Consider the following 922746-nt stretch of genomic DNA (forward strand, 5'->3'; position numbering starts at 1 on the left):
TGCCCGGTAGCTGTTCGGAAAGCGCTTTTTTAATCAATGGCGAACGGGCGCTGCCGCCGGTCAGATAGATGACATCCGGTTTTTCCTGCGCGCTGTCCAGCGCCAGTTGCACCTGTTCCAGAATACGCGCCAGCGGTTGATCCAGCGCCGCTTCCAGTCCTTGCTGGCTGATAGCGACCGCCAGGTCGTCGCTGATAAATGGCAGCCTCGCCGTAATATCCGCCTGGCCGGAAAGGGCGATTTTGCTCTCTTCCGCGCAGCGTACCAGGCGGTAACTAAGCCGCTGGCGCCAGACCTTGAGCAGCAACGCGACCTTGTCTGCTTCACGCGCGTTGCGAACCAAATCGTTCAACAGACGACCATTCGCGCTACTGTAAAAATCGCTTTGCGCCGGGACGTCGTTAATCGCCACGGCGTTCCACCACGGCAGCACCGGCAGGGCGATGCCTTTTTCGGTTTCGCCGCCCATGCCCAGCAAAGGCATCAGATTTTTAAAGGCCAGCGCGATATCCAGATCGTTTCCGCCCACGCGGCAACCGCTGTGCCCCAACAGGCTGTTTTCACGATCGGCGCGCTGACGCCACTGCGGCCCCATCAGCAGCATGGAGCAGTCGGTGGTGCCGCCGCCAATATCCACGACCAGCACACGCTTCTCTTCCCGCAGCGTAGCTTCGTAGTCCAGGCCCGCCGCAACCGGTTCATACTGGAATACCACCTCCTGAAAACCGGCGCGTTTTGCCGCCCGCTCCAGAATACCCTGCGCCTGGCGGTTCGCGTCATCGCCGCCGAGTCCCTGAAAGTTGATCGGGCGACCGATTACCGCCTGGGTAATGGCCTCCGGCAATTGGCTGTGCGCCGTATGACGAATATGTACCATCATGGCGCAGACCAAATCTTCAAACAGCGCGACCTGCTGCGGTTTCAGGCCGCTGGCGCCTAAAAAGGATTTCGGCGATTTGACAAACCAGACCTCCTGGGGATCGTCAATATAGTGCGCCAGCGACGCCAGACCAAACTGTACGCTTTGCGCGCCAACCTCAATATCTTCCTCGCGGTTGTAGCGTATCGCGCGGCGCAGCAGCGCCTGGGTTTCTTCATCCGTTGCCGGCACATCATGATGGCGATACAGCCACTCGCTCACCGCCTCGCGCGTCGGCGCGCACAGCATAGACGGCAGTAATGCGCTGTTATTCTCCATTGTCAGCAACTGTGGATGCCCGTCGCGCATAATGGCGACCGAGCAGTTTGCCGTACCGTAATCAAATCCTATAAACACCTTAAAATCCCCATGCCAGTGAAGAAGGGGCGTGACTTTAGCGAAATGTCGTCGCGGCGACAACTGGAATATGAAAGCAAGGCGTTACGTGCGATTAGCGTTTATGCTGAAAGGTCAAATAAAGGAGAAAAGTATGTTTACCCTGAGCTGGCAGCCGCCTTACGACTGGTCGTGGATGTTGGGCTTTCTTGCCGCGCGTGCGGTGGACGGCGTGGAAACAGTAGGCGAGGGCTTTTATGCGCGCAGCCTGGTGGTGGGCGAGCATTGCGGACTGGTCAGCGTGAGGCCCCATCTGCCCACCCACACTGTGCAGGTTAGCGTGAGCGCCGGATTACTTCCCGTCGCGCCGGCGTGTCTGGCGAAGGTTTCGCGTCTGTTTGATCTTGACTGCCAGCCCGCGCAGGTTGCCGCCGTGCTGGGGCCACTGGGCGAGGACAGACCGGGGCTGCGTTTACCGGGATCGGTTGATACGTTTGAACAAGGCGTGCGGGCGATACTGGGGCAACTGGTGAGTGTCGCGATGGCGGCAAGGTTGACGGCGAAAGTGGCGCGCCGCTATGGCGAGGCGTTGCCGGATGCGCCCGATTATGTCTGTTTTCCCGGTCCGGAAACGCTGGCGTTGGCCGATCCGCTGGCGCTTAAAGCTCTGGGGATGCCGCTGCGGCGCGCCGAAGCGCTGATTCATCTGGCGCAGGCGACGCTGGCGGGAAAACTGGCGCTCGCCGCGCCGTCGGATATTGAGCAGAGCGTTAAAAATTTACAAACGTTTCCGGGAATTGGCCGCTGGACGGCGAACTATTTCGCCCTGCGCGGTTGGCAGGCAAAAGATATCTTTTTACCCAATGATTACTTAATTAAGCAGCGCTTCGCCGGGATGACGGCCGCGCAGATCCGTCGCTACGCGGAGCGCTGGAAACCGTGGCGTTCCTACGCGCTACTGCATATCTGGTATACCCACGGCTGGCAACCGTCAATGGATAGCGAAATAGCTGGTATTCAGTAACAAATCCAACGGTTGCGCTTCGGCGATAGTGTCGCCATAAATCAGATCCACGCCAATACGGGAGAGCGTATCCAGCACCTGTGGGTTTTGTACCGGCCCGGCGAGCGTTTTGATGTCCAGATGCTGGGCGTGTCCCTGGATGATCGAGGTCAGCATTTCATCCATTAAATTCTCATGAACGTTGGCGATAAGGTCGCTATCCAGCAGTAAATAATCAGCGATATGCGGGGTCAGTAAATTAAACAGCTGTAAATCGCGCCCGACATGGCTGAGAATCACCTGGCAGCCGCGTTGCCGCAGTTTTCGCAGAGTCGCAGCGGCGGTCTGCGCCTGCTTAACGATAACGTCAGCCGGGATAATCAGGTGTAATAACCGTGGCGGCAGTGGGCTATGCTCCAGTTGTTCCAGCAGCTCATCAATGAGGGTCGCGCTGTATAATCCTGCGGCGGACAGCGGCAGCGCAACGCTTAATCCCTTGCTGGCGACGGCGGTCGCCGCATGGTGGAAAAACTCATGGAATACCCGTCGGTCAAGCGCGTGATGCAGCGCGGAGTCGGCTAATCCTGCCCGGAACGCGCGCTCTTCCATCACTTCCCCTTCGCTGGTCCACAGCCTGAGTGAGACCAGCCAAAAGCTGGTGGCCTCCGGCGTACGCGGCGGCGCGACGTTTCTGGCAAGCATCAGCAGGTGGTTATTTTTAATCATATGCCACTGTTCTTCCAGCGGCATCATTCCCTTTGAGGAGGTTAATGCGTGCTGCGGTTCGTACACGGTCAGACGGCCGCGACCGCTATTTTTCGCGGCGTAGCAGGCAATATCGGCCTGAGACATGACCTCTGTGAGCTGGCAGTTATGTCCATTTATCATTGTGATCCCGGCGCTGGCACCGATCCGATGCAGGCGGCCTTCCCACATAAAGTGATATTCATTAACGGCGTTGATAAGCCGCGTCACGATAAAGCGCGCGCTGTCACTATTACAATCCGGTAGCAACAGGCCAAACTCATCGCCCCCCAGACGGGCCAGGAGATCGCCGGAGCGAAGCATACTGAGCATCAGTGACGCGAGCTCGCGCAATAAGGCATCGCCAGCGGCATGTCCCGCGCTGTCGTTAACCGCTTTAAAACGGTCCAGATCGATAAACACCAGCGCATGATGTTGAGGTGATTCCTGTATTGTTTGCAGGCGCTGTTGAAGCTGTTTTTCAAAACTGGCGCGGTTGGCAAGATGGGTGAGGGCGTCATGCGTTGCGCTGTAGCTGAGCTGGCGTAACATTTTTCGTGATTCGGTAACGTCCTGGATAACCAGAACCGAACCAATCTTATCGCCGTCAAGCGTACTGAGCGGCGTGATACTGTAATGAATATCGTAGCTACCGCCGTTATGACAATGGAGCACTATCTCCTGTTCCATGTCCGATCGCGACCTGTCGGCGCGATAAATATCCTCCAGCAGCGGCCCCTTATTACCTGACGTAATGCGCAGAACCGTTAATAATGGCGCGCCTAAAGCATCCTCTTGCCGCCAGCCGCTCATCTTCTCGGCGATCGGGTTCATAAAGGTGATATTCATCGCGACATCAATACACACCACCGCTTCTCCGATAGAGTCAAGCGTGATGTGCAACCGTTCTTTTTCCTGAAACAGCGCGTCGTTCGCTTGTGTAATACGTTCCATCAACCGCTGGTTTTCCTGCTCGCTTTGCTTGAGATCGTTAATATCTTCAATCTGAGCAATAAAATAGAGAGGTTTATTGTCTTTATGACGAACCAGCGAGACGGCCAGTAGCGCCCAGACGACATCGCCGTTGCGGGTGTAGTAGCGTTTTTCCATGGAATAGCTGTTGATGTCGCCGCGCACCAGCATGTTTAGCTGTTCAAGGTCGTTATTCAGGTCTTCCGGCCAGGTCAATTGCTGAAATGTCATCGTGCGTAATTCATCCTGGCTATAGCCAAGAAAATGGCTCAGAGATTTATTGACCTGTAGCCACTGACCCTCCGTACCGACCAGCGCCATACCAATGGCGGAATACTCCATCGCGTTGCGAAAGCGGGATTCGCTCTCGGTGATATGTTTGCGTTCCGTGCGAAACGCGTACATCACCATCGTCATCATATTGGCAGGCAGCAGGATCATTAAAAAAGGTAGCCACGGCATATTAACCATCACGTCGGTTTTCGGCGTGGCGAGCAGCGTGGGGTCATTGGCCAGCATGAGCGAGACCACGATAACGGTAGCTAAAAAAATTAAAAACGCCTCCATTCGCGGCAGGCGCACCGCACTCCACATCAACAGGACGATAACGCACGTAAACGGCCACGGAATATAGCGCATAGCGAGCCAGCTTAGCGCCAGCGTAATGACCAGCGTCAATAGCGTTTCCAGCAACAGATGCGGGTCGCGATGACGCAACAGATAGTGTGGTTTAAACAGTAAACCTAACGGCACCAGCGTCAGCGCGCCGATGGCTTCCGATAATACCCAAATCAGAAACGCTTTCGAGGCGACCGCTTCCGGCGCTATCAGCCAAAATAACAGGCCGCCGAGTAGCGGCGGAATCACGGCGCTGCCGATAGCCAGACGAAACCAGTCATTCAAATTTTGTAAGGGGTTGTAGCTGGGGAGCAGTTTTCGCAGCAGTATCGCGCCAGTGGCCGCCTCGATAATATTTATTGCCGTCCAGCTAAAGTTAAGCGAGGCGGCAGGAAATAAAGTCAGTGAGGCGCCGATGCTGCCGAGCGAGCAGGCGACCGCGATCCCAGGCCACAGACGGCCCGCATGGCGGTAAAACGCGACCATCATAATGGAGGTGGGGAACCACAGCGGCGCGAGTTGGGTGCCGACACGCGATAATACGAGCGAAAAGAGCGTAAAGACAAACGCGACCAGGCCTAAACTGACCAGACGCAATAGCGGGTGGGGGACGGTAACGAAAACATGTTGGGATGGTTTACTCATTACCACTCTATCCGAATCGCCGGTAACGTCGCGGAATACCGGACGCGTCAGTTTACTCTGTGATTATGCTAGTATAAACGCGTAATGATTTATACGCTGGCTGAATATAAATTGTGGCTCCCGGCGTATTCCTCCTCCAGACGGGTCGATAAATCCGCTGTCCGCGTTAAAACTGAACGCTTTTACGTCGCGACGTCGAATGCGCCGCCAACAAATTCACCGTGGCATAGCGCCGGACTGGTATCGCGCTGCTGAAATCCCTATAATTGCCGCGTTTGGCGTTTCGGCGCCCCCCTTCCTTACATCCAGGTTAATCAGGTCGCTAAATTTATGACTGATCAGTCTCATCAGTGCGTCATTATCGGTATCGCTGGCGCATCGGCTTCCGGCAAGAGTCTTATTGCCAGTACCCTTTACCGCGAATTGCGTGAACAAGTGGGTGACGAACATATTGGCGTTATTCCCGAAGACAGTTATTACAAAGATCAAAGCCATCTGTCGATGGAAGAGCGCGTAAAAACCAACTATGACCATCCGAATGCGATGGATCACAGCCTGCTATTTCAGCATCTTCAGGCGCTCAAGCGCGGTTCGGCGATTGAATTACCGGTATACAGTTATGTTGAGCATACCCGTATGCAGGAAACGGTTCGCGTAGAACCGAAGAAAGTGATTATTCTTGAAGGTATTCTGTTACTGACCGACGCGCGTTTGCGTGAAGAGATGAACTTCTCTATTTTTGTCGATACGCCGCTGGATATCTGTTTGATGCGCCGTATCAAACGCGATGTGAACGAGCGTGGTCGCTCAATGGATTCGGTGATGGCGCAATATCAGAAAACGGTGCGTCCGATGTTCCTGCAATTTATTGAGCCTTCCAAACAATATGCGGATATTATCGTGCCGCGCGGCGGTAAAAACCGCATCGCTATTGATATTCTGAAAGCGAAAATCAGCCAGTTCTTTGAATAAATCTGGCGAATTGTGTACCGTTCAGTGATAACCTGGTTAGCCCTTGATGTGCTTGATTTAAGGGCTTGATGCGCGAAAGGAGAAAGTGCCATGCGTTTATGCGACCGAGATATTGAAGCCTGGCTGGATGAAGGCCGTTTGTCTATCACCCCGCGACCTCCCGTAGAGCGCATTAACGGCGCGACGGTCGATGTACGTCTTGGCAATAAATTTCGAACCTTCCGTGGCCATACGGCGGCGTTTATCGATCTGAGCGGGCCGAAAGATGAGGTCAGCGCGGCGCTGGATCGCGTGATGAGCGATGAAATCGTTTTGCCGGACGGCGAGGCATTTTATCTGCATCCGGGCGAGTTGGCGCTGGCCGTCACCTTTGAATCCGTTACCCTGCCGCCGGATTTAGTGGGCTGGCTGGATGGCCGTTCCTCGCTGGCGCGTCTGGGACTGATGGTGCATGTGACGGCGCACCGTATCGATCCCGGCTGGTCGGGCTGCATTGTGCTTGAGTTTTACAACTCCGGGAAGCTGCCGCTGGCGTTGCGTCCGGGTATGCTCATCGGCGCGCTGAGCTTTGAGCCGCTGTCCGGCCCGGCGGCGCGGCCTTATAACCGCCGTCAGGATGCCAAATATCGCGATCAGCAGGGCGCTGTTGCCAGCCGGATTGATAAAGACTGAGCCATTCGGCGCAATACTGCCGGTCCATTGAGGGTAGCATGAGACGATTTCTGACGACGCTGATGATTCTCCTGGTCGTGCTGGTGGCCGGATTCTCTGCGTTGGTATTGTTGGTCAATCCGAATGATTTCCGCGCCTATATGGTGCAGCAGGTTGCCGCGCGTAGTGAATATCAGTTGCAACTGGACGGGCCGCTGCGCTGGCACGTATGGCCGCAACTCAGCATCCTTTCCGGGCGAATGACGCTAACGGCGCGAGGCGCCAGCGAACCGCTGGTGCGGGCTGACAATATGCGCCTGGATGTCGCTTTATGGCCGCTGTTGAGTCATCAGCTTCATGTTAAGCAGGTGATGCTGAAGGGCGGGGTGATTCAGCTGACGCCGCAAACGGAAGCGGTACGCAGCGATGATGCGCCGGTCGCGCCGAAAGATAATACCTTGCCGGACGTAGCGGAAGATCGCGGCTGGTCGTTTGATATTCGTAGCCTGCGCGTTGCCGACAGCGTGCTGGTTTTCCAGCATGAAAATGATGACCAGGTCACGGTGCGCGATATTCGTCTGAATATGGAACAAGATGCCGAGCATCGCGGCACGTTTGATTTTTCGGGACGCGTGAACCGCGATCAGCGGGATCTTGCTTTATCATTCAGCGGAACGGTGGATGCTTCCGATTATCCGCATAATTTAACCGCGGGTATTGAGCAACTGCGCTGGCAATTGCAGGGCGCGGATCTACCGGCGCAGGGGATTGAGGGGCAGGGACAATTGCAGGCGCAGTGGCAGGAGGCGCAAAAACGTCTTTCATTTAACCACTTAAATTTAACGGCGAATGACAGTTCTCTGACCGGGCATGTTCAGGTAACGCTGGCGGAGCAGCCGGAATGGCAAATTGACCTCCAGTCCAGCAAGCTTAATCTGGACAACCTGTTGCCGCATCATAGCACCGTGGCACAGACGGGCGGCGCGGTGTCGCAGGGGCAAAATACGCTCCCCCTGACCAGGCCAGTTATCGCGTCGCGTGTTGGTACGCCGCCTTATCAGGGGCTGCAAAGCTTTACGGCGGAGATTGCTTTACAGGCGGATTCAGTTCGCTGGCGGGGAATGGACTTTACCCAGGTTTCGACGAAGATGTCTAATCAGGCCGGATTGCTGGATATCACCGAGTTGCAGGGGAAACTGGCCGACGGAGAGATGTCGCTGCCCGGCACGCTTGACGCCCGCACCGCCAGTCCGCGCATCGAATTCCACCCTCGCCTCAACCATGTTGAGATTGGGACTATCCTGAAAGCCTTCAATTATCCGATTAGCCTGACCGGTAAGATGTCGCTGGTTGGCGATTTCTCCGGGGCGGATATTGACGCGGAGGCGTTTCGCCATAGCTGGAAAGGAAAAGCGCATGTTGACATGAGCAATACGCGCCTCGAAGGAATGAATTTCCAACAACTGGTGCAGCAGGCCGTAGAGCGAAGCGGCGGCGACGCGCAGCAGTCGCAGGAAAATATGGACAACGCGACCCGACTGGATCGCTTCACGACCGATCTGACGCTAAATAAGGGCACGCTGACGCTCGACGACATGGTCGGGCAATCTTCTATGCTGGCGTTAACCGGCAGCGGAACGCTGGATCTGGTTAAGCAGAGCTGTGATACGCAATTTAATCTGCGTGTGCTGGGCGGATGGAACGGCAATAGCAACCTGATCACCTTCCTGAAAGAGACGCCGGTGCCGCTGCGCGTCTATGGCAAGTGGCAGGAGCTGAACTATACCCTGCAAGTGGATCAGTTATTGCGCAAGCATTTACAGGATGAGGCGAAGCGTCGGCTCAACGACTGGGCGGATCGCAATAAAGATACCCGTAACGGTAAAGATGTGAAGAAACTGCTGGATAAGCTGTAGTTTTTGGCCAAAGAGGAGTGCCGGATGGCGAGGCTAACGCTCCTCCGGCCTGCCTGGTAAGCAGGCCGGGGCAGGCGAACAGACGTTACATCTCCGGGTCTGGCTCGCCGTTATGGAGCGGAATTAACTGCACTTTCTGCACTCGATGGCTTTCTACCTGCAATGTTTTCAGCAAATAATCGCCTACCTGAACCTCTTCACCGGTTTGCGGTATGCGCTGCAAATATTCCATCAATAATCCGGCAATCGTATGGTATTCCCGTTTTTCATCCAGCGGCAGCGGCACGTACTGCACCAAATCCTCCAGCGGCATATGGCCGTTTGCTGTCCAGGAACCGTCCGGGTTCTTCTGAATATCGTGGCGGGCGTCAATTTCCTCGACTTCATTCGGCAGATTACCGGCGATAGTCTCCATGACATCGCTTAATGTCACAATGCCTTCAACCGAGCCAAACTCATCTACGACAAAGGCAAAATGGGTTCTGGCGTTACGGAACTGCTCCAGCGCAGGCAGCAGCGGCAATGTTTCCGGGAAAACCAGCGGTTGGCGAATCAGCGCCCGCAGGTTGAGCGGTTCGCCGCGCAGCGATTGTTGCAACAGATCGATGACGTGGACGACGCCGAGTAAATCTTCCTGTTCATTTTCACCCGTCACGACCAGACGCGTATGCTGGTTCTTTTCCAGCAGAGCGCGGATTTCCGCTTCCGGCGCGTTGAGATCGATATGCTCGATATCATGACGCGACGTCATGATGCTACTTACGGTGCGCTGGTTGAGATTTAGCACCCGCTCAATCATCCTGCGCTCCTGCGGATTAAAAATCTGGCTGTCGTCATGGTCTGCCAGCATCGCGGCGGTTTCCGCATCCAGTTCGGCATCCTCTTTTTTACCGCTAATCAGCCGCATCACGGCCTCCGTTGTGCGCTGGCGCAGCGTATGGTTAGCGGAAAGAAAACGGCGGCGGTTAAAAATAGCCAGTTGGTTGAGCGCCTCGATCATCACCGAGAAGCCGATAGCCGCGTACAGATACCCTTTCGGAATGTGGAAACCAAACCCTTCCGCCACCAGGCTAAAGCCGATCATTAGCAGGAAGCTAAGACACAAAATGACAATGGTGGGATGGTTGTTCACAAATCGGGTCAGTGACTTGCTGGCGAGCAGCATCAGGCTAATGGCGATTATCACTGCCGCCATCATGACCGCCAGGTGATCGACCATCCCCACGGCGGTAATCACGGAGTCGAGAGAAAAGATAGCGTCCAGCACCACGATTTGCGCGACCACCGCCCAGAATTTCGCCCCCTTACGCTGGGTAGGGTTGGCGCTATCTTTCCCTTCCAGCCGTTCGTTGAGCTCCATGGTGGCTTTAAAGAGCAGGAAGAAGCCGCCGAACAGCATAATCAGATCGCGGGCGCTGAAGCTTAACGTCTGTACGCTAAAGAGCGGCTTAGTCAAGGTGACCAGCCACGAGATTGACGCCAGCAGCAGCAGGCGCATGATCATCGCCAGTATCAGGCCGGTAATGCGCGCGCGGTCGCGCTGCCCCGGCGGTAGTTTTTCAGCGAGGATGGCAATAAAGACCAGGTTATCAATGCCGAGAACAAGTTCGATAACGATTAACGTTACCAGTCCGGCCCAGATTGACGGATCGGCAATCCATTCCATAGTAAGAGCAATACCTTCTGTAATATGACAATTGTCACAATTCGATCATGGATAATACGGCGGAAAAATGCAATGCCGCAGAGCAATTTATCTTTGTTACGCGGCTATAAAATAACTTTAAAATAGCCGTAATGTTTCTGTCGGAAACTAAATAATGTCAAGAATATATTTAGGAAATATCGCAGGTGGAGTGGAGTAAATAAATATTGTCAACATCAATAAAATCCTAAAATCATCTGTTAATTCATTTAATATTAATCTTAAAAATATAGAATGGCGGGTTTGTTACCTTGCCTGTCATTGGGTTAGCTGCAACAATTCTTGCAGGATTAAGATAGCGCGCTTAAATATCCTGTCACGACATCGAGAAAACTATTAATACGTAACCTTTATTTCGCTGAAGATTTTTATCTGAACGAGGATGAAATCGGAGGGGAATGCGAAAATTTAGAATAATCAGTGTATTGGTAGCTAAGAAGCCAGGGGCGGTAGCGTGCCTGAAAGCCTGAATATAAGCCTTTATTATTCTGTCAATAGCCTGCGGATGAATTGATTTTTTTTCAGAATGATGCCAGTTAATTTTCTCTGCCATTAACTGCAAGGTAAATGTGCACGGACGAAGCCGCTATTTAAATTGCACAGGATAATGACTCTGCCAAAGTGATAAATAATCAATGATGAAATCCAAAATGAAATTGATGCCATTATTGGCGTCGCTCAGCTTGATAAGTGGTTGCACAGTACTTCCGGGCAGCAATATGTCTACGATGGGGAAAGATGTGATCAAACAGCAAGACGCTGACTTTGATCTCGACCGGATGGTCAATGTGTATCCGCTGACGCCACGGTTGGTTGAGCAATTACGCCCGCGGCCCAATGTCGCGCAACCGAATATGTCGCTGGACCAGGAGATTGCCAGTTATCAGTATCGCGTCGGGCCTGGCGATGTGCTGAATGTCACCGTCTGGGATCACCCGGAATTGACCACGCCAGCAGGCCAGTACCGCAGCTCAAGCGATACCGGCAACTGGGTTCAGCCGGACGGCACCATGTTTTATCCCTACATTGGCAAGGTTAGCGTCGTCGGTAAAACTTTGTCAGAGATTCGCAGCGATATTACCGGGCGTTTAGCGAAGTACATCGCGGACCCGCAGGTGGATGTCAATATCGCCGCTTTCCGCTCGCAAAAAGCGTACATCTCCGGCCAGGTGAATAAATCCGGTCAGCAGGCCATTACTAACGTACCGCTAACCGTCCTGGATGCGATTAACGCTGCGGGCGGCCTGACCGATATGGCGGACTGGCGCAACGTCGTGCTGACGCACAACGGCAAAGAACAGCGCATTTCGCTACAGGCGCTGATGCAAAATGGCGATCTTAGCCAGAACCGCTTGCTCTACCCTGGCGACATTCTGTATGTGCCGCGCAATGACGATCTGAAAGTCTTTGTCATGGGCGAAGTGAAAAAACAGAGCACCCTCAAAATGGATTTCAGCGGTATGACGCTCACCGAAGCATTGGGCAATGCGGAAGGCATCGATCTGACCACCTCCAACGCCAGCGGCATTTTTGTGATTCGTCCGTTGAAAGGCGAGGGGGGACGCGGCGGCAAGATCGCCAATATCTACCAGCTTGATATGTCTGACGCCACGTCATTGGTGATGGCGACGGAATTCCGACTTCAGCCTTACGATGTGGTGTACGTCACGACCGCGCCGGTTGCTCGCTGGAACCGTCTGATCAATCAGTTGCTGCCGACCATTAGCGGTGTCCGTTATATGACGGATACGGCCAGCGACATTCATTCCTGGTAATCGTTATGTTTAACAAAATTTTAGTGGTCTGTGTGGGGAATGTTTGCCGTTCCCCGACGGCGGAACGTTTGCTAAAGCGCTTTCATCCCTCGCTGACGGTTGCGTCCGCCGGATTAGGCGCGCTGGTCGGCAAAGGCGCCGATCCTGCGGCGGCGAGCGTGGCGAGCGCCCACGATCTGTCTTTGGAAAATCACTGCGCAAGGCAAATTTCCGCGCGTCTGTGCCGGGAATATGACCTGATTCTGACGATGGAGAAACGTCACATCGCCGCCCTGTGCGACATTGCGCCGGAAATGCGCGGCAAGGTAATGCTGTTTGGTCACTGGGACAGCGAGCGTGAAATACCGGACCCGTATCGCAAAAGCCGCGATGCGTTTGAGGCGGTGTACACATTACTGGAAAGGTCTGCCCGCCAGTGGGCGCAGGCACTGAATGCAGAGCAGGGAAAACCATGACAGAAAAAGTAAAACAATCTGCGGCGGTTACGGGTAGCGATGAAATCGATATCGGGCGTCTGGTCGGAACGGTGATTGAAGCGCGTTGGTGGGTGTTGGGGACGACGGCCATATTTGCGCTGTGCGCGGTAATTTATACGTTCTTCGCCACGCCCATCTATAGCGCCGATGCGCTGGTACAGATTGAACAAAACGCCGGTAATTCGCTGGTACAGGATATCAACAGCGCATTAGCGAATAAGCCGCCGGCTTCCGATGCGGAAATTCAGCTCATTCGATCGCGCCTGGTGCTGGGGAAGACCGTTGACGATCTGGATCTGGATATTGCCGTCACCAAAAACACCTTTCCGCTGTTCGGCGCCGGGTGGGAGCGGCTGATGGGGCGTCACAATGAAATGGTGAAAGTCACGACATTCACCCGACCAGAGACGATGAGCGGACAGATCTTCACCCTCAAAGTGCTGGGCGACAAACGTTATCAGTTGGTTAGCGACGGCGGATTTAGCGCGCAGGGCGTTGTGGGCCAGCCACTCAATAAAGACGGCGTGACGATGCGGGTAGAGGCGATTGACGCCCGTCCTGATACAGAATTTACGGTGAGTAAATTCTCAACGCTTGGCATGATTAATAACCTGCAAAATAACCTCACCGTAACGGAAACCGGCAAAGAAACCGGCGTTCTGAGCCTGACGTTCACGGGAGAGGATCGCGACCAGATCCGCGAAATTCTCAACAGTATTACCCGTAACTATCTGCAACAGGATATTGCGCGGAAATCTGAAGAGGCGGGGAAGAGCCTGGCGTTTCTGGCAAAACAACTGCCGGAAGTCCGCAGCCGTCTGGATGTGGCGGAAAACAAGCTAAACGCTTTCCGCCAGGATAAAGACTCGGTGGATTTACCGCTGGAGGCGAAGGCGGTGCTCGATTCGATGGTTAATATCGACGCCCAGTTGAATGAGTTGACGTTTAAAGAGGCGGAAATTTCCAAGCTCTTTACCAAAGCGCATCCGGCTTACCGCACCCTGCTGGAAAAACGTAAAGCGCTGGAAGATGAAAAAGCCAAACTGAACGGGCGGGTGACGGCAATGCCGAAAACCCAGCAGGAGATTGTGCGTTTGACCCGTGATGTGGAGTCCGGCCAGCAGGTTTATATGCAACTGCTTAATAAACAGCAGGAGCTGAAAATCACCGAAGCCAGCACCGTTGGCGACGTGCGCATCGTTGACCCGGCGATTACCCAGCCGGGCGTGCTGAAGCCGAAAAAGGCGTTGATTATTCTCGGCAGCATTATTCTGGGATTAATGTTATCGATTGTCGGCGTGCTGCTGCGCTCGCTGTTTAATCGCGGTATCGAAAGCCCGCAGGCGCTGGAGGAGCACGGGATCAGCGTCTATGCCAGTATTCCGCTGTCGGAATGGCAAAAAGCGCGCGATAGCGTCAAAACCATTAAAGGAATTAAGCGTTACAAGCAGAGCCAACTGCTGGCGGTGGGCAATCCGACCGATCTGGCGATTGAGGCGATTCGCAGCCTGCGCACCAGCCTGCATTTCGCCATGATGCAGGCGCAAAATAATGTACTCATGCTCACAGGCGTCAGCCCCTCTATCGGCAAAACCTTTGTTTGCGCCAACCTGGCGGCCGTCATCAGCCAGACGCATAAACGGGTATTACTGATCGACTGCGATATGCGCAAGGGCTACACCCATGAACTGCTCGGCACCAATAACGTGGACGGCTTATCTGACATTCTGGCGGGCAAAGGCGAGATAGCCTCCTGCGCGAAACCTACGGCGATCGCTAATTTTGATCTTATTCCGCGCGGTCAGGTACCTCCTAATCCATCGGAACTGCTGATGAGCGAGCGCTTCGGCGAGCTGATCGCCTGGGCAAGCAGCCGCTACGACCTGGTATTAATCGACACGCCGCCGATTCTGGCCGTGACGGACGCCGCGATTGTGGGTCGTCACGTCGGGACGACGCTGATGGTGGCGCGTTATGCCGTCAACACTTTAAAAGAGGTGGAAACCAGTCTGAGCCGTTTTGACCAGAATGGCATTCAGGTCAAAGGCGTCATTCTCAACTCCATTTTCCGCCGGGCGACGGGCTACCAGGATTATGGCTATTACGAGTATGAATACCAGTCAGATTCCAAATAAAAAATAAGGCGTGCCGGATGGCGCGGCCTGTGACTGTAGGCCGGGCAAGCATAGCGCCATGCGGCAAAACTATCTGGGGAATAAGCATGACAACAGACAATCCGCTGATCTCAATTTATATGCCAACCTGGAACAGGCAGCAGTTGGCTATCCGGGCGATTAAATCAGTACTACGTCAGGACTACCGCCACTGGGAGATGATCATCGTGGATGATTGCTCCTCGTCTTATCAGCAGCTACAACAATTTGTTGAGGAGCTGAACGACCCGCGCGTCCGTTATACCCATAACGCCAGGAATACTGGCGCCTGCGCGGTTCGCAACCAGGCCATTATGCAGGCGCAAGGGCATTACATTACCGGTATTGATGATGACGATGAATGGACGCCAAACCGTCTGAGCGTGTTTCTGGCCCATAAACACCAGTTGACTACGCACGCCTTTTTGTATGCCAACGACTATGTGTGCGAGGGCGAGGTCTACTCTCAGCCTGCCAGCCTGCCGCTGTATCCGAAATCCCCTTATTCGCGCCGCTTGTTCTACAAGCGCAATATTATTGGCAATCAGGTTTTTACCTGGGCCTGGCGTTTTAAAGCGTGTTTGTTCGATACCGAACTCAAGGCGGCGCAGGACTACGACATTTTTCTGCGCATGGTGGTGGAGTATGGCGAACCGTGGAAAGTCGAAGAGGCGACGCAAATTTTACATATCAACCACGGCGAGATGCAGATTACCTCTTCGCCGAAAAAGTTCTCCGGCTATTTCCATTTTTATCGTAAGCACAAAGATAAATTTGATCGCGCCAGTAAAAAATACCAGCTTTTTACCCTGTACCAAATTCGCAATAAGCGAATGACCTGGCGCACGTTGCTGACGTTGCTCTCCGTGCGTAATAGCAAACGCCTGGCGGCCGGGCTGCGGGGGCGATAACGATGCTGGAAGACTTACGCGCGAATAGCTGGAGCTTACGCCCTTGTTGCATGGTGCTGGCCTACCGTATCGCTCATTTTTGTTCCGTCTGGCGCAAAAAGAATGTGCTGAATAATCTGTGGGCCGCGCCGGTGCTGGTGCTGTATCGCGTGATCACGGAATGCCTGTTCGGGTATGAAATCCAGGCCGCCGCGACCATTGGTCGGCGGTTCACTATCCATCATGGTTACGCGGTAGTGATCAACAAACATGTCGTCGCCGGTGACGATTTTACCATTCGCCACGGCGTCACCATTGGCAATCGCGGCGCGGACAGCCTGGCTTGTCCGGTGATTGGTCACGGCGTTGAGCTGGGGGCGAATGTCATCCTGCTTGGCGATATTACTATCGGTAATCACGTCACGATTGGCGCGGGTAGCGTGGTGCTTGACAGTATTCCGGACCATGCGCTGGTGGTGGGAGAAAAAGCACGGGTGAAGGTCAGCACATGAATATTCTGCAATTTAATGTACGGCTGGCGGAAGGCGGCGCGGCGGGAGTGGCGTTGGATCTCCATCTGCGGGCGCTGCAAAAAGGGCTGACGTCGCGTTTTATCTATGGTTATGGCAAAGGCGGAAAAAAAAGCGTCAGTCACCACCGCTATCCGCAGGTGATAAAACAGACGCCGCGCGGCACGGCAATCGCCAATATCGCGCTATTTCGTTTCCTGAATCGCGATCTGTTTGGCAATCTCGACAATCTTTACCGCACGGTTATCCAGACATCCGGCCCGCTGGTGCTGCATTTTCATGTTCTCCACAGTTACTGGCTAAACCTGGCGGACATCGTGACGTTTTGCGAAAAAGTCAAAGCGCAAAAAGCGGACGTCACGCTGGTCTGGACGCTGCACGATCACTGGAGCGTCACCGGGCGTTGCGCCTTTACCGACGGTTGTGAGGGCTGGAAAAGCGGCTGCCAAAAATGTCCGACCCTAAGCAATTATCCGCCGGTCAGGGTGGATCGGGCGCACCAGCTTATTGACGGCAAACGTCAGCGCTTTCGTGACATGCTGCGGCTGGGCTGCCGGTTTATTTCGCCGAGCCAGCACGTGGCCGAGGCCTTTAACAGCGTTTATGGCGCGGGGCGCTGCCAGATTATTAACAACGGTATCGATCTGGCGACCGAGGCGATTCTCGCGCAGCTATCACCTGTGCCGCTGAATCCGGGAAAACCGCGAATTGCCATTGTGGCGCATGACTTGCGTTATGACGGCAAAACTGACCAGCGTCTGGTACACGACATGATGGCGCTGGGCGAAAAAATTGAACTGCATACCTTCGGTAAATTTTCGCCTTTTACTGGTCAAAACGTTGTTAATCACGGTTTTGAAACCGATAAGCGCAAATTAATGAGCGCGCTCAATGAGATGGATGCGCTGGTCTTTAGCTCGCGGGTCGATAACTATCCGCTGATCTTGTGTGAAGCGCTCTCGATCGGCGTACCGGTGCTCGCTACCCACAGCGAGGCGGCGCAGGAGGTGCTGGCGAAATCCGGCGGCCAGACCTTTGCCGCTACAGATGTACTGCGCCTGGCGCAGCGGCGTAAGCCAGAGATTGCTCAGGCGGTATTCGGCGCAACGCTGGACGCCTTTCGTATGCGTAGCCGCGTCGCGTACAGCGGTCAACAGATGCTGGAGGAGTATGTCTCGTTCTATCAGAATCTGTAGCTATCTGCTGCTGCCGCTGATCTACCTACTGGTCAATGTCAAGATTGCCCAACTGGGGGAAAGCTTTCCCATTACCATCGTCACTTTTTTACCGCTGTTGCTGCTGTTATTTGTGGAACGCATTAGCGTAAAAAAATTGATGATCGCCTTAGGCATCGGCGCGGGGCTTACGGCATTTAACTTCCTGTTCGGCCAGTCGCTGAATGCTGGTAAATATGTCACGTCCACGATGCTGTTTGTCTATATTGTGGTCATTATCGGGATGGTCTGGAGTATCCGATTCAAAACCATTTCCGTGCATAACCACCGAAAGATTTTGCGTTTTTTTTATCTGGTGGTGGGTATAGTGGTCGCGCTCGCCGCGGTTGAGATGGCGCAAATTATCCTTACCGGCGGCAGCAGTATTATGGAAGGAATTTCGAAATATCTCATTTACAGTAATAGCTACGTACTGAACTTCATAAAATTTGGCGGTAAGCGTACCACTGCGCTTTATTTTGAACCGGCATTTTTCGCTTTGGCACTAATCTCAATTTGGCTGAGCATCAAACAGTTTGGTATCAAAACACCGAAAAGCGATGCTATGATTCTGGCAGGGATAATATTATCAGGATCATTTTCAGGGGTAATGACCTTTATCCTGTTTTATCTTCTGGAGTGGGCGTTCCAATATTTGAATAAGGATGCGATAAAGAAAAAACTTCCACTGGCGCTGGTCTCATTAACCCTGTTTTTGGTTGGGGTAATTATTGCATTTCCTTATATCGCGACACGACTTGGCGATTTAGGGACGGAAGGCTCATCTTCTTATTATCGTATTGTGGGCCCGTTAGTCATGGTCGGATATTCCTTGACCCATATTGATGGTGTAGTCAGATTTGGCTCACTTTATGAATATGTTGCATCATTCGGAATCTTTAACGGTGCGGATGTCGGGAAAACCATAGACAATGGATTGTATCTGCTGATTATTTATTTTTCCTGGTTCGCAGTGCTAATGACGCTGTGGTATATGGGGAAAGTTTTAAAAATGGCGCTAAATGCGTTTGGCGATAATCGTAATTTTCGGGTGCAGCTCTATCTTTTTACGCCGGTGTCGCTGTTTTTTACCGGTTCAATATTTAGCCCGGAATATGCTTTTTTAATCGTCTGTCCGTTCATTTTGCGCAAGGCGTTAAAAATTTCATAACGGGGTGGTTGCATGTTTTTAAGCGTCGTTACCGTCGCCTTTCGCAATTACGAAGGGGTGGTAAAAACCTGGCGCTCGCTGCGCAATCTGGCGCGCGATCCGGGCCTGTCATTTGAATGGATCGTAGTGGATGGCGGTTCGGAGGACGGCACGCGCGAATTTCTGCAAAAACGTCACGGTGAGTTTAACCTGCGTTTTATCAGTGAAAAGGATCGCGGTATTTATGATGCCATGAATAAAGGCATTGCGCTGGCGCAGGGGCGCTATACCCTGTTTCTTAATTCCGGTGATGCGTTCCATGATGATGCCGCGCTGTTTGTCCGCCAACTGGCGCGACAAAAGGGCGAGGCGATGTATATTGGCGACGCGCTGCTGGATTTCGGCGGCGGGCATAAAATACGCCGGAAGGCTAAACCCGGGTATTATATCTACCATAGTTTGCCAGCCAGCCATCAGGCGATATTTTTCCCGACGGCAGCGTTAAAAAAGTATCCTTATGATCTGCAATATCATGTCTCTTCAGATTATGCGCTGGCGGCCCGTCTCTATAAAGCAGGCTATCCTTTTCGGCGAATTAACGGACTGGTATCTGAGTTTTCGATGGGCGGCGTGTCAACCTCGAATAATCTGGAATTATGTCAGGATGCAAAAAACGTACAGCGAAAAATATTACGTGTGCCAGGGTTTTGGGCGCAATTATCCTATTTATTACGTCTGAAAACGACGGGTAAAACAAAAGCGCGATATAACAAAGTCTAATCACCGGGAGTTATTATGCAGGATCTTAGCGGCTTTACGGTGCCGAAGGGGTTCCGCGGTGCTAATGCGCTAAAAGTACAATTATGGTGGGCGGTACAGGCGACATTATTCGCTGGGTCGCCGCAAATATTGTATCGCTGGCGAGCCTTTTTGCTGCGTCTGTTTGGCGCCAAAATTGGAAAGAATGTGGTTATTCGACCGTCAGTAAAAATTACCTACCCGTGGAAATTAACCGTCGGCGATTATGCCTGGGTAGGCGACGACGCTGTGTTATATACGTTGGGTGAAATTAATATTGGCGCACATGCGGTTATTTCACAAAAAGGGTATTTGTGTACCGGTAGCCATGATTATACCAGCGCTCATTTCGATATTAACGCCGCGCCGATTGTTATTGGCGAAAAATGTTGGCTGGCGACCGATGTTTTTGTCGCGCCCGGCGTGACGATAGGTCATGGCACCGTCGTCGGCGCGCGCAGCAGCGTATTTAAATCATTACCGGCAAATGCGATTTGTCGGGGCAATCCCGCAGTGGTAACGCGCCAGCGCGTTCAGAAAGTTACTCCCTAACGGGACTATTTGAGGAAATGAAAATGTCAAAAGTCGCTCTCATTACTGGCGTAACCGGACAGGATGGGTCTTACCTGGCAGAATTTCTGCTGGAAAAAGGGTATGAGGTGCATGGTATCAAGCGCCGCGCGTCATCGTTTAATACCGAGCGCGTGGACCATATTTATCAGGACCCGCACAGCTGCAACCCGAAATTTCATCTGCATTATGGCGACCTGACCGACGCCTCCAACCTGACCCGCATTTTACAGGAAGTGCAGCCGGATGAGGTCTACAACCTGGGCGCGATGAGCCACGTGGCGGTGTCGTTTGAGTCGCCGGAATATACCGCCGATGTGGATGCGATGGGCACGCTGCGCCTGCTGGAGGCGATCCGCTTCCTCGGTCTTGAAAAGAAAACGCGGTTCTACCAGGCCTCCACCTCTGAACTGTACGGTCTGGTGCAGGAAATTCCGCAGAAAGAGACCACGCCGTTCTACCCGCGTTCCCCCTATGCGGTAGCGAAACTGTACGCCTACTGGATCACCGTCAACTACCGTGAATCCTACGGTATTTACGCCTGTAACGGCATTCTGTTTAACCATGAGTCCCCGCGTCGCGGCGAAACCTTCGTCACCCGTAAGATCACCCGCGCCATCGCCAATATCGCCCAGGGACTGGAGTCCTGCCTGTATCTCGGCAACATGGACTCGCTGCGCGACTGGGGTCATGCGAAAGATTACGTGCGAATGCAGTGGATGATGTTACAGCAGGAGCAGCCGGAAGATTTCGTGATTGCCACCGGCGTGCAGTATTCCGTACGCCAGTTTGTGGAGCTGGCGGCGGCGCAACTGGGGATAAAACTGCGCTTTGAAGGCGAAGGCATTCATGAAAAAGGGATCGTGGTATCCGTTACCGGACACGATGCGCCGGGCGTGAAACCGGGCGATGTGATTGTGGCCGTTGATCCGCGTTATTTCCGTCCGGCGGAAGTGGAAACCCTGCTGGGCGACCCGTCCAAAGCGCATGAGAAACTGGGCTGGAAACCGGAAATCACCCTGTCGGAGATGGTCTCCGAGATGGTGGCGAACGATCTGGAGGCCGCGAAAAAACACTCACTGCTGAAATCTCACGGATTCGATGTAAATTTATCTTTGGAATGACCATGACCAAGCAACGAATTTTTGTGGCGGGCCATCGCGGGATGGTGGGCTCCGCCATTGTACGGCAGCTTGCGCAGCGCGGCGACGTGGAGCTGGTGCTGCGCACCCGCGATGAGCTGGATCTGCTCGACGGGCGCGCGGTACAGGCGTTCTTTGCCGGGGCGGGTATCGACCAGGTTTATCTGGCGGCGGCGAAAGTGGGCGGCATTGTCGCCAACAACACGTATCCGGCGGATTTTATTTATGAAAACATGATGATAGAGAGCAACATTATTCACGCCGCGCACCTGCACAACGTGAACAAACTGCTGTTTCTCGGTTCGTCCTGTATCTATCCGAAACTGGCAAGGCAGCCGATGGCGGAAAGCGAGCTGCTGCAGGGAACGCTGGAGCCGACCAACGAGCCGTATGCCATCGCCAAGATCGCCGGGATTAAACTGTGCGAGTCCTACAACCGGCAGTACGGTCGCGACTACCGTTCGGTGATGCCGACCAACCTGTACGGCCCGCATGACAATTTCCATCCGGACAATTCACATGTGATCCCGGCGCTGCTGCGCCGCTTTCATGAGGCTGCGCAGAGCCATGCGCCGGAGGTGGTGGTGTGGGGCAGCGGCACGCCGATGCGCGAATTTCTGCACGTTGACGATATGGCGGCGGCCAGTATTCACGTGATGGAGCTGGCGCGCGAAGTGTGGCAGGAGAACACCGCCCCGATGCTGTCGCACATTAACGTCGGCACTGGCGTGGACTGCACCATCCGCGAGCTGGCGCAGACTATCGCAAAGGTGGTGGGTTACCAGGGCCGGGTGGTGTTCGACGCCACGAAGCCGGACGGCACGCCGCGTAAATTGCTCGACGTCACGCGCCTGCATCAGCTTGGCTGGTATCACGAAATTTCACTGGAGGCAGGGCTTGCCGGTACTTACCAGTGGTTCCTTGAGAATCAGCAACGGTTCCGGGGGTGACAATGTTTTTACGTCAGGAAGATTTCGCCGCCGTGGTGCGGACCACGCCCCTCATCTCCCTCGATTTCATCGTGGAAAACGGCCAGGGGGAAATTTTACTGGGCCAGCGTCTCAACCGTCCGGCGCAGGGCTACTGGTTTGTGCCGGGGGGGCGGGTGTGCAAAGACGAAACGCTGGAGGCCGCCTTTGCACGCCTGACGCAGGCGGAACTGGGCGTGCGTCTGCCGCTGGCGGCAGGGACGTTTTATGGCGTCTGGCAGCACTTCTATGACGACAACTTTTCCGGTGAGGATTTTTCAACTCACTACATCGTGCTCGGCTTTCGTCTGCGCGTGACGGAGAGCGATTTACGCCTGCCTGACGCGCAGCATGGCAGTTACCGCTGGCTGACGCCGGAACAGCTTCTGGCAGGCGATAATGTTCATGAGAACAGTCGGGCCTACTTCTCTCCTGACGCGCCGGCGGTGGGCCTATGAAGATCCTGGTCTATGGCATTAACTATTCGCCGGAACTGACCGGTATCGGCAAATATACCGGCGAAATGGTGGCGTGGATGGCGCGGGAAGGCCATGAGGTGCGGGTCATTACTGCGCCGCCGTACTACCCGCAGTGGAAGGTCGGCGAGCGCTATTCCGCCTGGCGCTATCGCCGGGAAGAGGGCGAGGCTACCGTCTGGCGCTGCCCGCTGTATGTGCCGAAACAGCCCTCCACCTTAAAACGGTTGCTTCATCTGGGGAGCTTTGCATTGAGCAGTTTTTTCCCACTGATGGCGCAGCGTCGCTGGAAGCCGGATCGGATTATCGGCGTTGTACCGACGCTCTTTTGTACGCCGGGAATGCGTCTGCTGGCGACACTCTCCGGCGCGCGTACCGTACTGCATATTCAGGATTACGAAGTGGATGCCATGCTTGGCTTAGGAATGGCGGGAAAAGGTAAGCGCGGCAGCGTAGCGCGGTTAGCAACGGCCTTTGAACGTAGCGCGCTGCGTAACGTTGATAATGTTTCGACCATCTCTCGCTCCATGATGAATAAAGCGCGGGAAAAGGGCGTCGCGGCGGAAAAAATCCTCTTTTTTCCGAACTGGTCGGAAGTGGCGCGCTTTCAGGACGTTAATGACGCTGACGTGACGGCTTTGCGTCAGCAGCTTGGCTTGCCAGAGGGTAAAAAAATCGTGCTTTATTCCGGCAATATCGGCGAAAAGCAAGGGCTGGAAAAGGTGATTGACGCCGCGGAACGATTACGCGATCGACCGTTGATTTTTGCGATTGTCGGCCAGGGGGGCGGCAAGGCGCGGCTGGAGAACATGGCCCGCGAACGCGGCCTGCCAAATATTAAATTCCTCCCGCTGCAGCCTTACGACGCCTTACCCGCGCTGCTGAAAATGGGCGACTGCCATCTGGTGGTGCAAAAGCGCGGCGCGGCGGATGCGGTACTGCCCTCCAAGCTGACTAACATTCTGGCGGTTGGCGGTAATGCGGTGATTACCGCTGAGCCGCACACCGAATTAGGACAACTTTGCGCGCGCTATCCGGGCATCGCCGTTTGTGTGGAGCCGGAGTCGACCGACGCGCTGGTCAACGGGATTAGCCAGGCGCTCGCCATGCCGAAAAACAACACGACGGCACGTGAATACGCCGAACGCACGCTCAATAAAGAGAACGTGCTACGCCAATTTATTGCAGATATTCGGGGATGATAATGCGTCAGACAAAACTTTACCCGGTTGTGATGGCCGGTGGCTCCGGTAGCCGATTGTGGCCGCTTTCTCGCGTGCTTTATCCAAAACAGTTTCTGTGCCTGAAAGGCGATCTCACCATGCTGCAAACCACCATTTGCCGTCTGAACGGCGTGGAGTGCGAAAGCCCGGTGGTTATCTGCAACGAACAGCACCGTTTTATCGTCGCCGAACAGCTCCGCCAGCTCAATAAGCTGACGGAGAACATTATTCTTGAGCCCGCCGGGCGCAATACCGCGCCGGCGATTGCGCTGGCGGCGCTGGCGGCGACGCGCCAGCATACGGACTGCGATCCGCTGATGCTGGTACTGGCGGCGGATCATGCGATCGCCAATGAAGAGGCCTTCCGCGACGCGGTGCGCGACGCCATGCCCTATGCCGACGCGGGCAAACTGGTGACCTTCGGTATCGTGCCGGATCTGCCGGAAACCGGCTATGGCTATATCCGGCGCGGTGATGTCGTGCCGGGCGCGACGGATGCGGTGGCTTTTGAGGTGGCGCAGTTCGTTGAGAAGCCGGGGCTGGAAACCGCTCAGGCCTACGTCGCCAGCGGCGATTACTACTGGAACAGCGGCATGTTTCTGTTCCGCGCCGGACGCTATCTGGAAGAGCTGAAAAAGTTCCGCCCCGATATTCTGGCCGCCTGTGAACAGGCGATGCGCGGCGTCGATCCGGATCTTGACTTCATTCGTGTGGATGAAGAGGCCTTCCTCGCCTGTCCGGAAGAGTCCATTGACTACGCGGTGATGGAGCGGACGGCGGACGCGGTGGTGATGCCAATGGACGCGGGCTGGAGCGATGTCGGCTCGTGGTCCTCGCTGTGGGAAATCAGCGCCCACACCCCGGAGGGAAACGTCCACCACGGCGACGTCATCAGCCATAAAACGGAAAACAGCTACGTTTACGCCGAATCCGGCCTGGTGACCACCGTCGGCGTGAAGGATCTGGTGGTGGTGCAGACCAAAGACGCCGTGCTGATTGCCGATCGCCACGCGGTGCAGGACGTGAAAAAGGTGGTGGAGAAGATCAAGGCCGACGGACGCCATGAGCACCACATGCACCGCGAGGTTTACCGCCCGTGGGGCAAATACGACTCCATCGACGCGGGCGAGCGCTATCAGGTGAAGCGCATTACCGTCAAGCCGGGGGAAGGACTGTCGGTACAGATGCACCATCACCGCGCCGAGCACTGGGTGGTGGTGGCAGGGACCGCCAGAGTCACCATCAACGGCGAGGTTAAGCTGCTCGGTGAAAACGAGTCCATCTATATTCCGCTGGGGGCGACCCACTGCCTGGAAAATCCGGGAAAAATACCGCTCGATTTAATTGAAGTGCGTTCCGGCTCGTATCTCGAAGAGGACGACGTGGTGCGGTTCGAGGACCGTTACGGGCGGGTCTGACGCCTGCAACGGTGCCCGGTAAGCGCAACGCGCCATCCGGCAATGAACAACAAGAACGATGTTGGCCATTTATGGTCAGGGCTAACTGTTGCCTGAAGAAGGGTAAGAACATGACAAAATTAACCTGTTTCAAGGCCTACGACATTCGCGGCAGGCTGGGCGAAGAGCTCAATGAAGATATCGCGTGGCGGATTGGCCGCGCTTACGGCGAATATTTAAAACCGAAAACCATCGTGCTGGGCGGCGACGTGCGTCTGACCAGCGAGGCGCTGAAGCTGGCGCTGGCGAAAGGGTTACAGGACGCGGGCGTCGACGTGCTGGATATCGGTATGTCCGGCACCGAAGAGATTTACTTCGCCACCTTCCACCTCGGCGTGGACGGCGGTATTGAAGTGACCGCCAGCCATAATCCGATGGACTACAACGGTATGAAGCTGGTGCGCGAGGGCGCCCGCCCGATAAGCGGCGACACCGGTCTGCGCGACGTTCAGCGTCTGGCGGAAGCGGGCGACTTCCCGCCGGTGAACGAGGCCGCGCGCGGCAGCTACAGACAAATCAGCCTGCGCGACGCCTACATCGACCACCTGCTCGCCTACATCAGTGTTAACAATCTCACCCCGCTGAAGCTGGTGGTGAATTCCGGCAACGGGGCGGCGGGGCCGGTCATTGACGCCATCGAAGCGCGTCTGAAGGCGCTGGGCGCGCCGGTGGAGTTCATCAAAATCCACAACACCCCGGACGGCACCTTCCCGAACGGCATTCCCAACCCGTTGCTGCCGGAGTGTCGCGACGACACCCGCAAGGCCGTTATTGAACACGGGGCGGACATGGGCATCGCCTTTGACGGCGACTTCGACCGCTGCTTCCTGTTCGATGAGAAAGGGCAGTTTATCGAGGGGTACTACATCGTCGGGCTGCTGGCGGAAGCGTTTCTGGAAAAACACCCGGGGGCGAAGATTATCCACGACCCGCGCCTGACCTGGAACACGGAGGCAGTGGTGACGGCGGCGGGCGGGACGCCGGTGATGTCAAAAACCGGGCACGCCTTTATCAAGGAGCGGATGCGTACGGAGGATGCCATTTATGGCGGGGAAATGAGCGCGCATCACTATTTTCGTGATTTTGCCTACTGTGACAGCGGAATGATCCCGTGGCTGCTGGTGGCGGAGCTGGTGTGCCTGAAGGGACAGTCGCTGGGTGAACTGGTCCGCGACCGGATGGCGGCGTTCCCGGCGAGCGGGGAAATCAACAGCAGGCTGGCGGAGCCGGCAGCGGCCATCGCGCGGGTGGAAGCGCACTTCGCGGAAGAGGCGCAGGCGGTGGACCGCACGGACGGACTCAGCATGTCGTTCGCCGACTGGCGTTTCAACCTGCGCTCGTCGAACACCGAACCGGTGGTGCGCCTGAATGTGGAATCACGCGGCGATATTCCGCTGATGGAAGCGCGAACACGCACTCTGCTGGCGCTGCTGAATCAGTAACGTCAGATCTCCCCTTACCGCCTGCGGGTAAGGGGCCAATCACAGGAACAACGATGACAAATCTAAAAAAGCGCGAACGAGCCAAAACCAATGCATCGTTAATCTCTATGGTGCAACGCTTTTCAGATATCACCATCATGTTTGGCGGGCTGTGGTTCATCTGTGAAGTCAGTGGACTGCCATTCCTGTACATGCACCTGTTGGTGGCGCTGATTACGCTGGTTGTTTTTCAAATGCTGGGCGGGATGACCGATTTTTATCGCTCCTGGCGCGGCGTCAAAATGTCGACAGAGTTAACGCTGTTACTGCAAAACTGGACGCTGAGCCTGATCTTCAGCGCCGGTCTGGTGGCGTTTAATGATGACTTTGACAACCGCCTTGCCACCTGGCTGGCCTGGTATGCGCTGTCCAGCCTGGGCTTAGTGTTATGCCGTTCATTTATTCGTTTCGGCGCGGGCTGGCTACGCAATCGTGGTTATAACACTCGCCGGGTCGCCGTCGCCGGAGATTTGCCTGCGGGCCAGGCGTTGCTGGATAGCTTCCGTAATGAGCCGTGGCTGGGTTTTGAGGTGGTGGGCGTCTATCACGATCCCAAACCGGGCGGCGTCTCTGCTGACTGGGCCGGGAACTTCGAGCAGTTAATTGACGATGCGAAAGCCTCGCGAATTCACAATGTTTATATCGCCATGTCAATGAGCGACGGCGCCATGGTGAAAAAATTGGTGCGCGAGCTGGCCGACACCACCTGCTCGGTGATCCTTATTCCCGATGTGTTCACCTTTAATATTCTCCACTCGCGCGTGGAGGAGATGAGCGGCGTTCCGGTCGTTCCGCTGTATGACACGCCGCTGTCAGGGATTAACCGTCTGCTTAAACGGGCAGAAGATATCGTGCTGGCGTCGCTGATTCTGCTGCTCATCTCACCGGTACTGTGCTGCATTGCGCTGGCGGTCAAATTGAGCTCGCCCGGGCCGGTGATTTTCCGTCAGACGCGCTACGGGATGGACGGCAAGCCGATCAAAGTCTGGAAGTTCCGCTCAATGAAGGTAATGGAGAACGATAAGGTCGTTACCCAGGCGACGCAAAACGATCCGCGCGTCACCCGGGTAGGTAACTTTTTGCGTCGTACCTCGCTGGATGAATTACCGCAGTTTATCAACGTATTAACCGGCGGGATGTCTATCGTCGGTCCTCGCCCGCACGCGGTGGCGCATAACGAACAGTATCGTCAGTTGATTGAAGGTTACATGCTACGCCACAAGATGAAGCCGGGCATCACCGGCTGGGCGCAAATTAATGGCTGGCGCGGTGAGACCGATACGCTGGAGAAAATGGAAAAACGCGTGGAGTTCGACCTGGAATACATCCGCGAATGGAGTATTTGGTTCGATATCAAAATCGTTTTTCTGACGATTTTTAAAGGGTTTGTGAATAAAGCGGCGTATTAAGAACCTGACCCACAAGGCTATTTTACTTGCCATATTGCACCAGGGCAGCGTGTACGCTCCGGTTTTTCCGCGCAGTCCGTGTTCAATCTGGCTGCGCCAATGATGCCTTGTGAACAGGTTCTGGAGAAAAGAATGAGTTTACGACAAAAAACGATCAGCGGCGCTAAATGGTCGGCTATCGCCACGATAGTGATTATCGGTCTGGGGTTAATTCAGATGACGGTGCTGGCGCGGATCATCGACAACCACCAGTTTGGCCTGTTGACCGTCTCGCTGGTGATTATTGCGCTGGCCGACACGATCTCGGACTTTGGCATCGCGAACTCGATTATCCAGCGTAAAACGATTGGGCATCTGGAGCTGACCACGCTCTACTGGCTAAACGTTGGGCTTGGGATTGTGGTATTTGCGGTGGTCTTTTGGCTGAGCGATGCGATTGCCCATGTTTTGCATAACCCGGATCTCGCGCCGTTAATCAAAACGTTGTCGCTGGCGTTTATCGTGATCCCTCACGGGCAGCAGTTCCGCGCGCTGATGCAAAAAGAGCTGGAGTTCAATAAGATCGGCATGATCGAAACGACCTCCGTGCTGGCGGGGTTCACCTTTACGGTGATTAGCGCCCATTACTGGCCGCTGGCGTTAACCGCGATTCTCGGCTATCTGGTGAACAGCGCGGTGCGAACGCTGCTGTTTGGTTACTTTGGCCGCAAGATTTATCGTCCGGGGCTGCATTTTTCGCTGGCATCGGTGTCCACGAACCTGCGTTTTGGCGCGTGGCTGACGGCGGACAGTATCGTCAATTACATCAACACGAATTTATCGACGCTGGTACTGGCGAGAATTCTCGGCGCAAGCGTCGCCGGGGGATATAACCTCGCGTACAACGTGGCGGTTGTGCCGCCGGCGAAGCTTAACCCCATCATTACTCGCGTGCTATTTCCGGCATTCGCAAAAATCCAGGACGATACCGAGAAGCTGCGCGTCAACTTCTATAAGTTGCTTTCCGTGGTGGGAATTATCAATTTTCCCGCGCTGTTGGGCCTGATGGTAGTGGCGAACAATTTTGTGCCGTTAGTGTTTGGCGAGAAGTGGAACAGCATTATCCCGATCCTGCAATTGCTGTGCGTGGTGGGGCTGCTGCGCTCGGTCGGCAACCCGATTGGTTCGCTGTTGATGGCGAAAGCGCGCGTGGATATCAGCTTTAAATTCAACGTCTTTAAAACGTTTCTGTTTATCCCGGCAATTCTCATTGGTGGCCATCTGGCGGGGGCGATTGGCGTGACGCTGGGGTTCCTGGTGGTGCAAATCATCAACACCATTCTGAGCTATTTCGTGATGATTAAGCCGGTACTCGGCTCCAGCTATCGTCAGTATATTCTCAGCCTGTGGCTACCGTTTTATCTCTCATTGCCCACATTTATTACCAGCTACGGCGCAGGAAAGCTGGTCGACGGCTATTTACCGTTGTCAGGGGTATTCGCGCTACAGGTTATGGTCGGTATTTTGAGTTTTATTTTAATGATTATTTTTTCACGCAATGCGCTGGTGATGGAAATTAAAAATCAGCTTGTTGGCAGTGCAAAACTGAAAAAGTTATTACGTGTCGGATGACGGGGATATAAGAGGCTATTTATGAAATTATTAATTTTAGGCAACCACACATGCGGCAACCGTGGTGATAGCGCCATTATGCGCGGTTTGCTTGATGCCATCCGTCAACAGGCGCCAGAGGCGGAGATGGATGTGATGAGCCGTTTCCCGGTGAGTTCCTCCTGGTTGCAGGGGCGCCCGATTATTGCCGACCCGCTGTATCAGTTAAGTCAGAAACAGCAGGCGGCGGCAGGACTTAACGGTCGGGTGAAAAAAGTATTACGCCGTCGTTTTCAGCATAAAATTTTATTGTCTAAAGTCGCCCAGGAAGGATCGCTGCGTAATTTTGCTATCGCGCCGGAATTTGCCGAATTCGCGCAATTTATTGCGCAGTATGACGCCGTCATTCAGGTGGGCGGTTCAAACTATGTCGACTTATACGGTTTGACTCACTTTGAATATCCGCTGTGCGCGTTTATGGCGAACAAACCAATTTATATGGTGGGACATAGCGTCGGCCCTTTCCAGAACCCTGACTTTAACCAGCTCGCCAATTATGTTTTTGGACGCACCAGTGCGCTGATCCTGCGTGAAACCGTCAGCCGCGATCTGATGACCGCCGCGCAGATCGATACCCGAAAAGTAGAGCAGGGGGTGGATACTGCCTGGTTAGTCGAACGCCGTCACGACGAGTTTGTCGCCAGTTATGCTGTGCAGCACTGGCTGGACGTCACCGCGCGCCGCAAAACCGTCGCGATTACGTTGCGCGATCTGGAGCCGTTTGATAGACGCCTGGGCACCACTCAGCAGGCCTATGAGCAGGCATTTGCCCAGGTCGTGAATCGCCTGATTGCGGACGGTTATCAGGTACTGGCGCTGTCGACCTGCACCAGTATCGATCGCTATAACCGCGATGACCGGATGGTTGCGTTACGGATGGCGAAGTATGTAAACGACTCAGAGCATTTCCATATCGCGATGGACGAACTCAATGACGTGGAAATCGGAAAGATCCTCGCCTCCTGCGTACTGACCATCGGGACGCGCCTGCATTCCGCTATTATCTCCATGAATTTTGGCACGCCCGCTATCGCCATTAATTATGAACATAAATCCGCCGGGATTATGCAGCAGCTAGGCCTGGCGGAATTGGCTATTGATATCCGTCACTTGCTGAACGGTTCATTACAAAGCGTGGTGGCCGATACGCTCAATCAATTGCCTGCGCTAAAGGCAAAAGTGGCTAACGCCGTCACCGAGGAGCGGGCGAAAGGGTTCACGATGATCAAATCCGTTCTCGACAGAATTCGGGAGGCGCAATGAAAGTCAGCTTTTTTCTGCTGAAATTTCCACTCTCATCGGAAACCTTTGTGCTGAATCAGATTACTGCGTTTATTGATATGGGCCATGAGGTGGAGATTGTCGCGTTACAAAAAGGCGATACCCAACATACTCACGCCGCCTGGGAGAAGTATAGCCTGGCGGCGAAAACCCGCTGGTTACAGGATGAGCCCCAGGGACGGCTGGCGAAACTGCGCTACCGGGCATGTAAAACGCTGCCGGGGCTGCATCGGGCGGCGACCTGGAAAGCGCTCAATTTTACCCGCTATGGCGATGAATCACGCAATTTGATCCTTTCCGCGATTTGCGCGCAGGTGAGCCACCCTTTTGTGGCGGATGTGTTTATCGCACACTTTGGTCCGGCGGGCGTGACGGCGGCCAAACTACGCGAACTGGGCGTGCTTCGCGGCAAAATCGCGACTATTTTCCACGGGATTGATATTTCCAGCCGCGAAGTGCTCAGTCATTACACGCCGGAGTATCAGCAGTTGTTTCGTCGTGGCGATCTGATGCTGCCCATCAGCGATCTGTGGGCCGGTCGCCTGAAAAGTATGGGCTGCCCGCCGGAAAAGATTGCCGTTTCGCGCATGGGCGTCGACATGACGCGTTTTTCCCATCGTCCGGTGAAAGCGCCAGGGATGCCGCTGGAGATGATTTCCGTCGCGCGCCTGACCGAGAAAAAAGGACTGCATGTGGCGATTGAAGCCTGTCGGCAACTGAAAGCGCAGGGCGTGGCGTTTCGCTACCGCATTCTGGGGATTGGCCCGTGGGAACGTCGGCTGCGCACGCTCATCGAGCAGTATCAGTTAGAGGATGTCATTGAGATGCCGGGGTTTAAACCGAGCCATGAAGTGAAGGCGATGCTGGATGACGCCGACGTTTTTTTGCTGCCGTCGATTACCGGTACGGATGGCGATATGGAAGGTATTCCGGTAGCGCTGATGGAGGCGATGGCGGTAGGGATTCCCGTGGTATCTACCGTGCATAGCGGCATTCCGGAACTGGTGGAGGCCGGCAAATCCGGCTGGCTGGTGCCGGAAAACGATGCGCAGGCGCTGGCGGCCCGACTCGCTGAGTTCAGCCGGATTGACCACGACACGCTGGAGTCGGTGATCACGCGCGCCCGTGAAAAAGTGGCGCAAGATTTTAATCAGCAGGCGATTAATCGCCAGTTAGCCAGCCTGCTACAAACGATATAAACGAGGTGGTATGCCCGCGAATAAATTCTCCCGACGTACCCTCCTGACGGCAGGTTCCGCGCTTGCTGTTCTTCCTTTTCTGCGCGCCTTGCCGGTACAGGCGCGTGAACCTCGGCAGACCGTCGATATTAAGGATTATCCGGCGGATGACGGTATCGCCTCGTTCAAACAGGCCTTCGCCGACGGACAGACCGTGGTCGTACCGCCAGGATGGGTGTGTGAAAATATCAATGCGGCGATAACGATTCCGGCGGGAAAAACGCTGCGGGTACAGGGCGCGGTGCGTGGGAATGGCCGGGGACGGTTTATTTTGCAGGACGGGTGTCAGGTGGTGGGGGAGCAGGGCGGCAGTCTGCACAATGTGACGCTGGATGTTCGCGGGTCGGACTGTGTGATTAAAGGCGTGACGATGAGCGGCTTTGGCCCCGTCGCGCAAATTTTCATTGGCGGTAAGGAACCGCAGGTGATGCGTAATCTCATTATCGATGACATCACCGTTACCCACGCCAACTACGCCATTCTCCGCCAGGGATTTCATAACCAAATGGACGGCGCGCGGATTACGCATAGCCGCTTTAGCGATTTGCAGGGGGACGCCATTGAGTGGAATGTCGCGATTCACGACCGCGACATCCTGATTTCCGATCATGTCATCGAACGCATTGATTGTACCAATGGCAAAATCAACTGGGGGATCGGCATCGGGCTGGCGGGTAGCACCTATGACAATAGTTATCCTGAAGACCAGGCAGTAAAAAACTTTGTGGTGGCCAATATTACCGGATCTGATTGCCGACAGCTGGTGCACGTAGAAAATGGCAAACATTTCGTCATTCGCAATGTCAAAGCCAAAAACATCACGCCAGATTTCAGTAAAAAGGCGGGTATTGATAACGCAACGATCGCAATTTATGGCTGTGATAATTTCGTCATTGATAATATTGATATGACAAATAGTGCCGGGATGCTCATCGGCTATGGCGTCGTTAAAGGCAAATACCTGTCAATTCCGCAAAACTTTAAATTAAACGCTATTCGGTTGGATAATCGCCAGGTTGCTTATAAATTACGCGGCATTCAAATTTCCTCCGGCAACACCCCCTCTTTTGTCGCCATCACCAATGTACGGATGACGCGTGCTACGCTGGAACTGCATAATCAACCGCAGCACCTCTTTCTGCGCAATATCAACGTGATGCAAACTTCAGCGATTGGCCCGGCGTTAAAAATGCATTTCGATTTGCGTAAAGATGTCCGTGGTCAATTTATGGCCCGCCAGGACACGCTGCTTTCCCTCGCTAATGTTCATGCCATCAATGAAAACGGGCAGAGTTCCGTGGATATCGACAGGATTAATCACCAAACCGTGAATGTCGAAGCGGTGAATTTTCCGCTGCCGAAGCGGGGAGGGTAAGTACCACTATTTTTACGAAAATTCCTGGGAAAAAGTTGTTCATACTTAATGTTATGGTGCCGACTAAGACGTAATGTAGAGCGTGCCATCATTATCCCTGGCAGCAGAGTAATTCATGCTGGCGAAAACAAGCTAAAGAGCTATAATTCAGCAACCATTTTACAGGTGGAAGAAACAATGATGAATTTGAAAGCAGTTATACCGGTAGCGGGTTTGGGTATGCATATGTTGCCTGCCACCAAGGCAATCCCAAAAGAGATGCTACCGATCGTCGACAAGCCAATGATTCAGTACATTGTCGATGAGATTGTGGCTGCAGGGATCAAAGAAATCGTACTGGTGACTCACGCGTCTAAAAACGCCGTTGAGAACCACTTCGACACCTCTTATGAACTTGAATCACTTCTTGAGCAGCGCGTTAAGCGTCAGCTTTTGGCGGAAGTGCAATCTATCTGCCCACCGGGCGTAACGATTATGAACGTGCGCCAGGCGCAGCCGTTAGGGCTGGGGCACTCTATTCTGTGCGCGCGTCCGGTTGTGGGCGATAACCCTTTCATTGTGGTACTCCCGGATATTATTATTGATGATGCTACCGCCGATCCGCTGCGCTATAACCTTGCGGCGATGGTGGCGCGTTTCAATGAAACGGGTCGCAGCCAGGTGCTGGCGAAACGCATGAAAGGTGATTTATCGGAGTATTCCGTTATCCAGACGAAAGAACCTCTGGATAATGAAGGCAAAGTCAGCCGGATTGTGGAGTTTATCGAAAAACCGGATCAGCCGCAGACGCTGGATTCCGATTTGATGGCGGTAGGCCGTTATGTGCTTTCAGCCGACATCTGGGCGGAACTGGAAAGAACCGAACCGGGCGCCTGGGGCCGCATCCAGCTCACCGATGCCATTGCTGAACTGGCGAAAAAACAGTCGGTTGACGCGATGCTAATGACGGGTGACAGCTATGACTGCGGTAAAAAAATGGGCTACATGCAGGCATTTGTGAAGTACGGGCTGCGCAACTTGAAAGAAGGAGCGAAGTTCCGTAAGAGCATAGAGCAGCTTCTGCATGAATAAGTATTAACAACCGTGATAAATGGTTGGTGATAAACATAATAACGGCAGTGAACATTCGAAGCGGCAAGTTGGCTGAAACGAGTGTTGACTGCCGTTTTAGTTTTGTATAAAGGGCTTAAGTAACAAGGGGTTATCTGGAGCATTTTAATGCTGATTTTATAAGATTAATCCTTGTTTCCGGATGCAATTAATAAGACAATTAGCGTTTAAGTTTTAGTGAGCTTTGCCCTGCTGGGCGAGGTTTGTAACAAGTCGATATGTACGCAGTGCACTGGTAGCTGATGAGCCAGGGGCGGTAGCGTGTATTTCAATTTTTAATTGAAAGGTGCGGATGATGATATTAGTCACTGGTGGAGCTGGTTATATAGGATCGCATACTTGTTTAGCGCTTATTGCCAAAGGGCACGACATTATTGTTATTGATAATTTAAGTAATTCCTCTTATGAGTCGATTAGGCGCGTTGAGAATTTAACCAATAAAAAAATAAAATTTATAAAAAGTGATATAAAAGAACGACATTGCCTGGATGAAGTGTTTAATAATTATTCGATAGAAGCAGTAATACATTTTGCAGCATTAAAATCAGTAAGTGAGTCTGTTGAAAAACCATTGGTTTATTATGATAATAATATCACAGGTACCTTGACTCTACTGGCTGCAATGCAAAGTGCAAATGTAAATAATTTGATTTTTAGTTCGTCTGCCACCGTATATGGTTCTTCTTCGATTGTTCCAAATAAAGAGAACGATACAATTGGGGGGACTACAAATCCCTATGGAACATCAAAATATTTTAGTGAGATTATTCTGCAGGATTTTTGTAAATCTAATGAGTTATTTTCCGCAGTAAGTCTTCGTTATTTTAATCCTACTGGTGCTCATAAATCAGGTATGATTGGGGAAGATCCTAATGGAATACCAAATAACCTCATTCCATATATATCACAAGTTGCCACTGGAAAACTTAAATATTTAAATGTATATGGTGGTGATTATGACACAATTGATGGCACTGGCATGCGAGATTATATTCATGTAGATGATTTAGCTGAAGGACATGTCAAGACATTAGAATACATGTTATCAACAAAAGTAGGTTATGATGTTTTTAATTTGGGTTCAGGTCGAGCATATAGCGTTTTGCAAATCATTAAAGCTTTTGAGCGCGTCACTAAAAAAGAGATTCCCTATAATATTGTCGCGCGAAGAAATGGTGATTTAGACAAATCTTGGGCTGATACTGAAAAAGCCAGAAACCTCCTGGGGTGGGAGGCAAAATATGGAATAGAGGATATGTTGCAAGATGTTTGGAACTGGCAATCACACAATCCAAATGGTTATAGAGTTTAATAATCAGTATCGTAACCGGAATTTTATAAAAAGAATATGAAAATATTAATGATTGGTACTACGGTGCAATCTTTATTAGGATTCAGATATGAATTACTTAAAGATTTAGTTAGCGCAGGACATGAAGTATATGCGTTATCTGTTGATTATGATCACAAATCGAAGCAGACATTGATTGATATCGGTGTCGTACCGATAGATTATACAATAAGTCGCTCAGGAATTAATCCCTTCAAGGACTTTGTTAATTTTATTTTTTTATATAAGCTAATAAAAAAAATAACACCAGACATCGTTTTTTCTTATTTTACTAAGCCTTGTATTTGGGGATCGCTTGCCGCATATTATGCTGGTGTTCATAAGATTATCGCGATGCTTGAAGGGTTAGGTTTTTTATTTACCGAACAACCATCTGGGATTCCCCAAAAGACAAAAATCCTAAAAAGAATACAGATTCTGCTCTATAGAATAGCTTTTAAGAAAATTAATACACTTATTGTACTTAATGAAGATGATAGGAATGATTTACTTAACGCTGGTTGTATAGAAGATGGAAAAGTATATGTATTGGGGGGTATTGGAATAAATTTAGAGCATTACAAGTATTCACCAGCACCACTTGAACCAATTTCTTTTATTTTCATTGGCCGATTGCTCAGAGAAAAGGGGATTTATGAATTTATCGCTGCTGCTAAAAATATAAAGGAAAGATTTGAAGGGGTGACGTTTAATGTGCTGGGTAATATTGATCCAGCAAACCCTGGTAGTCTAAAACAAAATGAGCTTGATACAATTATTAAAGAAGAAATAATTAACTATGTAGGATATGTGAATGATGTTTCTCATTGGTTAAGTAAGAGCAGTGTTTTCGTTTTACCTTCTTATAGAGAAGGGTTTCCTCGAAGTACACAGGAGGCTATGGCTATAGGAAGGGCTGTAATAACTACCGATGTTCCTGGATGTAGAGATACTGTTGTTAATAATTCTAATGGTTTTTTAATACAACGGTGGTCTAGCGATGCTCTTGCAGAGGCGATGGAAAAATTTATTTTATCTAAAGAATTGATTCGCGACTGTGGTAAAGAAAGTGCCAGGATAGCTAAAGAAAAATTTGACACCCGAATTACCAATAAGAAAATAATTACTATATTATTGTCTTAACTTAATATACCTACTTTAAATTAAATTTATATGTATTAGGAATTACTATGAATAAAGTCGCTCTTATTACTGGCGTAACCGGACAGGATGGGTCTTACCTGGCAGAATTTCTGCTGGAAAAAGGGTATGAGGTGCATGGTATCAAGCGCCGCGCGTCATCGTTTAATACCGAGCGCGTGGACCATATTTATCAGGACCCGCACAGCTGCAACCCGAAATTTCATCTGCATTATGGCGACCTGACCGACGCCTCCAACCTGACCCGCATTTTACAGGAAGTGCAGCCGGATGAGGTCTACAACCTGGGCGCAATGAGCCACGTGGCGGTGTCGTTTGAGTCGCCGGAATATACCGCCGATGTGGATGCGATGGGCACGCTGCGCCTGCTGGAGGCGATTCGCTTCCTCGGTCTTGAAAAGAAAACGCGGTTCTACCAGGCTTCCACCTCTGAACTGTACGGTCTGGTGCAGGAAATTCCGCAGAAAGAGACCACGCCGTTCTACCCGCGTTCCCCCTATGCGGTGGCGAAACTGTACGCCTACTGGATCACCGTCAACTACCGTGAATCCTACGGTATTTACGCCTGTAACGGCATTCTGTTTAACCACGAGTCCCCGCGTCGCGGCGAAACCTTCGTCACCCGTAAGATCACCCGCGCCATCGCCAATATCGCCCAGGGACTGGAGTCCTGCCTGTATCTCGGCAACATGGACTCGCTGCGCGACTGGGGTCATGCGAAAGATTACGTGCGGATGCAGTGGATGATGTTACAGCAGGAGCAGCCGGAAGATTTCGTGATTGCCACCGGCGTGCAGTATTCCGTGCGCCAGTTTGTGGAGCTGGCGGCGGCGCAACTGGGGATAAAACTGCGCTTTGAAGGCGAAGGCATTCATGAAAAAGGGATCGTGGTATCCGTTACCGGACACGATGCGCCGGGCGTGAAACCGGGCGATGTGATTGTGGCCGTTGATCCGCGTTATTTCCGTCCGGCGGAAGTGGAAACCCTGCTGGGCGACCCGTCCAAAGCGCATGAGAAACTGGGCTGGAAACCGGAAATCACCCTGTCGGAGATGGTCTCCGAGATGGTGGCGAACGATCTGGAGGCCGCGAAAAAACACTCACTGCTGAAATCTCACGGATTCGATGTAAATTTATCTTTGGAATGACCATGACCAAGCAACGAATTTTTGTGGCGGGCCATCGCGGGATGGTGGGCTCCGCCATTGTACGGCAGCTTGCGCAGCGCGGCGACGTGGAGCTGGTGCTGCGCACCCGCGATGAGCTGGATCTGCTCGACGGGCGCGCGGTACAGGCGTTCTTTGCCGGGGCGGGTATCGACCAGGTTTATCTGGCGGCGGCGAAAGTGGGCGGCATTGTCGCCAACAACACGTATCCGGCGGATTTTATCTATGAAAATATGATGATAGAGAGCAACATTATTCACGCCGCGCACCTGCACAACGTGAACAAACTGCTGTTTCTCGGTTCGTCCTGTATCTATCCGAAACTGGCAAGGCAGCCGATGGCGGAAAGCGAGCTGCTGCAGGGAACGCTGGAGCCGACCAACGAGCCGTATGCCATCGCCAAGATCGCCGGGATTAAACTGTGCGAGTCCTACAACCGGCAGTACGGTCGCGACTACCGTTCGGTGATGCCAACCAACCTGTACGGCCCGCATGATAATTTCCACCCGGACAATTCACATGTGATCCCGGCGCTGCTGCGTCGCTTTCATGAGGCTGCGCAGAGCCACGCGCCGGAGGTGGTGGTGTGGGGCAGCGGCACGCCGATGCGCGAATTTCTGCATGTTGACGATATGGCGGCGGCCAGTATTCACGTGATGGAGCTGGCGCGCGAGGTGTGGCAGGAGAACACCGACCCGATGCTGTCGCACATTAACGTCGGCACTGGCGTGGACTGCACTATCCGCGAACTGGCGCAGACTATCGCAAAGGTGGTGGGTTACCAGGGCCGGGTGGTGTTCGACGCCGCGAAGCCGGACGGCACGCCGCGTAAATTGCTCGACGTCACGCGCCTGCATCAGCTTGGCTGGTATCACGAAATTTCACTGGAGGCAGGGCTTGCCGGTACTTACCAGTGGTTCCTTGAGAATCAGCAACGGTTCCGGGGGTGACAATGTTTTTACGTCAGGAAGATTTCGCCGCCGTGGTGCGGACCACGCCCCTCATCTCCCTCGATTTCATCGTGGAAAACGGCCAGGGGGAAATTTTACTGGGCCAGCGTCTCAACCGTCCGGCGCAGGGCTACTGGTTTGTGCCGGGGGGGCGGGTGTGCAAAGACGAAACGCTGGAGGCCGCCTTTGCACGCCTGACGCAGGCGGAACTGGGCGTGCGTCTGCCGCTGGCGGCAGGGACGTTTTATGGCGTCTGGCAGCACTTCTATGACGACAACTTTTCCGGTGAGGATTTTTCAACTCACTACATCGTGCTCGGCTTTCGTCTGCGCGTGGCGGAGAGCGATTTACGCCTGCCTGACGCGCAGCATGGCAGTTACCGCTGGCTGACGCCGGAACAGCTTCTGGCAGGCGAGAACGTCCACGAGAATAGTCGAGCTTATTTTCAAAATGAACCCCATTCTGTCATTGGTTTAGACAAAAAGGACGTCAAGTATGTCTGATGTACCCTTAATTGCTGTTGTAATGGCTGGTGGTACAGGGAGCCGTCTTTGGCCTCTATCTCGAGAACTTTACCCAAAACAATTTTTACAACTTTCTGGAAAAAATTCCTTATTACAGACAACCCTGCTTCGGTTGTCGGCACTTGCATGTAATGAACCATTGGTTATAACAAACGAGCAGCACCGTTTTATTGTTGCGGAGCAGTTACGGCAAATAGATCAACTACATAATAATATCATTCTTGAACCGTATGGGAGAAATACAGCTCCAGCGATTGCTCTTGCTGCATTATCAGCGCTTAGACGTAAGGAGCAGGAGGATCCTTTACTTTTAGTTCTTGCAGCCGATCATATTATCGCTAAAGAAGAAGTTTTCTGTAATGCCGTTAAGAAAGCAGTCCCCATTGCCGAAAACGGCAATATTGTTACATTTGGTATCATACCTGAATATGCTGAGACTGGTTATGGCTATATAGAGCGTGGTGTGCCTTTCTCTGTAAATGCAAATTCAACTGAAACAGATTTTTATCATGTGAAAAAATTTGTTGAAAAGCCGGATAGATTAAAAGCAGAGAAATATATTTCAACAGGGGATTATTTCTGGAATAGCGGCATATTTATGTTTAAAGCCACTGTTTATCTGAATGAGTTAAAAAAATTCAGACCAGATATTTATAGCGTTTGTGAGCAGGTGCTTTCTTCTTCATATCGCGATCTTGATTTTATTCGCCTTCCAGAAACTTTATTTAAAGATTGTCCTGCAGAATCTATTGATTTTGCTGTTATGGAAAAAACGGAGCGTTGCATTGTCTGCCCGATTGATATTGGTTGGAGTGATGTTGGTTCTTGGCAGTCTTTATGGGATATCAGCGAAAAAACAGATGAGGGAGATGTTTGTAAGGGCGACATTCTGACATACAACACTAAAAATAACTACATATACTCAGAGTCAGCATTGGTTGCTGCTGTAGGTGTTGAAGATATTGTTATTGTACAAACAAAAGATGCCATACTTGTTTCTAAAAAATCTGATGTCCAGGATGTAAAAAAGATCGTTGAGATGCTAAAGGCTCAAGAGCGTACAGAGTATATTGCCCATCGTGAGGTTTTTCGTCCATGGGGTAAATTCGACTCAATAGACCAGGGTGAGCGATATAAAGTTAAAAAGATCATCGTCAAACCAGGAGAAGGGCTTTCCTTGCGTATGCATCATCATCGTTCAGAACACTGGATTGTGCTTTCTGGTACGGCTAAAGTTACGCTGGATGATAAAACGATGCTAGTTACTGCAAATGAATCAATTTATATTCCTTTGGGGGCTACTTATAGTCTGGAGAATCCAGGAGTTATTCCACTTAATCTTATAGAAGTCAGTTCAGGAGATTATTTGGGAGAAGATGATATTGTTCGGCAGAAAGAACGTTACAAAAAAGATAATTGAATCATGAATAAATTAACCTGTTTCAAAGCCTACGACATTCGCGGCAGGCTGGGCGAAGAGCTCAATGAAGATATCGCGTGGCGGATTGGCCGCGCTTACGGCGAATATTTAAAACCGAAAACCATCGTGCTGGGCGGCGACGTGCGCCTGACCAGCGAGGCGCTGAAGCTGGCGCTGGCGAAAGGGTTACAGGACGCGGGCGTCGACGTGCTGGATATCGGTATGTCCGGCACCGAAGAGATTTACTTCGCCACCTTCCACCTCGGCGTGGACGGCGGTATTGAAGTGACCGCCAGCCATAATCCGATGGACTACAACGGTATGAAGCTGGTGCGCGAGGGCGCCCGCCCGATAAGCGGCGACACCGGTCTGCGCGACGTTCAGCGTCTGGCAGAAGCGGGCGATTTCCCGCCGGTGAACGAGGCCGCGCGCGGCAGCTACAGACAAATCAGCCTGCGCGACGCCTACATCGACCACCTGCTCGCCTACATCAGTGTTAACAATCTCACCCCGCTGAAGCTGGTGGTGAATTCCGGCAACGGGGCGGCGGGGCCGGTCATTGACGCCATCGAAGCGCGTCTGAAGGCGCTGGGCGCGCCGGTGGAGTTCATCAAAATCCACAACACCCCGGACGGCACCTTCCCGAACGGCATTCCCAACCCGTTGCTGCCGGAGTGTCGCGACGACACCCGCAAGGCCGTTATTGAACACGGGGCGGACATGGGCATCGCCTTTGACGGCGACTTCGACCGCTGCTTCCTGTTCGATGAGAAAGGGCAGTTTATCGAGGGGTACTACATCGTCGGGCTGCTGGCGGAAGCGTTTCTGGAAAAACACCCGGGGGCGAAGATTATCCACGACCCGCGCCTGACCTGGAACACAGAGGCAGTGGTGACGGCGGCGGGTGGGACGCCGGTGATGTCAAAAACCGGGCACGCCTTTATCAAGGAGCGGATGCGTACGGAGGATGCCATTTATGGCGGGGAAATGAGCGCGCATCACTATTTTCGTGATTTTGCCTACTGCGACAGCGGGATGATCCCGTGGCTGCTGGTGGCGGAGCTGGTGTGCCTGAAGGGGCAGTCGCTGGGTGAACTGGTCCGCGACCGGATGGCGGCGTTCCCGGCGAGCGGGGAAATCAACAGCAGGCTGGCGGAGCCGGCGGCAGCCATTGCGCGGGTGGAAGCGCACTTTGCGGAAGAGGCGCAGGCGGTGGACCGCACGGACGGCCTCAGCATGTCGTTCGCCGACTGGCGTTTCAACCTGCGCTCGTCAAACACCGAACCGGTGGTGCGCCTGAATGTGGAATCGCGCGGCGACCAGTATTTGATGAGGGAGAATACTTATAGAATTTTAGAATTTCTTAGAGATAGCTAAATGGAAAAGCGTATTTATATAAATACCATTGCTAATTTATGTGGGGTTTTTTGGCAGGGAGCTATAATTCTTTTAATGGCTCCTTTTTACCTGAAGTTATTAGGGAAAGAACAATGGGGTATGGTGGCTGCGTGTTTATCCTTACAAGGGATATTATTACTGCTTGATGCAGGAATGTCACAAGTTATGCCAAGGGACTTTGCACAAAAAAAACAGAATATTAAAGAGATATATTCAAACTATATAGCTTTATATTTTTTGATTGCGCTTTGTGCTGTGTTTTTCTTGTATTTTTCTGCAGAGGCTATTGCTGAAAAATGGTTTAGATTGGATGCTTTTTCTGCAAAGCAACTTGAACTCGCTATAAAAATTTTTGCAGGGCAGTTTTTTTTCCAGTTTTGCAATAACGTTAATTTGGCATATTGGAATGGGAATGAAGAGCAAGTAAAAGCAAACTTATCGCAATGTATATTCATTTCTTTGAAAAATATTACAGCAGTAATTTTAATTCTAAACGTTAGCCGGCAAACATATATTTATGTATTATCTTTCTTCCTAATTGCTATGATTGAGTTTATCTGTAATTTTTCTTTTATCGTATCAAGGATAGGAGCGTGTAAACCGTCATGGGGAAAAATCAAAAGAATTATTATTACTAACTATAAAATATCCTTAGGGATTCTGTTAGGCGTTTTTTCTTCACAATTAGATAGAATATTTATGTCAAGGTTTTTAAGCATTCAAAACTTTGGCTTGTATGTTATGACTATGCAATTTGGACTTGCGTTATTGCAGTTACAGTATCCAATGGTTAAAGCAATATTACCTCATATCGCAAAAATTGGCGATACAACTAAGTTGGGATTATATAAAACAATAGCTTTTTTTTGTGTCTTAATGCCATCTTGCATATTATTTTTTTGGGCAAAAGACATACTTTGGTTATGGAGTCATAATATTGAAGTTGTAGAGTATGGAGTTATTATTGTCAAAATTTTGAGCGTTGCTGTGCTGATAAACTTTTTTTATAACTTTATTCACGTTAAGTTAATTGTTGAAAATAGAGGTGGGGTGATATTTATTTCGCAACTTTTGATTATTATTATTAACTCTATTTTCCTAATATTCTTTTCCCCAAAAATTCATGAGGTGGCTGGAGCATTATCATGGATGATTAATTTTAGCATAGTCTTATTATGTGGTTTGTTTTTTCTCCATAAAGGAAAAAAAAGATAATTAATGCATATTGGAAAAGGTTGGGAATTTAGTATCACATTTGCTTCGAAAACTAAATAATTAGATTTATTTTTAATCATATACAAATTATATTAAAAAATAAAATCTTAAAATAAGCATGATATGAGATATTTTTATCTCCGAGGTGATAATGAGAGAAATAATAATACCTAAAAATGATGACTTCAGAACTGTATTTAATCCTGTTATTTTAATAACTGTTTCTGTTGTGCTTAATACCATTTTTCAAATAAAAACAAGCGAAGAGGTATGGAATTCTTTTAATATATTTAATTTTAATCCTGATAATAATGTTCTAATCATTACCTTGTTTTTTTTCTTTTTCTTTTTAATCGGTGCGTTTTCATCGTATTGCTTTCTTTATAATAAGATAAATTCCCCCCCTAGAAATGAGTATATTATTTATAACTTTAAAAAATATGATGTCTTTTTTAAAGTTATCCTCTTGATGAATGTTATTACATTTTTAATAACCCAATATTTCATGGGGAATGCAAATATAATAAACATCTATATATTAGGAGGGGTTAACGCTCAGCTTATAGAGTCAAAAATAGCTTCCTCACCACTAGGCATACATGGTATCTCTTTACTTCTTGGGTATTTCGGAATTCTAATGTATGGTATGGCAAGATTATTGAATGATAAAAGGCCAATAGTCTTAATTAGTCTTATTATTATTATTATAAAATTTATTAGTTACGCCAAGCTACAATCGTTACTTTATGTTTTCTTAGGGCTAATGTTATATTCTCCGAAAAAAATATCTTTTACAAAAGGAAGTTGTGTTGCGATTTTTACCATCATACTTTTTTCGGTTACGAGAATTATTAGAAATCCTGATCAAGATTTATCGTTTAACTTTGAATTTATATTAAGATTTATTGGTGGTTTTTATTTTGGTTCTCCTATAGTCAACTTTAGTTATATTGTACAAAATAATATAAGCGACATTTTTTATTTTTTTAATTGGTTTTTACCTCAAAAAATAATACCTGCCTCAACTATTAGTTTATATTTTCCTGATAGTACATCTCCTATTGGTCTTGTAGGAAGTTCCTATGTATCATTAGGTTTTTTTAGTTTCGTTTATGCTTTTTTTATTGGTTTTATAGCACAGTATATTTTCCTGAAAAGAAATAGAACACCTTTTTCATATATATTCCAGCCGTTCTTGGTTATGGCGTGTTTATTTTCGATGATGTATAATAATTTTGTCAATATGAATTTTTTTATACTTCCGTTAATTTTTACTGTTTTTTTAGTTAAAAGAATTTTACGTGCTAAAAGGATATAAATTGGCATGATATCAGTTATTATGTGTGTTAATAGGTTTGATTTATATGTAATGCCTGCAATTAATAGCATATTGAATCAGACTTTTAGAAACTATGAATTAATTATTATTGCTAATGGTAAGGATGCAAGTGAAATAGCTACTACTTTGAAAGAAAAGATAAATAGTAATCAACAAGTTAAAATAATTGAAACATGTATCGGGCAACTAGGTTTCTCTCTAAATCTTGCAATATCGCGATCAAAGTATGATATTATAGCAAGAATGGATTCGGATGATATATCTCATCCTGAGCGTTTAGAGAAACAAATAACATATCTTGAAAAGAATAATCTCGATTTAGTTGGTACGGCAATCAATTTAATTGACGAGAATGATACTTTCTTAGGTCTTAGATCCTATCCTCAAAAAAATGCGATCTTCAAAAAGATAATTTTTAAAAACCCCTTTGCTCATCCTTCGGTAATGTTTAGAAAAGATTTTTTCCTGAAACATAGAGGTTATAGTGGAGGGTTTAATTCTGAAGATTATGATCTTTGGTTAAGGATGCGGGATTCAATTCCACGTTGGGATAATATGGATGAGCCTTTATTAAATTATCGCATACATTCAAACTCGACCCAAAAATCGAAACTTGCATATTATGAATGTGCGAGTTATTCGTTACGAGAATTCTTAAAGAACAGAAAAATGATTAATTTTATTGCCTGCATTTATCATTTCTCTAAAGCCCTAATAAAATAAGGATTTAACTGTGTATAGCTGTCTTTCTGGTGGTTTAGGTAACCAAATGTTTCAATATGCAGCTGCTTATATTCTTAAGCAATATTTCCAGAGCACTACATTAGTGTTGGATGACAGTTATTACTATTCTCAACCGAAAAGGGATACTGTACGATCTTTAGAACTGAACCAGTTTAACATAAGCTATGATAGATTCAGTTTTGCGGATGAAAAAGAAAAAATTAAGTTGCTTAGAAAATTTAAAAGAAATCCATTTCCTAAGCAAATATCAGAAATTTTATCCATAGCTCTCTTTGGGAAATATGCTCTCTCTGATAGAGCTTTTTACACTTTTGAAACAATAAAAAATATTGATAAAGCATGTTTATTTTCATTTTATCAGGATGCAGATCTACTCAATAAGCATAAACAGTTAATTTTACCTTTGTTTGAACTACGGGATGATCTTCTAGATATCTGTAAAAACTTAGAGTTATATTCCTTGATTCAGAGAAGCAATAATACAACTGCGTTACACATTCGCCGTGGAGATTATGTAACAAATCAGCATGCGGCTAAATATCATGGTGTGCTGGATATAAGTTATTACAACCATGCTATGGAATATGTAGAGCGTGAGCGAGGTAAACAAAATTTTATTATCTTCTCTGATGATGTTCGATGGGCACAGAAAGCCTTTTTGGAGAATGATAATTGTTATGTGATAAATAATAGTGACTATGATTTTAGCGCCATAGATATGTATCTTATGTCTTTATGTAAAAACAATATTATAGCAAATAGTACCTACAGTTGGTGGGGAGCTTGGCTGAATAAGTATGAAGATAAATTGGTTATTTCACCTAAGCAATGGTTTTTGGGAAATAACGAAACATCTTTAAGAAATGCGAGTTGGATAACGCTTTAATTAAGGCGTAACTTAATAAATAAGGCGGGAATTTGTAACTGTAATACTATTGATTTTTAAGTTAACATCTAAGCCACATTTCAAGCCGCGCTCTCGTCGCGCGGTGACCACACCTGACAGGAGTATGTAATGTCCAAGCAACAGATCGGCGTCGTCGGTATGGCAGTGATGGGGCGCAACCTCGCGCTCAACATCGAAAGCCGTGGTTATACCGTCTCCGTTTTCAACCGCTCCCGTGAAAAGACCGAAGAAGTGATTGCCGAGAATCCCGGCAAAAAGCTGGTGCCTTATTACACGGTGAAAGAGTTTGTTGAATCCCTCGAAACGCCTCGTCGTATCCTGTTAATGGTGAAAGCGGGCGCAGGTACTGATGCAGCTATCGATTCGCTGAAACCGTATCTGGAAAAAGGCGATATCATTATTGATGGCGGTAATACCTTCTTCCAGGACACAATCCGTCGCAATCGCGAGCTGTCTGCGGAAGGTTTTAACTTTATCGGTACCGGCGTTTCCGGTGGTGAAGAGGGCGCGCTGAAAGGGCCATCTATCATGCCTGGCGGTCAGAAAGATGCCTATGAACTGGTGGCTCCGATCCTGACGAAGATTGCTGCCGTGGCGGAAGATGGCGAACCGTGCGTGACCTATATAGGCGCCGATGGCGCGGGTCACTACGTCAAGATGGTCCACAATGGTATTGAATATGGCGATATGCAGCTTATCGCTGAAGCTTACTCCCTGCTGAAAGGCGGCCTGAACCTCAGTAATGAAGAGTTGGCGAACACTTTTACTGAGTGGAATAACGGCGAGCTGAGCAGTTATCTGATCGACATCACTAAAGACATCTTCACTAAAAAAGATGAAGACGGAAACTACCTGGTGGATGTCATTCTTGATGAAGCCGCCAACAAAGGGACCGGTAAATGGACCAGCCAGAGCGCGCTGGATCTGGGCGAACCGCTGTCGCTAATTACCGAATCCGTCTTTGCGCGTTACATCTCTTCGTTGAAAGCACAACGTGTTGCCGCATCTAAAGTGCTCTCCGGCCCGAAAGCGCAACCGGCAGGCGACAAAGCGGAATTTATCGAGAAAGTGCGTCGCGCGCTGTATCTTGGCAAGATCGTCTCCTATGCGCAGGGCTTCTCGCAGCTACGCGCTGCGTCTGATGAATATCACTGGGATCTCAACTACGGCGAGATTGCTAAGATTTTCCGTGCGGGTTGTATCATTCGCGCTCAGTTCCTGCAGAAAATCACCGATGCTTACGCAGAAAACGCTGGTATTGCCAATTTGCTGTTAGCGCCTTACTTCAAGAAAATTGCTGATGAGTACCAGCAGGCGCTGCGTGATGTTGTGGCTTACGCGGTGCAGAACGGCATTCCAGTGCCGACATTCTCTGCGGCAGTTGCCTACTATGACAGCTATCGCGCCGCAGTACTGCCAGCTAACTTAATTCAGGCGCAGCGTGACTACTTTGGTGCGCACACCTATAAACGTACTGATAAAGAAGGTGTTTTCCATACCGAATGGTTGGAATAATTTCTGCAAAAATGTTTAAGCCCGGTTTAATACCGGGCTTTTTTTATCTCTATTCTTATTGATTTATCGCTTTTACTTAATATTAACTTAATAATCTGTGTTTATCGTAATGAAGATAATCTGAATTGTTTTCGTCTGCGTTGCACTTTATATACTCAGGCGTTAAAACTTTAATATCTTATCAGGATGCGAAATACATCATGATTCATAATTAAGTTAATTCTGAGAGCGAATAATGAAAATCACGATATCCGGGACGGGTTATGTTGGCTTGTCTAATGGTTTGCTTATTGCACAACATCATGATGTGGTGGCGTTAGACATTGTTCCTTCCCGTGTTGAACTGTTAAATGATCGGATATCTCCGATTGTTGATAAAGAAATTCAGCAATTTTTAAAGGAAGATAACATCAGATTCAGGGCAACGCTGGATAAGTTTGATGCGTACCAGAATGCAGATTACGTCATCATTGCTACGCCTACGGATTACGATCCCAAAACCAACTATTTTAATACGTCCAGTGTGGAATCGGTCATTCAGGATGTGATCAGCATCAACCCCGCAGCCGTGATGATTATTAAGTCTACGGTGCCGGTTGGCTTCACGGCGGCAATGCGTCAGAAGTTTGCGACAGAAAATATCATTTTCTCTCCGGAGTTTTTACGTGAAGGTAAAGCCCTTTACGATAACCTTTATCCCTCCCGTATCGTGATTGGGGAACAGTCTGAGCGCGCCAGAGAATTTGCCGCATTACTCCAGGAAGGCGCTATTAAACAGGAGATTCCGACGCTGTTTACGGACTCCACTGAAGCGGAAGCCATTAAACTTTTCGCCAATACTTATCTCGCTATGCGAGTCGCTTATTTTAATGAATTAGACAGCTATGCTGAAACGTTAGGATTAAATACCCGACAAATTATTGAAGGGGTGTGCCTCGATCCGCGTATTGGCAATCATTATAATAATCCCTCTTTTGGTTATGGCGGATATTGTTTGCCAAAAGATACCAAACAGTTGCTGGCTAATTATCAGTCGGTGCCTAATAATATTATCTCCGCTATCGTTGAAGCAAACCGTACGCGTAAAGATTTTATTGCCGACGCTATCCTCGCCAGAAAGCCTAAAGTGGTGGGCATTTATCGCCTGATTATGAAGAGTGGCTCCGATAACTTCCGCGCCTCATCGATTCAGGGGATTATGAAGCGCATTAAAGCGAAAGGCGTAGAGGTCATCATCTATGAGCCGGTAATGGAAGAAGATACTTTCTTTAACTCACGTCTTGAACGTGATTTGCACTGCTTTAAACAGCAGGCGGATGTCATTATTTCCAACAGGATGGCGGCAGAGCTTTTGGATGTTGCTGAAAAAGTGTATACCCGCGATCTTTTCGGTAGTGATTAATAAGGCAATCGGGGCTGATGAGTCCCGATGATTTATTGACCAAATGGAAATAATGTCTGATTTTTATCATTAATCCTATGGCATATATTTGCTTTATGACTACACTGTCTCCAGCTTCATCCTTTTTTTAGTTAGGGTATCTATGACAGTGGATAGTAATACGTCTTCCGGGCGTGGGAACGATCCGGAACAGATTGATTTGATTGAGTTATTGCTACAGTTATGGCGTGGGAAGATGACCATTATTGTAGCCGTTGTTATCGCCATTTTGCTGGCCGTAGGCTACCTGATGATAGCCAAAGAAAAATGGACATCCACGGCGATTATTACCCAACCTGATGCCGCGCAGGTTGCCACCTATACCAACGCGCTCAACGTCTTGTATGGCGGGAATGCTCCCAAAATCTCTGAAGTGCAGGCGAATTTTATAAGCCGCTTTAGCTCTGCGTTTTCCGCATTATCGGAAGCGCTGGATAATCAGAAAGAGCGGGAAAAGCTCACCATTGAACAGTCGGTAAAGGGGCAGGCGCTGCCACTCTCGGTTTCTTATGTGAGTACTACCGCTGAAGGGGCGCAGCGTCGGCTGGCGGAATATATCCAACAGGTGGATGAAGAGGTCGCTAAGGAACTGGAAGTTGACCTGAAAGATAACATCACGCTGCAAACCAAAACGTTGCAGGAGTCTCTTGAGACGCAGGAAGTTGTGGCGCAGGAACAAAAAGATCTGCGTATTAAGCAAATCGAAGAAGCGTTGCGCTATGCGGATGAGGCCAAAATCACGCAGCCGCAGATTCAGCAAACCCAGGATGTTACCCAGGACACGATGTTCCTGCTGGGCAGCGATGCGCTGAAATCGATGATACAGAACGAAGCGACGCGTCCACTGGTCTTTTCTCCGGCCTATTACCAGACGAAGCAGACACTGCTGGACATTAAAAATCTGAAAGTGACTGCCGATACGGTGCACGTCTATCGTTATGTGATGAAGCCGACGCTGCCGGTCCGTCGCGATAGCCCGAAAACAGCCATTACCCTCGTGCTGGCTGTGTTGCTGGGTGGGATGATCGGCGCCGGGATTGTGCTAGGGCGCAATGCGCTACGTAGCTATAAGCCAAAAGCCTTGTAAGCTTCTTTGCCGGATGGTGGGTTGGCTTCGAAAGGTAAAATTTCTCACTAAAAAACCGGGCATTGCCCGGTTTTTTTATGCTTATTGATGACGCTTACGAAGATTGTCGATCACGGCGGTGAGGTTGAGATCCTGATCCTGCAATAGCACCAGCAGGTGGTACATCAAGTCAGACGCTTCATTGGTTAATTCAAAACGATCATTGACGGTGGCCGCCAGCGCGGTTTCTACACCTTCTTCGCCAACTTTTTGCGCAATACGTTTGGTACCGCTGGCGTACAGTTTCGCCGTGTAAGAGCTGGCCGGATCGGCGGTTTTGCGCTCTGCCAGTAGCTGCTCCAGTTGATACAGGAATAACCATTGATGGCTGGCGTCGCCAAAGCAGCTACTGGTACCTTTGTGGCAGGTCGGCCCGACAGGGTTTGCCAGCACCAGCAGTGTATCGTTGTCGCAATCTGGCGCAATGCTGACGACATTCAGCACATGGCCTGAGGTTTCGCCTTTGGTCCATAAACGCTGTTTCGTGCGTGAGAAGAACGTAACATGGCCGGATTCAATGGTTTTGTCCAGCGCTTGTGGGTTCATATAGCCCAGCATCAATACTTCGCCGGATACTGCATGTTGCACGATGGCTGGCATCAGGCCATCGGTTTTTTCCCAGTCCAGCTCGCGGCGTTGTTGCTCTGTTAACATATCCTGATCTCCACGCCCTGGCCTGCCAGGTACGCTTTTAATTCGCCAATATTGATGATTTGCTTGTGAAAAACGGAGGCGGCAAGCGCGCCGTCGACATCGGCATCACGGAATGCCTCAAGAAAGTGTTCCATCGTGCCCGCGCCGCCGGAGGCGATCAGCGGCACGCGGCAAACGTCACGGACTTTTTTCAACTGCGTCAGATCATAACCGTTACGCACGCCGTCCTGGTTCATCATATTCAGGACGATTTCCCCCGCGCCGCGCTGTTGTACCTCTTGCACCCAATCCAGCGTCTCCCACTGCGTCACGCGGGTACGGTTTTCATCGCCGGTATACTGGTTAACATGATATTTCCCCGTGGCGTCGTCAAACCAGGTATCAATCCCGACGACAATGCACTGTACGCCAAAACGGTCAGCCAGACGGGTAATCAGCATTGGGTCAGCCAGTGCCGGGGAGTTGATAGAGATCTTATCCGCCCCGAAAGAAAGAATTTTGGCGGCGTCGTCAATTGACCGGATACCGCCCGCTACACAAAACGGAATGTCGATCACCTCGGCAACGCGCGCCACCCAGCTTTTATCGACTACGCGACCATCGCTGGAGGCGGTAATGTCATAGAACACCAGTTCGTCCGCGCCTTCGTCGGCATAGCGTTTGGCCAGCGGAACGATATCGCCAATGATCTCATGGTTGCGAAACTGTACGCCTTTCACCACCTGACCATCACGAACATCCAGACACGGAATTATACGTTTTGCCAGCATTGGATGGCCTCCTTAACGGTAAATTTCCCTTCTAACAGCGCGCGCCCGACAATCACGCCGCGCACGCCGGTGCCGCGCAGGGCGGCAATATCATCGATATCGCCAATACCGCCGGAGGATTGAAAGGCGATCTGCGGATATCTGGCGCATACTTCTTCGTACAGCGACACGTTAGAGCCCGCCAGCGTGCCGTCGCGAGAAATATCGGTACACAGTACATGTTTCAGGCCGACGGGGAGATAGGTCTCCACCAGTTGTTCCAGCGAGACGCCGGAATTTTCCTGCCAGCCGCTAACCGCCACCTGCTTGTTGCCGTGTTCGTCTATGCGAACGTCCAGCGCCAGCACCAGCGCCTGCGCGCCAAAACGTTCAAACCAGCCTTTCACCACGTCAGGGGATTTCACCGCCGTTGAACCGATGACCACACGGGCAACGCCAGCTTTCAGTAATGCCGCAACGTCTTCTTCGGTACGCACGCCGCCGCCGACCTGAACAGGCACGTTCACGCCCGCGACCAGGGTTTTAATCAGCGGTATCTGTCGCTTAGCCGGATCTTTAGCGCCGGTCAGATCTACCAGATGCAGCACCCCGGCGCCCTGGGCGGCGTAATCCTGCAAACGGGGCAGGGGATCGTTACCGTAATCCCGCTGGCGGGCGTAGTCACCCTGGTGGAGACGCACCACGGTGCCGTCAATTAAATCTAATGCCGGAATAATCATTACATCTCCAGGAAATTTTTTAGCAACTGTGCGCCCGCCGCGCCCGAACGTTCCGGGTGGAACTGTACGCCGAAGAAATTATCTTTCTGTACCGCTGCGGTAAACGGCTCGCCGTAATTGCACTGGGCGATAGTCCACGGGTTGACCGGCATCGCGTAGCTGTGCACAAAGTAAAAATAGGCGCCATCTTCAATGCCCTGAAACAGTCGGTTGCCCGCCTGCGGATACACGCGATTCCAGCCCATGTGCGGCAGCGGTAGACCAAAGTCGGTCATTTTCGGCACATCTTGTTCGATAATGTTCAGCAGATCCACGCCGCGCGTCTCTTCGCTGCGACGACCCAGCAGTTGCATCCCTAAGCAGATACCCAGTACCGGCTGAGTACACGCTTTAATTAAGTCGATCAGTTCACGTTCGCGCAGTTGATCCATAGCGGCCTGCGCCGTGCCGACGCCGGGCAGAAAGAGTTTGTCAGCGCGTAATACGATTTCCGCTTCGCGGCTGACCACCGGGGTGTAACCGTGGCGCGCCACGGCGGATTTTACCGAGCTTAAATTGGCGCAGCCGGTGTCAAGGATGACGACGTTCATCACAGCACTCCTTTCGAGGACGGTAATGTATCGCCCTCCACGCGAATAGCCTGGCGTAGCGTTCGACCAAAGGCTTTAAACAAACTTTCGACACGGTGGTGATCGTTCTTACCCTTAGTCTTGAGATGCAGAGTGACGCCCATCGTGTAAGAGAGTGAGCGGAAAAAGTGTTCAATCATCTCTGTGCTCAAATCGCCCACACGCTGGTAGGTAAATTCAGCTTTATATTCCAGATGCGGACGACCGGAAATATCCAGCGCGCAGCGCGCCAGACATTCATCCATCGGCAGTACAAAGCCAAAACGGCAGATACCGCGCTTGTCGCCGAGTGCCAGTTTTAATGCTTCACCGAGCGCCAGTCCGGTATCTTCTACCGTGTGGTGATCGTCGATATAGAGATCGCCCTTAACGGTAATCTCCATGCGAAAGCCGCCGTGGGTGGCGATTTGATCGAGCATATGGTCAAAGAAGCCGACGCCGGTATTAATCTTGCTGTTGCCTTCGCGATCCAGCCAGACGCTGACATCAATCTGTGTCTCTTTGGTGTTGCGGACCACATGCGCATAGCGATCGCGTTTCGTTAGCTGTTCGCCAATCATCGTCCAGTTCAGCGTTTCACGGTGATAGCGTAAACCAGTAATGCCCATATTATCAGCGAGCTGGATATCGGTCGCACGATCGCCGATCACATAGCTGTTGGCGCTATCCATCGCTTGTTCCGCAAGATAACGCTCCACCAGCTTTACTTTGGGCTTGCGGCAGTCGCAGTCGTCTGCGGGCAGGTGAGGGCAGATCAGCACCTCATCAAAGCATACGCCCTGAGAAGTGAAAATCTGCATCATCAGGTTGTGCGGTCCGTCGAAGTCCGCCTGCGGGAAGCTTTGCGTGCCAAGTCCATCCTGGTTAGTGATCATCACCAGCTTAAAACCGGCTTTTTGCAGCTTCAGCAATACGGGAATCACCTCTGGCTCAAAGGCCAGTTTATCAAAGCGGTCTACCTGAAAATCGCTTGGCGGTTCGGAAATCAAGGTTCCGTCCCGGTCGATGAAAAGATACTTCTGACTCATACTGGCTCCGCACGTAAGGCGTCAATGACGCGCTGGTTTTCCTGGCGGGTGCCAACAGTAATCCGCAGGCAGCCGCTTAAAGAAGGTTGTTTATTCTGATCGCGTAAGATAATGCCCTGATCCCATAAGGATTTAAACACGCTGCTGGAGGCAGTAAATCGCGCCAGAATATAGTTGGTTTCAGAGTCAAAGACGTGTTCTACGCAGGCGGTCTGTTGCAGGGCATTCACCAGATACTGACGTTCCTGCACTGTCTGCGCCACGCGATCGCGCATTGCGTTTATTCCCTGCGGACTCAGCGCCTGGGCGGCGATATCCGCCACTGGCGTAGAAAGCGGATAAGGGGCGATCACTTTTAACAGCAGGTTGATCACCTCTTCATTAGCCAGCGTAAAGCCGCAGCGCAGACCCGCCAGTGCAAAAGCTTTCGACAATGTACGCAGGATAACCAGATGAGGATATTCAACCAGCCAGCCTGTCAGCGTGGCCTGCGGGCAAAACTCAATATAAGCTTCGTCGGCGACGACTATCGCTTTACCGCGTGTCAACTCCAGCAGCGTGCGCAGATCCTGCGGGTTGATAAGTTGCCCGGTAGGATTATTGGGGCTACAAACGAACACCACTTTTGCGCCGTCAAGGTTGTCGGAAATCCCCTGTAGATCCAGCTGCCAGTTTTCAAGCGCGGGAACCGTCCGGCGCTCTACGCCAATAGTTTCGGCGCTGACGCTGTACATACCGTAAGTGGGCGGACAGTAGAGAATGGCGTCTTTCCCCGGTTCGCAGAAGGCGCGGATCACCAGCTCGATCCCTTCATCCGCGCCGCGGCTGACCAGCACCTGCTCCGGCTTTACGCCAGCATATTGCGCGTAGTTTTCAATCACGGCCTTTGGCTGGCATTCCGGGTAGCGGTTAAGCGTTTGTTGGGTGAGCTGAAACTCCACCGCTGTCGGGAATTCATTCGCGTTCAGCCAGACATCGCCGTTACCGCCCAGACGGCGGGCGGACTGATACGGTACCAGGTTGCGGACATTTTCACGGGCTAAGTCAGCGACGCTGAGAGTGTTTTCAGTGCTCATGCTTGCTCCTTGAGGGCGTTTACGCGCAGGGTCACGGCATTTTTATGGGCGGCCAGACGTTCTGCCGCCGCCAATGTTTCAATGGTTGATGCCAGAGCGGAAAAGCCCGCTTTCGACAGTTCCTGAACGGTCATCCGTTTCTGGAAATCCGCTAACCCAAGGCTGGAACAGGTAGCAGTATAGCCATAGGTCGGTAAAACATGGTTGGTTCCGGAAGCGTAATCACCGGCGGATTCCGGCGACCAGTCGCCGAGGAATACCGAGCCTGCGCTGGTAATCGCATCCACCAAATCGCGCGCATTGCGCGTCTGGATAATTAAGTGTTCCGGCCCATACTGATTAGAGATGGCGACGCACTGCGCTAAATCTTTGGTCACAATCAGACGACTGGCGCTCAGGGCCTGCCGGGCGGTGTCCGCGCGCGGCAGCTCCGCCAGTTGACGTTCTACCGCCTCCGCCACCTTGCGGGCAATGTCAGCATCAGGCGTCAGCAGGATCACCTGCGAATCCGGACCGTGCTCAGCCTGGGAGAGCAGGTCAGAAGCGACGAAATCCGGTGTTGCGCCGCTGTCGGCGATCACCAGTACTTCAGACGGCCCGGCTGGCATATCGATAGCCGCGCCGTCGAGGCGCTGGCTGACCTGACGCTTGGCTTCGGTTACAAAGGCGTTGCCGGGGCCAAAAATTTTATCCACTTTCGGTACGGACTCGCTGCCGAAGGCCAGAGCGGCAATCGCCTGCGCGCCGCCGACGTTAAAGATTTCCTGCACGCCACACAGTTGCGCCGCATAGAGGATTTCATCAGCGATGGGCGGCGGCGAGCACAGAACCACGTTCTGACATCCTGCAATGCGCGCCGGCGTCGCCAGCATCAGCACCGTTGAGAAGAGCGGAGCCGAGCCGCCGGGAATATACAGACCGACAGACGCGACGGGACGCGTAACCTGCTGGCAACGCACGCCTGGCTGGGTTTCTATATCTACTGGCGGTAGCGTCTGCGCGGAATGGAACGTTTCAATATTTTTGACGGCCGCGGCCATCGCCTGTTTTAGTTCGTCGCTCAGACGCGCGCCGGCGGCGGCGATCTCTTCAGGGGTAATGCGTAGCGCTGTCACTTCTGTTTTATCAAATTTAGCGCTGTATTCACGCAGGGCATCGTCACCGCGTGTTTTTACATTATCCAGAATATCGCTGACCGTCCGGGTAATACTGTCAGAGGCGGAAATCGCCGGACGCGTCAGCAGCGCACGCTGCTGCTCAGGGCTACAGCTGTTCCAGTCAATCAGGGTATTGAAGCTCATGGTCTTTACTCCATCACAGGGTTCCGCCTTATCCGGCCTACTGAACCCAAAATATCAACGCATTACGTAGGCCTGATAAGCGCAGCGCCATCAGGCGTCAGATCACTCCATCATCTTCTCGATCGGCAGTACCAGAATCGAGCTGGCGCCAAGCGCTTTCAGTTTCTCCATGGTTTCCCAGAACAGCGTTTCGCTGCTGACCATGTGCATCGCCACGCGCTGTTGCTCGCCCGCCAGCGGCAGGATTGTCGGCCTTTCAGCGCCAGGCAGCAGGGCGATAACCTCTTCCAGGCGTTCACTTGGCGCGTGCATCATGATGTATTTCGATTCGCGCGCCTGAATCACGCCCTGAATACGGGTCAGCAATTTATCGATCAGCTCTTGCTTGCTCTGTGCCATCTCACCGTCGCGCTGAATCAGACAGGCTTTAGAGCGGTAGATAACTTCGACTTCACGCAGGCCGTTAGCTTCAAGCGTCGCGCCGGTAGAGACCAAATCGCAGATAGCGTCGGCCAGCCCCGCGCGCGGCGCGACTTCGACAGAACCATTTAACAGACACGATTTAAAAGAGACGCCTTTCTGATCGAGGTAGCGTTTGAGGAGGTGCGGATAAGAGGTAGCGATACGTTTACCGTCCAGCGCGGCCGGGCCGTCCCAGGCTTCGTCAACCGGCGTTGCCAGCGATAAACGGCAGCCGCCGAAGTCAAGACGGCGCAGGGTAAAATAGCGCGGATCTTCGCCCTGCGCGCGGCGGTTGAGTAGTTCTTCTTCCAGCACGTTCTCGCCGATAATGCCGAGATCGACCACGCCATCCATCACCAGACCCGGAATGTCATCATCACGCACGCGCAGGATATCAATCGGCATGTTTTCCGCCATCGCAATCAGGCGCTGAGTGTGTAAATTAATTTTTATGCCGCAGCGGGCCAGCAATTCTCGTGAATCATCGCTTAAACGGCCTGATTTCTGAATAGCTATGCGTAAGCGGGTGTTGTCTAACATTCTGCGTTCCTCTTTATCCTGTCTGAACCGGTCTGTATCGCGCGCCAAAAAAAAGCCCCCGGAAGATGATCTTCCGGGGGCTTTCTCATGCGTTCATGCACCACTGGAAGATCTGAATGTCTTCCAGCACACATCGCCTGAAAGACTAGTCAGGATGATGGTGATGATGGTGGTGTTTAAATTGAACGCGTATCATAAAAATTCCGATGAATGCTTATTCATTTGATACCTTTTAACCTAAACCACTTTTACGCCTTAAAGCAAGCGCTTTTTTCATTTCGCATTTATAGTATGAATTGTCAGTCACGGCGGGCTGGCGTAGCCTTATGTATAAGGCGTTAAAGTCAGGAGAAAATGGATGAAAAAGGTCGCAATTGTCGGTTTAGGTTGGTTAGGCATGCCGCTGGCAATGTCGCTGGCAGCGAGAGGCTGGCAGGTTACCGGCAGCAAAACCACCCTTGACGGGGTGGAAGCGGCCCGTATGAGTGGAATTGAAAGCTATCCGCTGCGTCTGGAGCCGGAGCTGGTCTGTGAGGCGGACGATCTTGACGCTCTGCTGGATGTCGATGCGCTGGTGATAACACTGCCCGCGCGCCGTAGCGGTCCGGGAGAGGATTTTTATCTGCAGGCGATGCAGGAACTGGTCGACAGCGCGCTGGCTTATCGTATCCCGCGTATTATTTTTACCAGTTCGACGTCTGTTTACGGCGATGCGCAAGGCGTGGTGAAAGAGAATACGCCGCGTAATCCGGTCACGGCCAGCGGGCGTACCCTGAAGGAACTGGAAGATTGGCTGCATAATCTGCCGGGCACGTCAGTGGATATTCTGCGGCTGGCGGGGTTGGTCGGGCCTGGACGCCACCCCGGACGTTTCTTTGCTGGAAAAACCGCGCCGGATGGTCAACACGGGGTCAATCTGGTGCATCTTGAAGACGTGGTTGGCGCAATTACCCTCTTGCTACAGGCGCCAAAAGGAGGGCACATCTATAATATATGTGCGCCGGCGCATCCAGCCCGCAACGTGTTTTATCCGCAAATGACGCGCTTGCTGGGAATGGCGCCGCCGCATTTTCGTGACGCACCGGACAACGGCAAAGGGAAGATTATCGACGGTAGCCGGATTTGTAATGAGCTGGGATTTGAATATCAATATCCCGATCCGCTGGTGATGCCGATGGAGTGAGTCGCTGTCCAGCAGGTGGTCGCCATATAGCGCAAGGGGACGAGTATGAAACCACTGCTGGACGTTCTGGTTATTCTTGATGCGTTAGAAAAAGAAGGCAGCTTCGCGGCGGCGTCGGCAAAATTATTTAAAACGCCGTCCGCCCTCAGTTATACCGTTCATAAGCTGGAAAACGATCTTAATATCCAACTGCTCGACCGTAGCGGGCATCGCGCGCGATTTACGCGAACCGGTAAGATGCTACTGGAAAAAGGCCGTGAAGTGCTGCACACCGTTCGCGAGCTGGAAAAGCAGGCGATTAAACTGCATGAAGGCTGGGAGAACGAACTGGTCATCGGTGTGGATGATACCTTTCCCTTTTCTCTTCTGGCCCCGCTTATCGACGCTTTTTATCAACGCCACAGCGTGACGCGCCTTAAATTTGTTAATGGCGTTCTCGGCGGTTCATGGGAGACGCTGACGCAGGGAAGGGCGGATATCATCGTTGGCGCCATGCGCGCGCCGCCGCCTGACACCGGCTTTGGCTTTGCAAGACTGGGCGATCTTGAACTGGTGTTTGCTGTCGCCCCGCATCATCCGCTGGTTCATGAAGAGGAACCGCTTAGCCGCCAGACGATCAAACGTTTTCGCGCGATTGTGGTTGGCGATAGCGTCCATTCCTCGCGATCAATAGGGTCTGAACTGCTCGACGCTCAGGAAGCGATTACCGTGTTTGATTTTAAAACCAAGCTGGAGCTGCAAATTAGCGGCCTGGGATGCGGCTATTTACCGCGTTATCTGGCGCAGCGATTTTTGGAAAGCGGCGCGCTTATAGAGAAGAAAGTTGTGGCGCAAATCGTCTATGAACCGGTGTGGGTTGGCTGGAATGAACAGACCGCCGGGCTGGCCAGCGGCTGGTGGCGGGATGAAATTTTAGCAAATAATGCTATTGTTGGGGTGTATGCAAAATCGCCGGTTTAAAAATCAATCGCTTATGAAAAATAATTTTTTGAACGCGCTCGCATTCTCTTGTCATTTCACTTCAATTTAGGGCAGAATACGCCGCTTGCAAAAAATGACACTAACCGACGTTTTAATACGCGTCGGTTATTTTTTTGCTTCAAACACATCATTCAATACCAAGAGGCCGGGCTTCGTACCGGATAGATACTTACTTAAAAATCGACAGTTGTTGTCGCTGAGGAATCCAGAAAATGGGGCAATTTTTTGCTTACGCGACGGCATTCGCCGTAAAGGAGAATGACCATGTCGCATAACGTTACTCCAAACACCTCTCGCGTGGAATTACGTAAAACGCTTACGTTAGTTCCGGTTGTAATGATGGGTCTTGCCTATATGCAGCCGATGACGCTGTTCGATACATTTGGTATCGTTTCAGGCCTCACTGACGGTCACGTACCGACGGCGTATGCATTCGCGTTAATCGCGATTCTGTTTACGGCGTTGAGCTACGGGAAACTGGTGCGTCGCTACCCTTCCGCGGGTTCGGCGTACACCTATGCCCAGAAATCCATCAGCCCGACCGTTGGCTTTATGGTGGGTTGGTCTTCTCTGCTCGATTATCTGTTCGCGCCGATGATCAACATTCTGTTGGCGAAAATTTATTTTGAAGCGCTGGTGCCCTCCATTCCGTCATGGGTGTTTGTCGTGGCGCTGGTGGCCTTTATGACGGCCTTTAACCTGCGCAGCCTCAAATCGGTCGCTAACTTCAACACCGTGATTGTAGTGCTACAGGTGGTGCTGATTGCGGTCATTCTGGGCATGGTGGTTTATGGCGTATTTGAAGGCGAAGGCGCCGGTACGCTGGCGAGCACCCGTCCGTTCTGGTCCGGCGATGCGCACGTTATCCCGATGATTACGGGAGCGACGATCCTGTGCTTCTCCTTTACCGGCTTTGACGGCATCAGTAACCTGTCGGAAGAGACCAAAGATGCTGAACGCGTGATCCCGCGTGCGATTTTCCTGACCGCGCTGATTGGCGGCCTGATCTTCATCTTTGCAACCTATTTCCTGCAATTGTACTTCCCGGATATCTCTCGCTTTAAAGATCCGGATGCGTCTCAGCCGGAAATCATGCTGTACGTGGCGGGTAAAACCTTCCAGGTTGGTGCGCTGATCTTCTCTACTATCACCGTGCTGGCTTCCGGTATGGCGGCGCATGCAGGCGTAGCGCGCCTGATGTACGTAATGGGGCGTGACGGCGTATTCCCGAAAAGCTTCTTCGGTTACGTTCATCCGAAATGGCGTACGCCAGCGATGAACATCATCCTGGTCGGGGCGATCGCGCTGCTGGCGATTAATTTTGACCTGGTGATGGCGACGGCGCTGATTAACTTTGGTGCGCTGGTCGCGTTTACCTTTGTTAACCTGTCGGTGATTTCGCAGTTCTGGATCCGTGAGAAGCGTAATAAAACGTTGAAAGATCACTTCCAGTATCTGTTCCTGCCGATGTGCGGCGCGCTCACGGTTGGTGCGTTGTGGGTTAACCTGGAAGAGAGCTCAATGGTACTGGGCCTGATCTGGGCGGGTATCGGGCTGATTTATCTGGCGTGCGTAACTAAAAGCTTCCGCAACCCGGTTCCACAGTACGAAGACGTCGCGTAATCGCGCGTATTATCGGCAATAGTAAAACCGGAGGCAGTGCCTCCGGTTTTTTGTTTGTCATCCAGCATGTTTACCGGATGGCGGCGTCACTATTTATCCGCTCTGGATTAACAATGCCCGTCAGGCATTGGTCAATTACACAATCTCAGTTGCGTACTGCCACAGTGATTTCAGCAACCCCAGCTTCGTTTTATCTTCCGCATACTGCTGAGAAAGCATCTGCAATTCGTTGGCATACTGTTGTAAAAACTCCGGCGTCAGCACCTGACGGCGATGCTCCAGCCAGCGCTGCTGCTCTGCGTCATCCAGCGTACCGGGAAAATTGCGTGCGCGGTAATTAAACAGCAGCTTCTCAATGCGCTTATCGACAAAGGTAATATCCAGCGCGGGCAGGTTACGCGGCTCGGTTTCGAGTACGATTTTCATGGCTGCGCGATCGGCATCGCTGAAAAAACCATCATAGAGCTGGGCATCAACGTTATCCGAGGCGGCAAAAGGTTCGGCTTCGGCGAAAATCGCCACCACTTTGTCGCGGACCTGCGGGTTTTCACGCAACACTTTCAGGTTATCCAGGCAGTGCTGGCGGTTAATTCCCAGCCGGTCGGCATCCTCCGGGCGCAAGGTATTCGCCTGCGCCAGTACCGGACATTTATTGATATGCACCAGCTTTACCGGCACTGCGGCGTGATCGCCAAGATCGGTTTTGGCCGTATAAAGCCGCTCGCGAAGGGTGTCGCTGTCCAGCTCAAGAAGAGGAGAAATATCGCCTGCTAAATCGACCATGATCACCGCGTTACGGTTTTCAGGATGCCACGCCAGCGGCGCGACCCAGCTTGTATTACCGCGCCACGCGCCAAACATGCCGGAGACATGTACCAGCGGCTTCATTTGCGGAACGTCAATCAGCGCCGCCAGTTTATGTTTACTGCGGTGGCTATAAAGATAATCAAACAGCCGCGGCTGGCGTGTTTTCACCAGTTGCGCCATCGCAATAGTGGCGTAGACATCCGCCATCGCATCATGCGCGTTGCTGTGTTCGATCCCGTTCGCCTGGGTTAAATGTTCCAGACGAAAGCTGGGCAGGCCGTCGTCGTTTTCCGGCCAGTTAATTCCCTCCGGGCGCAGCGCATAACAGGCGCGCATGACATCCAATAGATCCCAACGTGAATTATCATGCTGCCAGCTCCAGGCATAGGGATCGTAAAAGTTGCGATAAAAAATATTGCGCGTGACTTCATCATCAAAGCGCACATTGTTGTAGCCCACAACGCAGGTTTTAGGAACGGTAAACAGCGCATGAATGCGTCTGGCGAAAGCGGCTTCGTTTTCTCCTTTCTCACGCGCTTCCTGCGGCGTGATGCCGGTAATCAGCACTGCGCCGGGCTGCGGTAGATAATCATCGGCGGGTTTGCAATAAAACACCTCCGGCTCGCCAATAACGTTGAAGTCGTTATCCGTACGGAGCGCGGCGAATTGCGCAGGTCTGTCGAGGGCCGGATGCGTACCGAAGGTTTCGTAATCGTGGAAGAGGAATGTGCTCTGTATGCTGTCGTTTTTAACTGTCACTTGATGTACACGCCTGATGTTATATGTATATGAAATATTTTATTCTTTTATTTTGTCGTTGATGGATTGTATTTGTACACCAATTGATATTGTTGCTAATGTTCGTACATGCGATGGTGAGTACAAAATACTAAAATGACCATCAGCGACACTAAGCTACGCTCCCTCTATGGTAAACCATATTCCGGTTCATCTGAAATTACTGATTCCGATTTAGTACTGTATGGAATTTAGGCCAGGGTCAATCTGGCCGGGATCTCAAAAAATGCATGGACTAAAACGGGTCTATTTACAGAGGGACACAACGCTGTGTCCCTTAATTCCATGCGGGTTAAGGCTGGACTACGCCCAGGCCAGTGGCAGGATGGATGACAGAACACTCGGGAAATATTTTCTGGCATGACGTTGCATACTATCCGCCACAACGCTGGTACAGGTAAAGGCGCCATGGAGGCCGTGAAAACGGTCGGACCAGTCGGTAAACTGTTCGCTGGACGGGAAGATCGCCGGAGACAGCTCCCAGGCTTTCTGCATCAGCGCCTCCGCATAGCCTCTCAGGGCCGGCGGAGAGTCATGCTCAGTGCCGAAAATGGCGCTGGAGGAATAGCGTGCGAATGCGGTACTGAGACAGAACAGGGTTTCCGCCTGCTTCTGTGGGGTGGCGTCAGTCAGGTGATAAGCACTGAGGATGTGCTGGTAGTGTGCCGGGCTGAGTTTGCCTTCAGGAAGCAGGGGGTCAAAAATGGTGTTCAGACGCGACACTGAGGCATCATCAATCAACTTCACGGTGGAATGTTTCTGGTTCGTGGCGGCAATAAACTGCTGGTTCAGCTCCCCGTGCTCTTCAGTGCTGAGGATGATATCAATCAGTTCCCCAAAGCGTCGCTGCACGGCCTGCTGATTAAATGCGGCGAGAAACACCGGAAAGTCATGACGGAATAACTCTACCGGAGAGATTTGCGCGGTGGAAACGTTCTCTCCGGCTCGCAGCAGGTAAAAGTTGTCCCATGCAGTGTCAGGAGTAGGGTTTAGCATTGTTAACAGCGTGTCAGTGGAGAGCATCATCGCCGTGTCTGAATCTTGGGAGGAAAGCAGCAGGAAATTATCTGCCGCGCGGGTTGTCCAGTCCGGGCTGCCGTCATAATTGCCGAAGAGCCCATTATGGATGTGGGGAGACACCGCCGGGTGAGCAAGATACTGTTCATAAAGCGCTGCAGCTTTCTGGCGGATGCCATCAGTGCAGTCCACGCCTGTCATACAGTGTAAAATCACCTGATTAAAGAGTCCGCTGTGAGTGGTCATGGCGGCGCTGTTCCTGTCAAACGAATCCAGCAACACAGGCAGTATGCGCTGCTGATAATATGTGTCAGGAGCCGGCAGGGGAACGTCATTATAGGTCTGGCACTGGTGGGCAAAAAAACGTTCCTGAACAGGCCTGATCCACTCGCTGATAAGCGCACTTTGCGTATAGGGGGGGTGGGCCAGTACGCTCACCAGCGAGCTTTCAACTGGCCGGATACGTGCCTCTGTTAAGCGGCCACTCCGAAATGACTTTACCAGATCTTCCATTGCCCGGACTTTTTCCTGTCTGTATTTATCGGGCAGGTTGTTAATGGTCATCAGAATACTTTTACCATTATTATGTTCATGATTTAAAAATCCATCCACAGCGTTCTCAGTCCAAAGGAGTGGCATTTGCAGCCAGATATCACCTAGACGAATAAAATTTCCGCCCCCTGACACTGACGGAGGTGATGAATTATCCGGTTCATTTAAAATAACGTCGGAGAGGTTGGCTTTGTGAGGTATAAGCGTATTTTTTAAGGTTGTATTAATAAAAGAGGGCTGTTGTTGTGTAGTAATTGAATACAGTAAAGACACTTCATTCATGTCTGAATTACTAAATTTCGTATTACTGCAGACTACATCATTCAGTGTCGAATAAGTGAATCGGCATTCGTCAAAATGTAAATGAGATATATCAGAATAAGTAAATTTTGAATTTGAAAAGTTGAACCCCTTGATAATATCGCCGTCTCGCTTCATGAAGTTGGGGGGCAATATTTTGCTGAATTTAATATTACGGAAATCTGCGTTTGAAAAATCGCGATCTGCGGTCGTAAGGGGTTCTCCGGCTTGCTGTCGTAAAACTGCATCCGTGAGTTTCTTAGCCCAGTCGGCAGGTGATGACGGGGAAGACGTAGCCTGAAGTGAGAGGGAGGGGGATACTGGTGGTGTTCTACCTTCAGAAACCGTTGGCCTGTTATTGGCTGATACAGAGACTCCACCGGGGAGCGGGGCCGCACCTGTCACTCTGTAATTATAATCACGTGATTGATTTGCTATATGCTTACGCATGAATGCTGCAGTCATTTTTGAGGCATCTTCTTCTGAAATATTTTTCTTACCTGTATTATTTGTATCTTTAATATTTTTAACAGTAATCAATGTTTTGTTTAAGGTGTTTTTATCTTTCGGCTGAAAGAAGTCTTTTATTTTTTGTGGTAACGTGAACTCAATCGGTGAGTCCTTTCCTGTTTTAAATTTTTCATTTAAAGATGTATGCGTGTTTTTAACACTGGTTATTTTTGAGGCGAGCCCGTTTTTCGTATGTTCACGAATAGAGGTAATTAATTTTTTAACCTGGTTAGGAATAGTAGAAAAATTAATTGTGCCTGATGATATTTTCATTAGAATTCCTTATCAACATCATTATGGAAAAACGGTCTGGATTTTTAACGCCTTAGAAGTAAGTTTCATATGTCGGTATGGCGATGGAGATCACAATTCACCATGTTATCTGGCAGGTTTCTTTCAGAAAGTGTCCATCCTGCCATCATGTCACCGTATTGTGGGATGCTGACGTATCTGAGGAAAAATCCATGCATAAGAGAGCGGGTCGGGTAACGAAGCCTATAAGTGCGCAAAAGTAAACCCGCTTTGATGCTCAATCAGCGTTTTTTCGCCGGCATTCGGGATATCGTCGGCGGACGGTCCGGCGCGTATGAGAAAGAACTGCGAAAAGCCGCGCGAAATCGTTTTTCAGGAACTAATCGTTTTTTTTAAAATATTATTACGTGTTATTGGAGTTGTATCATTTTTATAATTAACAGTGGGTTGTTTGATAATTCTGCTGATTATTCAATGACAGTCCATGTGCGTGTTCAGAAAATATAAAATTTTTATAAAACAAAAGGTTTATCGTGTCGGCATCTTCATTTTAACAACTATTTCAAATTGTGATTGAAGCCGACATTTCATAATACAAATTAAATATAATCTTCAGCTATATCTAATAACAGGAGGTTATATGAGCATTAGTCGTCGTTCTTTTTTGCAGGGGGTAGGCATCGGCTGCTCTGCCTGCGCGCTGGGCGCTTTTCCGCCCGGGGCGCTGGCGCGCAACCCGATTGCCGGCATTAACGGTAAAACCACGCTAACGCCAAGCTTGTGCGAAATGTGTTCCTTTCGTTGCCCTATTCAGGCGCAGGTAGTCAATAACAAGACCGTTTTTATCCAGGGCAATCCTTCTGCGCCGCAGCAGGGGACGCGCATATGCGCCAGGGGCGGGAGCGGCGTCAGCCTGGTCAATGACCCGCAACGGATTGTAAAACCTATGAAACGCACCGGGCCACGCGGCGACGGTGAATGGCAGGTGATTAGCTGGCAACAGGCTTACCAGGAAATCGCGGCGAAAATGAATGCCATCAAAGCGCAGCATGGCCCCGAGAGCGTGGCTTTCTCTTCCAAATCGGGCTCGCTCTCCAGCCATCTTTTCCATCTGGCTACGGCCTTTGGTTCGCCTAATACCTTTACTCACGCCTCAACATGCCCTGCCGGGAAAGCCATTGCGGCAAAAGTGATGATGGGCGGCGATCTGGCGATGGATATCGCTAACACGCGCTATCTGGTTTCGTTTGGCCACAATTTGTATGAAGGGATTGAAGTTGCCGATACCCATGAGTTAATGACCGCGCAGGAGAAGGGGGCCAAAATGGTGAGCTTCGATCCGCGTTTGTCGATATTTTCCAGCAAGGCGGATGAGTGGCACGCTATTCGTCCCGGGGGGGATTTAGCGGTTCTGCTGGCGATGTGCCACGTCATGATTGATGAACAACTCTACGATGCGTCTTTTGTTGAGCGTTATACCAGCGGATTTGAACAGTTAGCACAGGCGGTAAAAGAGACGACGCCGGAATGGGCCGCCGCGCAGGCCGATGTCCCAGCCGACGTTATTGTCCGGGTGACACGCGAACTGGCCGCCTGCGCGCCTCACGCTATTGTCAGTCCTGGTCATCGCGCGACGTTCTCGCAGGAAGAGATCGATATGCGGCGTATGATTTTTACGCTTAATGTACTGCTCGGTAATATTGAGCGTGAAGGCGGGCTATATCAGAAAAAAAACGCGTCGGTTTACAACAAACTGGCCGGAGAAAAGGTCGCGCCAACGCTGGCGAAACTCAACATTAAAAATATGCCGAAACCGACGGCGCAACGCATCGATTTGATCGCACCGCAGTTTAAATATATCGCCGCTGGCGGCGGCGTGGTGCAAAGCATTATTGACGCGGCGTTAACCCAGAAGCCTTACCCGATAAAGGCGTGGATTATGTCGCGGCATAATCCTTTCCAGACCGTCACCTGTCGTTCGGACCTGGTAAAAACCGTTGAGCAACTGGATCTGGTGGTCAGTTGCGATGTCTATTTGAGCGAGAGCGCGGCATATGCCGACTATCTGCTGCCGGAATGCACCTATCTCGAACGGGACGAAGAGGTATCGGATATGTCGGGACTGCACCCGGCTTACGCTCTGCGCCAACAGGTCGTAGAGCCGATTGGCGAGGCGCGTCCGAGTTGGCAAATCTGGAAAGAACTTGGCGAGCAGTTGGGATTAGGGCAGTACTATCCGTGGCAGGATATGCAGACGCGCCAACTCTATCAGTTGAACGGCGACCATGCCTTAGCGAAGGAACTGCGACAGAAAGGGTATCTCGAATGGGGAGTTCCGCTGCTATTACGCGAACCAGAATCCGTTCGCCAGTTTACGGCGCGTTACCCCGGCGCTATCGCGACGGACAGCGACAACACCTATGGCGAACAGCTTCGCTTCAAATCGCCCTCCGGCAAAATCGAACTTTATTCCGCAACCCTGGAGGAATTGCTCCCAGGCTACGGCGTTCCGCGCGTTCGTGACTTTGCGCTTAAAAAAGAGAATGAGCTTTACTTCATTCAGGGCAAGGTGGCCGTGCATACCAATGGCGCGACGCAGTACGTACCTTTACTCAGCGAGCTAATGTGGGATAACGCGGTCTGGGTCCATCCGCAAACGGCGCAAGAAAAAGGCATTAAGACCGGAGATGAGATCTGGCTGGAAAATGCTACGGGTAAAGAGAAAGGTAAGGCGCTGGTGACGCCCGGTATCCGTCCGGACACGCTTTTTGTCTATATGGGATTTGGCGCTAAAGCTGGGGCCAAAACGGCGGCGACGACACACGGTATCCACTGTGGCAATTTACTGCCGCACGTGACGAGTCCGGTATCCGGTACGGTAGTGCATACCGCAGGCGTGACGCTGAGCCGGGCATGAGGGAGGAGGGAACCATGAATCATTTAACGAATCAGTACGTCATGCTGCATGATGAAAAACGTTGTATCGGCTGCCAGGCGTGTACCGTTGCTTGCAAAGTGCTTAATGACGTACCGGAGGGATTTAGCCGCGTACAGGTACAAATTCGCGCCCCTGAACAGGCATCCAACGCACTAACCCATTTTCAATTTGTCCGCGTCTCCTGTCAGCACTGTGAAAATGCGCCATGTGTCAGCGTTTGTCCTACCGGAGCGTCATATCGTGATGAAAACGGGATCGTGCAGGTGGATAAATCGCGCTGTATTGGCTGCGATTATTGTGTTGCCGCGTGTCCTTTCCATGTGCGCTATTTGAATCCGCAAACCGGCGTCGCCGACAAGTGTAACTTCTGTGCCGACACGCGGTTGGCGGCTGGCCAGTCTCCGGCGTGCGTATCCGTTTGCCCAACGGACGCGCTGAAATTCGGCAGACTGGATGAGAGCGAGATCCAGCGCTGGGTCGGTCAGAAAGAGGTCTATCGCCAGCAGGAGGCGCGTAGCGGCGCGGTCAATCTGTACCGTCGTAAAGAAGTCCATCAGGAGGGTAAAGCATGAATACTATCTGGGGAGCGGAACTACATTATGCGCCAGATTATTGGCCGCTGTGGTTAATTTACGCAGGCGTCGTGGTGCTGCTCATGCTTGTTGGGCTGGTTATCCATGCGTTATTGCGCCGGATGCTGGCGCCAAAAACGGCGGGCGGCGAAGAGCATCGTGACTATCTCTACTCGCTGGCGATTCGCCGTTGGCATTGGGGAAATGCGTTACTGTTTGTTTTATTACTGTTAAGCGGTTTATTTGGTCATTTTTCTCTCGGCCCTGTAGCGCTAATGGTACAAGTGCATACCTGGTGTGGTTTTGCCTTACTGGCTTTCTGGGTCGGGTTTGTGCTGATCAACCTCACCACAGGTAACGGGTGTCACTATCGGGTAAATTTTTCCGGACTGGTGACGCGCTGCATACGCCAGACGCGTTTTTACCTTTTTGGCATCATGAAGGGGGAAGCGCATCCGTTCGCGGCAACAGAGCAGAGTAAGTTCAATCCACTGCAACAACTGGCATATCTGGCAATTATGTACGCGCTGGTACCGCTGTTAATCATCACCGGTTTGCTGTGTCTCTATCCGCAGGTTGCGGGTCTGGGCCCTGTGATGCTGGTGCTGCATATGGCGCTTGCTATCATCGGCTTACTGTTTATTTGCGCGCATCTCTATCTGTGTACTCTTGGCGACACGCCGGGACAAATTTTCCGTAGCATGGTTGACGGCTATCATCGTCATCGTACCGCGCCGCGCGGGGATAAGTCCGCCGTCTGAGCGTATCCATAAAATAAAGTCAGCAAGAAAATGTGCCTTGTGTCACATTTTCTTGCAATTTATCCATGTTTGTTTAACTGAACTTCCGTAAAAAGAACGGCAAATAGAGACCATCCTGAGGACATGCTGTTGAAACGCCGTTTGTTTATTGCCGCTTCTTTATTCGCGATGCACCTTTCTCCTGCGCTTGCGGCCGATGCCGTAAGTTTTGCTCCCCAACCGCCAGCCATTGATGCAGGCGCCTGGGTGTTGATGGATTACACTACGGGACAGGTTCTTACCGCCGGTAATGAACACCAGCAACGTAATCCCGCCAGCCTTACCAAGCTAATGACGGGCTACGTCGTCGATCGCGCCATCGATAGTCATCGTATCAGCCCTGACGATATCGTCACCGTTGGGCGCGACGCCTGGGCGAAGGATAATCCGGTGTTTGTCGGCTCCTCGTTGATGTTTTTAAAAGAAGGGGATCGCGTGTCGGTGCGTGATTTAAGCCGTGGCTTAATCGTGGATTCCGGTAACGATGCCTGTGTGGCGCTGGCGGATTATATCGCGGGCGGGCAGCCGCAGTTTGTGGCGATGATGAACAGCTATGTGAAAAAACTCAATTTGCAGGATACCCATTTTGAAACCGTCCACGGTCTGGATGCGCCGGGACAACATAGCTCCGCGTATGACCTGGCCGTACTCTCCCGGGCGATTATTCACGGCGAGCCTGAATTCTATCACATGTACAGCGAGAAAAGCCTGACCTGGAACGGCATCACGCAGCAGAACCGTAACGGCTTGTTATGGGATAAGACCATGCATATCGATGGGCTTAAAACCGGACACACATCGGGGGCGGGATTTAATCTTATCGCATCGGCGGTGGACGGGCAGCGTCGACTTATCGCTGTTGTGATGGGAGCGAAAAGTTCGAAAGGCCGTGAAGAACAGGCGCGAAAACTGTTGCAGTGGGGCCTGCAAAACTTTGCGACGGTGCAGATTTTGCACAGCGGTAAAAAAGTGGGCAGCGAGCGAATCTGGTATGGAGACAAAGAAAAGATTGCGCTGGGTACGGAACAGGATTTCTGGATGGCGCTGCCTAAAGCGGAAATTCCGCATATCAAAGCAAAATATGTGCTGGATAGAAAAGAGCTGGAGGCGCCAATCGCCGCTCATCAACAGGTAGGTGAAATAGAGCTCTACGATCGGGATAAACTGATCGCTCAGTGGCCGCTGGTTACTCTGGAATCGGTGGGTAAAGGCGGTATGTTCTCTCGTCTGAGCGACTATTTTCAGCATAAAGCGTAAGCCGTTGTCACACACCGTTCACCGCCATCTGAGGTGTCAAAAGGGCGGGATTGCGAGGTTGCTCACAAAATGATCACGCAGTCCTTGTGACCGTAAAAGGCTGTAATTATACTGTACATTCATACAGTATAGTAAAGTGACGGAGGCAGCATGGATTACGAAATCAGGCAGGAACAAAAACGCAAGATAGCCGGTTTCCGCATGGTCGGTCCATGGGAACACACCGTGAAGCAGGGTTTTGAACAACTGATGACGTGGGTGGATCGACAGCGGATCGTGCCAGTTGAATGGATTGCCGTCTATTACGACAATCCAGATGTCGTACCTGCGGAAAAACTCCGCTGCGATACCGTGGTGTCCGTGGCAGAGAATTTCATCCTGCCGGACAATAGCGAAGGCGTAATCGTGACCGCCATTGAAGGCGGCGAATATGCCACTGCTGTCGCGCGTGTGGAAGACCGTGACTTTGCGAAGCCGTGGGAACGGTTTTTTGACGTCCTGGAGCAGGATAGCGCTTATCAGATAGCCTCTGCGCCCTGTTTTGAAACCTATCTGAATAACGGCATGGAAGATGGATACTGGGATATTGAAATGTATATTCCGGTACAGCGGAAGTGATCGACTGGTTTCCTGGCTGAAAAGAGCGGACGGATAATGTGTTCCGTCCGCCAGTGCGCTATTTTTGCTATAAAGCAGGTACAATGCATTTTTTGCCATTCCCGTAAGGAGCGCAAGCGTGCGTGCCGATAAGTCATTAAGCCCTTTTGAAATACGGTTGTACCGTCATTATCGCATCGTGCATGGCATACGTATCGCCCTGGCGTTCATTCTTACCTTTCTGCTGGTTCGTCTGTTTTCTATTCCCGAGGGCACATGGCCGCTAATCACATTAGTGGTGATTATGGGGCCCATCTCATTCTGGGGAAATGTAGTGCCTCGTGCTTTTGAGCGCATAGGCGGTACGATCCTGGGCGCGGCGTTAGGGCTGGTGGCGCTACGCCTGGAGCTCTTTTCCTTACCGCTGATGCTGGTGTGGTGTGCGATAGCGATGTTTTTGTGCGGCTGGCTGGCATTAGGGAAAAAACCGTATCAGGCGCTACTGATAGGCATAACGCTCGCCGTTGTTGTCGGCGCTCCCGCTGGTGATATGAATACGGCATTATGGCGTGGCGGGGATGTGATTTTGGGGTCGCTACTGGCGATGTTGTTTACCGGCGTCTGGCCCCAGCGCGCCTTTTTGCACTGGCGCATCCAACTGGCGCATTGCGTCACGGCGTATAATCGGGTGTATCAGGCAGCGCTGTCGCCGAATTTGCTGGAGCGCCCCCGGTTGGATAAACATTTGCAACGGTTGCTGAACGATGTCGTCAAAATGCGCGGGCTGATAACGCCCGCCAGTAAAGAAACCCGGATACAAAAATCTATTTTCGAGGCCATTCAGACCATCAACCGCAATCTGGTTTGTATGCTTGAATTACAAATCAATGCCCACTGGGCGACGCGCGCCAGCCATTTTGTGATGCTTAACGCGCACACATTGCGTGAAACCCAGCAGATGACGCAGCAAACCTTGCTAACGATCGCCCACGCGTTGTTTGAAGGCAACCCGCAGCCGGTACTGGCAAACACCGGTAAACTGAATGATATTGCTGCCGAGTTGCGGCAGCTAATGAACGAGCAGCAGGGCGACGCGGTGGCTGAAACCCCCATCCACGGCTATGTTTGGCTAAGTATGGAAACGGCCCGACAGTTGGAACTGCTTTCGCATTTGATCTGCCGGGCTTTGCGCAAATAAAAAGCAGATGGGGCGAATGAATTTGTTGCTGCTTCGATTCAGCAAAGATTAAGAGTATGATACTAATATAAGGATAAAATGAGTGCTACTGGCAACGATTTTATCTCCGAACCTTCAGGTTTCCCCAGACGGCGACGTAACGGTGTTTCCTCTGGCGGCTTGAAGTATGACGGGGATAAACGTAATGTTTATCCACTAGCAGTTGCTTAACGAATCCGAATCTCACATTATCAGGGGTGTAAAAATGGAAACAACCAAGCCTTCTTTCCAGGACGTGCTGGAGTTTGTTCGTCTGTTCCGTCGCAAAAATAAACTGCAACGTGAAATTCAGGACATTGAGAAGAAGATCCGTGACAACCAGAAGCGTGTGCTGCTGCTGGACAACCTGAGCGACTACATCAAGCCAGGTATGAGCGTTGAGGCGATTCAGGGTATCATCGCCAGTATGAAAAGCGACTATGAAGATCGTGTTGATGACTACATCATTAAAAATGCCGAAATCTCCAAAGAGCGTCGCGACATTTCCAAAAAGCTGAAAGCGATGGGCGAAATGAAACACGCCGATGTAAAAGCCGAATAATGCGCTACGGCAGTGGGAGCGTATATCAGGCTCTCACTGCAGTTTGACCCCGCCTGTGACCATCTTGAGTAAATGTTGTTTTGGCCAGTGTCGGGTAAGTTTTTTCTCTGCCAGCTTACCTTTCAGACGCGCAATATCATGACGTTTCCGGTCCAGCATCAGACCCACCACGCTACCGCTATGCGCCACGTTCAATCCGTATAAATCACACTCTTCGACCAGCGACAGCAGGGCGGTAAAGCCCGGCTTAGGTAACAGCGTCTGGCTGGCGATAGCGCTAAGCGTAGCCGCCTCACCCAGTCGGAGCGGATTTTGCGTTATACAGGCTTCCTGCACCAGATTCCAGGCCTGCTGCAAGGTTGCTGAACTTGCTATTAATTTCTGCTGGCGAGGGAGACGGTGGTAATCTTGCGTGCGCAGTGTGACCGGGCTTTCCAGTACCAGCAAATCGATTGGCGGCGGTGGCTCGCAGGCGATTTGCGTGGCCGCATTATTATGATCAAACAGCGTTAACTGATGAAAAACGGTGCTATCAGTGGGTTCGATTGAGACGCAAAGCTGTGCAAGGGTGGTTTCATCCAGCGAATGGCCAAGATGATGCGCCGTTGCCACCGCCGTAGCGGCGATATCTGCGGTGCTGCTGGCCATGCCTTTGGCAACGGGAATTGACGAACGCACATCGACGCGAATCTCGTTACTCCAGTGCGCAGGATACTGCCAGTGCGCCAGAACGCGCTCCACCATCGCCCGCGACAATGGACGCTCGTTTACCAGCGGCGGCGCAGCCGTGACTGCTACGGTGCTGTACCAGTCAACAGGGCAGGAGACCAGTTTCTCACTGCCCAGAATCCATCCCTGGATAAGTTCCCCGCATGAGGCGGGGCATTGCGCAACAGCCACGTTATCACCTTTCAGGTACAAATAGTGTGCGCGCATAGTGTCATGGTAAAAGCGTTATTACCATGACTTGCCGCAATGCGTCGTATAACCCTCTCAGGCTGGTACACAAAGCCCTTCCGTGGCAGGTAGCGCAACGCGCATAACGTCTTGTGCGATCATTAACTCTTCGTTGGTGTTGATGACGGCGACTTTCACCAGGGCGTTCTCCGTCTGGATAAATGTCGCATTACGCTGATTTTTCTCTTCATCAACGGCTAAGCCCAAAAATTGCAAATTATGGCACACCGCCGATCTGGCGCGCGCTGAGTTCTCGCCAATGCCCCCAGTGAATACCAGCGCATCCAGTCCTCCCATTTGCATAATATAGCTGCCGATGGTGGCGCGAATGCGTTCGGCAAACAGAGTGAGAGCGAGTTTAGCCTGCCGGTTACCGGTATTGGCTGCCTGTTCGACATCGCGGTAATCAGACGACACGCCAGAAACGCCCAGCAAGCCTGACTCATTATTTAATAACTGATTCAACTGTTGCGGCGTTTTGTTTTCGCGCTGGGCTATCCACGGCAGAATAGAGGGATCAATATCTCCGCTACGAGTGCCCATCATCACGCCTGACTGCGGCGTAAAGCCCATCGACGTATTGACCGAACGCCCGTTCTTGATAGCGCAAATGCTGCTACCGTTTCCAAGATGACAACAAATCACCCGTAATGCGCTGAGTGGTACGCCCAGCTTTTCAGCCAGAACGCCGCTGACATACTTATGGCTGGTGCCATGAAAGCCATAACGGCGAATCCCCAGTTCAGCGTAATAATGCCAGGGAAGCGGGTAAATATAAGCGGGTTCATCCAGCGTCTGGTGAAATGCCGTATCAAACACGGCTACGGAAGGGGCATCAGGCAACAGTTGACGAAAAACGTGAATACCCAACGCGTTTACCGGGTTGTGAAGCGGAGCCAGTTCGGCAAGACGTTCGATTTGCGCTAACGTTTCATCCGTGACCAGCGTCGAGTCTTTAAAAAACTCACCGCCGTGCGCCACACGATGGCCCACCCCGTCAATGTCCCGCAGACTGTTAATGATTTGATAACCCAGCAGCTTTTCCAGAAGCAGCGTTACCGCATCGCGATGATCGGCAACGGGGACGGTTTCCTGCCATTTTTGGCTGTGCGTCTTAATTGTCACCTGCGCATCCGCCATACCGATACGTTCAATCAGCCCCTGACAGAGCATGTCGCCCTGCGGCATCTCCAGCAGCTGGAATTTTAACGATGAGCTGCCGGCGTTAATGGCCATTATTTTGTAAGACATAAAGGTTCCTTCGAATTCAGAAAATCCAGCACGGCGTCGAGACCCGAATTATTCAACGCGCTGGTAATAAAAATCTGCCGGGCGCCAGCCTGCGTAAGCCATTCCGCAACCAGCGAAATACGCTGCGGCTCGGCGAGATCGGCCTTGGTGACCAGGCCAATCGTCGGGCGGTTCATCGGGGCGGTAAACCCCGGAGAAAAGGGCGACCACTGGGCGTCGGCATTCAGCACCAGCGCGATGACGTCGGCCTCGCAGGCGCTGGTTAGCAGGGCGCTATACAGGCAGCGGTTCTCCAGATATTCGCCCGGCGTATCGATAGTCATCGGAGACCATTCAATGGCCTGAGTTTTCTTATAATGGAGCGCTTCGCCGCGCAGGCTTTGGGTCAGCGAGGTTTTCCCGCATTGGCTGGGGCCGATAAACATCAAACGCTTCATGACGTTACGTCCGGGTGATCGAGCAAGTGGTGAACTGCATCATCTCGCCCAGGGTGCGCGTCACCTGTTTAAGGGCATATTCCACGGCGGAAACATCGCCAGTCAGCACCACCGCGCCGGTAAAGCGGTCAAGAAAACCAATCTCCACCGCGCCGGATTTGGTAGCAATATCGCAGGCGATAATCGACGCCTCGCTCGGCGTGATGGTAAGGATGCCAATCGCGGAAACCGCATCCGGCAGGCCCAGCTTCTTAAAGAGATCTTTCCCCGGATTGGCAATCAGGTGCGCGAGGGTGACCTGTTTCCCGGGAACGTACTCCTGAATCATGCGATCCGTTGTTGGCTGTCTTTCCATTATCCCTCCACCATCTGTCGCCACATGGCTTCATGCGGGCGCGGGATCACCGAGCGGTAAACCAGCAACCCTTTCTCGCCCGCGCTTTCGCTGGCAACCGTCACGGCGTTATTGACGTCAGAAACGTCGCCCGCCACCACCATGTAGCATTTACCGCCGATGCCGAAGGCCATATGCACCCGCACCAGGGTGACGTTTGAGCCTTTCACCGCCCGGTCTGCGGCGCTAATGCAGGCCGCCACGCTCCAGGTTTCGACGATACCTACCGCCTGGCGCTTATCGACGCTGTTCAGGCCGCTGATGGCCGGAAGTACGCTGGGATGAATATTCGCCAGCACCAGGCTGTCGACGAGCATCTCGCCGGCCTGCGACGTACCGGTTTCAATAGCCTGCTGGACAGCGCCAATATCGCCGCCAAGCATCAGTAAAAACTTCCCCGGGCAGATGGTCTTGCTGACCAGCAGATTAACGTTGGCGCTTTTCAGCATGGCATCACCAAGCTCCATGCCTTTGGCGATGCTGGTGAGTTCTAAAATTCCTATAGCCTGAGACATGGTTAACCTCTTACAACCGTGATGGCCTGTTCGCTGATGGCCGAAACAATGCCGTCGATGCTGGCGTGAATGGGGGCGCCGAGCGCGCCAGTCGGGACATCGGCAACGCATTGCCCGCGCGTCACGCGTTCTCCCACCGCAACGTTCGCTACCGCGCTGGCACCAATATGCTGGCGCAGCTGCAAAGTGACTTTTTCTACTGACGGCTCTTCTTCAACCAGCGGTGCCTCCTGGTACCAGGGGCTTAGTCCCAGTTTGGCGATCAGCCGCTTCACCGGCACCAGGCGATATTTCGCCATTTCGTCGGCTGGATTCAGCGGCCCTTCGTAGCGCTGGTTTTGCGCCCGCAGCTCGCGTTTTAACATGCGGTTGATGCGCATCGGCGAGATCCCCACCGGGCAGGCCACGCTTTCGCAAACGTTGCATTCCGAGCAGGTAAGGGCGCTCAGCAGCAACTGCGGCGTGGCAGCCTGATGAAAGTTCACCGCCCGCACCAGCAGGTGCGGGGAGAGTTCGTGGCCGATCAGGTGTCGCGGACAGAGATCGGTACACAGTCGGCACTGTTCGCAGACGGTACGCGCGACGGAAAGCACCGTGCGCTCGTCCTGCATTCTCCGCTGGATAAGCGGATGGCTTTTTGGGAGCACCAGCAGGCCGCCGGTAGTTTTCGTCACCGGGTTATCAAGAGAGGTAATCAGGCCACCCATCATCGGGCCGCCGTTAATAAAACCAGGGTCGTCGACCGTTGCGCCGCCCGCCAGCGCCAGCACTTCATGCAGTGACATGCCGACAGGAACGGTAACGGTCAACGGTCTGGCGACCGCGCCGTTCACGGTCAACGTGCGACGAGTGACCGGAAACTGCTGCTCGACCGCCCGGGCAATATTCAGCACCGTTTGCACGTTATTGACGACCACGCCGACGCTGGCCGGTAGCGCAGCCGGGGCGACCCGGCGGCCGGTTGCCATCCAGATAGTCAGCACCTCATCGCCCGCAGGATAAACATCCGGCAGGATATGCAGGCGGATACCGGCTGGCAGCTGTGGGGTAAGGGCATCGATGGCCCGGCGGTATTTTTCTTTCAGGGCTATCACCCCTTCGCGCGCGCCGGTTGCCGTCATCGCGTACTGCACGCCGCGGACAAGACGCGCGGCCTGCTGCCACATCAGTTGCTGGTCAACTTTGAGCATCGGTTCACACTCGGCGGCGTTCACCAGAAAAATCTCTACCTGCGCCTGTAGTTTGACGTGAGCGGGAAAACCTGCGCCGCCCGCGCCGACAACGCCCGCTGCGCGGACGCGCTCGCGAATTTCATCAGCGCTATGAGACATTTCAACGACGTTGACGGCGGTACTCATAGCAGTTCCTCCAGCAGTTCCCGAATTTCCTCGGCGCTGGCCGGGCGCGGGTTGGTGCGCAGCGTAACGTCAGCCAGCGCAGCCTGCACCATCGCCGGAATGCGTGCGGAAAAGTCGGATCTTCCTTCTTTAAGCGCAACGGCCAGTGAGGGAAGGGCACAGCGTTGCTTAAGCAGTTCGATTTGCTGAATTAGCGCATTGATTGCCGCAACGTCATTGGCTTCTGCCGGGCAAAAGCCGCAGGCTTTGGCCATTCGCGCGTAGCGTTTGGCGGCGCGCGGAACTCCGGCGTTAAAACGGATAACCGTGGTTAACAGCAGGGCGTTGGCCAGGCCATGCGGAAGATGAAACTGCCCACCAAGCTGGTGGGCGATAGCGTGGTTAAGCCCCAGCCCCGCCTGGCTGAAGGCCATCCCGGCGAGCGTTGAAGCGTTGTGCATTTTCCCGCGCGTCGCCACGCAGTCGCCTTTTTCCACCGCCGTGGGCAGGTACTGAAACACCAGTTTGGCGGCTTTTTCCGCCAGCGCGTCGGTAAAGTCGCTGGCGTGCGGTGAAACCCACGCTTCCAGGGCGTGGGTCAGCACGTCCATGCCGGTGTTGGCGGTAATCTGCGGCGGTACGCTGACCACCAGCTCCGGGTCGAGGATCGCCATATCCGGATACAGCGCATTGTTGAACAGCGGATACTTAATGCCTTTATCCGGGTCGCTAATTACGCAGGCGCTGGTGACTTCCGAACCGGTGCCGCTGGTGGTCGGGATCGCCACGCAGGTTTCGATATTGATGCCGCTTTGCTGGCTAAACCAGACAATCGCTTTCGCCGCGTCCATTGCCGAGCCGCCGCCAAAACCAATCACCACCTGCGGCTGCAGGGCCTGCATTTGCGCAATGCCCTGCACCACGGTATGGATGGTGGGGTCCGGCGTTATCTCGCTAAAGACGCTGATGCGGTTATCTGCGGGCAGCGCGTTACGCAGGGTATCCAGCAGCGGAGAGCGAGCCAGAAAGCCATCGCAGATTATCCAGATGTGCTTATTGGTAAAGCGCTTGAGCACCGCCAGGCTGCCCTGACCGCTGTACAACCGCGTTTGTAGTGAGAAGGTATTCATCGCGACCTCGGTTAGCGAATAGAAAAGCCGTTGGTCAGCACGCAGCGCCGGGAGCGGGCAAAAGTACGCGCTGACGTGGTCCCTTCACCGGTTGGCGTGGCGATAGTGAAGGTGGTAAAGCCTTCGCCGCCGACGCCGATCCCGGCATAAGAGGGGCCGTTTTTGACGAATATCGAGGTTTGCAGCGTGCGGGCCGCGAGGTTCAGGCGCGACACGTTCTGCGAGTGCATAATGGCGGTATGATGCAGCCCCTCTTCAACCTTCAGGGCCAGCGCCAGCGCGCTATCGAAATCGCTGACTTTTACCACCGGCAGCATCGGCATCAGCTGTTCGCTGGTGACCCACGGATCGTCAGCGCTAACCAGAGCAATCAGCAGACGCGGCGCTTTTGCAGGGACAGCGATCCCGGCGGCTTCCAGCATGGCCGATGGGCTCTTGCCGACCAGTTTTTTATTGGCCTGACCTTCAGGCAGGCAGACGGCGCGGAGTTTGTCGGTATCGGCCGGGCTTAGCAGCAGCGCGCCGAAGGTTTGCATTTGCTGCACCAGACGTTCGGCGACGCTCTCCACTACGATCAGGCTCTTTTCGGCAATGCAGGGCAGGTTGTAATCGAATGACGCGCCGTTAATGATATCTTCCGCCGCTTTCACCAGGTCTGCCGTTTCATCGACGATGCAGGGCGGGTTACCCGCGCCAGCGCCAATCACCTTCTTACCGCTCTTCATGCCCATTGCCACAATGCCCGGGCCGCCGGTAATGGCCAGTACTGCGATTCGCGGGTGGGCCATCATCTGCTGGGTCGCTTCGAAGGTGGGTTCAGCCACGGTCACCACCAGATTGCGGATGCCGCAGCAGCGGAAGGCAATCTCTTCAATCAGGCTAATCAGCTTCAGAGAGACCTTTTTCGCGCCCGGATGCGGGCTAAAGTAGACGCTGTTGCCCGCCGCCAGCATGCTGATGCTGTTGTTGATGATGGTTTCCGTCGGGTTGGTGCTTGGCGCGACCGAACCGATAACGCCAAACGGTGAGTATTCAAAGAGTACCATGCCGCCGTCACCGGTCAGCGCGGTGGTGGTGAGATCTTCTACGCCCGGCGTGTTGTCCAGCGCAGCCTTGTTTTTGAGGAATTTATCTTCTTTGTTGCCCATTCCCGTTTCATTGGCGCTCTCTTCCGCCAGGGTCGCCAGCAGCGGCGTCAGCTCCTGACGCATCGCGCTGATAATGGCGCTGCGGGTTTTTAGCGGGCACTGCTGATAACGTAAGAACGCCTGGTGCGCGGCATCGATGGCCTCGCTCACGGACTGGAAAATCCCTTTGCCCTGAGGCTGGGCCGTAGTTTGCGCCGGCGTTGTTAATTGCTCGCTAAGAATGGTGCGAATCAGGGTTTCGAGTTCAGAAGTATTCATTGATGAGTTCCCACGTTAATAGCCGCGATGGCGGTCTGTGCTATGTCCATGTCCTGCTCAACGCTGCCGCCGCTGATGCCAAGACCCCCAATTAATATGCCGTCGCGCCATAGGGCGTAACCGCCGCCAAAGGTGACCACTTTTCCCTGTAAATGACTTTCCAGGCCATAAAGCGCCGCGCCTGGCTGAACAACATCGCTCAGCTCATGGGTCGCCGTTTTCATTGCCACTGCGGTCCATGCCTTTTTCGGCGCCAGTTCGCTGCTGACCAGCAGGGCGTCCGGCATCCGCCAGGTCACAGTTTCCGTACCGTGCGCGTCAACGATGCTGACGACTACCGGAACCTGCAGTTGCTGCGCGCGTTCAACGGCGGCGCGGGTGAGCTGGTGCAGATCGTGGAATGAGAGAGCCACGGGCGTTGTCTCCTTGCTGCGGGTCGGCTGGCTGGCAGCCAGATAGCGCTTGCTAACTTCACGGATGATGTTGGCCTGGTGCGCATCGCTATCTTCCGCGCGGGCCAGGGCGTACAGGCAGTCCGATAAGCGGTTGATGTAGCGCATCAGCACCTGACGTACGTTGACTTCCGCCGCCAGCTCAACCAGACGGCGTTCGGCGCGGCGCGCCAGCGTGCGGGCAAAATGTAAGCGGCTCGCGGCTTCGCAGCGTCCGGGTAAAATAAAGCTGTGCAGCGGTTCGACGCGGGCCATTGCCCGATCGATAGCGGCTTCCAGGGCCGAAATCTCTTCGCTGCTGATGTAGCGCTGTTTGGGCGACGGCTGCTCGCTGTCGCTGGCCAGCTCTGCGCTAAACCAAAAAAGTTGCTGCTGGATGGCCTCGAGTAAGGTGCGGTGATTTTCATCCGCAGCGGCGCAGGCGCACAGGCTCAGCGCGGCGTTCAGCTCATCCAGCGTGCCGTAGGCTTCAACCCGCGGGTGGGTTTTGCTCACCCGCTGGCCGGTAAACAGTGATGTGGTGCCAGCGTCACCTGTTCGGGTATAAATCGCCATAACCGCCCCTTAACGCGAAAGCGTATCTACAATGCCGACAACGGCGAGGTCGATGGCCTCATTTGGCCCGGAAAAAACGTGCCTGGCGCTGGAGCCGCCGCTGAGCAAAACCAGTTCGCCGACGCCTGCGCCGACGGAGTCCACGGCCACTTCATCGCCGGAGGTGGGCGAGGCGGGGAGTTCGCCATCGGCGCTGACCCGACGCACCAGCAGCAGCTTTTTCCCAATCAAAGAAGGTGATTTTTGCGTGGAGACAACCGCGCCCGTGACTCGTGCCAGATGCATGATTTACTCCTGCTTAATTAATTGAATATTCCGCGCATTGGCCGCGTCACGCGCCATGGCGGTCACGATGCATTTGCGGTGGACAACCACACGCCCCCGGCTTAGCAGCGCGACATCGCGATAGCTCAGCACCGAACCCGCATGCAGAACCAGCGGCAGTCCGTGCTCATCGGTGAATACCAGCGGCAGACGAGCCAGTTTTTTTACCGGGATAACCGGCAGCAGCTGGCTGTGCAGGCTGAGCTGTACGCGGATGCCAAACGCCAGCGCGTCGTGAATTTTCCGGGCTGCGGCATCGTCGGTTTCTGCATCCGCAAGCTGACCCAGCAGCGGCAGGTCGACGAGCAGGATGCGTAGCGACGCGTGCTGACAGAACAGCGCTGGACAGTCGGCATCGCGAAGTTGCGTAACGCTCAGCGTCGCCGTGCTCTGGGCACGGCGCTGCAGCCGGGAGACAATCTCCTCGACAATGCGCTGCAGGGTTTCGCCGTTCATCGCGGGCCTACCAGCCGGGCAAAGGCCTGCGGGTTATCGGCACCAGCGGCGTTGGCTTCATCGGTATCAATGTGCATTTCGAGGCGCATGTCCGGTGAAACGCGAATCGCCACGTTGTTGAAAATCAGCCCGCGATCGTCGCCTTCAATCGCCACTGAAACCATATCGCCGTGGGAAACCCGCAGGATCAACGCATCAAGCGGCGATATATGGATATGCCGCTGCGCGACGATAACCCCGGAAGGTAGCTCCAGTTCGGCAAAGGGGCTGACCAGGCGGATGCCCGGTGTGCCCTTCAGGTTGCCGGACATTCTCAGCGGCGCGGCAATCCCCAGCGCTCTCGCATCGGTACGCGAAATTTCCACCTGGCTTACCGAGCGCAGCGGACCGAGCAGGCGCACATTTTTGAGCTGTCCTTTCGGCCCTACCAGGGTGACGGTTTGTTCCGCAGCATATTGTCCCGGCTGCAGCAGCGCTTTTTTTTCGCTGATGGGATGGCCAGGAAATAGCTGCTCATAATCCTGCGCGGACAGGTGGATATGACGGTTTGAGACGCCCAGCGGAATAGGCCGCTGGCGCATCTCGTCGAGAACTTTACGGACCGTTGATTGCAGAAGCTCTTTATCCATTACGCTTCACCTCGCTTGCCGGAATGAATGCAAAGCGTACGAGGTTCGCCCTTCTGGCGCGGACATTTTGGATCCAGACACAGATTGCAGCTGACCAGTTCTGATTCCTGCGGGGCCTCTTCGGATGGCGCTTCAGAAACGACATCGGCCATCTCTGACGCTTCAGGCTCAGGTTCAATGACGGAGGGGGAGGGAGCCTCTGCGAGCAGGAGCCCTTCTCCGGGCCTGGCGATAACCTTGTGGGCCACCAGGCCATTCCGCTGTTCGGCGAAATGCGCACCGGTGATGATAGCCGCCTGCACGGAGGCCACATCACCGGTAATTTTAATCACCATCCAGCCTGAACCATTGGTCTTTTCGAGGGCGAGCAGCGTGATAGAAGCGGATTTCGCCATGATATCGGCGCAGCTGATAGCCAGTGCCAGACCACAAACTTCAAGTAATCCCAGTGATTGCTTCACGCGGTGCTCCTTATTTGCCATCGATTAGGCTGATTTCGGTAAAATGGCCTCAACATCGCTGTGCGGACGCGGGATAACGTGGCAGGATTTCACTTCACCCACTACGCTTGCCGCCGCGCTGCCTGCATCTACGGCTGCTTTAACCGCGCCGACGTCGCCGCGAACCATGACGGTAACCAGGCCAGAACCAATTTTTTCGTAGCCCACCAGCTGTACGTTGGCGGATTTAACCATTGCATCGGCGGCTTCAATGGCGCCGACCAGCCCTTTTGTTTCAACCAGTCCCAGTGCGTTATTCATACTGCAGTTCTCCTGTTGCTTAGCTATTCAGATCCCGGAAAGGGATCCCTTTGACCAGCCGTGCCGCGTTATTACCGGTGTTGCGTTGGGCCTGACTGTCCTGATGATGCATCAGCGTAAAAAGCGGCGCCGATGCGGGTAAATTCTTGTAATGCACGACCAGCGAGTGTCGATCGCAGGCAATGCCAACCAGCAGCGGCGAGCTGCGCGCCGCCTGCCAGGCGCTGTCAACGACCTCTCCTGCCGGATGATGCTGAAGCAGGAAAGGGATGCCTTCCTCTTCAATGCCCAGCAGCACTTCGTGCCAAAGGCTGGCGCAGTCGCTGATAACGGTAATGACGATGGCCGGGGCGCTGTGATTACTGTCCATGTGCAAACTCCTTATGCCAGGAGAGAATCAGGCCGGTGGCTACCGCGTTTCTTGGGCCTTCGCTGCCGCGAATATTTCCTCGCCCGGCGACCAGGCGGTAGTGCGCCAGCGCATCGGTGACCAGCTGCGGAACTTCGAAATCCAGCGACGAGCCGCCGACCAGCACCACGAACGGAATATCGCGAATGTTGCCGGTTGGACTGACCTGACGCAGCGCGCGCAGGGCGTTGGTGACAAAGACGCGCTCTTTGGCGCTGCGGCGAATGGCGCGCACTTTTTCCAGCACTAAGTCGCCGGGAAGCGGCACCAGTTCGTCCGGTTTCACCACGCAGACGCGGGCGAACACGGCGGGAGGCAGCGGCGTCGGGAAGAACTGGACGCTGCCGTCCTCGTGGCGTAAGTGGAACAGGCTTTCGACCTTAGCCAGCGGGTATTTTTTGATCTCTTCCGCCAGATAGCGGTCTTCCAGCCCCAGTTCGCGGGCAATAATCATCGTGACCATGTCGCCTGCCCCGGCGAGATGGGTGGCGATGATTTCGCCTTTAGGGTTGATGATGGAGGCATCGGTGGAGCCCGCGCCGAGGTCGAGGATCGCCAGCGGTCGGGTGGTACCCGGCGTGGTCAGCGCGCCCAGAATGGCGGCTTCAGCCTCAGCGCCGCCGATCTGCACGTCGATATTAAGCTTCTGTTCGATTTGGCGGGCAATCATTGCCATTTGCAGACGGTCTGATTTCACCATCGAGGCGATGCCGACGGCCTGCTCCAGCGAGAACTCCCCGGCCAGACCGCCGGTGACGCTCACCGGAACCGAGGTGTCAACGGCCAGAAGATCCTGAATGAAAATCTCGCTGCTGGGCTTATTGGTTAGCTCGGCCATGGTCTGGCGTACGTGCTCCAGCATGCCGCCGATATTGGTCCCGGCCTCGCCGGTGACGTTGTCGAGCTTGCCGCAGCCGTCCACCGCTTTCATGATAGCTTCGGCACCGGCGGCAACATCCACGCGCACGGTACGACCCTGAGCCTGCAGCTCCAGGTTACCGGCGGGTATTGCGCGCGCTTTGACGTCTCCGGATGGCGTTTTAACCACCACGGCGGAACGGTTGCCAATCAGCGCGCGCGCCATCGGGACGATGTTTTTCGTCTCATCGGCGTTGAGATTAAATACGGTGGCGATGCCGTAAGGGTTAGAGAGGGTTTCGATAACCTTTCCCGGCACGGCGACTTCAATCGCCGCCAGCATCCCCAGCGGAATGCGGTCGATGTACAGAACTTCATCGACAATCGGTAGCGATTTTTCCAGCCGGTTGCTGACCAGTACGCCATCGTCGCGCTGCAAAATGACGCCGGTAATCTGGTATCCGGCGCGCATTGAGGCGTTGATAACATTGGCGATATCGGCAAAATCAAAGGCTGACGATACCACCAGAATATAGGACGAGTCCGCCGGGCGGGTTAACAGCTCCTCCGGCGTAATCGTGATACCCACACCAAGGCCTACTCCACCCGGCGTTTTTGGGTTATGGCCGATCATTGTCGATTCGGTGATGATGGTTTCGGTAATGGTTTCCATCGCCACATCGCCAATCACCGGCGTGGCTTCGTTAATGCGGATGAGCGAAATATCGCTGACATTGATCCCCGCGCGCTTTGCGACGAGGGCGAGCGCTTCCTGAATGCCGAACACGTTACGCAACGTGCCTTTGATCCCGGTCGTTTCCGCCAGCGCGCTGTGCGTAATCGTCAGTGCGCCAGTCTCATCTTGCCGCGCCAGCGCGACTTCCGTCGATGAGTTACCGATGTCAATGCCAGCTATATATCGCATCGTATATCCTTTTTCTCGTCGTACTTCAAACTGCCTTTTTGTTGGCTGCGTTCTTTCACCCGAATCACTTACTACAGTAAGCTCATCGGGGTTATGAGGGACATCCCTGTCCCTCACTAAAGCCAGCCTATGGCTGTTCAAATTCGTTCCAGACGAATTTGTCACTCACTTGCCGCCTCAATGCATCTCGAATTACTTAGAGAAAGCTAATCGTCGCCTTTGAGTTTTTTACGCTCAACGTACAGCCCTGCCGCTTCACGAACGAAAGCTGCGCAAATCTTTGCCTGATAACGGTTTTCGAGATCGTCGGCGATAGCGAGCAGCTCTTCTTTCGTTGAACGATACGGACGAAGGGCGTTGTAGATTTCAAGAATGCGATCGTCCGGTACCGCGGTCAGTTCGGCGGCGCGTTCGAAGTTCATCGCCAGCCGGTCGCGGCCCGCATCTTTGGCGATAGACGCCTGTAAGCGCAGGGTTTCCGGGGTAATACGCATATCCTGAGCGGTGACTTTATTGCTCAGCACGTTTTCCAGCGTAAAGTCGTCCAGCGTTTTATTGGTGGCGGTTTTCACCCATTCCGGGTGTTTGTTCGCCAGCGGGTAGTCGCTGACCTTTGCGCTGCGGGACGTGCCGCCTGCCGCAGGAGCCGCTGCTGGCGCATCGCCCTGCAGGCTGTTCATGCGGCTCAATACGTCCCGGACCATCGATTCAATTGCGTCGGTATTCATGGAGTTATCCTTTATCAAAGCGCCACGCGCAGTTCCTGCGGGTTTTTGCCAGTCACGACGTACTTGGTCTCTTTAATGTGCAAAATGGCCGACTTTGCCTGGTACTTCGGGCGTGCCATCTGGTCATTGAGCGTAGGGACCGGCTGCGGTGATTCGCGTTTCGCATAGCGGGCGGCGTTTTTACCAATCTGACGGTAGGTTTCCAGCGTCAGCAGCGGCGCCTGCGGGAACAGCTCCAGGTTAGAGAGCGGCGGTAGCCCCTGCTGGTGGATAACCGTAGTACCTTTCGACTGGATGCCGATGGAGATGCCGGAGCCACTCAGGCGGTTACCTTCCACGGCGACGAACGCCACGTCGGAAGATTTAAAGCAGCGAATCACGCGCGCCTTGATGCCTTCTTCTTCAATACCGGCAATGACTTCGCGCAGAATGCTCTTATGCGGTAAGCCCACGATATTGACGGTTTGCGCCAGGCCAAATGCCGGGCCGACGGCGATAATGACTTCGTCCTGCTGAGTGCCCTGGCGCGCTTCGCCCACTTCGGTCAGAAAGCCGTCGCCCGCAGGCGCAGCGGTCTGTGGTGCTGTGGATGCCGCAGGCGCATTAAACGAGACGGGTTTATCGCTGCCCTTCATATCGCGGAGCACGTCTTCAATTATCTGGCGCAGCAATTTTTCATTAATTTCCATTTCTCACCCCTTAATCAATCTCGTTGGGATCAAGAGCGCCAGGGATGTTTTTAATCTCTTCCCAGCGTTCTCCCTGCAGGCGATAACCTGTTGCCGGACCGGCATAGTCATTGACGTCATTAACCGCAGAGAGCACTTGTCCGTCGCCGACGATAATGGCGGAGGTGTGCAAATAGTCGCCGGTTAGTTTGGCTTTCTGGATGTTGAGCATGTCCTGGGCCACGTCGGTAAACCCGCCCTGCGCCAGCGCTTTAACGACTTCCAGACCGTTGCGGTTTTTATTGATGATTTCCTGGGCGAACTTGATGTCTTCGACGATGTTACGCTCCGGCATATCTTTCGAACCGTGGGCATAGGTCGCGGCTTCAACTTCTTCATCGGTAATCGGCGGTAGTCCCATTCCGGCAAACACGGCCTGCAGCGCGCGGGCGGCTTTGTTACGGATGGCGATAACGTCCTCTTCGCGAACCGGGCGCAGACCGCCGTCCACTTTCAGGTCACGCTGGATAACGTTGTAGTCGTCAAAGTCTTCCGCATCTTCGTTGGAACCGGCGAACATGTTGTCGTAGTTCGGCACCGCGGAATAACCAGAGGAGATAAAGTCGGTACCCGGCAGGAACTGCATCAGCAGGCGCGCGGTACGACGCATATCGGAGTGGGTGAAGGTCTGGTCGTTACTGGAGGCGCATTCCAGATCCAGCGACGAGCAGATCAGGTTTTCCGCCAGCACGGCACGAATGCCTGACGGCACGGCAGACGGTACGCCGATGCAGCTTACGGAGCCGTTTTGCAGACCCTGAACGCCAGCCGCTTTGGTGATATAGATGCAGCGCGCTTCCAGATACAGCATGGATTTGCCTTCGGCGTAGCCCATCTGCACTTCGGATCCGGAGCCGGAGGTGAAGCGCATTTTCAGGCCGCGAGAGGCGTAGGAAGAGGCTAAGAAGCCCTTCGACCATGGTGTATCGTCACCGTCGGTGAAGACCGGCTCGGTGCCGTAAACGGAGATGGTTTCGGCGTAGCAGGTGTGGCCCAGCATGCCGAGCTTAAGCTCGGTGGCTTCTTCCAGGGAGCACTGCGTCAGTACACCCGGACGACCAACCTGAGAACCGACCAACAGCGCGATGGCGTTGAACGGCGCGTAGCGTGCTACCGCAACCGTGGTTTCTTGTTCGTCAAACCCGCGCCATGCGCCTTCGGCGGCATCGGCGGCAATTTGCACCGGGTTATCCTTGACGTTGGTGACGTGCGCCTGCTGAGATGGAGTGCGGCGGGCGCGCATTTTCTGCATCGCCATCATCATCTCAACCACGTTCATATGCGAAACCACTTCAACAATTTTCGCCGGGGTCATGGCGGTGGTCAGCGGAACGATTTCGCTGCGCTTGACGTTAGGATCGCACAGCATATTGGCAAGCTTGACCGAATCCATCGCCATCACTTCTTCGGCGCGGTTCAGGTTGATGCCGTAGCGGGCGATAAAGTGGTCGATCAGGTCGAATTCGCTAACCGGTTTTCCGTCCAGCTCGGTCACCGCGCCGTTAACGATTTTTATCGACGGTTTCGGGTCGTTCGGGCTTTCCATTGCGATAAAGCCTTCTTCGATCCACTCCTTAACAAAGCCGTCCTGATTCACAGGGCGTTTCGCCAGTGCTTCAAATCTTTTCGATCTCATGAATCAGCCTCGTGGGTATCAGATGTAGGACGGGCGATCGTTTTTCGGTTCAGAACCGAGGGTCGCAAGGACGGTTTTGCCGATTTCGCGGGCGGAGGTCACCGCCTGACGGACCGCGCCGGAGTCGCCGGAAATCACCAGAATGGCTTCGTTACTAAAGCTGGTGCCGTGCGCCGGAGAGCTGTACGCCACGACTTCAACGTTGGCTGACTTCAGGGCGGTATCGGCCATCAGTACGCCGACGGAAGCCGGAGCGCCGACAATGACGCCGCAGGCACGGCCAATCGGCGCGCCGAACGCTTTTTCCAGCGCGTAGCTGGCGCGAGCGGTGTACTGCAGCTCGATATGCCCGGCTTCGTTGCCGTAAACATCACCGAAGGTGCGGTCCAGCTCTTTCAGCGCGACTTCGATACCGCGCTTGACGTCGGATACATCGTTACCGCCTAAAATAATCAGCGAACCGTGGCCCGCTCCGCCTTTGGTATCGCGCGGCAGCTCAATGCTGACCACTTCGGTGTTGGTGGCTTTCACCGCTTCGTCCGCCGCCATAATGTGCGGGCCTGCGCCGGTGCGGGCGCCGAGAATGCCGATGGAACGATAGCGCTTCTCAAGTTTCATCGCGTCCAGCAGGGCGGTATCGACGTTGGCGATAACCAGGCCCAGGGTATCGCCAATGGCGGTCCCGACAAATTCCGTTAAACTGCAGCTTTTTTCTGCCATAGCCGTCTCTCGTATAGGTTGGGGTTGACCAGGGATGGCCTGTTGTTCCGGCGTTGCCACACGGGCAATCACCTGCGCCATGATCTGTTCCACCAGCTCATTGCTGCTCATTGGCTAATTCCCTTCGGTAAGATTTTTTCTACATCGGTGTGAGGGCGTGGGATGACGTGTACGGCTTTCACTTCACCCACGTTGCGTGCGGCTGCGGCACCTGCATCGGTGGCCGCTTTGACCGCGCCAACATCGCCGCGCACGATGACGGTTACCAGCCCGGAGCCAATCTTTTCATAGCCCACTAACATCACATTGGCTGACTTAACCATTGCATCAGCGGCCTCTATGGCTGCGGTTAAGCCTTTGGTTTCTACCATTCCTAGTGCTTCTTGTTGCATAAAGACCTCGCATGGAGTGTTCCGATAGTGGGGACTATAAGAAGATGCGAGGAAAAAGAATGGCTGACTTGCTATTGAACATCAGAAAATAATGGGAAAGCAATATGATTAAATTGCCTTTTATTTTTATAACTTATTGATAAATTACATTTAATTTATTATTGTCTATATGATTATTTTGTTTTTATTATTTCATTTTTACATTTTTGTTAGTGACGAGGGTATTTTTATTTGATATGGCGAAAGACGCAAAATGTGATGCTTATTCGAAATTGATAAGTTGGCTTGTGCAATATTTTATTATTTCCACAGGCGTATTTTATAGCTCAAATTTCCCGTGTGATGGGCTGATAAAAATATCGGAAAAGCAAAATTTTGCTATCGCAACACGATTTTTCCGGGAGACAGGTCCGCAGGTTGCCAACAATTTACAGGCGGCACTTTTTATAGTGAGGTTAGCTGTACTCTACTGCCAGCCGAAACTTGCGCTGGCCAGGACACGAACTTTGCTCAGAAGGTGTCACATGAATGATTCTCTAAAGGCGCAATGTGGTGCGGAATTTTTAGGCACCGGACTCTTTTTGTTTTTTGGTATCGGTTGTTTGAGTGCGCTCAAAGTCGCAGGCGCCAGCCTCGGATTATGGGAGATTTGCATTATTTGGGGGCTTGGAATTTCACTGGCCGTTTACCTTACGGCCGGAATCTCCGGCGGACATCTTAACCCTGCGGTGACGATTGCGCTGTGGCTGTTTGCCTGCTTTCCCAAACAGAAAGTATTGCCTTATATTATTGCCCAGTTTGCCGGCGCTTTTGGCGGCGCTCTGCTGGCGTATGTGCTTTATAGTAGCCTTTTTACTGAATTTGAGACTGCGCATCATATGGTGCGCGGTAGCGTCGAAAGTTTGCAATTAGCCAGCATTTTCAGTACCTATCCGGCCGCAGCGCTAAATGTATGGCAGGCTGCGTTGGTGGAAGTGGTCATTACGTCGATTCTGATGGGCATGATCATGGCATTGACGGATGATGGCAATGGCATTCCTAAAGGGCCGCTTGCGCCTTTGCTTATTGGGATATTGGTTGCCGTTATCGGCGCGTCTACTGGACCCCTTACCGGTTTTGCAATGAACCCGGCGCGTGATTTCGGTCCCAAACTGTTCACATGGTTAGCGGGGTGGGGGAACATGGCGATGAGCGGTGGGCGAGAGATCCCTTATTTTATCGTGCCGATTGTCGCGCCTGTTATCGGCGCCTGTGCCGGAGCAGCCATATATCGCTATTTTATTGGTAAGAATTTACCTTGTAACCGCTGTGAACTGTAAGAAAATGCGAACCAGATTCACAGCAATGATGTATCGTAAAAACAGGTGAGATAATTTCGTGATCTGCTTTCACGAACTGATCAAAACGTCTCCCAGCAATGGGAGACTTTTGATATTGTCATTGTACTTTTTATCAGGGCCAGGATAATGCTAATAAAAAGTGAATGTAAATAATGTGTTTTGTTTATAACAATAAATTAACTGAGGGGTTTTATCATGATTTCTGCGAGCGCTCTGAACTCAGAACTCATTAATAAAATCGCACAGGATTTTGCACAAGCCACCGGTCTGGCGGTTGTGGTTGTCAATATTCATGGTGATGAAATATCTGAGCTATTCAATTTCACGCCGTTTTGTCAGTTGATGCGGCAGCATCCCCAGCATAGTACACGTTGTCGTATGAGCGATCGCTGCGGGGGACTGGAGGCATCGAAGTCCGATCAACCCTGTATTTATCGTTGTCATGCCGGTCTAACGGATTTTTCTATTCCGCTGGTAATCGCAGGGCATTTAGTTGGCTTTGTTTTATGCGGGCAGGTTCGTTTAAGTAATGACGTGGAGCTGGTAAACATTCTTAATGTCGACGATCGCTGGCAGGCTGACCCTGAGCTCTTGAATGAATTTCGGAATGTGCCAGAGATGGACTATTCACGCGTTATCGCTTCTGCCGATCTCCTTAAACTGATTGTTGAGAATTGCCTGAAAAAACAGCTCAATTTCGTGGTTATCAAAGACAATCCGCAGCAATCGGAGGCAAATAAAGCCGCTCGTGGTCCCACTCCGCATGACAGTAAAATGAAAAAAGCGCTTCGCTATATTGATGCGCATTTGTCCGACGATCTTCGTCTTGAGGATGTCGCCTCACATGTCTATCTCAGCCCCTATTACTTCAGTAAGCTATTCAAGAAATATCAGGGAATCGGATTTAATGCGTGGGTGAACCGCCAGAGAATGGTTAGCGCCAGAGAATTGCTTTGCCATAGTGACTGGAGTATTGCCAGTATTGCGCGTAATTTAGGCTTTTCGCAAACCAGCTATTTTTGTAAAGTCTTCCGCCAGACCTATCAGGTTACGCCGCAGGCTTATCGCCAGCAGATAAATGAGAATTCTCATCCTCCATCGTTATGAATAGCAATATTTTGCTATTGCCGATTTTTGATAGTGTTTTGTATCTTAATCATTTCAGAAAGAAAATTTATCTGGTGTAACAATAAATTGTCATAGCGCAACAAAATAATAAAATTTAGGGCATAAACTGCACCAGTTTTTATTTTTGTGATGAAGTACAGTGTCAGGAAAGATAAGTTTTATTACGCTTTGTCGATACGTTTTATCGTCAATATACCGGTAAGGATGAGTAGATTAACGTCAGATGAGCAACCGCTCAGGTTATTGCTCACAGAAATGTAAAACGTAGCACATTATTAATTGCCGTTATGGGTGTGCCGTACAGCCATAACGTAAACCAACAGGTTTGCCACATTTGTGGTAGGGAAGGGGGTGAAAATCCCCCGCAGCCCCCGCTGCTGTGATGCTGACGACCCCGTAAAGACCACTGATCGCAAGATTGGGAAGGACGGGCGAGGAGGACGCTAAGCCAGAAGACCTGCCTGTCGGTGATAACCAACAACTTCGGTGGGAAGTGGGTTGCGAAGACGCGTACAGTCGAAAGACTGAACATGCGCGTACCTGTATACCCCTACCACCCTGAACAGGATCAGGGTAATGGCGGCAAGGCATCACGCATTTATTCTTGCAGGCACAGGAAGCGGTTGCGGCAAAACCACGGTGACGCTTGGTTTGTTGAGGCTGCTGCAAAAACGCGCGCTGCGCGTACAGCCGTTTAAAGTTGGGCCAGATTACCTTGATACCGGCTGGCATACCGCTATCTGTGGCGTGGCGTCCCGTAATCTTGACAGTTTCATGCTTCCTCCTCCTGTTCTCAACGCCTTATTTTGCGAACAAATGCGGCAGGCGGATATCGCCGTCATTGAAGGGGTCATGGGGCTGTATGACGGCTATGGCGTCGACCCCAATTATTGCAGCACAGCCGCAATGGCGAAACAGCTTGGTTGCCCGGTCATCCTACTGGTGGACGGCAAGGCTGTTTCAACGTCGCTTGCGGCTACCGTTATGGGATTTCAGCACTTCGACCCGACCCTCAACCTCGCGGGCGTGATTGTGAATCGCGTCACTAGCGACGCCCACTATCAGCTCCTCAAAAATGCCATTGAACATTATTGCTCACTGCCGGTACTGGGGTATGTCCCTCCTTGCGACGGCGTCGCATTACCTGAACGCCACCTGGGGTTGATTACCGCCAGAGAATCCCTCGTCAATCAGCAATCATGGCATGATTTTGCCGCCACGCTGGAACAAACAGTGGATGTGGATGCGTTACTCTCGCTGAGCGTGTTATCAGCGCTTCCGGCGGGAATGTGGCCTGAACGCCCCGATAACACAGCGGGGGCAGGGCTGACGCTTGCTCTGGCGGATGATGAAGCCTTTAACTTTTATTACCCCGATAACATCGATTTGCTGGAGCGTGCCGGCGTTAACATTGTGCGTTTTAGCCCACTGCATGACCGCGTATTGCCTGATTGTCAGATGATCTGGCTGGGCGGTGGATATCCCGAATTATACGCCGCAGAGCTGGCGGCAAATACGGCGATGTTAAAACATTTGCGGGCGGCGCATCAGCGCGGCGTGGCGATTTACGCGGAGTGTGGCGGTCTGATGTATTTGGGGAGCACTCTGGAGGATAGCGGCGGGGAAATTCATCAGATGGCGAATATTATCCCCGGTCACAGCAAAATGGGTAAGCGACTTACCCGCTTTGGTTACTGTGAGGCGCAGGCTATGCAGCCAACGCTATTGGCGGTGCCTGGTGAGATAGTGCGCGGCCATGAATTTCACTACTCAGATTTTATCCCCGAAACACCCGCCGTTATGGCCTGTCGTAAGGTTCGCGATGGTCGCGTGTTACAGGAATGGACCGGCGGCTGGCAGACAGGCAACACGTTTGCCAGCTATCTGCACGTCCATTTCGCCCAGCGTCCGGAAATGTTGCAGCACTGGCTGGCGGCGGCGAGGCGCATATTATGACGATCCTTGCCTGGTGTGTCGCCTGGGTGCTGGATTTTATCATCGGCGACCCTCAACACTGGCCCCATCCGGTACGCTGGATAGGCCGTTTAATCACGTTTGTGCAGCGTATTGTGCGTCGCTATTGTCCCGGCGATAAAGCGCTGCGGATTGGCGGCGGCGTAATGTGGGTTGTGGTTGTCGGGGCGACCTGGGGCGTGGCATGGGGCGTACTGGCGCTGGCGCAGCGGATTCACCCCTGGTTTGGCTGGAGCGTCGAAGTCTGGATGATCTTTACCACGCTGGCCGGACGCTCTCTGGCCCGCGCCGCGCAGGAGGTTGAGCGACCGTTGCGGGAGAACGACCTTGTGGAAAGCCGAATAAAACTCTCCTGGATCGTCGGGCGCGATACGTCGCAACTTCAGCCAGCGCAGATCAATCGCGCCGTGGTGGAAACGGTTGCAGAAAATACCGTTGACGGCATTATCGCGCCGCTCTTTTTCCTCTTTCTCGGCGGCGCGCCGCTGGCGATGGCCTACAAAGCCGTCAATACCCTGGATTCAATGGTGGGCTACAAACATGAAAAATACCGGGCGATTGGTATGGTCAGCGCCCGTATGGACGACGTAGCGAACTATCTTCCCGCCCGCCTGAGCTGGCTGTTGCTGGGCATTGCGGCAGGACTGTGTCGCCTGAGTGGTTGGCGGGCGCTGCGTATTGGCTGGCGTGACCGTTATAACCACAGTAGCCCAAATTGCGCCTGGTCGGAAGCGTGTGTGGCCGGCGCCTTAGGAATCCAGCTCGGCGGCCCAAATAACTACTTTGGCGAGCGTGTGGACAAGCCCTGGATCGGCGACGCGCAGCGCGATATTTCCGTGGACGATATTTCTCGAACGATTCGATTGATGTGGGTCGCTTCAACCCTGGCGCTGGCGCTGTTTATTGCGGCGCGGTGCGGGTTATCTGGTGTGGCCTGAGGACGACAGTATGCATTATATCCAGCAGCCCCAAACCATTGAGGCCAACAGTTTCACCATTATTAGCGACATTATTCGCGAAACGCGTCCTGATTACCGTTTCGCCAGTCCGCTCCATGAGGCCATTATCAAGCGGGTTATTCATACCACCGCCGATTTCGACTGGCTGGACATTTTGTGGTTCTCTGCCGATGCGCTGGAGCAGCTTTGTGATGCGCTACGTCAACCATGCATTATTTATACCGATACCACGATGGCGCTGTCCGGCATTAATAAAAGATTACTGGCGACGTTTGGTAGCGAGTGTCGCTGTTATATCAGCGATCCGCGCGTGGTGCGCGCCGCAAAAACGCAGGGGATTACCCGTTCAATGGCCGCCGTCGATATCGCTATCGCCGAGGAGGAGAAAAACAAGCTCTTTGTTTTCGGTAATGCGCCGACGGCCCTGTTCCGTTTGCTTGAACATAACGTGACGGTGAGCGGCGTGGTGGGCGTACCGGTGGGCTTTGTCGGCGCGGCGGAGTCCAAAGAGGCACTCACCCATAGCCATTTCCCCGCGGTTGCCGCGTTAGGGCGTAAAGGCGGCAGTAACGTGGCTGCCGCTATCGTCAATGCGCTGCTCTATCACCTCCGGGAGGCCTGATGAGCGAGCTTTCTTTTGACGCGCCGGTCTGGCACCACGGTAAAGCGTTACGTAAAGGATATACCACCGGTTCCTGCGCGACGGCGGCGGCAAAAGTCGCCGCGCTGATGGTATTGCGTCAACATCTGATTCATCAGGTCTCCATCGTCACGCCGTCGGGCGTCACGCTATGCCTGAACGTGGAGTCGCCGCACATTGAAGGCCAGCAGGCGATAGCCGCAATTCGTAAAGATGGCGGCGATGACGTGGATGCCACGCACGGGATGCTGATTTTTGCCCGTGTTACGCTCAACGACAGCGGTGAGATTACGCTCACTGGCGGTGATGGCATTGGTACGGTAACGCGTAAAGGGATTGGACTGCCGCTCGGGAGCGCCGCCATCAATCGTACGCCGCGCCATACCATTGAGTCAGCGGTGCGCGAAGCGATAGGCCCGGCGCGTGGGGCCGATGTGGAGATTTTTGCCCCGGAAGGCGAAGCGCGGGCGCAAAAAACATATAACTCGCGGCTTGGCATTCTTGGCGGCATTTCCATTATTGGCACTACCGGCATTGTGACGCCGATGTCGGAAGAAAGCTGGAAACGCTCGCTATCGCTGGAACTGGAGATCAAACGGGCGTCAGGATTAACGCGGGTGATACTCGTGCCGGGCAACCACGGCGAACGGTTTGTTCGCGAACAAATGGGCGTCGACACACAGACGGTCGTCACCATGAGCAATTTTGTCGGCTACATGATTGAAGAGGCGGTACGGCTGGGATTTTGCCAGATAGTGCTGGTGGGTCATCCTGGAAAATTGATCAAAATCGCCGCCGGGATCTTTCATACCCACAGCCATATTGCCGATGCGCGCATGGAAACGCTGGTCGCGCATTTAGCTTTACTGGGCGCGCCGCTGGAGTTACTCACCCTGGTCAGCGATTGCGATACCACCGAAGCGGCAATGGAGCACATTGAAGCATATGGCTTCGGGCATATCTATAACCATCTTGCCAGGCGTATTTGTTTGCGAGTCATGCAGATGCTGCGTTTTACCAAAACGCAGCCTGTCTGCGACGCCATCCTGTTTTCTTTTGATAACCATATTCTCGGCAGTAATCGTCCCGTCGACGAGATTGCTAAGGAGCTGCAATGCTAACGGTCGTGGGAATGGGGCCCGCCGGACGGCATTTGATGACCCCTGCGGCGCTGGAAGCGATAAACCATGCCGATGCGCTGGCAGGCGGTAAACGCCATTTGGCGCAGTTTCCGACGTTTGGCGGCGAACGATTTACGCTGGGCGCGGATATTGGCGCGTTGTTGTCCTGGATTGCCGCCCGTTGGGATAAAGGGATCGTGGTGCTGGCCTCCGGCGATCCGCTGTTTTATGGCATCGGTACACGCCTGGTGGCGCATTTTGGTATCGAACAGGTTCGCATTATCCCTGGCATCAGCGCCGTACAGTATCTGTGCGCACAGGCTGGAATTGATATGAATGACATGTGGTTGACCAGTAGCCACGGTCGTTGCGTCAGCTTCGATCAGTTAGCGAACCATCGCAAAGTGGCGATGGTCACGGATGCCCGCTGCGGGCCGCGAGAAATCGCGCGGGAACTGGTCGCGCGGGGCAAAGGGCATCGCTTAATGGTGATTGGTGAAAATCTGGCGATGGAAAATGAGCGGATCCACTGGCTACCCGTCAGTGCGATCAACGCCGACTATGAAATGAATGCAGTGGTGATCCTGGATGAAAGATGAGCTTTTTCTGCGCGGCGAGAACGTACCGATGACCAAAGAGGCGGTACGGGCGCTGGCGCTGTCGAAACTTGAGCTCCACCGCGCCAGTCACCTGATTGACGTCGGGGCGGGAACGGGAAGCGTCTCAATTGAAGCGGCGCTGCAATTTCCTTCTTTGCAGGTGACGGCTATCGAGCGTAATCCTGCCGCGCTACGGCTGCTTGATGAGAATCGTCAGCGCTTTGCCTGCGGCAATATCGATATTCTCCCCGGCGAAGCGCCAATGACCATAACCGGGAAAGCCGATGCGGTGTTTATGGGCGGCAGCGGCGGTCATCTGACGGCGCTGATTGACTGGGCGATGGGCCATCTGCATCCCGGTGGCCGTCTGGTGATGACCTTTATCTTGCAGGAAAACCTTCATAGCGCGCTGGCGCATCTTGCGCACATCGGCGCATGTCGAATGAACTGTGTACAGCTTCAGCTTTCATCGTTAACGCCGCTGGGGGCGGGACACTATTTCAAACCGAACAATCCTGTTTTTGTTATCGCCTGTCAGAAGGAAGAAAACCATGTCAGAGACATTTGATCCACGCTGTGTATGGTTCGTCGGCGCCGGGCCGGGCGATCGCGAGCTGATCACGCTTAAAGGCTACCGCCTGCTGCAACAGGCGCAGGTAGTTATCTATGCCGGTTCGCTGATCAATACCGAACTGCTGGATTACTGCCCCGCGCAGGCAGAACGCTACGACAGCGCCGAACTGCATCTTGAGCAGATTATCGAGCTGATGGCCGCGGGCGTGAAAGCGGGAAAAACGGTGGTGCGGTTGCAAACGGGCGATGTCTCGCTGTACGGCTCCGTGCGTGAGCAAGGCGAAGAGTTAACCCGCCGTGGTATCGACTGGCAGGTAGTGCCTGGCGTCAGCGCGTTTCTCGGCGCTGCGGCGGAGCTGGGTGTGGAATATACCGTACCGGAGGTATCGCAGAGTCTCATTATTACCCGTCTGGAAGGGCGCACGCCAGTACCGGCGCGCGAACAACTGGAGGCGTTCGCCAGTCACCAGACGTCGATGGCGATTTATCTTTCCGTTCAGCGTATTCATCGGGTGGCGGAACGTCTCATTGCCGGCGGTTATCCGGCAACTACGCCTGTCGCAGTGATCTATAAGGCTACCTGGCCGGAAAGTCATACCGTTCGCGGCACATTAGCGGATATTAGCGACAAAGTACGTGATGCTGGCATCCGTAAGACGGCGCTAATCCTGGTCGGGAATTTTCTGGGTAAGGAGTATCACTACTCAAGACTTTATGCAGCGGACTTTAGCCATGAATACCGTAAAGCCTGAATCCATTGCGTTGTTTTGCCTGACGCCCGGCGGCGTGGCGCTGGCAAAGAGACTCGCCGCGATGCTGCCGTTAACCTGCTTTACCAGTGAAAAACTGCGGGAAGAGGGATTTATTCCCTTCGATGGCGGATTCGCTAATACCGCCCGGCAGGCTTTTACCACTTATACCGCGCTTATTTTTATCGGCGCGACCGGCATTGCCGTTCGTGTCCTGGCGCCGTTAGTGAACGACAAGTTCAGCGATCCGGCGGTGGTCGTCATTGATGAACGTGGTCAGCATGTCATTAGCCTGCTTTCCGGTCATGCGGGCGGGGCCAATGCCTTGACGCGCTACCTGGCAGGAATGTTAGGCGCCGATCCGGTGATTACCACGGCAACGGATGTCAATGAGATGTCCGCGTTGGACACCTTAGCTTTCCAGCTTAACGCCCGTATGACCGATCTTCACACGGCGGTAAAAACCGTTAACCAGATGTTGGTCAGTCATCAACGGGTGGGGTTATGGTGGGATGCCGAACTAACGGAAGAGATCGGCCAGTGCGATATTCGCGGTTTTATCCCTGTTGATGATTTGCAGCGGTTGCCTGAGCTGGATGCGCTTATCTGCGTCTCTTTGCGTAATGACCTCCCTGAGCTTCCCGTACTGCACTGGAAACTGGTGCCCCAGCGTGTGGTGGCGGGAATTGGCTGTCGCCGCAATACGCCATTTCCCCTGTTAGCGACATTACTGGCGCGCCAGCTTGAAGCGCAGAAACTCGATCCGCTGGCGTTAAAAGCGATTGGCAGCGTCACGCTCAAAAAAGGGGAGCCGGGGCTTATTCAGCTCGCCTCCTGCTGCCGCGTGCCTTTTAAAACCTTTACCGCCGAAGCGTTGCGCGAATTCGAACACCATTTTCCCGGTTCTGGCTTCGTCAGAAAAACGGTGGGCGTTGGCAGCGTATCCGGCCCGGCTGCGTGGTTATTAAGCCAGGGACAATTGTTAGGCGAGACCCTGCGAGAACAGGGCGTCACTATTACTTTAGGAGTTGCACACTGATGTTGAGCGTAATTGGTATTGGCCCCGGTTCGCAGGCAATGATGACGATGGAGGCGATTGAGGCGCTTCAGGCGGCGGAAATCGTCGTGGGCTACAAAACCTATACCCATCTGGTTAAAGCATTTACCGGCGATAAACAGGTGATCAAGACCGGCATGTGTAAGGAAATTGAACGCTGCCAGGCGGCTATTGAACTGGCGCAGGCCGGGCATAACGTCGCGCTCATCAGCAGCGGGGATGCGGGAATTTACGGCATGGCGGGTCTGGTGCTGGAACTGGTCGGCAAGCAAAAACTGGACGTCGAGGTGCGGCTCATTCCTGGCATGACCGCGAGCATCGCCGCCGCCTCTTTACTGGGCGCGCCGCTGATGCATGACTTCTGCCATATCAGCCTCAGCGACCTGCTGACCCCGTGGCCGGTAATTGAAAAGCGCATCGTTGCCGCCGGAGAGGCAGACTTTGTTATCTGTTTTTACAACCCGCGCAGCCGCGGGCGCGAAGGGCATCTGGCGCGCGCGTTTGACCTGCTTGCCGCCAGTAAAAGCGCGCAAACGCCGGTTGGCGTGGTGAAATCCGCCGGACGTAAGAAAGAGGAAAAATGGCTGACTACGCTCGGCGATATGGATTTTGAACCGGTAGATATGACCAGTCTGGTCATCGTCGGTAATAAAACGACCTATGTTCAGGATGGGCTGATGATAACGCCGCGAGGTTACACGCTGTGAATGAGGGGGAAGTGCTGGTGGTGGGCGGCACCAGCGATGCGCGCGCGTTATGCCGACAACTGGATGCGGCGAACGTCGCATATACCTTATCCGTGGCGACGCCAGCCGGAAAAGCGCTGGCTGGCGACATTAAAGGACAGGTGCGCTGTGGTCGTCTGGAGTACGGGCAGATGGTCGCCTGGCTAAAAGAAAACCGTACTCGCTGGGTAATAGATGCGTCGCATCCTTATGCAGAAATGGTCAGCCATAACCTCCTTCGCGCCTGTGAAACGGCAGGCGTGTTGTTAAGTCGTTATCAGCGTCCGGAGCAGCTTAGCAATCTGACGCATCCGCTTCTCTATACGGCGCGCAGTATTGCCGATGCCTGCGAGATAGCGAGGCGTTTTGGTCCGCGCGTGTTACTGACGACCGGCAGTAAAGATCTGGCCGTCTGGCGTGCCGGACTGGCGGAAAAAACGTTGCTGGCGCGCGTACTGCCCGTGGCGGAGGTGATTCAACGCTGCAGCGAACTGGGGTTCGGCGTTGGAGAAATTTTCGCACTGTGTGGGCCGTTCAGCGCTGATTTTAACGCCGCGTTTTACCACCAGTGCCGGGCCGACGTGGTCATTACCAAAGCGTCCGGCGCGGAGGGGGGATATCAGGAAAAAGTTCAGCCCTGTCTGGATGCGGGCATTCCCTGCATCGTTATTGCGCGCCCGACGCCGCTTGTGACGGGTGATGAGTTACTGGAAAGCCAGGCCGCCTTTGCGCAGCGTTTATCGCGCTGGCTGGCCGCAGCTAAGGAGTAAAAATGAAAAAAGCGCTTCTGGTGGTCAGTTTTGGCACCAGCTATCACGACACCTGTGAAAAAAACATTGTGGCGTGCGAACGTGATCTGGCGGCGTCCTGTCCCGATCGCGACCTGTTTCGCGCCTTCACTTCCGGAATGATCATTCGCAAGCTTCGCCAGCGTGACGGTATCGACATCGATACGCCATTACAGGCTTTGCAAAAGCTTGCCGCACAGGGATATCAGGACGTGGCGATTCAGTCGTTGCACATTATTAACGGCGACGAATATGAAAAAATTGTCCGTGAAGTACAACTCTTGCGTCCGTTATTCACTCGCCTGACGCTGGGCGTGCCGCTGCTGAGCAGCCATAACGATTATGTGCAGCTAATGCAGGCGTTGCGACAACAGATGCCATCGCTCAGACAAACGGAGAAAGTCGTTTTTATGGGCCACGGCGCCAGCCATCATGCATTCGCAGCTTATGCCTGTCTCGATCATATGATGACCGCGCAGCGCTTTCCGGCGCGCGTCGGCGCCGTAGAAAGCTACCCGGAGGTCGACATCCTGATCGACAGCCTGCGTGACGAAGGCGTCACCGGCGTACATTTGATGCCATTAATGCTGGTGGCGGGCGATCACGCCATTAATGATATGGCTTCAGACGACGGCGACTCATGGAAAATGCGCTTTAACGCGGCGGGCATTCCGGCGACGCCGTGGCTGAGCGGGCTGGGAGAAAACCCGGCTATCCGGGCGATGTTTGTCGCGCATTTGCACCAGGCGCTGAACCTGGCGGTAGAGGAGGCGGCATGAACGGTAAATTATACGCATTAAGTACCGGGCCAGGCGCGCCCGACCTGATAACCGTCCGCGCAGCGCGGATTCTTGGCTCGCTGGACATTCTGTATGCGCCCGCCGGTCGTAAGGGGGGCGATAGTCTGGCGCTGTCGATTGTGCGCGACTATCTCGGCGAGCAGACGGAAGTACGTTGTTGCCATTTCCCTATGAGCGCTGACGGCGCCGAGAAAGAAGCGGTCTGGAACGAGGTTGCCGCCGCGCTTACCGCAGAGGTGGAAGCGGGTAAACAGGTCGGTTTTATTACCCTGGGCGATGCGATGCTATTCAGTACCTGGATTTTTTTACTCCAGCGAATCGGCTGCCCGGAGTGGCTGGAGATTGTCCCCGGCGTCACGTCCTTCGCCGCGATAGCCGCCCGCGCGAAAATGCCGCTCGCCATAGAACGGCAATCGCTGGCGGTTATTTCTTGTACCGCGCCGGAAGCGGAAATAGCCCAGGCGCTACAACAGCATGATAGCCTGGTGTTGATGAAAGTGTATGGCCGATTCGCCCGTATTAAAGCGTTGCTGGCGCAGGCTGGCCTGCTGGAATGCGCCTTAATGATGTCCGAGGCCACGCTGCCCGGCGAGCAGTGCTGGCGCCATCTCCACGAGGTCAACGATGATCGACCGTTGCCCTATTTTTCGACCATTCTGGTCAATAAACAGTGGGAGTATGCAGAATGAAACTTGAACAGCAGCTTAGACAGTTGTCTTTCAGTGGACTGGCTGCAGCGCTATTGCTGATGGTTGTCCCGCAACAGGCGTTTGCGATGCATATCATGGAGGGTTTTTTACCGCCAGTGTGGGCGCTGGCCTGGTGGTTACTGTTTTTACCCTGCTTGTGGTATGGGCTGGTGCGCTTACGGCGTATTGTGCAGGAGGATAATCATCAGAAGGTACTGCTGGCGCTGTGCGGCGCGTTTATTTTTGTCCTGTCCGCGCTCAAAATTCCGTCGGTAACGGGGAGTTGTTCACATCCGACCGGCGTTGGTCTGGCGGTTATTTTGTTCGGGCCCGGGGTGGTGGCGATTCTCGGCGCGGTTGTGCTGTTGTTTCAGGCGCTATTGCTGGCGCACGGCGGCCTGACGACGCTTGGCGCAAATGGAATGTCGATGGCGGTGATTGGCCCGGTTGTCGGTTATCTGGTGTGGAAAATGGCCTGCCGTGCCGGACTGCGCCGCGATGTCGCCGTTTTTCTGTGCGCGATGCTGGCGGATTTGGCGACCTATTTTGTGACTTCAGTCCAGCTTGGCGTTGCGTTTCCCGATCCCCATGCCGGAGCGACAGGGTCTGTTGTGAAGTTTATGGGGATTTTCTGCCTCACACAGATTCCTGTCGCCATTGCCGAAGGTTTATTAACCGTCATGATTTATGATCAGTTAACCAAACGGCAAGTGATTACCGTACAAGGACATTAAAATGAAAAAAACGTTGATGTTGTTAGCGATGGTGGTGGCGCTGGTGATTCTGCCGTTTTTTATTAATCATGGCGGTGAATATGGCGGTTCAGACGGCGAAGCGGAAAGCCAGATTCAGGCTATTGCGCCGCAGTATAAACCCTGGTTTCAGCCGTTATATGAACCCGCCAGCGGTGAAATTGAAAGCCTGCTGTTTACCCTTCAGGGCTCTCTTGGCGCGGCGGTGATTTTTTATATCCTGGGGTATTGCAAAGGTAAACAACGCCGTGATGACCGGGCTTGATCGACTCAGCTATCAAAGCCGCTGGGCACACGTTGCGCCGCAGCGCAAGTTTTTGCTGTGGCTGGCGATGATGATACTGGCGTTTGCTCTGCCGCCTGTAGGGCAGGGCATTGAGCTGCTGATCATTGCCGGATTGAGCTGTTGGCTATTGCGCATATCCCTCTGGCGCTGGTGTCGATGGATGGCGATACCTTTTGGATTTTTGTTGGTCGGCGTGATAACGATTATCTTCAGCATCAGCCGCGAGCCGCAAATGCTGCTGGCTGGCATCTCTGTCGGGCCATACTGGATCGGGATTACCCGTGCGGGCGTGGTTACGGCGAATGAAACGTTCTGGCGTAGCCTGACGGCGCTGTCCGCGACGTTGTGGCTGGTGATGAACCTACCGTTTCCGCAGTTAATTAGCTTGCTTAAGCGCGCGCATATTCCACGCCTGCTTACTGAGCAAATCCTGTTAACGTGGCGCTTTCTCTTTATTCTTCTGGATGAGGCGGCGGCAATTCGTCGCGCGCAAACGCTGCGTTTTGGTTATTGCAGCCTGCCGAACGGCTATCGATCTCTGGCAATGCTGACTGGACTCCTGTTTACGCGGGTGTTAATGCGTTATCAGCAAATGACCACCACGCTGGATATCAAACTGTATCAGGGTGATTTTCACCTGTAAGGACTATTATGCTTGCCACTTCAGACCTGTGGTTTCGTTATCAGGATGAGCCGGTACTTAAAGGGTTAAATCTGGATTTTTCGCTTTCGCCTGTTACCGGTTTGGTGGGTGCGAACGGCTGTGGGAAGTCTACGCTTTTTATGAACCTGAGCGGCCTGTTGCGTCCGCAAAAAGGGGCCGTGTTGTGGCAGGGAAAACCGCTGGATTACAGCAAGCGCGGACTACTGGCGCTGCGCCAGCAAGTTGCGACGGTTTTTCAGGACCCTGAACAGCAGATTTTTTATACTGATATCGATAGCGATATTGCGTTTAGTTTACGTAATTTGGGGGTGCCGGAAGCGGAAATCACGCGCCGCGTCGACGAGGCGCTAACGCTGGTTGACGCCCAACATTTTCGCCATCAGCCCATTCAGTGTTTGAGTCATGGGCAAAAAAAACGTGTGGCTATCGCCGGAGCGCTGGTGCTACAGGCGCGCTATCTATTGCTGGATGAACCCACTGCTGGTCTCGATCCCGCAGGGCGCACTCAGATGCTTGCTATCATCAGGCGGATTGTGGCGCAGGGCAATCATGTCATTATCTCCAGCCATGATATCGATCTTATTTATGAAATTAGCGATGCCGTATACGTGTTACGTCAGGGCCAGGTCCTGACGCATGGCGCGCCTGGCGAGGTTTTCGCGTGTACGGAAGCGATGGAACAAGCGGGGCTAACCCAGCCCTGGCTGGTCAAACTTCATACTCAACTGGGACTGCCGCTGTGTAAAACAGAAACGGAGTTTTTTCATCGAATGCAAAAGTGCGCATTCAGGGAGGCGTCATGACACAGGCAGTTATGTTGCAGGGGACGGCATCCGACGTCGGCAAAAGTGTGCTGGCGGCGGGTTTATGCCGCATTTTTTATCAGGATGGTCTGCGTACCGCGCCGTTTAAATCGCAAAATATGGCGCTTAATTCTGGTATTACGCCGGATGGCAAAGAGATGGGGCGGGCGCAGATTTTTCAGGCGGAAGCCGCGGGGATCACGCCAGATGTGCGTATGAATCCGGTGCTGCTCAAACCGACCAGCGATCGCCAGGCGCAGGTCGTGCTGATGGGGAAAGTGGCGACCAATATGGATGCGGTTAGTTACCATGACTATAAACCGCGTTTGCGTGAGCAAATCCTTGCGGTCTATAACAGCCTGGCGCAGGAATATGACGTTATTGTGCTGGAAGGCGCTGGAAGCCCGGCGGAAATCAATCTGCGCGATCGTGATATCGTCAATATGGGAATGGCGGAAATGGCCCAGTGTCCGGTTATTCTGGTGGCGGATATCGACCGGGGCGGCGTATTCGCCGCTATTTATGGCACGCTGGCGCTGTTGCATAAACAGGAGCGTGACAGAGTAAAGGGCGTCATTATCAACAAATTCCGCGGCGACGTGGCACTACTCTATTCCGGTATCGAACAAATCGAATCGCTTACCGGCGTCCCGGTCCTGGGCGTGATGCCGTGGCTGGATGTGGATCTGGAAGATGAGGATGGCGTCGCGCTGCAAAACGATAAATATCGCGGTAACGCCCCCCGTGATATCACTATTGCCATTGTGCAACTGCCACATATTTCTAACTTTACGGATTTTAACGCTCTGGCGGCGCAGCCGGATGTGCGCATACGCTATATTCGCCGCCCGGAAGCATTGACTGACGTTGATCTGGTGATCCTGCCGGGCAGTAAGAATACGCTGAGCGACCTCGCCTGGCTGCGCGAAAGCGGGATGGCGGATGCGGTATTGCAGACACATCGGCAGGGCGTGCCGGTGATGGGAATTTGCGGCGGCTACCAGATGCTGGGCGACACCATTGTGGATGAGGTGGAGTCGGGGCTGGGTACGCAGCCGGGCCTGGGGCTGCTTAATACGATCACTCGCTTTGCACAGGATAAAACCACGACGCAGGTTAACGCGACAATGTCAGACGAGCTGCCCGGCTGGCTGGCTGCCGCAGCGGGGCTACCGGTACGCGGTTATGAAATTCACATGGGGGAAACGGTGCTGCAGGAAGGATGCTGTACGGCCATGACGTTACAGAAAAATGGATGCTCTGTGGCGGATGGTGCGGTCACCGCCGACGGACTGGCGTTTGGCACTTACCTTCACGGCCTGTTTGACAGCGATGCGTTTACCCGTGCGGTGGTCAATGGGTTACGGGCACGAAAAGGGCTTGCGCCGTGGGAAACGACTTTTTGTTATGCGGAGCATAAAGCGCGGCAATTTGATCTGCTGGCGGAAGCGATGCGGCAACATATTGATATTGATAAAATTTATACCATCATGCAACAATATCAGGAGCCGGTATGATGATTCTGGTGACGGGCGGGGCGCGTAGTGGTAAAAGCCGTCATGCTGAAACCTTAATTGGCGATGCGCCGCAGGTACTGTATATCGCCACCTCGCACATTCTTGATGACGAGATGGCGGCGAGAATTCAGCATCATAAAGATGGCAGGCCGGCACACTGGCGGACCGCAGAATGCTGGCGGCATCTTGATACGTTGATTACCGCGGATCTTGCCCCTGACGACGCGATTTTACTGGAATGTATTACCACCATGGTGACGAATCTGCTGTTTGCGCTGGGAGGAGAAAACGATCCCGAACAGTGGGATTACGCGGCGATGGAGCGCGCCATTGACGATGAAATTCAGATTTTAATTGCAGCCTGCCAGCGCTGCCCGGCGAAAGTGGTACTGGTGACAAATGAGGTGGGAATGGGGATCGTCCCGGAAAATCGTTTGGCGCGCCATTTTCGTGATATTGCCGGTCGGGTCAACCAACGACTGGCGGCAGCGGCGGATGAGGTCTGGCTGGTGGTCTCAGGTATTGGAGTCAAAATTAAATGAGTAAGCTGTTTTGGGCCATGCTCGCTTTTATTAGCCGCTTGCCCGTGCCATCACGCTGGTCGCAGGGACTGGATTTCGAGCAGTATTCGCGTGGGATCGTGATGTTTCCCTTTATCGGGTTGATTCTGGGGGGCGTAAGCGGCCTGATTTTCATCCTCCTGCAATCCTGGTGCGGTATTCCGCTAGCGGCGTTGTTCTGTATTCTGGCGCTGGCGCTGCTGACCGGTGGTTTTCACCTGGATGGGCTGGCCGATACCTGCGATGGCATTTTTTCCGCGCGCCGCCGTGAGCGAATGCTGGAGATTATGCGCGATAGTCGTCTGGGAACCCATGGCGGGCTGGCGCTTATTTTTGTGCTACTGGCAAAAATTCTGGTGGTCAGCGAACTGGCGTTACGTGGAACGCCAATGTTGGCGGCGCTGGCGGCGGCCTGTGCGGCTGGGCGTGGCAGCGCCGTTTTATTGATGTACCGTCATCGCTACGCCCGTGACGAGGGGCTCGGCAATGTATTTATCGGTAAAGTCAGCGGACGGCAAACCTGCATTACTCTGGGATTGGCGGTAATCGTCGCCACGGTATTACTGCCTGGTATGCAAGGACTGGCCGCAATGGTGGTCACACTCGCGGCGATTTTCATCCTTGGCCAGTTGCTTAAACGTACGCTTGGCGGTCAAACCGGCGATACGCTGGGCGCGGCGATCGAACTTGGCGAACTGATCTTTCTGCTGGCTCTGTTATGAGCCGATTATTACGGACGAGACATCTTATGCAGACACTACACGCTTTACTCCGTGACATTCCTGCGCCGGACGCCGAGGCGATGGCGCGTGCGCAGCAACATATTGACGGCCTGCTCAAACCGCCGGGCAGCCTGGGCAGACTGGAAGCCTTAGCCGTTCAGCTCGCGGGAATGCCGGGGCTTAACGGTACGCCGCAGGTAGGTGAAAAGGCGATGCTGGTGATGTGCGCCGACCATGGCGTCTGGGATGAAGGCGTAGCGGTTTCGCCCAAAATCGTGACGGCGATTCAGGCGGCGAATATGACGCGGGGAACAACCGGCGTATGCGTGCTTGCCGCTCAGGCCGGTGCGAAGGTGCATGTCATTGATGTTGGTATTGATGCTGAACCTATTCCTGGCGTAGTTGATATGCGCGTCGCGCGCGGCTGCGGAAATATTGCCGTTGGCCCGGCGATGAGTCGCTCGCAGGCTGAGGCGCTTTTGCTGGAGGTTTCCCGCTACACCTGCGACCTGGCGCAACGCGGCGTGACCTTATTTGGCGTAGGGGAGCTGGGAATGGCGAACACCACGCCAGCCGCCGCGATGGTCAGCGTTTTTACAGGAAGTGATGCAAAAGAGGTGGTGGGGATTGGCGCGAATCTTCCGCCTTCCCGCATCGATAATAAAGTGGACGTCGTGCGGCGGGCGATTGCGATTAATCAGCCCAATCCGCGCGATGGCATTGATGTGTTGTCGAAGGTGGGTGGTTTCGATCTGGTCGGGATGACCGGCGTGATGCTTGGTGCGGCAAGGTGTGGCTTACCCGTATTGCTGGATGGCTTTCTTTCCTACTCGGCAGCGCTGGCGGCCTGTCAGATTGCGCCTGCGGTGAGACCTTATCTGATCCCGTCGCACTTTTCGGCGGAAAAGGGTGCCCGCATCGCGCTCGCGCATTTGTCTATGGAACCCTATTTGCATATGGCGATGCGGTTAGGTGAAGGAAGCGGCGCGGCGCTGGCGATGCCGATCGTGGAAGCCGCGTGCGCCATGTTCCACAACATGGGGGAGTTGGCGGCCAGTAATATTGTCCTGCCGGAGGGGAACGCAAACGCAACATAACCCGGGCGCACAACACCAGCCATGTGAGAAAAAAGCTATACTTAACGCACACCTGCCGCGACAAAGGAAGGGATATAATGCGTCGTATCACACCTTTTTTTCCGTTTTTCGTCTTGTTGGTAAGCCATTTCTCGCTGGCTATAAGCTATCCGTTGCCGCCCGAAGGCAGTCGTCTGGTAGGACAGCCTGTCACAATCACCGTACCGCAGAACAATACTCAGCCCTTAGAGTCATTTGCCGCCCGCTACGGTCAGGGGCTGAGTAATATGCTTGAAGCGAATCCCGGCGTGGATGTGTTTTTACCTCAGTCTGGTTCCACACTGGTGGTGCCGCAGCAGTTGATTCTGCCTGACACCGTTCGTGAAGGTATTGTGGTAAACGTCGCCGAGATGCGCCTTTATTATTATCCCGCAGGCACGAATACGGTTGAGGTGCTACCTATTGGTATTGGTCAGGCTGGCCGTGAAACGCCGCGCAACTGGGTAACTGCGGTTGAACGCAAACAAGATGGCCCGGTTTGGGTGCCAACGGCTAATACGCGTCGGGAATATGCTAAAGAGGGAAAAACGCTGCCCGCGATGGTGCCTGCGGGGCCGGATAACCCTATGGGGCTATACGCAATATATATCGGCAGGTTATATGCCATCCATGGCACTAATGCTAACTTTGGCATTGGCCTTCGCGTCAGTCAGGGCTGTATCCGTTTACGCAATGACGATATTAAATATTTATTCGACCATGTTCCTGTAGGAACCCGCGTTCAGATTATCGACAGGCCCGTTAAATTTTCGGTAGAGCCGGATGGCAGTCGTTGGCTGGAGGTACACGAACCGCTTTCTCGTAACCGTGCTGAATTTGAGTCAGACAAAAAAGTTCCATTGCCCGTTACGCCAGTGCTGCGCACGTTTATCAAAGGGGATGACGTTGATACTTCGCGGGTTAATGAGGTGCTGGAGCGCCGTTCCGGAATGCCGGTCAACATTAGCGCAGGCAGGTCTGGCCTTTAAATATCCTGCCACATTGCTGGTTTTCATGGGCTGGAGTATCTGTATTAGTAGTGAGTGTCATGGCAGGGGCTCCATTTCTCAGCGAACCGTGAGGCCCCCGATTAAGCTCAAAGTCATAAATCTTTTCTCCGGCATCGCCGGAGATTTTTCATATGCGTTTGCAAGGCCCTCTTATCCACCGCGCCGAGTATTCTTTTCGGTCGAAATGATATTTGAGATACCAGAGGCGGGAACCGCCCGGACTGACAAGCAGAAACAGACCGTGAGAAGCGGTCAGTTTAAAGGGGTTATCAGCAGGCTTGATACTGCGGCTTTGTTGCGTTGGTTAAAGACACAGGATGGTCACTCCATTATCGAACTGAAGTGACCCTAAGTTTCGCCGGATGCGCAGGGAAAACCAGATGCGCATCGGGAGAGATCTTCACGCTAACATCTGTCACAGAAAACCATCATGACAGGCTGCTCGATAAACCGGATCTCAGAAGTGCGATGAAATATTGGCACAGGCAGGCGTCATGTATCGATTTAAGGGGCGTGTATTCCCCCATTCGTTACGCTATGCGTGGGCACAGGATGCAATAAACCATTATCTGGCGCAGGGATTCAGCGAGAAAGAGGCGTTGGCGCAGACAGCAATATGACGACGGACGCGGGCGTTATGTGGCACAGGTTTATGGATGGAAAGGGAATGACTATTGATAATGCGGGTATCCGTCCTTTTCTGGCGTAGAGAATTTCTACGTAGAAATTTTTTGCCCCATTTCCTGTTGATTCAGAGCTATTCATCGATTTAACCAATCCAAATCTTTGCAGGGGCACATGGCATCTGTCATCTATTCTTGTTACTGCGTAACAGTTCCAGCGTTAACGCCAGATATCTATCGCATACTTTATCGTCCATAAGCTGCCACAAGAGAGCCTCTACCAGCATGTTGCTCTGGTCCCGAGTGTAGCGACTTTGTGCGGTTATGCTGGTATTAATGCACATATATGAGAGCTTTTTGGGATAAACCCTGCCGACTATATATATGGTCTTAGCGGGTTGTATCAATGGATATCATTTATGCTGATAGCTGAATCAAAAAATACAAATATTCATCCGGGAAAGCTGATGGCATATTGAAGTTGCATATAATATTCTATGAGGAAACTTTAATGAATGCCAAAATTGTTAAAATGAAAGAGAATACACCTGTTCTGGCAGGGCTGAAAAGACTTTGCCATAGGAAAATGTATTCATTCCACGCTTTGCCTATTTCGAGTCATGGTCAGAGTGATATTGTTGGCGATACCAGAGAATTTCTTTCTGAATGTCTGGAGGGGTCAGCAACTGGTGAACTCTTCGATAATTTCTTTTTCCCTCATGGGATTATTGCTGAATCACAAAAATTGACAGCAAAGCTTTATAATGCTGACGCATCATTTTACATCACCAGTGGAACAAGTACATCTAACCAAATAGCGATCACTGCTCTTTTTGAAAAGGGTCAACGCATTTTGATTGATAAAAATTGTCACCAATCAATTCATTTTCATGCACAAGCAATTGGTGCTGAAGTTCGTTACCTTTGTCCTGATTTGCAGACAATGGATCAGGAAATAAGTGCATGGTCATATGCACACTTAGAAAATACACTCTTATCATTACAGAATGAAGGTAAAGGGTGTGATATTGTGATTCTGACAGCACAGTCCTATGAGGGCATCATTTATGATATTCCACAGGTATTGGCCCATCTTTTGTCAGCTGGTGTGCAGGCTCGAAAATTTTTTATTGATGAGGCATGGGGGAGTCTGAATTATTTTAGTGAAGATACGAGACAGCTAACAGCAATGAATATAGACTCATTGCTCGAGTTATATCCTGACCTCGAAGTGATTTGTACACACTCAGCCCATAAATCTCTCTTTTGCCTTCGTCAGGCCTCAATAATTCATTGTCGTGGAAAAAAAGAACTGGCAGAGAAGATAGAAACAGCTAAATATAGAATCCATACAACTTCTCCTAGTTACCCAATACTGGCTTCTTTGGATGCTGCGCAAGCAATGATGTCAGTAAAGGGGGAAATACTTGCTACACATACTCGCGAGTTAGTTCATGAATTTATTATGGGGGTATCTGATATTGCTGGTCTGGGTGAAAAATCGATTTGCAGGGAGGTATTCAATACACATTGGCATATTCAGTATGACCCAACCAAAATTATGATCGATGTCAGCGCGTTAGGGACAGGTCAAGAAATAAAAACATTGCTCAGCGAACATGATATATATCTAAAGAGATTCATCAATAATTTCATTCTTTTGAATTTTCATATTGGTATTAATAGGGAAGCAATCCGCTGTCTTCTTTCTTCGCTAACAAAAATTAGCAAAGATAATAAGAACAATAAAGAAGAGAACGCAGTTGCCAATAAATTCATTATATCTTACCCACCAGGTGTTCCTCTTGTTTTTCCTGGGGATGTTATTAGCAAAGACGTTAGAAATAAAATAAATGAATGTAAACGGAATGGCTGCCTAATTATTGCTGCCTGATTATATAATTTATACTATCTAAGGAATATCTAAAATGATTACTCTTCGCAGACTGAATGAAATAGCCATTACTCGAGGTAATGATATTTGCATTATTGATAAAGAACGACAATATACGTGGTATGATATTATTCGCCGTACTGAGTCTCGCATTGTCTTTCTCCGTCGGGCATTTAACCCTGAGCAGTTACGGTCTGTTTGCTATTTATCAAAAAATAGTGTCGATCTAATTTGTTGGTTGGCTGCTTTTGCTACTTTAGGAATTCCTGCAAACGGTCTTGACTACTCATTACCTATTGAGACCTTGAGAGGGTTGCTAATTAAAATTAATCCGGGACTAATGTTAGTCTCTTTTAGCCTTTACTCTCCGGATGAACTCAATAAGTTGCATGTCCGTACTATAACCATGCTGGCAGTCGATGCTCCAACTGATCCAGTTATTGGCAGTATAGGTGAATTTCATCACCCTGAATTGGAAAGTCTACTTGCGACACATATTCCTGCACCATTTCGCTCAGTTTCACTAACTTCAGGAACCAGTTCAGCACCTAAAATCGTATTACGCTACAACTCTTTTGATGCCCGGCGTTTCGACTGGTTTACTCAGCGATTCAACTTCACGCACCACGATGGTTTCCTGCTTATCTTACCCCTTTATCATGCAGCAGGAAATGGCTGGGCAAGGATGTTTATGGGGCTTGGGGCTTCTTTACATTTGGTGGATCAGGATGATGAATCTGCTCTTATTCAGGCACTTTCTCTCAACTCCGTAAAGGCTACAGTGATGACACCTAATCTGGTTTCCCGTCTCACTAAACTCGCCAGTGAAACAGTTTTACATCATTACTTGCGTTGGGTTTTGGTTGGTGGAAGCTATTTTCCAGTAAAAAGCAAAATAGCTGCATATACCCACTTGGGACATATTTTTAACGAGTATTACGGGTGTACCGAAACTGGGGTGAACGTTCTTTCTGAGTCTTCAGATATGTTTGAGTGTCCAGGTAGCGTGGGGAGAGCCTTTGACGGTAATAAAATCAGAATATTGGATGAGGATAATGTACCACTGAAAGCAGGCAATAGGGGAAGAATAGCTGTAGCCAGTTATATGCTTATGGATGAATACGGTGATGGCAGTAGGCCTTTCATTGAAATAGACAGTGAACGCTATTTTTTGATGGCTGACTACGGATATCTTGACGATAATGGACGACTATTCTTGATGAATCGTAATAGTGAAATAAAGTGTGAGCAAGACATTTATCATATTGAGGAACATTTACGTGCACTCCCCTGTATTACAGATGTGGCACTCATACCAATAAGACAACAAAATAAAGATCATATCAGGTGCATATTTAGCGCTAAACATATAAATGAAGATGATGTTTCTTTTATTATGGATGAAATAAAAAATAAAATTAATCATATCGGGGTGACTGATTTCACCGCACATATGGTTGATAAAATACCTTATAGCCCGAGTGGGAAAGTCCGTTTCAGCGAGATAGTCCAAACTCTGACAGCAGCATAAGTATCCGATATCATAATTTCTTATATAGATATCAATATTAACGAATGGCTATTTTTGAAGTGTTGTGAAAATGTAAGATACAACATCCATGATAACTATCTTTTTAATGTAAGGTGAAAAATATGAATTCATATCTGAAAGGGTTACTCTGTTGCTTATTAGCTACAGTGTCATGGGGGGGGATGTTCCCGGTAATGACACATGCTCTAACTTATATTGATCCGTTTAATTTTACTACTTTTCGCTATGGGATTGCGGGTATTGCCTTTGCATTGTTATTGCTATTTCGTGAAGGCCAAAATTCATTCCGGTTAAAAGGAGAGCGCTGGGGGTTGGCTTGGTTGTTTGGTACGCTGGGTTTTGCTGGTTTTGGTTTTCTGGTCTTTCTGGGCCAGTCGCTTGCGGGGCCCGGGGGGGCACTTACTGCATCCATTATGATGGCTACTATGCCGATGTTAGGGCTTCTGACTATCTGGGCTCTGAAGAAAGTACGTCCTCACGCCAGTACTATGTCTTTTATCCTGCTGTCTTTTAGTGGTGTCGTCCTGGTTATTACCAATGGTGATGTCTTTGCCGTCCTTAATTCACCTATTAGCCTTGCTGCAAATCTGCTACTTATCGCTGGAGCATTGTGTTGGGTACTGTATACCATTGGTGGAAGCTATTTTCCGGGCTGGAGCCCGTTACGTTATACAACTATGACCACGCTGTTGGGGATGATTAGTGTTGTATTAATTGATTTGTTTCTGGTTGGATCGGGTGCAATTTCTGTACCGAGTGCAGCGTCGATAATAACTATTGTTCCTCATCTATTTTATATGGCTCTGGTGGCTGGTCTGGTGGCCGTGCTGTGCTGGAATGTTGGTAATCGCATAATTACTCCAACAAATGGTGTGCTCTTTATGGATGTTGTTCCCATTACCGCTTTTATTGTTTCAGCTCTAAATGGCGTTGTGCCAACAAACATGCAAATTATCGGGGCCGTAATCACAGCTATGGCTCTTGTACTCAACAACCTGAACCAACGTAAACTCGCGATGTTGGCAACCCAGGCTAATACCCTGAAGGCATCGACTAGTCACTAATAGAGATATTGCACCTTTTTTTGAAGAGCTGGTGCAATTATAAGTCTACAGATGACATTTTATTTACTGATAAGTAATGGATGAATTATGGCTATTAAAGTAGGTATTAATGGTTTTGGGCGTATCGGTCGCACGGTTTTTCGTGAAGCGCAAAAACGCTCTGATATAGAAATTGTGGCAATTAACGATCTGTTAGATGTTAACTATATGGCGTATATGCTGAAGTATGACTCCACTCATGGTCGCTTTGATGGCACTATTGAAGTAGATAATGGTCAGTTAATTGTTAACGGTAAAATAATCCGTGTTACCACTGAACGCGATCCGAATAACCTGAAATGGGGTGAGATCGGTGTTGATGTTGTTGCTGAAGCAACCGGTATTTTCCTGACCGATGAAACTGCTCGCAAGCATATCACTTCTGGTGCAAGGAAAGTTGTTCTGACTGGTCCGTCAAAAGACAATACTCCAATGTTTGTGAAGGGAGTAAACTTTGACAAGTATAGAGGGCAGGATATTGTTTCGAATACATCATGTACAACTAACTGTTTGGCTCCACTGGCCAAAGTCATCAACGACAACTTTGGAATCATTGAGGGGTTAATGACCACCGTCCACGCAACCACGGCGACCCAGAAAACCGTTGACGGCCCGTCTCATAAAGACTGGCGTGGTGGTCGCGGTGCGGCTCAGAACATCATCCCTTCCTCTACTGGTGCAGCTAAAGCCGTAGGTAAAGTTCTACCGGAACTGAACGGAAAATTGACGGGCATGGCGTTCCGCATTCCGACTCCTAACGTTTCTGTTGTTGATCTGACTGTTCGCCTGGAAAAAGCGGCTTCTTATGAAGATATTAAGAAAGTAATCAAGGCTGCTTCTGAAGGCTCAATGAAAGGCATTCTGGGTTACACTGAAGATGACGTTGTTTCTACAGACTTCAATGGTGAAGTTTGTACTTCCGTGTTCGATGCAAAAGCAAGTATTGCTTTGAACGACAACTTCGTAAAACTGGTTTCCTGGTATGATAATGAAACTGGTTACTCAAATAAGGTTCTGGACTTAATCACCCATATTTCCAGATAAGCTAAGATAACCAACGGTTCTAAAAAGGCAGCTTCGGCCGCCTTTTTAGTTCTTATAATATAATTCATATTCCTGAGAGTCAGACTACTTTCTCTTACCCTGGCCTGATGTTGCAATGTTATCTTCAATATGAATTGAAGTTATGATAATCAAGCTGGCACTTGCCAGATATCTTTCACCGTTGCAATTAGTGCAGATAAGACAGAAGATTTCTCTTTTTCACGATCCCAAAGGAAACAAAGCTGGCTCACTGTCTTTTCTCCCGGCCAGATATAAATCTCCTCATTATCCTGAAGAGCTAGAGCGATATCTTCTCTCATCAGAGTTATCCCTGCTCCCATTGCTACCAATTCAGCTAGCGTTTTTTCCTGATCAACTATAATGGATGCCTTTACAGTGACATCATGTCGTTCAAAGAAAGACTTTGTTATAGCAGTAAAGGAGCATTTTTCTGGGGTAGCAATCCAGGGTAACTCCTGTAGTTGCTCCCAACCTGCTTTTTCAAGCTGGGATTTCCAGGCCCATGGACCTACAAGGCAGAGCGTTACAGAAGAAACAGGAATAATCCCTAACTGAGAGTCATTAACTTCCCCAATGACAAAGCCAGCATCGAGCTTACCGTTCTTAATGTCTTCAATAATATACCCCGAAATATTCTGCTGGATCGTCAAACTGACATTCTGGTGCCGCAGCCGTAGTTGTGATAGTACTAATGGTAGATTAAGGATTACTGGAACTGAAATAGTGCCTAAGGCACAGTTCTCTATATTATGAAGTGTACGGGCTTTATTTACAAATTTGTTTGCGGCATCAAGTGCAAGACGTGCTTCATCTCTCATGATGAGACCTGTAGAGGTCAGCTCCATGCCTCTGGGGGTGCGTTTGAATAGCTTTACATTGAACTCGGTTTCAAGTTGCTTTATATGGGCGCTTACCGCTGGTTGACTTAGGTAGAGAAGTCCTGCTGCGCGAGTCAGGCTGGCGGTTTCCGCAACGGTAACAAATGTTTTAAGCTGGTTAAGATCCATTGTATCCTCCGTTCGAATCGGCAGGAAAAATTACTGCTTCTTATTAATATGGATTTTATAGTAATCTTTATTTATCGGCTTTCCTATATCTTCGTTAAAATTTATATAACCATTTGAATTTGTTAAAAAATAGTGTCTAATGACTTGGGTGATGCAATACGCAATCGTTTAATTCGATCGTTTCCTTAGATCGTCGCTTATATATTTATATGATTTATATTTTATATAGTTTATATTTTCTGTGATTAAATAAATCACATGTATTTATTTAAAGTTATAGAGAAGACCAGATTTTAGGCAGATCTCATTCCTCTCTAATATTGGGTGTAATCTGGTGCAAAAAAACCGTATTGATAGATAAACACCTGAAAATATTCTACCAGAATAATTTTAGGCATCTACTGACTAATTTATACGAGAATAATTGGCGAAGGCTATTTTTGCCGTAGGATGCAGACTGGCATACGTCAGGAAAAAGGCCAGGAATCTAAAAGGCTAAAAGCCAAAAGGTCAGAACTGGCGCAGTTCAGTGATGTTGATTCATCGTTAAAACCTCAGATTATTACCGCTGTAATAATCTGAGGTTTTGACTGTCAATAAGTGTACTTCCGGAGGCAGTCTGCAAAAAAGTCACCTGAGTGTTGAGCACAGGTGACTTTGTTTTCAGTAAGTTAACGATTACACCGTAATCGCCACTATATTATGACTCCCGCTTTTGTTGTCGGGTATAGATATAGGGTGCAACACAGCCTTCACGATTAGCGTCCAGGTAATCCGACCACCATTGCATCATCGCCTTACGTGCATCGAGGTGTTCCGCTTTGTGAATATAGGCCGCCCTGACGCTGCTACGCTCCTGGTGGCTCATCTGCCTCTCCACTGCGTCGCGCGACCATCGCTCAGATTCCACCAGTGCGCTACAGGCCATAGCCCGCAAACCATACCCGCAGATATCAGTTTTTGTGTCATAACCCATCAGACGCAATGCCTGGTTGATGGTGTTTTCACTCATTGGTTTATGCGGGTTATGGTCGCCGGGAAACACCAGATCCAGATGGCCGGAGATTTCCTTTATCTGCTTCAGAATGGCAAGCGCCTGCCGGGACAGCGGCATAATATGCGGAGTACGCATTTTTGCGCCACGCCCGGCGTAACGTACTTTGTCGATCGCCTCACGGGTGGCGGGGATGGTCCAGATTTTGTTTCTGAAATCAAGCTCACCTCAGCGGGCAAAACGCAGCTCGCTGGAGCGGATAAACAGATGCAGAGTCAGCTTCACTGCCAGCTGGGTTAATTCCCGGCCCTGCTGATAACCATCAATGCACAGGAGCAGTTCAGATAACGGCTCCAGCGGCAGAGCGGGATAGTGATTTTTAACCGGAGGAGTGGTGACGCCTTCCAGATTCAGAGCTGGATTGTTTTCAGTCAGCCCCTGCTGCACGGCGTAACGCATGATGTTACAAAGTTGCTGCCGGGTACGGGACGCGACTTCCAGAAAGCCTTTATCATCGATAATTCTCAGTAACGCAGTGAAATGCTGAGTTTTCAGTAGAGTGGTGGGCAGATGGCCGATAGCCAGAAAAATGTGGTTGTTCATGCTGGCGAGCAGACGGGCGGCATAATCCGCCGACTATTTTTTATTGCTCTTATGCCAGGCCAACGCCACGGCTTTAAAACATTTATCCGGGGAGCTGGTAATCCGTGCGTCGGTTCGTTGCTGAGCGGGGTTAATTTTCCGGGCCAGAAGTTTACGGATACCTTCGCGCCGTTGTCGGGCATCGGAAAGGGAAGCCTGAGGGTACGGGCCTAACGCAATGCGGGATTCTTTTCGATTTTGAGATACCAGAGGCGGGAACCGCCCGGATTGATAAGCAGATACAGACCGTGTGAATCAGTCAGTTTAAAGGGTTTATCAGATGGCTTGATACTACGGATTTTCGCGTCGGACAGGGACATATGGTGGTCACTCCATTATCGAACTGAAATGACCCCAAATCAGACCACCAATTTCGCCGGATGCGCAGGGAAAACCAGATACGCATCGGGAAAGATTTTCACGCTAACTTATTGAAATCTAATTAAATAGGAATTTATAAGCACGCCTGAAAACAGGAATTTGGCTCCTCTGACTGGACTCGAACCAGTGACATACGGATTAACAGTCCGCCGTTCTACCGACTGAACTACAGAGGAATCGTGTGGGGTCGTATATTAGCGGCGGAAAAATTTTTGTCAAACCCCATTTAACCCCTTACAGATTCGATTGCGGGTTATCTCATCACTTTGTTGCATTTGCAGACATTTTTTCTGCAAAAAGCTTTGCAGCCTTACGATTTCTCGCTCATTATTGAAATGTGGTTTCAACTCTCTTCTTTAAGGTCCATTTTGAACGTCTCCACTGCCTTACGCCAGGTTGTCGTCCGTACGCCCTGGTATGCCAAACGCAAGAGCTACAAAGTGTTGTTCTGGCGTGAAATCACCCCACTTGCTATCCCCATTTTTCTGGAAAATACCTGTGTTTTGCTAATGGGCGTGCTCAGTACTTTTCTCGTCAGTTGGCTGGGCAAGGAAGCAATGGCGGGCGTGGGGCTTGCCGACAGTTTTAATATGGTAATTATGGCTTTTTTTGCGGCTATCGATCTTGGTACTACGGTGGTGGTCGCCTTTAGCCTCGGCAAGCGCGACAGGCGACGGGCAAGGGCGGCGGCGCGCCAGTCGCTGGTGATTATGACGCTATTTGCCGTTGTGCTGGCAGTGGTCATTCATTATTTCGGCAGTGAAATTATTAATATTGTCGCAGGCGAGGCGACGCCAGAAGTAAAGGGGCTGGCGTTAACGTACCTTGAACTGACGGTGCTGAGTTATCCGGCTGCGGCAATTGCGCTAATCGGTAGCGGCGCGCTGCGTGGGGCAGGGAATACGAAAATCCCGTTGATGATTAACGGCGGGATGAACATTCTCAATATTATCATCAGCAGCATCCTGATTTACGGGGCTTTCTCCTGGCAAGGGCTGGGTTTTGCCGGCGCGGGGCTGGGATTAACCATTTCGCGCTATATCGGCGCGGTAGCGATTATTTGGGTGCTGATGATTGGTTTTAATCCGGCGCTGCGCATTCCGCTGAAAAGCTATCTGAAGCCGCTGAATTTCGGCATTATCTGGGAAGTGATGGGTATCGGTATTCCGGCGAGCATTGAATCAGTGCTGTTCAACGGTGGCAAGCTACTGACACAAATGTTTGTCGCCGGAATGGGCACTAACGTTATTGCGGGTAACTTTATTGCCTTTTCCGTGGCGGCGCTTATCAACCTGCCGGGTAACGCCCTTGGTTCGGCGTCGACTATTATCACCGGTAAGCGTCTTGGTACCGGACAAATTGGTCAGGCAGAGCGTCAACTGCGCCATGTATTCTGGATGTCGACTATCGTACTTACGGCAATCGCCTGGGGGACAGCGCCGTTCGCGGGTCTGTTTGCCTCATTTTATACCCAGGAGCAGGACGTAAAAGAGGTAGTGAAAGTTCTGCTCTGGCTTAATGCTGCCTTTATGCCAATTTGGGCGGCCGCGTGGGTGTTGCCGTCGGGTTTTAAAGGCGCGCGCGATGTGCGATTTGCGATGTGGGTATCGATGCTGGGGATGTGGGGCTGTCGCGTTGTGGCAGGGTATACGCTTGGTATTGTGCTGGGTATGGGGGTTGTAGGGGTTTGGCTGGGGATGTTTCTTGACTGGGCCGTGCGCGGCGCACTGTTTTACTGGCGTCTGGTAAGCGGGCGCTGGCTGTGGAGATACCCGCGCGTAAAGAGGGAGTAAGCGCTTTTTGCTGTGAAAATCATCAGGAAACGGTGAATTTTAACCGAAGTGTGGAATAAAACAGCAAACGAACTTTTTTTGTGAAAACAGGCTTTGACAAGCCAGGGGCACCTCGTTAATATTCGCCCCGTTCACACGATTCCTCTGTAGTTCAGTCGGTAGAACGGCGGACTGTTAATCCGTATGTCACTGGTTCGAGTCCAGTCAGAGGAGCCAGATTTTAGTTTCGGGACATCCTGGTGAGTCCGGAGACGTTTAAAAAACAAGAAATTATCTTTACCCGGTTGACCTGAGAAGGTTTGCCGGGTTTTTTGACATCCATAGTTTCTTGAGGGCTTAATCGGAGGCTTCACGGTTCGTTGGAAAAATGGAGCCCCCGCCGATGGCATTAACCGATACCGCTATCCGCAAGATCAAACCCGTATCAGTATGCTGACATATAGATGTGTTCGGTTCAAACGGAGCGATCACACAAGCTTGCCAGGTGATGCCCCTGGTGGGAATCGCGACTGTCTCTTTCATCTGATTTCAGATATTTTCCGTGATCTTGATCCGTTCTTTCCCAAAAGATTGATTTCTTTCATTCGAAACAAGGCTGTACAATAAGTAAACCAAAATAGCAGCTATAGAGTTTCTAATGGATACAGTAGAAGAACTAAATGGAACATACTTCTATGCAGGAAAATCCAATCTGAATGCTGCCGAACTTCTGTTTATGATTTTTTGTGAGAATACCGCAAGCCAGTTTGGGATTGGTGTTGCAGATTTCGGGGCCGTTGTTGCTCTGGTATCAGGTCGCAATAATCTCTGGACAAGGGCGAAACCCGCTGGAGCGACTAAAGGCACATCATACGCGTCCAGGACTGCACGTGCAGTGTTTAAAAAGTCAAAATTTCCCTTTGGAATATCCCTTCCGACATGGTTAGGGCGGTTACACCCCGTGGACAGCCAGACGTGTTATGGTTCGTAACATTGCGCCGTTTGTTGGACGTTCCATTCCTTTGATCGGGGAAATTATCCTTGCCGCAGATGTGTCACAAATAACATATCGCACTATACGCGACTACAATACCATTGCTCGGGGCAATGATAAGTTATGGTAGACAATATTGAACAGCAAGTTTACGAGCTTGTACGGCCTTATGTTGGCACATATCTGTTCAACATTAAGCAAGTGGAATTAACACCAGAGATTGACCTTGATACTGATCTGAGCATTGATGAACTTGAAGCCGAAGATCTCATGAATAAATTCTTCGAGAAACTCAATGTCGAGCGAGGTAACTTCAGAATAGAAACCTATTTTCCTAATTACCCTTTTTCATGGCATCCGTTCAAGAAAACGGAGCCTGTACCCGTCCCAGATTTCACTATCAGCATGCTGATCGAGTCAGCAAAAGCCGGGAAATGGTTATATGACTAATTGTAATGAACTTAACAAATGGCTGTACCAGTACCCTTCTTTTTGAGCGATGATGGTGGCGCTAAGATAGTTCTCTTTTCTTTTTAAAGGGTTCATGTTTACTGCCGCCGCCCTTACGCTAACCCTTTTAGTTTCTTCCTTTGCTGTCATACTATCGAATGACGTGCCTCACCTGTGAACGCTAAGGAGAATAATATGGAAAATAAAGGCACAAACCTGACGCCCGAGCAGGCGCTGGATCGCCTGGAGGAGCTGTACGAGCAGTCGGTTAACGCGCTCCGTGAAGCCATCGCTGACTATGTTGATAACGGCACGCTGCCCGATCCCCATGCCAGGCTTAACGGACTGTTTGTTTATCCTTCGCTGTCTGTAAGCTGGGATGGCGCGACACCGAACCCGCCTAAAACACGCGCTTTTGGACGCTTTACTCATCCCGGCTGTTATACCACTACCGTTACGCGGCCTGCGCTATTTCGCGCTTATCTTCTGGAACAGCTTAACCTCGTTTATCATGATTATGGCGCGCATATTGCGGTGGAGGCCTCGCACCATGAGATCCCGTATCCTTACGTGATTGACGGCTCAGCTCTGACGCTGGATCGTTCTATGAGCGCCGGGCTAACGCGCCATTTTCCTACCACAGAACTGGCGCAGATTGGCGATGAGACGGCAGACGGTCTGTTCCACCCCGGCGAATTCTATCCGTTATCGCACTTCGACGCGCGTCGTGTTGACTTCTCGTTGGCCCGGTTACGGCACTATACCGGTACGCCGGTTGAACATTTTCAGCCCTTCGTTTTGTTTACCAACTACACCCGCTATGTCGATGAGTTTGTGCGCTGGGGATGCAGCCAAATTCTTGATCCTGACAGCCCCTATATCGCGCTTTCCTGTGCCGGCGGAATTTGGATCACGGCAGAAACGGAAGCGCCGGAAGAGGCTATTTCCGATCTGGCCTGGAAGAAGCATCAGATGCCCGCCTGGCACCTGGTAACGGCAGATGGGCAGGGGATTACGCTGGTAAATATTGGTGTCGGCCCTTCAAATGCTAAAACGATTTGCGACCATTTGGCCGTGTTGCGGCCTGACGTCTGGCTTATGATTGGGCACTGTGGAGGGTTACGAGAAAGTCAGGCGATTGGCGATTATGTGCTGGCCCATGCCTACTTACGCGATGATCATGTGCTGGATGCTGTTCTGCCGCCTGATATTCCTATTCCAAGCATTGCGGAAGTACAGCGTGCGCTGTACGACGCTACCAAAGCGGTTAGCGGAATGCCCGGCGAAGAGGTGAAACAGCGACTGCGCACGGGAACAGTCGTCACCACGGATGATCGTAACTGGGAGCTTCGTTATTCCGCATCGGCGCTGCGATTCAACCTTAGCCGCGCGGTTGCGATTGATATGGAGAGCGCGACGATTGCAGCCCAGGGCTATCGCTTTCGTGTGCCTTACGGCACGTTGCTTTGTGTTTCTGACAAACCTTTACACGGTGAAATTAAACTGCCCGGGCAGGCAAACCGGTTTTATGAGGGGGCTATTTCAGAACATTTGCAAATTGGTATTCGTGCTATTGATTTGCTACGCGCAGAAGGTGATCGTTTGCACTCACGTAAATTACGCACGTTTAATGAGCCACCGTTTCGCTAACGAAATGAGCTGTCGCCTGCTGTTGGACAGGAGCGGAAGAGGCGTATTTATATGATATGGAAAGTGGCTGAATGAAGCCTTAGCGGGAGGCGATTCCGCATCCCGCTAAGGCCTTATTGTGCCGCGAGCTTCATCACCATCGCCGGAGACCTGTCGCCGATAATCACGTCTACGCCAGGAAACGCGCCGGAAGGCGAAAACATTGCGCCACACTTCACGCTCCTTGAGCGCCTGACCCACAAGCCCGGATTGACAAGCAGATACAATCGTGTGAATCGATCAGTTTAAAGGGGTTATCAAAAGGCTTGATACTGCGGATTTTCGTGTCGGACAGGAATATAGGGTGGTCACGCCATTATCGAACTGAAATGGCCCCAAATCAGACCACTAATTTCGCCGGATACGCAGGAAAAACCAGACACACATCGGGAAAGATTTTCACGCTAACTTATTGGAACCTAACTGAATAGTGACTTATAAGTACGCCTGAAAACAGGAATTTGGCTCCTCTGACTGGACTCGAACCAGTGACATACGGATTAACAGTCCGCCGTTCTACCGACTGAACTACAGAGGAATCGTGTGAACGGGGCGCATAGTAACGATGTGCGATCGGCTTGTCAAAGGGGGAAATAAGATTGCGCGTTTGTTTGCTGACAAAAACAACAAAGCGTTGAAGTTTTGATCTAATCCCTGCTTTGCCCCGGCATGGCGCAACTTTGTCTGTAATTACACAAGTCAAATTCTCCTGACGGACTTTTTCATCAGCCTGTTTTTGCGTTCGGGTCAATCCCCTGAGCCAGCTACCTTTTAGCCTCGTCACGGCGTTATCTGGCATCGGCAAGCGATACAGCAGGGTAAACCCCAATGGAAAACACCTCCTGATTGCCATAATAGCGGTAGCCCAACAGCCAGTATTTCGAACCGATAGAGGCCAAACCCGTCAGTGAGCTTGACAGCCTTTTCCGCTGGTCTGGCATTTTTTACTTTGGTATCAGTCAGTGACATGACGGTTCCCTCGGCGTACCGATAAAACGCAAATCGAACCAGCTTTACCAGCAAAAGGGTATGGCTTCGAATGATTTTTAGTGAACGAGGGTGAACCTGAAGAAGGAGATAACCAGTTGATATAAATGCAGAAAGCAGACGTCAGTGAACGTCTGCTTCCCTAAATTTGGCTCCTCTGACTGGACTCGAACCAGTGACATACGGATTAACAGTCCGCCGTTCTACCGACTGAACTACAGAGGAATTGTTTCAACGAGGCGCATAATACTGGGCCCGCTATAACGTGTCAACAGTAAAATTAACGCGCCAATTCAATTGGTTAATTAACCCACAAAGTGAGGAATTAATGTTCGGATTCCTCGCCGTAGTCGCCTTCGGCAGCGTTTACCCGTAAGCGCTGAGAAGGATCCTGGCGATAGAACTGGCAAAAACGCTGCCATAGCGCCGGGAAACGTGGAGCAAACAGTTCTGGCGCGCTGAAAAAATACTCTGACAACACGGCAAAACATTCTGCAGGGTCGGTGGCGGCATAGGCATCTATACTGGCAGCGCTTTCGCCAACAAGATCGATTTCATCCTGAATATTATTCATTGCCGCGTGGAGATCGTGTTCCCAGCCAGCCACATCGCGCAACGGGATGAAAGGGATGCCGCTGGCGCGATCGCCATTACGCATATCCAGTTTGTGCGCGACTTCATGAATAATGAGGTTGAAACCTGAAGCATCGAACGAGTCCTGGATATCCAGCCAGTTCAGAATGATGGGCCCTTGTTGCCAGCTTTGCCCCGACTGTACGACACGCTGGCTGTGCACCAGACCTATGTCATCTTCCCATTCATCATCTACCACAAAGGGCGCGGGATAAATGAGCACTTCATGAAAACCATCAAGCCACTCAATACCGAGCTCCAGGATCGGTAAGCAAAAAATTAACGCAATACGTGCACTTTTTAACGAGTCGAGCTCAAATCCCTGTAGCGCTACCAGTCTTTTCTGCTGCAAAAAACGTTCGGCTAGCGCAATAAGCCGAGCCTGTTCTTGCGCGGTGAGGTTTACCAGAAGAGGTATAGCCAGCGCATCATCCCACGGCCAGTCTTCGTTCTGGGTTATTTCTTGTGCTTTCCAGGGCCACTTAATCATCGTTTTGCTCGTAAACTCGTCACTTGAACAAAATTACCCGAATAGGGTCTGTTAAAATGCCAAATTACCTGGCATCATTGCAATATACGGAGAGATGCCGGAGCGGCTGAACGGACCGGTCTCGAAAACCGGAGTAGGGGCAACTCTACCGGGGGTTCAAATCCCCCTCTCTCCGCCACAATTCAAACACTTAGCTCGTCTTCTTTCAGCGATCAGTCTCACACTTAGAATACACTTAGAATATTACGTGAAAAACGTATCGCCATCTTGTGCTTTTTCTGCCAGAAGAGGGGGCCAGGGATAGTGTTATTTTTACTTTTCGATCATAAGTCAACTCCTGGTTTTCTGCCCCCGCTCTTTCGCCGTACCCCATCTGGATTAATATTGATGTCACTAGCGGCGATTTAACGCCGTCGTCCTCGGTAATCGTCGCACCCGGCCTGTTGCCCGAAATGTTCCCCTGTAGACATGGGCGCAGGGCGAAAGATTAATTGCTGTCAGGGAAACGCGCTGGCGCGTGGCGATAACTTACGCTGCGGGGCTGTCGACGCTGTACAGAAAATGTGGCCTCCAGACTGGCTTAAATATGCACACATGACAATACAACCGGAAAATTTACAAAACCCATAATTTGAACTGAGAGAGAAACTTACAAACGAAGCGACGAAGATTTAAACAGCCGTAGTGACTCCGGTATCTTGCGCACATGTTTAAATAATACTACTGTATATAAAAACAGTATTCGAGGTATGGATTATGGAATTTTTCAGACCTACAGAGTTGCGCGAAATTATTCCTCTCCCATTTTTCAGTTACTTAGTGCCGTGTGGATTCCCCAGCCCCGCAGCGGACTACATTGAGCAGCGTATCGATCTTAATGAGTTGCTCGTTTCTCATCCCAGCTCAACATATTTTGTCAAAGCCACGGGTGATTCAATGATTGAAGCAGGCATCAGCGACGGCGACCTGCTGGTGGTGGATAGCTCACGGAACGCTGACCACGGTGACATTGTAATTGCGGCAATTGAAGGAGAGTTCACCGTAAAACGGTTGCAGTTGCGCCCGACAGTGCAGCTAATCCCCATGAACGGCGCCTATCGACCTATACCTGTCGGCAGTGAAGACACGCTCGACATATTCGGGGTGGTGACCTTTATCATTAAAGCGGTCAGTTGATTATGTTCGCGCTCTGCGATGTTAATAGCTTTTACGCCTCCTGCGAAACGGTCTTTCGTCCTGATTTATGTGGCCGACCGGTGGTGGTGTTATCAAACAATGATGGCTGCGTTATCGCGTGTAGCGCCGAGGCGAAACAGCTTGGTATCGCACCAGGTGAGCCATTCTTCAAACAGAAAGAACGCTTCCGGCGATCCGGTGTTGTTTGCTTCAGCAGTAATTACGAGCTTTACGCTGATATGTCGAACCGGGTAATGACCACACTCGAGGAGATGGCGCCGCGGGTAGAAATTTACAGCATTGATGAGGCTTTTTGTGATCTGACGGGAGTACGAAACTGCCGGGATCTGACAGATTTCGGGCGCGAGATAAGAGCGACGGTCCTGAAGCGCACGCACCTGACTGTCGGTGTAGGCATTGCCCAGACGAAAACCCTTGCCAAGCTGGCTAATCATGCTGCGAAAAAGTGGCAGCGCCAGACCGGCGGGGTGGTTGACCTGTCGAACATCGATCGCCAGCGTCGGCTGCTGGCCCTGATACCCGTAGAGGATGTCTGGGGTGTCGGCAGGCGTATCAGTAAGAAGCTCAATGCCCTGGGCATCAAGACTGCTCTCGATCTCTCTGAACAAAGTACCTGGATCATCAGGAAACACTTCAATGTCGTGCTGGAGCGTACCGTGAGAGAGCTTCGCGGAGAGCCATGTCTGGAGCTTGAAGAGTTTGCGCCGGCAAAGCAGGAAATCGTTTGTAGCCGCTCTTTCGGCGAGCGGGTCACAGACTATGAGGAAATGCGCCAGGCTATTTACAGCTACGCTGCGCGCGCGGCAGAAAAACTCCGCGGCGAGCACCAGTACTGCCGTTTCATCTCAACATTCGTCAAAACATCCCCCTTTGCCCTGAACGAGCCCTACTACGGTAACAGCGCCGCGGTGACGCTTCTCACCCCCACGCAGGATTCACGCGACATTATCAATGCGGCTGTGAAATGCCTGGATAAAATCTGGCGCGACGGCCATCGCTACCAGAAAGCGGGGGTGATGCTGGGTGACTTCTTCAGTCAGGGCGTAGCGCAACTCAACCTTTTCGACGATAACGCGCCGCGCGCCGGTAGTGAGAAGCTGATGGAAGTACTGGACCATCTTAACGCAAAAGACGGGAAGGGGACACTGTACTTCGCCGGGCAGGGGATGTCGCAACAGTGGGCTATGAAGCGAGAAATGCTTTCGCCTCGGTACACCACAAGATACTCTGATCTACTGCGTGTTAAGTAACTTGTGCGATCAATGCATGAGATAGTTGCCAAATCATCCCCGTTCTCTAACCGGTTTTGGTCACACGAGATCACAGGAACCTCTCACGATGATGCGCATGTATTCTGGTTTACGACATCAGAAAATGTGGCGCGTTTATTGCCAGGTAGGCGTTGGGAGACGTAACTTATTTACGCCAGGTTTCAGCCGTAGCGACGGGCATGGATAAAAAGAGTATGGCAATCAGCGTGATAATGCTAAAAAACAATTAATATTTTTTTAACAAAACTAAAGCTTGCTATGTGCAGTTAACCATGCGTTAATGGTTGTGCGGTTTGATACAAACTTATCTGAAGTAGTGATTGTAATATTTCTCATCATTTGTTCCTCTTGAGATCTCCTTTAGGTTTTTTTCTCTCTGATAATTTTCTTCAGGCCATTTTGCCCAAGGGCTCATTCAAAAGGTAACAATATTATGACGACGAAAATCACTGGTTTAGTAAAATGGTTTAACCCTGAAAAGGGCTTTGGTTTCATTACGCCTAAAGATGGCAGCAAAGATGTGTTTGTGCATTTTTCCGCCATTCAAAGTAATGAATTCCGCACTCTGAATGAAAATCAGGAAGTGGAGTTTTCAGTAGAGCAGGGACCAAAAGGTCCATCAGCGGTCAACGTTGTGGCGCTTTAAGGTATCTGATATTACTAATAAAATTCACTTCCGGTGTCCATGTTGCCATGGTTCACAATACAGAACATCGACATTTGATGTTACTGAGCAAAACCCATTTGGCGCGAAATGTATTTTTTGTAAGTCAACCATGATCACTTTTGATAATGTTGGATTATACATTCGCTCAGGACAGGTTCCGCCAGATTTTAGAAAATAATTCATATCAGCTCCGTACAGGAGCTTTTTTTATGCCCGGATGATTATCATCTATAGACGCTGGCATCCATCATCTATAGTGGCATTTTCCTTTCCCCAAAAGTGTTATTTCTCTTGCAGACAGCGCCTGAAAAGAGCGAAATTGTCCTCATCTATCCGATGAAACCAGGTCACCTGTCTTTGCGCCGTTATCCGTTATTTAATTCTTGCCCTATAATAACAAGCCCGCGCTAAGCACGGGCTTGAATAACATAAAGCGTCTTAGAACTGGTAGACCAGACCAACACCTACGATATCATCGGTTGCAATACCGTTGTTTGCGTAGAAGTCATCATCTTCGTCCAGCAGGTTGATTTTATAATCAACGTAGGTGGACATATTTTTGTTGAAGTAGTAAGTCATACCGACGTCAACATATTTAACCAGATCTTTGTTGGTGTAACGCCAGTTGCCACGATGGACTTCCTGACCGCCTAAATCTTTGCCCTTAGACTGCAAGTAGGCGATGGACGGACGCAGACCGAAATCGAACTGATACTGCGCAACCACTTCAAAGTTCTGAGTTTTGTTAGCAATACCGCCATTATCTTCGCCATTGCCGCCGCCATAATAGGTCATGTTGCGGGTTTCAGCGTACATCGCCGCCAGGTAAACATTGTAGGCGTCATATTTGGCACCTACAGTCCAGGCTTCAGCGGTTTCACCACCAGCATAGTTGTTGCGCTCATTCATGCCGTCGCCATAACCACGAGCAACCTGATTGTCCGTACGGTCAGAGGAAGAGTAGGCCGCACCCAGGCTTAACCCGAAGTCAAAGTCGTAGGAGGCAGACATACCGAAACCGTCGCCGTTTTCACGGGCCAGTTTGCGGCTGCCGCCGTTACCTGTACCTTCACCAGCACCGCCATTTTCATTATTACCCTGGTACTGCAACGCGAAGTTCAGGCCTTCCACCAGACCGAAGAAGTCGGTATTACGGTAGGTAGCAACGCCGTTGGTTCTGCCCAGCATATAGACATCGGTCTGGGTATAAGTATCACCGCCGAATTCCGGCAGCGCATCGGTCCAGGCTTCAATGTCGTAGATAACACCATAGTTACGGCCATAATCGAAAGAGCCGTACTCGCCGAATTTCAGACCGGCAAAGCCCAGACGAGTCCAGGAGTTTGCACCTTCGCCTTCGGTGGTGTTTACCTTAATGTTGTATTCCCACTGACCATAGCCGGTCAGCATATCGTTAATCTGCGTTTCGCCTTTAAAGCCAAAACGGGCGTAGGACTGGTCGCCGTCGTCGCCTGCATTGTCAGAGAAGTAACGCAGACCATCAACTTTGCCGTACAGGTCGAGTTTGTTGCCATTTTTATTATAAACTTCAGCCGCATTTGCTGCGCCTGCCACTAATAACGCCGGGACAAGCAGTGCCAGAACTTTTCTGTTCATTATGTATTCCCTTATGATAATAATTTATATGAATATGTAGCCACTTCAACAAAACTACAAATTGATACTATTCTATGAAGTTCATGGAATTTAAAAAATAACATGTAACAAAGGTATTTAAAATATTTCAATTTGTTTCTGTTTGGTTTTTTATAATACAGACTATATAAGTAACTAAGAATATATATTCTATAATTATCATTTTTTTATCAATGGGTTATGTGTTTTGATTTGATGTTTTTTGGCGTGAATATAATTTGTTTTTTATATGTATTTCATGATTTGATTATGAAAAAGCATAAAAAAAACCGGCATAAATGCCGGTAATGTGGGTAATGATAAAATAAATGATAAAAGGCTAATAACCGAATCATTCTGACATTTAATGCTAATAAAATAAAACGCTATCGCGGTGCGTAAAAATAAGTTGTTCTGGTTATGGGTTATTCTGCATGAGAGTGCGATTCAATCACCATTCCCTTATTTAACAGCAGGTTCAGCGCCAGGCGTAACATTAACTGAGAATAAACTATTTGTGGAATGAATAACCAAAACAGGTGGATAAGGTATTCTATGGTCGAAATGTGACTAATGTCACATTATAATGTAATTAATGTCATATGACTTACATCACAAAAGCGGAGTAAAGTTTGAGTACCAGGGAGGACAACGCCACCCGTAGCATGGGTGGCAAATTAGCGTTATGGGTTTTTTATACCTTTTGCGGCTACTTCATCTGGGCGATGGCGCGTTGCGTGTGGCTGATGTCCGCCATACAAACCGAGCCGGTTCTCGGCCCAATCAGCACTCCTGGCAGCACAACGGAAAAATGGCTTAACGCGCTTTCGCTGGGCGTCGTCTGGCTTATTCTGGGGAGTATTGCCTGGTATACCCGGCCTCGCAAAAACAGGGCTTATCCCGCCGACACTCAGCCAGAAACGCGCAAGCAAGCAGGGATGTAAAGTGGTGGCGGATATGTCAGGATAGCGAACCCTGTGCTCAGGCATGTAATAAAAATGGTCTGCTATAAAGAGAGGGCGTATGGACTCAGGATACTGGCAATCGCAGTTTGAAGACTGGCTACGTCACCACCATCAGGAACAGGATGCCGCCCATGACATCTTCCATTTTCGTCGTGTTTGGGCAACCGCGCAAACGCTGGGGGAAAACAGTCCTGTCGACTGGCTGGTGGTGCTATCGGCATGTTATTTCCATGACATCGTCAGCCTGGCGAAAAATCATCCGCAGCGGCATCGTTCTTCCATTCTGGCGGCGGCAGAAACCCGGCGTATTTTTCTGCGGGATTTTCCTGACTTTCCGGCAGAAAAACTGGCGGGCATTTGTCATGCTATCGAAGCGCATAGTTTCAGCGCAAAAATTGCGCCCACCACGCCAGAGGCAAAAATCGTGCAGGATGCAGACAGGCTGGAGGCGTTGGGCGCCATTGGTCTGGCGCGGGTCTTCGCGGTCTCCGGCGCGCTGGGCGTCGCGCTGTTTGATGCCGACGATCCCTTTGCCGACAGACGGCCTCTTAACGATAAACAATTCGCGCTCGACCATTTTCAAACCAAACTGCTGAAACTGCCGCTGACGATGCAGACCGAACGGGGCAAGTACCTGGCGCAGCGTAATGCGGATTTTCTGGTGTCGTACATGGCGAAACTGAGCGCTGAGCTGAAAGGCGACTATGAAACACGGGATGAGGCGGTCATCCAGATGTTTGCTACGCATCAGTAACCCCTGCCGCTGAAACGTAAACCGCGTCATTTTATGTTAGTCTGTCGGCAATTATTTTTGGCCGGTTAAATGTATGCAGGAAAATATTTCAGTAACACACGCCCGGAACCTCATCGCCGACGACGCCGGAAGCGAGATCCAGGCGATGCTGAGTCAATTGCTGGAAATCTACGATGTTAAAACGCTGGTGGCGCACCTTAACGGCCTGGGCGAGCAGCACTGGAGCCCGGCCATCTTAAAGCGCGTAATGATGAACGCGGCATGGCATCGTTTGAGCGACAATGAACTCACCTGTCTTAAAACAGGGTTGCCGACGCCGCCAGCGCATCATCCACATTACGCCTTTCGTTTTATCGATCTCTTCGCGGGCATCGGCGGCATTCGCCGCGGATTTGAAGCGATAGGCGGACAGTGCGTGTTTACCAGCGAATGGAATAAGCACGCGGTACGGACATATAAAGCGAACTATTTTTGCGATCCGCTGCAACATCGCTTTAATGAAGATATCCGCGATATCACGTTGAGCCACCGGGAAGGGGTCAGCGATGATGAGGCGGCGGAACACATTCGCCAGCATATTCCGCAACATGATGTCCTGCTGGCGGGCTTTCCCTGTCAGCCATTTTCTCTGGCGGGCGTTTCCAAGAAAAATGCGCTGGGCCGCGCCCACGGCTTTGCCTGCGAGACTCAGGGGACGTTATTTTTTGATGTCGTAAGAATTATCGACGCTCGCCGCCCCGCGCTGTTTGTGCTGGAAAATGTGAAAAACCTTAAAAGTCACGACCAGGGCAACACCTTCCGCGTTATTATGCAAACGCTCGATGAACTGGGATATGACGTGGCGGATGCCGCTGACAATGGCCCGGACGATCCGAAAATTATCGACGGGCAGCACTTTCTTCCTCAGCATCGGGAACGTATTGTGTTGGTGGGATTCCGCCGCGATTTAAACCTGAAAACCGATTTTACGTTACGCAATATCGCCCGCTGTTATCCACCGCGCCGTCCGACGCTGGCAGAACTGCTGGAGCCCGTCGTCGAAGCCAAATATATCCTGACGCCGGTGCTGTGGAAATATTTATATCGCTACGCGAAAAAGCACCAGGCGCGGGGAAACGGTTTTGGCTATGGCATGGTTTATCCTGACAATCCGGAAAGTGTGGCGCGCACGTTATCTGCTCGCTACTACAAAGATGGCGCCGAAATTCTGATCGATCGTGGTTGGGATATGGCGAAAGGCGAAGTGAATTTCGACGATGCTGGCAACCAACAACATCGTCCCCGCCGACTCACGCCGAGAGAGTGCGCGCGTTTAATGGGATTTGAGGCGCCGCAAACGTACCAGTTCAGGATACCTGTCTCGGATACGCAGGCCTATCGCCAGTTTGGCAATTCCGTGGTGGTGCCGGTATTTGCCGCGGTAGCAAAGCTGCTGGAACCCAAAATTCACCAGGCGGTGACGCTGCGTCAGAGAGAGACGGTAGATGGCGGACGTTCACGATAAAGCCACGCGCAGTAAAAATATGCGCGCGATAGCGACCCGCGATACGGCTATTGAAAAACGTCTTGCCGGCCTGCTAAGTGCGCAGGGGATTACGTTTCATACTCAGGACGCGACATTACCAGGCAAGCCGGACTTTGTGGTGAATGACTATGATTGTGTGATTTTTACTCACGGCTGCTTTTGGCATCATCACCACTGTTATCTGTTCAAAGTACCGGCCACGCGAACGGCTTTCTGGCTGGAAAAAATCGGTAAGAACGTTGAGCGCGATGAGCGCGATATTCAGCGTTTACAGGCGCTTGGCTGGCGGGTACTGATCGTCTGGGAGTGCGCCTTGCGCGGGCGAGCGAAATTGAGCGACGCGGCGTTGGCGGAGCGCCTGGAAGAGTGGATCTGCGGCGGCGGCGCCAGCGCGCAGATTGACACCCAGGGGATTCATCTACTGGCGTGAATCTTCCGTTTTACACGGCGTGACCACCGCCCTGGCGGGAAACAGGTACTTACCCAGAGTCACCAGCACTACGGCAAACACAATCACACCCAGCGCAGCCCATTCAACGGGCGATAACCTCTCACCGCCCAGGCCGGTGCCAAGCAACACGGCGACAACCGGATTCACGTAGGCGTAGCTGGTCGCCAGCGCCGGACTGACGTTGCGAATCAGGTACATATAGGCATTAATGGCGATAATAGAACCGAACAACGCCAGGTAGCCGACGGCCATAAACCCCGATAAACCAGGCAGCGTGGCGAGCTTTTCGCCGGAAAGAAACGCCGCGCAAAGCAATACCACGCCCGCCGCCAGCATTTCAATCGCACCCGCCATCATGCCCACAGGAAGGGCGATGCGCGAGCCGTAAACGGAACCAAATGCCCAGCTCATCGAACCTATCAGGATCAAAATCGCGCCCCACGGATTGCCGCTTAAGTTGCCGCCACTGTTCAGCAGAATAATCCCGGCAAGTCCAATGGCAATCCCCACCCATTCTAATTTGCGCGTTTTAATACCAAAAAAGTAGCTAAAGCACAGAGTAAATAGCGGGACAGTGGCGACCACGACGGCAGCAATGCCCGATGGCACGTTTTGATGCTCCGCCACCGTCACCAGACCGTTACCCACCGCCAGCAGCAGTAGACCAATCAGCGCGGCGTTGATGGTCTGGCGCAGCGGCGGAAGTTTTTCGCCGCGCAGCAGCAAAAACGCCATGAGCAACATCCCCGCCGAGAGAAAACGTACGCCTGCCATCATCAGCGGCGGCCAGCTTTCAACGCCTATGCGGATAACAAAATAGGTAGACCCCCAAATGATGTACAAGGCAAAAAGCGCGCCAAAAAGAGGTAATAACTGCCGGAAACGCATAATCACTCACGGTGAAATAAAAAGGGTGGATATAGTAAACGTCAAAATTATTATGCTGGCGAGCATTATAATTGTCCTTTTGGAATAAAAAGGCGTTGACCCGCGCCGCCGGTTTCGGCATTGCGCGTTTTGCTACATACTTAACGTCTTAGAAGAAAAGACCGAGGAAATCATTTTGGCAGGAAGTAGCTTACTGACATTACTCGACGATATCGCCACGCTGCTGGACGATATTTCGGTAATGGGCAAATTGGCCGCGAAAAAAACCGCGGGCGTACTGGGGGACGACCTGTCGCTCAATGCACAGCAGGTGACCGGCGTTCGCGCTAATCGCGAGCTGCCAGTGGTATGGAGCGTGGCGAAAGGATCATTAATCAACAAGGTTATTCTGGTGCCGTTGGCGCTGCTGATAAGCGCATTTATCCCGTGGGCCATTACGCCTTTATTAATGTTAGGCGGCGCGTTTCTCTGCTTTGAAGGGGTAGAAAAAGTCCTGCATACCTTTGAGGCGCGAAAACACAAAGAAGACCCGGCGGAGCGGCAAAAACGTCTTGAGGCGCTGGCTGCGCAAGATCCTTTGGCCTTTGAAAAAGATAAAGTAAAAGGGGCGGTCCGTACCGATTTCATTCTTTCCGCTGAAATTGTGGCAATTACCCTGGGGATTGTCGCGCAGGCGCCGCTGCTTAATCAGGTGTTGGTACTGGCGGGGATTGCGTTGATTGTGACCATTGGCGTGTATGGCCTGGTGGGTATTATTGTCAAACTGGATGATATGGGGTACTGGCTGGCGGAAAAGCGTAGCGTGCTGGCGCAGGGCGTCGGTAAAGGATTGCTGATTATCGCGCCCTGGTTAATGAAAGCATTATCCATTGTCGGTACGCTGGCGATGTTTCTGGTCGGCGGCGGGATTGTCGTACACGGTATTGCGCCGCTACACCATGCCATTGAACATTTTGCGCAGCAGCAGGGGGCTTTCATGGCGCATACGATCCCTGCGGGGCTGAATCTGGTGCTCGGCTTTATTATCGGCGCCATTGTGGTGGCGCTGGTGAAAGGTGTGGCGAAAATTCGCGGTGTTTCGCACTGATTTTCTACAATGAATTATGCAAAATTGCCCATCCTCGTCTAAGGTGAAAACGTTTCATCTGATACAGGAGGCAGGTATGGTCTTTTCTGTCAGTGAGGAAGTTACCGTGAAAGAGGGTGGGCCCCGGATGATCGTCACCGGTTATTCCAGCGGAATGGTAGAGTGTCGCTGGTATGATGGTTTTGGCGTAAAGCGGGAGGCATTCCATGAGAATGAGCTCGTGCCAGGCAAGGAAAGGCGCGTGCGGGACGAAGCCCGATGACAAAACGCCCGGTTAATGCCGGGCGTTTTGCTGTGGAGAAAAAGAGTCGTCGCGCTGCGACATGCTGCTACCTGGTTATGCCAGGATTGAGTGGTATCCCTTGATGAGGTCTGGCTACCGTAAGCCATCAGGGGGCGTTGTATCAATAACCAGGAGTTACCAGGGTGCCGCACGAAACACTGTTAGATAATCAAGGCTGGTTTAAAAAGCTGGCGCGGCGTTTTGGTCCCGGTCATGTCGTCAACACCTGCTTTCTGATCGTAATGCTGTTCTCGACGCTACTTACCTGGCGGGAAGTGATGATACTGAAAGACGCGTATGTCGCCAGTCAGCGCAATCATCTGGGGAGCGTCGCGAATGTCCTTGACCGCCAACTGCAATTCAACATGGACAGGTTGATCTTTTTACGCAACGGTATGCATGAAGCGCTGGTGGCGCCGCTGGCTTTTTCCGCATTGCAAAGCGCGGTGACGCAGTTTGAGCAACGACGCGTCAGACATTTCTGGCAACTGGAGCTGGATAAGCGGCGGACATTGCCGTTATATGGCGTTTCCGATCAATTTGTCGCCCGGACGACGCTTCTTTCGCGGGAGAGTCGTGACCTGGCAAATGAATTAACCGCCACTCTGGAGTTAGGGTATCTGGCGCGTCTGGCGCGCTCATCCGCCATGCTGACGCTGGAGACGATGTATGTTTCTCGCTCAGGGTTTTACCTCTCAACTCTCCCTACGGCGTACGGTAGCGATATTGTCTCCCGTTACTATCAGTACGTGACCCAGCCCTGGTTTATCGAGCAAAGCCAACGGCGTAACCCACAGCGCGGCGTGCGGTGGTTTACCTCCGCACAGCCCTATGTTGCTGACGAGCAGAAAAAAGTGACAGCCAGTCTACCGCTGGATCACGATAATTACTGGTATGGCGTACTGGCAATGGATATTCCCGTCGCGTCATTACAGCGGTTCCTGCGCGATGCGGCCGAAAAGGATATTGAAGGGGAATATCAGCTATACGATAACCATCTCCGTTTGTTGACGGACTCCGCGCCGGAACAACAAACCGCGAATACGTTAAATGACCGTGAGCGCGCCTTACTGGCGCGTGAAATAGAAAAAGATACCCTGGGCGGGCTGCGTTTAGGAACGCATTATGTAAGCTGGGAGCGGCTGGATCATTTTGATGGCGTCCTGCTGCGCGTGCATACATTACGTGAAGGCATACAAGGGAATTTTGGCAGTATTAGTATCGCGCTGACGCTGTTATGGGTGCTTTTTACGGCGATGCTGTTGATCTCCTGGGGCGTTATTCGACATATGGTCAAAAACATGTTTGTTCTGCAAAATTCGCTGCAATGGCAGGCATGGCACGATCCGCTGACCCGGCTATATAACCGTGGCGCGCTGTTTGAAAAAGCGTCCAGGCTGGCAAAGCGCTATCGGGAAGCCCGCCAGCCATTTTCTGTGATACAGCTGGATTTAGATTATTTTAAAAGCGTTAACGATCGCTTTGGCCATCAGGCAGGCGATCGCGTGTTGTCCCATGCCGCTGGGCTCATTGGCAGCACCATTCGAGCGCACGACATCGCCGGACGGGTAGGGGGCGAAGAGTTTTGTATCGTGCTGCCCGGCGCGACGAAAGCGCAGGCGCTGCAGATTGCCGAACGCATACGCCAGCGCATTAATGACAAAGAGATTCTGGTGACGAAAAGCACGACGCTTCGTATCAGCGCGTCAATGGGGATCAGTAGCGCGGAGGAATACGGCGACTATGATTTTGAGCAGTTGCAGTCGCTGGCCGACAAACGGCTTTATTACGCCAAACAGTCCGGACGTAACCGTATTTGCGCCAGCGACGCGACTCAGGAGCGGGAAAAGAAATAGTCCATTCCTTCGCGCCAGCCATCCGGCCCTTCGTTCTGGCTACGGTAGACGCGCTGAGGATCGTCGTTACGCAAATGTACGCCCTCCCGGTTTAGCCCTTTGACGACAACCGCATAATCCATCACATCCAGTAAAGGCGCATCATTGGGGCCGTCTCCTAGCCCCAACGTCAGAGGACGCGCGCGCCACTGCCGACGATATGCTTCTATCAGCCAGTTAGCAGCCTGATCTTTACCGGCGGAGGCGTCCAGCACATGCCAGAAACGGGCACCATGGACAAATTGCAGTCCCAGGTCATTTAAACGGGCGACAAACTGCGTCATGCGTTCATCGCTATCGCGCCAGATCAGCGACACCGACGCTTCATGCAGACGGGTTAGGGCAGACTGTGCCCGGTTTAGGCCCGTCCATTCGCTTATCACCTGATCGTCAACGTCATCAAACGTGGTGAACTTAAACTGTTCCTTTTCACGCAATTTATGCAGGACGAGGCGGATTTCGTTGTGAGAAATACCGGCTATCAGACGGGGATAGTTGGGATGGTCTTCCCAATGAACGTCCAGTTGGATCACCGCGCCGTTTTCCGCAATCAGCGGCAGTCCCTGTAGATTTAACGTCGTCTGGAGCTGGAGCATTTCAGCCGCGGTTTTACTGCTACAGAGGATCACGGGCACGCCGCTTTCATGCAGGCGAGTAAGCCAGGGGGCCGCGGGCTGCCACTCAAAAGTGTGGCTGTTCAGCAATGTGCCGTCCAGATCGGTAAAAATCAGCAAGGGGTCATGGATTGAGAGCATTTTTTCCTCATTTTCCGTTGCAACGGCGGGCTTATTTCCAGGAAAAGTCCTAAAGCACACCCGAAAGAAGTCGAACGCTAACTGGAACCGATCCCGTCGCTTCCAGGCAGCACATGCGTTGTCACACTTTTGCTACCGAACTATTAGCGTGCTTAATCATTCATGTAAAAAATATTTACTTGTCATGCAAAAAAATTGCAGATAAGGTAAATCTCACATCAGATTTCCTGGTGTAACGAATTTTCAAGTGCTTCTTGCATAAGCAAGTTTGATCCCGACCCGTAGGGCCGGGATTTTTTTCGGCCATTTTTAACGGTTTACTTCTGTTACACTAAAATCATGAATATCCAGCTCGAATGCTTCAGCTAATTCATGCCATGTATGATATTCCCGTCCGTCTACGCTCACCCGCTCAGGATCTTCCTGGCTACGGTGAACCTCGCTTTCGCTGATTTCATTGATGGCCGCCAGTAGCGCATCTACATCGACGCTCACTTCGCGCTTGGCCGTATCACTGTACTCTTTTGCCGTTTTCATCTTCACTACCTCACGGGTTCCTGACAGCCTAAGTATAGACCGTTGAGAAAACCAGCAAACACGTCGGCAAGGCGCTGTCAGACGCAGAAAATTGTTCTACACTGGCACAAAGCGACAGGAGGAAAATGATGAAGGTGAATGATCGGGTAACCGTTAAAACGGACGGCGGTCCCCGCCGACCGGGCGTGGTACTGGCAGTGGAAGAATTTAGTGAAGGCACAATGTACCTGGTTTCGCTGGAGGATTACCCGCTCGGCATCTGGTTCTTCAATGAGTCAGGTCACCAGGATGGTATTTTTGTCGAGAAGGCGGAGCAGGACTAATTGAGCCGGACTGGAGGTACATTGCCAGTCCGGATGTCTCAGCGCATGTTAACAAAAATGCCGTTAGTGACGTTATCTGTCAGCCGTACTACATGATAGATCACTTGTTTATTATGCGTTTTTATCTTTCTTTTTATATTCCCCTTATGGGAGGATACTGTTTTTGCTTTAATATTCATTCTGTCAGAAATCTGAATGGTTCCCTGACCTTCCATCCACATTCGCAACATGCTGGATTCAGTTCGACTTAACGATAATGTTGGTAAATTTATGGTTCCTGAAATACCCGACTCTTTTTTCAGAATATCGCCAAGAATGGTATCCAGCGAGTCAGGTTTAATCGATTTCGAGCTAATCAATAAGTTTTTTCTTACTAATAAATATTCATCAAAATGCACATTAGCAATTGCCATAAAAACAATAAATAACGTGTCAGGATGTTGATTAATGATTTGCTTTATTTGTTGACTGTCTGAAGGCGTATGAATGAAACAGTCCTCATTAATAAACACCACCGAAGGCTGATGCGCGCCACAAGCGATAGCGAGTTCGTCAACGGTTTCGATGTCGTTGATTTCCCTTTTTTTCACCCCTCTGCTGACCAGATACCCGCTTAACCCTAGCCGGGTGTAACTGCATAAATCCATAATAATCGTTGACATGGCATACCCTCACTCAATGCGTAACGATAATTCCCCTTACCTGAATAACTCACCATAATCAGACGGAACACGAATAGTCACCTTAGACAACGCTTACGCGGTTTTTCAGGCGAACTTACTATCCCGTAAAGTTACATATAATTTGCCAGGAATCATCTTAAAGTAAAGTGAATGTTGCGTTATGTGAGTGAAGTAAAAACAAATAAGGGGCAGCGGATATATCCTGGTGAATGTTTTTTAAAATTTATTTTCGGATAAACCTTAGTAAAACAGGATAAAAATTATGGGTTATTATTTATCGGCATCTCGCTAACAATATCAGCAAGCAAATTGAAAATTTCGCTGAATAAATGTTCGCAAAACGGCGCAATTAATGGCATTAGCGCGGCCATCAGCATAATGCCGACGGTGAGGGTAAGCGGGAAACCGATAACAAATATCGAGAGCTGCGGCGCCATGCGGTTTAATAGCCCCAGCGCCAGGTTGAGCGTAAGCAGGAGGGTAATGACCGGCAATGCCAGCATCAGTCCGTTTAAGAAAATGAGTCCTCCGGCCCTGGCGAGCGCCATAAATGCATTACTGTTCACCGGGTTACTACCGATGGGCAGAGTGTGGAAGGTATCGACCAGCAGCGAAATAAGCCACAAATGGCCATTAAAGGTGAGAAACAGTAGCATGGCGAGCATATCCATAATACGCGCCAGAACCGGCATATTCAGGTGGCTGCCCGGGTCGACGAAGGTGGCAAAGGAAAGCCCCATTTGCAGACCGATAAACTCACCTGCGGTACGCACCGCCGCAAAGGCGAATTGCATGGTAAATCCCAGCGCAATACCGATCAGAATTTGTTGCATCGCCAGCCATAAGGCGGCAATAGAAAAAAGCGGCGTATCGTTTGCCGGTAGCGACGGCGCGATAACAAGGGTAATCATTATTCCCAATCCCAGTTTTACCCGCTTGGGAATAGCGCGCTCGCTGAGAATTGGCGCCGTTGAAATCAGCGCCAGTACGCGCAGCAAAGGCCAGAAATAGAGATGCAGCCAGTATAGCCATTGCTCGCTTGTAACCTGTATCATCGTTCTGTTTATCCGATGATATAAGGTAAATTGCTGAACAGAGTGCGCACGTAATCCAGCAGCAGGTTGAGCATCCACGGGCCGGCAACGATAATTGCGATGAATACCGCGACGATTTTAGGGATAAACGACAGCGTCATTTCATTAATCTGAGTCGCGGCCTGCAAGATGCTGATAATGAGGCCGGTAATCAGCGCGACGAGTAACAGCGGCGCAGCCAGGGCGAGAGCGACTTTCATCGCCTCGGTGCCCATCATCATGACGGATTCAGGAGTCATTTTGCGCCTCTAACTGTAAAAGCTTTGGGCCAGCGACCCCACAAGCAATTGCCAACCATCGACCAGCACAAACAGCATCAGCTTAAACGGCAGGGCGATTGTCGCTGGCGGCACCATCATCATCCCTAACGCCATCAATACGCTGGCGATCACCAGGTCGATAATCAAAAAAGGGATGAAAATCGTAAAACCGATCTGAAACGCCGTCTTTAATTCGCTGGTGACATAAGCGGGCAGGAGGATACGCATCGGTACTGCTTCCGGTCCCTGTAACGGACCGCTATTGGCCAGACGGGCAAACAGCGCCAGATCGGCTTCGCGGGTTTGGCGCAGCATGAACGCGCGTAACGGTTGCGCGCCTTTGTCCAGCGCTTCCTGCATAGAAATTTTCTGCTCGCTAAACGGCTGGTAAGCATCCACGTAAATCTTGTCAATGACGGGCGACATAATAAAAAAGGTCAAAAACAACGCCAGTCCGAGTAACACCTGGTTTGGCGGTGCCGAGGGCGTGCCCAGCGCGTTACGCAACAGGCCAAAAACAATGATGATACGCGTGAAGCTCGTCATCATCAGTAAAATCGCCGGCAGAAACGTCAGCGAGGTGATGAAAACCAGCGTCTGGACGGATAATGACCAGCTTTGGCCTCCGCCCGCTAATGGTTGGCTGATAAGCCCCGGCAGTTGCGCAGCAGCGGCGGGACTAAAAAGCCACAGACCCGCCAGAGAAAGGAATAACAAACGGCGCATCAGGATCTCCCGGAACGCTTGAGTAAGCTCTTCATCATGTTCTGGAAATCCGCTGGTGGGGCAACGGGTGCTTCCGTGCCATTCTCCGCGGGCGGGAGGGTGTGCAGCAGGTTGATCTGCGAGGCGGTCACGCCCAGTACCAGACGCGCATTTTCGACCTCGACAATCACCACGCGTTCGCGCGGGCCAAGCGAGGCGCTGGCTGACACCTTGAGTCCCCGGACGCTATTTCCTTTTGGTACGAATCCCATACGCTTAATCACCCAGGCCGCCGCCAGAATGAGCGCAATAATGCCAATTAATGCGCCGCTCACCTGCATGAGCGGCGATCCGGCTGGCGCGGTGGGCTGAGAAACCGTGGCCTCTGTTTTCATCATTAACGACTCAAACGACGCATACGCTCGGATGGCGTAATAATATCGGTGATACGTACGCCGTATTTATCCGCCACGACGACCACTTCACCCTGGGCAATCAGGTAGCCATTAATCAGGATATCCAGCGGCTCGCCCGCCAGCCCGTCCAGCGCGACGACCGACCCCTGCGTCAGACGCAACAGTTCTTTAATGGTCATTCGCGTGCGGCCCAGCTCTACGGTCAGTTTGACCGGGATATCCATAATCAGATCGATATCCTGCATAGCACCGCTGACATCGCCGCCGCCAAGCTGTTGGAAAACCGCGTCGGCGGCGCTTTTATTGGTGGTCGCTTTTTGCTCGTTTAACGCGTCAGCCCACAGATCATCCAATGCGCCAGTATTCTCATCGGACGGATTATTCATGTCACTCATTTGGGCTGTTCCTCATTCAGCGAATTCAAAATTGGGTTGATCAAATGTTCTACGCGTAGCGCATACTGTCCGTTTACGGTGCCATATTGGCTGGTGAGTACCGGAACGCCGTCCACATGAGCAATAATGCGGTCGGGTTTTTCAATCGGCAGTACATCGCCGGGTTTCAGCTTCAAAATCTGGGAAAGACGTAACGGAATATCGGCAAAATTGGCTACCAGCTCCAGTTCAGAGTGCTGAACCTGGCGCACCAGGTTATCACGCCAGTTCTGATCTTCATGGCGCGAGTTTTCCAGCGGCGGATTCACCAACAGCTCACGCAGCGGCTCGATCATGCTAAATGGCAGACAGATGTTAAATTCACCGGTCAGATTGCCGATCTCCACATGAAACGGCGTATTGACGACGATATCGTTCGGCGAGGTGGTGATATTGGTAAATTTCACCTGCATTTCGGAACGCACATACTCCACTTCCAGCGGATTAATGGCTTTCCATGCGTCGCTATAGCCTTCCAGCGCCAGTTTCAGCATACGGTTGATGACACGCTGTTCCGTATGGGTAAACTCGCGGCCCTCGACTTTGGTCGGAAAACGACCGTCGCCGCCGAACAGGTTATCGACGGCAATAAACACCAGACTCGGCGAGAACACCACCAGCCCGGTGCCGCGTAGCGGCTTCAGGTGGATCAGGTTCAGGTTGGTCGGTACCGGCAGGTTACGCGCAAATTCGTGATACGGCTGAATACGTATGGCGCCCACGGTAATATCCGGGCTGCGGCGCAGCAGGTTAAATAATCCCATCCGGAACTGGCGTGCGAAACGCTCGTTAATAATCTCCAGCGCCTGCAAGCGTTCACGCACGACGCGACGCTGGGTATTGGGATCGTAAGGGCGAATATCGCTATCGCTTGCGATACCGGGAGTGGGTTCGTCTTTGGTGTCGCTGTCGCCGTTCAACAGCGCATCGATTTCAGCCTGAGAAAGAATACTATCGCCCATATCGTTACCGCAGAATAAAAGCTGTATAAAGCACGTCAGTGACGACCTGTTTTGGTTGTCCGGCAACGAGCGGCGCGGCCAGCGTCTCTTTAATGGCGGCAATCAGTTTTTGTTTGCCAGCTTCTGTTGAGAGCTCGGCGGCATTCTGGCGGGAAAACAACAACAGCAGACGGCTGCGCACTTCCGGCAGATATTCATTTAATCGCGCGCGCGTCGCTTCGTCTTTCAGACGCAGGGTCACGCCGATATACAACACGCGATCCGCATCGCCCAGATTGACGGTAAACGTATCCAGCGCAAAAAATACCGGCGCAGGCGGCGGAGCCGGTTCTGCTTTAGCGTTCGTGGTCGGTTGCTGCTGCATACGCCAGTAGCTATAACCGGCGGTCGCGCAGGCGGCGAGGGTAATCAACACCAGCAAAGGTATCCAAATCGAGCGTTTGCTCTTTTTGTTAATCGCGGAGTCAGTCATCTGATACGGGCTTCCTGTTTCGGTACTGCTTATTGGCTGATTATCCCGTGTCCTGTCCACGACAAAGCGTGGAAAAGACGCGGATAATCATGCTACCTCTGGCGTTAGGCGAAGATATCCACTGCGCCATTGCCGCGCGCGGCGGCCTGAAGCGAGGCCGGCGCCGCTAACGCTATGTCATCTTCAGCGCCAAACGCGTCCGTGTGTTGGGCGCGGCCAGACTGTTGTTGCGATGAAGACTGCTGCTGTCCGGCAAAGCTTTCGCTACTGATACTGCTTTGTCCCAACTGAATGCCGCTTTCCGCCAACTGAGTGCGTAACATGGGCAGGGCGGCTTCCAGCGCGGCGCGGACGTGGCTGTGCGGCGATACCATCTGGAGCTGCGCCTGATTGTCATCCAGCTTGAGCGAAATATGCACCTGACCTAACTCTTCCGGATGCAATCGAAGCTGCGCGCTTTGCTGTCCCTGACGCGTAAATAACATGACCTGCTGACTGAACGTTTGCTGCCATTCATGGCTGCCTAACGGCGCGCTGAGTACCGGGGCTGAGGCGACAGGTAGCGGTTGCGCCGTGGCGCTGCTGAGCGTCGGCATTGCCGCGCCATGCGTTACTGGCGCGGACGGGCTATCCACCTCCACTTTCGCGCTGGTCGCGGCGGCAGCGACCACCAGCGGCGTCAGTGCTGGACCCGTGGCGCGATCATCGCTGGCGCGCGCAAGCGACGCCTCGGTTTTCCCTTTTTCATGCTCGCTAAAAGAGAGCGTATGTGTCTCTTCCTGCGGCGCCGATGGCATGTCGCCGCGCAACAGTGACGGCAAGGCGATGTGATTTTCAGCCGGCGTCTCTCCGGCGACAGGCGTCGCGACAGGTTGTCCGGGCAGCATGGCGAATAAGGCGCTCAGACTGGCAAGATCCTCATCGCTCAGCGCGGGCGTTTTCTCATCATGCTGCGCCGTTTTACTCAATGCGGCCAGAGCGCTGGTTTTCAACGATGGCGTTAGCGTAGACAGTAGATGCTGCGCTTGTGTTAGATCGGTAAGCGTTTCATCCGTCGCATTCGCTTTTTGCGCCAGCAGGTCGGCAAGCTTCACCGCCTGGCCCGGCTCGCCATGTTGGGTCAGTAGCTCTTTCGATAACTTGCCGCCTGCCGCCTGTAAATCGGCCAGCGTGATGCGGGCGTCTTTGCCCTGTGCGCCGTCTGCGCCTAACGCGCCCGCCAGGAGCGCCAGAAAGTCCTCGGCTGAACCGGTGGTTTTTCCTGACGTCAGACCCGCGGTCATGTCGGTATCGGTGGTGATCAGTTGGGGCAGGGTGATCATTCGGGTTTCCTCATTGCTGCACGCTGAGCAAATTCATCCATCTTTTTCTGATCCATGCGGTTTTCAGCTAACAGCGCTGCCGCGGTTTGTCGGTCCTGTAAGGTTTGCCAGGCCTGAAGTCGCTGCTTTTTCTCACGCCAGCTCTTCAGCGCCAGGTCGACTTTTTGCGTCCACTGCGTAAGCTGGAGGCGATGCTGCTCTATCGCCTTTTCCAGTGTCTGAATAAACTGCTGATAGTTAATCCAGCGATTACTGGCGATGCCGTTGCCCATATCGGTGTTCAAATTACTGCGATACTCATTCTGATAATCGATCAGCATTTTGAGCTGTTCTTCCGCCTGTTGGCAGCCGCGACGCATTTCGCCCAGTAAACGCGCCGCGTCATCTACCTCTTTTTCGGCCAGATCTTTGAGTGTTTCCAGAGCGCCATGTTGTGCCATGATCGTCGCCCTCCTGCTTTATCACACCGTCGGGAAAATTAAATCGAGCGCCTGCAGAGAGTCTTCCCAGTCGGCCCGTTCAAAAATGCCTTGCTGTAAAAACGCTTCCAGTTGCGGCCATAAGGTAATGGCTTTATCGAGCATCGGATCGCTGCCTTTGGCATAAGCGCCGACGCTGACCAGATCGCGGTTACGCTGGAAACTGGAAAGCAACTGTTTAAATAGCCGTACCCGCGCATAGTGCTGCTCGGTAATGAGCGCGGTCATCGCCCGGCTGATTGACGCCTCGATATCAATGGCCGGATAGTGCCCGGCCTCCGCCAGACGGCGGGACAAGACAATGTGCCCGTCGAGGATTGCGCGTGCCGAGTCGGCAATGGGATCTTGTTGGTCGTCCCCCTCGGTCAACACGGTATAAAACGCGGTGATAGAGCCGCCGCCATGGATACCATTACCGGCACGCTCGACCAGCGCCGGTAGCTTTGCGAACACCGAGGGCGGATAACCTTTGGTGGCTGGCGGTTCGCCGATTGCCAGCGCAATTTCACGCTGCGCCATCGCATAGCGCGTCAGCGAATCCATAATCAGCAACACATGCTGTCCGCGATCGCGAAAGTCTTCGGCGATGCGGGTGGCATAGGCGGCGCCCTGCATTCGCAGCAGCGGCGAAACATCCGCCGGGGCGGCAATCACCACCGAACGCGCGCGACCGTCGGGGCCGAGAATATTTTCGATAAAATCTTTAACTTCGCGGCCACGTTCGCCGATAAGTCCCACGACAATCACGTCCGCCCGCGTGTAGCGCGCCATCATGCCAAGCAGAACCGACTTACCGACGCCGGAACCAGCAAAGAGTCCCATACGCTGACCGCGCCCTACGGTTAACAACGCGTTGATAGCGCGTACGCCGGTATCCAACACATGTTCGATTGGCGTTCGCTGTAGCGGGTTAAACGGCGGCGTGATTAACGCGCCGGTTTCCAGCGTATCCGGCGCAGGCAGTCCGTCGAGCGGTTTACCGCCGCCATCCAGCACTCGACCAAGCAGGGCCGGGCCGAGCGGTAGCTGTTTGCCGCTTTGCAGACCGTCGCCATGCCCGTTACGGGCGTAAACGCGGGCACCGGGCAGAATGCCTTCGACCTCTTCCAGCGGCATTAAAAACAGACGCTGGCCGTTAAAACCGACGACTTCCGATTCCACCTCTTTGGTTTCAGGGCCGTCCTGGCGCTCAATAATGCAGGTGGCGCCCAGCGGAAGCTGGAGACCGGTGGCCTCCAGTACCAGGCCCGTGGCGCGGGTTAAACGTCCATAACGACGCACCGCCGGCAATAACGCCATTTTTGCTTCAAAGTTGTCGAGCGCGGTAAGCCAGCGGGTCAGGCGCGTGGTCATCAGAGCACTCCCGGCGCCGCCAGGCGACACAACTCTTGCCAGCGAGTAGCGACGCTGGCGTCCAGATCGCCCTCATCGGCAGAGACTTTACACCCGCCGTGATGCAACGTTGGATCCCCGCGCAACCGCCACCCGTGAAGGCTGAGCGTGGCGCCCAGCATCTCTTCCACCCGCTGTAAGTCGTCCGGATGCACGCGCAACTGCGGCTTGCCGCTAAAGAGCGGCTCTTGCTGCAACAGTTGTTGGATCTGTTTAATCAGTGCTGAGTTGTCCACCGCCGGCGTTTGGCCGATGACCTGACGCGCAGCCTCCAGGGCCATTTGCATCAGCCGTGAGGCGATAACGCTATCGAGCGCGTCAAGCGTGTTCTGAAACTCGCTCACTAACTGCTGCATACGGGCATGAATCGGCGCCTGCTGCGTCTGCGCCTGGGCTTGTCCTTGCTCCAGCCCCTGCGCTAACCCTTCCTGGTATCCCTGCGCGTGTCCTTTTTGCCGTCCCTCCGCCAGCCCGGCATTATAACCTTGTTCATGGGCCTGTATTTTTAGCTGCGCCAGCTCCTGCTCCAGCTGCTGTTCGGCAGTGAGTTCGGGCTCCGGCGTATCGTCTGTCAAGGTCACGTTATCAGCCTCAACCGGCACAAACGTTTCTGGCGGCGGGGCGAGATCGTCGGGGGTCCAGACTTGCCACGGCAATTCATTAGACATAGGTATCCTCGCCGCTGCCAATCACCATTTCGCCGGTTTCCGCCAGACGACGCACAATAAGCAGAATCGCTTTCTGCTCGTTTTCCACCTGAGACAGACGAACCGGGCCACGGTTGGCAAGGTCGTCGCGCAGGATATCGGCGGCGCGCTGGGACATATTGCGCAGGAACTTCTCGCGTAATGGCGGTTCGGCGCCTTTCAGAGCGATCAGCAGCGATTCGGAATCCACTTCCTGCAGCAGACGCTGGATACTGCGATCGTCCACATCCACCAGATTTTCGAACAGGAACATCTCGTCGATGATTTTCTGCGCCAGTTCGCCGTCGAATTCGCGCACAGCGGTAATAACCGCTTCTTCCTGCTGCGTTTTCATCAGGTTGATAATTTCCGCCGCGGTTCTTACGCCGCCCATTTTGCTGCGTTTCAGGTTCTGACCGTCGAGCAGGCCATTCAGCACTTCGGTCAACTCCGCCAGCGCCGCCGGCTGTACGCCGCCAAATGTCGCGATACGCAGCATCACATCATGACGCAGACGTTCGTCAAACAGCGCCAGAATATCGGCGGCCTGACTGCGTTTGAGGTGGACCAGAATGGTGGCGATAATCTGCGGGTGTTCATCGCGGATCAGGTCGGCGGCACTCTGCGGTTCCATAAAGTTGAGCGTTTCGATACCGCTGGTGGTATCGCGCGTTTCCAGAATATCTTCCAGCAGGCTGGAGGCGCGTTCTTCGCCCAGCGCTTTAACCAGTACGGAGCGCAGGTATTCGTTGGCGTTAATATTCAGTGCGGCGAACTGCTCCGCTTCTTGTTCAAACTCTGATAGTACGTCCGTCAGTTGTTTGTTGGAGATCTGACGCACGTTAGCCATCGCCGTACTTAGCGCCTGCACTTCGCGGGTGGAGAGGTGTTTAAACACCTCTGCCGCCCGGTCTTCGCCAATGGTCATCAACAAAATGACGCTTTTATCGGTACCGCTAAGATTACTCATGATCGTTACTCATCCACTGGCGAATGACCAGCGCCACCACGCGCGGATCGTTGTCTGACATTTCGCGAATACGCTGGCTCATCACCTCAGCGCCCAGACGCTGGTTAGCCCGGCGTTGCTGGAGCTGCTCGTCTTTGCTAAGGCGTACTTCCACGGCTTCTTCGGTTTCCTGGCGAACCTGCGCCTGTTCCTGCGCCGCTTTCGCTTCTTCAACACGGCGCGTCAACTGCGGACGTACCGCTTTGCGCCACAGAATCCAGGCCACCACCAGCACCAGTAACCAGCGACCTGCCGCGAGCAACTGATCGATAAAGGACTGCTGTTGCCAGAAGGGCAGTTCGCCGCCGGTGTTATCCACTGCGCTAAACGGTGAATTCACCACGTTTAGCGTATCGCCGCGTTTATCAGAAAAACCCATCGCTTCACGCGTTAAATCCTCGATCTGTTTCATCTGATCGGCGGTCAATGGCAGCGGTTTACCATCCGCCAGCGTTTTGTAATTCACCACGACAGCTACGGAGAGACGCTCAATATCGCCCACATTCATTTTGGTGTGACGAATGGTGCGGTCCACTTCGTAGTTACTGGTTTCATTACGCTGCGTATTGCGCGGGCCAGCACTGTTACTGTTGGTACTGGTGCTGGTTTGTGGCGTATTCTGCGCGTTTTGTTGATTAGTCGGCGGTGTGGCGATCGGCGCCTCGTTAGGCGGCGCTGGTTGGTTCGACAGCGCGCCAGGCACGCCGCCGGGATAGCCCGCGCCTACCTGTTCGCTAATATTCAACTGACGTGAACGCAGGGTGGCCTTCGACGCATCGCCGTTCGGGCTGTAGTGCTCTTCCGTCTGTTCTTTATTGGCAAAATCCAACTGGGCGGTTACCTGAGCGTGAACATTACCGTTCCCGACGATAGGCGACAGAATGGCTTCGATACGGCGTTGGATGCGGCTTTCCACATCATTAGCAAATTTTAATTGCGCGTCATTAAGGTCGCGACCGCTGGTATTGGATTGCGTGAGCAGATGACCGGATTGATCGACCAGAGTGACGTTTCCTGGCGGCAAACCGGCGACAGCGCTGGAAACCAGATGTACCACGGCGCTAATTTGTCCTTCATCCAGCGCCCGTCCCGGTTCCAGTGTGACGGTGACGGAGGCGGAAGGGGATTTTTGTTCCCGCACAAATAGCGACGGCTTTGGCATCGCCAGGTGAACGCGGGCGCTTTTTACCGGACCCAGCGTCTCGATCGTCCGGGCCAGTTCACCTTCCAGCGCGCGCTGATAATTCACCTGCTCGCTGAACTGACTGATACCGAATTTTTCCTGATCAAGCAGTTCAAAGCCTACCGCGCCGCCTTTAGGCAGCCCCTGCTGCGCCAGACGCAGACGCAGTTCATGCACTTTGTCGGCGGGCACTTCAATCGCGCCGCTGCCATTGGCAAAGCGATAGGGGATATTCATCTGGGTCAACTGCGCGACGATCGCGCCGCCGTCCTGATCGGAAAGGTTGCTAAATAGCGTGCGGTAATCGGGCGTTTTGGCCCACAGCACCATCGCAACGATGATCGCCACGGCAGCGGAACCCGCTACAATTAACGGAATTCGGGGATTCGCGCGTAGGCGATTAAGCCACTCGAGAGGTTTAGGTTGGGTTGCAGTCGATGCAGTCGCACTCATCTCGCACCTCGTGACTGATCGTGGACGGCGTTTTTTGCAAAGTGGAACAAGACTCACTCCCGGGTCAGCAAACTCGAAAAATTGACGGTCTCATTATTTGTGGTTTCGAATTTTTCTATGCGCTAAAAACCGAGGTTTTTTATCGTTATTTAACGCCTTTATCTTATTGACAAACTGGTAATCTCTGCTGCGTAAAAAATCATCCAGGGGAATAGCATGGCAGCAATACAGGGGATTGAAGGGGTTATTAGCCAGTTGCAGGCGACGGCGATGGCCGCGCGCGGGCAAGACACGCACTCGCAGTCGACGGTGAGTTTTGCCGGCCAGCTACATGCTGCGCTGGATCGTATTAGCGACAGACAGACGACGGCGCGCGTTCAGGCGGAAAAATTCACTCTGGGTGAGCCGGGCATTGCGCTTAATGACGTGATGGCTGATATGCAAAAAGCGTCCGTCTCCATGCAAATGGGGATTCAGGTGCGCAATAAGCTGGTCGCCGCGTATCAGGAAGTCATGTCCATGCAGGTTTAAGCCAGGGCTGAAAACCCATCCGCAACGAACTCCCGGGCGCTTACCTAGGTCAGCGGCGGGGGACGCGACGCCCATGCAACCAGTGCGTGATTATGTGGGCTTGTTTTTTGCGAGGCGCGCTCATTTTATTGATAAGCGGGTTGCACATTGTTGCAGGGACTTATTAAAAATAGGGTACGCCTGTTTACTGACGCCATTCATTCCTACTATTCGTTCTGAGGCTATTGTCATTGAGTTTGCAATCCAGAATGTTCCTGCAATATATGCGCCGTTGCGATAATACACGGTAAATTCTTTACTAATGCCTGGAATATCTGTTTCATGGAGATCCAGTATATACCCATACGGGGACAGATTATCAGCGAGACAGTGGGCAATGGCGCTCGGATGTGCATTGACCACTGTGACGGGTGAGTAACGGGCAGCGGCAAGACAGACGACTCCAATAATGGAGATGAAAATAATTTTTATCATTTTTTTGGCTTCTGCTGTGCATAAATAAATCATCACCTGATAATGTCAGTGAGTAAAAATATAAATACCTGATAGTCTTTTATGACGTAGAGGGAAAATAATAATTATTTTATGTTTTGCTTAAAATAGTCATGGGTTTTTCATCGACTCAGACAAAATTAAAACGGTATACGTTATATAATAGATTTATGCCACGGCGCACAAGACGACCTTGTCTGATTTCTTTTATGCGTTTTAGATTTTTGCCGGTTACGCCGTAAAAGGTCTCCCGCCGTAACGTACAGCGGGAGCATGCGTTTATTTTTGAATCAGATAACGAATTGTCGGGCCATCCTGCTGGATATCCAGCACCGTATAGCCGTGATTGCGCGCATCCAGTGGAATATTATTAATGGACTGCGGACAGTCGCTCACCACCTCCAGGATCTCCCCTTTTTTTAGCTGCGGCATCGCTTCCAGAGTGGCGACCGCCGGGTACGGACAAGGTTCGCCAACCATATCCAGACGGTAATCAGGGACGATATTTTTCATACAGATTCCTTAGCAGGCGTCAGCCCCGCACGGCGGAAAAAACGTTTTTCCCAGCCGATAATTAACATCAGCGCGGCAAATAATAACAGGTAGGTGACCAGCAGACCGCCCAGCGGACCAAAGGTATTCAGCAGGTTAACTTTATCCCAACTGGTCGCCAGCGCGGGCGCGAAATCATCCCAGTAGTAAGCCAGGATGGTCGAACCGATGACATTGCCGAGGCCCACCCACCAGTAATGCACCTGGCCTTCTACGGCGCGGTACATCCAGCCGGTTTCGCAGCCGCCCGCCAGCACGATGCCAAAACCGAACAGCAGTCCGCCAATGACCGCATTCGGGCCAGCCCACATAATTTTAGGTGCAACGCCCAACTGCACGTAGCTGAAAATACCAATGGCGCTGACCGCCATGCCGAAAATAATCGCTTTCGCCATATGGGCGCGTCCGGAGATCCACAGATCGCGAAAGGCCGAGGTAAAGCAGATTTGCGCGCGCTCGATCAGCAGCCCAAACCCGACGCCGAACAGCATCGCCAGCCCCAGTTTCGGCTGATGCATTGCCGTTAATAACGCCCAGCCAATCATGCCGATAAAGACCAGCATACCGAGCCTGAAACGCCGTCTTGCCTGATCCGGTTTCTGCGTCAGTGGTGAAGCCGCGGAGACCTTCTGCATTTTCACCGGTATGCGAAATATCGGCAGCAACGTAAAGCGGGCGCCGAACCAGGAGCCGATAGCGGTCGCCAGCGCAAAGAACCACGCGTGTAGGGAGAACTGCGGGATCCCGGTAAAAAAGGCGGCCAGGTTACACCCCATCGCCAGACGCGCGCCGAAGCCAGCGATCATGCCTCCGACCACCGCCTGTACGATACGGATTCGGCTGCGCGGCATACGCAGTTTTACGTTGTTGGCCCACAGCGCCGCGGCGAAACAGCCGCCGAACATGCCGAGGATCATCATGCCGTCGATACGCGTCAGCGGCGTACCTTCCAGATGAATCAGCTTGTAGTAGCCCCACTGTTCGGCATGAACGCCAAAAAGCTGCAAAATTTGCCCGCCCCAGCGGGTAAATTCGCCCGTCACGGCCCAGAACGTGCCGGTGATGCCAAAATAGTAGGTAGAGAGAATACCGGCTGCGATCACCGCAGGGGCCGGCGCCCAGAATTTAATTAACCAGGTTTGCTTGAAGTGTTGCCATGACATGTGTTTAGCCTCTGAACTCAGAAGGTGTGAAACAAGAAGTGCGCATACTACACCGATCACAGAATTTGCCTACACCTAATAAGCGGTAATACCGACTGGATCAAATTGCGGTCAGCGCCTGGAAAGGCTGGCGGCGTCAGGGCTTTAATGCCACAATTCCTCTTTCTTCTGATGCAGGATGAATGATGAAAAAAGTAGCGATCGTTGGCGCATTGCTGGTTCTGGCCGGATGCGCCGAGGTGGAAAACTATAATGATGTGGTGAAAACGCCCGCGCCGGCCGGTCTGGAAGGGTACTGGCAGTCAAAAGGCCCACAACGTAAGCTGGTGAGCCCTGAAGCTATCGCCAGCCTGGTGGTGACTAAAGAAGGCGATACGCTGGACTGCCGCCAGTGGCAGCGCGTTATTGCTCTGCCGGGCAAGCTGACCATGCTCTCCGATGACTTAACCAATGTTACGGTTAAGCGAGAGCTCTATGAGATTGAGCGCGACGGGAATACCCTGGAATATGATGGCATGACGCTGCAACGGGTCGCTCGTCCGACGCCGGAATGCGCCGCCGCGTTAGAAAAAACGCCGCTGCCGACGCCGCTGCCGTAATTTCGCTTCCCGGCAGCGCTCTGCCGCCGGGAACGCTCATCACACGTCCTCAATGACCCACACGCTGACGCTACCTGCGTTGCAGAAGAACGTCGCTTCGCCTTGATCATTAGTTACAACATGCTCACTGCGGTTTCCCAGAAAATCACGCCAGGTCTTGTTAGCGTAATTGTCGCCGAGCAGGAGGGTTTTTTCACCGTCGTCGCCATTGGAAAGTACAACCACACAGCCCGGATTCTCTTCAGTACCGCTGCGACTAAAGGCGATACAGTTAGGATGATCGAAAAAGAGAGTTTGTATACCGTGCGCAAAACGCTGACGAGCGAGGATCAGCCGATCCAGTTGGTTAATCACCGGCATGTCGACCCGACAGGTCTCGCCATTTTCGCCGCTATCCTCATAGCTGGCGCCGTATAAATCGGGATAAAACACCGACGGCACGCCGTTTTCACGCAGCAGGATCAGCGCATAGGCCAATGGTTTGAACCAGGGTTCTACCGGCGCTTCCAGCGCCTGTAACGGTTGTGTATCGTGGTTAGCGACCAGCGTCACCGCATGAAAAGGGTCGGCTTCTACCAGCGTGCCGGTGAAAATGTGGCGCATGTCATACTCCGCGCCGTGGCGCGAGGCTTCATGAAATTTCATCTGCAACGGCGCGTCGAACAGCATGGTTTTCCCGTCGACCTGATCGATGTACGTTTGCAGTTTATCCACTTCATGCGACCAGTATTCTGCGACAATAAACAGCGGTTTTGGTGCAACCGCCTGTACATGCTCAATCCATTCTTTATAAAACCATGCGGGTATATGTTTTACCGCGTCCAGGCGAAAGCCGTCACAGTGGGTTTGTTCCATGACCCAACGAGCCCAATATTTAATCTCTTCCGTAACCGCGTGATTGCGAAAATCGATATTTTCCCCCATCAGATAGTCGAAATTACCCATCTCATCATCAACCTGATCGTTCCAGCCATCGCCGGTATAGTCATTGACGATCTTAAAAATGCCGTCTTCGTCGGGATTCTCGATGTGATCAATGCCGCTGAAACAGTGATAGTCCCAAATAAAGTTGGAATACTGGCCCGCGCGGGCAGGGAAGGTGTAGCGCGTCCAGCCTTCGCATTCGATGATGTTGTCATCGATTTGCGTGCGGTCATCCTGATTCACGCGCTGAACGCGAATACGTTCTTTTTCGTCTGCGCCCATTTTGTGGTTCACGACGACGTCGAGCAGCACCGCAATATTATTTTTTTTGAGCGCGTCTATCGCCGTCAGTAACTGGCGTTTATCGCCGTACTTTGTCGTGATAGTTCCTTTTTGGTCAAATTCGCCGAGGTCAAACAGGTCGTAGCTATCATAGCCTACGGAATAGCCGCCGGAGGCGCCTTTACAGGCAGGCGGTAGCCAGACCATATTGATACCGATATCGTTCAGCCCATCAGCACGTTCCGCCAGCTCAGACCAGAGTTTACCGCCGTCGGGATAATACCAGTGGAAGTACTGCAATAACGTGGGGTTTTTCATCTTCCGTGCTCCAGAAGTCGTTTAGCCGACCTCTGGAGTATGGAAGAATTTTCATACGAGACGGGAAAATATTATGAGGCGCCAGGCGCGTCTGGCACGAGTAACATACCGGAGAGACGGCCATAAGCGTTGTTGAGTGATTTTTGGCGGGTGGATTGTCCGATCAAACTACTGAGTTCATCCAGTCGCTGTTGCAGCAGCCCTTTCAGGAGCTGCTCATTATCCAGCGTTTGTTTGATGTATCCGGCGACCATATCCTGAATACTTCGCGTAATGCCCGGTGGAGTTTGCTTTTCCATCACCGTTTCAATACTTTGCAGATAGGAGACCTCTTGTTGCAGTAAGAGATCCCATTCACCTCGCTGCGCAAGTTCAAGCAGCGATTGACTGAGCAGCGCAATACGCTGCCAACGGTTGATAAACTCCACGGTTGAGGTCATTAACGAGACTCCTGGAAAGATGCTTTCGGTGAAATCTGTTTCCAGGCTTCTGCAATATTGCTGAGTAACCCTTCCACTTCTTCGATGGCCTGAGCGTCGTTACGCAAATTAGCCTGCAGTAAACGGCGAATCATATAGTCGTATAGCTCGGAAAGATTCGTCGCAATCTCACCGCCTTTTTCCTGATCGAGGCCGGCTTTCAGCCCGTTATCGATAATATTGATGGCTTTGCTTAACGCTTCACCTTTCGCGACAACATCGCCTTGTTCTAAAAACAGGCGAGCGCGCACCAGAGCGCTATTCGCGCCATCAAACAACATTTCAATCAACTGATGCGGGCTGGCGCTCATCACGGCGCTTTCCACGCTGACTTGCGCATAAGCTTTGATACCGCTCGCGGTGTACATGGTGACCTCTGTTATCAGGACTTGTTCATAGCTGTAAATTGCTGGGTCAAATAACTACTGGTGTTATTCAGTTTACTCATCATGGTATCCAGTTGGGTAAACTGGGCCTTGTAACGGGCAACGGTTTCATCGATGCTATTGCTAACGGACAGGTACTGTTTTGTCAGGCTTTTCAGCGTGGCGTTAACGTTGTCCTGCGCATTATCAATAATGCCGTCATCCGCCAGATAACTTTTCACTTCGGTGGCAATTTTGGTGGTGATACCCGTTTCTTTACCATCGCCTACCAGCAGCTCACGCGCTGCGGCTGTGTTATCTTTCAGTACCTTGGTCAGCTTATCATCATCAATCTTCAGTTTGCCGGAAGTCCCATCCTGGGTGATGCCAATTTCCGCCATTGTTTTGAACGCAGAATTACTGCCGCTATTGGCAAATTGTGCCCGAATCCCGGTCTGGATAGTACGAACCACACTATCGCCTAACAGCGCGCCGTTTTTATCGCTGGCTTCTTCGCCCGGCTCAACGGCGGTATATTTAGTTAATGAGCTAAAGGTATCCACCAGCGAGTTATAGGCATCCACCCAAGATTTAATCGCCTCTTTCGCCTTGGTATCATCTTTCGTTACCGTCACGGTCGCGTCGGTCACTTTCTTCGTCAGGGTGAGCGTAAGCCCCTGAGGGGCGTCGGTTACGGTATTGCTCTGACGCTCAATGTCGATGCCGTTTACGTTCAGCTTCGCGTTTTCTGCTTTCACCAGCTCTTGCATATTGCCGGTATTGGTGGTGCTGTCATAAGCGAGTAGATCGTTAAGTTTTGTATCGCCTTCCACCGTGATCTTCATCGTATTGTCAGTACCGCTATTGGCGGTAAGCACCAACTGGAATTCGTTCTCTTTGACCTTAACGATACTGGCGGCGATACCGCTGTCGGCGTCATTGATGGCGTCACGGATCGCCTCCATGGAGGTGTCGCCTTTATCCAGCTTAATTTCCAGCGGCTCTTTACGTCCCGGCTGTTCAATTTTAATTGTCCGGGACGTGACCGACGTATCGCCCAACTGCTCTTTGGTGGTCGCGAAGGTGGTTTTTGTCGCCAACGACTGTGCGGCGGCAAGCTGGGTTACGCTAATCTTATAAGTCCCTGCGGCAGCGCCAGCGGTAGTACTGACTTTGAGATCCTCCGTCGTGCTGGACGCCACGGTAGACTTAAATAAATCCGCTTTATTTAACGCGGTATTTGCCGTCTGGAATTTTTCTAATGCGCTTTTCAATGTGCCATAGGCGGTTAGCTTTGCCGAATTCGCGCTCTGCTGTTTGGTAATTGGCGTTAAGCGTCCTTTTTCGTTCTTTGTCAGGTCTGTCAACAACTGGTCTAACGGTAAGTTTGATCCCACACCTAATGATGAAATTGAAGCCATGCCTTCTTCCTTTTTGATTGCAAACAGTAGTTAAGCGCGTTATCGGCAATCTGGAGGCAAAGTTTAATGATAATTTTGCAAAAATAATGCGCGGAATAATGATGCATAAAGCGGCTATTTCGCCGCCTAAGAAAAAGATCGGGGGAAGTGAAAAATTTTCTAAAGTTCGAAATTCAGGTGCCGATACAAGGGTTACGGTGAGAAACCGTGGGCAACAGCCCAATAACATCAAGTTGTAATTGATAAGGAAAAGATCATGGCACAAGTCATTAATACAAACAGCCTGTCGCTGTTGACCCAGAATAACCTGAACAAATCCCAGTCCGCTCTGGGCACCGCTATCGAGCGTCTGTCTTCCGGTCTGCGTATCAACAGCGCGAAAGACGATGCGGCAGGTCAGGCGATTGCTAACCGTTTTACCGCGAACATCAAAGGTCTGACTCAGGCTTCCCGTAACGCTAACGACGGTATTTCTATTGCGCAGACCACTGAAGGCGCGCTGAACGAAATCAACAACAACCTGCAGCGTGTGCGTGAACTGGCGGTTCAGTCTGCTAACGGTACTAACTCCCAGTCTGACCTTGACTCTATCCAGGCTGAAATCACCCAGCGTCTGAACGAAATCGACCGTGTATCCGGTCAGACTCAGTTCAACGGCGTGAAAGTCCTGGCGCAGGACAACACCCTGACCATCCAGGTTGGTGCCAACGACGGTGAAACTATTGATATTGATTTAAAAGAAATTAGCTCTAAAACACTGGGACTTGATAAGCTTAATGTCCAAGATGCCTACACCCCGAAAGAAACTGCTGTAACCGTTGATAAAACTACCTATAAAAATGGTACAGATACTGTTACAGCCCAGAGCAATACTGATATCGAAACTGCAATTGGCGGTGGTGCAACGGGGGTTACTGGGGCTGATATCAAATTTAAAGATGGTCAATACTATTTAGATGTTAAAGGCGGTGCTTCTGCTGGTGTTTATAAAGCCACTTATGATGAAACTACAAAGAAAGTTAATATTGATACGACTGATAAAACTCCGTTAGCAACTGCGGAAGCTACAGCTATTCGGGGAACGGCCACTATAACCCACAACCAAATTGCTGAAGTAACAAAAGAGGGTGTTGATACGACCACAGTTGCGGCTCAACTTGCTGCTGCAGGGGTTACTGGTGCCGATAAGGACAATACTAGCCTTGTAAAACTATCGTTTGAGGATAAAAACGGTAAGGTTATTGATGGTGGCTATGCAGTGAAAATGGGCGACGATTTCTATGCCGCTACATATGATGAGAAAACAGGTACAATTACTGCTAAAACAACCACTTATACAGATGGTGCTGGCGTTGCTCAAACTGGAGCTGTGAAATTTGGTGGCGCAAATGGTAAATCTGAAGTTGTTACTGCTACCGATGGTAAAACTTACTTAGCAAGCGACCTTGACAAACATAACTTCAGAACAGGCGGTGAGCTTAAAGAGGTTAATACAGATAAGACTGAAAACCCACTGCAGAAAATTGATGCTGCCTTGGCACAGGTTGATACACTTCGTTCTGACCTGGGTGCGGTACAGAACCGTTTCAACTCCGCTATCACCAACCTGGGCAATACCGTAAATAACCTGTCTTCTGCCCGTAGCCGTATCGAAGATTCCGACTACGCGACCGAAGTCTCCAACATGTCTCGCGCGCAGATTCTGCAGCAGGCTGGTACTTCCGTTCTGGCGCAGGCGAACCAGGTTCCGCAAAACGTCCTCTCTTTACTGCGTTAATCCGGCGATTGATTCACCGACACGTGGTACACAATCAAGGCAGCGAAAGCTGCCTTTTTTAATTCCGGAGCCTGTGTAATGAAAGAAATCACCGTCACTGAACCTGCCTTTGTCACCCGCTTTTCCTGTTCTGGCTCGGCCTGCCGCGACCACTGTTGTAAGGGCTGGAAAATCACGCTGGATAAGACGACGGTTAAAAAGTATCTCGCCAGTAAAGACGCGACGATTCGTACCATCGCGCAAGATAATATTATTCTGCTGAAAAAGAACAACAGCCACTGGGGCGAAATTAAGCTGCCTTCGGCGCTGGGGAATTGTCCCTATCTGGATGAGGACCGTCTGTGCCGGGTACAAAAAACGTTAGGCGCAAAGGCATTAAGTCATACCTGTTCCTCTTTCCCGCGGGCGCACCATACCTATAAAAATGAGGTACGTAACTCCCTGAGTCTTGCCTGCCCGGAGGTGACGTCCCGCATTTTAAACGATCCTGAAGCGATGGCGCTCGGCGAAAAAACTATCATTCAGCAGACATTCAATACTGCGCCGTTATTCCCAGCGCAGCAAAAGTTACTCAATCTGTTTTGCCTGAGTCTGATCAACCATGCCAACAGCAGTACGGAAGCCGCGCTCTATGCGTTGATTAAATTTGTCATGTATACGCAGAAATTTGCCAAAATAGATGATGCCGCGCTGGGCGAACTGGAACAGGTGTATGCCGCGTTACTTGAACAGTTGCAGACCGGCGTGCTGGCGCAGGAGTTAATGAATATCGCGCCGGACAGCAAGGTAAAAACCTCGCTGGTATTGCAGATGCAGGACTATTTCCGCTCGCTCCCGCTTAGTCGTGGCAGTGTTATCCTCGATCACTATATCCAGTGCCTTCTGCGGGTGCTGACGGCGGAAGAGGGCGTCTCAATGGAGCAGAAGGTTAGCGATATTGAGTCCTCATTAGCGCGCTGTTTACAGGCGGATGAGCAGCAGAAGAACTGGGCTTTCAGAAATTTAATTCTCTATAAAATTTGGGAAAATAATTTCCCCAACCAGCCGAATGTCGACCCGTTACGCGCGCTGTATATTATCGTGGCGGAATATGCGTTTATTAAGCTATTAACGGCAGCCAGCGTGTATGAGCGCGGGCGGCTTGAGTGGGATGACGTTACCAATATTGTGTATAGTTTTCACTCCCGCAGCCAGCATAACAGCGAGGTGGCGGCGAATTTTCATCGCCATATAGAAACGGTGCGTACTGGCGACGATCTGTCGATGATTCATCTTCTGACATAGTTTTGTTCGGGGTGGGCTTTTGCGCATCCCGTTTATCCTATCTGGCTGATTTTATTCTGCTCTTTGAACCGCTAAAAAGGCGCTACAGGTTACATAAGTGAAATAACCCTTCTTTTATAGCCTTATTCCTTCGATAGAACCCTCTGTAGAAACGGATAATCATGCCGATAACTCATTTAACGCAGGGCTGTTTATCGTGAATTCACTGTATACCGCTGAAGGTGTAATGGATAAACACTCGCTGTGGCAGCGTTATGTACCGCTGGTGCGTCACGAAGCATTGCGCCTGCAGGTGCGATTGCCGGCGAGCGTGGAACTGGACGATCTGCTACAAGCGGGCGGCATCGGGTTATTAAATGCGGTCGACCGATATGACGCTTTGCAAGGAACGGCATTTACCACTTACGCAGTGCAGCGTATTCGTGGGGCGATGCTGGATGAATTACGCAGCCGCGATTGGGTGCCGCGTAGCGTCCGGCGTAATGCCCGCGAAGTGGCGCAGGCGATGGGACAACTGGAGCAGGAACTGGGGCGTAATGCGACGGAAACCGAAGTGGCGGAACGTCTTGGCATCCCTGTTGCGGAGTATCGTCAGATGTTGCTCGATACCAACAACAGCCAACTTTTCTCTTACGATGAGTGGCGGGAGGAGCATGGCGATAGCATCGAACTGGTGACTGAAGAACATCAACAGGAAAACCCGTTACATCAACTGCTGGAGGGCGACCTGCGACAGCGGGTAATGGATGCGATTGAATCGCTGCCGGAACGCGAGCAACTGGTGTTAACGCTGTATTACCAGGAAGAACTCAATCTCAAAGAGATTGGCGCGGTACTGGAAGTCGGCGAATCGCGGGTCAGCCAGTTGCATAGTCAGGCCATCAAACGATTACGCACCAAACTGGGTAAGTTATAGGTCGCGCATGGTCGCACCCGAAAAGTGCCGCACAACGTATAGACTACCAGGAGTTCTCATGACGGTGCAGCAACCTAAAAGGCGGCCCTTGAGCCGCTATCTTAAAGACTTTAAACACAGCCAGACGCATTGCGCGCATTGTCACAAACTGCTCGACCGCATTACGCTGGTTCGCCGTGGCAAGATCGTTAATAAAATCGCTATTTCACAGCTGGATATGCTACTTGACGACGCTGCCTGGCAGCGGGAGCAGAAGGAGTGGGTGGCGCTGTGTCGCTTTTGCGGCGATTTGCACTGCAAAAAGCAGAGTGATTTTTTCGATATTATCGGTTTCAAGCAGTATTTGTTTGAACAAACCGAGATGAGCCATGGCACGGTGCGGGAATATGTCGTGCGTTTACGACGTCTTGGCAATTACCTCAGCGAGCAAAACATTTCCCACGATCTGCTGCAGGACGGTTTTCTCGATGAAAGCCTGGCGCCATGGTTGCCGCAAACCAGCACCAATAATTACCGTATCGCACTGCGTAAATACCAGCAATATAAAGCGCATCAGCAGATTGCGCCCAGACAGAAATCCCCCTTTACCGCCAGTTCTGATATATATTAAAAAAGCATAAGATGTAGCAGAGTCGTGTTGGTGAAACGTGGCAAACCTTCTACATTAGGCTGAGTCCCCCAAAGGTTCGCGAGACGTGACGATGCGCCATGGCGGGACACAGTCTATGGTCATTAACGGCAATATTCGGGGTTACTATGAAATTAGCACTGCTGGGACGTCAGGCACTGATGGGAGTAATGGCTGTAGCGCTGGTGGCGGGAATGAGCGCGAAGAGCTTTGGCGATGAGGGTTTGCTGAACAAAGTTAAAGAACGCGGCACGCTGCTGGTAGGGCTGGAAGGTACCTATCCGCCGTTTAGCTTTCAGGGCGAAGACGGCAAATTAACCGGTTTTGAAGTCGATTTCGCCGAGGCGTTGGCAAAACATCTGGGCGTTAAAGCGTCGCTGAAGCCGACCAAATGGGACGGAATACTGGCGTCGCTGGACGCTAAACGCATTGATGTGGTGATAAACCAGGTCACGATTTCAGACGTCCGCAAGAAAAAATATGATTTCTCTACGCCTTACACTGTCTCCGGCGTTCAGGCGCTGGTGAAAAAAGGCAATGAAGGCACGATCAAAACGGCGGCCGATCTGCAGGGCAAAAAAGTTGGCGTTGGGCTGGGGACTAACTATGAAGAGTGGCTACGTCAACATGTTCAGGGTGTGGATATCCGTACTTATGACGATGATCCTACAAAATACCAGGATCTGCGCGTAGGCCGTATTGACGCGATTTTAGTCGATCGTCTGGCGGCGCTGGATCTGGTGAAAAAAACAAAAGGTACGCTGGCCGTCACCGGTGATGCGTTTTCGCGTCAGGAGTCCGGCGTTGCGTTACGTAAAGGCAACGAAGACTTGCTGAAGGCGGTAGATAACGCCATTGCGGAAATGCAAAAAGATGGCACCTTAAAAGCGCTCTCTGAAAAATGGTTTGGCGCTGACGTGACCCAATAATGTTCTACGTTGCCCGGCAGGCAGTGCGCCGCCGGGCAATATCAACCTCATACTATGTTAGCAAACGGAGGCGCGTGAATCGGCGCCTTTTTTATTTCCGTTAGATCAACGTGCATAATAAAAAGAACACACCACAACGTTACTGGAGGCTCAATGCCACTACATCACTTAACGCGCTTCCCTCGCCTGGAGCTTATCGGCGCGCCGACCCCGCTCGAATACCTGCCGCGATTGTCTGATTATCTTGGCCGTGAGATTTACATTAAGCGCGATGACGTTACGCCCATTGCAATGGGCGGCAATAAACTGCGTAAGCTGGAGTTTCTGGTGGCCGACGCGCTGCGAGAAGGGGCGGATACGCTGATAACCGCAGGGGCGATTCAGTCGAACCATGTCCGTCAGACGGCGGCGGTCGCGGCCAAATTGGGGCTGCATTGCGTCGCTTTGCTGGAAAATCCAATCGGTACCACCGCGGAAAATTACCTGACGAATGGTAATCGCCTGTTACTGGATTTATTTAATACACAAATTGAGATGTGCGATGCGCTAACCGATCCGGATGCGCAGTTGCAAACGCTGGCGACGCGCATTGAAGCGCAAGGGTTCAGGCCCTATGTGATTCCGGTCGGCGGCTCCAGCGCGCTGGGCGCAATGGGATACGTAGAGAGCGCCCTGGAAATCGCCCAGCAGTGTGAAGAAGTTGTCGGGCTCTCTTCGGTAGTGGTGGCCTCCGGCAGCGCCGGAACGCACGCCGGGTTAGCTGTCGGGCTGGAACATCTGATGCCGGATGTCGAACTGATTGGCGTGACCGTTTCACGTTCTGTCGCCGAGCAGAAACCCAAAGTGATTGCCTTGCAGCAGGCTATTGCCGGTCAGCTGGCGCTGACGGCGACGGCGGATATTCATTTATGGGATGACTATTTTGCCCCGGGTTACGGCGTGCCAAATGACGCGGGGATGGAGGCGGTGAAACTGCTGGCGAGCCTGGAGGGGGTGCTGCTGGATCCGGTATATACCGGCAAAGCGATGGCGGGTCTGATAGACGGCATCAGCCAGAAACGCTTTAACGATGATGGGCCGATTCTCTTTATTCACACCGGTGGGGCGCCTGCGCTGTTTGCCTACCATCCTCATGTATAACCTCCAGGTAATCAACGCGAATGCAAGAAAGTATCCAACTGGTTATTGAATCGCTGCCGTATTTGCTTAAAGGCGCCGTCTTTACCCTGCAACTGAGTATTGGCGGTATGTTTTTTGGTCTGCTGCTGGGATTTGTGCTGGCGCTGATGCGGATGTCTCCGCTATGGCCGGTTCGCTGGCTGGCGCGCTTTTATATCTCGATTTTTCGCGGTACGCCGCTTATCGCCCAGTTATTTATGATCTATTACGGCCTGCCGCAATTTGGGATTGAGCTGGACCCTATCCCGGCGGCGATGATTGGTTTATCGCTCAATACCGCGGCTTACACGTCCGAGACGCTGCGCGCGGCAATCTCGGCTATCGACAAGGGACAATGGGAAGCGGCGGCGAGCATTGGCATGACGCCGTGGCAAACGCTACGTCGCGCTATTTTGCCGCAGGCGGCTCGCGTCGCGCTTCCGCCGTTGAGCAACAGTTTTATCAGCCTGGTGAAAGATACGTCGCTCGCCGCGACGATTCAGGTGCCGGAGTTGTTCCGCCAGGCGCAGTTAATTACCTCGCGAACGCTGGAGGTGTTTACCATGTATCTGGCCGCGTCGTTAATCTACTGGGTAATGGCGACCGTCTTATCGGCACTGCAAAACTATTTTGAAAACCAGCTTAACCGCCAGGAGAGAGAGCCAAAATGAGTGCGATCGAAGTCACTAACCTGGTCAAAAAATTTCATGGTCAAACGGTGCTGCACGGTATCGACCTTGAGGTGAAGCCCGGAGAAGTCGTCGCCATTATCGGCCCGAGCGGCTCAGGGAAAACAACGTTATTACGCTGCATTAACCTGCTGGAGCAACCGGAAGCGGGCACCATTAAAGTGGGAGATATTATCATCGATACCGCCCGCCCATTCAGCCAGCAAAAAGGGTTGATTCGCCAGCTACGCCAGCATGTCGGCTTTGTCTTTCAGAGTTTTAATCTGTTCCCGCATCGTACCGTGCTGGAAAATATCATTGAAGGTCCGGTGATTGTAAAGGGAGAGCCGAAAGCCGAGGCGACGGCGCTGGCGCGGGAACTGTTAGCCAAAGTCGGGTTGGCCGGTAAAGAGACCCGTTATCCGCGCCGCCTGTCGGGCGGGCAACAGCAGCGCGTGGCGATTGCGCGTGCGCTGGCGATGCGCCCGGAAGTGATTCTGTTTGATGAGCCGACGTCGGCGCTTGATCCTGAATTAGTTGGCGAGGTGCTTAATACGATTCGCCAGCTGGCGCAGGAAAAGCGCACGATGGTGATCGTCACTCACGAAATGGGCTTTGCGCGTGACGTGGCTGACCGGGCAATATTTATGGATCAGGGGCAAATCGTCGAGCAGGGGCCGGCGAAAACCTTGTTCGCCGATCCTCAGCATCCGCGTACCCGCCAGTTCCTTGAGAAATTTTTAGTGAAATAATACCTTTTCAACGCTCGCCCGAATTAGCCGCGCCTCGGGCGAGCGCAATGAATAATTATGAAGTCATTCTGCCAGATTATTAACCTCGCTCTCAGGCGGAAGCCAAAAAACTGTAATGCCGCTCAAGTATTCTACGATTCGTCCGATATTTCTTATATATAAACACTATTTATGTGTTAATTTAAGTCATTCATAATAATGATTATCAATATCAAAGGCGTGACCATAAAATATGCAGGAAAATGATTTCTTCACCTGGCGACGCGCAATGTTGTTACGCTTTCAGGAGATGGCGGCAGCAGAAGATGTTTATACTGAATTGCAATATCAGACACAGCGGCTGGAATTTGATTATTATGCCCTGTGTGTTCGTCATCCCGTTCCCTTTACCAGGCCTAAAATATCGCTTCGTACCACTTATCCTCCGGCGTGGGTAACGCATTATCAGTCCGAAAACTATTTTGCGATCGATCCGGTATTAAAGCCGGAAAATTTCAGGCAGGGTCATTTACATTGGGATGACATGCTATTTCATGAAGCGCAGGCGATGTGGGATGCCGCCCAGCGTTTCGGATTACGCAGAGGCGTAACCCAGTGTGTGATGTTGCCGAACCGGGCGCTGGGCTTTTTATCTTTCTCCCGAAGCAGTTTACGCTGCTCCTCGTTTACCTACGATGAAGTGGAGCTGAGGTTGCAACTGCTGGCGCGGGAGAGTCTTTCGGCGCTGACAAGATTTGAAGACGACATGGTGATGGCGCCTGAGATGCGTTTCAGTAAACGTGAGAAAGAGATTCTGAAGTGGACGGCGGAAGGGAAGACCTCATCGGAGATCGCCATTATTCTGTCGATTTCTGAAAATACCGTTAACTTCCATCAGAAAAACATGCAGAAGAAATTCAATGCGCCAAATAAAACACAGATTGCCTGCTACGCTGCGGCGACAGGTCTGATATGACGTGCTGACGATGCTTCGCGCCAGACGCGAAACCGGCTGAAAGCGATGCTAACAGCCGGTTTTTTACTACTGGCGGTAAGCTTGTTTAATTTGCTTAACCGTACTGGAAAATACCGCCGCTTGTGCTTCATCATCCATCTGCGCGATCTGTTTTTCCATTTTAAGAATCACGCGCCCTGCATCGGCCTGGCCCATCGCCTGCAGCATCAGCGTTAACATGGCTTTCAGGCAGTTGACTTCAGTAGCCAGTTCTTGATTATTCTCAGCGGTGGAAAAATCAGGCGTACTCATTTATTTTCCTCGTTATGTTTCAGTGAAAATGTGCGATAGCAGATGTTAAGGCGGCGGAGTATACCATAAGCTACGCTAAAAATAGCAGTGGTTGTTTTTTGATCAAAAAGGGGAAGGTTTACCCACAAAATAAACGTTGCCGCGTGATGCATATATTTTCTTCATTCTTTGTTTATTACGCGTATTTCACTCGTTAATTATTGTTACAAAGTTGATTCTCTAATTAGTGTTTAGACAGCGGAACGTGAAATTTTTGTCACCATTATGAAATAGCAGCGCGGGACAGCGCCGCCAGAAGGGGCTACAACGTTGGCAGTTGCCACATGACGTACAACATAATTTCCAAAAACGAGAGCAAAATCGAATACCCGGTGTTTTTTTACGTTTCAAAGTTGAGATAAAACCAGCTAATATAAGGACGATTAACTATCAGTAGCGTTATCCCTATTCTGGAGATATTCCTTTGATCAACGTTCTTCTTGTTGATGACCACGAACTGGTGCGCGCAGGGATACGACGCATTCTTGAAGATATAAAGGGCATTAAAGTTGTCGGTGAAGCGTGCTGCGGAGAGGATGCGGTAAAATGGTGCCGTACTAACGCCGTTGACGTCGTGCTGATGGATATGAACATGCCCGGTATTGGCGGCCTTGAGGCGACGCGTAAAATTGCCCGATCGACAGCGGATATCAAAGTGATCATGCTGACCGTCCATACGGAGAACCCGTTGCCCGCCAAAGTGATGCAGGCTGGCGCAGCTGGCTATCTCAGCAAAGGCGCTGCGCCTCAGGAGGTGGTGAGCGCTATTCGTTCGGTGTATTCCGGACAACGTTATATCGCCTCCGATATCGCTCAGCAGATGGCGCTCAGTCAGATCGAGCCTGCAAAAACGGAAACGCCGTTCGCCAGTTTGTCTGAACGCGAGTTGCAGATTATGCTGATGATCACCAAGGGTCAGAAGGTCAATGAGATTTCAGAACAGCTGAATCTCAGTCCTAAAACGGTGAACAGCTATCGCTATCGTATGTTCAGTAAATTAAACATTCATGGTGATGTTGAGCTGACTCACCTGGCAATCCGCCATGGCCTGTGTAATGCGGAGACGTTAACAAGCCAGTGAGTGAAATATTTGACGCAAAGGCGTTTTTGAAAACCGTTACCAGCCAACCCGGTGTCTATCGTATGTATGACGCCGGCGGTACGGTTATTTATGTCGGTAAAGCAAAAGACCTGAAAAAGCGTCTTTCCAGCTACTTTCGCAGCAACCTGGCTTCGCGTAAAACCGAAGCGCTAGTTGCGCAAATTCAACACATTGATGTCACGGTAACGCATACCGAAACGGAAGCGCTGCTGCTTGAGCATAATTACATCAAGTTGTATCAACCGCGTTACAACGTGTTGTTGCGTGATGATAAATCCTATCCTTTTATTTTTCTGAGCGGCGATACCCATCCGCGTCTGGCGATGCACCGTGGCGCCAAACATGCGAAAGGCGAGTACTTCGGCCCATTTCCTAATGGCTATGCCGTGCGGGAAACGCTGGCGCTGTTACAGAAAATTTTCCCTATCCGCCAGTGCGAAAACAGCGTATATCGCAACCGCTCGCGTCCCTGCCTGCAATACCAGATTGGCCGCTGCTTAGGCCCCTGCGTTGCAGGACTGGTCAGCGAGGAGGAGTACACGCAACAGGTGGAGTATGTCCGGTTGTTTTTGTCCGGTAAGGACGACCAGGTCTTAACACAGCTGATTGCCCGGATGGAAAAGGCCAGCCAGGATCTGGCATTTGAAGAGGCGGCGCGTATTCGCGATCAGATCCAGGCGGTACGCCGGGTCACGGAAAAACAGTTTGTCTCCAATGCGGGCGACGATCTCGACGTGATCGGTGTGGCTTTTGATGCGGGTATGGCCTGTGTGCATGTGCTGTTTATTCGCCAGGGTAAGGTGCTGGGCAGCCGCAGCTATTTTCCAAAAGTACCTGGCGGTACGGAACTGGGCGAAGTGGTGGAAACCTTTGTCGGGCAGTTTTACCTGCAGGGTAGCCAGATGCGCACGCTACCGGGCGAGATTCTACTCGATTTTAATCTTAGCGATAAAACGCTGCTCGCCGATTCGTTGTCGGAACTTGCCGGACGGCGTATTCATGTCCAGACAAAACCGCGCGGCGATCGCGCCCGTTATCTCAAGCTGGCGCGGACCAACGCGGCAACGGCCTTAGTCACTAAACTCTCGCAGCAGTCCACCATCACGCAGCGTTTGACTGCGCTGGCGGCGGTATTAAAACTTCCTGCTATCAAGCGGATGGAGTGTTTTGACATCAGCCATACCATGGGGGAGCAAACGGTCGCATCCTGTGTGGTATTTGACGCTAACGGGCCGTTACGCGCCGAGTATCGTCGTTATAATATCGCGGGCATCACGCCGGGTGATGACTACGCGGCGATGAATCAGGTGCTACGTCGGCGTTATGGCAAGGCCATAGAAGAAAGTAAGATTCCGGACGTTATTCTGATCGACGGCGGAAAAGGGCAGCTCGCCCAGGCGAAAGCCGTTTTCGCTGAGCTGGATGTCCCCTGGGATAAGCATCGCCCTTTGTTGCTCGGCGTCGCCAAAGGCGCAGACAGAAAGGCCGGTCTGGAAACACTCTTTTTTGAACCGGAAGGAGAGGGGTTTAGCCTGCCGCCGGACTCGCCGGCGCTGCATGTTATTCAGCATATTCGCGATGAGTCGCACGATCACGCGATCGGCGGGCACCGTAAAAAACGCGCGAAGGTTAAAAATACCAGTACGCTGGAAACTATTGAAGGCGTTGGGCCTAAACGTCGCCAGATGCTGCTGAAATATATGGGCGGTTTGCAAGGACTACGTAACGCCAGCGTAGAAGAAATTGCAAAAGTGCCGGGTATTTCGCAAGGTCTGGCAGAAAAGATCTTCTGGTCGTTGAAACATTGAGGCCACTGTAGCAACATAGGGGTAATTTCACTGACAACAGATAGTTACCCGTCACTATGCAATTTAATATCCCTACGTTGCTCACGCTGTTTCGCGTCATCCTGATTCCATTCTTTGTCGTGGTGTTTTATTTGCCGTTCGCCTGGGCGCCGATGGTCAGCGCGCTGATTTTCTGTATTGCCGCGATTACCGACTGGTTTGACGGCTTTCTGGCGCGACGCTGGAACCAGAGTACGCGTTTCGGCGCTTTCCTCGACCCCGTCGCCGACAAGGTGCTGGTGGCGATCGCCATGGTGCTGGTTACCGAGCATTATCATAGCTGGTGGGTGACGTTACCTGCGGCGACGATGATAGCCCGCGAAATTATTATCTCTGCTCTGCGTGAATGGATGGCGGAGCTGGGCAAACGCAGTAGTGTAGCGGTCTCCTGGATCGGTAAAGTCAAAACTACCGCGCAGATGGTGGCGCTGGCGTGGCTCTTGTGGCGTCCGAATATCTGGGTAGAGTATGCCGGGATCGCGCTTTTCTTTGTCGCAGCGGTGCTAACATTGTGGTCCATGTTGCAATATTTGAGCGCTGCACGTGGAGATTTGCTTGATCAGTGATCGTTTCGCCGCAAATTTCAGCAAACGATCGTGAGTGACGAAAAATATCGTTGACTCAGTGCGTCAGGTAAGTAGAATGCAACGCATCGAACGGCAGCACTGATTGCCAGACGATAACAAAATCAAGTGATTAACAAAGTTGCTTGATACTGCGGGAATAGCTCAGTTGGTAGAGCACGACCTTGCCAAGGTCGGGGTCGCGAGTTCGAGTCTCGTTTCCCGCTCCAGTTTAAAAGCATTGGCGTAAAGCGGATGCTGGCTGAAAAGCAAAAAAAATTTGGCGCGTTAACAAAGCGGTTATGTAGCGGATTGCAAATCCGTCTAGTCCGGTTCGACTCCGGAACGCGCCTCCAATTTTTCCCGAGCCCGGATGGTGGAATCGGTAGACACAAGGGATTTAAAATCCCTCGGCGTTCGCGCTGTGCGGGTTCAAGTCCCGCTCCGGGTACCATGGGAAAGACAAGAATAATCAAAGCAATAAGCAGTGTCGTGAAACCACCTACGGGTGGTTTTTTTGTGCCTTCAGTTTGTATGCCGACCGCGAGCGTGAACTCTCCAGTGCGATATACAGTAAAAAACATCGGTAGCGGCATTTCTGCCAGTACAACAGTTATGTGCTACCGACCCGCAAGAACTTATGCCTGGTAAATACTAAACGTCGGGTAAATCAGCCGATAAAATCCATTAATCTCTATAAAAAATGCTGATATGTTTTATGCCTGCTTTATTAAAGAGAGTAGGTCTGCCAGTGAAATATACCGATAATGCAAAATTATTTATTAGCTTCATTAATATTGGGATTGTAGGTTGCGCTTTTTTACTTTTTTTTATTTTGTATGAGCCTGAGAGTGCAATCGTAACCTACTTTCTTCCCGGTGAGCTTTCCTCTTCGACATGTGATGCGCGTAATTTTATTGGCTACGTCGATGAAAATGACTTTGCAGAGTATATAAAAAAAGTAGAACTGACGCGCTACAATATGTATTGTCTGAAAAAAACAGGGGCGGGCCAGTGGAGTATTTATGCAAATTAAACGAGTATATAACTGTTCAGGGGTGTTTTCTGCACAATTTAATTAAAGGTAGATAGCGAACTAATATTCATCACTAGGTAATGTGATCCGCTTCATGCTTTAATCACGTTTTGCAATATTGTCTTAATAACAGGTCAACTACAGATAATTTCGGGTTTTCGTGAATGGCGGTTTTGGTCAGTCTCTATATTATGCTTTCCCCGCTTTACGGAGATGATGATGCAAAAGAAAACCTGGGCCGTTTTATTGATACCATTGTGCCTCACCGCTTGCCACCAGACGACCTACCGATCAACAGCCAAAGATGAAATTGTCGCAGGGAGCTATATTGACCCGACAAAAACACGCTTTCCGCTAGCGGATTATTCACAGTCGGTTGATAAATGGATACCTCCGGACTCGGCTGATTACACTATTCCGGTTATTGATAGTGCTACCCAACAACGCTACTTTAGCGCACTAAAATCTCATTATTTTGGAATGGACAGTGAAGCGCACTCGCCGTGGAATGGTTTTTATATTACCGCATTGCTGAAAAAAAACGCAGCACAGGCCCGGGATGCCAGTATTAAGCAGTTTCTTAGCGACGGCAGTGCTTATTGGGGGGAAAACTTCAGACTTTATACCTCTCGCTGGAAAGAGGGGGTTAGAGGGAATACGGATACGCAGATTGACAATATCTATAATGCCTCCCGGCGAGGCATTATGGTCAGGGAAAGTTTAGTCAGAGCGCTGCCAACGGACGACCCGCTCTTTAACGATCCCCGTCAGGCGGGCGAGGGGTACCCGTTTGATAATTTACAAATGTCTTCGCTGCGTCCCGGTACGCCGGTCTATACGCTGACGAAGAGCAAAGACCAACGCTGGCAATATGTCGTTTCACCAGCGGTAACTGGCTGGGTTCATAGTGAAGATATTGCCAGTGCGGATCAGAAATTTATAACACAGTGGGTTTTGCTTGCTCATAAGCAACTGGGGGCATTTATCAACGCGCCGGTTTCTGTCCATGCCGCAGGCGTCTATTATTTCACCGGGCGACCGGGCACTATTTTACCGTTCCGACATCAACGGGCGGGCCAGTTCCTGATTGCGGCGCCAGTTCGCGATAGCAATGGTCGTGCGTTTATCCATTGGGTCTGGCTAAGCGGTAACGAGTTTACGGCTATGCCGTGGAAAATGACGCCGGAAAATATCGCCGTGCTAATGAAAGCAATGCACGGCGCCCCCTACGGTTGGGGAAATTTTAACTTTTATAATGATTGTTCAGCCGAAGTCCGCAGCCTGTTAATGCCGTTTGGCATATACCTGCCCAGACATTCATCCGCGCAGGTAGAGTCTGCTGGACGGGTGGTCGATCTTAGTCATAAAAATCCCCAAATGCGGATCGATTATCTCACCAGATACGGAAAACCGTTTACTACGTTGGTCTATATTCCAGGGCATATTATGCTGTATATCGGTAACACAACCATGAATGGGCAGGTCGTGCCGATGACTTATCAGAATATCTGGGGATTGCGCCCAAACCATGCTAATAGCCGGAGCATTATCGGTGAGGCGGTATTTTTGCCGTTACTGCGTTTTTATCCTGAAAATCCTGAGCTGATATCGCTGGCTGGTAAGGTTCTGTTTAAGCTTGGTTATATAGAATAGGTTGACAAACTGTGTTATCGCGGAAGACATGATTAAGGCAACCGTGCGCGTGGATATAAAGAGAGTATCCCTGTAAACTGTGTCTGAAAAAAGTATGCGCTATAGTGCGGGCTGTTTATTTGAAATACTATCTGGAGCTGATTCTGGATGTGATTATGTGCCTCACACATTGAAGTGAGAGTTATTGTTGGCGGTATCTGGCTGGAGGCTGGGTGGTAAAAAGACGTAATTTATTGCATTTTAATAACGGTGCCCGGTCAGAGCGCGATCTTGGGGATCTGGTCACTAAAGTTTTTGAGAAAGCGGCGAAAAAAGAACCGCAACCGCTATACACATTTAGCCTGCCGTTGCTGAGTGTGCAGGATGAGATCCGTGTTTACTGTAAGAAAAAAAATATCAAAATAGGGTACGATACGCTGTTTATGGAAATAACCTTTTCTGCTGACAGAGAAGCGGTAGACGAACTCATTAAACACTTTTTTACTGAAAATAAGCTCTATTTGAGAGGGCGGTTTTATCTGTCCGCGGCGGTGGTATAAGTTAGCATGAGTATAATATAGCGAGAAACCCATCTCTCGCTTTTGTGTGGGGCGAGCGTTTCCTGGCGGAAAATCTGCGCCCTGATCCTCCTTTTGTGCGTTAACTTCCGGAATCCTCCTCATTTCGTGTTAATCTGGCCCCTGATGGTTGCCATCCAAACTGCCTGCAAAAAAATTATTTTTATCCGCTGCAATGTAAGAGGCCTACAGGCGGAAGTCATCACTGAGGAAAAGCGTTATGAAAATGGAACCATTAAACGAGAACGAGCTGGAATGGCTGGATGATGTGCTGACGAAATACAATACCGATCAGGCCATTTTGGATGTCGCGGAGCTGGACGGTCTGATTACTGCGGTACTAAGTTCTCCGCGTCCCATCGAGCCGGAACAGTGGCTGGTCGCGATATGGGGGGGACCCGCGTACGTACCGCGCTGGACATCTGAAAAAGAAATGACGCGATTTATGGATCTGGTGTTCCAGCACATGGCGGACACAGCCGCCCGGCTTGAAGACTATCCAGAACAGTTCGAGCCGCTGTTTGGCCTGCGAGAAGTTGATGGCCATGAATTAACGATTGTTGAAGAATGGTGCTTTGGTTACATGCGCGGAGTGTCGCTGTCCGACTGGTCTGACTTGCCGGATACGCTAAAACCAGCACTGGAAGCGATTGCCTTACACGGCACTGAAGAAAACTTTGCGCTGTTGGATAAAATGAGCCCGGAAGCGTTCGATAAAAGCGTTGACGCTATCCGTATCGCGGCGCTTGAGCTGCATGCCTGGTGGATGGCGCATCCGCACACGACGCCGCTACAGATGCCGATAAAAGCAGAGGTGAAAGTGGGGCGTAACGATCCTTGCCCATGCGGGAGCGGCAAAAAATTTAAGCAGTGCTGCCTGCATTAATGGCTCGTAAACGGCCATAGCGTGATGATTATCGAGCCTGGACGGCTTCCGGGCCCGGTAATCTTTGCCTGGCATTAACCTGGATCGGGCAGGAACCCCAGTGCGATCGAAAACTGGACGCCAATCACGACAATGCCGCAGATAAACACCAGCGCCAGCGCTGGCGTGCCGCCTGCCACACGATATCCCGCCTGAGGGCTCTGTTTACGGCATTGCCAGACCAGCATGGCAGGGATGAGCAGTGCCAGCACTGCCAGCGCTACGCCGGCATAGCCTAATGCCATCACAAATCCACGTGGGTAGAAAAGCGCAAACGCCAGCGGCGGCAGAAAGGTAATCAGCCCGGTTTGCAGACGTCCGGACACCGTACTGCGGCGCTGGAATAGATCGGCCAGGTAATCAAATAATCCTAGCGCTACGCCCAGAAAAGAGGTCGCCAGCGCCAGATCGGCGAACAGGTGGACCGCCAGTTCGACATGTGGCGAAGCGACCACTTCTCTGAGCGCCTGCAGCAGGCCATTTAACCCGGCATGGCTGGCCAGTAGCCCTCTGAATGTCGGCGAGTCGATACTTCCCAGCGTGGCGAGCTGCCAAAAAATATAGGCCACTAACGGAATGGCACTACCCGTCATAAAGACCCAACGCAGCCGGCGAATGTTGCCGTTCATATAACTCACAATACTCGGTACGCTTCCGTGAAAACCAAACGAGGTGAAAATGACCGGTATGGCGGATAACGCCAGCCCCTGCTGTAAAGGAAGCGTAAGAAGATTTACTTTATGAATATGTGGCGTGAGCAACGCAAGCATGATGACCAGAAAAATGATCTTTGCGCTAAACAGGAAGCGGTTAAAAAGGTCGACCAGCGAGGTGCCCACACACACCACCCCACCGGCAACAAAGGTGAACAGCAGCACCCCGGCAGCGGGCGAGAGCGTGGCGCCAAGCCAGTTATTAATACTGGATGCCAGTAATTCTCCGGCTCCGGAAATGTAGGCGGCGGTGAGCGCATACATTAAGAACATCATACTGAATCCCGTAAGCCACTGTCCGTAACGTCCAAGATAGCGTTTTGCCAACGAGCCCAGCCCGGTATCTGCCGGAACGTGTTGATATACCTCCAGTAATAGTAGCGCGGTATAACACATCAGCGCCCACAGGCCAATCAACAATCCCAGCGTGACGCTGAAACCAACGCCAGCCGCTGCCAGCGGCATTGCCAGCATCCCGGCGCCGATAGTGGTGCCTGCCACGATAAAAATACTGCCCAGAGTTCTGTTTTTCACGCTTTCTACTACCCCGGTAACAAAGAACGGTGATATCCGCGGCGCAGGGTAAGGCATTACGCTATTTTCGTCAAATGGTCGTTACAATTGGTGTACTGTAAAATTTACAGTTCCGGGCATAAAAGCGAATATGGGAAGAGACGCGGACAACCGCCGCAAACCTGCGCTAGCGCAAAGTCGCTCGCACACGGACACATTAGGCTACGAGTTTTATTCAGGAGGGGTTATGGATTCCATTCACGGTCACGAAGTACTCAATATGATGATTGAGTCTGGCGAGCAGTACACGCATACCTCGCTGGAGGCGGCAATAAAAGCGCGCTTTGGCGAGCGGGCACGATTTCACACCTGTTCAGCGTCAGATATGACGGCGGCGGAACTGGTCGCGTTTCTGGCGGCGAAAGGAAAGTTTATTGCCGTGGAGGACGGTTTTTCAACGCATGAGAGTAAAATCTGCCGCCACTAATACGCCACGGTGAGAGCTCGTCTCACCGTGTAAGGACGTGTTGGATTAATTTTGCGTATCCAGAGTGGAGAGTTCTTTATCAATGAAATAAAGCCCTTCGCCGCTTTTTCCCGCCAGCGTTAATTTATCAATAATAGATTTGAACAGTTTTTCTTCTTCATGCTGTTCTGCCACATACCACTGCAAGAAATTAAATGTCGGATAATCCTGGCTGGCCATTGCGGCATGAGCCAGTTCATTAATTTTTTGCGTAATAAGCTGCTCATGCTCATAGGTCGCGCGGAACAGCTCATCCAGTGAGGTGTACTCAGCGAAGGGCGAAGAAACGGTATTAATGCGCGGCAGGCTTCCGGTATCGGTAAGGTAGTCAAACAGGCGCTGCATATGCGTCATCTCTTCTTGCGCATGGCGACGAAGAAATGCGGCCGCGCCTTCAAAACTGTGATAGCTGCACCACGCGCTCATTTGTTGATAGAGCAGGGAGGAGTACAACTCCAGATTCATTTGCTCATTCAGTTTGTCGATCATTTCTGTTTTCAGCATGGTTCCGCTCCACAAATAGCAAAAGATATACAGTAATGTGGCGCCACTATAATTTGTTATTTTATTATTTGCAAAAGGTAAAATATTAAATTTAATTATTAAAAATACGAATGGGAATAAAACGCATTAACGTCAGTGTATAGCGTATAAAAATAAAGGAAAGCCAGCACCTTCATGCTGGCAATAGCGACCCTGCACTCTCCTCCATTGTACATGGTGTCGGCGTTAAGCCAGCCGCCTTAATAATAAAGCGGCATGATTTGCGGGACGGCAACGCCCCGGCACTGCCAGGAGAGGGTAAATCGGGTGTTCAGACACAACGAGCCCGCATAAATGCTACAGGTTCCTACCGGCTGACCAAACGAAACAGCATCGGCATAGCCCATCTGCTGGCATTCGCGTGTTGCGGTCCCGTGAGATACATAGTCATCTGTCCGTGAAGTAAAAAATAGCGGCTGGTTATACGTCAGGCGCACGATGCCGCTTATCGGGCTGGCTTCGCTGACCTGCGCTTGTCGAGTAATGGTGCATCCCGTCAGGGCTAGCAGTGAAAGAGTAAAAATAAGAGGCTTCATAAAATCGCTCCGACAGTTCGGTATCAGACCATGCTACCTCGTGTCTTGCACCGTCAATGGCTGGAATAACTTACGGATTCGCCTTGATTAAAGGTAACGGCAGGGATTTACAGCAGGAACAGAAAATGTGTGAGCGCCTTTTCATTTAATGAAACCTCATTTCATTAAATTTGAATGTGTGTTCGCAAATGTGTAGTGTGGGCAAAACGTCATGATTTACGCAGGCAAGACCGTCTGCATTCAGAAGGAACAGGATGAAAATTGCACTGATGATGGAAAATAGCCAGGCCAGCAAAAATGCCATCATTTATAACGAACTTAGCGCCGTAGCCAATGAAAAGGGATTTCCCGTTTTTAACGTCGGCATGTGCGACGAAAATGACCATCACCTGACGTACATTCATTTAGGCATCATGGCGAGTATTCTGCTTAATGCAAACGCGGTTGATTTTGTGGTTACTGGCTGTGGCACCGGTCAGGGCGCGCTGATGTCGTTAAATATTCATCCAGGTGTCATTTGTGGCTATTGCATCGATCCGGCAGATGCTTTTCTGTTTGCGCAGATCAACAATGGCAATGCGTTGTCCCTGCCATTTGCGAAAGGCTTTGGCTGGGGCGCTGAGCTGAACGTGCGTTTCATCTTTGAAAAAGCGTTTACCGGGCGTAAAGGCGAGGGGTATCCGCCTGAGCGCAAAGCGCCGCAGGTACGCAATGCGGGCATTTTGAACCAGGTTAAGGCCGCGGTCGTCAAAGAGAATTATCTGGATACACTGCGGGCTATCGATCCTGAACTGGTTAAAACGGCGGTTTCAGGGCCGCGTTTCCAGCAATGTTTGTTTGAAAACGGACAGAATAAAGAAATAGAAGCGTTTGTACGTGAGATGCTGGGGTAATGCCCGGACAAGCCAGAGACGTTTCGCGCCTGTCGGCTGGCATGATGTGCCGATAATACGCCAGTAGCGACAGGCGCCACCTCTGGCAAACAGATCAGAAACGGTGTAGGCCGGATAAGCTGATTCGCGTTGCTATCCGGCTAATAACGTCTCAATATTGTCGCTCGGGGTGCCGCTATCAGTGATGCTGATAGGTCACGACGTTAAGGAGATGCTGATCGGTTTGCGCCAGGCATAACCCTGCTCGTTTAGCGCTGCGAACTTCTTCGAGAATAGTTTGTAAAAGTACGCCATCCTGCTGCTGCTCTTTTTCCAGGGTATGGAGAAAATCGAGCGTTGAGGCATCATTCAGCGCTTTCGCTTCATCTGCCAGACGCGACAGCGTGCTGGCGCGTTGCTGATAATCCTCCAGGGTTTTCTGGAACAATTCTTCCAGAGAGCAGAGCTCTTCACCCGGAACGTCAATGGCTTTAACGATAGGGGTGGCACCGGCGTTTTTCATAAAATTAAACATGCGCATCATTTGCGTCACGTTGCCTTGCGCCTGGGTACGAAGAAAGGTGGCGGTGCCTGTTAAACTGTGTTCAGAACACCATTCGCTTAGATGGAGGTAAAGATTTGATGCGTAAAACTCAAGGTTCATTGGCGTGTTGAGCTTTTGAACCATTCCTACAGCTGCCATAACAATATCCTTATTTCCAGAAAGTGTTGATGTGCATGACAGACGAGAATGCAACGGGCCGTTGTCACTTTCTTACATCTATCATCTATGCACAATAAATACTCTTAGCAGAAGAACTCCGTTCCGCCAGTCCCTTATGCGATCTCATTTCCTGTTTATCGATCGGTAATGAGAATAGCGCGTCAATAAAAATAAGAAAATCCTTAAATGCAATTGTTTATCTTTTTTTACATTTTCAGCGGTGTGATTTTTTCAGGTGTAATGATTTTTGGTGTGGAGCGGTTGCAACTGTTTGAAAGTTAAATGATATTATATGGATTTCTAATTTATGAAACATTGTTTCAGATCATGAGGTGGGCCTTTCAAGTATGGTAATTTCAATAAAATAAACATTAGCCAGTCTGGATATCACACGCATAAACGGTTGAGAGCAAATATGCCTGTTTTTATAAACTAGCCGATTTTGCGGTAGATCATTTTTAATGTCATTAATCATACGAGCACGTTATTCGGTTGAGCGCAGTTTTGATGGGTGACTCGTTAACAAGGAGCAGTCAATGAAAAAGGTCGCGGTGCTGTTGGCACCAGGATTTGAAGAAGCAGAGGCCATTGTTACTCTTGATATTCTGCGACGTTTGCATATCGACGTCGAAACGCTGGCGTGTGCTGAATCACGGGCGGTGGTGAGTTACCATGATATTCCTATGGTTGCGGACAGCACGCTGAGTGAACGCCAGCAGGCGCTTTTCGATGGGGTAGTGCTGCCGGGCGGTCCGCAGGGGAGCGCTAATCTGGCGGCTAATCCGGCGGTGATCGCTTTCGTTGCGCGTCATGATGCGGCAGGCAAATTAATTTGTCCTATCTGTTCCGCGGCGGCAAGGGTGCTGGGTGCTCACGGATTGCTGAAGGGGCGTCGTTATGTCTGTTCCGGCGACCTGTGGAAAGCGGTTCCGGAAGGTGTCTATGTGGATGCGCCCGTTGTTGAAGATGGTAATTTAATTAGCGGCAAAGGCTTGGGGCATGTCTTTGATTTCGCGCTAACCCTTTCCGCCAGACTGCTGGGAGACGATGTGCCGGTTCGCGAACAGGCTGAACATATCTATTATTCCTGGTAATCGTTATTCACCCAGGGCCGTAAGGATTAGCTGGCTGATGTTATGGATTAATGTGCTGGCTTTCCTGCCTTTTGGCTGATGAATTCGCTCTGGGTTATGTCATTTTTCGCTAAAACTATTCCTGCCATCAGCATTTATCTAATGAATGAAAGATAGTGCACCGTTTTACGTCTTCTCTAACAAGAATCGTTTGACTTTACCCTACATAAAAAACGCTAAAGCTGGTCAATGACTTCCCTGGGTTATGAGTTAATCGTTATTTCTGCGTGTGTCTTAGGGGAGATTCCTGAAAGGCGGCCTCGGAAAAGTCTCATATGTGGTGGCGAGCGTACTGATATCAGGAACGGTGGAGAACGCGATGAACCTGTTCAACATTTCACCTTTTGCACAATACGTGGTTCGCGGCTGAATCCTTCTGGCAGCAGTTATCTTCGACCATTATAAGCAAAAAGCGAAGCGTACGATTTGATGAATTAACACTCAACTAAACAGTATAGCTTCACGTCATCGCCAGCCGCTACCCCGGCTGGCGATGGTCTTTCTAAATGGCGAGCAGCGTCACACTGTCTATACTTACATGACTAATGAGACCGTTTGTGAGTCTCAATATGATGATAAGGAGGAGACCAGGGTGGCAGAACCGTTAACCGTATCCCCCGAACTCACTGCGAACTATGCGTATTTTTTTGACCTTGATGGCACATTGGCAGAGATAAAGCCTCATCCCGATCAGGTAGTGGTACCGCATAAAATCCTTCAGTTGTTAGACCGTCTCGCGGCGCACAACGCAGGGGCACTGGCATTGATTTCAGGGCGTTCAATGACTGAGCTGGATGCTTTGGCGAAGCCTTTTCGCTTTCCGCTCGCTGGCGTTCACGGGGCAGAGCGTCGTGACATCAATGGTAAAACCCATATCGTGCGCCTTCCTGAAGCGGTAGTCCGTGAGGTGGAGGCGTTATTACGTTCGACGCTTGTAGCGCTGCCCGGAACGGAGCTGGAGACGAAGGGGATGGCGTTTGCGCTGCACTACCGTCAGGCTCCGGAACATGAAGCGGCGCTGTTGGCGCTTGCGCAACACGTTACGCAGCACTGGCCGCAACTGGCGTTGCAGCCTGGTAAATGTGTTGTGGAAATCAAACCTAAGGGAACTAATAAAGGCGAAGCGATTGCCGCCTTTATGCAGGAGGCGCCCTTTGCGGGACGGATTCCCGTTTTTGTGGGCGACGATTTGACCGATGAGGCTGGCTTTGGCGTGGTGAATCACGCTGGCGGAATTTCCGTAAAAGTGGGCGTCGGGGCAACCCAGGCGGCATGGCGGCTGGAAAGCGTACCCGATGTCTGGCGCTGGCTGGAACAAATCAATTATCCACAACAAGAACAACAAGTAATGAATAACAGGAGAGATGGCTATGAGTCGTTTAGTCGTAGTATCTAATCGAATTGCCCCCCCGGATAATAAAGGCGGCGCCGGCGGCCTCGCCGTTGGCGTGCTTGGCGCGCTAAAAGCGGCTGGCGGGTTGTGGTTCGGCTGGAGTGGCGAGACAGGTAACGAGGATGAGCCATTAAAAAAGGTGACAAAAGGTAATATTACCTGGGCATCGTTTAACCTGAGTGAACAAGATTACGAAGATTATTACTGTCAATTTTCCAATGCGGTTCTCTGGCCTGCGTTCCATTATCGTCTGGACCTGGTACAGTTTCAGCGTCCTGCATGGGAAGGCTATATGCGGGTGAATGCGTTATTAGCGGATAAGTTATTGCCCCTCATTAAAGAGAACGACATCATTTGGGTGCATGACTACCACCTGTTACCGTTCGCCAGCGAGCTGCGTAAACGCGGCGTGAACAACCGAATTGGTTTTTTCCTGCATATTCCATTCCCGACCCCGGAGATTTTTAACGCTTTACCGCCGCATGATGAACTGCTGGAGCAGTTGTGTGACTTTGATCTGCTCGGGTTCCAGACCGAAAATGATCGCCTGGCTTTTCTGGATAGCCTTTCGAGTCAAACGCGAGTCACGACTCGCAGCGGCAAGCAGCATATCGCGTGGGGTAAAGACTTCCAGACAGAAGTGTATCCTATCGGTATTGAGCCCGATGAGATTGCTCTGCAGGCAGCCGGGCCGTTGCCGCCTAAACTGGCGCAGCTCAAGGCGGAACTGAAAAATGTGAAGAATATTTTTTCCGTTGAGCGGCTGGATTATTCGAAAGGGCTGCCGGAACGCTTTCTGGCGTATGAAGCGCTACTGGAAAACTACCCGCAGCATCGGGGAAAAATTCGTTATACCCAAATTGCGCCTACGTCACGCGGCGAAGTACAGGCATATCAGGATATTCGCCACCAGCTTGAGACGGAAGCAGGCCGGATTAATGGGAAATATGGACAATTGGGCTGGACGCCGCTCTATTATCTGAATCAGCATTTTGACCGTAAACTGTTAATGAAGATATTCCGTTATTCAGACGTCGGGCTCGTCACCCCGTTGCGTGACGGGATGAACCTGGTGGCGAAAGAGTTTGTCGCCGCGCAGGACCCCGCTAATCCTGGCGTATTGGTACTGTCACAGTTTGCCGGCGCGGCGAATGAACTGACGTCGGCGTTAATCGTCAATCCTTACGATCGGGATGACGTGGCGGCGGCGCTCAATCGTGCGTTAACGATGCCCCTTGCCGAGCGTATTTCGCGCCATGCGGAAATGCTGGACGTGATCGTTAAAAATGACATTAACCGCTGGCAGGAGCGTTTTATTCATGACCTAAAGGAGGTCACGCCGCGTAGCCCTGAGCGTCAGCAGCAGAACAACGTGGCGACGTTCCCTAAGCTGGCCTGAAATATTGCGAGCGGCGACTAGTCGCCCGCTAACGGCACCAGCAACACATCTACCTGGCTGGCGCTGACGACACTTTTTGCCGAGCAGGACGCGCGCGAAAAGAAACTGTGGTTATGGTTGCCGCAAATGACCAGATCAACATGGTGTTTGCGGCACACAGCTAAAATATGCTGGCTTAACTCACCTGATGCGATGAAAGTTTGTTCAATCGGATAATCCGCCTTTTCCCCCAGCATCTTAAGAAAATTCTCGGTCTCCTCATGCATAACCGCGCGTAAATCCTCCATCATGGGCGCGGCGAACTGGTTATACAGTTCGGGATCGGAAGCGAGAGTAATCAGGCTTACTTTCGCCTGAACAGGGCGGGCGATAGAGACCGCTTTAGCCAGTAGCTGGTGACTTTCCGGGGTGACGGCAACGGCGACAAGAATATGGGTGTAGCTCATAACTCGCTCCTTGATTGCAAGAATATGAGATTGTGCTTTAGCTTTACTCTGTTTAGCGCATTTCTGCAATGCGCTAATGCCACATTAATGTGAAGGACATCATAATTAATCATTAATTATTCTTATGTAAAGAATCGTGGCATAAGACACTTTTTACACACCACCAGGATGCTTTATTTAAACGGGTGAACAAGGAAAGCTAAAAGTTAAATCAAATGAGCTTATTTTTAACAGAGGAGGGCGTATGCTGTGACGAGATTAATTAATAACGTTTAATATTTAAGCCACTGTTTACTAAAGGTAAAATAGAATCGTTTCTAAAATAGAAATAATAGCCTGTTATCTATTATCCTGGCGTTATTTTAACAGAGAGAAACAAAAAAGAATTTGGTGTTGACGTACCCCTATTCAGCAGTGTGGAATAGAAAAAGTGAACATTAGGTTATTAATTAAACAAAGTAAAAGCCATGCTGATGGTTTTATAGTAAGTATTCTGTTAAATTATGTGATCTACATCACATATTTTCTAAAATCGCCGTCCCGCTCCGTTGTATGTCACGAAGCTGACGAGTAGAGTTGCGTCGAATTAGGAAAAATCTTAGGCATTTGTAAAAATTGATGTAAACGTGTAAGGCGAATCTCAGTGGGAAGCTGCGTTATACGTCACAATGTCCACAATGTCTGAGCGCTGCTATGCATTTGACCTTTTTGCTTCTTTTACCGGGCCTTCCCGGCGACATCACGGGGTGCGGCTACGTCGCACAAAAATAAAGTTGGTTATTCTGGATGGGAACAATGCATACATCCGAGTTGCTAAAACACATTTATGACATCAATTTGTCATATTTACTCCTTGCACAGCGTTTGATCGTCCAGGACAAAGCATCTGCGATGTTCCGCCTCGGTATCAACGAAGAGATGGCAAACACACTGGGCGCGTTGACCTTGCCGCAGATGGTCAAACTGGCGGAGACGAACCAGTTAGTTTGTCATTTCCGGTTTGACGATCATCAGACGATCACCCGTTTGACTCAGGATTCGCGCGTCGATGATTTACAGCAGATTCACACAGGTATCATGCTTTCAACGCGTCTGCTCAATGAAGTGGACGATACGGCGCGTAAGAAAAGGGCATGATAATGAGTGAAAAAAGCATTGTTCAGGAAGCTCGCGATATCCAGTTGGCGATGGAGTTGATTAATCTTGGCGCTCGTCTACAAATGCTGGAAAGCGAAACACAGCTCAGCCGTGGTCGCCTCATCAGGCTGTACAAAGAATTACGCGGTAGCCCGCCGCCTAAAGGGATGCTGCCATTTTCGACAGACTGGTTTATGACCTGGGAGCAAAATATTCATGCCTCCATGTTCTGCAACGCCTGGCAATTTTTACTGAAGACCGGCTTATGCAGCGGTGTGGATGCGGTGATTAAAGCTTATCGGCTTTATCTTGAGCAGTGTCCGCAACCGCCTGAAGGGCCGTTGTTGGCGCTGACTCGCGCATGGACGCTGGTGCGTTTTGTTGAAAGTGGGTTGCTTGAATTGTCGAGCTGTAACTGCTGCGGTGGGAACTTTATTACCCATGCGCATCAGCCCGTGGGCAGCTTTGCGTGTAGTTTATGCCAGCCGCCATCCCGCGCAGTAAAAAGACGTAAACTTTCCCGAGATGCTGCCGATATTATTCCACAACTGCTGGATGAACAGATCGAACAGGCTGTTTAACCGAAACGGTGTGGACAAACACTCCAGCAGCGGTAAGTCATTACCGCTGCTTTTTTTTGCCTTGCCTTCGCGTTAATCGCCCGACTGCGCATCCTGTCATAGTCAACAGCGGAAGGATGATGTCGTGCTTATCTTATTAGGTTACCTGGTGGTTATCGGTACAGTTTTCGGCGGTTATGTCATGACCGGCGGACACCTTGGGGCACTCTATCAACCTGCTGAACTGGTCATCATTGGCGGCGCGGGGATAGGGGCGTTCATTGTCGGCAACAACGGGAAGGCCATCAAAGGCACGATGAAAGCGATCCCGTTGTTATTTCGTCGTTCGAAATACACGAAATCTATGTACATGGATTTGCTGGCGTTGCTCTATCGCCTGATGGCCAAATCACGCCAGCAGGGGATGTTCTCCCTTGAACGCGATATTGAAAATCCGAAAGAGAGTGAAATCTTCGCCAGTTATCCGCGTATTCTGGCCGATGCGGTAATGCTTGATTTTATTGTCGATTATCTGCGCCTGATCATCAGCGGCAACATGAATACGTTCGAAATTGAAGCGTTGATGGATGAAGAGATTGAAACCCATGAAAGCGAGGCGGAAGTCCCGGCCAACAGTCTGGCGATGGTGGGGGATTCGCTGCCTGCCTTTGGTATCGTCGCGGCGGTAATGGGGGTGGTTCACGCTCTGGCTTCAGCCGATCGTCCGGCAGCGGAGTTGGGGGCGCTGATTGCCCATGCCATGGTAGGTACGTTCCTCGGTATTTTACTGGCTTATGGATTCATTTCACCGTTAGCGACCGTTTTGCGCCAGAAGAGCGCCGAAACCACCAAGATGATGCAGTGCGTAAAAATTACACTGCTGTCTAATCTGAACGGCTATGCGCCGCCGATTGCCGTGGAATTTGGTCGTAAAACGCTTTATTCCAGTGAGCGTCCATCGTTTATTGAGTTGGAAGAACACGTTCGCGCAGTGAGAAACCCAAACCAGCAGCAGACGACTGAGGAAGCATGAAAAATCAGGCTCATCCCATTGTCGTCGTAAAACGCCGCAGGCACAAACCGCACGGCGGCGGGGCGCACGGTTCCTGGAAAATTGCCTACGCCGATTTTATGACGGCGATGATGGCTTTTTTTCTGGTGATGTGGCTGATTTCCATCTCCAGCCCTAAAGAATTAATTCAGATTGCCGAATATTTTCGTACGCCGTTGGCCACCGCGGTAACGGGGGGGAACCGGATTGCCAATAGCGAGAGCCCGATACCAGGCGGCGGCGATGATTACACCCAACAGCAGGGTGAAGTGGAAAAGCAGCCGAATATCGACGAGCTGAAAAAACGGATGGAGCAGAGTCGCTTAAACAAACTGCGCGGCGATCTGGATCAACTGATCGAATCCGATCCCAAACTGCGCGCGTTACGTCCGCATCTGAAAATTGATTTGGTTCAGGAGGGGTTGCGCATCCAGATTATCGACAGCCAGAACCGCCCGATGTTTAAAACCGGCAGCGCCGAAGTTGAGCCGTATATGCGCGATATCCTGCGTGCGATTGCGCCAGTGTTAAACGGTATACCTAATCGCATTAGCCTGGCCGGCCATACCGATGACTTTCCCTACGCGAACGGCGAAAAAGGCTATAGCAACTGGGAGTTATCCGCCGATCGCGCCAATGCCTCGCGTCGCGAACTGGTCGCTGGCGGGCTGGATAACGGAAAAGTATTACGGGTGGTTGGCATGGCCGCCACGATGCGGCTGAGCGATCGCGGTCCTGATGACGCCATCAACCGCCGTATAAGCCTGCTGGTGTTAAACAAACAGGCGGAACAGGCCATTTTGCATGAAAACGCTGAAAGCCAGAATGAGCCGGTAAGTGTATTACAACAGCCTGCGGCAGCCCCGCCGGCAAGCGTACCCACATCGCCAAAAGCGGAACCGAGGTGATAGCGTGAGCATGGATATTAGCGATTTTTATCAGACATTTTTTGATGAAGCTGACGAGCTGTTAGCTGATATGGAGCAGCATCTGCTGGATTTGGTGCCGGAATCCCCGGACGCTGAACAACTGAACGCCATTTTTCGCGCGGCGCACTCCATTAAAGGCGGCGCGGGCACATTCGGCTTCACTATTCTGCAGGAAACCACGCATTTAATGGAAAACCTGCTGGATGAAGCCCGACGCGGTGAAATGCAGCTCAATACCGACATTATCAACCTGTTTTTGGAAACGAAAGATATTATGCAGGAACAGCTCGACGCCTATAAAAACTCCGAAGAGCCGGATGCCGCAAGCTTCGAATATATCTGCAATGCGCTACGCCAGTTGGCGCTGGAGGCGAAAGGCGAAACCACGCCGGCGGTCGTAGAAACCGCGGCACTAAGCGCGGCGATCCAGGAAGAGAGCGTAGCCGAAACCGAATCGCCTCGTGACGAGAGTAAACTGCGCATTGTACTTTCACGGTTGAAAGCCAATGAGGTCGATCTGCTTGAAGAAGAGTTGGGCAATCTGGCTACTCTGACGGATGTCGTCAAGGGAACGGATTCACTGTCGGCAACTCTGGATGGCAGCGTCGCGGAAGATGACATTGTCGCGGTGCTCTGTTTTGTCATCGAGGCCGATCAGATCGCTTTTGAAAAAGTGGTCGCCGCGCCGGTTGAAAAAGCGCAAGAGAAAACCGAGGTAGCGCCGGTAGCGCCTCCGGCAGTCGTTGCGCCAGCCGCCAAAAGCGCGGCGCATGAACATCATGCGGGGCGTGAAAAACCTGCGCGTGAACGCGAATCCACCAGCATTCGCGTGGCGGTAGAGAAAGTGGATCAGCTTATAAACCTGGTCGGCGAGTTAGTTATTACCCAGTCAATGTTGGCCCAGCGTTCTAACGAGCTGGACCCGGTAAACCACGGCGATCTCATTACCAGTATGGGTCAGTTACAACGTAACGCCCGCGACTTACAAGAGTCGGTGATGTCGATTCGCATGATGCCTATGGAGTACGTCTTCAGCCGTTTCCCGCGCCTGGTACGCGATTTAGCGGGTAAACTGGGCAAGCAGGTAGAGCTGACGCTGGTGGGGAGCTCCACTGAACTTGATAAAAGCCTGATCGAACGCATTATCGACCCGCTGACGCACCTGGTGCGCAACAGTCTCGACCACGGAATTGAAATGCCGGAAAAACGCCTTGAGGCGGGGAAAAATGTTGTCGGCAACCTGATTCTTTCCGCAGAGCATCAGGGCGGGAATATTTGTATTGAAGTGACCGATGACGGCGCGGGGCTTAACCGTGAGCGTATCCTGGCGAAGGCCATGTCGCAGGGGATGGCGGTGAATGAAAACATGAGCGACGATGAAGTGGGCATGTTGATCTTCGCGCCGGGATTCTCAACTGCGGAACAGGTCACGGATGTCTCCGGTCGCGGCGTTGGCATGGATGTGGTGAAACGTAACATTCAGGAGATGGGCGGTCACGTTGAGATCCAGTCAAAACAAGGCTCCGGCACCACGATTCGTATTCTGCTGCCGCTGACGCTGGCCATCCTCGATGGGATGTCGGTTCGCGTGGCGGGGGAAGTTTTTATCCTGCCGTTGAATGCGGTGATGGAGTCGCTGCAACCGCGTGAAGAGGATCTTCATCCGCTGGCGGGCGGCGAACGGGTTCTGGAAGTTCGCGGCGAGTATTTGCCGCTGGTCGAATTGTGGAAAGTGTTTGACGTGGACGGGGCGAAAACCGAAGCCACGCAGGGCATTGTTGTGATCCTGCAAAGCGCGGGACGCCGTTACGCGCTGCTGGTCGATCAGCTCATCGGTCAGCACCAGGTGGTGGTCAAAAATCTGGAAAGCAATTATCGCAAGGTACCGGGGATTTCCGCCGCGACGATCCTGGGCGACGGCAGCGTCGCGCTGATTGTTGATGTTTCCGCATTGCAGGGTTTAAACCGCGAACAACGTATGGCGATCACAGCCGCCTGATTGAGTGAGAAGGGAATAATATGACCGGTATGAGTAATGTAAGCAAACTGGCCGGCGAGCCGTCAGGTCAGGAATTCCTGGTGTTTACACTGGGAAATGAAGAGTACGGCATCGATATCCTGAAAGTGCAGGAGATCCGTGGCTATGACCAGGTGACGCGTATCGCCAATACACCGGCCTTTATAAAAGGGGTGACTAACCTGCGCGGCGTGATTGTACCCATTGTCGATCTGCGCGTGAAATTCTGTGAAGGCGACGTTGAGTATGATGACAATACGGTAGTGATCGTACTGAATCTGGGGCAACGCGTCGTCGGGATAGTGGTAGACGGTGTGTCTGACGTACTGTCGTTAACGGCGGAACAAATCCGTCCGGCGCCAGAATTTGCCGTGACCTTGTCAACAGAATATTTGACGGGATTGGGCGCGCTCGGCGAGCGTATGCTGATTCTGGTGAATATCGAAAAACTGCTTAACAGCGAAGAGATGGCGCTGCTGGATATCGCAGCATCACACGTCGCGTAATAACGTTGCCGGATGGCGTCGCGCCATCCGGCAATATTCACCGTTATGCTTCCGCCAGCGGTGAGAGTGCCTCTTCATCGCCCGCGCCCAGCCCCTGCATTTTGCGTCGGCATCGCCGCTGCGACACTGTTATTGTCAATGTCGTCTTCCGGAACAGCGTATTTCCTTTTTGCAAAAGTAAAGTTATCACCGCAGGTGCCGATAACGTTGATAACTCGTTATCAGGAAGGTGCCTTATGTTTAACCGTATCCGCGTTGTCACAATGCTGATGATGGTGCTGGGGGTTTTCGCACTGCTACAGCTTGTTTCCGGTGGTTTGCTGTTTTCTTCATTACAGCATAACCAGCAAGGTTTTGTTATTTCTAACGAATTACGCCAGCAACAAAGCGAACTCACGTCGACATGGGACTTAATGCTGCAAACGCGCATTAACCTGAGCCGCTCCGCCGCACGCATGATGATGGACGCTTCTAACCAGCAGAGCAGCGCCAAAACGGATTTACTCCAGAATGCAAAAACGACCCTCGCACAGGCGGCGGCGCACTACGCCAATTTCAAAAACATGACGCCATTGCCAGCGATGGCGGAGGCCAGCGCGAACGTCGATGAAAAATATCAGCGCTATCAGGCCGCATTAACCGAACTTATTCAGTTTCTGGACAATGGCAATATGGATGCCTACTTCGCCCAGCCAACCCAGGGAATGCAAAACGCGTTGGGCGAGGCGCTGGGCAATTACGCCCGGGTGAGCGAAAACCTGTACCGCCAGACATTTGATCAAAGCGCTCATGACTACCGTTTTGCGCAATGGCAACTGGGGGTTCTTGCGGTCGTGCTGGTGCTGATTTTGATGGTGGTTTGGTTCGGCATTCGTCATGCCCTGCTTAACCCATTAGCGCGAGTGATTACTCATATCCGTGAAATTGCCAGCGGCGATCTGACGAAAACGCTCACCGTCTCAGGACGTAATGAAATTGGCGAACTGGCGGGAACGGTTGAACATATGCAACGCTCGCTGATTGACACCGTGACGCAGGTTCGTGAAGGTTCGGATGCGATTTATTCCGGCACCAGTGAAATTGCCGCCGGTAATACCGACCTCTCTTCCCGTACCGAACAACAAGCCTCCGCTCTGGAAGAGACGGCGGCCAGCATGGAACAACTGACGGCCACCGTGAAGCAAAACGCCGATAACGCCCGTCAGGCTTCGCAACTGGCGCAAAGCGCCTCCGAGACCGCGCGTCATGGCGGCAAAGTGGTCGACGGCGTAGTAAACACTATGCACGAAATTGCCGACAGTTCGAAAAAAATCGCTGACATTATCAGCGTTATCGACGGTATTGCCTTCCAGACTAACATTCTGGCGCTGAACGCGGCGGTAGAAGCGGCGCGCGCGGGAGAGCAGGGGCGCGGTTTTGCGGTCGTGGCAGGCGAGGTGCGTAATCTGGCCAGCCGCAGCGCCCAGGCGGCGAAAGAAATAAAAGCGTTGATTGAAGATTCCGTCTCGCGTGTCGATACCGGTTCTGTGCTGGTGGAGAGCGCTGGGGAAACCATGACTGACATCGTCAATGCCGTTACACGCGTCACGGATATCATGGGCGAAATCGCCTCCGCCTCGGATGAGCAAAGCCGGGGTATCGATCAGGTCGCTTTGGCCGTTTCCGAAATGGATCGCGTAACGCAACAGAACGCCTCGCTGGTTCAGGAATCCGCAGCGGCCGCCGCCGCGCTGGAAGAGCAGGCCAGCCGTCTGACCCAGGCGGTATCGGCTTTCCGCCTGGCATCGCGACCGCTGGCGGTAAATAAACCTGAGATGCGTTTGTCAGTGGACGCTCAGTCCGGCAATACGCCGCGGCCCTTAGCCGCCGGGGATGATGCGAACTGGGAAACCTTCTGATCGACGTGCGCTGTCGGTTATCGATTAATTTGCGAACCCGCCGATCCCTTTCGTCTGGTTCGCATAGATAAAAGCAAAAAATGTGTAATACGGGAAGCATGGCGCTGCCGCAGGGCGCGCCCGTTGTATTTTGAATGTGATTAAGAAGGCGCTATGACATCATCTCTGCCCCCCGGGCAAACGTCAGTATTGTTACAGATGACACAGCGCCTCGCGCTGTCCGACGCGCATTTTCGTCGGATATGTCAATTAATCTACCAGCGCGCAGGGATCGTGCTGGCCGACCATAAGCGGGATATGGTTTATAACCGCCTGGTCCGTCGGCTGCGTGCCCTGGGACTGGATGATTTTGGCCGTTATCTCAGTATGCTGGAGGCTAACCAAAACAGCGCTGAGTGGCAGGCTTTTATCAACGCTCTGACTACCAACCTGACCGCTTTTTTTCGCGAGGCGCACCATTTTCCCATCCTTGCGGAACATGCGCGTCGCCGCCACGGCGAGTACCGCGTCTGGAGTGCGGCGGCATCGACAGGAGAAGAACCTTACAGTATCGCCATTACGCTGGCGGATGCGTTGGGGATGGCCCCCGGTCGCTGGAAAGTATTCGCCAGCGATATTGATACTGAAGTGCTGGAAAAAGCGAGAAGCGGTATTTATCGCCTCAGCGAACTGAAAACGTTATCGCCGCAGCAGCTACAACGTTATTTCATGCGCGGTACGGGGCCGCATGAAGGACTGGTGCGCGTGCGTCAGGAACTGGCCAATTATGTTGAATTTTCCTCCGTTAATTTGTTGGAAAAGCAGTACAACGTACCTGATCCCTTTGACGCGATTTTTTGCCGTAACGTCATGATCTATTTTGATAAAACGACTCAGGAGGACATTCTGCGCCGTTTTGTTCCACTCCTTAAACCTGACGGACTGTTGTTTGCCGGTCACTCAGAAAACTTTAGCAACCTCGTGCGCGAGTTTAGCCTGCGCGGACAGACGGTGTATGCGCTAAGTAAGGATAAAGCATGAGTAAAATCAGGGTATTGTCAGTTGATGATTCCGCGCTAATGCGCCAAATCATGACTGAAATTATTAATAGCCATAGCGACATGGAGATGGTGGCGACTGCGCCGGACCCGTTGGTCGCCAGGGATCTCATCAAAAAATTTAATCCGGACGTATTGACCCTGGACGTTGAGATGCCGCGTATGGACGGCCTCGATTTTCTGGAAAAACTGATGCGCCTGCGACCGATGCCGGTGGTGATGGTCTCTTCGCTGACCGGTAAAGGTTCCGAAGTGACGCTACGGGCGCTGGAGTTGGGGGCCATCGATTTTGTCACTAAACCGCAGCTTGGCATTCGTGAAGGTATGCTGGCGTATAGCGAGATGATCGCCGAAAAAGTGCGTACCGCCGCGCGGGCCCGCATCGCCGCACATAAACCGGTGGCGGCCCCGGCAACCTTAAAAGCCGGTCCGCTCCTCAGTTCGGAGAAACTGATTGCTATCGGCGCTTCAACGGGCGGTACTGAAGCTATCCGACATGTGCTGCAACCGCTGCCGCTTTCCAGTCCGGCAGTGATTATTACGCAGCATATGCCGCCTGGCTTTACCCGCTCGTTTGCCGAGCGCCTGAATAAACTCTGTCAAATCAGCGTGAAGGAGGCCGAGGACGGCGAACGCGTATTGCCAGGTCATGCCTACATTGCGCCCGGCGACAAGCATATGGAGCTGGCGCGTAGCGGGGCGAATTATCAAATCAAAATTCATGATGGCCCGCCGGTAAACCGGCATCGGCCTTCCGTGGATGTGCTGTTTCATTCGGTGGCGAAACACGCGGGGCGCAACGCCGTAGGCGTCATTCTTACGGGGATGGGCAACGATGGCGCCGCTGGAATGTTAGCGATGTACCAGGCTGGCGCCTGGACCATTGCGCAAAACGAAGCAAGTTGTGTGGTGTTCGGCATGCCGCGCGAGGCCATCAATATGGGTGGCGTAAGCGAAGTGGTCGATCTTAGCCAGGTAAGCCAGCAGATGCTGGCGAAAATCAGTGCCGGACAGGCGATACGTATTTGAACCAGGAGTAGTATTTTATGGCGGATAAAGAGCTTAAATTTTTGGTTGTGGATGACTTTTCGACCATGCGTCGTATCGTGCGCAACCTCTTAAAAGAGCTTGGATTTAACAATGTGGAAGAGGCCGAAGACGGCGTCGATGCGCTGAACAAGCTCCAGGCGGGCGGCTTTGGTTTTATTATCTCCGACTGGAACATGCCGAATATGGATGGCCTGGAGCTGCTGAAAACCATTCGCGCCGATAGCGCCATGTCGGCGTTACCCGTGTTGATGGTCACGGCGGAAGCCAAGAAAGAGAATATTATCGCCGCCGCACAGGCTGGCGCCAGCGGTTATGTCGTAAAACCGTTCACCGCAGCGACTCTGGAAGAGAAGCTCAACAAAATCTTTGAGAAACTGGGCATGTGAGGATGCGATGATGATGCAACCATCTATCAAGCCTGCTGATGAAGGCTCAGCAGGAGACATCATTGCGCGCATCGGTAGTCTGACCCGAATGCTGCGCGACAGCCTGCGTGAACTGGGGCTGGACCAGGCGATTGCCGAAGCGGCGGAGGCGATCCCTGATGCGCGCGACCGTCTGGATTACGTCGTCCAGATGACGGCGCAGGCGGCGGAACGCGCGCTAAACAGTGTCGAAGCTTCGCAGCCGCATCAGGATGCGATGGAAAAAGAGGCGAAAGCGCTAACCCAACGTTGGGACGAGTGGTTTGACAATCCGATCGAGCTTTCCGACGCCCGTGAACTGGTGACGGATACGCGCCAGTTTCTCAGGGATGTCCCGGGCCATACCAGCTTTACTAACGCGCAACTGCTGGACATCATGATGGCGCAGGATTTCCAGGATCTGACGGGTCAGGTGATCAAACGCATGATGGACGTGATTCAGGAGATTGAGCGCCAGTTGTTAATGGTGCTGCTGGAAAACATCCCGGAACAGAGCGCGCGACCAAAACGCGAGAACGAAAGCTTACTCAACGGCCCGCAGGTGGATACCTCGAAAGCTGGCGTCGTCGCCAGTCAGGATCAGGTGGACGACCTGCTGGACAGTCTTGGCTTTTAAGCTTTTTTGACCTGATGGCGCTGCGCTTATCGGGTCCGAATCCGTCAACCAGGCCGGATACGAGACTTTCTTATCGTATCCGGCTATCTCTATTAACGCCATAAACCCCGCCTTTTTTACCGCTTACTCTGCCCATTGGCGTAAAGCGGTTCTGGCATCATTCTCGCTTATCAATCTATCCAGGGTTTGCTGCGTGGCAGAAGAGAGCGACGACGACAAAACAGAAGCCCCCACACCCCACCGACTTGAAAAAGCGCGGGAAGAAGGGCAGATCCCCCGTTCCAGAGAACTGACCTCACTGCTGATATTGCTGGTGGGCGTTTGTATTATTTGGTTCGGCGGCGAGTCGTTAGCGCGGCAACTGGCGGGAATGCTCTCAGCAGGCCTGCACTTCGATCACCGTATGGTGAACGATCCTAACCTGATCCTGGGGCAGATAATTTTGCTGATTAAAGCGGCGATGATGGCACTGCTACCGCTCATCGCGGGCGTGGTGCTGGTGGCGCTTATCTCGCCGGTCATGCTTGGCGGCCTGATTTTTAGCGGTAAGTCGCTACAGCCAAAATTTTCTAAATTAAACCCGCTGCCGGGAATTAAGCGCATGTTTTCGGCGCAGACTGGCGCGGAACTGCTAAAAGCGGTGTTGAAATCCACGCTGGTCGGCTGCGTTACCGGCTTTTATCTCTGGCATAACTGGCCGCAAATGATGCGCTTGATGGCGGAGTCGCCGATCGTCGCAATGGGGAATGCGCTGGATCTGGTTGGACTCTGCGCGTTACTGGTGGTACTGGGCGTGATTCCGATGGTGGGATTTGACGTGTTTTTCCAGATCTTTAGCCACCTGAAAAAATTACGCATGTCGCGACAGGACATTCGCGACGAATTTAAAGAGAGCGAAGGCGATCCGCATGTTAAGGGCAAAATTCGCCAGATGCAACGCGCCGCCGCGCAGCGCCGCATGATGGAAGATGTGCCGAAAGCGGACGTCATTGTCACTAACCCGACGCACTATTCCGTGGCGCTGCAGTATGACGAAAACAAAATGAGCGCGCCGAAAGTGGTCGCGAAGGGGGCTGGATTAATAGCGCTGCGCATTCGCGAGATCGGCGCTGAACATCGGGTTCCCACTTTAGAAGCGCCGCCGCTGGCGCGGGCATTATATCGCCACGCCGAAATCGGTCAGCAAATTCCCGGGCAGTTATATGCTGCCGTTGCGGAAGTGTTGGCCTGGGTCTGGCAGCTTAAACGCTGGCGGCTTGCGGGCGGGCAACGTCCTCCACAACCTGAGAACCTTCCGGTGCCAGAAGCGCTGGATTTTATGAACGAGAAGAATACTGATGGCTAATCTGGTCGCGATGCTGCGCCTGCCCAGCAACCTGAAATCGACGCAATGGCAAATTCTTGCCGGGCCGATCCTCATTCTGCTGATTTTGTCGATGATGGTGCTGCCGCTACCTGCTTTTATCCTCGACTTATTGTTTACCTTTAATATTGCGCTATCGATTATGGTGCTGCTGGTGGCGATGTTTACCCAGCGTACTCTGGATTTTGCCGCGTTTCCGACCATTCTGCTGTTTACCACGCTACTGCGTCTGGCGCTTAACGTAGCCTCAACGCGCATTATTTTGATGGAAGGGCATACCGGCGCGGCGGCGGCGGGAAAGGTGGTGGAGGCGTTTGGTCATTTCCTGGTCGGCGGTAACTTCGCGATCGGGATTGTGGTTTTTATCATCCTCGTCATTATCAACTTCATGGTCATCACCAAAGGCGCCGGACGTATTGCCGAAGTCGGCGCGCGCTTTGTGCTGGACGGTATGCCCGGCAAGCAAATGGCGATTGACGCCGATCTTAATGCCGGTCTGATTGGTGAAGACGAGGCCAAAAAACGGCGTTCGGAAGTCACTCAGGAAGCCGATTTCTACGGCTCGATGGACGGGGCAAGTAAATTTGTGCGCGGCGACGCCATCGCCGGTATTCTCATCATGGTCATTAACGTGGTAGGCGGGCTGCTGGTCGGCGTATTGCAGCACGGAATGAGCATAGGCAGCGCGGCGGAAAGCTACACCCTGCTGACCATTGGCGACGGCCTGGTCGCCCAGATCCCGGCGCTGGTTATCTCCACGGCGGCGGGCGTCATTGTGACCCGCGTCAGTACCGATCAGGATGTAGGCGAGCAGATGGTTGGCCAACTGTTCAGTAATCCAAGGGTGATGCTGCTGGCGGCGGCGGTGCTGGGGCTGCTTGGCATGGTGCCAGGAATGCCTAACCTGGTATTTTTACTCTTTACCGCCGCTTTGCTCGGCCTGGCATGGTGGCTGCGCGGGCGTGAAGAAAAAGCGCCGGAGGAGCCGCAGCCGGTAAAAATGCCGGAAAATAACTCGGTGGTCGAAGCCACCTGGAATGACGTACAGCTTGAGGATTCACTGGGGATGGAAGTGGGCTACCGCCTGATCCCGATGGTGGATTTTCAACAGGATGGCGAATTGCTCGGACGTATTCGCAGTATTCGTAAAAAATTCGCTCAGGATATGGGGTTCCTGCCGCCGGTTGTCCATATTCGCGACAATATGGATTTACAGCCTGCGCGCTACCGTATTTTGATGAAAGGGGTAGAGATTGGCAGCGGGGACGCCTATCCGGGACGCTGGCTGGCTATTAACCCTGGCACGGCGGCGGGAACGCTACCGGGCGAGAAAACCGTCGATCCAGCTTTTGGCCTTGATGCCATCTGGATTGAAAGCGCCCTGAAAGAGCAGGCGCAAATTCAGGGCTTTACCGTTGTTGAAGCCAGTACCGTTGTGGCGACGCACCTTAACCACTTGATTGGCCAATTCTCCGCCGAACTGTTTGGCCGCCAGGAAGCGCAGCAACTGTTGGATCGTGTCTCTCAGGAGATGCCTAAACTCACGGAAGATCTGGTCCCCGGCGTCGTGACCCTCACGACTTTACATAAAGTCCTGCAAAACTTACTGGCGGAAAAAGTCCCGATTCGCGATATGCGCACCATTCTGGAAACGCTGGCGGAACATGCGCCGTTACAAAGCGATCCGCATGAATTAACCGCCGTGGTACGCGTGGCATTAGGACGAGCGATTACGCAACAGTGGTTCCCCGGTAATGAAGAAGTGCAGGTGATTGGCCTGGATACCGCGCTGGAGCGTTTGCTGCTTCAGGCATTGCAGGGCGGCGGTGGACTTGAGCCGGGGTTGGCGGATCGCCTGCTGGCGCAGACGCAAGAGGCGCTTTCTCGCCAGGAAATGCTTGGCGCGCCGCCGGTATTGCTGGTTAACCATGCGCTACGTCCATTATTGTCCCGCTTTTTGCGGCGCAGTTTACCGCAGCTGGTGGTGTTGTCGAACCTTGAGCTTTCCGATAACCGTCATATCCGCATGACGGCGACCATTGGAGGAAAATAATGCGTAAATGGCTGGCGTTGTTGCTCTTTCCCCTGACGGTTCAGGCCGCAGGCGAAGGCGCGTGGCAGGATAGCGGTATGGGCGTAACCTTAAATTACCGGGGCGTTTCCGCATCGTCTTCGCCATTGTCGGCGCGTCAGCCGGTTTCCGGTGTGATGACGTTGGTCGCCTGGCGTTATGAACTGAATGGCCCGACCCCCGCGGGCTTACGGGTACGTTTATGTTCCCAGTCCCGTTGCGTAGAACTTGATGGTCAGAGTGGCACGACCCACGGTTTTGCTCATGTTCCCGCAGTCGAGCCGCTCCGCTTTGTCTGGGAAGTCCCCGGCGGCGGCCGACTTATCCCGGCGTTAAAAGTGCGGAGCAATCAGGTGATTGTGAACTACCGCTAACCGCCCCTTTCTTTGCCAGGTAGCAGACCTGACTCTCTTTTTGAATAAATAGAAACGCTGTTTTATAAAATGGTGAGGTAGATTGCCGGACTCTTTGCGTTTTTGCCATTTACGCTCTGGCAATGGCAGAAACAAAAAGGTTTCCGCCCAGCTTAGCTTTTACTGTAGCGAATCGACTGCGTCGGCGGTAAAACTGCACGCAGCACTGAATTCGACATTACACAGAGGTTAAGCAAATGATGGTTTATCCAGTCAAACACAGTCCGCTATTGCGTCAGCCTGAGCATTTTATCGCCAGAGATGAACTAAAAGCCCTGGTGCAAAAGGTGACGCATAACCTGGTCAATATTAAAGATGAGACAGGCGAATTTTTATTGCGACTGGACGACGGACGCGTGATCGATACTAAAGGCTGGGCCGGATGGGAGTGGACGCACGGCGTGGGCCTGTACGGAATGTATCACTATTACCAACAGACCGGCGACCAGACGATGCGTAAGATCATTGATGACTGGTTTGCCGATCGTTTTGCGGAAGGCGCGACGACGAAAAACGTTAATACGATGGCGCCATTTTTAACGCTGGCGTATCGCTATGAAGAGACGCGTAATCCAGCGTATTTACCGTGGCTGGAAACGTGGGCCGAATGGGCGATGAATGAAATGCCCCGAACCGATCACGGTGGAATGCAGCACATCACGCTGGCGGAGGAAAATCATCAGCAGATGTGGGACGACACGCTAATGATGACGGTGCTGCCGCTGGCGAAAATCGGTAAGCTGCTGAACCGGCCGGAATATGTGGAAGAGGCAACCTATCAGTTCCTGCTACACGTGCAGAATTTGATGGATAAAGAGACGGGGCTGTGGTTCCACGGCTGGAGCTATGACGGTCATCATAACTTCGCTAACGCTCGCTGGGCGCGCGGCAACAGTTGGCTGACCATTGTGATCCCGGATTTTCTTGAACTGCTGGACTTGCCGGAAAATAATGCCGTGCGCCGTTACCTGATCCAGGTACTGAATGCGCAGATCGCCGCGCTGGCGAAATGTCAGGATGAAAGCGGTTTGTGGCATACGCTGCTTGACGATCCGCACTCTTATCTTGAGGCGTCGGCGACGGCGGGTTTTGCCTACGGTATTCTTAAAGCGGTGCGCAAACGCTATGTCGAACGGCACTATGCGCAGGTGGCGGAAAAAGCTATTCGGGGGATAGTGAAACATATCTCGCCGGAAGGCGAACTGCTGCAAACGTCATTTGGCACTGGCATGGGCCACGATCTCGATTTTTACCGTCACATTCCGTTGACCTCTATGCCTTACGGGCAGGCGATGGCAATGCTGTGTTTGACGGAATATCTGCGTAACTATTTCTGATGTATGCGGATATTCCGGGCGTATCCTTGTCTGATGGCGCTTTGCTTATTTGACTATGGCACCTGACCTGGCTGCGTGGTATCAGCCTGTGGATCAAACAGGTGGTCAAGGATTTTTCGCATGATGGGCGCGGCGGTAACGCCGTCGCTTCCGCCGTTTTCCAGAATCAAGGCAATAGCGACCTTAGGGTTTTTATACGGTGCAAAAGCGGTATAAAACACATGATCGCGCAGGCGAATGGGGATCATTTTCGCGTTGTAGGTCTGATTTTCTTTCAGGCTAAATACCTGCGACGTGCCGCTTTTGGCCGCAATGCCGTAGGGCGCTGTGTGAAAGAACTTATAGCCCGTTCCGTTGGGTGCATTCGCCATGCCATACATCGCCTGACGCACCAGTCCCCAGTATGGCGACGCCGGATCGGCTATCTGTGCCGGTGTTCCTGAAGGGCGATACGGAACCACCGTTTTGCCGCTCTCTTCATTGAGTAACAGGTGAGGGGCAATCACCTTACCGTTGTTGATGAGCGCCACCATCGCTTTTACCATCTGGATGGGGGTGGCAATCCAGTAACCCTGGCCGATGCCGACAGAGATGGTATCGCCCTGATACCAGGCTTTTTTATGGACCCGCTGTTTCCATGCGCGGCTGGGAAGCAGCCCGTCATACTCTTCATTAAGGTCGATGCCCGTCGGTTTGCCATAGCCGAACTGAGACAACATCGTGTCGATACGGTCAATACCCATCATATAAGCGACCTGATAGAAAAAGGTATCCGCAGATTCCTCAATCGCTTTAGTGACATCCAGCATACCGTGTCCGGTTTTTTTCCAGTCCCGGTAATGCCGCTGCGTGCCGGGAAGCGTCCAGGTTGGCGCGCCAAAGAAGGTGGTTTGCGGCGTAATAATCCCGCATAACAGCGCGGACATCGCCATATAGGGTTTAACCGTTGACGCCGGGGGATAAAGCCCTTGCGTCACGCGGTTGATCAGCGGCAGATTTTTATCGTGCAGCAGTTTGCCGTAATCCTGATAGCTAATGCCTTTTACAAAGGGGTTCGGGTCGTAGCTGGGCATAGATACCATCGCCAGCACTGAACCATCGTGCGGATCTTCAACCAGTACGGCAGCACGCTGCCCGGCCAGCAAACTTTCAATGTACTCTTGTAAATGGAGATCCAGCGCCAGGTGAATATTCTTACCCGCGATGGGAGGAACGTCTTTCAGCAGGCGGACAATACGCCCGTGATTATCCACCTCGACCTCCTGATAACCGGTTTTGCCATGAAGATCGTTTTCGTAGTAACGCTCAATCCCCTGTTTACCGATGTTATGGTCCGCCGCGTAATTCTCTGCCAGCCCTTTTTTATCCAGCGCTTTAAGGTCGTTATCGTTTATCTTTGACACGTAACCGAGAACATGCGCCAGCTCCGCGCCGTAAGGATACTGCCGATCCTGATAGCTATTGATCGTGACGCCGTTGAAATGAAACTGATTGACCGCAAAGCGTGCGATTTCAACATCCGTTAGCGCGTTTTTGAGCACCACCGGACGATAGCGGCTACTGGATTTTAGCGCATGGCGAAAGTCGGCGATATCGTCGGGGGAGAGATCAACAATAGGGGTGAGCTGTTTTAGCAGCGCATCCATATCGGCAATTTTATAGGGCGTAACCGCGATATCATACCAGGTTACGTTACGCACCAGCGGAATGCCGTTGCGATCGTAAATGATGCCGCGCGTGGGCGCGACGGGTAGCATCTTGATATCGTTCTCATTCGAACGGGTTGTGTAGTAGTGGTGCTGGCGGATTTGCAAGTTATAGAGGTTAAAGATCAGGATACCAAAGCAGACAACCACTACACCAAACGCCACAATCACACGTCTCAGGAAGAGTTTCTCTTCCGCATCAAAGTCTTTAAAAGTCATTACCTGTACCTGAACAATCCGCCGCCTAATGATACGGGGCGGTCAGCGCCAGCACAGGTAAAAGATGTTCCATCTCTCTATAGAAATGTGTCATTCCTTGTGATTTGTTACAGATATACCGCTGTGGCAATAAAAAGGCCTGAGTCCGTTCCCCGGAATCAGGCCTGATGATGTTAACGACGACGCGTTTACATGCGTTCTACGGTTTCGATACCCAACGTATCCAGACCCAGTTTCAGCGTCTTCGCCGTCAGTTGCGCCAGTTTTAGGCGGCTATTGCGAACCGCATCATTCTCGGCGCTGAGAATAGGGCAGTGCTCGTAGAAGCCGGAGAACAGCCCGGCGACGTCATACAGATACGCGCACATGACGTGCGGCGTACCTTCACGCGCGACCACCGTCAGGGTTTCTTCAAACTGCAGCAGACGGGCAGCGAGTTGCGCTTCGCGATCTTCGCTAATGATAACCGGCGCGCTCGCCAGCGCCTGCTCGTCGATGTCCGCTTTACGGAAAACAGACAGCACACGCGTATAGGCATACTGCATATAAGGAGCGGTATTGCCTTCGAAAGCCAACATATTATCCCAGTCGAAGATATAGTCAGTGGTGCGGTTTTTTGACAGATCGGCGTATTTCACCGCGCCAATACCGACGGCGTTAGCCAGTTTTTCCAGCTCGTCAGCCGGCATATCCGGGTTCTTCTCCGCCACCAGACGACGCGCGCGCTCCAGCGCCTCATCCAACAGATCCGCCAGTTTCACCGTACCGCCCGCGCGAGTTTTAAACGGTTTACCGTCTTTACCCAACATCATGCCGAACATGTGGTGTTCCAGCGGAACGGAATCCGGCACATAACCGGCTTTGCGCACAATGGTCCAGGCTTGCATCAGGTGCTGGTGCTGACGGGAGTCAATGTAGTAGAGCACGCGGTCGGCGTGCAGCGTTTCGTAACGGTATTTGGCGCAGGCGATATCGGTAGTGGTATACAAATAACCGCCATCTTTCTTCTGAATAATGACGCCCATCGGGTCGCCTTCCTTGTTTTTAAACTCATCAAGGAAAACCACCGTTGCGCCTTCGCTTTCAACCGCCAGGCCTTTGGCTTTCAGATCGGCGACGATGCCCGGCAGCATCGGATTATACAGACTTTCGCCCATCACATCGTCACGAGTCAAAGTGACGTTCAGACGATCATAAGTGATCTGGTTTTGCGTCATCGTGATATCAACCAGCTTACGCCACATCTCACGGAAATAGGCATCACCGCTCTGCAATTTGACGACGTAGTTACGCGCGCGCTCGGCAAACGCTTCATCTTCGTCATAATGCTTTTTCGCATCGCGGTAAAATCCTTCGAGATCCGCCAGCGCCATGTCGCCCGCGTTTTCCTGCTGCTGTTTTTCCAGCCAGGCGATAAGCATACCGAACTGGGTGCCCCAGTCGCCGACGTGGTTAGCGCGAATAACATGATGGCCCAGAAACTCCAGCGTGCGCACAGCCGCATCGCCGATAATCGTGGAGCGTAGATGACCAACGTGCATCTCTTTCGCGACGTTGGGCGCGGAGTAGTCAACGACAATCGTCTGGCGAGTCGGCTGAGAAACGCCCAGACGATCGGAGGCCAGCGCCTGCTGCACCTGTTCAGCGAGAAAAGCCGGTTCGAGGAAAATATTGATAAAGCCAGGGCCGGCGATTTCAACCTTGCTGGCGATGCCGCTGAGATCCAGATGAGTCAGCACCTGCTCTGCAAGTTGTCGGGGGGCCATACCCAGTTTTTTCGCAACTGCCATCATGCCGTTGGCCTGATAGTCGCCGAACTGAACTTTGGCTGACTGACGAACCTGGGGCTCGCAATCTGCAGGCGCGCCTGCAGCAATCATGGCCTGACTAACTTTTTCTGAGAGAAGAGCCTGAATATTCACCGGAATACCTTACGTTTATGAAGCGGACTGTATTGCCCGCGCCAGTTTAAGAATTAGGGCGGGAGTATACTGCAAATGCCCGTTGGCGTCAGCATTGCGCGCGCGGCGCGTCGCCTGAAATATACGCAACAATAATCTGCATAAGCATTCAATAAACGCCCAATCAAATCAAAGGTTGGTTGCCGGGGCGCAACAGCGTAAATTAGCGGTTTTCACAGCAAGAAGAGCGTCCTGATATGGCGAACTGGCAACACATTGATGAACTGCATGATATTTCCGCAGATTTACCGCGATTCACTCTGGCGTTCAGAGAACTTTCCACTCGCCTTGGTCTGCAGATTAGCGCCCTTGAGGCCGATCACATTTCATTGCGCTGTCACCAGAATACGACGGCGGAGCGTTGGCGTCGCGGTTTTGAACAATGCGGCGAGCTACTGTCGGAAAATATCATCAACGGCAGGCCGATTTGTCTGTTTAAACTGCATGAACCGGTATGTGTGGAACACTGGCGGTTTTCTGTTATTGAATTACCGTGGCCGGGAGAAAAACGCTATCCACACGAAGGGTGGGAGCATATTGAAATCGTGCTGCCCGGCGAGCCGGAGACCTTGAACGCGAGGGCGCTGGCGTTGTTGTCGGATGAGGGGCTTAGTCAGCCGGGGATCGTGGTTAAAACCAGTTCGCCACAGGGCGAGCATGAACGTTTGCCAAACCCTACGCTGGCCGTGACCGATGGCCGCATCACGGTAAAATTTCATCCATGGTCGATTGAAGCGATTGTCGCCAGCGAACAGGCGGCCCATTAACCTGCCGAGCGGAGTGAATATGGCGTTACTTGAGGTCTGTTGTTACAGCATGGAATGCGCGCTCACCGCGCAGCGAAACGGCGCGGATCGTATCGAACTGTGCGCTGCGCCGAAAGAAGGCGGGCTTACGCCTTCGCTGGGCGTCTTACGCAGCGTGCGCGAGCATATTACGATTCCCGTACATCCGATTATTCGTCCTCGTGGCGGGGATTTTTACTACACTGACGGCGAATTTGCCGCCATGCTGGAAGATATCCGCCTCGTCAGAGAGTTGGGGTTTCCTGGGCTGGTTACTGGCGTGTTGACCGTTGATGGGGATGTCGATATGTCGCGAATGGAAAAAATAATGGCGGCGGCCGGACCGCTGGCAGTGACATTCCACCGCGCCTTCGATATGTGCGCTAATCCCTTCAATGCGCTAAAGAATCTGGCTGACGCAGGCGTATCAAGAGTACTGACTTCCGGGCAAAAAGCCGATGCGGCGCAAGGTTTATCAATAATTATGGAACTTATTGCCCAGGGGGATGCTCCAATCATTATGGCTGGTGCGGGGGTTCGTGCAAATAACCTGCAGAATTTCCTCGATGCCGGAGTACGGGAAGTACACAGTTCCGCCGGAGTCTTACTGCCTTCGCCGATGCGCTATCGCAATCAGGGGTTATCGATGTCTGCCGATATACAGGCGGACGAGTATTCTCGCTATAGGGTAGAGGGTGCGGCGGTCGCTGAAATGAAAGGAATCATTGTTCGCCATCAGGCCAAATGATTTTTACCGTTGCATCATGTCGCCCAATATGATGCTTGCTCGTACCAGGCCCCTGCCAATTCAACAGGGGCCTTTTTTTGTCTATGGAAAACCCCCAGCTAGGCTGGGGGTTCCGGAAAGCTTTCAGCTTTAAGCCAGTTATTAAAACCCCTTTTGATTTGTTAAAACATCTTGCGGTCTGGCAACTGCAAAAGTTCAACAAGAAATCAAAAGGGGGTCCCAATGGGGGACGAAAAGAGCTTAGCGCACACCCGATGGAACTGTAAATATCACATAGTTTTCGCGCCCAAATACCGAAGACAAGCGTTCTATGGAGAGAAGCGTAGGGCAGTAGGCAGCATATTAAGAAAATTGTGTGAATGGAAAAACGTACGAATTCTGGAAGCGGAATGTTGTGCAGATCATATTCACATGCTTCTGGAGATCCCGCCGAAGATGAGTGTGTCGAGCTTCATGGGATATCTGAAGGGTAAAAGTAGTCTGATGCTTTACGAGCAGTTTGGGGATCTAAAATTCAAATACAGGAACAGGGAGTTCTGGTGCAGAGGGTACTATGTCGATACGGTGGGTAAGAACACGGCGAAGATACAGGACTACATAAAGCACCAGCTTGAAGAGGATAAAATGGGTGAGCAATTATCGATCCCTTATCCGGGCAGCCCGTTTACGGGCCGTAAGTAACGAAGTTTGATGCAAATGTCAGATCGTATGCGCCTGTTAGGGCGCGGCTGGTAAGAGAGCCTTACAGGCGCATCTGAAAAACCTCCGGCTATGCCGGAGGATATTTATTATTAGCATTCGAACGGTTATCAAAATAATTTATCAAAACTTCCTCAATTCAGACCGCAATAGTAATCTATCCTTTACCCCGATCGTCATGATAACCTGAGATTCCCTGAAAATTGATAGTTACCGATTTTGATTGTAGTGGTTTTCTTTATGATGTGTGGTTTGGCTATTTTTTGAAAGTGCCTTATCAGATTTGTTGTTATTATCAGGGTATTATTTCAATAAAAGGTGATAATTTATTGCCTGCAATAGTGGGTAGATTAAGCATTTTATGAAATTAGTAGTGTCTTTATTTGCACTTCTACAAGGCTGTTAAGAGGTGTTGAAATATCAGCCTGGTAAAGAATACGTCAGCGAAAGTGAATGCTATATTAGTCATAAAAATTCAGGAGACATATGCTCAAACCTATCTGCTACAGTGGAAGTGTGAAGGCTCCGGAATATCTGGAAACAGATAAGGAAAAAAATGTCGGACGTACTCCTCTGTCTTCAGACATTCAGCAAATTAAAAATGTTGTTGAAGATGTTCCGCCATTTCCAGAAAGCAGAGCGGCGAGAGGTTCTGTAAGCGCAGCGTACAGGCTTTCTTTTGACGAAGTATTTTGCGGTATCAGCAATGAAGAGCGTAAAAAGGTGTATGGTCGCCTTTTTGGAAAACAAGTACTTGCGCATATTCATTCCAGGTGTCAGCGCGACGCTGACATAATAAGAGAAAAAGCGCTCAGGCGGATAAGTCGTGAGTGTGGTGCCGAAATAGATTGCGCTCTCTTACTAAATAAGATGGTGGATGTTTTACAAAATGCCCGGCTGACAATAAATTTTAATGCAGCAAAAATTGACTTTGTCTCTCTCTTAAAAAATAAAGAATATCTGAACTCTTATGCATTAGGTTGCAGACCGGGAGATTTACCTGCTTATAATGTCGGGCGTGATTCAGTTGAAACTAAAGCATTTGAACTGGAGAAGCTTGCCGATTCACCTTATGCCCCATATGCTCAGACAGGCGGTTTTTCCGTAGCATATACTCCCAACAGTAAAACTTTTAGCCCTACAAGCAGACCAATTTATGCTGCACTGGACTTTCTGAACGGTGAAAATGGAGGTGCCAGCGCCTATGGGAAATCATTTTTTGAATTAAATGATAATGTGAAAACAAATTGTACATTCTCACCTTTTGATATCTACGGCCACAGATTTGGTCTGGATACGAGTAAATTATCTACATTTTGGCATATGGAGAACCTGATTGCATCCTGTCAAAATGATTTTTTTGGTTATAATTGCTTTAAGAGTTTGGTTAAAATGGCTAAGGGCGAAAAGTTTTTAGCTCACTCTAATTATGGTACAGGCTATGAAGGGAATTATATAGAGGCTCATATCCATGGTGATGTATGCTTATTTAGAGATATAAAACACGTTTATTTGTCTTTGCAAGAAAATTCTTACTCGAAAAGTCAACTATATGATTATGCAAAACAAATAAACCAGGCGCTTAATAGAGACTGCATAATATTATATTGACAAGCTTATTATCAGGCTCTTTAAAAGAGCTTTAAATGATCATGAGTGCATACTCCTTGAGGTAGGCAGTAGCTGCTATCTGTTTATATTTATTAGCTTAGGAACAATCTGGCAGATACCTGGGTGGCGCTCCAGTATGGCCTGGCAAAATAGAGGAATATGGACCAGCAGAAGCGCCTGCTGGCTACTTTTCACTTAAATCGCTGAACTTCACCGGCGCTACAGATGAAGCTACCTTCACAGTCATCAGGTGGCCTGCATTACCACAGGAGTGATTTACTGGCTATCGATATTCCTGCTCATATCAATGACAGTATTGCGCTCTTTCCCGTACATTCCTCTCCCGACCTGTCGCATGGTCCAGTACATGGCAGTCCTCTTCCACTTCGCTACGTCTAATTTTTTGTTTTTAAGTTGCTCTGTTTTATTACGCTGAATTTGTACCTCAAAACAATAATTTCAAATACTTATTTGAATATTTTTTTTATGATTTTTTCACGAAATGAGTAAAAAACAAAATGAAGAATGAGATACATAATTAATGCAATAAAAAAGGATATCACACCAATTGATGGTCCTGTTTTGTATACGAATAACATGCATAAAAATATAGCAAATAGATCAAGGGAAATATTCGCGATGAAATCAGTAATTATTTTGAAAAAATTCTTCATATTACCTCTTTAAAATATCTATCTTATTCGTCATTTTTAGGCCGGGCAGTGCTCGAAATTCTCACGTACAACGTGTACGCTCCAGTTTCTGCGCGCTGCCCGGCCTTACACTGGCTCCAACAAGTACGCCCACTGGACCAGGTTCCTGGCGTCACATAACTTCACCTGGTTATCCACAAAAGGCTCAATAAATAAACATCTTGAATTCGAAAAATTACAGTGTCAGAGAATGAAATGGCGATTCGCTGTCTTCAGGCAGTGCTTTAGTACCTGGCACGCGTTCTTTCGCGCTATAATTTTTATCAATGTTTGTATCGCCTGCTATTTTTTAAATGTCTGCTGTATTTCGTTCATCTTTTCAGCTGCTTTTTTACGCTGACTTTCAATGTCTTTTCTCGATTGTTCAACAAGTTGCTGTGCTTTTTCGGCTTCTTTTTTGGGGTCGAAAGGTTCTTTGGTCTCATATCCGGCAATAGAACCATCCTTATTTAAGGTCATTACCGCACGTCCTGTATTTTTAGCAGTAATGGTAATGTCGTAGACAAATTCGCCATTATGAGCTATCTCTGCTCGTACAACGATATCGCTATCTTCCGTAACGGAAATGATGCCTCTGGCATTAGCGCGTTTAATTGTTTCCTGAATACGCTCTGGTATAATGCTGAAATTGATTGAGTCGAATTTGAATAAAGCCTCTTTTAGTGCTTCTTGTTTTTGCTCCTCTGTTATAGTGCCAAAGATGGTCAAGTTGACAGGCGAAGGTCCCCCCCAGTAGCCGTTGTTAAATTTAAACATCTCTACTTTAGCAGGGGTGTTAACGCTTTGTCGAATGAATGAATACCCGCCCTTGAAGAAACGGGCTTCAATAATCGCAAGATTGGCTCCACCTTTTGCGTTGATATTGGCAATAGCTTTTTGCATTTCGGCTTTGTCGTAAAAGAACATTGATTGCTGGTGCTCTTTTTGCTGGATTTCTTGCATGTATTTTTCTTGATTTTTTTCAGCTTCCACCATGGCATCTTTATCGTTATCACAGGCGCTAATTAGAGTTGCTGCGATGAAGGTAATCGGAAGTAAGAGATTTTTATATGTAACATGTATTTTATTCATGTGAAGTATTTCCATTATTTATATAAAATAGATGCCTTAACTAGTCAAGGCTATCCTGGAAACATAGTAATAATACGTATGCATCTCTGCAGTAAGTTTTAGTCATGCTGGTTTTATTTCAGATTTTTACCTGTTACTTTTTGTTCGTAAATAGATATTTTACGTATTGATGATCAACTTAGAACCTATCCCAGTAGGCATAATCGTTAAAGCCAGTTTGGCGAATAAAAGTGACCTTGGCCCAAATTCAGTAAGTGCTAAATCAGAGATCTTCGTCTTTCCGGAGACTTCGGATAAATTCAGCCGGAGTCATGTCATTTAATGATGAATGCGTTCTCTCATGATTGTATTCCCTGCGCCAGTTGCCGAGTTTTTCCTGCGCATCTTCCAGTGACAGGAACCAGTGATTGTTCAGGCATTCATCCCGCAGACTGCCGTTAAATGATTCAATAAACGGGTTATCTGTCGGCTTTCCGGAGCGCGAGAAGTCCATTGTGACGCCGTGTTCATACGCCCATTTATCCAGACTTTTTGAGATAAACTCGCTGCCGTTATCCGTCTGGATTCGTACCGGCAGCCGCTTATCCGGCACCCGCAGTGCCTCCATTATTCTGACCACATCCTCGCCTCTTAACGATTTTCCGGCATGGATCGCCAGGCATTCCCGACTAAAATTATCCACTACAGTCAGCGCCCGAAAACGCCGCCCGTTAAACAGATTATCTGGCACAAAATCCATACTCCAGCACTGATCGACATGCGTCAGGACCAGGCGCTGCTGACGGCGTGCTGCACTGACATGTCTGCGGGGGGCGTTTTCTGCGCAGATTCAGGCCTTCCGGACAATAAATCCGGTGGGTTTTCTTGTGGTTAACAGGCCATCCCTCCCGGCGCAACTGAATATGAATACGCGGGCAACCGTAGCGTATCCGGGTTTCCGCTATTTCCCGGATACGCAGGGTTATCGCCCGATCGTCACGCCGGCTCTGCCAGTGGTAAACGGTTCTGCTCTGCATCAGCAACCAGCATCCCCGCCGGACGCTGATTCTCATCCTCCAGTTGCCGCAGACGCCGCAGCTCCGTCACGCCCGGCCCGGCAAATTTTTTCTTCCAGTTGTAAAATGTGGCTTCAGAAATTCCCATCTTTCTGCAGACTTCCCCGACGCGGGTGCCAGTTTCAGCCTGTTTCAGGGCAAATACAATTTGTTCTTCGGTATAACGGGTCTTTTTCATGACAATGCGCCTTTCTGTGAGATGGAAGAAAGCCCGGAAACTTCAGTTTAGACTGGTACTGTTTACAGGGGGAAGGTCAACAATAGGTTGACTAAATTGCCAGACACTTTACCTGGAGGGTACAGACAGATTACGCGGGTAGGATCACTACACCGGAAAAAGATTGCCAGTTAATAAGATGTCGTCCATGATTCAGTTGGATGATAATGATTTATTCCCCACTCTTTGATCCTACAATAGTGATCTGATAGTTATCCAGAACGTTCTTGCAAAGAACGGGCTTGTTAAATTATCGTCAATTTCTTAATGAGTTATGTCCTGCTTTGCTGAAAATGAAAACCAGTAGACAGACGACGGCGATCAATACGAGCCGGAAGTACCTGTGTTATTACCGTGGCAGGAATTCTGTAACTGATAAAACAGGTGTGCTTATTATCAGTGATGAAATTTTTTATATATGTATTAATTGCTATTCACAAGTAATTTGAGTGTTTGTTGTGGTTGGTAACATTGTGTTGAAGTAAATCATGATAGACTGGATTTAGATGTGATGAGATATAATAAATTTGTGCTTTGTTAATTATTTTAAATGTACAGGAGAGTAGTATGTATATAAATAAGTTTGTGCCTGTTTATACATTATTAATTCTCCTTTATTCTTTTAATGCCAGCGCTGAGTGGACAGGAGATAAAACGAACGCCTATTACTCAGACGAAGTTATCAGTGAAATACATGTTGGTCAGATAGATACTAGTCCTTATTTTTGCATAAAAACGGTTAAAGCTAACGGTAGTGGTACACCAGTTGTTGCATGTGCGGTATCAAAGCAGAGCATATGGGCACCCTCCTTTAAAGAACTTCTTGACCAGGCAAGATATTTTTATAGTACAGGGCAATCCGTAAGGATTCATGTTCAAAAAAATATCTGGACCTATCCGCTTTTTGTAAATACCTTTTCAGCAAATGCTCTTGTGGGACTATCATCGTGCAGTGCGACACAATGCTTTGGACCCAAGTAAGAGGGGAGAAGAAATAATGAAAAAGTTAATACTCTTAACCTTATCTATAGTTAGCTTTAATAACTATGCAGTAGATTTTGTGTATCGTGTGGACTCAACCCCGCCGGACGTTATTTTTCGCGATGGGTTTTCACTACTTGGGTATAACCGTAACTTTCAGCAATTTATCAGTGGAAGGTCATGTAGTGGCGGAAGTAGTGACAGTCGCTATATTGCAACAACCTCAAGTGTTAATCAAACATATGCTATAGCCAGAGCGTACTATTCTCGTTCAACATTCAAAGGTAATTTATACAGATATCAGATTCGTGCAGATAATAATTTCTACAGCTTGCTCCCATCCATCACCTATCTGGAAACGCAAGGTGGTCACTTTAATGCTTATGAAAAAACGATGATGCGATTGCAAAGAGAGTATGTTTCCACATTATCTATTTTACCCGAGAATATTCAAAAGGCCGTGGCGCTTGTTTATGATAGCGCAACAGGTCTGGTAAAGGATGGTGTAAGCACAATGAATTCCAGTTATTTAGGTTTGAGTACTACGTCTAATCCTGGCGTGATACCTTTTCTTCCGGAACCGCAGACGTATACCCAACAACGAATTGATGCATTCGGCCTATTAATAAGTTCATGCTTTTCAATAGGTAGCGTATGTCAATCACATCGAGGGCAAAGAGCTGACGTATACAACATGTCTTTTTATGATGCAAGACCTGTAATAGAACTTATACTTTCTAAATAAATGAAACTTACCTATGTTGCCTATTAAATTAAACAGACCGTTTATTAGTGCTCTGGTTAATATTGTTTATTAAGTTGGCTATCCACTTAAATATAAATGTTTATATACTTCAATAAGTTTTTTATCAGATTCATTGCATTATCAATCATAGCATTCAGGTACGTATTTTATTAATATTAGAAGGAGTCATTATGACTAAAGATGAAATCTTTGCAGCTATCCTTAGTAGAGAAGGCGGTTACGTTGATCACCCTGACGACAGGGGGGGACCAACGCATTGGGGTATAACCCTGACGACGGCCAGGGCTAATGGCTATATGGGGGATATGCGGAATCTTACCCGTAATCAAGCATTAAAAATCCTTGAGGCAGATTATTGGTATGGTCCACGACTTGATCAGATTGCCATTATCTCTCACTCTATCGCAGCTGAGCTTTGTGATACTGGTGTGAACATGGGACCCTCAATCCCGATTAAGTACTTCCAGCGTTGGCTTAATGTTTTTAATGATCAGCAAAAAATTTATCCGGATTTGATAGCAGATGGTCAGATTGGGCCACGAACGCTTTCGGCACTAACATTTTTTCTCTCTCACCGGAGAGTTGAGGGCGAAATGATACTTATCCGGGCATTGAATTGTAGTCAGGGACAACGCTATCTGGAGTTAGCTGAAAAGCGCCAGGCGAATGAGTCATTTGTTTATGGATGGATAAAGGAACGGGTAAGGTTGTAATTCCCTTACTTACCACTATGGCGGTTTGTGATGATAGCATATAATGATATATTCACACAGAGAACTGGTGAAAGCCACTAAGTCTCATTATTACTATATTAAGGCGTCAGGTTTTTCTATAGTTCTTTGTGTGTTAAAAACGAGAAATTAATTATGTTGTATGGTATGAGAATGATAGTATTTCCAGCCAAATATTCTTACGGCTAAATACATTATTATCCTTTTCCATTTTGGCACGCCCAGAACTTTCATTCCATCCAGGAATATGAGATCGGACTCTTTTCTGTTACGTAATGGATAATGATACAGGTAGTCATGAATGATTGCCGCTTTGGCATATTCACCATCCGGTGGCAATAATGACCAGAAAATACGCGGAACAGTGGCAAGGTCGGTAACGAATCCTACCGGTACTTCAATGACATCATTTTTATCTTCACTGAGATAAAACCTGAATGGCTCATAAACACGCCATTTATAATGACCTAACATTTCCATAATTGCTGGACTGGTAAAACAACTCATAATTTTACCTTACAATAAATATATATTCTGCACCTTACGCTCAAAGTACATGTCGTCAACGCTATTTACTCATTAACAGCTTCGTGCCAAAAAGGCTACGGGATAATGATCAGAAGCGAGTTGTGGATTACGTAATGCTTCAACCCTTTGTGAATAAGGTGCTCGATCGACAATGACCCCATAATCTAAAATACCACCGCCAATTTGCGTGGGTTCTGTAGGTGCGAGTACGGCTACAACTCGTTCCAGATGCTCAGTCATCAGGTCATTTTCAAGTCTGTCTGGGCTGCGATTAAAATCCCCGGCAAGAAACCAGGATAAATGCCGCATCTGAGGTTGTCTAAAAAAATTAATGGTAACCCTGACAATAGCTGCAGCATCCGGACCTCCACTAGCCAGTGCGTGCGCTGTCAGAAAAACATCATTACCCAGTCCGATGCCAATGACGGGGCGAGATGCGACAGTTGTCGGACGCAAGACATAAACATTATCCGCTCTTTGTCTGGAAACTATTGCCAGATTAACACGGCGCGCTCCAACATCAATAGCCGAGTGGTAGATATATCTTATATCCTGACGGCTGGTGGTTCCGAGATTCCAGGTGTATTCATCAATGGGAATACCCACTCCAAAAGGCTGAATATGTCGTCCGGTAGGAACCGCTGAGGTGGGAACAGCACCGGCCTCCTGTACCATAAGAATATCCACACCGGCAGTACCACTTAAAAGCTGTCTGACATTGACATTCCATTTACTTTCTGTAGATGCTGAAGAGCCCTGAAGATTCCAGGTCATAACTTTGTAGTCACTGATATTAGCGCAGGCAAAAGAAATATAGCTGCAGATGATCATGGTCAGAAGGAAAAAAACAGGTTTTTTCATGATATCTACTCTCCCGATTATTACTTCTTTATCTGAATGATATATGTGTTCATAACCCATTGTTTCATGACGTTGATTTTATTCTGGCAATGCCTGACTTGTTTCTGGTTCTATGTCTTGTGCAGATAGTAAGATACATAGTCTAACGTCAATAAAACTAAAATAGATGTCTATTACAGAGGTAAAGTGATAGTTTATTCAGTACAATCAATTAATTATTGTTAATACCAAAGAGACAACTATAGATAAACAACTAACTGAATTTAAAACTACATTCACTTATCTCATTGTAACTGTATTGGGTTGATTTATATGCGGAAATAGAGATTCGATATCATTAGTACTTTATAAGTAAACATAAATTTTTAATTACCAGAATTATTATATCCCTGTGTGGAAGGTAACATTTCATCTATTCTCATTCTTGTAGTGACACAGTAAATTTGGTCACCTGATTAAAGGTGATATTCTCACCTCAACACAAAACAGGTGACTTAATGAACAAGAAAACCGGACAAATTAATGGATACATCTTGAACGACTACAATAGCGTCACACCTCACCATTATAACGGTGCACTGATGCCGGAAGAACCTGAGAACAGGTACCGTTTTTACTGTAAAACCGTGACCAATAGTGTCGATGCGCAGCAAAACGTATAATCCGTTGATAGGGCGTACAGGTGTGGCACTGGGCAAAACGTTCAGTGGCAAGGACTGGAGCTGGCGGCATTTGGCAAATAGAATGTTGACCATGCGATAAACGCCACTTCCGCTACATGTTCTGAGTGGTGGCGTTTGCGTTATATCGTCACAGACAGCGCCTCAGGGCGCTGTTTTCGATCGGATATGTCGCTTTCGCAGGAGGGGACGTTATTCGGCGACCAGCCACATATCAGCCTCTTCAAACATCTCTTCCAGCATACGGTGCAGCCGTTCTTTCTCGGTTTTTGTACAGTCACTGTTTAATGCGTTCGCCTGCATTGGCTTAACTTTCACTTGCGCATCGGGAAAAAGTTGATGTACACGTTTTGTGAGTTCATTGAGGATGATTTCGCGTGCGCCTGGCAAACCTTCAACATTTCGCTTGTCATAAACGAGTTCGACGAACATCGCCATTTCCTTTTTACTGGTTGGATGACCAGTATTTAAGCTGGGTATATAACTGGTGTCAAGGTTTAGCCGCCGTTTTGTCATCCTGACGTTGCGGGCGTAAAGTAAATTGACCGCACGTGGAAGTAAAGGTCGCTAACCTGTTGTCGTGTCATGAGGTTAGCGACTCTCTCTTCACAGCGGTGTCCTGCTACCTGATGGTAAATTCCAGGGCACGACTAAAATCGCAATCGGCCAATACAACAGGGTCGCCTTTTCTGACAATAATGCTATTTGTGCCCAGGCATTTTCGGCTCTGTTTCCCCTTAATTTTGTTATCATCAGTGAGCCAGCGCTGGTTATCATTACCCGTGCATGAATAAAGAATGATTGGCGTGCCTTCTTTCGTACCCTGTCCTGCAGCATCCAGACATTTCTCACCCTGCATGATTCTGTCTCGGTGAAATGAGAAAAGCTGAGATTGCACATGCTTACACTCCCGCAGCGTCAAACGATTCTGTTGATCTGGGCCTGTATCAAGGCACAGACCATCAGTTGTCCGAATTTGTTCCGCGTCATTTATGTAATAACCACCGGAATTAATTTGGTTTTGTGTAATGACCGGGAACGACAAATTAATACTATAAGGTGCGGGTAAGCCGTTCGTCGTACATCCAGATAAAATAGAGGAGAGGCAGAGAACCAGTGTAGTTTTTCCTGAAAGCAAAGTCATTCAATTATTACCCTAAAAATAAATAGCGTTACAACTATATTGGCGATTTATACCCACTGAATATGACGTAGCATTGAGCGGCAATAGAGATAATTCCGATAGAATCACATAAATACTTCGGTTAAATGCGCGCAGCCAGCCACTCCTGTGACGATGGGTATATAGCGTTAAATACTTTTGCAATATTAGATGCTATCACAGTGAAAAACGGCTGTACATTTCTTCACGTTAAACAAAGTGAGAAGGGGGCTGACACCCGATATATGATAAGAGAGGTCACGGGAGTCATCAGCAAAATAAATCCTTTAGATTTTCGCCACTGAAAACATTCTGCAGCCTTTCAGACAAAGCCTCATAGCAGACTGCGGAGGTATACGGGCTCGCTAAATTTTTCTGAAAAAATGCCGAGGGACGAATTATGAAAGATAAACGTTGGCGGCGGTAGGTCCGCGGAGGCCATTAATACGACAAAACTCAACGCGTATACCGGGGATAAGCGCTTCTGTTTCGTGTTGGCTAAATGCTGAAATGTGGACCTGAACATCTTTGCGTCCATCGGAGGGGGTGATGAGACCTTTACCGCTCTTACAATCAAAGGTTTTGACAATTCCTGTCATTTTACGAGACAAACAAATTCCTTAATGGGGATAACGGGGCGCACTATACACGTCAGGAAAAATAATGCCAGCTATATTTGATGGCAATCAAGATTTCCGGATGGCTAAAAGTAGTCGTTCGGCACCATTGTAGATAAATAACATTATGTTCTGGAGAAAGTATTCCCTTTCCTGGCGTCGTTGGTTGGTGCGGACATCATGGGTTTTGCCGTCGGGCAGGATGGTGAACTAATCTGCCTGGCTTGCTTTTTATCGGTATTTGCAGGCGGTTGCGGGGTTTTACTACCAAAATCGTAGATAAAAATTTCCCATGATGTCTGTTGTAAACCAGAACAATGGCCTGAACTGGCCAAAACATGGAATGAAAAAATAAGTAATGTCCAAAGCATAAAAGCATGATGTCTCATAACACCTCCTGTTATATGTAATGACTTGTGAAGTTCATCTAATGAATTATGGAACGTCATTGGCATTTTTTATTCAACGAAGAGTTAACCACTCTTAATAATAATGGGTTTTATAGCGAAATAGACTTTTTTATCGCGCGTTCAATATTTGCGTCTGTTATTATTTTTCTGGAATGTAAATTTTCTCTCAACACGGGTGATATTTATGTTGGAATTGTGGTGTTGATTCTATTCTTATAACAAGAAATGTTGTAACTGATAGATATATTAAAAGATTAAATCGGAGCGGGAATAAATCGTGCTAAGCATTATCGTGAATATGATTACAGCGCCTGCGATGACATATAACGGTATTGCGGCTGGAGCGTCACGTGAGGACTGTGAAGCACAATGCGATATGTTCTGGTTATATGGCGAGTTTGCTTAATGACATGTTTTTAGCCGATCGGCGTCAGGTTTCTTAATGTGGTTGTGATGGTTTTTCTTTAAATATCAAATGGTTGTATGGCGAGTTTGTTGTTCTATAGTGGCTAAACACTTTATGGTTTCTGTTAAAAATATATGCGTGAGAAAAATTAGCATTCAAATCTATAAAAGTGAGATGACATTGTAGAACCGGTTACCTTAAGGAGCGATAGAGAACTTCGGTAGTAAAAATCTCTTTCAGGAAGTAAACGTATCAGGAGCGATAGTGGTGAATTATTCGTGGTTTTGTCGATTCGGCATAGTGGCGATAACTGAATGCCGGATCGGTACCGCAGGTGTTTAAACACACCGTAAATAATAAGTAGTATTAAGGAGTTGTTATGAAAAATATTATTTTATCCACTTTAGTTATTACTACAGGCGTTTTGGTTGTAAATGTTGCACAGGCCGATACTAACGCCTTTTCCGTGGGGTATGCACAAAGTAAAGTTCAGGATTTCAAAAATATCCGAGGGGTAAATGTGAAATATCGTTATGAGGATGACTCTCCGGTAAGTTTTATTTCCTCGCTAAGTTACTTATATGGAGACAGCCAGGCTTCCGGGTCTGTTGAGTCTGAAGGTATTCATTACCATGACAAGTTTGAGGTGAAGTACGGCTCTTTTATGGTTGGGCCAGCCTATCGATTGTCTGACAATTTTTCGTTATACGCGCTGGCAGGTGTCGGCACGGTAAAGGCGACGTTTAAAGAACATTCCACTCAGGATGGCGATTCTTTTTCTAACAAAATTTCCTCAAGGAAAACGGGATTTGCCTGGGGCGCAGGTGTACAGATGAATCCGCTGGAGAATATCGTCGTCGATGTTGGGTATGAAGGAAGCAACATCTCCTCTACAAAAATAAACGGCTTCAACGTCGGGGTTGGATACCGTTTCTGAAAAGCATAAGCTATGCGGAAGGTTCGCCTTCCGCACCGCCAGTCAATAAAACAGGGCTTCTTTACCAGTGACACGTACCTGCCTGACTTTTCTCTCTTCGTCATACTCTCTTCGTCATAGTGACGCTGTACATAACATCTCACCAGCATAAGCACAGATAAAGGATTGTGGTAAGCAATCAAGGTTGCTCAGGTAGGTGATAAGCAGGAAGGACAATCTGGTGTAAATAACGCCAGATCTCACAAGATTCACTCTGAAAAATTTTCCTGGAATTAATCACAATGTCATCAAGATTTTGTGACCGCCTTCGCATATTGTACCTGCCGTTGAACGACTACTGAAAAGTAGCAAGGTATGTATCTTATCCAGGAGAGCACCTTTTTTGCGCCTGGCAGAAGTCCCCAGCCGCCACTAGCTCAGCTGGATAGAGCATCAACCTCCTAAGTTGATGGTGCGAGGTTCGAGGCCTCGGTGGCGGTCCAATGTGGTTATCGTATAATGTTATTACCTCAGTGTCAGGCTGATGATGTGGGTTCGACTCCCACTGACCACTTCAGTTTTGAATAAGTATTGTCCTGCAATACTGTTACAGAATAATTTCATTTATTACGTGACAAGATAGTCATTTATAAAAAATGCACAAAAATGTTATTGTCTTTTATTACTTGTGAGTTGTAGATTTTTCTTATGCGGTGAATCCCCCTTTGCGGCGGGGCGTCCAGTCAAATAGTTAATGTTCCTCGCGAGCCATATTGACTGTGGTATGGTTCACCGGGAGGCACCCGGCACCGCAATTTTTTATAAAATGAAATTCACACCCTATGGTTCAGAGCGGTGTTTTTCTACATCAGGTGGGCAAGCATAATGCAGGTTAACGTGAAAGATACGAGCAATAGCAGAAACCAGTGATTTCGTTTATGGCCTGGGGATTTAACCGCGCCAGAGCGTATGCAAGACCCTGGCGCGGTTGGCTGATAATCGTTCAATAGTGCGAATATGAATGGTTACCAGCCGCTGTGAATTCTACCTGGGCCACTTAATAAAGCAAAACATTTAAACGCTCAACAACGACAATTAAGACAGTTCGAACTTTTCTTTAAAAATAGGATTAGCCATGTTTAAAAGTGGTTACTAATTAGCCATTATTTTATTGTAGTGATTCACATATTTTTTAACGTTACGTTACAGGAAGGTTGAAGTGGAAATGCCTGATGAGCCTTCAGGCATTTCTGAAGGTTAGTTAGCTAAGGAACAGTTACTGAGAACAGGTTTATCATCACCTTCCACTAGTTCAGCCGTTTTGCCTTTGGTATAAAGTTTATAAGTATAATTTTTGTCTATGGCTTCGTAATTTGCTCCGGAGGCCATTTTCATTAACCGCATCGGGATCATCTCGTTTACCTGACTGATAATCGCATAGGCGTTTCCAGCCTCAGTGTTGACGTAAATCACCTCCATAACCTGGTTATCATTACAGGTGTATATAGATTTAGAAATCTCCTGCGAAGCTGCTATAGAGGTGGTACTGGCGCTAAGCGCAGCGAGAAAGAGGGTAAATGGGATCAATTTACGTTTCATCATTAGTATCCTTTGTGCATAAAATTGTCGTTAATTCCCTGAAGAACGGGAGATAAAGCGGCATCAATACGATGAATGCTGTAGTATTCCTGTTACTGACGAAAAATGCGCCAGAAAAGCGTATTATAATTTATCCATCACTGACATATGTGATGAGTAGACAAATCTTAAAATCATAAACTATAGGCTGCAAATCATTATGGCGCGATAGAAAATGATTGTCACCACTGCTCAATACTATGGCATAAAAACCGAAGAAAACGGTACTGTTCACTGTCTCGTTTCATACGGTATCTGTCAGTGAAACTATTTCTTCAAATGATGGTCTTTTTATTATCGATCAGATAATGGCATCAACAGGGGTTATTCAGGAGTATATGTGAAAAAGTGGCTTATAGGAGGGATATTGATCGCAAGTTTTCTGACCGGTTGTCTGATGTGGCACAACATTGATAAATGGTTTAATAAAGATATCGAATTTTTCTACGCCGGAGACGATGACTAAAATTCCTGTCAGCTGGCAACGGGTGTCATATCTTCAGGTATGGCGCCCGGAGTAGCCGGGCGCAAATTGTAGATGTATAAATGTCATTTCAAATGTCATTTCATTAAAATTTTAGCGACAACATGGACAGCCACTATCGCGTGCTAACGACCCTCTGAAGTCACAAGATGAATAAGCCAGTTTTTTGTTTCAGCGGTGACTGAAACATATTTTGTTCCTGGTGGGCTTACCGCCAGTTGCTGAAAAAGACAACGATGATGTAACTGTTGCAGAGACTGATGAATACGACGACCGTGAATTTTATTTTTGGCGACCATATTTCCTCCCAAAAGGCCGCCCGAAGGCGGCGCTGGGTTTGATAATGGAGAAGGGCGTTGGTCACTGCCATAACCAACCTGTATACATTAATGCAATTGATAATCATTATCAATTGGACTGGTGAAGAAAAATTGTAAAGATGAAGGGACTGCGGAAATGGCAATGAACGGGATGAGATTTTTCGTTAACCACTTAAATTTGTGACTAAAAAAAGGCTTTTATAGGCTTGAAAATGTTTTTTCCGTCCCTATGTAGTCAGTGGACAAGCAATGCTTGCCTTGATGTTGAACTTTTGAATAGTGATTCAGGAGGTTAATGATGGCACTCAGAACCTTGTCAGCACTTCCCGTGTTTGCTGATTCTCTTTTCTCTGACCGTTTCAACCGTATTGATAGACTTTTCAGTCAATTAACAGGAGATACGCCAGTCGCTGCGACGCCAGCTTACGATCTGCAAAAGCGCGATGCGAATAACTATCTGCTTACCGTGAGCGTTCCTGGCTGGAAAGAGGAAGAGCTTGAAATTGAAACGGTTGGCGGCAACCTGAATATTACGGGTAAACACACTGAAGATACGGTAGAGGATCAGACGCACTGGATTTATCGGGGTATTCGTAAGGCGGATTTCCAGTTGAGTTTTTCTTTGCCTGAACATGCTAAGGTGAATAATGCGAAACTGGAACAGGGCCTCTTGTTGGTAGAGATTTACCAGGAGATCCCTGAAAGCGAGAAACCGAAAAAAATTGCCATAGAAAGTAAACCAAAGGCGATTGAACACAAATCATAATCGCGTTAATGGAGGCCCGTTTAGACGGGCCTTCATTGCCTGTAGCGAAAAGTATCCCGTCATGCTTGTAGGCACAGATCGCTAAATATTATAACCCTGACCTCTATATTATCCCGTGCCACTGACCTCGTCGCCATTGGACGGCGGTAAGTTGGAATTATCCGCGAGGTCAGTCCAATTTTTGTCCACTCTCGACATTCTGCCTGTTATGGGCGCGATATCTGAACATAAATTCGTATAGCGGTTCATCATTTTCACCGCGTTGATGCTATTTCTGCTAACACTACTTTCATACGTAAAAAAGCTGATGCTTTTTACCTTATTTAATCGAGGCAGGTATGAAATTAGCGCTCGTCAATCGGCAGGTCATTTTACCGGAAAGCAGAACCGAGTCCTTCCAGTGCCATGCCTCTACGCTTGTTCGCTTACCGTGCGGTACGCTCGTGGCCGCATGGTTCGCGGGGTTGCGCGAAGGAAGCGAAGATACAGCCATCTGGCTATCTCGCTATGAACATAATATCTGGACAACACCGCAGCGAGTGGCGGCACGCGAGGGGGAAGCGCACTGGAATCCGGTGTTATTTTACCCGTCGGATAAATTGTGGTTATTTTATAAAGTAGGCAGTGACGTACACGTGTGGAAAACCTGGTTTATCATCTCCAGCGATCGAGGATTTACCTGGAGTACGCCAGCTCCGTTGGTTAACGATGATATTTTGCCGCGCGGTCCCGTAAAAAATAAACTCCTGCTGGCATCAAATGGCGCCTGGATTGCGCCAGGGTCGATTGAAAGTCCTGAACGGTGGAGGGCATTTGTGGATCGATCCTCTGACGAAGGAAAACACTGGAATATCTCTTTTGTTCCGCTGGAGCCTGATAACGCTATTTCCGGGACAAACGTAGCGTTGTGGGATGGTGTAAAAAAGGGGATGTTGTGGGAATGTTGTCTGGAAAACCTCCTGCGCTGGGATGGCGTTATTCAGCCTACGCTGTGGGAGTCTTCTCCGGGGCATATCCATATGTTGTTACGAAGCACACGCGGGGCAATTTTTCGCAGTGATTCAATCGACTATGGCGCTACCTGGTCTGTTGCCCGCGCGACATCTTTACCGAATAATAATAGTGGTATCGATCTGGTTAGTATGCAGGATGGTACGCTGATTCTTGCGTTAAATCCGGTCAACGGCAACTGGGGAAAGCGCTATCCGCTTTCACTGATTGCTTCCCAGGATAATGGCGAATCATGGCTACCGCTACTGGACCTGGAAAGTGACCACGGTGAGTATTCTTATCCCGCTATTATTAGCGAGGGCGGCGTCGTACATATCACCTACACGTGGAACCGGAAAAATATCGTATATTGTCGATTACAAACGGTATAAGGCGCTATCAGTCGAAACCGATAGCGCTGGAATAATAATGCCTTGCCCGGCGTGCTCTCTCACGCCGGGATGGCCGAAATAGTCATGATTTACCGGGTAACATCCTTGAAAATGTATCGTCTTTTTGTATGTAATGGTGAAACAACGCCGCTGCTGCATGCATGGCAATCAGGAAATAGCCGATATTGGCCAGCATTTCATGAATACGCTTTATATCCGATTTTAGGGTGCTATCTGGCGTCAAAAATACCGGTACAGTAAAACCAAAAAAGCTCCAGCTTTTCCCGCCTGACGCCATCATCGCGACGCCCAGCAGCGGTAAGGCGAGAAAAGTGAAATAAAGCGCGATATGCATTAATTTAGCGGCTACGTGCTGCCAGTGAGGAGGGGGAGGCGTAATGACCGGATCCGGGTATTTGTGTTTAAGATATAACCGTAAAAACATCAGCGCCCAGACCAGAACGCCCATATCATAGTGCATGTCTTTCATAAACAGGTAAACGCTGGAGCCTTTTGGCGCCCACCCCCGTAACTCAATAGCAGCATATGCGATGCCTGTCAGGAGCAGTGTTAACCAGTGAAGCGTTATTTGCAGTCTTGAGAAATGTGCCATTATTATTATCCTTTATTAACAACTGCTTGTAGAGTATGCGTAAAATCTTAACAGAACCTTAAAGCGGGGGCTGAGTCGCAAGGAACAGACAGAGATAGCGGCACGTAAAATGGGATAAAAAGCCGGCGGCATCGCCGGCTTACTGTTGTTATTGTCCTCTTACGACAACACAGGTTTTACCATAAAACGGATATGAGCCCGTAGTTTCATAATCAACACTCGACACTAAAGAAATATCGCCCGCTTTTTTCGCTGAATCAATAGATGCGTCGCCGGTATTTACAATACCCAATACCGTTTGCGCACACGCTTTACCGGTTTTGGTTGCCGGGAGACTCGTGGCAGTAATTGGCCCTTTAACATCCGTATATAAGCCAATCCCTGTCGGTGATGGTCCTGTAGCACACCCCGTTAAAAGAGAACCAATAAAGATAATTGAAAAAATGTGTTTTTTATTTGTCATGGGATTAGTCCATTATAAATTAATAGAAAATTTACCGTCCGAAAATGTCCGGACAGTCATTTAAAAAGTGGTGTATATTAAATATGCGATATTACTCTTTGCACCCTCCTGTTGATGTCGTACCTGATGGACAAATATCCGTTGAAGCCGGATATATTCCCCACGCCGTGTTTTTATAACTTGCGCATCCTGTCAGTAATGAGAACAGTACGGCTAAAAAAATCATCACGAGCCCTGGCGGCGTTAACATTTTTCGGTTGGACTCCATAGCATGTCATTTCATCGGGTTGCCATATGACTGGCGTTCTGCCGGTAAGTTTCATTAACGCCCGGTTCGTTTAATATTGGTTTAGGTTTAAAGCCAGGAGGCGCTAATTACGATACCTTCTTACGTTTCAGCACTAACTAATAACGTTGAGAAAATGAACAGCGTCGGATGGGAAGACGTAATACAGAATAGAAAGGAAATAAGAGAATAAGATGGCGTTAATTAACCCGGTATTCCTGGCATCATTTCTCTTGCGTTTTATCCCCATCAAAAGGGGCCTTTAGCCCACGTTGGCGCTCCCGGCGTTTGTGCGTATGATGTTTTTAAAAGATCGTCATACTTTCTGTTCTGCATCAATTTTTTCATTACAAATGCTCGCCATAATGCCGTCCTCAGGAGGCCTCCCGACGTTTATGCTGCGCCGGGAGGAACAAAAACAACGTATAATCTGGGGTAAACTGATGATTAAAGGCAAACTGGCGCTCATAACGTGCGCGATGGCTCTGGCATTCACCTCGCCGCTTTTCGCTGCGTCGGACACGGCAGATGGCCATACCTTAAAGCTGGCCATTGGCCCTGAGCCAACGGAAGGCTTTGATCCTATGCTGGGCTGGAGCCACGGCAGTTACTTATTGCTTCATGCGCCGTTGCTCAAGCAAAACGCCGATATGAGTTGGGGTAATTTACTGACGGAAAAAGTGGACACCAGCCCCGATGGTAAAACCTGGATACTGACCTTAAAACCCGATCTGAAATTCTCCGATGGCTCGCCATTGACTGCCGAAGATGTCGTTTTTACATATAACAAAGCGGCGAAGAGTGGCGGTAAAATTGACATGGGCAACTTTAGTCATGCGCGAGCGCTGGATGCGCGCCGAATTGAGATGACGCTGAGCCATCCGCAGAGCACCTTTGTGAATGTACTCGGGTCGTTAGGGATTGTTCCTGCCAGCCGTTATGATGAAAAAACGTTCGCCCGCGAACCGGTAGGCGCCGGTCCGTACCGACTGGTCAGCTTTCAGCCGGGTCAGCAACTGATCGTTGAAGCTAATCCCTGGTATGCGGGTAAAAAGAATGACTTTAACCGGCTGGTTTTTGTCTTTCTGGATGAAGATAATGCTTATGCCGCCGCGCGCAGCGGACAGTTGGGACTGGTGCGCATTGCCCCTTCTATGGCGGTGGCTCCGCAGCAGGATAATCTTAAACTCTGGGTACGCGATAGCGTTGAAAACCGGGGCATAGTCTTCCCGATGGTGCCAGCCGGTAAAAAGGATGCTAACGGTTATCCTGTCGGCAACGATGTGACCGCTGATGTCGCTATCAGACGCGCAATTAACTATGCCATTAATCGTAAGCAACTAGCGGAACAGGTGATGGAAGGCCATGCGATACCCGCCTATAGCGCGGTGCAGGGATTGCCGTGGCAAAATCCTTCAGTGGTATTCAGCGATGGCGATATTGCAAAAGCGCGCGCCATCCTGGAAGAGGCTGGCTGGAAGATAAACAGTGCGGGCGTGCGTGAAAAAGCAGGTAAAGAAGCGCGTCTGACCTTATGGTATGCCAGTGGCGACAGCACCCGGCGGGATCTGGCCGAGGCGGTGCGCGCCATGTTGCAGCCTTTAGGCATTGTCGTCTCGTTGCAATCGGGAAGCTGGGAAACCGTAGAGCGCCATATGCACGCTAACCCTACGCTGTTTGGCTGGGGAAGTCTGGACCCGATGGAACTCTTCCATCACTACAGCGGGAAAGCCGCTGGTGTGGAATATTATAACCCGGGCTATTACAGCAACCCTGCGGTAGAAGCACATCTGAAACAGGCTATAGATGCGCCTGACTGGCAAAAGGCGATTCCTTTCTGGCAGCAGGTTGAGTGGGATGGAAAGCAGGGCGCGGGCGTCCAGGGCGATGCGGCATGGGCATGGCTGCTTAATATTCAGCATACCTATCTGGCCAACCCCTGTATTGATCTGGGAAAAGGCGCGCCAGAAATCCACGGTAGCTGGTCGGTGTTAAACAATCTTGATGACTGGACCTGGACCTGTCGGTGATGAAATTGTTCTTCAGTCATTTTTTGCGGCTGATTATTCTGTTGGTGCTGGTGGCTGCCGGCACCTTCATTTTGCTTAGCTTTTCGCCCGTTGATCCTATCCGCGCTTATATTGGCAACGATCTGCTCCATGTTCCGCCAGAACAATATGCGCGGATTGCGGCGCGCTGGGGGCTTGACCAGCCGCTGTGGGAGCGTTTCGGTCACTGGTTTTGGCGTTTGCTCCAGGGTGACATGGGGTATTCCATGCTGTTCAACATGCCTGTCGCCAACGTGATCCGGGAACGTTTTGCAACGTCATTCGCGCTGCTGGCAGGCGCCTGGCTATTGTCTGGTGTGTTGGGCGTGACATTGGGTTTTCTGGCCGGACGTTTTCTCCACCGTTGGCCGGATAAGATGATTTGCCGTATCAGCTACTTATTGTCATCGTTGCCCACTTTCTGGATAGCAATGCTGCTGCTGGCGCTGTTTGCCGTCCGCTGGCCGGTATTACCTGTTTGTTGCGCCTGGGACCCCGGAAATAATGCAGGAACAGCTCTTTTATCGGAACGTTTACGCCATCTTGTGTTGCCGGTATGTGCGTTAAGTCTGTTGGGCATGGGGCAAATTGCGCTGCATACGCGAGAAAAAATAGCCAGCGTAATGAAGAGCGAATTTATTCGTTTTGCACGCGCTCAGGGGGATAAAGGATGGTCGCTGTTACGTCACCAGGTGTTACGTCATGCGATTACCCCAGCACTCTGTTTACAGTTTGCTTCTCTGGGCGAACTGATGGGGGGGGCGTTACTGGCAGAAAAAGTCTTTGCGTATCCGGGGCTGGGACAGGCCACTATCGATGCCGGCCTGCGTGGCGATGTCCCGCTACTCATGGGGATCGTTTTATTCTGTACGCTATTAGTGTTTGCCGGAAATACGATTTCAGCCTGGCTTGTGGTGGTGCTTAATCGATCGCTGGAGCGTCCCGATGCTCTATAATCCTGCCCCGACATTGCTTCGTCTGATCCTCTCCGTTACCTGCCTGCTGTTTATTGCCGGATACGGTTATGCCACGTTGAGCCAGCCGCCAGAGGTTAATCTGCTTGCCCGGCATCTGTCGCCTGATATCCAGCACTGGTTTGGCACCGATAATCTGGGGCGCGATGTATGGCTTCGTTGCTTTCAGGGGGCCTTCACCAGTTTACAAATTGGCGTTGGCGCCGCGTTGTGCAGCGGCGTTATTGCGCTAGTGATGGCGGCAGCGGCGCGTATTCATCCCCGGCTGGACCTCCTGATGCGGCTGATAACCGATGCCATGCTCGCCATGCCACATTTACTTTTGCTGATCCTTATCTGTTTTACGCTCGGCGGCGGTAAAAGCGGCGTCATTGCGGCCGTGGCGTTAACGCACTGGCCCCGTCTGGCGCTGATTCTGCGCGCCGACGCGGAGCGGGTAGCGCAGAGTGACTACCTGACATTGACCTATCGTCTGGGGCATGGACACCTTTATTGCTGGCGATATCACTATTTTCCGGCGCTATTGCCGCAATGGTTGACGGGAACGTTATTGATGTTTCCTCATGCGGTATTGCACAGCGCGGCGTTAAGTTTTCTGGGGTTTGGGCTGGCGCCGCATGAGCCTTCGCTGGGGCTGTTGCTGGCGGATGCGTTACGGTTTATTAGCCATGGAAACTGGTGGCTGGTGCTGTTTCCCGGCCTAATGTTATTCACGCTGGTGATGCTCTTCGATCAGTTTGCGCGCGCCATTCAGCGGCTGTGGCTAAGGAGTGACGTATGCTGAGTTTACAACAGGTTACGCTGGAAAGCGCGCGTTATCGCTGGTATGGCGCGAGACGCTGGTCGCCGTTATTACAGAATGTCTCTTTTGATATCGCGCCCGGCGAAATGGTGGCATTGGTTGGCGGCAGCGGGGAGGGCAAAAGTCTGCTGCTGCAATGCCTGCTCGATCTGCTGCCGGAAAATTTACGCTTTCGGGGGGAAATTACGCTTGATGGCAACCGGCTGGACAGACATACCATCAGGCAGCTTAGGGGCAATACGTTTAGCTACGTGCCGCAGGGGGTACAGGCGCTTAATCCCATGCTGAATATCAGAAAACATTTGAACAGAGCATGTCATCTGACCGGACACGCCTGGGATGAGACGCAGATGGTACAGCTATTGCAGCAAAGCGATCTCGAACCGACAGTCCTGGAACGCTTTCCTCGCCAGCTCTCCGGCGGGATGGCTAAACGAATTCTGGCGTGCCACGCCTCGCTCAGCCAGGCTCGTTATATCCTCGCGGATGAGATCACCGCCTGGCTTGATACGGCACTGGCAAACCAGTTGCTTGAGCACTTGCGAGGTCTCTGCGAGCGGGGATGCGGCGTGCTGTGGGTGACTCATGACCTGCTGCTGGCGGCGCGGTATGCCGATCGCATTGTGGCGCTGCATCAGGGTTATATCACGGACAATATTCGCCGTGAACGATTACAGCCGGAAGAGATGAGTGAGCCGTTAAAACGACAATGGCAAGCATTGCCTGAACTAAACCCGTTATTTATGCCGACCGGAGAGGGAATAGAATGCTAAGTTGCCGCGACCTCGTTATTCGTCAGGGTGGGAAAGTCTTATGGCAGAACCTGACGTTTACGATTTCTGCCGGTGAACGGGTAGGAATTCATGCGCCAAGCGGAACGGGGAAAACAACGTTGGGGCGCGTCCTGGCCGGATGGCAAAAACCGACGGCGGGCGACGTTCTGCTGGACGGTAGCCCGTTACCCCTGCATCAGTATTGTCCGGTACAGCTTGTCCCCCAGCATCCTGAACTGACGTTTAATCCCTGGCGAAGCGCCGGAGACGCTGTGCGTGATGCCTGGCAGCCTGACCCGGAAACGATGAGGCGTTTGCATGTGCAGCCCGAGTGGCTGACGCGTCGGCCAATGCAGCTCTCAGGCGGGGAGTTGGCGCGAATTGCGATACTGCGCGCGCTTGACCCGCGAACGCGTTTTCTGATTGCCGACGAAATGACGGCGCAACTCGATCCGTCTATTCAAAAAGCGATATGGGTATACGTGCTTGAGGTGTGTCGCAGCCGTTCATTAGGGATGTTGGTGATTAGTCATCAGTCTGCGCTACTTGATCAAGTCTGTACCCGCCATTTACAGGTGGAATAGCCGCAAGTCGTTTCTCCGCATTGCCGTGTCGCCGTTAACGCACCGGGAACCCATGGGTTCCCGGTATTGCCGGCAGAGATTTTACTGCATGACGCGTTTATCTGCGTTTTTTGCATCAGCGGTATTACTGTAGTCCCTGGCCTCTTCAACCTGTACAGGGGCTCTGACGACCAGACTTGGCAGCGCCAGTTCGATATCATTCTCAATGAGTTTTTCAATAATACGGATATTTATCTCTTGCTGAATATCCATGTATTTATTGTAATCCGCGGTATTGACGATATGCACCACCTCATAGGTCAGCCGATCCTGACCAAAGGCCAGTAGATGGGCGCGGTCGAATTGTGTTTCGCCGACATCGGTAATAATCTTTTTCACCATATCGCCGATGAGGCGTAACTTTTCCGGCGGTGTCGCAGTGGCGACGCCAAAAGTAAACACGATACGACGCGTTTGCATCCGCTTATAGTTGTGTATGGTTTGCTGCAACAACTGCGCGTTTGCACAAACGATCTGTTCGCCGCTGAGGCTACGGATGCGGGTGGTTTTCAAACCGATATGTTCAATCGTACCGGCTACATCATTAAAGACGACGAAATCGCCGATCTCGAAGGGCTTATCGAAACCAATCGACAGCGAAGCGAAGACATCGCTCAGAACGGTTTGTACCGCCAGGGCAATAGCAATACCGCCCACGCCGAGGCTTGCTACCAGTGCAGTAATATCCACGCCGACGTTCGCCAGGATGGAGAGCAGCATCATAGACCAGACGAGCACGCGCAAAATCATACCAAGAATGACTAACGTCACCGGGTTTTTATTGGAGCCTGGGGCATACAGTAAATGACGCATCCATGACTGTACGCCCTGATCAAGCCAAATCGCCATTTGAATCGCAACCACTAAAAACCAGGCGTGAGAGAGGGTAGAGAATAACCGGTCGGGCAGGGCGACAAAGCGCAGACTAAAGAGAAATGCGGCAAAAAAGATTAGCATTTTACTGGTCTTTTTCAGCATCTCGAAAACAATAGGCCGCAGCCGCCCATGAGCGTCATCCTTTTTATCCGGGCGTTGTAGCGCTTTATAGACCACATTAAGTAGCCAGTTGATGAGCCAGTAAGTAATGAGGGTGACGAAAAAAACGACCGCCAGATTGATCCAGAACGTCGTTGACATCAGCATCGCAACGATATTTAGTCGTGCTAAATACTCCATTTTACCTCCGATGAAAAGCAGATGAACATTACAGTATAGACGTCACATCACGGAGGCCGATTTCCGGCTTTACTATTGCTGTTTTATTCAGCACTTTTGTTCAAAAAGCATGAAAAAGAGGGGTAGCCGTTTGGCTATCCCGGCGTTTCTGTGCAGACTTATCTACTCCTCTTAATAAAATAAGGAGTCATTTATGCAACAAGAACATCGTGAGTGTATTGAGCAGTGTTATGAATGCGCGGCGGCGTGTGATATCTGCGCCTCTTCTTGTCTGCGTGAAGATAACGTCGAAATGATGAAGCACTGCATCCAGTTAGATATGCAATGTGCGGCCATTTGTCGCCTGGCGGCGCAATTTATGGCATTGGAAAGCGAGTACTCACAAAAATTATGCCGCCTGTGCGCGGATATCTGCAAAGCCTGCGCCGAAGAGTGCGCAAGGCACGATCACGACCATTGCCAGAATTGCGCGCGGGCATGCAGCCAATGCGCAGACGCCTGCCTTAAAATGGCCGCGTAATTTTTCTTCCGCCATTAGCTCAACCGGATAGAGCATAGAGCTTCTACCTCTAAGGTTCGGGGTTCAATTCCTCGATGGCGGACCAGTTGATATCAAAAAAGGCCACCTGCGCGGTGGCCGCTGAGTTTTTGTTGAAATAAATGTAATGTTATAATATAACAATCATCTTTCTAAGAAAGATGAGGGTAACGTTTTGGTGATTCATTTAAAAAAACTGACAATGCTTCTGGGAATGCTGTTGGTAAATAGTCCTGCCTTCGCGCATGGTCATCATGCTCATGGCGCGCCGATGACGGAGGTTGAGCAAAAAGCGGCAGCGGGCGTGTTTGATGACGCTAATGTACGCAATCGCGCGCTCACCGACTGGGATGGTATGTGGCAATCCGTCTATCCTTATCTGGTCAGCGGCGAGCTGGACCCTGTCTTCAGACAAAAGGCGAAGAAAGACCCGGAGAAAACGTTTGAGGATATTAAAGCGTATTATCGCAAAGGATACGCGACGAATGTTGAGACTATTGGCATTGAAAATGGCGTTATAGAATTCCATCGCAACAATAACGTTGCATCCTGTAAATACAATTATGCCGGTTATAAAATTCTGACTTACGCATCGGGTAAAAAAGGGGTGCGCTATCTGTTCGAATGTAAAGATGCGAATAGCAAAGCGCCTAAATATGTTCAGTTTAGCGATCATATCATTTCCCCGCGCAAATCGGCGCATTTCCATATCTTTATGGGAAATACCTCGCAGCAGGCATTGTTGCAAGAGATGGAAAACTGGCCTACCTATTATCCTTATCAGTTAAAGGCGAATGAGGTCGTTGACGAAATGCTACATCATTAAGTCTGATTACAATGTTAAAAGCTCGCTATTCATAGCGAGCTTTTTTTCTGCCGTTATGCCATATTTCTGGCAATCAATATAAAAAATACCTGCGCCCCGGAGCAATGATGACGCTGTCCATACCGCCCTCGATTCAATGCCAAACGGATGCGGCGTGTCGCCTGATTACTCGTGTCACAGGCGATACGTTGCGTGCTATTCATTTATATGGTTCCGCTGTCGCGGGCGGTCTGAAGCCAAACAGCGACATTGATCTGCTGGTGACAATATGCCAGCCGCTGACGGAGACCCAACGCGCAACGCTGATGCAGGAATTGCTGGCGCTTTCATCGCCGCCGGGGGCGTCGGCAGAAAAACGCGCTCTGGAGGTCACTGTCGTGCTTTATTCGCAGCTGGTTCCCTGGTGTTTTCCACCTTCCAGGGAAATGCAATTTGGCGAGTGGCTAAGAGAGGACATTTGTCAGGGGATTTATGAACCAGCGCAGCAGGACTGGGACATGGTGTTACTGATAACCCAAATTCTGGAAACCAGTATACCGCTAAAGGGCGAACGCGCGGAACGGCTGTTCACGCCAGCCCCTGCGGCGCAGTTGCTGAAGGCCTTGCGTTATCCCCTCGACCTTTGGCAATCCACGGCAGATGTGCAGGGAGATGAGTATCATATCGTTTTAACCCTGGCGCGTATCTGGTACACCCTTTCTACCGGGAAATTTACCTCTAAGGATGCGGCGGCTGACTGGCTGTTACCTCAGTTGCCAGAAGATTATGCTGCTACGTTGCGTGCAGCGCAGCGTGAATATTTAGGTCTGGAGCAAAAGGACTGGCATATTTTGCTGCCTGCGGTCGTACGCTTTGTGGATTTTGCCAAAACGCACATCCCCACGCAGTTCACATAAGATGCCCCAGGACGTCTGTCAGGTTGCGCAAACGGCGTTCCTCAACTACTACTTAATAGGTTCTCATCGCTGAAGTAAGCAGATGATCTTATGCGGGCCATCGAATGGATATTCCCACATGGCTCTCGTTTTGTTGAGGTGGATATGACTGGTTCCGCATCATCTGTTTTAAAGACAGATACAAGGTTATTGAGCGAAAACCTGTTTCTTAATTATGGTCTGGAGTCCTTATTTAAGGACGTCGCAATAATAGCTGGCAACGTAAATTATATTATTTTTGATATCGACGATTACTACACCGTACAGCATTATATTACTTCCACATTTAAAACGGTACTCATTGGGATTGTTACCCATAATGAATATAACTTTATTGATGAACATCATGCCATATATCGAATAAAGGTCGATGCCTCTATAGCTGAGTGGCGTGAATTACTGATTTTGGCCGCTGCTGGTCAATTTTTTCCCAGGTCAGAGAAAGTCAGATTAACGGCGAATGAAAGAAATGTTTTGGCGATGCTTGTTAAAGGAATGGATATCCGACAAATAAGCTGTGAGCTGAATGTACATTTAAAAACTATTTACTCAGTACGCTACCATGTTCTGACTAAATTAGGTTGTAGAACAGTTCTGGATTATCAAATACTGTCCGTCTCTAAAGCCTTTACGCACTGGCTGACAATAAATAATGTCGATAATGTAATTTCACGTGTAAATAGTAAGGTCATTGCTTAATAATGATTTGCTTCTGATGGCGTTTAGGTTCACTATGCTTTCTTACATCATCATGAGGCCAGACAGGCATGGCTACTTTTAGTATTAGCGCAATGGCGGCGCAGTGTGGTGTCACAACAGCAAATATCAGGTCCTGGGAACGCTATGGCCTGCTTCAACCTACCAAAGATGAAGCTGGCAATCGTTTTTATTGCATAGAAGATGCTATCAGAATACAGCATATTATCGACGCGTTAAGCAAAGGCTTTTCATTAAAAGAGATTAAACCTGCCCTCTATGGTGAAGAAACGCATTGCCGCTCGGGATGGTTATTCTACCAGGAAGAGATTTTAGCGCAGTGTAGAAAATTCGAACCCGCCAAATTGCGAAAATTACTCTGGCGTTATGGTCGGGAAATTCCGCCGTGTATCGTAATTGAGTCAATACTGCGTCCTTTACGGCTGTGGTTGTCCGCAGGCGATGATGATGCACGCCGATTTGAAAAGGCATTACTGGATACTGCGATTATTGAATACGCCACGTTCCAGCTAAGTAGCGTACGAAAGGCGCCAGCAGGCACAATGCTTATTGCTGCGTTTTCGCTGAACGACCCCATTGAGCTATGGCTGGAAACGATTAAATATTGTAGTGAAGGTATGCGAGTTGAAGTCATCCCCTGGCAGGCGCCGATGCCCGATCTTTTATCAACGTCTTTCGAGCATATTGTTCTGTGGCATGATGAGACATTAACTCCCGCCCAGGAAAATCTTATTCAGGCGTTAAAAGAATCGGGTAAATTTAGTCTTCATGTGAAAAATGGCTCAGGCTTAACATTACTGCCAGCCGTATACCGGCAGCATGAGATGCCAGAAAGCATGCAGCATGTTGCACCGCAAATCCATGCAAACGGCTACGAAAAATCAGGTACCGCACGTTGAGGCATCTGCATTATTAACGAACAGGGGAGGAGTAACCCCCTCCCTTGTTTATACCCTTCATACTTCAAGTTGCTTATGTGTTGGCTACGGATTACTCGGCCCATCCATGGGCCTCGCCCTGACGGGCCGTCGCACGCGACGTTCAAATCTGCTCCCGGCAGATTTGTCGTTCACCCCAGTCACATAGTTATCTATGCTCCTGGGGACTCACTCCCTTGCCGCCTTTAAGCAACTCGAATTATTTTGGGTATATATTAGATGTCGTCAGGTGTCTGAAACAAAACGGCTTCTAAGGCATTACGGTAAATATCAAGCTGCACTACGTCTTTTTCTGTTTCCAGTTTTTCAATAAGTTTGGCGATGATATCCTTATTTGAGACATGCTGCTGCGATTGCAATAGTTCGTAAGTAATTTCCTGAATAGCTCGCTGTTCACATAACATATGTGCAGAAAAAGGATTGCCAGTACTATTTTGTTCGTTGACTAGTGTAATGGTAGTCATATTTCACCATATTCGATGTAAATTGAAGCCGATCTCCCTGAGCGGGGGAGAGAAATTAGTGACCTATTAAAATTAGACCTATATCATAAAACCGTAATAAAAAATCATAAAAACGTGATGTGCATCACATTTGTGTGATTTGTTGTATATTTTATACACTTTAAGTGAAGGTGAAGATTCCGTAGAATCAACGGCCTGTTCTTTTTATCACTCCAGTTTAAACGAATAAGCATTAATACCCATCTGTAATAATTACTTAATGTTATCTTAATAAAGGTAAATTACTGTCAGGCCTCCGTAAAAGGAGGTTGATTAATGATTCGTCATATCGCCATTTTTCTTTGTTCTTTATTGATGTGCAGCACCACTTTTGCCGATTCGGTAACGTCGGTATCGCTTGGCGCACTCTTAACCGCGCTCAATGAACGCATGTTATTAATGAAAGATGTGGCTGCTTATAAAATGAAGCACCATCTGCCGATAGAGGATTTCACGCGTGAACAAAATGTTTTTGCCGAGGCTGAAGAAGAAGCGAAAAATAACGGTCTGGACCCGCATTCGATAACCCCTTTTATTCGTTCGCTAATGGATGCCAGTAAAGCGATACAGTACCGCTATTTAGCGCAGTGGCGAACCGGCCCAGAACCCTCCTTTCCTATACAAACCTTGTCGGTCACCCGGCAACGTATTCGACAACTTGATAATCAAATGTTGATCATTATCAGCCAGCGCCTGATGGTCGGCGCTTTCAGCCATGAGGATATGGTGTGGCTGAGAACGCACTTTAATGCGCCGAATCTGAATGAGAGCGATATCAGTGATGTGTTGGCATCTCTGTCTTTGGTGCGACGCGCGCGTTAATTCCCCATGAGGAAACGTGGGCCAATACCTGGTGATTGCCTGCGGGGGGCGCGATACAAGAACGTTTTTGGGTGATGTGGATATAAGCGTGGCGGAATAGCGGCTGGAGGGACGTGGTTTCGCTTCCCATCTTCCGGTGCATTCGTTAGCATACTGTTTCGCAGCTAAGCGTAAATGTTTTCAGGAAGAGGTTAATGTGTTCGCGGAGTATGGTGTTCTGAATTATTGGACGTACCTGGTTGGGGCGATTTTTATCGTTCTGGTACCGGGGCCGAATACGCTTTTTGTGCTTAAAAACAGCGTGGGACGCGGGGTTAAAGGAGGATATCTTGCCGCATGCGGCGTGTTTATCGGCGATGCGATATTAATGTTTCTGGCGTATGCGGGCGTGGCGACGCTGATCAAAACAACGCCGGTTCTGTTTAATATTGTTCGCTATCTCGGCGCGTTTTATCTGCTCTACCTTGGCGCAAAAATCCTTTACGCCACGCTGACCTCAAAGGGGCGTGCGGCGACGGAAACGGTAGTTCCTTTTGGCGCTATTTTTAAGCGTGCTTTAATTCTTAGCCTGACGAATCCTAAAGCCATACTTTTTTATGTTTCCTTTTTTGTGCAATTTATTGACGTTACTGCGCCGCATACTGGGGTGTCATTTTTTATTTTGGCTACCACCCTTGAAATCGTCAGTTTTTGCTATCTGAGCTTTTTAATTCTTTCTGGCGCTTTTGTAACCCACTATATTGGTACCAAAAAGAAACTGGCAAAAGTGGGCAATTCGTTGATTGGCCTTCTTTTCGTCGGGTTTGCCGCCCGGCTGGCAACGCTCCAGTCTTAACCCCCTGGACCCGTCGACAACGGCGGGTCATTGCACTCCTTTCGGTTTTATTGCGTGGAAAACAGCAAAATAGTAACCAATAAATGGTATTTAAAATGCTGTTTTGGGAGCGTAACCTTTTTACGACAGCGATGAGACTATCGCTGAGTAACCTGCGGGAAGAGGGAAGCAAATGCGGCAAATTCCACAAAATCATATCCATACACGTTCCACGCCATTCTGGAACAAAGAGACGGCGCCTGCCGGAATTTTCGAACGCCACCTTGATAAGGGAACGCGACCCGGCGTTTATCCTCGCCTCTCGGTGATGCAGGGGGCGGTCAAATATCTCGGATACGCTGATGAACATTGCTCTGAGCCGGAAGAAATCATGGTGATCAATGCCGGCGAGTTTGGCGTGTTTCCTCCGGAAAAGTGGCACAATATTGAGGTCATGACGGATGATACCTATTTTAACATCGACTTTTTTGTCGCGCCGGAAGTACTGATGGAAGGGGCGACCTCACGAAAAGTCATTCATGCCGGGAGAGAATAATAATGGGAAAAGCTACTTATACCGTCACGGTCACGAATAATAGCAACGGCGTCTCTGTGGACTATGAAACGGAAGCACCGATGACGTTGCTGGTACCTGAAGTTGCAGCAGAAGTTGTGAAGGATTTGGTCAATACCGTGCGTTCCTACGATACCGAAAACGAACACGACGTTTGCGGTTGGTAAAGATGCTGTAGTATCTATTTGATATAAAATGATTTTTTAAATGAGAAGCCGCATCGCGCGTCGCCAGCGTGATGCGGTTTTTGCGTATTGAAAAGCGCTGTTTATTTACATCAGACATGGGTTGAAAAGAAACATTAAGAAAACATTAAGAATAGCGCATTGTTTGCTAATGAGAGCGTATTCATAAAACTTATGATTGGGTATTAAAAACCAGAAGAGTCTTATGATCATGAAACTCGATACCCGATTAACTTCGTCAGCACTTACTCTTGCGCTTGCCGCTGTGGTCATCCCGTTTACGGCGGACTGGCAATTGCCTTTGCTTAACGGCGTGGTGGTCCGATGGATTGAAAACGGACAAGCGTTATGGTTACTGTTTGGGGCGCTATTTACCGCCTGGTATATACGGCCACTTTCCCGTCCCGAAGGGGCAAAGCAGTTTTGGCTATGGGCTGTTGTCTGGTGGCTGGTACTGCTGGGTAGAAGCACCAGTTGGGGGCGTGACTATTTCCCTGACGAGCCACGTATGCTGTTCAGAACGATTTCAGTGCTATTAATTGCTGCGTTGGTATTGCCAGTCCTGTTTTCTGCCGGGCTACGTAAGGAGATTGTTCGTCGTCTGCGGGACGTTTCTCTGCCACTGTGGCTGTTTGCCGTGACGGCATGTTCATATCTGATTTCCGACACTGTCGAGCATCATCGGTGGTTGTCGCCGATATTCCTGCATAACGCGCGTTACACAGATTTGATTGAAGAGCTTTATGAAGTGCCATTTATGATCGGTTTGTTTATGGTGACCATGGGGTTTATGCAGCAGGACAAGCAGGATGAATGTACGGCGCTGGAGATGACCCCGTATCACGCAAAATAGCGCGGCTGAAAAAGACCATGAATTCGACATGGGATAGATAGCGGTTAGCAAAAAAAGCCCGCACTCGGTGAGGCGGGCAAATAATACTGGAAGCAATGTGAGCAATGTCGTACCGAACAGGTGGGTTATAAACTCAACCACTCGGTGTTGATAAAGATAATCGTTATCATTAATGATTGCAACCCTGATATTTATGCGCTTTTATCCACGACGCTAAAAGGTGATGGATATCACAAACTTCACTTTCCTGACGATGTGCTATTCTTTTTAACGGCAAATAAACCGCTAACGTTAAGACATAAGTGAGGAAAAAATGGGCATTCTTTCATGGATTATTTTTGGACTTATTGCGGGTATTTTGGCTAAGTGGATCATGCCAGGTAAAGATGGCGGCGGATTCTTTATGACGATCATTCTGGGGATCGTTGGTGCGGTAGTCGGAGGATGGATCAGTACGTTCTTTGGCTTTGGCAAAGTGGATGGTTTCAACTTCGGCAGCTTTGCAGTCGCGGTGATCGGCGCGATTGTCGTGCTGTTAATCTACAGAAAAATCAAAAGCTAAACGCAGAACTTTCAGAGATAATAAAGGCTACGACAGGTAGCCTTTATTATTCAAAATGAATTTACCACCAGCCCAGTTCGGTACCCGCCGCCGCAATTAGCGCGATGCCCATCAACACCATCGTTGTTTTCCTCATGGTTATGCTCCCGGCGCGGCGTAACCGCCAATAAAAAACCATGCCAAAAATAATATTGCCGTAATGAAAATGACGACAGGGAAGAGGATACCCACTCTCATGCTATTACCTTCACTGTTCAGGGGGCGCCAGAATAGCAGGGTTTTCTCAGCGACAAAAGGTCGGTTACTGTGTGACAGGGCGTGGCTATTACTGACTTAACCCGGGATAAACACCCGCTAAAGCGCTGACAGAAAGTATGGAAATAGCGTACCCGCCAGGTTATCCTGGACAAAATATCGCTTTAAGGAGTCGTTATGAAATTTACGTGGATTGCGTTGCCAGGCGTATTGCTGCTGAGCGCTTGTTCATCGTCGCAACCCAACGCCCCCAGGCCGCCGCGCATTGGGATGCCTAATCCGGCAGCCGTCTACTGTGAGCAACAAGGCGGTACGCTGATGCCGGTGCAGACCCCACAAGGCGTGCGTTCCGATTGCAAATTGCCCAATGGCGAAATCATTGATGAGTGGACATTATGGCGCAGAGAGCACCCTGATACGAAAAAGTGACAACCTGCGGTCCGACGGGATATGATTAAGAACAATCTGATAATGAGTTTCATGCGGCGCAAGAAAATATGTTTCAGTTAAAGCCGGGCGCGTTGGCAATAGTTATTGGCGCTAAAACACCCGCCGGACGGCGGAATATAGGTAAGTCGGTTGAGCTATTTTGCCTGTGTCAACCCGGAGATGAATTCATTAACCCGGTAAATGGACACGTTACCTTACTGCCGAAAGAAGCGCCTCGGGCGCTGTGGCTGGTTACGGGCGACGTAGCCTCCGCCGATGGTCAGCACGGTTTTGCCTGGGTGCGGGCAGAACATTTGATGCCGTTGTCCCCGGACAGACAACCAGGCCAGGCGGCGGCACGACAATCACAGCTCTCGTAGCCACTCCGCCAGCACAATGGCATGGTTCTGGCGAGTATCTTTAGCGGCGTATAGCAACGTTAGCGGTTGGTGTCGGGCAATATCCGCCAGCCGTTTGCCTTCTTGATGCTGTTGCGCAAGTTCTGCCCGGTATTGCTGCGCGAAGTGGTTAAAATCAATCACTTCGCTATGAAAGGCTTTGCGCAATTCGGTGGAGGGCGTAATGGCCTTATTCCATTCATCATAGACCAGCGCGGATTTTTTAATGCCTCGCGGCCATAGCTTGTCAACCAATACCCGATAACCATCGTCTTTTTCCGCCGGGAAATAGACGCGCTTACACTGGATTCGCATTTTTCCCTCCTGTGATGGTGTCGCTTACGGTACTTTTGTCGGATAGCGGTAATGATTTTAATGGATCAGGCCTGATAAACGAAGCGTCATCAGGCATTCAAGTGGGTATCAGGTTTATTTATGACGCTATCTCTCGATCGCGTCCGGCGTAGAGGCCGAAAATCGCCATGATGATAGCCAGAACCGTCACGCCTGATAGCGGCAGATACCAGCTACCGCTGGCATCATGAAGTTTTCCCATGACGGGCGGCCCACATGCCGCCAGTAAATACCCGACCGACTGCGCCATGCCGGAAAGCGCCGCCGCCTGATGCGCCGAACTGGCACGCAGGCCGATAAACGTCAGGCCGAGGATCATTGTCGCGCCTGAACCGAAGCCGAACAGTAGCGTCCAGATGACCGCCTGGCCCGGCACAAACCAAAGTCCCGCCGCGCCCAACGCGCACAATAGTGAGACCAGCGCGGCAATCCAGCGTTGATCGTTAAAGCGATGCAAAATAAGCGGAATGGCTAACCCAGGCGCCGCGGTCGCCAGTTGCAGCAGGCCATGTAGCGATCCTGCCTGTGCTTCGCTGTAACCGTGGCTGATGAGTATTGTTGGTAACCAGCCGATAATCACATAATAAATCAGTGAGTTAAGTCCCAGAAACAACGTAACTTGCCAGGCTAAAGGCGAACGCCAGATACCGCGTTCATGTAATGCCCGGGAGCTACTCAGGTTAGCTGTGCGAGTAGTGCGCCACTGCGGCAACCAGATAAGAAACGCCAACAGCGGAAACAGCATTAGCATTAACAGCGCGCCGCGCCAGCCAAAACCGTGCAACGCCAGCGGAACCACCAGCGCAGACCCCAACGCGGCGGCGGCGCCCATCGTCAATGAATACGCGCCCGTCAGCCTGGCGACATGTTGTGAAAAATCGCGTTTAATCAATCCTGGTAGCAGCACATTACCCAGCGCGATCCCGCACCCAATAATGGCAGTTCCGGCAAACAACAATGCAGCGGAGGGTAGGGAGCGGAGGGCAATACCCGCGCAAATCAGCAGCATTGCGGCAAACAGACTGCGTTCCATCCCAAACCGGCGGGCAATACCGGCCGCCAGCGGCGAAACCAGTGCAAACGCCAGAAGCGGCAAGGTTGTTAGCAGGCCCGTCTGGGCGGTGGAAAGACCGTAATCCGAACGGATTGTCTCCAGCAACGGTGCAGCGCCGGTAAATGTTACGCGCAGCGTAGTGGCTATCATCAAAATACCGGCAATCAGTAAAGCGCCCTGTTTGCCGCGTGGTGAAAGGGCTGTCGTCATCGTTTTCTCATCTCGTCAGGCGAGGCGATACCTTAACAGTTTTTACTGTTTGGATGAATCAAGCTAAAATGACAATTTATCGCTAAAATCGGACAATATAATGATTGGCCTGAGACTGGACGGTTACGATCCCGACCTTCACCACGATGCCGCTGTGGCCTTTTGTATTCGCGCCAGGGATGATGAACTGTTTAGCCCTCGCCATCAGCATCGCAAGGGACAGTTGATCCTCGCTCTGCACGGCGCGATTACCTGCGAGGTGGAAAATGCGATGTGGATGGTTCCGCCCCAGTATGCCGTCTGGCTCCCCGGCTCGCTGCCGCACAGTAATCATGTGACCGCAGGGGCGGAGCTGTGCTTTTTATTTATTGAACCTGCGGCGGTCGTCATGCCGGAGCGTTGCTGTACGCTGAAAATTTCGCCGTTATGCCGGGAGTTGATTTTGTCGCTGGCGCGCAGAACCGATTTCGAAAGAGCGCAAATGCCGACGCAGCGCCTTATTCAGGTGTTGTTTGATGAACTGCCGCAGCAGCCGCAGGAACAATTGCAATTACCGGTATCGGGGCATCCGAAAATTCGCCAAATGGTTGAGACAATGGCGCAGGAGCCCGCGCGATGGAATACGTTAGGGCAGTGGGCCAGCGTATTCGCGATGAGCGAGCGTAACCTTGCCCGGCTGGTCGTCAAAGAGACGGGGCTAAGCTTTCGTCGCTGGCGTCATCAGTTGCAATTAATTCTGGCGCTACAAGCGCTAATCGCGGGACGTAATGTACAGCAGACGGCGCAAATGCTGGGTTATGATTCCACCACGGCATTCATTACGATGTTTAAAAAAGGCCTGGGGCAGACCCCAGGCCAGTATCTGACGGGCGAGTTACTGCTTCCCCACAATTAAAGAGACCAGCCCCGCCGCAATCAGTGGGCCGACCGGCACGCCGCGAAACAGCGCGACGCCAAGTACCGTACCGACCAGCAGCCCGGCGACGAGCTGCGGTTGGTTTCCCATCAGCGTAATGCCGCGACCGCCCAGCCAGGAGACGAAAACGCCGACGGCAATCGCGACCAGCGATTTCCAGTTCACAAAAGAGTGGATCAATGTGGAGGGCGGTAGGGTTCCGCTGGCGATGGGGGCCATCACGCCGATGGTCAGAATAATAATCCCGACGGTGAGTCCCTGTTTTTCAATCCAGGGAAAAAAGGTATTCAACGGGGTTACGCGGACAATAATCAGCACCAGAATTGAGACGGCGACAGTGGTGTTGTGGCTGATAAATCCCAGAGCTGCCAGTCCGAGCAGGATCAGCAGAGTGACATCAAACATTATGGTTTCCTTGCCAAAAAGTAAGCCTGACTACTTTACGCCCAAACGGCAAAGCGCACAGGCCTTTTTAACGATTGATGCGGATTTCAGGCAACTGCCTGAAAGACAATCTCTACGTGAAAAACGGCGTTGTCATTAAATTGCCATCAACGCCGCGTATTGCTAACAGGTGAACCGTCATTGTTGTCTTCCTGAGGATACAATTATGTACGATCCACCGTTTCTTGAAGCGCTGATGATAACGGCGTCGTTTTTCGCCATTTTTATCATTATCGTTGTGTCTATATTGCTCCTTGAAGAGGGAGAGGACTAAGAGCCTATCCCATTAGGGCTATTTTACTTGCCATTTTGGACCTGGGCAGTGCTCGCCAAAACGCGTTAGCGTTTTGAACGCCGCTAGCGGCGGCCCGAAGGGCGAGCGTAGCGAGTCAAACCTCACGTACTACGTGTACGCTCCGGTTTTTGCGCGCTGTCCGTGTCCAAACTGGCTGCGCCAATAACGCCTGGTGGGATAGGCTCTAAGCTGTTGGCGATGACTGAAAGCGGCGGAAGACTGCCAGTTCTGGTCGGGCGATGCGCAGATAGTCCTGTGTATTCATAATGACTGATTTTTCCAGCAGGCCGGCATTAAAAGCAATTTCATCGAAACGCTCAAACAGGAGCGGATCGGCGACCAGTTTCAGATTGGGGTGAAAAGTGAAAGGCGGGATCGCGCCAAAAACGCAGCCGGTCAGCATATCGACTTCCGCCGGGCTGGCAAGGGAAGCGCGTAAGCCGCCCAGATGTGAAGCAAGCTGAGAGAGGTCGGCTTGCTGATCGGCCGCCAGAATAGCAAGAACGTGCTGGTTGACGCCGTTGCCTTTGACTTTACAGACCAGCGCTTTTGCGCCCTGGCCCAGCGCAGTACCGCGTATTTCAGAAACCGCTTCGCATTTTCCTACCGCTTCATGGCTCACTACACGATAGCGTGCGTTCTCCTGGGTTAATAAAGCCACTAAACGTTGGTGTGTAGCGACACCCTTCGCGACTTCAGTCATTTCGGCCATTTCTCACTCCTGGTGCAATATGAACATTTACTGCGAAGCACTATGATGAACGATGTTGTTTTTGTTGTTTGTTCAGATAGAGCTGCGCATCGGAAGCCTGGTAGGCATCATTAATCGTATCATTGGGCTGCATATTATAAATCCCGGCAGAAAAATGCACTGTCTTATCCGGTGCGATAATTTGCAGGTTACGAATAATACGCTCCGGCAGATGGATAGCCAAATCCGCCGCGTAATCAACAAGAATAATACAGAACTCATCGCCGCCGAGGCGAATGGCGTAATCGCTTTTACGAATCGATGTTTTAATCGCTTTCGCCAACAGGGTAATAATTCGGTCGCCTTCCTGGTGCCCCTGGGTATCGTTGATCAGTTTTAACCTATCGCAATCAATAGCGACAAATGTCACCGGCGTCCCGGCATTGACCAGGCGTTGCAGTCGCTGTTCCAGCTCCGGTGTTAATATTTTACGGTTGTAAAGCCCGGTCATGGCATCGCTAATATTTTCGCGTGTGACGTTGCGATAAAGCCGAAAGTGCATCCGTACCATATTAAGCAGGAGCGCCGTTGCCAGTAAGTAAAAGGCCAGCGCCTTCCAGGACGAGACAAGGAAATAGGTAAAATCAAGGGACAACGAAACGCGCAGCCCACCAGGGATATCATGGCTATAATTCACATATTGAAACAGATTATTTTTGCTTTGATTAATAATAATTTCTTTTCCGGAATCCAGATCCTTTAGTGTTACGTTAAGATAACGCCAAACCAGAGGACGGTCCTGGGTATAAAAAATATTTTTTAAATTATCCTGGTTAACATCCACCATCACGATACCTTTTAACGTTCCCGCCAGATAGACTGGCGTTAAAAAGCTCATGACGTTTTCCTGGGTAATATCATCCATGTAAATACTTGAAATAACCGTACGGCCGGTAAAAAGTTTATCTATATCTTTTCTGTTAATACCCATTGTACCTTTTTGTAAAAAAGTCCAACGATGCATGGCGAAGCGCCGTGAGTTGATTAAATCATAGAAATAGACATAATGTTTATTTAAATCAACGTAATAACGGAATTTAAGCTCCAGTGTGCCCAGCCCGTGACTGTGGTCGTCCTGCGAACGGTTGATGCTTACCGCCTGATCAAACGCAGGCAGTAAAAGGGCGTCATCAAGATTATCGGTACACTGTGTAGCGGCGGTTTGCAGAGTGCCATGTAGCGCCGGATAATTATGCCGGGTCAGGTTGACGCCGTGCGTACCGTTAATAGCCTCAAAGGCGTCGCAAAACGCGCGGCGTTTTTCTGCGGTGACGGGGTCTCCCGGCGCTTCAAAAGTTCGCATCAAATGTGCGGCGATGCTTTGATTCTGGTACTTATCGTACAAAAACGACGAATCGGCTCTCTCCATGATATAACGCATATAGGCATTCATTGCCCTGTCGCTGGCAATAAGTTCGTAAATCAGGAAGGACGATGTCAAAACGATGACGCTTGCCGAGATAAAGTGCCTGAGCGCTTTATGATGCAAATTCATGATGAACTACAGCCCTGAAAGTCGGATGCGTTAGTTTACCATAGCGATGAGAATTCCTCTAATAGACTGTTTAAAAATAAAACGTGTTGATGTTATGGAATAAAAATCATTCTCGATTTAATAAACCAATTAATACGCTGTGTTTATATTTTCGTGTGTGACTATTGTGATAAAAACTAAATTTTTAACCAACAATACTGATCTATTTGTGACAAAAAGAAAATAACCTTTATTATGATGATGAAAGGAGTGTGAAGTGGTAAGGATAATAATGTACTTCCGTTCGGAGGCACTATGAAACGATTTAAAGAGATGGCTGTGATTTTATTTTTTGCATTACTGGCAGCAGGTTTTACGTCGTCGGCGATGGCGGATGATCCTTTTTCACATGTTCTTGATCATGTTTTTGATAAAGTCCCTGCCTGTCACATTCTTCCTCCTGGAGTGGGGCAACCAGAACATCTTGGATATCAGCCTTGGCCTTGGTGTTGGTGATATTAACATGATGGAATTCTATTAATGGGTTAAATTACCCGATATGCCGGAATACCTTCATTCAGACTATTCGTGGGTAATTGCTTCAGTCATAAAAACCGAACACCAGGTTTATTAAAATCCGCCCGACATATGAACGGGCGGGTTTATTTATACGTTTTGATTGGCGCTCTGTTTCTGAAACAATTCGCGGAATACCGGATAAATATCCTCCTGATCGCGAATATGCTGCATGGCGAAGTTATCGAACGTCGCCTGCAGATGTTCATACTCGCGCCATAAGGTCTGGTGGGCGCGGCGGGTAATCTCGATATAGCTGTAATAGCGCACTACCGGCAGCAGCTTTTTCGCCAGAATCTCATGACACAGCGGTGAATCGTCGGCCCAGTTATCACCGTCTGACGCTTGCGCCGCATAGATGTTCCACTGCCCCGGGTCGTAGCGCTCTTTAACCACTTCATCCATGAGTTTAAGCGCGCTGGAGACAATCGTCCCCCCGGTCTCTTGCGAATAAAAGAACTCATGTTCGTCCACTTCCTTCGCCTGGGTATGGTGGCGGATATAAACCACTTCTACGTTCTTATACGTTCGGCTCAAAAACAGATAAAGCAGAATGTAAAAACGCTTGGCCATATCTTTGGTTGCCTGGTCCATCGAACCCGAGACGTCCATCAGACAGAACATCACCGCCTGGCTGGAGGGCTCAGGCCGTTTTTCATAATTTTTATAGCGTAAATCAAAGGTGTCGATAAACGGCACTCGCTCGATTTTAGCCCGTAGTTCGGCAATCTCCCGACGTAACCGCTCCTCTTCAAGCAGTTGCGCTGGTTCGCTATGGCTGATGGTCTCCAGTTCCGTTTCCAGCGCGTGCAGTTCGCGGCGTTTTCCTGCCGTCATTGCTGTACGGCGCGCCAGAGAGTTTTGTAGCGAACGTACCACGCTGATATTGGCCGGCACGCCGTTTGAGGTGAAACCGGCGCGGTGAGTTTTATACTCGTTAAGCTGGCGATGCTGGTTTTTCTTCAGATTAGGCAGCGCTAAATCTTCAAAGAGCAGATCCAGATACTCATCTTTTGAAATCTGAAAAACAAACTCATCCTGGCCTTCGCCGTCCTGGCTGGCCTGACCTTGACCGCTGCCGGAACCGCCGCCGCCACCGACTTGCGGACGCTCAATGCGATCATTCTGGATAAAGTGATCGTTACCCGGATGGACGCGATGGCGCAGACCGCCGCGCCCCTGATGAAACATCGGTTCGCTAATATCATCGGTTGGAATAGAGACGGACTCTCCGCTGTCGACATCGGTCACAGAGCGTTTATTAATCGCTTCGGAAATTGACTGCTTAATTTGTGCTTTATAACGACGCAAAAAGCGCTGGCGATTCACCGTGCTTTTATTTTTGCCGTTAAGACGTCGGTCTATGAACCAGGTCATATGCCCCCCGTACTGCCAACTGAGCGCCTGTTCTGTCAGTGCCGGATAGCGCTAACGCTTAGCCAGTCTACAGAACATTACTTTGTAGGCCCGGTAAGCGCAAGCGCCACCGGGCATTAACATCACGACGATTTACGCACGCGCAGGTACCACTCGCACAACAAACGAACCTGCTTACGGGTATACCCTTTCTCCATCATCCGATCGACAAAGTCGTCATGCTTTTTCTGCTCGTCAGTCGACGTTTTGGCGTTAAAAGAAATGACCGGCAACAGCTCTTCAGTATTAGAGAACATTTTTTTCTCAATCACCGTGCGCAGCTTCTCGTAACTGGTCCAGTTTGGATTACGGCCGCTATTGTTGGCTCTGGCGCGCAGGACAAAGTTTACTATCTCATTACGGAAATCTTTCGGGTTACTGATACCCGCTGGTTTTTCAATTTTTTCCAGTTCGGCGTTCAGCGACTCGCGATCGAACAGTTGACCGGTATCCGGGTCGCGATACTCCTGATCCTGAATCCAGAAATCCGCATAAGTCACGTAACGATCAAAAATGTTTTGCCCGTACTCAGAGTAAGATTCGAGATAGGCCGTCTGGATCTCCTTGCCGATAAATTCGGCGTATTTCGGGATCAGATAGCCTTTCAGGAACTCCAGATAACGTTCAGCCTGCTCCTGCGGGAACTGCTCACGCTCGATTTGTTGTTCCAGAACGTAGAACAGATGTACCGGGTTTGCCGCCACTTCCGCATGGTCGAAGTTGAATACGCGGGAGAGGATCTTAAAGGCGAATCGGGTGGAGAGACCGTTCATCCCTTCATCCACGCCCGCGTAGTCGCGATACTCCTGGTACGATTTGGCTTTGGGGTCGGTATCTTTCAGGCTTTCACCATCATAAACGCGCATTTTCGAGTAAATACTGGAATTTTCCGGCTCTTTCAGGCGAGAAAGAATTGAGAAACGCGAAAGCGTTTCCAACGTGCCCGGCGCGCAAGGCGCATGAGCCAGCTCGCTATGATTAAGTAGTTTCTCGTAGATTTTGATCTCTTCGGAGATTCGCAGGCAATAAGGCACCTTCACAATATAGACACGGTCAAGGAACGCTTCGTTATTTTTATTGTTACGGAAAGTCACCCATTCAGATTCGTTTGAGTGGGCAAGTATGATGCCATTAAAGGGCAGGGCGGAAATACCTTCCGTACCATTGTAGTTACCTTCCTGAGTTGCGGTCAGCAAGGGGTGCAGCACCTTAATAGGCGCTTTAAACATCTCGACGAACTCCATGATCCCCTGGTTAGCGCGGCACAGCGCGCCAGAGTAACCATACGCATCCGGATCGTTCTGGGCGTGGTGTTCGAGTTTACGAATATCCACCTTGCCGACCAGCGCCGAAATATCCTGGTTGTTTTCATCGCCGGGTTCCGTTTTGGCGATGGCAATCTGCTCCAGAATGGAGGGCCAGACTTTCACCACGCGGAATTTAGTAATATCGCCGCCAAACTCATGCAGGCGTTTGGCCGCCCACGGGGACATAATCGTACCGAGATAGCGGCGCGGAATACCGTACTCTTTTTCCAGAATCTGCGCGTCTTCCTGCGGATTAAACAGGCATAACGGATGATCGTTGACCGGGCTACGCTCGCCGTTGGCGCTTAAAACATAAATTGGCACGCGCTGCATTAGCGATTTCAGCCGTTCAGCGAGCGATGATTTGCCACCCCCCACAGGTCCCAGCAAATAGAGAATTTGTTTCTTCTCTTCCAGCCCTTGCGCCGCATGTTTCAGATAAGAGACAATCTGTTCAATCGCGTCTTCCATGCCGTAAAACTCTTCAAACGCAGGATAGCGAGCAATAACCCGGTTGGAGAAGAGTCGGGAAAGTCGGGGTTCCTGGGCAGTGTCGACCATATTAGGCTCGCCGATAGCCATTAATAGCCGCTCTGCCGCGTTGGCATAAGCACTGCGATCTTGCCGACAAATGGTAAGAAAATCCTGCAGTGTGAACTCTTCGTCCTTGGCAGCTTCGTAACGCTGGCGATAGTGATCGAATATATTCATGATATGCCATCCTTTCGTTTTTTCGCACATGTTAAGAGCCGTTCATATGAATAGTAGAGGCTCCCGGAAGAGGTAGACTGAACGCCGTCTCTGCTAAGGAAAAAAAAGCAACTCTCATGCCATTTTATTGGCCAGAAGATCAACGTGTCCGGTGATACACCTTCTTAACATTAAGCGTAGATGGCATTTGCAAAACTTGCCTGTACGCGTCAGTGGATTTCGATGACATATCAATAACTCATCAGGTAGAAAAGGCTGGTGGATATCAGAAAAAGCGTTCCCGGTCACATAACGATCATCAACCGATCATCTGAAAATAATCGGTGATGGTGATATTAAACGGTTACATTGTGTAAAATAGTTGGGCTTACAGGTATTGGCGGTTACACTTTTGCCGCAGAACATTTAAATAAGGAATTATGGATTGTGACCAAACTTAAACTTCTGGCTCTTGGCGTGTTTATTGCAACATCCGCCAGCGTCGCGCACGCTGAAAGCAACCTGACGTTGGGCGCAGGCGTTGGTGTGGTTGAACACCCTTATAAAGATTACGATAGCGATGTTTATCCGATACCGGTCATCGCTTATGAAAGCGAAAACTTCTGGTTCCGTGGTCTGGGCGGCGGCTACTACTTGTGGAATGACAATGCCGATAAGTTGTCAATCATGGCATACTGGTCCCCGATGTACTTCAAACCGGGCGACAGCGATGACCATCAGTTGCGTCGTCTGGACAGGCGTAAAAGTACTATGATGGCGGGCGTTTCTTACGCGCATCACACCCAATATGGATTCCTGCGTACCTCACTGGCAGGGGATACGTTGGATAACAGTAACGGTATTGTCTGGGATCTGGCCTGGCTTTATCGGTATACCAATGGCGGGCTGACCTTAACGCCAGGTATCGGGGTTGAATGGAATAGCGAGAACCAGAACGATTACTATTACGGCGTATCACGTAAAGAATCTTCGCGTAGCGGCCTGCGCGGCTATAACCCGAACGATAGCTGGAACCCGTATCTTGAACTGAGCGCTAACTATAATTTCGCCGGTAACTGGAGCGTATATGGTACTGCGCGCTACACCCGCCTGTCGGATGAAATTACCGACAGCCCGATGGTGGATAAATCCTGGACCGGTATCCTTTCTACTGGCGTGACCTATAGATTCTGATTGATTGAATTTGCCGGAAAAACCATGACAAAGCCTGCGTTATGCAGGCTTTGTGCTGACTGAAACGCGAACATGGCGGCTTGCATAAATGCGCTGTTGACCGGGTATGGCGCAGCCTTATGTGATTTATACTTTGTTACATCAATTTAAAAAACTAGCCTTTTATATGAAAAATCCAGGTGATTACAACTGCGCTAACAATTAGCGTAATAATTGTTGCAATGCTGGCTGATATCGCCCTGTCACGTCCCGCTTATGCTATACCCATTCTTCACAGCGAGTAAGACGAATGAGCATAGTATTCAATACCGTAGCCAAGCCCAGCGGCAGTCTGTGTAACTTATCCTGCAAGTACTGTTTCTATCTTGATAAACCCCGGGGCCAGCGCGTCATGTCTGACGATGTGCTGGAGACGTATATCCGCCGGGTAATTGATGATACGCCATCCTCAGAGGTCTCGTTTTGTTGGCAGGGGGGAGAGCCGACGCTATGCGGTCTTTCTTTTTACCAAAAAGTGGTGCGCTTGCAGCAACGCTATGCCAACGGCAAAACTATTTACAACAGTCTGCAAACCAATGGCGTATTAATCAATGAAGAGTGGGCGGCTTTCTTTGCGCAGCACCAGTTCCTGATTGGTATATCGATTGATGGGCCGCAAGTCGTTCATGATAATTACCGGAAAACGCCGTCAGGGCGGGCGTCTTTTTCCCGTGTCGTTAATGCTATCCGCCTTCTGCAGGCAAATGATGTCGAGTTCAACACGCTCACTGTCGTGAATGATGTGTCATGCCGTCATGGCAACGCTATTTATCATTTTTTGACGCAGGAACTGGAAAGTAAACACCTGCAATTTATTCCCATTGTTGAGCCGCTCGCGCAAAAAGCGCAGCGTTCTTTGACGTTATCTGACAATGAGGATTCGCCTTCGCTGATGCCCTTTTCCGTCACACCTGAAGGGTGGGGGGCCTTTATGTGCGATGTTTTTGATCAATGGATACGTCACGATGTCGGACGCATATTCGTACAGCTTTTTGACAACTTACTTGGCGTCTGGATGGGGGAGCCCGCCACGCTTTGTACGATGCAGTCGACCTGCGGGCAAAGTTTGCTGGTGGAGCAGAATGGCGACGTGTTTAGCTGTGACCATTTTGTTTTTCCCGCCTATAAACTGGGCAATCTGCAGCAACACACTTTAGAAGAAATGGCGGCTTCTTCTTTTCAGCAGCAGTTTGGCGCGGCTAAAGCAAACCTTTCCTCACGCTGCCAGAACTGTACGTGGCGCTTTGCCTGTCACGGCGGTTGTCCGAAACATCGAATTTGCATGGACGGCGGCGAACGGCAAAATTATCTCTGTAAAGGATATCTGGAGTTCTTTCAACATGTGACGCCCTATATGAATGTGATGCGTCAATTATTACTGAATCAGCGACCCGCCGCGCATATTACCCGCATCGTCGACATGATTGCGGATGACGTTCGTCAGTGACAAGAAAACCGCTCCCTTGCGCGGTATGATGCCGGACATTACCGTAGGGTCTAAGAGTCCTGTATTGTTTTACCGTCGTGTGACATTGAAAAGGAAATGAAATCAGTGAAAAACGTAACGTTTTGCGGGCAGGTGACGCTTCCTGCCATTGGACAGGGAACATGGTATATGGGCGAGCGCGCGGATCAACGTCAGCGCGAGGTTTCGGCGCTGCGCGCGGGGCTGGATTTGGGGTTACGCCTTATTGATACGGCGGAAATGTACGCCGACGGCGGGGCGGAAAAGGTCGTGGGCGAGGCGCTGGCAGGGCGACGCGATGAGGCATTTCTGGTGTCAAAAGTGTACCCGTGGAACGCTGGCGGCCAGAAGATAGTTGCCGCCTGTGAGGAAAGCCTGCGTCGTCTGAAAACAGATTATCTCGATCTCTATCTATTGCACTGGGCCGGAAACTTTTCATTCGAAGAGACCGTTGAAGGTATGGAGCGGCTAATCGCGCAGGGGAAAATTCGCCGTTGGGGAGTCTCTAATCTTGATTATGACGATATGCAGGCGCTGTGGCGCATCCCAGGGGGACAGCAATGCGCGACAAATCAGGTGCTCTATCATCTGGCGTCACGCGGTATTGAGTATGATTTATTGCCGTGGTGTCAACAACAGCGAATGCCAGTGATGGCCTATAGCCCGCTGGCGCAGGCTGGCCGATTACGTAGCGGTTTACTGAATCATCCGGTGGTGAATGAAATTGCGCAAGCGCATAACGCTACGGCGGCGCAAATCTTACTGACGTGGGTGATTGCGCATCCGAGCGTGATGGCGATCCCGAAAGCCGGAAGTACAGAACACGTGAAGCAAAATGCGGCGGCGCTTGAGATCGCCTTGTCAGCAAACGAACTTGCCTTACTGGACAACGCCTGGCCTGCGCCAAAAGGGAAAACCGCGTTGGATATGGTGTGACGCCGGATAAAATGTGTAAGCGCCGCCATCCGGCAGGTCATGCCTGATGGCGGCTGACGCCTTTCAGATCCTATAGCAACGCCGTTATCCATTCACTTTTAGCGTTTAGCGACGCAGATAGTCTGCGCCAGACGAGAGGGTTTTTCTTCTGTGGCTTGTTGCGGCGCAGTAGCATAAGCCGTTTCAACGCAGACAAACGTTTTATAGCCGTCATCCGGCATGTCGCCCATGCTGACGGACAACGCCGGGCCAGGGTTCCAGCCTACGACGTTAAGGTGATGATGGTGGACCACATCAATCGTGCGGTTTAATGTCGCATCGTGGATCACGCTACATGCTTCAGGATTGAGGTAAACGCGATCGGTACGGTCCGGAAAGGTTTGCATACCGTCGGTCAGGACACCTTCTTTAGCGTCGTTAACTTTATCAATAAACCGATCGCCGAGTCCGCTGACCTTAACGTTGGCGATGTCGCCAACGTTAAAATAGCTGTGGAGCGCGGATGTGGTTGCAAACTCGCCATGCGCTTCCAGTTCAATTTCACAGGTTTTGCCCACTTTAAAACGTGCCAGCAGCGTGAAATCGTGCGGCCAGTATTTCCGGGTGGCCTCACTGCTTTGCAGCTCAAATGTCAGCATTACGCCATTATCATCTTCATTATGCGCTTTTAGCGCCCACGGTAGATTACGCGCAAAGCCGTGTGACGGCAGACCTTGTTGAGCCGCAGGTCCAAACCAGGGCCAGCAGATCGGTACGCCGCCGCGTAGCGCCACGCCGGTTTTGAAAGGCGTATTATTACTGAGCCACAATACCTCTTCCTCGCCAACGGGTTTCCAGGAGAGAAGGTGCGCGCCCTGTAATGCAAAAGAGGCTTTAACCTGCGGATGGTCAACGACGATCAGATCCAGGTCATCAAGCTGACGACGGGAAAGGACAGGGGTAAGCTGTTCGATAACCGGGAGGGCAAAAATTTTATTAATCATTACGCAATCCTCTTAACCCTAAATAATTCGAGTTGCATGACAAGGCGCTTGTGCCTTGATCAGTGCTTGCGCTGGCCCGTAGAGGCGAGGCCGCAGGCCGAGTAACGCGGCAAGTGAACGACAAATTCATCGGGAACGAATTTGAACAACCGTAGGTCATCTCCGGCCAGGGACATGGACATCCCTGATTCATCCCGATAAGTTCGACTTCCGTCAGTGATTCGGGTGAGAAAGCATAGCCAACACACCTGCAACTTGAAGTATGACGGGTATATCTTTAAGCAAAAAAAAGAGCGACCTGAGTCGCTCTTACCAATGACTGTGTCATCTCAACTTATTTGGAGATGTGAGCAATCAGGTCCAGTACTTTGTTGGAGTAACCGGTTTCGTTATCGTACCAGGAGACCAGTTTCACGAAGTTGTCGTTCAGCGCGATGCCTGCTTTAGCATCGAACACGGAAGTGCATACTTCGCCGTTGAAATCGGTAGATACAACGTCGTCTTCGGTGTAACCCAGAACGCCTTTCATTTCGCCTTCGGCAGCAGCTTTAACAGCAGCTTTGATCTGCTCGTAGGTAGCCGCTTTTTCCAGACGAACGGTCAGGTCAACAACGGATACGTTCGGAGTCGGAACGCGGAACGCCATACCAGTCAGTTTGCCATTCAGTTCCGGCAGTACTTTACCTACCGCTTTAGCAGCGCCAGTAGAGGACGGGATGATGTTCTGAGATGCGCCGCGGCCGCCGCGCCAGTCTTTGTGAGACGGGCCGTCAACGGTTTTCTGGGTTGCGGTAGTCGCGTGAACAGTAGTCATCAGACCTTCGATGATGCCGAAGTTGTCGTTGATAACTTTAGCCAGCGGCGCCAGGCAGTTGGTGGTGCAGGAAGCGTTGGAAACGATGTCCTGGCCTTCGTATTTGTCAAAGTTAGCGCCTTTAACAAACATTGGAGTGTTGTCTTTAGACGGACCCGTCAGAACCACTTTTTTCGCGCCAGCGGTGATGTGTTTACGCGCGGTTTCGTCAGTCAGGAAGATACCGGTAGCTTCAGCCACTACGTCAACACCAACTTCGTCCCATTTCAGGTTAGCCGGATCGCGTTCAGCGGTAACACGGATTTTTTTACCGTTAACGATCAGATGACCGTCTTTCACTTCAACAGTACCGTCGAAACGGCCGTGAGTGGAGTCATATTTCAGCATGTATGCCATGTACTCTGCGTCTAACAGGTCGTTGATTGCAACGATCTCGATGTCAGAACGTTTCTGAGCAGCACGGAAAACAATGCGACCGATACGGCCAAAACCGTTGATACCTACTTTGATAGTCATATATTCCACCAGCTATTTGTTAGTGAATAAAAGGTTGCCTGTAAAATTACAAAAACCTTACGCAGCGTCAAGCGGAATCGTGTCAATCATTGCGACAAATCAATCCTCTGCACAACCTTTGCGCGGCTGATTCGCCTCACTCTTCCTTTCGGCTTGAAACCACATGGGGGCGCCGCCCCGAATTTTAAAGGGCAACCGAGATAATAATGTGACATCAGTCACGATTCGTGAGCCGCCATTTCGCAATGATCAAGTTTAGAACAAAAGTTGGTACTGAGGTGTTAATGTTTTGTTAGAATCGGTCAGGCAATGTGAGCACGTTTAAAGTGAGATGTGAGCAAATGGCTAACCAACCTTCAGCAGAAGAACTCAAGAAAAAATTGTCCGAAATGCAATTCTATGTGACGCAGGATCGTGGCACAGAACCGCCATTTACCGGACGCCTGCTACATAATAAACGCGATGGGGTTTATCACTGCCTGGTCTGTGATACGCCGCTTTTTCACTCCCACACCAAATACGATTCAGGCTGCGGCTGGCCTAGCTTTTACCAGCCTGTCAGCGAAGAGGCGATTCGTTACATAGACGATTTTTCTCATGGAATGCAGCGTGTCGAAATTCGTTGCGGAAACTGCGATGCGCATCTCGGACACGTTTTCCCGGATGGTCCGCAGCCAACCGGTGAGCGCTATTGCGTTAACTCGGCCTCGCTGGCCTTTTCTGACGAGAAAAACGGCGATCAACTGAAAGGCTGAAAAAACGATTCAGCAAATTATTCCACAGGAGCGGACACATCATGAATCTTGATGAGATCATTAACAGCATGACGCCGGAAGTGTATCAACGTTTATCCACCGCCGTTGAGCTGGGTAAATGGCCGGATGGCGTGGCGTTGACGCCGGAACAGAAAGAAAACAGCCTACAGCTGGTGATGCTATGGCAGGCGCGGCACAATACCGAAGCGCAACATATGACGATCGATACTCACGGTCAGATGGTGATGAAAAGCAAGCAGCAGCTCAAAGCGGATTTCGGTATTACGTCAAAGCCGATTGCGACATTGAAAATGCAGTAACGGGGAGCCGGATAAGAGGTAGTCGCCATCCGGTGGTTTCATTGCCAATGCGTTGTGCTTACCGGGCCTGCTCATTGCTGTCAGGCACAGGCCCGCCATATTTTTACCCATTAACGCTTAATGTCCAGCGAGTCCGCCAACTGTGTCGCTAACTGATTATTGTCATCGGCGGCCTATTCCCGGAACATTGTGCCGGCCAGCCCGCGCTTTTTAATCTGGTCCGCGTTGATCGCCACCGGCGCGGATTTTCATAAGAGAGGGCAAACAGCGTTTTCCCCCGGCAGACTTTACTGTTAGCAGCAGGCCAGGCGTTTGAGTCATACGGATTGGCGTTGAAATACTGCGTGCCATAGGGCCATGTCGTAAGTCATCAGATTGATAAAGTCGAGCTACGGGGCTATAGCTTTCACGTCCAGCCAGCTTTTCGGATTTTCCGCATTCGCGCCGACGGCGAGGGTGACCCGCTTTTGGGGCTCATTACCTGACGAAGCGCTTTTAAATGCGACGTTAACCGAATATTCCCAGTCAAGAGCGATCCCATCGAGACCATATTTGTCGACAATCTCCTGCGCCGATTTAATAAACACCGCGCGGGCTTCTTTAACGATCCTCTTTGACATCTAAAACAGAAACACGCCACAGAATGGAGTGACGAAAAAATAACCGCAGCAGATTAGCGTCTTCATCCATGGAAACCTGCGCAGGCGTTCACGCCGTCTTTCGCGATACGGCTTCCATCTTTTTGGCTTTATCGCCGTTTGTTTCGTTGAGTTTGTGATCTTGGTTGGCAAATGCAGATCATTATCTGTGTTTTAAAGATTTATCGTTGACCTTAAAGATTTTATGGTTAAGTATGATGAGCATTGATGCACACCAAACACAAAGGAAGATGCAATGAAAGCACTGGCGAGATTTGGCAAGGCCTTTGGCGGCTACAAAATGATTGATGTCCCGGAGCCGGTATGCGGTCCGGAAGACGTGATTATCGAAATCAAAGCAGCGGCGATCTGCGGCGCGGATATGAAGCACTATAACGTTGATAGCGGATCCGACGAATTTAACTCCGTTCGCGGTCATGAATTCGCCGGACGTATCGCACGGGTGGGCGAAAAAGTGAAAGACTGGAAAGTCGGCCAGCGCGTGGTTTCTGACAACAGCGGACACGTTTGCGGCGTTTGCCCAGCCTGTGAACAAGGCGATTTTCTGTGTTGTACAGAAAAAGTGAATCTGGGGCTGGATAACAACACCTGGGGCGGTGGATTCTCCAAATACTGTCTGGTTCCGGGAGAAATCCTGAAAATCCATCGCCATGCCCTGTGGGAGATCCCGGAAGGCGTGGATTACGAGGAAGCCGCAGTTCTGGACCCTATCTGCAACGCCTATAAATCTATCGCCCAGCAATCCAAATTTTTACCCGGCCAGGACGTGGTAGTCATCGGCACCGGTCCGTTAGGTCTGTTTTCGGTCCAAATGGCCCGCATTATGGGGGCGGTAAATATCGTGGTGGTTGGCCTGGATGAGGATGTTCCTGTCCGTTTCCCTGTGGCCAAAGAACTCGGCGCGACGGCGTTTGTTAACGGCTCCACGGAAGATGTCGTCGCACGCTGCCGGGAGATTTGCGGCAAAGACAACCTCGGTCTGGTGATCGAATGCTCCGGTGCCAACATTGCGCTTAAACAGGCCATCGACATGCTGCGGCCAAATGGTGAAGTGGTTCGCGTCGGTATGGGATTTAAGCCGCTCGATTTCTCCATCAACGACATTACTGCGTGGAACAAAAGCATCATTGGGCATATGGCCTATGACTCCACATCCTGGCGCAATGCGATTCGCCTGCTTGCCAGCGGCGCTATCAAAGTAAAACCGATGATCACCCATCGTATCGGTCTTTCTCAGTGGCGCGAAGGGTTTGACGCAATGGTCGATAAGACAGCCATTAAAGTGATCATGACCTACGACTTTGATGAATAACCCTTCTGCTAAAGGAACGTTATCGCATGGAACAGATAACAAAACCGCACTGCGGCGCCCGGCTGGATCGCCTGCCGGATTGCCGCTGGCATTCATCAATGTTTGCCGTCGTCGCCTTTGGTCTGCTTGTTTGCTGGAGTAATGCCGTCGGCGGATTAATTCTTGCCCAGCTCAAGGAGTTAGGCTGGACCGATAATTCCACGACAGCCACCTTCTCCGCCATTACCACAGCGGGGATGTTTCTCGGCGCGCTGGTGGGCGGCATTATCGGCGATAAAACCGGGCGCAGGAACGCCTTTATTCTTTATGAGGCAATCCATATCGCCGCGATGGTGGTTGGCGCATTCTCACCGAATATGAGCTTTCTGATCGCCTGTCGTTTTGTGATGGGCGTGGGATTAGGGGCACTACTGGTCACCCTGTTTGCTGGTTTTACCGAATATATGCCGGGCAGAAATCGGGGAACCTGGTCGAGTCGTGTTTCGTTTATTGGCAACTGGTCATATCCATTGTGTTCCCTGATTGCAATGGGGCTGACGCCGCTAATTAGCGCGGAATGGAACTGGCGCGTGCAGTTACTGATCCCGGCTGTGCTGTCGCTGATTGCTACTGTGCTTGCCTGGCGATACTTCCCTGAATCTCCCCGCTGGCTGGAATCGCGCGGGCGTTATCAGGAAGCCGAAAAGGTCATGCAGGCCATTGAAGCAGGCGTCGAACGTCAGACAGGAAAACCGCTGCCGCCGGTTATTATTGAAAGCAGCGGCAAGCCGCCGCGTTCCGTACCGTATTCAGCGTTGCTCACTGGCGTATTACTGAAACGCGTTATTTTGGGTTCCTGCGTGCTGATTGCCATGAACGTTGTGCAATACACGTTAATTAACTGGCTGCCCACCATCTTTATGACGCAGGGCATCAACCTCAAAGATTCGATCGTTTTAAATACCATGAGTATGTTCGGCGCACCGTTTGGCATATTTATCGCTATGCTGGTAATGGATAAAATTCCGCGCAAAACCATGGGTGTCGGTTTATTAATTCTGATTGCCGTGCTGGGATATATTTATTCACTGCAAACCAGCATGTTGCTTATCACCTTAATTGGCTTTTTCCTGATTACCTTTGTCTATATGTATGTCTGTTATGCCTCGGCGGTCTATGTGCCGGAGATCTGGCCAACAGAAGCGAAACTTCGCGGTTCCGGCCTGGCGAACGCTGTCGGCAGAATCAGCGGTATCGCTGCCCCCTATGCAGTGGCGGTATTACTCAACGGTTATGGCGTGACGGGCGTTTTCGTCCTGCTGGGCGCTGTCTCGATTATCGTCGCTGTTGCAATAGCGACTATCGGAATCGAGACCAGGGGTGTTTCGGTCGAAAGTCTGGGCATTGATAAGGTCACGAGTAAATAAAGGAATAAAAATGAAAAATTCAAAAGCGATATTAAAAACGCCTGGCACCATGACAATTATGGCGGCTGATATTCCAGTACCAAAAGAAAACGAAGTATTGATCAAAGTGGAATATGTCGGTATTTGCGGTTCAGATGTTCACGGTTTTGAATCCGGGCCATTCATTCCGCCGAAGGATCCAAATCAGGAAATTGGTCTCGGTCATGAGTGTGCCGGAACGGTCATTGCGGTCGGCAAGCGGGTAAGCAAATTTAAGCCAGGCGATCGGGTTAATATCGAGCCGGGCGTGCCGTGCGGCCACTGCCGCTATTGTCTGGAAGGAAAATACAATATTTGTCCGGATGTTGATTTTATGGCGACGCAGCCGAATTATCGCGGGGCCTTAACTCACTATCTGTGCCATCCGGAAAGTTTTACGTACAAGCTTCCGGACAATATGGACACTATGGAAGGTGCGCTGGTGGAACCCGCTGCTGTTGGAATGCACGCGGCAATGCTGGCGGATGTTAAACCGGGTAAGAAAATCGTCATTCTCGGCGCGGGCTGCATTGGTTTAATGACCCTGCAAGCGTGTAAGTGTCTGGGGGCGACCAATATCGCGGTAGTAGATGTACTGGAAAAACGGCTGGCAATGGCTGAACGACTGGGAGCGACAACCGTTATCAATGGGGCGAAAGAAGATACTGTCTCGCGCTGCCAGCAGTTCACCGACGATATGGGCGCCGATATTGTGTTTGAAACCGCCGGTTCCGCCGTCACAACTCAGCAAGCGCCGTATCTGGTCATGCGCGGCGGGAAGATCATGATTGTCGGCACTGTCGCGGGAGATTCAGCGATTAATTTCCTCAAAATTAACCGTGAAGTCTCCATCCAGACGGTATTCCGCTATGCCAACCGCTATCCGGTGACTATTGATGCCATCTCCTCCGGGCGTTTCGATGTGAAATCAATGGTGACGCATATTTACGATTACAAAGACGTGCAACGTGCATTTGAAGAGTCGGTGAATAACAAACGCGACATTATTAAAGGCGTTATTAAAGTTTGCGATTAATAAAAAACGGGAGAAACAGCGATGTTGGCAGATATAAAATATTGGGAAAATGATGCACAAAATAAACATTACGCGATTGCGCACTTTAACGTGTGGAATGCGGAAATGTTGATGGGAGTGATTGATGCGGCGGAAGAGGCAAATTCGCCGGTTATTATCTCCTTTGGTACCGGATTTGTGGGCAATACTTCATTTGAAGACTTCTCTCATATGATGGTTTCCATGGCTAAAAAAGCCTCTGTGCCGGTAATTACCCACTGGGATCATGGACGTAGCATGGACATTATCCATAATGCCTGGACGCACGGCATGAACTCGCTGATGCGTGACGCTTCATCCTTTGACTTTGAAGAAAATATTCGCCTGACCAAAGAAGCCGTTGATTTCTTTCATCCGCTGGGTATTCCGGTAGAGGCGGAGTTAGGGCACGTAGGGAACGAAACGGTGTATGAAGAGGCGTTGGCGGGGTATCACTATACCGACCCGGATCAGGCGGCGGAATTTGTAGCGCGCACCGGTTGTGACTCGCTGGCGGTCGCCATCGGCAACCAGCATGGCGTGTACACCTCTGAACCAAAACTGAATTTTGAGGTCGTGGAGCGCGTGCGCCAGGCAGTTTCCGTACCGCTAGTGTTACACGGCGCTTCCGGTATTAGCGACGCGGATATCAAAAAAGCCATTTCGCTGGGCATCTCGAAAATCAATATCCACACCGAATTGTGTCAGGCTGCGATGGTAGCGGTAAAAGAGAATCAGGATCAGCCGTTCCTGCATCTGGAACGCGAAGTACGCAAAGCGGTAAAAGCCCGCGCGCTGGAAAAAATCAAACTGTTTGGTTCAGATGGTAAAGCGGAATGATGATATGGACGAAATCGAAGTTCTTTGCATAGGGGCGGCCATTGTCGACATTCCTTTGCAACCGGTTAGTAAAAATATCTTTGATGTCGATTCGTATCCATTAGAACGAATTGCCATGACCACAGGGGGAGATGCGATTAATGAAGCCACGATTATTTCGCGTCTCGGGCATCGCACTGCGCTAATGAGTCGCGTTGGCGACGATGCGGCAGGATATTTTATTCTCGACCACTGTCGGAAGGAGAATATCGATATTCAGAGCCTGAAGCAGGATGCTGATATTGATACCTCAATTAATGTTGGGCTGGTGACTGATGATGGTGAGCGCACCTTTGTCACTAACCGTAACGGCAGCCTGTGGAAGCTAAATATTAACGATGTCGATTTTGACCGTTTTTCTCAGGTCAGGCTGTTATCACTGGCAAGTATCTTTAACAGCCCGCTGCTGGATGGCAAAGCATTAACGGCTATTTTTACGCAGGCGAAAGCGCATCAACTGATTATCTGCGCTGACATGATCAAACCGCGGCTGAATGAAACTCTGGGCGATATTCGCGAAGCGCTAAGTTTTGTCGATTATCTGTTTCCTAATATTGATGAAGCCAAAAAACTGACCGGGAAAGAGACGCTGGATGATATTGCCGATTGTTTTTTGCAATGTGGCGTAAAAACGGTGGTGATTAAAACTGGCAAGAAAGGCTGCTTTATCAAACGCACCGATATAAAAATGGAGGTGCCTGCGGTGTCAGGCATTACCGCCATCGACACTATTGGCGCCGGCGATAATTTTGCATCGGGATTTATCGCCGCGCTGCTGGAGGGAAAAACGCTGCGTGAATGCGCACGGTTCGCCAATGCGACGGCCGCGATATCGGTACTCAGCGTGGGCGCCACAACGGGCGTGAAAAACAGAATGCTAGTGGAACAACTCCTGAATGAATACGAAGGGTAATAGCGGCAGATGAAAATGATACCTTTAGGTAATACAGATATAGCGCTTTCCCGTATGGGACTCGGCACCTGGGCTATCGGCGGCGGCCCGGCATGGAATGGCAACCTCGATATGCAGGTCTGCATCGATACTATCGTTGAGGCGCACCGTTGCGGTATTAACCTGATTGATACGGCGCCGGGCTATAACTTTGGTAATAGCGAAGTGATTGTCGGCCAGGCGTTGAAAAAATTACCGCGTAACGAGATGGTGGTGGAGACCAAATGCGGGATCGTCTGGGAGCGGGAAGGGAGTCTGTTCAATAAAGTCGGCGATCGCCAGCTCTATAAAAATCTTTCTCCGGACTCTATTCGTAAAGAAGTCGATGCCAGTCTCCAGCGACTAGGGATTGATTATATCGATATCTATATGACCCACTGGCAGTCGGTACCGCCGTTTTTTACGCCGATTGCGGAAACCGTTGGCGTGCTCAATGAGCTGAAAGCAGCGGGGAAAATCCGTTCTATCGGGGCGGCCAATGTAGATGTCAGCCATATCCGCGAATACCTTAAACATGGCGAGCTGGACATCATACAGGCGAAATACAGCATTCTTGACCGGGCGCTGGAAACGGAGCAGCTGCCGCTATGCCGCGAGCACGGCATCGTGGTACAGGTTTATTCGCCACTGGAGCAGGGATTGTTAACCGGCACCATTACCCGTGACTATGTTCCCGGCGGGGCGCGAGCGAATAAACTCTGGTTCCAGCGTGAGAATATGTTGCGGGTCATTGATATGCTGGAGCAGTGGCAGCCATTGTGCAACAAATACCATTGCGCTGTCCCGACGTTGGCTCTGGCGTGGATATTGCGACAAAGCGAGCTGATTTCGATACTGAGCGGCGCCACGTCGCCGGAGCAGGTACGAGAGAATGTCGCTGCGCTGTCCATCACCTTAACAGATGACGATGCGTTATTGATGAGACAAATGGCGGAAGCACTGGACAATCCATAAGCAATACATTACACCTCTTTTTTGGCGAAATGCAGATAAAATCTGTTATTCAAACGGCTTATTTTGAAAGTAAACATAGTCTGTGAGATACTCAACGTTTATCATGACGTCGAAAACAGAGGTGTAATCGTGGCGGCGAAAGACAGGATTCAGGCGATCAAACAGATGGTCGCTAATGATAAAAAAGTAACAGTCTCTAACTTGAGTTCAATTTTTCAGGTAACCGAAGAGACAATTCGACGCGATCTGGAAAAACTCGAAGATGAAGGCTTTTTGACTCGAACTTATGGCGGTGCGGTATTAAATTCGGCAGTGCTGGCTGACAATATCCATTTTTATAAGCGTGCAAAATCGTTCTATGAAGAGAAGCAAATTATAGCCCGTAATACGCTTCCGTTTATTAAAAACAAAACAACGATGGCCGCCGATTCCAGCAGTACGGTAATGGAATTGCTAAAACTTCTGAAAGACCGAAATGATCTTACTTTGTTAACTAATTCAGCGGAAGCTTTCCATGAACTGGCGCAATCGGACATTAATCTTGTTTCTACGGGCGGTGAGTTAAATAAAAATACGCTATCGCTGCAGGGGCGTATCACTAAAGAAATAATCAGCCGTTATCATGTTGATATTATGGTAATGAGTTGTAAAGGGCTGGATATGGCGAGCGGGGCGCTTGATTCTAACGAGGCGGAAGCTGAAATCAAAAAAACGATGATTCGCCAGGCCACAGAGGTGGCGTTATTGGTGGACCACTCAAAATTTGATCGTAAAGCGTTCGTGCGGTTGGTTGATTTTAGTCATATCCATTACCTGATAACGAATAAAACGCCAGGTGATGAATGGATCGCATTTTGCGATAAAAATAATATCCAGCTTGTCTATTAATCGATAGATTATCCTTGACTGGATTGTTTTCGCCTGGACTATGCCAAAAAAAACGGCAGATGATAGCAAGTGCGGCAAATACCCCTTTGCCGCGAGACAATAATTTATTATTTTGCTGCGTTAGAGGCCATCCAGATGGAAGACAATGATCATATCGGCGCCAGACTAGACCGCTTACCTTTATCCCGGTTTCATTTTCGTATTTTTGGAATAATTAGTTTTGGCCTGCTATTAACGGGGTTTTTGAGTTATTCAGGAAATGTGGTTCTGGCCAAATTGATAAACAATGGTTGGTCGAATAATTATCTTAATGCCGCGTTCACATCGGCACTGATGCTTGGCTATTTTATTGGTTCGCTTACCGGCGGTTTTATTGGGGATTACCTGGGGCGTCGAAAAGCGTTTCGCATTAATTTGTTGCTTGTGGGCATCTCCGCAACGGCTGCCGCATTTGTTCCCAATATGTACTGGCTGATTTTCTTTCGTTGTCTGATGGGGACAGGCATGGGGGCATTGATTATGGTTGGATATGCTTCTTTTACCGAGTTTATCCCTCCCGTTGTACGAGGAAAATGGTCCGCGCGTCTCTCTTTTGTAGGGAACTGGTCACCGATGCTGTCTGCGGGGATTGGCGTAGTGGTCATTGCGTTTTTAAGCTGGCGGATGATGTTTCTTCTTGGCGGGATAGGGATGCTGCTGGCGTGGTCTCTTTCAGGAAAGTACTTTATCGAATCGCCCAGGTGGTTAGCAGGTAAAGGGCGGCAACGCGAGGCTGAACAACAGCTTCTCATGATTGAATCGCAAATAGAAAAAGAAAAAAGTATTATTTTGCCGCCGCATCAGGAAAGCAATAAATCCATGGAATCGCGCTTTGAAAACGGTACATTCTGGCTCTTATTCAAAGGGCAAATGTTGCGGCGCACGTTAGTGGCGATCACTGTATTGATTGCGATGAACATTTCGCTTTATACCATTACGGTATGGATCCCGACAATTTTTGTTAATTCAGGAATTGATGTTACAAAATCCATTTTCATGACCGCCATCATTATGATTGGCGCGCCGGTGGGCATATTTATCGCCGCGCTCATTATTGATCATTTCCCCAGACGGTTATTTGGTTCGCTGTTGCTTATCGTTATTGCGGTAGTAGGATATTTTTACTCAATACAGACTGAGGAATGGGCCATTCTGGTTTATGGACTAGTCATGATTTCCTTTCTGTATATGTACGTCTGCTTCGCCTCGGCGGTTTACGTTCCCGAATTATGGCCTACGCACCTTAGACTACGTGGATCGGGTTTTGTGAATGCGGTAGGGCGGATCGTCGCTGTCTTTACCCCCTACGGCGTGGCGGTTTTATTGACCCGCTATGGATCTGTCACCGTTTTTGTTGTGCTGGGTATGCTGCTGGCGGCGTGCGCGCTGATATTATTTTGTTTTGGCATTGAAACGAGAAGAGTTTCGTTAAAAGCGCTCTCCAGCCTGCGTTGAGCTTTGCCTGGTAGCGGCGCTGACGTGACGTATCCGGCCCAAAGATCTATGCAATGGTCTCACCGTTGCGTGATGTATTGACCGGATACGATACCTGCTCCGCTACCTGGCGACAGCCTGGCCCTGCGTCTCTTCCCAGTCTGCCAGCGTATACAGCGTCGCGCCTGCCGCCGCCATCTCCATAAACGCGTGTGCGCTATCCTGCGGGTGAATATTCACGCCGCGACAGCCATCGGTGATAACGTTAACGGCATAGCCCAACTCTAGCGCATCCAGCACCGTAAATTTTACGCAGTAATCGGTCGCCAACCCCATCACGATAAGCTCGGTAACGTCATGCTCGCGAAGCCAGGTATCAAGGGTAGTTTTCTGCCGATGTTCGTTGTCAAAAAACGCGCTGTAGCTATCAATCAGCGGGTTTTCACCCTTATAGATGCAGGCGTCAATCGCATGTTGGTTAAGCAGGGGATGTAACGCCGCGCCGTCGGTATGTTGAACGCAGTGATCCGGCCAGAGCGTTTGCGGCAGCCCGTCCAGCTTTCCCTGACTATAGGGTTCCGCCTGATGCTGGCTGGCGAAGCTGCCATGCTGCGCGGGATGCCAGTCCTGGCTGGCCAGCACCGGAATCTGCCGGGGCTGGCACCAGTCAATAAGAGCGTTGGCGATGTCGATGGTGCTGTCGCCTTCCGCTACAGCCAGCGCGCCGCCGGCGCAAAAGTCATTTTGCAAGTCGACCAGTAATAAGGCCCGGTTTGTCATTATCTTCTCCTTGTCGTCGGGATTTTTTAATCATCCGGCGTCAATTCACCACGCAAGTTTTGCGCCATCGCGCTACGAATCGCCTGAGTGTCCAGACCCTGGCTTAACAAATAATGCAGTTTGGTTAAGGTGGCTTCGACGGTCATATCGGCACCGCCAATCACGCCAGCGTGCGCCAGTGCATTACCGGTAGCGTACCCGCCCATATTGACTCGCCCTGACATGCATTGCGTCAGGTTAACCACCACGATGCCGCGCGAACTGGCCTCTTTCAGCTCCTGTAAAAACGCTTTATTTTGCGGCGCGTTGCCTACGCCATAAGAGCGCAGAATCAGCGCTTTTACCGGCTGACGCAGAAAGTTACGTACTACCTCGGCGGAAATCCCCGGATAAATCGTCACTACGCCTATCGGCTGCGGCGTAATAGGGTGAACGATTAATTCACCAGAACCGTAGGGCGCGGGAGGCGTATTTAAACGGCGAATGTGAATTCCTGCTTCCAGCAAGGGCGGCAGATTAGGAGAGGCAAAAGCGTCAAAACCATCCGCATGGGCTTTGGTTGTGCGATTGCCGCGGAACAGACGATTATTAAAAAACAGCGTTACTTCATTAACAGGATAGTTGGCGGCGACATAAAGCGCATTCAGCAAATTAATTTGCCCGTCGGAGCGCAGCTCAGCCAGCGGAATTTGTGACCCTGTCACAATAACTGGTTTACCCAGATTTTCCAGCATGAAAGAGAGCGCCGATGCGGTAAACGCCATCGTGTCGGTGCCGTGCAGAATAACAAAACCGTCATACTCATCGTAGTGCGCTTTGATATCTGCAGCGATATGCTGCCAGTCTTCCGGCGTCATATCTGATGAATCCATCAGCGGGGCATATTCATGGATGGTAAAATCCGGCATCTCCGGGCGGTGGAATTCCGGCATCAGCGCCAGCTGGCGCTGAAGGTGCCCGGACACCGGGATATACCCTTTATCTGAGCGCTGCATACCGATAGTACCGCCGGTATAGGCAACGTAAATTGATTTCTTTTGCATGATAATGTTCAGTCGTGTCGCGAAGGACGTATTAATGATTATCGGATGGCGGCTATGAGCAGACGCCGCCATCCGGTATGGCTATTGATGAAGCATTAGCGAACGTTCGCGCAAGTCAAACAGAACGCATAACGGTTTTGCGGATCGTTAAATGCCGCCAGTTTATCCCCCTCGGCCTTCACCGTGTTGGCGGCGGAAACGAGCGGCGCCGGGAGCATCGCCTGAATGGCCTCCGGCAGCATGGCGCGTACTGATCCGGTCATACTGTCCATGACCATATCAAGGACCGTCGGTTCGTCCTGATAGTAATCAAGATGCCACTGTTTCAGTTTCGCCAGCTCCGCCGCTTTGGCGACGGCGTCGTCAAAGTCGCCGAGACTGTCCACCAGACCATTGGCTTTCGCGTCTTCTCCGGTCCAGACATGGCCTTGTGCGATTTTATCAATCTGCTCCGGCGTACGCTTACGCGCGTCTGCCACCAGCGTGATAAAGCGTTTGTAGCCGTACTCAATACTGAGTTGCATCATCTGCTGCACTTCCGGTGACAGCGCTTTGGTCATCGAAATATCCGCCAGCGGCGAGGTGGAAACGCCGTCGCTGTGTACACCAATCGACGACAGGCTGTTTTCTACCGTATTGATGACGCCGAAGATGCCAATTGAACCCGTCAGCGTGCTGGGGCTGGCCACGATATAGTTTGCCGGCGTAGAGATCCAGTAACCGCCGGAGGCCGCCATGCCGCCCATTGAGACCACCACCGGTTTGCCGGCCGCTTTTGCCGCCGCCAGTTCGGCGCGGATAACTTCGGAGGCGTTGACGCTCCCGCCTGGGCTATTGACGCGCAGCACAATCGCTTTCACTTTAGGATCAAGGCGTGCGTCGCGGATCTGCGATGCCGTAGTGTCGCCGCCGACATTCCCTGGCGTTTCTTCGCCATCCATAATCGCGCCATTGGCGAAAATAACCGCAATAGTACCGCCGGTATCCGCAGGCGTTTTCAGCGAATAATCGTAATAGCTGATCGCGCGATAGTTATTTTCAGTTTTGCTCCAGCCAAACTGCTTCGTCAGCGCTTTTTCAACATCTGCGCTGGAGGCGAGGGCGTCCACCAGTTTATGGTCGAGCGCATATTTGGCGGTGTCACCGCCCACGCTGGTTAACCCGTCGATAATAGCCTGGGCGCCGGGGAAGAGTTGTTGCGGCGAAATCTGGCGATTGGCGGAAACGGTATGCAGGTAGTTCTGCCACAGTTCGCCTATCCAGCGGCTGTCGGCCTCGCGGGCGGCGGGCGACATATCGTCGCGGATAAACGGCTCGACGGCGGATTTATAGGTGCCGACCCGGAAAACGTGGGTAGAGACTTTCAGTTTATCCAGCAGCGTTTTGTAGTACAGGCCATTCGTAGCGAAGCCGTGAAGATCTACCTGACCCTGTGGGGAAAGCCAAATTTTATTGGCGAAACTGGCGAGGTAATACTGACCCTGGCTGTAGTTTTCACCCACGGCAAAAATCGGTTTGCCGCTGTCGCGGAATTCGCGCAGCGCTTTACCGATATAGCGCATTGACGGCTGATCGGCGCCGGTGAAGTTTTTCAGATCCAGAACGATACCAGTGATGTTACGGTCATCTTTCGCCTGACGAATAGCGTTGACGATGTCAAACAGGGAGTTTTCCTGCAGACGGTCGGAGCTGGCGCCAAATAACTGGCGACCCAGCGCGCCCAGACGGTGATTGGTGGACGGTTTATCCACAATGACGCCGGAAATATCCAGCAGCAGAGCGCCGCGCGCGGTTTGCTCACTGTTGCTGCCGTTACCGATCTGCATCCAGATCCCAACGCCCACCAGGACCAGAAAAATAAAGAACAGGTTGAGTACCATTTCACGGACGAAGTTCAACACTCGCCACGTCCATTTAAAAAATCCGGCAATAAATCGCCACAGGGTTCGCATGTATTCTCCCTATCTGAGTAACAACGCTTATACCTTGGTGAGGATAAAGCATTAAGATGTGGCTATCGTAATGACCCATCAGGCAGTTGTCAGCAGGAATCACTGCCTGCGCTGTAACAAAATCCGCTCCCGTGTTAATTTTGTGAATAAATATCATTGCTGGAGTTAATCAAATGGATGCACTAGAACTGCTGATCAACCGTCGTAGCGCCTCTCGTCTCGCAGAACCGGCGCCTGTCGGAGAGCAATTACAGAACATTCTGCGGGCGGGAATGCGTGTTCCCGATCATAAATCTCTACAGCCGTGGCGTTTTTTTGTGATTGAAGGAGAGGGGCGCGACCGCTTCAGCGCCGTGCTTGAACAAGGCGCTGTCGCTGCCGGGGGCGATGAGAAAGCGAACGAAAAAGCGCGTAACGCGCCGTTTCGTGCGCCGCTGATCATTACCGTGGTGGCGAAATGCGAAGAAAACCATAAGGTTCCGGTGTGGGAACAGGAGATGTCTGCCGGATGCGCGGTGATGGCGATGCAAATGGCGGCGATTGCGCAAGGGTTTAATGGTATCTGGCGTAGCGGCGCATTAACGGAGAGCGCTATCGTGCGGGAAGCCTTTGAGTGCCGCCCTCAGGATAAAATTGTTGGTTTTCTCTATCTCGGCACGCCGCAGCTCAAAGCGTCAACGACGATCAGTACCCCCGACCCCACGCCGTTTGTGCGTTATTTCTGACGCTGAGGGATAAAACTGTCTGGATTCTGAGCAAAGGCGCGGTAATTCAGACAGTGATACTTACCACATCAGGGAATGAGCGCTACCATAGCGCGAATGCAATGACAGGAGATGTCCATGAGCGAGCAAGCCATTCGTTTAACGCAATACAGCCACGGCGCTGGTTGCGGTTGTAAAATTTCCCCTAAAGTGCTGGAGACTATCCTGCATAGCGAGCAGGCGAAGTTCGTCGACCCGAACCTGCTGGTGGGTAATGAAACCCGCGATGATGCGGCGGTTTACGATCTGGGTAATGGCACCAGTATTATCAGCACCACCGACTTCTTTATGCCGATAGTCGACAACCCGTTCGATTTTGGCCGCATTGCGGCAACAAACGCCATCAGCGATATTTTTGCGATGGGCGGCAAACCGATTATGGCGATCGCGATCCTTGGCTGGCCGATTAATACCCTGTCGCCCGATATTGCGCGTGAAGTGACCGAGGGGGGGCGCTTTGCCTGCCGTCAGGCCGGTATCGCGCTGGCGGGCGGACACTCTATTGACGCCCCGGAGCCGATCTTTGGTCTCGCGGTCACAGGCGTAGTGCCGACCGAACGGGTGAAGAAAAACAGTACCGCGCAGGCGGGATGCAAACTCTTTCTGACCAAACCGTTGGGGATTGGCGTGTTGACCACCGCCGAGAAAAAATCGCTGCTTAAACCTGAACATCAGGGGCTGGCGACGGAAGTCATGTGTCGGATGAACGTTGCTGGCGCGGCGTTTGCCAATATCGATGGCGTAAAAGCCATGACTGACGTTACCGGTTTTGGCCTGCTGGGGCACCTGAGCGAGATGTGCCAGGGCGCAGGCGTGCAGGCGCTGCTTTGCTATCAGGACATCCCTAAACTGCCGGGTGTGGAAGAGTATATTGCCCTGGGCGCCGTACCGGGCGGCACAGAGCGCAACTTCGCCAGCTATGGTCATCTGATGGGCGACATGTCGCGTGAAGTTCGTAGCCTGCTGTGCGATCCGCAAACGTCAGGCGGTCTGTTGTTGGCGGTAACGCCGGACGCCGAAGACGATGTTAAAGCCACCGCGGCGGAATTTGGTATCGATCTGACCGCGATTGGCGAACTGGTCGAGGCCCGCGGCGGTCGCGCTATGGTTGAGATTCGTTAACCTGATGCGGTTGTTTATTGCCGAAAAACCGAGTCTGGGGCGCGCCATTGCGGATGTGCTGCCAAAACCGCACCGTAAAGGCGATGGTTTTATTGAGTGCGGAAACGGGCAGGTCGTCACCTGGTGTATTGGTCATTTGCTGGAACAGGCGCAGCCGGATGCGTATGACAGCCGTTATGCGCGCTGGAATCTGGCTGACCTGCCTATCGTGCCGGAAAAATGGCAGCTTCAGCCTCGTCCTTCCGTCACCAAACAGCTCAATGTGATTAAGCGCTTTTTGTATCAAGCCGGTGAAATTATTCACGCCGGCGACCCGGATCGCGAAGGACAGCTTCTGGTTGATGAAGTGCTGGATTATCTCCAGCTTCCTGCCGAAAAGCGCCAGCAGGTACGGCGTTGTCTGATAAACGACCTTAACCCGCAGGCGGTCGAGCGTGCTATTGACAGGCTGCGGGCGAACAGCGACTTCGTGCCGCTGTGCGTCTCCGCGCTGGCGCGAGCGCGAGCGGACTGGCTGTATGGCATTAATATGACCCGCGCTTACACGATCCTGGGCCGTAATGCCGGCTATCAGGGTGTGTTATCCGTGGGACGCGTACAGACGCCGGTACTGGGGCTGGTGGTGCGGCGAGACGAAGAGATTGAGAACTTCGTCGCCAAAGACTTCTTTGAAGTGAAGGCGCACATCGTTACGCCTGCCGACGAGCGTTTTACCGCTATCTGGCAGCCGAGCGAGGCGTGCGAACCTTATCAGGATGAAGAGGGGCGCTTGCTTCATCGTCCGCTGGCGGAGCATGTGGTGAACCGAATCAACGGTCAGCCCGCGCTGGTAACCAGTTATAATGATAAACGGGAATCAGAATCCGCGCCGCTGCCGTTTTCGCTCTCGACGCTACAGATTGAAGCCGCCAAACGCTTTGGCCTGAGCGCGCAAAACGTGCTTGATATTTGTCAGAAGCTCTATGAAACCCACAAACTGATTACCTATCCGCGTTCCGACTGCCGTTATCTGCCGGAAGAACACTTTGCCGGACGGCAGGCGGTCATGAACGCGATTAGCGTCCACGCCCCGGATTTACTGCCGCAGCCTGTGGTTAATCCTGATACGCGCAATCGCTGCTGGGATGACAAAAAAGTGGATGCGCACCACGCGATTATCCCGACGGCGCGCAGTTCTTCTGTCCATCTGACGGAAAACGAAGCGAAAGTGTACACCCTGATTGCGCGTCAGTATCTGATGCAGTTCTGCCCGGACGCGGTGTTTCGTAAATGCGTTATTGAACTGGAAATCGCCAAAGGAAAATTTGTCGCCAAAGCGCGTTTTCTGGCGGAGGCCGGTTGGCGGACGTTACTGGGCAGTAAAGAGCGCGACGAGGAAAACGACGGTACGCCGCTGCCGGTTGTCGCCAAAGGTGATGAGTTGCTGTGTGAAAAGGGGGAAGTGGTCGAGCGCCAAACCCAGCCGCCGCGTCATTTCACCGATGCGACATTGCTTTCCGCGATGACCGGAATTGCCCGCTTCGTGCAGGATAAAGATCTGAAAAAGATCCTGCGCGCGACCGATGGGCTGGGGACGGAAGCCACGCGCGCCGGGATTATTGAGCTGCTGTTCAAACGTAGCTTTCTGACCAAAAAAGGGCGCTACATTCATTCTACCGATGCTGGCAAAGCGTTAATACATTCGCTGCCGGAAATGGCGGCCCGTCCAGATATGACCGCGCACTGGGAATCTGTTTTGACGCAAATCAGCGAAAAGCAGTGCCGTTACCAGGATTTTATGCAACCGCTGGTCGGCACGTTATATCAGCTGATCGATCAGGCTAAGCGCACGCCGGTGAAGCGCTTCAGAGGGATAGTCGCGCCAGGCGGTGGAGACAAGAAAAAGAGCGCGCCGCGTAAGCGAGCGGGCAAAAAAAGCCCGCCTGCTGAGGAGACAGGCCGTCAGACCGAATAAGCGTAAAGCCATCTGGCCTGACGACGGGATTAAATGACGCCCTGCGCCAGCATGGCGTCGGCGACTTTCACGAAACCGGCGATGTTGGCGCCCTGAACGTAGTTGGTATGCTTATTATCGCCGCCGTACTCGACACAGGCGTGGTGGATATCCAGCATAATGTGATGCAGACGGGCATCCACTTTCTCGGCTTTCCAGCTCAACCGCGCGGCGTTCTGCGCCATTTCCAGCCCTGATGTCGCCACGCCGCCCGCGTTGGCGGCTTTACCCGGCGCAAACAGTACGCCCGCTTCAAGGAAGAGATCGGTCGCTTCAATCGTGGTTGGCATATTTGCCCCTTCCGCCACGGCTTTTACGCCATTGGCAATCAGTACGCGCGCGGCGTCAACGTCCAGTTCGTTCTGCGTCGCGCATGGCAGGGCGATATCCACCGGTACGCTCCAGGGCTGCTGGCCTTCCAGATAGGTTAAGCCAAACTCACGGGCGTAGTCAGCGACGCGACCGTCACGGCTGGCTTTAATTTCACACAGACGCGCCAGCTTCTCTGGCGTGAAGCCACTTTCATCAACCACTGTCCCGCTCGAATCCGACGCGGTAACCACGCGCGCGCCAAAGGCCATCGCTTTCTCAATGGCGTATTGCGCTACGTTGCCGGAGCCGGACACGGCGACGCGCATCCCTTCGAAACCGAGACCATGACGTTTAAGCATCGCTTCGGTGAAGTAGACCAGGCCATAACCCGTTGCCTCCGGGCGAATCAGACTGCCGCCGAAGGAAAGCCCTTTGCCGGTGAAGACGCAGGCGCTGTTATTGGAAAGCTTGCGCATCATTCCCGCCATAAAGCCCACTTCGCGCCCGCCCACGCCGATATCCCCGGCAGGCACGTCGGTATCCGGCCCTAAATGACGATACAGTTCAGTCATCAGCGCCTGGCAGAAACGCATCACTTCGCCTTCGCTTTTCCCTTTCGGATCAAAATCGCTGCCGCCTTTACCGCCGCCCATCGGCAACGTGGTGAGGGCATTTTTAAAGGTTTGCTCAAAGCCGAGGAACTTAAGGATGGAAAGGTTTACCGAAGGATGGAAGCGCATACCGCCTTTATAGGGGCCGATAGCAGAGTTGAACTGCACGCGCCAGGCGCGATTTACCTGCACCTGGTTTTTGTCGTCCAGCCACACTACGCGAAACTGAATTACGCGCTCTGGTTCAACCAAACGTTCCAGTAAAGACATGTGGCGGTAACGGGGGTTTTGTTCAAGAAACGGCCACAGGGTGGTCATGACTTCACGGACGGCTTGCGCGAACTCGGTTTGATGCGGGTCGCGCTTTTGTACATGGTTGAGGAACGATTCCAGAGAACATGTCTGATCCATAGATATAAAAACCTCTTATATATTAATGTGGTTGTATTTGCGTTTTATCAGAATATGTATTTGCAGTTTTCGACTATACCATCAGCAATGTGACGGTAAGCAAGAAAAAAATGACGCTGCTAAGTAAATTCATAACGGGGCGAGGGTCATAACTAAAAGCGATGACAAAAGAGGATTAAAGTTTTCACGGCGGCTTACCGTTATACTGAGAATATACTTAGAAAAATAAGGAAATCCTATGCGCCGAAGCCTCGTGGTCGCCGTGATGGCGATAATGCCAATGGTCGGGCTGGCAAACCAGAACAGTCGTCCTGATATTCAGGTGAATGTCCCGCCGGAAGTTTTCAGCACGCGCGGTCAGTCGTCCCAGCCATGCATTCAGTGCTGCGTTTACCAGGATCAGAATTACTCCGAAGGCGCGGTAATAAAAGTGGAAGGCGTCTTGCTCCAGTGCCAGCGTGACGAAAAAACCATCAGCACGAATCCGTTAGTCTGGCGTCGCGTAAAGCCATAAACGCCTGCAATAGCGGAATATCCGCCGGGGCGAGGGGGTATTCCAGCGCCTCTTCCGGCGTACACCAGGCTAATGCCTGATGTTCCAGCGCACGTATCAGGCCGTTAAACGCAGGCACATGCCAGGCGTGCAAATGAATTCGTCGGCCAGACACGTCGCGTTGATGGCTGGCGATATAGACGCCGGGCGTGGCGTCAATCCCTAACTCTTCGCGTAGCTCGCGGATAAGCGCCTGCGGCTGGGTTTCGCCGGGTTCGACTTTACCACCGGCAAACTCCCATAAACCGGCTTGATCCGCATGAGCTGGGCGCTGGGCCAGCAGAATTTTGCCGTCGCGTTCAATGATGGCGGCAACAACATCGAGTTTTTTTATCATTGTCGTTAAGGTCGTTATTCCTGCCGGGAAGCGTCGCGCTATCCCGGCCTTACGGTTAATCAGAAAGCGGAATCAAACACGAAACGTCGCCCAGACCGGCGCATGGTCGGAGGGTTTTTCCATACTGCGAATGTCGTAGTCTATACCGGTTTCTGCGCAACGTTCCGCCAGCGGAGCGCTTGCCAGCAAGAGGTCGATACGCAGCCCGCGATTATCCACGAAACCTTTTGAGCGGTAATCAAACCACGAAAATTTATCCATCGTTTGCGGATTCGCCTGACGGAACGTGTCCACTAATCCCCACTTCAGTAACCGCGACATCCATTCACGCTCCTCCGGCAGGAAGGAGCATTTACCGGTACGCAGCCAGCGTTTGCGGTTCTCTTCGCCGATGCCAATATCCAGATCGGTCGGGCTGATATTCATGTCGCCCATAATTAATACCGGATTATCGCACTTGAGTTCCGTTTCAAGATAGTTTTGCAAGTTCTGATAAAACTGCGCTTTCGCGGGGAACTTCAACGGATGATCCCGGCTTTCCCCCTGCGGGAAATAGCCGTTAATGACGGTAATATTACCCAGCGGCGAGGGGATTTCCGCCATGATAATGCGGCGTTGCGCCTCTTCGCCATCATCCGGGAAACCGCGTCTGACGGAAATGGGCGTGGCTTTTGTTAGCAGCGCGACGCCGTAATGGCCTTTTTGTCCATGATAGAAAACGTTATAGCCCAGCTTCGCGACCTCTTCGAGCGGGAACATTTCGTCGTGGACTTTTGTCTCCTGTAGACCGATCACATCGGGCTGGTGTTTTTCGACAATCGCTTCAAGCTGATGGGGACGGGCGCGCAGGCCGTTGATATTAAAAGAGACAAATTTCATAGTCACTGCCACTTTGCAAGGTGAATCGTGTTGGGATGGTAACAGAAATTTTACCGGGTGACTGCCACTCATCGTCAGATTCGGCCAATGGAAGCGTATGGTGTTTTCTATAGCGCGAAAATGGCACGGTTTGCGTGCAGATGCGCCAGAACGGGGCGGTAATTTCCAGTAAATTTCGTATAAGATCACAATTCCAGAATTATATTTGGCAACTGAATAATATTTCGCTTTTTCCTCTTTTTAGCCACCGATTATGCGGAAATATTCACTTTTCATGCAGTAAAAGTGAATATCGCTACGCTGTAACCCATTGATTTACCGTTTATCACTTCTGTTTATGCAATGTTAACGCTGGCTGGCACGAATACTGCAATCTACATTTACAGCGCAAACACTCATATTAATTAACATATAAATAACTTTATTTTTACCAAAAGAGGTCGCTATGTCTCTGTCAGTTACGCGTGAAAACTTTGATGAATGGATGGTGCCAGTATACGTTCCCGCGCCTTTTATTCCTGTACGCGGAGAAGGCTCACGCCTGTGGGATCAGCAGGGGAAAGAGTACATTGATTTTGCTGGCGGGATCGCGGTCAACGCTTTGGGACATGCGCATCCGGCGCTGCGCGAGGCGTTAAATGAACAGGCGAATCGCTTCTGGCATACCGGGAACGGTTACACCAATGAACCGGCGCTGAGACTGGCGAAAAAACTGATCGACGCGACCTTCGCCGAACGCGTTTTCTTTTGTAATTCAGGCGCTGAAGCAAATGAAGCAGCATTAAAACTGGCGCGCAAATATGCCCACGATCGTGTCGGCAATCATAAAAGCGGCATTGTGGCCTTTAAAAACGCGTTCCATGGCCGCACGCTCTTTACCGTCAGCGCTGGCGGTCAACCCACCTATTCACAGGACTTTGCGCCGCTGCCGCCGGATATTCGTCATGCAGCCTATAACGATCTGAACTCCGCCAGCGCGCTAATTGATGACAATACCTGCGCCGTGATCGTAGAGCCTGTGCAGGGCGAGGGCGGCGTGATCCCCGCCACGAAAGCTTTTTTGCAGGGGCTGCGTGAATTGTGCGACCGGCATCAGGCGTTACTGATTTTTGATGAGGTGCAGACGGGCGTCGGACGTACCGGCGAACTGTATGCATATATGCATTATGGCGTTACGCCCGATATCCTGACGACCGCTAAAGCGCTGGGCGGCGGCTTCCCGATCGGCGCGATGCTGACCACGCAAGACTATGCCAGCGTCATGACGCCAGGCACGCATGGCACCACCTACGGCGGTAATCCGCTGGCAACGGCAGTTGCCGGAAAAGTTCTGGATATCATCAATACGCCGGAGATGCAAAACGGCGTCAGACAGCGCCACGATGCGTTTATTGAACGTCTAAATACCCTTAATGTACGTTTTGGCATGTTCAGTGAAATTCGCGGGCTGGGGCTACTGCTTGGCTGTGTGCTACAGACGGAGTTTGCCGGAAAAGCCAAACTCATCGCTCAGGAAGCGGCAAAAGCCGGCGTGATGGTGCTCATCGCCGGCGGCGACGTGGTGCGTTTTGCGCCAGCGTTAAATGTGAGCGACGAGGAGATAGCCACCGGGCTTGATCGTTTTGCCCTGGCGTGCGAACGCCTTCAGACGGGAGGCGCATCATGCGGGTGATTCGTCCTGTCGAACATGCGGATATCGCCGCGCTGATGCAGCTTGCAGGCAAAACGGGCGGCGGCTTAACCTCGCTACCGGCAAATGAAGCGACGCTGGCGGCCCGCATTGAACGCGCGCTAAAAACCTGGTCCGACGAGCTGCCAAAAGGCGAACAAGGGTATGTATTCGTTCTCGAGGACAGTGAAACGGGTGAGGTCGGCGGGATCTGCGCCATTGAGGTCGCGGTCGGTCTTAACGACCCCTGGTATAACTATCGTGTCGGTACGCTGGTTCATGCCTCCAAAGAGCTGAATGTATATAACGCGTTGCCAACATTATTCCTGAGTAATGATCATACCGGCAGCAGTGAGCTTTGCACGCTGTTTCTCGATCCCGAATGGCGTAAAGAGGGTAACGGCTACCTGTTGTCAAAATCGCGCTTTATGTTTATGGCCGCGTTTCGCGATAAATTCAATGAGAAAGTGGTGGCGGAAATGCGCGGCGTCATTGACGAGCACGGTTATTCTCCCTTCTGGCAAAGTCTCGGCAAACGCTTTTTTTCTATGGATTTCAGCCGGGCGGATTTTTTATGCGGTACCGGGCAAAAAGCGTTTATCGCCGAGCTGATGCCCAAACATCCTATTTATACCCACTTCTTATCTGAAGAGGCACAGGCCGTAATTGGCGAAGTCCACCCGCAAACGGCGCCAGCCCGCGCGGTGCTGGAAAAGGAAGGCTTTCGCTATCGCCACTATATCGACATCTTCGACGGCGGGCCGACGCTGGAGTGTGATATTGACCGCGTGCGGGCCATTCGTAAAAGCCGACTGGTGGAAGTCGCGGAAGGGCAACCCGCGCCTGGCGACTATCCGGCATGTCTGGTCGCCAATGAAAACTATCACCACTTTCGGGCCGCGCTGGTGCGTGCCGATCCGCAGACTTCACGACTTGTACTTACCGCCGCGCAGTTGGATGCGCTGAAATGTCGCGCGGGCGACCACGTTCGGCTGGTACGCCTTTGCGCTGAGGAGAAAACCGTATGACGCTATGGATAAACGGCGACTGGATAACCGGTCAGGGCGAACGCCGCCGCAAAACGAACCCGGTGAGCGCGGAGATACTTTGGCAGGGGAATGACGCTAATGCGGCACAGGTCGCCGAGGCCTGTCAGGCGGCGCGCGCGGCGTTTCCTCGTTGGGCCAGAGAGCCTTTTGCGGCACGACAGGCTATCGTAGAGAAATTTGCCGCCCTGCTGGAGGCGCATAAAGCCGAGCTCACGGAGGTCATCGCGCGTGAAACCGGTAAACCGCGCTGGGAGGCGGCAACCGAAGTGACGGCGATGATCAATAAGATTGCCATCTCGATTAAGGCTTACCATGTCAGAACAGGCGAACAAAAAAGCGAACTTGTCGATGGCGCCGCGACGTTGCGCCATCGTCCTCACGGTGTGCTGGCGGTATTCGGCCCTTATAACTTTCCCGGCCATTTACCGAATGGCCATATTGTGCCCGCGTTGCTGGTAGGCAATACGCTGATTTTCAAACCTAGCGAGCTAACGCCATGGACCGGGGAAACGGTAATAAAACTCTGGGAACAGGCGGGGCTACCGGCAGGCGTTCTTAATCTGGTGCAGGGCGGCCGGGAGACCGGACAAGCGCTGAGTTCGCTCGACGATCTCGACGGACTGCTGTTTACCGGCAGCGCCAGTACCGGATATCAGCTTCATCGCCAGCTATCCGGCCAGCCGGAAAAAATCCTGGCTCTTGAAATGGGCGGAAACAACCCGCTCATTATTGAGGATGTGGCAAATATAGATGCGGCGGTACATCTGACGCTGCAATCGGCGTTTATTACCGCCGGACAGCGCTGTACCTGCGCGCGACGCCTTCTGGTAAAACAGGGTGCGCAGGGAGATGCATTTCTGGCGCGGCTGGTTGACGTCGCCGGACGTCTGCAGCCCGGCAGATGGGACGATGATCCGCAGCCGTTTATCGGCGGACTGATTTCAGCGCAGGCGGCACAGCATGTGATGGAGGCCTGGCGTCAACGAGAGGCATTAGGCGGTCGCACGCTACTGGCGCCGCGGAAGGTCAAAGAGGGAACCTCTCTGCTGACGCCTGGCATCATTGAGCTGACGGGCGTCGCGGATGTGCCGGATGAAGAGGTGTTTGGTCCGCTGCTGAGCGTCTGGCGTTATGCGCATTTCGATGAGGCGATTCGTCTGGCGAATAATACCCGTTTTGGTCTGTCGTGTGGGCTGGTGTCGACGGATCGCGCGCAGTTCGAACAGCTCTTGCTGGAGGCGCGGGCAGGGATCGTTAACTGGAATAAACCGCTCACCGGGGCAGCGAGTACTGCGCCGTTTGGTGGTGTCGGCGCGTCTGGCAACCATCGGCCCAGCGCCTGGTATGCCGCCGATTATTGCGCCTGGCCGATGGCCAGTCTGGAATCTCCCGAACTGACGTTGCCTGCGACATTAAGCCCCGGCCTCGACTTTTCTCGCAGGGAGGCGGTATGACGGCGCATGAAGTTAATTTTGACGGTCTGGTGGGGCTTACGCACCATTATGCCGGGCTATCCTTCGGCAATGAGGCATCGACCCGCCACCGTTTTCAGGTGTCGAATCCTCGTCTGGCGGTAAAACAGGGGCTGCTAAAGATGAAAGCTCTGGCGGATGCCGGCTTTCCCCAGGCGGTGATCCCGCCGCATGAGCGACCTTTTATTCCGGCGTTGCGTCAGCTCGGCTTCACGGGTAGCGATGAGCAGATTCTGGATAAGGTTGCGCGTCAGGCGCCACGCTGGCTTTCCAGCGTGAGTTCCGCGTCGCCAATGTGGGTTGCGAATGCGGCGACGGTTTGCCCATCGGCAGACGCGCTGGACGGGAAAGTTCACCTGACGGTGGCGAATTTAAACAATAAATTTCATCGCGCTCTTGAGGCGCCTGTTACCGAAGCGCTGCTACGCGCCATATTTCGCGATGAAAGTCAGTTTTCAGTGCATAGCGCGTTACCGCAGGTCGCATTATTGGGAGATGAAGGCGCGGCGAATCATAACCGTCTTGGCGGCGAGTATGGTTCGGCAGGCGTGCAGCTTTTTGTCTATGGGCGCGAAGAGGAGAATGAAATACGACCCGCTCGTTATCCGGCGCGCCAGAGCCGCGAAGCCAGCGAGGCCGTGGCGCGTCTTAATCAGGTGAATCCGCAACAGGTTATCTTCGCTCAGCAGAACCCGGAGGTCATCGATCAAGGCGTATTCCATAATGATGTCATCGCCGTTTCGAATCGACAGGTATTGTTTTGCCACGAAGCGGCGTTTGCCCGGCAGAAAGTGCTCATTAATCAGTTGCGTACGCGCGTTGACGGTTTTATGGCGATAGAGGTGCCCGCCGGAGAGGTTTCTGTATCAGATGCTGTGGCGACCTACCTGTTTAATAGTCAGTTGTTAAGCCGTGACGACGGCTCAATGCTGTTAGTGTTGCCGCGGGAATGTCAGGATCATGTCGGCGTCTGGCGCTATCTGAATAAGCTGGTGGCGGAGGATAACCCCATCAGCGCGATGCAGGTGTTTGATTTGCGAGAAAGTATGGCTAACGGCGGCGGGCCGGCCTGTCTGCGATTACGCGTGGTGTTAACAGAAGAAGAACGACGGGCGGTGAATCCAGCGGTAATGATGAATGACGCTCTGTTTACGGCCCTTAACGCGTGGGCGGATCGTTATTATCGCGATCGCCTGACCGCCGCCGATCTGGCCGATCCGTTATTATTGCGAGAAGGCCGGGAGGCGCTGGATGTGTTAACGCGTCTGCTGGATTTGGGGTCGGTTTATCCTTTCCAGCAAACGGGGGCGGCTGATGGATAACTTTCTGGCGTTGACGCTAAGCGGCACGACACCACGGGTGACGCAGGGGAAGGGCGCGGGTTTTCGCTGGCGCTGGTTAGGCCATGGTCTGCTTGAACTCACGCCCGATGCGCCGGTCGACCGCGCGTTAATTCTTTCTGCGGGGATACACGGCAATGAAACCGCGCCGGTCGAGATGCTGGATAAGCTGCTGTCGGCGCTGTTTTCAGGCAGCTTGATGTTAACGTGGCGAGTGCTGGTGGTACTCGGCAATCCGCAGGCGCTGGCGGCGGGAATACGCTATTGTCACAGCGATATGAACCGTATGTTTGGCGGGCGTTGGCAGTCCTTTGCCGAAAGCGATGAAACGCGGCGGGCGCGTGAGCTGGAGCTAAGTCTGGAGACCTTCTTTTCCTCTGGTCAGGCGCGGGTACGCTGGCATCTGGATCTGCATACCGCCATTCGTGGCTCGCATCATTTGCGTTTTGGCGTATTGCCGCAGCGCGACCGCCCGTGGGAGGCGGATTTTCTGGCGTGGCTGGGCGCGGCAGGACTGGAGGCGTTGGTATTTCATCAGGCGCCAGGCGGTACGTTTACGCACTTTAGCTCTGAACATTTCGGCGCGCTTTCCTGTACGCTGGAGTTGGGAAAGGCGTTGCCGTTTGGGCAAAACGATCTGACGCAGTTCAGCGTAACCTCGCAGGCGTTGTCGGCGCTGCTGAGCGGTATCGAAACGTCAACCTCGTCTTCGCCGCCGCTACGCTATCGGGTGGTGTCGCAAATCACGCGTCACAGCGACAAGTTCGCGCTTTATATGGATGCGCAAACGCTGAATTTTACTGCCTTTGCGAAGGGAACGTTGCTGGCCGAGGAGGGGGATAAGCGTGTGACGGTGACGCATGACGTTGAATATGTTCTCTTTCCTAATCCCTCTGTCGCCTGCGGATTGCGGGCTGGATTAATGCTGGAAAGACTGCCCTGATAAATGTCCCTGTAAGCTCACGTTAGGATTACAGGGATGATTTGGGACACATTTTCATGCTATTACGGATTATTCCTGGAGAATTGCTTTATTAATAAGCGTTGCTGCGTTATAGTTCTGCATAATTTCTGCTATATCATGCTGTTGTATATTTCTCTTTCAACTCTGCGCAATTTATTCTTTTTTTCTTCACAATTGGCGAAAAAGTGTTTTTTATACTTTCATTGTTTTACCGTTGTTATGACTAATTGACGCTAAGACGGTTAAAGTTAATCACGACAACACGGCGCTGTTTTAAATATGCCGTAAAAATAACTGAAAGGAAGGATGGAAATATGCGTAAACTGACTGCTCTATTTGTTGCCTCTACCCTGGCGATGGGTGCTGCGAATCTGGCTCATGCCGCTGAGACTACCACCGCCGCGCCAGCGGATGCGAAGCCAATGATGCAGCATAAAGGTAAATTTGGCCCACATCACGATATGATGTTTAAAAACCTGAACCTGACAGACGCACAGAAGCAACAAATTCGCGACATTATGAAAGCGCAGCGCGAGCAAATGAAACGTCCGCTGCTGGAAGAGCGTCGCGCCATGCATGATATTATTGCCAGCGATACCTTCGATAAAGCCAAAGCCGAAGCGCAAATTACGAAAATGGAAGCGCAGCGCAAGGCCAATATGCTGGCGCATATGGAAACCCAGAATAAAATTTATAACGTTCTGACGCCGGAGCAGAAAAAGCAATATAACGCTAATTTTGAGAAGCGTCTGACAGAACGCCCGGCGCAAGAAGGTAAAATGCCTGCTGCGGCAGAATAACTTTCCACATAATTTAAGACCGCCGGTCTTGTCGACAACACAATCGTTGAGGTGGACAGGATCGGCGGTTTTCTTTATGACTGGCGACAGTCGGTGTGCAGTTCAATGATCTCATATTGACCTGACATTAGTGGCTTACAGAGAATTTTATAGCCATCCTGATCAAAGCCCGCAGGGGTGCGCACCAGGGTGGCGGCCTCATCCAGCGAGGGGACCGCCCCCAGCCATAACCAGTTGTTGATAATATGGAACTGGGTCATTTGCGGGCGGCTCTCTTTTAACGCGATAGCGCCTTTCCAGGGCCAGCAAACCACACGTAACCGTTCCAGCGAGGCCTGCAGACGAAGAAAATGCGCCTGCGGGGTTTCTTGCCCACAGCACGCGCCAGCGCAGCGCTTCAGAGCGAAACGAAAACAGGCGCGCCCACGGCTTACCGGTTCAAGCCCCAGCAGGCCATAACACAATTTTTGTTCATCGGCGAGGTTCTGTAAGCTTTGCAGCGCCGCCCGACGGTTGGCGAAGAGCCCAAACAGGTTCGGCTCATGGGAAAAATCGACGCTGCGGGCGGAAACGACCTCAATCTTTTGTTCGCTCAACTGTAGAGAGCAAAGCTGGCGATTACGCCGTAACCGCTTGTTAAACAGCGGCTGTTGTTCTTTGATCAGCCGCGCCTCCAGCAGCAACGCGCCCATTTCCCCAGCGGTGCAGATCCAGCTTATCCGCCGCGCCTGTCGCAGCATAGCGGCCTCGTCAGGCGTTCGCAGATGTGAGAGCACCCGGCTGCGAATATTTACGCTTTTACCGATATAAAGCGGCAGCGTATCGCTTTCGCTATGAAATATATAGACGCCCGGTAAGGCTGGCGCTTCGCTGAGGAAAGGACGTAAATGTTCTGGATATTCGTAAATGGCCGCCGCTTCAAACTCAAGGCGGGGGGCTGATTGACGCCGTACCACAGTGATCTCCGTTAACTGGTTATTCATCCAGTATAACAGCGGATGGGTGATTAAAAAAGAGGCTGGGAAGAGAGGAGGCCGGATAGACGAGCGATATCCGGCGCAACAGTAGAAGTACGCTTACTTTTTCCAAAAGTCGTCGAATACCGTAATCGGTAAACGGCGCTTATGTTCAGTTTTTACATACCAGCCTTCGATAGTTTTAGCGATGGCGGGGTCCAGCGTTTTGCCTTCCAGGTAATCGTCAATATTGTCATACGTTACGCCCAGCGCGGCTTCATCAGGTAGTGAAGGGCGGTCGTCTTCCAAATCGGCGGTGGGGACTTTTTTATACAGATGCTCAGGACAGCCCAGCGCTGCGAGAAGCTGTTTGCCCTGGCGTTTGTTAAGGCGATGAAGCGGGTTAATGTCGGTACCGCCATCGCCATATTTGGTGAAGAACCCGGTTATCGCTTCCGCCGCATGGTCGGTGCCCACCACGACGCCGTGAGTCATACCGGCGATGCTATATTGCGCTTTCATTCGCTCACGCGCTTTTTCATTGCCGCGAACAAAATCGCTCAGCTCAATTCCCGCTTCGCGCAGCGCCTGTTCGCTGGCGAGGACGGCGCCTTTAATATTGACGGTGAGTACTCTGTCCGGCTGAATAAAAGCAATGGCGTCCTGGCAATCCTGTTCATCGGCCTGCACGCCATAAGGCAGACGAACGGCGATAAACTGCAGCGCATTATCACCGGTCTCTTCCCGCAATTCGGCGATAGCCATCTGGCTAAGTTTCCCGGCCAGCGTCGAATCCTGCCCGCCGCTGATGCCTAACACCAGCGATTTCAAAAAGGGATAGGTTTTCAGGTACGCTTTAAGAAAATCCACGCTGCGGCGAATTTCTTCTTCAGGGTTGATATGCGGTTTCGCGCCAAGCGCCTGGATTATCTCTTGCTGCAGAGTCATTTAACCCCCTTCGACATTAAAAAAATGAATCTTTACCCTGTTAAAGCTAACCCTTCGCCGCTGAAACGACAAGGTTTGGCGGGCTAAGCGGTGTTTAAAACAACATATCGCTGCGTTAGAGAATTTTCCGAAAGGCTTTTTGTGGCGGGTCGCGGCTTGAAAAATATTCTGATGTATTCCAGGCTTACATAACACGCTGATAAACAAGAGGACGGAAAATGAACAAGAACGTAGCAGGAATTTTAAGCGCAGCGGCGGTAATGACTATGCTGGCAGGCTGTACGGCGTATGATCGTACAAAAGACCAATTTGTTGAGCCTGTCGTTAAAGATGTTAAAAAAGGAATGAGCAGGGCACAGGTTGCGCAGATTGCGGGCAAACCGTCATCTGAAGTGAGCATGATTCATGCGCGCGGTACCTGTCAGACCTACATCCTGGGTCAACGTGATGGTAAAGCGGAAACCTACTTTGTTGCGCTGGATGATACCGGGCACGTGATTAACTCCGGCTACCAGACCTGTGCGGAGTACGACACTGACCCACAGGCGCCGAAGCAGTAACAACTGTACATTGCCTGAACATTCAAGGAAACCGGCCTGCGAGCCGGTTTTTTTGTGCCTGCAATAACCTTATTTATTATCGCGAATTATTTGCCCGAAATGTGAGGGGGGTCATAACGCCAGGTCAATGAGAGACAATTTAGTGGGTCAAGGAAATACCATCCGGCGGTCCGATCCCGTATACTCATTTCAGCCACCTAAAAAAGTAAATCCGGTTACGCAAGTCGCCCAGAGTATGGATGCAGGTTGAGGCTTGCGGCGTATCTGGTTGACAGATAATCGCACATGAGGAAGGTTTTTATGGAAAAGAAACACATTTATCTGTTTTGTTCTGCGGGCATGTCAACATCGTTACTGGTATCAAAAATGCGCGCTCAGGCTGAAAAATATGAAGTACCGGTTATTATTGAAGCATTCCCTGAAACCCTGGCCGGTGAAAAAGGCCCGGCAGCGGACGTCGTGTTATTAGGCCCGCAAATTGCTTATATGCTCCCCGAAATTCAGCGTTTATTACCCGGTAAACCGGTAGAAGTCATTGATTCAATGTTGTACGGCAAGGTAGATGGTTTAGGCGTGCTTAAAGCTGCGGTAGCGGCAATTAAAAAAGCCGCCGCGAATTAATTATTTTTTAATTTTTCCCGTCAAAGAGTTATTTCATACACTAACCGCAATATTTTATTGCGGTATTTAAGGGTATTTTTCTATGAGTAACGTCATTGCTTCACTTGAAAAGGTACTCCTTCCTTTTGCTGTAAAAATAGGAAAGCAGCCACACGTTAATGCAATCAAGAACGGCTTTATTCGTTTAATGCCATTAACCCTTGCGGGGGCGATGTTTGTATTAATTAATAACGTTTTCCTGAGCTTTGGGGAGGGGTCGTTTTTTTATTCCATGGGCATTCGGCTTGATGCCTCAACCATTGAAACACTTAATGGATTGAAAGGCATCGGCGGGAACGTCTATAACGGCACATTGGGCATTATGTCGCTCATGGCGCCATTTTTTATCGGCATGGCGTTGGCGGAAGAGCGCAAGGTTGATGCGCTGGCCGCCGGACTGCTCTCCGTGGCGGCATTTATGACCGTAACGCCGTATAGTGTCGGCGAGGCCTATGCCGTAGGCGCAAACTGGCTGGGCGGCGCGAATATTATCTCCGGTATTATTATTGGCCTGGTGGTCGCGGAGATGTTTACATTTATTGTCCGGCGCAACTGGGTGATTAAACTACCGGACAGCGTACCGGCTTCGGTGTCTCGTTCATTCTCAGCATTAATTCCCGGCTTTATTATTCTCTCTATTATGGGGATTATTGCCTGGGCGCTGTCTAATTACGGTTCTAACTTCCATCAGATTATTATGGACACTATCTCTACGCCGCTGGCATCGCTGGGTAGCGTGGTAGGGTGGGCATATGTCATTTTTGTACCGCTGCTGTGGTTCTTTGGTATTCATGGTTCGCTGGCGCTGACCGCGCTGGACAGCGGCATCATGACGCCCTGGGCGCTGGAAAACATCTCTATTTACCAGCAGTATGGCTCCGTCGATGCGGCGCTGGAAGCCGGTAAAACGTTCCATATCTGGGCGAAACCGATGCTGGATTCTTATATCTTCCTCGGTGGTAGCGGCGCAACGCTGGGTCTGATCATCGCTATCTTCCTCGCATCTCGTCGCGCGGACTATCGCCAGGTGGCAAAACTGGCGCTGCCGTCAGGTATCTTCCAGATTAACGAACCCATCCTGTTTGGTCTGCCGATTATTATGAACCCGGTGATGTTTATCCCCTTTATTCTGGTACAACCGATTCTGGCGGCGATTACGCTGGTGGCTTACTATTTGGGTATTATTCCGCCGATTACCAATATTGCGCCGTGGACCATGCCAACCGGGCTGGGGGCGTTCTTTAACACCAACGGCAGTGTCGCCGCGTTGCTGGTTGCGCTATTTAACCTGGCGGTCGCTACCCTGATTTATCTCCCCTTCGTGGTGGTGGCTAACAAAGCGCAGAACGCCATCGAGCAGGAAGAAAGCGAAGAAGATATCGCTAACGCACTGAAATTCTAAACTCCGCGCCGGCATGGGATGCCATGCCGGGCTGAATCAGAGGAAAGACTATGTTTGATCTTGAAAATGTTGTAGATAACCAGACAGCGGCTGAGGAACTCGAAGAAGTCGTTATGGGGCTTATCATCAATTCTGGTCAGGCGCGCAGCCTGGCATATGGCGCGCTCAGAAAAGCGAAAGAAGGCGATTTTGAGGCGGCGAAAGCGATGATGGACCAGTCGCGCATAGCGCTCAATGAAGCGCATCTTGTGCAGACAAAACTCATCGAAGGCGATCAGGGCGAAGGCAAAATGAAAGTCAGTCTGGTCCTGGTTCACGCTCAGGATCATTTGATGACCTCAATGCTGGCTCGTGAACTGATCGCTGAGTTGATTGAGCTCCATGAGAAACTGAAATAACAGGGGGCGGATGATGCAGCTACAGGTTAACGCAACGGAAATCAAAACGGTTTATGAGCAGCAGCTCTTCAATGGCAAAAATTTCCATGTGTTTATCTATAACAAGACGGAAAGCGTCACCGGGCTGCATCAGCACGACTATTATGAATTTACCCTGGTATTAACCGGACGTTATTACCAGGAGATTAACGGGAAGCGTGTGCTGCTGGAACGTGGAGATTTTGTTTTTATCCCGGTGGGGTCGAACCACCAAAGTTTCTATGAGTTTGGCGCAACGCGTATTCTGAACGTAGGAATTAGTAAACGTTTTTTTGAACAGCATTATCTTCCGTTACTGCCGTTTTGTTTTGTGGCATCGCAGGTATACAGGGCGAATAGCACCTTCCTTACCTATATTGAAACGGTGATTGCGTCGTTGAACTTTCGCGGTAATGGGCTCGACGAATTTATTGAAGTGGTGACATTTTATATTATAAACCGCTTACGTCATTACCGCGAAGAGCAGGTTTATGATGATATTCCACAATGGCTGAAAGCAACCGTGGAGATAATGCATGATAAAACGCAGTTTGGCGAACATGCGCTGGAAAATATGGTGCGCCTGTCGGCAAAATCCCAGGAGTATCTGACGCGCGCCACCCGACGTTATTACAGCAAAACGCCGATGCAAATCATTAATGAGATTCGCATTAATTTTGCCAAGAAACAGTTGGAAATGACCAACTATTCGGTTACGGATATTGCTTATGAAGCCGGGTATAGCAGTCCAAGTCTGTTTATTAAAACGTTTAAGAAGATGACCTCATTCACGCCGAATAGTTATCGGAAGCGATTGACGGAAATTAATGAGTAACGGTTTGCATTGCTCGATTAATTACATTTCACGCTTGCCCCAATAGCGCGGGGAACGTCACGCTATTTCTTACGAGCGGGCATAGCGTAATACATATCAGTGTCATACACTGAAGGGAGATATTATGAGCCAGAAATTAAAAGTCGTCACTATTGGTGGCGGGAGCAGCTACACCCCTGAATTACTTGAAGGCTTTATTAAACGCTACCATGAATTACCTGTCACTGAATTATGGCTGGTTGACGTTGAAGACGGGAAAGAGAAGCTGGACATTATTTATGATCTCTGCCAGCGAATGATTGATAAAGCAGGCGTTCCGCTAAAATTGTATAAAACGCTGGATCGCCGGGAAGCGCTGAAAGACGCTAATTTTGTCACTACCCAGCTGCGCGTTGGTCAACTCAAAGCCCGTGAACTGGACGAGCGTATCCCGCTTAGCCACGGCTATCTGGGGCAAGAAACCAACGGCGCTGGTGGTTTATTTAAAGGGTTGCGCACCATTCCGGTTATTTTTGACATCATTAAGGATGTTGAGGAATTATGTCCGAATGCGTGGGTCATTAACTTTACTAATCCGGCGGGGATGGTGACGGAAGCGGTTTATCGCCATACCAACTTTAAAAAATTCATCGGCGTATGTAATATTCCTGTCGGCATGAAAATGTTTATTCATGACGTGCTGGCGCTGAATGAGAATGACGATCTTTCCATTGACCTGTTTGGTCTAAACCATATGGTCTTTATTAAAGATGTGCTGGTGAATGGCACCTCACGGTTCGCAGAATTACTGGATGGCGTGGCGTCCGGTCAGTTGAAAGCGTCAACCGTAAAAAATATCTTTGATCTGCCGTTTAGTGAAGGATTGATTCGCTCGCTGAACATGCTGCCGTGCTCTTATTTGTTGTATTACTTCAAGCAAAAAGAGATGCTGGCGATTGAAATGGGCGAATATTACAAAGGCGGCGCGCGCGCTCAGGTCGTACAGAAAGTGGAGAAACAACTCTTCGACTTGTACAAAAATCCTGAGCTAAACGTGAAGCCGAAAGAGCTTGAACAACGCGGCGGCGCTTATTATTCCGATGCCGCTTGTGAAGTCATTAACGCTATTTATAATGACAAGCAGACTGAGCATTACGTTAATATTCCACATCATGGGCATGTCGAGAATATCCCGGCGGACTGGGCGGTGGAAATGACCTGCATTCTGGGACGCAATGGCGCGACGCCGCACCCGCGTATCACCCGTTTTGACGAAAAAGTGCTGGGGCTTATCCACACTATTAAAGGATTTGAGGTCGCGGCCAGCAATGCGGCGCTGAGCGGAAACTTTAATGATGTGCTGCTGGCGCTTAACCTGAGTCCGCTGGTGCATTCCGACCGCGACGCAGAAGTCCTGGCGCGTGAGCTCATTCTGGCGCATGAAAAATGGCTGCCTAATTTTGCCGCTTGCATCGAAGCGCTTAAAGGTAAGCACCACTGACAGAGGTAGGCTATGGAACGCGTGTTGATTGTGAATGCCGATGATTTTGGCCTGAGTAAAGGGCAAAATTACGGCATTGTTGAAGCATATCGCAACGGCGTTGTGACCTCCACGACGGCGCTGGTCAATGGCGAGGCTATTGACCATGCGGCGCAGCTTAGCCGCGAGCTGCCTGCGCTTGGGGTGGGAATGCATTTTGTTTTGACGTTAGGCAAACCGGTGTCAGAGATGCCGGGCCTGACGCGAGACGGCCTGTTGGGGAAATGGATCTGGCAAATGGCGGAGGAGGATACGCTTCCGCTGGATGAAATTGCGCATGAACTGGCGTGTCAGTATCAGCGTTTCATCGACGTATTTGGCCGCGAGCCAACGCATCTCGACAGCCACCATCATGTGCATATGTTCCCGCAAATTTTCCCCATCGTCGCCCGCTTTGCGGCGCAGCGCGGGATTGCGTTACGTATTGACCGCCAGACGGTGTTGAACGCCGACGATCTGCCGTCGGATTTGCGCAGCACTCAAGGATTTAGTAGTGAATTTTACGGCGAGGAGATCACCGAAGCGTGCTTTTTACGCATTCTGGATGCCTCGGCGCATCGAGGAGAAGCCTCTCTGGAGGTGATGTGTCATCCGGCATTTGTGGACAACATTATTCGCCAGAGCGCCTATTGTTACCCCCGCTTAACTGAACTGGAGGTGTTGACGTCTGTGTCACTCAAGGCAGCGATTGCAGAACGTGGATATCGTCCTGGCAGTTTTCTTGATATTTAGCTCCTGAGTTTGCGGCGCAAGAATGCGCCGCATTTTTTGCCGTTTATGCAGGAATCGCGTTAATTTTCCCCGCACGCGACCAGACACGGTGTGCCGCCATCAACGTCAATAGAGTGTCCATAAAGTGGTGGTCAACGTTATCTGCCTCAACAAGTCCTTCTTCCCCCTGGCTATCAATGTTTAAAAGCGCCTTAAACCGTCGGGCGTCGCCTGCCAGTGCGATGGGCTTCAGATGTTTGTAGGCTTCCAGAAGGTAGTAACGGGCATCGCCGCAACTCTCGATATCGGCAATATTGCCGCACGGTACTATTACCGCATCGACCGTTAGCGACGGCGCGCCGGCAAAGGTTGCCGCAATAGTTAATGTTGAACCGTCATCAGCCGTTACTTCACCCATCCGTGAATAGAGCAGTTTTGCGTGGACGCCTTTAGCTTTTAAAGCCTGCAAAATGGTCAGCAGATCGGCGGCGTTAACCTTGTCGTTCAGCAGGATAGCGACCACGCGGCCTTTAACATCGCCGTCCGGCACCGCATACAGGCTGAGCGCCGGATCTTTTTTCAGACCGTTGACATCAGGAGGCGGGGCAATTTGCGTTTGCTCATGGGTGAGTGCAAAACCGAGATTATGCGCGACGCCCTGAGCCAGCGTGACATCAATATGCGCTAACTGATCGACCACCCGCTCCCGAATATACGCGCGGGCGACTTTACCCAGTTCAAAGCTGAACGCGTCAATAATATGCTGCTGCTCTATCGGCGTCTGACTGAGCCAGAACAGGCGAGGATGCGCGTAATATTCACCAAAAGAAGGGCTGCGTTCGCGGATTTTATTGCCATCCACGCGTTCCTGGTATGATTCGAAGCCGCCGCGTTTTGGCGCTGGCGGCGTTTCGCGCGGCCAGTTGTCATTAATGGAGTTCGGTTCATAGTTCGCCGGATTGGTGTCGATATCCATCCGGTGCATACCGTCACGCTGGAAGTTATGGTAGGGGCAGGTAGGGCGGTTAATCGGAATTTCGTGGAAGTTTGGCCCGCCCAGACGGCTGATTTGCGTGTCGGTATAAGAGAACAGACGCCCCTGTAACAGCGGATCGTTGGTAAAATCAATGCCGGGAACAATATGTCCAGGATGAAATGCCGCCTGTTCGTTTTCAGCGAAAAAGTTATCCGGATTACGGTTTAACACCATTTTGCCGACGCGTTGTACTGGCACCAACTCTTCCGGGATCAGTTTGGTCGGATCGAGCAGATCAAAATCGAATTTAAATTCATCCTCTTCGGCAATGAGTTGTAGGCCCAGCTCGTATTCCGGGAAATCGCCCGCTTCGATGGCCTCCCACAGATCCCGGCGGTGAAAATCCGGATCGCGACCGGTCAGTTTTTGTGACTCATCCCATACCAACGAGGCTTTACCCGCCAACGGTTTCCAGTGGAAACGGACAAAGGTCGCTTTCCCTTGTGCATTGATCAGACGGAAGGTGTGAATGCCGAACCCTTCCATCGTCCGATAACTCCGTGGAATACCGCGATCCGACATTGCCCACATGACGTTGTGCAGCGTCTCAGGCTGTAAGGAAACATAGTCCCAGAAGGTGTCGTGCGCGCTCTGCCCTTGCGGAATAGCCCAATGTGGTTCGGGCTTAACGGCGTGCACAAAATCCGGAAACTTATGCGCATCCTGGATAAAAAAGATCGGCGTGTTATTGCCGACGAGATCGAAAATTCCCTCTTCGGTATAAAATTTGGTCGCAAAACCGCGGATATCACGTACGGTATCAGCAGACCCCGCGCCGCCCTGTACTGTCGAAAAGCGAACAAAGACCGGGGTAATTTTCTGTGGATCGCACAGAAACGCGGCTTTCGTGATGTCGCTCAGGTCTTTATATGGCTGGAAATAGCCGTGTGCTGCAGATCCGCGGGCGTGAACGATCCTCTCCGGGATACGCTCATGGTCAAAGTGGGTAATTTTCTCGCGCAGAATAAAATCTTCCAACAGCGTAGGGCCGCGGCTGCCGGCGCGAAGAGAATTTTGATCGTCGGCGATGCGCACGCCCTGATTGGTGGTCAGCGCATAATTTTCGCTGCCTTTACGAAAGGCGTCGAGGGCGGTGAGCTTATCATTCGCGGTCTCGGGCGCTTTTAAGCTGCCGGGGGCCGTTGGTTGTGCGCCCGGCGGCGTCGGTTCTGGCGTGGGGCGATGTGAACCGTCTGACGGCGCCAGGGAGTCCAGGCCGGGCTGTGATTCACGGGTATCATGCACGGGGGACTGATGGGGGGATTTTTCATTATGCGACATTGAACTCGTCTCCTGCTTTCATCACTGAAATGGGCGTGGTAGTAGTCAAAATCACTCTAACTATAGAACATTTCAGCAATTATGCCGGGGGAGAGCGGAACGGCAGACAGGGTACAACGGGGAAATCGCACGCGCGGAACAGGACGTCGGGGGCGAAGATCGGCTAAAATAGTGTTTTTCTGATTTTTAGCCTTAGCCTCTTTTAGTGAAGCATTAATGATGAAACCTCTTCGCCAGCAAAATCGCCAGATTATTAGCTATATTCCGCGCGTTGAACCCGCGCCGCCGGAACATGCGATAAAAATGGATACGTTTCGCGACGTCTGGATACTGCGCGGTAAATATGTTGCCTTTGTTCTGACGGGGGAGTCATTTCAACGGTCGCCCGCCTTTAGCGTGCCAGAATCGGCGCAACGTTGGGCGAATCAGGTTCGCCAGGAAAACGAAATCGCTGACTAAGAAAAAAACAAAACGCCGGTACTGGAGACCGGCGTTTTTAGTGACAGACATTTTGAGTTGCCGATCGTCGTGTCTCAGACGATGTGAACGCCCGATAATGTATTATCGATGCGCCAGTTCAGCGTCTTCTTCGCTATCGAGAATGGTTTTATCGGTCTGCTTCAGCCACTGGCTGGTCAGCGTACCCGCGGTCATTGAGCCGCTCACGTTCAGTGCGGTACGGCCCATATCAATCAACGGTTCGACGGAGATTAACAGCGCGACCAGCGTGACCGGTAAGCCCATGGCAGGCAGCACTATCAGCGCGGCGAAGGTCGCGCCGCCGCCAACGCCGGCAACACCCGCCGAACTTACGGTAACGATACCCACCAGCGTGGCTATCCATACGGGGTCTAAGGGGTTGATGCCGACCGTCGGCGCAACCATTACCGCCAACATCGCAGGATAAAGACCGGCGCAACCGTTTTGGCCGATGGTCGCGCCAAAAGAGGCCGCAAAGCTGGCGATGGACTCCGGCACGCCCAGGCGGCGGGTTTGCGCTTCCACATTAAGTGGAATGGAGGCGGCGCTGGAGCGGCTGGTAAAGGCAAATGTCAGCACCGGCCACACCTTGCGGAAATATTTCAGCGGGCTAATCCCGTTCACGCCCAATAGTATGCCGTGAACCACAAACATTATCGCCAGACCAAGATATGACGCTACCACGAAGCTTCCAAGCTTAATAATGTCCTGCAGATTGGAGCCGGCAACCACTTTCGTCATCAGCGCCAGTACGCCGTAAGGCGTAAGTTGCATCACCAGACGCACCAGCTTCATCACCCAGCTTTGCAGGGTATCGATAGCAACAAGCACACGCTCGCCTTTTGGCGCATCATCTTTCAGCAGTTTAAGCGCGGCCACGCCCAGGAATGCGGCGAAAATCACCACGCTGATAATAGACGTAGGATTTGCGCCAGTCAGATCCGCAAATGGATTTTTCGGTACAAAAGACAGCACCAGTTGCGGCACGCTGAGATCGGCCACTTTGCCGACATAGCTCGTCTCAATGGCATTCAGACGCGCGGTTTCCGCGCCGCCCTGAACCAGACCTTCCGCCGTCAGTCCGAACAGATTGGTGACCAGCACGCCCACCAGCGCTGCGATAAGGGTAGTAAACAGCAGCGTGCCGATAGTCAGAAAACTGATTTTCCCCAATTGAGAGGCGTTATGCAGTCGTGCCACGGCGCTTAAAATAGAGGCGAATACCAGCGGCATCACAATCATTTGTAGCAATTGTACATAGCCGTTGCCGACAATATTGAACCACTGAATGGAGTCTTTTAACACCTGACTGTCAGCGCCATAAATGGTGTGCAGGGCCAGACCAAAGACCACGCCCATCACAAGGCCGACAAGCACTTTTTTAGCCAGACTCCACTGTTTATGACGGGCCTGCGCCAGTACAAACAGCAGAATGACGAACACCGCAATGTTCGCAATTAATGGAAAATTCATCCCCGTTCTCCTGATTTTTTTATTATGAAGCGCTGTGTTTTAGCGATTCTGTTCGCGCAAGATTAGCAGAACTGTGAGCTGGCTCTTATATTCAAATGGAATGGTTTATACCAAAAATGACTTTGGCGTTGATTTACTAATCAATCTGGTGATTTATAAAACGATTGAACTGCATTTGCAGGATAGTGATCATCTGCGAAGACCAGCGTATGACGTTGTTTTCCGGCATGGACTGCGGCATCCACACCGCCCAGGCAAACAACGCCATACATAAAAATCGCTCCAGTTGATTGCCTTTGCGCGGCGCCAGAATAGGCAGGCGGAAACGCCAGCGGCACGGCCACAGTAAGGGAACGCCTGCTGGGGTGAGCATATCCGCGACGATATGGCTTAAATAGCCGAGTACCATGCCTTGCAGCGCATCCGCCGGGATAATCCACGTATCCGGTACCTTGAGATAAAAGGTCGCCAGTAGGGCAAAGACCGCCAGCAGACTATGGGTAAACCCCCGGTGACCGAATGCGCGGGCGATCGGTTTCGATACCCATTTCAGGCGCTGACCAAGAAAAGATTTGGGGTGGTCGATATCCGGCAGCAGACAGGTCAAAATAGCCGAAGGAATAATATGCCACCAGTCGCCGTGTGCAAGGACGGGCGTTAACTCGGCATTCTTGGCGAAAACCGCGCTGGCTATAGAAAAAAGAAGATGTCCTTCCGCCGTCATGATAAAACCCATTAAACTGTCAATTCATACAGTATAGGGTTTTTATACAGTAGGCGGAAGTGGTGACGTTGTAACTCTTTGTCTCTGTCAAAGCCGCTTGCCGTCTGGCTCAGCGGCTAATTGCCCGTTGACTTTGTTTCGGAAACATCTTAACCGAGTAGATGCGCCGCCGTCAGCTCTGTCAGTGAGTTAAGTTTGACATTCGCCAGCGCAAAGCGCGGATCATGCTGGTTTTCTTCTGCTGGCACCACAATGGCGCGCATTCGCGCCGCCTTTGCCGCGATTAGACCATTCACCGAATCCTCCAGCGCCACGCAGGTTAATGGATCAACGCCTAATTTGGCCGCACAATCCAGATAGACCTGCGGATGCGGTTTGCTGTAGGGCAATTTTTCCGCAGAGGCCAGCGCGTCAAAACTGTCGCGCAGCTCAAACATGGTGAGCACTTTTTCCAGCATATGCAGCGGCGATGCCGAGGCAAGCCCCACTAATAGCCCCTGCGCTTTACACAGCGCCACGGCCTCGCGCACACCCGGTAAAAGAGGGCGCATCTCTTCGATAAGCGTAATCGCGCGGGCAATAACACGGTTTGTCACTTCCTGGCGATCGGGGCCGTTCCACGGTTGCTGCGCAAACCAGAGATCGACAACCATATCAATGCGTAGCCCAAGCGTGTCTGGCAGTTCATGGCGCCGAGTAATATCTACGCCTAAACTTGCCATCACGTCCAGTTCAGCGCGATCCCAGAGCGGTTCGGAATCGATCAGTAGTCCATCCATATCGAAAATTGCAGCAAGAATTTGACGTGGGGTTGACATCACAACCTCTCCTGTTGAGATTAAAAAATAACGAATTAAGCGTTCATTATGACCATGTTCTTAGTATATCGCCCTTAAAGATCAGGCGAAAACGGGAATCAACAGGTAGACTTAGGCCAAAACGACGCGTCTTTATCAAGGGGAACTCATGACGTATCAACAAGCTGGACGCATTGCAATCCTAAAAAGAGTTGTTGGGTGGGTTATTTTTATTCCGGCACTGCTTTCCACGCTCATTTCAGTCCTTAAATTTATGTATGCGCACAGTGAAAAGCAGGAGGGGATAAATGCGGTAATGCTGGATTTTACCCACGTAATGATAGACATGATGCGCGTGAATACGCCGTTTCTGAATGTTTTTTGGTACAACTCGCCGACGCCGAATTTTCAGGGAAGCCTGAATATCGGTTTCTGGCTCATTTTTATTCTGATTTTTGTCGGGCTGGCGATGCAGGATTCCGGCGCCAGAATGAGCCGCCAGTCACGTTTTTTGCGTGAAGGCGTGGAAGATCAGTTGATTCTGGAAAAAGCAAAAGGCGCGGAAGGGCTAACGCGTGAGCAGATAGAGTCACGTATTGTGGTGCCGCACCATACCATCTTTTTACAGTTTTTCCCGCTCTATATTTTGCCGGTCATTATTATCGTGCTCGGCTACTTTTTCTTTTCCTTGTTAGGCTTCATGTAAACTGAAAAATGCCGGATAGCCCGTATCCGGCATGGGCTGTACCTATACCGCAAGCAGCCGATCCATCGCTTTTTGCGCAGTAGCCAGGTGCTGACCGCCAAACAGCCTTGCCCGATTAAGCAGGGTGTAGAGCTGGTAAATCGGCTGCCTGTCGAGAAAATCCAGCGGTAGCGGCGAAACGGACTGATAGCCATCATAAATCTGCGGTGGCTGATCGGTATGCAGCGGCAGCATCGCCAGATCGCATTCTCTGTCGCCCCAATAGCAGGCTGGATCGAAGATATAGGGGCCGTCAGGGCCAAGCGCGCAGTTCGCCGACCATAGATCGCCATGCAAAAGAGAAGGCTGCGGTTGATGCGACGCCAGACGTTGCTGAACATGTTCAACAATGGCGTCAATATTACCAAAGGTAATGCCTTTTTCCGCAGCGAGTTCAAGCTGCCAGCCAATGCGCTGTTCGGCGAAAAAAGTCGACCAACGGCGTTGCCAGGTATTCGGCTGCGGCGTGGTAGAGAGCGCGTTGTCAAAATCGAGACCGAATTGAGGTTGGTCGCTCCATTGGTGCAGGCGCGCCAGCTGTTGCCCAAGAATAAACGCATTATGGGCATCCAGCGGGCGGGGCGAGAGGTAGTCCATGACTAAAAAGCTGTAATCCCGATCCGAACCTACCGCCCATACCTTAGGCACAACAACGGTTTTACTGCGGGAGAGCAGCTCCAGCTGATCGGCTTCAGCGGTAAAACCGCGAAGCATTTCTCGTTCATCGCACTTTACGAAAAAATCATGGCCTGCATAACGTAAATGCCATGCGGCATGAACTTCTCCGCCTGGCAGTTCATTACGCAGTTCGATTTCGCCTTCACCGACTTGCTCGCTTAAAAGACGACTGATAGCTTGCCACATAATGTCTCTCCCCACGTTGTCTGCCAGATCATAAGGTTAGCGCAAAAATGCGGTTGAAAAATACGAACTAACGCACATCGCGGACGCGCCGCGGCGGGAATGGCACTTATTGTGCGTTTTTACTCCACGCCTCCCAGGTCGCCACGGTAATGTCGACATCCTTATCTAACGCGCTTTTCGCAAGTCCGGCGACAAGCGCTTTGATTTCATCAGCGCTCTGAGCGCTAACAAAGCCAAACGTATTGGTGCCGAGCTCATGCACATTCCCTTCATCGTCCGTTAATGTCAGCAAAAAACCGCTGCGCGTCAGATGATTATTGAGTTCGTTAATCTCGGTCAGGGAATCTTCATGGAAGGTTACGGTAATAACATAACGGGTAATATCGCCACTGGCCATCGTTCACCTCGTTGGGAGCAACTGTGTTTTTAACAGCGGCGGATGCGCCGCCCGTTAACCGATTTTCCGGTATCCCCCTCGGCGAGGGGGAAACGATTATTGCGCGGAAAGATAGGCGTATATTTTTTGGGTATCGTCACGAGAACACAGACGCGTACCTTGATTGAGCGTAGCAGCGCTGCCTGCCGCCACACCGAAGCGCACCATCTCTTCCAGCGACGCGTCTTGCGCCAGTTTTAACGTCATCGCGCCTACCATACTGTCGCCTGCGCCAACAGTACTTTGACTTTTCACCGGGGGAGGAACAACCTGGATGCAATTCTCACTGTCTATGCCCAGTGCCCCTTGCGGCCCCAGAGAGACCACTACCCGGCGAGCCTTGCCGCTTTGCACTAATTCCTGGGCCGCTTTACGCACATCATCAGGTTGCGTCAGATCGCGATTAACCAACGCGCTCAATTCTTTCAGGTTCGGTTTCACCAGTTCGATATCGCCAAGCGCCAGCGCGGCGGTGAGCGCGTCGCCAGAGCTATCAATAATGCAGCGAATGCCTTGCTTCTGCGCGGCGGAAATCAGTTGCGTGAGTTTCTCGACCTTAACGCCGGGCGGAAGGCTGCCGCTGATAACCAGAATTGCCCCGGATTCAATTTCCAGTACCTGTTCTTCAAGCTGGCGAAATTCGTCATCGTCCAGCGTAGCGCCGGGCATAACAAAACGATACTGTTCGCCGCTGGACTCGACGTGGACGTGCAGGTTCTGACGCGTCCAGTCTTTCGCATCGACGGTAGACACGGGGACATTTTCGTCAGCCAGTAGTGCGACCAGATGTTCGCCGGTAGCGCCGCCAGCCGGGAAAATTGCGGTCGCGGCGCCGCCAAGATGCGCAATGGCGCGAGCGACATTAATACCCCCGCCGCCGGGTTCGAATACCGGCGCGGAGCACCGCAGTTTACCTTCGGGATAAATTTGCGGCGTGATTGTTGCGCTATCGAGAGAGGGCGCAAGCGTCAACGTATAGATACGTACCATCGTTACCTCCTGTTAGGCTGATTTCAGTCTGGCACTTAATCCCCGGAAAGTGAAGGAATTAACAATATGATTTTCCGGATCTTTATTTAAAGAAGTACGATGTAAAGTTATATAAATAAATGAATGCTTCGGGAGGGTTCTTATTCAAAAAATGAAATAGTAATTGATTGCTATGTTATTCGGGGCTTCTTATAATTCGCTACCTTTCCAGGGGCGTTTGTCATTGATCCCTATGAAAGTTTCCGGGACCGTCGTGGTCTCTTTTTTAGTTGTACGGACTCTATATAAATGAAGCTTTTGAAGGCAGTACCCGCTGTAGTTATGCTGGCGGGTGGCGTGTTCGCGTCTCTGTATGCCGCCGCCGATGATTCCGTTTTTACTGTCATGGATGATCCCTCCACCGCGAAAAAACCTTTTGAAGGTAATCTGAATGCGGGCTACCTTGCTCAGTCAGGCAATACTAAAAGTTCTTCCTTAACGGCTGACACGGCGATGACCTGGTATGGACAACGTACCGCCTGGTCATTATGGGGCAATGCCAGCAATACCTCCTCTAATGATGAACGCTCTTCAGAAAAATATGCGGTAGGCGCGCGTAACCGTTTTAATATGACGGATTATGATTATACCTTTGGCCAGGCCAGTTGGCTGACAGACCGTTTCAACGGTTATCGTCAGCGCGACGTACTGACCGCCGGTTACGGGCGGCAGTTCCTTAATGGTCCAGTGCACAGCTTCCGTTTTGAATTCGGTCCAGGGGTTCGCTATGACGAACATACGGACGATACCACTGAAACGCAGCCGCTGGGTTATGCTTCCGGCAGCTATGCCTGGCAGTTAACTGACAATGCTAAGTTTACACAGGGGGTGTCAGTATTTGGCGCAGAAGACACCACACTAAATTCGGAAACAGCCCTCAATGTCGCCATTAACGAACATTTTGGTCTAAAGGTGGGGTATAATTTAACGTGGAACTCGCAGCCGCCTGAATCAGCGCCTGAACATACCGATCGCCGCACTACGGTAACGCTGGGCTATAAGATGTAATATTGTACCGGGTTACGTTACGTAACCCGGTTATTCCGCGGTGACGCCTCAGAAGAAGAAGGTGATGTCGCCGTTGATATAAGAATAGTCGTCTCCGGTGCGAAATTCCGACGTGACTTTGTTTAAAGAAAGAGAAAATGCGACGGGAGAATAGCCGATGGTGGCACCGACGCGATATTCATCCACGGTTTTATTAATATCCACCGTTTCCATTTTTGTTTGCAGCGTTTTCCCCTGTAACGTGTAGTTTTTATCAACTTCCCTGCGCTCAACGCCAGCAAATACCTTATAGATCAATCTCTCTTTTTGAGTGTGTATTAACCCTCGGCGGGACAGTAACCCAAACCCATTATCAGAGTTGAAGGTCTTATCATTTCCCAGCGCAACGGTTGCGCCGTACCCTAAATACTGGAAGAGATTGCCGCCGACAGCAGAGACTTCTGGATAGAAGCCCACATTGACGCCCAGAATATCAATAGCTGGCGTAAGGGACACCATTCCTTTGGCCGTATAACCATAACGGTTTTCAATTTGATCCTGCCAGGCAGGGTATTTTTCTGCGCCTATTATTCGATGCGCCCGATTCTGAACCTCCTGACCACCTGCGTCAGGACCAATAACGCCGATATCGGTACCTAAACGATAACGTAACCAATTGGTGGCTAATGAATTCCACTCCAGTCCGGTATGAAGAAAGGCGCTGAACGCGCGGTCGCCTTTGACGGCTTCAGGCTTTCTCTTGTTAGCGCCTGATGGAGAATAAATATCTTGCGCGATATGAAAAGAGAGTTGACTGGCGTCAGTGAGATCGTGGCTGTAGCCTAAAAAGAGCCCGGCAGTATAATCACCCCGGTCTGCAGCCTTGTGCCCATAAAGGGCATTTAAGGATGGTTGAAATATACCTGCATCATCATTCGCCACTGAAATAGCAAGGCTACTGGCATTGGCCATTGTGGTCGTACTGAGTATGGCGGCAATCATCGTTGCGCAATAGCTGTATTTGTTCACTTTTTACCCCTGAATATGAAAGTGAATACTCTTATTTTTACAAAGTAATAAGCACAGCAGCATGATGCGCAGTGCTTATTAAACCTTTAAATATAACTAAACTCCTGCCAGCAGCGAGTCATTGAGAGGATACGTTGCCTTAATGTTGAAAAATGGTGTTGAAAAAAATGCGTCAGATATTATTGAATATCCATTTTTCATTCGCTATCTGAGTGCGAGAAATTATTGGCTTCACGATTATGCATATAATACGATGTTTTTTGGTATCAACATGAATATCACGTTGTATTCTTTTGAGCTCATTTTCTATGATGACTTCGATGTTTATCTGTTATTAATTTTTACCGTGATAGTGTTGTCTTTAATGATGAGAGTATCTAACGGCTGGTAGGGTAATATAACCAAATTATTACTATCTGAATTATTAGGGCAGTTATTATTAAGGAAGCAAAAGTGAATAAGACCATTAATCTGCTAAAATTACTGCCCGTAGTATTATTAAGCGCATGTACTACATCGTATCCTCCCCAGGATACAACATCGGCACCCGAGTTACCCCATCGTAACGTACTCGTTCAACAACCTGATAACTGTAGCGTTGGCTGTCCTCAAGGAGGAAGTCAACAAACAATCTATCGCCATGTCTATACGCTCAATAATAATAGCGCCACGAAATTTGCCAACTGGGTTGCCTATAGCGTGACAAAAACCAGCCAGGCAAGCGGTCGCCCGCGGAACTGGGCGCAGGACCCCGATTTACCGCCCTCGGATACGTTGACCCCTTCCGCCTATAAAAATGCCCATACGCTATTAAAAGTCGATAGGGGACACCAGGCGCCGTTGGCAGGATTGGGCGGCGTATCGGACTGGCCGTCGTTAAATTATTTATCGAATATTACGCCGCAGAAATCCGCCCTGAATCAGGGAGCATGGGCTGCACTGGAAAACCGGGTGCGCGAACTTGCCAAACAGGCTGATGTATCTGTAGTGCACGTAGTGACCGGCCCCCTTTTTGAGCGGCATATCGCCACATTGCCAGAAGATGCGACGGTAGAAATTCCCAGCGGGTACTGGAAGGTTTTATTCACCGGAACGGCGCCGTCAAAAAGTGAAGGAAATTACGCTGCGTTTATTATGGATCAGAATACGCCCCGTTCGGCGAATTTTTGCGACTATCAGGTTACCGTGGACGCTATCGAACATAAAACGAAGCCAGTGCTGACGCTGTGGTCTGCCTTGCCTGAAGCGGTAGCCAGCGAGGTGAAAACAACAAAGGGGAGTCTGGCGCAGAAGTTAGGTTGTCGATGAGAAGCGCTATACGGCGCGTAGAAAGATAACGGAGAAATCCTGTCAAGGGTCTTGATTTGCTACAGAGTGATGCCATCTCCCTTTTTTTAGTGTTACCATCGTCATGCCGGACGAAAATAGCGATTTTCGTCTGTGTCGAAGGTTGTGCGCCAATTTAGCAATGGTTGGCTAGATGGATACACAACTCACTGTCAATAAATTCATTTTCTCTTTGTATGTGATCTTGCGTATGGGTCACCACTGCAAATAAGGATATAACATGCCTGTTATTACTCTTCCTGATGGCAGCCAACGCCATTATGACCACCCTGTAAGCCCGATGGATGTTGCTCTGGACATTGGTCCTGGCCTGGCGAAAGCCACCATTGCGGGCCGTGTGAATGGCGAGCTGGTTGATGCTTCCGATCTGATTGAAAATGATGCGACGCTTTCCATCATCACCGCAAAAGATGAAGAGGGTCTGGAGATCATTCGTCACTCTTGCGCGCATCTGTTAGGTCACGCTATCAAGCAACTTTGGCCGCACACGAAAATGGCGATCGGCCCGGTTGTCGACAACGGTTTTTACTATGACGTTGATCTTGACCGCACGCTAACTCAGGAAGATGTCGAAGCGCTCGAAAAGCGGATGCATGAGCTCGCCGAGAAAAATTACGACGTTATCAAGAAGAAAGTCAGCTGGCACGAAGCGCGTGAAACCTTCGTGAAGCGTGGTGAAAGCTACAAAGTTTCCATTCTTGATGAAAACATTGCCCATGATGATAAGCCAGGCTTGTACCATCATGAAGAATATGTCGACATGTGTCGTGGTCCGCACGTGCCGAATATGCGTTTCTGCCATCACTTTAAACTGATGAAAACTGCTGGCGCATACTGGCGCGGTGACAGCAATAATAAGATGTTGCAGCGTATTTACGGTACGGCATGGGCAGATAAAAAAGCCCTGAACGCTTATCTGCAGCGCCTGGAAGAGGCCGCAAAACGCGACCACCGTAAAATTGGTAAGCAGCTCGACCTGTATCATATGCAGGAAGAAGCGCCGGGCATGGTGTTCTGGCATAACGACGGCTGGACTATCTTCCGCGAGCTGGAGGTCTTTGTTCGTTCTAAACTCAAAGAGTACCAGTATCAAGAAGTTAAAGGCCCGTTCATGATGGACCGTGTGCTGTGGGAAAAAACCGGGCACTGGGACAACTATAAAGATGCGATGTTCACCACATCCTCAGAAAACCGCGAATATTGCATCAAGCCGATGAACTGCCCGGGCCACGTTCAGATCTTTAACCAGGGTCTGAAATCCTATCGTGATTTGCCGCTGCGTATGGCGGAATTCGGTAGCTGCCACCGTAACGAGCCATCAGGCGCGCTGCATGGTCTGATGCGCGTACGCGGCTTTACGCAGGATGATGCGCATATCTTCTGCACCGAAGAGCAGATCCGCGATGAAGTTAACGCTTGTATTCGTATGGTCTACGATATGTACAGCACCTTTGGCTTCGAGAAGATCGTCGTCAAGCTTTCCACTCGTCCTGACAAGCGTATCGGCAGCGATGAGATGTGGGATCGTGCTGAGGCGGATCTGGCGGTTGCGCTGGAAGAAAATAATATCCCGTTTGAGTATCAACTGGGTGAAGGCGCATTCTACGGTCCGAAAATTGAATTTACCTTATATGACTGCCTCGATCGTGCATGGCAGTGCGGTACAGTACAGCTGGACTTCTCCTTACCGTCTCGTCTGAGCGCCTCCTATGTAGGCGAAGACAACGAGCGTAAGGTGCCGGTAATGATTCACCGTGCGATTCTTGGGTCGATGGAACGCTTCATCGGTATTCTGACCGAAGAGTTCGCTGGTTTCTTCCCGACATGGCTCGCGCCTGTTCAGGTAGTCGTGATGAATATTACCGATTCGCAGTCTGAATACGTTAACGAATTGACGCAGAAACTACAAAATGCGGGCATTCGTGTAAAAGCAGACTTGAGAAATGAGAAGATTGGCTTTAAAATCCGCGAGCACACTTTACGTCGTGTCCCTTATATGTTGGTCTGTGGTGATAAAGAGGTGGAAGCAGGCAAAGTTGCCGTTCGCACCCGCCGCGGTAAAGACCTGGGCAGTCTGGACGTAAATGACGTGATTGAGAAGCTGCAACAAGAGATTCGCAGCCGCAGTCTTCAACAACTGGAGGAATAAAGTATTAAAGGCGGAAAACGAGTTCAAACGGCGCGTCCGAATCGTATTAATAGCGAAATTCGCGCGCAAGAAGTTCGCTTAACAGGTCTGGAAGGCGAGCAGCTTGGTATTGTGAGTCTGAGAGAAGCTCTGGAAAAAGCTGAAGAAGCCGGAGTAGACTTAGTCGAAATCAGCCCTAACGCCGAGCCGCCGGTTTGTCGTATAATGGATTACGGCAAATTCCTCTATGAAAAGAGTAAGTCTTCTAAGGAACAGAAGAAAAAGCAAAAAGTTATCCAGGTGAAGGAAATTAAATTCCGTCCTGGGACAGATGAAGGCGACTATCAGGTAAAACTCCGCAGCCTGATTCGCTTTCTCGAAGAGGGCGATAAGGCCAAAATCACGCTGCGTTTCCGCGGCCGTGAGATGGCCCACCAGCAAATCGGTATGGAAGTGCTTAATCGCGTGAAAGACGATTTGCAAGAACTGGCAGTGGTCGAATCCTTCCCAACGAAGATCGAAGGCCGCCAGATGATCATGGTGCTTGCTCCTAAGAAGAAACAGTAAGGCCTTCAAGTAACAATTCTGTGAAGCCTTCGGGCTTCACAGGTTTTGTTCGCCTATGTTTCGTTTATTAACAATGCGAAGTGGAAGTTATTAAAATGCCAAAAATTAAGACCGTACGCGGTGCTGCTAAGCGCTTCAAAAAAACCGGTAAAGGTGGTTTTAAGCACAAGCACGCTAACCTGCGTCACATTCTGACCAAAAAAGCGACTAAACGTAAACGTCACCTGCGTCCGAAAGCCATGGTTTCTAAAGGCGATCTGGGCCTGGTTATCGCGTGCCTGCCGTACGCATAAGCCGTTAACGTTTTTAACTTTTTAATTAGAATAGATACAGGAGAGCACATATGGCTCGCGTAAAACGTGGTGTAATTGCACGCGCACGTCACAAGAAAATTTTGAAACAAGCCAAAGGCTACTACGGTGCGCGTTCTCGCGTATACCGCGTTGCCTTCCAGGCAGTTATCAAAGCTGGTCAGTATGCTTACCGTGACCGTCGTCAACGTAAGCGTCAGTTCCGTCAACTGTGGATTGCGCGTATCAACGCAGCAGCACGTCAGAACGGTATTTCTTACAGCAAATTCATCAACGGCCTGAAAAAAGCCTCTGTTGAAATCGACCGTAAGATCCTGGCTGATATCGCCGTATTCGACAAAGTCGCGTTCACCGCGCTGGTTGAAAAAGCGAAAGCAGCTCTGGCATAAGCCAGTGAAAAGAGGGAGCCTGGCTCCCTCTCTTTTATTTACTGTTCAGTGAGTTGACAATTGACCTGTAACCCTTTTCAATAAAGGATATTCGGTTTTACCACATAAGGTAACGCAAGCATGAACGCTGCTATTTTCCGTTTCTTTTTTTACTTTAGCACCTGATCCCAGGAGGCTAGCGCGTGAAAAACGAAACGAAAAACAGCGCAAAAAAGCCTCCTGATGGAGGCTTTTTTTGTATCTGAAATCGAGAGATTACGTCCAATGAACCGGTGTCTTCACCGACACAATGAGGAAAACCATGTCACATCTCGCAGAGCTGGTTGCCAATGCAGCGGCCGCCATTAACCAGGCGTCAGATGTTGCCGCGTTAGACAATGTACGCGTCGAATATTTGGGCAAGAAAGGGCATTTAACCCTTCAGATGACGACCCTACGCGATCTGCCGCCGGAAGAGCGTCCGGCAGCCGGGGCAGTCATTAACGCCGCGAAAGAGCAGGTACAACAGGCTCTTAACGCGCGTAAAGCCGAGCTGGAAAGCGCAGCGCTTAACGCCCGTCTGGCCGCTGAAACCATCGATATCTCCCTGCCGGGGCGCCGTATTGAGAACGGCGGTCTGCATCCGGTCACGCGTACCATTGACCGTATTGAAAGTTTCTTCGGCGAGCTTGGTTTTACCGTGGCGACTGGCCCGGAAATCGAAGATGACTACCATAATTTCGATGCGTTAAACATTCCGGGTCATCATCCGGCCCGCGCCGATCATGATACCTTCTGGTTTGACGCGACCCGTCTGCTGCGGACCCAGACGTCTGGCGTCCAGATCCGGACGATGAAAGCGCAGCAACCGCCGATCCGTATTATTGCGCCGGGCCGTGTATACCGTAATGACTACGACCAGACGCATACTCCGATGTTCCATCAGATGGAAGGTCTGATTGTTGATACCAACATCAGCTTCACCAACCTCAAAGGTACGCTGCACGACTTCCTGCGTAATTTCTTTGAGGAGGATCTGCAGATTCGCTTCCGTCCTTCTTATTTTCCGTTTACCGAACCTTCTGCGGAAGTGGATGTGATGGGTAAAAACGGCAAATGGCTGGAAGTGCTGGGCTGCGGGATGGTGCATCCGAATGTGCTGCGTAATGTCGGTATCGATCCGGAAATCTATTCTGGCTTCGCTTTTGGTATGGGGATGGAACGTCTGACCATGTTGCGTTACGGCGTCACCGACCTGCGTTCATTCTTCGAAAACGATCTGCGTTTCCTTAAACAGTTTAAATAAAGGCAGGATAAAACAATGAAATTCAGCGAACTGTGGTTACGCGAGTGGGTTAACCCGGCAATTGATAGCGATGCGTTGGCTAACCAGATTACGATGGCTGGCCTGGAAGTAGACGGCGTTGAGCCGGTCGCGGGAAGCTTCAATGGCGTTGTGGTTGGGGAAGTGGTTGAGTGCGCCCAGCATCCGAACGCTGACAAATTGCGTGTAACGAAAGTCAACGTTGGCGGAGAACGCCTGTTGGATATCGTCTGCGGCGCGCCAAACTGTCGTCAGGGGCTGAAAGTAGCGGTGGCTACCATTGGCGCTATTCTGCCTGGCGATTTCAAAATTAAAGCGGCAAAACTGCGTGGCGAACCGTCTGAAGGGATGCTGTGCTCCTTCTCCGAACTGGGGATTTCCGACGATCACAGCGGCATTATCGAACTGCCGGCGGATGCGCCGCTGGGTACCGATATCCGTGAATACCTGAAGCTCGACGACAATACCATCGAAATTAGCGTCACGCCAAACCGTGCGGATTGCTTAGGTATCATCGGCGTTGCGCGTGATGTGGCGGTACTGAACAAAGCGCCGCTCCAGGAGCCTGAAATGGCGCCGGTTACGGCAACCATCAGCGATACGCTGCCGATTACGGTAGAGGCCGCTGATGCGTGTCCACGCTATCTGGGCCGGGTGGTAAAAGGCATCAATGTTAACGCGCCGACGCCGCTGTGGATGAAAGAGAAACTGCGTCGCTGCGGTATTCGCTCCATCGATGCGGTGGTTGACGTCACCAACTATGTGTTGCTCGAACTGGGTCAGCCAATGCATGCTTTCGATAAAGATCGCATTGATGGCGGTATTGTCGTGCGGATGGCAAAAGAGGGTGAAACCGTCGTCCTGCTGGACGGTAGCGAAGCGACGTTAAATGCGGACACGCTGGTGATCGCCGATCACCATAAGGCGCTGGGGATAGCCGGTATTTTTGGCGGCGAACATTCCGGCGTGAACGGCGAAACGCAAAATGTGCTGCTGGAATGTGCGTACTTTAATCCGCTGTCTATCACCGGTCGCGCTCGCCGCCACGGTCTGCATACCGATGCGTCTCATCGCTACGAGCGCGGGGTAGACCCGGCGCTGCAATATAAAGCGATAGAGCGCGCTACTCGTCTGCTTCTTGATATCTGTGGCGGTGATGCGGGTCCGATAATTGATGTGAGCAACGAAGCAACGTTGCCGAAACGCGCCACCATTACGCTGCGTCGCAGTAAACTGGATCGCCTGATCGGGCATCATATTGCGGATGAGCAGGTCAGTGATATTCTGCGTCGTCTGGGCTGTGAAGTGACCGAAGGGCAGGACGAGTGGAAAGCCGTGGCGCCGACCTGGCGTTTCGATATGGAAATTGAAGAAGATCTGGTGGAAGAGGTGGCCCGCGTTTACGGTTATAACAATATTCCGGACGAGCCAATCCAGGCCGGTTTAATCATGGGGACGCACCGTGAAGCCGATCTGTCGTTGAAGCGGGTTAAAACCATGCTGAACGACAAAGGCTATCAGGAAGTGATTACCTATAGCTTTGTCGATCCTAAAGTACAACAGCTTATCCATCCAGGCGCAGAAGCGCTGCTGCTGCCAAACCCTATCTCCGTTGAGATGTCGGCGATGCGTCTGTCTCTGTGGAGCGGATTGCTGACGACGGTGGTCTATAACCAAAACCGCCAGCAGAATCGCGTGCGTATTTTTGAAACCGGTTTACGTTTCGTTCCGGATACACAAGCCAATCTGGGTATTCGACAGGATCTGATGCTGGCTGGCGTGATTTGCGGCAACCGCTATGATGAGCACTGGAACCTGGCAAAAGAGACCGTTGATTTCTATGATTTGAAAGGCGATCTGGAAGCAGTACTGGATTTAACCGGCAAACTGGGTGATATCCAGTTTAAGGCGGAGATGAATCCGGCTCTGCATCCGGGACAGTCTGCGGCGATTTATCTGAAAGATGAACGTATTGGTTTTATTGGGGTTGTTCACCCTGAACTGGAACGTAAACTGGATCTGAATGGTCGTACGCTGGTGTTTGAACTGGAATGGAATAAGCTCGCAGACCGTATCGTGCCGCAGGCGCGGGAGATTTCACGCTTCCCGGCCAACCGTCGCGATATTGCGGTTGTTGTTGCAGAAAACGTTCCCGCAGCGGATATTTTATCCGAATGTAAGAAAGTTGGCGTAAATCAGGTAGTTGGCGTAAACTTATTTGACGTGTACCGCGGTAAGGGTGTTGCGGAGGGTTATAAGAGCCTCGCTATCAGCCTGATCCTTCAGGATACCAACCGTACACTCGAAGAAGAGGAGATTGCCGCTACCGTCGCCAAATGTGTAGAGGCATTAAAAGAGCGATTCCAGGCATCATTGAGGGATTGAACCTATGGCGCTTACAAAAGCTGAAATGTCAGAATATCTGTTTGATAAGCTTGGGCTTAGCAAGCGGGATGCCAAAGAACTGGTTGAACTGTTTTTCGAAGAGATCCGTCGTGCTCTGGAAAACGGTGAGCAGGTGAAACTCTCTGGTTTTGGTAACTTCGATCTGCGTGATAAAAATCAACGTCCGGGGCGTAACCCGAAAACGGGTGAAGATATTCCTATTACAGCACGGCGCGTGGTGACCTTCAGACCCGGGCAGAAGTTAAAGAGCCGGGTCGAGAACGCTTCGCCCAAAGAAGAGTAATCAGATCCAGGCATAACATCCATCAGGGTGTGTTGCGGCAGATACGCTGCCATCCCGAAAGTAGATCAGCGGGATGACAGCGTATCTGTTAGCCTGAAAGATGACTCGTATAACTAAAAAGGCCGCATTGCGGCCTTTTTTCTTTCAAGTAAAGGATACCCACCGTAAAATCACGCTACCTCTTTTCAGCTGAATGGATAACATGCTGACTTTTGCCCGCCAACAACAGCGACGAAACGTTCGCTGGCTTCTGAGCCTGTCACTGCTGGCGCTACTGGCTACACTTCTGAGCTTATGCGCAGGCGAACAGTGGATTGCCCCCGGTGACTGGTTAAGCGCCCGGGGGGAACTGTTTGTCTGGCAAATTCGCCTTCCCCGCACGCTTGCGGTATTGCTGGTTGGCGCTGCGCTGGCGCTATCTGGCGCTGTGATGCAGGCGCTGTTTGAAAACCCACTTGCTGAACCGGGTCTGCTCGGCGTTTCGAATGGGGCCGGTGTTGGGCTTATTGCCGCCGTCTTACTGGGGCAGGGGCAACTGCCAGGATGGGCGCTGGGGCTGTGCGCTATAGCCGGCGCGCTCATTATTACGTTAATCCTGCTGCGTTTTGCGCGTCGCCATCTCTCTACCAGCCGCTTGTTGTTGGCGGGCGTCGCGCTGGGCATTATCTGTAGCGCGCTGATGACGTGGGCTATCTATTTTTCCACCTCTTTCGATCTGCGGCAATTAATGTACTGGATGATGGGAGGATTTGGCGGCGTTGACTGGCAGCAGAGCTGGCTAATGATTGCGCTCATCCCGGTACTGATCTGGATATGTTGCCAGTCGCAACCGCTGAATATGCTGGCGCTAGGGGAAACCTCGGCGCGGCAGCTTGGCCTGCCGCTGTGGTTCTGGCGCAATTTGTTGGTCATCGCCACCGGCTGGATGGTGGGCGTCAGCGTGGCGATGGCGGGGGCGATTGGTTTTATCGGTCTGGTTATTCCGCACATCCTGCGCTTATGTGGTTTAACCGATCACCGGGTTTTACTTCCCGGCTGCGCGCTGGCCGGGGCTATCGCCCTGCTATTGGCTGATGTGGTCGCCCGACTGGCGCTGGCGTCGGCTGAACTGCCTATCGGGGTGGTCACCGCCACATTGGGGGCGCCAGTGTTTATCTGGCTGCTGCTCAAATCCGCGCGTTAGCGCATCGGTAAACAACTGCTTTCATCATTCGCAGTCTATGATTAAAGGCTAACGATGAAACCCGCTATTCTACCGACATCAGGGAGACACCATGCAAAACTCGCTTCTTAATACTCACGTTACGACGATTGATGGAGAGGTCACTACACTTGAAAAATATGCCGGAAAAGTGCTGCTCATTGTAAACGTCGCCTCCAGATGTGGCCTGACGCCGCAATATGAACAGCTGGAAAATATCCAGAAGGCGTGGGCAGATCAGGGGTTTGTCGTGTTGGGTTTTCCCTGCAACCAGTTTATGGGGCAGGAGCCAGGCAGCGAAGAAGAGATTAAAACCTATTGCGCCAGCACCTGGCACGTCACGTTCCCGATGTTCAGTAAAATTGATGTGAATGGCGACGCGCGCCATCCGCTGTATCAAAAACTGATAGCCGCTGCGCCAACGGCAGTCGCGCCGGAGAAGAGCGGCTTTTACGAACGGATGGTAAGCAAAGGGCGTACGCCACTCTATCCGGATGATATTCTGTGGAATTTTGAAAAATTTTTGGTAGGCCGGGATGGTCAGGTAGTACAGCGTTTTTCGCCGGATATGACGCCTGAAGATCCTATTGTGATGGAAAGCATAAAAATCGCGTTGGCAAAATAATGTCTCAATTGATGCAATTAAAGGACGTCGCCGAGAGCACCCGCCTGGGGCCGCTTTCCGGCGAAGTAAGCGCAGGAGAGATCCTTCACCTTGTCGGGCCGAACGGCGCCGGAAAAAGCACGTTGCTGGCGCGTATGGCGGGGTTAACCTCAGGCGAGGGGAGCATCAGGTTTGGCGGAGCGCCGCTGGAGGCATGGGCGACGGCAACGCTTGCCCAACACCGCGCTTATCTTGCGCAACAGCAAAATCCGCCGTTCGCCATGCCGGTCTGGCATTACCTGACATTGCATCAACCTGATAAAACGCGAACCGGGCAGCTTAACGAGGTGGCCGATATGCTTGGATTGGGCGACAAACTGGGGCGAAGCGTGAATCAGCTTTCCGGTGGCGAGTGGCAACGTGTTCGCCTTGCTGCCGTTGTACTACAAATTCATCCCGACGCTAATCCGGTCGGTCAATTATTGCTGCTTGATGAGCCGATGAACAGTCTCGATGTTGCGCAACAAAACGCTTTGGATCGGGTATTACATCATTTGTGTCAGGCAGGAATCGCGATTGTGATGAGTAGCCACGATCTGAACCACACGCTGCGCCATGCGCATAAAGCCTGGTTACTAAAGCGCGGTAAACTCATTGCCTGCGGCCGCCGGGAAGAGGTGCTCACCCCCTCTTATCTGGCGCAAGCCTACGGTCTGCGCTTTCGACGACTCGACGTTGAGGGGCATCCAATGCTCATTTCGGCCACTTAAGTAAAATCGTTTCTTGAAAAGCAGGTAATTTCGACGCTAAATTAATACCAAAATAAAAACAGAGGATTGTTGCGGCATGCGTTTTTGGCTTCTTGTTATCACAGCATTGTTCCTGGCAGGATGCAGTACTCATCGGGCACCGGCGCCAAACGCCAGATTATCAGATTCCATTACCGTCATTGCGGGTCTGAACGATCAGTTGCAGTCCTGGCGCGGTACGCCATACCGTTACGGCGGCATGAGTCGCAGAGGCGTGGACTGTTCCGGCTTTGTGGTAGTCACTATGCGCGACAAGTTTGATTTGCAGTTGCCTCGTGATACGCGTGAACAATCAAAAATCGGCACCAGAATCGATAAAGATGAATTGCTGCCCGGAGATTTGGTTTTCTTTAAAACCGGTTCGGGCGAAAGTGGTTTACATGTTGGTATTTACGATACAAATAATGAGTTTATTCATGCCTCTACCAGTCGTGGCGTGATGCGTTCATCGCTGGATAATGTGTACTGGCGAAAAAACTTCTGGCAGGCACGGCGAATTTAACCTCGCAGACGATATAAATTTTATAGTCTATTTTTAACATACCGTCGGTTGAACTTATGACATCTGTTGTCATCATATATAATGATATAACCGTAGCATTTACAAACGTACTTTTATTAAAAACGGGCGTGCTCACGCCCTGTTAAAAGTACAACATTGGATATTGGTTTATAATCAGAGTAAGTTAAAAAAAGGAACCGGTTTACCGGTAAACAAGAAAAATGATGACGCTTCAATTAGTATCTGAAGTTACGTCTGTTTCCGTCCGTAGTGACTGGATGGCGAATAGCGCCCTAACCATGGGACTGGCGTAATGATTGCTTCACTTGATGAGCTTTACCATTCCGAACTCTTTTTCCTTCCCGTCATGGATGAAAACGCTCGGCTTGTTGGTTTAGAGATTATTGCAACGTTTGCCGCTGAAGACGGCGCCGTGCGGATGCCGACTGAGTTGGTAGCGCCTCGCCTTTCGGTGGAGGAACAATACTGTCTGTTTGTTGAAAAACTGGCGTTGTTAGAAACCTGTCAGCACTTTTTTATTCAGCATAAACTTATTGCATGGCTTAATTTACCGCCTGCAATTAGTGACTTATTATTAGATAGCGAACTTTTTTCCCGGGCAGCACGCTTTCCGTTTCTTGAATTAGCTATAAATGAGAATTATCCTGGGTTAAACCAGGGCAAAAACAATGAAACGTTAGCTAATCTGGCAATGCATTTCCCATTAATGCTGGCAAATTTTGGGGCAGGCGAGGCGTCGACTAAAGCTATTTTCGATGGACTTTTCAAACGAGTCATGTTGGATAAAAACTTTATTCAGCAGCGTGCTGAAATGATCTCATTCGAACCATTCATGCACGCTATCGTTGCCCAGATCTCCTCCAGCTGCGAGTCGCTGATGATTGCCGGTATTGATACTGAGGCGATGTTTGCGCGCGCAGCGCCATTGGGGTTTAGCGCATTCCAGGGCGGACTATGGCCTCCGGTGCCGGTAAACCAGCTCATTAAACTCGTTCAGCGATAACCTTTCTGTTTGCCGGTGTTTAACCGGTGATTAACCGTCTACACTGAAGACAGGAGGCCCTATGACCCTGTCTTTTACTGCCCGTTGGCGCGATGAACTGCCAGCAACGTATACCGCGCTTTTACCCACACCGTTAAAAAATGCGCGACTGATTTGGTATAACGACGAACTGGCGCAGCAGTTAGCCATTCCCGCGTCGTTATTTGACGTTACCAATGGCGCTGGCGTTTGGGGCGGCGAAACCTTATTACCCGGTATGTCGCCTGTCGCGCAGGTATATAGCGGGCATCAGTTCGGCGTCTGGGCGGGACAACTCGGCGACGGACGCGGTATTTTGCTGGGCGAACAGCTCCTGGCGGATGGCTCGACCCTCGACTGGCATCTGAAAGGCGCCGGATTAACACCCTATTCGCGAATGGGGGATGGACGCGCCGTCCTGCGTTCAACCATACGAGAAAGCCTTGCCAGCGAAGCCATGCATTATCTGGGTATTCCCACTACGCGCGCGTTATCTATCGTAGCCAGCGATACGCCGGTTCAGCGAGAGACGCAGGAAACGGGCGCCATGTTAATGCGTCTGGCACAAAGTCATATGCGTTTTGGTCATTTCGAACATTTCTATTACCGCCGTGAGCCGGAAAAAGTTCAGCAACTGGCTGATTTCGCTATTCGTCATTACTGGCCGCAATGGCAGGATGTCCCGGAAAAATATGCTTTGTGGTTTGAAGAGGTGGCGGCGCGTACCGGAAGACTTATCGCCGAGTGGCAAACCGTCGGTTTTTCGCACGGCGTTATGAATACGGATAACATGTCGATTCTGGGGCTGACCATCGACTATGGCCCCTTTGGTTTTCTCGATGACTACGATCCCGGCTTCATTGGTAACCATTCCGATCATCAGGGACGTTACCGCTTCGATAATCAACCGTCGGTGGCGCTGTGGAATTTACAACGTCTGGCGCAGACGCTAACCCCTTTTATTGAGATCGACGCGTTAAACAGAGCGCTGGATCGTTACCAGGACGCGTTGTTAACGCACTATGGGCAGCGAATGCGCCAGAAGCTGGGCTTCTTTACCGAGCAAAAAGACGATAACGCTTTACTGAATGAATTGTTTAGTCTGATGGCGCGCGAAGGGAGTGACTATACCCGTACATTTCGGATGTTAAGCCATACGGAGCAACAGAGCGCTTCCTCGCCGTTGCGGGATACGTTTATCGATCGCGCGGCGTTCGATGCCTGGTTCGACCGCTACCGGGCGCGATTGCGCACAGAGGCGGTTGATGACGCGCTGCGCCAGCAGCAGATGCAACGCGTGAATCCTGCGGTTGTGTTGCGCAACTGGCTGGCGCAACGCGCGATAGATGCGGCTGAACAAGGAGACATGGCGGAACTGCATCGGTTGCATGAAGTTTTACGTCAACCTTTTACCGATCGAGATGATGACTATGCCAGCCGACCACCGGAGTGGGGAAAGCGGCTGGAGGTCAGTTGTTCAAGTTAGCCTGACGCCAGCAGCATCGTCTGCTGGCGGAGCGTTATTTGGTTAACAGTAGCTTACCAGCCTGAGTTTTACGCAACAGATACTCCTGACCGTTGTGATCGATAATGACTTTGCCGTCCGGACCTAATAGCGCCTGACTGTTGACGCGCCGTTCAGCGGCAGGGAGAAGCGTTTCATTGTCTATTTCCTTAGGGTGAGGCAGCTCGGTGTTATCCATACGCGACATGTTATTTATTAATAATCAAACTCACAATGATTATTATTATCAATAATTAATGCGATAACAGCAAGTGCTAATTCTGTGGAGTGATATACGCGCGCGGAGAGAAAAGGGCGGGTAAAGCATCGAAGAAACGCCCATCCCGGCAGGATGGGCGAGCTATTAAAAGCGGCTATCTACCGCCGCGGCCAGTTTTTCCAACAGAACTTCCGTATCTTCCCAGTTCAGGCAGGGATCGGTAATGGACTGACCATAGATTAATGGTTGACCGCTGATAATTTTTTGCGTGCCTTCCCGTAAAAAACTCTCGGCCATAATCCCGGCAATTGCCGTGGAGCCATTACGAATCTGCTGGCAAATATCATCACATACCTCCAACTGGCGGCGATGCTGTTTTTGACAGTTGCCGTGGCTGAAGTCGACGACCAGATGTTCCGGCAGATCAAATTCATGCAACGTGTCGCAGGCGGCGGCAATATCTTCAGCGTGGTAGTTCGGTTTTTTACCGCCGCGCATGATGATGTGCCCATACGGGTTGCCACTCGTCTGGTAGATGGTCATCTGTCCGTCTTTATCCGGCGAGAGAAACATATGGCTGGCGCGGGAGGCGCGAATAGCGTCAACGGCAATGCGGGTATTGCCATCCGTACCATTTTTAAAGCCGACCGGACAAGAGAGCGCAGAAGCCATTTCCCGATGGATTTGGCTTTCGGTGGTACGCGCGCCAATCGCTCCCCAACTGATCAGATCGGCAATAAACTGGCCGGTGACCATATCAAGAAACTCTGTGGCGGTCGGTACTCCCAGTTCGTTCACCTGCAATAGCAAGCGACGCGCCAGTTCAAGCCCATAATTGACGCGGTAACTTCCATTCAAGTCAGGATCGGAAATCAGGCCTTTCCATCCCACGACGGTGCGCGGTTTTTCAAAATAGGTGCGCATGACGATTTCCAGACGCGCCTGATGCTTTTGGCGTTGTGCCTGGAGCTGCGTCGCGTATTCCATGGCAGCATTCAGATCGTGAATCGAACAGGGGCCAATGACGACCAGTAGCCGTGGATCTTCACCATTTAAAATCTTTTCTATCCGGCGTCGGGAGTCGGTAACGTGACTGGCGACGGAGGACGATACAGGATACCGCTGCGCGAGTTCGGTCGGTGTTACCAGGCTGTCGATACGCGCAGTACGGAGTTCGTCGGTTCTGTTCATTACAAGTCTCAGAAATTTGTTGCTTCAACGGCAGGACTACCGGGAAGTGATGGGCATCACGATAAACCAATCCCTGCTGATTTCAAGTGCGAGGCGTGTCACACCTCGCAGGCAGAACAGCATGATAACAAAAACCAAACCATTAAACTAGTTTGCTAGTACATTCTGCGGTTAAGCCCCATAATATCGAGAATCTTGGTGGCTATCTCTTCAACGGAATAATTGGTGCTGTTCAGGCAGGGGATCTGATTCTTACGATACAGCGCTTCAACCTCCGCCACTTCCATGCGGCACTGACGCAACGAGGCATAGCGACTGTTTTCACGGCGTTCTTCGCGAATAGCCGCCAGGCGTTCAGGGTCAATTGTCAGGCCGAACAGTTTATGTTGTAGCGGTTTTAACGATGTGGGCAGTGTCAAATTATCCATATCATCGGCGATGAAAGGGTAGTTAGCCGCACGAATACCGAATTGCATCGCCAGATAGAGGCTGGTGGGCGTTTTTCCACAGCGCGAAACGCCAAGTAAAATGACCTGGGCCTGATCGAGGTTGCGCAATGAAATGCCATCATCATGCGCCAGGGTATAATCGATAGCGGCAATACGGGCGTCATACTTGTTCAGGTTACCCGGATTAAGCCCATGAGTACGATGAGCGATCGGCGTCGGATCCAGTTTCATCTCCTGCTGAAGCGGCGCCACCAGCGCCTGGACGATATCCTGGCAGAAACCTTCGCTCTGTAAGATGATGGCGCGAATTTCAGGTAAAACAATCGAGTAAAATACCAGCGGGCGAACGCCGGTTTGCTGATAAATGGCGTCAATTTGGTCTTTGACGGCGCGGGCGCGACTTTCGTTTTCCACGAATGGCAGCGTGATGCTGCTGATCGTCACCGGAAACTGCGACATAACCGCGTGACCCAGGACCTCGGCGGTGATGGCGGTACCATCAGAAATATAGAAAACATGGCGATCAACAACATTATCCATTCTGTTCATCCTGAAGAGTAAACATAATTATCTGAAAGCATAAATTAAAAGTAACGGGAAACGTATAACTTGTCGCTTATTTTATAAAATGACAGACACTTTTTATAATTAATGAAAAGTGTGTTTCATTTCCTGGAAACGCAGTTTATACCGGGGGTTATTCAGGGAATGCCGTGCTATGCGCGGGTTTGCGCAACTACGTAAACAATCTGAAAAAATGAAAAAATAAATTTGCTTGAACGATTCACCGTTTTTTTCGCGGGTTTAAGTATGCCAGGATAAATACGCAACTATGTGTTTCTTAAACTCGTTCATTTATCACAAAAGGATTGTTCGATGTCCAACAATGGCTCGTCACCGCTGGTGCTTTGGTATAACCAACTCGGCATGAATGATGTAGACAGAGTTGGGGGCAAAAATGCCTCCCTGGGTGAAATGATTACTAACCTTTCCGGCATGGGCGTATCCGTTCCGAATGGTTTTGCAACCACTGCCGATGCGTTTAACCAGTTTTTGGATCAAAGCGGCGTAAACCAGCGCATTTATGAGCTGCTGGATAAGACAGATATTGATGATGTCTCCCAGCTGGCGAAAGCGGGCGCGCAGATCCGCCAGTGGATTATCGACACTCCTTTCCAGCCGGAGCTGGAAAACGCCATCCGCGATGCCTATGCGCAGCTTTCGTCGGATGATGAAAATGCCTCTTTTGCCGTGCGTTCCTCCGCCACGGCGGAAGATATGCCAGATGCTTCGTTTGCGGGTCAACAGGAAACGTTTCTTAACGTTCAGGGCTTCGATGCGGTTCTGGTGGCAGTGAAACACGTATTTGCTTCTCTGTTTAACGATCGCGCCATCTCTTATCGCGTTCACCAGGGATATGATCATCGCGGCGTAGCGCTTTCCGCTGGCGTGCAGCGGATGGTTCGCTCCGATCTCGCCTCGTCAGGGGTGATGTTCTCTATCGATACCGAATCCGGTTTTGACCAGGTGGTCTTTATCACCTCGGCATGGGGACTGGGTGAAATGGTGGTGCAGGGCGCGGTTAACCCGGACGAATTTTATGTCCATAAGCCAACCCTGGCGGCAGGCCGTCCGGCCATCGTACGCCGCACCATGGGGTCGAAAAAAATCCGCATGGTTTACGCCGCCACCCAGGAGCACGGCAAGCAAGTGAAGATTGAGGATGTGCCGCAGGAACAGCGCGACATTTTCTCGCTCACCAACGAAGAAGTGCAGGAGCTGGCGAAACAAGCGGTGCAGATTGAGCAGCACTATGGTCGTCCGATGGATATCGAATGGGCGAAAGACGGTCATACCGGTAAGCTCTTTATTGTGCAGGCACGTCCGGAAACCGTGCGCTCTCGTGGCCAGGTGATGGAGCGTTATACGCTACATGCGCAGGGGAAAATCATTGCCGAAGGTCGCGCCATTGGGCATCGTATCGGCGCGGGTACGGTAAAAGTTATTCATGATATCGGCGAAATGAACCGTATTGAGCCTGGCGATGTGCTTGTCACCGATATGACCGACCCGGACTGGGAACCGATCATGAAAAAAGCGGCGGCGATTGTCACTAACCGTGGCGGGCGCACCTGTCACGCGGCGATTATCGCCCGCGAATTGGGTATTCCGGCGGTAGTCGGCTGCGGCGACGCCACCGAACGCATGAAAGATGGCGAAAAAGTAACCGTCTCCTGCGCAGAAGGTGATACCGGTTATGTTTATGCCGACATGCTGGATTTCAGCGTAAAAAGCTCCAGCGTAGACACCATGCCAGAGCTACCGCTGAAGGTCATGATGAATGTCGGCAACCCGGACAGGGCATTTGACTTTGCCTGCCTGCCGAATGAAGGTGTAGGTCTGGCGCGACTGGAATTCATCATTAACCGTATGATTGGCGTTCACCCGCGTGCGCTGCTGGAGTTTGACGACCAGGATGCCGCGCTGCAAAACGACATTCGTGAGATGATGAAAGGGTTTGACTCGCCGCGTGAATTTTACGTTGGTCGACTGACGGAAGGGATCGCGACGTTAGGCGCCGCCTTCTACCCGAAACGCGTTATCGTTCGTCTGTCTGACTTTAAGTCCAACGAATACGCCAACCTGGTCGGCGGCGAACGCTATGAGCCGCATGAAGAAAACCCTATGCTGGGCTTCCGCGGCGCGGGCCGTTACGTCGCAGAAAGTTTCCGCGATTGTTTTGCGCTGGAATGCGAAGCGGTGAAACGCGTGCGCAACGATATGGGCCTTACCAACGTCGAAATCATGATCCCGTTCGTGCGGACGGTCGACCAGGCGAAAGCGGTCATCGAAGAGCTGGCGCGCCAGGGGCTTAAACGCGGCGAGAACGGGCTGAAGATCATCATGATGTGCGAGATCCCGTCCAATGCCTTGCTGGCTGAACAGTTCCTCGAATATTTTGATGGCTTCTCGATTGGTTCTAACGACATGACGCAGCTGGCGCTGGGGCTGGATCGCGATTCCGGCGTGGTGTCTGAACTGTTTGACGAGCGTAACGACGCGGTGAAAGCGCTACTGTCGATGGCGATCCGCGCGGCGAAAAAACAGGGCAAATATGTTGGAATTTGCGGTCAGGGTCCGTCCGACCATGAAGACTTTGCCGCCTGGCTGATGGAAGAGGGGATCGACAGCCTGTCGCTGAACCCGGACACCGTGGTTCAGACCTGGCTGAGTCTGGCGGAACTGAAGAAGTAGTGTGATACCGGATGGCGGCGTTAACGTCGCCATCCGGCAATTTACTCCGGGGTGTGCTCCTGGCGCAGCCGCTCAATAATATCCTGCCGCAACAGAAACTTCTGCACTTTGCCAGAGGCGGTTCTGGGCAGTTTTTCTACGATGACGATCCGTTCCGGATATTTATACTTCGCTACCCGTTTTCGACTGAAAAAAGCGGTCACTTCTTCCAGCGCCAGCGAAAGGTGCGGCGGTTTTAAGACCACATACGCGCATGAACGTTCGCCTAAGCGTTCATCAGGCATAGCAACGACGCAAGCATCGTGTATGCGAGGGTGTTGTAATAAAATATCTTCGACTTCGCGACTGCTGATATTTTCACCTCCACGTATAATAATATCCTTTTTGCGCCCGGTAATTTTGATATAACCGTCTTCATCCATGCGGCAGAGGTCGCCGCTGTAATACCAGCCCTCATTATCCAGTGCGCGGGCGGTAAGTTCCGGCTCGTCCAGGTATCCCATAAAAACGTTCGGCCCGCGCGAGGCTTCTTCGCCTTCGTGGCCTGCTGGAAGCGTATTGCGATCTTCATCCACGATTTTAATTTCTACACCGGTGGCGGCATAACCATCGGTATTCATCATGCGTGAAGTCGAATCACCCAGATTAACCATCGAGTGTGGAGAACTTTCTGTAGAACCGTAAATACTCAATAATTTGATACCGCGCTGCTGGCAGTCGCGGGCAACCTTTTTGGGAATAGTCGTGCCGCCGCATAAGAAGAATCGCAGTGAGGAGAGGTCGGCAGGCTGTTGCTCAACGGCACAAAGCAGATCGTAAATAAACGGCGTCGCGCCTGACATACAGGTACAGCGTTGCTGCGCTAATAAGGTAAGGCAGGCTTCTGGGGTAAAGATGTCCAGCAATACGCTACGCGCCCCGATTAAAAAGGGTGCGGTGACGCCGTGTAAAAATCCGGTGGCGTGGCCCAGTGGCGCAGGCATCAGGAACACATCTTGCCAGGTTAAATTCAACCGCGCGCAATACGCCCGTTCGCTGGCAAGAATATTATTGTGGGTCAACATCACCCCTTTCGGCATTCCTTCTGTGCCGGAGGTAAACAGCACTGCCGCCAGTTCATCACCGTGAATGTTAATGTCTGACTGCAACGTTTCGCTGCGGTCGATGATTTGACTAAGCGCAAGCGCTGTGGTGGCAGGCGCCAGTTTATCCACGCCGACAATATGCGTTAGATGGCGCAGCTGATTTTGTAGCGGAAGGATAAGATCGACCGGTCGATTCTGTTTGAACACGGTGGGGGCGAAGAATATTTTAGCCTGACATTTGTTCAGCACCCAAACCAGCTCCGCTTCTCGCCAGGCGGGAAGTAGCGGGACAGATACCGCGCCCGTTTTCAGGCAGGCCAGATAAATGAGAGTAAACTCACACCAGCCCGGAAGCTGAAAGGCCACGCGATCGCCCGGTTGAATCCCCTGAGACAGCAACCAGTTTGCCAGGCGGCTTGCCGCGCAGTCGAGTGCGGCGTAGGTCCAGGACGCGCCATGATTATCGACCACGGCGATTTTATCGGGTACGGCGCGTGCGGTTTGCCGCCAGTAGTCGCCCAGTGAAGCATCGCCCCAGTAGCCGGACTCGCGATAGGTTTTCCGCCGCGCGGCGTCAAACGTTAATGTAACACTCATTGACTTGTTCTCTATTAATACAAATGACGTAATCTCCGGGGGCAAGCCGAATAAGACGCCGTAGCGTCGTTATCCGGTGTTTCAGAGCGTCAGCCGTAGCGAAACTCAACGCCGAACGTTCCCGCCGGGTATTCCCATTTTTCGAGAAGAGTATTGCCGCAGAGAACCCTGCAGGTCCCGCATTCCAGGCAGCCCGCGGAGTCAAAATGAATATTTCCCGCATCGTCCAGCTTATAGAGTCCGGCAGGGCAGGCTTTTATTAATTTATTAAACTCCTGCATGTCAGGCGAGGAGCGCAAAATGATATGTGGGTGTCCTTCATCTACGTAAAATTTATTTACGCCCAATTTGACGTCAACATTCACCTTATTGTCCGAACTCATAATGCCGTAGCCCCTTTTATGCCGTCTTTTAATAGGTTTACCAGTCCAACTTTTTTCGCATGTGACAGGATAGTTTTACGCAACGGTGGGATTGGACCGCCATCAACGGTGAACAGATCGCCCACAATGTTTGCCGCCATTCGCGGGTACTCGGTAAAAAGCCGTGGGTTTTCCATTAATCCGGGGAGTTTGCGGAAATGCCGCATATCGCGTAACACGCCGTTTTTCTCCAGCGCGCGTTTGTAACCGGCAAGACTCGCGGCGGAAAAATCTTGCCGCGCTTTAGCGTCAATGGCGGTTTGAGCGGCCGCTTGCGCGGACGCGATGGCTAAATCCATGCCGCGGACGGTATAACCGAGATTCAGGCAAAGACCGGCGGCGTCGCCGACAATCATCACGCCGTCATTTGCCAGCTCCGGCATCATTGCTATGCCGCCTTCGGGCACCATATGAGCGGAGTATTCAAGCAGCGTTCCCCCCTGAATCAAAGGGCGTATTGTCGGATGCTGTTTAAAATCTTCCAGCATTTGCGGTACGCTTTTGGTCGCGTGAGCAATGTCGCCCAGGCCACATACCAGCCCCAGAGAAACCGAATCGCGGTTGGTATAAAGAAACCCGCCGCCCATGAGCCCGTTGGAGGGCGCGCCAGCGAATAACCAGGCGGCGCCTTCATGGGACGCCAGATTAAAGCGCTCTTCAATAAGTGCCGGAGAGAGCCCAATCAACTCTTTTACGCCGACGGCATAGTGATGCGCAGAAGAGGGAGGCACCATGTCCAGTGAACGGCCCAGCATGGAATTCACGCCGTCCGCGAGAATCACAATATTCGCATCAAGAATATCATCCCCGGCCTGAACGCCAGTGACGCGATTGCCTTCACGTACCAGAGCGTCGACCCGTACACCTGGGATAAACTGCGCGCCAGCCTGCTCCGCCTGCGCCATTAGCCACGGGTCCAGTTTGTTGCGCAGTACGGTATATGACGTAAGGGGCGGAGTAGGGGGCGCGCGGTGAAAATCAAGTGTGACGGCGCTTTCTTCGGTTAAAAAGGAGATTTTTTCACGGGTAACGACGCGTTCGATGGGGGCGGACGTTGCGAATCCCGGCATAATACTTTCGATACTGTGAGCGTAGAGCCGGCCACCGGTCATATTTTTGCTGCCCGCGCTGTTTCCGCGTTCAATAACCAGTACATCCAGTCCCGCTTTTGCCATCACATACGCGGCGACCGTTCCTGCTACGCCTGCGCCCACCACAATAGCGTCAAATTTATCATCCGACATGCTTTATGCTCCTTTCCCGCCGTATCGACGACGGGAGATGTGCGTTGAAAAAGGAATTAGTGGCTTAACTGGTCGATGAGGGCAGGAACAACCTTATAGATATCGCCCACCAGACCATAATCGGCATAATTGAAAATGGGCGCGTTTTTATCTTTGTTAATTGCGACAATAATTTTTGCGCCGTTTCCACCCACCATATGTTGAATTTGGCCGGAAATGCCCAGCGTCAGATAGAGATCGGATTTCAACAGAACGCCGGATACGCCAATATAACGCTCGCGTTCCATCCAGTTTTCACCTTCCGCAATGGGGCGGGAACAGCCCACTTCTGCGCCGAGGACGGTCGCCAGTTTATGCACCATATCCAGATCGCTTTGCGCCGCCAGGCCTCGTCCTACGCCGATGACCCGTTTGGCTTTGCTCAAATCGACGCTGCTTAACGATTTCGCGCGCCGCTGCTGGCACAATACCTCGTGGCGTGGGGCAATATATGCCAGCGTGGTCTGCGGGCAGGTATGACCGGGGAGAGGGGCGGCGGGTTCCAGCACGCCGGGTGCCAGCGTAATAATCGCCTGCGGACTGTTTAATTTCTCTTTGCCGAAAGCAAGTCCGCCGTACATGCGATGCTCTGCGTGTAGCGTCCCGTCGAGGAGGTCAATAGACGTCGCGTCGTTCACCATCACGGCGTCAAGCTGGATGCTCAGCCGGGCGCCCAGCGCTTTGCAGCGCTTGGTCGCCGCCATGAGCAGTAGCCCATTTTTGTCGCCTAATAACGAGGCCAGCGTTTCGGCATAGTTTTCCACGCGCTGCAAATCCGTATGCGATTCAAGAATGACTATCTCATCAGCGCCAAGCGCTTTAACGTAGTCGATCTCCGTGTTTCCTTGCACGATGGCGTAAACTTTTTCTCCCCACTGCCGCGCGCCGGTCATTAATTCGGCATAACGCTCTACGTTATCGCTAAATACCCATACGTTAGCTAAATGATTCATGATAATTTTCTCCGTTGGGTTTAGTTCAGGGATTTTTTCAAATGGTCGGCCAGTGCGGTAATGGCTTCCGGCGAATCGTTATCGAGAATGATATGCTTGCGTTCTGTCTGCGGCGGTACCGAGATGGCGACCAGTTCCGCCAGTGGCGTGGTTGGGGTCCAGTGGATATCGCTCGCCAGCCACGACGTAACGGCTTTTTTCCCGGCACCGAGAATGGCTTTCATTGACGGGATGCGTGGAACGTTAATATCTGAAGTCACGCAAAGCACCGCGGGCAGCGTGAGCTCGATAATTTCAACGTCTTCTTCCAGTGTGCGTTCAACGATGATTTTGTCGCCGTCGCGTTGAATATGGCTTACTGCGTTGATGACGGGGAGTTTCAGGAGTTCGCCAGTCAGCAGGCCCACCTGTTGGGCATAAATATCGCCGGAGCCCTCTCCAAAGAGCAGCAGGTCAAAGCCGATTTTCTCCGCCGCGGATGCTAGCGCCAGCGCGGTTTCTTTGGGCAGAGCGTGCTCCAGTTGCGCATCCTGAACCATAAAAAGCGCATCCGGCCCGCGGGATAACACATCTTTGCGGACTTTTGAATTTTGTAACAGAGAGCCGCCGACGGTGAGCGCGGCGATCTCGTCGCCATCGGCAGCTAACTGCGCGGCGGCCTCAATTGCATTTAAATCAAACTGGCTGATTTTGGCCTCGGCACGATCAAAATTGAGCGAATGCTCCGGGGTCACGGTAATGTCCTGTTCTTCAGGCACCAACTTAAAGCAGGTTATTATTTTCATTGCATCTCCAGTGAGTCGCGTGCGGATAAGTAACGTAAATCTGACTGAAAATAGTCTGCGGCAGTCTGAAGAGGTTTACGATGGGTCAATCTGTTTTCCTTGCCAACAATCTTGCACGAAAAATCTGCGAACAGAGAATCGTTAGCAAACATCTGAAAAGGGCGTCATAAAAATATAAATACGGTAGTGAGAATAATAAGTGCGAAGCATATCATCATTTTTTAACATGAAACGTGCGATGTTGTTTCTGTGAGGTTAAAAGAAAACATCAAAGATATGTCGGCTATGTATTTTTGTCTGATAATACGCTATCGACAGGTAATCTGAGCTGTCTGCAAAAGAACATAATATCTTGCATTCGGAACGAATAATCTTGTTTTGCTGGTAATCTCCACGGTTGTACAACACTGACGCTCGCTTTATTTTATCCTGGTTATCTTTTTAAACCTGACAGAGGTTATTATGTATCAGCGCTGTTTTGACTCCGCCGCGGAGACGATTTTTGAACAGGACAAGACCCCTCGATTTTCACGTTTTGTCATTAGCGATGATCCAAACTGGGAGTCTGGCCATCATATGCATGATAATGAAACAGAGCTTATTTACGTCAAAAAAGGGATAGCCAGGTTAATTATTGACTCTTCACTCTACGTCGCGCATGCGGACGATATTGTCGTCGTTGAGCGGGGGCGGCTACACGCTGTAGCATCCGACAGCAATTCGCCGGCTACCACCTATACCTGTGCGCTGTATGGGTTTTGTTTTCCAGGTTGGGAAGAAAACCAACTATTGCAGAGTCATTCCTGTCCGGTGGTTTCCGTGGTTCAGGGGAAAGAGGTCATTAAAAGTATCTTTAATGAATTAAGCGTGTTACTTCCGCAGGGGAAAAATGTATTGGCTTCCTCTGTATACGATGCATTTGCTTACACTCTGACCGCACTTTACTATGAAAATTTTAAAAATGCCTATCGTTCTGAACAAGGTTACATTAAAAAAGATGTATTAATTAAGGATGTGCTTGTTTATCTCAATAATAATTATCGTGAAAAAATCACGCTTGACCAGCTATCGAAAAAATTTCGCGCCAGCGTCAGTTATATATGTCATGAATTTGCCAAAGAATATCATATATCCCCTATCAATTATGTTATTCAACGACGTATGACCGAGGCCAAGTTTGCGCTGACAAACACTGAGTCGCCACTGGCAGAAATTTCATGGCGGGTAGGATATGAAAATGTGGACCATTTTGCCAAATTGTTTATGCGGCATGTAGGATGTTCTCCCAACGATTATCGTAAGCAATTTAAAAATAGTCTGGTTGAGCAGGCGTATTTGCTGCCAAATACCTGACGGCGAAATTTATCTGATTTATCCGGCCTGATGCCGTAAAGCGGTCAGGCCGAATAAGACGTTCCGGTACGATCCTTACTTGTTCTGATAGTCTTTCAGAATCTGGCGTCCTGCCACATAGATCATAATTTCATCCGTGCCGCCACCGATACGTTCGCAGCGAACATCGCGCCAGAAGCGGGAGACACGGGCTTCGTCAGTATAACCAAGCCCACCCATAATCTGAATCGCATCGTCAATCACTTCCATCGCTGTGCGTGCGCAGTACAGCTTAGCCAGCGCGGCGCTGGTACGCAGTGACTCTTCCCGATCGGCCTGCCAGGCGACTTTCAATACCATATTGCGCATGTTTTCGATTTTGATGGCCATTAACGCCAGCTTTTCCTGGATCATCTGGTTATGGCCGATGGGTTTACCAAAGGCGATACGCTGGTTGGCGTAACGGGCGGCATCTTCAAATGCGCATTCGGCGAAACCTGTACTGCGCGCCGCATTAATCAAACGCTCCATCTCAAAATTGTACATGACATTGAGGAAACCCATGCCTTCCTCACCGACCCGGTCGCTTTCGTCAACCTCGACATTATCGAGATAAACTTCGCATGTACTCAACATGTGCCAGCCAATTTTATGCAGCGGATTAATCTTTATGCCCGGTTTATTTGAGTCCACCCACCAAAGCGTGAACGCTTTTTTAGGATCTTTTGGCTCCGTATCGCGCGCCAGAACCAGCATGTAAGGATATTCTTTTGCACCGGTGATAAACGTTTTTTGGCCGTTAAGATAAACCTTGCCGTTTTTACGCGTCCAGGTTGTTGTGGCGCTATTATTATCAGATCCCGCGCCAGGTTCTGTTAAGGCGAGCGCATATGCTGGATCGCCGGTGGCCAGAGTGCTTTCTGCTGTTTTACGCAGTTGTTCTGCGGAACCAAAACGGCGCATACTGTGAATGCATTGGCCGTTGGTAATCAAAAAGGCCGGAGCGCCGCATTTTGAGATTTCCATCAGCGCCAGCATTTGCGTTACATAGTCAGCCGGAATGCCGCCAAATTCTTCTGGGACGCCCAGCATCGAAATACCGTTTTCCGCCAGCGCCTGCATAAATTCTCTGGGATAGGTGCCCGTTTGATCGCAGGTACGGAAATACTCTTCCGGAAAATTGCTGGTGATTAACTCGCGAATACTGGCCAGTAATAGTTCTTGTTCTTCAGTTAATGAAAAATCCATATTTGTACTCCTTTTAATGTGTTGCGTCAGGAAGCGTGAATCCCATAGTGCTATCGGTAAATAATCTTGTGTCCATCAGTTTTAAATCTGGTGAGATAACCGGTGAAAAATCCATCTTGTCAAGAATATCCCGCTGCAGATCGACGCCAGGCGCAATTTCAATTAAATGCAGGCCATCTTGTTTGAGAGTGAAAACCGCACGTTCAGTGATGTAACGCACGTCTAACCCGCGCTCAAGCGCAATTTTTCCACTGAACGTAATTTCCGGCAGTTCGCTGACGAATTTTTTCACGCGACCTTCCTGGAGAATATTTAATTTGCCATCGGTAATTTCAGTTTTTAAACTTCCGGCCGTCAGAGTTCCGCAGAAGATAATTTTTTGCGACGTTGCGCTAATATCGATAAACCCGCCGGTGCCCATAATTTTTCCGTTGAATTTATGTACACCGACATTACCGTGTTGATCCACTTCGGCAAAACTTAAATAGCAGACATCGAGCCCACCGCCGTGATAAAAATCAAATTGTGAGGTCATATCGAGGATCGCGCGGGTATTGACATTGGCGCCGAAGGCCACGCCCTGAGAGGTAATACCGCCCACCGGGCCGGTTTCTACGGTCAGCACGAAGTCATCGGCGCAGCCTTCCTCGCGAGCGACCAGACCAATACCGTCGGCAATGCCTACGCCCACATTGCCTACCGCGCCTTTACGCATTTCAAACAGCGCGCGTCGTGCTACCAGCTTGCGCTGATTAAGGGGCAGGGTAAGCTGGGTATTATCATCAAGAGTAAAATCCCCGGAGATAAATCGGTTCACCGGCGCGCCGCCATACAGTTGCGTCTGGTCGGCATCGACAACCACAATATCCACCAGATAGCCGGGAATACGCACGGATTTTGGATGCAGCGTGGCTTTTTTTACCATTTTCTGCACCTGCATCATTACAATACCGCCATTATTATGAACGGCCTGGGCGATCACCAGCGCATCAAGATACATCACCTCATCTTCAAATGATGCATAGCCTTCGCTGTCGCAGGTAGTGGCGCGGATAAAAGCCACATTAGGCGCTATCGCTTTATAATAGAGATATTCTTTATTATCGATCTCTACCAGCTTAATGAGATCTTCTTTAGTCACGTCGTTTAATTTTCCGCCCTGTTGGCGAGGGTCGACAAAGGTACCAATACCGATATCGCTCAGAATACCCGGCTGGTGTGCGGCGCTGGCGCGCAGCGTCTGGGTTAATACGCCTTGTGGGTAGTTATAGGCGGCGATTTTATTTTGTTCAGCCAGTTCAGAAATACGGGGAGATTGCCCCCAATGTCCGCATAGCGCCCATTTTACCAGTCCCTCCTGCGCCAGCGGGCTAATGCCGCGAGCGGCGCGGTCACCTAATCCGGTAGGGCTAATAATAGATAAATCTCGTGGTGACTGGGTTGTTTGATATTTATCTGCCAGTGCGGTAATTAATGTTGTCGCTTCGAGAATGCCGCCGCCTGCGCCCAGAATACATAAAGTGGCCTCGTCTGGAATATAATTTACTGCTTCTTGTGCAGAGAGCACGGGAACGCGGCCATTAATGCGTGATGGCTTATTGATTTTCATATTTACTCCACTATTATCCCTGAAAGCAATATCGATATAACTGTGTTAAAGTAATAAAGACAGCGGCTTTCAATGAATATGGAACATATTCATGTCAGATAACTATTTATTTTTATTGTGGCAGAAAGAGAATATTCCGCCACACGATAAAGTATTACGCCTGGTGCAATATAGTTAATACGGTACGCAGATCGGCTACCGATATTTGTCCCGGCGCAGATGCTTTTTTCACCGCGCCAAACGTTGCTGCAGAACCGAACACTTCGCCGGCAAGACGAGATATTACCCCGGTTTTCGACATCGACATGGTAATAATCGGACGATCCGCATAGCGCTCCTGCATTTCTACAGTGGCGGTAAGTAAGGTCAGAACATCGGCTTTAGTCTGCGGCATGACGGCGATCTTCGGAATATCGGCGCCCAGTTCCTGCATTTTACGCAGACGCTGAACAATCTCTTCCGCTGCGGGCGTTTTATGAAAATCATGGTTAGACATGATCACCGCAACATTGTGTTGATGAGCATAGCCGACGGTGGCTTTCACCTCATCGTCGCCGGTAAAAAGCTCGAGATCGATCATATCGACCAGACCGCTGTCAACCGCTGCACGATTCAGAGCGATATACTGTCCGGTGGTTAGCGCCTGTTCGCCGCCTTCTTTCGCGCTGCGGAAGGTAAATAGCAAGGGTTTATCGGTAATAATCTCCCTGATGGCGCCGGCGGCCTCAAGTACGCTTTCCGTCGTCGTCACGTTGGCAAAATGGTCAACACGCCACTCCAGAATATCGAAATCCGCTTCACGGTAGGCGAGTGCTTCCGATTTCACATCGGTAATGGTTTTTCCCATTAGCGACACAATGATCTTTGGCGCGCCTTCGCCAACCACGAGATCTCTTACAGTTACGGTTTTCATTTGGTACCCTTCATTATCATTCGTCGCAATTATAATTTTACCGGTCAGGCTGTGAATCCCATCACCTGCTTCACATAGTCCAATGGAAATGCTTTTCCTGTCCACAGTTCAAACTGTTCGGCTCCTTGCCATAACAACATGCCGTAACCATCAATTGTTTTGCAACCAGCTTGTTGCGCCTGCTGCAATAACTTTGTCATATGCGGATTATAAACACATTCGGTGACCAGCAATTCAGGGCGGAGCAGGGAAACATCGCCGATCAGGGATTCGTTCTCCAATGGTTTCATGCCAACTTTGGTGCCGTTCGTCAGAATATCTGCGCTGGCAAGCGCTTCAGTAAAAGCGTGCTGATCGGCAAGATCGATGACGGTAACGACGCAATCGGTGTTTTCATTCACCCGCTTCGCAAAGGCAACCGCTTTTTCGAAAAAGTCATCTTTACGGTTAAACAGTTTAATTTCCTTAATGCCTTCAATGGCTGCCTGGGCGCCAATGGCGGTAGCCGCGCCTCCCGCGCCGAGCAGCACCATGGTTTTTCCCCGAATATCGAAACCGCTTTCTTTAATTGCCCGAATATGGCCCGTACCATCCGTATTGTAGCCGCGTAGATAGCCGTCATCGTTAACAATGGTGTTGATAGCGCCAACCAGTTTTGCTGCTGGCGTTAATTCATCAACATACTCACACGCGAGCTGTTTGTTTGGCATGGAGACGCCCGTACCGCGCATTTTTAATGCTTTCAGTCCTTCAATGGCGCTGGCAAACGTCGTGTTATCCACTTCGAAAGCCATATAGGTATAGGGTAGCCCCGCTTTTTCTAACGCTTTGTTTTGCATTTCGGGCGATAAGCTATGACGGATAGGATACGCCATAAGACCAATTAACTCATATTTTGCGGTAACATCCATTTTATACTCCTTAATAAGTGGGCAGTGCAGAGCAGGGCGCATGCCTGTTGCGCATAGTTAACATTTTTACTGGAAATAACGCTCGCCAAATCGGACATCATTTTGCGGGATCTTAAATACGCGATAATAGCGAATAAATACAATAATGGCGGTGATAAATGTCAGTAGTGCAAAGGCAAAATCTAATAAAATGATATATTGTAGGCCAATGGTAGAGAGATAACCGGTGATCAGTGGGATAAGAAAGTTAGCTACGCCACCCATCATCATATATATACTGGTGACTTTAGCTTTACTCTTAGGGAAAAATTCCGACATTACCGATACGCCTAATTGTAAAATACCTCCAGCAGCGGAAAAACCAATCACGAAGGCGCCAGCATTACAGATCAGTGGCGAGGGATACAGGTAAATTGCCGCAGCGGTGAGTGTCGCCAGCCCGGCATTGAAAACATTGGCCCAGATGGGGCGAACCATTTTTTTCAGCAATGCGGCAAAAATAAACACGCAAACCAACGATCCCATACTGTAATAAGAGATGGTTTTCAGCGCGTCGGATTCCGCCATTCCGGCGAAGGCCATCGCATATTTAGGCATCCAGACCACAATCACATAGAAGGTTGAGAACGCGGCGACGCCAAATAAAACGGAAGCTACGCCTTCCAGCCAGACGAGGGGAGTACTGTTCATCTGGGGTAATTCTTTCGCAATACTGGCATCGACAAGTTGGCTGGGAAAGCGGCTTTTCAACAGCATCAACGTGATGAGGACGAAAAGGATACCGGGGATTACCACCGCGTAGCCGTACCAGATATGGTTGACTAACAAGGCGCTGACAATAAGGGGATAAATCATTTGCCCAAAAGAGACCATCGCTTTAACCAGAATAACTGCCGAGCCCGATGCTTTGGGAAAACACTCCATTAATGCAGGGTATCCGCCGGTATCCAGCGCGGAGTTCGCCACGCCGACACACACCGCTAATATGAAAGCGATCATCAGGTTAGGACTGGCGGGAATACCGAAGAAAAACAGCATATATAGTACGGCGCCAAGCAGTATTATTGCCCGACGGCCAAATTTATCGGACAGTACGCCAAAGAATAAAATACTGACCAGACGGCCAAGACCAATGCCAGAGATTAAATAGGCGATACCGGCACTATCCGTGGAGAATTTCTGTGCAAGGGAAGTCATGTTCTGGGCTAGTGTAATAACACTCATGCCGTGGAGAAAGTAACTAAAATAAATGCAGATAACAGCCAGCAAATATGGCATGTTGCGAGCCTTGTTCTGAGACATTTGTTCACAGCTCCTTGCTGATGGTTTGATTCAATGTCCTGTTTATTACTGCTTTACTACATGCAGCGATTGTTCAGTAACACTATAAGTCGGTACTATCGTTATATGTACATAACATGGCGTTTAAAATGCCAGGTTTATTGCATTGATAGCATTTCATTTGTTAGCCATGAAATATAAAAATTGCTGCGAATTTGTTGTTTAACACATATAACTCGTGATGCTCATCGCAATTTTTCTGATAAGTGTGAAGATAATGAATAATAATTAACACGAAAATTACATTTTTTGTTTCCCGGTGATAATAGCTAACGTTTTATTTTGCATAGCAAGGCAATAATATTGCAGCTGGCACGCTAACTTTTATTGCGCAGTCGACGCTGCTTCAGCGTGGTGTTGTGATTCAGCCCGACTTCGGTAACCGATGAATAGCGCGAGGAGAAATCCCGCTGCGGCGATACCGGTATCAAACCACATAATATGTGCAATGCTCATTTCTGAAATCCGCGCCGTGATCAACGGAATAGTGAACGTCGCGATACTGCCGGCGCTGTAATAGATGCCGGTCGCTTTACCTTTCTCCCGTGGAAAACGGGCCGCCATCAGCGTCAGGCCGATTTGTACTACGCCACCGGCGGAAGAGAATCCAATGACGAATGCGAAGATCATAACAACATAGACCTGAGGATGCAGGCAGACCGTCAGAAGCGAAATAAAAGAGATAAAGGTATAAAACATCAATAATGTGGTAGAACGAATTGTTTTTCTGACCAACGGAGCGGTAATAAAAACGCACAGTAGCGATCCGCAGGTATAAATACTTAACAGTTTGATGGATTGGGTATACGACATGCCTGCGACGAACTGTCCATACTGCGCCAGCCACTGGCTGATAAGATAAAAGGTTGCCATCGAGATATAGCCATAAAGGGTGTAGCTGATAAGATCGATGAGGGAGCAATGATGTGCGCCTGCGACAGGCGCTTGCGAGATTTTAGGCTTCAATATCCGACCAGGATAGGGTGGAAAAGGGCAGCGTAATAAAAACAGAGCATTAATAAGCATGATCGCCCCGGCAAGCAGGAAGGACCAGCCAAACCACATATTAGCCCAGACTAATAAACTAATAATAATGGGCAACAAGAATTGTCCGCCAGAGACAAATGCTTTGATCAGGATATTTGCCGTACTGGGGGAGCGAGGGAAGGCTTCCATCAAACTGGGATAGGTACCTGCATCCAAAAAACTGTTGGCCATACCTGCTAAAAAGCCACAGGCATAAGCGACACAAATCGTCTGAGCATAAAGAATGCCAATGAAAAAAATCAGGTAACAGGCGATCCCCAGAATGATAAAAGGACGGCGACCAAAGCGATCGGAAAGCATACCGGCGATTAACAAAACGCTTAACCGGCCAATACCAAGCGAAGAGATCACAATAGATACGCCAGCGGCACTGGTATGCCATTGCTGTTCAAGCGATGACATGTTCAGGCTCATCAGGATAACCCCCATGCCATGTACAAAGTAATTAAAATATAACCCTACAGCGGTAGGGAAATAACGATTTTTCATATTATCTGACTCAGAGATGCCGCCTGACATTACAGTGGTATACACAGGCAGGAAGCATATTGGATAGGGTGACAAGTCAATGTCGTGATTGTGTGGTTTTCTATCCGGTATCAATACGATGCGGCGATAAAGTTTACGTCTAACACAGCCGCTCCAGATCATGTGCGAAAAGTTCGGCAGCAACAGATTGATAAATTTTCCACTCGATAAAATCACCCTCTGTATAAATGGACTGAAAAGAAGATAAATCAGGGAAGTAACGCATTGTATTATTGCCGATCCGGTTATTGATTTTGTCCACAATGGCGTTAATTCGTCGCTGTCTCTTGGCTTTCATTTCCTTTAGCCTGGCAATGATTTCTGGAGAGATGGGAGTGTCGCCAGCTTCCCATCGTTGCCAGGTTGTCGAATTATTATCCTGGGTGATATAGATTGTGCATTCTTCAATCGTCATATCAAAAATACGCCGTAGTGCTTGTAGTTCTAACGCGTTCATCATTTTTTAGGCTTTTATATGAAAAAAGTGATGCTATAAATAGCACCACCGACACCGTTTCGACTTGAACAGAATCACACTATTTTGTGCAATATTATTTATTCGTTGCAGATATCGCGGTGTTGAAGGAAAACGGGAGCTGGCTTATGTAACAATGCGGCGAAAAAAGTTAAAAAAAAAGCCCATCGTAGGAGACGGGCAAAGACTACACACAGCAATTCGTTGTTTCACTCAGGGGATTTCCATGCTTATAAATCAATGTGTTGATTTATAACCGTGTGCTAATAGTAGGCATGAGCACTTTTTGCGTCGATCAGATTCGTCTCAATAGTTTAAAAACTGTAACGGATTTGCGACAGAAATGAGATGCGGCGGGGAACAGACGGGCGAATCAAAATGGGGTGTGCGTTGAATTGATAAACGTCGCTAAAGCATCGGGCGGCAATGCCGCCCGACGGGATTATGACTGCTTGTTGGCTTCCTCGATGTCATCCAGCTCTTCAAGGATCTCCTCTGGTTCATTCGTCGGCGCCGGAACTTCATGTACCCATGCGGAGAACAAACGCCAGGTCACGGCCAGAAGCACCGGTCCAATAAACAGACCAATCATACCGAATGCAATCAGGCCGCCGATTACCCCGGAAAGGATCAGAAGCAGCGGTAAATCGGCGCCCATGCGGATGAGTACCGGGCGAATCACGTTATCCAGAGTGCCGACGACGGCGCTCCAAACCAGCAGCACGGTGCCCCAGGTGGTGTCGCCTGTCCAGTAAAGCCAGATAATGGCTGGAATCAATACCGGCAACGGCCCCAACTGAACCAGACACGAAAGGATCATCACTACCGTCAACAGGGTAGCGTAAGGCACGCCGGAAATCGCCAGCCCGACGCCGCCAAGTACCGCCTGTACCAGCGCGGTGACCACCACGCCAAGCGCCACGGCGCGGATCGCCTGGGCAGCCAGCAGAACCGCCGCATCGCCGCGTTTAGCTGCGAGACGACAGGCAAAATGGCGTATACCCATCGCCACTTGTTCGCCGCGCCAGTAAAGCAGGGCGCTAAACAACAGCATCAGGGCGCAGTGCATCATAAAGCGTCCGATATGCGCCGCCTGACCGACAAACCAGGTCGTGGTTGTGCCGATATAAGGCCGCACTTTCGCCATAATAGCGCTACCGCCCATATCCAGCAGGCTATGCCATCCGGCATACAGTTTGGCGCCAACCAACGGAATATTATTTAACCATGCCAGATCGGGTAGCGTCATATCGCCGCCAGTCACTGCATGGATGAGCGGGCCGCTACCGTCGACAATGCTGTTCACCAGCAAGGCGACGGGAATAACGAAGAGCAGCACTAACAGCAGCGTCATGACCAATACGGCAAGCGAGCGGCGGCCCCACAATATTTTTTGTAATTTCAGCAAAACGGGCCAGGTCGCGATAACAATCGTACCTGCCCATGCAAACCCCAAAATAAAAGGCTGTACTATCCACAAACAGGCCACAATCATGATGGCTAAAAACAGCACCGATAGCAGCACTTGCGCAATATCCCTGGGCTGACGAACATTTACCATAAATACTTTTCACCTTTGTCTTTGCGCCAGAACGTTGGCGCGACGTGAACATGCAAACCACACCCTATAATGATGAGCAATTTCAGCGGTTTTTAACAGGCCGATTCTGCATGTAATTCTGTTGGGCGCACAGGAAAAAAATGTGATACAACAAATAACGCAACACGCAAACGATTAAGCATCCCTTCCTGTGCGTAGACCGCTCGCGCTCGCCGGGTTGGGCGCCACCGTTCACAACATAGACCGCAGGAAAAGGTCAATATAATGATTCCACAAATTTCTCAGGCACCCGGCGTCGTTCAGCTGGTGCTCAATTTTTTGCAGGCGCTGGAGCAGCAAGGGTTTACGGGCGATACGGCAACCAGCTATGCCGACCGTCTGACAATGTCGACCGATAACAGTATCTACCAGCTTCTTCCCGATGCTGTTGTGTTTCCCCGTTCTACGGCGGATGTCGCGCTTCTTGCCCGTCTGGCGGCGGAGCCGCGCTTTACGTCGCTGATATTTACCCCGCGAGGCGGCGGTACTGGCACGAATGGCCAGGCGCTAAACCAGGGCATTATTGTTGATATGTCCCGCTATATGAACCGCATTATTGAAATTAATCCTGAAGAGGGATGGGTGCGGGTAGAGGCGGGAGTGATAAAAGATCAGCTTAATGAGGCGTTAAAGCCGTATGGCTATTTTTTTGCGCCGGAACTTTCCACCAGTAATCGCGCCACGCTTGGCGGTATGATTAATACCGATGCCTCTGGTCAGGGTTCGCTGGTCTATGGAAAAACGTCAGATCACGTCTTAGGCATACGGGCCGTATTGTTGGGGGGTGATATCCTTGACACACAATCGATGCCCGTAGAGCTTGCCCGGACGCTGGGTGAAAACACGACGACGCCAGGCCGCATCTATCAGACCGTCTATCAGTCCTGCCTGGAAAACCGTCAACTTATCCTCGATAGCTTTCCAAAGCTCAATCGCTTCCTGACAGGCTACGATTTACGCCACGTCTTTAACGATGACATGACCCGCTTCGATCTTACCCGCATCTTAACGGGGTCGGAAGGGACGCTGGCGTTTATTACTGAAGCCCGGCTGGATATTACCCCGATACCCAAAGTCCGCCGTCTGGTGAATGTAAAATACGACTCCTTTGATTCCGCGCTGCGTAGCGCCCCTTTTATGGTTGATGCGCGCGCCTTATCCGTCGAGACGGTCGATTCCAAAGTCCTTAACCTCGCGCGGGAAGATATTGTCTGGCACTCCGTTAGCGAATTGATTACCGATGTGCCGGATAAAGAGATGCTTGGCCTGAATATCGTGGAATTCGCGGGTGACGATGAAGCGCTTATTGACGGGCAGGTCGAGGCGCTGTGCCACCGGCTGGATGGCCTGATGGCGCGAGCGGAAGCGGGCGTGATCGGCTGGCAACTTTGTACCGATTTGACGGGTATTGAGCGTATTTACGCGATGCGTAAAAAAGCGGTAGGGCTGCTGGGTAACGCGAAAGGCGCTGCCAAACCGATTCCTTTTGCGGAAGATACCTGCGTGCCGCCTGAACATCTGGCCGATTACATCGCCGAATTTCGCGCCCTACTGGATGGTCATGGCTTAAGTTACGGCATGTTCGGCCACGTGGATGCCGGGGTGCTGCATGTGCGTCCGGCGCTGGATATGTGCGATCCGCAGCAGGAACTGTTGATGAAACAGATCTCCGATGAGGTCGTCGCGCTGACCGCCAGATACGGCGGGCTGTTGTGGGGCGAGCATGGAAAAGGTTTTCGTGCGGAATACAGCCCGGCCTTTTTCGGCGAAGTCCTGTATGGCGAGCTGCGCAAAATAAAAGCGGCTTTTGATCCGCATAATCGACTTAACCCGGGTAAAATCTGTCCGCCGCAGGGGATAGAGGCGCCGATGATGAAGGTGGATGCGGTAAAACGCGGCACCTGGGATCGGCAAATCCCGCTGGCGGTGCGGCAGACCTGGCGCGGCGCTATGGAGTGTAATGGTAACGGCCTGTGCTTTAATTTCGATGCGAAAAGCCCAATGTGCCCGTCGATGAAAATTAGCCTTAACCGGATCCACTCGCCGAAAGGGCGGGCGACGCTGGTGCGGGAATGGCTCCGACTATTGGCCGATCGCGGCATCGATCCGTTGAAGCTGGAAAAGGAGCTGCCGGAAAAACGCGCCAGCTTACGCACGCTGATTGCCCGCACCCGGAATAGTTGGCACAAACGCAAAGGCGAGTATGACTTTTCCCATGAAGTTAAAGAGGCCATGTCCGGCTGTCTGGCATGTAAAGCCTGTACGACCCAGTGTCCGATTAAAATCGATGTTCCGGAGTTTCGTTCACGTTTCTTACAGCTTTACCATACGCGTTATCTGCGTCCGGTACGCGATCATCTGGTGGCGACGGTCGAGACCTACGCGCCGCTGATGGCGCGTGCGCCAAAGACCTTTAACTTTTTTATTAACCAACCGGTGGTTCGTAATCTGGCGAAAAAACATATCGGTATGGTGGATTTACCTCTGCTTTCTGCCCCTTCATTGCAACAGCAACTGGTGGGCCATCCGTCCGCTAATATGACGCTTGAGCAACTGGAGCGCATGAGCGCCGAGCAAAAAGCGAAAACGGTACTGGTGGTTCAGGACCCGTTTACCAGCTACTACGACGCCCGGGTCGTGGCGGACTTTATCCGCCTGGCGGAAAAACTGGGCAGGAGGCCGGTATTGTTACCGTTCTCGCCGAATGGTAAGGCGCAGCATATTAAAGGTTTTCTTAATCGCTTTGCGAAAACGGCGAAAAAAACCTCTGAGTTCCTTAATCGGATCGCCGCGTTGGGGATGCCAATGGTGGGCGTCGATCCGGCGCTGGTCCTGTGTTATCGCGACGAATACAAACTGGCGCTGGGCGAACAGCGCGGCGATTTTCATGTGTTGCTGGTGAATGAATGGCTGGCGCAGGAAATAAATGCAAGACTGTCCGTCGAGGTGAGCGGCGAACCGTGGTACTTTTTTGGTCATTGTACGGAAGTCACGGCGTTACCCGGCGCGCCTGCGCAGTGGGCCGCCATCTTTGCCCATTTTGGCGCGAAGCTGGAAAATGTCAGCGTAGGCTGCTGCGGTATGGCGGGCACTTATGGACATGAACTCACCAATCATAAAAATTCGCTGGGAATTTATGAGCTATCCTGGCATCAGGCGATGCAACGTCTACCGCGAAACCGCTGCCTGGCAACCGGCTATTCCTGCCGAAGCCAGGTTAAACGCATTGAAGGTACGGGCGTGCGTCACCCGTTGCAGGCATTACTGGAGATTATAGGTTGATCTGGAAACGTGAAGTGACCCTCGATGCGCTTAATGCGATGGGGGAAGGGAATATGGTTGGCCTGCTTGATATCCGCTTTGAGCGTATTGGGGACGATACGCTGGAAGCGACAATGCCCGTCGATCATCGCACCAAACAGCCGTTCGGCTTGCTGCATGGCGGAGCGTCTGTGGTGCTGGCGGAAAGTATCGGCTCGGTCGCAGGCTATCTGTGTACGCAGGGGGAGCAAAAGGTGGTGGGGCTGGAGGTGAATGCCAACCATGTACGGTCGGCGCGTCAGGGGCGCGTACGAGGCGTCTGTAAAGCGTTGCATACCGGGGCTCGCCATCAGGTCTGGCAGATAGAGATCTTTGATGAACAGGGACGTCTGTGCTGTTCTTCGCGTCTTACTACGGCGATTGTGTGACGTTGTCACCATAAAAGTGTGATGCATATTGCTTTTGGTCAAAATGTGCGCAGAAAAAGGTGATATACTGTGCACGTTTACACATAAGCGAGGATGATATGTCTACTGATTTAGACCCAACCCAACTGGCGATTGAATTTTTACGCCGTGATAAAACCGAACTTTCTCCCGCGCAGTATTTGAAGCGTTTAAAACAGCTGGAGTTAGAGTTTGCCGATCTCCTCACCCTCTCTGCAACCGAACTGAAAGAAGAGATCTATTTCGCCTGGCGGTTGGGCGTGCATTAATAAAGTCTGTGTAGGCCGGATAAGGCGTTAGCCGCCATCCGGCTATGTTACCAGGCAATCTCACCAGACCCTGTCCTCAGGTAATAGATAATCCTCTTGATTTTGTTTAAAAAAAATACAGATCGCCATTTGTGCTAAAAAGGCGCGCTCTCTTTATGAGATTATTCTTATGCCCCTTCAAGAGCTAAGCCATTAAGAGTGCCGGAGATAAGCGCCGGATGGGGCCGGAACCCTTAAGCCTGTATTGAACAGACTTAAGGGTTTTTCTTTTCCTAGCGCGTAAAAAACTAAGGTCTGTCAATAACCGCTGGCATGTCGTCAGCCGTATGATTATTCAAAATACGGTTAGCCAGCACACCTGACATCATCGATCCGTTAACGTTCAGTGCCGTGCGGGCCATATCAACGATAGGTTCGATGGCAATAAAAATACCGACCAGCGCAACGGGAAAATTCAACGTCGACAGGACAATCAGCGCCGCGAACGTACCACCGCCGCCGACGCCGGCTACGCCAATAGACCCTAGCGCAATGGCAGGTAACATCGCGGCCAGAAAATGCAGCGAGAGCGGATCAATGCCGATGGTGGGCGCAATCATCGCTACCATAATAGCCGGATAAATCCCGGCGCAGCCATTTTGCCCCATACTGGAGCCAAACGAGGCGGAAATATTGGCAATGGTGCTTTGTACGCCAAATTTTTCCTGGGCGGAAATGGCCAGCGGGATAGAGGCTGCGCTGCTGCGGGAAACAAACGCAAAGGTTAAGACGGGCCACACCATTCTGAAATAACGCGCTGGATTATTACCGCTGAGGATCAGCAAGATGGCGTGCACGATAAACATCATGAAAATCGCGATGTAACAGGCGCCGATAAAACCAAGTAAGCTGGCGAATTGTTCAAGGCGGTATGATGAAAATACGGTGGTCATTAATGCCATGACGCCATAGGGCGTTAATGCAATAACGATACGTACCATCTTCATGACCCAGATCTGAATAGCGTTAATGCCTGCGCTTAATTTCTGACCTTCTTCCGGCGCCTCTTTTTTGACCTTTAACAGAGCGATCCCCGCTATTAGCGTGAAGATAACGATGCCGATAACGGAAACACTTCTGGCCCCCGTAAGATCAAGAAAAATATTAGTCGGAATCAGCGATGTCACTAACTGGGGAATCGACACCGCGGCAGTCTTATTGACTTCTTCTGTAGTTAACATTGACGGCATGTGCACAAAAGCGCTGGCGTCAAGCCCCAGCACATGAGCGGTCAGTAATCCGATAAAACCGGCAATCATCACCAGGCATAACATGCATCCGACGATCGTCAGCGACATTTTTCCGATGCCAGCGCTATTTTCCAGTTTATTGATGGCGGAAAGAATAGAAATAAAAATTAGCGGTATAGCGACCAGTTTTAACAGGTGGACGTAACCATTGCCGACGATGCTGTACCATTCGATAATAGTTTTAGTGTGATTTGCTGAAATAAAATGCAGGGATAAACCAATAACAGCCCCTAAAAAGATAGCGATAAAAACGCTTTTCGACAGGGAATCGCTTTTTTGATTAATTCTTAAGATGACCCACGAGAAAACCAAAAAAAGTGCGATATACGCGAGCGTAACAACCATATTTTAAGCCTCTTGCCTCATTCAGCACCTGAAATGCCGGAAAGAGTTTACATAAACCTATAGCTCAAACTGAGTTATAGAACCGCAGCGGATTATAAAGAGCGCAACGCCAGGTATCCATACAAAAAATGGGGTTCTGACCTCGCCACCCGGCAATGTCGACAGCCTATTAATTAAATAGTCATTTTCTATACATCTTTTCGTTTTTGACCTGTCAGAAAGGTTAACATCTTATAAATCGTTAATTATCAAAATGTTAAGTGATTTTTTGTCTATCGTATGACCTGGCGGACAGGGTCTATGCTTAATAAAAGGCGCTCAATATGACCATTTGTTGGAAAGCCCCTGCGGTTAAGGGGTTGAAGTGATAATCATTATCACTAACATGCTGTTATATCCTGGTGATTTAGAACGCGAGGTAACTCTATGGAATTGCATTCAGACACGTTTAACCCGGAGGACTTCCCCTGGCAAGGGCTGACGCTAACGCCAGCGGCGGCAGCGCACATACGTGAGCTGGCAGAAAAGCAGCCGGGCATGTTGGGCGTGCGGTTAAGCGTAAAACAGACGGGATGTGCCGGATTTGGCTATGTTCTGGATACCGTTCGGGAGCCGGATAAAGACGATCTGGTTTTTGAAGCCGAAGGCGCAAAGCTTTTCGCACCGTTACAGGCGATGCCTTTTATTGACGGAACAGAAGTGGATTACGTACAGGAAGGGCTGAACCAGTTATTTAAATTTCATAACCCCAAAGCCCAGAATGAATGCGGCTGCGGCGAAAGTTTTGGGGTATAGGCGGTACTATGTCTCGTAATACTGAAGCAACGGAAGAGGTCGGCATCTGGACAGGCGGACGCCTTAATTACAAAGAAGGATTTTTCACGCAACTACCCACTGATGAACTGGCAAAAGGCATCAGCGAAGAGGTGGTGCGCGCGATTTCCGCAAAGCGTAACGAACCTGAGTGGATGCTGGAATTTCGTCTCAATGCCTATAGAGCCTGGCTGGACATGGATGAACCGCACTGGCTGAAGGCGCACTACGATAAACTGAACTATCAGGACTACAGCTATTACTCTGCGCCATCATGCGGAAACTGCGACGATAGCTGCGTTTCCCAGCCGGGAGCCGTACAGCAAACGGGCGCGAATACCTTTTTGAGTAAAGAGGTTGAAGACGCCTTCGAGCAACTTGGCGTTCCGGTTCGCGAAGGGAAAGAGGTCGCCGTCGATGCGATTTTTGACTCGGTCTCCGTAGCGACCACATACCGTGAAAAACTGGCGGAACAGGGCATTATTTTCTGTTCTTTTGGCGAAGCGATACACGATCACCCTGACCTGGTCAGGAAATATCTTGGCACCGTCGTGCCGGGGAACGATAACTTTTTTGCCGCGCTGAATGCGGCAGTCGCTTCCGATGGGACATTTATCTATGTTCCCAAAGGCGTGCGTTGCCCGATGGAGTTATCCACCTATTTTCGCATTAACGCTGAGAAAACCGGTCAGTTTGAGCGCACGATTCTGGTGGCGGATGAAGGCAGCTATGTGAGTTATATCGAAGGCTGCTCCGCGCCCGTACGCGACAGTTATCAGCTCCACGCCGCGGTAGTGGAAGTCATCATCCATAAAGATGCTGAAGTAAAATATTCCACCGTACAAAACTGGTTCCCGGGCGACAACAACACGGGCGGCATTCTGAACTTTGTGACTAAGCGGGCGTTGTGCGAAGGGGAAAACAGCAAGATGTCGTGGACCCAGTCGGAAACCGGTTCGGCGATTACCTGGAAATACCCGAGCTGTATCCTGCGCGGTGATAATTCTATCGGCGAGTTCTATTCCGTTGCGCTGACCAGTGGACATCAGCAGGCTGACACCGGTACCAAAATGATCCATATCGGTAAAAACACGCGCTCAACCATTATCTCAAAAGGCATTTCCGCCGGCCACAGCCAGAACAGCTACCGTGGGTTGGTAAAAATTATGCCGACGGCGACCAACGCCCGAAATTTCACCCAATGCGACTCCATGTTGATTGGCGCGGACTGCGGCGCGCATACGTTCCCGTATGTTGAATGCCGCAATAACAGCGCGCAGCTGGAGCACGAGGCGACAACATCACGCATCGGTGAAGATCAGCTTTTCTATTGTCTGCAACGCGGCATCAGCGAAGAAGACGCTATTTCGATGATCGTCAACGGTTTCTGTAAAGACGTTTTCTCGGAACTGCCGCTGGAGTTTGCCGTTGAAGCGCAAAAACTGCTGGCGATTAGCCTTGAGCACAGCGTCGGTTAATGATGAAGGAAAACCCATGTTAAGCATTAAAGATTTACAGGTCAGTGTGGAAGAAAAAGCGATTTTGCGTGGCCTGAATCTGGAGATTCGCCCCGGCGAAGTTCACGCCATTATGGGGCCGAACGGTTCCGGGAAAAGCACGCTCTCCGCCACCCTGGCGGGACGTGAAGATTACGAGGTCACCGGCGGCTCGGTTACGTTCAAAGGTAAAGATCTGCTTGAACTGTCGCCGGAGGAACGGGCGGGCGAAGGGATTTTTATGGCCTTCCAGTACCCGGTAGAAATCCCCGGTGTCAGTAACCAGTTTTTCCTGCAAACCGCGCTGAATGCCGTGCGCGCCTACCGCGGGCAGACGTCGTTGGATCGCTTTGATTTTCAGGATCTGATGGAAGAAAAGATCGCATTGCTGAAAATGCCGGAAGATTTGCTGGCCCGTTCGGTAAACGTCGGTTTTTCCGGCGGGGAGAAAAAGCGCAATGATATTTTGCAAATGGCGGTGCTGGAGCCGGAACTGTGCATCCTTGATGAGTCGGACTCCGGACTGGATATCGATGCGTTGAAAATTGTGGCGGAAGGCGTCAACGCGTTACGCGACGATAAACGCGCTTTTATTATCGTGACCCACTATCAGCGCATACTGGACTACATCAAGCCTGATTACGTCCATGTCCTCTACCAGGGGCGAATTGTCCGATCCGGCGATTTTACTCTGGTCAAACAACTGGAGGAGCAGGGTTATGGCTGGCTTACCGAACAGCAGTAAAGCGCTACAGCAATGGCAGCATCTCTTTGAAGAAAAAGGAGAAAGTCGAACTGAGCAGGCAAGACAACATTTACAACAGATGTTACGTCTGGGATTGCCGACGCGTAAACATGAAGACTGGAAATACACGCCGCTGGAGGGCTTAACCCATAGCCAGTTTATCCAGCAGTGTGCGACTATCAGCGCCGCACAGCGTGATGCGCTGGCGCTGCAAATCGATGCCGTGCGACTGGTGTTTGTCGACGGACGGTTTATGCCAGAGCTTAGTGATAGCACGCAAAACAGCGGATTTGACGTTAGCGTCAGGGATGAGCGCCAGACGCTTGCCGCGCCGGTACATCCCGAGGTTTTTCTGCATCTGACGGAAAGCCTGGCGCAATGTGTCACGTATATACAGGTACGGCGAAATCAGCGTCCGACCAGGCCGCTACTGTTAATGCATATCACGCAGGGCGTGGATGGCGACGAGCTGAATACCGCGCATTATCGCCACCATCTGGCGCTGGCGGAAGGCGCGGAAGCGACGGTTATTGAGCATTATGTCAGCCTTACAGCGGCAAAACATTTTACCGGCGCGCGTCTGACGATGAACGTTGCAGACAATGCGCAACTGCGTCATATCAAACTGGCGTTTGAAAATGCGTCCAGCTATCACTTTGCGCATAACGATCTTCTGCTGGCGACAGACGCCTCGGCGTTTAGCCACAGTTTTCTGCTGGGCGCCGCAGTACTACGTCACCACAGCAGCTCACAACTGAATGGCGAAAACGCGACGCTTCGACTGAATAGTCTGGCGATGCCGGTGAAAAATGAAGTCTGCGATACGCGGACATGGCTGGAACATAACAAAGGTTACTGTAACAGCCGCCAGTTGCACAAGACCATCGTCAGCGACAAAGGACGCGCGGTCTTTAATGGCCTGATTAACGTGGCGCAACACGCCATTAAAACCGACGGCCAGATGACCAATAATAACCTGTTGTTGGGGAAACTGGCTGAAGTCGATACCAAACCGCAATTGGAGATCTATGCCGATGACGTGAAGTGCAGCCACGGCGCGACGATCGGGCGTATTGACGATGAGCAGATGTTTTATCTGCAATCACGCGGCATCAGGCAGCAGGAGGCGCGGCACATGATTCTTTACGCGTTTGCCGCAGAGTTAACGGAAGCTATCCATGATAGCGCCCTTAAACAGCAGGTGCTGGCGCGAATCGGCCAGCGACTGCCCGGAGGCCTGGTATGACATTTCCTGTAGAAAAAGTACGGGCGGATTTTCCCATACTGCAGCGTGAAGTTAACGGCCTGCCGCTGGCTTACCTGGACAGTGCAGCCAGCGCTCAAAAACCCAATCAGGTGATTGACGCTGAATCTGCCTTCTACCGTCACGGCTATGCTGCGGTACATCGAGGTATCCATACGTTAAGCGCACAGGCGACCGAAAGCATGGAGAATGTGCGTAAGCAGGCGTCGCGGTTTATTAACGCCCGCTCCGCAGAAGAACTGGTGTTCGTGCGCGGTACGACGGAGGGCATTAACCTTGTCGCCAACAGTTGGGGAACGGAAAATATTCGCGCCGGGGATAACATTATCATCAGCGAGATGGAGCATCACGCTAACATCGTTCCCTGGCAGATGCTGTGTGAGCGCAAAGGCGCTGAACTGCGCGTGATCCCATTGCATCCTGACGGTACGCTGCGGCTGGAGACCTTAGCTGCGCTGTTCGATGACCGGACCCGACTGCTGGCCATTACCCACGTTTCCAATGTGCTGGGGACGGAAAACCCGCTGCCGGACATGATTGCGCTGGCGCGCCAGCATGGGGCGAAAGTGCTGGTGGATGGCGCCCAGGCCGTGATGCACCATGCAGTTGACGTCCAGGCGCTGGACTGCGATTTTTACGTTTTCTCCGGCCATAAACTTTACGGGCCGACCGGCATCGGCATTCTGTATGTTAAAGAGGCGTTGCTGCAAGAAATGCCGCCGTGGGAAGGGGGCGGGTCGATGATCTCGACCGTCAGCCTGACGCAGGGAACGACATGGGCGAAAGCGCCCTGGCGTTTTGAGGCGGGAACGCCGAATACTGGCGGCATCATCGGTCTGGGCGCGGCAATTGACTATGTGACGTCGCTGGGACTGGATAAGATTGGCGATTATGAGCAGATGCTGATGCGCTATGCGCTGGAGCAACTGGCGCAGGTGCCTGATATCACGCTGTATGGTCCGGCACAGCGGTTGGGCGTCATCGCGTTTAATCTGGGTAAACACCATGCTTACGACGTCGGCAGCTTTCTTGATAATTACGGTATCGCGGTACGAACGGGGCATCACTGCGCGATGCCGCTCATGGCCTGGTATGGCGTGCCGGCAATGTGCCGGGCTTCGCTGGCGATGTATAACACCCATGAAGAAGTGGACCGACTGGTGGCAGGATTAACGCGTATCCACCGCTTATTGGGATAACAGTGAGGTTTTATGGCTGCGCTACCGGATAAAGAAAAATTGCTGCGTAACTTTACGCGTTGCGCTAATTGGGAAGAGAAATATTTATATATTATTGAGTTGGGGCAGCGCCTGGCGGAGTTAAATCCGCAGGATCGCAATCCGCAAAATACGATTCATGGCTGTCAGAGCCAGGTGTGGATCGTGATGCGGCGAAACGCCAACGGCATTATCGAATTGCAGGGCGACAGCGACGCGGCGATCGTTAAAGGCCTTATGGCGGTGGTATTTATTTTGTACCACCAAATGACGGCGCAGGATATTGTGCATTTTGATGTCCGGCCATGGTTCGAAAAAATGGCGCTTACGCAGCACCTCACGCCTTCTCGTTCTCAGGGGCTGGAAGCAATGATTCGCGCAATTCGCGCTAAGGCCGCCACTCTTAGCTAAACTGTACAGACAGCGTTCTACCTGATGTCAAATCCTTTGTCGGACGGCGACGTCGCTTTATCCAGAGTGGATAGAGCGTATATTTTGTTGTTCTGATAAGCGAAGCGCTATCAGCCGTCGCAGAGGACATCACCAGGAATACAGGAGGTTTGGTATGAAACGTGCGTCTTTCATTACTCTAGCTATTATCGGCGCGTATAGCGCGCTACAGGCAGCCTGGGCGGTTGATTATCCATTACCGCCCGAAGGCAGCCGTCTTATTGGTCAGAATCAAACCTATACCGTACAGGAAGGTGATAAAAACCTGCAGGCTATCGCCCGGCGTTTTGATACGGCGGCGATGCTCATTCTTGAGGCGAACAATACGATTGCGCCGGTGCCTAAGCCCGGTACGCTAATTACCATTCCCTCGCAGATGCTATTGCCGGATGCGCCCAGGGAAGGCGTTATCGTCAACCTCGCGGAGCTACGGCTGTATTATTACCCGCCGGGAGAAAACCGCGTTCAGGTGTACCCCATCGGCATCGGTTTGCAGGGACTGGAAACTCCCGTCATGGACACCCGGATAGGGCAAAAGATCCCCAACCCGACGTGGACGCCGACGGCGGGCGTACGCCAACGTTCGCTTGAGCGGGGGATCACGCTGCCGCCGGTGATCCCTGCCGGGCCAAATAACCCGCTGGGACGCTATGCGCTGCGTCTGGCGCACGGTAATGGGGAATATCTCATTCATGGCACCAGCGCGCCGGATAGCGTGGGTCTACGCGTGAGTTCCGGTTGCATTCGCATGAACGCGCCGGACATCAAGGCGTTATTTGCGCAGGTCAGAACGGGGACGCCGGTAAAAGTGATTAACCAGCCGGTGAAATTCTCTGTCGAGCCGAATGGCATTCGTTATGTAGAGGTACACAGGCCGCTATCGCCGGAAGAAGAGCAAAACGTGCAGACGATGCCCTACGTGTTGCCTGCGGAATTTACCGCGTTCAGAAACGCGCAAGGGGTGGATAGTCGCCTGGTCGATAAGGCGCTATACCGGCGAGCCGGGTATCCTGTCAGTGTGAGCGCCGGGCAGACGCCAGCGGTAAATACGACCGCAGTCGAATCCGCTCAGAACGGTTTTGTCGGGGAAGAGGGGCAAACGCGCGCGACGCAGTAGCCTTCGCAGCAAACGACGGACAAAAAAATGGCGCACGATGTGCGCCATTTTATATTGTGCGTCAAATTATTTACAGATGTGGGATACTTTGTTGTCCAGACGCTGGTTCGCGCGAGCAGCATCGTCTTTAGCAGCCTGAACGTCGGAACGCATTGCATTTACGTCATTACTCAGTTGCTCAACTTTAGCGCTCAGCGTCTGTACATCGGAAGACAACTGATCGATTTTAGCGTTGCTTGAACAACCTGCCAGTAACGTGGAACCCAGAACTACTGCACCTAAGATCAGCCTGTTAGTACGGTTCATAATAATATCCTTATATTATACGTGGTTATATGTATAAAGAAATGGCGCACGATGTGCGCCATTTTATATCGTGCGTCAAATTATTTACGGACGCGGGATACTTTGTTGTCCAGACGCTGGTTAGCGCGAGCAGCATCATCTTTAGCAGCCTGAACGTCGGAACGCATTGCATTTACGTCATTACTCAGTTGCTCAACTTTAGCGCTCAGCGTCTGTACATCGGAAGACAACTGATCGATTTTAGCGTTGCTGGCACAACCTGCCAGTAACGTGGAACCCAGAACTACTGCACCTAAGATCAGCCTGTTAGTACGGTTCATAATAATAACCTTATATTTTGTGTGGTTATATATGTAAAAAAAATGGCGCACATCGTGCGCCATTTTTATTACGCAGGTACTATTACTTACGGTATTTAGTAGCCTGGTTGTCCAGACGCTGGTTAGCGCGAGCTGCGTCGTCTTTAGCAGCCTGAACGTCGGAACGCATTGCGTTCACGTCGTTGCTCAGCTGGTCAACTTTAGCGTTCAGAGTCTGAACGTCAGAAGACAGCTGATCGATTTTAGCGTTGCTGGAGCAACCAGCCAGCAGAGTAGAACCCAGGATTACCGCGCCCAGTACCAGTTTAGTACGATTCATTATTAATACCCTCTAGATTGAGTTAATCTCCATGTAGCGTTACAAGTATTACACAAACTTTTTTATGTTGAGAATATTTTTTTGATGGGAATGCACTTATTTTTGATCGTTCGCTCAAAGAAGCATCGAAATGCATGAAAGTCCCTAAAAAACCGAAAGAAAACAGGGGGCTTCCATCGGATTCTTCTTAGATAATCCGCAATTAGATAGTAAAATCCGATTTGATTTTTTTATTAATAGTGGCTATCGATTAAATAAAAAAAGCGCCGGAAGGGCGCTTTTTTAAACAAATTAATTCACACAACAATTATTACAGTACGTGAACAGAGGCGGTGTTAGTGGTGCCGCTTGGAACCAGCGCGCCGGAGACCATCACTACGACGTCACCTTTCTGGGCGAGGCCGCTTTGCAGGGCGACATCTTTGCCCAGACGGTAGAAATCATCAGTAGAATTGATTTCTTTCACCAGCTGCGATACCACGCCTTTGCTCAGTACTAACTGACGGGCGGTCACTTCATTGGTGGTCAATGCCAGGATGGTGGCGTCCGGGAAGTATTTACGCACGGCGCGAGCGGATTTACCGCCCTGGGTCGCTACCACGATCAGCGGCGCTTCCAGTTTTTCGGCGGTTTCTACCGCACCGCGGCATACCGCTTCCGTAATGCGCAGTTTACGGCTGTCGTTGTTGTAGTCCAGACGGCTATTCATGACACGGTCGGTACGTTCGCAGATGGTCGCCATGATAGAAACGGCTTCCAGCGGGTATTTCCCTTTTGCGGATTCGCCGGACAGCATAACCGCATCCGTACCGTCGAGGATGGCGTTCGCAACGTCGCCTGCTTCTGCACGGGTCGGACGCGGGTTTTTGATCATAGAATCCAGCATCTGAGTCGCGGTGATCACGACTTTACGTGCGCGGATACATTTTTCGATCATCATTTTCTGCGCAAAAATCACTTCTTCAACCGGGATTTCTACGCCCAGGTCGCCACGCGCAACCATGATGCCGTCGGAAGCTTCGAGAATTTCATCGAAGTTGTTCAGGCCTTCCTGGTTTTCGATCTTAGAGATAATCTGGATGTTTTCGCCGCCGTGGGCTTTCAGATGCTCGCGAATTTCGACAACGTCAGAACGTTTACGGATAAAGGACGCTGCAACAAAGTCAACGCCCTGTTCGCAACCGAAGATCAGGTCCTGTTTGTCTTTTTCAGCCAGCGCCGGCAGAGCAATAGAAACGCCCGGCAGGTTAACGCCTTTGTTCTCGCCCAGATCGCCGTTGTTCAGCACCTTACAAATTACTTTATTGCCTTCGATGGCGGTCACTTCCATACCGATCAGACCATCGTCAACCAGGACGGTGTTGCCAACGCTCAGGTCGCTGGTGAAGCCTTCATAGGTGACGGCAACGATTTCATTATTACCGACCACGGATTTGTCGGTGGTAAAAGTGAAGGTTTGACCCGCTTTCAGCGAAACGTCGTTACCGCCTTCCAGTTTAATGGTGCGGATTTCTGGTCCTTTAGTATCAAGCAGAATAGCGGCTTTTTTACCAGTTTTGCTCATCACGTTGCGCAAGTTCTGGATACGCTGACCGTGTTCTGCATAATCGCCATGAGAGAAGTTCAGACGCATCACGTTCATGCCCGCGTCCAGCATTTTGCTTAACATCTCTTCGGATTCGGTTTTCGGACCGATAGTACAAACAATTTTCGTCTTTTTCATGACAGTCTTAGTCTTTAAGTTGAGGAGGATATGGAAATCTGGCTTCGGGCGCGCACGGCCCGGAAGCTAAGCCTGTGTTGCTAAAGTGATGATGCCTCGCTCTAAGGATAGGTGACATCGAAAGAGCGTGCAGAGGAATGTGTGCTCGCGTTTCAGCCCAACGGGAAGGGGATAATTTTAGTCGTTGAGTTTTACAGTCCAATGCGCTGAAACCATTCAAGAGACAATTGGCGCGCATTATACGCTGAAATTTACAAAAAAGGAAAATGAAAACCCTGTTTCAAAAGACATCTGTGCAGATCCACAACGGTTTGTTATTACGCTGTTTACGATGTCGCTGGCGATGACGCCGCCCGAACAGGGGCGGCGTTGCGCAACAGCAGGTGTTGTTGCGCATAATGTCAATCGAGCAACTTTTTGCCTTCCAGGTCGATGGCGATGTTTTGGTTGTGTGCTTTTCGGTAGCACAGTATCGCTATCCCGATCGCCGCCCAGCTAATTCCGAGTATCAGAGCGTGAATGTTCATGTTTAAACAGACGTAGCCGATGACGATCATCCCCATGATCGGCGAAATGACATGGGCGAAAATGCGCCGCTGGGCTTTCATCCGGAAATTGAACAGGATAAACACACATAGGTTCACGACAAAAAAAGCGAAAAGCGCGCCAAAGTTCACCAGCGTGGAGATAGATTCAATCTTGCCGGAAAACAGGTAGCTGAGCAGCAGGGTGACGCCGCCGGTAAACAGAATGGCATAATCCGGCGTTTTACGCGTGGTATGGACGTGAGCGAGGAAGGCGGGCAACATTCGGTCGCGCCCCATTGAAAATAGCACTCTGGACACCGCCGTTTGCGCGGTAATAATGTTGCCGACGGCGCACACAAACGCCACAATGATGGAAAACGCCACTTTGAGCCAGATACCGCCAACGTTGCCGGCAATGGTGAAAAATGCTTCATTCGTCGCATTACCTTCCGCGAAGCGGTCGACATTACCGGTGGCGAACGCCGCAAACGCCACAACGATAATAAACAGTACCGTCGCCAAAACTAACGCCAACAGCGTTGCTTTACTGACGGCGCGTCCCCCGCCTTCGCTTTCTTCACTTAATGTACTGATAGCGTCAAAGCCGAGAAAGTTCAGCGCCGCCACCGAAATCGCCGTCGCGATGAGCCCAGGAGTGAACCACTGTGAATTGAAAAAAGGCCGGAAGGAAAGCGTTATCTGACTACTGTCCAGCATCATCAGACGGACAATGAGTAGCACGAAAATCGCCAGAATACCGAGTTGAATAAAGACCAGTAACTTATCGAATTTCGCCGTTTGCTGTATCCCGAGATAGTTGACTCCGGTGCCAATAGCCACATAAATCAACGGCCAGACCCAGACAGGGATTTGCGGTAAAATAGCGTGGACCGCGACACCGCCCAGCACAGCTACGAGCGTAGGGAACAAAAGATAATCCAGCAGTAATATCCATCCGGTCAGAAACCCTACGGCGGGATTAATGCATACGCCAGCATACGCATAGGCCGAACCCGACGAGGAGATATGCTGCGATAAGGTAGAGTAGCTGTACGCGGTAAAAAACATCGCGATCGCGCCAATAATATAAACCAGCGCAACCATACCGTGCGAAAGATTATAAACGACGCCATAAAGAGAGACTGGCGCGATAGGCACCATAAACACCAGACCATAAAGCACTAAATCGGTAAGAGACAATTTTTTGACTTTTTTCATGATAAATACCTTAATGGCTTTTTATGCCAGATCGCGTAAAAACGCGCTTACCGCTGCGAGGCAGGGCGCGATATTTTCTTCATGCGGGTTATGGCTGCTGCCGGGAATAGTGACCGCGCGGCAGTCTGAAATGTGAGAGAGAAGCGGAGAGACGACGCGCTCGGTTGCCTGATCGTTTTCGCCGCGCAGTACCAGAACAGGACAGCGTATCTGGCACAAATGGGGCGTAATATCCCAGTCGGCAAGTTTGCCATTTGCCGCCAGTTCATTGGTTCCCCATAAAATGTGATAACCCGTAGGGTCGGCGGCGAACTGCGCATTAGATCGCTGAACATGAACGGCTTCTTCCGCGAGGGTATAAACGTGTCTGGCATAATAAGCGACCAGCTGTTCCGGTGGGTTTTGATAAATGACGGCGGGCATAATGACGTTTTTGATATCGTCATCGGACATTGGCGTCAGAGCGTTAAAGAGCCGTATGGCTTCCTGTTGCCACAGGGCGATACTGGCCGGCGAACTGGCCAGTATCGTCCCGCGAAGCCCGGCAGGCTGTAAGCAGGCGTGCTCTGCGGCAAGCATTCCGCCCCAGGAATGTCCCAGTATCGAATACCCGTGCCCAATACCCAGGTGATGAATTAATTGGGTTAATTGACGGAGATAACGCGCAATAGTCCAGAAAGACGCGTCGGCATGAGGAAAATGCGTTGAACGACCGCAGCCATATTGATCGTAAAATATTACCATGCGCCCGTCATCAGCCAGATGGCGATAATTTAATAAATAATCAAAGCCGCCAGAAGGGCCGCCGTGAAGGATAATGAGCGGCGTGAGTAATGATTTTCTGTCTCCATAAATCCGATAGCTTGTCAATATGTTTTCAGAAAACATTTCGCCATAGAGATAAGTATCATTCATATTCTTAATGACTCAGTGTGTGGCAGGGCAGGCGAAATTTATATTCGCCTGGGTAATATTATTTTTTTATTGTGTGTAAAAGATTACACCAGAAGGTGGCGTAATGTTCCCATTGCAGAAACTGCGGGCTTCCCCAGTGCGGCGAACAATCACTGGCAAAGCAACATACTTTCCCTTTATGGTAAGTACCCATAACTAACAGTGGATCGCCATTAATTTCAGCAAGGACCTGACTATTTTCTTTGGCGATAAGCTTGTTATAGCCCAATAGCGGCGGCCATTCGCTAAATGGCTGGGTAATAACATGTTCTACCGCAGTATTTACTGCTTTACATCCTTGCGGTAGTTCTACGCGGTCATCTACATCCAGCATATCAACCGGCAATACCTCCGCCAGAACCGTATTTTTATAATTGGCTTTTGCTTCTATTCCCGTAAAGGATAAATACCCGCCGATCATCAACAGACCGCCGCCCTCAGCAACATAATCGGCGATAAGTTGTAATGCATCAGGAATAATGTCCATATTATAAAACGTTCTGTTTTGTAGCAGGAACGTATTGCTACCGATATCACTGATGACGATCGCATCATAGCAGGCTAATGCTTCGGCGGTTTGTGGAAAACGAGTTTGCACAATATGGGCAGGCATGTAGTCCACATCGATATTACTCTGGCGTAAGCAGGATAATAAATAGTCTGCGCCTTCTTCATATTTGCTCGATGTAAAGCTATCAAAACCTTTAGAGTGAATCATATGAATGTGCCAGGATTCGCCAATAAATAAAATTTTCATTATGTCACCTGTTAATTAATGTGAATGACTTTATTAGATTGGGTACGCATTCGATGTAAAACCTGCAAGTGCTGAGGCATACTCGACGCACCGACTTGTTCCACCGCCAGAGAAGCGAAAGCGGAGGCATATTGAATGGCTGCGACCATGTCTGCTTGTCGCGCCAGCGCGGCGGCTAAGGCGCCATTAAAAGCGTCACCGGCCCCGGCGGCATCTTTTACCACGGCGCTCCACGCAGGAATATACAATGTGCGGGCGTGCTCACAGAGCAGAGAACCACGGGCGCCAAGGGTAATGATGACTTTTTTCACCCCGGATTGCAGAATAATATTTCCGGCTTTTTTCGCATCATTAATATCAGTAATGGTTACGCCGGATAAAAAAGAGGCTTCAGTTTCATTCGGCGTGATGATGTCAATATCAGATAATAAATGCGTCACCTGTTTCGTATAGGGGGCAGGATTCAGCATGATCATTTTATTTTCTTGTTTTCCCAGGCGAATAAATTCAGTCAACGCTTCAATGTTCGTTTCGAGCTGCATTAACATAACGTCAGACTCGGCGATATAACGGTGTTGCTCGTTAATCTCTTGCGTGGTGAGCATCATATTGGCGCCAGGGTAGATGGCGATAATATTATCGCCATCCACGGCGGAGACATAGATCAATGCGCTACCGGTGGGCGCTTTATCTGTTCGATACGCGCTGTATGAGGTGATGCCTGATTGAATAATATGATTCATAGCAAATGCGCTGAACTGATCTTTGCCCACTTTAAAAATAAAATGTGCCGCAGCGCCGGCATTGTTTGCCGCTAAAGCCTGGTTGGCTCCTTTACCGCCAGGATAGAATCCAAATTGACTGGCCAGAATGGATTCTCCGCTTTGTGGAAACCACGGCACGGTTGCTGAAACATCAATATTGAATGAGCCTAAAACACACACCTTGCCTGTTTTTTTTGTGTTTTCCCGGCGCAGTTTTGCATCCTGATGGATTGGCGTGGCGATAGTGCTGGAGATATCAATCTTATTTTCAGTGATAAGCTTACTCAGCGCGTCACGGTTTAAAATCCCTCCGCCATAGCAACGCTGAAGCATACCTGATTTCTGGAAATAGCGTAGATCGGAACGAATAGTCTCCTGGCTAACCTTATAAAGGTCTGAAAGTTTACTGACGCTAACACTATTATCCTTTATCAGTAAATTAATGATGGCATGACGTCTTTCTTCTTTAAACATATTGCCTCCGGGTAGTGAGTTGAATTGTATTTATGGCAATGTTGTCATGCGGTGAATTCAATCACAGATTATGCGGTCAACCGGAAGTAACCCCAAATGAATGTCAATAATCAGAAGCGCAGCCAATGTGTTAAATATTAATTGCTTACAGAAGGGGAAAATAGTTTTGTGAGTGTTGTCATATATTTTCTATGTAATATGGCGGGGTGAACGTAAAATAGTTGGGCTTGCACGATTCAGTGAGTATATGCAGCCGGACAGCGTTCGCTTATCAGTCGCTACCCTCGACGAAATAAGACGATATCGCTCTCCGGCCCTGGGGTTATATACGCTCGATTTTTGCCGGCAGCCCCTGACGTACTGCCGCGCCAGAAACCCAGTCGAGCCAGGTATTGGTAATGGTTCTTGTCGGATCGGCAAAGCCCAGATCGTTAAGATTTATGCCTGCCCTGATTTGTGGATCATACGGCATAGGCACGCCATCCAGAGAGTGCTGCGTTGCGCCCATCTCGCGGTGACCATATCCGTGTTCGATGGCGATGACGCCTGGCATCACGCCATTTAACAAACTGATTTGCGCCACGACCTGACCACCCGGCGTAATGATCCGTACCCGATCGCCATGTTGCAGTCCATAACGTTCGCCGTCTTGCGGATTCAGCGCCACCAGGTTTGCTGGCTTCACATGGTGTAAGCGCGGGATGACGGCTGTTGAGCTGGACATGGTGTTTGATTTAAATGAAATCAGTTTCAGCGGCCACTGTCCAATGGGAAACTGGTCGTCAATCGCACGACCATCTGACAAACGCGCCGGATACCAGACCGGGCAACCGCTGAAGCGCTCCCCGGTGATGGCGTGACGGTGGGCGGCGACATCTGCATTCCAGATCTGTAAGGGTTTTTTCCACGCGTTACCTAACCGTTGCTCCGTATAGCCGCTATCCTCGGGCGCAAACCGGCCGCCACGCGAGTAGATAAACGCCACGCGACCAACCTCATCAGCTTTAAGCGTGTGCTGAATTGCTGGCAGAATGCGGCTGACGCCGGTAAGCGAAATATCTTCCTGATTTGCCAGCGCGACCGGCGTCTTGCCCATAAAGGCGATATTAGCGGCTACGCGCAGATAGAAGTCTTCCGCCCGGTTCAGTGGAAAAGTATTGCCCTGCGGATCGGTTATCGCCCGGTCGCCGAAGCCGGGCAGATGGAGCCGTTTTGCTACCGCAATACAAAATGCTTCCATTGAGACAGGTTGCCCGTCCGCCGTTCGGTGAGTGGCGGGGGCGACAACCGGCCAGCGGGCGGTAGTGGCTTTACTGGCTACGCCGCCCCAGGGCGCCGTAAAGCCCCAGCTCTCAAAATTGTGCGTATCCGGCACAATGTAATCCGCCAGCGCCGTCGTTTCATTCATAAAGGCGTCAATCGCGATAAAGAGCGGCAGTCGGCGAGGGTCTTTTAGCTTTTCTTCCGCCACGGCGCGTAGACCGGGAACACCGTAAAACGGGTTGCTCATATTGGAAATCCAGGCTTTAAGCGGATAAGGATAGCCTTCGAGCGCGGAGGTCAACAGTTCGGTAAGCTGGCCTGCCACAAAGGGATACCACGGCGCTTTGGCTGGATAAGGGGATTGCCCGCCGGCAATTTTGTCGCGGTATTCTTCCGATGCTTCATAAGCGGTTTTGCTACGGGCAATACTTAACCCGGACGGTTTCACTTTTCCGGCAAAACTGTTCATGTTGTAGCGGGGGCCGTCGCTAACGCCGTTGAATTTGCCGCCGCCGACAAAGACGCCGCCGGACAAGCTGAGGTTGCCGATCAGCGCGTTAAGCATCATGACCGACCAGGCGTTATAAAACCCATTGCCGGCCATCATGCCGCCGTGACTGATGACCGCGGCTTTACGTCCGTGACCGGTAAAGGTTTCCGCCAGCGCGATAATTTGCGCTTCCGGCACGCCGCACTGTTCGCTGTATTGCGCCAACGAGAGCTTTTCTGCCGCCTCTTTCAGGCGTTGCAACCCGCTCTTCACCGTGACCCGTTGGCCGTCGGCGAGCGTAACGTACTGCGTCACGAAAAGCCGTGCCTGTCGGCAAGTGGACGCATCGACCAACTCGCCGTCGGTATTCAGCACGACGGGGGTCTCTTCGCCATCGGGCGTAAGATGGCGCAGCGTCAGGTGTTGTCCGGCAAGCGTCGGCAGTTCATCCGCAATGACCAGGTGCGTGGCGTTGGTCCAACTTTGCTCGCCGGCCTGCTGCATCGCTTGTACGCCGGGAATCGCCAGATAATCAGCATTATAACGTTGATTATCCATGATCCAGCGGATCATCCCCATTGCCAGCGCCGAATCGCTGCCGGGCATGACCGGTTGCCAGCGACCGCGAGGATCGGCGAGCACCGTTGATAAGGGCAGGGCAGGGGCGACCACGACGTATTGAAAATTCTCACGCAGCCGGGCGCTCGCCAACTGACGCGCCTGGCGTTTAAACGGATTGCCGGACTGTGCCGGGGAGGTGCCCATAAAGAGCGCAAACTCCACGTTTTCCCAGTCGGGTTTGACATGCGGGTTTTTATCCAGATCGCCCATCAGCGCCCCGGAGCCGGCCCGGTAAGCAAGTCCACAGTAGGCGCCATGCGCGCCGAAATTTTTGCTGCCGAAGCTATTTAGCGCAAAACGACGCAGAAACGCATCGCGGCCTTCGTCGCTGGTATTCGTGACCAGTAACTGATTGGTTTTGGGCCCGAAACTGGGGTGCTTTGCGTCAATTGGCGTATCCGGCGCATGAATCGCGCGCAGTCCGTCCACATGACCTTCACCAAACAGATCGCCGCCTTCCACGACCTCTTCAATAAGCTGCTCAAAGCTGATGCGCTGCCATTTCCCTTCGCCGCGTTTACCCACGCGTTTCATCGGTTCAAGCAGTCGCAGCGGACTGTACAGGCTTTCCAGCAGCGTGGCGCCGCGCGCGCAGGCGGTTGAGCGGGCGTCAAGACCGCTTTCTCCCGCCAGTTGCTCCATGGCTTCGCTAAAAGGGACGGACGAGTCAATCGGGTGTTCCTGCGACAAGGGGTGATAGGGATTGCCGGCGATGCGTATCACTTTGCCATCGGCATTAACCCGGGCGCGGATACCGCACTGTGTCCAACAACCGAAGCATTGCGTCATGGCGATGGTTTGTTGTGGATTTTGCTGCCAGTGCGTTTGCGCCTGCGCCTCCGGAATTAACGCATTGCCAAAGATGCGGTCGCGCGTTACCTTGCCGGACGTCCCGTTTAACAGGCCATCAATTGCGCGTTTCGCCACATCACGGTAGCTCAGACCAAAAGTGACCATCCCACCGACGGCGAGACCGACTTTTAGCCACTGACGACGGGTTAAATTAGCCATGTTGTAATCTCCTGGTGAGTCCGTTCAGCGTTTCACGAATAATAATCAGTAGCGCTATCCACAGGCCGAAGGTGCCGAGAATAGCCAGCCAGCCATCCGTTCCGCCTGGTAACGAGTAAGGGTTAAATTGCGCGTTGAACTTGGGTACGGTTTGTACCTGAATCAACAATGTCCAGCGCATCAGCCAACATAGCGCCAGCGCGCTCAGAACCAGCAGGACGCGTCTTAGCTGCGATAATGGATGACGTAGCGCCAGGCTACAGAACAGCAGCGTGAATACCCACAGCGCTAGCCAGCCGACAGCGTAATATTTGGCTGACAGGGCGACGGAAATCCACTGACGGATTGCCGTGCCGGAAAGCGTATCGCCGCTGACCCACATGGCCACGACCAGCCCCAGCGCCGCCAGCGTCCAGATTTGTCCCCACAATATTTTTGGCAGCCTTACCGAGTCGCGTCGGGCGGCGACAATCATCAGCGCGAAGAACGCCTGTAAGGCGCTAAGAAACATCGCCACGGGGAAGGCGTAGCTAAACCAGATTGGGCGCGCCAGCACAACGGAGACTTCGCGGCCGGTATAAATCAACAGGCCCACCGCGCAAAGCGCGCTGGCTAACGCCAACCATTTAGTGACGTTGTAACTTTTATTGAATAATCGTTTTATTTGCTGCGCCAGGAACCACAGAGCGAGAAATCCGGTAAACAGCGGCAGGAACAACGCTCCCCAGGGCATCCACGACCAGGGCGTCGGCCAGGCATAGAAATGCCAGACGCGGGCGGTCTGGTGCAGATCCGCCGTCAACGCCAGCGGTGCGGTAATCGCACAGGTAATGGCAATCAGTAATGCCCGATTTTCTTCTGTTGCGGCGTCTTTTTTCCGCCAGTGAAGATAACAGGCAAACAGTGCGGCGCAGGCGGCAATGCCAATAAAAAAGAAATATTGTACCGCCCACGGCAGCCAGCTAATGTCCTGCGGGTGAGCCAGCACTTCTTCAATGATGAGTGAATGCGTCATTCAGACCTCCTGCCAAAGCGCGGGCTGCGCACGGCCCATTAATGGGGTGACAAAGGCGTCGTCCAGACCCAGATAGAAAACATGGGGCGACGTGCCGTTTTCCGGCTTTAATACCTTGATAGCGTCGCGATGTTGATGAAGCATGGTGGAGATGCGGCTATGGGGATCTTTGATATCGCCAATAATACGCGCACCGCCGACGCAGGACTCTACGCAAGCGGGTAACAGCCCGGCTTCCAGACGATGGACGCAAAACGTGCATTTATCGGCAGTTTGCGTTTCATGATTGATAAATCGAGCGTCGTAAGGACACGCCTGGACACAATAGGCGCAGCCGACGCAGCGTTTGTTATCCACCACCACAATGCCGTCTTCCCGCTGAAAGGTGGCTTGTACCGGGCAGACCGGCACACAGGGGGGGTTATCGCAATGGTTGCACAGACGCGGCAATAGCACATTCGTGACTTCCTGACTACCTTCACGCTGGACCTGGTATTGGTTCACCATCGTACGAAATGCGCCCTGCGGCGTTTGGTTTTCAATAGTGCAACTTACGGTACAGGACTGACAGCCGATACAACGCCGCAGGTCGATAAGCATGGCGTAACGGTGTCGGGGAGAGCCTTCATGCCGCTCCGGCGAAAAAGGAAATTTCGCTTCAGCCAGCGGAACCAGCGAGGCGCCAGCGGTCAGGACGCCGAGTTGCTGGAGAAATAGCCGTTTACTGCTGTCCATATTGACTCCCGTCCACATTGCCAACAATGAAACATTTGTCACGATGTTGGTTCATGTGTAATGAATAAAAAATGTTGATGATTTACAGTGTAAAAATCGAGACGGGGTGCACTCTATTGTGGTTAACCACATACCCGGCTTGTTGTTGATCTAAAACAACATAATTGACAGGGATATTGGGGTGAGAGGTAAAACCGTAAGGCGCCTGGCGGTGTTGGCGGCAGTAGGGCTACTTTGTCATGGCGCGTGGGCAGGGACGTGGAATATCGGTATTTTGGCTATGCGCGGCGAGGCGTCTACGCGTAGCCACTGGCAACCGTTGGCAAAGACATTAAGCCAACAGCTTCCAGGCGAAACCTTTCACATCCAGCCGCTGGATCTGCATCAAATGCAGGAGGCCGTTAACCAGGGAACCGTGCAGTTTGTGATAACCAACCCGGCGCAATTTGTCCAACTGAACAGCCATGCGCCGCTGCGCTGGTTAGCTTCCCTGCGCTCCACGCGCGATGGGAAAGCGGTGAGTAATGTTATTGGCAGCGTGATTTTGACCCGGCGCGATAGCGGCATCACCACGGCGCATGATCTCATCGGTAAGACCGTCGGCGCGATTGATGCTCAGGCATTTGGCGGCTATTTATTAGGCTATAAAGCGCTCAGCGACGCGGGCTTACGCCCGGAGCGCGACTTTCATCTCCGTTTTACCGGATTCCCTGGCGATGCCTTAGTCTATATGCTGCGCGAAAAAGCGGTGCAGGCGGCAATTGTGCCAGTGTGCCTGTTAGAAAATATGGATCAGGAAGGCTTGATTAATAAAAAGGACTTTATCGCGCTGCTTTCCCGACCGACGCCCCTGCCTTGCTTAACCAGTACGCCGTTATATCCTGACTGGTCGTTCGCGGCGCTACCTGCGGTAAGCGATGCGTTGGCGGATCGCGTAACGAGAGCGCTATTCAACGCGCCCGCCGCCGCGTCATTTCACTGGGGCGCGCCAGCGTCGACCAGTCAGGTGGAAGCGTTGCTGCGTGATGTTCGTCAGCACCCTCAGCAGCGTCGACTGTGGCTGGATGTCAAAAGTTGGTTAATCCAGCACCAGCTAATGGTCGGCGGCGTGATTCTGGCGTTCCTGTTGCTCACGCTCAATTATATTTGGGTCATGCTGCTGGTGCGTCGACGTGGAAAGCAACTGGAACGTAATAGCGTAGTTCTTCATCAGCATGAGCGGGCGCTGGAAACCGCCCGGCAAATGAGCGTGTTGGGTGAAATGACCTCCGGGTTTGCCCATGAGCTTAATCAGCCGCTTTCCGCGATTCGACATTATGCCCAGGGGTGCCTGATTCGACTGCGCGCTGCAGATGAACAGCATCCCTTGCTGCCGGCGCTGGAGCAGATTGACCAGCAGGCGCAACGCGGTGCGGATACTCTGCGTAACCTGCGTCACTGGGTCAGCCAGGCGCAGGGCAACCCGGTGCTAACCGAAGCGTGGAAGGCCATAGCCATTCGCGAGGCGATTGATCATGTCTGGCAATTGTTGCGTATGGCGCAACAATTTCCGACAGTGACTCTGCATACCGAGGTTAGCGCTGCGCTGCGCGTAACGCTGCCGTCAGTGCTGCTGGAACAGGTGCTGGCGAATATCATTCTTAATGCGGCTCAGGCGGGCGCCACCCATTTATGGGTCGTTGCTGAACGCACTGAAAACGGCATCAGTATTGTTTTACAGGATAACGCCGGGGGAATCGATGAGGCACTATTACGTCAGGCGTTTCAGCCGTTTATGACCACCCGTAAAGAGGGGATGGGCTTAGGGCTGGCGATTTGCCAGCGGCTGGTGCGGTATGGACGGGGCGATATCAGCATCAGGAACCAGACCGCGCCGGACGGTCTGTCGGGAACGGTGGTCACGATACATTTCTTACATGAACATGGGGGCAGGGATGGCGACAATTCATCTACTGGATGATGATACGGCGGTCACTAACGCGTGCGCGTTTTTACTGGAAAGTCTGGGATATGACGTAAAATGCTGGACGCAGGGGGCGGATTTTTTGGCGCAGGCCAGTCTGTATCAGGCCGGGGTCGTATTACTGGATATGCGAATGCCGGTACTGGATGGGCAGGGCGTTCATGATGCGTTGCGCCAGTGCGGAAGTACCCTGGCGGTTGTTTTTCTTACCGGGCATGGCGATGTACCGATGGCCGTGGAGCAGATGAAACGCGGTGCCGTCGATTTTCTGCAAAAACCGGTATCGGTAAAACCGCTACAGGCGGCGCTGGAGCGTGCGCTGACGGTTTCATCGGCAGCGGTGGCGCGCCGTGAGATTATACTTTGTTACCAGCAGTTGACGCCGAAAGAGCGTGAGCTGGCCAGCCTGGTGGCAAAAGGATTTATGAACCGTGAAATTGCGGAAGCGATGAATATCGCGGTGCGTACCGTAGAGGTGCACCGCGCCAGAGTCATGGAAAAAATGCAGGCCGGTAGCCTGGCGGAACTGATTAGGCGTTTCGAAAAAATGGCCTCGCCAGAGACCAGAATACGAACAACGTATGAGCCATGAATAATAAACTATGTTATTTCTTTGATTTGCATCAAATTTTGTTTAATAGAGAAGACTGTTATATTCTGTTGGTTTGATCTGGCGACGAGTAAAACGTATGACAAAACCGACAAAAGATGACGAGCTGTACCGCGAGATGTGCCGGGTGGTGGGCAAGGTCGTGCTGGAAATGCGCGATTTGGGGCAGGAGCCTAAATATATTGTTATTGCGGGCGTGCTAAGAACCGCGCTGGCGAATCAACGCATCCAACGTAGCGCGTTAGAAAAACAGGCTATGGAAACCGTGATTAACGCTCTGGCGCGGTCATAGCCGTTATCAGGGTGGAAACAGTCTGTTGGCAATAACGAAATCGCCTTTGAATTGTCGCTATTGTCACCATGGCGGGCAGGTTGCCCGCCGTTAGCGATGCGCAGGGTTATCAGTTGATGGCTAAGCGCAGCCCTAATGTATCAGGGTACGGCTCAAAATAATTCTGGCTGCGTAGATAGTCATCCGGATGTTCCGCCAGATAGTGCTTCAGCAGCGTTAACGGTGCCAGGATAGGTAGTCGGCCCGCCCGGTAGCCGAGAATCACCTCGCGTAATTCCGCGCGTTGCCTGCTGTTCAACGCGCGGTGAAAATAGCCCTGGATATGCATCAGCACATTGGTGTGATTTTTACGTGAAGCGGGATGGCGCAGGATAGCCATCAGTTTTTCTCTGTATCGGACAAAGAAGGCATCCAGATCGTCCCACTCATGCAGACGCGCGACGAAAGGGCCAATTTCGCGGTAGCCGGCCTGGTGGTGGGCGAGAAGCTGAAGTTTGTATCGGCTATGAAACGCGAGCAAACTATGACGACTCAAGCCCTGCGCGCGTAGCGCATTTAATTCATGTAGCGCGAAGATACGTGCGATGAAATTCTCGCGTAGTACCGGATCGTGCAGGCGACCATCTTCCTCTATCGGCAGCCAGGGATATTTGTCCATCATCGCGGCGGTAAACAGCCCCGTGCCAGCTTTGCGGCCCCTGTTACCCTTTTCATCATACAGGCGAACGCGCTCCATTCCGCAACTGGGCGATTTTGCACACACAATAAACCCCGCCAGTTCGCCTATTGTTGGCAGAAACCGATCGGTAAAGGCATTCATTCGCTCGGTAACGTCATCGTGCGGGGCATGGCTATAACGCATCCGAATGTCGCCACAGGTCGTCTGGATAAGACGCAGCGCAGGGCGAGGCACGGGCAGGCCGATCGCCACCTCCGGGCAGATCGGTTTGTAGTCCACCCACGGTGCCAGAGAGTTCATGACAAAATCCATACGCTTATGTCCGCCATCAAAGCGTACCGCGGCGCCAGTCAGACATCCGCTAATGCCGACTACGGGTTTGTTATTCATGATTGCCCCTTATTGAAAGTACGACGACTGACGCCAATGGCGCAAAATGTTATCTCACGCTGATTTAAAACTTACACAACTTTGTTTTTTTGTCTAAGTTTTCGCGGGAATTTTTTTGACGTAGTTAAATATCAATAAGATAGAATAAGGGGAAGAAATCTATTTCAGCGCTTATAGTGTGATAACCTCCAGCGAAGCGACCACGTTGCGCCACTGGGCAAGCTGTTTTTTCTGCCCGGTAGTGAGCTTTCCGGTGGTCACCAGGAACCATTTTCTCTGGGCGAACAGCTCGGGCGCCAGCATGGCTGGTGGAGAGGGAAGCACATTGAGCCGCAGCTCTTGTCCGGTACGAGTCAACGCTTCCAGCCAGATTTCACAGTGATCCGAGAGATGCCATCCGCTAATAAAGGCATTGTTGCCAGGCGCTTTTCTGTCGCCTTCAAGGCAAAAAGAGGTGTAGGCAATAATGATGCCATCCAGTATTTCGCGCAGCGTCATCACGGCGGGAAGATGCGCGGACACTTTGCTGCGCAACGGACGCAATAAATGGGTCACCAGTTCTGCGCGAGGATATTCCCGGCCACAGTCATAAATCAACTGCCGCAGCGCGTCAATTCGCCCTTCGTGGAGATGTTGAAGCATCGTCTCCTGAATCGTTATCCAGTTATCGCCCAGGCGAATGACCGGACGCGATAGTAAGGGTTTGACCTGGCTTATCGGTACGCCTTTTCTCACCCAGTCGAGGATGCTAAGCGCTTGTCGAATATCGTCATCGCTGTATAAGCGATGCCCGCCATCAGTACGCTGCGGTTTCAATAAACCATAGCGTCGCTGCCATGCCCTTAGCGTGGCGGCATTGATACCGCATAGTCTGGCAAATTCGCCGATAGAATACGACATGGTAAAGCCCGTTAAATAAGGGGATTCTACTATATCATGATTAAATGAAGACTAAGGTAGTGATAAATGGTGCGGCATACCAGGGCATCCGTATGGATTTTGTCGATGATGAGCAATACTGCGTGGCGTAAGGCTCATCAAAATATGACCAATGCTTAATACCATCGGATGCCCCTGGTTAATACTCTATTAACCTCATTCTTCGGGCGCAGTTAAGTAACTCTGTCACTTTATGAACCTGTAGCTTTCTCATCATATTCATCCGGTGTGTTTCGACGGTTTTTATACTGATATGTAGCTTTTCGCTGATCCCATGATTGGTATACCCCTCGTCAATAAGTTTAAGAACCTGACGTTCGCGCAAAGTAAGCAGTTGATGATTGGTCGTGTCAGCGTTTAATTCAGCCAGGATAGCTTCCCGATTCAACGTCGGGTCAATGTAACGCTTGTTTACTGCGACTGTTTGCAATGCCGCTAACAGAACTTGCTGACTACTGCTTTTTAAAACATAGCCATTAGCACCTGCGGCTAAAGTTTTAATGGTCATATACTCTTGTTGGTATGCTGTGTAAACCAGAATATTCATTGCTGGCCAACGCTGATGTAATTGGGGAATGATATCCAGGCCATTGATGCCAGGTAAGCTAAGATCAAGGATAAGTATGTCAGGCTCGTATGCGCAACAGGCATTATAAACCTCAAGACCATTTTTAACATGTTCTACAATTTTAAAATGAGGCCAGGGTAGTAAGGCATTCATAATGCCGTTAATGATGATTTCATGATCGTCTACTAATAAGATCTTATATTCTTTCATTTTGCTGCCCTCGCGAAAATTAAGATAATATTAAGTAATGGTGTAGTTTTTGAAGATTATACGTATTTTCTGGCGTAAGTCGGTTAGTTCCTCCAGCGCGATGATTTTCCCCATTTTTACGCGATTCTCAATGTCTATGACATAGCATACCAATTCAGTCTGCCCTATTTGACCTAAACAGCCTTTTAATGTGTGAATTAACTGATCGATTTTTTTTCCAGCCGATACGGCATTTTCAATATCAGCCAGCAAGAGGTCCAGTGATTGGAAAATCTTGCTATTAATGACCATATCATCTGTCGCCAGTAGCGCTGAGCAGCGACTCGGATCCTGCTCCTGTAGCTCTATATTTCGCAAAAGTTGATATTCTGCGGCAATACTGATATAGCGAGCTAAGGTAGCCAACGTCACTGGTTTGGTAATGTAATGATGAATCCCATTTTTTTTACAACGATGAATATCTTCTGTCGCTACGCTAGCGGATAGCGCCACAAACATGCAGTCAGGATCTAAATTATTCGGCTCATCGTGCCATAATTGTACACATTCAATACCATCTATTTCTGGCATTCTAATGTCAATCAGTACTAAATCGAATCGCTGCTGTTGTGATAAAGTCAGAGCCTCGTTACTACTGGCGGCAATAGTGACGTGTTGGCCCAGGCTGACAAGCATTTTGCCGATGATATCCCGATTAATATCGGCATCATCAACCAAAAGAATCTGCAACTGCCAGGGTGGTAACAAATTATTTATTACTGGTATATTTGGTGTACACAATATTAACTGTTGCGCCAGGTCGTAAAGTTTTCCGGGGAAATACAAAAGCTCTGCGTTGAGAAGCGCATTTTGCTGGTGGGGTGGCTCGCCGCGTATTCCCCAGCAAGCCAGTTGGCGATGCAGGCAGAACGGCGCTGACAGTGTCCCTTTAATTGGTTGAGGCGGCTGGTATTCTTGTAAGGGTAATACTAGCGAGACACAGGTTCCAACCCCGGGGACACTTTTTAGTGTCAGATTACCGCCCATCATTTTAGCCAGGCTTGACGCAATAGTCAGTCCAATTCCTGTACCTTGCGAATTTGTGTCTGCTTGATAAAAAGCAGTAAAGATTTGAGACTGCTGCTGTATTTCAATCCCTTTACCGCTATCGCTAACCAGAAATATTAATTGTTCCTCATGACGCTTGACCGTCAGACGTATCCCTCCGGTTTCGGTAAATTTTACCGCGTTCCCGAGTAAATTAACCAAAATTTGCCGTAAACGGATACTGTCGGTATGAAAATAGAGAGGGACATGTTGACCGACAAAAGTACGTAATGACAGTTTTTTGCTTTGCGCCGGCCCCTGGATGGTTTGCATTGCCTGGTCCAGTAACGGCAGTAACGCTGTTTCTTCCATATGTAATGTGAAATGACCAGACTCGATGCGTGAAAAATCCAGCAGATTATTAATAATAGCTAACAAAGACAGTGTACAATTCCTGGCGGTATCAGCTAATCCTTGCTGCTCTATGTTTAAAGGGGTGGTTTGTAATAATTCAATCGCACCGAGTACGCCATTCATCGGAGTACGTAACTCATGACTTATTACCGTAAGATGAATGCTTTTACGTTTGTTAGCTTGCTCAGCGCGTTTTTTTGCTTCATTTAGCGCCTGGGTGCGCTCTGCGACTTTGTTTTCCAGATTGTCGTATTGGACTTGTAGAGTATCAAGCAGTTGGTTAAAAGCACCGGCAATACTATCTAATTCATCCAGTCGTTGTGCTGGTAAACGTGTGCTCAGCGGTGCAGTTGCGGTTTTATTAATGACATCGACAAAACGCCATAACGGTTTGGCCAGTGAGCGATGTAGTAACCAACAAAAAGCCGACGTCATCAACACCAATGCTGTTAATGTAAAGGGGATTTGTTGAAGGATAATTTTTAAGATGCGATTATGTAGATTACCGTATGGGTACAGCGTAACCAGACTCCATCCGGGGCCATGCAAGGTTGTGCGTAATATCAGAAATCCGGGAATTTGCTGCCATCCATCATGCAGCGTTACATTTTCTAACTGTGTACGTATTTTTTGCGGGATGTATGAAAACGGCAATAAGTGGTTGTTTTGATCCAGCCATACTCGAATACTATCATCTAATGGCAGGTGGCTCTTAGTAATGAGATCAGGAAGTTTAACCGTCACCCCAAAAAATACGCCTTGCTGATCGGCAACCGCAACGGAAGCGTGCCATCCTTTGCCGTTTATGTATTCTGGTTCACTCCAGTAAAACCCGGCATGGGTTGGGTATAAAGGAAAGCTTTTTCGCGTTAAAGGCTGTAGAGTTGAATAATCTGAAGGGTTATCAGTAGATAATAACGAAATCTCATTTTTATGGTTAAGAATAAAACTATCGCGACGAAAGCTTTTTTCATCGATATCAGAGGACTGCAGAAAGATACGGTGCTTCTCTCCGTTTAGCGTCGGCGTGCAATTTGAAGGACCGACAGAAAGATGCCGGCTCACCTCAGGGAAAATATCGTTATGATGAATCTCAGTCGCTAATGAGCATTGATACATTAAGTTTTTAGCGTCACGCTCAGCCTCTTCAAATCGTTGATTGCTTAGTACAATATTCATCTCGGATAGAACAGATAAGTCCTCTATTATATGCTGCCGTTTCTGAACCATTGATATATAAGCTGCAATAAGCACAGATAGCAGCCAAATAATTATTGTTGTTAATAAAAATAAAAAAGTTAGCCTGATTACTAAAGATGTTTGCAGCGTATTCTTGAGATTGAGCAAATTCATAATGCTTTCCTTCAGTTGCCTGTTGCAAAATCTTTGGCACTTGATCACTATCGCAGTACATATAGTTTCATCAGAAGATTAATCGATGGTGTTATCATTAGGAAGGTAAATTTCTTCATATATAACCCAGTCGATGACTACAATTACTTTTTAATAAAGCGGCGATGTAAAAACATCGTAACAGTTTATTTAATAAATAATTTTTCAAATTGTAATTTTTTATGTCAATACTGAAAGTGTAATTGTGAATTTATCGGAAAATCCGAATGATAGAATCGCCTGTCACAAGGTGTATGTAGACAGCATCTTGATATTGTACAAGAAGAGTATAGTCGAAATAAATGTGAATCAGGCTTTTTACGGATGTGGTTGTGAGCGAATTTGATAGAAACTCTCATTTATGTCTGAGGAGGGATTCATGCTGGCAGTTTTAAAAGGCATTCCATTAATTCAGGATATCAAGGCCGAAGGTAATAGCCGATCCTGGATAATGACTATTGATGGGCATCCTGCCAGAGGAGAAATTTTCTCAGAAGCATTTTCTATTTCTTTGTTCTTAAATGACCTGGAAAGCTTACCTAAGCCTTGTCTTGCCTATGTGACACTACTGCTTGCAGCACACCCGGATGTCCATGATTATGCTATACAGCTCACAGCGGATGGGGGATGGTTAAACGGTTATTATACCACAAGTAGTAGCTCTGAGCTTATTGCTATTGAGATAGAAAAACACCTGGCTTTAACTTGCATTTTAAAAAATGTAATACGCAATCACCATAAACTTTATTCGGGTGGGGTATAAAATGGTAGTAAATAAACGTTTAATTTTAATTTTACTATTTATACTCAATACGGCAAAGAGTGATGAGTTATCATGGAAAGGTAATGACTTCACCCTTTATGCCAGACAAATGCCATTAGCAGAGGTTTTACATCTGCTCTCAGAGAACTATGATACGGCTATTACTATTAGCCCGTTGATAACAGCTACATTTAGTGGAAAAATTCCGCCTGGACCACCGGTCGATATTTTGAATAACTTGGCAGCACAATATGATTTGCTTACCTGGTTTGATGGTAGCATGTTATATGTATATCCTGCATCGTTATTAAAACATCAGGTTATCACTTTCAATATTTTATCTACTGGGCGGTTCATTCATTACTTACGCAGCCAGAATATCCTTTCATCACCGGGATGCGAGGTTAAAGAAATTACCGGTACCAGAGCTGTGGAGGTGAGCGGTGTTCCCAGTTGCCTGACCCGTATTAGTCAATTAGCTTCAGTGCTGGATAATGCGTTAATCAAACGAAAAGACAGTGCGGTGAGTGTAAGTATATATACGCTTAAGTATGCCACTGCGATGGATACCCAATACCAATATCGCGATCAGTCCGTCGTGGTTCCTGGGGTCGTGAGTGTATTGCGTGAGATGAGTAAAACCAGCGTCCCGGCGTCATCGACGAACAATGGTTCACCCGCTACACAGGCATTGCCCATGTTTGCTGCCGACCCACGCCAGAATGCAGTGATCGTTCGTGATTATGCGGCCAATATGGCCGGGTATCGGAAACTCATCACAGAATTAGATCAACGCCAGCAGATGATAGAGATTTCGGTGAAAATTATCGATGTTAATGCTGGCGATATTAACCAGTTAGGCATCGACTGGGGAACGGCAGTGTCGCTGGGTGGCAAGAAAATTGCGTTCAATACAGGTTTGAATGACGGTGGAGCTAGCGGTTTTTCAACGGTAATCAGCGATACCTCAAACTTTATGGTGCGTTTGAATGCCCTGGAAAAAAGCTCTCAGGCTTATGTACTTTCCCAGCCATCTGTGGTGACTTTAAATAATATCCAGGCTGTGCTGGATAAGAATATTACTTTCTATACCAAACTGCAGGGAGAAAAAGTGGCTAAACTTGAATCCATCACTACGGGTTCTTTGTTGCGCGTTACACCTCGCTTGTTAAATGACAATGGCACGCAAAAAATAATGCTTAATCTTAATATTCAGGATGGACAACAAAGTGATACGCAAAGCGAAACAGACCCGCTGCCCGAAGTGCAAAATTCTGAAATTGCTTCGCAGGCCACATTATTGGCCGGACAAAGTCTATTGCTGGGAGGATTTAAACAAGGTAAACAAATCCACTCGCAAAACAAAATTCCTTTATTGGGCGATATTCCTGTCGTAGGTCATTTGTTTCGCAATGATACGACTCAAGTACATAGTGTAATCAGGCTTTTTTTGATTAAAGCCTCAGTAGTAAATAATGGCATATCTCATGGTTAATCCAAAGAGTTCATGGAAAATACGTTTTTTAGGTCACGTTTTACAAGGCCGGGAAGTATGGCTGAATGAAGGTAACCTGTCACTGGGGGAGAAAGGATGCGATATTTGTATTCCGCTTACTATAAATGAAAAAATTATTCTGAGAGAACAGGCAGATAGTTTATTTGTTGATGCCGGGAAAGCCAGAGTTAAAGTTAACGGCCGCAGATTTAATCCAAATAAGCCGCTACCATCCAGTGGGGTTTTGCAGGTTGCGGGAGTGGCTATCGCGTTTGGTAAACAGGATTGTGAACTTGCTGATTATCAAATACCCGTTTCCAGATCAGGGTACTGGTGGTTGGCTGGCGTATTCTTGATTTTCATCGGTGGAATGGGGGTCCTGTTAAGTATTGGCGGTCAGCCTGAAACGGTAAATGACTTACCTTTGCGGGTTAAGTTTTTATTAGACAAAAGCAATATTCATTATGTGCGGGCGCAATGGAAAGAAGATGGCAGCCTGCAGTTGTCCGGTTATTGCTCGTCAAGCGAACAGATGCAAAAGGTGAGAGCGACTCTCGAATCATGGGGGGTCATGTATCGGGATGGTGTAATCTGTGATGACTTATTGGTACGAGAAGTGCAGGATGTTTTGATAAAAATGGGTTACCCGCATGCTGAAGTATCCAGCGAAGGGCCGGGAAGCGTGTTAATTCATGATGATATACAAATGGATCAGCAATGGCGTAAGGTTCAACCATTACTTGCAGATATTCCCGGGTTATTGCACTGGCAGATTAGTCATTCTCATCAGTCTCAGGGGGATGATATTATTTCTGCGATAATAGAGAACGGTTTAGTGGGGCTTGTCAATGTTACGCCAATGCGGCGCTCTTTTGTTATCAGTGGTGTACTGGATGAATCTCATCAACGCATTTTGCAAGAAACGTTAGCAGCATTAAAGAAAAAGGACCCCGCTCTTTCTTTAATTTATCAGGATATTGCGCCTTCTCATGATGAAAGCAAGTATCTGCCTGCGCCAGTGGCTGGCTTTGTACAGAGTCGCCATGGTAATTACTTATTACTGACGAATAAAGAGCGTTTACGTGTAGGGGCATTGTTACCCAATGGGGGAGAAATTGTCCATCTGAGTGCCGATGTGGTAACGATTAAACATAATGATACTTTGATTAACTATCCATTAGATTTTAAGTGAGTGGAAAATGACAACTCTGACCCGGTTAGAAGATTTGCTGCTTCATTCGCGTGAAGAGGCCAAAGGCATAATTTTACAATTAAGGGCTGCCCGGAAACAGTTAGAAGAGAACAACGGTAAGTTACAGGATCCGCAGCAATATCAGCAAAACACCTTATTGCTTGAAGCGATCGAGCAGGCCGAAAATATCATCAACATTATTTATTATCGTTACCATAACAGCGCACTTGTAGTGAGTGAGCAAGAGTAAAGTAAAAATATCTTAGAGCCTATCCCACCAGGCGTTAATTGGCGCAGCCAGCCTGGACACGGATAGCGCGCAAAAACCGGAGCGTACACGTAGTACGTGAGGATTTTGAGCACTGCCCAGGTCCAAAATGGCAAGTAAAATAGCTCTAATGGGATAGGCTCTTAGTTAGCACGTTAATTATCTATCGTGTATATGGAGGGGAATGATGATAAAGAAAAAGGCTGCGTTTAGTGAATATCGTGATTTAGAGCAAAGTTACATGCAGCTAAATCACTGTCTTAAAAAATTTCACCAAATCCGGGCTAAGGTGAGTCAACAGCTTGCTGAAAGAGCAGAGAGCCCCAAAAAGAGCAGAGAGACAGAGAGTATTCTTCATAACCTATTTCCACAAGGCGTTGCCGGGGTTAACCAGGAGGCCGAGAAGGATTTAAAGAAAATAGTAAGTTTGTTTAAACAACTTGAAGTACGACTGAAACAACTTAATGCTCAAGCCCCGGTGGAGATACCGTCAGGAAAAACAAAAAGGTAAAGCATAATGTCTTCAGGAAACATCTTATGGGGAAGTCAAAACCCTATTGTGTTTAAAAATAGTTTCGGCGTTAGCAACACTGATACCGGGGGGCAGGATGACTTATCCCAGCAAAATCCGTTTGCCGAAGGGTATGGTGTTTTGCTTATTCTCCTTATGGTTATTCAGGCTATTGCAAACGATAAATTTATTGAAGTCCAGAAGAACGCTGAACGTGCCAGAAATACCCAGGAAAAGTCAAATGAGATGGATGAGGTGATTGCTAAAGCAGCAAAAGGGGATGCTAAAACCAAAGAGGAGGTGCCTGATGACGTAATTAAATACATGCGCGATCACGGTATTCTCATCGATGGTATGACCATTGATGATTATATGGCTAAATATGGCGATCATGGGAAGCTGGATAAAGGTGGTCTACAGGCGATCAAAGCGGCTTTGGATAATGACGCCAACCGGAATACCGATCTTATGAGTCAGGGGCAGATAACAATTCAAAAAATGTCTCAGGAGCTTAACGCTGTCCTTACCCAACTGACAGGGCTTATCAGTAAGTGGGGGGAAATTTCCAGTATGATAGCGCAGAAAACGTACTCATGAAAAAAGACCCGACCCTACAACAGGCACATGACACGATGCGGTTTTTCCGGCGTGGCGGCTCGCTGCGTATGTTGTTGGATGACGATGTTACACAGCCGCTTAATACACTGTATCGCTATGCCATGCAGCTTATGGATGTAAAAGAGTTCGCCGGCGCAGCGCGACTTTTTCAATTGCTGACGATATATGATGCCTGGTCATTTGACTACTGGTTTCGGTTAGGGGAATGCTGCCAGGCTCAAAAACATTGGGGGGAAGCGATATACGCCTATGGACGCGCGGCACAAATTAAGATTGATGCGCCGCAGGCGCCATGGGCCGCAGCGGAATGCTATCTCGCGTGTGATAACGTCTGTTATGCAATAAAAGCGCTAAAGGCTGTGGTGCGTATTTGCGGCGAGGTCAGTGAACATCAAATCCTCCGACTACGTGCAGAAAAGATGTTACAGCAACTTTCTGACAGGAGCTAAAAATGAATCGAATTCACAGTAATAGCGATAGCGCCGCAGGAGTAACCGCCTTAACACATCATCACTTAAGCAATGTCAGTTGCGTTTCCTCGGGTTCGCTGGGAAAGCGCCAGCATCGTGTGAATTCTACTTTTGGCGATGGCAACGCCGCGTGTCTGCTGTCAGGGAAAATTAGTCTTCAGGAGGCAAGCAATGCGTTGAAGCAACTGCTTGATGCCGTACCCGGAAATCATAAGCGTCCATCATTGCCTGACTTTTTGCAGACCAATCCCGCGGTTTTATCAATGATGATGACGACATTAATACTCAGCGTTTTTGGTAATAACGCTCAATCGTTATGCCAACAGCTTGAGCGGGCAACTGAGGTGCAAAATGCATTACGTGATAAGCAGGTAAAGGAGTATCAGGAGCAGATCCAGAAAGCGATAGAGCAGGAGGATAAAGCGCGTAAAGCGGGCATTTTTGGCGCTATTTTTGACTGGATTACCGGCATATTTGAAACCGTGATTGGCGCCTTAAAGGTTGTGGAAGGTTTTCTGTCCGGTAATCCCGCAGAAATGGCTAGCGGCGTAGCTTATATAGCCGCAGGTTGTGCAGGAATGGTTAAAGCCGGAGCCGAAACGGCAATGATGTGCGGTGCTGACCACGATACCTGTCAGGCGATTATTGACGTGACAAGTAAGATTCAATTTGGTTGTGAAGCCGTCGCGCTGGCACTGGATGTTTTCCAGATTGGCCGTGCTTTTATGGCGACGAGAGGTTTATCTGGCGCAGCTGCAAAAGTGCTTGACTCCGGTTTTGGCGAGGAAGTGGTTGAGCGTATGGTTGGTGCAGGGGCAGCAGAAATAGAGGAGTTGGCTGAAAAGTTTGGCGAAGAAGTGAGCGAAAGTTTTCTCAAACAATTTGAGCCGCTTGAGCGTGAAATGGTTATAGCGAATGAGATGGCAGAGGAGTCTGCCGAGTTTTCTCGTGAGGTAGAAAATAATATGACGCGAAGCGCGGGAAAAAGCTTTACGAAAGAGGGGGTGAAAGCCATGGCAAAAGCAGCGGCAAAAGAAGCCCTGGAAAAATATGCGCAAGAAGGGGAAAAATTTCTGTTAAAAAATTTTCGTAAGAAAGTTCTCTGGAATATGTTCCAAAAAATCCTGTATGCCTTACTGAGGGATTGTTCATTTAAAGGCTTACAGGCTATCAGATGTGCAACCGAGGGTGCCAGTCAGATGAATACTGGCATGGTTAACACAGAAAAAGCGAAGCTCGAAAAGAAAATAGAGCAATTAATAACTCAGCAACGATTTCTGGATTTCATAATGCAACAAACGGAAGACCAAAAAAAGATAGAACAAAAACGCTTAGAGGAGCTTTATAAGAGTAGCGGTGCCGCGCTTAGAGATGTATTAGATACCATTGATCACTATAGTAGCGTTCAGGCGAGAATAGCTGGCTGTCGCGCTTAATCTGAGGATAAAAATATGGAAGCGAGTAACGTAGCACTGGTATTACCAGCGCCTTCCTTGTTAACGCCTTCTTCCAGTCAAGCTCCCTCCGGGGAGGGAATGGGTACTGAATCAATGCTTCTGTTATTTGATGATATCTGGATGAAGCTAATGGAGCTTGCCAAAAAGTTGCGCGATATCATGCGCAGCTATAACGTAGAAAAACAACGGCTGGGCTGGGAACTGCAAGTCAATGTTTTACAGACGCAAATGAAAACAATTGATCAAGCGTTTAAAGCATCAATGATTACTGCGGGTGGCGCAATATTGTCGGGAGTGCTGACGATAGGATTAGGGGCTGTAGGCGGGGAAACCGGTCTTATAGCGGGTCAAGCCGTAGGCCACACAGCTGGGGGCGTCATGGGCCTGGGGGCTGGTGTAGCGCAACGTCAAAGTGATCAAGATAAAGCGATTGCCGACCTGCAACAAAATGGGGCCCAATCTTATAATAAATCCCTGATGGATATTATGGAGAAAGCAACTGAAATTATGCAGCAAATCATCGGCGTGGGGTCGTCACTGGTCACGATTCTTGCTGAAATACTCCGGGCATTAACGAGGTAAACATGGTGCAAGAAATAGAGCAATGGTTGCGTCGGCATCAGGTGTTTACTGAGCCTGCATATTTAGGGGAGACCGCCATATTACTTGGGCAGCAGTTTATATTATCGCCTTACCTGGTGATCTATCGTATTGAGGCAAAAGAAATGATTATTTGTGAGTTCAGGCGCCTGACGCCCGGGCAACCTCGACCACAGCAATTGTTTCACTTACTGGGACTTTTACGCGGGATATTTGTGCATCACCCGCAGTTAACATGTTTAAAGATGTTGATAATCACCGACGTTCTGGATGAAAAAAAAGCCATGCTACGCAGGAAATTATTGCGCATCCTGACAGTAATGGGAGCGACCTTTACACAGCTTGATGGCGATAACTGGACAGTTTTATCCGCCGAGCATCTTATCCAGCGACGTTTTTAAATGACCTTCCTGACGTAAATCATTATCACGTGAAAATAACAATCAATAGGTATGATGATGAAAGAAGATCAGAAAAATAAAATACCCGAAGACATTCTGAAACAGCTATTATCCGTTGATCCGGAAACCGTTTATGCCAGTGGTTACGCCTCATGGCAGGAGGGGGATTATTCGCGCGCCGTAATCGATTTTAGTTGGCTGGTGATGGCCCAGCCATGGAGTTGGCGTGCCCATATTGCATTGGCTGGCACCTGGATGATGCTTAAAGAATACACGACGGCCATTAATTTCTATGGACATGCCTTGATGCTGGATGCCAGCCATCCAGAACCGGTTTACCAAACGGGCGTCTGTCTCAAAATGATGGGGGAACCCGGGTTGGCGAGAGAGGCTTTTCAAACCGCAATCAAGATGAGTTATGCGGATGCCTCATGGAGTGAGATTCGCCAGAATGCGCAAATAATGGTTGATACTCTTATTGCTTAAATAACAGAACGAAATATGAAAATTCATATTCCGTCAGCGGCAAGTAATATAGTCGATGGTAATAGCCCTCCTTCCGATATACAAGCGAAGGAGGTATCGTTTCCTCCCCCTGAAATTCCAGCCCCAGGTACCCCCGCAGCCCCGGTGCTGCTTACGCCTGAACAAATAAGGCAGCAGAGGGATTATGCGATACATTTTATGCAATACACTATTCGTGCGCTGGGTGCGACAGTCGTGTTTGGGTTATCGGTTGCTGCAGCGGTAATTTCTGGCGGGGCAGGATTACCCATTGCTATTCTTGCGGGGGCGGCGCTCGTGATTGCTATTGGGGATGCTTGCTGTGCGTATCATAATTATCAATTGATATGTCAGCAAAAGGAGCCGTTACAAACCGCCAGTGATAGCGTTGCTCTTGTGGTCAGTGCGCTGGCCTTAAAATGTGGGGCAAGTCTTAACTGCGCTAACACCCTTGCTAATTGTCTTTCTTTATTAATACGTTCAGGAATCGCTATTTCTATGTTGGTTTTACCCCTACAGTTTCCACTGCCCGCCGCTGAAAATATTGCGGCCTCTTTGGACATGGGGAGTGTAATTACCTCCGTTAGCCTGACGGCGATAGGTGCGGTACTGGATTATTGCCTTGCCCGCCGCTCTGGCGACGATCGGGAAAATTCTGTTGATGAACTTCATGCCGATCCCAGTGTGTTATTGGCGGAACAAATGGCATCGCTCTGTCAATCTGCTACTACACCTGCATTAATGGACAGTTCTGGTCATACATCTCGGGGAGAACCATGAAACCTGTTAGCCCAAATGCTCAGGTAGGAGGGCAACGTCCTGTTTACGCGCCTGAGGAATCACCTCCATGTCCCTCATTGCCACATCCGGAAACAAATATAGAGAGTGGTAGAATAGGACCTCAACAAGGAAAAGAGCGGGTATTGGCCGGACTTGCGAAACGAGTGATAGAGTGTTTTCCAAAAGAAATTTTTAGTTGGCAAACGGTCATTTTGGGCGGACAGATTTTATGCTGTTCCGCTGGAATAGCATTAACAGTGCTAAGTGGTGGAGGCGCACCGCTCTTAGCCCTGGCGGGAATTGGCCTTGCTATTGCCATTGCGGATGTCGCCTGTCTTATCTACCATCATAAACATCATTTGCCTATGGCTCACGACAGTATAGGCAATGCCGTTTTTTGTATTGCTAATTGTTTTGTCAATCAACGCAAAAGTATGGCGATTGCTAAAGCTGTCTCCCTGGGAGGTAGATTAGCCTTAACCGCGACGGTAATGACGCATTCATACTGGAGTGGTAGTTTGGGACTACAGCCTCATTTATTAGAGCGCTTTAATGATATTACCTACGGACTAATGAGTTTTACTCGCTTCGGTATGGATGGGATGGCAATGACCGGTATGCAGGTCAGCAGCCCATTATATCGTTTGCTGGCCCAAGTGACGCCAGAACAACGTGCGCCGGAGTAATCGTTTTCAGGTATATACCGGATGTTCATTGATTTCTAAATTTTGCTATGTTGCCAGTATCCTTACGATGTATTTATTTTAAGGAAAAGCATTATGGATATTGCACAATTAGTGGATATGCTCTCCCACATGGCGCACCAGGCAGGTCAGGCCATTAATGACAAAATGAATGGTAATGATTTGCTCAACCCAGAATCGATGATTAAAGCGCAATTTGCCTTACAGCAGTATTCTACATTTATTAATTACGAAAGTTCACTGATCAAAATGATCAAGGATATGCTTAGTGGAATCATTGCTAAAATCTGAAGTTATTAGCGACGATGTTCGACGGTTGCTGCTGGAAATCATGTTTGCGGGCGTTAACCATAGCCTGATTTCCCAGGTACATGCGATGTTACCAGCGCTAACGGTTATTGTTCCGGATAAAAAATTACAGTTGGTATGTCTGGCATTATTGTTGGCGGGTTTAAATGAGCCGCTAAAAGCCGCGAAAATTTTATCGGATATTGATTTGCCAGAGGCTATGGCGCTGCGTCTGTTATTTCCTGCACCAAATGAGGGGTTTGAAAATTGAATATTTCTGATATGAGCGTAGTGCCTGTAAGCACTCAATCTTATGTAAAGTCCTCTGCAGAACCGAGCCAGGAGCAAATTAATTTTTTTGAACAATTGCTGAAAGATGATGCATCCACCAGTAACGCCAGTGCTTTATTACCGCAGGTTATGTTGACCAGACAAATGGATTATATGCAGTTAACGGTAGGCGTCGATTATCTTGCCAGAATATCAGGCGCAGCATCGCAAGCGCTTAATAAGCTGGATAGCATGACATGAAGGTTCATCGTATAGTATTTCTTACTGTCCTTACGTTCTTTCTTACGGCATGTGATGTGGATCTTTATCGCTCATTGCCAGAAGATGAGGCGAATCAAATGCTGGCATTACTTATGCAGCATCATATCGATGCGGAAAAAAAACAGGAAGAGGACGGTGTTACCTTACGTGTCGAGCAGTCGCAGTTTATTAACGCGGTTGAACTACTTAGACTTAACGGTTATCCGCATCGTCAGTTTACAACGGCGGATAAGATGTTTCCGGCTAATCAGTTAGTGGTATCACCCCAGGAAGAACAGCAGAAGATTAATTTTTTAAAAGAACAAAGAATTGAAGGAATGCTGAGTCAGATGGAGGGCGTAATTAATGCAAAAGTGACCATTGCGCTACCGACTTATGATGAGGGAAGTAACGCTTCTCCGAGCTCAGTTGCCGTATTTATAAAATATTCACCTCAGGTCAATATGGAGGCCTTTCGGGTAAAAATTAAAGATTTAATAGAAATGTCAATTCCTGGGTTGCAATACAGTAAGATTAGTATCTTGATGCAGCCTGCTGAATTCAGAATGGTACCTGATGTACCCGTGAAACAAACATTCTGGATTATGGACGTGATCAACGCCAATAAAGGGAAGGTGGAGAAGTGGTTGATGAAATACCCTTATCAGTTGATGTTATCGTTGACAGGACTGTTAATAGGAGTGGGCATCCTGATCGGCTATTTTTGCCTGAGGCGCCGTTTTTGAGCCGACCTGATCCCGAGGTGTTGCAACTTTATCGTTATTTCTGGCAACCTGCTCGTTACGCTGTACCGGAATGGCTTGATAAGCTGGGTTTTCATCTTTCAAACTGCTGGCGTTATGGCGATCGGCCCGAGTTGGATCGTCTTCTTGACAGAGCGTTAAATAGACTAAGGGGAAGCTCTGTTATTCCAGCCTGTTTAAATGACAGGCAAAAACGGCAGGTTCGTCTTGCGCCGCGTATATCGGCATTTGCCTTTGGGCTGGGATTATTCAAACTCAGGTGCAGTGACTATTTTATGCTACCAGAGTATCGGCAATTGCTTCTACAGTGGTTTAGCGAGGATGAGATCTGGCAGCTATATGGTTGGTTGGGGCAAAGAGATGGCAAATTACTTCCTCCGCAAGTGATGCAACAAACTGCATTGCAGATCGGTACCGCCATTCTTAATCGGGAAGCGCATGACGATGCGGTTTTACATGCGCTATTAGTATTATTACCCCCTCCGCAGCGTATACTTTGGCCGAAGACTTCTCTTACCGAGATTATCTTCATGGAGCATTTGCTATGAGTTTCACTTCACTTCCACTGACGGAAATTAACCATAAGCTACCCGCTCGAAATATTATTGAGTCACAGTGGATAACATTACAATTAACTTTATTTGCACAAGAGCAACAAGCTAAGAGAGTTTCACATGCTATTGTGAGCTCCGCTTACCGTAAGGCTGAAAAAATCATCCGAGACGCCTATCGTTATCAGCGTGAACAGAAAGTTGAGCAGCAACAAGAACTAGCGTGGTTGCGTAAAAATACGCTGGAAAAAATGGAAGTGGAATGGCTGGAACAGCATGTAAAACATTTACAAGACGATGAAAATCAATTTCGTTCATTGGTCGATCAAGCAGAGCATCATATTAAAAATAGTATAGAACAGGTTCTGTTGGCCTGGTTCGACCAACAGTCGGTAGACAGTGTTATGTGCCATCGTCTGGCACGCCAGGCTACGGCTATGGCGGAAGAGGGAGCGCTTTATTTGCGTATTCATCCTGAAAAAGAGGCATTGATGCGTGAAACTTTTGGCAAGCGGTTTACGTTGATTATCGAGTCTGGTTTCTCTCCCGATCAGGCTGAACTTTCCTCAACACGATATGCCGTTGAATTTTCACTTTCTCGTCATTTCAACGCGTTACTGAAATGGTTACGTAATGGTGAAGATAAAAGAGGTAGCGATGAATATTAAAATTAATGAGATAAAAATGACGCCCCCTACAGCATTTACCCCTGGCCAGGTTATAGAGGAACAAGAGGTTATTTCGCCTTCAATGTTAGCTCTCCAGGAGTTACAGGAAACGACGGGGGCAGCGCTCTATGAGACGATGGAAGAAATAGGAATGGCGCTGAGTGGTAAACTGCGCGAAAGTTATAAATTCACTGATGCTGAGAAACTGGAGCGCAGACAGCAGGCTTTGCTGCGTTTGATAAAACAAATACAGGAGGATAATGGAGCAACGTTGCGTCCGCTTACCGAAGAGAATAGTGATCCTGATTTACAGAATGCGTATCAAATTATCGCTCTTGCAATGGCGCTTACTGCCGGCGGGTTGTCAAAAAAGAAAAAACGCGATTTGCAATCGCAACTGGATACGCTTACAGCGGAGGAGGGATGGGAACTTGCCGTTTTTAGTTTACTGGAACTTGGCGAAGTGGATACCGCTACGCTGTCCTCGCTGAAGCGTTTTATGCAACAGGCGATAGACAACGATGAAATGCCCTTATCGCAGTGGTTCAGACGCGTGGCAGACTGGCCGGATCGCTGTGAACGGGTCCGTATTTTGCTAAGAGCGATAGCCTTTGAACTTAGCATATGCATCGAACCCTCGGAGCAAAGTCGTTTGGCCGCAGCATTAGTACGTTTGCGTCGTTTGTTGTTATTCCTTGGCCTTGAAAAAGAGTGCCAGCGTGAGGAGTGGATTTGCCAGTTGCCGCCTAATACATTACTGCCGCTACTACTCGATATTATTTGTGAGCGCTGGCTTTTCAGTGATTGGTTGCTTGATAGACTTACCGCTATAGTTTCTTCATCGAAGATGTTCAATCGGCTACTCCAACAACTTGATGCGCAGTTTATGCTGATACCCGATAACTGTTTTAACGACGAAGATCAACGTGAACAAATTCTCGAAACGCTTCGTGAAGTAAAGGTAAATCAGGTTTTATTCTGATACCTGGCTTTCAATATTTAGGTAAATTGGCGTTCTGGCTCATCATGAGGCGGCAGGATGGATTGGGATCTCATTACTGAACGTAATATTCAGCTTTTTATTCAATTAGCAGGATTGGCTGAACGGCCTTTAGCAACCAATATGTTCTGGCGGCAAGGACAATATGAAACCTATCTAAACTATCATAACGGTCGTATTCACTTATGTCAGATACTCAAGCAAACCTTCTTAGACGAAGATCTGCTTTTTAAAGCCTTAACTCACTGGAAACCTGCAGCGTTCCAGGGTATTCCTCAGCGATTATTTTTGTTGCGCGACGGGCTTGCAATGAGCTGTTCTCCTCCTCTTTCCAGCTCCGCCGAGCTCTGGTTACGATTACATCATCGACAAATAAAATTTCTGGAGTCGCAATGCGTTCATGGTTAGGTGAGGGAACCAGGGCGCAACAGTGGCTCAGTGTATGCGCGGGTCGGCAGGATATGGTTCTGGCGACGGTGTTATTAATCGCTATTGTGATGATGCTGTTACCTTTGCCGACCTGGATGGTTGATATCCTGATTACTATCAACCTTATGTTTTCAGTGATCCTGCTCTTAATTGCTATTTATCTTAGTGACCCTCTCGATTTATCGGTATTTCCGTCTTTATTACTTATTACTACATTATATCGTTTGTCACTCACAATCAGCACATCACGGCTGGTACTGTTACAACATAATGCCGGTAATATTGTGGATGCTTTCGGTAAGTTTGTCGTAGGAGGAAATCTCACCGTTGGGTTGGTCGTATTTACCATCATTACTATCGTGCAGTTTATTGTCATTACAAAAGGTATCGAGAGGGTGGCGGAAGTTAGCGCACGTTTCTCGCTTGATGGGATGCCAGGCAAACAAATGAGTATCGATGGCGATTTGCGTGCCGGAGTTATTGATGCAGACCATGCCCGTGCATTAAGACAGCACGTCCAGCAGGAAAGTCGTTTTCTCGGTGCGATGGACGGTGCGATGAAATTTGTTAAAGGCGATACGATTGCCGGTATTATTGTTGTTCTGGTGAACATTATCGGCGGTATTATTATCGCTATCGTACAATATGATATGTCGATGAGTGAGGCTGTTCACACTTATAGCGTACTGTCAATCGGAGATGGTTTATGTGGGCAAATTCCATCGCTGCTGATTTCCCTTAGCGCGGGAATTATTGTCACCCGTGTTCCGGGTGAGAAACGCCAGAACCTGGCGACAGAGTTGAGTTCTCAAATTGCCAGACAACCTCAGTCGCTAATATTAACCGCTGTGGTTTTAATGCTCCTCGCCTTAATTCCTGGCTTTCCTTTTATCACTCTCGCTTTCTTTTCAGCGTTGTTAGCATTGCCAATTATCCTCATTCGTCGCAAAAAGTCTGTGGTTTCCGCAAATGGCGTCGAAGCGCCGGAAAAAGATAGTATGGTTCCCGGCGCATGTCCTCTAATCTTACGTCTTACCCCGACGTTACATTCTGCCGACCTGATTCGTGATATTGACGCCATGAGATGGTTTTTATTTGAGGATACAGGCGTCCCTCTCCCTGAGGTGAATATTGAGGTTTTGCCTGAACCCACCGAAAAATTGACGGTACTGCTATATCAGGAACCCGTATTTAGTTTATCTATTCCCGCCCAGGCGGATTATTTATTGATAGGCGCGGACGCCAGTGTGGTGGGTGACAGCCAGACGTTACCGAACGGGATGGGGCAGATCTGCTGGCTTACAAAAGACATGGCCCATAAGGCGCAAGGTTTTGGACTGGACGTTTTCGCGGGCAGCCAACGTATCTCTGCCTTATTAAAATGTGTCCTGCTTCGGCATATGGGAGAGTTTATTGGTGTTCAGGAAACGCGTTATCTAATGAATGCGATGGAAAAAAACTACTCTGAGCTGGTGAAAGAACTTCAGCGCCAGTTACCCATTAATAAAATCGCTGAAACTCTGCAGCGGCTTGTATCAGAGCGGGTTTCTATTAGAGATTTACGTCTTATTTTCGGCACCTTAATTGACTGGGCGCCACGTGAAAAAGATGTCCTGATGTTGACAGAATATGTCCGTATCGCGCTTCGCCGTCATATTCTGCGTCGTCTTAATCCGGAAGGAAAACCGCTGCCGATTTTGCGGATCGGCGAAGGTATTGAGAACCTCGTGCGTGAATCCATTCGCCAGACGGCAATGGGGACCTATACTGCGCTGTCGTCTCGTCATAAGACGCAGATCCTGCAACTTATCGAGCAGGCGCTGAAGCAGTCAACCAAATTATTCATTGTCACTTCTGTCGACACCCGACGTTTCTTGCGAAAAATTACAGAAGCCACCTTGTTCGACGTACCGATTTTGTCATGGCAGGAATTAGGAGAGGAGAGCCTTATACAAGTAGTAGAAAGTATTGACCTTAGCGAAGAGGAGTTGGCGGACGATGAAGAATGAATTGATGCAACGTCTGAGGCTGAAATATCCGCCCCCCGATGGTTATTGTCGATGGGGCCGAATTCAGGATGTCAGCGCAACGTTGTTAAATGCGTGGTTGCCTGGGGTATTTATGGGAGAGTTGTGCTGTATAAAGCCTGGAGAAGAACTTGCTGAAGTCGTGGGGATTAATGGCAGCAAAGCTTTGCTATCTCCTTTTACGAGTACTATCGGACTTCACTGCGGGCAGCAAGTGATGGCCTTAAGGCGACGCCATCAGGTTCCCGTGGGCGAAGCGTTATTAGGGCGAGTCATTGATGGCTTTGGTCGTCCCCTTGATGGCCGCGAACTGCCCGACGTCTGCTGGAAAGACTATGATGCAATGCCTCCTCCCGCAATGGTTCGACAGCCTATCACTCAACCATTAATGACGGGGATTCGCGCTATTGATAGCGTTGCGACCTGTGGCGAAGGGCAACGAGTGGGTATTTTTTCTGCTCCTGGCGTGGGGAAAAGCACGCTTCTGGCGATGCTGTGTAATGCTCCAGACGCAGACAGCAATGTTCTGGTGTTAATTGGTGAACGTGGACGAGAAGTCCGCGAGTTCATCGATTTTACACTGTCTGAAGAGACCCGAAAACGTTGTGTCATTGTTGTCGCAACTTCTGACAGACCCGCCTTAGAGCGCGTGAGGGCGCTGTTTGTGGCCACCACGATAGCAGAATTTTTTCGCGATAATGGAAAGCGAGTCGTCTTGCTTGCCGACTCACTGACGCGTTATGCCAGGGCCGCACGGGAAATCGCTCTGGCCGCCGGAGAGACCGCGGTTTCTGGAGAATATCCGCCAGGCGTATTTAGTGCATTGCCACGACTTTTAGAACGTACAGGAATGGGAGAAAAAGGCAGTATTACCGCATTTTATACGGTACTGGTGGAAGGCGATGATATGAATGAGCCGTTGGCGGATGAGGTCCGTTCACTGCTTGATGGACATATTGTGCTATCCCGACGGCTTGCAGAGAGGGGGCATTATCCTGCCATTGACGTGTTGGCAACGCTCAGCCGCGTTTTTCCAGTCGTTACCAGCCATGAGCATCGTCAACTGGCGGCGATATTGCGACGGCGCCTGGCGCTTTACCAGGAGGTTGAACTGTTAATACGCATTGGGGAATACCAGCGAGGAGTTGATACTGATACTGACAAAGCCATTGATACCTATCCGGATATTTGCACATTTTTGCGACAAAGTAAGGATGAAGTATGCGGACCCGAGCTACTTATAGAAAAATTACACCAAATACTCACCGAGTGATCATGGAAACTTTGCTGGAGATAATCGCGCGGCGTGAAAAGCAATTACGCGGCAAACTTACCGTACTTGATCAGCAGCAACAGGCGATTATTACGGAACAGCAGATTTGCCAGACGCGCGCTTTAGCAGTGACTACCAGACTGAAAGAATTAATGGGCTGGCAAGGTACGTTATCTTGTCATTTATTGTTGGATAAGAAACAACAAATGGCCGGGCTATTCACTCAGGCGCAGAGCTTTTTGACGCAACGGCAGCAGTTAGAAAATCAGTATCAGCAGCTTGTCTCCCGGCGAAGCGAATTACAGAAGAATTTTAATGCGCTTATGAAAAAGAAAGAAAAAATTACTATGGTATTAAGCGATGCGTATTACCAAAGTTGAGGGAAGTCTTGGGTTGCCATGCCAGTCTTATCAGGATGATAACGAGGCGGAGGCGGAACGTATGGACTTTGAACAACTCATGCACCAGGCATTACCCATTGGTGAGAATAATCCTCCTGCAGCATTGAATAAGAACGTGGTTTTCACGCAACGTTATCGTGTTAGTGGCGGTTATCTTGACGGTGTAGAGTGTGAAGTATGTGAATCAGGGGGGCTAATCCAGTTAAGAATCAATGTCCCTCATCATGAAATTTACCGTTCGATGAAAGCGCTAAAGCAGTGGCTGGAGTCTCAGTTGCTGCATATGGGGTATATAATTTCCCTGGAGATATTCTATGTTAAGAATAGCGAATGAAGAGCGTCCGTGGGTGGAGATACTTCCAACGCAAGGCGCTACCATTGGTGAGCTGACATTGAGTATGCAACAATATCCAGTACAGCAAGGGACATTATTTACCATAAATTATCATAATGAGCTGGGTAGGGTGTGGATTGCAGAACAATGCTGGCAGCGCTGGTGTGAAGGGTTAATTGGCACCGCTAATCGATCGGCTATCGATCCTGAATTGCTATATGGAATAGCTGAATGGGGGCTGGCGCCGTTATTGCAAGCCAGTGATGCCACCCTCTGTCAGAACGAACCGCCAACATCCTGCAGTAATCTACCACATCAGCTAGCGTTGCATATTAAATGGATAGTTGAAGAGCATGAGTTCCATAGCATTATTTTTACATGGCCAACGGGTTTTTTGCGCAATATAGTCGGAGAGCTTTCTGCTGAGCGTCAACAGATTTATCCTGCTCCTCCTATTGTAGTCCCTGTATATTTAGGCTGGTGCCAGCTTACATTAATTGAACTTGAGTCTATCGAAATCGGCATGGGCGTTCGGATTCATTGCTTTGGCGACATCAGACTCGGTTTTTTTGCTATTCAACTACCAGGGGGGATCTACGCAAGGGTATTGCTGACAGAGGATAACACGATGAAATTTGACGAATTAGTCCAGGATATCGAAACGCTACTTGCGTCAGGGAGCCCAATGTCAAAGAGTGACGGAACGTCTTCAGTCGAACTTGAGCAGATACCACAACAGGTGCTCTTTGAGATCGGACGTGCGAGTCTGGAAATTGGACAATTACGGCAACTTAAAACGGGGGACGTTTTGCCTGTAGGTGGATGTTTTGCGCCAGAGGTGACGATAAGAGTAAATGACCGTATTATTGGGCAAGGTGAGTTGATTGCCTGTGGCAATGAATTTATGGTGCGTATTACACGTTGGTATCTTTGCAAAAATACAGCGTAAACCTGATAAGAAAAATAATATGCGAACAATATAATAGCGTTCCAGGTCGTGTCATGAGAGATACAGTATGTCTTTACCCGATTCGCCTTTGCAACTGATTGGTATATTGTTTCTGCTTTCAATACTGCCTCTCATTATCGTCATGGGAACCTCTTTCCTTAAACTGGCGGTGGTATTTTCGATTTTACGAAATGCTCTGGGTATTCAACAAGTTCCCCCAAATATCGCACTGTATGGCCTCTCGCTTGTACTTTCCTTATTCATTATGGGGCCGACGCTATTAGCTGTAAAAGAGCGCTGGCATCCGGTTCAGGTCGCTGGCGCTCCTTTCTGGACGTCGGAGTGGGACAGTAAAGCATTAGCGCCTTATCGACAGTTTTTGCAAAAAAACTCTGAAGAAAAGGAAGCCAATTATTTTCGGAATTTGATAAAACGAACCTGGCCTGAAGACATAAAAAGAAAGATAAAACCTGATTCTTTGCTCATATTAATTCCGGCATTTACGGTGAGTCAGTTAACGCAGGCGTTTCGGATTGGATTACTTATTTATCTTCCCTTTCTGGCTATTGACCTGCTTATTTCAAATATACTGCTGGCTATGGGGATGATGATGGTGTCGCCGATGACCATTTCATTGCCGTTTAAGCTGCTAATATTTTTACTGGCAGGCGGTTGGGATCTGACACTGGCGCAATTGGTACAGAGCTTTTCATGAATGATTCTGAATTGACGCAATTTGTAACGCAACTTTTATGGATCGTCCTGTTTACGTCTATGCCGGTGGTGTTGGTGGCATCGGTAGTTGGTGTCATCGTAAGCCTTGTTCAGGCCTTGACTCAAATACAGGACCAAACGCTACAGTTCATGATTAAATTATTGGCAATTGCAATAACCTTAATGGTCAGCTACCCATGGCTTAGCGGTATCCTGTTGAATTATACCCGGCAGATAATGTTACGAATTGGAGAGCATGGTTGAATGGCACAACAGGTAAATGAGTGGCTTATTGCATTGGCTGTGGCTTTTATTCGACCATTGAGCCTCTCTTTATTACTTCCCCTATTAAAAAGTGGCAGTTTAGGGTCCGCGCTTTTACGTAATGGCGTGCTTATGTCACTTACCTTTCCCATATTACCAATCATTTACCAGCAGAAGATTATGATGCATATTGGTAAAGATTACAGTTGGTTAGGGTTAGTCACCGGAGAGGTGATTATTGGTTTTTTAATTGGGTTTTGTGCGGCGGTTCCCTTTTGGGCCGTTGATATGGCGGGGTTTCTGCTTGATACTTTACGTGGCGCGACAATGGGTACGATATTCAATTCTACAATGGAAGCTGAAACCTCACTTTTTGGCTTGCTTTTCAGCCAGTTTTTGTGTGTTATTTTCTTTATAAGCGGCGGCATGGAGTTTATATTAAACATTCTGTATGAGTCATACCAATATTTACCACCGGGGCGTACTTTATTATTTGATCGGCAATTTTTAAAATATATCCAGGCAGAGTGGAGAACACTTTATCAATTATGCATCAGTTTTTCTGTTCCTGCCATAATATGTATGGTATTAGCCGATCTGGCTTTAGGTCTTTTAAATCGGTCGGCACAACAATTGAATGTATTTTTCTTCTCAATGCCGCTCAAAAGTATATTAGTTTTACTAACGCTCCTGATCTCATTCCCTTATGCTCTTCATCACTATTTGGTTGAAAGCGATAAATTTTATATTTATCTGAAAGACTGGTTCCCATCTGTATGAGCGAGAAAACAGAACAGCCTACAGAAAAGAAATTACGTGATGGCCGTAAGGAAGGGCAGGTCGTCAAAAGTATTGAAATAACATCATTATTTCAGCTGATTGCGCTTTATTTGTATTTTCATTTCTTTACTGAAAAGATGATTTTGATACTGATTGCGTCAATAACTTTCACATTACAATTAGTAAATAAGCCATTTTCTTATGCATTAACGCAATTGACTCATGCTTTGATAGAGTCATTGACTTCTGCACTGCTGTTTCTGGGCGCAGGGGTAATAGTTGCTACTGTGGGTAGCGTGTTTCTTCAGGTGGGGGTGGTTATTGCCAGCAAGGCCATTGGTTTTAAAAGCGAGCATATAAATCCGGTAAGTAATTTTAAGCAGATATTCTCTTTACATAGCGTAGTGGAATTATGTAAATCCAGCCTAAAAGTTATCATGCTATCTCTTATCTTTGCCTTTTTCTTTTATTATTATGCCAGTACTTTTCGGGCACTACCGTACTGTGGGTTAGCCTGTGGCCTGCTTGTAGTTTCTTCTTTAATAAAATGGTTATGGGTAGGGGTGATGGCTTTTTATATCGTCGTTGGCATACTGGACTATTCTTTTCAATATTATAAGATTAGAAAAGATCTAAAAATGAGTAAAGATGACGTAAAACAGGAGCATAAAGATCTGGAGGGAGACCCTCAAATGAAGACACGGCGTCGGGAAATGCAGAGTGAAATACAAAGTGGGAGTTTAGCTCAATCTGTTAAACAATCTGTTGCGGTAGTGCGTAATCCAACGCATATTGCGGTTTGTCTTGGCTATCATCCCACCGATATGCCAATACCACGCGTTCTGGAAAAAGGTAGTGATGCTCAAGCTAACTATATTGTTAACATCGCTGAACGCAACTGCATCCCCGTTGTTGAAAATGTTGAGCTGGCCCGCTCATTATTTTTTGAAGTGGAACGTGGAGATAAAATTCCTGAAACGTTATTTGAACCCGTTGCAGCCTTGTTACGTATGGTGATGAAGATAGATTATGCGCATTCTACCGAAACACCATAAATGCCTTTGGTATGCTTCTTCAGGCCACTGCGAAGGTTAAGAGGGTAATAGCGTATAGAGCAGCGCGTTGATTTGTTTGACGATAAAGATGAGAGACTGAAAATAATCGCTTTTAGCCTGACACAAGCACCAGATAGCGTATTATAAAATTAAACAAGATAATGGATTGGTGCGTCTGAATGGACTCGAACCATCGACCCCCACCATGTCAAGGTGGTGCTCTAACCAACTGAGCTACAGACGCATTAAAATGATGGTGCGTTCAATTGGACTCGAACCAACGACCCCCACCATGTCAAGGTGGTGCTCTAACCAACTGAGCTATGAACGCAACGTTGTAGGTGACAACGGGGACGAATATTAGCGTCACAACTGCAATGAGGCAAGAGGGAAATCGCAATTTTCTTCCTGAAATCACCTGATTGCGGTGGAAATATGCAACATGTCGAGAAAATAGCCGCCATGCGACGGCTATCGTCGTATTATCGCGCAGCGCGCTGCAAAATGATGGCGGACGGCTGACGTTGTAGATAGCGCATCCGTAGCATCATTAACACCGCCGCCGAGGTCAGGCCGATGATGAACCCCATCCAGAAGCCTGCCGGTCCCATACGATCCACCACCAGATCCGTTAACGCCAGGATATAACCGCTGGGTAAACCTAACACCCAGTAGGCGGTAAAGGTGATAAAAAAGATGGAACGCGTATCTTTATAACCGCGCAGAATACCGCTGCCGATCACCTGTATAGAGTCGGAAATCTGGTAAACCGCAGCGAGCAGCATTAATTGCGCGGCAAGCGCCACGACCTCAGGGTTGTCATTGTAGAGCAAAGCAATATGCTTACGCAGAGTAACGGTAAAGATCGCGGTAACCACAGCCATACAAATGCCGACACCTAAACCGGTGCGCGCTGCGGTTTGCGCATCCAGCGTCGAGCCCTGGCCCAGACGATAACCCACTCGAATCGTTACCGCCGCAGCCAGCGACATCGGCAGTACGAACATCAGCGAGCTAAAGTTAAGCGCAATCTGATGACCCGCGACATCCACAATACCTAATGGCGAAACCAGCAGCGCAACGACCGCAAACAACGTCACTTCAAAGAACAGCGCCAGCGCAATCGGCAACCCCAGTTGAATCAGGCGCTTCATGACGACGCTATCGGGTTTGCCAAAGCCTGTTTCATTACGAATATCACGCATTGAACGCGCGTGTTTAATGTAAGAAAGCATGGCGATAAACATCACCCAATAGACCGCCGCGGTCGCAACGCCGCAGCCGATACCGCCGAGTTCAGGCATACCAAAATGGCCATAGATAAAAATATAGTTCACCGGAATATTCACCAGCAGGCCCAAAAATCCCATCACCATACCCGGTTTGGTTTTGGCAAGACCTTCGCACTGGTTTCGCGCTACCTGAAAGAAAAGGTATCCTGGCGCGCCCCACAGTAGCGCGCGAAGATAACCCACGGCTTTATCGGCCAGCGCCGGATCAATATTATGCATAGAGCGGATAATGTATCCGGCATTCCACAGGACGATCATCACCAGCACGGAGACAAAGCCCGCCAGCCAGAACCCTTGTCGAACCTGATGCGCGATACGCTCACGACGGCCGGAGCCATTGAGTTGCGCAATCACAGGCGTCAAGGCCAGCAGTAAGCCGTGACCAAACAAAATGGCGGGAAGCCAGATAGAGGTGCCGATAGCGACGGCAGCCATGTCCGTAGCGCTATAGCCTCCTGCCATGACGGTATCGACGAATCCCATTGCGGTCTGTGCCACTTGCGCAAGGATCACCGGTATCGCTAACGCTAATAACTGACGCGCTTCACTGGTATACTTCTGCACGTATTCACCTTTTATTTTGTTGTTATATGAAAGACTAAAAAGCCGCCGTAGTGGCAGCCAAAAGAAATAGCAGGGGAAATTTCAGTCTATTGTAGCGGGGTATTACTATTTCTCCAGCGAAAAAACAGTTGTTAACGGCGCATTGCTGGCAAGCTGTTTTTCCACCTGCTATTGTGCTGAACAGTTCTGCTTTTATTTATTTCAGGAGTTGAAGATATGTTTACGGGGATCGTACAGGGTACCGCGAAACTGGTATCGATTGATGAAAAACCCAACTTTCGCACCCATGTGGTGACGTTACCGGACTACATGCTGGAGGGGCTGGAGACGGGGGCGTCGGTAGCGCATAACGGATGCTGTTTGACGGTGACTGAAATAAACGGCAACCAGATAAGCTTTGATCTGATGAAAGAAACGTTGCGCATCACCAATCTGGGCGCGTTGAGGGTAGGTGATGAGGTCAACGTAGAGCGCGCCGCCAAATTCAGCGATGAAATCGGTGGTCATCTGATGTCAGGGCATATTATTACGACGGCGGAGATCGCGAAAATCCTGACCTCCGAAAATAACCATCAGGTGTGGTTTAAAGTGCAGGATGCGTCCCTGATGAAGTATATCCTGTATAAAGGCTTTATCGGCGTCGACGGCATCAGTTTGACCGTCGGCGAGGTAACGCCAACGCGCTTCTGCGTGCATCTCATTCCGGAAACGCTGGAACGTACTACGCTTGGCAGAAAAAAACTGGGTGAGCGTGTGAATATCGAGATCGATCCGCAAACGCAGGCGGTTGTTGATACCGTAGAACGCGTACTGGCTGCACGAGAAAATGCGGTCAGAAATCAGGCCGACATTGGCTAACGGAAAATAAGATTCCCCCGCATGAAATGCGGGGGAGATGATTAGCGAGGAACGCGCAGACCGTTTTCAACGCCGCGCGTAAATACCACCTGCCAAAGCTGGATATCACGCGCGCGAAACGCACCCGCGCAGGCGTTGAGATAATAGCTGAACATACGTTTAAAGCGCTCGTTATAATTGCCCGCAATCTCTGGCCAGGCATTGATAAAGCGCTCATGCCACGCCATCAGAGTCGTGTCATAGTCGGCGCCAAAGTTATGCCAGTCTTCCATTACAAAGTGTGATTCGCTGGCCTCGGCGATTTGACGAACAGACGGCAAACAACCGTTGGGGAAAATATACTTATTGATCCACGGATCGACATTATGATCGGTTTTTTTAGAACCAATAGTATGGAGCAGGAAGAGACCATCCGGTTTTAAATTCCTGTCAACAACCTCAAAATAGGTGTTGTAGTTTTTTGGCCCGACATGTTCGAACATACCGACGGAGACGATTCGGTCAAACTGATCGTTAAGGTCGCGATAATCTTCCAGGAGAATGGAGACATCCAGACCTTCGCAACGCGTCTGCGCCATTTTTTGTTGTTCAGCGGAGATCGTTACGCCCACCACGCTAACGCCATAATGGGTCGCCATATATTGCGACAGGCCGCCCCAGCCGCAGCCGATATCCAGCACACGCATCCCGGGTTGTAGCTGTAGCTTTTCGCAAATTAATTTCAGCTTGGCTTGCTGTGCCGCTTCCAGCGTATCGGCATCTTTCCAGTAGGCGCAAGAATATTGCATATAGGGATCGAGCATACGGGAAAAAAGGTCATTACCAAGATCGTAATGTTCCTTGCCGACAATCCAGGCGCGTTTTTTACTTTGTAGATTAATCAGACGCGCGCCGAGGATACGGAGCGTATCTTTAACATGGTGGGGGAGTTGATTTTCAAGACCGGCACGTAAGACTTTGCTGAAGAAAATATCCAGACGCTCGCATTCCCACCAGCCATCCATGTAACTCTCACCTAACCCCAACGATCCTTCCTGAAGGACGCGTTTAAAAAAATCGGGATTCTTAACACGAATGTCAGACGGGGCGGAACCATTAATTGTAATATCCGCGCGACTTAACAATTCGTTGGCGATTCGGTACCAGTTATCATCCGGTACGCTGACTTCTTCTATACACGATGAACTCATAGTTTCTCCATCACTGGACGGTGATCAGAACCTTAAAACAGCGTAGACGCTTTTTTGGCTTTGTGAGAAATCCCACGGGCAATTCCGTGAGCCAGTTATCCGACGTAGAACAGAGGAAGGGAGGAACCCTTGCCGAAAAGGCCATCCATGGTGAATCGGGAACGCTCCGGTTCCCGTTAATGCCTAATAATTATCGTAATATAAACAACCGTGAATCAGTATAGGCCGCAATTTTTGATGATTCAACCGAAAATTGTTAGCGTGCTAATTACCAGCGGTTAACAGGCTTTTAGTGAGACTTGTCGTGGGCGACATTGGCATGGTGAAATTCGGCCTCAGCGCACTCTGCATGAGACTGCATTTTGTAACCTAACGCCGCCAGAACAACGGTAGAGAGCATTACGCTGGTGGTGGTCAACAGCGGCGTGCTGATGAGCCATGAAACCACCAGGCTTGCCAGGAAACATAACCCCAGTTGCAGCGTATTTTGTAGCGCCGCAGCGCGCCCCGTGGCTTGAGGGAAAGGGCGTAACGCTTGCGCGACGACGATAGGGTAGATGGCGCCATTAGCAATCGCCATTACGCAGAAAGGAATCAGGATCTCCACCAGTGAGGCATTATTCAGAAGGCCCGCTCCCCAGGTGGCGATAACGCTCAGCGCGTACAGCCCTAACAGCCACGGAAGCAATTGGTAGCCCTGCCATTTTTGTAGCGCCGCGCGGCAACCATATCCGCCAATCAGAAAAGCGATGGTTTGCGGAACATAGCTTAGGCCAATCACTGCCGGGCTGTAACCCATCGCGCTGAGAATAAACGGGGATCCTGTTAGCCACGCAAAAAAGCTGGCGGAACAGGCGGCATAAATCAGCACATTACCGCGATAGGTTTTAGAGCGTAACAACGTCGCGAAAGTGAGTTTATCCTGTCCTTCGGTACGCGCTTTTACCGATGGTTTTAAGCGCAGCGCCGGCAACATCAGCAACAACGTAATCACGAACAGGGTGGCGAAAATCGCCTGCCATGAGAAATGCGTCAGTATCCAGCTTCCCAGTAAGGGCGCAAGCGCCGGGGATAATCCCACCAGTGGCATGATCGTGGCGAAGATACGGTTAATTTTTTGCGAAGGATAATAATCGGTCACCAGCGCTTGCCAGATTACCGTTGCCGCGCAAACGCCGACGGCCTGCACAAAGCGCAGCGTCAGCAGTGCTGCCGCGCTTTCTACCCACAGCATCCCCAGACTTCCGAGTGCAAAGATAGATAACCCCAGCAGTAAAATCGGTTTACGGCCATAACGATCCGATAGCGGTCCCCAGAGGAGTTGCGCGACGGCAAAGCCAGCTAAAAACAGGCTGAGGCTGGCGCTGACCGCGGCGGCAGGCGTTTGTAAATCCGCCTGTATGGCGGCAAACGCGGGCAGGTACATGTCCGTAGCCAGAAACCCCAGCACGCTAAGGCCGGCTAACCAGACTAAAAAACCTTTTCCAGGTTGCATATTTGTTTCTCTTTCTTATCAGACAGACATTGTCGCAGAGTGTAGGGAGTGAAATTACGGTTGTGAAACGTTAATATTTGTCCAGTGAATTCAAAATTTTTGTAGGCAAATTATGTGGTCGGAATACTCGCTTGAAGTGGTTGACGCCGTGGCGCGCAATGGCAGTTTTAGCGCGGCGGCGCAAGAACTGCACCGTGTGCCTTCAGCAGTCAGTTACACCGTTCGTCAGTTAGAGGAGTGGCTGGCCGTACCGCTTTTTGTACGACGTCACCGTGATGTTGAACTGACGCCTGCTGGCGTCTGGTTTTTAAAAGAAGGGCGTTCTGTTATCAAAAAAATGCAGATCACTCGCCAACAGTGTCAGCAAATTGCTAATGGTTGGCGCGGGCAGTTAGCTATTGCGGTGGACAATATCGTCAGACCAGAACGTACCCGGCAGATGATCGTCGATTTCTATCGCCATTTTGACGATGTGGAACTGCTGGTTTTTCAGGAGGTGTTTAACGGCGTCTGGGACGCGCTCTCCGACGGGCGTGTCGAACTGGCGATTGGGGCGACGCAGGCGATTCCGGTAGGGGGGCGTTACGCTTTTCGGGATATGGGGACCCTGAGCTGGAGCTGCGTAGTGGCAAGCGATCATCCGCTGGCGTCAATGCCTGGGCCGTTAAGCGACGATACCCTGCGCAACTGGCCGTCGCTGGTCAGGGAAGACACTTCGCGAACTTTACCGAAACGGATAACCTGGCTGCTGGATAACCAAAAAAGGGTCGTCGTACCGGACTGGGAGTCATCGGCAACCTGCCTGTCGGCAGGACTATGCGTGGGAATGGTGCCGACGCATTTTGCCCGACAGTGGATAGACAGCGGAAAATGGGTGGCGCTGACGTTAGAGAATCCGTTTCCCGATGCGGCCTGTTGCGTGACGTGGCAACAAAACGAGGCCTCGCCCGCGCTGGCATGGCTGCTGGACTATTTGGGCGATAGCGAAACGTTGAATCGGGAGTGGCTGCGGGAGCCAGAAGAGGCTCCCGACTGCGGGGATTAACGCCGATAGTCGCGGAACGGGCCGTCAGCGACCGAGCGACGCTCAACCAGGCGTGGATGAACTTCAATAGACTGTGACTCTTCACGCTTATTGACGATGCGATCCAGTAGCATATTAAATGCGGTTTCGCCTAAAGAGTCTTTGGGCTGGTGAATCGTCGTCAGCGCCGGGGTAAAGTAACGGGCGTTACGCACATTGTCATAACCGATCACCGAAACATCCTGCGGTACGCGAAGCCCCATTTCGTCAGCCGCGCAAAGCGCGCCCATCGCCATAATATCGCCGCCGCAGAAAACGGCGGTAGGGCGATGTGACTGCGATAAAATTTGCTGCATCGCGTGGTAACCGGATTCCGGCTCGAAGTCGCCCTGAACAATCCAGTTGTCCGGCACGTTGATCAGCGCCTCCTCCATGGCTTTCATGAAGCCTGCCAGCCGGCCCGCGCCGGTGTTGCGCTCCAGCGGGCCGGGAATAACGCCAATATCCCGGTGGCCGCGCTCAACCAGATAACGACCCGCCATATAGCCGCCTGCAAAGGCGTTATCAATCACCGTGTCGGTAAAATCGGCCTTCGCCTCACCCCAGTCCATCACCACCATCGGAATATGGCGATACTCTTCCAGCATGGAAAGCAGAGGTTCTGGATACTCAGAACACATCACCAGCAGGCCATCCACGCGCTTTTGCGCCATCATGGACAGGTAGGCGCGCTGTTTTTCCAGGTTATTCCAGGCGTTGCCTAAAATCAGCGTATAGCCTTTCTGGAAACAGTTTTTTTCAACCGCCTCGATAATTTCGGCAAAATAGGCCGCTTCGCTGCTGGTCGCCAGTAAGCCTATCGACTTGGTATGGTTAACCTTCAGGCTACGCGCGACGGCGCTGGGAGAGTAGTGCAGCTCTTTAATTGCCGCCCAGACCGCGTTACGCGTTTCTTCAGCGACAAAACGCGTTTTGTTGATTACGTGTGATACAGTTGTAGTGGAAACGTTTGCCCGTTTCGCTACATCTTTAATTGTTGCCATTACATTTCACTCCAGACCCTCGCTAAGCTCCTGAGAAACGCCAGGTAAACGTTTGCCTACACACACCCTAATCGCAACATCAGGGTTGCGGCACGCCGGAAAAACGACACGGAACGTCAGGAAGGGGTCAATGGCCGTTACGCTAATTCAGTAAGCCTGGAATTTTGTCTGATCTTGAGGAAAAGGGGAAGCGTTAAAAACAGTTATCAATATAAAACATGAGAGATTTTTGTGCGGGAATGTGCAAAAATGCGCTATATCACTTTTTGTGTGGGAATAAAAAGGAGAAAACTTGATGAGTACCGACCTGAAATTTTCGTTGATTACTACGCTGATTGTTCTGGGCGTGATTGTCGCAGGTGGATTAACGGCCGCTCTGCACTGATTTCCTCTCTTCTGAGGGTGGGCGTCTCCTCTATTCTATCCCTCTCTAAAACGCAGAAGGCGTACCTTCTGCGTACTCAGACTTATGCGGCGAGATTTTTCGCAACAAATTCCCAGTTAACCAGCGCCCAGAAATGCTCCAGATAGTTTGGACGGGCGTTGCGGTAGTCGATGTAATACGCGTGTTCCCACACATCAACCGTCAGCAACGGCGTTGCATCCGTGGTCAGCGGCGTACCGGCATTTGAGGTAGAAACGATAGCCAGTTTGCCATCAGCGCTTTTTACCAGCCATGTCCATCCGGAACCAAAGTTTTTGATAGCGGCATCGGTGAACTGCGCTTTAAATTCCGCGAAGCTGCCAAAAGATGCCGCGATAGCATCAGCCAGTTTCCCGGTCGGTTCGCCGCCAGCGTTTGGCGCCAGGCAGTTCCAGTAGAAGGTGTGGTTCCATACCTGAGCGGCGTTATTAAAGATACCGCCTTCGGAGGCTCGCACGATCTCTTCCAGCGATTTGCCTTCAAACGCCGTGCCTTTGATCAAATTGTTAAGATTGGTCACGTAAGTCTGATGATGTTTGCCATAGTGATATTCCAGCGTCTCAGCAGAAATATGCGGTGCCAGAGCATCTTTGGCATACGGTAATGCAGGTAATTCGAACGACATTGCTTCTCTCCTTATTATTAATATTGCGCACGCACAATAACCCTGGTGCGCGTAAGGATAGGGTAGCAAATTGAGAGGTGGCGCAAAAGAAGAAGTTATCCTGTCGTTAAACGACAGGATAAAATATTAGCGAATTGTTTTAGGCGTCATCACCCGACGGGCGCCGACATAATGACGCTGCCAGTACTCTTCGTTCAGTGAGGTGATCTTAATTTCCTGACCGCTGCGCGGAGACTGGATAAACTTACCGTTGCCGACATAGACGCCAACGTGATCGGCGGTGCCGCGCCCCTGCGTACGGAAGAACACCAGATCGCCGTTTTTCAACTCGCTACGCTCAATGGGCGCCGCGTCACGCAGGTGATACATCTCATTCGCCGTTCGGGGGATACGGATCTTCACTAAATCTTTATAGGCATAATACACCAGACCGCTGCAATCAAAACCGGTGCGCGGCGACGCGCCTCCCCAGTGATACGGTTTACCAATCTGATTCATGAGTTTGGACATCGCGGTTTTCGTCGCTTTTTGTACTTTTGCACGATGCGCATCGGCAATAGAGACCGGCAATGTTCCTTTCCCCTTCACGCAGTGCGGCTTACGGCCTTTACGCGTCGTGCATTTTTCCGTTACGTCGAGGGCGGCGATTGACGTGGGCGCGGTTCTGTTACGACGATGCGTCGTATGACGAGATTTCGTGGAGGCGGTGGTACGTTTTGGCGTAGAAGCGGAAGAAGAACGGCTGGTTTTTGAGGTTTTTTTTACGTTTTTTTTGTTGGTCTTACTGATCTTTTTCGTTGTGCTTTTCTTTTTATCTGCCGTTTTCGTGACATGAGAAACAGCAGGCGTCGCTTTGGCTTGCCTGGAAGCATGGGCCATTGGCGTAAAAGGGAGAGTAGTAAAAAGTAAAGCACAGAGCGTGATCGAGATTTTGTTTATCCGCGCCACTGAGCAATCCTCTGTTAAAGGCAGGCGATTCATGCCTGCGTATGATTTACAAAACCTGATAATTCTAATCTACAAAAGCACAGATTGGTAATTGCTTTTGGTTTCTGAAGCTGTGTTTCGTTAACAGATGTAAAAAAAATAGCAATTAATGCTAAACACGAACGCGTTATCTACAAATCACAGCGTGGCAACCCGCTTAAAAGATATTTTGTATACAACTTATTCCCGCAGACGGTAAAATAATAAGGCATGATGAAAATGTTATTTTCCGTTGCCAGCCTGACCCGTTACAATGACAGGCTTCAGTCGTAAAAGTAGTTTAAGGAAGCGAGACAATGAGCACCACTATCGAAAAAATTCAGCGCCAGATCGCTGAAAACCCGATTCTCCTGTATATGAAAGGTTCACCGAAACTGCCAAGCTGTGGTTTCTCTGCGCAGGCCGTTCAGGCGCTTTCAGCCTGCGGGGAACGTTTTGCCTATGTTGATATCCTGCAAAACCCGGATATTCGCGCTGAATTACCGAAATACGCCAACTGGCCGACATTCCCACAACTGTGGGTGGACGGCGAGCTGGTCGGCGGGTGTGATATTGTGATTGAAATGTATCAGCGTGGTGAGTTGCAGCAGCTTATTAAAGAAACTGCGGCAAAATATAAAACTCAGGAGCCGGACGCAGAGTAATCTGTGAAAGGAGAAAGCGACCTGTAAAGGTCGCTTTTTTACTGCCATCGTGAGCAAGAGCGGCGTTGTTAGCCTCGTTATTTGTCCGTCGGCAAAGGTAACGGCCAGCCGCCCAGGCGCTTCCAGCGATTGACGATTTCACAAAACAGCACCGCTGTCCGCTCGGTATCATACAAAGCGGAATGGGCCTTTTCGCCGTCAAACTCCATACCTGCCGCCAGGCACGCTTTTGATAACACCGTTTGTCCCAGCGCCAGTCCGCTCAATGCCGCAGTATCAAAGGTGACGAACGGATGAAACGGGTTACGTTTCAGCGAGGCGCGCTCTGCGGCGGCCATCATAAAACTGTGATCAAAAGTGGCGTTATGCGCGACCATAATGGCGCGGCTACAACCGCTGTCTTTGATACCTTTACGCACCATTTTGAAAATAGCGTGTAGCGCCTCATATTCACTCACCGCGCCGCGTAGCGGGTTAGAGGGATCGATACCGTTAAACGCGAGCGCTTCCGGCTGTAAGTTGGCTCCAGCGAATGGCTCCACATGGAAATGCAGCGTCATGTCCGGCATCAGCCAGCCTTGTTCATCCATTTTCAGCGTGATGGCGGCGATTTCGAGCAGCGCATCGGTTTTAGCGTTAAATCCTGCAGTTTCAACGTCAATGACGACAGGATAAAAACCACGAAAACGGTCGCACAGACCGGAAAGTTGAGCGTTATCGGACATCTGAGTCTCTTAATACGAAAAAATGCAGCGCGTATTATGGCAAATTTTACGCCGGGATGCAGTAAAACAACGGGCGCAGTGACCTGCGCCCGGCGGGGGATCAGTTACCCAGACCGCGGCCTGCGTCTTTAGCTTCAATCAATTCGATTTTATAGCCATCCGGATCTTCAACGAAGGCGATGATGGTCGAACCGCCTTTTACCGGCCCCGCTTCACGGGTCACGTTGCCGCCGTTTTGACGAATGCGTTCACAGGCTTCAGCAGCATTGTCAACGCTCAGCGCGATATGCCCGTACGCATTGCCCATGTCGTAGCTCTCAACGCCCCAGTTATAGGTTAGTTCGATGACCGCTTCTTCCGTTTCCGGACCATATCCCACAAAGGCCAGCGAGTATTTGTATTCCGGATTCTCACTGGTACGCAGCAATTTCATGCCCAGAACGTTAGTGTAAAAAGCGATGGAACGCTGCAAATCGCCGACGCGCAGCATAGTATGCAATAAACGCATTTTCGTTGTCCTTAAAATAGTCAAGATATTCAAAGTATAGCGGCGATGTGAGGCCGCTATCAATGAAATTACAGAGTAGGGTAGTCAGTGTAGCCTTCCGCGCCGCCGCCATAAAAACTTTCGGGACGCTGTGGATTGAGTTTCGCTTTACATTGCAGACGCGCTACCAGATCCGGGTTAGCGATGTAATCGCGACCAAACGCCACGGCGTCAATCAGCCCTTTTTCGATCAGATCTTCCGCTTTTTCTGGCGTATAGGCGCCAGCGCCGATGATGGGACCGTGGAAACGTGCGCGCACTTTTTCACGGAACGCGTCGCTGTACGGTTCGCCGCCCGCCCAGTCTGGTTCAGACATATGCAGATAAGCAATGCCGCGTTTGCCTAACGCTTCAATCAGATAAAGGGCGTCAGCTTCTTCATTCGGGCCGTTATCGACATTCTGGAAAGTGCCGACAGGAGAAAGGCGGATGCCGATACGGTCCGCGCCCCATTCCTTAATGCCGGCATCAACCACCTCCAGCACCAGACGGGCGCGATTCTCTACGCTGCCGCCGTACTGATCGGTACGGTGATTAGAAGACGGTGAGAGGAACTGGTGCAGCAGATAACCGTGCGCGGAGTGCAGCTCCACCAGATCGAAGCCTGCCTCTCGGGCATTGGCGATAGCCTGGCGGAAATCGTTGACGATCCCGGGGATCTCGTGAGTATCCAGCGCGCGCGGCGTGGAAGTCTCTACGCGGATGGCCTGGCCGTTTTCGTCACGCAAAGAGGTGCGGGTTCCCGCATTGATAGCGGATGGCGCGACGGGCGCTTGTCCGCCTGGTTGCAGGCTGGCGTGTGAAATACGGCCCGTATGCCACAGTTGCACCGCCATATGGCCGCCCTGGGCATGGACTCCCTGAGTGATTTTTTTCCAGGCGGCGATCTGCTCATCGCTGTGTAATCCCGGTGCGCCGGCATAGCCTTTCGCCTGTGCGGAGATTTGTGTGGCTTCGCTGATGATCAATCCGGCGCTGGCGCGTTGACGGTAATATTCCGCCATTAACGGCGTAGGAATGTCGCCCGGTTCAATACTCCGCAAACGCGTCAAAGGCGCCATAAATACGCGATTTGTCGCCGTGATGGCACCCACCTTGAGGGGGGTAAACAATTTTGCTGATGGCATAGTGGCTCCTGATATAAGTAGACCGGTCGTCTTGTAATAAAGGAAATAAAAACGCCTGTTACTGCTCAGGCGTTGCAATGATGGTCTTAACATGCGCCAACGCATTTTCCAGCGGCGCGGCGCTACGGGATATTTTGGCCTGCAAATTGGCGCCCAGCCACAGGGCATAAAGTACCTGCGCCTGTGGCAACGGCTGGCCGGTGAAATGTAAACAGTGGCTATTACGGCCATCTTCCAGCGCGCGTGCAAGCAGTGCCATGATCTCCTGCGCCCCTTTATCCATCGTAGAGCGCATATCCTCCGACAGATCGCAGACTTCCGCTGACAGTTTCACCGTCAGGCAACCGCTGATGGTGCCTTGCTGGCAAAACTGCTTTAACGTTTCCTGATACCAGGCGAGAAGACGATCGCGATGATTACCGGGACCGGAGGTGAAGTGCGCCGTAAGACGCTGATGATAGCAGGCGTAATGTCGTTCAAGCATGGCGACGCCGAAGGCTTCTTTCGAGCGAAAGTAGTGATAAAACGACCCTTTAGGCACCTGGGCGGTTTTGAGCAACTCGCTAAGCCCCATGCCGGTAAAACCCCGTTGCATACAAAGCTGCTCGCCGGTGGCCAGCAGATGTTCGCGGGTATCGTGTTCGGTTTGCTTATTCATGACAGGTAGTATAGTAGACCAGTCGGTCTACTGCAAGCAGAGTTGCCATAATGTCAGTTAGCGTCTTCAATAGTCATAAGCGCCAAACGTTGAGGAGGGGATGTGGCCGAGCAGTTGGAGTTTTTTCCTGTAGCAAGCCCATGTCGCGGTATCTGCCAGTCTGATGAGCGTGGCTTTTGTCGGGGATGTATGCGCAGCCGCGACGAACGCTTTAACTGGCAAAAAATGAGCGATGCCGAGAAACAAAATGTACTGCGGCTTTGTCGCCAGCGTTTCTTGCGTAAAATACGCGCAAACAAGCCTCTCCCATCGGAAGATCCTCAACAACCTTCACTCTTTTAAACGCAGAATTGCGTATACTCAACCTCATTATTCTCTATGAGGAATCTGTTATGGTTCAGCGTGTCACCATCGCTCCACAAGGCCCGGAGTTTTCGCGTTTTGTCATGGGTTATTGGCGTTTTATGGACTGGAATATGTCCGCGCGTCAGTTAGTGAGTTTTATCGAAGAACATCTGGATTTGGGCGTCACTACCGTTGACCATGCGGACATTTATGGCGGTTATCAGTGCGAAGCGGCGTTTGGCGAGGCGCTAACGCTGGCGCCGCATTTGCGGGAAAAACTGCAAATCGTTACCAAATGCGGTATTGCGACCACCGCCAGAGCGGAAAATAGGCTCGGTCATTATATTACCGATCGCCGGCATATTATTCTGAGCGCCGAACAGTCATTAAAAAATCTGGCGACAGATTATCTGGATATGTTGTTAATTCACCGTCCCGATCCGTTAATGGATGCGGATGACGTCGCCGAGGCGTTTCAACATCTGCACCAAAGCGGCAAAGTACGCCATTTTGGTGTTTCTAATTTTACGCCAGCGCAATTTACGTTGCTGCAATCGCGCCTGCCTTTCACTTTGGCGACCAACCAGGTGGAGATCTCGCCGGTTCACCAGCCTTTGTTGCTGGACGGCACATTAGATCAATTACAACAACTGCGTATTCGTCCGATGGCCTGGTCATGTCTTGGCGGCGGTCGGCTGTTTAATGATGAGGCTTATCAGCCGTTGCGCCAGGAACTTTCCGTTATCGCGCAAGAACTCAACGCCAGTTCTATTGAACAGGTGGTCTATGCCTGGATTTTACGTTTGCCGTCGCAGCCGCTGCCGATTATTGGCTCGGGTAAAATCGAACGCGTACGCGCTGCACTAGAAGCGGAAACGCTGTCATTATCGCGTCAACAGTGGTTCCGAATCCGCAAGGCGGCACTGGGTTATGACGTGCCGTAATCGCCAACTCGTTGACTTTCCGTTCATGTTTTCGCCAGTGGTTTACACTTAACAGGCGACCACATGTAACGGAGGTTTTATGAAGCGATTAAGTTTAGCGATGGTGACGCTGTTGGCCTGTGCGGGTGCGCAGGCCGCCAGCGAGAAAGTAGAGATGAACCTGGTGACGGCGCAAGGCGTAGGACAGTCTATCGGCACCGTCGTCATCGATGAAACCGAAGGCGGCTTAAAATTTACCCCACACCTTAAAGCGTTACCGCCGGGCGAGCATGGTTTTCACATTCATGCCAACGGTAGCTGCCAGCCCGCGATTAAAGACGGCAAAGCAGTTGCCGCAGAGGCCGCTGGTGGTCATCTGGACCCACAAAATACCGGCAAGCATGAAGGACCGGAAGGCCAGGGGCATCTGGGCGACCTCCCGGTGTTAGTCGTTAATAATGATGGTATCGCCACCGAACCGGTTACTGCGCCGCGTCTGAAGTCTCTTGATGAAGTGAAAGATAAAGCGCTCATGATCCATGTGGGCGGCGATAACATGTCCGATCAGCCGAAACCGCTCGGCGGCGGCGGAATGCGTTACGCCTGCGGCGTCATTAAATAACCCGGAGACAGTGTTCCCTGCGCTGGAGCCTGTTCCAGCTGCGACAGCGAACAGTGTAAACGCCAGATAATCGCCGCCAGCTCATGCGCGGCGGGCTGATGATGATGTGCGAGCGTGTCGCAGATACGCTGTAATTCCTGTAGCGTGACGGCAAGCGGGCGTTGCTGCACGCCGCGCTCGCTCATCACATCACGCAGCAGGGATATACAAATATCCCGCACCCGGGAAAGCGGATCGGAACGCGACTCCCAGGCGCGCAGCTGCCACACCACATGCGAGCAGTTCAGCAGTACCACTCCCCAACGTAATAACCACCGGCGCGCCAGCGCATCCTGGCTATTGCTGAGCTGACTGACGTGATGATAGGTCAGCGATTCAAACTCGCTTTCGCTATGGGAAGGATGACGGCTAAGCTGATCGACGAAATCCCGGCGTAGCGCGCGGATATGGCGGCGACTTTTTACGGCATCGGAACCGGGGCGCAAAATCGCAAACGCCAGCCAGGAAATCGCGACGCCGACGATCTTGGCGGTATTATCGTTAAGGAAGTCGGCGAAGTCGTACACCGGCGGGTTGGTCACGGCGATGAATGAGCCCATAAAAACGATAAGCTGCCCCCACAGTCCCGCCAGCTTAGGCATCTGCAGTTTAAGCAGTTGCATCGTGACGAACAGCGGAAAAAGGAAAAGTAAGAATTGCCACAGATCGGTGATTTGCACCATCAGGCCAAATTTCACCACGAAGCTGAATAAGGACAGCAGCACTAAAGTACGCATCAATAAGGTGAGCGACTTAAACGGCGTGGCGACGATGGAGTAGAGAACGCAACTGATCGCCGCCAGGGTTAATGCGCCGGGTCCTGATTCCCATTGTGCGCCAATACTCCAGGCGCCAATTACCGTGAGCGTGCAAAAGGTACGCACGCCGCTCCAGATGGCCTCTGCGTTATCCGTATGCCGCGCAAGGCCGGGAGTGCGGCGGATATGGATTTGATCCACCGGCGCGCCGCTTTCGATCAGATATAACTGACGGCTGCTGCGCAGATATAAGTGGCAAAAATAGCGTAATCGCTGCCAGAACGCGAGGTGACGATAATCCTGTTCATCCTGCGGGCGTAGCGGCGCAATAATCCGCGCCACGGTGTAGCTGTCCGCGCGCGGTTTTGCCAACTCAGCTAAGAGTTGTTCAATGACTTCGCGGCTGTTTTCCGGCGGCGTCGGCCAGTTTAAAAGCATTCTACGCAGACTGGAGATCACGCTGGTTAGCCGTAATTGCTGGTGTAACAATGCATTTAGCAATGCATTCTGGCGGCGAAAACGGTAGTGACTCCAGAAGGCCTGAATACGCAGCAGGTTCATGGTCAGGATTTGCCCAATGACCCCCTCATGCGCGGAGCGGATAGCGTCGGTAGTCTCCGGCTGCCACAGTAGACTGGCATGTTCCAGCAAGCGCGCATGCATGTTTTTCAACGCGGTGAGCAGGGCTGTGCCATCCGATGTGCTGGGTAGGATCATCATCATCATGCCGCCACAGAGGATGCCGACGATAACTTCACATACACGTGCCTGGGCGATATCCCACAACTGCGTGATTTCTACAATATTAACCATCGGGAACGCGATGATCGCCGCCGTGTAGCCGGACAACTGGAAAGCATAAGCGGCATTATTGGTAAAATGCGCGCAGGCCCAGGTACAAAAACCGATCCAGGCGGCCATGCTAAACAAGAACAACCAGGGCTCATTCAGCGTATGGCCGGCAATAATCAGCGCGGCGGTCGCGCCGAGTAAACTCCCGGCAATACGCCCCAGACTTTTACTGATTACGCCGCCTACGGTCGGAAAGCTCACCACTGCGGCCGAAGTCATCGCCCAGTAGGGCTCATCCAGATTGAGATAATAAGCGAATGTCAGCGCAAGACACATGGCAATGGTATTGCGCAACGCGTAACGCCACTGGCCGGAGGTCGCTTTAAACCAGGGCGTATTTCGCAGTGCCGGCAGGGAGAGTTTCATTACCGCTGCCCAATGGCTACGCTGCAGGTAGTGCCGGAGACGAGCGTGATATCCTGCGGCAAAGCGTCAAATTCGATACGTACCGGTACGCGTTGCGCCAGACGTACCCACGGTACGTTGGGTTTGATATCGGGCACTAAACCGGAGTCACTTTCCACGCTTTGGTCGTAAATAGCGCGCCCGATACTGCCAACGTGACCCTGTAACTTAACATTGCCACTATACAGTGTTATTAATGCAGGCTCACCTTCGCGGATATGGCGTAGTTTGGTTTCTTCGAAATATCCCATTACATAAAATGAATGGCTATCTACCAGGGCGAAAAGCGGCTTACCGGTACTGGCATAATCACCGGTACGCGTGGAAAGGTTGGTCACCCAGCCGGATACCGGCGCTTTTACTTCCGTCTGGCTAAGCTGCCACTGCGCCTGTTTTAACGTCGCCAGTGCGACATCTACGCTGGCCTGCATCGCTTTAACATTCAGATTGGCGCTATCCAGATCTTCAGCAGAGATGTAGTTACGCGATAAATGTCGACGTCGATCGGCTTCATTATTCGCTTTCGCCAGATCGGACTGCGCTTTGGCCAACTGCGCCTGCGCGTTAAGTTCTGCAATATGGAAGGGCGTTTTATCAATGACAAAGAGAACGTCCCCGGCGTTGACGAACTGATTATCTTTGATATTGAGTTGGGTAATGCTGCCAGAAACCTGCGGCGTTACGCTGACCTGTTCCGCGCGGATTTTACCATCGCGCGTCCATGGCGATTGCATATAGTAATTCCATAACCACCACGCGGCCAGAACGGCGACAACGGCGACAATGAGAGTAGAAAAATATTTTATTGTTTTTAACGACATATTTACCACACGATCAGTAAAACGAGGCCCAGACATACGCAAAGCGTAAAGAGGGAGAGATCCATTAACAGGGGATGCCAGATTTCATCAGAGTATATCCGGTCACGCAGGAGTCGGTGAATAAACAACCAGATAACGAACCCAAGCGCAAAGGCTTTAAAGAATGGCGGAAAGTAAACAGATGCTCCCAACATGAGATCTTGTAAGGGCAATCCTGTGGCGTTGAGTATACACTTCACAAGCAATGTTCCTTTGCGTCAGACATCGATGCTTTAGTTTTAGCCAAAACCGAAGCTACAGGTGCCAGGTGCGCACTATGTCTGAAAAAATGTCTATTGGTAAGCAAATTTAGCAATACATTTGTTTTGAGAATACAAATACTGCACACTATTCTAAAATCAGCATAATAACTTAGCAAGCTAATTATAAGGAGATGAAATTGGAATCGCCACTAGGTTCTGATCTGGCACGGTTGGTGCGCATTTGGCGTGCTCTGATTGACCATCGCCTCAAGCCTCTGGAATTGACGCAGACACATTGGGTCACGTTGCACAATATTCATCAATTGCCGCCTGACCAGTCGCAGATTCAATTGGCTAAAGCGATAGGCATTGAGCAGCCATCGCTGGTACGCACGTTGGATCAACTTGAAGATAAGGGGCTAATTTCGCGGCAAACCTGCGCCAGCGATCGTCGCGCTAAGCGGATTAAACTGACCGAAAAAGCGGAGCCGCTGATCGCTGAGATGGAAGAGGTCATTCATAAAACGCGCGGTGAAATTTTGGCTGGGATTTCTTCAGAGGAGATTGAGCTTCTGATTAAACTTGTCGCTAAACTTGAACACAATATTATGGAATTGCACTCTCACGATTGAGGTGCAGGGGCATACGTGTGGCCATGTGACCACACGTAAAGCCTGGTTTAGCGTGGAGAGACGGTAACCTGGCTGCCGTTGCTGGCCAGCACGACACGCTGACCTGCCGAGAAACGCGTATTTCCTTGTTTCTGCACAACCATAATGGTGTTGCCATCGTCTTTACGAATTTCCAGTTCCACACCCTGGGTTTTATTCATTGCGCTCTGGACGCCCTGGCCCGCTACGCCGCCAGCCACCGCGCCTGCCGCGGTCGCCAGTGAACGACCCGTACCGCCGCCGATAGTGTTGCCGAGGAATCCGCCCAACACCGCGCCGCCGATAGCGCCAATCACGTTAGAATCATCACCGCCCTGAATTTGAACCGGACGAACGTTAACGATAGTACCGTACGTTACATTCTGAACTTGTTTAGCCTCGGATGCGGTATAAACATCACCCGAAAGGCTATCATTGTTAACACACCCCGCTAGGGATAACCCCATCAGTGAAACGGCCAGTACACGTTTAATCATTTACCCATCTCCTGTTCTTCACGAAACGCTATTTCAGCATCCCTATAGCTAAATTATATGGCATTTATGCAGTTAAGGTCATATCTTCTGCCGAAAGAATGTAAAAATCATAATCAGAAGTTAATTAACTAATCTTAAACGAAGTGGGAAGCAAGAAAAGATAGGTTATTGATATCCGTGGACGGCACGGCAAAAAACGTGACGCGGGCATCGCATTGCAAAATACGTTATGCCGAGTGTTAAGGCTTAACCCAGCTTAATAAGGAAGAGGTATGAAATCGGGCCGTTTTATTGGCGTTATGTCCGGGACCAGCCTTGATGGTGTGGATGTTGTACTGGCGGCAATTGATGAAACCATGGTTGCGCAACAGGCAAGTCTCACCTGGCCCATTCCCGTTCATCTGAAAAAAGGCATTCTCGATATTTGCCAGGGACAACCGCTTACGCTCTCGCAACTCGGCCAGCTGGATACCCAGTTAGGCCGGCTTTTTGCACAGGCGGTTAATGCGCTGTTAGCGCAACAACGTTTGCAGCCGCGGGATATCGTCGCCATTGGTTGTCATGGGCAAACGGTCTGGCATGAGCCGACCGGCGAGGCCCCGCATACGCTGCAAATTGGCGATAATAATCACATCGTCGCCCATACGGGGATTACAGTGGTCGGCGATTTTCGGCGGCGGGATATTGCGCTGGGCGGACAAGGCGCGCCGCTGGTGCCCGCTTTCCATCACGCGCTGTTGGGACATCCGACGGAAAAACGTATGGTCCTGAATATCGGCGGCATCGCCAATTTATCTCTGCTTTTCCCCGGACAGGCGGTGCGCGGGTACGACACGGGGCCGGGTAATATGTTGATGGATGCGTGGATTTGGCGACAATGCGCGCAGCCCTACGACAAAGACGCGGCATGGGCGAAAGAAGGTCAGGTTATTTTTCCATTGCTGCAAAAGATGTTGCGCGATCCGTACTTTGCTGCGTCGGCGCCCAAAAGTACAGGACGCGAATATTTCAACTATGGCTGGTTAGAGCGTCATCTTACGGCTTTCCCTGGCGCAGACGCTCGCGATGTACAGGCCACGCTGGCGGAGCTGACGGCGGTCTCCATCGCCCAACAGGTGCTGCTCAACGGCGGCTGCGAGCGGCTGATGGTCTGTGGCGGCGGAAGCCGGAATCCGTTAGTGATGGCCCGTCTGGCGGCGCTGTTGCCCGGTATCGAGGTTTCGACCACCGATAAGGCGGGGATCAGCGGCGATGATATGGAAGCGCTGGCCTTTGCCTGGCTTGCCTGGCGAACGCTCGCGGGCCTGCCGGGAAACTTACCTTCCGTGACGGGGGCTACAGAAGCCAGTGTTTTAGGCGCTATTTACCCGGCTAACCCAATAACTCAGAGTTAACTGAATTTTTCCCGGACCCTATATCGGTAAACTAGCAAGGTCAGGAAGGGGCGTTTGCCCTTCCAGAAGCAGGAGAGCTTTCGGGATATGCCTATGAAAAAGATCGCAATAATGTGTTTACCTGTGCTGCTGACCGGCTGTAGCGTTTATCAACAATTTGTTGAACGTATGCAAACGGATACGCTGGAATACCAGTGTGATGAGAAGCCGCTTACCGTTAAAGTCAATAACCCGCGTGAAGAGGTCAGTTTTGTTTATGACAATAAGCTGCTGACCCTGAAGCAAGGAATCTCGGCCTCGGGCGCGCGTTATACCGACGGGATTTATGTTTTCTGGTCGCAAGGCGAGAGCGCCACGGTCTATAAACGAGACAGAATTGTGCTTAATAACTGTCAGTTACAAAATCCGAAGCGTTGAGATTTTCAGTATGGGGGCGCACAATAGCGCCACCCACTGATTATTTCTGATCAACGCCATGTCTGATAACGACCAATTGCAGCAGATCGCGCATCTGCGCCGTGAATACACGAAAGGCGGCTTGCGTCGCCGCGATTTACCCGCTGAACCGTTAACCTTATTTGAGCGCTGGCTTGGGCAAGCGTGCGACGCCAGACTGGCCGATCCGACGGCAATGGTCGTGGCGACCGTAGATGACAAGGGGCAACCGTACCAGCGTATTGTATTGCTCAAGCATTATGATGAAAAAGGCCTGGTCTTTTATACCAACCTGGGAAGCCGCAAGGCGCATCAAATTGAGCACAATCCGCGTATCAGCCTGTTATTTCCCTGGCATATGCTTGAACGCCAGGTGATGGTGACAGGCAAAGCCGAGCGTCTCTCCACTCTTGAGGTGGTGAGGTATTTCCACAGTCGTCCGCGCGACAGCCAGATTGGCGCATGGGTCTCTAAACAATCCAGCCGCATTTCCGCGCGCGGTATCCTCGAAAGCAAATTCCTGGAGCTCAAGCAGAAATTTCAACAGGGCGAAGTGCCGTTACCCAGCTTCTGGGGCGGTTTTCGCGTGAGTATCGAACAGATGGAGTTCTGGCAGGGCGGCGAACATCGTCTGCACGATCGCTTTTTATACCAACGCGACGACGGCGCATGGAAAATCGACCGTCTTGCGCCCTAAAGATGCAAAAATCTTGTTTTAAGCACTGGTGCGGATGAATCCGCCGTTTTATGCTATGTCTCTTTCGCGTCTGGCGAAAAGTCGTGTACCGGCAAAGGTGCAGTCGTTTTATACATGGAGATTTTGATGGCAAGCAGTAACTTGATTAAACAATTGCAAGAGCGGGGGCTGGTAGCCCAGGTGACGGACGAAGACGCGTTGGCAGAGCGACTGGCGCAAGGCCCGATCGCGCTCTATTGCGGCTTCGATCCTACCGCTGACAGCTTGCATTTGGGGCATCTGGTTCCATTGTTATGCCTGAAACGCTTCCAGCAGGCAGGGCACAAACCTGTTGCGCTGGTAGGCGGCGCGACCGGTCTGATTGGCGACCCGAGCTTCAAAGCCGCCGAGCGTAAACTGAACACTGAAGAGACCGTTCAGGAGTGGGTGGCGAAAATTCGTAAACAGGTTGCCCCATTCCTGGACTTTGATTGCGGCGAAAACTCCGCTATCGCGGCCAATAACTATGACTGGTTCGGCAGCATGAATGTGCTGACTTTCCTGCGCGATATCGGTAAACATTTTTCCGTTAATCAGATGATCAACAAAGAAGCGGTGAAGCAGCGTCTGAACCGTGACGATCAGGGTATCTCTTTCACGGAGTTCTCTTATAACCTGCTACAGGGGTACGACTTCGCTTGTTTGAATAAACTGCACGGCGTTGCCTTACAGATTGGCGGTTCTGACCAGTGGGGGAACATCACTTCCGGTATCGACCTGACCCGTCGCCTGCACCAGAATCAGGTATTTGGTTTGACCGTTCCACTGATCACCAAAGCTGACGGCACGAAATTCGGTAAAACCGAAGGCGGCGCTGTCTGGCTGGATCCGAAGAAAACCAGTCCGTACAAATTCTACCAGTTCTGGATTAACACCGCAGATGCCGATGTTTATCGCTTCCTGAAATTCTTCACTTTTATGGACATTGAAGAGATCAATGCCCTGGAAGAAGAAGATAAAAACAGCGGGAAAGCGCCGCGCGCGCAGTATGTGCTGGCCGAGCAGGTGACGCGCCTGGTTCATGGTGAAGAAGGGCTGGTCGCGGCGAAACGGATCACTGAATGTCTGTTCAGCGGTTCACTGAGCGCGCTGAGCGAAGCTGACTTTGAGCAGTTGGCGCAGGACGGCGTACCGATGGTTGAAATGGAAAAAGGCGCCGATCTGATGCAGGCGCTGGTAGACGCCGAACTCCAGCCGTCACGTGGTCAGGCGCGTAAGACTATCGCCTCCAACGCTGTCACTATCAATGGTGAAAAACAATCCGATCCTGAATACATCTTTAACGATGAGGACCGTCTGTTTGGCCGCTATACCTTATTACGTCGCGGCAAAAAGAACTATTGTCTGATTTGCTGGAAATAAGGCATTAAGTAACAGGGAGTGAGAAATCACTCCCTTATTTTTGATGTTCAGGTAAAAAAATGAAGAATATCCTCGCTATCCAGTCCCATGTTGTTTTCGGACATGCGGGCAACAGCGCCGCCGAATTTCCCATGCGCCGTCTTGGCGCGAATGTTTGGCCGCTGAATACCGTTCAGTTTTCTAACCACACGCAATATGGTAAATGGACCGGCTGTGTCATGCCGCCCAGCCATCTGACTGAGATTGTCCAGGGGATTGCGGACATTGGCCAGTTAGCGCACTGCGACGCCGTACTTAGCGGTTACCTGGGATCTGCCGAGCAGGGAGAACACATTCTCGGTATTGTGCGCCAGGTTAAAGCAGCAAATCCGCAGGCAAAATATTTCTGCGATCCCGTGATGGGGCATCCGGAAAAGGGCTGTATCGTGGCGCCTGGCGTCGCAGAGTTCCATGTGCGTTATGCGCTACCCGCCAGCGATATTATCGCGCCTAACCTGATTGAACTGGAAATTCTCAGCAAACATAGCGTGAATAGTGTGGATGACGCCGTGCAGGCGGCGCGAGAACTGATTGCTCAGGGGCCAGAAATTGTACTGGTAAAACATCTCGCCCGCGCCGGTTACAGTTCAGAACGCTTTGAAATGCTGCTGGTGACAGCGCAGGAAGCCTGGCATATTAGCCGTCCGCTGGTGGATTTCGGCTCACGTCAGCCGGTTGGCGTTGGCGATGTCACCAGTGGTTTATTGCTGGTCAAACTTTTGCAGGGCGCGACGTTGCAGCAGGCGCTGGAGCACGTTACGGCGGCAGTCTATGAGATTATGATCGCCACCAAAACGATGCAGGAGTACGAACTGCAGGTCGTGGCGGCCCAGGACAGGATCGCTAACCCTGAACATTACTTCAGCGCAACGCGGCTGTAATTATTGCTGCTAAAAAGAGGCCGGATGGCGCTACAGCGAGCTATCCGGCAACATGACATTAATTCAGTCCTTCCGCTTTAAGCGCTGCCGCAACGGTCGGTCTTTTTGCGACACGCTGCATATAACTTTCAATATGCGTTAACCCGTCCATATTCAGTTTTACGCCATAGGCCCAACGCAATACGGTAAACAGATAAGCGTCTGCAATGGTAAAACGCTGGCCGCAAATCCACTGGTCGTCTGAAAGCGACTCATCCACATACTGCAATTTCTTTTCCAGACCGGCGCGAACGGCGGGTTTAAGTGTTTCCGGCGTGTCAGGGCGGAACAGCGGGGTAAAGCCTTTATGCAGTTCCGTTGCAATATAGTTGAGCCATTCCAGCGTATGATAGCGAGCAAGACTACTTACCGGCGCCAGAAGCTGGCGGTCGGGAACGCTGTCGGCGAGGTACTGCATAATGGCGACGCCTTCAGTCAACAGTGTGCCGTCATCCAGCAGCAGAGCCGGAACCTGTCCTTTAGGGTTGACTGCCAGGTAATCATCACCGTTTTCCAGGCGTTTTTTTGCGAGATCGACGCCATCAAGCGTAAAGTCTTTGCCAATTTCGCGCAGGGTAATATGGGAAGCAAGAGAGCAGGCACCCGGTTTGTAGAACAGTTTCATCGGTAACTCCTTTTTGCTGAGGTTTAAAGTATGGTAGTGCGGGGACGAGCAAAAAAAAAGCCGCTAACGCACAGTTAGCGGCCTGAATGTTGTTTCCCGGAAAATTAAACTGTAGCGGCTTTAGAGCCTTTTTCAGCGTTATCATCGTCCTGGGTCATACGGTTCAGCTTAGGCGCTGTCAGCAGCATCAGGATGGCGATAACGGCGGTTGCTATGCCAATCTGCATAAATACGCGACCATAGACTTCCAGGGACATCAGTGGGTCAGTCACGTCGCTCGGCACAGCCATCAGGTTGGCGACATAACCGCCGATGATGTTAGCGCCTGCCGTTGTCAGGAACCAGCTACCCATGATGAAACCCATCAGACGCTGCGGAACCAACTGTGCGACCATTGCCAGTCCCAGACCGGAGATCATCAGCTCACCGATACTTTGCAGGCCGTAGCTTGCGATCAGCCAGTTTACGGATACGATGCCGGCATCGTTCGCAAATTTGGCGCCCAGCGGCAGAATCAGGAACGCGCCGGAACACAGCACCATACCAATGGCGAATTTCATCGGCATCGGCAGCGTATCGCCCATCCTGTTATAGATAGCGGCCAGAATCGGGCTGCCGATAATGATCCAGAATGGGTTCAGCGCCTGATACTGTTCCGGTTCGAACGCGATACCGAGAATAGAGTGCTCGACGTTACGAATGGCAAAGAAGTTCAGCGACGTCGGCATCTGGCTGTACAGTACGAAGAAGATAATCGCCTGCAGCATCAAAATAAAGGCGACGATCATTTTACGGCGAGCCGCGCCGTGCATGGAAAACGCTTCTTTACCGAAGATAATGACGATGCCAAGAGCGATTACGCCCAGCACCATACGCGCGATGTCCTGGTTGTGCAGCAGCCAGGTGGCGACCGCAATCAGAACGACAATACCCACGATTGTCAGCAGCAGATTACGGAAGTTGATCGGTTCAAAGTCGGGTTTGGAACCGTAGCTTTTCACCCAACGCTGGCAGAAAGCAAAGTTAACGACGGTTATCAGCATACCGACGACGCTAAGCGCAAACGCGGTGCTCCAGCCATAACGCGCCGCCAGCCACGGCGTCGCCAGCATAGAGAAGAAGGAGCCGATGTTGACGGACATATAATACATCGTAAATGCGCCGTCGAGACGCGGATCGTCCTTCGCGTAACAGGTAGACAGCAGGGAAGACGGGTTAGCTTTAAACAGACCGTTACCCACAGCGATAGCCGCCATGCCCATATAGACGATGCCAGCGTCATGACCAGACCATGCGACCAGCGCATAACCGATAGCCAGCACCACGGCACCCAGCATAATAACGCGTTTGGTGCCCAGAATTTTATCACCTAACCAACCGCCAATGGCGACCAGGCCGTACACCAGCGCACTGAAGGAAGAGAAAAGGGTGATGGAATCCGCTTCTGACATACCCAGTTGTTTTACCAGGTAGACGGCCATAATGCCTTGCAGGCCGTAATAACCAAAACGCTCCCATAACTCTATCGAGAAGATGAGATAGAACGCCTTCGGTTGTTTGAAAGCGTTCAAACTGACGCTCTCAGTTGGTTTTTTGTTTGCAGTAGACACTTTTACCTCTTTTTTACGCCCCGTATTAACAGGGATTGTCTGGCGCGTGATGAGTCAGACTCATCCGTCCGATTGTTATATTGGAGGGGAAACGGCAGGTAATGTTCACTATCTTTCCTCTCCAGACAAGAGCTTTGTAATAATCTGTTACATATAACTCTTCTGGTTGAATCGTCCGATGTCAGAAATGTTATCCAGCGTTAAATTTCTTCATTTGAAGAATGGCAGATTTTTACACTGCAAAAAGGCCATTGGTTTGGGTGAAAGGCGATATCTTCTGCTATTTAAGGTGAAAAGCAGTGATATAGGCCATTATCTGAAAAAATGGCAGAGTAATATTTTGTAGTGAAAACGGGGCGTCAGTCTATCCGGTTGTAAATGTAACCTTAGATGTCATTAAATTTCACATGAAGTTATCAAAGTGATCCTGATCACGGATAGATAGAAATTTTTGCGATTAAAAAAATGATTAACCTGACGTGGAGGGAAAACGAAAGCACATTACATCAGAAAAAGGACAGAGACTGGAATGATTGATGGCTAAAATAGATCCAGGCCGAAGGTGGGAGCGCGCTGGCGTGACGGACGCGCTCCGAGCATATCAAATATCGACTTTTTCTTTGTATTCGCAAAGGTCTTCAATGAGGCAGGAGCCGCAGCGGGGTTTTCGGGCGATACAGGTATAGCGGCCATGCAAAATTAACCAGTGATGGCAGTCCACTTTGAACTCATTCGGCACCACTTTCAGTAACTTCTCTTCTACCTGCTCGACATTTTTACCCGGCGCGAACTGTGTTCGGTTGCATACACGAAATATATGCGTATCAACGGCGATGGTCGGCCAGCCGAAGGCGGTATTTAGCACCACGTTAGCGGTTTTACGCCCCACGCCGGGAAGCGCTTCCAGCGCCGCCCGATCCTCCGGCACTTCGCCATTATGCTTGTCCAGTAAAATACGGCAGGTCTTAATCACGTTTTCCGCTTTACTGTTAAATAAACCGATGGTTTTGATATAGGATTTCACGCCTTCTACGCCCAGTTCCAGCATCGCGGCTGGCGTATTGGCGACCGGGTAAAGTTTGGCGGTAGCCTTGTTCACGCTGACGTCGGTTGCCTGCGCGGAAAGCAACACGGCAATCAGCAACTCAAACGGCGACGTGAAATTGAGTTCCGTTGTGGGGTGCGGATTGTTGTCGCGCAGGCGCGTCAGAATTTCCAGCCTTTTTGCTTTGTTCATCAGACTTTCCCTGTTTCACCTGCCGGAACAGCGGAAGGCGCGGTTTCGGCGCGGCGTTTCTTCATTTTTTCATCAATAAGATATTTTACCGCCAGCATGAGCCCCAGGCCGATAAACGCGCCTGGCGGTAGCATCGCCAGCAGGAAAGGCGAGTCGGTGTGAAATATCTCGACCCGTAATACTTTTGCCCAGCCTCCCAGCAGGCTATCCGCGCCATCGAAAAGCGTACCATTCCCGAGGATCTCGCGCAGCGAACCCAGCACGAACATCGCGCCTGTCGCGCCCATGCCGATGGAAAAACCGTCCAACGCGGAAAGCCACGGTCCTTTTTTCGCGGCAAACGCTTCGGCGCGACCGACAACAATGCAGTTCGTTACAATCAGCGGAATAAAAATCCCTAAAGACTGATATAAACCGAACGCATACGCATTGATCAGCATCTGTACTGCGCTTACCACCGAGGCAATGATCATAACGTAAATCGGGATACGGATTTCTGCCGGCGTCCAGCGACGTAGTGCGGATACCGTAAGGTTGGTCAGCGTTAATACCAGCGTTGTGGCCAGACCCAGCCCCAGAGCGTTGGTTGCCGTAGACGTCACCGCCAGTAAAGGGCACAGGCCAAGTAGCTGCACCAGAGCAGAGTTATTTTTCCATAACCCCTGAACAACAATGTCTTTTATTTCGCTCATGGCTATTCTCCACAGGCGGTTAAATGGGGGAGCTGAGCGGGCAGTGATTCGGCGTACAGCCCGGCGCGTTTAACCGCATTCACCACGGCGCGCGGCGTTATTGTCGCCCCGGTAAATTGATCAAAATCACCGCCATCCTTTTTCACCGCCCAGTGCGTATCATTTTCACCGCTGATGGTTTTACCGCTAAAGTGGGTAATCCAGTCAGACAAACGGCGCTCAATTTTATCACCTAACCCTGGCGTCTCATGATGTTCCGTCACGCGCGTCCCCAGGACGGTACCGTTGAAATCTGCGCCAACAATAAGCTGGATAGCGCCGGAATAGCCATCTGGCGCGGTGGCCTCAATGATGGCCGCTACGGGTTTATCATCCTTGCGAGCGATAAAAACACGATGCGTGCCTTTGCCGAGGGCGGGCGCATCGACCAGATAACAGCTATCTTGCAGATTATTATTGTAACGATCTGGCGGCAATACCTGATCGAACAGGGCATGCTGTTGTTGCAGCGCTTGTTCGTGGATGGTTGATTTTGTCATCTGATTAATCACCGCGGTCAATCCCGTAGAGCCTGCGGCAAAAAGCGCCAGTGTAATACCGTGTTTACGAATCGTTTTCAGCATGGTTTATCCTTTGCGATGTCCATAGACGCGGGGGCGCGTGTAGTAGTCGATCAGAGGAACCGTGATATTCGCCAACAGGACAGCAAAAGCAACGCCGTCCGGATAGCCGCCGAAGCTACGAATCAGCCACACTAATACCCCAGCCAGCGCGCCGAAAATTAAACGTCCACGGTTGGTCGTGGAGGCGGTAACCGGATCCGTCAAGATAAAAAATGCGCCCAGCATGGTGGCGCCTGACAGCAGATGAAGCTGCGGCGAGGCCAGCGTAGCGGGCGAGAAAAGCCAACCTAACGCGGCGCATAGCGCCAGCGTCAGTAGAAAACTGACCGGGATATGCCAGCGGATAGCTTTTTGCCACAGCAGGAATACGCCGCCGACAAGCCAGGCGAGGTTAATCCACTGCCAGCCCACGCCAGCCAGCGCGCCGCTGTATATCGGGTACTGCATGATTTGCTCAACGGAGTGCCCGGCGCGCAAGGACGTTTTAAACGTATCCAGCGGCGTCGCCTGGCTGATACCGTCAATACCAATACGTAGCAGTGTCATATCGCCGCCGCTGGCGGTATGCCCGGTAAAAATCATCCGCAACGTGTCCAGCATATCGGGCGTTGTTGCGGCTATTTCATAAGGCGGCAACCAGCTTGTCATTTGCACCGGAAAGGAGATTAAGAGCACCACGTAACCGATCATTGCCGGATTAAAGGGGTTTTGTCCCAGCCCGCCATATAACTGTTTAGCGATAATAATGGCGAATCCGGTTCCCAGCACGACCATCCACCAGGGCGCGAGCGGAGGGATGCTGACCGCCAGCAAAAGCCCCGTCAATAACGCGGAATAATCCTGTAGGTGACTGGCGACCGATTGTTTGCGCAGTCTAAGGACAATGGCTTCCGCGACGAGCGCCGTGATGGCAGCCAGAACGATCTGGAAAAGCGTTCCCCAACCAAAAAACCACGTCTGCGCGGCAATCCCCGGCAGAGCGGCGATTAATACCAGCAACATGATTCGCGATGTCTGGCGCTGGTTATGGGTATAAGGCGAGCTTGCGATTCTGAATACCATTTAATCCTCGTTAACTACCTGCTGCTGTGCTGCTTTTTTTGCCTGAACGCGGGCGATCGCCGCAGCAACCGCGGCTTTACGCGGGTCGGCCGGTTCGGCAGGTTCGCTTCCGGCCTGCTGCTCCTGTTTACGAGCTTTGGCGCGGGCGATGGCCGCTTCCACCGCAGCTTTACGCGGATCGACCGGTTCGGCAGGTTCGCTTCCGGCCTGCTGCTCCTGCTTACGGGCTTTGGCGCGGGCGATAGCCGCTTCCACCGCGGCTTTGCGCGGATCGACCGGTTCGGCAGGTTCGCTTCCGGCCTGCTGCTCCTGCTTGCGGGCTTTGGCGCGGGCGATAGCCGCTTCCACCGCGGCTTTGCGCGGATCGACCGCTTCGGCAGGTTCGCTTCCGGCCTGCTGCTCCTGCTTATGGGCTTTGGCGCGGGCGATAGCCGCCTCCACCGCGGCTTTACGCGGATCGACCGGTTCGGCAGGTTCGCTTCCGGCCTGCTGCTCCTGCTTACGGGCTTTGGCGCGGGCGATGGCTGCCTCCACTGCAGCTTTACGCGGGTCGTCGCCGGGTATCGCGCTGTCAGCCATCGGATGAGCGGCTTGTTTAGCGCGCGCTTGCGCTTTACGCGCTTCACGGGCCGCGATGACGGCGCTATTGTCTGGCAGACTACCCGCCTGAATAACCACCGGTTGCGTGGCCTGCGCCTGTTTCTCTTTTACCCGCGCCAGCGCAGCGGCAATGGCATCCTGATCTTTTGCCGCTGGTTGTACCGCTGCGCTCTTATGACGTGCAAGGCGGGCGGCTTTTTCGCGCTCCAGTCTTGCCTGACGAGCCTCAAAACGTGCTTTGGCTTCGGCGGCGCGTTTTTCTTCAAGCCTGATCGCATTAATCTCCGCTTTTTCCTGACGGAAATATTGGACGAGCGGAATATTACTGGGGCAGACCCAGGCGCAGGCGCCGCATTCTATACAATCAGCAATATGGTGAGCGGTAGCCTTGTCATGCTGCTGCCCTTTGCTGAACCAATAAAGCTGCTGCGGTAAAAGGTCGGCAGGGCAAGCGTCAGCGCAAGCACTGCAACGAATACAGCTTTTCTCTTCCTGAGGCGCTCCCATTTCAGTCACGGATGGCGCCAGCAAGCAGTTGGTGATTTTTACGACCGGTACGTCAAGCCAGGGAAGGGTGAATCCCATCAACGGGCCGCCCATGATGACCATCTGGTCAGCGGAAGGGCAGAACCCGGCATCGTTAAGCAAATGACGAACGGGAGTGCCGAGCCGCGCCCAGACGTTACCCGGACGGCTTACCGCTTCACCCGTTAAGGTGACAACGCGTTCTGTGATCGGTTCGCCGTCAACCACGGCGCGTTTAACGGCATAAGCCGTACCGACGTTTTGCATCAGCACGCCAATATCAGAGGAGCGCCCGCCGTGGGGAACCTGTTTTCCCGTCAGTATTTGGGTGAGCTGTTTTGCGCCGCCGGAAGGGTATTTGGTTGGGATAACACGTAACGAAATATCGTGGGCGTCAGCCAGTACGGCGCGCAGCATGGAAATAGCCTGCGGTTTGTTATCTTCAATGCCGATTAATACCTCACGCGGTTGCAGAATATGCGCCAGGATGCGAATACCTTCCACAATCTGCGCGGCGCAGTCCTGCATCAAACGATCGTCCGCCGTAATGTAAGGTTCGCACTCTGCGGCATTGATAATAAGCGTGGTGATTTTATCGCCGCCGCCCTGCAATTTAACGCCGGTGGGAAACCCCGCGCCGCCAAGCCCGGCAACGCCATACTGATGAATGCGTTCAATGAGCGCTTCACGGCTGTGGGCGCGGTAATCAGACCAGCCCTCGCGTTCAATCCAGCGGTCCTCGCCGTCGGCATCAATGATGACGCTTAACTCCGCCAGCGCCGAAGGATGTGCCGTCGAGTGGGGGGCAATAGCGATAACCGTCCCGGAGGTGGGCGCGTGTACCGGCAGCATTCTCCCACGTCCACGGGTAAGCGCCTGGCCGCGTAGCACGCGATCGCCGACGCTAACGCACAGCTCGCCCTCAGCGCCAATGTGCTGTTTTAAGGGGATAACGAAGCGCGGCGCTAAAGGCACCTGGCGCAGCGGCGTGCCGTTTGACTGGGTCTTCATTTCGGGCGGATGAATACCACCGTCGAAATCCCAGATTTTATCTTTTCTGAAAGCGGAAAATAGTTTAAGCATGTTGTTCCACGGGAATGATGCGAACGGGAATGGTGTTCAAATCCCATTTCCAACTGTCGGGCGTCTCATTCACCGGACGTAATTCGATGCAGTGCGTCGGACACGGATCGACGCACAGATTACAGCCAGTACAGAGATCGCTCATGACCGTGTGCATGGCGCGCGTTGCGCCAACGATGGCGTCAACCGGGCAGGCCTGAATGCATTTTGTGCAGCCAATGCAGTTATTTTCATCAATAACTGCCAGCATACGTACTGGCGCAGCCTGCTGTTCTTCACCATCGCATGGTTGCGGCTCTACGTTTAGCAGCTCTGCCATTTTCAGCATGACGGCTTCGCCGCCGGGCGCGCAACGATTGATTTTCTCGCCCTGGAGACCCACGGCTTCGGCGTAGGGGCGGCAGCCGGGATAGCCGCACTGACCACACTGGCTCTGCGGCAAAATCGCATCGATTTTTTCAACAACCGGATCATCTTCAACCGCGAATCGGCGGGAGGCATAACCCAGAATGGCGCCGAACACCAGGCCCAGAAGGGTCAGGGCGCCAACGGCAATCCAGATAGTATTCATTACAACTTCACCAAACCACTAAAGCCCATAAAGGCCAAAGACATTAATCCTGCGGTAATCAATGCTATCGCGTTACCACGAAAAGGGGCGGGCACATCCGCCACGGCAAGGCGTTCGCGGATGGCGGCAAACAGAACCATCACTAATGAAAAACCGACGGCGGCGGAAAATCCGTACAGCGCCGACTGAAGAAAGTGATGACCGAGATTAATATTCAGTAACGCTACGCCCAGAACCGCACAGTTAGTGGTAATCAGTGGTAAGAAGATGCCTAACAAGCGGTATAACGCCGGGCTGGTTTTCCGTACAACCATTTCGGTAAATTGCACGACCACAGCAATGACGAGGATAAAGGCCAGCGTCCGCAGATAAATCAGATCCAGCGGAATAAGTATCCAGGTGTCGATAAGCCAGGCGCATATCGACGCCAGCGTCATGACAAAGGTCGTCGCGAGGCCCATCCCCATGGCGGTTTCCAGTTTTTTGGATACGCCCATAAAGGGACAAAGGCCCAGGAATTTGACCAGTACAAAGTTATTGACCAGTACAGTTCCGACAAAGAGCAGCAGGTAATCAGTCATGTTTCGGCCTGAAATAAAAAAGCCGCCTATTATCTGTCAAACTACCACAGGCGACAACAGGTTAACTGTAGGGTTATTACGGATTAACAAACGTTGTTTTAACGCGCGCTGAACGTTTGAGATAAGGCACAATGAGCGCCGTCGCCAACAGTGGGAAGAGTAACTGACGCACGGCAAAGGCATCTGAGACGGGCGAAAAGGCAAATGCTTTAACCGCCAGTAACACCGACACCAGCAGCCAGATAATGTAATGCTTCGGCACGCAGCGTCTGCGCTTGAAGAATGCGATCGTCAACCACAGGGTATAGTACCACATGGCGATAGCGGTAATAAATGAAATGCCCCATAGCAGTAAATTACCGGTTTCCTGTCCGCTAAGCGTCTTGAACGTTTGCGGTGTGGCAAGCGCCATAACGTAGAGTAATAACGCCAGCGAGGCGCTCAACAACGCGACTAACAGCCAGGCTAACGGGCCAAGAAGCCAGCCTCCAATTCGTTGTGGCGGTGTTGTAGTCATATCTTCTCCGGGGTTACGCGCGTTAACGGTCATGCCGCTCATTTTGGGGCAAATATTATAAGGTTTTTGATGTTAAACGCTACTCTCTTTATTGCACATAGCGCCAGACGGATTGCGGGACCTGACCTACATCAAACAGGCGTCCTCCGGAAACCAGTTCGGCACGGCGGTGATCTGCAGCGCGATACATATTAACAATGTCCATGTCATCAGTAAGGGTATAGTTAAGGTGGTCGAACAGTTTTTCCAGACTTTCGAGCGAACTAATTTTGCGGAATTTTAATAGATAATCCTGAACAGTCATATAAAGTTGATCCATATTTAATATAATGCCAACGGAGTAGTCACTGATAAAAAATAAACAAAACCGCACCAGTGAGAGGTCAGGGGTGCAGGTAAAAAGGGAATATTCTTACCGGTAAAGAGTCAGGCGCCACAGGGCGCCTGGGGCGAAAGGTTAACGCGCTTTCCTACAACAGGCAATAAACGTCAGACCAGATAGGACATATTTCGTTTTTTTTGCCGGTTTTTGACTTTCTTTGCACCCCCCGGGGCGCCGCTTACCGTACCACGCGAAAATGCCTTTACATTATCTGACGCTTACTTCTTCTGGACGGAAGCCGTGGGCTCTGGTGGTTGGTAATTGTCAATATGGTTGGCAATACCTAAAAGAATGACTGAGATAACGAGAACTATCCACCCAGTTAATTCAATAAGACGATTCATTATTGACGACATTTGCTTTGATTTATCCAGAGGGTAAATGTTACTTTCCTGGCGAACGGTCGGCAAGAGGGAGGGAAACGATTTCAGCCTTTGTTCTGTAACAAGTTAATCATTTGATGCTACGTTGATGGTCAGGACGCTATTGCGGCTAGTCGCACGATGGTGTGGAATAGCGATATCTAAAACCGGAGGCAGTGAGATGAATGACAAAATCCGCGTTGGGTTAATCGGTTATGGCTACGCCAGTAAAACCTTTCATGCGCCCTTAATTATGGGAACGCCAGGGCTAGAGCTTGCGGCGGTATCCAGCAGCGATGAAACAAAAGTGAAAGCAGACTGGCCGGCGGTCTCCGTGGTCTCTGAGCCCCGACACTTATTTAACGATCCGCATATCGACCTGGTCGTGATCCCGACGCCCAACGATACCCATTTCCCGCTGGCGAAAGCTGCGCTGGAAGCCGGTAAGCATGTGGTGGTTGATAAACCTTTTACCGTGACACTGTCACAGGCGCGAGAATTGGATGCGCTTGCGCGGAGTACTGGCCGGGTACTTTCCGTCTTCCACAACCGACGTTGGGACAGCGATTTTTTGACGCTGAAAGCCTTGCTGGCGGATGGCGTGCTCGGCGAGGTGTCCTTGTTTGAATCCCACTTTGATCGATTCCGTCCCCAGGTGCGCGACCGCTGGCGCGAACAAGGCGGGCCGGGAAGTGGTATCTGGTACGATCTGGCGCCGCACTTGTTGGATCAGGCCATTCAACTTTTTGGCCTGCCCGTCAGCATGACGGTGGATTTAGCGCAACTGCGTCCGGGCGCGCAATCTACAGATTATTTCCACGCGATTTTATCCTACCCCCAGCGCCGCGTCATTTTGCACGGTACGATGCTGGCCGCGGCGGAATCCGCGCGATACATCGTTCATGGTTCGCGCGGTAGCTATGTTAAATATGGCCTCGATCCCCAGGAAGAACGGTTAAAAAACGGCGAGCGTTTACCGCAGGAAGACTGGGGATACGACATGCGTGACGGCGTATTGACCCTGGTTGAGGGAGAGACGCGCAAAGAAGAGAACTGGCTTACGTTGCCGGGTAACTATCCGGCATATTATGCCGCCATCCGCGATGCGTTAAACGGTAACGGTGAAAATCCCGTGCCGGCAAGCCAGGCGATTCAAATTATGGAGTTGATTGAACTGGGCATGGAATCGGCAAAACATCGCGCGACGCTGTGTCTTGCCTGAGATGTCGCATTTCTCCGCCTGGGATAGCATTAAACCGCAGGCGGAGAAGGGCGTTAGTGTCAATAAAGCAATCTTACGCCGCGGCCACTTTTTCGCGCAGCGCACGTTTTTCGTCATCGCTCAGAAAGGCGATTTCCAGACCGTTAATCTGCGCCTGGCGAATCTGTTCGCGGCTCAATCCTGCCGCTGGCGCGGCGACGTGATATTCATGGATAATATCTACGCCCTGAACAGCCGGATCGTCCGTATTAAGACTGGCGAGAACGCCATGCTCAAGGAAGGTTTTGAGCGGATGATCTGCCAGCGATGCGACGGTACTGGTCTGAATATTCGAGGTCAGACAGGATTCAATACCGATACGCTGCTGTGCAAGAAAATCCATTAACGCGCGATCTTCGACAGCTTTTACGCCATGTCCGATACGTTCGGCCCCCAGTTCGCGAATCGCCTGCCAGATACTTTCCGGCCCTGCGGCTTCGCCAGCGTGAACGGTAATATGCCAGCCCGCATCGCGCGCCCGATTAAAGTGCGACAAAAACAGACTGCCGGGAAAGCCCAGCTCATCACCGGCTAAATCCAGCGCGGTGATTTTCTCTCTGTGCGCCAACAGCGCATCAAGCTCCTGTAAACATGCCGCCTCGCCGAAGGTACGGCTCATAATGCCAATGAGTCGCGCCTCGACGCCAAACGTGTTACAGCCGTCGCGTACTCCGTCGATAACGGCTTCAACCACGCCTGCGATCGGTAACTGATGCGCCATCGCCATATAGCCGGGCGAAAAGCGAAGCTCGACGTAATGCATGCCGTTACGTGCGGCATCTTCAATATTTTCAAAGGCCACACGGCGGCAGGCGTCAAGCGATGCCAGGACTTTTACCCCCCAATCGAGCTTCGTGAGAAAGCTTACTAAATCGGGTTCGGTTGAGGTGACCTGGACATGCGGAATCAGCGTTTCCAGCGTTTGGGCGGGAAGGGCGATGTTGAACTGCCGACCAAGATCCAGAATTGTTTGGGCGCGAATGTTGCCATCAAGGTGGCGGTGGATGTCAGTCAAAGGAAGCGTAATATCAATCATGGGCGCACTCAATTTTTAATAAAAGTGCGCACCATTATACTACAGATTGATAATGCTCTGGAAATTTTGCAAAAACGGAGCCATTACGTTGCAACTTCGCGAGAGCGCGGGAGAAATTTTGTATCATTCTCTTTAACGCGCCCCGGTCAGCTCACGGGGGTTGTCTCTGTTATCGCATCTTAGGATAAAGGGTCAACACCCCGTTTGTAGACGGTATCAGCGAACGGTGCGGATAGCGTTAATCAATCCGTTGACGCCTTTTTCAAGTTTCAGGCGAGGGCATCCGGCATTCAGACGCACAAATCCCCGGCCTTCTGCGCCATAGGTATCGCCGGGCATAATGGCGACTTTCTCCTGATGAATGAGCGTGTGCTGTAATTTTTGATCGTCAATGCCGAGTGAACGAAGATCAATCCAGGCCAGATAGGTCGATGGCGGCGCTTGCCAGTTCAACGTCGGAAAGGCGCCATTCAGCGCCTGCTCAATATAGCGCATATTAGCCGCCAGCGAGGCGCGTAACGCATCCAGCCACGGCGCGCCGTGCTGATACGCGGCAATATGCGCCGTGAGCGAGAGCACCGCTGGCGAAGAGAGGCCGTCGCGCCCTTTTAAGGCGACCAGGTAGCGTTCACGGCTTTCACTATTTTCAATGATTCCATAAGCGCCGGTTAATGCCGGAATGTTGAAGCTTTTCGAGCCGGAGGAGAGCAGCGCCCAGTCTCCGCGCGCGACATTGCTCCAGGGAATATGCGGCTGGTTTCCCCATACCATATCCATGTGAATTTCATCGGAAATCACCCGTACGCCATGGCGCTCGCACAGCGTTGACATCGTTTCCAGCTCGTCACGCGTCCACACTTTACCGGTGGGATTTTGCGGACTGCACAGCAGCAGGATTTTGCTTTCCGGACGCGCCAGCGCCGCCTCCAGTTTGGCCATATCGCAATACCAGGCGTTGCCTTCTTTCTCCAGCGGGACGGGAGTGACGATGCGATGGTTGCCTTCAATCGCTTTATAAAAAGCATCGTAAGCGGGGGTATGAACTACCACGCCATCGCCTTCGTTGGACCACTGGCGGATAAGCGCGGACGCCATATAGATAACGGAGGGGCCGTATACGAGGGAGTGGGCATCTATCGTGGTCTGATGGCGTGTCGCAAACCAGTGGGTAATCGCCCCTAAAAACGCCTCATTTTTCCAGCGGCTATAGCCCAGCACACCGTGGGAAAGGCGCTGGTTTAGCGCCTCCAGGATACACGGCGCGGTGGCAAAATCCATATCCGAGATCGTAAAGGGGAGCAGATCGGCTTCGCCAAAACGATCGGCGACATAATCCCACTGCGTACACCATGTCCCGCGACGGTCAACTTCCTGTGAAAAATCGAACATATCTCTTCCTTATGCCTGAACGGTATTCATCAGACCAACCATTTCATCTTTTACCGACTGAACCTGCGGGCCGATAACCACCTGCAAATTATGCTGATTGAGCTGTACGACGCCTATCGCACGATTGTCCTTCAATGCCTGGACATCGACAAGCGACATATCTTTCACGGACAGACGTAGGCGGGTGATGCAGTTGTCCAGACTCACGATGTTTTCCGTGCCGCCTAATGCCGCCAGGATAGCAGGCACGTTGTAGCCGGATTTTCCTGGCGCGCCAGCGATCGCTTTTTCAATGCTGGTGGCGATCTCCGCTTCGCGCCCCGGTGTTTTGAGGTTAAAGCGTGTAATGGCGAAGCGGAAAATGAGGTAGTAAACCGCAAACCAAATCGCCGCCACTACCGGAACCAGATACCATTTTGTTGACAGACCATGCAGGATGCCAAACACCACAAAGTCAATAATATTGCCATCCGTATTGCCGATAGTGACGCCGAGAATAGCCATGATGGTGAAGCCCAGCCCGGTCAGCAGAGCATGAATAACGTACAGCACTGGCGCTACGAACAGGAACAGGAATTCCAGCGGCTCCGTTGTACCGCCGACAACGCAGGCGATTAAACCGGAAATCAATAATCCTTTAATTTTAGGGCGGTTTTCTGGACGGGCACAGTGGTACATTGCCAGCGCGGCGCCCGGCAACCCACCGAGAAACGCCGGCATTTTGCCTTGCGATAAGAAACGAGTGGCGCTTTCAGAGAAGCCGTGCGTCGTTGGGCAACTGAGTTGGGCCTGGAAAATAGTCAATGCGCCGCTCACGGTATGCCCGCATACCTCTTGCGTACCCCCCGCCTCGGTGAAGCGAATCAGCGCTACCAGAATATGGTGCAGACCAAAAGGCAACAGCAGGCGCTCGCCGGTGCCGAAAATCATCGGTCCAAAGTCGCCGGCGCTATTGATGATATGACCCAGTCCACTAATTCCCATCGCAAAAACCGGCCAGACGAGCGGGATAACCAGGCCGACAAGCCCCATCACAACGGCGGAAACGATAGGTACAAAACGCGTACCGCCGAAAAAAGCCAGCGCATCCGGCAAACGAATGGTATGAAACCGTTCATGCAGCATCCAGACAATAATACCAGCGATAACGGCGCCGAGGATGCCGGTATCGATAGAGGGGATGCCCAGAATATTTTGTACGTTATTGGCTTTCAGCACCGCCGCATCGGTGGTCGGCAGAATGCCTTTTGCCGTGAGCCAGAAGTTGACTGCAAGGTTCATGACCGCATAACCGACAAACCCGGCAAACGCGGCGACGCCTTTGTTTTCCCGCGCCAGACCGAGCGGAATCGCGATACAAAACATCACCGGCAGGAAGCTAAAGGCAAAAGAACCTACTTTACTCATCCAGGTGAAGATAGCCTGTAGCAAGGGATTACCCAGCACGGGGAGCAGGGTGATAACGTCGTGGCTACTGAGCGAGCTGCCGATACCGAGCATAATGCCGCAGAACGAGAGCAAGGCGACGGGCAACATAAACGTTTTGCCCAGTTGCTGGAAAAATTCCCATAGCGTTATTTTTGGCGTGGTTTTCGTCGTCATCTAACGACTCCTTGTTAATAAAGGCCGGTGTCAGGTTATGATGGCGAAAAGATAAAACGTTTTATCAAATTTTAGTGCGGCATTAATCACATTACTGACCGATAATAACGCGTATAAAGATAACGGATAGGTAAAACGTTTTATCTGTCAGATTCTGGAGCGATTTGTTGACATGGCTATCGCCAAAAAAATCACTATCCACGATGTTGCGCTGGCGGCTGGTGTGTCGGTGAGCACCGTTTCCTTAGTGCTGAGCGGCAAGGGGCGAATATCGGCCGCGACCGGCGAGCGCGTGAACGCGGCAATTGAACAACTGGGTTTTGTGCGTAACCGCCAGGCGTCCGCGCTGCGTGGCGGGCAAAGCGGCGTTATCGGTTTGATCGTGCGTGATTTATCGGCACCCTTTTATGCCGAATTGACCGCCGGGTTAACGGAAGCGCTGGAAGCGCAAGGCCGTATGGTTTTTCTCCTGCACGGGGGGAAAGATGGCGAACAGCTAAATCAGCGTTTTACCATGCTGCTTAATCAGGGCGTGGATGGCATGGTGATCGCCGGTGCGGCGGGTAGTAGCGAAGCGCTGAGAGCGCAGGCCGACGCACAAGGAATTCCGGTGGTGTTTGCGTCACGCGCCAGCTATCTTGATGATGCGGATACCGTTCGGCCTGACAACATGCAGGCGGCGCAGCTCCTGACGGAGTACCTTATTCGTCAGGGCCATCAGCGCATCGCCTGGCTGGGAGGACAAAGCGCATCTTTAACCCGTGCGGAGCGCGTGGGCGGCTATTGTGCGACGTTGTTAAAATACGGTCTACCGTTTCACAGCGAGTGGGTCGTGGAATGCGCTTCCAGTCAGAAACAGGCAGCAGAAAGCATTACTGCGCTGTTGCGATACAATCCGACCATTAGCGCTGTCGTTTGTTACAACGAAACCATTGCGATGGGGGCGTGGTTTGGCCTACTGAGAGCCGGACGACAGAGTGGCGAGAGCGGTGTCGATCGTTATTTCGAGCAGCAGGTGTCGCTGGCGGCGTTTGCTGATGTGGCGGAGAACGCCCTCGACGACCTGCCGATTATCTGGGCCAGTACGCCGGCGCGAGAAATAGGCTATACCCTGGCCGAACGAATATTGCAGCGTATTGCTCACGACGAGCACCATGTGCGGAGTCAAACGATAGCCGCTCGCCTGGTAACGCAAAAGTAGAGGCTGCGCGTCGTTCGGCGCAGACCGGGTGCAGCGTCGCGACACCCGGCAAGGCGATTATTGTTGAGGCAGCGCCGGAACGTCCGGAACGGAAAGCGCCGGCATTCCAAACAGGCCGACAAAGTCTTCCAACGGCATTTTTTGTCCGTTGAGCGTGATCTGGCCATTGGCGTACTGCAAACTGGAGGCGATAGTATTATCCTTCAGCGTTGTCAGTCGGAACATCTGACCCATTGCGGACAGCCCCTGCACCTGCTGTTTTGCCAGTTTTTCCGCATCATCCTGCTGATAGCCTTCCAGTTTTGCTATCTGCGTCATAAACTCGACCGCCATGTCCATCGGAATTGCCAGTTTCGCATCCAGCGATTTCACGGAGCGGTCGACTTCCTGCGCCAGCGTTTGTGGTTGTGCCGTTGTGGTTGCCGGATCTTTGAGGAACAGCGACAGATTCAGCGTGGTTTCCCCTTTGGCGTTTTTCCAGCTAAGCGGCGCCAGAGTCAGTACCGGATCGCCTTTTAACAGCACGGGGAGAGCGCTAAAGAACGCTTCAGTGACTTTTTGCTGATAAAGCTCAGGATTCTGCGCCACGTCCGGCTGATTCAACAGCGCCTGCGTTTGCGCATGATATTGCTGACTAAACTGGTGCCAGGCTTCGCCGTCGATTTGACCGACTTTCAGCGTTAATTTACCGCTGCCCAAATCCTGATTCTGCACTTTCAGGCTGTTAAGCGAGTAATCCAACTGGCTGTTAATGGTTTTTCCGTCGTTGACGAGATCGGACTTGCCGGCAATTTCCATCCCTTCCAGCACCGCCATCTCTTTACCCTCAATGGCGATGGACAGTTTATCCAGCGTTAACTTTTGATCGCCTACACGCTCGCCAAAGCTTGCCAGCTTACTGGTACCGTCTGTTTTCAAATTATTAAAGGTGAGTTGTACCTTCTGATTATATTCGTTAACGGCATCGACCAGGCCGCTCTGCGCTTTGCCCGACAGCGAAACCACATTACCGTCTTTGTCGGCGTTAAGCTGGAACTCGCCGCCGCTAAAGGCGACCTTTTCACCGGCATTCTCGTAGTTTAACGGCTTGAGAGAGATATCGGAGCGGGTATCGCCGCCATAACCAATGCGGGTATTGATAACAAAGGGCGTGTCGCCTTTCGCGATATCAAAGAGGGGTTTTGCCGCATCGTTATTCACCAGGGTGGTTTTTACCGACGCCATAGAAGGGATCAGATTGAGCGTTTTAAGCTGGGCGAGCGGGAAGGGGCCATGTGAAACGGACTCGTCCAGCACAATGCTTTGCCCGGGCTTCAACCAGGTATTGTCTGCGCCGGCAACCGGTTTGACAACCAGTTGCAGATGGCTACTGAACACGCCACGCTGGTAGTTTTGATAACTTAATTCGACACCGGCCTCCGGCGCAGTACGCTTGAGCTGTTCATTGGCCTGAGTCACCATTTCTGAAAGATGGTTCTCCAGCTTTTTCCCCGTATACCAGGCGCCGCCTGTCCAGACGATGCCAAGTGCAATCACTACACCTGCAGCTACCAGTGTTTTTTTCATATCAATTGTCCATAAAAATGAAACCAGGCGGATTAAACCGCCTGGAGGAGTTTTACGTCTGTTATAAGCTTAGCAAGAGTTGTTAAAAAATTCAGTACGTTGCTACAGCTTGTTATAAACACGCGCTAAACGGCCCGTGCCGCTGGCGTTAACCGGAGACTCATCCGCGCCGATAAAGGCCGATTCACCCGGCTTCAGTACCAGACGCTGTTCATCTTTACGTAACACCGCCTCACCCTCAACGCAGAACAGAATCGCGGCGCTGTGTTGGCCGATGCTCGTCTCCTGAAGCGCCAGGTCGTGCAGTGAAAAAGCAAAATCGTCAACCGGAATTGGGAAGTCCAGCTCCGCGCCGCTTTTCACCGGGGCCGTCAGCAACTCGCCGGCAGGTTTAGGTTCGAACTTCACGTTCGCGACTAGCTCAGGGATGTCGATATATTTTGGCGTAAGGCCAGCGCGCAGAACGTTATCGGAGTTCGCCATGACTTCCAGCGCAACGCCCTGCAGATAAGCATGAGGCGTTTCGGCAAACAGGAACATCGCCTCGCCGGGATTCAGTTTGACCACATTCAGCAACAAAGGAGAGAAAAGCCCGCTGTCGTCAGGATAATACTCTGAAATCACGCGGATCGTTTGCCACGGTTCGCCTTGCTGGCTGTTAAGCGCCGCTTTGAGTACGGCTAACGCGCGGGATTTTTCTTCGCCTTGCATATTCAACAGGCTGGCGAAAAGCTGGCTCAGACGTTCAGCGTTTGGCGCCTGCAAAAAGTGGGCGATAGCGGAATGCGCGCCAGCGACAGGTTGCAGTAAAGAGACAATGTCAGAAAATTCGCGGAACGCGTTCATCGCCAGGAAAGGCGTCAGGGCAAAAACCAGCTCTGGTTTATGGTTAGGATCTTTATAGTTCCGCTCTGCGGCATCCATGGGGATACCCGCCGCATTTTCTTTCGCGAAACCGATTTCGGAGTTGCGTTTATTCGGGTGCACCTGAATAGAGAGCGGCTGCGCGGCGCACAGTACTTTAAACAGAAACGGCAGTTCGCCGAAACGGTTGGCTACCGCTTCGCCCAGCATGGCGGTTTTATTCTTTTCGATGGCGTCACGCAGGGAGACGGTTTCGCCGTTGGCGGTGGTGATTCGCGAGCTGCTTTTGGGATGCGCGCCCATCCAGAGTTCAGCCATTGGCTGCTGCTGCGGATTGGCGATGCCATAAAGTTCCGTTAACGCAGTTTTACTTCCCCAGGCATAGTTTTGCACTGAGTTAATGAGTTTTTGCATTATCAAGCCCTGTTTCAATGTGGAGATTAATGGGAGGTATTAAACCAAGAAACCCGCATGAAGTAACCTCCGGGCGTAAAAAGTCGTACTTGTCTCAGTTTTTGTTAAAAAATTGTGTAGGATAGTGTTACTCGCTTTGAGTCGGGCAATGGAACACCTGCCCAGAGAATAACCATACCGAGCGGTAAGTGAGAGCACAATGTCAAACAAACCCTTCTTTTATCAAGACCCTTTTCCCCTCAAAAAGGACGATACCGAGTACTACTTGTTGACCAGCGAACATGTTTCCGTCGCCGAATTTGAAGGACAAGAGATCCTGAAAGTCGCGCCGGAAGCGCTAACGCTGTTGGCGCGTCAGGCCTTCCACGATGCGTCTTTTATGCTACGTCCCGCGCATCAGCAGCAGGTGGCGGATATTCTGCGCGATCCGCAGGCCAGTGAAAACGACAAATATGTCGCGCTGCAATTCCTGCGAAACTCCGATATCGCGGCCAAGGGCGTGTTGCCCACCTGCCAGGATACCGGTACGGCCATTATTGTCGGCAAAAAAGGCCAACGCGTCTGGACTGGCGGAGGTGATGAAGCGGCGCTGGCTCGCGGCGTATATAACACCTATATCGAAGATAACCTGCGCTATTCGCAAAACGCGGCGCTGGATATGTACAAAGAGGTCAATACCGGTACTAACCTGCCGGCGCAGATCGATCTCTACAGCGTCGATGGCGATGAATATAAATTCCTCTGTATCGCTAAAGGCGGCGGATCGGCGAATAAAACCTACCTCTATCAGGAGACAAAAGCGCTTCTGACGCCGGGTAAGCTCAAAAATTATCTCGTTGATAAGATGCGTACGCTGGGCACCGCCGCCTGTCCGCCGTATCACATTGCGTTTGTCATTGGCGGCACCTCGGCGGAAGCGAACCTGAAGACCGTTAAGCTGGCCTCGGCAAAATACTATGATGCGCTACCGACCGAAGGCAATGAACACGGGCAGGCCTTCCGCGATATTGAGCTGGAAAAAGAATTGTTGCTTGAGGCGCAAAATCTTGGCTTGGGCGCGCAGTTCGGCGGCAAATATTTCGCTCACGATATTCGTGTCATCCGATTGCCGCGCCACGGGGCATCGTGTCCGGTAGGTATGGGCGTGTCCTGCTCCGCGGATCGAAATATTAAAGCGAAGATCAACCGGGAAGGGATCTGGATCGAGAAGCTGGAGCGCAATCCCGGTAAATATATTCCCGAGGCGCTGCGCCAGGCGGGAGAGGGCGAGGCGGTGCGCGTTGATCTTAACCGTCCCATGAGCGAGATACTGCAACAACTGTCGCAGTATCCGGTATCAACGCGCCTGTCGCTGAACGGCACGATTATTGTGGGCCGCGATATCGCGCACGCTAAACTGAAAGAACGGATGGACAGAGGCGAAGGTTTGCCGCAGTACATCAAAGATCATCCTATCTATTATGCGGGGCCGGCAAAAACGCCGGAAGGGTACGCCTCCGGGTCGCTTGGGCCGACTACCGCAGGACGGATGGACTCTTATGTTGATCAGCTCCAGTCGCAGGGCGGCAGTATGATCATGCTGGCGAAAGGCAACCGCAGCCAGCAGGTGACCGATGCCTGTAAGAAACATGGCGGCTTCTACCTGGGCAGTATCGGCGGCCCGGCAGCCGTTCTGGCGCAGGGCAGTATCAAGCGCCTGGAGTGCGTGGAATATCCTGAACTGGGTATGGAGGCTATCTGGAAAATTGAAGTGGAGGATTTTCCGGCCTTTATTCTGGTGGATGATAAAGGCAACGATTTCTTCCAGCAGATTCAGTCATCGCAGTGCGCGCGCTGCGTTAAGTAATGTCGCCGCCCTGCGGGGCGGTAACATGATTCGCTATTTTGCCGGAGAACGGCGCAAGCGCCTTATCCGGTCTACACCGTTGTGTTGTTATCGTTAATACTCATAAGACCGCAAACATGTGAGCAATGTCGACACATGATCTCATCAACTTGAGTAAGGAGCAGGTAATGGTAACGGTACGCCGCGAGAAAGATTCAATGGGCGCGATTGAAGTCCCGGCAGATAAACTGTGGGGGGCACAGACTCAACGTTCGCTGGAGCATTTTCGGATTTCCACGGAGAAAATGCCCGTCTCGCTCATTCACGCTCTGGCGTTGACCAAGCGCGCCGCTGCGAAGGTCAACCAGGACTTAGGGTTGTTGGCGGCGGAAAAAGCCAGCGCGATTATCCAGGCGGCTGATGAAGTGCTGGCGGGAAAACATGCTGATGAGTTTCCGCTGGCGATTTGGCAGACCGGGTCCGGTACGCAAAGCAACATGAATATGAATGAGGTGTTAGCGAACCGCGCCAGTGAAATTTTGGGCGGCGTTCGCGGTATGGAACGCAAGGTGCATCCCAATGATGACGTCAATAAGAGTCAAAGCTCAAACGATGTGTTCCCAACCGCCATGCACGTGGCGGCGTTACTGGCGTTGCGCGAACACCTTATCCCGCAATTATCCGCATTAACGGATACGCTTCGCGATAAATCCCACGCTTTCGCCGATATTGTCAAAATTGGCCGTACTCACCTGCAGGACGCGACGCCGCTCACCTTAGGCCAGGAGATTTCCGGTTGGGTAGCCATGCTGGAACATAACCTCAGGCACATTGAGCACAGTTTACCGCACGTCGCGGAACTGGCGCTCGGCGGAACCGCAGTAGGGACAGGGCTTAATACCCACCCGGAATATGCCCGGCGCGTGGCCGAGGAACTGGCGACGATTACCGCAGCGCCGTTTGTTACCGCCCCGAATAAATTCGAAGCGCTGGCGACCTGTGACGCGTTGGTACAGGCGCATGGCGCATTAAAAGGACTGGCGGCCTCGCTGATGAAAATCGCCAACGATGTTCGCTGGCTGGCGTCCGGCCCGCGCTGCGGCATTGGCGAGATTGCTATCCCGGAGAATGAGCCAGGCAGTTCCATTATGCCTGGTAAAGTGAATCCGACCCAGTGTGAAGCGGTAACGATGCTATGTTGCCAGGTGATGGGTAACGATGTGGCCATCAATATGGGGGGCGCATCGGGCAACTTTGAGCTCAACGTCTATCGTCCGATGGTTATCCATAATTTTCTGCAAACGGTGCGCCTGCTGGCCGATGGCATGGCGAGCTTCAATCAACACTGTGCGTCAGGAATCGAGCCAAACCGCGAGCGTATTACGCAGTTGCTGAATGAGTCGCTGATGCTGGTCACTGCGCTCAATACGCACATCGGTTACGATAAAGCGGCGGAGATTGCGAAGAAGGCGCATAAAGAAGGGCTGACGCTCAAAGCCTCAGCCGTGGCATTAGGATACCTTAGCGACGAGGAGTTCGACGCCTGGGTACGTCCGGAGTTAATGGTTGGCAGTATGACGCCGGGACGTTAATCCGCCACATACAGGTGCAGTCGCGGAATAATCAGTCGCAGCGGTTGCGCCTGTGGTTTAAAACGGTGCTGAATATTATCGGCGTCATAGTTTTCCAGCCCGCCAATATCCGGCACGCCAGCGCCGTTGTCCGTGTTGATTAATGCGATAATCGGCGTGGGGCAGGCGTGTTGCACCTGTTTCTGCTGGCCTTTATACCAGATGCGGGCGATCGGCTGTACTTTAACCGGACGCTTAATCTTGAGTCGGGCCTGCTGCGGTAAGGCAGCGATATCCTGATATTCCCGTTCCAGCTTGAATTGCCATTGTTCGCGCGTCCACGGCGGGACGCTGCGCGGCGACGCGAGGCTTTTTTTCAACTGGCTCAGAACCTCATCCCGGCTTAAATTTTTAATAATATGTTTATTTGCCCAGCCGAAACGTATAGTGGCGGGGTTATTGATAAGCGTCAGCGTGCGGTAAGCGTTCAGCGTAATTAAGCCGGGTAGATGCCGATGCACCCACTCAAAACGTGCCGCTGAGGGAAGACCGGACTCTACCGTAACCATCTGCTCGAAGGTGGTTTTCAACTGGTTAATGCGCTGTACCTGATTTTCCAGATCTAACTGTGTCGCATTATCCACTTGATAGCATAAGACGCCAGGCAGGCGGACGGCGGCTTTACTGCTGCGGTTTTCGGACTGCTGTTGAATAAACAAATGGCGATAGTGACGTAGCGCCAGCGTTTCGGCCTCTTTCCCCAGATGTTGCGTTACCTCGATAGTGTCCAGCGGCGCATGTTCCGCCTCTTTGGTCACCTGCGGCAGTGAAAAGACTCGGGCGATAAGTAGCGAATGCTGCTGTAGATTATCCGTCAGCGCCGCCAGGTGTTGTTCTATCTGGCGAAAAGTGCCATTCAGGCGTTCAACGAGATCGTAGCGGGACATGGTATCACTCACTTTAGTTACAACATACTATCTGTATAGCACAGTTCCCGCCACTCAACCAGCGTGCAAAATACGTCAGGCAGCGGTCATGTCGGGCATCGCGTGCCAGACCGGCCAGTGAAAGCTAAATTTTGCGCCGCCCAGTTCGCTCTCGTCACAGACGACGCTACCGCCCATCGCCAGGGCGATAGAGTGTACGATGGCGAGTCCAAGCCCGCAGCCGCCTGTCGCCCGGTCTCTACTGGGGTCGAGTCTGACAAAAGGTTCAAATACGTGCTCTCGCGCATCCGCTTCAATGCCGGGGCCATCATCTTCGACTATCAACGTTGCCTGACTGCCGTCGAGTAACAGACTGACCTGAACGGTGGTACGACTGTAGCGCAACGCATTATTCAGCAGGTTATCCAGCACTCGCGACATTAACCGCATATCAAGCGCGCCATAATCGCCAATTACAGATGTGAGAAGGTTTACGGCACGTTCCGGGTTCACGCTCTGCACATCCTGCAAATGCGCTAGCAACCAGGCGGGGAGGTCGGGTTCGGTCAACATCAGTTCATTTTGCGGTCGGTCAAGGCGCGCATAGGTGAGCAGTTCTTCAATCAGCGCTTCCAGTTGACCAATATCGCGATTGAGCGCCTGTGATTCCGGCGGTGTCAGATTTTCACTCATTTCAAGCCGATAGCGTAAACGTACCAGCGGCGTGCGAAGCTCGTGGGCGATACCGTCAATCAGCTGTTTTTTACTGGCGATCAGAGCATTAATGTTATCCGCCATCTGGTTGAACGCGACACCCAGACGTTCGAAACTGGAGCCATTATCGAAGTGCAGGCGTTCAGTCAAGTGACCCTCGCCAAAGCGCTGCGCGGCGGATTCGAGCCTGAGCATTTCTTGCCAGTGCGGGCGCATCCAGATAAACACAGGAAAGGCGAGAGAAAAGGCAATGAGCGCCATTAAGGCGATATCCAGCAGTCGCATTTGATGCAGGAAATAGAGATAGGGAACCGGGCCAACCGCCAGGACGTAATGGCTGCGCGGGATACGCTGAATAAAGGTGTATTGATCATCAAGCGCGACGATATCGCCTTCACGCAGTCGCTGCGTGGTGGCGGCATCAAGCTTATAGTGATTTAACGGTTCAACGCGTAAATCGAAAGAGAGGTTCAGGTCCATCTCTTTTAACGTTTTCCCCCATTCACGCGGCGGAATTTCCCGCAGTTCGCTGCGCATCAGATAGAGCGAACTTTTCATCAGATCGTCGAGCGATTGCCTGCCCGCGCGTTCGGCAGTGAATTTGTACACCAGTCCGACCAATAAGGTCATGACCAGAAAACAGACGAACAGCAAAAGGTAAAACTGCACAAACAGCTTTTTCATCAACGCCCACCGGATCTCAATACATTAGCTCTATCGCGCGCTGACGAAAAAGATTTCCTGTCAGCGCCGCTGGTGGGTTATAAAAGCAGGCTTTGCGTCAACTGACAACCTCATTGTCCGGCGTTAAGTTCCGGACTTTCGTGAACAATGCGTCCATCGACAAGCGTCAAAACAGCGCGAATGGTATCAATTCTGTCTTCCGGCATCGTCATAAATGGCTGATTGAGTACCGCCAGATCGGCCTGTTTTCCGACGCTAAGCTGGCCCCGGTGTTGTTCGGCAAAGGCGAGCCAGGCGGCATGACGTGTATATAACGTTAGCGCTTCCAGACGCCTGAGCCGCTCGCTGGCGGGTTTACGCACGGAACCGCCTGACGCTATACCGGTGATATGATATTCGATAGCGTGCCAGACACCGGCAATGCCAATACGCGTCGAATCGGTACCGCCAGCCACGACAAGCCCTTTATCCAGCGCCAGTCGAACCGGCGGCGAATTGTCCGTCGCGCCGGGTGGATTGGCGTCACGGATGGCAAGCCCCTCAAAGTAAGGCCCCATTTGCACAGTGTATGCCAGACCCAGCTTACGCATTCGCTCAAGCGTCTGTGGCGAACCGGTATTCAGATGCGCAATAGACCAGCGGAGAGGGCGCAGATCGTACTGCTGCGCTACCTGCTCAAAAATCGTCAATATCGCGTCGGCGCTGTCATCGGTATAGGCGTGGATCTCAAGCGGTATTCCCCGTTTTGCCGCAAATGTCGCGACCTGGCGAAGCGCGGTTTTGTCCTGCTCTGAGGAAGAAAATCCTGGGGCCATCCGCACGCCGTCATTCATTCCGGCCACCAGGCTTTCCCCCAGGCCAAGAAATGCCAGTTGCCCGTCATCGGCACGCGCCGGGCGAAAGGCCATCAGGTTGCTGAACCACTGCGCTTCATGACCTTTCGCTTCTGGCTGTACCGGAATGCGATACCCCACGCGCAGCGGTAAATCCCCCTGGTTTCGCATTGCAAATAAAGGCTCATAAGCGGCGGCAGGCCCGGCAGAGGGGTCAATGATGCCGGTCACGCCGCGAGCGTTCATATCAGCGAAAAATTGCCGCAGGCCGCCCTCGCGATCGGCGTTACTACTTATGCTGGCAAAAAGCTGATTGAACGCGGCGATGTCACCAAATAATTTCCCCGTGGCGCTACCTTTTGCGTCGCGCTCTACGCGGATTCCCGCTAAATCAGGAGGAGGGGTGTCGTTAAGGCCAAGTACGTCTATACCGCGCTGATTCACTAACGCATAGTCGTAAAGATACTGAATATAAGCCGGATGATCGGGAAGGGCGTGGCTTAGTTCGGCTACCGTCGGCGCCCGGTTTTCTGCAAATTGCGCCGGTATCCACGATCCCACTACGGCTACCCATTGATCGTGGGGACGACGGTTAGCGTCGGCGCGTAATTTATCCAGCGCGTCTTTAAGCGAAGGGCTGTCGTACCAGTAGGTTTCGAATGTCCAGGTTTGTCCGCCGCGAATGGCGTGGATATGGGTATCGGTCAGACCGGGTATCACGGTTTTACCCTGTAAATCGATGGTACGGGTATGGTCGCCGCGCCATTCATCTGTCGCCGTATCATCGCCAATCGCCACAATCCGCGAGCCGAAAATCGCCAGCGCGCTGGCCTGCGGCTGGGCATCATTCAGAGTGATGATATTACCGTTATGCAAAATAATATCCGCTGCCGGGCGGGCGGCGGTGGCTGCGCCTGTGGCCGTGAGCAGAAAGAGAAGCGCGGTTCTGGAAAGCAGAGGCGGGACGAGACTGATCATTAGCATGTTCCTTTTGTCGGGCGATAAGCAAACCATAGAGAGCGAACAAGAATTGTTCAATCTGTGCCCAGGGAACAGTGCGTTCTGTTTTTAGAACGGTGGTGATAGAAAAAGAAAAGCCCGCCGAAACGGCGGGCTTGAGAAGAATTAATGAATAATTAGAACTGGTAAACCATACCCAGCGCGACGATATCATCAGTGCTGATACCGGCATCTTTATAGAACGGGTCGTCATCATCCAGCAGGTTGATTTTATAATCAACATAGGTGGAGAAGTTTTTGTTGAAATAGTAGGTAGCACCTACATCAGCATATTTAACCAGGTCTTTATCATCGCCATTAACGTTGTTATAGGTCAGATCTTTACCTTTAGACATCAGGAAAGAAACCGCCGGGCGCAGACCGAAATCAAATTGATATTGGGCTGTAACTTCGAAGTTTTGCGTTTTGTTTGCTACGCCGCCAGCATAACCCGGGTCCGTTTTACCATAAGGCGTCATATTACGGGTTTCAGAATACATAGTCGCTAAATAGATGTTGTTGGCATCATATTTCAAGCCAGCTGTCCAGGCATCCGCTTTGTCGCCGCCAGCAATCGTGCCGCCAGCATTGACTTGCTCATTAGTACGATCGGAAGTGGTATACGCAGCGCCTGCGCTGAAGCCCATGCCAATATCATAGGTAGTAGAAATACCGAAGCCATCACCGTTATCGTAACGAATATCGTCGCCATTATTACGGTTATTGGTACCGATATTTACATCGTCAGCGCTTTGGCTTTCATTTTTACCCTGATATTGCAACGCGAAGTTCAGACCGTCTACCAGACCGAAGAAATCAGTGTTACGGTAGGTGGCCACACCGTTAGCACGACCGGTCATGAAGTTGTCAGCGTAAGTGTAGGAGTCGCCGCCGAACTCAGGCAGCATATCGGTCCAGCCTTCTACGTCGTACAGGACGCCGTAGTTACGACCATAGTCGAATGAGCCGTAGTCGCCGAATTTCAGGCCGGCGAATGCCAGACGAGTCCAGGAATTAGCGCCTTCGCCTTCGGTAGTGTTAGCCTGAACGTTATATTCCCACTGGCCGTAACCGGTCAGTAGGTCGTTAATCTGCGTTTCGCCTTTAAAGCCGACACGCATATAGGTCTGATCGCCATCTTTAGAAGAGTCATCAGAGAAATAGTGCAGGCCGTCTACTTTCCCGTAAAGGTCCAGTTTGTTGCCGTCTTTGTTATAAATTTCAGCGGCGTGTGCTGCGCCAGCAGCCAGCAGAGCCGGGATGACAAGTGCCAATACTTTTCTTTTCATTTTTTTATCCTTAACAACTTAACTTATTTGCAAAAGATTGAACTTCTACAGATTCGTTGAATCAAAGGCATCCTAATCTGAATAATATTATTTCAGCAAATGCTAACTTTTCTTATATGTTATTAATTAATACAAAAGTTACTGTCGGAAATGCATATATTTATGGTGAATGTATTTGTTGTTATATATTCATGATTATGATTTGTTTGATTTCACAATTTGCGAAAAAAGACGGCAATATAGCGCCGGTCAGACATTCTGTTATCAATTTTGTGAACTGACTTCGAGTTTTTTTAATTTAATTTTCTTGGGAGAAAAAGACGTAATGAAGAACCGCAACGCAGAGAAAACGGTAATAAAGGGACCGTTTCGACTAATAAAAATAGCATTCATGTATACAATGTCTGTTTTTTGAACAGTGGCGGTGATGAGCATCGCCACTATGATTTGATAAAGGCAGGTAAAATCTGCAGCTAATTTATCCCGTCGTTTCGTCCCAGGCATGAGGGGCAAAAAGATAGCCTTTATTGCGAATGGTCTTTATACGATAGGGCTCAGCAGCGCTATCCAGCAGTTTCTTACGCAGGCGGGAAATCGCCACATCCACGCTGCGATCCAGACCATCATAATTGACGCCGCGCAGCGTTTTTAGCAACGCGTCGCGATCCATAATTTGTCCGGCGTGTGTCGCCAGTTCCCAGAGCAATTCAAAATCGGCGGTGGAGAGCGATATGAAATCGCCGTTGAGCTGGACCGCCCGGTTAAGGGGATCGATGGTTAACGCGCCAAAACGCAGCGCTTTATGCGGCGTAAGCGCGCTCTCCTGAAGACTTTTTGCCTGTTGCGTTTGTTCGCTTTGCCGCAGGTGTAAGCGCAGACGCGCCAGCAAAACGGCCGGAGGCGTGGTTTTGAGGATGTAGTCGCAGGCGCCCATCTCCAGCGCCAGAATATGATTCATATCACTGTCCAGCGAGGTGAGCAGGACAATCGGGCCTTGCCAGCGGTGGCGTAAATCGCGGCATATCGTCATGCCATCTTTACCTGGAAGCATAATATCCAGTAAAACCAGATCGGGCTGAGTAGTGAGGATAAGATCCTCCGCCCGGTCACCACGCGGCTCAACAATGACATCAATATCATGTTTCGCCAGATAAGCGGCAATGAGAGAACCCACTTCAGCGTCGTCTTCAACAAATACAATGCGGTTCATATTATAAATGGAGAATAGAAAACGCCAACATACACCGCCTCTGTTTTCCCTTCCATAAATCTTTTCTAAACGAGAGCGGTTCCGTTATGCTACACGCTGTTGTTATTAGCGTGTTAAGGCAAGGTAATGGGACTCGTGATTAAAGCTGCCCTGGGGGCGCTGGTCGTCGTATTGATTGGTCTGCTGTCAAAAACGAAAAATTATTATATCGCCGGATTAATTCCTCTGTTTCCAACGTTTGCGCTTATCGCGCACTATATCGTGGCCAGCGAGCGGGGCATCGACGCGATGCGTACCACCATCGTCTTTAGCATGTGGTCGATCATTCCTTATTTCATTTATCTTGCAACGCTATGGTATTTCAGCGGCGTGATGCGCCTGCCCGTCGCGCTTGGCGGTGCGGTGGTCTGCTGGGGGCTAAGCGCGTGGCTGCTGATTTTTTGCTGGATTAAATGGCATTAATATTGGCACAGACCGTGGTTTCCCCATCGTAATACATACGGATATTACGATGGGGAGGTTGTTAACCCACCAGCATCCACGTAGCCGGAACCGCCGCGACCAGCAATAAACCAATCAGCACGACTTCCTGACGATTTAATACGTTGTCATGCTTGTGCGTCCGACGCGCATACAGGAAAACCAGTAATCCAGGCGCGTACAGTACGACGGACAGCAACAGGTGCATGGGACCCGACGCATATAATAACCATAAGCCATAAATACAGGCTCCGATACCGACCGCCCGATGGAGGGGACGCGTTGCAATCTTCAGCAGAAATGCGCCGACCAGAAAGTAGGGCACCAGAATCATTTCTGACGCAATCGTCAATAGCGTGTTGTAGTCTGAACCGGTAAGCCAGATCAGTACCAGACAGATTTGCACACAGATATTGGTGAGCCATAACGACGCAGAAGGCGCACCTTGCGCATTTTGTCGCGCGAAGATGCCCGGGAAGGATTTATAGGCTGCCGCCAGAAATGGCACCTCCGCCGCCATGATAGTCCAGCTTAGATAAGCCCCGCAGACAGACACAATCAGTCCCGCCGCAATAATAATTTCTCCCCACGGCCCCATCATTTTCACCATCAGACCGGCCATCGACGGGTTACGCATCTCCGCCAGTTCCGGACGCGCAAGAACGCCAAGAGAAAGCAGCGTGACCAGGAGATATATTCCCAGCGCTGCGAGTACCGCCAGTAGCGTGGCGCGGCCTACATCGCGTTTATTTTTCGCTCGGGCCGAGACGACGACGGCGCCTTCAACGCCAATAAACACCCACAGCGTAATAAGCATGGTGTTCTTGACCTGTTCCCATACGGGAATACCGAGCTCAACACCGGTGAAGTCCAGTGTGAAGGTATCTAGTTTGAACATCATGATAGCCAGCACAATAAACGCGCCGAGCGGCAACAGTTTCGCCAGAGTCGCGACCAGATTGATGCTGGCTGCCGTTTGTACGCCGCGCAGGATGAGGAAATGGACAATCCAGAGCAGGACTGAAGCGCCGACAATAGCCTGCCAGGTATTACCGTCGCCAAACAGACGCAGCGCAGGCGTATCGGTAAAGAAACTCAGCGCTGAAAAAACGATAACCAAATAGGATACGTTGGCGATGACCGCGCACAGCCAATAGCCCCAGGCAGAACAAAAGCCAATCAGTTCGCCGAAGCCTTCGCGGGCGTAAGTAAAGATACCGCCGTCAAGCTCGGAGCGAATGCGCGTGAGGATTAACATGGCGAATGCCAGTAAGAGTATCCCCACGCCGGTAATGGCCCAGCCAATTAACAACGCAGCCGGACTGGCAACGGCGGCCATATTCTGGGGCAGACTGAAAACACCTGCGCCAAGCATTGAGCTTAAAACCAGCGCGGTCAGCGCGCTCAGTCCCAGTTTTTTTTCCATTGGTATCCAGCTATAAAAATGAAATTGGAAGAATAATTATTATGGCAAAACGCATAAAAATGGTGAAAGCCACTAAGGCGCGGGATTTTACGGAGAGAAGGGACCGCATGCAACGGCCTGGATAAGATTTATCGCCAAAAAAGCGAAAAGTGAGATTCATCGCGATATTTGACGGAACTGGCATCCCGCGAGAAAGTGCCTGATGGCGGCTTATCAGGCCTGCCGTTGAACGATCGTGTAGGCCTGATAAGGCAGGTATGCCGCCATCCGGCGAGAAGCCTGATGGCGACGCGCGCCTTATTTATAGAGGTCGGCGCTGATGGTGATGTTATTGCCGCGCTCCTGCCACTGACGCGTAATATGATAATACTTAGCGCCTTTCTTCGCCGCGCGTTTGGCGACCTGGTAGGAGATTTCTGTCATATTGCCGTAGTTGCCGGTGAACTTAACGCTGTCGAAAGGCACCATCATCGCAGCCGTCGCTTTATTCAGCTCCTCAACTTTTGTGCCATCCGGAAGTGTGACAGTGTAACGCCCACCTTTGGTGGATTGCGTTTCGAAGAAACGGCCTACTTCGGCGCTCGGCGAGGCTGACGTAGCGACGCCTGGAATTTCGACTTTCTTCGCAGCTTCGCCGCCCTGAGCCAGCGCGGCGCGGCCAGCTTCAGAGTCCGCCGGAATAGCGTCCGGGCTCTGGACGATGCGTTTTTTTGCATCTTGTTTATAGATAAATGCAGTGATGCGCTGGTTTCCGCCCTGATTCGCATCCACCTGACGAACAATATAGAAAGCGTATGCGTCTTTCTGTTTCGCCGCTTTCGTAATGGCATCGTTAACTTCCGGCTGGCTACGGTAGAAGCCCTGAACGGTGACGGTGTCATACGGTTCTAATTGTACGGCCTGGTCTTTCGGTAATTCCACGATGCCATTAATGACACGATTTTTGGGCGCGTCGGCTTTCGGCGCGTCGGCTTTATACACGTCCGCCACAACACGCCAGTTACCACTGTTGCCGAACTCCGAGGTGTCGACAACATAGAAGGAGGCTGCGCCTTCTTTATCTGCGCGGCGGGACACGGCGGAGACCGCATCGCCAATAGCATTAAAACGACCGGTAATAACGATGCGGTCATAAGGTTTTAGTGCAGCCGCTTGCTCCGGCGTCAGTTCTGTTGCTGCATGGACAGAAAAAGCAGCCGCAGAAAGCAGTGCCGACGCCAGGAGAGTGTTCTTAAGCTTCATAAAAATAATCCTTCGCCTTGCGCAAACCAGGTACTGGTATTGTTATTGACTAGAAACGTGGCTGATTATTGCATTTAAACCATATGGATGTCTGCGGGATTTTTCACGCATCGTGTCATGTATCCTATCTTTGATGATAACATTTGCCGATATGTCGAAAAAAACGGCGTCCGGGTGGCTAAGCTAATGAAGCGCATAAATTTAATAAGTTAATTTAATGTTAATTTCTTGATCCCGGCAGAGGTTTAATGATGTTTTACTGTCAAATTTGAGCGAATTATCAGCCCTCGCAGGCCATTTTCAAGGCATTATGGCTGCTTAGTGGCTGAATCGTTCATGTTTTGCAAATTTGATAAAAAATTCTGTTTTTTGGCGCTAGATCACAGGCGTTATTTTCAGTAGGTTATAGAGAGTTTGTAACGGTTTTATTCTGCAGGGGTAACATTTACCTCAAACGCGGGCAGGCGTACGCTTCTCGCGCTTACTGACAAACCATCATCAAAAATACCGATGGAAGGGAACATTTATGCGAATTGGCATACCAAAAGAGCGGTTACCCAATGAAACCCGTGTCGCTGCGACGCCGAAAACGGTAGAGCAGCTACTGAAGCTGGGGTTTAGCGTCGCTATCGAAAGCGGGGCGGGTCAACTGGCAAGTTTTGACGACAAAGCGTTTGCGCAGGCTGGCGCGGATATTGTAGACGGCAATGCTATCTGGCAGTCGGAAATTATTCTCAAGGTTAATGCGCCTGAAGAAGATGAAATCGCTTTACTGAACCCCGGGACTACGCTGGTCAGTTTTATCTGGCCTGCGCAAAATCCTGGGTTAATGGAGAAACTTGCCGAACGTAAGGTTACGGTGATGGCGATGGACTCCGTGCCGCGTATTTCCCGCGCGCAGTCGCTCGACGCGTTAAGCTCAATGGCGAATATCGCGGGTTATCGCGCCATTGTAGAGGCCGCGCATGAATTTGGGCGCTTCTTTACCGGGCAAATCACCGCCGCCGGGAAAGTGCCGCCGGCGAAGGTGATGGTGATTGGCGCGGGCGTAGCCGGTCTTGCGGCTATCGGCGCGGCAAACAGCCTGGGGGCGATTGTCCGCGCGTTTGACACTCGTCCTGAAGTCAAAGAGCAGGTCCAGAGTATGGGGGCTGAGTTCCTCGAACTGGATTTTAAAGAGGAAGCCGGTAGCGGCGATGGTTACGCCAAAGTGATGTCCGAGGCGTTTATCAAAGCGGAAATGGCGCTCTTTGCCGCCCAGGCCAAAGAGGTCGACATCATTGTTACCACCGCGTTGATTCCGGGCAAACCAGCGCCGAAGCTGATTACCCGCGATATGGTCGATTCTATGAAGGCCGGCAGCGTGATTGTCGACCTGGCCGCGCAGAATGGCGGTAACTGCGAATATACCGTCGCCAATCAGGTTGTGACGACGGACAATGGCGTGAAAGTGATTGGCTACACCGATTTACCGGGGCGTTTGCCGACGCAGTCATCCCAACTTTATGGCACCAACCTGGTTAACCTGCTGAAGCTGCTGTGCAAAGAGAAAGACGGCAATATTGACGTGGATTTTGACGATGTCGTGATCCGTGGCGTGACGGTGATTCGCGACGGCGACATTACCTGGCCTGCGCCGCCAATCCAGGTTTCCGCACAGCCACAGTCCGCGCCTAAAGCAGCACCTGCGCCAAAAGAGCCGGAAAAGCCCGCTTCACCCTGGCGGAAGTATGCGTTAATGGCGCTGGCGATCATTCTTTTTGGCTGGCTGGCCGATGTCGCGCCAAAAGAGTTCCTCGGCCATTTTACCGTGTTTGCTCTCGCCTGCGTGGTTGGTTATTACGTGGTGTGGAACGTGTCTCATGCGCTTCATACGCCATTAATGTCGGTGACCAACGCAATTTCAGGGATTATTGTTGTCGGGGCATTATTGCAAATTGGTCAGGGCGGCTGGGTCAGCTTCCTGAGCTTTATCGCGGTGCTTATCGCCAGCATTAATATTTTCGGTGGCTTCACCGTGACTCAGCGTATGCTGAAAATGTTCCGGAAAAACTAAGGGGTAACACATGTCTGGAGGATTAGTTACAGCTGCATACATTGTTGCCGCGATCCTGTTTATTTTCAGTCTTGCCGGGCTTTCAAAGCATGAAACGTCCCGCCAGGGGAATAACTTCGGTATTGCCGGGATGGCGATCGCGTTGCTGGCGACCATTTTCGGGCCGGATACCGGCAACGTGGCATGGATTCTGGTTGCCATGATTATTGGCGGCGCGATTGGCATCCGCATGGCGAAAAAAGTTGAGATGACCGAGATGCCGGAGCTGGTCGCGATTCTGCACAGTTTCGTGGGCCTGGCGGCGGTACTGGTTGGCTTTAACAGCTATCTGTACCATGACGCCAGTCTGGCACCGGTGCTGGTGAATATCCATCTGACCGAAGTCTTCCTCGGTATCTTTATTGGCGCAGTCACTTTCACTGGATCGATCGTAGCGTTTGGTAAACTGCGCGGCAAAATCTCTTCTAAGCCGTTGATGTTGCCTAACCGTCACAAAATGAACCTGGCGGCGCTGGTTGTTTCTTTCCTGTTGCTGCTGGTTTTTGTTCGTACCGAAAGCGTGGGTCTACAGGTACTGGCGCTACTGCTGATGACCATTATCGCGCTGGCGTTTGGTTGGCATCTGGTCGCTTCTATCGGCGGGGCGGACATGCCGGTGGTTGTTTCAATGCTGAACTCCTATTCCGGTTGGGCTGCCGCGGCGGCTGGCTTTATGTTAAGCAACGATTTGCTGATTGTGACCGGCGCGCTGGTCGGTTCGTCAGGCGCGATCCTGTCTTACATTATGTGTAAAGCGATGAACCGCTCTTTCATCAGCGTTATTGCCGGTGGGTTCGGTACTGACGGCTCCTCAACAGGCGACGATCAGGAAGCTGGCGAACATCGCGAAATCACAGCGGAAGAGACTGCTGAGATGCTGAAAAACTCCCACTCCGTCATTATTACGCCGGGGTACGGGATGGCGGTGGCGCAGGCGCAGTATCCGGTGGCGGAAATCACCGAAAAACTGCGTGCGCGCGGTATCAACGTGCGTTTCGGCATTCATCCGGTGGCGGGGCGCTTGCCGGGGCATATGAACGTGCTGTTGGCGGAGGCGAAAGTGCCTTATGACATCGTGCTGGAAATGGACGAAATCAATGATGATTTCGCCGATACCGATACCGTGCTGGTGATTGGCGCGAACGATACGGTGAACCCGGCGGCGCAAGACGATCCCCGCAGCCCGATCGCCGGTATGCCGGTTCTCGAAGTGTGGAAAGCACAGAATGTCGTGGTCTTTAAGCGTTCAATGAATACTGGTTATGCTGGTGTGCAGAACCCGCTGTTCTTTAAAGAGAATACGCAAATGCTGTTTGGCGATGCCAAAGCCAGCGTGGATGCAATTCTGAAAGCGCTTTAATCTTTTAAACGTGCGGCGGCCTCTTCGGAGGCCGTTTTTATACACTTCATCCTTTAAGCTGCCTCTTTGTTGGCTGCGCTCAGAAACTCCGGTCACATCGTTATCTATGCTCCAGGGGATTTCTTCCCTTGCCGCCGCGATGCATCTTGAATGATTTTGTGTATGTATTGCATTTTATCTTTTGTTTAAATCGCTAAGCAGAACGGCGATACTCTGCCCGCCGGTGGTCTGTTCGAGGGCGATTTTGACAATGATGGTTAACGGAACGGAGAGCAACATGCCCACCGGACCTAATAGCCAGCCCCAGAAAATTAACGACAAAAATACCACTAAGGTTGAAAGGCCTAAACCACGTCCCATGATACGTGGCTCAAGGATATTGCCGAAGACCAGATTAATCAGCAGATAGCCTGCCAGCACCAGCAGCGCATCATAAAACCCGTTAAATACCAGCACCTGAATAATGGGCGGCAGGGCAGCGAGCACCGATCCAATATTAGGGATATAATTCAGCGCGAAGGCCAGTAGACCCCAGACAAAGGCGAAGCGGACATCCAGCGCGGCCAGCATTCCCCATGCGACCAGCCCCGTCACGATACTGATCGCTGTTTTTAACACCAGATAATGGGAAACGCTATCAAGCGCGCGTTGAATTGCCGCCATGCCTTCCACCGGACGGCTCATCATCTGCTGCAGTTTTTCAGGCAATTGTGGAACCTCCAGCAGCATAAATACCACGGTCAATAACAATAAAAAGATGGACGACATGGCATTGGACAGCTGGGTGAGCAGGTTCGTTACCAGAGTCATGGCGGCGTTTGGATCGATATATTTCGCCAGCTCATCAACCGACACGCCAATGCCTGCTCGCTGTAACCACGGTTCAATACGTTGCAACGGTATCACCAATGAGGAGCGATATTGCGGTAGGGTACGAGCCAGTTCATTTAATGATGTCCCCAAATAGGCCAGTAGCAGTACCATTAACATAACAATAATCACAATGAGCAATGATACGGCGATAACGCGCGGAATTCGGCATCGGGTCATCCGTTGCACAACGGGATTGAGAACGACTGCAATAAATAACGCCAAAATAAAGGGAACAATGATATCTGCGGCGAAGCGGATACCGCTCAGAATAACCACCAGCATTCCCAGCATAATGACGATTTTTAGACCATTGAGCGTGATGATCGGTTTTGCCATATCAGTCCCTGTTTTCTGATGCCGACACGAATAATAATGTGATGTCGGTCGACCTGTTCTGGTTAAAATCAAACACTTCAGGTAAAGAAGTGAAAATATTTTGAGTTAATTCCTGGCTTATGATACAAATCAGGCGTGTTCAACTACCGAGGACAATTATCATCCGCGATGACGAGAAGCAACACTGCGGATAATTGTAATATTATGGACAATATGTTCAGCGCTTTTTTCTCCACGCAAACGCATCTTCACTCTACCTCCTTTTTCCTGCTTATCGGCGAGCAGCACTGGCGTAACGCACTTTAGTCTCTCACTTCTGCCTGAGCTGGCGCAATGCGCTGTGCTAACTGATTTTATTTTTTAGTTTGCTGCGTGCAGCAGACTCGAAAGAGTATATTCTCATGCAGGAGAAGTGTCATGTTTTACTGGATTTTATTAGCTCTGGCTATCGCGACTGAAATTACCGGCACGCTCTCAATGAAATGGGCTAGCGTGGGTAATGGCAATGCGGGTTTTATTTTAATGCTGGTGATGATCACGCTGTCATATATATTTCTTTCTTTTGCGGTAAAAAAGATTGCCCTGGGTGTAGCGTATGCCTTATGGGAAGGGATCGGCATTTTATTTATTACCATTTTTAGCGTGCTGCTATTTGATGAAGCATTATCAACCATGAAGATTGCCGGCTTGCTGACGCTGGTCGCCGGCATCGTATTGATCAAATCAGGGACGCGTAAACCCGGCAAACCGGTGAAGGAGGCGACTCGTGCAACAATTTGAATGGATACACGGCGCCTGGCTTGGGCTGGCAATAATGCTGGAAATCGCGGCTAACGTACTGTTGAAATTTTCGGACGGCTTTCGCCGTAAATGCTATGGCATCTTATCGCTTGCCGCTGTTCTGGCCGCCTTCAGCGCGCTTTCCCAGGCGGTTAAAGGGATAGACCTGTCGGTGGCGTATGCGCTATGGGGCGGTTTTGGTATTGCCGCCACGCTGGCGGCGGGCTGGGTGCTCTTCGGCCAGCGCTTAAATCCCAAAGGCTGGGTTGGCGTGATATTGCTGCTCGCCGGAATGGTCATGATCAAATTTGCCTGAGACGATCGCTGCCGGTCAGGCAGCGATTCCCGCATTAATCCTGCGCCAGAGCTTTCAGCTTATCGCGAAAGCCGGTGACGGATATGGCGCGGTTATCGGCGCGCCAGCGATCTTTAGCCGCAGGGGCGGAGCTTTGTACGCCAATGAGCTGCCATCCGCTATCCGTGTGCAATAAGAGCGGCGAGCCGCTGTCGCCAGGTAACGTGTCGCACTGGTGTGAGAGTACGGCATTCTGCGCCCAGCCGGTCACGACGCAATCCTGATGGGAATAGAGCGCATTCAGATGATCTTCCGGATAACCGGACTGCGTGACTTTTCGGTCTGCGGCTTTCAACGCCGCAGTGAGCGCCGCTTTATCGCCGGTAAATAAAGGCACTGGCGTGATACCGGAAGGTGGGTAGCGCAATATTACCAGACCAAAATCCCAGCTTGCCGCGGCAGGCGGAACAATCCAGCCATCGCCATCCGCTTTCAGGCGTCGGCCCAGCGACGGTTCAACGCGGCCTTCAATGCCGTGGATTTCATAGCGCCATACTCCTTTTCGCGCCACAAAACGCAGCGCAACCGCCTTGTCTGGTTTTCCTTTCGGTGGCGTTAGCAGGCAGTGACCTGCTGTCAGGGCGATATGCGGGGAGATAAGCGTTGCCGTACACAAATTACCGCTGGCGGTCTCTAGTTGCCCGATGGCATCCCACGGCGATTGGGTAGGATCGGCGACGGGCACCCGATCGTCATGGTTAAAAAAAAGCGTTTTAACGTCGCTGGCATCCGTGGCGTCTGTTTCAGCCTCCCCGGCTTTCGCCATAATCGGTAAAAAACACACTATGCCCAGTAATACAGCAATGGTTTTATGCATATCACACTCTGGTGGGTAATTATGATTATTAACAACAAACCCTCAGTACTACTATAGACGTGACGGTAAGAAAGTGGGAGTAAAATCAGATAACTACACTCAGGAAAGATAGAAATGCGTGGCAATAACGGCGCATAAAATAAGCACGATAAGAATGAGCTCAAAGCGGTAGCGAGACACTTTTTTGCCCTCCCGGAAGGCGGCGCTAAACCAGAACAATTTAGCGCCGTAAAAACGGGCGCGGGGGCGCGCCGCAGCATGTTACGACTTACGCAGCCGGTTGAGTAGTTGGTTTTGACGTGGTTTTGGCTGGCGCTTTACCACCTTTTTTCTGGTGCTTTTTAGCCGCCTGCGCTTTTTGCTCAACGGTTTTCTTATGCTGCTTTTTGTGGTGCTGGGTGGTCTGGGTTGTTTTGGCAGGCGTTGCGGTTTTCGCAGGCGTTGCAGTCTCAGCCGCGAATGCTGCGGAAGAGAGACCCATTGCAGCGGCAACAACCAGAGCTAATACTTTTTTCATTTTGATACCCTCGATTTGGTTTTCATTCAACCCCACTGCGGGGCCGGTGAAATGACTATATCGCTGTTATCAAAAGGCTTCCGTGAGTGATTGGTTTCGGCATGTAACGCTATGTACAATCCCCCGGTAACGCGATGTCAGCCCCCACCATAATAGGTAGCTTTACGTTACCGGCCGTTATTTTTGGTTGCAGAGTCGGTAATATTCGCTCTCCAGAATAACAAGTACACCGTATATGAATCCGATAATCTGGGTGGTATTTACGCTTCTGGCGCTGGATGCAATCAGAGAAGTCATGGGAGTATCAAGCTTGACAGGTCTGTGGTAAACAGTGAGTCGTGGCGTGAAACCAGCCCGGCGATAGCGCACGTTGCTATCGCCGGATTATTTCTTTTCAGGCGTGAAGACGATGATGTAACCGCGTCCCGACCAGGATGGCCAGCACCAGCATTAGCGCGATAAAACCGCCTACGCCGTTCCAGCCGTAACTATGCCAGAATACGCCGCCTAGCGTCCCGGCGATACTGGACCCCAGATAATAGCTGAAAAGATAAAGTGACGAGGCCTGTCCCTTCGCCCGGCGCGCACGCGGGCCAATCCAACTACTGGCCACGGAGTGCGCGGCGAAAAAGCCGGCGGAAAAAAGCAGCATCCCGGCAAAAATCAGCCAAAGCGAGGTAAAAAGTGTCAGTAAAAGCCCGCCCAGCATTACTGCGATAGAGAACAGCATCACCGGCCCCCGGCCATAGCGTGAGGTCATTGCGCCAGCTTTCGGCGAGCTCCATGTGCCGGTGAGATAGGCTACGGATAACAGTCCGACCACGGCCTGGCTTAATTCCCAGGGGGAGAGCATCAGGCGATAGCCAATGTAGTTAAACAGGGTGACGAATGCGCCCATCAGTAAAAAGCCTTCCACAAACAGCAGAGGTAACCCTCGATCGCGCCAGTGGAGACGGAAATTAATAAATAGCGTTTTAGGCCGTAGCGATGTAGGACGGAAATGTTGCGAGGCGGGTAAAATCTTCCAGAACATCAGCGCGGACGCCAGCGCAAAGCATCCGATGGCCGCCAGCGCGATGCGCCAGTTAAAAAAGTCGGTCATGACGCCGCTTAATAAACGCCCGCTCATCCCGCCGATGGAATTACCGCTAATATAGAGCCCCATAGAGAAAGCGACAAAGCTGGGATGGATTTCTTCGCTCAGGTAGGTCATTCCCACTGCGGCGACGCCGCTTAACGACAGACCGATCAGCGCGCGCATAATCAGAATACCATGCCAGCTGGTCATCATGGTTGATAACAATGTGCAGCAGGAGGCTAATAACAAGGCTGTGACCATCACCGGTTTACGGCCTATCGCATCAGAAAGCGGGCCGGTAAAAAGTAAGCCGATAGCCAGCATGGCGGTAGAAATAGAAAGTGAAACGCTGCTGCTGGCTGGGGAGACGCCAAACTCTTGGGAAAGTACCGGTAATATAGGCTGAACGCAATAAAGGAGCGCGAAAGTCGCCAGGCCCGCGGAAAAAAGGGCCAGCGTGACGCGCATGAAAGGCGCTGTACCGCGTTTAATAAATTGAACCGGCTGAGAATGGCGTTGTTCATCGATATCGCTCGCCGTGGCGTCATCGAGAATAGTTGTACGACTCACGTTAAATCCTTGCTTTACATCTCCGTCAACAGGAGACGGGTATAACCGACATGTAAAGCATAGAAAAAGCAAAATATTCTGTCTAATATATTAATTGTCTCAAATAAGACGTTAAAAATATGAATATCGAATTACGCCATTTACGTTACTTTGTGGCGGTAGCAGAAGAACTGCATTTTGGTCGCGCCGCCGCGCGCCTCAATATCTCGCAGCCGCCGCTCAGTCAGCAGATACAAATTCTGGAGCAGCAGGTCGGCGCGCGATTACTGGCGCGGACCAACCGCAGCGTAGCGTTAACGGCCGCCGGGCGACAGTTTCTGGTGGATAGCCGACACATCCTGAGTCTGGTAAACGACGCCGCCGCTCGCGCCGAGCGGTTGCATCAGGGCGAAGCGGGTGAAATCCGTATTGGCTTTACGTCTTCAGCGCCTTTTATTCGGGCGGTATCGCATACCTTTTCGCTGTTCCGCCAGTCCTATCCGGGAGTGCATATGCAAACGCGTGAAATGAATACGCGTGAGCAAATCGCGCCGCTCAACGAAGGCGTACTGGATATTGGCTTGCTGCGGAATACGCCGCTGCCCGACACACTTAATCGCGAGGTGATTTTGCATGAGCCGCTTATGGCCATGATCCCGCGCGAACATCGGCTGGCGCAAAAGCCGGTCGTCAGTCTGACAGAGCTGGCGGAAGAACCTTTCGTCTTTTTCGATCCGCATGTCGGGACGGGCCTCTACGACGATATTCTCGGCCTGATGCGGCGCTATAACCTGTCGCCGACCATCACGCAGGAGGTTGGCGAGGCAATGACCATTATTGGTCTGGTGGCGGCGGGACTGGGCGTCTCGATTCTGCCGGCATCCTTTAAGCGTGTACAGATGAGCGAGATGCGCTGGGTTCCCCTGGCTGAAGAGGACGCCGTATCTGAAATGTGGCTGGTATGGCCAAAGCATCATGAACAGAGTCATGCCGTACAGCGGTTTTGCCAACTGCTATTACTGGCTGCCCGACGGGATTAATTACGCTTAAAAAGGGTGAAAATGTGCAGTTAATCACACGGCTAAGCAAAAAGTTGACGGCGAGTATTGAAGTGTTTCACCATAGCACACAGATTATTTCGGAGCGCGAAAATAAAGGGAGTGAGCGGTGGTTGCTGATAGTCAGCCTGGGCATATCGATCAAATTAAGCAGACCAATGCTGGCGCAGTGTATCGCCTGATTGATCAGCTCGGACCGGTATCGCGAATTGACCTGTCTCGTCTGGCGCAGTTGGCGCCTGCCAGTATTACGAAAATTGTTCGCGAAATGCTGGAAGCGCATTTGGTTCAGGAACTTGAAATTAAAGAGGCGGGCAGTCGTGGACGTCCCGCCGTCGGGCTGATGGTGGAAACAGAAGCCTGGCACTATTTATCTATTCGTATTAGCCGTGGCGAAATTTTCCTTGCGCTGCGCGATCTTAGCAGCAAACTGGTGGTAGAAGAGTGTCTGGCGCTGCCGTTAAACGAAGCCACGCCGTTGCTTGAGAGAATTATTACGCACGTTGATCGGTTTTTTACCCGCCATCAGCAGAAACTGGAGCGTCTGACCTCCATTGCCATTACGTTACCGGGCATTATCGATACCGAAAACGGCGTTGTGCACCGGATGCCGTATTACGAAGATGTCAAAGAGATGCCTTTGGGAGATGCGCTGGAGCGGCACACCGGCGTACCGGTTTACATCCAGCATGATATTAGCGCCTGGACGATGGCAGAGGCGCTTTTTGGCGCCTCACGCGGCGCGCGCGACGTTATCCAGGTGGTGATTGATCATAATGTGGGGGCGGGCGTTATCACCGACGGTCATTTGCTTCATGCGGGCAGTAGCAGTCTGGTAGAGATTGGGCATACCCAGGTCGATCCTTATGGTAAGCGCTGTTATTGCGGTAATCATGGCTGTCTGGAGACCATAGCCAGCGTCGATAGCGTGCTGGAACTTACGCAGCTTCGGCTTAATCAGTCGATGAGTTCAATGTTGCACGGCCAGCCGTTAACGGTAGATTCACTGTGTCAGGCGGCGATGCAGGGAGATCTATTAGCAAAAGATATTATTAGCGGCGTTGGCGCGCATGTCGGACGCATTCTGGCTATCATGGTGAATTTATTTAATCCGCAAAAAATTCTTATTGGTTCGCCGCTAAGTAAAGCGGCTGATATCCTTTTTCCGGCCATTGCTGACAGTATCCGTCAGCAGGCGCTGCCCGCCTACAGTAGGAATACGGTAGTGGAAAGCACGCAGTTTACCAACCAGGGCACGATGGCCGGGGCGGCGTTGGTAAAAGACGCGATGTATAACGGCTCTTTGTTGATTCGTCTATTACAGGGTTAACATTTTTTAACTGTTGTACAAAAATTTGCGCTAACTCAAGCTGATTGCCCTTGCCATATCTTAGACTTTCTCCACTGTATTATTTTCCTGGCTTATATTTTCGAAGCATAACGGTGGAGTTAGTGATGCTGAAGCGTTTCTTTATTACAGGTACAGACACTTCTGTTGGGAAGACGGTGGTTTCCCGCGCATTACTACAAGCGTTAGCGTCGGGTGGTAAGAGCGTCGCAGGGTATAAACCTGTCGCTAAAGGGAGCAAAGAGACTGCAGAAGGGATGCGCAACAAAGACGCGCTGGTATTGCAAAGCGTCTCTTCGCTGGAGTTGCCGTATGAGGCGATTAATCCGATCGCGTTAAGCGAAGAAGAAAGCAGCGTCGCGCATAGCTGTCCTATAAATTACACCTTGCTGTCCAACGGTCTGGCGAGCCTGAGCGATAAAGTGGACCACGTGGTTGTGGAGGGTACTGGCGGCTGGCGTAGTTTGATGAATGATTTACGTCCATTGTCCGAATGGGTGGTACAGGAACAGTTACCGGTATTGATGGTGGTAGGGATTCAGGAGGGGTGCATTAATCATGCGCTACTGACTGCGCAAGCTGTCGCTAACGATGGACTGCCATTAATTGGTTGGGTGGCGAATCGTATCAATCCTGGCCTGGCGCATTATGCTGAAATTATTGATGTGCTTGGGAAAAAACTGCCAGCGCCGCTGATTGGCGAGTTACCGTACCTGCCGCGCGCCGAGCAGCGTGAGCTGGGGCAGTATATTCGTTTATCAATGCTCGGCAGCGTGCTGGCGGTAGATAGAATCATGGCGTAACGTTCGCGAGAGCACTGACGCGACTACACAGGCAATCAGCAGACCGGGGAGTAACTGATACTCGCCGGTCATTTCACAAATCATCAGGGTGGACATTATCGGCGCATGGGTTGTCGCCGCCAGTAGCGTCGCCATACCCGCCAGCCCCAATAAAATTGCTATTTCATCCGAGCCTGGCAGCCAGAATCCCCATATCCGACCCAGAAACATTCCAATTGATAATCCGACAAATAATGTTGGCGTAAAGACGCCGCCCGGCGCGCCAGACCCGCTGCTGGCGAGCACCGCCAGGATTTTGCACACAAAAATTCCGCCAATCAGCGAGAATAGCGGCGGGGAGAGCAAAAATGATTGTACGACGCTATAGCCGTTTCCCCATACCGTGGGCGTGAGTAACGACAGTAATCCGACAATAAGCCCGCCCAACGCCAGTTGCCAGGGCGGGGACAGTTTTAAACGTAAGAAACTATTATGACTGGCCGTCATCAGCCACATCAGCAATGGGCCGCACAGACCGGCGACCAGGCCGGTACTGACTATCATGACGTACTCCCGCGCGTGGAGATCAACGGTCAGATGTACGGTATAGAGTAGTGAATCGCTACCGTTTAATACATGGGTGGTTAGCAGGGCGACGACGGCGGAAACGACAACCGGGCCGAGGGAAGCCAGCATTAAGGTACCGAACAGGATCTCCGCGATAAACAGGCTGCCCGCCAGCGGCGCATGGTAAGCGCCCGCCATGCCCGCAGCGGCGCCGCTGGCGATCCATAATTTCCATTCCTCACGCGGCGTGAAGCGTCGGGCAAAGCTGGATGCCGCCAGCGCGGCGAGGAGGATCATTGCGCCTTCGCGACCAATTGCGCTGCCGCTGACCACGACCAGCAGCGAGGCCAGCGATTTCACCAGACTGGCGCCAACGTCAAATTGCCCGTCGGTTTGCAATGCTTCCATATAGTCAGTGGGCGCATGGGGGCGCTGTTGGTTCATTTTTTGCCACCCCCACAGCAACAGACCAGCGGCCAGGCCGCCAAGCGCCGGCGTAATCAGCCGTCGCCAGGGCGAAAGCCCCTCAGCCGCATTCACCAGACTGCCGGTGTCATTACTCAGGAAAATCCACTCCAGCAATTGCATCGCATGACGGAAGGCGGCGACAGCCAGCGCCGCGAGAATACCGATGAGCGTAGCGATCAGCAGGCGACGAAACATCGCGCGCAGATCCGGGTAAGCGTGTAAACGATGCATGAGCAGGTAAACAGGGAGTTTCAGGATAGCCTATTCTGCGGGGAAATGGCGTCAGACGCAAAAGCACTATGTGCGATATAATATTGCGTACAATAATGATACTGCCGGATAGCGAGAGGCCATCCGGCGGCAACGTTAGCTGCTTTCGTGAATATTTAGCGCCCGACGCGTGCGGCCTGAGCTGAGATAGTCGGCGATGTAATCCTGAGAGATTTCACCGTTATAGCGTCCGTCTTCATCAACGATCGGCATCCAGCTAGTATTACTTTCGTACAATCTGGACAGCACAATACGCAGATTATCTTCCGCTTTGCCCGTAATACGGAAAGGATGGGTGATATCGGCGCAGATTCCGCTGGCGTTCCGAGCCTCCCGGCGCTTCACAAATCCCAGTGGCTTACCGTCGTTGTCAATGACGGTAATGGCGCGAATATCGTGATCATCCATAATGCCGAACGCCTCGCTTAACGGCATGGAAGGCCGCGCGGTAATGGTTGGCTGTTGGTCGGTCACATCGCCCGCGGAGACCAGTAGCAAACGCTTTAACGTTCTGTCCTGACCGACAAACGACCCGACAAACTCGTTAGCCGGTTTGGCCAGCAGTTCATCAGGACTGGCGCACTGTACAATTCGCCCCTGACGGAACACGGCGATACGGTCGCCGAGTTTTAGCGCTTCGTCGATATCATGGCTGACCAGCATCACGGTCTTTTTTAGCTTACGCTGCATATCCAGAAACTGGTTCTGGATCACTTCGCGGTTAATGGGGTCCACCGCGCCGAAGGGCTCATCCATCAGCAGTACCGGCGGATCGGCGGCCAGAGCGCGGATCACGCCAATGCGCTGCTGCTGTCCCCCGGACATCTCCTTTGGATAGCGATGCAGAAATTTTCTGGCATCCAGCGCCACCATGTCCATCAACTCTTCGGCGCGTTGCTTGCAGCGTGCTTTGTCCCAACCCAACATGCGCGGCACAACGGTAATATTTTCTTCAATCGTCATATTAGGAAACAGGCCGATTTGTTGGATAACATACCCAATATTGCGGCGTAGCGTTACCGTATCCATATCGTTGGTATTCTCGCCGTTGATAAGAATATTACCGCTGCTGGGCGCGATCAGCCGGTTGATCATCTTTAACGTGGTGGTTTTGCCGCAGCCGGAGGGACCGAGTAAGACGCACATTTCGCCTTCCGGCACGTTCAGGTTGACGTTGTCGACGGCTTTTAGCGGCTGACCCTTTTTCTGTACAAATTGTTTGGTGAGATTTTCCAGTTTTATCATTATCGTATCCCCTTAGGTGTCAGTACGACTTGCAGACGATGCAACAGCCAGTCAAGCACAATCGCCAGTAGACAGATCATCAGCGCGCCGGCAATTAACATGCGAATATCGCTGCCGCTAATGCCGTTTAACAGTAGCAGCCCCAGACCGCCAGCGCCGATCACCGCGGCAATCGCCATTACGCCGATATTCATCACTACCGCGGTGCGGATACCCCCGAAAATAACCGGTAGGGCCATTGGGATTTCGACCCAGCGCAGCCGTTGCCAGAAAGTCATACCGATGCCGCGTCCCGCTTCACGCAGACCGGGCGGCAAACTATCAAGCGCAGTATGGGTATTACGGACAATCGGCAGTAAAGAGTAGAGAAAAACGGCCGTCACGGCGGGCAGAACGCCAATACCATGCCCGATCAGCGAAAAGAGCGGGATCATTAATCCAAACAGCGCGATAGACGGAATGGTAAGAAGTAGCGTGGCGGCGCCCAATACCGGCGTTGCCAGCCATTTGTGGCGTACAATCAAAACGCCTAACGGTACGCCGATGATAATCGCCAGACCGACGGCCAGCGCGACCAGCCAGAGATGCTGAAAGGTAAGGCTGGCGAGATAGCCTGCGTTATCCAGCATATAATGTATCGTATCCATAGGCGCTCCTTACAGCAGACCTTTGTCCTGCAAAAATTGATGGGCTACCTGTTGCGGCGTGCGATGCTCGATATCGACCTGGGCGTTTAGGGTCGATATCACATCGTTATTGAGCAGGCCGGAAAGGGTGTTTAAGGCGTCATCAAGGCCAGGATTGGCTTCCAGCACCTCTTTACGCACCACGGGCGTGACAGCGTAACTTGGAAAGAAGCCTTTATCATCTTCCAGCACTTTCAGATCAAACCCTTTCACCCGTCCGTCGGTGGTATAGACCAGCCCGGCGTCAACCAGCCCATCCCGAACGGCGTTATAGACCAGCCCTGGATCCATCTGTCGTATTTGCGGGCGATCAAGCTGCATCCGGTAGGCTTGCTGAAGGGGCTTCATCCCGTCGCTGCGCCCGGCAAATTCCAGATCGAGGCCGAGCATCCAGTTGTGGTCAGGATCGTTCTGCCGGACCTGTTCGATTTTTGCCACCATTTGCGAGATGGTGGTGATATTTTCCGACTCGGCGCGTTTGCGCTGCATCGCGAACGCGTAAGTATTGTTCATGTCAGCCGGTTTGAGCCATACCAGGCCCAGCTTCGCATCCAGGCGTTTTACCGTGTCGTAGGTTTCCTGTGGACTCATGCGCTTATCGATACGGTTGAAAATAATCAGCGATGTACCGGTATATTCCCAGGTAATATCAATTTGTTTATTCACCATCGCATTACGTGAAATCACCGCGGCGATATTGGTTTGCGGCTGAACCTGAAAGCCTTTCTTCTGCAAATACTGAACGGTCATAGCGGAAAGAATATGCTGCTCGGTAAAGCTTTTGGTGGCGAGAACCAGCGGCGCGGCCTGCGTCTGGCTACTGAACAACAGCGTTGCGGCAAGCCATCCCAACAGGTGTTTTTTGAATCTCATTTAACGCTCCTTATTGTTATTTATGCGTTCAGACGGTATGAGGGCTAAGGCGTCGCCCAAACCAGGCAAGCAGAGTGTCAAGAATCAGCGCGAATAACGCCGTGGCCGTTGCGCCGAGGATCAACGTCGGAAAATCGTTGAGATAAATTCCCGGGAAAATCAGCTCGCCGTAGCTGCTGGCGCCGATCAGAAAGGCCAGCGGCGCGGTGCCGACATTGATGGCGGTCGCGATGCGAATACCGGACAGCATCACTGGCCACGCATTAGGTAGCTCTACCTGGCGAAGCCGCTGCCATTTTGTCATCCCAATCCCGTTCGCCGCTTCAATCAGTGAGGCGGGAACGGAACAGAGGCCCGCATAGGTATTGCGGACGATAGGCAGAAGGGAGGCCAGAAATAGCGCGACAATGGCGGGCGTATCGCCGATCCCGATAATCACCATCGCTAAGGCCAGAACGGCTAGCGGCGGCAAGGTATTACCAACATTAAAGATTTGCATGACATATTCAGCAAATCCTTTTGCCGCAGGTCGGCTGAGTAAAATCCCGCTCGGGATACCGACCAGTAAAGCAAAAAACATGGACGTAAAGACCAGCATCAAATGCCGTTGTCCGAGATACAGCAGATCGACCTGACGCGCTTTCAGCGTCTCCAGACCGATTCCCCAGATAAACAGCGCCAGTAACAGCAAAATGACGATAGTGAACCCAAGTACACGTTTTAGGGTGAGGGTGTGCATTGCGGTGTGTCTCCCTGTTTGCATGTGTTATGGCGACGTTAAGAGTCGCGTGTTGTTATGCCATGTTCCGGCAGGGTGCTTTGAGCTATAGCAACAGGTTGGGAAGGATTCCAGCGGAGCGTGATGTTTAACACTGTTAAACATCTATTAACAATTATGTTTTGCCCTTATGCGGCTTAGGGTGAACATTCACGATAAAGAATTATCTTAAAAATAGAAGCGTTGTGTGACGCTGTCACTTTTTGTAGATAAAAATAGGCCGCAATGGGAGAAAAGGCAGGTAAAATCCTGCCTTTTGTGGGGATTAACGGAATAACGGTTTTACAGCGACGGGAATAATGAGTTGAGCTTGCCATTGCGCCAGCGTCAGACGCGCCAGTTGCCCCAACGCCTGATAAAACGGATGCCCGGCATGATCGATAAATACGTCCAGAAAGCGGGACGACCACGGAAACAGATGCCAGGCCAGGAGTTGTTCGCATTCATGATGACGGTCATTCTCGGCAAGCCAGGCCGCCAGCAGCAACAGCGACCCAAAATGATCTTCTGGCTCGTTTTGTTGCATTTCAAACTGAATCCCGTTTTCGCGCATCCACTGACGTAGCGCCAGCGTAGAATCGCCAAATAATACGCTCTCACGATCCAGCCAGACGGAACCCCACGGCGGAGACGGCAGAGCGTAAGGGCCGATAAACAGACGCTGCCAGGCCTGTGGCAACGACTCTTCGCTGTGGGTCTTAAACATAGCCGCCACAGGCGCAAGCGCCTCGGCATCAAGCGGCCACTGCGCCTGCCAGTCGTCGGTTAATAGCGCCTGAACCAGAGGAGCGGTTTCGTGGCTTTCCGGCGAATAATAAAACAACGCGCCAAGAACACGCGCCGTTACTGCAAAATCATCACGTTGTAAAAAAGTGGTCATTCAAACAATCCCGAAAGGTGCGGGTCGCCCCGCACGCATAAATTAACCTGCGACGGCCATACCTACGGTCATATGCAGGCCATAAAAAAGTCCGCGGCCAATAATTTCGCCTGCCAGCACCAGCACGACACCGAGCAGCAAGCCAACGGTATGCGGTTCGCGGCGACGGATTAGCGGACATAGCCAGCAGCCTAATCCGGCAGCAAGCAAGACAATGCGCCAGACCTGTAGCATACCGTAATCCGGTGCGAGATGGCTGGCCTGTTGCACGGAACTGTGAATGGTTGAGAGAGACAGCCCTTGTAGTACGATGACCGCCACGCACACCACCAACGCCAGGCCGCTAATACTGGCAAACGTCACGCTGCAAAATGGGACGCGCGCGATGCGTAGCAGTAGCGCCGCAAACACCGGGCCGCACAGGAATGCCGTGAGGAAAAAGGCCAGCGTGGTGTAGCCATTATACCAGGTTGGCACGGTATCTATCTGATAAACGAGCGTCATTGCCCAGATGAATGCAACGCCGAGCGCCATACTGACCAGTAGCCACACTTTACCCAGCGCCGGGGGCATTTTACCGAGTACCGCCACCAGCCACCAGATGCCGCCTACGGCAAAGAACACCGATCCTGCGGCGATTTCATTACTCAGTGCGGAAGCGCCTACGCGGTTAAGCGAGTTAAACGCACGCATCGGCGAGCCGAGATGCATAATCGACGCGAGGAATCCCACTCCCATCACCAGCCACAGAAAAAACATGCTGCGCACGATGCGCTGACGGGCGATGGTATCGTCTTTTGCCGTCAGCCAGCCCAGTCCGCTAACGATTAACGCGCCGACCACGCACTGACCAAAGACCGTGAAGATCATCAACGGCCATTCATGCCATCCACTTCCCATCTTATACCTCCTTCGGATTGGCCAGATAACCGGTAGTGTCCCCGGTCGGGCGGCTGTTGGCGTTGGGTTTAATCACAATATTCGGCTTCGTGAAATGCGCGCGCGGCAGCGGCGCGACGGCAGCCAGCTCACCGTGTTTTTTGCGCAGTTCGTCGATAGGACCAAAGTCCAGCGCCCGCAGCGGACAGGATTCGACGCAGATAGGCTTTTTGCCGTCGGCGACGCGATCATAACAGCCGTCGCACTTGGTCATATGACCTTTGGCCGCGTTGTACTGCGGCGCGCCGTACGGGCAGGCCATGTGGCAGTAGCGGCAGCCGATACAGACCTCTTCGTTCACCACCACAAAACCGTCATCGCGCTTGTGCATCGCGCCGCTCGGGCAGACTTTGGTACAGGCCGGGTCTTCGCAGTGGTTACAGGAGATGGAGAGATAGTAGGCAAAGACGTTCTGGTGCCAGACGCCGTTATCTTCCTGCCAGTCGCCACCCGCATACTCATAAATGCGGCGGAAGCTGACATCCGGGGTCAAATCTTTGTAGTCCTTGCAGGCCAGTTCGCAGGTTTTGCAACCGGTGCAACGGCTGGAATCAATAAAAAATCCATACTGGGTTGTCATGGGTTACTCCTTACGCCTTTTCAACCTGAACAAGATTACTGTGTGACGGATTACCTTTCGCCAGTGGGGAAGGCCGGTGCGACGTCAGAATGTTAATGGAGCCGCCGCGATCGACTTTGTCGCCAAACATGTCGGCATTTAACCAGGCGCCCTGGCCGATAGCGGTGACGCCAGGCAATATGCGCGGCGTGACTTTTGCCGGAATGAGCATCTGTCCGTTCTGGTTAAAGACCCGCACGGTGTCGCCGTGCTGAATGCCGCGCGCTTGCGCATCAATCGGGTTGATCCAGATCTCCTGCGGACATGCCTGTTGCAGGACGTCGATATTGCCGTAGCTGGAGTGGGTACGCGCTTTATAGTGGAAGCCGGTTAGCTGTAGCGGGTAGCGCTGACGAAGCGGATCGTCCCAACCGTCAAAGCCTGGCGTATAGGCGGGTAAAGGATGGATAATCTCATCTTTCTTCAGCTCCCACGTGTTGGCGAGGGTTGCCAGACGCTCGGAATAGATTTCGATTTTACCGGACGGCGTTTTCAGTGGGTTGGCGGCAGGGTCTTCGCGGAAGGCGCGGAAAGCGACGTAGTGCTCCTCCGGGCATTTTTTCTTGAAAATCCCTGTCTGTTTCATCTCTTCGTAATCCGGCATTTCCGGGTTACGCGCTTTGGTTTTTGCGTGCAGGTATTTGACCCACTCATGCTGCGTGCGGCCTTCTGTGAAGGTCTGGTATACGTCCGGACCAAGCCGTTTAGCCACTTCACTGAGCGTCCAGTAAATGGGCTTTCTTTCAAATTTCGGCGAGGTGGCGGGCTGACCAAGAATGACATAGCCCATATTGCCTGCGGATTCGTGGGAAATCAGATCTTCCTGCTCGGTCGGCATTAAATCAGGCAGCAGAATGTCGCAATATTTTGCCGACGCGGTCATAAAGTGCTCGATGCCGACGATCATTTCACATTTACTGTCGTCCTGAAGCACCTCGTGGGTGTGGGCGATATCGCCATGCTGATTGATCAGCGTATTACTGGCGTAGCACCACAAAAATTTGATCGGCACGTCGAGCTTGTCTTTTCCCCGCACGCCGTCGCGTGTGGCGGTCATTTCCGCGCCATGATCGATAGCGTCGGTCCAGGTAAAGACCGAAATCTGGGTTTTTACCGGGTTCTCCAGCATAGAAAACCATTCGACGCCCAGATCCCAGGTGCCTTCGCGCACGCCGGAATTACCGCCATTTATGCCGACGTTACCGGTGAGTACAGACAACATGGCGATTGCGCGTGCGGTCTGCTCCCCGTTAGAGTGGCGTTGCGGTCCCCAGCCCTGGCAAATGTAAGCCGGTTTCGCCGAGCCGATTTCCCGCGCCAGTTGAATGATTTTTTCCGCCGGAATACTGGTAATCTGCGCGGCCCATTGCGGCGTTTTAGCAATACCGTCTTCGCCCTGACCCAAAATATAGGCTTTATAGTGCGCGTTACGCGGGGCCGAGGCGGGCAGAGTGGTTTCGTCGTAGCCGATGCAGTATTTATCCAGAAACGGTTTATCAATAAGATCTTCGGTAATCAGCACCCAGCTGATTGCCGCCGCCAGCGCGCCATCGGTACCTGGGCGAATCGGCAGCCACTCGTCTTCGCGGCCGGCGGCAGTGTCGTTATAACGCGGGTCAATGACGATCATCCGGGCGTTGGAGCGTTCGCGCGCCTGTTCGACATAGTATGTCACGCCGCCGCCGCTCATACGTGTTTCCGCGGGGTTATTGCCAAACATCACCACCAGTTTTGTATTGGCGATATCATCCGGACTGTTGCCGTCGTTGCCGCCGAACATATAGCTCATGGCCGCGCTGATTTGGGCGGTGCTGTAGCTACCGTAACGGCTGAGATAGCCGCCGCAGGCGTTCATCAGGCGATACGGTACGTTAGAATTGGTGATATTGCCGCCGTCCACGCCGGTACCGTAAAGCACATGTACCGCTTCGTTGCCGTAGTCCTTGAGGATACGTTTCAGGTTATCGCCGATGGTATCCAACGCTTCATCCCAACTGATACGTTCGAATTTGCCTTCTCCACGTTTACCAACGCGTTTCATCGGATATTTCAGGCGATCGGGGTGGTTCATCCGGCGACGAATGGAACGACCGCGCAGGCAGGCGCGTACCTGATGGTTGCCATATTCATCGTTGCCCGTGGTATCTGATTCAACCCAATATACGGTGTCATCTTTTACGTGCAGGCGTAGCAGACAGCGGCTGCCGCAGTTAACGGTACATGAACTCCAGACCGCTTTTTCTGCCACATTGCCAGATGCGAGGTCTGCTGCGGCGTGGGCGATGCGGGAGAACGGAAGGGTGAAAGCGCTACTGGCAAGCGCAAGGCTACCGATAGCGGAGGTTTTCACCAGGCTTCGTCGGCTGATACTGGCCGCCATTAATGCCTCAGGGTTGGTGATTTTCATAACAGCTCACTATGCTTATCCAAAAAAGAGTTTTAAATGTTGTTGTGTTCGCAAAACGGGGAGCCCCGGGCGCGTAAAAACGTCCCGGAGCAGGCGGCTTAGATTTTTTCGATTTCCACCAGATTTGTATGTTGAGGATTCCCTTTTGCCAGGGGGGAAGGACGCAGCGTCGTGAGCGTATTGATGCAGGCGCCGTGGTCAATTTTATCGCCAGCCATATCCGCATTATGCCATGCGCCCTGACCCATCGCGCTGACGCCGGGCAGAATACGCGGCGTGACTTTGGCGGGTAGACGCACCTCTCCACGATCGTTAAAGACGCGAACCTTATCGCCATTCGCGATACCGCGTTTTTGCGCATCGAGCGGATTTATCCACACCTCCTGGCGACAGGCGGCCTGCAGAACATCAATATTGCCGTAGCTTGAATGGGTACGGGATTTATAGTGAAAGCCAAACAGCTGTAGCGGGAAGGTGTTCCGTTTCGGATCGTCCCATCCTTCAAAAGTAGGGGTATAAATCGGCAGTGGGCTTATCACGTCGCCTTCCGCCAGCTCCCAGGTACTGGCGATGTGAGCGAGTTTGCTCGAGTAGATTTCGATTTTGCCGGACGGCGTTTTTAACGGATTGGCCTGCGGATCTTCACGAAATTTTTTATAGGCGACAAAATGGCCGTTGGGATCTTTGCGTTTATAGATGCCCATTTTTTTCAGCTCGTCATACGCGGGCAATGCCGGATCTCTTGCCTGCATTTTGGCGTACAGATATTGCAGCCATTGCGCCTGTGTTCGGCCTTCGGTAAACCGCTGATACACATCGTCGCCGAGGCGTCTGGCGATTTCGCTGAGTACCCAGTAGATGGGCTTGCGCTCGAACTTAGGCGTCGTCGCCGGTTGGATAAAAATCAGATATCCCATATTGCCGGCGTAATCATTGGGGATGATATCTTCCTGTTCGACGGTCATGAGATCCGGCAGTAAAATATCGGCGTACTTCGCGGAAGAGGTCATAAAATTGTCGATGACCACAATCATTTCGCATTTCGCTTCATCCTGAAGAATTTCATGGGTTTTATTAATATCCGAATGCTGATTAATCAGGGTGTTGCCAGCGTAGTTCCATAGAAATTTGATCGGAACATCCAGTTTATCTTTGCCGCGTACGCCGTCGCGCAGGGCGGTCATTTCCGGACCGCGCGCAATGGCGTCCGTCCAGCTAAAGCAGGAGATGGCGGTTTTAACAGGATTCTCCAGGACCGGCAGACGTTCAATGGTAATGGTGTAAGTGGATTCGCGTGCGCCGCTATTACCGCCATGAATGCCGACGTTGCCGGTCAGAATCGGTAACATGGCGATGGCGCGAGCGGTTTGTTCACCGTTCGCCTGACGCTGCGGCCCCCAACCCTGACAGATGTAGGCCGGCTTGACGCTGCCTATCTCGCGCGCCAGTTTGATAATCCGATCGGCGGGGATGCCGGTAATATGCGATGCCCACTGCGGCGTTTTGGCGATACCGTCATCCCCCTGGCCCAAAATATAAGCCTTATAATGGCCATTGGGGGGCGCGTCAGCCGGAAGGGTCTTTTCATCGTAGCCGATGCAATAGTTGTCGAGAAAAGGCTGGTCAACGAGATTTTCGTTAATCAATACCCAGGCAATTCCCGCCACCAGCGCGGCATCGGTGCCGGGGCGAATTGGTATCCACTCGTCTTCACGTCCGGCAGCGGTATCGGTATAGCGCGGATCTATCACGATCATGCGCGCATTTGAGCGTTCACGCGCTTGCTCCAGAAACCAGGTAATGCCGCCGCCGCTCATGCGTGTTTCAGCCGGATTATTGCCGAACATGACCACCAGTTTACTGTTTTCGATATCAGACGTGCTATTGCCGTCGTTGGAGCCATAGGTGTAGGGCATGGCGCAAGAAATTTGCGCGGTACTGTATGAGCCGTATTGATTCAACGAACCGCCGTAGCAGTTCATCAAACGCTTCACCGGCGAGGCGGCAGGCGACGAGCGGGTTATGTTGCCGCCTACGATGCCGGATGAATAGTGGATATAGACGGCTTCATTGCCGTAGGTCTCTACGGTCTTTTTCAGGCTGGCGCTAATGGTGTCCAGCGCTTCCTGCCAGCTAATGCGTTCAAATTTGCCTTCGCCGCGGCGGCCAACGCGTTTCATGGGATAGTTAAGGCGATCCGGATGGTTAATGCGCCGACGGATTGAACGGCCCCGCAGACAGGCGCGAACCTGATGATTGCCGTAGACATCGTCGCCAGTGTTATCAGTTTCAACCCACCAGACTTCATTATCTTTTACATGCAAACGCAGGGCGCAGCGACTGCCGCAGTTGACCGAACAGGCGCCCCAGACGATTTTATCTTCTTCGTTGCGCATGGCCTGCTGCACCGCCGCGGCCGCGGTACGCATCCCAAACGGTAAAGATACGCCTCCGGCAGCCAGCGCCAGTGAGCCAAGCGCCGCTGATTTCACTAACGTCCTGCGGCTAACGCCTGTTTGTTGCTTTTCTCCGGGCATCACTCACTCCATTGTCGTTATTATTTCGCTATATATTGATAACTATAACGAAATTATTAACATGCTAATGATGTAATGAGTTTACCCCTTTGGGAGTAAGGATTATTAATCCATGTCAAAGAGCGTTACCCTCCGGACCCGGAGGGCAGGAGGAGATTATTGCGGTTCGGCGGATGAACCGTCCTGAGCGGGAGAGGTATTGGCTGGCGCATTGCCGCTGCTGGTGCGGGTATAAAGAATTTTATGCGTGTCGTTCGCGCAATGGCCCACCACCTGTGAGTCGGGCTGATCGGCCTGGTCGTTAGGAACGATAGTGAGCGTAAAATTATCCGCCGGCACGCCGTTATTGATGATACGTTGTTCAATATCGCTTTTTACTCTCTCGCACGATCCCGGTGCCGCCATCACCAGCGAGGGGGCGCTGACTAACGCCAGAGCGGCTATTGCAGTTGCGATTTTCATCATGAACTCCTGTGATTAATGACGATGTTCTAAGCTTAGCATTTTTCGTGTAAATAACTGTATTTGCTAATATGATGATAAATATCTTTTCATCCTGGTGACACGCGTGAAGAAACCCCTTTTACTGACGTTATTGTGCATGATACTGGCAGGTTGTGATAACCCGAAATCCCTTGAGTCTTTTACGCCGGAAATGGCCAGTTTTTCGAACGAATTTGATTTTGATCCATTACGTGGTCCGGTAAAGGATTTCAGCCAGACATTGATGAGTGAGAATGGCGAAGTGGCGAAGCAGGTCACCGGTACGCTTTCACAGGAAGGCTGTTTTGATACGCTTGAGTTACACGATCTGGAGAATAATACGGGGCTGGCGCTCGTGCTGGATGCCAATTATTACCGGGATGCTCAGACGCTGGAAAAAAAGGTGCAGTTACAGGGGAAGTGCCAGCTGGCGGCGTTGCCTTCGGCGGGCGTGACCTGGGAAACGGACGACAACGGTTTTGTGGTATCGGCGACGGGCAAAGAGATGAAAGTCGAGTACCGCTATGATAGCGAAGGCTATCCGTTAGGTAAGACAACCATAAACTCGCAGAATACGCTCTCTGTGACGGCAAAACCCTCCGCGGACCCGCGTAAAAAGCTGGACTATACGGCAGTCAGCCGGGTGGATGATCGACAGGTTGGCAATGTCACACAGAGCTGCGAATATGATGCGTACGCGAACCCTGTTGACTGCCGGCTTGTTATCGTCGATGAGAGCGTTAAGCCGGCAGTGTCCCACCATTACACCATTAAAAATCGTATCGATTACTACTAAACCGGGCGCGGTGCGACTCTCCGTGACTACTGCGCCACGTTTACTGCGCGGTGGGTTTCAGGAGCGTAGAACCGGACGTTTTATGTTCATCCAGATACTGCTGCTGGAAGATACACATGCGGATGGTGTTACGGTATTCGCCGTTAATGAAGAACTCATGAATCAGCTCGCCTTCTACTCTAAACCCGAGTTTACGGTAGATGTGAATCGCTTTTTCATTCTCTTTATCGACGATCAAATACAATTTATAGAGATTGAGTACGGTAAATCCGTAATCCATCGCCAGTTTGGCCGCGCGTGACGCCAGGCCTTTTCCCTGGTACTCCGGCGAAATAATAATCTGAAATTCCGCCCGCCGATGCACATGGTTAATTTCCACCAGTTCTACCAGCCCAGCGTTTTCACCATCGCATTCGACGACAAAGCGCCGTTCGCTTTGGTCGTGGATGTGTTTGTCGTAGAGATCCGACAGTTCGACAAAAGCCTCATACGGCTCTTCAAACCAGTAACGCATAACGCTGGCATTATTATCAAGCTGGTGGACAAATCGTAAATCTTCACGCTCAAGCGGGCGCAGTCTGACCTTGTAGTCACTTGTCATACTGTATCCTTACACTTCCTTTTAGTTATCCTGCATTAGGGCGTAATAACGCGACCTGTACGACGATCCAGACACCGCAGCGTATTGGGCTCCCAATAGGCGTTGATGTTGGCGCTTTGCTCGCATTTATCGCGGTTATCAAAGGCGGCATCGGCTTTGTCCCACTCTTTTTCTGCGCGGGTATTCACTTTCTGACGCAGACTGCGAGTGTCGTTCCATTGTTCCTTTTCCATCGCCGCTTCCTGACGACTTTGTGCGCTATCTCCCGATTCAATCACCAGTTTACTGGTTTCAGCGAATGCGGAAGTAGTATATACAACGGCCGCCAACGTAAGCATTGCCGTCAGGCACAGGCGTTTGCTCAGCGTATTGTTCATCACAACATCCTTTCATTAGAGGGGAAAAAGCGGTAAACCACCTGTAAATTCTACACCAATCCTTATGCCTGGCATATACACAAGAATGGCCGGATAACCGTAACGATATTCTGTTGTATTATCACTTATCATTTCGTAACCAAATGAATCTCATGCTAAAGACGACTCTGCTTTTCTTTGTCACCGCCCTCTGTGAAATCATTGGATGTTTTCTTCCCTGGCTATGGCTTAAGCGCGGCGCCAGCGTGTGGTGGCTTCTGCCCGCCGCCGCGTCACTTGCGTTATTCGTCTGGCTTTTGACCTTGCATCCGGCGGCGAGTGGGCGGGTTTATGCGGCTTACGGTGGGGTATATGTCTGTACTGCGCTCCTGTGGTTACGTGTTGTCGATGGCGTCCGGCTCACGGTTTATGACTGGTGCGGCGCGCTGATCGCGCTGTGTGGAATGCTGATTATCGTCGTCGGATGGGGACGTACGTAACATTGCCGCGCGACCAGAACATTTTGTGATCTGGCAGCGTTTTTTACATTAATATACTTGTATGGTAGTAGCTCAGTTGGGTAAATTTCCTGCATCCCATAATGCGATGTAAGGAATAAACATGAAGATTGTAGGGGCTGAAGTTTTTGTTACGTGTCCAGGGCGTAACTTCGTCACCTTAAAGATAACCACGGAAGACGGGATCACCGGTCTGGGGGATGCCACCCTGAACGGACGCGAGCTCCCGGTGGCCTCGTACCTTACCGATCACCTGTGCCCACAGCTCATCGGGCGGGATGCTCGCCGCATCGAAGATATCTGGCAGTTCTTCTACAAAGGCGCGTACTGGCGCCGTGGCCCTGTCACCATGTCCGCCATTTCCGCGGTTGATATGGCGCTATGGGATATTAAAGCCAAAGCCGCCAATATGCCGTTGTATCAGTTACTCGGCGGCGCTTCGCGTGAAGGCGTCATGGTGTATTGCCATACCACAGGCCACACCATCGACGATGTGCTGGAAGACTACGCGCGTCATAAAGAGCAAGGGTTCAAAGCAATCCGCGTGCAGTGCGGCGTTCCGGGGATGAAAACCACCTACGGCATGGCGAAAGGCAAGGGGCTGGCCTATGAGCCCGCGACAAAAGGCCAGTGGCCGGAAGAACAATTGTGGTCAACGGAAAGGTATCTCGATTTTACGCCAAAGCTGTTTGACGCCGTGCGTAATACGTTCGGTTTTAATGAACATCTTCTGCACGATATGCATCACCGGTTGACGCCTATTGAGGCTGCCCGCTTTGGCAAATGTATTGAAGACTATCGTTTGTTCTGGATGGAAGACCCGACGCCGGCTGAAAATCAGGCGTGCTTCCGCCTCATCCGCCAGCATACGGTCACGCCGATTGCGGTAGGCGAAGTCTTTAACAGTATCTGGGATTGCAAACAGCTCATTGAAGAGCAATTGATTGACTATATCCGCACCACGCTTACCCATGCCGGTGGTATTACCGGGATGCGCCGCATTGCCGATTTTGCCTCGCTCTACCAGGTGCGTACCGGTTCGCATGGGCCGTCCGATCTGTCGCCGGTTTGTATGGCCGCGGCATTACATTTCGACCTGTGGGTGCCTAACTTTGGTGTGCAGGAGTTTATGGGCTACTCCGAACAAATGCTGGAGGTTTTCCCGCATAACTGGACGTTCGAGGGCGGCTATATGCATCCGGGCGACAAGCCAGGACTGGGCATTGAGTTTGATGAAAAACTGGCGGCGAAATATCCGTACGATCCAGCCTATTTGCCGGTGGCCCGCCTGGAAGACGGCACACTGTGGAACTGGTAAGGAGCGAAAAATGAAAAGCATCGTAATCGAAAAACCGAATACATTAACCATCGAAACGCGCGCGCTTCCGCAGCCTGCGCCGGGCGAAGTTCGTATTAAAGTGAGACTGGCGGGTATCTGCGGTTCCGACAGTCATATTTATCGGGGACATAATCCCTTTGCAAAATATCCCCGTGTCATAGGCCATGAATTTTTCGGTGTCATCGACGCGGTAGGCGACAACGTCAATCACGACCGGATAGGAGAACGGGTATCCGTCGATCCGGTGATCAGTTGCGGGCATTGTTACCCTTGTTCAGTCGGTAAACCCAATGTGTGTACCTCGCTGGTGGTGCTGGGCGTGCATCGTGACGGCGGTTTCAGCGAGTATGCGGTGGCGCCGGCCCGTAATGCTCATCGCATACCGGACAACATCGCAGATCATCACGCCGTCATGGTTGAGCCGTTTACCATTGCGGCAAATGTGACGGGGCAAGTGAATCCGACCGAGCAGGACGTGGCGCTTATCTATGGCGCAGGCCCGATGGGACTGACGACCGTACAGGCGCTGAAGGGGGTTTATCAGGTTAAAACGGTCATAGTCGTTGATCGCATTGAAGAGCGTTTAGCAATGGCGAAGCAGAGCGGCGCTGACTGGACCCTCAATAATGGTCAACATTCACTGGCGGAATTTCTACAGCAGAAGGCGCTAAAACCGACCTTGATTGTCGATGCCGCCTGTCATCCCGCTATCCTGCAAGAGGCGATTACCCTTGCATCGCCTGCGGCACGCATTGTCCTGATGGGATTTTCCAGCGACCCGTGTGAGATTGTACAGCAGGGTATTACCGGAAAAGAGCTGGCTATTTATTCATCGCGTCTTAATGCCAATAAATTCCCGGTCGTGATTGACTGGCTGAATAAAGGGCTTATTGATCCGGATAAGCTGATAACGCATACATTTGATTATCAACATGTCACCGACGCGATTGAGCTTTTCGAGAAAGACCAGCGTCAATGCTGCAAAGTCTTACTCACGTTTGCGAAATAATATAAATAATTGCGAGTAAGTGGTACGCATCTTACCTCTTAGAGATTGCCTATATGACACAAATAAAGCATGAACGATCGACTCAGGATTTAGTGCGCGCTGCCGTATCTGGCTGGTTAGGCACCGCGCTTGAATTTATGGATTTTCAGTTATATTCACTAGGCGCGGCTCTGGTCTTCCATGAGATATTTTTTCCGGAACAGTCTGCCGCGATGGCGCTTATCCTGGCAATGGGCACCTATGGTGCAGGTTATATAGCCAGAATCATCGGCGCCTTTGTTTTTGGTAAAATGGGCGACCGCATCGGACGAAAAAAAGTGTTGTTTATTACCATCACCATGATGGGGATCTGCACCACGCTGATTGGCGTACTGCCGACGTATGCGCAAATCGGCATTTTTGCGCCAGTATTACTGGTGACATTGCGAATTATACAGGGGCTGGGCGCCGGGGCGGAAATTTCCGGCGCGGGTACCATGCTGGCCGAGTATGCGCCGAAAGGAAAGCGTGGCATTATTTCCTCGCTGGTTGCTATGGGCACCAACTGCGGTACGTTGAGCGCGACGGCGATCTGGGCGGTGATGTTCTTTGCGCTTGAACGCGAACAGCTGATCGCCTGGGGATGGCGTATTCCTTTCCTGGCGAGCGTCGTTGTCATGATATTCGCGATCTGGCTGCGAATGAATCTGAAAGAAAGTCCGGTATTCGAAAAAGTAAGCGAAGGCGAAAAATCGCCAGCGTTAACGCCTGCGTCAGAAAATACATTGGGCGCGATGTTTACCAGCAAATCTTTCTGGCTGGCCACCGGTTTACGTTTTGGACAAGCTGGGAATTCGGGGCTTATTCAAACCTTCCTTGCCGGATATTTAGTTCAGACGTTATTATTTAACAAATCTATCCCAACCGATGCGTTAATGATAAGTTCCGTAATTGGTTTTATCACTATCCCACTCTTGGGGTGGTTGTCCGATAAATACGGTCGTCGGCTGCCGTATATAATATTGAATATCTCCGCGATTATTCTCGCCTGGCCGATGCTGTCTATTGTGGTAGATAAAACGTATAGCCCTGGCGTAATTATGGCGGCGCTCATTGTTATTCATAACTTTGCCGTGCTGGGATTATTTGCGCTGGAAAACATCACCATGGCGGAAATTTTCGGATCGCGTAATCGCTTCACCCGGATGGCGATTTCAAAAGAGGCAGGGGGGCTGGTGGCGGTCGGTTTTGGCCCCGTCCTCGCAGGGATCTTTTGTAACATGACCGATTCCTGGCTGCCCATCTTAATTATGCTGGTGCTCTACTCGTGTATTGGTCTGATTTCTGCGTTGTTGATGCCGGAGGTCAGAGATCGCGATCTGAGCTTGCCTGAGGATGCGGCGGAAGCGACAGCGGCAGAGAAGTTACGCCACTCCGCAACCCAGACGAGTTAAATCGTGTCGACGGTATGGCCGGAACGCTAATGCGGTTTCGGCCATGCTGCCCGGTCACTTTTGTTTAATTAGCGTAAATCCAAATGTACCAGGGCAGGCGTTACTCTGCGACTGTTCCGCTTTCAGAATATAGAGGTTATAAAATGCAAAACAGGCTTTTATCGGCAAAGGCGACGCTTCCTGATTACGATCGCGCGGCGCTGGTGGCGCGGATGGTCCATCTCGGTTTTGGCGCGTTTCATCGCGCGCATCAGGGGGTTTATACAGATATTCTGGCTGCGGAGCAGCATAGCGACTGGGGCTATTATGAGGTTAATCTTATTGGCGGCGAACAGCAGATTGCCGATCTAAAGCAGCAGGATAACCTCTATACCGTGGCGGAGATGTCGGCGGAAGCCTGGACGGCGCGTGTGGTGGGCGTCGTCAAGGCGGCGTTGCATGTCCAGGTTGATGGTCTGGAACGTGTGCTGGCGGCGATGTGCGAACCGCAAATAGCGATTGTGTCTCTGACCATTACCGAGAAAGGGTATTGTCATTCGCCAGCCACGGGCCAACTTCTGCTGGAGCATCCCATGATTGCCGCCGACCTGCAAAATCCGCATCAACCGCTAACGGCACCGGGTATTATTGTCGAAGCGTTAGCGCGTCGTAAAGCCGCAGGCTTACCGGCATTTACCGTGATGTCCTGCGATAACATGCCGGAAAATGGGCATGTGACGCGTCAGGTTGTGACGGCTTACGCCCGGGAGGTGGATGCGGAACTGGCGATATGGATCGAGCAAAACGTGACATTTCCGTCAACCATGGTTGATCGGATTGTCCCTGCGGTCACGCCGGAGACGCTGGATAAAATCGAACAACTGACCGGCGTGCGCGATCCGGCGGGCGTCGCCTGTGAACCGTTTCGCCAGTGGGTGATAGAAGATACGTTTGTGGCGGGTCGTCCGCAGTGGGAAAACGCGGGCGCGACGTTGGTCGCCGACGTGGTTCCGTTTGAAGAGATGAAACTGCGAATGCTTAACGGCAGTCATTCATTCCTGGCTTATCTGGGGTATCTTGCCGGCTATCAGCATATTAATGACTGCATGGCTGACGACAACTATCGTCTGACCGCGCAGGCGTTAATGTTACGCGAGCAGGCGCCAACGCTGAAAGTCCAGGGGGTAGATTTACAGCGTTATGCCGATCAGTTGATTGCGCGTTACCGTAATCCGGCGCTGCGTCATCGTACCTGGCAGATTGCGATGGATGGTAGCCAGAAACTTCCGCAGCGTATGCTGGACTCCGTTCGCTGGCATCTTGCTAATCATAGCGATTTTGATTTGCTGGCACTGGGCGTGGCGGGGTGGATGCGTTACGTTGGCGGCGTGGATGAGCAGGGCAAGGCGATCGACATTAGCGATCCGCTATTGCCGGTTATTCAGCGCGCCGTGGCAAACAGTGAAGAAGGCGCAAGTCGTGTTAAGGCGCTGCTGGGAATGGCTGAAATTTTCGGCAACGATTTGCCGCAGGCGGCGCGGTTTACGCAAAAAGTGCAAGAAGCCTATGACAGTTTACTGACATATGGCGCGAAAGCGAGCGTGGCGGAATATGCCGAGCGGTTGAAGTAGCGCAACAGAGACCCGGTAGCATTATGCTACCGGGAAGGCCGGAGCGGTTCTTAGCGGCCAGTGGTATCAGTTCATGCCAAGACGGATCAGTTCGACCGGCGCGAATTTACCTTCACAACCTTCGACAATCACCGTTTTGCCGCGGCGAATTTGACCTGCATCCAGACCTTCGCTCTCAATGGCTTTGATAATCCCGGTATGACCCGTGCCGCTTATCATGACCCGGCTACCGGTAGTGATTGCGTTACGGTTACGATCGTATGTCATCATGGTGTTTTCTCCTTTCAAACTTACAGCCAAAGCCCGCAGGTTTCCCCGCATGACGGGCGACATATAAATACGCTTATCGTTGCGAATTTTTTTTGTTTTTGATCAAGCTCACGGCTTTTTAGGCGGGAATGTGCAGGGTGAGAAAGCGGAGAAGGCGTCTCACCCCGACGTTAAAGGGGGTTAGTCTTCGCTAAACCAGCCGCTGTTTTCCTGACGGATAAGCTGGACGGATTCGCTAATTTCCTGCAAATGCTGGGTCATTGCGCTCTCAACCGCATTGCCGTCACGATTTTCCAGCGCGGAGAAAATATCATGGTGCTGGCGCAACAACATCTCCGGCGGAGAAACATGATCCAGACTCATATAGCGAACCCGGTCGATTGTCGCTTTGATATTTTCAATGGTATCCCACGCTAACTGGCAATCGGCGATCTGCGCCAGCTTTTGGTGGAAATCGTCATCAAGCTGGAAAAAATCATCAATCTGTTTGCGCTCGATGGCAATATGTTGCAGGTGCAGGTTTTGCGCCAGCTGATAGCACTGGTTGTCGGTGATCATCGCCGCCGCACGGCGGACCACCGCGCATTCGATCGCCTGCCGTACAAAACAGCCATTCTGTACCTGAGAAAGCGAAATCTTATTCACATAACTACCGCGCTGAGGGCGGATCTGAATCAACCCATTTTCCGCCAGCTTTATAAAAGCCTCGCGCACCGGTTGACGCGAAACGTTAAAACGGGTTGAGACCTCTTTTTCTGATAGCGGCGTGCCAGGCGGGATAAGACAATGCACGATATCACGCCGAAGAATACGGTAAATTTGCTGGTTGACAGGCTGTGTAGGGTTAAGCTGCGTTTCGACGGTCATTCATTCTTACTTTTTAGGCGGTTGACCCGGATACTCTACCACTTTTCCGTGGTGGTCTATACCGATCATGTTTCTGGTTGCAGATACGTTTGCCAGGGATTACCCGGCCCGCAGACCGGGTATAACCCCTTAGCTACGGTGGACGCTGAGCCCTGCGAAGGATTGGGTAACAGGCATCATTTCAACGGTATTAATATTCACATGCGCGGGGAGTGTGGCCACCCACCATACCGCTTCGGTAATGTCTTCTGGCGTGAGCGCGGTGGTATTTTCGTAGGTTTTACCCGCTTTCTCATCGTCGCCTTTGAAACGGACGCTGGAAAACTCGGTACCGCCAACCAGACCCGGTTCAATGTCGGTCACGCGAACCGCCGTGCCGTGTAAATCCGTGCGCAAATTCAGGCTAAACTGGCGCACAAAGGCTTTCGTCGCGCCATAGACGTTGCCACCAGCATAAGGCCAACTGCCGGCGGTTGAACCGATGTTAATGATATGACCGCGATTACGTTCGACCATTCCTGGCAGCACGGCGCGGGTCATATAAATTAAGCCTTTATTATTAGTATCGATCATAGTTTCCCAGTCTTCTACGCTGGCTTTATGCGCCGGTTCAAGACCCAGCGCCAGACCGGCGTTATTGACCAGCACATCAATATCGCGCCACTGCGCAGGCAGAGAGGCCATCATCTCTTCGATGGCCGCGCGGTTGCGCACGTCCAGTTGGGCGGTCAATACGTTCTCGCCAAGCTCATCTTTTAACGCTTGCAGGCGTTCATGACGACGTCCCGTGGCAATGACTTTATGTCCATTCTCAACAAAACGGCGTGCAATGCACTCGCCAAACCCTGCGGTTGCTCCAGTTACTAAAACGATCATCACACAGTTCCTCAACGCTTTTTGTGTTGTATTACCATAGCACGCGGCGTTTATGAAAGGGTAATCCTGGTTAACACGGTTGCGGTCAGCATAGGGGGAAGCTTACTCTTATGATCAACCTATTTTCAGGAGTGAAAAATGTCGACGAATCCTTTGTTAGACCAGAGTATGTTGCCTTATCAGGCACCGCGTTTTGATCGGATCAAAGATTGCCATTATCGTCCTGCTTTTGATGAGGGCGTGCGGCAAAAACGCGTGAAAATCGAGGCCATCGTCAATCATCCGGCGGCCCCTGATTTTACGAATACGCTTCTGGCGCTGGAGCAAAGCGGGGCGCTTCTGTCACGCGTCACCAGCGTTTTTTTCGCGATGACGGCCGCGCACACTAACGATGAACTCCAGCGGTTGGATGAGGCCTTTTCTGCCGAGCTGGCGGCGCTCTCCAACGATATTTATCTGAATAGCGCGTTATTCGCTCGCGTGGATGCCGTCTGGCAACAGCGTCACTCACTGGGGCTGGATGATGAGTCGCTACGGTTGGTCGATGTGATCCATCAGCGTTTTGTGTTGGCAGGTGCGCAGCTTGCCGAAGAGGATAAAGCGCGACTGAAGGTATTGAATACTGAATCCGCGACCTTAATGAGTCAGTTTAATCAGCGTCTGCTGGCGGCAAGTAAAGCGGGCGGGCTGGCGGTCGATGACGCGCATTGCCTGGCAGGATTAAGCCCGGAAGAAATGACCGTCGCTGCTGAAGCGGCGCGTGAAAAAGGCCTGGAGGAGCGCTGGTTCATTCCGCTCCTTAATACGACGCAACAGCCTGCGCTTGCTACACTGCGCGATCGCCAGACTCGCGAAAATTTATTCGCAGCGTCATGGACTCGGGCGGAAAAAGGAGATGCCCACGATACCCGCGCTATCGTTCAGCGTCTGGTAGAGATTCGTCGCTGTCAGGCAAAACTGCTGGGTTTCCCCAATTATGCCGCATGGAAAATGGCCGATCAGATGGCGAAAACGCCGCAAGCCGCACTGAGCTTTATGCGTGGCATTGTGCCGCCAGCGCGTCAGCGCGTACTCAATGAACAGGCGGAAATTCAGAACGTCATTGATGGTGAGCAGGGCGGCTACACCGTTCAGGCCTGGGACTGGATGTTCTATGCCGAACAGGTACGGCGGGAAAAATATGCGTTAGATGAAGCGCAACTGAAGCCCTATTTTGCCTTAAATACGGTGTTACAAGAGGGGGTTTTCTGGACCGCCAACCAGCTATTCGGCATCACCTTCGTCGAGCGTTTTGACATTCCGGTGTACCACCCTGATGTTCGGGTGTGGGAGATTTTCGACTCCGATGGTGTCGGCATGGCGTTATTTTATGGCGACTTCTTCGCGCGGGACTCGAAAAGCGGCGGCGCGTGGATGGGGAATTTTGTCGAGCAATCCACACTCAACGAAACCCGGCCCGTTATATACAATGTTTGTAACTATCAGAAACCGGTTGATGGGCAGCCTGCATTACTGCTTTGGGACGACGTTATTACGCTCTTCCATGAGTTTGGTCATACGCTACATGGTTTGTTTGCCGTCCAACGCTATGCCACGCTTTCAGGTACCAATACGCCCCGCGACTTTGTTGAGTTTCCCTCCCAGATTAATGAGCATTGGGCGAGCCATCCGCGTGTGTTCGAACGCTACGCGCGTCATGTCGACAGCGGTGAAAAAATGCCTGCTGATTTACAGGAAAGAATGCGCAAGGCGAGTTTATTTAATAAAGGTTACGATATGACTGAATTGCTCGGCGCCGCATTGCTGGATATGCGCTGGCATATGCTGGAGGAGAGCGTAGCAGAGCAGTCTGTCGCTGAGTTCGAGCAGCAGGCGCTGGCCGCCGAGCATCTTGATTTACCGGCAGTGCCGCCCCGCTATCGCAGCAGTTATTTTGCCCATATCTTCGGCGGCGGCTACGCAGCGGGATACTACGCCTACCTGTGGACGCAAATGTTAGCGGATGACGGTTATCAATGGTTTGTAGAGCAGGGCGGCCTGACGCGTGAAAACGGGCAGCGTTTTCGTGATGCTATCCTTTCCCGGGGGAATAGTACTGATTTAGAAACGCTTTATTCAGCCTGGCGTGGACATGAACCGCATATTGACCCCATGTTACAATATCGTGGGCTCGATCGCTAAGCTGATACGGTTGTTCGGCACTGTCGAACAACCGCCTGAAAATGAATCCTGCACTTCTGATGACAGCCAGTTAAATTTATGGGGTTAAATTGTCTGAATATAACAAGGGCGTGCATTCGGATTTTTCTACTTATTTTTTCGTGGTGGCTTGATTGCCAAAGATTTATTACCGCTTCGCTGTTGATGTTTTCAAAAAATATATTTTCCGCCATGTATCGGCGTTATGTAAATAATGCAGAAATGAATTTGACACTGCGCACAGGGCGACTAGATTTAGAACTGTATCACATGATATGAGAAGACATATCATATTTAAAACGCAACATCATCATGAGGATTATATTATGGCAGAACATCGCGGCGGTTCCGGTAATTTTGCAGAAGATAAAGAGAAAGCCTCAGAAGCAGGTCGTAAAGGCGGCCAGCATAGCGGTGGGAACTTTAAAAACGACCCACAGCGTGCATCTGAAGCGGGTAAAAAAGGTGGCCAGAATAGCCACAGTGGCGGACGGAAATCCGGCAATTAATTTTACTCCTGATATTTCGTAAATATATTCTGAAATATTGCGCATACGATGCGGGCCATAGGCTCGCATTTTTTTATTCTGACCGGGAGTTATTCTGACCGGTCAGATGAAATTATTTTTTATGCTTTCTTCGTTAACAGAAAAAGCAATTCAGCGAGGGCGAAGCGTACGCATTTTTCCAATACTTCCTGACAATCTCCGTTGAAATGTTGTCGGCTTGTAAAAGTTGTATTGTTAATATTCCAGGCAAACCAAACGGTGCCCGCCGGCGTGCCATCTTCGCCGCCTTCCGGACCGCCATAGCCGCTGATCGCTATGCTGATATTGACCTCAGCCTGATCCTTAGCGCCCTGTGCCATTTCAGTAACGACCGCTTCGCTGACGGCGGTATGTTCGGCAAGACTGTGGCGTTGTACGCGCAAGATTTTTGCTTTGGCTTCATCAGTAAAGGTGACATAACCCACACCGTAAAATGAGGGCGTATCTTCTGCTGCGCACAATGCTGAAGCCAGTTTCCCGCCAGTGCAGGATTCTGCAGTGGTCAGACGGAGTTTCTGGTTAACCAGTAAATGACCAAGTTTTTTTGTCAGGCTATCGATGGTTTCGGCTTCATCAAGGGTGACAATATCGTGCTGTTCTAATCTCATCGTTTATTTTTCCGTTACAGAGACAAATGAAATATGTTCGTTCTTCTCAAGTATGGCATATTTATTTTATGACATTGTCAGTGAATGATTATTTTATCCAGTTACCAACAAACCCGCTGTTGCATAACTTGCTTACTTTTCTGCGGCGATGACTGTCATTGATTATGCGTAAGGCCATTATCCTCAAAAAATAAAGCCGATTATTCTGAATTGCTATCAAGACGTTGATGCATATGACTTCAGCGATGTGGCGAGTTAACTATTACGCCGTTACGCTTTCGTGCTCACCGGCGCTGATATCGGTTGCATATTAATCCGGATGGGTTGATTTTATTGCTTAATATCCTGCGGGTAAATTCATGTTTGTAAAAACTAAAAATAGCGGCCAGACTTAATACGTCAAATAGACGTTATTAAGGAGAGAGCATGAAACTACCGGTGGCTGCATTTTTAAGTTTGCTGATAATGCCTTACGCGCTAGCGGATGATCAAGGGGGATTAAAAAAAGACGTGGCGCCGCCGCCGCCTCATGCTATTGAGGATGGTTATCGCGGTACGGATGATGCAGAAAAAATGACCATCGAACAGGCAAAAACCCTGCATGATGGCGCGACCGTTTCGCTGCGCGGCAACCTTATTGATCATAAAGGCGACGATCGCTATGTATTTCGTGATAAATCCGGCGAGATTAACGTGATAATTCCTTCCGCCGTATTTGATGGGCGGGAAGTTCAGCCGGATCAAATGATCAACATTAACGGTAGTCTGGACAAGAAAGCGAAGGAACCGCTTGTTCGCGTGAACCGACTGCAAAAATAACGCGCGCTAACCGGCAATCTCCAGGTCAGCCATACGAGGCACGCGGCTGGCCTGATACCATGGGTCTTGTAAAAGCGCCTGGGGGACAAAAAGATCCCATAATGTCTTATTCAGGTCTGGTTGCGTATCGTTTAAGCTTCATTGATATTGACGGTGCTACAGTCGTTAGCGATCCGTTATCCTCGCAAGAATTTGCCCGGTAGCGTATAAGCAAAACACAAATCTATCCATGCAAGCATTTACCGCTGGTGAACCGGCGGTTTTTTTTTGCCTGCCATCCAGACAAAAGCGGCCCCTTGCGCAACGATGCAGCAAGGGGCCGGCTCTGCGAGGGATTATCTCCGTTCATTAATCATCCCATTTGTGACTGAACCAGGCGGCCAGAAATCCGGAAAATAAAATAATTCCTAATACAACGATAAAAAGGTTAATACTGCCTAACATCTCGTTTCTCCTTATTTTAGCGTGCATCCTCTTTTTTAAAAAACCTCGTACAGACTATAGTACTAATTTATACTTAAGCAAGTCTGGATTGCGTATTTATTTTACTGGAAGGGTAAAGCATTAGAATATTTTCGTCAGCGCCCAGGAATATTCCTGAATTATCGCAGTGACAGCAGATAATTAGCCTGCAATATATAGGGTTAACCCAGTGCGCCAGAAACAGCGCACATGACTGGCTGCAGATAATTAACAGGTGATAGCCTGTTGCGTAGGGGTAATCCGCATTCCTTTTAACATCAGTGCCCAGGCGAACACAATGGCGATTATCAGGACAACGAAAAGCGACCAGGCGGGAAGCGTCGTCAGGATGACGCCGCTGGCCAGCGGGTTTACCGCCGCACCCAGCCAGCCCAACGATTGCGCTGAAAAATAGCTGGCTTTCATCCCGGCAGGCGCAATGTTGTCAATTAACATATATTCGCCGGGGGCATAAATAATTTCGCCAATCGTGAATACTGCCGCTGAAAGCCCCCAAAAAAACAGATTGTCGCCTGAAAAAATAAATCCGATGAGCCCAGCGATAAAAAAGACGGTGCCGGTCGTCATCATTGGTCGAATATTGACGGCGGTAAGTCGACGGCCCACGGCGTATTGCAAACTGACCACAATAACCGCATTAACCGGCAGGACGACGGCTACCACTTTTTCCGCGAAGCCGCTATCGGCAACGACCATAACGTACTGTGAAATACAGGACGCAAAGGCGCCCCCCACAAAGGAGGCCAGAAATGCCGAAAGCGTAAACCACAATAATGCTTTGTCGCGCAGCAGAACGGAGGGAGACCAGATAGTGGCATTTTTCCCCTCGCTGGCGGCAACCGAACGTGTCACCCATACCTGAATAAAGACCAGCGGAAATGCGGAACAGATAGCGGCAAGCCAGAAGGGTAAATTGATGCTTTGCATCACCAGCAGCGTGCCGAGCGGCGGGCCAACCGTCCAGCCGATATTGAGTACGGTATAGTTGAGCGAAAAAATCCGTGTTTTTGTTGTCGCGGTGAGATTATCGGCGAACCAGGCCTTCAGGACGGTAGAAAAAACCGAATAGGCGCAGTTAATAAGCGCAAAAAGCAGGACAACCAGTACGACATTATGCACCATTGGGATGGCGATAAATCCGCAGGCGAAGGCGATAATCGCGAGTAACATGTAGCGCTTTTTATCAAACTTGTCCGCCAGAATCCCAAAGCCAAGACTAAAAATGACGCCAATCGTTAACGCGCTGGTCAGCGCGTAGCCAATCAGATCCACGCCTAAACCGTACTGACGGTTAAGATAGATGGTCATAAAGGGGAGCGTGGCGCCGCGTCCAATTGTCAATAACAGCGATGAGGCGAGTAGAGCCAACGTCGAACGTCTCAATCCTGGATTCATTTTTCCTGCCTGAAATGGAGGTTACGTATCGGGACGTTTTAATCTACCGTGCCCGCAAAAGCATGATGTCTATACGCTATAGCGTAGTCTTAACATACCATAACGCAGGATTTTGCCCATCGTGTGTTGTTCAATGCCATGCTCACGGTAAAAAGAAAAGTCCTGTTATGGCGCACTGATTTCCGATAACTTACCTTTTTACAAAATTTTAATAATGACAGGGGCCGATGATGTCGCGTAAAGACGGTTTTTTGGCGTTACTGGTGGTTGTCGTATGGGGGCTCAATTTTGTTGTCATCAAAGTAGGCCTGCACCATATGCCGCCATTATTGCTGGCAGGATTACGATTTTTACTGGTGGCGTTTCCGGCAATTTTCTTTGTCGCCCGGCCTAAAGTCCCGCTTACGCTGTTGCTGGGCTATGGGCTGACGATAAGCTTTGGGCAGTTCGCCTTTCTCTTTTGCGCGATAAAGTTTGGTATGCCCGCAGGACTGGCGTCGTTGGTATTACAGGCGCAGGCCTTTTTTACCATGGCTTTGGGGGCGTTTGTTTTTAGCGAGCGGTTACAACGTAAGCAGTTGGCGGGAATCGCCCTGGCGATTATAGGTGTTCTGGTATTGATTGAAGCCAGTCTCAACGGACAACATATAGCGATGTCGGGATTTATGCTGACTCTGGCGGCGGCATTTAGCTGGGCCTGCGGCAATATCTTTAATAAAAAAATTATGCAACATAGTCCGCGCCCGGCGGTGATGTCGCTGGTGGTCTGGAGCGCGCTGATCCCGATCCTGCCGTTCCTGCTGTCATCGCTGCTACTGGAGGGGGCGGATCACATTACGCAAAGCCTTATTACCATCGATATGACGACGATATTGTCGCTGCTTTATCTGGCTTTTGTCGCCACTATACTTGGCTACGGCATCTGGGGCACGTTACTGGGGCGCTATGAGACCTGGCGCGTGGCGCCGTTATCATTGCTGGTGCCGGTAGTCGGGCTGGCGAGCGCTGCGGTGTTACTCGGGGAAACGTTGACCGGGATGCAGCTTGCGGGCGCAGTACTGATTATGGCTGGACTCTATATCAATGTGTTTGGATTTCGTGTGCGCCGTACTGCGCGCGTCAGGGGATGAGGCATTATGTTACTAAGAAGACAAACGCTAATTTCAGACTATGCCGCGAGGTAATAGCGACGAACTCGTATAGCCAGACGGTACTAAAAAAATGCCCCGCAAAACGGGGCAAAGAGGTTAAAGGTGTTGGTCGTTATAATAGGGCACGCCTAATTCATCTGACTTATCGCTGTTCACGCTCACGGGGTGAAGGTCATTTGGCGGATCGCCCACACAGGGCAGCAGCATCACATCGCGGCTATTTTGCGCCACAGGTAACAAAGTTTGTTCTGCAATGCCATATCCGGAGGCGATAAGTAACAGACCCGGCAGGGCGGGAAACAGCATTTTCATGGTGCTCTTCGCGTGGCGCATAAACAAACTAGTAGTTGCCATGGTTCAGCGGCAGCATATACCGTGATTCGCCATGCATATTGGTGATCCGGTATTTGTGTGGCGGCACATCAAAATAGTTTTTGAACGTCCGGGTCAATGTTTGCTGTGACTCAAAGCCATAGCGTTCCGCCAGATAGAGAATGGGCTCGTTGCTCTCTTTTAATTTTTGCGCGATTTCCGTCATTTTACGGCTGCGGATGTATTGGCCTAATGAATGACCGGTCTCTTTTTTAAACATCCGTTGCAGGTGCCATTTGGAATATCCTGAACGCTCAGACACTTTTTCCAGTGAGAGCGGCGACTCCAGGTTATCCTCGATCCAGTCCAAAATGCTATGAATAGTAATAGCGTCAGTGTTGCGTCTGGACATCGTCATACCTCTTTTTTGTCTACGGCAGAATTTTCTTGAGCAAATACTCAAGCGTTGCCACTTCGTCCGCCGTTAAGTTTTTTGTTAATTCCTGATGCAGGTCTTGCCCTGGTCGTTGATGACATTGCTCACAAATTGCCGCGCCGTCCGGCGTTAGCTTCACCAGTACGCCGCGTTTGTCATTAGGATTCGGCAGTCTTTCGATCCAGCCTTTGCACAGCAGGCGATCGAGCATCCGCGTCAATGCGCCGAGATCGACAGACAGCACTTTTTTAAGTTCAACCGGGGTAATACATCCCGCGCAGCGTATCGAGCACAGCACTTTAAACTGTGTTGCGGTGATATCCAGCGGGGATAAATAGTTATTTAACAGGCGATCTTTTTTTTGATTTACCATGTAGATCAAGCGACCCAGCGGAATGATTTCATTGAACAGATCACTGGTGCTTTTCAAAATGGTTGCCCCGGCAAGTAATTAATTTCGTCAGATACTATTGCCTAGGCAAGTATAAGTCAACTAAATGAATTGACCGATGCCACGATTTGCTAAAAGGCGTCCGGAGTATTGTGTTGTGATAACTTGTAACTAATTGATAATTACAGGTTATATGTTGTAGAGGATATTAATTTGCACACTGGCGAAATGGCGCGCCTGGGCAATTTCACTTTATACTTCCGGTTCATGAAACGCTGATGGGTAAGAGATAGTATTATGATGGATTTGTTTAAAGCGATTGGATTGGGGCTGGTCGTACTGCTCCCGTTAGCCAATCCGCTAACCACCGTGGCGCTGTTTCTTGGCCTTGCGGGCAATATGAATAGTGCGGAACGCAACCGGCAGTCCTATATGGCTTCGGTTTATGTCTTCGCTATTATGATGGTGGCGTACTATGCCGGGCAGTTAGTCATGAACACCTTCGGTATTTCGATTCCAGGGCTACGGATCGCCGGGGGGTTAATCGTGGCGTTTATCGGCTTCAGAATGCTTTTCCCGCAGCAGAAGGCGCATGAGTCGCCGGAAGCGAAAAGCAAATCGGAGGAGCTGGCAGACGAACCGACGGCCAATATTGCGTTTGTTCCACTGGCTATGCCAAGCACCGCAGGACCGGGGACCATCGCAATGATCATCAGTTCCGCTTCCACGGTGCGTCATGGCGGCGAGTTTCCCGACTGGGTCATTATGGTCGCGCCGCCGATTATTTTTCTTGCCGTGGCGGTGATCCTGTGGGGATGTTTACGCAGTTCTGGCGCTATTATGCGGCTGGTGGGTAAAGGGGGGATTGAAGCGATCTCCCGCTTAATGGGATTCCTGCTGGTGTGTATGGGCGTGCAATTTATTATCAACGGCGTGTTGGAAATTATTAAAACGTACCACTAAGGCGCATTTTCGTCTGCCGGAAACCTGTTCCCGGCAGACGAATGTCTTAATGCGGTTGTTCTTCCAGCGTCACTGGCCATTTGCGGAATATGAGCACAGCCCATACCAGCGCGGCACAGGCGGGTATGGCGCCAATATAGCCGATGGCCGACATTGACCAGTGCAAACTCACCTGATTGCCTACCAGCGCGCCAGCGCCAATACCAATATTAAAGATGCCTGAAAATAGCGCCATTGCGACATCGGTCGCGTCCGGGGCCAGCGCCAGTACTTTCACCTGCATACCGAGCCCTATCACCATAATCGCGATGCCCCAGAAAATGCTCAGTATGGCCAGATGCGCTTCGCTATTCGCCGCAGGCAGCAGCAGAAGCAGACAGATAACCAGCAGGGCAATAGCGATACTGACGAGCGACGAGGCATGGCGATTACCCAGTTTACCAAACACAAGGCTGCCGATGATCCCGGCGCCGCCGAGGATCAGTAACAGGACGGTAGCAAAATTCGCACTGAGCCCGGCGACATTCTGAACGAACGGTTCAATATAGCTATAAGCGGTGTAATGCGCAGTCACCACAACGACGGTCAGTACATAGAGGCTCATCAGCGCCGGGCGCCGGAATAGCAAAGGTAAACTTTTTAGTGAGCCGGAATGCTCGCTCGGCAATTTCGGTAGAAGCTTAATCAGACATAGCAGCGTAATTAATGCGCCCATGCCGATGGCAAAAAAGGTGGTGCGCCAGCCAAAATACTGACCAACAACGCGACCTATCGGCAGCCCAAGCACCATGGCCAACGCGGTGCCGGTCGCTATCAGACTTAATGCCTGCGCGCGTTTCCCGGCAGGGGCCAGGCGGATCGCCAGCGAGGCGGTTATCGACCAGAAAATAGCGTGGGCGAAAGCGATACCAATACGGCTAATGACCAGCACGGTAAAGTTCCATGCCAGAAAGGAGAGCACATGGCTGGCAATAAACAAAACAAACAGACAAATTAGTAGCTTACGGCGCTCCATTTGACTGGTAAGAAGCATAAAAGGCAGCGACATGACGGCAACTACCCAGGCGTAAATGGTTAGCATGATGCCGACCTGCGCGGTTTGCATATGAAAGCTTTCAGCAATGTCTGATAGCAAACCAACCGGCACAAATTCTGTGGTATTGAAAATAAAAGCGGCAATAGCAAGCGTAACTACCCGTAGCCACGCGACCTTGCGGGAAACTGGATTGATTGTCATAAAAATATTTCGGGTTAGTTGCGAGAAGGTGAGACCGCGATCTTAAAACGTTTACTGGCGAAAAGACAATCATTTTGTGACCTGCTTCTCATTTACTTCGCAGGCCGTTTCGTCTTCAGTCGACGCTCGCCAGTTGGGCGTTAAGTAACTCGATAAAGGCCTCAAGCTGGCGCGTCATCGCCCCGCGCCGCCACATTAGCCAGGTGCTAAGCCAGCGCCACTTCTCCGCCAACGGCCAGGCCTCCACCTGATGATGTCCTGGCATACTGTTGAGCATACTTGCTGGCATCAGCGCAATACCTGCGCCGGCAATTACGCACGCCAACATTCCATGATATGACTCCATTTCGTGAATCGTACCGGGGGTCGCGCCATCGGCATGAAACCAGCTTTCGAAATGCCGTCGGTAAGAACAGTTGGCGCGAAAAGCATAGATGTTGCAACCATTCACCTCGCTGGCCCGCGAAACGACGGAATGGCCGTGTGGCGCGACGATCATCATCTCTTCCTGGTAAGCCGGTATACCTTCCAGCCCCGGATGCATTAGCGGGCCATCAATAAAGGCGGCGTTCAGCTTTCCTTCGAGCACGCCATCCAGCATGGCGCCGGAAGGACCGGTCGTTAACGCGAACTGAATTTTAGGGTAACGCTGGTTATAACCCGCCAGCAGCGCGGGGATACGTACGGCGGCAGTACTTTCTAACGCGCCGAGTGAAAACAGTCCTTGCGGTTCCTCTCCGGCAACCACCATGCGGGCTTCATCGACCAGCGCCAGGATCTGCTGGCTGTAACGTAAAAAGTTATGCCCGGCTGGTGACAGCCTGAGTCGCTGTTTTTCGCGAATAAACAGAGAGACGCCCAGGTCGGCTTCAAGCTGACGTATACGCGTGGTCAGGTTGGACGGAACGCGGTGTACTTTTGCCGCCGCCTGCGTAATGCTGCCCGTCAGAGCGACAGCGTTAAACATTTCCAGTTGCGTCAGGTCCATGGTTTTCTCAATTCGTGAATAGTCTGGTTAATATTATTCATTTTTCAGAAACGGTAAAGGGCGTCATGATGGTACAACTCCCCTGATAACGAGAGAAAGAACATGACCATGATGACTGCAACACAGGCGTTATCCGTGAATCCTGCGACCGGCCAGACGCTGGCGGCAATGCCCTGGGCTAACGCGCAAGAGATTGAACATGCGCTGAGTCTGGCGGCGAGCGGTTTTAAAAAGTGGAAAATGACATCGGTAGCGCAACGGGCGCAAACATTACGCGATATTGGTCAGGCGCTTCGCGCTCATGCAGAAGAGATGGCGCAATGTATTACGCGTGAAATGGGTAAACCCATAAAGCAGGCGCGTGCGGAAGTGACGAAATCCGCCGCGTTATGCGACTGGTATGCGGAACATGGCCCGGCAATGCTGAATCCTGAGCCTACGCTGGTAGAAAATCAGCAGGCGGTGATTGAATACCGTCCGCTGGGCGTCATTCTGGCGATAATGCCGTGGAATTTTCCTTTATGGCAGGTGTTACGCGGGGCAGTGCCGATACTGTTGGCGGGGAATAGCTACTTGTTAAAACATGCGCCCAATGTCACGGGTTGCGCGCAGATGATAGCCCGAATCTTGACGGAAGCCGGTACTCCTGCTGGCGTCTATGGATGGGTGAACGCCAATAATGAGGGCGTGAGTCAGATGATTAACGATCCGCGAATCGCGGCGGTGACGGTGACCGGTAGCGTGCGCGCCGGCGCGGCGATTGGTGCTCAGGCTGGGGCGGCGCTGAAAAAGTGCGTACTGGAACTGGGTGGCTCGGATCCGTTTATTGTACTCAATGATGCCGATCTCGAACTGGCGGTAAAAGCCGCGGTTGCAGGACGCTATCAAAACACCGGACAAGTCTGCGCCGCCGCCAAACGTTTTATTGTCGAAGAGGGCATTGCGCAGGCGTTTACCGATCGTTTTGTGGCGGCTGCCGCAGCATTAAAGATGGGTGATCCTCTGGTTGAAGAGAATGACCTGGGGCCGATGGCGCGCTCTGATTTGCGTGATGAACTCCATCAACAGGTGCAGGCTTCCGTCGCCGAAGGCGCACGGTTACTGTTGGGCGGGGAGAAAATCGCCGGGGAGGGCAACTATTATGCCGCGACCGTTCTGGCGGATGTCACACCTGACATGACGGCATTTCGTCAGGAACTTTTTGGGCCTGTTGCCGCCATTACCGTTGCAAAAGATGCGGCGCACGCCCTCGCGCTGGCGAATGACAGTGAGTTTGGCCTGTCGGCGACGATCTTTACCGCCGACGATACGCTGGCCGAGGAGATGGCGGCGCGTCTTGAGTGCGGCGGGGTATTCATTAATGGGTACAGCGCCAGCGATGCGCGTGTGGCATTCGGCGGGGTGAAGAAAAGCGGCTTCGGTCGCGAGCTTTCGCACTTTGGTTTACACGAATTTTGTAATGTGCAGACCGTCTGGAAGAACCGCGTCTAATCGCCCTGACGTCGCGTGGCGCCCTCTGCTATACTCGCAGGCCTTTTCAGACCTGCGAGCAAGGAGCATGTTGTGGCCAGGGCCATGGATAATGCAATTTTAGAGACGATTTTACAGCGCGTTCGCCCCCTCATTGGCCAGGGCAAAGTCGCTGACTATATTCCGGCATTAGCGTCCGTCGAGGGTTCAAAGCTGGGGATAGCGATTTGTACCGTGGACGGGCAGCATTATCAGGCGGGCGATGCGCACGAACGCTTCTCTATTCAGTCTATTTCGAAAGTGCTCAGTCTGGTGGTGGCGATGCGTCATTATCCGGAAGAGGAGATCTGGCAGCGCGTCGGAAAAGATCCTTCCGGCTCGCCGTTCAATTCGTTGGTTCAGTTAGAGATGGAACAAGGCATCCCGCGTAATCCATTTATTAATGCGGGCGCGCTGGTGGTATGCGACATGTTGCAAGGGCGGCTTAGCGCGCCGCGTCAGCGGATGCTGGAAGTTGTGCGCGCGCTTTGCGGCGTATCGGATATTACGTATGACGCTACGGTCGCGCGCTCTGAATTTGAGCATTCCGCCCGTAACGCCGCTATTGCCTGGCTGATGAAATCATTCGGTAATTTTCATCATGATGTGCCTACCGTGTTGCAAAATTACTTTCACTACTGTGCGTTGAAAATGAGCTGCATGGAACTGGCGAGGACGTTTGTCTTTCTGGCGAATCAGGGCGAGGCGTTTCATCTCGACGAGCCGGTAGTTACCCCCATGCAGGCCCGGCAGATTAATGCGCTAATGGCGACCAGCGGTATGTATCAGAATGCCGGAGAGTTTGCCTGGCGGGTGGGATTGCCCGCTAAATCCGGCGTGGGCGGCGGTATTGTCGCCATAGTGCCGCATGAAATGGCGATTGCCGTCTGGAGTCCGGAGCTGGATCCTGCGGGAAACTCTCTGGCAGGTATCGCCGCGCTTGAGCAATTAACACAAACGTTAGGACGTTCGGTATATTGATGAATGCGCTTGAACCGCTCTTTGCCCGCCTGGCGCGATCGACATTTCGTTCGCGTTTTCGTCTCGGGATAAAAGAAAGACAATATTGCTGGGATAAAGGCGCGGAGGTGATTGATAAACACGCCGCCGATTTTATCGCCCAGCGACTGGCGCCAGTTCACCCGGCGAATGATGGTAAGCAAACGCCGATGCGGGGCCATCCGGTATTTATCGCGCAACATGCGACGGCAACCTGCTGCCGCGGGTGCCTGGCGAAATGGCACCAGATTCCTCAGGGAGAACCGCTGAGCGAAGCGCAGCAACAGTATATTGTCAGCGTTATCCATTACTGGCTGGTCATACAAATGAATCAGCGGTAGAGCAGCGCGTCGTTGCTGACGCTTTCCCTGATAAATCACCCTATACCACTGATAGCAGCCGTTGACCGTCATATATCTCATGTGCTGAAGTGTCTTTTTAGTTACAACATACATATAGTTGTTTTTTTTCAACGCCTGTCAGCACTGTGCAAAAAAATGTTCTACAGGGCAGGGGAGCCGTGTATCACCAGAAGCTTGCAACCTTGATCTGGATCACGTTTAATGACAGTGCTTTTTTACCTGCTGAAGATAATCATGATCGTTAGACCACAACAGCACTGGATTCGCCTGATATTTGTCTGGCATGGTTCCGTGTTATCTAAAATCTTTTCACGACTGCTCCTTAACTTTCTTCTTTCTATCGCCGTTATTATCATGCTGCCCTGGTACACAATGCTGGGTATTAAGTTTACCCTTGCGCCGTTTAGCATACTGGGCGTCGCTATCGCCATTTTTCTGGGGTTTCGCAATAATGCCTGTTATGCGCGTTACGTCGAAGCCCGACATTTGTGGGGGCAGTTGATGATCGCTTCACGCTCAATACTGCGAGAGGTGAAAACAACCTTGCCTGATGAACGCGGTATCGAGGATTTTGTTCGGTTACAAATCGCTTTTGCCCACTGTTTGCGTATGACATTGCGTCGACAGCTTCAAACGCAAGTTCTGGGAAACTATCTTGACCAGGAGGCGTTACAGAAAGTTGTCGCTTCCCATTCGCCCGCTAATCGTATCTTATTGCTGATGGGAGAGTGGCTGGCGATTCGCCGCCGCAGCGGAAAGCTTTCCGATATTTTATTTCATAGCCTCAACAACCGTTTAAATGATATGTCGTCAGTGTTGGCCGGCTGTGAACGCATCGCCAACACGCCGGTGCCTTTTGCCTATACGTTAATTTTGCATCGTACGGTTTATCTTTTCTGCATTATGTTGCCATTTGCACTGGTGGTTGATCTGCACTATATGACACCGTTTATTTCGGTGCTTATTTCTTATACGTTTATCGCGCTGGATGCGTTGGCGGAAGAGTTGGAAGATCCGTTCGGTACTGAAAATAATGATTTACCGCTGGATGCGATATGCAATGCGATAGAAATCGATTTACTGCAAATGAATGATGAAAGGGATATTCCGGCAAAACGGATACCGGATAAGCGCTATCAACTGACCTGAGATCGTCTTAACTGGCGCAGAATGTTCATCTGCGCCATAACCTGAAGAGCAAAGCTTAATAGCCTTCTCCAACGCCGGTTTTGGCTGGACCGGAGTAGTGGACATGAACGATTCGCCATCCTGTGTTTGGTATCTTCGCCCACACCTGGCTTTCGCGGCCTGTCGTGTGTTGAGTCTGCCCATTATCACGGCGTACCGCGGTAAAATGCCAGTCGAACTCTGCAACGGCGGCATTGCCATACACATGAATAGCCGGGGGAGCGTCCAGTTTTAATGTGCGTTTGCTGAAGGTTTTACCCATAGTGGTGCCATAAAAATTTTCAGCGATCTGCGACCATCCGCGTTCGTGACCGCGTGGATGAATAAAACTGGTTTCTGGTGAAACATAAAAGAGCTGCTTGCCTAACGTTGGGTCTGCCTTATCTATTGAATAAAGGTAACGGTTAATGCCTTCTGTAATTTCTTGTTTAACGGTCGACGTAGCTTCATTTTCTGCGGCGGTTGGCGTTGCCGCTGATGCCGATGACGCCATCAGAGTTAACGTTATCGCGGCGGCCGAAAACAATAGTGACGTTTTTTGCATAATAGTTATACCCATATGGTCTGTTTTTGAGACGCTTTATCTTTCCTGTTACGTTCACCTTTATACTAAAGGAGCATGGCTCACGAACAATAAAAAACATCCTTCTATAAAATTATCCCGAAAAGGGAGTAGTGCAATTAAGAATATCGTATTTGTTTGTAACGGCATGACTCAAAATATCAACATTTAGAGTTTCAGTATTGTTGTTGTCCCTTGACTTACTTTTATGTTTATTACCACTGGTAAATAGTTAACCTTATGAATAGTGATACACAAATGACCGTTTGCGCTATGTGATAATTAACCATAGTAAAAATACACGAAGCGAAGAAGTGCTATTTCAGTAGTACTGATATTTTCATAACGCTAATTTAAAAATAAATGTAAACGTAACAAATTATACACAAAAATAAGAAGCACTGTGGCCTCAACTGACTTGATTATGATTCCGTCTTACCGAATGTCAGCCGAGTGTTCAGTGCCATTCTCGCCCTGGCATCCCCGACCGTAAGCCTGTTCTCTACTGGTAACCCCCTTGTTATTACAGCAGAAAACAGGGCATATCATTGATGTAGTCATGCTTAACTTGCATTTTAACATCACTAATACATAGCAAGCTAATATTACACTTTGAAACTTAACGCACGGTAATTGTTAGTGATATTGTCCTGGACAGTTCCGCGAGCAGGTTTTGCGGAAAGTCCAAAAATAAGACAAATAAGGCATATAAAATGAAAAAAGTAGTGGTGTTATCTGCGGTAGCCGCAGCCGTAATGATGGCTGGAGCCGCCAACGCAGCAGAAATCTATAACAAGGATGGCAATAAACTGGATTTGTATGGCAAGGTCGACGGCCTGCATTATTTTTCCAGTAATCATAGTACGGATGGCGATCAATCTTATATCCGTATGGGTATTAAAGGCGAAACTCAAATTACCGATCAACTAACCGGTTTTGGACAGTGGGAGTATCAGGTCAACGCCAATCGTCCGGAAGATGGTGACTCCAGCGGTTCCCCGCAAAGCTGGACGCGTCTCGGTTTTGCTGGTTTAGCATTTGCCGATATGGGGTCTGTTGATTATGGTCGTAACTATGGCGTGTTATACGACATTGGTTCATGGACTGACGTACTGCCTGAATTTGGTAATGATTCGTATGAAGCTTCCGATAATTTTATGACCGGACGCGCGAATGGCGTTCTGACTTATCGCAATAATGATTTCTTTGGTCTGGTTGATGGTCTGAATATTGCGTTGCAGTATCAGGGTAAAAATGACGGCCTGTCGAAAGAAGGTGATCCTTTAAGTAATAATGCCAGAAAAAGTATCGCGTACCAGAATGGCGATGGTTTCGGGGCATCAGCGACATATGATTTGGGCATGGGGGTGAGCCTGGGGGCAGCCTATACCAGTTCCAAACGCACGCTTGATCAGATGACGCAAGATAAATACGACAATGGTAACCGCGCTGAAGCCTGGACTGGCGGCGTGAAGTATGATGCCAATAATATTTACCTGGCGGCAAACTATACCCGTACTTATGATATGACCTATATGGGCGATACATTGGGCGGCTTTGCACATAAAACCGATAACTGGGAAATGGTAGGGCAATATCAATTTGATAATGGCTTACGCCCGTCACTGGCGTTCCTGCAATCCAGAGCCAATGATGTTGATGGACTGGGTTCGTTCGACCTTGTGAAATATATTGATGTGGGTTCCTATTACTACTTCAATAAAAATATGTCCGCGTATGTTGACTACAAAATCAATCTGCTAAAAGATGGCAACCCATCGAATCCTAATACAGACAACACCGTGGCGCTCGGCTTAGTCTACGAGTTTTGATAAAACTTGCTGATTAAGACAGTTTAGGGATACCCTCCTTTTCCCAAAACTGTGTCACTGCTTAACCTTTATTATTGTTAATTTATTCTTTTATTATTTCAGGACGCTTCTGGCGTCCTTTTTTATTGACTATTCGTTGACTATTCGACTTCGATCTCGCGAATGCGCATTCTGCTACTGTCATCTATCTGCACTTTGCCTGAATGACAAAAGGGGCAACAGAGTGTGGATGTTTGAGAGGTGAAGGGTTGATTACAGGACAGACACCAACCTTGCGCCGGTGCGATAGTAATATGGAAACGCGCATTGTCAGCAAGGGTATGACGAGCGGCGACGTCCAGGCCAAAATGCAGCGCCGGCACCTCAACACAGGCCATAACGCCAATCTCCAGCCAGACTTGCTTTACCTTGCTGAACTGGTGATTTACTGCCTGTTCCTCCAGCAATTCGATAATATTTTGCGCCAGGGCTAATTCATGCATGGGCCAGCTCCTTCATTCAACAATATTTACGGCGACACAAGGATCAATTACCTGTAACTGTTGCGACCACAATGAGAGTGGGATAGTGGCCAGTTCGCGAGCAATGACGCCGTCAGATTGGGCGTGACGTGTGGTAGGCGAGATAATACGGTAATCAAGAATATTGCCTGACGTCGTCAGTCTGGCCTGATGAACTAACCATCCTCGCGCGGTTTCCACTACCGCTATTTTCCATTCGCCATCATCAAAACGATTCCAGCGCAGGGTAGGAAGGGCGCTCAAACTTCGGGCGAGCGTAATGCAGCGGGCCAGCAGACGTAGCGCAGTCGTTTTTCCGCTAAGACAACAGGCTGACAGTAGCGGATATTCGATAGCCAGAGGCGAGACATCCAGGGGACCAGGGGTTATTAACGTATGGTCCGGGGATGACGCCATCGGTAGTGTAGGTGTAATGATATTCTGTAATGTCGCCAGCCAGCGGGCGGTTTCAGAACGTTCTTGCAAAAACCAGGCTTCCCAGCCCTTTACGCCAGCGGCAAGCCAGGTCTGAGGATCATCGTCAAAAAAGATTGTGCTTGCCAGCGGGGATAACTCTCCGCGACGTAACAACGCCCATTCTTCAGCGGTTGCCTGTCGGTGGCTAAACAGGGGGAGCCAGTCGGTCAACGCGCGACGGAGCGTTTCTCGCGCCAGCTCTTGTTGTGCGGCCTGCATATCTGGCTTCTCTTCAGGAAACAACAGTAAAGCCGCCGCTGCGCTGTGTGCCTGAGCGCACAACGTAAACAAACGTGAAATAAGCGTCTTCGCGTATACCGACGTTGCGCCCTGTAACAAACGACCGATCGGCGCCTCCTGCCAGATAATCCGTAGCGGGTGAGAATAGACGGTCAATCTTTGCACGAATTATTACCTTCATCGATCACCATAAACCCGGACTTACTGGTTTCGCAAACCGGACAGCACCAGTAATCAGGTAACTGGTTGAAGGGCACGCCGGGTGGAATTTGCCATACATCATCGCCCAGCGCAGGGTCGTAAACCCACCAACATACTTTGCACTCCATGCGCACCACTGGCTCATTTTCTGTGACCGGGTATTCTTTCAACCATTCCAACGTATTTTTTAGCCCCGCGTAGGCATCTTCGATATCGTCGATGCCTGCAACGGCGATATCAGGAATGTCCGCTATCTCAATCATATCTTGCAGTAATGTGTTCATATCATTGAAATAGTTGACCCGCCATACGCCGGGAAAATGCGTGCTTACAATCCGGCATTTACCATATCCGCGTGAAAAAATAGCGCTACAGCCTTCGCCTAAAAAATGCTCCAGATACTCGCGATCGGCATCGTTTACTGGCAACAGCGTTAAGTTAATGATATGCGGCTCTTTTACCGGCTGTTTTACGCGCTCGGCTATTTCATGCGCGATAAAGGCGCCATTCATCAATCCCGCCGGTTGTGGCGGCAATTCTGGCGTAATCGGCGGCTGCGGATGCGTCTGCCAGATGCTCTCCGGGATCGGGCCAATGATAATTTCATCGGCAACCCGTTGCTGGTCAGCGTTATATTCACGTACACGCCAGACGCCCGTAAAAACCGTCTCCTGAATACGCTGTTCTTTTCCATCGGATAATAGTACCCGGGCGGAGATTTCACCTTCGCCGAGCAGTTGATCCAACAAACCGCTATTCTGTTGCTCAGTGGCATTCAGCTTATAGCTCAGGGGAAATGGGAGCGTTGCCACCGGGTTATCCATATCGCGAATAAGCGTAGTCAGGACGTGTCTGGCAACACGAAGCTCAGCGGGCAGCGCCTGTTCCGGTAAAACCGGCGTCAGTGGGAGATTAATGCCGGCGGGGATGGGAAGAAAGTTAAAGTCTTCCTCTTCTGGCTGCGAGCCTGGTCCGGCAATATTAACGACTGGAATAGTTCTGGAATGATTCACGTGTGTTACCTTTCATTCTATTGCGTGATAACGGGAATATCCTGACGATAGCCCGGTGTGGTCAGCAATGCGACCACCCGCTGAGAGTATTCTTGCCAGCTATATAATCCCGCCAGACTGCCGACAAAACGGTGCTGGCGAAAGAAAAGCAGCGCCGGATATTTCAGAATGCGATACTCCCGGGCGATCAGTTCACTCTGTTCGCTATCCGCAAATGCCGCGGTATAAGACGTCGCCGGAAATTGCTTGAGGATCTCCGGGATAATGACCCAACTGTCGGCGACTTCCGGATGTTTGTTGGGGTCGCTTTGCAGCAAAACCAGCAGAGTCGGATGCGTATTAATCAACGACGGGAGCGTTTGCGCATCGGTAACCAGAAAGCCTTTATCCGCCAGTGGACAAACAGGATTTTGGGGTGAGATAGTCATTTTTTTAAATGCTCCGGTAATTCAGGCGTGCGAGACAATAAATCGGCAAAACCGGTCAGCGGATCGCTTTGCGTGAGCATGGCCTGTTCCAGTGAGTCCAGCGCCGCCAGTACCTCAGCGGCTTCCGCTTCGTCCATTTCTCGTCGTGCTGCGCCGCCAAATGTCAGCAGCCATGCGCCTGCTAAGGGGGGAGTCACAAGCCGAATATCAACGTCGATAAGCTCGCCGTGTCGGTCGCGGCATTTGGCGAACCACTGACCGGGTGAAATAACCTGCACAGGAACGCCGATACACATTATGATTTCTCTCTCTGTAGCACCCGAATATCGCCGACCCGGCAAGCGCTTTGCGCATCTGGCCGTTCATCTTCGTAGCGTTCCATACACAGGCTGTAATGATTGAGTCTCTCAGTGGGCAAGTCCGTTGAAGAGGCGGTGATACCCCATTGCGCCAGCACTTCCTGCGCGAGATAGACCGCAGGCATCAGTTGCGCCTTTACCTGCGGCGTAAGACTTCCACCATAGTCATCCAGACATTCCGGCTGCACGCCAATCAGCACAATCTCCGATAACTGGCCGCCGGTTAATTGCAGCAATGCCAGCACTTCAGAAAAACTGGTCTGATGTAAACTGAGTTTTTTCGCCGTCAGATAGGCGGGAACCTGTTCATCACGAAACATCGCCAGCGAACCTGGCGCCATACCAAAATCGATAGCATCCATGATTAACAGTTTTTCGGTCTGTTGCAGCCAGGGCAGCAGCGCCAGCCCCTGCGTACCGCCATCAACAACGTCAACTTTCTCGTTATCGGCATACTGTTCAAACAGCTTTTCCGCCGCTCTGACGCCGAACCCTTCATCTGCCCAAAGCAGGTTGCCAAGCCCTAAGATTGTTACTTCTGCCATTGTTATCACCTGAACCAGCGCCAGCCGCTTATCATGACGGAAATCACGCTTTGTCGGCTCATAATGTCTTCGCGGATAGCGGTATAAACATGCGCAATGACGAAGGCGATAATGAACCACATGCCCAGCCGGTGCCAGAAATGTAGCGCGAGGCTATCGTTGCCAGTCAGGCGAATCATCCAGCCAAACCATTGATACGCCCAACTGTCTGTTCCAAGTCCTTCGCCATAGAGCGCAAAGCCGCTACACACCATCAGTACGGACATCCAGAAATAGAACATTACCGCCAGTCCTGCTACCGGATTATGTCCATAGTAACGATGGGCCTCTTTTTCGAGGAAAAAATACCAGCGGATTTCGCTGATAACGCCTTTGCGCCAGGCGCGGCGCCAGAACGGAACCAGAAACATCTCCCTGGCGTACTCATTGCCGACACATGCCCAGTAAATACGAAACAGCAGCGCGACAGTAAAAATATACGCCGTGGTAAAATGGATCAGTCGTATCCAGCCCATCCAAAACATAAAGGTCGCTTCACCTTGAATCGATGGCAGGGGGCGGCCAATGAAATATCCTGTAACAGCCAGGACGACAATGGATAACGCCGTGATCCAGTGCCATAAACGGACCGGCGCTTCATAGATATAGTACCCCTGGCTGGTTATTTCTTTGAGATGCATTGAGACCTCCGAATCGTCGTCATCGTACCTGAACCCTGACCAGCTCCCCTCCATGATTATCAATAACATGGGTGGAGCAGGCCAGGCAGGGATCGAAGCTGTGCAGAGTACGTAAAATCTCCAATGGTTGATCGGGAACGGCGAGTTTAGTCCCCATTAACGCCGCTTCGTACGCGCCAATTTGACCTTTATCGTCACGTGGCCCGGCATTCCAGGTTGTCGGTACCACACACTGATAGCTGTCGATTTTCTGATTTTCAATTTTTATCCAGTGCCCCAGCGCGCCGCGCGGCGCCTCGCTGAAACCAACGCCTTTTGCCGATGTAGGCCAGGTATCGGGTTCCCAGAGCGTGACGTTTGCCGTCGCCGTATCGCCGGACTTGAGGTTACGCATCAGACGATCGAAGAAATACTGCAGCGTATTGCCTGCCCATACGGATTCCAGCGCACGCGCGGCAGTACGTCCTAATGTAGAAAAGAGCGCTTCTTTAGGCAGCTTTAATACACTAAGCAGTTGATCCACGGGTTCTTTAAATTCCGGTTTATTTTGATGATATCCAATCAGATAACGCGCCAGCGGACCTACCTCCATCGCATGTCCCTTCCAGCGCGGCGATTTAATCCATGAATATTTAGCGGACTCATCCACCTGTTCGATAAAGGTTTTTGTGCCTTTATAGTGTTCGCCCATGACCAGTTGCGGTTCGGTCAGACCATCCCACGGATGCAGGCCCTTATCGTTATTGCCGTTACCATAGGTATACCAGGAGTGAGTGACAAACTCCTGAATCTCATCGGGGGCGGTTAAATCGACAGGATGAATTTCGTCGAAACGACCGTTAATGATAGCCCCACGCGGAAGCAGAAGATTACTGGCGGAATAATCGTTAGGGTTATCCGGAAACTCGCCATAAGCCAGCAGGTTCATGCTCGATAACCCGCCGCCGATTTTTGCCCAGTCTTTGTAATAACTGGCAATCAGCAAGACGTCCGGAAGATAAACCTGTTCGCAGAACTGGCGAGCTTTTTGGATGATGGAACTGACAAGGTTCAGGCGTTCCATATTCACTGCGCCGACCGCGCCCGTTTCGTCAAGGTTGATGGCGCAAGGAACGCCGCCCACCAGCCAGTTAGGATGCGGGTTTTTACCACCGAAAACGGTGTGAATTTTTACGATCTCTTTTTGAAAATCGAGTGCTTCAAGATAGTGGGCGACCGCCAGCAAATTGGCTTCCGGCGGAAGTTTCATCGCCGGGTGTCCCCAGTAGCCATTACGGAAAGGGCCAAGTTGACCGGACTCGATAAACCGCTTCAGTCGATTTTGCAAATCGCGGAAATATCCCGGCGAGGATAGCGGCCATGCGGAAAGGCTTTGCGCGATGGCGGAGGTCTGATGCGGGTCGGCTTTCAGGGCGGCAACCACATCAACCCAGTCCAGCGCGTGCAGATGATAAAAATGCACCAGGTGATCGTGAACGTGTAGCGTAGCCTGCATCATATTACGGATACAGTTTGCGTTGTCCGGAATCGCGATTCCCAGCGCATTTTCTACGGCACGGATTGAGGTCAGAGCGTGTGTACCGGTGCAGACGCCGCAAATGCGTTCAACGAATGCCCAGGCGTCTCGCGGATCGCGACCTTTCAGGATAACCTCAAGGCCGCGCCACATGGTGCCGGTCGACACGGCGTTAGTAATGACATTATTACTGTCGATATTCACTTCGCAGCGCATATGCCCTTCGATGCGAGTAACCGGATCGACCACAATTCGCCGTCCGCTATTGTCCAGCGTAAAACCCTGAGTCTGATAAGGATATGCCATAATTATTTTTTCTCTTCCGGAGCGTTTTCTGATGACGTGTTGTTTTTATTACGGGCATGTTTTATGGCGCTCACCGTGGCGTGAGCGATGGCGGCAGCGCCCGCGACGCCAGCAACGCCCAGTCCGATTTTATCGGCGGTAGCCTCAATGCCGGTTTGCGGAATGCCCGTTGCCCGGCTGTAAAAAGAACCGTAATCCCAGAATCCATCTTCCGAACATCCGAGGCATCCATGACCCGACTGGATAGGAAAAGACACGCCATCATTCCAGCGAACGGTTGAACAGGCGTTATAGGTGGTCGGGCCTTTACAGCCCATCTTGTACAGGCAATACCCTTTTCTGGCGCCTTCGTCATCCCACGCTTCCACAAACTGACCGGCATCGAAATGCGCGCGTCGGTAACATTTGTCATGAATTCGCTGGCCATAAAACATTTTTGGTCGTCCAAGACGATCAAGGGGAGGGATGCGATCAAATGCCAGCATATAGGTGATAACGGCGGACATCACTTCAGGTATAGGCGGGCAGCCTGGCACTTTAATAATGGGTTTATCGGTAATTAATTTGTGAACCGGCGTGGCTTTAGTTGGGTTGGGACGGGCTGCCTGCACGCAGCCCCATGATGCGCAGGACCCCCAGGCGATAATCGCTTTAGCATCCGCGCTGACGCGTTTTAACTTCTCCAGGAACGGCTCGCCAGCCAGTATGCAAAACATCCCATCTTCATTCAGCGGCGCGTTACCTTCCACGGCAACGATATAATTTCCTTTGTACTCGCGCATCACATCCGCCAACGCCTGCTCGGCTTGTTGCCCTGCGGCGGCCATAATGGTGTCGTCATAATCCAGGGAAATGAGCGACAAAATGGCATCTTTTGCCAACGGGTGCGCAGAGCGAATGAAAGATTCGGTACAGCAGGTACATTCAAGACCATGCAGCCATATCACTGGCGTACGCGGTTTATTCTCCAGGGCATAAGCTATCTGAGGAATCATCGAACTGCTCAGGCCTAAAGACGTTGCGGTAAGGCTGCAAAACTTGAGGAAGCTACGCCTTGTCACGCCGTGTCTACGCATAACTTGATAAAATGTATCTTGTGTTTGCATAACGTTTATCCCAAACCACTATAGTTAGTGTGGGCATCATATGTTGCATTTCTTGTCTTTCTCAACGTGTTTTAGTAGCAATTATGTTTCTAATTCGTAACAACCGATTACATGTGTGCTACTCACATTACTCAAAAACATAAATTAATTTAATGTTATTGGTGATGTGGAGTAAATATAGCGTTGTGATGGTATCTCTTAATGTTGATAAGAAACCGTGTTTTTTATTTATAACATGATGGGATTTTTTAAAATGGTCACACGGATAACGCGTTTCATGCTAGTTCGCTGTGTTTAACTCTCCTTTAAACCCGTCAGTTAAATTTATTAGCTTGTAAAATAAGATCACAATTAATTACGTGCTGCATAACCATTGATAGGTTTAATTTAATATATTCATCCAATCCATTTTACAAACAAGGAGAGCATGATGAAAAAAAGTAAAGCAATGTTATTTATCGCTCCGGCGCTGTTTTCATACGCCCTGGCTGCACAGGCCTGCACAACCCTTGCTATTCAGGATAAACAAGGCGATATTTTTCATGGACGTACGCTGGAATATATGCAGGATTTACCCTCGTGGTTAACGTATTATCCGGCGGGAACGCAGTTTGATAAAAAAACGCCGGATGGCAGTCAGGGAGTGAGCTATCAGGCGAAATATCCGATACTGGCCATTACTTCCACCATTACTGATGGCGATAGCAGAGACATACTTGAAGGCATGAATAGCGCGGGATTGTCATTTAGTGAAAACATGATCATGAATGCGCAGTTGCCGCCATTGCCCGCGAATGAATATAAACAGGCAATTCCTGTCACCTCGTTGGGAGAATGGGCGCTGGCCCGTTTTGCTACTGTCGGCGAGGTAAAACAGGCAATAAAAGAGGGCAAATTCTGGTCACCGGAACTGCATCGGTTTGGCGATCTGAAATCGCCATTTCATTATGCGTTTTACGACAAGAAAGGAGGAAGCATTGTCGTTGAAGTGGAAAATGGCAAATTCCATGTCTATGACAATCCCACTCGCGTGATGACAAATGGTCCCGCATTCCCCTGGCATCTGACAAATCTGAATAACTATACGCAATTAACCAATGTGGACCGCTCTTCAGGCACACTGGGCGGGATAAAAGTGATGCAGCCTGATAGCGGGATTGCTATTGCAGACTTGCCATCGTCCGATACGTCGGTTTCCCGTTTTATACGCGGCGTTTATTACACCACATATGCGCCGCAAGCGACATCCGCCCACGATGCAATGAATACGCTTGCGCATATTATGAGCCGTTTCGATCGTCCGAAAAATATTACAGTTGATTATATGGGGAGTGAAGGGGAAGGCAACGCCACCCGCAAACCGGTCTCAGAATATACGGTCTGGACAACGCTGTCTGACTTAACGCACGGTGAGATGATGGTGCGCGGCTACAATGATATCAACTATAAAACCTGGTCTCTTTCTCAGTTTAAGAACGCGACTGCGCCCGTGTTCGAGAAAATCCACGTTAAAGGATAAATCGCTCGTCTCGGTTTAGGTTCCCCGGTAGTCTCAGCGAAGGTAATGGAGACTACCGGCGGTTGCTTCTCTTTATCATGCACGGTAATTAATTATCACGATCACCAGCGCCAGGATGGTATGCTAAATCCATTCAAAATCCCCTGGATATGGATTGGAGGGCGCATGGTTATACCTGAGGTCAGGCAGGAGAGGCTCTATCAGAAGATAGCCAACCTCATCATTAAGCTGATCAATGATAATATTTTTCCACCGGGAACTTTTTTACCGCCAGAACGCGAACTGGCAAAACAGCTTGGCGTGAGCCGCGCCTCCTTGCGAGAAGCCCTTATTGTACTGGAGATCTCCGGATGGATCGTGATTCAGTCCGGTAATGGGGTTATCGTTTCAGATAAAAAACACCTTGCCAGCGACTATACCATCGAAGAAATTCTCTCTACTCGCGAGCTGGTTGATAGCCATTGCGCGCGCTTAGCCGCACAAAACGATAACGTTGACGTCATCAACCAAATTGAGGCGATTTATCATCGTATGGATCAAGCCATTAACGATAATAACGTCCACGGTTTTTACTCGCTGGATAAAGAGTTTCACCTTGCGATCTCTGAGGCCAGCCGTAATCGGGTGTTGTTCGATATGTCCCGTATGTTATGGGAACAACGGATTAATATCCCTTATGCCGGGCTTGATGAGCAGTCTGGAGACAGAAATGTTTTACTTAATCTCAACAAACAACATAAAGCGATAGTGGATGCGATGCGCCAGTCTGATGCTGACAGCGCCTATGAGGGATCTCTGGAACATTTACGCTATGTGAGAAAGATTGTCGGCGGCTAAGTTTGTCGGTAAATAACACCGCATGGCGGTCATGCCATGCGGTAGAACTTGCCGTAAATCAATGGAAAACAGCATTAATCTTTAAGTAGCGCTCCGGATAGCGATCAAGTTCTTTAACTGCATCAGGGATCTCATCAAGATTGACGACCTTACTGACAACATCTTGCGGATTAATCTCCAGCGTAGACAGCATACGTAATGCCTCATCAAATTCACCGGCACTGGTGCGGGAGCCGCGTAAATCCAGTTCTTTATAGGTGATCAGGTTCGTCGGCAGCGACGTTTCCTGTTTTGGCCATCCGGTAAACGAAATACGACCAGCAAACGATGCTAAATCAAGCGTATTTCGAATAGCGCTATTTGCGCCGGAAGCTTCTATCACGACCTGCGCCATGGTGCCGTGGGTGATATTTTTAATAGCGTCGATAACCTGATCGTCAGCGGCGTTCAGCACATAAGGAACGCCAAGCTTTTGCGCATAGCGTAGCCTTTCTTCCACAATATCGATCAGAATAGGCGTTGCCTTGTAATGTCGCGCGCTTAATGCCGCCATAAGACCAATGGCCCCCGCGCCGATGATGGCAACATATTCCCCGGCCTTAACGTTTGCCCGGTGCAGCGCGTGCAGAGCGATGGTCAGCGGTTCTGCCAGCGGCGCCATTTCAGAAGGCACGTTATCTGGTATTTTATGAATTAAATGTGCGGGATGAGTCACCACCTCCTGCATTGCGCCATCGACATGCACGCCAATGACGTTTAAATTTTCACAACAGTTAGTTCTGCCGACAGAGCAAGGGTAGCAGTGACCACAATAAATATAGGGGTCAACAATCACGCGGTCGCCTTTTTTAATATTGTCCGGCATTCCGGCGCCTTCCTGAAGAACAATTCCGGTCACTTCATGCCCAATAATTCTTGGGTAAGTAACCAGTGGGTTCGTTCCACGAAAAGCCCCGATATCCGATCCGCAAATGCCTGCAGCATCAACCTTAATTAATACTTCATTTTCTTTCTTATGGGGATAATCCACCCAGCGGGTTTCAACTTCACCAGGCTTATTAATGAACACAGCTTTGACTTTCATTGGCTTTGAATCCTTTACTTTTTACAAACACGAAGACCAACAGGCTTGAAACGATAGCGATAGCACCAGCCAGATAGAACGCATAGTCATATTTACCACTAAATTGAACGATAAAACCGGTGACAAGCGGACCGATAATGCCAGATATATTAGCCAGGCCATGCATAGCTCCGCCGACGCTCCCTACCTTATCTTTATGAACAACATCCTGAATAACCGCCCAATAAATTGGGCCCGTTAAATAGAGCAGGAAGAGTGAAACTGACATGAGCGTAATTGCGCTACCGATAGTGCTAACAGTACCAGAAACGGCAACACATACCGCCGCGCCTGCCAGGCATACGCCCAGAATAAGTCGACGTGAGAGCAGAGCATTACCGGTAATCCGATAAATTACATCAGAACAGACGCCGCCGAGCACCATACCAATGGCGCCGATGACCCAGGGAATTACCGTGGCGATACTAATTTCTTTAATATCGAGATGTAACGAATGGTTCAGGTAACTTGGGAACCAGGTCAGGAAGAAAAAAAGAATATAGTTGTAGCTGAAAAAAGCCAGAGTTGTCGCCCACACCATTGGTTGTTTCATGTAATAGCCGAGTGAAGGTGTAGCCCGGCCATCATCAGATAAAATAACATCCTCATGATTTTCAAAATCAATGCGTTCTTCCGGCGCCAGGCGTTTACTCATTGTTGGCTTATCGCTAACGATAAAGTACCACAGTAGTACCCAGACCAGGCCAAATAAGAAAATAATGCCAAATGCGGGGCGCCAGCCTAAGGATAACGCCAACAGGCCCACTATCGGCCCGGACACCGCGCCGCCGAGCGGGGAACCGGCGCTAAAAATTCCGATCGCCGTGGCAGACTCCTTTCGGGAAATCCAGTTATTGATGATTTTATTTCCGGCAGCGCTGACCGGTCCTTCAGCCATACCGAAAAGAACGCGCACGATAAGCATTGTCCACAATCCGGTGACTAAACCAGTTAAGCCACAAAATACAGACCATAGTAACGCTGCGATGAGAAAAACCGTTTTTGGCCCAACTTTATCGCTGGCCCAGCCACCAATAAAATTAAACAGGGCGTATCCGATAAAAAATGCGCTGAAGATCATTCCCATCTCCGCGGCGTTAAATCCTAACTCCTTTTCGATCAAGGGGGCAGTTATCGACAATGCTGAACGATCCATATAGTTGAGCATGTAAACTATAAATAGAAGAAAAACGATAAGCCATCCCATTGTTTTTCTTTTCATGATTAATCCTCTTATTGTGGTCTAGCGGCCTGACCACAATATTTTAAGGTTATTTTCAAATCACCTCTCTTGTGGTTAGAACGTGATCAATATAACAAAAATTTATCGCAGAGGATTTTTATCCATCGCAAGCGTGATGGATAAAATTATTTAAAATCAGACAATTACTTGAAAATTCAATCGGGGGTATCGTTTTCCCCTAATCCACGCCCCGGTAACGTTTGACATGCGGCGTTAACGGAAGGTGGTGCTGTCTGGGGGTATTTTTCATCGGGCGTAATATAAACCTGACTCGTGGCGACATAGCCATCATTAAAAGTGGCTTCGATATAGGTAGCTTCCCAACCTGTCTTCGGTTCATTTAACGTAATACTGATCTTATTGTTGGCGGGAATATCTATTGTAAGTGGCTGATAGCGGATGCCACAGGCATAACGAAAATCACGCGCATTTGGATTGTTGGCTGTCCAGCGAACGACTTTTACCGGCGCTTCTGAGAAATAGACCGTAAGAAGATGGTGGTGAATAAGGCCGATCAACTGTGGTAATGTTTTTTTACTTTGAAACCTATTAATAAATGGAACGAGGCTTTCTTCAGCGAACTGGTTAATTGAGTAGTGGTTCATATTAGGCACTATACGTAATGATTTTACGCCAGGAAGTTTGCTATAATAAAAGCGAGTATTGTCTGGTACGAAAAAATCATCGCCACTTGCATTAATAATATATTTCGGTATTGCAAGGCGGGGTTGATAAATAGTGTTGAGATATCTTAACGGATCTATTATTTGCCTTAGCTGGGTAAATGTGGGGGATTTTATTTTCTCATCTATGCCTTGCTGGTAGTAGGGGTAGAATGTAATGGGCCAATTTCCACCGTATGATTGATAAATATGCTCAAGTGAAGCATCAATATCAAGTAGATCAATGGCGAAGGGAACAATTGCTTCAACATCAGGATCGGCAATAGCTGACAACCAGGTAGTCCACCCACGCTTTGAAATACCTGTAATGATAAAGGAATTTATATTCCATTGCGTTAACTCCTTTTTTGCTAATCTCATCGCTTGCGATAGGGCAGTGACCATAGGAATATTTAAGGGCATTAACTCACGTTGCTCCGGCGCTTCCATAAATAATGCCCAGCTTCGGGAAACGCTCTCGTCCTCTTTCAGTGGTTTTTTATCATCCTGAAAGGTTAAATATTGGTTAGGTATATCACTCACTGATATTACGATGGTATTCGTATCACGGGCGATGCTTGCCAGTGTTTCCTGGGGGAAATCACCGGGTTTACCAGTGATTTGTACGCCTTTATCATAATTAATTCCGTTGTTTACAACCACCAAAGCATGGTGCTCTTTTGCCGTTTCAGGGATATAAATATCAACGTTATGTCGCCATTGCGCAGGGGTTACCATGTCATCTGGCGACCAGTGTTGCGATAATAATTCATAGTGTCTGACTACAACCTGTGCTAATGGAGCTGTACTAATCAAGGTATATTTTAGCGGTGTGCCTGAAATCTTCTCCCGGTAGTCGGGGAGAACATGAGACAAATCACACTCCGGGCTGTTTCGACAAAAGAAGATGTTGTTATGAAGTAGTGTATAAACTTTTGTAGAAATAAAAAACAGTACGATAACAACGAGATATATTTTTTTCATGCTTTCCCCGCGCTTTACAAGGGCAAATGCCAACCAGCATAATTTCCATAAATACCTCTTAAACATTCAATATAAGTACAATACTTTTGATAAATAAGGGAAGAAGGGAGTAATAATGCTTGTGACGTTGTCACATTATTCTGTTTCTGGTTTCGCTATTAGCACTGAACTTTTTGAAAGGTAAATCATTGCCGTCACCAGACCAATAATGGCGACAGAGATAGCTATACCGATCCAGACACCATACAGGGCATAACCCAGGACAAATCCGCCCAATACGGGGGATATAAAATCAGCGATTGCGATTAATGCCTGCGCCGTTCCGATGACGATACCTTGTCGGGCAGGCGATACATGGACGGACAAGGCGGCAAGATAAGTGGGTTTGGCTAGCGCATCAGCGATACTAATACAAACGATAGCAAAAATAAGTACTGGTATGGTCGTGGCGATACCCGCAGTGAGAAATCCAGTACAAAGAAGGGCGAAGATTAGAATAATTAGCTTTCGCTCCGAAAAATATTGGCTCACCCAACCTAACAGAAATAGCTGAACGAAAATATTAATAACCCCGTCCGCCATTAACAGGTAGCTTAACGCTTTTGGCCCAAAGGGAAGCCCATTCCAGATGAAGGTGTCAGAAAGAAAAACAGGTAATTGTGAAGAGTACATGCCATAGGCGAAGAAATGACAAAGCATTACGATGATTAAGACGCGAAGGACTGGCATCTTTAAAATAGCGCGGGCAGAGAACGCCGCTATTTTATCTGCGGTACGTGATGTTGTGGACGGGTCTTTTAACCCCCAAATCGCGACCAGGGCAGACCCAAGGACAAGTATAAAGGCGGCGTAGATCGGCGCGCTCAGACTGATACGCGATAGCCACCCTGAAACGCCTGCCCCGACAATACCGCCTAAACCAATGCAGCCTGTGAGGATACCGATTGCCTGGCGCCGATTTCTGACGTGCGTACAATCGGCAATATAAGCTGCGGCGGCTGACAAATTCCCGGCGCTAATGCCAAAAAGCGTGCGGGCGAGCAGGATAAACAGGATACATTGCGCGTTGGCGAGTAATAGTAAACTTATCGCCGCAATAGCCAGCGTGACAATCAGTATTCGCTTGCGGCCAACGCGATCGGAAAGGTGGCCAATCAGGGGCGCTGCACAAAATTGGCTAAAAGCCTCAGTGGCGATGATGATTCCAATGATAAGCGGCGAACCGCCCATCTCGCGGATATAAAAAGGCAGTACCGACATCACTGCCGCTGTACTGGCGGCGTAAAGGCCGACAAGCAGGAAAACAGGCAAAATACGCCGCTTGTTGAGCGGGGTGATAGTTTCGCTGTCGGTGTTCTCATAGACATTAGTATTCATCTTTAATCCCTATGGCAAAACGAGAGAGATAATTTTCAATATCGTTGCACTGTTTGCTGTGAAAGAACGCGCCGACATAGCCATCGGGTCGGATCAGCACGCATTGACCCGGCGCCAGTTGATAGGACTCCCGGAAGTGCCCCAGGGTATCGATGAGCTCGTCCTGCTCGCCAATGTGATGAATACGCAGACCTCGCCGCGCATCGATGACCTTACCGTGGGTTTCGTAGGCCAACAGATTCCAGTCCGGACCTTGTAGTAACTGAAATAATCGTAATGATTGGCCGCCGGCGCCCAAAAGAGGAGCATCCGGCGCTCTTTCTCCCGCTTGTAACCCATGCTGACGTTCGGGCAACGTGTGGGCTAAGGGGGAGTTGGTATACTGGATGTCAAGTTGTTGAACGTCGCGTTCTCGTTTGATGCCGCCCTGTTTTTGAGAGTCAAGTAATCGGGTAGAAAGGTGGAGCAGTGATTCGGCTACCGGGCGGCGTTCCTGTTCATAGCTATCGAGAAGCTCTTCTCCTGCGCCCCGCAGCGAGGCTGCCATTTTCCATCCCAGGTTATAGGCATCCTGGATGCTGGTATTTAACCCTTGCCCACCCGTCGGCGGATGCACATGAGCGGCATCACCGGCTAAAAATACCTTACCCACACGGTAATGTTCCGCTATGCGCGCATTCATCTGGTACTTCGATACCCAGGGAATCGAATGGATGCGAACATCCGTCCGCCCGATTCGCTCAGTAAGAAAAGCCGTGAGCGTGTCGGCTGAGAAATTCTGCGAGTCGTCCGGGGCCAACAACGCCTGGATTTGAAAGAGCTGCGTGCCGGCGAGAGGGCAAATCATTATCATCCGCGCCATATCGCCACCGTTAAAATGGTGCCATACATCCCGGTTCAGACCGGAAAGTGAAGCGTCAGCCACAAGCGCATGGATTCCCAACGTATGGCCGGGGAAGCTGACGCCTAATTTCTTTCTGACAAAGCTTCCGCCGCCATCCGCGCCTATCAAATAATGAGCGATGATGACCTCTTCTCCAGCCGGCCCGGCAACATACGCGGTGACCGTGCGTGGGGTTTGCGCAAAATGTCGTAACTCGCAGCCGAACTCCACCCGATGTCCCCACGCTTTTAATTGCTCTCGCATAATCGTTTCTGTCACGTTCTGTGGAACCATCAATGGCAGATGGTAGGGTTCGGCGTGGGTCGGTTTTGTATGATGCGCAATATCTGAATCTACATAGCTTCCGTCGTGACGGTAGGTTCGTAATCGGGGATAGAGCCCGCCGGCGGCGACCACTTTATTGAGTATTCCAAGATCCTCGAAGATTTCTTGCGTTCGCGGCTGAATACCTTTACCGCGGGAGCCGATAAAAGGCGTCGTTCTTTTCTCAATCAGGCGAAATGAGACCCCGTGACGCGCCAGTTCGATGGCTAAAGTAAGCCCGGTAACGCCAGCGCCGCAGATCAGTACATCTGTAGTGGTGTATCTTGTCATCGTCTCTCCGATATGTGTATTATGCACATAAGAGGAGACATGCTATGTCAGAAAATAAAAATGTGCAAGATACACATATTTCCGAGCAAATGAAGGCGCTTCACGGTGCGTTGATTCGCGTGGTGAGCGCGCTTAACCGGCCTCGTAATGATGAGAAATTAATTGCAGAGGCGGGGATTCAACTCGATCGTGCGCTATTTTCGATCCTTATTAGTATCGAACGTTTAGGGCCGATTGGCGTTGTTGAGTTAGCCGAACGTGCTGGTCGTGATTATACGACGGTAAGCCGACAGGTCGCCAAACTGGAGAAGCTGGGGTTGATAATACGGCAGCATAATGCCATCGATCGTCGTATACGCGAGGCCGTTATCTCCCGGACAGGAAAGGCGATGACGGAGCGTATAGACGCTGCGCGAGAGCAAATGGGCAAAGTTGTTTTTAAAGACTGGCCTCAGGATGAACTTGATGTCTTTGTTCGGTTAATGCAAAAGTTTGCCGATGCAATGGATAGCGATGCTTCAATGCCGGAATAAGCAAAAGAAAAGGGCGGTCAAATCCGATCGTCCAGCTTAATATCGATATCTGACATTGATTAAATAGCCAGCAAAGTAAATATAACAACAACATTTATCGAGTTAATTTTCACCCTTTGAAAGCCCAACGTATACTGCAGAATACGGCTATATAACAATCGCCGTATCAATGGTTTTTCAAAGGGTAAATATATGCTTACCGAAAAATATGATTTTCGCATTACCGATCAGATGACTATCCCACTCAGACCTCATTGGATAGCCAATGATTCATACAGGGAAAAGTGTAAAATGCTTGTCCTCAACCGGAGTAAAGGGGAAATTCATAAGGTAGACTTTAGTAAAGTAACAGATTATATCAAAGAAGGTGATGTAATCTGTTTTAACGACAGTACTATAATAAACCATATGTTTATCTGTAAAACAAGATGGAATAGATTAATTAAAATTGTTTTAGAGGGGTTTTTACCAAATAATAGAGTAATTATTTCCGGACTTTTAAAAGAAAGGCTTAACGCGTATGATGTTTTCTATTTGGTTGATAACCCTGAAATTTCCATTAAGGTAGAGCAAAAGTTTAGCGAAGAGAGCCAGTACCGAGCCGTCGTAGAAAATCATGAGGCCTTAATTTGCTATTTAGCCAGTCATGGTGAGCGTCTTGATGAGTATGTGGACTCCAGCTTGTTTTATAAATATCCAGATGCTTACCGTTCCGTTTTTTCTAAAAAGTATGGTTCTTTGGAAATACCTTCTGCCGGCATTCATTTTACCTGGGATCTTATCCAAAGAATCAAAGATAAAGGTGGGTTAATATCCTTCATCACTTTACATGTTGCATCAACAGAAATGTTGTCCAACAGAAAAATACAAACAAAATGTGTAGAGGAAGTGACTATCAACGAAGAATACTACGAGGTTCCACAAGCTACAGCGGATATCATTAATACTGCGAAGCAAAATGGCGGACGTATTTTTGCCGTAGGAACTACCGTTACACGATGTCTGGAATCTGCGTATTCGAGGGAACACAATTGCCTCAAAGCAAGTTCTGGCTGGACTGCGCTTTATATACATCCAGGCTATCAACTGAAAGTGGTTGACTGCCTGCTAACGAACTTACATCAGCCAAAAACGACGCATATGGTGTTAACCGGTCAGTTTGCTGGGGTTGATCTACTCATGAAGGCCTATGCCTCAGAAGATATCCAGTCATGTCAGTTCGATATGTTTGGTGATTGCATGTTAATCATACAGGATGAAGGGCAGGGATGAATAAAATAAAACCGGTACACATAATGCTACCGGTTTTACCGAGAATAAGCATCAGGGGATTCGGGCAATAACCTTTATTTCGAAATCAAAGCCGGCCAGCCAGGTAACGCCAACAGCGGTCCAGTTAGGATAAGGGGGATGGGCAAATATCTCCTGTTTCACCGCCATCACGTCGTTAAGTTGTTGCTCTGGATCGGTATGGAAGGTGGTGACATCCACTATGTCATCGAATGTGCATCCTGCTGCAGTCAGTGTTGCTTTCAGGTTTTCAAAAGCAAGCCTCACTTGTTTTTGAAAATCAGGCTCCGGCGTGCCGTCTGTGTGACTGCCTACCATACACAACGTAGGCCATAGTTTCATATACGTGACATATGTCAAGGTGCAGTCACATAAAAGAACTGAGCCTGTTTGTCGTATCGCTTGACGGGGAAAGAGAGCATTTCCTGAGTGATTAGCTTCTGTGTTGTGTCACTTTGTAGACGGCATCATTTTCACGCTTTCCAACACCAATGACAGTTACCGTGATAATTTCATCTTCGACGCTGTACACCAGTCTGTATCCTGCACCACGCAGCTTAATTTTGTACTGATCCTTTCTTCCATGTAATTGAGAAGCCGGAACCCGAGGGTTTTCAAGCCGTTCCCTTAGCTTTTTTTTAAACTGTTCCTGTATGGTATGACCCAGTTTTTTCCACTCTTTTAGTGCTGATTCGTTAAATGCCAGCTTATAAGTCATCAATGTTGACCTCAATGACGCGTTCATTCGCACGCTCATCGATAATACGACCGAGTTCTTCATCCTCAAGAATATCCATAAGATGAGCATAAAGTGCCGGAGGCACACAGTAGAAAGCCGGTTCATTACGGTTAAGAATGGCAACTGGAGCGCCATCTCCGGCATTGAAAGTTCCCATTGGATCACGTTTCAGTTCTGTAATGCTTGCTGCAGTAGTCGTTAAAATTTGAAATGCCATAATTTACCTCCTGGTTGATGACTAAATATAGCACCTTTAATAGTACTAATAAAAGCATCCTTCACGAAGGGGATTCAGCTCCAGCCCGGTCAGTGATGCGGGCAGCTGACGGTTTTTTCAAGGCTAAGTTCAGATGTCCAGAACCTAACTTGTGACCACTGAAACCGGCGTTAATAACTCGCCAACCCTTATCAAGCGTGATGTAACAACCGAAGTCAGCCTTGCAGATGGTGATATTATTTTACTTGGTGGCCTTGCTGAACAGTCGGATGGATTATTCTGGCCTCTGACGTGTCGCAGATTGCATATCGTACAGGCAGGGATTACAACCGTATTGCCAGAGGAAGCGATAAAATATGGTAAGTGATGCTCTTGAACAGCGGATTTATGAACTGGTAAGAAGCCATGATGGAATTTACCTCTTTAAGAAAAAAGAACTGACACCGTCAACAGATTTGGATTCAGATTTACGGTTGGAAGATGATGAAGCACTGGCATTGATGGATGATTTTTTTACGACATTCAATGTAGATAAAGGGAATTTCTCGATCACAACATACTATCCGCCAGAACCACCGCTAAAGCATTTGCTTAATCCGTTTCGCAAAAACGATATTCCTCAGGTGCCGGAGTTCACGATAGGTATGCTCATTGCGTCTGCCAGGTCTGGTCGCTGGTTGTATGACTGATTCACGCTGGGGGGCTGCTTTTCGCCCTCTGCTATTCTAATGCGCATAATGTATATTATGTTAAATGCACCAGAACATTTAAAAGACATGTTAAGGCGGCTGGATTCGTGCATGTCAAAAAACTTCTGGCCCATAAGTTTGATCCCTTCCCTGCCGTGACGCTGAGCGAATTCTGTTGATTTGCACCCGCTATCCTGCACACGATTTCACGCAGCACACGCCGCTCAGGCATAAAAAAACCGGCCATTGTGACCGATTCGTCACTGTCAGTGTGTCAGTCCAGGATGAAATCGTCGCGCAGCGTATCAGCGAGCGCCCACGGCATTTCAGACGTAAAACTCTTTTCATCAAGGCCTGTTTCACGCGCTGCAGATAACACGGCATCGCCGTAGGACTCAACAGCCATTTCCGACAGTTCCCGTTTTAATGACGGGCTTTTTTCCATGCGCTGACATGGGCTAAAAAATCAATGGGAACCTCATTTCATGAGGTTTGATTATTCACTGTCTGCCAATGTCTTGCATTCACACTCGCCACCTACACCGGCGGCGGTCAAACATAATCGGTTCGTATATTAACGTCGCGCCTGGCATGACCTGCACATGCGTAACCGTATCGCCTGGCCTGTTTGTTTTTGTATACGACGCCGCCGAACATCCAAAAAGGTTGCGAAGAATTGGTAGCGATTTTACAAATGACATGTCTTACCTCAACCACCCGGTAAAAGTCATATATCGATAGCAGTATGTTACTCCAGATAAAACAATCAGCTCAGAAAGGGATATGTTCCAGCAGACAGGAATGTTATAAGGAGCTTCTCCCTTCGACACAAATAATGGTTGAGGACTAAGAACAGATGCAGCTGAATATGCTGGAAGCCATGAATATTTATGTCAATGTGGTAGAGCAAGGGAGCTTTATCCGCGCGGCGGAGGTGCTTGAACTGCACCGCCCTGCTGTTACCCGCGCCGTTCAGAATCTGGAACATGATCTGGGCGTTAAGCTCCTGCATCGTACAACACGACAGGTCAGTATGACGGATGAAGGGGAAGAGTTTTACCAGCGTTGCCTGTCGCTCTTAAGTGAGCTGGACGACGTCCGGCGATTATTTTCCCGCACGCAACCGCCGAAAGGTCGCCTGCGCCTTGACGTCCCTATTACACTCGCCCGGGCAGTCATCATTCCGGCTCTTGGAGATTTTCAGAACCGATACCCGGATATTGAGATTGTACTTGGTACGTCCGATCGCAAGATTGATTTGATTGCCGAGCGTGTGGACTGCGTCATCCGACTTGGTGAGCTTAATGACTCCAGTTTTGTTGCCAGACGTCTGGGAACGGCAGCCATGGTGACCTGTGCTGCGCCATCTTATCTTGCGAAGCATGGCACGCCGCACTCTATCGATGAGCTGATGACGTCCCACCGGGCTGTAAATTTTTTCAGTAATCACAGCCTGCAGATAATGGAGTGGAAATTCACGGTTGATGGCAGTATTGCGTCAATAAAAGTTCCCTCCAGCATCCTGGTAGACAATTCAGAAGCGTTTCTTTCATGTGGGCTGGCGGGGTTGGGGATTCTACACGGATTGCGTCCGTCGCTTGCACCCTTTATTGCCAGTGGAGAGCTGACAGAGATCCTCACTGATTTCCCGCCCCCGCCAAAACCGGTTTCACTGCTTTACCCGGATCGTCGGTATCTGGCACCTAAAGTTCGTGTATTCATCGACTGGCTGTGCGAGGTTTTTGGTCCGGATGCACATCTCTGATAACGCTCTTTCGTGCATATCCGACCTGGCTATTGTTACTTTATCAGTAATTCTGTTTTAAAGATTGGATGGTTTTTCGTAACAATAAAGAGGCTTAAGATCTTCTTCAGATTAATTAACTACCACAGTCGCCTAAAAGGCTGGCTGAAAATTTGTTCGAAGGAGATTACGTCATGAAGTACAACCGTATCTGCCAGATTCTGGGTATCGAAAAACCTGTTATACAAGGCCCATTGTCCTGGCTTACCGATGCAAGACTGGTTGCAGCCGTAAGCAACGCCGGTGGTTTGGGTGTGCTTGGCCCAAATGCGGGCTTAACAGCGGAAACTGCTGTATCAACGCCTGAAGAAACAGCAGAAAAAATGCGTGAAGAAATTCGTAAAACCAAAAAACTTACCGAAAAACCATTCGGGGTGAACCTTATTCCAACCCCTGAAAACGACATCTGGACTCCGCCTATCCTACAGGTAATAAAGGAAGAGGGAGTAAAAGCTGTTGTTTATACCGGTTACGGAGAAGGAGCTATTATCACTTCGCTGTTTAATGAACTAAAAGCGTCGGGTATTGCAATTATTTACCGCGATATTAATCCGACACCTGAAAATACACGTTTAGCGGAAAAAGCCGGCGCCGACATTATTGTTGCAACAGGTTTTGATGAAGGTGGCACATTGCCTGGTACCGCGCTTGGCACCTTTTCGATCGTGCCGCTGATTGCGGACTCGGTGAAGAGTGTTCCCGTCATGGCTGCAGGCGGGATTACCGATAGCCGTACCGCCCGTGCTGCCCATGCGCTGGGAGCAGAAGGTGTCTTTGCTGGTTCGGTGTTTATTGGGACAGAAGAAAGCCGTGTACCACAGTCAGTAAAGGATAAAATCATTAATGCTAACGGCCTGGATTTGCTGCTTTTCCGTACCCTGCCAGATTACTACCGCTCACTTCCTGGCAAGCTGGCTGACAAGCTCGTGTCGATGGATAAAGCTGGTGCAAGCAATGAAGAACTGGCCCAGACGATGGGAGGTTTACGCGGGTTGCGTATCGGCATGCTGGAAGGTAATACAGATGAAGGATACATTGCGCTGGGCACGGGCATTGGAAATATCCGCAGCATCAAGAGCGTAGCTGAGGTCGTGAACGAGCTGGCCATTTGTTAAGGGCAGAACACTGCAAAAATAATCGAACTTTGCGAAACGGCCTGGCGCGCAGCGGCCCTCTGACACAAGATGTGGTAGTGTTTTCAGACATTGAAACGCCATAGGCTGTATTCCTCCCCTACCCTGTGACTACCGGCTCACCACCGGACAAGCCGCTGTGCTTATCAGCAAAGCCGAAATGATTGTTTGAGTAACTTTACGACAATTGCTTCAAAAACTGACTTCCGCTACCAGACGGTATACACAGTATGACTATTTCTTTTTATATGCCCCATACAAAAGCGATACGGGTGTTTTTTCTAATATCTGGATTTCATTTTTATGTGCTTTATGTTCACTAAAAATATCTGCCAGACTTTTACCTCCAAAGGCCAGGCCAATTCCCGTTGCTGCTGCTGAAAGTAATGTCAATTGCGGCATGGCAAGTGAAGCTATACCTAACGTGGCTGTTCCTGCAAAAATTAATCCAGATGAGATCTTTTTTTTCTTTGAATTCTTAATGGCTGATTCATGCGACTTTCCATACTCTTCGACCACATTGATTAAATGTTTTGAAAAATTATTTGCCGCATCTTGCATTTGATCTGGTGTTTTTCCTTGCAAGTCATGCCTCGAGATTCTTAGTTCATGCCTTAAGGATTCCAGTTGACCTCTTTCTCTAATCTTTTTTAATTCCAGATCGGAAAGCGCAGTAAGGAATTTTACTTCCGCGGCTGAAAGGCCCATTGTAATCGCTTGCTCTTCAGAAGAAAGAGGATTTAATTTACCATAATCCTTGACCAACTGCTCCGTAGTCCATTCATGTAAAAACATATGGTTACTATAAATAACTGGATCAATGCCTAATAGTGTTGCCGATAATTGAGTTGATCGCTGTGCATAAATTGCACCTTCAACCTTACCCAGTAAGGTTCCTATAGCTGACGGCAGATCGTAATCCAGAAGATCTACCTCTCTTGTTGTAAAACTCTTTAAATCTGTATCGTAAACCCAGACTTCTTTTTCGATGTTATTGAAATTATTAAGCAATGTTTTTAATAATTCTTTATTTATTAGGATCTTCTGGAACGTTTCTTCATTTCTCCCAAAGTGCTCAAGAAACGCTAAATAAGTAGCGTAATCCATTTTTCTATCTTTAAAAAAGAGCTGACTTAGAAAAGCGGCAGATTGTTCATGATTGCGTTCTTTATCAAAATCTAGTAATTCAGGAACGATTAGAAAAATTGGATAATCATCATCAATAGTCATAAATGGGATGGCGCGAAATAGATTGGAAACATGTTCAAGTAATACCAACCTGCGCATGCGGACATAACTATTATCTGGTGGCAATGACAAAAATGAATGCAGAGAGCTAAGAGAAGGAAAATGTAATGGATCAACCATTATGATGCTATCAAAATAAATTCCCAGAGATCTAAGGTGATTAGATATGTTATAACCAAACCGTTGAATCGGAAGTAATAATCGATAACTTTTAGACGCCCGCACTTCTGTTATAAGCGCCGCAGCGTGAGTATCCCAAAATTTATTTAGCAACACCATTAGGTTTGTAAGTTGATTATCTAACTCGGGAGAGCTAATTAGCTCTTTCAGGATGAATCTACGTAATTCTTTCAGTTCTAAATTTCTAAATGCATATTTATATTTTTCAGAAAAAGCGTTTTCCATCAATAAAACATATTCATTCTGTATGCTTTTTGTAATACTACTCATCATCTATCTCCGAACCACCACGCAACGATTTCCCAGTGTAGTGGTTCTTATCATGTGTATATTGTTAGTCATGTTATCGTAGAAAATTCAGTGGTCAATAACTCATTGAGGTAGCTACTAAAATTTGCAGTTACCAGGATTTAGGATGATTTTAAAAATGTTTATAAATTCAGGCTGCGCCGCAGCGATTGCACTGATTTCCACATAACATGATAATCAATGGCTTTGATACCCTTTAAACGAACAAATACGAGCTTAACATGGCGACAATAAAGGATGTTGCATCCATGGCCGGTGTATCAACCGCGACGGTATCACGCGTCATTAACCAGACCGCGTGGGTTGAACCCGTCACGCGCGAACGTGTAGAGAAAGCCATGCGCGATCTCAATTATCGCCGGAATGCCGCCGCTATCGCGCTGGCGAAACGCAGCGGCGATATGCTCGGATTGTTAACCGGCAATCTGGCCGATCCTTTTTTTGCCCGCCTTGCTCGCGGCGTAGAAGATGTTTCTCGTAAGCAGCAGTATCGCTTGATGGTATGTAGCGGCGGCCACGACGAAGAAATGGAAAAAGCGGGACTGGATTTTCTGGTTAATCAAGGCTGTGAGGCTATTGTTGTACACGCCAGCCGATTACCGGATAAAGAGCTGCTGCGCTACGCAGCCCATTTTCCAGCGCTGGTTGTTGTTAATCGTTATATCGCCGGTATGGCCAACCGGTGTATCTGGCTGGAAAATCGCAGCGCCGCCAGGGAAGCGACCCGATATCTCCTGGCGAACGGGCATCGGCGCATTGCCTGTGTGACATCTGACTTGCCAATTATCGATCGTCAGGAACGCCTTGATGGTTACCGTCAGGCGCTGGAAGAATATGGTATTTCTCCAGACCCTCGCTGGGTGATTAGCGTTCCGTTTAACGAAGAAGGCGGCGAGCGGGCCGCGCATCAACTTATCAATAGCGGGCTTCCCCTTACGGCTGCGGTCACGTTTAACGATGTGATGGCCGCTGGCATTATGCGTATTCTTCATCAACGCGGCGTTCAGCTTCCGCAACAGCTCTCTATTGTCGGCTTTGATGATGTGGTGCTGGCCCGGTATCTTTATCCGGCGTTAACAACAATGCATTATCCGGTCGAACAAATGGCGCGTTGTGCCGCGCAACTGGCGATACAGTTATACCACGGCATTACGCCGCCGCCCAGCAGCAATCATTTCAATGCCGAACTGGTGATCCGCGATTCTGTCGCGCCCTATTTTTCACGATGAATGCGTCGTCAACAGTAAAAACTGTGATGACTATCAAATTAACCCTTCTCATGTAATCGGTTACATGGACGAAAGTAATGGATCACAGTAGTGAGAAGCGTATCCCCCTACCCTTGAGCTACCTTACTGACCGGAGCTCCATTATGAGTGCATCACAAAACAAGAAGAAAACGCTGTCATTGGGTTTAGCGCTAATCCCAGTCATCTCCATGTTGTTATTGTTGATTATCGGTTACGGCATCATGGGGCTACGTATCGAACCGCTCCTTCTGTGCTCTGCGGCGGTAGCGGCAGGCATTGCATGGTGGCAAGGATACTGTTGGGAAGACATCATCAACTCAGTGGTGGATAAGCTGGCTAAAGCAATGCCGGTTATCATGATCCTGATCTGCGTGGGCGGTTTGATTGGCACCTGGATGTTTAGTGGCACCATTCCCTACATGGTGTACTGGGGGCTAAAACTCATAAGCCCGGAATATATTTTGATTGCAGCCTTCTTTTTAACCAGCGTGGTCTCCGTCTGTACCGGTACATCGTGGGGATCCGCCGGGACGGTTGGCGTTGCGTTAATGGGGGTTGCCGCCGGGCTGGACGTGTCTCTTGCAGCAGCAGCTGGCGCCGTCGTTTCTGGCGCTTATTTCGGCGACAAAATCTCACCGTTGTCCGACTCGACTAACTTTGCCGCGATTGTCGCAGACACTACTCTGTTTGAGCATATTCAGCATTTACTTTGGACGACCCTGCCAAGTTTCCTGCTTGCCGCCGTGGTTTATCTTATCGCCGGACACAGTAATATGCTGGGCGAGGTGGCCACGCCGCAGCGCGTTACGGACATCATCCACTCGCTGGAGTCGCTATACCATTTTAATATTGTTCTTATTTTGCCGCCGGTGATCGTACTGTGGGGCGCAATTCGCAAGAAGCCTGTCATCCCATTAATGTTAAGCGCCTGCGTACTTGCCTTATTCCTCGGCGTCATCATGCAGGGACTGAGCATCAAACAGGGACTGGACGCTTTCATTGATGGATTTGATATCGCCATGTTCCCACAAGGCGCTGAAGGTGTCGTGGCCGATGTTCCGCGCCTGCTAAACCGGGGCGGAATGTTCTCGATGATGGGAACAATACTGTTAGTTTTCTGCGCTTTTTCATTTGCCGGAGCGCTAACGTTAACCGGCGCGTTAACGATCATCATTAACCGGCTGCTGACTATTATTCATAGCGTTGGTCAGCTCATTGCCGCCACTATCGGCACCACAATTTTGGTCACAGGAGCGACCAGCGACGGTAAACTGGCATTGTTAGTTCCCGCCGAACTGTTTAAAGATGCCTATCGTCGTATGGGGCTGGATACTAAAAACCTTTCACGGACGATAGAAGATGCCGGTACCGTTATCGAACCTCTCCTGCCGTGGACCTCGGCTGGTGTCTACATGGCGACCACGCTGGGCGTTAGCACGCTTGATCTTCTGCCCTGGGCTATCCAGTGCTATGCGGCGATCTTCTTCGCATTAATTTATGGTTTTAGCGGAATTGGTATTGCCAGAACTGCCTCCGCTTCAGAAAAGTCGCCGCAAGCGTCAGTGACGAAATAATAAGGAAACAAGATGGATTTTAACCAGATTATCAATCGCAACAATACTGGTTCGGTAAAGTGGGATTTTATTGAGCGTCACTTTGGCGACGGCGCTGGAAAACTGCTGCCGATGTGGGTTTCTGATTTCGATTTTGCCTGCCCGCCTGAGGTTCAGGCGGCATTGCATCAGCGAATCGAGCACGGCGTATTTGGCTATAGCGAACGCGATGAGGCCTATTTTAACGCCCTGCTTCACTGGTTTTCATCACGCCACCAGCTCACGTTAAAACAAGAATGGGTATGCAGCGTGGAAGGCGTCGTACCAGGGTTGGCGCTCTTAGTGCAAATGTTGACGCATCCAGGCGACGGCGTAGTGGTACAGGGGCCATACTATGGCTCCTTCGCCAAAATAATCACGCTTAATGGTAGAAAACTGCTGGAGAATCCCCTTAGCGAGTCGCCGGACGACGGTTACCAGATGGATTTTTGCCAACTGGAAAGGCTGTTTCGCCATGAGCGCCCTCCGCTGATGATTTTGTGTAATCCACATAATCCAACCGGGCGTTGCTGGTCGGCCAACGAACTGGAGAAACTGCTTTTATTATGTGAAGCTTATGATGTCACTCTCATCTCGGATGAAATATGGGCCGATCTATTGCTGCCCGGCGAAACCTTTACCTCGGTACTGCATTTAGGGGAGCGCTGGCATAAACGGGTCATCTCCGCCACTGCGGCCAGCAAAACATTTGGCTTATCGTCGTTGCGAATTTCTAATTTTCTCATTCCCGATCCTACGCTTCGCCAGCGTTTTCTGTCTCGTCTGGACGCTCATGGGCTGGACGTCTTTAACGCCCTCTCCGTTCAGGCGGCGACTACCGCATGGAATGAAAGCAGACAGTGGCTGGATTCGCTACTGGATTACCTGGCGGAAAACCGCCGCTGGTTTGTTGAACAAGCGACAGAGCACCTTCCCTGGGCAAGAATTGTCCCGGCGCAGGGAACCTATTTATTATGGATGGATTGTAAAAAACTGGGACTGGATGACGAACAGCTAAAATGGGTAATGGCGGATGTCGCGGGTATTGCTCCTTCAATGGGCAGCGGCTTTGGCCCGGCGGGCAGCGGATTTATCCGTTTAAATCTGGGATGTCCACGTACCTACCTTGAAATGGCAATAGACGGCCTGAAGCGAATATCGGTGAAGACAATTAAAGGAATACCAACAGGCGGATGAATTTTTCGGGCGATAAACTGACAACGGTGTTATTTCTGCGGCATGATATCGCCTGAGCGCCAGTAAAAAAACCGGCCATCAAGGCCGGTTGGGTCCGGAGCGCGGTTTCACTATCAGGGGCGTCTGAATAACACGATGCTGCGCCCGGCCAGATCGAAATCCATTTCTTCGGTAATCCGCATTCCCTGCTGCGCGTTATCGGCAGTCGTCAGTTCAAGTACCCAGCCGCCTTCTCCCCACATCGGAATACGGAACGGTACGCTGCCTTCAAACGGATTGAAAAGCAGTAAGGCGTCGTGCCAGATCCCCGCTTCCGGCTGAAGATCGGGTCGACTAATACATACGCCTATCGTCGATCCCTCATCCCATTGTTCGGATTGCTGCGCCCCTCCGCCGGCGTTAAACCAGCGGATCTCCAGACCGTCACGCCAGCTCTCCCGGCGCAGCAACGGTTGCGTGGCGCGCAGTTGAATCAGATGACGGGTAAACTCTCGTAGCGCATTGGCGGTTTCCGGCAAATTATCCCAGTGGACCCACGATATTTCACTGTCCTGACAGTAGCCATTGTTATTGCCCATCTGACTGCGGCCAAACTCATCGCCCGCTAATAACATCGGCGTGCCGTGCGAGAAAAGCAAGGTGGTCAGGAAATTACGTTTCTGTTGCTCGCGTATCGCATTGATGCCCTCGTCGTCGGTTGGCCCTTCTGCGCCATAGTTACAGGAGCGGTTATCATTATGCCCGTCATTATTATCTTCGCCATTGGCTTCATTATGTTTGTCGTTATAAGACACCAGATCGTTCAGCGTGAAGCCGTCATGGGCAGTAATAAAGTTAACGCTTGACCAGGGGCGACGGCCGCGCAAATCATAGAGATCGCCGGAACCCAGCAGGCGTGCAGCGAAATCATTTGTGACGTTGTCACCTTTCCAGTATTCGCGCACCGTATCGCGGTATTTATCATTCCATTCGCCCCACCCTGGTGGAAAACCGCCAACCTGATAGCCGCCCGGTCCGATATCCCAGGGTTCGCCAATCAGTTTCAGTTTTGCCAGTACCGGGTCTTGCGTTACCGCATCAAAAAAGCCGCCTCTCTGATCAAAGCCTTCCGGCTCACGACCAAGAATGGTGCCCAAATCAAAACGAAAGCCGTCGACATGCATTGACTCCGCCCAATAGCGAAGCGAATCCATCACCATTTGCAGTACCCGTGGATGAGAGGTATTGACGGTATTACCTGTCCCTGTATCGTTAATGTAATAGCGATGCTGATCGGGCATGGTGCGATAGTAAGAGAAGTTATCGATACCTTTAAATGACAGCGTGGGACCAAGCTCATTCCCTTCTGCCGTATGGTTATAGACCACATCCAGTATCACTTCGATGCCGGCATCATGGAAAGCGCGCACCATATCGCGGAATCCCTGAATACCTTTTGGACCATAGTAGCGCGTCGCCGGTGCAAAAAAGCCCAGCGAGTTGTATCCCCAGAAATTTTTCAGTCCTTTATCGAGCAGATGCTGATCGTCCGGGAACCAGTGAACGGGTAAAAGCTCGACGGAGGTAATCCCCAGACTTTTAATGTAATCCACGCTGGCTTTATGCCCCATGCCCTCAAACGTACCGCGTATAGGCTCAGGGATCGCGGAATTAAGCTGGGTAAAGCCTTTTACATGCGTTTCATAAATAATGGCGTTCGACCACGGTATGGAAGGCCGTTGTCTATCCTCCCAATTCGCCTCAGCCGGATCAATCACCCGGCATTTAGGCGTAAATGGCGCGCTATCCTGGTCATCAAAGGTCAAATCTTTATCGTCATGAAGTAATTGATACGCGAAATGCGCATCGTTCCACTGAATATCGCCCACCAGCTCACGGGCATAAGGGTCAATAAGCAGCTTATTGGGGTTAAAACGATGACCATTTTCCGGGTCATAAGGACCGTAAACGCGGTACCCATACAGCGCGCCGGGCTGCAACTTCGGGACATAGCCGTGCCATATTTCGTCGGTATATTCCGGTAACTCCAGACGAGCGATTTCATGCTCCCCGCTCGGATCGTAAAGACAAAGCTCGACGCGTTCCGCATGGGCGGAAAAAATAGCGAAATTCACGCCTTCGCCGTCATAATTCGCGCCAAGCGTATGGCTGTATCCTGATCTGATTTCAAAAGCCCTGTTTGTTGTCATTCTCTTTCTCCACCCACGGTAAACGTTGTCCTGTCACGGCACATCAACACATAAACTCAGTCGCTCATTAAAACCAGTACGCCGCCCTGATGTGAGGCCAACGACAGGCGTTCACCAGGCATTAACCTCTCCCGGGTAAGCACATTGCGATAACGATGCTGATTAAGCTGTCCGGGTATAATAATGTCGGTTCCTGCCCAGAAACCGCTATGCGATTGTGACAATAAGCCGTCACATTCGGCGAACACCAGTCGGGGCGCAACAACAATCAGCGCATCATCATGATTGACTCTGGCGTAAGCGATGACCTTGTCGGCACGCTGACCAATAGCCCGCAGCGGTATATAGTCGCCAAAACGGAAGAGCTCATGATTCTGCTGACGCAGACGCAGTAAGGCGGCGGTGGCATACTGATTCACCTGCCCGTTCAGCCAACTCTCTTCGCACGAGAAAACTCCCGGCGTTAGCTGGTCTAACTGCTGCGCCAGCGTGGCGAAATCCGGTTCGCGGCGGTTGTCGGGATCGACAAGGCTAAAATTCAACGCCTCGCTTCCCTGATAGATATCAGGTACTCCCGGCGCGGTTAATTTGATAACGGTCTGCGTCAGGCTGTTAACCAGCCCTGCGCGGATGAAGGATTGCAAGGAACGATAAAAATCCTGCAAAAATGTCTGATTATCCGGCGCCAGTAAATAACGGGCGTAATCAAGCATTGCCGTTTCGTAAGCCTCATTACTGTCCACCCAATCGGTACGTAGCTTCGCTTCGCGTAGCGCTTTCTCCACAAAGGCTTCAAAGCGTATTTTCAGCGCGTTTAAACCTTTTTCGTCCTGTGGTTGTAGCATCGGGGGCCAGACGCCGGTCAGCGCCTGATATAACATCCACGTATCCGCCGATTTTGGCGCAGTGCCATCATTCAAAAATTTGACATGGGTCTGGTTCATCTGCCGCCAGCGGGCAAGGCATTCGCTCCACTGTTCCGGCGCTTCGGTAAGCGTATACAGCCGTGCTCGCGCATCCTCGCCTCGCTTGGTATCGTGGGTCGACGTACCGGATAACGCGTCAGGCTGTCGCGCCTGTCGGGTTTTCATCTCATGGTGAAAGCGTTCAATGGAGAAGTGATGCGTGACGGGCTCGGCGCCGACTTCATTTAACGCCAGTCCCATGTTTTGACGAAAGAAAAGCGTATCCTCTACCGATTTCGCCATCAGCGGACCGGTGAGTTGTTGGAACCGAACGCGAAACTGTGTCGCCTCCTCCAGGCTGGAGGTGGGAACATCGCCGGTAAGAAGGCGGCTCAGAAATGTAAGCGCTTCTGGCTGCGGAGGGTTTTCAAGCGTCTTTACCCGTTCCACAATACGGTGTAACAGGCAAATATCGGTCGGCGGTAGCCCTTCTGCCGTGCCGTAAGTGCGATATACGGGAAAGGCAATTAATAACTCGCGTAACGCCTGCCGAACGACGCTCTCTTCCTGTGCGATCTGTAGCTCGCTGGCAATCGATAGCGCAAGCGCGAGCAGCCGGGTAAATTCCCCCTCGAAATTGCGATCGACCATCAGCAATTTAGCTGCCCGTAATTCCGCCCGCATATCCACTGGCGCGCCTTTAACGGTCTCGTAAGCCTGGCGCAGATTGTCTATCTGCTCATCGTCAACCAGCACCTCCGCCAGTGAGGCGATAAATTCATAGCCTGTGGTGCCGGAAACCGGCCAGTCATCAGGAAGTTGCTCGCCTTTAGCGAGAATTTTTTCCACGGTGATATAGCACGCCGGCCCCACTTCCTGACGTAAACGCGCAAGATAGGCTTTCGGATCGGCAAGGCCGTCGATATGATCGATACGTAAACCGTCAACCGCCCCCGTTCTGACCAGCTCCAGAATCAGCCGATGTGTATCGTCGAAGACGGTTTTATCTTCCACCCGCATTCCTACCAGCCCTGTGACCTCAAAGAAACGCCGATATGAAAGCGAGCGAGCAGCATCGCGCCAGGACATTAATTTCCACGGCTGGCGCTCATGCAAATCAGCAATAGCGGCTTTATCGGTAAGCGCCAGTATTTCGGCCTCGCGCCCCTGCCACGTCGCCGGCGCAAGCGGATAATAGTTATCATAATAGGCGAACGCGGGTTTACCCGTAGCGGGATCGGGCTTGATCGCAATTTCTCCGTTTTCCAGCACGGCGTCAAACGTGTCGCCTAAAAAAGGCAGCGTCAGTCGGCGCGACCAGTCAATATCGAAATGGCGCGCGTAACGGCTCTCCTTGCCATATTCAAGCACGTCGCGCCACCAGGCGTTTTCTAGCGAGCTGGCCATGTGATTAGGCACAATATCGATGATCAATCCCAGACCTTGCGCTTTAAGTTCAGCCACCAGTCTTTCAAATCCTTCGCGCCCGCCAATAGAAGGCTCAATCTCATTCGCATCGGTGACATCATAACCATGCGTTGACGCTTTGGTGGCGGTAAAGATGGGTGAGGCATAAAGATGGCTGATACCCAGATTTTTAAGATAAGGCACCAGCGCCGCAGCGCGATCGAAGGTCATGCCATTGCGAAACTGAAGGCGATACGTTGCAGTTGGGATCATGATGCAGACTCTCCCTGGGCTAAGCGGACAATAAGAGAATGTTGGGAAAGCGACCCGGTGGATTCATTCGGCCAGGCGAAGAGAGTCTTACCCGGTAAATCGGGCAGTAATACCGTCGTGGCGCTAATATTCAGCGCCAGTGACAGTGTTCCTCCCGGAAAACGCCAGCTAACGGCAATAAACCCGGGCGCGGTTTGCAATACCGTTCCTGAGCTCTCACGGGCAGCGGACAACAGCGGTACGATATGCTTCTGGCGCAAAAGCAGTAGTTCGCGGGTAAACGCCAGCCACGCTTTACCCTCTTCACTGTGCTGTTGCTTCCAGTTAAGTTTTGAGCGTTGAAAGGTCTCTGGCGCATTCGGGTCCGGAACATTTTCCCCTGCATGATCGGCAAACTCTTTTGCGCGACCTTCACGAACGGCGCGGGCTAAATCCCCATGGAAATCGGTAAAAAAAAGAAAAGGACGGCTTTCGCCATACTCTTCGCCCATAAAAAGCAGCGGAATATGCGGTGAAAGCAGCAACGTGGCGAGCAATACTTTTGTTCGTTCAGCACCTGCCAGGGTTATCAGTCTGTCGCCCTGGGCGCGGTTACCGACTTGATCGTGATTCTGAATAAAATCCACAAAGGCGACCGGGGGTTGTCCGGTACTTTTTACGCCGCGAGGTTCGCCGGTTTGTGGTGAAATTTCTCCCTGATAAGCGAATCCTTCGGCCAGCGCTCTTGCGAGGTGTTTTTCCGGGGCATCAGCAAAATCGTTGTAGTAGGCCTGGGTCTCTCCGGTCGCAAAAACGTGGACGGCATTATGAAAATCGTCATTCCATTCGGCGGTAAACAGCGGCGCATTGCCACCCTGATCACGGGGATGCAGAGAAATAATATTGCGGCTATCTTCGGTAGTCAGATGAATGGGTCTGTCGGTAATGTCTTCCCGAATACGTTGTGCGATTTCAACCAGCACATGCTTTGCGCTACTGTCTTCAATCTGATCGATAGCGTCAAAGCGTAAGCCGTCGAGATGGTATTCTGTCAGCCAGTATAACGGCGCCTCGATGATATAGCGCCGCACGGCGTCGACATCATAGGCGATACCATTTCCCCACGGCGTCATGCGCTCTTTGTGGAAAAACGCCGGCGCCAATAGCGGTAAATAATTTCCCTCCGGGCCGAAATGGTTCAGCACAATATCCAGGACGACGGAAAGACCATACCCATGCGCGGCGTCAATAAACGCTTTGAAATCATCCGGCGTCCCATAGGCAGAATGCGGCGCGTAAAGCAGTACGCCGTCATAGCCCCAGCCGCGCTCGCCGCCAAATTGCGCAACGGGCATCACTTCAATAACGGTAACGCCGAGTTCAGCGAGATAAGGCAGCTTCGCTATTGCGGCGCGGAAGGTGCCTTCCGGAGTGAACGTGCCTGTATGCATCTCGTACACCACGGCCTGCTCCCAACGGCTACCTTTCCACCCGGTGTTGCGCCACGCGTAGCTGCCTGGATCAACCACATATGACGGACCGTTGACGTCAGTTTTTTGGGCGCGGGAAGCCGGATCGGGGACCACCATGCCATCGCTGAGTACAAAATTATACTCCGTACCTGGCGTCACCCCGGAGACGTCCAGCGTAAACCAGCCGTCACCGCTCGCCTGCATTTCCTGGTCTTTACCCGCAAGCCTGAGCATAACCTTTTGCTGACCGGTGGCCCAAAGACGAAAGCGGACAACATCAGCGGCGATATATTCAGCCCCCCAGCTTTTGCAAAAAATTTTTGAACTCATTTATCGCTCCGTTTAACCCATAACCTCTACAGCATCCGAAGAACAAGCATAGACTATGGGGCTAATCTTTACGTGACACTGTCACTTAACAGGCGTTCTTTTTCGTATCTGCGTGTAAAAGCGTGGAATTATTGTCGGGATTGCTCAGATGTACCGAAGTGCGCGGTATCGCCTCGCCCGTGTTCGCCAGCGCCCTGAACACGCTGTAGCTGGATAACCTCTCCCTGCTCCCAGGCGTTAGCCCCCTTGATAACGGGATGTTCAGGCAGATCCTGCCGCTCGCGTTTAATGGCCTGGGTATCAATTCCCAGACGGCGATCCCGATCGGCCAGCAGCGCGGGGTCAAGCTGCCCGTCGCCAGTAAAGCCCATCATCAGCGCAGGGATACCCATTGGCAGGGTTTTATCCCGGTCGGTATGCCAGGTGTGCCAGGTCTTGCCATAGGTATTAACAATCTTACTCATCAACGCCTTATCAGCGACCTGCGGTAAGCCAGGCGCCACCAGGCTACCGGATTTCACCTCGTACTGGTGGCTGTGCCACAGTTTTTTCTCCTCGGGAGGAAGCGTTTTAAATAAACGTTCGCTGATAATGTACTCCACCCCCATCAGGCGCGCGTTTTTCGTATTGCCGTCGTAAATCACCGCCTGCATGACATCTTCGTTCAGGACGGTAACGTAATGGTGCGCTTCCATCTGTCCGTTTTTATCACCGCTATAAAAATGGAACCCGTCAAGGTAGGTACTGATGGCATCGACAGGTGGTCTGGATTGAATAGCCGCCGCGCCTGTTTCCAGGGTACGTAATTTGGCAGATGTTTTTTCCCCGGGAATAGGCGTTTGCGGCGGCGTATTATTGGCGCCACATCCGGCCAGAAAAGGAATGATAAAGAGTGCCAGCGGTAAAATTTTCATTAGGTCTCCATATAGTGAAAGGGCTCTAATGAAAATAGTGCAATACCACGTGATTGGTAGAAGAAATGGAAGATGTTATTTGTGACGGTGTCACAAATAGTAAAACCCGACACACAGGCCGGGTTTTGATATCAGTTTACTCTTATTTTGAGAGTTCTTTCTTGATTTCGTCTTTTATTTTGCTTAATTCACTCTGCGGGTTTTTCTTACAAAGCTCAACGGCTAGCGGCACTGCTGTCGTCTCAGTTTCCTGGAAATCAACGTAGTCCCCGCCTTTAAAATCTTCATCTTCATTCAGCACCCAGAAAGCGACTGGCGCCATAGTCTGCGGATTGAGGTCAACAAACTCCTGGCAGCTCATACCTTTAGGCGTAACGTTTGTTTTAGTAGTATCTGTTGCCGCATTCACGCTAACACTGGTTACCAGCGCTGCCACGATAATACCTGCTGTAGCAAGGGAGAATTTATTCATTGTTGTTGCTCCAATAATTATATAAATAACCTCTACATCTGCGCGTTAACCCGTTAATGTAGAACGCAGAAAATAATACCCCTCCTCTCTCAGGAATAAAGATCACCCTCCGTGATATGGCTATTATTGATATTTACGTTGACTGATTTTGATGTTTGATGAATAAAGCAACATGGCGAGCAGATTTTAGGGCGAAAAAGTAGACCACGACAATAGCAAATGACGTGGTATGCACTACGTTGAGCTGATGAAAGAGAACTTCGCTCTGACATGCTGTCGCAATCGCGCCAGCCAGACACAAACGGTGGGCAGAACAAACATCGTAAACAGATTGCCTGTCAGCATTCCGGAGGCAACCACCAGCCCTGGCCAAAACGGCTTGCGGCGTCTACGCCGCTGGCGAACCCTATCAGGGCTAAACCAACCACTATTGCCCCGGTAGTCATCAGCACCGGGCGCAATCGGATCTACAATACAATTTCATAGAATTTACAGATAGTCGGACAATTTCAGGTTTCCGTAATCATAAAAAACACCTTTCGTACACAAACTGTATACTTCCAGTAGATTTATTGTTATTTAGCACTATAACTGCAAGCAGTTGAATCCAAAGGGTAATAATTCAGGCATTATTGGAAGGGTAATTTACATTATTAAGATAAATAAATGCTTATCGGTGAAGTGAGCGACGTTTAAGTTTTGTTGTAACCACGGCTTTATACTTTTTACGAGTGCTATTTTTTTTGGCTAATTAAAAGGTAAAGTTAATGAAACTATCCGTAACATTGGCGTTTTTCGGTTACATGATGGCATCCAGTTTAGCACAAGCTAGCGATATCAATATGTGGCGTGAACCCAAACCTGTTGTGAAAGAGGGTAAATATTACAGCTTAATCATGGATCGTGGCGAGTTGCAGAAAGCAGTAAAAAGCAGCAATAACAACTATCTCTTTTCCGAAAAAGGTGCAGGAGTGAAACCGCTGGTATTGATCGGCTCTCCGGTAGAGATTAGCGAATTTATGTTGCAAAATAAAACTCGCAGTATTGAAAACCACATTAAAGGTCTACCTGACATTTATATGGGAGTGACAAAATATAAACCCAAACAACGTTTTACCGGCTTATTTCCGCTGCAGGATATATTGACTCAAACTGTTGATCAGGTATCGAAATTTGTGCCCGGTACCGATATCACCGATGCGGTGGGAATCCCCGCCGACCTAAAAGCATTACAGCAAGCTATTTTGGCTATGAAGCCAAAAGATAAAACCAGCAACAATATACTGTACGTCAAATTTAGCTACTTACCGGAAGATGGGATGGTGAAAGTAGGAAGCAAAACAGTTTCTTTTGGTCGTATTCTGGAGAAAATGCAGCAGAGTAATCGTACCCTGCGTAGATAAGCAGGAAGCTGGCAGTATTTCCAGCTTCTGGAATGTTAACTTAAGCTACAAAAGCTGTCTGGAGGTAATAGGTAGAAATAAGTTATAAAACAATAGCTTAATTGCAATTTATATATTTAAAAGAGGCAAATGATTATGACCGGAATATTTGCAGAACAAACTGTAGAGGTAGTTAAAAGCGCGATCGAAACCGCAGATGGGGCATTAGATCTTTATAACAAATACCTCGACCAGGTCATCCCCTGGAAGACCTTTGATGAAACCATAAAAGAGTTAAGCCGTTTTAAACAGGAGTACTCGCAGGCAGCTTCTGTTTTAGTTGGTGATATTAAAGTTTTGCTTATGGACAGCCAGGACAAGTATTTTGAAGCGACACAAACTGTTTATGAATGGTGTGGTGTCGTGACGCAATTACTCTCAGCGTATATTTTACTATTTGATGAATATAATGAGAAAAAAGCATCAGCCCAGAAAGATATTCTCATCAGGATATTAGATGATGGCGTCAATAAACTGAATGAAGCGCAAAAATCTCTCCTGGCAAGTTCACAAAGTTTCAACAACGCTTCCGGAAAACTGCTGGCATTAGATAGCCAGTTAACCAATGATTTCTCGGAAAAAAGTAGTTATTTCCAGTCACAGGTGGATAGAATTCGTAAGGAAGCTTATGCCGGTGCTGCTGCAGGCATAGTCGCCGGTCCATTTGGATTAATTATTTCCTATTCTATTGCTGCGGGCGTGATTGAAGGGAAATTGATTCCAGAATTGAATAACAGGCTAAAAGCAGTGCAAAATTTCTTTACTAGCTTATCGGCTACAGTGAAACAAGCGAATAAAGATATCGATGCGGCAAAATTGAAATTAGCCACTGAAATAGCAGCAATTGGGGAGATAAAAACGGAAACCGAAACAACCAGATTCTACGTTGATTATGATGATTTAATGCTTTCTTTACTAAAAGGAGCTGCAAAGAAAATGATTAACACCTGTAACGAATACCAACAAAGACACGGTAAGAAGACGCTTCTCGAGGTTCCTGACGTCTGATACTTTTTCATTCGCTCCGTGTACTTTTAACGCCCGATAGCGTGAAGGAAATGAGAGAGGGAGAAAAAGCGATATTCAACAGCCCGATAAACAAGAGTCGTTACCGGGCTGGCGGAGTTATCAGGCGTTAAGCTGGTAGTCGAGGGTGATTTCCGCATTCAGAACCTGCGATACCGGGCACCCGGCTTTTGCTTTCTGGATGATTTGATCGAAAGTTGAAGCATCAATATCTGCTACCGCGACTTTGCTTTGTAGCGCAATTTTGGTAATGGCGAAGCCCGCCTCCACCTTATCAAGCGATACGTCAGCGGTGGTGTCAATGGATGTCGGCGTAAATCCAGCCTCTCCCAGCATGAGTGATAGTGCCATGGAGAAACAGGCCGCATGTGCGGCGCCAATTAACTCTTCCGGGTTGGTCCCCTGCGCGCCTTCGAACCGGGTATTGAATCCATACGGTTGTTGATTAAGCACGCCGCTTTCTGTTGATACGGTACCTTTACCCCGTTTGATGTCGCCTTCCCAGTGTGCCTGACCTTTCTTATGGATTGTCATTTTTGCTCTCCTGTTGGCTCAAAAAATAAAGTATAGACCATGCTGCTAATCTGCGTTGTCCATGCCGATGGATGTAGCATGTTGTCAATTACCCGCACTTCAGATATAGAAAATAGTTGTATGCTTTTTCAGTGATGGATATTAAATCAACAGGCCTCCCTTTCTTTAAAGAATATATCCCTTCTTTTATCCTTACGTTTTCTTCCGGAAGCGTATTCCACTATGTATATTTTTATTCAAATTAAGATTTGTCTTATCTCGTTGTAATAAAAGATAAAAATCGCAATAACTAGCCTTTTAAATGTATATTAATTGACCACTATTTGTATGAGGATATGTAATTGGCAAACGTAATATATTTTCTTCTGGGGTAAACAATTAGAGTTCCGCCTTGCGTTAAAATAACTCCAGGACTAATCTTAACCACAGCCGCAAAAATATTTGCCATGCTGAATACGAATTAATTTTCTGCGAGCCGTACTAAATAAATACATGTTCACGGAGGCATTATATGTTTACTTATCACTCAGCAAATACCTCAGCAGCACAACCGGCCCTGGTCAACGCGATTGAACAAGGATTACGCGCGGAGTTAGGCGTTGTCACTGAAGATGATATTTTAATGGAGCTGACCAAATGGGTTGAGGCTTCCGACAATGACATCCTCAGTGACATCTACCAGCAGACCATCAACTATGTGGTAAGCGGGCAGCACCCTACTCTGTAAAACCTGCTATGCTGTATCGGCAACCTTAGGGGTTACGTTTCTTTCGCGTAAGCGAATTTGTCCTTAAAACTAGCAGCAGGATTGAGGAGTTAACATGAAATCGAACCGTCAAGCTCGTCATATACTTGGACTGGATTACAGAATTTCCAACCAGCGTAAGGTTGTTACTGAAGGCGACACCAGCAGCGTGGTGAATAACCCAACCGGCAGAAAGCGCCGCGCCGATAGCCAAAAGTAATCGTACAGTCCTGAAATGACGTTAAACACCATTGCATCTGCAATGGTGTTTTTGTTTATAGGAATGACCTTAACGTCTCACAATGCTTTATACTCAGGGTCGGTTCCCTGGTGGAAGGCAATATATGATGATAAACGACGGTGCCAGGGACAGTTATTCGAAAAAGAGTGAGTAACATGGAAACTACAACCAAGAAAGCACGTTCCCTTTATATCCCTTACGCTGGCCCTGTATTGCTGGAATTCCCCCTGTTAAACAAAGGCAGCGCTTTTAGCGTAGAAGAGCGCCGCAACTTCAATTTGTCAGGGCTGCTGCCAGAGGTCGTCGAGTCGATTGAAGAACAGGCCGAACGCGCCTGGCTCCAGTATCAGGGGTTTAAAACAGAAATCGATAAGCATATTTACCTGCGTAACATCCAGGATACCAACGAAACGCTCTTTTATCGACTGGTGCAAAACCATCTTGAAGAGATGATGCCGGTTATCTATACCCCGACCGTGGGCGCGGCCTGTGAGCGCTTCTCTGAGATTTATCGCCGGGCGCGCGGCGTATTTATCTCTTATCCGAACCGTCACAATATGGACGACATTTTGCAGAATGTGCCTAACCACAACATTAAAGTTATTGTGGTGACGGATGGCGAGCGGATTCTGGGGCTTGGCGATCAGGGCATCGGCGGGATGGGGATCCCTATCGGTAAGCTGTCATTATACACCGCCTGCGGCGGCATTAGTCCGGCCTATACCCTTCCCGTTGTGCTGGATGTCGGCACCAACAATCAACAGTTACTCAACGATCCGCTTTACATGGGCTGGCGTCATCCGCGCATTACCGACGATGAGTATTATGCGTTTGTCGACGAGTTTATTCAGGCCGTTAAGCAGCGCTGGCCAGATATCCTGCTACAGTTCGAAGATTTCGCGCAGAAAAACGCAATGCCGCTGTTGACGCGCTATCGTGATGAGATTTGCTCCTTTAACGATGATATTCAGGGCACCGCAGCCGTGACCGTCGGTACGTTGATCGCCGCCAGCCGCGCTGCCGGCAGTCAGCTTAGCGAGCAGAAAATCGTTTTCCTCGGCGCGGGTTCCGCCGGATGTGGAATTGCTGAACAGATCATCGCGCAGACTCAGCGTGAAGGTTTAAGCGAAGATGCCGCTCGACAGAACGTTTTTATGGTCGATCGCTTCGGCCTGTTGACGGACCGGATGCCTAATTTATTGCCGTTCCAGGCAAAACTGGTGCAGAAATGCGACAATCTCCAGCACTGGGATACCGAAAATGACGTGCTGTCGCTGCTGGATGTGGTGCGTAACGTGAAGCCGGATATTCTGATCGGGGTTTCCGGCCAGACCGGGCTCTTTACTGAAGAGATCATCCGCGAGATGCATAAGCATTGCCCTCGCCCGATCGTCATGCCGCTCTCTAATCCCACCTCTCGCGTGGAGGCCACGCCACAGGACATTATCGCCTGGACGGAAGGCAACGCGCTGGTGGCAACCGGCAGCCCATTCTCGCCGGTCATCTGGAAAGATAAGGTTTATCCGATCGCACAATGTAATAACGCCTATATTTTCCCCGGCATCGGCCTGGGGGTTATCGCTTCCGGCGCATCGCGCATTACTGATGAAATGCTGATGTCAGCCAGTGAGACGCTGGCGAAACATTCTCCGCTGGTGAATAACGGCGAAGGATTAGTGTTGCCAGCGCTTAAAGACATCCAGGTCGTGTCGCGCGCTATCGCTTTTGCCGTAGGCAAAATGGCGCAGCAACAAGGTGTAGCGGTGAAAACCTCTGCGGAAGCGCTGCAACAGGCGATTGACGATAACTTCTGGAAACCGGAATACCGCGACTACCGTCGGACTTCCATTTAATACGTACCCGGCGGTGAATGCCGCCGGATATCACTTTCTTCTTTAGTTTTGGCGAGTCTGTCGACACCCCTGAATTCCTTTCCCTGCTTATTTGTCAAGCTACTAATATTAGCCACCTTTATGTATTGAACGGGGATTTATCAGGATAATCCTGGCTAAACTATTACATTGTATTTCTGCCGCCTTGCATAACTCATCAGAAATATTAATCCTAAAGAGGTAATAGCACCTTACCTGCTATTACCTGCTATGCAGTTCACTATTAATAAAAGGAGAAGGTTATGAAAGCTGCTGTTGTCACACAAGATCATCAGGTTGATGTTACTGAGAAAACGCTGCGTCCCCTTCGCCACGGTGAAGCTTTGCTAAAAATGGAGTGCTGCGGCGTATGCCATACCGATCTACACGTGAAAAACGGAGATTTCGGTGACAAAACCGGCGTCATTCTGGGACACGAAGGCATTGGCGTCGTGGCGGAAGTCGGTCCTGGTGTCACCTCGCTGAAACCCGGCGATCGCGCGAGTGTCGCGTGGTTTTATGAAGGATGCGGACACTGTGAGTATTGCAATACGGGCAATGAAACCTTATGCCGCAACGTGAAAAATGCCGGTTACACGGTAGATGGCGGCATGGCCGAAGAGTGTATTGTCGTCGCGGATTATGCGGTGAAAGTACCGGAAGGTCTGGACTCTGCGGCGGCAAGTAGTATTACCTGCGCGGGCGTTACCACGTATAAAGCGGTGAAGATTTCTCATATTAAACCTGGCCAGTGGATTGCCATCTACGGTCTGGGCGGTCTGGGTAATCTGGCCTTGCAGTACGCGAAAAACGTTTTCAATGCGAAAGTGATCGCCATTGATGTCAATGATGGACAGCTGAAACTGGCCGAGGAAATGGGCGCAGATCTGACCATTAATTCACGTACGGAAGATGCGGCTAAAATTGTGCAGGAAAAAACCGGTGGCGCGCACGCAGCGGTGGTTACCGCGGTCGCTAAGGCGGCGTTTAATTCCGCAGTAGATGCCGTTCGCGCCGGAGGCCGCGTGGTGGCAGTCGGGCTGCCGCCAGAAGCCATGAACCTTGATATCCCTCGCCTGGTGCTGGATGGCATTCAGGTTGTCGGTTCGTTGGTGGGGACACGTCAGGATCTGACCGAAGCCTTCCAGTTCGCGGCGGAAGGAAAAGTCGTACCAAAAGTCGCTCTACGTCCGCTTGAAGATATCAACGTTATTTTTAAAGAGATGGAACAGGGACAAATTCGAGGCCGTATGGTCATCGATTTCCGTCGTTAAACGATTTGCTGTAGTCGTCTGAGTATACAGACAGCAGATGAAAACAAGGCGCTACCAGGATAGCGCCTTGTTTATCAGATCGCGAAAGAATTACTGAATACCTTCTTCGCTCTCTTTTTTTGCTTCCGCCTTCTCGATTTCACGATACCAGCGTGGATGATGTTTCTTCGCCCAGCGACGGCTGACCTTCCCTTCGATCATGCCTTTAATCGAGCCTTTCACCCAAAATGCCATATACATATGGATGAGGATCGCGTGCATTAAAATAATGCCCGCCGCCGCATGAATTAACAGGCTATAACGCACCACCTGCATGGGGAAATACTGCGCGAAATACGGACGCCAGATAATCACGCCAGTCACCAGCAGCACAAAAATCATGCTCATAATGGACCAGAACATCATCTTCTGTCCGGCATTGTATTTGCCGACATCCGCCACCTTATGCTCATTGCCTTTCAATACTTCGACAATATTTTTCAGCCACGGAATATCTTTTTTATCCGGGATGTTGTGGTGGACGAAACGCACGAACATAAACATCAGCGCGATGAAAATGGCAATACCGAAGAACGGGTGCAAAATACGTCCCATCTGCGGCGTGCCGAAGGTTTGCGTCAGCCATTGTAGCGTCGGGAAGAAAAATGAAATCCCCGACAGCGCTACCAGGAAGAAGCAGATCACCACCGTCCAGTGACAGGCGCGGTCGACAAATTTCGTGCGCACAATCATTTTCGACTTACTCATGATGATCCTCCTCATCGTCGTCCGTTTCTTTATTCGGGCCAATACCGATGTAGTGGTAAATCAGACCGGCGAAAGTGGCGATAAAGCCCGCTGCGGCCAGCGGTTTTAGCGCCCCTTTCCACAGATTGATTGAGGTATCGATCTGCGGATCTTTCGGCAAGCCGTGGTACAACTCCGGCTGGTTGGCATGGTGCAGCACATACATGACGTGCGTACCGCCGACGCCCTGCGGGTTGTAGATACCGGCATGTTCAAAGCCACGCGCTTTTAACTTCTCCACGCGTTGCTCACCCAGTTCCAGCATCTCTTTTTTGGTGCCGAAGTGAATAGCCCCGGTCGGACAAGTTTTGACGCAGGCCGGTTCCTGGCCCACACTGACGCGATCGACGCAGAGCGTACATTTATAAACGCGGTTGTCCTCTTTGTTGAGGCGCGGAATATTAAACGGACACCCGGCGATACAGTAACCACAGCCGATACAGTGTTCAGATTGAAAATCAACAATCCCGTTCGCGTACTGGATGATAGCCCCGGCAGATGGACAGGCTTTAAGACAGCCTGGATCTTCACAGTGCATACAACCATCTTTACGAATCAGCCACTCCAGCTTGCCGTTCTGCTCGGTTTCGGTAAAGCGCATCACCGTCCAGGACTTGGCGCTGAGATCGGCAGGGTTATCGTACACCCCGACACAATGACCAACGTTATCGCGAATATCGTTCCACTCAGAACAGGCTACCTGGCAGGCTTTACAGCCGACACAGGAGGAGACGTCGATCAGTTTCGCGACTTCGGCTTTGTAATCACGCGCCTGTGGAGGCGGCGTGATGGCGTTTGTTGCGGACCGTTTAATAATGTCCTGCGTTTCCATAGACATATGTTCGCCTCCCTTACGCCTTCTCGATGTTAACTAAAAACGCTTTGTATTCCGGCGTTTGCGAGTTGGCATCACCGACATTTGGCGTCAGAGTATTGGCGATATAGCCTTTGCGTGCGACACCCTCAAAGCCCCAGTGAATCGGGATCCCCACCGTTTCAACCTGCTGACCGTTGACATGCAGGGTGCGAAGACGACGAGTTACCACCGCGACCGCGCGAATAAACCCGCGTTTACTGCTCACCTTCACATAGTCGCCGTTAGCAATACCTTTCGCTGCCGCCAGCGTCTCACTGATCTCCACAAACTGTTCCGGCTGAGCGATAGCGTTAAGTAGCGCATGTTTGGTCCAGGTATGGAAATGCTCTGTGAGGCGGTAAGTCGTGCCCACGTACGGAAACTGCTCCTTCTTACCCATGCGCAGCGCATCTTCTTCATACAGACGCGCCGCCGGGTTCGAGACCACATTCGGGTGCAGCGGGTTAGTACCCAGCGGCGTTTCCATCGGCTCGTAGTGCTCAGGGAACGGTCCTTCCGCCATCTTATCAATAGCAAACAGACGTCCCAGCCCTTCCGGCTGCATGATAAACGGATTGGTCCCGCTCCCCGGCGCCGCGTTGTTAAAGTCCGGAATATCGTTCCCTGTCCACTTCGCGCCGTTCCACTGGATCAGCATCCGTTTTGGATCCCACGGTTTACCCTGCGGATCCGCCGAAGCGCGGTTATACAATACGCGACGGTTTAGCGGCCACGCCCACGCCCAACCCAGTGTATTGCCAAGCCCTGACGGGTCGGCGTTATCACGTCTGGACATCTGGTTGCCCTGCTCCGTCCAGCTACCGGTATAAATCCAGCAGGAGGAGGATGTCGTACCGTCATCGCGCAGTAATGCAAAACTGCTCAACAACTGGCCTTTCCTGGCAAGCAGTGTACCGTTGGCGTCATAGAGATCTTCCAGCGCATAGCCGTTGTTCTCTTTCGCCACTTCTTCCGAATGCGGTTCATCCGGCTGCTTGTAGTTCCAGCTCATCTTCAATAGTGGCTCGGCGCCTTTACCGCCTTCTGCGCGATACATTTCACGCAGACGATGGTAAATACCGGCCAGAATCTCGCCGTCGTTACGCGCTTCGCCCGGCGCGTCCTGACCTTTCCAGTGCCACTGTAACCAGCGACCGGAGTTAGCGATAGAGCCATCCTCTTCCGCAAAACAGGTAGACGGCAGACGGAAGACTTCGGTCTGAATCGTTGTCGGATCAACATCATTAGATTCGCCGTGGTTCTGCCAGAACGTCGACGTTTCAGTCACCAGCGGATCGATAACGACCAGATACTTCAGTTTGCTTAAGCTTTGCACCACTTTGTTTTTGTCCGGGAAGGACGCCACCGGGTTAAAGCCCTGACAGAAATAGCCGGTGACTTTCCCGCTATCCATCATGTTGAAATATTTGATCACGTCATAGGACTGATCCCACTTAGGCAGCCAGGCAAAGCCCCAGTCATTCTCTTTCTGCGCCGCATCGCCATAGAAAGATTTCATCAGGCTGACGAAGAACTTAGGATAATTACCCCAGTAGTTGACCTGATCGGCCAGCGTCGCTTTGGGGGTATTCGCGGCCAGATAAGTTTGCAGATCGGCCTGTTTTTCTGACGGTAGCGTCAGGTAACCCGGCAGGCTGGTGGAGAGCAGTCCTAAATCCGTTAAGCCCTGAATATTAGAGTGGCCGCGCAAGGCGTTCACACCGCCGCCAGCCATCCCCATATTGCCGAGCAGCAACTGGATCATCGCCATGGTACGGATGTTCTGCGCCCCGACGGTATGTTGCGTCCAGCCCAGCGCATACAGGAAGGTCGTAGTGCGATCCGGAGCGCTGGTAGAGGCCAACACCTCACACACCTTCAGGAAGTCCGCTTTCGGCGTACCGCAAATGTTTTCCACAACGTCCGGCGTATAGCGCGAAACGTGCTGCTTCAGCAGATTCCACACACAGCGTGGGTGCGTCAACGTTTCATCACGTTTGGCATAGCCGTTTTCATCGAACTGGTAGTTCCAGGAGGATTTATCGTACTGACGCTTTTGGGCGTCATAGCCGCTGAAAAGACCGTCATCAAAGGCAAAATCATCCCGCACCAGCAGGCTGGCGTTGGTGTAATGCTTAACGTACTCAGCGTTGATTTTGTTATTTTCGATCAGGTACAGCAACACGCCGGACAGAAAGGTAATGTCTGTACCGGAACGTATTGGCGCATAGATATCCGCCACCGACGCCGTACGTGTAAAGCGTGGATCAACGACAATCAGCGTCGCATCGTTATTGTTTTTCGCTTCCATCGCCCAGCGGAAACCCACCGGATGCGCTTCTGCGGCATTGCCGCCCATCACCATAACGACGTTGGCGTTTTTAATATCCACCCAGTGGTTGGTCATCGCACCGCGACCAAATGTTGGAGCAAGACTTGCTACCGTTGGTCCGTGTCAGACGCGCGCCTGGTTATCTACCGCCAGCATACCGAGAGAACGGGCAAACTTCTGCGTCAGCATACCCGTTTCATTGCTGGCCGCCGAGGCGCACAGCATCCCGGTAGAGAGCCAGCGGTTAACCGTGACGCCCTGCTCATTCTTTTCAATAAAGTTGGCGTCACGGTCGGCTTTCATTAATTTAGCAATACGAGTGAAAGCGTCATCCCAGCTAATGCGCTGCCACTTGTCGGAACCCGGCGCGCGGTATTCCGGATAGCGTAGGCGATCTTCACTGTGAACATAGTCCAGCAAACCGGCCCCTTTCGGGCACAGCGCGCCACGGCTTACCGGATGATCCGGGTCGCCTTCAATATGGTAAATCGCTTCTTTCGCGTTTTTTGCCCCATCTCCCAGGCTATACATTAATAGCCCGCAACCTACGGAACAGTATGTGCAGGAGTTACGGATCTCTTTTGCGCGCAACAGCTTATAGTTTCGCGCCTGAGCCAGGGCCATTTTAGGGGTAAAACCCAGTGCGGCCACCGTTGTTCCCGCCATACCGCCCGCGCAGATTTTAAAAAATTGTCTGCGGCTGACGTCCATTGCTTTCCTCTTTTTTCCACGGATGCACGCCTCCTTCGAACTGCATCAAAACCTCAGTCCAGGATGCGTGTATAACTTCGCGAGGAAACTAACAGCAAAATCGATAACTTTTTTGCGTCAAATCAATATTGAAACGGTTCCGCTATTAAATAGCCCTATTTTTAAACTGCAATAACTCCAGGGAGGTACTAAAAAATGACACTGCATGGCATCGCCCTCGGAAAAAGTGCTATAAGTGGCAGTTTATTTTGCGCGGTATTCAGGATAGCCACAAAGCATGACATCACAAAAAGCAACGCTAATAGGGCTTGTTGCCATCGTTCTGTGGAGCACGATGGTTGGGTTAATTCGCGGCGTCAGCGAAGGTCTCGGACCGGTAGGCGGCGCAGCCATGATCTATTCATTAAGCGGCCTGCTGCTGATTTTTACCGTCGGATTACCTGATATCCGCCGTTTCCCGGGGCGATACCTCATCGCAGGCAGCGTACTGTTTGTCAGTTATGAAATATGCCTGGCGCTTTCTCTCGGTTATGCCGCCACTCGCCATCAGGCTATCGAAGTCGGCATGGTTAACTATTTATGGCCCAGCCTGACCATTCTGTTTGCCATTCTTTTTAACGGGCAAAAAACTAACTGGCTTATTGTGCCTGGATTGCTTATTGCACTTACTGGCGTTTGCTGGGTTCTGGGGGGCGAGAATGGTCTTAATCCAGGAGAAATTATCAGCAATGTCGCCACCAGTCCGCTAAGTTATTTACTGGCATTTCTTGGGGCGTTTATATGGGCGACATACTGCACGGTCACCAATAAATATGCGCGTGGTTTTAACGGTATCACCGTCTTTGTGTTACTCACCGCCGTGGCGCTGTGGTTCCACTATTTTCTTACGCCGCAACCTGCCATGATATTTAGCCTACCGGTGATTGCTAAACTTTTTACCGCGGCATTAACGTTAGGGTTTGCCTACGCCGCATGGAATGTGGGCATACTTCATGGCAATGTGACTATCATGGCCGTAGGGTCCTATTTTACCCCCGTCATGTCCTCTGCTCTGGCAGCGCTGTTACTCAGCTCACCACTGTCATTCTCCTTCTGGCAAGGCGCAGTCATGGTTTGCGTAGGTTCGCTACTTTGTTGGCTGGCAACGCGGCGGCGCTAATAGCGACGGGCGGGCCGATGTTGATATTAAATCGACCCGCTGCACCTTGACACTCTTCATAACACAACTACGCTTTTATCTATCGCCTGTGTGTATTTGACGATTTTTCATTTTCACGTGCTCCCCCTGCGCCATACCAGGATGCGCTGGTAAAAAATACGGATTTTATAAAATCGTTAAATATGTTAATGTGATGATATAATTTTATTAACAAATATATAATTAACGCTAGCTGGCAACTGTATTAGTGCATATAATAATCAGTCGTTACTACCAAAAATAAAACCATAAACAGCCCAATAGTCCCCTCCGAAAATATATCTTATTAGACAGTCCCTATTTGAATTAATACTCTCAAATGTATTAAGGAGATCTCGATCACACAAATTAAAATAATTTGTAATCTTATGAAACTTATTATTGAACTTATGCCACTCCGTCATTTAAAAATAGTCTGCCATTGACAAACGCCTCGTTTAACAATGGTTGAGGAAACACGCTAAGAAAATTATAAGGATTATTAAAATGAAACTTAAGTTAGTGGCAGTGGCAGTGACTTCCCTGTTGGCAGCAGGCGTTGTAAATGCAGCCGAGGTATATAACAAAGACGGCAATAAACTGGATCTGTACGGTAAAGTTCACGCTCAGCATTATTTCTCTGATGATAACGGAAGTGATGGTGACAAAACTTACGCGCGTCTGGGCTTTAAAGGCGAAACGCAGATCAACGATCAGTTAACCGGTTTTGGCCAGTGGGAATATGAATTCAAAGGCAACCGTACTGAAAGCCAGGGCGCTGACAAAGACAAAACCCGTCTGGCGTTTGCTGGTCTGAAATTCGCTGACTACGGTTCTTTCGACTACGGTCGTAACTACGGCGTTGCTTACGACATCGGCGCATGGACCGACGTTCTGCCAGAGTTTGGTGGCGATACCTGGACTCAGACTGACGTCTTCATGACTGGCCGTACTACTGGTGTTGCCACCTACCGTAACACTGACTTCTTTGGCCTGGTTGAAGGTCTGAACTTTGCCGCGCAGTACCAGGGCAAAAACGACCGTGACGGCGCATACGAGTCTAACGGCGACGGTTTCGGTCTGTCCGCAACGTATGAGTACGAAGGTTTTGGCGTAGGTGCAGCCTATGCGAAGTCTGACCGTACTAACAACCAGGTGAAAGCAGCGAGCAACCTGAATGCTGCGGGTAAAAACGCTGAAGTCTGGGCTGCTGGTCTGAAATATGATGCGAACAACATCTACCTGGCGACCACCTACTCCGAAACGCTGAACATGACCACCTTCGGTGAAGATGCAGCGGGTGATGCGTTTATCGCGAATAAAACCCAGAACTTTGAAGCGGTTGCTCAGTATCAGTTCGACTTCGGTCTGCGTCCGTCCATCGCTTACCTGAAATCCAAAGGTAAAAACCTGGGTACTTACGGCGACCAGGATCTGGTTGAGTACATCGATGTCGGCGCAACCTATTACTTCAACAAAAACATGTCCACCTTCGTTGATTACAAAATCAACCTGCTGGACGACAGCGATTTCACCAAAGCGGCTAAAGTGTCTACCGACAACATCGTTGCTGTTGGTCTGAACTACCAGTTCTAATTTTGTTGTAGTCTGAATACAAAGCCAGTCCTTTCAGGGCTGGCTTTTTCTCTTGATGTAGACTCGGTCATAAGGAGTATGCCGTGCAGACGTTCACTGGTCGTTGTCTTTGCGGACAGAGCCATTTTACCGTTGACGTCGAAATGCTGGATGTCTATGCCTGCCATTGTACGCTGTGTCAAAAATGGTCGGGTGGAATAGCCATGTATCTGGAAGCCTGCGGGCAACCACAGCTAGCCCCCCTTTCCCCGGAACCGCCATACTTTTCATCCTCTTCACGCGGCGAACGCTACTTCTGTTCCGGCTGCGGGTGTCCGCTGTGGTTTCGGCTTACCGATACCGATCGCTATTTTATTCCCTGGACCTTACTGGAACTGAACGAAGTTGATCGCCGTCGGCTGATTCTGGCTGCGGAAATTTATACCGAAACCCAGCCTGCCTTCTGGCGACTGACGGGGCAATACGCACGCCTCAGCGGTAAAGAGGTTGAGGAAATGGACTCCCCCTGCCAGCTAGCGCATTAAGCGCTTATCTCATCAGGCGTTATGTTATCGGCGTTGGGCTTTTGCCAGGCTGAACCACATCCCTACCGCCAGCAAAAGAAGCATACTCCCGGCGCTGCTTAACGCCACACTATGCGACCAGATAAAGGCCTGTCTGGCGGCGTCCAGTATTGCCTGCCCCAGCGTGGGCGGCAGGCTATTCGCCAACTGCACGGCTTCCCCCATTGAAGATGACGCTCTGGCAATCTCTTGCGCCTCAAGCCCGGCAGGCAGACGGATAGACGCGGAGAAGCTACGGCTTAACAACAGACCGAAAATGGCGATGCCCAGTCCCGCGCCCAGTTCATAAGCCATCGTTTCTATCGCGCCGGCCGCCGCCGCTTTTTCTGCCGGCGCAGCGGCCATAATTGCCGACGTGGAAGCCAGCAATGCGCTGGCGGCGCTAAATCCCAGCAGCGCCATCAGCCCCCAAGCCTGCCATTGTTGGGTGCTGAAATCCGTCATCGCCAGGCCATAAAAACTCAGCGCGCTTAACGCCATGCCGCCCGTCGCGACCAGCCGTAGTCCCAGACGCGAGACCAGCGCGCCCGCAATCGGCCCGCTGAATCCACTGGCGACCATCACCGGCAGCATAAATACCCCGGCCTCATAAGGCGATAGCCCGTGAACAAACTGCAGCTCTTGCGCCATCAGCAGCTCAAAACCCACCAGAGTGATCATCGCGGTCATCGCCATCACGACGCCGCTCAGGATAATGCGATGGGTAAATAGTCGCATATCAATCATCGGACGCGATGTCGCAAGCTGTGTGCGGATAAAGAGTCCCAGGAGCAGCGCGCCGGTAAGCAGGGTAAACGAGATGACCCACAGCGACAGATGCCCTTTCAGCGCGGTTTTAGCGCTATAGACTAACAGCAAAATAGCAACAATCAGCATCACCGCATGGCCAAGATTGAGCGGTTGATCGCGACGGCCCGCCTGGCGAGGAACATAGCGGGCGGTTAAGCCCATGACGACCAGCACAATCGGCACGTTGATCAGGAAAACCGATCCCCAGTAAAAATGCTCTAATAATATGCCGCCGATGAGCGGCCCAAACGCCGCTCCGCCCGAACCTACCGCTGCCCAGACGCCCAGCGCCATGTTGCGATGCTTCTCTTCACAAAAGGTGGCGCGTATCCCGGCCAGCGTCGCCGGTACAATCATCGCCGCGCCAATAGCCAGTAATACCCTGGTGGCAATAAGCCAACTGGCGGTATGCGAAAACGCTGCCGCCAGTGACGCCAGGCCAAAGAGCGTCCCGCCCAGCATCAGCAGGCGTTTAAAACCGATACGATCGCCAAGCGCGCCCATCGGCAACACCATGCCAGCCATAACCAAAGAATAAATATCAATGATCCACAGCAGCTCGTTGCCGCTGGCCCCCAGTGTCATACTCAGTGTCGGGGCGGCGACATGCAAGACCGTGGCATCAATGGCGACAGGAATATAGACCAGCACAATAATGACTAACGTTAACCACTGACGAAACATAACTCTCCCTTCAAAAACTCAAATTTGGACGCTTGTCCAGCTTCAGGATCCTACGGTAAGTTGAACGAATGTCCAGCTTTTTGTTACACTGCGCGCATTGGCTAATGTGGGGAAAATATGAGTTACCTTAACCGGGATGAACGCCGCGAAGTGATCCTGCAAGCGGCGATGCGCGTGGCGCTGGCAGAGGGGTTTACCGCCATGACGGTGCGACGAATCGCATCAGAAGCCGATGTCGCCGCCGGCCAGGTGCATCACCACTTCAGCTCGGCGGGCGAGCTCAAAGCGCTGGCCTTTGTCCATTTGATCCGCACCCTGCTTGATGCCGGGCAAGTTCCGCCGCCCGCCACCTGGCGTGCACGGCTTCACGCTATGTTGGGTAGCGAAGACGGCGGCTTTGAGCCTTACATAAAATTGTGGCGAGAGGCGCAAATTCTGGCCGACCGGGATCCGCACATCAGAGATGCTTATCTACTTACGATGCAGATGTGGCATGAGGAAACGGTCACAATTATTGAGCAGGGCAAACAGGCAGGAGAATTTACGTTTACTGCTAACGCCACGGATATCGCCTGGCGGCTTATCGCACTGGTGTGCGGGCTGGACGGTATGTATGTGCTGGGTATTCCGGAAATGGCCGATCCCGCGTTTAAATACCATCTGGATCGGATGATTACGCTTGAACTCTTTGCGTAAAGTTACAAATAATTTAATAAAAATAACTTTTAATTTACAAATAGTAACAATTAAGAAGCATCATATCTCCTCTTCGCGCCGCGCTGGCCTGGTTTTTTATCTATTCTTTCACTCAATATTCTAAAAAAACTTCAATAAGTTCTCAAAAGAGCGCGTGACGCTCTGTCTCTTTTTTGTGTTTTTTCTCAAATGATATGCGCATGTGAGGGGTAAAATGACACGACAAAACGAGAATTATAACCGTTATCTCTTGAGTGACTGGCGACCCGAAAATCCAGCCTTCTGGGAGAATAAAGGGAAAAGCATCGCCAGGAGAAACTTATGGATTTCAGTAAGTTGTTTGCTCCTGGCATTTTGCGTCTGGATGTTGTTTAGCGCTGTTGCCGTCAACCTCAATAAAATTGGATTTAATTTTACCACCGACCAACTCTTTTTATTAACCGCATTACCTTCTCTTTCCGGCGCAATATTACGCGTTCCCTACTCCTTTATGGTGCCACTGTTTGGTGGGCGTAAATGGACCGTATTAAGTACCGTAATATTGATTATTCCCTGCGCCTGGCTGGGATTCGCCGTGCAAAATCCTGCCACCCCTTTCGGGGTATTTATGCTCATAGCTCTGTTGTGCGGTTTTGCGGGAGCAAACTTCGCGTCCAGTATGGGCAACATCAGCTTTTTCTTTCCAAAAGCCAGACAAGGTAGCGCGTTGGGTATTAACGGCGGCCTGGGAAACCTTGGCGTCAGTGTGATGCAGTTGCTTGCGCCGCTGGTTATTTTTCTGCCGATATTTACTTTTTTAGGCGTCCGGGGCGTGCCGCAACCTGATGGTTCCCTGCTCGCCCTCACTAACGCCGCCTGGATCTGGGTGCCGTTACTGACTGTCGCGACGCTTGCCGCCTGGTTTGGTATGAACGATATCGGCAGTTCAAAAGCGTCTGTCGCCTCGCAATTGCCGGTGCTAAAACGTCTGCACCTGTGGCTGCTTAGCCTGCTGTACCTGGCGACATTCGGGTCATTCATCGGCTTTTCCGCAGGTTTCGCCATGCTCGCCAAAACGCAATTTCCCGACGTAAATATTCTGCAACTGGCGTTCTTTGGCCCCTTTATCGGCGCGCTGGCGCGTTCGGCAGGCGGCGTGATCTCCGATAAATTCGGCGGCGTTCGCGTAACGCTCATTAATTTTATCTTTATGGCGCTGTTTACCGCCCTGCTATTCCTCACGCTGCCAGGATCCGGCGCAGGCAGCTTTAGCGCGTTCTATCTTGTTTTTATGGGCCTGTTTTTGACAGCGGGTCTCGGCAGCGGTTCTACCTTCCAGATGATTGCGGTGATCTTTCGTCAGATCACGCTCTACAACGTCAAACTGCGCGGCGGGAGCGATGAGCAGGCGCAGCGCGAAGCGGTGACGGATACCGCCGCCGCGCTCGGGTTTATCTCCGCTATTGGCGCTGTGGGCGGCTTCTTTATTCCAAAAGCGTTTGGCACCTCTTTGGCATTGACCGGCTCGCCGGTGGGCGCCATGAAAATCTTTTTGCTGTTTTACATCGCTTGCGTCCTGCTGACCTGGCTGGTCTACGGGCGTCGTAAGCCTAAACAACAATAACAACATACACACCTGTAGGACGGCCATCCGGCAATGGTTTAACGCCAAATCGACAGGATGGCGGAAAATTTATCGAAGCAGGAGAAATGTCATGAGTAAACTGTTGGATCGCTTTCGTTACTTTAAACAAAAAGGCGATACCTTTGCCGACGGCCATGGTCAGGTGATGTATACCAACCGCGATTGGGAAGACAGTTATCGCCAGCGCTGGCAGTTTGATAAGATCGTGCGCTCAACCCACGGCGTCAACTGCACGGGCTCCTGTAGCTGGAAAATTTATGTCAAAAACGGTCTGGTGACGTGGGAAACTCAGCAAACCGACTACCCGCGCACGCGTCCCGATTTGCCGAACCATGAACCGCGCGGCTGCCCGCGCGGCGCCAGCTACTCCTGGTATCTCTATAGCGCCAATCGTCTGAAATACCCTCTGGTGCGTAAGCGGCTGATAGAACTGTGGCGCGAGGCCCTTTCCCGGCACAGCGATCCGGTACTGGCATGGGAATCGATAATGAACGACCCGCAGAAATGCCAAAGTTACAAACAGGTGCGCGGACATGGCGGCTTTATTCGTTCGAACTGGAAAGAGCTGAATCAGCTCATTGCCGCCGCTAACGTCTGGACAATCAAAACCTATGGCCCGGATCGTGTGGCGGGGTTTTCACCTATTCCAGCAATGTCGATGGTTTCTTACGCCGCCGGAACACGTTATCTGTCATTGCTTGGCGGTACTTGTCTGAGCTTCTATGACTGGTATTGCGATCTTCCGCCCGCGTCGCCAATGACCTGGGGCGAGCAGACTGACGTGCCGGAGTCCGCCGACTGGTATAACTCAGCCTACATTATTGCCTGGGGCTCTAACGTGCCGCAGACGCGTACCCCGGACGCCCACTTCTTTACCGAAGTGCGCTACAAAGGCACCAAGACAATCGCCATCACCCCGGACTATTCCGAAGTCGCTAAACTGTGCGATCAGTGGCTGGCGCCAAAGCAAGGTACAGACAGTGCGCTGGCGATGGCCATGGGTCACGTCATTTTGAAAGAGTTTCATCTCGATAATCCCAGCGACTATTTCCTTAACTATTGTCGCCGTTATACCGACATGCCAATGCTGGTCCTGTTGGATGAGCGCGCAGACGGCAGTTATGTACCGGGGCGTATGATGCGCGCGTCGGATCTGGTGGATGGACTGGGAGAAGCCAATAATCCGGAATGGAAAACCGTCGCGCTCAACAGTACGGGCGAACTGGTCGCGCCCAACGGTTCTATCGGTTTTCGCTGGGGCGAAAAGGGAAAATGGAACCTGGAACCGGTGGCGGCGGGCGTCGAAACTGAACTGTCGCTCTCTTTACTCGGTCAGCATGATGACGTGGCGGGTGTCGCTTTCCCCTATTTTGGCGGCAACGAAAACCCACATTTTCGCAGCGTACGGCAGGAACCGGTGCTGGTACGTCAGTTACCGGTGAAACGCCTGGATCTGGCGGACGGTAGCGAGCGGATGGTCGTCAGCGTTTACGATCTGGTGCTGGCTAATTATGGGCTGGATCGTGGTCTGGATGACTGCCATAGCGCCAATAATTATAACGACGTAAAAGCCTACACGCCGGCCTGGGGCGAACAGATTACCGGCGTGCCGCGTCGACATATCGAAACTATTGCGCGTGAATTTGCCGAGACCGCCCATAAAACTCACGGTCGCTCAATGATCATCCTCGGCGCGGGAGTGAATCACTGGTATCACATGGATATGAATTACCGTGGGATGATTAACATGCTGGTGTTCTGCGGTTGTGTTGGACAAACCGGCGGCGGCTGGGCGCACTATGTCGGCCAGGAGAAGCTGCGGCCGCAAACCGGCTGGCTGCCGCTGGCCTTCGCGCTGGACTGGAATCGCCCGCCGCGTCAGATGAACAGTACCTCGTTTTTCTACAACCATGCCAGCCAGTGGCGCTATGAAAAACTGACTGCGCAAGAGTTGCTGTCGCCGCTGGCCGATCCGGCTAAATTTTCCGGACACCTGATCGATTTCAACGTGCGCGCGGAACGTATGGGCTGGCTACCCTCGGCGCCGCAGCTTAATCTTAACCCGCTCAGCGTGAAAGCGAGCGCCGATAAAGCCGGGCTGTCTGCGGCGGATTATACCGTGCAAGCGTTGAAATCAGGCGCTATCCGTTTTGCCTGCGAACAGCCTGACAGTGGTCATAATCACCCGCGAAATTTATTTGTCTGGCGCTCTAACCTGCTCGGCTCCTCCGGGAAAGGTCATGAGTACATGCTCAAATATCTGCTGGGCACCGACAGCGGTATCCAGGGCGAAGCGCTGGGCTCCAGCGAAGGAATTAAGCCTGAAGAGGTGGAATGGCAGTCCGCCGCGATTGAGGGCAAGCTCGATCTGTTGGTCACGCTTGATTTCCGTATGTCCAGTACCTGTCTGTTTTCCGATATCGTTTTGCCGACTGCCACCTGGTATGAAAAAGACGATATGAATACCTCGGATATGCATCCGTTTATCCACCCCCTTTCCGCCGCGGTCGATCCTGCCTGGGAATCCAAAAGCGACTGGGAAATCTACAAAGGTATCGCCAGCGTCTTTTCTGAGGTGTGTGTCGGACACCTCGGACAGGAAACCGATGTGGTGTTACACCCGCTCCAGCATGATTCCCCGGCGGAACTGGCGCAGCCATTTGATATTCTCGACTGGCGTAAAGGCGAGTGCGAACTTATTCCGGGCAAAACCGCCCCCAATATCGTCGTGGTTGAACGCGATTATCCGGCCACCTATGAACGTTTTACCTCGCTGGGTCCCCTGCTGGATAAATTAGGCAACGGCGGTAAGGGGATTGCCTGGAATACGCAAGATGAAGTCGATTTCCTCGGTAAGCTCAATTACACCAAACACGATGGCCCGGCGAAAGGACGTCCGCGCATCGACACCGCGCTGGATGCTTCGGAAGTGATTCTTGCCTTAGCGCCGGAAACCAACGGCCAGGTGGCGGTGAAAGCCTGGCAGGCGCTGGGCGAGATGACCGGGCGCGAGCACACCCATCTGGCCATCAATAAAGAAGATGAGAAAATTCGCTTTCGTGATATCCAGGCGCAACCACGCAAAATTATCTCCAGCCCGACCTGGTCAGGACTGGAAAGCGAGCATGTCTCTTATAACGCCGGATATACCAACGTACATGAACTGATCCCGTGGCGCACGTTGTCGGGGCGGCAACAACTCTATCAGGATCATGCGTGGATGCGCGCTTTTGGCGAAAGCCTGGTGGCATATCGTCCGCCGATTGATACCCGCAGCGTCAGCGAAATGCGAGAAATTCCGCCCAACGGTTTCCCGGAAAAAGCGCTTAACTTCCTGACACCGCACCAGAAATGGGGAATTCACTCCACCTACAGCGAAAACCTGCTGATGCTGACCTTGTCGCGCGGCGGGCCGATTGTCTGGATCAGCGAAGCCGATGCCCGTGAATTGGGTATTGAAGATAACGACTGGATTGAAGCCTTCAACGCTAATGGCGCTCTTACCGCTCGTGCGGTGGTCAGCCAGCGCGTTCCGCCGGGTATGACCATGATGTACCACGCCCAGGAGCGGATTATGAACATTCCGGGTTCGGAAGTGACCGGGATGCGCGGCGGGATCCATAACTCCGTGACCCGGGTCTGTCCAAAACCGACGCATATGATCGGCGGCTATGCGCAACTGGCTTACGGCTTCAACTATTACGGAACCGTGGGTTCGAATCGCGATGAATTCATCATGATCAGGAAGATGAAAAACATTAACTGGCTGGATGATGAGGGCCGGGATCAGGTACAGGAGGCGAAAAAATGAAAATACGCTCACAGGTTGGGATGGTACTGAATCTCGATAAATGTATTGGCTGTCACACCTGCTCCGTCACCTGTAAAAACGTCTGGACCGGACGTGAAGGGATGGAATACGCATGGTTCAATAACGTCGAAACTAAACCGGGTATCGGCTATCCCAAAAACTGGGAAGACCAGCAGGAGTGGCAAGGCGGTTGGGTTCGTGATGTTAATGGCAAGATAAGGCCCCGTCTGGGCGGCAAAATGGGGGTAATTAGCAAAATTTTCGCCAACCCGGTGATTCCGCAAATCGATGATTACTATGAACCCTTTACCTTCGATTATCAGCATTTACATAATGCGCCAGAGAGTAAGCATCAGCCCACTGCCCGCCCTCGTTCACTGATTGACGGAAAACGGATGGACAAGGTGATCTGGGGGCCAAACTGGGAAGAGCTGCTCGGCGGCGAGTTTGAAAAACGCGCCCGCGACCGTAACTTCGACAACATACAAAAGGAGATGTACGGTCAGTTCGAAAACACCTTCATGATGTACCTGCCGCGCCTGTGCGAACACTGCCTGAACCCCAGTTGTGTCGCCACCTGCCCAAGTGGCGCTATTTATAAGCGTGAAGAAGACGGCATCGTACTAATCGACCAGGATAAATGCCGGGGCTGGCGTTTGTGTATCAGCGGCTGCCCGTACAAAAAAATCTACTTTAACTGGAAGAGCGGCAAGTCTGAGAAGTGCATATTTTGCTATCCGCGTATTGAATCCGGCCAGCCGACCGTTTGTTCGGAAACCTGCGTCGGGCGCATTCGTTATCTTGGCGTTCTGCTCTACGACGCCGACAGGATTGAAGAAGCGGCCAGTACCGAACACGAGACAGATTTGTATGAACGTCAGTGCGATGTGTTTCTCGATCCGCACGATCCGGCGGTCATCGAAGAGGCGCTTAAACAGGGCATCCCGCAAAACGTCATCGACGCCGCCCAACGGTCGCCGGTGTACAAAATGGCGATGGACTGGAAGCTTGCGCTTCCGCTGCACCCGGAATACCGTACCCTGCCGATGGTCTGGTACGTACCGCCGCTGTCGCCCATCCAGTCATACGCTGACGCGGGCGGGTTGCCACACAATGGCAATATTCTGCCGGCGGTGGAGACGCTGCGTATTCCGGTACAATACCTGGCCAATATGCTCAGCGCGGGCGATACCGGTCCGGTCATTCGGGCGCTAAAGCGGATGATGGCGATGCGCCACTACATGCGCTCGCAGACGGTTGAAGGCGTGACGGATACCCGCGCCATTGAGGAAGTCGGTCTGAGCGTACAACAGGTTGAAGAGATGTATCGCTACCTGGCGATTGCCAATTATGAAGATCGTTTTGTCATTCCCACCAGCCACCGGGAAATGGCGCGCGACGCCTTTCCGGAGCGCAACGGCTGCGGCTTTACTTTTGGCGACGGTTGTCACGGCTCGGATACCAAATTCAACCTGTTCAACAGTAGCCGTATTGATGCCATCAATATCACCGAAGTACGTGATAAAGCGGAGGGGGAATAATGCAAATCCTCAAAGCGATTGGCCTGTTGATGGAGTATCCGGACGACGAGTTGTGGGAATGTCGGGATGAAGCGCTTGCCCTTATCCAGCACGATGCGCCAATGCTGGCCGACTTCACTCGCGAGCTGCTTTATGCGCCGTTACTGGATAAACAAGCAGAATGGTGTGAAGTGTTTGACCGAGGGCGCGCCACTTCATTGCTGTTATTCGAGCATGTTCATGCGGAGTCCCGCGATCGCGGCCAGGCGATGGTCGATTTGTTAAGCCAGTATGAAACCGTGGGCCTCCAGCTCAACTGCCGCGAACTGCCGGATCACCTGCCGCTCTATCTGGAGTACTTAAGCGTGTTGCCGGAAGCGGAAGCTCGCGAGGGATTACAGAATATTGCCCCTATTCTGGCGCTGCTGGGCGGTCGTCTGAAACAGCGAAGAGCGCCGTGGTATCAACTGTTTGACGCCCTGCTGACGCTGGCGGGCAGTACGCTTACAAGTGACAGTGTCACCAAAAAAGTTATTCAGGAATCGCGGGATGATACCCGTCAGGCACTGGATGCCGTCTGGGAAGAAGAACAGGTGAAGTTTATCGAAGATAACGCCACGACCTGTGACAGTTCACCGTTACACCATTATCAACGACGCTTTAGCCAGGACGCGGCGCCGCAGTACGTCGACGTCAGCGCGGGAGGCCCGAAATGATACAGTACCTGAACGTCTTTTTTTACGACATCTACCCCTATATTTGCGCCACGGTATTCTTCCTTGGCAGTTGGCTGCGCTATGACTACGGACAATATACCTGGCGCGCGTCGTCCAGCCAGATGCTGGATAAGCGCGGGATGGTGATATGGTCGAATCTGTTCCATATTGGCATTCTGGGAATCTTTTTTGGCCATCTGTTCGGGATGCTGACGCCACACTGGATGTATGCCTGGTTCCTGCCGATTGCGGTAAAACAGCAGATGGCGATGATCCTCGGCGGCGTGTGCGGCGTATTAACGTTGATCGGCGGCGCGGGATTACTGTGGCGTCGTCTGACCAATCAGCGTGTGCGGGCGACATCCACTACACCTGATATTATCATCATGAGCATTTTGCTGATTCAGTGCCTGCTTGGCCTGAGCACTATTCCGTTTTCGGCGCAATATCCGGATGGCAGCGAAATGATGAAGTTGGTGGGCTGGGCGCAAAGTATTGTCACCTTCCGCGGCGGGTCTTCGGAAATGCTGAGTGGTGTGGCGTTTGTTTTCCGCGTTCATCTGGTGCTGGGAATGACTATTTTCCTGCTCTTCCCGTTCACCCGTCTGGTTCATGTCTGGAGCGCGCCGTTTGAGTATTTCACCCGTCGCTACCAGATTGTTCGTACCCGCCGCTAATTCTCTTTGCCCGGGGCGTACGCTTACCGGGCAAAGAAAAACGCATGGGCGTCGTCATTCGGCAACGCGCAGGCTATGATGATTCTTCAGCCAAAGGAGAACATCAATGAAACCGCAGATTTACCATGTTGACGCCTTCACCAGCGAACCCTTTCGCGGCAACTCTGCTGGCGTTGTCTTACATGCGGATACGCTAAGCGACGCGCAGATGCAGCTGATTGCCCGTGAACTTCGTCACTCGGAAACCGCCTTTTTGCTAAAAAGCGAAGAGAGTGATGTGCGCATACGCTATTTTACACCGACAGTAGAAGTCCCCATCTGTGGTCATGCCACCGTGGCCGCGCATTATGTTCGGGCAACGGTACTGGGATTGGGAAACACCACCGTCTGGCAAACCTCGTTAGCGGGCCGTCATCGCGTTGAAATTCATGCCGAACACAACGACTATCGCATCACGCTGGAACAAGGTCAGCCCTCTTTTGAACCACCGCTAGTCGGAGAGATTCGGGCTGCCATCATCACCGCACTGAACCTGACTGAAGATGATATCGTGCCGGGAGCGCCAATTCAGGTGGCTTCAACAGGACATGCAAAAGTGATGATCCTGCTCAAACCAGACGTTGATATTGATGCCCTTTCTCCTAATCTGGCAGCCCTGACGGCAATCAGCCAGAAAATTGGCTGTAACGGCTTTTTTCCTTTCCAGATTCGTCCGGGAAAAAACGAAACCGATGGGCGAATGTTTTCTCCGGCGATAGGGATTGTGGAAGATCCGGTAACGGGAAACGCCAATGGCCCGATGGGGGCATGGCTCGTCCATCATGGCCTGATGGCGCATGACGGTAAAACGCTGCAGATTCAAGGCCATCAGGGGCGCGCTTTAGGCAAAGAGGGTACTGTTGATGTTACCGTCACCATTCGCGATAACCAGCCGGAAAACGTCACCATCTCCGGCCAGGCGGTCATTCTGTTTCATGCCGAATGGGCCATTACTTTTTAATCGTTGTCAGGCCCGCAAATCCTCGCGGCAAAAAACTATTTTCCCGCCTCCGGATGGGTATCAAATGCAGCCATTACCGCGGCCAGCTCCGCCTCGGTAAAACCGTGCTTTACATCATTTACGCCGAGACCAAACTGCTGCTGAAGTAACTGATACAACGACGGTACATCCGGTACATTGACCTGTTCAACGGCATGTCCCTGGTGGTAACGCGTGAAGTGGAAATTCGTTAATGTCAGCTTGCCGCCATCAGGCAAATGGCGGCACATCAACAAATGATGACGAAAATGGGATTGCGGCCAGTGAGCCGACCAGAAATTGCCCATCACATGATCGCTCTGCTGCTGCACCCCCAGATCAAAACAGTACATCGACTGCCAGTGCTCATGGTGGCGGAATTGTAAAATCCATGTGCTCCCCTCCTGCATCAGGCGGTATTCGCCATGCGGCGTTTGCTGAGCAATTTCAGCCTGCAGACGAAGCGGCGCGGTTAGCGTTTGGCCGCCAAACCCCACGTCCGCGATCCACTGCTCGTCCTCAACATCAACCAGCAGCAAACGGTGCGTGCGCGGCGGTAAACTGGCGGGATGAGACAGAATGACCCGCCCCAATAAGCTTCGGACGTTAAAACCGATGTCGCGTAACGCACGTTCAAACAGGCCATTCAGTTCAAAACAGTATCCACCACGTCGGGCATAAAGCAGTTTCTCCTCTAATGCCGTCTCATCGAGCTGTATTTCACGAGGCAGTAGCACATCCAGATTTTCAAAAGGAATCGCGCAGTTGTGCGCTAAGTGAAGCGTTCTGAGCGCTTCAACCGTAGGAACCCCCAACGGCTGACAATGTAATCGCGTAAAATAAGCATGTAAAAAAGAGGTCATCTGAGGCTTCCATTAACATTAATGCTTGCGTTCGGCACACAGGCTGAGGCGGATATCGCTGCGCAACAGGATACCCTATCCGTGGAATAGCGTTGGATACTTTTGAAAAAAATAAGACAGGCCGACTGTCGCACCGGAGGTACGTGGAATTTTGGCGTACAAACGGAAATCGGGTTCTGAGAATCGCTTTGCGACACGCCGCCAAAATAGCGGCGTGTTAAAATTTTTAACGCCAGCTCAGCGAGTCTGATTTCTAACAAAACTGGCTAAACATAAGCGCTTTTTAATACTTGTCTAAATAGTTATGGTAACGATCTTTTATGTCGGCCGCCCGTTGCGCTTTCGCCTCCGGCATGTCGCTGGCCCGAGCGATATAATGTTCTAAACTCGGAATGGCGCCTAATGCCTGAGGTAAGGCATTATATGCTGCTATTCGTTCTCTGACGGTTTTATGGTCTTTATCAATATCATAATGATAGTACGCTGGCGCTTCTAAAAAGCCCTCTTCCAGTCTCATACAAATATCTTCAAAGGTTCCCTCAACCTCAACGGAATGTTCGCCATCCGATATCCTGACGATTGGCTTACCTCCAGCTATCAGCGAGAGTTGTTCGAATATTAACCTCCGACCATCAGAAAGCTCGACATCTATAGCATACAGTCCATCACATACAGCATCAGCAAGGTGATCATGGATATTCCCTGCATTGGCACAGAACTCCTCAACTTTAGGCGTAACATTGCAATAATGTTCAATTACTCTTGTAAATCCGTAGGCCAGTCCTGCGGTAAGCACATACAAGATGCCTTTCATGATTTTTGTTGATAATTTATTTTCATAATCTCCTGCAGCAACATGAGGTAGCTTATTTCCTGATAAAGCTCTGGCATAGGTAGAAACTGATGTATGTGGCATATCCTACTCCTTCAAATTTTGCTCAATAGCTTTATATGTCCTACTCCTCTCTCATTATGACGATATGTCAATCAACAAAATTGCTCAAAGGCATACATTTTCAGGAGAAAATGAGAATAACAGGCGCAACGGCCTTATCTTATGCTGCTTCAATATCGTCAGGTGGTTTATCGTTCGAGGTCATATCTATGACCATAAATCCCACCAGGGATTAACGCTGGTTAATTATTGCGCAACGCAATCACTGCCGATTTGTGCTGAAAGCTTATCTGGCTGAATCGTGACCACACCGCACCACATCTGACCACAAAAATAAACTCGACATCCTCATTTTGTTCTTTCCGTATGTTTTGCGTCATTTAACAATTGCAGGTAGGATGCTCCGCCGGCGGTTTTATCCCTGTCACAGAATCAGGGAAAAGCGGCATTCGCCATTGCAGGCAATCGATTGGTGAGCGCCCGTCGCGGCATAAGGAATTTTTCTGTCAGGACAGGCTATAACAGGTAACGTAATGAAAACACAGACTACGCACGCCGCAGAACAACATGCGGCGAAACGACGCTGGCTGAACGCCCATGAAGAGGGGTATCACAAAGCGATGGGGAATCGTCAGGTTCAGATGATTGCTATCGGCGGCGCGATTGGCACCGGTTTATTTTTAGGTGCAGGCGCCCGATTGCAAATGGCCGGACCGGCACTGGCGCTGGTCTATCTGATATGCGGCATTTTTTCTTTTTTCATTTTACGCGCGCTGGGCGAACTGGTATTGCATCGCCCTTCCAGCGGGAGCTTCGTCTCCTACGCCCGTGAATTTTTGGGTGAAAAAGCGGCCTACGTCGCAGGCTGGATGTACTTTATTAACTGGGCGATGACCGGGATCGTCGATATCACCGCAGTGGCGTTATATATGCACTACTGGGGCGCATTTGGCGACGTTCCGCAATGGGTGTTCGCGCTCGGCGCGTTAACCATTGTCGGTACCATGAACATGATCGGCGTAAAATGGTTTGCCGAAATGGAGTTCTGGTTCGCGCTGATAAAAGTACTCGCCATTGTTATCTTCCTGGTGGTAGGCACGATTTTTCTCGGTACCGGTCAACCACTTGAGGGTAATGCCACCGGTTTTCACCTGATTACAGATAATGGCGGCTTTTTCCCGCACGGCCTGTTGCCCGCGCTGGTACTGATTCAGGGCGTGGTGTTCGCTTTTGCTTCGATTGAACTGGTCGGTACCGCCGCTGGGGAGTGCAAAGATCCACAGACGATGGTGCCAAAAGCCATCAATAGCGTGATCTGGCGTATTGGTCTTTTCTATGTAGGATCGGTCGTATTGCTGGTTTTGCTGCTGCCGTGGAACGCCTACCAGGCGGGGCAAAGTCCGTTTGTCACCTTCTTTTCTAAACTTGGCGTGCCTTATATCGGCAGTATTATGAATATCGTGGTGTTAACCGCCGCGCTTTCCAGCCTGAACTCCGGGCTTTACTGTACGGGGAGAATTTTACGTTCAATGTCGATGGGGGGTTCCGCGCCGAAATTCATGGCGAAAATGAGCCGTCAGCATGTGCCCTATGCGGGTATTCTGGCGACTCTGGTGGTTTACGTGGTTGGCGTGTTCCTGAATTACCTGGTCCCCTCCCGCGTGTTTGAGATCGTTCTTAATTTTGCCTCGCTCGGCATTATCGCATCGTGGGCGTTTATCATGGTGTGCCAGATGCGTTTACGCCAGGCGATAAAAGAAGGCAAAGCCGCAGACGTCAGTTTTAAACTGCCCGGCGCGCCTTTTACCTCCTGGCTAACGCTGCTGTTTTTATTAAGCGTGCTGGTTCTCATGGCGTTTGACTACCCGAATGGAACTTACACTATCGCCTCGTTGCCGCTGATCGCCATTCTGCTGGTCGCCGGCTGGTTTGGCGTGCGACGTCGTGTGGCGGAGATCCATCGCACTGCGCCAGTGACGGCGGATTCGACAGAGAGTGTCGTATTGAAAGAAGAAGCAGCGACATAACATTCCCCTTCCCCGGCAGTCCCAGGCCTGCCGGGTTTAATGCGCGTTGCCGCCAACACCGCATCGCGCCCAATGCTTAGTCAGCCTTAATCAACTGCGCCACATCATTGCTGTTAATTTCCCGCTGGTTGCCTTCCTGATCGGTATAACTGGTCATCCCCGTCTCTTTATCTAACTGCGGCTTACCCTGAGTTACGATCGTTTGCCCATTTTTCGTCGTCATCACATAGTTGGTTGTGCAACCCGCAAGCATAAAAAACATCATGCCCAAACCTGAGCATATAAATAACTTTTTCATATTTTCCTCGTGAATATAATGAGTTAACTACAGCAAAAAGGCAGTGTAATTCTCACAGAATCATCAGGCTATCGGCGGGGTGTAACGAGGCGTATCGGTGCGTTTAAAGAGATGACTGGAGGGGTTTCCCCCTCCATACCCTATTTACAGAGCAATGCGAATAACATCATCCGGCTGCGTCGCTTCCTGTTCACGTGTCGATTTCTGCTTCACGCTGACGTAGAGCGTTTTACCGTCTGCCGATAGCGCCAGACTATTCGGGTACGTCGGCGTATCGAACGTTTTAACAACGTTATAGGTCTTCGCATCGATCACGCTGACCTGCCCTGCCTGACGATGTGTCACATACGCCTCGTTACGTGTCGGGTTAAACAGGACGGCCAAAGAAGCAGGCGCCGCGATTTTGGCAAGAATATTGCCATTACGGGTATCGACAACCAGAACCTCAGTCGCCTTCGAGTCGGTGATAAACGCGCGATGACCTGCGGTATCGAGACTCAGGTTAATAAAGAAGTGTTCTTTACCGTCATCCAGCAACTTCTTACGACTGAGAATTTTATTGCTGGCGGTATCGATGGTGATAAATTCGCCATCCGCATTGGTGGTGTACAGGCGTTGCGCTTTACTGTCGAGCGCCAGACCCGTACTCATTTTGCCGGTATTTTCGATCGTCGTTTTCAGTTTGATGGTTTCGCCATCCACTACCCAAATAGCACTCTCTTTACCAACACCGCTAATGTAGATCGTGTTGGTCGCCGCATCGGCAACCAGCTCACGGGGCTGTAACGGACGAACCTCTTCAGTACGTTTGCGCGCATCAAGTACCAGACGACCTTTTACATCACCCGTTTTGGCATCAATCGCGGTAACAGCGCTGTTAATGGTATTGCCAAACCACAGCGTTTGGGTCGCAGCATTGATGGTGGCGCCGAACGGCTTGAGATCGTTATGAATCGCTTGCGTGATTTCCAGCGTCACCGGGTCGAGACGATAAACTACGCCGCCTTTATCCAGTTTACGGCTTTGCGATGTAGCCAGCCAGAGCGCGTTTTCTTGCTGACTCCAGGCCATCTCATAAGCGCCTTTGCCTACCGCTTTACGCAGCATGTCTTCCGCCGCCAGCGTGCTAAATGAGGATGCGACGAGGAGCGAACCTAACAATAAAGAACCACGCAGGCGCGGCGAAAAAAGATGACGTAAGTGCATGACGACTCCCTTTGATCAAAACGTGTATAGCTGCTTCACACTACTTCACTGCGCGGGATCTTCGTTCCGCACTTATTATAAGTTGAGAATAATAATCATTATTTATCAGAAAGTGGAGCTTTTCCTCGCCTGCGAATGTCATGGCTCTTAAATACCGCACATTTTCTTAACTTAATGTGCGATTAAAATTTCAAAACTTTACATATTGACTACCCTTAATGTCACGTTTTCCGTTGATACGCTTACATTTATCCGGCATTTTCATGAAAATTATTTCCGTTAGACAGCGACTTTATCCCGCCCTCTTATTGCCTCTGACCTTCTCCCCGGTTCTTCAGGCCGCCAGCGCGCCCAATGAACAAACCATGATAGTCACCGCAACGCCGCAAAGCGTATCCGAACTGGATACACCTGCCGCCGTTAGCGTCATTGAGGGAGAAGACATGCGTCTGGCGACGCCGCGCGTCAATTTATCTGAGTCTTTAACCAGCGTCCCGGGATTGCAGGTGCAGAACCGGCAGAACTACGCGCAGGATCTGCAAATCTCTATCCGTGGATTTGGCTCGCGTTCCGCCTTTGGCGTGCGCGGCATTCGTCTGTATGTTGATGGCATTCCCGCCACCATGCCGGATGGACAAGGCCAGATTTCGAATATTGATATTAACAGCATACAAGACGTTGAAGTGTTACGCGGCCCCTTCTCAGCGCTATACGGCAATGCTTCCGGCGGCGTAATAAATGTCACCACCGAAACCGGGAGACAGCCGCCCACCCTTGAGGCCAGCAGCTACTACGGCAGTTATGGAAGCTGGCGCTATGGGCTAAAAGCCACGGGCGCGATGGGTGACGGCACACAGCCTGGCGACGTGGATTACACGGTATCGACTACCCGTTTCACCACCCACGGCTACCGCGATCACAGCGGCGCGCGAAAAAATCTGGCTAATGCCAAACTGGGCGTGCGCCTTGACGATGTCAGTAAACTCTCGCTGATTTTTAATAGTGTGGACATTAAGGCGGACGATCCCGGCGGACTCACCGAATCTGAATGGAAAGCCGATCCGCAACAGGCGCCGCGCGCTGAACAGTACAATACGCGTAAAACCATCAAACAAACTCAGGCAGGATTGCGTTATGAACGTCAGCTCAGCGCGCAGGATGATATCAGCGTGATGGCCTACGCCGGAGAGCGGGAAACCACGCAATACCAGTCTATTCCCCTGGTGGCACAGCTAAAACCAGCCCAGGCTGGCGGCGTAATTACACTGCAACGCCACTATCAGGGCATTGATTCCCGCTGGACTCACCGGGGAGAATTAGGCGTGCCAGTCACCTTCACTGGCGGATTAAATTATGAAAATATGAGCGAAAACCGCAAGGGTTACAATAACTTCCTTCTCAACAACGGCACCCCTGAGTTTGGGCATAAAGGCGATTTACGCCGGGATGAGCGTAACCTGATGTGGAATGTCGATCCTTATCTGCAAACCCAGTGGCAGCTTACGCAAAAACTCTCGCTGGATGCTGGCGTGCGCTACAGTTCCGTGTGGTTCGATTCTAACGATCACTATATCGCGCCCGGCAATGGCGATGACAGCGGCGACGCCAGCTATCACCACTGGCTACCCGCTGGATCGCTAAAATATGCGTTAACTGACGCCTGGAATCTCTATCTTGCTGCCGGTCGCGGATTTGAAACTCCCACTATCAATGAGCTTTCTTATCGCACTGACGGCCAAAGCGGGTTCAACTTTGACCTCAAACCGTCGACCAATGATACGGTGGAAGTCGGCAGTAAGACGCGGATTGGCAATGGCTTGTTGACCGCCGCGTTATTTCAAACCGATACCGATGATGAGATTGTCGTCGCCAGTAGTATGGGAGGACGCACTACCTACAAAAACGCGGGCAAAACACGCCGCCAGGGCGCAGAACTCTCGTTGGACCAGCGCTTCGCCGGCGACTGGCGGGTGAAAGCATCATGGACCTGGCTGGATGCGACCTATCGCAGTAACGTTTGCCAGGGGCAAAACTGTGATGGAAACCGGATGCCCGGCATCGCCCGTAATATGGGATTCGCCTCATTAGGTTTTATCCCGGATGAGGGGTGGTACGCCGGAACAGACGTTCGCTATATGGGCGATATCATGGCCAATGATGAAAATACCGCCAAAGCGCCTTCGTATACCGTTGTTGGACTAAATACAGGGTATAAATTTAATTACAGTCAGCTTACCGTCGATATTTTTGGGCGGGTAGATAATCTATTTGATAAAGAATATATCGGTTCGGTGATCGTTAATGAATCTAATGGCCGATATTATGAGCCAGCGCCAGGGCGTAACTATGGCGTGGGGATTAATCTGGCATGGCAATTTGAATAAATATCCGGCAAATATCCGGCAATAGCGGGGAATCCCCGCTATTGATAAGCCATAGTTACATGACGTACTGATTTTTAATCGTCGCTACGTTTTGTTGCAAAACGTTCTGTAGGCAGTGGCGACTGGCTTCTTTATCACCAGTCACTAACGCATTAAGCAATTTTCTGTACAGATTAACGCCGTTTTGATAATCATCAAGTTTAAAATTATCATATAAAAAATGCAGGCTTGGCCCCAGGCGTACCCATAATTGCTCGATCATGGCATACAGCGTTGGCATATCCGCGTAGTGGTAGATCTCAAAGCGGAATGCGCGGTTGGCCAAAAGAATTTTCTCCATAACGCCACTTTCCAGCGCCTGTTGAAATTCATCTAATAGCGCATTCAGCGTCTGCTCGCGATCCGGGGTAATCTTACCCGCAGCGGCGACCACCGCCATCTCCTCCAGGGCAGTACGAATCGTATTAATTTCCAGCAAACTTTCCAGCGAGATCTCCGGCACCATAAACGCCTGTGCTGGCGCCACCGCCAAAGCACTGGAAGAGACCAGCCTTAACAGAGCCTCACGCACCGGCGTAATACTGACGCCTAACTCTTGAGCGATATTTTTAGTGATAAGCCTTGCGCCTGGTTTTAATGCGCCAATAGACAATTGATGCTTTAACCGATTTTCAACCTGTGTGGTCAGGCTTATATGTTGTGTTTTTTCCGTACCCGGCATTTTCCTTCCTTCACCTCTTGGCAGAACAACATCGCAATCGAGTCCCGAAGAAGTTTCGGAACTTAATTGTAAAAAAGATAATCCAGGCCTGAACGGCCAAATAAATAAAAGTGATAATTTACTTGCGTGATATTCTCATCTTTTACAACAATACAGGTTTCTTTATGGCAACCGTTTTATCTCCGTCATTCCTTCATGTATCGAGATTTTTGACCGGTTCAGGCCGCTGAGGGAGATAAGCTGCCCCACCGCGATCTGAATGATGAATATAAGTAAAGCCGGAATTTTAAAATTTGCACATTTTTATGGCGACATAATGCCGCCATTTTTTCTTTACGCATCGTCCGCTAAACGTATCACGACTTTGCCAAAGTTCTTCCCCGCCAGCAGCCCCATAAACGCTTCTGGCGCATTTTCCAGCCCATCAGTAATCTGCTCCCGGTAATGTATTTTCCCTTCTTTGATCCAACGCCCCATTTCTTGCTGAAACTCATGTATCCGGTGACCATAGTCCTGGTTGATGATAAAACCTTGCAGGCGAATACGCTTTTTAAGTAATGTTGCCATCAGCAGAGGCAGTCTGTCTGGACCGTCCGGCAACGCTGTCGCATTGTAGCCGCTGACCAGACCGCAGAGCGGAATCCGCGCCGACGTATTCAGTAGCGGTAAGACGGCGTCAAAGACTTTACCACCGACATTCTCATAATAGATATCGATACCCTGCGGGCAGGCCTGCGCAAGCTGTTGTGGGAAATTATCAGCGTGATGATCAAGGCACAGATCAAATCCCAGAACGTCTGTCGCATGACGGCATTTTTCCGCGCCGCCAGCAATACCCACGACCCGGCAGCCCTTCAGCTTGCCAATTTGCCCAACCGTTGCGCCTACGGGGCCAGTGGCGGCGGCGACAACCAGCGTTTCGCCCTCTTTCGGCTGGCCGATATCCAATAACCCCATATAGGCGGTAAACCCCGGCATTCCTAAAATACCCAGCGACCAGGAAGGATGTTGCGGATTATCACCCAGCTTTACCAACCCTTCGCCATCTGAAATGTCATAATCCTGCCAACCATTGTAACTCAACACCCATTCGTCTGGTCGGTAATCAGGATGGTTTGACGCGACAACGCGACTAACCGTACCGCCAACCATAACGCAGCCAGGTTCAACAGGCGGCGCATAAGAGGGTTCATCGCTCATGCGGCCACGCATATAAGGGTCGAGTGATAAAAAAACGGTACGCAATAGCACCTGCCCTTCACCGGGCGTCGCGACGTCATCTTCTTCGAGGCGGAAGTTATCCATCTGCGGCGCGCCGTGGGGACGCGAGGCCAAAACCCAACGACGATTTCGGTTGGTCTGTTGCTTCATTCTATTCTCCTCATGCCTGGCATAATCCATCAATAATAGTCGAACATTAGCTTTCTGAGGGAGTTAAACACTCTCAGATATCAGGCTGTGCGCTTTTATGAACGACTTTCCCCCCCTCCTCGCTAAACATGAATTCTTGCGCTAATTCGTTGATTTATGCCGCCTTCAATAGTATTTCTAACACTATCGTAAACATTCCCTGGGGTTCCCTATGACGATTCGCTTTGCCGATAAAGCAGACTGCGCCGCGATTACCGAAATCTATAACCATGCGGTATTACATACTGCGGCCATCTGGAACGATCGGACGGTCGATACGGATAACCGCCTTGCCTGGTATGAGGCCCGTCAATTGCTGGGCTATCCGGTGCTGGTAAGCGAAGAAAATGGCGTGGTGACTGGCTATGCATCATTTGGCGACTGGCGCAGTTTCGACGGTTTTCGCTATACCGTCGAGCACTCGGTTTATGTTCATCCGGCGCACCAGGGGAAAGGACTGGGGCGAAAACTGCTCAGCAGACTGATCGACGAAGCCCGACGCTGCGGCAAGCATGTGATGGTGGCCGGTATTGAGTCACAGAATGCCGCCTCGATACGCCTGCATCATTCGCTGGGATTTACCGTCACCGCGCAAATGCCGCAGGTCGGCGTAAAATTTGGCCGTTGGTTAGATCTTACGTTTATGCAGCTCCAGCTTGATGAACACGCCGCGCCGGACGCCTGCTGATGAACCAGTCGCTGACGCTTATCTTTTTGATCGCCGCCGGCGTCGGGCTGGTGGTACAAAACAGTATTATGGTGCGTATTACGCAGACATCATCGACGATTCTGATCGCTATGCTGTTGAACTCGCTGGTAGGGATCGTTTTATTTGTGACGATATTGTGGTTTAAGCAAGGCGCTGCGGGTTTCGGCGAGCTGGTCGCCAGCGTTCGCTGGTGGACATTGATCCCCGGTCTGCTGGGGTCATTTTTTGTATTTGCCAGCATTAGCGGGTATCAGAACGTTGGCGCCGCGACGACTATCGCGGTACTGGTCGCCAGCCAGTTAATCGGCGGACTGGCGCTGGATATCGCGCGTAGCCACGGCGTCACGTTACGCGCAATGGTCGGGCCGGCGTTTGGCGCGCTGTTGCTGGTCATTGGCGCATGGCTGATTGCGAAGCGCCAGTTTTAATGGGTTACAGGATCGTGCCGCCTTTGGTGAGCTGCTCGCGGCGCGCGTCCCGATCTTCTTGATATTGCCTGCCGTGATGCGCGATAGCCGTGCGTAAACGCTGCTGCTGCACATAACGATCTTCGCGACGTAATTCAGCGTCATCGCTCAAGGCAATCAGCAATTCATTCATATGGGCAATTACGCTCTCCGCGATGGCGGCATCCACGCGGGCGCTCACTTCCTCCAGGTGCGACATAAGCTCTCCTACTCTTTATTCTGTAACAGCATGATTCGCCTATTATACGCGTTATTGTCGCCCGATGCGGTAATTCGCCGCCGCCCTCCTGATTTAACTTACGTCAAGTGAAAACACGGGGCTTAATAGACCGAGAATTCGCGCCTTTTTGCCTTTCTTCCGCCGTTTGCTTGCGTATAGACCCCGTAAAGTAGACGCGTGAAGAAGTCTAAGGGATAACAACGTGGCAAAATCTCTCTTGCGCAGCGGCAATCTGGATGATTATCAGGCCGTGGGCGGCGGCGGTCAGGCCGTATTTGAATCAGCATTGCAAATTCGCGAAACGCTTCGTCTGCGTAAACAGCAGGCGATGGTTGACTGTCTGGCGATTCCGCAACTTAACGATAATGGCGATCGGGTTGACTGGTATTCGCCGATTGAAGGTCAGGCGATAGCGTGGAAAGCGGCTGACGAAGAGACACGTTCTCGGGCTTTACGTTATTTAGCCAGCACTTTTGAAAGCGCGGCTGCACTCAGTCGCAAAAGTCTGCAATCCGGTAAAACAGCGCTTCAGCTATTTGGATCGCTACTTGAGAAAGCGACGCAATTTCCCGGCGAAAATCATGTTTTCCTGGTTAACGGCAAACCGGTTATCACCTTCTGGGGATTCGTTAATCTCAACGAAAATACACGCGATGATGTGCTGGACTGCCTGCGGATAACCGAGGCAATCCCCGACATCCCTCTGGTCGAGCCGGAGCCGGAGCCCGAAGAAAAGCCGCTGGTAGAGGCGGCGTTTAGTCAGGCGGATGAACCCTTGTTAACGTCTGTCATTGAGCCGCCGAAAATGCCGGAGGAACCTGTTGCGCCGCCCGTTATCGTTAGCGAGCCGAAGCCGGCCACACCCATCCCGGTTGCTGAGGCGAAAAGAGCTCGCCGTCTACCGCTGTGGAGCTTACCTGTCGCTGCCGTGGTTATCGCCGCCGTCGCCACGCCTTTTTTCTGGCCATCTTCATCCGTTGACGGGGCCTCTCCTGTTCGCGCCGCGCCTGTCGCTACCGCGAAAACTGACGTTACCCCATTGCCTGAACTCACCGCGCATTTGCCGCTGCATCGCGCTGAGGTGACGCCCGCCCCCAAAGCGGCGCCGTTGCCGGAAGCGCCTGTTATTATTGCCGCTATCCCCAAAGACGCACTGGTGATGGACAGTACGCAGATGAAGCTTGGAACCACGCGCTTTTTAAACGGTAGCTGGCGGGTCAGCGTGGATGTCAAAGATCCGATTACCGGCAAGCCGCCCTCTCTGCGTTATCAGATCCAAAATAACAAAGGTATCGCGCGCGTAGTACATGGCGATAACGTGGTTTGTCGGGCGGAAATTTTCTCTGGTCTGCATCAAACGGGCGAGCTGATGATTAAAAGTCGCGGCAATGCGCGCTGCACCGACGGTTCACGTTATCCGATGCCGGAAATTACCTGTAAAGCAGGCGTCAATGACGTCGCAACCTGTACCGCCCGTTATGGCGACCACGCGGCAATTCCGTTGACGTTTAAAAAGATAGGTGCCTGATTTTATGTTGGTCAATCTGTGTGATTACAAACAGAGCGTCACGCTCATTGCAAACAGCGGCGTCCAGTTTCTTGATTTTGGCTTAACGCCGCAAGAGTCGGCCCACTACGGACGTTTTGTGCGCAAAACGGCAAACGGTCCGCTACTGCGCCTCGATTTTGATCTGACCAGCGGGCGCTACACGTTGCCAGGACGTGCTGGCGGCCAACCCGAAGTCGTGAAACCGGAAAGCACTCAGACGCTGCACTATTCTCTGGATGTACTCGACGGAATCTGGCTCCCCCTGCCGTTCCTGCGTTTTAATCCGCCGCGTACCTTTATTGACGGGCCGGATAACTGGGCGCGCATTCAGGTACGTAAACTCAGCGAGCCAGATAGCGCCGGAAACACACACCGCATCACCCTCGCCTTCGACAGTCAGCTGGCAAAAAATATGCCTGCGGCGTTGGCGCCTTGCGAAAACGATCTGCTCAATGGCACACGTTTTGCGCTCGCCTGGCGCGATGAAGAAGTTGCCGATTTTCTTGACCAGACATGGATTGACGGCTGGCTGCGCGAGTCGTTTCTTCAGTATGCCTCACAGGTGGAAAACCGTTCGGAACAGGCCATACAACAAGCGCTGCGTAGCTTTGAGTATCAGGCGCACTGGTTGAATTTACTGACGCTGTTAGGCGAACAGCTTACGGTGCCGGAAGTAAAGTTTGTGACACATACGTTAAGCACGCCCGCAATCCCGGTCGATCTGATTCTGGATGTCGGCAATACGCATACCTGCGGCGTCTTGATCGAGGATCATGGCGATGCGAATGACGGGTTACGCCAGACGGCAGAGCTTCAGGTGCGTTCTTTAAGCGAGCCGCAGTATCTGAACGATCCTTTATTTACCAGCCGGGTGGAATTCTCAGAAGCGCGCTTTGGCAAGCAACACTTTTCTGTCGAAAGCGGACGAGACGACGCCTTTGTCTGGCCTTCCATTGTGCGTGTGGGCGACGAGGCTCGCGCCCTTGCTATGCAGCGTGTGGGCACCGAAGGCAGCAGCGGCATCTCCAGCCCGCGCCGCTACCTGTGGGATGAAACCCCCGCCTTGCAGGACTGGCGTTTTAGTCAGATCCACGGTAAAACGCAGCGCGAACCGCTTGCCACCGCGTTTCCGCTGATGAATCTGATGAACGACGACGGACAGCCGTTATTCCGCCTGCCGCATGAAGAAAGGCTACCGGTTTTTTCGCCGCAATACAGCCGTAGCACCTTGATGACGCATATGTTGTGCGAAATTCTGGCTCAGGCGCTGGGGCAAATTAACAGCGTCGCCACCCGGCTGCGACTCGGCTTTCCCGCCTCGCCGCGCCAGCTACGCACCCTGATTTTAACGCTGCCTTCCGCTATGCCGAAACAGGAGCGAGAAATTTTCCGCCAGCGAATGTTTGAAGCGCTGGCGCTGGTCTGGAAAGCCATGGGCTGGCATCCGCAGGATGAGGATTTCACCACGCCTAAGCAGCGTGAAAAAAGCGTGGTGCCGGTACCAGAAATACAGATGGAATGGGACGAAGCAAGTTGCGGCCAACTGGTATGGCTTTATAACGAAGCCATTTCGCATTACGCCGGGCGTACCGAATCCTTTTTTAATGCGCTGGCCAGACCGGATCGCCAACCTGAACCCGGCGTCGTCCCCGGACGCGCGTTGCGCGTGGCATCGATTGATATCGGTGGCGGCACGACGGATATGGCGATCGTTCACTATCAGTTAGATGACGGCGTGGGGGCCAATGTAAAAATTACGCCTCACCTCCTGTTTCGCGAAGGTTTTAAAGTCGCCGGGGACGATCTGCTATTGGATATCATTCAGCGCTGCGTACTCCCTTCCCTGCAAACGGCGTTGCAACGAGCAGGCGTTACGGATGCCGCCGCCCTGCTGGCGACCTTATTTGGCGATTCGGGACGAATTGATACTCAGGCCATTTTGCGCCAGCAAACGGCGCTGCAATTATTTATGCCGCTGGGCCATGCGGTACTTTCCGCCTGGGAGCAAAGCGACATTAACGATCCGTTTGCTGGTTTACATGCGACATTTGGCGATCTGCTGATCCGCCGCCCAACGAGCAACGTGATGAACTATATCCAGCAGGCGATCGATCATGCCTTACCGTCTGGTTCGCCGACATTTGATATATTCAATGTGCCGTTGCAAATCCAGTTTAGCCAGCTTCAGGAGGCTCTGCTGGCCGGTCAGTTTACGCTGACAACGCCGCTTCATGCGGTCTGCGAAGCGATCTCCCACTATCACTGCGATATCTTGCTGGTGACGGGGAGACCGACCTGTTTACCCGGCGTACAGGCGCTCATCCGGCACTTACAACCGGTGCCGGTTAATCGCATTGTGTGGATGGATAAGTATCAGGTACATGAATGGTATCCCTTCAGTCAGCAAGGGCGTATCGGCAATCCAAAATCCACTGCCGCGGTAGGCGCGATGTTATGCAGCCTGGCGCTGGACTTACGTCTGCCGCGTTTCAATTTTAAAGCGGCTGATATCGGCGCGTATTCGACTGTGCGTTATCTTGGCGTACTGGATAATACCGTTAATACGCTTCGCGATGAAAATATCTGGTATCACGAGATCGATTTGGATAAACCCGGCGCAACGCTGGACGCTCGCCTGCATTTTCCGCTACGCGGCAACGTGACGTTGGGCTTTCGTCAACTGGCGAACAGTCGCTGGCCGGCAACCCCACTCTATTGCCTGAGCATTAATTCCGCTGAACTGGCGAAAACCATCGCTGGCGACGGCGTACTGAATGTGCGACTGAAATTACGCGGCAGTAGCAAAGATAGCGCCCCGGAATCGTTCATATTAAGTGATGCCTGGCTCCAGGACGGGACGCCGGTCGCCGCCGATGCGCTGACATTAAAATTGAATACGCTGGCTGACCGTCGCCACAGCGGCAGCCACTACTGGATAGATAGTGGGAGTGTATACCTGAAATGACAAAACCGTTAAACACCACCCAGGCTGTTATCGAGTGGGTTAACAACACGCGCCGTTACGCAACGCGACTGGATGACGAAGCCGACGCTCTGCTGGCGCAACTTACGCTTGCCGCGGCGGATGAGTCAGCGCTCAACGCCGCCTGCGCATCACATGGCTGCGTTGGTCTGTACGGGTATGCGCAATCCGCAAAAGCGCATCTGTTAACGACGCTATGCGGTAACGAGAATGGCAAGCTGGAAATTATCACGCCGGACCGTGACTATGATTATTTCAGCCACATCAATCCGGGTCATGCGCCAGCGAATATGGCTATTCGCTTTACGCGCGACATTTTTTCAAACGAGAACAGCTGGCCGTTGCGCCTGCGCTTGATCAGTGAAGCCGAACTGGTGCAGATCTTTATTGCCTGGACCAGCTCGTCCCACATTTGTCGCCAGGTCGAAAAATCCATTATCACATCACGCCTGGAGAAATGGCAATCGCTTCGCCAACCGCAGCCCGTCCCCGGCGTTACCGCTGAAGAGGTCGCGACCATCGCGAGTTTCTGGCGCTCTTGTCTTCCGTCCGCCAGACAACATATTGATGATGCGACATGGCAACACTTTGCCTCGCTCTTGCCTGCGCTGGATCTCACGACACGGGCGCACGCCTGGGCATTACTGTGGGGAGAGCAACCGGAGATCACCCAGCAATGGCTGGCGCTGGCGCATATGTTGCAACAAACCAGCCATGCCGGGGAACTGGCGGCGCCGCTCAGCCTGCTGGTCGATCATTTTGGCTTACCGGCGGAAAACTTCCTGACGCAAATGGCGCTAACCGCCAGCGATACGCAAAGCGATGTGGTGGTGCATCCGGTTAAGGAAGGCCGACTGCTCAATGCGGTCAGCCTTTCGCTTGATTCTCTGGCGCTGCTTACCCGCGAACTGGTGCTAACCGTTGAAAACAGCGTACTGGATAATGTTGATTTACTGGATATTCCGGTCGCGCCAGACAGTCATCCTCATCCGTTATGGCGGGCGAAATTAGGCTGGATGCTGGCCCATTACCGTCAACAGGTACAGCCCGATGTTCTGGTGATTTGCAATGCTCTGGCATCTCGCTCGCAAACATCCGCCGCCGCCCGTCACTTACTGGAGTGGGTTAACGCCACGCAGCCGCAGCATGAATCAGCGTTACCCGGCGTCGTCTGGGCTATTACTCCACAGGATGCCCGTTTTGCCACCCAGCAAAATCTGGATGAAGCCGTCCAGCAGTTGATGGGTAAACCTGGCGTGCATTGGGGAACGTTGCAGGCGCTGGATAAACACAGTATGCAGCGTTTGGTGGAGTGGTTATCGCAGGCGACATCGGCACCACAGCGACAGGCGCGCTTACAGGCGTTACGCGAACAACTGCGAGGCCGCGTGCGCGATCTGTTACCGATGTTTGATGACGCGCGGCTACCGGTTGAAACCGTGATCCGGCGTCTTCAGGCCCAGGCCGCCAGACATGGCGACCTGCTGGCCGGGCTGTTACCGCCGGTACAGAACTTCGAAGCGTTGCTGCGCACCCGACAGTCGCGAGAAGAACAGGTCAGCGGTTTATTTAATGACGCGATCGATCTCTTTGCCGACGAACCAACGCGCGCTTCAGCGTCAGAAGGTCATGAAACAGGCTACCAGGCGCACAAAATGTGGATCAATCATCTGCGCCAGTGGGCCCACTGCCGGGATAATGCGCAGCGTCTGGGACTGGAACCGCAGATGCTCAACGCCGTGGCGGAGATTTTAATTACCGCCAGCTATCGCCTCGGTTTACCTCAGCAGTTACAGAAAACCATGCAGCGCGAGGAGGTGAGCGGCGCGCAGCTTCATGCCATCATTGGTAACTTCATCGCCTGGCTCGGCTACACAAATATCGAGGAGGCCCAACGCCCGGCCAGCCGCGTTCAGAAAGGCGCAGCCATTTTCGCCGCAACGCCGCGTTCGACAATGTTGCGTCTAACAAAGCTTGACGAACAGCCCGTTCACGCCGCCAGCCGCTATGTCTATGACTGGCTTGTTGCGCTGTATACCCTGGCCAATGAGAACGCAGGATATCGGCATCCGCAGGACGTTACCGACGTAGACAGAGAGCAATTAATTGCCCTGATAGCCTGACCTGGCGGAAAAACCATGCCCGGTAACCTGTATCGGGCTTGAGGTCAGAAAAGCGAAAACAGCAACGCGACGGGGAAACTTATCGGCCATGTCGCGCCAACCAAAAAGGCGCTCAGGAAACGAATTCGTTTTTTGTCATGAGTCAAAAACCAGGTGATCAGGGATGATATCACCGCCATGACGGCGTAAAAAATTAATATCTTTTGAAAGAGGGTCATATCAGGCATCCGCGCCAACCAGAGGAAAAACGCGCGCAATATGCTCTTTTTATTTGACACACATCAAGGTTTGTCAGCCTTAACAGCAAAACGTTCTCAATGCACGGCTCCGCTCACAGAATATCCTGTTTACGTATTATTGCGGATCTCGCCAACCCGTACTATACCCATAGGGGTTATGATGAAAGGTGGCGAAAATGAATGTTTCCAGTAAAACCGTCGTGCTGATTAATGTCTTTGCTGCTGCAGGACTTTTGGGTCTGATCTCGTTGAGATTCGGCTGGTTTGCTTGAGGTGTTCAACCTTTGAGTACTTGCTGCGCATGTTGGCGGGGAGGTCCCCCTCTCCGCCAACACCCGCCTATTTTTTCATGATTTTTCTGAACAGTAAATGATCCTTAATGCTTAACCATGATGTGGCGGACAAGAGTGTAGTCTTCCAGACCATACAATGACATATCTTTGCCGTATCCCGACTGTTTTTGCCCTCCATGCGGCATCTCGCTAACCAACATGAAATGGGTATTAATCCAGGTACAGCCATACTGCAATCTGGCGCTAAGCCGGTGCGCCCGCCCGACGTCCTGAGTCCAGACGGAGGATGCCAGACCATAGCGAGAATCGTTGGCCCACCTCAGAACCTGATCTTCATCATCAAAGACGGTTATACTGACCACCGGGCCGAAGACCTCGCGTTGCACGATGGCATCTTCCTGTTTTGCGTCTGCCAGCAACGTCGGAGCGAAATAGTAACCTTTACCTTCCGTTTGACTTCCGCCAGTAATCACACGGATATGGCTGAGGGCCTTCGCCTCCTCTACAGCCGCTGTGACGCGCTTCAGGTGCGCCAGCGAACTTAACGGCCCCAGCTCTGTCGACTTATCCTCCGGCGCGCCCATTTTCAGGCTGCTCACCGCGTTCCCTAGCTTTTCGACCAGCGCATCATAGATACCGCGCTGCGCATATATACGGCACGCCGCAGTACAATCCTGTCCGGCATTATAGAAACCAAAAGTCCGGACGCCCTGCGCCACCGCATCCAGATCGGCGTCATCAAAAACAATCACCGGGGCTTTACCACCGAGTTCCATATGCGTACGTTTTATCGCTGGCGCAGTATGGCGCAGAATATGCTCCCCGGTCGCGATAGAACCGGTTAAAGAGACCATGCGTACTTTTTCATGGCCGGTCAATACATCGCCAACAGTCTGCCCTCGTCCGAACAGGACATTGAGCACCCCCGGCGGAAAGATATCCTTCGCCAGCGCGGCAAGTTTAAGTGCCGTCAGCGGCGTGATTTCAGAAGGCTTAATCACCACGCAGTTACCTGCCGCCAGCGCTGGCGCCAGCTTCCAGGCCGCCATCATGAGCGGATAATTCCACGGCGCGATAGAGGCAACTACGCCAATCGGATCCCGGCGGATCATCGACGTATGTCCTTCCAGATATTCGCCCGCCGCCAGCCCACTCAAACAACGGGCCGCGCCGGCAAAAAAGCGAAAGACATCCACGATTGCCGGAATTTCATCATTAATTACGCAGTGCAAAGGCTTACCGCAGTTTTGCGATTCAAGCCGGGCGAACTCAAGGGCGTTTTGCTCGATGCTGTCCGCCAGTTTTAACAGACATTCCGCCCGTGCTTTGGGTGTGGTCTGCCCCCATTCGGCAAACGCGCTATCGGCGGCCAGCACTGCGGCGTCAACCTGCGCGGGCGACGCTTCCGCAATCTCAAGTATGACCTCGCCTGTCGCCGGGTTATAAACAGACTGCCTTTCTCCCTCGCCGTCCACCAGCACGCCATTAATCAGTAATTGATATTGCATAGCATTTTCCCATATCGTCATTAATCGATTTCCGGCGAACGGGCCGCCGCTTTCCTAAAAATAGACGGCGCGCCAGATGCTCACCCGGCACACTCGGGAAATTTAGTCAGGTTGTGAGCTGACACGCATTCCACCTCACACAAGGCTTTTAGCGCTCAGCATCTCGCGAATCAGGCTGCCAAGCTGTTTTACGGCCTGTTCTTCCCGTTCTCCCCAATGCCATGCGGTGTTAAAACGAAAGAAACGCGTCCAGGCGCCGGACGTTGAAAACATTTTCCCCGGCGCGATACTGATAAGGTGTTCAAGCGCTTTGGCGCTAAGTTCACCGGCATCAAGCTGCTCAGGTAGCTCCAGCCAAAGAAAATAACCGCTATCGTTATGGTGAATTTTTACTTCCGCCGGGAGATGGCGCAAAAGGGTTTGCCAGGCTTGCTGTTTACGTTCGGCAAGCTGCCTTCGCAATCGACGCAGATGCGCGTCATATCGACGTGTCGAGAGATAATCCACTAACGCCAATTGCATGGGGGAACTGGTGGATAATGTGCTCATTAACTGCAAACGCTGAATTTGTCTGGCATGGCTTCCTCCCGCAACCCAGCCAATGCGAAAACCGGGAACCAGACATTTGGAAAAAGACGAACAATGCAACACGGTATCGTCGCGATCCCATGCTTTGGCGGGCAGAGGTTTCTCGCGGCCAAAGTAGAGTTCGCTATAAACATCATCTTCAATTAGCATCACGTTATGGTGCGTGAGTAACGCAACCAGCCGCGCTTTTTTCTCAGCGCTCAGCGTGAACCCTAACGGATTCTGGCTGTTGGTCATTAACCAGCACGCTTTAACCGGATATTCCTGTAACGCTTGTTCCAGCGCCATAAGATCGATACCTTCTTTAACATCGGTGGGTATCGACAACGCTTTCAGGCGCAATCGCTCCAGGGCCTGTAGCGCACCGTAGAAACAGGGGTTCTCCACCACCACCCAGTCTCCCGGCGCCGTCACTGCTTGTAAACTAAGATTCAACGCTTCCAGCGCGCCAGCGGTAATGACGATCTCGTCAGGAGAAACGGTAATCCCCTGCTGCGCGTAACGGCGTGCTATTGCATAGCGCAATTCAGCATTACCTGGCGGCAAATTTTCGATGACGCTCATTGCCGTCGCGGTTTTACTGACCTGCGCCAGAGATCGGTTCAATTGCGGCAAGGGAAACAGACGCGGATCGGGAAACGCTGAAGCAAAAGGCACCACTGAGGTATCACGGCTGGCCTGCAGCATCTCAAAAATATAGGTATTGATATCTACGGCTTCATCCCGAATAACGTGCGCTGCCGTCGCGACTGACCGACAAACCGGATGCGGCGCGACATAATAACCGGATTGCGGACGGGCGATAATCCGTCCCTGACTTTCCAGCAACTGGTACGCATGACCGACAGTCATAAAACTCATGCCGCTACTGGCGACCTGCTCCCTCAGCGAGGGTAATCGATCGCCGGGCTGCCAAACGCCAGAGGCGATTTGTTCTCTAATTTGCTCCGCCAGACGTTGATATTTTTTCATTATTCGTTCTCATTGAGCGCTGCTTGCAGGTGGCAACCGCAGTGTATATCAGTTGTTAAAATTAACAATGATTTGCTAACTGTTATGGTGCTTTCCAACAGGCGTAATGATTAGATTTCGCAACAAAACGCCGTTTCAGGGTCTCTGCTTAACGGGAAAGTCAAACCAGGTGTTCGGGTATGGTTCATGAGTAAGGGAGAAGTGCCACCATTCGGTATCCAGTGGCGTAAAGCCCGCATCACGCATCAATGTTTGTAATAACAACCTATTTGCGCGTTGCTGAGCGGTAAGCATGGCATTATCGGGATGGGATAACGGACTAAAACAGTCAAAGCCGGTACCAAAATCCAAACTATTATCTGGCGAGCGTTGCGCCGCGGACGCAGTACAATTCACCAGTGGTCGTCCGGGATGGTATATCGGTATTTTACTGTCGAGTGGAACAATTGTTAGATCAAGCGTACTTCCCCGACTGTGGCCGGATCTGGCGGCAAGATAACCTTCCTCAAACAGACGCTTTTTCTCTACTTGCGGATAAAATTCGTTTTTCATTTGGTTTTGAGAAGGATCTTTGGCCCACGCGATAAAGTCATTCACTGCGCTTTGCGGACGGTAGCAATCATATATTTTTAAGGTAAGTCCGAAGGGGCGTAAACGATCGGCGACCTGCTTCACTGCGTTCGCGGCTGGTCGTGTTAACAGGCAAACAGGCGCGTTATAGCCTTTAATGGGGCGACCAACAAAGTTATGGGAAGTGAAGTATCGCATGTCTACCTGTACGTCGGGGGCGACCGTAGTAATATCGACAAAGTCTTTTGGCTGGTGGAGATCAATATGGTTTTCAGCTGACATTGCCTGAACGGACAACAGGCTGAACAGGAGGAAAGAAGATACGCATTTTACCATATGTTACACCTCGCGAGAGTCACAGGGGTGATTATGTATTTGAGCAGGTAAAGATTAGCGGACAGCGCTTAAACAGATGGTTAAAATAAACATCATTCCCCCCTGTAATCTGTGCCTTATCACAAACGGAGAGGTTATATTTTGCTTATATGACCATTACGCCGCCTGTTCTATACCCAAAATAATTCGAGTTGCTTAAAGGCGGCAAGGGAATGAGTCCCAGGAGCACAGATAACGATGTGTTTTCACAAAGGCGAGTCTACCTGACCAGAAAGGTTATTTGATAATCAGTAGTACAGTTGTTGTCGCCTTCCATAACTAAATAACATTGTTTCGCCAAAGATAAGACCACTATATAGTCAGGAAGGCAATTAGTGAGGAACGCGTCGATTGTCGGCGATAATGCATCTGAAATTACGATTCACCGCAGTTGTTCAAACACATAGAATCCCCCTCGAACCGAGATAATTCGGTCTGCTGCTCATAGCCATTATTCAGTAAGAACGCAGGTTGCAGCGGCGGATCACGGGCGTGAAGAAAAATCCTGAGCCCCAAATTTTTTGGACAAGCGCTGAACCTGCCGTATACTTTTACTTAACGTACACTCCGCCATAAAAATAAACCCTGCGATGATACCGTAATGCCATAGGCATAACTTAAGGATATGCCATAAATCAAGCGAAGCATGATTTAACTTCTCAGTGATTGCGATAGTCTGTACAAATATTATGGGATGAAATAATAAGACGCCTAACAAAAATATCCCTGCTACGATCATGGCGAGTAACTGAAAAAAAGCCCATCCGATAACGAAACGGTAAAGTAACAGCAATAATAGCCGTCCACATTTTCTTAGCCATTCTGACTGCAAAATGCCCCAGGATGCTGTCTTTTCGTGAATTTCACCATCTGATTTCTTCATTTTGAGCCTCCTCGCAGGTTTTTATAATTTTATCGCCCAACTGGAAATAAATCCGTCAGCTAATCGTTACAACAAATATAATTAAGACAGAAACTAAAGAGTAAGGCATTTATATCATAAGTGCTATCAGTATTGGCCTTCTGCCCTACCGCTAAATATCTCATTGTTGTTAGCCTAATAATACTTTCAGTTTAACTTCTTATAAGAAAATTTCTACACGGTTGAGCAACAATTTACTTTATCTAAAAATAATATAGTGTGTAATTAATCATTACTTATGGTACATGATGATATGAAAATTAAGAAAACCGTTTTAGTTTCATTCGTTTTACCTGACATACTTCATGTCCAGGAGGCGTGGGCATGACTAAAACTACGGGTCAATTTGAACGTTCAGGACAAAGCAAAAATCAGGTGTTTCACCGATAGGCAAACCGATGGGCAACATGGGATAATATTTTGAATACCACCTATTCCAGTAATGAAGTATTTATAATCACTAGTGGTCTAAACTATGCCAATTACTATCGGGAGAGGGTTTTTAAAGAGTGAGATGTTTTCTCAAAGTGCCATCTCTCAACGTTCCTTCTTTACGTTACTATGGGAAAAGATTAAAGATTTTTTCTGTAGCACGCGAAGATCCGCTGCCGATCAATATATAAAGGAATTATGTGATGTTGCCTCTCCGCCTGATGCGCAACGTTTATTTGATTTATTTTGCAAGTTATATGAATTATCATCACCATCATGCAGAGGAAATTTCCATTTTCAGCACTATAAAGATGCTGAGTATCAATATACAAATCTCTGCATTAAAGATGACGAAGATATTCCGTTATGCATTGTGATACGTCAGGATCACTACTATTATGAGATAATGAATAGAACAGTGCTCTGTGTTGATACTCAGTCTGCCCACCTGAAAAGATATTCTGATATTAATATAAAAGCTAGCACTTATGTTTGTGAACCACTATGTTGCTTGTTCCCTGAGCGGTTACTACTCTCGCTATCCGGCGGTATAACATTTTCCGTTGACCTAAAAAATATAAAAGAGACGCTTATCGACATGGCAGAAAAGGGTAATTTATGTGACTGGAAGGAACAGGAAAGAAAAGCCGCCATCTCCTCCAGGATTAATCTGGGCATCGCCCAGGCAGGTGTACCACCTATTGACGACGCTATTAAAAACAAAATAGCCGCAAAGGTTATTGAGAATACTAACTTAAAGAATGCAACATTTCATGCAAATCATACACAAAGCTCAGTTACTCAACTAGTTTATTCATGTTTGTTTAAGAATGAGATATTAATGAATATGCTTGAGGAAAGTTCCTCTCATGGCCTGCTATGTTTAAACGACCTTGTTGAATATGTAGCGTTACAAGTTCATAACAGCCTTTTTTCTGAAGATTTATCTTCACTCGTTGAAACAACAAAAAATGAGGCTCATCACCAGAGTTGACCACACCATAAATAGTATGGCTTACAATCCCCTGGCAATACCAAAACCATCTAATACAATACCTTTAAAATATACTTCCAGGAAATAATGAATTTCGCATGGAACGAATTGGCTCGTTATTTTTATAATTGAGATACTGAGTATAAGTATATTTTCTCATACAACTTATCGCACTTATTGACAAACCGTTTTCGCTAATTTGAAGTGTTGAATAATAACTCAAAGAAATTATTGGCATCATAGCCTCACGACGTAACTGGAAGGTGGTATGATGTTTACAAAAACGTTATCAGTAGTTTTACTGACCTGTGCGCTGTTTTCAGGCCAGTTACTGGCGAAACAGCAAGACCACGCATTCGTATGGTTTGCGACGGGAGGGCACCAGCTTAGACACGAAGCCGACAGCGATGAATTACGGGCGGCAGCGGAAGAATCAGCGGAAGGCTTGCGCGAGCACCACAACTGGCAGAAATCGCGCAAACCAGAGAGCTATTTTCGTTAATTAAACGCCCCTGCGCTTCGGCAGCGTTTTCATCAGCGCTTCAGGGCTCACTGAAGCGACAACGCTGCCGGGCTGGGGCATTTTTAAGATATGGTTTTTAATTTTGCCAATGACATGCATTTCGCAAGGGCGACAGTCGAATTTTAGCGTCAGTACCTCATCGCCATGCACCAACTGCATCGGCGTGGCTTTCCAGCTCTTAATATTTCCTTTCGCCTGCTTAGGACAAAGGTTGAACGCAAAACGCAGGCAGTGTTTGGTGATCATGACCGGTACCTCGCCCTTCTCCTGATGCGCCTCATAGGCCGCATCAATCAATTGTACGCCGTAACGGTGATAAAATTCCCGCGCTTTGTGGTTGTAGACATTAGCGAGAAAGCTGAGATGCGTTTGCGGATAGACCGGCGCAGGCTGCGCCACGGGTTTCCGACGACCTCGTTGATAATGGGCCAGCCGCGCCGCGTCAAGCATATCAATCGCCTCCCGACGGAACTGATTGAGCAGGCTATTTGGCACGAACAACGCCGCCGGTAATGTCACCTGCATATCACGCGCGTAGTAAGGCGTCTGTCCCAGCTTCGCCAGTCCGGCTTTTAGGTTATTCAACGCTTTTTCAGAGTTATTGGCTTCCTCAAATACCCCGTCAAGCGTATGCGTGATGCAGACACCGTCTTCACTGGTCAGCGTCAGAATAAGCTGTTCCTGCCAGCCGCCCAGCATGATATCAACCGCCACACGGCGCTCACTGGAGGTTTTTGTCAGCGCTTGCTGCCAGTTATGATCCAGATTACGATTCAACGGATGATGCGGACGGACTTTATGCAGATCGGCAGGCATATCATTTGGCCAAACGCGGTAGCGGTTATGACCGGTTTTCTCCACCGTATTGGCGCGAAAACCCACCACTTCACGCTTAATCAACACGTTAAGACCATCGCCATTCGCCAACGGCTCCGTAGCTTCTACGTCGAGATAATCCTTCGCCACATTCAGCACCTCGCCTACCGGCAAGCCAATAAATTTTGGTGAATCAAATGCGCCAATATCACCTTTACGCGCGTTAACAAAATAGTCGGTGCTGCCGCGATGGAATGTTTTCTCCGTGGAGGGAACAAAAAAGTGTTCGGTCCGACCAACCGACGCACGCGCCAGATCGCCACGTTGCTCGATAATCGCGTCCAGCATCTGACGATAATGCGCGGTGATGTTTTTGACATAGCTCATGTCTTTGTAGCGCCCTTCAATCTTGAAGGAACGTACGCCTGCATCGATCAACGCGCCGAGGTTAGCCGTTTGATCGTTATCTTTCATCGATAGCAAATGTTTTTCGTAAGAGACCACCCGCCCCTGATCGTCTTTTAACGTATACGGTAAGCGACAGGCCTGCGAACAGTCGCCCCGATTGGCGCTGCGCCCGGTTTGCGCATGAGAGATATAACACTGCCCAGAATAAGCGACACACAGCGCGCCATGAATGAAGAACTCAATCGTGGCGTCAGTAGCCTGATGAATAGCCGCTATCTGACTCAAATTAAGCTCGCGCGCCAGTACAATCTGTGAAAAACCGACATCGGCAAGAAATTTCGCTTTTTCCACACTACGAATATCACACTGTGTACTGGCGTGAAGCTCAATCGGCGGGATATCCAGCTCCAGAATGCCCATATCCTGCACAATCAGCGCATCCACCCCGGTGTTGTACAAATCGGTGATTAACCGCTGCGCGGGCTCCAGCTCATCATCATGCAGGATAGTATTCAGCGTGACAAAAATCCGGGCGCCGTAACGGTGAGCAAACGGGACCAGATCGGCGATATCGCGCAGACTGTTACTGGCGTTATGACGCGCGCCAAAACCGGGTCCACCGATGTAGACGGCATCTGCGCCATGCAAAATCGCTTCGCGAGCAATTGCGGCGTCACGGGCCGGACTTAACAATTCGAGATAGTGAGTTTGCTGGCGCATACAGTCTTTCTTATCCAATAGCAGCGAAATGGCGGCTATTGTAGTCAGAAGCGCAAACTAACGAAATAGTTTTCCCGCTTAATCACGCGGGTAATGGATCAGCGAGTGAAAATGAACCGTCTGGTCACTACTGTTGCGATAGGTATGCGCCATATCACCGGCAAAACGCAAACCTTTACCGGCGTCTATGGTTTGCCATACCCCACCAGTACACATGTCCAGCCGCCCCTGAATCACCACCACATGTTCGATAACGCCGGTTTTATGCGGCGTTGATTCGCTGACCGCGCCTGGCGCCAGCAATAGGGAAAAATAGTCAAAACAGAGTTCAGGGTCCCACGGAAACAGCGGTGTGATTACCATCGCTTGCTGCTGGGGATCGAAGGTCGGAGGAAATTCGGCCTGCGGAGGCGAAATAAACATTGAGAATGGAACGTTCAGGCCCGTCGCAATTTTCCACAGCGTTGCGACTGTCGGGCTGGATTCATTACGCTCTATCTGCCCCAACATGGCTTTTGAGACGCCGGAGATCTCCGCCAGACGCGATAAACTCCAGCCTCGCTGATGGCGTAGCGTTCTTAACGTGGTCGCCAGATAGTGTGTCAGGTTATCCATTTTTCCCCCCTGTAAGGCCATAGCGTATCACTTGTACGCTATAACGCACAATGCTACATTGACTGACCGTTATAACGCACAAGAGGCGATCATGCGTCTGTTATCACTGCCGTTACCTACTGTATTATCTGGTCTGGTCGCCGTTCTGGTCGGCTATGCAAGTTCCGCCGCCATTATCTGGCAGGCGGCGCTCGCCGCTGGCGCAACACCCGCAGAGATCGCCGGCTGGATGACCGCCCTCGGTATAGCCATGGGCATAAGCACACTAACGTTAACCTTGTGGTATCGTGCGCCGGTTTTAACCGCCTGGTCAACGCCTGGCGCCGCTCTGTTGGTAACAGGGCTTCAGGGATTATCGTTGCCAGACGCGGTGGGCATATTCATTGTCGCCAATGCCCTGATTGTGCTGTGCGGCGTCACGGGATTGTTTGCGCGTTTGATGCGGATAATCCCCCATTCTCTTGCCGCCGCAATGCTGGCGGGAATACTGCTACGCTTCGGCCTGCAGGCGTTCGGGACGCTCAACGGAGAGTTTGTCATGTGCGGCGGTATGCTATTGGCGTGGCTACTCTTTAAAGTATTCGCGCCCCGCTATGCCGTTATTGCTGCCATGGTGATGGGAATAACGGTGGCGCTCATCCAGGGTAAGGTGGCGATGAGCGGTATTCATTTCGCGCCGGTGTGGCCCACCTTCGTTCCCCCCCACTTTTCATTCGCGCAAAGCCTGAGCGTCGCGGTACCGCTCTTTCTGGTGACGATGGCATCGCAAAACGCCCCCGGCGTCGCCACAATGAAGGCGTCTGGCTATCAGCTTCCTGTCTCTCCGTTAATGATTTTTACCGGATTGCTGGCGCTGCTGCTTTCGCCATTTGGCGTTTATTCTATCTGCATTGCCGCCATTACAGCCGCCATTTGTCAAAGCCCGGACGCGCACCCCGATCCAACGCGTCGCTGGTTAGCGGCCGCCGCCGCAGGCGTTTTTTATTTACTTGCCGGGTGGTTTGGCGGTTCGATAACCGCGCTGATGGTCGCCCTGCCGGTTAGCTGGGTGCAAATGCTGGCTGGTCTGGCACTGTTAAGTACGATTAGCGGTAGCCTGTATCAGGCGCTTACTCACGAAAATGAGCGTGACGCGGCAGTTATCGCATTTCTCGTCACCGCCAGCGGGCTAACGCTGATGGGCATCGGATCGGCATTCTGGGGGTTGATCGCTGGCGGGATAGGCTACGCTGTATTAACGAGAACGCGCCGCCCATCGTTGTCTGGCTGATGGCGACCGCTAATCTGCCGGGGTTTGCGCCATCTTGCGATGGCGCCGCAGAACTATTTTTTGTTAACGTCAAACATAGAGGTATCCGTCGCCATATCATCCACGACCTGTTTCAACGTCTCAAACGCCATTGGCGTACTGGAATTACTCAGGTCTTGACCTTCACCCTGGCGCACTACCTTGACGACCGGCTTGTTGGTCGCGGCATCTATCAGCTCACCCTCAAAATAAAGGTGGGTATCCATGGTTCGGTGGCCCGTCGCCATTTGCGTGCCCGCCACAATCAGCGCTACAGGGATTACCTCATAGAATTGTAGCCCTTCTTTGCTGGTATCCACGCCCGTAATCGCCCCGCGGAAAATCAAACTGCGCGGCCCTGGCGTCGTGACCAGCGGTTTGCGCTGTTCAATTGCTGATTTTACTTTACTGTTCGTATAAGCCAGCAGTTTATCAAGAACTTGCTGCCCGACCTGGGTCGTTGGCTTGGGGACGGGATAGTACGTTATCGGATTGTAAACAATATTGTCATAGTTAGAGTCATTGAAATGTGGATCTACCCAGCGCAACACCGGTTTTCCCGTGGCGGAGGTAGTTTCCTGCAGGTCCGAATAATTTTTTAAGAATCCAGAATACTTATCCGGCTGTGTGACTTTGGACGCACAGCCGGATAACGCCAGCAAGCCAGTAAGCACTGCAACTTTAAATAAAGTATGAGTACGCATGAAACGATCCCTTTAGTCTTCGCAATGATGCAAAGGAAATAATAGCAAAACGAAATCATTCTGGATGCACTAAAAATGGTAACGACAGCACAATTTGAACGCGGCGCCCGACAAAAAAATGCCGAACGCAGCGAGACTTACAGAACTTGCATCGGTCAGGCCGGTTTTCTCGCCAGCATCGTAGCAAAGCGCAGTTTGATACGGTTGCCGTTTTCGTCCGTGCGGTGAAGCTCGCCGACATCTTCGTTGTATTTCAGCATGTCCCATCCTTCGTAATAGCGGCGTAATTCGCCTTCTTTAAAAGCGAACGGGAATCCCACCGTACAGGGAAAGTCCGGCGTATCCATTGCCGCAACAATCAAATTATACCCGCCGGGTTTTGTGCAGCGTTGCATATTGGCAATTAAACCGGGAATGGTTTGCGCCTCAAGAAACATCATAACCACCGTCGAGAGAATAAAATCGTACTCGCCGTCAAAGGTCAATGTATTCAGATCGACAATGTCGGTTTGCAGATTATCCAGCCCTTCTGCCGCTTTAATACGCTCAAGGTTAGCCATACTGGCCGGATTTTTATCCCATGCGGTAACGTCATAACCGTTCGCGGCCAGATACAGACTATTGCGGCCATTGCCGCATCCCAAATCCAGCGTTCGGCCCGGCGCGACAACCTTTGCCGCCGCCAGCACATCCGAATGCGTGCGGGTTAATCCATATTTCTCAGTAAAGTAATTTTCGTCACGAACGGTCATTTTTTTCCTCCGTTTTCAACAGTGCAGCGCGCTCAGTGCGAATAAGCAACGTCCCCTGCACCAGCAATAGAAATGTACGAACCAGCAATAAGGCGATAATAGCGTTAGTGAAAATAAACAGCGGGACGGCCAGAATATGGAAAAGCCCTGATTCACTACCGTGACCAAGATGTAACCCCGTGGTCGCCAGCGCGGAAACGCCGAACGAAAAACTCCAGAAAGAAGCATTAAACGGTTGTGATAAATACCAGGGCATTAATCGCAGCATAAATAAAAGTTGTAACAGACCGTAGCCGAATAGCATTTTCGCCAGCGTGTCGCCCTCCCCGCCATTGACGCTCAGCCAGGCGCTACAGGCGACCAGCGCGGGCGCCAGTTGGATACCCAACGACGTACGCAGTACCGCCGGTAATTCGCCGCAGCTACGCAGTCGCTGCAAAATAACCGGTTCCAGACTTAACCACGAAAAAACGCCTGCGCCTAAAAACACCAGTCCGGCATCATTGTAACCGAGCGCTCCACAGGCCATGGCGCTGATAAAATTATTCGCTACCGTGGGCAGATAAAGCCCCGGGGTTGTCGCTTCTTCCGGATGCGCTCCGCGCCAAAGTCCCGCCGTCTGCCAGGCGGCATACGCCAGTTGTATGACGACCCCCACGCTGAATAGCGCAACGGCCAACGGGCGATACCAGGGAACGAAACCGATCGCGACCAGCATCGTGGTGGCGGGAAACAGGCTGACAAAACTGCTCATTACCGGATGTCGCACTTCAGCCATCACGCTATGGGGAAAGCGCACAAGACGGCTAAGGAACGCCAGGGTCAAGAGTGCCCAAATAATCATCGCCAGGATCACCATGATGTCGCCGGGCCAGTGGCTTATTGCCCATATCTGGCTGGCATAACGCCAGGCGAATCCCATACCGATAGTGCCAAGGACGATGCCAAAATAGCCCGCAGGCAGATTGAGCACACGATCGCTCTGCTTGTGATTACGCATTTTGTTTAATTTATAAAGTATATTTTAAATGCATTTTATGGAATTTCTGGTTGTTTCGCCAGTACCTTTGCTACGGTTATCTTAATCGTTCACACGGAATTTCCCTATGACCAAATATCGACTGAGTGAAGAACCTCGTGCTTTTACTTATCAGGTAGACGGTGAGAAGAAAAGCGTCTTATTACGACAAGTTATTGCCGTAACGGATTTTAACGATGTTAAAGCCGGAACCTCCGGCGGCTGGGTTGATGCCGATAATGTGCTGTCACAACAGGGGGATTGCTGGATTTATGATGAAAACGCGATGGCCTTTGCGGGCACGGAAATTACGGGTAATGCGCGTATCACGCAGCCGTGCACGCTCTACAATAACGTGCGAATAGGCGATAACGTCTGGATTGATCGCGCTGATATCAGCGATGGCGCACGGATAAGTGACAACGTCACCATTCAGTCCTCTTCCGTGCGCGGAGAGTGTGCGATTTATGGCGATGCCCGCGTGTTAAACCAGTCAGAAATTCTCGCCGTTCAGGGACTAACGCATGAACATGCGCAGATTTTACAAATTTACGATCGCGCCACCCTGAGCCATTCGCGGATTGTCCATCAGGTACAGCTTTATGGCGACGCCACTATCACACACGCTTTTATTGAGCACCGGGCGGAGGTCTTTGATTTCGCGCTCATCGAAGGCAACAAAGACAATAATGTCTGGATCTGTGACTGCGCCAAAGTCTATGGCCATGCGCGGGTTATCGCCGGTACAGCGGAAGATGCGATCCCTACCCTTCGCTACAGCTCGCAGGTAGCGGAACATGCGTTAATCGAAGGCAACTGTGTGTTAAAACATCATGTGCTGGTAGGCGGACATGCTGAGGTACGCGGAGGCCCGATTTTACTGGACGACCGCGTGCTGATTGAAGGCCATGCCTGTATACAGGGCGAAATTCTGATTGAGCACCAGGTCGAGATTAGCGGACGGGCGGCGGTGATAGCGTTTGACGGCAATACTATTCACCTGCGCGGCCCAAAAGTGATCAATGGCGAGGATCGTATTACGCGTACCCCCTTAGTCGGTTCCCTTTAATCCGCATCAATAATGCGGGCATACATATTAACGTCGTGATAGTCGCCGTTAAGATACTCGGCCTGTTTCATACAGCCTTCCAGCGTAAAATGGTTGCGCCGTGCGACCGCATTACTGGCTTGATTATCAACGCGGCATTTAATGACGAAGCGCCGAATATCGCCGCGCCGGGCATAATGTGTCATCAGCGCCTGTAATGATTGCGACATTATCCCTTGTCCCTGGAGGGACTCATCCAACCAGTAACCGATATAGGCGGCTTTGTTTATCGGTTCGATGGCATTAAATGAGAGTACGCCCGCCATCTCATTCTGGCAGAAAATCAGGTACATTTTGGCGTAACCACGCTGGTGCAACAGTATATTACCCTGCACATGCTTACGCGTTTCCTCCTGCGACGTGACATATTGCGGCCAGTCGAGCGACTGTTGTAGCCACGCTTTGTTTTTGAGTACCAGTTGGTGCAGCGCCGGAACATGACTTTCATCTGCCGCTTGCAGTTCCAGCGTCGTGCTAACAGGAATAATTTCCACCATCGCGTTGCCCTTCTTCGTTGTTGGTCGTGATCACATAAATAGCCTGGTTTACCGATAACCCGCAGGTGATATGAGCGTTTTTATTGTATCGCCATCACATTATTTTTTATTGGCCCTATTTAGCGTATTTCCGCGTGACACATTTCACACTTATCCAACCATTCTCCGCCTATAAAACGCTCAACGACTGATTGTTTTATCACCACGGAGACGCCAATGACCTTTTCTGTGCAGGAAACGCTTTTTTCTTTACTGCGGCTAAACGGGATTTCAGGACATGAAAGCAGTATTGCAAACGTTATGCAGCACGCGTTTGAACAGCAGGCCAAAGACGTCTGGCGGGATCGCCTGGGCAATGTCGTCGCCCGTTATGGCAGCGATAAATCCGACGCGCTTCGCCTGATGATTTTTGCGCATATGGATGAAGTGGGTTTTATGGTACGCAAGATCGAACCCTCCGGTTTTTTACGTTTTGAACGCGTGGGCGGCCCGGCGCAAATTACTATGCCCGGTTCGATTGTGACGCTTGCCGGACGTTCAGGCGATATCATGGGCTGTATCGGTATTAAAGCATATCACTTCGCGAAGGGTGACGAGCGCACCCAGCCTCCCGCTCTCGATAAACTCTGGATTGATATCGGCGCAAAAGATAAAGCGGATGCCGAACGAATGGGTATTCAGGTGGGGACGCCAGTAACCCTTTACAACCCGCCGCACTGTCTGGGCAACGACCTGGTATGCAGTAAGGCGCTGGATGACAGGCTGGGGTGTACGGCGCTACTGGGCGTCGCCGAGGCCCTCGCCTCCACACCGCTCGATATCGCGGTATTCCTGGTCGCGTCGGTGCAGGAAGAGTTCAATATTCGCGGCATTATTCCCGTTTTACGACGCGTGCGCCCCGACCTGGCGATTGGTATTGATATCACCCCATCCTGCGACACGCCTGACCTGCAGGATTACTCGGATGTGCGGGTCAACCACGGCGTCGGCATCACCTGTCTGAACTATCACGGACGCGGTACGTTGGCGGGACTGATTACGCCGCCGCGTTTGCTGCGGATGCTGGAGACCACCGCGCACGAAAATAATATTCCCGTACAGCGAGAAGTCGCGCCAGGCGTCATCACCGAAACCGGCTACATTCAGGTTGAACTGGACGGTATTCCCTGTGCCAGTCTTTCTATTCCCTGCCGCTATACCCACTCGCCAGCCGAAGTCGCCAGCCTGCGCGACCTGGCTGATTGTATCCGTTTACTGACTGCGCTGGCCAATATGTCGCCAGAACAGTTTCCCATTGAGCCTGAAACAGGCGCTACACAAGAGGCACGACCATGATGAAAAAGATCCTTGTGGCATGTGGTACCGGCATGTCGACATCAACCATGATTGCACAAAAACTGCAGGACTTTCTTGCGGAGCAAGGCATTGCGGCAACCACGGCGCAATGTTGTCTGAATGAGATCCCGTTGAACTGTAACGGTATGGATCTCATCGTAACGTCCATGCGTACGCACAGTGACTATGGCATCCCGACGCTCAACGGCGCCGCCCTGCTGACAGGCATCAACGACGACGCATTAAAACAAGAAATCAAGGCGCTGTTAACACAATAAAGGGGGCATTATGTTTGATTACATCCTGTCTCTCGGCGGCACCGTCTTTGTGCCCATCATTATGATTATCATCGGTTTAATCTTTCGTATTCCCTGGCTGCAGGCGGTGAAAGCCGGGGTGACGGTCGGCATCGGTTTTGTCGGCATGGGGTTGGTGATCGTCATGGCGATCGACAGTCTCAGTCCGCCGATTAAAGTGATGATTGAGCGTTTTGGCCTGACGCTGCATGTGTTTGACGTCGGCGCCGGGCCCGCGTCCGGCGTCGGCTATGCGACGGCCATCGGCGCTATGATCATTCCCGTTATCTTTCTGCTCAACGTCGGTATGTTGGTGACTCGTCTGACCAAAACCATGAACGTTGATATTTATAACTACTGGCACTACGCCATTACCGGAACGATCGTCCAGTTGATGACCGGCAGTCTGATTTATGGCGTACTGGGCGCGATTTGTCACGCCGCCTTGTCGTTGAAAATGGCCGACTGGACGGCGAAACGAGTACAGAACATTGTGGGTCTGGAAGGGATTTCTATTCCGCAAGGGTATGGCTCCAGTTCCGTGCCGTTGTTCGTATTGCTGGATGCGATATACGAAAAAATACCGTTTATGAAAGGACGCAATATTGACGCTCAGGAGATCCAAAAACGGTATGGGATGGTCGGCGACCCGGTGATCATTGGCGTTGTTCTCGGGCTGATCTTCGGACTTGCCGCAGGCGAAGGCTTTAAAGGGTGCGCAACCTTAATGATTACCGTGGCGGCGATTATGGTGCTGTTTCCGCGCATGATTCGCCTTATCGTTGAGGGATTAATGCCCATTTCCGACGGCGCGCGTAAGTTCTTCCAGAAACACTTTAAAGGGCGCGAAGTCTTTATCGGTCTGGATACCGCAGTGACGTTAGGCCACCCGACCACCATCGTGGTTGGACTGCTGTTAATTCCCATCATGTTAATTCTGGCGAGCATACTGCCGGGCAATAAAGTCCTGCCGTTGGCTGATTTACCGGTTGCGCCGTTTTTTATCTGCATGGCCACGGTTATTCATCGCGGCGATCTGATTCGTACTCTGCTCAGCGGCATCATTGTCATGATTACCGTTCTGCTGATCGCCACCCAGTTCGCACCGTACTTTACCGATATGGCGCTCAAAGGCGGCTTTAGCTTCGCCGCTGAAAACGCGCAAATTACCGCGCTGTCGGTGGGAAATATGTTTGGCTGGTCAATATCTGAATTGATGTCGCTGGGCATGATTGGCGTGGTTATTGTGGTCGGCATTGTCGCCAGCATCATACTTGTCTTACGTAAACGTGAACTACCGGAATAAGGAGCAACCCAGAATGAGTTGGCTAAAAGAGGTAATAGGAACAGAAAAAGCCGTTATCGCCATGTGCCATTTACGGGCGCTGCCGGGCGATCCCGGGTTCGATACCAGGAAAGGCATGAACTGGGTAATTGACCGCGCCCATGACGATTTAATGGCGCTACAAAATGGCGGCGTGGATGCGGTGATGTTCTCCAACGAATTTAGTCTGCCTTATTTAACGAAAGTCAGACCGGAAACGACCGCCGCGATGGCAAGAATCATCGGTCAGTTAATGAGTGAAATCCGCGTACCGTTTGGGGTAAACGTGTTGTGGGACCCTGTGGCCTCGTTTGATTTGGCAATGGCGACCGACGCAAAATTTATTCGCGAAATTTTCACCGGCGCTTACGCCAGCGATTTTGGCGTCTGGGATACGAATGTCGGCGAAACCATTCGCCATCAGCATCGCATCGGCGCAGGCCACGTGAAAACGTTGTTTAACATCGTGCCGGAAGCGGCGGTGTATCTGGGAAACCGAGATGTCTGTTCAATTGCGAAATCGACCGTATTTAACAATAACCCCGATGCTCTGTGCGTCTCAGGGCTGACGGCGGGCGCTCGCACGGATAGCGCCATACTGAAGCGGGTAAAAGAGACCGTCCCCGACACGGTCGTGCTGGCGAATACCGGGGTGTGTCTGGAAAACGTCGAGGAGCAGCTCTGCATTGCCGACGGATGCGTAACGGCAACCACGTTTAAAAAAGACGGCGTCTTCGCCAACTTTGTTGACCAGGCGCGCGTGGCGAAGTTTATGGAGAAAGTACGCCATATCCGACAATAAAATGGGGATAAGCAAAACGCTTATCCCCTGCAGAGAGCGATAACTCTTCTGCCGATCTCCGTCGCCTTCGCCAAAAGACACGCCGGGGATCGGTTTCAGAGTAACCCGAACCGGCAAGGAGTCAACGATCGATGATTAATGATGTTAAGTGGGTTCAGGCGCAACGCCATGCCAGCGACTGGCGACACGCGCTGGATATCGCCGTTCGTCCGCTGATTACCTTCGGCGCGGCGGCCCCCTGCTACCTGGACGGTATTATTGAGAACACCCTTAAATGGGGGCCATATTATCTTATCGCGCCGGGGATTGCGCTGCCCCATGCCAGACCGGAGCAAGGCGCCAACCATAATCAAATCAGCGTCACTACGTTATCAACGCCGGTCGCTTTCGGCAATGCGGATTGCGATCCCATCTGGCTGTTGCTTTGCGCCAGCGCCACGGATGCTGAAGCACATATTCGCACCATTCAACGCATCAGCCAGTGGCTCGACTCGCCGGAAAGCGTCGCGATGCTGCAAGATGCGCCAAATGACGCCGCGCTTTTCGCGCAATTAACCGCATTGCGCTGATGGAGGTTCCGATGATCCTGCACCCTTCACTGGCCTCCGCCGATCCGCTGCGCTATGCCGAGGCGTTGACCGCTTTACACGATGCGCCTCTCGGCTCGCTGCATCTGGATATCGAAGATACCAGTTTCATCAACAATATTACCTTCGGTATGAAAACCATTCAGGCAGTCGCACAACACACTCGCCATCCGCTCTCATTTCACCTGATGGTCTCATCACCGCAACGCTGGCTACCCTGGCTTGCAGCTATCCGCCCCGGCTGGATTTTCATTCATGCCGAAAGCGTGCAAAACCCCTCGGAGATTCTGGCGGATATTCGCGCTATCGGGGCGAAAGCAGGACTGGCGCTTAACCCGGCAACGCCGCTATTGCCTTATCGTTATCTGGCATTGCAACTGGATGCGCTGATGATCATGACCAGCGAACCCGACGGGCGCGGGCAGCAATTTATCGCCACGATGTGTGAAAAAGTGAGCCAAAGCAGAGAGCATTTCCCTGCTGCGGAATGCTGGGCGGACGGCGGTATTACACTTCGCGCCGCACGGCTGCTTGCCGCCGCAGGCGCACAGCATCTGGTGATTGGCCGGGCGTTATTCACGACGGCGAACTATGATGTGACGTTGTCACAATTCACCGCGCTATAAAGGAGTCATATGCTGATGAGCCAACAGCGCCCCGACCGTATCAAACAGATGTTGCATTACCTTTGGCAACACAGGCACCTCTCAACACAACAAGCTATTGAGCTTTTTGGCTATGCAGAGGCAACCGTGCGCCGGGATTTTCACTATATCGCCAGCCGTTATCCCGGAATGGTTCGCGGCCATGGTTGTATTGACTTCGACGACAGTACGGAAGATAAAGAATATGTTTTTGACGTTAAGCGAACGTTACAAAGCGAGGCGAAACGCGAAATCGCTGCCCTCGCCCGCACGTTCATCAAGGATGGAGACTGCTTTTTTCTCGACTCCGGCTCCACCTGTCTGGAACTGGCAAAATGTCTGGTTGACGCCAAAGTAAAAGTCATTTGCAATGACATCAAAATCGCTAATGAACTGGGTGGCTTCCCACACGTAGAGAGCTACATTATCGGCGGACTGATCCGCCCCGGCTACTTTTCGGTGGGCGAGAGTCTGGCGCTGGAGATGATTAACGCCTTTGCCGTTGAACGCGCCTTTATCTCCTGCGATGCGCTGTCGATTGAAACGGGCATCACCAACGCTACCATGTTTGAAGTGGGCGTTAAAACGCGCATTATTCAGCGCTCACGCGAGGTCATATTGATGGCCGATCACTCAAAGTTTGATACTGTAGAACCCCATGCGGTGGCGACGCTGTCCTGTATTACTACCATTCTTAGCGACAGTGCGCTCCCGTCTGCTATCGCCCGACGTTATCAGCAGGCGGGATGCCGTCTCATCATGTCAGACCCCTCATCAGGAGCGCGTTAATGGACATCAGGCACATGAACAAAACCCATCTGGAGCACTGGCGCGGATTGCGAAAACAGCTCTGGCCTGGTCACCCGGACGACGCCCATCTGGCGGACGGCGAAGAAATTCTGCAAACCGATCATCTGGCATCATTTATTGCGATGGCAGACGGGGTGGCGATTGGCTTTGCGGATGCCTCAATCCGCCACGATTATGTCAATGGCTGTGACAGTTCGCCCGTGGTTTTCCTTGAAGGTATTTTTGTTCTCCCCTCGTTCCGTCAACGCGGCGTAGCGAAACAATTGATTGCAGCGGTGCAACGATGGGGAACGAATAAAGGGTGTCGGGAAATGGCCTCCGATACCTCGCCGGAAAATACAATTTCCCAGAAAGTTCACCAGGCGTTAGGATTTGAGGAAACAGAGCGCGTCATTTTCTACCGGAAGCGTTGTTGAGGGAAATCATACAGGAAAAGGTCGGGTATAGTACCCGACCTTTATATTACTGGGGCAGCTCTTTTTCAGTTAACAAGCGTGTCGTTTTCACTTGTTCAATATTCCTGGCGCCACCCAACATCATGTTAATTGTCAGCTCTTTGTTTAGCTGTTCAATCACTGATGCCACACCCTGAGCGCCGCCAAGATTAAGACCGTATAATACAGGCCGGCCAACCGCCACAATATCCGCTCCGCTGGCTAACGCTTTGAATACGTGCGAACCACGGCGTACTCCGCTGTCAAAAATAACAGGCACTCGCTTGTTGACAACTTTTGCAATCGCAGGAAGCATATCGAATGAGGACGGCCCGCTGTCTAATTGACGACCACCATGATTAGAAACCCATATTCCTGCGGCCCCGGCCTGGATAGCAATTTCAGCATCCTCCGGCGACTGAATGCCTTTTACGATAACCGGCAGACCGGAAATACGATGTACATAGGCAATATCCTCCGGCGTAAAGGCTTGTTTAGCCTGCGCGTAAATTTCACTTATCCCTGCCCCTTTGCCGGTTTTTGAACCATCGTCATTTTTTCTGGCGAACATTTCCAGGTTTGCAAAGCCCAACGGGAACTGGAAGTTATTTTTAATATCTTCTTCCCGATAGCCACCGACAGGCGAATCTACGGTCAGAATAATCGCTTTAGCGCCATGCTTTACCGCTTGTGCAAGAATAAATTCGTTAAATTGATTATTCTTACTCATATAAAGCTGGAAGAAGAACGGATTTTTCCCGGAAACGTTAGCCACCTCTTCGATGGTCTTGTTGCCATAAGTACTCAACGAGAAAATCGAACCGACCTGCGCCATGCCTTTCGCCGTCGCCAACTCTCCGGAGGCGTGGGCCAGGCCCTGCGCTGCCATCGGTGCCTGGATTATAGGCGTTTTAAGCGGAATACCCAGTAGCTGCGTTGATAAATCGATCTCTTTTAACTCAATGCCCTGTAATACGCGCGGCATAATATATTTTTTGTCAAAGCTTTCGGTGTTGCTGCGAAGGTTATTCTCATCTTCGGCTCCACCGCGAATATAACCAAATGCCCCTTTCTCCATTCTGGCCTGAACGCGCGCTTCCAGAGAGGCTACGTTCGTCATTTTTATTGCTTTTTCGTCCGTGCTGGCTTTGTACTCTTCAGCATAAGCCAGGCCTGACGTTGCTAACATCGCCAGCGAGGCCACTACCCGAATGAGGTGATTAGTTTTCATCATCATTCCCTTTATTGCTTAACCGCTTCTGCCTGGATTTTTATATCGACAACTTTCGTCATCCCCATATCGACCAGATAATCTACACCCCACTGGGTGCGATCTATTTGCGTGACAAAATCACCACCGCAAACCTGCGCCTTGAATATCGGGCTCATATAACAGCCAAACTTGGTGGTGGTTAAGGTAACGGGCTTAGTTACTCCCTTCATTGTTAGCAAACCGTCAATAGAAACCGGTTTATTATCTTCAAAATGCCATTTTGTCGATTTAAATACTATTTCTGGATATTTTTCCGCATCCAGAATATCACTACTGCGGATATGGTTATCAAACGCATCCACCCCGGTATTTAAGGCGCTCACAGGAATCGTCACACGCATCTCTGCGACTTGCTTTTCCGGCTGATATTTCAGTTCGCCGCTAATAGCATAAAACCCGCCATGATTGGTTGAGGTCTGGAAATGATCGATATTAAATACCGCATTAGTATGCATATTATCAAATTTATATACATCTGCATGAGCAGCACTTAATAAACCCAGAGACAGGACAGCACCAAGAAAACTCTTTTTCATTATATTCACTTTATATCTTAAATAAGGTGAAGCTATCTTAATGTTCCCTGTCCGCAGGATCGAGAGGGATAAACAGGAAGGACTGTTGCAAAAATAGAACGATGGAAAGGCCGTGTCACAAAAACAGCGGCTCACGAATGGGTTTATGCCAGGGCAATTTCCGCAACCTGTACCGCCCTTGTGGCGGTACAGAAGGCAAACTGACTAACGCATGATACGATCGTCGACATAACGACGCTTATCCGGCGCGGGCGGGAAATACTGATACAGCCATGTTTCGCTGATAGCCTCCCCCTGGCAGCGCAGGAACATACGCATATCCACCGGTGCCGTAGAATCCGAGGTCGGATACCAGTCAAACTGGATACGATAACCGTCGAAAGGCTCTACGTAGAGGATCTCAATCTGCTTCGCCTCGCCACTGGAGAGCGTAATTACCGGCTCAATGCCTTTTGGCGCGGCCGCTTTCAGATCGCCGCCGACAAAATCAATAGCAAAACGGCGCGCCCATTTATCCGGGTAATGTTCGCCCGGTGCCCAACCTTCGGGAAATCCGCCCATCCCTGTACGGGTCGCCATGACCCGTGCAAGCGGCGATTGTACCGGCGGCTGCGCGCTCCAGTACAAACGATAATGGAACGCCAGCGCATCCCCGGCTTTGATCGCTTTTTCCGGCTGCCAGAAACAGACCACATTATCCAGAGTTTCGCCAGTGGTTGGGATCTCCATCAGGCTAACCGCGCCTTTCCCCCACTTACTGCGCGGCTCCACCCACAGGCTCGGACGTTTGTTGTACCAGCCCATCACATCCTGATAATGCGAGAAATCGCGATCGAGTTGCAGCAGGCCGAACCCTTTCGGGTTATCGTCCATATATGCATTGAACTGCAATTTCTGCGGATTATTCAGCGGGCGGCAAATCCACTCGCCGTTACCCCGCCACATCGCCAGCCGATCGGAATCGTGAATTTGCGGATGAATGGTGTCGCATACCCGGCGTTCATTATTCCCACAGCTAAACATACTGGTCATCGGCGCAATGCCAAGTTGCTTAATATCTTTACGGGCGTAGAGATGGTTTTCTACATCCATGATTACCTGCGATTTTTCGCAATGAATCACAAATTTATACGCGCCCGTCACGCTGGCGCTGTCCAGCAGAGCGTAAACGGTAAACGTAGTATCGCCCGGCTTCGCGGTGTCAAACCAGAATGCGGTGAAGTCAGGGAACTCTTCCTGACCGTCAGTATAGGTATCTATCGCCAGCCCGCGAGCCGACAGGCCATACTGATAAGTATCATCTACCGCCCGGAAATAACTGGCGCCCAGGAAGGAGACGACATCGCGCCGCGCCAGTTCCGGCGCTTTAAAGACACGGAAACCGGCGAAACCGAGATCGCTCTGCCCTTCCAGTTGCGTCGTATCGACGCCGGCATCGTTGTATTTAAACAGTTCCGGGCGAAAATGAATCTCGCGAGCAAGATGCGTCGTCGTATCAACGGAAAACATGCGTACGCGACGACGAAAGCCCATCCCTACGTGGAAAAACTGAATATCGAGCTGCCGGTTGGCAACACCGTTCCAGAGTGAATGCGCCGCGTCATACTGAATGCTGTTATAGGCCTGCGGCGTCAGATTGGCGAGCGTATCCGGCAAGGGGCCCGGCGCGCCGCCCCAGGGCTTTTTCGCTAACGCCTGGGCCATTGATTGCAGACCAGCAAAATCAAAACGGACAATTTTACCATCCGCAATATCGGATTCCGCGGCAAACGCCGCCTGAGAAAAGAGTGAAGCAATACCGCTGGAACCGCACACGGCGGCCATTGCCATTGAACCTTTAATAAATCGTCTACGATTCATACCTGAAAATGAGTCCTTCTGGTCTTGTGAATGGTCCCGCGCTGGTTTTTTCAGCAGCAAGAATGTGCCCGTTTCTGACCGCTCACTCTAGACAAAATTCATTAATAATCCAATTGTTGGTCGCCTGGAAACTGTGCAAAAGCGTAAATATTTTATGTCGATAAGAACCGACCGAATCGGATGTAAACCTCACGCAGCATTCTTCAGGTTATGAAAAGTTTATTCCAGACTAACGTGATGTTTCATGACTCGTTTAAACAGCGCCAGACGCGCACGCATAAAGCGGTTTTCCACTTTAAAACCGGCAAGTTTGTTCAGCCCCATCCGCAACAGACGATCTCGCCCCCGAATGCTGGCGGGCCAGCGAACCGGGCCGTGCAGCACGTCGCGCGTGCGGCTGGCATGACGAGCGAAATTCACCCAGTAATCCGCCACCTGCGAGGCAAAGGCCAGGTCATTCTCATTCACATAATGGCATGTGGGCTCAGCCCGCGTTAACGTATCGAATACATACGGTATTTCATTGCCATGACAGGCGCCATTCGCGTAGGTGTTATGCTCCGCTTCGGCGACATAATCAAACCAGTAACGCCAGCACGGTTCGCCGATCCGCTGCTGCGCTTGCATGACGACATAACCCAACGTGGTAAATACCATATCCCGACAGACCTGCCGCCCTAGTGCTTCGTCGCCTTTCACTCCAGGATAAAGCAGCCGGATTAACCCCAGGCCAACACGCCGCTCACGGCGCATTTTTTGAATTTGACCGGCAATATCGACGCCAAAAACTGCCAATACGCTGGCTTCATCGCTATTCGAGCCGATCATCACCGGTATCGGATGCTGTTTCGCCGCAAAGAAGGTTTCCAGCATCGGATGCGGCAGCACGACGTCGCCGGAAATCGGCGTCGGCGCAATTTTAAAAGGCGCGTCCAGCGGCCAAAACGTCTCTGCCGGTAAAGCGCGTAGCTGTTCGGCAGTGGCATGGGCTAAGCCAAGATGTTCTGCCAGCGCAACGCCTTTTTTAGCGCCACCTCGCGGGGCGTATCCGGCAGCGTATAACCACTCTGAATAATCGCTTTATGAAAAAGCCCCTTCGCCAACGGCGAAGCCATCAACGACAGCACGCTGCGGACGCCGGCGGATTCGCCAAATAACGTCACATTCTGCGTATCGCCGCCAAATGCGGCAATATTGTCCTGCACCCAACGCAGCGCAGCGATTTGATCGAGTAAAGCGAAATTATGAATACACTCCGCCTCTCCGCCTTCCAGCGCCGGATGCGCGAAAAAGCCCAGATGGCCAAGCCGATAATTGACCGTCACCACGATCGCGCCGCGCTTCGCCAGCGCATGTCCGTCATAGGGCGGCAAACTCCCCGCGCCAATAGTGTAACCGCCGCCGTGTAGCCAGACCATGACCGGCAACGGTTCATGACGCACGGCGGGAGCCCAGACGTTCAGATAGAGGCAGTCTTCGGAAAAATTTCCCGGATCGCCGCCGCCGAGTTCACGACACCAGGTAATATCCTGCCAACTGGCGCAGGAGAAACAATCCGCCTGGCGCACATCCTGCCAGGGCGTAACAGGCTGCGGCGCACGCCAGCGTAGCTCCCCTGTTGGCGGCGCGGCATAAGGTATACCGCGCCAGATATGGATTTCTTCCTGTACGACGCCCACGATTTTACCGTGACGCGTCGCCACCAGCGGGATGGAGGGATTCAACATAACGCCTTCCTTTTACAGTATCCTCACAGCCTGTGAAGCTTACCGCTTTTAAAGCAGACCGCAACGGCGTTTACTGCGTTCTTCCGCTTCCTGATATAACGAAAATTCATCCCGTACTGCACATCCCAGCGCCTGTTCAAAGGCGTCGCGGCTGGCATTACCGTGCCTTCTGGCCAGCGTTTCATTTCCCAAATTCGACTGAAAAATGCCGGCTGCGCTGACCGGAAGAAAATCTTCATAGGTAATCGGCTGCGCGATCACCCAACCGCGCTCAATAAGCGGCTGCGGATCGTCGCCAGGATGAATCGCCTGACGATGCGCCTCGCCGGAAGGCGTTAAGCGATAGCGGAACCAGGCAAGCCCCTGCTGGCGAAGCAGAAATTCGCTATCCGGAAAGGCGTTAAAGACCTCCTGCAAATGGAGTTGATGCGTGAAGTTATCCTTACCCGTTCCCGCCTTGTGCAATAGTTCATCATATAATCGACGACCTTTTGGCGTCAGCGCGACGCCACGTTGCTCAATTTCGCCGAAGCGCGCCGTGTGCGTACCCTGCTTTTCATCAACGAAGAGCACCTGCTCTTCCAGGGCTTTGAAACTGGTTTGCCGCAACAGAATAGGCACTTCGCGGCGAGGCGGACCTTCGATAAGAATTTTAGGCGTAATGCCGCACTCCGGCATCATGGCCTGTACCCGGTCGATATCCAGAGTACGCGGCGTCAGATGGTTAATGTGACATCCCGGAAAACAGACCACATCGGCAATTAAACGATGCTCACGATGCAGGCTGCGGTACGTTTCTTCATCAACGGTAGCCTGACGATGCCAGCGAAAAGTCTCCAGCGTTTCACGGACGAACTCTTCGACCTGAGCAGCACTAAAACCGCCCTGCTCGTCGTACTCATCCAGCAATTGTCGGCAGCGCGATGTAAAAATATCCCGCTGCGATAAGATTTCCGCCGCCCGCTGGCGTAATGCCGCGTTTTCAATGAGCTCCAGGCGTAATAGCGAAGTGAACATGCGAAAGGGATTACGCGAGAGCGAAGCCTCGTCAATGGGACGAAATGCCGTGGAGTGCACAGGCACGCCCGCCTGAGAGAGATCGTAATAACTTACTGGGTACATCCCCATGATGGCGAATATCCGACGCAAGGTAAAAAGTTCTTCTGCGGTTCCAACACGAATGGCGCCATGTCGTTCCACGTTCAATCGCGCCAGTTCATCGGCATTAGCCAACTGCTCATGCAGTTTGGGATTATTTTCCAGCACCGCCAGATTCACGTCAGCCACAAGTTCCAGTAACGTACCGTACTGCGGAACTTCCTGCTGGTACATTGCCGACATTGCCTGCGAAAAGTGTTCCCGAATCTCATCTGCCGTGATGGTGTTCGCCATAATGTCATGCCTCCAGTGAATGTTACCTGGAGTGTAGAAAACCTCATCCATTCCGGGGAGAAGAATTTACAAACTGTGATCCGGCCTGAATTCATTGTGTAGGACGGATTGACATGAGCTGGCGTATCCCCAACCAGATCGCGGCTTAACACGCTTAACGGCAGTTGAATCATCAGTAAAATAAAACAGTTGTAACTTGAAATGGTAAAATGTTAATAATATTTTGCTATCAGGTTATCAAAAACAAACAACTTTACTTGTCACCCGCACGGCTCTGTTTTTAACATCGCTTATGGAAAAAAATGGTCTGTTTAGTCAGCGCATTCGGTTGCGCCACCTTCATACATTTGTCGCCGTTGCGCAACAGGGAACGCTGGGGCGCGCGGCTGAAACCCTTAACCTGAGCCAGCCAGCGCTTTCTAAAACGCTGAACGAACTGGAACAACTCACCGGAACCCGTCTGTTCGAACGCGGGCGACTGGGCGCGCAATTAACGGTTCCTGGCGAACAATTTTTGACTCATGCGGTAAAAGTATTAGATGCATTGAATACCGCCGGGCAGGCGCTGAATCGCAAAGAGGACGCCAGCGCCGATGTGGTGCGTGTTGGCGCGCTCCCCACCGCTGCGCTGGGTATACTCCCGGCGGCTATTGGGCGGTTCCATCAACAGCAAAAATCGACCTCGTTACAGGTCGCGACCATGAACAATACGATGTTGCTTGCGGGTCTCAAGTCAGGCGAGATCGATCTGGGTATTGGCCGCATGTCAGACCCGGAATTAATGGGCGGTTTAAATTACGAACTGCTGTTTTTAGAATCGCTTAAATTAGTGGTACGCCCCGGTCATCCCCTGTTACAGGAGACGATCACGCTCAGTCGGGTTATGGAATGGCCGGTAGTCGTCTCGCCAAAAGGCACGGTACCGCGCCAGAATGCGGAAGCCCTGTTGCAAAGCCAGGGGTGTAAAATGCCTGCCGGATGTATCGAAACGCTATCCGCATCGTTATCACGACAACTGACCGTAGATTACGATTACGTCTGGTTCGTCCCCTCTGGCGCGGTTAAAGAAGATCTTCGCCAGGCAACGCTGGTCTCATTACCCGTGCCGACCCAGAGCGCAGGCGAACCGATAGGTATTCTTACGCGAGTTGATATCCCGCTCTCAACCGGGGCGCAAATGCTGATTGCGGCGATCCGTAAATCGATGCCGCTGTGATAGCGGCTGTCGGGCATTAAACGCGCCCGCGGCTAAAATAGCCCGCTGGCGCGAGGCTCATTAAAGGAAGGATGATCGCATCGTCGCGCCAGTATCCTGTAAATGAAACGCATCAACGGCTTGCGTCAAGCGGGCGGCCTGTTCTTCAAGCGAAGCCGCCGCCGCGGACGCCTCTTCGACCAGCGACGCGTTTTGTTGCGTAACCTTGTCCATCTCAGAAATCGCCTGACTGACCTGAACAATACCGCGACTTTGCTCATCAGAGGCTGCCGCGATATCGAGCATAATATCGGTGACGCGTTTGACGGCATCCACAATCTCATTCATGGTGCTCCCCGCAGCGATAACCTCTTCAGATCCTTGTTCAATCAGGCTGACCGATGCGCCGATCAAGCCTTCAATCTCTTTTGCCGCCTGCGCGCTGCGACTGGCGAGGGTACGAACCTCACTGGCGACCACCGCAAAACCGCGTCCTTGTTCCCCGGCACGTGCCGCCTCGACCGCCGCGTTCAGCGCCAGTATGTTGGTCTGGAAAGCGATACTGTTAATGACGGCGGTAATTTCCGAGATTTTTTTCGAGCTGGTGGAAATATTCCCCATCGTTTGTACGACCCCGGAAACCATCTGGCCTCCGCGACTGGCTTTACCGGAAGCATCTTCCGCCAGTTTGCTGGCGTGATGCGCATTATCCGCATTCTGCTTAACGGTTGCCGTCAACTGTTCCATACTGGCCGCGGTTTGTTCAATGGCGGCAGCCTGCTGTTCAGTACGAGAAGATAAATCCGTATTACCGGCGGTAATTTCGCTGGTGCCTCGATAAATTTCCTCCGCCCCCTGACGCACCGCCCCTACCGTTTGTTGCAACGCATGCTGCATCTGCTGAAGATGATGACTCAGACGACCAATTTCACTGCGTCCTGTGGGCTCGTCAGCCATGGTCAGATCGCCCGCCGCAATGCGTTCGATACGTGACGCAGACTGCTGCAAGGGTTGTATCACCGTGCGACGCAGCACCATGAAGGTCATTAACGTCAATACCAGCGCCAACGTAAATGCGCCAATCATAAACATCATACCGAGCCGGGTACGTTGGTAAGCCTGCTCGCTAAGTAGTCTCGCCCGCTCGGTGCGCAGTTCAATCGCTTTCAACAGGACATGGTTATATGCGGCATCCAGTTGTTTTGCCTGCTCGTTTTCATGATTAATGATCGCTTCGAACATGCCATTTTTGGCAAATTTCAGCATCGGTTGCAGGCCGTTGATATAGGCGGTGTAACGGGCGTTTAACTCGTTATCCAATGCATCATCGGCGGGTGTTTTCACCGTTCTGGACATATAAGCGTTAAAGCCGTCCTGAGACTGCTTGATCCGCGTTTCCGCAGCGGCAATATTGGCTTTCATTTCATCCATTTCAGCAATCCGGCTCGCCGCGCCAGCGTGGATCATATTGATACGTGCGGTACGTAAGTGGTTAGCGCTGTTGGATAATCCCATCCGTACCTGAATCTCGTCCGTGACATCACGCTGATCGCGATCGGCCTGTAACAGAAAATAGCCTGCCAGCCCGGCGCTCAAAGCAAAAAGAAGAAGGATGCCACCGAGAATGGAGGAAAACAGCGGAACCAGCCGAATATGATGCAGGAAGCCCAGTTTATGCGAGGCTTGCATCGAGAATGTGTTGCCCATGACCGTCGACTCTCTTGTAAGTTTTATGCGTAAAACACGCCCGTTAGATAGTCATCGGCACTTCGTGACGTTTGCTTATCGCGAAAAGCATCGCCTTCGTCACATTTTCACAACATTCATTCCAGAAAATTCAGAAAAGCGCCAGCGGAAAATCCGCTGGCGGATGAATCAGTTATCGCTAAAGTGGATAACAGTACGGATGGATTTACCCTGATGCATCAGTTCAAAGGCATCGTTAATCTGCTCCAGCGGCAGGCGGTGAGTAATAAAAGGATCTAAACGGATTTTACCGTTCATCGCATCTTCGACCATCCCTGGCAGCTGCGTGCGCCCTTTCACGCCGCCAAAAGCGGAGCCACGCCAGACGCGACCAGTCACTAGCTGGAAGGGACGGGTTTTGATTTCCTGCCCTGCCCCCGCTACGCCAATAATAATGCTTTCGCCCCAACCTTTATGACAACATTCCAGCGCCGCTCGCATCACGTTAACGTTGCCGATACATTCAAAACTGAAATCTACGCCGCCATCAGTAAGCTCAACAATAACGTCCTGGATCGGTTTGTCGTAATCATTCGGATTAATAAAGTCCGTAGCCCCCATTTCGCCCGCCAGCGTAAATTTTTCCGGATTCGTGTCGACAGCTAAAATACGCCCGGCTTTAGCCTGAACCGCGCCCTGAATAACCGCCAGCCCAATACCGCCTAAACCAAAAACGGCAACGGTGTCGCCCGCTTTCACTTTAGCGGTGTTATGGACGGCGCCAATACCAGTCGTCACGCCGCAGCCCAACAGACACACTTTATCCAGCGGCGCCTGCGGGTTCACTTTCGCCAGAGAAATTTCCGCGCAAACGGTATATTCGCTGAACGTGCTGGTTCCCATATAGTGATAAACGGGTTCGCCGTTATAAGAAAAGCGGGTAGTGCCATCCGGCATCAGCCCTTTTCCCTGAGTGGCGCGTACGGCCTGACAAAGGTTAGTTTTACCGGACTTACAGAACTTACACTCGCCGCATTCCGCCGTATACAGTGGAATAACATGGTCGCCGGGTTTCAGGCTGGTGACCCCCTCGCCGACCTCGACTACCACGCCGCCGCCTTCGTGACCCAGGACTGCCGGGAATACGCCTTCCGGATCATCGCCGGAAAGGGTAAAAGCATCGGTATGGCAAACGCCGGTATGGGTGATTTTGACCAGAACTTCGCCTTTTTTCGGCGGCGCAACGTCAATCTCGACAATTTTTAGCGGCTGACCGGGACCAAAAGCAACTGCTGCACGTGATTTCATATATCTCTTCCTGTTACGGTGAGGGAAATTGTTATTTTAGATAAGCGCGAAGAAGATGGCCGATTTCCGCCATCCGAACCGCGCGCTGATCTGGCGTAGTTTCCCCGCTGACCAGCTCATCTTTCAGATGGATCTCAACCATTTCACTCATCAGGCCATTAGATGCGCCGCGCACGGCGGCAATTTGTTGCAGAATAGCCAGACAAGGTTCGCCAGACTCAAGCGCCCTCTCCAGCGCTTCAACCTGCCCGCGTATGCGACGAACGCGGGTAAGGATACGTTTTTTATCTTCAGGTGAATGCGGCATTCGACCTCCATATACTATAGGGGGGTATACTATCAGAATTTTATATTTATGTAATTGTAAAATTACACACAATATAAAAATCAATAGCTTATAGCTTTCCGGCATAGACCATCAAGAATCAGTTCACATTCAGCATATTCAGCTCACGGGAACTTTTTCAGGCTACAGACAATAAACGCCAAAGCTTCTTTTATATGCTGCAATGTTCTGCCCGACTGGGCACAGAGGTAATGCCGGTGAATCCAGCCCCATTCCCCAGAAGTAAATATTTGCTCAATAGTTTTTATTTACTCACCAGGGGGTAATGAATAAAGGTTATGATATGCAGATGTCAGTCTTGTAAGAACGTAACATCACAACTGCAATACACCGCCGACGGGTAGCGAAAATATCTCAATCTTGTATCTTTCCAGACTTAGTTAATAGTGGACAAAAAATCAAATGAGCGTTATTTGAAAGATTTTTAATACCCAAAAGCGTCATCATTATTGTTAATTTGAAATCAATCTCAGGTAATGATCCATGCCTATTTCGATTTGTAAACATGGTGCTCCTTTTGTTGTTCAACATGAAAATCGGTACGGTTCCGGTGCAAGTCAGTCATCATCACTTTTCAAATCAATCCGCCATATTAGCAACTCTCATGAGGCAATAAACTTTATAAGTTGCTATAGTGCAAATGGAAGCTGTTTTTCCAATGCACAGATGCTAGCCAATGCCTCAGGGAGCCCTGTTATAGGCTACTTTGGGAAAATAAATAAGTTAACAGCCAATCTGGATAATAGCGGTCGTATATTCCGCCCACAGCATAAGCTTGCGGCCAGGATTTGTTATGTAGGTAATCGGCTTCTGAGCGGTCCAATTCAACTTGGGTTTGGCCTGAAACATCTGCTAAACTGCCACTCAGATGGTAATGTCAGATAAAGTGTCATGCCATGCCCTTCCCGGCATTGCTATTCCACAGCCGGCGCTCACTTCTTTCTCTAATCTCTGCCATGGGAAGCTCTGGCGTCATTTCACGCTCTTGCCAACCAGTATTTTATTAAAGTCTGACTTTTACCAGGGTAATTTCATAAGAGTGTCCATCTTCTGGTCTAAAAATAATAAATCTATTGTTATTTTTAGTAAAGGATTTCGACAAAATAAAACTATCATGATACCTGGCCAGGACGTAGTACCAGCCTCCATCATACAATATCATTTCGTATTCTTTCTTTAATTGTGGCTTATAGATCCCAACAAAAAAAGAAAATATAAAAAAATATATAATAAAACCAATCATAACTATAGTGAAACAATGTCTTCGCACCCAACTGAGTTGCGTAAAACAAATCACTGGCATCAATTTACTATAAAAACGCATCCCCACCGATAGGCATAAAGCCACCAGTAAAATGATAAAAAAAAGCTCCCACAAAAACGATTCTGTTAAGAGAGAAAACTCGATAACAATTGGAATAAAGAACAAAACCGCTGCCAAAAAAAGGCGTAAGAAGCTAAGGTCGTGAATACGTGCTTTTTGCTTTACTAAAAAAAATAATAGAATACCCACTCCCCACGCTATTATGAATATAGCCATCAGGCTAATCGCATGGAATAGACTTCGGGCAATGTTGTCAGGGCCGACGCCTACATACCACCACGGGAAACCATAGTACGCGGAGACGCCCCAGCCATAAAAATAGGCGCTCCCCCATCCCAGACCACCTAAATAGGCCAAAAGCATTGAAGAGTTTTTAATAATTGAATCATCACTCATTATAGTTAACTCACTTAAGAAATATTTAATATGAAAATAGAAATCAACACGTTATATAAAACACCACCCCCTTGGAAATAATAGCTTGATGATAAGCTTACCTAATTTTCCTGAGTATCAAGCCAGCTCATACCCACGCCAGCACACTAAAATCAGGAGTGGCTACTTTTTTTAGAGGTTTGCCTTAACCAGACGCACAGTCAATAATGATAGCAGTCAGATAATATGTACCCGGCATTAACCTCACGTTGTTGATGATATATTTACTTCGTTGAAAAATAATAAATATTGCATGTGTTTTTTTGGCGGCGACAAACTGTTAAAGAAGCGCAATTCTATATACACCATTTACCTGATTACTTTTCTTGCTAATATTTGTTAATTAATGTTTTGCTAAAGCGTGATTAATTAGTAAGGAGGACACTATGCCATTGAGTGTTGGACAGGGTTATTTCACATCATCTATCAGTGCTGAAAGATTTAATGTGATAAAAGAAAGCGCACGCCCTCCGGAATTAAGTTTATGGGAGAAAATCAAAGCATATTTCTTCACCACTTACCATGCAGAGGCGCTCGAATGTATCTTTAAACTTTACCACTATCAGGAACTGAATCTAACACCGGTACAGGTTCGCGGAGCCTACATCAAACTTCGAGCCTTAGCGTCTCAGGGATGTAAAGAACAGTTTATTATAGAATCACAGGAACACGCCGATAAGTTGATTATTAAAGATGATAATGGTGAAAATATTTTATCTATTGAGGTTGAATGTCATCCGGAAGCTTTTGGTCTTGCCAAAGAAATCAATAGATTACATCCCAAGCCAAAAAATATTTCTTTAGGTGATATTACCAGACTGGTATTTTTTGGCGACAGTTTATCTGACTCCATGGGGCGTATGTTTGAAAAAACACATCATATCTTACCCTCCTATGGTCAATACTTTGGCGGAAGGTTTACTAATGGATTTACCTGGACTGAGTTTTTATCATCTCCACACTTCTTAGGTAAAGAGATGCTTAATTTTGCTGAAGGGGGAAGTACATCGGCAAGGTATTCCTGCTTTAATTGCCTCGGTGACTTTGTATCAAATACGGACAGACAAGTCGCATCTTACACCCCTTCTCACCAGGACCTGGCGATATTTTTATTGGGGGCTAATGACTATATGACACTACACAAAGATAATGTAATGATGGTCGTTGAGCAACAAATTGATGATATTGAAAAAATAATTTCCGGTGGAGTTAATAATGTTTTAGTCATGGGGATTCCCGATTTGTCTTTGACGCCCTATGGCAAACATTCTGATGAAAAAAGAAAACTTAAGGATGAAAGCACCGCTCACAATGCCCTGCTAAAAACTAATGTTGAAGAGTTAAAAGAAAAATATCCCCAGCACAAAATATGCTATTTCGAGACTGCCGATGCATTTAAGATGATAATGGAGGTAGCCAGTAATATTGGTTATGATACGGAAAACCCTTATACTCACCACGGCTATGTACATGTTCCCGGGGCTAAAGACCCTCAGCTGGATATATGTCCGCAATACGTCTTCAATGACTTTGTCCATCCAACCCAAGAAGTCCATCATTGTTTTGCCACAATGTTAGAAAGTTTTATAGCTCATCATTATTCCACTGAATAATGTTCCATCGGCTGCGGTACGCCTTGAGCAAAACACCGCTCAATATCATAGTGCCGGTGGCATGAAAATATGAGGTTGTCTTTGCTGCCGGTTGGTCAATAAGTGATCCATACTCTATGTTCAGTAGGACAAAAATGGATAGAGTCGATAGATCGCCACCGTAACTACAATACTCACTATCACACTGACGATAAAGTATGTTTTGAATGGCTGCTTTTGCGTTTTATGACGGAAGAGTTGTTGACCAACAATCGCACCAGGCCACCCACCGACAACCCCAAACACCAACAAAGTGGATTCCGGCACTCTGCGCCAGGTTTTACGTGCCGCCGTTTTGTCTATACCGTAGATCGCCAGCGTTAGCACGTTGGCGAGCAGGAACCACATCGCGACGGGATGCGATGTAAAAATGCTTCCGACCGCAGCGGAGATCAGGAGTAAATAACAAAAGCGGTTAAGATACATATCATTATGTCATAGCAATAATTAGGGGCATCGGAGCCCATTATACGCGATACATGCGCCTATGTGATGTAGAATTTTTTTTCACTCAGCCAACGAGTCATTAAGGATTCATTTTTAATTACCATGATAATCATAAGGTAATTAACGTATTGTGAACACGATTAAAATGGGTAAAGCCACCGAAAATGTTACCACCTTAACCGTTGCCAGGATAACTTAATGAAGAACCCTCTTTATTGCTGTTTGTTATCCGGTTGGCAGTCTCAGTTTTGGATTTATTTATCGTATTTATATTTATTACATAAGATGTACGATGTTAATTTGAGAATTTTATCTCGACAACCGCATATATTAAGATATTTCTGAATTAAGATTATTATCGATTAAAACAAGTTAACGTTTTGATAAACATAACAACATTGTCAGAACTCCTGATTTGTTGTCGCTTGTTCATAAGACAAATAATTTATATGCTTGCAAATATAAATAGCACGCAAATCAACTTAGCTCAGAAAATGTATTTGACAAGCAAAGATAAGTCTTTATATTGGCCCTGGATAGAGTGGTAAGATGATACTTAGAGACATTAAATACACCGTCACTGAAGCATTTATCTGCTTATCATGTAAATATGTATGCGTAAATGGAGCATAAACTATGTCCAGTATACTAATGTCTATGGTATTTTTACATTTTCACCTTTCATGGGGTCGCTGCACTCATATCCAGTTGATATCTCATGGTATATTCAATCCATTCCCTTTGATGATTCCTGTCAAACCTCCTGATTAAATTAGTTAACAGCGATGGAATACATAACGTTAAGTACTTTACGCCTGCAAATGTCAGGTTCACGCCCTAATGCTTAATTTATAATACACATTACCTTACTACAGGAAATAGATAGCATGTTATTCAAAAAAATTGGCTTATCGATGATAGTGTTGGGAATAATGTCGTCTTCAGCTTTTGCTGATAGCATCGTTGAAGGGAAAACACTCAATGTCGCAGTATCACCGGCCTCTCCCCCTATGTTATTTAAAAGTGCTGATGGCAAATTGCAGGGGATAGATCTGGAGCTTTTTTCGTCTTACTGTCAGTCACGGCATTGTAAGCTAAACATCACCGAATATGCCTGGGATGGAATGCTTGGCGCAGTGGCGAGTGGTCAGGCAGATGTCGCATTTTCGGGAATTTCAATCACAGATAAACGTAAGAAAGTTATTGATTTTTCTGAACCTTATTACATCAACTCTTTTTATCTGGTCAGTATGGCTAATCATAAAATAACGCTCAATAACCTCAATGAATTAAATCAATATTCTATTGGATACCCTCGAGGAATGGCTTACTCCGACCTTATCAAAAACGATCTGGAGCCCAAAGGATACTACTCGTTAAGTAAAGTAAAATTGTATCCAACCTATAATGAGACGATGGCTGATCTAAAAAATGGCAATCTTGATCTGGCTTTTATAGAAGAGCCGGTTTATTTTACCTTCAAAAATAAGAAAAAGATGCCGATAGAAAGCCGTTATGTTTTCAAGAATGTTGATCAGCTTGGCATTGCCTTTAAGAAAGGCTCTCCCGTGCGCGATGATTTCAACTTATGGCTTAAAGAGCAAGGGCCACAAAAAATATCTGACATCGTCGATAACTGGATGAAATAGTAAGCTATGTCATCAGGTAATATGCTGGCTATCTTTTATTTCCTATTGGAAGGGATTGGTAATACGCTGCTTGTAACCTTTACCTGTTTTCTCTCAGCGTTTTTTACCGGGCTTACAGTCGCCGTATTACGGCGACTATCCCCCCTTCCACTACAGAAGATACTCGACGCAATGGTCTTTATTCTTCGGGGAATTCCAATACTTATTGCTGTTTTTCTTGTTTATTTTGGATTGCCATCGATTGGCATATATGTTTCACCTCTGGTGGCCATGAACCTCAGCGTCGGCTTAATCAGCGGGAGTTATCTTGCCGAGGTGTTCAGAGGGGCGCTTAAATTAGTTGAGCCATTCGAAATCACGGTAGCGAAAGTAGCAGGAATGCGTCAATTACAGGTTATAGTAAATATTGAACTGCCACAGATGTTGCGATTTTCTGTGCCCGGTATTATCAATGAGTTTTCTTCTGTATTAAAAGCGACGCCCTTTGCTTATACTGTCGGCATCGCTGAAATAACGAAGCAGGCAATGTCACTGACAGCCATCACGCTGAACGGGTTACAGATTTATACTCTTGCCGGGGTATTATATTTCATTATTTATAAATTTTTTACTCTTCTGGCCGGAGTGTTTGAGAAAAAATATCGCATCAGTTGAAGCATAAAAATAGAGGTGATACTCATGGCTTTACTGGAACTAAAAGAGATAAGTAAGGAATATTCAGGAAAAAAGGTTCTTGATACGGTTAGTCTGAAAATTCAATCGGGAGACATGAAAGTAGTCATGGGGCCATCGGGTTGTGGAAAAACGACGCTTTTACGCTGTCTGCTTCGATTAGAAGAGCCTGATTATGGTGATATTTATTTTCACGGGAGAAATATTTATGACAAGGAATTTACTATTCTTGAGTTCAGAAAAAAAGTTGGTTGTGTCTTCCAGAATTACGCTTTGTATCGCCATCTTAACGTTATGGATAACATTACCCTTGCCCTATGTAAAGTGTTTGGCATGCCGGGACAACTAGCCCGGGAGAAAGCCTTACATGAGCTACAAAAACTTGATATGGCCTCGCATAGCGCGAAATACCCTTCGCAATTATCGGGCGGCCAGCAACAGCGCGTCGCCCTGGCCCGAACAATGGTCACCGACCCAGAACTCATTATTTTTGATGAGCCGACGTCTGCGCTTGATCCGCTCATGACTCGTGAAGTCGGAATGTTGATCAAGCAACTTCACGACAATGGCGTCACTATATTATGCGTCACTCATGATATTCGCCTCGCCAGATTACTAAGCGATAACGTAACGTTTCTTAATCATGGCAAAATTCGTGCAGAAGGCGCTTTTACCGATCTTGCTTTACGAGAAACGGATCCAGATATCCACTGTTTTTTTAGCGAGGCACAACGATGATCGCTGGCTGGTCTCTCTTCTTTAATGACCTGACTGAACAACTGCCACTTGTTGTGGACGGTATTAAAGAAACCTGTAAACTTGCGCTGATTGTTTCCATCACCGGTTTTTTGTGGGGAATTATTATTTTCTTTCTGAGCCTGAGCCATCGCCCCGTGGTAAAAGCCATAACTCGACTGTACATGGATTTCTTTATCGGTACGCCACTCATTCTTATTCTGTTTGTTATCTATTATGGTTTACCTCAATCTGGCATTCACCTGTCCTCTTTTACCGTGGCGGTTACAGGGTTTACTTTAAACGTCGGCGCATATAATGCCGCGTACATGACAACGGCCTATAACGCATTGAATAAATATGAAACGGAGGCCGCAGTCGTTCAGGGGTTGAATAAACGGCAGGTCTTTTTGTGGATTATACTGCCTCAGGTATTGCTGTCTTCCATTCCAGCCTTAACGAATCAGGTGATTAATAACCTTAAAGACAGCACCATCGTTTTTCTTATCCAATATACTGAGTTTTTCGCGCGAATTCAGGAGGTTGCTGCAACCAGCTTTAAATTCTTCCATGCTTATCTTTTTGCCGCCATAGTGTATCTTATTGGCGTTACCTTTATTGTCGGTTTGACCCGGTTTTTAGAGCATAGACTGCTTCGCCATTACGGTCAGGATTACTGAGTTGCACCGCACTATTCTGATTAATTCATCGCTGACATTATCAAAGTTATTTTTATTTAGTGTTGGTTAAGATTTTAACCTTCATTATTGCGTCAGGTGTCCATTCTGGTCTAAATCTTACTCCATTGAGGATATTATGGCGCTACCACAACTATCAATATGGCAGCCCGGCGATGGGTTAAGAAAAATAAAGTATAAATATCATGTTTGTCTCATTGTCATATTCTCCGTCCTTATACGGTTGCTGTTTTTAACTGACCGCTACCTTTGGTGTGACGAAGCGTCCAGCGTGCTGATTAGTCGACATAGCGTAGATAATCTGCTCTTCCATGCCGCTTTTGACGTGCATCCTCCGCTTTATTATCTGTTACTGCATGACTGGATCATATTATTGGGTGATAGCATTGCAGCGGTACGCTCTCTCAGTCTACTCTTTGGGATCCTGACAGTTGTGCTGGTTATCGCGCTTACGCGATGGCTGGCAAATGAGCGTACAGCCTTATTGGCGGGATGGTTCGCCGCCTTGATGCCGATGGCAGTCCATTACAGTCAAGAAACGCGCATGTACGCGTTAATGGGAATGCTAACGCTCGCTGCCGCGTTAGCATTGATGATGTGGATAAAAACACCCACCCATAATCGCTATCTTGTCGCGTATGCTTTGCTTATGACGTTCAGTTTTTACACCCATTATTTCACCCTGTTTGCACTTATTGCCCACTGGATCGCAGTAACAATATTATCCTGCCAAAGCCATAAAACGGCCTGCTACCTTAAACTTCCTGGCTGGTGGTTTGCTAACCTGGCGATTGCTGTCGCTTATCTCCCCTGGTTGCCCGTATTGTTTAATTTACTGACTCATCTGGCGCAGTTGAGAGCCGGTAATGATATCGGTTGGATTCCCCCCGTAACATGGCGTGATCTGCCTGCAATGTACTGGCATTTCTTTACCGGAAACAACGGACAGGGTTTTCCGTCGATCATTCTGTGGCTGGCTGTGGGAAGTTTTATCGGTACTGTGGGGCGAATATCTTTATGCAACGGAGAATATGAAAGATATCAGCTGATATTATTTTGTAATCTGGTCATCCCTGTAATGCTGGTCTTCATCATTTCCTGGTGGATGCCGTTATTTATCGATCGTTATTTCTTCTTCTCATCGCTGAGCATTCCTCCCCTGCTCGCGGTATTACTTACCCGCGCAAAAAAAGCGGTTTGTGGCTTCGGTTTTATCTTATTCACCTTATTATTCGGCTATGGTTCATATCATAATAATCCTGAGCACATAGACGAGTTTAAACCATTGGTAAACTATATTAATACCCGTCACCAGCCTAATGATGCCGTGGTAGTCAGTAAAATGTTCGATTATTTAAGTTATGTGTATTATAATAAGCGAGATTATCGTGCGTTTCTTTATACACCACCTAACGCACACGGAACATCAGGCAGACCGAATGCCTATGGCTTTGGTTCACTGTTTTATGCGCAAGCCGACCAGACATATATTGATACTCTGACAACGCTTTCAAAAAGTCACCATCGTGTCTGGTTGATAAGCGGCGGTAACTTTAGTCAGGATTACCCCTTGCCGTCAGAATGGCAAAATATCGCAAACTTCAGAAGTGGTAGATTTCAGGTACAATTATTTGTAATACCGACTCAACAGGCGCATCAAATGCAATGATTACCGTTTTTTATCCAGTGCAGTGATAAACAGTACTGCCACTGCCAGACCGCCTAAAAGTAAGGTCCAGCCAAACGCTTCAAAAACCTCAATCATATCGCCTCCGGGTAGGTGATATTAAATCAAGATGGCTATCTCATCGTAACATTTAAATATCAACTAAAGTGCAATAATCGCTTTATGTGTATGAATAAATATTGTTCCTCATGTATTTAATTGCATTGCTATTATCATAGGACTTAATATGTGTATATCAACGATTATTAATTATCAGCTTATAATAATATGAATGTCCAATTCATTTATCAGCTATTATTATCCTCTACCTTCTTTAAGATAGCCGCTTAATTCATAATATCGCCTTTATTCGTCGCATTAAATTACTCACTCACCTGATTAATGCTTGCCTAACGATTGCTTCGTTGTTTTAATTCCAGCGCGAAATTATTTAGTGAGAGAACAATGAAGCATACACAACAATCAGGCGCAAAAGTCTATAACCCATTCACGCTTAGCTTATATGACTGGTGGGTACTCAATATCTCAAACAAATATGCCTGGAAGTGTCCTACTGATACGCGACTACTTCCTTTCTTCCTGCATCACATGGGCGAGACTCACCTGGATATTGGCGTAGGTACAGGTTATTACCTGAAACATGCACCTGCGACTCATGCCATTTCGCTGATGGATTTAAATCCGGATAGCCTGAAAATAGCCGCCAGCCGAGTGGGTAATACGAAAATCCGCGCCACACTACAACACGATGTTTTCGACACGTTCCCGGCGGACTGGCACGGGCGCTTCGATTCCGTTTCGATGTACTATCTTCTGCACTGCTTACCTGGTGAGATGACAACAAAAGCGAAGGCAATTAAAAATGCCGGTATGGCGCTTAAACCCGGCGGCACACTTTTTGGTGCCACGATTCTGGGCAAAGAGGTTCCTCACAATGCTTTTGGCAAGAAATTGATGGCTGTTTATAACAAGAAAGGAATATTCAGTAATACCAATGATTCAGCCGATACGTTACGCAGCGTGTTGGACGAACATTTTGCTAAGGTGACTTTGGAGCAACATGGCGCCGTTGCGCTATTTTCCGCCACTACGCCACGTTCATCGTAAGTGTAGGCACTCCCGAGCGGTCGGGCAGCGCGATCATGTGGGTTTAACCCGTTGATTAAACATTGGATTACGGAATAGCAATTGCTTATTTTATTTGTCATACAAATAAGTATAATACCCGCTTCCGATGTAGACCCGTCCTCCTTCGCCTGCGTCACGGGTCCTGGTTAGACGCAGGCGTTTTCTGTATGGAATACGCCATCCCCTCTGATAGATGCCTTGTTTGCCTAAAGCGGTTAACCCCGCCTGCGACAAACGTCATACAGGACGGTCAGTCACGCTTACGCGGCATCATCCGTAACAGCGTATTGTCTTTCCAGAAATAGTGATGCATCAAAGCAGCGATGGCATGAAGTCCAATAACAAAATAGCCCAGATTCGCCAGCGTGACGTGCCAGGATTTCAGCATATCTACGCGTTCAAAGTTAGCTTCGGCGGCATGGGGCATAGTAATGCCAAATGCGACCCAAGGATTGCCGCGGTTATACATCATGACCAGACCAATAACAGGCAGCACGATAAATAACAGGTAAATCACCAGATGTCCTAAATGCGCCATTCCGGTCATCATCGGTTTTGGACGAGGAACAATGGGCGGCGTGGGATATTTCAGCCGAATAAACAAGCGTGCCACCATTAAAAGCAAAATAGTGATACCACATGAAACGTGCGTCATATTAAACCAGGGCCGATAACTACGCGGCGCAAAACCGCGTAGCTCCATCGCGGCGTAAGCCACAATAACCAGAAAAAAGACTAACCAGTGAATACCAATTTGCAGGCCGGAATACTTATTGCCCATAGCGCGTCCTGAATGAAAACCGTAAAGCGACAACATAACCAGCTTTTATAAATAATTCATCAAATTTATGAGATGGTGGTCGCACTTGCCCGTTCACCCTCGCAAACGGGCGATTTTTAGCGTAAAGCTCTCTGTTCTAACGCACTGCGCAGCGTAGTATCTGCCTGCAATACCTGCCATGCGTTTTCAATATCACGTGGGATATCAACGTGAATGATAAAATCTTTACCACGCGGTCCATACCCTGTTTCATCGTCACGCAAACGTGGCAGCTCGCCGGCAATCAGAGACAGATAACGCTCCACCGTCCAGATGCCCTCTTCAACATTGGCAAAACGTGTACCGTCATTAAGGTGGCGCAGTACCGGAACAAAGCCAGGAAAACTCAGCCAGCGTGGCGCATCGGTGTCGTCGTTTGTCACGCGCCGAAACGCCGCGATAGTGCGCCGCTGCATGGTGGGGTCTTGCACAACGATAGCCGTGTTAATGTTTTCTTTCGCCTGACGGATCAGTGCGCAGGAGAAACGGGCATTTTCGCCGCAATTAGTTGACCGATCTTCCAGCCAAATTTTCTCAGCCGGAATATGCCAGAACTGGTTCGCGATATCCGCGAGGATAGCGGCTTCAGCGCGTCCGCTTGTGCGAATAGTGTGGTAGCGCGGATGCCGGGCAATCACGGCGTACAAAAACGGCGTCGAATGGCCTATACCGCCGCTAATCAGTAAAGGAACGCCTTGCGCTTTGGCGATGCGACAGGCCGCGTCGATAGTGGGGATCACCGCATTGCCCGCCAGGACGACGCAATCCGACGAATAAGGTTGTTCGCCGGAAAAATCATTTTGCGCCAGCCACTGTCCGACGGTATTCACCGCCAGCAATGTTTCCGCAGAGAGCGCCGGAAATGGCGTTGTATTCATAATTCCTCCTTTTTGTTCCGAACCTGTACCGGATCTCTTTGAAAGACGTCGTCGCTTGGCTTTTTAGGCCGTAATCTGATCCATGGCCTGTAAAATACGCTTATCGGAAATAGGATAAGGCGTACCGAGCTGTTGGGCGAAATAACTGACACGCAGTTCTTCAATCATCCAACGGATCTCTTTAACATCATCATCTTCGCGACGCGCTGGAGGCAATTTATTTATCCATTGTTGCCACGCCTGCTGGACGCTTTCGACTTTCAGCATTTGCGCCCGATCGCGGTGCGGATCGACAGCCAGTTTCTCCAGCCGCTTTTCAATTGCCTGCAGATAACGCAGCGTATCGCCGAGACGTTTAAAGCCGTTGCCAGTCACAAAACCACGGTATACCAGACCGCTCATCTGCGCCTTGATATCGGAAAGCCCCAACGCCATGCTCATATCCACCCGCCCTTTCAGACGCTTATTGATATTGAATACGGTCGTCAGGATCCGCTCAACCTGCTTCGCGATATCCACCACAGTATCATTCAGCTCGGCGCGTACCTTTTCGTGCAGCGCGGTGAAACCTGCTTCGCTCCACACCGGTCCGCCGTTGGCATCTATCAGTTTATCTACCCCGCAGGCAATACAGTCATCAATCAACTCCAGTACTTTGCCGTACGGGTTAAAGTACAGCCCCAGCTTGGCTTTATTCGGCAATTTCTCATGCAGATACTTAATCGGTGAAGGAATGTTGAGCAACAGCAGACGGCGTAAACCGCACCACATCGCCTGTTGTTGTTCCAGCGGATTATCAAACAATTTGATAGCGACGCTGTCACGCTCATCCACTAACGCCGGCCACGCCTTCACTTTATAATTACCGCGTTTCTGTTCGTAGCTTTCCGGCAGCTCGCCGAAACTCCAGATATGCAGCCCGCTCTGCTCGATGCCGTCATCCGCCACCGCCGAGAGCGTCTCCTGCACTTTGCCTTTCAGCGCATTTTTAAGCTCGGCGAGCGAACGCCCTTCCTGCAGTTTCTTGTTTTTGTCATTCACCACGCGAAACGTGATTTTCAGATGCTCGGGCACCTGATCCCAATGCCAGTCTTCCCGGTCGACCGTGACGCCGGTCATCCGGCGCAGTTCACGCTCCAGAGCGTCCAGCAGCGGCAGCTCCAGCGGCGTTACGCGACCTAAAAACGCTTCAGCATAGTTTGGAGCCGGAACAAAGTTGCGACGTACCGGTTTTGGCAACGATTTAATCAGCGCAATAACTAATTCACGGCGCAGTCCTGGGATCTGCCATTCAAAACCGCTCTCATCAACCTGGTTAAGTAGCGGCAACGGAATATGGACGGTCACGCCGTCAGCATCCGCGCCCGGTTCAAACTGATAGCTCAAACGCAGCTTGAGATTGCCCTGGTGCCAGAAATTCGGGTAATCCAGTTTGCTGATTTTTTCCGCGCCTTCTTTAATCAGCATACTTTTTTCAAAGTTGAGCAGATCCGGCGTCTCGCGGCTGATTTTTTTCCACCAACTATCAAAGTGGCGGGCGGAAATAACGTCATGGCTAATACGCTGGTCATAAAACTCAAACAGGGTATCGTCATCCACCAGGATATCGCGGCGGCGAGATTTGTGCTCAAGTTCCTCGACTTCCGCACGCAATTTTAGATTCTCACGGAAGAAGGCATGACGGGTTTGCCAGTCCCCCTCCACCAGCGCATGGCGGATGAACAACTCGCGACACAACGCCGGGTCAATCTGGCTGTAATTCACCTTGCGCGCGGCGACAATCGGCAGACCGTAGACAGTAACCTTTTCCGTCGCCATCACCGCGCCTTGCGCCCGCTCCCAGTGCGGTTCGCTATATGAACGTTTAATCAGGTGCTGGGCTACCGGTTCCACCCATTCTGGCTCAATGCGGGCAGCGATACGCCCCCACAAACGGCTGGTCTCCACCAGTTCTGCGACCATTGTCCATTTCGGCGGTTTTTTGAATAAACCGGAACCGGGGAAAATAGAGAATCGGGCGTTACGCGCGCCGGTGTACTCTTGTTTATCGGCATCTTTCATCCCGATATGCGACAACAGCCCCGTTAACAACGCAACGTGAATTTCCCGGTACTCTGCGGGTTCGCTGTTTACCGGAATCCCCAGTTCTTTGACCACCTGACGCAGTTGGGTATAGATATCCTGCCACTCACGCACGCGTAAATAGTTCAGATAGTCGGTGCGACACAGACGGCGGAATTGATTCGACGACAGGGCCTTTTGTTGCTCGCCGAGGTAATTCCACAGGTTAACAAACGCCAGAAAATCGGACTCCTTATCATGGAAGCGCCGGTGTTTCTCATCGGAAGCCTGCTGCTTGTCCACTGGGCGCTCGCGCGGATCCTGAATAGAGAGTGCGGAAGTAATGATCATCGCTTCGCGCACACAGCCATGCTTTTGCGCTTCCAGAACCATACGCGCCAGGCGCGGGTCGACCGGCAACTGGGATAATTGTCGGCCCAGCGGCGTCAGCTTATATGCCGTTTGCTGTTCGTCGGCGGTAATCGCCCCCAGCTCTTCCAACAAACGCACGCCATCCTGAATATTGCGCTTATCCGGCGCTTCGACAAACGGGAAGGCAGCGATGTCACCCAGCCCCAGGGCGGTCATCTGCAAAATAACCGACGCCAGGTTGGTACGTAGAATTTCCGGGTCGGTAAATTCCGGACGTGACAAAAAGTCATCTTCCGAATACAGACGAATGCAGATCCCTTCCGATACGCGTCCGCAACGCCCTTTACGCTGGTTGGCGGAAGCCTGTGAGATCGGTTCAATCGGCAGGCGCTGCACTTTAGTGCGGTAGCTGTAGCGGCTGATGCGCGCAGTGCCAGGATCGATCACATACTTGATACCCGGCACCGTCAGCGAGGTTTCCGCCACGTTAGTCGCCAGCACGATACGGCGTCCGCTGTGCGACTGGAAAACGCGGTTCTGTTCGCTGTTCGACAAGCGTGCATACAGCGGCAACACTTCGGTATGCCGTAAGTTCAGCTTGTTCAGGGCGTCGGCGGTATCGCGGATTTCCCGCTCTCCGCTCATAAAAATCAGAATATCGCCGGGACTTTCACGCCCCAGTTCATCAACAGCGTCGAAAATTGCCTGTAGCTGATCGCGTTCAGTGTCGTCAGCCTCTTCCACGATGGGGCGATAACGAACTTCTACGGGATACGTTCGGCCAGAGACTTCGATAATCGGCGCGTTATTAAAGTGGCGCGAGAAGCGTTCCGGGTCGATGGTCGCAGAGGTAATAATCACTTTCAGATCGGGGCGACGCGGCAGAAGCTCTTTCAAATAGCCGAGCAAGAAGTCAATATTCAGACTGCGTTCATGCGCTTCATCAATAATGATGGTGTCATACTGCATCAATAGCCTGTCCTGCTGGATTTCCGCCAGCAGGATACCGTCCGTCATCAGTTTGACCATGGTGTTGCTACTGACATGATCGCTGAAACGAACTTTATAGCCGATGCAGCCGCCAGGCTCCGTTTGCAACTCTTCGGCAATGCGGTTAGCAACGGTGCGCGCCGCCAGGCGACGCGGCTGAGTATGTCCAATAAGTCCTTTAATTCCGCGTCCCAGTTCCATACAAATTTTCGGCAACTGGGTGGTTTTACCGGAACCGGTTTCCCCTGCCACGATCACCACCTGATGATCGCGGATCGCTTCCAGAATGTCCTGTTTTTTCTGGCTAACAGGTAAATTTTGCGGATAAGTGATTGAGGGGCGCGCCGCTTCGCGTAGAGCGACCTGCGCCGCAGCCTGTTCAATTTCTTTCGCCATCGTCTGGAAAATAGCCTGTTGCGCATCAGGATTTTTTACTTTCTTTACGCCATGCAGGCGGCGAGCAAAGCGCTGTTTGTCGCGCAGCATCAGTGCATCCAGCCGCTGCTGTAACACCTGAAGCGTCAACGTAGATTGTTCAGTCATAAAGCTCTTGGGCAGCATTCTGCCTGTTTAAAATCGTTTTAAATGATAGGTATAGAGTACCACATTGGGGCTTTTTTTGTGTTGTTCAATAATTTCGAACAAAGGGTTCGATATATTGCGCTATCCCTGCGACATATTTGTGAATAAAGTGTCAACAAGCAACGGGGCCCGCCCCTTCAAACACATAAAAGGAAACACCCATGAGCAAGGTATTAGTTCTTAAATCCAGTATTCTGGCAGGGTACTCTCAGTCTGGTCAGTTGACTGACTATTTTATTGAACAATGGCGCGAAAAACACGTCGCAGATGAAATTACTGTCCGCGATCTGGCGGCCAACCCTGTTCCGGTGCTGGATGGCGAGCTGGTGGGCGCGATGCGTCCGGGCGATGCGCCTTTAACGCCACGTCAGCAGGAGGCTCTGGCGCTGTCTGATGAACTCATTGCTGAACTGAAAGCCCACGACGTCATCGTTATTGCGGCACCGATGTACAATTTCAATATCCCGACGCAGCTGAAAAACTACTTTGATCTGATTGCCCGCGCCGGTATCACTTTCCGCTATACCGAAAAAGGCCCGGAAGGTCTGGTAACCGGTAAACGCGCGGTGGTTCTCTCCAGTCGCGGCGGTATCCATAAAGACACCCCGACGGATTTGATTGCGCCTTACCTGAAAGTGTTCCTTGGTTTTATCGGTATTACCGACGTGAATTTTGTCTTTGCCGAAGGCATCGCCTACGGGCCGGAAGTGGCGGCTAAAGCTCAGGCCGATGCAAAAGCCGCGATTGACAGCGTAGTGGCCGCTTAAATATTTTTGCCTCCCGTTTCGACGGGAGGTGACTTCTTCGGTTCGTAGCGCAAATATCCTACCACGCCGCTACTGCCGCCATCGCTGGGATGCGTTACCCCATCATTGACTTCAACGCAGGCGAAATCAAAAGGCGACACATTTTCGATGCACGCCACATTGACCCCATATTGATCGGGATTGGATCGACGTTGATGAAAAGTATATATCCCGCATACCGAACAGAAAAAATGCACCGCCTTGCCCGTATTGAAGCGATATTCGGTAAGCTTATCCTGCCCTTTTAGCACTTTAATACCCGATAGCGGCGCAGACACTGCCACCGCTCCGCGCATCCGGCAAAACGAACAGTTGCAGCGCCTGGCGGTATGAAAGCCATCGCTAAGTTGAACGGTAAACACGACGCTGCCACAATGGCAGGCAGCAGATAATTTTTCAGACGTCATACCTGGTTACTCTCGCGAATAGTGATACCAGTCAACAGTATAGAAATGGCGTTTCCGGTTCGCCTAATGTAAATACGACCTCCGTATTCAAAAATTACCAATATAAAAATGCATTTTGCGGTAAAAAAATTGTCGGGAAGCGGTTATTTACGCATCCATTTGCCATTAATTCCCTGGACATATTCTCCCGGCCTGGCGCGCTCAACCAGTTTTTGCCCTGCCATCTTCGCCACCTCATCTACGGGAAGATGATTGCTATCCGCTAACTGCTGATAACTGGCGCGACGGGCATGATTGATATCAAGCACCAGCTTCTGGGTTTCGGCATCATTCTTTAAGGCCACCAGATAGCCATTCAGCGTTTCCCCGACCCGGCCCTGCGTGCGCGCTTCGTCCAGGGTTAAGGCCCATACAGAAGGTGTGAGCAAGCTCAGCGTCAGCACCCATAGCATTAAATACTTTTTCATTATGGCCTCAGAATAGATCGCTGCGTGATTTCAGGAGTTCTTCAACATCTTTATCGACTTTGATATGTATTTCATGCTCGATCTTTACATTCATGTTGATGGTAATCGGCTGTTCCGGCGCGGCGACTTCAATACGTGGCGTGCACCCCACCACGATAAATGACGCAAGCGCTGACAGCATGGCAATACTCATTTTCATTATTTATCCTCACAGTCCTTGTCTTTCCGGCAAGGAGGTTGCGGCAACGCTGTATTTTGTTCAAGCCATGCCTGTAAATTGTCGCCAAAACGCAAACTGCGCCACAGCGTAAACACATTTTCTTCATGGGTATAGTTCAAGTTAACGATCGCGGTTTTACCATCTACCCGGCTTTTGCCGGTAATAGCCGCCTGCATCGTTAGTACGCCCAGGTTATCAACGTTAATTTTCGTCCACGAATGCGTAATCTCCATATAACGTAGCCAGTTAATCGCCGAGCCTGCCGTGACATTATCCTTCACCACCGCATCCGCAGTATCTTTATCGATGCGCAATGTCATTGGCCCAGGGTTGGTAAGCCAGCCATCTTTGATTATCCATTTTTCATTGTTCAGCCACAGCGGCAGCGCGCCGCTAACCGGACCAGACATGGCGAATTGCTTTGGATTTATGGCGCTAATCAATTCGCTGGATGAAATATTTTGCACCCGCAAAAGCGCCGGGTCGTGCTGCGGCATTCGCAACTGTTTCATAATGATTTGACCGCCCAGCACGTCTACGCTGACATCGCTTAGCAGTAATGGATTCGACTCGCTCCAGGGATAACCGCCCTGTAAATCAGCAGTGATATTTTTCGCCGTGACCTGGTTGACTATCCCGGCAATACGCAGCGAGACGGGCCCGCGCGTCCCCAATTGCCACGCGCCGTTGTGGAAGCGAAATGGCAGAATGAAATCGACGCCGTTGATTTTGTTATCCGGCATCCAGGCGCTACCGCCTTTTAACACGCCGTGTCCACCTGCTTCAAACCCCTGCCCCTGTGCGGCGGAAAAAGCCACCTGCGCATACAGTGAGCCTTCGCGCAGCGTCATTTTCCAGTCTGGTGGAAGCAACGGCTGGAAAACGATAAGCGACTGCTTCGGCCACCAGGCCTGTCCGCGAAGGCGTTCGCCATCCCAGCGCCCATTCAGCCGTACCGGCCCTATCGCCCCCGCCCGAAGGTCGCCTTTAAACTGGAACAGGGTTGGCTCGCGCCCTTCAACGCTAAAATTAATGGTAGAAGGCGGCAGCACGCTCCCGCTGGTAAATACGGTTTTTCCCGCCTCCAGAGACAGCGCGCCCTGTAGCGACGGCGTTGTGGCGTCGCGAACCCAGACAATAGGTTTATTCAGCGCCAGTCTTGGCGATGTGACGGTCATTGCGCCATAGTGCAACTGATCAAAGCCGGTGGACAAACTGGTCAACCTGATGGTGTTATCATGCCATTCGCCCTGTCCGGCAATATCCCAGCGGGCGCGCATTGGTGTAAAGCTTCCTTGCCCCCAATAGCGCCAACGCCAGCGACCAGCATCAGGGAGAAAATCATTCGCCAGGCCATCAAGATGAAGAACGAAATCGCCCATCTCATTTTCGTGCGCCCGTAAAATAGCCTGTAATCGACCATCAACGCCGCGCGGCGTCACCTTAACGCCCGCCAGCGGCCAACGAATTTCATCAATATCTAACGCATCAATCACCCGTCCGCGCGAGCGTAGCAATGCGCCAGGTGCAAAGGTGAGCTGCGGATCGGCCAGACTGCCGCGGAACATAGCGGGCAATACGGCATAAAAGATTAAATCCTTCTGTTTAGCCTCGCCGGTAAGCTGTAGAGGCATCTCACTGCTGTCCATGCTGAGTTTTCCCGGGCCGATAGTCAGTACAGCGTTCGCTTTACCGGCATCGCCCTGGGTCAGAATATTCAGGCGTCCGCTGACTCGTGCATTATCCGGCCCGGCTTGCCAGTTATCGATATTAAAAGCCAGACGTCCGCTCAAGGGGAATCCCTGATATGGCCAGTTCCAGCGGCCATCGCTGATGGTAAGCCGCTGACGCGTTACCGCCCAGGGGAGATCGAGAATCGGGTCAGGATTACCTCGCGCCATCACGATGAGCTGTCCGGCGTTATCACGCCACTCCAGTTCCGCATCCACCAGCGACGGCTCCTGCGGCAGACGCAAGGTCGCTGCCGCATGACCGCTGACCGGCAGGCCATCCGGTACCAGCGGCAACATAAACTCCCCCGCCAGGCTAACGGGAGGCTGGTTGGCCAGCGCGGCGATCTCCAGTTGGCTCACCGTCAATGCCTGACCGCGTAACTGCCCTTGAAATTTTACTTTTTCGCCCTGATAACGTATCTGCTGAATGAGCGGCGTCATGGAGATCGCCAGCTTGCCCTGCCATTCCGGCCAGGGCGCGAGAATGACATTATCAATGTTAATCCAGGTATTGGGCAGCATTGACTGCCACTGCGCCAGCGTACGCGGCGCGGCGGGAGAAGCTTCCGAAGCGGGCAGTTTCGCCAGGCACGCGGCATCCAGTTTAAGGCTTTTAATATTCAGCAACCAACGGCTGGGATGCGTCAGTTCCGCCTGGGTAATATGCGCTAACGAACAATCATTGACCAGATAGCGAAGATCGGGAATCACTAACCCATGACGTGTCAAGCGTGGACTTTGTTCCAGAGCGATACGGGTACCGACCGGTAGCCAAATTCCCGCCAGAGTGGGAACCCACAGCCCGAGGGTCATCAGTAGCGTCAGAGGGACAAGAATCAGCAGTAATAGTAGCGCAAGGGCGGCTTTATATTTACCCTTCATGGGCCATTAATTTCCTGATTTAACGAAAAATTCAGTCGGCTATCTCTTTATTTTGGCATGATTGCCCGTACATAGCCTAATAGTTCATGTTGCAAGCGGGTGATGCGTTATGCATGTTGCAGGGGCGCCCTCCGGCTATTTGAGGCGTTGTGGAGAATGATAACCTAAAATTATTCATTATATGTATGACTATCAATTATTTTTGATTTTTTGTAAGATAATTTTAAGCATATTTGTGTGATTCTAACATCACTGGAGAAGGTCATATGAAACTCGCCGTCTATAGTACCAAACAGTATGACAAGAAATATCTACAGCAAGTGAACGAAGCGTTCGGTTTTGAACTGGAGTTTTTTGATTTTCTGCTGACCGAGAAAACGGCGAAAACCGCCAATGGATGTGAAGCAGTTTGTATCTTCGTGAATGACGACGGGAGCCGACCGGTACTGGAAGAGCTGAAAAAACACGGCGTGAAATACATCGCGCTGCGTTGCGCCGGATTTAATAATGTCGACCTGGATGCCGCTAAAGAGCTCGGTTTGCAGGTGGTGCGCGTACCGGCTTATTCTCCGGAAGCCGTCGCTGAACATGCGATTGGCATGATGATGACATTGAACCGCCGTATCCACCGCGCTTATCAACGCACCCGCGACGCTAACTTTTCCCTTGAGGGACTGACCGGCTTTACCATGCACGGAAAAACCGCTGGCGTCATTGGTACCGGTAAAATCGGCGTCGCCGCGCTGCGTATTCTGAAAGGCTTCGGAATGCGTTTACTGGCGTTTGATCCTTATCCCAGCACCGCCGCGCTTGATCTCGGCGTAGAGTATGTGGATCTGCAAACGTTGTTTGCCGAATCGGATGTCATTTCCCTGCACTGCCCGCTCACGCCGGAAAACTACCATTTACTGAACCATGCGGCATTCGATCAAATGAAAAATGGCGTTATGGTCATTAATACCAGTCGTGGCGCGCTGATTGATTCCCAGGCGGCTATCGAAGCTCTGAAGAATCAGAAAATCGGCTCGCTGGGGATGGATGTGTATGAAAACGAACGCGACCTGTTCTTTGAAGATAAGTCAAACGATGTTATCCAGGATGATGTTTTCCGCCGTCTGTCGGCCTGCCATAACGTACTGTTTACGGGGCACCAGGCATTCCTGACCGCAGAAGCGCTGATCAGCATCTCTGAAACCACGTTACAAAACTTAAGCCAGCTTGAGAAGGGCGAAGCCTGCCCGAACGCGCTGTTCTAATCCTGTCGCTCCCCTGCGCTCAGGGGAGCATTTTCGGATAACCCCTGAAGATCTATCCGGTCATATCATTACTATAGTCAGTGTTAACTATCAGATTACAGAGAATATCAATGAAGAAAATCGTCACGCTGGTCGCCCTGAGCATCATAATGACGGGGTGTGTGAGCAGTGGAAAAGTGTCCGTCAAACGCGAGCAACTGGAGCACCACCGCTTTGTTCTGGAAAGCGTAAACGGTAAAACGGTCACCGGCCCGGAGCTCAGCTTTGGCGAGGACATGACGGTATCCGGCAAAATGTGCAATCAATTCACCGGCGAAGGAAAACTGTCGGACGGCGAATTAAAAGTGAAAAATTTAGCGATGACCCGAATGATGTGCGCCGATCCGCAGCTTAATGCGCTGGACGGTACCCTCAGCGAGCTCTTCAGCAAAGGCGCACAGGTCGATTTAACCGCGAACCAATTAACGCTGGCGACGGCAGAAACAACGCTAATGTATAAACTGGCGGATTTAGCGCACTAAGCCATTAAGTGAAAAGTTATACGCGTCAGGCGAAACGCCACGCTTAATAACTCCCGCAGCTTCCGGCGGCAAGCGACTGTTCGCTACAACGTTTGCCGTTGGGTAGCGCGCACATACCAATTACTGAACCATCAAGCTGCCGGGCCGCTGAAAGCGAACCGCCAATCATAGCGCAATTCGCTTCGCCGGCGCTGGACATCGCCGCTTTCATCCCTGGCGAAACATGCGCCGCGGTTGCCTGCTGAACAGGTTCGCTACTGCAAGCCGACAATAATAACGCGGCACATCCCACCCAAAACGCTGCGCGCATTTCTCTCCCCTCTGTTTATTCATCCAAACGACACCGCCCTAAATAATAGGCAGCAGAAACTGACGCGTCGAGAGGCAAAGCGCGCATTTATGCGCTTCATTAACATTTATTGGCAATTTTTTACGTCTTTTCGGCAAGAAATCGCCATTCTCCTCCCGCCAGGGACACAAAAGCGAAAATGGGGCTTGAAGGGCTTTGCTAAAATAAAAGGATAACTACAGGATGCGCTCACGATTATGCGTGTCCCTCTTTTTTGCGCAATGTAAGGGTGTCATATGCAAACAATTGACGGTAATGGCGCGGTAGCGTCGGTGGCGTTCCGTACCAGCGAGGTTATCGCCATTTACCCGATTACGCCCAGTTCAACAATGGCTGAACAAGCGGATGCCTGGGCCGGTAATGGGCTTAAAAATGTCTGGGGCGATACGCCGCGTGTGGTAGAGATGCAGTCGGAAGGCGGCGCGATCGCCGCCGTTCACGGTGCGTTACAAACCGGTTCGCTTTCCACGTCATTTACATCATCGCAGGGGCTGCTGCTGATGATTCCAACGCTGTATAAACTGGCGGGGCAGCTCACGCCGTTTGTACTGCACGTTGCCGCGCGCACCGTCGCCACACACGCGCTTTCTATTTTTGGCGACCATTCCGATGTGATGGCGGTCCGCCAGACAGGCTGCGCGATGTTATGCGCCGCCAGCGTTCAGGAAGCGCAGGATTTTGCGCTGATCGCGCACAGGGCTACGCTGAAAAGCCGCGTTCCGTTTATTCATTTTTTTGATGGCTTCCGTACATCGCATGAAATCAACAAAATTATACCGCTAACGGATGAAACCATTCTGAACCTGATGCCGCAGGCGGAGATCGACGCTCACCGCGCCCGCGCGCTGAATCCGGAACATCCGGTGATTCGTGGAACTTCAGCGAATCCGGACACCTACTTCCAGTCTCGCGAAGCGACCAACCCGTGGTACAACGCCGTTTATGATCATGTTGAAGAGGCGATGAAGGCATTTGGCGACGCTACGGGCCGTCAGTACCAGCCATTTGAATATTATGGCCATCCCCAGGCTGAACGCGTCATCATTATGATGGGCTCCGCCCTCGGCACCTGCGAAGAGGTCGTGGACGAGCTACTGATACGCGGAGAAAAGGTCGGCGTTCTGAAAGTCCGTCTGTTCCGCCCCTTCTCCGCCAAACATTTGTTACAGGCATTACCGGAAACCGTTCGCGCTATCGCCGTGCTCGATCGCACTAAAGAGCCAGGCGCGCAGGCCGAGCCACTTTATCTGGACGTGATGACCGCACTGGCGGAGGCCTTTAATAATGGCGAGCGCGAAACATTACCGCGCACCATTGGCGGCCGTTATGGGCTATCATCCAAAGAGTTCGGCCCGGCGTGCGTACTGGCGGTCTTTAATGAACTCAGCCGCGCGAAACCCAAACCACGGTTTACGGTGGGCATTTATGATGACGTCACTAATCTCTCGCTGCCATTACCGGAAAATACCCTGCCCGGCAGCGCTAAACTTGAAGCGTTATTTTACGGTCTGGGAAGCGACGGCAGCGTATCCGCCACGAAAAATAATATTAAAATTATCGGTAATTCTACGCCGTGGTATGCGCAAGGTTATTTCGTTTATGACTCTAAAAAAGCTGGCGGGCTCACGGTATCGCACCTGCGCGTCAGCGAAAAACCCATTCGTTCCGCTTACTTAATTGCTCAGGCGGATTTTGTCGGCTGCCATCAATTACAGTTTATCGATAAATATCAGATGGCGGAACGTCTGAAGCCAGGCGGAATCTTTCTGCTTAATACGCCGTACAGCGCCGACGAGGTCTGGTCGCGTCTGCCGCAAGAAGTTCAGGCGGTGTTGAATCAGAAAAAGGCGCGTTTTTACGTGGTTAACGCGGCGAAAATCGCCCGCGAATGTGGACTTGGCGCCCGCATCAATACCGTCATGCAAATGGCTTTCTTCCACCTGACGCATATTCTTCCGGGCGATAGCGCCCTGGTTGAGCTGCAGGGCGCGATTGCCAAAAGCTATAGCAGCAAAGGTCAGGATCTGGTTGAGCGTAACTGGCAGGCATTGGCTCTGGCGCAGGAATCGCTGGCGGAAGTGCCGTTGCAGGCGGTTAATCCGCACAGCGCGCATCGCCCGCCGGTCGTCTCCGACGCCGCGCCGGATTTCGTGAAAACCGTTACCGCCGCCATGTTGGCGGGCCTCGGCGACGCACTGCCTGTTTCCGCCCTGCCGCCGGACGGAACATGGCCAATGGGCACCACCCGCTGGGAAAAGCGCAATATCGCCGAAGAGATTCCTGTCTGGAAAGAGGAGCTGTGTACACAATGTAATCACTGCGTCGCCGCCTGCCCTCACTCGGCGATTCGTGCGAAAGTCGTTTCCCCGCAGGCGATGGAGAACGCGCCAGCCAGTCTGCATTCGCTGGACGTGAAGTCCCGCGATATGCGCGGCCAGAAATATGTGCTGCAGGTCGCGCCGGAAGACTGTACTGGCTGTAATTTATGCGTAGAGGTCTGCCCGGCTAAAGATCGGCAAAATCCACAGATCAAGGCGATTAACATGATGTCGCGCCTTGAGCATGTGGAAGAAGAGAAAGTGAATTATGACTTTTTCCTCGACTTACCGGAAATCGATCGCAGCAAACTGGAACGGATTGATATCCGCACGTCGCAGCTCATTACACCGCTGTTTGAATATTCCGGTGCCTGTTCCGGCTGCGGTGAAACGCCGTATATTAAACTGCTGACTCAGTTATATGGCGACAGAATGTTAATCGCTAACGCCACGGGGTGTTCCTCTATTTACGGCGGTAATTTGCCCTCAACGCCTTATACCACCGATGCCAACGGACGCGGCCCGGCATGGGCGAATTCGTTATTTGAAGATAACGCGGAATTTGGTCTCGGTTTCCGTCTGAGCGTGGATCAGCACCGGGCGCGCGTCATGCGTTTACTGGCGCAATTCGCCGATCGCATTCCGGCGGAATTAAACGATGCTCTGCATACCGAAGCAACGCCTGACGTTCGGCGTGAACAGGTCGCCGCATTACGCCAACATCTGAAATCGGTTGCGGGCGCAGAGGAACTGTTAAAGGATGCTGATGCGCTGGTAGAAAAATCAATCTGGCTGATTGGCGGCGATGGTTGGGCATACGACATCGGCTTTGGCGGTTTAGACCATGTGTTAAGCCTGACGGAGAATGTCAATATTCTGGTTCTGGATACGCAGTGTTATTCCAATACTGGCGGCCAGGCGTCGAAGGCGACGCCGCTTGGCGCTGTCACTAAGTTTGGCGAACATGGCAAGCGTAAAGCCCGTAAAGATCTTGGCGTCAGCATGATGATGTATGGTCATGTTTATGTCGCGCAAATTTCGCTGGGCGCGCAGTTAAACCAGACGGTGAAAGCCATCCAGGAAGCCGAAGCCTGGCCAGGACCGTCGCTGATCATTGCCTATAGCCCCTGTGAGGAACATGGTTACGATCTGGCGCTAAGCCATGACCAGATGCGCCAGTTAACGGCGACCGGTTTCTGGCCGTTATACCGCTTTGATCCCCGCCGTGCGGATGAAGGCAAGCCGCCGCTGGCGCTGGACTCTCGGCCACCGTCTGATGCCCTGGCGGAAACGTTGCTTAATGAACAGCGTTTCCGTCGCCTGAATGCGCAACAGCCTGAAGTAGCTGAACAATTATGGCGAGATGCCGCATTGGATTTGCAAAAACGCTATGACTTTCTTGCCTTGCTGGCAGGAAAAGCGGAAAAATCCGGCGCAGATTAAAAAATATTCTAAGGATTAGCCTGGAAACAAATAAATATCCTCCGGCATAGCCGGAGGTTTTTCAGATGCGCCTGTAAGGCTCTCTTACCAGCCGCGCCCTAACAGGCGCATACGATCTGACATTTGCATCAAACTTCGTTACTTACGGCCCGTAAACGGGCTGCCCGGATAAGGGATCGATAATTGCTCACCCATTTTATCCTCTTCAAGCTGGTGCTTTATGTAGTCCTGTATCTTCGCCGTGTTCTTACCCACCGTATCGACATAGTACCCTCTGCACCAGAACTCCCTGTTCCTGTATTTGAATTTTAGATCCCCAAACTGCTCGTAAAGCATCAGACTACTTTTACCCTTCAGATATCCCATGAAGCTCGACACACTCATCTTCGGCGGGATCTCCAGAAGCATGTGAATATGATCTGCACAACATTCCGCTTCCAGAATTCGTACGTTTTTCCATTCACACAATTTTCTTAATATGCTGCCTACTGCCCTACGCTTCTCTCCATAGAACGCTTGTCTTCGGTATTTGGGCGCGAAAACTATGTGATATTTACAGTTCCATCGGGTGTGCGCTAAGCTCTTTTCGTCCCCCATTGGGACCCCCTTTTGATTTCTTGTTGAACTTTTGCAGTTGCCAGACCGCAAGATGTTTTAACAAATCAAAAGGGGTTTTAATAACTGGCTTAAAGCTGAAAGCTTTCCGGAACCCCCAGCCTAGCTGGGGGTTTTCCATAGACAAAAAAGCCCGAACATCCGTTCGGGCTTGTCAATTTATACGCTGGAAAGCAAAGGTTAACGCAATGGCCCAGCGACAAAATGAATATGTGACAATAAAGGCATATAACAGGCGTAGAATATCGTAACCGAATGATATTGTATAATTTTTATTTCGTATAATACCCCCAAAAGCATTCGTATAAATTATATCTATTTCACTGCGAATTATTTCATTAATTATTGAATTAAACGGTAACATCTCTTTTTAGGTCTTTCCTGACAAGGCAGAAATAACGTTTTAACGTCAACTCGCTGATTATTTACGTGGAATACGCGTAATATTACGCCGTCCTCCCCTGTTGGTAGTCCCCGCAGAGTATCGTGGAGCAGCACCTAAAATGTGACGTATGTCATTGTACATAAAGTGCCTTTAGGGAGTAGAATTTCAGTGGATACTTAAACAGGAGGTTTTATGAACAGAACGATTCTTGTACCCATCGATATTTCAGATTCAGAATTAACTCAACGCGTGATTTCGCATGTTGAAGCTGAAGCAAAGATTGACGACGCTAAAGTGCACTTTTTGACTGTAATCCCGTCTTTGCCCTATTACGCTTCACTGGGACTGGCTTATTCAGCAGAGCTTCCCGCAATGGACGATTTGAAAGCCGAAGCCAAATCTCAACTGGAAGCGATTATCAAGAAATTCAACCTTCCTGCGGACCGCGTGCAGGCTCACGTTGCAGAAGGCTCTCCTAAAGATAAGATTCTGGAAATGGCAAAAAAATTACCGGCCGATATGGTGATTATCGCCTCGCATCGCCCGGATATTACTACCTATCTGTTGGGTTCCAACGCCGCAGCCGTTGTGCGTCATGCGGAATGCTCCGTACTGGTGGTACGCTAAATACCCGAGCCCGCATAAGAGAGTGCGGGCTCAAATCAATCATCATCGCCTAGTGACTGACACTTTTTGAAAACAGATTGATTACGATTACGCCGCAGATGATAAGCAACATGCCAATAATAGCCGGCATATCCAGTTTTTGGCCGAGAAATAACCATCCTATCAATCCAATAAGAACAATCCCTACCCCAGACCAAATAGCATAAATGATACCCGCAGGGATGGTTCGCATTGGGATGGTAAGACACCAGAACGCAATACAATATCCGATGATAGTAACGAGGCTCGGTACCAGACGCGTAAAACTATCTGATAATTTTAATGAGATCGTGGCGATAACTTCTACTACGATGGCGATAAATAGAAAGATTACAGCTTCTTTAGTCATACATCTCTTCGTTCCAATATTTTTCGGGTCGTGATGATATCTTAAGTAATACGGATGACAGAATAAAGACGCTTTTGAACCATTGCGTATCTCGCCATAACATACTTCAGGTTGCATGTGCTGCGGCTGCGTTCCCTTACCCCAGTCACTTACTTGAGTAAGCTCCTGGGGATCCGCTCGCTTGCCGCCTTCCTGCAACTCAAATTATTTAAAGTATAAAAGCAATCTTTCATACACGAGAGATAAAAACAATAAACTTGTTCAGGATTTATGATTACTTAGAAGCGTTTGCCTGCCCCGTATTTTCTGCTTTACCATATGTCCTGTCAATTATACCAACAGGGTCCACTGGTGTTTTTTTTGGCATAACCCAGCCGCTTTCACTGACGCTACCTCGTGTAAGATATTTGACTTTTGCCCTAACGATAATAAGATAATGCTCCCTGCTGAACCTGTCTGCAACACTAAGATCCGTGGTATATTCAGGTACGATTCTTCCACTTCGAACCTGCTCTTTGGCTATTTCAGCAGAGACAGGCAATACCTCTGCATCGCCCCCCTCAATACCACCTGCCGTTTTAAAACTAACAATATTTTCAGCCTGCGGACCTATTGTACCTCGGCATAATACAACTTCGGTCTCCCCTGCTGCAGCATCCCCACTCTGGTATTTCTTATAAATACCTTGTACATTTTCTTCTGATGTAGGGTATAAATCTTCTGACAGGGAGGCCAGTATGTCTTCCAGTAGGGGGGAATCATCCGTAATATCCAGAAGTTCTTCATCATAACCCGCGTCTCCTTCTCTTAACTCTGAATAAGGCTTATCAATATGGCGAATAAGCCCCCCACCTTTCAGCCCAGACGCCTGATAAAATCTTCCATCAGAAGATCGGTAAAATGTCATGGCTGAATCTTTTCCGCTATCCGAATAGGTTGCCCGATACGTTTCTGAACCGGGTTCTTTAGTTAAAACGAGCTCTCTGTCGCCATATTTTATCGTATTAGGCGCTTCCGATGACAGCGGTGGATATGAAGCTTGTTTCCTGTAAAAGCCTTCTCCTGACGGTTTGTAATAACCATACGTTTGTTTATCAAAACCTGTAGCGCGATAGAGCCCATCGTTTCCCGCTGGACCTAACTCAAGAACTTTCTGACTACTCTTTTGATAAATAAAATCTGTATTTTCTATTGACTCTATAGTTTTATAATTACTCCCCTTTTGAATCGGCGCCCGTACTACACCTCTTTGTATTTTATCTTCAACAAATCGGAGGCCCGTATACTTTGCATTTGCCGCTCTTTCTGTGAACTTCGCTCCAGCAACAGGAACAGCCTCCATACCGATACGTACAATATCCTGTACGTAACCGCATACATCCGCAGAGTTTTCCACAACAGCCCGGTTAAGAATACTGCTGGTACCAGCCAGAGCGTTAAAACCAGGGACAAGACCCATTACAATATTCCAGACCGTTCCTAAGAGGTGAAGTCCTGCCCTTGCAGCCGGACTTAATGAGGAAGTTGTGCGATGATGTATAGTATCATCAAGATCAAAACTCAGCTCAATTAATCCTCCCAACCCCTCCTGAATAATCTTATTAAATGCATAAACGAATTCTTGCCCGCCATTCATGGAGGAAAGCTTCTCCTTGAACGATTCGAGAGCCTGAGCCTGTCTCTCATGTTGTTCTTCTAATGTCAGCCAGCTGCTTTGCGCAATATCACTGATCTCGTGAATAAGCCCAACAACGGCCTCTCGCACCATTTTGTTGGTGTCCATTAGTCCTAAAATGTCACACTCCTGCATATGTTCCTTCATATGAGTCTCTGCTCGATAATATTTCTCCGCCCAGTTTAGCTGCTTATTGATCGCGGCTTTCATTAACGAAATTAAAGGATCGTTGCTTTTGGGAAGTATTGATTTAACACCGTTAGAAAATTTATTATTAACCACAATTTTTCTTGCTATTGCGTTTATTTTTTTATCGTTAATTGGCCCCGTTATCTTTGCACACCAAAAAATAATATGGCGCATAATAATAAAATTATTTTTTATGCCTTCAGGGCTAAGCAATACTCTATCACCACCATTGCTGGATAAATGGTGTATCACTAATTGAACTAGCTTATAAAGATGACTCATCCTTTTTTTATTAAAAGCGCTTTTTCCTCTTTCTTGTCTATCGAAAGATACTATTTCTAACGCTGTAATAATAGCTTCCTTACCATAGAAAACCTCAAAGCTTGAACCAGAAATGTCAGGAAACTTTTCATACAGGACTTTCGTATAATGGCTTTCCATTGTCCATAAAGGCCTGTCTATCATGGGTGGTGCAGACTCAGTGCTGAAATGCAAAGGATGAACCAGCATATCACGCGCTATTAGCTCATATATTTTATATTGGTGTTGGATGTTTTCTCTTACAAAAGATAAAAAAGAAACGAAACTTCCCTCACCGAGAATAATGAGTTTATCACTTAAATGAACTAAAAGACCTTTAAACATATATTCAGCAGCAATAGCTCTTCCATCATGCGTCCACTGCCCAGTTTGAGAAAATGCAAGTAATTCATGATAGCCTCTTTTATAACTATTTGCCTCTTGTTCTTTTCCAAGTAGTTTGAGTACTGCGACAAGGTGTCCTCCTGCAACAGATGTATAGTGATCAAATAGACCATCTAACACCTTACCCAGCGGATGAGGCTCCGTATTTGGGGCAGGATGATCCTCCGGGAGAGCCCTTTCATATCTTTGTAATTCTTTAACGGGTAAAAAATCATTCTCACCTTCTGAATTACCATTTTTTATCCTATAATCACCAGATGTTACTGCTAATCTTGATGATAATAACAAACTAGTTACTGCAATATTTTTAATACTCCTGTCCATTTTATGAATGATTACTGGCTGAAAATGATTGCCGCTATGAGAAGATAAGAAAATTTCCCTTTGAATTTCCTTTCCCTCAAATATAATTTGCTCAGTACTTTTAGGTGGAACAGTTACGCTATCCACATTAAATAGCTCATGTTCACCACTCATCGTTACCTGAGAAAAACACGACGATGCATGTGCAATTGCAGCGGAATCAATCTCTTTATAAATAACATTGGCGTAAACGTTTGTAACTTCACCGTTTGCATTTAAATGATCGTGCAAAATATGTTTTAGAAATAGATCTAACAACAATTTTTCTGATGTAATTCCATTTAGACAGTTGTGAAAGTCAGGGGGAATTGGATAGCCGTACTTATCAAATGGAAGCGATAAATATCCTCGTCCCCCATCAATATTTTCGTAACTGTAATTTAGAGATATTTTTACCTCGCATTTATTGGTGTCTACATCGTCATTGATACTGCGCTCTACTTTATAATTAACCAGCCTACGGAAGGTTGCGCTATTTGAATAATAAAAATCCAATGTTGATTGGATTTCTTCACATACAATTTCATGTGTTGGCTCAAAGAAGAAGTCATAAATATTTAAGCTGTTCTTTCCTTCATCTTTGGCCATCTCATCCAGCTTAATATATTCTTTTGGTAAATTAGACACTTGCTCATGAAAGGTATCGTCCTGATAAAGACCATCCAACATTGAAAGGTACGGTATGGTATCCCAACTTTTGATAGCTTGTATCTGTACCGTCTGCTGTGATTCTCTGGTTGATATATCACTTACTGTTATACGCATTACGTTCTCCAGCCAGAATTATGGTATACATCATAAGGTGTAGATATCAGGTAGCAATTCTCATCGCAAATAATTTGTCTGAACTGTACATATGATACAGGCTATTTTTAATTCAATACGACCACCAGAATAAACAAGAAAATTTTAAATAGTATACGGTAAACTGATCTTACCCAACGATAATTAAACACTCTGCACTATCTTATTAGATAATAAAATACTGATACGTTATTTTATATCACCAATAAAAGAGCAAAAAGGGTGTGCCGAATATCATTTTACACCTGTCCCGGTTCACCCCACGGAACCACTTGAAACGTACCATCATCAGGACGCAGCAGCGCCTGAATTTCAGTTGAGCCCGTCACTTCTTAACGGACCTGGCTGCATGATGTATACAGTTGACAATATCCGAAGGTACTATCTCTATTAAAACGTGCTGGCATTCGTCGCCGTAATCCGTACCATACGCGACATACTTTTGCCTGCTGGCTGTTGACGGCAGGAGCGAACCCGGCATTTATAGCCGGCCAAATGGGGCATGAAACTGCGCAGATGGTGTATGAAATTTACGGTATGTGGATTGATGACATGAACGACGAACAGGTAGCGATGTTGAATGCGCGGTTATCGTAGTTGCAAAGTTTGCCCCCAATTTGCCCCATTTAGTACCAGAGAACTGAAATAATGCAAGAAATTCAAAAGAATACAAAGAAAGAGCAATACAACCTCAACAAGTTGCAAAAGCGCCTGCGCCGTAACGTTGGCGAAGCGATTGCCGATTTTAATATGATTGAAGAAGGCGATCGCATTATGGTTTGCCTTTCTGGCGGCAAAGATAGCTATACGATGCTGGAAATTTTACGTAATTTGCAGCAAAGCGCCCCGATCAATTTTTCACTGGTCGCCGTCAACCTCGATCAAAAGCAGCCAGGTTTCCCGGAACATATCCTGCCAGCCTACCTTGAGCAGCTGGGCGTAGAATATAAAATCGTCGAAGAAAACACCTACGGCATTGTGAAGGAGAAGATTCCGGAAGGAAAAACCACCTGCTCGCTGTGCTCGCGTTTGCGTCGGGGTATCCTGTATCGTACGGCGACTGAACTGGGCGCGACTAAAATCGCCCTGGGCCACCATCGCGACGATATTCTGCAAACCCTGTTTCTGAATATGTTCTATGGCGGAAAAATGAAAGGGATGCCGCCGAAGCTGATGAGCGATGACGGCAAACATATCGTGATCCGCCCGCTGGCTTACTGCCGCGAGAAAGATATTATCCGTTTTGCTGAGGCCAAATCCTTTCCTATCATTCCTTGTAATCTGTGCGGTTCGCAACCCAACCTGCAACGCCAGGTGATTGCCGACATGCTACGCGACTGGGATAAACGCTATCCTGGACGGATCGAGACGATGTTTAGCGCCATGCAGAATGTCGTGCCGTCTCACCTTTGTGACACTAACCTGTTCGATTTCAAAGGGATCACTCACGGTTCCGAGGTCGTCGACGGCGGCGATTTAGCGTTCGATCGTGAAGAGATTCCATTGCAGCCCGCTGGCTGGCAGCCGGAAGAAGATGACACCTCCTTAGAGGCGTTGCGGCTTGATGTTATCGAAGTGAAATAATCTGCAGGCGTCTCAGCACCCGCTGAGACGCCATGCTATCGATCATTTTAATAGCCGTACCCGGCATGACTTGCCTTTGATCTTCCCGTTTTGCAACTGCTTCCAGGCTTTTTGCGCTACTGCTTGACGTACGGCGACGTAAACGTGCATGGGATGCACGTTAATTTTGCCAATATCCGCCCCGTCTAATCCAATATCGCCGGTCAGCGCGCCCAAAATATCTCCCGGACGCATTTTCGCTTTTTTGCCGCCGTCAATGCATAGGGTAGCCATCTCTGCGGCCAGAGGGAGTAACGGCTGCCGGGCGGGCGCATTCAGCCAGTTCAGCTTGAGTTGCAGCATTTCTGAAAGAATATTCGCCCGCTGCGCCTCTTCCGGCGCGCAGAAACTGATCGTCAGGCCGCTACTTCCCGCGCGCGCCGTACGGCCAATACGGTGGACATGCACCTCTGGATCCCAGGCCAGTTCATAGTTAACCACCAGTTCGAGCGATTTAATGTCTAATCCTCGCGCGGCAACGTCGGTGGCAACCAGAATGCGCGCGCTACCATTTGCAAAACGCACCAACGTCTGGTCGCGGTCGCGTTGTTCCAGATCGCCGTGGAGCGCCAACGCGCTTTGTCCTACCGCATTAAGCGCATTACAAACAGCCTGACAATCTTTTTTGGTATTGCAAAACACCACGCAGGACGCTGGCTGATACTGGCTAAGCAACGTTTGTAGCAGCGAAATTTTTTCATGCGCAGACGTTTCGAAGAACTGTTGTTCGATAGCCGGTAGCGCATCTAGCGTATCGATTTCAATACGTATTGGCTGCTGCTGTACACGACCGCTAATCGCCGCAATGGCCTCAGGCCAGGTTGCTGAAAACAATAACGTCTGGCGCGTCGCAGGCGCAAAGTGGATCACCTCATCAATGGCGTCACTGAATCCCATGTCCAGCATTCGGTCTGCTTCATCCATTACCAGAATGTGCAGCGCATCCAGCGATACGGTTTCTTTTTGTAAATGATCCAGCAGGCGCCCCGGCGTCGCGACAATGATATGCGGAGCGTGCTGAAGCGAGTCGCGCTGTGCGCCAAAGGGTTGCCCGCCACACAAGGTCAGAATTTTGGTATTTGGCAGAAAACGGGCCAGGCGACGTAACTCTCCGGCAACCTGATCCGCCAGCTCCCGCGTCGGACACAGCACTAACGCCTGTGTCTGGAACAGCGTGACATCAATTCGATGCAAGAGCCCAAGACCAAACGCCGCCGTTTTGCCGCTACCGGTCCTGGCCTGCACACGCACATCATTTCCCGCCAGAATGACGGGTAATGCTGCGGCCTGAACAGGCGTCATCTCAAGATAGCCCAGCTCAGTAAGGTTATTGAGCTGGGCGGCGGGCAAAACATTCAGGGTTGAAAAAGCGGTCACAATTTACTCTCGCGGTAACGACTCATAGTCAGCAGGCGCGTATCCTCGCAGATCCGCGCGTTTGATGCGACATTTTAATCGGTTCTTCGTCCGGCGGCGGGTCGGGCATCGGCTGAGGACGGGGAAGCGGCTCAGGAATGGGAACAGGGTCAGTGGGAATCGGGTCCGACAAGGACGAGTGTAGATATAATAAGGTCAAAAGACAGCTCATATTACCCTCCAGAATGTCATTCAGACTCTTAAAGGGTAGACGCAGATATTCTACAGGCAAAAAAAAGCCGACTAATCTAAGTCGGCGTCGTACGAATCAATTGTGCTATGCAGTAATTCAAAAAAGGAAGTAAGACAATATGGAGCGCAACGCCCATCGCTTGACGTTGCATTCACCTGCGAGAGAGATATTGCCCCGAATAGGTAGATGGTTTATTGACTTCGCTCAAATTTCTCGGCGTTTTTTCATACGAAATGGTCTGAAAAGCGCTTTTGTTACAACCATTTACTGCGATGCAACCATAAAGTAACACCACCGATCAGGACAACTAACAGAATACAAAACAGAGAAAAGCCGAACCGCCATCCGCCGCCAGGAATACCGCCCAGGTTAACGCCAAATAACCCTGTTAAAAAGGTGCTGGGCAGAAAAACCATCGCCATAAGCGACATGGTATAAGTTCTGCGCGCCAGAGACTCCTGCATCACCTGGGCAATTTCATCCGCCATGATGCCAGTACGCGCGATACAAGCGTCAATTTCATCCAACCCCCTTCCCAGCCTGTCGGCGATATCCTGCATTCTGCGCCGGTGATCGTCGCTCATCCACGGCAGCCGTTCACTCGCAAGCCGGGCATAGACGTCGCGCTGCGGCGCCATATAGCGACGCATAACAATTAGCTGTTTACGTAGCAATGCGAGGAAACCGCGCGGTGGGATTTGCTGGTCGAGAAGATTATCTTCCAGATCGATAATTTTATCGTGTAGCTCTTCAATAAATTCACTGGCGTGATCGGTTAACGCATCGCACACATCCACTAACCAGCCGCCGCAATCTACGGGCCCGGTGCCCTCCTGCAAATCACTGACCACATCGTCCAGCGCCAGAACCTTTCGCTGACGGGTAGACACAATGAATCGCTCGTCCATATATAAACGCATTGCCACTAATTGATCCGGGCGTTCGTCAGTACTGCCATTAATACAGCGCAGCGTAATGAGCGTCCCTTCCCCCATACGACTTACGCGCGGGCGCGAGCTTTCACCAGCCAGCGCATCACGCACGTTATTGGGGAGTAAAGGCGTTGAAGCCAACCAGCGGGCGCTGTCCGGGTGGGTATAATTAAGATGTAGCCAACAGGGATGCTGACTATCGATCACATCATTATCTTCGAGCGGTTTTACTCCACCACGACCATCCAGTAGCCATGCGAAAACGGCATCCGGCACGTTCACATCCGATCCCTTAATGGCTTCCACAGCGCCTCCACGTTACAACTCTGATGCCGTTAGTCTAGCTTTCGGGAAAGGTTAAGCAATCTCTCATTTTCTCATTGCGCAAAAAGAATGACGGGAACCTGCGAAAAAAGCGCCTTAGCAACAGGCGCTTACCAAACATGTATTATCAGGCCTGGCCGCGCCTGGTGATGGTCGAAAGAGGTGATACATGAGAGCGCGACAGCGCATGTTCACTGTAACCCGGCTGGCTTAAACGAAATTTGTCGGTTTTAGTCTGTAACTCGATCACCTGCGCCTTTAAAACATCCGAAGAAGCAGATAGCGCTTCAACCATTAAGACATTGCTATGAGTTGCGCTTTCCAGATCGCTCAACGCCAGGGTTATCTGGTTAATGCCCTTTTCCTGCTCCCGCGTGGTGGTGGAAATTTCATTCATCAGCACGTTTAATTGCCCGGAGCCGCCAACAATCTCCTGCATATTTTTTTCAGCCTCCTGCACTATGGCGGCCCCCTGCCGCACATTGTCATGCGTAACGTCGATCAGCGCCTTGATACTTTTTGCCGCCTCGGCGCTACGATGCGCCAGATTACGCACTTCCCCGGCCACCACGGAGAAACCTTTTCCATGATCGCCCGCCCGCGCAGCCTCTACCGCCGCATTAAGCGCCAGAATATTAGTCTGGAATGCGATACCGTCAATCAATGAAATAATCTCCGTCATCTGCGAGGCACAGTCGGTAATAGAACGCATATTTTCTGTAACCCGCCCCATTAATTCGCCGCCTTTACGGGCGCATTGGGTTGCACAATCCGCCTGTATGCTCGCCATTCGGGTATTATCCGCATTGTTTTTGGTACTCGCCGCCATTTCATCCATACTGGCGGCAGTTTGAATTAACGAGGCCGACTGCTGTTCCGTCTTTACGGATAGCGACATACTGCGCGCCGCCAGTTGTTCGGAAAGGGTCATTGCCGTTTGCGAAGAGGATCTGATTTCACGTACCAGCGCGGAAATATTCTCCGACAGGCTATTAATCCCGGGGATGAGTCGTCCGGCGCAATTATTGCCAAATTCGGAGATATGAATAGACAAGTTTCCTGCTGCGACCTCTTCAATACTTTTCTTCACGGTATTAATCGGCACTACCAGATAGCAGGTCATATACCACCAAAGCAGTAATGCCGAGATCAGATAAATGATATTACACGTAATTAAAATAGGGAGATCGTGCAGAAAAGCTATTTGTAAAGTATCCACCAAAAGAAACGTACATACCATAAATAGAATAATGCATGTCCTGACGCTGATATTTCTCAACATTTTTGACGGCCTACAACCAGGATAGGAGACAGGTTTTATTTTTATAGCATTTCAGATATCTATTGCCATTCGTTTCTTTGACATTCTCCATATTCAATACCAGACCATCGCCATTTCCCTTAGTGCAACAGATAAAATTACCTATATTCGCTATGCCAGGATATTCATCCATCCATATTGACAAGTGATGTACTTATCACCATTTTCTGCTTAATAGTTAAGTCGAAAGCCAGTATATTTTAATAGACGCTTAAATAAGCGAATGACTGTTTCTGCGTGTTATTACCGCGGACAGCGTTATCGCCCGTTCTCTTGCAGAATCCTTAGCGTTTGGATGAGGCGTTATATCAGGCATAAAATCGGGTTCGCGCGAGCTTGCGCTGGCGGTCCTGCCCGCCAGCGGCAACGATTTACCGACTACGCTTCGCATGGCGCTCCCAGTTATCCTGTTTAGCCTGCACCGTTTTACGTAACGCGACATAACATGCCCCGCCGCCGCCATGGTGCGGCAGCGCCGAACAATAAGCCTGTACATCCTCAAACTCTGTCAACCAGCGGGCCACATAGCTTCGGACGATATTGGCATGCGACTTCGCCTCTCGCCCTTTACCATGAATGATCAGGACATTACGCAACCCCTCCTTTTGCGCCTCCAGGATAAAACGAAACAGCATCTTTCGGCACGTTTCGACCGGCTGGCGTAACAAATTGAGGCTGGCCTGCTGAGGATATTTCCCACTGCGTAACTTGTCGATGACACCCTGCTGCAATCCTTCCCGACGAAACTCCAGCGGTTCATTCAGCGGCAGAATATCCAGAAAGCCCGTCGTCAGGAAATTATCAAGCTGAAGCGTGTCGATACGCTGGGGCGTTTTAAGATTACGCGTTGGCTGCCAGTGTACATCAGTATGGCGTTTCAGCGGCTGGACATCCTCCATGGCGTCAAGAAACAGCGCTTTATCGTCAAGGTTCATGGTTCATCCTCCAGCGTTTTTGCGACTGCCGTTATCATAACCGTGCCCTGTTATACCGACAACGGTTTACAGTTATTTCCAATAACAGCGACAATGTCAGGCAATTAACCGCCTCGCCCGGCTCCCTTTTTCTCCGCCAACGATATTACTGTCGCTAAATGTGTTATCCCTGACTATCTTTTAAGGAGTATGGTTGCGGGTATTCCTGGCATGATATCTTGTCTCTTACGTTAGATTAAGACGATGTGAGAGAACGGATGCTGAGATTACTTGAAGAGAAGATAGCCACGCCATTAGGACCGTTATGGGTGGTTTGCGATGAGCAGTTTCGACTGCGGGCCATTGAGTGGGAACAGTACCGCGATCGTATGGAGCAACTGCTAAATATCCACTACCGTCACGAAGGCTATGAACGCCTTTCTGCGACTAACCCCGGTGGACTCAGCGATAAGCTTGCAGATTATTTTGCAGGCAATCTCGCCGTAATTGATACCCTGGAAACCGCAACGGGGGGCACACCTTTTCAACGGGAAGTATGGCAGGCGTTGCGCGCTATCCCCTGCGGGCAGGTGATGCACTATGGTCAACTGGCGGCGCAACTGGGACGACCGGGCGCCGCACGCGCAGTCGGTGCTGCGAATGGCGCTAACCCCATCAGTATTGTTGTTCCCTGCCATCGCGTCATCGGGCGTAACGGCACTCTGACCGGATACGCCGGTGGCGTGCAGCGAAAAGAGTGGCTATTACGCCATGAAGGCTATCTTTTATTATGAATATACAGGCAAAAAGTGCCTTATCGGTCACACTTTTATGTAAAGCAACAACAAATAAATTACGTATTTTCAAATAGATAAAAGTATTCATCAAACTTATACTTGAATTATTCCTTCTCCGGGATAGCTCAGACTTACGCGCTCACCAAAAAGATGTTAAAATTGACAAATATCAATTACGGCTTGAGCAGACCTATGATCCCGGAAAAGCGAATTATACGGCGCATTCAGTCTGGCGGTTGTGCTATCCATTGCCAGGATTGCAGTATCAGCCAGCTTTGCATCCCGTTCACACTTAACGAGCATGAGCTTGATCAGCTTGATAATATCATCGAGCGCAAAAAGCCCATTCAGAAAGGGCAAACTCTGTTTAAAGCAGGTGATGAATTGAAATCGCTCTATGCTATCCGCTCCGGAACGATTAAGAGCTACACCATTACCGAGCAAGGCGATGAGCAGATTACTGGATTCCATTTAGCAGGCGACCTGGTGGGTTTTGACGCCATTGGCAGCGGTCATCATCCGAGCTTTGCACAAGCGCTGGAAACCTCAATGGTATGTGAAATACCCTTTGAGACACTGGATGACCTGTCCGGCAAAATGCCTAACCTGCGTCAGCAAATGATGCGTCTGATGAGCGGTGAAATTAAAGGCGATCAGGATATGATCCTGTTATTGTCGAAGAAGAACGCCGAAGAACGTCTGGCTGCGTTTATTTACAACCTGTCCCGCCGCTTTGCGCAGCGTGGTTTTTCACCGCGTGAATTCCGCCTGACGATGACCCGCGGCGATATCGGCAACTATCTTGGCTTAACGGTCGAAACCATTAGCCGTCTGCTGGGGCGTTTCCAGAAAAGCGGTATGCTGGCGGTGAAAGGTAAGTATATTACTATTGAAAACAGCGATGCGCTGGCGGCCCTCGCCGGTCATACCCGCAACGTCGCTTAAACGTCAGCTAAACCATTGATGTTATCTTCTGCCATATCGTTAAATTTTTCTCATTTATTGATCTGGCAGAAGCGCTTCCTCTGTTTCATTCACCATATTTGAGTTACTCTTTAGTTACAAACTGCGATGACAGTTGTAAGGAGACCCTGTATGGCTATGTATCAAAATATGCTGGTGGTCATCGATCCCAATCAGGACGACCAACCCGCATTACGGCGAGCAGTTTATTTGCATCAACGGATTGGCGGCAAAATTAAAGCTTTCCTGCCTATTTACGATTTCTCGTATGAGATGACGACCCTGCTTTCTCCTGACGAACGCACCGCAATGCGTCAGGGCGTAATAAGTCAACGCACAGCCTGGATACGTGAGCAGGCGAAATATTATCTTGAAGCCGGTGTCCCCATTGAAATTAAAGTGGTCTGGCACAATCGTCCCTTTGAGGCCATCATCCAGGAGGTTATCGCCGGCAGTCACGATCTGGTGTTGAAAATGGCGCATCAGCACGATCGACTGGAAGCGGTCATTTTTACCCCTACCGACTGGCATTTGCTGCGTAAATGCCCAAGCCCCGTGTGGATGGTCAAAGATCAGCCGTGGCCAGAGGGCGGCAAAGCCCTGGTCGCCGTGAACCTGGCAAGCGAAGAGCCCTATCACAATGCTCTCAACGAAAAGCTGGTAAAAGAGACCTTACAATTGGCGGAGCAGGTTAATCATACCGAAGTACACCTGGTCGGCGCCTACCCCGTTACGCCAATCAATATTGCCATTGAGCTGCCGGAATTTGATCCCAGCGTGTATAACGACGCCATCAGAGGCCAGCATTTACTGGCGATGAAAGCGCTGCGCCAGAAATTCAGCATCGATGAAAAAGTTACGCATGTAGAAAAAGGTTTGCCGGAAGAAGTTATCCCGGATCTTGCCGAACATCTCCAGGCGGGGATCGTTGTGCTTGGCACCGTTGGACGTACCGGACTCTCAGCCGCGTTTCTGGGGAACACGGCCGAACAGGTCATTGACCATCTGCGCTGCGACCTGTTAGTCATTAAGCCTGATGAGTATCAAACACCGGTTGAACTGGACGACGAGGACGATTAATCCCTCTTCCGTCCTGCCGGATGGCGCTGCCATCCGGCCAATACCTCATTCCTGTTACTCATCTCCGCCGAGGAAATAGATCCCCAAAGGAATCGCCAGCAGAATAGTGAACACCAGACTGTAAACGAAAATCATTGCCGACTGAATGGCATACATAGAGCTTGTCCACTCGGACAGTGGAATATGATACTGCTCAATCACACCGCCGATAGTCGCGCGCGTTACCACCGATGCCGCAACGATAAACACTGCCAGCAGGCATAACAGAAATTTTTTCCCCTTCGCCGATTTCAGCTTCATCATGATCATAGTATTGTCCTTTACAGATGACTTTGTTACCTGATAGCAACAATACCATGACAATCACGCGATGTCTGCTCCATAAAACGTGACATTGTATTTACATAAAAAGTAAACCGCTGAGATTAAAGCTGATAGCACTATTTCTTCTTTTTACTTATCGATGATCTACGCGTTTATCCTGGGTAAAATACCTGTTAATCAGGTCATTCTGAGCTGTTATCGTAGGAAGGAGCGGAAAACAATAATGTTCACTGAATTTTTTCTCAAAAACGCATTTAATCTGGCGATACTTTTCAGTTGCGGCATGGCGTTGCTGGTAGTGAGATTTTGGCTCAGTCGTAACGTACAGTGGAAGAAAGGATTCACGTTCCATGCGGCACAGTTTTTTATTTACGCGATTATTATTGGGACCATCGGGAGCATCCTGAATAATGCTATTGAAGATTATAATTTGCGTTTTATCTCTTCCGGGGTCATTGATTTTATCTGCACCTCGCTCATTGCGCTTATTCTGACGATAAAACTTTTCCTGATTATTAACCAATTTGAAAAAGCACAGGTCAATAAAGGTAGAGATGTCACCAGTACCCGTATTCTGGCACGGGTCATAAAAATAACCATTATTGTCGCGATTGTCTTACTGTATGGCGAACATTTTGGCATGAGTCTGTCCGGTCTGCTGACCTTTGGCGGTATCGGCGGTATCGCTGTTGGTATGGCGGGCAAAGATGTCCTGAGCAATTTTTTCTCCGGTATTATGCTCTATTTCGATCGCCCCTTCAGTATCGGAGACTGGATTCGTTCTCCTGACAGAAATATCGAAGGTACGGTCGCCGAAATCGGCTGGCGAATTACGCGAATTAACACATTCGACCACCGCCCGTTGTACGTGCCTAATTCCGTCTTTTCATCCATTAGCGTTGAGAATCCGGGACGGATGACCAACCGTCGAATAAAAACGGTTATTGGATTACGTTACGAAGATGCCGACAAAATTGGCCTCATTGTTGACGCTATCAGAAACATGTTGCAGGCGCACAGAGATATCGATCAGAAACAGACGCTGTTGGTCTATTTTAATGAATTCGCCGACTCTTCGCTGAATATTATGGTGTATTGCTTTACCAAAACAACAGTATGGCAGGAATGGCTTGCCGTACAGCAGGATGTTTACCTGAAAATTATTGCGATTGTCCAGGAAAACGGCGCTGACTTCGCCTTCCCAAGCCAGACGCTCTATATCGATGACCCGGAGGCCGCGCCTGCGACAAAATAAAAGATAGCCGGTGCCCGATAAGTGTTATCGGGCACCGAGGCTTCCCTGTCCGGATGGCGGGTTGTTAGCGCCTTACGGTGATCAACGGCTCTTTTCATTCACCGTCATGGTAAATTCAAGCACCTCATTAGTGTCATTAACGTAGGCATGAGGCATGTCGGTTCTGGCTACAGCGGAGCAGCCCTCCCGAATAATAAAGCGTCTACCGTTGACTGTTAATGTCAGTGTTCCCTGATTAACAAACAGTAATTCACAGGTGTCTGCCGGATGCCCTGCCGATTCAAACTGTTCACCAGGATGCATTATCCATTGCCAGAGTTCCAGCATATCTGGCCCGCTGGTTCCCGCCATCAGTTTTGCGCTGCCGCCTTTCTCGCCGCGCCACAACACCGGAATAGCATCCCGGTCGATAAGATGGACCATCGGCTCGCTGGCGACGTTGACAAAATCCGCCACGGACACTCCCATTGCCGCCGCGATCTTACATAACAGCGCAATGCTTGGATTGGCTTTACAGCCTTCAATTTCCACCAGCATTCCTTTACTGACGCCGGAACGCCGCGCAAGCTCATCCAGTGACATCTTTTTTTGGCTACGAAATTGTTTGATACGTTGGGAAACAGCTTCATTTATCGTGCTGACGTCGGCGCCCGCCGTGGTCGATAAGTTGACTTTTTTGGTCATTGGTCGATATCATAGAAGAAAATAGTCATTACAGGATTATGCGATGTCTTCTATGTTACCGTCAATCAGCCCGGAACTGGCCCGTATCGCTCCCGGCTTTCGTGCATTAAGTATTAATGTTATTGCCGCTCCGATTCGCGATGCGCAGGTCGGAGAAATCGCGTTAAAAGAGGCCTGTCAGGCCGTAATCAACGGACAACCGGCGTGGGCACAGGCGCATATAGACGCCTGGAATGCGGTGTTTAAAGCATTCGGCGCAAAACCAAAGCGCACCCCCTGCTCGGCTGAAGCGCTACGAAAACGCGTGTTGAAGGATGGAACAATGGCGGCGCTGGACCCGGTCGTTGATCTTTATAACGCCGTGAGCCTGCGCTATGCCGTACCGGTAGGCGGCGAAAATAGCGCGGCTTATTGTGGATCGCCGCGGCTGGTTTTCGCAGACGGAAGTGAAACATTTGATACCCTGAAAGAAGGACAACCCGTCACCGAGTCGCCAGAACCGGGCGAAGTTATCTGGCGCGATGACAGAGGCGTCACCTGTCGGCGCTGGAACTGGCGTCAGGGAGTACGTACCCGACTAAGCGCTTCAGATAAAGCGATGTGGTTTATCCTTGAAAGCTTGCCGGAAATGCCGGTTGATGAATTGTACGCGGCAGGAAACATGCTGACTGACGGCCTTGAAAAAATGATGCCAGGTTTACGTTTTGAATCCACGTTGATGGGTGTTTGATTGATATTGCGTAACAGGAGAAATACCATGTCGCTGTTTCTGACAAGTTTTATTTTCGAAAAAAAAGAGTACGACGAAGAGTTTTATCAACTGGATGGCTGGATTGAGCGCTATACGCAGTCTATTGATGGCTATATTGGGATGGAAAGCTATACCGATGCCGCCAGCGGAAGAATGGTTAATAATTATTACTGGCAGACCCGCGAATCAATGGAGCTATTGATAAATAATTTACAGCACCAGCAGGCCAAATCACAAAGTCATAAGTGGCTTTCCGGTTACCAGACGATTATTGCAGAAATTCAGGGGTGCCATAACGTTAACCTGCCCCATCCGCTGGCATCATTTTCAGTTCCTTATGCGTGATGCAATAGTATATGTATTAAATGTGGGGGCACACAAGAGAATGCCTGCGCCCCTGCATTGCCGGTTATTCGGTTCTCTGTGCAGGGGCGTGCTGATATAAGTGATTAGTAAACAGGAAGATGAGTGATATCTCGTGGTACACTAACACGCGTAACCACATTGTTTTCATCGCACTCTATCAACGCTCTGGCAAAAATACTGAGCTCATTAATTTTCAGCCCGGAATTATCCAAAAACTGGCGGCAAGCGTAGTCAGAAAAAAAGGTTATGCCGGGATGAATATCATGTTCCCGAATAAAACGGGCCTGAGCAAATGGCGTATCCATACTCAGCACATATACCGCCCGGTTTGAGTGGCTACCCGCTGATTTAAGGCGGTCACTATAGTCTTTTACCTGCCATTCACAAACCGGCGTATCCAGTGACGGGACGACAATAATCCGCTTTTTTATCCCCGGGATACAGTAACCCGGTAATAAATTATGGCTCACCAGCCCCTTTGTGCAGGGTAATGGTTTGCCTTCAGCCAGTATACCGGGTTTGAGGGTCAGCTGCGTTTTGCCAAAGGTGACAGCGTGTTCCTGACCCAATGAGATATAATCTTGTGTTGTTGCTGGTGTCATAAAAAGTTCTCCTTTTAACGTTTGTATTATTTTAGCCATAATAATTATTTAGCAATCTACTAAAGAACCAAGTCAGCATCCATAATAAGAGCAGTGAAATAAAAGCCAACCCATTATTCATTGCTGTTTTTACTCTACTTTTTTATTGTCCCGGAGATAGTAAATTTATCTTTAATCAATTCCCCAAAATATTTATATGTCAATTTCAACTCTCCATTTGAACCTCCATTATAAGTTACCGTCTGAAGATACTCTCCGGGATTACCCCCGGCTTTGATATCGCATCGACTATTCCAACTTCCTGTTGAAAAATGCCCACACTGGAGATTGAGATTAGATATGGGGTTATTATTTATATCTTTAACAATAATTTTCACAACAGCACTCTCTCCTGGCATCAGTAAAGATTTATCTGCACTAATGACAGATAAATCTTTACTCAATTTAACTATACGTTTTGTTTCAATAGAATGGAGTTCAGAAACCATCGGCACAGGCGTATATCCTGATGCTGAGACCATATCTGTTTCGTTATAATGCTCAATTCTTATCTTCGAACCTACATTATCCTCGCTGATAACAATTTCATATTTACACGGCTTTTCACGTAGAAGCTCATGCTGTGAGTCATCTTTCTCAACGCGATAATACGTACATACTGTGGTAGCCGTTTCATTAGCTTGATATTTTTCAGAATCAAGATCACTGACTCTCCCAACCATTCTTGCTTTTAAAAGCATGCCTGGTATAGGTATATATGATTCAAAATATCCATAATCCCCATTCAATTCCAACCCATAATCACTCAACGGCGAACTAGGCCTGTGCCCAACGCTCGGCGCCGTAGGAGGAGAAAACATCCCGACGGTTGCCGCGGACGTTGTCGACGAATCCGCCAAGACGCTTATCGGCGCAGCCGCCAGAAGCAGGCTATAGATAATAAGATTATGTTTCGACATACGCACTGTTGATCCTTTTTAAAACATTAATTCGCATCAGATGCTGCGGTAGAACTCTTAGCATTTTCTTTATCAGAAATAATTCTGACGCGAATATATTTATTCTGTAGCGATTCCCCGTTAAGGCTATAAGGGATAAGCCAGGTGGCTTTTGTCGCCCCCGGTACGGATTGCCAGGATTTCATTTCATCCGAGATTTCCCACTGATAATTAAACGCATCAGTACAGTCCGTGTTATTTATACAAAGCGTTCTGGCTCGCATTTCCGTTCCGACGACTGGCGCGGTAACGCTTCCGTTGGCTTCTTCAGTACCCGGCGTAAAAAGCACCTCCACAGAAGTGACCTTCTGCGCAATACTGTCTGACTGCGCTTGTAGTAGTACGGTACCCTTCACCGGATGTTTATCGTCTGGTCCGCTTGCTTCAATATGTAATTTGAGCGAGCGGGCATCGTCACCGATATGGGTCACCAGAACCCGTTCAACCCAATGGCCGTCACGCTCTGTACCACCGAGCGCTTTAAATGCCAGACCCGGCATATCTGATTGATACTTAATATGACGTGGTTTGAGCGATGCCCACTCCTCTTCAGAACGCTCGCGCACGTAGTGCCACTCAATAACCTTCCCCTCTTCTCCGGCAGGAAGCGGCGTACTGATAACAAAGTTGCCGTCCTCAACCTGAACATCGTCATTGATAACATTTATCCAGGAACGGAAACTGGTCTCATCCTGTGTCACCCTTACCGGGATACGCTCGGAGGTCACACGAGTACCCCGGCTGTCAGTCACCGTTAAATAAAGGCTATACTCCTGACCGTCGGTCGCCGTCAGCGGAAGTTGTGGAAGGATAAGGCCGCTGCCCAGACTCCCCTGAAGCTGGAGCCCGGCGAGAAGCTCCGCATCACCCGACCACTCAACCTTCTCAATCGGGTAACGGCTATCTACCGTCGCCATTAATGTCACCAGCGTCCCGGACAGGCCTGACACTGGCATTGCCGTAATGCGGATTTTACTGGCCTGCTCCCGATACGCCATGACGATATCGTAATTACGATCGACAAAGGCACGCCGATTAGTCGTATTTGACGGCGCCCCAACGTTGCGGTAATCAAGCTGTTCATGTAACGGCGTACCGAAGGAATAGTTGACTCTCAGACCGCCCTCAGCCTGCGATCCGCCGTTACCGGCGTCCCGATATCCTGCTCTGACCTCAAGCAAGGGGACAGGATTCCAGACCAGAGCCGCACCTGCGGCGCGGGGATTCCGGCTTAATGTACCGTTACCCAATAGATCAACTTTATCCCCGTAATACTGTTCATATGTCAGCTCGCCACTGAACCAGGGAAAATCGGGAAGCGTGCCTTTTGTTCGCAGATCAAAGCCATATGCCGGACGCTCATCATGTAATTCATGAACTGCTGACGTTTTCCAGCCGGTGAGAGGGAAATAATAGTTGCCGGAAAAGGCCAGACTGTCTTTATAAACTTCCCCGCCAATGCCGCCACGTAAGTGGGAATAACGGATGTCGGCATCCAGAAATGTATTGACGCCGAGCAGCCATCCATTGACCTCCTGGCGATAACCCACACCAACGTTAACATAGGTGCGGCCATCGAAACTGCTGCTGTCGTGGTCGCGAAAGCCAAGCTGGCCAAAGAGTAAAGACGATGTCGTTTCCTCGACGGGAATAAACATATCGAACTCTGATGAGCGATATTTCGCGCCGTCTTCAAGATTGACGCCACCACGGAAAATAATCTCCGGAAAAGCGCTCTTCATCCCCTCGTTCACCAAATGATTAGCGGCTTGCCCTGGTAATGCCTTTATTTTTTCTTTGGCATAATCCTCCAGCGTCCCCTCCTGCAGATGCGGAGAAATAGACGATGCCGTCCCCGCAATCCACGACTGAATTTCATTATCGCTATCAGCAATGACCGGGAGTGAAATTTGACTGGTAACAATGGCCCAGGTTATATATTTAGTAATGGGTTTTTTAGAAAAAACCACTTTATTGTCTCCTGCTATATCCCCCTGCCTGGCAGAGGGAGTATTTAAATAAGAGGTTTATTTAGCGATAACCATCAGCGACGGATAGCGCGTTTATTCTCCGGCGTGGTTTTCGTCGTTTTAGGCGTAACGTGGACACGGAACAGTTTATTCTGCTCAGTTCCCTTAATAATATATTTATGCTTTTCAGCGTTGGTATTATTCAGATCGGTGAACTTATTTGGTGTCCCGGCATCCGCTATCTGCCAGGTAAAGTTATAATTACTGACCTCACACTCAGCCGCCGCTGTGGCGGCACATTCCAGTACCGCTTCAAGGGTGCCGCCCACCACTGGAGTGTTGGCGTCATTGGTACCGTTGAGTTCATCAGTCGGTTTACCACTTTCATTCACCACATTGATAGTGACAGAACGTAGCTTATTAGAAATCGTACCGTCTGCGGCGGAGTCGCCGCCCACGCCAGAAGATGAAGAAGTTAATAAGACAGTGGCAGGCAAGAATGCACTATCCGGCGTCCCCGTTGCCGTCTTAATCCGGTAAACGATTTTAATTTTTTTACCGCCTGCATCAGCAGGAATGGTAAAAGCCGTCCCGGTTGCCGCCGGGGTTCCAGAAGGATCGGCAGCCTCATTATCCACCAGGTACCATTTAATATCGTCGGCATTATTCATTTTATCCAGCGATAAGGGATCCCCATCCTCATCCCTAATAAAAACATCCGCTATCTGGAGGGTTGAACCGGTCGTCAGTTCCCCAGACACTTCTATCTTTTTTGCATTAGTAGTTGCCACAGGACGGTGACCAACAGAAGCAGGTGTAGCAGAAGAAGCCATATCATTGGCTCTGGTATTCGCCACCGCCTCTACTGAGACCACGGATGCACAAATCGCTAACGCTAATAAAGATTTTTTGAAGTACAAAACAATTCCCTTTTATTAAATCATTAGAAATAATTACGAGATTTATAATCTCACGAGCTAAAAATTCAGGGTTATTCAATCATTTTAACCCCCTGTGAAATTATGCCCTTCGCCATGCTAATTACTTAGCTTTACTGGCAAAAACCGATCTCCAAGTGTAAAGTTTATTCAAAAACGTCAAGCAATTTAAATATTTCTTGTTTTGCCAGAAAAGCTAACAATCCCACTAGTTTAATAACTCAGTATGTCAAATACCTTAAATGTTTATATTTTCGGCTTCAATAAAGAGGAATGATGATGAAAAAAGCCATAATAATCTCAGTATTAGAGCAAATAGAAAAAAATCTTGAAGAGAGGATTGATATTGAAAAGCTGGTTGTTATAACAGGTTATTCGCGAAGGAGTTTGCAGGATTTTTTTAAAGAAAAGTGTGGAGTCTCTATCGGAAAATATATCAGACAACGCAAGTTGAGCAGAAGCGCCACTCTGCTAAAGCTGACCTCTCAGTCGGTCACAGATATCGCGTTCAGAATGGGGTTTGATTCAGTGCAGTCCTATAGTCGAGAGTTCAAAAAAACATTTGGTGTCAATCCCAATAACTATCGCAAGGCTGATTTCTGGGATCTCAGAAACCTACGGCCTCCCTACTGGCTTGACTGTGATGAGCATTATCAGTTCGAAATTTGTCAGCTTACGTCAAAAGAAATTTTCGGATTTCAAACATCTCATCAGATCGCAACAAATGACCTTCCTAAAAAAGCGTCGCCTATAAAATGGAAAATCATTCATGAGACGCGCAGAACGTGGGGCGAAAATGTGTATTGTCTCTCGTCTTTTAAGCCGGATAATACCAATGACCAGGTCATCGCCGTAAGCAGTTTTTTTGGTATGGAACATAATTCCGTCGATGGAGGCAAAATACCCATGTCGAGGGTAATAAAATGTGGTAAATATGCAAAATTCCATTTCGTTGGTCATAAGGAAAAATATCAACAATTTTCCAATACAATATATATGTGTATATTGCCAAAACTGAATCTTATCAGGAGAGAAGGAGAAGATATTGAATACTTCCATTTGGCATCCGTCCAAAAGCAACAGAATAATGAATCCATTGTCGATCTTTATTATTATATCCCTGTACTGTAATGACTTCGTACCATCCACGTATTTCATCTGAAAAGCCTTCTCTTTTCAGAGCGGTAATAAAACTCTCAGTATTGATTCTGATAAAATAAGTGACTATTAAATAAGTTAACATTTTGAAAGGATTGAGAAAATAACTTGTTGTCACGCAACACCGGAGCCAGGTTTCTGACAGTACTGTACGGTGTAGTGATCAGGTAATATTGGCTACAGTTTACGGTAAAAGCAAAGTCCATACTTTAACTATTAATGGGAGTATGCTGGCCGGGCGGCCTGCGGGGCCTTCATACTCCCACATCTATAATGTTGGTATGATTACATTCTCTCTATACTTTCCTGTGCTAACCTTTTATCTCGTTGAGATAACGTTTAATTAAAATGTTCTCTTTTTGATGTACATTATAAGAGGAGACATTATTCATATTTTCGAAATCAGGGCAGACGATATGTATACAACCATCAGAAACTCAGCGCTAGCAATGGTAGCTTGTTTTTCGTATATCGCACATGCCAGTACCCACCCTCCTCTTATTATCACCAGGGGAGCCGGAGGAGACGCCTCCGGAGCCACAGTCATTCATGATAATTGGCGGCATGGCACTCCTGACCTGGTCAATCTTACCGATATCCCCATAGATAAAATCAGACCAGAAAAATACAGTTGCGTACTGATTATTGGGCAAGGAGCTATAAAAGAAATGCTTCTTGCGAACAATGCCTCAGCAATACTTTCCGGAAAAACTGTTGGTCTGTATACTCATCTGATCGATCAGAACACGCTCAGATTACTTCGGCAATTGCAGAACAAAGTGAGATTCAATCTCTTTTTTACCCGTTCACAGATAACTCTACTAAAACTAAGGAACATTTCAGAATATAATTTTTTGAGTTCTAAAATAAATAATGTCTGGGGACAAGACTCACTAGCAATTGAAACGGTGGCACCTGACAGGGGTAATATACCGGAAAAAGCCCTTCCCCTCAAAACAACAGATTATGTGATCTGGCTGGGTGGAAACTATACTACCTCCTTTGGTACGCAGCGTATCTTCACAAACGATCAGATTGTTGTAGCCCTGAAACCACTACATAATGTTATTTCATCAAACGCATCGATTGCTATTATGCTTTCACCACGTTTTTTTGATAATAGCATGAGTAAAGAAGCAAAAGTTAAACGACTGAAGGCAGTGCTTAACACCTTTTCGCGAAACAGGGTCACATTTTATATGAGTAAGGAGATGCTTGCTAATCTGAAAGAATTTGATTTGCCTGTTCAACTATCCCCTTCTTACGCGGAGCTGATGCGAATGCCCTGGGCCAGCGCTACCCAGCATTTTGCTTCTGTGGATCAATATAACCTGTTTGCTGATCTCATACCTAAAGTCACGCCGTTTCTTCTTGAACCGAATGATGCCGATCAAGCTCTCTATGCGACGGATTATCTTAATACCCGGCGTGTAAGTCTGACCCAAAATATTCTTAACCACGGTTGTGACTAAATAAAACGCGCAGAATCCGGGATAGTTAACAATCCAAAACAGACCGTTAGCCATGAGTACTGTTTACCTTCAATATACAGGGAACAACCAAATAACTGACGACACAAATCAAGCTGAGACCCGGAATTCGGCTATACAGGCACTCTATTCAATTCAGGCCCAGAAACTGTCCGGTACCCATACAGGACACGGCCTCCCAACTGCTTTAGCGCATTACCAGTCCAGTTTCGATGCGCCTTCTGTCGTCTGCACTATTTCACTGGTTTTAATGACGCGATGATAACCATAAGCATCAGCGTATTTCGTCATTCCGGTTGCGGTGTCAACCTCCGGCTTACCCTGCGTTTCAATAATCTCTCCCGTCCGGGTCGTCATGGTATAGGTCGTTGTACATCCGGCTAGCATCAACACTGATAAGCTAAGTACCGTAATAAGACTACATTTTTGTATTTCTTGTTTCCCTGACACCTCTATTTTTGATGTACTTTACCGAATACCGCAACAGCAAGATGGATGATTAGGGCTATTGCTCCATGTTTGCCCATATCTGATTGACTCAGGTTTTTTGATGCGCTGCGTTAATCCGGCAGTAATCGCTCCAGCACATCTCCAGCCAGAAGTACGCTCTCCTGAAGACGCTCCAGGCTATACCCCGCTCGCGCCTTGGCGGAAAGTCCCGCCATTAACGTCCCCATAAAGTCCGTCGTCCGGTCAGCCTCTTGCGGATACCGCATGGCGACATAAGTGCGAATCAGGTTTTCAGCAGCGATGTAAAACTCGCAGGCGGCCTCTCGTGCCGGTTTATCGTTACAATGAGCGCCCTCCAGAACCAGACATCCGGTGGCATCAGGATCGGCAACGTAACGTCTTGCCGCTTCCATCAGCACATCAATAAGGCACTTCGCGGTCGGGCGATCGTGACGCAGAAGCGCCCCGAGCGGAATCGCGTCGGTCATCCTGTAACGCTTTAATACGCGGGTATACAGCCCCAGCTTGCTGCCAAACGCCGCATAGAAACTGGGAGGATTGATCCCGAACGCTTTTGTCAGATCCGCTACGCTCACCGCGTCGTAGCCGCGCGAATGAAATAAGTGTTGAGCGGTTTCAATGGCTTGCTCCGGATCGAACTGGCGAGGACGACCCGGCGTTCGACTATGTTTTGTAGTCATTACTACATAACTCCTTGACGGCATGATTTCATTACGCATATTGTAGTGGCTACTACAATATCATAAAGGACATCCTGATGATGCTATTTCGCAACAAATCTGTACTGGTTTTAGGGGGAAGTCGTGGTATCGGCGCGGCTATTGTACGACGCTTTAGCGCTGACGGCGCATCGGTCGTTTTCAGCTACGCCGGATCGCGCGAAGCCGCCGAAAAACTGGCAGCGGAAACCGGAAGCACCGCCATCCAGACGGATAGCGCCGATCGGGATGCCGTCATCAGCCTCGTGCGTGAGTACGGACCACTGGATATTCTGGTCGTCAATGCGGGCGTGGCTCTCTTCGGCGATGCGCTGGAACAAGATAGCGATGCGATAGATCGTTTGTTCCGTATTAATATCCATGCGCCTTACCATGCGTCAGTCGAAGCAGCCCGCAACATGCCGGAAGGTGGACGCATTATTATTATCGGTTCCGTGAATGGCGATCGGATGCCCGTACCGGGAATGGCCGCGTACGCCGCCAGTAAATCAGCCCTGCAAGGGCTGGCGCGCGGCCTGGCTCGTGATTTTGGCCCCCGCGGGATTACGATAAATGTGGTGCAGCCAGGCCCCATTGATACCGACATCAATCCGGAAGATGGCCCCATGAAAGAGCTGATGCACAGTTTCATGGCGATCAAACGACACGGAAGACCTGAAGAAGTGGCTGGAATGGTGGCATGGCTTGCCGGCCCGGAAGCCTCTTTCGTCACCGGCGCGATGCACACCATCGATGGTGCCTTCGGCGCCTGACGGCCAGGCGAATATCACACGGTTGCCGTCTACGCTCCGGCAACCGTGTTAGAAGCTGTTCATGCGAGAAAACATCTGCAAGCGCCGGGATCAATCGTGGATTTTAACGCCAAGACAACCGCGAACAAATTCAGGATTAAAATGCTTCACCGCTTCGCCAACGTAGCCTAAATCAAGAGCGTTGATTTGAGCCATTTCGTTATCCGTTAGTGAGAAATCCCAGATGGCAAAGTTCTCTTCAATACGTTCCTGTCGAGTGGATTTAGGAATAACCGTGACGCCACGCTGCACGTTCCAACGCAGGACAACTTGCGCGATGGTTTTTTGATGGGCATCGGCAATCCTTTGAAGCATGACATTTTCATACGGTTTATGTCTCCCGCCGCCTAACGGCGCCCACGCTTCAGGCTGAACGTTATAATGCTTCATGGTTTCCAGCGCGGCGGGTTGTGCAAAGTATGGATGCAATTCGACCTGGTTTACCATTGGCGTAATTCTGACGGTTTCACAGAAGTTGGCTAACACATGCGCATAGAAGTTGGACACGCCAATGGCTTTTAGTTTACCGGCTTCATAAGCGTCTTCCAGCGCGCGCCACGCACTAAAATAATCGCCCATTGCCTGATGCAATAAATAGAGATCAAAATAATCTAACCCGGATTTTTTCAGCGACGCTTCAATACCTGCTTTGGCCAGATCGTAGTTAGCCATATCTTGCACCCACAGTTTAGAAGTAATAAATAACTCCTCACGGGTACACAGGCCTGTCGCGATGGCTTCACGAACAGCGTCACCAACGGCATCTTCATTGCCGTATACCGCAGCGGTATCGATAAGACGATAACCACTGCGAATAGCGCTTAACACTGACTGCTGACATTCTTCTTTGTCGGTTACCTTAAAAACGCCAAAACCCACCATAGGCATTTTAAGGTTGTTACTTAATATTGAATATTCCACGCTAAAGCACCCTTTCGTTGTAAAGACGCCATGATAAGAGCAAAAGACAGGTACAATGAGTATTGTTAAATCCGATTATTTTTATACAAAAAGTTCATTAATAACAGTTGTACAGATTTTTTATTGCATCCAAACGTTCAGTGCTTGCTATATCCTCGCCGTGTAGCACCTGTTTGATAATGCCTTTTACTTATGCGTCAAAACCAGTACCGTCATTTTGACCGTCTGTGAAAAAGTTTTCTAAACAGGCAATGCGATATCCGGAATAATATTTTTTAGCGAAGAGACTCCGGCTGGCTCAGCGCCGTTTTGCACCAGTCATAAAAAGCGCGTACCGTAGGCGGCAGAAACCTGTTTTGCGGATAGACCAGCGCAAGCGGCAAATCATAAGAATGGTTGTCCATGCAGGTCACCAGCGCCCCACTGTGCAGATACGGCGCAACCAGATAGCTGGCGACGCGAATTAACCCCAGCCCCTGTATTCCGGCCTGAATATAAGCGTCCGTATCATCGACAACCAGCGTCTCCTGCACCCGCATCGCGTAATCCTTCCCCTCACGCGTAAAAAACCAGTCGGTGGTACGCCCAGTGCGGTGGTTCAGGTAGCCGACCGCATGGTGTTTTTGCAGATCATCTAAATTTTCAGGGCTACCGTAACGCTCAATGTAAGTGGGCGATGCTGCTATCACCCAGTTAAAGCTGGCAAGTGGACGGGCAACCAGCGTGGTGGAATCATCGATCCTGCCGGCCCGAATCACGCAGTCATACCCTTGCAGGATAATATCCTCCACGCTATCGCTGGAACAAAGTATCAGCTCCAGCTCCGGATACTGGCGCAAAAAGGCCGGGAGCGTGGGAATAATGCAATGCCGGGCGAGAGATTGCGGCATCCCTACTTTAAAACGCCCTTTGGGTTGTGCCGCCCGGCCGGGAAATGACGACTCCATGGCCGCGATATCTGCCAGTACTCTTTTGCACTCTTCGTAGTAACGCCGCCCCTCTGCGGTCACGCTAAGTTTGCGGGTTGTACGTTGCAAAAGCTGAATCTTAAGCCAGGATTCCAGTTCTTTAACCACCCGCGATACCGTTGAGCGCGGCACGCCCAGCACTTCGGCGGCTCTGATAAAACTATGGGTATCCACTACGCAAACATAGACCTGCATCGCTTCCAGCTTGTCCATTTTCCCCCCGCCAATTATCCCATTTATCAGAACAGTCTAACCCGTCTTCGGCGTCTTATCGAACGCAGAACCCTGACGTAATCTTTAATCTACAGGTGAACCAACACAGAGAGGTGCAAATGAAACAATCCAATAATCAGGTGGGTGAAAAAGTATTGGTGCTGGGCGCGGGACAACTGGGGGCGTCAGTGCTGGCGTCGTTGGTTCCGGCGGTCACACAGCGTAATGGTTCCGTTAGCGTTATTGTGTCAGGGCAATCCAGGGATAAACAGAGCAAACGACGTTCCAGCATTCATCAACAACTGGCGGATGCCGGTGCGCGGTTTATCCCGGTCGACATCGCGGGCAGTTCGGTTGCAGCGTTAAAAGATCAATTCCGCGGTTTTGATACGATCATCAATTGTATGGGGTTTGTCGCCGGTGCGGGTACCCAGATAAAAATCACCCGCGCGGTACTGGAGGCGGGCGTTAAGCGCTATTTCCCCTGGCAGTTTGGCGTGAATTACGATGTGGTCGGCAAAGGCAGTGGCCAGCCGGTGTGGGACGAACAGTATGACGTCAGGACGCTTTTGCGCGAGCAAAACGTCACAGAGTGGGTGATTGTTTCAACCGGTATATTTACCTCTTTTCTCTTCGAACCGGCCTTTGGTGTGGTCAACTTAGCCCAAAAAACCATCAATGCCCTCGGCGGATGGGAAATGCAGGTCACCGTCACGTCGCCTGCGGATATTGGTCGCCTGACCACTGAAATTTATCTGCATCAGCCGCGTATCACTAACGAAGTCGTCTTTGTCGCGGGGGAAACGACCTCTTATGCAAAACTGGCGGAAACGGTCGAACGCGTGACGCAGCAAACTTTTACCCGAGGCGTATTGACGCTACCTGACTTACAGGAGCAGCTCCGTTTACATCCGCATGACCCAATGCTGCGCTATCGCGTCGCCTTCGCGCGTGGTGACGGTATGTGGTGGCCGATGAGCGACACCTGGAATGCACAACATCATCTGCCGACACAGGATATTGCCGCCTGGCTGAAAACACACCAATGAGAACGGCGGCATCAGGCGGCGGGCGTGGTTACCTTTCATCAAAAGGTAACCAGTACGCATCAGTGCTTCACAATATACATTGTACGGCTATAGGCCACATCTTCCGGGTTAGTAATGGGGTATCCCTTTACCCACGGTTTAATTAACCGGCCATTGGTATACTGATAAATAGGCGCTATAGGCGCTTGATCCGTTAAAATTTTCTCCGCTGCATTGTAATCCGCGTTACGCGCTTCGGCGGTATTTTCCATCGTCGCTTGCGTCAGGATTTTGTCATAAGTCGGATTAGTAAAGCGTGAAATATTCCCCGTATGCGTGGACGTTAATAAGGATAAGAAAGCCGACGGTTCGTTGTAATCACCCACCCAGGAGGCGCGAATAACATCAAAATTACCGGTATTCCGGCTGTCGATATACGTTTTCCACTCCTGGTTTTGCAATTTCACATCCACCCCCAGATTTTTCTTCCACATTGACGCCACCGCAATCGCGATTTTCTGATGGTTTTCTGAGGTATTGTAAAGCAGGGTTAATTTAAGCGGCTTCTGCGATCCGTAGCCTGCTGCACGCAGCAATGTTTTCGCCTGGGCATTAAGTTCTTCCTGGCTCATTTGTTCAAACGGTGAAGGATCGGGCTTAAATCCTGCCGTGACATCCGGTGTAAAATGCCAGGCCGGTTTTTCACCGGTACCTAAGACTTTTTCCGCCATCAAACGGCGATCAATGGTCATACTTAGCGCCAGACGAACGCGGGAATCCGCCGTCGGCCCTTTCTGCGTATTAAACGCATAATAATAAGTCCCTAATTGCGGCGGCGTATAAACTTGCCCTGGAATATCCTTCAATAATTTCTGGTACATATTTTTAGGGAAAGATTCGGTGATATCAATATCACCGGCAAGATAACGTTTCGTCGCAGCCGACTCCTGGTTAATGGGTAAAAATGTCACTTTTTGCAGTACCGTTTTCGCGTTATCCCAGTAATGCGTATTAGGCACGACCACCAGTTTTTCATTTACCACGCGCTCTTTAAGCACATACGCGCCATTGCCGATCAGTTTTCCCGGCTTCATCCAGTCTTTACCGCTTTCAACATTCGCTTTTTGGACCGGATAAAAGGCAAAACTGGCGGTCAGACTGGCAAACCAGGGCAACGGCTTGTCAAGCTGAATACGCAAAGTGTGCGCGTCCACGGCACTGACGCCAAGCTGATCCGGCGTGGCTTTACCGTCGATAATGGCTTGCGCATTAGTGATGCCAGCCAGAGCGGCAAACCAGGCGAAGGGGGAAAGCGTTTTGGGATCAACGAGACGTTGCCAGCTATAGACAAAATCCTGGGCGGTCACCGGCGTTCCATCGGCCCATTGCGCATTATCCCGCAACGTAAACGTCCAGATACGATTATCATTGCTCTTCCACTGGCTGGCGACGCCAGGGATAATTTCACCCTTTTCGTTCTGGTTAACCAGCCCTTCAAACAGATCGCGGATCACCTGAATTTCAGGCAGCCCAACGGCTTTCGCTGGATCTAACGAAGCGGGCTCATCTTTGATATGACGCACCAGTTCTTGTTTCTCTGCCAGTACCGTTCCGCCGGGAACATCCGCAGCATATGCCAGGGAAAAGCTGCTAACCAACAGCGCACAACAGGTTACTGAAACAGAATGCCTCATAGAAGTTCCTCAAAGATGAGTTAAATGACAACGTAATTATTTGTTTCAGCAGAAAGAAATGCAATTATCTTCCGCCAGAAAGTTGATATCGCGCCATACAAGAGGGTAAATAGAAACCATTTGATAATCGGCGGGTTTTACACAACACTACGATGATTACCCTACTGGTCTCAGCTTCGGGAAACATGTATGACTGTCACCCGCCCCCGTGCCGAGCGCGGCGCATTTCCGCCAGGCACTGAACATTATGGACGTTCGCTACTAGGCGCACCGCTAATCTGGTTTCCGGCGCCTGCCGCCGATCGCGAAAGCGGCCTGATACTGGCTGGCACCCACGGGGATGAAACCTCATCCGTGGTGACGCTCTCCTGTGCGTTACGCACCTTAAATCCTTCCCTTCGCCGTCATCATGTCGTACTTGCCGTTAATCCTGATGGCTGTCAACTAGGATTAAGGGCAAATGCAAATGGCATTGATTTAAACCGTAACTTTCCCGCCGCCAACTGGAAAGCGGGTGAAACAGTTTATCGCTGGAATAGCCGCGCGCAAGAGCGTGATGTCGTGCTGCTAACCGGCGATCATCCCGGCTCAGAACCGGAAACCCAGGCGCTTTGCCAGTTAATACATCAACTCCAACCCGCCTGGGTCGTCTCTTTTCACGATCCCCTGGCCTGCATTGAAGATCCACGTCGCAGCGAGCTAGGCGAGTGGCTGGCCGATGCGTTTGCGTTGCCGCTGGTGACCAGCGTTGGTTACGAAACGCCCGGTTCGTTTGGCAGCTGGTGCGCCGACCTCAACCTGCACTGCATTACCGCCGAGTTTCCCCCTGTTTCTGCCGATGAAGCCAGCGAAAAATACCTGCTGGCTATGTCGAATCTGCTCCGCTGGCATCCTAAAGATGGAGTTGACCCGTCGTAAAGCGTAGCGCGGGCTCAACATCAACCGCCAGCCATGTTGGGCCATCAAGATCGGCGAAGCTCACCTGCGGCATAAGCGGCAGCGCGGCGCTAATCGCTCTTGATGTACAGAGCATACAGCCCAGCATCAGGCCGAATCCTTGCTCCCGCGCCTCCGTTGCCAGCGCCAGCGCCTCGGTCAGACCGCCGGTTTTATCCAGCTTAATGTTAATCATATCGTAGCGCCCCGTCAGGGCTTTCAGACTACTGCGAGTATGGCAGCTCTCATCTGCACAGATGGGCAACGGATGAATAAAATTTTCCAGGGCGGCGTCATCCTGCGCGGGCAGCGGCTGCTCCAGCATCGCGACATTCAGATCCGCCAGTAACTGGCAACGCGCCGCCAGCCCCTCCGGACGCCACGATTCATTGGCGTCCACAATGAGCGTCGCCTCCGGCACCGCCGAGCGGATCGCCACCATACGTTCGCTAATCAGACGAGCATCGAGTTTGATTTTCAGCAACGTTGCCCCTTTTTCCCATAGTGCCGCCGCACTGGCCGCCATCTGTTCCGGCGTGCCTATCACTACCGTTTGCGCGGTAGTAAAAACCGGGGCCAGCGTCACGCCGAGCAGCCCGGCAAGGCTTTGCTGCCGCTGGCGGGCCTGCAAATCCCATAAGGCACTGTCCACCGCGTTGCGCGCCGCGCCTGCCGGTAACAGTTTCTGCAATGCTTCGCGAGTCAGTCCGTTTTCCAACTGAGGCACAATACTCATGATTTGCGCCATGACCGAGGCATCACTTTCACCATAACGTGGATATGGCGTACATTCCCCGATGCCTTTTACGCCCTCTTCTTCCAGTTCGACAACGACAACATGCGCTTCGCTTCGGCTACCACGCGCAATAACGAAAGGCGTATGCAACGGCCAGGTTTCCTCATATACCTTAACAGATCTCATCTCTTCCCCTCTGATAGCGCCGGACGCGGCTTGCTACAAATAGTATTTGCCGTGTTAATGAATAATGACTTAAACTGGATTTCGACGTTAACTATAAGTAAATAGGAACATAATTATGTCACAGACTGTACATTTCCAGGGTAACCCGGTCACCGTTGCCAACGTTATTCCGCAGGCTGGTAGCAAAGCACAGACTTTTACTCTTGTCGCAAAAGATTTGTCTGACGTTTCCCTCAGCCAATATGCAGGCAAACGCAAAGTGCTGAATATTTTCCCAAGCATTGATACTGGCGTATGCGCCGCATCAGTTCGTAAGTTTAATCAACTGGCCACAGAAGTGGAGAATACCGTCGTATTGTGCGTTTCTGCTGACCTGCCTTTTGCACAGTCGCGTTTTTGCGGCGCGGAAGGCCTGAGCAATGTTATTACGCTTTCCACTCTGCGTAATAACGAGTTTCTGAAAAACTACGGCGTCGAAATCGTTGACGGCCCGCTGAAAGGTTTGGCGGCGCGCGCAGTCATCGTGCTTGACGAAAACGACAACGTTATTTTCAGCCAGTTGGTGGATGAAATCACCCACGAGCCGGATTACGACGCCGCGCTTAATGTCCTGAAGGCATAAGCCAGCGACTGCTGGCGCTACGTTTGTCAGTGCTACAGGCGGTGCTCTTTTGTCACAAGAAGGCCTCTATCCAGAGGCCTTCTTTTTTTCTACTCTTCACCCTTCTTCTGGCTCAGACCATATTCACGTAGCTTATTGGCAATCGCGGTGTGCGATACCCCCAACCGTTTCGCCAGTTTACGCGTACTCGGATAGCTACGATAAAGCTGGGTCAGGACAGAACGTTCAAAACGACTGGTAATGTCATCCAGCGAACCTTCCATCGCATCTTCGCCGACTGCCACCGTCGCGGCATCGTAGTCAGGCAGCAGGATATCCTGCGGACGCAGCTCATACCCTTCCAGTTGCGTCAGCGCCCGGTAAATCGCATTTTTAAGCTGGCGAACGTTACCCGGCCAGCCGTAACGAGTGAGGACCGTACTCAGATCGGCAGACAGTTTCGGTCGCGGAACGCCCTGTTCGTCGGCAAAACGCGCCACGAACAGTTCGGTCAACGGCATAATATCCTGCGGACAATCGCGCAACGGCGGCAAATTAAGCGTCAGAACGTTAAGTCGATAATAGAGATCTTCGCGGAACAGTCCTTTTTGCACCAGCTCCACCAGATTTTTCTGCGTGGCGCAGATAACGCGGACATCAACATGAATTTCGTGATCTTCGCCGACGCGACGGAACGTACCATCGTTGAGAAAACGTAGCAGCTTCGCCTGCATACGCGGCGACATTTCGCCAATTTCATCCAGCAGCACCGAACCGCCATTCGCCTGTTCAAAAAAGCCTTTTTTACCTTCCGGCGCATGGCCAAATAGTTCGCTTTCTACCGCATCTTCCGGGATTGAAGCGCAGTTGAGCGCCAGATACGGCTTCGCTGAACGAGGGCTTGCCTGATGACAGGCATAGGCGAAAAGATCTTTGCCGGTTCCCGTATCGCCGGTAATCAGCAGCGGCGCGCTGAGCATCGCCAGTTTGCGCGCCTGCTCAACGACGTGCTTCATCTTTGCGCTCACGGCAATAATCTGACTAAACGCGCTCAGATCCTGCGTGGACAAATTCTGTAGCTGCTGCCCCATACGAATCGTGGAACGCAACATCACGACCGCCCCGGTCAACACGTATTCGTCATTTTCGTTTTGTAAATGTACCGGCGTAATCTCCATCAGGAAGTTTTGCCCGTTGATCACGACATGTTCGTTATGGGAGCTTTGCGGGTTACCGTCCAGCCAGCGCTGAAAATTGAAGCCGTTGATTAATTGTGCGGCGGTATGGTGCCGCATTCGCTCCTGGCTCTGGGCAAAAAGCTGACAACTCGCCGGGTTCGCCATCTCCACTTTACTCTTCATATCCAATGAGAGCACCGGCTCCGGCAACGCCTCAAGCAGCGCGCTCAGGGCCAGATGTTCACGCTCGGACGGCATCCAGGGAACGGTACGGACATCCGTTACGCCGGAAATACGGCGGATTTCGGCCATCAGGCTGCTGAAGTCGGTGAATTCCAGCTCAGCAAAATTAAGATAAATTCGCCCAATGGGATCAATCTCGATTCCGCGTAAATCAATGCTACGTAACACCAGTAAATCAAGTAATTCGCGGGTCAGACCAAGTCGGTCTTCACAAAAGACTTCCAGACGCATGGGAACCTTCACCTGAATAATGAACCATTAAATAGATGATAAGCCACTATTCGGCTGGCAGGAAGGATTCTGTCAACAAATATTGACAGCATGGCGGAAAAACGGGCGCTGCGGCGTAAAGCCAGGCAGTCAGCGCCCTGTGGAAGGTCATTTCTCAGGCGACGACTTACTCTTTTGTAACGTCTCTTTTAGCTGACCGATAAGCTGACGACGAAAATCACCGAGACGTGGTTTATCGTTATCGATCCACGGCAATGGTCGACATAGTTCCATCGCTTTTATTCCCAGTCGAGCGGTAAGGAGACCTGCGCCAATCCCCTGTGCCGCGCGCGTGGACAGGCGTGCGGCCAGATCCTGAGACATCCAGTCCATACCGACTTCACGCACCAGCTCACTGGCTCCCGCGAACGCGATATTCAGCAACACCAGACGGAACAGACGAAGGCGGCTGTAATAACCAAGTTCAATGCCATACAGCGTTGCGATACGGTTAATCAGGCGTAAATTACGCCAGGCAATAAATGCCATATCCACCAACGCTAACGGGCTGACGGCGATCATCAGAGTCGATTCCGCGGCGAAACGGCTAATCTCACGTCGCGCCTGCGCGTCAAGTACCGGCTGTACCAGATGCGCATACAAATTGACGATTTCCCTGTCGTTTTGCGTTTCGTGAATAGCGGCATACCAACGTTGTAATGCCGGATGTGATTGATCAATCCCCGCCTGCTGCGCCAGTTTTTCGCAAAATGCGCGACCTTTCCCGACGCTATGGCTATGTAACAGCTCACGCGCTTCATCCCGCTCATGCGCCCGCTGGCGCAAGCGCCATAATCGCCGCCACTCCGTGACCACCGATCCCACGCCAGCGCCAACGATCAGCGCGCCTGCGGCACAGCCGCCTAAAGCGACCCAGTCCTGAGTTTGCCAGGCATTCATTGTCCACTGTACGCCTTGCCCGACCACGCTCGCGCCAAACAGCGCCAGCCCTCCCATCACCATTTTACGCCACAGGCTGCGTTTGGGACGCAGCGCGGCATCGACCGCCGCTTCTGCCACGCCTTCGTCTTCCGGGCGCTCATCGATAGCTGCAGGCGCAAATGTACGCGACTCCGCTTCGCTGAAAGTTTGCTGCGCTTTGAAGGCCGACGTAGGCTCCTCCTTTAGCGGTTCTGCAAAATCAATACGCGGTTTTAACGGTTCGCTCATCGCAGCTTATCTCCTATTAAAAACTCCAGCGCAGCGTCCAGACGAATATGCGGTAACGGTTTATCAACATCCATCACCTGCGGACGAAAGGCTTCGAACTGAAAACCCTGACTATCCCAAAACGCTTGCCCCGGCAAACGCGAAGGCACTTCGCCGGGGTACACGGTTAACGGCGCGCCGTCACTCAAACGGTTTCCACGTAAAGCCGGGATTTTTTCACCGTTGACCTCAATCACGCCGCTGGTGGTCGCCTGTACCGACGCCAGCCCCAGGCAATCCATACTAATGCCTTCAAACGCGGCATTTTGCCAGGCATCCTGAATAAGCTGCTGGAGCAAGGCCACCATATTGGCATGTTGGTCGAGGGTGACATGGTCGGCTTTCGTCGCGGCGAACAGCAATTTGTCAATCACCGGCGAAAACAGGCGGCGAAACAGAGTTCGCTGACCATAGTGAAAACTTTGCATCAGCTGCGTTAAAGCGAGACGCATATCATTAAACGCCTGCGGCCCGCTATTAAGCGGTTGCAGACAGTCGACCAGCACAATCTGGCGATCAAAGCGTAGAAAATGATTTTTGTAGAACCCCTTGACCACTTTTTCGCAATAGTAGTTAAAGCGTTCGCGCAGCATTCCAGCGTTGGTCTGCTTATCCACCTGCGCCAGTTTTGACTCGCCGAAGGCGTCCACATCCGGCCACGGGAAAAACTGCAACGCTGGCGCACCCGCCATATCGCCCGGCAAAACAAACCGTCCAGGCTGAATAAAGTGCAATCCCTGCGATTTACACTGATGCAAATAATCCGTCCAGGCGGCGGCAATCTCCGCCAGCCGGTTTTCATCGGCGGGCGCCAGCGGATCGAGTCCGTCGCAAAGTTGCCGCCATTTTGCGGCCCACTCAGCGCGTTGTCCTTGTAACAAGCCGTTCATCTGACGGGACCAGCTTAAATAATCCTGAGCCAGCATGGGCAGATCGAGTAACCATTCCCCTGGATAGTCCACAATCTCCAGATACAATGTCGAGGTATCTTTAAAATGGCGCAGCAGCGAGTCGTTTGAGCGATAGCGCAACGCCAGCCGAATCTCACTCACGCCGCGCGTCGGTGTGGGCCAGGCGGGAGGATTGCCATAAAGCTGAAGTATCCCCTCGTCGTAGGTAAAACGGGGAATACCAAAATCACGTTGAGGCACGCGCTTTACGCCAAGCAGGCGTTCTTCGCGTACCGCGCTGAGCAACGGTAAGCGCGCGCCCGCGTGGACATTAAGCAACTGGTTAACCATCGCCGTGATAAACGCCGTTTTGCCGCTGCGGCTCAACCCGGTTACGGCAAGTCGCAAATGCCTGTCTACCCCACGATTGACCAGCGCGTTGAGTTCAGTTTTAAGTCGCTTCATTGACATCCTGTTGAGCCTGAAGAGAAGAAAAAAATAATAACGAGCCTGCGTTATAGATATGTGCAAAAACGTTATTATCAACTACCCGGAGAGATCAACAACGGCGCATTAAGCGCCGCGGTTAGTATGAGTATTGAGCAATAGATTATCTATTTTTTTACTTTCGGCATATCAAGACGACTGATGCCGCCCATATTCATCGCGTGCGTATACCCCATATCAAGCAACATTTGTTTTGCCATGCCCGACTGTCGCCCGGAGTTGCAATATAACTTTACCGTATCGTTCCTGTCTGGAACTACCGTTTCGATATGAGATTTAATCTCCTTCAATGGGATATTAATCGCGCCCTGAATATGCTCTCGTTGATATTGTTCCGGAATGCGGACATCTATCCAGTATTCTGCGGCATAAAGCGGCATGGCTATGAATAACGCTAACGCAAATATTCCTTTTTTCAACATACTCCCGTCCTGACACGTAATGTATTTCGCACACACTATACGCCAGAGCTTAACGAAATATTATGACCAGACTCGCTATTTGTAACGCTGCGAAATTTTATTCGCCGCCTTACGAAGTACTGGCTCCAGCGCAAACGCCAGCAACATTTTTAGCGGACGACGGGCGACGGATTTTACCGCCCATCCCGCCACGCCGGCAGGCCCGTAGCGTAACGCGGTCAACAGAACCAGCTTACCTGCTATTTTGAAGCCGGGCTTCACCTTCTGCCCGGCGCGTTGCCAGCGAGTATTCATCTTCACCTTCCCGATATAACACTTAAAGTTGACGGAAACGACTACGCAGTGTGAACGTATCTGACGTGACGTAGCGTTCCATTTCTCGCAAACGCTTTTCGCCTGCGGCAAGCTCTCTGTCTACGGTATCCAGCAGTTCGCCGCTGGTCGGCTGCGGTTTGCCTGCGGCCAGATTATCCGGCATAGGGTCCAGTACAAAAGACAGAACGATATAGGCCACTACGGTAAAAAACGCCAGCCCAAAGAAAATCGACAGCACGACCAGAATACGCACCAGTTTTACCGGTACATCAAGGTAGTCGGCGATCCCAGCGCAAACGCCACGCAACATGCCCTTTTGCGGCATACGCCATAGTTTTTTATTCAGATTGATTCCACCCATTAGCGCTCTCTCCAGTTCGGATGCTCTGCATCAAGAATGTCTTCCAGCGCCTGAATGCGCTCGCGCATACGTTGCGCGTCGTCTGTGAGTTGCAGTAAGCGTTGCTGCTCGCTTTGCGACAGTTCTCCCCGACCGGCGCGGTTGCTGTAATGCAGCCACAGCCAAATCGGTAACACAAACAACACAAAAATGGTTAACGGGATGGCCAGAAATAGCGCGCTCATGCGTTCTCCTTACACCTAAAGCTGATGAGCGACGGCGCGTATCGGCGCCGCCATTGTCATTATTGATTATCTTGCTTCATTTTGGCTTTCAACTGCGCCAGCTGCTCGCTGATTTCATCATCGGCTTTCAGGTTGGCAAACTGTTGGTCCAGCGATTGCTGCTTACCAAAACGATGGCTTTCCGCTTCCGCTTCCATTTGATCGATACGACGTTCAAAGGATTCAAACCGCGCCATGGCTTCATCCAGTTTGCCGCTGTCAAGCTGACGACGGACATCACGGGAAGAACTCGCCGCCTGATGACGCAGCATCAGCGCCTGCTGGCGAGCGCGTGTTTCGCTGAGTTTGTTTTCCAGCTCGCCAATCTCTTTCTTCATGCGCGCCAGCGTGTCATCCACCAGCGTGACTTCCTGTTCAAGCGTAGCAATTAAATCGGTCAGCTTTTGTTTTTCAATCAATGCGGCGCGCGCCAGATCGTCTTTATCTTTGCGCAGAGCCAGTTCCGCTTTTTCCTGCCACTCGGTCTGCTGAGCCGTAGCCTGTTCAATACGACGGGATAACTGTTTCTTTTCCGCTAAAGCACGCGCGGAGTTCGAGCGAACCTCCACCAGCGTATCTTCCATCTCCTGAATCATCAGGCGCACCAGCTTCTGCGGATCTTCCGCTTTTTCCAACAACGCATTGATATTGGCGTTCACGATGTCGGCAAAACGAGAAAAAATACCCATAATTCAATCCTCACATAATGTTCTGATAACGGGCGATGCCCTGCTACATGATTAATACAATTTGCGTGCCAACTTTTCATATCACTGATAATAAAGAAATTGTTTCGTTTTACCTCGCCAGCAAAAAAGGATAAAGTGGTGAAAAACACTAACAAGTGGCGATTTTCATCATGGCTGAATTTAAAGATAACCTGCTCGGCGAGGCAAACCGTTTTCTTGAAGTACTGGAACAAGTCTCCCGGCTCGCGCCGCTGGATAAGCCAGTGCTGATTATTGGCGAACGCGGTACGGGTAAAGAACTTATCGCCAATCGCCTGCACTATCTCTCTTCACGCTGGCAGGGGCCGCTTATCTCGCTTAACTGCGCGGCGCTTAACGAAAATCTGCTGGACTCCGAACTGTTTGGTCATGAAGCGGGCGCTTTTACCGGGGCGCAAAAACGTCATCCCGGTCGCTTTGAACGCGCCGATGGCGGCACGCTGTTTTTGGATGAACTGGCGACAGCGCCGATGCTGGTACAGGAAAAGCTGCTGCGGGTGATTGAATATGGCGAGCTAGAGCGCGTCGGCGGCAGCCAGCCGTTACAGGTTAATGTGCGATTAGTATGCGCCACCAATGCCGATTTACCCGCCATGGTGAAGGAAGGGACATTTCGTGCCGATCTGCTCGATAGGCTGGCTTTTGATGTTGTACAACTGCCGCCGCTGCGCGAACGCCAGAGCGATATCATGCTGATGGCCGAGCATTTTGCTATTCAGATGTGTCGTGAACTACGTCTGCCCTTATTTCCCGGTTTTACCGATCGGGCAAAAGAAACGTTGTTGCATTACGCCTGGCCGGGTAATGTCCGCGAGCTGAAAAACGTAGTCGAACGTTCAGTGTATCGCCACGGCAGTAGTGAACATCCTTTGGATGAAATTGTTATCGATCCTTTTCAACGCCATCCCGCCGAACCGCCCGCGCCCGCCCTGCCATCGGCAACCGCCACGCCCGACCTGCCGCTCAAGTTGCGGGAGTTTCAACTGCAACAGGAAAAAGCGCTGCTGCAACGTAGCTTACAGCAGGCGAAATTTAACCAGAAACGAGCCGCCGATTTGCTGGCACTCACCTACCACCAGTTTCGCGCCTTGCTTAAAAAGCATCAGCTTTAGCTATTTCTCCGGCTAATTGACGACATTTACGCCAGTTATCCACCGACATTTTTACGTGGCGGGCCGAAGTGCGATACACTTTGCAAATTGAACTTCAAAAACTTAACTATTATGCGCCTGGTTTTATCGTCTCTGATCGTGATAGCGGGTCTACTGAGTAGTCAGGCTACGGCTGCGACTGCGCCCGAACAAACTGCGAGTGCAGATATTCGCGATAGCGGCTTTGTGTATTGTGTCAGCGGGCAGGTCAACACCTTTAATCCGCAAAAAGCGAGCAGCGGCCTCATCGTCGATACCCTGGCCGCCCAGTTATATGACCGCCTGTTGGATGTCGATCCCTATACTTATCGTTTAGTCCCAGAGCTGGCAGAAAGCTGGGAGGTGCTGGATAACGGGGCAACGTACCGTTTTCACCTGCGCCGCGACGTTTCCTTTCAAAAAACCGCCTGGTTTACGCCGACCCGAAAACTCAATGCTGATGATGTTGTCTTTACCTTTCAGCGGATTTTCGATCGTCGACATCCGTGGCATAACATCAACGGCAGTAGCTTCCCCTACTTTGATAGCCTACAGTTCGCCGACAATGTAAAAAGCGTGCGTAAGCTGGACAATAACACCGTTGAGTTTCGCCTGACGCAGCCAGACGCCTCCTTTTTATGGCATCTGGCCACACACTACGCTTCCGTTATGTCCGCTGAGTACGCCGCGCAGCTTAGCCGAAAAGATCGTCAGGAACTGCTTGACCGCCAACCGGTCGGCACCGGGCCTTTCCAGCTTTCGGAGTACCGTGCCGGGCAGTTTATTCGTCTCCAGCGCCACGATGGTTTTTGGCGCGGCAAACCGCTGATGCCGCAAGTAGTAGTGGATTTAGGCTCCGGCGGTACCGGGCGTTTATCAAAATTACTGACCGGTGAATGCGATGTTCTGGCCTGGCCCGCCGCCAGCCAGCTAACTATTTTACGCGACGATCCGCGTTTGCGCCTGACGTTGCGCCCGGGGATGAATATCGCCTATCTGGCCTTTAACACCGATAAGCCGCCGTTGAATAATCCCGCAGTGCGCCATGCGCTGGCCTTATCGATCAACAACCAGCGCCTGATGCAGTCGATTTATTACGGCACGGCAGAAACCGCAGCCTCCATTTTACCGAGAGCCTCATGGGCTTACGATAACGATGCCAAAATTACGGAGTACAATCCGGAAAAATCGCGCGAACAGCTAAAAGCGCTGGGCATTGAGAATCTTACGCTGCATCTCTGGGTGCCGACCAGTTCTCAGGCCTGGAACCCAAGTCCGCTAAAAACGGCGGAGCTTATTCAGGCGGATATGGCGCAGGTTGGCGTAAAAGTGGTCATTGTACCGGTTGAAGGTCGTTTTCAGGAGGCGCGTCTGATGGATATGAATCACGATCTGACCTTATCCGGCTGGGCCACGGACAGCAACGATCCGGATAGCTTTTTCAGACCGCTGTTAAGCTGTGCGGCCATCAATTCGCAAACCAATTTCGCCCACTGGTGTAACCCTGAATTTGATAGCGTGCTGCGTAAAGCACTGTCGTCGCAGCAGTTGGCTTCGCGCATAGAAGCGTATGAGGAAGCGCAGAATATCCTGGAGAAAGAGCTGCCGATACTGCCGCTGGCATCATCACTACGCCTGCAGGCTTACCGCTACGATATTAAAGGGCTGGTGTTAAGCCCGTTCGGCAATGCGTCTTTTGCCGGCGTCTCCCGCGAAAAACACGAAGAGGTGAAAAAACCATGATTATCTTCACCCTGCGTCGGTTATTGCTGTTGCTGGTGACGCTATTCTTCCTGACCTTTATCGGCTTTAGCCTGAGCTATTTTACGCCGCACGCGCCGCTACAAGGCGCATCATTATGGAATGCCTGGGTTTTCTGGTTCAATGGTCTGCTGCACTGGGACTTTGGCGTGTCCAGCATTAACGGCCAGCTGATCTCCGAACAGCTTAAAGAGGTGTTTCCCGCCACGATGGAGCTGTGCATTCTCGCCTTTGGTTTTGCGCTGATGGTCGGCATCCCGGTCGGGATGCTGGCTGGCGTGACGCGTAGCAAATGGCCGGATCGTTTTATCAGCGCGCTGGCGCTATTAGGTTTCTCAATTCCGGTTTTCTGGCTGGCGCTTCTGCTCACACTGTTCTTTTCGCTCACGCTGGGGTGGCTGCCGGTATCCGGGCGATTTGACCTACTTTATGAAGTTAAACCGGTTACCGGTTTCGCCATCATTGACGCCTGGATTTCAGATTCGCCGTGGCGCGATGAAATGGTGATGAGCGCCATACGACATATGGTTTTACCGGTGCTCACGCTTTCCGTCGCGCCGACCACAGAAGTGATCCGCCTGATGCGAATCAGCACTATTGAGGTCTACGATCAGAACTACGTTAAAGCGGCGGCCACGCGCGGCTTGTCGCGCTTTACGATTTTACGCCGTCACGTGTTGCATAATGCGCTGCCGCCGGTCATTCCCCGTCTTGGCCTGCAGTTTTCAACCATGTTAACGCTGGCGATGATTACCGAAATGGTTTTCAGCTGGCCAGGGCTGGGACGATGGTTAATTCACGCCATTCGTCAGCAGGACTATGCCGCTATTTCCGCTGGCGTGATGGTCATTGGGTCGCTGGTTATTGTGGTCAATGTGATTTCCGATATTTTGGGTGCTATGGCTAACCCTCTGAAACATAAGGAATGGTATGCCTTACGATAAGAAACAATAAAAATATCATTAAATCAAAAAGTTATGCTTTTATTTTTGTGATAAGTTCGTTTTTTAGTACACAAATATATACACTTTGTTTTCTACTTTCTCCGGCAGTCCATGCTTCGATGATGATTGCCGGAGATTTATCTTCTGTATCAGCGCCTCCGGGTTTCACTACGTATCGCTACCTGCTGTCGCGGTACGCCAGCCCCAATCAAACGCCCGGCCTGCGCCTATTGTTCCAATGTTAGTTTCGGTCGTCGGCCACCATTACACCCCCTCTCCCTTGTCGCTTCCAGTCCAGCGCGGGTTCTTTCCACAATCAATTCACGTTCCATTTCATCGAGTGTGCCCATGACATGAAAGAAGAATCGCCCCATTGGCGTCGACGTGTCTATGCTGCTGTCGGTCAGGCTGTGGAAATTAACGCCGCGTTCGCGCAATTCTTCTACCAGAACGACCAGATGACGCATACTGTGACCCAGGCGATCAAGCTTCCATACAACCAGTGTGTCCCCTTCTGATAACGTCCTGACTAAAAGGAGCAGGCTTCACGGGCTGGATTTATCCAACAAAGCGCGTAGTGAGTGTTTCCCGTGAGGCTGAATACGAAAAAGGCCACGTAAATGCGCAGCCTTTATGGTGAGAGTTCTAATCTTAAGAGGCACTCCATCAAACAAACCACCCACAATTGTCAGAAGCTTGAAGGAGTGCTTTGGGGTGACAGTATCTGCGGCATTGTTGCCACGAACAACGTTCCCGCAAATGCTCAAAATACAATCCCAAAATCCGCTCCAGTAAACAGTCTAAATATCGTTGCCCCACAGATCGCTACAGCCATACAGGAACCTGATAAAGGTTCAGACCGTCTCACCAACAAGATTAAGCCTGTTCTTTAGAGCGTTTAATACCCAGCAACATTTAATTTGTCAACATAGGCCCCATACAATAACTTGATGAGCTACAAGTAGTTATCGCAATTAATTCCCTGGAAGAGAATGCACTTTTGAAATCGGGGTCGCGCCAAACATTCTCTTTATAATATATCCTTACATCCCCCCCTGTTGTATAATAATACTTTGCTATATTTAGCATGTTATCAAACCCCTGTTTATGATTCCCGTACACATCCACTTTACACATGGCATTGACACTAATAGCCTCACTCCCGCGCTTCAGTTCGATACAAAAAAACTGAGTTTCCTTATCCCCTGACGTATACACACCATAAGACAGGTTTTTAATCTGAACATTACTCACATACGTATCATAATCAGCCATAGCTGCATAACAAACACTGGATAATGACGCAAGAGCAAGAGTCAGAACCTTTAATTTCTTTTTCATAATCCACTCCAACAATATTTACCATACTTGCATTTCTCTCGTAAACAAGCTCAACTGCTTCATGGATATTTTCAATTGGGATAGAATTTACAGATACATACTCACTTTGTAACCGCATCATCACTCGCTCAAAATGACCAAACTGGATACCACATAACTCAATATAAGCAACAGACGGCGGAAGGCTGTAGAAACTATTGTCTGCACGGATTCTGTATCTGTACAACCTGCCGCTAAATGTTGCTCTGGAGTAATATAATCGTGCTATATTATAAGACTCATTAATATCTGAGATAGTCGCAATATAGTACTGTCTCGACTACCGGATGCACAGGAGTCATCTCTTATATGTTGCTGAAGATTCCTGTTATTACCGTGCGAAGCAAAACCATCCCGAAAAATCACATCTGAAGGTCTCGAGTCAACACGATATACAAAATCAACGGCACTTGCATAATCAGAAAAACACTAAAAATAATATTACTTTTTTATCATACCCCCTCCCACAGAAACTATCAGGCAAACCACCTAATGTGTTAAACCGAGTGCTAACCATAGCTCAGTCATACTTTACGTCTCGCTGGATAAAATTAGAAAAACAAACCTCCCTGGTTTACGGGCACGAAAATCCCCGTAATCACACAATGCCTATCCTTAAACTGCGGCGTTCGCCTGGCGTTCGGCTTTATCCGTCTGGTATTTATCCCTGATACGCCTGGCACGCAGTTCCAGCGCGTAGATAGCGCCATGTTCAGGACAGCACCAGACAACGTTGCTGTAAGCAGGAGAAAACCATTCCCGGCAAACTTTGCATTTACGGCGCGGTAATTTAGCCATGCTCACCTCAGACCCGGTTACGGATATAGCATCTAATAACGTTAGATTATGCATGCGTAATAATTCATAGCATATTTATATTAATGTAAATAAAATACAGTCAACAGATTTCTCCAATTTTATTATATATAAACAGAGGCTTACGTTGAGTAATAACAAGATCATACAATCCCGCACCAGTAAAATTAATGTAAAAATAGGCGTAATCATGTATTAATATTGACTGGACAGCAGGTAAGTGATAACAAATAAATATTAAAAAGTAAATATCACATAATAACCATTATCACTACATGAGAGGTGAATATGATGAAACCTATTTCTGCCGCGATTCTCAATATTAGAGGGACAGCCCCCGGCACTGCCACTTCGGAAATGGCGCAACTAACCTAGCCAAAGATATTATTAGGGTAGCTAATATTGCTTATAATATTTCACAGGTTGAGCAAAAAAGTGGTTTCTTGTTAGTAATGGGAGAGAAAGGCTTCAACAAATCGGCTTGCCTGCATATGCTGGGACAACAAATATCCAGAGTTTTTTCTGGGAAGCACTTATATCCTGGTGTTTTTATAAGTAAAGACGCAGCGTCCGAATTTGAAAAAACAATCAGCACTCATTATAAAACTCTTTCGAGTCACATTGATCTGCAACAATACACTAATGATGTAAATTGCGGAGCAGCTGTAGGTATTGTTGCACGGCAGCAAGAAAACCTCATACTAGATGAGATCACATTAAGTGCGTTTAAAAAGGTCTATATTACCGGTCATGGTGCAGCAGGCACTAATGTTCTAGCCAGTGGCGACTCTGTTTTTTCTGCAAAACAACTGGTTGATATTCTGGTTGCTAATAAAGTTTTAGAGGTTATAAAGGATATAAGGATTAGTAGTTGTTATTCCGCAGATAAAAGAGAGCCTAATAGTTTTAAAAAAGAGGACATAGATAAAGCGAATAGAAATGCTGGTTTCTTTGAACGAATGGTGTTTGGAGAACGTGATACTTTTATAGAGAGGGTTGCTAATGAGATCTGGAGTAGAGGCTACATAGATGTCAAAGTTTCTGGTTACCATGGTGCTGGTGTATTTTATGCTGGTGAAATCCCATTTACACATCTTAGAAGCACGACGATCCCGCCAACTATCACTGTAAAAAGAAAGTCCGTAAGAGTAACGCTGGAAAGTCCTATAGATTAAATCATAAACTCAGCTCTATTACTTTTGGGTAGATCAAGGGGTTATCATCAAAATTATATTTTTGTTAATGTTTTTGCGATATTGTAAACTGACAGTTACTGTATAAATAATCGGTAACTGTCAGCTCACATCTGAGCTAATAAATATAATTCCCCCTGCTGACCCGCTGCAGCGGTTTAAGACGCAACACCCCATGCCGGAGTATTCCGATCTGTCTTATTGTGAACCTCCCAGAGACTAATACCGCAACATCCTGATCGCGCCATACTCCGAACTGGCGCCAGCCGCCACTGTCGGTCTTAATGACCCTGGCCCAAATTCCGTACAGTGCTAAAACTTCTCCCAGTAGTCGTATGTTCTTTTACGGTTAACGCTTCTGTTTTTTTCTTCTTCTCCAGTACCATCTGGCGACGAGGATCGAGTCCCTCAGTTAACCATGATCTAAAGTACTGACGGCGTTCCCTGGCATGAGATAGTGATATGGTTGGATAATCGCCAATCGTCAGTTGAGCAGCGTTCCCGTTCCATCTGTATCGGTAAAAGAATGTTATACTGCCGGATGTAGAGAGCCTGACATTGAGACCATGAGCGTCTGAGATGACCTTGATTTGGTCTCTTTTTTTGCAGGAGCCTTTCTTAATTTTGTATCGGCAAGCAATGTGTACACTCCATGAGAGGATATGCACATTAGTTTACACATTTTGCATAATTGATAACCTCAAAGTGCACAAAATTAAAACCCCAACGCTCGATAACTAATTGATAATGTTTTAAAATTTCAAAAGACATAAAGCATGGTAAACAAAAATAAAACGAGTAAATATGCCTTACGATAGCGTCTACAGCGAAAAGCGCCCGCCAGGCACCCTGCGTACTGCCTGGCGCAAATTTTATAGCGACGCGCCTGCGATGGTGGGTCTGTATGGATGCGCCGGTCTGGCGTTGTTGTGTATTTTTGGCGGCTGGATCGCGCCCTATGGTATCGATCAGCAATTTTTGGGCTATCAGCTACTGCCGCCCTCCTGGTCACGCTATGGCGAAGTCTCCTTTTTTCTGGGGACTGACGATCTGGGGCGCGATGTGCTGAGCCGCCTGTTAAGCGGCGCGGCGCCCACGGTCGGCGGCGCGTTTATCGTAACGCTGGCGGCTACGCTATGTGGATTAGTCCTCGGCGTAGTGGCAGGCGCGACGCACGGTTTACGCTCTGCCGTACTGAACCATATTCTGGACACGCTGCTTTCCATCCCTTCGCTCTTGCTGGCGATTATCGTCGTGGCATTTGCCGGCCCACATCTGTCACACGCGATGTTTGCCGTCTGGCTGGCCCTGTTGCCGCGAATGGTACGTTCTGTCTATAGCATGGTGCATGATGAACTGGAAAAAGAGTACGTCATTGCCGCCCGTCTGGATGGCGCGACAACGCTGAATATTCTGTGGTTCGCCATTTTACCGAATATTACCGCCGGTCTGGTCACCGAAATTACCCGGGCGCTGTCGATGGCGATTCTGGACATCGCCGCGCTGGGATTTTTAGATCTCGGCGCGCAGCTTCCCTCTCCTGAATGGGGCGCCATGTTGGGAGATGCGCTGGAGCTAATCTATGTCGCGCCGTGGACCGTTATGCTACCCGGCGCGGCGATAACGCTCAGTGTTTTACTGGTAAACCTGCTCGGAGATGGGATTCGTCGTGCGATTATTGCGGGGGTGGAATAATGCCGTTACTGGATATCCGCAATCTCACCATTGAATTTAAAACCAGCGAAGGTTGGGTAAAAGCGGTCGATCGCGTCAGTATGACATTAAGCGAAGGTGAAATTCGCGGCCTGGTAGGTGAATCGGGTTCCGGAAAGAGCTTGATTGCTAAAGCTATTTGCGGCGTCGCGAAAGACAACTGGCGAGTCACTGCCGACCGTATGCGTTTTGATGATATCGATCTGCTGCGCCTCTCCTCTCGTGAACGGCGTAAGCTGGTCGGGCATAATGTGTCGATGATCTTCCAGGAGCCGCAGTCGTGCCTTGATCCTTCCGAACGCGTCGGCCGCCAGCTAATGCAAAATATTCCCGCCTGGACCTATAAAGGCCGCTGGTGGCAGCGTTTAGGCTGGCGTAAACGGCGTGCTATTGAATTACTGCACCGGGTGGGAATTAAAGATCATAAAGACGCGATGCGCAGTTTTCCCTATGAACTGACCGATGGCGAGTGTCAGAAAGTCATGATCGCTATCGCGCTGGCGAATCAACCGCGACTCCTGATCGCTGATGAACCCACCAACTCAATGGAACCAACGACGCAGGCGCAAATTTTTCGCCTGCTGACCCGACTGAATCAAAACAGTAATACCACCATTCTGTTGATTAGCCACGACCTGCAAATGCTGAGTCAGTGGGCTGACAAAATCAACGTTTTATACTGCGGCCAGACGGTAGAAACCGCGCCAAGTAAAGATCTGGTGACGACGCCACATCATCCTTATACGCAGGCGCTTATCCGTGCGATTCCGGATTTTGGCAGCGCGATGCCGCATAAAAGCCGTCTGAATACGCTACCGGGCGCGATCCCGCTACTGGAGCAGTTACCGATAGGTTGTCGTCTGGGGCCGCGCTGCCCTTACGCGCAACGAGAATGCATTATCACGCCACGCTTAACCGGCGCGAAAAATCATCTCTATGCCTGTCATTTTCCGCTGAATATGGAGAGAGAGTGATATGGTGGAAACTCTGCTTGAAGTGCGCAACCTGAGTAAAACCTTTCGCTACCGGACAGGATGGTTTCGCCGCCAGACCGTCGACGCCGTGAAACCATTAAGCTTTACGCTTCGTGAGCGTCAGACCCTGGCCATTATCGGCGAAAACGGTTCCGGCAAATCCACGCTGGCAAAGATGCTGGCCGGCATGATTGAACCCACCAGCGGCGAGCTTCTTATTGACGATCATCCCCTGCATTACGGCGACTATTCGTTTCGAAGCCAACGTATTCGAATGATTTTTCAGGACCCCTCAACGTCACTGAATCCACGTCAACGTATTTCGCAGATCCTTGACTTCCCCCTGCGCCTTAATACCGATCTGGAGCCGGAACAGCGGCGCAAACAGATTGTCGAGACGATGCGTATGGTGGGGCTATTGCCCGATCACGTGAGCTACTACCCGCATATGCTGGCACCGGGGCAGAAACAGCGTCTGGGCCTGGCCCGCGCGCTGATTTTACGCCCTAAAGTCATTATCGCGGACGAAGCGCTGGCTTCGCTTGATATGTCCATGCGCTCGCAGCTCATCAATCTGATGCTTGAATTGCAGGAAAAGCAAGGCATCTCCTATATCTATGTCACGCAGCATATCGGCATGATGAAGCATATTAGCGATCAGGTATTAGTGATGCATCAGGGGGAAGTGGTTGAACGCGGCAGCACCGCCGATGTGCTCGCCTCTCCGCTACATGAGCTTACCCGCCGTTTAATCGCAGGCCATTTTGGCGAGGCGCTGACCGCTGACGCATGGCGAAAGGATCGCTAAGCGAAACAAATACCCTCAGTTCGATTCTCTGAGGGTGTTCATGCGACTGCCCAACAGCAATGTTTCAACCTCTTCTAACGCAACGGAAGGAAATAACGTGCCCTGGGTTGCCCAAATGCCTGCCGTTTTTAACACCGGCAAATAGCGTGTGTTTTCCTGGCCCCCCACCACGATCTTGTCACAATAACGCCGGATATGTTTGACAAGCAGCGGAAACGTCATTTTTTCAATTTGTGAGACAAAAAAGCTGCGATCAAGTTTTACGCCGCTAAAACACCCGCAAACTAATGGCGCAGCGGTTGCGTTCCCTACGCCCAGGTCGCCCAGCCATAATGGATTAGGTTGTTTATGAAGCGCGTGTATTAAAGGATCGACTAAGACGTTATCTTGACATGAAAAATGTTCAGCGACCTGCAGCTCCACAAATAGCATGGCGTGTAGTAATGCGTGAATATCTTTGTCCTGAAGGACAAGCTGCGCCATACCCCGATCGATATTTACGATACAGAACAGGCCGTGGCGTAGAAACCAGCCATGTTTGGCCGCGATTGTCCGCAACAGATCAAGCAGAAAACGGCGCTTCTGCGAATTGTCCCATGACGAGATAACAAACTCAGGGTGTAGCGGACGAGCGGGCGACGATGCAAAATGGGTAATAATTTCGACACCCAGTAAATCCCCCTCCATTGCCCTTATCGGCTCTGCCATAAAAAAATAGCGCATGTGACCACTCCACTTGATCTTAACTCCCTGATAATGCGCTTTTAACGCAAATCAATCAATAAAAACGATCAATATATAAAAAATGATCGAAAAAAACAATATATGTTAACTTCATGATAACTTGCTAATTTTATGTTTTGAGAATGTTCTTCTATTGCTATAAGGAAATTTACATACTACGCCAAACAACGCTAATACGACGGCAAGAGACCATCCGTAAAGCCGGGGTCTTCTTGCCAGGTAGAGGGGAAAAATCAAGGCGAGTTAATGTTGTTGCACCATCGCGAGGCATTTCATCCACTATGGCGGCGCGGCATCACCAACCGTACTTGCGAGTTGCATCTCCGCTGCAGGCTGTCCAAATCCCCTGAACGACCTTTAAACGAATAGCAACTCTCAATAATTGATCGGCAAATCTGTAGCGAATGAGCCCCGGCGATTCGCAGAAAAGAACGGAACTAAATGCTATTTTTTTAATTCATCCTTTAATACTTTAGCCACAAGAGTCCCTTCCTCCGGCGCGGCTAGTTTAAAACGTCTTCCTGACGCAGGTGTTTGTTCTTCCTCTCCGATTAACTCATCAAGCTCTGTAATAAGTGACTTATAATATTCAATATCTTCAGTATTTCCTTCGGTCTCGGCCTGCTTTAATTTTATCAGGTAACGGGCCTTAATTTGCTCTTCCAGTTGCCTTGTTGCAAGAGAAACGCTTCGCTGTTGCCGGGATTCTTGTGACAGCACGATTTGATCGCCATCCACAAAGAAAAGTACCCCCTCTTTAACCAGAATATTACCTAAGTTATCTATATCATGCATATAAACCCCCCGGGATTCAAGAAGCGCCTCCGCCATTCTATAGTTATCTTCATCTTCAATATCGAACTCCTGACCTTCAATATATTTTGAAACTAAAACCGTAACGTCTTTACCATTAATATTCATGATGGCCGAACGAGAAAAATCCTTGTCGCCATTGGCCATGTTCAAATACTTACTGACACGATCAGGATGACAATTACGATGTTCCGGAGAGTTAACATCCACTTTTATTCCCCGCTCATTAATTGGAATTTTAACAACAAAGTCTTCATGTAACCGATAGACTGTCCCATAACTTCCGCTACCTATTTTATTTTTTTCAATATCACGCATGCGAATATTTTTCTGAAACTCCGGCGAGTTAATAAACGCCTCTATTGCCGCTGGTTGTGATGCATCCGTCTGATCAGTAGCGCAGCTCTCATCACCAGACGCCGTGGCGGGCGTGGTCAGGAAGTCTATCAAACGATGCTCAAAAGCCTCATAGATCCCATTACTACCTGCTTCGCTCGGCGGCTGGTTATCATTATCTAAAGCGGCAAGCGTAATTTCCCCATTATTATAATTAAACATCGTTTCTTTTAAAAAATCGACGCAACGCTCAGAACACTCCGTCTCGGTCACTAATACTCCATCGTAAAACAGTTTTAGTAGTAACGTATTTTCTTGATACGCTAATACCTCTACAGTGTATTTATCTCTTGTTTCAGGTCTGGAGGCATCAATCAGTTTAATATATCCAAGAAGGGGGCGCCATCGTGTACAGTCTTCATCTCGCCTCGAAAATGGTCGTAGCGAGAAAGGCTTCGTAATATCGGGACGCTCGTTTTTTTGGCACAGTAGATTATATATCTCTTTATAATCAGAAATTAAACTTCGACTGGTAAATATATTCCTGAAAAAATCTATGAATTTCTCATACGTTGAAAAAACATGCTCTTTTTTATTATCGATGATATCTCTTAAATACCTTTCTGATATCTGGCAACTATGATTTCCGATCTGAAATGTAAACGGCATATGTCTCATCCTCTGAAAATTTATTATAATACACATGCAAACATATAAAAACCCGATTTGTAACTACTGTAATCACCTGATTTCCAAAATTTTTCATATTAAGTATTACTCTGCATCAATAAATAGAGAAAACCTTCAGCACCTAAAAAAGAAATTATTTTTGTTAAGCATTTGATGGTTAAAATTACATGTCCATAACATCGCTAATAGGTGAGGTAAACCATTCGGATGAATATTCAGGCTTCCTACAGAACCTTTATTTGTCTGGTGGAAGGTGCATCGCTATGCGTACTTGCTATCCGTCCCGGTGTCTCTGGTTGGATGAGGCGAACCTTACACCAGCTGGTATACTGCAGCGTAGGGCCTGTCCCATTAGACTCTATGATTTGCCAGTTTGGCCCTGGGGAGTGCTCAAAATCCTCAGGGACTTCGTTACCGTGTGGTTTTAGAACGTCACCAGCTGGAGATAGCAGCGGAAAAATAGCGTGACACACGGGGCCAGGAGTGGGATATAATTTCAGACTAATTTCGAATAATGTTGAAAAGTTGCTGTTAACCATTGTTCGTAAAAGCAAAAAATAAGCAATGACTATAAGGATTAAAGCTATGGGTTTTCTTTCCGGTAAGCGCATTCTGGTCACTGGCGTGGCCAGTAAACTGTCCATCGCCTACGGTATCGCACAGGCGATGCACCGCGAAGGAGCTGAACTGGCGTTCACCTACCAGAACGACAAACTGAAAGGCCGCGTAGAAGAATTTGCTGCCCAGCTGGGTTCCAGCATCGTTTTACCGTGTGATGTCGCTGAAGATGCCAGCATTGACGCTATGTTTGCAGAGCTGGGTAACGTTTGGCCGAAATTTGACGGTTTTGTACACTCGATCGGTTTCGCGCCTGGCGATCAGCTGGACGGCGATTATGTTAATGCGGTTACCCGCGAAGGCTTTAAAATCGCTCACGATATTAGCTCTTACAGCTTTGTTGCCATGGCGAAAGCCTGCCGCACCATGCTGAATCCGGGTTCTGCGCTGTTGACCTTGTCTTATCTGGGAGCGGAGCGCGCCATCCCGAACTACAATGTCATGGGTCTGGCGAAAGCCTCTCTGGAAGCCAACGTGCGTTATATGGCAAACGCTATGGGACCGGAAGGGGTTCGCGTCAACGCCATCTCTGCGGGTCCAATCCGCACGCTGGCGGCGTCCGGTATTAAAGACTTCCGTAAAATGCTGGCGCATTGTGAAGCCGTTACGCCAATTCGTCGCACCGTGACCATTGAAGATGTGGGTAACTCAGCGGCGTTTCTGTGCTCCGATCTCTCGGCAGGCATTTCTGGCGAAGTCGTCCATGTTGACGGCGGGTTCAGCATTGCGGCAATGAATGAACTGGAACTCAAATAAGCGCATTAAGTTTATTAGCGGGCAGCACGGCTGTGCTGCCCCATTCCCCTCACTCACCACTCATCTCGTTATATAGCGTTCTGATATTTGTTATCACCTAACAATCTTTCATCCCTTTCCCGCATACGCCAGGATAATCCAGCATAAACGATCCGACGCCGAATCATTATCGATCGCCATTTCATCCTCGGGAAACCCTATGGAACAATGCCGAAAAGCGGGTAAAAGCCACTGGTATCATGAAACACAATCCACTATGTTGTCACAAACCCCGCTTTCGCTGATGCCGGAAGCCGCGTATGTTAACGATCGATTTTTACTGGATTTAGCGGTAGCAAAAACCGCGTTGACGCCTTTTGAATCATGGTTAAAGCCAGCTCGCCAGTTGGCGGATGTCTTATTTCCCCGCACGGTTCTCAACGACCGGCTTCATACGTTTAGCGCCTATGAACGTATGAGCACCGCGCTGACCGCCGCTCAGGTATTTGGGGTTCAGCGTTTGTGCCGCTATTATGCCGCGCGTCTGGCGCCGCTACCCGGCCCTGATGCCTCAAGAGAGAGCAATCAACGGCTGGCGCAAATTACGCAATACGCTCGTCAGCTTGCCGGCTCCCCCTCCGTTATCAATACGCGGGCCCGCGAACAACTTGCAGAGGTGGGATTAACCACCCGGGATACCGTACTCATCAATCAGATCATTGGGTTTATCGGTTTTCAGGCGCGGGTAGCGGCGATATTTCAGGCGTTTTGTCGTCTGCCCGTGCGCGAACTGCCCGGCCAGGAGATGCAGCGCTTTGCCAGGGCCGCGCGGTTTCAAAACCCCCAGACGACATGGCAGCCCGCCGCCAGTCTGGTAGAATATCCTCCCGCCCATACCAAAGTTCAGCGGCAATATTCGTCTTCACAATGCCAAATGATGGCACCGGTACTCATCTGCGATCCGTCTTCATTCGCGTTACTCGAACGCATACTGACCAGCACATTACACACTGCGTCGCCCCCCTCTTTACTTCCACTTATCACGCTCCTCACATCACGTATCAACGGCAGCGCCGCCTGCTTTAACGAACAGGCAACCCAACCTGGCGCGTGGCGTCGCGCTGTCATCACGTTACGCCAGGAAGACGACGACATCGCTCGTTGGGAACTTGAGCCTGCGCTGACACAGGCGATACAATGGCTCACCAGAGCGCCCGATCGCTTTAGCGCCGCGCATTTTTTCCCGCTACTCACCAGGGGTGTTTCATCGGAGCAGGCCATTAACATGTTAGGCTGGTGCGGCGTGTGCGGATGGTTAAATCGTTTAAAAATCGCGTTGGGCGAAACCTATTAACTCATCCATTACAGAAAGAGCGCTTGCTGCGCCAGGCAGAATCGCGTAAAACTGTCAGCCGCTCTTTTGGCTACGAAAATAGACGAATATGTTTCAGGACAACCCGCTGCTAGCGCAGCTTAAACAGCAACTGCATTCCCAGACGCCGCGCGCTGAAGGGGTCGTAAAAGCCACGGAAAAAGGCTTTGGCTTCCTTGAGGTTGACGCGCAAAAAAGCTATTTCATTCCTCCGCCGCAGATGAAAAAAGTGATGCATGGCGATCGTATCGTCGCGGTCATCCACACGGAAAAAGAACGGGAGTCTGCCGAGCCGGAAGAACTGATCGAACCGTTCCTGACGCGCTTTGTGGGAAAAGTTCAGGGTAAAAATGACCGCCTGTCCATCGTGCCGGATCATCCGTTGCTGAAAGACGCGATTCCCTGCCGCGCCGCGCGCGGCGTTCAGCATGAGTTCAAAGAAGGTGACTGGGCGGTTGCCGAAATGCGCCGCCATCCGCTTAAAGGCGACCGTTCGTTTTACGCCGATTTAACGCAGTACATCACCTTTGCCGACGATCACTTTGTTCCCTGGTGGGTTACGCTTGCCCGCCACAACCTGGAAAAAGAAGCACCGAACGGCGTAGCGACGGAGATGCTGGACGAAGGGCTGGAGCGCCAGGATCTTACCGCGCTGAATTTCGTCACTATCGATAGCGCCAGCACTGAAGATATGGATGACGCGCTTTATGCTGAGGAATTAGCAGACGGCAGACTCCAGCTTACGGTGGCTATCGCCGATCCTACCGCCTGGATTGCCGAAGGCAGTAAGCTGGATAACGCCGCGAAAATTCGCGCCTTCACCAACTACCTGCCGGGCTTCAATATTCCTATGCTGCCGCGTGAGCTGTCTGACGATCTGTGCTCGCTGCGCGCCAACGAAGTGCGTCCGGCGCTCGCCTGTCGCATGATAATCGCCGCAGACGGCACCATTGACGATGATATCGCCTTTTTTGCGGCCACGATCGAATCGAAGGCCAAGCTGGCGTACGACAATGTCTCCGACTGGCTGGAAAATAACGGCACTTGGCAGCCGGATAACGAAGGCATTGCCCAGCAGATTCGTCTGTTGCACCGTATTTGTCTAAGCCGCAGTGAGTGGCGTCATCATCATGCGTTAGTCTTTAAAGACCGCCCGGATTACCGCTTTGTGCTTGGCGAAAAAGGCGAAGTATTGGATATTGTGGCGGAACCGCGCCGTATCGCTAACCGTATCGTAGAAGAGTCGATGATCGCCGCTAACCTTTGCGCCGCGCGCGTACTGCGCGATAAGCTCGGTTTCGGTATTTACAACGTACATACGGGCTTCGATCCCGCGAATGCCGACGCGCTGACCGCACTGCTGAAAACGCATGGTCTGCATGTCGATGCCGAAGAGGTGCTGACGCTGGAAGGCTTCTGTAAACTGCGTCGCGAACTGGATGCGCAGCCCTCCGGTTTCCTTGACAGCCGCATTCGTCGCTTCCAGTCTTTTGCGGAAATCAGCACCGAGCCGGGGCCGCATTTCGGTCTTGGTCTTGAGGCTTACGCCACCTGGACTTCTCCCATCCGTAAGTATGGCGATATGATTAACCATCGCCTGCTGAAAGCGGTCATCAAGGGGGAAGCTATTGCGCGTCCGCAGGAAGATATCACCCAGCAAATGGCGGAACGCCGTCGCCTGAACCGTATGGCGGAGCGCGATGTCGGCGACTGGTTATATGCACGCTTCCTTAACGATAAGGCGGGGACAAATACCCGTTTCGCGGCAGAAATTATTGACGTCAGCCGCGGTGGTATGCGTGTGCGACTGGTCGATAACGGCGCTATCGCCTTTATCCCTGCCCCGTTCCTGCACGCCGTTCGCGATGAACTGGTATGCAGCCAGGAAAACGGTACGGTACAGATTAAAGGTGAGACGGTTTATAAAGTGACGGATGTCATTGATGTCACTATTGCGGAAGTTCGCATGGAAACCCGCAGCATTATTGCCCGACCGGCAGCGTAACCACGCTTAGCTCGCTCAACGGCCTTTGCTGAGAAGGCAAAGGCCGTTTCTTTTCTTCTTCTCCCTTCCGTCATGCTCTGCGTTTAATCTTATTCAAGCGCCCCATTTCTTGTTATTTTTAGCTGGCGACTATGCTTTTTCCAGAATCTGGATTACATATGAATACATAGATAAAACAATACGTTCAGCCATAATTACCCTTATTTATAACATGGCTAACCTTTCTTTTCGGGCACCTGGCGCTTAAATGGGATGGTATGCATGATGAAACAGATTCAGGAACAAACGGCGCTAAGTCCCCTTCACTCTCACTGGCGTCTGGCTGATGACCGCAATGTGCTGTATCTATCCCCGACAGGTGAAACGGATGCAGAAAAAACGGTCGAGCTATCGCCGGAGCAAGCCGGGCGTATCCGGGAAATAACGGCGATTACGTCCAGTCTGCTGATAACGTTGTTGATAGAAAAACAGGTTACCGCAGTACACCTGGTAGGCCGTAAGATTAATAACCGTGAATGGGCTGGCAGCCTGGCAACCTGGCCTGATACGCCTGCCGTCACACCAACGCAGGCGCAGGAACTCTCTTTTGCCGAGCAAATCGTATCAGAAGCCAACTCAGTCATTGCGATACTGGATAGTCGGGGAAAAATCTGTCGATTTAATCGGTCATGCGAAGAGTACACGGGCTTAAAAGAGCGAGATGTAATTGGTCAAAGCGTCTTTAAATTATTTATGAGTCGCCGGGAGGCGGTTGCCTCCCGGCACTACATTGAGAATTTTTTTCGCAATGGCAATGCCTATGAAATCGAACGCTGGATAAAGACCCGTAAAGGCCAACGCCTGTTCTTATTTCGTAATAAATTCGTCCATAACGGTAGCGGAAAAAACGAAATTTTCCTGATCTGCGCAGGCACGGATATCACCGAAGAAAGGCGGGCTCAGGAGCGTTTACGCATACTGGCGAATACAGACACCGTCACCGGCCTGCCCAATCGCAATGCTATTCATGAATTTATTAATCATGCTATTGCCTCGGCTGGCGAGTCGCAAGTGGGTATCGTTTATCTCGATCTGGATAATTTCAAGAAAATTAATGACGCCTATGGGCATATGTTTGGCGATCAGCTCTTACAGGCCGTTTCGCTGGCGCTGTTGAGTTGTCTGGAGGAAGATCAATTGCTGGCCAGACTGGGGGGAGATGAATTCATTGTTCTCGCTGCCCATACGTCTCAGGCCGCGCTGGAAGCAGTAGCCTCACGAATTCTTACCCGTCTGCGGCAACCGTTTCGTATTGGACTCATTGAAGTTTACACGGGATGCGCCATTGGCATTTCGTTGGCCCCCCGGCACGGACAGGACAGCGAAAGTCTCATTCGCACTGCCGACACCGCAATGTATAACGCCAAAGAAGGCGGCCGCGGTCAGTTCTGCGTTTTTTCGCCGGAAATGAATCAGCGCGTATTTGACTATCACTGGCTGGATACAAACCTGCGAAAAGCGCTGGAAAACGACCAGTTACTTATTCACTATCAGCCCAAAATTACCTGGCGCGGCGAAGTACGTAGCCTGGAAGCGCTGGTACGCTGGCAATCGCCGGAACGCGGATTAATTCCGCCGCTGGAGTTCATCTCATACGCCGAAGAGTCAGGACTCATCGTCCCGCTGGGCCGCTGGGTGATTCTGGATGTGGTTCGCCAGATTGCGAAATGGCGCGATAAAGGGATTAACTTGCGCGTAGCCGTTAACTTTTCGGCGCGACAACTGGCCGACCAGACGCTTTTTACTGCGCTTAAACAGGCTTTGTACGATCTGAATTTTGAGTATTGCCCGATCGATGTCGAGCTAACGGAAAGCTGCCTGATTGAAAACGACACGCTGGCGCTATCGGTTATCCAGCAATTTAGTCAGCTCGGCGCCCAGATTCATCTGGATGATTTTGGCACCGGGTATTCTTCGCTTTCTCAACTCGCCCGGTTCCCTATTGATGCCGTTAAACTGGATCAGGCTTTCGTCAGAGATATCCATAAACAACCGCTGTCGCAATCTCTGGTTAGGGCGATTGTCGCGGTGGCTCAGGCGCTAAATTTACAAGTGATTGCCGAAGGTGTAGAAAATGCTAAAGAAGATGCCTTCCTGACAAAAAACGGCGTCAATGAACGACAGGGCTTTTTATTCGCCAAACCTATGCCCGCCGTTTCTTTTGAACGCTGGTACAAACGTTATCAGACGAAAAAAATGCGTTAATGGCGGCGATAATAGGGAGAACAGCCTGTGCAGACAGGCGTAACCCTATTTTTCTCTTCTCTTTTCAGATTAATTTCTGCATCATGAATTGAAACCTTTTCTGACATTAAGGATGACAAACATGTCTGATATCGAAGCACAACGAATTGCCGCACGCATTGATACCGTGCTGGATATCCTTGTTGCTGGCGATTACCACTCGGCCATCAATAACCTTGAAATATTGAGAGCAGAGCTGTTAGATCAGGTTAAAGACGGTATCTCGCCATCCCAGGCGCCCGGATCGCCCTGGGAAATCTGATAGCGATAATTTGTCCGGGATGGCCGTTAGCCCTTCCCGGCTCTCTGACTGTCTGTTGACTCCTCTTAACGTATAAAATTAATACTATGAACTCCCGACAACAATCAATTTTGCAAATGGTGGTTGATAAAGGCCAGATGAGCGTTGCTGAACTGGCGAAAATTACCGGCGTATCTGAAGTCACGATTCGTCAGGATCTGAATACCCTGGAAAAGCAGAGCTATTTACGCCGTGCGCACGGTTTCGCCGTTTCGCTTGAGAGCGATGACGTAGAGACTCGCATGATGACGAACTACACGCTAAAACGCCGACTGGCGGAGTTCGCCGCCTCGCTGGTCAGTCCAGGGGAATCCGTTTTTATTGAAAATGGCAGCAGCAATGCGCTATTGGCCCGGACGTTGGCGGAACAAAAAGATGTCACGATCATCACCGTGAGCAGTTATATCGCGCACCTGCTCAAAGAAACTCCTTGCGAAGTCATTCTCCTCGGTGGAATCTATCAGAAAAAAAGTGAAAGCATGGTAGGGCCGTTGACGCGACAGTTTATCCATCAAGTGCATTTCAGCAAAGCATTTATCGGTATTGATGGCTGGCAGGCTGATACCGGCTTTACCGGACGCGATATGATGCGATCGGATGTGGTTAACGCTGTTCTGGAAAAAGGCTCAGAAGCGATTGTCCTCACCGACAGCTCCAAATTTGGCTGTGTGCATCCCTATCCCCTGGGCCCGCTCTCTCGCTTCCATCGTGTCATTACGGATTCCAGAATTTCCGCCAGCGATCAAATGCAGTTAGAACATGCAGGGCTGCTAGTCAATGTTATTGGCTCATCCGTTTAAAATATTTCCCGATGGTTTGCCCTATGGCAAATCATCCTCTCTCTAAGACTTTTCTGACATCCCAATTAAGACTATTTACCTGTTGTAACGAGCGTAACGTCGTAAAATTAATATTAGCGAAATAACAGGAAGTGACTATCACCTGCGTGATATACCCCTGCGCAATCAGGTTTTGCGGAAAATCTCTTAACAGGTTTTATTTTAACTATAGTTATAGTGAGCTTAATTCCGTGAATCGTTAATTCAGGAGAGAGTATTATGTTTATGACGAGCAAAAAAATGGCCGCTGCTGTGCTGGCAATCACCGTAGCAATGTCTCTGAGCGCCTGCTCAAACTGGTCCAAGCGCGATCGCAACACGGCTATTGGCGCAGGTGCGGGGGCGTTAGGCGGCGCAGTGTTAACGGACGGCAGTACATTAGGCACCCTGGGCGGCGCGGCGGTCGGCGGCGTGATTGGTCACCAGGTTGGAAAATAATCCAGACGTTTAAATATTGAACGGCTCAAAATAATACGTTTATTCTTTTCAGGTCTGGATTACAAAAATAGACAAAGTTGACTTTTACGCCACGGTAATTTACAACCGTGGCGTTTTCATTAGCCGCCAGCTAATTTTACTTTCATTCCTTTAGCTTCCAGCAATGATTTTATCAAGTCGCGTTTATCACCCTGAATTTCAATAATCCCTTCTTTTACTGCCCCGCCACAGCCGCATTTTTTCTTCAGTTCAGCCGCCAGTTTGGTTAATTCCGCATCATTCATCTCGATACCGGTAATCAAACATACGCCTTTACCCTTACGGCCACTGGTTTGACGCTGAATGCGAACGATACCATCCCCTTTGGGACGAACCGGCGCCGTTTTAGGTTCTTCAATGCGCCCCGTCTGTGTTGAATAAACCAGACGACTATTGGAATCGCTCATTATGCCTCCCGTTTCAGTGACGCGTTAATATCCTTCAGCGTTTGCGCCGGATCTACCGATTGCGTAACCGGGCGGCCAATCACCATATAGTCGACGCCGGCGGATAATGCCTGTTCGGGCGTCATAATGCGTCGCTGATCGCCTGCCTCGCTGCCTGCGGGCCGAATGCCCGGCGTCACCAGCTTAAATGCAGCGCCAAAGGCCTGTTTAAATCTGACCGCTTCCTGAGCGGAACAGACCACGCCATCCAGCCCGCATTGCTGCGTCAGGCGCGCCAGCCGCTCCGCATGTTCCGCCGGTGACAACGTCACGCCCAGATCGCGCAGATCGCAGGTTTCCATACTGGTCAACACGGTCACGGCAATGAGCAACGGCGCATCTTTACCGAATGGCGCCAGCGCGTCGCGCGCTGCGGCCATCATTCTCGCCCCGCCAGACGCGTGAACGTTTACCATCCAGACGCCCAGGTCTGCCGCTGCGGCGACTGCCCGGGCCGTGGTGTTGGGAATATCATGAAATTTTAGATCAAGAAAGACATCAAACCCACGCTGCTGGAGATCCCGAACGAGCTGTGGACCAAACAGCGTGAACATCTCTTTGCCTACTTTTAAGCGACAATCGCGAGGATCGATTTTATCGACAAACGCCAGGGCTTTATCGCGTTCATGGTAATCCAACGCCACAACGACAGGCGATTCAGTAATAGCGCAGGAAGAAGATGAAGCAGTAAACGTCATGACCAGACCTTCTTGATGATGGGCACCGGAAGTGGCGCAAATTGGATAAACGGCGTGCATTCTACCTGCGGCGCAGGGAAATTAACAGGTTCGATTGACAACCTGATAAGCCCTGGTCGCCGATGCCAGCGTTGTTTTTAGTTTTACATCATTAAGTATGTTGTAACTAAAGTGAAGCTTTTTTATATACTACTGCCCATCAAGTCCGCGAATAGGTTTAATGGTCGACCATGCCCGGCAGGACGGACAGTGCCAGTACAAGGTATAGGCGGTAAAACCGCATTTCTGACAACGATACCGCGGTTTACTGCGCACCTGCTCGCCAACCATATCACGCAGTACCATCAGGCTTTCTTTCGCTCGCCCTTCTTCCGCCTCGTTGAGATGGTAATCCATCAGCTTATGGAACACCCGCATGGTAGGATGTCGCTGTAGCTGACGTGTGATATAGACTTGAGCTGCGTCACTACCTTCACGCGCTTCCAGAATATCGGCAAGCATTAACTCAGCGCCAGCACCGGTATTCTCCTCAACGGCGCGACGTAAAAACTCCGCCCACTCGGCATTTTTACCGAGCTGTTGATAACAGGTTTGCAGCATCTCCAGCGTTTCGCTGACCAGCTCTTTATCCTGAACGATCACACGTTGCAGGCTTTCGACCGCTTTGGCGTAATCCCCTCTCGCCATATAAACGCGACCCATCATGATAGACACCCGGGCGCTATTTTTATCTGCGGCGGCACCTTTTTTCAGCAACGCCATCGCGCGATCCATGTCGTCGTTGCCCATCTGCTGTAACGCTAACTCACAGTAAAAATGGGCGATTTCAATACGTTGTTTATCTTTGCCTAGTTTCACCAGCCGTTCTGCTACTTCGATCGCCTTTTGCCAGTCGCTGGTTAGCTGATAGATTTGCAAGAGCTGCTGTAACGCGCCTACGCGAAATTCCGTTTCGTCGGTAAGTTGGTTAAACATATCTTCCGCGCGGTCATATAAACCGGCGGCCATATAGTCGCGCCCCAGTTGCTGAACAGCCAGTAAACGCTGTTCATAGGTCAATGAAGCGCTTTCCATGAGCGTTTGATGAATACGAATGGCGCGATCGACTTCGCCGCGAGAGCGAAACAGATTACCGAGAGTGAGATGAGCCTCAACGGTGCCGGTATCCTCTTTAAGCATATCGAGGAACAGATCCACCGCTTTATCTTGTTGGTTACTCAGCAGGAAGTTAACCCCTGCGACATAATCGCGCGACAGGCGGTTAGCTTCATCCTGTTTTGTTTGTTGCGCACTTCTGCGACCCATATACCACCCATAGGCAGCGGCTACAGGCAACAACAGAAATAACAACTCCAACATAAATGATTATTCCTTTACAACCGACGAATCGGCAGGGACCGCAACGTCGGTTGCTGGCGAGAGCTTGTTTTCCAGTCGTTTAATTTTACGTTCAGCGCGGGCAAGGGAAACGCGGACCCGCAGCCAGAACAGGCCGCAAATCAGCCAGCCAATCGCAAAACCGACGGCGAACAGCACAGCAAGCAACGTGGAGATACGATACTCCCCTTGCGCCAGCAGGTAGTTAAACGTCACCTGTTGATCATTCTGCGCGCCCAGCGTCACCGAAATAACAAAAATCGCCAATACCAGTAAGAAAATGAGTAAATATTTCACATTACTTCCCGTTATGTGGTTTGCGCGAATAAATCGTGTCCAACTTACCGCATCCAGCCTTCTAAATTACCATTTTCCCGCCTCGCGCGAAATGGAAATGCGCCCGCCATCAGATGATTTAAGGGCAATAGTCAGAAAATCAACCGTTGTCAGCTTTCCTGCTCGCGTTCAGCAATTTCTTGCGCTTCTTCACGAGGCGGCATAAGCGGCCCGCAAATTCGCTGCGCCAGCCAGGTCGCCAGGGTAACTAATAGCCAGGAGATGAGCGTGGCGACCACTAAATCTCGCGGCCAGTGCATTCCCAGAAGTAAACGGCTGCCCATTACGCCGGTCGCCCAGACTAACAAAAACGCGATGGTGAAAGTCCGTCTGCGCGGCCATAACAGACCCACGGCCAAAAGCGCCCAGCTCGCTGCAAACATGGTGTGTCCGGAGGGAAACGCAAAGCCCGTCTCTTTTTGCCAGTGCTGACGCAGGAAAACGGGGATGTTCTGTTGCCCGGCCAACTGCTCTTTCACTAAATGTCCGCGTTCTGTACGCTTTAAAGTGTAGAACTCATCGACGGGAATATGGTGCGTTTTTTCAAGCCAGACCACAAATGGCCGCGGCTCCTGTACGCGCTCCTTTACCCATGACTTCACGCCCTGCCCGACGATAATCGCCCCACCGAGAATCGCAAACAGCATAATGGCGGCGCGCAGGCGAAATCGCAGGCACCATAAGAACCATCCACAAAGAATCACATGCGTGATAACGCCCCAGGGTTTGGTCACGGTTTCCGTTATCCAGAATAGCGTTTTTAGCCACCAGACCTGATGTCCTGGCTGCCACTGCCAGCCTGATACCCATACGGCAAGCGGCATGATAAGCAACAGGGCGGCGCCTGCCGCGGTGCGCTTCGCAATTGAAAGCATGGATGCTCCTTTTATAAGTAAGTATCACAATCATAACTGAAAATTCTCGCCGGACTGGAAAATTGACAAATTTGTGCCATTCCTGAGCAATTACGTGGTAGTGATTAGGTGATGACCGCCGCCTTATGGCAAAATAGCGGGATACAATCCAACAGGCGACGACACCGCAGGCGTCAGCATAATCTGGAGAAATACATGCAGCTTAAACGTGTGGCAGAAGCCAAACTGCCAACCCCATTGGGTGACTTTCTGATGGTGGGATTTGAAGAACTGGCAACCGGACACGACCATGCCGCGCTGGTTTTTGGCGATATTTCAGGTAAAACGCCGGTACTGGCTCGCGTTCATTCCGAATGTCTTACCGGGGACGCGCTTTTTAGTCTGCGCTGTGATTGTGGTTTTCAACTGGAAGCCGCGCTGACGCATATTGCGGAAGAAGGACGCGGAATTCTGATATACCACCGTCAGGAAGGCCGCAATATTGGCCTGCTTAATAAAATTCGCGCTTATGCATTACAGGATCAAGGCTATGACACGGTGGAGGCCAATCATCAGCTCGGCTTTGCCGCCGATGAGCGTGATTTCACCCTGTGCGCGGATATGTTCAAATTACTGGGCGTGGATGAAGTTCGCCTGCTGACCAATAATCCGAAGAAAGTCGAAATACTGACCGAGGCGGGAATTAATATCGTGGAACGCGTTCCGCTCATTGTGGGTCGTAATCCAAATAATGAGCATTATCTCGATACTAAAGCGGCCAAAATGGGTCACCTGCTAAACAAGTAAGCCACCGGTATTAAAGCGCGGGCCTGCCTGTTTACGGCAGGCCCGATAAACGGCTTTAGTTCAGCATATTTCTAATGACATAGTGCAATATGCCGTCATTCTGGTAGTAAGTCAGCTCGGTGGCGGTATCAATGCGACAGCGACAAGGTACCGTTTCTTTGCTGCCGTCCGATCTCGTTAACGTCACCGGAATGGTCGCGCCAGGGCGCAGGTTTTGCAGATCCGCGATATCAATCACCTCTTCCCCGGTCAGTCCCAGCGTTTTACGCGTTACGCCCTGTGGAAACTCCAGCGGCAGGATCCCCATCCCAATCAGGTTTGAGCGGTGGATACGTTCGAACGACTCGGCGATCACCACGCGGATACCTAACAGCCGCGGACCTTTTGCCGCCCAGTCACGGCTCGATCCCGACCCATACTCTTTCCCGGCAATCGCCGCCAGCGGCGTTTTTTCCTGCTGGTAGAGCATCGCGGCATCATAAATCGACATCGCTTCCGTACCCGGCAAATGCCGCGTCATCCCACCTTCGACGCCGGGCAGCATTTCGTTGCGAATACGAATATTGGCGAACGTACCGCGCATCATCACTTCATGGTTACCGCGCCGTGATCCATAAGAGTTAAAATCCTTCCGCTCAACGCCGTGATTTTGCAGATAGCGTCCGGCGGGACTGTCCGGCTTGATACTGCCGGCCGGGGAAATATGGTCGGTCGTCACCGAATCACCCAGCATCGCCAGGATACGCGCGCCGTGGATATCTTTGACGGGCGCAGGCTGGGCCTGCATTTCATCAAAGAAAGGCGACAGGCGAATATAGGTTGAATCCGACTGCCAGCCGTAGGTATCGGACGATTCAACCTGAATCGATTTCCATTCGTCCGTGCCCTCAAATACTTCCGCATACTCTTTACGGAACATATCCGATGATACCAGTTCAACGGCGCGGGCAATTTCCTGCGCTGAAGGCCAGATATCCTTCAGGTATACCGGATCGCCTTTACGATCGTACCCCAGCGGGTCTGTCGCGAGGTTAATATTCATGTTTCCGGCCAGCGCATACGCCACCACCAGCGGCGGCGACGCCAGCCAGTTCGTTTTCACCAGCGGATGGATACGCCCTTCAAAATTTCGGTTACCGGAAAGCACGGCCCCTACCGTCAGATCGCCTTTTTTAATCGCGGTCTCAATAGGCTCCGGCAACGGACCGGAGTTCCCGATACAGGTCGTACAGCCATAACCGACCAGGTTAAAACCGAGTTCATCCAGATAAGGCGTAAGTTTGGCCTGCGCCAGATAGTCAGATACCACTTTTGACCCCGGCGCCAGAGAAGCCTTGACCCAAGGTTGACGCTTCAACCCCAGCGTTACTGCCTTTTTCGCCAGTAATCCCGCAGCCATCAGCACGCTGGGATTCGAGGTATTCGTACAGGAGGTGATGGCGGCAATGACGACAGCGCCATCAGGAAGCTGATATGGCTGTCCGTTCATCGTATAGTCAACCGGCTGGCGATCTCTTTGCGCGGTATTCAGCTCCAGCTCGGCGCTGGCGGCAAAGGCTTTCGGCACATCGCCTAACGCCACGCGATCCTGCGGGCGTTTCGGCCCGGCCAGACTGGCCTCGACATCGCCCATATCCAGTTCCAGAGTACTGGTAAATACCGGTTCGTCTCCGGGATTGCGCCACATTCCCTGCGCCTTCGCGTAGGCTTCAACCAGCTCGACCAGATCGTCGCTACGTCCGCTTAATCGCATATATTCCAGGGTGATGGCGTCAATAGGGAAGAAACCACAGGTTGCGCCATATTCCGGCGACATATTAGCGATGGTCGCGCGATCCGCCAACGGCAGCGAATCCAGACCATCACCATAAAATTCAACAAATTTACCCACGACGCCATGCTTACGCAGCATTTGCGTGACGGTTAGCACCAGGTCAGTGGCAGTGATCCCCTCCCGAAGTTTACCGGTTAACTTAAAGCCGACGACATCCGGGATAAGCATCGACACGGGCTGACCAAGCATCGCCGCTTCCGCTTCAATACCGCCCACGCCCCACCCCAATACGCCCAGACCATTAATCATGGTCGTATGGGAGTCAGTCCCCACCAGCGAGTCCGGGTAAGCAATCCACTCCCCGTCCTGTAATTCGCTCCAGACGGCTTTACCCAGGTATTCCAGGTTAACCTGATGGCAAATGCCGGTTCCGGGTGGCACCACGCTGAAACGACTGAATGCCTGCTTTCCCCATTTCAGGAACATATAACGCTCATGGTTACGTTCCATTTCCAGCCGCACGTTTTCTTCAAACGCATCGTCATCGCCGAAATGATCGACCGTCACAGAGTGGTCAATAACCAGATCAACCGGCGATAACGGGTTCACTTTCGACGTATCGCCGCCGAGGCGTTTAACGGCTTCACGCATCGCCGCCAGGTCGACAACGGCAGGCACGCCGGTAAAGTCCTGCATCAGGACACGGGCGGGCCGCCAGGCAATTTCACGATCGGCATGGGCATTTTTAAGCCAACCGGCCAGCGCCTGAATATCTTCATCAGTCACAGATTCGCCGTCCTGCCAGCGCAACAGGTTTTCCAGTAACACTTTAAGTGATTTGGGCAAACGGGCGATATCGCCCAGGGATTTGGCAGCCAGCGGCAGACTGTAGTAATGATACGTTTTATCTTTGGCCTGCAATGTATCCTTACTGGCTTCTCGTAGGGTTGACGACATAGCTCCTCCTTAAATGACAGGGTTGCGTTACCCTGATTCTCCACAGGGTTGTATTAAAGATAACACAAACAAAATGTAACGTTTTGGTAACAACCCAAATTGCTAAAAGAGGAGAAACCTAACAGGCGAGGAGCGAAGATGAAAAAGCCCGATAAATAGCGCATTATCGGGCTTTGACGAGATTAGACGGCAATCCAGATTAACTCGGCCCAGAACAGTAGCGATAATATAAACGCGCCAGTCCATGACCAATACTTTATATTTGACGTTAACATAGGCGACACCAACTGTGTTTAATCAATACTGAGAGGCGCTCAGCACACGGTTGCTGCGGTGTAATAAGACAGCGTTAATAAAACAGTAACGCCAATAAAAAGACGAATATTATTTTTGTGACACCTCGTCAGCAAAAGCATCAATAAATGCCCGCTGCTGCGGTGTGAGCGTCCAGTGTTGCGGAACAGACCGGAAAACGGTCGTATCCGGGGTGTTATCATCGTCACAAGATTGAATCGGGGGCGCGACCACGCGCTCGCGTTCCGACGTAATGCTCACTTAGCCCCACCAATGCCAGATAACAAGCGCTACCACTACCCAGAACAACGCAGAACCCACAAAAACCGCCAGCCATGCTTTACGTTTGAGCTCAGGGTCGCGGCGCGGTTCCTGGTTTTCAGAAGGCATTACTAACCTCATGCTATCGGTATCACTTATCATTTCAGCACCAAACAATCGGTACAATTAATCATCAGATGAGACAAATCCTAAATAAACTTTAGTCAAAAATCCAGTCAATTTACGAATCGTTGCCAGTGAATAAATCAATCTTTTGACTCAAGATAACTATTTGGAAAAAGAAACTGGCGGGACGGGTAATTCAACACTATTTTGCTGATCATTACCCGTAATACTTTGAGGGATATTGCAAAAAGCGGCTTTGTCTGCCATGCCACTACGACACAAACCGACGGTGCTATTACTTTTCAGGCAGCTTTATATCCTGAAACATCGCTTCAATTTCTTCATTAGAACGCAACGCCACCGCCGTATCCACCACATCACGCGTCAGATGCGGCGCAAAACGCTGGATAAAATCGTACATATAGCTGCGTAAAAAAGTACTACGGCGAAAACCAATTTTTGTGGTGCTGTGGCTAAAAATATCGTGCGCGTCAATCCGCACTAAATCAGGATCGGCAAGCGGATCGACCGCCATGCTGGCAATGACGCCAACGCCCAGCCCCAACCTGACATACGTTTTAATCACATCCGCATCGGTTGCTGTAAAGACGATCCGCGGCGTTAACCCTGCGCGATTAAAAGCGGTATCCAGTTCGGAACGCCCGGTAAAGCCGAAGGTATACGTCACCAGCGGATACTTCGCCAGCGCTTCAATCGTTACGGAAGACGTTGCCGCCAATGGATGATCCGGAGTCACCACTATCGAACGGTTCCAGTGATAGCATGGCAACATCACCAGATCGTCATATAAATGCAGCGCTTCCGTGGCAATCGCGAAATCGGCGTTCCCTTTCGATACCGCTTCCGCAATCTGCGTTGGCGACCCCTGGTGCATATGCAGCGAAACGCGCGGATAACGCTCGATGAAGCCTTTAATCACGCCTGGCAATGCGTAACGCGCCTGAGTATGGGTAGTCGCAATATAGAGCGAGCCTTTATCCGGCCAGGTGTGCTCGCCGGCGACCGACTTAATGGCATCGACTTTGGAAAGCACCTCACGCGCAATACGAATAATCTCCTGTCCTGCAGGCGTCACCTGAGTCAGATGCTTACCGCTGCGGGCGAAAATCTGGATGCCAAGCTCATCTTCCAGCATCCTAACCTGCTTGCTGATCCCCGGCTGGGAAGTATACAACCCCTCAGCGGTAGAGGAGACGTTAAGGTTATGATTAACCACTTCAACAATGTAACGAAGCTGCTGCAATTTCATAATACATCATCCAGATTAGCGCCATCAGGCCATCGTTTATCTGCAGACTTAATCGGGCTGCTAATACGATTTAATAATAAAAAAGGTGTTAACTATAACCACTATATCATTTATATCTGAACTGTATAGCCAGCGCGATAAAATAATAAGGCCGCTATACCCAAAATAATTCGAGTGCTTAAAGGCGGCAAGAGAGTGAGTCCCCAGGAGCATAAGGTGACTGGGATGAGCGACAAATCTGCCGGGAGCAGATTTGAACGTCGCGTGCGACGGCCCGTCAGGACGAGGCCCATGGATGGGCCGAGTAATCCGTAGCCAACACATAAGCCACTTTAAATATGAAGGGTATATAAAAAAGGGCCGCTTACGCGGCCCGCTTGACTATAGTGACGACAGGCAGGGGTTATTTCTTGCCTTCAACCCACTTGCCGTCGACGAAGAACGCTGACCATCCCGTCGCCTTCCCGTCTTTTTCCGCCGCAACGTACTGCTGTTTTGTTTTGCGGCTAAAGCGAACAACGGTTTTATTGCCTTCCGGATCCTGCTGCGGCGCATCCGCCAGATAACGCAGTTTTTCCGGCAGGCGATCGCGGAACCGGTATAGCTCCTCGACTAATGGCGCGCGCGTTTCGCGTGATTTCGGGAACGTATTGGCCGCCAGGAATATCCCTGCGGCACCATCGCGCAGCACAAAGTACGCGTCCGATTTTTCACACGGCAGTTCCGGCAATGGAACAGGATCTTCCTTCGGCGGCGCAACTTCGCCGTTACGCAAGATCTTACGGGTATTTTTACATTCGTCGTTAGTACAGGCCATGTACTTACCAAAACGCCCCATTTTCAGGTGCATTTCGGAACCACATTTCTCACACTCAACGATCGGGCCGTCATACCCTTTGATGCGGAACTCGCCTTCTTCAATCTCGTAGCCGTCACAGGTCGGGTTATTACCACACACATGCAATTTACGCTTCGGATCGATCAGATAGCTGTCCATCGCCGTACCGCACTTCTGACAGCGACGTTTGGCGCGCAGGGCGTTGGTTTCGGCGTCGTCGCCTTCCAGCACGTTCAGAACTTCATTTTCCGGCACCAGGTTAATGGTCGTTTTACAACGCTCTTTCGGCGAAAGCGCATAACCTGAACATCCAAGGAAAACCCCCGTACTGGCAGTACGAATTCCCATTTTACGGCCACAGGTTGGACAGTCGATGCTGGTCAGCACCATCTGGTTAGGGCGCATCCCCCCTTCTTCCGGATCTTTCTCGGCTTTATCGAGCTGCTGAGTAAAATCGCTGAAGAAGTTATCCAGTACCGCTTTCCACTCGGCCTGGTGATTTGCAACCTGATCCAGACTATCTTCCATCTGCGCGGTAAAATCGTAGTTCATCAATTCGCGGAAGTTTTCTTCCAGCCGATCGGTGACGATTTCACCCATTTTTTCCGCATAGAAACGACGGTTTTCAACGCGAACATAGCCGCGATCCTGAATGGTCGAGATAATCGACGCATAGGTAGACGGACGACCAATACCGCGCTTCTCAAGCTCTTTAACCAGAGAAGCCTCGCTAAACCGGGCTGGCGGTTTAGTAAAGTGCTGAGCAGGCGTCAATTCAAGTAGCGTCAGCGCATCGCCCTTATTCACGGCAGGCAATGTGCGATCTTCATCGCCTTTACGCAGCGCCGGCATCACTTTTGTCCAGCCGTCAAAGCGCAAAATACGCCCACGCGCTTTCAGACGGAATTCGCCTGCGCCAACGGTAAGCGTAGTAGAGTCATATTGCGCTGGCGTCATCTGACAGGCGACAAACTGACGCCAAATTAGTTGATACAACTTCTGCGCGTCAGCCTCCATGTCTTTCAGCGACTCCGCCATGACAGCAACGTCGGAAGGACGGATCGCTTCGTGCGCTTCCTGAGAGTTTTCTTTGCTGGCGTACTGGTTCGGGTTATCCGGCAGGTATTTCTTGCCGAAATTATCGCCAATATAACCACGCACCATGTTGACCGCATCCTGACTCAGATTGGTGGAGTCGGTACGCATATAGGTGATGTAGCCCGCCTCATACAGACGCTGCGCCATCATCATGGTTTTCTTCACGCCAAAGCCCAGCCGGGTGCTGGCCGCCTGTTGTAGCGTGGAGGTGATAAACGGCGCGCCAGGTTTGCTGCTGGTCGGTTTGTCTTCACGCTCCAGTACGCTATAGCGCGCTTTTTCCAGCAAGCTGACGGCGGCAAGCGTCTGTTCGCGATTTACCGGCCGGAATGGCTTGTCGTTCTGATGCGTGACCTGTAGCGGTAGCGCCTCGCCAGACGGCGTCGTCGTATTGGCGTCAATTTCCCAGAACTCTTCCGGAACAAACGCTTTAATCTCGCGCTCGCGTTCAACGACCAGACGGACCGCGACAGACTGAACTCGACCTGCCGACAAACCACGGGCGATCTTTTTCCACAGCAGCGGCGAGACCATATAGCCTACCACGCGATCCATAAAGCGGCGCGCTTGCTGGGCGTTGACCCTGTTAATGTTCAGCTCGCCCGGCTGTTCAAACGCCTGGCGAATGGCATTTTTGGTTATTTCGTTAAAGACTACGCGACTGTAGCGCGCGTCATCGCCGCCGATCACTTCCCGCAGGTGCCATGCAATGGCTTCCCCTTCGCGGTCAAGGTCGGTTGCGAGATAGATGTGGTCGGCTTTTTCCGCCAACTGTTTCAGTTCAGAGACGACCTTCTCTTTACCGGGCAGCACTTCATAGTGCGCATCCCAGTTGTGCCACGGATCAACCCCCATACGGTTGACGAGAGCGCCACGTTCATCCTTTTTGGGCTTTTTAGCCGTTTTGGTGGAGGTAGAGTCGGCGCTCTTTTTAGCTGCTGAGCCACTGGTCGGCAAATCACGGATATGACCCACGCTGGATTTCACCACGTAGTCATTACCCAGATACTTGTTGATCGTTTTGGCTTTTGCCGGGGACTCAACGATGACAAGAGCTTTACCCATATTCACCTTTACCTAAGTTGATTCTTCCAGGAATGCGTCGCACGTTGATTCACCTTCCACTGGCGACGAGACAACGATATATGGTCTCTGCGTCTGCGGATATCAACCCCTTGTACTGGCTTTGTGTACGAAATGTAACCCTCAGGTGACTGAGTTAACAGGCTTTTTTGCACACACGCGCTATAGCACGACGGAATTTTGGTCGAATGTCAAGCAATTCTGTTGCCAGATTGACGAAAGCGTCACACTGTACCTGATAAAATTCGATACGCAACTTTATTAGCATGCAAAAACAAATCTTGCCAGTGAACGCAACATGACAAATCCATCAATTTCCTGTGAGAATATTTGCCCATCAGAAGTGCTCAGCGTAGACTAATCTCCTTGTTTAAGGAGTAAAAAATGCATAAAGAGACGCAACCTATCGATCGCGAAACACTGTTGCTTGAAGCCAACAAAATTATTCGGGAACATGAAGACACGATGGCAGGTATTGTCGCCACCGGCGTAACGCAGAGAAATGGCGTGCTGGTTTTCAGCGGCGATTACTTTTTAGACGAGCAAGGGTTACCGACCCCTAAAAGCACCGCGGTGTTTAACATGTTTAAACACCTGGCGCATGTGCTGTCTGAGAAGTATCACCTGGTTGATTAATCCATGCCGGATGGCACTGAATGCCATCCGGCAATAGCGGTTTACATCAACGGCTTTTGTCCACGCTGCCACCAGCGCAGCAGCAGCCGATCCGCGCTTTCCGCCGCGCTGCCGGTAACACGATCGATCAGTTTTTTACGCTGCATATAGCGCACATTCAGCACCTCGCGCCCTTCCATCAGGCCGAGAATAACCTCATCGCTGGTGTTAATCTCATCAACCAGCCCCTTCTCCAGCGCCTGCTGACCGTACCAGTGTTCGCCCGTGGCGACCTGTTCAATGTCCAGAGCCGGACGCATCCGTTGCACAAACTCTTTGAACAGATGGTGCGTTTCGTTGAGATCTTCACGAAACTTCTGCCGCCCTTCTTCCGTATTCTCGCCTAACAATGTCAGGGTACGTTTGTACTGCCCTGCGGTATGCAGTTCAATATCAATGTCTTTACTTTTGAGAAAGCGGTTAAAGTTCGGAATTTGCGCGACAACACCAATTGACCCCACAATAGCGAACGGCGCCGCAATAATTTTTTCCGCCACGCAGGCCATCATGTAGCCTCCGCTTGCCGCGACTTTATCCACCGTCACGGTCAGCGGAATATTTTTATCGCGCAGGCGCTGCAATTGCGATGCCGCCAGGCCATAGCCATGCACAACGCCGCCGGGGCTTTCCAGACGCACAACCGCCCGATCGCCGGGTTTCGCCACTGCCAGCACCGCCGTGACCTCTTCGCGTAACGCATTAACTTCGTGAGCGTCCATACTGCCTTTGAAATCTATCACCCATACGCGCGGTTTGTCCGATGTCGCAATGTCCCCCAGCTTCGCTTTCGCTTTGGCGGCTTTCGCCTCCTGCTTATGCTTTTTTTTCTGCGCTTTATGCCACAGTTTTTGCTGATGGCCATCCATCAACGCCGCAGCAAGGTCATCCTTCATCTCCTGATACTGCTCGCTCAAATTGGTCACGCGCAGCTCGCCGCGCTGACGTTTGCGTTGCGTAGCATTCACGATCAGCAACACAATGACGGCAATGGCCACCACAACGGTGACGATTTTTGCCAAAAATAAGCCATATTCAGACAACAATTCCACGACTCCCACCTTGATTAAATAACGCGACTTGCGCTCAGTGTACAACAGGCATCGAAGCCAGTCTCTCTTCATCCGTATGCCTGTTGAGGAAGAAAAAGTATGACAAGACGTTCATTTTACGGCGTTATCGCCCCTGTCTGATTGAAAAAAAAGGCGCTTTCAGGCATAAACCCGAAAAGTTAACGCGAAGATAAGACAACCTGGCAGGACGGTGTACCACGCCGTTGAGGAGTAGCCATGCATTACCAACCGAAACAAGATCTATTGCAAAACCGCATTATTCTGGTCACTGGCGCCAGCGATGGCATTGGGCGGGAAGCCGCGCTCACGTATGCGCGTTACGGCGCAACGGTGATTCTGCTGGGACGTAACGAAGAGAAACTGCGTCGGGTCGCGCAGCACATTGCTGACGAGCAACATGTTCAACCACAGTGGTTTACGCTCGATCTGCTGACCTGCACCGCTGAAGAGTGCCGGCAAGTGGCCGACCGCATCGCCGCGCACTATCCCCGCCTGGATGGCGTCCTGCACAATGCCGGGCTACTGGGGGAAATCGGTCCAATGAGCGAACAAGATCCGCAGATCTGGCAGGATGTCATGCAGGTAAACGTTAACGCCACCTTTATGCTCACCCAGGCGCTGTTACCGTTATTGCTGAAGTCCGATGCCGGCTCGCTGGTCTTTACGTCATCAAGCGTTGGCCGTCAGGGACGCGCCAACTGGGGCGCCTATGCCACCTCGAAGTTTGCTACTGAAGGAATGATGCAGGTGCTGGCGGACGAATACCAGAACCGTTCTCTGCGTGTTAACTGCATTAACCCGGGCGGCACGCGCACCAGTATGCGCGCCAGCGCCTTTCCGACGGAAGATCCACAGAAATTAAAAACGCCTGCCGATATTATGCCGCTTTACCTGTGGCTTATGGGCGACGACAGTCGCCGTAAAACCGGTATGACCTTTGACGCCCAACCGGGCCGTAAACCAGGAATCGCCCAATGAGTGATGAACGTTATCAGCAGCGCCAGCAGAAGGTAAAAGATCGGGTTGACGCCCGTGTCGCCCAGGCACAGGAAGAGCGCGGTATTATTATCGTGTTTACTGGCAATGGTAAGGGCAAAACCACGGCGGCTTTCGGGACTGCCGCCCGCGCCGTAGGACACGGTAAAAACGTAGGTGTGGTGCAATTTATTAAGGGCACCTGGCCCAACGGCGAGCGTAATCTGCTGGAACCGCATGGCGTCGAATTTCAGGTGATGGCAACGGGATTTACCTGGGAGACGCAAAATCGCGAGGCAGACACTGCAGCATGTATGGCCGTTTGGCAGCATGGTAAACGGATGCTGGCCGATCCGCGGCTTGATATGGTGGTACTGGATGAGCTGACCTATATGGTGGCGTATGACTATTTGCCGCTGGAAGAGGTCATAAGCGCGCTAAACGCGCGCCCTGGTCACCAGACGGTGATTATTACAGGTCGCGGCTGTCACCGGGATATTCTTGATCTTGCGGATACCGTCAGCGAACTGCGTCCGGTTAAACATGCTTTCGACGCGGGCGTAAAAGCCCAGATGGGAATTGATTATTAACCGTAGGCCGGATTAAGGCGTTTGCGCCGCCATCCGGCACAAACCCTCTTGTCTGATGATTCTCAGCCTATAGACCGCGGTAGAGATTACCCGTTGTTATTACGCCCACCGGAGCGGCGTCCGCCAGCTATCTGGCTGTGGCGTTTTACCGCCCGACGGATCTGGTTCGCTTTCATACGACGACGGTCTTTTTCGACGGCAACCTTCGACGAGGTTTCCGGCGGGAGCTCTACCAGACCACGCAGATAGTTCGTTTGCGCGAGGTCGAGCTCAGTCCAGCCGCCGCGCGGCAGGCCTTTCGGCAGCGGGATATCGCCGTAACGAACGCGGATCAAACGGCTGACCTGAACGCCTACCGCTTCCCACAGTCGGCGAACTTCGCGGTTGCGTCCTTCCGTCAGCGTCACGTTATACCACTGGTTAATGCCTTCGCCGCCGCTGAATTTAATGGTCTTAAATGCCGCCGGACCATCTTCCAACTGTACGCCACGGCTTAAATCACGCAGTTTCGATTCATCCACCTGACCGAACACGCGCACGGCATATTCACGTTCAACTTCACGACTAGGGTGCATCAGGCGGTTCGCCAGTTCACCGTCGGTGGTAAATAACAATAGCCCGCAGGTGTTGACATCCAGACGTCCTACCGCAATCCACCGCGCGCCGCGCAGTTTCGGTAAGCGATCAAAAACGGTTGGCCGCCCTTCAGGGTCATTGCGGGTACACAGTTCACCTTCTGGTTTGTAATAGGCCAGAACGCGGCAAATTTGTTCCGCCGACTCTTTCACCGAAATCAGGTGACCGTCGATACGGATTTTCAAACCGGGAGTGACTTCAACACGATCGCCAAGCGTGGCGATTTTACCGTCAACGCTGACACGTCCCGCTTCAATAATGGATTCGATTTCACGGCGAGAGCCGTGGCCAGCGCGCGCCAGCACTTTTTGTAACTTTTCGCTCATAGAGCTTCCTTCAGGTGTCGCCTTCACAGGCGTCGAACAGGAGAATGAACGGCGCGTTGCCGCGCCATTTTAAGGCCGCGTAGTATACAGACTTACGCCCTTATAAGAAAGGTGTAACGTCGCCGACGCCTTCGCGCAGCACCACCGGGGAGTCATTGGTCAAATCGATTACCGTGGTAGGCTGTTGACCGAGGTAACCGCCGTGGATGATCAGATCCACCTGCTTCTCCAGCCGATCTTTAATCTCCTCCGGGTCCGACTCGGTAAAATCGCTGCCAGGCAGCATCAACGACGTCGAGAGCATTGGTTCGCCCAGCGTATCCAATAACGCCAGCGCAATCGGGTTTGACGGTACGCGCAGGCCGATGGTTTTACGCTTTTCCTGCAACAGACGGCGCGGCACCTCTTTTGTCCCCTTCAGGATAAAGGTGTAATTACCCGGCGTATTGTTTTTCATCAGACGAAACGCCACGTTGTCGACGTAGGAATAGGTCGACAACTCGGACAAATCGCGGCACATCAGCGTGAAGTTGTGGCCGTCCGGCAGATGACGGATGCGGCAAATGCGCTCCATTGCGCCTTTGTCTTCAATTTTACAACCAAGGGCATAGCCGGAATCGGTTGGATAAACAATAACACCGCCTTTACGCACAATGTCGACGGCCTGATTAATCAGCCGTTGCTGTGGGTTATCCGGATGGATATAAAAAAACTGGCTCATACTTCCCTCACTGTGATATTTGCGGCTGTTCCCATGTCTGCCATACGCCTTCAACGCCAGCGGGCAGCCAGAGTTTACGCCCCAACTCAATCCACGGGCAGGGCTGATGGAAATCAGATCCAAGCGATGCCCATAAATGATGCTGGCGCGCAAGCGTCGCCAGTTGGGTGCGTTCATTGGGCGATTGTTGGCACTGCGCCACTTCCATCGCGTCGCCGTGATGGTCGGCAAAATGCGCCACTAATCTTTTCAGCCACTTAGCGCTAAGGTCGTAGCGTCCCGGATGGGCCAACACCGCCTTACCGCCAGAATGATGAATGACATCAATAGCTTGTTCTATTGTACACCACTGCGGCGGAACGTAACCGGTTTTCCCACGCGCGAGATATTTTTTAAAAACATCCGCCATGGTCGCGGCTTTGCCGCACTCCACCAGAAAGCGGGCGAAGTGGCCGCGCGTCACCGCGCCGCCATTGGCCAGTCTCAATGCCCCTTCCCACGCGCCGGGAATATGGGCTTTCTCCAGACGCTCCGCAATGAGCCGACCGCGTGCCTGACGCCGCTGTGTCTGCTGCGCCAGAAAATCGCGCATTGCCGGGTGCGCAATATCAATATTCAGACCCACAATGTGAATCTCATGATTCTCCCAGACCGTTGAAATCTCCACGCCGGGAATAAGATTCAGGGCCAGCCCGGAACGTGAAATTTCTTCTCTTGCCGCAGGAATCGCGGCTGTGGTGTCATGATCGGTAATCGCCAGCGTGCCGACTCGCATCTCTACCGCACGGTGTACTAATGTTTCTGGCGTCAACAGTCCATCGGACGCCGTGGTATGACTGTGCAGATCGTAAATCACTGCGTAATTCGTGTCGCTCAAGGCGGCTCCCATAGAGATAAAGGTATGTCATGTACATCATAACGGTTCCGGCAAATATACTGAAATAGGTGTTGACATTATTCCATCGAACTAGTTAACTAGTACGAAAGTTCACATGAAGAGGGTATCTAAAATGGCAGCGACATTTGCATTACACGGTTGGTGGCGCACTTCCTGATAGCGGGCGGTGTATGAACAGCTGTAATCAGCCAAACGATACCCGGCCCGCCTGTTAAGCGGGCTTTTTTTTGAACAAAATAATGAGAATAACCATGCAAACACCAAAACCCACGCTCGAACTGTTGACCTGCGATGCCGCCTACCGGGAAAACCCAACGGCGCTTTTTCATCAGGTCTGCGGCGATCGCCCGGCAACGCTGCTGCTGGAATCCGCAGATATCGACAGTAAAGACGATTTAAAAAGCCTGCTGCTGGTAGATAGCGCGCTGCGCATTACCGCTTTAGGTGACACTGTCACTATTCAGGCGTTATCTGATAATGGCGCCTCGTTATTGCCGCTACTGGATACCGCCCTGCCCGCTGGCGTGGAGAACGAGGTCCTGCCTGCCGGTCGCATTCTACGCTTTTCGCCCGTCAGCCCATTATTAGATGAAGACGCCCGTTTATGCTCTCTGTCGGTATTTGATGCGTTCCGCCTGTTACAGGGAGTGGTGAACATACCGACGCAAGAGCGGGAGGCTATGTTTTTCGGCGGTCTGTTTGCCTACGACCTGGTCGCTGGCTTTGAAGCACTGCCACACCTTGAGGCTGGCAATAACTGCCCGGACTACTGCTTTTATTTAGCGGAAACGCTGATGGTGATAGATCATCAGAAAAAAAGCACCCGTATTCAGGCCAGTCTGTTCACCGCCAGCGACCGGGAAAAACAGCGTCTGAACGCCCGCCTGGCGTACCTTAGCCAACAGTTAACCCAGCCTGCGCCGCCGTTGCCGGTGACGCAGGTGCCGGACATGCGCTGCGAATGCAATCAAAGCGATGACGCGTTCGGCGCGGTGGTACGCCAGTTGCAAAAAGCCATCCGCGCGGGGGAGATATTTCAGGTGGTGCCGTCGCGCCGCTTTTCACTGCCCTGCCCGTCGCCGTTGGCTGCCTACTACGTGCTGAAAAAGAGCAACCCCAGCCCGTATATGTTCTTTATGCAGGATAATGATTTCACGCTTTTCGGCGCGTCGCCGGAAAGCTCGCTGAAATATGACGCCACCAGCCGTCAGATTGAAATTTACCCCATCGCGGGTACCCGTCCACGCGGTCGCCGCGCCGATGGTACGCTGGACAGAGATCTCGACAGCCGTATTGAGCTGGACATGCGTACCGACCATAAAGAGCTTTCCGAACATCTGATGCTGGTCGATCTGGCGCGCAATGACCTGGCGCGCATCTGTACGCCGGGCAGTCGCTACGTTGCCGATCTGACAAAAGTTGACCGCTATTCGTACGTGATGCATCTGGTTTCCCGGGTGGTGGGCGAACTGCGTCACGATCTCGACGCGCTGCACGCCTATCGCGCCTGCATGAACATGGGCACCCTGAGCGGCGCGCCGAAAGTACGCGCCATGCAGTTGATTGCCGATGCGGAAGGACAGCGCCGCGGCAGCTATGGCGGCGCTGTCGGTTACTTCACCGCCCACGGCGATCTGGACACCTGTATTGTTATCCGCTCCGCGCTGGTGGAGAACGGTATCGCCACCGTACAGGCGGGCGCCGGAATCGTGCTGGACTCTGTTCCGCAGTCTGAAGCCGATGAAACCCGTAATAAAGCGCGCGCCGTATTGCGTGCTATCGCCACCGCGCATCATGCACAGGAGACCTTCTGATGGCTGATATTCTGCTGCTCGATAACATCGACTCGTTTACCTGGAACCTGGCAGATCAGCTACGGACCAACGGTCATAACGTGGTGATTTACCGTAACCATATTCCGGCGCAGACGCTTATCGATCGCCTGGCGACAATGAAAAATCCGGTGCTAATGCTCTCCCCCGGTCCGGGCGTTCCCAGCGAGGCAGGCTGTATGCCGGAGCTGCTGACCCGACTACGCGGCAAGTTACCGATCATCGGCATTTGTCTGGGGCATCAGGCGATTGTCGAAGCTTACGGCGGTTATGTCGGTCAGGCGGGAGAAATCCTGCATGGCAAAGCCTCCAGCATTGAGCATGACGGTCAGGCGATGTTCGCCGGGCTGGCGAATCCGCTACCGGTCGCGCGTTATCATTCGCTGGTCGGCAGTAATGTTCCTGCCGGGCTAACCATTAACGCCCATTTCAACGGCATGGTGATGGCGGTACGTCATGATGCGGATCGCGTTTGCGGTTTTCAATTTCATCCTGAGTCCATCCTGACGACGCAGGGCGCGCGTCTACTGGAGCAAACATTAGCCTGGGCGCAGCAAAAGCTGGAGCCGACCAACACCCTACAGCCGATTCTGGAGAAACTCTATCAGGCGCAAACTCTGACGCAACAAGAGAGCCATCAGTTGTTTTCGGCGGTCGTCCGCGGCGAACTTAAGCCTGAACAGCTCGCTGCCGCGCTGGTGAGCATGAAAATTCGCGGCGAGCATCCCAATGAAATTGCCGGCGCCGCCACTGCGTTGCTGGAAAATGCCGCCCCGTTCCCGCGCCCGGAGTATCTGTTTGCGGATATCGTTGGTACCGGCGGCGATGGCAGTAACAGTATCAATATCTCTACCGCCAGCGCCTTTGTCGCGGCGGCCTGTGGACTGAAAGTGGCGAAACACGGCAACCGCAGCGTGTCCAGCAAATCGGGGTCATCCGATCTGCTGGCGGCATTCGGTATTAATCTGGATATGAACGCCGATAAATCACGTCAGGCGTTAGATGAACTGGGCGTCTGTTTCCTGTTCGCGCCGAAATATCACACCGGATTCCGTCACGCGATGCCGGTTCGCCAACAGTTAAAAACGCGAACCCTGTTCAACGTACTCGGCCCGCTGATCAACCCGGCGCATCCGCCGCTGGCATTGATTGGCGTCTATAGTCCGGAACTGGTGCTGCCGATTGCGGAAACCTTAAGGGTACTGGGCTATCAGCGCGCGGCGGTAGTACATAGCGGCGGCATGGATGAGGTTTCGCTCCATGCGCCGACGATTGTCGCGGAGCTGCATGACGGCGAAATTAAAAGCTATCAACTTACGGCGGAGGATTTTGGCCTGACGCCTTACCATCAGGATCAGTTGGCTGGCGGCACGCCGGAAGAAAACCGTGACATTCTGACGCGGTTATTACAAGGTAAAGGCGATGCCGCGCATGAGGCCGCCGTCGCCGCCAACGTGGCGATGCTGATGCGTCTGCATGGTCAGGAAGATCTCAAAGCCAACGCGCAAGCCGTGCTTGATGTTCTGCGCAACGGCACCGCATATGACAGAGTCACCGCACTGGCGGCAAGAGGGTAAATAATGCAAACCGTTTTAGCGAAAATCGTCGCAGACAAGGCGATTTGGGTAGAAGCCCGCAAACAGCAACAGCCGCTGGCCAGTTTTCAAAATGAGATCCAGCCAAGTACACGCCATTTTTATGATGCGCTCCAGGGCGCGCGTACCGCCTTTATTCTGGAGTGTAAGAAAGCATCGCCATCAAAAGGCGTGATTCGCGATGATTTCGATCCGGCGCGTATTGCCAGTATTTATCAACATTACGCCTCGGCAATCTCGGTGCTCACCGACGAAAAATATTTTCAGGGGAGCTTCGATTTTCTGCCGGTCGTTAGCCAAAGCGCGCCGCAGCCGATTCTGTGTAAGGATTTTATTATCGATCCCTATCAGATCTACCTTGCCCGTTACTATCAGGCCGATGCCTGTTTACTGATGCTCTCGGTTCTAGATGACGAACAGTATCGCCAACTCTCCGCCGTCGCGCACAGTCTGAAAATGGGCGTGCTCACGGAGGTCAGTAATGACGAAGAACGGGAGCGCGCGATAGCGTTAGGCGCAAAAGTGGTAGGTATCAACAATCGCGATCTGCGCGATCTGTCGATTGATTTGAATCGCACCCGCCAGCTGGCGCCAAAACTGGGCCACGGCGTGACTGTCATCAGCGAGTCCGGGATTAACACCTATGGTCAGGTACGCGAACTGAGCCACTTCGCCAACGGTTTTTTAATTGGCTCCGCGTTAATGGCGCATGACGATCTTAACGCCGCCGTCCGTCGCGTGCTGCTTGGCGAGAATAAAGTCTGCGGCCTGACCCGCGCCCAGGACGCTAAAGCTGCCTGTGACGCTGGCGCAATATATGGCGGGTTGATTTTTGTACCCTCATCTCCGCGCGCGGTGAGCGTTGAGCAGGCGCGAGAAGTGATAAGCGCCGCGCCATTGCAGTATGTCGGCGTTTTCCAGGACGCTGATATCGCCGATGTTTGCCAGAAAGCTGCCGTCCTGCCGCTTTCTGCCGTACAGCTACATGGCAGCGAAGACCAGGCGTATGTCAACGCGCTGCGCGAGGCGTTGCCCAAACAGGTGCAAATCTGGAAGGCGCTGAGCGTTAGCGATGCCCTTCCCGCACGCGATTACCACCATGTCGATAAATACATTTTCGACAATGGGCAAGGCGGCAGCGGGCAGCGCTTCGACTGGTCACTGCTACAGGGGCAACCGCTGGATAATGTGTTACTGGCGGGCGGGCTGGCGGCCGATAACTGCGTCCAGGCGGCGCAAGTCGGCTGTGCCGGTCTCGATTTTAATTCAGGTGTGGAGTCACAGCCGGGCATCAAAGATGCTCGTCTTCTGGCCTCGGTTTTTCAGACACTGCGCGCATATTAAGGAAAAAACATGACAACACTTCTCAACCCCTACTTTGGTGAATTCGGCGGCATGTATGTGCCGCAGATCCTGATGCCTGCGCTGAACCAGCTTGAAGAGGCCTTCGTCAGCGCGCAAAAAGATCCTGAATTTCAGGCGCAATTCGCCGATCTGCTAAAAAACTACGCGGGACGCCCCACCGCGCTGACGAAATGCCAGAACATTACCGCCGGTACGCGTACCACGTTGTATTTAAAGCGCGAAGATTTACTGCACGGCGGCGCGCACAAAACCAATCAGGTACTGGGTCAGGCGCTGCTGGCCAAACGGATGGGTAAAAGCGAGATTATCGCTGAAACCGGCGCCGGTCAGCACGGCGTCGCCTCTGCGCTCGCCAGCGCCCTGCTGGGTCTGAAATGCCGTATCTATATGGGCGCTAAAGACGTTGAGCGCCAGTCGCCGAACGTCTTCCGTATGCGTCTGATGGGCGCTGAGGTCATCCCGGTTCATAGCGGCTCCGCTACGCTAAAAGATGCCTGTAACGAGGCGCTGCGCGACTGGTCCGGTAGTTACGAAACCGCGCACTATATGCTCGGCACGGCAGCGGGACCGCATCCCTATCCCACCATCGTTCGCGAGTTCCAACGCATGATTGGCGAAGAGACGAAAGCGCAAATCCTCGACAAAGAGGGCCGTCTGCCAGATGCCGTTATCGCTTGCGTCGGTGGCGGCTCAAACGCTATCGGGATGTTTGCGGATTTTATTAATGATACCAGCGTCGGGCTAATAGGCGTTGAACCTGGCGGTCACGGTATTGAAACCGGCGAGCATGGCGCGCCGCTTAAACATGGTCGCGTTGGCATCTATTTCGGGATGAAAGCGCCGATGATGCAAACAGCGGACGGGCAAATTGAAGAGTCCTATTCCATTTCCGCCGGGCTCGATTTCCCGTCCGTTGGGCCGCAACATGCGTACCTGAACAGCATCGGACGCGCGGATTATGTCTCCATTACCGATGATGAGGCGCTGGAAGCCTTCAAAACGTTGTGCCGCCATGAGGGAATTATCCCGGCGCTGGAATCCTCCCACGCGTTGGCGCACGCTCTGAAAATGATGCGCGAGCAGCCGGAAAAAGAGCAACTGCTGGTGGTCAATCTCTCTGGCCGCGGAGATAAAGACATCTTTACCGTACACGATATCCTGAAAGCGCGAGGGGAAATCTGATGGAACGCTACGAAAATTTATTTGCACAGCTCAACGATCGCCGGGAAGGCGCTTTTGTCCCCTTCGTGACTCTGGGCGACCCTGGCATTGAACAGTCACTGAAAATTATCGACACACTGATTGACGCTGGCGCCGACGCTCTGGAACTGGGGGTTCCCTTCTCCGATCCGCTGGCCGATGGCCCTACTATCCAGAATGCGAACTTACGCGCCTTCGCCGCTGGCGTCACGCCGGCTCAGTGTTTTGAAATGCTGGCGCTGATTCGTGAAAAACACCCGACCATTCCGATTGGCCTGCTAATGTACGCGAATCTGGTGTTCAATAACGGCATAGATGCGTTCTATGCCCGTTGTGAACAGGTTGGCGTAGATTCCGTGCTGGTCGCAGATGTCCCGGTTGAAGAATCGGCCCCCTTCCGCCAGGCGGCGTTACGGCATAATATCGCGCCGATCTTCATCTGCCCGCCAAATGCGGATGACGATCTTCTGCGCCAGGTCGCATCTTACGGCCGCGGTTACACCTACCTGCTTTCGCGTTCGGGCGTCACCGGCGCGGAAAACCGTGGCGCATTGCCGTTGCATCATCTCATTGAGAAGCTTAAAGAGTACCACGCCGCGCCTGCGTTACAGGGCTTCGGTATCTCCTCGCCGGAACAGGTGTCTGCGGCCGTGCGTGCCGGGGCGGCTGGCGCTATCTCCGGCTCAGCCATTGTCAACATTATCGAGAAAAACCACGCGTCTCCCGAACAGATGTTGGCGGAGCTCAGGTCCTTTGTCTCAGCGATGAAAGCCGCCAGCCGCGCATAACGGGTTAAGCCGTCAGCATAACGCTGGCGGCTTAATGAGAGGTTGGCGCCGAACCAGAATCACGATTCAGGCGTACATCATCAATCTTTTTGGTGTTATTCCCTGTCCAGCTTTCAAAAAGTCTGAAGTCAATTTTTGCTAAGAAAACTCCTAATCACGCCGAAAAATTTAGCGTTTTCACGTCAATTTCCCCCGCCTTTATGTAAAGAAATGTCAATAAACAATGCATTAACGTTTCTATGGCCGCAGATAGTGACGCTTGTTATTAATAGCAATGCAAAGCATTTTCTGTTAAATCGCTTATTCTAAAAGAAAATATAGAATATATTATCCCTAAACCATTTTTTGTGCGTTATTTACGCGGTAAATCACAACTATTTCCGTCAATTTGACTAATCGGTTTAACCAACTAATTTTAATAGGGTGTCGACACGGTTAAAACCGTTTTTTTCAGCAAGCAACGAGACAGGAGAAATAATATGGCCGAACATCGTGGTGGTTCAGGAAATTTCGCCGAGAATCGTGAAAAAGCATCTGAAGCGGGCCGCAAAGGCGGTCAGCATAGCGGCGGGAATTTCAAAAACGATCCGCAACGAGCTTCTGAAGCCGGTAAAAAAGGTGGTCAGAATAGTCACGGCGGACGTAAATCCGATAATTCCTGATTTACTGTAATGTAAATATAACACATGCTTTTATCAAGCAATCTGCGAGTCTTCTGGCTCGCAGTATTTTGCCCAGGAGAATTAGATTTATGAATATTAAAACCGTTGAAGACCTTTTTATCCATCTACTTTCAGATACCTATAGTGCAGAAAAACAATTAACCAAGGCTCTTTCTAAACTAGCCAGAGCCACGTCCAATGAAAAATTAAGCCAGGCCTTTCAATCTCATCTTGAAGAAACCCAGGGTCAGATTGAACGTATTGATCAGATCGTCGAATCTGAATCTGGCATTAAACTGAAAAGAATGAAATGCGTCGCTATGGAAGGGCTGATTGAAGAAGCCAATGAAGTCATCGAAAGTACGGAGAAAAACGAAGTACGCGATGCAGCGCTTATCGCCGCGGCGCAAAAAGTCGAGCATTACGAAATCGCCAGCTACGGCACGCTTGCCACCCTGGCCGAGCAGCTCGGCTATAGCAAAGCATTAAAACTGCTCAAAGAAACCCTCGACGAGGAAAAACAAACTGATTTAAAACTTACCGATTTAGCAGTCAGCAATGTTAATAAAAGTGCTGAACGCAAATCGAAATAATATTTTTAATTATCAGCTTGCATGATTCCGATTTTATTATCGGAGCAGATTATCACGCATTGAGGAATGTAAAATGAATTATACTGAACATTATCATGACTGGCTTCGTGACGCCCATGCCATGGAAAAACAGGCAGAATCGATGCTTGAATCTATGGCCAGCCGTATTGAAAATTATCCTGATATAAAAGCCAGAATTGAACAACATATTAGTGAAACCAAACATCAAATTACCATGCTCGAAGAAGTATTGGACCGTAATGGCATTTCTCGTTCGGTGTTGAAAGACTCCATGAGTAAAATGGCAGCAATGGGGCAATCTATCGGTGGCATGTTCCCTTCCGATGAAATTGTCAAAGGCTCAATTAGCGGTTATGTTTTCGAGCAGTTCGAAATTGCTTGTTATACCTCCCTGCTGGCGGCGGCAAAAAAAGCTGGCGACACTGCCTCAATTCCGACGATTGAAGCCATTCTGAAAGAAGAAATGCAAATGGCTGACTGGCTTATCAAACATATTCCGCAGACAACGGAACAATTTTTACTGCGATCTGAAGCAGATGGCGTTGAAGCCAAAAAATAAATAATAAGCAGGAGGCAATATGTTTCGACACGTAAAACAACTTCAATATACTGTGCGAGTGAGCGAACCTAATCCTGGATTAGCGAACCTGCTGCTGGAACAGTTTGGCGGCCCGCAGGGCGAACTGGCGGCCGCCTGCCGCTACTTCACGCAAGGTTTAAGCGATGATGATGCCGGTCGTAGAGAGATGTTAATGGACATCGCCACCGAGGAGCTGAGTCATCTGGAAATTATCGGCTCACTGGTAGGAATGCTTAATAAAGGCGCTAAAGGCGAGCTGGCGGAAGGCACCGAAAGCGAAGCGGAACTTTATCGCTCGCTGACGCAGAATGGTAATGACAGCCATATCACCTCTCTGCTGTATGGCGGCGGCCCTGCGTTGACAAACTCCGGCGGCGTACCGTGGACCGCGGCTTATATTGATACTATCGGCGAAGTCACAGCCGATCTACGCTCAAACATCGCGGCAGAGGCGCGAGCGAAGATCATTTATGAACGCCTGATTAATCTGACCGACGATCCTGGCGTAAAAGACACGCTCAGTTTCTTAATGACCCGTGAAGTCGCGCACCAGCTCTCTTTTGAAAAGGCGCTGTATTCGATTCGTAACAACTTCCCGCCGGGTAAATTACCGCCAGTAGAACAGTATACCGACGTGTACTACAACATGTCGCAAGGCGACGATCCGCGAGGTAGCTGGAATAGCGATGAGAACTTCAACTATGTCGCAGAACCGATGCCTGCTGTTGATGGCGGCGATGGCCTGGCGACAGTGAAATTGCCGCGCGAGCAGTTGGCGCTGCTCAAAGCGATGGCAGAAAGAACGAAATCGGACCCCACCGTTGATCCTCTCACTGGCGCAGAACTAGGCTGCGGCGAACCGAAAGAAGACAAGTGAGTTCCGACAAGTAAAATCCGTGTGTCATGTCCTTTTTTGACCCCGCCTGGCGGGGTCTTTTTTCGTCACAACATCATGCGATTAGAAACGATAGCCTGCCGAGAACATAAATACCCATGGGTCCAGACGCACGCTGTCATGCTGCTGCACACCGCCCATTTTATAATTGGCGGTAGTATCAATATCCATGTACCAGACAGAGGCGCCAATTAACCAGTCGCGGTTAATCAGGTAATCTACCCCAACTTGCCCTGCCGCGCCCCAGGAATCCTTAAAGCTCAGATCGGACAGCCCGGCATTTTTACCATTATCGTTAAAGTCGTTATCGAAGAAGGTGGTGTAGTTCACCCCTACGCCGACATAAGGACGCACTTTGCTGCTGGAATCGCCGAAGTACCACTGCGCCATTAACGTTGGCGGTAACAGGTGGACCGTGGCGATATCGCCCGTCGCGCCCGTACCCACCTTATGGCGGAACGGCGTGGCCGCCAGCAATTCAACCCCGATATTGTCCGTCGCCATGTAAGTGAATGTCAGGCCGAGTTGCGTGTTATTACTCACATCAAACCCGTTTAAATGCCCCAGCGTACCACCCGCCCCTTCTGTAGGTCTGACGGTTGCCGGACCTGCACGCATAAAGAATTCTCCGGCTTCGTGCGCGAACGCGCTGCCTGAGAGAAGAGTTGTTAACGCCAGTGCCGCCACTGTAAATTTTTTCATACCCGCTCCATCGTTATGGTTATAAAAGCGTGATGAATATACCCACAATGAAGTAATAAGTGATCTAACACAGATCACATTTGTTCTTATAATTTAACATTTATTGATCCAGATTAATTTAGAACTTGTATTGAAAATCCTGGTTATAGGAATTCAGATCAATTTTGACATATTCACGTTATGCAAATATTTGTCTGCTCTGTTGCCCTGGCGATAAAGGCTGGCTAAGGTAATCAATGTCCCGCAATGGCGCGTGGCGTTAAGATTCGCGAACACTGCGGGACAGATTAATTTCCGTTGTAATCTATTGATACGTGAGTTTTTTGCAGGTGAATCATGAGCGTTCTTAACCCATGCATGACATGCGGTGCCTGTTGTGCCTATTTTCGTGTCTCCTTTTATTGGGCTGAAGGCGACGATGCCAGCGGACGCGTTCCGGCGTCATTAACCGAGCCCGTTACCCCTTTTTTACGTTGTATGGCCGGTACCAACCAAAAACAGCCGCACTGTAAAGCGCTAATTGGCACGCCGGGTGAAAACGTCAGTTGCGCTATTTATGAAAACCGCCCTTCAACCTGTCGCGAATTTTCGATATCGGGCGAAGGAGGCGAAGTGAATGAGGCGTGCAATCGCGCCCGCGCGCGATACGGATTACCGCCGCTTTACAAAGATATGCTTTTCCATACAACTGCTGATGCTGCCACTGTAGAGTTATCCAGGGTACAATTGCCCGCAAATTAACACCTGCAAAACTCAAGGAGAGTGCATGTCTATCACGGCGAAGTCCGTTTACCGTGACGCCGGAAATTTTTTCCGAAATCAATTTATTACTATCTTGCTGGTTTCGTTGCTGTGCGCATTTATCACGGTGGTCTTAGGTCATGCCTTTTCACCCAGCGATGCGCAAATCGCGCAACTCAGTGAAGGAGAACATCTGGCAGGCAGCGCTGGCCTGTTTGAGCTGGTACAAAATATGACGCCGGAGCAGCAGCAGATCCTGTTGCGCGCCTCTGCCGCCTCGACGTTTTCCGGGCTTATCGGCAACGCTATTCTGGCCGGCGGTATCATCCTGATGATTCAATTAGTTTCAGCGGGACATCGGGTTAGCGCGCTGCGCGCTATCGGCGCCAGCGCCCCTGCATTGCCTAAACTGTTTATTCTTATTTTTCTGACTACCCTGTTAGTGCAAATCGGTATAATGCTGATTGTCGTTCCGGGGATTATTATGGCCATTGTGCTGGCGCTTGCGCCAGTGATGTTGGTTGAAGAGAAAATGGGCGTGTTTGCCGCAATGCGCAGCAGTATGCGTTTGGCCTGGGCTAACATGAGACTGGTCGCGCCTGCGGTGATAGGCTGGTTACTGGCTAAAACATTGCTATTGCTGTTCGCGCCCAGCTTCGCTGTACTGACCCCAAATGTAGGCGCTGTACTGGCGAATACGTTGAGCAATCTGATTTCCGCAGTATTGCTTATCTACTTATTCCGCCTGTATATGTTGATTCGCCAATAATCCGCAATGCGCCGTTACGCGGCGCATTCGACGCTCGTTGATGATGGAATCGAAGAATGAAGCAGTTTCTGGATTTTTTACCGCTGGTTGTCTTTTTTGCGTTTTATAAACTTTATGACATCTATGCGGCGACCTCCGCACTGATTGTCGCGACGGCAATCGTGCTGATTTATAGCTGGGTGCGTTATCGGAAAATAGAGAAGATGGCGCTGATTACCTTTGTTCTGGTTGCCGTCTTCGGCGGTCTGACGCTCTTCTTCCATAACGATGAATTTATTAAATGGAAGGTGACGGTTATTTATGCGCTGTTCGCCGGCGCGCTGTTAATAAGCCAGTGGGTGATGAAAAAACCGTTAATCCAACGTATGTTAGGTAAAGAACTGGCGTTGCCGCAGCAGGTCTGGTCAAAGCTGAACCTGGCGTGGGCGCTGTTTTTTATTGCGTGCGGTCTGGCTAACATTTATATCGCCTTCTGGTTGCCGCAAAATATCTGGGTCAACTTTAAGGTCTTTGGACTCACGGCGCTGACGCTCATTTTTACCCTGCTGAGCGGCGTCTATATCTACCGGCATCTGCCACAGGAAGATAAATCATAACCCTCCCGTGACTTATCATCGCCAGACTGCGAACGCCTGGCGATATTTTCTCCACCTTTACGCCCTGCGCTTTCCCGTCAGTACCTTTATTCCCTCTATTCTCCACACAAAATTCATAGTAGCATCGCGGCTGTAATTTTTTCTGATAGTCGGTTTTACAATGACAACAATGGATAATACTCCTCAGGGCGAGCTGGTTTTACGTACATTGGCCATGCCTGCCGATACCAATGCGAACGGCGATATTTTTGGCGGCTGGCTGATGTCGCAAATGGATATTGGCGGCGCGATACTGGCCAAAGAGATCGCGCACGGTCGGGTTGTAACCGTACGCGTGGAAGGAATGACATTTCTGCGCCCCGTCGCGGTTGGCGATGTCGTATGCTGCTACGCGCGCTGCGTTAAACGCGGTACGACGTCTATTAGCATCAATATTGAAGTCTGGGTGAAAAAAGTCGCGTCAGAACCGATTGGACAGCGCTACAAGGCCACCGAGGCGCTGTTTATTTATGTTGCCGTCGATCCGGACGGTAAACCTCGCCCGCTCCCGGTTCAGGGTTAAGTATGCCCGTCAGGTAACATACTTACGCCGCCAGCAGGTGATGGTATATTCCTACTGGCGGCGCCAGAGATTACTCAATCTGCGCCGTACCGTTCAGACGGAAGATAATATTGACCACCAGCCCGGAACCCGGCTTGCCTGCTTCATAGCGCCATTTGCGCATCGCATTCTTAACTTCACGCTCAAACATATTGGCCGGCTGCGCGGACAGAATCTGTACATTTTCCACTCGCCCAGCAGAGGTCACGTCAAACTTCACCTTTACGCGGCCTTCAATACGTAACGCCTGTGCTCGCGCCGGATACTGCGGCTGGTTACGGCTCAGAGCGCGAGGCCCAGTGGGCACGCTCACCGCCGGCTTGCTGGTCGCCGACGCGGTGCTGCTTGTTGGCCGCGCCGGGGCGCTATTTTCAAACGGTGAGGCAGGACGCGGCTCGGCCGGTTTGACTTCGCGCTTCGGCTGCTCTTCAACCTTTTTCACCGGTTTCGGTTTTGGCTTGGGTTTTGGCTTAGGTTTGGGTTTCTCAATCACCACGGGCGCTTCTTTAGGCGGTTCAGGGATCGGCTCTGGCTCCGGTTCGGGTTCAACCACTGGCTCCGGCGGCGGCTGAACCGCCTGGGGCGGCTCCAGGTCAGCGGGTGAAACCATTGTCACCGTGATAGGCTGCGCTGGCGCAGGCAATTCAATAACCTGATGTACCGAGGTATAGAGCAAACCTGCCACTACAGCACCATGAATGCCTACGGAAAGGAGTGTCGGCCAGGGAAAGCGACGAGGTAAATCAAGGGTCATTGAAGTCATAATCGTTTCAGTTGAAAAACCAGAGCTGAATTTTAAATGCAAATAGCAATCATATTCAATAAGGCATTGCCGATAGCGGCATTTAAAAGATGATATCGCACAAAAACACCACACAAAATGTGCATGTTTAACAAAGTCGGTATCTTTACATTGCAGTTAAATGCCCTTTCCAATAACGTAATCAGCAACTTTTGCCGATTAAGGAGCTCTACCCGTGCTGTATGTTATTTACGCTCAGGATAATGCCAACTCGCTTGAAAAACGCCTCTCGGTACGGCCCGCGCATCTGGCGCGCCTGCAACTTCTACATGATGAAGGGCGATTATTAACTGCCGGGCCGATGCCCGCAGTGGACAGTAACGATCCTGGGGTAGCCGGATTTACCGGGTCAACGGTGATTGCTGAATTTGAATCTTTAGAAGCGGCGCAATCCTGGGCTGATGCGGACCCCTACGTCGCAGCGGGCGTCTATGCGCAGGTTTCGGTCAAACCATATAAGAAGATCTTTTGAAAAGGATGGCCTGTTGGGCACCGCATACGGTGCCCTTTCTGGCTCACACACCGTGAATCGCAAAGAGTAATGAATTACGCTGACGATTAAAGATGCATTTCCTGATGGTATGGATACGCATATTACGGCGTGATTGCCCTTCAAGCCAACGCGCTTTACGGCGGCTCGCCTGACGTAGCATTCGCCAGCGCCCCACTTCCGTTCTACTACGCTTCATGTTTACGACTCTCACTGTAACAGAAGCGCCATTATACCCCCTCGCCGGATGCAGACCAGCGCTTTTCCCGTGTTTTTATTTGCCATGTGAATCCTGACGCGTAAACTCTTAACAACACGCTTTCTAAAGGATTTTTAAAGTTATGACAACCTTCTACACCGTGGTGAGTTGGCTGGTCATTTTGGGATACTGGGTTCTCATTGCCGGCGTCACATTACGTATTCTAATGAAACGGCGCGCAGTTCCCTCCGCAATGGCCTGGTTATTAATCATCTATATCCTTCCGCTGGTCGGGATCATCGCCTATTTGTCCGTGGGCGAATTGCATTTAGGCAAACGTCGCGCCGAGCGTGCCCGCGCCATGTGGCCGTCTACCGCCAAATGGTTGAATGACCTCAAAGCCTGCAAACACATTTTCGCGCAAGAAAACAGTAGCGTCGCATCGTCCTTGTTTAAGCTGTGCGAACGACGTCAGGGGATTGCGGGCGTCAAAGGCAACCAGTTGCAATTGCTTACCGACTCCGATGATGTCATGCAGGCGCTTATTCGCGATATCCAACTGGCGCGGCATAATATCGAAATGGTATTTTACATCTGGCAGCCAGGCGGCATGGCGGATCAGGTCGCTGAATCGTTAATGGCCGCCGCCCGCCGCGGCATCCACTGCCGGCTTATGCTGGATTCCGCGGGTAGCGTCGCTTTCTTCCGCAGCCCCTGGGCGGCCATGATGCGTAACGCTGGCATTGAAGTCGTAGAGGCGCTGAAGGTGAATCTGATGCGCGTCTTTTTACGCCGTATGGATCTTCGCCAGCACCGTAAAATGGTGATGATTGACAATTACATCGCCTATACCGGCAGTATGAATATGGTGGACCCGCGTTTTTTCAAACAGGATGCCGGCGTTGGGCAATGGGTCGATTTAATGGCGCGGATGGAGGGCCCCGTGGCGACAGCAATGGGGATTGTTTACTCCTGCGATTGGGAAATTGAGACGGGTAAACGCATTCTGCCTCCCCCGCCGGATGTGAATATTATGCCGTTTGAGCAGGCCAGCGGGCATACCATTCATACCATTGCTTCCGGTCCTGGTTTTCCGGAGGATCTCATTCACCAGGCACTATTAACCGCCACCTATGCTGCGCGCGAATATTTAATTATGACCACGCCATATTTCGTCCCCAGCGACGATCTGCTGCACGCCATTTGTACCGCTGCGCAGCGCGGCGTGGATGTCAGTATTATCCTGCCGCGTAAAAATGATTCACTGCTCGTCGGCTGGGCCAGTCGCGCCTTTTTCAGCGAGTTACTGGCGGCGGGCGTGAAAATCTATCAGTTCGAAGGCGGGCTGTTGCATACCAAAAGCGTGCTGGTCGATGGCGAACTGAGCCTGGTCGGTACCGTGAATCTCGACATGCGTAGCCTGTGGCTTAATTTCGAGATTACGCTGGTCATTGATGATACGGGTTTCGGCGCCGATCTGGCTGCGGTACAGGACGATTATATTTCGCGCTCCCGCCTGTTAGATGCGCGTTTGTGGGTAAAACGTCCGTTATGGCAGCGTATTACCGAGCGATTGTTTTACTTCTTTAGTCCATTGCTGTAAAACGTGACCAACATGAGTAAACAGGTAGTCACTATGGAAATGGATCTGAACAATCGCCTGACTGAAGACGAAACGCTTGAGCAGGCTTACGATATTTTTCTTGAGCTGGCGGCGGATAATCTTGATCCGGCTGATATCATTCTGTTCAATTTGCAATTCGAGGAGCGCGGTGGCGCGGAGTTGTTTGATCCCGCTGAAGACTGGCAAGAGCACGTCGATTTTGACCTGAATCCAGACTTTTTTGCCGAGGTGGTGATTGGCCTGGCGGATACCGAAGACGGCGAAATTAACGACATTTTCGCCCGCGTTCTGCTGTGCCGGGAAAAGGACCACAAGCTGTGCCATATTCTCTGGCGCGAATAAGCGGTTCAGGCCGGATGGCGTTTGATTGCGCCCTCCGGCAAGCCTGTTTAATCCGGTAGCTTACTGCCGCATCGGTTACAATATTGCGCGCTATGTTCATGCTGGCTTTGCTGGCACTGCGGACATTTTCGCTGCCAGTGACGTTTTTGAAACGCGCTGCTCATGTGCGTGGTAATCAGTCCTGTAGGAATCGCAATCACCGAATAACCAATCAAAATAAGCACCGACGCGACAATACGTCCCAGCGGCGTATGCGGCGTAATATCACCATACCCCACGGTTGTGACTGTCACTATCGCCCAATACACCGAGGCATTAAGCGTCGTGAAGCCATATTTCGGTCCTTCAATAAGATACATCAGGGCACCGAAAATAATCATCACGATCGCAATAAATGAATAGAACAGAATAAGCTGATGACGCGCGCTAATAATGGCGCTCCAGAATACGCGCAGAGATGGCATAAAGCGTAGCAGTTTAAGAATACGCAGCACGCGAATCGCTCGCATAGCACGCCAGGCAAACATATAGTTCAGGCTAATTTCCGGCCACAGCCACATGACGTACAGCGGCAAAATCGTCACCAGATCAATAAATCCCCAAAAACTAAAAACGTATTTTGTCGGGTCGGGCCAGCTAAACAGTCTGAGCAAGTATTCACCGGTAAATATCAGGGTAACGCAGAGCTCCAGCCAGACAAAAATATGCCATTCATCAAATGTCAGGTGATATTCCGTTCCTACGCCTGATTCAACAAAAATGACCAGTACGCTAAGCAGCGCAAACAGCGCGCATAACCCTTCAAAACGGCGACCTGAGCGCGTAGTCAAATCGAACAGATTATGATAAAGACGACGGCGAACCGACGACAAAGAAAGTGACACGGTAACCTCACCTAAAAGAAGGGCTGACGAATTGTCAGCCCTTGCGATTATAACGGGTCTACTTTAAGGCAGGAAACGGCATGGCGAAAACTCCCTTCCAGCACCGGTCGCGTTTGCGCGCATTCTGGCCCGGCTAGCGGACAGCGTGTACGGAACACGCAGCCGGAAGGCGGGTTAATGGGCGAAGGTAATTCGCCCTCCAGCAATTGTATCTTCTTATTTCGCTCCAGATCGGGATCGGGAATCGGTACCGCCGACATCAGCGCTTTGGTATAAGGATGCAGTGGGTTATGGTACACCTCATCATAGGTGCCCAATTCTACCGCATGACCGAGATACATCACCAGGACACGATCGGATATGTGCTTTACGACCGCCAGATCGTGCGCAATAAAAATCAACGACAGCCCCATCTCTCGCTGTAACTGCTGGAGCAAATTCACCACCTGCGCCTGAATAGAAACGTCCAGCGCCGACACCGGCTCATCGCAAATAATAAGCTTAGGTTCCAGGATCAACGCCCGGGCGATACCGATGCGCTGGCACTGCCCCCCGGAAAATTCATGGGGATAACGGTTAATGAGATTCGGCAGCAGCCCCACTTTCAGCATCATGGCTTTCACGCGGTCACGCACGTCCTGGCGCGAAAGTTTAGGATGATAAGTGCGCAGCGGTTCAGCGATAATTTCGCCAATCGTCATTCGCGGGTTGAGTGACGCCAGCGGGTCCTGGAAAATCATCTGGATATCGCTGCGCACCTCGCGCCACTCATCCGCTTTCATGCCCAGCAGATCTTTTCCCAGCCAGGCGACTTTACCGTCTGTCGCCTTCACCAGACCAATAATGGCGCGCGCAAACGTCGACTTGCCGCAGCCGGATTCCCCCACCACGCCCAGCGTTTCGCCTTCATACAGGCGTAGCGTAACGCCGTCCACCGCTTTCAGAGTTTTCGGCGGTTGCCAGAACCACTGCTTCCCTTCTTTGATATCAAAATGTACTTTTAGATCGGCGATTTCGAGGAGAACTTTACGTTGTTCAATCACAGCATTCATAGCAGTTCCTCCACCGGTTTAAAACAGGCGCGCAAGCGACCAGGACTGAACGCTTCAAGTGGCGGCGCATTATTGCAGATCTCCATCGCATGAGGACAACGCGGCTGGAATGGACAACCTTTAGGCAAACGCAATAAATTGGGAGGATTGCCCGGAATCGTCAGCATTTCCGCCCCCTCGCTATCCAGACGCGGCACCGCATTAAGCAGGCCTATCGAATACGGATGAACGGGCTGATAAAAGACATCGCGCGCCTTACCGTATTCCATGGTACGCCCGGCATACATTACCAGGACCTTATCGCAAATACCCGCGACCACGCCCAGATCGTGGGTAATCATGATAATGGCGGTATTAAATTCGCGCTTTAGCTCATTAAGCAAGGTCATAATCTGCGCCTGCACGGTAACATCAAGCGCGGTGGTAGGCTCATCGGCAATAAGCAGTTTCGGCCTGCACAACAGCGCCATCGCAATCATCACACGTTGACGCATTCCGCCGGAAAATTCGTGCGGATACATTTTCATCCGTTTGCGCGCTTCCGGCATTTTTACGGCATCCAGCATTCTGACGGACTCTTCAAAAGCTTCCGCTTTGCTCATCCCTTTATGCAGCATCAGGACTTCCATTAACTGCTCCCCAACGCGCATATAAGGATTTAGCGAGGTCATCGGGTCCTGAAAAATCATCGAAATCTGTTCTGCGCGCAGCGTATTCAGTTCGCGCTCAGGTAGATTAAGAATTTCACGTCCGTTAAAGGTCGCGGAACCGCCGATTCGACCATTCGTCGCCAGCAGTCCCATTAATGCGAACGCCGTTTGCGATTTCCCCGATCCAGACTCGCCAACAATACCTAACGTTTCTCCAGCGCGAAGCGTAAAGTTCAGATCGTTGACCGCCGTCACATCACCATCAGGCGTAGCGAACGTAACACGAAGATCGTTTACCTCCAGCAGTACATTCGCCGATTGCGGCGCCTGAGTTGCGGTTTCTGATAAGCTCATGGCTGTACTCCTTAACGATCTTTCGGGTCGAGGGCATCACGCAGGCCATCGCCAATAAAGTTAAAACAGAATAACGTCACCACGAGAAAGCCAGCCGGAAACAGCAGCAGCCACGGTGAGACTTCCATTGAATTTGCGCCATCGCTCAACAACGCTCCCCAACTGCTTAACGGTTCCTGCGTCCCAAGCCCCAGGAAACTGAGGAAAGACTCAAACAGAATCATGCTGGGCACCAGCAACGATGCATACACTACCACTACGCCCAGGACGTTAGGCACAATATGGCGGATCACAATGCTGGCGGTCGACACACCACCCACCTGCGCGGCTTCGATGAACTCTTTACGTTTAAGACTTAGGGTTTGGCCACGCACGATACGCGCCATATCAAGCCAGGAGACCATGCCGATGGCGACGAAAATCAACAGAATGTTCTGCCCAAAAAACGTCACCAGCAAAATCACAAAGAACATAAACGGGAACGAGTTGAGGATCTCCAACAACCGCATCATCACAGAATCAATTTTGCCGCCCAGATAGCCGGACAGCGAGCCATACAGCGTTCCAACAATGACCGCCACCAGCGCGGCGGCAATCCCGACCATCAATGAGATACGCCCGCCGATGGCAACGCGCACCAACAGATCGCGCCCGGAAGAGTCAGTGCCGAAATAGTGACCGGACGCCATATCCGGCGCGCTGGACATCATGCCCCAGTCGGTATCGAAATAGGTAAATTGCGACAGCATAGGAGCCACTGTCACGAATAAGGCTATCAGAAACAGGACAATAAGACTGGCCACCGCCGCACGGTTATGCATAAAGCGCCGACGGGCATCTTGCCAAAGGCTGCGACCTTCCACCTCCAGCTTTTCACTGAAATTTTCCAGCGTCTCGCTGTTTTTCTTACTTAACATCATCGCGAGCTCCAGTATCAATAGCGAATTTTCGGGTCGATAACGGCATAGAGCACATCGACAATGGCGTTAAACAATATGGTCAGAGCGCCGACTAAAATGGTCAAACTTAACACCAGCGAGTAATCGCGGTTGAGCGCGCCATTAACGAAAAGCTGCCCAATGCCCGGTAAGCCATAAATAGTTTCAATCACCATTGAGCCGGTAATAATGCCGACAAAGGCTGGCCCCATATAGGATAAAACCGGCAGCAGCGCAGGTTTTAACGCATGGCGGAAGATGATTCTGCGCATCGGTAATCCTTTTGCCCGCGCGGTACGAATAAAGTTCGAATGCAGAACTTCAATCATTGAGCCGCGCGTAATACGAGCGATGCTGGCAATATAGGCCAGTGAAAGCGCGACCATCGGCAGGATCATAAATTTTAACGCCCCGCCGTTCCAGCCGCCGCCAGGCAGCCATTGCAAGGTTATCGCAAAGACCATCACCAGTAGCGGCGCTACCACAAAACTGGGGATAACGACGCCGGTCATGGCAAATCCCATCACCGTATAATCCCATCGCGTATTTTGCTTTAGCGCGGCAATCACGCCAGCGCTGACACCAATAATGACCGCCAGTAAAAAAGCGGCGGCACCAAGTTTCGCCGAAACGGGGAAGCTGGCGGCAACCAGATCGTTGACCGTGTAATCTTTGTATTTAAACGATGGTCCAAAATCGCCATGCGCCAGCTGCTTCAGGTAGCTGAAGTACTGCGTCATGATGGGATCGTTCAGATGATATTTTGCTTCAATATTGGCCAGCACTTCCGGCGGCAATGCGCGCTCGCCGGTAAAAGGACTCCCCGGCGCGAGGCGCATCATAAAGAAAGAGATGGTAATAAGAATAAACAGCGTCGGAATCGCTTCCAGACAGCGGCGTAAAATAAATTTCAACATTGCCCGTACCTTCTGGCCTGTGCCTTTACTTCCCGGACGTGACAAACAGATCCGCCAGGGAACGTTATAGTGCGATGAAAAAAGACACCATGGGACAACCTCAGTTGTCCCATGTCTTGCCATTAATGTTTGATAATATATAAGTTTTTCACATAAATATTATCCAGCGGGTCTTTACCGGTATACCCGCCCACCCAGGGTTTCACCAGGCGCGCGTTAACGTAGTAATACACCGGCACAATAGCCGAGTCTTTATCTAACTGCTGCTCCGCTTTAGCGTAGAGTTCGCTGCGCTGCGTATCGTCCGCTACTTTCAGCGTGTCGGCAATCAGCTTATCAAACGCCGGGCTCTTATAATGCGCGGTATTATTTGAACTGTCGGACAACATGGTATTCAGGAACGAGGTCGGTTCATTATAATCTGCGCACCACCCGGCTCTGGCGACATCAAAGGTGCCCTGATGACGGGTGTCCAGGAAGGTCTTCCATTCCTGATTCTCCAGATTCACATTGACACCCAGATTTTTCTTCCAGATAGACGCCACGGCAATGGCCAGTTTTTTATGCAGATCGGAGGTGTTATACAGCAGGTCGAATGTTAAGGGCTTATCCGCCGTAAAGCCGGCTTCAGCCAACAATTTCTTCGCTTCTTCATTACGCTTTTGCTGGGACCATTTGAACCACTCAGGCTCTACCAGTTTTGCGCCATCGGTATACGGCGGCGTGTAGCTATAAGCGGGTAAATCGCCCTGATTTTTAACCTTATTAACAATAATGTCGCGATCTAACGCCAGTTTCAGCGCGGTACGCACGCGGACATCGTTAAACGGCGCTTTTTGATTATTAATTTCGTAATAATAGGTACACAAATAAGGGTCTACGCGGACTTCATTCGGGATCTCTTTTTTCAGTTTCTGGAATAATTCGATCGGCATATTGTTATAAGTCATATCGATCTCGCCGCTGCGGTAGCGGTTCACATCCGTCACCTCCGAAGAGATAGGCAAATAAGTTACCTGATTGATAACGGTTTTGGCGTTATCCCAGTATTGCGGGTTACGCTCCAGCACGATACGTTCGTTCACCACCCAGTTTTTTAACTTATAAGCGCCGTTAGTGACAATATTGGCTGGTTGCGTCCATTTATCGCCAAATTTTTCGACCGTTGATTTCGGTACAGGAGACACTGAAGGGTGGACCAACAATTTGTAGAAATAAGGCACCGGCTCACTTAAGGTCACTTCAAAGGTGTGATCATCAAGCGCTTTTACCCCCAGATCGGTGGCGGGTTTTTTACCGGCGATAATGTCATCGATATTAGCGATATGACCGTATTGCAGATAGCTGGCGTACGGCGATGCCGTATTAGGATCGGCCAGGCGTTGCCAGCTATAAACGAAATCATGGGCGGTGACAGGCGTACCATCTGACCATTTCGCATTTTCACGTAGATGGAATGTCCAGACTTTAAAATCTTTATTTTCCCATTTTTCCGCGACGCCCGGTGAAGGATGCCCCTCGACATCACTAATTAATAAGCCTTCAAAGAGATCACGGCTGACGTTCGATTCCGGCACGCCTTCAATTTTATGCGGGTCGAGAGACTGCACTTCTGATCCATTATTACGTACCAACGTTTGCTTGTCGGCTAACTGAACACCGGCGGGCACGTCTGCCGCAGTCGCGGCGCTGGCGGCGATGAGCGCAGTGAGTATTCCCGCTGCAATCAAACTTTTTTTCGTGATGTTAGACATTGTGTTTGTACTCCACTCATTATAATTACTGGTTTTTACCAGCCTGTTTAATCCCGTCAGGGCTCCTGTACAGCACTGGTGGTGTACTGCCAGGTCTGTCACTGCTTTTGCTATCACCGACTTTATTTATTCTGACGATTCGTTCGATCGCCTTTCGTCGATTCGGTATACGACGTACCTGCCCACGTCGCACGTTATTTCTGACAACCATGTAAATGAAAATAGTTATCAACAATGTGAAATCTTCTGCAAAATGTTTGGCCGAAAAGTATCAAATGCGTTTCTGAACCGCCAATTCATTTTACAATTTTGTTAACCAATTCTCTTTTATGGAAAATTTCCTGCCCAGAAAAACAGTTAAAGAATGTTAAAAAGCTTTAATTTATTATTTATAATCAATAAATTGAAAGAAAACCACCTCGCTGTCACATCGTAGGATATACCTGCGCCAGAAAACACACACAAATTTAACAAATGCTCATTATTTAGCACATTCATCTACGATGGAGCTGAAACAACTAATAACATTTCAATAATCCTTCATCAAGCCCCAGAGTATGGTGTGAATAAAATAACAGACCTACCGCTTCTCACGGACTCAGTAATGTTGATAATAGTTTGATTAATAAAAATAAATATCGTTAGATTATATTAGTATTTTTTATCATTAAAACGCTGAATGCTTATCAAAGTAAGAAGTGTTACGTGGGAATGTCACTGGAAATGTCACAAGGCGGCTCCCTTAGGGCACCGCCTGTAAATCAACAGGTGGGAGTTTAGTTGAGCAAGCCGGGGAAAATGCCTTTTATTCCTGTGACAATAAATTCGATGCCGAGCGCCATTAACAACAACCCCATGATTCGGGTAATAACGTTGATACCGGTTTGCCCCAGCAAACGAACCAGCCACGGCGCCATACGGAACACGCCCCAGCAGCAAAGCGCAAAAAGCGCAATAGCAACTGAAAAACCAAGCAAATGCGCGATACTGTGATAACGCGTCCCCCAGACGATAGTGGAGCTAATCGCCCCTGGCCCCGCCATTAACGGCAGCGCTAACGGCACAACGCCAATGCTCTCGCGTATGGCCGTCTCTGACTTTTCTTGCTTGTTTTGTTTATCTTCCCCCAGCTTCCCGCTGATCATCGACATTGCAATGGTGACAACCAGGATACCGCCCGCAATTCTGAACGAGTCAATAGAAATACCAAACAGCTGCAGGATGCCATCGCCGAGGAATAAGGAACTCCACAAGATAATCGCAACCGACAGATTCGCGGTGAGGTTAGTTTTATTACGCGCCGTGGCCGTCTGGTAGCTGGTCATGCTGATGAAAACGGGGATAATCCCCACCGGGTTAACCAGCGCAAAGAGCCCGATAAAAAACTTAAAGTAAACAGGAAAATCAAAAAGCGGTTGAATCACGGTTAGCTCCGAAGCGTTAGCCGGATGAAGTCAATGTTCGTTAATGATCAAAACGCGCAGAAGATACGCCTTTTATTCGCATAGTTCACCTCTTATCTACACCTAATTTCATCCATTCATCGCTGTTATTTATATGTACTCGTTATGCTAATCCACTCACTCTTCATGACAACGATTTCTTAACAATTTACATAAAAGGCTAAAATGGCCTGCTGAAAGGTGTCAGCTTTGCGTAATCTTGATTTAGATCACACAATCGCTACTCAGAAGTGAGTAATCTTGCTTACGCCACCTGGACGTAACGCGTTAGAGTTAAATGATACTAACGCAGAAGCTCTTTTAGTAAATCAGAGCGAAACGGACGTTAAGTAACCACCTGAATTTCAGGCATTTATACAAAGTATCGTCGATCTGTCTATACTCACGTATCGCGCAGATGATTTACTAAAAAAGTTTAACATTATCAGGAGAGCATTATGGCTGTTACTAATGTCGCTGAACTTAACGCACTCGTAGAGCGTGTAAAAAAAGCCCAGCGTGAATATGCCAGTTTCACTCAAGAACAGGTCGACAAAATCTTCCGCGCCGCCGCTCTGGCAGCCGCTGATGCCCGCATTCCGCTGGCCAAAATGGCCGTCGCCGAATCCGGTATGGGTATCGTGGAAGACAAAGTGATTAAAAACCACTTCGCTTCTGAATATATTTACAATGCCTATAAAGATGAAAAAACCTGCGGCGTGCTGTCTGAAGACGACACCTTCGGGACCATCACCATTGCTGAACCTATCGGCATTATTTGCGGTATCGTTCCAACCACTAACCCGACCTCTACCGCGATCTTCAAATCGCTGATTAGCCTGAAGACCCGTAACGCCATCATCTTTTCTCCGCATCCGCGCGCTAAAGAAGCAACCAACAAAGCGGCAGACATCGTTCTGCAAGCGGCTATCGCTGCCGGCGCGCCGAAAGATCTGATTGGCTGGATCGATCAACCTTCCGTAGAACTGTCTAATGCGCTGATGCACCACCCGGATATTAACCTGATCCTTGCGACGGGCGGTCCAGGCATGGTTAAAGCAGCATACAGCTCCGGTAAACCTGCTATCGGCGTAGGCGCAGGCAACACCCCGGTTGTCATTGATGAAACCGCTGATATCAAACGCGCTGTGGCGTCTGTTCTGATGTCTAAAACCTTCGATAACGGCGTAATCTGTGCTTCTGAACAGTCTGTTGTCGTTGTTGATTCCGTCTATGATGCCGTTCGCGAACGTTTCGCCAGCCACGGCGGCTACATGCTGCAGGGCCAGGAGCTGAAAGCGGTTCAAAACGTTATCCTGAAAAATGGCGCTCTGAACGCCGCTATCGTCGGTCAGCCAGCCTACAAAATCGCTGAACTGGCAGGCTTCTCCGTACCAGAAACCACCAAGATTCTGATCGGTGAAGTTACAGTCGTTGATGAAAGCGAACCGTTCGCACACGAAAAACTGTCTCCGACTCTGGCGATGTATCGTGCGAAAGATTTCGAAGAAGCGGTAGAAAAAGCAGAAAAACTGGTCGCTATGGGCGGTATCGGTCACACCTCCTGCCTGTACACTGACCAGGATAACCAGCCAGAACGCGTTGCTTACTTCGGTCAGATGATGAAAACTGCGCGTATCCTGATCAACACCCCGGCCTCTCAGGGTGGTATCGGTGATCTGTACAACTTCAAACTCGCACCTTCCCTGACGTTGGGTTGTGGTTCCTGGGGTGGTAACTCCATCTCTGAAAACGTTGGTCCGAAACACCTGATCAACAAGAAAACCGTTGCTAAGCGAGCTGAAAACATGTTGTGGCACAAACTTCCGAAATCTATCTACTTCCGCCGTGGCTCTCTGCCCATCGCGCTGGATGAAGTGATTACTGATGGCCACAAACGTGCGCTCATCGTGACTGACCGCTTCCTGTTCAACAACGGCTATGCAGACCAGATCACCTCTGTGCTGAAAGCGGCTGGCGTTGAAACCGAAGTCTTCTTCGAAGTTGAAGCCGACCCGACGCTTTCCGTTGTTCGCAAAGGCGCTGAGCTGGCTAACTCTTTCAAACCAGACGTGATCATCGCGCTGGGCGGCGGTTCCCCGATGGACGCCGCGAAAATCATGTGGGTCATGTACGAACATCCGGAAACTCACTTCGAAGAACTGGCGCTGCGCTTTATGGACATCCGTAAACGTATCTACAAGTTCCCGAAAATGGGCGTGAAAGCGAAAATGATCGCCGTCACCACCACTTCCGGTACCGGTTCTGAAGTCACACCGTTTGCGGTTGTGACCGACGATGCAACCGGTCAGAAATATCCGCTGGCTGACTATGCCCTGACCCCGGATATGGCGATTGTCGACGCCAACCTGGTGATGGATATGCCGAAGTCCCTGTGTGCGTTCGGTGGTCTGGATGCGGTGACTCACGCCCTGGAAGCTTACGTTTCCGTACTGGCTTCTGAGTTCTCTGACGGTCAGGCTCTGCAGGCTCTGAAACTGCTGAAAGAAAACCTGCCGGCGTCTTACCACGAAGGGTCTAAAAACCCGGTTGCGCGTGAACGTGTTCACAGTGCAGCGACTATCGCCGGTATCGCGTTTGCCAACGCCTTCCTCGGTGTATGTCACTCCATGGCGCACAAACTGGGCTCTCAGTTCCACATTCCGCACGGTCTGGCGAACGCCCTGCTGATTTGTAACGTTATCCGCTACAACGCGAATGACAACCCGACCAAGCAGACCGCTTTCAGCCAGTACGATCGTCCGCAGGCACGCCGCCGTTACGCTGAAATTGCTGACCACCTGGGCCTGAGCGCGCCGGGCGACCGTACCGCCGCTAAGATTGAAAAACTGCTGGCATGGCTGGAAAGCATTAAAGCTGAGCTGGGTATTCCTAAGTCTATCCGTGAAGCAGGCGTACAGGAAGCTGACTTCCTGGCACACGTTGACAAACTGTCTGAAGATGCCTTCGATGACCAGTGCACCGGCGCTAACCCGCGTTATCCGCTGATCTCCGAACTGAAACAGATTCTGCTGGATACCTACTACGGTCGTGATTTCACCGAAGGTGAAGTTGCAGCGAAGAAAGACGTCGTTGCCACACCGAAAGCAGAGAAAAAAGCGAAAAAATCCGCTTAATTCGTTATCTGCTTTAGCATGACAATAACGGCCTCAATTGAGGCCGTTTTTTTTATTTTACCTGTTTATCTGATGCCTGAAGGCGCTATGCTTACCATCTGACCTACGCGCTCACGGCACGCCCTTCGTCAGGAGGCCTGAATAATGACCTCCAAAGCGCTACAGGGCGTTTTATAAGCCGATCTTTACCTCAGTATCATATGTGCCGATGACGCTCCTGAATCGCCGTCAGTGAGCCCTCCTCCAGCGCGTCCTTATAATGCTTACGGCAAACTGAAACGTAGCGTTCATTCCCGCCAATAACCACCTGTTCGCCTTCGTTATAAGGCCTGCCGTCCTGATCAAGTCGCAGAACCATACTGGCTTTACGACCGCAGAAACAGATAGTTTTTAATTCCACCAGCTTATCTGACCATGCCAGCAAGTATTGGCTGCCGACAAAGAGCTCCCCACGAAAGTCTGTTCGTAGCCCATAGCAGAGTACTGGAATATCTAATTTGTCGACAACCTCGGATAATTGATAAACCTGCTGGCGAGTCAAAAACTGGCTTTCGTCGACTAACACGCAATGTATTGTCTGCCGCGCGCTCTCGGCACGAATCTCTTCAAACAAGGATGTATTTTGGTTAAACAATTTTGCCGGCGACGACAAACCGATACGAGAGCTGACTTTGCCTGCGCCGAAACGATCGTCGATTTCCGCCGTATATACGACGGTACGCATCCCGCGTTCCTGATAATTGTATGAAGATTGCAGCAGTGCAGTCGACTTACCCGCATTCATTGCCGAATAGTAGAAATATAGCTGTGCCATTGGTCGCAGGACCTCACCTGAGTGAAATAAAGATTGGCGGGATTGTACCATAATTTACCGACGCGACGGCGCGGCTCGCGCTCCGGTGAGTATTAAGAATTGTACAAACATCGCTCACTATACCCAAAATAATTCGAGTTGCTTAAAGGCGGCAAGGGAGTGAGTCCCCAGGAGCATAGATAACTATGTGACTGGGGTGAGCGAGCGTAGCCAACACATAAGCAACTTGAAGTATGAAGGGTATATACACATTCCTTCACAAATTATGCCGTTAAAATTCATCAACAATGCTTATCATCACCCGCCAATATGAAAACCTTGTACTTATTGTTACCGTTACTCATACCCGGTGCAAAGTAATAGGGTTTTCTTGTAAGGAAAGCTAATACAAGAGATTGATATCTCAGCAATGAGATCGTATTTCATCATGATAAAATGTGACCTGACTCCTAAATTTTTAGCGACAAACGGTGAGTATCCCCCCTGCCAATAAGCTCTTTTTTGTGCGGCGCCTCAAGGAAAATTTAAGTTGAGATAATTAAAACGTGTGCTTAATAAAGCGTAATTTTGAATTCCTTACATTCCTGGCTATTGCACAACTGAATTTATCGCTCTATTATTAGCTCAACAAACCACCCCAATATAAGTTTGAGATTACTACAATGAGCGAAGCACTTAAAATTCTGAACAACATCCGTACTCTTCGTGCGCAGGCAAGAGAATGTACTCTGGAAACGCTTGAAGAAATGCTGGAAAAATTAGAAGTTGTCGTTAATGAGCGTCGTGAAGAAGAAAGCGCTGCTGCTGCTGAAGTGGAAGAACGCACTCGTAAACTGCAACAGTATCGTGAAATGTTAATTGCCGACGGCATTGACCCGAATGAACTGCTGAATAGCATGGCTGCCGCTAAATCCGGCACCAAAGCTAAACGCGCAGCTCGTCCGGCTAAATATAGCTATGTTGACGAAAACGGTGAAACTAAAACCTGGACTGGCCAGGGTCGTACACCGGCTGTAATCAAAAAAGCAATGGAAGAACAAGGTAAGCAACTGGAAGATTTCCTGATCAAGGAATAATTTACTTCCTGGATGCTTAAAATCCCGCCGCTGGCGGGATTTTTTTTGCCTGAGTTCTCCGCTGACAACCCCAGGCATAAAAAAAGCGCCGGATTTACCAGCGCTTCTGTTAAAAAATTTATAACGTATCGTTACTTCTTAATACCCATTTCTTCTTCAAGCCAGGCTTTAAATTCAGCACCCAGCGAATTATGACGGATGCCATATTCAACGAATGCCTGCATATATCCTAACTTATTACCACAGTCATGGCTTTTACCCTTCATGTGGTAGGCTTCAACCGTTTCTTTTTCGATCAGCATATCGATAGCATCGGTCAACTGAATTTCATCCCCGGCGCCCGGAGGGGTTTTCGCCAGCAACGCCCAGATATCCGCGCTCAACACATAACGCCCGACAATCGCAAGGTTAGACGGCGCGACATCCGCTTTTGGTTTTTCAACCACGCCAACCATCGGCACACTTTCGCCCGGTGCCAGCTCAACGCCTTTACAATCGACCACGCCGTATGCAGTCACATCTTCTACTGGCTCAACCATAATCTGGCTATTGCCGGTTTCGTCGAAACGGCGGATCATTTCAGCCAGGTTATCCTGAGACAGGTCGGACTCATATTCGTCAAGAATAACGTCTGGCAGAATAACAGCGACAGGTTCGTTTCCGACAACGGGATGCGCGCACAATACGGCATGGCCCAGGCCTTTTGCCAGCCCTTGACGTACCTGCATAATAGTGACATGCGGAGGGCAAATAGACTGGACCTCTTCCAGAAGCTGACGCTTAACGCGTTTTTCCAGCATCGCTTCCAGCTCAAAACTGGTATCAAAGTGGTTTTCAATAGAGTTTTTAGACGAGTGCGTAACAAGCACGATTTCAGTAATGCCAGCAGCGATACATTCGTTCACGACGTACTGAATTAATGGCTTATCAACCAGCGGCAGCATCTCTTTCGGGATAGCTTTGGTCGCTGGCAGCATCCTGGTTCCCAATCCCGCGACCGGGATAACGGCTTTTTTGACTTTCGAATTAAGGGCAGCCATTTAAAATTCTCCTGGACTGTTCATGTATTGAACGTGTTCATTAATCTGTATCGTGTTCCAGTATATCAGTACCAGAACAAGCCTCAGGTCCAAAAAGGACTTATATTGGTATAATTAAGACAAATACTTATAAATCTGCCGCAGATAGTAACACTCGTCGGGAAAGGCCGGTAAAGCAATTTCCGCTCACTCTTCCGTTTGGTCATTCCGCAGACAACATCAATCGCAGACGCCCTCCTGCGCCCCATATTTGACACTGCCATGAGTCGCAACGCTGGCTTAATTGGTTAAGGTAGGCGTTACCCAATGTTCCTAGCGGCACGCCGCTGCTAATTTGAACCTGATGAGCGCCCGTATTTAAGGTGGCGTTCAATCCGGCGGAGACGAGAATCAAATTTTTGAGCTCACTGTGATAGTAGCCGACAAATAGTGGGAATTGCCCAGGTAAATTGGCTTGTCTGAGCAGATGATTTACCTGTTTTAATAGCGCGCCTAACTCCGGTAAACGGTGCTTTTGTTGGCCGAGCTGATCCTGCAATAAGCCGTTAAATAGCGCTCGCAGCAACAATGCGGCTAACACGCCGTTATCACCCGCCCGGGTGACATCCAGGCAATAAAATGCCAGTTCGTTATCAGATAGCGGCGCAATATCCAGCACCAGTCCAGGCTGATCGGCGGAGACGAGCTGCCGGTAATTAATGCGGCAATGAGAAATCACCTGCTGTACCGGGGGCTGCAATTCCTGCAACAATTGCGCTGCGGCGGTCGGATTACTCACCATTGCATCCCAGTCACGAAACAGGCGTTCTTCTTCTTCAACCCGCGAGTTAAACATATTAGGGTATAAGCAAGCGAATACGGTTTCCCGCAAGCGGTTGAGATCTTTTACCGGCTTCAGCAAGACATCTTCAACCCCAAGGCGTAACGCTTTGGCGATATCCGCCATATTTTCTGTTGCGGAAATAACCAGAATAGGCGTCTGGTCTCCGCGATTACGTAAGTTTTCTACCAGTTTGAGACCGTTCATTCTCGGCATAGCGATATCACATATCATGAGATCAGGGGTAAAACGCCCCATCAACTCCAGGGCATCCACCCCGTCGCCTGCCAATGCCGTTGTCGCTCCCAAAGAGGAAAACCACGAATCCAGAAGCGAGCGAAATACAGGCTCGTCTTCAACAATAAGAATCTGTTTTCCGACCAATGGCTGCGTCATGTTCTCTCCCCTGACTGGCTTTAATCAATAGTGGCATGGTATTGCCGCTTGCGCCTGTCAGAATTTGCTTAAGTGATCGTAAAAGGTACATTAAACGTCGGTACGCACCAAGGGTATAAGTTCGTCCATCTTTTTCTCTACGGCTAACTGACCCGCCGCAATAGCGGCATGGGCGCGATGAAAATCCAGCGTAGAGATTTGCGGACAGAATGGTTGAATGAGAATATCAGGCGGATCGCCAGCCATACGGTTACGTTTAAGACGATTTTCCAACACCTGAATGGAGGTTGTCATGATTTCCATTGCCCCAGGCGAACTCACGCCACGGCGTGAAGTCAGGCTACTGAAACGTTCTTTTAAACGCTTATGCCAGGGCAGCGCATCATCGCTCTCTTCATTTATATTCCCGACATTTACAGAGAGCAAATCTTGCTGCATGAGGTGGGCATCATGTTGCAGATCTACCGCAATAACGATATCAGCCCCCAGCGCCCTGGTTAACGAAACAGGTACCGGATTAACGACTGCGCCATCTACCAGCCAGTAACCGTTATGTTCAACCGGAGACATCAGCCCTGGCATACTGCACGACGCGCGTACGGCAAGGTGTAGATCGCCTTCAGTAAACCATAGCTCTCGTCCCGTGCTAAGATTCGTCGCGACCGCGCCAAAACGTCTTGAACAATGGTCAAAATCCGTGACGGGCATAATATCCCGATAGTGATTAAATACGCGTTCGCCGCGAAGCAACCCTCCTCTGCCCCAGGATACATCCATCAGGCGTAAAACATCCCAGTAGCGGAATGAACATACCCACTGTTCAAGCGCCGATAATTTATTACAGGCATACGCGGCGCCGACCAGTGAACCTATTGAGCATCCCGCAACGATATCAATATCAATGCCTGTTTGCTTGAGGGCTTTGATGACCCCAATATGAGACCATCCTCTCGCTGCGCCAGATCCCAGCGCCAGCCCTATTTTCATTTTTCTCATCGTACTTAACGACTTCCCCTGGCTTCAAGACGTAGCAACATCGCCACTGCTCAGTTAACATAATGCCACCCTGGCGTTCAACGCCGTTTTTTATATTCAGGGAGATTATTGTGTCTCAGCCTTGTCCCTGTGGTAGCGCTGACGAGTATAGCCTATGTTGTGGTCGTATTGTGTCCGGAGAACGAGTAGCACCCGATCCGTCACATCTCATGCGCTCTCGTTACTGCGCTTTTGTGATGAAAGACGCAGATTACTTAATTAAGAGCTGGCATCCAACCTGCAATGCGGCCGCGTTTCGCGATGATATCATCGCCGGATTTGCCAATACCAGGTGGCTCGGCCTGACTATTTTTGAACATACCTGGTCAGACGCAGAAAATACAGGGTATGTTAGTTTTATCGCGCGCTTTTCCGAACAAGGGAAAACCGGGGCGATTATCGAACGCTCTCGTTTTATCAAAGAAAACGGTCAGTGGTATTATATTGACGGTACCCGCCCGCAGTTGGGTCGAAATGATCCCTGCCCGTGCGGTTCAGGCAAAAAATTTAAAAAGTGCTGCGGCCAGTGATGCCTGACAGTATCGATACAACAAACACTCTCAACAGGATTTTTCCGGCAATGCAATCACTACAACGTAAAGTTCTGCGTACTATTTGTCCCGATCAAAAAGGCCTTATCGCGCGGATTACCAACATTTGCTATAAGCACGAGCTTAATATTGTGCAAAACAATGAATTTGTGGACCATCGCACCGGTCGCTTTTTTATGCGGACCGAGCTGGAAGGCATCTTCAATGATTCCACTCTTCTGGCCGATCTGGACAGCGCCTTACCGGAAGGCTCTGTTCGTGAACTCAATCCCGCCGGACGCCGTCGGGTAGTGATTCTGGTTACCAAAGAGGCGCATTGTCTGGGCGACCTGCTGATGAAAGCCAACTATGGCGGGCTGGATGTTGAAATCGCCGCGGTCATTGGCAACCATGAAACGTTACGCTCGCTGGTTGAACGTTTTGAGATCCCTTTCGAACTGGTCAGCCATGAGGGATTAACGCGTGAAGAGCATGACACGAAGATGGCGGACGCCATTGATGCCCATCAACCGGACTATGTGGTGCTGGCCAAGTATATGCGTGTTTTGACGCCAGGTTTTGTGGCGCGCTTCCCGAACAAAATTATCAATATCCACCACTCATTCCTGCCGGCGTTTATCGGCGCGCGCCCTTATCATCAGGCCTATGAGCGCGGCGTGAAAATCATCGGCGCTACCGCGCACTATGTGAATGATAATCTGGATGAAGGCCCAATCATTATGCAGGACGTGATTCACGTCGATCACACCTACACCGCAGAAGATATGATGCGTGCCGGGCGCGACGTTGAGAAAAACGTATTAAGCCGCGCGCTGTATCAGGTTCTGGCGCAGCGGGTCTTTGTTTACGGCAATCGGACGATTATTCTTTAATCGTCAGTAATATGAATTGATTAGCTTTAATCCGTTACGGATGAAAAGTACGCAAACAGTTCATTTCAGGCAAAGGAATGCTTTACAGCGGCGTGTCATTTGATATGATGCGCCCCGCTTCCCGAAAGGAAGCGGGCCAGTATTAAGCATTACCCCGTGGTGGGGTTCCCGAGCGATCATAAGGGAGCTGACTGCAAATCTGCCGTCATCGACTTCAAGGTTCGACTCGAGCAATAGTGAGAGAACGTTGCCGCAGGCAACGGCCCGAAGGGTGAGGAGCTTTAGCTCCGAATAATCCTTCCCGCTATAGAATGCAAGCAGCATAATGAATTTACCCCATGGTGGGGTTCCCGAGCGGCCAAAGGGAGCAGACTGTAAATCTGCCGTCATCGACTTCGAAGGTTCGAATCCTTCCCCCACCACCATCTTCAAGCTTTACCTACAATTTGAATTACCCCTGGTGGGGTTCCCGAGCGGCCAAAGGGAGCAGACTGTAAATCTGCCGTCATCGACTTCGAAGGTTCGAATCCTTCCCCCACCACCATCACTCCCGTCGCGTATCTTATCCCCGTTAAGCATAGTGTCTCATATCTCTCCGTACGGGGAAGGATGAGAAGCTTCGAATAAGGTTCGATTCGAGCGAAAGCGAGAAAGCGTTGCCGCAGGCAACGACCCGAAGGGCGAAGCGCGCAGCGCTGAGTAATCCTTCCCCCACCACCATCACTCTCGTCGCGTATCTTATCCCCGTTAAGCACAGTGCCTCATATCTCTCCGTACGGGGAAGGATGAGAAGCTTCGACTAAGGTTCGATTCGAGCGAAAGCGAGAAAGCGTTGCCAACGGCAACGACCCGAAGGGCGAAGCGCGCAGCGCTGAGTAATCCTTCCCCCGTCATCCGCTGCTGAACACATCTATTCCAAATCACGTCATTCACATCCGAAAACCGCTGCCTTCAGATCTTTTTCAACACCTACCCCCAATTTCCTCACTACAAATGCATAAAGGCTATTGCTATGAATTCACGCATTATCATTACTGGCGGGCCCAGCGCGGGTAAAACTACGCTGATTACGGCTCTGGAAAAAATTGGTTTCCACTGTCAGCCCGAATCCGGGCGTGCTGTTATCAAACAACAAATGGACATAAACGGCGATGCGCTGCCGTGGCGTTCTCCGGCGCGATTTGCAGAAGCCATGCAGGCAATGGATATTAATGCCTGGTATCAGGCCGAACAGTCCGATCGTCCCCTCTTCTACGACCGTGCGCTGCCGGATATTGCAGGCTATCTCACGCTGGTGGGCGAACCAATACCCAACCGGTTACATCGTGCTATTAACCAATTTCGCTATGCCACTGACGTTATTATTCTCCCGCCATGGAAAGCGATATATAAGCAGGATAACGAACGAACACAATCGTGGGAGGAAGCGGTACGGACATATGAGGCAATGAGAGAAATATATCCACGTTATGGTTATCGGCTCCACTTGTTGATGCCTGCATCAATTCAGGAGCGCGTAAATCGGCTTCTGGGGCTTATTAACGTCATATTACCCAGCCGAAAATAAGGCACCGAGCGGTTCAACGTGTGCTTATCCCCGCTCACGCAGGGAAAAATGGGCAAGAAGTGCGAAAAAACGGGCAGGAAGTCAGCCTCCATGCCCGTGCTATTTTTTTCTGCTATATTGCTGAATACATCTCAGTATTACAGTGACTTAAGCTTGTCAATGCACAATCAGTGACGCGCACGTACAATCTGGTATTTGCGGGTCAGGTACTCGACCGGCACGCTCCAGATATGCACCAGGCGCGAGAATGGGAATAACAGGAACAGCGTCATCCCCAGTACCAGGTGCATACGGAAGATAAAGGCTACACCGTCCAGATGTGCGGATGCGCCACCGTGGAAGGTCACAACTGACTGCGCCCACCCGACCAGCTTCATCATTTCACTCCCGTCCATATGCTGGGCGGAGAACGGAATGGTCAGCAGACCCAGCGCGCACTGAATCACCAGCAATGAGAGAATCAAAATATCTGCACCGGTAGTGGTGGCGCGGACACGTGGGCTGAACAGACGACGCTTGAGCAGTAAAATACCGCCAACCAGCGTCAGCACTCCGCAGGCGCCGCCGGCAATCATCGCCATCTTCTGCTTCACGTCGACCGGCAGAAAAGCTTCATACATCCAGTGCGGCGTTAACATGCCCAGGAAGTGACCGGCGAAAATACCCAAAATCCCGATGTGGAACAGGTTTGACGCCAGGTTCATTCCTTTGCGATCCAGCATCTGGCTGGAGGCCGCCCGCCAGGTGTACTGGCCGTAGTCGTAACGTAACCAGCTACCGATCAGAAATACCGATCCGGCAATGTACGGGTAGATATCAAAGAAGAACATATTCAGGAAGTGCATTAGTGCTGTCCTCCGGTGGTGATATTCAGATATTGCGGCGCCACGGCACCGGCAAAACGACGCTGGTGAGCGGAGATCTCCGACTCGCCACACCCCTGATCGGCGAAGAATTTCACCTGCTCTTCTTCCCAGACAGCATCCAGCGCCTGTGGGGTATCATCACGTACTTCATTCGCAATTTTTTCAGCCACTTTACCGCTATCGATAACGGTATTCGCCAGTTTTAACAGCAGATCGAACAGCACCGCATAACGGCTGTCACGCTGTTGCAAACGTGCGCTGAGCAGCGCCAGAATCGGCGCGATATCCTGTAACCCTCCTAACGCTTCGCTTTTCGGCAACTGCGCAAGGTATTCCAGATACAGCGGCAGATGATCGGGAAGTTCGCGGCTGTCGAGCTGCAAACCGTGCTGCTCATACTGTGCCATCAGGTCAACCATCGCCTGACCGCGGTCACGGGATTCCCCGTGAACATGTTCAAACAGCAGCAGCGATGTGGCGCGACCACGGTCAAACAGTTCACTGTAGGCGGCCTGTACATCCAGCATGTCCTGCGCGGTTAAATCGCGCAGGAAAACGCCCAGAGTCTGGGCATCCTCTTTATCCAGGTTCTCAGATGACGCGAGCGCATCGAACAACTCCTGCTGATGCTGCCACAGGGCAGCATCCGGGTACTCGAGCAGACGCGAAACAATGACGAGTTCAATCATGCGTGCGGCTCCGTTTTGCTGGTCACATCAACAGCGTCGATGCGGCGGCTGTTGAACAGATTGAATTTGGTATCAGACCCGTGGCAACCATCGCCGAAGGTAAAACCACAACCGCTTTTCTCCGGGAATGCGTCACGCGCCAGTTCACGATGGCTGCTCGGTACCACGAAACGATCTTCATAGTTGGCAATTGCCAGGTAACGATACATTTCCTGCGCCTGGGCTTCGCTTAAACCCACCTCTTCCAGCGCGCGGGTATCCACTTTACCGTCTACGGTTTCCGCACGTTTGTAGTGACGCATCGCCAGCATCCGTTTCAGTGCCAACAGTACTGGCTGAGTGTCGCCAGCGGTCAACAGGTTCGCCAGGTACTGTACCGGGATACGCAGACTGTCTACATCCGGCAGAATACCGTTGCTACCCAGTTCACCCGCGTCGGCGGCAGACTGAATCGGCGACAGCGGCGGCACGTACCAGACCATCGGCAACGTGCGGTATTCCGGATGCAGCGGCAGCGCCAGCTTCCAGTCCATCGCCATTTTGTACACTGGCGATTGCTGCGCCGCATCGATCACGCTCTGCGGCACGCCGTCCTTCAGCGCCTGTTCAATGACAGCCGGATCGTTCGGATCGAGGAACACGTCCAGTTGACGCTGGTACAGATCTTTTTCGTTTTCCGTACTGGCGGCGCTTTCAATGGCATCTGCGTCATACAGCAGTACGCCAAGGTAGCGGATACGCCCCACGCAAGTTTCCGAGCAAACGGTCGGCTGACCGGCTTCGATACGCGGGTAGCAGAAGATGCACTTCTCGGACTTGCCGCTCTTCCAGTTGAAGTAAATTTTCTTGTACGGGCAACCGGTGATACACATCCGCCAGCCGCGGCACTTGTCCTGGTCGATCAGCACGATGCCATCTTCTTCACGCTTGTAGATAGCACCGCTCGGGCAGGTCGCCACGCACGCCGGGTTGAGACAGTGCTCGCACAGGCGCGGCAGGTACATCATGAAGGTGTTTTCGAACTGGCCGTACATCGCCTTCTGCATGTTTTCGAAATTCTGATCTTTGGCGCGTTTTTCGAACTCGCCGCCCAGAATCTCTTCCCAGTTTGGCCCGCTGGTAATTTTGTCCATCCGCTGGCCGGTAATCAGCGAGCGCGGACGCGCGATCGGCTGATGTTTGCTTTCCGGCGCGGTATGCAGGTTCTGGTAGTCGTAATCAAACGGCTCGTAGTAGTCGTCGATGCCCGGCAGATGCGGGTTAGCGAAGATTTTACCTAGCAGCAGCGCCCGGTTGCCCATGCGCGGCTGTAGTTTGCCGTTGATTTTGCGGATCCAGCCGCCTTTCCATTTTTCCTGATTTTCCCAGTCATTCGGAAAACCAACGCCAGGCTTACTTTCTACGTTGTTGAACCACGCGTATTCCATACCTTCGCGACTGGTCCAGACGTTTTTACAGGTGACTGAACAGGTATGACAGCCGATGCACTTATCGAGATTCAGCACCATGCCGACTTGTGAACGAATTTTCATTTTACGCTCTCCTGTACCTGGTCATTGCCTTCGCCATCCAACCAGTTAATGTTCTTCATCTTACGTACCACCACAAACTCATCGCGGTTGGAGCCGACGGTACCGTAGTAGTTAAAGCCGTAGGCTAACTGCGCATAGCCGCCGATCATATGGGTCGGTTTCGGCGTAATGCGCGTCACCGAGTTATGAATACCGCCGCGCTGCTGGGTAATTTCCGACCCCGGCAGGTTTACGATACGTTCCTGCGCGTGGTACATCATGGTCATGCCCGCCGGTACACGCTGGCTGACCACTGCGCGTGCGGTCAATGCGCCGTTGCTGTTGAAGACTTCGATCCAGTCGTTATCTTCAATGCCCAGCTCTTTGGCGTCGGTTTCGCTCATCCATACAATCGGGCCGCCACGCGACAAGGTCAGCATCAACAGGTTATCGCTGTAGGTCGAGTGGATACCCCATTTCTGGTGCGGCGTCAGGAAGTTGAGCGCCTTCTCCGGATTACCGTTGGATTTACGCCCCATCACCGCTTTCACCGAGCGGGTGTCGATCGGTGGACGATACACCAGCAAACTTTCGCCGAAGTCGCGCATCCACTGGTGATCCTGATACAACTGTTGGCGACCAGACAGCGTACGCCACGGGATCAGCTCGTGAACGTTGGTATAACCGGCGTTATAAGAAACGTGCTCATCTTCCAGACCAGACCAGGTCGGGCTGGAGATAATTTTGCGCGGCTGGGCCTGAATATCGCGGAAGCGGATTTTCTCTTCTTCTTTATTGGTTGCCAGATGCGTATGGTCGCGACCGGTAAACTCGCTCAGCGCCGCCCAGGCTTTCACCGCCACCTGACCGTTGGTTTCCGGCGCTAACGTCAGGATCATCTCTGCCGCGTCAATCGCCGTGTTGAGCATCGGCTGACCTTTCGCCGGACCGTCCGCTTTGGTGTAATTGAGCTTACGCAGCAAGTCCATTTCGCTCTGCGTGTTCCAGGCAATCCCTTTCCCGCCGTTGCCGATTTTCTCCATCAGCGGGCCGATAGAGGTAAATCGCTCATAGGTGGCCGGATAATCGCGCTCGACGGTCATGATGTGCGGCGCGGTTTTCCCTGGAATCAGGTCGCATTCACCTTTTTTCCAGTCTTTCACGTCCAGCGGCTGCGCCAGTTCAGCGGCAGAATCGTGCTGGATCGGCAGCGTCACGACGTCAGTCTCTTTACCCAGGTGGCCTACACAGACTTCGGAGAATTTCTTCGCAATGCCTTTGTAGATTTCCCAGTCGCTTTTCGATTCCCAGGCCGGATCTACGGCGGCAGACAGCGGATGAATAAACGGATGCATATCCGAGGTATTCATATCGTCTTTTTCATACCAGGTGGCGGTCGGCAGTACGATATCGGAGTACAGGCAGGTGCTCGACAGGCGGAAGTCCAGCGTCACCACCAGATCCAGTTTGCCGTCCAGGCCATTGTCACGCCACTCCACTTCTTCCGGCTTCACACCGCCCTGTTTACCCAGATCCAGCCCCTGAATACCATGCTCAGTACCCAGCAGATATTTCAGCATGTACTCATGGCCTTTACCGGAAGACCCAAGCAGGTTAGAACGCCAGATGAACAGGTTACGCGGGTGGTTTTTACCGTTTTCCGGCTGCTCGGCGGCAAAGCGAATCGAACCCTCTTTCAGGGATTTGACGATATAATCTACCGGCGTCATACCGGCTTTTTCCGCTTCACGCGCAATGTACAGCGGGTTGGTGCCTAACTGCGGTGCCGACGGCAACCAGCCCATACGCTCGGCGCGCACATTGAAGTCAATCAGATGCCCGCTATAGCGGGATTTGTCCGCCATCGGCGACAGTAACTCCTCGGCGGTCACCGTCTCGTAGCGCCACTGGCTGGAGTGGTTATAGAAGTAAGAGGTGCTGTTCATGTGACGCGCGGGACGCTGCCAGTCAAGGGCAAACGCCAGCGGCTGCCAGCCGGTCTGCGGACGCAGTTTTTCCTGGCCGACGTAGTGCGCCCAGCCGCCGCCGCTCTGACCAACGCAACCACAGAACACCAACATATTGATCAGCCCGCGATAGTTCATATCGAGGTGATACCAGTGGTTCAGCCCGGCGCCAACGATAATCATTGAACGCCCGTGCGTTTTGTCCGCGTTATCGGCGAACTCCCGTGCGATACGGATGATCTGCGCCCGCGGCACGCCAGTGATCTGCTCGGCCCATGCTGGCGTATACGCTTTGGTATCGTCATAACTGGCGGCACAGTTTTCATCGTTCAGGCCGCGTTCCAGACCATAGTTCGCCATGGTCAGATCGTAAACGGTGGTCACCAGCGCGGTAGAACCATCGGCCAGTTGCAGACGTTTTGCCGGCAGTTTATGCAGCAGGACGTTATCCAGCGCCACATGATTAAAGTACTCTGAACCTTCGCCGCCGAAATATGGGAAGCCCACGTCAGCAATCTCATCCTGGCTGCCCAGCAAGCTGAGCTGCAATTCAGTTTCTGCACCGGTAGTCCCGTCGCGCTGTTCGAGGTTCCATTTGCCTTTTTCGCCCCAGCGGAAACCAATTGAACCGTTTGGCGCCACCATTTCACCGTTGCTGTTAATGGCGACGGTTTTCCATTCCGGGTTATTTTCCTGCCCCAGCGAATCAACGAGATCGGCAGCGCGCAGCATACGACCTGCGGCATAATAACCATCACGCTCTTCAAGCATCACCAGCATTGGCATGTCGGTATAGCGACGGACATAATCGGTGAAGTACTGGCGCGGGTTGTCGAGGTGGAACTCGCGCAGCATGACGTGGCCCATCGCCAGCGCCATCGCCGCATCAGTCCCCTGCTTCGGCGCCAGCCACAGATCGCACAGTTTGGCGATTTCAGCATAGTCCGGCGTCACCGCGACGGTTTTGGTGCCTTTGTAACGTACTTCGGTAAAGAAGTGGGCATCCGGCGTACGGGTTTGCGGCACGTTAGAGCCCCAGGCGATAATATAGCTGGAGTTGTACCAGTCAGCGGATTCCGGCACGTCGGTCTGCTCGCCCCAGGTTTGCGGGGAGGCTGGCGGCAGGTCGCAGTACCAGTCGTAGAAGCTCAGGCAGGTACCGCCAATCAGCGAAAGATAACGTGCGCCGGAAGCGTAGGAGACCATCGACATCGCCGGGATGGGTGAGAAGCCCGCGACGCGGTCAGGGCCATAGGCTTTCACGGTGTACACGTTGGAGGCGGCGATCAGCTCGTTCACTTCCTGCCATGAGGAGCGAACAAAGCCGCCACGACCACGCGCCTGTTTGAAGCTTTTGGCTTTATCGGCATCTTCAATGATGGAGGCCCATGCCTCTACCGGATCGCGATGCAGTTTTTTCGCCTCGCGCCACATCTTCATCAGACGTTTGCGCATTAGCGGATATTTCAGTCGGTTAGCGCTGTAGAGATACCAGGAGTAACTTGCCCCGCGCGGGCAGCCGCGAGGTTCATGGTTTGGCATATCAGGACGGGTGCGCGGGTAATCGGTTTGCTGTGTTTCCCAGGTCACCAGACCATTTTTGACATAAATTTTCCAGCTACAAGAACCGGTGCAGTTCACCCCATGGGTTGAGCGCACAATTTTGTCATGCTGCCAACGTTGGCGGTATCCGTCCTCCCAGTCCCGGTTTGTTTCGAGAAGCTGGCCGTGCCCATCGGCAAAGGTTTCGCCCTTCTGCTTGAAGTAGCGAAACCGGTCCAGGAATTTACTCATCGGGTTTCTCCTGTGTGGAACCTTACGGCTCTCTGATAAATCGACATTGCTTAACTAAGGGCGAAGGTAACGCGCTGAATGGGCGTGAGAATTGATAACGATCAAGGCGGACAGGGATGCAAATGGTGCGCAAACCTCCTGCATACTCCTTTTGGATGAGGAGTTTTATTTATATATATTACTGATTTAATTACATAAAATTAAATTTACGCACGACATAAATGTTAAATTTTCAACAAGTGGGTATTAAGGGGTATCCCCGTGGATGACCGATAAAAATGTGCGTGGTCAGCCCTGTCGCGCCTCTCTTCTTGACTATAAGTATGTTGTAACTAAATGCGGGTAAAAAAAAGCGCGGTCTAACGCCGCGCAAAGGATAATCAAAAGTTACTTTTTATTTTTAGAATGACGTCCATATACCGCCCAGGTAATAACGACGCAGGCGATATAGAAAATAAGAAAGACCTTCATCGCGCCGACTGGCGAACCGGTTAATGCTAAAGATGAACCAAATGCTTTCGGAATAAAAAAGCCGCCAATCGCGCCAATCGCGGAAATAAAGCCCAGCGCCGCCGCCGTATCGGTCGCCGCTTCACGCATGGCTTTTTCTTCCGACCCGCCTTCCGCTTTTACCCGGTCCATCGTCAGTTTACGGAAGATAACGGAGATCATCTGGAAGGTAGAACCACTCCCCAACCCAGCCGTCAGGAACAACGCCAGAAATACCCCGTAGAATGCGATAAAGCTACCGCCAACGCCGCCAGTAGGTAATGTCAGGAACAGCAGACCGCTGAAAATCGCCATCAGGACAAAGTTGATAAGCGTGACGCGGGTCCCCCCCAAACGGTCAGAAATTGCGCCGCCTGCCGAACGCGCCAGCGCGCCGATAAACGGACCGAAAAACGCATAATGCAGGATCTGCACATCCGGGAATTGCGTTTTAGACAGCATAGCGAACCCCGCGGAGAAACCGATAAACGATCCGAAGGTCGCCAGATACAGCAGACTCATGATCCACAGATGACCACGTTTGAGCACCGGCAGTTGCTCTTTTAGCGAGGCCTTAGACGTCGCCAGTTCGTTCATGCCGAACCACGCCGCCAGCGTAAAAATGGCTAGGAAAGGCACCCAAATCCAGGCTGCGTTCGCCAGATAGAGCTGAGAACCGTCCGGCTGCTCTACACCGTGGCTGCCAAAGGCGGCAAAGATAGAGAGCGAAACCACCAGCGGCGCAACCAGCTGCATCACGCTCACGCCCATATTGCCCAGACCGCCGTTCAGACCCAGCGCGCCGCCCTGCTTTTGTTTAGGAAAGAAAAAGCTGATGTTCGCCATACTGGAGGCAAAGTTCGCGCCGGCAAAACCACACAGCAAGGAAATAATAATGAAAGTGCTAAATGGCGTACTGGTATCCTGAACGGCAAAGCCTAACCATACGCAAGGCACGATGAGGATACCGGTACTGAACGCTGTCCAGCGACGTCCGCCAAATAGCGGCACCATAAAGGAGTAAGGCACCCGTAGCAGCGCGCCGGAAACAGATGGCAGCGCAGTCAACATAAAGAGCTGATCGGTCGTAAAATTAAATCCCACTTTCGGCAGGTTTACCGCCACTGCGCTAAATAGCATCCAGACGCAAAACGCCAGCAGTAAACACGGGACAGAAATCCACAAATTACGGCTGGCGACACGATGGCCGCGCTGCTGCCAGAACGCCGGATCTTCCGGACGCCATTCCGTGATAACAGCGCCAGTTGCCCTTTCCGGGGCGGATGAGTGACTCATAGACACCTCTGATTCTTGATTTGATGTCTGCCACATTAGGGTTTACTGCCGAAGGTAAGTTGATATAAATCAAAGGAAAAGTCGTCATCACCGGCGACTAAAAATAGTTATTACCCTTAATGAGTAGGCTATTTTGGTAAAAAAGCTGTGGTTTTTCACCATGCTGTGTCTGCCTACTCCTTCCCGTCGCAGATACCTCTCTACGGCGGCAATTAAGGAGTAACTCGTTATAGGTATGGGTATACTCCGCTGTATCGTTGAGAATAGCGGCACAGCCGATTGACGCCCCTTTTTTGCTACGTTTTTTCGGCGACATTACCCCGAAGAAAGAAGGTAACATGTTTAAACGGTGTTTCTCTCCTCTTACGCTGGTTAACCAACTGGCGCTGATTGTCATGCTCTCTACCGCTATCGGCGTGGCGGGGATGGCGGTTTCCGGCTGGCTGGTTCAGGGCGTACAGGGTAGCGCTCATGCGATTAATAAAGCGGGCTCATTGCGTATGCAAAGCTATCGACTACTGGCCGCTGTCCCGCTGGATGCTAAAGATCAAAAGCTGCTGGATGAGATGGAGCAAACGGCATTCAGCCCTGAACTGACCCGCGCCGCTGAGCGAGACGGGCAGCAGAAGCAGCTTAAAGCGTTGCAGGATTACTGGCATAACGAACTCTCGCCAGGGCTACAGCACGCGCAAAACGCGCACGCGGTCGCAGAAGATGTCACGCGCTTTGTGGCGGGCCTGGATCGCCTGGTGACGTCGTTCGACCATACTACTGAATTGCGTATCGAACGCGTGGTATTAGTTCACCGGGTAATGGCGATCTTTATGGCGCTATTGCTGGTATTTACGATTATCTGGCTACGTGTTCGCCTTTTGCAGCCCTGGAAACAGTTATTATCAATGGCGCGCGCCGTCAGTCAGCGCGACTTTACCCAACGTGCCAATATCAGTGGACGCAATGAGATGGCCGCGTTGGGTTCTGCGCTCAATAATATGTCTGAAGAACTGGCCGAAAGTTATGCGGTACTGGAACAGCGCGTACAGGAAAAAACAGCCGGTCTGGAACATAAAAACCAGATTCTCTCGTTTTTGTGGCAAGCCAACCGCCGACTGCATTCACAGGCTCCGCTATGTGAGCGTCTTTCACCGGTACTGAATGGCCTGCAAAATTTAACCCAGTTGCATGATATTGAGCTGCGGGTCTATGACCTGGAAGATGAAGATAATCACCAGGAATTTACCTGTCAGTCGGACATCAGTTGCGATGATAAAGGCTGCCACCTTTGCCCACGTAGCGCCCTGCCGATGATTAACGGCGGCACCACCTTAAAATGGCGGCTCACCGACTCTCACACCCAATACGGTATTTTGCTGGCGACGCTGCCCTATGGACGCCATCTCAGCCACGATCAGCAACAGTTGGTGGACACGCTGGTTGAACAGCTTACCGCGACTCTGGCGCTCGACAGGCATCAGGAGCGCCAGCAGCAGTTGATTGTCATGGAAGAGCGTGCCACCATTGCCCGCGAACTGCATGATTCTATTGCCCAGTCGCTCTCTTGTATGAAGATGCAGGTGAGCTGCCTGCAAATGCAGGGCGACGTGTTACCGGAAAGCAGCCGTGAGTTACTCAGCCAAATTCGCAATGAGCTAAACTGCTCCTGGGCGCAACTGCGCGAACTGTTAACCACTTTCCGGTTACAGTTGACGGAACCCGGGCTACGTCCGGCGCTGGAAGCAAGCTGCCAGGAGTTCAGCGCCCGGTTTGGCTTTACGGTAAAACTGGATTATCAGCTTCCCCCCCGCCTGGTGCCTTCACACCAGGCGATACACCTGTTGCAAATTGCCAGGGAAGCCCTCAGCAACGCCCTTAAACACTCTCATGCCGACGATGTGGTGGTGACAGTGACGCAATGTGGCAAACAGGTCAAACTAAAAGTGCAGGATAATGGCTGCGGCGTCCCGGAAAACGCCGAACGCAGTAATCACTACGGCATGATCATCATGCGCGATCGGGCGCAAAGTTTGCGCGGCGATTGCCAGGTACGCCGACGCGAGACTGGCGGAACAGAGGTCACTGTTACTTTTATTCCAGAAACAAACTTCACAGAAACCCAGGGAGATACCCATGAATAATCAGGAACCGGCAACTATCCTGTTAATTGACGACCATCCGATGCTACGCACGGGTGTAAAGCAGCTTGTGAGTATGGCGCCCGATATCAGCGTGGTCGGAGAAGCCAGCAACGGTGAGCAGGGTATTGACCTGGCGGAATCGCTCGATCCCGATCTGATCCTCCTTGATTTGAATATGCCGGGAATGAATGGTCTCGAAACGCTGGATAAATTACGCGAAAAAGCGCTGTCAGGACGTATTGTCGTTTTCAGCGTATCCAACCATGAAGAAGATGTCGTCACGGCGCTAAAGCGCGGCGCGGACGGTTATCTGTTAAAAGACATGGAGCCGGAGGACTTGCTCAAAGCGTTACAACAGGCCGCCGCCGGCGAAATGGTATTAAGTGAAGCGTTAACGCCGGTACTGGCGGCCAGCCTGCGGGCCAACCGCGCCACCACCGATCGCGATGTAACGCAACTCACCCCGCGTGAGCGCGATATTCTGAAGCTCATCGCGCAGGGGTTACCGAATAAGATGATTGCCCGGCGTCTGGATATCACCGAAAGTACTGTCAAAGTGCACGTGAAACATATGCTCAAGAAAATGAAGCTGAAATCGCGCGTGGAGGCCGCCGTCTGGGTGCATCAGGAACGTATCTTTTAATTATTGCTCCTGGAACGGTTGCCAATGCGGATTATCGTCCGGCATCGTGATAAACGGTTCAGTCAGCGCGAGCGTGATCTCATTGGAAGAGACACGCTGACCTTTTTCATCCTCAACCACCACCGATAAACGCCAGCGATTTGCCGCGCCTTCGCGGTGATCCCAGGCCGGCATAATGATTGTCCAGCCCTCGGTACTGCGGGTGTCCGTTCCTGCCGTCAAACTTAATGCCTGTGTATCGCCCTGCCAGCTCAAATGACGAATACCGTGCACGCTGCGCACCTGCAATTTTAACGCAACCGTCTCACCAGGCGTAAGATCCCAGGGCGGCGTCGCCAGAAAAACCGTTAGCGTTTTACGCTGCCGATACTCCATTGTCGGCAGCGAGTTACGTTGCGGCGTATCATAGCGGCTACCGCGTAATGACTGGCTTTGCGCCACTTCACTGGCGGCAAGCTGCTTTTTGAGCGACATGCCGAAGCGGTAGTTAAGCGTCAGTCCCAGGTTATTCTGACTGACCCCGCTCTCGCCCTGTTTGTGCTGGGCGGTCACGGTAAGCAAAGGTACTGGCGTATAGTTGAGACCCAGTTTTAACGCGACAGGATTGTGATACCCCGTTCCGGAGTCAAACAGATCCACGCTATCGCCAAAGTACTGCTCCAGGCTAACGCTGGTATTGATATGCTGGTAAAACGGCAGCCGCATTTGCGCGTTGATATCATATCCGCGCGCCATTCGCTGTTCTAAGGTCGCCGTATGCGTCTGCCAGTCGGCAAAGGGCTGATAATAGTTGGCGGATAAACGCAAATATTCTCCCCACGCCTCCGCGCCAAAGCCGGCGCGCTGCAAATTTTCATCCAGCAGATTATCGTAAAAGGTATTATAGCCAAGAAGCCAGCCATCCTGCGCCCAGCGCTGTCCTACGCCAATGTTGCTTACCAGTCCGTCAGTCTGTTGCGTAAGACCAAGCCGGCTCCAGGTCAGATAGCGCTGTTTATCCTGTAAAGGGATAAACCAGTTTCCGCGACTGCCGTTAAAATGACCTTCGTTATCGACGTTAATATCCACGCTGGCGCTGCCCCAGGCTGATAGCCAGCTTTCAAGCTGCTGGTTAACCTGCTCGCTGACCACATCGCGTACCTGTCCGAAAGCGAATTGCCGCGCCTGTTCACCAGTATCCAGATCGTTATTTTTCATGCTGGCTTCGCCAAACGCTTTGGCCATCTCGGCAAAATGCTTTTCCCCTTCGTGGGATTCCGGCATCATGCCTAAATCCGGCAGACGGTTTTGATCGAAAGGATCTTGCGCCTGCGCACAGATCGTACCGCTGGCAGTCAGCAAGAGAAGCGAGAGTGAGAATGAACGAAAAACAATACGGCTCAACGTGTCGGCAACTTCTACAACAAAAGATAAGAGGAATGGCATCAGAGTAAACCATAACGTGTCCGGACAGGTTTTGCAGCCTTTTCTCGTGCTTCCAGGAATATCCTTATTTTTTCCGCAGAGCGTCCCGGGATTTTATCCACGCATTTGGCGGCACCCGGTTCCCGAGGTAACATAACGCCATTGCCGACAAAATTTCTCGAGGAGAAGGGTTATCCATGCAAAATATCGTCATTATCGCTAACGGCGCCGCCTACGGCAGCGAATCATTATTTAATAGCCTGCGTCTGGCCATTGCGCTGCGCGAGCAGGAAAGCCATCTCGATTTACGCCTGTTTTTGATGTCAGATGCCGTAACCGCAGGGTTACGCGGTCAAAAACCAGCCGAAGGCTACAATATTCAGCAAATGCTGGAAATTCTGACCGCGCAAAACGTACCGGTAAAATTATGCAAAACCTGTGCGGACGGACGTGGTATCACTCCCCTGCCGCTGATTGACGGTGTGGAAATCGGAACGCTGGTCGAGCTGGCGCAATGGACGCTGGCGGCGAACAAAGTGCTGACATTTTGAATCTGTACGCGGGAAAAGCTCCCGCGTCAGGATAGACTTCCGGCAAGAAAATCAGGCTAACGCGTGAGTAATACCGCGTTTATTTTTTCTTATGCCATTTATCATCCTCGCCTTTTTCATAATCGTTTTTAACCGCCGCCCAGGCGACTTTGTGTGCGGTTTTCTCGCGACTGGCGTCATCACGACGATCGGCTTTATCTTTATATTGCTCCCAGGCGCTATTAAACGCTTCTTTGTAAATGTCCTGGGCATGGGCTGGAAGAACATTCCGTACATTATCGGGTAAATCACTTTTGGCTTTATACGGCATCAGCACCTCCGTCTTCAGGGAAAACATTAAGTGTGGTAAACAATGCGTTATTACGCCAGTCGAGGAGGATTTTTGCTTTTTACGGAAATTAACTTTTTGTTATTTAAACACTGTTAAAACAAGATGCTTGTTTTACTGACCTTGAAAGAAAAAAATCGTCTACGCCGTAAAACTACGTAAAAAACCACTAAAAAAATACAAATTTCTGCTATTTTTACCTTCTTTACTCTTTCCAAAATATTAACACCTGCACAAGGGAGACCCTCATGACACATGCCTGTGAGGCGGTGAAAACCCGCCATAAGGAGACTTCGCTTATTTTCCCGGTTCTTGCGCTGGTAGTGCTGTTCCTTTGGGGAAGCAGCCAGTCACTACCAGTGGTTATTGGCATCAATATCCTTGCACTTATTGGTATTTTAAGCAGCGCATTTAGCGTGGTCCGTCATGCCGATGTATTAGCGCACCGACTCGGCGAACCCTACGGATCGCTTATTTTAAGCCTGTCCGTCGTTATTCTTGAAGTGAGTTTAATTTCAGCGCTGATGGCCACCGGCGATGCTGCGCCAACGCTTATGCGTGATACGCTCTACTCTATTATTATGATTGTCACCGGGGGACTGGTCGGTTTCTCGTTGTTGTTGGGCGGGCGTAAATTCGCAACGCAATATATGAATTTATTCGGGATTAAGCAGTATCTTATCGCGCTGTTTCCGCTGGCGATTATTGTGCTGGTTTTTCCAATGGCATTGCCACAAGCCAATTTCTCTACCGGTCAGGCATTATTGGTCGCGTTAATTTCTGCCGCGATGTACGGCGTATTTTTGTTGATTCAAACCAAAACGCACCAGAGCTTATTTATCTATGAACATGAAGATGAAGGCGATGATGACAATCCACACCACGGTAAACCCTCCGCGCACAGTAGCGGCTGGCATACGGTCTGGTTACTCATTCATTTAATTGCGGTCATTGCCGTTACCAAAATGAATGCCAGCCCGCTGGAGGCGTTGCTGACCAGCATGAACGCGCCGGTCGCCTTTACCGGTTTCCTGGTCGCGCTGTTAATTCTCTCGCCGGAAGGACTGGGCGCGCTGAAGGCGGTACTGAATAATCAGGTTCAACGGGCAATGAATCTGTTCTTCGGATCGGTGTTGGCGACGATTTCATTAACCGTGCCGGTCGTCACGCTCATCGCCTGGGCGACAGGTAATGATCTGGTGTTTGGTTTAGGCGCGCCGGAAATGGTAGTGATGGTAGCCTCGTTAGTGCTGTGCCATATTTCGTTCTCTACCGGACGCACCAACGTGCTAAACGGCGCGGCGCATCTGGCTTTATTTGCCGCCTATCTGATGACGATTTTTGCCTGATATAAAAAAGCCGGATAGTATCTTATCCGGCCTACACAAGCTAAAAACCGCAATCAGTTCTCGGTATCCAGCTCGTCGAAGCTTTTCACCAAATCATCAATCGCTTTTATCTGGGTCAGGAACTGCTCCAGTTTCGCCAGCGGCAGCGCGGAAGGACCGTCGCACTTCGCGTTAGCCGGGTCCGGATGCGACTCCAGGAACAGGCCCGCCAGACCGACAGCCATACCGGCGCGCGCCAGCTCGGTCACCTGACCACGACGACCGCCAGAGGCGGCGCCAAATGGGTCGCGGCATTGCAGCGCATGGGTAACGTCGAAAATCACCGGCGAGTTGCCGGAGACCTTTTTCATCACGCTAAAGCCCAGCATATCCACCACCAGGTTGTCATAACCGAAGTTCGCGCCGCGGTCGCACAGAATCACCTTATCGTTACCGCCCTCATGGAACTTATCCACGATATTGCCCATCTGACCCGGGCTTACGAACTGCGGCTTTTTCACGTTAATCACAGCGCCGGTTTTCGCCATCGCTTCCACCAGGTCGGTCTGGCGCGCCAGAAACGCCGGGAGCTGAATCACGTCAACCACATCAGCCACAGGCTGCGCCTGGCTGGCTTCATGGACGTCAGTGATCACTTTTACGCCAAATGTCTGTTTGAGTTCCTGGAAGATTTTCATCCCTTCTTCCAGACCCGGCCCACGGTAAGAGTGAATAGAGGAACGGTTGGCTTTATCAAAAGAGGCCTTGAACACGTAAGGAATACCCAGCTTCTGGGTAACGGTTACGTAGTGCTCACAAATGCGCATTGCCAGATCGCGAGACTCCAGCACGTTCATACCGCCAAACAGCACAAACGGCAGGTCATTTGCCACCTTAATGTCGCCAATGTTAACCACTTTTTGTTTCATAGGATCGCCTTACACTTATAGGTAAAATGTCGGTTAATTAATGTAGAACAATTTGCTTGTGCGCAATGGTGTTGATCTGCGCACGAATCATTTCGCTGATCGGGTCTTCCGGACACTGTTCAACGAAGTAGCTTAAATCAGTCAGCGCAACGTGTTCACACTCAAGCTGCGCGTAGATCAACCCGCGGTCACGGATTTCGTAAGGATCTTCCGGGTTAAATTGCAACAATGCTTCGCTAACGCGCAGCGCCAGCTCCATTTGCCGTTCCTCCATCAGCGAGGATTTCAGCGTATCCAGTAGCTTACGAATCACTTCGGCGTTATCCGCCTCGTCCAAATCTTCGTTAAACAACTCGGCGACCGGACTAATATTGCCTTTTAACCAGACTTCCAGAGTATGTTCATCAAGCGTTTCACCGTTGAACGGGTTAATCAGCCACATTTCCCCTTCCTGCGATTCAATACGCAAAATCAACTGCGTTGGGAAGATAACGGGCACCAACGGCAAATCAAGACGGTTTGCTATCCATAATAAAATAGCGCCCAACGATACCGCGCTACCCTGGCGTTTTTTCAGGACTTTATCGAGCCATAAAGCATCAGAAAGACGGTAGACGCCACGGGAATCCGTGAACCCCCACTCGCCGTAAAAAAGTGCCAGCAATTTTTCCAGTTGCTCATCCTGAGACAGGAGCTGGCTAATTTCTTCCTGCGCCAGACTGACCAGACGTTCCAGTTCGTCGTAGACAAACTGCGTGGGAAAATCCAGGCGAATCATCTCTGATGCCAGGATCATGCCATCACACAGCGGCGCATTGTTAAATTCGAAATCAGCTAACGACCTCATGACTTACCCCAGTAACGGTATTTTTGTGGTGGCGAGTTTAATGATGATGTACAGCACCACCAGCGCCAGCGGAAAAGCGATAAAACGCGCCTGCTGGCTGCGCGCCTGACGATAATCAAGCGCAATAAAACCCAAAACGATGTAGATGATAACGCCAAACAGTTTTTCAGTCAGCCATGAGCCCGACTCCGTGAATGGCAGGATGTGCGTTTTAACGATTAACCCAATACCGCTAAGCAGTAACAGGGTATCTATGACGGGAGGCACGATTCGTGTCCAGCGCGCGGCGGCCAACGCATGGCCGCAATAGCGCCACCAGTAACGAGCGACAAACAAACTGACGGAAAGCGCAACACAGATAAGATGAAGCGTGAGCAACATTACAATTGTCATGGCGTAAAACGTCCGCAGGTCACGCGTTCATTACCACCATAATCACGACACGTTTCTACATCCGAGTAACCAGACCGCCTGAAAACCGCTCTTACCGCTTCGCCTTGCTGCCAACCGTGTTCCAGCAGCAGGAAGCCGCCGGGCGTTAACATCTGGCGAGCGTTATCGATAATATGCGTAAGATCCGCCATACCGTTTTCGTCCGCTACCAACGCCGAGCGCGGTTCAAAGCGTACATCGCCTTCGCTAAGGTGCGGGTCCTGCGCATCAATGTAGGGCGGATTGCTGACAATCATGTCGAACTGCTGCCCCGATAGCGCGCTGAACCAACAACTTTGCAGTATACGCACATTCCGGATAGCCAAATGTTCCGCGTTGCGTATCGCCAGCGCAACCGCATCAGGCATACGATCGACCGCAGTCACCTCACAATCCGGTCGCTCGCAGGCCAGCGCCAGCGCAATCGCGCCAGTTCCGGTGCCTAAATCCAGAATACGACAGGTTTTGACCGGCAATCGCGCCAACGCCTGTTCCACCAGACATTCGGTATCCGGGCGCGGGATTAGCGTGGCGGGAGAAACGAAGAGCGGCAGCGACCAGAATTCGCGTAAGCCCGTCAGGTACGCAATGGGTTCGCCCTGTTTACGCCGCTGCAGCAGATCCGCGAGCTGTTGTTGCTGGACGTCAGTAAGCGGCGTTTCGCCAAAGGCCATGATATACGTCCGCCCCTTGCCCGTAACGTACTCAAGCAGGATCTCGGCGTCGCGCCGGGGGCTGTCGCTGTCCCGGAGCTGGTTTACCGCCTCATGCAGCCAGTGCTGAAAATCCATTATTCCTGCTCGGACAACGCGGCTAACAGGTCAGCCTGATGTTCCTGAACAATCGGCTCAATCAGCATATCCAACTTACCTTCCATCGTTTCATCAAGGCGATATAACGTCAGATTAATACGATGATCGGTCACGCGCCCCTGCGGGAAATTATAGGTCCGGTTACGATCGCTGCGATCGCCGCTGCCAAGCAGGTTGCGGCGCGTTGACGCCTCGGCCTGCTGGCGTTTTGCCGTTTCGGCGGCGTGAATACGCGCCCCGAGCACCGAGAGCGCTTTCGCTTTGTTTTTATGCTGCGAACGCTCGTCCTGGCATTCCACCACGATGCCGGTCGGCAAGTGGGTAATACGGATAGCGGAGTCGGTGGTGTTAACGTGCTGACCGCCCGCGCCGGAAGAACGAAACGTATCAATGCGCAGATCCGCCGGGTTAATATCCGGCAGCTCGGCTTCCGGCAGCTCCGGCATCACGGCGACGGTACAGGCGGAGGTATGGATACGCCCCTGCGACTCGGTCGCCGGAACACGCTGTACGCGGTGTCCGCCGGACTCAAATTTCAGTCGGCCATACACGCCGTCGCCGCTGATTTTGGCGATGATCTCTTTATAACCGCCATGCTCGCCTTCGCTCATGCTCATGATCTCCACGCGCCAGCGGCGCGATTCGGCATAACGGCTGTACATGCGGAACAGATCGCCGGCAAACAGCGCGGCTTCATCGCCGCCGGTGCCGGCGCGAACCTCAAGGAACGCGTTTCGTTCATCGTCCGGATCTTTCGGCAGCAGCAGTACCTGTAACTGTTGCTCCAGTTGTTCGCTTTTTTCTTTCGCTTCGCGCAGTTCTTCCTGCGCCATTTCTCGCATTTCAGGATCGTCGAGCATCATCTGAGCCGTCTCGATATCGTCCTGAACCTGTTGCCAGTCCGTAAAACAGCGAGAAACGTCGCTTAATTGCGCATATTCGCGCGACAATGCGCGAAAGCGGTCCTGGTCGGCGATAATTCCCGCATCGCCCAGCAACGCCTGAACTTCCTCATGGCGTTCGTGCAGGGCTTCCAGTTTGGCAACGATAGAAGGCTTCATAGGCGTAAATTCACCCTGTAAAAAAGTGTGGTGTGTGCTGCTACTCCAGCCCGAGGCTGTCGCGCAGAATATTCAGGCGTTCGTCATCCCCGTCACGGGCAGCCTGTTGAAGTGATTTCGTTGGCGCATGAATCAGGCGGTTGGTCAGTTTCCATGCCAGATCCTGCAAGATGGCTTGCGCATCGCCGCCCTGTTGAAGGGCCGACAGCGCTTTGGTAGTCAGTTCGTCACGAATCTGCTCCGACTGACTACGGTATTCCCGAATGGTCTCGCTGGCCCCCTGGGCGCGTAGCCAGGCCATAAACTCGCTGGCTTCCTGCTCAACAATCGTTTCCGCTTCCACCGCCGCAGCCTGACGCTGCGCCAGATTGTGCGAAATGATGCTCTGTAAATCATCGACGCTATAAAGATAAGCGTTCGCCAGTTTGCCGACTTCCGGCTCAACGTCGCGCGGTACGGCGATATCCACCAGCAGCATCGGCTGGTTGCGACGGCTTTTTAATGCGCGCTCCACCATGCCTTTACCGATAATCGGCAGCGGGCTAGCGGTCGAACTGATGATAATATCGGCATCCTGCAAACGGGCGTCGATATCGCTGAGCGAGATAACCTCAGCGCCTACTTCATCCGCCAGGGCTTGCGCGCGCTCGCGGGTTCGGTTGGCGATAATCATCTTTTGTACTTTATGCTCGCGCAGGTGACGCGCCACCAGTTCAATAGTTTCGCCCGCGCCAACTAACAGTACAGTGACCGTCGAGAGCGATTCAAAGATTTGGCGGGCGAGCGTACAGGCGGCAAACGCGACGGAGACGGCGCTGGCGCCGATATCGGTTTCAGTCCGCACTCGCTTGGCGACGGAAAAAGACTTCTGAAACATTCGCTCCAGCGCGCTGGCGTTAAGGTGGCCTTTTTGCGAATCCGCAAACGCTTTTTTCACCTGACCGAGGATTTGCGGTTCGCCCAGCACCAGTGAATCCAGACCGCTGGCGACGCGCATCAGGTGGCTGACGGCGTCATTGTCCTGATGCCAGTACAGACTGTTGCGCAGATCGTCCTCGTTCAGGTTATGGTAATCACATAACCAGCGGATCAACGCTTCTTGCAGGTTATCCTGCTCTTCCACGCTCAAATACAGCTCTGTACGGTTACAGGTTGACAGCACGACCCCGCCCTGCACCATTGGCTGCGCAAGCAGGCTGTCCAGCGCCTGATCAAGCGTGTCCGGCGAAAACGTTACGCGTTCTCGCAGCGATACAGGTGCCGTTTTATGGTTAATACCGAGCGCTAAAAGGGTCATGTCTGCGGGAGTAGTACCAGCGTTGATATGGTTAGTCTGCTTGCATCATACAGGATGCGCGTGGTCAATAAAAGAGAGAGCCCCCTTTTGGAGTAATTGGCAGCGCTCGCTAATTTGATGATTTAAGACAACTTGAAAGTAGACGATGTCACCAGGCGGCGCTAGCATTAAAGGCTATAACTGTAACCGATAGCAAAAATTTGCCGAATCGCGGCGCGAACGTTTTTATAGCCTGCAGGTTCAGTTTTCAGGCCTGATAAGCGTAACGCCATCAGGCAATTATTGCACCGTATCACAAGGATTCGTCATCACTATGACCCTGCCCGATTTTCGCCTGATTCGTCTACTGCCGTTAGCAAGCCTGGTTCTCACCGCCTGTACGCTTCCTGGGCATAAAGGCCCGGGCAAGAGCCCGGATTCCCCTCAGTGGCGCCAGCATCAGCAAGAGGTGCGTCATCTGAATCAATACCAGACGCGCGGCGCCTTTGCTTACATCTCAGATGATCAGAAAGTCTATGCGCGCTTCTTCTGGCAACAGACCGGACAGGATCGCTACCGCCTGCTGCTTACCAACCCGCTGGGCAGCACCGAGCTGGAGCTTAACGCCCAGCCGGGCAACGTCCAGTTGGTGGATAACAAAGGCCAGCGTTATACCGCCGATGACGCCGAAGAGATGATCGGCAAACTCACCGGGATGCCGATTCCGTTAAACAGCCTGCGGCAGTGGATCCTCGGCCTGCCTGGCGATGCCACCGACTACAAACTGGACGACCAGTACCGCCTGAGCGAAGTGAACTATCGCCAGGATGGTAAAAACTGGAAAGTGGTTTACGGTGGCTATGACAGCAAAACGCAGCCTGCCATGCCTGCCAATATGGAGCTTTCAGACGGCAGTCAGCGCATTAAGCTGAAAATGGATAACTGGATTGTGAAATGATGACCCATTGGCCTTCTCCGGCAAAATTAAATCTGTTTTTATATATCACCGGACAGCGAGCAGACGGCTACCACACGCTGCAGACGCTGTTTCAGTTTCTGGATTATGGCGACACACTCCACATCGAACCGCGTCACGATGGCGAAATCCATTTATTAACGCCGGTTAACGGCGTTGAAAATGAAGACAATCTGATCGTCCGCGCCGCTCGGCTGTTGATGAAAGTCGCCTCGGAGAGTGAGCGCCTGCCCGCCGGAAGCGGTGCGGATATCAGCATTGAGAAGCGCCTTCCCATGGGCGGCGGTCTGGGCGGCGGCTCATCTAACGCCGCGACCGTTCTGGTGGCGCTCAATCATCTTTGGCAATGCGGGCTTTCCATTGATGAACTGGCGACGCTCGGCCTGACGCTCGGCGCCGACGTCCCGGTCTTTGTTCGTGGCCACGCCGCGTTTGCCGAAGGCGTAGGCGAAATATTAACGCCGGTGAATCCGCCGGAAAAATGGTATCTGGTCGCGCACCCTGGCGTAAGCATTCCCACACCGGTTATCTTTAAAGATCCTCAATTGCCGCGTAATACGCCAAAAAGGTCAATAGATACGTTACTAAAATGTGAATTCAGCAATGATTGCGAGGTTATCGCAAGAAAACGTTTTCGCGAGGTTGATGCGGCGCTTTCCTGGCTGTTAGAATACGCGCCGTCGCGCCTGACTGGGACAGGGGCCTGTGTCTTTGCTGAATTCGATACAGAGTCTTGTGCTCGCCAGGTGCTTGAGCAAGCCCCGGAATGGCTCAATGCTTTTGTGGCGAAGGGTGTCAACCTCTCCCCATTGCATCGAGAGTTACTCTAACGCATTCGGGTTTCAGGAAGATGGCGAAATGACGAGTCGCCGGTCATATATGCCGTATTTGACCGGTGTGAGGCATCGATACCAGCGCACATGAAACGTGAATGAAGACGAGTAAGCCGGGCAAGCTGAGCTTCGGTGACAACGTCACCTTGTTCCAGACGTTGCATCGCGCTCTTTAATACACCGCCTGGATAGGATTTTGCCTGGCCCGCACAGTTTTCGGCAAATCTTTTCCACCAATGGACGCATGCCTGAGGTTCTTCTCGTGCCTGATATGAAGCTTTTTGCTGGTAACGCCACCCCGGAACTAGCACAACGTATTGCCAACCGCCTGTACACTTCTCTCGGCGACGCCGCCGTAGGTCGCTTTAGCGACGGCGAAGTCAGCGTACAAATCAACGAAAATGTACGCGGTGGTGATATTTTCATCATCCAGTCCACTTGTGCCCCAACCAACGACAACCTGATGGAATTGGTCGTTATGGTTGATGCCCTGCGTCGTGCTTCCGCAGGTCGTATCACCGCCGTTATCCCCTACTTTGGCTATGCACGTCAGGACCGTCGCGTACGTTCCGCCCGTGTGCCGATTACCGCAAAAGTTGTCGCTGACTTCCTGTCCAGCGTCGGCGTTGACCGCGTTCTCACCGTAGATCTGCATGCTGAACAGATCCAGGGCTTCTTTGACGTTCCGGTTGATAACGTGTTCGGTAGCCCAATCCTGCTCGAAGATATGCTGCAACTGAATCTGGATAACCCGATCGTGGTTTCTCCGGATATTGGCGGCGTGGTTCGTGCCCGCGCTATCGCTAAGCTGCTGAACGATACCGATATGGCTATCATTGATAAACGTCGTCCGCGCGCGAACGTTTCTCAGGTGATGCACATCATCGGCGACGTCGCTGGCCGTGACTGCGTGCTGGTTGATGATATGATCGATACCGGCGGTACTCTGTGCAAAGCAGCAGAAGCATTGAAAGAACGTGGCGCTAAACGCGTGTTTGCCTACGCGACGCACCCGATCTTCTCAGGCAATGCGGCAAACAACCTGCGCAACTCCGTCATTGATGAAGTCGTTGTCTGCGACACCATTCCGCTGACCGACGAAATCAAAGCGCTGCCGAACGTGCGTACCTTGACCCTGTCAGGTATGCTGGCCGAAGCGATTCGCCGTATCAGCAACGAAGAATCGATTTCCGCCATGTTCGAGCATTGATCGAACCCGGATCTGAAACCCGCTGCGGCGGGTTTTTTTGTCTGTAACACCCTTTTGTATGACTTATGCCTCCTTCACCTGCCATTTAGTTGACAGATGATGCGCTCATGGATGAAACATTATTGTGAACAAATTATTTTCCTCACATGTGATGCCTTTCCGCGCTCTCATCGATGCTTGCTGGAAAGAAAAATATACCGCCTCCCGGTTCACCCGCGATGTGATAGCCGGGATCACCGTCGGGATTATTGCTATCCCGCTGGCGATGGCGCTGGCAATTGGCAGTGGTGTTGCGCCGCAGTATGGCCTCTATACCTCCGCTGTCGCCGGGATCGTGATCGCGCTAACCGGCGGCTCGCGCTTTAGCGTTTCCGGCCCTACCGCCGCGTTTGTGGTGATTTTGTATCCGGTATCGCAACAGTTTGGTCTGGCAGGCCTACTGGTCGCCACGCTGATGTCGGGCTTCTTCCTGATCCTTTTCGGCCTGGCGAGACTGGGGCGATTGATTGAATATATCCCGGTGTCGGTCACGTTGGGTTTTACCTCAGGGATTGGTATTACCATCGGTACCATGCAGATTAAAGATTTTCTTGGTCTGCAGATGGCCCATGTGCCAGAGCACTATTTGCAGAAAGTCGGCGCGCTGTTTATGGCGTTGCCCACCGTCAATATTGGCGATGCCGCCATTGGCGTGGTGACGCTGGGAACGTTGATTTTCTGGCCGCGTCTCGGTATTCGTCTGCCGGGACATCTTCCCGCGCTGCTGGCCGGTTGCGCCGTGATGGGGATCGTTAATCTGCTGGGCGGTAATGTCGCGACTATCGGTTCACAGTTCCATTACGTTCTGGCTGACGGCACCCAGGGCAACGGCATCCCGCAGCTCCTGCCGCAACTGATGCTGCCGTGGAGTCTTCCTGGCTCCGATTTCACGCTAAGCTGGGATTCACTGCGCGCGCTGCTGCCAGCGGCCTTCTCGATGGCAATGCTGGGGGCAATCGAATCATTGCTCTGCGCCGTCGTGCTGGACGGCATGACCGGCACCAAACATAAAGCTAACAGCGAACTTATCGGCCAGGGGCTGGGGAATATGGTCGCGCCGTTCTTTGGCGGCATCACCGCCACCGCCGCGATTGCCCGCTCTGCCGCCAACGTCCGCGCTGGCGCGACCTCTCCCGTCTCAGCGGTAATTCACGCTATCCTGGTTATTCTGGCACTACTGGTCTTAGCCCCGCTACTCTCCTGGCTGCCGCTTTCCGCGATGGCGGCGCTACTGCTGATGGTGGCATGGAATATGAGTGAAGCCCATAAAGTGGTGGATCTGTTACGCCATGCGCCGAAAGACGACATCATCGTTATGCTGCTGTGCATGTCATTAACGGTTCTGTTTGATATGGTCATCGCCATCAGCGTGGGGATTGTCCTTGCTTCCCTGCTGTTTATGCGCCGTATTGCGCGAATGACTCGACTTGCGCCGGTCAATGTCGATGTGCCTGATGATGTGCTGGTGCTGCGTGTTATCGGTCCGCTCTTTTTCGCCGCGGCGGAAGGGCTGTTTACCGACCTTGAGTCACGTATTAAGGGCAAACGTATCGTCGTTCTGAAATGGGACGCAGTACCAGTGCTGGATGCAGGCGGGCTTGATGCTTTTCAGCGTTTTGTGAAGCGTCTGCCGGAGGGTTGCGAATTGCGTATCAGTAACCTGGAGTTCCAACCGCTGCGCACAATGGCGCGTGCCGGTATCAAACCTATTCCCGGGCGTCTGACCTTCTTCCCGAACAGGACGGAGGCGTTAGCGGATTTACTCAGTTAATGGACAATGCCCGGTGGCGATAACGCTTACCGGGCCTAAACCGGTTAGCTATGACGACGATTGTCGTTACGGCGGCAACGTTTGTCATAATGACGTACCCACCAATATTTGTCGCTCACCTGCTCATGCCCCCCTACACGAGCCCCCGCCAGCCAAAGAACTGCACCGACAAAAATGCTCAGTATTGCGCCATGCGCAAAAAATTGCGGCAAATTAAACTGCGGCAGTTGGTTTAAAATAGAGTAACCCACGCCGACAACCATCACGACCAGCCCCAACCCCATCAGCACGTTACCGAATAACGAAGCGTTTTTGCGTTTCATATGTCACCTCCGGAACTTTTGGGTTGTTTTTAGGAAATCCCCCTAAACTTTATGTGTAAAGTATAGACAACACTTTCGTTTGTAAGTGCGGCTGTGATCACAAATGTAAAGTTTCATTTAACAAAACTTTACAAATAACACACTGAACAGTTTACATTTTTAATAATCAATGCTGGCAATTATTTAATTTACTTCAGAGTGTCGCTGTGTTTTGTCAAGCGGGCAGACAGACAGTAAACTACGCGCCAGTTATGGATCTACTCAGGACAAAAAACGTGGCAATTAAATTGATTGTTGGTCTGGCGAATCCCGGCGCGGAATATGCCGCGACGCGACACAATGCAGGCGCATGGTACGTCGATTTACTGGCGGAGCGCCTGCGTGCGCCATTGCGTGAAGAGCCTAAATTCTTTGGCTATACCTCACGCATCACGCTGGAAGGGGAAGATGTTCGCCTGCTGGTACCCACCACGTTCATGAACCTCAGTGGTAAAGCAGTTGGCGCAATGGCCAGTTTTTACCGTATTCAGCCGGACGAAATTCTGGTCGCTCACGACGAGTTGGATCTCCCTCCGGGCGTCGCGAAATTTAAACTTGGCGGCGGCCACGGCGGCCACAATGGTCTGAAAGACATCATCAGCAAGCTGGGCAATAATCCCAACTTTCACCGCTTGCGCGTTGGAATTGGTCATCCAGGCGATAAAAATAAAGTTGTTGGTTTCGTGCTGGGTAAACCCCCTGTTTCTGAACAAAAATTAATTGATGAGGCCATTGACGAAGCGGCACGCTGTACGGAATTGTGGTTCAAAGAGGGTCTGGCCAAAGCAACAAGCCGTTTGCATACCTTTAAGGCGCAATAACCAGTGATGTGCGGCATTTTTGCCGCACGCCGTGTATAATAGGCGAAGTTATTTCCATTTCTGCAATCTGTTTTCTATAACAGGTTGATTATTAAGATATTAAGGTGAGTTAAATCATGGGATTCAAATGCGGTATCGTCGGTCTGCCCAACGTCGGGAAATCCACCCTGTTCAACGCGCTGACAAAAGCCGGTATTGAAGCGGCAAACTTTCCGTTCTGCACTATCGAACCGAATACCGGTGTCGTGCCGATGCCCGATCCGCGTCTGGACCAGTTGGCTGAGATTGTTAAACCGCAACGCATTCTACCAACCACGATGGAGTTCGTGGATATCGCCGGTCTGGTAAAAGGCGCGTCCAAAGGCGAAGGGTTGGGTAACCAGTTCCTGACCAATATCCGTGAAACCGAAGCTATCGGTCACGTGGTTCGCTGCTTTGAGAACGACAATATCATCCACGTGGCGGGTAAAGTAAATCCGGCAGAAGATATTGATGTTATCAATACCGAACTGGCGCTGGCTGACCTCGATACCTGCGAGCGCGCTATCCATCGCGTACAGAAGAAAGCCAAAGGCGGCGATAAAGACGCCAAAGCGGAACTGGCCGCGCTGGAAAAATGCCTGCCGCACCTGGCCGAAGCGGGGATGCTGCGTTCGCTGGACCTGACGGACGAAGATAAAGCGGCTATCCGTTATTTAAGCTTCCTGACGCTGAAGCCGACGATGTATATCGCTAACGTCAATGAAGACGGTTTTGAAAATAACCCGTATCTCGACCAGGTTCGCGAAATCGCCGCCAAAGAAGGTTCGGTCGTGGTTCCGGTGTGTGCCGCCGTCGAAGCTGATATTGCTGAGCTGGATGATGACGAGCGCGACGAATTTATGGCTGAACTGGGTCTGGAAGAACCGGGGCTGAACCGCGTTATTCGCGCAGGTTATCGCCTGCTGAACCTCCAGACCTACTTTACCGCCGGGGTGAAAGAAGTTCGCGCATGGACCATTCCGGTTGGAGCAACCGCGCCGCAGGCGGCAGGTAAAATCCATACCGACTTCGAAAAAGGCTTTATCCGCGCCCAAACTATCGCCTTTGACGACTTTATTACCTATAAAGGTGAACAAGGCGCGAAAGAAGCCGGTAAGATGCGAGCGGAAGGCAAAGATTACATCGTTAAAGATGGCGATATAATGAACTTCCTGTTCAACGTCTAAATAAAATTTGTTGTCTCATGAGGTTTCACTGAATCTCATAACAACGGTAAAACTCTATAAAATCCACGCAATTGCGTGGATTTTTCATTTCATAGTATCTCAGATGAGAGCGTAGAAACGCGGCTAAAAATGAGCATTCCGGTGAATACAATAAGCAGCTATTTTCACGCGTGATAAGTCCGCCCACTCAAATTAGCTGAGCATCCAGAAGCTCACTACAGTTAACGTTTTCAAAATGGCAGTGAATTGTCTGAATGACTGGTTCCAGAACAGATAGACTCGTCACCAACGACTACATAATTTAGGAAACAATGTTCACGAATTGTATATCTACACCAAAAAGATACGATATTTTCTATCAATGGAATATCTATGAGGTGAATTTTTACCACCATTATCACCCATATTATAAATATTAGGAACTTCAGTATCGGTAGATTTCTAAAAGCACCTTCTAACAGGCTTCAAAACGGTGTCCGCCCCTGCATTCTTTAGGGCCCCGAAGAATTTACTGTCCGTTGAAAGGGAAATTTCATTCGATTTTCGTATATCAGCATTGGTAAATATTAATATTTGGTCACGAATTTAACAACCAACCATAATAGCTATCACAGCGTTGCGAAACCATAAAGTATTTTAAACATATCATTTATAACTATTCAGATTGATATTATTCATCAATTTTATGCAAGCTGAGAATAGATTAATTCAAGCAATCTAATCACCACTGAGTGCAGATTAACGATAATTATATTGATTATTATCAAGCTACAGTAATATCCTGTGGTAAACTGCATATGTTCATTATAATGTATCATAAAAGAACATTTCATTTTTCAGCTAAATTTTACTACAAGGTTTAAACATCTAAGCTTAAGGAGCACATATGCCAAGAGGACTAATCTCAGGCCGAGACTATTCGGAATGCGATATCTTTGACCATACTTTATATCCAAGAATGAAGGAGGAACCTCTTCTTAATGAAGATGACTGTATTGTTGTCCCTGTAAGAAATGAGATTACTCCCCATTTCAGAAGAGTAGGAAATCCATCTTTCGGCAAGAGGTTAGGTAGAGCCGAAGATAATCCAACTCACGATAATTGCGTAAATTATTTATATGATGAGTTAAATGATAAAAATATTGAAGCTGTTAAGTTCTCTACATATGTTTTTGCAGAGGATCGAACATATGAAGAGCAAGTAATTTTTAGTCCGCTGAAAGATAGTGATTTTGGGTGGTATAAAGAAAAGGACGCACGTATTGCATTTCATGAGGATTCTTATATTCAACCCGATATTGGAGGAAGGGATAGAAACAAATTTTTCCCCCACTCAGCCTATCCAAACATTATCATTGAAGTAATTCGTACTCACTACCCAGAAAGGGATACCTTTCAGAAACTCCTTGAGCTTTCAAAAACAAATCACCACGTTTATTTTTATTTTATAGATGAAGGAAACAAAAAATCAAAACTAAATAGTCTTTCTATTAAAAATGGCATATTGACATTAAGAGTATCTCACTATCTAATTGGTGGTCAACTCTATAAGAATGGTAATTGCTATGCGCCAAAAGGTGAGGATGAATCTTTCGAGCACTGGTATCAATATCTTGAAAATAGTTATTTTACAAATGCTATGGAAAGAGCTTAACAAGTTCAGACAGCATTTTATGATGCATAAAAGAGTATGAAAAGTGCCTGTTATCAGAGGTTACTAGTAATTCTCTGTAACTGCCTGCTTTCTTGAAGGTGATCGTTCAGACGGTCACCAAACTCCGATAATAAAATGGTTCTTCGCCAGCACTCCAGAGCAACATACTCCATTTTTCGACGCATCCTTGATCGCCGGATAAATAATCTAGCCTCCGTCAGAAATACTTTGCGTTTCTCAAAGGCTGTCCATAGCGATTCGACAGCGCCTATAGCTTTTAAGGGCTTTAGCAACTTTCGTAGCGAGCCGCAGAATTTTAATTCATCCACAAGCTGCCTGACTCTGTTGTTGGAATACACATATCAAAAACAGACAGATGTGCAATTTTAATTACAGTCTATTTTATAATAGCCTCTAATGTCTTTCATTCATCTGTAAAATCAATGCGTTAAATTAACGCGGAGCTAACAGGGTAAGTTCTTTTCTTAATTACCAGTCGACATTCACTGTATGATTATAAAAAGGATGCTGATCCTTTAGCGGCGTCTCATAACTTGGGATCGCATCATAATGATCTTTTCCCTGAACGGAATACCCTCCCGCTTCGATATCAAAACGATGTTTGAGCCATCCCGCAACATGACTTGCGAAAGCTTGTTTCCTTCTTAATGGCCAATCAACAGAAGCCAAATTAACATCTAATAAGTACCGCCCTTCTTTATTAACCTTGATCATTCCAGCCTGCAGTAACGCCCGTACCACCTGGGATTGGTTATCATGAATCCAGACCCAGGCATTTCCAAATTCCATTGCATAGCTATCATTTAGAAAATCTTTTTTTGAATATAATTCACTTACATAATCATTGATAGAGTCAGCATAATTTTTTACTTTAGATGCAGATAAATCAAAAAAAGCTTCAAATCCGAAAGTATTATCATTAATACAAGTCAGTAACGCGCCCGGTTCCGAGAGCTGGGTCCATGATTGTAAACTCTCTACAGCTATAATGAATTTGAAAGTATTTCTTCCAATGATACCCCGGTCAATTAAAGTTAAAATATCGTGAGCTACGGTAGGAATATCTTCTACAAATGGGACGATTATTCCCGCACCACTTATTTCGCTTGATTTAAAATCAAACCCTGGGGTGCTTTCAATGTTTTCCGGAATACCATACTCTTTAATATGATTAAGGAAATTTTTAATATCGCCACGATATGGCCATCGCCATTCGCGTTCATGTGTCCAGTCAATCTTACCTGGAACATAAGTAACATATCTATATTGTTCAATCAAAGGAAGAGCCGTTTCATCAAGAATACGTTCCCCGTTTCTGCCTTGCGAGCATCGAGCATTGTTATGCTCATCCAACCCATATATGACTGGCCTTGCCCCATAATTAAACATTTGCTCTTTAGGTAAAACGATTGCATATAAACCGATTTTTTCTTTTCGTTCTAATCGGCGAACACCAGTTTCTAAATAAGCTGCAATCGGCATATCTGTAAAGCATACCACCGGGGAGTCACCATATACGGTTCGTTGCCCATTTCGGTATGACCAGGACGAGAAAATTTTATGACTGCGTAAAGATAATCGAAGTAAATATTTAGCATCAATGAAACATGCGTGGTGCTGATTATTAAAACCACAGTGTTCAGGCAAATAAATATGGCTACCGGTCTCTAAATCAACGTCCCGAAAAAAATGAATCAAATAATCGGACAAGTCAAATCTGATGTTATTTTTCATGGGACGCCCTCTTTCAAACGGTCTCTTTTTTGCATTCCTTTAAAACCAGCATCACTATTTTATATAAAAATCTTCACGAAGTATGCTTCTTTTAACGATGACATCAAATCCTCCCTCCTTTTGCGTCAACTTACGTATCCTGAAATGGCGAGACCAGGCTAAATCTACCCGAGGTCACTCGCTGAAACCTCATCCTGGAACAAGCTCAACCGTCCTTCCCCGCCACGGCCCTTTCGCCGAAAAACCGATAATGGGTATAAATATACCGCTATAAGCTATACCCACACACTTCACATTGTTTCTTATCGTTAATCCGATACGCTTTTTTCACATTATTTCTGGCGATATACGCCGGTGCAAAGTGAATCGGGCTCGTTTCCGCGCTCGCGCGTAACACAATGATTTGCCTTGCTGGCGGAACGTCAACGGACCCGCAAAAGCGCCTTATGCCCCTGGCGGAGCGTGGTGCAAAAAGGAGAAAAAATACGCGTTATGAATAACGAGGAGACCTTTTATCAAGCCATGCGTCGTAAGGGAGTGACCCGACGCAGCTTTCTCAAATTCTGTAGCCTTGCCGCCACATCGCTGGGACTGGGCGCCGGAATGACGCCAAAGATCGCCTGGGCGCTGGAGAATAAACCGCGGATTCCGGTGGTCTGGATTCATGGACTGGAATGCACCTGCTGTACCGAATCCTTTATCCGTTCCTCGCACCCGCTAGCCAAAGATGTGATCCTCTCGCTGATTTCCCTCGATTATGACGACACCCTGATGGCCGCCGCCGGCGCACAGGCCGAAGAAGTCTTTGACGATATTACCACTCGCTACGCTGGGAAATACATTCTGGCGGTGGAAGGCAATCCACCGTTAGGAGAACAAGGGATGTTCTGTATCAGCGGCGGTCGCCCGTTTATTGAAAAACTGAAGAAAGCCGCCGCGGGCGCCAGCGCTATTATTGCCTGGGGAAACTGCGCTTCCTGGGGTTGCGTCCAGGCCGCCCGCCCCAATCCGACCCAGGCAACGCCTATCGATAAAGTGATCACCGACAAGCCGATCGTGAAGGTCCCTGGATGTCCGCCAATCCCGGATGTCATGAGCGCCATTATCACCTATATGGTGACGTTTGATCGTCTGCCGGAACTCGATCGCATGGGCCGTCCACTAATGTTCTACGGTCAGCGTATCCACGATAAATGCTACCGCCGCGCCCATTTTGACGCCGGTGAGTTTGTCGAGAGCTGGGATGATGACGCCGCCCGCAAGGGATACTGCCTGTACAAGATGGGCTGTAAAGGACCAACCACCTATAACGCCTGCTCCTCCACACGCTGGAATGACGGCGTCTCCTTTCCTATCCAGTCCGGTCACGGATGTCTGGGATGTTCAGAAAATGGTTTCTGGGATCGCGGCTCGTTTTATAGCCGCGTGGTGGATATTCCCCAGATGGGTACCCATTCAACCGCCGATACGGTGGGGCTGACCGCGCTGGGCGTGGTCGCGGCGGGCGTTAGCGGTCACGCTGTCGCCAGCGCGCTCAACCAACGTAAACGCCACAAACAACAGTTAGCGCAAGCCGAACAACAGCCGGACAATGAGGATAAACAGGCATGAGTAACCAGTATCAAACCCAGGGTTATACCGTTAACGACGCCGGCCGTCGTCTGATCGTGGACCCGATTACCCGCATCGAAGGGCATATGCGCTGCGAAGTGAACATTGATGAGCAAAACGTCATTACCAATGCCGTTTCCTGCGGCACAATGTTCCGCGGGCTGGAGATCATTCTGCAAGGCCGTGACCCGCGTGACGCCTGGGCGTTTGTTGAACGTATTTGTGGTGTCTGTACCGGGGTACATGCTCTGGCATCGGTGTACGCTATCGAAGATGCGATTGGTATCCAGGTGCCGGATAACGCCAATATTATACGTAACATCATGCTGGCTACGTTGTGGTGTCACGATCATCTGGTCCATTTTTATCAGTTAGCCGGTATGGACTGGATTGATGTTCTGAATGCGCTGAAAGCCGATCCGCGCGCCACCTCGCAGTTGGCGCAAAGCCTTTCCGCCTGGCCGATGTCATCGCCGGGCTACTTCTTTGACGTACAAAATCGATTAAAGAAATTTGTCGATGGCGGTCAGCTTGGGATATTCCGTAACGGCTATTGGGGACATCCACAGTACAAACTGTCGCCAGAGGCTAATCTGATGGGTTTTGCCCACTATCTTGAAGCCCTCGACTTCCAGCGCGAGATCGTCAAAATCCATACCATATTTGGCGGTAAGAACCCCCATCCTAACTGGATCGTCGGCGGGATGCCGTGCGCGATCAATCTCGATCAAAGCGGCGCGGTCGGGGCTATCAATATGGAGCGCCTCAACCTGGTGCAGTCGATCATCACCCGCACCGCCGACTTCATTAACAACGTGATGGTTCCGGACGCGCTGGCTATCGGCCAGTTCAATAAAGCATGGAGTCAAATTGGCACCGGTCTGTCGGATAAATGCGTGCTGAGTTACGGCGCATTTCCGGACATTGCCAACGACTTCAGCCAGCAAAGCCTGTTAATGCCGGGCGGCGCGGTGGTCAATGGCGATTTTAAAAATGTCATGCCGGTAGATTTGGCCGATCCGCAGCAGATACAGGAGTTTGTGGATCACGCCTGGTACCGCTATCCGGACGATCGGCTGGGTCGTCATCCTTTTGACGGCATTACCGATCCCTGGTACAACCCGGGTGATGTCAAAGGCAGCGATACGCATATCCAGCAGCTCAATGAGCAGGAACGTTACTCCTGGATTAAAGCGCCGCGCTGGCGGGGTCATGCCATGGAAGTCGGCCCGCTTGCCCGAACGCTTATCGCGTACCACAAAGGGGATGCCGCCACCATAGAGTCGGTAGATCGCATGATGTCCGCCCTTAAACTGCCGCTCTCCGGTATCCAGTCTACGCTTGGTCGTATTTTATGCCGCGCGCACGAAGCGCAATGGGCCGTCGGTAAGCTGCAGTATTTTTTCGACAGGCTTATGACCAACCTGAAAAACGGCGACCTGGCCACCGCCAATACCGAGAAATGGGAACCGGCCAGTTGGCCGCAGCACTGCCGCGGCATCGGTTTTACCGAGGCGCCTCGCGGAGCGTTGGGACACTGGGCGTCAATACGCGATCAGAAGATTGAACTCTATCAGTGCGTGGTTCCCACCACCTGGAACGCCAGCCCGCGCGATCCTAAAAAACAGATCGGCGCCTATGAAGCGGCATTGATGGGAACGCAAATGGCGATTCCCGACCAACCGTTAGAAATCCTGAGGACGCTGCACAGCTTCGACCCCTGCCTCGCCTGTTCAACCCACGTGCTCGGCGACGACGGCAGCGAACTGATTGCCGTCCAGGTACGCTAAGCGTTAAGGAAAAGAACGATGACTGGAAAGCTATCTCCACGCGTCGGGGAGGCGCGTGATACTGCCGTCAGCCACTATGTGTTTGAAGCGCCGGTACGCCTGTGGCACTGGCTAACGGTGGCCTGCATGTTGGTACTGATGGTAACAGGCTACTTCATTGGCCGACCGCTGCCGTCGGTGAGTGGCGAGGCGACCTATCTGTTTTACATGGGCTATATCCGGCTGATCCACTTTGCCGCCGCGATGATCTTTACCGTGTTACTGCTGGGGCGAATTTATTGGGCCTGTGTCGGCAACCGCTATTCGCGAGAGCTGTTTATCGTCCCGGTCTGGCGTCGCAGTTGGTGGCAAGGCGCTTTCTCCGTGGTCCGCTGGTATCTGTTTCTGGAGAAAAAACCGGGGAGCGACATCGGACATAACCCTGTCGCGCAGGCCGCGATGTTCGGCTATTTCCTGTTATCGGTATTTATGATCCTCACCGGTTTCGCTCTGTTTGGCGAGCATAGCCAGTACGCCATCTTTGCGCCGTTCCGCTATGTAGTTGAATTTTTCTACTGGACCGGCGGCAACTCCATCGATATTCACAGTTGGCACCGACTGGGCATGTGGCTGATCGCCGCCTTCATCGTCGGGCACGTTTACCTCGCTATCCGGGAAGACATTATGTCCGACGATACGGTGATCTCCACCATGATCAATGGCTATCGCAGCCACAAATTCCCCAAACCGCACGACAAGGAGCCCTCATGAATGCGCAACGCGTAGTGGTGATGGGGTTAGGAAACCTGCTGTGGGCCGATGAAGGATTCGGTATCCGGGTCGCGGAGCGTTTGTATGCCCGATATCACTGGCCTGAAGAGGTAGAAATTGTGGACGGCGGTACGCAAGGGCTAAACCTGTTAGGTTATGTAGAGCAAGCCAGCCATCTCCTGCTCCTTGACGCGATCGATTATGGCCTGGCGCCGGGCAGCCTGCGAACCTATGCCGGCGAGAAAATCCCCGCGTATCTCAGCGCCAAAAAAATGAGCCTGCATCAAAACAGTTTTTCCGAAGTTCTGGCGCTGGCCGACATCCGCGGGCATCTGCCCTGTCACATTGCGCTGGTCGGCCTGCAACCGGCGCTACTGGACGACTACGGCGGTAGCCTGAGCGAAATAGCTCGCAGCCAGCTACCGGCGGCGGAACAGGCCGCCCTGGAGCAACTGGCCGCCTGGGGGATCGTACCGCAGGCAAACGAGGTCGCACGCTGCCTGAACTATAAATGCCTGTCGATGGAAAATTATGAGGGAGTGCGCATACGTCAGTATCAGACACGTCTGGAGGGCAAAAGAAGTGGCGAATGACACCCCGTTCTCTGCGCTATGGCAACGCCTGTTAACCCGGGGATGGCAACCGGTAGAGGCTTCCACGGTAGACGACTGGATCAAACTGGTTGGAGATGGCGTCATCCTGTTAAGTAGCGATCCGCGGCGTACGCCGGAAGTCAGCGATAACCCGGTGATGATTGCCGAACTCCTGCGTGAGTTCCCGCAGTTTGACTGGCAGGTGGCGGTGGCCGACCTTGAACAAAGCGAAGCTATCGGCGATCGCTTTAATGTTCGTCGGTTTCCGGCGACGTTGGTTTTTACAGACGGCGAGTTACGCGGCGCGCTCAGCGGCATTCATCCCTGGGCTGAACTGCTCACGCTGATGCGTTCGATGGTTGACACTCCCGCAGCGCAGGAGACAGCACAATGAGCAACGCCTTTTTTCATCTGCTGGGGCCAGGTACGCAGCCTGATGACGCCAGTTTCTCGATGAATCCCTTACCGCTCACCTGTCAGGTCAATGGCGACCCAAGTATGGCGGCGCTGGAGCGCTGCGCTCACAGCCCGGCGGTAATGGCATTGTTGACCGATCTGCGAGGTCAGCTTGCCCGGCGCATTCCGGAAGTCGGCGACGTGCTGGGATGGGAGTTATCTCCCCTGAATGCCGATGATCTCTCATTCCTCAATACGCTATTGGGCGAAGGCGAAGTCTCGGTACGCATTCAGCATCCGGACGGGAGTGAAAGCGAGATCCAGGAGACCATCTTCTGCGGCCTGTGGCGGGTACGCCATCTGCATAACCGACGTCTGCTGACGGATCGTCTGGAAGCAGGTAGCGCGCCCCTGACATTATGGCAAGCGGCTACCGCCGATACGCTGCCTGACGACTCTCTACTGCCTCCGCCTGTCGCTGGCCTGATGAATGGACTGCCGCTGGCCCATGAATTATTGGCGCACGTACGCGATCCGGCGTTGCAACCTCACAGCATCAATTTGACCCAACTGCCGCTCAGCGAGGCCGATCGTCTTTTTCTGGCGCGTTTATGCGGACACGGGAACATCCAGATTCGCATCTCCGGGTATGGCGAAAGCCAAATCAACGCCACAGCATTGCGCCATCTCTGGCATGTGCGCTGTCTGGACGCCCTTAAAGGGCCGTTGCTCGATAGCTATGAGATTTGTCCTTTGCCGGAGCTGGTACTGGCGGCCCCGGAAGATCTGGCCGATTCGCGCCAGCGCCTGGATGAAGTCTGCCGATGGCTGGAGACGCGCTAACGCTCTCAACAGGAACGTCACCGGTGTCCGGTACTGATTAGCTTTTTACTCTCTTTCTGCCTACAGGAGTTAGCATGTGGGATGTCATTGACTTATCGCGCTGGCAGTTTGCGCTGACCGCGCTGTATCACTTTTTATTTGTTCCTCTTACGCTTGGGCTGATTTTTTTGCTGGCCGTCATGGAGACGATCTATGTGGTGACGGGGAAAACCGTCTACCGCGATATGACGCGTTTCTGGGGCAAGCTCTTCGGGATCAATTTTGCTCTCGGTGTGGCTACCGGCCTGACCATGGAGTTTCAGTTCGGGACTAACTGGTCGCTCTATTCCAACTATGTGGGCGATATTTTCGGCGCGCCGCTGGCGATGGAAGCGTTACTGGCCTTCTTTCTCGAATCCACTTTTGTCGGCCTGTTCTTTTTCGGCTGGCAGCGGCTGAATAAATACCAACACCTGCTGGTCACCTGGCTGGTGGCCTTCGGCTCCAATATTTCAGCATTATGGATTCTGAATGCCAATGGCTGGATGCAGTATCCTACCGGCGCTCATTTCAACATCGATACGTTACGGATGGAAATGAGCAGCTTCAGCGATCTGGTCTTTAACCCGGTGAGCCAGGTGAAATTCGTCCATACCGTCATGTCCGGTTATGTCACCGGCGCCATGTTTATTATGTCCATCAGCGCCTGGTATCTGCTACGTGGCCGCGAGCGTGAAGTGGCCTTGCGCTCGTTTGCTATCGGCTCAGTATTCGGCACCCTGGCCATTCTGGGAACCCTGCAACTGGGGGACAGTTCGGCCTACGAGGTCGCCCAAATTCAGCCGGTGAAACTGGCGGCGATGGAAGGCGAATGGCAAACCGAACCCGCGCCCGCGCCGTTTCATCTGATTGCCTGGCCGCAGCAGGAACAGGAGCGTAATGCGTTTGCCGTGAAGATCCCCGCTCTGCTGGGTATTCTGGCCACCCATTCGCTGGATACGCCGGTTCCGGGGTTAAAAAACCTGATGGACGACACTCTGCCGCGCCTGAAGCGTGGCCGGGAGGCCTGGCTACTCATGCAGGAGATAGCGCAAGGCAATCGCTCGCCGCAGGTACTGAATGCGTTTCACGCCGTTGAGGGCGATCTGGGGTACGGCATTCTGCTGGCGAAATATGCCCCGGATATGAACCATGTGACGCCGGAGCAGTATCGTGCGGCCCAGCGTGGCGCTATTCCTCAGGTGGCGCCGGTGTTCTGGAGTTTCCGTATTATGGTCGGCTGCGGTTCGCTGCTGTTAGTGGTGATGTTGATTGCGTTGATACAGACGCTACGAATGCGTATCGACCAGCATCGCTGGGTATTGCGTATGACGCTCTGGAGCCTGCCGTTACCGTGGATTGCCATTGAAGCCGGTTGGTTTATGACGGAGTTTGGCCGTCAGCCCTGGGCGATTCAGGACATTCTGCCGACCTGGTACGCTCACTCCGCGCTGACGCCGGGCCAGTTGGCCTTCTCAATGGGACTTATCCTCGGACTTTACACCCTGTTTTTAATCGCGGAAGTCTATCTGATGCAGAAGTACGCGCGTCTTGGGCCGAGCGCCATGCAACATCAACAACAAGCGCAACAACAGGGATAAAGGAGACAATCATGTTGGATTATGAAACGTTGCGGTTCATTTGGTGGCTGCTGATCGGCGTTATCCTGGTGGCATTTATGGTAACTGACGGGTTTGATATGGGTGTCGGTTGCCTGCTCCCGCTGATAGCGCGCAACGATGACGAACGCCGGGTGTTGATCAATAGCGTCGGCGCCCACTGGGAAGGAAACCAGGTATGGTTGATTCTCGCGGGCGGGGCATTATTCGCCGCCTGGCCACGGGTCTATGCCGCCGCGTTTTCCGGTTTTTATGTGGCGATGATCCTGGTGCTGTGTGCCCTCTTCTTTCGCCCGCTGGCCTTTGATTATCGGGGAAAAATCGCCAATGCCCGCTGGCGCGCGCTGTGGGATACCGGTCTGGTTATCGGCAGCCTGGTTCCCCCAGTCGTATTCGGTATCGCGTTCGGCAACCTGTTTTTAGGCGTGCCGTTTGCCTTCACGCCGCAGCTTCATGTTGACTATTTTGGCACCTTCTGGCAGTTACTCTCGCCCTTTGCCCTACTGTGTGGATTATTGAGTCTGTCGTTGGTGATTATGCAAGGAGGCGTCTGGTTACAGTTGAAAACGGAGGGCGTTATTCGTCAACGGGCTCTGTCGGCCACCCGCCACAGCGCGCTGCTGATCGTGATCTGCTTCCTGCTGGCCGGTTACTGGCTGTGGGCCGGCGTTGATGGCTTTGTCTTACTCACGCAAGATGCCAACGGCCCTTCCAATCCGCTCTTAAAAGGCGTGGCGATACTCCCTGGCGCATGGATGAACCACTTTATACGCTCGCCGCTACTGCTCATCATCCCGTTGCTCGGTATGATCCTGCCGATTCTGGCTTTCTATGCCTGCCTTCGCGGTCAGACTATTCGTGGATTTCTGTTCGCTTCCCTGACCCAGGCCTGCGTCATCTTTACCGCCGGCATAACGCTATTTCCTTTTGTGATGCCGTCGAGTGTTAGTCCTCTCTCCAGCCTGACGGTGTGGGACAGCACCTCCAGCCAGATGACGCTCGAAATCATGCTGGTGATTGTGCTGATTTTTCTGCCGATCGTACTGCTCTATACGCTGTGGAGCTATTACAAAATGTTGGGGCGTATCAACCTGGAGACCCTCCGCCGCAACGATCATGAACTTTATTAGGGAGCGGAAGCGATGTGGTATTTACTGTGGTTTGTCGGCATTCTGCTGATGTGCTCACTGTCGACACTGGTGTTGGTATGGCTTGAGTCGCGTCAACAATAAAGAGGTAAACCGGGGTCAGCGCCGTCTGACTCCGGTTATTTTTATCTTTTTACGCGCCTGGTGAAGACGTTTCCCCGCCGACAGGACGACATAACATTGATACATGTCGTTATCATAATGTTTACTTTTAGAGGTGCGTCATAATTATGACAAATAGCCGCCTTGCACATATTACGCATATTTAAGCAATTAATTGCATAATTAGCGATATATCACCTCTTATATAGGATAGTTAACCACTTCCCATCCAAAATCATAACGAAAATCCAACTGCCTGCCATTTTTGATCTGAGTTAATTGTTTAAAAAAGTGTTAAATTTATCGCTACATGGTGTGATCTACTATGTACCACGGTCAATTAAAGAACATATTACTTTTATCACTAAGGTTTATCATGGATAAGTTATCTTACGCTTCAGATAGCAGCACATCTGCCTGGAATACCTACCTGCAACAAATCGAGCGTGTGGCCCCTTATCTGGGCGAGTTATCCCCCTGGGTGGATACTCTGCGCCACCCAAAACGCGCTCTGATCGTCGATATTCCGGTACAAATGGATGATGGCACTATTCGTCATTTCGAAGGATATCGCGTGCAGCACAACCTCTCCCGAGGTCCGGGTAAAGGCGGTGTTCGCTACCATCCTGACGTTGATCTCAATGAAGTGATGGCCCTGTCAGCATGGATGACCATCAAATGTGCCGCGCTGAATCTGCCGTACGGCGGCGCCAAAGGCGGCATCCGCGTCGATCCGTTCTCGCTGTCGGAAGGTGAACTGGAGCGTTTGACCCGCCGCTATACCAGCGAGATCGGCATTATCATCGGGCCGCAGAAAGATATTCCTGCGCCGGATGTCGGCACCAACGGTAAAGTGATGGCCTGGATGATGGATACGTATTCCATGAATCATGGCACGACGGTCACTGGCGTCGTCACCGGTAAGCCTATCCATCTTGGCGGTTCGCTGGGCCGTGAAAAAGCGACGGGGCGCGGCGTTTTCGTCAGCGGGCTGGAAGCCGCGCGTCGGGCGAATATCGCCGTTGAAGGCGCTCGCGTTGCGGTTCAGGGTTTTGGTAACGTCGGCAGCGAAGCCGCGCGTCTGTTTGCAGGCGCTGGCGCCCGTGTCGTGGCGATTCAGGATCATACCGCAACGCTGTTTAACGCCACCGGTATTGACATGAAGGCGCTCACGGCATGGCAGACAGAACACAAACAGATAGCCGGTTTCCCGGGCGCGGAAACTATCGCCAGCGATGCGTTCTGGCGTCTGGAGATGGATATTCTGATCCCGGCGGCGCTTGAAGGCCAGATAACTCGTCAGCGCGCGGAAGCCCTGACGTGTAAGCTGGTGCTGGAAGGGGCTAACGGCCCGACCTATCCGGATGCTGATGATGTTCTGGCCAGCCGTGGTATCCTTGTGGTGCCTGACGTGGTCTGTAACGCAGGCGGCGTAACCGTCAGCTACTTCGAATGGGTACAAGATATGGCCAGCTTCTTCTGGAGCGAAGAAGAGATCAACGCGCGCATGGACAAAATCATGACCGACGCGATCGTCCATGTCTGGGAGAAAGCGACTGAGAAATCCTGTTCTCTGCGCACCGCAGCCTATATTGTCGCCTGTGAGCGCATTCTGCTGGCCCGTAAAGATCGCGGTATCTATCCAGGTTAAGGCGACAAATCATTGCGCTAAAATCCACGTCCCGGCGTGGATTTTTTGTCTGTATACCCCGTTTTCCACGCGCGCGCCGATAAATTCTGTCTCAATAAAATGTCTGTTTGTTCGCAAAATAGCGGTTCAATCACGCGTATCTGGTCATCGTAGACTAAGGTTTTGTCATGGTAAATGCCGTTGGCTTTGGCTCACCGCTAAGGAGATAACTTGATGATACCCCCAGAGATTCGCCGTTCTGTTCTACTGCAGAAAGCCATAAAACTGGCGCTGGCAGGGACGCTGCTGACGTTTGCATCGTTTTCGGCGACTGCCGCAGACCCGTCTTCCGACACTGAAACTCCGCAGCCGCCGGATATTTTGCTTGGCCCGCTCTTTAATGATGTCCAGAATGCAAAACTCTTCCCCGACCAGAAAACCTTTGCTGACGCCATACCTAATAGCGATCCGCTCATGATTCTTGCGGATTATCGTATGCAGCGGAACCAGTCCGGCTTCGATTTGCGTCATTTTGTTGATGTTAACTTCACCCTGCCGAAAGCGGGTGAAAAATATGTCCCACCTGCCGGGCAGTCATTGCGTGAACATATTGATGGCCTGTGGCCGGTGCTGACCCGTTCAACTAAAAACGTCGAAAAGTGGGACTCGCTCTTGCCGTTGCCTGAATCCTATGTCGTGCCGGGTGGGCGATTCAGAGAGATTTACTACTGGGACAGCTATTTTACGATGCTGGGGCTGGCGGAAAGCGGGCACTGGGATAAAGTGGCGGATATGGTGGCGAACTTTGGTTACGAAATTGACGCCTGGGGGCATATTCCCAACGGCAACCGTACCTACTACCTGAGTCGTTCGCAGCCGCCTTTCTTTGCGTTTATGGTTGAGTTACTGGCGCAACATGAAGGTGACGATGCGCTGAAAGAATACCTGCCGCAACTGCAAAAAGAGTACGCCTACTGGATGGAGGGCGTTGAGACATTGCAGCCAGGGCAACAAAACCAACGCGTCGTCAAACTGGAAGACGGTAGCGTTCTCAACCGCTACTGGGACGATCGGGATACGCCCCGCCCTGAATCCTGGGTTGAAGATATCGCTACCGCCAAAAGCAACCCCAACCGCCCGGCAACGGAGATCTATCGGGACCTCCGCTCTGCCGCCGCCTCCGGCTGGGATTTCAGCTCCCGCTGGATGGATAATCCGCAGCAGCTCAGTACCATTCGTACCACCACGATTGTCCCTGTCGATCTTAACGCTCTGCTGTATCAGCTGGAGAAGACCCTCGCCCGCGCCAGCGCTGCGGCGGGCGATCGGGCCAAAGCCTCGCAATATGACGCGCTGGCCAACGCGCGGCAAAAAGCCATTGAAATGCATCTGTGGAATAACAAAGAGGGTTGGTATGCCGACTACGATCTGCAGAACAATAAAATCCGCAACCAACTCACCGCTGCCGCGCTGTTCCCGCTCTATGTAAACGCCGCCGCGAAAGATCGCGCCGCGAAAGTGGCGGCGGCGGCCCAGGCGCATCTGCTACAGCCTGGCGGGCTGGCTACCACCTCGGTTAAAAGCGGACAGCAGTGGGATGCGCCAAACGGCTGGGCGCCGTTACAATGGGTCGCTGCCGAAGGATTGCAAAATTATGGGCAGGATGACGTGGCAATGGAAGTCACCTGGCGCTTTTTAACCAATGTGCAGCACACCTACGATCGCGAGAAAAAACTGGTCGAAAAATATGATGTCAGCAGTACCGGAACCGGCGGTGGCGGCGGCGAATATCCCCTTCAGGACGGCTTTGGCTGGACCAACGGCGTGACGCTGAAAATGCTCGATCTGATTTGTCCGCAGGAAAAACCGTGTGATAGCGTACCGTCTACTCGTCCGGCATCGTTAAGCGCAACGCCGACAAAAACGCCGTCTGCAGCGACGCAGTAACGCGTGTTTATAGTAGGTTGACCCGGTGCTGACCGGGTCAACGCTTAAACGTTTGCAGCGGTTAGCCGCGTCGCAGAAGGCGGAAAATCACCAGCACCACGATCGCGCCCACCACGGCGACCAGGAAACTGTGCAGATTAAAGCCGCTGATACTGCCGCCAATACCAAACATCGTCGCCAGCCATCCGCCAACGACCGCCCCGACGATACCGAGAATACAGGTCAGGATAAATCCCCCACCATCGCGCCCCGGCATAAGCAATTTGGCGATAACGCCGGCAATCAAACCAAAAACAATCCAGGCGATAATTCCCATTTGCAAACCCTCTTTCCAGTAAAAACGTTTTAAGTATAGGCAAAGTCGAGCGTCGCATTTCTGAACACTGATTTATCTCGCGGACATAAAAATTTATTTATCGCTATTAAGTTCTTTCTACCGATGCCGATAACCCAACGATAGTCTGCGTATCAGGGGTTATTTCGTGTGAGTGGTTACAATGAGCAGTTCCTGAAAAAAAATCCATTAGCGATATTAGGCGTGCTACGGGATTTAAATAAAAATCAGGTTCCACTGCGTATTTCATGGGCGCATGGTCAATTCATCAGTAAAATTTTGGCGGTAGACCCGGAAAAACTCATCGTAGATTACGGCAGCCAGGAATATGAAAATAGCGCCGTATTACGTGCCGGGCAGGTAGCCATTATCGCAGAAACGCAGGGCGCAAAAGTCGAGTTCACGTTGCCGCAACTCGTTACAGGTGAATATCAGCGGCTGCCGGCCTTTATCACGCCCCTGCCGTCGTCACTGTGGTTTGTCCAGCGCCGGGAGTATTTTCGCATTGGCGCGCCGCTGTATCCGCCTTATTACGGCGTCACCACGCTACCGGACACCCGTACGTTACGTTTTCGCCTGTTTGATCTTTCCCTGGGCGGCATGGGCGCGCTACTGGAATCCGCCATCCCCGACGGGCTAACAGAAGGCGCGCGCTTTTCGCAGGTTGAACTGAACATGGGGCAATGGGGGATTTTTCACGTTGACGCCCAGCTTATCGCCATCAGCGAGCGTAAGGTGATTGATGGGAAAAATGAAACGATCACCACTCCCCGCCTGAGCTTTCGTTTCCTTAACGTTAGCCCGGCGGTGGAGCGGGAGTTGCAGCGGATTATTTTTTCGCTTGAGCGCGAGGCCCGAGAAAGAGCGAATAAAGTGCGAGAATAATCTTCATGCTAAACTACATGGCGTCCAGCGCCTGCTGAAGCTTCCAGATATAGCGCGGCGCCTGCGGCGCGGGATGATTATCAACAACATGTTCAAAAAACTCGTCCGCATCCAGATCGTTAATTTTTTCTATCGCCTTCTTCCTGTCGGATGAAAAAGTACGCAATAACGCGCCTGCGCCGTTAGCATAAGAGACGACCAGCGCATATTGCATCACCTGCGGATCTTTGATGCCGGCCAGCGGCCCATTTTCCAGAATGCTCAGATACGCCGCGCCCATTGAGATGTTACGCTCAGGGTTTTTCAGCTCGCTGGTGGTCGGTTCGCCACGCCAGCCCATGCGACGGTAAACGTCGCGCCCGGAGGTCGACGCCTTTAACTGCATCAGGCCAATCGCATTGGACTTACTGACCGCGTTAGGGTTGCCGCCGGATTCAATGGCGATAATCGCGGTGATTAAATGCGGATCAACCCCCCATGCCGCCCCGGCTTTTTCACTGATGGGCATCCACTGCATCGCACGCTTTACAGGCACTTCGGCATTCCACGGCGGATTCCTGTAATCCTGTTTTGAGCTACAGCCAGCGAGTATTACTACCAAAAAAGCAAACCATCTTAATTTCACGTCATCTATCCTTATAGCCGTAACTTATCTGCCGAAGAGGTCATACCGCCCCGGCCAGGTACTTAGGTTGCCTCCCTGGTGCGCATCCAGAAACGTCGCACAACGAGGGACATCGCCTAATATATGCGGCATGATATACATTTGCATTCTATTGTCAGCAAGGAATTACCATGTCTCTGTTTCATTTAATCGCCCCCTCGGGCTACTGTATTAACCAACAGGCCGCGTTACGCGGCGTTCAGCGCCTGACTGACGCGGGCCATCAGGTGGAGAATGACGAGGTGATTCGTCGCCGCTATCAGCGTTTTGCCGGTACGGACGCGGAACGGCTGGCCGATGTTAATTCGCTGGCCTCGCTAACTTCGCCGGATACGATTGTCATGCCGGTTCGCGGCGGCTATGGCGCCAGCCGCTTGCTGGATCGTATCGACTGGCAGTCGCTCGCCTCCAGGCAACAGCGCAATCCCTTACTGATTTGCGGTCATAGCGATTTTACGGCGATTCAGGCTGGACTCCTGGCGCAGGCCAATGTCATCACCTTTAGCGGTCCTATGCTGGCGGCAAATTTTGGCGCCGAAACGCTGAATACGTTCACCGAGCAACATTTCTGGCTGGCGCTACGCAAGGCGCAATTTACCGTGGAGTGGCAAGGCGACGGCCCTCAGTGCGACGCACAGGGCACCTTATGGGGCGGAAATCTGGCGATGTTGATTTCCCTTATCGGTACGCCCTGGATGCCGACTATCGATAAAGGAATTTTAGTGCTGGAAGATGTCAATGAGCATCCTTTCCGGGTGGAGCGTATGCTTTTGCAACTGGAGTACGCCGGAATTCTAAACCGTCAGAGCGCCATCGTTCTCGGCAGCTTTAGCGGCGCGGCGCCCAACGAGTATGACGCCGGCTATTCTCTGGAGAGCGTCTACGCGTTTTTACGTTCCCGTCTGTCCGTTCCGCTGATTACCGGTCTCGACTTCGGGCATGAACAGCGTACGGTGACGCTCCCTATCGGGGCAAATGCGACGCTTAAAAATACGCGCCAGGGGACTCAACTCACTTTATCTGGTCATCCTACGCTGCAATTGTAAAAAAAGTCCCCGACAGGCTAAGTAAAACGCTGCCCTGGCCGTTATTATGTTAATGTTAAATAATACGAAGTCGTGTGAGTCAGGAGATATAAAACGTTGGATGCTGCAACAATTATTAGTCTATTTATTTTAGGTTCCATCCTTGTAACCAGCAGTATCCTGTTAAGTTCATTCTCATCGCGACTGGGCATCCCGATTCTGGTCATTTTCCTCGCCATTGGGATGTTAGCGGGTGTGGATGGCATTGGCGGTATTCCTTTCGATAATTATCCTTTCGCTTATATGGTCAGTAACCTGGCGCTGGCGATTATTTTACTCGATGGCGGCATGCGCACCCAGGCCAGCTCTTTCCGGGTAGCGCTGGGCCCCGCGCTGTCGCTGGCGACGCTCGGCGTACTGATCACGTCGGGTTTAACAGGTATGATGGCCGCCTGGCTGTTTCATCTGGATCTTATCGAAGGTCTGCTTATCGGCGCGATAGTCGGTTCCACTGACGCCGCGGCGGTCTTTTCTCTGCTTGGCGGCAAAGGGCTAAACGAACGTGTAGGCTCCACGCTGGAGATCGAATCGGGAAGTAACGACCCGATGGCCGTTTTTCTGACCATTACATTAATTGAGATGATCCAGAAACATGAAACCGGTCTGGACTGGATGTTTGCCGTCCATATTATCCAGCAGTTCGGTCTCGGTATTGTTTTTGGTCTCGGCGGCGGTTACCTGCTACAGCAGATGATCAACCGCATTTCTCTGCCCAGCGGCCTGTATCCGATGCTGGCGCTCAGCGGCGGTATTCTGATTTTTGCTTTGACGACCGCGCTTGAAGGCAGCGGTATTCTCGCGGTCTATCTGTGCGGATTCCTGTTAGGAAACCGCCCGATTCGCAACCGTTACGGCATCCTGCAAAACTTTGACGGACTGGCCTGGCTGGCGCAGATCGCGATGTTCCTGGTCCTGGGGCTGTTGGTGACGCCTTCCGATCTGTGGCCGATTGCCGTCCCTGCGCTCATTCTCTCTATCTGGATGATTTTCTTCGCCCGCCCACTGTCGGTGTTTACCGGCCTGCTGCCATTTCGCGGCTTTAATCTTCGGGAGCGCATTTTCATCAGTTGGGTCGGACTGCGCGGCGCGGTGCCGATTATTCTCGCCGTTTTCCCGATGATGGCCGGGCTTGAAAACGCTCGCCTGTTCTTTAATGTCGCTTTCTTTGTGGTACTGGTGTCACTGCTCCTGCAGGGAACATCGCTGTCATGGGCGGCGAAAAGAGCCAAAGTGGTCGTGCCTCCGGTTGGCTGGCCAGTATCGCGCGTGGGGCTTGACATCCATCCTGATAATCCGTGGGAGCAATTCATCTATCAGTTGAGCGCCGACAAATGGTGCGTCGGCGCGGCGTTGCGCGACCTGCATATGCCGAACGAAACCCGCATTGCCGCGCTATTTCGCAATAATGAACTGTTTCACCCCACGGGCAGTACTCGCCTGCAGGAAGGCGACGTACTCTGCGTGATTGGCCGGGAGCGCAATCTGCCAGCGCTGGGCAAATTGTTTAGCCAGTCGCCGCCGGTTTCGTTAGATCAGCGTTTCTTTGGCGATTTTATCCTCGAAGCGAATGCGAAATTCGCCGACGTGGCGCTTATCTACGGGCTGGAAGAAGGAACGGAATACCGGGATAAACAACAAACCCTCGGTGAAATCATACAGCAACTGCTGGGCGCTGCGCCGGTCGTCGGCGATCAGGTGGAGTTTGGCGGCATGATTTGGACGGTAGCTGAAAAAGAAGATAACGTGGTACGCAAGATTGGGGTACGCGTCGCCGAAGACGAAGCAGAATAAGGTCGCCTGGCAACGTCGACCCGCCCCCGGTGGACCGGTCGACGCCTTAGCCTGAATTAGGTTACGTTGTCACAAACGGCACGCGCGGCGCTACAGCGCACAGTAGCTCATAGCCCAGCGTGCCTGCCGCAGAGGCGACATCATCGACCTTAATTTCTTTGCCCCATAATTCAACCGGCGTGCCGATTCCCGCCTGCGGACACGGCGTCAAATCCACCGCCAGCATATCCATTGAAACGGTGCCTACTGTTCTGGTACGGATACCGTCCACCAGCACAGGCGTCCCGGTCGGCGCATGGCGTGGATAGCCATCAGCATAACCCGCCGCGACGATGCCAATGCGTTGTTCCTGAGTCACAGAATACCCTCCGCCATAGCCTACCCTTTCACCCGCGCTCAGCGTCTGCACGCCAATAATTTCGCTACTCAGCGTCATCACGGGTTTTAGTCCGGTATCGGCAATATCCCGCCACTGTCCTGACGGCGACGCGCCGTACAAAATAATGCCCGGCCTGACCCAGTCATAATGCGCCTGGGGATGCCACAGCGTCGCTGCCGAATTTGATAACGAGTATGCACACTGCAGGCCTTCTGTCGCCAGCGCAATACGTCTCATCGCCTCCCCGATACCTTCCGGATGATCGGCCTGAGCAAAATGTGACATCAGGGTCATTTCACCGACATTGCGCATTGCCCGCAATTGCTGCCAGACGGTCTGCGCCCGCTCAGGCTGAAAACCGAGTCGGTTCATGCCGCTGTTGACTTTGACATAGATATCCAGCGGCGCGTTAAGCCGCGCATTTTGCAGCGCTTTCAACTGCCAGTTACTGTGGATGCAGGTGGTCAGCCGATAAGTGTCATACGCCTCCAGGTCTTGCGCATGGAAAAACCCCTCCAGCATCAATATCGGCCCTTTCCACCCGCGCTCACGCAGGGTAATCGCCTCTTCAAGGTTGAGCATAGCGAAACCATCTGTGGCGCCCAGCGCGCTCCAGACGCGTTCAATACCGTGGCCGTAGGCGTTGGCTTTCACTACCGACCAGACGCGCGCCTCCGGGGCCGCCCGGCGCACAATAGCCAAATTTTGTTTCATTACCTGTAAATCAAGGCTGGCCTGTATAGGGCGGGTCATTTCACTTCCTTTATCAGTTATGCGCGCTATGCAAACGTTGCGGGCGGGTGGGCGTAAAATCGGAACGGTATCGCGCCACGCTCAGATCGTCGTAGGGTATCGCTGGCGTACGACCCGACAAGATATCGCTTAACAACTGGCCTGAACCGCAGGCCATCGTCCAGCCTAAGGTGCCGTGTCCAGTATTAAGCCACAGATTTTTATAACGGGTACGTCCGACTACCGGCGTGCCGTCCGGCGTCATGGGGCGCAGGCCGGTCCAGAATGTGGCCTGCTCAATATGACCGCCGCGCGGAAAGAGATCGCGCACAACCATCTCCAGCGTCTCGCGGCGCGGTTGCAGTAAGTCGGTATTAAAGCCCACGATTTCCGCCATTCCCCCCACGCGAATACGCTTATCAAAACGCGTAATAGCGATTTTGTAGGTTTCATCAAGAATCGTTGATACCGGCGCGCCGTCTGGCTCGACGATTGGGATGGTTAATGAATAGCCTTTCAGCGGATACACCGGGATATCAACAATGCCTTTAAGCATCGCCGTCGAATACGATCCAAACGCCATAACATACGCATCTGCTTTAATGATCTCATCGGCGCATTTCACGCCGTAAATCTGATCATTTTCGTACAGTAATTTTTCCACGGGAGTATTAAAGCGAAAGGTTACGCCCGCCTGCTCCGCCATGCGCGCCAGACGCTGGGTAAAGAGCTGACAGTCCCCGGTTTCATCATTCGGTAAGCGCAGTCCGCCGGTTAATTTATGCGCAACCTCAGCCAGAGCGGGTTCAACTTCCGCCAGTCGGCTGGCTTCCAGGAGCTGATACGGCACCCCGGCATCTTCCAGCACGGCGATATCACGGGTGGCGTTCTCATACTGTTGCGCGGTGCGAAAGAGTTGCAGCGTTCCCCCCTGGCGGCCTTCATATTCGATACCGGTCGCGGCGCGTAGCGTTTTCAGACAGTCGCGACTATATTCCGCCAGACGCACCATGCGGCCTTTATTTTCCATATAATGCCGGGTATCGCAGTTACGCAGCATTTGCCACATCCACTTCAGTTGAAACGGGGTGCCATCCAGACGCACCGCCAGCGGCGCATGGCGCTGGAACATCCATTTTATCGCCTTCAGCGGTACGCCAGGGGCCGCCCAGGGCGCCGCATATCCCGGTGAAATTTGTCCGGCATTCGCCGCGCTGGTTTCTTGCGCCGGGCCGGATTCGCGATCGATAACGGTGACATCATGCCCCGCCTGACTCAAATACCAGGCGCTGGTCACGCCAACTACGCCACTCCCCAGGATGACAACTCGCATAGCCACTCCGTTAATAGTAAAAGAACAATCTTCTGATTACATCTTGATAACCCAGATGAAAATATTATTCAACATATGACTTTTTTATGGTGACGTGCTTCACATATACCCTAAAGACAAGCGATCCCACTGGTTTGGGATCTCCTGCTACGCGGCATGGCTATACAGCATAAAATGATGCCAATACCCGTTTTTTTGCCGTTCAGAGTGGAGGAAATCGCAAAGAAAAGTTTTCACGATCAAGTCGTTTTTTAACATGGTGTTCTATGCTTGAAAGGAGGCGCTCCATACAGAGAGCGTCGCCAACAATGAGGGTGCGCGAATGGCAACGATTGATTCCATGAACAAGGACACCACACGTTTGAGCGATGGACCCGACTGGACATTTGATCTGCTGGATGTCTATCTGGCAGAGATAGACCGCGTGGCGAAACTCTACCAACTGGATACTTACCCGCACCAAATTGAAGTCATCACTTCCGAACAGATGATGGACGCCTACTCCAGCGTCGGGATGCCGATCAACTATCCGCACTGGTCGTTTGGCAAAAAGTTCATTGAGACGGAACGTCTGTATAAGCATGGTCAACAAGGACTGGCTTATGAAATTGTGATCAACTCTAATCCCTGCATTGCCTACCTGATGGAAGAAAATACCATCACCATGCAGGCGCTGGTCATGGCGCACGCCTGTTACGGACACAACTCCTTTTTTAAAAATAATTATCTCTTCCGGAGCTGGACGGATGCCAGTTCTATCGTCGATTATCTGATTTTCGCCCGAAATTACATTACCCGCTGTGAAGAACGCTACGGAGTGGATGAAGTAGAAAAACTGCTCGACTCCTGCCACGCGCTGATGAATTACGGCGTCGATCGCTATAAGCGCCCGCAGAAAATCTCGTTGCAGGAAGAGAAAGCGCGACAAAAAAGCCGGGAAGAGTATCTACAAAGCCAGGTGAATATGCTGTGGCGCACGCTGCCAAAACGCGAGGAAGAAAAAACGGTCGCCGAAGCACGCCGCTTTCCCGCTGAACCGCAGGAAAACCTGCTCTATTTTATGGAGAAAAACGCCCCGTTGCTCGAGCCGTGGCAGCGCGAAATTCTGCGCATCGTGCGTAAAGTCAGCCAGTATTTTTATCCGCAGAAACAGACGCAGGTCATGAACGAGGGCTGGGCGACCTTCTGGCACTACACCATCTTGAACCATCTCTATGATGAAGGCAAAGTGACGGAACGCTTTATGCTGGAGTTTTTACACAGCCATACCAATGTCGTATTCCAGCCGCCCTATAATAGCCCCTGGTATAGCGGAATTAACCCCTATGCGCTCGGCTTTGCCATGTTCCAGGATATCAAACGTATTTGTCAGTCGCCCACGGATGAAGATAAATACTGGTTTCCGGATATTGCCGGTTCCGACTGGCTGGAAACGCTGCACTTCGCCATGCGCGATTTTAAAGATGAAAGCTTTATCAGTCAGTTCCTGTCGCCAAAAGTGATGCGTGATTTCCGTTTCTTCACGGTACTTGATGATGACAGGCATAATTATCTGGAGATCTCCGCCATTCATAACGAAGAAGGTTATCGGGAGATTCGATCAAAACTGTCGTCACAGTATAACCTGAGCAACCTGGAGCCGAATATTCAGGTCTGGAATGTGGATTTACGTGGCGACAGATCGCTAACGTTGCGTTATATCCCGCATAACCGCGCGCCGCTGGATAAAGGCCGCAAAGAGGTGCTGAAACATGTGCATCGGTTATGGGGCTTTGATGTGATGCTGGAGCAACAAAATGAGGATGGCAGCGTAGAACTGCTGGAGCGTTGTCCGCCGCGCATGAACATGCTGTAATCGAGATGCTGCCCGGTAGTGTTTGCGCTTACCGGGCATCGCGGGATTATCGTCCCTGAATCGCTAAATCGCCGGGCAGATTTTTCTGCATCCGATGCCAAATCTCGCCGCTGTCATGCCCGTAACGCCGCACCGTTTCATACACCTGGTCGTGCGCGCCCTGCTCGCATAACGACGATAATTTATGATAGAAACCCAGTGCCAGACTGCGCGCTTCCGGATTGGCGAAATAGTGGCGACCAATGCGGGTGTATAACCCTTTCATGCCGTTCAGGATCAAGCCGTAAATAGGATTGCCGGAGGCGAATGCCAGACCACGAAAGATGTTATAGTCCAGATCGGCGAATGCATCGGCATGGTCGGCCACTTCGTGGGCTGTGGCCAGCACTTCCTGCGCCTTATCCGGGTGTTGACGCAACGCGGTACGAATAAAGATAGTAGAAATATTGGTACGCACCGACAACAAATTGTCGATCAGTTGCGGAACGCTTTCATGATCAAGGCGGGCCAGCGTTTCAAGGATATTCAGCCCTGACGTTTCCCAAAAATTATTAACCTTTGTCGGTTTGCCATGCTGAATGGTCAGCCAGCCATCTCGCGCCAACCGCTGTAACACCTCGCGTAATGTCGTGCGCGTCACGCCGATCAGTTCGGAGAGTTCTCGTTCTGCCGGTAAGATAGTGCCAGGAGGAAAGCGGTTATTCCAGATACTTTCAATAATATACTCTTCCGCGAAACCCGCCGGGCTCTGCGCCTTAATGACCATAGTGAGATTTCCATTACACAGCAAAACATAGTTGCACTCATCATACCAGACGGGCGTAACACCTGATAGCGGACGCAATGAAGAAAAAGGGGATCAAGGCACCATTTCTGATATCGCCTGCCAATATCGTTAAGGACTTGCTTGCATTCGTCGCGCTCGCTACTCTCTGTGTTTAAACATAAAAACGCTATTTCATTTTTCTAGGTAAGGAAAAATTTCATGGAGATCTCATGGGGTCGCGCCATGTGGCGCAGCTTTTTAGGCCAGTCGCCCGACTGGTACAAACTGGCACTACTTGTCTTTTTAATTATTAACCCATTCATTTTCTTAGCTAATCCCTTTATTGCCGGTTGGCTGCTGGTGGCAGAGTTTATCTTCACCCTGGCGATGGCGTTAAAGTGTTACCCCCTGCTGCCCGGCGGGTTACTGGCCATTGAAGCCGTCATCATCGGCATGACCAGCGCCGCCCATGTACGTGAAGAGGTTGCCGCCAACCTGGAAGTCTTGCTGCTGCTGATGTTTATGGTGGCAGGCATCTACTTTATGAAGCAGTTATTGCTGTTTATTTTTACCCGTCTGTTACTCAGTATTCACTCGAAGATGGTTCTGTCGCTGGCCTTTTGCGTCGCCGCCGCGTTCTTGTCGGCTTTCCTTGACGCGCTTACCGTCGTCGCGGTGGTGATCAGCGTCGCCGTCGGTTTTTACGGGATTTACCATCGTGTGGCCTCATCGCGCGGCGAAGAGAACGATATGCTGGACGACAGCCATATCGATCCGCATTACAAAACGGTGCTGGAGCAATTCCGCGGATTCTTGCGTAGCCTGATGATGCATGCGGGCGTGGGGACGGCGCTGGGCGGCGTCATGACCATGGTCGGGGAGCCGCAAAACCTGATCATCGCTAAAGCGGCTGGCTGGCATTTCGGCGACTTCTTTTTACGGATGTCGCCTGTCACCGTCCCGGTACTGATATGTGGACTGTTAACCTGTATGCTGGTCGAGAAAATGCGCTGGTTTGGCTATGGCGAAACGTTGCCCGAAAAAGTCCGCGACGTCTTACAGCAATTCGACGATCAAAGCCGTAAGAAGCGCACCCGCCAGGATAAAATTAAACTAATAGTCCAGGCAATTATTGGCGTCTGGCTGGTTACCGCCCTCGCCCTCCATCTCGCGGAGGTGGGGCTGATTGGTCTGTCGGTCATTATTCTGGCCACCGCGTTAACGGGTGTCACCGATGAACACGCCATCGGCAAAGCGTTTACCGAGTCGCTGCCGTTTACTGCGCTGTTAACCGTTTTCTTCTCCATTGTGGCGGTTATTATCGATCAACATCTTTTCGCGCCGATTATTCAGTTTGTCTTGCAAGCCTCTGAACACGCGCAGCTAACGCTGTTCTATCTCTTTAACGGCCTGTTGTCTTCCATTTCGGATAACGTCTTTGTCGGCACTATTTATATCAACGAAGCGAAGGCGGCAATGGAAAACGGCGCTATCAGCTTAAAACAGTTTGAGCTGTTAGCTGTGGCCATCAATACCGGTACTAACCTGCCATCGGTAGCGACACCAAATGGTCAGGCGGCATTCTTATTCCTGCTGACCTCCGCGCTGGCGCCGTTAATCCGTCTCTCCTATGGCCGTATGGTCTGGATGGCGTTACCGTACACTATCGTACTGACCCTGATAGGGCTACTGTGCGTCGAATTCACTCTTGCGCCGGTCACCGAATGGATGACTCAGGCAGGATGGTTAGCAACGCTTTCGTAACGTTTGGCCGGGCAATACACCGCCCGGCTCCGATTTTTGCCTGATAATTATCCAATTACACATTATTTCATTTCCCGCTAGTGGCGCACGAATTGAATTGGTTTACACTGCGGTCTCTACGCATGTTGCAGGGAAATTATTATGTTGCGATTTTTAAACCAGTGCTCACGGGGTCGGGGCGCATGGTTACTGATGGCGTTTACCGCCCTGGCGCTGGAAATGGTGGCGCTGTGGTTCCAGCACGTCATGTTACTTAAACCTTGCGTGCTATGTATTTACGAGCGTTGCGCCCTGTTTGGCGTGATGGGCGCGGGTCTGGTCGGCGCAATAGCGCCGAAAACGCCGCTGCGATACGTGGCAATGGTTATCTGGATTTACAGCGCCTGGCGGGGTCTACAACTGGCGTATGAACATACGATGATTCAGTTGCATCCCTCGCCGTTCATGACCTGTGACTTTATGGCGCGCTTTCCAGACTGGTTGCCGTTGGGTAAATGGCTGCCGCAGGTGTTTGTGGCATCCGGTGATTGCGCCGAACGCCAGTGGTCGTTTTTAACGCTGGAGATGCCACAATGGCTGTTGGGGATCTTTGCCGCTTACCTTGTGGTGGCGATAGCCGTCGTCATAGCCCAGGCATTTAAGCCTAAAAAACGCGACCTGTTCGGTCGTTGATACACACGCTCCTTCGGGAGCGTTTTTTTTTGCCCGAAGCGTTGTTTGCCAGCGATTAAAAGGTGTATATTAAATGCATCTTTTAATCACCACATCAGGGAGATGTCTTATGTCCCACTTACGCATCCCGGCAAACTGGAAAGTTAAACGCTCTACCCCCTTTTTCACCAAAGAAAATGTTCCGGCGGCACTGCTCTCTCATCACAACACAGCGGCAGGCGTTTTCGGACAACTCTGCGTGATGGAAGGCACCGTGACCTACTATGGCTTTGCGAATGAAACCGCGACAGAACCCGAAGTGAAAGTGGTGATTAATGCCGGGCAATTCGCCACCAGTCCGCCGCAATACTGGCATCGGGTAGAGCTGAGCGATGATGCGCGGTTCAACATTCATTTTTGGGTAGAGGAAGACCATCAGGGCGAGGAAATGTATCAACAGAAAAAAGCCTGACATCGGTAAACCAGTCACCACTGGGCGGCGTCCCGCCCAGTAGCCAGGTAATTGATGGCGCTAATTAAACGCTAGAGTAGTTTAATTTTAACGTGGTATCCCTCAAGCCCTTTCATCGTTTCTCGCGGCGCGAACTCTATTTCGGAAACCTCTTGCCCGGTTTTCTTCCGTAGTTCGGCGACCTTTTTGCTAATGAGTGCCGCGATTTCCTCTTCTGCTTTATGTGTCAACTCTTCGCTGTTCATTGATTTCCTCCTTTGAACTCGCAAACGGCTAAGCGCAAATAAGACAGTGTCGTCATGGACGCGCTACTATTTTAACGTACAAAAAATTATAGGCTATCTTTCTGAGGATTATCAGGATGTTTCGCTTTAGAAGATGCAAAAAACCGCCTGGCACAGACGGTGCATCAGGCGGTTGGTTAATAGCACAAGACGCTATCTACGAGGATCTTCAACCTCATTCTGGGTATCCGGGTCGAGAGGATCGTCTCCCTCTGGTGTATCCGGAATATTTTCACCAGGAAGCGGCTCATCCTCTGGTAATGGATCGACTAAATCAGGACGTTCAGACATAAAGCCTCCAACGAACCATAGTTATTAAAGATACCCTACAGCACTACTTTTGGTTTTTCTTTGGATTTTTTCCTTCGTCTTCGGGTGTCTTATCAGGCTTCCTGGGCTGATCCTTTGAAACGCGCAACGGTTGGTTATTCATGGGGTAACTCCTCAGGATAGGCAGCGATATACTGCTTTGAAAGTATAGAGTCGCCGCCATACGTGCGCGAGCGCAGCGACAAGGCGCGTCAGGGAAGAATAGAAGGCAGTGATAACGCCAGGTGACGGAATTTGCACGCAATTCCTGATTTCAGGGGCCGCCCGGCGTAAATTAAAGAATTGTAAACAATCAGCCGTTTTGCCGAAGACTTATTCTGCCCACGACGGTTTATTTAAAATATGATCCTGCCAGTCCCGTACTTCGGATTCTTTAACCGCGATATGACGGACAGAAATTCGCTCGCCATGCATAGCGGCTTTCGATCCAGTCAGCAGCGGATGCCACGTCGGCAAGGGCTTACCTTCCGCCAACAAACGGTAGGCGCAGGTCATCGGCAACCATTCAAAGTCTGGCAAGTTTTCGCGAGTGAGTTTGATACAGTCGGGTTCAAATTCAAAACGGCGTTCATAATGACGGCACTGGCACGTTTTGATATTTAATTGCCTGCACGCCACGTTGGTGAAGTAGATTTCATCTGTATCTTCATCCATCAGCTTATGCAGGCAGCATTGACCGCAGCCATCGCACAGCGACTCCCACTCGGCATCGGTCATTTCATCCAGGGTTTTACGTTGCCAGAAAGGTGTATCGCTCATTAAAGTATCCGCCATTGCACTAAAGCTGCACCTTATAACCAGTCTGGCCTGCAGATGCAAGTTTTACCGCCGCTGAAGGCGGCAAGCAGATTTTACAGAACGCGGGTAGACAACGTTTCGCCATTAAAACGAATGTCCAGCTCATCGCCGCTTAATAATGGCCCCACGCCTGCCGGCGTGCCGGTTAGCACCACGTCCCCGGCTTTGAGCGTAAAATAGCGGCTCATATAGGCGATAAGGGGCACAATAGGATGAATCATATCCGCGGTCGACCCTTGCTGGCGAACCTCGCCATTAACGTTAAGTCCGATAACCGTATTTTGCGGATCGCCGCAGAAGGCCGCGACAGGGATGAAGCCTGAAATCGGACATGCGTTATCAAAACCTTTGGCTTTTTCCCAGGGCTGTCCGGCCTTTTTCATTTTCCCTTGAATATCGCGCAGGGTTAAATCAAGCGCCACGCCATAACCAGCTATCGCTTTACGTACATGATCTTCGGTCGCCTGGCGGAGCGTTGCGCCAATCAGCACAGCAAGCTCAACTTCATGATGAACAGCGCCCATATCCGCCGGAATCGCCAGCGGCTGGCGAATATCACACAATGCGGTTTCCGGCTTGATAAAAAGCACGGGTTCTTCCGGCGTCGCGCTGCCCATCTCCTTGATGTGATTTGCGTAATTACTGCCCACGCAGACCACTTTACTTACCGGGTAATCAAGCAAGGCACCTTGCCAGTTACGATGTTGATACATATTTTCCCCTAAGATCATGATGGAATTCAGGCGCGGCGCCGAATACCGTTTAACGGTCAGCGTGCGACGTATTTTGTCCCACCGAAGAAAGATGTTGTTTCAGCAAATCTTCCGGCGGCGGCGGCAATTGTAAATAATAGCCCTGCTCGCTTAACGCCTGTTTTACTTTTTCGAGCTCGGCATTGACTAATTTTTTACGTCCATCAAGCGGCAGCATCATCGCTAACTGCGGCTGACCGAATCCTTTCATCAACGCTTCAGGCACCCGCGAAAAATCGTCTTTTTTTTCGACATACAAATAGGTTTGATCGCGCTTGCTACTTCTATAGATCACACAAAACATACTTTTACTCTGAATTAACGGGATGGTGACTTGCCTCAATATAATACTGACTATAACATGCCTTCTGGACTTCGGAATATCACTCCGTATCGGAGATGATAAATAGCAAATTGAGTAAGGCCAGGATGTCAAACACGCCAATCGAGCTTAAAGGCAGTAGCTTCACCTTATCAGTGGTTCATTTGCATGAAGCGGAACCAGAGGTTATTCGTCAGGCGTTAGAAGACAAAATAGCGCAGGCTCCTGCGTTTTTAAAACACGCCCCTGTCGTTATTAACGTTAGCGGTCTTGAAAGCCCGGTAAACTGGCCGGAACTGCATAAGATCGTGACCTCAACCGGCTTACGCATTATCGGCGTGAGCGGCTGTAAAGACGCCAGCCTGAAAGTAGAAATCGATCGGATGGGTCTTCCTTTACTGACTGAAGGTAAAGAGAAAGCGGTTCGGGCTGCGCCCGTTGAGCCGGCAACGCCCAGCGAACCGCCGCAAAACGCTAATCCCATCACAAAAACGCGATTAATTGATGTTCCGGTTCGTTCCGGTCAGCGCATTTATGCTCCACAATGTGATCTGATTGTTACAAGTCACGTCAGCGCTGGCGCAGAGCTTATCGCTGACGGCAATATCCATGTCTATGGCATGATGAGAGGTCGCGCGCTGGCAGGAGCGAGCGGCGATCGGGAAGCGCAAATTTTTTGTACCCATCTGACGGCAGAACTGGTCTCTATCGCAGGTGTTTACTGGCTGAGTGATAAAATCCCGGCAGAATTTTATGGCAAAGCGGCGCGCCTGCGTTTAGCAGACAACGCTTTGACAGTTCAACCGTTGAATTGATCCCTTTTTAACAAGGAATTTTTATGGCACGCATTATTGTTGTTACTTCGGGTAAAGGGGGCGTTGGCAAGACCACCTCCAGCGCGGCCATCGCTACAGGTTTGGCCCAGAAGGGAAAGAAAACTGTCGTCATTGATTTTGATATCGGACTGCGTAACCTCGATCTGATTATGGGGTGCGAACGTCGTGTCGTTTACGATTTTGTAAACGTCATTCAGGGCGATGCGACACTGAATCAGGCGCTGATCAAAGATAAGCGTACTGAAAATCTCTTCATTCTTCCGGCGTCGCAGACCCGGGATAAAGACGCGCTAACGCGCGAAGGCGTCGCTAAGGTACTGGATTCACTGAAAGCAATGGACTTTGAGTTCATTGTTTGCGACTCGCCGGCGGGTATCGAAACCGGGGCGCTGATGGCGCTCTATTTTGCCGATGAAGCGATCATCACGACCAACCCGGAAGTCTCTTCTGTCCGTGACTCGGACCGTATTCTGGGTATTCTGGCATCGAAATCTCGTCGCGCAGAAAATGGCGAAGAACCGATTAAAGAACATCTCCTGTTGACGCGCTACAATCCAGGCCGCGTCAATAAAGGCGACATGCTCAGCATGGAAGATGTACTGGAGATTCTGCGTATTAAACTCGTCGGTGTGATCCCGGAAGATCAATCCGTACTGCGCGCATCGAACCAGGGCGAACCGGTGATTCTTGACGCCACTGCGGATGCGGGTAAAGCCTATGCAGATACCGTAGATCGTCTGTTGGGAGAAGAACGTCCTTTCCGCTTCATTGAAGAAGAGAAGAAAGGTTTCCTCAAACGCCTGTTCGGAGGATAAATTATGGCATTACTGGATTTTTTTCTCTCGCGGAAAAAGAGTACCGCTAATATTGCAAAAGAGCGGTTGCAAATCATTGTCGCGGAACGTCGCCGTAGCGATGCCGAACCGCATTATTTACCGCAGTTACGTAAAGATATTCTTGAGGTCATTTGTAAATACGTACAAATCGATCCGGAAATGGTTACCGTCCAGCTTGAGCAAAAAGATGGTGATATCTCCATCCTTGAACTTAACGTAACGCTGCCGGAAGCCGAAGAGTCAAAATAAGCTCTTTTATGGGAAAATTCCTGGATTAAAAAAGGCAGAAGAATCTGCCTTTTTTATTTTTTTACATTATTCCGAATACGGACATTTATTTCACTGGCCGTTTTCCCGGCAATTACCGTCGTTAACGCGGATACTCCTGCAACAGAAGAGTTAACTTCTCCGCCATCAGTTCGGCGCGCCAGCCGGAAATCAATTCCGGTTGCCCATTTTGCGGTTTTAATTTCCAGTGCCAGTTAAGTAACTGATTAATCTGCCGACGCGATGCCAGTAGCTCGCCGCTGACGTGATGCGACGCGCTCACCTCCGCCACCAGCGCTTTGATGGCCTTAAACGCTTTGCGATAGCCCGGCATGTCCATCAGATTCAACAGGGGCTCCGGCAATGCCTCTTCCGGTAACGCCTGTGCTTTCGCCACCAGCGATATCAACGTCTTGCCGTGAAAACGAATCTCGCTGCCGGAAAGCCCCAGGCTATCCAGCTCACCGAGACTGCCCGGCATATAACGCGCGACCGCCCACAGGTTTTCTTCACGCACAACAAAGTTCACCGCCATATCGCGCTCACGCGCCTTACGTAGCCGCCAGTCAGCTAAAAGTTGCAGACAGGCTAACTGGCGGGTACGCAGTTGCCAGGCATTAGTGATATCCCGCCATGCTTCTTCCGGCGCCTGAATCTCCTGACGACGCTGCTGCATCAATCGGCATTCATCAAGCGCGGCAGGCAGCCATCCTGCGGCTTCAGTTTCAATCATCAGCTTTTTGGCGATCGGTAACAGATACCAGACATCCGCCGCCGCGTATTCACACTGACGTTCGCTTAAAGGCCGGGCTAGCCAGTCGGTACGAGACTCGCTTTTATCCAGCGCCACGCCCGTATACTCTTCTACCATCGCCGCAAAACCCCACGACAGCGGACGCCCGCAAAACGCCGCCAGAATTTGCGTATCAATCAGGGGTTCCGGCAGTTCACCAAACGCATTCAGAAATACTTCCAGATCTTCGCTACCCGCGTGCAGAAATTTGGTGATTCCCGTATCGCGCAGCACCGCTTTTAACGGCGACCAGTCGCTGATGCCGAGCGGATCGATCAGGGCGACATTTGCCCCGTCAAATAACTGGATTAATCCTAACTGCGGGTAATAGGTGCGGGTACGGACAAATTCCGTATCTAAAGCAATAGCCGGACATGCGCGGACAGCTTCACACAGGCTCGCCAGCGCATCGTCCGTTTCAATCATTTGGTAATTCAAATCGTGTTCTCTTTGGTTCGCGCCAAAAAAAACGCCGGCTTAACCGGCGTCTCTCGTTAGCTGACTTAACGCTCAGGCTTTATTGTCTACTTTGCCACGGGCTTCGTCACGCAGTTCTCGTCGTAAAATTTTCCCAACGTTAGATTTTGGTAATTCCTCGCGAAACTCGACCTGTTTGGGCACCTTATATCCGGTCAGATGGCGACGGCAGAAGGTGATCAACGCATCGTCAGTCAATGCCGGATCTTTCTTAACCACAAAAAGCTTCACCGCTTCGCCGCTACTACCGGAAGGCACGCCAACCGCCGCGACTTCCTGCACGCCAGAATGCTGCATCACCACATCTTCAATTTCGTTTGGATAAACGTTAAAACCAGAAACCAGAATCATATCTTTCTTACGATCGACAATCCGCAGAAAGCCGTCTTCATCCATAACCGCAATATCGCCCGTATGCAGCCAGCCATCTTTAATGATTTCATCCGTCGCGTCAGGACGCTGCCAGTATCCCAGCATAACCTGCGGGCCTTTCACGCAAAGCTCTCCGGCCTCACCCGGCGCGACTTCGTTGTCATCGTCATCCACCAGTTTGGCTTCTGTTGACGGTACTGGCAGGCCGATACTGCCGCTGTGATAATCAATATCATGCGGGTTGACGCTCACCAGCGGGGCGCACTCGGTCAGCCCGTAGCCTTCCAGCAGGTATTGCCCGGTCAGCTTTACCCAACGTTCCGCAACGACATTTTGCACCGGCATCCCGCCGCCGGCTGACAGATGCAGCGAAGAAAAATCCAGCTGTTGAAACTCTTTATTATTGAGCAGAGCGTTGAATAGCGTATTAACGCCAGTCATCGCCGTAAATGGATATTTCGCCAGCTCCTTGACCAGGCCGGGGATATCACGCGGATTGGTAATCAGCAGGTTTTGCCCACCCAACTCGATAAAAAGCAGACAGTTCATGGTTAAGGCAAAAATGTGATACAGCGGCAGCGCGGTCACTACCAGCTCTTTCCCCGGGTGCAGCAGCGGCCCATAGGTCGCTTTCACCTGCTCCAGATTCGCCAGCATATTGCGGTGGGTCAACATCGCGCCTTTCGCTACGCCCGTCGTACCGCCGGTATATTGCAGGAAAGCCAGATCTTCAGCGACAACCTCGGGTTTGACATACTGCATACGGTAGCCATGCTGTAGCGCGCTGCGAAACGAGATCGCATCTGGCAAGTGGTATTTTGGCACCAGACGCTTGATGTATTTCACGACAAAGTTAACAACCGTACCTTTGGCGGTAGAAAGCTGGTCGCCCATCCGCGTCAGAATAACGTGCTGTACCGACGTTTTCTCGACCACTTTTTCCAGCGTATGGGCAAAGTTAGAAACAATAATGATTGCCGCCGCGCCGCTATCGTTAAGCTGATGCTCAAGTTCGCGCGGCGTGTAAAGCGGGTTAACGTTCACCACAATCATGCCGGCGCGTAAAATACCAAATAGCGCGACGGGATACTGCAACAGGTTTGGCATCATCAGCGCCACACGGTCGCCTTTTTTGAGTCCCAGCCCTTGTTGTAAATAAGCCGCAAATGCCCGACTACGTTCTTCTAATTTACGGAAGGTCATTACCTCCCCCATATTGACGAACGCAGGCTGATCGGCATAGCGCGTCGCCGCATGTTCAAACAGTTCAACCAGGGATTGATAACGGTCAGGGTTGATCTCCGCCGGAACATCAGCAGGATAACGGTTAAGCCAAACCTTCTTCAATGCATCACCTCTAAAATGAGTGTTCGTCGTCATCACAACCCCAGTTAATAAACAAGTCGTTAACATTATATTAACTCAGCGTACCAGTTTATTAATTACGCAACTGAAAGGTTGCGAAGCGCGTCACTATTTATTTTTATTATGTCTCTATGAATGCAGAAACAGCGGACCAGCCGCTGTTTCTTTTATTGATAAAACAAAGAGTTACTCTGTTACTATCGTCTGAACCTCTGCGGGTCCAGGGTTATACCATCCCCAACCGCCATAGCCATAAGGCCAGGCGCGTCCGCCGTAAAACCACGGATCGATCGGCTGTGGAGGCATGACAACCTGCTGAACAAGATGCCAGCGTTTATAGCCGGTAGCCTGCATCAGCATAAATTTATACGGCGTATTGCCGATTTTACCGTCAACCGTGCCAGTTATCGGGCCGACAACGGTAACTAACTGGCCACGGAAGTCCACCGGGTCCAGAAAACCGTTCACATCGGCAAAAATTCTGCCGCGCGAGGCTTCGCCCAGAACAGGACGCGCGCCGCTGTCGAGCGGTACGGTCGCGATTTCAAGCCGGGTTTTTCCCTGCTGATTTTGTACCGCCACAACTTTACCGCCGAAACGCGCCTCTTGCCCGATATAGAGCTGTGGCGCATTCATCACCCGCACCAAATCCTGCTGCGGCGTCGGACTCGAACCTTTAATGGCATCCGGGATAGTCACGCAACCACTCAGCATAAGCGCAAAAGCGCACGCCAGCGCCCCTTTTATTAACCTTTTTTGAACCGCCATGATGCGACTCCTTTTTCTCGACCTCTATTCCACCCCACAGCATAAAGTATGGGGGGTAATAGTAGTGAGAGTCATTCTTTGCCGGGAAGTTTCTTCCACGCCACTTCGTTACGCAAATAAACCGGCTCGGCATGTTCCACGGCAACGGTCTCTCCTGCCGCCAGCTTTTGACTGGCGATGGGCAACATATCTTCCGCTGCCGGGAGCGACACCTCCCCATCATGAAGCGTCAGGCCGCACTCCTTCGCCAGATCGGGCCACGCGGACCAACCCGTTCCTACGGTCGCCCACTCGCCGGAAAGCTGTTTCAACCGCTCGCCGACCCGTTCCGGTTTCAGCACCGCTTCCGTCTCTTCGCCCTGCCAGACGCCCTGCGCATCACGCTGGTATTCCGCCCAGTACACTTCGCCCATCCGCGCGTCAATCGCGGCGAGTACGCGGGTCGCGCCGGTTTTACGCCACGCGCCCTGCGCCATCGTGGCAAGCGTCGAAACACCGATCATCGGCAGATTTGCCCCTAACGCCAGCCCTTGCGCAATGCCAATGCCGATACGCACGCCGGTAAAGCTGCCCGGACCGCGCCCAAACGCCAGCGCATCTATCTCATTGAGCGAGGCGCCGCTGGCGGCCAGAATCTCCTGCACCATGGGCAGGATACGTTGAGTGTGTTCTCGTGGACAAAGCTCAAAGTGAGCATTGATAGTACCGTTGTTCCACAGGGCGACAGAACAGGCCTCTGTGGCGGTATCGATAGCCAGAATTCGCATGAGGTTTCGTGCTTAGATCAATAAAATAGCGCGCATCTTACCATACTCCGTAACAAATTACTCGGCGGATGGAATCGCAAGAAAGCGAACGGCACGGGCGATATCACGCGTGCGCGGCGCAGGAGGCAGGCTGGCGAGAAACGTGGCGCCATAGGGCCGCATCACCAGCCGGTTATCACAAATCACTAACACCCCGCGATCGTCCGCATCGCGAATCAGCCGCCCCACCCCCTGCTTCAGCGTAATCACCGCGTCGGGCAGTTGAACCTCATCAAACGGATCGCCGCCGCGCAAACGACAGTCTTCCATTCGCGCTTTTAACAGCGGGTCGTCCGGGGAGGTAAACGGCAATTTGTCGATAATCACCAACGATAACGTATCGCCGCGCACGTCCACCCCTTCCCAGAAGCTGCTGGTGGCGACGAGCAGCGCGTTGCCGGCGCTAACAAATTGCTGTAACAGTTGGCCTTTACTGGTTTCCCCTTGCAACAATACCGGCAGCGTCATGGTGGCGCGAAACTGCTCCGCCAGCTCGCGCATCATGGCGTGTGAGGTGCACAGCATAAAACATCGCCCGTTATTGGCTTCGATAATCGGCCTGAGCATAGCCGCCAACTGTCGCGCCGCGCCGGGCTGGTTGGTTTGCGGTAGGTTACGCGGTACGCAGAGTAACGCCTGGCGCGTATAGTCGAATGGGCTGGGCAGCAGCATGGATTCTGCCTGTTCAATTCCCAGACGGGCGGTAAAGTGGTGAAGATCATCATTTACCGATAACGTGGCCGAGGTAAAAATCCAGCTACCGGGCTTCTGTTCCATCACCTCTTTGAATTTGTCCGCCACGGTGAGCGGCGTCAGCGCCAGGGTGAAATGGCGCGAGGTGCACTCATACCAGTAGCTGTATCCCGGCTGATTGATCTCTTTTAAGCGTTTCAGCCGTGAGCGGTATAGCGTGGCGCGTTCAAAAGCCGCATCCAGCAGCGCCGAACGGCCCAGCGACAGCTTCGCCACGTCGTAACAAAGCTCCAGCGTATCATCCAGCAGTAAAAATGCCCGTTGGATACGTGGGTCGGCTAACAGTTCACGCAAATTTCCCCGGTAGCCGGGCTCCCCCAGTTGCAGACGAAAATCCTGGGCGCTCTGGGCAAGGCGATCGGCGCATTTTTGCAACTGTTGAGTGTCTTTCAGTTCCGTCCGGTAGGCGATGGTGATGTCTTTTGCTAAATCCAGCAACTGACGGCTGGAGAGCGATTGTCCGAAATACTGGCTGGCGATGTCAGGCAGTTGGTGGGCTTCATCGAAGATCATTACTTCAGCCTGAGGGATAAGTTCGCCAAACCCGCTCTCTTTAACCACCATATCCGCAAGAAAAAGGTGGTGGTTTACAATCACCACATCCGCGTCCATCGCCTTTTTACGCGCTTTCACCACAAAGCACTCTTTATAGAGCGGGCAATCGCTGCCAAGGCAGTTGTCGTTGGTACTGGTGACCAGTGGCCAGGCCTGGGAATCTTCCGCCACGCTGACGCAGGTGCTGATATCGCCATCCCGCGTCTGATTTGACCAGGAGCGCAGCAATATCACGTCGCTTAACGTTTGTACCGGTAAATCGCCGCCCGCCAGCGCTTGTTGTTCCAGCCGCTCCAGGCAGAGGTAGTTTGAACGTCCTTTCAACAGGGCCGTCTTACCGGTAAACGCCAACGCTTTTGCTACCGTCGGCAGATCGCGGCTGTAGAGTTGATCCTGCAACGCTTTCGACCCGGTCGAAATAATAACTTTTTTCCCGGCGCGCAACGCCGGAGCGAGGTAAGCATAGGTCTTCCCGGTTCCGGTGCCGGCTTCAACAACCAGAGGCTGCGCATTTTCAATCGCTTGTGTTACGGCAACCGCCATTTGTCGCTGTGGTTCGCGCGGTTTAAAACCGGTTATCGCTTTGGCCAGTTGGCCATCTGCTGCAAAATCGTCCGTCACACTGCCCCCTGTTAATTTGCACAGGGGATTATGTCAGGGTAGAAAGGCTTACGCCAGTTACAGAGGTGACGGCGGCGCCACATTGTGGCAGTCTTGAGCCATTCAAATGGAAAGCAAATGAGGAATAAGTGATGTCTATCGTGCGTATTGATGCCGAAGATCGTTGGTCAGACGTGGTGATCTACAATAATACGCTGTGGTATACCGGCGTGCCGGAAAACCTGGACGCCGATGCTTTTGAGCAAACGGCGAATACTCTGGCGCAAATTGATGCGGTGCTGGAAAAACAGGGCTCCAGTAAGTCACGTATTCTGGATGCCACTATTTTCCTGAGCGATAAAGCGGATTTTGCCGCCATGAATAAGGCGTGGGATGCGTGGGTCGTCGCAGGCCATGCGCCGGTACGCTGTACCGTACAGGCCGGGTTGATGAACCCGAAATATAAAGTTGAGATTAAGATTGTCGCGGCGGTATAAGCCGGTTATTCGTCTTCATCCTCAAAACGCGCCACTATCCGTTCGCCGGTATGGTTGGCGCGAAGTTCGCCCGCCACCTGGGCAATCGCTTCTCCGCTGCTCATACCTTGCGACATCAATTCCTGGATACGTTCTACGGCTTTTTGCTGTTGTTCATGACTGAGTGAAGGTAAACCTGCAAACATGATTAACTCCTGCTAAATTGTTAGCGCTAATTATTTCACGCTACCCGGCGGTAAGCCAGTAGTGTTGTAACGAGTCAGGAATGATGAAGACGTTATCTCCCACTGTTATCACCTTACCCTGGCGTCCGGACGCCGCTGAACACTATTTTGCGCCCGTAAACCATTTGCCCTGGGCGATGCTGCTGCATTCAGGTGATGCTATTCATCCCTATAACCGCTTTGATATTCTGGTCGCCGATCCTGTCACCACACTGACCACGCGCGCCCAGGAAACCACGGTATGTACTGCGCGCACGACTACCGTCACTCTCGACGATCCGTTACACGTTTTGCAGACTCAACTGGAGGCGCTGCCTTTTCATCCTCAGCCTGACCCTGACTTACCCTTTCAGGGCGGCGCGCTGGGTCTGTTTGGTTATGATTTAGGGCGGCGTTTCGAAATTCTGCCCGATACTGCCGCGCGCGATATCGCTTTACCCGATATGGCGATTGGCCTTTACGACTGGGCGCTGATTGTCGATCACCATAAACAGGTAGTGTCGCTGATAAGCTATCACGATGCAGACGCCCGATATCGCTGGCTCACCGGCCAGCGCGCGCCGACCCGAACGCCCTTCAAGCTTACCTCGGCCTGGCAATCCAATATGACGCGTTGCGAGTATGGCGAAAAGTTTCGTCAGGTGCAGGCCTGGCTGCACAGCGGGGACTGCTATCAGGTCAATCTTTCCCAGCGTTTTCAGGCGAGCTACGAGGGTGATGAGTGGCAGGCTTTCGAACACCTTAACCGCGCCAATCGCGCCCCGTTCAGCGCCTTTCTTCGTTTACATGACGGCGCCATATTGAGCCTTTCTCCCGAGCGTTTTATCCAACTGGAGAATGGTCATATTCAGACGCGCCCGATCAAAGGTACGCTCCCACGGCTTAACGATCCGCAGGCGGATCGTCAGCAAGCGCAGAAACTGGCAAACTCAATGAAAGATCGCGCTGAAAATTTGATGATCGTCGATTTGATGCGTAACGACATTGGCCGGGTCGCCGTGCCGGGTTCGGTGAAAGTGCCGGAACTGTTCGTCGTCGAACCATTTCCTGCCGTTCACCATCTGGTTAGCACCATTACCGCCCGTTTACCGGACTCGCTTCATGCCACCGACCTGCTGCGCGCGGCTTTCCCCGGCGGCTCCATTACCGGCGCGCCTAAAGTGCGGGCGATGGAAATTATCGACGAACTGGAGCCGCAGCGACGCAACGCCTGGTGCGGTAGCATCGGTTATCTGAGTTTCTGCGGCAAGATGGATACCAGTATTACTATCCGCACCGTCACGGCAACGCAGGGCCAACTCTATTGCTCTGCCGGCGGCGGTATCGTGGCCGATAGCAAGGAAGAAGCGGAATATCAGGAAACTTTTGATAAAGTTAATCGTATCCTGCACCCACTGGAGAACTAATACGTGGATACCAGCCGTCTGACGCTCGATCATTTCTTATCGCGCTTTCAGCTTTTGCGCCCGCAGATGACTCATGAAACGTTAAATCAACGTCAGGCCGCCGTACTGATCCCTGTGGTTCGCCGCCCCCAGCCGGGGCTGCTGTTGACCCAGCGGGCTATTCATTTGCGCAAACACGCCGGACAGGTCGCCTTTCCCGGCGGGGCCGTGGACAGTACCGATGCTTCGCTTATCGCCGCAGCGCTTCGCGAAGCGCAGGAGGAAGTCGCCATCCCGCCGCAAGCCGTGGAAGTGATTGGCGTTTTACCGCCGGTAGACAGCGTGACCGGTTTTCAGGTCACCCCGGTGGTCGGCATTATTCCGCCAAACCTCCCCTGGCGCGCCAGTGAAGACGAAGTGTCTGCGGTGTTTGAAATGCCGCTGGCGCAAGCGTTGCAACTGGGTCGATATCATCCGCTTGATATTTACCGTCGCGGCAATTCGCACCGCGTATGGCTCTCCTGGTATGAGCATTATTTCGTCTGGGGCATGACCGCAAACATTCTTCGTGAGCTGGCGCTGCAAATCGGCGTAAAGCCCTGACTGTACACAACGCCATTCACGTTGCCTCAAGGCGGTAACAATCGCCTCCCCCAAAGAGGCAGCCTGAAGGGCAACGTGTATATACTTAACTTTACGCGCGCAAGACACGACTTGAGATTACTGTCGCAATATTAGTAAAAACGCGGTTATTCATTAGTTTAATTCATGTGAATAGTTAAGCTGATGCCAGCGTTCCCTCTTACACTATGCGCAGTTATAACATCGTAACCGGAAGCCCCGGTTGCCCTGTCAGGAGTATTATCGTGATTAGCCTATTCGACATGTTTAAGGTAGGGATTGGTCCCTCCTCTTCCCACACTGTTGGCCCGATGAAGGCCGGTAAACAGTTCGTCGATGACCTGGTCGAAAAAGGATTACTGGATAACGTTACCCGCGTCGCTGTCGATGTCTACGGCTCGCTGTCGCTGACGGGGAAAGGTCACCATACCGATATCGCCATTATTATGGGTCTGGCGGGTAATGAACCCGCTACCGTGGATATTGATAGTATCCCCGGTTTTATTCGCGACGTCGAAACGCGCGAGCGTCTGTTACTGGCCCAGGGACGTCACGAAGTCGACTTCCCGAAAGATGACGGAATGCGTTTTCACAACGGCAATTTGCCGCTGCATGAAAACGGGATGCAGATCCACGCCTGGCATGACGACACGGTCATTTATAGCAAGACGTACTATTCCATCGGCGGCGGCTTTATCGTTGATGAAGCGCATTTCGGCCAGGAAGCGACGAATGAGGTTACTGTACCTTATCCGTTTAAATCGGCGAAAGAAATGCTGGAGTATTGCAACAGCACCGGCCTTTCACTCTCCGGCATGGTGATGCAAAACGAACTGGCGCTGCATAGCAAGAAAGAGATTGAAGAGTATTTCGGTCACGTCTGGCAGACCATGCAGGCCTGTATTGATCGTGGTATGAATACCGAAGGCGTGCTGCCGGGGCCGCTGCGCGTACCGCGTCGCGCCTCTGCGCTGCGTCGTATGCTGGTTTCCAGCGATAAGCTTTCCAACGATCCGATGAACGTCATTGACTGGGTGAACATGTTTGCTCTGGCGGTGAACGAAGAGAACGCCGCAGGCGGCCGCGTCGTGACGGCGCCAACCAACGGCGCGTGCGGTATCGTTCCTGCGGTACTGGCTTACTACGACCATTTTATTGAGTCTGTCAGCCCGGATATTTACACCCGCTACTTCCTGGCGGCAGGTGCTATTGGCGCGCTGTATAAGATGAACGCGTCTATTTCCGGCGCGGAAGTCGGCTGTCAGGGCGAAGTCGGGGTCGCCTGTTCGATGGCGGCGGCAGGCCTTGCTGAACTGTTGGGCGCCAGCCCGGAACAGGTTTGCGTTGCCGCTGAAATCGGCATGGAGCATAACCTGGGGCTGACCTGCGACCCGGTTGCCGGTCAGGTGCAGGTGCCGTGTATCGAGCGTAACGCCATTGCTTCGGTTAAAGCGATTAACGCTGCGCGTATGGCCATGCGTCGAACCAGCGCGCCGCGCGTCTCGTTGGATAAAGTCATCGAAACGATGTACGAGACCGGAAAAGACATGAACGCCAAATACCGTGAAACGTCGCGCGGCGGGCTGGCTATTAAAGTCCAGTGTGATTAAACGCCGTTTCCCCTCCCTTCGCCCATCTGCTACGGATGGGCGAAATTTTTATCTCTTCCTCGTCGACTCCACGTTTCCCCACTACACTTGCTGTGTCGCGGTTGGCTTTTGTCGCCAACGCTTATTGGGCGGCCCGCATGCAAACAGCACAACGGATCATCAATCATTATCGCCGTAATCGTTTCATTGTTTGCACGATTTGTGCACTGGTCACGCTCATTCTTACGCTGAGCATCCGATTTATTTCGGAGCGGAACTTAAATCACCATCGCACGGTTGCATTCGCGAATCATGCCGTTGATGCGCTGGATAATGTGCTGCATCCTCTCCTGGTCGGACGAAACATACTGCTACCCTTACTTGAGCTTCCGTGCGCGACCGCGCATTTGCCGTTGCGTAAGCAAGCCGCCCGCCTGCAAACCATTCGTTCTATCGGGCTGGTAAAAGAGGGAATTCTCTACTGCTCAAGCATTTTTGGCGCCCGTAACACTCCCATACGCCAGCTTCAGCCCGATCTTCCCGCAGCTGGCGATCTGCTGCTACTTTCCACGGACCAATCGTTACTCAAGGGAAGCCCGATCCTCATTCAGTGGTATCCCGCCTCTGCCGATGGCCAGGATGGCGTGATGGAAATTGTGAATATTGACTTGCTGGCGACTATGCTACTTGAGCCGCAGCAGCCGCAAATTACCAGCGCCAGCCTGACGGTCGGCAAACGGCACCTGTTATATGGTCGGGGCGTGGTCGATACTCTTCCGGAATTAAAAAAAGATGAAGAGCGTTACCAGCTTTCATCGCGGCATTTCCCTTTTACTATCAGCGTCAGCGGGCCGTCGGCAGGCGTACTGGCGTTCAAACATCTCCCGACGCAGTTACCGCTGGCCGTATTGCTTAGCCTGTTGATCGGTTATATCGCCTGGCTGGCAACGGCCAGCAGAATGAGCTTTTCCTGGGAGATTAATCTGGCCCTTGCCGAACGGGAGTTTGAGCTATTTTGTCAGCCGTTGCTTAATGCCCGCACGCAGCAGTGTACCGGCGTTGAGATCCTGTTACGCTGGAATAACCCGCGCCAGGGCTGGATCTCACCGGATGTTTTTATTCCTATCGCCGAGGAGCATAACCTGATAGCGCCGCTGACCCGCTATGTGATTGCGGAAACCATTCGGCAGCGGCACTACTTCCCCATCAACCATCAGTTTCATATCGGCATCAATGTGGCGGCAAGCCATTTCCGACACGGCGTGCTTCTCAAGGATCTTAATCAGTACTGGTTTAGTGCGGAACCTGTTCAGCAACTGGTGCTGGAGCTCACGGAACGCGACGCGTTGCTTGACGTTGATTACCGCCTGATGCGCGAGCTGCATCGTAAAGGCGTGAAGTTAGCCATCGATGATTTTGGCACAGGAAACAGCTCGCTCTCCTGGCTGGAAAAACTGCGGCCGGATATTTTGAAAATCGATAAATCCTTCACCGCCGCCATCGGTACCGATGCGGTCAATTCAACGGTGACCGATATTATTATCGCGCTGGGGCAAAGACTGAATATTGAACTGGTGGCGGAAGGGGTCGAAAACCAGACGCAGGCACAGCATTTGCGCCAGCATGGCGTGCAAATGTTACAGGGCTATCTCTATGCGAAGCCGATGCCCATTAGCGAATTTCCACAGTGGCTGGCGGGCAGCGCGCCGCCGCCCGCCCGGCATAACGGACAGATTATGTCCGCGATGCCGCATCTATAGACTTGATTCCTGCGTGTGACGTTATTCCTCTTCGTCGTGGGCAGGCTGTTCTTTAACAATCCGAACCAGATCGACACGATAGTCGTTGGCCTCGACAATGGTGATCCGCAGGGGCGGAACATCAATGACATCGCCTACACGAGGAATATGGCCATTAGCGGCGATCACTAACCCCGCGACCGTCGCAATATCGCCCTCTTCGTTCACCAGATGGTCAACTTCCAGCGCCTGCTGTAGCGCATGAAGATCGGTGCCGCCCTTCACTATCCAGCCCTCGGCATCGGCAACGATTTCCGGCGTTTCATCGGCATCCGGGAACTCACCGGCAATCGCTTCCAGCACATCCAGCGGCGTAACCAGCCCCTGCACCACGCCGAACTCGTTAGTGACGATAACGAAACTGCCGCGCGCGCGACGCAAAACGCCTAACAGATTGATAGGATCAAGCGTTTCCGGCACCACTATCGCCGGAGAAGACGCGGCGATAGCCGCAACGTCCGCGCCCTCTTCCAGCGCCACCAGCAACTCTTTCGCCCGAACGATACCGATAATTTCATCCAGCTCGCCCCGACATACCGGGAACAGGCTATGCGGAGAAGAGAGTAACTGCTGACGGATTTCAGCTACGCTGAGATTCGCATCCACCCAACTAATTTCGCCTCGCGGCGTCATAATGCCGCGCAGGGAGCGCGACGCCAGAGTCAGTACGCCGTTAATCATGTAGCGTTCTTCTTCGGCGAAGGCGCCTTCCGACACCGATATCGCGGCCGGGCTATCCGTCTCATGTTGTGTACTCGCCTGACGTTTACCGCCCATCAGACGCAGGATAGCGTCCGCAGTACGCGCGCGCAGCGGCAACGTGGACTGATGACGAATAAAGTTGCGGCGCGCAATCTGGTTAAACACCTCGATAACGATCGAGAAACCAATTGCCGCGTACAGGTAGCCTTTCGGAATATGGAAACCAAACCCTTCCGCCACCAGGCTCAGGCCGATCATCAGCAGGAAACTCAGACAGAGCACCACCACCGTCGGATGCTGGTTGACAAAACGGGTCAGCGGTTTTGACGCCAGTAGCATCACCGCCATCGCAATCACCACCGCCGCCATCATAACCGGCAGATGGTTTACCATACCTACCGCCGTAATCACGGCGTCCAGCGAGAAGACCGCATCCAGGATGACAATCTGCGTGACTACCACCCAGAAGCTCGCATAGCCTTTACCGTGTCCGGTGTCATGCTCGCGGTTTTCCAGACGTTCATGCAGCTCGGTGGTCGCTTTAAACAGCAGGAATATACCGCCCAGCAGCATAATTAAATCGCGGCCGGAGAAGGTAAAATCCCAGACGGTAAAGAGTGGCTTTGTTAAGGTCACCAGCCACGAAATAATGGACAGCAGCGCCAGACGCATAATCAGCGCCAGCGAGAGCCCGATAAGACGCGCTTTGTCACGCTGCTTTGGCGGCAATTTATCGGCGAGGATCGCGATAAAGACCAGGTTATCGATACCCAGGACAATTTCCAGGACGACGAGCGTGAGTAAACCCACCCAAATTGAGGGATCCATTAATAATTCCATGACAAGCTCCTGCTTAAGGAATGACTAAACGGCGCCCACAACATCTCAAAGGATGCAGGCGGTAACGCAATAAACAAAGTAAGGCTATGGCAAGATATGCCAGATTGACAGGCGCAAAACGGCCAAAGAGTGAAATGACGTCGGTGACGATCCATACAACGGGCTGCTGCCCTATACCCCATTCTAATTAAACGGAAGCTAAACATAACAGAGACAACTGGTTTTTGGCAAAGATTTACCTTCCTTTGCAAAGAGATGTAACCGGGATATTTTACACTTCGAAATTTCTCATTATCGAAAACAAAATTACGGATCTCCATCACACAAAATATTTTTTTCGATATCTAAAATAATTCACGAAAATCATGCGTTTTTCGTTGTAACCCTCATCTGAATCGATTCGCTTGCGGACGGCGATTCAAAAAATACATCTGTCAAGTTGATGTGTTGACAATAATAAAGGAGGTAGCAAGTGACCATTGCTATTGTTATAGGCACACATGGTTGGGCTGCAGAGCAGTTACTTAAAACAGCCGAAATGCTGTTAGGCGAGCAGGAAAACGTCGGCTGGATCGATTTCGTTCCAGGCGAAAATGCCGAAACGCTGATCGAAAAGTACAACGCTCAGTTGGCTAAACTCGATACCAGTAAAGGCGTGCTATTTCTCGTTGATACATGGGGAGGCAGTCCGTTTAATGCTGCCAGCCGCATTGTCGTCGATAAAGAGCGCTATGAAGTTATTGCCGGCGTCAACATCCCGATGCTGGTCGAAACGTTTATGGCTCGTGACGACGATCCAAGCTTTGACGAGCTGGTCGCACTGGCGGTAGAAACCGGTCGTGAAGGCGTAAAAGCGTTGAAAGCGAAACCGGTAGAAAAAGCCGCGCCAGCGCCAGTCGCCGCCGCGCCAAAAGCGGCCACGCCGGCAAAACCGATGGGCCCGAATGATTATATGGTTATCGGGCTTGCCCGTATTGATGACCGTCTCATTCACGGTCAGGTCGCTACCCGCTGGACCAAAGAGACCAATGTCAGCCGTATTATTGTTGTGAGCGATGAAGTGGCGGCGGATACCGTACGTAAAACGCTGCTGACGCAAGTTGCGCCGCCGGGCGTTACGGCGCATGTGGTTGACGTCGCGAAGATGATTCGCGTCTACAATAACCCGAAATACGCTGGCGAACGCGTGATGCTTCTGTTTACCAATCCTACCGACGTCGAGCGCATCGTTGAGGGCGGCGTGAAAGTCACCTCCGTGAACATTGGCGGTATGGCCTACCGTCAAGGTAAAACGCAGGTGAACAACGCCGTTTCCGTCGATGAAAAGGATATCGAAGCCTTTAAAAAGCTCAACGAGCGCGGCATCGAGCTTGAGGTGCGTAAAGTTTCCACCGATCCGAAACTGAAAATGATGGATTTAATTGCCAAAGTGGCGAAATAACCGCCGGCATTTAATTAGCTTTCACACTTAAGATAGCAATAGGAGAAGTACAATGGAGATTACCACTCTTCAGATTGTGCTGGTGTTCATCGTCGCATGTATCGCAGGTATGGAGTCGGTACTTGATGAATTTCAGTTCCACCGTCCGCTGATCGCCTGTACCTTAATCGGCGCCGTTCTGGGGGACATGAAAACCGGTATTATCATCGGCGGTACTCTGGAAATGATCGCTCTGGGCTGGATGAACATCGGTGCTGCCGTTGCGCCTGATGCCGCACTGGCGTCCATCATCTCTACCGTTCTGGTCATCGCCGGGCATCAAAGCATTGGCGCCGGTATCGCGCTGGCGATTCCGCTGGCGGCGGCAGGCCAGGTACTGACCATTATCGTTCGTACCATCACCGTGGCATTCCAGCACGCGGCGGACAAGGCGGCTGAAAACGGCAACCTGACGGCGCTCTCCTGGCTGCACGTTTCTTCTCTGTTCCTGCAGGCAATGCGTATCGCTATCCCGGCGGTTATCGTTGCCATCTCCGTAGGCACCAGCGAAGTACAGGGAATGCTGAATGCGATTCCTGAAGTCGTCACAGGCGGTCTGAACATCGCCGGCGGCATGATCGTCGTGGTTGGTTATGCGATGGTTATCAACATGATGCGCGCAGGCTACCTGATGCCGTTCTTCTACCTCGGTTTCGTCACCGCGGCTTTCACAAACTTCAACCTGGTCGCACTGGGTGTCATCGGCGCAGTGATGGCTATTCTTTACATCCAGCTGAGCCCGAAATACAACCGTGTAGCGGGCGCGCCTGCAGCGGCTGCTGGCAATAACGATCTCGATAACGAACTGGACTAACAGGTGAGCGAAATGGTTGATATGACTAAAACTACCACCGAGAAAAAACTCACTCCGAGCGATATTCGCGGCGTATTTCTTCGTTCTAACCTGTTCCAGGGGTCATGGAACTTCGAACGTATGCAAGCGCTGGGCTTCTGTTTCTCTATGGTGCCAGCGATTCGTCGCCTGTATCCGGAGAATAATGACGCGCGTAAACAGGCGATTAAACGTCACCTAGAGTTCTTTAACACCCACCCTTACGTTGCGGCGCCGGTACTGGGCGTGACCCTGGCAATGGAAGAAAAGCGTGCGAACGGCGCAGAGATTGACGATGGTGCTATCAACGGTATCAAAGTCGGTCTGATGGGACCGCTGGCAGGCGTCGGCGACCCTATCTTCTGGGGTACCGTCCGTCCGGTATTCGCGGCGCTGGGCGCAGGTATTGCAATGAGCGGCAGCCTGCTTGGTCCGCTGCTGTTTTTCATCCTGTTTAACCTGGTGCGTCTGGCGACCCGTTATTATGGCGTGGCTTATGGCTACCGCAAAGGCGTCGATATCGTTAAAGATATGGGCGGCGGCTTCCTGCAAAAACTGACTGAGGGGGCGTCAATCCTCGGCCTGTTTGTCATGGGGGCATTGGTTAACAAGTGGACGCATGTGAATATCCCGCTGGTGGTCTCCACCATCACCGGTCAGGATGGTCAGACACGCGTTACCACCGTGCAAACCATTCTCGACCAGCTGATGCCGGGTCTGGTTCCGCTACTGTTGACCTTTGCCTGTATGTGGCTGCTGCGTAAGAAAGTTAACCCGCTGTGGATTATCGTGGGCTTCTTCGTCATTGGTATCGCCGGCTACTCCGTAGGACTGCTGGGCCAGTAAGGCTGTTGTACACTACCGGGGCCAAACGGCCCCGTTTTTTTATTTCTCTGGAGGATAAATGACTATCACGGACCTGGTGCTGATTCTCTTTATTGCCGCATTATTGGCTTACGCTCTCTACGATCAGTTCATCATGCCCCGTCGCAATGGCCCCACGCTGCTTTCTATAGCCCTGCTTCGCCGTGGTCGCGTAGACAGCGTTATCTTCGTTGGGCTGGTCGCCATCCTTATTTATAACAACGTAACCAGCCACGGAGCGCAGATGACCACATGGTTATTAAGTGCGCTGGCGTTAATGGGGTTTTATATATTCTGGATCCGCACGCCACGGATCATCTTTAAACAACGTGGCTTTTTCTTCGCCAATGTCTGGATAGAATATAACCGTATTAAAGAGATGAATTTATCGGAGGACGGCGTACTGGTGATGCAATTAGAACAACGACGCTTGCTTATCCGTGTACGCAATATCGACGATCTGGAAAAAATATATAAGCTTCTTATTGAAAATCAATAACATAAGATATAGCCTCAACTATGTTTTTCGAATTTTATTTCGAATCATAATATAGCTAAGGCTATATTTTCTATTGACCAATTGTTATTTAATTTAACGTTTTATTGATGAATAAATCTAAATGAAAATCGTTTTCAATTAGAAGACAAATAATATTTTATCGCTGTTGTTTTATATTCTAAAAATATGTTAATGTTGCGCCGTCAATTGGGGAGTAGCCGATTTCCAGACTCCGGAAATGTACGCGTCAACATACTCGTTGCAAAACGTGGCGCGTACGGACCAGCCGCCGCTGGTCAGGCGAGACCATAGGCGCATCAACTGCTGTGTATTTCGTCACAGAACGGCGACATGCATGTTTGCTGGGGGCAGTGATGTGTTTAATGGATACCCCGGTCAGGACGTTGTCATGCACTTTACTGCTACTGTTCTTCTCGCTTTCGGCATGTCGATGGATGCTTTCGCGGCATCAATTGGCAAAGGCGCCACCCTACATAAACCCAAATTCTCAGAAGCGTTGCGTACCGGCCTTATCTTTGGCGCGGTTGAAACGCTGACCCCGTTAATCGGCTGGGGGCTGGGGATATTGGCGAGTAAATTCGTTCTGGAGTGGAACCACTGGATAGCCTTTGTTCTGCTGATCTTTCTGGGCGGACGCATGATCATCGAAGGTATCCGCGGCGGTAGTGATGAAGACGAAACACCGTTACGCCGCCACAGCTTTTGGCTATTAGTCACGACGGCTATCGCGACCAGCCTCGATGCGATGGCGGTTGGCGTCGGTCTGGCGTTTTTGCAGGTAAACATCATCGCTACCGCATTAGCTATCGGTTGCGCCACGCTTATCATGTCCACCCTCGGAATGATGATCGGTCGCTTTATCGGCCCAATGCTGGGTAAGCGTGCTGAAATTCTCGGCGGGGTCGTACTGATAGGAATTGGCGTCCAGATCCTCTGGACGCATTTTCACGGTTAACGGTTACGCTGCCAGAGATGAAGGTTGAAATCCGTCTGGCAGCTAAGTCCGGTGCTGGCAGCCAGTTGTTCCCACACTTCTGGCCTGGCGCGCCAGGCAAATGGCGTCATTTGCAACAGTGCTACAGCCGCTTTGGCGGTGAGCTGCATGTGATAAGCAAGGCGGGTACTCTGCTGCAATGTGAATCCGTCGAGCTGCTCGGTATACGGCGCATGTAAACGCACCTCATCATAAATGAGCCCTTTTAGTTCCATCAGATGATGCGGCCCCGGCGTGGCGGTAACGACCCAACCACCAGGTTTCACCACACGCGCCAATTCCTGCGCCTTACACGGGGCATAGATTCTGATCACCGCATCCATTGACGCATCGGCAAAGGGCAGTCGATGGCTTGACGCCACACAAAACTTCACCTGCGAATAGCGCTTCGCCGCCGCTTTGATCGCCGTTTTAGCAACGTCCAGTCCAAACGTGGTGACTTCCGGCAACGCCTCGGCAAAAGCGTGAGTGTAATACCCCTCGCCGCAGCCAATATCCAGAATCGCCGTGGCCGACTGATCCAGCCGCTCGCGCAACAGGTTAATCACGGCATCGCGCAGCGGCTGATAATGGCCCGCATCAAGAAACGCTCTCCGCGCCTGCATCATTTCGGCACTGTCGCCCGGATCGCGCGAACGTTTATGCTGTACCGGCAGCAGATTGATGTAGCCCTCTTTCGCCACATCAAACTGATGGCGCTGTGGACATATAACGCTGTTATTAATCTGCGTAAGCGGCTGATGGCAAAGCGGACAGGTAAACGACATGACAACTCCGGACTGGGGCGCTAAAGGGCGCAAGTGTAACGCGAATTGCGCCCCGGGAAAATCCTTTACGAGCCCGGAACCGCAACGTGGCTGCCATGCATCACCAGAAGGTGATCTGAATCGGCTGGCATACCATCTGGCTCAACATTTTCCAGCCGCAGCACATCGCCCATGATCTGGCTGAATACGGGCGCAGATACCGCGCCGCCATAATAAGCCCCATTTTGCGGATTATTAATCACCACCACCAGCGCAAATCTGGGGTTACTTGCCGGCGCGACGCCTGCGGTATATGCCACATACTTATCGACGTATTTACCATCATCGCCAATTTTTTTCGCCGTCCCGGTTTTGACCGCAATACGGTAGTCTCTTACTGCGGCTTTTGTTCCGCCGCCGCCAGGCAACGCAACGCTCTCCATCATATGTTCCACCTCGTGCACCAGTTCTTCCGGCATTACCCGCGTGCCGATCACGGGCGGATCAACTTTGGTGATCGATAACGGACGGTAGATACCAAAGCTGCCAATCGTGGCATAAACATGCGCCAGTTGCAGCGGCGTCACCATTAATCCATAGCCAAAAGCGAAGGTAGCGCGATCTAAATCACTCCAGTAACGGCGTTTCGGTAATAACCCGCTGCTCTCTCCGGTGAGACCCAGTCCGGTAGGCACGCCGAAACCAAAGCTTTTATAAGTATCCATTAATTTCTGCACCGGCATCGCCAGAGAAAGGTGAGAAACGCCGGTATCGCTGGATTTTTGCAAAATGCCGGTTAATGTCAGTTCCGGGTAGTAACCGACGTCGCGGATACGGTGTCCATCAAGAGTAAAAGGATGGGTATCGATCACGCTGTCCGGCTGCACGATGCCCTGCTGTAACGCAGTCATAATGACCAATGGCTTCACAGTAGAACCGGGTTCGAAAGTATCGCTAATCGCGCGGTTACGAAAATCGTCCAACTGCGCGCCTTCACGGTTGTTCGGGTTGAAATCCGGGTAGCTCGCCATTGAGAGAATTTCACCCGTTGGGATGTTAATCAATACGGCAGCGCCGGATTCCGCTTTGTTCCAGATGACTGCGTTATCCAGCGCATCTTCGGTAACCGTTTGCAGACGTTCATCAATGCTAAGCTGAAGTTCATGAGCAGGAACCGGATTCACTTCCGTAATGTTCTCAATAACGTGACCAAATTTATCTTTACGCACCAGTCGGGAGCCCGGTTTTCCCGTCAGTTGCGCGTTAAAGCTCTTTTCAATACCTTCTATTCCCTGCCCGTCGATATTGGTAAAGCCGATCAAATTGGCCGCTACGTGTCCGGCAGGGTAAAAACGGCGCGACTCTTCCCGCAGGTTAATACCCGGTAGATTCAGTTTATCTATCCATTCGGCTTGCTGGGGTGAAACCTGGCGCGCAAGGTAGATAAAACGGCCTGCCGGGTTACTGTTTACCCGTTCCGCAAGCGTACTGAGCGACAGATGCAGGGCGCTGGCCAGCGCCTGCCAGCGCTCATTGTAGCCAACGCCGCCTTTGCTTATGATAGTCTTCGGATCGGCCCAGACAGCATTAACCGGAACGCTCACCGCTAAGGGCCGCCCTTCTCTGTCGGTGATCATGCCGCGTGGAGAGGCCGTGGTCACTTCACGAAGCGAGCGCATATCTTCTTGTTTCACCAGTTTCGACGGCGTAACAATTTGCAGCCATGCCACCCGCCCTAACAACAATGCCATACTGAGCAGAATGGCAGTGCAAAGTAGTGCAAAACGTATGGGCGTAAAATTACGGGTATCGCCGTCGCTTTTCTTTTTCACCTGATCTCCAGCCGAATCATTTTTCAGGTGATTGATTTAACGGGAAACGGCCGGAAAAACCAGAAAAAACAATGCTAATAACATCGCGCCTTTGCAACAAATCGCTAACGAGAGCGCATCCAGACACATTTTGAAGGATATTGAATTAAAAAGCCCCGCTTTTAGCGAGGCTTTATATCTGAGGCTGACGCGACAAACGCATCAAATCAGTGGTGTCGATCAGATAGCTGTTACGTTAACAGCAGCCGGACCTTTCTGGCCGTCCTGAATTTCGAACTCAACGTTCTGGCCTTCAGCCAGAGTTTTGAAACCATTGCCCTGGATAGCGGAGAAGTGTACGAACACATCTTTGCTGCCGTCAGCCGGAGTAATGAAGCCAAAACCTTTGGATTCGTTGAACCACTTAACTTGACCTTTAATCTTTGCCATTTGCAAAATTCCTTAGAGTGTTTTCTTTGCCCGTAGGCATAACATAGATAAAACTGAGACATTACTGCTTGAGGCACTAATATAAGGTTCGGCAGAGAAGCGGTATTCAACGTCAACGTGTTTACTCAGGACTTCTTTACTGAAAATGAAAATGCCACACATGAACAGAACTGTACCTCGTTTAACCCAAAGCCTGTTATCACATACAACGTTAATTATGGCAAGCCATTTTTAAACGTGTCTCGATCCGTCGCACAAATTACGAGAACCTTCACAAATTGACAGCACGTTTATGCAACAAAGTTGCGAAAGATATATCCTCACGCGCTGACGGACTCCTGACAACGTCACTGCTGAAAAGCCATTTTTCTACCATAGCTCAATAACTTCGCTTCTTCCAGTGCATCAAATCACATTTAAAAGCTGTATTTTTCATATCACTTTTTATGCTGAGTTATGCATAAATTGTCACAATGATAAAAAACACCTTTTAATCAAAATAATAGAAAAGAAAAGCGATTTTCGACACCGCTTTTTGTGATGTTCTGCGTCTTTACAGAATGCCTTAAAATAATGAACAAACAATGACAATCCATAAAGAGAGAGAAACGTTTCGCTTTTAATAGAGAATGAGCGGTATCACAAAAATGCCATATGTCCTTTTGTTATACATATAAAACTATGTTGCATATAAAGCCATACATTATGTAAGGCGTTGATGCCGTAGTATCAGTTGCAAACGGCAACGCGGAGTGATCCGACGGGGAAATGGGGCGTATGGCACTGGCGCCATTTGCGCCCCGGTAAGCATTATCGTTCAGCAACCAGACGAATGATGTCCTCATCCTCTTTTGGTTCGCTTGCCGCTGTTGCGGGTTCCGCTTCTTTTTCTGGTTCGTTTGCTTCGCAAAGACGGCGTAACAACGCGTTTTGCCGCTTCTGTTGATCCAATAACGCTTCGAGCAATTCTATCTGCTCGTTGGCACGGGAACTTGCCCGGTTGACAAAGAACCAGAGCGCCAGCCCCACCACCAGAACCACCATTGATACTATTAAAGATGCAAGAGAAAACGCACCAGAGTTTAAAACGTCGTTCATTTCACCACCTCGATGTAGAGACGTCATTCTACCACTGCTACACGGGAAGGAAATCTCTGGTGTAAAACGTTTACCAGGGAATAAATTTATTGATGGCGCAAATACCGCTGAAAAATTGTACATCCTGATCGCACATGATATTAAACACCTGCGCCCACAGCAACAGGCATACTACCACCACGATGCCGAGGACGACCCATCGAAATTTTTTCACTCCACTCTCCGATCTTACATCTTATGTCGCTAAATTATCATGAATTACTTAAACCAGGAGTAACTGTAGCGGCATTATATGTTTTTAGGAATGATTCACTTGTTTCAATCAATGTACACGCTACTCTTATTCTAACTAAAAAAGAAAAGAGGTAGTAATGCGTTTGATCATTCGCGCAATTGTATTGTTTGCCCTGGTGTGGATAGGCCTGCTGATGAGCGGCTATGGCGTCCTGGTGGGAAGTAAAGTGAACGCTGCGGGGCTGGGTTTACAGTGCCATTACCTGACCGCACGCGGCACCAGCACGGCGCAATATCTCCATACCAACAGCGGCATTATTGGCTTTTCCGACTGTCCCATTTTCAGAAAAATCGCCACCGTGGTGGATAATGGCTAAGCGGCAATAAATAATTTCACAGTGAAACTATCGCCAATAATTCCCCTATATTGGCTGTTGTTCATAAGTACTGTTAAATAATATTTTAATAACCGTTAAATAAGCCGACAGATATTATCTACTTTTACGATTTCATCCCACCCGATGTTATAAAAAAAGCAGCTACATTTTTCGTAGCTGCTTTTTTTTAACGTCATGCTAATAACGTTGCTTAGAAGGGATAATCGTTGTAACCCATTTGTTCAGAAATTTTACGCGCGGCGGCGTGTAACATAGCCACATATTCCTGTAGGCGTTCTTCTGAAAAACGCAGCGTCGGGAACGAAATGCTTAACCCTGCGATGACTACGCCAAAACGGTCAAATACCGGTACGCCGATACAACGTAACCCTTCTTCCTGTTCTTCGTTATCTTCACCGTAGCCTTGCGCACGCACTTCATCCAACAGCGGCAGCAACGCCTCAGTGCTGGTAATCGTGCGTCCCGTGCTTTGCTTATACTCAACGCCGTCGAGAATCTGCTTAACCTCATCACGGTCGCGCCAGGCCAGAAGCACTTTACCGATGGCCGTACTGTACAGCGGATTACGACGCCCAATACGTGAGTACATCCGCAGATTGTACATAGAGTCAATTTTATGGATATAGACAATGCTGTCTTCATCCAGCGCGCCAAGATGGATAGTTTCTTTTGTCAGACGAGACAGTTCACGCATCTGAATGTCCGCACTGCGGATGAGATCAACATTTTGCAAAGCTCGTGCGCCCAGCTCAAACAGCTTTAGCGTCAGAGAGTATTTTTCAGACTCCCCTTCCTGAGCCACGTAGCCCAGCGTTTTCATGGTTTGCAAAAAGCGATAAACGGTGCTTTTCGACATCATGACGCGCTGCGATAGCTCGGTAATCCCTATTTCACGCTCTTCACCCAGCGCCTGCAGAATGCCGAAAACTTTCAGCACAGAAGATACAGAATCAGGCTGCTTATCCAGATCTGCGTTTGCCATTTATCACCTCATTACGAGCGTTTTATAAAATTCAGAACGAGTTTTTATTATAATTTCACGCCAGGTCGCCCGCAATCCATCTTTGCTTACTTCGTTACAAATCTGCGACATAACAACTCAGTATTAATGCTAACATTATTATTCAGCTCATAATTCCCCTTATTACAAAATACTTATGGAAAAAACACGGGCCGATGGCCTGCCCCTCCCGCAGAGATACGGCGCTATCCTGACGATTATTATCGGTATTTCGATGGCGGTTCTGGATGGCGCAATCGCTAATGTCGCGCTGCCAACCATTGCGACTGATTTACATGCCTCCCCTGCCAGCTCTATCTGGATTGTCAATGCGTACCAAATTGCCATTGTCGTCTCACTGCTTTCCCTGTCTTTTTTAGGCGACATGTTTGGTTATCACCGGATCTATAAATGTGGTTTAGTGGTATTTCTGCTTTCATCATTGTTTTGCGCGCTTTCAGACTCGCTGCAGATGCTGACGCTGGCGCGCATCGCGCAGGGATTTGGCGGCGCGGCGCTAATGAGCGTAAACACGGCGCTGATTCGTCTTATCTACCCCCAGCGTCATCTGGGACGAGGCATGGGAATTAACTCTTTTATCGTCGCAGTCTCTTCCGCCGCGGGTCCGACAATCGCCGCGGCGATTTTGTCCATCTCATCATGGAAATGGCTGTTTCTGATTAATGTCCCGTTAGGTATCATCGCGTTAATTCTGGCCATACGCTTTTTACCAGCAAACATCGCCCATGACACTAAACCGCGCTTTGACTTACCGAGCGCGGTAATGAATGCGCTCACATTTGGCCTGCTGATTACCGCATTGAGCGGATTTGCCCAGGGACAGTCGCTAACGTTGATTGGCGCAGAGCTGCTCGTTCTGGTCGTGGTCGGGTTTTTCTTCGTGCGCCGCCAGCTTTCTTTGCCCGTCCCCTTGTTACCCATCGACTTGTTACGCATTCCGCTTTTTTCACTCTCGATCGGCACGTCAATTTGCTCGTTCTGCGCGCAAATGTTAGCCATGGTCTCGCTACCTTTTTATCTGCAAACCGTGCTGGGCCGTAGCGAAGTAGAAACCGGCCTGTTATTGACGCCCTGGCCACTGGCAACGATGGTGATGGCACCGCTGGCGGGATACCTGATAGAACGTCTTCATGCCGGTTTGCTGGGGGCGCTGGGAATGGTGATAATGGCAGCCGGGTTGTTTGCGCTGGTCATGTTGCCAGCCTCCCCCTCCGATCTGAATATTATCTGGCCGATGATCCTTTGCGGCGCAGGGTTTGGCCTGTTCCAGTCGCCGAATAATCACACCATTATCACTTCCGCGCCGCGTGAGCGCAGCGGTGGCGCCAGCGGGATGCTGGGCACGGCGCGACTGTTAGGCCAAAGTACTGGCGCCGCGCTGGTAGCGCTGATGTTGAACCAGTTTGGCGATAGCGGTACGCATCTTTCGCTGCTCGCAGCGGCGATCCTGGCGACTCTCGCGGCGGTAGTGAGCGGTTTACGTATTACGCAACCACGCGTTCAGGCGTAAAAAAAGCGCGTCATTCGACGCGCTTTTCATACTTGCCAGTGGGCTTATTATTTCAGGTACTCGCCGCTACGCAGCGCTTCAATGCGTTTATCCAGCGGTGGGTGCGTCATAAACAGCTCGCTTAACGATTTCGATTTACCGTTAATACAAAACGCCATCATGCTGGTCGCTTCTTGCGGCTCGTAGCTGGTTTTCAGGCGCTGCAACGCGGCAATCATTTTTTCACGGCCAACCAGCTTCGCCGATCCCGCATCGGCATGAAACTCACGGTAACGGGAGAACCACATGGTGATAATGCTCGCCAGAATACCGAAGACCAGTTCCAGCACCGTCGCAACGGCGAAATAGATTAGCGGATTACCGTTACTTCCTTCGCCCTCATCACGGTTGCCGCCCAGAAAACCAGCGGCAATTTGCGCGATAATGCGCGAAATAAAGATAACGAAGGTGTTAACCACCCCCTGAATCAACGTCATCGTCACCATATCGCCATTGGCAATATGGCTGATTTCATGCGCAATGACGGCTTCCGCTTCGTCAGGGCTCATGTTTTGCAACAAACCGGTGCTCACAGCGACCAATGAGGCGTCACGGCGTGCGCCCGTCGCAAACGCGTTAATGTCCGGCGCATGGTAGATAGCAACCTGCGGCATGGCGATACCGGCCTGGCGCGCTTGCGTTGCTACGGTGTTCATCAACCAGCGTTCTCTTTCATTGCGAGGCTGTTCAATAACTTCCCCTCCTACGGATTTTAACGCCATCCATTTGGACATCAGCAATGAAATAAAAGAACCGCCAAAACCAAACAGCAGCGCCATGATCAGCAAGCCTTGCACGCTGCTCGACTGTATCCCTGTCAGGCTCAGAACCAGCCCGAAAACGACCATCACGGCCAGGTTCGTCAGCAGGAAGAGCGCGATTCGCATCATAATTTTCTTTTAACCTCAATTTAACAAAGCGCACTATGCGATTACCCACATCGTATGGGTCTTATGGCTATTTTCAAGCATCACCAGGCGGTAAGTCACGAGAAAAACACAACTTTACATTTTGTAGCATTATCCTGACGACTTCTGCGCTTGTTAAAAAAAACAGGCACAATTTTTTGTGCCTGTTTAGCGTTACTTATTGGCAGCCGCCTGCTCCGCTGGTTTTTCTTTTTCAAGATGCGCCAGATCCAGAGCAATCTTCACCGTTTCATCAAGGTACGGGTCCGGCTCCTGGTAATCCTTTGGCAGATCGTCCAGTTTCTTCAGCAACGGTTTACCCTCACGTTTAAACCGATCGTTAATACGCGCCAGACGCAGAGCGTCTTCTTCATTGTTCTCTTTCTCACGCTGCGCATAATTCAGAGAGACAATGTTGCGCTTATCCTTCATGGCATTGAAACGTGCGATATCCTTCATGATGTACTGGAACTCAGGATCTTTGGCGATACGCGCGTTGTGTTCTTTCAATAATTCCGGGCCAAACGGGGCCAAATCATCCGATTTCACGTACTTCGCCGCATCAATGCTATCCCACGGCAAGGCGTTATCTTCAAATTTTTCTCCGGTTTCCGTCTCTTCATTGCCAGTCGGCATGATGATATCCGGCGTGACCCCTTTACGCTGCGTACTACCGCCGTTGACACGGTAAAACTTCTGAATGGTGTACTGCACCGAACCCAGCGCAGGCCATTCCGGGCGAAGCATCTGATCGTAAATTCGGTTTAGCGAACGATATTGTTGTACCGTCCCTTTACCGAAGGTCGGCTCACCGACAATCAGCGCGCGCCCATAATCCTGCATCGCGGCAGCAAAGATTTCCGATGCCGAGGCACTGAAACGATCGACCAGCACCACCAGCGGGCCTTTGTAGTAGACCACGCCGTCGGTGTCGCTATCCTCACGCACTTTGCCGTTATTGTCGCGCACCTGAACTATCGGACCAGAAGGGATAAACAGACCGGAAAGCGAAACGGCTTCCGTCAGCGCCCCGCCGCCGTTTGAACGCAGATCGATAACGATGCTGCTAACGTTCTGTTTTTCCAGCTTCTGAAGCTGAACTTTGACATCATCGGTCAAGCCAACATAGAAGCCTGGAATATCCAGTACGCCAACTTTTTCCTTGCCGACGGTTTTCACCGACATTTTAACCGCGCGATCTTCAAGACGAATCCGTTCACGCGTCAGCGTGATAATACGCGTTTTCGTCCCTTTGCCAGCCGGCAGTATTTCCAGTCGGACCTTGCTGCCTTTTGGCCCTTTGATCAGCGCCACCACATCGTCAAGACGCCAGCCAATGACGTCGACCATCGGTTTTCCGGCCTGCCCTACGCCAACGATACGATCGCCGACGCTAATCGACTTACTCTTCGCTGCCGGGCCGCCGGCGACCAATGAGTTAATGACAGTATAATCGTCATCCATTTGCAGCACCGCGCCGATACCTTCCAGAGACAGGCTCATTTCGGTATTAAACTGCTCGGTATTGCGGGGAGAAAGATAATTCGTATGCGGGTCGATTTCACGCGCAAAAGCGGTCATCGCCAGCGAGAACACATCTTCACTGTTGGTCTGCGCAAGGCGACGAATAGCGAATTTGTAGCGACGCGTCAGCGTTTCGCGAATTTCTTTGTCGCTCTTGCCGGTGAGTTTCAGACTGAGCTCATCGAATTTCACTTTACCATCCCACAGCGCATTTAGCTCAGCCTCATCTTTCGGCCAGGGCGCTTTACTGCGGTCCAGGTTAAACGTATCGTTTCCGGTGAAATCCATTGGCCGTTCCAGCACTTTTAGCGCGTACTGGTAACGTTCAAACCGGCGCTTTTGCGCCAGGTTATAAAGATCGTAAAAAACATCCAGCTTACCCGTGCGCAGCTCATCGCCCAACACGGTTTTCTTTTTCGCAAACTGCTCGACATCGCTCGCCAACAAAACGTTGTGGCTATAGTCGAGAAGATTCAGATAGCGATCAAAAATCTTTGCCGAAAATGCCTCATCCAGATCGAACTGGCGATAATGGGAGCGGGTAAAACGCGACGTTACGCGCTCGCTCACCGTCGCATGTTGCGTCTCTTCCTTTAATACGGGAATTTGATCGGCACGCGTAATATCTTCCACGGCGAAGGACTGGCCTGCTAATGCAAGCAGGCCAGCTAACGCGGTAAGCCTAAAAAAAGTGTTCATGCCAGGCCTGGCCTCCGTTTCAGAACACCAGGTGTTCTGCGCGTACAATCAAAGACATACCCGAATTCAGCTGTACACGGACACCATCTTTGGTGATTTCTAATACGGTGGCATCCATCGCATTATTACCCGCTTTCACCTTGAGGGACTGCCCTACGGTCAATACTGAAATATCAGAAACCGGCGTGTGCTTCTCTTCGCGAGGCGCACGCGGCGCTTTCGTCGTCGGTTTATCAGCGCGAGGTTTACGTTCAGCGCCTTCTTTACGACGCGCTACCGGGCGAGGTTTACGCTCGCGTCGCGGCGCGTCTTCTTTTTCGCCAGCCGCCGCGGCAGCTTCGCGTTTTTTCGCTTGCTGCTCTGCGCGCTGCGCCTGAACACGGGCTTTGGCTTCTTCAAGCTGCTTACGCGCATGTTCGACATGCTGTTCTTCCAGCTCGCCGCACGGATTGCCATCAAGGTCGACGCGCGTTGCGCCCGGCTTAACGCCGTACAGGTAACGCCAGCTTGAAGTATAAAGACGTAAAGCGGAACGAAGTTGCGTTTTGCTGAGGTTCATTTCGCCCCCAACTCGCTCTACCAGATCCTGAAAAATACCAATTTTCAGCGGGCGAGCTTCGCCTTCCGCACTAAAACAGTGAGGAAAACGCTCGGCCAGAAACGCGATAACTTCTTTACTGCTATTCAACTTAGGTTGATTTTCCATGAAATTTCCTGATTACAACGGACGTAGCCAACAAGCAGCAGGCATGAACAGGCGTCATTATAATGACGCCATCAGTAATTGCTACGTTATCCGTTGATTATCCTGCGACGCTCGCAAAGAATTTTTTGTAATCCGTCGTTGCAAGCACGGTTTCAAGCTGTGCGACCAGCGTACGCAGGCCGTGTTCATCTTCTTCGGTAAAACGGCCAAACGCCGTGCTATCTATATCCAGCACGCCGATAATCCGTTCGCCAACCGTGACAGGCAGCACAATTTCGGCGTTGCTGGCGGCATCACAGGCAATATGGCCGTCAAACGCATGAACATCATCAATACGTTGAACCTTATTCTGCGCTACCGCTGCGCCGCACACGCCGCGACCAACCGGAATCCGCACACAGGCGATTCGCCCCTGAAACGGCCCCAACACCAGCGTATCGCCTTCGAGGAGATAAAATCCTGCCCAGTTCACCTCGGTAAGACGTTCGAACAGTAGCGCGCTGGTATTCGCCAGCGTGGCCAGAAAGCTGGTTTCACCTGCCATTAACGACTGAAAATCGCGGTTTAACGCCGCGTATAGTTCTGTTTTGCTCATTATATAATCACTTCGTGGTCTTACTCCTAAACACAGGCTATTAAAATAAGCATTAAATGCGTTCTTGCTCAAGATTATTCCTGTCATGAGTTAAGATTACATTATTCTAACACTTTGATTCACGATACATGGCTCTGAATACCTCACACGTCACGCCAACAAAAAAGCTAACGATCAGGTCAATTAGCGAAGCGCTGCCGCGCAGCCACTACCAGCGCTGCCCTGAATGCGACATGCTGTTCAGCTTGCCGGAGATGAGCGCTCATCAAAGCGCTTATTGTCCTCGTTGCCAGGCCAAAATTCGCGATGGGCGCGACTGGTCGCTGACGCGGCTGACCGCGATGGCGGTAACCATGCTGCTATTGATGCCGTTTGCCTGGAGCGAACCGTTACTCCATATCTACCTGTTGGGCGTACGCATTGATGCCAATGTGATGCACGGCATCTGGCAAATGACGCAGCAGGGCGATCCGTTAACCGCCGCAATGGTGCTCTTTTGCGTGGTGGGCGCGCCGCTTATTCTGGTTTTTTCAATTGCTTATCTGTGGTTTGGCAGCCTTCTCGGCATGAATCTGCGTCCAGTCCTGCTGATGCTGGAAAAACTGAAAGAGTGGGTGATGCTGGACATCTATCTGGTCGGTATTGGCGTTGCCTCTATCAAAGTGCAGGACTATGCCTTTCTGCAGCCGGGCATCGGGCTTTTAGCATTCGTCTCGTTGGTGGTTCTTAGCATTCTGACTATGATTCATCTGAATGTGGAGCAACTATGGGAACGATTTTATCCGCAGCGCCCTGCTCAACGTGCGGACGAAAGATTGCGCGTCTGTCTTGGCTGCCACTTTAGTGGCTATCCGGATGCGAAAGGACGATGCCCGCGTTGTCATATTCCGCTACGGTTACGCAGAAAACAGAGCATACAGAAGTGTTGGGCGGCCTTGCTGGCGTCTATTGTCTTTTTGCTGCCGGCAAACCTGCTGCCTATCTCGGTAATCTACATTAATGGCGGGCGTCAGGAAGATACTATCCTGTCTGGCATTATGTCGCTTGCCAGCAGCAATATCGCCGTCGCCGCCGTCGTTTTTATCGCCAGTATTTTGGTGCCGTTTACCAAAGTCATCGTGATGTTTACGCTACTGTTGAGTATCCATTTTAAATGCGAACAGGGACTGCGGACGCGAATTCTGTTGCTGCGTCTGGTGACATGGATAGGCCGCTGGTCGATGCTGGATCTTTTCGTTATCTCGTTAACCATGTCTCTGATTAATCGCGATCAGATTCTGGCTTTTACTATGGGACCGGCTGCGTTTTATTTCGGCGCAGCGGTAATTTTGACTATTCTTGCAGTGGAATGGCTGGATAGCCGCTTACTTTGGGATGCACATGAGTCAGGAAACGCCCGCTTCGAAGACTGAAGCGCAAATTAAAACCAAACGCCGTATTTCACCTTTCTGGCTGCTACCGCTTATCGCGCTAATGATCGCAGGGTGGCTAGTATGGGATAGCTACCAGGATCGCGGCAATAGCGTGACTATCGATTTTATGTCGGCGGACGGTATCGTACCGGGCCGTACTCCCGTGCGTTATCAGGGAGTAGAAGTCGGCACCGTGGAAGATGTCAGTCTGAGCAAAGATCTGCGCAAAATTGAAGTTCGCGTCAGTATCAAATCAGATATGGAAGATGCGTTGCGCGAAGAGACGCAATTCTGGCTGGTGACGCCCAAAGCCTCGCTGGCGGGCGTTTCCGGCCTGGATGCGTTGGTCGGCGGGAATTACATCGGTATGATGCCAGGTAAAGGTAAGCCCAGAGATCATTTCGTCGCCCTGGATACACAGCCTAAATACCGGCTTAGCAACGGCGATCTGATGATTCATCTCAATGCACCGGATCTCGGTTCGCTTAATAGCGGTTCACTGGTCTATTTCCGTAAAATCCCTGTCGGACGGGTGTATGACTATTCGATTAACCCTAACAAACAAGGCGTGACGATTGACGTTCTAATTGAGCGACGGTTTACCGATCTGGTGAAAAAAGGCAGCCGTTTCTGGAATGTCTCCGGCATTGACGCCGATCTAAGCCTGAGCGGCGCGAAGGTGAAACTGGAGAGCCTCGCGGCCCTGGTCAATGGCGCGATTGCGTTTGACTCGCCGGACAATTCCAAACCCGCCGCCCAGGATGACACGTTCGGCTTATATAAAGATTTAGCCCACAGCCAACGAGGGGTAATCGTTAAACTTGAGCTGCCCAGCGGAGACGGTCTGAAGGCGGAATCTACGCCGCTCATGTACCAGGGACTGGAGGTGGGTGAGCTTTCTAAACTGACGCTCAACCCTGGCGGTAAAGTCACCGGAGAGATGACCGTCGATCCCAGCGTTGTTCCGCTGATGCGGGAAAATACGCGTATTGAGTTACGCAATCCCAAACTGTCGCTAAGTGACGCGAATATCAGTTCGTTGTTAACCGGAAAAACCTTCGAGCTGGTGCCGGGCGACGGCGAACCGCGCAGTGAATTTGTGGTGGTGCCGGGTGAAAAAGCCCTGCTGCATGAAGCGAATGCCTTAACCCTGACGCTGACAGCCCCGGAAAGTTACGGCATCGAACCGGGCCAGCCGTTAATTTTACATGGTGTAAAAATTGGCCAGGTCATCGAGCGCAACTTATCCAGTAAAGGCGTGTCATTCACCGTCGCGATTGAACCGCAGCACCGGGATTTGGTACAGGGCGACAGTAAATTCGTGGTCAACAGCCGGGTGGATGTTAAAGTCGGCCTTGACGGCGTAGAGTTCCTCGGCGCCAGCGCCAGCGAGTGGATTGACGGCGGAATTCGTATTTTACCCGGTACGAGCGGGAAGATGAAATCCACCTACCCGCTCTATGCTAACCTGGAAAAAGCGCTGGAAAATAGCCTCAGTGACTTACCGACTACCACCCTGACGCTGACGGCCGAAACGTTGCCGGATGTCCAGGCAGGTTCCGTCGTGCTGTATCGAAAATTTGAAGTAGGCGAAGTCATCACCGTTCGCCCACGCGCCAATACCTTTGACATCGACCTGCATATTAAGCCGGAGTATCGCCACCTGTTAACCAGCAATAGCGTGTTCTGGGCGGAAGGCGGCGCGAAGGTGCAACTTAACGGCAGCGGCCTAACGGTACAGGCCTCGCCACTCTCCCGCGCGCTGAAAGGGGCCATTAGTTTTGATAACCTGAGCGGCGCCAGCGCCAGCCGGCACAAAGGCGATAAACGCATTCTTTATGCTTCAGAAACCTCCGCTCGCGCGGTAGGCGGACAAATTACGCTGCACGCGTTCGACGCCGGAAAACTGGCGGAAGGGATGCCAATTCGTTACCTCGGTATTGATATCGGCCAGATCCAGACGCTGGAATTGATCACCGCACGTAATGAAGTGCAGGCAAAAGCCGTACTTTATCCGGAGTATGTACAGACATTTGCCCGCGCCGGAACACGTTTTTCCGTTATTACGCCACAAATTTCCGCGGCGGGCGTCGAGCATCTGGATACGATTCTCCAGCCCTATATTAACGTTGAGCCAGGACGCGGCGCGGCGCGGCGCGACTTTGAACTGCAGGAAGCCACGATTACCGACTCACGCTATCTGGATGGGTTAAGCATCGTCGTGGAGGCGCCAGAAGCAGGCTCGCTTAATATTGGCACCCCCGTCCTGTTCCGCGGTATCGAAGTGGGAACCGTCACCGGAATGTCCCTGGGGTCGCTCTCCGATCGCGTGATGATCACCTTGCGCATCAGTAAGCGTTACCAATATCTGGTGCGTAATAACTCCGTATTCTGGCTCGCCTCCGGCTATAGTCTCGACTTTGGTCTAACAGGCGGCGTGGTGAAAACGGGAACATTTAATCAGTTCATCCGTGGCGGTATCGCCTTCGCTACTCCACCTGGTACGCCGCTGGCACCAAAAGCGCAAGCCGGTAAGCATTTCCTGTTACAAGAGAGCGAACCGAAAGAGTGGCGTGAATGGGGTACCGCTCTGCCACGTTAAACACCAGGCTCCGGCGTACTCGCGCCGGAGCGTTTTATGCTACACTGCGCGCCTGTTTTTTTGCCGGCGATACACCTGTGGCTCAACACGCTGTCTATTTTCCTGACGCTTTTCTGACGCAAATGCGTGAAGCAATGCCTTCCACGCTCTCTTTTGATGAATTTATTTCGGCCTGCCAACGCCCGTTGCGCCGCAGTATACGCATCAATACGCTTAAAATATCCGTGGCTGATTTCCTTGCCCTAATCGCGCCCTACGGCTGGTCGCTCACGCCAATTCCGTGGTGTCATGAAGGATTCTGGATCGAGCGCGATGATGAAGAGGCATTGCCGCTTGGCAGTACCGCTGAGCATTTAAGCGGCCTGTTTTACATTCAGGAGGCCAGTTCGATGCTGCCGGTCGCGGCCCTGTTCGCCGATGGTAATCATCCGCAGCGGGTCATGGATATGGCAGCGGCGCCTGGTTCCAAAACCACGCAGATCGCTGCCCGCATGGGGAACCGCGGCGCCATTCTGGCCAACGAATTTTCGGCCAGCCGCGTCAAAGTTCTGCACGCTAATATCAGCCGATGTGGAATCGCCAATACCGCACTGACGCATTTCGATGGCCGCGTATTTGGCGCTGCGTTACCGGAGATGTTTGACGCTATCCTGCTGGATGCGCCCTGCTCTGGCGAAGGCGTAGTACGTAAAGATCCTGATGCGCTAAAAAACTGGTCGCCAGAAAGCAATCTGGATATCGCGGCGACACAGCGGGAACTGCTCGACAGCGCTTTTCATGCTTTACGACCCGGCGGCACGCTGGTCTACTCCACCTGCACGTTAAATCGCCAGGAAAACGAAGCGGTCTGCCTCTGGCTGAAAGAGACCTACGCCGACGCCGTTGAATTTTTGCCGCTGGGTGATCTGTTTCCTGACGCTGACCGCGCCCTCACCCCGGAAGGCTTCCTGCACGTCTTCCCGCAAATTTACGACTGCGAAGGATTCTTTGTCGCACGTCTGCGTAAAATGTCATCCCTTCCAGCCATGCCCGCGCCGGGGTATAAAGTGGGGGCGTTTCCTTTTACCCCCCTCAAAGGCCGCGAAGCATTACACGTTACCCAGGCGGCCAACGCCGTCGGACTGCTATGGGATGAAAATCTCCATCTTTGGCAGCGTGAAAAAGAGGTCTGGCTGTTCCCGGCAGAGATTGAATCACTGATCGGAAAAGTCCGTTTTTCCCGGCTCGGTATTAAGCTGGCTGAAAGTCATAATAAAGGCTATCGCTGGCAACATGAGGCGACGATAGCCCTTGCCTGCCCGACTCATGCTCACGCGTTCGAACTTTCTGCGCAAGAGGCGGAGGAGTGGTATCGCGGTCGGGATATTTATCCGCAAACACCCCCTGCCGCTGATGATGTCCTGGTGACGTTCCAGCATCAGCCGCTTGGTCTGGCAAAACGTATCGGTGCCAGAATAAAGAACAGTTACCCGCGTGAACTGGTACGTGATGGCAAACTCTTTACTGGTAATAGTTAAAAGGCGCACAAAAAAACCGCACTTTTTGACTGGCGCTTTTGCGTACGTTGACTACGCTGAAAAATGGACGGCTAAACTGGTCGTACCACAATTAGCGTATTAACGGAGAGCACGATGATGAAAACCAGTGTGCGCATTGGCGCTTTTGAAATCGACGATGCCGAATTACATGGCGAATCGCCGGGGGAGCGAACGTTAACTATCCCCTGTAAATCCGATCCGGATTTATGTATGCAACTGGACGCCTGGGATGCCGAAACTAGCGTTCCCGCCATTCTCAACGGGGAACATTCCGTTTTGTTCCGTAATCATTACGATCCTAAATCTGATGCCTGGGTCATGCGTCTTGCCTGACTCAAAAAGAACCCGTCGCCAGGCGGGTTATTTATTCTTCCTTTTCTCATTTCCCCCCTGCGCTAACCTCTCCTACACTATCGTGTAAAGTAGTTAACATTGAGGATGTAATGTTCGCGCTGGTACTTTTTGTATGTTACCTGGATGGAGGATGCGAGGATATTGTCGTGGACATCTACGATACCGAGCAGCAATGTCTTTATTCGATGGACGATCAACGGATTCGCCATGGCGGCTGTTTTCCGGTAGAGGATTTTATCGACGGCTTCTGGCGACCTGCGCAGCAATATAGCGATTTTTAACCCTGGTCGCTGATACCGCTATTGTATCCGCGCTAACGTCAATTGCCCGCCAAATACCGCGCCCGTATCAATATAGTGTACGTTGGCAAAATCCATGCGCCGGCGCAACGGCGTATGGCCAAACCAAAAATGATCGGCTCCGCTAATCCCGCCACGCTTATTTATGAGCCGTTCGCGGCTCCAGAGAACCTGATGTAAGTCGACCTTTTTTTGCCATTGATAGGTTGACGCTGGATAATCTGCATGAGCGATCACATGCGTGCTATGGCGGCAGCGAACTTCCAGTATCCAGGGCAGCCGCCGACAAAGGATAAAAAGCGCTTCAGCTTGCGCAGCGTGTTCAGCGGTCAGGCGGGTAAACCAGTCGCCACCATTCATCAACCACAGCGTCGACTGCAATGAGGCCCGCGCATCCAGCGCCATTTGTTCATGATTGCCGCGAACCGCCATCATCCAGGACTCACGCAGTAAAGCCAGGCAACCCAGGCTGTCCGGGCCTCTATCAATGAGATCGCCCACAGAAACTAACAAGTCTTGTTGCGGATCAAATCGACACTCACGTAACCTTTTCATTAACATTGAAAAACAGCCGTGAATATCGCCAACCACCCAGACATGCCGCCAATTCTTTGCCTCTATTCGCTGATAAATCTCTTCAGGCCGCATCATGTTTTTCCTGTCATTCATTACCCAGGACAGATATAAAAAGATAGCGTGTGCAGATTTTTTTTGCTTAGTAAACGTGCTCTGTTGTAAATAGCGAATTTCATCAGTAGTGAGTAAATGCTTTGTTATCACCGCACTAAAATATAACTGGCTGCGCCAGGGGAGTATTATCCCCTGGCGCAGCGAGCTACTCACTATCGCCTGTTCACCTTCAATATTCTCCCTCCTTAAAAACATATCGGAAACATAAACCACATATCGACACCACAGGCTTCAGCACACTCTGTAGCTGAGTGAGATGCAAGGCAAACCAGCGCCAATGCAGGTGTCGTTACCGTGGCGACCATCGCCCCCACAAACAGGAGCAGCATAATTTTTTTTAAAGGCGGCATAACCTCTCCTGACAGTTAACAGACCATTAATCCTTATCGAGACATCATCCGTGCGCGGGTATCATAGACTTAACAACACGCAGCGTTACAAAAAAAGCTGTCTGGTTATACCGGTATTTAGAGTAATAACAATTATTTTAAGTTTTAAGGGTATCCATTTGATTTTTATATTAAAATAAATATGACGACGTTTTGTTAAAAGCGTCGCCATAAAAATGAATATATAGTTTCAGAAAATCTGCTATTAATTCATACGGTTAATAGCGGTATTGTGTTTGCTATCTTCAGGAGGCATTCTGAAGATACTTATTCGCAATATTTTCTATAGTTAACTGAAATTGTTGTGGCGTTGGCATCGTCCCCTTATTAAACAGCGGCGTAACTTCTTTCATAACGATTTTCTCAGCATGCGCTTTAAAAGACACCTGCTGATTATGATTTATAAACATATGCGGATATTTAATGCTCGCTGCAGCAATGAGGGGGACGACAAAAGGATTCGCCCCTGCCCCACCTGGAGTAAATACGCCGTTTTTCATCTCTCCAGGTAGCCCCGCATTCTGCGCAGCCTCTCCTATCTCTTTCAGAAATGGGGTAATACTGATCCCTTTACTGATGAGTAATTTACAACATTGATCTTTATTATTACTGTACACGGCTGCTAATATGGCTTCGCATGTCTGACGAGCATAGGCCGGATCTTTACTCGCATTACCTTTGATATCCAGGCTATTGAGCTTTTGCAGCATAAAATCTTTAACAGTTTTACTGGTTAATACTGCCCTCCCCTCAGAGGCGCTCCCACGATGAAAATGGGTAGTCGGTATGTCTGTTTGCAGATGCAGGCTAAAGCGATCTGACAAACTCGTCGACAGGCTGATAAAGCTATTTCTAACGGCAGTAATACTTTTTGCAAAAATGTCCTTCTCCGTTGTTTTTTCTTTTACTGGTTCAATGTCACTTCTATGGATTCTGTAGTGCTGGGTGGATAGTGTTATGTTAGTCACGGTAGTTCTCCTTTTAGATAACTATGCATAGCTACACTTTATTTATATTTCTTGCTTTCAAAAAATAGCCACCTTCTCCACAACCATTTTTACTCATTGATCTTTATAAATTTTATTTTCCTGATGGATTTTGTTCTTTTGTCACTTAGCCTGTTTTTTTTCGGCGCAAGGTGATCGACTTTTATCGAGGAACATTTTTATCGGGACAATCCTGAACAGGCAAAACATCACTTCAATTCAACTGCTGCGTCACACAAAACATTCATGAATATTATTATTTATGCTGATGTTGTTACGATTTTGCCCCCATTCACAGGCTGGCGACCAATTATCCTGCCAGCGAGTTAGCCGCTTTTTCAAAACCTATAAAGTCGCCATGCCAAACCTCTCCGCCACTGTAACCCTTATCTAAATATCAATTAATTAACTGATTTTTATATATTATGACTTTTCATGGCGTTCAGAAAAACTACAAATGAAATGGATTGACTCATCTATTAGTGGTCAAAAAAACGCGCTACGAGAAATAATCAGTAACAATTGCAACACTATTCCAATCATAACGTAAACTATATGATACCAGACGATTATTATTGCTTTTAGGTAACATCTTTGTATGGCTGCTTTTAAGCAACAATACTCTAACACAACATATAACATTATAACTTACAATAGGTTAACAAATGGAATTACAGCTTATGCTTAACCACTTTTTCGAGCGCGTCAGAAAGGATGCAAATTTCAACGCATTTCTAATCGATCTGGAATATAATAATATCGCTTATTACATCTATTTTGTTGCTACCGGTAATGTGAAAATTATCACTCATGCAGGCCACTTCATTTCTATTAAAAGCAATAGAAAGCTGATTAAAGTCAATTCAACACCAAATACGCAATTAATAAAATTGACTTCAGCCAAACACTTTTCGGGGGAACATTCCTATGAAAAATACTGTACCGATCTGGCAACAGCAGGCGTTTTTAAATGGATTGTTGAATTAAACCAAAAAACTCGACAATACTGGTCGAAAGACAACCAATTATTATATATAGAAAATGTGGTCATGCCGCTTTAACAAGCCAGGGTAATAATAGCGTCAGTCGTGACATTCGGCGTGTTACGACTGCGGATTATCCATTTAGAGACCATAATGAGAGTCTGACTACGAGAGTTACCCTGTGCAGTCCGACCGGCGCAGCAACGTTTGACACGATTCCCGACAACAGCATCTCCTGGTGCAGGAGAAATGATTTTCAAAGCGATATCGACTAAAAGCTCAAAATATTTGCCTGCTATTTATATTCTATCTAATTAATACCCTCCAGGAAGTGTGGCATAATTGCAGAATCTGTCAGGATTCCGGGAGCATACCGGAGCGTAATCGAAAAACCATCTGGAGATGTATGAGCACGGATGAAATCAGTTATCAAATTCTTTACCGGTACTATCTGGAAAAGCTATACAGTACCCTTACCAGAAGAGTAGATAACGTGCTGTCATTTGCCCTCGTTTTTCTCGGGGTCGGCGTCACCATAAACGTCGGGAGTCCCTTTATTCTGGGGCCAGGCATTGTGGGTATCACCATACTAAAAAGAGTACTCCACTTCGGTACGCGATCAGCACAGGCCGACCGGCAGTCCCGCGCCTGGCTGAAACTTTTTAATACTCAGCACCGCTTTCCTTCAGATAAGACACTGTTCCTTGCCTTCACATCGCTTGAGCAAGACGCGAGCGAAGTATGGTCCATGCTTATTGGTCCTGCCATCGTCATGACTGAGACCGCCCTCGGAAAAACGCCCATTGAGCCATTGACGGCGGGTGAAAAACTCTGCGCATTTTTGAGTGGCGCGACGAAATCCCAGCCAGCAGATCGCAATTGAACTGTCTTCTAAACGCCTGTGCCAGAAGCGGACGCTGATCATGGTGTGTACAGGCCACCAGTACGATATATTATAAAGCCACCTGATTGCAGCTTTCATAAAACTATGGGTATTCAAATGCAGCAAAGCTATAAACCAGGCTTAATTAAATAATGCCTTTGCGAACCTACTTTAGGAAAGTCCGGTAGCGACATTTGAAGTATATAACCCTGTTTTTCATAAAAAGGGAGAGCCTGGAAGCTAAAGGTATCTACAAGTCCATGAACACAGCCTTTCCGCAAACCTTCTTTTTCGGCCATCTCCATAAGTTTGCTCCCCAGACCGTTGCTCCTTGCAGATTCACTTACCCAAAGATAGTCGATGCAGAGCCACGGACCTTTTCTGTCAGCAATTAATCCGCCTACCATTTCGCCGCTTTCGTTTCTGCAGTAGACCCCAAGCTGCCCATTTTTACTAAAATCGACGAACTGAGCATTGTAGCGTCTTAATCCGGTTAATAGTTCTTCTTTATCAAATTCAGTAACTTGATGTGTAATTTGAATGTCCATACATATCCAATTGAACAAGTTTGCATTTGGAATATAACGTTATAAGTAAGTTAATTAAATGTATCAATAGAAAGTTTATTTTTACTTCTGGGGGCAGGTCACGTCCGCTACTCGCTTCAAGCAGACTGTCAGTTGGAGTCTGAGCTGGTACAATTAATGTGCCACTGGTTAGAAATCAGTAATACGATTTTATCAGGCTGATGCTCTGGCCTGTCAGGATTTGAGGTATCCACCGGTTTACCAGCACCCTGTATTTGGCACCAGTGGAACCCACTTCCCGATCCAGGATATCCAGTACCCACCACCGAACCTCTTTCCCCAAAACATATGAGCAACCTCAAGCGCCTTGTCTGGATGATAACCACGGTATGAAGTTTGATAACACGTGGAATCAGGGCGTTTGGTACGCTCTCCGTTCAGCAACTGGACGCCCTTCTCCCCAGCCTTTCAGCGTTGAAAATTTGCCAGCGCTGGGTGAAGAGTGTAGGCGAATTATGAAAATCACTTCTGCCGTTTATACTTCGAAAAAGACGTTATCAAAAAGGTGGTTCGCAAGCGCGGAGTTATTAAACCTTTACTTAACGAAATACGGTTTAAGTTGCTTGAATTGCAGCAGAAAGAAAACGACGGCTTGCTGATGCTGGACAAATTAAGCGAGCATGGCATCAATGGACTGATACGCCGTCAATAAAAGGAAGGGTGCATGGACGATCTCGTCACATCACCAATCACAACAGAAGAGCACAAAACAACATTTCACAGCGTAAAGGATAAAACACGATGCCATTTTCAATCAAAAACATATGTTCAGGTCCACAAGGACACTACCCAGAAATCTCCAGACCTATACAGAACAAGCCAGTACCGAGGAATTGCACACTGATCTCAACAACATGCAAAATACAGGAGTATACAGTATTCAGCAGATGTTCCTGCAGTTTTGAAATGCGACCACCCGGTACAGAAGAAAGAACCCCACGACTAAAACTCTCAGCAACGGAGCTCTTATGGCTATCTAAAACAATAGAAACAGAGATGCGCAACACAAAAGAATGAGCCTGTCAGTAATTCTGTGTAACTGCCCAGTTATTAAAGGTGATCGCTCAGGCGGTCACCGAACTCGATAATAAAACGGCTCATCGCCAGCCACCAGTTCTGGATCGGCATACTCCATTTTTTTGACGCATCCTTGATTGCCAGATAAATAACTTTTCGTACTGAGTCATCCGTTGGGAACACCTTGCGTTTCTTAATCGCGGCACGGATCACGCAGTTCAGAGATTCGATTGCGTTTGTCGTATAGATGGCCTTGCGGATATCCGGCGGATAACTGAAGAGCGTATTGAGGTTTTCCCGGTGCGCACGCCAGCTTTTGCTGATTTGCGGATATTTATCGTCCCGGACTTTCGCGAACGCATCCATCGCCATCAGTGCCGCCTCTTCGGTCGGGCCTGAGGCCGCTGGTGGCGGCTTTGTAGTCTTTCCAGGACACGTATTTCAGGCAGTTACGCACCATATGGATAATGCATAGCTGGATATAAGTTTGCGGGAAGACGCTGTTTATCGCATCCGGGAAGCCCTTCAGACCATCCACACAGGCAATCAGGATGTCCTGAACATCAGGAAGAAGCAGGTCTTCATAGCGGGTGGTGTACCGGGGCGAAAGCATTTCTCGCTTCATAGCCCACTGTTGCGGCATCCCCTGCCCGGCGAAGTACAACGTCCCCTTCCCGTCTTTTGCGTTAAGATGGTCCAGTACTTCCATCAGCTTCGCACTACCGGCGCGCGGCGCGTTATGTAAAATCACAGATTATCCTGCAATCGTGAAAATTCCCCCTGTCGCCGTCGGCGTATTAGCCGCCGGGGGGAGTAGTCAGGTACCTTTCCACGTCAGCCTGGAATGTGAGTCCGGCGCCGTATCCAGCCCACGTCCAACCATTAGTGCCGCCAATGTCGCGATGGGGTTTGTCGTTAATCAACCCACCGCCGTGGCGGTGGCTCGTCGCTGGGGATACCCGCATCCGCAGGCGGTCTGTCGTGGCTACTGGACCCCCATTATGGCGAACCCGGCGTAGCTTCCGGAGTAGGAATTCGCATCTATAACGATGCCGGTACGCCGATTAATCTGTTGCCCGATCGTATCAGGACGGGCATCGGCAACGCCCGAGGCTGGTATGGCTATAAAGATTTAACCACACGGGTATCATCCGGTTCAGTAGAAACCTACAGCGGTGATTTTACTGCCTCACTTGAGGCGATCGGCGGACAAACAGTAACAGCAGGAAGCGTTAATGCGCAATTACAGGCATCGCGTCGTAGTGTGTCTGGCATCTATGTTACGTTATAAACTGTTTTGCTCTGGTAACCCATTATGTTCTGCGGCTACGTAATGGGTTTTACAAGCTCTCGTGATGAATCTGACTCAGAACAAATTCTTCCAGGTAGCCGTACGGCCAGGAGAAGTAATTTAGAAGCGGATCACAATTTTGTTAATTGATTAGATTTTATCCCAAATGGCGCCAGTATTAAGGTCGCCATATAAAAACATTCTATTACAACGAGTTATCTCCTCCTGCCTCCGCCCCGGCGCAAAGCTATAGTTTTTTCTATCTCCTTGTGAAACAAACAATTATTCTTGCTATGGCGCTGATTAACAATCGTTCGTGGGCAACGTACATTCAGCGAGTTTCAGAGCTTCCTGACGGAATTCCGCCGGTGCTGTTTCCGGGGCTTCTTACTGGTTGATACAGATCCTGCCTCTTACTTGAGAATTTACTCATTTAGCCGTATGTCCATTATGGGTGGATAAGATCATTTATCATCGTAAGGGTTGAAAGCGATAAGTTAAACTTGTCCTGGCTCAACAAGGGAACCCGACTAATGATGAGCTCTTCATCTTCAAGGCGTTTTATGCCTTCCAGCAAGAATAGACATTAAATCGACAACTGCTGCCAGGTCTTGCTGGCGCAGTGGACAATCGTGTGGTAACAGCCTGAGTCATTTCTTATTTTTCTCATTCAGCATAACTGCGTCTTCTGATAGAGAAATTTTTATCTAAACATATAAAAAACACAGTGAAGAAAACGCTACTTTTTTCTAGCTAAAAAGCTAAATTAATTTTTTTACGGAGAGGATCTTATGCGCAAGGTGTCGATATCTATATTATTCATGCTAGTTTCACTGACCTGGGGGACTACATGGTTGGCTATGCGAATTGCCGTTGAAACTATCCCTCCAGTGTTTGCAACCGGAATGAGGTTTATGTTTGCAGCACCTTTTTTAATCATCATTGCATGGTTAAGAAAAAAAACACTGTTGTTTCCTCCCGGACAACGATTATTCCAGTTTGTGATTTGCATCTTTTATTTTTCTATTCCTTTCTCACTAATGATTTATGGTGAAACCTATGTCAACTCTGGGCTTGCCGCCATTATCTTTGCGAATATGCCTGTGGCCGTTTTGATAGCATCGGTTTTGTTTCTAAATGAAAAAGCGAAACTAATGCAGATCGCGGGCTTAACTATCGCAATCACTGCATTGACGGGGATACTTCTTGAAGAAACGAATACAAGTACAGAGAGTCACTGGCAGGGTATCACTGCACTTATTTCTGCTGTGTTAATCCATGCCATAATATATACACAATGTAAGAAAAGAAGTTGTACTGTCTCTGTTATCACATTTAATGCACTCCCGTGCCTTTTAGCTGGGTTGATACTTTCTGCGACAGGATGGTTTTTTGAAAGACCACAAGTATCAACCTTCTCAGTACACTCAATATTAGCTACCCTGTATCTCGGGGCTTTTGCTGGAGTTTTTGGTATCCTGTGCTACTTTGCGCTTCAGCAAAAGGCTAATGCCTTCCAGGCTTCGCTTGTATTTCTTATCTTTCCGCTGATTGCGGTAAGTCTGGAAGACTATATTTATGGATATGCTATTTCAACACACTCAATGCTGCTTATTATACCATTAGCTATCGGGATATTTCTTACTCTTGTCGCCAGAAATATCCCTGTAACCAGCAGATGCCGGGATAATTCATCACAGAAATAATCGATTTATAATAACGCAAATAATTCCTGATGCCTTACTGAGCTCCAGCTAATGCGGGGTGGATAAGCTGGAATACAGACCCGGTAATACACAGCGATTATATTAACAAGCAATGTAATAAAGGAGTTTTTTATGTTCATGTTTCTGCCATTCTTGCTTGCACTGAGTGTGGCAATGGGAGCCATAAACAGAAAGGATAAAGTCAGCTACATTCTGTGGGCCGTTTTACTCATCGTCACTATTTTATCATTCATCCATCATATGACCAATTCGCTGACTTTGTCATTTTAAGGAGTGTGTATGAAAACGCATCATCATCCAACAACATTTGTTCATCTGATTAATCAGATGGGACTCCTTGGGATATGCGTTGCTCTGGTTGTAGCCTTTTATTATCAACTCGTTAGGCATGAGCTGCCTTGTCCAATTTGCTTATTACAGCGGGCTGGCCTCATCATCGCCGGTTTTGGCTTTTTATTTAACCTCTGCTTTGGTCTACGAGGTATACATTACGGGATGGTAATTATTGGCAGTATCCTGACCGGAGTTATGGCATCCCGGCAAATATGTTTGCATATCATGCCCGGTGACACAGGATATGGTTCTGCATTTTTTGGATTACACTTTTATACCTGGACTCTGATTACGTCAATTCTCATTATTATTGCTGTTGCGGTAGTTCTGGCAATCAGTAGCATGAATGTTGCATTTCGTTCATTGAATATTAATCCGGACCTGTTCAGTATTGTCGGTTGGGTATTTCTGTTACTGATTACTGCCAACCTTATTTCAACTGTACTGGAATGTGGCGGAGGGGAATGTGCTGCTAACCCGGTCACATATAAGCTACTGTCGAAACAGGATATTGCCTTTCTGAAAACAGGCCTCCTGACGAGGACAGTTCTCCGGTTATGACGCACTTTTAAAATGACTGATTGGTAAATATATAGCAAGCACCTGTCTTGTAGAAATTGGAATGGTTATGGGCTAACACGGAAGTTACAGTAACATTGAAATGTTGCAATAACAGGAATCAAACTTACAACCTTCGCATTACGAATTAGTAGAATCACATTTAACTAACTGTTTCAAATACACATTTCCGCATTCCCATTGCTCAACTCAATGGCACATGATGTTAGAAATAGAATGATGCTTCACCATGTTTGACACAAAAATGGCACACCCTATAAAGCATCCACAGCACATATTTGGGTGGCACGCACCGTGGAAATACTGCATTACCCTAACACAGGGAATTTTCTGTACAGCGTCGACAGCCCCGCATCATAAATAATCGCTACCTGCTGTCGCGGTACTCCTGCCCTAATAAGGCACCCTGCCTGCGCCCATTGCTCCGGCGTCAGTTTTGGCCTACGGCCACCAATGTAGTGGCACTGTAGTGGCACACTGGGTACTGAAGCAATGGCCACAACTGGCGCTTGATGCTATCAGCCAGATAACCTTCCAGATGGATAACAAACATAGCAGCTATCCTGCCTGTATCGGAATTGTAAAACCAGACGTTGACCATCTTCATCAAGGTTAAAGGAACAAAGAGCTCTTTAAAGTAACTCTTTGTTCCATTACGATAGTTTAAATATGATGTTCTGAATGGGCCTTCACTACATGAACAGGAAAGGCTCAGGATAACCACTTCTCAGACATTAAAAGCAAATGAGAAAACCAAGGGGGCCTACACCTGCCGCCAGGGAACAAACCTTTGCACATTCTTTAGTGCTACTGATCCTACCCGCGTAATATGGGCACAACCCTAAGCGAGGTTCTGGTTTTCAAATTGTTCCGGACTGAGACCGCCACAGGCACTGTGACGACGCCACCGATTGTAATCACACTCAATATAATTAAACACTGCTGTCCGCATTATTTCCCGGCTGACAAAGTCCTCTCCGTGGATACATTCCACCTTCAGCGTATGCAAGAAGCTTTCCGCACAGGCATTGTCGTAACAACAACCTCTGGCGCTCATACTTCCCCGCAGATTATGGCGTTTCAGTAAGCTCTGGTAATCCGTTGAACAGTACTGACCGCCTCTGTCTGTATGCACGATGACATTTTCCGGACATTTACGCCGCCACAGCGCCATCTGTAACGCATCGCAGGCAAGCTGTGCTGTCATCCGCGAGGACATCGACCAGCCAATGACTGACCGCGACCACAGATCGATAACCACGGCCAGATAAAGCCAGCCTTCACCAGTGCGAAGATACGTGATGTCACCCACCCACTTCTGATTCGGGCCGCTGGCGTAAAAGTCCTGCTTCAGCAGATTCTCTGAGACTGGCAGACCATGTTCGCGGTAACTGACCGGACGGAACCGGCGCGAGGCTTTCGCCCGCAGCCCCTGCCGACGCTGGCTGGCCGCCACGGTTTTCACGTTGAACTGGTAACCCTGAGCACGAAGCTCATCCGTCAGGCGTGGCGCACCATAGCGTTGTTTTGCGTCACTGAATGCTTCCCGGAAGACGTTATCACAGACAAGGTGGAACCGCTGACGCCGGTTTATCTGATGACGACGCTGATGCCAGACGTGCCAACCGCTACGGGCAACCTGAAGTACACGGCACATGGCTTTGATATTGAACTCAGCCTGATGTTTTTCGATGAAGACATACTTCATTTCAGGCGCTTCGCGAAGTATGTCGGGGCCTTCTGGAGAATGGCCAGTTCCTCATCCCGTTCTGCCAGTTGACGTTTCAGACGGGCGATCTCAGCGGACATCTCCTGCTCGCGTTCAGAAGAAGAGAGCTGATTTTGCTGTTTGCTTCGCCAGTTGTGGAGCTGTGATTCATACAGGTTAAGTTCGCGGGCGGCAGCGGCCACCCCAATGCGTTCAGCCAGTTTCAGGGCTTCCTGACGAAATTCAGGCGTGTGCTGCTTGCGTGGCTTTTTGGTGGTTGATGCTGGTTTTGTCATGTAAGTCACCTCTTACTTGAGAGTTTACTCACTTAGTCGCGTGTCCACTATTGCTGGGTAAGATCAAAATCAAGGTTACGAATCTGGTAGACGCCTTCTATTACTTCAAACAAGCCACTGATATTGATTAGTTGGGACTGAAGCCACAGACCAGGGTTAACAGTGTCAGGAGATTTTTCCCCTTCTTTTATGAAAGCGTACTGCTGTGGATTCCAGATGACATTCCCTTGCTCTCCCTTAATCACCTCTTCAGGTAAACCAGCGATAAAGCCTTTATGGGCATTCGTGAAATCGGTGTTATCAGAGAAAGGAAGTTGGTTATAAAGCGCATCGTTAGCTTGCTTCGTTGAAGCAGTGGCACCTTTTGGGGCTTCCTGTGCAAATAAAGGTGTCAGCGCAGTGGAAGAGAGTAGCCCCGCCAGCGCAAAACTTTTAACGATCAACTTAAGTCTCATTTGTACCCCTCATGTAAAAATGTTCTGTATCACTCAGTCTGATCGATTAATTATCTGTTAATTCAAACAATTAAAGTTATTTCTGGCCATTTTCGCTCTTTTAAATATAATCAAAACGTTACATTTCACTATTTATGGATACAAATAAATCGTATTTTACGTCTGCCAGTACATCCTCTTTTAGTAAGTGGGGTAAACTCGCTTCCAGTTTCCGGGAGACACTATAATTCTCCCCCCTACTACAGGAATTGTGACTATAAGTTCGTCACTGTGGAGCAAAAATCATCTCATCAGCCAAAAATGCAGCCCGGCCTGATAGCTTTTCCATTTTTCACCGTGAAGTATCTCCGCACTACACTGGATAGTAATTATTCATTATATGAGGCGATTAAGGATGGGGCAGGATTCAGACGACAGGCGCCGTACCTCCAGTGCTGGAAGGGTATGGCAGGATCATAAAGATATGGTCAGGCAAGCGCTACGTGTAAGTATTCCGTGGTTCACATTTGTGAATATCAGCTTTGCGCTTATCATTTTATTTCGCCACATACTCATCAGTGACTTTGACAAGTCGATCAGTGCACAGACTGGAATACTGCCTTTAATAGACGATATTATGGGCAGTATTATTGTTTTTTCGTTCCTGATACTCCTTTTCATTTATCGCCTTCCGACCAGATTTACTCCTCTTTGTCTGGTGATGCTGCTGATTCTCAGTCTGATGTGGAGCTATTGTAGCTACTGTTTTATTGTCTGGTGGCAGCTGCCTTTTGCCTGGCCTCTCAGTGTCATCCTTATGCTTACCGCGCTGGCTGCGCTTTATTATCATCTGCCAGCGTTGCTACTTTTCATCGTCCCGTTATGGCTGACCGCCCTACTGGCCAGTGTGCAGCTTAACCAGTATGTGAATATCCGGTTTTTATTAGTCTGGCTTACTCTTACCGCCATACTCATTTATGGTCGCTTTATCCTGCAGCGCTGGTTTGATGAAGCCTGGTTGCGTTACCAGGAAAACCGGATGCTTATCGCGCGTCTCGACGTTATGGCTCACCAGGATGCACTGACCGGGACCGCTAATCGACGTTCAATGGAAAGTTTTCTTGGGGATGCTCTCCGCCAGACGGAGCCGTTTGCACTGATCATGCTCGATGTGGACTATTTCAAAAACTATAACGACCATTATGGTCACCAGGCTGGCGATGCCTGTCTGGCAAAGGTGGCCTGTGTAGTGAAGAGGTCGATTCGTACTCCGGCAGACCTGGTGGCACGTTACGGGGGCGAGGAGTTTGTCGTTGTGCTGCCTTCTTCGTCGCTGAATGAAGCAGCACTGGTTGCTCAACGTATTCAGACAAACCTGCGTGAAACCGCACTGCCGCATGCAGCATCTGCGGTTAGCGAAACGGTCACCGTCAGCATGGGCATCACCCTTTCCACAGCCGGTGACACTGTTACCGGCATTATTGCCAGAGCGGACGAGGCCCTTTATCGGGCTAAACAACAGGGACGTAATCGTTGGGTAAAGTAAAACCAGTTGCCCGGTGTTTGATACAGATGATCACCTTGCCATACTCAGATAATTAAAACTGAATATTTGGAAGCAAAAAAGACAGTCGGACTCACGGAATCTTTGCGCTGGTACAGCCTGAATATCAGATAAAATTACGTCCAGCCGCAGACAACCAGTTGACAGTGGAATATTCCTGGTGTTGTGAACAAGGCGACATTCACAACACGACTGTGCTCACGGAATTCAAATGCCGAACGGGTGATTACGATATTCACTACCTCTGCAAAGTTATATTATTCGATTTTCATGCAGATTTCGCCTCCCGGTAATGTCCCGGATAAAATGCCAGTACCCTTTGCATCGTCACGCTGTTCCGGCACTCCGTACAGATAACGTTTCTGGTCCGGTCTTAGGAACTCACGACACCTTCCGGCGTTTTCAGAAAGCGGGTAATCCTGGCATCTTCACGTTTCTGCTTCCAAAGCCGAAAAACCTGTTCCGAAGGGAAAATACCGCTTCTCCCGGCCTGATACAGATCTCCACAACTTTCCGCCTTTTCCAGGTAGTGGCGGGCTGTAAAAATGGTTAACCCTGTTATCTTCCGCAGCACTCCAAACGTCATCCGAGCGTGTGTTCGTATCAGTTCCGTCAGGCGCTTCTGTATTTCAGCTTTCTGCGCCGGTGTGTAATTTCTGCTCATAAGTCCCCCCTGTTAAAGCCTTCCCGCCGCCTTACGCCGTCTGAATTCTTCCATCATCAGTTGTGCCGGGGTTGGCCCTGCCGGATGACGCGGCTCTGCCAGTTGACGGCGTACCGGCGGTAGCCACAACGGAAATCCGAAAAGTTCCGGCGCTGGGTGACTGTGACACCATGAGTTTTGTCAGCGCCATCGTTCAGTATTCCCAGCTTGGGCTGGAACCCGGCGGCGCGCTCGGTCATGCCTATCTGCTGCCGTTCGGAAACAAAAACGAAAAGTCAGGCAAAAAAACGTTCAGTTAATTATTGGCTACCGGGGAATGATCGACCTTGCCCGCCGTTCCGGACAGATTGCCAGCCTTTCCGCGCACGTTGTCCGTGAAGGTGACGATTTCAGCTTCGAGTTTTGCCTGGAAGAGAAGCTGGTACACCGTCCGGGTGAGAACGAAGATGCACCGGTTACTCATGTCTATGCCGTTGCCCGCCTTAATCGATCGCTGCCGACTGGTAAGCCGAACTGATTTCATGATCAGTGCCGGAATCAGGGAAAATAGCCCGACCGGGAATATACACCCGGATGGGCTGACAAAGAGATTTGTAAAAGTAAGAAAAGCCTCCGGCGTTAACTTCAGCAATAATCCACCGGCATTTCACGAGATCCACAGTCTGGCCGGGCGGTTGTACAAAAACGAGCACGGCGAGGTGTTCGCCCAAAAACTCCTGGGCCACACCTCAGAGAACACCACGAAACTCTATCTCGATGAACGCGATAATAAAGCTTACGTGATGCTCTGATTTTGCTGTAAAAGAAATGTTAAACTGGATTTGGATGTGATATAACCAAAAAGACCGGAATACAGAAATTCGAGGAAATTTCGAGGAATTTCGAGGGGAAATACATAACCCATTGATTTATAATCGAAATAAAAATAGATCGAATACGATTCCTGTTTACGGCAACAATTGATTTTTCTCTTTAAATTCATAATATTACATATTAACTAAGTGATTTTAACGATTAGAATACGTTATTTTTGATTCTAATAGATTCAATTAGTTATCACTTTTTATGTTTTAATTCGGACATATTTCGAACCATTTTGCGTATAAATCCTCCGACCAATCAAACTCACTGCCCAATATATCACTCGACCTCTTCCACTGGTGGCCTCCCGATGCCAAATGCCCATGTAGACGAAGGCTTAATAGTGATGCCAACAAAAGCGATCACGAAAAGTTGAACAGATGCCTGGTTTCAGATTAAACACATTGATTAGCCATCCTTAACCAGTAGAATCCGCCGCGACTGGCAACCATTCAATATTCGCACTATCGAACGATCGCCAGTTTGCCGCAGTCCGTTCCTGCATACGACGTGGCTGCGGCACCGATCATACCGGGCAGTCGTCAAACCTCCAGGATCGCGCATCGTCAACGATGCAGGTGATCGTGAACAAGATATAGTTTTCCACAGTTCGTACAGGATAGGCTTCCTTATTGCTGCCTTCGCAGTGACAGTAACTGTCCCTGTGTTTTCACATCCTAACCTAACATGTCCCCGATAAGTTAAGTATATGAGCGTATAGGAGCTTTTCGACCATGGGCACAACCTCTAAATCTGAAGGGAGTTCATCAATAGATACAATAATGAACGTTTATTTAAAGATCTTTGTAGTCAGTCCCTGTTAGGTTGTCATGACATAAGAATATCGCTTAATTTTGAATACAGGAAAATGTAATTGATTATAAATGTTGGACATGTAGCTACAGAAAAATTCGACACAACTGGAGTGAGCGCCTGTAACAACCAACAGAGTACTTCAGTTGATTTATCCTCCTGTATTATTAATGCTGCTTCAGAATGTACCGTTTTTGTCAGAGCAATAATAAAGAAATCGGACAGTTATGATGCTATGCAAATTGACAGGCTTAAAATTGATACGCAGGAAAAATACGACGCTCTTAATTTACAAAGAGAACATCACAAGAAATTTCTGCAAGCTATAAAAGTAAACTCTTTTGACAGAGCTATGGCTGAAAGACCAGAAGACCCAATATCTCTGAGTCTAATATACTCTTCCATTGATTCAATAAAATATAACACAGGGAACTGTGCTGATATGTCGCTAATTTTAGGTGCGATTATTGCAAAATATATACCACAAAGACTAACCGGAATAGGATTTTCGAAAAATAATGTATTTTATGCCAGAATAAGCACATCCCTTATGTATAATAGCGCGTCAGGAGGGAATCATGTGGTCGTTTTTTTGACTTTTACTGATTCAAAAGGAATATCGGAATATATACTTGACCCTTGGCTAGATGCGCGCATTTTCAAAAAGGAAGAGTCATATGAAATTTATAAAAACAATAGCAGTGAATATATTAATGAAAATCATTGCTTCGAAGCACACGATAAATACACTGCTATAATGAATAGCGCTGAATATATAGACGCCATAACAAAGACAATAAATCTTTTATATAGAGTTAATCTTGATGAAATTCAATTAACCAATCCATTTAAGTTTATATAATTAACTCTTATAGCTGATTAAAGGAGTGTTATTTTCCCATGAATGGCATCAAAGGCATGTTACTCGCCGGAAATTTTCTGTACAACGTCGAAACGCCAACATCATAAATAATCGCTACCTGCTGTCACGGTACTCCGGCCCTAATGAGGCGCCCGGCTGCTCCCATTGTTCCTGTGATTATTATTTAATAACGATTACGAAAACAAAAACTCAACTAACTGAATTAAATAGAATTAAACAAAAGTGACATATAAAAATGTACTTAATTATGTACTTTTGAAATCGTCAGCATACGATCTGCTGATCAACATACGACGTTACATCACAATAGTGAACTGTACGACCTATAAACACGATTACAGTCAGTTCTGACTAAACAGCAGGCAGCCTACCAAGGCACGCTCTTGCAAACAACGTGACTGCGGTAATCCATCACATCAGAAATGTGAAAAATCAGGGTGAAAATTTAATTGAAGCTGTCACTTAACCCGAAGCAGGTCTTCATAGCGGATGGTATATCGTGGCGAGAGGATCTCCCGTTTAATATACCACTATTATTGGATTCCCTGCCCAGTAAAGGTTACCGGCGCAATGGAGAGAAGACAATCTCATCTGTAGTCTACTGATCAAACATTAGGGTAAGAGTAATGAAAAAAGTATATTTTATGTTTTTTATCTTGTTGTCACTTTCAAGTATTTATTCCGCGATGGCAAAACCCTGGCAGGAGATTAAAGAAAGCAAAGAGTTACGTGTGGGGGTGCCTGGTGACTATGCTCCCCTCGCATTTCACAACAGACAAAATAAATTAATCGGTTTTGATATTGATATGGCATATTCACTGGGCAAAGCTCTGCACCTGAATATCCTGTTTGTACCTAGCAGTTGGTCTACGCTGTCAGCTGACCTGGCTGCAGACAAATTTGATATTGCAATGGGAGGGATTACAGAAACTCCCGGCAGAAGAAAACAGTTCGCACTTTCTTCTCCGGTACTTAAAAATGGGAAAATAGCGCTGACGCAATGTAACAGGATTAATGACTTCAAATCTCTTGGAGATATTGACCGTAAGGGCGTGCGGATTGTTGTTAATCCAGGTGGTACAAATCAGGACTATGTTGACAAGCATATCAGGTATGCAGATGTTATTCACGAAAGAGATAATGATGCCACTCTGCAGAGGATTCGTGAACGCAGCGCTGATGTCATGTTTACCGACTTGCTCGAAGGTACTTATTACCAGAACAAAGAGCCAGGTGTCTTCTGCGTATCAACCAAGAGTATCCTCCCCGACACTGCCAACAATAAAGTCTATATGACGGCGAAGGATAATCAGTATCTTCTTGACGCTGTAAATAGCTGGTTATCTGATGAAAACAGAATCATACTTGCCAGAAAGTGGCAGATAAATCCAGAGTAGCCGCCACAAAGTTTTGACAAGCACCATTGCCGACTGACGAACAGAACTGGCGCGGGGTGAAAGCAGTGACGACGATAAAGCCAGCCAGGCTAAATGGATGGCTTATATCAGGAAGCTTAAAACGCTGGATTTAACAGGCGTTTCAGATGAGGCCACCTTCACAGTAATCAGATGGTCTGCATTACCACAGTAATACTACTAACTTGCAGTTTTTTAGGCGTTAATTTGGTTCTGGTATCTACACGAGTTCATTCAGATACAAGTAAATTTTCTGTAGAGAATGAAAGTTACCATACTTATTATTCCATTTTAAAAGTAAATACTTGCTTAACAATCAGTAGACAGGCAAGAAAAATTTTCGCCTCTGCTTTATCTTGGTAAAAGGATTGCGGTAAAAGTTAAGAAGGAAGCATAACTCTCAACTATGTGGATAATATTATGAATAAATTTAACAGTGTATTGTTAGCGCTGGTTTTTGCTATATCAGCCATAACATTTTCTTCATCTGCAATGGCCACTGAAAGCGGTAACAAAGGATTCCCGGGCATTTCGTTTCCGTGGTGTAAAATCTGGCCGGCAGGTATATCAATCCCAGAACTACCAGAGGGTAAAATATGCTGGTAAACGAAACAACCTTTTATTAACTTGGGTGATTAATTACCGTGTAAACAAGTAATTTGTGATATATGGATAATTAAAGTACCACAGTAACGACTACAGACTGGCTGGTTTATCCGGCCAGGAGGGGGCAGATATATCCACCCTGTTTACCATTACGCTGTAGAGTTCCCCTGCCTCCAGCCGTTTAATCTCGTCATCTGTGGCAAATCATTCACAGTATTTACGTTCTTTCCCATACATTCCCCTGCCAAACCACCTGACCGCCAGATACATCACAATCCGTTTCCACTTCGGCACGCCAGGCACGGTCATTCCATCAAGGAATATCAAATCGGCTTCTTTTTTCGTGCGCAGCGCATTGTCGTAAAGGTAGTCGTGGATTATTGCCGCTTTAGCGTATTTGCCGTCTGGCGGCATGACTGACCAGAAGATGCGTGGAACGATGGCGAGATCAGTTACAAATCCGGCTGGTACGCTGATTACGTCGCTGTTGTCGTCGCTGAGGTAAAATTCAAAAGGTTCATGTACACGCCAAAGGTAGTGGCCAGGCATTTCAAGAATGGCCGGGGTTGTGAAGCAGCTCATAATACATTTCTTAACGGTTTCCGGCCAGCCAACCACGTAATCCAGTACAGCCTGTGCGTTGGTGAGACTGTTCACTTCGTCCTTCATCTGCCGCTGGCGTTCGTGGATTTTAAAACCCACCAGTACCATGTTTTGTTGCATAGCGGCTTCGAGTTTAATCAGTTCGTCTGCGCTCATTGGCACATCGATGTTATCTGCATCCGTCCAGAAGAATCCTGGCGGTAGCGCTCCCTGTTTTGCCACCGCCGTTACTGGCGACAGTCGGTCCTGCGACGCTTTACCGCAGTCCCAGTGGTGATCATTCAGTGTGAACGGGTAGTTACCGTTTTCCTGCGCATTACGCCACGCATTAATCTCAGCGTATTTCTGACCGAGTACGGTCGCAAGGTCAGCCACCCACTGACCGTTTTCAAATTTATCTATTGGTGATGTGGGGGCCTGTGTGGTGGTGTTCTCCGGTAACGGGCCGGGGTTTGAAATATAAATCGGGTTGCCGGTTTGCGTGTCGCACACTGTTTCGCCGCGATGGTCTTCGTTCAGACTCCACGTTTCGGTTTCAGAGTCAAATACAGCAATATGACTGGCTGGAATATCAGGAGGGGCAATATCGGTACAGTTTGACGGTAATCCGGTATGTGGCGCTACCGTCGGCAATATCCAGTCCGGCAGTGCCTGTCACCATTACCGAAACATTACTGCCTTCACCGGCACTCCAGACCTGCGCGACGATACGGTACTGCTCCTGGATATTTTGTGTCTGCGGTAACAGTGAACAGTCCAGATACAACGAACTCAGTTCCGGATCATCCCCGGTACCGGCGATAATCCCTGTGTTCTGGTCGTTAACACTGGCTGTGATGGCCCTCTCCCTGAAATACCGCTCCACAGCATTCAGCAACCCATCCGGTTTACGGTTACCGATGAATGATTTTCGTGAGGCAATTGTGGAAGGAAGAATAACAACGAATCCGGTTGAGCCAACCCGAGCACCTGAAATTAAGGTTGCCAGGGAACGCTTGCAACTGGAAACGTGTAACGCCACACGGGCGGCAGCAGAGCATATGCCTGCATGGTTCCCTCTCGCGATGGATTTAGCGCTCGTTACTGGTCAACGTAGGGAGGATATCGTAAATATGAAATTTAGTGATATCGTTGATGGTCGCCTACACGTAACCCAGATAAAGACAGGAATGAAGATAGCATTCCCCCTATCCCTGACCCTTGAGGCGCCAGGGTTACGTCTGGGAACGGTAATCGATCGCTGCCGACTGGTAAGCCGCACTGATTTCATGATCAGTGCCGGAATCAGGAAAAATAGCCCAACCGGGAATATTCATCCGGATGGATTGACAAAGAGATTTGTAAAAGTAAGAAAAGCCTCCGGCGTTAACTTCAGCAATAATCCACCGGCATTTCACGAGATCCACAGTCTGGCCGGGCGGTTGTACAAAAACGAGCACGGCGAGGTGTTCGCCCAAAAACTCCTGGGCCACACATCAGCGAACACCACGAAACTCTATCTCGATGAGCGTGATGATAAAGCTTATATGATGCTCTAATACTCCAATTTTCGTTGTGAAATAAATGTTAAATTTAATTTGATTGTGATATAACCAAAAAGACCGGAATACAGAAATTCGGACAAATTTCGGACATTTTCGGACAAGCGTTTTTAATTGTTTGATTTGTAAGGAAAATAAAAAGAGACCGAATACGATTCCTGTATTCGGTCCAGGGAAATGGCTCTTGGGAGAGAGCCGTGCGCTAAAAGTTGGCATTAATGCAGGCTAAATCGCCTTGCCCTTTAAGAATAGATGACGACGCCAGGTTTTCCAGTTTGTGACGAAGGTGATTGAAAAAACCTGGCGTTTTGTCTGTCATCAGAGATAAAAAAACCGTAAGCCTTTTCGTGAAGGTTTACGGTTTTTTATTAAAAATCAGTCAGCTATTGGATGGATCACAAAGCTTTTGCGCACGTTCGATAAACGGCGCCAGACTCATTTTCTCACCGGGCTTCGCCGGGTTATCGATTTGAATGACGGCGATAGGCTGAGCGCGCGTTTTACCCTCCGCTACTTGCTGTTCGGCAATGGCATTCAAGGGATACTGCACCAGCGTACTGGGGTTGATCACATAGAGCGCCTGGCCAGGTCGACAGGTCAACATGACCTCTTCCCGATTAAACGCCCACTTGTCTTTTCCTACTTCAAAACGACTTACGGTAATCACCTGCGGCGCCGCCAACGCTACGCCCGAAGTGGCCAGCAGAAGCGCCGGAAGGAGTATTTTTTTCATTCGTTATGCCAGTCCATCAGAAAGGTTCGAGGGTTGCAAACAGGCTGACGATCGCCAGAACTATGCCTCCAACTCCCCATTCAATTTGCGTCATCCTGACAAACCATAGGTCAGTCCGGGGATTTTCCTGTCGCATACGTGGTACGAGAACATACCGATTCGTCAGCGCAATTGCTACCATAAGCACCACCAGCGCACATTTTAACAAAAGCAACTGTCCATAGGTGGTCTGCCAGATAGCGGTAAATCCCGTGATAAATAGCGTGTTGCCAATGCCTGTGAGCAATACGCCCGCCACAAAAAAGTGACCATAACGAGAAAAACGCATCATGGCGCTAATAGCATGTTGACGCCAGCGTCCCTGAGCCATGCGCATACAATAAACCACTGGCAACAGCCCACCAAACCAGGCTGCGGCACAGAGTAAATGCAGAGCATGGTTAATCTGCTGTAATGTTCCCGCTACACCGTCGCGCATCGTCGCATGTCCAACGCCTGCCAGCAGGATAAACTGAGCAACGGTTAGAATAAGAAGCCGTCGTTGCATTTTTACCGGCGCAATGACTACCACCGCCAGCGTGACCAGCGCGAGGATAATTTGCCATATCCAGACCGCGCCAAAGCGGGTTTGCAGTACCGCGCCCCACACCGAGACGGAAAAAACATCGGGCCAGCCGCCGCCCATCAGTCCGCCCTGAATCGCCAGCATGAAAGCCGCGCTGATAACGCTCCAGGCGGCGGCATGTCGTTGCAGATGTAAAAATCGACGCGTCATCAAACGACGAATTGATGCAGGTGCCAGCCAGGCGCCGTAAAGCGCGCAGCCGTAGACCAGCATCAAACTAGAAAAATGAATAAATCGGAGAGTTATCCAGACGAATGTCAGCATCATTTATTTCACGCTGAAGGTGTATTTCCCTTTTGTTTTATGCCCATCCACCGACACAACGTGCCAGTCTACCGTGTAAGCGCCAGATTTTAACGGCTGCTCAAGCGGGATAATCAACTGCGTTTTATCCTGTTCATTTCGCTTTGCCGGGCGCGTTTTGATGGACTCTTGCTGAGGGCCTGTAATGGTTGCGCCGCTGAACCCTGGCTCAATCCCCTCAGAAAAATTCAGGGTCAGCGCCTGTGGCGAGGCCGTAACGGCAGCATTCGCCGCTGGATACTGATGCGTCAGGTGCGCATGTGCCCAGGCCGCTGGCGTCGCAAATGTCGATGCCAACAGCAGTAAAGCTAAACGTCGCGATGGTGCAGAAGAAGCCATATTCACTATTCCTTTTTGTTATACCTACGTTACAAAGAATAACCTTCAACAATCAATGAGTCGAGGATCATCATTTCCATCTTGCCATTACCGCGGACTCTTAGTACCTTCTGGCGGCAACAAAAAAGGAGACACGTATGAAAACGAATCTGGCTCAGCTTGAACAAGCGGAAATGGATAAAGTCAATGTGGACCTGGCGGCAGCCGGGGTGGCATTTAAAGAGCGCTACAATATGCCAGTTGTCGCGGAGGCGGTCGAACGTGAGCAGCCAGAGCATCTACGCGCCTGGTTTCGTGAGCGGCTGATTGCCCATCGTCTGGCTTCCGTATCACTATCCCGACTCCCTTACGAACCCAAAGTTAAATAAAAATTATATAACGTTACACTTCCTTACATGCAGACGACTACATTATAAGGCGATTCTTAACCTATGCTTTTTAGAATGGCTGTAGAGACTATGAAAAGGAAGTCATTATGTCCTCCTGGAAAATTGCTGCTGCGCAGTATGCGCCCCTGAACGCCTCGCCGGCGGAGCATGTCGCCCATCATCTGGAATATATTGAGCTTGCGGCTCGTCAACAGTGCGAACTGCTGGTCTTTCCGTCACTGTCGCTATTAGGCTGCGACGAAAGAAATAAATCGTTGCCCGCCCCACCTGACGAGGCGCTTTTACAGCCGCTCACTCATGCGGCCGATACTCACCATATGACTATCATTGTGGGTATGCCTGTTGAGCATAACTGCCGCTTCGTAAAAGGCATCGCTATTTTTGCCCCATGGCTAACGTCGCCGCTCATGTTTCACAAAAGTCATGGCGCCTGTATTGCCAGGCAGCGAAGCGCTATCAACGTGGTGGATGAGCAGCCAGAAGGTGGTGATATAGATCCCTCATTTACGTTATTCACAACCAGTCAATGTCTTAACGAACCTGAACTACATGCTTCTACCTCACGCTTACAACGTTTTTCGCATAAATATGCGCTGGCCGTACTGATGGCCAATGCCTGTGGCAGTAGCGCGCTGTGGGATGAAAGCGGGCAACTTATTGTTCGTGCCGATTGCGGTTCGCTATTACTGACGGGTCTGCGCACAACGGAGGGTTGGCAAGGCGATATCATTCCATTACGCTAAGGTCTTTCGGTGAGGAATGAATCATGTTGCGGATTATAGACACGGAAACCTGCGGGCTGCAGGGCGGGATCGTAGAGATAGCCTCTGTTGATGTCATTGATGGCAACATTGTCAATCCCATGAGTCACCTGATACGCCCCGATCGCCCTATTACGCCGCAGGCGATGGCGATACACCGTATTACCGAAGCCATGGTTGCCGATAAGCCGTGGATTGAAGATGTCATACCGCTTTATTACGGTAGTGAGTGGTATGTCGCTCACAATGCCAGTTTCGACAGACGCGTATTACCTGAATTGCCGGGTGAGTGGATCTGTACCATGAAGTTGTCGCGACGCCTGTGGCCGGGAATAAAATACAGCAATATGGCGCTCTATAAATCGCGCAAACTAAGCGTACAAACGCCGCCGGGGCTGCATCATCACCGGGCGCTTTATGATTGCTATATCACCGCCGCCTTGCTGATTGATATTATGCGAACCACCGGCTGGACCGCGGAAGAAATGGTCAATATCACGGGCCGTCCTGCGCTGTTAACCACTTTTCCGTTCGGTAAATACCGCGGTAAGGCGGTATCTGAAGTCGCAAAACGCGATCCGGGCTATTTACGCTGGCTTTTTAATAACCTTGATAATATGAGCCCGGAACTTCGCCTGACGCTTAAACACTACCTGGAAGATGTTCAGGCTGGCGAGCAACGCAGCAATGGAACACCACAATAACCCGCGACGCTCACAAGCCGTTGCGGGCGCGCGTCTATGCGCTATGTAATGTTCCCTGCGCCAGGCCGATTAAAAAGGCGAACTCCAGCGCGACGCCTTCGTAGGATTTAAACCGCCCCGACTTACCACCGTGCCCGGAGTCCATATCCGTACATAACAGCAGCAGACGTTGGTCCGTTTTTAGCTCGCGTAATTTTGCCACCCACTTCGCCGGCTCCCAGTATTGCACCTGGGAATCGTGCAATCCTGTCGTCACCAGCAGGTGCGGATAGTCCTGCGCTTTGACATTGTCATAAGGACTATAGCTTTTCATATAGTCATAATATTCAATATCCTGCGGGTTCCCCCACTCTTCAAACTCTCCTGTCGTTAGTGGGATCGACTCATCCAGCATCGTGGTTAATACATCAACAAAGGGTACCTGGGCAATAACGCCGTGGAAAAGCTCGGGGCGTTCGTTGATAGCGACGCCCATTAGCATTCCGCCCGCGCTCCCGCCCATCCCGTAACACAGCGACGGCGAACCGTAACCCAGTTTTAATAAGGCATCGCAGGCATCAAGATAATCATTAAAAGTATTCCGCTTTTTGAGGAACTTGCCATCTTCATACCACTGCTGCCCCAGCTCACCGCCGCCGCGAACGTGTACAATTGCGTAAACAAAGCCACGATCCAGCAAGCTCAGTCGGCTGCTGCTGAAGTCGGCGTCAATACTGGAACCGTAAGATCCGTAGCCGTAAACCAGAAGCGGATTTTGCCCTTTACGAAAATACTTCTGATGATAAACCAGCGATACCGGCACTTCGACGCCGTCGCGTGCGGTGATCCACAGGTGTTCGCTCTGATAACAGCCAGAATCAAACCCAGGCACTTCCGTCTGTTTAAGTACCCGTCGCTCTCCGGTATCCATATCCAGTTCAAACAAGGTATCTGGCGTCGTCATTGAAGAATAGCCGTAACGCAGCCGGGAGGTCTCAGGTTCGGGATTATAGGCAAGCCACGTCACGTAAGCCGGATCGTCAAAGGCAATGCCTATCACTTCACGGGTTTTACGGTTAATTTGCCGCAGGCTGGTAAGCCCCCGTTGACGCTCTTCGACCACTAACCAGTCGGTAAACAGGGTAAACCCTTCCAGCATAATATGCTCGCGCGGAGGGATCAGCTCTTCCCAGGCGTTTTCATTGCGCACGCGGGTACGGTACAACCCAAAGTTTTTACCGTTCCGGTTAGAACGCAGGTAAAACTTATGTTGATAGTGATCGAGACTATATTCATGGTCTTTGCGACGCGGTAAAAATGAAAACGGCTCGGCATCGGCCAGTTCCGCGTCAAGTAACAGCACTTCGCTAGTGGTGGCGCTGGCAAGATGAATCACCACATAATGCTGCGAAGTGGTTTTATGCAGGCTGACATAAAAGGTATCGTCTTTCTCCTCATATACCAGTTCATCTTGCGATGACGGAGTGCCAATCGTGTGCCGCCAAACCTGATAGGGCAGCAGCGTCTTCTTATGCTTACGCACATAGTAAAGGGTCAGGGAATCATTGGCCCAGACAAATTCAGGCGCAACGTTATCCAGCAGTTCCGGATACCAGTTACCGCTTTCGAGGTTACGAAAACGCAACCCATACTGACGACGGGATAAATAATCTTCCGCCAGCGCCATGATGGTATTATCCGGCGTAATGGCAAGTCCGCCGAGCGTATAAAATTCGCTGTGCGCGGCCCGCTGGTTCGCATCGAGCAAGGTTTCCCACACATCCCACTCTTCGCTTAACGCCGATTGTCGTTGATAGATGGCATATTCGCAGCCGGGTTCATAGATATAACGGTAGCGATAGCCGTTTTTCACATACGGAGCGGAAACTTCTCTGGGCGGGATGCGATCGATAATTTCTTTTAGAATGCGGTCCTGTAACGCCTGCTGAGAGGACATGACCTTCCGGCCATACTCATTTTCCTGATGCAGGTAATCAAGGACTTCCGGCTGCGAGCGAGTGTCATCTCGCAGCCAGTAATAATTATCAATGCGCGTATCGCCATGTACGGTCATGGCATAGGGAATTCGATTGGCTTTTGGCAACATGTCGTTTTTTCTTTTGCGTTAATATTTGTTATATATCACGCGGCAAACACAGCGGCTTAGCATGGTAGTCCCGGTCCGCTCACCTCGGTAAGCGCCTGAGATGTCACTGCTTCGCCGCTATCTTGCAACATGAATGACGTAAACTATCCATCCTATAAGGGTGGCAAAAGACACGCATGATGCAAGCGAAACATGTTACTTAATGGCAGGTTATCAGCCTGGTAGCGCTTGTTTTTGCTGCTGCAAGTCCTGCTCGATACCGTCCCGAACCTCTTGAGGAATTTTTAGCGCGTCTCCTAACGCATTCAGATAGCTACGTTCCATAAAGTGGTCAATATCAATGGCGGCGCAGCTCAGGAAGTAGATTTCCAGGGCTTCTTCTTCATTGCGAACGCCCTGTGCCAGACGTTGTGGATCAAGCGGCTGCTCAATAGCTTTCTCGATAAACACACGCCCTTGCTCTTCTACACCTGATTCTCGCAGTTGGTGCTCAATCGCCGCGCGTTCTTTAGCATCAATATGCCCATCGCTTTTTGCAGCAAAAACCAGCGCCAGGATCAGTCGCTCAGTGCGAACATCCAGCGGCGTACTTTGGCTGCCGAATTGCGGCTCCCCCTGATGCGCAGCGCGTACTTTATCTTTGTACTTATTCCACAATACGGAACCCGCCACCGCGCCGCCGCCCACCAGCAAAGCGCCAGTACCGTATTTGGTTAATAATTTGCGCGAAGACTTATTGGCGACCAACAGTCCAGCCAGACCGCCCAGCGCGCCGGGAACCAGCAGTTTATTTAACCCCTGTTCACCGGAAGGCGATGCGGAAGCGCCTTTTTGCCCAAGAAGTGATTGTAATTGGTTCAACCAGTTAGCCATAGTACCCCTCAAATACAGACCAATAATGGTCAAGCGTACCTGAGGGGATGTCAGGAATTGTCTGTTCCGGCAAAAGAAGCGCAAATTACGCTGCTAGCGGGGCTTATATTCCGCCTTGCCGGCTTTGCAATCAACGATGACCTGATAATGAATATCGGCGCTTTTACCGCGAACGGTTAGCGGAACTGTCCATTTATCATTTTGACCCACAACGTCCTGCACATTAACCCACGCGACCGGGTCAGCCTGCCCGACCTTTTTTTGGTCGTCTGCCCACCGCACGATACGATTTTGCTGGTAGTCGCGCTTCACGCTTGCCGCAATCCCGGCGGCATCCAGCCCTTCGCACTGCGGAAACTTAACCGATTTACTCTCGGTGGATGCCGCAAATGCCGATACGCTGGCGGATAACAACAGCAGGCTCAACAACGCTCCTCTTTTATTCATACTTTTCTCCTTAGCACAATGATTCAGGAAAAGCATGGTACAAAACGCCGGGAGCGCAAGTACGGGTTCAGGCGGCTTGCTTTTTCGTTTTACTCGCGGCGTCCTTTTCAACCGCCTGCGGAGAAGGCAACTTACCGGTTTTGAGGATAGTGCTTAACACCTCTTTATGTTCCGCCAGCCACAGCGACAACGCTTCGCGCTGCCCATCTTCCAGCACGACTGGCGACTGCTCAAGCCAGGTATCAAGAAGATCGGCAGTATCGAGCATTTTGTCCCAGGCGTCGGCTTCCTTTTTACTGGTAAATGACATCTTCTCCTCACCCTCGCGAATGACTACGTATTTAACTTCAACCGCCATTTTGCAGCCCCCTATTTACCTGTGTTTATATACAGTATATTGCAAGGCAGCAAGAAAAGCAATCTATTCGAAAAGACATACGCAAACGTTTTCGTATATACTGCGCGCAGGTAAATAAGGGGACAGAAATATGACGCTATTAGGCACTGCGCTGCGTCCGGCAGCAACGCGGGTGATGTTATTAGGGGCAGGTGAATTGGGAAAAGAGGTGGCGATTGAATGCCAACGCCTGGGGATCGAGGTTATCGCCGTCGATCGCTATCCTGATGCGCCTGCCATGCATGTGGCTCACCGTTCACACGTCATTAATATGCTGGACAGCGAGGCGCTACGTCATGTGATAACAGAGGAAAAACCGCATTATATCGTGCCGGAAATAGAAGCGATCGCCACGGATACGCTGCGCGAGCTGGAGGGCGAAGGACTGAATGTCGTGCCTTGCGCCCGTGCAACGCAGCTCACGATGAACCGCGAAGGGATCCGTCGCCTGGCCGCAGAAGAATTAGGTCTGCCGACATCGACGTATCGCTTTGCCGACAGTGAGGCCAGTTTTCATGATGCGGTAGCCGCAGTGGGTTTTCCTTGCATCGTCAAACCGGTCATGAGCTCTTCCGGCAAAGGCCAGAGCTTTATCCGCTCGGCCGAACAGCTCGCGCAGGCATGGGAGTATGCTCAACAAGGCGGACGCGCTGGCGCGGGTCGCGTGATTGTGGAAGGCGTGGTTAAATTTGATTTTGAAATTACGCTGCTCACCGTTAGCGCCGTCGATGGCGTGCATTTCTGCGCGCCGGTCGGTCATCGTCAGCAAGATGGCGACTATCGCGAATCCTGGCAGCCACAGCAAATGAGCGAACTGGCGCTGAAGCGGGCGCAAGAGATTGCCCGCCATGTGGTACTGGCGTTAGGCGGTCATGGACTGTTCGGCGTTGAACTCTTCGTCTGTGGCGATGAAGTCATTTTCAGCGAAGTCTCCCCTCGCCCGCACGATACCGGAATGGTCACGTTGATTTCTCAGGATCTTTCTGAGTTTGCGCTGCATGTGCGCGCCTTTCTGGGAATGCCCGTAGGCGCTATTCGCCAGTATGGTCCCGCTGCCTCGGCCGTGATTCTGCCGCAGCTTACCAGTCAAAATGTGACGTTTGATAATGTTCACGCGGCGGTAGGGGCCGGAGTGCAGGTACGGCTGTTTGGTAAGCCTGAGATCGACGGCACCCGTCGTCTTGGTGTAGCGTTAGCGACAGGTGAAAACGTTGAAGAAGCGGTGATAAAAGCGAAAAAGGCCGCCAGCCACGTGACGGTAAAAGGCTAATGCGCCATCGCCTGATGGCGACGTTAGCGCATTTTTATCAGGCCTGCCTGATCGCCACTCGTAAGCCCGATAGGCAAGCGCCATCGGGCATTTAACGGCTTACTGCTTCGCGCCTTCTACCGCTTCGCGCGCCAGTTTGGTGATGCGATCGTAATCACCCGCTTCCAGCGCGTCGGCCGGCACCAGCCAGGAACCGCCGATGCACAACACGCTTTTCAGCGCCAGATAGTCACGATAGTTTGCCGGAGAGATGCCGCCGGTTGGGCAGAAACGTACCTGAGAGAACGGGCCGGCAATCGCCTGCAACGCTTTAGTGCCGCCATTCGCTTCCGCCGGGAAGAATTTGAACTCTTTCAGACCATAGTCCATGCCCAACATCAGTTCAGAAACGGTGCTAATACCGGGAATCAATGGGATAGTGCCTGCCGTCGCGGCTTTCAGCAGTGGCTCAGTCAGTCCCGGGCTAATCGCAAACTGCGCGCCCGCTTCCGTCACCTCCGCCAACTGCTGCGGATTGAGAACGGTTCCGGCGCCGACAATCGCTTCCGGCACGTCTTTAGCGATAGCACGAATAGCATCCATCGCGCAGGCCGTACGTAAAGTCACTTCCAGAACGCGAACGCCCCCGGCCACCAGCGCTTTAGCCATCGGCACCGCGTGCTCCAGTTTATTGACTACAATGACCGGGACAACCGGGCCGGTGGTCAGGATTGCTTCTGCACTTGTTTTCCAGTTTTTCATCGGAATTCTTCTCTCGCCTGATTACTAGTGTGTCATCTTAAAAAGTGATACAGGTTGCGCCCTGCTCCGCACCCGACAGCTTTTCGCGCAGCGCGCCAAACAACTCACGCCCCGTTCCGACGCGCGACGCGCTCAGGTCCGGAATATGAGGCTGACGAGCGGCAAGTTCCGCCTCGTCGACCAGCAGAGTTAACTCACCTGTCTGCCCATTCACGCGAATGATGTCGCCATCGCGCACTTTTGCCAGTAAGCCGCCATCGTAGGCTTCCGGCGTTACGTGGATAGCTGAAGGCACTTTACCCGAAGCGCCTGAAAGTCGTCCATCAGTAACTAACGCGATTTTGAAACGGCGGTCCAATAATACACCAAGTGGCGGCATGAGTTTATGTAATTCTGGCATTCCATTCGCTTTTGGTCCCTGATGACGCACGACAACGACACAATCCCGGTCAAGCAGGCCCGCGTCAAACGCAGGCAGCACATCATGCTGACTTTCAAATACCATGGCAGGCGCTTCAATGATCTGGTTTTCAACCGGTACCGCAGACGTCTTCATTACTGCGCGCCCCAGATTACCGCTTAGCACCTTAGTACCGCCGTGAGGAGAGAACGGCTTATCAAAAGAGGCAATGACATCGTTATCCAGTGACCTTTCCGCGCCTTCACGCCAGTCCAGCTCGCCGTTGTTGAGCCAGGGCTCCAGCGTATAGCGTTTCAGGCCGAAGCCTGCGACAGTGTTAACGTCTTCGTGCAACAATCCGGCATTGAGCAGCTCACGCATCAATACCGGTACGCCGCCCGCCGCCTGGAAGTGGTTAATGTCCGCCGGACCGTTCGGGTACAGACGCGCCATCAACGGAACCACTTCCGACAAATCCGAGAAGTCATCCCAGTTGATCAGAATGCCCGCCGCGCGCGCCATTGCAACCAGATGCATGGTGTGGTTGGTGGAACCGCCGGTAGCCAGCAGCGCGACAATGCCGTTCACCACGACTTTTTCGTCGATCATTTTACCGAGCGGCATCCACGTATTGCCGTTGCCGGTAAGACGTGTTACCTGACGTGCGGCAGCGGCAGTCAATGCCTCGCGCAGCGGCGCATCCGGATGCACAAACGAGGAACCCGGCAACTGCATTCCCATAAACTCCACCACCATCTGGTTGGTGTTGGCGGTGCCGTAAAATGTACAGGTGCCCGGCGCATGGTAAGAGGCGGCTTCTGACTCCAGCAGCGCCATTCTGTCTACTTTTCCTTCCGCATATAGCTGACGAATACGGACTTTTTCTTTATTCGGCAGGCCGCTCGCCATCGGGCCTGACGGAACAAAAATCGCGGGTAAATGACCAAAAGAGAGCGCGGCCATCGCCAGCCCCGGAACGATTTTGTCGCATACGCCGAGGAATAACGCGCCGTCAAACATATTGTGAGAGAGGCCTACTGCTGCCGACATCGCTATCACTTCGCGGCTGAGTAATGACAACTCCATGCCATCCTGCCCTTGCGTAACGCCATCGCACATTGCCGGTACGCCGCCTGCGACCTGACCTACCGCATTCACGGAATGCAGGGCCTGACGAATAATTTCCGGATAATGTTCATACGGTTGATGCGCAGAGAGCATGTCATTGTAGGAGGTAATGATGGCGATATTATTGCGCAACATACTTTTCAGCGAGGCTTTGTCCTCTGGCTGACAGGCGGCGAAGCCATGCGCCAGGTTGCCGCAGGCCAGTTGAGATCGGTGGACCGTGGCGGTTTTCGCCTGCTCAATGCGGGCAAGATAGGCTTCTCGGGTCTGCTGCGAGCGTTCGACAATACGCTGTGTTACGCGTAACAAATTAGGATTCATAGAGGCTCCTGAAATTTATCTGTCCGGCTACCGGGTTTACCATGCGTTTCATCAATGTGGAAAGACAGTGAAATACATGATGTCCGGTGATAATGGGGCAAAATCGTTTCAGGCAGTGTAATAAAAAAAGCCTCGCAGGTGAATCCACACGAGGCTTAAAAGTGCAAAAATGATTCTACAATCTGTGTTAGATCATGTTACCGGTAAAATACCACCTAAGAGTGAGTGGCAAATTTACTCAAACTCATTCCACGAACGACCGTCACGGGTAATCATCGCCACGGACGCTACCGGTCCCCAGGTGCCCGCCTGATACGGCTTCGGCGCGTCGTTGTCCATCGCCCATGCTTCGGTAATGGAGTCCACCCACTTCCAGGCTTCTTCCACTTCGTCACGGCGGACAAATAGCGCCTGAATGCCACGCATCGTTTCCAGCAGCAGGCGCTCATATGCATCCGCCAGGTGCGTCTGATTAAAGGTCTCGGAGTAGCTCAGATCAAGCTTCGTGATCTGCAGATTATGCTTATGATCCAGCCCCGGTACTTTGTTAAGCACCTGAATATCTACGCCTTCATCCGGCTGCAGGCGAATCGTCAATTTGTTCTGCGGCAGGTCTTGCCAGGATTCTTTAAAGAGGTTCAGTTCAGGCGTCTTGAAATAAACCACGACTTCAGAGCACTTGGTTGGCAGACGCTTGCCGGTGCGCAGATAGAATGGCACGCCCGCCCAACGCCAGTTATCGATGTCGACGCGGATCGCGACGAAAGTTTCGGTGTTGCTGCTTTTATTCGCGCCCTCTTCTTCCAGATAGCCCGGCACCTTTTGCCCCTGCGCAAAGCCCGCGGTGTATTGACCACGAACCGTTTTTTCACGCACGTTGGAGCGATCAATACGGCGCAGCGATTTCAACACTTTGACTTTTTCATCGCGAATACTGTCGGCGCTCAGGTCAGACGGCGGTGACATGGCAATCATGCAGAGAATTTGCAGCAAGTGGTTCTGGATCATATCGCGCATCTGACCGGCCTGGTCAAAATATCCCCAGCGCCCTTCAATCCCCACCTCTTCCGCTACGGTAATCTCAACGTGATCGATAGTGCGGTTATCCCAGTTATTAACGAATAACGAGTTGGCAAAACGCAGCGCCAGCAGGTTGAGAACCGTTTCTTTGCCCAGATAGTGGTCGATACGGTACACCTGGCACTCTTCAAAGTATTCGCCGACCCGATCGTTAATCTCACGCGAGGTCGCCAGCGAAGTACCCAACGGTTTTTCCATCACGACACGCGCCGGTTTGGCGTTGAGTTTAGCCTCCCCTAACCCTTTGCAAATAGCGCCAAACGTGCTGGGCGGCATCGCAAAATAGTTAATGGTGGTGCGGTTTTTTTGATCCAGCATATCGCCCAGGCGACTAAACGCAGGCGTATCGTTCACGTCAAGATTACAAAAATCCAGACGGCCGCTCAGCGTATCCCACAAGCCTTCATCAATTTTTTCCTTCATGAAGGTTTCCAGCGCCTCACGCACGACGTGGGTATAAGCTTCTTTATCCCAGTCCGCGCGCCCCACCCCAATGATCCGGGTATCCGGATGGATCTGGCCGGCTTTCTCAAGCTGATACAGGGAAGGCAGCAGTTTCCGGCGCGCCAGGTCGCCTTTCGCGCCGAAAATGACCAGGTCACATGCCTGGGCTGTTTGCGTTACCGCCATGTCATTCTCCTCAGTTAATCTCCTGGTACTTTAGCCAGGATATCGTTGTAATTTTATTACACAGCACTGTACTGCTTTTACGAGATTACGGAAACCGTAAACGCCTTTTCATGGGTGAACCAGCGTTTGATTGGCAATATAATCGGCAAAACGCCTAATAAAATTGTCGCTTTTCCACACAAGCTGGAACTTAAAATCCGACGTCGGTCATGTAATGAAAAAAAACGACACCTTTTTTAGCCATTTTGCCCCCTTTGACAGCCGCCAGGAGTAATATCTAACAAAACGCGCTCGGTTTCGCGCATCAGTGAAATCGCTAATACCCATGAGCCTTGCTAATCATGAATATGCTGGAAAAAGTCCAGTCTCAACTGGAACATTTAAGCAAATCTGAACGAAAAGTCGCCGATGTTATTCTGGCCGCCCCAGGCAGATCGATTCACTTAAGCATTGCCATGCTGGCCCAGGAAGCTAACGTTAGCGAGCCAACGGTGAACCGTTTCTGTCGCAGCATGAATACCCGCGGCTTTCCTGATTTTAAACTGCATCTGGCGCAAAGTCTGGCAAATGGCACCCCCTATGTTAATCGCAATGTGGATGAAGATGACAGCGTTGAGGCCTATACAGGAAAAATCTTCGAGTCCGCCATGGCCAGTCTCGACCATGTTCGCCAGTCGCTGGATAAATCGGCCGTCAACCGCGCCGTCGATTTACTGACCCAGGCAAAAAAAATCGCCTTTTTTGGTCTTGGTTCCTCCGCCGCAGTCGCGCATGACGCCATGAATAAGTTTTTTCGCTTCAATGTACCGGTGATTTACTCCGACGATATCGTGCTGCAACGGATGAGCTGTATGAATTGTAACGATGATGACGTCGTCGTGCTCATTTCGCATACTGGCAGAACCAAGAGCCTGGTGGAGCTGGCGCAGTTAGCGCGGGAAAACGATGCGATGGTGATCGCCCTGACCTCCGCTGGAACGCCGCTGGCGCGCGAAGCCACGCTGGCCATTACCCTCGACGTACCGGAAGATACAGACATTTATATGCCCATGGTCTCTCGACTTGCTCAGCTGACCGTGATAGATGTGCTGGCAACGGGATTTACTTTGCGTCGCGGGGCAAAATTCAGAGATAACTTGAAGCGTGTCAAGGAAGCGCTCAAGGAATCGCGTTTTGATAAAGAATTACTCATCAGGAGTGATGACCGCTAAAAGCAATAACAATGTTCTACCCTTTTCGTCATCCGGGGACGTTCATTTTATACCGTTAAGGTTTCAGAACGACCGGATCAATGTTCACGCAACACCAAGTTGTTTTAGTCAACGGAGTATTACATGTCCAGAAGGCTTCGCAGAACCAAAATCGTTACCACGTTAGGCCCGGCAACTGACCGCGATAACAACCTTGAGAAAGTTATCGCCGCGGGCGCAAACGTAGTACGTATGAACTTCTCTCACGGCTCGCCGGAAGATCATAAAATGCGTGCTGATAAAGTCCGTGAGATTGCCGCCAAACTGGGGCGTCATGTGGCTATTTTAGGCGACCTGCAAGGGCCAAAAATTCGCGTTTCCACTTTTAAAGAAGGCAAAGTGTTCCTCAATATCGGGGACAAATTTCTGTTAGACGCTAACCTGGGTAAAGGCGAAGGCGATAAAGAAAAAGTCGGCATTGATTACAAAGGGTTGCCGGCAGACGTCGTTCCTGGCGATATCCTGCTGCTTGACGATGGTCGAGTGCAGTTGAAAGTGCTTGAAGTCCAGGGCATGAAAGTCTTTACCGAGGTCACCGTCGGCGGTCCGCTGTCTAACAATAAAGGCATTAACAAGCTCGGCGGCGGGCTTTCTGCTGAAGCGCTGACCGAAAAAGACAAAGCCGATATTCAAACCGCTGCGCTGATAGGCGTTGACTATCTGGCTGTCTCCTTCCCGCGCTGCGGCGAAGATCTGAACTATGCACGCCGCCTGGCGCGCGACGCCGGCTGCGACGCGAAAATTGTGGCTAAGGTCGAACGCGCCGAAGCGGTATGCGATCAAAACGCCATGGACGATATCATTCTGGCCTCTGACGTTGTGATGGTCGCACGTGGCGACCTGGGCGTTGAAATCGGCGATCCGGAGCTGGTTGGTATCCAGAAGGCGCTGATTCGCCGTGCGCGTCAGCTAAACCGCGCAGTCATCACCGCAACGCAGATGATGGAGTCGATGATCACCAACCCGATGCCGACCCGTGCGGAAGTGATGGACGTGGCGAACGCCGTCCTGGATGGCACGGATGCGGTTATGCTGTCTGCCGAAACCGCAGCCGGTCAGTATCCTTCTGAAACCGTTGCCGCAATGGCGCGCGTCTGCCTGGGCGCAGAAAAAATCCCCAGCATCAATGTGTCTAAACACCGTCTCGACGTGCAGTTCGACAACGTTGAAGAAGCCATTGCCATGTCTGCGATGTATGCGGCAAACCATCTGAAAGGCGTTACCGCGATCATCACCATGACGGAATCCGGTCGTACCGCGCTAATGACTTCCCGTATCAGCTCCGGCCTGCCGATTTTCGCCATGTCGCGCCATGAACGCACGCTGAACCTGACCGCGCTCTACCGCGGAGTAACGCCGGTGCATTTTGATAGCGCGGCTGATGGCGTTGTCGCGGCGCATGAAGCTGTTAATCTGCTGCGCGATAAAGGGTATCTGGTTTCCGGCGACCTGGTGATCGTGACTCAGGGCGATGTCATGAGCACCGTCGGCTCAACCAATACCACGCGTATTTTGACCGTTGAGTAAAACTCCCCCACGCCTGTTCATCAGGTAGTACAGGGTTTGTCAGCATAAAGCCTCTCTTACGAGAGGCTTTATTTATTTGATGGGATAAAGATCTTTACGCTTATACGGCTGAATCTCGCCTGGCTTGCGGGTTTTGAGCAGCTTCAGGATCCAGGTGTACTGTTCCGGATGCGGGCCGACAAAAATTTCGACCTCTTCGTTCATCCGTCTGGCGATTGTGTGATCGTCAGCCGTGAGCAGATCGTCCATTGGCGGGCGAATCTGGATAGTCAGGCGATGCATTTTACCATTATACACCGGGAAAAGCGGTATCACGCGTGCGCGGCACACTTTCATCAGCCGACCAATCGCAGGCAGCGTCGCTTTGTATGTCGCAAAGAAATCAACGAATTCACTATGCTCCGGGCCATGATCCTGGTCCGGCAGGTAGTAACCCCAGTAGCCCTGACGAACAGACTGAATAAAGGGTTTAATCCCGTCATTACGCGCATGCAAACGTCCGCCGAAACGCCGACGCACTGTGTTCCAGATATAGTCAAAAACCGGATTACCCTGATTATGAAACATCGCCGCCATTTTTTGCCCCTGAGAGGCCATCAGCATGGCCGGAATGTCGACGCCCCAGCCATGCGGTACGAGAAAAATGACTTTTTCGTCGTTACGACGCATCTCCTCAATGATTTCCAGACCTTCCCAGTCAACACGCTGTTGGATTTTTTTCGGACCGCGCATCGCCAACTCAGCCATCATCGCCATTGCCTGCGGCGCGGTGGCGAACATCTCATCGACAATCGCTTCGCGCTCAGCTTCGCTACGCTGCGGAAAGCACAACGACAGATTAATTAGCGCCCGGCGACGAGAACTCTTCCCCAGCCGTCCGGCAAAACGCCCCAGCGTCGCCAGCAAAGGGTCGCGGAATGATGCCGGTGTTAATGCGATCCCCGCCATTGCCGCCGCGCCCAACCAGGCGCCCCAATACTGCGGATAGCGAAAGGATTTTTCGAACTCAGGGATATACTCACTATTATTTTTTTTGGTTTCCATGCTTTTCCAGGGTCTGCTGACGCGAAAAGGAATTGTGAATAGTGTAGCGACGTCTGCGTCTCACACAAAACAAAAAAGCCGGCACACATCGCGTACCGGCTCTGTCAGCGCATTTGTTAATCGAAGCGCAGTTGTGGCAGAACCTCTTTCACCTGTGCCAGGTATTCACGACGATCTGACCCCGTCAGACCTTCCGTGCGCGGCAATTTTGCTGTCAGAGGGTTAACGGCTTGCTGGTTGATCCATACCTCATAATGCAGATGCGGCCCTGTGGAGCGCCCGGTGTTACCAGAAAGCGCAATACGATCGCCACGTTTCACTTTTTGCCCCGGTTTCACCAGCAGCTTACGCAAGTGCATATAACGTGTGGTGTAGGTGCGTCCATGACGAATCGCAATGTAGTAACCGGCAGCGCCGCTACGTTTAGCGACCACGACCTCGCCATCCCCCACCGACAGCACCGGCGTACCCTGCGGCATCGCAAAGTCAACGCCACGATGCGGCGCAACGCGTCCGGTAACCGGGTTCAGACGGCGCGGATTGAAGTTGGAGGAGATGCGGAACTGTTTGGCGGTCGGGAAGCGTAAAAAGCCTTTCGCCAGGCCAACCCCGTTACGGTCATAGAATTTACCGTCAGCGGCGCGAATGGCGTAGTAATCTTTACCATCGGAACGCATCCGCACGCCCAACAACTGACTCTGTTCACGCTTGCCATCCAGCATCTCGCGCGACATCAGAACCGAAAATTCATCGCCCTTTTTCAGCTTGCGAAAATCCATCTGCCACTGCATGGCTTTTATCACTGCGCTGATTTCGCTGCTGGTTAAACCGGCCTCTTTCGCGCTGGCGACAAAGCTACCCCCTACCGTACCTTTCAGCAGACTGTTGACCCAGTCCCCCTGCTGCATTTCACTGCTCATTTTAAAACCGTTGGCAGTGCGATCGTAGGTACGCGTTTCACGGCGGGAGACTTCCCATGTCAGACGCTGTAAATCGCCATCGGCGGTCAGTGTCCAGGAAAGCTGTTGGCCAATTTTCAGATTGCGCAGCTCCTTATCAGAAGCGGCAAGTCGGCTAATATCGCTCATATCGATGCCGTACTGATTCAGAATGCTGCTTAACGTATCGCCTGTGGAGACGACGTATTCATGGACGCCGACTTCGCCTGCGGTTTTATCGTCCAGCTCATCCTGAGGAATAGCTTCATCTTCCTGCGCAGCCTGATCAATGGGTTCGCTGGCCTCCGGTAAGAGGGAACGAGCCTCGCTTTTCTCCAGTTCAATAGTTTTAACGATTGGCGCGGATTCTGGGTGGTAAACATAGGGCCGCCATACGGCGACGGCCAGTGTCAGAACGGTAAGTGACCCCAGCATAACGCGGTGGGGTCGGGGCAGATTATTAAATGCCAGGGCGACAGAGCGGGCTATCTGTTGCACGTATTCACTTCCTCGTTAATCTCCTTTCAGGCAGCTCGCATACTGGTTGGCTAATTGGCTTAAAAACGCTGAATAGCTTGTTTTACCCAGTTTAATGTTCGTCCCGAGGGGGTCCAGTGTTCCCATTCGAACGGATGTCCCTCTCGCCACGGCTTCCACGACCGCTGGCCTGAATTGTGGCTCAGCAAAAACGCAGGTTGCTTTTTGCTCAACCAACTGTGTTCTTATTTCATGTAAACGCTGCGCGCCAGGTTGTATCTCAGGGTTCACGGTAAAGTGACCGAGCGGGGTGAGTCCGTAGTGTTTTTCGTAGTAACCGTAGGCGTCATGAAAAACGAAATACCCTTTCCCCTTGAGCGGCGCGAGCTCGTTACCGACCTGTTTATCGGTTGCGGCTAATTGTGCCTCAAAATCCTTCAGGTTGGCGTCGAGTTTGGCTCGACTTTGCGGCATAAGTTCCACTAATTTTTCATGGATTGCAACCGCTGTAGCCCGCGCTATCTCTGGGGAGAGCCAAAGATGCATGTTATATTCGCCGTGATGGTGATGTACGTCACCTTTTTCCTCATCGGCGCCCGTATGCGCATGTTCATCCTCATCATCATCCGCGCCCTTCATGAGTAACGGTTTTACATCGGCAAGTTGCGCAATGGTAACCTGCTTATTATCAGGGATATTCCTGACCGACTTCTCCATAAAGGCTTCCATTTCCGGGCCAACCCAGACGACTAAGTCCGCGCCCTGTAAGCGTTTTACGTCTGATGGACGCAATGAATAATCATGCTCGGATGCCCCATCCGGAAGTAATACTTGCGTATCCGTAACGCCATCAGCAATGGCGGAAGCGATAAACCCAAGTGGTTTAAGCGAAGCGACAACGGCGGCGTCGGCAGCCTGGGTTGCACTCCCCCAAAGCGCGGCGGATAATGCTGCGAAAAGAAGCGTATTTTTCTGTAACATAATGCGACTAATCATCGTAATGAATGTGTGAAATGTGATATTATAACATTCTATCACTTCTGCAAGCCTAAAATTAACATGACAAGTTTAGTTTCACTGGAAAACGTCTCGGTCTCATTTGGTCAACGCCGCGTCCTCTCTGACGTGTCGCTTGAATTGAGCCCCGGAAAAATTTTAACGCTTCTCGGCCCTAACGGCGCGGGGAAGTCAACGCTTGTACGCGTGGTTTTAGGACTGGTAGCCCCTGATGAAGGGGTGATCAAGCGCAACGGGCAACTCCGTATCGGCTATGTCCCGCAAAAGCTCTATCTCGATACCACGCTTCCGCTGACGGTAAACCGATTTTTACGTTTACGTCCCGGCACGCAAAAAACGGATATTCTCCCGGCGCTTAAACGCGTTCAGGCCGGACATTTGATTGACGCGCCCATGCAAAAACTCTCCGGCGGTGAGACGCAGCGCGTACTGCTGGCCCGTGCTCTGCTTAACAGGCCGCAGTTGCTGGTACTTGATGAGCCTACGCAAGGCGTGGATGTCAACGGCCAGGTCGCGTTATACGACCTTATCGATCAGCTGCGCCGTGAACTCGATTGCGCCGTGCTGATGGTGTCGCATGACCTACATCTGGTCATGGCAAAGACGGATGAAGTGTTATGCCTGAACCATCATATTTGCTGTTCCGGCGCGCCGGAAGTGGTGTCTATGCATCCGGAATTTATCTCTATGTTTGGCCCGCGAGGCGCGGAGCAATTAGGGATTTATCGCCATCATCATAATCATCGCCACGATTTACAGGGTCGTATTGTACTGCGCCGGGGAAATGGTCACTCATGATTGAATTATTACTGCCCGGCTGGCTGGCCGGGATGATGCTGGCGTGCGCCGCTGGTCCTTTGGGCTCATTTGTGGTCTGGCGTCGGATGTCCTATTTTGGCGATACGCTGGCTCACGCGTCGCTTCTGGGCGTGGCGTTTGGCCTGTTGCTGGACGTTAATCCCTTCTATGCGGTAATCGCCGTTACGCTGCTGCTGGCCGCCGGTCTGGTATGGCTGGAGAAACGCCCTCACCTCGCGATTGATACCTTACTGGGCATTATGGCGCACAGCGCCTTATCTTTAGGACTGGTCGTGGTCAGCCTGATGTCCAACGTCCGCGTTGATTTAATGGCTTATCTGTTTGGCGATTTGCTGGCCGTCACGCCGGAAGATCTTATCTCGATCGCTATTGGGGTCGTTATTGTGCTGGCCATTCTCTTCTGGCAGTGGCGCAACTTGCTGTCAATGACTATCAGTCCGGATCTTGCCTTTGTCGATGGCGTGAAGTTACAGCGCGTGAAGCTGCTATTGATGCTGGTAACGGCGTTAACCATTGGCGTGGCGATGAAGTTTGTCGGAGCGCTGATCATTACGTCGCTGCTGATTATCCCCGCTGCAACCGCGCGTCGCTTTGCCCGTACGCCGGAGCAGATGGCGGGCGTCGCCGTTGGTGTAGGTATGATAGCGGTTACAGGTGGACTGACCTTCTCAGCCTTTTATGATACCCCGGCAGGGCCATCCGTAGTGCTGTGTGCCGCGCTGCTGTTTATCTTCAGTATGATGAAAAAGCAGGCAAACTAAGCGTGTGTTGCCCGGTGGCGCTGCGCTTACCGGGCCTACAAAATCGCCCAGGCCTGATAAACGCAGCGACTTCAGGCGCTAAGGCATCTCTGGCGGCGTGATCCCGAAATGGTTCCAGGCGCGCACCGTTGCCATACGCCCACGCGGCGTGCGCTGCAAAAAGCCTTGCTGAATCAGATACGGCTCCAGCACATCCTCAATGGTTTCACGCTCTTCGCCAATCGCCGCCGCCAGGTTATCCAGGCCGACCGGTCCACCGAAGAATTTATCAATAACCGCCAGCAGCAGCTTGCGATCCATATAGTCAAACCCTTCCGCATCGACGTTCAGCATATCCAGCGCCTGCGCGGCAATTTCCGCTGAAATAGCCCCGTCATGCTTCACCTCGGCGAAATCACGCACACGTCTGAGCAGGCGGTTGGCTATACGCGGCGTACCGCGCGCCCGACGCGCCACTTCCAGCGCGCCGTCATCGCTCATCTCAAGCCCCATGTGCCTTGCGCTGCGCCCGACGATGTGCTGCAGATCGGGCACCTGGTAGAACTCCAGGCGCTGCACAATACCAAAACGGTCGCGTAGCGGGGACGTTAACGACCCGGCGCGCGTCGTCGCGCCAATGAGCGTAAACGGCGGCAGATCGATTTTAATTGAACGTGCAGCAGGCCCTTCGCCAATCATAATATCCAACTGGTAATCTTCCATCGCCGGATAGAGTACTTCTTCCACCACCGGTGAAAGCCGGTGAATCTCATCAATAAACAGCACATCATGCGGTTCAAGATTGGTGAGCATAGCCGCCAGATCGCCTGCTTTTTCCAGCACCGGGCCGGACGTGGTTCGGAGATTGACGCCCATTTCATTGGCAACGATATTCGCCAGAGTCGTTTTACCTAACCCTGGCGGGCCGAAAATCAGCAAGTGATCTAGTGCATCGCCACGCAGTTTTGCCGCCTGAATAAAGATCTCCATCTGGGAGCGCACCTGCGGTTGGCCGACATATTCCGCCAATAACTTCGGGCGAATGGCGCGATCGGCGATGTCTTCTGCGATCGTGGCGCCTGCTGAAATCAGGCGATCTGCTTCTATCATCCTTTACCTCATAACGCGGCGCGTAACGCGTCGCGAATCAGTGTTTCACTGCTTGCATCCGGACGGGCGATCTTGCTTACCATCCGACTGGCTTCTTGCGGTTTATAACCCAGCGCCACCAGCGCAGCAACTGCTTCTTGCTCAGCATCTTCCGAGCCTGGGCTGGCCGGCGACGTCAATACCAAGTCGACCGCTGGCGTAAAGAGATCGCCATGTAGCCCTTTAAAGCGGTCTTTCATTTCGACAATCAGCCTTTCGGCGGTTTTCTTGCCGATACCCGGCAACTTCACCAGTGCGCCAAGCTCTTCGCGCTCAACCGCATTCACGAACTGCTGCGCCGACATGCCGGAGAGAATCGCCAGCGCCAGCTTAGGCCCGACGCCATTCGTTTTAATTAGCTCTTTAAACAGCGTGCGCTCTTGCTTATTGTTGAATCCGTACAGCAACTGCGCATCTTCACGCACCACAAAGTGGGTGAAGACGATTGCCTCCTGCCCGGCCTCCGGCAGCTCGTAAAAGCAGGTCATAGGCATATGTACTTCATAGCCTACGCCCCCTGTCTCCAGCAGCACGATCGGGGGTTGTTTTTCGAGAATAATGCCTCTGAGTCTGCCTATCACATGACGCTCCTGCGTAAAGGGCTGAAAAGATAATGCACTATCATAAAAAAAGACTGGATGTTTATCCAGATGAAAAACACGTATCCCGATATTTCTCTACTCCGACAACCCGCGATGGTTAACGACGGGTACGCTCCCCGCTGCGTACAAAATAAGTCGTACACACATTGACAACTTTTTGCGTCCTACGCGAATAACTTTTTGCCAACATGCCGTGGCGCACGTTCGGTAGTCTTCAATAATGAGTATCCTGATAACACTAATACTGTATCCAGTACGAATGCCAACAGCGGAATATCGGGCCTCCCAAAAACAGACCCGAGAATAGATGTAATAATATTAACCACTAGCGCTGAATTTAATCGCATGTTGTTTTATCATCGCGCATAACAGATTTTAATTCACCATGACACAATAAATATTGTGCAAACTCATTTTTCATGCCATCGAAACTCACGGCTGGTATCCCTTCTGAATAACTATAATAAATATTCACATACTCTTCGCTACTAAAAAGTGCCTGTCGTTTTGCTGCTAACCCACGGCCTTTTGCTGCAATATACTGGAAGCAGTGGCCGCTGGCGCCACTGCTCCGCCCATCATCAACAATATATATATCGGCAGCGTTAAACAACTGTTCCAGCCAGCACTGGCGAATCGTTCCGGCCGCACAAACCAAAAATAATGATGCGCTAATCATCCACCCGGATTTTTTTACCGATGTCATAGCCAGGAAAGCCATAAAGCACGCTGCCTGCAGGTACAAAACCAGTTCTTTATTGCCGGCAACCAAATGCCACTGGTTAAATACTAAGGTAATGAAAACTGAACTCAATGTTGCCAACAGTCTGGTTCTGAACCGCCTGGCAGGGAGAAGTAAAAATAATAATGAAATCGTCCCTGGCTTTAATAAAAAAACAACGGTATTAGCCTCCGCCATATCAATACTCAAACAATAACAAAAACTAATAAACAGATGAAGGATAATAGCAACAAAAATATAAGGAAAATAAAACACCCAGCCTATTCCATTGGTTTATCATCAACCACGTAATACTCCCTGTCAATATAAGAGATCAGATGATGAGAAATTTACCACCTTAATTCCCCCCCCAGATATATTTACGACATTAATTCCAATAAATGAAATATTCACCATACATATTTCGATGACACTAAGGCTTGTCATTTATCTGGTATAATGCTAACTACCCTGTAGAATAAATAAAAGGAATTTATTTCAAATAATGGAATGCAGAGATGAAAAAACATTATCCTGTCCAATATGAAACCGGGGATATCGTCTTTACCTGTATAGGTGCCGCGCTTTTCGGCCAGATATCCACCGCTTCACAGTGCTGGAGCAACCATGTTGGGATTATTATTGGTCATAATGGTGATGACTATCTGGTGGCGGAAAGCCGCGTCCCCCTCTCAACCGTCACCACGCTGTCACTGTTTATACAACGTTCAGCCGGACAACGTTACGCGGTTCGTCGCCTGTGCGGCGGCCTGACGGTCGAACAGAAACTCGCCATCATGGAACAGGTTCCCGCCCGGCTGAATAAGTTTTATCACACGGGGTTTAAATATGAGTCATCACGCCAGTTCTGCTCGAAATTTGTGTTTGATATCTATAAAGAAGCATTGTGTATTCCGGTAGGCGATATTGAGACATTCGAAGAATTACTTCACAGCAATCCTGATGCGAAACTCGCCTTCTGGAAGTTCTGGTTTTTAGGTTCAATCCCGTGGGATCGTAAGACGGTGACGCCCGCCAGCCTGTGGCAACATCCCAATTTAGAATTAATTAGCGCCTGTGGAATTGAAACCCCTCAACGCGAGGCTGAGGGAGAATGATTTAGCGCAACCTTCCCCGCGCCAGATTGAGTCGGCTCTCGCTCATTTGCATCGCGTTCTGGCTAACGTGGCAATGCGTAATGGCGATAGCCAGCGCATCCGCGGCATCGGCCTGCGGGTTAGCGGGGAGCTTCAGCAACGTGCGCACCATATGCTGAACCTGACTTTTCTCCGCGCTACCAATACCGACGACGGTTTGCTTCACCTGACGCGCCGCGTATTCAAACACGGGCAGTTCCTGATTGACCGCGGCGACAATCGCGACGCCGCGCGCCTGTCCCAGCTTGAGGGCTGAGTCGGCATTTTTCGCCATAAACACCTGTTCGATAGCAAAATAGTCCGGCTGGAACTGCGTGATGATTTCCGTCACGCCTGCGTATATAAGCTTCAAACGAGACGGCAAATCATCGACTTTGGTGCGAATACATCCGCTGCCCAGATAGGTCAGTTGTCTGCCTACCTGGCGGATAACGCCATAACCGGTAATGCGCGAGCCGGGGTCAATACCGAGAATAATCGACACGCTATACCCCCTGCCCGCCGGCGTTTAACAGCACCATTACAGGGTCGCCGCCACCTCATCAGAGATCTCACCGTTATGGTAGACTTCCTGAACATCGTCACAGTCTTCCAGCATATCGATCAGACGTAGCAGTTTCGGCGCGGTTTCCGCATCCATATCCGCTTTAGTTGACGGGATCATGGACACTTCGGCGCTGTCTGCTTTCAGACCCGCCGCTTCCAGCGCGTCACGCACTTTGCCCATCTCTTCCCAGGCAGTGTAAACATCAATCGCGCCATCATCATAGGTCACAACATCTTCCGCGCCGGCTTCCAGAGCGGCTTCCATGATGGTGTCTTCATCGCCTTTCTCAAAGGAGATGACCCCTTTCTTACTGAACAGGTACGCCACTGAGCCATCGGTACCCAGATTACCGCCGCACTTGCTGAAAGCATGACGCACTTCCGCTACGGTACGGTTACGGTTGTCGCTCAGACACTCAATCATAATGGCCGTGCCGCCAGGACCATAACCTTCATAGATGATGGTTTCCATGTTCGAGTCTTCATCACCGCCCACACCGCGAGCGATGGCGCGGTTCAGAGTGTCGCGGGTCATGTTGTTGGCCAGCGCTTTATCTACGGCCGCGCGCAGACGCGGGTTGGCATCCGGATCGCCGCCGCCCAATTTAGCTGCCGTTACCAGTTCACGAATAATTTTAGTGAAGATTTTACCGCGCTTGGCATCCTGCGCAGCTTTACGATGTCTGGTGTTGGCCCATTTACTATGACCTGCCATAAATATTTCCTCAAAAAAAGCGCGCCTTTTCAGGCGACGTTAATGACAAACTCTTCAATCGCTTGCCGGTTACTCCAGGACTTGGTAAGCGCCGCCGCGTCAGGCGCATCAAGCCACTGGTACGTCAGATGTTCAGTGAATATCACCTGCCGCTCATGCGGTAACGCAAGGCAGAACCAGAATTCTGTATTGTGCATGACGCCCGGCGCATAGCGATGACGTAAATGTGAAAAAATTTCAAACTCCACCGTACGTTGGCAGTCGATTAAGGTCAGTTGCTCTGCCGCAACATCAATCGTGACCTCTTCTTTGACTTCACGTACGGCGGCCTGCAACGCGGTCTCCCCTTCTTCTATGCTGCCAGTCACTGACTGCCAAAAATCCGGGTCATCGCGTCGCTGCAACATTAGCACCCGTTTCGTATCCTGCGCGAAAATAACCACCAGGACCGAAACGGGGCGCTTGTACACTTTATCCTTCACGCGACCTCGTTGTTGGCTGTTGGGTGACGCCGCGCATTGATGAGACTCCCCCTTGCGGGCCGCCTCGATATCACGCGAATGATGTCGTGTACATTGTTCATATCAGTTATTCTCGGCTTTCTTCACAACCTGAATCCCCAACTCCGTCAACGCTGCCTGGTTGGCGAAACTCGGCGCTTCGGTCATCAGACACGCGGCGGCGGTCGTTTTCGGGAAGGCGATAACATCACGAATATTGTCGGTGCCGGTCAACAGCATGGTCAGACGGTCCAGACCAAACGCCAGGCCCGCATGCGGCGGCGTACCGTATTTCAATGCATCCAACAGGAAGCCGAACTTCTCGCGCTGCTCCTGCTCATTGATACCAAGAATACCAAATACGGTTTGCTGCATTTCACCGTTGTGAATACGCACCGAACCGCCGCCCACTTCATAGCCGTTAATCACCATATCGTAAGCGTTAGCGACGGCTTCTTCCGGGGCGGTTTTCAGTTCAGACGCCGTCATGTCACGCGGAGCGGTAAACGGATGGTGCATCGCGGTCAGACCGCCTTCGCCGTCGTCTTCGAACATCGGGAAGTCAATCACCCACAGCGGCGCCCATTTGTCTTCGTCGGTCAGGTTCAGGTCTTTGCCCAGTTTCAGACGCAGCGCGCCCAGCGCATCGGCAACCACTTTTTTGTTATCTGCGCCGAAGAAGATCATGTCGCCGTCCTGCGCGCCGGTACGTTCAAGGATGGCCTCGACAATGTCGGCGGTCAGGAACTTGGCCACCGGACTGTTAATCCCGTCCAGACCTTTCGCGCGCTCGTTAACTTTGATATATGCCAGGCCTTTCGCGCCGTAGATCTTAACAAAGTTACCGTAATCGTCGATCTGCTTACGGCTAAGCTGTGCGCCGCCCGGCACACGCAGCGCTGCCACGCGGCCTTTCGGATCGTTAGCCGGGCCCGCGAAGACCGCGAACTCTACCGATTTCAGTAGGTCAGCGACATCTACCAGCTCCATCGGGTTACGCAGGTCTGGCTTGTCGGAACCGTAACGACGTTCCGCTTCGGCAAACGTCATTACCGGGAAATCCCCCAGATCCACGCCTTTCACTTCCAGCCACAAATGGCGCACCAGCGCTTCCATCACTTCGCGCACCTGTGGCGCGGTCATAAAGGAGGTCTCGACGTCGATCTGAGTAAACTCCGGCTGACGGTCAGCACGTAAGTCTTCATCACGGAAGCATTTTACGATCTGATAGTAGCGGTCGAAGCCGGACATCATCAGGAGCTGTTTGAACAGCTGCGGCGACTGCGGCAGCGCGTAGAATTTACCTTTGTGCACGCGCGAAGGCACCAGATAGTCGCGCGCGCCTTCCGGCGTGGCTTTGGTCAGCATCGGCGTTTCAATATCAAGGAAACCGTGATCGTCCATAAAACGACGCACCAGGCTGGTAATTTTGGCGCGGGTTTTCAGGCGCTGCGCCATTTCCGGACGACGCAAATCCAGATAGCGGTACTTGAGACGCGCCTCTTCGGTATTAACGTGGTTAGCGTCAAGCGGCAGTGAGTCTGCGCGGTTGATGATAGTGAGAGAGGACGCCAGCACTTCAATTTCGCCGGTCGCCATATCCGCATTGACGTTTTTCGCGTCACGCGCACGCACGGTGCCCGTAACCTGAATGCAGAACTCATTACGCAGTTCAGAGGCCAGCTTTAACGCGTCCGCACGATCCGGATCGAAGAACACCTGCACAATACCTTCGCGGTCGCGCATATCGATAAAGATCAGGCTGCCAAGATCACGACGACGGTTGACCCAACCACACAGAGTCACCTGCTGCCCCACGTGGGACAGACGTAGCTGTCCGCAATATTCTGTACGCATGAGATATCCCTTAACTTAGCCGCAGGCGGATTGTTGCCTGCCATGCAGGCGACGAAGTCGCAGCTTTAGCTGTATGTCACAACTGGATGAAAAAAGGCGGCTATTATACTGGAAATTCTGCCGCACGATAAGAGTCAATCCAGCATGGGAGCGATAACTTGCCCGTTTCATGCGGTATCGACACTTGGTTCATACTGACTGTACCCGGGTTTTTCACGCGGGTATTGCGTATGCTCACAAAAATTAACAATATTTGTCGCCGCTTTCCTCTTTAATCGCGCTTAAGGTGTAGTGAAATCCGCTATTTTTAGGAGAGTGATTATCATGCTGAAACTCAACGCGACCACAACCGCCCTGGTGGTTATTGATTTACAGGAAGGAATTCTTCCGTTTGCCGGCGGCCCGTATACAGCAAATGAGGTGGTCGCCCGCGCCGCGCGGCTGGCGGAAAAGTGTCGCGCCAACGGCTCGCCCGTGGTTATGGTACGCGTCGGATGGTCTGATGATTATGCCGAAGCGTTAAAACAGCCGGTGGATGCCGCAACGCCTGCGCACGCATTGCCGGAAAACTGGTGGACCTGGCCTACGGCATTGGGTAAAAAGGACAGCGATCTGGAAGTGACTAAACGCCAGTGGGGCGCGTTTTACGGCACCGACCTGGAATTACAGCTTCGCCGCCGGGGTATCGACACCATCATATTGTGCGGAATCTCAACCAATATCGGCGTCGAATCCACAGCGCGTAACGCCTGGGAGTTGGGATTTAACCTTATTATTGCCGAAGATGCCTGTAGCGCCGCCAGCAGTGAGCAGCATCAGAGCAGTATGACGCATATTTTCCCGCGCATTAGCCGGGTACGCAGCGTAGAGGATATTTTAAACGCCTTATGATCTACATTGGCTTGCCGCAATGGTCGCACCCGAAATGGGCGCGGCTCGGCATCACCAGTCTGGAAGAGTATGCCCGCCACTTTAACTGCGTGGAGGGCAACACCACGCTTTACGCGCTACCGAAAGCGGAAATTGTCGATCGCTGGTATGCGCAAACTACGGACGATTTCCGTTTTTGCTTTAAATTTCCCGCCACCATTTCTCACCAGGCCGCGCTGCGCCATTGCGACGATCTGGTACAGGCGTTTTTTACCCGGCTGGAGCCGCTGGAAACGCGTATTGGCCAATACTGGCTGCAGTTGCCCGCCGCCTTTGGACCGCGCGATCTCCCCGCCTTATGGCAGTTTCTTGATGCGCTCCCCGCCACGTTTACCTATGGCGTAGAAGTTCGTCATCCGTGTTTTTTTGACAAGGGTGAGGGTGAACAGCGGCTCAATCGCGGGTTACACGCGCGCGGCGTAAACCGCGTGATCCTGGATAGTCGTCCGGTTCATGCCGCCCATCCCCACAGCGAGGCCGTCCGCGACGCGCAGCGAAAAAAGCCCAAAGTCCCGGTACATGCAGTCGTGACGGCTAGTCATCCGATGGTGCGTTTTATCGGTAGCGATAATATGGCGCAAAACCGTGAATTTTTCGCCGCCTGGTTGCAGAAACTCCCGCAGTGGCGGCAGGCCACCACGCCTTTTCTGTTTTTACATACTCCGGATATCGCGCAGGCGCCGGAACTGGTGAATACGCTTTGGCATGATTTACGCAGCGTCTTACCGGAAATCGGCACTGCTCCGTCCATTCCACAGCAATCTTCTCTTTTCTGAAAATGCCCCCTATCATAGACAGTGCCATCAGCCATTTTAAAAGGGAGTTTGTATGGTAAGCGCGCTGTATGCCGTTTTGGGTGCGTTATTATTAATGAAGTTCTCTTTTAATGTCGTTCGCTTGCGAATGCAGTACCGTGTCGCCTATGGCGACGGCGGTTTTAGCGAATTGCAAAGCGCCATCCGTATTCATGGCAACGCGGTGGAATATATTCCTGTCGCGCTGGTGCTGCTGCTGTTTATGGAAATGAACGGCGCCGAAACGTGGATGGTGCATATCTGCGGCATCATTTTAATCGCCGGTCGGCTGATGCATTATTACGGTTTTCACCACCGTCTGTTCCGCTGGCGGCGGGCGGGGATGAGCGCGACCTGGTGCGCATTGTTGCTGATGGTGCTGGCAAACCTGTGGTATATGCCCTGGGAGTTGGTTTTCTCCCTGTATTAGCGCACAATATGCGCCTTTATTTTTCCCGGATGTATACGTTATGTCTCACCGCGACACGCTTTTTTCTGCGCCTATCGCCCGTCTCGGCGACTGGACTTTTGATGAACGAGTAGCCGAAGTTTTCCCCGACATGATTCAGCGTTCGGTACCGGGCTACTCCAACATCATCTCCATGATTGGCATGTTGGCTGAACGCTTTGTGCAGCCGAACACGCAGGTCTACGATCTGGGCTGCTCGCTGGGCGCCGCGACGCTGTCTGTTCGGCGTAATATCCGCCATGAGCATTGTCGCATTATCGCCGTCGATAACTCCCCGGCCATGATTGAACGCTGCCGCCGCCATATTGATGCATATAAAGCGCCAACGCCGGTTGAAGTTGTTGAAGGCGATATCCGCGATATCACTATTGAAAACGCCTCGATGGTGGTGCTGAATTTTACCCTGCAATTCCTTGAACCTGCCGAACGCCAGGCATTGCTGGATAAGATTTACCTGGGGTTGAATCCCGGCGGCGCGCTGGTACTGTCGGAAAAATTTAGCTTTGAAGACGCGAAAGTGGGCGAGCTGTTATTCAACATGCACCACGATTTTAAACGCGCGAATGGGTACAGCGAACTGGAGATCAGCCAGAAGCGCAGTATGCTGGAAAACGTGATGCTCACCGACTCGGTGGAAACACATAAAGCGCGCCTGCGTAAGGCGGGTTTCGAACACAGCGAACTGTGGTTCCAGTGCTTTAATTTCGGGTCGCTTGTCGCGTTAAAAGCCGGAGTTGCCGCATGATCGAGTTTGGTAACTTTTATCAGCTCATTGCTAAAAATCACCTCTCCCACTGGCTGGAAACATTGCCCGCGCAGATTGCCGCCTGGCAACGCGAGCAGCAGCATGGCTTGTTTAAACAGTGGTCGAACGCGGTAGAATTTTTACCGGAAATGACGCCCTGGCGGCTGGATTTACTGCACAGCGTCACGGCGGAAAGCGAAACGCCGCTCAGCGAAGGTCAGCTAAAGCGTATTGATACATTGCTGCGTAATCTGATGCCGTGGCGTAAAGGCCCGTTCTCGCTTTATGGCGTAGATATTGATACCGAATGGCGCTCCGACTGGAAGTGGGATCGCGTACTGCCGCATCTGTCAGATTTAACCGGCCGGACGATCCTTGATGTCGGCTGCGGCAGCGGCTATCACCTGTGGCGGATGATTGGCGCAGGCGCACATCTGGCGGTCGGCATCGATCCTACGCAGCTTTTCCTCTGCCAGTTTGAGGCGGTGCGTAAACTGTTGGGTAACGATCAGCGCGCGCATCTGCTGCCGTTGGGCATTGAACAACTCCCGGCGCTGAAAGCATTTGATACCGTCTTCTCGATGGGGGTGCTTTATCACCGTCGCTCGCCGCTGGAGCATCTGTGGCAGTTAAAAGATCAGTTGGTCAACGAGGGTGAACTGGTACTGGAAACGCTGGTCGTCGACGGCGACGAAAATACCGTTTTGGTGCCCGGGGATCGCTACGCGCAGATGCGTAATGTCTATTTTATTCCTTCCGCGCCGGCATTAAAAAAATGGCTGGAAAAATGCGGCTTTATTGATGTGCGTATCGCTGACGTTTGCGTCACTACCACCGAAGAGCAGCGCCGTACCGAGTGGATGGTTACCGAGTCGCTGGCCGATTTTCTTGACCCGAACGATCGCAGCAAGACGGTGGAAGGCTATCCCGCCCCGCAGCGCGCGGTGCTGATTGCGCGTAAACCGTGATGGATTGCCGAATGACCGTTACGTATAGCACCGTTTCTCCAAAATAGTTCAAGTTGCAGCAAGGCGGCAACGCAGCAAATCCCCGGGAACGTAGGTAGCTACGTGACCGGGGTGCGCGAGGCGGTCAACGCTATTCAGGACGGGTCAAGGAGAATAAATATCCTCCGGCATAGCCGGAGGTTTTTCAGATGCGCCTGTAAGGCTCTCTTACCAGCCGCGCCCTAACAGGCGCATACGATCTGACATTTGCATCAAACTTCGTTACTTACGGCCCGTAAACGGGCTGCCCGGATAAGGGATCGATAATTGCTCACCCATTTTATCCTCTTCAAGCTGGTGCTTTATGTAGTCCTGTATCTTCGCCGTGTTCTTACCCACCGTATCGACATAGTACCCTCTGCACCAGAACTCCCTGTTCCTGTATTTGAATTTTAGATCCCCAAACTGCTCGTAAAGCATCAGACTACTTTTACCCTTCAGATATCCCATGAAGCTCGACACACTCATCTTCGGCGGGATCTCCAGAAGCATGTGAATATGATCTGCACAACATTCCGCTTCCAGAATTCGTACGTTTTTCCATTCACACAATTTTCTTAATATGCTGCCTACTGCCCTACGCTTCTCTCCATAGAACGCTTGTCTTCGGTATTTGGGCGCGAAAACTATGTGATATTTACAGTTCCATCGGGTGTGCGCTAAGCTCTTTTCGTCCCCCATTGGGACCCCCTTTTGATTTCTTGTTGAACTTTTGCAGTTGCCAGACCGCAAGATGTTTTAACAAATCAAAAGGGGTTTTAATAACTGGCTTAAAGCTGAAAGCTTTCCGGAACCCCCAGCCTAGCTGGGGGTTTTCCATAGACAATAAAAACGGGAACGTTAAGTCCCCGTTTTAGTTTTTAACAATTATCGTTATCACATATTTGCGATAATCGCGTCGCCAAACTCACTACATTTCAGCAGCTTAGCGCCTTCCATCAGGCGTTCAAAGTCATAGGTCACGGTCTTCGCGGCAATCGCGCCTTCCATACCTTTAACAATCAGGTCTGCGGCTTCGAACCACTGCATGTGGCGCAGCATCATCTCCGCAGACAGAATAATGGAGCCTGGGTTGACTTTATCCTGGCCCGCATATTTCGGCGCAGTCCCGTGAGTGGCTTCAAACAACGCGCATTCGTCGCCGATATTCGCACCCGGTGCAATACCGATACCGCCAACCTGAGCCGCCAGGGCATCGGAAATATAGTCACCGTTCAGGTTCATACAGGCGATAACGTCGTATTCCGCCGGACGCAACAGGATCTGTTGCAGGAACGCATCGGCGATAACGTCTTTAACCACGATCTCTTTACCCGTGTTCGGGTTCTTAATTTTCAGCCACGGACCGCCGTCAATAAGCTCACCGCCGAACTCGTCGCGCGCCAACTGGTAGCCCCAGTCTTTAAACGCGCCTTCGGTGAACTTCATGATATTGCCTTTATGTACCAGCGTGACGGAATCGCGATCGTTAGTAATAGCGTATTCAATCGCCGCGCGAACCAGACGTTTAGTGCCTTCTTCAGAACACGGTTTGATACCGATACCGCAGTGCTCCGGGAAGCGAATTTTCTTCACGCCCATCTCTTCGCGCAGGAACTTGATCACTTTCTCAGCGTCTGCAGAGTCAGCTTTCCATTCAATTCCGGCGTAGATATCTTCAGAGTTTTCACGGAAGATGACCATATCGGTCAGCTCCGGATGTTTCACCGGACTTGGCGTGCCCTGATAGTAACGAACGGGACGCAGACAAACGTACAGGTCAAGTTCCTGACGCAGGGCAACGTTCAGAGAGCGGATACCGCCGCCAACCGGCGTGGTCAACGGACCTTTAATCGCTACGCGGTAATCACGAATTAAATCAAGGGTTTCAGCGGGAAGCCAGACATCCTGGCCGTAAACCTGTGTGGATTTTTCTCCGGTGTAAATTTCCATCCAGGAAATTTTACGCTCGCCTTTATAGGCTTTCTCGACGGCGGCATCGACCACTTTAAGCATGGCTGGAGTGACATCAACACCGATACCATCGCCTTCAATAAACGGGATAATCGGATTCTCAGGAACGTTGAGTTTGCCGTTTTGCAGGGTGATCTTCTTACCTTCCACCGGAACAACTACTTTGCTTTCCATTCACCTCTCCTTCGAGCGCTTCTGGTTTGCTCGTCTGTCATCGCGCTGCATGTGCAATGGCGTCCTGCTGCACGACTGCGTTAGAGCAATTTTTTGTTAATGTTTTGTAATGAGCATGTCAATACTACCCTATTGTTTGCCGCCATGAAAGACACTCATTATTGCGCTATAATGCGGCAATTAATAAGTTCTGAAAACACCATGCAAAAAACTTCTTTTAGAAATCACTACGTTAAGCGATTCAGCTCACGACAAGCATCTAAATCACGGAAAGAAAACCAGCCAAAGCGCGTGGTTTTGTTCAATAAACCTTACGATGTGTTGCCGCAGTTCACGGATGAAGCAGGTCGCCGCACGTTAAAAGATTTTATTCCTGTGCAAGGCGTTTATGCCGCAGGCCGCCTGGACCGCGACAGCGAAGGGCTTTTGGTGCTGACTAATGACGGCGCGCTGCAGGCGCGCCTCACGCAACCGGGCAAGCGCACCGGCAAGATTTACTATGTTCAGGTAGAAGGCATCCCGGATAATGCAGCGCTGCAGGCGCTTCGTACTGGCGTCACGCTCAACGATGGCCCTACCCTGCCCGCCGGTATTGAGATTGTCGCGGAACCTGACTGGCTGTGGCCGCGCACCCCGCCGATTCGCGAACGGAAGAATATTCCCACCAGTTGGCTAAAAGTCACCTTATATGAAGGCCGCAACCGCCAGGTAAGACGCATGACTGCGCATGTCGGTCATCCCACTCTACGATTAATTCGTTACAGCATGGGCGACTACACGCTCAACGGCCTCGATAATGGACAGTGGCGCGAGATCGCACAGGAGAAAGACAGATGAAACGGCTTCTCATTGCTTTTGCTTTATTAACACCGTTATCCGTTAATGCGGCCAGCTTCGACTGCCAGAAAGCGCAGGCTGCGGATGAAAAGGCTATCTGCGCGCACCTGACGCTGAATGATAAAGACGTGGAAATGCACACCAAATATCAGTTTCTGAAAGGGTTGTTCGCGATGGGCAGTCGCGGCGCGCTGCAGGACGCCCAGCAGAGCTGGCTTAAACAGCGTCAGCAGTGCAAGGCCGACGTCACCTGCCTGACAAAAGCTTATAACGAGCGTCTGAAACAGCTTGACGCGATCTATGACCACATTGATAAACCGCTGTAATAAGGATGCCTATGTTCAAGCCGCACGTGACCGTTGCCTGCATCGTACATGCCGAAGATAAATTTCTGGTGGTGGAAGAGACCATCAACGGTAAATCGTTATGGAATCAACCTGCCGGACACCTGGAGGCAGATGAAACGCTGGCGCAGGCCGCCGCGCGAGAACTGTGGGAAGAGACTGGCATCACGGCACAACCACAGTATTTTATCCGTATGCATCAGTGGGTTGCGCCGGATAAAACCCCGTTCCTGCGCTTTTTATTCGCCATCAAGCTTGATCATATTTGCGCGACCGCCCCCCATGACAATGACATCGATTGCTGCCGTTGGGTGAGCGCCGACGAGATTCTGAACGCGCCGAATTTACGTTCTCCGCTGGTGGCTGAAAGCATTCGCAGTTATCAAACGGGACAACGTTACCCCTTATCCATAGTGGGCGAATTTAACTGGCCGTTTACAGAGGGTGTCAAGTAAAGGGCTGCGTGATAGAATACGCCGCCTTGAAGTTCAATGTCGCGAGTATTCCAATGTCAGAAAGCCCAAAAAAAGTGATCGTCGGCATGTCCGGCGGTGTCGATTCCTCCGTTTCCGCCTGGCTGTTGCAACAACAGGGTTATCAGGTAGAAGGCCTGTTCATGAAGAACTGGGAAGAGGACGATGGTGAGGAATACTGTACCGCGGCAGCCGATCTGGCTGACGCGCAGGCCGTGTGCGACAAGCTTGGCATTGAACTGCATACCGTCAATTTTGCCGCAGAATATTGGGATAACGTCTTTGAACTGTTCCTTGAAGAGTACAAAGCGGGCCGTACGCCGAACCCGGATATTCTGTGCAATAAAGAGATCAAATTTAAAGCCTTCCTTGAATTTGCCGCAGAAGATTTAGGCGCCGACTATATCGCCACCGGTCACTACGTTCGCCGCGCGGATGTAAACGGCAAAAGCCGGTTGTTGCGCGGGCTCGACGGCAACAAAGATCAGAGCTACTTCCTCTATACGCTTGGCCATGAGCAGATTGCGCAAAGTCTGTTCCCGGTTGGCGAGCTGGAAAAACCGCAGGTGCGTAAAATCGCCGAAGATCTGGGGCTGGTAACCGCCAAGAAAAAAGATTCTACCGGTATCTGCTTTATCGGCGAGCGCAAGTTCCGCGACTTTTTAGGGCGCTATCTGCCTGCGCAGCCGGGGAAAATTATTACCGTTGACGGCGATGAAATCGGCGAGCATCAGGGTCTGATGTATCATACGCTCGGTCAGCGTAAAGGGCTGGGAATCGGCGGCACCAAAGACGGTAGCGAAGACCCCTGGTATGTGGTGGATAAAGACGTTGAAAACAATGTGTTAATTGTCGCCCAGGGGCATGAGCACCCACGCCTGATGTCGGTAGGCCTCATCGCCCAGCAGCTACATTGGGTCGATCGCGAACCGTTCACCGGCACCCTGCGCTGTACGGTAAAAACCCGCTACCGCCAGACCGATATTCCGTGCACGATTAACGCGCTGGATGACGATCGTATCGAGGTCATTTTTGACGAGCCGGTTGCCGCCGTTACGCCGGGCCAGTCCGCTGTCTTTTACAGCGGCGAAGTCTGCCTGGGCGGCGGCATTATCGAGCAGCGACTGCCGCTGACGGTCTGATTATTCAATACACAACATCATTCAAGTCGCCTCAAAGCGGCTTAAAAGATGAAGTGTATTTTATTTGATACAAGGAAGCAGTGATTGTGGCAAAGAATTATTATGACATCACCCTCGCGCTGTCTGGCATTTGCCAGTCGGCACGCCTGGTGCAACAACTGGCGCACCAGGGGCACTGTGATGCCGACGCGTTGCACGTTTCACTCAACAGTGTCATTGATATGAATCCCAGTTCTACTCTGGGCGTGTTCGGCGGCAGCGAAGCTAACCTGCGTCTTGGTCTGGAAACACTGCTCGGCGTGCTGAATGCCAGCAGCCGACAAGGACTTAACGCCGAACTGACGCGTTATACGCTTAGCCTGATGGTGCTGGAGCGCAAGCTGTCATCCGCCAAAGGCGCGTTGAATACGTTAGGCGATCGAATTAACGGCCTGCAGCGCCAGCTTGACCATTTTGATTTACAGTCAGACACGTTAATGAGCGCCATGGCGGGTATCTACGTGGATGTGATTAGCCCATTGGGCCCACGCATTCAGGTGACGGGCTCCCCGGCCGTTCTGCAAAGTCCGCAGGTTCAGGCCAAAGTCCGCGCTTCGCTACTGGCAGGCATCCGTGCAGCCGTGCTCTGGCATCAGGTAGGCGGTGGTCGCCTACAGCTTATGTTTTCTCGTCATCGCCTGACGACTCAGGCAAAACAAATTCTTGCTCATTTAACCCCGGAGTTATGATCTATGGAATTATCCTCACTGACCGCCGTTTCCCCTGTCGATGGACGCTACGGCGATAAAGTCAGCGCGCTGCGCGGAATTTTTAGCGAATACGGTTTGCTGAAATTTCGTGTACAAGTCGAAGTACGTTGGCTGCAGAAATTAGCCGCGCACGCAGCGATCAAGGAAGTTCCTGCTTTTGCTGCCGACGCAAACGGTTACCTGGATACGCTTGTTGCAAACTTCAATGAAGAAGATGCCGCGCGCATTAAAACCATTGAGCGCACCACGAATCACGATGTGAAAGCGGTTGAGTATTTTCTGAAAGAAAAAGTCGCCGCGATCCCGGCGCTACATGACGTTTCCGAGTTTATCCACTTTGCCTGCACTTCTGAGGACATTAACAACCTGTCGCACGCGTTAATGCTCAAAACCGCGCGCGATGAAGTGATCCTGCCTTACTGGCGTCAGGTGATTAACGCGGTTAAAGATCTCGCCACGCAGTATCGCGACATTCCTCTGCTCTCCCGCACCCACGGCCAGCCGGCAACGCCTTCCACTCTGGGTAAAGAGATGGCGAACGTGGCGTATCGTATGGAGCGTCAGTTCCGCCAGCTCAACCAGGTGGAGATCCTCGGTAAAATCAACGGCGCCGTAGGCAACTATAACGCGCATATCGCCGCCTATCCGGAAGTTGACTGGCATCAGTTCAGCGAAGAGTTCGTCACCTCACTGGGCATCCAGTGGAACCCTTACACCACCCAGATTGAACCGCATGATTATATTGCGGAACTGTTTGACTGTATCGCGCGCTTTAACACCATCCTGATCGATTTCGATCGCGATGTCTGGGGCTATATTGCGTTGAACCATTTCAAACAGAAAACCATCGCCGGGGAGATCGGTTCTTCTACCATGCCGCACAAAGTTAACCCCATTGACTTTGAAAACTCAGAAGGCAACCTCGGTCTGTCTAATGCAGTGTTGCACCATCTGGCAAACAAACTGCCGGTTTCCCGCTGGCAGCGCGATCTGACCGACTCAACCGTTCTGCGTAACCTGGGTGTCGGCATCGGCTATGCGCTTATCGCTTATCAGTCCACCCTGAAGGGCGTCAGCAAGCTGGAAGTAAACCGCGATCATCTGCTTGACGAAC

902 protein-coding genes, 14 tRNA genes, 4 other RNA genes, 44 pseudogenes, 2 riboswitches and 3 other annotated features (2 of these 969 running past the window's edge) are annotated in these 922746 nt (G+C 50.8%); of the genes and pseudogenes, 523 read left to right on the top strand and 441 right to left on the bottom strand.

Translation table 11 applies throughout. From position 1 onward, the window contains the following. Window positions 1–1276, bottom strand: the 5' portion of a protein-coding gene (gene yegD, locus OLG56_RS08155) for a molecular chaperone (protein WP_000469623.1). It extends 77 nt beyond the left edge of the window; the window shows 1276 of its 1353 coding nt (coding positions 1–1276); its start codon is at window positions 1274–1276; its stop codon lies beyond the left edge, outside the window. Window positions 1277–1409: 133 nt separating this feature from the next. On the opposite strand from yegD, the gene alkA reads away from it, so the two are divergent. Beyond that, the gene (gene alkA / locus OLG56_RS08160; protein WP_061377529.1) at window positions 1410–2279 is read left to right on the top strand and encodes a DNA-3-methyladenine glycosylase 2; all 870 of its coding nucleotides are present in this window, start codon (window positions 1410–1412) and stop codon (window positions 2277–2279) included. On the opposite strand, the gene OLG56_RS08165 is transcribed toward alkA, so the two are convergent. Beyond that, the gene (locus tag OLG56_RS08165) at window positions 2247–5237 is read right to left on the bottom strand and encodes an MASE1 domain-containing protein (protein ID WP_061377530.1); all 2991 of its coding nucleotides are present in this window, start codon (window positions 5235–5237) and stop codon (window positions 2247–2249) included. The two genes, alkA and OLG56_RS08165, sit on opposite strands and share 33 nt — an antisense overlap. 330 nt (window positions 5238–5567) lie before the next feature. Here OLG56_RS08165 and udk point away from each other — a divergent pair, with 330 nt between their 5' ends. From udk to asmA, 3 genes are all read left to right on the top strand, one after another. Beyond that, entirely contained in the window at window positions 5568–6209 is a 642-nt protein-coding gene (udk, locus tag OLG56_RS08170) for a uridine kinase (protein WP_000132082.1), read from the top strand. 90 nt (window positions 6210–6299) lie between these two features. Beyond that, window positions 6300–6881, top strand: coding sequence for a dCTP deaminase (gene dcd, locus OLG56_RS08175; RefSeq protein ID WP_001234783.1), 582 nt, complete (start codon window positions 6300–6302; stop codon window positions 6879–6881). 38 nt (window positions 6882–6919) lie between these two features. Beyond that, window positions 6920–8776 carry an outer membrane assembly protein AsmA gene (gene asmA / locus OLG56_RS08180; protein ID WP_061377531.1) on the top strand — a complete coding sequence of 619 codons (1857 nt, stop codon included), beginning with the start codon at window positions 6920–6922 and terminating at the stop codon, window positions 8774–8776. Window positions 8777–8861: 85 nt separating this feature from the next. On the opposite strand, the gene OLG56_RS08185 is transcribed toward asmA, so the two are convergent. Further along, window positions 8862–10442, bottom strand: coding sequence for a TerC family protein (locus OLG56_RS08185; protein WP_000454725.1), 1581 nt, complete (start codon window positions 10440–10442; stop codon window positions 8862–8864). A gap of 674 nt (window positions 10443–11116) precedes the next feature. Between OLG56_RS08185 and OLG56_RS08190 the strand changes: the two genes are divergently transcribed. The 35 genes from OLG56_RS08190 (at window position 11117) to wzzB (ending at window position 51044) form a co-directional block, all read left to right on the top strand. Then, window positions 11117–12256, top strand: a complete 1140-nt coding sequence (locus OLG56_RS08190; RefSeq protein WP_000978077.1) for a polysaccharide export protein — start codon at window positions 11117–11119, stop codon at window positions 12254–12256. 5 nt (window positions 12257–12261) lie between these two features. Continuing rightward, window positions 12262–12711: a low molecular weight protein-tyrosine-phosphatase Wzb gene (wzb, locus tag OLG56_RS08195; RefSeq protein ID WP_000482224.1), complete on the top strand. Its 450-nt coding sequence runs from the start codon at window positions 12262–12264 to the stop codon at window positions 12709–12711. After that, window positions 12708–14867, top strand: a complete 2160-nt coding sequence (gene wzc, locus OLG56_RS08200; protein ID WP_061377532.1) for a tyrosine-protein kinase Wzc — start codon at window positions 12708–12710, stop codon at window positions 14865–14867. The genes wzb and wzc overlap by 4 nt, the downstream gene beginning before the upstream one ends. An 86-nt stretch (window positions 14868–14953) precedes the next feature. Beyond that, on the top strand, window positions 14954–15796 hold the full coding sequence (gene wcaA / locus OLG56_RS08205) for a colanic acid biosynthesis glycosyltransferase WcaA (protein ID WP_000205695.1): 843 nt from the start codon (window positions 14954–14956) through the stop codon (window positions 15794–15796). A 2-nt stretch (window positions 15797–15798) separates the two neighbouring features. Beyond that, a complete protein-coding gene (gene wcaB / locus OLG56_RS08210; protein WP_000888724.1) occupies window positions 15799–16287 on the top strand; it encodes a colanic acid biosynthesis acetyltransferase WcaB in 489 nt (162 codons plus the stop codon). Next, the gene (wcaC, locus tag OLG56_RS08215; RefSeq protein ID WP_061377533.1) at window positions 16284–17501 is read left to right on the top strand and encodes a colanic acid biosynthesis glycosyltransferase WcaC; all 1218 of its coding nucleotides are present in this window, start codon (window positions 16284–16286) and stop codon (window positions 17499–17501) included. The genes wcaB and wcaC overlap by 4 nt, the downstream gene beginning before the upstream one ends. Next, window positions 17476–18690, top strand: coding sequence for a colanic acid polymerase WcaD (gene wcaD / locus OLG56_RS08220; RefSeq protein WP_000091402.1), 1215 nt, complete (start codon window positions 17476–17478; stop codon window positions 18688–18690). Before wcaC ends, wcaD begins: the two co-directional genes overlap by 26 nt. Before the next feature lie 12 nt (window positions 18691–18702). Continuing rightward, complete coding sequence (wcaE, locus tag OLG56_RS08225) at window positions 18703–19449, top strand: colanic acid biosynthesis glycosyltransferase WcaE (RefSeq protein WP_000480132.1); 747 nt, start codon at window positions 18703–18705, stop codon at window positions 19447–19449. A 15-nt stretch (window positions 19450–19464) separates the two neighbouring features. Beyond that, a complete protein-coding gene (wcaF, locus tag OLG56_RS08230) occupies window positions 19465–20019 on the top strand; it encodes a colanic acid biosynthesis acetyltransferase WcaF (RefSeq protein WP_001153603.1) in 555 nt (184 codons plus the stop codon). A gap of 23 nt (window positions 20020–20042) precedes the next feature. Further along, window positions 20043–21161, top strand: coding sequence for a GDP-mannose 4,6-dehydratase (gene gmd / locus OLG56_RS08235; RefSeq protein ID WP_079935468.1), 1119 nt, complete (start codon window positions 20043–20045; stop codon window positions 21159–21161). 2 nt (window positions 21162–21163) lie between these two features. Further along, window positions 21164–22129, top strand: coding sequence for a GDP-L-fucose synthase (gene fcl, locus OLG56_RS08240; RefSeq protein WP_079900582.1), 966 nt, complete (start codon window positions 21164–21166; stop codon window positions 22127–22129). Window positions 22130–22131: 2 nt separating this feature from the next. Beyond that, the gene (locus OLG56_RS08245; RefSeq protein WP_001667082.1) at window positions 22132–22605 is read left to right on the top strand and encodes a GDP-mannose mannosyl hydrolase; all 474 of its coding nucleotides are present in this window, start codon (window positions 22132–22134) and stop codon (window positions 22603–22605) included. Further along, window positions 22602–23825 carry a colanic acid biosynthesis fucosyltransferase WcaI gene (gene wcaI / locus OLG56_RS08250; protein WP_000699652.1) on the top strand — a complete coding sequence of 408 codons (1224 nt, stop codon included), beginning with the start codon at window positions 22602–22604 and terminating at the stop codon, window positions 23823–23825. Before OLG56_RS08245 ends, wcaI begins: the two co-directional genes overlap by 4 nt. Further along, window positions 23822–25264: a mannose-1-phosphate guanyltransferase gene (gene cpsB / locus OLG56_RS08255; protein WP_000605943.1), complete on the top strand. Its 1443-nt coding sequence runs from the start codon at window positions 23822–23824 to the stop codon at window positions 25262–25264. Before wcaI ends, cpsB begins: the two co-directional genes overlap by 4 nt. Before the next feature lie 110 nt (window positions 25265–25374). Next, window positions 25375–26745 carry a colanic acid biosynthesis phosphomannomutase CpsG gene (cpsG, locus tag OLG56_RS08260; RefSeq protein ID WP_000164192.1) on the top strand — a complete coding sequence of 457 codons (1371 nt, stop codon included), beginning with the start codon at window positions 25375–25377 and terminating at the stop codon, window positions 26743–26745. 53 nt (window positions 26746–26798) lie between these two features. After that, window positions 26799–28193 carry an undecaprenyl-phosphate glucose phosphotransferase gene (wcaJ, locus tag OLG56_RS08265; RefSeq protein ID WP_000183163.1) on the top strand — a complete coding sequence of 465 codons (1395 nt, stop codon included), beginning with the start codon at window positions 26799–26801 and terminating at the stop codon, window positions 28191–28193. A 132-nt stretch (window positions 28194–28325) separates the two neighbouring features. Continuing rightward, complete coding sequence (wzxC, locus tag OLG56_RS08270) at window positions 28326–29804, top strand: colanic acid undecaprenyl disphosphate flippase WzxC (protein WP_000058681.1); 1479 nt, start codon at window positions 28326–28328, stop codon at window positions 29802–29804. A gap of 21 nt (window positions 29805–29825) precedes the next feature. Next, entirely contained in the window at window positions 29826–31106 is a 1281-nt protein-coding gene (gene wcaK, locus OLG56_RS08275) for a colanic acid biosynthesis pyruvyl transferase WcaK (protein WP_000770917.1), read from the top strand. Continuing rightward, window positions 31103–32323 (top strand): colanic acid biosynthesis glycosyltransferase WcaL, encoded by a 1221-nt coding sequence (wcaL, locus tag OLG56_RS08280; RefSeq protein ID WP_207011605.1) that lies wholly within the window; start codon window positions 31103–31105, stop codon window positions 32321–32323. The genes wcaK and wcaL overlap by 4 nt, the downstream gene beginning before the upstream one ends. Window positions 32324–32333: 10 nt before the next feature. Then, window positions 32334–33737, top strand: a complete 1404-nt coding sequence (wcaM, locus tag OLG56_RS08285; RefSeq protein WP_052942722.1) for a colanic acid biosynthesis protein WcaM — start codon at window positions 32334–32336, stop codon at window positions 33735–33737. A 177-nt stretch (window positions 33738–33914) separates the two neighbouring features. After that, window positions 33915–34808, top strand: coding sequence for a GalU regulator GalF (gene galF, locus OLG56_RS08290; RefSeq protein WP_000981469.1), 894 nt, complete (start codon window positions 33915–33917; stop codon window positions 34806–34808). A 331-nt stretch (window positions 34809–35139) separates the two neighbouring features. Then, a complete protein-coding gene (galE, locus tag OLG56_RS08295; protein WP_061377515.1) occupies window positions 35140–36159 on the top strand; it encodes a UDP-glucose 4-epimerase GalE in 1020 nt (339 codons plus the stop codon). Between the two features lie 48 nt (window positions 36160–36207). Next, the gene (locus OLG56_RS08300) at window positions 36208–37320 is read left to right on the top strand and encodes a glycosyltransferase family 4 protein (protein ID WP_306292704.1); all 1113 of its coding nucleotides are present in this window, start codon (window positions 36208–36210) and stop codon (window positions 37318–37320) included. Between the two features lie 47 nt (window positions 37321–37367). Then, window positions 37368–38486: a GDP-mannose 4,6-dehydratase gene (gene gmd, locus OLG56_RS08305; RefSeq protein WP_114049342.1), complete on the top strand. Its 1119-nt coding sequence runs from the start codon at window positions 37368–37370 to the stop codon at window positions 38484–38486. A 2-nt stretch (window positions 38487–38488) separates the two neighbouring features. Further along, window positions 38489–39454 carry a GDP-L-fucose synthase gene (gene fcl, locus OLG56_RS08310; RefSeq protein WP_024136734.1) on the top strand — a complete coding sequence of 322 codons (966 nt, stop codon included), beginning with the start codon at window positions 38489–38491 and terminating at the stop codon, window positions 39452–39454. Between the two features lie 2 nt (window positions 39455–39456). Next, window positions 39457–39957 (top strand): GDP-mannose mannosyl hydrolase, encoded by a 501-nt coding sequence (locus OLG56_RS08315; RefSeq protein ID WP_061386928.1) that lies wholly within the window; start codon window positions 39457–39459, stop codon window positions 39955–39957. Further along, a complete protein-coding gene (locus OLG56_RS08320) occupies window positions 39950–41398 on the top strand; it encodes a mannose-1-phosphate guanylyltransferase/mannose-6-phosphate isomerase (RefSeq protein WP_001286274.1) in 1449 nt (482 codons plus the stop codon). The genes OLG56_RS08315 and OLG56_RS08320 overlap by 8 nt, the downstream gene beginning before the upstream one ends. 3 nt (window positions 41399–41401) lie before the next feature. Beyond that, window positions 41402–42775 (top strand): colanic acid biosynthesis phosphomannomutase CpsG, encoded by a 1374-nt coding sequence (gene cpsG, locus OLG56_RS08325; RefSeq protein ID WP_061386929.1) that lies wholly within the window; start codon window positions 41402–41404, stop codon window positions 42773–42775. Beyond that, window positions 42776–44011, top strand: coding sequence for a lipopolysaccharide biosynthesis protein (locus OLG56_RS08330; RefSeq protein ID WP_061377424.1), 1236 nt, complete (start codon window positions 42776–42778; stop codon window positions 44009–44011). Window positions 44012–44162: 151 nt separating this feature from the next. Beyond that, window positions 44163–45329 carry a hypothetical protein gene (locus OLG56_RS08335; protein WP_061377425.1) on the top strand — a complete coding sequence of 389 codons (1167 nt, stop codon included), beginning with the start codon at window positions 44163–44165 and terminating at the stop codon, window positions 45327–45329. A 6-nt stretch (window positions 45330–45335) separates the two neighbouring features. Next, complete coding sequence (locus OLG56_RS08340; protein WP_000626464.1) at window positions 45336–46073, top strand: glycosyltransferase; 738 nt, start codon at window positions 45336–45338, stop codon at window positions 46071–46073. Between the two features lie 10 nt (window positions 46074–46083). Next, window positions 46084–46980 carry an alpha-1,2-fucosyltransferase gene (locus OLG56_RS08345; protein WP_020898969.1) on the top strand — a complete coding sequence of 299 codons (897 nt, stop codon included), beginning with the start codon at window positions 46084–46086 and terminating at the stop codon, window positions 46978–46980. Between the two features lie 129 nt (window positions 46981–47109). Then, on the top strand, window positions 47110–48516 hold the full coding sequence (gene gnd, locus OLG56_RS08350; RefSeq protein WP_000043533.1) for an NADP-dependent phosphogluconate dehydrogenase: 1407 nt from the start codon (window positions 47110–47112) through the stop codon (window positions 48514–48516). A gap of 235 nt (window positions 48517–48751) precedes the next feature. Next, window positions 48752–49918: a UDP-glucose 6-dehydrogenase gene (ugd, locus tag OLG56_RS08355; protein WP_000704825.1), complete on the top strand. Its 1167-nt coding sequence runs from the start codon at window positions 48752–48754 to the stop codon at window positions 49916–49918. 142 nt (window positions 49919–50060) lie between these two features. Next, window positions 50061–51044: an LPS O-antigen chain length determinant protein WzzB gene (gene wzzB, locus OLG56_RS08360; protein ID WP_000215266.1), complete on the top strand. Its 984-nt coding sequence runs from the start codon at window positions 50061–50063 to the stop codon at window positions 51042–51044. Window positions 51045–51125: 81 nt separating this feature from the next. Here the strand turns inward: wzzB and hisIE are convergent, their stop codons facing one another. The 9 genes from hisIE to hisL all read right to left on the bottom strand — a co-directional run bounded on the left by hisIE (window position 51126) and on the right by hisL (window position 58458). Beyond that, window positions 51126–51737, bottom strand: coding sequence for a bifunctional phosphoribosyl-AMP cyclohydrolase/phosphoribosyl-ATP diphosphatase HisIE (gene hisIE, locus OLG56_RS08365; protein ID WP_000954845.1), 612 nt, complete (start codon window positions 51735–51737; stop codon window positions 51126–51128). Further along, complete coding sequence (hisF, locus tag OLG56_RS08370; protein WP_000880123.1) at window positions 51731–52507, bottom strand: imidazole glycerol phosphate synthase subunit HisF; 777 nt, start codon at window positions 52505–52507, stop codon at window positions 51731–51733. Before hisF ends, hisIE begins: the two co-directional genes overlap by 7 nt. After that, window positions 52489–53226, bottom strand: a complete 738-nt coding sequence (hisA, locus tag OLG56_RS08375) for a 1-(5-phosphoribosyl)-5-[(5-phosphoribosylamino)methylideneamino]imidazole-4-carboxamide isomerase (RefSeq protein WP_000586406.1) — start codon at window positions 53224–53226, stop codon at window positions 52489–52491. Before hisA ends, hisF begins: the two co-directional genes overlap by 19 nt. Continuing rightward, on the bottom strand, window positions 53226–53816 hold the full coding sequence (gene hisH, locus OLG56_RS08380; protein ID WP_001103591.1) for an imidazole glycerol phosphate synthase subunit HisH: 591 nt from the start codon (window positions 53814–53816) through the stop codon (window positions 53226–53228). Before hisH ends, hisA begins: the two co-directional genes overlap by 1 nt. Further along, complete coding sequence (gene hisB, locus OLG56_RS08385; RefSeq protein WP_000080044.1) at window positions 53816–54883, bottom strand: bifunctional histidinol-phosphatase/imidazoleglycerol-phosphate dehydratase HisB; 1068 nt, start codon at window positions 54881–54883, stop codon at window positions 53816–53818. Before hisB ends, hisH begins: the two co-directional genes overlap by 1 nt. Then, the gene (gene hisC, locus OLG56_RS08390; protein ID WP_000102710.1) at window positions 54880–55959 is read right to left on the bottom strand and encodes a histidinol-phosphate transaminase; all 1080 of its coding nucleotides are present in this window, start codon (window positions 55957–55959) and stop codon (window positions 54880–54882) included. The genes hisB and hisC overlap by 4 nt, the downstream gene beginning before the upstream one ends. Beyond that, entirely contained in the window at window positions 55956–57260 is a 1305-nt protein-coding gene (gene hisD, locus OLG56_RS08395; RefSeq protein ID WP_000009612.1) for a histidinol dehydrogenase, read from the bottom strand. Before hisD ends, hisC begins: the two co-directional genes overlap by 4 nt. Before the next feature lie 102 nt (window positions 57261–57362). Next, a complete protein-coding gene (gene hisG / locus OLG56_RS08400) occupies window positions 57363–58262 on the bottom strand; it encodes an ATP phosphoribosyltransferase (RefSeq protein WP_000886599.1) in 900 nt (299 codons plus the stop codon). Window positions 58263–58308: 46 nt separating this feature from the next. After that, window positions 58309–58432, bottom strand: a sequence feature (His leader region). Further along, window positions 58408–58458: a his operon leader peptide gene (gene hisL / locus OLG56_RS08405; RefSeq protein WP_001368802.1), complete on the bottom strand. Its 51-nt coding sequence runs from the start codon at window positions 58456–58458 to the stop codon at window positions 58408–58410. Its footprint overlaps the feature before it by 25 nt. A gap of 162 nt (window positions 58459–58620) precedes the next feature. Between hisL and OLG56_RS08410 the strand changes: the two genes are divergently transcribed. The 4 genes from OLG56_RS08410 (at window position 58621) to plaP (ending at window position 62049) form a co-directional block, all read left to right on the top strand. Next, window positions 58621–59445, top strand: coding sequence for an SDR family oxidoreductase (locus tag OLG56_RS08410; protein ID WP_000754712.1), 825 nt, complete (start codon window positions 58621–58623; stop codon window positions 59443–59445). Between the two features lie 45 nt (window positions 59446–59490). Further along, window positions 59491–60405, top strand: a complete 915-nt coding sequence (locus OLG56_RS08415; protein WP_023233210.1) for a LysR family transcriptional regulator — start codon at window positions 59491–59493, stop codon at window positions 60403–60405. A gap of 233 nt (window positions 60406–60638) precedes the next feature. After that, complete coding sequence (yoeI, locus tag OLG56_RS08420) at window positions 60639–60701, top strand: membrane protein YoeI (RefSeq protein ID WP_096335044.1); 63 nt, start codon at window positions 60639–60641, stop codon at window positions 60699–60701. Then, window positions 60691–62049 (top strand): putrescine/proton symporter PlaP, encoded by a 1359-nt coding sequence (gene plaP / locus OLG56_RS08425; RefSeq protein WP_001519005.1) that lies wholly within the window; start codon window positions 60691–60693, stop codon window positions 62047–62049. Before yoeI ends, plaP begins: the two co-directional genes overlap by 11 nt. Window positions 62050–62184: 135 nt before the next feature. Here plaP and sbcB read toward each other — a convergent pair whose 3' ends face one another. Continuing rightward, window positions 62185–63615 (bottom strand): exodeoxyribonuclease I, encoded by a 1431-nt coding sequence (gene sbcB, locus OLG56_RS08430; RefSeq protein ID WP_023233211.1) that lies wholly within the window; start codon window positions 63613–63615, stop codon window positions 62185–62187. Window positions 63616–63750: 135 nt separating this feature from the next. On the opposite strand from sbcB, the pseudogene OLG56_RS08435 reads away from it, so the two are divergent. After that, window positions 63751–63828 (top strand): annotated as a pseudogene (locus OLG56_RS08435) (hypothetical protein); the annotation flags it as partial. 129 nt (window positions 63829–63957) lie between these two features. Here the strand turns inward: OLG56_RS08435 and sopA are convergent. Then, complete coding sequence (gene sopA / locus OLG56_RS08440) at window positions 63958–66306, bottom strand: SPI-1 type III secretion system effector HECT-type E3 ubiquitin transferase SopA (RefSeq protein ID WP_000704007.1); 2349 nt, start codon at window positions 66304–66306, stop codon at window positions 63958–63960. A 267-nt stretch (window positions 66307–66573) separates the two neighbouring features. Between sopA and OLG56_RS08445 the strand changes: the two are divergent. From OLG56_RS08445 to OLG56_RS08480, 8 genes and pseudogenes are all read left to right on the top strand, one after another. Continuing rightward, window positions 66574–66667: pseudogene (locus tag OLG56_RS08445) on the top strand (heavy metal-binding domain-containing protein); the annotation flags it as partial. A gap of 258 nt (window positions 66668–66925) precedes the next feature. Further along, on the top strand, window positions 66926–69202 hold the full coding sequence (phsA, locus tag OLG56_RS08450; RefSeq protein ID WP_061377426.1) for a thiosulfate reductase PhsA: 2277 nt from the start codon (window positions 66926–66928) through the stop codon (window positions 69200–69202). A gap of 14 nt (window positions 69203–69216) precedes the next feature. Further along, window positions 69217–69795: a thiosulfate reductase electron transport protein PhsB gene (gene phsB / locus OLG56_RS08455; RefSeq protein WP_001016234.1), complete on the top strand. Its 579-nt coding sequence runs from the start codon at window positions 69217–69219 to the stop codon at window positions 69793–69795. Further along, window positions 69792–70556: a thiosulfate reductase cytochrome B subunit gene (gene phsC / locus OLG56_RS08460; protein WP_001092549.1), complete on the top strand. Its 765-nt coding sequence runs from the start codon at window positions 69792–69794 to the stop codon at window positions 70554–70556. The genes phsB and phsC overlap by 4 nt, the downstream gene beginning before the upstream one ends. A 123-nt stretch (window positions 70557–70679) precedes the next feature. Then, a complete protein-coding gene (gene dacD / locus OLG56_RS08465; protein ID WP_000925038.1) occupies window positions 70680–71852 on the top strand; it encodes a serine-type D-Ala-D-Ala carboxypeptidase DacD in 1173 nt (390 codons plus the stop codon). A 150-nt stretch (window positions 71853–72002) separates the two neighbouring features. Then, window positions 72003–72470 carry a DNA gyrase inhibitor SbmC gene (gene sbmC / locus OLG56_RS08470; RefSeq protein ID WP_000384332.1) on the top strand — a complete coding sequence of 156 codons (468 nt, stop codon included), beginning with the start codon at window positions 72003–72005 and terminating at the stop codon, window positions 72468–72470. A gap of 118 nt (window positions 72471–72588) precedes the next feature. Then, on the top strand, window positions 72589–73647 hold the full coding sequence (locus OLG56_RS08475) for an FUSC family protein (protein ID WP_001200862.1): 1059 nt from the start codon (window positions 72589–72591) through the stop codon (window positions 73645–73647). Window positions 73648–73891: 244 nt separating this feature from the next. Next, window positions 73892–74227: a DUF496 family protein gene (locus OLG56_RS08480; protein ID WP_000450405.1), complete on the top strand. Its 336-nt coding sequence runs from the start codon at window positions 73892–73894 to the stop codon at window positions 74225–74227. Window positions 74228–74260: 33 nt separating this feature from the next. On the opposite strand, the gene pduX is transcribed toward OLG56_RS08480, so the two are convergent. The 21 genes from pduX to pduA all read right to left on the bottom strand — a co-directional run bounded on the left by pduX (window position 74261) and on the right by pduA (window position 91227). Then, a complete protein-coding gene (gene pduX, locus OLG56_RS08485; RefSeq protein WP_001518728.1) occupies window positions 74261–75127 on the bottom strand; it encodes an L-threonine kinase PduX in 867 nt (288 codons plus the stop codon). Window positions 75128–75220: 93 nt separating this feature from the next. After that, window positions 75221–76435, bottom strand: a complete 1215-nt coding sequence (pduW, locus tag OLG56_RS08490) for a propanediol utilization propionate kinase PduW (protein WP_000120646.1) — start codon at window positions 76433–76435, stop codon at window positions 75221–75223. Then, window positions 76420–76872, bottom strand: a complete 453-nt coding sequence (gene pduV, locus OLG56_RS08495; RefSeq protein ID WP_000826283.1) for a propanediol utilization protein PduV — start codon at window positions 76870–76872, stop codon at window positions 76420–76422. Before pduV ends, pduW begins: the two co-directional genes overlap by 16 nt. A gap of 4 nt (window positions 76873–76876) precedes the next feature. Further along, entirely contained in the window at window positions 76877–77227 is a 351-nt protein-coding gene (gene pduU, locus OLG56_RS08500) for a propanediol utilization microcompartment protein PduU (protein ID WP_000441100.1), read from the bottom strand. Beyond that, window positions 77227–77781 carry a propanediol utilization microcompartment protein PduT gene (gene pduT, locus OLG56_RS08505; RefSeq protein ID WP_000075778.1) on the bottom strand — a complete coding sequence of 185 codons (555 nt, stop codon included), beginning with the start codon at window positions 77779–77781 and terminating at the stop codon, window positions 77227–77229. The genes pduU and pduT overlap by 1 nt, the downstream gene beginning before the upstream one ends. A 2-nt stretch (window positions 77782–77783) precedes the next feature. After that, complete coding sequence (gene pduS, locus OLG56_RS08510) at window positions 77784–79139, bottom strand: cobalamin reductase PduS (protein ID WP_061377427.1); 1356 nt, start codon at window positions 79137–79139, stop codon at window positions 77784–77786. Next, complete coding sequence (gene pduQ, locus OLG56_RS08515) at window positions 79136–80248, bottom strand: 1-propanol dehydrogenase PduQ (RefSeq protein WP_001091459.1); 1113 nt, start codon at window positions 80246–80248, stop codon at window positions 79136–79138. Before pduQ ends, pduS begins: the two co-directional genes overlap by 4 nt. An 11-nt stretch (window positions 80249–80259) precedes the next feature. After that, window positions 80260–81654 carry a CoA-acylating propionaldehyde dehydrogenase PduP gene (gene pduP / locus OLG56_RS08520; RefSeq protein ID WP_023212530.1) on the bottom strand — a complete coding sequence of 465 codons (1395 nt, stop codon included), beginning with the start codon at window positions 81652–81654 and terminating at the stop codon, window positions 80260–80262. Continuing rightward, window positions 81651–82661: a two-domain cob(I)yrinic acid a,c-diamide adenosyltransferase PduO gene (gene pduO, locus OLG56_RS08525; RefSeq protein ID WP_001029482.1), complete on the bottom strand. Its 1011-nt coding sequence runs from the start codon at window positions 82659–82661 to the stop codon at window positions 81651–81653. The genes pduP and pduO overlap by 4 nt, the downstream gene beginning before the upstream one ends. A 9-nt stretch (window positions 82662–82670) precedes the next feature. Next, window positions 82671–82946: a propanediol utilization microcompartment protein PduN gene (gene pduN / locus OLG56_RS08530; protein ID WP_000549825.1), complete on the bottom strand. Its 276-nt coding sequence runs from the start codon at window positions 82944–82946 to the stop codon at window positions 82671–82673. A 3-nt stretch (window positions 82947–82949) separates the two neighbouring features. Continuing rightward, window positions 82950–83441, bottom strand: coding sequence for a propanediol utilization microcompartment protein PduM (gene pduM, locus OLG56_RS08535; protein WP_001012966.1), 492 nt, complete (start codon window positions 83439–83441; stop codon window positions 82950–82952). Beyond that, the gene (locus OLG56_RS08540) at window positions 83438–84070 is read right to left on the bottom strand and encodes a phosphate propanoyltransferase (protein WP_061377428.1); all 633 of its coding nucleotides are present in this window, start codon (window positions 84068–84070) and stop codon (window positions 83438–83440) included. Before OLG56_RS08540 ends, pduM begins: the two co-directional genes overlap by 4 nt. Continuing rightward, the gene (gene pduK, locus OLG56_RS08545; RefSeq protein ID WP_077906007.1) at window positions 84070–84552 is read right to left on the bottom strand and encodes a propanediol utilization microcompartment protein PduK; all 483 of its coding nucleotides are present in this window, start codon (window positions 84550–84552) and stop codon (window positions 84070–84072) included. The genes OLG56_RS08540 and pduK overlap by 1 nt, the downstream gene beginning before the upstream one ends. A 3-nt stretch (window positions 84553–84555) precedes the next feature. Then, window positions 84556–84831 (bottom strand): propanediol utilization microcompartment protein PduJ, encoded by a 276-nt coding sequence (gene pduJ, locus OLG56_RS08550; protein WP_001057755.1) that lies wholly within the window; start codon window positions 84829–84831, stop codon window positions 84556–84558. Window positions 84832–84850: 19 nt separating this feature from the next. Beyond that, entirely contained in the window at window positions 84851–85201 is a 351-nt protein-coding gene (pduH, locus tag OLG56_RS08555) for a propanediol dehydratase reactivase beta subunit PduH (protein WP_000377981.1), read from the bottom strand. Next, window positions 85191–87023, bottom strand: coding sequence for a propanediol dehydratase reactivase alpha subunit PduG (pduG, locus tag OLG56_RS08560; protein ID WP_061377429.1), 1833 nt, complete (start codon window positions 87021–87023; stop codon window positions 85191–85193). Before pduG ends, pduH begins: the two co-directional genes overlap by 11 nt. 206 nt (window positions 87024–87229) lie before the next feature. Next, window positions 87230–87751, bottom strand: coding sequence for a propanediol dehydratase small subunit PduE (gene pduE, locus OLG56_RS08565; RefSeq protein WP_001090597.1), 522 nt, complete (start codon window positions 87749–87751; stop codon window positions 87230–87232). A gap of 14 nt (window positions 87752–87765) precedes the next feature. Further along, window positions 87766–88440, bottom strand: coding sequence for a propanediol dehydratase medium subunit PduD (gene pduD, locus OLG56_RS08570; RefSeq protein WP_000405048.1), 675 nt, complete (start codon window positions 88438–88440; stop codon window positions 87766–87768). 10 nt (window positions 88441–88450) lie between these two features. Further along, window positions 88451–90115, bottom strand: coding sequence for a propanediol dehydratase large subunit PduC (gene pduC, locus OLG56_RS08575; protein ID WP_001256896.1), 1665 nt, complete (start codon window positions 90113–90115; stop codon window positions 88451–88453). 18 nt (window positions 90116–90133) lie between these two features. Further along, window positions 90134–90946, bottom strand: coding sequence for a propanediol utilization microcompartment protein PduB (gene pduB, locus OLG56_RS08580; protein WP_000097500.1), 813 nt, complete (start codon window positions 90944–90946; stop codon window positions 90134–90136). Next, on the bottom strand, window positions 90943–91227 hold the full coding sequence (pduA, locus tag OLG56_RS08585) for a propanediol utilization microcompartment protein PduA (protein ID WP_001183618.1): 285 nt from the start codon (window positions 91225–91227) through the stop codon (window positions 90943–90945). The genes pduB and pduA overlap by 4 nt, the downstream gene beginning before the upstream one ends. Window positions 91228–91751: 524 nt before the next feature. Here pduA and pduF point away from each other — a divergent pair. From pduF to ldtA, 23 genes are all read left to right on the top strand, one after another. After that, complete coding sequence (gene pduF / locus OLG56_RS08590) at window positions 91752–92546, top strand: propanediol diffusion facilitator PduF (protein ID WP_001000023.1); 795 nt, start codon at window positions 91752–91754, stop codon at window positions 92544–92546. A 216-nt stretch (window positions 92547–92762) separates the two neighbouring features. Next, window positions 92763–93674 (top strand): transcriptional regulator PocR, encoded by a 912-nt coding sequence (gene pocR, locus OLG56_RS08595; RefSeq protein WP_000622323.1) that lies wholly within the window; start codon window positions 92763–92765, stop codon window positions 93672–93674. 325 nt (window positions 93675–93999) lie between these two features. After that, window positions 94000–94174: riboswitch (cobalamin riboswitch) on the top strand. A 97-nt stretch (window positions 94175–94271) separates the two neighbouring features. Beyond that, complete coding sequence (locus tag OLG56_RS08600; RefSeq protein WP_000741260.1) at window positions 94272–95651, top strand: cobyrinic acid a,c-diamide synthase CobB; 1380 nt, start codon at window positions 94272–94274, stop codon at window positions 95649–95651. Further along, a complete protein-coding gene (gene cbiB, locus OLG56_RS08605) occupies window positions 95648–96607 on the top strand; it encodes an adenosylcobinamide-phosphate synthase CbiB (protein ID WP_000153669.1) in 960 nt (319 codons plus the stop codon). Before OLG56_RS08600 ends, cbiB begins: the two co-directional genes overlap by 4 nt. Window positions 96608–96617: 10 nt before the next feature. Then, a complete protein-coding gene (locus OLG56_RS08610) occupies window positions 96618–97250 on the top strand; it encodes a cobalt-precorrin-8 methylmutase (protein ID WP_000558994.1) in 633 nt (210 codons plus the stop codon). Next, window positions 97250–98389, top strand: a complete 1140-nt coding sequence (gene cbiD, locus OLG56_RS08615; protein WP_061377430.1) for a cobalt-precorrin-5B (C(1))-methyltransferase CbiD — start codon at window positions 97250–97252, stop codon at window positions 98387–98389. The genes OLG56_RS08610 and cbiD overlap by 1 nt, the downstream gene beginning before the upstream one ends. After that, window positions 98383–98988 carry a cobalt-precorrin-7 (C(5))-methyltransferase gene (locus OLG56_RS08620; protein WP_061377431.1) on the top strand — a complete coding sequence of 202 codons (606 nt, stop codon included), beginning with the start codon at window positions 98383–98385 and terminating at the stop codon, window positions 98986–98988. Before cbiD ends, OLG56_RS08620 begins: the two co-directional genes overlap by 7 nt. Next, entirely contained in the window at window positions 98978–99556 is a 579-nt protein-coding gene (locus tag OLG56_RS08625) for a decarboxylating cobalt-precorrin-6B (C(15))-methyltransferase (protein WP_061377432.1), read from the top strand. The genes OLG56_RS08620 and OLG56_RS08625 overlap by 11 nt, the downstream gene beginning before the upstream one ends. Then, entirely contained in the window at window positions 99540–100313 is a 774-nt protein-coding gene (locus OLG56_RS08630; protein WP_000004869.1) for a cobalt-precorrin-4 methyltransferase, read from the top strand. The genes OLG56_RS08625 and OLG56_RS08630 overlap by 17 nt, the downstream gene beginning before the upstream one ends. After that, window positions 100294–101349 (top strand): cobalt-precorrin 5A hydrolase, encoded by a 1056-nt coding sequence (gene cbiG, locus OLG56_RS08635; protein WP_001098916.1) that lies wholly within the window; start codon window positions 100294–100296, stop codon window positions 101347–101349. The genes OLG56_RS08630 and cbiG overlap by 20 nt, the downstream gene beginning before the upstream one ends. Next, window positions 101349–102074, top strand: a complete 726-nt coding sequence (locus OLG56_RS08640; protein ID WP_000953637.1) for a precorrin-3B C(17)-methyltransferase — start codon at window positions 101349–101351, stop codon at window positions 102072–102074. The genes cbiG and OLG56_RS08640 overlap by 1 nt, the downstream gene beginning before the upstream one ends. Further along, window positions 102071–102862, top strand: a complete 792-nt coding sequence (locus OLG56_RS08645; protein ID WP_001001983.1) for a cobalt-precorrin-6A reductase — start codon at window positions 102071–102073, stop codon at window positions 102860–102862. The genes OLG56_RS08640 and OLG56_RS08645 overlap by 4 nt, the downstream gene beginning before the upstream one ends. A 2-nt stretch (window positions 102863–102864) precedes the next feature. Further along, complete coding sequence (cbiK, locus tag OLG56_RS08650; protein ID WP_061377433.1) at window positions 102865–103659, top strand: sirohydrochlorin cobaltochelatase; 795 nt, start codon at window positions 102865–102867, stop codon at window positions 103657–103659. After that, complete coding sequence (locus OLG56_RS08655) at window positions 103656–104369, top strand: cobalt-factor II C(20)-methyltransferase (RefSeq protein ID WP_001013552.1); 714 nt, start codon at window positions 103656–103658, stop codon at window positions 104367–104369. The genes cbiK and OLG56_RS08655 overlap by 4 nt, the downstream gene beginning before the upstream one ends. Further along, on the top strand, window positions 104366–105103 hold the full coding sequence (gene cbiM, locus OLG56_RS08660; RefSeq protein ID WP_000764336.1) for a cobalt ECF transporter S component CbiM: 738 nt from the start codon (window positions 104366–104368) through the stop codon (window positions 105101–105103). The genes OLG56_RS08655 and cbiM overlap by 4 nt, the downstream gene beginning before the upstream one ends. A gap of 1 nt (window position 105104) precedes the next feature. Continuing rightward, window positions 105105–105386, top strand: a complete 282-nt coding sequence (locus OLG56_RS08665; protein ID WP_000753212.1) for an energy-coupling factor ABC transporter substrate-binding protein — start codon at window positions 105105–105107, stop codon at window positions 105384–105386. Then, a complete protein-coding gene (locus OLG56_RS08670; RefSeq protein ID WP_000147126.1) occupies window positions 105373–106050 on the top strand; it encodes an energy-coupling factor ABC transporter transmembrane protein in 678 nt (225 codons plus the stop codon). Before OLG56_RS08665 ends, OLG56_RS08670 begins: the two co-directional genes overlap by 14 nt. Window positions 106051–106058: 8 nt before the next feature. Further along, window positions 106059–106874, top strand: coding sequence for an energy-coupling factor ABC transporter ATP-binding protein (locus OLG56_RS08675; protein ID WP_000881544.1), 816 nt, complete (start codon window positions 106059–106061; stop codon window positions 106872–106874). Continuing rightward, a complete protein-coding gene (locus OLG56_RS08680; protein WP_000189661.1) occupies window positions 106871–108391 on the top strand; it encodes a cobyric acid synthase in 1521 nt (506 codons plus the stop codon). The genes OLG56_RS08675 and OLG56_RS08680 overlap by 4 nt, the downstream gene beginning before the upstream one ends. Continuing rightward, the gene (gene cobU, locus OLG56_RS08685; RefSeq protein WP_000973189.1) at window positions 108388–108933 is read left to right on the top strand and encodes a bifunctional adenosylcobinamide kinase/adenosylcobinamide-phosphate guanylyltransferase; all 546 of its coding nucleotides are present in this window, start codon (window positions 108388–108390) and stop codon (window positions 108931–108933) included. Before OLG56_RS08680 ends, cobU begins: the two co-directional genes overlap by 4 nt. Then, window positions 108930–109673, top strand: coding sequence for an adenosylcobinamide-GDP ribazoletransferase (gene cobS, locus OLG56_RS08690; RefSeq protein ID WP_000040002.1), 744 nt, complete (start codon window positions 108930–108932; stop codon window positions 109671–109673). Before cobU ends, cobS begins: the two co-directional genes overlap by 4 nt. A 26-nt stretch (window positions 109674–109699) precedes the next feature. Then, complete coding sequence (cobT, locus tag OLG56_RS08695; protein WP_001193968.1) at window positions 109700–110770, top strand: nicotinate-nucleotide--dimethylbenzimidazole phosphoribosyltransferase; 1071 nt, start codon at window positions 109700–109702, stop codon at window positions 110768–110770. 77 nt (window positions 110771–110847) lie between these two features. Continuing rightward, window positions 110848–111777: a L,D-transpeptidase gene (gene ldtA / locus OLG56_RS08700; RefSeq protein WP_001252827.1), complete on the top strand. Its 930-nt coding sequence runs from the start codon at window positions 110848–110850 to the stop codon at window positions 111775–111777. A 190-nt stretch (window positions 111778–111967) separates the two neighbouring features. Here the strand turns inward: ldtA and OLG56_RS22290 are convergent. Further along, window positions 111968–112081 (bottom strand): annotated as a pseudogene (locus OLG56_RS22290) (Arm DNA-binding domain-containing protein); the annotation flags it as partial. Window positions 112082–112212: 131 nt separating this feature from the next. Between OLG56_RS22290 and OLG56_RS08705 the strand changes: the two are divergent. The 5 genes and pseudogenes from OLG56_RS08705 to gapA (OLG56_RS08725) all read left to right on the top strand — a co-directional run. Then, a pseudogene (locus tag OLG56_RS08705) lies at window positions 112213–112476 on the top strand (integrase domain-containing protein); the annotation flags it as partial. Window positions 112477–112932: 456 nt separating this feature from the next. Continuing rightward, on the top strand, window positions 112933–114315 hold the full coding sequence (locus OLG56_RS08710; RefSeq protein WP_000992186.1) for an aminotransferase class I/II-fold pyridoxal phosphate-dependent enzyme: 1383 nt from the start codon (window positions 112933–112935) through the stop codon (window positions 114313–114315). A 34-nt stretch (window positions 114316–114349) separates the two neighbouring features. Next, window positions 114350–115846, top strand: coding sequence for a class I adenylate-forming enzyme family protein (locus tag OLG56_RS08715; protein WP_000631806.1), 1497 nt, complete (start codon window positions 114350–114352; stop codon window positions 115844–115846). Window positions 115847–115968: 122 nt separating this feature from the next. Next, window positions 115969–116931, top strand: a complete 963-nt coding sequence (locus tag OLG56_RS08720) for a DMT family transporter (protein ID WP_001530996.1) — start codon at window positions 115969–115971, stop codon at window positions 116929–116931. 87 nt (window positions 116932–117018) lie between these two features. Then, a complete protein-coding gene (gapA, locus tag OLG56_RS08725) occupies window positions 117019–118014 on the top strand; it encodes a glyceraldehyde-3-phosphate dehydrogenase (RefSeq protein ID WP_000985846.1) in 996 nt (331 codons plus the stop codon). Window positions 118015–118163: 149 nt separating this feature from the next. Here gapA (OLG56_RS08725) and OLG56_RS08730 read toward each other — a convergent pair whose 3' ends face one another. From OLG56_RS08730 to OLG56_RS08740, 3 genes and pseudogenes are all read right to left on the bottom strand, one after another. After that, on the bottom strand, window positions 118164–119042 hold the full coding sequence (locus tag OLG56_RS08730; protein WP_000365361.1) for a LysR family transcriptional regulator: 879 nt from the start codon (window positions 119040–119042) through the stop codon (window positions 118164–118166). A 700-nt stretch (window positions 119043–119742) separates the two neighbouring features. Beyond that, window positions 119743–120998: pseudogene (locus OLG56_RS22295) on the bottom strand (tyrosine-type recombinase/integrase). Window positions 120999–121159: 161 nt separating this feature from the next. Further along, a tRNA-Asn gene (locus tag OLG56_RS08740) sits at window positions 121160–121235 on the bottom strand. 159 nt (window positions 121236–121394) lie between these two features. Here OLG56_RS08740 and OLG56_RS08745 point away from each other — a divergent pair. The 4 genes and pseudogenes from OLG56_RS08745 (at window position 121395) to OLG56_RS08760 (ending at window position 124275) form a co-directional block, all read left to right on the top strand. Beyond that, a complete protein-coding gene (locus OLG56_RS08745) occupies window positions 121395–122852 on the top strand; it encodes an EmmdR/YeeO family multidrug/toxin efflux MATE transporter (RefSeq protein ID WP_001542574.1) in 1458 nt (485 codons plus the stop codon). Window positions 122853–122992: 140 nt separating this feature from the next. Then, window positions 122993–123068, top strand: a tRNA-Asn gene (locus OLG56_RS08750). 421 nt (window positions 123069–123489) lie between these two features. After that, window positions 123490–123955, top strand: a pseudogene (locus OLG56_RS08755) (STM2901 family protein). Continuing rightward, window positions 123949–124275: a DUF1493 family protein gene (locus OLG56_RS08760; RefSeq protein ID WP_000228163.1), complete on the top strand. Its 327-nt coding sequence runs from the start codon at window positions 123949–123951 to the stop codon at window positions 124273–124275. The pseudogene OLG56_RS08755 and the gene OLG56_RS08760 overlap by 7 nt, the downstream one beginning before the upstream one ends. Here the strand turns inward: OLG56_RS08760 and OLG56_RS08765 are convergent. Beyond that, window positions 124264–124425 carry a hypothetical protein gene (locus OLG56_RS08765; protein WP_001531298.1) on the bottom strand — a complete coding sequence of 54 codons (162 nt, stop codon included), beginning with the start codon at window positions 124423–124425 and terminating at the stop codon, window positions 124264–124266. The genes OLG56_RS08760 and OLG56_RS08765 overlap by 12 nt on opposite strands. Before the next feature lie 45 nt (window positions 124426–124470). Between OLG56_RS08765 and OLG56_RS08770 the strand changes: the two genes are divergently transcribed. Beyond that, entirely contained in the window at window positions 124471–125925 is a 1455-nt protein-coding gene (locus OLG56_RS08770; RefSeq protein WP_000428191.1) for an AMP nucleosidase, read from the top strand. Between the two features lie 501 nt (window positions 125926–126426). Here the strand turns inward: OLG56_RS08770 and OLG56_RS08775 are convergent. From OLG56_RS08775 to mtfA, 4 genes and pseudogenes are all read right to left on the bottom strand, one after another. Continuing rightward, window positions 126427–126502: transfer RNA gene (locus tag OLG56_RS08775), tRNA-Asn, on the bottom strand. A gap of 168 nt (window positions 126503–126670) precedes the next feature. Further along, window positions 126671–126933: pseudogene (locus OLG56_RS08780) on the bottom strand (Arm DNA-binding domain-containing protein); the annotation flags it as partial. A 167-nt stretch (window positions 126934–127100) separates the two neighbouring features. Next, window positions 127101–127176: transfer RNA gene (locus OLG56_RS08785), tRNA-Asn, on the bottom strand. A 100-nt stretch (window positions 127177–127276) separates the two neighbouring features. Beyond that, window positions 127277–128074 carry a DgsA anti-repressor MtfA gene (mtfA, locus tag OLG56_RS08790; RefSeq protein WP_000598918.1) on the bottom strand — a complete coding sequence of 266 codons (798 nt, stop codon included), beginning with the start codon at window positions 128072–128074 and terminating at the stop codon, window positions 127277–127279. A gap of 88 nt (window positions 128075–128162) precedes the next feature. Here mtfA and OLG56_RS08795 point away from each other — a divergent pair. The 5 genes from OLG56_RS08795 (at window position 128163) to ymcF (ending at window position 131387) form a co-directional block, all read left to right on the top strand. Next, window positions 128163–128252: transfer RNA gene (locus OLG56_RS08795), tRNA-Ser, on the top strand. Between the two features lie 578 nt (window positions 128253–128830). After that, window positions 128831–129250 carry a translesion error-prone DNA polymerase V autoproteolytic subunit gene (locus tag OLG56_RS08805; protein ID WP_000394197.1) on the top strand — a complete coding sequence of 140 codons (420 nt, stop codon included), beginning with the start codon at window positions 128831–128833 and terminating at the stop codon, window positions 129248–129250. A 2-nt stretch (window positions 129251–129252) separates the two neighbouring features. Beyond that, a complete protein-coding gene (locus OLG56_RS08810) occupies window positions 129253–130521 on the top strand; it encodes a Y-family DNA polymerase (RefSeq protein WP_023207907.1) in 1269 nt (422 codons plus the stop codon). Window positions 130522–130975: 454 nt separating this feature from the next. Further along, window positions 130976–131188, top strand: coding sequence for a transcription antiterminator/RNA stability regulator CspE (cspE, locus tag OLG56_RS08815; RefSeq protein ID WP_000208509.1), 213 nt, complete (start codon window positions 130976–130978; stop codon window positions 131186–131188). 10 nt (window positions 131189–131198) lie between these two features. Then, entirely contained in the window at window positions 131199–131387 is a 189-nt protein-coding gene (gene ymcF / locus OLG56_RS08820) for a cold shock small protein YmcF (protein ID WP_024131109.1), read from the top strand. 260 nt (window positions 131388–131647) lie between these two features. Here ymcF and ompS1 read toward each other — a convergent pair whose 3' ends face one another. Continuing rightward, window positions 131648–132826, bottom strand: a complete 1179-nt coding sequence (gene ompS1 / locus OLG56_RS08825) for a porin OmpS1 (RefSeq protein ID WP_039514025.1) — start codon at window positions 132824–132826, stop codon at window positions 131648–131650. Between the two features lie 650 nt (window positions 132827–133476). Here ompS1 and drpB point away from each other — a divergent pair. From drpB to OLG56_RS08845, 4 genes are all read left to right on the top strand, one after another. Further along, entirely contained in the window at window positions 133477–133788 is a 312-nt protein-coding gene (gene drpB / locus OLG56_RS08830; RefSeq protein WP_023225584.1) for a cell division protein DrpB, read from the top strand. A 79-nt stretch (window positions 133789–133867) separates the two neighbouring features. After that, window positions 133868–134563 carry a phosphohydrolase gene (locus OLG56_RS08835; RefSeq protein WP_000377042.1) on the top strand — a complete coding sequence of 232 codons (696 nt, stop codon included), beginning with the start codon at window positions 133868–133870 and terminating at the stop codon, window positions 134561–134563. 73 nt (window positions 134564–134636) lie between these two features. Beyond that, a complete protein-coding gene (locus OLG56_RS08840; protein WP_061377434.1) occupies window positions 134637–136067 on the top strand; it encodes a DNA cytosine methyltransferase in 1431 nt (476 codons plus the stop codon). Beyond that, entirely contained in the window at window positions 136048–136518 is a 471-nt protein-coding gene (locus OLG56_RS08845) for a very short patch repair endonuclease (protein WP_000785978.1), read from the top strand. The genes OLG56_RS08840 and OLG56_RS08845 overlap by 20 nt, the downstream gene beginning before the upstream one ends. Here the strand turns inward: OLG56_RS08845 and yedA are convergent. Further along, the gene (gene yedA, locus OLG56_RS08850; protein WP_001212263.1) at window positions 136507–137427 is read right to left on the bottom strand and encodes a drug/metabolite exporter YedA; all 921 of its coding nucleotides are present in this window, start codon (window positions 137425–137427) and stop codon (window positions 136507–136509) included. The genes OLG56_RS08845 and yedA overlap by 12 nt on opposite strands. A 169-nt stretch (window positions 137428–137596) precedes the next feature. On the opposite strand from yedA, the gene OLG56_RS08855 reads away from it, so the two are divergent. From OLG56_RS08855 to dgcQ, 3 genes are all read left to right on the top strand, one after another. Then, a complete protein-coding gene (locus OLG56_RS08855; RefSeq protein ID WP_086013476.1) occupies window positions 137597–138514 on the top strand; it encodes a DUF808 domain-containing protein in 918 nt (305 codons plus the stop codon). A 76-nt stretch (window positions 138515–138590) separates the two neighbouring features. After that, the gene (locus tag OLG56_RS08860) at window positions 138591–138776 is read left to right on the top strand and encodes a YodC family protein (RefSeq protein WP_000232161.1); all 186 of its coding nucleotides are present in this window, start codon (window positions 138591–138593) and stop codon (window positions 138774–138776) included. Between the two features lie 164 nt (window positions 138777–138940). Next, complete coding sequence (gene dgcQ / locus OLG56_RS08865) at window positions 138941–140653, top strand: cellulose biosynthesis regulator diguanylate cyclase DgcQ (protein WP_001119828.1); 1713 nt, start codon at window positions 138941–138943, stop codon at window positions 140651–140653. Here the strand turns inward: dgcQ and OLG56_RS08870 are convergent. Both OLG56_RS08870 and yodD read right to left on the bottom strand, forming a co-directional pair. Further along, complete coding sequence (locus tag OLG56_RS08870) at window positions 140632–141447, bottom strand: mannosyl-3-phosphoglycerate phosphatase-related protein (RefSeq protein WP_023232061.1); 816 nt, start codon at window positions 141445–141447, stop codon at window positions 140632–140634. The genes dgcQ and OLG56_RS08870 overlap by 22 nt on opposite strands. 309 nt (window positions 141448–141756) lie before the next feature. Further along, on the bottom strand, window positions 141757–141984 hold the full coding sequence (yodD, locus tag OLG56_RS08875; RefSeq protein WP_000844798.1) for a YodD family peroxide/acid resistance protein: 228 nt from the start codon (window positions 141982–141984) through the stop codon (window positions 141757–141759). A gap of 128 nt (window positions 141985–142112) precedes the next feature. On the opposite strand from yodD, the gene dsrB reads away from it, so the two are divergent. After that, window positions 142113–142307, top strand: a complete 195-nt coding sequence (gene dsrB / locus OLG56_RS08880) for a protein DsrB (RefSeq protein ID WP_000867218.1) — start codon at window positions 142113–142115, stop codon at window positions 142305–142307. Between the two features lie 38 nt (window positions 142308–142345). On the opposite strand, the gene rcsA is transcribed toward dsrB, so the two are convergent. The 14 genes from rcsA to fliF form a co-directional block, all read right to left on the bottom strand. Further along, the gene (gene rcsA, locus OLG56_RS08885) at window positions 142346–142969 is read right to left on the bottom strand and encodes a transcriptional regulator RcsA (protein ID WP_000103971.1); all 624 of its coding nucleotides are present in this window, start codon (window positions 142967–142969) and stop codon (window positions 142346–142348) included. A gap of 281 nt (window positions 142970–143250) precedes the next feature. Beyond that, window positions 143251–144045 (bottom strand): flagellar biosynthetic protein FliR, encoded by a 795-nt coding sequence (fliR, locus tag OLG56_RS08890; RefSeq protein ID WP_000616953.1) that lies wholly within the window; start codon window positions 144043–144045, stop codon window positions 143251–143253. Window positions 144046–144053: 8 nt separating this feature from the next. Then, window positions 144054–144323 (bottom strand): flagellar biosynthesis protein FliQ, encoded by a 270-nt coding sequence (fliQ, locus tag OLG56_RS08895; RefSeq protein ID WP_000187355.1) that lies wholly within the window; start codon window positions 144321–144323, stop codon window positions 144054–144056. A 9-nt stretch (window positions 144324–144332) separates the two neighbouring features. Next, window positions 144333–145070 carry a flagellar type III secretion system pore protein FliP gene (gene fliP, locus OLG56_RS08900; RefSeq protein WP_001253411.1) on the bottom strand — a complete coding sequence of 246 codons (738 nt, stop codon included), beginning with the start codon at window positions 145068–145070 and terminating at the stop codon, window positions 144333–144335. Then, window positions 145070–145447, bottom strand: a complete 378-nt coding sequence (gene fliO, locus OLG56_RS08905) for a flagellar biosynthetic protein FliO (protein WP_072156333.1) — start codon at window positions 145445–145447, stop codon at window positions 145070–145072. Before fliO ends, fliP begins: the two co-directional genes overlap by 1 nt. Beyond that, on the bottom strand, window positions 145447–145860 hold the full coding sequence (fliN, locus tag OLG56_RS08910) for a flagellar motor switch protein FliN (protein WP_001282111.1): 414 nt from the start codon (window positions 145858–145860) through the stop codon (window positions 145447–145449). Before fliN ends, fliO begins: the two co-directional genes overlap by 1 nt. Beyond that, window positions 145857–146861, bottom strand: a complete 1005-nt coding sequence (gene fliM / locus OLG56_RS08915; RefSeq protein WP_000502811.1) for a flagellar motor switch protein FliM — start codon at window positions 146859–146861, stop codon at window positions 145857–145859. The genes fliN and fliM overlap by 4 nt, the downstream gene beginning before the upstream one ends. Before the next feature lie 4 nt (window positions 146862–146865). Continuing rightward, window positions 146866–147333 carry a flagellar basal body-associated protein FliL gene (fliL, locus tag OLG56_RS08920; protein ID WP_000132169.1) on the bottom strand — a complete coding sequence of 156 codons (468 nt, stop codon included), beginning with the start codon at window positions 147331–147333 and terminating at the stop codon, window positions 146866–146868. A gap of 104 nt (window positions 147334–147437) precedes the next feature. After that, window positions 147438–148655 (bottom strand): flagellar hook length control protein FliK, encoded by a 1218-nt coding sequence (fliK, locus tag OLG56_RS08925; RefSeq protein ID WP_061377435.1) that lies wholly within the window; start codon window positions 148653–148655, stop codon window positions 147438–147440. Continuing rightward, the gene (fliJ, locus tag OLG56_RS08930) at window positions 148652–149095 is read right to left on the bottom strand and encodes a flagellar export protein FliJ (protein WP_000046981.1); all 444 of its coding nucleotides are present in this window, start codon (window positions 149093–149095) and stop codon (window positions 148652–148654) included. Before fliJ ends, fliK begins: the two co-directional genes overlap by 4 nt. Before the next feature lie 21 nt (window positions 149096–149116). After that, the gene (gene fliI / locus OLG56_RS08935) at window positions 149117–150487 is read right to left on the bottom strand and encodes a flagellar protein export ATPase FliI (protein WP_000213257.1); all 1371 of its coding nucleotides are present in this window, start codon (window positions 150485–150487) and stop codon (window positions 149117–149119) included. Next, a complete protein-coding gene (fliH, locus tag OLG56_RS08940) occupies window positions 150487–151194 on the bottom strand; it encodes a flagellar assembly protein FliH (protein ID WP_000064158.1) in 708 nt (235 codons plus the stop codon). Before fliH ends, fliI begins: the two co-directional genes overlap by 1 nt. Then, a complete protein-coding gene (fliG, locus tag OLG56_RS08945) occupies window positions 151187–152182 on the bottom strand; it encodes a flagellar motor switch protein FliG (protein ID WP_000067735.1) in 996 nt (331 codons plus the stop codon). The genes fliH and fliG overlap by 8 nt, the downstream gene beginning before the upstream one ends. Then, window positions 152175–153857: a flagellar basal-body MS-ring/collar protein FliF gene (gene fliF, locus OLG56_RS08950; protein WP_023231004.1), complete on the bottom strand. Its 1683-nt coding sequence runs from the start codon at window positions 153855–153857 to the stop codon at window positions 152175–152177. The genes fliG and fliF overlap by 8 nt, the downstream gene beginning before the upstream one ends. Before the next feature lie 216 nt (window positions 153858–154073). On the opposite strand from fliF, the gene fliE reads away from it, so the two are divergent. After that, on the top strand, window positions 154074–154388 hold the full coding sequence (fliE, locus tag OLG56_RS08955) for a flagellar hook-basal body complex protein FliE (protein ID WP_001529222.1): 315 nt from the start codon (window positions 154074–154076) through the stop codon (window positions 154386–154388). 120 nt (window positions 154389–154508) lie between these two features. Here fliE and OLG56_RS08960 read toward each other — a convergent pair whose 3' ends face one another. The 3 genes from OLG56_RS08960 to yedE all read right to left on the bottom strand — a co-directional run bounded on the left by OLG56_RS08960 (window position 154509) and on the right by yedE (window position 156595). Next, on the bottom strand, window positions 154509–154895 hold the full coding sequence (locus OLG56_RS08960) for a hypothetical protein (protein ID WP_077908838.1): 387 nt from the start codon (window positions 154893–154895) through the stop codon (window positions 154509–154511). 264 nt (window positions 154896–155159) lie between these two features. After that, window positions 155160–155393 (bottom strand): sulfurtransferase-like selenium metabolism protein YedF, encoded by a 234-nt coding sequence (gene yedF / locus OLG56_RS08965; RefSeq protein ID WP_000790504.1) that lies wholly within the window; start codon window positions 155391–155393, stop codon window positions 155160–155162. Further along, on the bottom strand, window positions 155390–156595 hold the full coding sequence (gene yedE, locus OLG56_RS08970) for a selenium metabolism membrane protein YedE/FdhT (protein ID WP_001531105.1): 1206 nt from the start codon (window positions 156593–156595) through the stop codon (window positions 155390–155392). The genes yedF and yedE overlap by 4 nt, the downstream gene beginning before the upstream one ends. A 185-nt stretch (window positions 156596–156780) precedes the next feature. On the opposite strand from yedE, the gene yedD reads away from it, so the two are divergent. Further along, window positions 156781–157194, top strand: coding sequence for a lipoprotein YedD (yedD, locus tag OLG56_RS08975; RefSeq protein WP_000754694.1), 414 nt, complete (start codon window positions 156781–156783; stop codon window positions 157192–157194). Window positions 157195–157233: 39 nt separating this feature from the next. Here the strand turns inward: yedD and amyA are convergent, their stop codons facing one another. From amyA to fliD, 4 genes are all read right to left on the bottom strand, one after another. Further along, window positions 157234–158718 (bottom strand): alpha-amylase, encoded by a 1485-nt coding sequence (amyA, locus tag OLG56_RS08980; protein ID WP_061377436.1) that lies wholly within the window; start codon window positions 158716–158718, stop codon window positions 157234–157236. A gap of 71 nt (window positions 158719–158789) precedes the next feature. Further along, a complete protein-coding gene (fliT, locus tag OLG56_RS08985) occupies window positions 158790–159158 on the bottom strand; it encodes a flagella biosynthesis regulatory protein FliT (protein WP_000204899.1) in 369 nt (122 codons plus the stop codon). Beyond that, window positions 159158–159565 carry a flagellar export chaperone FliS gene (gene fliS, locus OLG56_RS08990; RefSeq protein ID WP_000287764.1) on the bottom strand — a complete coding sequence of 136 codons (408 nt, stop codon included), beginning with the start codon at window positions 159563–159565 and terminating at the stop codon, window positions 159158–159160. Before fliS ends, fliT begins: the two co-directional genes overlap by 1 nt. A gap of 14 nt (window positions 159566–159579) precedes the next feature. After that, entirely contained in the window at window positions 159580–160983 is a 1404-nt protein-coding gene (fliD, locus tag OLG56_RS08995) for a flagellar filament capping protein FliD (protein ID WP_000146808.1), read from the bottom strand. 256 nt (window positions 160984–161239) lie between these two features. Between fliD and OLG56_RS09000 the strand changes: the two genes are divergently transcribed. From OLG56_RS09000 to sdiA, 9 genes are all read left to right on the top strand, one after another. Continuing rightward, window positions 161240–162760, top strand: a complete 1521-nt coding sequence (locus OLG56_RS09000) for a FliC/FljB family flagellin (RefSeq protein ID WP_000079785.1) — start codon at window positions 161240–161242, stop codon at window positions 162758–162760. A gap of 78 nt (window positions 162761–162838) precedes the next feature. Then, on the top strand, window positions 162839–164044 hold the full coding sequence (gene fliB, locus OLG56_RS09005) for a flagellin lysine-N-methylase (protein WP_061377437.1): 1206 nt from the start codon (window positions 162839–162841) through the stop codon (window positions 164042–164044). A gap of 196 nt (window positions 164045–164240) precedes the next feature. After that, window positions 164241–164960 (top strand): RNA polymerase sigma factor FliA, encoded by a 720-nt coding sequence (locus tag OLG56_RS09010; protein ID WP_001087453.1) that lies wholly within the window; start codon window positions 164241–164243, stop codon window positions 164958–164960. A 58-nt stretch (window positions 164961–165018) separates the two neighbouring features. Beyond that, complete coding sequence (gene fliZ / locus OLG56_RS09015) at window positions 165019–165570, top strand: flagella biosynthesis regulatory protein FliZ (protein WP_000218082.1); 552 nt, start codon at window positions 165019–165021, stop codon at window positions 165568–165570. A gap of 146 nt (window positions 165571–165716) precedes the next feature. Next, window positions 165717–166517 carry a cystine ABC transporter substrate-binding protein gene (tcyJ, locus tag OLG56_RS09020; protein WP_207011591.1) on the top strand — a complete coding sequence of 267 codons (801 nt, stop codon included), beginning with the start codon at window positions 165717–165719 and terminating at the stop codon, window positions 166515–166517. A 153-nt stretch (window positions 166518–166670) separates the two neighbouring features. Beyond that, window positions 166671–167657, top strand: a complete 987-nt coding sequence (gene dcyD / locus OLG56_RS09025; RefSeq protein WP_001128188.1) for a D-cysteine desulfhydrase — start codon at window positions 166671–166673, stop codon at window positions 167655–167657. Window positions 167658–167677: 20 nt separating this feature from the next. Continuing rightward, window positions 167678–168346 (top strand): cystine ABC transporter permease, encoded by a 669-nt coding sequence (tcyL, locus tag OLG56_RS09030; protein WP_001158238.1) that lies wholly within the window; start codon window positions 167678–167680, stop codon window positions 168344–168346. Next, on the top strand, window positions 168343–169095 hold the full coding sequence (tcyN, locus tag OLG56_RS09035; protein ID WP_001273033.1) for an L-cystine ABC transporter ATP-binding protein TcyN: 753 nt from the start codon (window positions 168343–168345) through the stop codon (window positions 169093–169095). Before tcyL ends, tcyN begins: the two co-directional genes overlap by 4 nt. Before the next feature lie 232 nt (window positions 169096–169327). Further along, window positions 169328–170050 carry a quorum-sensing transcriptional regulator SdiA gene (gene sdiA, locus OLG56_RS09040; protein ID WP_001157165.1) on the top strand — a complete coding sequence of 241 codons (723 nt, stop codon included), beginning with the start codon at window positions 169328–169330 and terminating at the stop codon, window positions 170048–170050. A 66-nt stretch (window positions 170051–170116) separates the two neighbouring features. Here the strand turns inward: sdiA and OLG56_RS09045 are convergent, their stop codons facing one another. Beyond that, the gene (locus OLG56_RS09045; protein ID WP_000106483.1) at window positions 170117–170341 is read right to left on the bottom strand and encodes a DUF2594 family protein; all 225 of its coding nucleotides are present in this window, start codon (window positions 170339–170341) and stop codon (window positions 170117–170119) included. Then, window positions 170338–170493 (bottom strand): hypothetical protein, encoded by a 156-nt coding sequence (locus OLG56_RS09050; protein WP_000546183.1) that lies wholly within the window; start codon window positions 170491–170493, stop codon window positions 170338–170340. The genes OLG56_RS09045 and OLG56_RS09050 overlap by 4 nt, the downstream gene beginning before the upstream one ends. Window positions 170494–170804: 311 nt before the next feature. Here OLG56_RS09050 and uvrY point away from each other — a divergent pair, with 311 nt between their 5' ends. The 10 genes from uvrY to OLG56_RS09100 all read left to right on the top strand — a co-directional run bounded on the left by uvrY (window position 170805) and on the right by OLG56_RS09100 (window position 178024). Beyond that, entirely contained in the window at window positions 170805–171461 is a 657-nt protein-coding gene (uvrY, locus tag OLG56_RS09055) for a UvrY/SirA/GacA family response regulator transcription factor (RefSeq protein ID WP_000611323.1), read from the top strand. Beyond that, a complete protein-coding gene (gene uvrC / locus OLG56_RS09060; RefSeq protein ID WP_001529256.1) occupies window positions 171458–173290 on the top strand; it encodes an excinuclease ABC subunit UvrC in 1833 nt (610 codons plus the stop codon). Before uvrY ends, uvrC begins: the two co-directional genes overlap by 4 nt. A gap of 56 nt (window positions 173291–173346) precedes the next feature. Beyond that, window positions 173347–173895: a CDP-diacylglycerol--glycerol-3-phosphate 3-phosphatidyltransferase gene (gene pgsA / locus OLG56_RS09065; protein WP_001160192.1), complete on the top strand. Its 549-nt coding sequence runs from the start codon at window positions 173347–173349 to the stop codon at window positions 173893–173895. A gap of 151 nt (window positions 173896–174046) precedes the next feature. Continuing rightward, window positions 174047–174122: transfer RNA gene (locus OLG56_RS09070), tRNA-Gly, on the top strand. A 52-nt stretch (window positions 174123–174174) separates the two neighbouring features. Continuing rightward, window positions 174175–174248 (top strand) — tRNA-Cys (locus OLG56_RS09075). An 11-nt stretch (window positions 174249–174259) separates the two neighbouring features. Then, window positions 174260–174346 (top strand) — tRNA-Leu (locus OLG56_RS09080). A gap of 249 nt (window positions 174347–174595) precedes the next feature. Next, window positions 174596–174928 (top strand): hypothetical protein, encoded by a 333-nt coding sequence (locus tag OLG56_RS09085; RefSeq protein WP_207011592.1) that lies wholly within the window; start codon window positions 174596–174598, stop codon window positions 174926–174928. Between the two features lie 213 nt (window positions 174929–175141). Beyond that, window positions 175142–176581, top strand: coding sequence for an SH3 domain-containing C40 family peptidase (locus OLG56_RS09090; RefSeq protein WP_077948845.1), 1440 nt, complete (start codon window positions 175142–175144; stop codon window positions 176579–176581). A 212-nt stretch (window positions 176582–176793) separates the two neighbouring features. Next, window positions 176794–177120 (top strand): glucose-6-phosphate dehydrogenase, encoded by a 327-nt coding sequence (locus OLG56_RS09095; RefSeq protein WP_000240837.1) that lies wholly within the window; start codon window positions 176794–176796, stop codon window positions 177118–177120. A 238-nt stretch (window positions 177121–177358) separates the two neighbouring features. Beyond that, window positions 177359–178024 (top strand): YecA/YgfB family protein, encoded by a 666-nt coding sequence (locus OLG56_RS09100; protein ID WP_000781521.1) that lies wholly within the window; start codon window positions 177359–177361, stop codon window positions 178022–178024. Between the two features lie 74 nt (window positions 178025–178098). On the opposite strand, the gene tyrP is transcribed toward OLG56_RS09100, so the two are convergent. Further along, window positions 178099–179310 carry a tyrosine transporter TyrP gene (gene tyrP / locus OLG56_RS09105; protein ID WP_001562965.1) on the bottom strand — a complete coding sequence of 404 codons (1212 nt, stop codon included), beginning with the start codon at window positions 179308–179310 and terminating at the stop codon, window positions 178099–178101. Window positions 179311–179536: 226 nt separating this feature from the next. Between tyrP and OLG56_RS09110 the strand changes: the two genes are divergently transcribed. Then, on the top strand, window positions 179537–179776 hold the full coding sequence (locus tag OLG56_RS09110) for a YecH family metal-binding protein (protein ID WP_000377238.1): 240 nt from the start codon (window positions 179537–179539) through the stop codon (window positions 179774–179776). Window positions 179777–179821: 45 nt separating this feature from the next. On the opposite strand, the gene ftnA is transcribed toward OLG56_RS09110, so the two are convergent. Together ftnA and OLG56_RS09120 are read right to left on the bottom strand one after the other, a co-directional pair. Then, on the bottom strand, window positions 179822–180319 hold the full coding sequence (gene ftnA, locus OLG56_RS09115; RefSeq protein WP_038395737.1) for a non-heme ferritin: 498 nt from the start codon (window positions 180317–180319) through the stop codon (window positions 179822–179824). Between the two features lie 239 nt (window positions 180320–180558). Continuing rightward, window positions 180559–180894, bottom strand: coding sequence for a YecR-like family lipoprotein (locus OLG56_RS09120; RefSeq protein ID WP_000803229.1), 336 nt, complete (start codon window positions 180892–180894; stop codon window positions 180559–180561). 254 nt (window positions 180895–181148) lie between these two features. On the opposite strand from OLG56_RS09120, the gene OLG56_RS09125 reads away from it, so the two are divergent. Continuing rightward, complete coding sequence (locus tag OLG56_RS09125; protein ID WP_000684804.1) at window positions 181149–181787, top strand: RpiB/LacA/LacB family sugar-phosphate isomerase; 639 nt, start codon at window positions 181149–181151, stop codon at window positions 181785–181787. A gap of 178 nt (window positions 181788–181965) precedes the next feature. On the opposite strand, the gene OLG56_RS09130 is transcribed toward OLG56_RS09125, so the two are convergent. Continuing rightward, a complete protein-coding gene (locus OLG56_RS09130; RefSeq protein ID WP_000741707.1) occupies window positions 181966–182469 on the bottom strand; it encodes a non-heme ferritin-like protein in 504 nt (167 codons plus the stop codon). 557 nt (window positions 182470–183026) lie between these two features. Between OLG56_RS09130 and OLG56_RS09135 the strand changes: the two genes are divergently transcribed. From OLG56_RS09135 to otsA, 4 genes and pseudogenes are all read left to right on the top strand, one after another. Then, on the top strand, window positions 183027–183584 hold the full coding sequence (locus tag OLG56_RS09135) for a DJ-1/PfpI family protein (RefSeq protein WP_052907466.1): 558 nt from the start codon (window positions 183027–183029) through the stop codon (window positions 183582–183584). A 228-nt stretch (window positions 183585–183812) separates the two neighbouring features. After that, a pseudogene (gene araH, locus OLG56_RS09140) lies at window positions 183813–183993 on the top strand (L-arabinose ABC transporter permease AraH); the annotation flags it as partial. A 222-nt stretch (window positions 183994–184215) separates the two neighbouring features. Then, complete coding sequence (gene otsB, locus OLG56_RS09145; protein WP_000840114.1) at window positions 184216–185019, top strand: trehalose-phosphatase; 804 nt, start codon at window positions 184216–184218, stop codon at window positions 185017–185019. Continuing rightward, window positions 184994–186415, top strand: a complete 1422-nt coding sequence (gene otsA / locus OLG56_RS09150; protein ID WP_000089042.1) for an alpha,alpha-trehalose-phosphate synthase — start codon at window positions 184994–184996, stop codon at window positions 186413–186415. The genes otsB and otsA overlap by 26 nt, the downstream gene beginning before the upstream one ends. Before the next feature lie 17 nt (window positions 186416–186432). Here the strand turns inward: otsA and uspC are convergent, their stop codons facing one another. Together uspC and OLG56_RS09160 are read right to left on the bottom strand one after the other, a co-directional pair. Continuing rightward, window positions 186433–186861: a universal stress protein UspC gene (uspC, locus tag OLG56_RS09155; protein WP_000122606.1), complete on the bottom strand. Its 429-nt coding sequence runs from the start codon at window positions 186859–186861 to the stop codon at window positions 186433–186435. Beyond that, window positions 186858–186974: a hypothetical protein gene (locus OLG56_RS09160; RefSeq protein ID WP_001604673.1), complete on the bottom strand. Its 117-nt coding sequence runs from the start codon at window positions 186972–186974 to the stop codon at window positions 186858–186860. Before OLG56_RS09160 ends, uspC begins: the two co-directional genes overlap by 4 nt. Window positions 186975–187656: 682 nt before the next feature. On the opposite strand from OLG56_RS09160, the gene flhD reads away from it, so the two are divergent. The 15 genes from flhD to bglB all read left to right on the top strand — a co-directional run bounded on the left by flhD (window position 187657) and on the right by bglB (window position 203271). Next, window positions 187657–187998 carry a flagellar transcriptional regulator FlhD gene (gene flhD, locus OLG56_RS09165; RefSeq protein WP_001518146.1) on the top strand — a complete coding sequence of 114 codons (342 nt, stop codon included), beginning with the start codon at window positions 187657–187659 and terminating at the stop codon, window positions 187996–187998. Next, window positions 187995–188579, top strand: coding sequence for a flagellar transcriptional regulator FlhC (flhC, locus tag OLG56_RS09170; protein WP_000605987.1), 585 nt, complete (start codon window positions 187995–187997; stop codon window positions 188577–188579). Before flhD ends, flhC begins: the two co-directional genes overlap by 4 nt. 124 nt (window positions 188580–188703) lie before the next feature. Continuing rightward, window positions 188704–189591: a flagellar motor stator protein MotA gene (motA, locus tag OLG56_RS09175; RefSeq protein WP_000906312.1), complete on the top strand. Its 888-nt coding sequence runs from the start codon at window positions 188704–188706 to the stop codon at window positions 189589–189591. Then, a complete protein-coding gene (motB, locus tag OLG56_RS09180; protein WP_000795653.1) occupies window positions 189588–190517 on the top strand; it encodes a flagellar motor protein MotB in 930 nt (309 codons plus the stop codon). Before motA ends, motB begins: the two co-directional genes overlap by 4 nt. A gap of 4 nt (window positions 190518–190521) precedes the next feature. Next, window positions 190522–192537, top strand: coding sequence for a chemotaxis protein CheA (cheA, locus tag OLG56_RS09185; RefSeq protein ID WP_072274995.1), 2016 nt, complete (start codon window positions 190522–190524; stop codon window positions 192535–192537). A gap of 20 nt (window positions 192538–192557) precedes the next feature. Continuing rightward, complete coding sequence (gene cheW / locus OLG56_RS09190; protein ID WP_000147295.1) at window positions 192558–193061, top strand: chemotaxis protein CheW; 504 nt, start codon at window positions 192558–192560, stop codon at window positions 193059–193061. Window positions 193062–193297: 236 nt separating this feature from the next. Beyond that, the gene (tar, locus tag OLG56_RS09195; RefSeq protein ID WP_000483279.1) at window positions 193298–194959 is read left to right on the top strand and encodes a methyl-accepting chemotaxis protein II; all 1662 of its coding nucleotides are present in this window, start codon (window positions 193298–193300) and stop codon (window positions 194957–194959) included. Window positions 194960–195112: 153 nt separating this feature from the next. Next, window positions 195113–195979, top strand: a complete 867-nt coding sequence (gene cheR, locus OLG56_RS09200; protein WP_023225908.1) for a protein-glutamate O-methyltransferase CheR — start codon at window positions 195113–195115, stop codon at window positions 195977–195979. Beyond that, window positions 195976–197025 (top strand): protein-glutamate methylesterase/protein glutamine deamidase, encoded by a 1050-nt coding sequence (gene cheB / locus OLG56_RS09205; protein WP_000036395.1) that lies wholly within the window; start codon window positions 195976–195978, stop codon window positions 197023–197025. The genes cheR and cheB overlap by 4 nt, the downstream gene beginning before the upstream one ends. A gap of 17 nt (window positions 197026–197042) precedes the next feature. Continuing rightward, complete coding sequence (gene cheY, locus OLG56_RS09210) at window positions 197043–197432, top strand: chemotaxis response regulator CheY (RefSeq protein ID WP_000763861.1); 390 nt, start codon at window positions 197043–197045, stop codon at window positions 197430–197432. A gap of 10 nt (window positions 197433–197442) precedes the next feature. After that, a complete protein-coding gene (cheZ, locus tag OLG56_RS09215) occupies window positions 197443–198087 on the top strand; it encodes a protein phosphatase CheZ (RefSeq protein ID WP_000983586.1) in 645 nt (214 codons plus the stop codon). A gap of 193 nt (window positions 198088–198280) precedes the next feature. Next, window positions 198281–199432, top strand: coding sequence for a flagellar biosynthesis protein FlhB (gene flhB / locus OLG56_RS09220; protein ID WP_000797084.1), 1152 nt, complete (start codon window positions 198281–198283; stop codon window positions 199430–199432). Beyond that, window positions 199425–201503 carry a flagellar biosynthesis protein FlhA gene (gene flhA, locus OLG56_RS09225; RefSeq protein ID WP_000002386.1) on the top strand — a complete coding sequence of 693 codons (2079 nt, stop codon included), beginning with the start codon at window positions 199425–199427 and terminating at the stop codon, window positions 201501–201503. The genes flhB and flhA overlap by 8 nt, the downstream gene beginning before the upstream one ends. Further along, window positions 201503–201895, top strand: a complete 393-nt coding sequence (flhE, locus tag OLG56_RS09230) for a flagellar protein FlhE (RefSeq protein ID WP_001233619.1) — start codon at window positions 201503–201505, stop codon at window positions 201893–201895. Before flhA ends, flhE begins: the two co-directional genes overlap by 1 nt. 236 nt (window positions 201896–202131) lie before the next feature. Beyond that, complete coding sequence (bglB, locus tag OLG56_RS09235; protein ID WP_001529208.1) at window positions 202132–203271, top strand: beta-galactosidase BglB; 1140 nt, start codon at window positions 202132–202134, stop codon at window positions 203269–203271. A 53-nt stretch (window positions 203272–203324) separates the two neighbouring features. Here the strand turns inward: bglB and mrdA2 are convergent, their stop codons facing one another. Both mrdA2 and argS read right to left on the bottom strand, forming a co-directional pair. After that, window positions 203325–205196 (bottom strand): peptidoglycan DD-transpeptidase MrdA2, encoded by a 1872-nt coding sequence (gene mrdA2, locus OLG56_RS09240; protein WP_061377441.1) that lies wholly within the window; start codon window positions 205194–205196, stop codon window positions 203325–203327. A 188-nt stretch (window positions 205197–205384) separates the two neighbouring features. Next, the gene (gene argS, locus OLG56_RS09245; protein ID WP_001025358.1) at window positions 205385–207118 is read right to left on the bottom strand and encodes an arginine--tRNA ligase; all 1734 of its coding nucleotides are present in this window, start codon (window positions 207116–207118) and stop codon (window positions 205385–205387) included. 236 nt (window positions 207119–207354) lie between these two features. On the opposite strand from argS, the gene OLG56_RS09250 reads away from it, so the two are divergent. From OLG56_RS09250 to sopF, 4 genes are all read left to right on the top strand, one after another. Continuing rightward, window positions 207355–207924, top strand: coding sequence for a VOC family protein (locus OLG56_RS09250; RefSeq protein WP_000024794.1), 570 nt, complete (start codon window positions 207355–207357; stop codon window positions 207922–207924). Window positions 207925–207943: 19 nt separating this feature from the next. Continuing rightward, on the top strand, window positions 207944–208690 hold the full coding sequence (gene cutC, locus OLG56_RS09255; protein ID WP_061377442.1) for a copper homeostasis protein CutC: 747 nt from the start codon (window positions 207944–207946) through the stop codon (window positions 208688–208690). A gap of 222 nt (window positions 208691–208912) precedes the next feature. Beyond that, on the top strand, window positions 208913–209371 hold the full coding sequence (gene tnpA / locus OLG56_RS09260) for an IS200/IS605-like element IS200F family transposase (protein WP_000502119.1): 459 nt from the start codon (window positions 208913–208915) through the stop codon (window positions 209369–209371). 504 nt (window positions 209372–209875) lie between these two features. Further along, entirely contained in the window at window positions 209876–211000 is a 1125-nt protein-coding gene (sopF, locus tag OLG56_RS09265) for a type III secretion system effector SopF (RefSeq protein ID WP_061377383.1), read from the top strand. Between the two features lie 467 nt (window positions 211001–211467). Here the strand turns inward: sopF and OLG56_RS22205 are convergent, their stop codons facing one another. The 3 genes and pseudogenes from OLG56_RS22205 to OLG56_RS09275 all read right to left on the bottom strand — a co-directional run bounded on the left by OLG56_RS22205 (window position 211468) and on the right by OLG56_RS09275 (window position 214017). After that, the gene (locus tag OLG56_RS22205) at window positions 211468–211674 is read right to left on the bottom strand and encodes a hypothetical protein (protein ID WP_031605425.1); all 207 of its coding nucleotides are present in this window, start codon (window positions 211672–211674) and stop codon (window positions 211468–211470) included. Between the two features lie 321 nt (window positions 211675–211995). Beyond that, on the bottom strand, window positions 211996–212784 hold the full coding sequence (gene envF, locus OLG56_RS09270) for a putative envelope lipoprotein EnvF (protein ID WP_061377382.1): 789 nt from the start codon (window positions 212782–212784) through the stop codon (window positions 211996–211998). Window positions 212785–213046: 262 nt separating this feature from the next. Further along, window positions 213047–214017, bottom strand: a pseudogene (locus OLG56_RS09275) (IS3 family transposase). Window positions 214018–214623: 606 nt separating this feature from the next. Here OLG56_RS09275 and pltB point away from each other — a divergent pair. From pltB to OLG56_RS09290, 3 genes are all read left to right on the top strand, one after another. Then, window positions 214624–215037 (top strand): typhoid-like toxin S-CDT binding subunit PltB, encoded by a 414-nt coding sequence (pltB, locus tag OLG56_RS09280; protein WP_000275700.1) that lies wholly within the window; start codon window positions 214624–214626, stop codon window positions 215035–215037. 16 nt (window positions 215038–215053) lie between these two features. Then, window positions 215054–215782: a typhoid-like toxin S-CDT ADP-ribosylating subunit PltA gene (gene pltA, locus OLG56_RS09285; RefSeq protein ID WP_061377380.1), complete on the top strand. Its 729-nt coding sequence runs from the start codon at window positions 215054–215056 to the stop codon at window positions 215780–215782. A 191-nt stretch (window positions 215783–215973) separates the two neighbouring features. Next, window positions 215974–216516: a glycoside hydrolase family 108 protein gene (locus OLG56_RS09290; RefSeq protein WP_061377379.1), complete on the top strand. Its 543-nt coding sequence runs from the start codon at window positions 215974–215976 to the stop codon at window positions 216514–216516. Window positions 216517–216663: 147 nt separating this feature from the next. Here the strand turns inward: OLG56_RS09290 and OLG56_RS09295 are convergent, their stop codons facing one another. Continuing rightward, entirely contained in the window at window positions 216664–217041 is a 378-nt protein-coding gene (locus OLG56_RS09295) for a DUF1353 domain-containing protein (RefSeq protein WP_001277616.1), read from the bottom strand. Window positions 217042–217113: 72 nt separating this feature from the next. Next, window positions 217114–217923, bottom strand: coding sequence for a cytolethal distending toxin S-CDT (gene cdtB, locus OLG56_RS09300; protein ID WP_001529135.1), 810 nt, complete (start codon window positions 217921–217923; stop codon window positions 217114–217116). A gap of 497 nt (window positions 217924–218420) precedes the next feature. Here cdtB and OLG56_RS09305 point away from each other — a divergent pair, with 497 nt between their 5' ends. Further along, window positions 218421–218585 (top strand): hypothetical protein, encoded by a 165-nt coding sequence (locus OLG56_RS09305; protein ID WP_023214508.1) that lies wholly within the window; start codon window positions 218421–218423, stop codon window positions 218583–218585. Beyond that, window positions 218560–218643: pseudogene (locus OLG56_RS22300) on the top strand (hypothetical protein); the annotation flags it as partial. The gene OLG56_RS09305 and the pseudogene OLG56_RS22300, both read left to right, overlap by 26 nt. Window positions 218644–218795: 152 nt before the next feature. Here OLG56_RS22300 and msgA read toward each other — a convergent pair. From msgA to pagD, 4 genes are all read right to left on the bottom strand, one after another. Beyond that, window positions 218796–219035 carry a virulence protein MsgA gene (gene msgA / locus OLG56_RS09310; RefSeq protein WP_000497451.1) on the bottom strand — a complete coding sequence of 80 codons (240 nt, stop codon included), beginning with the start codon at window positions 219033–219035 and terminating at the stop codon, window positions 218796–218798. A 190-nt stretch (window positions 219036–219225) separates the two neighbouring features. After that, entirely contained in the window at window positions 219226–219747 is a 522-nt protein-coding gene (locus OLG56_RS09315) for a ricin-type beta-trefoil lectin domain protein (RefSeq protein WP_024134268.1), read from the bottom strand. A gap of 416 nt (window positions 219748–220163) precedes the next feature. Next, window positions 220164–220376 (bottom strand): cold shock-like protein CspH, encoded by a 213-nt coding sequence (gene cspH, locus OLG56_RS09320; protein ID WP_001529140.1) that lies wholly within the window; start codon window positions 220374–220376, stop codon window positions 220164–220166. Between the two features lie 131 nt (window positions 220377–220507). Further along, entirely contained in the window at window positions 220508–220771 is a 264-nt protein-coding gene (gene pagD, locus OLG56_RS09325; RefSeq protein ID WP_001531085.1) for a virulence protein PagD, read from the bottom strand. A gap of 806 nt (window positions 220772–221577) precedes the next feature. Between pagD and pagC the strand changes: the two genes are divergently transcribed. Continuing rightward, entirely contained in the window at window positions 221578–222135 is a 558-nt protein-coding gene (pagC, locus tag OLG56_RS09330) for a virulence membrane protein PagC (RefSeq protein WP_000789469.1), read from the top strand. A gap of 405 nt (window positions 222136–222540) precedes the next feature. Continuing rightward, window positions 222541–222617: transfer RNA gene (locus OLG56_RS09335), tRNA-Arg, on the top strand. A gap of 754 nt (window positions 222618–223371) precedes the next feature. Here the strand turns inward: OLG56_RS09335 and OLG56_RS09340 are convergent. Further along, the gene (locus tag OLG56_RS09340; protein ID WP_000977725.1) at window positions 223372–223716 is read right to left on the bottom strand and encodes a c-type lysozyme inhibitor; all 345 of its coding nucleotides are present in this window, start codon (window positions 223714–223716) and stop codon (window positions 223372–223374) included. Between the two features lie 376 nt (window positions 223717–224092). On the opposite strand from OLG56_RS09340, the gene OLG56_RS09345 reads away from it, so the two are divergent. The 4 genes from OLG56_RS09345 to OLG56_RS09360 all read left to right on the top strand — a co-directional run bounded on the left by OLG56_RS09345 (window position 224093) and on the right by OLG56_RS09360 (window position 226704). Then, window positions 224093–224218, top strand: a complete 126-nt coding sequence (locus OLG56_RS09345; RefSeq protein ID WP_000758944.1) for a hypothetical protein — start codon at window positions 224093–224095, stop codon at window positions 224216–224218. Window positions 224219–224429: 211 nt separating this feature from the next. Then, entirely contained in the window at window positions 224430–224660 is a 231-nt protein-coding gene (locus tag OLG56_RS09350; protein ID WP_077908890.1) for a hypothetical protein, read from the top strand. A gap of 194 nt (window positions 224661–224854) precedes the next feature. Further along, a complete protein-coding gene (locus tag OLG56_RS09355; RefSeq protein WP_001218117.1) occupies window positions 224855–225322 on the top strand; it encodes an Hsp20 family protein in 468 nt (155 codons plus the stop codon). A 338-nt stretch (window positions 225323–225660) separates the two neighbouring features. Next, window positions 225661–226704 carry a sialidase family protein gene (locus OLG56_RS09360; protein ID WP_000761750.1) on the top strand — a complete coding sequence of 348 codons (1044 nt, stop codon included), beginning with the start codon at window positions 225661–225663 and terminating at the stop codon, window positions 226702–226704. Window positions 226705–226786: 82 nt separating this feature from the next. On the opposite strand, the gene OLG56_RS09365 is transcribed toward OLG56_RS09360, so the two are convergent. Then, window positions 226787–227317, bottom strand: coding sequence for a cytochrome b (locus OLG56_RS09365; protein WP_000929971.1), 531 nt, complete (start codon window positions 227315–227317; stop codon window positions 226787–226789). Window positions 227318–227465: 148 nt separating this feature from the next. Beyond that, window positions 227466–227780 carry a TRL-like family protein gene (locus OLG56_RS09370; RefSeq protein WP_000182479.1) on the bottom strand — a complete coding sequence of 105 codons (315 nt, stop codon included), beginning with the start codon at window positions 227778–227780 and terminating at the stop codon, window positions 227466–227468. A gap of 681 nt (window positions 227781–228461) precedes the next feature. Here OLG56_RS09370 and OLG56_RS09375 point away from each other — a divergent pair. Genes OLG56_RS09375 through OLG56_RS09395 form a run of 5 tightly spaced genes read left to right on the top strand, consistent with a single transcriptional unit; the run spans window position 228462 to window position 233247 of the window. Beyond that, on the top strand, window positions 228462–230096 hold the full coding sequence (locus OLG56_RS09375; RefSeq protein ID WP_023229708.1) for an ABC transporter substrate-binding protein: 1635 nt from the start codon (window positions 228462–228464) through the stop codon (window positions 230094–230096). Then, window positions 230096–231070, top strand: a complete 975-nt coding sequence (locus OLG56_RS09380) for an ABC transporter permease (RefSeq protein ID WP_001736289.1) — start codon at window positions 230096–230098, stop codon at window positions 231068–231070. Before OLG56_RS09375 ends, OLG56_RS09380 begins: the two co-directional genes overlap by 1 nt. Then, window positions 231060–231872: an ABC transporter permease gene (locus tag OLG56_RS09385; protein WP_000966647.1), complete on the top strand. Its 813-nt coding sequence runs from the start codon at window positions 231060–231062 to the stop codon at window positions 231870–231872. Before OLG56_RS09380 ends, OLG56_RS09385 begins: the two co-directional genes overlap by 11 nt. After that, on the top strand, window positions 231866–232663 hold the full coding sequence (locus OLG56_RS09390) for an ATP-binding cassette domain-containing protein (RefSeq protein WP_061377377.1): 798 nt from the start codon (window positions 231866–231868) through the stop codon (window positions 232661–232663). The genes OLG56_RS09385 and OLG56_RS09390 overlap by 7 nt, the downstream gene beginning before the upstream one ends. Continuing rightward, a complete protein-coding gene (locus OLG56_RS09395) occupies window positions 232657–233247 on the top strand; it encodes an ATP-binding cassette domain-containing protein (protein ID WP_000947460.1) in 591 nt (196 codons plus the stop codon). Before OLG56_RS09390 ends, OLG56_RS09395 begins: the two co-directional genes overlap by 7 nt. 81 nt (window positions 233248–233328) lie before the next feature. Here OLG56_RS09395 and OLG56_RS09400 read toward each other — a convergent pair whose 3' ends face one another. After that, complete coding sequence (locus OLG56_RS09400) at window positions 233329–234462, bottom strand: mechanosensitive ion channel family protein (protein ID WP_023217442.1); 1134 nt, start codon at window positions 234460–234462, stop codon at window positions 233329–233331. Between the two features lie 193 nt (window positions 234463–234655). Here OLG56_RS09400 and OLG56_RS09405 point away from each other — a divergent pair, with 193 nt between their 5' ends. The 6 genes from OLG56_RS09405 (at window position 234656) to OLG56_RS09430 (ending at window position 238377) form a co-directional block, all read left to right on the top strand. Next, a complete protein-coding gene (locus OLG56_RS09405; RefSeq protein ID WP_001183699.1) occupies window positions 234656–234982 on the top strand; it encodes a four-helix bundle copper-binding protein in 327 nt (108 codons plus the stop codon). A gap of 8 nt (window positions 234983–234990) precedes the next feature. Continuing rightward, window positions 234991–235067, top strand: a tRNA-Arg gene (locus OLG56_RS09410). Between the two features lie 111 nt (window positions 235068–235178). Next, window positions 235179–235826 (top strand): metal-binding protein ZinT, encoded by a 648-nt coding sequence (zinT, locus tag OLG56_RS09415; protein ID WP_162264637.1) that lies wholly within the window; start codon window positions 235179–235181, stop codon window positions 235824–235826. A gap of 107 nt (window positions 235827–235933) precedes the next feature. Further along, the gene (gene aadA, locus OLG56_RS09420) at window positions 235934–236722 is read left to right on the top strand and encodes a cryptic aminoglycoside nucleotidyltransferase ANT(3'')/ANT(9) (protein ID WP_079900434.1); all 789 of its coding nucleotides are present in this window, start codon (window positions 235934–235936) and stop codon (window positions 236720–236722) included. A gap of 144 nt (window positions 236723–236866) precedes the next feature. Further along, on the top strand, window positions 236867–237460 hold the full coding sequence (locus tag OLG56_RS09425) for a helix-turn-helix domain-containing protein (RefSeq protein WP_079841459.1): 594 nt from the start codon (window positions 236867–236869) through the stop codon (window positions 237458–237460). 68 nt (window positions 237461–237528) lie between these two features. Continuing rightward, window positions 237529–238377: a MerR family transcriptional regulator gene (locus tag OLG56_RS09430; RefSeq protein ID WP_000190263.1), complete on the top strand. Its 849-nt coding sequence runs from the start codon at window positions 237529–237531 to the stop codon at window positions 238375–238377. Window positions 238378–238631: 254 nt separating this feature from the next. Here the strand turns inward: OLG56_RS09430 and OLG56_RS09435 are convergent, their stop codons facing one another. Further along, window positions 238632–238880 carry a biofilm/acid-resistance regulator YmgB/AriR gene (locus OLG56_RS09435; protein WP_000208086.1) on the bottom strand — a complete coding sequence of 83 codons (249 nt, stop codon included), beginning with the start codon at window positions 238878–238880 and terminating at the stop codon, window positions 238632–238634. 78 nt (window positions 238881–238958) lie between these two features. After that, window positions 238959–239113: pseudogene (locus OLG56_RS09440) on the bottom strand (hypothetical protein). 82 nt (window positions 239114–239195) lie between these two features. Between OLG56_RS09440 and OLG56_RS09445 the strand changes: the two are divergent. From OLG56_RS09445 to OLG56_RS09470, 6 genes are all read left to right on the top strand, one after another. Continuing rightward, window positions 239196–239741, top strand: a complete 546-nt coding sequence (locus tag OLG56_RS09445; RefSeq protein ID WP_000617984.1) for a chorismate mutase — start codon at window positions 239196–239198, stop codon at window positions 239739–239741. Between the two features lie 196 nt (window positions 239742–239937). Further along, window positions 239938–240576: a leucine efflux protein LeuE gene (leuE, locus tag OLG56_RS09450; protein WP_000457190.1), complete on the top strand. Its 639-nt coding sequence runs from the start codon at window positions 239938–239940 to the stop codon at window positions 240574–240576. Between the two features lie 172 nt (window positions 240577–240748). After that, window positions 240749–241111, top strand: coding sequence for a DUF1971 domain-containing protein YeaR (yeaR, locus tag OLG56_RS09455; protein ID WP_001248993.1), 363 nt, complete (start codon window positions 240749–240751; stop codon window positions 241109–241111). Between the two features lie 2 nt (window positions 241112–241113). Continuing rightward, window positions 241114–241296 carry a DUF1869 domain-containing protein gene (locus OLG56_RS09460; protein ID WP_000513733.1) on the top strand — a complete coding sequence of 61 codons (183 nt, stop codon included), beginning with the start codon at window positions 241114–241116 and terminating at the stop codon, window positions 241294–241296. Between the two features lie 229 nt (window positions 241297–241525). After that, window positions 241526–242167, top strand: a complete 642-nt coding sequence (locus tag OLG56_RS09465; RefSeq protein WP_023136868.1) for a hypothetical protein — start codon at window positions 241526–241528, stop codon at window positions 242165–242167. Window positions 242168–242480: 313 nt separating this feature from the next. Continuing rightward, window positions 242481–242729, top strand: coding sequence for a GlsB/YeaQ/YmgE family stress response membrane protein (locus OLG56_RS09470; protein WP_000512149.1), 249 nt, complete (start codon window positions 242481–242483; stop codon window positions 242727–242729). A 138-nt stretch (window positions 242730–242867) separates the two neighbouring features. Here OLG56_RS09470 and OLG56_RS09475 read toward each other — a convergent pair whose 3' ends face one another. Then, on the bottom strand, window positions 242868–242966 hold the full coding sequence (locus OLG56_RS09475) for a YoaK family small membrane protein (RefSeq protein WP_001589065.1): 99 nt from the start codon (window positions 242964–242966) through the stop codon (window positions 242868–242870). 195 nt (window positions 242967–243161) lie between these two features. Between OLG56_RS09475 and OLG56_RS09480 the strand changes: the two genes are divergently transcribed. Together OLG56_RS09480 and OLG56_RS09485 are read left to right on the top strand one after the other, a co-directional pair. Further along, entirely contained in the window at window positions 243162–243413 is a 252-nt protein-coding gene (locus OLG56_RS09480; RefSeq protein WP_000673492.1) for a putative hemolysin, read from the top strand. Between the two features lie 68 nt (window positions 243414–243481). Then, window positions 243482–243793: a hypothetical protein gene (locus tag OLG56_RS09485; protein ID WP_000487129.1), complete on the top strand. Its 312-nt coding sequence runs from the start codon at window positions 243482–243484 to the stop codon at window positions 243791–243793. Here OLG56_RS09485 and OLG56_RS09490 read toward each other — a convergent pair. Continuing rightward, window positions 243779–244126 carry a DUF488 domain-containing protein gene (locus tag OLG56_RS09490; RefSeq protein WP_001222523.1) on the bottom strand — a complete coding sequence of 116 codons (348 nt, stop codon included), beginning with the start codon at window positions 244124–244126 and terminating at the stop codon, window positions 243779–243781. The two genes, OLG56_RS09485 and OLG56_RS09490, sit on opposite strands and share 15 nt — an antisense overlap. Before the next feature lie 118 nt (window positions 244127–244244). Further along, complete coding sequence (locus tag OLG56_RS09495; RefSeq protein WP_061377373.1) at window positions 244245–245429, bottom strand: CynX/NimT family MFS transporter; 1185 nt, start codon at window positions 245427–245429, stop codon at window positions 244245–244247. 100 nt (window positions 245430–245529) lie between these two features. Here OLG56_RS09495 and OLG56_RS09500 point away from each other — a divergent pair, with 100 nt between their 5' ends. Further along, the gene (locus tag OLG56_RS09500) at window positions 245530–246324 is read left to right on the top strand and encodes an AraC family transcriptional regulator (RefSeq protein WP_061377372.1); all 795 of its coding nucleotides are present in this window, start codon (window positions 245530–245532) and stop codon (window positions 246322–246324) included. Here the strand turns inward: OLG56_RS09500 and OLG56_RS09505 are convergent. Then, window positions 246304–246750 (bottom strand): DUF441 domain-containing protein, encoded by a 447-nt coding sequence (locus OLG56_RS09505; protein WP_000460698.1) that lies wholly within the window; start codon window positions 246748–246750, stop codon window positions 246304–246306. The two genes, OLG56_RS09500 and OLG56_RS09505, sit on opposite strands and share 21 nt — an antisense overlap. 205 nt (window positions 246751–246955) lie before the next feature. On the opposite strand from OLG56_RS09505, the gene yoaI reads away from it, so the two are divergent. Then, a complete protein-coding gene (gene yoaI / locus OLG56_RS09510; RefSeq protein ID WP_061377371.1) occupies window positions 246956–247063 on the top strand; it encodes a small membrane protein YoaI in 108 nt (35 codons plus the stop codon). A 205-nt stretch (window positions 247064–247268) separates the two neighbouring features. Here the strand turns inward: yoaI and OLG56_RS09515 are convergent, their stop codons facing one another. Then, window positions 247269–247787, bottom strand: a complete 519-nt coding sequence (locus OLG56_RS09515) for a YbaK/prolyl-tRNA synthetase associated domain-containing protein (protein ID WP_162265142.1) — start codon at window positions 247785–247787, stop codon at window positions 247269–247271. A gap of 49 nt (window positions 247788–247836) precedes the next feature. Beyond that, window positions 247837–249330, bottom strand: a complete 1494-nt coding sequence (dgcJ, locus tag OLG56_RS09520) for a diguanylate cyclase DgcJ (protein WP_061377369.1) — start codon at window positions 249328–249330, stop codon at window positions 247837–247839. Window positions 249331–249624: 294 nt separating this feature from the next. Between dgcJ and OLG56_RS09525 the strand changes: the two genes are divergently transcribed. Then, the gene (locus tag OLG56_RS09525) at window positions 249625–249825 is read left to right on the top strand and encodes a hypothetical protein (protein WP_024138907.1); all 201 of its coding nucleotides are present in this window, start codon (window positions 249625–249627) and stop codon (window positions 249823–249825) included. A gap of 150 nt (window positions 249826–249975) precedes the next feature. Here OLG56_RS09525 and OLG56_RS09530 read toward each other — a convergent pair whose 3' ends face one another. Further along, entirely contained in the window at window positions 249976–251262 is a 1287-nt protein-coding gene (locus OLG56_RS09530; RefSeq protein ID WP_061377368.1) for a YeaH/YhbH family protein, read from the bottom strand. 122 nt (window positions 251263–251384) lie between these two features. Continuing rightward, the gene (gene yeaG, locus OLG56_RS09535) at window positions 251385–253319 is read right to left on the bottom strand and encodes a protein kinase YeaG (RefSeq protein ID WP_001518010.1); all 1935 of its coding nucleotides are present in this window, start codon (window positions 253317–253319) and stop codon (window positions 251385–251387) included. A 426-nt stretch (window positions 253320–253745) separates the two neighbouring features. Here yeaG and OLG56_RS09540 point away from each other — a divergent pair, with 426 nt between their 5' ends. From OLG56_RS09540 to OLG56_RS09550, 3 genes are all read left to right on the top strand, one after another. Further along, on the top strand, window positions 253746–254492 hold the full coding sequence (locus tag OLG56_RS09540) for a MipA/OmpV family protein (RefSeq protein WP_000163762.1): 747 nt from the start codon (window positions 253746–253748) through the stop codon (window positions 254490–254492). Between the two features lie 289 nt (window positions 254493–254781). Further along, window positions 254782–255978, top strand: a complete 1197-nt coding sequence (locus OLG56_RS09545; RefSeq protein WP_024155297.1) for an anaerobic sulfatase maturase — start codon at window positions 254782–254784, stop codon at window positions 255976–255978. Between the two features lie 96 nt (window positions 255979–256074). Continuing rightward, complete coding sequence (locus OLG56_RS09550) at window positions 256075–256932, top strand: aldo/keto reductase (protein ID WP_072156673.1); 858 nt, start codon at window positions 256075–256077, stop codon at window positions 256930–256932. Window positions 256933–257030: 98 nt separating this feature from the next. Here the strand turns inward: OLG56_RS09550 and OLG56_RS09555 are convergent, their stop codons facing one another. Further along, the gene (locus OLG56_RS09555) at window positions 257031–257915 is read right to left on the bottom strand and encodes a D-hexose-6-phosphate mutarotase (RefSeq protein WP_000608663.1); all 885 of its coding nucleotides are present in this window, start codon (window positions 257913–257915) and stop codon (window positions 257031–257033) included. A 334-nt stretch (window positions 257916–258249) separates the two neighbouring features. Continuing rightward, window positions 258250–259245, bottom strand: coding sequence for a glyceraldehyde-3-phosphate dehydrogenase (gene gapA, locus OLG56_RS09560; RefSeq protein WP_000153505.1), 996 nt, complete (start codon window positions 259243–259245; stop codon window positions 258250–258252). Between the two features lie 341 nt (window positions 259246–259586). Here gapA (OLG56_RS09560) and msrB point away from each other — a divergent pair, with 341 nt between their 5' ends. Beyond that, window positions 259587–260000 carry a peptide-methionine (R)-S-oxide reductase MsrB gene (msrB, locus tag OLG56_RS09565; RefSeq protein ID WP_001519539.1) on the top strand — a complete coding sequence of 138 codons (414 nt, stop codon included), beginning with the start codon at window positions 259587–259589 and terminating at the stop codon, window positions 259998–260000. A 41-nt stretch (window positions 260001–260041) separates the two neighbouring features. Continuing rightward, window positions 260042–260320: a YeaC family protein gene (locus OLG56_RS09570; RefSeq protein ID WP_001046864.1), complete on the top strand. Its 279-nt coding sequence runs from the start codon at window positions 260042–260044 to the stop codon at window positions 260318–260320. A 110-nt stretch (window positions 260321–260430) separates the two neighbouring features. Here OLG56_RS09570 and OLG56_RS22210 read toward each other — a convergent pair. Then, window positions 260431–260922 (bottom strand): annotated as a pseudogene (locus OLG56_RS22210) (glycosyl hydrolase family 18 protein); the annotation flags it as partial. A 292-nt stretch (window positions 260923–261214) separates the two neighbouring features. Between OLG56_RS22210 and OLG56_RS09580 the strand changes: the two are divergent. The 8 genes from OLG56_RS09580 (at window position 261215) to OLG56_RS09615 (ending at window position 269936) form a co-directional block, all read left to right on the top strand. Beyond that, on the top strand, window positions 261215–262291 hold the full coding sequence (locus tag OLG56_RS09580; RefSeq protein WP_001728100.1) for a zinc-binding dehydrogenase: 1077 nt from the start codon (window positions 261215–261217) through the stop codon (window positions 262289–262291). Window positions 262292–262317: 26 nt separating this feature from the next. Next, a complete protein-coding gene (locus OLG56_RS09585) occupies window positions 262318–263697 on the top strand; it encodes an MFS transporter (protein WP_023214494.1) in 1380 nt (459 codons plus the stop codon). Between the two features lie 10 nt (window positions 263698–263707). Then, window positions 263708–264751: an NAD(P)-dependent alcohol dehydrogenase gene (locus OLG56_RS09590; protein ID WP_023136859.1), complete on the top strand. Its 1044-nt coding sequence runs from the start codon at window positions 263708–263710 to the stop codon at window positions 264749–264751. 21 nt (window positions 264752–264772) lie between these two features. Continuing rightward, window positions 264773–265609 carry a ketose-bisphosphate aldolase gene (locus OLG56_RS09595; protein WP_000878870.1) on the top strand — a complete coding sequence of 279 codons (837 nt, stop codon included), beginning with the start codon at window positions 264773–264775 and terminating at the stop codon, window positions 265607–265609. Window positions 265610–265613: 4 nt separating this feature from the next. Next, a complete protein-coding gene (locus tag OLG56_RS09600) occupies window positions 265614–266561 on the top strand; it encodes a sugar kinase (RefSeq protein WP_079961990.1) in 948 nt (315 codons plus the stop codon). Window positions 266562–266570: 9 nt separating this feature from the next. After that, the gene (ydjG, locus tag OLG56_RS09605) at window positions 266571–267554 is read left to right on the top strand and encodes an NADH-dependent methylglyoxal reductase (RefSeq protein WP_079980964.1); all 984 of its coding nucleotides are present in this window, start codon (window positions 266571–266573) and stop codon (window positions 267552–267554) included. 129 nt (window positions 267555–267683) lie between these two features. Then, complete coding sequence (locus OLG56_RS09610) at window positions 267684–268442, top strand: DeoR/GlpR family DNA-binding transcription regulator (protein WP_000719104.1); 759 nt, start codon at window positions 267684–267686, stop codon at window positions 268440–268442. Window positions 268443–268577: 135 nt separating this feature from the next. Beyond that, a complete protein-coding gene (locus OLG56_RS09615) occupies window positions 268578–269936 on the top strand; it encodes an MFS transporter (protein ID WP_079980966.1) in 1359 nt (452 codons plus the stop codon). Between the two features lie 102 nt (window positions 269937–270038). On the opposite strand, the gene pncA is transcribed toward OLG56_RS09615, so the two are convergent. The 3 genes from pncA to sppA all read right to left on the bottom strand — a co-directional run bounded on the left by pncA (window position 270039) and on the right by sppA (window position 273690). Then, a complete protein-coding gene (gene pncA, locus OLG56_RS09620; protein WP_000184707.1) occupies window positions 270039–270695 on the bottom strand; it encodes a bifunctional nicotinamidase/pyrazinamidase in 657 nt (218 codons plus the stop codon). 26 nt (window positions 270696–270721) lie between these two features. After that, on the bottom strand, window positions 270722–271738 hold the full coding sequence (gene ansA / locus OLG56_RS09625; protein WP_001170136.1) for an asparaginase: 1017 nt from the start codon (window positions 271736–271738) through the stop codon (window positions 270722–270724). Window positions 271739–271833: 95 nt separating this feature from the next. Next, window positions 271834–273690 carry a signal peptide peptidase SppA gene (sppA, locus tag OLG56_RS09630; RefSeq protein ID WP_001259865.1) on the bottom strand — a complete coding sequence of 619 codons (1857 nt, stop codon included), beginning with the start codon at window positions 273688–273690 and terminating at the stop codon, window positions 271834–271836. Window positions 273691–273863: 173 nt separating this feature from the next. Here sppA and OLG56_RS09635 point away from each other — a divergent pair, with 173 nt between their 5' ends. The 3 genes from OLG56_RS09635 (at window position 273864) to topB (ending at window position 277530) form a co-directional block, all read left to right on the top strand. Continuing rightward, complete coding sequence (locus OLG56_RS09635; RefSeq protein ID WP_000339305.1) at window positions 273864–274415, top strand: NAD(P)H nitroreductase; 552 nt, start codon at window positions 273864–273866, stop codon at window positions 274413–274415. Window positions 274416–274532: 117 nt separating this feature from the next. After that, entirely contained in the window at window positions 274533–275576 is a 1044-nt protein-coding gene (gene selD, locus OLG56_RS09640; RefSeq protein WP_001294900.1) for a selenide, water dikinase SelD, read from the top strand. 4 nt (window positions 275577–275580) lie between these two features. Further along, window positions 275581–277530: a DNA topoisomerase III gene (topB, locus tag OLG56_RS09645; protein ID WP_031565776.1), complete on the top strand. Its 1950-nt coding sequence runs from the start codon at window positions 275581–275583 to the stop codon at window positions 277528–277530. Window positions 277531–277559: 29 nt separating this feature from the next. Here topB and gdhA read toward each other — a convergent pair whose 3' ends face one another. After that, window positions 277560–278903, bottom strand: a complete 1344-nt coding sequence (gene gdhA / locus OLG56_RS09650) for an NADP-specific glutamate dehydrogenase (RefSeq protein ID WP_000372865.1) — start codon at window positions 278901–278903, stop codon at window positions 277560–277562. Between the two features lie 238 nt (window positions 278904–279141). Between gdhA and OLG56_RS09655 the strand changes: the two genes are divergently transcribed. Then, window positions 279142–279417 (top strand): YnjH family protein, encoded by a 276-nt coding sequence (locus tag OLG56_RS09655; RefSeq protein ID WP_001254682.1) that lies wholly within the window; start codon window positions 279142–279144, stop codon window positions 279415–279417. On the opposite strand, the gene OLG56_RS09660 is transcribed toward OLG56_RS09655, so the two are convergent. Then, window positions 279377–279793: a pyrimidine (deoxy)nucleoside triphosphate diphosphatase gene (locus OLG56_RS09660; protein ID WP_000592136.1), complete on the bottom strand. Its 417-nt coding sequence runs from the start codon at window positions 279791–279793 to the stop codon at window positions 279377–279379. The genes OLG56_RS09655 and OLG56_RS09660 overlap by 41 nt on opposite strands. Window positions 279794–279865: 72 nt before the next feature. Beyond that, entirely contained in the window at window positions 279866–280672 is an 807-nt protein-coding gene (xthA, locus tag OLG56_RS09665) for an exodeoxyribonuclease III (protein WP_000673954.1), read from the bottom strand. Window positions 280673–281117: 445 nt separating this feature from the next. Between xthA and astC the strand changes: the two genes are divergently transcribed. The 6 genes from astC to spy all read left to right on the top strand — a co-directional run bounded on the left by astC (window position 281118) and on the right by spy (window position 287966). Continuing rightward, entirely contained in the window at window positions 281118–282344 is a 1227-nt protein-coding gene (astC, locus tag OLG56_RS09670) for a succinylornithine/acetylornithine transaminase (protein ID WP_001534648.1), read from the top strand. Beyond that, window positions 282335–283369 carry an arginine N-succinyltransferase gene (gene astA, locus OLG56_RS09675; RefSeq protein ID WP_001263885.1) on the top strand — a complete coding sequence of 345 codons (1035 nt, stop codon included), beginning with the start codon at window positions 282335–282337 and terminating at the stop codon, window positions 283367–283369. Before astC ends, astA begins: the two co-directional genes overlap by 10 nt. Continuing rightward, a complete protein-coding gene (astD, locus tag OLG56_RS09680; protein ID WP_207011559.1) occupies window positions 283366–284844 on the top strand; it encodes a succinylglutamate-semialdehyde dehydrogenase in 1479 nt (492 codons plus the stop codon). Before astA ends, astD begins: the two co-directional genes overlap by 4 nt. Beyond that, window positions 284841–286184, top strand: a complete 1344-nt coding sequence (gene astB / locus OLG56_RS09685) for an N-succinylarginine dihydrolase (protein WP_000123949.1) — start codon at window positions 284841–284843, stop codon at window positions 286182–286184. The genes astD and astB overlap by 4 nt, the downstream gene beginning before the upstream one ends. Next, a complete protein-coding gene (gene astE, locus OLG56_RS09690) occupies window positions 286177–287145 on the top strand; it encodes a succinylglutamate desuccinylase (protein WP_061377364.1) in 969 nt (322 codons plus the stop codon). Before astB ends, astE begins: the two co-directional genes overlap by 8 nt. A 335-nt stretch (window positions 287146–287480) precedes the next feature. Next, on the top strand, window positions 287481–287966 hold the full coding sequence (gene spy, locus OLG56_RS09695; RefSeq protein WP_001228998.1) for an ATP-independent periplasmic protein-refolding chaperone Spy: 486 nt from the start codon (window positions 287481–287483) through the stop codon (window positions 287964–287966). Between the two features lie 74 nt (window positions 287967–288040). On the opposite strand, the gene cho is transcribed toward spy, so the two are convergent. Both cho and nadE read right to left on the bottom strand, forming a co-directional pair. Then, entirely contained in the window at window positions 288041–288922 is an 882-nt protein-coding gene (gene cho / locus OLG56_RS09700; protein ID WP_001518228.1) for an excinuclease Cho, read from the bottom strand. Between the two features lie 120 nt (window positions 288923–289042). Then, window positions 289043–289870, bottom strand: coding sequence for an NAD(+) synthase (gene nadE / locus OLG56_RS09705; RefSeq protein ID WP_000174980.1), 828 nt, complete (start codon window positions 289868–289870; stop codon window positions 289043–289045). Between the two features lie 218 nt (window positions 289871–290088). On the opposite strand from nadE, the gene osmE reads away from it, so the two are divergent. From osmE to chbG, 7 genes are all read left to right on the top strand, one after another. Continuing rightward, entirely contained in the window at window positions 290089–290430 is a 342-nt protein-coding gene (gene osmE / locus OLG56_RS09710; RefSeq protein WP_001039301.1) for an osmotically-inducible lipoprotein OsmE, read from the top strand. A gap of 300 nt (window positions 290431–290730) precedes the next feature. After that, entirely contained in the window at window positions 290731–291051 is a 321-nt protein-coding gene (gene chbB, locus OLG56_RS09715) for a PTS N,N'-diacetylchitobiose transporter subunit IIB (protein ID WP_000412161.1), read from the top strand. An 82-nt stretch (window positions 291052–291133) separates the two neighbouring features. After that, window positions 291134–292492 carry a PTS N,N'-diacetylchitobiose transporter subunit IIC gene (gene chbC, locus OLG56_RS09720; RefSeq protein ID WP_000073063.1) on the top strand — a complete coding sequence of 453 codons (1359 nt, stop codon included), beginning with the start codon at window positions 291134–291136 and terminating at the stop codon, window positions 292490–292492. Between the two features lie 50 nt (window positions 292493–292542). Further along, the gene (gene chbA / locus OLG56_RS09725; protein ID WP_000459883.1) at window positions 292543–292890 is read left to right on the top strand and encodes a PTS N,N'-diacetylchitobiose transporter subunit IIA; all 348 of its coding nucleotides are present in this window, start codon (window positions 292543–292545) and stop codon (window positions 292888–292890) included. A 10-nt stretch (window positions 292891–292900) separates the two neighbouring features. Continuing rightward, window positions 292901–293743 (top strand): transcriptional regulator ChbR, encoded by an 843-nt coding sequence (gene chbR / locus OLG56_RS09730; RefSeq protein WP_000983393.1) that lies wholly within the window; start codon window positions 292901–292903, stop codon window positions 293741–293743. Window positions 293744–293867: 124 nt separating this feature from the next. Continuing rightward, complete coding sequence (locus tag OLG56_RS09735) at window positions 293868–295223, top strand: 6-phospho-beta-glucosidase (RefSeq protein ID WP_000078772.1); 1356 nt, start codon at window positions 293868–293870, stop codon at window positions 295221–295223. A gap of 12 nt (window positions 295224–295235) precedes the next feature. Continuing rightward, on the top strand, window positions 295236–295994 hold the full coding sequence (gene chbG / locus OLG56_RS09740) for a chitin disaccharide deacetylase (RefSeq protein ID WP_023212244.1): 759 nt from the start codon (window positions 295236–295238) through the stop codon (window positions 295992–295994). 43 nt (window positions 295995–296037) lie between these two features. On the opposite strand, the gene katE is transcribed toward chbG, so the two are convergent. Then, window positions 296038–298290 carry a catalase HPII gene (gene katE / locus OLG56_RS09745; RefSeq protein WP_000019097.1) on the bottom strand — a complete coding sequence of 751 codons (2253 nt, stop codon included), beginning with the start codon at window positions 298288–298290 and terminating at the stop codon, window positions 296038–296040. A 216-nt stretch (window positions 298291–298506) separates the two neighbouring features. On the opposite strand from katE, the gene cedA reads away from it, so the two are divergent. Further along, window positions 298507–298749: a cell division activator CedA gene (cedA, locus tag OLG56_RS09750; RefSeq protein WP_000977510.1), complete on the top strand. Its 243-nt coding sequence runs from the start codon at window positions 298507–298509 to the stop codon at window positions 298747–298749. 102 nt (window positions 298750–298851) lie between these two features. Here the strand turns inward: cedA and tcyP are convergent, their stop codons facing one another. The 3 genes from tcyP to hxpB form a co-directional block, all read right to left on the bottom strand. Next, window positions 298852–300243, bottom strand: coding sequence for a cystine/sulfocysteine:cation symporter (tcyP, locus tag OLG56_RS09755; RefSeq protein WP_001010662.1), 1392 nt, complete (start codon window positions 300241–300243; stop codon window positions 298852–298854). A 136-nt stretch (window positions 300244–300379) separates the two neighbouring features. Continuing rightward, the gene (locus OLG56_RS09760; protein ID WP_000505804.1) at window positions 300380–300979 is read right to left on the bottom strand and encodes a metal-dependent hydrolase; all 600 of its coding nucleotides are present in this window, start codon (window positions 300977–300979) and stop codon (window positions 300380–300382) included. 137 nt (window positions 300980–301116) lie between these two features. Beyond that, a complete protein-coding gene (gene hxpB, locus OLG56_RS09765; RefSeq protein ID WP_061377363.1) occupies window positions 301117–301785 on the bottom strand; it encodes a hexitol phosphatase HxpB in 669 nt (222 codons plus the stop codon). Window positions 301786–301933: 148 nt separating this feature from the next. On the opposite strand from hxpB, the gene OLG56_RS09770 reads away from it, so the two are divergent. After that, the gene (locus tag OLG56_RS09770; RefSeq protein WP_000222158.1) at window positions 301934–302470 is read left to right on the top strand and encodes a YniB family protein; all 537 of its coding nucleotides are present in this window, start codon (window positions 301934–301936) and stop codon (window positions 302468–302470) included. Between the two features lie 42 nt (window positions 302471–302512). Here the strand turns inward: OLG56_RS09770 and OLG56_RS09775 are convergent, their stop codons facing one another. The 3 genes from OLG56_RS09775 to pfkB form a co-directional block, all read right to left on the bottom strand. After that, window positions 302513–303373, bottom strand: coding sequence for a fructosamine kinase family protein (locus OLG56_RS09775; RefSeq protein WP_000267686.1), 861 nt, complete (start codon window positions 303371–303373; stop codon window positions 302513–302515). Between the two features lie 106 nt (window positions 303374–303479). Next, window positions 303480–303770, bottom strand: coding sequence for a type V toxin-antitoxin system endoribonuclease antitoxin GhoS (locus tag OLG56_RS09780; RefSeq protein ID WP_000146133.1), 291 nt, complete (start codon window positions 303768–303770; stop codon window positions 303480–303482). 96 nt (window positions 303771–303866) lie between these two features. Next, window positions 303867–304799, bottom strand: a complete 933-nt coding sequence (gene pfkB / locus OLG56_RS09785; protein WP_000251697.1) for a 6-phosphofructokinase II — start codon at window positions 304797–304799, stop codon at window positions 303867–303869. Window positions 304800–305087: 288 nt separating this feature from the next. On the opposite strand from pfkB, the gene OLG56_RS09790 reads away from it, so the two are divergent. Continuing rightward, entirely contained in the window at window positions 305088–305846 is a 759-nt protein-coding gene (locus OLG56_RS09790) for a DUF481 domain-containing protein (RefSeq protein WP_000770981.1), read from the top strand. Window positions 305847–305894: 48 nt separating this feature from the next. Here the strand turns inward: OLG56_RS09790 and OLG56_RS09795 are convergent, their stop codons facing one another. Then, window positions 305895–306854, bottom strand: coding sequence for a lipid A deacylase LpxR family protein (locus tag OLG56_RS09795; protein ID WP_001046435.1), 960 nt, complete (start codon window positions 306852–306854; stop codon window positions 305895–305897). 142 nt (window positions 306855–306996) lie between these two features. Between OLG56_RS09795 and OLG56_RS09800 the strand changes: the two are divergent. The 16 genes and pseudogenes from OLG56_RS09800 to selO all read left to right on the top strand — a co-directional run bounded on the left by OLG56_RS09800 (window position 306997) and on the right by selO (window position 321232). Continuing rightward, a pseudogene (locus OLG56_RS09800) lies at window positions 306997–307311 on the top strand (hypothetical protein). After that, window positions 307308–308162: a DNA/RNA non-specific endonuclease gene (locus tag OLG56_RS09805; RefSeq protein ID WP_207011560.1), complete on the top strand. Its 855-nt coding sequence runs from the start codon at window positions 307308–307310 to the stop codon at window positions 308160–308162. The pseudogene OLG56_RS09800 and the gene OLG56_RS09805 overlap by 4 nt, the downstream one beginning before the upstream one ends. 259 nt (window positions 308163–308421) lie before the next feature. Further along, window positions 308422–310350 carry a threonine--tRNA ligase gene (thrS, locus tag OLG56_RS09810; RefSeq protein WP_001144226.1) on the top strand — a complete coding sequence of 643 codons (1929 nt, stop codon included), beginning with the start codon at window positions 308422–308424 and terminating at the stop codon, window positions 310348–310350. A 3-nt stretch (window positions 310351–310353) separates the two neighbouring features. Then, window positions 310354–310896 carry a translation initiation factor IF-3 gene (gene infC, locus OLG56_RS09815; RefSeq protein WP_001574431.1) on the top strand — a complete coding sequence of 181 codons (543 nt, stop codon included), beginning with the start codon at window positions 310354–310356 and terminating at the stop codon, window positions 310894–310896. A 95-nt stretch (window positions 310897–310991) separates the two neighbouring features. Next, window positions 310992–311189, top strand: coding sequence for a 50S ribosomal protein L35 (gene rpmI, locus OLG56_RS09820; protein ID WP_001124225.1), 198 nt, complete (start codon window positions 310992–310994; stop codon window positions 311187–311189). 50 nt (window positions 311190–311239) lie between these two features. Continuing rightward, window positions 311240–311596, top strand: a complete 357-nt coding sequence (gene rplT / locus OLG56_RS09825; protein WP_000124850.1) for a 50S ribosomal protein L20 — start codon at window positions 311240–311242, stop codon at window positions 311594–311596. 115 nt (window positions 311597–311711) lie between these two features. Continuing rightward, window positions 311712–311835: a sequence feature (Phe leader region), on the top strand. Further along, entirely contained in the window at window positions 311717–311761 is a 45-nt protein-coding gene (gene pheM / locus OLG56_RS09830) for a pheST operon leader peptide PheM (protein WP_001386830.1), read from the top strand. It overlaps the preceding feature by 45 nt. A 62-nt stretch (window positions 311836–311897) precedes the next feature. Continuing rightward, on the top strand, window positions 311898–312881 hold the full coding sequence (gene pheS, locus OLG56_RS09835) for a phenylalanine--tRNA ligase subunit alpha (protein WP_000018570.1): 984 nt from the start codon (window positions 311898–311900) through the stop codon (window positions 312879–312881). A 15-nt stretch (window positions 312882–312896) separates the two neighbouring features. Continuing rightward, entirely contained in the window at window positions 312897–315284 is a 2388-nt protein-coding gene (gene pheT / locus OLG56_RS09840; RefSeq protein WP_000672403.1) for a phenylalanine--tRNA ligase subunit beta, read from the top strand. Between the two features lie 4 nt (window positions 315285–315288). Continuing rightward, window positions 315289–315588 carry an integration host factor subunit alpha gene (ihfA, locus tag OLG56_RS09845; protein ID WP_001229266.1) on the top strand — a complete coding sequence of 100 codons (300 nt, stop codon included), beginning with the start codon at window positions 315289–315291 and terminating at the stop codon, window positions 315586–315588. Window positions 315589–315790: 202 nt separating this feature from the next. After that, window positions 315791–316771, top strand: coding sequence for a vitamin B12 ABC transporter permease BtuC (gene btuC, locus OLG56_RS09850; protein WP_207011561.1), 981 nt, complete (start codon window positions 315791–315793; stop codon window positions 316769–316771). Between the two features lie 91 nt (window positions 316772–316862). Continuing rightward, window positions 316863–317414 (top strand): glutathione peroxidase, encoded by a 552-nt coding sequence (locus OLG56_RS09855; RefSeq protein WP_001181568.1) that lies wholly within the window; start codon window positions 316863–316865, stop codon window positions 317412–317414. Then, complete coding sequence (gene btuD, locus OLG56_RS09860; RefSeq protein WP_000080607.1) at window positions 317414–318163, top strand: vitamin B12 ABC transporter ATP-binding protein BtuD; 750 nt, start codon at window positions 317414–317416, stop codon at window positions 318161–318163. The genes OLG56_RS09855 and btuD overlap by 1 nt, the downstream gene beginning before the upstream one ends. Before the next feature lie 76 nt (window positions 318164–318239). Next, on the top strand, window positions 318240–318704 hold the full coding sequence (locus tag OLG56_RS09865; protein WP_001213256.1) for a C40 family peptidase: 465 nt from the start codon (window positions 318240–318242) through the stop codon (window positions 318702–318704). A 313-nt stretch (window positions 318705–319017) separates the two neighbouring features. Further along, the gene (gene ydiV / locus OLG56_RS09870; protein ID WP_023214486.1) at window positions 319018–319728 is read left to right on the top strand and encodes an anti-FlhDC factor YdiV; all 711 of its coding nucleotides are present in this window, start codon (window positions 319018–319020) and stop codon (window positions 319726–319728) included. A gap of 61 nt (window positions 319729–319789) precedes the next feature. Then, entirely contained in the window at window positions 319790–321232 is a 1443-nt protein-coding gene (gene selO / locus OLG56_RS09875) for a protein adenylyltransferase SelO (RefSeq protein WP_061377358.1), read from the top strand. A gap of 34 nt (window positions 321233–321266) precedes the next feature. Here selO and hemP read toward each other — a convergent pair whose 3' ends face one another. From hemP to ppsR, 3 genes are all read right to left on the bottom strand, one after another. After that, window positions 321267–321458 (bottom strand): hemin uptake protein HemP, encoded by a 192-nt coding sequence (hemP, locus tag OLG56_RS09880; protein WP_000089115.1) that lies wholly within the window; start codon window positions 321456–321458, stop codon window positions 321267–321269. Between the two features lie 156 nt (window positions 321459–321614). After that, a complete protein-coding gene (aroH, locus tag OLG56_RS09885) occupies window positions 321615–322661 on the bottom strand; it encodes a 3-deoxy-7-phosphoheptulonate synthase AroH (protein ID WP_001082196.1) in 1047 nt (348 codons plus the stop codon). A gap of 155 nt (window positions 322662–322816) precedes the next feature. Then, the gene (gene ppsR / locus OLG56_RS09890) at window positions 322817–323650 is read right to left on the bottom strand and encodes a posphoenolpyruvate synthetase regulatory kinase/phosphorylase PpsR (RefSeq protein WP_000370992.1); all 834 of its coding nucleotides are present in this window, start codon (window positions 323648–323650) and stop codon (window positions 322817–322819) included. A gap of 336 nt (window positions 323651–323986) precedes the next feature. Here ppsR and ppsA point away from each other — a divergent pair, with 336 nt between their 5' ends. Beyond that, window positions 323987–326365, top strand: coding sequence for a phosphoenolpyruvate synthase (ppsA, locus tag OLG56_RS09895; RefSeq protein ID WP_000069340.1), 2379 nt, complete (start codon window positions 323987–323989; stop codon window positions 326363–326365). A 41-nt stretch (window positions 326366–326406) separates the two neighbouring features. Here ppsA and fadK read toward each other — a convergent pair whose 3' ends face one another. The 5 genes from fadK to OLG56_RS09920 form a co-directional block, all read right to left on the bottom strand. Next, entirely contained in the window at window positions 326407–328047 is a 1641-nt protein-coding gene (fadK, locus tag OLG56_RS09900) for a medium-chain fatty-acid--CoA ligase (RefSeq protein ID WP_023213410.1), read from the bottom strand. Window positions 328048–328136: 89 nt separating this feature from the next. Beyond that, entirely contained in the window at window positions 328137–328430 is a 294-nt protein-coding gene (locus OLG56_RS09905; protein ID WP_000093362.1) for a ferredoxin family protein, read from the bottom strand. After that, window positions 328427–329713, bottom strand: coding sequence for an FAD-dependent oxidoreductase (locus tag OLG56_RS09910; protein WP_023232944.1), 1287 nt, complete (start codon window positions 329711–329713; stop codon window positions 328427–328429). The genes OLG56_RS09905 and OLG56_RS09910 overlap by 4 nt, the downstream gene beginning before the upstream one ends. A gap of 56 nt (window positions 329714–329769) precedes the next feature. After that, window positions 329770–330705, bottom strand: coding sequence for an electron transfer flavoprotein subunit alpha (locus tag OLG56_RS09915; protein WP_023207851.1), 936 nt, complete (start codon window positions 330703–330705; stop codon window positions 329770–329772). A 20-nt stretch (window positions 330706–330725) separates the two neighbouring features. Continuing rightward, window positions 330726–331490 (bottom strand): electron transfer flavoprotein, encoded by a 765-nt coding sequence (locus OLG56_RS09920; protein ID WP_001605597.1) that lies wholly within the window; start codon window positions 331488–331490, stop codon window positions 330726–330728. Window positions 331491–331952: 462 nt separating this feature from the next. On the opposite strand from OLG56_RS09920, the gene OLG56_RS09925 reads away from it, so the two are divergent. After that, window positions 331953–332843, top strand: coding sequence for an AraC family transcriptional regulator (locus OLG56_RS09925; protein WP_000284832.1), 891 nt, complete (start codon window positions 331953–331955; stop codon window positions 332841–332843). A gap of 75 nt (window positions 332844–332918) precedes the next feature. Here the strand turns inward: OLG56_RS09925 and OLG56_RS09930 are convergent, their stop codons facing one another. From OLG56_RS09930 to ydiK, 9 genes are all read right to left on the bottom strand, one after another. Next, a complete protein-coding gene (locus tag OLG56_RS09930; RefSeq protein WP_000347824.1) occupies window positions 332919–334070 on the bottom strand; it encodes an acyl-CoA dehydrogenase in 1152 nt (383 codons plus the stop codon). A gap of 13 nt (window positions 334071–334083) precedes the next feature. Continuing rightward, window positions 334084–335679 carry an acyl CoA:acetate/3-ketoacid CoA transferase gene (locus tag OLG56_RS09935; RefSeq protein WP_023229658.1) on the bottom strand — a complete coding sequence of 532 codons (1596 nt, stop codon included), beginning with the start codon at window positions 335677–335679 and terminating at the stop codon, window positions 334084–334086. 154 nt (window positions 335680–335833) lie between these two features. Further along, on the bottom strand, window positions 335834–336592 hold the full coding sequence (aroD, locus tag OLG56_RS09940; RefSeq protein WP_023207847.1) for a type I 3-dehydroquinate dehydratase: 759 nt from the start codon (window positions 336590–336592) through the stop codon (window positions 335834–335836). A 44-nt stretch (window positions 336593–336636) separates the two neighbouring features. Further along, entirely contained in the window at window positions 336637–337503 is an 867-nt protein-coding gene (gene ydiB / locus OLG56_RS09945) for a quinate/shikimate dehydrogenase (RefSeq protein ID WP_023229659.1), read from the bottom strand. Window positions 337504–337569: 66 nt separating this feature from the next. Continuing rightward, window positions 337570–338805 (bottom strand): MFS transporter, encoded by a 1236-nt coding sequence (locus tag OLG56_RS09950; protein WP_000081211.1) that lies wholly within the window; start codon window positions 338803–338805, stop codon window positions 337570–337572. 363 nt (window positions 338806–339168) lie between these two features. Further along, entirely contained in the window at window positions 339169–340380 is a 1212-nt protein-coding gene (locus OLG56_RS09955) for an MFS transporter (RefSeq protein ID WP_061377357.1), read from the bottom strand. 139 nt (window positions 340381–340519) lie between these two features. Beyond that, window positions 340520–340879, bottom strand: coding sequence for a YdiL family protein (locus OLG56_RS09960; RefSeq protein ID WP_000980457.1), 360 nt, complete (start codon window positions 340877–340879; stop codon window positions 340520–340522). 167 nt (window positions 340880–341046) lie between these two features. Beyond that, an RNA gene (rprA, locus tag OLG56_RS09965) (antisense sRNA RprA) lies at window positions 341047–341154 on the bottom strand. Between the two features lie 182 nt (window positions 341155–341336). Beyond that, window positions 341337–342455, bottom strand: a complete 1119-nt coding sequence (gene ydiK, locus OLG56_RS09970; protein WP_000248615.1) for an AI-2E family transporter YdiK — start codon at window positions 342453–342455, stop codon at window positions 341337–341339. A gap of 264 nt (window positions 342456–342719) precedes the next feature. Here ydiK and ydiJ point away from each other — a divergent pair, with 264 nt between their 5' ends. The 3 genes from ydiJ to OLG56_RS09985 all read left to right on the top strand — a co-directional run bounded on the left by ydiJ (window position 342720) and on the right by OLG56_RS09985 (window position 346470). Beyond that, on the top strand, window positions 342720–345776 hold the full coding sequence (gene ydiJ / locus OLG56_RS09975; RefSeq protein ID WP_061377356.1) for a D-2-hydroxyglutarate dehydrogenase YdiJ: 3057 nt from the start codon (window positions 342720–342722) through the stop codon (window positions 345774–345776). After that, the gene (menI, locus tag OLG56_RS09980) at window positions 345773–346183 is read left to right on the top strand and encodes a 1,4-dihydroxy-2-naphthoyl-CoA hydrolase (protein ID WP_000637930.1); all 411 of its coding nucleotides are present in this window, start codon (window positions 345773–345775) and stop codon (window positions 346181–346183) included. The genes ydiJ and menI overlap by 4 nt, the downstream gene beginning before the upstream one ends. A 98-nt stretch (window positions 346184–346281) precedes the next feature. After that, a complete protein-coding gene (locus OLG56_RS09985; protein ID WP_001537749.1) occupies window positions 346282–346470 on the top strand; it encodes a YdiH family protein in 189 nt (62 codons plus the stop codon). 287 nt (window positions 346471–346757) lie between these two features. Here OLG56_RS09985 and OLG56_RS09990 read toward each other — a convergent pair whose 3' ends face one another. Then, window positions 346758–348104 (bottom strand): L-cystine transporter, encoded by a 1347-nt coding sequence (locus OLG56_RS09990; RefSeq protein WP_000261858.1) that lies wholly within the window; start codon window positions 348102–348104, stop codon window positions 346758–346760. A gap of 426 nt (window positions 348105–348530) precedes the next feature. Here OLG56_RS09990 and sufA point away from each other — a divergent pair, with 426 nt between their 5' ends. The 7 genes from sufA (at window position 348531) to ldtE (ending at window position 355206) form a co-directional block, all read left to right on the top strand. Beyond that, window positions 348531–348899, top strand: coding sequence for a Fe-S cluster assembly scaffold SufA (gene sufA, locus OLG56_RS09995; protein WP_000418970.1), 369 nt, complete (start codon window positions 348531–348533; stop codon window positions 348897–348899). Window positions 348900–348907: 8 nt separating this feature from the next. Continuing rightward, complete coding sequence (gene sufB / locus OLG56_RS10000) at window positions 348908–350395, top strand: Fe-S cluster assembly protein SufB (RefSeq protein ID WP_000089383.1); 1488 nt, start codon at window positions 348908–348910, stop codon at window positions 350393–350395. Window positions 350396–350411: 16 nt separating this feature from the next. Then, window positions 350412–351158, top strand: a complete 747-nt coding sequence (gene sufC, locus OLG56_RS10005; RefSeq protein ID WP_023213413.1) for a Fe-S cluster assembly ATPase SufC — start codon at window positions 350412–350414, stop codon at window positions 351156–351158. After that, window positions 351133–352404, top strand: a complete 1272-nt coding sequence (gene sufD, locus OLG56_RS10010) for a Fe-S cluster assembly protein SufD (protein WP_000907929.1) — start codon at window positions 351133–351135, stop codon at window positions 352402–352404. Before sufC ends, sufD begins: the two co-directional genes overlap by 26 nt. After that, a complete protein-coding gene (gene sufS, locus OLG56_RS10015; RefSeq protein ID WP_000143859.1) occupies window positions 352401–353621 on the top strand; it encodes a cysteine desulfurase SufS in 1221 nt (406 codons plus the stop codon). The genes sufD and sufS overlap by 4 nt, the downstream gene beginning before the upstream one ends. 12 nt (window positions 353622–353633) lie before the next feature. Beyond that, entirely contained in the window at window positions 353634–354050 is a 417-nt protein-coding gene (sufE, locus tag OLG56_RS10020) for a cysteine desulfuration protein SufE (protein ID WP_000729470.1), read from the top strand. Between the two features lie 154 nt (window positions 354051–354204). Continuing rightward, the gene (gene ldtE / locus OLG56_RS10025) at window positions 354205–355206 is read left to right on the top strand and encodes a L,D-transpeptidase LdtE (RefSeq protein WP_207011562.1); all 1002 of its coding nucleotides are present in this window, start codon (window positions 354205–354207) and stop codon (window positions 355204–355206) included. A gap of 66 nt (window positions 355207–355272) precedes the next feature. On the opposite strand, the gene OLG56_RS10030 is transcribed toward ldtE, so the two are convergent. The 12 genes from OLG56_RS10030 to ttrB all read right to left on the bottom strand — a co-directional run bounded on the left by OLG56_RS10030 (window position 355273) and on the right by ttrB (window position 367703). After that, window positions 355273–355512: a major outer membrane lipoprotein gene (locus OLG56_RS10030; protein ID WP_001531125.1), complete on the bottom strand. Its 240-nt coding sequence runs from the start codon at window positions 355510–355512 to the stop codon at window positions 355273–355275. 80 nt (window positions 355513–355592) lie between these two features. Continuing rightward, window positions 355593–355832 carry a major outer membrane lipoprotein gene (locus OLG56_RS10035; protein ID WP_023213414.1) on the bottom strand — a complete coding sequence of 80 codons (240 nt, stop codon included), beginning with the start codon at window positions 355830–355832 and terminating at the stop codon, window positions 355593–355595. Window positions 355833–355914: 82 nt separating this feature from the next. Continuing rightward, window positions 355915–356151 (bottom strand): murein lipoprotein Lpp, encoded by a 237-nt coding sequence (gene lpp / locus OLG56_RS10040; RefSeq protein ID WP_001082307.1) that lies wholly within the window; start codon window positions 356149–356151, stop codon window positions 355915–355917. 310 nt (window positions 356152–356461) lie between these two features. Beyond that, complete coding sequence (gene pykF, locus OLG56_RS10045) at window positions 356462–357874, bottom strand: pyruvate kinase PykF (protein WP_000751447.1); 1413 nt, start codon at window positions 357872–357874, stop codon at window positions 356462–356464. A 7-nt stretch (window positions 357875–357881) separates the two neighbouring features. Next, window positions 357882–358112: a protein YnhH gene (gene ynhH, locus OLG56_RS22305; RefSeq protein WP_418143684.1), complete on the bottom strand. Its 231-nt coding sequence runs from the start codon at window positions 358110–358112 to the stop codon at window positions 357882–357884. 163 nt (window positions 358113–358275) lie between these two features. Next, on the bottom strand, window positions 358276–359619 hold the full coding sequence (locus OLG56_RS10050; protein WP_000756094.1) for an APC family permease: 1344 nt from the start codon (window positions 359617–359619) through the stop codon (window positions 358276–358278). 21 nt (window positions 359620–359640) lie between these two features. Then, entirely contained in the window at window positions 359641–360534 is an 894-nt protein-coding gene (locus tag OLG56_RS10055; RefSeq protein WP_023203446.1) for a proline iminopeptidase-family hydrolase, read from the bottom strand. A gap of 58 nt (window positions 360535–360592) precedes the next feature. Then, window positions 360593–361330 carry a glutamine amidotransferase gene (locus OLG56_RS10060; protein ID WP_000697194.1) on the bottom strand — a complete coding sequence of 246 codons (738 nt, stop codon included), beginning with the start codon at window positions 361328–361330 and terminating at the stop codon, window positions 360593–360595. A gap of 11 nt (window positions 361331–361341) precedes the next feature. After that, a complete protein-coding gene (locus OLG56_RS10065; RefSeq protein WP_061377354.1) occupies window positions 361342–362568 on the bottom strand; it encodes a PfkB family carbohydrate kinase in 1227 nt (408 codons plus the stop codon). Window positions 362569–362890: 322 nt separating this feature from the next. Next, the gene (ttrA, locus tag OLG56_RS10070; RefSeq protein ID WP_061377353.1) at window positions 362891–365953 is read right to left on the bottom strand and encodes a tetrathionate reductase subunit TtrA; all 3063 of its coding nucleotides are present in this window, start codon (window positions 365951–365953) and stop codon (window positions 362891–362893) included. Beyond that, on the bottom strand, window positions 365946–366968 hold the full coding sequence (gene ttrC / locus OLG56_RS10075) for a tetrathionate reductase subunit TtrC (protein ID WP_023136723.1): 1023 nt from the start codon (window positions 366966–366968) through the stop codon (window positions 365946–365948). The genes ttrA and ttrC overlap by 8 nt, the downstream gene beginning before the upstream one ends. Then, window positions 366969–367703, bottom strand: a complete 735-nt coding sequence (ttrB, locus tag OLG56_RS10080) for a tetrathionate reductase subunit TtrB (protein WP_061377352.1) — start codon at window positions 367701–367703, stop codon at window positions 366969–366971. Between the two features lie 181 nt (window positions 367704–367884). Between ttrB and ttrS the strand changes: the two genes are divergently transcribed. From ttrS to fumD, 3 genes are all read left to right on the top strand, one after another. Beyond that, complete coding sequence (gene ttrS, locus OLG56_RS10085) at window positions 367885–369663, top strand: tetrathionate respiration histidine kinase TtrS (protein WP_001214416.1); 1779 nt, start codon at window positions 367885–367887, stop codon at window positions 369661–369663. Next, window positions 369638–370258, top strand: coding sequence for a tetrathionate respiration response regulator TtrR (gene ttrR, locus OLG56_RS10090; protein WP_000190927.1), 621 nt, complete (start codon window positions 369638–369640; stop codon window positions 370256–370258). Before ttrS ends, ttrR begins: the two co-directional genes overlap by 26 nt. Window positions 370259–370355: 97 nt before the next feature. Further along, window positions 370356–370568 (top strand): fumarate hydratase FumD, encoded by a 213-nt coding sequence (fumD, locus tag OLG56_RS10095; RefSeq protein WP_000165779.1) that lies wholly within the window; start codon window positions 370356–370358, stop codon window positions 370566–370568. Window positions 370569–370677: 109 nt separating this feature from the next. Here the strand turns inward: fumD and mlrB are convergent, their stop codons facing one another. The 4 genes from mlrB to OLG56_RS10115 form a co-directional block, all read right to left on the bottom strand. Then, the gene (gene mlrB / locus OLG56_RS10100; protein WP_001060725.1) at window positions 370678–371637 is read right to left on the bottom strand and encodes a transcriptional regulator MlrB; all 960 of its coding nucleotides are present in this window, start codon (window positions 371635–371637) and stop codon (window positions 370678–370680) included. A 171-nt stretch (window positions 371638–371808) separates the two neighbouring features. Continuing rightward, window positions 371809–372537: a MerR family transcriptional regulator gene (locus OLG56_RS10105; protein ID WP_000122319.1), complete on the bottom strand. Its 729-nt coding sequence runs from the start codon at window positions 372535–372537 to the stop codon at window positions 371809–371811. A gap of 178 nt (window positions 372538–372715) precedes the next feature. Beyond that, on the bottom strand, window positions 372716–373354 hold the full coding sequence (locus OLG56_RS10110; protein WP_000666335.1) for a two component system response regulator: 639 nt from the start codon (window positions 373352–373354) through the stop codon (window positions 372716–372718). A 30-nt stretch (window positions 373355–373384) separates the two neighbouring features. Then, window positions 373385–376147, bottom strand: a complete 2763-nt coding sequence (locus OLG56_RS10115; protein ID WP_001050758.1) for a two component system sensor kinase — start codon at window positions 376145–376147, stop codon at window positions 373385–373387. 400 nt (window positions 376148–376547) lie between these two features. Here OLG56_RS10115 and spiC point away from each other — a divergent pair, with 400 nt between their 5' ends. From spiC to ssaU, 30 genes are all read left to right on the top strand, one after another. Further along, the gene (gene spiC, locus OLG56_RS10120) at window positions 376548–376949 is read left to right on the top strand and encodes an SPI-2 type III secretion system protein SpiC (RefSeq protein WP_001562740.1); all 402 of its coding nucleotides are present in this window, start codon (window positions 376548–376550) and stop codon (window positions 376947–376949) included. 1 nt (window position 376950) lies between these two features. Next, the gene (spiA, locus tag OLG56_RS10125) at window positions 376951–378444 is read left to right on the top strand and encodes an SPI-2 type III secretion system protein SpiA (protein ID WP_000261286.1); all 1494 of its coding nucleotides are present in this window, start codon (window positions 376951–376953) and stop codon (window positions 378442–378444) included. Further along, on the top strand, window positions 378425–379636 hold the full coding sequence (ssaD, locus tag OLG56_RS10130; RefSeq protein WP_000323795.1) for a SctD family type III secretion system inner membrane ring subunit SsaD: 1212 nt from the start codon (window positions 378425–378427) through the stop codon (window positions 379634–379636). Before spiA ends, ssaD begins: the two co-directional genes overlap by 20 nt. A 7-nt stretch (window positions 379637–379643) precedes the next feature. After that, window positions 379644–379886, top strand: coding sequence for a YscE family type III secretion system co-chaperone SsaE (ssaE, locus tag OLG56_RS10135; protein ID WP_000210202.1), 243 nt, complete (start codon window positions 379644–379646; stop codon window positions 379884–379886). Between the two features lie 202 nt (window positions 379887–380088). Further along, the gene (sseA, locus tag OLG56_RS10140) at window positions 380089–380415 is read left to right on the top strand and encodes an SPI-2 type III secretion system chaperone SseA (protein ID WP_000972855.1); all 327 of its coding nucleotides are present in this window, start codon (window positions 380089–380091) and stop codon (window positions 380413–380415) included. A gap of 6 nt (window positions 380416–380421) precedes the next feature. Further along, on the top strand, window positions 380422–381012 hold the full coding sequence (sseB, locus tag OLG56_RS10145; protein WP_000094428.1) for an SPI-2 type III secretion system translocon protein SseB: 591 nt from the start codon (window positions 380422–380424) through the stop codon (window positions 381010–381012). Beyond that, window positions 381009–381482 carry a SycD/LcrH family type III secretion system chaperone SscA gene (gene sscA / locus OLG56_RS10150; protein ID WP_000711021.1) on the top strand — a complete coding sequence of 158 codons (474 nt, stop codon included), beginning with the start codon at window positions 381009–381011 and terminating at the stop codon, window positions 381480–381482. Before sseB ends, sscA begins: the two co-directional genes overlap by 4 nt. A gap of 2 nt (window positions 381483–381484) precedes the next feature. Then, entirely contained in the window at window positions 381485–382939 is a 1455-nt protein-coding gene (gene sseC, locus OLG56_RS10155; RefSeq protein ID WP_061377351.1) for an SPI-2 type III secretion system translocon protein SseC, read from the top strand. A 15-nt stretch (window positions 382940–382954) separates the two neighbouring features. Continuing rightward, window positions 382955–383542: an SPI-2 type III secretion system translocon protein SseD gene (gene sseD / locus OLG56_RS10160; RefSeq protein WP_061377350.1), complete on the top strand. Its 588-nt coding sequence runs from the start codon at window positions 382955–382957 to the stop codon at window positions 383540–383542. A gap of 2 nt (window positions 383543–383544) precedes the next feature. Beyond that, the gene (gene sseE / locus OLG56_RS10165) at window positions 383545–383961 is read left to right on the top strand and encodes an LcrR family type III secretion system chaperone SseE (RefSeq protein ID WP_000249606.1); all 417 of its coding nucleotides are present in this window, start codon (window positions 383545–383547) and stop codon (window positions 383959–383961) included. A 51-nt stretch (window positions 383962–384012) separates the two neighbouring features. Next, a complete protein-coding gene (gene sscB / locus OLG56_RS10170) occupies window positions 384013–384447 on the top strand; it encodes a SycD/LcrH family type III secretion system chaperone SscB (RefSeq protein WP_000979963.1) in 435 nt (144 codons plus the stop codon). 15 nt (window positions 384448–384462) lie between these two features. Then, a complete protein-coding gene (gene sseF, locus OLG56_RS10175) occupies window positions 384463–385245 on the top strand; it encodes a type III secretion systems effector SseF (RefSeq protein ID WP_000690713.1) in 783 nt (260 codons plus the stop codon). After that, window positions 385242–385931 carry a pathogenicity island 2 effector protein SseG gene (gene sseG / locus OLG56_RS10180; RefSeq protein ID WP_023215681.1) on the top strand — a complete coding sequence of 230 codons (690 nt, stop codon included), beginning with the start codon at window positions 385242–385244 and terminating at the stop codon, window positions 385929–385931. The genes sseF and sseG overlap by 4 nt, the downstream gene beginning before the upstream one ends. A gap of 93 nt (window positions 385932–386024) precedes the next feature. Continuing rightward, window positions 386025–386240, top strand: coding sequence for a type III secretion system needle filament protein SsaG (gene ssaG, locus OLG56_RS10185; protein ID WP_000350226.1), 216 nt, complete (start codon window positions 386025–386027; stop codon window positions 386238–386240). Next, window positions 386218–386508, top strand: a complete 291-nt coding sequence (locus OLG56_RS10190) for an EscG/YscG/SsaH family type III secretion system needle protein co-chaperone (RefSeq protein WP_000444713.1) — start codon at window positions 386218–386220, stop codon at window positions 386506–386508. The genes ssaG and OLG56_RS10190 overlap by 23 nt, the downstream gene beginning before the upstream one ends. A gap of 11 nt (window positions 386509–386519) precedes the next feature. Then, entirely contained in the window at window positions 386520–386768 is a 249-nt protein-coding gene (ssaI, locus tag OLG56_RS10195) for a SctI family type III secretion system inner rod subunit SsaI (RefSeq protein WP_001562742.1), read from the top strand. Further along, window positions 386765–387514, top strand: a complete 750-nt coding sequence (gene ssaJ / locus OLG56_RS10200) for an SPI-2 type III secretion system apparatus lipoprotein SsaJ (protein ID WP_000862881.1) — start codon at window positions 386765–386767, stop codon at window positions 387512–387514. Before ssaI ends, ssaJ begins: the two co-directional genes overlap by 4 nt. A 17-nt stretch (window positions 387515–387531) precedes the next feature. Further along, entirely contained in the window at window positions 387532–388080 is a 549-nt protein-coding gene (locus OLG56_RS10205) for a type III secretion system domain-containing protein (protein WP_001526945.1), read from the top strand. Continuing rightward, window positions 388077–388751, top strand: coding sequence for an SPI-2 type III secretion system apparatus protein SsaK (gene ssaK / locus OLG56_RS10210; protein WP_000011207.1), 675 nt, complete (start codon window positions 388077–388079; stop codon window positions 388749–388751). Before OLG56_RS10205 ends, ssaK begins: the two co-directional genes overlap by 4 nt. Beyond that, complete coding sequence (ssaL, locus tag OLG56_RS10215; RefSeq protein ID WP_000238886.1) at window positions 388717–389733, top strand: SPI-2 type III secretion system apparatus protein SsaL; 1017 nt, start codon at window positions 388717–388719, stop codon at window positions 389731–389733. Before ssaK ends, ssaL begins: the two co-directional genes overlap by 35 nt. 57 nt (window positions 389734–389790) lie before the next feature. After that, window positions 389791–390159, top strand: coding sequence for an SPI-2 type III secretion system apparatus protein SsaM (ssaM, locus tag OLG56_RS10220; RefSeq protein ID WP_000383700.1), 369 nt, complete (start codon window positions 389791–389793; stop codon window positions 390157–390159). Then, window positions 390144–392189, top strand: coding sequence for an SPI-2 type III secretion system apparatus protein SsaV (ssaV, locus tag OLG56_RS10225; RefSeq protein ID WP_079980981.1), 2046 nt, complete (start codon window positions 390144–390146; stop codon window positions 392187–392189). Before ssaM ends, ssaV begins: the two co-directional genes overlap by 16 nt. Then, window positions 392179–393480 (top strand): SctN family type III secretion system ATPase SsaN, encoded by a 1302-nt coding sequence (ssaN, locus tag OLG56_RS10230; RefSeq protein ID WP_000787216.1) that lies wholly within the window; start codon window positions 392179–392181, stop codon window positions 393478–393480. The genes ssaV and ssaN overlap by 11 nt, the downstream gene beginning before the upstream one ends. A 2-nt stretch (window positions 393481–393482) precedes the next feature. Beyond that, complete coding sequence (gene ssaO / locus OLG56_RS10235; protein ID WP_000449092.1) at window positions 393483–393860, top strand: SPI-2 type III secretion system apparatus protein SsaO; 378 nt, start codon at window positions 393483–393485, stop codon at window positions 393858–393860. Continuing rightward, window positions 393841–394215, top strand: a complete 375-nt coding sequence (gene ssaP, locus OLG56_RS10240; RefSeq protein WP_001223304.1) for an SPI-2 type III secretion system apparatus protein SsaP — start codon at window positions 393841–393843, stop codon at window positions 394213–394215. The genes ssaO and ssaP overlap by 20 nt, the downstream gene beginning before the upstream one ends. Then, window positions 394196–395164, top strand: coding sequence for an SPI-2 type III secretion system cytoplasmic ring protein SsaQ (gene ssaQ / locus OLG56_RS10245; protein ID WP_061377348.1), 969 nt, complete (start codon window positions 394196–394198; stop codon window positions 395162–395164). The genes ssaP and ssaQ overlap by 20 nt, the downstream gene beginning before the upstream one ends. Window positions 395165–395231: 67 nt before the next feature. Further along, the gene (ssaR, locus tag OLG56_RS10250; protein ID WP_061377347.1) at window positions 395232–395879 is read left to right on the top strand and encodes an SPI-2 type III secretion system export apparatus protein SsaR; all 648 of its coding nucleotides are present in this window, start codon (window positions 395232–395234) and stop codon (window positions 395877–395879) included. Continuing rightward, on the top strand, window positions 395876–396142 hold the full coding sequence (ssas, locus tag OLG56_RS10255; protein WP_000999982.1) for an SPI-2 type III secretion system apparatus protein SsaS: 267 nt from the start codon (window positions 395876–395878) through the stop codon (window positions 396140–396142). Before ssaR ends, ssas begins: the two co-directional genes overlap by 4 nt. Further along, window positions 396143–396922, top strand: coding sequence for an SPI-2 type III secretion system apparatus protein SsaT (ssaT, locus tag OLG56_RS10260; RefSeq protein ID WP_000068770.1), 780 nt, complete (start codon window positions 396143–396145; stop codon window positions 396920–396922). It begins immediately after the preceding gene. After that, window positions 396919–397977 (top strand): SPI-2 type III secretion system apparatus protein SsaU, encoded by a 1059-nt coding sequence (ssaU, locus tag OLG56_RS10265; RefSeq protein ID WP_001291707.1) that lies wholly within the window; start codon window positions 396919–396921, stop codon window positions 397975–397977. Before ssaT ends, ssaU begins: the two co-directional genes overlap by 4 nt. A 167-nt stretch (window positions 397978–398144) precedes the next feature. On the opposite strand, the gene OLG56_RS10270 is transcribed toward ssaU, so the two are convergent. The 3 genes from OLG56_RS10270 to mdtK all read right to left on the bottom strand — a co-directional run bounded on the left by OLG56_RS10270 (window position 398145) and on the right by mdtK (window position 399833). Beyond that, window positions 398145–398221: transfer RNA gene (locus tag OLG56_RS10270), tRNA-Val, on the bottom strand. A gap of 10 nt (window positions 398222–398231) precedes the next feature. After that, window positions 398232–398308, bottom strand: a tRNA-Val gene (locus OLG56_RS10275). 151 nt (window positions 398309–398459) lie between these two features. Continuing rightward, the gene (gene mdtK / locus OLG56_RS10280) at window positions 398460–399833 is read right to left on the bottom strand and encodes a multidrug efflux MATE transporter MdtK (protein WP_001175081.1); all 1374 of its coding nucleotides are present in this window, start codon (window positions 399831–399833) and stop codon (window positions 398460–398462) included. A gap of 216 nt (window positions 399834–400049) precedes the next feature. Between mdtK and OLG56_RS10285 the strand changes: the two genes are divergently transcribed. Then, window positions 400050–400691, top strand: a complete 642-nt coding sequence (locus OLG56_RS10285; RefSeq protein WP_000493971.1) for a riboflavin synthase — start codon at window positions 400050–400052, stop codon at window positions 400689–400691. A 41-nt stretch (window positions 400692–400732) separates the two neighbouring features. On the opposite strand, the gene cfa is transcribed toward OLG56_RS10285, so the two are convergent. Together cfa and punC are read right to left on the bottom strand one after the other, a co-directional pair. Further along, window positions 400733–401881, bottom strand: a complete 1149-nt coding sequence (gene cfa, locus OLG56_RS10290; protein ID WP_000098879.1) for a cyclopropane fatty acyl phospholipid synthase — start codon at window positions 401879–401881, stop codon at window positions 400733–400735. A 289-nt stretch (window positions 401882–402170) separates the two neighbouring features. Continuing rightward, entirely contained in the window at window positions 402171–403376 is a 1206-nt protein-coding gene (punC, locus tag OLG56_RS10295) for a purine nucleoside transporter PunC (protein WP_001182317.1), read from the bottom strand. Between the two features lie 112 nt (window positions 403377–403488). Here punC and punR point away from each other — a divergent pair, with 112 nt between their 5' ends. Continuing rightward, window positions 403489–404421 carry a DNA-binding transcriptional activator PunR gene (gene punR / locus OLG56_RS10300; protein WP_000269522.1) on the top strand — a complete coding sequence of 311 codons (933 nt, stop codon included), beginning with the start codon at window positions 403489–403491 and terminating at the stop codon, window positions 404419–404421. On the opposite strand, the gene purR is transcribed toward punR, so the two are convergent. Continuing rightward, entirely contained in the window at window positions 404418–405443 is a 1026-nt protein-coding gene (purR, locus tag OLG56_RS10305) for an HTH-type transcriptional repressor PurR (protein ID WP_000190993.1), read from the bottom strand. The two genes, punR and purR, sit on opposite strands and share 4 nt — an antisense overlap. 295 nt (window positions 405444–405738) lie before the next feature. Between purR and cydH the strand changes: the two genes are divergently transcribed. Next, a complete protein-coding gene (gene cydH / locus OLG56_RS10310) occupies window positions 405739–405828 on the top strand; it encodes a cytochrome bd-I oxidase subunit CydH (protein ID WP_000102277.1) in 90 nt (29 codons plus the stop codon). 82 nt (window positions 405829–405910) lie between these two features. Here the strand turns inward: cydH and sodB are convergent, their stop codons facing one another. Together sodB and OLG56_RS10320 are read right to left on the bottom strand one after the other, a co-directional pair. Beyond that, on the bottom strand, window positions 405911–406492 hold the full coding sequence (sodB, locus tag OLG56_RS10315) for a superoxide dismutase [Fe] (RefSeq protein WP_000007294.1): 582 nt from the start codon (window positions 406490–406492) through the stop codon (window positions 405911–405913). Between the two features lie 126 nt (window positions 406493–406618). After that, window positions 406619–407440 (bottom strand): C40 family peptidase, encoded by an 822-nt coding sequence (locus tag OLG56_RS10320; protein WP_023223549.1) that lies wholly within the window; start codon window positions 407438–407440, stop codon window positions 406619–406621. Between the two features lie 335 nt (window positions 407441–407775). Here OLG56_RS10320 and grxD point away from each other — a divergent pair, with 335 nt between their 5' ends. Continuing rightward, entirely contained in the window at window positions 407776–408123 is a 348-nt protein-coding gene (grxD, locus tag OLG56_RS10325; protein ID WP_000108176.1) for a monothiol glutaredoxin 4, read from the top strand. Window positions 408124–408200: 77 nt separating this feature from the next. On the opposite strand, the gene rnt is transcribed toward grxD, so the two are convergent. The 4 genes from rnt to OLG56_RS10345 all read right to left on the bottom strand — a co-directional run bounded on the left by rnt (window position 408201) and on the right by OLG56_RS10345 (window position 411180). Further along, window positions 408201–408848 (bottom strand): ribonuclease T, encoded by a 648-nt coding sequence (rnt, locus tag OLG56_RS10330; RefSeq protein WP_001282267.1) that lies wholly within the window; start codon window positions 408846–408848, stop codon window positions 408201–408203. Window positions 408849–408948: 100 nt separating this feature from the next. After that, on the bottom strand, window positions 408949–409356 hold the full coding sequence (gloA, locus tag OLG56_RS10335) for a lactoylglutathione lyase (RefSeq protein ID WP_001237787.1): 408 nt from the start codon (window positions 409354–409356) through the stop codon (window positions 408949–408951). A 68-nt stretch (window positions 409357–409424) separates the two neighbouring features. Continuing rightward, window positions 409425–410522: an alkene reductase gene (locus OLG56_RS10340; protein WP_023217064.1), complete on the bottom strand. Its 1098-nt coding sequence runs from the start codon at window positions 410520–410522 to the stop codon at window positions 409425–409427. Between the two features lie 58 nt (window positions 410523–410580). Further along, the gene (locus OLG56_RS10345; protein WP_001041827.1) at window positions 410581–411180 is read right to left on the bottom strand and encodes a TetR/AcrR family transcriptional regulator; all 600 of its coding nucleotides are present in this window, start codon (window positions 411178–411180) and stop codon (window positions 410581–410583) included. Between the two features lie 102 nt (window positions 411181–411282). Between OLG56_RS10345 and OLG56_RS10350 the strand changes: the two genes are divergently transcribed. The 3 genes from OLG56_RS10350 to sodC2 all read left to right on the top strand — a co-directional run bounded on the left by OLG56_RS10350 (window position 411283) and on the right by sodC2 (window position 413070). Continuing rightward, on the top strand, window positions 411283–411522 hold the full coding sequence (locus OLG56_RS10350) for a DUF1289 domain-containing protein (RefSeq protein WP_001538148.1): 240 nt from the start codon (window positions 411283–411285) through the stop codon (window positions 411520–411522). Between the two features lie 50 nt (window positions 411523–411572). Beyond that, entirely contained in the window at window positions 411573–412469 is an 897-nt protein-coding gene (locus OLG56_RS10355; protein WP_061377345.1) for an aldo/keto reductase, read from the top strand. Window positions 412470–412548: 79 nt separating this feature from the next. After that, the gene (gene sodC2 / locus OLG56_RS10360; RefSeq protein ID WP_000826820.1) at window positions 412549–413070 is read left to right on the top strand and encodes a superoxide dismutase [Cu-Zn] SodC2; all 522 of its coding nucleotides are present in this window, start codon (window positions 412549–412551) and stop codon (window positions 413068–413070) included. Here sodC2 and OLG56_RS10365 read toward each other — a convergent pair. The 3 genes from OLG56_RS10365 to OLG56_RS10375 are packed head-to-tail and all read right to left on the bottom strand — an operon-like array spanning window position 413046 to window position 416184. Further along, a complete protein-coding gene (locus tag OLG56_RS10365; RefSeq protein ID WP_061377344.1) occupies window positions 413046–415085 on the bottom strand; it encodes an FUSC family protein in 2040 nt (679 codons plus the stop codon). The two genes, sodC2 and OLG56_RS10365, sit on opposite strands and share 25 nt — an antisense overlap. After that, on the bottom strand, window positions 415085–415945 hold the full coding sequence (locus OLG56_RS10370) for an efflux RND transporter periplasmic adaptor subunit (protein WP_001538147.1): 861 nt from the start codon (window positions 415943–415945) through the stop codon (window positions 415085–415087). Before OLG56_RS10370 ends, OLG56_RS10365 begins: the two co-directional genes overlap by 1 nt. 2 nt (window positions 415946–415947) lie before the next feature. Further along, window positions 415948–416184: a DUF1656 domain-containing protein gene (locus tag OLG56_RS10375; protein WP_000649756.1), complete on the bottom strand. Its 237-nt coding sequence runs from the start codon at window positions 416182–416184 to the stop codon at window positions 415948–415950. Between the two features lie 194 nt (window positions 416185–416378). Here OLG56_RS10375 and slyA point away from each other — a divergent pair, with 194 nt between their 5' ends. Continuing rightward, window positions 416379–416819, top strand: coding sequence for a transcriptional regulator SlyA (slyA, locus tag OLG56_RS10380; RefSeq protein WP_000764554.1), 441 nt, complete (start codon window positions 416379–416381; stop codon window positions 416817–416819). 47 nt (window positions 416820–416866) lie between these two features. Here the strand turns inward: slyA and slyB are convergent, their stop codons facing one another. Continuing rightward, window positions 416867–417334 carry an outer membrane lipoprotein SlyB gene (gene slyB / locus OLG56_RS10385; RefSeq protein ID WP_000597179.1) on the bottom strand — a complete coding sequence of 156 codons (468 nt, stop codon included), beginning with the start codon at window positions 417332–417334 and terminating at the stop codon, window positions 416867–416869. 272 nt (window positions 417335–417606) lie between these two features. On the opposite strand from slyB, the gene anmK reads away from it, so the two are divergent. From anmK to pdxY, 5 genes are all read left to right on the top strand, one after another. Then, window positions 417607–418728, top strand: a complete 1122-nt coding sequence (gene anmK, locus OLG56_RS10390) for an anhydro-N-acetylmuramic acid kinase (protein ID WP_001649602.1) — start codon at window positions 417607–417609, stop codon at window positions 418726–418728. Window positions 418729–418815: 87 nt separating this feature from the next. Continuing rightward, complete coding sequence (gene mliC, locus OLG56_RS10395; RefSeq protein ID WP_001132086.1) at window positions 418816–419145, top strand: C-type lysozyme inhibitor; 330 nt, start codon at window positions 418816–418818, stop codon at window positions 419143–419145. Between the two features lie 58 nt (window positions 419146–419203). Then, complete coding sequence (gene pdxH / locus OLG56_RS10400; protein WP_001282334.1) at window positions 419204–419860, top strand: pyridoxamine 5'-phosphate oxidase; 657 nt, start codon at window positions 419204–419206, stop codon at window positions 419858–419860. 126 nt (window positions 419861–419986) lie between these two features. After that, window positions 419987–421261 (top strand): tyrosine--tRNA ligase, encoded by a 1275-nt coding sequence (gene tyrS / locus OLG56_RS10405; protein WP_000168626.1) that lies wholly within the window; start codon window positions 419987–419989, stop codon window positions 421259–421261. 59 nt (window positions 421262–421320) lie between these two features. Further along, window positions 421321–422181, top strand: coding sequence for a pyridoxal kinase PdxY (pdxY, locus tag OLG56_RS10410; RefSeq protein WP_000789740.1), 861 nt, complete (start codon window positions 421321–421323; stop codon window positions 422179–422181). Window positions 422182–422239: 58 nt separating this feature from the next. On the opposite strand, the gene gstA is transcribed toward pdxY, so the two are convergent. The 12 genes from gstA to blr all read right to left on the bottom strand — a co-directional run bounded on the left by gstA (window position 422240) and on the right by blr (window position 432672). Further along, complete coding sequence (gene gstA, locus OLG56_RS10415) at window positions 422240–422845, bottom strand: glutathione transferase GstA (protein ID WP_000765727.1); 606 nt, start codon at window positions 422843–422845, stop codon at window positions 422240–422242. Window positions 422846–422949: 104 nt separating this feature from the next. Continuing rightward, window positions 422950–424455, bottom strand: a complete 1506-nt coding sequence (dtpA, locus tag OLG56_RS10420; protein ID WP_000100909.1) for a dipeptide/tripeptide permease DtpA — start codon at window positions 424453–424455, stop codon at window positions 422950–422952. A 601-nt stretch (window positions 424456–425056) separates the two neighbouring features. Further along, the gene (gene nth, locus OLG56_RS10425) at window positions 425057–425692 is read right to left on the bottom strand and encodes an endonuclease III (RefSeq protein ID WP_001030318.1); all 636 of its coding nucleotides are present in this window, start codon (window positions 425690–425692) and stop codon (window positions 425057–425059) included. After that, window positions 425692–426384, bottom strand: a complete 693-nt coding sequence (locus OLG56_RS10430; RefSeq protein WP_001289628.1) for an electron transport complex subunit E — start codon at window positions 426382–426384, stop codon at window positions 425692–425694. Before OLG56_RS10430 ends, nth begins: the two co-directional genes overlap by 1 nt. Before the next feature lie 2 nt (window positions 426385–426386). Next, a complete protein-coding gene (gene rsxG, locus OLG56_RS10435; RefSeq protein WP_000920817.1) occupies window positions 426387–427007 on the bottom strand; it encodes an electron transport complex subunit RsxG in 621 nt (206 codons plus the stop codon). A 3-nt stretch (window positions 427008–427010) separates the two neighbouring features. After that, window positions 427011–428069 carry an electron transport complex subunit RsxD gene (gene rsxD / locus OLG56_RS10440; protein ID WP_000231889.1) on the bottom strand — a complete coding sequence of 353 codons (1059 nt, stop codon included), beginning with the start codon at window positions 428067–428069 and terminating at the stop codon, window positions 427011–427013. Next, entirely contained in the window at window positions 428070–430277 is a 2208-nt protein-coding gene (gene rsxC / locus OLG56_RS10445; protein ID WP_061377343.1) for an electron transport complex subunit RsxC, read from the bottom strand. Then, entirely contained in the window at window positions 430270–430848 is a 579-nt protein-coding gene (gene rsxB, locus OLG56_RS10450) for an electron transport complex subunit RsxB (RefSeq protein WP_001092600.1), read from the bottom strand. Before rsxB ends, rsxC begins: the two co-directional genes overlap by 8 nt. Beyond that, window positions 430848–431429 carry an electron transport complex subunit RsxA gene (gene rsxA, locus OLG56_RS10455; protein WP_000133179.1) on the bottom strand — a complete coding sequence of 194 codons (582 nt, stop codon included), beginning with the start codon at window positions 431427–431429 and terminating at the stop codon, window positions 430848–430850. Before rsxA ends, rsxB begins: the two co-directional genes overlap by 1 nt. Window positions 431430–431505: 76 nt before the next feature. Then, window positions 431506–431946, bottom strand: a complete 441-nt coding sequence (locus tag OLG56_RS10460) for a DUF2569 domain-containing protein (RefSeq protein WP_000214061.1) — start codon at window positions 431944–431946, stop codon at window positions 431506–431508. Window positions 431947–432034: 88 nt separating this feature from the next. Continuing rightward, the gene (ydgT, locus tag OLG56_RS10465) at window positions 432035–432250 is read right to left on the bottom strand and encodes a transcription modulator YdgT (protein WP_000217946.1); all 216 of its coding nucleotides are present in this window, start codon (window positions 432248–432250) and stop codon (window positions 432035–432037) included. A 296-nt stretch (window positions 432251–432546) separates the two neighbouring features. After that, a complete protein-coding gene (blr, locus tag OLG56_RS10470) occupies window positions 432547–432672 on the bottom strand; it encodes a division septum protein Blr (protein ID WP_001708800.1) in 126 nt (41 codons plus the stop codon). 199 nt (window positions 432673–432871) lie between these two features. On the opposite strand from blr, the gene OLG56_RS10475 reads away from it, so the two are divergent. Further along, a complete protein-coding gene (locus OLG56_RS10475) occupies window positions 432872–433912 on the top strand; it encodes an oxidoreductase (RefSeq protein WP_024154894.1) in 1041 nt (346 codons plus the stop codon). Between the two features lie 73 nt (window positions 433913–433985). On the opposite strand, the gene add is transcribed toward OLG56_RS10475, so the two are convergent. From add to malX, 3 genes are all read right to left on the bottom strand, one after another. Beyond that, entirely contained in the window at window positions 433986–434987 is a 1002-nt protein-coding gene (add, locus tag OLG56_RS10480) for an adenosine deaminase (RefSeq protein ID WP_061377341.1), read from the bottom strand. A 216-nt stretch (window positions 434988–435203) separates the two neighbouring features. Next, complete coding sequence (locus OLG56_RS10485) at window positions 435204–436376, bottom strand: MalY/PatB family protein (protein WP_061377340.1); 1173 nt, start codon at window positions 436374–436376, stop codon at window positions 435204–435206. A gap of 9 nt (window positions 436377–436385) precedes the next feature. After that, window positions 436386–437978: a maltose/glucose-specific PTS transporter subunit IIBC gene (gene malX / locus OLG56_RS10490; protein WP_000208903.1), complete on the bottom strand. Its 1593-nt coding sequence runs from the start codon at window positions 437976–437978 to the stop codon at window positions 436386–436388. Window positions 437979–438150: 172 nt separating this feature from the next. Here malX and OLG56_RS10495 point away from each other — a divergent pair, with 172 nt between their 5' ends. Beyond that, entirely contained in the window at window positions 438151–439179 is a 1029-nt protein-coding gene (locus OLG56_RS10495; RefSeq protein WP_000951918.1) for a Mal regulon transcriptional regulator MalI, read from the top strand. Window positions 439180–439236: 57 nt separating this feature from the next. On the opposite strand, the gene OLG56_RS10500 is transcribed toward OLG56_RS10495, so the two are convergent. Continuing rightward, entirely contained in the window at window positions 439237–440745 is a 1509-nt protein-coding gene (locus OLG56_RS10500; RefSeq protein ID WP_061377339.1) for a YdgA family protein, read from the bottom strand. A gap of 102 nt (window positions 440746–440847) precedes the next feature. Continuing rightward, window positions 440848–442023, bottom strand: coding sequence for a mannose-6-phosphate isomerase (manA, locus tag OLG56_RS10505; RefSeq protein WP_001170622.1), 1176 nt, complete (start codon window positions 442021–442023; stop codon window positions 440848–440850). Between the two features lie 199 nt (window positions 442024–442222). On the opposite strand from manA, the gene fumB reads away from it, so the two are divergent. Then, on the top strand, window positions 442223–443869 hold the full coding sequence (gene fumB, locus OLG56_RS10510; RefSeq protein WP_000066609.1) for a class I fumarate hydratase: 1647 nt from the start codon (window positions 442223–442225) through the stop codon (window positions 443867–443869). Window positions 443870–444036: 167 nt separating this feature from the next. Continuing rightward, window positions 444037–445440: a class II fumarate hydratase gene (fumC, locus tag OLG56_RS10515; protein WP_000259117.1), complete on the top strand. Its 1404-nt coding sequence runs from the start codon at window positions 444037–444039 to the stop codon at window positions 445438–445440. On the opposite strand, the gene tus is transcribed toward fumC, so the two are convergent. From tus to rstA, 5 genes are all read right to left on the bottom strand, one after another. Then, entirely contained in the window at window positions 445437–446366 is a 930-nt protein-coding gene (gene tus, locus OLG56_RS10520; RefSeq protein ID WP_000092497.1) for a DNA replication terminus site-binding protein, read from the bottom strand. The genes fumC and tus overlap by 4 nt on opposite strands. A 75-nt stretch (window positions 446367–446441) precedes the next feature. After that, window positions 446442–447743, bottom strand: coding sequence for a two-component system sensor histidine kinase RstB (gene rstB, locus OLG56_RS10525; RefSeq protein ID WP_061377338.1), 1302 nt, complete (start codon window positions 447741–447743; stop codon window positions 446442–446444). Between the two features lie 110 nt (window positions 447744–447853). Further along, complete coding sequence (locus tag OLG56_RS10530) at window positions 447854–449560, bottom strand: amidohydrolase (RefSeq protein ID WP_072274987.1); 1707 nt, start codon at window positions 449558–449560, stop codon at window positions 447854–447856. A gap of 152 nt (window positions 449561–449712) precedes the next feature. Beyond that, a complete protein-coding gene (gene ompS2, locus OLG56_RS10535; RefSeq protein ID WP_023208195.1) occupies window positions 449713–450864 on the bottom strand; it encodes a porin OmpS2 in 1152 nt (383 codons plus the stop codon). Window positions 450865–451342: 478 nt separating this feature from the next. Further along, the gene (rstA, locus tag OLG56_RS10540) at window positions 451343–452074 is read right to left on the bottom strand and encodes a two-component system response regulator RstA (RefSeq protein ID WP_001080048.1); all 732 of its coding nucleotides are present in this window, start codon (window positions 452072–452074) and stop codon (window positions 451343–451345) included. Window positions 452075–452200: 126 nt separating this feature from the next. Here rstA and OLG56_RS10545 point away from each other — a divergent pair, with 126 nt between their 5' ends. Further along, window positions 452201–452536, top strand: coding sequence for a GlpM family protein (locus OLG56_RS10545; RefSeq protein WP_000524877.1), 336 nt, complete (start codon window positions 452201–452203; stop codon window positions 452534–452536). A gap of 61 nt (window positions 452537–452597) precedes the next feature. On the opposite strand, the gene OLG56_RS10550 is transcribed toward OLG56_RS10545, so the two are convergent. After that, a complete protein-coding gene (locus OLG56_RS10550) occupies window positions 452598–453980 on the bottom strand; it encodes an amino acid permease (protein ID WP_000412353.1) in 1383 nt (460 codons plus the stop codon). A 297-nt stretch (window positions 453981–454277) separates the two neighbouring features. Next, a complete protein-coding gene (gene ydgH, locus OLG56_RS10555) occupies window positions 454278–455222 on the bottom strand; it encodes a DUF1471 family protein YdgH (RefSeq protein ID WP_000769292.1) in 945 nt (314 codons plus the stop codon). Window positions 455223–455748: 526 nt separating this feature from the next. Here ydgH and pntA point away from each other — a divergent pair. Together pntA and pntB are read left to right on the top strand one after the other, a co-directional pair. Continuing rightward, window positions 455749–457278 carry a Re/Si-specific NAD(P)(+) transhydrogenase subunit alpha gene (pntA, locus tag OLG56_RS10565; protein WP_001219356.1) on the top strand — a complete coding sequence of 510 codons (1530 nt, stop codon included), beginning with the start codon at window positions 455749–455751 and terminating at the stop codon, window positions 457276–457278. A 10-nt stretch (window positions 457279–457288) separates the two neighbouring features. After that, window positions 457289–458677, top strand: coding sequence for a Re/Si-specific NAD(P)(+) transhydrogenase subunit beta (pntB, locus tag OLG56_RS10570; protein ID WP_000014056.1), 1389 nt, complete (start codon window positions 457289–457291; stop codon window positions 458675–458677). Between the two features lie 174 nt (window positions 458678–458851). On the opposite strand, the gene OLG56_RS10575 is transcribed toward pntB, so the two are convergent. Continuing rightward, window positions 458852–459886: an AI-2E family transporter gene (locus tag OLG56_RS10575; RefSeq protein ID WP_001118268.1), complete on the bottom strand. Its 1035-nt coding sequence runs from the start codon at window positions 459884–459886 to the stop codon at window positions 458852–458854. A 135-nt stretch (window positions 459887–460021) separates the two neighbouring features. On the opposite strand from OLG56_RS10575, the gene OLG56_RS22310 reads away from it, so the two are divergent. The 3 genes from OLG56_RS22310 (at window position 460022) to mdtI (ending at window position 460982) form a co-directional block, all read left to right on the top strand. Continuing rightward, entirely contained in the window at window positions 460022–460192 is a 171-nt protein-coding gene (locus OLG56_RS22310) for a protein YdgV (protein WP_001539987.1), read from the top strand. Window positions 460193–460303: 111 nt separating this feature from the next. Beyond that, entirely contained in the window at window positions 460304–460666 is a 363-nt protein-coding gene (gene mdtJ / locus OLG56_RS10580) for a multidrug/spermidine efflux SMR transporter subunit MdtJ (protein WP_000500278.1), read from the top strand. Next, a complete protein-coding gene (gene mdtI / locus OLG56_RS10585) occupies window positions 460653–460982 on the top strand; it encodes a multidrug/spermidine efflux SMR transporter subunit MdtI (protein ID WP_001183821.1) in 330 nt (109 codons plus the stop codon). The genes mdtJ and mdtI overlap by 14 nt, the downstream gene beginning before the upstream one ends. Window positions 460983–461016: 34 nt before the next feature. Here mdtI and OLG56_RS10590 read toward each other — a convergent pair whose 3' ends face one another. The 3 genes from OLG56_RS10590 to asr form a co-directional block, all read right to left on the bottom strand. Then, window positions 461017–461838 (bottom strand): trypsin-like serine peptidase, encoded by an 822-nt coding sequence (locus OLG56_RS10590; RefSeq protein WP_207011563.1) that lies wholly within the window; start codon window positions 461836–461838, stop codon window positions 461017–461019. A gap of 99 nt (window positions 461839–461937) precedes the next feature. Beyond that, window positions 461938–462018 carry a small membrane protein YdgU gene (ydgU, locus tag OLG56_RS22315; RefSeq protein WP_086011712.1) on the bottom strand — a complete coding sequence of 27 codons (81 nt, stop codon included), beginning with the start codon at window positions 462016–462018 and terminating at the stop codon, window positions 461938–461940. 88 nt (window positions 462019–462106) lie between these two features. Continuing rightward, window positions 462107–462355 (bottom strand): acid resistance repetitive basic protein Asr, encoded by a 249-nt coding sequence (gene asr / locus OLG56_RS10595; RefSeq protein ID WP_000756317.1) that lies wholly within the window; start codon window positions 462353–462355, stop codon window positions 462107–462109. A gap of 235 nt (window positions 462356–462590) precedes the next feature. Between asr and OLG56_RS10600 the strand changes: the two genes are divergently transcribed. Continuing rightward, a complete protein-coding gene (locus tag OLG56_RS10600) occupies window positions 462591–462683 on the top strand; it encodes a KPN_01571 family protein (RefSeq protein WP_001068154.1) in 93 nt (30 codons plus the stop codon). Between the two features lie 66 nt (window positions 462684–462749). Here the strand turns inward: OLG56_RS10600 and ynfM are convergent, their stop codons facing one another. Then, on the bottom strand, window positions 462750–464003 hold the full coding sequence (gene ynfM, locus OLG56_RS10605) for a multidrug efflux MFS transporter YnfM/SxtP(Kp) (RefSeq protein WP_023232814.1): 1254 nt from the start codon (window positions 464001–464003) through the stop codon (window positions 462750–462752). 119 nt (window positions 464004–464122) lie between these two features. Between ynfM and ynfL the strand changes: the two genes are divergently transcribed. The 3 genes from ynfL (at window position 464123) to bioD (ending at window position 467191) form a co-directional block, all read left to right on the top strand. Then, entirely contained in the window at window positions 464123–465022 is a 900-nt protein-coding gene (gene ynfL / locus OLG56_RS10610; RefSeq protein ID WP_001019577.1) for a multidrug efflux transcriptional activator YnfL/SxtR(Kp), read from the top strand. A gap of 127 nt (window positions 465023–465149) precedes the next feature. After that, entirely contained in the window at window positions 465150–466370 is a 1221-nt protein-coding gene (mlc, locus tag OLG56_RS10615) for a sugar metabolism global transcriptional regulator Mlc (RefSeq protein ID WP_000225087.1), read from the top strand. Window positions 466371–466495: 125 nt separating this feature from the next. Further along, a complete protein-coding gene (bioD, locus tag OLG56_RS10620) occupies window positions 466496–467191 on the top strand; it encodes a dethiobiotin synthase (protein ID WP_000919206.1) in 696 nt (231 codons plus the stop codon). Here the strand turns inward: bioD and clcB are convergent. The 11 genes from clcB to OLG56_RS10675 all read right to left on the bottom strand — a co-directional run bounded on the left by clcB (window position 467147) and on the right by OLG56_RS10675 (window position 479904). Beyond that, a complete protein-coding gene (gene clcB, locus OLG56_RS10625) occupies window positions 467147–468436 on the bottom strand; it encodes a voltage-gated ClC-type chloride channel ClcB (RefSeq protein ID WP_000554911.1) in 1290 nt (429 codons plus the stop codon). The genes bioD and clcB overlap by 45 nt on opposite strands. Window positions 468437–468571: 135 nt before the next feature. Continuing rightward, the gene (osmV, locus tag OLG56_RS10630; RefSeq protein WP_000593089.1) at window positions 468572–469720 is read right to left on the bottom strand and encodes an osmoprotectant ABC transporter ATP-binding protein OsmV; all 1149 of its coding nucleotides are present in this window, start codon (window positions 469718–469720) and stop codon (window positions 468572–468574) included. Then, entirely contained in the window at window positions 469720–470367 is a 648-nt protein-coding gene (gene osmW / locus OLG56_RS10635) for an osmoprotectant ABC transporter permease OsmW (RefSeq protein ID WP_000379677.1), read from the bottom strand. The genes osmV and osmW overlap by 1 nt, the downstream gene beginning before the upstream one ends. 9 nt (window positions 470368–470376) lie before the next feature. Further along, window positions 470377–471279 (bottom strand): osmoprotectant ABC transporter substrate-binding protein OsmX, encoded by a 903-nt coding sequence (gene osmX / locus OLG56_RS10640; protein WP_023182115.1) that lies wholly within the window; start codon window positions 471277–471279, stop codon window positions 470377–470379. Between the two features lie 28 nt (window positions 471280–471307). Further along, entirely contained in the window at window positions 471308–472018 is a 711-nt protein-coding gene (osmY, locus tag OLG56_RS10645; protein WP_000557304.1) for an osmoprotectant ABC transporter permease OsmY, read from the bottom strand. Between the two features lie 304 nt (window positions 472019–472322). Next, on the bottom strand, window positions 472323–472937 hold the full coding sequence (gene dmsD, locus OLG56_RS10650; RefSeq protein ID WP_000206565.1) for a Tat proofreading chaperone DmsD: 615 nt from the start codon (window positions 472935–472937) through the stop codon (window positions 472323–472325). Window positions 472938–472979: 42 nt separating this feature from the next. Beyond that, entirely contained in the window at window positions 472980–473837 is an 858-nt protein-coding gene (locus tag OLG56_RS10655; protein WP_000534706.1) for a dimethyl sulfoxide reductase anchor subunit family protein, read from the bottom strand. A gap of 1 nt (window position 473838) precedes the next feature. Next, window positions 473839–474456, bottom strand: coding sequence for a dimethylsulfoxide reductase iron-sulfur subunit DmsB (gene dmsB / locus OLG56_RS10660; protein WP_000213064.1), 618 nt, complete (start codon window positions 474454–474456; stop codon window positions 473839–473841). Window positions 474457–474466: 10 nt separating this feature from the next. Continuing rightward, entirely contained in the window at window positions 474467–476902 is a 2436-nt protein-coding gene (gene ynfF, locus OLG56_RS10665) for a selenate/tellurate reductase subunit YnfF (protein WP_023223296.1), read from the bottom strand. A 98-nt stretch (window positions 476903–477000) separates the two neighbouring features. Next, the gene (gene ynfE / locus OLG56_RS10670; protein ID WP_061377335.1) at window positions 477001–479439 is read right to left on the bottom strand and encodes a selenate/tellurate reductase subunit YnfE; all 2439 of its coding nucleotides are present in this window, start codon (window positions 479437–479439) and stop codon (window positions 477001–477003) included. 156 nt (window positions 479440–479595) lie between these two features. Beyond that, window positions 479596–479904 carry a DUF1161 domain-containing protein gene (locus OLG56_RS10675; protein ID WP_000975516.1) on the bottom strand — a complete coding sequence of 103 codons (309 nt, stop codon included), beginning with the start codon at window positions 479902–479904 and terminating at the stop codon, window positions 479596–479598. Between the two features lie 103 nt (window positions 479905–480007). Here OLG56_RS10675 and OLG56_RS10680 point away from each other — a divergent pair, with 103 nt between their 5' ends. Further along, window positions 480008–480718, top strand: a complete 711-nt coding sequence (locus tag OLG56_RS10680; RefSeq protein ID WP_000743122.1) for a YnfC family lipoprotein — start codon at window positions 480008–480010, stop codon at window positions 480716–480718. A gap of 40 nt (window positions 480719–480758) precedes the next feature. On the opposite strand, the gene speG is transcribed toward OLG56_RS10680, so the two are convergent. Together speG and OLG56_RS10690 are read right to left on the bottom strand one after the other, a co-directional pair. Beyond that, window positions 480759–481319, bottom strand: coding sequence for a spermidine N1-acetyltransferase (gene speG / locus OLG56_RS10685; RefSeq protein ID WP_000199997.1), 561 nt, complete (start codon window positions 481317–481319; stop codon window positions 480759–480761). 35 nt (window positions 481320–481354) lie between these two features. Next, the gene (locus OLG56_RS10690; RefSeq protein WP_001066440.1) at window positions 481355–481696 is read right to left on the bottom strand and encodes a DUF1283 family protein; all 342 of its coding nucleotides are present in this window, start codon (window positions 481694–481696) and stop codon (window positions 481355–481357) included. 152 nt (window positions 481697–481848) lie between these two features. Between OLG56_RS10690 and OLG56_RS10695 the strand changes: the two genes are divergently transcribed. From OLG56_RS10695 to OLG56_RS10715, 5 genes are all read left to right on the top strand, one after another. Then, window positions 481849–482175: a YnfA family protein gene (locus OLG56_RS10695; protein ID WP_000921389.1), complete on the top strand. Its 327-nt coding sequence runs from the start codon at window positions 481849–481851 to the stop codon at window positions 482173–482175. A 121-nt stretch (window positions 482176–482296) separates the two neighbouring features. Continuing rightward, window positions 482297–483511, top strand: coding sequence for a starvation-sensing protein RspA (gene rspA, locus OLG56_RS10700; RefSeq protein WP_001644449.1), 1215 nt, complete (start codon window positions 482297–482299; stop codon window positions 483509–483511). A 10-nt stretch (window positions 483512–483521) separates the two neighbouring features. Beyond that, entirely contained in the window at window positions 483522–484541 is a 1020-nt protein-coding gene (locus OLG56_RS10705; protein ID WP_000836501.1) for a Zn-dependent oxidoreductase, read from the top strand. Window positions 484542–484594: 53 nt separating this feature from the next. Beyond that, window positions 484595–485974, top strand: coding sequence for an MFS transporter (locus tag OLG56_RS10710; protein WP_000192118.1), 1380 nt, complete (start codon window positions 484595–484597; stop codon window positions 485972–485974). Between the two features lie 143 nt (window positions 485975–486117). After that, a complete protein-coding gene (locus tag OLG56_RS10715) occupies window positions 486118–487584 on the top strand; it encodes a mannitol dehydrogenase family protein (protein ID WP_061386801.1) in 1467 nt (488 codons plus the stop codon). A gap of 66 nt (window positions 487585–487650) precedes the next feature. On the opposite strand, the gene ydfZ is transcribed toward OLG56_RS10715, so the two are convergent. The 3 genes from ydfZ to ydfG form a co-directional block, all read right to left on the bottom strand. Continuing rightward, entirely contained in the window at window positions 487651–487854 is a 204-nt protein-coding gene (gene ydfZ, locus OLG56_RS10720) for a putative selenium delivery protein YdfZ (RefSeq protein ID WP_000989267.1), read from the bottom strand. 180 nt (window positions 487855–488034) lie between these two features. Beyond that, complete coding sequence (locus OLG56_RS10725; protein WP_000215562.1) at window positions 488035–488721, bottom strand: GntR family transcriptional regulator; 687 nt, start codon at window positions 488719–488721, stop codon at window positions 488035–488037. Between the two features lie 129 nt (window positions 488722–488850). Next, the gene (gene ydfG / locus OLG56_RS10730) at window positions 488851–489597 is read right to left on the bottom strand and encodes a bifunctional NADP-dependent 3-hydroxy acid dehydrogenase/3-hydroxypropionate dehydrogenase YdfG (protein WP_000636564.1); all 747 of its coding nucleotides are present in this window, start codon (window positions 489595–489597) and stop codon (window positions 488851–488853) included. Window positions 489598–489735: 138 nt separating this feature from the next. On the opposite strand from ydfG, the gene dcp reads away from it, so the two are divergent. Further along, on the top strand, window positions 489736–491778 hold the full coding sequence (gene dcp, locus OLG56_RS10735) for a peptidyl-dipeptidase Dcp (RefSeq protein ID WP_061377333.1): 2043 nt from the start codon (window positions 489736–489738) through the stop codon (window positions 491776–491778). 344 nt (window positions 491779–492122) lie between these two features. Then, window positions 492123–492305 carry a con-10 family general stress protein gene (locus tag OLG56_RS10740; RefSeq protein WP_000807642.1) on the top strand — a complete coding sequence of 61 codons (183 nt, stop codon included), beginning with the start codon at window positions 492123–492125 and terminating at the stop codon, window positions 492303–492305. A gap of 119 nt (window positions 492306–492424) precedes the next feature. Here OLG56_RS10740 and OLG56_RS10745 read toward each other — a convergent pair whose 3' ends face one another. Next, entirely contained in the window at window positions 492425–492952 is a 528-nt protein-coding gene (locus tag OLG56_RS10745; RefSeq protein ID WP_001235359.1) for a 2-oxo-tetronate isomerase, read from the bottom strand. A 426-nt stretch (window positions 492953–493378) separates the two neighbouring features. On the opposite strand from OLG56_RS10745, the gene OLG56_RS10750 reads away from it, so the two are divergent. Next, window positions 493379–493771, top strand: coding sequence for a YdeI family stress tolerance OB fold protein (locus OLG56_RS10750; protein WP_000775494.1), 393 nt, complete (start codon window positions 493379–493381; stop codon window positions 493769–493771). A 348-nt stretch (window positions 493772–494119) separates the two neighbouring features. On the opposite strand, the gene mgtS is transcribed toward OLG56_RS10750, so the two are convergent. Together mgtS and ydeE are read right to left on the bottom strand one after the other, a co-directional pair. Continuing rightward, complete coding sequence (mgtS, locus tag OLG56_RS10755) at window positions 494120–494215, bottom strand: protein MgtS (protein ID WP_000901531.1); 96 nt, start codon at window positions 494213–494215, stop codon at window positions 494120–494122. Window positions 494216–494461: 246 nt separating this feature from the next. After that, window positions 494462–495649: an efflux MFS transporter YdeE gene (gene ydeE, locus OLG56_RS10760; RefSeq protein ID WP_061377332.1), complete on the bottom strand. Its 1188-nt coding sequence runs from the start codon at window positions 495647–495649 to the stop codon at window positions 494462–494464. Window positions 495650–495876: 227 nt separating this feature from the next. Here ydeE and eamA point away from each other — a divergent pair, with 227 nt between their 5' ends. Next, the gene (gene eamA, locus OLG56_RS10765) at window positions 495877–496779 is read left to right on the top strand and encodes an O-acetylserine/cysteine exporter (RefSeq protein ID WP_000987753.1); all 903 of its coding nucleotides are present in this window, start codon (window positions 495877–495879) and stop codon (window positions 496777–496779) included. Between the two features lie 117 nt (window positions 496780–496896). On the opposite strand, the gene marB is transcribed toward eamA, so the two are convergent. From marB to marR, 3 genes are read right to left on the bottom strand one after another with little or no spacing between them, the layout of a single operon-like run. Next, window positions 496897–497112, bottom strand: a complete 216-nt coding sequence (gene marB / locus OLG56_RS10770) for a multiple antibiotic resistance protein MarB (protein ID WP_000783049.1) — start codon at window positions 497110–497112, stop codon at window positions 496897–496899. Window positions 497113–497140: 28 nt separating this feature from the next. Then, window positions 497141–497524 carry an MDR efflux pump AcrAB transcriptional activator MarA gene (marA, locus tag OLG56_RS10775; RefSeq protein WP_000091194.1) on the bottom strand — a complete coding sequence of 128 codons (384 nt, stop codon included), beginning with the start codon at window positions 497522–497524 and terminating at the stop codon, window positions 497141–497143. A 19-nt stretch (window positions 497525–497543) separates the two neighbouring features. Further along, window positions 497544–497978: a multiple antibiotic resistance transcriptional regulator MarR gene (gene marR / locus OLG56_RS10780; protein WP_000843434.1), complete on the bottom strand. Its 435-nt coding sequence runs from the start codon at window positions 497976–497978 to the stop codon at window positions 497544–497546. 258 nt (window positions 497979–498236) lie between these two features. Here marR and OLG56_RS10785 point away from each other — a divergent pair, with 258 nt between their 5' ends. Continuing rightward, a complete protein-coding gene (locus tag OLG56_RS10785) occupies window positions 498237–498902 on the top strand; it encodes a MarC family NAAT transporter (RefSeq protein WP_000968968.1) in 666 nt (221 codons plus the stop codon). 46 nt (window positions 498903–498948) lie between these two features. On the opposite strand, the gene OLG56_RS10790 is transcribed toward OLG56_RS10785, so the two are convergent. Together OLG56_RS10790 and ptrR are read right to left on the bottom strand one after the other, a co-directional pair. Continuing rightward, the gene (locus OLG56_RS10790) at window positions 498949–500139 is read right to left on the bottom strand and encodes a sugar transporter (RefSeq protein ID WP_000154613.1); all 1191 of its coding nucleotides are present in this window, start codon (window positions 500137–500139) and stop codon (window positions 498949–498951) included. A gap of 115 nt (window positions 500140–500254) precedes the next feature. After that, the gene (gene ptrR / locus OLG56_RS10795; RefSeq protein WP_061377330.1) at window positions 500255–501127 is read right to left on the bottom strand and encodes a putrescine utilization regulator PtrR; all 873 of its coding nucleotides are present in this window, start codon (window positions 501125–501127) and stop codon (window positions 500255–500257) included. A 102-nt stretch (window positions 501128–501229) separates the two neighbouring features. Here ptrR and sad point away from each other — a divergent pair, with 102 nt between their 5' ends. The 4 genes from sad to OLG56_RS10815 all read left to right on the top strand — a co-directional run bounded on the left by sad (window position 501230) and on the right by OLG56_RS10815 (window position 505146). After that, window positions 501230–502618: a succinate-semialdehyde dehydrogenase gene (gene sad, locus OLG56_RS10800; RefSeq protein WP_061377329.1), complete on the top strand. Its 1389-nt coding sequence runs from the start codon at window positions 501230–501232 to the stop codon at window positions 502616–502618. A gap of 72 nt (window positions 502619–502690) precedes the next feature. Further along, window positions 502691–503617, top strand: coding sequence for a glutaminase B (glsB, locus tag OLG56_RS10805; protein ID WP_000090081.1), 927 nt, complete (start codon window positions 502691–502693; stop codon window positions 503615–503617). Then, a complete protein-coding gene (locus OLG56_RS10810) occupies window positions 503617–503976 on the top strand; it encodes a DUF4186 domain-containing protein (RefSeq protein WP_000992454.1) in 360 nt (119 codons plus the stop codon). The genes glsB and OLG56_RS10810 overlap by 1 nt, the downstream gene beginning before the upstream one ends. A 255-nt stretch (window positions 503977–504231) precedes the next feature. After that, window positions 504232–505146, top strand: a complete 915-nt coding sequence (locus tag OLG56_RS10815; protein ID WP_001748393.1) for a bestrophin family protein — start codon at window positions 504232–504234, stop codon at window positions 505144–505146. Window positions 505147–505201: 55 nt separating this feature from the next. Here the strand turns inward: OLG56_RS10815 and OLG56_RS10820 are convergent, their stop codons facing one another. Further along, a complete protein-coding gene (locus OLG56_RS10820; RefSeq protein ID WP_023137025.1) occupies window positions 505202–505744 on the bottom strand; it encodes a YybH family protein in 543 nt (180 codons plus the stop codon). Window positions 505745–506460: 716 nt separating this feature from the next. Here OLG56_RS10820 and ompC point away from each other — a divergent pair. After that, window positions 506461–507579 carry a porin OmpC gene (gene ompC / locus OLG56_RS10825; protein WP_000758339.1) on the top strand — a complete coding sequence of 373 codons (1119 nt, stop codon included), beginning with the start codon at window positions 506461–506463 and terminating at the stop codon, window positions 507577–507579. Window positions 507580–507719: 140 nt separating this feature from the next. Here ompC and hypA read toward each other — a convergent pair whose 3' ends face one another. Genes hypA through OLG56_RS10870 form a run of 9 tightly spaced genes read right to left on the bottom strand, consistent with a single transcriptional unit; the run spans window position 507720 to window position 514950 of the window. Then, entirely contained in the window at window positions 507720–508061 is a 342-nt protein-coding gene (gene hypA / locus OLG56_RS10830; RefSeq protein WP_000544772.1) for a hydrogenase maturation nickel metallochaperone HypA, read from the bottom strand. A gap of 12 nt (window positions 508062–508073) precedes the next feature. Next, window positions 508074–508961, bottom strand: a complete 888-nt coding sequence (locus tag OLG56_RS10835) for an ATP/GTP-binding protein (protein WP_079915342.1) — start codon at window positions 508959–508961, stop codon at window positions 508074–508076. After that, entirely contained in the window at window positions 508949–510010 is a 1062-nt protein-coding gene (locus OLG56_RS10840; RefSeq protein ID WP_079980945.1) for a hydrogenase expression/formation C-terminal domain-containing protein, read from the bottom strand. The genes OLG56_RS10835 and OLG56_RS10840 overlap by 13 nt, the downstream gene beginning before the upstream one ends. Before the next feature lie 17 nt (window positions 510011–510027). Beyond that, entirely contained in the window at window positions 510028–510438 is a 411-nt protein-coding gene (locus OLG56_RS10845; protein WP_000155988.1) for a thioredoxin domain-containing protein, read from the bottom strand. After that, on the bottom strand, window positions 510435–510734 hold the full coding sequence (hypC, locus tag OLG56_RS10850) for a HypC/HybG/HupF family hydrogenase formation chaperone (RefSeq protein WP_000334912.1): 300 nt from the start codon (window positions 510732–510734) through the stop codon (window positions 510435–510437). The genes OLG56_RS10845 and hypC overlap by 4 nt, the downstream gene beginning before the upstream one ends. Further along, window positions 510734–511342, bottom strand: a complete 609-nt coding sequence (gene hybD, locus OLG56_RS10855) for a HyaD/HybD family hydrogenase maturation endopeptidase (RefSeq protein ID WP_000852666.1) — start codon at window positions 511340–511342, stop codon at window positions 510734–510736. The genes hypC and hybD overlap by 1 nt, the downstream gene beginning before the upstream one ends. A 5-nt stretch (window positions 511343–511347) precedes the next feature. Continuing rightward, the gene (gene cybH / locus OLG56_RS10860) at window positions 511348–512091 is read right to left on the bottom strand and encodes a Ni/Fe-hydrogenase, b-type cytochrome subunit (protein ID WP_000924456.1); all 744 of its coding nucleotides are present in this window, start codon (window positions 512089–512091) and stop codon (window positions 511348–511350) included. Then, window positions 512042–513844 (bottom strand): nickel-dependent hydrogenase large subunit, encoded by a 1803-nt coding sequence (locus OLG56_RS10865; protein ID WP_000331200.1) that lies wholly within the window; start codon window positions 513842–513844, stop codon window positions 512042–512044. Before OLG56_RS10865 ends, cybH begins: the two co-directional genes overlap by 50 nt. Window positions 513845–513846: 2 nt before the next feature. Next, the gene (locus OLG56_RS10870) at window positions 513847–514950 is read right to left on the bottom strand and encodes a hydrogenase small subunit (protein ID WP_001194448.1); all 1104 of its coding nucleotides are present in this window, start codon (window positions 514948–514950) and stop codon (window positions 513847–513849) included. A 427-nt stretch (window positions 514951–515377) separates the two neighbouring features. Between OLG56_RS10870 and OLG56_RS10875 the strand changes: the two genes are divergently transcribed. Both OLG56_RS10875 and OLG56_RS10880 read left to right on the top strand, forming a co-directional pair. Then, complete coding sequence (locus OLG56_RS10875; RefSeq protein ID WP_061377326.1) at window positions 515378–516469, top strand: choloylglycine hydrolase family protein; 1092 nt, start codon at window positions 515378–515380, stop codon at window positions 516467–516469. Between the two features lie 45 nt (window positions 516470–516514). After that, complete coding sequence (locus tag OLG56_RS10880; RefSeq protein WP_001518759.1) at window positions 516515–517306, top strand: FadR/GntR family transcriptional regulator; 792 nt, start codon at window positions 516515–516517, stop codon at window positions 517304–517306. 58 nt (window positions 517307–517364) lie between these two features. On the opposite strand, the gene OLG56_RS10885 is transcribed toward OLG56_RS10880, so the two are convergent. The 5 genes from OLG56_RS10885 to OLG56_RS10905 all read right to left on the bottom strand — a co-directional run bounded on the left by OLG56_RS10885 (window position 517365) and on the right by OLG56_RS10905 (window position 524193). Continuing rightward, entirely contained in the window at window positions 517365–518390 is a 1026-nt protein-coding gene (locus OLG56_RS10885) for a zinc-binding alcohol dehydrogenase family protein (protein WP_000864928.1), read from the bottom strand. Further along, the gene (locus OLG56_RS10890) at window positions 518365–519651 is read right to left on the bottom strand and encodes an MFS transporter (RefSeq protein WP_000824240.1); all 1287 of its coding nucleotides are present in this window, start codon (window positions 519649–519651) and stop codon (window positions 518365–518367) included. Before OLG56_RS10890 ends, OLG56_RS10885 begins: the two co-directional genes overlap by 26 nt. 176 nt (window positions 519652–519827) lie before the next feature. After that, window positions 519828–521384 (bottom strand): PhoPQ-activated pathogenicity-related family protein, encoded by a 1557-nt coding sequence (locus OLG56_RS10895; RefSeq protein ID WP_072274985.1) that lies wholly within the window; start codon window positions 521382–521384, stop codon window positions 519828–519830. A gap of 69 nt (window positions 521385–521453) precedes the next feature. Further along, a complete protein-coding gene (locus OLG56_RS10900; protein WP_001095734.1) occupies window positions 521454–522695 on the bottom strand; it encodes an MFS transporter in 1242 nt (413 codons plus the stop codon). Continuing rightward, a complete protein-coding gene (locus OLG56_RS10905) occupies window positions 522685–524193 on the bottom strand; it encodes an FAD-dependent oxidoreductase (RefSeq protein WP_053258905.1) in 1509 nt (502 codons plus the stop codon). Before OLG56_RS10905 ends, OLG56_RS10900 begins: the two co-directional genes overlap by 11 nt. 44 nt (window positions 524194–524237) lie before the next feature. On the opposite strand from OLG56_RS10905, the gene OLG56_RS10910 reads away from it, so the two are divergent. After that, window positions 524238–524726 carry a MarR family winged helix-turn-helix transcriptional regulator gene (locus OLG56_RS10910; protein WP_001293634.1) on the top strand — a complete coding sequence of 163 codons (489 nt, stop codon included), beginning with the start codon at window positions 524238–524240 and terminating at the stop codon, window positions 524724–524726. A 192-nt stretch (window positions 524727–524918) separates the two neighbouring features. Beyond that, entirely contained in the window at window positions 524919–525998 is a 1080-nt protein-coding gene (locus OLG56_RS10915) for an S-adenosylmethionine:tRNA ribosyltransferase-isomerase (protein WP_079900464.1), read from the top strand. Window positions 525999–526049: 51 nt separating this feature from the next. Here OLG56_RS10915 and OLG56_RS10920 read toward each other — a convergent pair. The 3 genes and pseudogenes from OLG56_RS10920 to OLG56_RS10930 form a co-directional block, all read right to left on the bottom strand. After that, window positions 526050–526331: pseudogene (locus OLG56_RS10920) on the bottom strand (RidA family protein); the annotation flags it as partial. Between the two features lie 118 nt (window positions 526332–526449). Beyond that, the gene (locus tag OLG56_RS10925; RefSeq protein WP_000221344.1) at window positions 526450–526734 is read right to left on the bottom strand and encodes a type II toxin-antitoxin system RelE family toxin; all 285 of its coding nucleotides are present in this window, start codon (window positions 526732–526734) and stop codon (window positions 526450–526452) included. Then, complete coding sequence (locus OLG56_RS10930) at window positions 526724–526972, bottom strand: type II toxin-antitoxin system Phd/YefM family antitoxin (RefSeq protein WP_000885424.1); 249 nt, start codon at window positions 526970–526972, stop codon at window positions 526724–526726. The genes OLG56_RS10925 and OLG56_RS10930 overlap by 11 nt, the downstream gene beginning before the upstream one ends. Window positions 526973–527123: 151 nt before the next feature. Here OLG56_RS10930 and OLG56_RS10935 point away from each other — a divergent pair. The 3 genes and pseudogenes from OLG56_RS10935 to OLG56_RS10940 all read left to right on the top strand — a co-directional run. After that, a pseudogene (locus OLG56_RS10935) lies at window positions 527124–527243 on the top strand (type II secretion system protein GspD); the annotation flags it as partial. After that, a pseudogene (locus tag OLG56_RS22215) lies at window positions 527237–527335 on the top strand (STM2901 family protein); the annotation flags it as partial. The pseudogenes OLG56_RS10935 and OLG56_RS22215, both read left to right, overlap by 7 nt. Further along, a complete protein-coding gene (locus OLG56_RS10940; protein WP_000253078.1) occupies window positions 527329–527661 on the top strand; it encodes a DUF1493 family protein in 333 nt (110 codons plus the stop codon). The pseudogene OLG56_RS22215 and the gene OLG56_RS10940, both read left to right, overlap by 7 nt. A gap of 274 nt (window positions 527662–527935) precedes the next feature. Here the strand turns inward: OLG56_RS10940 and OLG56_RS10945 are convergent, their stop codons facing one another. After that, entirely contained in the window at window positions 527936–528106 is a 171-nt protein-coding gene (locus tag OLG56_RS10945; RefSeq protein ID WP_000415762.1) for a DUF29 family protein, read from the bottom strand. A gap of 411 nt (window positions 528107–528517) precedes the next feature. Between OLG56_RS10945 and OLG56_RS10950 the strand changes: the two genes are divergently transcribed. Further along, on the top strand, window positions 528518–529426 hold the full coding sequence (locus OLG56_RS10950; RefSeq protein ID WP_001176637.1) for a LysR family transcriptional regulator: 909 nt from the start codon (window positions 528518–528520) through the stop codon (window positions 529424–529426). A gap of 173 nt (window positions 529427–529599) precedes the next feature. Continuing rightward, on the top strand, window positions 529600–530580 hold the full coding sequence (locus OLG56_RS10955) for an NAD(P)H-dependent flavin oxidoreductase (RefSeq protein ID WP_000876807.1): 981 nt from the start codon (window positions 529600–529602) through the stop codon (window positions 530578–530580). 252 nt (window positions 530581–530832) lie between these two features. On the opposite strand, the gene OLG56_RS10960 is transcribed toward OLG56_RS10955, so the two are convergent. Then, window positions 530833–532299: a hypothetical protein gene (locus OLG56_RS10960; RefSeq protein ID WP_000987832.1), complete on the bottom strand. Its 1467-nt coding sequence runs from the start codon at window positions 532297–532299 to the stop codon at window positions 530833–530835. Window positions 532300–532556: 257 nt separating this feature from the next. Between OLG56_RS10960 and OLG56_RS10965 the strand changes: the two genes are divergently transcribed. The 3 genes from OLG56_RS10965 to OLG56_RS10975 all read left to right on the top strand — a co-directional run bounded on the left by OLG56_RS10965 (window position 532557) and on the right by OLG56_RS10975 (window position 536374). Continuing rightward, complete coding sequence (locus OLG56_RS10965; RefSeq protein ID WP_001527625.1) at window positions 532557–533564, top strand: LacI family DNA-binding transcriptional regulator; 1008 nt, start codon at window positions 532557–532559, stop codon at window positions 533562–533564. A gap of 143 nt (window positions 533565–533707) precedes the next feature. Then, entirely contained in the window at window positions 533708–535159 is a 1452-nt protein-coding gene (nhaC, locus tag OLG56_RS10970) for a Na+/H+ antiporter NhaC (RefSeq protein WP_001276630.1), read from the top strand. A 12-nt stretch (window positions 535160–535171) separates the two neighbouring features. After that, window positions 535172–536374 (top strand): MalY/PatB family protein, encoded by a 1203-nt coding sequence (locus OLG56_RS10975; protein WP_001527716.1) that lies wholly within the window; start codon window positions 535172–535174, stop codon window positions 536372–536374. Window positions 536375–536487: 113 nt separating this feature from the next. Here OLG56_RS10975 and glgX read toward each other — a convergent pair whose 3' ends face one another. The 6 genes and pseudogenes from glgX to OLG56_RS22220 form a co-directional block, all read right to left on the bottom strand. Next, window positions 536488–538563 (bottom strand): glycogen debranching protein GlgX, encoded by a 2076-nt coding sequence (gene glgX / locus OLG56_RS10980; RefSeq protein WP_000210589.1) that lies wholly within the window; start codon window positions 538561–538563, stop codon window positions 536488–536490. A 56-nt stretch (window positions 538564–538619) separates the two neighbouring features. Continuing rightward, window positions 538620–541148 carry a malto-oligosyltrehalose synthase gene (gene treY / locus OLG56_RS10985; RefSeq protein ID WP_061377323.1) on the bottom strand — a complete coding sequence of 843 codons (2529 nt, stop codon included), beginning with the start codon at window positions 541146–541148 and terminating at the stop codon, window positions 538620–538622. Beyond that, window positions 541145–542929, bottom strand: a complete 1785-nt coding sequence (treZ, locus tag OLG56_RS10990; RefSeq protein ID WP_000095560.1) for a malto-oligosyltrehalose trehalohydrolase — start codon at window positions 542927–542929, stop codon at window positions 541145–541147. The genes treY and treZ overlap by 4 nt, the downstream gene beginning before the upstream one ends. A 128-nt stretch (window positions 542930–543057) precedes the next feature. Continuing rightward, the gene (locus OLG56_RS10995; RefSeq protein ID WP_000698596.1) at window positions 543058–543843 is read right to left on the bottom strand and encodes an OBAP family protein; all 786 of its coding nucleotides are present in this window, start codon (window positions 543841–543843) and stop codon (window positions 543058–543060) included. Between the two features lie 142 nt (window positions 543844–543985). Continuing rightward, window positions 543986–544315 carry an acid-activated periplasmic chaperone HdeB gene (hdeB, locus tag OLG56_RS11000; RefSeq protein WP_001032161.1) on the bottom strand — a complete coding sequence of 110 codons (330 nt, stop codon included), beginning with the start codon at window positions 544313–544315 and terminating at the stop codon, window positions 543986–543988. A gap of 234 nt (window positions 544316–544549) precedes the next feature. Further along, a pseudogene (locus OLG56_RS22220) lies at window positions 544550–544782 on the bottom strand (efflux RND transporter permease subunit); the annotation flags it as partial. A gap of 300 nt (window positions 544783–545082) precedes the next feature. On the opposite strand from OLG56_RS22220, the gene OLG56_RS11010 reads away from it, so the two are divergent. Beyond that, window positions 545083–545718, top strand: coding sequence for a hypothetical protein (locus tag OLG56_RS11010; RefSeq protein WP_000778346.1), 636 nt, complete (start codon window positions 545083–545085; stop codon window positions 545716–545718). 135 nt (window positions 545719–545853) lie between these two features. After that, window positions 545854–546765 (top strand): hemolysin HlyE, encoded by a 912-nt coding sequence (gene hlyE, locus OLG56_RS11015; RefSeq protein WP_001545517.1) that lies wholly within the window; start codon window positions 545854–545856, stop codon window positions 546763–546765. A gap of 120 nt (window positions 546766–546885) precedes the next feature. On the opposite strand, the gene OLG56_RS11020 is transcribed toward hlyE, so the two are convergent. Next, entirely contained in the window at window positions 546886–547317 is a 432-nt protein-coding gene (locus OLG56_RS11020) for an OsmC family protein (protein WP_000152297.1), read from the bottom strand. Between the two features lie 511 nt (window positions 547318–547828). On the opposite strand from OLG56_RS11020, the gene bdm reads away from it, so the two are divergent. From bdm to adhP, 4 genes are all read left to right on the top strand, one after another. Continuing rightward, a complete protein-coding gene (gene bdm / locus OLG56_RS11025; protein ID WP_000495700.1) occupies window positions 547829–548044 on the top strand; it encodes a biofilm-dependent modulation protein in 216 nt (71 codons plus the stop codon). Between the two features lie 94 nt (window positions 548045–548138). Beyond that, on the top strand, window positions 548139–548282 hold the full coding sequence (gene sra, locus OLG56_RS11030; protein WP_000841559.1) for a stationary-phase-induced ribosome-associated protein: 144 nt from the start codon (window positions 548139–548141) through the stop codon (window positions 548280–548282). Between the two features lie 176 nt (window positions 548283–548458). Beyond that, a complete protein-coding gene (locus OLG56_RS11035) occupies window positions 548459–550156 on the top strand; it encodes an NAD-dependent malic enzyme (RefSeq protein ID WP_000450511.1) in 1698 nt (565 codons plus the stop codon). A gap of 281 nt (window positions 550157–550437) precedes the next feature. Continuing rightward, a complete protein-coding gene (adhP, locus tag OLG56_RS11040) occupies window positions 550438–551448 on the top strand; it encodes an alcohol dehydrogenase AdhP (RefSeq protein ID WP_000642447.1) in 1011 nt (336 codons plus the stop codon). 90 nt (window positions 551449–551538) lie between these two features. On the opposite strand, the gene fdnI is transcribed toward adhP, so the two are convergent. From fdnI to fdnG, 3 genes are read right to left on the bottom strand one after another with little or no spacing between them, the layout of a single operon-like run. Then, a complete protein-coding gene (fdnI, locus tag OLG56_RS11045; RefSeq protein ID WP_000045657.1) occupies window positions 551539–552195 on the bottom strand; it encodes a formate dehydrogenase-N subunit gamma in 657 nt (218 codons plus the stop codon). Continuing rightward, window positions 552188–553072, bottom strand: a complete 885-nt coding sequence (gene fdxH, locus OLG56_RS11050; protein ID WP_000061599.1) for a formate dehydrogenase subunit beta — start codon at window positions 553070–553072, stop codon at window positions 552188–552190. Before fdxH ends, fdnI begins: the two co-directional genes overlap by 8 nt. Window positions 553073–553085: 13 nt before the next feature. Continuing rightward, window positions 553086–556133, bottom strand: a complete 3048-nt coding sequence (gene fdnG / locus OLG56_RS11055; RefSeq protein WP_001574320.1) for a formate dehydrogenase-N subunit alpha — start codon at window positions 556131–556133, stop codon at window positions 553086–553088. A gap of 277 nt (window positions 556134–556410) precedes the next feature. Between fdnG and yddG the strand changes: the two genes are divergently transcribed. The 3 genes from yddG (at window position 556411) to OLG56_RS11070 (ending at window position 559430) form a co-directional block, all read left to right on the top strand. Next, window positions 556411–557292 carry an aromatic amino acid efflux DMT transporter YddG gene (gene yddG, locus OLG56_RS11060; RefSeq protein WP_000203795.1) on the top strand — a complete coding sequence of 294 codons (882 nt, stop codon included), beginning with the start codon at window positions 556411–556413 and terminating at the stop codon, window positions 557290–557292. A gap of 525 nt (window positions 557293–557817) precedes the next feature. After that, a complete protein-coding gene (gene ompD / locus OLG56_RS11065; RefSeq protein ID WP_000769035.1) occupies window positions 557818–558906 on the top strand; it encodes a porin OmpD in 1089 nt (362 codons plus the stop codon). A 143-nt stretch (window positions 558907–559049) separates the two neighbouring features. Beyond that, entirely contained in the window at window positions 559050–559430 is a 381-nt protein-coding gene (locus tag OLG56_RS11070) for a GFA family protein (RefSeq protein ID WP_014343841.1), read from the top strand. 24 nt (window positions 559431–559454) lie between these two features. On the opposite strand, the gene smvA is transcribed toward OLG56_RS11070, so the two are convergent. Further along, the gene (gene smvA, locus OLG56_RS11075) at window positions 559455–560942 is read right to left on the bottom strand and encodes a methyl viologen efflux MFS transporter SmvA (RefSeq protein ID WP_061377322.1); all 1488 of its coding nucleotides are present in this window, start codon (window positions 560940–560942) and stop codon (window positions 559455–559457) included. 117 nt (window positions 560943–561059) lie between these two features. Between smvA and OLG56_RS11080 the strand changes: the two genes are divergently transcribed. The 7 genes from OLG56_RS11080 (at window position 561060) to OLG56_RS11110 (ending at window position 570986) form a co-directional block, all read left to right on the top strand. Next, window positions 561060–561638, top strand: a complete 579-nt coding sequence (locus OLG56_RS11080) for a TetR family transcriptional regulator (RefSeq protein WP_000121049.1) — start codon at window positions 561060–561062, stop codon at window positions 561636–561638. Between the two features lie 214 nt (window positions 561639–561852). Continuing rightward, window positions 561853–563241: a NarK family nitrate/nitrite MFS transporter gene (locus tag OLG56_RS11085; protein WP_061377321.1), complete on the top strand. Its 1389-nt coding sequence runs from the start codon at window positions 561853–561855 to the stop codon at window positions 563239–563241. A gap of 91 nt (window positions 563242–563332) precedes the next feature. Next, a complete protein-coding gene (locus tag OLG56_RS11090) occupies window positions 563333–567073 on the top strand; it encodes a nitrate reductase subunit alpha (protein ID WP_061377320.1) in 3741 nt (1246 codons plus the stop codon). After that, window positions 567070–568614, top strand: a complete 1545-nt coding sequence (gene narH / locus OLG56_RS11095; RefSeq protein WP_000702592.1) for a nitrate reductase subunit beta — start codon at window positions 567070–567072, stop codon at window positions 568612–568614. The genes OLG56_RS11090 and narH (OLG56_RS11095) overlap by 4 nt, the downstream gene beginning before the upstream one ends. Next, window positions 568614–569309 (top strand): nitrate reductase molybdenum cofactor assembly chaperone, encoded by a 696-nt coding sequence (gene narW, locus OLG56_RS11100; RefSeq protein ID WP_001166288.1) that lies wholly within the window; start codon window positions 568614–568616, stop codon window positions 569307–569309. Before narH (OLG56_RS11095) ends, narW begins: the two co-directional genes overlap by 1 nt. Next, on the top strand, window positions 569306–569986 hold the full coding sequence (narI, locus tag OLG56_RS11105) for a respiratory nitrate reductase subunit gamma (RefSeq protein WP_000617106.1): 681 nt from the start codon (window positions 569306–569308) through the stop codon (window positions 569984–569986). The genes narW and narI (OLG56_RS11105) overlap by 4 nt, the downstream gene beginning before the upstream one ends. 106 nt (window positions 569987–570092) lie before the next feature. Then, a complete protein-coding gene (locus OLG56_RS11110; protein ID WP_058214743.1) occupies window positions 570093–570986 on the top strand; it encodes a PhzF family isomerase in 894 nt (297 codons plus the stop codon). A 35-nt stretch (window positions 570987–571021) separates the two neighbouring features. Here the strand turns inward: OLG56_RS11110 and nhoA are convergent, their stop codons facing one another. Both nhoA and steA read right to left on the bottom strand, forming a co-directional pair. After that, a complete protein-coding gene (gene nhoA, locus OLG56_RS11115) occupies window positions 571022–571867 on the bottom strand; it encodes an N-hydroxyarylamine O-acetyltransferase (RefSeq protein WP_000200329.1) in 846 nt (281 codons plus the stop codon). A 283-nt stretch (window positions 571868–572150) separates the two neighbouring features. Further along, entirely contained in the window at window positions 572151–572783 is a 633-nt protein-coding gene (gene steA / locus OLG56_RS11120) for a type III secretion system effector SteA (RefSeq protein ID WP_061377319.1), read from the bottom strand. Window positions 572784–573295: 512 nt separating this feature from the next. Here steA and ansP point away from each other — a divergent pair. After that, window positions 573296–574789 carry an L-asparagine permease gene (gene ansP / locus OLG56_RS11125; RefSeq protein ID WP_000857112.1) on the top strand — a complete coding sequence of 498 codons (1494 nt, stop codon included), beginning with the start codon at window positions 573296–573298 and terminating at the stop codon, window positions 574787–574789. A 76-nt stretch (window positions 574790–574865) separates the two neighbouring features. Here the strand turns inward: ansP and OLG56_RS11130 are convergent, their stop codons facing one another. Further along, window positions 574866–575087, bottom strand: coding sequence for a YgdI/YgdR family lipoprotein (locus tag OLG56_RS11130; RefSeq protein WP_000732362.1), 222 nt, complete (start codon window positions 575085–575087; stop codon window positions 574866–574868). A 144-nt stretch (window positions 575088–575231) separates the two neighbouring features. Next, window positions 575232–576293, bottom strand: a complete 1062-nt coding sequence (yncE, locus tag OLG56_RS11135; RefSeq protein WP_000550636.1) for a 7-bladed beta-propeller protein YncE — start codon at window positions 576291–576293, stop codon at window positions 575232–575234. A 263-nt stretch (window positions 576294–576556) separates the two neighbouring features. Between yncE and pqqU the strand changes: the two genes are divergently transcribed. Then, window positions 576557–578677 carry a TonB-dependent receptor PqqU gene (gene pqqU / locus OLG56_RS11140; RefSeq protein WP_061377318.1) on the top strand — a complete coding sequence of 707 codons (2121 nt, stop codon included), beginning with the start codon at window positions 576557–576559 and terminating at the stop codon, window positions 578675–578677. 55 nt (window positions 578678–578732) lie between these two features. Here the strand turns inward: pqqU and mcbR are convergent, their stop codons facing one another. Continuing rightward, window positions 578733–579398: a colanic acid/biofilm transcriptional regulator McbR gene (gene mcbR / locus OLG56_RS11145; protein WP_001119593.1), complete on the bottom strand. Its 666-nt coding sequence runs from the start codon at window positions 579396–579398 to the stop codon at window positions 578733–578735. 333 nt (window positions 579399–579731) lie between these two features. Further along, complete coding sequence (curA, locus tag OLG56_RS11150) at window positions 579732–580769, bottom strand: NADPH-dependent curcumin/dihydrocurcumin reductase (protein WP_001517827.1); 1038 nt, start codon at window positions 580767–580769, stop codon at window positions 579732–579734. A gap of 211 nt (window positions 580770–580980) precedes the next feature. On the opposite strand from curA, the gene mddA reads away from it, so the two are divergent. Together mddA and OLG56_RS11160 are read left to right on the top strand one after the other, a co-directional pair. Then, complete coding sequence (gene mddA / locus OLG56_RS11155; RefSeq protein WP_000155373.1) at window positions 580981–581496, top strand: L-methionine sulfoximine/L-methionine sulfone acetyltransferase; 516 nt, start codon at window positions 580981–580983, stop codon at window positions 581494–581496. Then, window positions 581496–581945 carry a DMT family transporter gene (locus tag OLG56_RS11160; RefSeq protein ID WP_001076565.1) on the top strand — a complete coding sequence of 150 codons (450 nt, stop codon included), beginning with the start codon at window positions 581496–581498 and terminating at the stop codon, window positions 581943–581945. Before mddA ends, OLG56_RS11160 begins: the two co-directional genes overlap by 1 nt. 4 nt (window positions 581946–581949) lie before the next feature. Here the strand turns inward: OLG56_RS11160 and OLG56_RS11165 are convergent, their stop codons facing one another. Then, the gene (locus tag OLG56_RS11165; protein ID WP_000018720.1) at window positions 581950–582183 is read right to left on the bottom strand and encodes a YdcY family protein; all 234 of its coding nucleotides are present in this window, start codon (window positions 582181–582183) and stop codon (window positions 581950–581952) included. 223 nt (window positions 582184–582406) lie between these two features. Here OLG56_RS11165 and srfA point away from each other — a divergent pair, with 223 nt between their 5' ends. From srfA to srfC, 3 genes are read left to right on the top strand one after another with little or no spacing between them, the layout of a single operon-like run. Beyond that, on the top strand, window positions 582407–583732 hold the full coding sequence (gene srfA, locus OLG56_RS11170) for a virulence-associated effector SrfA (protein WP_001129947.1): 1326 nt from the start codon (window positions 582407–582409) through the stop codon (window positions 583730–583732). A gap of 4 nt (window positions 583733–583736) precedes the next feature. Then, the gene (locus tag OLG56_RS11175) at window positions 583737–586718 is read left to right on the top strand and encodes a virulence factor SrfB (RefSeq protein ID WP_000960830.1); all 2982 of its coding nucleotides are present in this window, start codon (window positions 583737–583739) and stop codon (window positions 586716–586718) included. Further along, window positions 586715–588859 carry a virulence-associated effector SrfC gene (gene srfC, locus OLG56_RS11180; RefSeq protein ID WP_000165643.1) on the top strand — a complete coding sequence of 715 codons (2145 nt, stop codon included), beginning with the start codon at window positions 586715–586717 and terminating at the stop codon, window positions 588857–588859. The genes OLG56_RS11175 and srfC overlap by 4 nt, the downstream gene beginning before the upstream one ends. A 44-nt stretch (window positions 588860–588903) precedes the next feature. Here the strand turns inward: srfC and OLG56_RS11185 are convergent, their stop codons facing one another. Continuing rightward, window positions 588904–589077, bottom strand: a complete 174-nt coding sequence (locus OLG56_RS11185; protein ID WP_000171943.1) for a GhoT/OrtT family toxin — start codon at window positions 589075–589077, stop codon at window positions 588904–588906. 197 nt (window positions 589078–589274) lie between these two features. Between OLG56_RS11185 and yncL the strand changes: the two genes are divergently transcribed. Beyond that, window positions 589275–589370 carry a stress response membrane protein YncL gene (yncL, locus tag OLG56_RS11190; protein WP_001103198.1) on the top strand — a complete coding sequence of 32 codons (96 nt, stop codon included), beginning with the start codon at window positions 589275–589277 and terminating at the stop codon, window positions 589368–589370. A gap of 104 nt (window positions 589371–589474) precedes the next feature. On the opposite strand, the gene patD is transcribed toward yncL, so the two are convergent. The 5 genes and pseudogenes from patD to ugtL form a co-directional block, all read right to left on the bottom strand. After that, window positions 589475–590920, bottom strand: a complete 1446-nt coding sequence (patD, locus tag OLG56_RS11195) for an aminobutyraldehyde dehydrogenase (protein ID WP_000158095.1) — start codon at window positions 590918–590920, stop codon at window positions 589475–589477. Between the two features lie 114 nt (window positions 590921–591034). Next, window positions 591035–592459 (bottom strand): GntR family transcriptional regulator YdcR, encoded by a 1425-nt coding sequence (ycdR, locus tag OLG56_RS11200; protein ID WP_000760688.1) that lies wholly within the window; start codon window positions 592457–592459, stop codon window positions 591035–591037. 135 nt (window positions 592460–592594) lie between these two features. Next, window positions 592595–593365, bottom strand: coding sequence for a M15 family metallopeptidase (locus OLG56_RS11205; RefSeq protein ID WP_000237722.1), 771 nt, complete (start codon window positions 593363–593365; stop codon window positions 592595–592597). 259 nt (window positions 593366–593624) lie between these two features. Further along, window positions 593625–593856, bottom strand: a pseudogene (locus OLG56_RS11210) (hypothetical protein). 32 nt (window positions 593857–593888) lie between these two features. Further along, window positions 593889–594287 carry a regulatory protein UgtL gene (gene ugtL, locus OLG56_RS11215; RefSeq protein WP_000747901.1) on the bottom strand — a complete coding sequence of 133 codons (399 nt, stop codon included), beginning with the start codon at window positions 594285–594287 and terminating at the stop codon, window positions 593889–593891. A gap of 514 nt (window positions 594288–594801) precedes the next feature. Here ugtL and sifB point away from each other — a divergent pair. Then, window positions 594802–595752 carry an SPI-2 type III secretion system effector SifB gene (sifB, locus tag OLG56_RS11220; RefSeq protein WP_023230066.1) on the top strand — a complete coding sequence of 317 codons (951 nt, stop codon included), beginning with the start codon at window positions 594802–594804 and terminating at the stop codon, window positions 595750–595752. Window positions 595753–596023: 271 nt separating this feature from the next. Then, window positions 596024–596254, top strand: a complete 231-nt coding sequence (locus tag OLG56_RS11225) for a YncJ family protein (protein WP_001537894.1) — start codon at window positions 596024–596026, stop codon at window positions 596252–596254. Here OLG56_RS11225 and OLG56_RS11230 read toward each other — a convergent pair whose 3' ends face one another. Beyond that, window positions 596255–598219, bottom strand: coding sequence for a peptidase U32 family protein (locus OLG56_RS11230; protein WP_061377317.1), 1965 nt, complete (start codon window positions 598217–598219; stop codon window positions 596255–596257). Between the two features lie 78 nt (window positions 598220–598297). Further along, window positions 598298–598834, bottom strand: coding sequence for a helix-turn-helix domain-containing protein (locus tag OLG56_RS11235; protein WP_000369550.1), 537 nt, complete (start codon window positions 598832–598834; stop codon window positions 598298–598300). Between the two features lie 91 nt (window positions 598835–598925). Here OLG56_RS11235 and OLG56_RS11240 point away from each other — a divergent pair, with 91 nt between their 5' ends. Continuing rightward, window positions 598926–600104, top strand: coding sequence for a benzoate/H(+) symporter BenE family transporter (locus tag OLG56_RS11240; RefSeq protein WP_001238500.1), 1179 nt, complete (start codon window positions 598926–598928; stop codon window positions 600102–600104). A gap of 53 nt (window positions 600105–600157) precedes the next feature. On the opposite strand, the gene OLG56_RS11245 is transcribed toward OLG56_RS11240, so the two are convergent. The 3 genes from OLG56_RS11245 to tehA all read right to left on the bottom strand — a co-directional run bounded on the left by OLG56_RS11245 (window position 600158) and on the right by tehA (window position 602578). Then, a complete protein-coding gene (locus OLG56_RS11245) occupies window positions 600158–600826 on the bottom strand; it encodes a DUF3313 domain-containing protein (protein WP_001259021.1) in 669 nt (222 codons plus the stop codon). A gap of 155 nt (window positions 600827–600981) precedes the next feature. Then, a complete protein-coding gene (tehB, locus tag OLG56_RS11250; RefSeq protein ID WP_000218275.1) occupies window positions 600982–601578 on the bottom strand; it encodes a tellurite resistance methyltransferase TehB in 597 nt (198 codons plus the stop codon). Further along, window positions 601565–602578: a dicarboxylate transporter/tellurite-resistance protein TehA gene (gene tehA, locus OLG56_RS11255; protein ID WP_001243996.1), complete on the bottom strand. Its 1014-nt coding sequence runs from the start codon at window positions 602576–602578 to the stop codon at window positions 601565–601567. Before tehA ends, tehB begins: the two co-directional genes overlap by 14 nt. A gap of 106 nt (window positions 602579–602684) precedes the next feature. On the opposite strand from tehA, the gene ydcK reads away from it, so the two are divergent. After that, window positions 602685–603665, top strand: a complete 981-nt coding sequence (gene ydcK / locus OLG56_RS11260) for a YdcK family protein (RefSeq protein WP_000170583.1) — start codon at window positions 602685–602687, stop codon at window positions 603663–603665. On the opposite strand, the gene rimL is transcribed toward ydcK, so the two are convergent. Next, window positions 603662–604201, bottom strand: a complete 540-nt coding sequence (gene rimL, locus OLG56_RS11265; protein WP_000229293.1) for a 50S ribosomal protein L7/L12-serine acetyltransferase — start codon at window positions 604199–604201, stop codon at window positions 603662–603664. The two genes, ydcK and rimL, sit on opposite strands and share 4 nt — an antisense overlap. A 216-nt stretch (window positions 604202–604417) precedes the next feature. On the opposite strand from rimL, the gene OLG56_RS11270 reads away from it, so the two are divergent. From OLG56_RS11270 to aac(6'), 8 genes are all read left to right on the top strand, one after another. Next, complete coding sequence (locus OLG56_RS11270; protein WP_000144623.1) at window positions 604418–605536, top strand: M42 family metallopeptidase; 1119 nt, start codon at window positions 604418–604420, stop codon at window positions 605534–605536. Then, entirely contained in the window at window positions 605533–605814 is a 282-nt protein-coding gene (gene sgcB / locus OLG56_RS11275; protein WP_000976132.1) for a PTS sugar transporter subunit IIB SgcB, read from the top strand. Before OLG56_RS11270 ends, sgcB begins: the two co-directional genes overlap by 4 nt. 10 nt (window positions 605815–605824) lie before the next feature. Then, window positions 605825–607138, top strand: coding sequence for a PTS sugar transporter subunit IIC SgcC (sgcC, locus tag OLG56_RS11280; protein ID WP_052942673.1), 1314 nt, complete (start codon window positions 605825–605827; stop codon window positions 607136–607138). Window positions 607139–607151: 13 nt separating this feature from the next. Beyond that, window positions 607152–607958, top strand: a complete 807-nt coding sequence (gene sgcQ / locus OLG56_RS11285) for a BtpA family protein SgcQ (protein WP_000118615.1) — start codon at window positions 607152–607154, stop codon at window positions 607956–607958. A 131-nt stretch (window positions 607959–608089) separates the two neighbouring features. Then, entirely contained in the window at window positions 608090–608527 is a 438-nt protein-coding gene (gene sgcA / locus OLG56_RS11290) for an SgcA family PTS sugar transporter subunit IIA (RefSeq protein ID WP_000606458.1), read from the top strand. 11 nt (window positions 608528–608538) lie between these two features. Continuing rightward, entirely contained in the window at window positions 608539–609171 is a 633-nt protein-coding gene (locus tag OLG56_RS11295) for a ribulose-phosphate 3 epimerase family protein (RefSeq protein ID WP_000600604.1), read from the top strand. A 15-nt stretch (window positions 609172–609186) separates the two neighbouring features. Next, window positions 609187–609978, top strand: coding sequence for a DeoR/GlpR family DNA-binding transcription regulator (locus OLG56_RS11300; protein WP_001670738.1), 792 nt, complete (start codon window positions 609187–609189; stop codon window positions 609976–609978). Next, window positions 609978–610415, top strand: a complete 438-nt coding sequence (gene aac(6'), locus OLG56_RS11305; RefSeq protein WP_053258911.1) for a cryptic aminoglycoside N-acetyltransferase AAC(6')-Iy/Iaa — start codon at window positions 609978–609980, stop codon at window positions 610413–610415. The genes OLG56_RS11300 and aac(6') overlap by 1 nt, the downstream gene beginning before the upstream one ends. A 46-nt stretch (window positions 610416–610461) precedes the next feature. Here aac(6') and OLG56_RS11310 read toward each other — a convergent pair whose 3' ends face one another. From OLG56_RS11310 to hglS, 5 genes and pseudogenes are all read right to left on the bottom strand, one after another. Next, window positions 610462–611664 (bottom strand): lactate oxidase, encoded by a 1203-nt coding sequence (locus tag OLG56_RS11310; RefSeq protein ID WP_000856051.1) that lies wholly within the window; start codon window positions 611662–611664, stop codon window positions 610462–610464. 11 nt (window positions 611665–611675) lie between these two features. Then, window positions 611676–612251: a YceI family protein gene (locus OLG56_RS11315; protein WP_072102258.1), complete on the bottom strand. Its 576-nt coding sequence runs from the start codon at window positions 612249–612251 to the stop codon at window positions 611676–611678. Window positions 612252–612446: 195 nt separating this feature from the next. Next, window positions 612447–614102 carry a glucan biosynthesis protein D gene (locus OLG56_RS11320; RefSeq protein WP_023136772.1) on the bottom strand — a complete coding sequence of 552 codons (1656 nt, stop codon included), beginning with the start codon at window positions 614100–614102 and terminating at the stop codon, window positions 612447–612449. Window positions 614103–614321: 219 nt separating this feature from the next. Further along, a pseudogene (locus tag OLG56_RS11325) lies at window positions 614322–615829 on the bottom strand (carboxylesterase/lipase family protein). Between the two features lie 48 nt (window positions 615830–615877). Further along, complete coding sequence (gene hglS / locus OLG56_RS11330) at window positions 615878–617221, bottom strand: 2-oxoadipate dioxygenase/decarboxylase HglS (protein ID WP_023212383.1); 1344 nt, start codon at window positions 617219–617221, stop codon at window positions 615878–615880. Between the two features lie 292 nt (window positions 617222–617513). Between hglS and OLG56_RS11335 the strand changes: the two genes are divergently transcribed. Continuing rightward, on the top strand, window positions 617514–618437 hold the full coding sequence (locus tag OLG56_RS11335) for a LysR substrate-binding domain-containing protein (RefSeq protein WP_000414259.1): 924 nt from the start codon (window positions 617514–617516) through the stop codon (window positions 618435–618437). Window positions 618438–618497: 60 nt separating this feature from the next. On the opposite strand, the gene OLG56_RS11340 is transcribed toward OLG56_RS11335, so the two are convergent. The 3 genes from OLG56_RS11340 to OLG56_RS11350 form a co-directional block, all read right to left on the bottom strand. Beyond that, entirely contained in the window at window positions 618498–620123 is a 1626-nt protein-coding gene (locus tag OLG56_RS11340; RefSeq protein ID WP_000528501.1) for a methyl-accepting chemotaxis protein, read from the bottom strand. A gap of 168 nt (window positions 620124–620291) precedes the next feature. Beyond that, the gene (locus OLG56_RS11345) at window positions 620292–621410 is read right to left on the bottom strand and encodes an S-(hydroxymethyl)glutathione dehydrogenase/class III alcohol dehydrogenase (RefSeq protein ID WP_000842142.1); all 1119 of its coding nucleotides are present in this window, start codon (window positions 621408–621410) and stop codon (window positions 620292–620294) included. A 31-nt stretch (window positions 621411–621441) separates the two neighbouring features. After that, on the bottom strand, window positions 621442–621717 hold the full coding sequence (locus tag OLG56_RS11350) for a metal/formaldehyde-sensitive transcriptional repressor (RefSeq protein WP_001120770.1): 276 nt from the start codon (window positions 621715–621717) through the stop codon (window positions 621442–621444). 522 nt (window positions 621718–622239) lie between these two features. Here OLG56_RS11350 and OLG56_RS11355 point away from each other — a divergent pair. Next, window positions 622240–622641 carry an effector protein gene (locus OLG56_RS11355; protein WP_077905323.1) on the top strand — a complete coding sequence of 134 codons (402 nt, stop codon included), beginning with the start codon at window positions 622240–622242 and terminating at the stop codon, window positions 622639–622641. 118 nt (window positions 622642–622759) lie between these two features. Here OLG56_RS11355 and OLG56_RS11360 read toward each other — a convergent pair whose 3' ends face one another. Beyond that, complete coding sequence (locus OLG56_RS11360) at window positions 622760–623476, bottom strand: STM1630 family protein (protein WP_001527697.1); 717 nt, start codon at window positions 623474–623476, stop codon at window positions 622760–622762. A 425-nt stretch (window positions 623477–623901) separates the two neighbouring features. Here OLG56_RS11360 and sseJ point away from each other — a divergent pair, with 425 nt between their 5' ends. Next, the gene (gene sseJ / locus OLG56_RS11365; RefSeq protein WP_001131418.1) at window positions 623902–625128 is read left to right on the top strand and encodes an SPI-2 type III secretion system effector SseJ; all 1227 of its coding nucleotides are present in this window, start codon (window positions 623902–623904) and stop codon (window positions 625126–625128) included. A gap of 120 nt (window positions 625129–625248) precedes the next feature. On the opposite strand, the gene OLG56_RS11370 is transcribed toward sseJ, so the two are convergent. Further along, window positions 625249–625593, bottom strand: coding sequence for a DUF1294 domain-containing protein (locus OLG56_RS11370; protein WP_000281190.1), 345 nt, complete (start codon window positions 625591–625593; stop codon window positions 625249–625251). 908 nt (window positions 625594–626501) lie between these two features. Here OLG56_RS11370 and OLG56_RS11375 point away from each other — a divergent pair. The 6 genes from OLG56_RS11375 to OLG56_RS11400 all read left to right on the top strand — a co-directional run bounded on the left by OLG56_RS11375 (window position 626502) and on the right by OLG56_RS11400 (window position 632162). Then, a complete protein-coding gene (locus OLG56_RS11375) occupies window positions 626502–627263 on the top strand; it encodes a transporter substrate-binding domain-containing protein (RefSeq protein WP_000897695.1) in 762 nt (253 codons plus the stop codon). 6 nt (window positions 627264–627269) lie between these two features. After that, a complete protein-coding gene (locus tag OLG56_RS11380) occupies window positions 627270–627917 on the top strand; it encodes an amino acid ABC transporter permease (protein WP_038389894.1) in 648 nt (215 codons plus the stop codon). Between the two features lie 24 nt (window positions 627918–627941). Further along, entirely contained in the window at window positions 627942–628673 is a 732-nt protein-coding gene (locus tag OLG56_RS11385; RefSeq protein ID WP_001185901.1) for an amino acid ABC transporter ATP-binding protein, read from the top strand. Then, entirely contained in the window at window positions 628670–629350 is a 681-nt protein-coding gene (locus tag OLG56_RS11390) for an amino acid ABC transporter permease (RefSeq protein ID WP_000560165.1), read from the top strand. Before OLG56_RS11385 ends, OLG56_RS11390 begins: the two co-directional genes overlap by 4 nt. Window positions 629351–629486: 136 nt before the next feature. Further along, the gene (locus OLG56_RS11395; RefSeq protein ID WP_058648954.1) at window positions 629487–631037 is read left to right on the top strand and encodes a glycosyltransferase family 39 protein; all 1551 of its coding nucleotides are present in this window, start codon (window positions 629487–629489) and stop codon (window positions 631035–631037) included. A gap of 462 nt (window positions 631038–631499) precedes the next feature. Beyond that, window positions 631500–632162 (top strand): class I SAM-dependent methyltransferase, encoded by a 663-nt coding sequence (locus OLG56_RS11400; RefSeq protein WP_001520112.1) that lies wholly within the window; start codon window positions 631500–631502, stop codon window positions 632160–632162. A 271-nt stretch (window positions 632163–632433) separates the two neighbouring features. On the opposite strand, the gene cybB is transcribed toward OLG56_RS11400, so the two are convergent. From cybB to hrpA, 3 genes are all read right to left on the bottom strand, one after another. Beyond that, window positions 632434–632964: a cytochrome b561 gene (gene cybB / locus OLG56_RS11405; RefSeq protein WP_000527275.1), complete on the bottom strand. Its 531-nt coding sequence runs from the start codon at window positions 632962–632964 to the stop codon at window positions 632434–632436. A gap of 116 nt (window positions 632965–633080) precedes the next feature. Next, window positions 633081–633881, bottom strand: coding sequence for a YdcF family protein (locus tag OLG56_RS11410; RefSeq protein ID WP_001098497.1), 801 nt, complete (start codon window positions 633879–633881; stop codon window positions 633081–633083). A gap of 63 nt (window positions 633882–633944) precedes the next feature. Then, window positions 633945–637847: an ATP-dependent RNA helicase HrpA gene (gene hrpA / locus OLG56_RS11415; RefSeq protein WP_001550139.1), complete on the bottom strand. Its 3903-nt coding sequence runs from the start codon at window positions 637845–637847 to the stop codon at window positions 633945–633947. A gap of 200 nt (window positions 637848–638047) precedes the next feature. Between hrpA and azoR the strand changes: the two genes are divergently transcribed. Continuing rightward, the gene (gene azoR / locus OLG56_RS11420; protein WP_000048931.1) at window positions 638048–638653 is read left to right on the top strand and encodes an FMN-dependent NADH-azoreductase; all 606 of its coding nucleotides are present in this window, start codon (window positions 638048–638050) and stop codon (window positions 638651–638653) included. Here the strand turns inward: azoR and OLG56_RS11425 are convergent. The 4 genes from OLG56_RS11425 to OLG56_RS11440 all read right to left on the bottom strand — a co-directional run bounded on the left by OLG56_RS11425 (window position 638650) and on the right by OLG56_RS11440 (window position 642401). After that, complete coding sequence (locus OLG56_RS11425) at window positions 638650–639099, bottom strand: GFA family protein (protein ID WP_001518898.1); 450 nt, start codon at window positions 639097–639099, stop codon at window positions 638650–638652. The two genes, azoR and OLG56_RS11425, sit on opposite strands and share 4 nt — an antisense overlap. Before the next feature lie 143 nt (window positions 639100–639242). Further along, entirely contained in the window at window positions 639243–639566 is a 324-nt protein-coding gene (locus OLG56_RS11430) for a YdbL family probable chaperone protein (RefSeq protein ID WP_000760414.1), read from the bottom strand. Between the two features lie 7 nt (window positions 639567–639573). Then, on the bottom strand, window positions 639574–639765 hold the full coding sequence (locus OLG56_RS11435) for a YnbE family lipoprotein (protein WP_000784063.1): 192 nt from the start codon (window positions 639763–639765) through the stop codon (window positions 639574–639576). Next, on the bottom strand, window positions 639765–642401 hold the full coding sequence (locus OLG56_RS11440) for a YdbH family protein (protein WP_000677022.1): 2637 nt from the start codon (window positions 642399–642401) through the stop codon (window positions 639765–639767). The genes OLG56_RS11435 and OLG56_RS11440 overlap by 1 nt, the downstream gene beginning before the upstream one ends. A gap of 266 nt (window positions 642402–642667) precedes the next feature. Here OLG56_RS11440 and ldhA point away from each other — a divergent pair, with 266 nt between their 5' ends. Beyond that, window positions 642668–643657 (top strand): D-lactate dehydrogenase, encoded by a 990-nt coding sequence (ldhA, locus tag OLG56_RS11445; protein WP_000762206.1) that lies wholly within the window; start codon window positions 642668–642670, stop codon window positions 643655–643657. A gap of 110 nt (window positions 643658–643767) precedes the next feature. After that, window positions 643768–644178, top strand: a complete 411-nt coding sequence (gene hslJ, locus OLG56_RS11450) for a heat shock protein HslJ (protein ID WP_000725242.1) — start codon at window positions 643768–643770, stop codon at window positions 644176–644178. Between the two features lie 43 nt (window positions 644179–644221). On the opposite strand, the gene OLG56_RS11455 is transcribed toward hslJ, so the two are convergent. Next, entirely contained in the window at window positions 644222–644488 is a 267-nt protein-coding gene (locus tag OLG56_RS11455; RefSeq protein ID WP_001200680.1) for a putative hemolysin, read from the bottom strand. On the opposite strand from OLG56_RS11455, the gene OLG56_RS11460 reads away from it, so the two are divergent. Both OLG56_RS11460 and nifJ read left to right on the top strand, forming a co-directional pair. Beyond that, the gene (locus tag OLG56_RS11460) at window positions 644392–644703 is read left to right on the top strand and encodes a hypothetical protein (protein WP_031601775.1); all 312 of its coding nucleotides are present in this window, start codon (window positions 644392–644394) and stop codon (window positions 644701–644703) included. The genes OLG56_RS11455 and OLG56_RS11460 overlap by 97 nt on opposite strands. Before the next feature lie 60 nt (window positions 644704–644763). Next, window positions 644764–648288, top strand: a complete 3525-nt coding sequence (nifJ, locus tag OLG56_RS11465) for a pyruvate:ferredoxin (flavodoxin) oxidoreductase (RefSeq protein ID WP_001527677.1) — start codon at window positions 644764–644766, stop codon at window positions 648286–648288. A 138-nt stretch (window positions 648289–648426) separates the two neighbouring features. On the opposite strand, the gene tnpA (OLG56_RS11470) is transcribed toward nifJ, so the two are convergent. Beyond that, window positions 648427–648885 carry an IS200/IS605-like element IS200F family transposase gene (tnpA, locus tag OLG56_RS11470; protein WP_000502119.1) on the bottom strand — a complete coding sequence of 153 codons (459 nt, stop codon included), beginning with the start codon at window positions 648883–648885 and terminating at the stop codon, window positions 648427–648429. Between the two features lie 595 nt (window positions 648886–649480). Between tnpA (OLG56_RS11470) and uspF the strand changes: the two genes are divergently transcribed. Then, window positions 649481–649915, top strand: coding sequence for a universal stress protein UspF (uspF, locus tag OLG56_RS11475; protein WP_001082296.1), 435 nt, complete (start codon window positions 649481–649483; stop codon window positions 649913–649915). 49 nt (window positions 649916–649964) lie between these two features. Here the strand turns inward: uspF and OLG56_RS11480 are convergent, their stop codons facing one another. The 3 genes from OLG56_RS11480 to OLG56_RS11485 form a co-directional block, all read right to left on the bottom strand. Next, window positions 649965–650303: an SMR family transporter gene (locus OLG56_RS11480; protein WP_000159240.1), complete on the bottom strand. Its 339-nt coding sequence runs from the start codon at window positions 650301–650303 to the stop codon at window positions 649965–649967. Further along, window positions 650296–650406 (bottom strand): multidrug transporter, encoded by a 111-nt coding sequence (locus OLG56_RS22320; protein ID WP_072274992.1) that lies wholly within the window; start codon window positions 650404–650406, stop codon window positions 650296–650298. Before OLG56_RS22320 ends, OLG56_RS11480 begins: the two co-directional genes overlap by 8 nt. Before the next feature lie 171 nt (window positions 650407–650577). After that, window positions 650578–654000, bottom strand: coding sequence for a DUF4765 family protein (locus tag OLG56_RS11485; RefSeq protein ID WP_061377385.1), 3423 nt, complete (start codon window positions 653998–654000; stop codon window positions 650578–650580). Between the two features lie 429 nt (window positions 654001–654429). On the opposite strand from OLG56_RS11485, the pseudogene OLG56_RS11490 reads away from it, so the two are divergent. Both OLG56_RS11490 and ttcA read left to right on the top strand, forming a co-directional pair. Continuing rightward, window positions 654430–654636: pseudogene (locus OLG56_RS11490) on the top strand (tyrosine-type recombinase/integrase); the annotation flags it as partial. Window positions 654637–654687: 51 nt separating this feature from the next. Beyond that, window positions 654688–655623: a tRNA 2-thiocytidine(32) synthetase TtcA gene (gene ttcA / locus OLG56_RS11495; RefSeq protein ID WP_061377386.1), complete on the top strand. Its 936-nt coding sequence runs from the start codon at window positions 654688–654690 to the stop codon at window positions 655621–655623. Window positions 655624–655665: 42 nt separating this feature from the next. On the opposite strand, the gene dbpA is transcribed toward ttcA, so the two are convergent. The 5 genes from dbpA to smrA form a co-directional block, all read right to left on the bottom strand. Next, window positions 655666–657039 (bottom strand): ATP-dependent RNA helicase DbpA, encoded by a 1374-nt coding sequence (gene dbpA / locus OLG56_RS11500; RefSeq protein ID WP_061377387.1) that lies wholly within the window; start codon window positions 657037–657039, stop codon window positions 655666–655668. A 28-nt stretch (window positions 657040–657067) separates the two neighbouring features. Then, window positions 657068–657250 (bottom strand): proline-rich small protein YnaL, encoded by a 183-nt coding sequence (gene ynaL, locus OLG56_RS22325; protein WP_015405931.1) that lies wholly within the window; start codon window positions 657248–657250, stop codon window positions 657068–657070. A gap of 275 nt (window positions 657251–657525) precedes the next feature. After that, window positions 657526–658509, bottom strand: a complete 984-nt coding sequence (gene zntB / locus OLG56_RS11510) for a zinc transporter ZntB (RefSeq protein ID WP_000387373.1) — start codon at window positions 658507–658509, stop codon at window positions 657526–657528. A 145-nt stretch (window positions 658510–658654) separates the two neighbouring features. Further along, window positions 658655–659809 (bottom strand): methyl-accepting chemotaxis protein, encoded by a 1155-nt coding sequence (locus tag OLG56_RS11515; protein ID WP_079915294.1) that lies wholly within the window; start codon window positions 659807–659809, stop codon window positions 658655–658657. 410 nt (window positions 659810–660219) lie between these two features. Beyond that, window positions 660220–660783 (bottom strand): DNA endonuclease SmrA, encoded by a 564-nt coding sequence (smrA, locus tag OLG56_RS11520; RefSeq protein WP_001046799.1) that lies wholly within the window; start codon window positions 660781–660783, stop codon window positions 660220–660222. A 257-nt stretch (window positions 660784–661040) separates the two neighbouring features. Here smrA and ogt point away from each other — a divergent pair, with 257 nt between their 5' ends. The 3 genes from ogt to uspE all read left to right on the top strand — a co-directional run bounded on the left by ogt (window position 661041) and on the right by uspE (window position 663602). Then, a complete protein-coding gene (ogt, locus tag OLG56_RS11525) occupies window positions 661041–661556 on the top strand; it encodes a methylated-DNA--[protein]-cysteine S-methyltransferase (protein ID WP_000945034.1) in 516 nt (171 codons plus the stop codon). 195 nt (window positions 661557–661751) lie between these two features. After that, entirely contained in the window at window positions 661752–662504 is a 753-nt protein-coding gene (gene fnr / locus OLG56_RS11530) for a fumarate/nitrate reduction transcriptional regulator Fnr (protein ID WP_000611914.1), read from the top strand. 150 nt (window positions 662505–662654) lie between these two features. Beyond that, complete coding sequence (uspE, locus tag OLG56_RS11535) at window positions 662655–663602, top strand: universal stress protein UspE (protein WP_001262138.1); 948 nt, start codon at window positions 662655–662657, stop codon at window positions 663600–663602. Window positions 663603–663656: 54 nt separating this feature from the next. Here the strand turns inward: uspE and OLG56_RS11540 are convergent, their stop codons facing one another. Beyond that, complete coding sequence (locus OLG56_RS11540; protein ID WP_000605645.1) at window positions 663657–663911, bottom strand: DUF2534 family protein; 255 nt, start codon at window positions 663909–663911, stop codon at window positions 663657–663659. A 238-nt stretch (window positions 663912–664149) separates the two neighbouring features. Between OLG56_RS11540 and OLG56_RS11545 the strand changes: the two genes are divergently transcribed. Beyond that, complete coding sequence (locus tag OLG56_RS11545; RefSeq protein ID WP_000493665.1) at window positions 664150–665181, top strand: mechanosensitive ion channel family protein; 1032 nt, start codon at window positions 664150–664152, stop codon at window positions 665179–665181. An 81-nt stretch (window positions 665182–665262) separates the two neighbouring features. Here the strand turns inward: OLG56_RS11545 and OLG56_RS11550 are convergent, their stop codons facing one another. Next, a complete protein-coding gene (locus OLG56_RS11550) occupies window positions 665263–665865 on the bottom strand; it encodes a helix-turn-helix domain-containing protein (protein ID WP_000163368.1) in 603 nt (200 codons plus the stop codon). 43 nt (window positions 665866–665908) lie between these two features. On the opposite strand from OLG56_RS11550, the gene OLG56_RS11555 reads away from it, so the two are divergent. Together OLG56_RS11555 and OLG56_RS11560 are read left to right on the top strand one after the other, a co-directional pair. Beyond that, the gene (locus OLG56_RS11555; RefSeq protein ID WP_000097247.1) at window positions 665909–666595 is read left to right on the top strand and encodes a B3/B4 domain-containing protein; all 687 of its coding nucleotides are present in this window, start codon (window positions 665909–665911) and stop codon (window positions 666593–666595) included. Window positions 666596–666622: 27 nt separating this feature from the next. Continuing rightward, window positions 666623–666961: an antibiotic biosynthesis monooxygenase family protein gene (locus OLG56_RS11560; RefSeq protein ID WP_000051812.1), complete on the top strand. Its 339-nt coding sequence runs from the start codon at window positions 666623–666625 to the stop codon at window positions 666959–666961. A gap of 104 nt (window positions 666962–667065) precedes the next feature. Here the strand turns inward: OLG56_RS11560 and OLG56_RS11565 are convergent, their stop codons facing one another. The 4 genes from OLG56_RS11565 to zirU form a co-directional block, all read right to left on the bottom strand. Then, window positions 667066–667623, bottom strand: coding sequence for a redoxin family protein (locus tag OLG56_RS11565; protein WP_001062618.1), 558 nt, complete (start codon window positions 667621–667623; stop codon window positions 667066–667068). A gap of 95 nt (window positions 667624–667718) precedes the next feature. Further along, window positions 667719–668543 (bottom strand): ZirS family two-partner secretion-like system exoprotein, encoded by an 825-nt coding sequence (locus OLG56_RS11570; protein WP_061377390.1) that lies wholly within the window; start codon window positions 668541–668543, stop codon window positions 667719–667721. 26 nt (window positions 668544–668569) lie between these two features. Continuing rightward, window positions 668570–670552 carry a two-partner secretion translocator ZirT gene (gene zirT, locus OLG56_RS11575; protein ID WP_061377391.1) on the bottom strand — a complete coding sequence of 661 codons (1983 nt, stop codon included), beginning with the start codon at window positions 670550–670552 and terminating at the stop codon, window positions 668570–668572. Between the two features lie 74 nt (window positions 670553–670626). After that, window positions 670627–671472: a two-partner-like secretion system exoprotein ZirU gene (zirU, locus tag OLG56_RS11580; protein WP_061377392.1), complete on the bottom strand. Its 846-nt coding sequence runs from the start codon at window positions 671470–671472 to the stop codon at window positions 670627–670629. A gap of 291 nt (window positions 671473–671763) precedes the next feature. Here zirU and OLG56_RS11585 point away from each other — a divergent pair, with 291 nt between their 5' ends. Together OLG56_RS11585 and OLG56_RS11590 are read left to right on the top strand one after the other, a co-directional pair. After that, window positions 671764–672621, top strand: a complete 858-nt coding sequence (locus OLG56_RS11585; protein ID WP_077905743.1) for a GyrI-like domain-containing protein — start codon at window positions 671764–671766, stop codon at window positions 672619–672621. 389 nt (window positions 672622–673010) lie between these two features. Then, entirely contained in the window at window positions 673011–674120 is a 1110-nt protein-coding gene (locus tag OLG56_RS11590; protein WP_000275489.1) for a hypothetical protein, read from the top strand. 213 nt (window positions 674121–674333) lie between these two features. Here the strand turns inward: OLG56_RS11590 and OLG56_RS11595 are convergent, their stop codons facing one another. Next, window positions 674334–674570: a YgdI/YgdR family lipoprotein gene (locus OLG56_RS11595; RefSeq protein ID WP_001168016.1), complete on the bottom strand. Its 237-nt coding sequence runs from the start codon at window positions 674568–674570 to the stop codon at window positions 674334–674336. 128 nt (window positions 674571–674698) lie between these two features. Next, on the bottom strand, window positions 674699–675289 hold the full coding sequence (locus OLG56_RS11600; protein ID WP_000208477.1) for a TetR/AcrR family transcriptional regulator: 591 nt from the start codon (window positions 675287–675289) through the stop codon (window positions 674699–674701). A gap of 77 nt (window positions 675290–675366) precedes the next feature. On the opposite strand from OLG56_RS11600, the gene bdcA reads away from it, so the two are divergent. Then, the gene (gene bdcA, locus OLG56_RS11605; RefSeq protein ID WP_000979084.1) at window positions 675367–676080 is read left to right on the top strand and encodes an SDR family oxidoreductase; all 714 of its coding nucleotides are present in this window, start codon (window positions 675367–675369) and stop codon (window positions 676078–676080) included. Between the two features lie 90 nt (window positions 676081–676170). Here the strand turns inward: bdcA and OLG56_RS11610 are convergent, their stop codons facing one another. Both OLG56_RS11610 and OLG56_RS11615 read right to left on the bottom strand, forming a co-directional pair. Then, a complete protein-coding gene (locus tag OLG56_RS11610) occupies window positions 676171–677040 on the bottom strand; it encodes an aldo/keto reductase (RefSeq protein ID WP_000456775.1) in 870 nt (289 codons plus the stop codon). Between the two features lie 275 nt (window positions 677041–677315). Next, the gene (locus tag OLG56_RS11615; RefSeq protein ID WP_000359206.1) at window positions 677316–678221 is read right to left on the bottom strand and encodes a LysR family transcriptional regulator; all 906 of its coding nucleotides are present in this window, start codon (window positions 678219–678221) and stop codon (window positions 677316–677318) included. A gap of 119 nt (window positions 678222–678340) precedes the next feature. Here OLG56_RS11615 and OLG56_RS11620 point away from each other — a divergent pair, with 119 nt between their 5' ends. Beyond that, window positions 678341–679270, top strand: coding sequence for an aromatic alcohol reductase (locus OLG56_RS11620; protein WP_000814359.1), 930 nt, complete (start codon window positions 678341–678343; stop codon window positions 679268–679270). Between the two features lie 59 nt (window positions 679271–679329). On the opposite strand, the gene OLG56_RS11625 is transcribed toward OLG56_RS11620, so the two are convergent. Then, window positions 679330–680943: a peptide ABC transporter substrate-binding protein gene (locus OLG56_RS11625; RefSeq protein ID WP_061377393.1), complete on the bottom strand. Its 1614-nt coding sequence runs from the start codon at window positions 680941–680943 to the stop codon at window positions 679330–679332. A gap of 189 nt (window positions 680944–681132) precedes the next feature. Between OLG56_RS11625 and mpaA the strand changes: the two genes are divergently transcribed. Then, window positions 681133–681861 (top strand): murein tripeptide amidase MpaA, encoded by a 729-nt coding sequence (mpaA, locus tag OLG56_RS11630; protein ID WP_000219102.1) that lies wholly within the window; start codon window positions 681133–681135, stop codon window positions 681859–681861. On the opposite strand, the gene ycjG is transcribed toward mpaA, so the two are convergent. Next, complete coding sequence (gene ycjG, locus OLG56_RS11635; protein ID WP_001258073.1) at window positions 681836–682801, bottom strand: L-Ala-D/L-Glu epimerase; 966 nt, start codon at window positions 682799–682801, stop codon at window positions 681836–681838. The two genes, mpaA and ycjG, sit on opposite strands and share 26 nt — an antisense overlap. A gap of 115 nt (window positions 682802–682916) precedes the next feature. On the opposite strand from ycjG, the gene tpx reads away from it, so the two are divergent. Then, a complete protein-coding gene (gene tpx / locus OLG56_RS11640; RefSeq protein WP_001629346.1) occupies window positions 682917–683423 on the top strand; it encodes a thiol peroxidase in 507 nt (168 codons plus the stop codon). Between the two features lie 89 nt (window positions 683424–683512). Here the strand turns inward: tpx and tyrR are convergent, their stop codons facing one another. From tyrR to pspA, 8 genes are all read right to left on the bottom strand, one after another. After that, a complete protein-coding gene (gene tyrR / locus OLG56_RS11645) occupies window positions 683513–685054 on the bottom strand; it encodes a transcriptional regulator TyrR (protein WP_001235493.1) in 1542 nt (513 codons plus the stop codon). Between the two features lie 147 nt (window positions 685055–685201). After that, complete coding sequence (locus tag OLG56_RS11650; protein ID WP_023232787.1) at window positions 685202–686263, bottom strand: YcjF family protein; 1062 nt, start codon at window positions 686261–686263, stop codon at window positions 685202–685204. After that, a complete protein-coding gene (locus OLG56_RS11655) occupies window positions 686260–687657 on the bottom strand; it encodes a YcjX family GTP-binding protein (RefSeq protein ID WP_000825862.1) in 1398 nt (465 codons plus the stop codon). The genes OLG56_RS11650 and OLG56_RS11655 overlap by 4 nt, the downstream gene beginning before the upstream one ends. A gap of 149 nt (window positions 687658–687806) precedes the next feature. After that, the gene (pspE, locus tag OLG56_RS11660) at window positions 687807–688121 is read right to left on the bottom strand and encodes a thiosulfate sulfurtransferase PspE (protein WP_000913428.1); all 315 of its coding nucleotides are present in this window, start codon (window positions 688119–688121) and stop codon (window positions 687807–687809) included. A 75-nt stretch (window positions 688122–688196) separates the two neighbouring features. Continuing rightward, window positions 688197–688415 carry a phage shock protein PspD gene (gene pspD / locus OLG56_RS11665; RefSeq protein ID WP_001097607.1) on the bottom strand — a complete coding sequence of 73 codons (219 nt, stop codon included), beginning with the start codon at window positions 688413–688415 and terminating at the stop codon, window positions 688197–688199. A 22-nt stretch (window positions 688416–688437) separates the two neighbouring features. Further along, window positions 688438–688797: an envelope stress response membrane protein PspC gene (pspC, locus tag OLG56_RS11670; protein ID WP_000508936.1), complete on the bottom strand. Its 360-nt coding sequence runs from the start codon at window positions 688795–688797 to the stop codon at window positions 688438–688440. Next, window positions 688797–689021, bottom strand: a complete 225-nt coding sequence (gene pspB / locus OLG56_RS11675; protein WP_001274953.1) for an envelope stress response membrane protein PspB — start codon at window positions 689019–689021, stop codon at window positions 688797–688799. The genes pspC and pspB overlap by 1 nt, the downstream gene beginning before the upstream one ends. 59 nt (window positions 689022–689080) lie before the next feature. Beyond that, window positions 689081–689749, bottom strand: a complete 669-nt coding sequence (pspA, locus tag OLG56_RS11680; RefSeq protein WP_000511000.1) for a phage shock protein PspA — start codon at window positions 689747–689749, stop codon at window positions 689081–689083. A 170-nt stretch (window positions 689750–689919) separates the two neighbouring features. Between pspA and pspF the strand changes: the two genes are divergently transcribed. The 3 genes from pspF (at window position 689920) to sapB (ending at window position 693623) form a co-directional block, all read left to right on the top strand. After that, window positions 689920–690900: a phage shock protein operon transcriptional activator gene (pspF, locus tag OLG56_RS11685; protein ID WP_001543112.1), complete on the top strand. Its 981-nt coding sequence runs from the start codon at window positions 689920–689922 to the stop codon at window positions 690898–690900. A gap of 111 nt (window positions 690901–691011) precedes the next feature. Continuing rightward, on the top strand, window positions 691012–692661 hold the full coding sequence (gene sapA, locus OLG56_RS11690; RefSeq protein WP_001241628.1) for a peptide ABC transporter substrate-binding protein SapA: 1650 nt from the start codon (window positions 691012–691014) through the stop codon (window positions 692659–692661). Continuing rightward, entirely contained in the window at window positions 692658–693623 is a 966-nt protein-coding gene (gene sapB, locus OLG56_RS11695) for a peptide ABC transporter permease SapB (RefSeq protein WP_000583298.1), read from the top strand. The genes sapA and sapB overlap by 4 nt, the downstream gene beginning before the upstream one ends. 230 nt (window positions 693624–693853) lie before the next feature. On the opposite strand, the pseudogene OLG56_RS11700 reads toward sapB, so the two are convergent. From OLG56_RS11700 to OLG56_RS11720, 5 genes and pseudogenes are all read right to left on the bottom strand, one after another. Then, window positions 693854–694156, bottom strand: a pseudogene (locus tag OLG56_RS11700) (recombinase family protein); the annotation flags it as partial. Window positions 694157–694314: 158 nt separating this feature from the next. After that, window positions 694315–694458: pseudogene (locus OLG56_RS22330) on the bottom strand (holin); the annotation flags it as partial. 80 nt (window positions 694459–694538) lie between these two features. Further along, window positions 694539–694964, bottom strand: a complete 426-nt coding sequence (locus OLG56_RS11710; RefSeq protein WP_000727928.1) for a subtilase family AB5 toxin binding subunit — start codon at window positions 694962–694964, stop codon at window positions 694539–694541. 19 nt (window positions 694965–694983) lie between these two features. Next, window positions 694984–695487 (bottom strand): annotated as a pseudogene (locus OLG56_RS11715) (pertussis toxin-like subunit ArtA); the annotation flags it as partial. Window positions 695488–695618: 131 nt separating this feature from the next. Further along, window positions 695619–695801: a recombination protein NinG gene (locus tag OLG56_RS11720; RefSeq protein WP_001096568.1), complete on the bottom strand. Its 183-nt coding sequence runs from the start codon at window positions 695799–695801 to the stop codon at window positions 695619–695621. Window positions 695802–696271: 470 nt separating this feature from the next. On the opposite strand from OLG56_RS11720, the gene OLG56_RS11725 reads away from it, so the two are divergent. Then, complete coding sequence (locus tag OLG56_RS11725; RefSeq protein ID WP_001605114.1) at window positions 696272–696994, top strand: hypothetical protein; 723 nt, start codon at window positions 696272–696274, stop codon at window positions 696992–696994. A gap of 333 nt (window positions 696995–697327) precedes the next feature. On the opposite strand, the pseudogene OLG56_RS11730 reads toward OLG56_RS11725, so the two are convergent. Continuing rightward, window positions 697328–697652 (bottom strand): annotated as a pseudogene (locus tag OLG56_RS11730) (Arm DNA-binding domain-containing protein); the annotation flags it as partial. Window positions 697653–697816: 164 nt separating this feature from the next. Here OLG56_RS11730 and sapC point away from each other — a divergent pair. From sapC to sapF, 3 genes are read left to right on the top strand one after another with little or no spacing between them, the layout of a single operon-like run. Further along, window positions 697817–698707, top strand: a complete 891-nt coding sequence (gene sapC / locus OLG56_RS11735) for a peptide ABC transporter permease SapC (protein WP_001146150.1) — start codon at window positions 697817–697819, stop codon at window positions 698705–698707. Then, window positions 698707–699699 (top strand): peptide ABC transporter ATP-binding protein SapD, encoded by a 993-nt coding sequence (sapD, locus tag OLG56_RS11740; RefSeq protein WP_001128869.1) that lies wholly within the window; start codon window positions 698707–698709, stop codon window positions 699697–699699. The genes sapC and sapD overlap by 1 nt, the downstream gene beginning before the upstream one ends. A gap of 1 nt (window position 699700) precedes the next feature. Then, the gene (gene sapF, locus OLG56_RS11745; protein ID WP_000230462.1) at window positions 699701–700507 is read left to right on the top strand and encodes a peptide ABC transporter ATP-binding protein SapF; all 807 of its coding nucleotides are present in this window, start codon (window positions 699701–699703) and stop codon (window positions 700505–700507) included. Window positions 700508–700522: 15 nt separating this feature from the next. On the opposite strand, the gene OLG56_RS11750 is transcribed toward sapF, so the two are convergent. Together OLG56_RS11750 and steC are read right to left on the bottom strand one after the other, a co-directional pair. After that, complete coding sequence (locus OLG56_RS11750) at window positions 700523–701230, bottom strand: EAL domain-containing protein (RefSeq protein WP_001527637.1); 708 nt, start codon at window positions 701228–701230, stop codon at window positions 700523–700525. Between the two features lie 465 nt (window positions 701231–701695). Next, the gene (gene steC / locus OLG56_RS11755) at window positions 701696–703069 is read right to left on the bottom strand and encodes an SPI-2 type III secretion system effector kinase SteC (RefSeq protein WP_079900460.1); all 1374 of its coding nucleotides are present in this window, start codon (window positions 703067–703069) and stop codon (window positions 701696–701698) included. Between the two features lie 34 nt (window positions 703070–703103). On the opposite strand from steC, the gene OLG56_RS11760 reads away from it, so the two are divergent. The 9 genes and pseudogenes from OLG56_RS11760 (at window position 703104) to osmB (ending at window position 711681) form a co-directional block, all read left to right on the top strand. Then, the gene (locus OLG56_RS11760) at window positions 703104–703244 is read left to right on the top strand and encodes a hypothetical protein (protein ID WP_043942882.1); all 141 of its coding nucleotides are present in this window, start codon (window positions 703104–703106) and stop codon (window positions 703242–703244) included. A gap of 13 nt (window positions 703245–703257) precedes the next feature. Beyond that, window positions 703258–703558: pseudogene (locus OLG56_RS11765) on the top strand (hypothetical protein). Between the two features lie 117 nt (window positions 703559–703675). Beyond that, complete coding sequence (fabI, locus tag OLG56_RS11770; protein WP_000506501.1) at window positions 703676–704464, top strand: enoyl-ACP reductase FabI; 789 nt, start codon at window positions 703676–703678, stop codon at window positions 704462–704464. A 199-nt stretch (window positions 704465–704663) separates the two neighbouring features. Beyond that, window positions 704664–705641, top strand: a pseudogene (locus tag OLG56_RS11775) (carboxymuconolactone decarboxylase family protein); the annotation flags it as partial. 244 nt (window positions 705642–705885) lie between these two features. Further along, a complete protein-coding gene (locus tag OLG56_RS11780; protein ID WP_000485043.1) occupies window positions 705886–707820 on the top strand; it encodes an exoribonuclease II in 1935 nt (644 codons plus the stop codon). Between the two features lie 261 nt (window positions 707821–708081). Then, window positions 708082–710064, top strand: a complete 1983-nt coding sequence (pdeR, locus tag OLG56_RS11785; RefSeq protein WP_000977604.1) for a cyclic di-GMP phosphodiesterase — start codon at window positions 708082–708084, stop codon at window positions 710062–710064. A gap of 121 nt (window positions 710065–710185) precedes the next feature. After that, window positions 710186–710365: a YciZ family protein gene (locus tag OLG56_RS11790; RefSeq protein ID WP_001279854.1), complete on the top strand. Its 180-nt coding sequence runs from the start codon at window positions 710186–710188 to the stop codon at window positions 710363–710365. 86 nt (window positions 710366–710451) lie between these two features. Further along, a complete protein-coding gene (yciT, locus tag OLG56_RS11795) occupies window positions 710452–711204 on the top strand; it encodes a DNA-binding transcriptional regulator YciT (protein ID WP_001088594.1) in 753 nt (250 codons plus the stop codon). 258 nt (window positions 711205–711462) lie between these two features. Continuing rightward, window positions 711463–711681, top strand: a complete 219-nt coding sequence (osmB, locus tag OLG56_RS11800) for an osmotically-inducible lipoprotein OsmB (protein ID WP_000481166.1) — start codon at window positions 711463–711465, stop codon at window positions 711679–711681. A 119-nt stretch (window positions 711682–711800) separates the two neighbouring features. On the opposite strand, the gene yciH is transcribed toward osmB, so the two are convergent. The 5 genes from yciH to pgpB form a co-directional block, all read right to left on the bottom strand. Then, the gene (gene yciH, locus OLG56_RS11805; RefSeq protein WP_001285199.1) at window positions 711801–712127 is read right to left on the bottom strand and encodes a stress response translation initiation inhibitor YciH; all 327 of its coding nucleotides are present in this window, start codon (window positions 712125–712127) and stop codon (window positions 711801–711803) included. Further along, window positions 712127–712864 (bottom strand): orotidine-5'-phosphate decarboxylase, encoded by a 738-nt coding sequence (gene pyrF / locus OLG56_RS11810; RefSeq protein ID WP_001551811.1) that lies wholly within the window; start codon window positions 712862–712864, stop codon window positions 712127–712129. The genes yciH and pyrF overlap by 1 nt, the downstream gene beginning before the upstream one ends. Window positions 712865–713053: 189 nt before the next feature. After that, complete coding sequence (gene lapB, locus OLG56_RS11815) at window positions 713054–714223, bottom strand: lipopolysaccharide assembly protein LapB (RefSeq protein WP_000891378.1); 1170 nt, start codon at window positions 714221–714223, stop codon at window positions 713054–713056. Window positions 714224–714229: 6 nt separating this feature from the next. After that, window positions 714230–714538, bottom strand: coding sequence for a LapA family protein (locus OLG56_RS11820; protein ID WP_000876301.1), 309 nt, complete (start codon window positions 714536–714538; stop codon window positions 714230–714232). A gap of 149 nt (window positions 714539–714687) precedes the next feature. Continuing rightward, a complete protein-coding gene (gene pgpB, locus OLG56_RS11825; RefSeq protein ID WP_000948636.1) occupies window positions 714688–715452 on the bottom strand; it encodes a phosphatidylglycerophosphatase B in 765 nt (254 codons plus the stop codon). Between the two features lie 195 nt (window positions 715453–715647). On the opposite strand from pgpB, the gene ribA reads away from it, so the two are divergent. Continuing rightward, window positions 715648–716238 carry a GTP cyclohydrolase II gene (gene ribA / locus OLG56_RS11830; RefSeq protein ID WP_001176283.1) on the top strand — a complete coding sequence of 197 codons (591 nt, stop codon included), beginning with the start codon at window positions 715648–715650 and terminating at the stop codon, window positions 716236–716238. Between the two features lie 55 nt (window positions 716239–716293). On the opposite strand, the gene acnA is transcribed toward ribA, so the two are convergent. The 6 genes from acnA to topA form a co-directional block, all read right to left on the bottom strand. Then, complete coding sequence (gene acnA, locus OLG56_RS11835; protein ID WP_061377397.1) at window positions 716294–718969, bottom strand: aconitate hydratase AcnA; 2676 nt, start codon at window positions 718967–718969, stop codon at window positions 716294–716296. Between the two features lie 182 nt (window positions 718970–719151). Further along, on the bottom strand, window positions 719152–719244 hold the full coding sequence (gene ymiC / locus OLG56_RS11840) for a small membrane protein YmiC (RefSeq protein WP_223148964.1): 93 nt from the start codon (window positions 719242–719244) through the stop codon (window positions 719152–719154). Window positions 719245–719353: 109 nt separating this feature from the next. Continuing rightward, window positions 719354–719524, bottom strand: coding sequence for a YciX family protein (locus OLG56_RS11845; protein ID WP_000029025.1), 171 nt, complete (start codon window positions 719522–719524; stop codon window positions 719354–719356). Continuing rightward, complete coding sequence (locus OLG56_RS11850; protein ID WP_213083417.1) at window positions 719525–719665, bottom strand: YmiA family putative membrane protein; 141 nt, start codon at window positions 719663–719665, stop codon at window positions 719525–719527. A 280-nt stretch (window positions 719666–719945) separates the two neighbouring features. After that, window positions 719946–720920: an HTH-type transcriptional regulator CysB gene (gene cysB, locus OLG56_RS11855; protein ID WP_000776232.1), complete on the bottom strand. Its 975-nt coding sequence runs from the start codon at window positions 720918–720920 to the stop codon at window positions 719946–719948. Between the two features lie 403 nt (window positions 720921–721323). Continuing rightward, entirely contained in the window at window positions 721324–723921 is a 2598-nt protein-coding gene (topA, locus tag OLG56_RS11860) for a type I DNA topoisomerase (protein ID WP_000513593.1), read from the bottom strand. 402 nt (window positions 723922–724323) lie between these two features. On the opposite strand from topA, the gene OLG56_RS11865 reads away from it, so the two are divergent. Beyond that, window positions 724324–724575, top strand: a complete 252-nt coding sequence (locus tag OLG56_RS11865) for a YciN family protein (protein ID WP_000548616.1) — start codon at window positions 724324–724326, stop codon at window positions 724573–724575. 41 nt (window positions 724576–724616) lie between these two features. Here OLG56_RS11865 and sohB read toward each other — a convergent pair whose 3' ends face one another. After that, on the bottom strand, window positions 724617–725663 hold the full coding sequence (gene sohB / locus OLG56_RS11870) for a protease SohB (RefSeq protein ID WP_000422082.1): 1047 nt from the start codon (window positions 725661–725663) through the stop codon (window positions 724617–724619). A gap of 237 nt (window positions 725664–725900) precedes the next feature. Here sohB and OLG56_RS11875 point away from each other — a divergent pair, with 237 nt between their 5' ends. After that, entirely contained in the window at window positions 725901–726662 is a 762-nt protein-coding gene (locus tag OLG56_RS11875; protein ID WP_000559310.1) for a YciK family oxidoreductase, read from the top strand. Next, window positions 726659–727249, top strand: a complete 591-nt coding sequence (cobO, locus tag OLG56_RS11880) for a cob(I)yrinic acid a,c-diamide adenosyltransferase (protein WP_001278862.1) — start codon at window positions 726659–726661, stop codon at window positions 727247–727249. Before OLG56_RS11875 ends, cobO begins: the two co-directional genes overlap by 4 nt. An 86-nt stretch (window positions 727250–727335) precedes the next feature. On the opposite strand, the gene rluB is transcribed toward cobO, so the two are convergent. From rluB to rnm, 3 genes are all read right to left on the bottom strand, one after another. Next, complete coding sequence (gene rluB, locus OLG56_RS11885) at window positions 727336–728211, bottom strand: 23S rRNA pseudouridine(2605) synthase RluB (RefSeq protein WP_001291233.1); 876 nt, start codon at window positions 728209–728211, stop codon at window positions 727336–727338. Window positions 728212–728311: 100 nt separating this feature from the next. Continuing rightward, on the bottom strand, window positions 728312–728932 hold the full coding sequence (locus OLG56_RS11890) for an L-threonylcarbamoyladenylate synthase (protein WP_000077250.1): 621 nt from the start codon (window positions 728930–728932) through the stop codon (window positions 728312–728314). 7 nt (window positions 728933–728939) lie between these two features. Next, window positions 728940–729821 (bottom strand): RNase RNM, encoded by an 882-nt coding sequence (rnm, locus tag OLG56_RS11895; protein ID WP_000500448.1) that lies wholly within the window; start codon window positions 729819–729821, stop codon window positions 728940–728942. A gap of 121 nt (window positions 729822–729942) precedes the next feature. Between rnm and trpL the strand changes: the two genes are divergently transcribed. The 10 genes from trpL to OLG56_RS11945 all read left to right on the top strand — a co-directional run bounded on the left by trpL (window position 729943) and on the right by OLG56_RS11945 (window position 739343). Further along, window positions 729943–729987 carry a trp operon leader peptide gene (gene trpL / locus OLG56_RS11900; RefSeq protein WP_010989026.1) on the top strand — a complete coding sequence of 15 codons (45 nt, stop codon included), beginning with the start codon at window positions 729943–729945 and terminating at the stop codon, window positions 729985–729987. Further along, window positions 729964–730059 (top strand) — a sequence feature (Trp leader region). (Overlaps the previous gene by 24 nt.) A 22-nt stretch (window positions 730060–730081) precedes the next feature. Further along, window positions 730082–731644, top strand: coding sequence for an anthranilate synthase component I (gene trpE / locus OLG56_RS11905; protein ID WP_207011584.1), 1563 nt, complete (start codon window positions 730082–730084; stop codon window positions 731642–731644). Then, complete coding sequence (gene trpD / locus OLG56_RS11910) at window positions 731644–733239, top strand: bifunctional anthranilate synthase glutamate amidotransferase component TrpG/anthranilate phosphoribosyltransferase TrpD (protein WP_000763491.1); 1596 nt, start codon at window positions 731644–731646, stop codon at window positions 733237–733239. The genes trpE and trpD overlap by 1 nt, the downstream gene beginning before the upstream one ends. A gap of 3 nt (window positions 733240–733242) precedes the next feature. Beyond that, on the top strand, window positions 733243–734601 hold the full coding sequence (gene trpCF, locus OLG56_RS11915; RefSeq protein WP_001195293.1) for a bifunctional indole-3-glycerol-phosphate synthase TrpC/phosphoribosylanthranilate isomerase TrpF: 1359 nt from the start codon (window positions 733243–733245) through the stop codon (window positions 734599–734601). 9 nt (window positions 734602–734610) lie between these two features. Next, window positions 734611–735804, top strand: coding sequence for a tryptophan synthase subunit beta (gene trpB / locus OLG56_RS11920; RefSeq protein WP_000209485.1), 1194 nt, complete (start codon window positions 734611–734613; stop codon window positions 735802–735804). Beyond that, entirely contained in the window at window positions 735804–736610 is an 807-nt protein-coding gene (gene trpA / locus OLG56_RS11925; protein ID WP_000443031.1) for a tryptophan synthase subunit alpha, read from the top strand. Before trpB ends, trpA begins: the two co-directional genes overlap by 1 nt. A 479-nt stretch (window positions 736611–737089) precedes the next feature. After that, on the top strand, window positions 737090–737272 hold the full coding sequence (locus OLG56_RS11930) for a con-10 family general stress protein (protein ID WP_000807657.1): 183 nt from the start codon (window positions 737090–737092) through the stop codon (window positions 737270–737272). 89 nt (window positions 737273–737361) lie between these two features. Then, window positions 737362–737865 (top strand): YciE/YciF ferroxidase family protein, encoded by a 504-nt coding sequence (locus tag OLG56_RS11935; RefSeq protein ID WP_001022826.1) that lies wholly within the window; start codon window positions 737362–737364, stop codon window positions 737863–737865. Between the two features lie 73 nt (window positions 737866–737938). After that, window positions 737939–738445, top strand: coding sequence for a ferritin-like domain-containing protein (locus OLG56_RS11940; protein WP_001109977.1), 507 nt, complete (start codon window positions 737939–737941; stop codon window positions 738443–738445). Window positions 738446–738464: 19 nt separating this feature from the next. Continuing rightward, window positions 738465–739343 carry a manganese catalase family protein gene (locus tag OLG56_RS11945; RefSeq protein WP_000488353.1) on the top strand — a complete coding sequence of 293 codons (879 nt, stop codon included), beginning with the start codon at window positions 738465–738467 and terminating at the stop codon, window positions 739341–739343. Window positions 739344–739424: 81 nt separating this feature from the next. Here OLG56_RS11945 and ompW read toward each other — a convergent pair whose 3' ends face one another. Beyond that, window positions 739425–740063 carry an outer membrane protein OmpW gene (ompW, locus tag OLG56_RS11950; protein ID WP_000714800.1) on the bottom strand — a complete coding sequence of 213 codons (639 nt, stop codon included), beginning with the start codon at window positions 740061–740063 and terminating at the stop codon, window positions 739425–739427. A gap of 336 nt (window positions 740064–740399) precedes the next feature. Between ompW and OLG56_RS11955 the strand changes: the two genes are divergently transcribed. From OLG56_RS11955 to yciA, 4 genes are all read left to right on the top strand, one after another. Then, window positions 740400–740804 carry a YkgJ family cysteine cluster protein gene (locus OLG56_RS11955; RefSeq protein ID WP_000114955.1) on the top strand — a complete coding sequence of 135 codons (405 nt, stop codon included), beginning with the start codon at window positions 740400–740402 and terminating at the stop codon, window positions 740802–740804. Window positions 740805–740829: 25 nt separating this feature from the next. Next, window positions 740830–741573 carry a YciC family protein gene (locus tag OLG56_RS11960; RefSeq protein WP_000028507.1) on the top strand — a complete coding sequence of 248 codons (744 nt, stop codon included), beginning with the start codon at window positions 740830–740832 and terminating at the stop codon, window positions 741571–741573. Window positions 741574–741629: 56 nt separating this feature from the next. Further along, window positions 741630–742169: a septation protein A gene (locus tag OLG56_RS11965; RefSeq protein WP_000808682.1), complete on the top strand. Its 540-nt coding sequence runs from the start codon at window positions 741630–741632 to the stop codon at window positions 742167–742169. A gap of 160 nt (window positions 742170–742329) precedes the next feature. After that, a complete protein-coding gene (gene yciA / locus OLG56_RS11970) occupies window positions 742330–742731 on the top strand; it encodes an acyl-CoA thioester hydrolase YciA (protein ID WP_000210317.1) in 402 nt (133 codons plus the stop codon). 70 nt (window positions 742732–742801) lie between these two features. Here the strand turns inward: yciA and tonB are convergent, their stop codons facing one another. Further along, complete coding sequence (tonB, locus tag OLG56_RS11975) at window positions 742802–743524, bottom strand: TonB system transport protein TonB (RefSeq protein ID WP_023137495.1); 723 nt, start codon at window positions 743522–743524, stop codon at window positions 742802–742804. 223 nt (window positions 743525–743747) lie between these two features. Here tonB and OLG56_RS11980 point away from each other — a divergent pair, with 223 nt between their 5' ends. Next, window positions 743748–744044, top strand: a complete 297-nt coding sequence (locus OLG56_RS11980) for a YciI family protein (RefSeq protein WP_000967605.1) — start codon at window positions 743748–743750, stop codon at window positions 744042–744044. 43 nt (window positions 744045–744087) lie between these two features. On the opposite strand, the gene OLG56_RS11985 is transcribed toward OLG56_RS11980, so the two are convergent. Next, window positions 744088–744261 carry a YciY family protein gene (locus tag OLG56_RS11985; RefSeq protein WP_001531561.1) on the bottom strand — a complete coding sequence of 58 codons (174 nt, stop codon included), beginning with the start codon at window positions 744259–744261 and terminating at the stop codon, window positions 744088–744090. A gap of 142 nt (window positions 744262–744403) precedes the next feature. Here OLG56_RS11985 and cls point away from each other — a divergent pair, with 142 nt between their 5' ends. Together cls and OLG56_RS11995 are read left to right on the top strand one after the other, a co-directional pair. Next, window positions 744404–745864: a cardiolipin synthase gene (cls, locus tag OLG56_RS11990; protein ID WP_000206886.1), complete on the top strand. Its 1461-nt coding sequence runs from the start codon at window positions 744404–744406 to the stop codon at window positions 745862–745864. Between the two features lie 33 nt (window positions 745865–745897). Continuing rightward, window positions 745898–746227: an HI1450 family dsDNA-mimic protein gene (locus OLG56_RS11995; RefSeq protein ID WP_000425070.1), complete on the top strand. Its 330-nt coding sequence runs from the start codon at window positions 745898–745900 to the stop codon at window positions 746225–746227. Between the two features lie 47 nt (window positions 746228–746274). Here the strand turns inward: OLG56_RS11995 and OLG56_RS12000 are convergent, their stop codons facing one another. The 7 genes from OLG56_RS12000 to OLG56_RS12030 all read right to left on the bottom strand — a co-directional run bounded on the left by OLG56_RS12000 (window position 746275) and on the right by OLG56_RS12030 (window position 754200). After that, window positions 746275–747111, bottom strand: a complete 837-nt coding sequence (locus OLG56_RS12000; protein WP_000059073.1) for an ion transporter — start codon at window positions 747109–747111, stop codon at window positions 746275–746277. 47 nt (window positions 747112–747158) lie between these two features. Continuing rightward, window positions 747159–748163, bottom strand: a complete 1005-nt coding sequence (oppF, locus tag OLG56_RS12005; protein WP_000994698.1) for a murein tripeptide/oligopeptide ABC transporter ATP-binding protein OppF — start codon at window positions 748161–748163, stop codon at window positions 747159–747161. Then, window positions 748160–749167, bottom strand: a complete 1008-nt coding sequence (locus OLG56_RS12010) for an ABC transporter ATP-binding protein (RefSeq protein ID WP_000058861.1) — start codon at window positions 749165–749167, stop codon at window positions 748160–748162. Before OLG56_RS12010 ends, oppF begins: the two co-directional genes overlap by 4 nt. An 11-nt stretch (window positions 749168–749178) precedes the next feature. After that, entirely contained in the window at window positions 749179–750087 is a 909-nt protein-coding gene (gene oppC / locus OLG56_RS12015; RefSeq protein WP_000979653.1) for an oligopeptide ABC transporter permease OppC, read from the bottom strand. A 14-nt stretch (window positions 750088–750101) separates the two neighbouring features. After that, entirely contained in the window at window positions 750102–751022 is a 921-nt protein-coding gene (gene oppB, locus OLG56_RS12020) for an oligopeptide ABC transporter permease OppB (protein WP_000911097.1), read from the bottom strand. 122 nt (window positions 751023–751144) lie between these two features. Next, window positions 751145–752776, bottom strand: a complete 1632-nt coding sequence (oppA, locus tag OLG56_RS12025) for an oligopeptide ABC transporter substrate-binding protein OppA (RefSeq protein WP_058344212.1) — start codon at window positions 752774–752776, stop codon at window positions 751145–751147. A gap of 776 nt (window positions 752777–753552) precedes the next feature. After that, window positions 753553–754200 carry a YchE family NAAT transporter gene (locus OLG56_RS12030; RefSeq protein ID WP_000615840.1) on the bottom strand — a complete coding sequence of 216 codons (648 nt, stop codon included), beginning with the start codon at window positions 754198–754200 and terminating at the stop codon, window positions 753553–753555. 476 nt (window positions 754201–754676) lie between these two features. Between OLG56_RS12030 and adhE the strand changes: the two genes are divergently transcribed. Continuing rightward, window positions 754677–757355 (top strand): bifunctional acetaldehyde-CoA/alcohol dehydrogenase, encoded by a 2679-nt coding sequence (gene adhE, locus OLG56_RS12035; protein WP_000301679.1) that lies wholly within the window; start codon window positions 754677–754679, stop codon window positions 757353–757355. Between the two features lie 196 nt (window positions 757356–757551). On the opposite strand, the gene tdk is transcribed toward adhE, so the two are convergent. Next, a complete protein-coding gene (gene tdk, locus OLG56_RS12040) occupies window positions 757552–758169 on the bottom strand; it encodes a thymidine kinase (protein ID WP_000068097.1) in 618 nt (205 codons plus the stop codon). A 662-nt stretch (window positions 758170–758831) separates the two neighbouring features. On the opposite strand from tdk, the gene hns reads away from it, so the two are divergent. Then, window positions 758832–759245 (top strand): histone-like nucleoid-structuring protein H-NS, encoded by a 414-nt coding sequence (gene hns / locus OLG56_RS12045; protein ID WP_001287383.1) that lies wholly within the window; start codon window positions 758832–758834, stop codon window positions 759243–759245. Window positions 759246–759376: 131 nt separating this feature from the next. Here hns and galU read toward each other — a convergent pair whose 3' ends face one another. From galU to rssA, 3 genes are all read right to left on the bottom strand, one after another. Next, window positions 759377–760285 (bottom strand): UTP--glucose-1-phosphate uridylyltransferase GalU, encoded by a 909-nt coding sequence (gene galU / locus OLG56_RS12050; RefSeq protein ID WP_000729450.1) that lies wholly within the window; start codon window positions 760283–760285, stop codon window positions 759377–759379. A gap of 202 nt (window positions 760286–760487) precedes the next feature. Further along, window positions 760488–761501, bottom strand: coding sequence for a two-component system response regulator RssB (gene rssB, locus OLG56_RS12055; RefSeq protein WP_000193432.1), 1014 nt, complete (start codon window positions 761499–761501; stop codon window positions 760488–760490). A gap of 90 nt (window positions 761502–761591) precedes the next feature. Then, window positions 761592–762497 carry a patatin-like phospholipase RssA gene (gene rssA / locus OLG56_RS12060; RefSeq protein WP_001230575.1) on the bottom strand — a complete coding sequence of 302 codons (906 nt, stop codon included), beginning with the start codon at window positions 762495–762497 and terminating at the stop codon, window positions 761592–761594. Window positions 762498–762607: 110 nt separating this feature from the next. Here rssA and OLG56_RS12065 point away from each other — a divergent pair, with 110 nt between their 5' ends. From OLG56_RS12065 to OLG56_RS12100, 8 genes are all read left to right on the top strand, one after another. Beyond that, entirely contained in the window at window positions 762608–763066 is a 459-nt protein-coding gene (locus OLG56_RS12065) for a YchJ family protein (RefSeq protein ID WP_023257667.1), read from the top strand. Window positions 763067–763116: 50 nt separating this feature from the next. Next, entirely contained in the window at window positions 763117–763959 is an 843-nt protein-coding gene (gene purU, locus OLG56_RS12070) for a formyltetrahydrofolate deformylase (protein WP_001191156.1), read from the top strand. Between the two features lie 170 nt (window positions 763960–764129). Beyond that, a non-coding RNA gene (locus OLG56_RS12075) (RtT sRNA) lies at window positions 764130–764271 on the top strand. Window positions 764272–764299: 28 nt separating this feature from the next. Beyond that, window positions 764300–764384 (top strand) — tRNA-Tyr (locus OLG56_RS12080). A 34-nt stretch (window positions 764385–764418) separates the two neighbouring features. Then, a tRNA-Tyr gene (locus tag OLG56_RS12085) sits at window positions 764419–764503 on the top strand. A 44-nt stretch (window positions 764504–764547) separates the two neighbouring features. Then, window positions 764548–764679: non-coding RNA, RtT sRNA (locus tag OLG56_RS12090), on the top strand. Window positions 764680–764723: 44 nt separating this feature from the next. Next, a non-coding RNA gene (locus tag OLG56_RS12095) (RtT sRNA) lies at window positions 764724–764855 on the top strand. A gap of 116 nt (window positions 764856–764971) precedes the next feature. Further along, window positions 764972–765526 carry an AAA family ATPase gene (locus tag OLG56_RS12100; RefSeq protein ID WP_061377398.1) on the top strand — a complete coding sequence of 185 codons (555 nt, stop codon included), beginning with the start codon at window positions 764972–764974 and terminating at the stop codon, window positions 765524–765526. Between the two features lie 167 nt (window positions 765527–765693). On the opposite strand, the gene narI (OLG56_RS12105) is transcribed toward OLG56_RS12100, so the two are convergent. The 5 genes from narI (OLG56_RS12105) to narK form a co-directional block, all read right to left on the bottom strand. Continuing rightward, window positions 765694–766371 (bottom strand): respiratory nitrate reductase subunit gamma, encoded by a 678-nt coding sequence (gene narI, locus OLG56_RS12105; protein WP_000545594.1) that lies wholly within the window; start codon window positions 766369–766371, stop codon window positions 765694–765696. Then, the gene (narJ, locus tag OLG56_RS12110) at window positions 766371–767081 is read right to left on the bottom strand and encodes a nitrate reductase molybdenum cofactor assembly chaperone (protein ID WP_001527628.1); all 711 of its coding nucleotides are present in this window, start codon (window positions 767079–767081) and stop codon (window positions 766371–766373) included. The genes narI (OLG56_RS12105) and narJ overlap by 1 nt, the downstream gene beginning before the upstream one ends. Next, window positions 767078–768613, bottom strand: coding sequence for a nitrate reductase subunit beta (narH, locus tag OLG56_RS12115; protein ID WP_000702629.1), 1536 nt, complete (start codon window positions 768611–768613; stop codon window positions 767078–767080). The genes narJ and narH (OLG56_RS12115) overlap by 4 nt, the downstream gene beginning before the upstream one ends. Next, a complete protein-coding gene (locus OLG56_RS12120) occupies window positions 768610–772353 on the bottom strand; it encodes a nitrate reductase subunit alpha (protein WP_061377399.1) in 3744 nt (1247 codons plus the stop codon). The genes narH (OLG56_RS12115) and OLG56_RS12120 overlap by 4 nt, the downstream gene beginning before the upstream one ends. Window positions 772354–772740: 387 nt before the next feature. Continuing rightward, window positions 772741–774138 carry a nitrate transporter NarK gene (narK, locus tag OLG56_RS12125; protein WP_000019849.1) on the bottom strand — a complete coding sequence of 466 codons (1398 nt, stop codon included), beginning with the start codon at window positions 774136–774138 and terminating at the stop codon, window positions 772741–772743. 338 nt (window positions 774139–774476) lie between these two features. On the opposite strand from narK, the gene narX reads away from it, so the two are divergent. Continuing rightward, window positions 774477–776273 carry a nitrate/nitrite two-component system sensor histidine kinase NarX gene (gene narX / locus OLG56_RS12130; RefSeq protein WP_000476244.1) on the top strand — a complete coding sequence of 599 codons (1797 nt, stop codon included), beginning with the start codon at window positions 774477–774479 and terminating at the stop codon, window positions 776271–776273. Beyond that, the gene (gene narL / locus OLG56_RS12135) at window positions 776266–776916 is read left to right on the top strand and encodes a two-component system response regulator NarL (RefSeq protein WP_001064598.1); all 651 of its coding nucleotides are present in this window, start codon (window positions 776266–776268) and stop codon (window positions 776914–776916) included. The genes narX and narL overlap by 8 nt, the downstream gene beginning before the upstream one ends. On the opposite strand, the gene OLG56_RS12140 is transcribed toward narL, so the two are convergent. Further along, on the bottom strand, window positions 776917–778341 hold the full coding sequence (locus OLG56_RS12140; RefSeq protein WP_061377400.1) for a YchO/YchP family invasin: 1425 nt from the start codon (window positions 778339–778341) through the stop codon (window positions 776917–776919). 176 nt (window positions 778342–778517) lie between these two features. Between OLG56_RS12140 and OLG56_RS12145 the strand changes: the two genes are divergently transcribed. Continuing rightward, window positions 778518–778871 (top strand): DsrE/DsrF/TusD sulfur relay family protein, encoded by a 354-nt coding sequence (locus OLG56_RS12145; protein ID WP_061377401.1) that lies wholly within the window; start codon window positions 778518–778520, stop codon window positions 778869–778871. A gap of 79 nt (window positions 778872–778950) precedes the next feature. Here the strand turns inward: OLG56_RS12145 and chaB are convergent, their stop codons facing one another. Continuing rightward, window positions 778951–779181: a putative cation transport regulator ChaB gene (gene chaB / locus OLG56_RS12150; RefSeq protein ID WP_061377402.1), complete on the bottom strand. Its 231-nt coding sequence runs from the start codon at window positions 779179–779181 to the stop codon at window positions 778951–778953. A gap of 266 nt (window positions 779182–779447) precedes the next feature. On the opposite strand from chaB, the gene chaA reads away from it, so the two are divergent. After that, window positions 779448–780548, top strand: coding sequence for a sodium-potassium/proton antiporter ChaA (gene chaA, locus OLG56_RS12155; RefSeq protein WP_000148418.1), 1101 nt, complete (start codon window positions 779448–779450; stop codon window positions 780546–780548). A 53-nt stretch (window positions 780549–780601) separates the two neighbouring features. Here chaA and kdsA read toward each other — a convergent pair whose 3' ends face one another. Genes kdsA through hemA form a run of 6 tightly spaced genes read right to left on the bottom strand, consistent with a single transcriptional unit; the run spans window position 780602 to window position 785905 of the window. After that, window positions 780602–781456 (bottom strand): 3-deoxy-8-phosphooctulonate synthase, encoded by an 855-nt coding sequence (kdsA, locus tag OLG56_RS12160; RefSeq protein ID WP_000811046.1) that lies wholly within the window; start codon window positions 781454–781456, stop codon window positions 780602–780604. 37 nt (window positions 781457–781493) lie between these two features. After that, window positions 781494–782303, bottom strand: a complete 810-nt coding sequence (sirB1, locus tag OLG56_RS12165; protein WP_001257067.1) for an invasion regulator SirB1 — start codon at window positions 782301–782303, stop codon at window positions 781494–781496. 3 nt (window positions 782304–782306) lie between these two features. Further along, entirely contained in the window at window positions 782307–782696 is a 390-nt protein-coding gene (sirB2, locus tag OLG56_RS12170; RefSeq protein ID WP_000158022.1) for an invasion regulator SirB2, read from the bottom strand. Further along, window positions 782693–783526, bottom strand: a complete 834-nt coding sequence (gene prmC, locus OLG56_RS12175; protein ID WP_000347310.1) for a peptide chain release factor N(5)-glutamine methyltransferase — start codon at window positions 783524–783526, stop codon at window positions 782693–782695. The genes sirB2 and prmC overlap by 4 nt, the downstream gene beginning before the upstream one ends. After that, the gene (prfA, locus tag OLG56_RS12180; protein ID WP_000804708.1) at window positions 783526–784608 is read right to left on the bottom strand and encodes a peptide chain release factor 1; all 1083 of its coding nucleotides are present in this window, start codon (window positions 784606–784608) and stop codon (window positions 783526–783528) included. Before prfA ends, prmC begins: the two co-directional genes overlap by 1 nt. A 40-nt stretch (window positions 784609–784648) precedes the next feature. Continuing rightward, the gene (hemA, locus tag OLG56_RS12185; protein ID WP_000173208.1) at window positions 784649–785905 is read right to left on the bottom strand and encodes a glutamyl-tRNA reductase; all 1257 of its coding nucleotides are present in this window, start codon (window positions 785903–785905) and stop codon (window positions 784649–784651) included. A 313-nt stretch (window positions 785906–786218) separates the two neighbouring features. Here hemA and lolB point away from each other — a divergent pair, with 313 nt between their 5' ends. The 4 genes from lolB (at window position 786219) to dauA (ending at window position 790713) form a co-directional block, all read left to right on the top strand. Next, a complete protein-coding gene (lolB, locus tag OLG56_RS12190) occupies window positions 786219–786842 on the top strand; it encodes a lipoprotein insertase outer membrane protein LolB (RefSeq protein ID WP_000174484.1) in 624 nt (207 codons plus the stop codon). Continuing rightward, window positions 786839–787690 carry a 4-(cytidine 5'-diphospho)-2-C-methyl-D-erythritol kinase gene (gene ispE / locus OLG56_RS12195; protein WP_023205578.1) on the top strand — a complete coding sequence of 284 codons (852 nt, stop codon included), beginning with the start codon at window positions 786839–786841 and terminating at the stop codon, window positions 787688–787690. The genes lolB and ispE overlap by 4 nt, the downstream gene beginning before the upstream one ends. Window positions 787691–787955: 265 nt before the next feature. Beyond that, complete coding sequence (prs, locus tag OLG56_RS12200) at window positions 787956–788903, top strand: ribose-phosphate diphosphokinase (RefSeq protein ID WP_001518537.1); 948 nt, start codon at window positions 787956–787958, stop codon at window positions 788901–788903. A gap of 124 nt (window positions 788904–789027) precedes the next feature. Then, entirely contained in the window at window positions 789028–790713 is a 1686-nt protein-coding gene (gene dauA, locus OLG56_RS12205) for a C4-dicarboxylic acid transporter DauA (protein WP_001037186.1), read from the top strand. 44 nt (window positions 790714–790757) lie between these two features. Here the strand turns inward: dauA and ychH are convergent, their stop codons facing one another. Continuing rightward, a complete protein-coding gene (ychH, locus tag OLG56_RS12210) occupies window positions 790758–791036 on the bottom strand; it encodes a stress-induced protein YchH (protein ID WP_000823878.1) in 279 nt (92 codons plus the stop codon). A gap of 275 nt (window positions 791037–791311) precedes the next feature. On the opposite strand from ychH, the gene pth reads away from it, so the two are divergent. From pth to OLG56_RS12225, 3 genes are all read left to right on the top strand, one after another. After that, the gene (gene pth / locus OLG56_RS12215) at window positions 791312–791896 is read left to right on the top strand and encodes an aminoacyl-tRNA hydrolase (protein WP_000985595.1); all 585 of its coding nucleotides are present in this window, start codon (window positions 791312–791314) and stop codon (window positions 791894–791896) included. A 116-nt stretch (window positions 791897–792012) separates the two neighbouring features. Next, window positions 792013–793104, top strand: a complete 1092-nt coding sequence (gene ychF, locus OLG56_RS12220; protein WP_000505850.1) for a redox-regulated ATPase YchF — start codon at window positions 792013–792015, stop codon at window positions 793102–793104. Between the two features lie 886 nt (window positions 793105–793990). Then, window positions 793991–794758, top strand: a complete 768-nt coding sequence (locus OLG56_RS12225) for a hypothetical protein (RefSeq protein WP_061377493.1) — start codon at window positions 793991–793993, stop codon at window positions 794756–794758. Window positions 794759–795247: 489 nt separating this feature from the next. Here OLG56_RS12225 and OLG56_RS12230 read toward each other — a convergent pair whose 3' ends face one another. Further along, the gene (locus OLG56_RS12230) at window positions 795248–796513 is read right to left on the bottom strand and encodes a DUF4427 domain-containing protein (protein WP_061377494.1); all 1266 of its coding nucleotides are present in this window, start codon (window positions 796511–796513) and stop codon (window positions 795248–795250) included. 492 nt (window positions 796514–797005) lie between these two features. On the opposite strand from OLG56_RS12230, the gene hyaA reads away from it, so the two are divergent. The 11 genes from hyaA to OLG56_RS12285 all read left to right on the top strand — a co-directional run bounded on the left by hyaA (window position 797006) and on the right by OLG56_RS12285 (window position 808960). Continuing rightward, window positions 797006–798124 (top strand): hydrogenase 1 small subunit, encoded by a 1119-nt coding sequence (gene hyaA / locus OLG56_RS12235; protein WP_001058313.1) that lies wholly within the window; start codon window positions 797006–797008, stop codon window positions 798122–798124. Continuing rightward, window positions 798121–799914: a Ni/Fe-hydrogenase large subunit gene (hyaB, locus tag OLG56_RS12240; protein WP_000070982.1), complete on the top strand. Its 1794-nt coding sequence runs from the start codon at window positions 798121–798123 to the stop codon at window positions 799912–799914. Before hyaA ends, hyaB begins: the two co-directional genes overlap by 4 nt. An 18-nt stretch (window positions 799915–799932) precedes the next feature. Then, window positions 799933–800664 (top strand): Ni/Fe-hydrogenase b-type cytochrome subunit, encoded by a 732-nt coding sequence (hyaC, locus tag OLG56_RS12245; protein WP_000147031.1) that lies wholly within the window; start codon window positions 799933–799935, stop codon window positions 800662–800664. Beyond that, window positions 800661–801257 carry a hydrogenase 1 maturation protease gene (gene hyaD / locus OLG56_RS12250; protein ID WP_000993804.1) on the top strand — a complete coding sequence of 199 codons (597 nt, stop codon included), beginning with the start codon at window positions 800661–800663 and terminating at the stop codon, window positions 801255–801257. Before hyaC ends, hyaD begins: the two co-directional genes overlap by 4 nt. After that, complete coding sequence (gene hyaE, locus OLG56_RS12255) at window positions 801247–801651, top strand: hydrogenase-1 operon protein HyaE (RefSeq protein WP_001262570.1); 405 nt, start codon at window positions 801247–801249, stop codon at window positions 801649–801651. The genes hyaD and hyaE overlap by 11 nt, the downstream gene beginning before the upstream one ends. After that, window positions 801648–802496, top strand: a complete 849-nt coding sequence (locus OLG56_RS12260) for a hydrogenase expression/formation protein (RefSeq protein WP_000063377.1) — start codon at window positions 801648–801650, stop codon at window positions 802494–802496. The genes hyaE and OLG56_RS12260 overlap by 4 nt, the downstream gene beginning before the upstream one ends. Window positions 802497–802570: 74 nt before the next feature. Next, entirely contained in the window at window positions 802571–804115 is a 1545-nt protein-coding gene (gene appC, locus OLG56_RS12265; protein WP_000263615.1) for a cytochrome bd-II oxidase subunit 1, read from the top strand. An 11-nt stretch (window positions 804116–804126) separates the two neighbouring features. After that, on the top strand, window positions 804127–805263 hold the full coding sequence (gene appB, locus OLG56_RS12270) for a cytochrome d ubiquinol oxidase subunit II (protein ID WP_000888110.1): 1137 nt from the start codon (window positions 804127–804129) through the stop codon (window positions 805261–805263). Window positions 805264–805275: 12 nt separating this feature from the next. Then, on the top strand, window positions 805276–805365 hold the full coding sequence (cbdX, locus tag OLG56_RS12275; RefSeq protein ID WP_000270306.1) for a cytochrome bd-II oxidase subunit CbdX: 90 nt from the start codon (window positions 805276–805278) through the stop codon (window positions 805363–805365). Window positions 805366–805759: 394 nt separating this feature from the next. Beyond that, the gene (locus OLG56_RS12280; RefSeq protein ID WP_001519734.1) at window positions 805760–807034 is read left to right on the top strand and encodes a Glu/Leu/Phe/Val family dehydrogenase; all 1275 of its coding nucleotides are present in this window, start codon (window positions 805760–805762) and stop codon (window positions 807032–807034) included. Between the two features lie 213 nt (window positions 807035–807247). Further along, entirely contained in the window at window positions 807248–808960 is a 1713-nt protein-coding gene (locus tag OLG56_RS12285) for an alpha,alpha-trehalase (protein WP_000612835.1), read from the top strand. Window positions 808961–809021: 61 nt separating this feature from the next. On the opposite strand, the gene OLG56_RS12290 is transcribed toward OLG56_RS12285, so the two are convergent. Further along, window positions 809022–809276, bottom strand: a complete 255-nt coding sequence (locus tag OLG56_RS12290) for a GlsB/YeaQ/YmgE family stress response membrane protein (RefSeq protein WP_000511323.1) — start codon at window positions 809274–809276, stop codon at window positions 809022–809024. A 168-nt stretch (window positions 809277–809444) separates the two neighbouring features. On the opposite strand from OLG56_RS12290, the gene ycgR reads away from it, so the two are divergent. Continuing rightward, on the top strand, window positions 809445–810179 hold the full coding sequence (gene ycgR / locus OLG56_RS12295; RefSeq protein ID WP_000017423.1) for a flagellar brake protein YcgR: 735 nt from the start codon (window positions 809445–809447) through the stop codon (window positions 810177–810179). Window positions 810180–810192: 13 nt separating this feature from the next. Here ycgR and emtA read toward each other — a convergent pair whose 3' ends face one another. Further along, complete coding sequence (gene emtA, locus OLG56_RS12300) at window positions 810193–810804, bottom strand: membrane-bound lytic murein transglycosylase EmtA (protein WP_000776974.1); 612 nt, start codon at window positions 810802–810804, stop codon at window positions 810193–810195. A 170-nt stretch (window positions 810805–810974) separates the two neighbouring features. Here emtA and ldcA point away from each other — a divergent pair, with 170 nt between their 5' ends. After that, a complete protein-coding gene (gene ldcA / locus OLG56_RS12305; RefSeq protein WP_000051616.1) occupies window positions 810975–811889 on the top strand; it encodes a muramoyltetrapeptide carboxypeptidase in 915 nt (304 codons plus the stop codon). A gap of 96 nt (window positions 811890–811985) precedes the next feature. Beyond that, window positions 811986–813653, top strand: a pseudogene (locus OLG56_RS12310) (potassium/proton antiporter); the annotation flags it as partial. Window positions 813654–813656: 3 nt separating this feature from the next. Here OLG56_RS12310 and OLG56_RS22335 read toward each other — a convergent pair. The 3 genes and pseudogenes from OLG56_RS22335 to OLG56_RS12320 form a co-directional block, all read right to left on the bottom strand. Next, a pseudogene (locus OLG56_RS22335) lies at window positions 813657–813776 on the bottom strand (hypothetical protein); the annotation flags it as partial. Window positions 813777–813780: 4 nt separating this feature from the next. Then, window positions 813781–814851 carry a catabolic alanine racemase DadX gene (gene dadX / locus OLG56_RS12315; protein ID WP_000197903.1) on the bottom strand — a complete coding sequence of 357 codons (1071 nt, stop codon included), beginning with the start codon at window positions 814849–814851 and terminating at the stop codon, window positions 813781–813783. Window positions 814852–814864: 13 nt separating this feature from the next. Further along, window positions 814865–816163, bottom strand: a complete 1299-nt coding sequence (locus OLG56_RS12320; RefSeq protein ID WP_001266935.1) for a D-amino acid dehydrogenase — start codon at window positions 816161–816163, stop codon at window positions 814865–814867. Between the two features lie 322 nt (window positions 816164–816485). On the opposite strand from OLG56_RS12320, the gene OLG56_RS12325 reads away from it, so the two are divergent. Next, window positions 816486–818018: a SpoVR family protein gene (locus OLG56_RS12325; protein WP_000190831.1), complete on the top strand. Its 1533-nt coding sequence runs from the start codon at window positions 816486–816488 to the stop codon at window positions 818016–818018. A 46-nt stretch (window positions 818019–818064) separates the two neighbouring features. Here OLG56_RS12325 and fadR read toward each other — a convergent pair whose 3' ends face one another. Beyond that, window positions 818065–818784: a fatty acid metabolism transcriptional regulator FadR gene (gene fadR, locus OLG56_RS12330; RefSeq protein WP_000234826.1), complete on the bottom strand. Its 720-nt coding sequence runs from the start codon at window positions 818782–818784 to the stop codon at window positions 818065–818067. A gap of 219 nt (window positions 818785–819003) precedes the next feature. On the opposite strand from fadR, the gene nhaB reads away from it, so the two are divergent. The 3 genes from nhaB to OLG56_RS12345 all read left to right on the top strand — a co-directional run bounded on the left by nhaB (window position 819004) and on the right by OLG56_RS12345 (window position 821671). Beyond that, window positions 819004–820548 (top strand): Na(+)/H(+) antiporter NhaB, encoded by a 1545-nt coding sequence (nhaB, locus tag OLG56_RS12335; protein ID WP_000406449.1) that lies wholly within the window; start codon window positions 819004–819006, stop codon window positions 820546–820548. A 141-nt stretch (window positions 820549–820689) separates the two neighbouring features. Then, complete coding sequence (dsbB, locus tag OLG56_RS12340) at window positions 820690–821220, top strand: disulfide bond formation protein DsbB (RefSeq protein ID WP_000943475.1); 531 nt, start codon at window positions 820690–820692, stop codon at window positions 821218–821220. A gap of 109 nt (window positions 821221–821329) precedes the next feature. Then, on the top strand, window positions 821330–821671 hold the full coding sequence (locus OLG56_RS12345; RefSeq protein ID WP_000018967.1) for a TehB family protein: 342 nt from the start codon (window positions 821330–821332) through the stop codon (window positions 821669–821671). Between the two features lie 71 nt (window positions 821672–821742). Here the strand turns inward: OLG56_RS12345 and OLG56_RS12350 are convergent, their stop codons facing one another. The 5 genes from OLG56_RS12350 to OLG56_RS12370 all read right to left on the bottom strand — a co-directional run bounded on the left by OLG56_RS12350 (window position 821743) and on the right by OLG56_RS12370 (window position 824139). Beyond that, on the bottom strand, window positions 821743–821916 hold the full coding sequence (locus OLG56_RS12350; protein WP_001083582.1) for a GnsA/GnsB family addiction module toxin: 174 nt from the start codon (window positions 821914–821916) through the stop codon (window positions 821743–821745). A gap of 192 nt (window positions 821917–822108) precedes the next feature. Next, entirely contained in the window at window positions 822109–822246 is a 138-nt protein-coding gene (locus tag OLG56_RS12355) for a hypothetical protein (RefSeq protein ID WP_001519337.1), read from the bottom strand. 351 nt (window positions 822247–822597) lie between these two features. Next, window positions 822598–823044, bottom strand: coding sequence for a cysteine cluster protein YcgN (gene ycgN, locus OLG56_RS12360; RefSeq protein ID WP_001285703.1), 447 nt, complete (start codon window positions 823042–823044; stop codon window positions 822598–822600). Window positions 823045–823136: 92 nt separating this feature from the next. Beyond that, window positions 823137–823796 (bottom strand): fumarylacetoacetate hydrolase family protein, encoded by a 660-nt coding sequence (locus OLG56_RS12365; RefSeq protein WP_001519895.1) that lies wholly within the window; start codon window positions 823794–823796, stop codon window positions 823137–823139. A 49-nt stretch (window positions 823797–823845) separates the two neighbouring features. Further along, window positions 823846–824139: a YcgL domain-containing protein gene (locus tag OLG56_RS12370; RefSeq protein WP_001537109.1), complete on the bottom strand. Its 294-nt coding sequence runs from the start codon at window positions 824137–824139 to the stop codon at window positions 823846–823848. A 125-nt stretch (window positions 824140–824264) separates the two neighbouring features. Between OLG56_RS12370 and minC the strand changes: the two genes are divergently transcribed. Genes minC through minE form a run of 3 tightly spaced genes read left to right on the top strand, consistent with a single transcriptional unit; the run spans window position 824265 to window position 826078 of the window. Next, window positions 824265–824972: a septum site-determining protein MinC gene (minC, locus tag OLG56_RS12375; RefSeq protein WP_000072525.1), complete on the top strand. Its 708-nt coding sequence runs from the start codon at window positions 824265–824267 to the stop codon at window positions 824970–824972. A gap of 23 nt (window positions 824973–824995) precedes the next feature. Then, window positions 824996–825808: a septum site-determining protein MinD gene (minD, locus tag OLG56_RS12380; RefSeq protein ID WP_000101047.1), complete on the top strand. Its 813-nt coding sequence runs from the start codon at window positions 824996–824998 to the stop codon at window positions 825806–825808. A 3-nt stretch (window positions 825809–825811) separates the two neighbouring features. Next, the gene (minE, locus tag OLG56_RS12385) at window positions 825812–826078 is read left to right on the top strand and encodes a cell division topological specificity factor MinE (RefSeq protein ID WP_001185666.1); all 267 of its coding nucleotides are present in this window, start codon (window positions 825812–825814) and stop codon (window positions 826076–826078) included. Window positions 826079–826199: 121 nt separating this feature from the next. Here minE and rnd read toward each other — a convergent pair whose 3' ends face one another. The 5 genes from rnd to yoaA form a co-directional block, all read right to left on the bottom strand. After that, on the bottom strand, window positions 826200–827327 hold the full coding sequence (gene rnd, locus OLG56_RS12390; RefSeq protein ID WP_001109124.1) for a ribonuclease D: 1128 nt from the start codon (window positions 827325–827327) through the stop codon (window positions 826200–826202). Between the two features lie 72 nt (window positions 827328–827399). After that, window positions 827400–829085, bottom strand: coding sequence for a long-chain-fatty-acid--CoA ligase FadD (gene fadD / locus OLG56_RS12395; RefSeq protein WP_000758418.1), 1686 nt, complete (start codon window positions 829083–829085; stop codon window positions 827400–827402). Window positions 829086–829289: 204 nt separating this feature from the next. Beyond that, window positions 829290–829871 (bottom strand): Slp family lipoprotein, encoded by a 582-nt coding sequence (locus OLG56_RS12400; protein ID WP_000290594.1) that lies wholly within the window; start codon window positions 829869–829871, stop codon window positions 829290–829292. A gap of 71 nt (window positions 829872–829942) precedes the next feature. Further along, the gene (gene tsaB / locus OLG56_RS12405; RefSeq protein WP_001221014.1) at window positions 829943–830638 is read right to left on the bottom strand and encodes a tRNA (adenosine(37)-N6)-threonylcarbamoyltransferase complex dimerization subunit type 1 TsaB; all 696 of its coding nucleotides are present in this window, start codon (window positions 830636–830638) and stop codon (window positions 829943–829945) included. A gap of 57 nt (window positions 830639–830695) precedes the next feature. Continuing rightward, entirely contained in the window at window positions 830696–832606 is a 1911-nt protein-coding gene (yoaA, locus tag OLG56_RS12410; protein ID WP_031568261.1) for a DNA repair helicase YoaA, read from the bottom strand. 131 nt (window positions 832607–832737) lie between these two features. Between yoaA and OLG56_RS12415 the strand changes: the two genes are divergently transcribed. Further along, window positions 832738–833082, top strand: coding sequence for a RidA family protein (locus OLG56_RS12415; RefSeq protein WP_000029550.1), 345 nt, complete (start codon window positions 832738–832740; stop codon window positions 833080–833082). A 5-nt stretch (window positions 833083–833087) separates the two neighbouring features. Here the strand turns inward: OLG56_RS12415 and OLG56_RS12420 are convergent, their stop codons facing one another. Beyond that, a complete protein-coding gene (locus tag OLG56_RS12420; protein WP_000457328.1) occupies window positions 833088–833267 on the bottom strand; it encodes a YoaH family protein in 180 nt (59 codons plus the stop codon). Window positions 833268–833347: 80 nt separating this feature from the next. Here OLG56_RS12420 and pabB point away from each other — a divergent pair, with 80 nt between their 5' ends. The 4 genes from pabB (at window position 833348) to pdeD (ending at window position 838661) form a co-directional block, all read left to right on the top strand. Beyond that, the gene (pabB, locus tag OLG56_RS12425) at window positions 833348–834712 is read left to right on the top strand and encodes an aminodeoxychorismate synthase component 1 (RefSeq protein WP_072275005.1); all 1365 of its coding nucleotides are present in this window, start codon (window positions 833348–833350) and stop codon (window positions 834710–834712) included. Between the two features lie 3 nt (window positions 834713–834715). After that, entirely contained in the window at window positions 834716–835294 is a 579-nt protein-coding gene (locus tag OLG56_RS12430) for a CoA pyrophosphatase (RefSeq protein WP_000381543.1), read from the top strand. A gap of 263 nt (window positions 835295–835557) precedes the next feature. Continuing rightward, window positions 835558–836922: an L-serine ammonia-lyase gene (gene sdaA, locus OLG56_RS12435; RefSeq protein ID WP_000624273.1), complete on the top strand. Its 1365-nt coding sequence runs from the start codon at window positions 835558–835560 to the stop codon at window positions 836920–836922. A gap of 137 nt (window positions 836923–837059) precedes the next feature. After that, window positions 837060–838661 carry a cyclic di-3',5'-guanosine monophosphate phosphodiesterase PdeD gene (pdeD, locus tag OLG56_RS12440; RefSeq protein ID WP_001192519.1) on the top strand — a complete coding sequence of 534 codons (1602 nt, stop codon included), beginning with the start codon at window positions 837060–837062 and terminating at the stop codon, window positions 838659–838661. A 21-nt stretch (window positions 838662–838682) separates the two neighbouring features. On the opposite strand, the gene yoaE is transcribed toward pdeD, so the two are convergent. Together yoaE and OLG56_RS22340 are read right to left on the bottom strand one after the other, a co-directional pair. Next, on the bottom strand, window positions 838683–840242 hold the full coding sequence (gene yoaE, locus OLG56_RS12445; protein WP_000421815.1) for a CNNM family cation transport protein YoaE: 1560 nt from the start codon (window positions 840240–840242) through the stop codon (window positions 838683–838685). Beyond that, entirely contained in the window at window positions 840230–840562 is a 333-nt protein-coding gene (locus OLG56_RS22340) for a protein YoaL (RefSeq protein ID WP_011233029.1), read from the bottom strand. The genes yoaE and OLG56_RS22340 overlap by 13 nt, the downstream gene beginning before the upstream one ends. A 152-nt stretch (window positions 840563–840714) precedes the next feature. Here OLG56_RS22340 and manX point away from each other — a divergent pair, with 152 nt between their 5' ends. The 5 genes from manX (at window position 840715) to mntP (ending at window position 844893) form a co-directional block, all read left to right on the top strand. Next, a complete protein-coding gene (gene manX / locus OLG56_RS12450) occupies window positions 840715–841683 on the top strand; it encodes a PTS mannose transporter subunit IIAB (RefSeq protein ID WP_000150523.1) in 969 nt (322 codons plus the stop codon). Between the two features lie 52 nt (window positions 841684–841735). Continuing rightward, window positions 841736–842536: a PTS mannose transporter subunit IIC gene (gene manY / locus OLG56_RS12455; RefSeq protein WP_000406918.1), complete on the top strand. Its 801-nt coding sequence runs from the start codon at window positions 841736–841738 to the stop codon at window positions 842534–842536. 12 nt (window positions 842537–842548) lie between these two features. Next, entirely contained in the window at window positions 842549–843400 is an 852-nt protein-coding gene (locus OLG56_RS12460; protein ID WP_001518647.1) for a PTS mannose transporter subunit IID, read from the top strand. A gap of 58 nt (window positions 843401–843458) precedes the next feature. Next, complete coding sequence (locus OLG56_RS12465) at window positions 843459–843917, top strand: DUF986 family protein (protein WP_000156280.1); 459 nt, start codon at window positions 843459–843461, stop codon at window positions 843915–843917. 196 nt (window positions 843918–844113) lie between these two features. Beyond that, window positions 844114–844215, top strand: a riboswitch (yybP-ykoY riboswitch). A gap of 111 nt (window positions 844216–844326) precedes the next feature. After that, window positions 844327–844893: a manganese efflux pump MntP gene (gene mntP / locus OLG56_RS12470; protein ID WP_001518359.1), complete on the top strand. Its 567-nt coding sequence runs from the start codon at window positions 844327–844329 to the stop codon at window positions 844891–844893. Here mntP and rlmA read toward each other — a convergent pair. The 6 genes from rlmA to mgrB form a co-directional block, all read right to left on the bottom strand. Next, window positions 844890–845699, bottom strand: coding sequence for a 23S rRNA (guanine(745)-N(1))-methyltransferase (rlmA, locus tag OLG56_RS12475; RefSeq protein ID WP_061377497.1), 810 nt, complete (start codon window positions 845697–845699; stop codon window positions 844890–844892). The two genes, mntP and rlmA, sit on opposite strands and share 4 nt — an antisense overlap. A 65-nt stretch (window positions 845700–845764) precedes the next feature. Further along, complete coding sequence (gene ftsI2 / locus OLG56_RS12480) at window positions 845765–847510, bottom strand: peptidoglycan DD-transpeptidase FtsI2/PBP3(PARA) (RefSeq protein ID WP_000730322.1); 1746 nt, start codon at window positions 847508–847510, stop codon at window positions 845765–845767. A 219-nt stretch (window positions 847511–847729) separates the two neighbouring features. Then, a complete protein-coding gene (cspE, locus tag OLG56_RS12485) occupies window positions 847730–847939 on the bottom strand; it encodes a transcription antiterminator/RNA stability regulator CspE (RefSeq protein ID WP_001062678.1) in 210 nt (69 codons plus the stop codon). Window positions 847940–847951: 12 nt separating this feature from the next. After that, entirely contained in the window at window positions 847952–848101 is a 150-nt protein-coding gene (locus tag OLG56_RS12490) for a DUF2627 domain-containing protein (RefSeq protein WP_061377498.1), read from the bottom strand. Window positions 848102–848749: 648 nt separating this feature from the next. Beyond that, the gene (locus OLG56_RS12495; protein ID WP_001000660.1) at window positions 848750–849037 is read right to left on the bottom strand and encodes a YebO family protein; all 288 of its coding nucleotides are present in this window, start codon (window positions 849035–849037) and stop codon (window positions 848750–848752) included. Window positions 849038–849107: 70 nt separating this feature from the next. Continuing rightward, window positions 849108–849251, bottom strand: coding sequence for a PhoP/PhoQ regulatory lipoprotein MgrB (gene mgrB / locus OLG56_RS12500; protein ID WP_000714547.1), 144 nt, complete (start codon window positions 849249–849251; stop codon window positions 849108–849110). Between the two features lie 157 nt (window positions 849252–849408). Between mgrB and yobH the strand changes: the two genes are divergently transcribed. Then, window positions 849409–849648, top strand: coding sequence for an invasion protein YobH (gene yobH, locus OLG56_RS12505; protein WP_001236780.1), 240 nt, complete (start codon window positions 849409–849411; stop codon window positions 849646–849648). A gap of 211 nt (window positions 849649–849859) precedes the next feature. Here the strand turns inward: yobH and kdgR are convergent, their stop codons facing one another. After that, window positions 849860–850651, bottom strand: coding sequence for a DNA-binding transcriptional regulator KdgR (kdgR, locus tag OLG56_RS12510; protein ID WP_001262195.1), 792 nt, complete (start codon window positions 850649–850651; stop codon window positions 849860–849862). 175 nt (window positions 850652–850826) lie between these two features. Between kdgR and OLG56_RS12515 the strand changes: the two genes are divergently transcribed. Next, window positions 850827–852200, top strand: a complete 1374-nt coding sequence (locus OLG56_RS12515; RefSeq protein ID WP_000416128.1) for an MFS transporter — start codon at window positions 850827–850829, stop codon at window positions 852198–852200. 47 nt (window positions 852201–852247) lie between these two features. Here the strand turns inward: OLG56_RS12515 and htpX are convergent, their stop codons facing one another. The 4 genes from htpX to msrC all read right to left on the bottom strand — a co-directional run bounded on the left by htpX (window position 852248) and on the right by msrC (window position 856671). Continuing rightward, the gene (htpX, locus tag OLG56_RS12520) at window positions 852248–853129 is read right to left on the bottom strand and encodes a protease HtpX (protein WP_000984498.1); all 882 of its coding nucleotides are present in this window, start codon (window positions 853127–853129) and stop codon (window positions 852248–852250) included. Window positions 853130–853321: 192 nt separating this feature from the next. Next, window positions 853322–855370 (bottom strand): carboxy terminal-processing peptidase, encoded by a 2049-nt coding sequence (gene prc, locus OLG56_RS12525; RefSeq protein WP_001091241.1) that lies wholly within the window; start codon window positions 855368–855370, stop codon window positions 853322–853324. Between the two features lie 19 nt (window positions 855371–855389). Continuing rightward, a complete protein-coding gene (gene proQ / locus OLG56_RS12530) occupies window positions 855390–856076 on the bottom strand; it encodes an RNA chaperone ProQ (protein ID WP_000431401.1) in 687 nt (228 codons plus the stop codon). Window positions 856077–856173: 97 nt separating this feature from the next. Then, entirely contained in the window at window positions 856174–856671 is a 498-nt protein-coding gene (gene msrC / locus OLG56_RS12535) for a free L-methionine (R)-S-oxide reductase MsrC (protein WP_001518229.1), read from the bottom strand. Between the two features lie 128 nt (window positions 856672–856799). Here msrC and yebS point away from each other — a divergent pair, with 128 nt between their 5' ends. From yebS to OLG56_RS12560, 5 genes are all read left to right on the top strand, one after another. Then, complete coding sequence (gene yebS, locus OLG56_RS12540) at window positions 856800–858083, top strand: membrane integrity lipid transport subunit YebS (protein ID WP_001207293.1); 1284 nt, start codon at window positions 856800–856802, stop codon at window positions 858081–858083. Beyond that, the gene (locus OLG56_RS12545) at window positions 858052–860685 is read left to right on the top strand and encodes a PqiB family protein (protein ID WP_001542507.1); all 2634 of its coding nucleotides are present in this window, start codon (window positions 858052–858054) and stop codon (window positions 860683–860685) included. Before yebS ends, OLG56_RS12545 begins: the two co-directional genes overlap by 32 nt. Before the next feature lie 77 nt (window positions 860686–860762). Next, the gene (rsmF, locus tag OLG56_RS12550; protein ID WP_001633706.1) at window positions 860763–862202 is read left to right on the top strand and encodes a 16S rRNA (cytosine(1407)-C(5))-methyltransferase RsmF; all 1440 of its coding nucleotides are present in this window, start codon (window positions 860763–860765) and stop codon (window positions 862200–862202) included. A gap of 117 nt (window positions 862203–862319) precedes the next feature. Next, window positions 862320–862556, top strand: coding sequence for a YebV family protein (locus OLG56_RS12555; protein ID WP_024131167.1), 237 nt, complete (start codon window positions 862320–862322; stop codon window positions 862554–862556). A gap of 110 nt (window positions 862557–862666) precedes the next feature. Continuing rightward, window positions 862667–862858: a YdfD/YebW family protein gene (locus tag OLG56_RS12560; protein ID WP_000457838.1), complete on the top strand. Its 192-nt coding sequence runs from the start codon at window positions 862667–862669 to the stop codon at window positions 862856–862858. Between the two features lie 18 nt (window positions 862859–862876). Here the strand turns inward: OLG56_RS12560 and pphA are convergent, their stop codons facing one another. The 3 genes from pphA to sopE2 form a co-directional block, all read right to left on the bottom strand. Further along, window positions 862877–863527, bottom strand: coding sequence for a protein-serine/threonine phosphatase (gene pphA, locus OLG56_RS12565; RefSeq protein ID WP_023212563.1), 651 nt, complete (start codon window positions 863525–863527; stop codon window positions 862877–862879). A gap of 224 nt (window positions 863528–863751) precedes the next feature. Further along, window positions 863752–863916 (bottom strand): hypothetical protein, encoded by a 165-nt coding sequence (locus OLG56_RS12570; protein WP_001134848.1) that lies wholly within the window; start codon window positions 863914–863916, stop codon window positions 863752–863754. Window positions 863917–864200: 284 nt separating this feature from the next. Continuing rightward, window positions 864201–864923, bottom strand: coding sequence for an SPI-1 type III secretion system guanine nucleotide exchange factor SopE2 (gene sopE2, locus OLG56_RS12575; RefSeq protein WP_061377499.1), 723 nt, complete (start codon window positions 864921–864923; stop codon window positions 864201–864203). A gap of 683 nt (window positions 864924–865606) precedes the next feature. On the opposite strand from sopE2, the gene OLG56_RS12580 reads away from it, so the two are divergent. Continuing rightward, the gene (locus OLG56_RS12580) at window positions 865607–866002 is read left to right on the top strand and encodes a DUF1398 domain-containing protein (RefSeq protein WP_000422887.1); all 396 of its coding nucleotides are present in this window, start codon (window positions 865607–865609) and stop codon (window positions 866000–866002) included. Window positions 866003–866330: 328 nt separating this feature from the next. Further along, the gene (locus OLG56_RS12585) at window positions 866331–866807 is read left to right on the top strand and encodes a hypothetical protein (RefSeq protein WP_023212564.1); all 477 of its coding nucleotides are present in this window, start codon (window positions 866331–866333) and stop codon (window positions 866805–866807) included. Window positions 866808–866935: 128 nt separating this feature from the next. On the opposite strand, the gene OLG56_RS12590 is transcribed toward OLG56_RS12585, so the two are convergent. After that, complete coding sequence (locus OLG56_RS12590; RefSeq protein ID WP_000354406.1) at window positions 866936–867355, bottom strand: GNAT family N-acetyltransferase; 420 nt, start codon at window positions 867353–867355, stop codon at window positions 866936–866938. A 368-nt stretch (window positions 867356–867723) separates the two neighbouring features. Between OLG56_RS12590 and OLG56_RS12595 the strand changes: the two genes are divergently transcribed. Then, entirely contained in the window at window positions 867724–867993 is a 270-nt protein-coding gene (locus tag OLG56_RS12595; protein WP_077909932.1) for a hypothetical protein, read from the top strand. 165 nt (window positions 867994–868158) lie between these two features. Next, the gene (locus OLG56_RS12600; RefSeq protein WP_001576018.1) at window positions 868159–868299 is read left to right on the top strand and encodes a hypothetical protein; all 141 of its coding nucleotides are present in this window, start codon (window positions 868159–868161) and stop codon (window positions 868297–868299) included. 145 nt (window positions 868300–868444) lie between these two features. Here the strand turns inward: OLG56_RS12600 and OLG56_RS12605 are convergent. Together OLG56_RS12605 and OLG56_RS12610 are read right to left on the bottom strand one after the other, a co-directional pair. Then, window positions 868445–868973 (bottom strand): annotated as a pseudogene (locus OLG56_RS12605) (IS256 family transposase); the annotation flags it as partial. A gap of 9 nt (window positions 868974–868982) precedes the next feature. After that, window positions 868983–869150 (bottom strand): annotated as a pseudogene (locus tag OLG56_RS12610) (DUF4113 domain-containing protein); the annotation flags it as partial. Between OLG56_RS12610 and OLG56_RS12615 the strand changes: the two are divergent. The 4 genes and pseudogenes from OLG56_RS12615 to OLG56_RS12630 form a co-directional block, all read left to right on the top strand. Beyond that, window positions 869137–869702, top strand: a pseudogene (locus tag OLG56_RS12615) (fimbrial protein); the annotation flags it as partial. The pseudogenes OLG56_RS12610 and OLG56_RS12615 sit on opposite strands and share 14 nt — an antisense overlap. Window positions 869703–870493: 791 nt before the next feature. Further along, window positions 870494–871408, top strand: coding sequence for a PhoPQ-activated DMT family transporter PagO (pagO, locus tag OLG56_RS12620; protein WP_001233453.1), 915 nt, complete (start codon window positions 870494–870496; stop codon window positions 871406–871408). A gap of 132 nt (window positions 871409–871540) precedes the next feature. Then, entirely contained in the window at window positions 871541–871699 is a 159-nt protein-coding gene (locus OLG56_RS12625) for a DUF5993 family protein (RefSeq protein WP_000480735.1), read from the top strand. 9 nt (window positions 871700–871708) lie between these two features. Next, window positions 871709–872323, top strand: coding sequence for a disulfide bond formation protein B (locus OLG56_RS12630; RefSeq protein ID WP_000848066.1), 615 nt, complete (start codon window positions 871709–871711; stop codon window positions 872321–872323). Between the two features lie 326 nt (window positions 872324–872649). Here the strand turns inward: OLG56_RS12630 and OLG56_RS22345 are convergent. The 3 genes and pseudogenes from OLG56_RS22345 to OLG56_RS12645 form a co-directional block, all read right to left on the bottom strand. Beyond that, window positions 872650–872796, bottom strand: a pseudogene (locus OLG56_RS22345) (helix-turn-helix domain-containing protein); the annotation flags it as partial. A 386-nt stretch (window positions 872797–873182) separates the two neighbouring features. Continuing rightward, window positions 873183–874345, bottom strand: a protein-coding gene (locus tag OLG56_RS12640) for an IS3 family transposase (RefSeq protein ID WP_094300898.1) whose coding sequence is annotated in 2 segments (ribosomal slippage) — window positions 873183–874075 and window positions 874075–874345 — 1164 coding nt in all. Because the reading frame shifts where the segments join, the coding sequence is not laid out codon by codon here. Between the two features lie 68 nt (window positions 874346–874413). Continuing rightward, window positions 874414–874800: pseudogene (locus OLG56_RS12645) on the bottom strand (hydrolase); the annotation flags it as partial. A gap of 394 nt (window positions 874801–875194) precedes the next feature. On the opposite strand from OLG56_RS12645, the gene OLG56_RS12650 reads away from it, so the two are divergent. Next, entirely contained in the window at window positions 875195–876325 is a 1131-nt protein-coding gene (locus OLG56_RS12650; RefSeq protein WP_043991141.1) for a GGDEF domain-containing protein, read from the top strand. Window positions 876326–876611: 286 nt separating this feature from the next. Here OLG56_RS12650 and OLG56_RS12655 read toward each other — a convergent pair. Both OLG56_RS12655 and OLG56_RS12660 read right to left on the bottom strand, forming a co-directional pair. Beyond that, window positions 876612–877007 (bottom strand): annotated as a pseudogene (locus OLG56_RS12655) (DUF977 family protein). A gap of 12 nt (window positions 877008–877019) precedes the next feature. Further along, window positions 877020–877130: pseudogene (locus OLG56_RS12660) on the bottom strand (replication protein P); the annotation flags it as partial. Between OLG56_RS12660 and OLG56_RS12665 the strand changes: the two are divergent. From OLG56_RS12665 to OLG56_RS12675, 3 genes and pseudogenes are all read left to right on the top strand, one after another. Next, window positions 877127–877491: pseudogene (locus OLG56_RS12665) on the top strand (recombinase RecT); the annotation flags it as partial. The pseudogenes OLG56_RS12660 and OLG56_RS12665 sit on opposite strands and share 4 nt — an antisense overlap. Further along, window positions 877481–877798 (top strand): annotated as a pseudogene (locus OLG56_RS12670) (tyrosine-type recombinase/integrase); the annotation flags it as partial. The pseudogenes OLG56_RS12665 and OLG56_RS12670, both read left to right, overlap by 11 nt. Before the next feature lie 944 nt (window positions 877799–878742). Next, complete coding sequence (locus tag OLG56_RS12675; protein ID WP_061377504.1) at window positions 878743–879543, top strand: hypothetical protein; 801 nt, start codon at window positions 878743–878745, stop codon at window positions 879541–879543. 28 nt (window positions 879544–879571) lie between these two features. Here OLG56_RS12675 and OLG56_RS12680 read toward each other — a convergent pair. Next, window positions 879572–879700, bottom strand: a pseudogene (locus tag OLG56_RS12680) (helix-turn-helix domain-containing protein); the annotation flags it as partial. Between the two features lie 490 nt (window positions 879701–880190). Between OLG56_RS12680 and OLG56_RS12690 the strand changes: the two are divergent. The 3 genes and pseudogenes from OLG56_RS12690 (at window position 880191) to OLG56_RS12700 (ending at window position 881585) form a co-directional block, all read left to right on the top strand. Continuing rightward, complete coding sequence (locus tag OLG56_RS12690; RefSeq protein WP_061377505.1) at window positions 880191–880961, top strand: transporter substrate-binding domain-containing protein; 771 nt, start codon at window positions 880191–880193, stop codon at window positions 880959–880961. Window positions 880962–880977: 16 nt separating this feature from the next. Next, window positions 880978–881154 (top strand): annotated as a pseudogene (locus tag OLG56_RS22230) (tail fiber assembly protein); the annotation flags it as partial. Window positions 881155–881399: 245 nt separating this feature from the next. Then, complete coding sequence (locus tag OLG56_RS12700) at window positions 881400–881585, top strand: PagK family vesicle-borne virulence factor (protein ID WP_071585801.1); 186 nt, start codon at window positions 881400–881402, stop codon at window positions 881583–881585. Between the two features lie 90 nt (window positions 881586–881675). On the opposite strand, the pseudogene OLG56_RS12705 reads toward OLG56_RS12700, so the two are convergent. From OLG56_RS12705 to OLG56_RS12720, 4 genes and pseudogenes are all read right to left on the bottom strand, one after another. After that, window positions 881676–881786: pseudogene (locus tag OLG56_RS12705) on the bottom strand (tail fiber assembly protein); the annotation flags it as partial. A gap of 3 nt (window positions 881787–881789) precedes the next feature. Further along, window positions 881790–882167, bottom strand: coding sequence for a DUF1353 domain-containing protein (locus tag OLG56_RS12710; RefSeq protein ID WP_061377511.1), 378 nt, complete (start codon window positions 882165–882167; stop codon window positions 881790–881792). 18 nt (window positions 882168–882185) lie between these two features. Beyond that, a pseudogene (locus OLG56_RS12715) lies at window positions 882186–882836 on the bottom strand (DUF4376 domain-containing protein); the annotation flags it as partial. Further along, window positions 882808–883095, bottom strand: a pseudogene (locus OLG56_RS12720) (hypothetical protein); the annotation flags it as partial. The pseudogenes OLG56_RS12720 and OLG56_RS12715, both read right to left, overlap by 29 nt. Before the next feature lies 1 nt (window position 883096). Here OLG56_RS12720 and OLG56_RS12725 point away from each other — a divergent pair. Beyond that, window positions 883097–883726, top strand: a pseudogene (locus OLG56_RS12725) (tyrosine-type recombinase/integrase); the annotation flags it as partial. A 382-nt stretch (window positions 883727–884108) separates the two neighbouring features. Here the strand turns inward: OLG56_RS12725 and OLG56_RS12730 are convergent. The 3 genes from OLG56_RS12730 to yobA are packed head-to-tail and all read right to left on the bottom strand — an operon-like array spanning window position 884109 to window position 885729. Next, window positions 884109–884462 (bottom strand): YebY family protein, encoded by a 354-nt coding sequence (locus OLG56_RS12730; RefSeq protein ID WP_000722368.1) that lies wholly within the window; start codon window positions 884460–884462, stop codon window positions 884109–884111. Window positions 884463–884478: 16 nt separating this feature from the next. After that, entirely contained in the window at window positions 884479–885354 is an 876-nt protein-coding gene (copD, locus tag OLG56_RS12735) for a copper homeostasis membrane protein CopD (protein WP_072275009.1), read from the bottom strand. After that, a complete protein-coding gene (gene yobA, locus OLG56_RS12740) occupies window positions 885355–885729 on the bottom strand; it encodes a CopC domain-containing protein YobA (RefSeq protein WP_001664129.1) in 375 nt (124 codons plus the stop codon). Window positions 885730–885866: 137 nt separating this feature from the next. On the opposite strand from yobA, the gene OLG56_RS12745 reads away from it, so the two are divergent. The 3 genes from OLG56_RS12745 (at window position 885867) to exoX (ending at window position 887583) form a co-directional block, all read left to right on the top strand. Continuing rightward, window positions 885867–886097, top strand: coding sequence for a DNA polymerase III subunit theta (locus OLG56_RS12745; protein ID WP_000856224.1), 231 nt, complete (start codon window positions 885867–885869; stop codon window positions 886095–886097). Between the two features lie 107 nt (window positions 886098–886204). Next, the gene (locus tag OLG56_RS12750; RefSeq protein ID WP_000100257.1) at window positions 886205–886861 is read left to right on the top strand and encodes a carbon-nitrogen hydrolase family protein; all 657 of its coding nucleotides are present in this window, start codon (window positions 886205–886207) and stop codon (window positions 886859–886861) included. A gap of 23 nt (window positions 886862–886884) precedes the next feature. Continuing rightward, window positions 886885–887583: an exodeoxyribonuclease X gene (gene exoX / locus OLG56_RS12755; RefSeq protein ID WP_000944282.1), complete on the top strand. Its 699-nt coding sequence runs from the start codon at window positions 886885–886887 to the stop codon at window positions 887581–887583. Between the two features lie 34 nt (window positions 887584–887617). Here exoX and ptrB read toward each other — a convergent pair whose 3' ends face one another. The 4 genes from ptrB to yebG form a co-directional block, all read right to left on the bottom strand. Then, complete coding sequence (ptrB, locus tag OLG56_RS12760) at window positions 887618–889669, bottom strand: oligopeptidase B (protein WP_000936990.1); 2052 nt, start codon at window positions 889667–889669, stop codon at window positions 887618–887620. Between the two features lie 213 nt (window positions 889670–889882). Further along, window positions 889883–890542 carry a tellurite resistance TerB family protein gene (locus OLG56_RS12765; protein WP_000024707.1) on the bottom strand — a complete coding sequence of 220 codons (660 nt, stop codon included), beginning with the start codon at window positions 890540–890542 and terminating at the stop codon, window positions 889883–889885. A 93-nt stretch (window positions 890543–890635) separates the two neighbouring features. Then, on the bottom strand, window positions 890636–890989 hold the full coding sequence (gene yebF, locus OLG56_RS12770) for a protein YebF (RefSeq protein WP_001042123.1): 354 nt from the start codon (window positions 890987–890989) through the stop codon (window positions 890636–890638). 67 nt (window positions 890990–891056) lie between these two features. Next, window positions 891057–891347: a DNA damage-inducible protein YebG gene (yebG, locus tag OLG56_RS12775; protein ID WP_000257723.1), complete on the bottom strand. Its 291-nt coding sequence runs from the start codon at window positions 891345–891347 to the stop codon at window positions 891057–891059. Window positions 891348–891477: 130 nt separating this feature from the next. On the opposite strand from yebG, the gene purT reads away from it, so the two are divergent. Next, window positions 891478–892656, top strand: a complete 1179-nt coding sequence (purT, locus tag OLG56_RS12780; RefSeq protein WP_061377506.1) for a formate-dependent phosphoribosylglycinamide formyltransferase — start codon at window positions 891478–891480, stop codon at window positions 892654–892656. A gap of 99 nt (window positions 892657–892755) precedes the next feature. On the opposite strand, the gene kdgA is transcribed toward purT, so the two are convergent. The 3 genes from kdgA to zwf form a co-directional block, all read right to left on the bottom strand. Beyond that, a complete protein-coding gene (gene kdgA / locus OLG56_RS12785; protein ID WP_000800494.1) occupies window positions 892756–893397 on the bottom strand; it encodes a bifunctional 4-hydroxy-2-oxoglutarate aldolase/2-dehydro-3-deoxy-phosphogluconate aldolase in 642 nt (213 codons plus the stop codon). Between the two features lie 37 nt (window positions 893398–893434). Then, a complete protein-coding gene (gene edd / locus OLG56_RS12790) occupies window positions 893435–895246 on the bottom strand; it encodes a phosphogluconate dehydratase (protein ID WP_001069111.1) in 1812 nt (603 codons plus the stop codon). A gap of 234 nt (window positions 895247–895480) precedes the next feature. After that, complete coding sequence (gene zwf / locus OLG56_RS12795; RefSeq protein WP_000301711.1) at window positions 895481–896956, bottom strand: glucose-6-phosphate dehydrogenase; 1476 nt, start codon at window positions 896954–896956, stop codon at window positions 895481–895483. A gap of 341 nt (window positions 896957–897297) precedes the next feature. Here zwf and OLG56_RS12800 point away from each other — a divergent pair, with 341 nt between their 5' ends. Beyond that, window positions 897298–898167: a MurR/RpiR family transcriptional regulator gene (locus tag OLG56_RS12800; protein ID WP_001056719.1), complete on the top strand. Its 870-nt coding sequence runs from the start codon at window positions 897298–897300 to the stop codon at window positions 898165–898167. A 123-nt stretch (window positions 898168–898290) separates the two neighbouring features. Further along, window positions 898291–899733, top strand: a complete 1443-nt coding sequence (gene pyk, locus OLG56_RS12805) for a pyruvate kinase (protein ID WP_000091156.1) — start codon at window positions 898291–898293, stop codon at window positions 899731–899733. A gap of 72 nt (window positions 899734–899805) precedes the next feature. Here the strand turns inward: pyk and lpxM are convergent, their stop codons facing one another. The 3 genes from lpxM to znuA all read right to left on the bottom strand — a co-directional run bounded on the left by lpxM (window position 899806) and on the right by znuA (window position 903173). Next, window positions 899806–900777 (bottom strand): lauroyl-Kdo(2)-lipid IV(A) myristoyltransferase, encoded by a 972-nt coding sequence (gene lpxM / locus OLG56_RS12810; RefSeq protein ID WP_061377507.1) that lies wholly within the window; start codon window positions 900775–900777, stop codon window positions 899806–899808. A 116-nt stretch (window positions 900778–900893) separates the two neighbouring features. After that, on the bottom strand, window positions 900894–902213 hold the full coding sequence (mepM, locus tag OLG56_RS12815; protein ID WP_061377508.1) for a murein DD-endopeptidase MepM: 1320 nt from the start codon (window positions 902211–902213) through the stop codon (window positions 900894–900896). Between the two features lie 15 nt (window positions 902214–902228). Beyond that, a complete protein-coding gene (znuA, locus tag OLG56_RS12820; RefSeq protein ID WP_000939597.1) occupies window positions 902229–903173 on the bottom strand; it encodes a zinc ABC transporter substrate-binding protein ZnuA in 945 nt (314 codons plus the stop codon). Between the two features lie 78 nt (window positions 903174–903251). Here znuA and znuC point away from each other — a divergent pair, with 78 nt between their 5' ends. Both znuC and znuB read left to right on the top strand, forming a co-directional pair. Beyond that, window positions 903252–904007, top strand: a complete 756-nt coding sequence (gene znuC, locus OLG56_RS12825) for a zinc ABC transporter ATP-binding protein ZnuC (RefSeq protein ID WP_000203023.1) — start codon at window positions 903252–903254, stop codon at window positions 904005–904007. Further along, window positions 904004–904789 carry a zinc ABC transporter permease subunit ZnuB gene (gene znuB / locus OLG56_RS12830; protein ID WP_000571507.1) on the top strand — a complete coding sequence of 262 codons (786 nt, stop codon included), beginning with the start codon at window positions 904004–904006 and terminating at the stop codon, window positions 904787–904789. The genes znuC and znuB overlap by 4 nt, the downstream gene beginning before the upstream one ends. A gap of 78 nt (window positions 904790–904867) precedes the next feature. On the opposite strand, the gene ruvB is transcribed toward znuB, so the two are convergent. The 3 genes and pseudogenes from ruvB to OLG56_RS12845 form a co-directional block, all read right to left on the bottom strand. Next, window positions 904868–905878 (bottom strand): Holliday junction branch migration DNA helicase RuvB, encoded by a 1011-nt coding sequence (gene ruvB / locus OLG56_RS12835; protein WP_052942592.1) that lies wholly within the window; start codon window positions 905876–905878, stop codon window positions 904868–904870. Window positions 905879–905886: 8 nt separating this feature from the next. Next, window positions 905887–906498, bottom strand: coding sequence for a Holliday junction branch migration protein RuvA (gene ruvA, locus OLG56_RS12840; protein WP_000580333.1), 612 nt, complete (start codon window positions 906496–906498; stop codon window positions 905887–905889). Between the two features lie 358 nt (window positions 906499–906856). Next, window positions 906857–907548: pseudogene (locus OLG56_RS12845) on the bottom strand (hypothetical protein). 210 nt (window positions 907549–907758) lie between these two features. On the opposite strand from OLG56_RS12845, the gene OLG56_RS12850 reads away from it, so the two are divergent. After that, window positions 907759–908358, top strand: coding sequence for a YebB family permuted papain-like enzyme (locus tag OLG56_RS12850; RefSeq protein WP_000716739.1), 600 nt, complete (start codon window positions 907759–907761; stop codon window positions 908356–908358). A 1-nt stretch (window position 908359) separates the two neighbouring features. Here OLG56_RS12850 and ruvC read toward each other — a convergent pair whose 3' ends face one another. The 4 genes from ruvC to aspS form a co-directional block, all read right to left on the bottom strand. Continuing rightward, window positions 908360–908881: a crossover junction endodeoxyribonuclease RuvC gene (ruvC, locus tag OLG56_RS12855; RefSeq protein ID WP_000022509.1), complete on the bottom strand. Its 522-nt coding sequence runs from the start codon at window positions 908879–908881 to the stop codon at window positions 908360–908362. Between the two features lie 36 nt (window positions 908882–908917). Continuing rightward, window positions 908918–909658 (bottom strand): YebC/PmpR family DNA-binding transcriptional regulator, encoded by a 741-nt coding sequence (locus OLG56_RS12860; protein ID WP_000907242.1) that lies wholly within the window; start codon window positions 909656–909658, stop codon window positions 908918–908920. Between the two features lie 29 nt (window positions 909659–909687). After that, entirely contained in the window at window positions 909688–910140 is a 453-nt protein-coding gene (gene nudB, locus OLG56_RS12865) for a dihydroneopterin triphosphate diphosphatase (protein ID WP_000653693.1), read from the bottom strand. Between the two features lie 102 nt (window positions 910141–910242). After that, window positions 910243–912015, bottom strand: coding sequence for an aspartate--tRNA ligase (gene aspS / locus OLG56_RS12870; RefSeq protein WP_001258631.1), 1773 nt, complete (start codon window positions 912013–912015; stop codon window positions 910243–910245). A gap of 324 nt (window positions 912016–912339) precedes the next feature. Between aspS and OLG56_RS12875 the strand changes: the two genes are divergently transcribed. Genes OLG56_RS12875 through cmoB form a run of 5 tightly spaced genes read left to right on the top strand, consistent with a single transcriptional unit; the run spans window position 912340 to window position 915921 of the window. Further along, entirely contained in the window at window positions 912340–912906 is a 567-nt protein-coding gene (locus OLG56_RS12875) for a hydrolase (RefSeq protein ID WP_023197261.1), read from the top strand. Next, the gene (locus OLG56_RS12880; RefSeq protein WP_207011582.1) at window positions 912903–913721 is read left to right on the top strand and encodes a DUF72 domain-containing protein; all 819 of its coding nucleotides are present in this window, start codon (window positions 912903–912905) and stop codon (window positions 913719–913721) included. The genes OLG56_RS12875 and OLG56_RS12880 overlap by 4 nt, the downstream gene beginning before the upstream one ends. A 52-nt stretch (window positions 913722–913773) precedes the next feature. Further along, window positions 913774–914169 (top strand): MAPEG family protein, encoded by a 396-nt coding sequence (locus OLG56_RS12885; protein ID WP_000252975.1) that lies wholly within the window; start codon window positions 913774–913776, stop codon window positions 914167–914169. Between the two features lie 40 nt (window positions 914170–914209). Next, a complete protein-coding gene (cmoA, locus tag OLG56_RS12890) occupies window positions 914210–914953 on the top strand; it encodes a carboxy-S-adenosyl-L-methionine synthase CmoA (protein ID WP_000019607.1) in 744 nt (247 codons plus the stop codon). Beyond that, window positions 914950–915921 (top strand): tRNA 5-methoxyuridine(34)/uridine 5-oxyacetic acid(34) synthase CmoB, encoded by a 972-nt coding sequence (gene cmoB, locus OLG56_RS12895; protein ID WP_000569035.1) that lies wholly within the window; start codon window positions 914950–914952, stop codon window positions 915919–915921. Before cmoA ends, cmoB begins: the two co-directional genes overlap by 4 nt. 261 nt (window positions 915922–916182) lie before the next feature. Here the strand turns inward: cmoB and tnpA (OLG56_RS12900) are convergent, their stop codons facing one another. Further along, window positions 916183–916641 (bottom strand): IS200/IS605-like element IS200F family transposase, encoded by a 459-nt coding sequence (gene tnpA, locus OLG56_RS12900; protein WP_000502119.1) that lies wholly within the window; start codon window positions 916639–916641, stop codon window positions 916183–916185. 195 nt (window positions 916642–916836) lie between these two features. Then, window positions 916837–918087 (bottom strand): NADP-dependent isocitrate dehydrogenase, encoded by a 1251-nt coding sequence (gene icd, locus OLG56_RS12905; RefSeq protein WP_000444508.1) that lies wholly within the window; start codon window positions 918085–918087, stop codon window positions 916837–916839. A 171-nt stretch (window positions 918088–918258) separates the two neighbouring features. Here icd and rluE point away from each other — a divergent pair, with 171 nt between their 5' ends. From rluE to purB, 6 genes are all read left to right on the top strand, one after another. Continuing rightward, the gene (gene rluE / locus OLG56_RS12910) at window positions 918259–918924 is read left to right on the top strand and encodes a 23S rRNA pseudouridine(2457) synthase RluE (protein WP_001249412.1); all 666 of its coding nucleotides are present in this window, start codon (window positions 918259–918261) and stop codon (window positions 918922–918924) included. After that, on the top strand, window positions 918921–919250 hold the full coding sequence (locus OLG56_RS12915) for a lysozyme inhibitor LprI family protein (RefSeq protein WP_000825956.1): 330 nt from the start codon (window positions 918921–918923) through the stop codon (window positions 919248–919250). The genes rluE and OLG56_RS12915 overlap by 4 nt, the downstream gene beginning before the upstream one ends. 11 nt (window positions 919251–919261) lie before the next feature. Further along, a complete protein-coding gene (locus tag OLG56_RS12920) occupies window positions 919262–919723 on the top strand; it encodes an NUDIX hydrolase (RefSeq protein WP_061377423.1) in 462 nt (153 codons plus the stop codon). Between the two features lie 53 nt (window positions 919724–919776). Next, entirely contained in the window at window positions 919777–920883 is a 1107-nt protein-coding gene (gene mnmA / locus OLG56_RS12925; RefSeq protein ID WP_000004540.1) for a tRNA 2-thiouridine(34) synthase MnmA, read from the top strand. An 86-nt stretch (window positions 920884–920969) separates the two neighbouring features. Beyond that, complete coding sequence (gene hflD / locus OLG56_RS12930; protein ID WP_001519653.1) at window positions 920970–921611, top strand: high frequency lysogenization protein HflD; 642 nt, start codon at window positions 920970–920972, stop codon at window positions 921609–921611. 3 nt (window positions 921612–921614) lie between these two features. After that, on the top strand, window positions 921615–922746 hold the 5' portion of the coding sequence (gene purB, locus OLG56_RS12935; protein WP_000423763.1) for an adenylosuccinate lyase. The gene runs 239 nt beyond the window's last position; only the first 1132 of its 1371 coding nucleotides appear in the window; it begins with the start codon at window positions 921615–921617; its stop codon lies beyond the right edge, outside the window.

Origin of the sequence: Salmonella sp. 2018103, assembly GCF_026247685.1 — a bacterium.
GTDB classification, from domain to species: Bacteria; Pseudomonadota; Gammaproteobacteria; order Enterobacterales; family Enterobacteriaceae; genus Salmonella; species Salmonella enterica.

What these genes read in the sequence shown, in the direction of transcription:
- alkA (WP_061377529.1), top strand. Translation starts at nt 1,410, where the DNA reads ATGTTTACCCTGAGCTGGCAGCCGCCTTACGACTGGTCGTGGATGTTG.
- OLG56_RS08165 (WP_061377530.1), bottom strand. Translation starts at nt 5,237, where the DNA reads ATGAGTAAACCATCCCAACATGTTTTCGTTACCGTCCCCCACCCGCTA.
- udk (WP_000132082.1), top strand. Translation starts at nt 5,568, where the DNA reads ATGACTGATCAGTCTCATCAGTGCGTCATTATCGGTATCGCTGGCGCA.
- dcd (WP_001234783.1), top strand. Translation starts at nt 6,300, where the DNA reads ATGCGTTTATGCGACCGAGATATTGAAGCCTGGCTGGATGAAGGCCGT.
- asmA (WP_061377531.1), top strand. Translation starts at nt 6,920, where the DNA reads ATGAGACGATTTCTGACGACGCTGATGATTCTCCTGGTCGTGCTGGTG.
- OLG56_RS08185 (WP_000454725.1), bottom strand. Translation starts at nt 10,442, where the DNA reads ATGGAATGGATTGCCGATCCGTCAATCTGGGCCGGACTGGTAACGTTA.
- OLG56_RS08190 (WP_000978077.1), top strand. Translation starts at nt 11,117, where the DNA reads ATGATGAAATCCAAAATGAAATTGATGCCATTATTGGCGTCGCTCAGC.
- wzb (WP_000482224.1), top strand. Translation starts at nt 12,262, where the DNA reads ATGTTTAACAAAATTTTAGTGGTCTGTGTGGGGAATGTTTGCCGTTCC.
- wzc (WP_061377532.1), top strand. Translation starts at nt 12,708, where the DNA reads ATGACAGAAAAAGTAAAACAATCTGCGGCGGTTACGGGTAGCGATGAA.
- wcaA (WP_000205695.1), top strand. Translation starts at nt 14,954, where the DNA reads ATGACAACAGACAATCCGCTGATCTCAATTTATATGCCAACCTGGAAC.
- wcaB (WP_000888724.1), top strand. Translation starts at nt 15,799, where the DNA reads ATGCTGGAAGACTTACGCGCGAATAGCTGGAGCTTACGCCCTTGTTGC.
- wcaC (WP_061377533.1), top strand. Translation starts at nt 16,284, where the DNA reads ATGAATATTCTGCAATTTAATGTACGGCTGGCGGAAGGCGGCGCGGCG.
- wcaD (WP_000091402.1), top strand. Translation starts at nt 17,476, where the DNA reads ATGTCTCGTTCTATCAGAATCTGTAGCTATCTGCTGCTGCCGCTGATC.
- wcaE (WP_000480132.1), top strand. Translation starts at nt 18,703, where the DNA reads ATGTTTTTAAGCGTCGTTACCGTCGCCTTTCGCAATTACGAAGGGGTG.
- wcaF (WP_001153603.1), top strand. Translation starts at nt 19,465, where the DNA reads ATGCAGGATCTTAGCGGCTTTACGGTGCCGAAGGGGTTCCGCGGTGCT.
- gmd (WP_079935468.1), top strand. Translation starts at nt 20,043, where the DNA reads ATGTCAAAAGTCGCTCTCATTACTGGCGTAACCGGACAGGATGGGTCT.
- fcl (WP_079900582.1), top strand. Translation starts at nt 21,164, where the DNA reads ATGACCAAGCAACGAATTTTTGTGGCGGGCCATCGCGGGATGGTGGGC.
- OLG56_RS08245 (WP_001667082.1), top strand. Translation starts at nt 22,132, where the DNA reads ATGTTTTTACGTCAGGAAGATTTCGCCGCCGTGGTGCGGACCACGCCC.
- wcaI (WP_000699652.1), top strand. Translation starts at nt 22,602, where the DNA reads ATGAAGATCCTGGTCTATGGCATTAACTATTCGCCGGAACTGACCGGT.
- cpsB (WP_000605943.1), top strand. Translation starts at nt 23,822, where the DNA reads ATGATAATGCGTCAGACAAAACTTTACCCGGTTGTGATGGCCGGTGGC.
- cpsG (WP_000164192.1), top strand. Translation starts at nt 25,375, where the DNA reads ATGACAAAATTAACCTGTTTCAAGGCCTACGACATTCGCGGCAGGCTG.
- wcaJ (WP_000183163.1), top strand. Translation starts at nt 26,799, where the DNA reads ATGACAAATCTAAAAAAGCGCGAACGAGCCAAAACCAATGCATCGTTA.
- wzxC (WP_000058681.1), top strand. Translation starts at nt 28,326, where the DNA reads ATGAGTTTACGACAAAAAACGATCAGCGGCGCTAAATGGTCGGCTATC.
- wcaK (WP_000770917.1), top strand. Translation starts at nt 29,826, where the DNA reads ATGAAATTATTAATTTTAGGCAACCACACATGCGGCAACCGTGGTGAT.
- wcaL (WP_207011605.1), top strand. Translation starts at nt 31,103, where the DNA reads ATGAAAGTCAGCTTTTTTCTGCTGAAATTTCCACTCTCATCGGAAACC.
- wcaM (WP_052942722.1), top strand. Translation starts at nt 32,334, where the DNA reads ATGCCCGCGAATAAATTCTCCCGACGTACCCTCCTGACGGCAGGTTCC.
- galF (WP_000981469.1), top strand. Translation starts at nt 33,915, where the DNA reads ATGATGAATTTGAAAGCAGTTATACCGGTAGCGGGTTTGGGTATGCAT.
- galE (WP_061377515.1), top strand. Translation starts at nt 35,140, where the DNA reads ATGATGATATTAGTCACTGGTGGAGCTGGTTATATAGGATCGCATACT.
- OLG56_RS08300 (WP_306292704.1), top strand. Translation starts at nt 36,208, where the DNA reads ATGATTGGTACTACGGTGCAATCTTTATTAGGATTCAGATATGAATTA.
- gmd (WP_114049342.1), top strand. Translation starts at nt 37,368, where the DNA reads ATGAATAAAGTCGCTCTTATTACTGGCGTAACCGGACAGGATGGGTCT.
- fcl (WP_024136734.1), top strand. Translation starts at nt 38,489, where the DNA reads ATGACCAAGCAACGAATTTTTGTGGCGGGCCATCGCGGGATGGTGGGC.
- OLG56_RS08315 (WP_061386928.1), top strand. Translation starts at nt 39,457, where the DNA reads ATGTTTTTACGTCAGGAAGATTTCGCCGCCGTGGTGCGGACCACGCCC.
- OLG56_RS08320 (WP_001286274.1), top strand. Translation starts at nt 39,950, where the DNA reads ATGTCTGATGTACCCTTAATTGCTGTTGTAATGGCTGGTGGTACAGGG.
- cpsG (WP_061386929.1), top strand. Translation starts at nt 41,402, where the DNA reads ATGAATAAATTAACCTGTTTCAAAGCCTACGACATTCGCGGCAGGCTG.
- OLG56_RS08330 (WP_061377424.1), top strand. Translation starts at nt 42,776, where the DNA reads ATGGAAAAGCGTATTTATATAAATACCATTGCTAATTTATGTGGGGTT.
- OLG56_RS08335 (WP_061377425.1), top strand. Translation starts at nt 44,163, where the DNA reads ATGAGAGAAATAATAATACCTAAAAATGATGACTTCAGAACTGTATTT.
- OLG56_RS08340 (WP_000626464.1), top strand. Translation starts at nt 45,336, where the DNA reads ATGATATCAGTTATTATGTGTGTTAATAGGTTTGATTTATATGTAATG.
- gnd (WP_000043533.1), top strand. Translation starts at nt 47,110, where the DNA reads ATGTCCAAGCAACAGATCGGCGTCGTCGGTATGGCAGTGATGGGGCGC.
- ugd (WP_000704825.1), top strand. Translation starts at nt 48,752, where the DNA reads ATGAAAATCACGATATCCGGGACGGGTTATGTTGGCTTGTCTAATGGT.
- wzzB (WP_000215266.1), top strand. Translation starts at nt 50,061, where the DNA reads ATGACAGTGGATAGTAATACGTCTTCCGGGCGTGGGAACGATCCGGAA.
- hisIE (WP_000954845.1), bottom strand. Translation starts at nt 51,737, where the DNA reads ATGTTAACAGAGCAACAACGCCGCGAGCTGGACTGGGAAAAAACCGAT.
- hisF (WP_000880123.1), bottom strand. Translation starts at nt 52,507, where the DNA reads ATGCTGGCAAAACGTATAATTCCGTGTCTGGATGTTCGTGATGGTCAG.
- hisA (WP_000586406.1), bottom strand. Translation starts at nt 53,226, where the DNA reads ATGATTATTCCGGCATTAGATTTAATTGACGGCACCGTGGTGCGTCTC.
- hisH (WP_001103591.1), bottom strand. Translation starts at nt 53,816, where the DNA reads ATGAACGTCGTCATCCTTGACACCGGCTGCGCCAATTTAAGCTCGGTA.
- hisB (WP_000080044.1), bottom strand. Translation starts at nt 54,883, where the DNA reads ATGAGTCAGAAGTATCTTTTCATCGACCGGGACGGAACCTTGATTTCC.
- hisC (WP_000102710.1), bottom strand. Translation starts at nt 55,959, where the DNA reads ATGAGCACTGAAAACACTCTCAGCGTCGCTGACTTAGCCCGTGAAAAT.
- hisD (WP_000009612.1), bottom strand. Translation starts at nt 57,260, where the DNA reads ATGAGCTTCAATACCCTGATTGACTGGAACAGCTGTAGCCCTGAGCAG.
- hisG (WP_000886599.1), bottom strand. Translation starts at nt 58,262, where the DNA reads ATGTTAGACAACACCCGCTTACGCATAGCTATTCAGAAATCAGGCCGT.
- OLG56_RS08410 (WP_000754712.1), top strand. Translation starts at nt 58,621, where the DNA reads ATGAAAAAGGTCGCAATTGTCGGTTTAGGTTGGTTAGGCATGCCGCTG.
- OLG56_RS08415 (WP_023233210.1), top strand. Translation starts at nt 59,491, where the DNA reads ATGAAACCACTGCTGGACGTTCTGGTTATTCTTGATGCGTTAGAAAAA.
- plaP (WP_001519005.1), top strand. Translation starts at nt 60,691, where the DNA reads ATGTCGCATAACGTTACTCCAAACACCTCTCGCGTGGAATTACGTAAA.
- sopA (WP_000704007.1), bottom strand. Translation starts at nt 66,306, where the DNA reads ATGAAAATATCATCAGGCACAATTAATTTTTCTACTATTCCTAACCAG.
- phsA (WP_061377426.1), top strand. Translation starts at nt 66,926, where the DNA reads ATGAGCATTAGTCGTCGTTCTTTTTTGCAGGGGGTAGGCATCGGCTGC.
- phsB (WP_001016234.1), top strand. Translation starts at nt 69,217, where the DNA reads ATGAATCATTTAACGAATCAGTACGTCATGCTGCATGATGAAAAACGT.
- phsC (WP_001092549.1), top strand. Translation starts at nt 69,792, where the DNA reads ATGAATACTATCTGGGGAGCGGAACTACATTATGCGCCAGATTATTGG.
- dacD (WP_000925038.1), top strand. Translation starts at nt 70,680, where the DNA reads ATGCTGTTGAAACGCCGTTTGTTTATTGCCGCTTCTTTATTCGCGATG.
- sbmC (WP_000384332.1), top strand. Translation starts at nt 72,003, where the DNA reads ATGGATTACGAAATCAGGCAGGAACAAAAACGCAAGATAGCCGGTTTC.
- OLG56_RS08480 (WP_000450405.1), top strand. Translation starts at nt 73,892, where the DNA reads ATGGAAACAACCAAGCCTTCTTTCCAGGACGTGCTGGAGTTTGTTCGT.
- pduW (WP_000120646.1), bottom strand. Translation starts at nt 76,435, where the DNA reads ATGTCTTACAAAATAATGGCCATTAACGCCGGCAGCTCATCGTTAAAA.
- pduV (WP_000826283.1), bottom strand. Translation starts at nt 76,872, where the DNA reads ATGAAGCGTTTGATGTTTATCGGCCCCAGCCAATGCGGGAAAACCTCG.
- pduU (WP_000441100.1), bottom strand. Translation starts at nt 77,227, where the DNA reads ATGGAAAGACAGCCAACAACGGATCGCATGATTCAGGAGTACGTTCCC.
- pduT (WP_000075778.1), bottom strand. Translation starts at nt 77,781, where the DNA reads ATGTCTCAGGCTATAGGAATTTTAGAACTCACCAGCATCGCCAAAGGC.
- pduS (WP_061377427.1), bottom strand. Translation starts at nt 79,139, where the DNA reads ATGAGTACCGCCGTCAACGTCGTTGAAATGTCTCATAGCGCTGATGAA.
- pduQ (WP_001091459.1), bottom strand. Translation starts at nt 80,248, where the DNA reads ATGAATACCTTCTCACTACAAACGCGGTTGTACAGCGGTCAGGGCAGC.
- pduP (WP_023212530.1), bottom strand. Translation starts at nt 81,654, where the DNA reads ATGAATACTTCTGAACTCGAAACCCTGATTCGCACCATTCTTAGCGAG.
- pduO (WP_001029482.1), bottom strand. Translation starts at nt 82,661, where the DNA reads ATGGCGATTTATACCCGAACAGGTGACGCTGGCACCACATCACTGTTT.
- pduN (WP_000549825.1), bottom strand. Translation starts at nt 82,946, where the DNA reads ATGCATCTGGCACGAGTCACGGGCGCGGTTGTCTCCACGCAAAAATCA.
- pduM (WP_001012966.1), bottom strand. Translation starts at nt 83,441, where the DNA reads ATGAACGGCGAAACCCTGCAGCGCATTGTCGAGGAGATTGTCTCCCGG.
- OLG56_RS08540 (WP_061377428.1), bottom strand. Translation starts at nt 84,070, where the DNA reads ATGGATAAAGAGCTTCTGCAATCAACGGTCCGTAAAGTTCTCGACGAG.
- pduK (WP_077906007.1), bottom strand. Translation starts at nt 84,552, where the DNA reads ATGGCAAATAAGGAGCACCGCGTGAAGCAATCACTGGGATTACTTGAA.
- pduJ (WP_001057755.1), bottom strand. Translation starts at nt 84,831, where the DNA reads ATGAATAACGCACTGGGACTGGTTGAAACAAAAGGGCTGGTCGGCGCC.
- pduH (WP_000377981.1), bottom strand. Translation starts at nt 85,201, where the DNA reads ATGGACAGTAATCACAGCGCCCCGGCCATCGTCATTACCGTTATCAGC.
- pduG (WP_061377429.1), bottom strand. Translation starts at nt 87,023, where the DNA reads ATGCGATATATAGCTGGCATTGACATCGGTAACTCATCGACGGAAGTC.
- pduE (WP_001090597.1), bottom strand. Translation starts at nt 87,751, where the DNA reads ATGAATACCGACGCAATTGAATCGATGGTCCGGGACGTATTGAGCCGC.
- pduD (WP_000405048.1), bottom strand. Translation starts at nt 88,440, where the DNA reads ATGGAAATTAATGAAAAATTGCTGCGCCAGATAATTGAAGACGTGCTC.
- pduC (WP_001256896.1), bottom strand. Translation starts at nt 90,115, where the DNA reads ATGAGATCGAAAAGATTTGAAGCACTGGCGAAACGCCCTGTGAATCAG.
- pduB (WP_000097500.1), bottom strand. Translation starts at nt 90,946, where the DNA reads ATGAGCAGCAATGAGCTGGTGGAACAGATCATGGCGCAGGTGATTGCC.
- pduA (WP_001183618.1), bottom strand. Translation starts at nt 91,227, where the DNA reads ATGCAACAAGAAGCACTAGGAATGGTAGAAACCAAAGGCTTAACCGCA.
- pduF (WP_001000023.1), top strand. Translation starts at nt 91,752, where the DNA reads ATGAATGATTCTCTAAAGGCGCAATGTGGTGCGGAATTTTTAGGCACC.
- pocR (WP_000622323.1), top strand. Translation starts at nt 92,763, where the DNA reads ATGATTTCTGCGAGCGCTCTGAACTCAGAACTCATTAATAAAATCGCA.
- OLG56_RS08600 (WP_000741260.1), top strand. Translation starts at nt 94,272, where the DNA reads ATGGCGGCAAGGCATCACGCATTTATTCTTGCAGGCACAGGAAGCGGT.
- cbiB (WP_000153669.1), top strand. Translation starts at nt 95,648, where the DNA reads ATGACGATCCTTGCCTGGTGTGTCGCCTGGGTGCTGGATTTTATCATC.
- OLG56_RS08610 (WP_000558994.1), top strand. Translation starts at nt 96,618, where the DNA reads ATGCATTATATCCAGCAGCCCCAAACCATTGAGGCCAACAGTTTCACC.
- cbiD (WP_061377430.1), top strand. Translation starts at nt 97,250, where the DNA reads ATGAGCGAGCTTTCTTTTGACGCGCCGGTCTGGCACCACGGTAAAGCG.
- OLG56_RS08620 (WP_061377431.1), top strand. Translation starts at nt 98,383, where the DNA reads ATGCTAACGGTCGTGGGAATGGGGCCCGCCGGACGGCATTTGATGACC.
- OLG56_RS08625 (WP_061377432.1), top strand. Translation starts at nt 98,978, where the DNA reads ATGAAAGATGAGCTTTTTCTGCGCGGCGAGAACGTACCGATGACCAAA.
- OLG56_RS08630 (WP_000004869.1), top strand. Translation starts at nt 99,540, where the DNA reads ATGTCAGAGACATTTGATCCACGCTGTGTATGGTTCGTCGGCGCCGGG.
- cbiG (WP_001098916.1), top strand. Translation starts at nt 100,294, where the DNA reads ATGAATACCGTAAAGCCTGAATCCATTGCGTTGTTTTGCCTGACGCCC.
- OLG56_RS08640 (WP_000953637.1), top strand. Translation starts at nt 101,349, where the DNA reads ATGTTGAGCGTAATTGGTATTGGCCCCGGTTCGCAGGCAATGATGACG.
- cbiK (WP_061377433.1), top strand. Translation starts at nt 102,865, where the DNA reads ATGAAAAAAGCGCTTCTGGTGGTCAGTTTTGGCACCAGCTATCACGAC.
- OLG56_RS08655 (WP_001013552.1), top strand. Translation starts at nt 103,656, where the DNA reads ATGAACGGTAAATTATACGCATTAAGTACCGGGCCAGGCGCGCCCGAC.
- cbiM (WP_000764336.1), top strand. Translation starts at nt 104,366, where the DNA reads ATGAAACTTGAACAGCAGCTTAGACAGTTGTCTTTCAGTGGACTGGCT.
- OLG56_RS08665 (WP_000753212.1), top strand. Translation starts at nt 105,105, where the DNA reads ATGAAAAAAACGTTGATGTTGTTAGCGATGGTGGTGGCGCTGGTGATT.
- OLG56_RS08670 (WP_000147126.1), top strand. Translation starts at nt 105,373, where the DNA reads ATGACCGGGCTTGATCGACTCAGCTATCAAAGCCGCTGGGCACACGTT.
- OLG56_RS08675 (WP_000881544.1), top strand. Translation starts at nt 106,059, where the DNA reads ATGCTTGCCACTTCAGACCTGTGGTTTCGTTATCAGGATGAGCCGGTA.
- OLG56_RS08680 (WP_000189661.1), top strand. Translation starts at nt 106,871, where the DNA reads ATGACACAGGCAGTTATGTTGCAGGGGACGGCATCCGACGTCGGCAAA.
- cobU (WP_000973189.1), top strand. Translation starts at nt 108,388, where the DNA reads ATGATGATTCTGGTGACGGGCGGGGCGCGTAGTGGTAAAAGCCGTCAT.
- cobS (WP_000040002.1), top strand. Translation starts at nt 108,930, where the DNA reads ATGAGTAAGCTGTTTTGGGCCATGCTCGCTTTTATTAGCCGCTTGCCC.
- cobT (WP_001193968.1), top strand. Translation starts at nt 109,700, where the DNA reads ATGCAGACACTACACGCTTTACTCCGTGACATTCCTGCGCCGGACGCC.
- ldtA (WP_001252827.1), top strand. Translation starts at nt 110,848, where the DNA reads ATGCGTCGTATCACACCTTTTTTTCCGTTTTTCGTCTTGTTGGTAAGC.
- OLG56_RS08710 (WP_000992186.1), top strand. Translation starts at nt 112,933, where the DNA reads ATGAATGCCAAAATTGTTAAAATGAAAGAGAATACACCTGTTCTGGCA.
- OLG56_RS08715 (WP_000631806.1), top strand. Translation starts at nt 114,350, where the DNA reads ATGATTACTCTTCGCAGACTGAATGAAATAGCCATTACTCGAGGTAAT.
- OLG56_RS08720 (WP_001530996.1), top strand. Translation starts at nt 115,969, where the DNA reads ATGAATTCATATCTGAAAGGGTTACTCTGTTGCTTATTAGCTACAGTG.
- gapA (WP_000985846.1), top strand. Translation starts at nt 117,019, where the DNA reads ATGGCTATTAAAGTAGGTATTAATGGTTTTGGGCGTATCGGTCGCACG.
- OLG56_RS08730 (WP_000365361.1), bottom strand. Translation starts at nt 119,042, where the DNA reads ATGGATCTTAACCAGCTTAAAACATTTGTTACCGTTGCGGAAACCGCC.
- OLG56_RS08745 (WP_001542574.1), top strand. Translation starts at nt 121,395, where the DNA reads ATGTGGTTTCAACTCTCTTCTTTAAGGTCCATTTTGAACGTCTCCACT.
- OLG56_RS08760 (WP_000228163.1), top strand. Translation starts at nt 123,949, where the DNA reads ATGGTAGACAATATTGAACAGCAAGTTTACGAGCTTGTACGGCCTTAT.
- OLG56_RS08765 (WP_001531298.1), bottom strand. Translation starts at nt 124,425, where the DNA reads ATGACAGCAAAGGAAGAAACTAAAAGGGTTAGCGTAAGGGCGGCGGCA.
- OLG56_RS08770 (WP_000428191.1), top strand. Translation starts at nt 124,471, where the DNA reads ATGGAAAATAAAGGCACAAACCTGACGCCCGAGCAGGCGCTGGATCGC.
- mtfA (WP_000598918.1), bottom strand. Translation starts at nt 128,074, where the DNA reads ATGATTAAGTGGCCCTGGAAAGCACAAGAAATAACCCAGAACGAAGAC.
- OLG56_RS08805 (WP_000394197.1), top strand. Translation starts at nt 128,831, where the DNA reads ATGGAATTTTTCAGACCTACAGAGTTGCGCGAAATTATTCCTCTCCCA.
- OLG56_RS08810 (WP_023207907.1), top strand. Translation starts at nt 129,253, where the DNA reads ATGTTCGCGCTCTGCGATGTTAATAGCTTTTACGCCTCCTGCGAAACG.
- cspE (WP_000208509.1), top strand. Translation starts at nt 130,976, where the DNA reads ATGACGACGAAAATCACTGGTTTAGTAAAATGGTTTAACCCTGAAAAG.
- ompS1 (WP_039514025.1), bottom strand. Translation starts at nt 132,826, where the DNA reads ATGAACAGAAAAGTTCTGGCACTGCTTGTCCCGGCGTTATTAGTGGCA.
- OLG56_RS08835 (WP_000377042.1), top strand. Translation starts at nt 133,868, where the DNA reads ATGGACTCAGGATACTGGCAATCGCAGTTTGAAGACTGGCTACGTCAC.
- OLG56_RS08840 (WP_061377434.1), top strand. Translation starts at nt 134,637, where the DNA reads ATGCAGGAAAATATTTCAGTAACACACGCCCGGAACCTCATCGCCGAC.
- OLG56_RS08845 (WP_000785978.1), top strand. Translation starts at nt 136,048, where the DNA reads ATGGCGGACGTTCACGATAAAGCCACGCGCAGTAAAAATATGCGCGCG.
- yedA (WP_001212263.1), bottom strand. Translation starts at nt 137,427, where the DNA reads ATGCGTTTCCGGCAGTTATTACCTCTTTTTGGCGCGCTTTTTGCCTTG.
- OLG56_RS08860 (WP_000232161.1), top strand. Translation starts at nt 138,591, where the DNA reads ATGGTCTTTTCTGTCAGTGAGGAAGTTACCGTGAAAGAGGGTGGGCCC.
- OLG56_RS08870 (WP_023232061.1), bottom strand. Translation starts at nt 141,447, where the DNA reads ATGCTCTCAATCCATGACCCCTTGCTGATTTTTACCGATCTGGACGGC.
- yodD (WP_000844798.1), bottom strand. Translation starts at nt 141,984, where the DNA reads ATGAAAACGGCAAAAGAGTACAGTGATACGGCCAAGCGCGAAGTGAGC.
- dsrB (WP_000867218.1), top strand. Translation starts at nt 142,113, where the DNA reads ATGAAGGTGAATGATCGGGTAACCGTTAAAACGGACGGCGGTCCCCGC.
- rcsA (WP_000103971.1), bottom strand. Translation starts at nt 142,969, where the DNA reads ATGTCAACGATTATTATGGATTTATGCAGTTACACCCGGCTAGGGTTA.
- fliR (WP_000616953.1), bottom strand. Translation starts at nt 144,045, where the DNA reads ATGATACAGGTTACAAGCGAGCAATGGCTATACTGGCTGCATCTCTAT.
- fliQ (WP_000187355.1), bottom strand. Translation starts at nt 144,323, where the DNA reads ATGACTCCTGAATCCGTCATGATGATGGGCACCGAGGCGATGAAAGTC.
- fliP (WP_001253411.1), bottom strand. Translation starts at nt 145,070, where the DNA reads ATGCGCCGTTTGTTATTCCTTTCTCTGGCGGGTCTGTGGCTTTTTAGT.
- fliO (WP_072156333.1), bottom strand. Translation starts at nt 145,447, where the DNA reads ATGATGAAAACAGAGGCCACGGTTTCTCAGCCCACCGCGCCAGCCGGA.
- fliN (WP_001282111.1), bottom strand. Translation starts at nt 145,860, where the DNA reads ATGAGTGACATGAATAATCCGTCCGATGAGAATACTGGCGCATTGGAT.
- fliM (WP_000502811.1), bottom strand. Translation starts at nt 146,861, where the DNA reads ATGGGCGATAGTATTCTTTCTCAGGCTGAAATCGATGCGCTGTTGAAC.
- fliL (WP_000132169.1), bottom strand. Translation starts at nt 147,333, where the DNA reads ATGACTGACTCCGCGATTAACAAAAAGAGCAAACGCTCGATTTGGATA.
- fliK (WP_061377435.1), bottom strand. Translation starts at nt 148,655, where the DNA reads ATGATCACCCTGCCCCAACTGATCACCACCGATACCGACATGACCGCG.
- fliJ (WP_000046981.1), bottom strand. Translation starts at nt 149,095, where the DNA reads ATGGCACAACATGGCGCTCTGGAAACACTCAAAGATCTGGCCGAAAAA.
- fliI (WP_000213257.1), bottom strand. Translation starts at nt 150,487, where the DNA reads ATGACCACGCGCCTGACCCGCTGGCTTACCGCGCTCGACAACTTTGAA.
- fliH (WP_000064158.1), bottom strand. Translation starts at nt 151,194, where the DNA reads ATGTCTAATGAATTGCCGTGGCAAGTCTGGACCCCCGACGATCTCGCC.
- fliG (WP_000067735.1), bottom strand. Translation starts at nt 152,182, where the DNA reads ATGAGTAATCTTAGCGGTACCGATAAAAGCGTCATTTTGTTGATGACC.
- fliF (WP_023231004.1), bottom strand. Translation starts at nt 153,857, where the DNA reads ATGAGTGCGACTGCATCGACTGCAACCCAACCTAAACCTCTCGAGTGG.
- fliE (WP_001529222.1), top strand. Translation starts at nt 154,074, where the DNA reads ATGGCAGCAATACAGGGGATTGAAGGGGTTATTAGCCAGTTGCAGGCG.
- OLG56_RS08960 (WP_077908838.1), bottom strand. Translation starts at nt 154,895, where the DNA reads ATGATTTATTTATGCACAGCAGAAGCCAAAAAAATGATAAAAATTATT.
- yedF (WP_000790504.1), bottom strand. Translation starts at nt 155,393, where the DNA reads ATGAAAAATATCGTCCCTGATTACCGTCTGGATATGGTTGGCGAACCT.
- yedE (WP_001531105.1), bottom strand. Translation starts at nt 156,595, where the DNA reads ATGTCATGGCAACACTTCAAGCAAACCTGGTTAATTAAATTCTGGGCG.
- yedD (WP_000754694.1), top strand. Translation starts at nt 156,781, where the DNA reads ATGAAAAAAGTAGCGATCGTTGGCGCATTGCTGGTTCTGGCCGGATGC.
- amyA (WP_061377436.1), bottom strand. Translation starts at nt 158,718, where the DNA reads ATGAAAAACCCCACGTTATTGCAGTACTTCCACTGGTATTATCCCGAC.
- fliT (WP_000204899.1), bottom strand. Translation starts at nt 159,158, where the DNA reads ATGACCTCAACCGTGGAGTTTATCAACCGTTGGCAGCGTATTGCGCTG.
- fliS (WP_000287764.1), bottom strand. Translation starts at nt 159,565, where the DNA reads ATGTACACCGCGAGCGGTATCAAAGCTTATGCGCAAGTCAGCGTGGAA.
- fliD (WP_000146808.1), bottom strand. Translation starts at nt 160,983, where the DNA reads ATGGCTTCAATTTCATCATTAGGTGTGGGATCAAACTTACCGTTAGAC.
- OLG56_RS09000 (WP_000079785.1), top strand. Translation starts at nt 161,240, where the DNA reads ATGGCACAAGTCATTAATACAAACAGCCTGTCGCTGTTGACCCAGAAT.
- fliB (WP_061377437.1), top strand. Translation starts at nt 162,839, where the DNA reads ATGAAAGAAATCACCGTCACTGAACCTGCCTTTGTCACCCGCTTTTCC.
- fliZ (WP_000218082.1), top strand. Translation starts at nt 165,019, where the DNA reads ATGACGGTGCAGCAACCTAAAAGGCGGCCCTTGAGCCGCTATCTTAAA.
- tcyJ (WP_207011591.1), top strand. Translation starts at nt 165,717, where the DNA reads ATGAAATTAGCACTGCTGGGACGTCAGGCACTGATGGGAGTAATGGCT.
- dcyD (WP_001128188.1), top strand. Translation starts at nt 166,671, where the DNA reads ATGCCACTACATCACTTAACGCGCTTCCCTCGCCTGGAGCTTATCGGC.
- tcyL (WP_001158238.1), top strand. Translation starts at nt 167,678, where the DNA reads ATGCAAGAAAGTATCCAACTGGTTATTGAATCGCTGCCGTATTTGCTT.
- tcyN (WP_001273033.1), top strand. Translation starts at nt 168,343, where the DNA reads ATGAGTGCGATCGAAGTCACTAACCTGGTCAAAAAATTTCATGGTCAA.
- sdiA (WP_001157165.1), top strand. Translation starts at nt 169,328, where the DNA reads ATGCAGGAAAATGATTTCTTCACCTGGCGACGCGCAATGTTGTTACGC.
- OLG56_RS09045 (WP_000106483.1), bottom strand. Translation starts at nt 170,341, where the DNA reads ATGAGTACGCCTGATTTTTCCACCGCTGAGAATAATCAAGAACTGGCT.
- OLG56_RS09050 (WP_000546183.1), bottom strand. Translation starts at nt 170,493, where the DNA reads ATGCATCACGCGGCAACGTTTATTTTGTGGGTAAACCTTCCCCTTTTT.
- pgsA (WP_001160192.1), top strand. Translation starts at nt 173,347, where the DNA reads ATGCAATTTAATATCCCTACGTTGCTCACGCTGTTTCGCGTCATCCTG.
- OLG56_RS09085 (WP_207011592.1), top strand. Translation starts at nt 174,596, where the DNA reads ATGCTGATATGTTTTATGCCTGCTTTATTAAAGAGAGTAGGTCTGCCA.
- OLG56_RS09090 (WP_077948845.1), top strand. Translation starts at nt 175,142, where the DNA reads ATGATGATGCAAAAGAAAACCTGGGCCGTTTTATTGATACCATTGTGC.
- OLG56_RS09100 (WP_000781521.1), top strand. Translation starts at nt 177,359, where the DNA reads ATGAAAATGGAACCATTAAACGAGAACGAGCTGGAATGGCTGGATGAT.
- OLG56_RS09110 (WP_000377238.1), top strand. Translation starts at nt 179,537, where the DNA reads ATGGATTCCATTCACGGTCACGAAGTACTCAATATGATGATTGAGTCT.
- ftnA (WP_038395737.1), bottom strand. Translation starts at nt 180,319, where the DNA reads ATGCTGAAAACAGAAATGATCGACAAACTGAATGAGCAAATGAATCTG.
- OLG56_RS09120 (WP_000803229.1), bottom strand. Translation starts at nt 180,894, where the DNA reads ATGAAGCCTCTTATTTTTACTCTTTCACTGCTAGCCCTGACGGGATGC.
- OLG56_RS09125 (WP_000684804.1), top strand. Translation starts at nt 181,149, where the DNA reads ATGAAAATTGCACTGATGATGGAAAATAGCCAGGCCAGCAAAAATGCC.
- OLG56_RS09130 (WP_000741707.1), bottom strand. Translation starts at nt 182,469, where the DNA reads ATGGCAGCTGTAGGAATGGTTCAAAAGCTCAACACGCCAATGAACCTT.
- OLG56_RS09135 (WP_052907466.1), top strand. Translation starts at nt 183,027, where the DNA reads ATGAAAAAGGTCGCGGTGCTGTTGGCACCAGGATTTGAAGAAGCAGAG.
- otsA (WP_000089042.1), top strand. Translation starts at nt 184,994, where the DNA reads ATGAGTCGTTTAGTCGTAGTATCTAATCGAATTGCCCCCCCGGATAAT.
- uspC (WP_000122606.1), bottom strand. Translation starts at nt 186,861, where the DNA reads ATGAGCTACACCCATATTCTTGTCGCCGTTGCCGTCACCCCGGAAAGT.
- OLG56_RS09160 (WP_001604673.1), bottom strand. Translation starts at nt 186,974, where the DNA reads ATGATTAATTATGATGTCCTTCACATTAATGTGGCATTAGCGCATTGC.
- flhD (WP_001518146.1), top strand. Translation starts at nt 187,657, where the DNA reads ATGCATACATCCGAGTTGCTAAAACACATTTATGACATCAATTTGTCA.
- flhC (WP_000605987.1), top strand. Translation starts at nt 187,995, where the DNA reads ATGATAATGAGTGAAAAAAGCATTGTTCAGGAAGCTCGCGATATCCAG.
- motB (WP_000795653.1), top strand. Translation starts at nt 189,588, where the DNA reads ATGAAAAATCAGGCTCATCCCATTGTCGTCGTAAAACGCCGCAGGCAC.
- cheW (WP_000147295.1), top strand. Translation starts at nt 192,558, where the DNA reads ATGACCGGTATGAGTAATGTAAGCAAACTGGCCGGCGAGCCGTCAGGT.
- tar (WP_000483279.1), top strand. Translation starts at nt 193,298, where the DNA reads ATGTTTAACCGTATCCGCGTTGTCACAATGCTGATGATGGTGCTGGGG.
- cheR (WP_023225908.1), top strand. Translation starts at nt 195,113, where the DNA reads ATGACATCATCTCTGCCCCCCGGGCAAACGTCAGTATTGTTACAGATG.
- cheB (WP_000036395.1), top strand. Translation starts at nt 195,976, where the DNA reads ATGAGTAAAATCAGGGTATTGTCAGTTGATGATTCCGCGCTAATGCGC.
- cheY (WP_000763861.1), top strand. Translation starts at nt 197,043, where the DNA reads ATGGCGGATAAAGAGCTTAAATTTTTGGTTGTGGATGACTTTTCGACC.
- cheZ (WP_000983586.1), top strand. Translation starts at nt 197,443, where the DNA reads ATGATGCAACCATCTATCAAGCCTGCTGATGAAGGCTCAGCAGGAGAC.
- flhA (WP_000002386.1), top strand. Translation starts at nt 199,425, where the DNA reads ATGGCTAATCTGGTCGCGATGCTGCGCCTGCCCAGCAACCTGAAATCG.
- flhE (WP_001233619.1), top strand. Translation starts at nt 201,503, where the DNA reads ATGCGTAAATGGCTGGCGTTGTTGCTCTTTCCCCTGACGGTTCAGGCC.
- bglB (WP_001529208.1), top strand. Translation starts at nt 202,132, where the DNA reads ATGATGGTTTATCCAGTCAAACACAGTCCGCTATTGCGTCAGCCTGAG.
- mrdA2 (WP_061377441.1), bottom strand. Translation starts at nt 205,196, where the DNA reads ATGACTTTTAAAGACTTTGATGCGGAAGAGAAACTCTTCCTGAGACGT.
- OLG56_RS09250 (WP_000024794.1), top strand. Translation starts at nt 207,355, where the DNA reads ATGGCGAACTGGCAACACATTGATGAACTGCATGATATTTCCGCAGAT.
- cutC (WP_061377442.1), top strand. Translation starts at nt 207,944, where the DNA reads ATGGCGTTACTTGAGGTCTGTTGTTACAGCATGGAATGCGCGCTCACC.
- tnpA (WP_000502119.1), top strand. Translation starts at nt 208,913, where the DNA reads ATGGGGGACGAAAAGAGCTTAGCGCACACCCGATGGAACTGTAAATAT.
- sopF (WP_061377383.1), top strand. Translation starts at nt 209,876, where the DNA reads ATGCTCAAACCTATCTGCTACAGTGGAAGTGTGAAGGCTCCGGAATAT.
- OLG56_RS22205 (WP_031605425.1), bottom strand. Translation starts at nt 211,674, where the DNA reads ATGAAGAATTTTTTCAAAATAATTACTGATTTCATCGCGAATATTTCC.
- envF (WP_061377382.1), bottom strand. Translation starts at nt 212,784, where the DNA reads ATGAATAAAATACATGTTACATATAAAAATCTCTTACTTCCGATTACC.
- pltB (WP_000275700.1), top strand. Translation starts at nt 214,624, where the DNA reads ATGTATATAAATAAGTTTGTGCCTGTTTATACATTATTAATTCTCCTT.
- pltA (WP_061377380.1), top strand. Translation starts at nt 215,054, where the DNA reads ATGAAAAAGTTAATACTCTTAACCTTATCTATAGTTAGCTTTAATAAC.
- OLG56_RS09290 (WP_061377379.1), top strand. Translation starts at nt 215,974, where the DNA reads ATGACTAAAGATGAAATCTTTGCAGCTATCCTTAGTAGAGAAGGCGGT.
- OLG56_RS09295 (WP_001277616.1), bottom strand. Translation starts at nt 217,041, where the DNA reads ATGAGTTGTTTTACCAGTCCAGCAATTATGGAAATGTTAGGTCATTAT.
- cdtB (WP_001529135.1), bottom strand. Translation starts at nt 217,923, where the DNA reads ATGAAAAAACCTGTTTTTTTCCTTCTGACCATGATCATCTGCAGCTAT.
- OLG56_RS09305 (WP_023214508.1), top strand. Translation starts at nt 218,421, where the DNA reads ATGAACAAGAAAACCGGACAAATTAATGGATACATCTTGAACGACTAC.
- msgA (WP_000497451.1), bottom strand. Translation starts at nt 219,035, where the DNA reads ATGTTCGTCGAACTCGTTTATGACAAGCGAAATGTTGAAGGTTTGCCA.
- OLG56_RS09315 (WP_024134268.1), bottom strand. Translation starts at nt 219,747, where the DNA reads ATGACTTTGCTTTCAGGAAAAACTACACTGGTTCTCTGCCTCTCCTCT.
- pagD (WP_001531085.1), bottom strand. Translation starts at nt 220,771, where the DNA reads ATGAGACATCATGCTTTTATGCTTTGGACATTACTTATTTTTTCATTC.
- pagC (WP_000789469.1), top strand. Translation starts at nt 221,578, where the DNA reads ATGAAAAATATTATTTTATCCACTTTAGTTATTACTACAGGCGTTTTG.
- OLG56_RS09340 (WP_000977725.1), bottom strand. Translation starts at nt 223,716, where the DNA reads ATGATGAAACGTAAATTGATCCCATTTACCCTCTTTCTCGCTGCGCTT.
- OLG56_RS09355 (WP_001218117.1), top strand. Translation starts at nt 224,855, where the DNA reads ATGGCACTCAGAACCTTGTCAGCACTTCCCGTGTTTGCTGATTCTCTT.
- OLG56_RS09360 (WP_000761750.1), top strand. Translation starts at nt 225,661, where the DNA reads ATGAAATTAGCGCTCGTCAATCGGCAGGTCATTTTACCGGAAAGCAGA.
- OLG56_RS09365 (WP_000929971.1), bottom strand. Translation starts at nt 227,317, where the DNA reads ATGGCACATTTCTCAAGACTGCAAATAACGCTTCACTGGTTAACACTG.
- OLG56_RS09370 (WP_000182479.1), bottom strand. Translation starts at nt 227,780, where the DNA reads ATGACAAATAAAAAACACATTTTTTCAATTATCTTTATTGGTTCTCTT.
- OLG56_RS09375 (WP_023229708.1), top strand. Translation starts at nt 228,462, where the DNA reads ATGCTGCGCCGGGAGGAACAAAAACAACGTATAATCTGGGGTAAACTG.
- OLG56_RS09380 (WP_001736289.1), top strand. Translation starts at nt 230,096, where the DNA reads ATGAAATTGTTCTTCAGTCATTTTTTGCGGCTGATTATTCTGTTGGTG.
- OLG56_RS09385 (WP_000966647.1), top strand. Translation starts at nt 231,060, where the DNA reads ATGCTCTATAATCCTGCCCCGACATTGCTTCGTCTGATCCTCTCCGTT.
- OLG56_RS09390 (WP_061377377.1), top strand. Translation starts at nt 231,866, where the DNA reads ATGCTGAGTTTACAACAGGTTACGCTGGAAAGCGCGCGTTATCGCTGG.
- OLG56_RS09395 (WP_000947460.1), top strand. Translation starts at nt 232,657, where the DNA reads ATGCTAAGTTGCCGCGACCTCGTTATTCGTCAGGGTGGGAAAGTCTTA.
- OLG56_RS09400 (WP_023217442.1), bottom strand. Translation starts at nt 234,462, where the DNA reads ATGGAGTATTTAGCACGACTAAATATCGTTGCGATGCTGATGTCAACG.
- OLG56_RS09405 (WP_001183699.1), top strand. Translation starts at nt 234,656, where the DNA reads ATGCAACAAGAACATCGTGAGTGTATTGAGCAGTGTTATGAATGCGCG.
- aadA (WP_079900434.1), top strand. Translation starts at nt 235,934, where the DNA reads ATGACGCTGTCCATACCGCCCTCGATTCAATGCCAAACGGATGCGGCG.
- OLG56_RS09425 (WP_079841459.1), top strand. Translation starts at nt 236,867, where the DNA reads ATGACTGGTTCCGCATCATCTGTTTTAAAGACAGATACAAGGTTATTG.
- OLG56_RS09430 (WP_000190263.1), top strand. Translation starts at nt 237,529, where the DNA reads ATGGCTACTTTTAGTATTAGCGCAATGGCGGCGCAGTGTGGTGTCACA.
- OLG56_RS09435 (WP_000208086.1), bottom strand. Translation starts at nt 238,880, where the DNA reads ATGACTACCATTACACTAGTCAACGAACAAAATAGTACTGGCAATCCT.
- OLG56_RS09445 (WP_000617984.1), top strand. Translation starts at nt 239,196, where the DNA reads ATGATTCGTCATATCGCCATTTTTCTTTGTTCTTTATTGATGTGCAGC.
- yeaR (WP_001248993.1), top strand. Translation starts at nt 240,749, where the DNA reads ATGCGGCAAATTCCACAAAATCATATCCATACACGTTCCACGCCATTC.
- OLG56_RS09460 (WP_000513733.1), top strand. Translation starts at nt 241,114, where the DNA reads ATGGGAAAAGCTACTTATACCGTCACGGTCACGAATAATAGCAACGGC.
- OLG56_RS09465 (WP_023136868.1), top strand. Translation starts at nt 241,526, where the DNA reads ATGAAACTCGATACCCGATTAACTTCGTCAGCACTTACTCTTGCGCTT.
- OLG56_RS09470 (WP_000512149.1), top strand. Translation starts at nt 242,481, where the DNA reads ATGGGCATTCTTTCATGGATTATTTTTGGACTTATTGCGGGTATTTTG.
- OLG56_RS09475 (WP_001589065.1), bottom strand. Translation starts at nt 242,966, where the DNA reads ATGAGAGTGGGTATCCTCTTCCCTGTCGTCATTTTCATTACGGCAATA.
- OLG56_RS09480 (WP_000673492.1), top strand. Translation starts at nt 243,162, where the DNA reads ATGAAATTTACGTGGATTGCGTTGCCAGGCGTATTGCTGCTGAGCGCT.
- OLG56_RS09485 (WP_000487129.1), top strand. Translation starts at nt 243,482, where the DNA reads ATGTTTCAGTTAAAGCCGGGCGCGTTGGCAATAGTTATTGGCGCTAAA.
- OLG56_RS09490 (WP_001222523.1), bottom strand. Translation starts at nt 244,126, where the DNA reads ATGCGAATCCAGTGTAAGCGCGTCTATTTCCCGGCGGAAAAAGACGAT.
- OLG56_RS09495 (WP_061377373.1), bottom strand. Translation starts at nt 245,429, where the DNA reads ATGACGACAGCCCTTTCACCACGCGGCAAACAGGGCGCTTTACTGATT.
- OLG56_RS09500 (WP_061377372.1), top strand. Translation starts at nt 245,530, where the DNA reads ATGATTGGCCTGAGACTGGACGGTTACGATCCCGACCTTCACCACGAT.
- OLG56_RS09505 (WP_000460698.1), bottom strand. Translation starts at nt 246,750, where the DNA reads ATGTTTGATGTCACTCTGCTGATCCTGCTCGGACTGGCAGCTCTGGGA.
- yoaI (WP_061377371.1), top strand. Translation starts at nt 246,956, where the DNA reads ATGTACGATCCACCGTTTCTTGAAGCGCTGATGATAACGGCGTCGTTT.
- OLG56_RS09515 (WP_162265142.1), bottom strand. Translation starts at nt 247,787, where the DNA reads ATGACTGAAGTCGCGAAGGGTGTCGCTACACACCAACGTTTAGTGGCT.
- dgcJ (WP_061377369.1), bottom strand. Translation starts at nt 249,330, where the DNA reads ATGAATTTGCATCATAAAGCGCTCAGGCACTTTATCTCGGCAAGCGTC.
- OLG56_RS09525 (WP_024138907.1), top strand. Translation starts at nt 249,625, where the DNA reads ATGAAACGATTTAAAGAGATGGCTGTGATTTTATTTTTTGCATTACTG.
- OLG56_RS09530 (WP_061377368.1), bottom strand. Translation starts at nt 251,262, where the DNA reads ATGACCTGGTTCATAGACCGACGTCTTAACGGCAAAAATAAAAGCACG.
- yeaG (WP_001518010.1), bottom strand. Translation starts at nt 253,319, where the DNA reads ATGAATATATTCGATCACTATCGCCAGCGTTACGAAGCTGCCAAGGAC.
- OLG56_RS09545 (WP_024155297.1), top strand. Translation starts at nt 254,782, where the DNA reads ATGAGCATAGTATTCAATACCGTAGCCAAGCCCAGCGGCAGTCTGTGT.
- OLG56_RS09550 (WP_072156673.1), top strand. Translation starts at nt 256,075, where the DNA reads ATGAAATCAGTGAAAAACGTAACGTTTTGCGGGCAGGTGACGCTTCCT.
- OLG56_RS09555 (WP_000608663.1), bottom strand. Translation starts at nt 257,915, where the DNA reads ATGATTAATAAAATTTTTGCCCTCCCGGTTATCGAACAGCTTACCCCT.
- gapA (WP_000153505.1), bottom strand. Translation starts at nt 259,245, where the DNA reads ATGACTATCAAAGTAGGTATCAACGGTTTTGGCCGTATCGGTCGCATT.
- msrB (WP_001519539.1), top strand. Translation starts at nt 259,587, where the DNA reads ATGGCTAACCAACCTTCAGCAGAAGAACTCAAGAAAAAATTGTCCGAA.
- OLG56_RS09570 (WP_001046864.1), top strand. Translation starts at nt 260,042, where the DNA reads ATGAATCTTGATGAGATCATTAACAGCATGACGCCGGAAGTGTATCAA.
- OLG56_RS09580 (WP_001728100.1), top strand. Translation starts at nt 261,215, where the DNA reads ATGAAAGCACTGGCGAGATTTGGCAAGGCCTTTGGCGGCTACAAAATG.
- OLG56_RS09585 (WP_023214494.1), top strand. Translation starts at nt 262,318, where the DNA reads ATGGAACAGATAACAAAACCGCACTGCGGCGCCCGGCTGGATCGCCTG.
- OLG56_RS09590 (WP_023136859.1), top strand. Translation starts at nt 263,708, where the DNA reads ATGAAAAATTCAAAAGCGATATTAAAAACGCCTGGCACCATGACAATT.
- OLG56_RS09595 (WP_000878870.1), top strand. Translation starts at nt 264,773, where the DNA reads ATGTTGGCAGATATAAAATATTGGGAAAATGATGCACAAAATAAACAT.
- OLG56_RS09600 (WP_079961990.1), top strand. Translation starts at nt 265,614, where the DNA reads ATGGACGAAATCGAAGTTCTTTGCATAGGGGCGGCCATTGTCGACATT.
- ydjG (WP_079980964.1), top strand. Translation starts at nt 266,571, where the DNA reads ATGAAAATGATACCTTTAGGTAATACAGATATAGCGCTTTCCCGTATG.
- OLG56_RS09615 (WP_079980966.1), top strand. Translation starts at nt 268,578, where the DNA reads ATGGAAGACAATGATCATATCGGCGCCAGACTAGACCGCTTACCTTTA.
- pncA (WP_000184707.1), bottom strand. Translation starts at nt 270,695, where the DNA reads ATGACAAACCGGGCCTTATTACTGGTCGACTTGCAAAATGACTTTTGC.
- ansA (WP_001170136.1), bottom strand. Translation starts at nt 271,738, where the DNA reads ATGCAAAAGAAATCAATTTACGTTGCCTATACCGGCGGTACTATCGGT.
- sppA (WP_001259865.1), bottom strand. Translation starts at nt 273,690, where the DNA reads ATGCGAACCCTGTGGCGATTTATTGCCGGATTTTTTAAATGGACGTGG.
- OLG56_RS09635 (WP_000339305.1), top strand. Translation starts at nt 273,864, where the DNA reads ATGGATGCACTAGAACTGCTGATCAACCGTCGTAGCGCCTCTCGTCTC.
- selD (WP_001294900.1), top strand. Translation starts at nt 274,533, where the DNA reads ATGAGCGAGCAAGCCATTCGTTTAACGCAATACAGCCACGGCGCTGGT.
- topB (WP_031565776.1), top strand. Translation starts at nt 275,581, where the DNA reads ATGCGGTTGTTTATTGCCGAAAAACCGAGTCTGGGGCGCGCCATTGCG.
- gdhA (WP_000372865.1), bottom strand. Translation starts at nt 278,903, where the DNA reads ATGGATCAGACATGTTCTCTGGAATCGTTCCTCAACCATGTACAAAAG.
- OLG56_RS09655 (WP_001254682.1), top strand. Translation starts at nt 279,142, where the DNA reads ATGCGCCGAAGCCTCGTGGTCGCCGTGATGGCGATAATGCCAATGGTC.
- OLG56_RS09660 (WP_000592136.1), bottom strand. Translation starts at nt 279,793, where the DNA reads ATGATAAAAAAACTCGATGTTGTTGCCGCCATCATTGAACGCGACGGC.
- xthA (WP_000673954.1), bottom strand. Translation starts at nt 280,672, where the DNA reads ATGAAATTTGTCTCTTTTAATATCAACGGCCTGCGCGCCCGTCCCCAT.
- astC (WP_001534648.1), top strand. Translation starts at nt 281,118, where the DNA reads ATGTCTCTGTCAGTTACGCGTGAAAACTTTGATGAATGGATGGTGCCA.
- astA (WP_001263885.1), top strand. Translation starts at nt 282,335, where the DNA reads ATGCGGGTGATTCGTCCTGTCGAACATGCGGATATCGCCGCGCTGATG.
- astD (WP_207011559.1), top strand. Translation starts at nt 283,366, where the DNA reads ATGACGCTATGGATAAACGGCGACTGGATAACCGGTCAGGGCGAACGC.
- astB (WP_000123949.1), top strand. Translation starts at nt 284,841, where the DNA reads ATGACGGCGCATGAAGTTAATTTTGACGGTCTGGTGGGGCTTACGCAC.
- astE (WP_061377364.1), top strand. Translation starts at nt 286,177, where the DNA reads ATGGATAACTTTCTGGCGTTGACGCTAAGCGGCACGACACCACGGGTG.
- spy (WP_001228998.1), top strand. Translation starts at nt 287,481, where the DNA reads ATGCGTAAACTGACTGCTCTATTTGTTGCCTCTACCCTGGCGATGGGT.
- nadE (WP_000174980.1), bottom strand. Translation starts at nt 289,870, where the DNA reads ATGACTCTGCAGCAAGAGATAATCCAGGCGCTTGGCGCGAAACCGCAT.
- osmE (WP_001039301.1), top strand. Translation starts at nt 290,089, where the DNA reads ATGAACAAGAACGTAGCAGGAATTTTAAGCGCAGCGGCGGTAATGACT.
- chbB (WP_000412161.1), top strand. Translation starts at nt 290,731, where the DNA reads ATGGAAAAGAAACACATTTATCTGTTTTGTTCTGCGGGCATGTCAACA.
- chbC (WP_000073063.1), top strand. Translation starts at nt 291,134, where the DNA reads ATGAGTAACGTCATTGCTTCACTTGAAAAGGTACTCCTTCCTTTTGCT.
- chbA (WP_000459883.1), top strand. Translation starts at nt 292,543, where the DNA reads ATGTTTGATCTTGAAAATGTTGTAGATAACCAGACAGCGGCTGAGGAA.
- chbR (WP_000983393.1), top strand. Translation starts at nt 292,901, where the DNA reads ATGATGCAGCTACAGGTTAACGCAACGGAAATCAAAACGGTTTATGAG.
- OLG56_RS09735 (WP_000078772.1), top strand. Translation starts at nt 293,868, where the DNA reads ATGAGCCAGAAATTAAAAGTCGTCACTATTGGTGGCGGGAGCAGCTAC.
- chbG (WP_023212244.1), top strand. Translation starts at nt 295,236, where the DNA reads ATGGAACGCGTGTTGATTGTGAATGCCGATGATTTTGGCCTGAGTAAA.
- katE (WP_000019097.1), bottom strand. Translation starts at nt 298,290, where the DNA reads ATGTCGCATAATGAAAAATCCCCCCATCAGTCCCCCGTGCATGATACC.
- cedA (WP_000977510.1), top strand. Translation starts at nt 298,507, where the DNA reads ATGATGAAACCTCTTCGCCAGCAAAATCGCCAGATTATTAGCTATATT.
- tcyP (WP_001010662.1), bottom strand. Translation starts at nt 300,243, where the DNA reads ATGAATTTTCCATTAATTGCGAACATTGCGGTGTTCGTCATTCTGCTG.
- OLG56_RS09760 (WP_000505804.1), bottom strand. Translation starts at nt 300,979, where the DNA reads ATGGGTTTTATCATGACGGCGGAAGGACATCTTCTTTTTTCTATAGCC.
- hxpB (WP_061377363.1), bottom strand. Translation starts at nt 301,785, where the DNA reads ATGTCAACCCCACGTCAAATTCTTGCTGCAATTTTCGATATGGATGGA.
- OLG56_RS09770 (WP_000222158.1), top strand. Translation starts at nt 301,934, where the DNA reads ATGACGTATCAACAAGCTGGACGCATTGCAATCCTAAAAAGAGTTGTT.
- OLG56_RS09775 (WP_000267686.1), bottom strand. Translation starts at nt 303,373, where the DNA reads ATGTGGCAAGCTATCAGTCGTCTTTTAAGCGAGCAAGTCGGTGAAGGC.
- OLG56_RS09780 (WP_000146133.1), bottom strand. Translation starts at nt 303,770, where the DNA reads ATGGCCAGTGGCGATATTACCCGTTATGTTATTACCGTAACCTTCCAT.
- pfkB (WP_000251697.1), bottom strand. Translation starts at nt 304,799, where the DNA reads ATGGTACGTATCTATACGTTGACGCTTGCGCCCTCTCTCGATAGCGCA.
- OLG56_RS09790 (WP_000770981.1), top strand. Translation starts at nt 305,088, where the DNA reads ATGAAGCTTTTGAAGGCAGTACCCGCTGTAGTTATGCTGGCGGGTGGC.
- thrS (WP_001144226.1), top strand. Translation starts at nt 308,422, where the DNA reads ATGCCTGTTATTACTCTTCCTGATGGCAGCCAACGCCATTATGACCAC.
- rpmI (WP_001124225.1), top strand. Translation starts at nt 310,992, where the DNA reads ATGCCAAAAATTAAGACCGTACGCGGTGCTGCTAAGCGCTTCAAAAAA.
- rplT (WP_000124850.1), top strand. Translation starts at nt 311,240, where the DNA reads ATGGCTCGCGTAAAACGTGGTGTAATTGCACGCGCACGTCACAAGAAA.
- pheS (WP_000018570.1), top strand. Translation starts at nt 311,898, where the DNA reads ATGTCACATCTCGCAGAGCTGGTTGCCAATGCAGCGGCCGCCATTAAC.
- pheT (WP_000672403.1), top strand. Translation starts at nt 312,897, where the DNA reads ATGAAATTCAGCGAACTGTGGTTACGCGAGTGGGTTAACCCGGCAATT.
- ihfA (WP_001229266.1), top strand. Translation starts at nt 315,289, where the DNA reads ATGGCGCTTACAAAAGCTGAAATGTCAGAATATCTGTTTGATAAGCTT.
- btuC (WP_207011561.1), top strand. Translation starts at nt 315,791, where the DNA reads ATGCTGACTTTTGCCCGCCAACAACAGCGACGAAACGTTCGCTGGCTT.
- OLG56_RS09855 (WP_001181568.1), top strand. Translation starts at nt 316,863, where the DNA reads ATGCAAAACTCGCTTCTTAATACTCACGTTACGACGATTGATGGAGAG.
- btuD (WP_000080607.1), top strand. Translation starts at nt 317,414, where the DNA reads ATGTCTCAATTGATGCAATTAAAGGACGTCGCCGAGAGCACCCGCCTG.
- OLG56_RS09865 (WP_001213256.1), top strand. Translation starts at nt 318,240, where the DNA reads ATGCGTTTTTGGCTTCTTGTTATCACAGCATTGTTCCTGGCAGGATGC.
- ydiV (WP_023214486.1), top strand. Translation starts at nt 319,018, where the DNA reads ATGATTGCTTCACTTGATGAGCTTTACCATTCCGAACTCTTTTTCCTT.
- selO (WP_061377358.1), top strand. Translation starts at nt 319,790, where the DNA reads ATGACCCTGTCTTTTACTGCCCGTTGGCGCGATGAACTGCCAGCAACG.
- hemP (WP_000089115.1), bottom strand. Translation starts at nt 321,458, where the DNA reads ATGTCGCGTATGGATAACACCGAGCTGCCTCACCCTAAGGAAATAGAC.
- aroH (WP_001082196.1), bottom strand. Translation starts at nt 322,661, where the DNA reads ATGAACAGAACCGACGAACTCCGTACTGCGCGTATCGACAGCCTGGTA.
- ppsR (WP_000370992.1), bottom strand. Translation starts at nt 323,650, where the DNA reads ATGGATAATGTTGTTGATCGCCATGTTTTCTATATTTCTGATGGTACC.
- ppsA (WP_000069340.1), top strand. Translation starts at nt 323,987, where the DNA reads ATGTCCAACAATGGCTCGTCACCGCTGGTGCTTTGGTATAACCAACTC.
- fadK (WP_023213410.1), bottom strand. Translation starts at nt 328,047, where the DNA reads ATGAGTGTTACATTAACGTTTGACGCCGCGCGGCGGAAAACCTATCGC.
- OLG56_RS09905 (WP_000093362.1), bottom strand. Translation starts at nt 328,430, where the DNA reads ATGAGTTCGGACAATAAGGTGAATGTTGACGTCAAATTGGGCGTAAAT.
- OLG56_RS09910 (WP_023232944.1), bottom strand. Translation starts at nt 329,713, where the DNA reads ATGTCGGATGATAAATTTGACGCTATTGTGGTGGGCGCAGGCGTAGCA.
- OLG56_RS09915 (WP_023207851.1), bottom strand. Translation starts at nt 330,705, where the DNA reads ATGAATCATTTAGCTAACGTATGGGTATTTAGCGATAACGTAGAGCGT.
- OLG56_RS09920 (WP_001605597.1), bottom strand. Translation starts at nt 331,490, where the DNA reads ATGAAAATAATAACCTGCTTTAAGTTGGTGCCTGAAGAACAGGACATT.
- OLG56_RS09925 (WP_000284832.1), top strand. Translation starts at nt 331,953, where the DNA reads ATGTATCAGCGCTGTTTTGACTCCGCCGCGGAGACGATTTTTGAACAG.
- OLG56_RS09930 (WP_000347824.1), bottom strand. Translation starts at nt 334,070, where the DNA reads ATGGATTTTTCATTAACTGAAGAACAAGAACTATTACTGGCCAGTATT.
- OLG56_RS09935 (WP_023229658.1), bottom strand. Translation starts at nt 335,679, where the DNA reads ATGAAAATCAATAAGCCATCACGCATTAATGGCCGCGTTCCCGTGCTC.
- aroD (WP_023207847.1), bottom strand. Translation starts at nt 336,592, where the DNA reads ATGAAAACCGTAACTGTAAGAGATCTCGTGGTTGGCGAAGGCGCGCCA.
- ydiB (WP_023229659.1), bottom strand. Translation starts at nt 337,503, where the DNA reads ATGGATGTTACCGCAAAATATGAGTTAATTGGTCTTATGGCGTATCCT.
- OLG56_RS09950 (WP_000081211.1), bottom strand. Translation starts at nt 338,805, where the DNA reads ATGTCTCAGAACAAGGCTCGCAACATGCCATATTTGCTGGCTGTTATC.
- OLG56_RS09955 (WP_061377357.1), bottom strand. Translation starts at nt 340,380, where the DNA reads ATGAAAAATCGTTATTTCCCTACCGCTGTAGGGTTATATTTTAATTAC.
- OLG56_RS09960 (WP_000980457.1), bottom strand. Translation starts at nt 340,879, where the DNA reads ATGATGAACGCGTTAGAACTACAAGCACTACGGCGTATTTTTGATATG.
- ydiK (WP_000248615.1), bottom strand. Translation starts at nt 342,455, where the DNA reads ATGGTAAATGTTCGTCAGCCCAGGGATATTGCGCAAGTGCTGCTATCG.
- ydiJ (WP_061377356.1), top strand. Translation starts at nt 342,720, where the DNA reads ATGATTCCACAAATTTCTCAGGCACCCGGCGTCGTTCAGCTGGTGCTC.
- OLG56_RS09985 (WP_001537749.1), top strand. Translation starts at nt 346,282, where the DNA reads ATGTCTACTGATTTAGACCCAACCCAACTGGCGATTGAATTTTTACGC.
- OLG56_RS09990 (WP_000261858.1), bottom strand. Translation starts at nt 348,104, where the DNA reads ATGGTTGTTACGCTCGCGTATATCGCACTTTTTTTGGTTTTCTCGTGG.
- sufA (WP_000418970.1), top strand. Translation starts at nt 348,531, where the DNA reads ATGGAATTGCATTCAGACACGTTTAACCCGGAGGACTTCCCCTGGCAA.
- sufB (WP_000089383.1), top strand. Translation starts at nt 348,908, where the DNA reads ATGTCTCGTAATACTGAAGCAACGGAAGAGGTCGGCATCTGGACAGGC.
- sufC (WP_023213413.1), top strand. Translation starts at nt 350,412, where the DNA reads ATGTTAAGCATTAAAGATTTACAGGTCAGTGTGGAAGAAAAAGCGATT.
- sufD (WP_000907929.1), top strand. Translation starts at nt 351,133, where the DNA reads ATGGCTGGCTTACCGAACAGCAGTAAAGCGCTACAGCAATGGCAGCAT.
- sufS (WP_000143859.1), top strand. Translation starts at nt 352,401, where the DNA reads ATGACATTTCCTGTAGAAAAAGTACGGGCGGATTTTCCCATACTGCAG.
- sufE (WP_000729470.1), top strand. Translation starts at nt 353,634, where the DNA reads ATGGCTGCGCTACCGGATAAAGAAAAATTGCTGCGTAACTTTACGCGT.
- ldtE (WP_207011562.1), top strand. Translation starts at nt 354,205, where the DNA reads ATGAAACGTGCGTCTTTCATTACTCTAGCTATTATCGGCGCGTATAGC.
- OLG56_RS10030 (WP_001531125.1), bottom strand. Translation starts at nt 355,512, where the DNA reads ATGAACCGTACTAACAGGCTGATCTTAGGTGCAGTAGTTCTGGGTTCC.
- OLG56_RS10035 (WP_023213414.1), bottom strand. Translation starts at nt 355,832, where the DNA reads ATGAACCGTACTAACAGGCTGATCTTAGGTGCAGTAGTTCTGGGTTCC.
- lpp (WP_001082307.1), bottom strand. Translation starts at nt 356,151, where the DNA reads ATGAATCGTACTAAACTGGTACTGGGCGCGGTAATCCTGGGTTCTACT.
- pykF (WP_000751447.1), bottom strand. Translation starts at nt 357,874, where the DNA reads ATGAAAAAGACGAAAATTGTTTGTACTATCGGTCCGAAAACCGAATCC.
- ynhH (WP_418143684.1), bottom strand. Translation starts at nt 358,112, where the DNA reads ATGCGCGCCAATTGTCTCTTGAATGGTTTCAGCGCATTGGACTGTAAA.
- OLG56_RS10050 (WP_000756094.1), bottom strand. Translation starts at nt 359,619, where the DNA reads ATGAAAAAAGTCAAAAAATTGTCTCTTACCGATTTAGTGCTTTATGGT.
- OLG56_RS10055 (WP_023203446.1), bottom strand. Translation starts at nt 360,534, where the DNA reads ATGAATGATACTTATCTCTATGGCGAAATGTTTTCTGAAAACATATTG.
- OLG56_RS10060 (WP_000697194.1), bottom strand. Translation starts at nt 361,330, where the DNA reads ATGAAAATTTTATTTATTGGCGAATCCTGGCACATTCATATGATTCAC.
- OLG56_RS10065 (WP_061377354.1), bottom strand. Translation starts at nt 362,568, where the DNA reads ATGTTTAAAGAAGAAAGACGTCATGCCATCATTAATTTACTGATAAAG.
- ttrA (WP_061377353.1), bottom strand. Translation starts at nt 365,953, where the DNA reads ATGGCTAATTTAACCCGTCGTCAGTGGCTAAAAGTCGGTCTCGCCGTC.
- ttrC (WP_023136723.1), bottom strand. Translation starts at nt 366,968, where the DNA reads ATGACGCATTCACTCATCATTGAAGAAGTGCTGGCTCACCCGCAGGAC.
- ttrB (WP_061377352.1), bottom strand. Translation starts at nt 367,703, where the DNA reads ATGGACAGCAGTAAACGGCTATTTCTCCAGCAACTCGGCGTCCTGACC.
- ttrR (WP_000190927.1), top strand. Translation starts at nt 369,638, where the DNA reads ATGGCGACAATTCATCTACTGGATGATGATACGGCGGTCACTAACGCG.
- fumD (WP_000165779.1), top strand. Translation starts at nt 370,356, where the DNA reads ATGACAAAACCGACAAAAGATGACGAGCTGTACCGCGAGATGTGCCGG.
- mlrB (WP_001060725.1), bottom strand. Translation starts at nt 371,637, where the DNA reads ATGAATAACAAACCCGTAGTCGGCATTAGCGGATGTCTGACTGGCGCC.
- OLG56_RS10105 (WP_000122319.1), bottom strand. Translation starts at nt 372,537, where the DNA reads ATGTCGTATTCTATCGGCGAATTTGCCAGACTATGCGGTATCAATGCC.
- OLG56_RS10110 (WP_000666335.1), bottom strand. Translation starts at nt 373,354, where the DNA reads ATGAAAGAATATAAGATCTTATTAGTAGACGATCATGAAATCATCATT.
- OLG56_RS10115 (WP_001050758.1), bottom strand. Translation starts at nt 376,147, where the DNA reads ATGAATTTGCTCAATCTCAAGAATACGCTGCAAACATCTTTAGTAATC.
- spiC (WP_001562740.1), top strand. Translation starts at nt 376,548, where the DNA reads ATGTCTGAGGAGGGATTCATGCTGGCAGTTTTAAAAGGCATTCCATTA.
- spiA (WP_000261286.1), top strand. Translation starts at nt 376,951, where the DNA reads ATGGTAGTAAATAAACGTTTAATTTTAATTTTACTATTTATACTCAAT.
- ssaD (WP_000323795.1), top strand. Translation starts at nt 378,425, where the DNA reads ATGGCATATCTCATGGTTAATCCAAAGAGTTCATGGAAAATACGTTTT.
- ssaE (WP_000210202.1), top strand. Translation starts at nt 379,644, where the DNA reads ATGACAACTCTGACCCGGTTAGAAGATTTGCTGCTTCATTCGCGTGAA.
- sseA (WP_000972855.1), top strand. Translation starts at nt 380,089, where the DNA reads ATGATGATAAAGAAAAAGGCTGCGTTTAGTGAATATCGTGATTTAGAG.
- sseB (WP_000094428.1), top strand. Translation starts at nt 380,422, where the DNA reads ATGTCTTCAGGAAACATCTTATGGGGAAGTCAAAACCCTATTGTGTTT.
- sscA (WP_000711021.1), top strand. Translation starts at nt 381,009, where the DNA reads ATGAAAAAAGACCCGACCCTACAACAGGCACATGACACGATGCGGTTT.
- sseC (WP_061377351.1), top strand. Translation starts at nt 381,485, where the DNA reads ATGAATCGAATTCACAGTAATAGCGATAGCGCCGCAGGAGTAACCGCC.
- sseD (WP_061377350.1), top strand. Translation starts at nt 382,955, where the DNA reads ATGGAAGCGAGTAACGTAGCACTGGTATTACCAGCGCCTTCCTTGTTA.
- sseE (WP_000249606.1), top strand. Translation starts at nt 383,545, where the DNA reads ATGGTGCAAGAAATAGAGCAATGGTTGCGTCGGCATCAGGTGTTTACT.
- sscB (WP_000979963.1), top strand. Translation starts at nt 384,013, where the DNA reads ATGATGATGAAAGAAGATCAGAAAAATAAAATACCCGAAGACATTCTG.
- sseF (WP_000690713.1), top strand. Translation starts at nt 384,463, where the DNA reads ATGAAAATTCATATTCCGTCAGCGGCAAGTAATATAGTCGATGGTAAT.
- sseG (WP_023215681.1), top strand. Translation starts at nt 385,242, where the DNA reads ATGAAACCTGTTAGCCCAAATGCTCAGGTAGGAGGGCAACGTCCTGTT.
- ssaG (WP_000350226.1), top strand. Translation starts at nt 386,025, where the DNA reads ATGGATATTGCACAATTAGTGGATATGCTCTCCCACATGGCGCACCAG.
- ssaI (WP_001562742.1), top strand. Translation starts at nt 386,520, where the DNA reads ATGAGCGTAGTGCCTGTAAGCACTCAATCTTATGTAAAGTCCTCTGCA.
- ssaJ (WP_000862881.1), top strand. Translation starts at nt 386,765, where the DNA reads ATGAAGGTTCATCGTATAGTATTTCTTACTGTCCTTACGTTCTTTCTT.
- ssaK (WP_000011207.1), top strand. Translation starts at nt 388,077, where the DNA reads ATGAGTTTCACTTCACTTCCACTGACGGAAATTAACCATAAGCTACCC.
- ssaL (WP_000238886.1), top strand. Translation starts at nt 388,717, where the DNA reads ATGGTGAAGATAAAAGAGGTAGCGATGAATATTAAAATTAATGAGATA.
- ssaM (WP_000383700.1), top strand. Translation starts at nt 389,791, where the DNA reads ATGGATTGGGATCTCATTACTGAACGTAATATTCAGCTTTTTATTCAA.
- ssaV (WP_079980981.1), top strand. Translation starts at nt 390,144, where the DNA reads ATGCGTTCATGGTTAGGTGAGGGAACCAGGGCGCAACAGTGGCTCAGT.
- ssaN (WP_000787216.1), top strand. Translation starts at nt 392,179, where the DNA reads ATGAAGAATGAATTGATGCAACGTCTGAGGCTGAAATATCCGCCCCCC.
- ssaO (WP_000449092.1), top strand. Translation starts at nt 393,483, where the DNA reads ATGGAAACTTTGCTGGAGATAATCGCGCGGCGTGAAAAGCAATTACGC.
- ssaP (WP_001223304.1), top strand. Translation starts at nt 393,841, where the DNA reads ATGCGTATTACCAAAGTTGAGGGAAGTCTTGGGTTGCCATGCCAGTCT.
- ssaQ (WP_061377348.1), top strand. Translation starts at nt 394,196, where the DNA reads ATGTTAAGAATAGCGAATGAAGAGCGTCCGTGGGTGGAGATACTTCCA.
- ssaR (WP_061377347.1), top strand. Translation starts at nt 395,232, where the DNA reads ATGTCTTTACCCGATTCGCCTTTGCAACTGATTGGTATATTGTTTCTG.
- ssas (WP_000999982.1), top strand. Translation starts at nt 395,876, where the DNA reads ATGAATGATTCTGAATTGACGCAATTTGTAACGCAACTTTTATGGATC.
- ssaT (WP_000068770.1), top strand. Translation starts at nt 396,143, where the DNA reads ATGGCACAACAGGTAAATGAGTGGCTTATTGCATTGGCTGTGGCTTTT.
- ssaU (WP_001291707.1), top strand. Translation starts at nt 396,919, where the DNA reads ATGAGCGAGAAAACAGAACAGCCTACAGAAAAGAAATTACGTGATGGC.
- OLG56_RS10285 (WP_000493971.1), top strand. Translation starts at nt 400,050, where the DNA reads ATGTTTACGGGGATCGTACAGGGTACCGCGAAACTGGTATCGATTGAT.
- cfa (WP_000098879.1), bottom strand. Translation starts at nt 401,881, where the DNA reads ATGAGTTCATCGTGTATAGAAGAAGTCAGCGTACCGGATGATAACTGG.
- punC (WP_001182317.1), bottom strand. Translation starts at nt 403,376, where the DNA reads ATGCAACCTGGAAAAGGTTTTTTAGTCTGGTTAGCCGGCCTTAGCGTG.
- punR (WP_000269522.1), top strand. Translation starts at nt 403,489, where the DNA reads ATGTGGTCGGAATACTCGCTTGAAGTGGTTGACGCCGTGGCGCGCAAT.
- purR (WP_000190993.1), bottom strand. Translation starts at nt 405,443, where the DNA reads ATGGCAACAATTAAAGATGTAGCGAAACGGGCAAACGTTTCCACTACA.
- cydH (WP_000102277.1), top strand. Translation starts at nt 405,739, where the DNA reads ATGAGTACCGACCTGAAATTTTCGTTGATTACTACGCTGATTGTTCTG.
- sodB (WP_000007294.1), bottom strand. Translation starts at nt 406,492, where the DNA reads ATGTCGTTCGAATTACCTGCATTACCGTATGCCAAAGATGCTCTGGCA.
- grxD (WP_000108176.1), top strand. Translation starts at nt 407,776, where the DNA reads ATGAGCACCACTATCGAAAAAATTCAGCGCCAGATCGCTGAAAACCCG.
- rnt (WP_001282267.1), bottom strand. Translation starts at nt 408,848, where the DNA reads ATGTCCGATAACGCTCAACTTTCCGGTCTGTGCGACCGTTTTCGTGGT.
- gloA (WP_001237787.1), bottom strand. Translation starts at nt 409,356, where the DNA reads ATGCGTTTATTGCATACTATGCTGCGCGTCGGCGATTTGCAGCGTTCC.
- OLG56_RS10340 (WP_023217064.1), bottom strand. Translation starts at nt 410,522, where the DNA reads ATGCCATCAGCAAAATTGTTTACCCCCCTCAAGGTGGGTGCCATCACG.
- OLG56_RS10345 (WP_001041827.1), bottom strand. Translation starts at nt 411,180, where the DNA reads ATGAATAAGCAAACCGAACACGATACCCGCGAACATCTGCTGGCCACC.
- OLG56_RS10355 (WP_061377345.1), top strand. Translation starts at nt 411,573, where the DNA reads ATGGTTCAGCGTGTCACCATCGCTCCACAAGGCCCGGAGTTTTCGCGT.
- sodC2 (WP_000826820.1), top strand. Translation starts at nt 412,549, where the DNA reads ATGAAGCGATTAAGTTTAGCGATGGTGACGCTGTTGGCCTGTGCGGGT.
- OLG56_RS10365 (WP_061377344.1), bottom strand. Translation starts at nt 415,085, where the DNA reads ATGAAACTCTCCCTGCCGGCACTGCGAAATACGCCCTGGTTTAAAGCG.
- OLG56_RS10370 (WP_001538147.1), bottom strand. Translation starts at nt 415,945, where the DNA reads ATGTCGTTAAAAACAATAAAATATTTTTCTACTCTCATTGTCGCCGTT.
- slyA (WP_000764554.1), top strand. Translation starts at nt 416,379, where the DNA reads ATGAAATTGGAATCGCCACTAGGTTCTGATCTGGCACGGTTGGTGCGC.
- slyB (WP_000597179.1), bottom strand. Translation starts at nt 417,334, where the DNA reads ATGATTAAACGTGTACTGGCCGTTTCACTGATGGGGTTATCCCTAGCG.
- anmK (WP_001649602.1), top strand. Translation starts at nt 417,607, where the DNA reads ATGAAATCGGGCCGTTTTATTGGCGTTATGTCCGGGACCAGCCTTGAT.
- mliC (WP_001132086.1), top strand. Translation starts at nt 418,816, where the DNA reads ATGCCTATGAAAAAGATCGCAATAATGTGTTTACCTGTGCTGCTGACC.
- pdxH (WP_001282334.1), top strand. Translation starts at nt 419,204, where the DNA reads ATGTCTGATAACGACCAATTGCAGCAGATCGCGCATCTGCGCCGTGAA.
- tyrS (WP_000168626.1), top strand. Translation starts at nt 419,987, where the DNA reads ATGGCAAGCAGTAACTTGATTAAACAATTGCAAGAGCGGGGGCTGGTA.
- pdxY (WP_000789740.1), top strand. Translation starts at nt 421,321, where the DNA reads ATGAAGAATATCCTCGCTATCCAGTCCCATGTTGTTTTCGGACATGCG.
- gstA (WP_000765727.1), bottom strand. Translation starts at nt 422,845, where the DNA reads ATGAAACTGTTCTACAAACCGGGTGCCTGCTCTCTTGCTTCCCATATT.
- nth (WP_001030318.1), bottom strand. Translation starts at nt 425,692, where the DNA reads ATGAACAAAGCAAAAAGGCTGGAAATTCTGACGCGCCTGCGCGACAAC.
- OLG56_RS10430 (WP_001289628.1), bottom strand. Translation starts at nt 426,384, where the DNA reads ATGAGCGAAATAAAAGACATTGTTGTTCAGGGGTTATGGAAAAATAAC.
- rsxG (WP_000920817.1), bottom strand. Translation starts at nt 427,007, where the DNA reads ATGCTGAAAACGATTCGTAAACACGGTATTACACTGGCGCTTTTTGCC.
- rsxD (WP_000231889.1), bottom strand. Translation starts at nt 428,069, where the DNA reads ATGGTATTCAGAATCGCAAGCTCGCCTTATACCCATAACCAGCGCCAG.
- rsxC (WP_061377343.1), bottom strand. Translation starts at nt 430,277, where the DNA reads ATGCTTAAACTATTTTCCGCTTTCAGAAAAGATAAAATCTGGGATTTC.
- rsxB (WP_001092600.1), bottom strand. Translation starts at nt 430,848, where the DNA reads ATGAATACTATCTGGATTGCCGTTGGCGCCCTGACCCTTCTGGGCCTG.
- rsxA (WP_000133179.1), bottom strand. Translation starts at nt 431,429, where the DNA reads ATGACTGATTACCTGCTGCTCTTTGTCGGAACTGTACTGGTCAATAAC.
- OLG56_RS10460 (WP_000214061.1), bottom strand. Translation starts at nt 431,946, where the DNA reads ATGACTACAACACCGCCACAACGAATTGGAGGCTGGCTTCTTGGCCCG.
- ydgT (WP_000217946.1), bottom strand. Translation starts at nt 432,250, where the DNA reads ATGACTGTTCAGGATTATCTATTAAAATTCCGCAAAATTAGTTCGCTC.
- blr (WP_001708800.1), bottom strand. Translation starts at nt 432,672, where the DNA reads ATGAATCGTCTTATTGAATTAACTGGGTGGATAGTTCTCGTTATCTCA.
- OLG56_RS10475 (WP_024154894.1), top strand. Translation starts at nt 432,872, where the DNA reads ATGAATGACAAAATCCGCGTTGGGTTAATCGGTTATGGCTACGCCAGT.
- add (WP_061377341.1), bottom strand. Translation starts at nt 434,987, where the DNA reads ATGATTGATATTACGCTTCCTTTGACTGACATCCACCGCCACCTTGAT.
- OLG56_RS10485 (WP_061377340.1), bottom strand. Translation starts at nt 436,376, where the DNA reads ATGTTCGATTTTTCACAGGAAGTTGACCGTCGCGGGACATGGTGTACG.
- malX (WP_000208903.1), bottom strand. Translation starts at nt 437,978, where the DNA reads ATGACGACGAAAACCACGCCAAAAATAACGCTATGGGAATTTTTCCAG.
- OLG56_RS10495 (WP_000951918.1), top strand. Translation starts at nt 438,151, where the DNA reads ATGGCTATCGCCAAAAAAATCACTATCCACGATGTTGCGCTGGCGGCT.
- OLG56_RS10500 (WP_061377339.1), bottom strand. Translation starts at nt 440,745, where the DNA reads ATGAAAAAAACACTGGTAGCTGCAGGTGTAGTGATTGCACTTGGCATC.
- manA (WP_001170622.1), bottom strand. Translation starts at nt 442,023, where the DNA reads ATGCAAAAACTCATTAACTCAGTGCAAAACTATGCCTGGGGAAGTAAA.
- fumB (WP_000066609.1), top strand. Translation starts at nt 442,223, where the DNA reads ATGTCAAACAAACCCTTCTTTTATCAAGACCCTTTTCCCCTCAAAAAG.
- fumC (WP_000259117.1), top strand. Translation starts at nt 444,037, where the DNA reads ATGGTAACGGTACGCCGCGAGAAAGATTCAATGGGCGCGATTGAAGTC.
- tus (WP_000092497.1), bottom strand. Translation starts at nt 446,366, where the DNA reads ATGTCCCGCTACGATCTCGTTGAACGCCTGAATGGCACTTTTCGCCAG.
- rstB (WP_061377338.1), bottom strand. Translation starts at nt 447,743, where the DNA reads ATGAAAAAGCTGTTTGTGCAGTTTTACCTTTTGCTGTTCGTCTGTTTT.
- OLG56_RS10530 (WP_072274987.1), bottom strand. Translation starts at nt 449,560, where the DNA reads ATGCTAATGATCAGTCTCGTCCCGCCTCTGCTTTCCAGAACCGCGCTT.
- ompS2 (WP_023208195.1), bottom strand. Translation starts at nt 450,864, where the DNA reads ATGAAAAGAAAAGTATTGGCACTTGTCATCCCGGCTCTGCTGGCTGCT.
- rstA (WP_001080048.1), bottom strand. Translation starts at nt 452,074, where the DNA reads ATGAACCGCATTGTATTTGTTGAAGACGACGCTGAAGTGGGTTCTCTC.
- OLG56_RS10545 (WP_000524877.1), top strand. Translation starts at nt 452,201, where the DNA reads ATGGGACTCGTGATTAAAGCTGCCCTGGGGGCGCTGGTCGTCGTATTG.
- OLG56_RS10550 (WP_000412353.1), bottom strand. Translation starts at nt 453,980, where the DNA reads ATGGAAAAAAAACTGGGACTGAGCGCGCTGACCGCGCTGGTTTTAAGC.
- ydgH (WP_000769292.1), bottom strand. Translation starts at nt 455,222, where the DNA reads ATGAAGCTTAAGAACACTCTCCTGGCGTCGGCACTGCTTTCTGCGGCT.
- pntA (WP_001219356.1), top strand. Translation starts at nt 455,749, where the DNA reads ATGCGAATTGGCATACCAAAAGAGCGGTTACCCAATGAAACCCGTGTC.
- pntB (WP_000014056.1), top strand. Translation starts at nt 457,289, where the DNA reads ATGTCTGGAGGATTAGTTACAGCTGCATACATTGTTGCCGCGATCCTG.
- OLG56_RS10575 (WP_001118268.1), bottom strand. Translation starts at nt 459,886, where the DNA reads ATGGCAAAACCGATCATCACGCTCAATGGTCTAAAAATCGTCATTATG.
- mdtJ (WP_000500278.1), top strand. Translation starts at nt 460,304, where the DNA reads ATGTTTTACTGGATTTTATTAGCTCTGGCTATCGCGACTGAAATTACC.
- OLG56_RS10590 (WP_207011563.1), bottom strand. Translation starts at nt 461,838, where the DNA reads ATGCATAAAACCATTGCTGTATTACTGGGCATAGTGTGTTTTTTACCG.
- asr (WP_000756317.1), bottom strand. Translation starts at nt 462,355, where the DNA reads ATGAAAAAAGTATTAGCTCTGGTTGTTGCCGCTGCAATGGGTCTCTCT.
- OLG56_RS10600 (WP_001068154.1), top strand. Translation starts at nt 462,591, where the DNA reads ATGAATCCGATAATCTGGGTGGTATTTACGCTTCTGGCGCTGGATGCA.
- ynfL (WP_001019577.1), top strand. Translation starts at nt 464,123, where the DNA reads ATGAATATCGAATTACGCCATTTACGTTACTTTGTGGCGGTAGCAGAA.
- bioD (WP_000919206.1), top strand. Translation starts at nt 466,496, where the DNA reads ATGCTGAAGCGTTTCTTTATTACAGGTACAGACACTTCTGTTGGGAAG.
- clcB (WP_000554911.1), bottom strand. Translation starts at nt 468,436, where the DNA reads ATGCATCGTTTACACGCTTACCCGGATCTGCGCGCGATGTTTCGTCGC.
- osmV (WP_000593089.1), bottom strand. Translation starts at nt 469,720, where the DNA reads ATGATAAAACTGGAAAATCTCACCAAACAATTTGTACAGAAAAAGGGT.
- osmW (WP_000379677.1), bottom strand. Translation starts at nt 470,367, where the DNA reads ATGGATACGATACATTATATGCTGGATAACGCAGGCTATCTCGCCAGC.
- osmX (WP_023182115.1), bottom strand. Translation starts at nt 471,279, where the DNA reads ATGAGATTCAAAAAACACCTGTTGGGATGGCTTGCCGCAACGCTGTTG.
- osmY (WP_000557304.1), bottom strand. Translation starts at nt 472,018, where the DNA reads ATGCACACCCTCACCCTAAAACGTGTACTTGGGTTCACTATCGTCATT.
- dmsD (WP_000206565.1), bottom strand. Translation starts at nt 472,937, where the DNA reads ATGACCACTTTTTTACAACGTGATGATTTTGCAGTAACGGCGCGTGTT.
- OLG56_RS10655 (WP_000534706.1), bottom strand. Translation starts at nt 473,837, where the DNA reads ATGGGAAGTGGATGGCATGAATGGCCGTTGATGATCTTCACGGTCTTT.
- dmsB (WP_000213064.1), bottom strand. Translation starts at nt 474,456, where the DNA reads ATGACAACCCAGTATGGATTTTTTATTGATTCCAGCCGTTGCACCGGT.
- ynfF (WP_023223296.1), bottom strand. Translation starts at nt 476,902, where the DNA reads ATGAAAATCACCAACCCTGAGGCATTAATGGCGGCCAGTATCAGCCGA.
- ynfE (WP_061377335.1), bottom strand. Translation starts at nt 479,439, where the DNA reads ATGCCCGGAGAAAAGCAACAAACAGGCGTTAGCCGCAGGACGTTAGTG.
- OLG56_RS10675 (WP_000975516.1), bottom strand. Translation starts at nt 479,904, where the DNA reads ATGATGAAAATCGCAACTGCAATAGCCGCTCTGGCGTTAGTCAGCGCC.
- speG (WP_000199997.1), bottom strand. Translation starts at nt 481,319, where the DNA reads ATGACAAGTGACTACAAGGTCAGACTGCGCCCGCTTGAGCGTGAAGAT.
- OLG56_RS10690 (WP_001066440.1), bottom strand. Translation starts at nt 481,696, where the DNA reads ATGAACAATACGCTGAGCAAACGCCTGTGCCTGACGGCAATGCTTACG.
- OLG56_RS10695 (WP_000921389.1), top strand. Translation starts at nt 481,849, where the DNA reads ATGCTAAAGACGACTCTGCTTTTCTTTGTCACCGCCCTCTGTGAAATC.
- rspA (WP_001644449.1), top strand. Translation starts at nt 482,297, where the DNA reads ATGAAGATTGTAGGGGCTGAAGTTTTTGTTACGTGTCCAGGGCGTAAC.
- OLG56_RS10705 (WP_000836501.1), top strand. Translation starts at nt 483,522, where the DNA reads ATGAAAAGCATCGTAATCGAAAAACCGAATACATTAACCATCGAAACG.
- OLG56_RS10710 (WP_000192118.1), top strand. Translation starts at nt 484,595, where the DNA reads ATGACACAAATAAAGCATGAACGATCGACTCAGGATTTAGTGCGCGCT.
- OLG56_RS10715 (WP_061386801.1), top strand. Translation starts at nt 486,118, where the DNA reads ATGCAAAACAGGCTTTTATCGGCAAAGGCGACGCTTCCTGATTACGAT.
- ydfZ (WP_000989267.1), bottom strand. Translation starts at nt 487,854, where the DNA reads ATGATGACATACGATCGTAACCGTAACGCAATCACTACCGGTAGCCGG.
- OLG56_RS10725 (WP_000215562.1), bottom strand. Translation starts at nt 488,721, where the DNA reads ATGACCGTCGAAACGCAGCTTAACCCTACACAGCCTGTCAACCAGCAA.
- ydfG (WP_000636564.1), bottom strand. Translation starts at nt 489,597, where the DNA reads ATGATCGTTTTAGTAACTGGAGCAACCGCAGGGTTTGGCGAGTGCATT.
- dcp (WP_061377333.1), top strand. Translation starts at nt 489,736, where the DNA reads ATGTCGACGAATCCTTTGTTAGACCAGAGTATGTTGCCTTATCAGGCA.
- OLG56_RS10740 (WP_000807642.1), top strand. Translation starts at nt 492,123, where the DNA reads ATGGCAGAACATCGCGGCGGTTCCGGTAATTTTGCAGAAGATAAAGAG.
- OLG56_RS10745 (WP_001235359.1), bottom strand. Translation starts at nt 492,952, where the DNA reads ATGAGATTAGAACAGCACGATATTGTCACCCTTGATGAAGCCGAAACC.
- OLG56_RS10750 (WP_000775494.1), top strand. Translation starts at nt 493,379, where the DNA reads ATGAAACTACCGGTGGCTGCATTTTTAAGTTTGCTGATAATGCCTTAC.
- mgtS (WP_000901531.1), bottom strand. Translation starts at nt 494,215, where the DNA reads ATGTTAGGCAGTATTAACCTTTTTATCGTTGTATTAGGAATTATTTTA.
- ydeE (WP_061377332.1), bottom strand. Translation starts at nt 495,649, where the DNA reads ATGAATCCAGGATTGAGACGTTCGACGTTGGCTCTACTCGCCTCATCG.
- eamA (WP_000987753.1), top strand. Translation starts at nt 495,877, where the DNA reads ATGATGTCGCGTAAAGACGGTTTTTTGGCGTTACTGGTGGTTGTCGTA.
- marB (WP_000783049.1), bottom strand. Translation starts at nt 497,112, where the DNA reads ATGAAAATGCTGTTTCCCGCCCTGCCGGGTCTGTTACTTATCGCCTCC.
- marA (WP_000091194.1), bottom strand. Translation starts at nt 497,524, where the DNA reads ATGTCCAGACGCAACACTGACGCTATTACTATTCATAGCATTTTGGAC.
- OLG56_RS10785 (WP_000968968.1), top strand. Translation starts at nt 498,237, where the DNA reads ATGATGGATTTGTTTAAAGCGATTGGATTGGGGCTGGTCGTACTGCTC.
- OLG56_RS10790 (WP_000154613.1), bottom strand. Translation starts at nt 500,139, where the DNA reads ATGACAATCAATCCAGTTTCCCGCAAGGTCGCGTGGCTACGGGTAGTT.
- ptrR (WP_061377330.1), bottom strand. Translation starts at nt 501,127, where the DNA reads ATGGACCTGACGCAACTGGAAATGTTTAACGCTGTCGCTCTGACGGGC.
- sad (WP_061377329.1), top strand. Translation starts at nt 501,230, where the DNA reads ATGACCATGATGACTGCAACACAGGCGTTATCCGTGAATCCTGCGACC.
- OLG56_RS10810 (WP_000992454.1), top strand. Translation starts at nt 503,617, where the DNA reads ATGAATGCGCTTGAACCGCTCTTTGCCCGCCTGGCGCGATCGACATTT.
- OLG56_RS10815 (WP_001748393.1), top strand. Translation starts at nt 504,232, where the DNA reads ATGATCGTTAGACCACAACAGCACTGGATTCGCCTGATATTTGTCTGG.
- OLG56_RS10820 (WP_023137025.1), bottom strand. Translation starts at nt 505,744, where the DNA reads ATGGGTATAACTATTATGCAAAAAACGTCACTATTGTTTTCGGCCGCC.
- ompC (WP_000758339.1), top strand. Translation starts at nt 506,461, where the DNA reads ATGAAAAAAGTAGTGGTGTTATCTGCGGTAGCCGCAGCCGTAATGATG.
- hypA (WP_000544772.1), bottom strand. Translation starts at nt 508,061, where the DNA reads ATGCATGAATTAGCCCTGGCGCAAAATATTATCGAATTGCTGGAGGAA.
- OLG56_RS10845 (WP_000155988.1), bottom strand. Translation starts at nt 510,438, where the DNA reads ATGACTATCTCACCCCAAAATCCTGTTTGTCCACTGGCGGATAAAGGC.
- hypC (WP_000334912.1), bottom strand. Translation starts at nt 510,734, where the DNA reads ATGTGTATCGGCGTTCCTGTGCAGGTTATTTCACCCGGTCAGTGGTTC.
- hybD (WP_000852666.1), bottom strand. Translation starts at nt 511,342, where the DNA reads ATGGCAGAAGTAACAATCTTAGGGCTTGGCAACCTGCTTTGGGCAGAT.
- cybH (WP_000924456.1), bottom strand. Translation starts at nt 512,091, where the DNA reads ATGTTATTGATAATCATGGAGGGGAGCTGGTCAGGGTTCAGGTACGAT.
- OLG56_RS10865 (WP_000331200.1), bottom strand. Translation starts at nt 513,844, where the DNA reads ATGGCATATCCTTATCAGACTCAGGGTTTTACGCTGGACAATAGCGGA.
- OLG56_RS10870 (WP_001194448.1), bottom strand. Translation starts at nt 514,950, where the DNA reads ATGCAAACACAAGATACATTTTATCAAGTTATGCGTAGACACGGCGTG.
- OLG56_RS10875 (WP_061377326.1), top strand. Translation starts at nt 515,378, where the DNA reads ATGATGAAAAAAAGTAAAGCAATGTTATTTATCGCTCCGGCGCTGTTT.
- OLG56_RS10880 (WP_001518759.1), top strand. Translation starts at nt 516,515, where the DNA reads ATGGAGACTACCGGCGGTTGCTTCTCTTTATCATGCACGGTAATTAAT.
- OLG56_RS10885 (WP_000864928.1), bottom strand. Translation starts at nt 518,390, where the DNA reads ATGAAAGTCAAAGCTGTGTTCATTAATAAGCCTGGTGAAGTTGAAACC.
- OLG56_RS10890 (WP_000824240.1), bottom strand. Translation starts at nt 519,651, where the DNA reads ATGAAAAGAAAAACAATGGGATGGCTTATCGTTTTTCTTCTATTTATA.
- OLG56_RS10895 (WP_072274985.1), bottom strand. Translation starts at nt 521,384, where the DNA reads ATGTTTAAGAGGTATTTATGGAAATTATGCTGGTTGGCATTTGCCCTT.
- OLG56_RS10900 (WP_001095734.1), bottom strand. Translation starts at nt 522,695, where the DNA reads ATGAATACTAATGTCTATGAGAACACCGACAGCGAAACTATCACCCCG.
- OLG56_RS10905 (WP_053258905.1), bottom strand. Translation starts at nt 524,193, where the DNA reads ATGACAAGATACACCACTACAGATGTACTGATCTGCGGCGCTGGCGTT.
- OLG56_RS10910 (WP_001293634.1), top strand. Translation starts at nt 524,238, where the DNA reads ATGTCAGAAAATAAAAATGTGCAAGATACACATATTTCCGAGCAAATG.
- OLG56_RS10915 (WP_079900464.1), top strand. Translation starts at nt 524,919, where the DNA reads ATGCTTACCGAAAAATATGATTTTCGCATTACCGATCAGATGACTATC.
- OLG56_RS10925 (WP_000221344.1), bottom strand. Translation starts at nt 526,734, where the DNA reads ATGACTTATAAGCTGGCATTTAACGAATCAGCACTAAAAGAGTGGAAA.
- OLG56_RS10930 (WP_000885424.1), bottom strand. Translation starts at nt 526,972, where the DNA reads ATGGCATTTCAAATTTTAACGACTACTGCAGCAAGCATTACAGAACTG.
- OLG56_RS10940 (WP_000253078.1), top strand. Translation starts at nt 527,329, where the DNA reads ATGGTAAGTGATGCTCTTGAACAGCGGATTTATGAACTGGTAAGAAGC.
- OLG56_RS10945 (WP_000415762.1), bottom strand. Translation starts at nt 528,106, where the DNA reads ATGGAAAAAAGCCCGTCATTAAAACGGGAACTGTCGGAAATGGCTGTT.
- OLG56_RS10950 (WP_001176637.1), top strand. Translation starts at nt 528,518, where the DNA reads ATGCAGCTGAATATGCTGGAAGCCATGAATATTTATGTCAATGTGGTA.
- OLG56_RS10955 (WP_000876807.1), top strand. Translation starts at nt 529,600, where the DNA reads ATGAAGTACAACCGTATCTGCCAGATTCTGGGTATCGAAAAACCTGTT.
- OLG56_RS10960 (WP_000987832.1), bottom strand. Translation starts at nt 532,299, where the DNA reads ATGATGAGTAGTATTACAAAAAGCATACAGAATGAATATGTTTTATTG.
- OLG56_RS10965 (WP_001527625.1), top strand. Translation starts at nt 532,557, where the DNA reads ATGGCGACAATAAAGGATGTTGCATCCATGGCCGGTGTATCAACCGCG.
- nhaC (WP_001276630.1), top strand. Translation starts at nt 533,708, where the DNA reads ATGAGTGCATCACAAAACAAGAAGAAAACGCTGTCATTGGGTTTAGCG.
- OLG56_RS10975 (WP_001527716.1), top strand. Translation starts at nt 535,172, where the DNA reads ATGGATTTTAACCAGATTATCAATCGCAACAATACTGGTTCGGTAAAG.
- glgX (WP_000210589.1), bottom strand. Translation starts at nt 538,563, where the DNA reads ATGACAACAAACAGGGCTTTTGAAATCAGATCAGGATACAGCCATACG.
- treY (WP_061377323.1), bottom strand. Translation starts at nt 541,148, where the DNA reads ATGATCCCAACTGCAACGTATCGCCTTCAGTTTCGCAATGGCATGACC.
- treZ (WP_000095560.1), bottom strand. Translation starts at nt 542,929, where the DNA reads ATGAGTTCAAAAATTTTTTGCAAAAGCTGGGGGGCTGAATATATCGCC.
- OLG56_RS10995 (WP_000698596.1), bottom strand. Translation starts at nt 543,843, where the DNA reads ATGAAAATTTTACCGCTGGCACTCTTTATCATTCCTTTTCTGGCCGGA.
- hdeB (WP_001032161.1), bottom strand. Translation starts at nt 544,315, where the DNA reads ATGAATAAATTCTCCCTTGCTACAGCAGGTATTATCGTGGCAGCGCTG.
- OLG56_RS11010 (WP_000778346.1), top strand. Translation starts at nt 545,083, where the DNA reads ATGAAACTATCCGTAACATTGGCGTTTTTCGGTTACATGATGGCATCC.
- hlyE (WP_001545517.1), top strand. Translation starts at nt 545,854, where the DNA reads ATGACCGGAATATTTGCAGAACAAACTGTAGAGGTAGTTAAAAGCGCG.
- OLG56_RS11020 (WP_000152297.1), bottom strand. Translation starts at nt 547,317, where the DNA reads ATGACAATCCATAAGAAAGGTCAGGCACACTGGGAAGGCGACATCAAA.
- bdm (WP_000495700.1), top strand. Translation starts at nt 547,829, where the DNA reads ATGTTTACTTATCACTCAGCAAATACCTCAGCAGCACAACCGGCCCTG.
- sra (WP_000841559.1), top strand. Translation starts at nt 548,139, where the DNA reads ATGAAATCGAACCGTCAAGCTCGTCATATACTTGGACTGGATTACAGA.
- OLG56_RS11035 (WP_000450511.1), top strand. Translation starts at nt 548,459, where the DNA reads ATGGAAACTACAACCAAGAAAGCACGTTCCCTTTATATCCCTTACGCT.
- adhP (WP_000642447.1), top strand. Translation starts at nt 550,438, where the DNA reads ATGAAAGCTGCTGTTGTCACACAAGATCATCAGGTTGATGTTACTGAG.
- fdnI (WP_000045657.1), bottom strand. Translation starts at nt 552,195, where the DNA reads ATGAGTAAGTCGAAAATGATTGTGCGCACGAAATTTGTCGACCGCGCC.
- fdxH (WP_000061599.1), bottom strand. Translation starts at nt 553,072, where the DNA reads ATGTCTATGGAAACGCAGGACATTATTAAACGGTCCGCAACAAACGCC.
- yddG (WP_000203795.1), top strand. Translation starts at nt 556,411, where the DNA reads ATGACATCACAAAAAGCAACGCTAATAGGGCTTGTTGCCATCGTTCTG.
- ompD (WP_000769035.1), top strand. Translation starts at nt 557,818, where the DNA reads ATGAAACTTAAGTTAGTGGCAGTGGCAGTGACTTCCCTGTTGGCAGCA.
- OLG56_RS11070 (WP_014343841.1), top strand. Translation starts at nt 559,050, where the DNA reads ATGCTGGATGTCTATGCCTGCCATTGTACGCTGTGTCAAAAATGGTCG.
- smvA (WP_061377322.1), bottom strand. Translation starts at nt 560,942, where the DNA reads ATGTTTCGTCAGTGGTTAACGTTAGTCATTATTGTGCTGGTCTATATT.
- OLG56_RS11080 (WP_000121049.1), top strand. Translation starts at nt 561,060, where the DNA reads ATGAGTTACCTTAACCGGGATGAACGCCGCGAAGTGATCCTGCAAGCG.
- OLG56_RS11085 (WP_061377321.1), top strand. Translation starts at nt 561,853, where the DNA reads ATGACACGACAAAACGAGAATTATAACCGTTATCTCTTGAGTGACTGG.
- OLG56_RS11090 (WP_061377320.1), top strand. Translation starts at nt 563,333, where the DNA reads ATGAGTAAACTGTTGGATCGCTTTCGTTACTTTAAACAAAAAGGCGAT.
- narH (WP_000702592.1), top strand. Translation starts at nt 567,070, where the DNA reads ATGAAAATACGCTCACAGGTTGGGATGGTACTGAATCTCGATAAATGT.
- narW (WP_001166288.1), top strand. Translation starts at nt 568,614, where the DNA reads ATGCAAATCCTCAAAGCGATTGGCCTGTTGATGGAGTATCCGGACGAC.
- narI (WP_000617106.1), top strand. Translation starts at nt 569,306, where the DNA reads ATGATACAGTACCTGAACGTCTTTTTTTACGACATCTACCCCTATATT.
- OLG56_RS11110 (WP_058214743.1), top strand. Translation starts at nt 570,093, where the DNA reads ATGAAACCGCAGATTTACCATGTTGACGCCTTCACCAGCGAACCCTTT.
- nhoA (WP_000200329.1), bottom strand. Translation starts at nt 571,867, where the DNA reads ATGACCTCTTTTTTACATGCTTATTTTACGCGATTACATTGTCAGCCG.
- steA (WP_061377319.1), bottom strand. Translation starts at nt 572,783, where the DNA reads ATGCCACATACATCAGTTTCTACCTATGCCAGAGCTTTATCAGGAAAT.
- ansP (WP_000857112.1), top strand. Translation starts at nt 573,296, where the DNA reads ATGAAAACACAGACTACGCACGCCGCAGAACAACATGCGGCGAAACGA.
- OLG56_RS11130 (WP_000732362.1), bottom strand. Translation starts at nt 575,087, where the DNA reads ATGAAAAAGTTATTTATATGCTCAGGTTTGGGCATGATGTTTTTTATG.
- yncE (WP_000550636.1), bottom strand. Translation starts at nt 576,293, where the DNA reads ATGCACTTACGTCATCTTTTTTCGCCGCGCCTGCGTGGTTCTTTATTG.
- pqqU (WP_061377318.1), top strand. Translation starts at nt 576,557, where the DNA reads ATGAAAATTATTTCCGTTAGACAGCGACTTTATCCCGCCCTCTTATTG.
- mcbR (WP_001119593.1), bottom strand. Translation starts at nt 579,398, where the DNA reads ATGCCGGGTACGGAAAAAACACAACATATAAGCCTGACCACACAGGTT.
- curA (WP_001517827.1), bottom strand. Translation starts at nt 580,769, where the DNA reads ATGAAGCAACAGACCAACCGAAATCGTCGTTGGGTTTTGGCCTCGCGT.
- mddA (WP_000155373.1), top strand. Translation starts at nt 580,981, where the DNA reads ATGACGATTCGCTTTGCCGATAAAGCAGACTGCGCCGCGATTACCGAA.
- OLG56_RS11160 (WP_001076565.1), top strand. Translation starts at nt 581,496, where the DNA reads ATGAACCAGTCGCTGACGCTTATCTTTTTGATCGCCGCCGGCGTCGGG.
- OLG56_RS11165 (WP_000018720.1), bottom strand. Translation starts at nt 582,183, where the DNA reads ATGTCGCACCTGGAGGAAGTGAGCGCCCGCGTGGATGCCGCCATCGCG.
- OLG56_RS11175 (WP_000960830.1), top strand. Translation starts at nt 583,737, where the DNA reads ATGTTGGTCAATCTGTGTGATTACAAACAGAGCGTCACGCTCATTGCA.
- srfC (WP_000165643.1), top strand. Translation starts at nt 586,715, where the DNA reads ATGACAAAACCGTTAAACACCACCCAGGCTGTTATCGAGTGGGTTAAC.
- OLG56_RS11185 (WP_000171943.1), bottom strand. Translation starts at nt 589,077, where the DNA reads ATGACCCTCTTTCAAAAGATATTAATTTTTTACGCCGTCATGGCGGTG.
- yncL (WP_001103198.1), top strand. Translation starts at nt 589,275, where the DNA reads ATGAATGTTTCCAGTAAAACCGTCGTGCTGATTAATGTCTTTGCTGCT.
- patD (WP_000158095.1), bottom strand. Translation starts at nt 590,920, where the DNA reads ATGACGATATGGGAAAATGCTATGCAATATCAATTACTGATTAATGGC.
- ycdR (WP_000760688.1), bottom strand. Translation starts at nt 592,459, where the DNA reads ATGAAAAAATATCAACGTCTGGCGGAGCAAATTAGAGAACAAATCGCC.
- OLG56_RS11205 (WP_000237722.1), bottom strand. Translation starts at nt 593,365, where the DNA reads ATGGTAAAATGCGTATCTTCTTTCCTCCTGTTCAGCCTGTTGTCCGTT.
- ugtL (WP_000747901.1), bottom strand. Translation starts at nt 594,287, where the DNA reads ATGAAGAAATCAGATGGTGAAATTCACGAAAAGACAGCATCCTGGGGC.
- sifB (WP_023230066.1), top strand. Translation starts at nt 594,802, where the DNA reads ATGCCAATTACTATCGGGAGAGGGTTTTTAAAGAGTGAGATGTTTTCT.
- OLG56_RS11225 (WP_001537894.1), top strand. Translation starts at nt 596,024, where the DNA reads ATGTTTACAAAAACGTTATCAGTAGTTTTACTGACCTGTGCGCTGTTT.
- OLG56_RS11230 (WP_061377317.1), bottom strand. Translation starts at nt 598,219, where the DNA reads ATGCGCCAGCAAACTCACTATCTCGAATTGTTAAGTCCGGCCCGTGAC.
- OLG56_RS11235 (WP_000369550.1), bottom strand. Translation starts at nt 598,834, where the DNA reads ATGGATAACCTGACACACTATCTGGCGACCACGTTAAGAACGCTACGC.
- OLG56_RS11240 (WP_001238500.1), top strand. Translation starts at nt 598,926, where the DNA reads ATGCGTCTGTTATCACTGCCGTTACCTACTGTATTATCTGGTCTGGTC.
- OLG56_RS11245 (WP_001259021.1), bottom strand. Translation starts at nt 600,826, where the DNA reads ATGCGTACTCATACTTTATTTAAAGTTGCAGTGCTTACTGGCTTGCTG.
- tehB (WP_000218275.1), bottom strand. Translation starts at nt 601,578, where the DNA reads ATGACCGTTCGTGACGAAAATTACTTTACTGAGAAATATGGATTAACC.
- tehA (WP_001243996.1), bottom strand. Translation starts at nt 602,578, where the DNA reads ATGCGTAATCACAAGCAGAGCGATCGTGTGCTCAATCTGCCTGCGGGC.
- ydcK (WP_000170583.1), top strand. Translation starts at nt 602,685, where the DNA reads ATGACCAAATATCGACTGAGTGAAGAACCTCGTGCTTTTACTTATCAG.
- rimL (WP_000229293.1), bottom strand. Translation starts at nt 604,201, where the DNA reads ATGGTGGAAATTATTCCTGTTAGCACGACGCTGGAACTGCAAGCGGCA.
- OLG56_RS11270 (WP_000144623.1), top strand. Translation starts at nt 604,418, where the DNA reads ATGACCTTTTCTGTGCAGGAAACGCTTTTTTCTTTACTGCGGCTAAAC.
- sgcB (WP_000976132.1), top strand. Translation starts at nt 605,533, where the DNA reads ATGATGAAAAAGATCCTTGTGGCATGTGGTACCGGCATGTCGACATCA.
- sgcC (WP_052942673.1), top strand. Translation starts at nt 605,825, where the DNA reads ATGTTTGATTACATCCTGTCTCTCGGCGGCACCGTCTTTGTGCCCATC.
- sgcQ (WP_000118615.1), top strand. Translation starts at nt 607,152, where the DNA reads ATGAGTTGGCTAAAAGAGGTAATAGGAACAGAAAAAGCCGTTATCGCC.
- sgcA (WP_000606458.1), top strand. Translation starts at nt 608,090, where the DNA reads ATGATTAATGATGTTAAGTGGGTTCAGGCGCAACGCCATGCCAGCGAC.
- OLG56_RS11295 (WP_000600604.1), top strand. Translation starts at nt 608,539, where the DNA reads ATGATCCTGCACCCTTCACTGGCCTCCGCCGATCCGCTGCGCTATGCC.
- OLG56_RS11300 (WP_001670738.1), top strand. Translation starts at nt 609,187, where the DNA reads ATGAGCCAACAGCGCCCCGACCGTATCAAACAGATGTTGCATTACCTT.
- OLG56_RS11310 (WP_000856051.1), bottom strand. Translation starts at nt 611,664, where the DNA reads ATGAAAACTAATCACCTCATTCGGGTAGTGGCCTCGCTGGCGATGTTA.
- OLG56_RS11320 (WP_023136772.1), bottom strand. Translation starts at nt 614,102, where the DNA reads ATGAATCGTAGACGATTTATTAAAGGTTCAATGGCAATGGCCGCCGTG.
- hglS (WP_023212383.1), bottom strand. Translation starts at nt 617,221, where the DNA reads ATGGCGAACACCATCACGGCAGATGAGATTCGGGAACACTTTTCGCAG.
- OLG56_RS11335 (WP_000414259.1), top strand. Translation starts at nt 617,514, where the DNA reads ATGGAAAAAAATGGTCTGTTTAGTCAGCGCATTCGGTTGCGCCACCTT.
- OLG56_RS11340 (WP_000528501.1), bottom strand. Translation starts at nt 620,123, where the DNA reads ATGGGCAACACATTCTCGATGCAAGCCTCGCATAAACTGGGCTTCCTG.
- OLG56_RS11345 (WP_000842142.1), bottom strand. Translation starts at nt 621,410, where the DNA reads ATGAAATCACGTGCAGCAGTTGCTTTTGGTCCCGGTCAGCCGCTAAAA.
- OLG56_RS11350 (WP_001120770.1), bottom strand. Translation starts at nt 621,717, where the DNA reads ATGCCGCATTCACCTGAAGATAAAAAACGTATCCTTACCCGCGTTCGT.
- OLG56_RS11355 (WP_077905323.1), top strand. Translation starts at nt 622,240, where the DNA reads ATGCCTATTTCGATTTGTAAACATGGTGCTCCTTTTGTTGTTCAACAT.
- OLG56_RS11360 (WP_001527697.1), bottom strand. Translation starts at nt 623,476, where the DNA reads ATGAGTGATGATTCAATTATTAAAAACTCTTCAATGCTTTTGGCCTAT.
- sseJ (WP_001131418.1), top strand. Translation starts at nt 623,902, where the DNA reads ATGCCATTGAGTGTTGGACAGGGTTATTTCACATCATCTATCAGTGCT.
- OLG56_RS11370 (WP_000281190.1), bottom strand. Translation starts at nt 625,593, where the DNA reads ATGTATCTTAACCGCTTTTGTTATTTACTCCTGATCTCCGCTGCGGTC.
- OLG56_RS11375 (WP_000897695.1), top strand. Translation starts at nt 626,502, where the DNA reads ATGTTATTCAAAAAAATTGGCTTATCGATGATAGTGTTGGGAATAATG.
- OLG56_RS11380 (WP_038389894.1), top strand. Translation starts at nt 627,270, where the DNA reads ATGTCATCAGGTAATATGCTGGCTATCTTTTATTTCCTATTGGAAGGG.
- OLG56_RS11385 (WP_001185901.1), top strand. Translation starts at nt 627,942, where the DNA reads ATGGCTTTACTGGAACTAAAAGAGATAAGTAAGGAATATTCAGGAAAA.
- OLG56_RS11390 (WP_000560165.1), top strand. Translation starts at nt 628,670, where the DNA reads ATGATCGCTGGCTGGTCTCTCTTCTTTAATGACCTGACTGAACAACTG.
- OLG56_RS11395 (WP_058648954.1), top strand. Translation starts at nt 629,487, where the DNA reads ATGGCGCTACCACAACTATCAATATGGCAGCCCGGCGATGGGTTAAGA.
- OLG56_RS11400 (WP_001520112.1), top strand. Translation starts at nt 631,500, where the DNA reads ATGAAGCATACACAACAATCAGGCGCAAAAGTCTATAACCCATTCACG.
- cybB (WP_000527275.1), bottom strand. Translation starts at nt 632,964, where the DNA reads ATGGGCAATAAGTATTCCGGCCTGCAAATTGGTATTCACTGGTTAGTC.
- OLG56_RS11410 (WP_001098497.1), bottom strand. Translation starts at nt 633,881, where the DNA reads ATGAATACAACGCCATTTCCGGCGCTCTCTGCGGAAACATTGCTGGCG.
- hrpA (WP_001550139.1), bottom strand. Translation starts at nt 637,847, where the DNA reads ATGACTGAACAATCTACGTTGACGCTTCAGGTGTTACAGCAGCGGCTG.
- azoR (WP_000048931.1), top strand. Translation starts at nt 638,048, where the DNA reads ATGAGCAAGGTATTAGTTCTTAAATCCAGTATTCTGGCAGGGTACTCT.
- OLG56_RS11425 (WP_001518898.1), bottom strand. Translation starts at nt 639,099, where the DNA reads ATGACGTCTGAAAAATTATCTGCTGCCTGCCATTGTGGCAGCGTCGTG.
- OLG56_RS11430 (WP_000760414.1), bottom strand. Translation starts at nt 639,566, where the DNA reads ATGAAAAAGTATTTAATGCTATGGGTGCTGACGCTGAGCTTGCTCACA.
- OLG56_RS11435 (WP_000784063.1), bottom strand. Translation starts at nt 639,765, where the DNA reads ATGAAAATGAGTATTGCCATGCTGTCAGCGCTTGCGTCATTTATCGTG.
- OLG56_RS11440 (WP_000677022.1), bottom strand. Translation starts at nt 642,401, where the DNA reads ATGAAGGGTAAATATAAAGCCGCCCTTGCGCTACTATTACTGCTGATT.
- ldhA (WP_000762206.1), top strand. Translation starts at nt 642,668, where the DNA reads ATGAAACTCGCCGTCTATAGTACCAAACAGTATGACAAGAAATATCTA.
- hslJ (WP_000725242.1), top strand. Translation starts at nt 643,768, where the DNA reads ATGAAGAAAATCGTCACGCTGGTCGCCCTGAGCATCATAATGACGGGG.
- OLG56_RS11455 (WP_001200680.1), bottom strand. Translation starts at nt 644,488, where the DNA reads ATGCGCGCAGCGTTTTGGGTGGGATGTGCCGCGTTATTATTGTCGGCT.
- nifJ (WP_001527677.1), top strand. Translation starts at nt 644,764, where the DNA reads ATGCAAACAATTGACGGTAATGGCGCGGTAGCGTCGGTGGCGTTCCGT.
- tnpA (WP_000502119.1), bottom strand. Translation starts at nt 648,885, where the DNA reads ATGGGGGACGAAAAGAGCTTAGCGCACACCCGATGGAACTGTAAATAT.
- uspF (WP_001082296.1), top strand. Translation starts at nt 649,481, where the DNA reads ATGAACAGAACGATTCTTGTACCCATCGATATTTCAGATTCAGAATTA.
- OLG56_RS11480 (WP_000159240.1), bottom strand. Translation starts at nt 650,303, where the DNA reads ATGACTAAAGAAGCTGTAATCTTTCTATTTATCGCCATCGTAGTAGAA.
- OLG56_RS22320 (WP_072274992.1), bottom strand. Translation starts at nt 650,406, where the DNA reads ATGTTATGGCGAGATACGCAATGGTTCAAAAGCGTCTTTATTCTGTCA.
- OLG56_RS11485 (WP_061377385.1), bottom strand. Translation starts at nt 654,000, where the DNA reads ATGCGTATAACAGTAAGTGATATATCAACCAGAGAATCACAGCAGACG.
- ttcA (WP_061377386.1), top strand. Translation starts at nt 654,688, where the DNA reads ATGCAAGAAATTCAAAAGAATACAAAGAAAGAGCAATACAACCTCAAC.
- ynaL (WP_015405931.1), bottom strand. Translation starts at nt 657,250, where the DNA reads ATGAGCTGTCTTTTGACCTTATTATATCTACACTCGTCCTTGTCGGAC.
- OLG56_RS11515 (WP_079915294.1), bottom strand. Translation starts at nt 659,809, where the DNA reads ATGTTGAGAAATATCAGCGTCAGGACATGCATTATTCTATTTATGGTA.
- smrA (WP_001046799.1), bottom strand. Translation starts at nt 660,783, where the DNA reads ATGAACCTTGACGATAAAGCGCTGTTTCTTGACGCCATGGAGGATGTC.
- ogt (WP_000945034.1), top strand. Translation starts at nt 661,041, where the DNA reads ATGCTGAGATTACTTGAAGAGAAGATAGCCACGCCATTAGGACCGTTA.
- fnr (WP_000611914.1), top strand. Translation starts at nt 661,752, where the DNA reads ATGATCCCGGAAAAGCGAATTATACGGCGCATTCAGTCTGGCGGTTGT.
- uspE (WP_001262138.1), top strand. Translation starts at nt 662,655, where the DNA reads ATGGCTATGTATCAAAATATGCTGGTGGTCATCGATCCCAATCAGGAC.
- OLG56_RS11540 (WP_000605645.1), bottom strand. Translation starts at nt 663,911, where the DNA reads ATGATCATGATGAAGCTGAAATCGGCGAAGGGGAAAAAATTTCTGTTA.
- OLG56_RS11545 (WP_000493665.1), top strand. Translation starts at nt 664,150, where the DNA reads ATGTTCACTGAATTTTTTCTCAAAAACGCATTTAATCTGGCGATACTT.
- OLG56_RS11550 (WP_000163368.1), bottom strand. Translation starts at nt 665,865, where the DNA reads ATGACCAAAAAAGTCAACTTATCGACCACGGCGGGCGCCGACGTCAGC.
- OLG56_RS11555 (WP_000097247.1), top strand. Translation starts at nt 665,909, where the DNA reads ATGTCTTCTATGTTACCGTCAATCAGCCCGGAACTGGCCCGTATCGCT.
- OLG56_RS11560 (WP_000051812.1), top strand. Translation starts at nt 666,623, where the DNA reads ATGTCGCTGTTTCTGACAAGTTTTATTTTCGAAAAAAAAGAGTACGAC.
- OLG56_RS11565 (WP_001062618.1), bottom strand. Translation starts at nt 667,623, where the DNA reads ATGGCTAAAATAATACAAACGTTAAAAGGAGAACTTTTTATGACACCA.
- OLG56_RS11570 (WP_061377390.1), bottom strand. Translation starts at nt 668,543, where the DNA reads ATGTCGAAACATAATCTTATTATCTATAGCCTGCTTCTGGCGGCTGCG.
- OLG56_RS11585 (WP_077905743.1), top strand. Translation starts at nt 671,764, where the DNA reads ATGATGATGAAAAAAGCCATAATAATCTCAGTATTAGAGCAAATAGAA.
- OLG56_RS11590 (WP_000275489.1), top strand. Translation starts at nt 673,011, where the DNA reads ATGTACATTATAAGAGGAGACATTATTCATATTTTCGAAATCAGGGCA.
- OLG56_RS11600 (WP_000208477.1), bottom strand. Translation starts at nt 675,289, where the DNA reads ATGACTACAAAACATAGTCGAACGCCGGGTCGTCCTCGCCAGTTCGAT.
- bdcA (WP_000979084.1), top strand. Translation starts at nt 675,367, where the DNA reads ATGATGCTATTTCGCAACAAATCTGTACTGGTTTTAGGGGGAAGTCGT.
- OLG56_RS11615 (WP_000359206.1), bottom strand. Translation starts at nt 678,221, where the DNA reads ATGGACAAGCTGGAAGCGATGCAGGTCTATGTTTGCGTAGTGGATACC.
- OLG56_RS11620 (WP_000814359.1), top strand. Translation starts at nt 678,341, where the DNA reads ATGAAACAATCCAATAATCAGGTGGGTGAAAAAGTATTGGTGCTGGGC.
- OLG56_RS11625 (WP_061377393.1), bottom strand. Translation starts at nt 680,943, where the DNA reads ATGAGGCATTCTGTTTCAGTAACCTGTTGTGCGCTGTTGGTTAGCAGC.
- mpaA (WP_000219102.1), top strand. Translation starts at nt 681,133, where the DNA reads ATGACTGTCACCCGCCCCCGTGCCGAGCGCGGCGCATTTCCGCCAGGC.
- ycjG (WP_001258073.1), bottom strand. Translation starts at nt 682,801, where the DNA reads ATGAGATCTGTTAAGGTATATGAGGAAACCTGGCCGTTGCATACGCCT.
- tpx (WP_001629346.1), top strand. Translation starts at nt 682,917, where the DNA reads ATGTCACAGACTGTACATTTCCAGGGTAACCCGGTCACCGTTGCCAAC.
- tyrR (WP_001235493.1), bottom strand. Translation starts at nt 685,054, where the DNA reads ATGCGTCTGGAAGTCTTTTGTGAAGACCGACTTGGTCTGACCCGCGAA.
- OLG56_RS11650 (WP_023232787.1), bottom strand. Translation starts at nt 686,263, where the DNA reads ATGAGCGAACCGTTAAAACCGCGTATTGATTTTGCAGAACCGCTAAAG.
- OLG56_RS11655 (WP_000825862.1), bottom strand. Translation starts at nt 687,657, where the DNA reads ATGAAGCGACTTAAAACTGAACTCAACGCGCTGGTCAATCGTGGGGTA.
- pspE (WP_000913428.1), bottom strand. Translation starts at nt 688,121, where the DNA reads ATGTTGAAAAAAGGAATATTTGCGTTAGCGTTATTCATAGCCATGCCG.
- pspD (WP_001097607.1), bottom strand. Translation starts at nt 688,415, where the DNA reads ATGAATACTCGCTGGCAACGCGCCGGGCAGAAGGTGAAGCCCGGCTTC.
- pspC (WP_000508936.1), bottom strand. Translation starts at nt 688,797, where the DNA reads ATGGGTGGAATCAATCTGAATAAAAAACTATGGCGTATGCCGCAAAAG.
- pspB (WP_001274953.1), bottom strand. Translation starts at nt 689,021, where the DNA reads ATGAGCGCGCTATTTCTGGCCATCCCGTTAACCATTTTTGTGTTGTTT.
- pspA (WP_000511000.1), bottom strand. Translation starts at nt 689,749, where the DNA reads ATGGGTATTTTTTCTCGTTTTGCCGACATCGTGAACGCCAATATCAAT.
- pspF (WP_001543112.1), top strand. Translation starts at nt 689,920, where the DNA reads ATGGCTGAATTTAAAGATAACCTGCTCGGCGAGGCAAACCGTTTTCTT.
- sapA (WP_001241628.1), top strand. Translation starts at nt 691,012, where the DNA reads ATGCGCCTGGTTTTATCGTCTCTGATCGTGATAGCGGGTCTACTGAGT.
- sapB (WP_000583298.1), top strand. Translation starts at nt 692,658, where the DNA reads ATGATTATCTTCACCCTGCGTCGGTTATTGCTGTTGCTGGTGACGCTA.
- OLG56_RS11710 (WP_000727928.1), bottom strand. Translation starts at nt 694,964, where the DNA reads ATGAAAAAGAAATTAAAGGTTCTGACTCTTGCTCTTGCGTCATTATCC.
- OLG56_RS11720 (WP_001096568.1), bottom strand. Translation starts at nt 695,801, where the DNA reads ATGGCTAAATTACCGCGCCGTAAATGCAAAGTTTGCCGGGAATGGTTT.
- OLG56_RS11725 (WP_001605114.1), top strand. Translation starts at nt 696,272, where the DNA reads ATGGGAGAGAAAGGCTTCAACAAATCGGCTTGCCTGCATATGCTGGGA.
- sapC (WP_001146150.1), top strand. Translation starts at nt 697,817, where the DNA reads ATGCCTTACGATAGCGTCTACAGCGAAAAGCGCCCGCCAGGCACCCTG.
- sapD (WP_001128869.1), top strand. Translation starts at nt 698,707, where the DNA reads ATGCCGTTACTGGATATCCGCAATCTCACCATTGAATTTAAAACCAGC.
- sapF (WP_000230462.1), top strand. Translation starts at nt 699,701, where the DNA reads ATGGTGGAAACTCTGCTTGAAGTGCGCAACCTGAGTAAAACCTTTCGC.
- OLG56_RS11750 (WP_001527637.1), bottom strand. Translation starts at nt 701,230, where the DNA reads ATGCGCTATTTTTTTATGGCAGAGCCGATAAGGGCAATGGAGGGGGAT.
- steC (WP_079900460.1), bottom strand. Translation starts at nt 703,069, where the DNA reads ATGCCGTTTACATTTCAGATCGGAAATCATAGTTGCCAGATATCAGAA.
- OLG56_RS11760 (WP_043942882.1), top strand. Translation starts at nt 703,104, where the DNA reads ATGCAAACATATAAAAACCCGATTTGTAACTACTGTAATCACCTGATT.
- fabI (WP_000506501.1), top strand. Translation starts at nt 703,676, where the DNA reads ATGGGTTTTCTTTCCGGTAAGCGCATTCTGGTCACTGGCGTGGCCAGT.
- OLG56_RS11780 (WP_000485043.1), top strand. Translation starts at nt 705,886, where the DNA reads ATGTTTCAGGACAACCCGCTGCTAGCGCAGCTTAAACAGCAACTGCAT.
- pdeR (WP_000977604.1), top strand. Translation starts at nt 708,082, where the DNA reads ATGATGAAACAGATTCAGGAACAAACGGCGCTAAGTCCCCTTCACTCT.
- OLG56_RS11790 (WP_001279854.1), top strand. Translation starts at nt 710,186, where the DNA reads ATGTCTGATATCGAAGCACAACGAATTGCCGCACGCATTGATACCGTG.
- yciT (WP_001088594.1), top strand. Translation starts at nt 710,452, where the DNA reads ATGAACTCCCGACAACAATCAATTTTGCAAATGGTGGTTGATAAAGGC.
- osmB (WP_000481166.1), top strand. Translation starts at nt 711,463, where the DNA reads ATGTTTATGACGAGCAAAAAAATGGCCGCTGCTGTGCTGGCAATCACC.
- yciH (WP_001285199.1), bottom strand. Translation starts at nt 712,127, where the DNA reads ATGAGCGATTCCAATAGTCGTCTGGTTTATTCAACACAGACGGGGCGC.
- pyrF (WP_001551811.1), bottom strand. Translation starts at nt 712,864, where the DNA reads ATGACGTTTACTGCTTCATCTTCTTCCTGCGCTATTACTGAATCGCCT.
- lapB (WP_000891378.1), bottom strand. Translation starts at nt 714,223, where the DNA reads ATGTTGGAGTTGTTATTTCTGTTGTTGCCTGTAGCCGCTGCCTATGGG.
- pgpB (WP_000948636.1), bottom strand. Translation starts at nt 715,452, where the DNA reads ATGCTTTCAATTGCGAAGCGCACCGCGGCAGGCGCCGCCCTGTTGCTT.
- ribA (WP_001176283.1), top strand. Translation starts at nt 715,648, where the DNA reads ATGCAGCTTAAACGTGTGGCAGAAGCCAAACTGCCAACCCCATTGGGT.
- acnA (WP_061377397.1), bottom strand. Translation starts at nt 718,969, where the DNA reads ATGTCGTCAACCCTACGAGAAGCCAGTAAGGATACATTGCAGGCCAAA.
- ymiC (WP_223148964.1), bottom strand. Translation starts at nt 719,244, where the DNA reads ATGTTAACGTCAAATATAAAGTATTGGTCATGGACTGGCGCGTTTATA.
- OLG56_RS11850 (WP_213083417.1), bottom strand. Translation starts at nt 719,665, where the DNA reads ATGAGGTTAGTAATGCCTTCTGAAAACCAGGAACCGCGCCGCGACCCT.
- cysB (WP_000776232.1), bottom strand. Translation starts at nt 720,920, where the DNA reads ATGAAATTGCAGCAGCTTCGTTACATTGTTGAAGTGGTTAATCATAAC.
- topA (WP_000513593.1), bottom strand. Translation starts at nt 723,921, where the DNA reads ATGGGTAAAGCTCTTGTCATCGTTGAGTCCCCGGCAAAAGCCAAAACG.
- OLG56_RS11865 (WP_000548616.1), top strand. Translation starts at nt 724,324, where the DNA reads ATGCATAAAGAGACGCAACCTATCGATCGCGAAACACTGTTGCTTGAA.
- OLG56_RS11875 (WP_000559310.1), top strand. Translation starts at nt 725,901, where the DNA reads ATGCATTACCAACCGAAACAAGATCTATTGCAAAACCGCATTATTCTG.
- cobO (WP_001278862.1), top strand. Translation starts at nt 726,659, where the DNA reads ATGAGTGATGAACGTTATCAGCAGCGCCAGCAGAAGGTAAAAGATCGG.
- rluB (WP_001291233.1), bottom strand. Translation starts at nt 728,211, where the DNA reads ATGAGCGAAAAGTTACAAAAAGTGCTGGCGCGCGCTGGCCACGGCTCT.
- OLG56_RS11890 (WP_000077250.1), bottom strand. Translation starts at nt 728,932, where the DNA reads ATGAGCCAGTTTTTTTATATCCATCCGGATAACCCACAGCAACGGCTG.
- rnm (WP_000500448.1), bottom strand. Translation starts at nt 729,821, where the DNA reads ATGGGAGCCGCCTTGAGCGACACGAATTACGCAGTGATTTACGATCTG.
- trpE (WP_207011584.1), top strand. Translation starts at nt 730,082, where the DNA reads ATGCAAACACCAAAACCCACGCTCGAACTGTTGACCTGCGATGCCGCC.
- trpD (WP_000763491.1), top strand. Translation starts at nt 731,644, where the DNA reads ATGGCTGATATTCTGCTGCTCGATAACATCGACTCGTTTACCTGGAAC.
- trpCF (WP_001195293.1), top strand. Translation starts at nt 733,243, where the DNA reads ATGCAAACCGTTTTAGCGAAAATCGTCGCAGACAAGGCGATTTGGGTA.
- trpB (WP_000209485.1), top strand. Translation starts at nt 734,611, where the DNA reads ATGACAACACTTCTCAACCCCTACTTTGGTGAATTCGGCGGCATGTAT.
- trpA (WP_000443031.1), top strand. Translation starts at nt 735,804, where the DNA reads ATGGAACGCTACGAAAATTTATTTGCACAGCTCAACGATCGCCGGGAA.
- OLG56_RS11930 (WP_000807657.1), top strand. Translation starts at nt 737,090, where the DNA reads ATGGCCGAACATCGTGGTGGTTCAGGAAATTTCGCCGAGAATCGTGAA.
- OLG56_RS11935 (WP_001022826.1), top strand. Translation starts at nt 737,362, where the DNA reads ATGAATATTAAAACCGTTGAAGACCTTTTTATCCATCTACTTTCAGAT.
- OLG56_RS11940 (WP_001109977.1), top strand. Translation starts at nt 737,939, where the DNA reads ATGAATTATACTGAACATTATCATGACTGGCTTCGTGACGCCCATGCC.
- OLG56_RS11945 (WP_000488353.1), top strand. Translation starts at nt 738,465, where the DNA reads ATGTTTCGACACGTAAAACAACTTCAATATACTGTGCGAGTGAGCGAA.
- ompW (WP_000714800.1), bottom strand. Translation starts at nt 740,063, where the DNA reads ATGAAAAAATTTACAGTGGCGGCACTGGCGTTAACAACTCTTCTCTCA.
- OLG56_RS11955 (WP_000114955.1), top strand. Translation starts at nt 740,400, where the DNA reads ATGAGCGTTCTTAACCCATGCATGACATGCGGTGCCTGTTGTGCCTAT.
- OLG56_RS11960 (WP_000028507.1), top strand. Translation starts at nt 740,830, where the DNA reads ATGTCTATCACGGCGAAGTCCGTTTACCGTGACGCCGGAAATTTTTTC.
- OLG56_RS11965 (WP_000808682.1), top strand. Translation starts at nt 741,630, where the DNA reads ATGAAGCAGTTTCTGGATTTTTTACCGCTGGTTGTCTTTTTTGCGTTT.
- yciA (WP_000210317.1), top strand. Translation starts at nt 742,330, where the DNA reads ATGACAACAATGGATAATACTCCTCAGGGCGAGCTGGTTTTACGTACA.
- tonB (WP_023137495.1), bottom strand. Translation starts at nt 743,524, where the DNA reads ATGACCCTTGATTTACCTCGTCGCTTTCCCTGGCCGACACTCCTTTCC.
- OLG56_RS11985 (WP_001531561.1), bottom strand. Translation starts at nt 744,261, where the DNA reads ATGAAGCGTAGTAGAACGGAAGTGGGGCGCTGGCGAATGCTACGTCAG.
- cls (WP_000206886.1), top strand. Translation starts at nt 744,404, where the DNA reads ATGACAACCTTCTACACCGTGGTGAGTTGGCTGGTCATTTTGGGATAC.
- OLG56_RS11995 (WP_000425070.1), top strand. Translation starts at nt 745,898, where the DNA reads ATGGAAATGGATCTGAACAATCGCCTGACTGAAGACGAAACGCTTGAG.
- oppF (WP_000994698.1), bottom strand. Translation starts at nt 748,163, where the DNA reads ATGAATGCTGTGATTGAACAACGTAAAGTTCTCCTCGAAATCGCCGAT.
- OLG56_RS12010 (WP_000058861.1), bottom strand. Translation starts at nt 749,167, where the DNA reads ATGAGCTTATCAGAAACCGCAACTCAGGCGCCGCAATCGGCGAATGTA.
- oppC (WP_000979653.1), bottom strand. Translation starts at nt 750,087, where the DNA reads ATGATGTTAAGTAAGAAAAACAGCGAGACGCTGGAAAATTTCAGTGAA.
- oppB (WP_000911097.1), bottom strand. Translation starts at nt 751,022, where the DNA reads ATGTTGAAATTTATTTTACGCCGCTGTCTGGAAGCGATTCCGACGCTG.
- oppA (WP_058344212.1), bottom strand. Translation starts at nt 752,776, where the DNA reads ATGTCTAACATCACGAAAAAAAGTTTGATTGCAGCGGGAATACTCACT.
- adhE (WP_000301679.1), top strand. Translation starts at nt 754,677, where the DNA reads ATGGCTGTTACTAATGTCGCTGAACTTAACGCACTCGTAGAGCGTGTA.
- tdk (WP_000068097.1), bottom strand. Translation starts at nt 758,169, where the DNA reads ATGGCACAGCTATATTTCTACTATTCGGCAATGAATGCGGGTAAGTCG.
- hns (WP_001287383.1), top strand. Translation starts at nt 758,832, where the DNA reads ATGAGCGAAGCACTTAAAATTCTGAACAACATCCGTACTCTTCGTGCG.
- galU (WP_000729450.1), bottom strand. Translation starts at nt 760,285, where the DNA reads ATGGCTGCCCTTAATTCGAAAGTCAAAAAAGCCGTTATCCCGGTCGCG.
- rssB (WP_000193432.1), bottom strand. Translation starts at nt 761,501, where the DNA reads ATGACGCAGCCATTGGTCGGAAAACAGATTCTTATTGTTGAAGACGAG.
- rssA (WP_001230575.1), bottom strand. Translation starts at nt 762,497, where the DNA reads ATGAGAAAAATGAAAATAGGGCTGGCGCTGGGATCTGGCGCAGCGAGA.
- purU (WP_001191156.1), top strand. Translation starts at nt 763,117, where the DNA reads ATGCAATCACTACAACGTAAAGTTCTGCGTACTATTTGTCCCGATCAA.
- OLG56_RS12100 (WP_061377398.1), top strand. Translation starts at nt 764,972, where the DNA reads ATGAATTCACGCATTATCATTACTGGCGGGCCCAGCGCGGGTAAAACT.
- narI (WP_000545594.1), bottom strand. Translation starts at nt 766,371, where the DNA reads ATGCACTTCCTGAATATGTTCTTCTTTGATATCTACCCGTACATTGCC.
- narJ (WP_001527628.1), bottom strand. Translation starts at nt 767,081, where the DNA reads ATGATTGAACTCGTCATTGTTTCGCGTCTGCTCGAGTACCCGGATGCT.
- narH (WP_000702629.1), bottom strand. Translation starts at nt 768,613, where the DNA reads ATGAAAATTCGTTCACAAGTCGGCATGGTGCTGAATCTCGATAAGTGC.
- OLG56_RS12120 (WP_061377399.1), bottom strand. Translation starts at nt 772,353, where the DNA reads ATGAGTAAATTCCTGGACCGGTTTCGCTACTTCAAGCAGAAGGGCGAA.
- narK (WP_000019849.1), bottom strand. Translation starts at nt 774,138, where the DNA reads ATGAGTCACTCATCCGCCCCGGAAAGGGCAACTGGCGCTGTTATCACG.
- narX (WP_000476244.1), top strand. Translation starts at nt 774,477, where the DNA reads ATGTTTAAACGGTGTTTCTCTCCTCTTACGCTGGTTAACCAACTGGCG.
- narL (WP_001064598.1), top strand. Translation starts at nt 776,266, where the DNA reads ATGAATAATCAGGAACCGGCAACTATCCTGTTAATTGACGACCATCCG.
- OLG56_RS12140 (WP_061377400.1), bottom strand. Translation starts at nt 778,341, where the DNA reads ATGCCATTCCTCTTATCTTTTGTTGTAGAAGTTGCCGACACGTTGAGC.
- OLG56_RS12145 (WP_061377401.1), top strand. Translation starts at nt 778,518, where the DNA reads ATGCAAAATATCGTCATTATCGCTAACGGCGCCGCCTACGGCAGCGAA.
- chaB (WP_061377402.1), bottom strand. Translation starts at nt 779,181, where the DNA reads ATGCCGTATAAAGCCAAAAGTGATTTACCCGATAATGTACGGAATGTT.
- chaA (WP_000148418.1), top strand. Translation starts at nt 779,448, where the DNA reads ATGACACATGCCTGTGAGGCGGTGAAAACCCGCCATAAGGAGACTTCG.
- kdsA (WP_000811046.1), bottom strand. Translation starts at nt 781,456, where the DNA reads ATGAAACAAAAAGTGGTTAACATTGGCGACATTAAGGTGGCAAATGAC.
- sirB1 (WP_001257067.1), bottom strand. Translation starts at nt 782,303, where the DNA reads ATGAGGTCGTTAGCTGATTTCGAATTTAACAATGCGCCGCTGTGTGAT.
- sirB2 (WP_000158022.1), bottom strand. Translation starts at nt 782,696, where the DNA reads ATGACAATTGTAATGTTGCTCACGCTTCATCTTATCTGTGTTGCGCTT.
- prmC (WP_000347310.1), bottom strand. Translation starts at nt 783,526, where the DNA reads ATGGATTTTCAGCACTGGCTGCATGAGGCGGTAAACCAGCTCCGGGAC.
- prfA (WP_000804708.1), bottom strand. Translation starts at nt 784,608, where the DNA reads ATGAAGCCTTCTATCGTTGCCAAACTGGAAGCCCTGCACGAACGCCAT.
- hemA (WP_000173208.1), bottom strand. Translation starts at nt 785,905, where the DNA reads ATGACCCTTTTAGCGCTCGGTATTAACCATAAAACGGCACCTGTATCG.
- lolB (WP_000174484.1), top strand. Translation starts at nt 786,219, where the DNA reads ATGACCCTGCCCGATTTTCGCCTGATTCGTCTACTGCCGTTAGCAAGC.
- ispE (WP_023205578.1), top strand. Translation starts at nt 786,839, where the DNA reads ATGATGACCCATTGGCCTTCTCCGGCAAAATTAAATCTGTTTTTATAT.
- ychH (WP_000823878.1), bottom strand. Translation starts at nt 791,036, where the DNA reads ATGAAACGCAAAAACGCTTCGTTATTCGGTAACGTGCTGATGGGGTTG.
- ychF (WP_000505850.1), top strand. Translation starts at nt 792,013, where the DNA reads ATGGGATTCAAATGCGGTATCGTCGGTCTGCCCAACGTCGGGAAATCC.
- OLG56_RS12225 (WP_061377493.1), top strand. Translation starts at nt 793,991, where the DNA reads ATGCCAAGAGGACTAATCTCAGGCCGAGACTATTCGGAATGCGATATC.
- OLG56_RS12230 (WP_061377494.1), bottom strand. Translation starts at nt 796,513, where the DNA reads ATGAAAAATAACATCAGATTTGACTTGTCCGATTATTTGATTCATTTT.
- hyaA (WP_001058313.1), top strand. Translation starts at nt 797,006, where the DNA reads ATGAATAACGAGGAGACCTTTTATCAAGCCATGCGTCGTAAGGGAGTG.
- hyaB (WP_000070982.1), top strand. Translation starts at nt 798,121, where the DNA reads ATGAGTAACCAGTATCAAACCCAGGGTTATACCGTTAACGACGCCGGC.
- hyaC (WP_000147031.1), top strand. Translation starts at nt 799,933, where the DNA reads ATGACTGGAAAGCTATCTCCACGCGTCGGGGAGGCGCGTGATACTGCC.
- hyaD (WP_000993804.1), top strand. Translation starts at nt 800,661, where the DNA reads ATGAATGCGCAACGCGTAGTGGTGATGGGGTTAGGAAACCTGCTGTGG.
- OLG56_RS12260 (WP_000063377.1), top strand. Translation starts at nt 801,648, where the DNA reads ATGAGCAACGCCTTTTTTCATCTGCTGGGGCCAGGTACGCAGCCTGAT.
- appC (WP_000263615.1), top strand. Translation starts at nt 802,571, where the DNA reads ATGTGGGATGTCATTGACTTATCGCGCTGGCAGTTTGCGCTGACCGCG.
- appB (WP_000888110.1), top strand. Translation starts at nt 804,127, where the DNA reads ATGTTGGATTATGAAACGTTGCGGTTCATTTGGTGGCTGCTGATCGGC.
- cbdX (WP_000270306.1), top strand. Translation starts at nt 805,276, where the DNA reads ATGTGGTATTTACTGTGGTTTGTCGGCATTCTGCTGATGTGCTCACTG.
- OLG56_RS12280 (WP_001519734.1), top strand. Translation starts at nt 805,760, where the DNA reads ATGGATAAGTTATCTTACGCTTCAGATAGCAGCACATCTGCCTGGAAT.
- OLG56_RS12285 (WP_000612835.1), top strand. Translation starts at nt 807,248, where the DNA reads ATGATACCCCCAGAGATTCGCCGTTCTGTTCTACTGCAGAAAGCCATA.
- OLG56_RS12290 (WP_000511323.1), bottom strand. Translation starts at nt 809,276, where the DNA reads ATGGGAATTATCGCCTGGATTGTTTTTGGTTTGATTGCCGGCGTTATC.
- ldcA (WP_000051616.1), top strand. Translation starts at nt 810,975, where the DNA reads ATGTCTCTGTTTCATTTAATCGCCCCCTCGGGCTACTGTATTAACCAA.
- dadX (WP_000197903.1), bottom strand. Translation starts at nt 814,851, where the DNA reads ATGACCCGCCCTATACAGGCCAGCCTTGATTTACAGGTAATGAAACAA.
- OLG56_RS12320 (WP_001266935.1), bottom strand. Translation starts at nt 816,163, where the DNA reads ATGCGAGTTGTCATCCTGGGGAGTGGCGTAGTTGGCGTGACCAGCGCC.
- OLG56_RS12325 (WP_000190831.1), top strand. Translation starts at nt 816,486, where the DNA reads ATGGCAACGATTGATTCCATGAACAAGGACACCACACGTTTGAGCGAT.
- fadR (WP_000234826.1), bottom strand. Translation starts at nt 818,784, where the DNA reads ATGGTCATTAAGGCGCAGAGCCCGGCGGGTTTCGCGGAAGAGTATATT.
- nhaB (WP_000406449.1), top strand. Translation starts at nt 819,004, where the DNA reads ATGGAGATCTCATGGGGTCGCGCCATGTGGCGCAGCTTTTTAGGCCAG.
- dsbB (WP_000943475.1), top strand. Translation starts at nt 820,690, where the DNA reads ATGTTGCGATTTTTAAACCAGTGCTCACGGGGTCGGGGCGCATGGTTA.
- OLG56_RS12345 (WP_000018967.1), top strand. Translation starts at nt 821,330, where the DNA reads ATGTCCCACTTACGCATCCCGGCAAACTGGAAAGTTAAACGCTCTACC.
- OLG56_RS12350 (WP_001083582.1), bottom strand. Translation starts at nt 821,916, where the DNA reads ATGAACAGCGAAGAGTTGACACATAAAGCAGAAGAGGAAATCGCGGCA.
- OLG56_RS12355 (WP_001519337.1), bottom strand. Translation starts at nt 822,246, where the DNA reads ATGTCTGAACGTCCTGATTTAGTCGATCCATTACCAGAGGATGAGCCG.
- ycgN (WP_001285703.1), bottom strand. Translation starts at nt 823,044, where the DNA reads ATGAGCGATACACCTTTCTGGCAACGTAAAACCCTGGATGAAATGACC.
- OLG56_RS12365 (WP_001519895.1), bottom strand. Translation starts at nt 823,796, where the DNA reads ATGTATCAACATCGTAACTGGCAAGGTGCCTTGCTTGATTACCCGGTA.
- OLG56_RS12370 (WP_001537109.1), bottom strand. Translation starts at nt 824,139, where the DNA reads ATGTTTTGTGTGATCTATAGAAGTAGCAAGCGCGATCAAACCTATTTG.
- minC (WP_000072525.1), top strand. Translation starts at nt 824,265, where the DNA reads ATGTCAAACACGCCAATCGAGCTTAAAGGCAGTAGCTTCACCTTATCA.
- minD (WP_000101047.1), top strand. Translation starts at nt 824,996, where the DNA reads ATGGCACGCATTATTGTTGTTACTTCGGGTAAAGGGGGCGTTGGCAAG.
- minE (WP_001185666.1), top strand. Translation starts at nt 825,812, where the DNA reads ATGGCATTACTGGATTTTTTTCTCTCGCGGAAAAAGAGTACCGCTAAT.
- OLG56_RS12400 (WP_000290594.1), bottom strand. Translation starts at nt 829,871, where the DNA reads ATGGCGGTTCAAAAAAGGTTAATAAAAGGGGCGCTGGCGTGCGCTTTT.
- tsaB (WP_001221014.1), bottom strand. Translation starts at nt 830,638, where the DNA reads ATGCGAATTCTGGCTATCGATACCGCCACAGAGGCCTGTTCTGTCGCC.
- OLG56_RS12415 (WP_000029550.1), top strand. Translation starts at nt 832,738, where the DNA reads ATGTCTATCGTGCGTATTGATGCCGAAGATCGTTGGTCAGACGTGGTG.
- OLG56_RS12420 (WP_000457328.1), bottom strand. Translation starts at nt 833,267, where the DNA reads ATGTTTGCAGGTTTACCTTCACTCAGTCATGAACAACAGCAAAAAGCC.
- pabB (WP_072275005.1), top strand. Translation starts at nt 833,348, where the DNA reads ATGATGAAGACGTTATCTCCCACTGTTATCACCTTACCCTGGCGTCCG.
- pdeD (WP_001192519.1), top strand. Translation starts at nt 837,060, where the DNA reads ATGCAAACAGCACAACGGATCATCAATCATTATCGCCGTAATCGTTTC.
- yoaE (WP_000421815.1), bottom strand. Translation starts at nt 840,242, where the DNA reads ATGGAATTATTAATGGATCCCTCAATTTGGGTGGGTTTACTCACGCTC.
- OLG56_RS22340 (WP_011233029.1), bottom strand. Translation starts at nt 840,562, where the DNA reads ATGGAGATCCGTAATTTTGTTTTCGATAATGAGAAATTTCGAAGTGTA.
- manY (WP_000406918.1), top strand. Translation starts at nt 841,736, where the DNA reads ATGGAGATTACCACTCTTCAGATTGTGCTGGTGTTCATCGTCGCATGT.
- OLG56_RS12460 (WP_001518647.1), top strand. Translation starts at nt 842,549, where the DNA reads ATGGTTGATATGACTAAAACTACCACCGAGAAAAAACTCACTCCGAGC.
- OLG56_RS12465 (WP_000156280.1), top strand. Translation starts at nt 843,459, where the DNA reads ATGACTATCACGGACCTGGTGCTGATTCTCTTTATTGCCGCATTATTG.
- mntP (WP_001518359.1), top strand. Translation starts at nt 844,327, where the DNA reads ATGCACTTTACTGCTACTGTTCTTCTCGCTTTCGGCATGTCGATGGAT.
- rlmA (WP_061377497.1), bottom strand. Translation starts at nt 845,699, where the DNA reads ATGTCGTTTACCTGTCCGCTTTGCCATCAGCCGCTTACGCAGATTAAT.
- cspE (WP_001062678.1), bottom strand. Translation starts at nt 847,939, where the DNA reads ATGGCAAAGATTAAAGGTCAAGTTAAGTGGTTCAACGAATCCAAAGGT.
- OLG56_RS12490 (WP_061377498.1), bottom strand. Translation starts at nt 848,101, where the DNA reads ATGTGTGGCATTTTCATTTTCAGTAAAGAAGTCCTGAGTAAACACGTT.
- OLG56_RS12495 (WP_001000660.1), bottom strand. Translation starts at nt 849,037, where the DNA reads ATGAACGACGTTTTAAACTCTGGTGCGTTTTCTCTTGCATCTTTAATA.
- yobH (WP_001236780.1), top strand. Translation starts at nt 849,409, where the DNA reads ATGCGTTTGATCATTCGCGCAATTGTATTGTTTGCCCTGGTGTGGATA.
- kdgR (WP_001262195.1), bottom strand. Translation starts at nt 850,651, where the DNA reads ATGGCAAACGCAGATCTGGATAAGCAGCCTGATTCTGTATCTTCTGTG.
- OLG56_RS12515 (WP_000416128.1), top strand. Translation starts at nt 850,827, where the DNA reads ATGGAAAAAACACGGGCCGATGGCCTGCCCCTCCCGCAGAGATACGGC.
- htpX (WP_000984498.1), bottom strand. Translation starts at nt 853,129, where the DNA reads ATGATGCGAATCGCGCTCTTCCTGCTGACGAACCTGGCCGTGATGGTC.
- prc (WP_001091241.1), bottom strand. Translation starts at nt 855,370, where the DNA reads ATGAACACTTTTTTTAGGCTTACCGCGTTAGCTGGCCTGCTTGCATTA.
- proQ (WP_000431401.1), bottom strand. Translation starts at nt 856,076, where the DNA reads ATGGAAAATCAACCTAAGTTGAATAGCAGTAAAGAAGTTATCGCGTTT.
- msrC (WP_001518229.1), bottom strand. Translation starts at nt 856,671, where the DNA reads ATGAGCAAAACAGAACTATACGCGGCGTTAAACCGCGATTTTCAGTCG.
- yebS (WP_001207293.1), top strand. Translation starts at nt 856,800, where the DNA reads ATGGCTCTGAATACCTCACACGTCACGCCAACAAAAAAGCTAACGATC.
- OLG56_RS12545 (WP_001542507.1), top strand. Translation starts at nt 858,052, where the DNA reads ATGAGTCAGGAAACGCCCGCTTCGAAGACTGAAGCGCAAATTAAAACC.
- OLG56_RS12555 (WP_024131167.1), top strand. Translation starts at nt 862,320, where the DNA reads ATGAAAACCAGTGTGCGCATTGGCGCTTTTGAAATCGACGATGCCGAA.
- OLG56_RS12560 (WP_000457838.1), top strand. Translation starts at nt 862,667, where the DNA reads ATGTTCGCGCTGGTACTTTTTGTATGTTACCTGGATGGAGGATGCGAG.
- pphA (WP_023212563.1), bottom strand. Translation starts at nt 863,527, where the DNA reads ATGATGCGGCCTGAAGAGATTTATCAGCGAATAGAGGCAAAGAATTGG.
- OLG56_RS12570 (WP_001134848.1), bottom strand. Translation starts at nt 863,916, where the DNA reads ATGCCGCCTTTAAAAAAAATTATGCTGCTCCTGTTTGTGGGGGCGATG.
- OLG56_RS12580 (WP_000422887.1), top strand. Translation starts at nt 865,607, where the DNA reads ATGGAATTACAGCTTATGCTTAACCACTTTTTCGAGCGCGTCAGAAAG.
- OLG56_RS12585 (WP_023212564.1), top strand. Translation starts at nt 866,331, where the DNA reads ATGAGCACGGATGAAATCAGTTATCAAATTCTTTACCGGTACTATCTG.
- OLG56_RS12590 (WP_000354406.1), bottom strand. Translation starts at nt 867,355, where the DNA reads ATGGACATTCAAATTACACATCAAGTTACTGAATTTGATAAAGAAGAA.
- OLG56_RS12595 (WP_077909932.1), top strand. Translation starts at nt 867,724, where the DNA reads ATGAAGTTTGATAACACGTGGAATCAGGGCGTTTGGTACGCTCTCCGT.
- OLG56_RS12600 (WP_001576018.1), top strand. Translation starts at nt 868,159, where the DNA reads ATGTTCAGGTCCACAAGGACACTACCCAGAAATCTCCAGACCTATACA.
- pagO (WP_001233453.1), top strand. Translation starts at nt 870,494, where the DNA reads ATGCGCAAGGTGTCGATATCTATATTATTCATGCTAGTTTCACTGACC.
- OLG56_RS12625 (WP_000480735.1), top strand. Translation starts at nt 871,541, where the DNA reads ATGTTCATGTTTCTGCCATTCTTGCTTGCACTGAGTGTGGCAATGGGA.
- OLG56_RS12630 (WP_000848066.1), top strand. Translation starts at nt 871,709, where the DNA reads ATGAAAACGCATCATCATCCAACAACATTTGTTCATCTGATTAATCAG.
- OLG56_RS12650 (WP_043991141.1), top strand. Translation starts at nt 875,195, where the DNA reads ATGGGGCAGGATTCAGACGACAGGCGCCGTACCTCCAGTGCTGGAAGG.
- OLG56_RS12690 (WP_061377505.1), top strand. Translation starts at nt 880,191, where the DNA reads ATGAAAAAAGTATATTTTATGTTTTTTATCTTGTTGTCACTTTCAAGT.
- OLG56_RS12700 (WP_071585801.1), top strand. Translation starts at nt 881,400, where the DNA reads ATGAATAAATTTAACAGTGTATTGTTAGCGCTGGTTTTTGCTATATCA.
- OLG56_RS12710 (WP_061377511.1), bottom strand. Translation starts at nt 882,167, where the DNA reads ATGAGCTGCTTCACAACCCCGGCCATTCTTGAAATGCCTGGCCACTAC.
- OLG56_RS12730 (WP_000722368.1), bottom strand. Translation starts at nt 884,462, where the DNA reads ATGAAAAAAATACTCCTTCCGGCGCTTCTGCTGGCCACTTCGGGCGTA.
- copD (WP_072275009.1), bottom strand. Translation starts at nt 885,354, where the DNA reads ATGATGCTGACATTCGTCTGGATAACTCTCCGATTTATTCATTTTTCT.
- yobA (WP_001664129.1), bottom strand. Translation starts at nt 885,729, where the DNA reads ATGGCTTCTTCTGCACCATCGCGACGTTTAGCTTTACTGCTGTTGGCA.
- OLG56_RS12745 (WP_000856224.1), top strand. Translation starts at nt 885,867, where the DNA reads ATGAAAACGAATCTGGCTCAGCTTGAACAAGCGGAAATGGATAAAGTC.
- OLG56_RS12750 (WP_000100257.1), top strand. Translation starts at nt 886,205, where the DNA reads ATGTCCTCCTGGAAAATTGCTGCTGCGCAGTATGCGCCCCTGAACGCC.
- exoX (WP_000944282.1), top strand. Translation starts at nt 886,885, where the DNA reads ATGTTGCGGATTATAGACACGGAAACCTGCGGGCTGCAGGGCGGGATC.
- ptrB (WP_000936990.1), bottom strand. Translation starts at nt 889,669, where the DNA reads ATGTTGCCAAAAGCCAATCGAATTCCCTATGCCATGACCGTACATGGC.
- OLG56_RS12765 (WP_000024707.1), bottom strand. Translation starts at nt 890,542, where the DNA reads ATGGCTAACTGGTTGAACCAATTACAATCACTTCTTGGGCAAAAAGGC.
- yebF (WP_001042123.1), bottom strand. Translation starts at nt 890,989, where the DNA reads ATGAATAAAAGAGGAGCGTTGTTGAGCCTGCTGTTGTTATCCGCCAGC.
- yebG (WP_000257723.1), bottom strand. Translation starts at nt 891,347, where the DNA reads ATGGCGGTTGAAGTTAAATACGTAGTCATTCGCGAGGGTGAGGAGAAG.
- purT (WP_061377506.1), top strand. Translation starts at nt 891,478, where the DNA reads ATGACGCTATTAGGCACTGCGCTGCGTCCGGCAGCAACGCGGGTGATG.
- kdgA (WP_000800494.1), bottom strand. Translation starts at nt 893,397, where the DNA reads ATGAAAAACTGGAAAACAAGTGCAGAAGCAATCCTGACCACCGGCCCG.
- edd (WP_001069111.1), bottom strand. Translation starts at nt 895,246, where the DNA reads ATGAATCCTAATTTGTTACGCGTAACACAGCGTATTGTCGAACGCTCG.
- zwf (WP_000301711.1), bottom strand. Translation starts at nt 896,956, where the DNA reads ATGGCGGTAACGCAAACAGCCCAGGCATGTGACCTGGTCATTTTCGGC.
- OLG56_RS12800 (WP_001056719.1), top strand. Translation starts at nt 897,298, where the DNA reads ATGAATATGCTGGAAAAAGTCCAGTCTCAACTGGAACATTTAAGCAAA.
- pyk (WP_000091156.1), top strand. Translation starts at nt 898,291, where the DNA reads ATGTCCAGAAGGCTTCGCAGAACCAAAATCGTTACCACGTTAGGCCCG.
- lpxM (WP_061377507.1), bottom strand. Translation starts at nt 900,777, where the DNA reads ATGGAAACCAAAAAAAATAATAGTGAGTATATCCCTGAGTTCGAAAAA.
- znuA (WP_000939597.1), bottom strand. Translation starts at nt 903,173, where the DNA reads ATGTTACAGAAAAATACGCTTCTTTTCGCAGCATTATCCGCCGCGCTT.
- znuC (WP_000203023.1), top strand. Translation starts at nt 903,252, where the DNA reads ATGACAAGTTTAGTTTCACTGGAAAACGTCTCGGTCTCATTTGGTCAA.
- znuB (WP_000571507.1), top strand. Translation starts at nt 904,004, where the DNA reads ATGATTGAATTATTACTGCCCGGCTGGCTGGCCGGGATGATGCTGGCG.
- ruvB (WP_052942592.1), bottom strand. Translation starts at nt 905,878, where the DNA reads ATGATAGAAGCAGATCGCCTGATTTCAGCAGGCGCCACGATCGCAGAA.
- OLG56_RS12850 (WP_000716739.1), top strand. Translation starts at nt 907,759, where the DNA reads ATGAAAAAACATTATCCTGTCCAATATGAAACCGGGGATATCGTCTTT.
- OLG56_RS12860 (WP_000907242.1), bottom strand. Translation starts at nt 909,658, where the DNA reads ATGGCAGGTCATAGTAAATGGGCCAACACCAGACATCGTAAAGCTGCG.
- aspS (WP_001258631.1), bottom strand. Translation starts at nt 912,015, where the DNA reads ATGCGTACAGAATATTGCGGACAGCTACGTCTGTCCCACGTGGGGCAG.
- OLG56_RS12875 (WP_023197261.1), top strand. Translation starts at nt 912,340, where the DNA reads ATGCTGAAACTCAACGCGACCACAACCGCCCTGGTGGTTATTGATTTA.
- OLG56_RS12880 (WP_207011582.1), top strand. Translation starts at nt 912,903, where the DNA reads ATGATCTACATTGGCTTGCCGCAATGGTCGCACCCGAAATGGGCGCGG.
- OLG56_RS12885 (WP_000252975.1), top strand. Translation starts at nt 913,774, where the DNA reads ATGGTAAGCGCGCTGTATGCCGTTTTGGGTGCGTTATTATTAATGAAG.
- cmoA (WP_000019607.1), top strand. Translation starts at nt 914,210, where the DNA reads ATGTCTCACCGCGACACGCTTTTTTCTGCGCCTATCGCCCGTCTCGGC.
- cmoB (WP_000569035.1), top strand. Translation starts at nt 914,950, where the DNA reads ATGATCGAGTTTGGTAACTTTTATCAGCTCATTGCTAAAAATCACCTC.
- tnpA (WP_000502119.1), bottom strand. Translation starts at nt 916,641, where the DNA reads ATGGGGGACGAAAAGAGCTTAGCGCACACCCGATGGAACTGTAAATAT.
- icd (WP_000444508.1), bottom strand. Translation starts at nt 918,087, where the DNA reads ATGGAAAGCAAAGTAGTTGTTCCGGTGGAAGGTAAGAAGATCACCCTG.
- rluE (WP_001249412.1), top strand. Translation starts at nt 918,259, where the DNA reads ATGCGGCAATTAATAAGTTCTGAAAACACCATGCAAAAAACTTCTTTT.
- OLG56_RS12915 (WP_000825956.1), top strand. Translation starts at nt 918,921, where the DNA reads ATGAAACGGCTTCTCATTGCTTTTGCTTTATTAACACCGTTATCCGTT.
- OLG56_RS12920 (WP_061377423.1), top strand. Translation starts at nt 919,262, where the DNA reads ATGTTCAAGCCGCACGTGACCGTTGCCTGCATCGTACATGCCGAAGAT.
- mnmA (WP_000004540.1), top strand. Translation starts at nt 919,777, where the DNA reads ATGTCAGAAAGCCCAAAAAAAGTGATCGTCGGCATGTCCGGCGGTGTC.